The sequence below is a fragment of the Sandarakinorhabdus sp. FBCC-B8862 genome (genome assembly GCF_059745315.1).
In genome coordinates, this window is the sequence record NZ_CM185574.1 from 903,236 (window position 1) to 1,622,500 (window position 719,265).

Sequence of the window (719,265 nt, forward strand, 5' to 3'; positions counted from 1 at the left end):
CTGGAAGCGGTTGCCCACGCGTGGGGCATGGACGTGCTGATCGAGGTGCATGACGCCGCCGAGCGCGACCGGGCGCTGATGCTGAAAACCCCGCTGCTCGGCATCAACAACCGCAATTTGAAGACGCTGGAGGTCTCCCTCCAGACCAGCTTCGATCTGGCGGACACGCCGGATCGCACGCTGGTGGCCGAATCCGGCCTGTCGTCCCACGCTGATCTCGCGGCGCTGGCCAAGGTGGGCATCCAGACCTTCCTGGTCGGCGAAAGCCTGATGCGCCATGCCGATGTGGCGGCGGCGACCCGCCAGATGCTCGGTCTGGCGGCGTGAGCGGCCTGACCCATCTTGATGCCGGCGGCGCCGCCCGCATGGTCGATATCAGCGCCAAGCCCGCCACCCGCCGCGAGGCTGTGGCCGAAGGCGTCATCCATGTCGGTGCCGAGGCGCTGGCGGCGATCCGCAGCGCCACGGTGAAGAAGGGCGATGTGCTGGCCACCGCCCGCATCGCCGGCATCATGGCGGCCAAGCGCACCGCCGATCTCATTCCGCTCTGTCACCCGTTGCCCGTCGATGCCGTGGCGGTGGATCTCGCCATCGAAGACGGGCTGATCCGCGCCACCGCCACCGTGGCCACCACGCATGGCACCGGCGTGGAAATGGAGGCGCTGACCGCCGTCTCCGCGGCGCTGCTCACCGTTTATGACATGGCCAAGGCGCTGGATCGCACGATGCGCATCGATGGCATCCGCCTGTTGCGGAAATCGGGCGGCCGGTCAGGGGATTTCACCGCGAAATGAGTGGCCTGCTGCCGTTCGAAACCGCGCTGGCGCGGTTGCTCGAAGGCGCTGCCCCGTTGCCGGCCGAGACCCGGCCGCTCGATGCGTGCGCCGGCCGCGTGCTGGCCGCCGATGTGACCGCCCGCCTTACCCAGCCGCCGTTCGCTGCCGCCGCCATGGATGGCTATGCCATCCGCTGGGATGATCGGCACCGGCCCTGGGCTGTGGTGGGGGAAAGCGCCGCCGGCCATGGCTGGGCCGGCACGCTGGGCGAGGCCCAGGCCGTGCGCATCTTCACCGGGGCCCCCGTGCCGGCCGGCGCCGATGTGATCGTGGTGCAGGAAGAGGTGGCGCGGGACGGGGACAGCGCCCGAATGACGGGCGACGGCCCGCCGCGCCGTGGGGCCCATATCCGCCCGGCCGGGCAGGATTTCGCCGCTGGAGACCAGCTGATCCCGGCCGGCACCCGCCTCGCCCCGCCGCATCTGGGCCTGGCGGCTGCCGCCGGGCACGGCGAACTGCCGGTGGTGCGCCGGCCCCGCGTCACGCTGATTGCCACCGGCGATGAACTGGTCCCGCCCGGCGCCACGCCCGGCCCGGGCCAGATCATCTCGTCGAACCCCGCCATGCTCACCGCCCTGCTGCACAGCGCCGGGGCCAGTGTCACTGACCCCGGCCTGATCGCGGATGACCGCGCCGCACTGGCTGCCGCGCTTCAGACCGCCGACGCGGATCTCATCCTGACCATCGGCGGCGCATCGGTGGGGGATCATGATCTGGTCGTGCCGGTCCTGCGCGATCTGGGGGCCGATCTTGATTTCTGGAAAATCGCCCTGCGCCCCGGCAAGCCGCTGCTGGCCGGCCGGCTCGGAACCACCCGCGTGCTGGGCCTGCCCGGCAATCCGGTCTCGGCCTTTGTCACCGCCTTGCTGTTCGCGGTGCCGCTGGTCAGCCGGCTGGCCGGCCGACCCCATGATCTGCCGATGGAGCGGCTGGCCCTGGCCCAGCCCCTGCCGGCCAACGGCCCGCGCCGTGACCATCTGCGCGCCCGGCGCACCGCAACCGGCGCCGAAGCCTTCGCCAGGCAGGACAGCGCGCTGCTCGCCCTCCTCGCCCAGGCCGAACTGCTGATCATCCGCCCGCCCCATGCGCCGCCGGCTGCGGCTGGCGATATGGTCGATTGCATCGCGCTTGACAGGTTCCATATTGTTTCCTAGATGTTCTTCCCATGTTCCGTTGACCGGCAGTGGGAGAGGGCTGACATGCTCACCAAGAAACAGCAGGAACTGCTTGTTTTCATCGATGAACGCCTGAAATCCGACGGCGTTTCCCCATCGTTCGAGGAAATGAAGGAGGCGTTGAGCCTCAAATCCAAATCCGGCGTCCACCGCCTGATCAACGCACTGGAGGAACGCGCCTTCATCCGCCGCCTGCCCAACCGCGCCCGCGCGCTGGAGGTGCTGCGCCTGCCCGATGCGCTGAAGGCCGAAAAGCCGGCGTTGAGCCTGGTTTCCAGCCGCCCGGCACCGGCCCCACCGGCGGTTGCCATGCTGGCAGCGAATGACACCATCACCGTGCCGCTGCACGGCCGCATTGCCGCCGGCCTGCCGGTGGAGGCACTGGAAAGCGACCAGTCGCTCTCCGTGCCCTCCGCCCTGCTCGGCCCCGGCGATCATTATGCGCTGGAAGTGTCGGGCGATTCGATGATCGAAGCCGGCATCCACGACGGCGATTATGCCCTCATTCGCAAGTGCGACACCGCACGGGATGGCGATATCGTCGTGGCGCTGATCAACGGCGAGGATGCGACGCTGAAATATCTGCGCCACGAAAAGGGCCTGATCCGCCTCGATCCGGCCAACAGCGCGCACCAGCCCCAGCGCTATCGCCCCGATCAGGTGCGCATCCAGGGCAAGCTCGCCGGCCTGCTCCGCCGTTACCACTGATCGGCTGCGCTGCGGCGCTGCCCCAAAGCTGATCGCCCGCAGCCGCGCCCCGGCTGCGGGCGAAGTCATGTTTACTTGACTTCGCGCCGACTCGATGTCATGTTTACCTTACCTTTTGGGAGGCAAACATGACACAGACCCGCAAACGCCGCCTGCGCCGCTGGAGCGACCATGCAGCCATGATGCTGCTGGGTGTTGGCATCGCCGTGGCGATCCAGCTTGCAGCCGATCGCGTGCCGCCCGCCGTCATCGGCTGGGCCATCGGCCTCTTGATGGCTGGTCTTGGCCTGTGGGCCTGTCTCAAGGGCCCACGGGTCGACGAAATGTCGTTGGCCGGCGTGAAATTCGCCTGGCTGTGGGGCGGCTTTGCCGGCCTGGCGGTCGGGCTCGGCCTGTTCCAATGGGCGGTGCTCGCCGGGCGTGGCATTGGCTGGCCGGTGGCAGCGGGGGAAATCCGCGCCTTTGGCACCGGCATCATCATCGTCATCGGTGTCCAGATGCTGGCCTATCTGGCCATTCTCGCCGGCTGGTGGTGGCGCAAGAACCGCGGAGACGGCGAATGAAGAGCCGCCTCAAGCTGCTGCGCGCCGAACATGGCCTGACCCAGGCTGATCTCGGCGATCTCGTCGGCGTGTCACGCCAGGCCATCAACGCCATTGAAACCGGCAAGTTCGAACCCTCGCTGGGCCTGGCCTGGCGCCTCGCCCGGCACTTTGGCCACCCCATCGAAGCCATCTTCGATTTCACCGACGAACTGGAAGGATGACATGATGAACCGTCACCATATGCGCTGGCTCAGCCTGATCCTGGGCATCATTGCCGGCTATGCCGCACTCGGCCTGCTGCTGTCCGATCAGCTGAGCAAGCGCGAAACCCTCAGCCTGATCGCCGCCCTGTCGAGCAGCCTTGGCCTGCTTGTCAGCCTTTCGGCGCTGCGCCGGCCCGGCTGTTCACGTCAGACGACCAGGCGATAAACCCGCGCCGCCGTGCCGCTGAACAGCGCGGTCTTCTCCGCCTCACTCGCGCCGGCCGCGATCAGTTTGAAGGCGTTCCACAGCGTCGCATAATCGCAGGTGCCGCGATCCACTGGGAAATTGCTTTCAAACATGCAGCGGTCCGGCCCGAAGGCTTCGATGCAGGTTTCAATCCACGGCCGCCATTCGTCGGCCAGTTGCCGGGCATCGGCGGGCGGATCGGCCATGAAACTGGCGAAACCGGCAAAGGGCATGGCGAGGCCGCCCAGCTTCATCACCACATTGGGGCAGGCAGCCAGCGCCCTGATATCAGCCGCCCAGGCGGCAAACCCGGCATCACGCTTCCCGGCATAGGCCGCAACGCCCAGCGGCGTCGCCACATGATCGCAGATGATGGCAAGATCGGGCATGGCGCGGGCCAGATCGATCAGATCGGGCAATTGCGGCGCCAGCAGCCAGCAATCCCACGACAGGCCCAACGCCACCATTTCCCGCAGGCCGGCGCGATAGGCCGGGCTGGCCAACAGGTGCGGCGGGTTGCGCTGCAATATGCCCAGCACATGCGGATCGTCATCCCAGGCCGGCGAATGGCGAATGCCGCGAAAGCGCGCCGGCGCAGCGGCCAGATGGGCTTCCAGCACCGGGCGCACGGCCGAACCGAGTGTGAGATCGGCATGGCCAACAATGCCGGCACAGGCCCGCGCCCGGCCATAAAGCCCGGAAGCACTCATCGCCGCCACGCCGTTGACGAATTCGGTTTCGCCCACCGGTCGCAGCGGCGCCGGACCATCGGCGCGATAGAAGGCACCGCACTCCACAAACACGCTGGCCACCACATTGTGGCCGGCAGCCATGTCGGCGTTGAGCTGGTCCAGCAGATAGAGCCGGCTCAACCCCAGCGCCTTTTCAAACGGGTAGGCACCTGCGGCCGGCAGCGGGAATGGCCGCCGGTCCCACAAATGATGGTGCGGATCGATGATCGGCCGATCAGGATCGATGATGTGCGGCATGGCCCGTCCCCTCCCGCACAGCATGCCCGATGCCGGCCCTGATCGGCAATGGCCTTAGCTCATTGCAAAACCGCAGAATTTTACTTTTTGAATTTATAGTTAACGTTCACCTAATTTGCCTTGCATTGCTCTCATCCGGTTGGCACACACAGTCACGAACCATGCCAGGGTCGGCAGGGCTGAACAGAAACAGGGTTGCTTCCATGCAGTCGCTTTCCATCCGCGTCGGGCTGTGCCTGGCGGCCGCCACGCTCGTGCCAAGCGCTGCCGAGGCCATTGTCTATGTGAAGACCGCGACGCAGACGGTGGATTACACCGTCGGCTTCACCACCTCGACGCAATATAACAACAACCCGTCCAACCAAATCACCTCGTTCAATCCGCTGGTGTTCACGATCAACCAGTTCAACCCGGTGGGCAGCAAGGGCCAGGCATTGTTGTTGACCAGCGTGAAGGTCAGCGTCACCAGCCAGCTGGGCGGCACTGTCACGCTGGTCAATGGATCGGCCAACGCCCGCATTGGCGATCTGATCTTCCGGATCGGCAACAGCTTCACCATTGATCTGCCGGGGCCCAGTGATTTTGTCGTTTCCACCACGCCGGGCAGCAGCACGATCCCGTTCAACATCCCGCGCCAGGCCCGTGGCAACATCGGCCTTGCCGGCACCAACACCTCGGCCAGCGGCGTGTTCACCCCGGCCAGCTTCGTGCCTTATGTTGGCACCGGCACCTTCACGGTCACCCACGCCTTGGCCAATTTCTTCTCCGATGTCGTACTGGCCACCGGCGGCAAGGGCAATCTGAACGGCACCTCCGATGCCAATGTGAACGGCCAGTTCGTGATCGAATATACGTATCAGGATCCGATCCCCGAACCGTCGAGCTGGGCCATGCTGATCGCCGGCTTTGGTCTGGTTGGCGCCGCCGCCCGCCGTCGCCGCGCTATCGCCTGACCGGGCGCCACGGCCGGTCCCCCGTCACATCGGCCGCCGCCGCCACCCGGCGCTGATCCAGCCACACGGCGACAGCGCCGGTCTCGTCCAGGCTGGCACGGTCCAGCTTCAGCCAGCGTGGCCGGCACCAGAGCGGCAGGCCGCGGTCAGACACCACGATGTCGGCGGCCGCGCAGGCCGGCGCCATAACCGTGCGCGGCAGCAGATAGCGGCTGGTGGTGGCCAGCAGGCGCCAGCGCCGGCCGCCGCGCTGCACATCGGCGAGGCAGGCATCCTCGGAACAATGTGCGCCGGCCACCTGCCCCAGCCACAGCGCATCGGCGGCATCGCTGCCCATGGCTTCGGCCATATTGTCGAGCATCCAGTCGCCCATCCGCGCCCGGGCGTGGGCGAGCCGGCCATCGGGCAGGCGCAGCGCCAGTTGCCGGCCATCACCGCTGATCAGCAGATCAGGCGGCGGGCTGGCCTGCGCCATCACGACGCCCGCCACCACCCCGGCCAGCCCCAGCCAGCGCGCACGGCTGCGCCACAGCGCCAGCCACAGTCCGCCGGCGGCGCCAACGGCAAAGGCCGGTCCCGGCACGGCGCTGGTGATGACCACCGCCCCCGGCATCGCCGCCGTGATGTCGGCCAAATCAATCAACCGCTGCAATGCCCAGCCTGCCAGCGGCCACAGCCAGCCCAGCCCCAACGCCTCGCCGGCCAGGGCCAGCATCAGCGCCGGCATGGCGACAAGGCTGGTCCACGGAATGGCCAGCAGATTGGCCAGCACGCCATAGAGGCCGCTGCGGCCGAAATGATAGAGGCCAATGCCGGCCAGCGCCGCTTCGGCGACCAGACCGGTCGCCAGCAGGCCGGCGGCATGCCGGGCCAGCCAGTGCCACCAGGCCTCATCCTCCCGAACGGCGTTCAGCCAGCGGCCGGCTGGGCTTTCAAACAGGGCGATGATGCCGATCACCGCGGCAAAGCTCATCTGGAAGCTGGCACCCAGCAGGGCTTCGGGCCGCACCAGCAGAATCGCGAAGGCCGCCGCTGCCACCAGCCGCAGCGACAGCGCCTGCCGGCCCAGCACCATGCCGGCCACCACGATGCTGGCCACGATCACCGCCCGCACCGTCGGCACCTGGGCGCCGGCCAGCAGCGTATAGGCAAGGCCGGCTAGCGCCCCGCCCGCCAGCGCCAGCGTGGGGACCGGCACCCTGAGCGCCAGCCACGGCCACAGCGCCAGACCGCGCCGCAACAGAAAGGCCATGCCGCCCACCACCACGGCGATGTGCAGGCCGGAGATGGACAGAAGATGCGCCAACCCGGCATCGCGCATGGCCTGGGCGGTGGCCGGCGGGATCGCACCCTGCTGCCCGGTCACGAAGGCGGCGGCAACCGTGCCCGCCTCCCCCGGCACCGCCGCCATGATGCGCGCCTGGATGGCGCCGCGCAGGCCCGCCAGCCACAGCGCCGGGCCAGGCCGGGCCGGCGCGGTCACGGTGACGGGGCCGAGCGCCACGCCGCTGGCGCCAATGCCATCAAACCAGGCGCGGCGGCCGACATCATAGCCGCCCGGCACGGCCGCGCCTGCGGGTGGGGAGAGCAGCGCCCGCATCGCAATCCGGCTGCCCGGCACGATGACAGACTGGCCCGGCGGCAACCGCAGGCTCAACCGCGCCACCCCCTGCGGCCGTACGTCGGGCCGCAGGATCAGCCGCTGCGCCCCGTATGGCAGCGGTTCATTGTCCTCCACCAGGCCGTTGAGCCGGACAAACTGGCGTTCGGCCAGCACTGCATGCGCGTTCATCGCCACCCGCACATCGGTGGCCGCAAGGCCCAGCACCAGCATCAACGCCACCGCTGCCAGCGGCCGCCAGCGCGCCAGCGCCGCCCCGCCGGCCAGCGCCAGCGCGGCCAGCAGCGCCGCCTGCCGCCAAGGCGCCCATGGCAGGGCAAACCACAGGGCGATGCCAGCGGCCAGCGCCACCGGCAGCCATAGCGGCAGGTGGTGACGCTCGGCCTCCAGCCAGGCAAACCAGCGGTCCTGAAACCGCTGTGCGGCCGTTTGTTTCTCCGCCTTGCTTCTGCTAACCACCCGCACGCTTTCGTCTTGGCCCCTCCCGGCCACAGACCCTTGCACAACAGGATTGGATGAAACGCGCATGAGCGCAAGCAACTTGACCACGGGCAAGGTCGTCACCCGCTTTGCCCCGTCGCCCACCGGCTTCCTGCACATCGGCGGCGCCCGCACCGCCCTGTTCAACTGGCTGTTCGCCCGCCATCATGGCGGCGAATTCCGCCTGCGCATCGAGGATACCGACCGGGCGCGCTCCACCGATGCCGCCATCGCCGCCATCATCGATGGCATGGGCTGGCTGAACCTCAGCCACGATGGCGAGATCGTCTATCAGTTCAGCCGCGCCGCCCGCCATGCCGAGGTGGCGCGCCAGCTGCTGGAGGCGGGCCATGCCTATCGCTGCTATGCCACGCCCGAGGAGCTGGAGGCGCTTCGCGAGGCCCAGCGCGCCGCCAAGCAGCCCATGCGCTATGACGGGCGCTGGCGCGACCGCACCGATTGGCCGAACGACAAGCCCTATGTCATCCGCCTCAAGGCCCCGCGCGACGGCAGCGTCACCATCGAGGACCGGGTGCAGGGCCCGGTGACGGTGAACAATGCCGAGCTGGATGATTTCGTGCTGCTGCGGTCAGACGGCACCCCGACCTATATGCTGGCCGTCGTGGTGGATGATCACGACATGGGCGTGACCCACGTGATCCGCGGCGATGATCATCTCAACAACGCCTTCCGCCAGCTGGCGCTGATCCGTGCGCTGGGCTGGCCGGAGCCGATCTATGCCCATATCCCGCTGATCCACGGCAGCGATGGCGCCAAATTGTCAAAGCGGCATGGCGCGCTGGGCGTTGATGCCTATCGCGACGAGATGGGCCTGCTGCCCGAGGCGGTGGAGAATTATCTGCTGCGCCTGGGCTGGGGCCATGGCGATGAGGAGATCATCAGCCGCGAGCAAGCGATCGGCTGGTTCGACCTGGCGGGCGTCGGCCGCAGCCCGTCGCGGTTCGATATCAAGAAGCTGGAGAATCTGAACGGCCATTATATCCGCGCCGCCGATGATACCCGGCTGGTCGATCTGATCGCGGCCCGTGTCGCCGCGGCATTGGGTCGCGAATTGCACGATGCCGATCGGGCGCTTTTGCAGCGCACCATGCCAGAGCTCAAAAAGCGAGCCAACAACCTCAATGATTTGGCCAATGGCTGCCTTTTCTATCTTCGCAGCCGCCCAATCCCCATGGACGAAGGTGCGACCAAACTGCTAGCGTCTGCGGCACCAGGGCTGCTTGACCGCACCCGGGCCCGATTCGCCGAGCAGGATGACTGGTCGGCCGCCGCGCTGGAACAGCTGGCGCGCGCGTTGGCGGAAAGCGAAGGCGCCAAGCTTGGCCAGATCGCCCAGCCGCTGCGCGCCGCTGTAACCGGTTCGGCACAATCGCCCGGATTGTTCGAGGTGCTGGAAGTGCTGGGCAAGGATGAGGTGCTGGGGCGGATTTCGGATGCCCTGGCCATGTGAGCGAAGGGACGAGCGACATGACGGCCACGATCAATGTTGATGGCAAGGGCGCGGACTATCCGGTGCGGGCTGGCAGCATCGGGCCGGAAGTCATCGATATCCGCAAGCTTTATGGCAACACTGGCCGCTTCACCTTCGACCCCGGCTTCACCAGCACCGCCGCCTGCGAATCCAAGATCACCTATATCGATGGCGACGAGGGCGTGCTGCTGCACCGCGGCTATCCGATCGAGCAGCTGGCCGAACAGTCCAGCTTCCTCGAGGTTGCCTATCTGCTGCTGAACGGCGAGTTGCCGAACCAGAAGGAACATGACGAGTTCCGCTATCTGATCACGCGGCACACCATGGTGCATGAACAGCTCGCCACCTTCTATCGCGGTTTCCGGCGTGATGCCCACCCGATGGCGATCATGTGCGGCGTCGTCGGCGCGCTGTCGGCCTTCTATCACGACTCCACCGACATTCATGATCCGATGCAGCGCGAGATCGCCTGCCACCGCCTGATCGCCAAGATGCCGACGATTGCGGCCATGGCCTATAAATATTCGGTCGGCCAGCCCTTCCTCTATCCCGACAACTCGTTGAGCTACACCGGCAATTTCCTGCGGATGACCTTTGGTGTGCCGGCCGAGCCCTATATGATCAACCCGGTGGTGGAAGACGCGCTGGACAAGATCTTCATCCTGCACGCCGATCACGAGCAAAATGCCTCCACCTCCACCGTGCGTCTCGCCGGTTCGTCGGGCGCCAATCCCTTTGCCTGCATCGCCGCCGGCATCGCCTGCCTGTGGGGCCCGGCGCACGGCGGCGCCAACGAGGCGGCGCTGGAAATGCTGCGCGAGATCGGCCGGCCGGAGCGGATTCCGGAATTCGTCGCCCGCGCCAAGAACAAGGATGACCCGTTCCGCCTGATGGGCTTTGGCCACCGCGTCTACAAGAATTATGATCCGCGCGCCAAGGTGCTGGGCGCAGCGGCCACCAAGGTGCTCGACACGCTGGGCATTTCCGATCCGGTGCTCGACACCGCGCGTGAGCTGGAGCGGGTTGCCCTGTCGGATGATTATTTCATCGAGAAGAAGCTTTATCCGAACGTCGATTTCTATTCCGGCATCATCCTGTCGGCCATCGGCTTCCCCACCTCCATGTTCACCGCGCTGTTCGCACTGGCCCGCACCACCGGCTGGATCGCGCAGTGGACCGAAATGATGGAAGACAAGGAACAGAAGATCGGCCGGCCGCGCCAGCTCTACACCGGCCACGGCCCGCGCGATTATGTGCCGCTGGCCCAGCGCGGCTGACGTTCGCGGAATCTTTGCCATTGCAGGATAACAGGGGGCTGCCGGCTTGAACGGCGGCCCCTTTTCCTGTTTGTGATTGGCCATGGACGATCTGTTCACCCCCTTGCCTCCGCGCCGCTGGCCGTGGATCATCGCCGCCGTTGCCAGCCTGCTGTGGGTGGCCGGTATCGGTGCCGGCTGGGCCGCCTTCACCGGGCAGATCGTGCTCGCCGATGGCGCACAGCCGCTGATCATCGCCGGGCTGGCGCTGCTGGCGCCGCTGGCCGTGGTCTGGCTGGCGGTGCTGCAGCTGCGTGATGCCGGCGCGATCGCCGCGTTGCGCGCCGAAACCGCTGAAACCCGCGCCAAACTGGCCGCCATCGAGGTGGAGCGCAGCGCTGCCGCGCTGGCGGCGCTGCAGGAACAGCTTGACACCACCGCCCACCGCATCGCCGCCCTGGCCAAGCCGGTCACCGTCCATGCCGGCGCCATTGCCGATGCCGGCCGCGCCCTTGACGCCAGCAACGATGCGCTGGCCCGCACCATCGCCCAGGCGACGGCCGCCGCCAATGAGGTGGCCGGCGCCGTGCCGGCCGCCACCGCCCAGGCCGACAGCCTGATTGAACTGCTGGGCCGCGCCGACAACCAGCTGCGCGCCCAGTTGGCCGAAACCGAAACGCTGCTCGCTGCCCTTTACACCCGCGCCAGTGAGGCCGAAGCCCAGGCCCGCAGCGCCGCGGCCAGCAGCGCCCGCGAGATCGGCGCCCTGGGGGAGGCCGGTGCCGCCAGCCTCGCCCAGCTGACCAACGCCGCAGACGCCGCCCGCGCCGCCGTCGAAACGCCGCTGGCAACCCTGCAAGCCGCGCTGGATGCTGCCAGCAACCGCACGCTGGCGGTGGTGGATGGCACGCGCGAGGCGGTGCACACCCAGACCAGCGCCATGCTGGCCGGGCTGGACCAGGCCCGCACCACGCTGGCGCACATCGGTGGCGAAGCCGCCCGCACCCTCGACGAACGGCTGACGACGCTGCAGACGCTGGCCAGCCGGGTGGCGGCCGAAATCGAGACGGCCGGGGCCAACGCCGGGCAGCTTGTGACCGATCTGGCCGCCCGGGTGGAAGCGATGGAGGCCCGCCTCACCGCCGCCATGCAGGCCAGCAGTGCGGCGCTGGCCAGCCTTGACGAGGGCATGACCAGTGCGACCGCAAGTGCCAGCGCGCTGGGGCAGCCGATCGACAGTGCCGCGGCCACCCTGGCGCAGCTGCAGGGCCAGCTCGCCGGCATCAGTGCCGAAGCCCAGGCGACGCTGACCCTGCTCGACACGCGCGTGCCGGCAACCGAACCGCTGATCGCCACGCTGTCCACCCGCCTCGCCGCCCTGAAGGCCGAGGCCGAGGCGCTGGCCGAGCCCATCCTGGCCAGCAGCAACAATGTTGGCAGCGCCAGCGACCGGCTGGCCTTCGCCCGCGAAGCCCTTGCCGCCAGCAGCGCCGAACTGGCCGACGCAATCGCCCGCGCCCAGGACCAGCTGCGCAGCCTCGAGGCCGACACTGGGCGGTTGGCGCTGACCACTTCGACCGATCTCATCGATAGTTTCGGTCGCGTGCGCGATGTCGCCCAGGCCGCCGCCGGTGCGATGCGCACCGCGCTCGACGGCGTGGTGGCCGAAGCCGAGGCCGCTCTGGGCGAAGCCGCCAGCAGCCGCGCCGAAACCGCCTTTGCGGCCCCCATTCGCCAACGGATCGAAGAATTGGTAGCCCTGCAGGGCAAGGCCGGCGATGCCGCCCAGGCCGCCGCGGAACGGGTGACGCAACGCATCCTGTCGCTCACCAGCACGCTGGCCGAGGTGGAAGCGCATGTGGCGGCGGTGGAAACCCGGGCCGATGTGCGCGCCCGCAACGCGCTGGGCCGCCGTGCCAACAGCCTGATCGACAGTTTGCAGGGCAGCGCTGTGGACATGGCAAGGCTGCTGGACTTCGACGTGGATGACAAGGCGTGGGGCGATTATGCCGCCGGTGACCGCGCCGCCATCGCCCGCCGGCTGGAACAGGGGCTCGATCATGGCACCGGCCGCCAGTTCGTCCGCCATTTCCAGCACGACAGCGAATTCCGCGCCGAAGCCGGCCGCTTCCTCGCCGATTTCGAAGCGCTGATCGGTGAGATCATGCCGGAGCGCGGCGGCGAGGCGCTGGGCGCCGTGCTGCTGTCGTCCACCCTGGGCAAACTTTATCTGGCGCTGGGCCAGGCCGCCGGGCGGTTCAACTGATCCGCATCAAGATCTGTTGCATCGCGTCCCCGGCGGAAGCCCGGCTGGCGCTGGCGGCCGGGGCCGAGGTGCTGGGGCTGGTCGCCGCGATGCCAAGCGGGCCGGGGCCAATCCGTGATGATGAGATCGCCGCCATCGCCGCTGGCCTGCCGCCGCATGTGCTCAGTCTGTTGCTGACCGCTGAAACCACCGCCAGCGCCATCGCCGGTCATGTGCGGCGCACCGGGGTGAAGGGCGTGCAGATTGTCAGCCACATTGAACCGGATGAGCAGGAAAAGCTGGCCCGGCTGCTGCCCAATCATGAACGCTGGCAGGTCGTCCATGTGGAGGACGAAACCGCGCTGGCCATGATCCCCGCCCACGGCCCCCATGTCACCGGCTTCCTGCTCGATTCCGGCCGGCCGTCCCGCAACGAGCTGGGTGGCACCGGCCGGGTGCATGACTGGGCGGTCAGCGCCGCCTTCGTGGCAGCAAGCCCGGTGCCAGTCTTTCTCGCCGGCGGTCTGAACCCCGGCAACGCGGCCGAAGCCGTGGCACGGGTAAGGCCGGCGGGGCTGGATGTGTGTTCTGGCCTGCGTGTCGACGGCCGGCTCGATAGCACGCTGGCAAGCGCCTTCGTCGCCGCCGCGCGTCAGCCCTGCACCGGCGCATAGGGCCCGCGGGTCTGCCAGAAGGGCACATCGTCCACGCCCACCCAGCCATAGACATAATTGGCCATGAACAGGCCGAACAGCACGGCGCTGATCGCCGTGGTCCACAGCATCTTTTTCAGGATCATCGGATTGGATGGCGCCGAAGTCGCCTGGCCCGGCACCGGCTCGCTGCCATCCTCGTCCGCCGTCTTCACGCCAAACGGCAAGACGGCAAACAGGGTGAGCGTCCAGAACAACAGATAGATGGCCAGCGCGGACTGGAGCTTCACAGCCGGATCACCTGCACATCGGTCACCGGCTTCTTGCCCGTCCAATCGCGCGCGACGCGGCGGACGGCGACGCGAATGGCCTCGGCATAGGCGTCAGGCCGCTTTGCATCCGCCTTCGCCGCCGCCTTTTCGGCCGCTTCGGCACAGGCATCCAGAAATTCCGCCTTGTCTTCCTCCACCGGCACGCCCTGCGCGCTCACCTTCGGCGTGGCGGCCGGCAGGCCGTTGCGGCCCACCACCACGGCGACTGCGATCATGCCGTTGTGCGCCAGCCGCCGCCGTTCAACGATGGTGGCGCCATCGGCGGGCAGGATCACATCGCCATCCAGAACCAGCCGCCCGGCCTTTTCATGGCCCAAAAGCTTGGGCCCATCGGGTGCCAGCCGGATCGCGCTGCCGTTCACCGGCACCAGCGCCTGGGGCACGCCGCACGCCTTGGCCAGCTTGGCATGTTCTTCCATGTGCCGGCGTTCGCCATGCACGGGAATGGCGATCTGGGGCCGGATCCATTCATACATGGCCTCCAGCTCCGGCTGGCCGGGGTGGCCCGACACGTGCACATGCGCCTGTTTTTCGGTGACGATATCGATGCCGCGGCTGGCCAGGGCATTCTGCACCCGGCCGATGCTGAGCTCGTTGCCCGGTATCTGCTTCGATGAATAGACAACCAGATCGCCCGGCTCCAGCTTCAGCACCGGATGGCTGCCCTCGGCAATGCGGGAGAGCGCCGCCTGCGGTTCGCCTTGCGCACCGGTGCACAGGATCAGCACCTTGTTTCGCGGCAGCGTCATCGCGGTTTCCCAATCGACCGGATCGGGCAGATCGGTGAGATAGCCGGTGGCGCGCGCCACCTTGACGATACGGTCCATGCTGCGCCCGGCCAGCACCAGCTCGCGCCCGGCGGCCTTGGCGACCTGGCCCAGCGTGCCCAGCCGCGCGGCATTGCTGGCAAAGGTCGTCACCAGCACCCGACCCGATTTGCGCGCCTTTATGAGGCGCATCAGGCCATCCTTCACATCGCTTTCGCTGCCCGAGGCTTCCGGGTTGAACACGTTGGTGGAATCGCCAACGAGCGCCAATATGCCCTCATCACCAATGGCCTTCAGTTCGGCCGCCGTCACCGGATTGCCGAGCAGTGGCGCATCATCCAGCTTCCAGTCGCCGGTGTGGAAGATGCGGCCATAGGGTGTGTCGATGATCAGCGCATTGCCTTCCGGGATGGAGTGCGCGAGCGCGACATATTTGAACCCGAACGGCCCCAGCTGCAGCGTGCCGCCCATCGGCACGATGTGCAGCTTCACCTCACCCAGCAGCCCTTCCTCCTCCAGCTTCTTGGCGATCAGGCCGGCGGTGAACGGGGTGGCATAGAGCGGCACCTTCAGTTCGGCCGCCAGATAGGGGATGGCGCCGATATGATCCTCATGCCCGTGGGTGAGCACGATGCCGAGCAGATCCTTGCGCCGCTCCTCGATGAAGGCGAGATCGGGCAGCACGACATCAATGCCGGGATAGCGGGGATCACCAAAGGTCATCCCCAGATCAACCATCACCCATTTGCCGTTGGCGCCATAGAGATTGACGTTCATGCCAATCTCGCCTGACCCGCCCAGCGGCAGGAAAATCAACTCGTTACCAGGGGTCATTCAATTCTGCTTTGCGTTCAATATGTGGAGGCGGATCAGGCCGCGAATGGTGAGATCACCGTCGACATGGGCTATCGCAGGTGTGTGGCGCTGGAACAAGGTGGCAAGACCGCCGGTGGCGATCACCGTGGGCATTGACGGCAGTTCGGCCGACAGCCGCGCCACCAGCCCTTCGATCAAGCCAACATAGCCCCAGAACAGCCCTGATTGCATCGCGTGCACGGTGCCCTTGCCGATGGCGCCAAGATCGCCCGGCGGCGGCTCCACCGCGATGCGCGGCAGTTTGGCGGCGGCCTGATAGAGCGCGTCCATCGACAGGTTGATGCCCGGCGCAATCGCCCCGCCCTGATAGGCGCCATCGGCCGAAACGACATCAAAGGTGGTGGCGGTGCCGAAATCGATGATAATCAGATCGCCGGCCCATTCATCATGGGCGGCAACCGCGTTGACCAGCCGGTCCGCCCCGACCTCGGCCGGGTTGGGCAGGGCGATGTCCAGCCCCATATCGATCTGGCCCACGGCCACCACCAGCGGTTCGACATTGAAATATTTGCGGCACAGGCGCTGCAGGTTGAACAATGTGGGCGGCACCACGGTGGAGATGATCGCCGCATCGACGATGCCCATCGCCACCCCTTCCAGCGCCATCAGCTGGTGCAGCCACACCGCATATTCATCGGCTGTGCGCTGGCCATCGGTGGAAATGCGCCAGCGGTGCATGATCTCATCGCCTTCGCACAGGGCGAAGACGATGTTGGTGTTGCCCACGTCAATGGCCAGCAGCATGGCCCAACACTCCTAAAGCGCGAAGACTTCGCCGGCATGGATGGCGCGCAGGCTGCCATCATCGCCGGCCAGCAGCAATGCGCCATCATCACCCAGGCCGGCAAACACGCCTTCCGGGCTTTCATGGCCCAGGCGCGCGACGATGCGCCCGCCCACCCCGGCTGCGCGCGCCAACCACTGGTCACGGATCGGGGCAAAGCCATCGGCCGCCCACACGGCCCGCCACCGGGCAAAGGCCGGGGCCAGCGCATCGAGCACGGCAAGCGGCGTTGGCACCGGCAGGCCAGCGGCGGCGAGGCTGGTGGCAGGCCGTTCGGTGCCATGCGGGTGGTGGGCCAGATTGACGCCGATGCCGATCACCAGCGCCGCCCCTTGTCGTTCCAGCAGGATGCCCGAACATTTGGTGCCATCCAGCAGCACGTCATTGGGCCATTTCAGCGTGAAACGGGCCGCCGCACCACTCACTGCCGCCAGGGCGTCGTGCAGCGCCAGCGCCGCCACGAAGCTCAACTGTTGCACCGGGCCATCGGCCTTCACCAGCACCGATCCCATGAAGTTGCCAAGGCCCTGATCACTGCCATCGTTCCACACCCGCCCACGCCGGCCGCGCCCGGCCGTCTGGCGATCGGCAATCACCCAATGGCCATCGGGCAGCGCATCGGCGCGGGCCAGCAGCCAGTCGTTGGTGGAGCCCACCTCGGCGAGGTGGGTGACATCAGCTGTCATCAAGCCGGAAACAGCGCCGCAGCCGCGCGCGCCGTCGCCACCGCCAGCGGCGACATGGCGAGCATGCCAAGCGGCGAGCAGAACAGCGCGCAAGCCGCAATCAGCGCGCCGTTGACCGGGCTGCCCTCGCTGGCCAGCGCCACCGCCGGTTCATCGAAATACATGATCTTGATGAGCCGCAGATAATAAAAGGCCGCGACGACCGAGGCGATGAAGCCGATGATGGCCAGGCCCAAGAGGCCCGAGGCAATCGCGGCCTGGAACACCGCGAACTTGGGCCAGAAGCCAAGCAGCGGCGGAATGCCGGCGAGGGAAAACATGAAGATGGCCAGCGCCAGCGCCAGCTTCGGCTGAGTTTTCGACAGGCCGGCCAGATCGGCCATGGTTTCCACCGTGCCGCCATCGGGCCGGCGCAGCTGCAGCACGACCAGGAAGCTGCCCAGCGTCATCGCCACATAGACGGTGACATAGAAGAGCAGCGCCGAAATGCCTGCCGGGCTGCCGGGAGACAGGCCGACCAGCGCAAAGCCGATGTTGGCGATGGAGCTATAGGCGAGTAGGCGCTTGACGTTGGTTTGCGCCACCGCCGCCACCGCGCCCAGCACCATGGAGGCGATGGCGATGAACATGATGATCTGCTGCCAATCGGCCGCCACCTTGCCGGGGAAGGCCACCACCAGCACCCGTGCCATCAGGCCCAGCGCTGCCGCCTTGGGCGCCGCCGAGAAAAAGGCCGCCACCGGGGTGGGCGCGCCTTCATAGACATCGGGCGTCCACATGTGGAACGGCACGGCCGAGACCTTGAAGGCGAGGCCAGCGAGGATGAAGACGATGCCGAACAACAGGCCGATCGAGCGTTCCGCCTGGGCCGAGACCAGCTGGGCAATCACATCGAGCTGGGTCGAACCGGCAAAGCCATAGACGAGGGTGACGCCATAGAGCAGCATCCCCGAGGCCAGCGCCCCCAGCACGAAATATTTGAGGCCGGCTTCGGCCGAACGGTCATCGGTGCGGCTGAAGGCGGCGAGCACATAGGAGGGCAGCGCCGCCAGCTCGAGCCCGACATAGAGGGTGAGCAGATCATTGGCCGAGACCATCATCGCCATGCCCAACGCCGCGAGCAGCATCAGCACCGGATATTCAAAGCGGCCAGCACCGCTTTCCTGCAGCCACGGCAGCGCCAGCAGCACCGAAGCCGCAGCGGCGGCCATGATGATCACCTTCAGATAGGCGGAAAAATCATCGGCGACATAAAGCCCGTCAAAGGCGATGCTGCGCCCGGCCGGGGCATCGACCAGGCTGAAGCCGGCGACGGCCAGAATTGCCACGGCGAACAGGCTGGTCACCACCAGCGCGCGGTGCTTCGGCGTGAAGGTGCCGAGCATCAGCGCGGCCAGGCTGCCCAGCGTCAGGATGGTTTCCGGGCCGGCAATGGCGATGGAGGCGAAGATCGGGTGCATCAGTGGTGGCCCCCAGCATGGGCAGTGTTGGCCTGGGCAGGGCTTTCCAGCGCCGGCAGCGCGGGCGACAGCGTCATGTCCGTCGGCACGGTAGCCAGTTCGCGGCCTTCCAGCCGGGCGACCACGGCGGCAATCGCCGGTTTCATCGGCTGCTGGAAGCTCTTGGGATAAATGCCCATCCACAGCGTGGCGATGATGATGGGCGCCAGAATGGCGATCTCGCGGGCCGAAAGATCCGGCATCGCCCGCGTGTCCTCGCCCGCCGCCTTGCCATAGGCGACGCGCGCATAGAGCCAGAGCATGTAACCGGCGCCCAGAATGATGCCGGTGGTGAGCACGAAGGTCGCCCAGGTGCTGGTCTGATACAGGCCGAGCAGCACCAGGAATTCGGCGACAAAGCCCGATGTTGCCGGCAGGCCAACGCTGGCCATGGTGAAGAACAGCAGCACCAGCGCATATTTCGGCATGGTGTCCGCCAGACCGCCATAACGGCCGATCTCGCGGGTGTGCAGCCGGTCATAGATCACACCGACACACAGGAACAGCGCGCCCGAAACGAGGCCGTGGGACAGCATCATCACCATCGCGCCCTCGATGCCCTGCGTGTTCAGCGCAAACAGGCCGCCCGTCACGAACGCCATGTGGGCTACCGATGAATAGGCGATCAGCTTCTTCATGTCGTGCTGCACCAGCGCCACCAGCGATGTGTAGACCACCGCGACCATGGACAGCGCGAACACCAGCCAGATCAGTTGGGCCGAGGCATCGGGGAACATCGGCAGCGAGAAGCGGATGAAGCCGTAGCCGCCCAGTTTCAGCAGCACACCGGCGAGGATGACGGAGCCCGCAGTGGGCGCCTCCACGTGGGCATCGGGCAGCCAGGTGTGCACCGGCCACATCGGCATCTTCACCGCAAAGCTGGCGAAGAAGGCGAGGAACAGCCAGAACTGCGCGTCCTTGGCGAAATCATACTTGCTCAGATCGCCGATGTCCGACGATCCGGCCTGGCCCACCATCCACAGCATGGCGACCAGCATCAGCACCGAGCCGAGCAGCGTGTAGAGGAAGAATTTGTAGGACGCATAAATGCGCCGCGCGCCGCCCCAGATGCCGATGATCAGGAACATCGGGATCAGGCCGCCTTCGAAGAACAGATAGAAGAGGAAGATGTCCCGCGCCGCGAAGGTGCCGATCATCAGCGATTCCATCAGCAGGAACGCCGCCATATATTCCGGCACGCGCTTCTGCACCGCTTCCCAGCTCGCCAGCACGCACAGCGGCATCAGGAACACCGAAAGCTCGATCAGCATCAGCGCGATGCCATCAATGCCCAGCGACCAGCTGAAATAGGGCGCGAACAGCTGCAACTGTTCCGGGAACTGGAAGGCGGCCGAGCTCTGATCAAAGTTCAGCCACAGCCAGATGCCGGCGCCGAATTCCACCAGCGTGGTGGCCAGCGCCACCACCCGCGCCCGGCCGGCGCGCTCCTGCTCGCCACCCGGCAGCGTTGCCACCACCAACGCTGCCACCACCGGCAGCAGAATCATGATCGAAAGGATCGGCATCAGCGCATCATCCAGGCGGCAGCGGCGGCCAGGCCGACCAGCATCACCAGAGCGTAGGAATAGACATAACCCGACTGGAAGCGGCGGGCGAGACCGGCACCGGCCACCACCACATCGGCAGCGCCATTGGGGCCAAAACGATCGATCGTCTGCTGGTCACCGCGGGTCCAGAACATCCGACCAAACCACAGGGCCGGCTTGACGAAGATCGCGTTGTACAGCTCGTCGAAATACCATTTCCGCAAGAGGAATTGATACAGGCCCGGCACCTCGTTCTGCCACCATTTCGGGATCGACGGCTTGTTCAGGAACACATGCCAGGCGAGGCCAAGCCCTGCGAAGAACGCCACGGACGGCGTGTAGACCACCCAGGCCGGCACCTCGTGCATGGCGTGCATCAGATGTTCGTTGAACGCCAGGCTGCCGCGCCAGAATTCTGCGCCACCTTCGGCGCCAACGAACTGTTCGTGCCACACGAACCCGGCCAGCAGCGCGCCGACACCAAGCACGAACAGCGGGATCAGCATGGTGATCGGGCTTTCGTGCGGGTGATAGCCGGCGGTCGGATCATCATGGCCGTGCGCGTGATGATGATCATCATGGCCATGGTGCGCATCATGCGCGGCATGCTGGATATGCTCACTGCCGGCCCAGCGCGGGCTTCCGAAGAAGGTCAGGAACACCAGCCGCCACGAATAGAAGCTGGTCAGCGCCGCCACGATCGCCCCCACGAAGAAGGCGAACATGCCGTGGCTGGTGCCGCTGGCGAACGCCGCTTCCAGGATGGCATCCTTGGAATAATAGCCGGCGGTGAAGAAGAAGCCGGTCAAGGCCAGCGTGCCGATCGTCATCATCCAGAAGGTGATCGGGATGTGGCGACGCAGGCCGCCATAGAAGCGCATGTCCTGCTCGTGATGCATGGCGTGGATGACACTGCCCGCCCCCAGGAACAGCAGCGCCTTGAAGAAGGCGTGGGTGAACAGGTGGAACATCGCCGCGCCATAGGCCCCGGCGCCAGCGGCAAAGAACATGTAACCGAGCTGCGAGCAGGTGGAATAGGCGATCACCCGCTTGATGTCGTTCTGCACCATGCCCACCGTCGCGGCGAACAGCGCCGTGCAGGCACCCAGCACACAGACAACCGCCTGCGCAGTGGGGCTGGCTTCAAACATCGGGGACAGGCGGCAGACCATGAACACACCGGCCGTCACCATGGTGGCGGCGTGGATCAGGGCCGAAACCGGCGTCGGGCCTTCCATGGCATCGGGCAGCCAGGTGTGCAGGCCCAACTGGGCAGACTTGCCGCAGGCGCCGACGAACAGCAGCAGGCAAAGGCAGGTCATCACATCGACCTGCCCGCCGAGGAAGCTGAACGTCTGGCCGCTGTGCTGCGGCACGGCCGCCAGGATGGCATCGATGGAAACGGTGCCAAACACCATGAAGGTGGCAAAGATGCCGAGCGAGAAGCCGAAATCGCCCACCCGGTTGACCACGAAGGCCTTGATGGCGGCGGCGTTGGCCGATGGCTTGGTGTACCAGAAACCGATCAGCAGATAGGAGGCGAGACCCACGCCTTCCCAGCCGAAGAACATCTGCACCAGATTGTCCGCCGTCACCAGCATCAGCATGGCGAAGGTGAACAGCGACAGATAGGCGAAGAAGCGGCTCTGCGACGGGTCTTCCGCCATATAGCCCCAGCTGTAGAGGTGGACGAGCGCCGATACGCTGGTCACCACCACCAGCATCACGGCGGTGAGCGTATCGACCTTCAGCGCCCATTTGACCGACAGCGCGCCGCTTTCGATCCAGTCCAGCACCGGCACAACGCTCGCCTCGGCGCCGTTCAACCAGAAGCCAACGAACGTCACCCAGGCCAGCGCCGCCGAAACGAACAGGCCGCCAGTGGTCAGGGCCTTGGCAGCGGTGTGGCCGATCACGCGGCCACCCAGGCCGGCGATGGCCGCCATCAGCAGCGGCAGGAAGACAAGCACGGTGATCATGTCAGCCCTTCATCAGATCGGCTTGATCCACCGCCACCGTGCCGCGGTTGCGGAAATAGATCACCAATATGGCCAGACCGATGGCCGCTTCCCCGGCCGCCACGGTCAGCACGAACATCGCGAAAATCTGGCCATGCACCTGGTGCAGATAGGCCGAGAAAGCGACGAGGTTGATGTTGACGCTGAGCAGGATCAGTTCGAGCGCCATCAGGATGATGATGATGTTGCGGCGGTTGAGGAAAATCCCGAACACGCCGAGCACGAACAGCGCGGCCGAAACGGCCAGATAATGGGTGAGCCCGATCACAGTTCCACCCCCTGGCCGATGGCGGCCTTGCCCACGGCGACGGTGCCGCCCGGCGTGCGCGCATTCTGGGCGGCGATGCTCTGCTTCTTGATGCCCACGCGGCGGCGGTGCGTCAGCACGATGGCGCCGATCATGGCCGCGAGCAGGATGAGGCCCGACATGGAGAAGACGAAGAAATAGCGGGTGTAGAGCTGGCTGCCGATCCACTGGGTGTTGGTCATCCCCGGCGGCGGCCCGGCCAGCGCTTCGTGGACGATGACGCCCTGCCCCGCGGTCCAGCCGCTGGCGACCAGCAGCACCTCGGCCAGGATCACACCCGACACGGCCAGGCCCAGCGGCAGATTCTGCAACGCGCCGCGCTGCAAGGCCTTGAAATCAATGTCGAGCATCATGACGACAAACAGGAACAGCACCGCGACCGCGCCGACATAGACGATGACCAGCAGCATCGCCAGAAACTCGGCGCCCAACAGGATGAACAGGCCGGCGGCGTTGAAGAAGGCGAGGATCAGCCACAGCACACTGTGCACCGGGTTCTTGGCGGTGATCACCATCAGGCCGCTGGTGAGCAGCAGCCCGGCGAAGAGATAGAAAGCGAACGCGGCCATCAGCGATACTCCGCGTCGGCCGCGATGTTGGCGGCGATGGCGCGTTCCCACTTCTCGCCGTTCGCCAGCAGCTTGTCCTTGGTATAGATCAGCTCCTCGCGCGTCTCGACCGAGAATTCGAAATTCGGCGTTTCGACAATGGCATCGACCGGGCAGGCCTCTTGGCACAGGCCGCAATAGATGCACTTGGTCATGTCGATGTCGTACCGCGTCGTCCGCCGCGAACCATCGGCGCGCGGTTCGGCCTCGATGGTGATGGCCTGGGCCGGGCACACGGCTTCGCACAGCTTGCAGGCAATGCAGCGTTCCTCGCCGTTGGGATAGCGCCTGAGCGCATGTTCGCCGCGGAAGCGCGGGGACACCGGGCCCTTTTCATAAGGATAGTTCAGCGTCGCCTTGGGCCGGAACACATAGCGCAGCGTCAGCCACAGGCCGGAGACAAATTCCAGCAGCAGCAACGACTTGGCGGAGCGGAGCAGCGCGGTCATCACATCACTCCCGGCGCGGCGGCGAAATGCCCGGTGAACATCAGCCAGCCCGAGACCACGACCACCCAGAACAGCGACAGCGGCAGAAACACCTTCCAGCCCAGCCGCATCAGCTGGTCATAGCGGTAGCGCGGCACCGTCGCCTTCACCCAGGCGAACAGGAAGAACAGGAAGGCCATCTTGCCGAGGAACCAGACAAAGCCCGGAATGGCATAGAGGAACGGCAGATCGAGCGGCGGCAGCCACCCGCCCAGGAACAGGGTGGGGATCAGCGCGCACATGAACAGGATATTGGCATATTCGCCGAGGAAGAAGAGCGCGAAGGACATGCTCGAATATTCGACCTGGTAACCGGCGACGAGTTCGGCTTCGGCCTCGGGCAGATCGAACGGCGGCCGGTTGGTTTCGGCGAGCGCGGTGATGAAGAACATGATGCCCATCGGGAACAGCAAGGGATTGAAAATATTGCCGTTCAAGATGCCCAGCACATTGCCCTTCTGGGACATGACGATGTCAGACAGGTTGAGGCTCTGGGCGTACATCATCACTGCAACGAGGATGAAACCCATCGAAACTTCGTAGGAAACCATCTGCGCCGCCGAGCGCAGGCCGCCGAGGAAGGCATATTTGGAGTTGGACGCCCAGCCCGACATGATGATGCCATAGACGCCCATCGAGGAGACGGCGAAGATATAGAGCAGGCCGACATTGAGATCAGCCAGCACCAGGCCGGCATCGAACGGCATCACCGCCCACACCACCAGCGCCAGCGTGAAGCTGATCATCGGGGCGAGCAGGAACACGCCGGTGGAGGCGCCGGCCGGGATGATGGTTTCCTTCAGGAACAATTTTGCAGCATCGGCAAAGGTTTGCAGGATGCCGAACGGGCCGACCACGTTGGGGCCGCGCCGCATCTGCATCGCCGCCCAGATCTTGCGATCAGCATAAACCGCCAGCGCCACACCCACCATCACCGGGAAGGCGATGGCGAGAATGAGCGTGAGATTGGCAAGGAACCAGCCCAGGCCAGCGCCGAACTGTTCAACGAACCAGCCGGTGTAGGTCATTCCGCCGCCTCCCGGCTTTCGGGCGCCAGCAGCGACGACACGCAGGCGGCCATGGTGGCGCTGGCCCGTGCGATCGGGTTGGTCAGCTGATAATTGCTGTAAATATGATGGAGCGGGCCACGCAGCGGCGGCGCGGTGACCGCAGCCAGCGTCGCGGTGCGCGCAATCAGGCCATCGGTGGCCAGATCCGGCCATTCGGTGGCAATACGCGCGCGCAGGGCAATGAGATCATCATAAGGCAGCTTCACGCCCAGCACGGACGACAGGGCGCGCATGATCGTCCAATCCTCGCGCGCGTCGCCGGGCGGCTGCGTCGCCTTCAGCGCCCGCTGCACCCGGCCTTCCATGTTGACATAGATGCCGGCCTTTTCGGTGTAGGCCGCTGCCGGCAGGATCACATCGGCATGCGCCACGCCGCGATCGCCGTGGGTGCCGACATAGACGGTGAAACGCCCGGCCTGCACATTGACTTCATCCGCGCCCAGCAGGAACAGCGCCTTCACGTCGGCATCGCCCATCAGCGCGTTGATGCCGCCATCAACCGCCAGGCCCAGCCGCAGCGCGCCGGCGCGCGCAGCGGCCGTGTGCACCAGGTTGAAGCCGTTCCAGCCATCGCGCACCACGTTCAGCCGTGTGGCCGCAGCGCGCGCGGCTTCATACAGGCCCGGCGTCTTCAGCGCGCCCATGCCCACCAGGATCATCGGCCGCTGCGCCTGCGCAAAAGCCTCCACCACCGCCGCCGGCAGATCGGCCAGCAGCGCGGCATCATCGCCCAACTGGGTCAGCGGGAAGGACAGATCGACATCCGGCCCGATGCTGAACGCCTTGGCGCCGCCCTTCTTCACCGCCTTCCTCAGCCGCACGTTCAATAGCGCGGCCTCGTGGCGCGGGTTGGTGCCGATCAGCAGGATCGCATCGGCGGTTTCGGCCGCGGCAAGGCCCGTGCCGAACAGCCAGCCGGCCGGCTCGCCCGCATCGAACAGCGCGCCATCCTGCCGGCACTCGATCCGCGTCGCGCCCAGCCCGGCCAGCAGGTCCTTGAACGCCACCATGTCTTCGACGGCGCAAAGGTCACCCACCACGCCGGCAATCTCGGCACCGGAAAGGCCCTTCAGCCCGGCGGCAATTGCCTGGAACGCTTCGGCCCAGCTCGCCTTTTGCAGCTTGCCACCCACCCGCACCCACGGCGTGTCGAGCCGGCGTTCGCTGAGGCCATCGATGGCAAAGCGGCTCTTGTCGGCCAGCCATTCCTCGTTCACGTCGTCATTGATGCGCGGCGTCACGCGCAGCACGGCGGCGCCGCGGCTGCCCACCACGATGTTGCTGCCGATGGCATCCATCACATCGATCGAATCGGTCTTCTTCAGCTCCCACGGGCGCGCCTGGAAGGCATAGGGCTTGGAGGTGAGCGCGCCGACGGGACACAGATCGATCACATTGCCCGACACTTCGGAGGTGACGGCCCGCTCCAGATAGGAGGTGATCTGCATCGATTCGCCCCGGCCGATGGCGCCGATCTCCTCGACCCCGGCGACTTCCTCGGCAAAGCGCACGCAGCGGGTGCAGTGGATGCACCGCGTCATCACCGTCTTGATCAGCGGGCCCATATATTTCTCGGTCACCGCCCGCTTGTTTTCCTCATAGCGGTTGGCGCCCCGGCCATAGGCCATGGCCTGATCCTGCAGATCACACTCACCGCCCTGGTCACAGATCGGGCAATCCAGCGGGTGGTTGATGAGCAGAAACTCCATCACCCCCTCGCGGGCCTTCTTCACCTTTTCCGACTTGGTGTGGATCACCTGGCCATCGGCCGCCGGCATGGCGCAACTGGCCACCGGCTTGGGCGATTTTTCCATTTCCACCAGGCACATGCGGCAGTTGCCGGCAATCGACAGCCGCTCGTGATAACAGAAACGCGGAATCTCCGCCCCGGCCGCTTCACAGGCCTGCAGCACGGTGGCGCCGCCCGGCACCTCCACTTCGATTCCATCGACCGTCAGTTTCGGCATGCGCTCAATCCTGCCAAGCCACACTGGCCCGGCCGCATGCTGGCCGCACGTGCATGTTCATTCTTCCAGTTGGACGGCCCGACCGGGCGCCAGACCATCCGGGGTATAGCGAGGCGCTTGCGGCATGGGAAGGCAAAACAGCGACATTCTGCCGCGCTTCCGCATTTTTCCGGGGCCCTTTGAGGCGCTTCCCGCACTGCGGCAGGCCACTGCGGCTTGCCCTTATTGCGGTGCATCAAGGGCTTGGCAAGCTCTGCGGCCAGGGAGGGTCAAGATATGCTCAGCATGACCGTGGATGATGAGGCCGGCTTCATCGAGGTGGTGGTGGATGGTGCCATTACCCGCCCCGATTATGAGGCAGTGGTGACGGCGGTGGACCAGCTGCTCACCCGCCACCGCCGCATCGATTTCGTCGAAGTGGTGCGCCGCCTGGGCAGGATCGCGCCCGAAGTCTGGTGGCGCGATCTGGTCTTCCACTTGCACCACCGCGACTTCCTGCGCCGCGCCGCCATCGTCTCCGATGCCGGCTGGGTCGGCCCGCTGGTGCGCCTGTTCGCCCCGCTCTATCCGGCCGAGCTGCGCTGCTTTCCCGAAAGCGGGCTGGATGCCGCCCGGCGCTGGGCACGCGGCGGCGAGGACGCTGGATAATCCGGCCGCCCTGCCGCATAGGGCCGGGCATGACCAACCCAGTCCATATCATCGGCGGCGGCCTCGCCGGTTCCGAAGCCGCCTGGCAGCTGGCCAGCGCCGGCATCCCCGTTGTCATCCACGAAATGCGCGGGGCGCCTGACGGTGTTGGCGCCACCGAGGCACACAAGACCGATGGCCTTGCCGAACTCGTCTGCTCCAACAGTTTCCGCAGCGATGATCCCGACAACAATGCCGTTGGCCTGATCCACCAGGAGATGCGCGCGCTTTCGAGCATCATCATGGCCGAGGCCGACAAGGCGCGCGTGCCGGCCGGTTCTGCGCTGGCGGTGGACCGTGACCAGTTTTCCGATGGCGTCACCCAGCGCCTTGCCAATCATCCCAATGTGACGATCGTGCGCGAACTGGTACCCGGACTGCCGCCGGCCGATTGGGGCCAGACCATCATCGCCACCGGGCCGCTGACCGCCGCGCCGCTGGCCGAAGCCATCCGCAGCCTGACCGGGGAGGACAGCCTCGCCTTCTTCGATGCCATCGCGCCCGTCATCCATTTCGATTCGATCAACCTTGATGTCGCCTGGTTCCAGAGCCGGTGGGACAAGGGAGGTCAGAAAGACTATCTCAACTGCCCGATGGACAAGGCGCAGTATGAGGCGTTCATCGACGCGCTGCTGTCGGCCGAGAAGACCAGCTTCAAGGAGTGGGAGGCCAACACCCCCTATTTCGATGGCTGCATGCCGATCGAGGTGATGGCCGAACGTGGCCGCGACACGCCGCGCTTTGGCCCGATGAAGCCGGTAGGGCTGACCAACCCCGCCACCGGCCGCCGCGCCTGGGCCGTGGTGCAGCTGCGGCAGGACAATGCGCTCGGCACGCTGTGGAACATGGTCGGTTTCCAGACCAAGATGAAGCATGCCGAACAGGTGCGGGTGTTCCGCACCATTCCCGGCCTCGAAAACGCGCAATTCGCCCGGCTGGGCGGCCTGCACCGCAACACCTTCATCAACGCGCCGCGCCTGCTGGATGCAACGCTGCGGTTGAAGGCGATGCCCGCCGTGCGTTTTGCCGGCCAGATCACAGGGTGCGAAGGCTATGTCGAATCCGCTGCCGTTGGCCTGATGGCGGCGCGCTTCGTCATCGCCGAACGGCAGGGCCGCAGCCCGGTGCCGCCGCCGCCGACCACGGCGCTGGGCGCGCTCCTCTCCCACATCACCGGCGGCGCCGTGGCCGAGACCTTCCAGCCGATGAACGTCAACTTCGGCCTGTTCCCGCCGCTGGCCCAAACGGTGAAGAAGGATCAGCGCAAGCCGGCCCTGGTGGCCCGGGCGCGGGCGGATCTGGCCGAATGGATGCAGGCGGTCTGATCACCATCCTCCCCCTCTGGGGGAGGTGCCCGAAGGGCGGAGGGGGCGCATATGTACCGGCGTAGGCGCCCCCTCCGCCTCGCTGCACTCGGCACCTCCCCCAGAGGGGGAGGATCTTCGCGGTCGGATCACTCGCCCTCCGCCACCGGGCACACGCACGCGGCCTTCGCCTTGCGCTTCACCGCGGTCGTCGCGAATTCCTTTGCGGTCAGCCGGCCATCGGCGTCGCGGTCGGCGCGGGCGAATTTGGTGGCGGTGGCCACGGCATATTCCTCGAAATCCAGCCGGCCGTCATGGTTGCGGTCGGCCTTGGCAAAGGCCTTCTGGCGGTTGGCCAGAAACTCGCCCCGGCTCACCGCGCCGTCATCATCCTTGTCATAACGTGCCAGCCGCCGGGCCTCGCGCTGGGCGGCGCTCATCGGGGCTTTCGGGGCTTCATCGGGGGGCGCGGCGTCGGCCGGCTGGCCATCGGGATCGGCATCGGCGACGGCGAGCGCGGCAGCCGGCTCGGTCACCGGCGGGGCCCGCCACAAGATCGCCCCTGCGGCCAGCAGGCCGGCCAGCGCCACCACAAAACCCAGGATCCGGCGCATGACATATGCTCCCGCCACAGACCCTGACGCGGTGAGCGATACGCCGGCTCACCGCCCGAAGGCAACCGCCTTCAGCATGCGCCACTGCCGGCCAAGGCTGCCGCGCGGCTCCACCGGCTGCCCGGCCCGCGCCTGTTCGGCATCGCGCAGCGCCAGCGCCGCCAGCGCCCGCAAGGGCCGCAGCGGCCCCGGCGTGCGGCCCGGCACCGCTTCGCCCAGCACCCAGGCCCGGCCCAGCGCGTCGGCGTGCTCCGCGTCTGCGCCCAGCAGCCGCGCCGCGAGACGGAACAACAGCCCGCCGCCGGCCACATGCGCATCGGTCACGCCATCATGGCCCAGCATGTCGATCCAGCGATCCTCCAGCCCGGCCAGCGCCGCGCCGGTCACCATGGGCAGCACATGGGCGGCCAACGCGGCCAGCAGCGGTTGGGCCGGCACCTCGCCCGCATCCAGCCCTTCGAGCCGTTCCCGCCACCAGGCCAGACGGATTTCGCCCAGCATCGGCTCGGTGGTGGTCACCGCCAGCTGGGCCAGCTCGCAATCCAGCGCCATCAGGGCAATGAGGCCCGGCCGCGCGCCTGCCGGCGCGTAAAGACACGCCAGCCAGCGATCGCGGTCGCGGGCCTTCAGCTCGGCCTCGATGATCTCCAGGTCGGTCAGGTCAGGCCGGCCCCACCCGGAAGGCGCACAATTTGTTGCCATCCGGATCGCGGAAATAGGCGGCGTAAAAGGCCTGGGGGCCTTCTTCACCGCGCACGCCCGGCCCGCCTTCGTCGCCGCCACCGGCGGCCATGGCGGCCTGATACATGGCATCCACCTTGGCGCGCGTGTCCACCACCAGGGCGATCATCGTGCCATTGCCGGCGGTGGCGGGCTGGCCATCAAAGGCGGGGCCCACGCCCAGCATCGGCTGCGCCCAGCTGGTGCCCCAGCACACCGCGCCGGTGGGGAATTCCATCAGGCGGTTGACGCCGATGCTGGCAAACAGGGCATCGTAAAAGGCAAAGCTGCGCGGCAGATCATTGCTGCCGAAAAGTGCGTATCCGATCATGTCTCGACTCCCATCGCCGGATTGGCCCCTTGAGGGTGGCACAGGAAGGGAAGCGCTGCCATTTCCTGCAACGTCATTGTGCCAGCTCGGCCATGATGATGTCTTCCGCCGAACTGAACTGCGAGCGCAGCCGGGGCGCAGCAAAGGGATCGGCGGCGCTGCCGGTCAGGGCATAGGCGATCACCCGGCCGCGCCGCTGATCCACCCAAAGGCCGGCGAGCAGGCCATAGGCTTCGCCCAGATGCCCCCACCAGCGCGCGCCCTTCACCGGCTGATCCGTGGCGCCGGCCCGGCCCGACAGGCAGTGCGGCCCGGCGCCGTAACACAGCATCTGGCCATGATAATCATCGCCGGGCACGCCCTTTCCGGCCTGCCAGACGGGCGTGAACATCGCCTTCACGCTGGCGGGTTTCAGCAGGCGGACGGATCGATTTCCAATGGCAACCTCCCCGCCGCGCAGCAGCAATTGCCCGATGCGGGCGAGATCGGTGAGGCTGATGCGCAGGCCGCCCTGTGGCGAAAAGATCGTGCCGTTGCTGCCCGGCACATAGGCGGCGAGATCACAGCCGGCCGTGCTGCGCACCGGGCAGGGACTGCGCTGGCCGTGGAGATCATCAACCTGGGGCACCCACGGCCCGGCCGGGTCCCAATGGGCTTCGTCGGCCCCCTTGCGATAGAGCACGGCGGCGCGGGCCACCGCAGCATCAGACGCGCCCTGCCAGTTGTAACCGGCATCGATGCCGAGCGGCGCCAGCACCAGACGGGTCATCAGCCGGTCAAAGCGCTCGCCTGTGGCCGCCTCCATCACCGTGGCGATGATGCCATAGTTGAGATTGGCATATTCAAAGCGGCCACCCGGCGCAGCGGGGCCCCAGTGCTGCGGCGTCAGCCTGGTCCGCAGCTGCTCCTCCAGCGCGAAGCCATAGCCGGGGCCATCGACAATGCCGCTGGTGTGCGACAGCAGTTGGCGCAGCGTCACCGGCCGGTCGGGGGCATTGGGGTGACGCAGCGGCCAGCCGAGATAAAGGCTGACATCGCGGTCAAGGTCGAGCCTGCCCTGTTCCACCAGCCGCCACACGGCAAGGGCCACCACCAGTTTGGAGATGGAGGCGACGCGCACCACGCTGTCGGTGGTGAGCGGGCGGGCAGCGGCGATGTCGGCCAGCCCATGGGCTTCGGCGCGCAGGATGCGGTCGCGGCTGGCGACCACACCGATCACACCCGCCAGCTGCGGCGCGCGGGCATCGCGGCCGGCGACCAGATCGGCCAGAACCGACCCTGGCGGGTTGGCAGCGGCCGGGGTGGCGAGCAAAAGGGCGGCTGTGATGATCGCACGCATGGCCGGTGTATAGGCAGAGGCGGCGGCCTGCGCTAGCGTTGGCGGCATGACGATCCGCCTCGCCATTGGCCTGATGTCCGGCACCTCGATGGACGGCATTGATGCCGCCCTGGTTGAAACCGATGGCGAAGGCCATGTTGCCCCGCGCGCCTTCATGTTCTTTCCCTATGAGGCGGATTTCCGCCCGCGCCTGCGCGCCGCCATGGCCCGGGCGCTGGAGATGCACGCCCCGGCGCGCGATCCGCTGATCGATGCGGTGGAACAGGAATCAACCGGCCTGCATGCGATGGCGGTGCACCGCCTGCTCGCCGCCACCCACACGCGGCGGGACGAGGTGACAGTGATCGGCTATCACGGCCAGACCATTGCGCACCGACCCGACCGGCGCTGGACCTGGCAAATCGGCGATGGCGCCAGCTTGAAGGCGGCCACCCGCATCCCGGTGGCCTTTGATTTCCGCAGCGCCGATGTTGCAGCCGGCGGCGAAGGCGCACCGCTGGCGCCGGGCTATCACCGGGCACGCTCAGAAGCGCTGGGCCGGCCGCTGGGGGTGCTGAACCTGGGCGGGGTGGGCAATCTCACCTGGTTCGCCGCGGATGGCCGGTGGGGCAGTTTCGACACCGGGCCGGGCAACGCCCTGATCGACGATTGGGTGCGCACCCACACCGGCCGCAGCTTTGACGAGGATGGCCGCGTCGCCGCCAGCGGCATCACCCACGACAATGTGCTGCTGACGTTGACCGACAACCCGTGGTTCGATGCGCCGCCGCCCAAATCGCTTGACCGCAACGCCTGGGACATTGGCGCGTTGCGCGGGCTTTCGCCCGGCGATGGCGCCGCCACGCTGACCGCCTTCACCGCCGAAACCGTGCGCCTCGCCCTCAGCCATTTGCCGGCGATTGGCCGCCTGCTGGTGACCGGCGGCGGCCGGCTGAACCCGGTGCTGATGGCGGAACTCAGCCGTCGCTGCGCCGTGCCCTGTGATCCGGTGGAAGCGGTCGGCTGGAACGGCGACGCGCTGGAGGCCGAGGCCTTTGCCTGGCTTGCCGTCAGGGTGCTGGATGGCAAACCCTTGAGCTGGCCGGAGACGACCGGCGTGCCGCAGCCGATGCCGGGCGGGCGGCTGGCCTGAACATTCTCAGCGCCCGCCGTTGGCCAGCCGCATGTCCAAATAGCTGTCCACCTCGCCCATCAGCGGCTCCATCTCCTGCGCGAAGAAATGGTTCGCGCCCGGAATGGTGCTGTGGTGGATGGTGATGTGCTTCTGCGTCTTCAGCTTGTCGACCAGCTTCTGCACGGCGCTGGTCGGCACCACCTCGTCGGCCTCGCCATCGATGATGATCCCGCTCGACGGGCAGGGCGCCAGGAAGCTGAAATCATACATGTTGGCCGGGGGCGCGATCGAGATGAAGCCCTTGATCTCCGGCCGGCGCATCAACAGCTGCATGCCGATCCAGGCGCCAAAGGAAAAGCCGCCCACCCAGGTGGTCTGGGCTTCCGGGTTGAACTGCTGCAGCCAGTCGAGCGCGGAGGCCGCGTCCGACAATTCGCCAATGCCGTTGTCGAACGTGCCCTGGCTGCGGCCCACACCCCGGAAATTGAAGCGCAGGGTGGCAAAGCCGCGCTTCACGAAGCTTTGATACAGCGCCAGCACGATGGGATGGTTCATCGTGCCCTGGGCCGGGTGCGGCTGCAGCAGGATGGCCACCGGCGCGCGCGGGGTGGTGCCAGGCTGGTAACGGCCTTCAAGACGCCCTTCCGGGCCGGCGATGATCACTTCAGGCATGGGTTTCCTGATTCTGGCTGTAAAGGGAGAATTGCGCCCTATATGGCGCGCGAAGGCCCGGTTGCAATGAAAAGCCACATCTACCTTGATCACGCCGCCACCACGCCGGTGCTGCCTGCTGCCATCAATGCCATGGCCGCTGCCGCCGCGTTGCCCGGCAACCCGTCCAGCGTGCACGCCGCTGGCCGCGCCGCCAATGGCCTGATGGAAACCAGCCGCGACGCCATCGCCGCCGCGCTGGGCTGCACGCCCGAACAGATCATCTTCACCAGCGGCGGCACGGAAGCCCTGGCGCTGGCCATCCACGGCTGCGGCCTGCCGCTGATCGCCAGCGCCACCGAACACAGCGCCGTGCTGGCGGCGCGCGATGATGTGGTGATTGCCCCGGTGCTGCCATCCGGCCTCATCGATCTCAACGCGCTGGAACGCCTGCTCAAATCCGGTCCAGCGCTGGTGGCGGTGCAGGCCGGCAACAACGAAACCGGCGTGTTGCAGCCGCTGGCCGATGTCGCCGCCCTCACACACCGGCATGACGGCCTGCTGCTGGCCGATTGCGTGCAGACCGCCGGCAAGCAGCCGCTGCCCGACGGTGCCGATTTCATCGCCATTTCCGGCCACAAGCTGGGTGCCCCCATGGGCATCGGCGCGCTGATCGCCCGTGATCCGGCCCGGCTCCACCCCGTGCAGCGCGGCGGCGGGCAGGAACGCGGGCATCGCGGCGGCACCCCGAATCTGCCCGGCATCGCCGCGCTGGCAGCCGCGCTGGCGCAACCGCACGACTGGGCCGCCGTCGCCGGCCGCCGCGATGCACTGGAAGCCCGCCTCACCGCCGCCGGTGCCATCATCCACGGTGCCGCCGCCCCGCGCCTGCCCCACATCAGCAGCATCGGCCTGCCCGGCATGGCGGCCAGCACCCAGGTGATGCGGCTCGATCTTGAAGGGTTCATGGTCTCGGCCGGCGCCGCCTGCTCGTCGGGCAAGGTCAAGACCAGCCATGTGCTCACCGCCATGGGCCTGGGTGCGGCGGCCGGTGAGGCGATCCGCATCTCTCTGTCGCCGGCCACCACCGACGCCGAACTAAACGCCTTCGCTGCCGCCTGGGAGGCGATGGCCACCCGCCTCGGGAACCGCTGATGACCCAAAGCCACACCATGCCCATCTATCTTGATTATGGCGCCACCACCCCGCTCGATCCCGCGGTCGCGGCCGCGATGGAGCCGTGGGGCAGCACCGGCTTTGGCAACCCGCACAGCGCCCATCTGTGGGGCTACAAGGCCAAGGCCGCGGTGGAGGCCGCCCGCGCCCACGTCGCCGCCCTCCTCAATGCGCCGACCGAAGCCATCGCCTTCACCAGCGGCGCCACCGAAAGCAACAACTGGGCGCTGAAGGGCCTGCTCACCGCGCCGGGCCAGACCCGCCGTCGCATCGTCACACTGGCGACCGAGCACAGCAGCGTGCTTGAAACCGCCCACTATCTCGCCGGCATCGGCGCCCAGCTCAGCATCGTCCCCGTCCGCGCCGATGGCCTGGTCGATCTGGGTGACCTGTCGCGCGCGCTGGGGGAGGATGTCGCCCTCGTCTCCGTCATGGCGGTCAACAACGAGATTGGAGTCGCCCAGGATCTGGCCGCCATCGGCCAACTGGCCCACAGCGTCGGCGCCGTCTTCCACGTCGATGCCGCGCAAGGCTTCGGCAAGTTGCCCCTCGATGTGGAGGCGATGGGCATCGATCTCATGAGCCTTACCGCCCACAAATGCCATGGCCCCAAGGGCGTCGGCGCGCTCTATCGCCGGCCATTCACCAGCATCACCCCGCTGCTGCACGGCGGCGGGCAAGAGGATGGCCGCTCCGGCACACTGCCCACCGCGCTCATCGTCGGCCTCGGCGAAGCCGCCCGCATTGCCGCCGCCCGCATGGCCGCCGATCACGCCCATGCGCTGGCGCTGCGCACCGCCCTGCTCGCGGCCCTCACCGTCCCGCACCAGGTCAACGGCAGCCTTGACCGGCGCTGGCCCGGCAATCTGAATCTCAGCTTCCCCGGCGTCGCCGTGCCGCTGATCCAGCGCCTGCCCGGCCTTGCCATTTCGGCCGGTTCGGCCTGCGCTGCCGTCACCGGCCGCGCCTCCCATGTGCTCACCGCGCTCGGCCTGTCCGAACCCCAGGCCAAGGCCTCGTTGCGCCTCGGTTTCGGCCGCTTCACCACCATCGCCGAGATCGAGGCCGCCGCTGCCCAGATCAACGCCGTGGTCGCCGCCCATCTTGCCGAATTCGCCTGATCGCGGCACATCTTCTGGCCATGATCCGCATCCGCTTCCTTTCGGCCGATGGTGCAAGCGAGACCCTCGTCGATGCCCAGCCTGGCGACCGGCTGCTCGATCTGGCCCAGGCCCATGGCCAGCCGCTGGAGGGCACCTGCGAAGGCGCGATGGCCTGCTCCACCTGCCATGTCCATCTGGTTGGCGGCGATGTCGCGGCGCTGCCGCCGCCGTCGGAGGAGGAGGAGGACATGCTGGATTTCGCCGCCGGCGCCAACCGCCAAAGCCGGCTGGCCTGCCAGGTGAAGCTGGTGGCCGGAATGGCCGCGCTGGACGTGAAAATGCCGCGCGGCGTGGTGGACATGAGCCGATAACGCAAGGTTCACGCGCAATTCACGTTGATTATCGCTTGGCAAAGTGGAATGCTTCGGCCCAACAAATCTGGGGTCGCAGCCAGTATTTTCCTTTGCGAGGGGTAGGAACGCATGCGTAGTTTGATCGGCCTTCTGATGCTGGGGGCCGTGGCGGCCACCGCCGCCGCACCGGCTGTCGCCCAGAAAAAGGGCCAGGGCGCGGTTGACATTGATCCGCAGAACCGGGGCATGGTCAGCGGAACCGGCATTGAAATGCGCGACATCATCGGCATGTCCGATCGCATCGTGCGCGATCTGTTGCAGCGCCAGGATATTGTCGGCACCCCGGTGCCGCCACGCGTGATCCTCGAAGGATCGCGCATCCGCAACCAGTCGAGCCAGCGCATCGACACTGATCTGTTTTCCGACCAGCTGCGCGCGCAGCTGATCCGCGCCGCAGCCGGCAAGCTGCGCTTCCTGTCCCGCGAGAATATCCAGGACGTGATGGAAGAGCGCGAACTGAAGCGCCAGGGCCAGACCGATGTCGGCACCCGCGGCATGACCAAGGCGGTCGCCGGCACCGATTATCGCCTCGTCGGACGCATCACCAGCCAGGACAGCCGCAACAACACGACCGGCATGACCCAGCGCGCCATCCAGGTCATCTTCGAACTGATCGACATGGAAACCACGGAAACGGTTTATATTTCCGAACCGTTCGTCGTGGTCCGCGCTTCGCGCGACGACGTCGTCTATCGCTGAGCATCACCGGCGGCGCTGGCCGCCGGCAGAGAGCTGGGCACCCATGGGGCAATGGGGCGCACCGGCCGGAATCGTCCAAATTGGGGGGACACACAATGAAGCACGTCAAACTCATCCTGCTGGCCGCCGCTGCCGGCTCCGCCGCCTTTGCGCAAAGCCCGCGCGCGGTGGTGCCGCCGGCCGCTGGCGCCGAACCCACGGCCGCGCCGGCCCCGGCCAGCCTGTCACCTGCCGCAGCGGCCGCTGCATTTGCGACCAGCCCACAGGCCACACCGGTGAAACTGGCCCAAGCCGCTGTGCCCGCCGCGCCGGCGCCTGCCCCGGCCGCCGATACCGCCGCCATGGACCCGAAGGCCCGCGCCAAGCAGATTGCCGCCTGGAAGCGCCAATATGGCGAAGGTCCCTATCCCGATGAAACCGAAGCCTTTCTGGCCAACAAGCCCGATGCGCTGAAGCCCTATTGGTCCAACCTGTGGTTCGGCGGCGAACGCAATGCCGTCGTCAATTTCCAGCGCCTTGGCCTCGCCGCCATGGAACTGGGTGATTATGCCACCGCCGAAAAGGCCTTTGACCAGGCGCTGCAGCGCATCGAAACCGTCTATGCCAAGGATGCCCTGGCCAGCCGCGCCCGCGACACCTTTGCAAAGGAAGCCAACAAGGATTTCAAGGGCGAGCCCTATGAGCGCGCCATGGCCTATTATTACCGCGGCCTGCTGTATTTGCGCAAAGGCGATTACGGCAATGCCCGCGCCAGCTTCAAGGGCGCCGAATATCAGGACACGGTGTCGGAAGCCGAGGAATTCCAATCCGATTTTGCCGTGATGAACTATCTGATCGGCTGGTCCACCCGCTGCATGGGTGAAAGCGACGGCAAGGCCGATTTCGATGTGGCGGCCCTGGCCCAGCCCGGTATCACCATGCCGCCCAAGGGCCATAATGTGCTGATGATCGCCGAAACCGGCGCTGGCCCGATCAAGGCGCAGGATGGCGCCATGAAGGAAAAGCTGGTCTTCCGCATTCCCGAAGCCAATCCGCCGGAAAAGCAGACGCTGTTCCAGCTTGCCTCCACCGGCGTGCCAGCCGAAGTGGCACCGGCCATGCAGATGTCCAGCCTGGGCTTCCAGGCCACCACCCGTGGTGGCCGTGCCATTGATGGCATCCTGAAGGGCAAGGCCAATTTCAAGCAGACCACCGGCGCCATCGGCAGCGGCGCCATGAACATGGGCCTCGCCATGATGGGCCAGGGCGGCGATGCCGGCACCGCTGGCGCGGTGATGGCCGGCGTCGGCGCCCTGTTCTCGATGTTCTCGTCTGCCGCCAAGGCCGATGCCGATATCCGCTATTGGGATCAGCTGCCCGATGGCCTGTCGGTTGCAACTGGCGTCGCCAAGGGCCCGGCCAAGGTGGATGTGCGCTTCATGGGTGACTCTGGCCCGCTCGACATGAAGCCGGCGGTTGTCATGCAGGGCGGCGACAAGGCCTGCCAGGTGGTGTGGACCCGTTCGCGCTCGGCACTCGTATCTGGGGATGTGCCCGGTGATGATGCCCGGGTGAAAGCCAATGTTGCCAAGCGCAAGGATGCGGTTGCCAAGAACAAGCTGCTGCGAGAAGCTTTGGTGCAGCTGTGATGTGAAGGAGAATTTGTGCCATGCGTAGCCTGATCCTCACCGGCCTCGTGGCCTTGGCCGCTGCGGCCCCTGCCGCCGCCGCCGAAAACCGCGTCGTCACCTGCGACACGTGGAAGGCCCGTGCCTTTGGCGATTCGGCCGGCCCGGCGCTGGTCGCCAACGTCGCCTCCTCGATGACGCCGATTGATCTCAATGCCGTGCAGTTCACCGATCGCAAGCTCGGCCGCCGCATCATCATCGAAGGCGTGCAGGCGGTGCGCAATCCCAACCAGGGGCTGAAGGTGTTCGTGCGGCTGGTCAACTGCAAGAGCCAGCCGATCACCGTGCAGCTGCGCACCAACTTCCTCGATGCCAACCAGATGCCCACCGAACAGCCGTCGGCCTGGCGCACCGTGTTCCTCAGCCCCCGCGCCACCGCCGGGTACGAGGAGAACAGCATCGCCGGCGGCAAGGTTGGCGCCTTCTACGTCGAACTGAGGCCGAACCTGTGATGCGCGCCCTGCCCTTCCTGGCCCTGGCCATTGCCGCCCCGGTCTTCGCCCAGGCGCCGCCGCCGTCGGGTTCGCTCTATCGCGATGGCCAGCCGGCCGTGCTCACGCCGCCGCCGGTGATCGTTCGCGACCGGTCGGGCGCGTTCCGCAGCCGTTATCAGGCGCTGAAGTCGCCCACGATGATGCTTTTGTGGAACCGCCGCTTCTCCGATGAAGTGCAGTCGGAATATGTGACCCGTGGCACCGTCACCCGCAGCACTGAAGGCGTGGCCCTGGGCTCGTCAAACAGCACGGCCGTCGCCGGCTATGGCTATTCGGCGCGCAGCTCCAACAGCGCCGGCTATGCCGCCGGCACCAGCACCACCGATGTCACCGTGGGCCGCACCCGCCTGCGGGAGGTGCAGCCCGGCGCCAACCTGGATGCCGAGGATGATGCCGCGGTGGAAACCGCCTTCACCGAACGGCTGCAGGCCGCCGGCGTGCGCTTTGTCGATCGCTCCATCGCCATGCGCACCAAGGGCGCCAAGTCCGATGTCAGCGGTGATGCCAATATCCAGACGCTGGAAACCGACGCGCTGATGGCCCGCACCAGCGTGCTGATCGAAGTGCGGCAGATCGTGGCCAGCGATTCGCCGATCGGAACCAAGTTCCGCATCGAGGTGAAGAATCTGAAGACCGCCGCCGTGCTCGCCAGCTTCACCAGCAACGGCGTGCCCGACATGGGGCGCCCCGGCCTGGTTGCCGGCCCAGGCGGCTTCCAGCGCGCTGCACCACAGCGGCCAACGCCGGCGCAGATCGGTGCCGAACTGGCCAACGAGGTGATGGAGCGGCTGGCAAGCACGCTGCGCTGAACTGCTGGGGTGGGAGCCGGGAACGACCCAGAGCGGGTTCGTTACGGCTGCTTCCTTCCGGACCTGACCGGGTTGGCGAGCGCACTGTCCGCCCGGCTCCCGCAGCGCATATGGCGGGCCACCGGCCAAAGTGCAAGAGCCGAACGCGATCCTCCCCCTCTGGGGGCGGTGCCCGCAGGGCGGAGGGGGCCACCGCACCCCCATCCAGCACGTGACGCCACCCGCCCCGCCCGCTACAACAGCGCCAATGTCCGACGAATCCGATATCGCCTTCCCCGGCCTCGATCTGCCGGCCACGGCCACAACGCCGGCGGCCTATCGCGTGCTGGCGCGCAAATATCGGCCGGCCAGTTTCGATGCGCTGCTGGGCCAGGATGCCATGGTGCAAACGCTGGGCAACGCCATCGCGCGTGGTCGGCTGGCGCAGGCCTGGCTGCTGACCGGCGTGCGCGGGGTGGGCAAAACCTCCACCGCCCGCATCATCGCCAAGGCGCTGAACTGCATCGGCCCCGATGGCCAGGGCGGCCCCACCATATCCCCATGTGGGCAATGCGAACCCTGCACCGCCATCGCCGCCGGCCGCCATATCGACGTGGTGGAAATGGACGCCGCCTCCAACACCGGGGTGGATGATGTGCGCGAGATCATCGAGGGCGTCCGCTATGCCGCCGTCTCCGCCCGCTACAAGATCCACATCATCGACGAAGTCCATATGCTGTCGAAGGCGGCGTTCAATGCGCTTTTGAAAACGCTGGAGGAACCGCCGCCGGGCGTGAAGTTCATCATGGCCACCACCGAGGTGAACAAGGTGCCGGCCACGATCCTGTCGCGCTGCCAGCGCTTTGACCTGAAACGCATTCCGGCCGACATGCTGGCCGGCCATTTCGCCCGCATCCTCGATGCCGAAGGCGTGGCGGCCGAAGCCGATGCGCTCGCCCTCATTGCCCGCGCCGCCGAAGGCAGCGTGCGCGACGGACTTTCGATCCTGGATCAGGCCATCGCCCATTCGGGGGAAACCATCACGGCGGCCGCTGTGCGCGACATGCTGGGCCTGGCCGACCGCTCGGCGGTGCGTGACCTGTTCGGCCAGGTGCTGGCCGGCGATGTGCCCGGCCTGATGGCTGCCATCGCCCGCCAATATGATCTGGGCCAGGATCCGGCCCAGCTGCTGCGCGAACTGCTCGATCTGGTGCACGGCATCACCCGGCAGCGCATGGCCCCCCGCCACGATCCGGCCCTTTCGGCCGAGGAACAGGCCGCGCTCGACAATTGGGCCAAGGCGCTGGGCTTCCCGCGTCTGTCGCTGCTGTGGCAGATGCTGCTGAAGGGCCTGGAGGAGGTGAACCAGGCCCCGGTGCCGCTGCAGGCCGCCGAAATGGCGTTGCTGCGGCTGTGCCACGCCGCTGATCTGCCCGATCCCGGCAGCCTCATCCGGCAGCTGCAGCAGGATCGGTCACCCGAAGCGGGCGCGCGGGCACCGGCACCCGGCCCGGCCACCACCAGCGCGCCGGTTGCGGCCACCGCAGGCCCGGCTGCGGCCACACTTCCCGCCGATTTTGCCACGCTGGTCGCCCTGTTCCGACAACGGGGAGAGGCACGGCTGGCGCACTATCTCCACGACGAGATCCGCCTGATTGCCTGCACGCCACCATCGCTCAGCCTCGCCGCCACCGGCCTGCCCGGCGACGTGAAGGCCGCCATCGCCACCTGCCTCGCTGAGTGGACCGGCACCAAATGGCAGCTGGAATGGCACGCCGATGGCGGCGGCCCCACCTTGCGCGAGATCGAGATTGCCGAAGGCAAGGCCTTGATCGAAAAGATGAAATCCGATCCGGTCATGGCCGCATTGAAGGCCGCATTCCCGGATGCCGAAGACCCTGTCCCCCTCGCCAGGAGCGCCTGAACCATGCCCAGCCTTGATGAATTGATGAACGCCGCCCGCAACGTCCAGCAGCAGATGGCCCGCGCGCAGGCCGAACTCGACAATATCCTGGTCGAAGGCGCGTCGGGCGGCGGCCTCGTCAAGGTCCGCGCCACCGCCCGCGGCGCCGTCCGCGGGGTGGAGATCGATCCCAGCCTGCTCACCGCCGATTCCAAGGAAATGCTGGAAGATCTGGTGGTTGCGGCGTTCAACGACGCCAAGAACAAGGCCGATCAAGCCGGCAGCGCCGAAATGTCAAAGCTCACTGCCGGCATGCAACTGCCCCCCGGCTTCAAACTGCCCGAATTCTGAGGAGGACACGACCCATGCGCCAGATCCAATCGACCATCACCGATGATGGCAAGCTCATCCTGGCGCTGGCCGACGTGCCCGAGCCGCAGCCCGGCTCCGGCGAGATCAAGCTGAAGATCGAAGCCGCGCCGATCAACCCGTCTGACATCGGCCTGCTCACCGGTGCGGCCGACATGCGTGAAGTGGCTGCAATCGCAGGCGGAATCTCAGCGCCGGTGCCGCCGGCCGGCATGCGCGCCATGGCCGCGCGCATCGGCCAGGCCATGCCCTGCGGCAATGAAGGCGCTGGCACCATCGTTGCAGCCGGTGCCGGTGCCGAACATCTGATCGGCCGCCGGTGCGCCATCATTGGTGGCGCGACCTATGCCGATTATCGCGTGGTCAAGGCCGAGGAGGCATTGCTGCTCCCCGAAGGCGCGACCGCCGAGCAAGGTGCCTCCTGCTTTGTCAACCCGCTGACGGCGCTGGGTTTTGTGGAAACCATGCGCGCCGAAGGCCACAGCGCCATCGTCCACACCGCCGCCGCCTCCAACCTCGGCCAGATGCTGGTCAAGATCTGCGCGGCCGATGGCATCCCGCTGGTCAATATCGTCCGCTCGGCCGAACAGGTAGCCCTGCTGCAGGGCATCGGCGCCACCCATGTGCTGGATTCGACTGCGCCTGATTTCATGGCGAATCTGATCGCCGCCTGCACCGAAACCGGCGCGACGCTGGCCTTTGATGCGATTGGGGGCGGCCAGCTGGCTGGCCAGATCCTCACCGCTATGGAAGCCGCGATCAACGCCCGCGCCGGCGGCTACAGCCGCTATGGCTCTGAAATATTGAAACAAGTCTATATCTATGGCGGGCTCGACATGGCGCCGACCAGCTTCAACCGCGGCTTTGGCATGGCCTGGGCGATGGGCGGCTGGCTGCTGTTCCCGCGCATGCGCATGTTCGGCGGTGCCACCTATGCCCGATTGAAACAGCGGGTGGCTGATGAGCTGACCACCACCTTTGCCAGCCACTACAGCCACCGGGTCAGCCTGGAGGAGATGGTGACGCCGGATGTCGTTGCCGGTTGGTATCGCCGGGCCACTGGGCAGAAATATCTGGTCGTGCCCGGCTGATCACTGCCACAGGCAGGCGTCAATCCCCTCGTCCCGCACCACTTTCACCCGCTTTTCGATGCGGCGGGCATAGCGCTTGACGCTCTTCGACGGCTTGACCGCGCTGCGCTTGATCGGCTGCGGCAGGATGGCGGCCAGCCGGGCGGCCTGGCGGGCGCTCAGCTTGTCGGCGGTGGTGCCGAAATAATGTTCGGCCGCCGCCTCCATGCCATAGATGCCGGGACCCATTTCCACAATGTTCAGATAGACTTCCATGATCCGCGGCTTGCCCCACACAAGCTCGATCAGCAGGGTGAAATAGGCCTCCAGGCCCTTGCGCACATAGGAGCGGTCCGGCCACAGAAAGGCGTTCTTGGCGGTCTGCTGGCTGATCGTCGAGCCGCCGCGCAGCTTCTTGCCCTGCACATTGGCCGTGGCGGCGGCCTGAATGGCCTCCAGATCAAAGCCGTTGTGGCGGCAGAAGTTGGCATCCTCCGCCCCGATCACCGCGCGCGGCAGCGCCTTGGTCATCGCGGTCAGCGGCACCCATTCGCGCTCCACATGCTGGCCGTTGATGGCATCGCGGGCCTGCAGCCAGGTCATCGGCGGCGCGACAAAGCGATAGAGCACCACCCAGGCAAAGCTGAGCACCACAAGCGCCATGGCCAGCCCCACCAGCCAGCCCAGCACGGTCTTGATCATCCGTCCGATCATGGTGCCATCTGCGGCGGCCGGGTGGCCGCCGTCAATGCGGCAGCCTCACACCTGTTCCAGCAACAGGCGCTGGTCGCTGGCCGCCTGCTGCATCGCCTTGGCCAGCTTTTCAAAGGCGCGCACCTCGATCTGGCGCACCCGTTCCCGGCTGATGCCATAGCGTTGCGACAGATCTTCCAGCGTTTCCGGTTCGTCGATGAGGCGGCGCTGAGTCAGGATATCGCGCTCCCGCTCGTTCAGTGTCGCCATCGCCTGCACCAGCAGCGTGTGGCGCTGGTCGCGCTCCTCGCTGTCGGCCAGCAGTTCGTCGGCCAGCGGACCATCGTCGGCCAGCCAATCCTGCCACTCGCCCTCGCCTTCCTCGCGCAGCGGGCTGTTCAGGCTGGCATCGCCGCCATGGCCCATGCGCCGGTTCATGGTGACGACTTCATCCTCGGCCACGCCCAGCGTGGTGGCGATCTGCTCCACCTGTTCGGGCCGCAGATCACCATCCTCCACCGCGCCAATCTTGCCCTTCAGGCGGCGCAGGTTGAAAAACAGCTTCTTCTGGGCCGCCGTGGTGCCGATCTTCACCAGGCTCCACGAGCGCAGGATATATTCCTGGATCGCCGCCTTGATCCACCACATGGCATAGGTGGCGAGGCGGAAGCCCTTTTCCGGATCGAATTTGCGCACGCCCTGCATCAGGCCGATATTGCCCTCGGCAATCAGTTCGTTCACTGGCAGACCATAGCCGCGATAGCCCATGGCGATGCGCGCCACGAGGCGCAGGTGGCTGGTGACCAGCTTGGTGGCGGCGGCGGGATCCTGATGCTCCTGCCAGCGGCGGGCCAGCATATATTCCTGTTCCGGGCTGAGCAGCGGGAACTTGCGGATTTCCGCCAGATAGCGGTTCAGCCCGGCCTCAGAGCCCAGTGCCGGTATGCTGGTCTGTTTCACTGCAGGCAGGTTCGAACTCATTGTCTCACTCCTGTCTGGTCCCATCGAGGCGACCGATCAATGCCACCATATCGGCTGGCAGGGGGCTTTCGAAACAAAGCTTTTCTTGGGTGACCGGATGCACAAATCCCAGCGTCGCGGCGTGCAGCGCCTGGCGAGCAAAACCCAGATCCTTGAGGATCGGTGCCAGCTTGCCAGGCGTGCGGCCATAGACAGCATCGCCCAATAAGGCATGGCCGATGGACGCCATGTGAACGCGGATCTGGTGGGTGCGGCCGGTTTCCAGCCGGCATTCGACCTGCGCGGCAGCCGAAAAGGCGGCCACTGTGCGGAAATGGGTAACGGCATGCTTGCCGCGGCCATCCTTCACGATCGCCATCTTCTGCCGGTTGGTGCTGCTGCGCGCCAGCGCGCCTTCGATGCGGCCGGCCGGCGGCACCGGGACGCCGCCGACGATGGCGGTATAGCGCCGCTCCACATCATGGGCGGCAAATTGCGCGGCAAGGCCCTCGTGGGCCTTGTCGGTCTTGGCGACCACCAGCAGGCCCGATGTGTCCTTGTCGATCCGGTGGACGATACCGGGCCGGGCGACGCCGCCAATGCCGGACAGCCGGCCGGCACAATGGTGCAGCAGGGCGTTGACCAGCGTGCCATCCAGATTGCCGGCGGCCGGATGCACCACCAGCCCGGCCGGCTTGTCCACCACCAGCAGATGATCATCCTCAAATGGAATGGTCAGCGGAATATCCTGGGCTTCGTTGTCGGCAGCGCGCGGGGCGGGCACCACCAGGGCCAGCGCCTCACCGCCCTTCATCTTCGTGGCCGGGTCCCAGATCACGCCGGCGGCGGCGCTCAGCCGGCCGCCCTGCACCAGGTTCTTCAGCCGTTCCCGGCTATATTGGGGCAGGGCGTCGGCCAGGGCCTTGTCCAGCCGCTGGCCGGCGGCCGTGGCCGGCAAGGTGATGTTTATCGACAATTCAGCCCCCATGGCTTAGCCATGTTGGCATGAAACTGCAGATATCAAGCAGCTTGCACCAAAATTTGCTGGACTGGGCGGCGGCCAGCCCGGCGGCCGAAATCTGCGGCCTGCTGGTGGGCCGCGGCACGTGTGTGGAGCGATTGGTGCCGGCCCCCAATGTTGCTGCCGATCCGGCCCGCAGCTTTGAAATTGATCCGGCCAGCCTGCTCAGCGTCCACCGCGAGGTGCGGGCAAGCGGCCAGCAGGTGATCGGCCATTGGCACAGCCATCCCAATGGCCGGGCGGAACCATCGGCGCGCGACGCGGCCCGGGCGCTGGACAATGGCCAGATCTGGTTGATCCTGGCCGGCGGTGGCGCCAGCGCCTGGCAGGCCCGCAGCAGCGGGGCCGGGCCGGCCCGCTTCGAACCCGTCGCGCTGGAGCTCGGCTGATGGCCAGCGGGGCGGTGAAATGGTTTGATGGCAAGAAGGGCTTTGGCTTCATCACGCCGGATCTGGGGCCACGGGATGTGTTCGTGCATGTGTCGGCGGTGATGGCGGCCGGGCTGGGCAGCCTGCGGCCGGGGCAACGCCTTGATTTTGAACTGACTCAGGATGGTGACGGGCGGCTGGTTGCCCTTGGGCTGAAGGCCCGTGACGATGGAGACGAGGGGCAATGAGCGAGACGACGCAATTTCTGGTGCGCTGGCTGTGCCATGATCTTGCCACCCCCATCGCCAGCGTGATGACCGCCAGCGAGCTATTGGATGACCGGGTTCCAGACCCTGAAATCAATGGCTTGATCATGGATGGCGCGCGCAAGCTGTCGGGCCGGCTGCGGCTGGTGCGGCTGGCGCTGGGCGCGGCGGACAGCGCGATGTCGTCAGCCGCGTTGGAGAAGCTGGTGCGCGAGGGCCTGGTGGAAACCCGGATCAGCTGGAGCTTTGCCGGCGACGCTGTGGACGGGATGGCGGCGCTGTTGGCCTGTGCGGCGGTGGTGACGGCCGATCTGAACCGGCTGGCCGGCCTGTCCATCAGCAACAGCGGCGTGGCAACCGACCGGCCCTGCGCCTGGCCTGATTCGGTCGCCGCCGTGTTTGCAGGTGCGCCGCCCAGCTGCAACCGCAGCGCCGTTGCGGCCATGTTGATGGCGGCCGCCGGCCGGGCTGGCAAGACGATCACCAGCGATTCCAGCGGCTTGCGCTGGCAATAGCTGCGGCGCAACATTTTTTGTTGCAGCGCACAAAAACTCCTTGAAGCCGACAGGGCGCGCGCTTATGTTGCATTGCAGCAAGAGCACGGAGACGCGCCATGACGGCCAAGACCACAACCGACAAGCCTGCCACTGCGGCGAAAGCCCGGCGCCCGGCGAAGAAGAGCGTGGCCAAGGCCGCCGCGACCACCGAAGCCCTTGTTGCCGAGACTGCTGTTTCCCCCGCCCCGGCGGAGCAAGCGGTGGTCGCCGAGCCTGCGCCCAAGAAGAAGCGCAGCGCTCTGGTCATTCCCTTCGCCACCGCTTTCACCAAGGAGTCCCCCATGGCCACCGCATTTGAAACCACCCAGGAAACCGTTCGCAACGCCGCCGAAACCGCGATGAACAATGGCAAGGCTGCCATGGAGCAGGTCACCGCCAAGTCGAAGGAAGCGGTGGAAACCAGCATGAAGACGCTGGAAGAGCTGACCGCCGTCACCCGCGGCAATGTCGAAGCCCTGATCGCCAGCGCCAAGGCCGCTGCCGCCGGCGCCGAGCAGGTGATGAGCCACATGACCGAAGTGTCGAAGGGTTCGTTCGAAGCCACCACCGCCCATGTGAAGGCGCTGGCCGCTGCCAAGAACCCGAACGAGCTGGTGCAGCTGCAGACCGAATTCGCCAAGGCCCGCTGGGACGCGGCCGTGGCCGATTACAGCAAGCTGACCGAAACCCTGGTCAAGCTGGCCGGCGAGATCGCCGAGCCGGTGCAGAACCAGGTCGCGGTTGTCACCGACAAGCTGAAGTCGAGCTTCACCACCAAGTAAGCCCGACCGGCAAGTAAGCCCGACCGGCGTTCCGCCGTTGACAAAGGGGTGGCAGGCCTTGGCCCGCCGCCCCTTTTCACATGCGGCCTGCCCGCCCCTTTTTTCCGGCGGGCTTTTTGATATATGGGCCGGATTGGTCGGCTTTCCCCCGGGTAGACTTGATGGCGCTGTCGCACGAACTGATGAGCGATGAAGACCGTGACGCCGGTGGCGGCCGCGGCGGGCCGGGCGTGGGCCTCGCCACCAAGCCGGAGACCAAGACGGCCAAGCCCGGCCTCTACAAGGTATTGATGCTGAACGACGATTATACCCCGATGGAGTTCGTCGTCCTCACCCTGCAGCGGTTTTTCAAGATGAGCATCGAGGATGCCACAAGGGTGATGCTGCACGTGCACCAGCGCGGTGTCGGCGTGTGCGGCATCTTCACTTATGAAGTGGCCGAGACCAAGGTGAACCAGGTCATCGATTTTGCCCGCCAGCATCAGCATCCGTTGCAGTGCACGATGGAAAAGGAATGACGCCGGCCGGTTTTTCAAAGAGCCGGCACAGTGTCTGATATTTGCGCCCTGTAGGACAGGGTCACAGCAAATCATTGAAAGAATTAGTGTATTTCATCTTGCCGGATTGGCGGGGCGAGATTTTCGTGATTCGGCGCTGGTTTGGCGTGCCCGATGTGGCCAATTTGGTGGCCGATATGGGGCGCGCGGTGACCGCGTTTGGCGCGCTGGTGACCGCAGGCCGGGCGCGAGTGACCGCAGGTCGCGCGGCGGTGACGGCGTTTGATCGTCCCCCTCTGGGGGAGGTGCCAACCGGAGGGAGGCGGAGGGGGGCCGCACATGGCACGCCCACTCCGCCCTGCGGGCACCTCCCCCAGAGGGGGAGGATCTGATACCACGCGACCAAAGACCGCCCTCCCCGCCACGGCCGGCGGCGGCTAGGGCAAGGCCATGTCGATCCTCACCAGCTTTCCGCCCAACCTCCATGCGCTGATCGTGGGCGCGTCGGGCGGCCTGGGGCGGGCCTTTGCCGATCTGCTGGCGGCCGATGGCGCCCGTGTCACCCGCTGGAGCCGCAGCAGCGGGGTTGATCCGGCCGATCCAGCCAGCATCACGGCCGCCATCGCCGCCCTGCCCGGCCCGCCCGATCTCGTCATCATCACCAACGGCGTGCTGCACGGCCCCGGCTTTGCCCCGGAAAAGGCCAATGGCCAGTTGAAGGCCGAAACGCTGGCGCAGCTGCTGGCGATCAACACGGTCCAGCCGGCGACGATCGCGGCGCAGCTGCTGCCGCTGATGCCCAAGAGCCGCAAGACGGTGCTGGCCGTGCTGTCGGCGCGGGTCGGTTCGATCAGCGACAACCGGCTGGGCGGCTGGCACAGCTATCGCGCCTCCAAGGCGGCGCTCAATCAGCTGATCCGCACCATGGCCATCGAGCAGGCGCGGCGCAATCCGGAGCAGATATTGCTCGCCCTGCACCCCGGCACGGTGGACACCGCCATGTCCAAGCCGTTCCAGCAGGGGGTGAAGACATTGTTCACGCCCGAACAATCCGCCCGCCACCTGCTGGGCGTGATCGATGCCGCCACGCCGGCGCAATCGGGCCTGTTGATCGACTGGCAGGGGCAGGTCATTCCCTTTTGATATGGCTGCTGCGACGGCCATGCATCTGGTGCAGGGCCGGCCCACCCCCATATCGCCCGCAACACACCCATCGGGAGACATTCCATGCCATCCTATCTGCATCGCAAATCCGAAGAGCGCGGCCAGGCCGATCACGGCTGGCTGAAGGCCAGGCACAGTTTTTCGTTCGGCAACTATTATGACCCCAGGATCATGGGCTTCCGGTCCTTGCGTGTCATCAACGAGGACCGGATTGCCGGCGGCGGTGGTTTTCCCACCCACCCTCACGACAATATGGAGATTGTCACCTATATCCTGGATGGCGCGCTGGAGCATCGCGACAGCATCGGCAGCGGCGCGGTGATCCGCCCCGGCGAGGCCCAGCGCATGAGCGCCGGCACCGGCATCCGCCACAGCGAATTCAACGCCAGCCCGACCGATCCGGTGCATCTGCTGCAGATCTGGCTGCTGCCCAACCAACGCGGCATCGCGCCGGGCTATGAGCAGAAGACCCTGCCGGCGGTGGCGGACGGCGAGTCCCGGCTGGACGTGATTGCCGCGCCCGATGCGCCGGACAGTGCGGTGACGATCCATTCGGATGCCAGCATCACGCGGGCCGTGCTGGCGCCGGGCGGCGAGCTGGTGGCGCCGGTGACGCGCGGCCATGCCTGGGTGCAGGTGGCGCGCGGATCGCTGACCGTGGATGGCCATGACTTGCGCCAGGGCGACGGGCTGGCGGTGAAGGATGCGACGGCGCTCGCGCTGGCGTCGGCGGAGGGCGCGGAGGCGCTGGTGTTTGATCTGGCGTGATTTGGGGACGGGGGCTGGCGGCACGGGCGAGCCCCCTCCGCCCTGCGGGCACCTCCCCCAGAGGGGGAGGATCAAGAGGGTCCTCCCCAAGCTTGCTTGGGGAGGTGCCGAGCGCAGCGAGGCGGAGGGGCGCGGCTGGGCCGGACGCGTGAGGCCCCTCCGTCGCCTTCGGCGCCACCTCCCCATCGTGCCGATGGGGAGGACCTCGTTAACCCGCCTTCACCTGCCCCCATGCCGCCAGCGCGCGGGCGCGGGCCTGGTTGTGGTCCACGATCGGCGCCGGATAATCGCGGCCCAGCTTCACGCCGGCGCGGATCAGGGCGACCCCGGCCTGCCACGGCGCATGGATCAGGCCATCGGGCAGCTTGGCCAGTTCCGGCACCCAGCGGCGGATATAGGCGGCGGCATCGAACTTCTCGCTCTGGCCCACCGGCGCGAAGATGCGGTTGAAGGGGGAGGAATCGACGCCCGATCCCATCACCCACTGCCAGCCTTGCGCGTTGTTGCCATAATCGGCGTCGAGCAGCGTGTCCCAGAACCAGCGCTCGCCTTCACGCCAGTCGATCAGCTGGTGCTTCACCAGGAAGCTGGCGGTGATCATCCGAACCCGGTTGTGCATCCAGCCGCTGGCCCACAATTGCCGCATGCCGGCATCGACGATGGGATAGCCGGTCTGGCCATGCTGCCACGCTTTCAGCCCGGCGGGATCGTCGATGAAGGGAAAGCCGTTGAAGGCGTCGCGGTTGGGGGCATCGCCATGATCGGGGAATTGATCGATGATGTTGGCGGAGAAATCGCGCCAGCCCAGCTCGCGCAACCAAGGCTCGGCGGTGTTTTCGCCCACGGCATCGGCAATCGCATGCCAGGCGGTGGCGGGTGAGACTTCGCCCAGCGCCAGATGCGGGGACAGGCGCGACGTGCCCTCCACGCTGGGCAGGTTGCGCGTGTCGTCATAGCGGGCGGCGATGCGGGCAAAGGCGTTCAGCCGGGCCAGCGCGCCGGCTTCGCCGGGTTGCCATTCGCCAAATCCGGTGGACCAATCGGGCTTGGTCGGCCGCAGCCGCCATTGCGCCAGATCATCGCTGGCGACCGCACCGACATCCGCCCAGCGCAGCGCCGGTTCCGGCAGCGGGCGCGGCGGCGGCATCTGTTCCAGCAGCTTCTTCCACCAGGGCGTGAAGATGCGATAGCGGCCGCCGGTGCCGCTGAGCACGTTTGCCGGCGGGGCGAGCGTGGCGCCGTGGTGGCGGCGCACATCGCCGGCCTCCGCCTCCTGCACGGCGGCCCAGGGTTCGTGGTGGACGATCGTGTGGACATCGGCCCCCAGTTCCGCCGCCAGCGCGCGCACGATCGGCCCGGCGCGGCCCCGGCGCAGGATCAGCCGGCCGCCACGCTCGGCAATGCGCTGGCCAAGATCGGCAAGGCTGTGGTGCAGCCACCATCGCTGCGCTGCGCCCATCTTCCAGGCGCCCCCGGTGTCATTGGGCGTTTCATCGTCCAGCACGAACAGTGCCACCACAGGCCCGGCGGCGGCAGCGGCGCAGAGCGCGGCATGATCAGCCAGGCGCAGATCATTGCGGAACCAGACGAGTTGGGGGTGCATGCATGCCTCTCGACACAAGGGAGCGGCAGCCGCTAGACGGTTGCGCTCACGCCGTCACGGGGATTGCAACACCATGCCGCAACTGGCCTATGTCAACGGGCGCATCCTGCCGCTGGCCGACGCCAGCCTGCATGTGGAGGATCGTGGCACCCAGTTTGCCGATGCGGTGTATGAGGTGTGCGCCGTGATGAACGGCCGCATTCTTGATTGGGGCCCGCATCTGGTGCGGCTGCGGCGCAATCTGGCGGAGCTGGGCATAATCTGGACCATGGCCGATGGGCCGTTCGGGCTGCAGGCGCGCCGGCTGATTGCCGCCAATGGGCACAAGGATTGCCTGCTCTATATCCAGATCAGCCGCGGTGTGGCGCGGCGCGACCATGCCTTTCCGGATGCGGCGCCGGCCAGCGTGGTGATGACGGTTCGGCGGTTTGATTTCGGCCAGCGGGTGCGCCAGCTCACCAGCGGCATCAAGGTGATCACGCGGCCCGACAACCGCTGGGGCCGGGTGGACATCAAGACCACCGGCCTGTTGGGCAATGTGCTGGCCAAGCAGGCGGCGCGCGAGGCCGGCGCGTTCGAGGCCTGGCTGCTGGCCGGCGAGACGGTGCGCGAAGGCAGCAGCACCAACGCCTGGATCGTGAAGGACGGCCGCATCATCACCCACCCGACCGGCACCAACATCCTGCCCGGCATCGCGCGCGACAGCCTGATCCGGCTGGCGACGGTAGCGCAGATGGTGGTCGAGGAGCGGCCCTTTACCCTGGCCGAGGCACTCGGCGCGGACGAGGCCTTCCTCACCTCCACCACGGCGCCGATCCTGCCGGTGGTGGCGGTGGACGAGCACCGGATCGGGAAGGAGGGCTTGAGGGGCAAACCCGGCCCGGTGACGGCGCGGCTGGCCGAGCTGGTGTGGGCGGAAGTGGCGCGGCAGACGGGTTGGGCCGTGTAAATCCTCCCCCTCTGGGGGAGGTGCCGAGCAACGCGGGGCGGAGGGGGCCGGGAAGGACCGCGCTTGCCGGCCCCCTCCGCCCTGCGGCCACCTCCCCCAGAGGGGGAGGATCTTTGGTGGCCTCCCAAGAAAAACGCCCGCCGGTGGGGGCACCGGCGGGCGAAGTTTGTCCGGCACCGCAAGGGCACCGTCCAGGGTTCGCGATCACTCGATATCGTCACCGGGGCGCGGCGGCGGCGGGGGTGGTGGCGGCATGTCGCCCGCCTGACCGCCACCGGGACCGCGGCGCTGCTGCCAGCGGTCGCGCCAGCCGGCCATGCGCTGTTCCATGCGGGCCTTCATGGCGCGGCTGTCGGCGGCAAAGGCCTTGCGGTCTTCCGGGCTCAGCTTCTGGAAGGCGGCGAGCATGGCGGCCTGCTTGGCGGTGCGGCTGGCTTCGGCGACGGCACGCTCTTCCTCCATCGCGCGCTTGACGGCGGCGATGTCCAGCCGGTCGGCAGCCAATGCCGTGAGCAGCTTCTCGCGCGCGGCCTCCACCTTCTGGCGGCTGGCGGCGCGGTCATCGCCGGCCATCATCGCCTCGCGGATAGTGGCGCGGCCGGCCTCGCTCATCGACGGGAACATGCGCATGCCCATCATGCGGCCGTGCGGGCCGCCGCGCATCTCGCCACCGGGCGGCGGAGCGGGCATGCCGGGGGGCGGCGGCGGCATCTGGGCCAGCGCCGGGCCGGCCAGCAGCAGGGCTGCGACGGCGATCAGTTTCGGGCTCATATCAATTCTTCCTCAACGGCGGTCGGCGTGAACACATAGGCGAAGGCGGCATCGGCCTCGGCCTGCTCAACCCCGGCCGACGGCGGGGTGGCAGCGGCAATGGTGGGGGCGCCATTGCCGGATTGGGGTTGCAGGCCCAGCCAGCCGCCGACGGCGACGACCAGCGCCAGGCTGGCGGCGACGGCGGCCGGCATCCAGCGGCGGGTGGCAGGCGCATGCGGCATCTGTTGGGGCATCTGCTGGGGTTGGGCGGTGATGGCGGCGACATCGACAGCCATCGCCGGCAGCGGCGCGTTCAGCCAATCGGTGAGCGCGGCATCGATGGCGCGGGCATCGGCCAGGGCGGCGGCCACGGCTGCATCGCTGGCGGCAAGCGCCACGAGCGCGGCGCGCTGGTCCGCCGGCCAACGGGCCGGATCGGCACCGTGGCTGGCAATGATCTCCAGCGCGGACTGGGTGGAAAGGGCGGTCACGGGTCTGAACCTTCGGTCAACATTGTCTTGAGCATGATACGGGCGCGGCCGAGCAATCCCTCGACCGCCTTGGGGGTGGTTTCCATCCGGTCGGCGATTTCGGCCATCGACAGGCCATCGCCGTGGAACAGCGCCAGGGCGAGGCGCTGGCGGGCGTTGAGGCCGGCCATGGCGGCGGCAAGTCGGGCCTGCTGATCGGCGGCGATGGCCTGGTGTTCGGGATCGGGCCGGCTGTCGGCCAGGTCAAAGGCGTCGTCGATCGGCTGCACGGGGCGGATGGCGCGGCGGCGATCGAGGCACAGGTTGATGAGGATGCGGCGGAACCAGGCATCGGCCGAGCCGCGCGCCGGATCAAAGCGGTGCGCCTCGGTCCACAGGCGGGCGAAGGCCTGTTGGCATGCGTCCTGCGCCTCGGCGGCGTCGTTCAGGGTGCGCCACGCCAGCGCCAGGGCCGGCCGTTCCAGCTGCCGCACCAGCGCGGTGAAGGCGGCGGCATCGCCCTGGGCCACGCGCAGCAGCAGGGCCGTCGCCAGCGAAGGGGCGGTAGGAGCAGGGCCGGGAGCGGGCGTTTCCATGCGCATCAGCCCTCGATACGGACGCCCGGCGGCATTTCCCCCGCGTTGGCGGCCTGCCAGCCGGCGATCAGGCCGGCAGCGTGGCGGGCGGTGATGGTGGCGGGATCGCCATAGCCGCCGCCCAGGGTGACGACGAGGGGCACGCCGGCGGCGCGGCAGGTGCGGGCGACATGGGCATCGCGCGCCGCCAGCCCGGCATCGGTGAGGGCGAGGCGGCCGAGCCGATCATCGGCGTGCGGGTCCACCCCGGCCTGCAGCATGACGAGGCCAGGCCGCCACTGGCGCAGCGCATCGGCCAGCGCATCGGCAAGGATGGCGCGATATTCGGCATCGCCCACGCCATCGGGCAGGCCGATATCGCGGTGGGAACGGGCCTTGCGCACCGGGAAGTTGCGCTCCGCATGGATGGAGAGGGTGAAGACATCATCGCGGCCGGCCATGATCAGCGCGGTGCCATCGCCCTGGTGGACATCAAGATCGAGGATGAGAATGCGCGCCACCGCGCCCTCGGCCACCAGCCGGTGGGCAGCGATGGCGAGATCGTTCGTCACGCAATAGCCGGCACCGCCATCGGGCCCGGCGTGGTGGCTGCCGCCGGCGCCATTGGCGGCCCAGCCATGGGCGAGGGCGTGGCGGGCGGCCGCCCAGGTGCCGCCGGCGACCAGCCTTGTGCGGCGGGCGACGGCGGGGGTGACGGGGATGCCGATGCGCCGTTCGATGGCGGGCGGCACGGCGGCGGCCAGCACCGCGGCGACATAATCGGGATCATGCACCGCCGACAGCCAGCGTTCCGGCATGGGTTCGGGGGTGAAGAGCTGCACGGCCTGCCCGGCGGCGGCGAGCGCGGCCGGCAACAGGGCATATTTGTCCATCGGGAAGCGGTGGCCGGGGGTGAGGGCCACGCTGTAGTCCGGATGGTGGAACAGCGGCAGGGCCGCTGCCATCAGGCAAGCGCCCGTGAGGCCATTTCCAGCACATCCTTGGACATGCCCGGCGCGGCGACGATGCGTTCCAGTTCGGCGCGCATCAGGGTGGCACGGCCGGCATCAAAGCGGCGCCAGCGACCCAACGGCACCGCCAGCCGGGCGGCGCTCTGCGGGTTCAGCCGGTCCACCGCGATCAGCTGATCGGCGAGCAGGCGATAGCCTTCGCCATCGGCGGCATGGAACCAGCGCTGGTTGGCGGCAAAGGCGCCAACCAGGCTGCGCAGCCGGTTGGGGTTGGACGGGGTGAAATCCGGGTGTTTCAGCAGCCGGTCGACCTGTTCCAGCACATCGGGGCGGTTGGCCAGCGCCTGGGCGCTGAACCATTTGTCGATCACGTCGTTGTTGCCGGCAAAGCGCTGGTGAAAATCGGCCAGCACGGCAGCGCGGGCAGGCGCCGGGCTGTTCACCAGCGCCGTCAGCGCCGCCAGCCGGTCCGTCATGGTCAGCGCGGCGTGATATTGGGCTTCAGCGGCCGCAAAGGCGCGATCCGATCCGGCGGTGACGAGATAGGACAGGGCGACATTGGCGAGACGGCGGCTGCCCTTGACTTCGGGCGTCAGCGCGGTTTCGCGGCCGGCCAGCGCGGCACGCTCCCGCTCATAGGCCGCCCACCATTCGGTTTCGAGGCCGGTGGCAATGGCCAGGCGCGCGGCCTCGCGGCGGCGGTGGATCGCCTCCACATCCACGATGGTCGCGGCATCCCCGATGAAGCTTTCGGTCGGCAGCAGCACCGCTTCGCCCTTGAAGGCGGCATCGAGGCCGGGATCGGCCAGCGTGCCCCTGACCGCCTCGACCAGCGGGGCAGGATCATCGTCGCTGCCCAGCACCGAGAGGGCGAGCTGCTGAAACGCCTCCCACCGGGCGAAGGGATCATCATCATGGGCGGCGAGGAAGGCCAGGTCGGCGCGGGCCGTGTCCGCCTCCACCACCACGGGGGCTGAAAAGCCGCGGTTGAGGCTGGGCAGCACCGGTTCGGGCAGATCGGCGAAGGTGAGATGCGTCACCGCTTCGCGCAGTTCCACCACCTGTTCATCGCCGATGCGGCGGCCGCTGTTGCGGCCGATAAGAGCGAGGCGGAAGGGCATGTGCACCGGCTGCTTGTCGGGCTGGCCCGGCGTTGGCGGCACCGTCTGGCGCAGCACCAGTTCGGCGCGGCCACCCTGCTGGGTGAGCGTGACCGAAACGCGCGGCGTGCCGGCCTGTTCATACCAGCGGCGGAACTGCTTGAGGTCGATGCCGTTGGCATCTTCCATCGCCTTGAGCCAATCCTCGCAGGTGACAGCCTGGCCATCATGGCGGTCGAAATAAAGATCGGTGCCGCGCCGGAAGCCGTCCACACCCAACAGGGCGTGCAGCATGCGGATGACCTCGGCGCCCTTGTTGTAGATGGTGGCGGTGTAGAAATTGGCGATCTCGACATAATGATCCGGGCGGATCGGATGGGCCAGGGGCCCGGCGTCTTCCGGAAACTGCACGGCGCGCAGGGCCCGCACATCATCGATCCGCTTGACGGCGGCGCTGCCCTGATCGGCGCTGAACTGCTGATCGCGGAACACGGTCAGCCCTTCCTTCAGGCTCAATTGGAACCAGTCCCGGCAGGTGACGCGGTTGCCCGTCCAATTGTGGAAATACTCGTGCGCCACAACGCCGGCCACCGCATCGAAATCCATGTCGGTCGCGGTTTCGCTGTCGGCCAGGATATATTTGGAATTGAAGATGTTGAGGCCCTTGTTCTCCATCGCGCCGGCGTTGAAATCGGCCACCGCGACGATGTTGAACTCATCCAGATCATATTCGCGGCCATAGACGCGCTCATCAAAGTCCATGCTGGCCTTCAGCGCCGCCATGGCATGGGCGCAGCGCGGCACATCGGCCGCCGCCGTCCAGATCGCCAACTGCACGCGCCGGCCGCTCATGGTGACAAATTCATCGGTGAGCGCCGCCAATTGCCCGGCGACCAGCGCGAACAGATAGCAGGGCTTGGGCCAGGGATCGGTCCAGGTGATTTCGTGGCGGCCGCCGGGCAGATCGCGCGCCGCCCCCCGGTCCCCGTTTGACAGCAGGATGGGATAGAGCGTCTTGTCCGCCTCCAGCCGCACCCGATAGCGCGACAGCACATCAGGCCGGTCGGGGAACCAGGTGATGGATCGGAAGCCTTCGGCCTCGCACTGGGTGACCAGCCGGCCTTCGCTGGCATAGAGCCCCATCAGCCTTGTGTTGCGGCTGGGGTGGATCACCACCTCGGTCTCAAACACGGCCTCGTCACCATCAACCGGGATGGTCAGCGTGTCCCCATTGGGCCAGTTGGCGCAGCCCTTGCCGTTCAGCATGATGATATGGGTTTCAAGGCCATGGCCATCCAGCACCAGCGGCCGGTCATGCCGGCCGTTGCGGCGCAGGTGGAGGCGGGCCTTCACCACGGTGCGCGTGGCATCGAGACGGATATCGAGATCGATATCGGGCACCAGCCAGTCGGGCGGCTGATAATCAGCCAGACGCACGGCAGCCAGCTGCGGATTGGATCGGGATTCGGCCATGCGCCGATGGTGCGTCAGGGCGGGGCCGAGGGAAAGTTAATTGTGGTGGGTTGAGCCGGTCCTCCGCCGCTGGGGGAGGTGCCCGCAGGGCGGAGGGGGCTGGCCAGGCACGGTCCTTGCTGGCCCCCTCCGTCGCGCTTCGCGCGCCACCTCCCCCAGAGGGGGAGAATCGGGTCAGGTCACCGGCACGGGGGGTGGCAGACCCAAGGCGGCATAGGCGGCCTCGGCCTCCGCGATGAGCAGGGTGAGCGCGGCGCGGTTGCCGGTGGCGAGCGCCGCGCCCAGGGCGGCGTGGCGGGTGTCGCGGCCGGTGGCGGCGTCGCCGAGCAGCGGCCGGGCGGCGGCAGCAGCAGCATCCTCCCGCGCCGGGCCGTGGGCGGCTTCGGCGGCGGCGAGCATCAGGATCATCGCGGCGGTGCCGGCGGTGCCGCCGGCATAATTGGCATCGGGCGCTTCCGGCTGGCCAAGCAGTTGCAGCGCCGGGGCGACTTCGTTGGCGAGCGCGGTGGCAACACCGTTCAACAGGGCGGGGAGCGGCAGGCTCACAGGCTCTCCAATGCTCTGGCCAGGGTGAGGGTGTGAAAGCGATAGGGGATGGTGCCGGCGAACATCAGGACCGGATCATGGCTGCGGCCATCGATGATCTCGCGCGCGGCGCTGATCCAGATCACCAGGCCCTGCACCTGCGCCATGATCCGCCACCAGACCCAGGCTTGTGGATCGAGCGTGAGGCCCGATGCCGCTTCCCAGGCGGCAATCGCCTCGGCCAGGGGCAGCATGCCGCCGGCCTTGCCGCTGAAATGCGACCAGAGCGGATCGCAGGCCCAGGCCAGATCCTCGTGCGCATCGCCGGCATGGACCATTTCCCAATCGAGGATGGCAAGCAGCCGGCCGGCGCCATCGTGGAGGAAATTGCCGGAGCGATAATCGCCATGCACGGTGCTGAGGCGCGGCGGCGCGGGCGGCGGGTTGGCGGTAAGCCAGGCCATCGCCGTCTCCAGCACCGGTTCGGGGCGGAACCGGTCGGCGGCATAGGCGGCCTGCCAGTGCGCCAGCCGGGCCAACGCCGGATGGGTGGGTGGCGCGTCGAGACCGGCGGCGGCGGGATCGGCGGCGTGGATGCGGCCCAGCGCGGTGAAGAATTGCCGGCCGACGCTGGCGCCATGATCGCCATAGGGTTCCGGATCGAGCAGGCCGGCCGCCTGCCCGCCCGCCACCTCGCGCATCAGGAAGCCTGGGGAACCAAAGCTTTCGGGCCCGGCATCGCAGAAGATCGGTTCGGGCACCGGCACATCGCTGCCGGCAAAGCATAAGATGGCGCGATATTCGGCCAGACGGTCCGTTTCGATCAGGCTGGACGGCGGATCGCGGCGCAGCACCACCGCCTCCCGCCGGCCGGAGGCGCCGGTGACATCAAAGCGATAGGTCTGCCGGGCGGAGCCGCCGTGGAAGCGCTTGAGGCCGGTGATCTCCACCGCCTCCCCCCAATGGCCGGCAAACCACCGGGCGAGATGCTCAGCCGGCAAGATCGAACAGCTCCCGGAAGCCTGACGGCGCGTGCGGGCCGATGGCCAATTGTTCGAACAGGCCGCGGCCTGGCACCGGGGCGGCCCCGGCGATGGACAGGCTGGCGGTGGCGAGCCCTTGCACATGGGCGTTCATCGGATTGGCCGGATCAACGCCGGCCAGATCAATCACCTCATGCGCCAGCGCATCGGCCCCCTGGAACATGCCGTGGCCGCGCGTCGGATGGCCATAGCCGATGCCCCGCATCATGAAATTGTCGCCAATGGCGAAATCGACGCTCACCGGCCGGCCATCGGGCAACCGCGCCTCCAGCCGGGCGGCGCCGGCGTGGCGGCTGCCGGGGCGGAAGGCCAGTGCCATGCGGGCATCGTCGAGCGGGAATTCGGCGCCATCCTTGAGGCGGACGAGCACGCCGGCGCGGTTCCACGGCCGGCCATGTTCATCATCATTGGAGTGGAAGAACAAGTGCCAATCATCAAAGGCGGTCGGCGTCCACAGCCAGAAGAATTGCGGCGGGGTGGGTGGCTGCACGGCTTGGGGCTCCGGCGCGCCGATCGGGCGCACGCCCCAGCTGCGGTCCCGCGTGCCGCGCCAGCCGGCAAGATCATGCGTGGTGCCGGCGGCGGTGATCTGGCCCTGCCACTGGCCGCCCTGGGTCATCCGGGTCACGTCCATCAGGGTGCGGGTGCCATTGCGGCGGATGAAGCGCGGTTCGAGGATGGGGGCGGCGCGGCCGGTGAAGCTGAGCTCGCCGCTGATGCCGGTGTCGTTGGGGGCGATGCTGAGCCGCAGCTTGTGCAGCGGTTCCAGCACGTCGAGCCTGACCGGGCCGATGTGCAGGTCCATCCGCTCCCCGCCCAGCACGCGGCTGGCAAACAGGCTGTGCTGCTGGCCGGCGTGGAGGATGGAGACGGCGCAATCGATGATGTTGAGGTGCGGATAGACGCCGAGCGCCGCGCCGATGACGGCGCTGCCGTCGGGGCTTTGGGCGCTGAAGAAATAGCGGTCGTAGAAATTGCGGTCGGTGCCCGAAACCGCGATCGGCTCCGGCGTCTGGTGGATGGGATAATCGTCGGCCCGGCTCAGCATGGCCGGATGGTTGGCCAGGCGGGCCGGGCCGGCAAGCTGGTGAAATGCGCCGGGTCAGCTGCGCACCTGTGCAGTGATGCTGGCGAGCAGTTCGCTGTCGGAAAAGCCCGACAGGCCATCACCCTGGCCCAGCACCCATTGCGGGCTCACCACCTCCGGCCCCTGCCCCGGCGGCAGCGGCGGCGTGAAATAGCCGAGCGCATAGCTGCCCATGGCATAGCCGAGCACCGCCTGCAGCGCCGGATCGAGCGTGCGGGCGATGGCCGGCGGGCAGGAGAGATATTGATTTTCCTCCTGCCGCAGCCAGCCCAGCGTGTAGGTGAGGTTGAGGCCGATGCGATCCATGGTGGAGCGGTTCTCGCCGCCGCCGTGGAACACCCCGCCGGTGTAGACGAGGACGGAGCCACGTTTCATCACGGCGGGCACGATCTCGTGCGGTTCGGTGACCCGGCTTTCGGGCCAGTCGAGCGAGCCGGGGACGAGCTGGGTGGCGCCATTTTCGGCGGTGAAATCGGTGACGGCCCAGATGGTGTTGAGCTGGGGTTCGACTTGCGAAAGATGCGTGCCCCAGGCCCAGCGGTCGCGGTGGATGGCCTGGGCCTTCTGGCCGGGGCGGATGCGGATGGCTTGGGTGAGGTGCAGCTGCCAGCGCTCGCAATAGGGTTTGAGCAGATCATCGCAGAGCGCGTGGATGAGGGGATGCATGACGAGATCGCGCACGTGGGGGCTGCGGGCGACAAGCGCGCCGGTGCGGGTGGTGAGGTGGCCGGTGAAATCATCGCGGCCATTTGGTGTCGCCTCCAGCCATGGGGCGATTTCGGCGGCCAGCGCCGCCATCTCGGGATCGGGGATCAGGCCATCGATGATGATGGCGCCATCGCGGCGCAGGGCGGCCATGATCGCGGCGGGATCGGCGGCGGCGGAAAAATGCTGGACATTTGGCATCGGTCGTCTCCGGTTCAGGCCAGCGCCGGCAGGGCGGCGGCCAGGGTGGTGGTGATGCGGCTGGCCGGCCAGTCGGCGGGTTCCAGCAGGATGCGGATGGCCAGCCCGTCGATCAGGGCGACCAGCAGATCGGCCTGCGGCGGCGACAGATCGGCGGCGAGGCGATCGGTGATGGCGGCATAATAGGCGCGGTGGCGGGCGAGCAGCGCCGGGTTGACCAGCGCCTCGGCCGAAAAGGCCAGCCACACCCGCCATTCGGCCGCGCTCTCGTCATCCTGCGGCAGGTAGGAGGCCATGGTGGCCAGCAGCTCGCCATGGCCGGCCGGTTCGTCCAGCCGTTCGAGCAGGCGGCCCATCACCTTGTCATAGGCGGCCGCGATGAGATCGCTGCGGCCGGGGAAATAATGGGTGACCGAGCCGGTGGTGACGCCGGCAGAGGCGGCGACATCGCGCATGGAGGCACCGGCGAGGCCATGGGCGGCAATCACCGCGGCGGCGGTGCTGGCAAGATCGTCGCGGCGGGCGGCGTGATCGACGGTTTTTGGCATAACATGCGTTACATAACACGCGTTATGTAGAGTCGCAAGCCGGCTTGCGCAACTGTATTGTTCATGCAATACGGTGGCCGACAGGAGCGCAGCATGGCATTTGATCCGGAACTGGCCACCCAGGCCTATATGGCGACGCTGAAGGGCGCGGCGCGGGCGCGGTCTGACGCTTATTTCGAAGGCGGATACTGGCTGATCCTGTGGGAATTCATGGCGACGGTTGGGGCCAATCTGATCGTGCTGCAGCTGGGCTGGGCGGGGCGGCTGTCGAAATGGGCGCAGGCCAAGGCCGGGCCGATGCTGGCGCCGCTGCTGTTTGCCGTGCCCTATCTGTTGCTGATCACGCTGATCATGGCGCCCTACACGGTCTATACCGAATTTTTCCGCGAACATGCCTATGGCCTTTCGAACCAGAATTTCGCCGAATGGGGGGGTGAGGCGTTGATCGGCATCGCGGTCGACACGTTGATCGCGGCGATCCTGTGGATGGGCGTGAGTGCTGTGATCCGGCGCTTTCCGCGCGGCTGGTGGCTGGGCGGCACCGGGCTGTCGGTTGTGGTGCTGATGGCGACGATCACGCTGGCGCCGGTCTATCTGGATCCGCTGTTCAACACGTACACGCCGCTGCCCGATGGCCCGGTGAAAACCGAGGTGCTGAAGCTGGCGCGCGCCAATGGCGTGCCAGCTGACAATGTGTTCCTGGTGGATGCCAGCCGGCAATCGGACCGGATTTCCGCCAATGTGAAGGGCATGTTCGGCACCACGCGCATTGCCTTGAACGACAATCTGATGAAGCAGGACATCAATGAGATCCGCGCCGTGATGGCGCATGAACTGGGCCATTATGTGCTGAACCACATCTGGACGCTGCTGCTTGGCATGTCGCTGATCATCGCTGCCAGCCTGGCGCTGGTGGCGGCGGGCACGCCGTGGCTGCTGGCGCGGCTGGGCGGCCGCTGGGGCCTCACCGGCATGGCCGATCCCGGCGTGCTGCCGGCGCTGACCATCCTGGCGAGTGCGGCCTTCTTCGTGGCGACGCCGCTGACCAACAGCCTGATCCGCGTGCACGAGCAGGAGGCGGACATCTTCGCCCACAACGCCGCCCGCGCGCCCGACAGCTTTGCCCGCATCGCCATGAAGCTGTCGCAATATCGCAAGATCGAACCGACGCCGCTGGAGGAGATCATCTTCTTTGACCACCCCAGCGGCCACACCCGCGTGATGACCGCCATGCGCTGGAAGGCCGAACATCTGGGCGAGCCCGACGTGCGATGACGCTCTCCCCTCCCCTTCAGGGGAGGGGTCGGGGGTGGGGACGTGCCGCAAGGACTGCGCGCAACTGCCCCACCCCCAGCCCCTCCCCTGAAGGGGAGGGGAGCATTTCCCGCGCCTCTCCGGCCTGCTAACGTCCCTTCATGCATCTGCTCGTCCTCGGTCTTGGTTACAGTGCAGCGCGCATTGCCGATGCGGCGCGCGCCGCCGGCTTTGCCATCACGGCCGTGCGTTCCCGCCCCGGCCCCGGCGTGCTGACGCTGGACAGCCCGGAACTGCCCGGCATCATCGCCAGCGCCAGCCATATCCTCTCCTCGGTGCCGCCGGCGGCCGATGGCCATGATCCGGTGCTGGTGCAGCACGGTGCCGCCATCGCCGCCGCGCCGGCGCGCTGGGTGGGCTATCTTTCGTCCACCGGGGTCTATGGCAACAGCGATGGCGCCTGGGTGGATGAAAGCGCGCCCCGCAATGGCCGGCGCGATGGCCGGCTCGCCGCCGATGCCGCCTGGGAAGCGCTGCACGTGGCAGCGCGGGTGTTCCGCCTGCCCGGCATCTATGGCCCCGGCCGCTCCGCGCTTGACCGGTTGCGCGCCGGGCCGGTCGCCCGTATCGACCTGCCCGGCCATGTGTTCAGCCGCATCCATGTTGATGATATTGCCGGCGCCGTGCTGGCCAGCATGATGGGCGGCCCGGCCGGTGTGTTCAACATCGCCGATGATCTGCCAGCGCCGGGTGAGGCCGTCACCGCCGCCGCCGCCCGCCTGCTGGGGCTGGAACCGTCGCCGCTGCTGCCGCTGGATCAGGCCGGCCTGTCACCCATGGGCCGGGCCTTTTATGGCGAATGCCGGCGGGTGGCCAATGGCCGCATGAAAAGGCAGCTTGGCTATTGCCTGAAATATCCCGATTATCACGCCGGCTTATCCGCCTGCCTTGAGGAGTCTGCCCCATGAAGTTCGGCACCGGACAATCGACCCCGCGCGTGGAAGACGCCCGCCTGTTGACCGGCCAGGGCCGTTACACCGACGACATGGCGCGGCCGGGCATGCTTTATGGCACCACCCTGCGCTCCCCCCATGCCCATGCCGCGATCAGTTCGATCGACATTTCGGCGGCGCTCGAGGTGCCGGGCGTGGTTGCCGTCTACACCCACGCCGACATCGCCGGTTATGGCCCCATCCCCTGCCTGGTGCCGCTGTCGGGCGAGGTGAAGACGCCGCGGACACTGCTGGCCGGTGACCGCGTGCGCTTCGTGGGTGATGGCGTCGCCTTCGTGGTGGCGGAAACGCGCGAGGCCGCCCGCGCCGGGGCCGAGGCCATCTGGGTGGAGTATGAGGAGCTGCCGGCGGTGGCCAGCATCGCCGCCGCCATCGCGCCCGATGCGCCGAAAATCTGGCCGCAGGCCGCCAGCAACAGCCTGTTTGACTGGCAGGTCGGCAACCCGGATGGTGTCGCCGAGGCGCTGGCCAAGGCCGCGCATGTGACGCGGCTGCGCATCATCCAGAACCGCGTTGCCCCGACATCGATGGAGGTGCGCGCCGCGCTGGGCGAATTTGATGCCGAAGCCGGCTTCACCCTCACCACCGGCAGCCAGGGTGTCGCCTCCATGCGGCGCGAACTGTCGAAGGTGATCCTGAAGGTGCCCGAGGATCAGGTGCGCATCATCACCCATGATGTCGGCGGCGGCTTTGGCATGAAGAGCTTCATCTATCCCGAATATGCGCTGGTGCTGCACGCCGCCCGCCAGCTCGGCAAGCCGGTGAAGTGGACGGGGGAGCGCAGCGACGCCTTCCAGACCGACACGCACGGCCGGGCGATGGAGAGCGAGGCGGCGCTGGCGCTGGACGCGGACGGCCGCATCCTGGCGCTGAAGGTGGAAACCTGGTCTGATCTTGGCGCCTATCAGGCGCAGTTCGGCCCGGCGATCCAGACCATGGCCGGCGGGCGCATCATGGGCGGCGTCTATCGCATCCCGGCCATCCAGAATCTGGTGCACGGCGTTGTCACCAACACCACGCCGGTGGATGCCTATCGCGGCGCCGGCCGACCGGAATCGGCCTATATCATGGAGCGGCTGATCGAAGCCGCAGCCCGCGAGATCGGCATGGGCGTGGACGAGATCCGCGCGAAGAACCTGCTCACCCCGGCCGATCTGCCGCATGCCAATGGCCTGGGCCTGACCTTTGACATCGGCAATTTCCCGGCCGTGCTCGAACGCGCCAAGCAGGTGGCGGACTGGGCCGGCTTCCCGGCCCGCAAGGCCGAGGCGGCGGCGCGCGGCAAGCGGCTGGGCCGCGGCATGGCCTATTATGTCGAGATTGCCGGCGGTGGCGGCACCGAGGAGCATGCCGATGTGAAGGTGGCCGCCGATGGCCGGATCGAGATGGCGGTGGGCACCCAATCCAACGGCCAGGGCCATGAAACCGCCTATGGCCAGGTGCTGGCCGCCCGACTGGGCGTGCCGCTGGAGCAGATCCGCATCGTGCAGGGCGACACCGCCCGCATGGAGGTGGGCGGCGGCACCGGCGGCTCCCGATCGATGGCCTTTGGCGGCGGCGCCGTGCTGCAATGTGCGGACGACATGATCGCGCGCGGCACCGCGCTCGCCGAGGCCGATCTGGGCGGCGACGTCGATTATGGTGACGGCCTGTTCAAGGCGCGTGGCAGCAACGCCACGCTGAGCTGGGCGGAGCTGGCCAGCCGGCATCCAGGCGCTCTGGATGGCCGCAGCCGTTACACCACCAAGGAAAGCAAGCCCGCCCCCACCTTCCCCAACGGCTGCCACATCGCCGAGGTGGAGCTGGACCCCGATACCGGCGTCATCGCCGTCACCCGCTATGCCCTTGTCGATGATTTCGGCGTGCTGGTGAACCCGATGCTGGTCGAAGGCCAGATTCACGGCGGCATCGCGCAGGGTCTGGGCCAGGCGGTGCTGGAAAACATCGTCTATGACGACGCCGGCCAGCTGTTGACCGGCAGCTTCATGGATTATGGCATTCCGCGCGCCGACCAGATGCCGCCGGCCGTCACCTTCGAAACGCTGAACACCCCGTCACCCACCAACCCGCTCGGCGTGAAGGGCTGCGGCGAGGCTGGCACCATCGGCGCCATGCCATCGGTGATCAACGCCATCATCGATGCGCTGGACGGCAAACAGGTGGAAATGCCGGCGACGCCGGAGAAATTGTGGCGGCTGGCCAACGCCGCCTGAGGGCAGGCGTGAATTAATCCTCCCCCTCTGGGGGAGGTGCCCGCAGGGCGGAGGGGGCGGCGAGCCCAGTCCTGCCGGCCCCCTCCGCCGCCCGGCGGGCGGCACCTCCCCCAGAGGGGGAGGATCTGGTTCGGATGGCTGCACCCCAAACAGAGGGAAGCCGCCGCGCCTGCCCGGCACGACGGCTTCCCGTTGGTTGCCCTGCCGGTCCCTCCCCCCGGAGGATGGGTGGGAGACGGGGGGAGGCCACAGAGCAACCAACCTCGGGCCGTGCGTGCCAGTGCTGTGGCGATCAGCGGATGAAGCCGATCACCACCGCCCACAGCAGCATCAATGTTGGCACGGTCATCACCTGGGCCCAGGCCGCACGGCCCGAAAGATAGCCGCTGGCGGTATCGATGCCCCACGCCCCGCGGCGCGGCGGATCATCCGCCTTGCGGCCCGATTGCCGTTGCATCAGCCACGGCAGGCCAAAATATGCCACCAACACCAAGCCAAACACGGCGAAGATCAAGCCAAGACCTTCACCAGAGCGAAACACAATATACATAACGGCAAGGTAGCCGGCGCCGGCACCGATCAATTGCGCTAAGAGCTTGTTTGGAAGATCAAATTCCAGGCGTCTTACGTCTTGGACATGTTGAGTGTCAATTTTTCCTGACACCAATCCATCGGCTTCGTCGCGAAATTCGAACTTAATGGCCCCTCTCCTGTGCTGGCCGGTTCAACGGTCTGCACACGCTGCCATGCCGTTAGCGCCGGCCGCCTTGATCCAGATCAATGGCCCATCAGGATCGGCAGCGGCGCATCGGACAGCAGGCCGCGCGTGACGCCGCCGAACAGCATTTCGCGCACCCGGCTGTGGCCATAGGCGCCCTGTACCAGCCAGCTGGCCTGGCGTTCGGCCGCGACGCTGCGGATCACCTGCTCCACGCTGGCGGCGCCGGCATCACGTTCCACCACATCGGCCGCCACGCCATGGCGCGACAGGAAGGCGGCGGCGACACGGCCGGTGAACGGGCTGTCCTTTTCCGACACGGTGAGCAGGGTGACGCCGCTGGCCAGTTTCAGAAGCCCGATGGCCTGGCGCAGGGTGCGTGCGGCTTCCTGGCTGCCATCCCAGCAGACCAGCGCCGGGCCGGCGACATCAAAGCGGGTGGCCGCTTCCGGCACGGCCAGCACCGGCGCCGGCGCCCGCACCGCGACATCGCCAGCCAGGCCCATTTTCAGGGCAGCGGCGCGGCCATAGGGGCCGGCGCTCATCACCACCACATCGGCCAGGCGGGCATGTTCGACCAGCCGGTCAGCGCTGTCGCCATCGCCGGATTGCCATTCCCAGCTCAGCCCCTCGCTGCGCAGCCGGGCTTCGACGGCGGCGCGTTCCTCGCCGCGCCGGGCCTCCACCGCGTCGATGAGGGTGGTGACCGGAAACGCGCCCATGGCCGGATCGCCCAGCGCATAGGCGGCATAGGGCAGCACCGACAGGCAGACGAGATGCCCGCCTGTGGCCCGCGCCAGATCAAAGGCCGCCGCCAGCCGCGAGGCCTGACCTTCATCCCCTTCGATATGCACAAGAATCGTTGTCATTGTCCCATCCCTCCCCTTCACATCAATTCGTCGGCGGCTTCGGCCAGCGCATCCGGATCCTGGATCATCACCTGGCGGCCGCCGGGCAGACCGATCACCCCGGCGGTTTTCAGCCGGGTCATCTGGCGGCTGACGGTTTCGATGGTCAGGCCCAGCAGATCCGCCATCTCGCCCCGGCTGAGCGGCAGTTCGATGACATGGGGTTCAACCGCGGCGGCCGGCCGGCGCTGCGCGGTTTCGGCAATGAAGCCGGCCACCCGCGCCAGCGCCGTGGCGCGGGCCAGCCGCGACAGGCTGCGCCGCACCTGGCCCAGTTCGGCCAGCGTGCGCGACAGCAATTGCCGTTCCATCGCGGGATGATCGGCCATCGTGCGCTCGATGGTGGTTTGCGGGAACACGCACAGCGACACCGCACTCAGGGCCACCACATCATGGGTGGCCGGGCCGCCATCCAGAAACGGCGTGCCGACAAAATCGCCCGGCCACAACAGGCCCACGATCACCTCGTGCCCGGCCGGGTTGATGTGGCTGATCTTCATCAGGCCGCGCTGGATATTGGCGCACAGGCGGGCCGGATCGCCGGCGCGGATCAGGGTTTCGCCGCGCGCCAGGCTGCGCTGGGTGCCGTGGGCGGCCATCGGTGCCAGCGCGGCATCAGTCAGCACGCCGCACAGCGCGGCATCGCGCACGGCGCACTGGTTGCAACTTTTCCCGAACACCATGGCTGCTCTCCCGCCTGCCATAGTGGCGAAACGGGGCAGCAGGGGAATCGGGGCAGCTACCTAAGGGCTGGCCCGGATATCAAAAGGCGCAGCCGATGCCGGCGCGCAGGAATTCGGCGACCAGGCCAGGGTCCTTCTCGTCGGTCAGCTTGTCGGCGATCTGGCGGATGGACATGCGCTGCAGCTTTTCCATGCGGGTGTTGGTCAGCTCCTGCAGGCGCAGCAGCTGGCCCACCGACAGGCGCTGGCCCAGCCGGTCGCCCATGCACTGGGCCTGGCGTGGGGAGACGCCGAGTTCGGTGAGATTTTTCGTGATGCGCTGGGCCGGGGTGGCGCAGGCGCTGAGCAGCAAGGGCAGCGCGATCAGGGGCAGCAGAGCGGTGCGGGCAGTCACGGGATTTGGGCCTCTTTTGATGGGGGTGCGGCAAGTCCCCTAATGCATATCGCGCGGTGGCTGGCTATAGGATGAACCCATGCTCGATACTCTGGCCTCGCTGTCCACCCGCTATCCCGTGCTTACTGATGTGACCTGGTGGCAGGGCATCATCATCGCCCTCATCGTCGTGGCGATCATGGAGGTGGTGGCCATCGTCTCCCACAAATATGTGATGCACGGCTTCCTGTGGAGCCTGCACAAGAGCCATCACGAGCCGCGCACCGGCGCCTTTGAAAAGAACGACTGGTTCGGCGTGGCCGGGGCCATCCCGTCGATGATCCTGTTGATGATCGGCACGCACTATGGGCTGCACATGATCACCGCCATCGGGGCTGGCATCACCGCCTATGGCGCCATCTATTTTGGCCTGCACGACGTGCTGGTGCATCGCCGCGTGAAGCACAGCTGGAACCCGCAATGGGGTTATATGAAGCGCGTGGTCCAGGCGCACCGGCTGCATCACGTGGTGGAAACTAGGCAAGGCACTGTGAGCTTCGGCTTCATCTGGGCCCCGCCGATCCGCAAGCTGAAGGCGCAGCTGGAAGCCGATGGGCGCGGGCGGATTCGCGCAAGTGCGAAGATGAAGGCCGAGATGGGGATGATCGACAATGCGGAGCATTGGGCGCGGTAAAGGTTCGTTTGCTGTCATGCTGGCGAAGGCCAGCATCTATCGGTGATCGAGCCAAAGCGGCGCAATGGATGCTGGCCTTCGCCAGCATGACAGAGGATTTCAATCCGGCATCGTCCACAGGCCATCCCGTGAAGGCCCCGGCATCGGCCAGCGCTGTTTCCGGACCAACATTTCGCCAAAGGCTGCCGCCACGGCGCGGGCCTTTTCCGCCTTGGTGGTGGACACGCGGGTTTCCAGCCCGGCTTCTTCCAGGGCGCGCACCTTGCGGCCGATGCCGCCATAGATGCGGGCCGCCGCCAACACGGCCCAGGCGGCGCGGTTGCCGAGCGCGGAGGTGCCGAAGCGGGCCGATTCCTCATATTCCTCGGCCTTGAACACCAGCCGGGCGACCAGCCGCGCCAGCTGGCGGCGATAGGGCGGGAAGGCAAAGCTGTCGCCATCCAGCCCAACGCTGGCCAGCCAGTCATCGGGGATATAGCGGCGGCTGTTCATCGCATCCTCGATCACGTCGCGGGCGATGTTGTTCAATTGGAAGCTCATGCCCAGGTCGCAGGCGCGATCCAGCACCGGGCGATCATCCGGCTTCACGCCCATCACGATCGCCATCATCACGCCCACGCAGCCGGCGACATGATAGCAATAGGTCAGCGTGTCATCGAAGGTGAGGAACGGCCGTTCCTCCATGTCGATGCGAAAGCCGTGGATGAGATCGCGCGGGTAGCGGGCGGGCATGCCGGTGTCGCGCACCACCATGGCCAGCGCCTCATAGGGGGTGCCGGGCGTGGGGTTGCCGGCCAGGGCGCGTTCGGTTTCCCAATGCACCTCGGCCAGCCGTTCGGCGGGCGGGCGGCGGTCATCGTTGCGCCCTTCGCCCAGCACCTGGCCATCGATCACATCATCGGTGTGGCGGCACCAGGCATAGAGCAGCATGGCGCGATCGCGCGTCGGCGCATCGAACAGCCGGCTGGCCAGCGCGAAGCTTTTGGAGCCGCGCGCGATGGCGTCGCGGGCATTGGCGAGAACATCAGACACGGGATGCTTCCTGCCCGCCTGCGCCTTGTCGCGCAAGCGGGCTGAATGGCGAAGGCGGTCAGGCCGCCTTCTTCGCCAGCAGATCCTCGATCATCAGTTTGCCGGTCGCCTTGGCGCTGCCGACCACGCCGGGGATGCCGGCGCCGGGGTGGGTGCCGGCGCCAACGAAATAGAGGTTGGTCAGCACATCATCGCGGTTGTGGGTGCGGAAATAGGCGGACTGCCACAGCACCGGTTCGAGGCTGAAGGCGCTGCCCTGGTGGGCGAAGAGGGTGGTTTCGAAATCCTTCGGCGTCCAGGTCCGCATCGTTACCAGATCGCGGCGCAGGTTGGGGATGCAGCGGCGCTCCAGCGCGTCGAGGATGGACGAGGCGTAACGCGGCGCTTCCTTTTCCCAATCAATGTCGAGCTTGCCGAGGTGCGGCACCGGCGACAGCACATAGAAGGCGCTGTGACCGGGAGGGGCCATGGCCGGATCGGTCGCGGTCGGGTGGTGGAGATAGAGCGAGAAATCCTCGGCCAGCTTGTCGCCGCCCTTGTAGATCTCGTCGAGCAGGCCCTTGTAGCGATGGCCGAACAGGATGGTGTGATGCTTCACATCCGGCCGTTCGCCCTTCAGGCCGAAATAGGTGACAAACAGCGACGGCGAGAAGCTGCGCCGCATCATCTTGCCGGCCATTTCGGCGCCACGCGGATGGGCGCCGAGCAGTTCCTTGTAGGTGTTGACGACATCGCCATTGGAGACGACCGCATCAAAGCGGCCCGACCAGCCATCGGCGCAGCGCACGCCAGTGACCCGGCCGCTGTCGGCCATGATGGCTTCGACCTTGCTGCCGATGCGGGTGGTGCCGCCCAGATCCTCGAACAGCTTGACCATCCCGCGCACCAGCGCGTGGGTGCCGCCGCGCGGGAACCACACGCCCCACTTCTTTTCGAGCGCGTGGATGAGGGCATAGACCGAGCTGGTCTTGAACGGATTGCCGCCAACCAGCAGCGTGTGGAAGCTGAAGGCCTGGCGCAGCCGGTCATCCTCGATATGGCGGGCGACCATGGCATAGACCGAACGGAACGCCTCATAGCGCATGAGCTGCGGCGCTGCCTTCAGCATCGACTTGAAATCGAGGAAGGCTTCGTGGCCCAGCTTCTGATAGCCTTCGCGGAACACATTGTCCGAGAATTCCAGAAACTTCCGATAGCCGGCGACATCCTTGGGATTGAACGCCTCGATCTGCTTGAAAAGGGCTTCCTCGTCGTTCGAATAATCGAACACCGAGCCATCTTCCCACAGCAGGCGATAGAAAGGCGTGACGTTGATCAGTTCGACATAGTCGGACAGCTTGCGGCCGGACAGTTCGAACAATTCCTCCAGACAGGTGGGATCGGTGATGACGGTGGGGCCGGCATCGAACTTGAAGCCATCATCTTCAAACACATAGGCACGGCCGCCCGGCTTGTCGCGGGCCTCGATCAGGGTGGTCTGGATGCCGGCCGATTGCAGGCGGATGGCGAGCGCCAGACCACCAAAACCGGAACCAATCACTGCAGCAGTCGTCATTTCAATCCCAATCCATATTTGAGCACGGTGCCCACCGCCCTCAAGGGCGGGATGGGCGGACGGCCGGAAAAGATCCGCCGCCAGTCATTCAGTTTCAGATCAGCGGCATAGAGCCGGCCGACCAGATCATCCGGGTGTTCATAGAAACGCTCCAGGATCGTGCGCCGTTCCTCGTCATGTGCGGCCAGGAACAGCATGCGATTGAGCACCCGATACATGCCGCGGCTGTTCCACACACGCATCGCATGGTCGCGGGTGGCGCGGTGGATGGTCGCGGCATCAAAGGCCGGCAGCGCCGCGATCATGTCGGCCATGCGCACGGCATCGGGGAAGCTGTAGCCGGTCACCGGGTGGAACAGACCGGCGGCCAGGCCCACCCGCGCCACACCGGGCACGCCTTCATCGAGGAATTTGGTGATGCTGCCGCCCACCGCCAGCGGCAGGATGCCGGTTTCCTCGCGGATCACTTGTCTGATCGTCCAGCCCTGCTGGGCGGCATAATCGGCGATGTGGCGGCGCAGCAGATCGGGCGCCATGTCGCGGCCATCGCTGTAATAAGTGTCCTCGATCAGCACATGGCGCGGGCCATAGGGCAGCGTGTAGACAAAGCGGTAGCCATCGGCCTGGGGGATGGTGGCATCCATGATGATCGGGCCCTTCAGCCCATGATCCTCGGCCAGTTCCACTTCCTGCCCCAGGAATTTCTGCCACCTGAGATCGAGCGCGTCGGTCTTCTTCTGGCCGCGGCCATCGATCACGGCGTTGCAGTGCAGCACCCGCTGATCGGCCAGCGTCACGCTGGTGGGCGACATTGCGACCACCGGCACGTTGGTGATGATGTGGCCGGGCGGCAGCGCGGCGGCGACGGCGGCGGCCAGCCGTTCGCTGTTGCTGGTGCCATAGCCGACATCCAGCGTGCGATGATGGCGCGGGAAGCGCACCGAGTAACAATCCCAGCGGTGGGCAAACAGCGGCTGGGTCCAGCGGCGCTGTTCTTCGTTGATGTCCAGCCCGAACGACGACCAGGTGTGATCGCCGCCGATCGATGCGCCGGATTCGACGATGGCCACACGCAATTCAGGGCGCAGCTGCGCCAGGCGCAGGGCAATCAGGCCGTTGGCGAGACCGCCGCCCGCCAGGATGAGATCGAAATCAGGCGTCACGCATTCGCTGTTAGACGGGCGCGATGCTGCGGGAAAGGGGAATGAATGTCGCCATCCCCGCCGCTGCAAACTGATCCGCGACACCGGCAGCATTGCCCCCGCGCCGGCAACTGCGTATCACCACTCCGCACCAAGGGAGAGGCTGCAACCCATGAATGCCCCGATTTCCAAGAGCGAGTTCATTCCCGCCGACCTGCCCGAACCCGGCTTCGAGGAGATCAAGCATATCCCCGGCATGGAGCCGGCGCGCTTCAAGATGCTGCGCACGCTGAAGTTTCTGGCCAATCCGCTGGGCCGCAGCCGCGAGCTGGTCGAACAATATGGCCATATCTTCCGCCGCCAGGATTTCGGCGGCTGGGGCGTGTCGATGATCGGCCCCGAAGCCAACGAGATGGTGCTGTTCAACAAGGACAAGATTTTTTCCAGCGAACTGGGCTGGAACCCGGTGTTGGAACTGCTGTTCCCCCGCGGCCTGATGCTGATGGATTTCGAAGAGCATCGCATCCACCGGAAGACCCTGTCGGTCGCCTTCAAGACCGAACCGATGCGCCATTATTTCGCCCAGCTGGATGATGGCATCACCCGCGGCCTGAAGAAATGGCCGCGCCAGCAGAGCTTCAAATTCTACCCGGTGATCAAGGCCCTCACCCTCGATCTGGCGGCCACCAGCTTTTTGGGCGTGCCGTGGGGCGGCGAGGCCGACAAGATCAACAAGGCCTTTTGCGACATGGTCGCCGCCTCGGTCGGCGTGGTGCGCAAGCCGCTGCCCTTCACCGCCATGAAGCGCGGCGTCGATGGCCGGGCCTTCATGAGCCAATATTTCGCCCGCGAAATCCCCAAGCGGCGCGGGACGGTGGCCAACGACATTTTCACCCAGGTGTGCAACGCCCGCGACGAGAATGACCAGCTGCTCACAGAGCAGGACATCATCGATCACATGAATTTCCTGATGATGGCGGCGCACGACACCACCACATCATCGATCACCAGCATCGTGTGGTGCCTGGCCAAATATCCGGAATGGCAGGACAAATTGCGCGAGGAGATCGCCGGCATCCGCGCCCGCCACGGCGCGCTGAGTTACGAGACGCTGGGCGAGATGGAGGTGACCGACATGGTGTTCAAGGAGGCGCTGCGGCTGATCCCGCCGGTGCCTTCGATGCCGCGCCGGGCGGTGAAGAGCTTCGTCTTCCAGAACCATGTCGTGCCGGCCGGCGCGCATGTGGGCATCAACCAGATGATCAGCCACCGCCTGCCGGAATATTGGCCGAACCCGGAACATTTCGATCCCACCCGCTTCACGCCGGAAAACAGCCGGGGCCGCCACAAATATGCCTGGGTGCCGTTCGGCGGCGGCGCCCATATGTGCCTTGGCCAGCATTTCGCCTATATGCAGGTGAAGATGTTCTTCTTCGCCCTGCTGGAAGGCCATCGCATCGTGGCCGACAAGCCATTGGGTGACGTGGAAAGCGATTTCCGCATGTTCCCGATCCCCAAACCCAAGGATGGCCTGCCCGTGCGGATCGAGGCGATCTGATGGCGGGCGGCAAGCGGCGCAACTGGTGGCGGGGATTGGGCTATGGCCTCGCCGTGGTGGCCGGCCTGATCGCCGTCGCCTGGGCCATCTTTGCCACGCCCGACATTCCGGTGGCCACGCTCAAGGCCAAATATGCCAACAGCGCCAGCCAGTTCGTCGAACTGTCGCCCGGCACCACCATCCATGTGCGCGACGAAGGCCCGCGCGACGGGCTGACCATCGTGCTGATCCACGGCAGCAACGCCTCGCTGCACACGTGGGAGCCGTGGGTGAAGCGGCTGACGGCCCGCAACATCCGCGTGGTCAGCCTTGATCTGCCGGCCCATGGCCTGTCGGGCCCCACCCCGCAGGGGCTTTACACCAGCGCGGCCTATGTCGGCATTGTCGAGCAACTCGTCGACCGACTGGGCCTGCAGGACTTTGTTCTGGGGGGCAATTCGATGGGCGGCGGTGTCGCCTGGCGCTATGCCCTGGCCCATCCGGAACGGCTGCGCGGCCTGATCCTGGTGGATGCCAGCGGCCAGCCACAGCCCAAGGGCTTCTCCCCGCCGCTGGGCTTCCGCCTGGCGCGCGTGCCGGTGGCGCGCGATATCCTGGCCACCGTCACCCCGCGCAGCCTGATCGAGAAGAGCTTCAAACAGTCCATCTCCAACCAGGCCATCGCCACCCCGGCGATGGTGGACCGTTATTGGGAACTGCTGCTCTATCCCGGCAACCGCCGCGCCACGGTGCAGCGCTTTGGCCAGTATCAGGGCGATGATGGCGCTGCCGCGAAGCTGCCCGGCCTCAAGGTGCCGACGCTGATCCTGTGGGGCCGGGAAGACAGGCTGATCCCGGTTTCGGTCGCCGCCTGGTTCAACCGCCAGATCCCGAACAGCCGCGTCGCCATCCTGGATGGAATCGGCCATATCCCGATGGAAGAGGCGCCCGACCGCAGCCTGGCACCGGTGCTGGATTTCCTGGTGGACATCAGCGAATTGGGCACGGCCGTCGCGCCGCCGCCCAGCGGCACCGGCGACGCTGATTTGAAGCCGGCCACCGCGGCCTGATCAGCGCAGCTGGAACTGCCCGGCAAAGCGCCTGAGCCAGGCCGTCATCGCCTGAAATGCCGGCTCTGACAGGGTGATGAACGCCCGGCGGGCATCGGCGGGATCGGTGCGCCGCACGAACAGCCCGGCTTCCGACAGGCTGCGCACCCAGCGCAGCGCCGTGGTGGTGGGCACGGCGGCAGCGAGGCACAGGCTGGACACCGGCACATCCACCTGTTCCATCCGCGCCGCGGTCAGATCCAGCAGCATGTCCCACGCCGGATCGCCGAACAGTTCGGCGGGCAGATGCCGGTCACGGTCACGCCGCAGCCGGATCAGCTTGCGCACCAGCGCGGCGTTGATCGGGGTTTCGCTGCTGTCGGCGGCCAAGGCTATCTGGGCGAGCCGGTCGGCGATGCGTTGCGCCTCCTGCCCCAGCGCCGCGATATTCTGCGCCGTGTCCGACAGTTCGGCGACGCCGGCCGGGGCACCGGCCAGCAGCCCGCGCGCCAGCATGGCCAGCCGCTGATCATCATCGCCTGGCAGCAACAGCGCATCGGCCAGATCAAGCCAGTGCGGCAGCGCCGGCATATCGGCCGCCACGCGCAGGATCACCGGCAGCATCAGGCCGCGCACCGTTGATTCGGCCGCCGCCAGATCGCCCGGAATCAGCACCACATCGGCGTCGCCGGCCACCCGCCGCCAGCCGGGGCCGGCTTCGGGCAGGGCTTCATCAAGCGACAGGATGCGACAATCGTTCATGACCGCTCCGGATTGGGGGGGAACCATGGGGTGGAGCCAATTACATATTGGTCAGATTGGAAGCAATCGCCAGTATCGGCAGCATGATGATCATGGTTAAAGGCCGCGTGGCGCAGTCTGAGAGGAACAGGCCAGCGTCATGGTGTTTGTTGTTCAAGTGTTAACGGGGTGGGCTATGCGCAGGGAGACCAAGCGTTTTTCGCCAAGCCAACGGGAGGATCGGCCAGAGCATCTGGCCGAGTTGGTGGGAAACAGCAAATCAATTTCGCTGATACGGGACGAAATTCTTAAGATTGCCGATGCCAATGCTTCGGTGCTGATCACCGGACCGTCCGGCAGCGGCAAGGATGTTGTTGCCCAGTTGCTGCACCAGCGCAGCCGCCGCGTGCCCCGCCCCTTCGTGGCGCTGAACTGTGCCGCCGTGCCGGCCGAGCTGCTGGAATCCGAACTTTTTGGCCATGAGCAGGGCGCCTTCACCGGCGCCATCCGCGCCCGCGCCGGCCGGTTCGAGGCGGCCAATGGCGGCACGCTGTTCCTTGATGAAGTGGGCGACATGCCGCTGGCCATGCAGGCAAAGCTGTTGCGCGCGCTGGAAACCCGGCAGGTCGAACGGGTGGGCGGCATGCTGCCGATCAGCCTGGATGTGCGGGTGATCGCCGCCACCAGTGTCGATCTGGCTGCGGCGACAGCGGCCGGCCGCTTCCGCACCGATCTTCTCTATCGGCTGGATGTCATCCACATCGCCATGCCGGCGCTAGCCGATCATGCCGAGGATGTGCCGGCGCTGGTGCAGCATTTCCTGCGCCAGCAGGCCAATCCGGTGCGCTTCACCACGGCGGCGCTGGATGCGCTGTCGGCCTGGCCCTGGCCGGGCAATGTGCGCGAGCTGCGCAACTTCGTCGAACGCGCCTGCGTGCACCATGGCGGCGAGGTGATCGGCCGCGACGGGCTGGACCGGCTGTTGCGCAGCCCCGGCGTGGCCGCCGTGCCAACGCTGGCCGATCCGCTGCCGGCCGATCAGCCCCAGATGCTCGGGCCGGATGGCGTGGATCTGAAACAGCTGCTCGCCGATCTGGAACGCGCCTATATCCGCGCCGCGCTGGAACAGACCGGCGGCACCATCAGCCACACCGCCCGGTTGCTGCGCCTGCAGCGCACGACGCTGATCGAAAAGATGCGCCGGCTGGAGATTGACGCCCGCGCGGCCTGACTGTCCTGCACCGGCGAAACCTGTCATGCTGTTGATGCTGGCCACTGTCGATTTGCGGGTGAAATCAACGCTGAATCCCGCAAGATTCGTCAATTGTGTCAAAACAGGCCGGCAACGACAGGCTCCTTGACAGACGAATCAACGGCGGGCGTCGGCCGTCCACAGGTCCATCAGCTGGGTCAGCTGCTGGGCGGCGGCGCGGGATTGGCCAACGGCCGTGTCCATCGCGGCGAACTGGCGGGTCAGCACCTGGCGCATCTGCTCCACCCGTGTGTCGATGCGGGCCAGCTCGGCATTGGCGCCATCGCGCTGTCGGGTGAGGCCGGTGGTGGCGGTGCCCACGTTGGCGGCGATGCTCTGCAGGCGGTTCGGCCGGTCAGCCCGGGCCGGGCCGGCCACCTCGCGCAGCAGCGCTTCGGCATCGCCCAGCCGGGTCGGCGGCAGATTGGCCAGCCGGGCGGCATCCACCGAAATCGTGCCGTCGCGCAGCACGCTGACGCCCAGATCAGACAGGCGCAGGCCATTTGCCTCGGCAATCGGGGTGGTGACTAGCCGCACCAGTTGCTGATCGATGCTGCGGGCGGTGGCATCGGTGGCCAGCGGGCCGGGCGCCTCTCCGCCTTGCGCCGGCTTGCGGAAATCGCCGATCAACTGGCGCATCGCCTGCAGCGTGCCGACAAAATCCGCCAGCGCCCCTGACAGCGCCGTGCCATCGCGGGACGCGCTGACGACAGCGCTGGCATTCTCCCGCCGCAGCGTGAGGCGGGCGCCGGGCACCAGATCATCGATGCGGTTGGCCGGGCGGGTGACGGCGACGCCATCGATCACCAGCTCGGCATCGCGCGCCGCCTCCCCCAGCGCCATGGTCGCGGCGCCGGGCGTGTGGTTGAACCGCTCCAGTCCGGGCGGGCCGCCACTGGGCGCGGCGCTGATGATGAAGGCGTTTTCAGCCCCTTCGGCCCCGCGCAGCACCAGCGTGGCGCTGCCGGCCGATGCGACGATGCTGGCCGTCACCCCGGCGGCGCTGTCGTTGATGGCGCGGGCAAGGCCAGCCAGGCTGTTGTTCTGGGCGGTGATGGTGACATTCACCGATGGCCGCGCCCCGGCGGCAAAGCTGAAGCCGCCATTGCCATCGGGCGTGCGCCGCCCGGCAATGAAGGTGAGCGTGCCCAGCCCAACCGGATCATTGGCGCTGGTGAAGGCGGCGCTGTTCAGCCGCTGCCCGGCGGCCAAGCGGGTGACATTGAGCCCGTTCACCAACGGCGATGGCGGCCCGTTGCCAAGCCGCTCAACGGCCACGGCACCATCGCTGCTGGCCAGTTGCAGACCCAGCTCGCCGCTGCGCACCCTGGTGTCGAGCGAGGTGGCAATGCCGGTCAGCGCCGATTGCAGCTGACCCAGCGCCGAGATGCGCGCCGTCAGCGCCTCCACCCGCCGCGTCACCGGCCGGGTGCGGTTGGTCCGCTCGGCGCTCACCAGGCTGTCGACAATCGCCCGGCTGTCGAGCCCGGAGCCGGCGCCAAAGCTGATGAGGGGGTTGCTGGCCATGCGTCACCCTATAACGGCGCCGGGCTGCCCGGCTTGCGCGGTTGCCCGGCCTCGTCAAAATCCAGCGCGGCCGGCACGAACACATCGGGCACCGCTTCGGCTTCTGGATCATCAAAGCGCATGACGAAGGCGAGGATGGTGGCCACAGCCTGGAACAGTTCGGGCTGCACCTGCGCGCCGCGCCGGGCCGACCAGAACAGGGCGCGGGCCAGCCGCGGCGTGCGGATCACCGGCACACCCAGATCCCGCGCCGCCGCGATCAGCGCCACGGCCATGTCGAGCCGGCCCTTTTCCACCACCACCGGCGCCGAATCCGTTTCCGGCCGGTATCGCAGGGCGACGGCAAAATGGGTGGGGTTGACTACTACGACCGAGGCTTGCGCCAGCCCCTTCTTCATGCGGCCCTGTGCCGCCTGCATCTGGGCCCGGCGCAGCGCCGCCTTCAGTTCGGGGGCACCGTCATTCTCACGGGATTCGCGCTTCACCTCCTCGCGGGTCATCATCAGCTGCTGCTCCCGCCGCCACCACGTGAAGCCGAAATCAATTGCTGCCACCGCCAGCATCAACAGCGCCGCCGCCCCGGCCAGCCGCAACAGCGCCGCGCCGATGCCGGCCAGCCCCTGTTCCTCCAGCCCGGCGAGGCCTGGCAGCAGCGGCAGCAGCACCGCCCAGGCCAGCGCCGCCATGCCGCCGATCTTGACCAGTGCGCTGCCCGCCCCGGCCAACCCCTGCCAGCCGAACAACCGCTTGAGGCCATTCAGCGGTGACAGGCGGCTGAACTTTGGCGCTGCCAGCCTGGTGCTGACATGGCGGGTAACCGCCAGTTGCAGGCCAAAGGCGGTGACGGTGACGGCGGCGAGCAGCAGCAGCGGCCATAGCAGCGGCGCGCGGCGCACCAGCGCCACCGCATCGGGCGTGCCTGCCCTGGCCAGCGCATCGGCCAGAAAGCCGGCCAGCCCCTGCCACAGCGCCGGCCCGGCCAGCGCCAGAAAGCCCGCGGCAAGCGCCAGGCTGCCGGCCGAGGCCAGTTCGCGCGGGGCCAGCACATTGCCATCCTCCAGCGCCTTTTCGCGGCGCCGGGGTGTGGGCTTTTCGGTCTTGTCCCCCGCCATCAGCCGAGCAGCCCCAGGCCGGTGGCCAGCGCTTCGGCCAGCCGCGCCGCGACATGGCCAAACACCAGCGGCAACAGCGTGACAAAGGCCAGCAGCAGCGCGGCGGGGCCGACCGCCATGGCCGACATCTGCGGCGCCGCCCGGCTGGCGATGGCCACCACGGCCTGCGCGAGCAGCAGCACCGCCATCAGCGGCAGCGCCAGTTTGAGGCCCCACAGGAACATCAGGCTGCCCAATGCCGCAATCCCGGCCAGCCCCATGCCGCCGGGCGGATAGAGGCTGGCGCCGCTGGCCAGCAGGGCGAACAGATCAAGATGGAGATCGCCCACCAGCAGCATCACCCAGGCCAGAGTGGTGAACAGCGCCGGCACCGCGCCGCCATTGCCGCCCATCGGGCCGAGCGTGGCAAAGCCGAGGCCGATCATCTGGGCCAGCAGCTCGCCGGCCAGCGCGGCGGCGGCAAAGGCCAGCGCCAACCCCAGGCCAGCGACCAAGCCGGCCATCAGTTCGGCCGGAATATCGGTGGGGCCGAGCACGGGCGCGCCGGGGCGGAAGGCGGCAAAGGCCGCCAGCGCTGCCACCAGTGCCAACCGCGCCCGCCACGGCAGGCTGGCCCCGGCCAGTGGCGGCAGCAGCGCCACGCAGGCCAGTGGCCGGACGGCGGCCAACATGAACCGGGTCATCAGCGCCAGCCCGTCGAAATCGGGGATGGCCAGGTTCACCGGATCGCCCCAACCATATCGGTGAGGCCCATTTCCAGAAATTCGGCCAGGTTCATCAGCATGGCCTCCCCAGAAATGGCCAGCACAAGCACCAGCGCCGCCAGCTTGGGCAGGAAGGAAATGCTGCTTTCCTGCACCGAAAAGATGGTCTGGACGAGGCCGACGAGGATGGCGACCACCAGCAGCGGCGCCAGGAACAGCGTGGCGGTGCCGGCAAACAGCAACACGGCCTCACGCGCCAGATCGGCCAGCATCACATCGTCGGGCGCCGGGGTCATCAGGCGGACCCAAAACTCTTGGCCAGCGCGCCGAGCACCAGCGTCCAGCCATCAACCACCACGAACAGCGCGATCTTCAATGGCAAGGAAACGGTGGCGGGAGACACCATCATCATCCCCATCGCCATCAGCACGGAGGCGACGATCAGATCGATGATCAGAAAGGGCAGATAGATGACAAGGCCGATTTCCAGCGCCGTCTTCAGTTCGCTGGCGACGAACGCCGGCATCACCACCACCAGCGGCACATCGGCCGGCCGCGCATAGGGCCCGCCGCCGGCGATTTCGGCAAAGCGGGTGAGATCGCGCGACCGGGTCTGGCCGAGCATGAAGGTCTTGAGTTCCGCGCCGGTGCGGGCAAGCGCCTGTTCGGCCGGCAGTTTGCCGGCCAGCATCGGCGTCCAGGCGCCATCGTGGATGCGATCAAACTGCGGCTTCATCACGAACAGGGTGAGCAGCAGCGCGGTGCCGACCAGCAGCTGGTTGGGCGGGCTTTGCCCCAGGCCCAGCGCCTGACGCAGGATTGCCAGCACGATGGCGATGCGGGTGAAGGCCGTCATCATCAACAGCGCCGCCGGCAGCAGCGTCAGCGCTGTCATCAGCAGCAGGATCTGCAGCGTGGTGGACAGCGGCGGCAAGTTGATGATTTCGTTCATTCGGCCGGGCTTTCCGCCAGCGTGGCAAGGCCAGAACGCGATTGGCCGACCAGCAGGCGCCGGCCGGCGAATTCCACCACCAGCAGCCGTGCGCCGGGGCCGAGCGGCAGCGCCTGCACCACCTGGGCGTGCCGTGCCGGCAGCCGCAGCGCCAGCGCCGATGAGCGGTCGCGCAGGGCGGTGACCAGGCTGGCCAGCGCGGTCATTGCGCGCTGCCCGGCAGCACTTCGGTCAGCCGCACGCCAAATTTGTCCCCCACCGCCACAATCTCGCCGCGGGCGACAAGGCGTTCGGAAATCAGCACGTCCACCGGTTGATCGACCCGCCGGTCGAGCACATGCACCTGCCCCGGCGCCATCGCCAGAACATCGGCCAATTTCAGGCGGATGCCGCCCACTTCGATGGCGAGGCGCACGCTGATGGCACCGAACATGCCCAGGCCCGCGACATCGCCGGGCGGCATGGTGGGCTGGCCCTGCAACGGGCCCTGTTCGATGGTCATGCGCATTCTCCCTGGGGTTTGATGTCGATGGCGATCAGGCTGGCCTGCTGGCGGCCGTCGGGCAGCGGCACCAGGCTGGCCAGCGCCACCTGGTGATCGCCCAGCATCACCGGCATTTCGGGGCAGCTGTGGATGGGGATGACGAGGCCGGGCTGCAGCGGCAGCAGGCGCGACAGCGGCAGCATCTCGCTGGCCAGCCGCACCGGCAGGCGCAGCGGCAATGCGAGGGCAGCGGCGCCCAAGGGCCGGCTGGGTTCGGCCGGGCGCGGTGCTTCGGGGGCCGGCAGGCGCACCACGCCCACCACGCTGCTGCCGGCCCCAAGCGTCACGATCACATCGATGACCAGCGCCGGCCGCAGGCTTTCCGCTGGCCACATCCTGAGCACAAGTGGCTGCAATTGTTCGCCCAATTGCCGGGCATGGCGGGCGGTGGTGACGCCGGTGATGCAAGCGATCGGCCGGGTCGGATCGCCGCCCAGCCGCACCGTGGCCAGCAAGGCGCCCAGTTCCAGCGCCACATCGGGCGCGCCGGGCGGCAAGCCGCGGCCGGGGTGGACGGCAACGGGCAGACCGAACAGGCCGGCCAGCGCCTCCTCCAGCGCCAGGATCAGCGGCATGAACGGCGTGTCGTCGCCATCGTCGGGCGGGGCGGCGGCGCTGCGCGGCTGCCAGACATCGACGAAATCAGCGGCCGGCGGCGCTTCGGTGCGGATGCGCAGCTCGCTCATTGCACCACCAGGGAGGTGAAGAACACCTCCTCCACCGTGCCGGGTTCGCCCTTTGATTTCAGTGTCTTGTTGACGACATCCTTGAGCCGCGCCGCCAGTTGTTCCTTGGCCTTGGCGGTTTCGATATCGGCATCGCGGGCTTCGCCCAGCGCGGCGAGGACGGCGGAGACGATGGCCGGCTTGTGCTTGCCGATGGCGGCCACGGCCTCGGCACCGCCGAAGGTGGAGACGGAGAGCTTGACCTGCAGATAGCGGCCAGAGTCCGCGAGATTGCTGGTGAAGGCATTTTCGATCTCGACATATTCCAATGGCCCGGCCGGCGGCGGCGGCGCTTCGGCGTGGGCCGCCTTGCCATGATCGCCGGCGGGGGCTGCGAACGTCATCACGGCGATGCCGGCCCCGGCACCACCGGCCCCGGCACCGGCGACAAAGGCGAGCAGGGGCAACAGTTTGCCCATGATGTTTTTCTTTGGCTTTTCAGGCTTTTCGGCTTTGTCGGCCATGGTCAGGTTCCTCAGGCGAAGCGGTCAGTTGCGGGGGTGGGGGCGGCGCGGGCGGGGCGGCGGGCCGCGGCGATGGCTTCCAGTTGCGGCGGGGGGCGTTTCTGGCGCTGGCCGCCCGACAGGTCGCTGCGCTGGCCGTTGATGGAGAGAGACGACAGGGTGATGCCGGCAGCGGCGAGATCCTGTTGCAGGCGGCCGCCGGCGGCATCGATCAGCGGCGCAGATTGCGGCGCGGCGGCGAGGCTGACGTTGAGATCGGCCGCGCTCCCGGCCAGTTCCACCTGGACCTGGCCCAGCCGGGCCGACGGGATGGACAGCGCGGAATCCGTGCCCGCATCCGGTGCGCTGGTGGCAGCCGGCCGGGTCGGCGGTGACCGCACATCGGCCGCCGGTGACCGCAACGGGGCATCCGGTGGCAAGATCGGGCCACTGGCCGGAATCAGGCCGGGCGCGGGTGATTGCAGCGGTTCGGCTGCCTCCACCGGGCGGCGGCGCGGCGGCGGTTCGGCGGGCAGTTCGGCGGCAAGCGGCGGGGCGATGGTGGTGGCGGCCGGGGCGGGCGGTGGCAATTCGGGCGCGGGCGCAAGCTCGGGCGCAGCCGGCACGGCCGCGACGGCGGCAGGCAGGCTGCGCTGCCAATCGGCCGGCGGGCGCGGCGCGGCGAGGGCGAGGCGGGCGGGCGGATTGGCCGCCGGCTGCGGTGGGGACGGCCACAGCGCGGCGGCGGGCAATGTGGCGGCCATGGGGGCGGATGCAATGGTTGCGCGTGCGGCGGACGCAGCCGGCGTGGCCGGAACGGACTCTGCTGTTGCCGGGCGCACGGCGGGCGGCGGTTCGGCACCAGGGATGGACAGGCTGGGCGCAGCGATTGGCATGGGCTGGACCGCGGTGTCGGCCAGCGGCGACGCCAATGGTGGCTGGCCCGGCGGCGGCACGCGCACGGCGGATGGCGTGGCTGGCACTGCTGGCACAAGGGCGGCGGCGGGCATCGCGTGTTGCAGTGCCCGTCCGCTGGGCTGGCGCAGCGGGGCCGGCATGGTGGCCGATGCGGTTTCGGCCGGCAAAGACGCTGGCGGCTTGGGCGTCGGCAAAGGCGGGGTCAGGGGCGCGGCAGCCCGAGGCATGCTGCGGCTGCTGGCAAGCGGCTGCGGGGCCGGGGGCACGTCAGATCGTGTGGCCGGGCTGGGGCGCATTGTGACCATCGGTGCGCGGGTGGCGGGGCGGATGGCTGTAGCGCGGACCGGAGCGGGGTTGGCGGGGGCTGGCTCGGGCATGGGTTCGGCTGATGGCGCCGGCGGGCTGGCCGCCGCCGGCACGGGCAGCGCTCCCGGCGTGGGGGCGGCGAGTTCGGGGACCAAAAGGGTCGCCCAGGGCTGGGTGGCGAGGTCGGCCGGCGCGGCCTCCGGGTTGGCGGGTTCGGCCTCGCCATCAAGTGCGACGACTGGTTGGGCCAGCGGTGTTTCGGTGGGCAAAGCAGAGGCCAGCGCCAGCGCAAAGGGTGGTGGCGCTGCCGGTGCGGTCGGTGGTGGGGGAAACTCTACCGGGGTGGCGGCGACCGGCCCCGGTGGCAGCGCGCCGGGCTGCAGCAATGGCAGGCCGGGCGCAGGCGACATGCCGGGCATCGGGGCCGGTTGCGGCAGGGCTGGCAGGGTGGTCGGGATCATTGCCCGCTCTCCTGCTCGGCGCGGCGGGCCAGAGCGGCGTCGACGGCGGCGCGGGCGGCGGCGAGTTGGCGGCTGGCCTCGTCCCGCCGGGCCAGCGCGCGGGTCTGGCGATCGGCGATGTCGGCCGCGATGGCCTGCAACTGGCCATCGATGCGGGCGCGGGCGGCGCGGGTGCCGGCGCTGGCCGTGCCTTCGCCCTGCCCGCCGACCAGCGCGCGCACCCGGCCCAACAGGGCGGCATCGGCCGCGGCCTGGCCCTGGGCGCGGGCCAGATCGGCCAGCGCCAGCCGTTCGCGGATGCGGCGCACGCGGATCAGGCGGTCGATGGGGATGGGCGCGGTCATCAGGCCGTCTCCATGGGGGCGACGAGTTCAGCGAGGGTGGCGATGCTGTCGGCCGGATCGGCCGGCTGTTCGCGCGGCTGGGCCATGAAGGCGGCCAGCACCGGCTGCAGGGCGAGCGCCTGATCCAGCTCCGCATCGGCGCCGGGGGCATAGGCGCCCATCAGCACCAGATCGCGGCTTTCCTCGATCAAGGCGATCAGGCGGCGGAAGCGGCTGGCGGCAGCGAGATGGGCGGCGTCGCAAATGTCGAACATCACCCGGCTGGCGGAGCTGACCAGATCAATGGCCGGGAACTGCCCGCGCCCGGCGAGCCGGCGGGAGAGCAGGATATGGCCATCCATCACGCCGCGCGCCGCATCGACCACCGGATCGGCGCGGTCATCATTTTCGGCGAGGACGGTGGCGATCAGCGTGATGGCGCCGCCCGATTGGCGGTCACCACCGGCACGTTCGGCCAGATCGGCAATCAGCTGCAGGGCAGAGGGCGGATAGCCGCGCGTGCCCATCGGCTCGCCGCGCGCCATCGCCACCTCCCGCGCGCCGTGGACGACGCGCGACAGGCTGTCGAGGATGAGCAGCACCTGCCGGCCTTGCGCCCGGTGCCATTCGGCGATCGCCATGGCGGCCTGGGCCCCGCGCACCCGGCACAGCATCGCATCAGAGGCTGGCACGGCGATGGTGATGGTGCGGGTACGGGCTGGCCCTGAAAGCTCCGTATCGATGAAGTCGCTGATTTCCCGGCTGCGCTCGCCGATCAGGGCAACGACCACGACATCGGCGCGGGCCCAGCGGGTGATCTGGCCGAGCAGCACCGATTTGCCCACCCCGGTGCCGGCCATGATACCGATGCGCTGGCCGACGCCGACGCTGAGGAGCGCATCGATGGCGCGCACGCCGGTGGGCAGCGGGCAGGTGACCCGGGCGCGGGCGTGCGGCGGCAGCGGTGCCGGGCTGGCCGGCATCCAGGCGCTGGTGGCCGGCGGGCCGAGGCCATCCAAAGGCTGGCCCAATCCGTCGATCACGCGGCCGAGGAGGGCATTGCCCACCGCGATCTGGCCGCCGGCCGGATCGGGCAGCACCGCCGCGCCGGGCGCGATGGCCGGCAGGGCGGACAGGCCCATCACGAGGGCGCGGCCATCGCGGAAGCCGATGATCTCGCCCACAGCCTTCGTGGCGCCGATGGCGACGCGGCTGCCGATGGCGGCGCTGATGCCGACGGCTTCAAGGATGGCGCCATCGGCGGCGACGACGACGCCGGCGCGGCGCAGCGGCAGCGCCGGCACGCGGGCGGCGGCGATGCGGCAGGCAAGCGCGGTGGTGGCGGTGCGGGTGGCGGCCCCCTCCGCCTCGCTGCGCTCGGCACCTCCCCCAAGGGGGGAGGATGATCTGGTGCGGACGGCGGGCCCCCTCCGCCTCCCTGCGGTCGGCACCTCCCCCAGAGGGGGAGGATTTGCGTGGGTGGGTCCTCCCCCTCTGGGGGAGGTGCCCGCAGGGCGGAGGGGGCCGGGGGCCGGGCTCATGGCAGGGCCTTCAGCAGTTGCGCCAGCCGGTCAGCCAGGCCGGCATCGACGCGATAATCCGGGCCGGCGACGGTGATGTGGCCGGGCGGCAGGCTGGCATCGGCACGGGTGGCGAGGCCGGGGGGAAGGTCGCCGGCGATCAGGGCCAACGTGTCGGGATGGGCCGACAGGGTGGGCAGCGCGGCATCGGCGACTTCGGCGAGCGCGGCGGCAACCAGCGGGCGCAGGCTGTGCGGGCGGGTGAGTTCGGCCATCAGCACGGTCTCGCAAATGGCCCTCGCGAGGCCGGTGAGCAGCGGCGCCAGCACCGCCTCGTCAAGGCCGGTTGCTGCCGTGAGGGCGCGGGCGGCAGCGTCGAGGGCGGCAAGGCGCGGGGCGAGTTCGGCCAGGGCGGCGGCATGGCCGCGCGCTTCGCCAGCCGACTCACCCTCCGCCCGGCCCTGGGAGCGGGCGTCATCAAGCAGGGCGCTGATGTCGATCGCCGGCTCTGGCGGTGGTGGCGGTTTGGGCAGGTGGCTGGCGAGCAGCGCGGCAAGGCCGGCGGATTTGGCCGGGGCGGTGCCCAGGAGGGCGGCAAGGCGGGGATCATGCGCGGTCACAGCATCGCCTCCCCGGCGGTGGGCAGGGTCAGCGCGCCGCTGTCGCCCAGGCGGCGCACGGTGCGGCACAGATCGCGCTGGGCCGCATCCACCTCGCTGCGCTTCATCGGGCCGCGTTCGGCCAGTTCATCCTGCAACTGCGCGGCGGCGCGGCTCGACATCGAACCGAAGATGAAGTCCTTCAGGGCGGGGCTGGCGCCCTTCATGGCGATGGCGAGCTGGCTGGGATCAACCTCGCGCAGCACCAGCTGCATGTCCTTCTGGTTCAGGCCGAGCAGATCCTCGAAGATGAACTGCTGGCTTTCCAGCTCGGCGGCGAGATCGGCGTTGACGCCCATCAGCGCTTCCAGCAGCGCGCCGCGCCCGCGCGCCCGCTTGATGACGGCGGCGGCGAAATCGGTGCCGGCAAGTTTGGCGCTGTCGCGATTGGTGCCGACCCCGCGCAGCTTCGCCTCCAGATCGGATTCCAGCGCTGCGAGATCATGGATGTTGACGGGGTTCAGCGTCGCCAGCCGGGTGGCGACATCGGGCTGCAGTTCTTCGGGCAGGCCATCGAGCACGGCGGCGGCGCGCTCTTCGGGCAGATGGGCCAGCACGACGGCGATGGCCTGAGGATGTTCATCGGCGATCAGCGTGGCCAGCGCCGGGGCATCCACCCAATCCAGCACGGCAAAGCGGCGGCCGGCGGCGGGTGGCCCGATTTTTTCGATGATGGTTTCGGCGCGCGGTGTGCCCAGTGCCGCGCCGAGCCGCTGGCGCACCTGGCGGCCCTGGCTGTCGAGCGCCGCCACCTGCGCCGTGCGGGCGAGAAATTCATCGAGCACATGATCGATGGCGAGCGGATCGATCTCCGCCACGGTGAGCATGGCTTCGCCGACCTGCTGCACCTCGGCGGGGGTCATGCCGGCCAGCATCTCGCTGGCCTGCGCCTCTTCCAGCACCAACAGCATGATGGCGCATTTCTGCGCGCCCGACAGCGCGGCGGCCGGGCTGCCGGCCGGCAGGATCGGCGCGCTGGCCATCAGGCGGCGTCCTCTTCGCGTTCGTCTGCGGCCGGCGCGCTGCTCTGATCGGCGAGCAGCATCTGGCGGGCGACGGCCATGGCGCGATCCCGGTCACCGGTGACGAGGGTGCGGGCGATGTCGAGCTTGCCGCTGTAATCGCGGGCAGCAGCGGGGCGCAGCAGTTCGCCGCCATCGATCATGGCATCAACGGCGGCCTTTTCGGCCGAGCCTTCGGGATAGACGGTGGGCACCGGGCCGGCGCGGCCAACGGCGCCGAGCACGCTGCCGAGCACACCGCCGACTGCGCCGCCAACGACGGCCCCGGCGCCATCGGCCGCGGCCCCGGCCAGCCCGGCGGCCGAGAGGGCGGCCTGCGCGGCCTTGCGCCGGGCGCGCCAGAGCAGGAAGCCGCCACCCAGCAGCAGCAGCACCGCGCCGCCGGCCGCGATCCACGGGCCATAATCCTGCACGACCGGGGTTTGATACCAGGCCTTGGGCACCTCATCGGCCGGCGCGAAGGCGCGCACCTGCACCTCCACCAGATCGCCGCGGGCCGGATCAAAGCCCATGGCACCGCGCACCAGCCGCTGGATGGTGGCGATTTCGCCGGCCCGCGCCTTGGCATTGCCCAGCGCGGCAGTGTCGATCAACACCGCGACCGACAGGCGCTTGAGCCGGGGCGCGGCAGCGCGGGTGACGGAGACATCCTTGCCGATCTCGTAATTGCGGGCGGCGGTTTCGGCAGTGGTGGTGCCGCCGGCCGCAGCGGGGGCGGGCGCGGCCGGCGGGTTGCCCTGCACCTGGGCGGCCTGGGGCACGGTGTTGGTGAGCGCGCCGGGGATGCCGGCGGCCGGCGGCGGGGTGCCATCCTGGTTGCGGCTGGTCTGTTCCGACCGCACGGTGCCGGCCGGCTGCCAGCGTTCGGAGGCGGCTTCGTTTTCGGAAAAATCGACATCGGCGGCGACTTCGGCGGTGAAGCGGCCGGGGCCGAGCATCGGGGTGAGGAGTTTCACCAGCCGGTCGCGCACCAGGCCTTCCAATCGCTGTTGATAGGCAAGTTGCTGGCCATCGCCCGACACGCCAGCCGAGAGCAGGGTGCCGGATTGATCGACGACCGAGACCCGATCGGAGCTGAGGCCCGGGACCGAGGTGGCGACCAGCCAGATGATGGCGCGGACCTGGGCTTCGGACAGGCTGCGGCCGGGGGCGAGGGTGACGAACACACTGGCCGACGGCGCGGCACGGTCGCGGATGAAGACCGAGGGTTCGGGGGCGGCGACATGGACGCGGGCGGATTTGACCCCGTCGATGGCCTCCACGCTGGCGGCGAGTTCGCGGGCCAATGCGGCCTTCAGGCGGGCCGCCTCCACCGAGCGGGAGGCGCCCAAGGGCATGGCGTCAAGATCGGATGCCGGGCCAGCAGCGGCGGATTTGGGCAGGCCCTGGCCGGCCAGGAGGATACGGGCGCGGGCGACATCGCTGGCGGCGACCTCCACGGTGCCGGTGGCTTCGTTGACGCGGTGATCGAAATTGGCGGCGGCCAGCGCGGTGGTGACGGCGGCGGCATCGGCTTCGGACAGGCCGGGATAGAGCGGACGCCATTCCGGCTGGCGCAACAGCGCCCAGGCCAGCGCGGCGACGCCAAGCAGCGCGATGAGCAGCAGCGCCGGGCGGGCACCGGCAATGGCCGGACTGGCGGCGAGCGCGCGGGCGCGATCGACAACGGGGGCCAGCGCCGGCGGCACGGAGAGGCCAGCGGGCGCGGCGGGTTCGGGCGGAAGGGCGGCAGCCTCGCTCATGCGCGCATCACAACGGCATGTTCATCACGTCTTTATACGCCGCGACGAGGCGGTTGCGCGCCTGCAGCGTGGCTTCAAAGGCGATGGCGGCTTTCTGGCGGGCGATCATCACGCTGGCGAGATCGTGGGTCTGCCCGGTTTCAAAGGCGGTGGTGGCGGCGCCGGCCTGATCCTGGATGGCAGAGACCTGGCGCAGCGCGGTGTCGAGCGCTGCGCCGAACCGGGGTTGTTCGGCGGGGGCAGCAGCGGGGGCGCGCAGGGCGGCGTTGCGGGCGAGGATATCCTGCCGCAGCCTGAGGATGGCGCTGGTGTCGACCGGCGGCAGCATCATTGCACCATTGCGCCGCGCCCGGCGGCGAGCTTGTAGCGCAGGGTGCGTTCGGAAATGCCGAGTTGGCGGGCGGCGTCGCGGCGGGTGGGGGCGCTGGCGATGGCGCGGGCGATGGCGGTCTGTTCGGCATCGCGCACCACGCCAGGCAGCGCGGCCGGGGTGGCAGCGGCGGCGGGGGCCAGCGTGTCGAACAGCAGGTCGCGGGCGCGGATATCGGGGCCATCAGTGAGGACAAGGGCGCGATCCAGCACATTGCCCAGTTCGCGGACATTGCCGGGCCAGGCGTGGGCGTTGAGCCGGCCTTGGGCGCAGGGGGCCAGCCACGGCACCAGGCCATCGCCGCCGGTGCGTGCCAGCAGGATGTGGGCGGCGATGGCAATGATATCGGCCGGGCGGGCGGCGAGCGGCAGGGTGCGCAGCGGGAACACCGCCAGTCGCCAATAGAGATCAGCGCGGAAGCGGCCCGAGGCGACATCGGCGGCCAGATCGCGGTTGCCGGCAGCGATGATGCGCACATCCACCGCCACCGGGCGGGTGGCACCGACGGCCAGCACTTCGCGTTCCTGCAACACGCGCAGCAGCTTGGCCTGGGCGGCGAGCGGCAGTTCGGCGACCTCATCAAGGAACAGGCTGCCGCCATCGGCGCTGCGCACCAGGCCGGGGCTGGCGGCATGGGCGCCGGTGAAGGCGCCGCGCTCGTGACCGAACAGCGTGGCTTCCACCATCTGGTCAGCGAGCGCGGCGCAGTTGACCGCGACGAGGGGCGCATCGCGGCGGGGGGATGCCTGGTGGACAAGGCGGGCGAGGCCTTCCTTGCCGGTGCCGGTGGCGCCTTCGATCAGCACGCTGGCCGGGCTGGCCCCGACCCGGCGGGCGAGCGCGAGCAGGCTGGCCGAGGCGGGATCGGCAGCCGCCGGCTGGCCGGGCCGGGCGAAGGCGGCGATGAGCGCGGTGGCAAAGGCTTCATCGCCCGCCGCCACGCCGATGATCAGCGCCGGGCCGGCCCGGCGGGCAAAGCCGCGCGCGGCGCGGTGCAGGATGACATGGCGGCACTCAAGCCTTGGCAGCTTCTGCCGTTCATCACCAATGACGATGGGCAGGCCGGCGAGATCGGCCTCGCGAAGGCCGGGCAGCCATTCGAGGGCGGGTGGCGGCAGGGCTGGAACAGGCGTGCTCATGCCCGCTCTGTTGCAACGGACGTGCCATGTGCCCGGATGAACGGCCGCGCCGATGCGCCATGGTTACGAGATGGTTAGTTTGTCGGGATTTTGACGCTGGCCTGTCAATTTTCCGCCGCCAGCCTGTCAAATGGCTGACATGTCAGGCGTTTGACAGTTCGGCCTCGGCCGTGGCGCGGCGGGTTTCGACCATGGTGCCGCCCAGCACCAGCCGGTCGCCGACATAGGCCACGGCGGCCTGGCCGGGGGCGACGCCATATTGCGGCGTGTCGAACAACAGCCAATCCCCGTCCAACTGGGCCGGCGCCAGCGGCGCCATGGAGCGGACCTTGACCATCAGCGGGCCATCGCTGGGCCCAAGCCGGTTCAGCCCTTCGAGGCGGACGGCCGCCACCGCCAGCGACCGGCGCGGGCCGGCGATCACATTGCCGGCGTCGGCATCGATGCCGACGACATAGAGCGGCTCGGCCTGGCCGCCGATATCAAGCCCGCGGCGCTGGCCGACGGTGAAGCGGTGGATGCCGTTGTGGCGGCCGAGCACGCGGCCCTGTTCATCAACGATGGTGCCGGGGCTGGCGAGCTCGGGGCGGATGCGTTCGACGACGGCGGCATAATCGCCGCCGGGCACGAAGCAGATATCCTGACTGTCGGGCTTGGCGGCGACCACCAGGCCAAAGGCCTGCGCCAGCGCGCGGGTTTCGGCCTTGGCCAGCCCGCCCAAGGGAAAGCGCAGATAATCGAGCTGGGCCTGCGTGGTGGCCCAGAGGAAATAGCTTTGATCCTTGGTGGGGTCGGCGGCGCGGTGGAGCTCGCCGTGGGCGTCACCCAGCCGCTGGACATAATGGCCGGTCAGCAGCGCTTCGGCACCCAGATCGCGGGCGAGGGCGTGGAGATCGGTGAACTTCACCGTCTTGTTGCACTCCACGCACGGCACCGGGGTGAGGCCGCGGGCATAGGAATCGACAAAATTGTCAATGACGCTTTCCCGGAAGCGGCTTTCCATGTCGACAACATAATGGGCGATGCCCAGCCGTTCCGCCACGCTGCGGGCATCGCGGATATCGGCACCGGCACAGCAGGCACCGGGCCGGCGCGCGGCGGCGCCCTGGTCATAAAGCTGCAGCGTGATGCCCACCGCCTCGCAGCCGGCGGCATGGGCTAGGGCCGCCACCACCGAGGAATCCACCCCGCCCGACATGGCAACGGCCACGCGCCGGCCCTGGAACGGGGCCAGCACGGCGGCAGCGGCGGCGGGGATGGCAGGTGCGGTCACACCCGGCGCAATGGGGATGGCAGGCCGGCGCGTCAAGGCCCGGCGATGTCTTAAGAAAGCCTGGCATCGGCCGTCCAATGGCTGGAACCCACCCAGACGTGCCCCGGCGGGGCCAGGAGGACCGATGTCGTTCATGTCACCGCCGCCGCCAGGCACCGGCACCGATGATGATCTGCCCCCGGCCGACACGGTGCGCTGGGTGCCGCGCCGCAAGGCCGCCGTGGTGAAGGCGATTGAAGATGGCCGCATCAGCCTTGAAGAGGCCTGCGCCCGCTGGAATCTGAGCGTGGAGGAAATCAAGCTGTGGCAACGGGCCATGCGACAAATAGGCGTGCATGGCCTGAGGGTGACGCGGGTGCAGATTTATCGCCCTCTGTTCCAACACGATGGCGAAATCGGTAATAGTTAATTTATTATTTCGTCATGATTTTCCTGCAGATTCCGGGCTTTACACTGGGTCGTAATGATTGTTACACCTGTGTATGGGGTCGGTGTCAGGTGGGTCGTGCCTGAGGAGGGGTGTTCCGAAAACCGGAGAGATTTGCATGCGCGTTCTTTTGGTCGAAGACGACCGTGCAATGGCCCGCAGCATCGAGCGGATGCTTGATGACGCGGCTGTGGAGCACGAAACCGCCAGCACGGGTGAGCTGGCGCTGGAATATGTCCGCACCTACGAATTTGATGTCGTGATGCTGGACCTTACCCTGCCCGACATCGGCGGCCAGGAAATCCTGCGCCGGATGCGCCAGCTGCGCATCAACACGCCGGTGCTGATCCTGTCGGGCGATGCCGAAACCAACACCAAGGTGCTGGGCTTTGGCGCCGGGGCCGATGATTATGTCACCAAGCCGTTCGAACGGGACGAACTGCTGGCCCGCCTGCACGCACTGGTGCGCCGCAGCCAGGGCCATGGCCAATCCTTGATCGTCACCGGGCCGGTGGCGGTGGATCTGGCCGGCCGCAGCGTCACCGTGTCGGGCAAGCGCGTGTCGCTGACCGGCAAGGAATATGCGATCCTGGAAATGCTGTCGTTGCGCAAGGGCATGACGCTGACCAAGGAAATGTTCCTGACCCATCTCTATGGTGGCCGCGACGAACCGGAACTGAAGATCATCGACGTGTTCGTGTGCAAACTGCGCAAGAAGCTGCATCTGGCCGGCGCACCGGCATCGGGCTGCATCGAAACCGTGTGGGGCCGCGGCTATGCGCTGCGGGATCCGGAAACCACAGATTTTTCCGCCGTGGCCTGACCGGCCACGGCAACGGTCATGGGGGGCCGCCGGGCGACCGGCGGCCCCTTTCGTTTGTGCGGCCGGTTCAAACCACCGGGCGGCCGCCGAGGGTTTCCGACAGGCGGGCGGCGATGGCCGCGCGGGCACGGGCAGAAAGCGCCTTGCGGTCCGGCGCATCATCCGGGCTGAACGGTTCGAGGAAATGCACCCGCGCCTCCCAGGTGCCGGGGCGCGAGAGCAGGCGCCAGGCGTTGGCGGCACCGGTTTCCATGCCCACCCAGGCGAGGTTGCGGCCAGCCTCGTCACAATCGATCACCACCGGCTGCAGGCAGGCGCCCGGCGGCGGCGGCACCAGCATGGCAAACAGCGGCGCCTTGAACGGCAGCAGGCGGCGGCCATCACCGCAGCTGCCTTCCGGGAACAATGCCAGCTTGCTGCGGCTTGCGAACAGGTCGCGCATCGCCGCAATCTGGCGGCCAACGCCCATACGGTCCCCACGGTTGATGAAGATGGTGTCGTTCAGCCGGCACAGGAAGTTCAGGCCGGGCCAGATGGCAATGCCATCCTGGGCCACGAAGGCGGTGCCGGTGAGGCCGCCGAGGATCAGCGCGTCCGTCCAGCTGAGATGGTTGGCGATGTAGAACACATCGCGGCTGACAGGCTGACCGATCTGGCGGACGCGGATGCCCATGGCGCGCGCGCCCCAGGCCAGAAAGCGCCGCGCCCATGGGCTGTCGGCCCCGGTGGCGCGCCACAGCATATGGGCCGGGATGCACAACGCGCCAATGCCGATCAGCCAGACCGAGCGTGCGACGACCCGCAGCCCACCGGCCGGATCGGCGGCACAGGCGCGGACGAAGGCCGCAATCGCGCCGCCGGGGCCGGGCACCGGCAGTGGCACGAAGCCGGTGGAGTCCGGCAGCGGCGGCGGCCAATCGAGGGGCCAATTCTCGGGGTTGATCTCGTCTCCCATCCCCGGCTTCTTGCCGCATCCATGGGCAAAGGGCTACAGCCCAGTCATGGCGCATGTGCTGATGCTTGATTCCGGGGTGGGGGGGCTTTCCGTGCTGGATGATGTGCGCGCGGCGCTGCCGGCGATCGACATTCACTATGTCGCGGACAATGCGGGCTTTCCCTATGGCACCAAGACCGAGATGGAGGTGGCGACCCGCGTCTGCGCCCTGCTCGGCCGGCTGACGGAGCGGCTGGCGCCCGATCTGATCGTGATCGCCTGCAACACCGCATCGACCATCGCGCTGGCCCATGCCCGTGCCGTGCTGGATGTGCCGCTGGTGGGCACGGTGCCGGCGATCAAGCCGGCGGCCGAGCAATCGAAAAGCCGGGTGATTGGCGTGCTCGGCACGCTGGCTACCGTGCGCCAGCCCTATGTGGCGCGGCTTTCGGCCGATCATGCCGGCGATTGCACCGTGCTGCTGCACGGATCGGCCCGGCTGGTGGAGCTGGCCGAGGCGCAGTTGCGCGGGGAGAATGTGACCGCGGCCGATGTGGCGCCGGAACTGGCCGGGCTGACCAGCCAGCCGGGTGGGGACCGGCTGGATGTGGTGGCGCTGGCCTGCACCCACTTTCCTTTGCTGTTACCGCAGTTGCAGGCCGCCGCGCCCCAGCTGGCCTTTGTGGATGGTGGGTCGGGCATTGCACGGCGGGTGGCGCATCTGCTGGGCGACAAGGGCAAGCAGGGCGATGGCCGTGGCCGCGCGCTGTTCACCCGGATGGATGACGAGGTTGACGCGCTCGCCCCGGCGCTGCACCGCTATGGCCTGACGATATCGGGGTGATCTGCAATGGCCTTGAATGATGAAGAGCTGATGGCGCGCATGAACAAGTTCGTGCCGCCCACCGCCGCCATATTGGGGCAGGAGATATTGGAGATCGACAGCGCCGCCGGCGTGGTGAAGATGAAATTCCAGCCCATCGATGCCTGCCGCAACCCGATGGGCAATGTGCAGGGCGGCATCGTGGTTTCGATGCTGGATGATGCCGCGGCCTTTGCCGCCATCGTCAAGAGCGGCAAGCGCATCGGCATCCCGACCATCGAGCTCAAGACCAGTTTCTTTGCGCCAGCCAAGGCCGGCGTGCCGCTTTATGCCACCGGCCGCTGCCTGAAGCTGGGCAAGCGCATCGCCTTCATGGAGGCAGACCTGTTTGACGAGGCCGGCACCCTGCTCGCCCGCCTCACCACATCGGCCGTGCCGCTGGAACTGGACGGCCCCAGCAATCTGGTGGAACGCACATGACCGCCGAACCCGAAGTGTTGTTTGAACGCCGCGGCCATGCGCTGTGGATCATGCTGAACCGGCCGCAGGCGCTGAATGCGCTCAATCATCCAATGGCAGTGAGCATCCACCGGGCCATCATCGATGCCATCGGCGATCCGGCGGTGCGGCATCTGGTGATCAGCGGCGCCGGAGATCGGGCCTTTTGTGCCGGCGGCGATGTTGCCCTGCTCGGCCGGCGCGGCCGGGAAGACCGGGCCTTGTGGGAGAATTTCTTCCACGACGAATATCGCATGAACCAGGCGATTGCGCGGGTGCCCAAGCCGTGGGTGGCGTTGATCGATGGCATCACCATGGGCGGCGGCGTTGGCCTTTCCATCCACGGCCCCTATCGCGTGGCGACCGAGCGCACCCTGTTTGCCATGCCGGAAACCGGCATCGGCCTGATCCCCGATGTGGGCGGGACCCATGCGCTGGCGGCCCTGCCCGGCGAGATTGGCACCTGGTTGGCCCTGACCGGCGCGCGGCTGAAGGCCGCCGATCTGCGCTATTGCGGGATTGCCACCCATTATGTGCCATCGGCCCATCTGGCGACGCTGGGCGATCTGTTGGCGACCAGCCATGAGCCGCTGGACGCCGTGCTGGCCAGTTTTGACGAGGAGGCCGGCGAAGCGCCGTTGGCGGCGTATCGCGATGCCATTGATTTCCATTTCGGCCATGACCGGATGGAGGACATCATGGCGAGCCTGGACGCCGGTGACGACTGGGCGCGCGAACAGGCCGCCACCATCCGCCGCATGTCGCCCACCAGCTGCAAGCTGTCCCTCGCCGGCCTGCGCCTCGCGCGCGGGGTGGAGATCGAGGAGGCGCTGATCAACGAATATCGCATGGTCTGCGAGATCCGGAACGGCCATGATTTCTTCGAAGGCATCCGCGCCCAGCTGATCGACAAGGATCGCAACCCGAAGTGGCAGCCGGCGACGTTGGAGGGCGTGCGCGCAGAGGATGTGGCGCGGCACCTGGAGGTGCCGGAGACGGGGGATCTCACCTTCGAGTAACTGCAGAACTTGCCTGCAACTTCTGCCTTGTTGGCGCCGAAGAGCATGACTAAACTCATCACTTGTCCGGCCCTTCCGTGAAAGCAAATTACATGGTGCGGCAGCATGAGCTTTTGATTGCGGCCGCACTGTTCGGCCTCATGATTGCGCCGGCCCATGCGGCCAGCTTGCACACACTCTACCAGTTCCAGAGCAATCAGCCGATCGGCGCGGTGCCGGCAGGTGGTGTCGTGCTTGATGCCGCCGGCAATCTTTATGGCAGCACGCGATTCTATGGCACCACCAATTGGGGCAGCGTGTACCGCTTCACCCCCGGTGTCGGCATGACATCGCTCCATGATTACACGCCCACCACCGGGACCGTGCCCTATTCCGGCCTCACCCGCGATGGCGCGGGCAATCTGTACGGCACCAGCTTCAGCGGTGGCCAATATGGCGTTGGGACGGTGTTCCGCGTCTCGGCAGCTGGCGTGCACACGGTGCTGCACAATTTCAACGATGCCACCAGTGTTGCCTACAACCCGGTGGGCGGTGTGGTGCGCGATGGCAGCGGCAATCTTTATGGGGCTGCCAACGCCGGCATCTATCGCCTGACCGCAGGCGGGCAGTTCACCTTTCTGCACCTATTCACGGGCAGCAATGGCCAGAATCCCACATCCACCCCCATAATCGATCCGTCGGGGAATCTGATCGGCACGGCCAATATGGGGGGCAGTTTCCCGGCGCAGGGCGTGATCTACAGCCTTTCGCCCGGCGGCACCTACACGGCGCTGCACACATTTGGACAGGTCGTCGGCGCGCCAGCCAATCCCTATGCCGGGGTGATCGCTGATGCCGCCGGCAATCTTTATGGCACCACCCAGAATGGTGGCAGCGCCGGCTTTGGCACGGTGTTTCGCTGGTCACCAACGGCGGGCTTGACCATCTTGCACAATTTCGATGGCACCACGGGGCGCAACCCGATGGGCGGCCTGATCCGTGATGCCGCCGGCAACCTGTTTGGCACGGCGCGCCAGGGCGGGGACAATGGCACAAATCTTGGCACGGTCTTCCGCATCGCGGCCAACGGCAACTTCTCCACCCTGCACAGCTTCAGCGGTCCTGATGGTGCATGGCCCGAAGCCGCTCTGGTGGCCGACGCTGCGGGCAATCTGTTTGGCACGACAAGCAACGGCACCGGGAATTTTGGCACCATCTTCCGTATCAGCGATGCAGGCTTTGTTGCCGGCAGCGCAGTGCCGGAACCGGCGAGCTGGATGATGCTGGTGACCGGCTTTGGCCTTGCCGGCCTGGCCCTGCGGCGACGGCGCCACCAGGCCAGGCCGGCGGCCTGATCACAGCGCGTCGGCGGCCTTTGACACCAGCACGTTCACCGCCACGCGGCGGTTCTGCGCCTTGCCTTCCGGCGTGTCGTTGGGGGCGGCCGGATCGGCTTCGGCCATGCCGGTGGGCGTGAGCATGCGATAGGGTTTCCAGCCGCAGGCCTGTTGCACGAAGCTGACCACGCGGCTGGCGCGCTTCTCGCTCAGCTGCTGGTTATACTCTTCCGGCCCGGTATCATCGGTGTAGCCAACCACCAGCAGCAGGGCATTCTTCATGCCCTCCGCCGTTTTGGTGGTGGCGCAGAGTTCGGCTTTGGCCTGTTCCGACAGGGTCCATTTGCCGGTGTCGAAATAAATGTTGGCCGTGCGCTTGATGTCATATTGATCAATATCGGCAAAACGGCCCTTCAGCGCCTGGGTCGCGGCCGTCTGTTCGGCAAAACCCTGCGCCGTGCCGGTGTGGATCATGCGCGCGGTTTTCAGATCGGTGGTGCGGAACCGGATCTGGCTGGCGCGCAGCAGCTCGCCCGATTGCTGGGTATCCACCGTGACCGGCAGACCGTTCAGCAGCGCCGTGGCGGCCTGGGCAGAGCCGCCGAGCCCCAGAAAGCCGCCGGCCCCGCGGATGCGGGTGCTGTCATCAATCTCGACCACCGTTTTCGTGCCGTCTTCGGCCAGCACGGCCATGCGGCTGCCGTTGCGGGCGGCGATAATGCCTTTGAGCAGCGGTCCCTTTTCATAGCGGGGTGCGGTGACGAGCGTTTCGCCTGGTGGCTGGGCAGGCGCCGGATCCTGCGCCTGCGCGGCAAGCGGGGTGACGGCAATCAGTGCCAGGGCAGTGGCAACCGGAATGGACGTGATACGCATAAGCTACTCCCTCATGACCATGGGCCAGGCCGAAGCCGCAGGGCTGGCCAGGCGCCAACGCCGCGTGGCACCGCCAGAGACGGGCTGCGCGCGGCGGCACCAGTTCCGCCCGTGCGCGCTTGCTGCTGGCTGAACAACGGCCGCGACAGCCGACCAATCGACACGAATCCGCGATGGGATGGGGCGCACCGCAACAAAAAGGGGCGGCCCGGGAAGGCCGCCCCCCTGATCGGTGCGAGGATCGAACTGGCGGGTGATCAGGCAGCCAGAGCATCGCGGCGGCGGCGGCGGGCGAAGCCGACGAGACCGATGCCAGCGATCATCATGGCCCAGGTGCCCGGTTCCGGGATTGAGGGCGGCAGTGGGGCCGGGTTTGACGAGAAGTTTCCGGTCAACACCCCGCGGAAGCTCGCAAGCGCCCGATTGTTGGTCTGGCTGAGCAGCGGCAGGATCGAGGTGAGGGTGAAACCGATATCGTAGGAGGAACCACCGCTGAAGTTCAGGAAGTCGGAGCTGTAGCTGATCGTCGAGCCGCCGGTGGTGGAGCCGTTGATGCCGCCGGTGCTGCCAGCGCTGGTGCCGGTGAAGGTCACCTGGCTGAAGCTGCCCGAGAGCAGGTTGCGGCCGGACGCATTGCCGTAGGTGACGGTGTTGTTGGCCGTGAAGGAGAAGGTGCCGGTCAACGATGTCTGGGTGATCTGCGTGCCGTTGCGGGTGGCCGGCGTGTTGGTCACCGTGCCTTCGAGCAGCAACTTGGCGGGGATGCCGGAGTTGAACGTGCTCGAGAAGCCGCCAAGATCCTTGTAGAAGAAGACGACATTCGTGGCACCGGCAACCGTGCCGTTGGACCGCGACGTGGTGTAGAAGCTGACGTTCCTGGCATTGTTGCCGGCGGTGTTGGCCGCGCTGCGCACCCAACGGAAATTGGTGCCGGTTGCGGTTGAGGAATAGGTGGCAAAGGTCACCACATTCGTGGCGGACACCGAGGTGGAGGCCAGCAGGGCAAGGGTGGCAACAGCGAGGGTGGAGGCGAACTTCATGAGGGGCACCTTTCAGAGCGAAATCGACGCCCTGACCGTTCTGCAATGAACGTGCCAATCGACAGGAACTGCTAAATCCCTGAAATTACTGCCCGCAATCTGAGAACTGGCCGCTTGCCTGTAAGGCTATTCGGTGTTGGCCAACATGGCCATACAGACTTTGGTCTGGCGAATTGGCGGCTGTGCAAAAGCAACCGGGCAAACGAAAAGGGCCCGCCGAAGCGGGCCCTTCCCTGTTTCAGTTGCTGAACGCCGATCAGGCGGCGACAGCGACCCGGCGACGGCGGCGGGCGAAGCCCACCAGGCCCATGCCGGCGATCATCATCGCCCAGGTGCCCGGTTCCGGGATCGACGGAGCGATCGGGGCCGGGTCGGACGAGAAGTTGCCGGTCATCACGGCGCGGAAGTTCGGCAGCGCGCGGTTGGCGGTGAACGTCAGCAGCGGCGCGATCGAGGTCAGCGTCAGACCGATGTCGAAGGTGGAAGCACCAGCGAACGTCAGGAAGTCCGACGTGTAAGTGATGCTCGAGCCGCCGCCGGTCGAACCGTTGATGGCACCCGAGCTGCCGCCGTTGGTGCCGGTGAAGGTCAGCTGGCTGAACGTGCCCGAGAGCAGGTTGGTGCCAGACGTGCTGCCGTAGGTCACGGTGTTGTTGGCGGTGAACGCGAAGCTGCCGGTGATCAGCGTCTGGGTGACGGTGGTGCCGTTCAGCGTCGCCGGCGTGTTGGTCACGGTGCCGGAGAGCAGCAGCTTGGCCGGGATGCCAGCGTTGAAGAAGGACGAGAAGCCGCCAAGATCCTTGAAGAAGAAGGCGACGTTGGTCGAACCGGCGACAGTGCCGTTGGCGGTTGCCGTCGTGTAGAAGGTGGCATTGCGGGCGTTGTTGCCAGCCACGGTGTTGGCGCTGCGCACCCAGCGGAAGTTGGTGCCGGTGGCGGTCGACGAATAGGTGGCGAACGTCACCAGGTTGGTGGCGGCGACCGAGGTCGAGGCCAGCAGGGCGGCAGCGGCGAGAGCCAGTTTGGACGAGAGCTTCATGAGAGCACCTTCTGGTTGGACAAATGAACTACGCCAGCATCTATGCAAAGCGCGTGCCAAATATGAATTTTATCTAAACGACTGAAATATCGCGGTTAAAATCGATTAACCTCTTTCCGGTTGTAAGGCAGAGCTAACAGAGTCCTGCTTCATGGCCGCGTGAGAAGGCGAAGCAACGGGTGCCACAAACGAAAAAGGGCCCGCCATCGCGAGCCCTTTTCCAAACAGAAATGATTGATCAAGGATCAGGCAGCGACGACAATCTGTCGGCGGCGGCGGGCGAGGCCCACCAAGCCGATGCCGGCGATCATCATCGCCCAGGTGCCCGGTTCCGGGATCGACGGCGGCAGCGGGGCCGGGTCGGACGAGAAGTTGCCGGTCATCACCGCACGGAAGCTGCGCAGCGCCTGGCCGGAGTTGAAGCCCACCACCGGGTTTACCGAGGTCAGGGTCAGGCCAAGGTCAAAGGTCGACGAGCCAGCGAAGGTCAGGAAGTCCGACGTGTAGGTGATGGAGGAACCACCGCCGGTCGAACCATTGATGCTGCCGGTGGTGCCGGCCGTGTTGCCCGAGAAGATCACCTGGCTGAAGGTGCCCGACAGCAGGTTGGTGCCAGAAGCCGGGCCGTAGGTGACCGTGTTGTTGGCGGTGAATGCGAAGCTGCCGGTGATGTTCGTCTGGGTGATGGTGCCGCTGGCGCTGGTTGCAGCCGTGTTGGTCACGGTGCCCGACAGCATCAGCTTGGCCGGAATGCCGGCGATGAAGGCGCTGGAGAAGCCGCCAAGATCCTTGAAGAAGAACACCACATTGGTGCTGCCAGCCGTGTTCGCGCTGGCCGTGGCGGTGGTGTAGAATTGCGCATCCTTGTTGCCGTTGGTGGCGAGCCGCGCCCAACGGAAGTTGGTGCCCGTCGCCGTCGACGAATAGGTGGCAAAGGTGACAAGGTTGGTGGCCGAGGCGGCGCCGGCGGCCGCGAGGCTGGCGGTGGCCAGGATGGCCAGCTTGGTGATGGTGCGCATTTCAAACCCCCTGAATGACAACCGGTCCGAGTCTGACCGGGGCACAGGCAATTCTTGCCAAATGATAAACAAAATCTCAACAACAAATTTACCATGGCTTAAACTTTTTGCAAAAGGCTGGTCTCGTGCCGGCCAGCAGCGGCCCGGTGGTCGCACGCGGCCCTTTCCGCCGGCAGCGGGGTGGATTTTGCCAGGCGCTGCCTGTAGGGCACGCCGCATCAGCCGCCGCCGGGACGACAAGACCATGACCATCGCCATCGCTTCCGATCATGCCGGCTTTGCCCTGAAGGCCGAACTGGCGGCCGAACTGGCCGCGCAGGGGCATGATGTGCTGGATCTGGGCCCACATGACGATGGCCGGGTGGACTATCCCGATTATGGACGGGCGATTGGCGAAGCGATCAGCACCGGCCGTGCCGACCGGGGCATTGCCATCTGCGGTTCCGGCATCGGCATTTCCATTGCCGCCAACCGCGTGGCCGGGGTGCGTTGCGCACTGGTGACCAGCGGCCTGATGGCGCGGCTGGCCCGCCAGCACAATGATGCCAATTGCATCGCGCTGGGCAGCCGGATAATCGGCCCGGAAACCGCCCGCGATTGCGTGCACGAATTTCTGAACACGCCCTTTGAAGGCGGCCGCCATGCCGGGCGCGTTGCCAAGCTGGGTTGAGGGAGACCATCGATGAGCAGCCAGCCGATTGCGGATATCCGCCCCGATGGGTTTTTCGAAACGCCGGTTGCCGGCAGCGATCCGGCCGTGGCTGCCGCGATTGCCGCCGAGCTTGACCGCCAGCAGAACCAGATCGAGCTGATCGCGAGCGAAAACATCGTGTCGCGCGCCGTGCTGGAGGCGCAAGGCTCGGTGTTCACCAACAAATATGCCGAAGGCTATCCCGGCAAGCGTTATTATCAGGGCTGCCACCCGTCGGACGTGGTGGAGCAATTGGCCATCGATCGCGCCAAGGCGCTGTTTGGCGCCGAATATGCCAATGTGCAGCCGCATTCGGGCGCGCAGGCCAATGGTGCGGTCATGCTGGCACTGGTGAAGCCGGGCGAGACCATCCTGGGCATGAGCCTGGATGCCGGCGGCCACCTGACCCATGGCGCCAAGGCGGCGATGAGCGGCAAATGGTTCAACGCCGTGCAATATGGCGTGCGTCGCGAGGATCATCTGATCGATTATGACGAGGTGGAGCGCCTGGCCGTTGAGCACAAGCCGGTGCTGATCATTGCTGGTGGTTCCGCGTATCCGCGCCATATTGATTTCGCCCGGTTCCGTGCCATTGCCGACAAGGTGGGCGCGCGCCTGCATGTGGACATGGCGCATTTCGCCGGGCTGGTGGCGGCGGGCCTGCACCCCTCCCCCATCCCGCATGCCGATGTGGTGACGACGACCACGCACAAGACGCTGCGCGGGCCCCGGGGTGGCATGATCCTGAGCCGCGATGCCGAACTGGGCAAGAAGTTCAACAGCGCCGTGTTCCCCGGCCTGCAGGGCGGCCCGCTGATGCATGTGATTGCCGCCAAGGCCGTGGCCTTTGGCGAGGCGCTGCAGCCGGAGTTCAAGGATTACAGCCGCGCGGTGATCGCCAACGCGCAAGCCCTGGCGGCCCGGCTGGTGGAGCGCGGCTGCGCCGTGGTGGCCGGCGGCACCGACACGCACCTGGCGCTGATCGACCTCAGCCCCAAGGGCATCACCGGCAAGGATGCGGACGAAGCGCTGGAGCGCGCCGGCATCACCTGCAACAAGAATGGCGTGCCGTTCGATCCGCTGCCGCCGACCAAGACCAGCGGCATCCGCGTCGGCAGCCCGGCCGGCACCACCCGCGGCTTTGGCATCGCCGAATTCCAGGCGATTGGCGATATGATCGCCGATGTGCTGGACGGGCTGGCCGCCAATGGCCATGATGGCAATGCGGCGGTTGAGCAGGCGGTGAATGCCCGCGTGCGGGCGCTGTGCGCGCGGTTCCCGATCTATCCGGCCTGAACCGCCGCGCCAGGCGGAAGGGAGCGGGCAATGGCGGAAGACGGACAGGGTGACGGCAAGCCGGAACCCGACAAGCTGACCCGGCTGGCGGAAGACGCCGCCGCGGCCGGCCGCCGGGCGCTGGACAATGAAACCGGCCGGCAGATTGCCGACATCGCCGATGCCGGCTTCACCCGCGCCGGGCAGATGGTGGACAATCTGCTCGACAGCCCCGGCGGGCAACAGGTGAAGCAGGGCGCCAATGATCTGTTGAACAAGGCCGGGCCGGTGAGCCAGAGCGATGCTGGCCGCAACATCATTGCCGGCGCAGCGGTGGGCTTTTTCATTGGCCTGATCTTTTCCTTCATCGGCATTTTCTGGGGCACGATTCTGGGCGCGGGCCTTGGTTTCCTGCGCACCATCACCCGGAGGCCCTGATGCGCTGCCCCTTCTGCGGCCATGATGACACCCAGGTGAAAGACAGCCGGCCGACGGAAGACGCGGCCGCAATCCGCCGCCGTCGCCAGTGCCCGGCCTGTGGGGGCCGCTTCACCACCTTTGAGCGGGTGCAGCTGCGCGAACTGATCATCGTCAAGAAGACTGGCCGCAAGGAGCCGTTCGAGCGCGACAAGCTGGCGCGGTCCATCGAGATCGCCTGCCGCAAACGCCCGGTGGAGGCCGAACGCATCGAGCGGCTGGTCAACGGCGTGGTGCGCCAGCTGGAATCGCTGGGCGAGGCCGAGATTGATGTGGGCGTGGTGGGCGAGCTGGTGATGGAGGCGCTGCAAAGCCTCGATCCGGTGGCCTATATCCGCTTTGCCAGCGTGTATCGCGATTTCCGCGAGGCGAAGGATTTCGAGACCTTTGTGGGCGGCCTGAGCGAAGCGGTGAGCGGCACCCAGGGCAAAGCCGACTGACAGCGCCGGCCAAAGCCGATAAGGGCAGCGCCATGAACCTGCCGCCCGAACCGCCCCGCATGCCGCCCAATCCGCCGGCCATCATCCTGGTGCGCCCGCAATTGGGCATGAACATTGGCGCGGTGGCGCGTGCCATGCTGAACTTTGGCCTGACGGAACTGCGCCTGGTGGCCCCGCGCGATGGCTGGCCCAATCCCGAAGCCGGGCCATCGGCAGCCGGCGCCGATGCGGTGATCGAAGGCGCGGTGGTGTTTGACACGCTGGCCGATGCCATTGCCGATTGCGCGCTGACCATCGGCACCGCGATGACCACGCGCGACATGATCCGCCGGGTCACCTCACCGGCTGGCGCCGTGGCCGAAATGCGCGCGGCGCCGGTGACATCGGCGCTGGTCTTCGGGCCGGAGCGCACCGGGCTGACGCGTGATGATCTGCTGCACTGCCATGCGCTGTGCACCATTCCCAGCAACCCGGATTTCGGCAGCCTCAACCTGGCGCAGGCGGTGGCGGTGATGGGCTATGCCTGGGTGATGGCGCATGATGCGCCGCCGCCCAGCTGGATCGTCAATCACGAAGGCCCCGCCCCGCAGGCTGATCTTGCCGGGCTGATCGCGGCGCTGGAAGCGCAACTGGCGGACAACGGCTGGTTCAACCCTGCCCCAGGCCGCAGCGAAAGCGCGCGGCGCATGCTGCGCAACATCCTGACCCGGCCAGGCTTCACCGCGGCCGAGGTGCAGTTCCTGCGCGGTGTGGTGCGCAGCCTGGCCCAGCCGCGGCGGGGCGGCTGAGCCGCCTATTTGCGCTCGATCGCCTTCGCGGCGCCACCGCCGAGCAGCAGGCCAAAGATGATGCCCAGCGCGATCTGATCGAAGATGATGCCGAGCAGCAGGCAGATGAAGAAAGTGCCGCCGCCGGTGCCGACCTGCTTGTTGTCCATGCCTTGCCTCCCGCCTGTGGATTTGATGACGTGGCTGTAATCTTTCGTCAATGGGCAAGGCGTGACAGGGCGGGGCGGAGCGCGTAAACCCCGGCGCATGACTCAGTTTCCGCACACCCGCCTGCGCCGCACCCGCATGACCGCGTGGAGCCGCGATCTCCACCGCGAGACCAGCCTGTCACCGGCCAATCTGATCTGGCCGTTGTTCCCCACCGAAGGCCATGACCAGGAAGTGCCGGTGGGCACCATGCCGGGCGTGTCGCGCCTGTCGGTTGACCGGCTGGCCAAGGCGGCGAAGGAAGCCGCGTCCCTGGGCATTCCGGCGGTGGCGCTGTTTCCGCACACCAGCCCGGATCGGCGCAGCGAGGATGCCAAGGAAGCGCTGAACCCCGACAACCTCATTTGCCGTGCCATCCGCGCCATCAAGGATGCCGCGCCGGAAGTGGGGGTGCTCACCGATGTGGCGCTCGATCTTTACACCAGCCATGGCCACGACGGGCTGATTTCTGACAGCGGCGAGATCTTGAACGACGCCACGGTGGAGATGCTGGTCGGCCAGTCGCTGAACCAGGCCCGCGCCGGCTGTGACATCATCGCGCCATCCGACATGATGGATGGCCGCATCGAGGCCATTCGCGCCGGGCTGGAGGGCGACGGGTTCCACAACACCCAGATCATGGCTTATTCGGCAAAATATGCCTCGGCCTTTTATGGCCCCTATCGCGATGCGGTGGGCAGCGGCGGCGTGCTGAAAGGCGACAAGAAAACCTATCAGATGGACCCGGCCAATGCCCGCGAGGCGCTGCGCGAAGTGGCGATGGACATCGAGGAGGGCGCCGACTCGGTGATGGTGAAGCCGGGCATGCCCTATCTCGACATCATCCGCGCCATCCGCGATGCCTTTGATGTGCCGGTGTTCGCCTATCAGGTGTCAGGCGAATATGCGATGCTGGAAGCCGCGATTGCCGCCGGCGTGCTGGATCGCGGCAAGGGCGTGCTGGAGGCCCTGATGAGCTTCCGCCGGGCCGGGTGCAACGGCGTCCTCACCTATCACGCGCCGCTGGCGGCGCGGCTGATGGGGGCGTGACATGCCCATGAAGGAAATGGTTTCAGCTTTTCGGGAAGCCATTTCTCGGGCGCCGGACAAGAAGAAGGTGATTGCGATATATTTGTTCGGGATCGAACATGCTGACGCGCTGGAAGGGCTGAATCTGAAGGAGCTGGCTCGATTGGCTGGTGAGCCTGAAGCTTATGGAACCGAGCTTTCAAAGGCGAGAAATTTGGCCCCCTACGTCAAGATTGTGGCTGAGCTGGAATGACCGACCGCTTCCACGTGCAACGGTTCTCATCAGTGCAGCCATTCAGGGCGTGAGCGCCCGCTGCCAGCGCCAGACCTCGCCATCCTCCGGCTCGACCACCGTGCCGACAAAGGCAAAGCCGTTGCGGCGCAGGACGGTGGTTGAGGCGTTTTCCGTCATCAACGTGTGGGCAATGACTGTCTGCGCGCCGGCCTCGCGGGCGATGGCGATCAGGCCGGCGGCGATGGCGGTGGCCACGCCCTGCCCTTCGCACAGCGGGAACGTGCCATAGCCGATTTCGACGACCCCATTGGCGTCGGGCGCCGCCTTGAAACCGCCCAGGCCCCTGATGCTTTCGCCAATTATGCTGCCATCGTCCGCCAGGGCCCACCAATCGGCCCAGGGCGCCGGGCGCGGGTTGGCGCCCATGATGGCCAAAATCTCGGCCAGATGGGCGCGGCCTTCCTGCGGGGTGGGATAATGGCGGGTGATGCCGGCCAGCAGTGCGGGTGACGGATCGGCCAGATCAGCCGCGCTGGCCGGGACGAGGCGGATCACCCGTCGATCAGGATGACATCAAAGCCCAGCCGGGTGACGCCATCGGCGCGCTGGCCCAGGGCCTGGCCAAAGATCACCGGCGGCATCGGCCCGCCGACCTTCTGATCAAGATCGTGGGCCAGCGTCTCATCCTGGCCCAGCAGCGGATCGCCGGCGAAATACATCTGCGTCACCAGGCGGTTGAGCTGCCCATCGACCTGATAATGGATATGCTTGGCGCGCCAGCTTGAGCCGACATTATAGGCGCCCGGTTCGATGCTGAGGAAACGATAGGCGCCATCCTTGTCGGCCACCAGGCTGGCAAAGCCTTCGAAATTGGGATCGAGCGGCACCGTGCTGTTGTCACTCTTGTGGGCATAGCGGCCGCCGGCATTGGCCTGCCAGATCTCGATCTTCGCGCCCGGAACCGGTTGGCCCTTCATGTTGAGGATGCGGCCCGACACCTCGACCAGCTTGCCGGTCGCCTTGCCGGCGCGGCCGGCCACCTGCACCAGATCGGCATCGGCGTCGGACGGCTTTTGCACCGGATAAAAGGGCCCCAGCGCCATCGGCATGGTTGGGTCTGCAGCCAGGGCCGGGGCCGCCAGGCCGCCCGCCATTACCAAGCCGGCCTGCCCCAGCAGACGCCGCCGCGTGATGATCATCGTATATCCCCCCGTTGATTGCGCACAGCGTTCCACGCGATTTTGCACAGGTCAAGCCGGCCGGGCCAATGCTTGCAACCGCGCCCCCCCTGCCCTAACGCGAATCCCATGACGGATCGCTATCGCATCGCGGTGTTGGGGGCTTCGGGCTATACCGGGGCTGATCTGGTGCGCCTGGCGCTGACGCATCCGCGTATGGAGATCGTGGCGCTGGCCGCCAATGCCAAGGCCGGGCAGACCATGGCGCAGATCTGGCCGCACTTCGCGCCTTATCCGAACCTGCCAGTGCTGGCGAAGGCCGACGCTATTGATTTTGCCGAGATCGATGCGGTGTTCGGCTGCCTGCCGCACGCGGCGTCGGCGGAATTGCTGTCGACCATCCATGGCCCGCGCATCATCGATCTGTCGGCGGATTTCCGGCTGAAGGATGCCGAAACCTATGCGGCCTGGTATGGCGGTGCGCATCCGGCACCGGCCCTGTTGGCGCAAGCGGTTTACGGCCTGACCGAGTTTGCGCGTGATGCGCTGCCGGCGGCGCGCATTGCCGCCTGCCCGGGCTGCTATCCCACGGCCGTGCTGCTGGCGCTGTTGCCGCTGGTGGCCGCCCACGCGATTTCGGCGGACAATATCACCGTCAACGCGCTGTCGGGCGTGTCGGGCGCCGGGCGCAGTCTGAAGGAAGCCAATCTCTTCCCCGAAGTGGCCGAAGCCGTGCACCCCTATGGCATCGGCCATCACCGCCACATGCCGGAAATGGAGCAGGAACTGGGCTTGCGGGCCGGCCGCGACGTGCGGATCAGCTTCACGCCGCACCTGATCCCGATGAACCGCGGCGAGCTGGTCACCTGCATCGTCGAAACCCCGCACGGGCCCGATTATCTGCGTGAGGTGCTGGCCGATGCCTATGCCCAAGAGCCGTTCGTGCATCTGCTGCCGGCCGGCGTGGCCCCAGCGACCCGCATGGTGCGCGGGTCAAACCATGTCGTGGTGAATGTGTTTGCCGATCGCGTGCCCGGCCGGGCCATCGTGATCGCCGCCATCGACAATCTGGTGAAGGGCTCTTCGGGCCAGGCCATCCAGAATTTCAACCTGATGTTCGGCTTGCCCGAAACCATGGGGTTGGAACAGGCGCCGCTGTTCCCATGAAGATGTTCCCATGATCGAAACCGCCCGCCTGATCCTGCGGCCGTGGCGGGATGATGACCGCGCACCCTTTGCCGCGATGGGGCAGGACCCTGAGGTGATGCGCCATCTGGGGCCACTGCTGGACCGTGCCGGCAGTGATGCCATCGTGGATCGGCTGATGGCCATGCACGCGGTGCTGGGCCACACATTCTGGGCGCTGGAACGGCGGGACAATGGCGCGTTCATCGGCTTTTGCGGGCTGAAAATGGCGCCGCTGGGCATCCCCGGCCTGTCGGGCGCGCCGGAGATCGGCTGGCGGCTGGCGCGGAGCGCCTGGGGCCAGGGCTTTGCCAGCGAAGCGGCGCAGGCCAGCCTCGATTGGGGCTGGCGCCAAGGCTTCGGCCGCATCGTGTCGATGACCGTGCCCGACAACACGAAGAGCCAGGCAGTGATGACGCGCATCGGCATGCGGCGGCGCGCCGATCTGGATTTCGATCACCCCAATCTGGCCGAAGACAACCCGCTGCGCCCGCATGTGGCGTTTGACATCACGCCATGAGCATCCACCCCTTTGGCGAGGATTGGCCGCAGATTGCGGAGGATGCCTTCATCGCAGCCGGTGCGCAGATCATCGGCAAGGTGGTGATCGGCGCCGCCAGTTCGATATGGTTCAACTGTGTGCTGCGCGGCGATGTCGGGCGGATCAGCGTGGGCGCGCGCAGCAACATCCAGGACGGCAGCATCGTGCACGTGACGGGCGGCCGGTTTGATACGCACATCGGTGATGATGTGCTGATCGGCCATGGCTGCATCATCCACGGCTGCCGCATTGAAAGCGGCGCCTTCATCGGCATGGGCGCGGTGGTGCTGGATGGCGCCGTGGTCGAAGGCGGCGCAATGCTGGCGGCCGGCGCCCTGCTCACGCCGGGCAAGCGCTTGCCGGCGGGCGAATTGTGGGCCGGCCAGCCAGCCAGGTTTCTGCGCGCACTGACCGAGACCGAACAGGCCGCCAACCGGGCCGGAGCGGCGGGCTATGCCCGGTTGGCGCAGCAGTATCGGGCGGGCTAGGCGCTATTTGTCCGTCCCCTTGGCCTTCCCCCATTGGCGGGCGGCGGTGTAGCCAAGATAGCCGGTGCCGAACAGCGCATAGAGCGGTTCGGGCAAGCCATTGAGATAGCGGGTCATGCCTTGCGCGATGTCGTTCGCCATCTGTGGCTGCACGGCGGCGATCAGGCCCATCGGGATCGACCACAACAGCAGCGCGTACATGACATAAAGGAAGCTGGGCCGAGCCCGGCTGGTCCAGGGATCGGCGCTGCCGGCTTCGGCGACAATGGCCGACAATTGGGTGGAGAGCAGCTCCAGCTCCTGGCTGTTCTGCAGCTTGACCAGTTCCAGCTTGGCAGCGTCACGGGCCTTGGGATCGGGGATGATCTTGTCAATCAAGCCGGCGATGGGGGCGATCAGGGCATTCAGAACTGACATGTTCGTGCCTTTCCGGTGAGAGGAAGGCGCGAAGATAACCAAATTGGTTCGTGTAGGACAGACACAGCAGGATGTGCGGCTGTTGGGGGTTGAATGGAGGAGAAAATGGTCGGAGCGACAGGATTCGAACCTGCGACCTCCAGACCCCCAGTCTGATGCGCTACCAGGCTGCGCTACGCTCCGAACCGGGGTGGGGCTTAGGGGCAATCGGGCGGCGATGCAACAGGCTTGTCACCTCAGCCGGCGTTTTCGATGCCATATTGCTTCATCAGATCATAGAGCGTCGGCCGGCTGACGCCGAGCAGCTTGGCGGTCAGGCTCATGTTGCCATCGCTGTAGGACAGGGCGCGGCGGATAGCCTGGCGGTCTGCCGCCTCGCGGGCGTTTTTCAGGCTCAGCGCCGCCTCGTCGATCTTGTTGACGAGATCGAGATCGGCCGCGGTCAGGCGGCTGCCTTCGGCCATGATCACCGCGCGCTTCATGCGGTTTTCGAGCTCGCGCACGTTGCCGGGCCAGCTCCAATCGGCCATGGCGGCAATGGCATCGGGGGTGAAGCCCTTGAACTCCCGGCCATTCTCGCGCGCGAAGCGGTTGAGGAAATATTGCCCCAGCAAGGCGGCATCGCCCGGCCGGTCCTTCAGGGCCGGGATGCGCACGACGATTTCGGCCAGCCGATAATAAAGATCTTCGCGGAAGCGGCCGCTGCTCTTCATCTCGTCGAGATTCTGGTGGGTGGCACACACGATCCGCACATCGACCGGAATGGTCTTGCGGCCGCCGACCCGTTCGATCACCCGTTCCTGGATGAAGCGCAGCAATTTCACCTGCAGCGGCAACGGGATATCGCCCACTTCGTCAAGGAACAGGGTGCCACCCTGGGCCAGCTCGATCTTGCCTTCCTGCATCTTCACCGCGCCGGTGAATGCGCCGCGCTCGTGGCCGAACAGTTCGGATTCCAGCAGATTTTCGGGAATGGCGGCGCAGTTGATCGCCACGAACGGGCCATCGGCGCGGGCTGAGGCATTGTGCAGGCCGCGCGCCAGCACCTCCTTGCCGGTGCCCGACGCGCCGAGCAGCATCACCGAGACATTGGCGGAGGCCACACGCTCCACCATCCGTGCCACCTTGATCATTTCGGGCGACTGGGTGACGAGCCCGCCCAGCACCTTGTCGACGCCCGTATCCGTCTCGGCCAGCCGGCGGTTTTCCGCCTCCAGCGTCGCGACATGATAGGCGCGGCGCACGATCAGGCCGAGTTCGTCTATATCGACCGGCTTGTGATAGAAATCAAAGGCACCCAGCGCGATGGCGCGGCGCGCGCTTTCGCGGGCACCATGGCCGGATGCGACAATCACCTTGGTGGCCGGGCGGGTGGCCAATATGGCTTCCAGTGTGGCAAAGCCTTCCGAAACGCCGTCGGGATCGGGCGGCAGGCCCAGATCCAGCGTCACCACCGCCGGCTGATGCACGCGCAGCGCCTCCAGCGCCGCCTCGCGGTCACCGGCGATGATCACCTCCTGATCCTCGTAACTCCATTTCAGCTGGCGCTGCAGGCCGGGATCATCTTCCACGACGAGCAGCTTGGGCTTGTCACTCACGCCTCTCCCCTTTCCAGCTGAACCATGTCAGGCGCTTGCCCGGCAACGGGCAGGCTGATGGTGAAGGTGGTCCCTTCCCCTTCCCGGCTGGCCACGTCAAGCCGGCCGCCGTGGGCGCGGGCGATTTCGCGCGCTTCATAGGCGCCGATGCCAAAGCCGCCCGGCTTGGTGGACTGGAAGGGCTGGAACAAATCCTGCCGGACGAAGCGGGCCGACATGCCGTGGCCGCGGTCGGCGATCGAAACGATGACATCATTGCCCGACCGGCAGGCATCGATGCGGATGGGCGACCCGGCCGGGGAGGCATCGATGGCATTCTGCAGCAGATGGCCAAACATCTGTTCCAGCCGTTCGGCATTGCCGGTGAGCATCAGATCATCCTGATCATCGGGCAGGTGCAGGCTGAGCGCCGGCCAGGCGGCGGAACGGCTGCGGGCCAGTTGGCGCAACAGGCCGGCCAGCGCCAGCGGCGCGTCGCCGCCAGCCCCGCCCTTGGCCCGTTGGGACAGCCAGGCCAGCAGCGCGTTCATCTTGCCCACCGACACCTTCAGCGTTTCCACCATATCGGCGCGGAATTCCGGATTGTCGGCATGGCGTTCGGCGTTGCGGGCCAGCAGCGACAACTGGCTGACCAGATTCTTGATATCGTGCAGGATGAAGGCAAAGCGGCGGTTGAACTCCTCGAACCGGCGGGCTTCCTCCAATGCGGCCTGGCCGCTGCTTTCGGCGATATAGCTGCCGACCTGGCGGCCGAGGGTTTTCAGCAGCTCCTCATCTTCCCAGTTCAGCACGCGCGGCGCCAGGCTGCGGCCGATCAGCAGCACGCCGGCCAGCGTGTCGCGGTTCACCGCCGGCACCGCCAGCCAGAGCCGGCGATCATCCAGCAGCCAGCGCGGCACATCCGGCGCGCCGGGCACATCGCCGCTGCGCACACGGTCAAGATCCAGCGCACGGTCTTCGGCCTGCAGCCATTTCACCAGCGGACTGTCAATGGCGATGGGATCGGGCTCCACTTCGGCCAGGTTCCAGTTGGCCATGGGTTGCAGCCGGTCATCATCAGGCACCAGCAGCCAGCCGCCGCGCGCATCCAGCACACGGGCCAGCGCCTGCACCGCGCGGGTGGGCAGCGTATCGGCATCCCCGGGCGCCGAAATCGTGGCGATGAAGCGCAGCCATTCGGTGCGATAATCATATTGATAGCGGTAGAAATTGCGGGCGATCGCCACCTTCAGCCGGGCGCGGAAGCGCTGGGAGGCGAGCACCACCACCCCCAGCAGGATGGTGCCGAACAGGAAGGTGACCTGCAGCAGCGTGCCCCAATCGCCGCCCACCAGCCGCAGCAGATAGGCCAGGAGCGACATGGCGATGAGATAGAAGCCGACGCCGGAAAAGGCGACCGTCTGGAACGCCACCGCGCGGGACACGCGCGCGCCCTTCACCAGGCTGTCGCGCGTGGCAAACACCAGCAGGATGACGAGCAGCGCATCAACCGCGCCGCGGATATTGTAGAGATCGGTGGAGCCCGGCGGCAGCAGGAAGGCCAGGGTGTAGAAATTCAGATCATAGAGGAACAGGCCAGCCAGGCCGATGGCCAGCAGGCGGAAGCCCGAACGGTCGGCCGGGAGCGAATTGATATAGAAATTGTGCGCCAGCACCACGCCGGTGACCGAAACGGCGATGCGCGTGACCAGGAACAAGCTGCCAACGACACCGGCGGTGCCTTCGAAAACCCCTTCGGTGGCGCCGGAAAAATCGATCACCAGCTGCATCGTCATGACAAAGCCGAGCACGCCGCCCACCCAGAAGGAGGACCGCGCGCTGCCGCTGCCGCCCAGCCATTCCGGGCGCAGCGCATAGAGCAGCAGGCCGATCCAGCCAGCGAGCTTGATTGTCTGCAGCCGCGACAGCCAGACCTGGGCATCGCGGTCCACCAGATAGGCATAGGCAAAGCTGCCGGCCCATAGCGCCGTGAGCAGCGCCGCGCCGGCCAGCAGCAGATTGAACGTTGCGCGCTGGCGTGACACCGCGGCCACGGCCAGCGCCAGATAGGCGACCAGCGCCATCAGATGGCTGAACAGGCCAACCTGGGTCAGTTCGATCATGCCGCCTGCCTGCGCCCCGCTTGCCTAACCGCCATCATGCCCCCTGAACTTAACATCATGCAGTATCGCAGCCATTGTTAACGGCTTGCAAGGCGGAAACACCAAATCGGTTGTTCTCGCAGCTGATAATCAGTTGGCTGATAATAAGCATATATGCTATTTTGCAGGCATGACCGAAACATTGGACGAATCACCGCCGGGCAACCGCTTTGCCGTGGCTGATACGATCGGGGTGCTGGTATCAGACGCAGCCCGGCTGCTGCGGCGGCGCTTTGATGCGCGGGCCAAGGCCATCGGCGTGTCGCGGGCGCAGTGGCAGGTGCTGATCGCGCTGGCTCGCGCCGAAGGCAGCAACCAGGCGGCGCTGGCCGAACGGCTGGAGGTGGAAACCATCACCGTCGGCCGCATGGTCGACCGGCTGGAGGATGCCGCCCTGGTGCAACGCCGGGCCGATCCGGCCGACCGCCGGGCCTGGCGCCTGTTCCTGACGCCGCGGGCACACGATCTGTTGAACGATCTGCAACCGGTGGCGGATGATGTGCGCGCGGAGATGCTGGCTGGTTTGACGGCCGCCGAACAGGCGCAGCTGCACGGCCTGTTGGGCCGCGTGCGTGCCAATCTGTTGCGGGAAGGATAAGGCCATGCACGCACGTGTTGACAGCGCGCCGCCAAAAGGCCGCTGGCGCATCCGCATCGTGATGGCGATCGTGCCGTTGATGCTGGCCAGCGCCGGCCTGTATCTGTGGCTGCAGGGCCAGGGCCAGGTTTCCACCGACAATGCATATGTGCGGATGGACAAGGTGGCGCTGTCGGCCGATGTGTCCGGCCGGGTGGCCGAAGTGCTGGTGCACGAGAACATGCCGGTGAAGGCCGGCCAGGTGCTGATCCGGCTGGCACCGCGGCCGTTCCGCATCGCGCTGGACCAGGCGGAGGCCGAGCTGGCCGGCGCCCGGCTGCAGGTCCAGCAGCTGAAGACCGGCACCGGGGGCAGCGCTGCCGATGTGGCCGGCAAGCGCGAGGCGGTGACGCTGGCCGAAGCCGAACTGGTGCGCCAGCAGGAGCTGATCAAGCGCGGCTTTGCCACCCGGGCGCGGCTGCAACAGGCCGAATATGATGCCGCCAATGCCCGCGCCGAGCTGGCCCGGGCGCTGGCCGACGATACCCGCGCCCGCGAAGCTGCGGGCCGCAGCATTTCGGTGGAGGATCACCCGCTGGTGCTGGCCGCCCGCGCCGCCCGCGACCGCGCCGCGCTGGATCTGGAACGCAGCATGATCCGCGCGCCGGCCGATGGCATCGTCACGCAGACCAGCCGGGTGCTGCGCGGCCAGGCCATCGTGCAGGGCGTTGCCACCATGAGCCTGATGGTGACCGGCAGCGCCTTTGTGGAGGCCAATTTCAAGGAAACCGAGCTGAAAGACATGCGGGTCGGCCAGAGCGCCGAAGTGACGCTGGATGCCTATCCCGACCGGCCGCTGACCGGCCGGGTGGAGAGCATCGGTGCCGGCACCGGGGCGGAGTTTTCGGTGCTGCCGGCGCAGAATGCCACCGGCAACTGGGTGAAGGTGGTGCAGCGCGTGCCGGTGCGCATCCGCCTGCAGCCGCGCCGCGATGTGCCGCTGATCGCCGGGCTTTCGGCGGAGGTGAAGGTGATCACCAGGTGACGGCGACGACGGCCCCGGCAACCGCCCCGGCGCAGGCATCGCCGCTGGTGATCACCGCGGTGGTGATGCTGGGCAGCTTCATGACCATCCTGGATTCCACCATCGCCAATGTCGCGCTGCCGCACATGCAGCCCAGCCTGAATGCCGCGGCCGACAGCGTGACCTGGGTGCTGACCAGCTATATCGTCGCCACCGCTGTCGCCACGCCGCTCACCGGATGGCTGGCGGCGCGTATCGGCCGGCGCACGCTGTTCCTGTGGTCGGTCGCCGGCTTCACGCTGTTTTCGGTGCTGTGCGGCCTGGCCGGCAGCCTCACCGAAATGGTGATCTGGCGCATGCTGCAGGGCGCGGCCGGGGCCTTTCTGGCGCCGCTGGGCCAAGCCTATGTGCTGGATGCGTGGCCGCCGGCCAAGCATGGCCCGGCCATGGCCTGGTGGGGCGTGGGGGTGATGGTGGGGCCCATATTGGGCCCGGTTGTGGGCGGCTGGCTGACCGACAGTTTCGATTGGCGCTGGGTGTTCCTGATCAACCTGCCTGTGGGTCTTGTCTGCTTCAGCCTGGCCGCCGGCATCCTGCCGCAGCCCAACCTGCCGCAACGCCGGTTCGACATGACGGGCTTTGCCATGCTGGCGCTGGGCATGGCGGCGCTGCAGTTGGCGCTGGACCGGGGCCAGCAGCTGGACTGGCTGGAAAGCTGGGAGGTGCGCATCGAGCTGGGCCTGGCCGCCGCCGGCCTGTGGGCCTTTGCCGTGCACGCGCTGGCGACGCCCGGCGCCATTGTTGACCGCCAGTTCCTGACCGACCGCAACGCCATGACCGGCATGTTGTTCATCACCATGGTCGGCTTTCTGCTGGTGGCGACCACGGCGCTGCTGCCCACCATGGTGCAGACCATGTTTGGCTATCCGGTGGTGGCGGCAGGTGAACTGATGATGCCGCGCGGCATCGGCATGATGCTGGCGATGATGTCGGCCGGGCAATTGCTGGGGCGCGGGGTGGATCCGCGCGTCATGCTGGGCGTGGGGTTCACCCTCACCGGCGCGGCCCTGTGGGGGATGAGCCTGTTTTCGCCGCAACAGGGCGCCTGGCCGTTCATCTATACCGGCTTTGCCCAGGGCATGGGGCTGGGCCTGATCTTCGTGCCGCTGAACACCGTGGCCTTTGCCAGCCTGCCGATGGCGCTGCGCACCGATGCCTCGGCCATCTTCATGCTGCTGCGGAACATCGGCGGCTCGATCGGGATCAGCGTGGCGGTGGCGCTGCTGGAACGCCAGACCCAGGTGAGCCACGCCGATCTGGGCAGCGGCATCACGCCGTTCAGCCAGCCCTGGGCCGATCCCGCCGCGCTGGCCGCCGCCGGCCTGGGCGGGGTGGTGGCCGTACTGGACGGCACGGTGAGCAAACAGGCGGTGATGATCGCCTATATCGACGTGTTCCGCGCCATGTCGGTGATGGCGCTGGCCATGCTGCTGCTGCTGCCCATCCTGAAGCGGCCCAAGCCGGCGCCGCCGGTGCATCTGCCGGAGTGATCCTGCCCCTCTGGGGGATGTGCCGCCCGCCAGGCGGCGGAGGGGGCCGCGCGTGTGGAACAGCTGCGCCACCCGCCCCTCCACCGCCTTCGGCGGTCCCCCTCCCCGCCCTTCGGGCAGGGAGGATCTTTTCAGGGCGCGTGCAGGCCGATCAGGCGCATCACCACGGCTTCCACCAGCATCACCGCCAGCCACCACAGGCAGGCCATGCCGATGCGGTTCCAGCGCTGGCCGGCCATGCTGAGCGATGTCGCCAGCGCCGGCACCACGAAGCCGGCCCAAATGACCACGGCAGAGCCCAGGGTCATGATCCAGATCGGCGCCTTGGGCGGGGCCAGGATCAGCGCGCCGGCCAGGATGGCGCAGAGCCAGCCGGCCGAGATCAACGCAATGATCCAGCCGCCCAGCCCCTTGGGCCGATCGACAAACTGGGCCAGCAACAGGCCCAGCAAAGTGGCGATGCCGATGGGGATGGCGTTGATGACGATGTAGATCATCTTGCCAGCTTGCCGGCTTTTCGCCGCCATGCAAGGGGCAGCCCACGCTACCGGAGGAGGAAATGATGAGCGAATTGCCGGAACTGCTGCTGGGCCGCCTGAACCATGTCGGCATTGCCTGCCCGTCGATCGACGATGCGGTGGCGATGTATGGCCGGCTGTTCGGCGCGACTGTTTCCACCCCGGCCTTTGATCTGCCGGCCCAGGGCGTGCGGGTGGCGTTCATCGATGTCGCCAACAGCCAGCTGGAACTGATCGAGCCGCTGGGCGCCGATTCCCCCATCCACGGCTTTCTGAAGAAGAACCCCAATGGCGGGCAGCATCATGTCTGCTTCGAGGTGAAGGACATCATCGCGGCGCGCGATGCGATGCGCAGCCGTGGCGCCACCGTGCTGGGCACCGGCGAGCCGCGGATGGGCGCGCATGGGGTGCCGGTGATCTTCGTGCACCCGCGTGATACCGGCGGCGTGCTGGTGGAATTGATGCAGGAGCCCGAGGGGCATCATTAAAAAACGGATCCTCCCCAAGCAAGCTTGGGGAGGACCTTGTTGCCTCAGTCCTTCCGCCGGCCGCTCAGCAGCCAACCGACCACAAAGCCCAGCGCGATGCCGGCGCCCAGCGCGGCCAGCGGCTGTTCCTGCACGGTGGTGCGCACCTTGGCGGTGCCTTCCTCGGCGACCTTCTGGGCGCGTTCCTTGACTTCGCGGGCCTTTTCCGGCGCAGCTTCGGCCAGTTCGCGGGCCTTGGCGGCGGCCTTGTCATAGGCGGCGGTGGCGGCATCCTTGGCCTTGCCGATCGCCTTGTCAGCCTGGTCCTTCAGGTCGGCCTTGATCTTGTCCAGCTTGCCGGCGGCGGCATCAGCGGCTTCGGTGGTGGTGATGGCGGTTTCGTCCGACATGGCTTGTCCTTTCAAACGGGGTTCGACCCTTTCAAGGTAATGCCGCAATGCGGCAATTTGAAGGGCGTATCACACCCCTCAATCAGTCGTCGGTCGAAACCTTGCCACGGCCTGCCTTGACGGTGGAGCGCACCGCCTTGGCATCCAGCCGCCGCCGCCTTGATCCCAGCGTCGGCCGGGTCGGCCGGCGGGTGATCGGGCGGATGCAGGCTTTCTCCACCATCTCGGCCAGGCGGGCGCGGGCATCGGCGCGGTTCTGCGGCTGATCGCGAAAGCGGTTGGCAGTGATGACGATCACGCCATCGGCCGTTGCCTTCTTGCCCGCCAGTTTCAGCAGCCGCTCGCGCACATCATCGGGCAGGCTGGGCGAACTGGCGGCATCAAAGCGCAGCTGCACCGCCGATGAGACCTTGTTGACATTCTGGCCGCCCGGCCCGCTGGCGCGGACGAAGCTTTCTTCCAGTTCGTCTTCCGGGATGAAAAGCGCCATGATTGGCCGTCAATACCGATTCGGGGGGAGAGTTGCCATGATCATCGTGCATCATCTGAACAACAGCCGGTCGCAGCGCATCCTTTGGCTGCTGGAGGAATTGGGCACGCCCTATGAGATCAGGCATTACAGCCGCGATGCCACCACCAACCTCGCCCCGCCGGAACTGAAGGCCATCCATCCGCTCGGCAAATCGCCGGTGCTCGAAGCCGATGGCAAGATCATCTTTGAATCGGCCGCCATCACCGATTGGATCATCCGCAAGCACGGGGGCGGCCGCTTCATGCCGGCGCCGGGCACCGACGCGCACGAGGATTATCTGATGTGGCTGCATTTTGCCGAAGGCTCGGCGATGACGCCATTCCTGCTGGCGCTCTACACCGCCCGGCTGGGCGACGCCGCAGCCCCGCTGCAGCCGCGCATCCAGGAACAGATTGGTGCCCATGTCGCCTATTTCAGCCAATGCCTGGGCGACAACGACTGGCTGGTGAACAACGAGCTGTCGGGCGCCGACGTGATGATGAGCTTCATCGCCGAAATCGCCACTGTGCAGGGGCTGGGCGCGCATTTCCCCAACCTCGCGGCCTATGCCCGGCGCATCCAGTCCCGCCCGGCATGGATTGCAGCGGCCGACAAGACCGAGCCTTACAGCTTCCGCCTGCCCCCGGCCTGATCAGCGCTGGCGGGTGGCGAGCAGGTTGGTCGCCAGCCCGCCGATGATCAGCGCGGCGGCCAGCAGCTTCCACGGGGGCAGATCCTCCCCCAGCCAGATCGCGGTGGAGGCCATGCCGAACACCGGCACCAGCAGCGAGGTGGGCGCAACGCTGGTCGCCGGATAGCGGGCGAGCAGCCAGCCCCAGGCGCCATAGCCGAACAGCGTGTTGCCCAGCGCCTGCCAGGCCACCGCCGCCCAGACCGAAGGCGTCGTGGCGGCCAGCGCGGTTTCCATCGCCGGCCAGCCTTCGAACCACAGCGCAAGGCCGGCCAGTGGCGGCACGGCGAACAGCGAAGACCAGGTGATGAAGCCCAGCATGTCCACCTTGCCGGCGGCGCGCTGGGCCATGTTGCCCAGGCTCCAGCCAAAGGCGGCGCCGAGCACGAGGGCGATGCCGGGCAAGGTAACCTCCCCGCCGGTGTGGCCGGCAATCACCGCCACACCCGCCAGCGCCAGGGCAAGCGCGCCATATTGCAGCGGCTTCAACCGCTCCCCACTGGTGATCATCGCCATGGCGATGGTGAACACCACCTGGGATTGCACCAGCAGGCTGGCGATGCCGGCGGCGATATAGCCATCAATGGCGATGAACAGCAGGCCGAACTGGCCGACACCGATGGCAACGCCATAGCCCGCCAGGATGCGCCAAGGCACATCCGGCCGGCGCACGAAGAAGATCAGCGGAAACACCACGGCGGCAAAACGCAACGTGGCGAACAACAGCGGCGGCAGCGCATGCAGCGTCGCGCCGATGATGGCGAAATTGCTGCCCCACACGGTGACCACCGCCAGCGCCAGCAACAGCGCGCGGGGGGAGAGGCTGGCGCCGTTCATCGCGCTTTGGCCAGCCCGTGGTACGCGACAGCCGCGATCAGCAGCGCCACACAGATATTGGCTGCCATCGGCACCGCCGTGCCATCGTGCAGCGCCGCGGCCAGCGCCGACGCCAGCGCGCCAACGGCAAAATTCACCCCGCCCATCAGGCCCGAAATCGCCCCGGCACGCAGCGGATCGACATTCAGCGCCCCGGCCGAGGCGTTGGCCGCGATCAGCCCGTTGGACGACAGGGCGATGAACAGCGCCGGGAACAGCACGAACAGCGGCGCGCCCAGCACGGCACAGGCCAGCAGCATCGCGCCCGCCACCGCCGCGCCGATGCTGGCCGCGCCCAGCACCTGATCGGGCGTCGCCTTCCTGAGCAGCAGCCGGTTGATCTGGCTGGCCCCCACCACACCCACGGCAAAGATCGCGAAGATCAGGCCGAACTGGCTTTCGCTGTAACCCCAGATGTTGATGACCAGATCGGGCGATCCGGCGATATAGGAAAACAGCGTCGCGCCGTTGGCCGCACCCACCAGCAGATAGCCGATCAGCCGGCGGTGGCGCAGCAGCACGGCATAAGCGTTGATCACCGATGTGGTGGCCGCGGTCGCCGCGGTTTCGGCGGAACGGCTTTCCTCCAGCCGCCACCACACGGCGACCGCCACCGCCACCCCCACCAGGATGAAGACCTGGAACACCGCATGCCAGCCCGCCGCCGCCGCGATCCAGCCGCCCACCGTGGGCGCCAGCAGCGGCGCCAGCGCCAGCACCAGCATCAACAAGCTGAAAATCCGCGCCGAATCGCGATGGTCATACCGGTCGCGCACGATGGCGCGGCAGGTGACCATGCCGGCACAGCAGCCCAGCGCCTGGAAAAAGCGGCCGGCCACCAGCGCTTCGATATTGGGCGCCAGCGCGCAGCCGATGCTGGCCAGCACATAGACGCCGCAGCCAATCAAAATGGTCGGCCGCCGCCCGATCCGGTCTGACAGGGGACCGAAAAACAGCTGGCCCAGCGCCATGCCCACCAGGAAGGTGGACATGGTGAGCTGCACCGCTGCCGCCGTCACGCCATAATCGCGGGCGATCGCCGGCAGCGTGGGCAGATAGAGATCGATGGTGACGGCGCCAAAGCCGGTCAGGCTGCCAAGCAGCAGAATCTCGCCCAACGATGGGCTGCGGGAGGTGGTGGGGGCGTGCACGCACCGGGGTTTAGGGGGCGCAGACGGAGAAGGAAAGCGCGCGTTTCGCGCATTCAGCCCCGATCAGGACGCCCATCCGGGCCGGCGGCGAACAGGCGTGGAACAAATCCGCCTTATTCACCCGGCCGCAGCGCTGTGGCACGAATCGCGTCATGAGCCGCAAACGCACTGCCCTCGATCATCTCGCCGCGTCGAAACCGCCGCATATCGTCCACATCATCCCGCCCGGCGCGCCCGGCTATCGGGAGGCCGATGGCGGCGCAATGGTGATCAGCTCGCCCGCCGAGGTGGACCAATATCTGCACCGCATTCTGGCTGGCGAGGTCGCCACGCTCGACCAGTTGCGCGCCGCCATCGCGCGGGCGCATGGCGTGGCGGTGGCCTGCCCGGTGTCCACCGCCATCTTTGCCAACATGGCCGCTCGCGCCGCCGAGGAACGCCGGGCCATGGGCGAAGACCCGGCCAGCCTCACCCCTTGGTGGCGGCTGTTGAAAAAAGGCGGCTTCCTCAACGACAAGGCCCCGGGCGGCGGCGCGCTGCAGGCGGAACTGCTGGCGGCCGAGGGCGTGCGCGTCTCGCCGCTGCGCCGGAAGCTGGCCGTGTTTGATTTTGCCGAACGCAGCCCCCGCGCCCTGGCCCCACCTTGACCATGGCCCGAACCCGGCCCACAGGCTGGGCCGGACGGGAGGCGCATCATCTTGGATCTGCTGGGCTTCGCGCTTGCGGTGCTGCTCATCGAATTGACGCCGGGGCCCAACATGGCCTGGCTGGCCGGTCTGGCGGCCACCGAAGGCCGACGTGCCGGGCTGGCAGCCGTGGCGGGCGTGGCGCTGGGCCTGCTGGCCAACGGCGTGTTGGCGGCGCTGGGGCTGGTGGCGCTGTTGCAGGCCGCGCCGCAGCTGCTGTGGGCACTGCGGCTGGCCGGCGCCGGCATGATGGTCTGGCTGGCGATCTCCGCCTGGCGGGGTGCCGATGCGCCGGTGGGCCAAGGCACCCCGGCAGCGGGCACGCGCCAGTCATTCCTGGCCGGCGTGCTGATCAACCTGTTGAATCCAAAGGCCTATATGTTCTTCGTGGTGGTGGCGCCGCAGTTCATGGGCGGCAGCATGCTTGATCTGCCCGCCGCGCTGCTGCTGGCCGGCATCAGCACCGGCATCGCCACTGCGATCCATCTTGCCATCGTCGCAACCGGGTCCCAGGCCCAGGCACTGCTGCAGGATGCTCGGCGGATGCGACTTGTCCGCCGGCTGTTCGCGCTGGTGATGCTGGGGGTGGCGGTCAGCTTTCTGGCCGCCGATCTGGGCTGAGCCGCCTCAGCGCGCGGCCATCTCCATCACCACATCCCATTCGTCATCGCTGATCGGCACCACACTCAGGCGGAACTGGCGGAACATCGCCATGCCGGCCAGGCGCGGCTCGGCCTTCATTTCGGCCAGTGTCACCGGGCGGGGCATCGGCGCCTTGGGGCCGACCATCACCGCCGGGAAGCGGCCCTTGGGGTCGGATGGGTCGATGAAATGTTCGCCCACAACCTGCGCGATGCCGACGATGCACAGGCCTTCGTTCGAATGGTAGAAGAACAGCTCGTCGCCGATCTTCATGCTGCGCAGATAGATGGCGGCCTGGTTGTTGCGCACGCCATCCCACGCGGTCTTGCCGTCCTGCAACAGCTGCTCCCAGCTGTATTTGAACGGTTCGGATTTCACCAACCAGCGCGCCATCTCAGAACGCTCCCGCCCAGGCATCGGGCTTGAAACCGATCAGCGCGATATTGTCGCCCTCGACGATCGGCCGCTTGATCATGCTGGGGTTGGCCAGCATCAGCGAAATCGCCTTCGCCGCGTCGATGCCAGCCTTGTCCGCATCGGGCAGGGCCTTGAACGTCGTGCCGGCGCGGTTGAGCACCGCCTCCCACCCCCAGCGCGCCACCCAGCGGGCAAGCGCATCGGACGGCACGCCGGCCTTTTTGTAATCATGGAACTGGTGGGCGACGCCGCGCTCGGCCAGGAAGGCGCGCGCCTTCTTCACCGTGTCGCAATTGGGAATGCCATAAAGGATCATGGCCTGCCTCATGCCAAGCCGGGGCCGCGCTGCCAAGCCGCCTGCGACAGGCTGGCCCATGCCGGAGCGGAACAAAGGGGCTACACCCACCGCCATGGAGATTGTCTGGTTCAAGCGGGATTTGCGCGTGCATGATCATGCGCCGCTGCTGGCCGCCTGTGCCAGCGGGCGGCCAGTGCTGCCACTCTACATCGTCGAGCCAGAACAATGGGCCCAGCCCGATGCCAGCGGCCGGCAATTCGCCTTCCTGGCCGAATCGCTGGCTGATCTGGACCGCAGCCTGCAGGCGCGCGGCGCGAGGCTGGTCGTGCTTGTGGGCGATGCAGTGCAGATCCTGCACAATCTCCACGCCGCCCATGGCATCACCGCCATCCACGCCCACCAGGAGACGGGCAATCTGTGGAGCTTTGCGCGCGACAAGGCGGTGCGGCGCTGGGCGCGGGCGGCCGGCGTGCCAGTGCAGGAGGCGATGCAGCACGGCGTCTGGCGCGCCCATGGCAACCGCGATGGCTGGGCGGCGCGGTGGGAGGCGATGATGCGCCGCCCCCGCCTGCCCGCACCCGCTGCAATCCGCATGGCCGATGTGGCGGGCACGCCACTGCCGTCGGCCGCAGACCTCGGCCTCGCCCCCGATCCTTGCCCCGGCCGCCAGCCCGGCGGCCGCCGTGCCGGCCTCTTGCTGCTGAAAAGCTTTCTGGCGACACGCGGCCGGCCCTATCGCGCCGCCATGTCAGCGCCTGACAGCGGAGCCGATCATTGCTCCCGCCTCTCCCCGCACCTGGCGCTGGGCACGATTTCCATACGCGAAGCCTTCCAGTCAGCCCTCGCTGCCCGCATGCGCTGGAAAGAGGCTGGCGACCCCCAGTTCGTCCGCTCCGTCGACAGTTTCATCAGCCGCCTGCACTGGCATTGCCACTTCATTCAGAAGCTGGAGGATGCGCCCTGGCTGGAGGCGCGCTGCCTGCACCCGGCCTATGATGGCCTGCCCCAACATGATCCGGCCCGGCTGGCCGCCTGGGCGCAAGGGCGCACTGGCTGGCCGTTCGTCGATGCCTGCATGCGCAGCCTGAATGCCACCGGCTGGCTGAATTTCCGTATGCGGGCGATGGTGATGGCGGTGGCCAGCTATCACCTGCGGCTGGATTGGCGGCATTCGGGCACGGTGCTGGCGCGGGCCTTCACCGATTATGAGCCCGGCATCCACTGGCCGCAGGTGCAGATGCAATCCGGCACCACCGGCACCAACATCCCGCGCATCTACAACCCGGTGAAACAGGGACTGGATCAGGATCCGGATGGCCTGTTCATCCGCCGCTGGCTGCCGGAACTCAGCGCTCTGCCCATGCCCTTCGTCCACGAACCCTGGAAAGGCCCCGGCACCGCCGCCTATCCCGCCCCGCTGGTTGACCATGAACAGGCCGCGCGCGATGCCCGCGCCGCCATCACCGCTATCCGCTGCGATCCCGCCCACGCCGGCCCGGCCCGCGCCATCGTGCGCACCCATGGCAGCCGCAAGGCCGGCTTGCCAGACACGACGCGCCGCCGCAAAACCCCGCCCGCAACCACCCAGGGCCAGCTTGACCTGTGACAGACGGCAATCCCATCACGCCGGCCGGCATGGCCGCCCTGCGCGCCCGCTATGACCAGCTGCTCCACGGCGACCGGCCGACCATTGTCGAGGTGGTGCGCTGGGCCGCCGGCAATGGCGACCGCTCGGAAAACGGCGATTATCTTTATGGCCGCAAGCGCCTGCGCGAGATTGACCGGGAACTGGCGCATCTGTCGAAACGCATGGCCGCCGCCCGCGTGATCGATCCCACGCGCCAGACCGAACGCGACAAGGTGCTGTTCGGCTGCACCGTCGAAATCGCCGATGATGATGACAAGCGCCGCACCCTCACCCTGGTTGGCGACGATGAACAGGATGCCGCCCGCGGCCTGATCGGCTGGAGCGCCCCGATTGCGCGGGCCCTGCGCGGCGCCCGCGTGGGCGATGTGCGCGTGGTGCGCCTGCCCGCGGGCGAGAAACATTGGGAGATCATGGCCATCAGCTGGCCCTGAGCTCTGCCCTGCTGGCCCGCCAATGCCTCAGTGGGCGAGGGCGATGATCCGTTCGGCCAGTTGCACCCGGAAGGTGGCAGCGTCCGCCCAGGGCTCGGGCTGGCCTGGCGGTCGCTGGTCCATGAAGCTGAAATGGTCAGCACCGTCGACAACAGCAAAATCGCAGGAAAGGCGCCCGTTCAATGTGGCGACGAAGCGGCGGGCATCATCCGGCGGCGTCACCGCATCGGCGGAACCAACGCGCAGCAACAGTGGCAGATCGACCGCGTCGCGTGCGCCGGGCGCCGCAAAATAACCCAGCGGTGGCGCCAGCAGCACCAGCGCCGACAGGCGCGGATCACGGGCGCCGGCAATCCGGTCATCCGGCCCCAGCCACAGATCGGCCCCGGCGCGGGCCAGCAGCAGCGTCGCGCCGATCGAATGGCCAACCCCGATCACGCGGGCATCGGCGGGCAAGGGCACCAGTGCCGCGTCAATGGCGGCAAGCCTGGCCGCCAGCATGTCACGATCGGCACGGCCCGGCGGCAACATCGGGAAGCCGGGTGCCAGCACCGCCAGGCCAGCCGCCTGCAGTTGGGCGACAAGGCCGCCGTGCCGGGCCGGGTCACCAGCGCGCCCGGTTGCCAGCAGGATATGCGCAGCGCGCTTTATTCCCACTCGATGGTGCCCGGCGGCTTTGACGTATAGTCATAGACCACACGGTTGATGCCCTTCACCTCGTTGACGATGCGGGTGGCGGTGCGGGTGAGGAAACTGGCCTCGAACGGATAGACATCGGCGGTCATGCCATCCACCGAGGTCACGGCGCGCAGGCCGCACACGCGGTCATAGGTGCGGCCATCGCCCATCACGCCCACCGTGCGCACCGGCAGCAACACGGCAAAGGCCTGCCAGATCTCGTCATACAAGCCGGCCTTGCGGATCTCGTCCAGATAGATGGCATCGGCCTTCCTGAGCGTGTCGCAGGCTTCCTTGGTCACCTCGCCGGGGATGCGGATGGCAAGGCCGGGGCCGGGGAACGGGTGGCGGCCAACGAACGCCGGCGGCAGGCCCAATTCCACGCCCAGCCGGCGCACCTCGTCCTTGAACAGTTCGCGTAAGGGCTCGACCAGCTTCATGTTCATGCGCTCGGGCAGGCCGCCAACATTGTGGTGGCTCTTGATCGTCACGCTGGGGCCGCCGGTGAACGACACGCTTTCGATCACATCGGGATAAAGCGTGCCCTGGGCGAGGAAATCCGCCCCGCCGAGCTTCTTCGCCTCGGCCTCGAACACCTCGATGAAGGTCTTGCCGATGAACTTGCGCTTGGCTTCCGGGTCGGTGACGCCGGCCAGGCCGCCAAGGAACAGCGCTTCGGCTTCCACATGCACCAGCGGGATGTGATAATGCTCGCGGAACAGGCTCACCACCTGTTCGGCCTCGCCCAGCCGCATCAGGCCGTGATCGACGAACACGCAGGTCAGCTGGTCGCCAATGGCTTCGTGGATCAGCACGGCGGCCACCGCCGAATCGACCCCGCCCGACAGGCCGCAGATCACCTTGCCGTCCCCCACCTGCTCGCGGATCTCGGCAATCTTGGCAGCGCGGAAGCCAGCCATCGACCAGTTGGGCGTGACACCGCAGACATTGACGACGAAATTCTTCAGCAGCGCCGCACCATCGGGGGTGTGCACCACCTCCGGATGGAACTGCACGCCGTAACGGCGGGCCTCATCATTGGCGATGGCGGCAAAGGGCGCGCCGGGGCTGACGGCGACGGCGCGGAAACCGGGCGGGATCGCATCAATGCGGTCGCCATGGCTCATCCACACCGTCGGCCGGTCGCCTTTGGCCCAGACGCCGGCAAAGAAGGCGCAATCATCGACAATCTCGATCTCGGCCCGGCCGAATTCGCGATGATCAGAGGCAACGACCGCGCCGCCGAGCTGGTAGCACAGCGACTGTTCGCCATAGCAGATGCCGAGCAGCGGCACGCTGGCGGCCAGCACGGCGTCGGGGATGCGCGGGCCATTCGCGTCGCTGATGTTGGCCGGGCTGCCCGACAGGATCACGCCCTTGGGCTGCATGCGGGCAAAGGCCTCGGCGCCTTTGGCAAAAGGGACAATCTCGCAATAGACGCCGGCTTCGCGGATGCGCCGGGCGATCAGCTGCGTCACCTGGCTGCCGAAATCGAGGATGAGGATCGAATCGTCTGGCGTGTGCATCGCGGGCGCTTAAGGCGTGGCGTCGCCTTGCGCAACCACCAGCGGCAACAAGACCTGCCGCCAGCTGTCTGGCAGCGGGTTGGGCCGGCGCGTCACCCGGTCGACATAGACATGGACGAAATGGCCCTCGGCGGCCGGACCATCATGGCCGGCGGTGAACAGCCCCACCTCCCAGCGCACGCTGCTGTTGCCCAGCCTGACGATGCGCAGATGTGCCTCCACGCTTTCGGGAAAGGCGACGCTGCGGTGATATCTGCAGCCCGTCTCCACCACCAGGCCGATGGGATTGCCGTGATGAATGTCGAGCAGGCCGGCTTCGATCAGCCAGGCGTTCACCGCGGTGTCGAACCAGCTGTAGTAGACCACGTTGTTGACATGGCCATAAGCATCATTGTCCAGCCAGCGGGTGGGGATGATGCGGTGGGCGCGATAATCGGAACGGCTGCTCATGGGCGCCGGCTCTGCCAGCGATTCGGCCCAAAAGCAAAAACCCCGGCATCGCTGCCGGGGTCTTTTGGGTGGGATGGTGGAGCCTAGCGGGATCGAACCGCTGACCTCTACAATGCCATTGTAGCGCTCTCCCAGCTGAGCTAAGGCCCCGCACCCTTTGGCGGTCGCTGCTCTGCAGCAGCGCCGGGAGCGGCCGGTTAGGCGAAACTTTCCGGCCGTGCAAGCCGAAAATTTCACCGCCCCGGCATAATCGTCAATTCTCGTCGTCGCCGCCTTCGGAAACGACGCCCAGATCATCGTCGCCGCCCAGGTCAACATCGCCATCGGCTTCGCCGGCCTCGACATCGGTGTCGAGATCCAGATCCTCATCCACCGCCACATCATTGTCGGCGCCTTCGGCAGCCTGCGGCTTGATGGCTTCAAACGGAGTCGTCTGCTTGGACTTCAGAATCGGTTCCGGCACCCAGGCAAAGCCGCAGGAAATGCAGGTCACCGGGTCTTCCTTGCCCAGATCGTAAAAGCGGGTGTTGCACTTCGGGCAGGCACGCTTGGTGCCCCATTCAGCCTTGACCATATCAACTCCGTGCCAATGACGCCCGCCACATGCCAGACGGCAATGGCGGTTGCCGGGCAGGCAGGGCCTGTCCGGGAAAGGCGAGCGCATTGCCACAGGCCGCAAGCCCTGTCAAAGCGGCGCATCATGTCTGCTGCACCCGGCCAACCCCAACCGCTTTGCCTCACCACAAGCCGGCCCTTGTCTGGCGATGTCACCGTGCCGGGGGACAAGTCGATCAGCCACCGATCGCTGATGCTGGGCGCGCTGGCGGTGGGCGAAACCCGCGTCACCGGCCTGTTGGAAGGGGAGGATGTGCTGGCCACCGCCGCCGCCATGCGGGTGATGGGGGCGGATATCAGCCGCAATGATGCCGGCGAATGGCGCATCCATGGCGTCGGCGTCGGCGGCCTGCTGCAACCGCAGACCGCGCTCGACATGGGCAACAGCGGCACCTCCACCCGGCTGCTGATGGGCCTCGTCGCCTCCCACCCGATCACCGCCACCTTCGTAGGTGATGCAAGCCTTTCGAGCCGCCCGATGGGCCGGGTGATCACGCCGCTTGCCCAGATGGGCGCGACGATCAGCGCGACGCCAGGGCCAGATATCAAGGGATTGGGCCGCCAGACCCTGCCGCTCACCCTCACCGGCGCCTGTCCGGCCATCCCGCTGCGCTACACCCTGCCCGTCGCCTCGGCGCAGGTGAAATCGGCGATCCTGCTGGCCGGGCTCAACACGCCGGGCGACACGACGGTGATCGAACCCATTCCCACCCGCGACCATTCGGAACGCATGCTGGCCAGCTTTGGCGCGCGGCTGACGGTGGAGACGGCTCCTGAAGGCCGCATCATCACCATTCATGGCGAGGCCGAGCTGAAGCCGCAGACCATCGTGGTGCCGGGCGATCCCTCGTCGGCGGCCTTCCCGATGGTGGCCGCGCTGATCGTGCCGGGCAGCGACATCATCATCCGCAATGTCGGCATCAACCCCACCCGCGCCGGCCTGATCGCCGTGCTGCAGGCGATGGGCGGGGACATCACCCTGTTGAACCAGCGCGATGTCGGCGGCGAACCGGTGGCCGATCTGCACGTCCGCCATTCCGCCTTGACGGGCATCGAGGTGCCGCCCGAGGGCGCGCCATCGATGATTGATGAATATCCCATCCTGTTCGTCGCCGCCGCCTGTGCCCAGGGCCGCACCGTTTGCCACGGGCTGGAGGAACTGCGGGTGAAGGAATCGGATCGCATCGCCGTGATGGCCGAAGGGCTGAAGGCCTGCGGCATCGCTTGCGAAGAACTGGCCGATGGCCTCATCATTGCTGGCCAGGGCGGCGATGCGGTGCCCGGTGGCGCCACCATCAACGCCCGGCTGGATCACCGCATCGCCATGAGCTTTGCCGTCCTGGGCCTCAACGCCCGCCGCCCCGTGCGGATCGACGATGCCCGCCCGATCCAGACCAGCTTCCCGACCTTTGTGCCGATGATGCAGCAGTTGGGCGCAACAGCAGATCATTGATCGCTGCCGCCGCGCGGCCGTCGCCATAGGGCAGCGCCGGCACGGCCATGGCGGCATGCAGCCGGGCATCCCCAAGCAGCCCGCGCGCCGCCGCAACGATGGCCGCCCGCTCTATCCCCACCAGCCGGGCATTGCCGCTGGCCAGCCCCTCCGGCCGCTCCGTGCCGGCGCGCAGCACCAGGCAGGGCAGGCCCAGCGCCGGCGCCTCTTCCTGCACCCCGCCCGAATCGGTGAGCACCAGGGCACAGCGCAGCATCAGCGCCACGAAACCGGCATAGGGCAGCGGCGGCAGCAGATGGACATGGGCGCGCCCGCCCAGCATCGCCTGCACCGGGCCCGCCACCGCCGGGCTGGGGTGCACCGGGATCAGGATTTCGGCATCCGCCGAAAGCTCGGCCAGCGCCGCAAGCACGCCGGCCAGCCGGCGGCCGCGATTTTCCCGGCGATGGATGGTGGCCAGCACCCACGGCCGGCCGCGTGGCACATGGCCAAAGGGCGCCACCGCCGCATCGGCCAGCGCCGCATCACGACGCAGCCGCGCCGCCATCAGCAGCAGGGCATCGATGCCGCTGTTGCCCGTCACATGCACGCCGCCGCGCACGCCCTCCGCCACCAGGGCGCTGGCCGCCGCGGCCGTGGGCGCAAGATGCAGCGTGGCCATTTGCGCCACCAACCGGCGGTGCATTTCCTCGGGATGGGGATCATCGCAGCCGGTGCGCAAGCCCGCTTCCACATGTGCCAGCCGCACGCCGGCATAACGCGCCGCCAGCGCGCCAGCCAGGGTGGAGCTGGTATCCCCCTGCACCACCACCCAGGCCGGCATTTCGCGCCGGATCACATCGGCCAGCGCCGGCACCAGCCGGCCGACCAGGGCATCCGGCGTGGGGGCGGTCAGGCCAAGATCGATATCGGCGGCCAGCCCAAAGCCGGCCAGCGCCGCGCCAAACATGTCGGGATGCTGCCCCGTCGCCACCAGCCGGGGCGTCACCCCGCGCGCCTGCAGGTCCAGCACCAGCGGTGCCAGCTTCACCGCCTCGGGCCGGGTGCCGGCGATGAACAGGATGGGCGATCGATGGGTGACGGGTCCAGCCAATTTCTGCCCCCTGCAGCGGCCGACCCTGTGGCGGATTATGGGCGATTGCCGCCAGCCTGCCAATGCAGCGCCGGCGAATTTACGGTCTTTTCACGCGTGGCTGCGCCCCTTGCCGGCGGCGGCCCCACCCGCTAACGCCGCTGCCGTGAGCAGCACAAATCCCATCGTGATCGCCGTCGATGGCCCGGCCGCCAGCGGCAAGGGCACCATCGCCAAGGCGCTGGCCCGCCATTATGGCCTGCCGCACATGGACACCGGCAAATTATATCGCGCCTGTGGCCTGGCGGTGCGGCTGGCCGGGCATGATCCTTATGATGCCGATGCGGCAGCCGATGCGGCGCGGCGGCTGGACCCGGCGCTGCTGGATGATGCCGATCTGATGAGCAGCCTCAACAGCGATTATGCCTCGATCGTCTCCAGCCATCCGGCGGTGCGCGCGGCGCTGTTTGAAACCCAGCGCGCCTTTGCGGCGCAGCCGGGCGGCGCGGTGCTGGACGGGCGCGACATCGGCACGGTGATTGCGCCCGATGCCCCGGCCAAGCTGTTCGTTACGGCCGCGCCGCAAGTGCGCGCCGCCCGCCGCCATGCCGAACTTGCCGGAAAAGGCGGCGGCCAGACGCTGGAAGATGTGCTGGCCGATATCCACGCCCGCGACGCACGCGACTCCGGTCGCTCCGCCGCGCCGCTGGTGCAGGCCGCCGATGCCGCCTTGCTTGATACCAGCGATCTGGGTATAGCCGCGGCCGTCGCAGCCGCGATCGACCTTGTGGAAAAGGCGATTTCAGCGCGACGCCGGTAACTGGCAAAGGTTGCCCGGCAGGCATGGCCCTGCCCGGGCGTTTTGTTTTTTGCCGGTTCTGCTTGAGAGCGGCTGGCATGGTGCCACCGCGACGGCGATGAACGGCGGGCAATGGTGCCTTGCCGAGGGGTTTCGCGGGAACAGTCCCGTGCCGGCCCCAGTTGAAGGTTTGATTGATATATGGCCACGTCTGCCCAGCCGACGCGCGATGATTTCGCCGCGCTGCTTGATGCCACCATTGGCAAGGATCAGGGGTTTGAAGGCCGCGTTGTGCGCGGTGTCGTCACCCGTCTCGAAAATGAATTTGCCGTCATCGATGTCGGCCTGAAGAGCGAAGGCCGCGTGCCGCTGCGCGAGTTCGCCGATCTCACCGGCAAGGTGGATCTGGTGGTCGGCTCCGAAGTCGAAGTGTTCGTGGATCGCGTTGAAAACGCCCAGGGCGAAGCGATGCTGAGCCGCGACCGCGCCCGCCGTGAAGCCAGCTGGGATGCGCTGGAGCACAAGTTCGCCGCTGGCGAGCGCGTGGACGGCGTGATCTTTGGCCGCGTCAAGGGCGGCTTCACCGTTGATCTGGGCGGCGCTGTCGCCTTCCTGCCCGGCAGCCAGGTCGATATCCGCCCGGTGCGCGATGTCACCCCGCTGATGAACCTGCCGCAGCCGTTCCAGATCCTGAAGATGGACCGCAAGCGCGGCAACATCGTGGTCTCGCGCCGCTCGATCCTCGAAGAATCGCGCGCCGAAGCCCGCTCGGGCCTGATCTCCAGCCTCGCCGAAGGCCAGATCGTCGATGGCACCGTCAAGAACATCACCGATTATGGCGCCTTCGTGGATCTGGGCGGCATCGACGGCCTGCTGCATGTCACCGACATGAGCTACAAGCGCGTCAACCACCCGTCGGAAGTGCTGAACATCGGCGATGTGCTGCGCGTGCAGATCGTGCGCATCAACCGCGACACCCAGCGCATCAGCCTGGGCATGAAGCAGCTGGAAGCCGATCCCTGGACCACCGCTGCCGCCAACTATGCCGTGGGCACCAAGCACACCGGCCGCGTCACCAACATCACCGAATATGGCGCCTTCGTCGAACTGCAGGCCGGCATCGAAGGCCTGGTGCACGTTTCGGAAATGTCGTGGGTCAAGAAGAACGTCCACCCCGGCAAGATCGTTTCGACCAGCCAGGAAGTCGAAGTCATGGTGCTGGAAGTTGATGAGGACAAGCGCCGCATCAGCCTCGGCCTCAAGCAGGCCCAGCGCAACCCGTGGGAAGTGTTCGCCGAGAACCACCCGGTGGGCTCGATCGTCGAAGGCGAAGTCAAGAACGCCACCGAATTCGGCCTGTTCATCGGCCTGGATGGCGAAGTCGACGGCATGGTGCACATGAGCGACATCGCCTGGGGCATGACCGGCGAAACCGCCCTGTCGCGCCACCACAAGGGCGAGCGCGTCTCGGCCCGCGTCCTGGAAGTGGACATCGAGAAGGAGCGCATCAGCCTGGGCATCAAGCAGCTCGATGAAGCTGGCGGCCCGGCCGTGGGCACCCGCAACACCAGCGGCGGTGACTGGAAGAAGAACGACATCGTGACGGCCACCGTTGTGGCGGCCCGCGATGGCGGCCTCGACGTGCAGATCGGTGAAGACGGCCCGGTCGTCTACATCAAGCGCGGCGATCTTTCCCGCGACCGTGACGAGCAGAAGGCCGAACGCTTCCAGCCCGGCCAGAAGGTCGATGCCATGGTGGTCGGCTTTGAAAAGGGCCGCAAGCCGATGCTGTCGATCAAGGCGCTGCAGATCAGCGAGGAAAAGGAAGCCGTGGCGCAATATGGCACCTCGGATTCGGGCGCCACGCTGGGCAACATCCTGGGCGCCGCCTTCAACAAGGCGCGCGAGGAAGCCGACAAGAACTGATCCCACCCGATCGGTTGAAATCACGCCCCGGCAGCCAGGCTGCCGGGGCGTTTTTCGTTGTGCGGCGGCCAAAAACGCCGAGTTACGCACATTGTGACACGGCGGTTGCAGTTTTTTCCCGGCCACGCCTTGACCGCATGCCCCGACTCAATAGAATATCCACAGAAATCAGAGGGCTTGAGCCCCGATCCAAAATGTCCTGCCCAGCGGGGGGTGTGTGCGAAATGATCAGGTCTGAACTGGTTGCCATTGTCGCCGAACAGAATCCGCACCTCACCGTGCGCGACGTCGAAGCCATCGTCACCACCATCTTTGACGAGATCACCGACGCCCTGGCCGAAGGCCGCCGTGTCGAACTGCGCGGCTTTGGCGCCTTTTCCACCCGCGCCCGCGAAGCCCGCACCGGCCGCAACCCGCGCACCGGCACCGCCGTGGAGGTGGATGCCAAGCGCGTGCCCTATTTCAAGCCGGGCAAGGAATTACGCGAGAAGCTGAACGCCTGATCGGGCGCCGGAGCCACGCCGGAGCCCAGGGGGCACAATCGGCGGGCGTGGCGGAACCGGTAGACGCAGCGGACTTAAAATCCGCTTTCCCTCGGAAGTGCGGGTTCGAGTCCCGCCGCCCGCACCAGATCTGTCGGCCGCCAGCGCACGGCCGAACTTTGGGCCCCGTGTTCTGGCAGCGGCTCGGCACTTGAAGCAAAACATTCGCATGATCCCAACAATCTCCTTGATCGGCATTCCCACCGATCAGCACAGCAGCTTCCTGCGCGGCCCGGCGCGGGCGCCCGCTGCGATCCGCGCCGCCCTTGCCAGCCCGCACGGCAATGCCGCCACCGAACGGGGCAGCGAGATCGGGCTGGATTTCCACCTGGTTGATCGCGGCGACATTGCCATTGCCGAAGATGCCGGTGATGATGACCGCATCCGCGCCGCCATTGCTGCCTGCCCCGGCCCGCTGATCGCGCTGGGCGGCGATCATGCCATCAGCTTTCCGGTCGTCGAAGCCCTGGCCCGCCGCCACGGGGCCTTCGACATACTGCATTTCGATGCCCATCCCGATCTTTACGACGAACTGGATGGCAACCGCCGCTCCCACGCCTCGCCCTTCGCGCGCATCATGGAGGGCGGGCACGCCCGGCGGCTGGTGCAGGTGGGCATCCGCACGCTCAACCGCCATTGCCGCGCCCAGGCGGAGCGTTTTGGTGTGGAGATCATTGAGGCCCGGCATTTTCGCGACGATTGGCGGCCGCGCTTTGACCGGCCGCTCTATGTCTCCATCGATATCGATGCGCTTGATCCGGCCTTTGCCCCCGGCGTCTCCCACCACGAGCCGGGCGGGCTCAGCGTGCGCCAGATCGTCAATATCCTGCTTGATCTCGATGTGCCGATCCTGGGTGGCGACGTGGTCGAACTCAATCCCGATCGCGATCCCACGGGCATCACCGCCACCGTGGCTGCCAAACTGGTGCGGGAACTGGCCGCCGCAATTGCCGCCAATCCCGCCTGAATTGCCGCACAGCCTTGCAAAGCCGGCGGCAAAGGCCGATTGTGTTCATGTGGCAGTGCCATGGCCGGGTGATTCCCGGCTTGTCTTGTCACAGCGGTATGGTGCAAGGGCGTCTTGTCTTCGGGCGATTTGCTTATGGTGCTGCCCGCTGGTGTTTGTCATTTTCCATCGGTTCCGCCCGTGGCGGGCCGGATGGGCAAGGATCTGCAATGTCTGACGGAAGCGCCTGGGTGGAGATTGTGCTGCTGGCGATGCTGGCCGCCTTCATCGGCCTGCGGCTGGTCTCCGTGCTGGGCAAGCGCACCGGCGAAGAGCGCCCGCAGCAGATTGGCGACAGTTTCCGCCCCTCGGCCGAGGTCACCGCGCCGCCGCGTCGCACCGAGAACCGCGGCCCGCGCCGCCAGCTGGTGCTGCCGCCCGGCACCGACATCAACCTGCTGCCGGCGCTGGAAGCCATCGCCGATGCCGATCCCGGCTTTGCCCCCGATCGCTTCCTCAGCGGCGCCAGTGCCGCCTATGGCATGATCCTGTCGGCCTTCTGGTCCGGCGATCTGTCCGGCGTGCACGGTCTCGTGTCGGACGAGGTGCATGAAAATCTGGCGGGCGCGATTGCCGCGCGTGATGGCGCCAACCTGCCCAACCGCATCCTCGGCACGCCGTCGGCGATGATCGAAGGCGCCGAACAGGTCGGCCAGATGGTGGAGTTGACCGTGCGCTTTGCCGCCCGCATCGCCACCGCCGATGGCGAGATCGAAAGCCGTGATGTGTGGACGTTCAGCCGCCATGTCACCAGCAGCGATCCGGCCTGGGTGCTGATCGCCACCGACAATGAGGATGACAGCGCCGATCTGCCGCCCGACCACGGCGTCTGAACCCCGCTGAACATGCGCAACCGCCTCGCGCTGGCCAGTCTGCTGCTGCTTGCTGCCTGCGCCGGGCGGCAGGATCGGCCGGCCACCACGCCGCCAGCCGCGGCCACCGCGCCGCAGCCAACGCCAAAACCCGAATCGCCGCCGGTCACCCGCGCCGCCCAGGCCAGCCTCGCTGCCCTGCCATTGCCGCCGGTCGGGCCGTTGCCTGGCGCGGCGGCTGCGCTGGCCGCCTTCCGCAAATCCTGCCCCGGCCTGTTGCGGCGGGAGGATCTGTCGGGCCTCACCCAGCCGGGCGACTGGCAGGCGGCCTGCACGGCGGCGGCCAGTGTCGCGCCCGGCGAGGAGGATGGTTTCTTCCACGGCCAGTTTGTCGGCGTTGCGGTGGCCGAGGGCAAGGGCTTTGCCACCGGCTATTACGAGCCCGAAATCGCCGCCAGCCTGACGCAGCAGCCCGGCTATCAGGTGCCGCTCTATCGCCGGCCGGCCGATCTGATCGACGTGCCGCTGGGCGATTTCGCCCCCAGCCTGAAGGGCCGCACGGTGCGCGGCCGGGTGGAGGGCAATCGGCTGGTGCCCTATGCCAGCCGCGCCCAGATCGCCGCCGGCGCGCTGGTCGGCCGCGGCCTTGAACTCGCCTGGGCGGCTGATGCCTATGAGGCCTTCTTCCTTGAAATCCAGGGCAGCGGCCGGCTGCGCCTGCCCGATGGCCGCATCATGCGCATCGGCTATGATGGCCAGAACGGGCGCGATTATGTCGCCATTGGCCGGCTGCTGATCGAACAGGGCAAGCTGGAACGGGGCAAGGCCGGCATGGCCGAAATCCTCGCCTGGCTGCGCGCCCATCCGGACGAGGCACCCGCCATCCTCAACGCCAACCCGTCCAAGATCTTCTTCCGGGAACTGAAAGGCGAAGGCCCGGTTGGCGCCATGGGCGTCGCCGTTACCCCGCGCGTGTCGGTTGCGGCCGATCCGGCCTATATCCCGCTCGGCGCGCCGCTGCTGGTGGAAACCACCCTGTCGCGCAGCGGCCAACCGCTGGTGCAACTGATGGTGGCGCAGGATACCGGCGGCGCCATCAAGGGCGCCAACCGCATCGATCTGTTCCTCGGCCCCGGCGCCGAGGCCGCGGCCGATGCCGGTGCGCAATCGGCGCCCGCCACCCTCACCCTGCTGATCCCGCGCACCGCGGCCCAGCGCCTGAAGCTGATCCAAGATGCGCCGCCTCAGCGCCCATGAACGGGCGCTGTGGGCGCGGGTTGCCGCCAGCGTGAAGCCGCTGCCTGGGAAGGCAAGACCCGAAGCACCACCGGCCACCCCGGCCGCCAACAGCCCGCCGCCGGTCAAGATTGTGCCCGCCCCGCCGCCGCGCCCGGCCCCAGCCCGGCCCGGCCCGCACCCACTGGGCGCGCCGCTGGATGGCAGCTGGGATCGCCAGATCAGCCGCGGCCGCATCGTGCCTGATCGCATCATCGATCTGCACGGCCACACGCTGGCCGATGCCCATGCAAGGCTGGCCGCCGCCATCCATGCCGGCGACGGCGCCCGCGTCATCCTGGTCATCACCGGCAAGGGCCGGCCCGACCGGCCAGCGCGCATCCGCGCCGAACTGATGCACTGGCTCGACCGGCCCGACATGCGCGCCGCCGTGGCCAGCGTGCGCGCCGCCCACCCGCGCCATGGCGGCAGCGGTGCCTTCTACCTCATCCTGCGCAGAGCCAAGTAATCTCCCCTATCGCCAATTGCAGTCGGCAGCGGCATGCCGGGCCGCTAAACAGGGCCGCCACAGGGGGAGGACGAGCCGATGAGCGATGATGTCGTGCAGGTGACGCGCGATGGCCCGGTGGCCATCGTCACGCTGAACCGGCCGCAGGCGATGAACGCGCTGAACCAGGCCCTGCGCCGCGCGCTCGCCGCCGTGTTCCGCGATCTGGAGGCCGACGACGATGTGCGCGCCATCGTGCTGACCGGCGCCGGCACCCGCGCCTTCACCGCCGGGCTCGACCTCAAGGAACTGGGCCAACAGGGCCTCGGCGCGGCCAATGCCGAAGGGCCGGATGACAATCCGGTCAAGGCCATCGAACAGACCGGCAAGCCGGTGATCGGCGCCATCAACGGCGTCGCCATCACCGGCGGCTTTGAAGTGGCGCTGGCCTGCGACGTGCTGATCGGCAGCGAGAATGCCCGCTTTGCCGACACCCATGCGCGCGTGGGCATCATGCCGGGCTGGGGCCTCAGCCAGAAACTCTCCCGCCTGATCGGGCCCTATCGCGCCCGCGAACTCTCGCTGTCCGGCAATTTCCTCGATGCCGCCACGGCAGAACGCTGGGGCCTGTTGAACCGTGTCGTGCCGGCCGATCAACTGGTCGCTGCCGCCGTGGCGCTGGCGCACGACATGGCCGGCATCGCCCCCGGCTTTGCCCGGGCCTACAAGCGGCTGATCAACGATGGCTATGATCTGCCCTTCGGCGCAGCCATGGCGCTGGAGGCGACACGCTCCACCGCTGCCAATGCCCAGGTCTCCGCCGCCGAAGTCGAAGCCGCGCGCGGCGCCGTGCAAGCCAGAGGACGCCAGCAATGACCGCCATGCCCTTCCCCGGCTTCAACAGCGACACGCTGGACGACACGCTGGTCAACCCGGCCGCCTATGCCGATGAAAGCATCCACGACGCCTACACACGGTTGCGCCGCGAAGACCCGGTGCACTGGACCGAGCCGACCGGCTTCCGCCCCTTCTGGTCGATCACCCGCCATGCCGACATCGTGGCGATTTCCAAGGCCAATGATCGCTTCATCAACCGCGAGCGCACCTATATCTCCCCCATCGAGGCCGAGGAGTGGGTGAAGCAGACCACCGGCGACAGCCATTTGTTCCGCACGCTGGTTGATCTGGATGATCCCATCCACATGAAGCTGCGGCGCATCACCCACAGCTGGTTCATGCCGCAGAATCTGAAAAAACTGGAGCCGCAGATCGCCGCCATCGCCAGGGCGCATGTCGACCGGATGGCGGCGCTGGGCGGCCAGTGCGATTTCGTCAACGAGGTCGCGCTCTGGTACCCCTTGCGGGTCATCATGATGATCCTGGGTCTGCCGGAGGCGGATGAAAACCGCATGCTGCAGATGACGCAGGAAATCTTTGGCCCGCAGGATCCAGACGTGGTGGCGCGCAGCCGCATCATCACGCAGGGGTTGAGCGGTGCCACCGAAGGCACCGGCAACCCGCAGGTCGATATCTTCGCCCTCGTCCAGCAATTCTTCCAATATTTCGGCGAGGTGCTGGCCGACCGCAGGGCCAATCCGCGCGACGATCTCGCCACCGTGATCGCGCAAGGGACCGTGGATGGCGAGCCCATCGGCATGCTGGAAGCCATCAGCTATTACGCCATCGCCGTCACCGCCGGCCACGACACCACCAGCAGCACGGCCTCGGGCGGCCTCTTGGCGCTGATCCAGAATCCGGCCGAACTGGCCAAGCTGAAGGCCGACCCGTCGCTGATCCCGGGCGCGGTCGAAGAGATGATCCGCTGGGCCACCCCGGTGAAGCATTTCATGCGCACCTGCACCGAAGACACTGTTGTTGGCGGCAAGACCATCCGCAAGGGTGACGGCGTCGCGCTGTTCTACTGGTCGGGCAACCGCGACGAGGCGGTGTTCGAAGACCCGTTCCGCTTCCGGGTGGACCGGCCCAACAACCCGCAGACCGCCTTTGGCAACGGCGTCCACCAGTGCCTGGGCCTGCATCTGGCCCGCATGGAAATCCGCGCCCTGTTCGCCGAGCTGCTGCCAAGGCTGGACGAGATCGAACTGGCCGGCGAACCCAAATTGTCGGTGGCCAACTTCGTTTCGGGCCTGAAGGCGATGCCGATCCGGTACCGGATGCGATGAAGGCGGACCTGCGGCGGCATGAGCTGACGGCCTATCCCGCCAGCCTCACCCTCGAAACCCGCTTTGCCGATATGGATGTGAACGGCCACCTCAACAATGTGGCCTTCGCCCGCCTGTTCGAGGAAACCCGCGTGCGCTTCAACCGGGCCGGCCCGGTGAACCCGGCACCGGGCGAGCGGCGCTCCAGCTTCGTCGTCGCCCATGTCGCCATCGATTATCTGGCGGAGGGCAATTATCCCGCCCCGGTCACCATCGGCTATGCCATCGCCCGCATCGGCAGCAGCAGCTTCACCGTGGCCATGGCCGCCTTTCAGGCGGGCAGCTGTATCGCCCTGTGTGACAGCGTGCTCGTCCACCGCGACCCCGCCACCGGCCCGGCGCCGATCCCGCCGGCCTTGCGGGAACGGCTTGAGGGCTTCGCGCTTCGCGGCTAGGGCAGTGCCACACCCCAACGGAGACCGTTCATGGCCGAAACCCTCACCCTCACCCTCAGCAGCGGCGGCGATGTCGTCATCAAGCTGCGCCCCGATGTTGCCCCCGGCCATGTCGAGCGGATCACCACGCTCGCCGCCCAAGGTTTCTATGACGGGATCAAATTCCACCGCGTCATCCCCGGCTTCATGGCCCAGGGCGGCTGCCCCAAGGGCACCGGCACCGGCGGCAGCGACCTGCCCGACCTGCGCGCCGAGTTCAACGACGTGCCGCACGTGCGCGGCGTCTGCTCGATGGCCCGCACGTCGTACCCGCACAGCGCCAACAGCCAGTTCTTCATCTGCTTTGATGATGCCCGCTTCCTCGACCGCCAGTACACGGTGTGGGGCGAAGTGATCTCGGGCATGGAACATGTCGACGCGCTGCCCAAGGGCGAGCCGCCGCGCGAGCCGGGCCATATCGTCAAGGCCACCGTGGCCTGAACGAATTGATCTGCACATGAAAACCCCCGCCGGAGCGATCCGGCGGGGAGTTTTCCGTTGTTCAGCGATCAAGCGTCCCGAAGGGCCCTCACCGCCCGGCAGGCGAGCGCCGCTGGCCTTCGCGCCGGCCGGCAAAGCCGCCGCCGGGCCGCCCCTGCGGGCGGCCACCGGCCGGGCGTGGTTGCCCGCCATCACGGCGCGGCTGGCCGTCGCGGCGGGGCTGTCCGTCGCGGCGGGGCTGGCCGTCGCGGCTGAATTCGCGCCGCTCCTCGCGCGGGCCCTCCCGGCGGGGGGCACCGTCACGCCGGCCTTCGGCATGCACCACGGCACGGCTGTCGCGGCCGGGGCGGCCACCATTGCGGCTGCGGGCAAAGTCCCGCTCCTCGCGCGGCGGTTCCGCCGCCACCGGGTTGGACTTGATCAGCTTGGCCGTCTTGCCCACCAGATCGCGGAAATTGGCCGGCAGCGGCGCCTGGGTCAGCGCCATGCGGATGGTCTTCTCGATATCCTTCAGATAGGGCCGCTCATCCGGCGCGCACAGCGCGATCGCCACCCCGGCGCGGCCAGCGCGCGCGGTGCGGCCGATGCGGTGCACATATTGTTCCGGCACGTTGGGCAATTCGAAATTGAAGACATGGCTCACCGCCGGGATGTCGAGGCCGCGCGCCGCAATGTCGGTCGCCACCAGGATCTTCAGCGTGCCGGCGCGAAAGCCGTCCAGCGCGCGGGTGCGCTGCGGCTGGCTGCGGTTGCCGTGGATGGCCTCGGCCACCAGGCCATGGGCGGCAAGCTGGCGCACCACCCGGTCGGCGCCATGCTTGGTGCGGGTGAAGACGATGCTGCTCGCCACCTCGGGCTGGTCAAGCAGATGCGCCAGCAGCGCCAGCTTTTCCGGCTGGCTCACATGCACCACCGATTGCACCACCTTTTCCACCGTGGTCGCCGCCGGCTGCACCGCCACCTTCACCGGCGATTTCAGATAGCGTTCGGCCAGCTGTTCGATGGCCGGCGCCAGCGTGGCGGAAAACAGCATCGACTGGCGCTGCTTGGGCAACAGGCCGGTGATGCGCTTCAGATCATGGATGAAGCCCAGATCCAGCATCTGGTCGCATTCATCGAGCACCAGCATCTCCACGCGGCCCAGGTCGCAGGCGCCCTTCATCACGAGATCGAGCAGCCGGCCCGGCGTCGCCACCAGCACGTCCACTCCCGGCGCCAGCGCGCGTTCCTGCCGGCCGATCGGCACGCCGCCGAACACCACCGCCACCGAAAGCCGCATATATTTGCCATAGGCCTGGAAACTGGCGGCAATCTGGCTGGCCAGTTCGCGGGTGGGGGCCAGCACCAGGGCGCGGGTGTTCATCTTGATGCGATGCTTGGGATCGGCCGCCAGCCGGTGCAGCATCGGCAGGGCAAAGGCCGCCGTCTTGCCGGTGCCGGTCTGCGCCAGGCCCAGAACATCATGCCCGGCCAGCGCCGGCGGAATGGCCGCCGCCTGGATCGGGCTGGGGGCAGCATAGCCCTTTTCATTGAGGGCGCGCGCAATCGGTTCGGCCAGCGCCAGATCAGAGAAGTTCATTGATGTTCCAATATCAGTTCGGCCCCGCCGGCAGGATTGCCAACGGAGCATGGGGGGGTTGACCAGCAACCCGCGTGATATGGGAAGCAAGATTGGGGGGTGGGGCCTGGAGCCATCTGCTCCGATCACGCGCCCAGCGATGTGGGCCGCCAATGGACGCAAACGGCCAAAAAGTCAAATCAGCCGCGGGCCAGCAACTGCACCAGCGGCAGCCGCGCCTGTGCATCGAAGGTGCCCGGCACCTGCTCCAGCTTCAGCGCGTCATCATAAATGCGGCGGCACGGCCCATCGCGCAGCACACGGGCACAGGCCGCCACCACCGCTTCGTCATACCAGGTTCCGGCATAAAGGCGCAGCTCGGCCAGCGCCGCATCAACGCCCATCGCAGCGCGGTAAGGCCGGTGCGAGGCGATGGAGTCCACCACATCGGCAACCGTGACAATCCGGGCCTCCAGCGAAATCGCCGATCCCGACAGGCCAAAGGGATAGCCGCTGCCATCCAGCCGTTCGTGATGCTGGCGCATGATGGCGGCAATCGGTTCGGCAAACTCGATGCTCTTCAGGATGCGATAGCCGTAATCGACATGAAGTTTGACGAGATCAAATTCCAGCGCGGTCAACCGCATCGGCTTGACGAGAATCTCAGCCGGAATGGCAATCTTGCCAATATCATGCACCAGGCCGGCCTGGCGGATCAGCCGGCACTGCGCCTCACCCAGGCCCATCTCGCGGGCGATGGCCTCGCCCAGCACGGCAACCTGCCGTTGGTGCCCGGCAGTGTAGGGATCGCGCATCTCGATCATGTCCGACATGGCAGCAAGCGTCTGTTCCAGCGCACGGTCCAGCTGCATCACCTGGTCACGCAGCCGCTCGCGCATGTCGCGCTTCTCGGTGATGTCACTGAACGTGGTGACCACCGCCGTCTCATCCGCCTTGCCGGGCACCGGCACCGGGGCAGAATTGATCATCAGCCAGCGCAGCTCGCCATTCGGCCGCTGCACACCCATATAGACATCGGTTTGCGGCTGGCCGGTCCGCAACGTCACCATCGCCGGATGCTCGTCGCCGGGAAAGGCGCTGCCATCCTCGTGGATCGCTTCCCATTCGCCGGATGTCGAAGACAGGTTCATCAGTTCGTCGGCGCTGCGGCCCAGGATCTGCTCGGCCGCTGCGTTCACGGCAATGATGCGGCCATCGGGGGCCTGGTGCACGGCCCCCACCCGCATGCTGTCAAACAGCGTCTTGTACAGGCCCTCGCTGCGCGCAAGATTGCTGCGCGTCAGTTCAAAATCGGTGATGTCGCGGCCGTTGACAGACAGGCCGATGCAATTGCCGTCGTCATCATTGATGCGTGCCACCCGCATCATCCAGCGCCGCCCGCTCATCCCGAGTTCGTGGCGCATTTCATATTCGCCATCGGCCAGGGTTCTGGCCACCGCCTCGTCCCACAACGGCTTGGTCAGCACACTGGCAAAGCCCATCGCCACGCGGCCGCGCGGATCGGCAGCGCCATGCACCCGCTCGAAAAATCGCATCGCCATGCGGTTGCAATAACCGATGACCAAATCGGGATAAGACACGGTGAAGATCACATCTGGCACCGCATCAAGCATCTGCATCGCTGCACGCGCATAATGCACCCTCGCCAATTCGGGCCAATTGGATTGGCGAAGATCAGAATTCGGCATCGGGTCCACTCGATTGGCTCCATTGACCCGTGGTGCGCGGGAAAAATTGCACAACAAAGGTGCAGGAAATCAGGATACATGTCCAATGCATATTACACTGCATTGCAAACCTCCTGGGCAGCCAGGAATGCGGCTGGCGGGTCGTCGTGATCGGGCCCGATTTGCTGCAGCGGATTATCTTGCACCTGTGGGTCGCAGTCGCTGATCGGCACAGCCAATTGCCGTTGTACCTGCTGCGAAAAAGACAGGCCGTGGCAATGGCGCGCCCGCTGCTGGCCCAATCCTTGTCTTACATTGTTGCTGGTGACGATGCGGGATCACCAGGTTTGGTTTGCTGTGGCCACAGCTGCGCTGGTGGACCCTTCAGCTGGGCGCGCAGGCCTCATTGGCTGCACTGTAATCCAACCGTCACATGCCCCCGATAGGGGCTGTAACAATTGCCGAATCCGATTAGGCTTGCCGCCGACGGAACTGCATTGTCGGGGGGACCAGCCGCTGATCCGCAACAGCAATTCGCCGCCGCAATGGCCGGCCCGCCTGATGCGGGCGGGCGAGGCGTTGGGTTGGGCGCTGGCTGGCCTGCTGCTGGCGCGCGCCATCTGGCTGGCCATCACCCCGGCCGGGCCGCTGGGCGCGGTGCAGGCACCGACCGCCGCCGCGTTGGCCGGCGTCGCGGTTGATCCCTTCTTCCCGCAAGCCGCCACGCCGGCCGATGCCGTGTCCAGCCTTGATCTCACCCTGGTCGGCACCCGCGTCGATGCCGCATCGGGGCGCGGTTCGGCGATCATCGCCACCCCCGATGGCCAACAGCAGAGCTTTGGCAGCGGCGATGAAATCATGCCCGGCGTGCGGCTGGTGGCCGTGGCGTTTGACAGCGTGACGCTGGATCGCGGCGGCGCGCGCGAAACACTCTATATCGATCAATCCGGGCCCATGCCCGCTGGGGACGGCAAATGATGCGGCGGTGGCAGACCCTGGTGATGGCAACAGCCCTGCTGGCTGGGCCTCTGCTGGCCCAGACCACGGTCAATCTGCGCGATGCCGATGTGCGCGCCTTCATCCAGGATGTCGCCCGCGCCACCGGGCGCAGCTTCATCATCGATCCGCGCGTACAGGGCAAGGTGACCGTGGTGTCTGACCGGCCGCTCGATCAGGCCGGCTATTTCGAGCTGTTCCTCTCCACCCTGCGCGCCAATGGCCTGGTCGTCACCCCGGCCGCCGGCGGGGCTTTCCGTGTCGCCCCATTGGATGGCGCCGCCACCCAGCCGTCCGCAGGCCAGGGTCGCGACCGGTTTGAAACCCGGGTCGTGCCGCTGAACTATATCGATGCCGCCTCGGCGCTCGAATCGCTGCGGCCGCTGGTGTCGCGCGAAGGCCAGGTCACCGCCAACCGCAGCGGCAATGCCGTGATCGTCGCCGATTTTGCCGACAATGTCGCCCGCGTCACTGCGCTGGCCCGCCAGCTCGATCAGGATCGCGCCGCCGTGCGCGTCGTTGCCCTCAAACATGCCGGCGCACGCGAGATTGCCACCAGCCTGGCGCAGGTGGCGCAAGGCGCCGCCGAAGGGCGCGGCTGGCAGGTGGCGCCGGTGGATGCCAGCAATTCCCTGGTCTTGCGCGGCGATCCCGCCACGCTCACCAAGCTCGCCCGCACAATCGCCGATCTCGATCAGGCCGCCGCCGCAGGCAGCGATGTGCGGGTGATCTTCCTGAACCATGCCGATGCCGAGAAGCTGGTGCCGGTGCTGCAGCAGCTGGTGGGCCAGCCGGTCAGCCCAGCCTCACAGGCCGCGCCGCTGGTGCAACCAACGCAAAGCGCCTTCGGCAACGCCAACGCCGGCCAGCCGGCCCAGGCCCAGCCCGCCGCGGCCCAGCCGCTGCCCGCCGCGCCGCAGGGCGCTCTCGGCACCGCCGGCTTCGTGCCCGGTGCCAGCATCGGGCGCGGCCAGGCGGTGATCGCCCGCTATGAAGGCGCCAATGCCATCGTCATCGCTGCACCGGCCGACGTGCAGCGCCGGCTCGGCGAAGTCGTCCGGCAACTCGATGTGCGGCGCGAACAGGTGCTGGTCGAAGCGGTGATCGTGGAGATCAGCGACGTCGCCGCCCAGCGGCTGGGGGTGCAGTTCCTGCTGTCGGGCACCGGCAACAGCAACATCCCCTTCTCCGTCACCAACTACAGCAATGCTGCGCCCAATCTGCTCGCCGTCGCCGGGGCGATCGTGGCCGAAAACCGCTATGGGCAAGACAATGCGACCACCGTGCAGCTGCGCAACGCCGCGGTGAACAGCCTGTTGAATGCCAATGGCGGCCAGTTCGGCTTTGGCGGCAATCTGGGTTCGAACGCGGTGTTCGGCTTTGTCGTCAACGCCGTGAAGGCCGACACCGCGTCCAACGTGCTCTCGACGCCCTCGGTCGTCACGCTCGACAATGCCCAGGCCCGCATCCTGGTCGGCCAGAATGTGCCCATCGCCACCGGCCAGGCCTTGAGCAACAACTTCGACAATGCTTTCCGCACCGTGCAGCGGCAGGACATCGGCATCCAGCTCGACGTGCGACCGCAGATCAACGCCGGCGGCACCATCAAACTGTCGCTGCGGCAAGAGGTGAGCAGCATTGCCCAGGCCGTCGTCACCCAGAATGTCCCCGATCTCATCTTCAACAAGCGCGAGATTTCCACCACCGTCACCGTGGACGATGGCCAGATCATCGCATTGGGCGGCCTGATCGATGAAAATGAACGCCGCGCCATCGAGAAGGTGCCGCTGCTCGGCGACATACCGCTGCTCGGCAACCTGTTCCGCTCCAAATCCAGGAACCGCACCAAGACCAACCTGATGGTGTTCATCCGCCCCACCATCATCAAGGGCGCCAACGATGCCGCCCGGCTGACCGGCGAACGCTATCAATATGTGCGCGCCGAACAGGCGATCCGCGAAGGCACGGCCGACACCAGCCTGGATGCGCTGGTGCGCGATTATCTGAAGGCCCCCATCCCCGGCGCGCCGCCGCCCGCCGAAGCACCGCCAGCCGAACCGCCGAAATGAGCCTCACCCTGCCCTATGGCTTTGCCCGCGCCACCGGCCTGATCCTCACCGCCATCGGGGACACGGCCGAGGTGGCCCGCCGCCCCGGCAGCCGCACCGCGGCGCTGGCCGAAGTGCGCCGCATCGCTGGCCGGCCGCTGCGCCTCACCGATGTCAGCGCCGCCGATTTCGACCGGCTGCTGCAGAACCATTATGCCAGCGGTGCGGTTGCCGCCGATGGCCTGATGGACCTTGCCGATGATCTGCCATCGGCAGAGGATCTGCTGGCCAGCGATGACGAGGCGCCCGCCATCCGCCTGATCAACGGCCTGATCGCCGAGGCCGCGCGCCTGAAGGCGTCCGACATTCATATCGAGCCGTTCGAAGCCGCGCTGGTGGTGCGCATGCGCATCGATGGCGAGCTGAAGGAGATGCACCGCCTGCCGGCCGGCGTCGCCAGCCTGCTGGTCAGCCGCATCAAGGTCATGGCCCGGCTCGACATTGCCGAACGCCGCCTGCCCCAGGATGGCCGCATGGAACTGGCGCTGGCGGCCAAGCGGCTCGATGTGCGCGTCTCCACCCTGCCGGCGCGCGGCGGTGAACGCGTCGTGCTGCGCCTGCTGGACAAAGACAATGCCGGGATTGACCTTGCCGGGCTGGGCATGCCGCCGGCCATCGATGCGGCCTTCCGCGCCGCGCTGGCCAGCCCCAACGGCCTGGTGCTGGTCACCGGCCCGACCGGCAGCGGCAAGACCACCACGCTTTATGCCGGCCTGAAATTGCTCAATGATGGCAGCCGCAACATCCTGACCGTGGAAGACCCGGTGGAATATGCCGTCGATGGCATCGGCCAGACCCAGGTCAACGCCAAGGTCGGCCTCAGCTTTGCCGCTGGCCTGCGCGCCATCCTGCGGCAAGACCCGGATGTGGTGATGGTCGGCGAAATCCGCGACGCCGAAACCGCCCAGATCGCCGTGCAGGCCGCGCTCACCGGCCATCTCGTGCTGTCGTCGCTGCACACCAACGATGCCGCCAGCGCCATCACCCGGCTGCGCGATTTCGGAATCGAGCCGTTCCTGCTCGCCGCCACGCTGCGCGCCGTCGTCGCCCAGCGGCTGGTGCGCCGGCTCTGCCCCGATTGCCGCGAGGCCATCCCCGGCGATGCCGCCACCCTCGCCGCCCTGGGCCTGCCGGCCGGCACCCCGCTGTGGCACCCGCCCGGCTGCCCCGCCTGCAAGCACACGGGCTGGCAGGGCCGCGTCGGCCTCTATGACATGATCCGCATGACCGACACGCTGGCCGCCCGCATCAACGCCGGTGCCACCGCCGCCGAACTGGCCGAGGGCAGCCCCGGCCTGCCGGCCATCGCGGCACAGGCCGTGGCGCAAGGCCTCACCACCCCGGCCGAGGCGCTGCGGGTGATCGGAGGCGGCGATGCCTGATTGGGCGTGGGAAGCGCTGGATGCCGCCGGCCAGCCGCGCAGCGGCACCGCGCGCGCCGCCAGCCGGGAAGCCGCCCGCGCCGATCTCCTCGCCCGCAAGCTGTTCCCGACACGCCTTGAACCCGCCGCCGCCAGCCCCGCCCCCGCCGGCCGCCGCCGCCTGAAACCGGCCGCGCTGGCCGTCTTCACCCGCCAACTGGCGACCCTGGCCGCCGTCACCCCGCTCGAAGAGGCGCTGCGCACCATCCGCACCCAAGCGCAGAGCGAAGGCGGCGGTGCCACGGCCGCCATCATCGCCAATGTCCACGCCGCCGTGGTCGAAGGCCGCCGCCTGTCTGACGCACTCGCCCTCGAACCCGCCAGCTTCTCAGCCCTCTATCGCGCCATGGTCGCCGCCGGCGAAGGCGCCGGCACCCTGCCGCAGCTGCTCGAACGCGTCGCCGACAGCCTTGAGCGTGAGGCCGAGCTAAGGGGCAAGCTGCAGGCGGCGCTGGCCTATCCGGCTGCCCTCAGCGTCGTCGCCACGCTGGCTGTCACCGCACTGATGGCCTTTGTGGTGCCGCGCATCGCCGAACAATTTGCCGACATCGGCCAGACCCTGCCACTGCTCACCCGCATCGTCGTCGGCCTTTCGCACCTCATCGCCGGCTGGTGGTGGCTGATGGCCCTCCTGATCGGCGGCATGGCAGCGCTTGCGGCCCGCGCGCTGGCCGATCCCGCCACCCGTCGCCGCTTTGATGCCTGGGCGCTCACCCTGCCCGTTGCCGGCCGGCTGATCCGCAACTGGCAGGCCGCCCGCCTCGCCCGCACGCTGGCCATGATGATCGCCAGCCGCCTGCCCATCGTCGATGGCCTCGCCCTTACCCTGCCCACCATCGGCAACCATGAAATCCGCGCCCGCGTCAGCCAGATGGCCGCCGACATCAGCGAGGGCGCCAGCCTCACCGCCGCGATGAAGCGCGCCGCCATCCTGCCGCCGCTGCTCGTCGCCATGGCCGCTGGCGGCGAAAGCGCCGGCCGGCTTGACGTGATGCTCGACAGCGGCGCCGCCGCGCTGGAGCGGGAGCATGAGGCCGCCACCCGCGCCGCGCTGGCGCTCTTGGAACCGGCGATCATCCTCGTCATGGGCGGGGCGGTGGCGGTGATCGTGCTCTCCATCCTCCTCCCCATCCTGCAACTGGAAAGCCTGGCCAGCGCATGAACACCCGCCGCCGCCCCATTCCCAACGGCTTCACCCTCATCGAACTGATGGTGGTGATCGTCATCATCGGCATCCTCACCACCGTTGTCGTCATCAACGTGCTGCCCGATGTGGACAAGGCCGCCGTCACCCGCGCCCGCGCCGATGTGGCGGCACTGGAAACCGCGCTCACCGCCTATCGTGCCGATCAGATGGCGGTGCCGAGCACGGCGCAGGGCCTGGCCGCGCTGCAAAGCCCGCCCGCCGATCTCGCCCAGCCCGAACGCTATCGCCCCGGCGGCTATCTCACCCGCCTGCCGAAAGACCCCTGGGGCCATCCCTATCAATATGCCGCCCCCGGCCGCAGCGGCCCGTTCGACATCTGGTCGATGGGCCCCGACGGCAAGACCGGCCCCGGTGCCGACGCAGATGACATCGGCACCTGGAACTTCTGAACAGGGTTTCACCCTGGTGGAACTGGTGGTGGCCATCACCATCATCGGCATCGCCACGGCCGCCATCGTGCTCAGCCTGCCCGATGCCGGGGCGGACGCGCGCCGCTCCGCCCAGCGTCTCGCCGCCCACGCCAGCGCCGCCCGCGATGCCGCCATCCTGACCGGGCGGCCGATCCTGCTCACCCCCGGCCCCACCGGCTGGCAGGCCGGCGACCAGCCCCCGGTGCGCCTGCCCGCCGGCCAGAGCCTGGTCAGCGACCCGGCCGGGCCAATCCTGTTCGATCCCACCGGCCTCGCCAGCCCGGCCCGCCTCGCCATCCGGGCCGGCGACGCCAGCGCCACCGTCACCATCAGCGCCGCCGGAGCCATAAATGCGCGGTGAGTGCCCCAGATCCTCCCCCTCTGGGGGAAGTGGCAGCCGCAGGCTGACGGAGGGGGCCCGCCCGCACCACCCGTTCGGCCCCGCCGCCACAGCCGCGCCCCCTCCGCCCTTCGGGCACCTCCCCCCGGGGGGGAGGATGGATGGCGGCTTCTCCCTCATCGAAGTCATGGTCGCCCTTGCCATCTTCGGCCTCGCCGCCGTCGCGCTGATCCGTTTGCAGGGCGTCAGCCTGGCCAGCGCCACCACCGTCTCCGAACGCGGCCTTGCCGCCATCGTCGCCCGCAACCAGGCGCTGGAGGCCTGGGCATCGCCCACCCCGCCCGCCCCGGCCGAGGGCCGCGAGCGCGCCGGCCCGCGCGACTGGGCCTGGGTGCGCCAGACCAGCCCCGGCCCCGATCCCGGCACCATCCGCATCGCCGTGCGCGTCGAGGGCGACAGCGGCCAGACCATCGCCAGCGACCAGCTGCTGTGGAGCCCGCGATGAGGACCAGCCACAGCAATGCGCCGCAGGCCCAACCCGTCTCAAACGGCTTCACCCTCATTGAACTGCTCGTCGGCCTCGCCATCTTCGGCCTGATGGCCAGCGCCGGCACCGCGCTTTTGGCCGGCAGTGTCAATGCCAGCGCCCAGGCGACCCGGCTGGCCGATGCCGCCGGCGCGCTGGCCCGCACCCACAGCCTGCTCACCGCCGATGCCGCCCAGGCCGCGCCCCGGCCCTGGCGCGACGAACAGGGGCAGCCGCACCCCGCCTTCAGCGCCAATGATGGCGCGCTGTTCACGCTGGTGCGGCGCGGCTGGGCCAATCCGGGCCAGGCGCCGCGCGCCTCGCTGCAGCGTGTCAGCTGGGGGATCGAGAATGGCGCCCTCGTCCGCCGCGCCGCGCCAATGCTCGATGGCACCGCGCCCGGCGATGCCGCGATCCTGCTGGACGGTGTGACCAGCGCGACCATCCGGATCCACGATGGCACCGGCTGGCAATCCGGCTGGGCCCGCCCGGATCCCGCCACCCTGCCGCGGGCCATCGAAATCACCGCCAGCGGGCCGGCGATCGGCCAGATCCGCTTCCTGCTGCCCGTCGGGCCGGGCGGGGCGCGATGAAACAAGGTGAACAGGGCGCCGCCCTCATCAACGTCCTCGTGCTGGTCGGCATCATGGCCGCGCTTTCGACCAGCCTGTTCGACCGCCTGCGCCTCGCCCGCCATCTCGATGCCAGCCGCGCCGCCATCGATGCCGCGCGCAGCGCCGCGCTGGCGGCCGAGCCGATGATCGCCGCCCGCCTGCCACTGCCCCGCCTGCCCGCCGGCCCGTTCCGGCTCGACACGCCGGCCGGCAGCGCGCGGGTCGCGCTGGCGCCCGGCGGCAATTGCCTCAACCTCAACAGCACTGCCATCGGTCCGCCCGGCCGCACCGCGACACGGCCGCTGGGCGTCGAACAATTGGCCCGCCTGCTGACGCTGCTCGAGGTTCCGGCCGATGAGGCCGCCCGCATCGCCAGCGCCACCGCCGACTGGATCGATATCGATCAACAGCCCGGCAACGGCGGCGCCGAGGATGCCGCCTATGCCCGCGCCGCCACCCCCTATCGCACGGCCTCGACCCTGCTGGCCGAGGTGAGCGAATGGCGCGCCATCGCCGGCGTCACGCCCGAAATACATGCCCGCGCCGCACCCCATCTGTGCGCCCTGCCCGAAACCGAGCTGTCGCGGCTCAACATCAACAGCCTGACGCCCGGCGATGCCCCGGTGCTGGCCGCCATCGCCAATCTGCCCATCGCCACCGCCCGCGATGCCATCAGCGCCCGCCCGGTTGGCGGCTGGACCAGCCCCGATCAATTCTGGACCCAGCCGCTGCTGGCCGGCCGCCAACTGCCCGCCGATGTGCTGCGCCAGATCGACGTGAAGGACCGTTTTGTGCACTTCTCGCTTGCAACCGCCACCCCCGGCCTGCCACTGGAGGCCAGCGGGCTGTTCGATGCCGGCACCAGGCCAGCCCGGCTGCTGGTGCGCCGCTGGGGGCCAGACACATGATCCTCCTTTTCCTTGCCCCGTCGCCGCACTGGCAGCGGTTCGACAAGGGCCGGCTGATCGCCAGCGGCGATGGCCTGCCGCCGGCCGATGCCGCCGCGCCGCTGGTCGTTGCCGTGCCGGGCGAAGCGGTGGCGCTGCACTGGCTCGATCTGCCCGAACTCGCCCCGGCCCAGGCCGCCGCCGCCGCCCGGCTGATGCTGGGCGAGGCGCTGGCCGAAACCGATCCCCATATTGTCGTCGCCCCCGGCAGCGGGCCGCGCCCCGTCGCCGTCACCGCCCGCAGCGCCATGGCCAGCTGGCTGGCCGAGCTGACCGGTGCCGGCCTGTCCGCCAGCGCATTGGTGCCGGAACCACTCCTGCTGCCCGCGCCCGCCGCCGGATTTGCCGTCCGGCAGGCCGGCGACCGCATCATCGCCCGCAGCGCCAGCATGGGTTTTGCCGCCGAAGCCGATCTGGCCGCCGTGCTGATCGGCGCAGAGCCGGTAACGCAAGCCAGCTTCACCCTGCCCGATCCGCTGCCGCTCAATCTTCTGGCCGGCGATTATGCCCCCACCTCGCGCTGGCAGCCGCCGCCCGGTCTGGCCCGCCGCCTTGGCCTGCTCGCCGCCACGCTGGCCGGGCTGTGGCTGGCCGGCGATGTCGCCGCGCTGGTGCAGGCCAAACGCGCCGTCAGCGCCGCCACGGCCGACGCGCAGGCCATCGCCGCCAGCCTGGTGCCGGCCGGCAGCGATGATCCGGTGGCGGCGCTCACTGCCCTTGCCCGCCAGCGCGGTGCCGATGGCGGGCTGGGCGCCATCGCCGGTCCGGTTGTGGATGCCATCGCCGCCCGCCCCGGCGCGGCGCTGGCGTCCTTGCGCTACACACCCTCGGGCGGCCTCGTCGCCGGGGTGGCCGGCGGCCCCGGCGAAGCCCAGGCCCTGGCGCAGGCCCTGACCAGCGCCGGCCTTGCTGCCAGCGCCGGCCCCACCCGCGCCACCGCCGATGGCAGCGACACACCCGTGACGGTGACGCGATGATGGCCGCCCTCTCCCCCTGGTGGAACCAGCGCTCGCGCCGCGAACAATGGCTGCTCGCCCTCACCGCCGCCCTGCTGGCCGCGCTGCTGTTCTGGCTCGCCCTGCTGGGCCCGCTGGGCCTGGCCCGCGAAGCCGCGCTGGCGGAGGCGCGCAGCGCGCAGCAACAGCTGGCCCATGCCCGCATGCTGGCCACCGCCATCCGGGCCCGCCCCGCTCCGCCCGCCGGGCCGGTGCTCGATCTGGTTGGCCGCCGCCTGGCCGAAGCCGGCCTCACGCCGGCCCGGCTGGAGGCGCAGGGGCCGGGCCAGGCCATCGTCGAAATCGCTGCCATCAACGGCCGCCTCGCCATCGGCTGGGCCGCCGCGCTGGAACAACGCGACGGGCTGGTGGTGGAAGAGCTTGAGGCCAGCCGCAACAGCGACCAGTCGGTGCGCCTGCGGCTCAACGTGCGCAAGGCCAGCTGATGCGCGTCATGCCGCTTCTCGCCGGGCTTGCCATCGGCCTTGTCGCCTTCCTGCCGGCCCGCCTCGCCCTGCCGGCGCCGCCGCTCGCCGCCAGCGCCGTTTCCGGCAGCCTGTGGCGCGCCGAACTGGTTGATGCCCAGGCCGGCGGGGTGACGCTGGGCAATCTTGGCCTCTCGGCCCAGCCGCTGGCCCTGCTGAAGGGCCGGCTGCAATGGGCGGTCGCCGGCAGCCTGTCGGGCCAGGTCTGGCGCAGCGCCGGGGCGCAGGGGGCCGATGGCATGTCGGGCCGGATCAGCGGGGCCGCCCTGCCCGGCCTGCCCATCCGCAGCATCGATCTGGCCGGGCTCAGTCTGGCGCTGGATGGCGCCGGGCGCTGCCAATCCGCCAGCGGCCAGGTCACGGCCGCCCTTGCCACCCCGATTGCCGGCCAGGCCATGATGTCAGGCAGCCCCGCCTGCGCTGGCGAGACGCTCAACCTGCCGCTGGCCAGTGCCGATGGCCGGCTGCGGCTCGACATCGCCATCCACCCTGGTCGCTGGCAGGTGATGGCCCGCATCAACGGCGCCGCGCCGGCCGAACTGCTGGCGCTCACCGCCGCCGGGTTCCGCGCCGATGGCGGCAGCCTCACCCGCATGCAGGAGGGATCATGGTGATCGCCGCGCTCATCGCCGTGCAGGTCGCCGCCGCCGCGCCGGCTGCCGGCCCGCTCACCGAACTGCCGCCGCAACAGCTGGAGCCCGGCCGCTGCGCCCTGTTCCTGTGGGACAAGGCCAGCCGCCAGCGCATCGCCATGCTCAGCGCCAGCCCCACCGCGTCGTTGCGCGCCCGCATCGATGGCCAGCTTACTGATCTGCCCCAGGCCAGTGCCAGCGGCAGTGCCGTGATGGGCTTTGCCCCCAACGCCCGCTACCGCTCGGCCGCGCGCCAGCTGGATGTGGCGATGACGATCCTGCCCACCGGCAGCGGCGGCGCCGTGGTGCGCGATGGCAGCCTGACCGTCACCGAAGCCGATGGCAGCGCGCTGGTCATCCCGGTGGCCGGCATCCTGGGCTGCCGCTGATGGTCACGGCCACCCCGCGCGAATGGGCGATGGCCGTTGGCGGCGGGCTGGCATTGTCGGTGGCCCTGGTGGCGATCCTGCGGCCATCCGCCGAAGCCCCGGCCGAACCGCCCATTGCTGCATTGCCGGCGCCGGTGTCCGCGCCACTGCCGCCGCCCCCGCCACCCGCGCCGGCTACAACGCCCGGCGATCTCGCCCTCAGCGGCCTCAGGACCGGGCCCGATGGCGGCATGGCGATCATCACGTCGGGCGGGCGGCAATATCGCCTCACGCCGGGGCGCAGCCTGCCGGGCGGGCTGAAGCTGCTGCGCACCGAGCCCGGCCGCGCCATCCTGGCCGGCCCGGCCGGGGAACAGGCGCTGGCCTTTCCCGATGCACCCAGAGCCGCCCCCGGCCCCAGCCGGCCACCGGGCGGCGACCCCACCCCGTGGCGGTTGGCCCTGTCACAAATCCGGTCCGGCAATCAGCTGGTTGGCTGGCGACTGGGCAGCCTGGCAGCCCTGCCCATGCTGGCCCGCGCCGGCCTGCAACCTGGCGACATCCTGCTCAGCGCCAACAGCCAGCAATTGCTGTCCGAGGAAAAGATTATCGAACTCCCTCAGGAACTTGCTGCCAACGGCCAGTTGATCCTGCGCTATCGCCGCGGCGGCCGCGAGGCAGAGGCGCGCGTCGCCCCCTGACGGCGATCGCTGTCACAATATCGAAACCAGACTGCCCAAAAACCGCAACGCGGCCGTAATCCGGCCGCCACGAATCACGCCTAATGCCGATGCCATGCGGGGGCGCATCCAAAGGCCGACGGGCGTTCCCTGCCGCTTTTTTCCGGGCCGCAAGGAACCAACGCGATGAACACCCGTCTCCGCGCTCTGCTGCTGATCACGTCCGCCGTGGCGCTCGCCGCCTGCGATGGCGCTTCCAACATCGCCTCGCCGGGCGAAGGCACGCTGGTCACCCCGCCGCCGGCCCCGGCCCCGGCGCCCACCCCGACGCCCACACCCACCCCCACCGGCCCGGCCGACAGCTGCCCCACCGGCACGACCAACGTGGGCGTGATCAACAATCTCAGGAACTGCCAGATTTCCGGCACCATCACCGGCGGCCTCACCCTCGCCAACCTGCGCGGTGTCGTCTATTCGCTGTCGGGCCGCGTCAATGTCGGCATCGATCTGGGCGCTGATCCGGCCGCCCCGGCCGCCGGTGGCCAGCAGGGCATCCTCACCATCGAACCTGGCGTGGTGATCTTCGGCTCGTCGGGCGCCGATGCGCTGGTGGTCAACCGCGGTTCGCAGATCTTCGCTGAAGGCACCGCCACCCGCCCGATCGTCTTCACCAGCCGCTCCAACATGGAAGGCACGGTCAATGCCTCCTCCATCGGCCAGTGGGGTGGTATCGTCATCCTTGGCCGCGCGCCGATCCACACCTGCGTTGGCGCCGGCGCCACGCCGGGCACGGTCAGCTGCCAATCGGCGGTCGAAGGCCTCACCGGCGCCTTCTATGGCGGCGGCAGCCCCACCGACAATTCGGGCCGCCTCGCCTATATTCAGGTCCGCTATCCCGGCTTCGAAGTGAGCCCTGGCAACGAACTCAATGGCATCACGCTGGCGGGCGTCGGTTCCGGCACCTTCGCCAGCTTCATCCAGGTTCACAACAGCTCGGACGATGGCATCGAATGGTTTGGCGGCCGCGTGAACCACAAGAATATCGTCATCACCGGCGCCGACGATGACAGCCTTGATACCGACCTGGGCTACAAGGGCCTGCTGCAATATGTGCTGGTGGTGCAGCGCACCGACGGCGGCGACCGCGTGGTCGAAGCCGATACCGCCGGCAACGAAGCGCGCACCCCGCGCTCCAACCCGCGCATCGCCAACTTCACGTTCATCGGCCGCCGCACCCCTGACAGCGTGCTGCTGCGCGGCGGCACCGATTATGGCCTGGTGAACGGCATCATCAACAACACCACGGCCACCGGCCTGTGCCTTGATATCGACGGCGCCCAGACGGCGGTGACCACCGCCGATGCTGCCACCGATGAAGCGGGTGCACCAATCTTCCGGTCGGTGATCTTCGGCTGCTCGGGCGCTGCCCGCGACGAAAGCGATGTGCCGCTGGCCACCATCACCCCGATCATCACCGGCAACAACAATCTGCTGCCGCCGGTGACGCTCACCCTCACCAGCCTGTTCCTGCCCGGCACGTTCGAAACCGGCGCCACGGCCACCAACCCGCGCACCGCCTATACCGGCACCGGCACCTTCTTCGATGAAACCACATTCGTCGGCGCGTTCCGCAACGCCACCGACACCTGGTACACCGGCTGGACCTGCGGCGTGGGCGCTGGTGCCACGTCGTGCGAAGCCGCGCCGTCGCCGATCCGCTGATCCCCCAACCAAGGCCCGGCCGCCAGTCCGGCGGCCGGGCCTTTGCCCATCATCGCCGGGGTTTTGCCATGACGACCATGATCCGCCTGCTCCTGTCCACCACCATGCTGGCCGGCCTTGCCGCACCGGCGCTGGCACAGGCCGCGCCGCCTGCACCCCCGGCCACCCAACCGCCGGCCGAGGAAGAGGTTGACGTGTCGGCCCCCGGTGGCGGCAATGACGAGATCGTCGTCGTCGGCACCCGCATCCCCAACACCATCCGCGCCAGCCGCGAAGTGGTCTCCGTGCTGTCGGCCGCCGACATCGCCCGCACCGGCGAGGGCGACATTGCCGGCGCCCTGAAGCGCGTCACCGGCCTGTCCGTCGTGGGCGGCCGCTTCGTCTATGTTCGCGGCCTTGGCGAACGCTATTCGCTGGCCCTGCTGAACGGCCTGCCGATCCCCTCCCCCGATCCGCTGCGCCGCGTCGTGCCGCTGGATCTATTCCCCACTTCGGTGCTGGCCTCCAGCGTGGTGCAGAAAAGCTATTCGGTGAACTTCCCCGGCGAATTCGGCGGCGGCGTCATCAACCTCACCACCCGCGCCGTGCCCAAGGAACCCTTTTTCAACATCGGCGGCAGCATCGGCGCCAACACGGCCACCACCGGCCAGCTCGGCTATGTCTATGCCGGCGGCACCAAGGACTGGACCGGCTTTGACGATGGTGTGCGCCGTCTGCCGGCCGGCATCGCCGCCAGCCAGAACGCCGGGACGGCGCTTGCGGTCGGTGGCAATTACACGTTGCGCCAGCTGCAGGATATCACCGCAACCCTGGCCAATGCCGAAACCAACGTGATCTTCCGTAACGACAATATCCCGGTGAACTGGAGCGTGAACATGTCGGGCGGCCGCGCCTTTGACGTGGGCGATGCGCGCCTGGGCTTCGTGTTCGCAGCCGGCTTTTCCAACGATTGGCAGACCAAGGCCGGCAAGCAGCAATTGTCCGGCGGGGCAACCGGTACCGGCGCCAACGCCGCCCTGCTGCCCGATCAGGATTTCAACTTCGCGTCCACCGAATTCCGCAGCGTGCTGAACGGCCTGTTCTCGGTCGGTGCGGAGTTCGGCGAACACAAGATCCGCTTCGTCAACGTCTATGTGAACGACACCATCAAGGAAGCCCGCATCCAGACCGGCATCGACGACATCAATGTCGGCCGCGACGTGCTGCTGCAACGAAACGCCACGGCCCAGTTCCGCCGCCAGTTGATCGACACGCAGCTCGTCGGCGAATTCAAGTTCGACAATCTGACGGTCGATGTACGCGGCACCTATGCCAATTCGAAGCGTCTCGCCCCCTATGAACGCTTCAACAACTATGCCTTCTCGGCGCAGTTCAACGATTATGTGAACGATCTGCGTTCGCCCGGCCAATCCAGCCTGGTCTCGTTCAGCCGCCTCAACGAGGATGTGTATGGCGCCGGGCTTGACCTCGGCTACAAGGTCCGCGGTGGCCCCTTCCCGATCCGCCTTGCCGCCGGTTATGCCTATAGCCGGGCGGAGCGCCTGTCGGAACGCTTTGACTATCGCTACCAGTCCAACGCTGCCCTGCCCGGCGCGGTGACACAGCAGCGCCCGGATTTCCTGCTGTCGGATTTCAACGTCTACACCTACGGCATCATCCTCAACACCATCTCCACCGTCGCCCCGCGCTATGAGGCGGACCTGACGGTGAACGCCGGCTATGGCCAGGTGGAGCTGGAGCCGACAGACGGCGTGCAGGTTGTGCTCGGCGTGCGCTATGAACGCGGCAAGCAGCGCGTCGTGCCGCAGGATGTGTTCAACGCCAACCCCGGCTCGGCCTTCAACCAGCCCACCAACATCAACCAGGATTATTGGCTGCCGGCCGCCACCCTCACCTGGAACTTCGCCGAAGACATGCAGTTCCGCTTCTCGGCGTCGAAAACCGTGGCCCGGCCGCAGTTCCGCGAACTGGCCCCGCAGCCCTATTTCGACACTGATAGCGACCGCCTGAGCTTCGGCAACCAGTTCCTGGAGAATTCGGAACTGATCAACATCGAAGGCCGTTATGAATGGTATTTCGGCCGCGACGAGCGGCTGGCCGTTGGCGCCTTCTACAAGGATATCGACAAGCCGATCGATGCCATCGCCTTCGTGCAGGGCGGCACCTTCCAGAACACCTTTGCCAACGCCCCCAACGCCCGGCTCTATGGCGCCGAGATCGAAGCGCAGAAATATTTCGACCTCTCTGGCTGGGGCGGCCTGTTCGAAACCCGCCGCTTCTTCGTCTCGGCCAACTATACCTACACCGACAGCCAGATCCGCGTGAAGGCTGGGGACACCACCCGCTTCCCGCTGTCGGGCCAGGTGGTGCCGGCCAGCGACATCTTCCGCACCGGCTCGCTGCCCTTGACCGGCCAGTCCGACCATGTCGCCAACCTGCAGTTCGGCTTCCAGGATGATGCCGGCCTGTCGGAACAGACGATCCTGTTGAACTATGCCAGCAACCGCGTCGCCTTCCGCGGCCCGTCGGGCCAGCCCGATCTGGTCGAAAAGCCGGGCATCCGCCTCGATGTGGTGATCCGCCAGGGCTTCAAGATCTTTGGCAAGGAGATCGAAGCCAAGCTGGAAGGCCGCAACCTCACCAACACCCGCTACCAGGAATATCAGCGTCTGAACGCCAGCCGCATCGACACCAACACCTATGTGCTGGGCCGCAGCTTCCAGGCCAGCCTCAGCGCCAAATTCTGACCCAGGTCCCTGACCCCTGAACTGCCGCCGGTGAGCCCCCTCACCGGCGGCTTTTTCATTCCTCCCCAAACTTGTTTGGGGAGGTGGCACGCGAAGCGTGACGGAGGGGCCCTGCGCCCCCTCACCACACCGGCGGATGCGCCCTTGGCCGGTCGCGGAACCAGGCGGTGATCACATATTTGGTCCCGGCGCGCACCGGCATGCCGGCGTGCAGCGTGTTGGCATTCACCCCGCCATCGGCGGTGCGGTTGTGCCAGGCGACCAGCTTGCCAGTCTCGGGCTGGATCAGCTTGTTCAGATGCACGAAGCGCGTCGCCCCGCCGGCCCTGGGCTCGTTCAGATAGACCATCATGGTCCAGCTGCGCTGGCCGCCATCTTCGGTGTGCGGGAAATAATCAAGGCCGGTCGGCTCGAAATAATCGGTGTGGGCCTTGAACTGCTGGCCGGGGGCATAGCGCTGGCCCTGCAACGCCTCGGCATGGGCAATCGGCAGGCCGGCATAATCGGCGAGCCGCGTATAGACATCGCGAACCAGCGGATCATCGCCGGGCAGATCGGCGGTCTCGCTGGTGCGGAAATCGGCATCGGCGCCATAGGCATCAGTGATGGTGGACGGCCGGCGCAGGCCATCGATCAGGGCGATGAGGCCCATGCATTCGTCCGCGCTCAGGAATTTCTTGCGGATGAACATCTCGACGCGGCTGTCGGGCACGCGCTGGGCACCGGAAAATCTCATCGCAGCAGCTCCCACCAGCCTGGGCCGATCATCAGCAATATCAGCGTCATGCCGGCAAGCAACGCCCCGAACGGCAGCGCCGTGGTGCCACTCACTGCCCGCCCGCGCGCCGCGTCCAGCAGCGCAAGGCCCAGCCCCAGCAGCGCCGCGCCGGTGAGGATGAACGGCAGCGGCAACAGGCCCACCAATCCGCCAATGCCGGCAAACAGCTTGGAATCGCCGCCGCCCATGCCCTCCCGCCCGGTGCGCAGCCGCCAGCCCAGCCGCAGCGCCGTCAGCACGGCAAAGCCCAGCAGCGCCGCGAACAGGCGATCCCACAGGCTCGCAAAGCCCAGCCACTGGCCCAGCACCAGCCCGGCCGGGATCAGCGGCAGCGTCAGCCGGTCGGGCAACCAATGATGCTCGGCATCCAGCACGATCAGCGCCAGCAGCCACCAGCCCAGCACCGCCGCCGCCAACCCGGCCAGCACCGGCCAGCGCGCGAGCATCACCGCACCCACCACCGCGCCGGCCAGTTCGATGGCCAGATGCCGCCGATGAATGGCCATGCCACAATGGCGGCAGCGCCCGCGCAACCACAGGAAGCTCAGCACCGGAACCAGTTCGAGCACACCCAGCTGCACCCCGCAGCCATCACAGCGCGACCGCCCGGTGATCGCCTCCCCCCGTGGCCAGCGGGCGGTGAGCACGGCCAGAAAACTGCCGATGACCAGGCCCAAGATGGCCCCAAGGGCGACGATCATGATCCTCCCCCTCTGGGGGAGGTGCCGAGCGGAGCGAGGCGGAGGGGGCGGCCAAGCACGGTCCCAGCCGCCCCCTCCGCCCTGCGGGCACCTCCCCCAGAGGGGGAGGATCGTCCCAGTCCGCCCTTCACCTCACGGGATCAATATCTGCCGCACCGCCTGGCCGCCGGCCAGCGCGTCCAACGCGCTGTTGATCTCGGCCAGCGGCATCACGCCGGTCAGCAGCCGTTCCACCGGCAGCCGGCCGGCCCGCCACAGCGCGATGTAACGCGGGATGTCGCGCGCCGGCACCGCCGATCCCATGTAACTGCCGATCACCGTCTTGGCCTCCGCCACCAGGCTCACCGCCGGGATGGTGAACGGGTCAGCCGGGTTGGGGAGGCCGACGGTGACGATGCGCCCGCCGCGCGCCGCCGTGCGATACGCCTCGGCCAACACACTGCCCTTGCCCACGCTTTCGATGGCCACACGCGGGCTGCCATATTGGGCGAAGGCCGCCGCCGCGTCTTCGGGGGCCACGGCGGCGCGCGCGCCCAGCTCCAGCGCCAGCGCCCGCTTTTCCGCCACCAGATCAATGGCAATCACCGGCTCCCCCCCGGCAGCCACCGCGCCCAGCAGGGCGGCCAGGCCCACACCGCCCAGGCCCCAGATCGCCACGCTTTCACCGGGCCGCACCACGGCCGAATTGAACACCGCGCCCACGCCGGTCAGCACCGCGCAGCCGAACAGCGCGGCAATCTCGGCCGGAATATCATCATCGATCACCACGCAGCTGCGTTCATCGATCACGGCATGGCTGGCAAAGGCCGACAGCCCCAGATGATGGTGCACATGGTGGCCGCAATCGCTGAGCCGGAAGCCGCCGCCCAGCAATTCGCCCTTGCCATTGGCCGCCGCGCCATTGCTGCACAGCCAGGGTTCGCCGGCATGGCAGGCACCGCAATGGCCACAGGCGGGCAGAAACGCCATCACCACCCGCGCGCCGGGCTGCAGCCGTGCGCCCGGCCCGGCGGCGATCACGCGCGCCACCGCCTCATGCCCCAGCGCCATCGGCATCGGCCGCGGCCGGTCGGCGTTCACCACCGACAAATCGCTGTGGCACAGGCCAGCCGCCTCGATGGCCACCAAGAGCTCGCCCGGCCCCGGCGGCGCCAGGTCCAGCGTCTTCAGCGTCAGCGGCCGGCTCCCGGCATAAGGCTGGGCAGCGCCCATCGCAGAAAGGACGGCGGCGGTGGTGGTGCTGATCATGGCGCCACCCTATCGGGCAAACGGGCCGCCGCCAATGTCGCGCGGGCCAGCGCGGCGGTGGAATTGATCAGCGGCAGCGGCACATCGCCGGCACGCAGCACCAGCGGCACCTCGGTGCAGGCGGCGATGATCACCTCCGCCCCGGCATCGCGCAGCCGCGCCGCCTCGCCGGCCAGCGCCAGCCGCACCGCAGCGCCGGTGTCCCCGGCCTTGATGGCATTGACCGCCGGCTGCACCACGGCCAGATCGCCGGGCAGCACCGGCACCGGGCTGGCCCTGCCATACAGATCCAGCGCCAGCGTCGCCCCCACGCCCAGCACGCCGATCGCCTGCGGGCAATACGCCATGGCCTCGGCCACGGCGGCATCGATCATCGAGACGAAGGGCGCAGCGGTGATGGCAGCGGCCCAGCCATGGGCGGCGTTGCAGGGCATCGCCAGCACCTCCGCCCCTTGGCGCACCAGCCCTTGCGCCATCGCCGCCAGCGCCGGCCCGGGGGAGGCCGCGCCATGCAGCGCCGCTGCGTTGCGATCAGGCACATGCGGGTTGGAATCGATCAGCACGCGCGGATGATCGGTATCGCGCGCCGCCGCCACCCCGGCCACCAGCAGGCCCAGGAAATCGGCCGTGGCCGCCGGCCCCATGCCGCCGATCACGCCGATGGTGCGCCAGCCGGGCACGATCACATCAACCGCGCGATCGGCGCTCAACCGCGCACCGCCGCCTCGATGGCGGCAATGTCGATCTTGCCCATCCTCATCATCGCGGCAAAGGCCCGCTCGGCCACCGCGCCCCCAGCCGTCGTGGCTTCGGTCAACACCCTGGGCGTGATCTGCCAGCTGACGCCCCAGCGGTCCTTGCACCAGCCGCAGGCGCTTTCCGCCCCGCCATTGCCAACAATGGCGTTCCAGTAACGGTCAGTCTCTTCCTGGGTGTCGGTGGCGACCTGGAAGGAAAAGGCCTCGCTCTGCGCAAAGGCCGGGCCGCCATTCAGCCCCATGCAGGCGATGCCGAGGACGGTGAAATCAACAGTGATGACATCGCCGGCCGCAAGGTGCGGCAGATCAACCGGCGACCGGTGCACGGCGAGAACGGCCGAATCCGGAAAGGTCTCGGCATAGAATCGCGCCGCCGCCTCGGCATCGCGGTCAAACCAGAGGCAGATGCGATGGCCGGTCATGCGGGGCTCCTCAATTCAGCGCCGGATCGCGCAACACATCGGCAAAGGCCGGCAACGATGGCGAACCGCCGGTGTGCAGGAACAGCACCCGCTCGCCCGTGAACGCCCCGGCCCGCGCCAGCGCGATCAGTCCGGCCATCGCCTTGCCGCTGTACACCGGGTCGAGCAAGATACCCTCACTCCGCGCCACCAGCCGTACCGCCTCCACCATCTCGCGCGTGGGCAGCGAGTAACCGGGCCCCACCCAATCGGCGAGTGCCACGATGTCCGCCGCCTGCGGGCGCGGCGTGCCGAGCAGATCGGCCGTGGCCTCGGCCAGTTTCAGAACATTGGCTTCCTGTTCGGCGCGCGGCCGGCGCACGTTGATGCCGGTCACCGGGATCCCGGCGTTCAACGCGACCAGCCCGGCGATCAGCCCGCTGTGGGTGCCGGCGCTGCCCGATGCCACCACGATCCGGTCAAACGCCACCCCAGCATCAAAGGCCTGGGCCATGATTTCCTGCGCGCAGGCGGCATAGCCGAGCGCGCCCAGCGGGTTGGAGCCGCCACCCACGATCACATAGGGTTTGCGCCCAGCCGCCGTCACCGCCGCGGCCTCCTCGGCCAGTTCGGCGGCAAGATCGCTGCCGGCCTTGACCATGCGGATGCTCTCCGCGCCCATCAGGTCAAACAGCAGGTTGTTGCCCAGCGCCGCCGGGCTGTAGCTGCCGGGCACCCGCTCCTCGATCACCAGGCGGCAGGCCAGGCCTTCCTTGGCTGCCGCCGCCAGCGTCAACCGGCAATGGTTGGATTGCGGCGCCCCCACGGTGATCAGCGTGTCTGCCCCTCCCGCCAGCGCATCGGCCACCAGGAATTCCAGCTTGCGGGTCTTGTTGCCGCCGCCGGCCAGGCCCAGAAGATCGTCGCGCTTGATCCACAGATCGGCGCCCAGCAGGGCCGAAAGCCGGGGCATCGCCTCCAGCGGGGTGAAACCCGGTGTGTAACGGCGGCGCGCAAAGCGGGCGAGGTTCATCGCAATCGTCTCCCAATCAGGCCGCTGGCTTACATCGCAAAGCGCAGCGTCGCCATGATCGATTGCGAGGTGAACACATTGGATTGCCGCCGGTCATAGCCCAGCGCCGCCACAAAGCCGCCACCCGAATAGGCAAACTGGCCGCCCACCTGCAACTCGCTCGGCCGGATCGCATCGGCGTTCAGCACGAAATCGGTGCCGCCGCCGGCAAAACGCCCGGTCAGCCCGAGTGCTGATGTGCCGAGCTGGCTGACATAGCCGCCGCGCAGGCCGATCCGCCATGCGCCATCGCCCGACGGCACGACATAATCGGCCGTCACCGCCGCCGTGTTGGTGGTCAGCGTCTGGTTCGATTTGTCCATCGTCACCGCCAGCGCCCCGGCGCCGCTTTCGGTGAAGCCGTTCTGCTGCAGCTTCAGCCAGCTGATGCTGTTCGACGGCATGATCGCCAGCCGCCCCTTCTTGAAGCTGTATCCCAGCGTGCCAGTCGCGCCATAGCTGGTGCCGCGCCAGGCCGAGGTGATCGCCCCCGTCTGCGTGCCAAAGCTGAATTCCCGCCGCGAACTATAGGTGGCAAACCCATAATTGCCGCTGGCCGCCACGAACAGCCCGCCAAAGCTTTTGGCGACATAAAGATCAACCTGGTTGGTGGTGATCAGCAGCGGCTTGCCCGCCACACCACCATAAGACACATCCGACCAGCCGATATTATAGGCGATGCCCACCGCATCCAGCCCGATCACCGGCATGTCCGCGCCCACCGCCAGGCCCAGCGTGTTGCCGGAAAAGCCCGTGGTGTTGGCGCCGGCATCCTGGCGCAGGAAATTGCCGCTTTCCTGGGCCCACAGCGTCAGGCCATTCAGATTGCCCAGCTCGTCGCGGCTGCCCCCCAGCCGCAGCGCGGTCAGCCGCTGCGCCACCGCGCCCTGCCCGGCATCGGCCATCGCCGCCGCCATGCGGATCGGCGCGCCGCTCAACGTCGCTGGGGCCAGCACGCGATAGGCAGCGATCAGCTCGGCCTGGGTGGCGAGGTTGGCAATCGCCGGGCCCAGCGTCGTGTCATTGGCCAGCGCCACCAGCGACTGGTCAAAGAAGCTGGTCAGGCCGCTGGCCAGCCCCACCTGCGCCGCCGTCTTGCGGTTCAGCGTCACCGTCACGGCGTTGCTGCCCACCTGCGCGCTGCCCAGGCTGTAAAGGAACGGCACGCTCGCCGTGTCCACCAGCGTCGCGGCATTGCTGGCGGTGATGCCGCCACCGGCGGTCAACAGGGTCAGCGTCTGGCTGTTGGTCACGCCCGACACCGCCACTTTCAGCTTGGATGTGTCGGCAAAGCTTGCCGCGCCCGTCACCACCACGCCAGGCTGGCCGTTTCGCACGGCAATGGTCAGGGTGGAGGATCCGCTCATGACGAGGCTCGACAGCGTCGGCACGGTGCCGGCCGAAAGATCGAGCCCGGTCGCGCCCGACAGGGACAGCGCCAGCGCACCGCCGCTGGTCACCGCGCCGGAAATCTTCGCCCCGCCCGACATGGCAAGGCTGTTGGCCCCGTTGCCCAGCGCCAGCCGGCCGGTGATGGTGCCACCGGTCAACGTCACCGCCGTCGCGCCGTTGCCGCCCACGATGTCGCCGGTGATGCTGCCGCTGTTGCTGATCGCCACGGCGGCATTGCTCGCTGAAAGATCGATGGCGCGCGCCGGCTGGCCGCTGACCGATGTCGTCACCTTGATGGTGCCGCTGTTGGCGATGCTGGTCAGCCCGCCGCCCAGATCAACCACGCCAAAGGCGGCATTGTTGCCGCTGGATTGCACGGTGATGGTGCCGCTGTTGACCACGCTGCCAAGGCTGCTGCCGGCCTGGGCCACGATCGCTGCCGCCACCCCGCCGCTGCCGGCCGGCGTGCTGCCCGATGCCGGGGTCAAGACGCTGGAAACCGTGATGTTGCCGGCATTGGCCACCGCCGGCACGATGGCGCCGGCGCGCACATCGATGCCGATGGCGGTCGCGTCCACCGCGCCCACCGTGATGTCTGCACCCGATTGGTTGCTGATCCCGCCCGCCAGGCGCACCCGGCCGGCGGCCAGCCCGCTGGCGCCCACCACGATGCCGCTTTGCGCGGTGCCCTTGTTGCGCCCCTGCGCCGAAATGCGGCCGCGGTTGATGATGGCATAGGCATCACCATCGCTGCCCACCGCGCCCAGCACGACATTGTCGGTGCCGGCCGGGGCCACCAGGATGGCCGGCGTGCCGGCATAGGTGGAGATGCTGCCCAGCACCAGCGTGTTGGTGGTGGTGCTGCCGCTGGCCGGCGGCGGCTGCACCACGCCCGATGCATCAACATAATAACGGTCATTGGCAAAGCCGCCGCTGATCGATACCCCGATGCGCACGCCGGCCACGCCCGCCACCGCATCGACCAGCTGGTTCGATGAATTGAAGCTTTGATCGGCGCCCACCACGATGTTGGCGCCATTGTTCACCCGGCCGGTCACCGGCGCCAGTATGGCAAGGCCGGTGCTGCCGCTGCCGGTGGCCGCCAGCGTGCCATAGGTCTGCAGATTGCCGGTCAACGGCGCGGCGATCAGGATGCCGGTGCTGTTGGTGCCGCTCACGGCCGCGCCGCCCAGGGTGATGTTGCCCACCACCGGCGCTGCGATCCACACGCCGGTGGCATTGTCCCCGGTCACGGTGAAGCGTGAGGTCGTGCTGCCGCCGATGGTGCCGGTGAATGTGCCACTGCCGGCCACCCACAGGCCGATGTTGCCGGTGGCCCCCGTGGCGGTGCCGGTGATCGACACCGTGCCATTGTTGGTGAAGCTGCCGCTGCCGGTCGCGCCGGTATCGATGCGCACACCCACCGCATTGGTGGAGCCGCTGTTGCTGATGGTGCCGCCGTTGGTCAGGCTGTTGGGGCTGTTGATGGTGGCGGCGGTGCCATCGGCCACGGTCACGCTGATGCCGCTGTTCACCGTCACATCCGCCGGCTGGCCATTGTTGGCGGTGCCGGTGACGATCGGGGTCGTCTGGTTGGCGCTGATCGTCACGCTCTGCGCCAGTGCCGCGCCCGACAGGGCACCTCCGGCCAGCAGGGCAAGGCGGAATGCAGCAAGGGGCGAAGCGGTCATCATTGGCCTTCCGGGACAACAGGCAGGATCAGCCGGCAATGCCGGCGCGCCGCCTGAATAACGGATGAACCGGCAAAATCCACCGCAAAGCCGGTGAAAATCCGGTCAGGCGCCAAACCAGATCGGCGGCCGGCGCTGCGCCCAGGGCGCGGCCTGCTCCAGCTGGAAAGCCAGATCCAGCAGCCGGGCATCGTCGCCGCGCCGCCCGGCCAGATGCATGCCCAGCGGCAGGCCCGATGTGGTCGTCATGATCGGCACGCTCATCGCAGGCGCACCGGCCAGATTCTGCACCGGTGTATAGGCGACGATGCGCATCATGTCGGCCATCACGTCGGCGGGCGGGCGGTGATGGCCCAACAGGCCCACCGGAATGGCATGGCGGGCCAGCACCGGGGTCAGCAGCAGATCATGCTCGCGGAAACTGGCGTTGTAGGCATCGCGATAACCGGCCAGCCGGCCCATCAGCGCGCCGGCATCGGCCTGCGACACGCCAGCACCCATAGCAGCGAGATAGCGGGTCAACGGCTCCAGCTTCGCCACGCCATCGGGCCCGAAGGCCTTGTTCACGCCGGCCACCGATTCCGCCGCGCCCATCGCCCACAACAGGGTGAAATCGCGGGCAAAGGCCTGCGGATCAAAGGGCCAGGCGACATCGAACACGCTGTGGCCCATGGACTTCAGCAGATCGCGGGTGCGCGCCATGCCGCCCAGCACCTCGGCATCAGGCTGTAGATTGTCGGCCCCGGCGGTGATCACGCCGATGCGGAAGCGTTCCCCCACCGGGCCGTTCAGGCGCGGGATCGGTGCCATGCCCGGCACATCCTGGCCCTGCAGGGCCACCATGGTCAGCGCGGCATCGCGCACGCTGCGGGTCAACACATGGTCCACGGCCACGGCGGCCGGATTGTCGTCCCGTTTCTGGCCGGCCAGCCGGCTGCGGCTGGGCTTGAAGCCGAACAGGCCGCACAGATTGGCCGGGATGCGGATCGAACCACCGCCATCATTGGCATGGGCAATCGGCACCACCCCGGCCGCCACCGCCGCGGCGCTGCCGCCCGACGATCCGCCGGTGGAAAAATCCGGGTTCCACGGATTGCGGGTGGGGCCGTGGCTCAGGGGCTCGGTCACGCACATCAGGCCGAATTCCGGCGTTGCCGTCTTGCCGATCGGGTTCACGTTCATCTGGCAAAAGGCATCGACAAACCGCTCGTTGGCGGTGGCCGGCGGCACAGCCTCGAACGCCCGGCTGCCGTTCTTCGTCGGCCAGCCCTTGTAGTCGTTCAGGTCCTTGATGAAGGTCGGGATCGACGGCGTGCGCTCGGCGGCCGGCAGGCGCGACACGGCACCGGGCCGGTCGATCAGGATGGCAAAATTGAGCTTGGCCTGCGCCGCCTCTGCCCGGTCCAGCGCCGCCAGCAGGGCGTCGCGCGCCGTCGTCTCCCCGCTGCGGATGCGGGCAGCCAGCGCGGTCGCATCATCGGCCGCCGCCGGCGTCTGCGCCAGCGCCGGCGCTGCTGCCAGCGCAGCACCACTGGCCAGCAATTGCCGGCGGTTCATGCTGAAATCGGCCATGTCCAACCTCCCCAGATCTTGGCCCAGATTTTTGTGGAGACTGGCACGCCAGCATCCGTCACGCCAGCCCGAACCGCGGTCACCGCCGCACGACCTGCGGTCACCGGCGCGCGACCTGCGGTCACCGCGCGCGCAATGGCGGGCGCAAAATGGGCCACTTCTGCCACGCAAAATCACCCGCGAATCCCAACATTCCACCCAATCCGGCCACAGCCGACAAATTTTCCGCTGCATTTTCAAAGGCCTGAACCATGGCCTGTCCTACACGCCCCATCTCAGGCGATAATCACCCCGCTCCTTGAAAATTCAGCAAAAAATGATCCTCCCCAGCCGCAGGATGGGGAGGTGGCACGCGAAGCGTGACGGAGGGGCCGGCAAGCGCGGTCCTCTCCGCCCCCTCCGCCCTGCGGGCACCTCCCCCAGAGGGGGAGGATCAAAGCCTCACTTGCGCTTGAACACCTGTTTGCCCGCCAGCCAGGTGCCGGTCACCTTGATCTGCCACAATTCGCCTTCCGGCGCCGCGAACGGGTCGCGTTCCAGCGTGATGAAATCGGCCCATTTGCCCGGCTCCAGCGTGCCGACCTTGGCTTCGGCATGGCCGGCTCGCGCCGCCCAGGTGGTGAAGCCGGCAAAGGCATCCACCAGGCTCAGCTTCTCCCACGGCCGCCAGCCGCCGGCCGGCAAGCCATCGCGCGATTGCCGGGTGACGGCGGCATGGATGCCGAACATCGGATCGGGCGGCTCCACCGGGAAATCGCTGCCAAGGGCCAGTTCCGCCCCGCTCTTCTTGATCTGTGCCCAGGCATAGGCGCCGCCCAGCCGGCCTTCGCCCAGCCGCGCTTCGGCCATGCCCTTGTCCGACGTGGCGTGGGTCGGCTGCATCGATGCGATCACCTTCAGCTCGGCAAAGCGGCCGAGATCGGCCATGTCGACAATCTGGGCATGCTCGTTGCGGTGGCGCAGCGCGATGCGCTGGGCCAGCGGCACCGCGGCATAGGCATCCATGGTCGATCGGTTGGCCTGGTCCCCAATGGCATGGGTGTTGACCTGGAACCCCTCGGCCGATGCTTCGGTGACATAGGTTTTCAGCTTGTCAGCCGGGGTGATCTCCAGCCCGCGGGTGGAGGGCATGTCGGCATAAGGCGCGATCAGATAGGCGCCGCGGCTGCCCAGCGCCCCGTCCGAAACCAGCTTCATCGCCTGCATGGCGACAAGATCATTGTAACTCCAGGGGATCGGCCCCTTGGGCGCGATGGCCTTGCGGTTCTCGGGGCCGCCCGCCATGGCATAGATGCGCGCCGTCAGCTTGCCGGCCTTGGCAAAGCGGACGTACCGGTCCCATGTGTCCTTGTCCATGCCGGCATCATGCGCGCCGGTCAGGCCCACTTCCGCCATGGTTTCAAGGCTCTTGGTCAGCACCAGATCCAGGTGCGCCGGATCATCCTTGGGGATCGCCCGCGTGATCAACGCCATCGCCTTGTCCACAAACACGCCGGTGGGATTGCCGGCGGCATCGCGGATGATCTCGCCGCCATCGGGGGCCTTGCTGTCCTTCGTGATGCCGGCGGCCTTCATCGCGGCGCTGTTGGCCCACAGCGCATGGCCATCCACACGCGACATGGCGGCCGGGCGGTCGCCGGTCACGCTGTCCAGTTCGGCCGCGGTCGGGAAGCGGTTGATCAGCTTGCCATCGGCATACCAGCGTTCCTGGTTCCAGCCGCGGCCCATGATCCAGCCGGCCGCCGGAATGCCGGCCTTGATGCGGGCCAGCGCTTCAGGGATGGAGGCGCTGTCGCGCAGGTCCACCACCAGCTTCAATTCGCCCAGCCGCATGACATGGCCGTGCGCATCAATCAGGCCGGGCCACAGCGTCGCGCCCTTCATGTCGATGGCGGTGCCGGCCGGCAGCGCGGCATTGGCCGGCAGCGTCGCCTTCACCTTGCCATTGTCGTCCACCACCAGGGTGGCAAAGCGCTGCAGGTCGCCTTTGCCATCCAGCGTGTAGCCATTGGCATTGGTGTAGACCGTATCGGCCAGCGCCGGCAGCGACACCCCAAGCGCCAGCGCGAACAACAGCGTTCTCATGATATTTCCCCTGTTATACCAATAATTTCGACATGAAGATCCAGTGCTTGTGCATGATCGCCGGCACCTCCACCTCAGGATAGGCCGGGATGGGGGCAAAGCCCAGCCTTTCGTAAAGCGCGATCGCGGTGGTCAAGGTGGGCGCGGTGTCCAAAAACATCTGTTGATAACCAAAGGCTTGTCCATCGGCGATCAAGCGTTCCACCAGCGCCCGGCCCAGTCCCTGCCCCTTGGCGCCATCGCGAACATAGACACGCTTCATCTCGCACACGCCGTCACGCACCCGCCGCACCCCGCCCATGCCGATGGGCTGGCCATTGGATTCCAAAATGTAAAATACACTCTGCGGCGGTCCCTCACCGACAATTTTCGGAAGCGCTTCAGGCAGATAGGCGCGGATGTCACCGCCGGGGAAGATATCGCCCAACCCCACCGCAAAACGCTGCGCCACCCCATCGAAGACGAACTGCAGATATTCGGCATTGAGATCGATCAGCAGCGCCGCATCATCTGGCAGGCGGGCGGGGCGATAGCGGATGGCCATGGCACAGCGATGGCCCGCCGCGCCGGCGTTGGCAAGCACCCGCTGTTGGCAGGGGCGACGCGGCGCAGTAGGAACGTGCGATGACGCTGACCCCGCCCCCTGATCGCGCCCGTCTGGAGGCGCTGGCCAAACAGGGCGTGGCCGCCCTGCAGCGCGGCGATGCCGCCGCCGCCCGCCCCTGCTTCCAGACCATCTGCAACAGCGGGCAGGCCAATGTGCAGATGTGGCTGCTGCTGGCGCAATGCTGCCAGATGCTGGACGACCGGCCAGCCGCCCACGCCGCGCTGGCAACCGTGGTGCAAATGGATGCCAACAATCCCTATGCACTTGTGATGCAAGGGGAATTGTTCACCAAATCCGGTGACGACCGCGCCGCCGTGGGCTGGTATCATCGCGCCCTTGATGCCGCCCAGATGTATCAGCAGCTGCCCCCCGATCTGGTGCAGCGGCTGCAGAAGGCCGAAGCCGAAGTCAGCGCCATCCAGGGCCGCTTTGCTGGCAGCATGCACCGTGCCCTGGCCGACGCCGGGGTGGACCAGACCGCCACCGGGGATCGGTTCGCGGAATGCCTGACCATCCTCACCGGCCAGGCCCAGCCACAGCTGCAACAGCCGACCAATTTCTACTTCCCCGGCCTGCCCCAGCGCGCCTTTTATCACCCGGCCGAATTCAGCTGGACCGCCGGCCTTGAAGCCCAGATGCCGGCTATCCGCGCGGAGGCCGAGGCCGTGCTGGCCAACCGCGCCGGCGTCGCCCCCTATGTCGAGGCGCCCAGGGACCGGCCGGCCAAGGCGCACAGCCTGATGAACGATCCGCGCTGGAGCGCCTTTCACCTGTTCCGGAACGGCCAGCCGCTCGAAGCCAATGCCGGCCGCTGCCCGGCCACCATGGCGGCCCTGGCTGGGCTGCCGCTGCCCCACATCAAGGCCCATTCACCGATGGGGCTGTTCTCCATCCTGGCGCCGCACACCCATATCCAGCCGCATCATGGCATGCTGAACACCCGGCTGATCTGCCATCTGCCGTTGATCGTCCCGCCCGGCTGCCGCCTGCGCGTTGGCAACCACACCCGCACCGTCGAAGCTGGCAAGATGCTGATATTCGACGACAGTATCGAGCATGAGGCCTGGAACGACAGCGACGATATCCGCGTTGTGCTGATCTTTGAGATCTGGCGCCCTGAACTCAGCGCCGCCGAACGCGCCGGGCTGACCGCCCTGTTCGAATCGGTCGCCGGCTATGACGCGGATCAGGCCTGAGGGGGGACCAGCCGCCGGATCAGGCTGGACGTGTCGTTGCGGTTGCCGCCCATCGCCTGCACGTCGGCATAGAATTGATCGACCAAGGCCGTCAGCGGCAGCGGCACGCCAAGGCGGCGGGCTTCGTCCAACGCAAGGCCAAGGTCTTTCCGCATCCAGTCCACCGCAAAGCCGAAATCAAACTGGCCGCGGGTCATGGTTCTGGCGCGATTGTCCATCTGCCAGCTCTGGGCGGCGCCCTTGCTGATCACGTCGACCACGGCATCCATGTCCAGCCCCGCCTTCAGGCCCAGCGCCAGCCCTTCCGACAGGCCCTGCAGGATACCGGCGATGCACAACTGGTTGACCATCTTGGTCAATTGTCCGCTGCCGGCCGGGCCCATATGGCCGATACGCTGGGCATAAGCCGCCATCACTGGTTCGGCGGCCGCAAAGGCGCCACCGCTGCCACCCACCATGATGGTCAACTTGCCATTCTCGGCCCCGGCCTGCCCGCCCGACACTGGCGCATCCACCACCAGCAGCCCGCGCGCTTCACCCTCGGCAGCCAGCCGACGGGCAATCGCAGCGGACACCGTGGTGTGATCGATGAACAGCGCACCGGGCGTCATGGCGACAAAGGCACCATCCGGCCCGAGCGTCACCGCCTCAAGATCAGCATCAGCGCCCACGCAGGCAATCACCACGTCGGCACCGGCCGCCGCCGCCGCCGGAGTGGCCGCACTGCGCCCACCATGGGCGGCGACCCAGGCCTCGGCCTTGGACAGCGTGCGGTTGTACACGGTGAGGCTGTGGCCGGCCTTTGCCAGATGGCGCGCCATCGGCGCACCCATCACGCCCAGCCCAAGATATGCGATGTTCATGCCCATGGCGGCGGGCTTAGACCCCGCTGGGCGCGGTTTCAATCTGGCAGGAACAAGGAAACAACGTCGCGGGCCAGCCGTGCCGGGCGCATGGTCGCAACATCGATGCAGCACCAGGTGCTCTTCACCTCGGCAATCACCTGCTCACCGCGCTGGAACAACGTGGTGAAAAAGGCACGGGCGCCCTGGACGCCATCGGCCACCACATTGGCCACCACATCATCATCCAGAAAAGCGGGGCGGCGATAATTGATGTTGTGGTTCAGCGCCACCCACAGATGGCTGGCCACCGCATCGGCCGGGGCGGTGTGCTGCCAATAGGCGACCACGGCATCCTGCACCCAGCGCAGATAGACGGCGTTGTTGACATGGCCCATGTGATCGATGTCGGCCGCTGCCACTGCCACATCATGCCGATACATCACACCGCCTCCCGCCAGAAACATGATGAATTGCTCATGTTTTTCGGGGCCGGTCAAGTCTTGACCAGCCGCGCTCACCGCCGCCATGGAACCATATGACCAGCAGCCCAACCCTGCGCCGCCGGCCGGTGCAGGCGCGTGCCCAGGCCCGGTTCGATCTGATTCTTGGCACCGCCGCCGCGATGGTGGCCGAAGCCGGGGCAGAGGCGCTGAACACCAACCATCTCGCCCGCCGCGCCGGCATCCCGGTGGGATCGGTCTATCAATATTTTCCCGACAAGGCCGCCCTGCTCACCGCGCTGGCCCGGGCCCAGGTAAGCGCCTTCGAAGCCCGGCTGACCATGCCGGCCGATCCCGATCCAGCCCGCTGGAATCTCCTGGCCGAAGTGGAAAAGGGCGTGGGCGCGCTTGCTGATTTCGTGGCCGAAAACCCGGCCTTTCCACAGCTTTATCTCGCGGCCCGCGCTGGCGGCGGTGGGGCGGCGGCCATGCTGGACGGCGGCGCGGCGCATTTTGCCGCCATCTTTGCCGCCCGCGCGCCGCAGATCCCGGCCGAAACCCGCGCCCTCCATGCCCGGGTGGTGGTGGAAAGCGCCCAGGCCCTGCTTACCCTTGCCGCCACCGGCCCGAATGCGGCCGGCGACCTGCCCCGGGTGCGCGCGGAGGTGGTGGCGCTGATCACCCGCTATCTTGCCCCCTTCTACGGGTAGCGCGGCCGGCCCTGCGGCGTTATGGAGCAGGTCATGAACGTGCACACAGCCGAAACCCAGGCGGCCAGCCTGCCCATCACCGTTGCCGATGTGGAGGCTGCGGCCGCCAATATTGCGGGCGCGGTGATTCGCACGCCCTGCCTGAAATCGGAAACGCTGAGCCAGCTGACCGGGGCGCAGGTGTGGCTGAAGTTTGAAAATCTGCAGTTCACCGCCGCCTACAAGGAACGCGGCGCACTGAACCGCCTGTTGAGCCTGACGGCGGAGGAGCGGGCCCGCGGGGTGATCGCTGCATCGGCCGGCAACCATGCCCAGGGGCTGGCCTATCACGCCCGCCGGCTGGGCATCCCGGCCACCATCGTGATGCCGCGCTTCACCCCGATCGTGAAGGTGCAGCAGACCGAAAGCCATGATGCCAACGTGGTGCTGTTCGGCGAGAAATATGACGATGCCAGCGCCCATGCCCTTGAACTGGCCCAGAAAAAGGGGCTGGTCTATGTGCATCCCTTCGATGATCCCAAGGTGATGGCCGGCCAGGGCACGGTGGGCCTGGAAATGCTGGAGGATGTGCCGGAGCTCGACACGCTGGTGGTACCCATCGGCGGCGGCGGCCTGATTTCCGGCATCTCCACCCTTGCCAAGGCGCGCAACCCCGATATCGCGGTGATCGGCGTGCAAGCCGAGCTCTATCCATCCATGTATGCCGCCATGAAGGGCCAATCGGCGCTGTGCGACGGTGACACGCTGGCCGAAGGCATCGCCGTCAAGACACCGGGGCGGCTGACGCAGGAGGTGGTGCGCGCCCTTGTGGATGACATCGTGCTGGTGGGCGAACGCGATCTGGAGCGCGCCGTTTCCCTGCTGCTAGGCATCGAAAAGACGGTAGTGGAAGGCGCCGGCGCTGCTGGCCTTGCTGCCCTGCTCGCTCATCCTCGCCGGTTCAAGGGCGCCAAGGTGGGCCTCGTGCTGTGCGGCGGCAACATCGATACCCGCCTGCTGGCCAACGTGCTGCTGCGCGATCTGGCCCGCGCCGGCCGGCTGGCCCGCCTGCGCATCCGCCTGAAAGACCGGCCGGGACAGCTGTTTGAAGTCGCCCGGATTTTCGATCAGCAACAGGTCAACATCCTCGAAGTCTATCACCAGCGCGTCTTCACCAATCTGCCGGCCAAGGGCCTGATCACCGACGTGGAATGCGAAACCCGCGACCGGGATCATCTGGAACGGCTGATCGAGGCGCTGCGGGCGGCGGGCTATGATGTCCGCATGGTGGAGGCGGACTGATTGCCCCCTTGCACTGCCGCAAGCCTGCGCTAGCATCGCCGTTAACAGGGTTGGGGACTGGCCGTGGCACGCGGCCGGCCCGTTGCAGTGTGAGGGCTGAGGGCTTCCGGGTGTGACCGACCAATCCTATCGATTCCCACGGTTTTTTGTCACGGCCCCGTCGCCGTGCCCCTATCTGCCCGGCCGCACCGAGCGTAAGGTTTTCGCCGAACTGAAGGGCGATGACGCCCAATCCATGTCCGAAGCGCTGGGCCGAATCGGGTTCCGGCGCAGCCAGAATGTCGTCTATCGCCCCAGCTGCGAAGGCTGCCAGTCGTGCGTGTCCGTCCGTGTGCCCACTGCCCGCTTCCAACCCGGCCGCAGCCAGCGCAAACTGTTGGCCCAGCACGCCGATCTCGACGTGCATGCCTGCGAACCCTGGGCCACCGAAGAACAATGGGCCCTGCTTCGCCGCTATCTCGCCGCCCGCCACCCCGGCGGCGGCATGGCCGCGATGGACGCCCATGATTTCGCCGACATGATCGAACAATCCCCGGTCGATACGGTCATCGTCGAATATCGCGAACCCACCAGCGATGGCCGGCTGGGTCGCCTTGTCGGCTGCTGCCTCACCGACAAGCAATCCGATGGCCTGTCGATGATCTACAGCTTCTATGAACCCGATCTGGTCCACCGCCCCGGCCTGGGCAATTTCATCATCATGGACCATATCACCCGCGCCGCCCGCGCCGGCCTGTCCTATGTCTACCTCGGTTACTGGATCGAAGGCTGCAACCGCATGGCCTACAAAACCAAATTCCGGCCCGTCGAAGCCCTGATCGGTGGCCAATGGCGGGAACAACCCTGATCCCCATTTGACACAATTGACGAAAATCCCGGGATTCCAGAAAATAATCCCGCCTTTTCAACAAGGCTTGCCACCGGCCCACGCGACACAAGCGACACATCTCGCGCCGTGTCACACCGCCAGGCCCACTGGGCGCATCCCACCGGGCAGCGCCATGATGGCAGGATTGGGCCGTGTAGGACAGCGGGCGGACCACAAACGGGCCTCCGCTCCGGATCAGGTCCGGGTGCCGTGGCAGCAGGCAGGCATCTGCCCAAGGGAGAACGTCGTCATGCTGGCGAAGGCCTGCATCCATATTGAAACAAGCTCCGGCTGACCCGGTTATGGGTGCAGGCTGCACGATGGATGCTGGCCTTCGCCAGCATGACTGGGGCGGGTGTCCCTCGACAGGCTCGGGATGAGCGGGGGGCTTTGGCGCGAGTGCCTCACCCACGGGCCGCCCCACTGCGGGCCCCGTCCCCGGCCCTTCGTCACACGTGCCGCGTGCAACCTCCCCATCCTGCGGCTGGGGAGGACCGATGGCGGGCGGGTGCGTGTGAAAGGGAATGGGTCAAGGGTCTGTGACCCTTGCCGTCGGAGGCATGACGTTCCCCTCAGGCGTCTGCGATCAGGTGGTTGAGGACGCCGCTGGCGACGGCGGCCTTCACGTGATCGATGAAGGCGCGCAGTTTGGGTAGGACCTGGGCGTGGCCGGGGTAGTGGAGGAAGAGGCCGGGGCTGGAGGGGGAGAGGCCGGGGAGCACGGTTTCGAGGGCGCCGCTGTGGAGTTCGTGGAGGACCAGGGGCTCGCTGACCTGGGCAAGGCCGAGGCCGCGGCGGGCGAAGGCGACGACGGAGGCCATTTCGTTGACGATGACGCGGCCCTTGACGGCCACTTCGATGCTGCGGTTGCCGTCGATCAGGCGCCACGGCATCATGGCGCCGCTGGCGAGGCGTTGGCGGATGCAGTTGTGGGCTTTGAGATCGGCGGCGCTGGTGGGGCGGCCGTGGGCATCGAGGAAGGCGGGGGCGCCGACGATGACGAAGCGGAAGGGCGGCGCGAGGCGGACGCTGATCATGTCGGCCTCCAGCAGTTCGCCGATGCGGATGCCGGCATCGTGGCCGCTGGCTGCGAGATCGACGAGGGCATCTTCGCCGGTGATTTCGACATCGACATCGGGGTAGCGGGCGCAGAAATCGGCGATGATCGGTTCGATCAGCAGCGGCACGACCGAGCGCGGCATGTTGAGGCGGAGCAGCCCGGCCGGGCGGCCGCCGATGCTGCGGGCGCTTTCCCAGGCGCCGTGCAGCATGGCCCAGGCCGGCGCGGCCTGGGCGTGGAACAGGCTGCCGGCTTCGGTGAGGCCGACGGAGCGGGTGGTGCGGATGAACAGTGGTGCGCCGACCCGGTCTTCCAATTGGCGGATGGTCTGGCTGATGGCGGAGGGGGAGACGCCGAGATCGTCAGCGGCTTCGCGGAAGGATTTGCGATCGGCGACGCGGAGGAAGGCTTCGACGCCGTCGAGCAGGTTTTTCGGGATTGTGTAGTTCTGCTTCATGGGGCGGGAAGGATTGTCCGGATTAACTTGGGTCTGAGTGTGACTTAAAAGCTGGTCATCGGCAAGCCACTCCCTGCCGCTGGATGAAAGGACACCAGACCATGATCAACCGCCGCACCATCGACCGCCTGACCATTGCCACCCTGGCCATTGCCGCTTCGCTGCCGTTCATGGCGGTGAGCCCGGCGCAGGCCGCCCCTGTGGATTGCGCCGCGCAGGTGCAGAGCATCGAGGCGAGCGCCGCCGGCGTGGATGCCAAGGCGGCGGCCAAGGCGCTGCGCACCGCCCGCATGGCCGCCAAGATCTGTGAAGAGGGCAATGCCCACGAAGCGGCGAAGAAGTTCAAGCTGGCCCAGAGCCAGCTGGGCGCCCCGGTGCAGCTGGCCGAGCGCCGCTGAACCCGCCCGCTGACCCGCCCGCCGGGCACCCCAAAGCCCGCGGGTTTCGCGGCGGCCACCCTGCCCCCGGGTGGCCGCCGTTTTTTTGCGTTACAGGCCGGCCAGCGCCACCAGGCGGGCGGTGGAGGGATCGAAGCCGAGATCCTCGCTGGCGATGAGGGCGTTGGCCATTTCCTTGCCCAGTTCCACCCCCCATTGATCGAAGGGGTTGAGGCCGAGCAGCACGGCGGCGGCGAAGGTGCGATGTTCGTAGAAGGCGATGAGGGCGCCCAGGGTTTCGGCGTCGAGCCGATCGAGCAGCAGCGTGGATGATGGCCGGTTGCCGGGGAAGGTCTTGGCGCGGGCCAGGGCCGGATCGCCGCCGGACAGGGCGAGCGCGACATCGAAGCTGCGGCCCTTCAGCAGCGCGGCGCCTTGCGCCAGCATGTTGGCGAGCAACTGGCGGTGGTGGGTGGCGGGCAGGCCGTGGCCGTGCTGTTTCACGCCGATGAATTCAATGGGGCCGATGGCGGTGCCCTGGTGCAGCAGCTGGAACACCGCGTGCTGGGCATCGGTGCCGGTGCCGCCCCAGGTGATGGCGGCGCTGGCGCCGGGCAGCGGATCGCCATCGCGGCTGACGCGCTTGCCGTTCGATTCCATCTCCAGCTGCTGCAGATAGGATGGCAGCAGGCGCAGCCGTTCATCATAGGCGAAGACGGCGCGGGTCTGCTGGCCCTGGGCGTGCGCGGCCCAGACATCGGCCAGCGCGGCGAGCACCGGCAGGTTGCGGGCCAGCGGGGCGTCGCGGAAATGCGCATCCATGGCCGCCGCGCCGGCACGCAGGGCGGCAAGCGTGGCCGGGCCGCAGCGCAAGGCGAGCGGCAGGCCGACGGCAGACCAGAGTGAATAGCGGCCGCCGACGCTTTCGGCGAAATCGAGCACGGTACCGGCACCCCAGGCGCGGGCGCGATCGGGGCGGGCGGTGATGGCGATGCAGCCGACGCGGGGATCGGCGACGCCGTGGGCGGCCAGCCAATCAAGCGCGCTTTGCGCGTTCGTCATGGTTTCGGCGGTGGTGAAGGTTTTGGAGACGATGACCAGCCGGGTGCGGTGCGGATCGCAGGCGGCCATGGCGCGGGCCAGCGCCTCGCCATCGATGTTGGCGACAACGTGGATGTTGGGGCCATCACCATAGCGGCCGAGGGCGTCGATCAGCAGGGCGGGGCCGAGGGCGGAGCCGCCGATCCCGATGTGGATGACATCGCGCACGCCCACCGAGCGCAGGGCCTCTGCGCAAGCGGCGACGGCGGTGGCGGAGGCGGCGGCGGTGGCGACATGATCGGCGCGGCCCTGCCCGCGTTCGGCCATGTGGGTGGCGGCGCGGCCTTCGGAGGGGTTGACGATTTCGCCGGCGAACAGGCGGGCGCGCCAGCCGGGCAGATCGGCAGCGGTGGCGGCGGCGAGCAGTTGATCGAGGATCGGCAGGGGCAGCGCCAGGCGGGACAGATCGGCGTGGAGGCCGGCGACGGTGAGGGACAGGCGGTCAAGCCGGTCAGGCTCGGCCACGAACAGGGACGGGATGTCGACCGGCTGGGCGCCGGCCGCGCGGAGGGCGGCAAGATGGTCCATGAGGGTGGTTTTCCGCGTCCTAGGCCGGCTTGTCCAGCGGCTTTCGGCTTGACCGGCGAAGGCGATGCGCCCAACGGGGGCGCAATGGCACGCAAGACGAAGCCTCCGCCCGATGGCGGCATTGGCCGGGCCGAACGGCTTGAGCGGCTGGCGGGCTGGGCGCGCGACGTGCTGGGCCATGATTTTGCCGATGCCGCCCTGATCGACCGGGCGCTCACCCATGGCAGCGCGACGCGGGTGCCGGGGCAGAGTTACCAGCGGCTGGAGTTTCTCGGCGACCGGGTGCTGGGCTGTGTGGTGGCCAGCCTGCTTTATGGCCAGCATGACGAGCCGGAGGGGCGGTTGACCGCGCGGCTGCACGCCATGGTGGAAGGGCCGGCCAACGCGCGGGTGGCGCGCGGCTGGGGGGTGGAGCCGTTGATCGCCATGGAGCCGGTGAGCCGCACCAAGGGGCTGGCGGCCAGCGACAATGTGCTGGGCGATGTGGCCGAAGCGCTGGTGGCGGCGGTGTATCTGGATGGCGGCTGGCCGGCGGCGGAGCGGCTGGTGACGCGGCACTGGGGCCCGATGATGGCCGCCGATCAACCCTATCTGAAGGATCCCAAGAGCAGCCTGCAGAATTGGGCGCTGAAGCGCCGGCTGGGCATGCCGGAATATCTGGTGATCGACCGGCAGGGCCCGGACCACGCCCCGCACTTCACCGTGGCGGTGACGGTGCGCGGCCAGGCGCCGGCCCATGGCGAGGGCCGATCGCGGCAGGAGGCGGAAAAGGCCGCCGCCACCGCCCTGTTGAACAATCTGGAGGCATGATGGACGAAACCCCCATTGAGACCACGCGTTGCGGGGCTGTGGCGGTGGTGGGCGCGCCCAACGCCGGCAAATCCACGCTGGTGAATGCCCTGGTGGGGCAGAAGGTGGCGATTGTTTCGGCCAAGGTGCAGACGACGCGGCAGCGGCTGGTGGGCATTGCCGTGGCGGGCCAGGCGCAATTGCTGCTGGTCGACACGCCGGGGATTTTCCGGCCACGCCGCCGGCTGGACCGGGCGATGGTGAAGGCGGCGTGGGACGGCACCGATGATGCCGATCTGATCGCGCTGGTGATCGATGCCAAGGCCGGGTTGAAAGGCGAAGTGCCGGCCATCGTGGAGGCGCTGGCCAACCGGCGGGAGCGCAAATATCTGATCCTGAACAAGGTGGATATCTGTGTGAAGGAAAAGCTGCTGGTGCTGGCGCAGGAGCTGAATGCCCGCGTGGCGTTTGAAGAGACCTTCTTCGTTTCAGCCAGCACGGGCGACGGGGTGGCGGGTTTGAAGGCGGCGCTGGCCGCCGCCATGCCGGCCGGGCCCTGGCATTATCCCGAAGACCAGTTGAGCGATGCCACCACCCGCCTGATGGCCAGCGAGCTGACGCGCGAGCAATTGTATCTGCAGCTGCATGCCGAACTGCCCTACAGCGCCACCATCGAGACCGAGAAGTGGGAGGAGCGGCGTGACGGCAGCACCGCCATCCACCAGCAGATCATCGTGGAGCGGGACAGCCAGAAGGCCATCGTGCTGGGCAAGGGGGGACTGCGCATCCGCGAGATTGGCGCGGCGGCGCGGGCGGCGATCAGCGAGCTGACCGGGCGGCCGGTGCACCTGTTCCTGCACGTGAAGGTGAAACCCGATTGGGGGGATGACCGCAGCCTCTATAGCGCGGTGGGCCTGGACTTCGTCGATTAGGCCGCAGCCAGGGCACGCTTGCGGCGCAGGCTGGCGCCGATCAGGCCGAAGCCGGCGATCAGCATCGCCCAGCTCGACGGTTCGGGGATCACGTCCACCCCGGTCACGATGCCGACGCCCGACGCGCCGTTCAGCGTGCCGCTGCCGCCATCGAACAGGCCGGTGCCAGACAAGCTCTGGAAGCGCAGCACGAAATTGTGCAGCGTGATGGCGGTGCGGGCGGTGGGCCCGGTGAAGTTGAGCACGAAGGTGGTGGAGGTGGACGGGAAGGGATTGGTGTTGGCCAGTTCGAGGCCGTCACCGCCGCCGCCGGAGCAGTTGTTGAGGTTGCCGCTGGCCTTGATGCACACCTGCGGGTTGTTCGACCCGGAAGGATTGGGCAGGTTCAGGCCGCTGCTGTTGTTGGTGAAGGCGATGACATCATAGATCGACGGCGTGCCGGGGATGGTGGCGCTGTCGATGCGCAGGAAGGCCGGATTGTCGCCGATTGCGCCAGCGGCCGCCGTGGAGAAGCCGATGGCGCTGATGCGCGCGCTGTTCATCGGCGCGGTCGAGGTGTTGGTCACCTTGGCTGAGAAGGTGAAGGAATTGGTGAAGGTGGAGCCGACCTTGGTGTTGCTGACGCTGAGCAGCTGAAAGGTGACGCGGCCGCCGATGTTGGTGAACTCGCGGGGGGTGCCGGTGCCGGCTGACACCGTGGCATAGCTGATGCGCACCGGCATGGCGGTTCCGATGTTGGCGGCGCTGAACGTCAGCTTGCTGAACTGCAGGCTGGTGGTGGCGGCGACCTTGGTGGAGGTCAGCGCCAGCAGAGCAAGCAGCAATGTGCAAAACCTGTTCATATTTATTACCAACCTATTACCTGTCGCCTTATGACTGATTCATCGATTTTCAGCAAGGCAAAAATTCAGTTAACGTCCAAGATCGTTTGTCATCTACGTGCCGCGGGCTAGGGTGGACGCATGAAGCGCATCGAACCTGCGTTGCTGGTCGCTAGCCTTGGCCACGGTGAGACCGGCGCTGTTGTGCGCGTGCTGTGTGCCGAGGCTGGTCTGATTGCGGCCTATGTGCATGGCGGCCGCAGCCGGCGGCTGCGGCCAACCCTGCAAATCGGCAATCGCCTCAGCGTTGATCTGATCGAACGCGGTGACGAACGTTTGCCGGTGGCACAGTTGCAGTTGCTGGCTGCCAACCTCGCCATGATGCATGGGCCGGCGGCGCTGGCGGTGGTTGACCATGTCACAGCGCTGGTCAGCACGCTCTTGCCGGAAGCCGTGCCACAGCCAAGGCTGTTTCCCATGGTCGATGCCGTTGTGGCCGCTGCAGGTGCCGGTGCCGACCGGCTGACACTGGGGACCGCCCTGGTGCGGCTGGAATTGGCCCTGCTGTCCGAACTGGGGTTTGGTCTTGACCTGGCCAGTTGTGCCGCCAGCGGTGCGACGTCCGAACTGGCCTATGTCTCGCCGCGGTCACGGCAGGCGGTGGCGCGGGGGCCGGGTGCGCCCTATGCCGCGCGGCTGTTGCCGCTGCCGGCGTTTTTGACCAGTGATGCGGCGCCGGGGTTGGCCGACATCGCCGACGGCTTGCGGTTGACAGGGTTTTTTCTGGAGCGCGACGGGCTTGCCGGCCATGCCGGGCGGACCCGGTTGCTGCAGGGGCGGGCCCGGCTGGTCAGCCTGCTCTCTGCTGAAACAGAGGCACGGGCTGGCTGATCAGGCGTGCGCGGCGCGACGGCGGCGCATGGCCGCACCCGTCAAGCCAAAGCCGGCGATCAGCATGGCCCAGCTGGTGGGCTCCGGCACCGGGGTCATGGCTTCACCACCAAAACCCGACACTGATGCATTCGACAGCATGACCTGGCCACCCTGGCCGTTGGTGGCCGTGCCATTCACGTCCGTAAAGAGCAGGACGAAATTCTGGAGACTGACCAGAGCCTTCGATGTGGAGAAGTTGAGCGCGAAGCCCTGGGATTCGGTGGCACCCTTCAGCACACCGCCACTGCCCGACGTGGAGCACTCGCCCAGTGTGCCGCCGGTCTTGAAGCAGACCTGCTGCGAAGAGGAGAGGCCGGGGGTGGTGAAGCCTGTGGTGTTGTCGAGTTCGCCCACACTGAAATCGCCACTGCCAACCGTCAGACTTGCGACCGGGATATATTGATGGCCTGCCAGATTGGGATTGTCGGTGGAGAATCCGAAAAGGGCGACATTGGCGCTGGTGAAGGCACCAGTGGCCAGATTGCTGATCTTTGCCGAGAAGTTCCAGCGGCGACCGAGATTCGACGTGCCAAGGAACTTGAAGGTGATGTCAGCATAAAGATCCGTCTGCTGCACATCGTTCACATAGCCATAGAAGCGGCGGGTGAAGCTGCTGTTGACCTGGGTGTCCATGATGGTTGCCTTGTTGGCGACCACGGTTACCACCGCCCCAGCCGGCACTGCGGTCAGTGCAGTGGCAGCGGCAAGAAGCCCAATTGTAAAACGGTTCATCACAGCAAAGACCCCGTTAAGAACGCGAAACCCAGTCCACTTCGCGCTGCAGATACGCAATGGTTAACGCGCAAGACGCGGCACTTCAACGATTTTTTCCTCCGCTACGGCATTTGGACATATTTTTACCAAAACGGATTGATTTCAACAGATAGGCCGCCGTTCGCCGAAACAGAAGGTAAATTTATAGTTAACGCCCTTGCAAAACTTTACCCGATCTCAAAATTTCAGACAGGGTTGATCTGACGCAATGCGAATCACCGTCGCCAACCTATGGCACGATCAGGGTCCGCTTGCCGGCTGCCGGCAGGCCGGCTAACGCTTGGCTATGGCAAGCCTGATCCCCGACATGGAGCAGAATATTCTCGACGCGCCGTTCGATGCGGCGTTGGGTGAACGTTATCTGGTCTATGCCCTGTCCACCATCACCGCCCGCTCGCTGCCCGATCTGCGCGATGGGCTGAAGCCGGTGCACCGCCGGCTGTTGTGGGCGATGCGGCTGCTGCGGCTGAACCCGGACCAAGCCTACAAGAAATGCGCCCGCGTGGTGGGCGATGTGATCGGCAAATATCACCCGCACGGCGATGCATCGGTGTATGATGCCATGGTGCGCCTGGCCCAGGATTTCGCCCTGCGCGTGCCGCTGGTGGATGGCCAGGGCAATTTCGGCAATATCGATGGCGATAATGCGGCCGCCATGCGCTATACCGAAGCGCGGCTGACCGATGCCGCCATCCGCCTGATGGACGGGCTGGACGAAGAATCTGTCCCCTTCCGCACCACCTATAACGGGGAAGAGGAAGAGCCGGAGGTGTTCCCCGGCCTGTTCCCCAATCTGCTGGTCAATGGCGCCGCCGGCATCGCGGTGGGCATGGCGACATCGATCCCGCCGCACAACCCGGTGGAGATTGTCGACGCCGCGCTGCACCTGCTGCACCAGCCCGATGCCGACACGGCGGCCCTGCTGCAATTTGTCGGCGGGCCGGATTTCCCCACCGGCGGCGTGCTGGTGGAGCCGCCGGAGAGCATTGCCGAGGCCTATGCCACCGGGCGCGGCAGTTTCCGTTTGCGGGCACGCTGGGGGCAAGAAGACCAGGGCCGTGGCACCTGGACCATCATCATTTCCGAAATCCCCTACCAGGTGCTTAAGGGCAAGCTGATCGAGCAGCTGGCCAGCCTGATCACCGAGAAGAAGCTGCCGATCCTGGGCGATGTGGCCGACGAGAGCGACGAACAGCTGCGCATCGTCATCACGCCGAAATCGCGCAATGTCGATGCCGACGTGCTGATGGAAAGCCTGTTCAAGCTGACTGATCTGGAAGTGCGCGTGCCCTTGAACATGAACGTGCTGGATGAAGGCCGGCCGGGCGTGCTGGGGCTGAAGCCGGTGATCGCCAAGTGGCTGGTGCACCAGCGCGAGGTGTTGCTCGCCCGGTCGCGCTATCGGCTCGGCCGCATTGATGCGCGGCTGGAGGTGCTGGGCGGGCTGCTCAAGGCCTATCTGAACCTGGATGAGGTGATCCGCATCATCCGCGAGGCCGACGATGCCAAGGCCGAACTGAAGGCGGCCTTTGACCTGACCGATGTGCAGGCCGAAGCCATCCTGAACATGCGGCTGCGCAGCTTGCGCAAGCTGGAAGAGATCGAGATCACCCGCGAGAACAAGGCGTTGACCGAAGAGGCCCGTGGCCTGCGCGGCCTGATCGCCGATCCGGCGAAGCAGACGGAACGGCTGGCCGCCGATCTGACGGCCCTGCGCACCGCCTATGGCCCGACCACGGCGCTGGGCCGGCGCCGCACCAGCCTGGCCGCCGCGCCGCAGGTGAAGCTGGTGCCGATCGAGGCGATGATCGAGAAGGAGCCGATCACCATCATCTGTTCGGCCAAGGGCTGGATCCGGGCGATGAAGGGCCATGCCGATCTGGCCGGCACCGATGCGTTGAAGTTCAAGGAAGGCGATGGCCCGGCCTTTGCCTTCCACGCCCAGACGACCGACCGCATCGTGGTGGCGGCCAGCGACGGCCGCTTCTACACGCTGATGCCCGACCGGTTGCCGGGCGGGCGCGGCTTTGGCGAGCCGCTGCGGCTGATGATCGATCTGGCCGAAGGCGTGGAGATCGTGTCGATCTTCACCCACCAGCCAGAGCGGCGCCTGCTGCTGGCAGCCAGCGATGGCCGCGGCTTCCAGGTGGACAGCGCCGAGCTGCTGGCCGAAACCCGCAAGGGCAAGGCGGTGATGAACCCGCGCGACGGCAGCCAGCTGGCGGTGGTGCGCTGGATCGCCGCCGGGGATGATATGGTCGCCGTGATCGGGGAGAACCGCAAGTTGCTGGTGTTCCCGCTGGAAGAGCTGCCGCAGCTGCAGAAGGGCCAGGGCGTTGCCCTGCAGAAATACAAGGATGGCGGCATGAGCGACGTGCGGACGTTCGTGATGGCCGACGGGCTGAGCTGGCCGATGGGCGGCGGTTCAGGGCGGACGCGGACGGAGGCGGACCTGACCTTCTGGAAGGGGGCGCGGGCCAGCGCCGGGCGCATGCCGCCCACCGGCTTCCCCCGTGACAACAAGTTCAGCCTCTAGCCCTCGCCAGCCGCGCCGGCAGCGGTTAAAAGCCCGACATGACTGGTGTGATCCTTGTTGGCGTCCTCAACATCCTGATGTTTATCTGGTTTGGTTACCAGTTCAGCCAGGACAAGGCGAACGTGTGGAAAAAGCGGCGGCCGCCGGCCGAGACGGCTGACGATCAGCCGAAGCAGGATTGAGCCGATGGTGGTGATCGTCCTCATCCTGTTGTCGCTGGGCGTTGCCATGTTCATCATGCTGAGCGACACGCGCAAGAATGACAATTTCAAGCGGCTGGACCAGGGTGGCGACGCGTCGGTGATCGTGGATGCCGGCAGCGATGGCGGTGACGGCGGCGGTGGCGATGGTGGCGGCGATTGAGCCGCCGGTGACCGCAGATGCGCGCGCGGTGACCGATTTCGCGCGCTGGCCCTGACGCCATGGGCGATTTTGGCCTGGGTTTCATCCTGACAACGATTGGCGCGCTGGCGCTGATCCTCGCCGCCGTCCGATCGGGCAGCGGGGCCAGCCGGCCGCCGCCCAAGCGCCCGACCGATCGGCAGGCACCGCCCGATCCGATGCTCGACATTGATCTGAACCCCGACGTGGAACCCTGGACCGACCAGCCGCCGGTGCGCCGCCGGCGGGACTGATCCGATTGCGCTTGCGCGCGGCCTTCGAATCGATATAATTATGATATCGTATTTAACCGAGGAGCCGAACGTGACGTCTGCACATTCCAGTGATGGCAACCGCCTGCCCAACCGCGAGGTGACGGGCGTGGGCGGCAATGGCATCGCCATGCTGTTCCTGCTGTTGCTCAACCTTGTGGCGTCGGGTGCCAGCCTGCTGATGCTGATTGCCGATCCGTCGGGCGGGCTGGTGATCATCAACGGCCTGCTGCTGTTCAGCTTCATCTTCATCCTGTCGGGCTTTTACAGCCTGCAGCCGAACGAGGCGGCGGCCATCACCCTGTTTGGCCAGTACAAGGGCACCGACCGCACCAATGGCCTCAGGTGGACCTGGCCGTGGATGGGCAAGAAGAAGATCTCGTTGCGCGCCAACAACCTGATTTCGCAGCAGATCAAGGTGAACGACCTGCGCGGCAACCCGATCGAGATTGCCGCCCAGCTGGTGTGGCGCGTGACCGACAGTGCGCAGGCGCTGTTCGACGTCGATGATTATCGCGGCTTTGTCACCGCCCAGGTCGAGGTGGCGGTGCGCACCATCGGCGCGCGTTATCCCTATGACGACTTCGAGCACAAGGAAGTCACCCTGCGCGGCGATCATGAGCGTGTGTCGGGCGAACTGCGCACCGAACTGATTGAGCGGCTGGCCGTGGCCGGCATCACGGTGGACGAGTGCGGCTTCACCCACCTGGCCTATGCCCCGGAAATCGCCGGCGCCATGTTGCGCCGCCAGCAGGCCGCCGCCGTGGTGGCCGCCCGCGAAACCCTGGTGTCGGGCGCGGTCGGCATGGTCGAAATGGCGCTGGCCCAACTTTCGGCCAAGGATGTCGTGGTGCTGGATGACGAGCGCAAGGCCGCCATGGTTTCCAACCTGATGGTGGTGCTGTGCGGGGAGCGTGACACTCAGCCGGTGCTGAACACAGGCAGCCTGTACCAGTGATGCGATGAGCGCGAAGAAGGCCTTTGCCCTGCGGCTCGATCCGGCGTTGCACGACGCGCTGGAACGGGCCGCAGCGGCCGACTTCCGCAGCCTGAATGCCGAGATCGAGGTGTTGTTGCGTGAAGCGTTGGCCCGGCGCGGGGTGAAGGTGGCGGTGTCGCCCGCGCCGCGCCGGGGCCGGCCGCCGGCGACGGATGGGTGTTGATCCTCCCCCTCTGGGGGAGGTGCCCGCAGGGCGGAGGGGGCCGGCAAGGACCGCTCCTGGCAGCCCCCTCCGTCGCGGCCCCTCCACCGCCTTTGGCGGTCCCCCTCCCCGCCCTTCGGGCAGGGAGGAATGGCGCCACCTCCCCCAGAGGGGGAGGATCGGGATCAATCAGCGGGTTGCGTCGTCGAGCAGGGCGGTGATGCTGACCGTATCGGCTGGGAAGCCTGCCGCCACCCAGGCGCGTTCGAAGGCGCTGAGACGGCGAGCAACATCGGGGCCGGGCGCGATGCCGCGGGCGATGATGTCCTTGCCCGATGCCGGCAATTTCGGGCGCTGCCAGCCGATCAACGGCTGGGCGGCCGCTGGCTCGCCGGCGATCAGCAGCCGGTCCACCACCGCCTCCGCGCCATCCTTGTAGGCCGCGGGCCAGGGCGGCGGTGGGCCGGCGGGCTGCACGGCGGCGACGAGGCGGATGCGCACGGCGTTGGCAAGTTTCAACTGCGCGCCAATTTCGGCAGCAAGGCGCGTGTCGCCAGCGGGCAGCAGTGCGGCGAGGCGGCGGGGCCAGGCGGGCGCCACCCCGGCGGCGGCTTCGGCGGCGATGGTGCGGGCCAGCACGGGCAGGCGATCGGCCGCCAGTTCGGGCAGCACGGCGCGCCAGATGCCCCCATCGATCATCGCGGCGAGCACCGGCACCGGATCGGCGACCAGCAGCAAGCCCTGCAGCTCCATGGCAATGCGCTCACGGCTGAGTGCCATCAGATCATTGGCGCGAGCGACGCAGGCGGCAAGACCATCGGCATCCAGCCTGGCGGCATAACGGGCGGAAAAGCGGAAGAACCTGAGGATGCGCAAATGATCCTCGGCAATGCGCGCCAGCGGATCGCCGATGAAGCGCACGCGGCGGGCGGCAAGATCGGCGCGGCCGCCGGTGAAATCATGGATTTCGCCGGCGGGCAGGCCGGCATAGAGCGCGTTGATGGTGAAATCGCGCCGGGCGGCGTCCTCTTGCCAGTCGCTGGTGAAGGCGACTTCGGCATGGCGGCCAAAGCTTTGCACGTCGCGGCGCAGGGTGGTGACTTCGGCAACGAGGCCCTCCCCCACCGCGGTCACCGTGCCATGGGCGAGGCCGGTCGGCACCGCCTTCAGCCCGGCGGCGCGCAGGCGGCGCATCACCTCCTCCGGGGTCAGGCGGGTGGCAAGATCAATATCCTTGACCGGCAAGCCGAGCAGCGCATCGCGCACCGCACCGCCGACCAGCCTGGTTTCCCCGGCGGCGGCATCGAGCGTGGCAAGCAGCGCGGTGCCGGCCGGCGTGGCCAGCGCCGGCAGCAGCGGCAGATGATCGGGAATGGCCATCAGCGAACAGCCGCCAGCCGCTGGCTGAAGGCGACGATCATGCCGGCGGTGGCACCCCAGATGTGGAAACGGTCGTGCCGGATGGTCCAGTATTGGCGTTGGCGGCCCTGCCACATGGCACTTTCCTGCACATGGTTGGCCGGATCGATGACATGGGCGAGCGGCACGTGGAAGAGCGTGTCCACCTCGGCCGGATCAGCGCGCAGCTCCAACCCCGGCGGCACCACGCCCACCACGGGCGTGACGATGAAGCCGGTGCCGGTGCGATAGGGATCGAGCGTGCCCAGCACTTCCACCACATCGGCCGGCATCGCCACCTCCTCCTCCGCCTCGCGCAGGGCGGTGGCGATCAGGCCGGCATCGCCCTCGTCCTGCCGGCCGCCAGGAAAGGCGACCTGGCCGGCGTGGCGCTTCAGATGGGCGGTGCGGCGGGTGAGCAGCAGCTGCGGGTCTGCCTCGTTGGAAATGGCCATCAGCACGGCGGCCGGGGTCAGGCGATCGACCGGCGGCGGCGGATCGCGGCCCAAATCCCAATCGCCGTGCGGGGCAGGGATCAGGGGCTGGGCCAGCAGGGCGCGCACCCGGTCAAGCGGCATCGCTGGCATCCATGAACGGGAAAAAGCGGCCGTTGCTCCACAGGCCCGGCGGTTCCCCGCCCTCTTCCAGGGCCAAATCGGCCAAGCGGTAGAAGGTGGCGCGATTGACCAGCGCCATCAGCCCGGCGCGGACGTGGAGATAGGGCCGGGGCGTGCCATCGGGATCGATGCGCACATCAAGGCCATGATCGGGGCCGCAGGCGACCACATCATCGGTGTTGAGGCGGAACAGGATGCGGCGCGCCGGCCCCTGCCCTTCCCAATCGGCGTCCACCGCGATGAAGGGGGCATCCTCCACATCGATGTCCAGCTTTTCGACCGGCGTCACCAGCACATGGCTGCCATCCGCCTCCCGCCGCAGGATGGAGGCGAACAGCTTCACCAGTTCCTTGCGGCCGATCGGCGTGCCGGCGTGGAACCAGGTGCCATCGGCAGCAATGCGCATGTCGCTGTGGCCGCAATGGCTGGGGTGCCATTGCTCAACGGGCAGGCGCTTGCCGGCCCGCGACAGGGCGAGCAGTTCGGCAAACCGGTCTGCAGGGGATGATTCGGCGGTCACGCCTGCCTTATTGGCCGGGTGGCGGCTTCAGGCAACCTTGGCGGCGCGGGGGGCGACCAATTGCGTCGCCTCCACCGCCGCGATGCGCGGCAGGCCGGTGCTGGGCCCGCGCAGCAGCAGGCGATCATGATCGACCGGGCCGGGCATGGTCCACAGGCGGGTGGCGGCCGCCGAAAAGCCGAAGCGGCCATAAAAGGGCGCATCACCGATCAGCAGCACCGGTGGCTCGCCCGCGGCATCGATGGCCGCGAGTGCAGCCCGCATCAGCGCGGTGGCAATGCCCTGACCCTCACGATCAGCGGCGACGGCCACCGGGCCGAGCAGCACCAGCGGCAGCCGCGCGCCATGCACCGGCTTCAGCCGGATCGACCAGCATTGCACGCTGCCCACCAGTTCATCGCCGTCCATCGCGACGAACGACAGATGGGCCAGCGGCTGGGTCCCTTCGCGCAGGCGATAGGCGGTGCGGTTGTGGCGGGCGGGGCCAAAGCGATGATCGAGCAGGGTTTCAATCGACGCGTGATGATCGCCGGTGGCGGGAAGGATCTGGAACACGTGGGGCTGGCACTTTCGGACGGCTGGGCAGAGACGGGCTGGCGCGCGGGGATGGCCGCGCGGGGCGCGTCAAAATCGTCGGTGCAGGGCCAGCAAATGCGTCATCGCCCGACTGCATAACAGCCGGGCGATGAATGCGCAATGTATCGCACCTTACTGTTGCCGTCCTGGCTGATCCGACGGAAGCCGATCGCGCCAAAACTTGCTCGCCCGCTCATACACCGCGTCGGGCGTGAGCCTGTTGAACGCCGCAAGCACTTCCTTTCCAATGCACAGATTGTTACTAGCATCGAAGTAGGTCAGGCGCTCGTCATGCAAGTGGTACAAGTGCGAGGCCGCTTCCTCTTGGTAGAGGAAACGGGAGGCCTCATACCGCTCTAGCATCCACTCCGCAGCTTGTTGGGGCGTCATTTCTTTGCCGGAGCAACATACGTTTGAAGAAGGTGCTCACCGAAAGCGCCACGCTCTGAGTTTGCACCTTTGAACCAACGACAGAGATAATTGTCCTTGCCTTGTCCGGATTTGTCGTCTCCTGGAACACCGTCAACAGTCATGGGGGGGCCGCCAGACTTCAGGACGACAATATCACCATGCTTGAAAGCGTGTTTGGCCATGCAGCAACTCCTTGATGAGAGCTGGTACTTGGTAAAGGGGCCATTCGTTTTCAAGTGTTGGAAAGGAAGCGGCTCGCCGCGTGCACCGGGGGACCGTGTGGCTCCCCGAGAGGGAATCGAACGGCTTCCGCCGCGACCGCTCAGTGCAGGCGGCGGTCCAGGCCGGCGATGGCGTCGTCGGTCAGCCGGGTCTGCAGTGCCTTGTCCGCCTTGGCGGCAATGATGGCAGCGGCGGCCTTGGTGACCTGGGCGGCGACTTCGGCCTTCAGCTCGGCCGCGGCGCTGCGCTCGGCAGCGGCGATGCGCTGTTCCGCAGCGGCGGTGCGGCGGGCGATGGCTTCGCTGGCGGCGGCTTCGCTGGCCTTGACCAGATCGGCGGCTTCCACCTCGGCACGGGCGCGGATGGCGGCGGCATCGGCTTCGGCAGCGGCGCGGGCCTTTTCGGCACCGGCCAGCAGGGCTTCGGCTTCGGCGCGCAGGGCGGCGGCTTCGTCGAGCTGCTTCTTCACGCCGGCGATGCGTTCGTCCAGCGCCTTGGCGATCAGCGACGGCGCCTTGAAGACGACAACGGCCAGCACCAGGAAGATGGCAACGCCGGTATAGACCCAGCCTTCGGCGTTGAGGCCGAGCAGCACGGGCTCTTCATGATGGGCGGCGCCGTGGGCGACGGTTTCGGCGGTCAGTTCGGCGGGTTCGGCCATGGCAAGGCTCCTCAGTGCGCCGCCAGCGCGGCCGACACGTCGGCAGCGGTGACTTCGATGCCGGCCAGCTTGGCAACGGCTTCGGTGGTGAGTTCGGCCACGGTCGATTCGAGGCCGGCACGGGCACTGGCACGGGCCAGATCGAGGCTGGCCGCTGCTGCTTCCGCATCGGCATCGAGCCGGGCGGCGAGTTGCTTCAGCCGGGCTTCAGCGGCCTTGGCAGCGCCGTCGCGGGCGGCCGCAACAGCCGCCTGGGCAGCATCACGCGCCTGCTTCATGCCATCATCATAGGCCGTGCGGATGGCATCGGCCTGGCCCTTGGCGGCTTCGGCGCGATCAAGATCGCCCGACACCTGCGCTTCGCGGGCATCGATGACCTTGCCCACCTTGGGCAGCGTCGGGCGCACCACAGCGACATAGAGCAGCGTGAAGAACACGCCGAACCAGAAGATCTGTGAAGCAAAACTGGCAGGATCAAACTGCGGCACGGATCATCCCCGGCGAAGCATGAGGGCAGGATCGGCACCCGGCCGGGTGGCCGGGCGCCGGAACAGCAATCAGCCGAAGGCCAGCGCCAGCGCGACGACGGCGGCGATCAGGCCGAGCGCTTCGGTCACGGCGAAGCCGAAGATCAGGCGGGCGCCCAGCTTGTCGGCAGCGGCCGGGTTGCGCAGCGCGCCCGACAGGAACATGCCGAAGATGATGCCCACGCCGATGGCGGCGAAACCGGCACCCATGGCGGCAAGGCCAGCACCGATCAGCTTGTAAGCAGCGACTTCCATTTTACGTCCTTTTCGTGTGGTAAGCGGTTGAAAGGCTTAGTGAAGATTGACAGCGTCGTTGAGGTAGATGCTTGCCAGCAGCGCGAACACATAGGCCTGCACCACCGCGATCAGCAGTTCCAGCGCGGTGAGCGCGACATTGACCACCAGAGGAATGGCGCCCAGCGCGATGTTGTAGGCCCCAAGGCTGACGACGAAGCCGCCGAACACCTTCATCAGCACGTGGCCGGCGGTCATGTTGGCGAACAACCGGATGGCAAGCGTGAAGGGGCGCGACAGGAAGGAGAGGAATTCGATCAAGGCCACCAGCGGCGCCACGAAGATCGGCGTGCCTTCCGGCAGGAACAGCGAGAAGAAGTGCAGGCCATGGCGGGCGAAGCCAACGATCACCACCAGGGTGAAGACGATCATGGCAAGGCCGAAGGTGACGGCGATGTGGCTGGTGGGCGTGAAGCTGTGCACGAATGGCACCATGCCCAGGAGGTTGCAGGCCAGCACGAACACGAACACGGCAAAGATCAGCGGCGCATAGCGCAGGCCATCCTTGCCGACATTTTCACGCAGCATGTCGCGAATGAAATCATAGAGATATTCGACCGCTGCCTGCATGCGGCCGGGCACCAGCTGCGGGCGGGCGGTGCCGATGAACAGGAAAGCAGCAATGCTGATCAGCGAGATCAGCATCCACAGCGAGCTGTTGGTGAAGGACAGATCGGTGCCCGCCACGGTCAGCGGCGCGATCGTCTCGATCTTGAACTGCTCCATCGGGTTGGCCACGGCCGTTCAATCCCCATTCCGCTCGTCTGCATCCATCGCCTTCTGCCGGCGCAATGACTGGTAGAGGCCAGTCACGAAGCCGAGCATCAGCATGATGATCAGGCCCCAGGGTCCGCTGCCCAACTGCCGGTCAATGAACCAGCCGATGAACCCGCCGGCCAGCATGGCCCCGATGAATTCGGAGGCCAGTTGCCAACCGGTGTTCTCTTGCCGTTTGGCACCATCCTTCGCACCGGATTCAGCGGCCCGAGCCGCAGCGATGCGGCGCGCGAGGCTGTCCTCGTCGGTGTGGCGGTCGGCCAAGGCGAAAACCCCTGTCGTCCTGAACATCTGCCGGATGCGGCAGAAGGCCCCACTGGCGATGCCAGTTGGGCTTGGCGCGCGTCCTAGAGGGCCGGGCTTGGGGTGTCAACCATTGTGCAGTGCACATATGGTATCAGGCTGTGGCCAGCAGGCGTTCAGCGGCCTGCAGATCGACGCTGACCAGCTGGCTGACGCCGGGCTCGGCCATGGTGACACCGAACAGCCGGTGCATGCGGCTCATGGTGACGGCGTTGTGGGTGACGATGAGGAAGCGCGTGGCGGTCTGTGCCGCCATGCGATCAAGCAGGTCGCAGAAGCGTTCGACATTGGCATCATCCAATGGCGCATCAACTTCGTCGAGCACGCAGATGGGCGCCGGATTGGCGAGGAACAGCGCGAAGATCAGCGCGGTGGCGGTGAGCGCCTGTTCGCCGCCCGACAAAAGGGTGAGGGATTGCAGCTTCTTGCCGGGGGGCTGGGCCATGATTTCGAGGCCGGCCTCCAGCGGATCATCGGATTCGATCAGCGCCAGCTGCGCCTCCCCGCCGCCGAACAGATCGGTGAACAGGGTGCGGAAATGGCCGTCCACAGCCTGGAATGCGGCGGCGAGGCGCTGGCGGCCTTCGCGGTTGAGGCTGCCGATGGAGCCGCGCAGGCGGGCGATGGCGGTATCAAGCTCGGCCTTTTCGGCGACGGTCAATTTCGCCTGTTCTTCCAGTTCCTTGAGCTCGATATCGGCGCGCAGGTTGACGGGGCCGAGCCGGTCACGCTCGGCGGTGAGGCCATCAAGCTGGATGGCCAGCGCATCGGCGTCGCCGGGTTCGGGCGCAAAGCCGAAGCGGCCGGGCAACATTGGCGGAGAGCATTGAAATCGTTCGCCTGTTTGGCGTTCGATCTCGGCCCGGGCAGCGTCCTGATGGTCGGCCTCGGCCCGCAGCGTGGCGCGCAGTTCGCGGGCTTCGGCCACTTGGGCTTCCGCGGCGCGAGCCTGGGTGTTGGCGGTTTCGACGGCGGCTTCGGCGCGGGCCAGCGCATCGGCGGCGGCGGCGCGTTTGGAATCAGCGGCTTGGGTCTGGTCTGCCAGGCTGGCGAGATCGGCGGCGATGGCCTTCACGCGGGCGGCGATGCCTGCGCGATCATCAGCGGCGGCCTCGGCGCGGGCGGCCAGTTCGGCGCGCTGGCTGCCGCTCTGTTCGAGGCGGCGGGCCCAATCGGCCTGTTCCTGGGTGATGAGATTGGCGCGAAGCGTGGCCGACTCGGCGGCGCGCGCGGCGGCATCCTGGTCGCTGCGTGCCCGCGCCAGCGCCTGGCGCGCCCGCTCGGCCGCATCACGCGCCCGATTCAGCGCGGCGGCCAGTTCCGCCACCTGATCGGCCGGCGGCACGGCGGCGCGCAGGGTTTCGGCTTCGGCGGTCAGCCGCTGCGCGTCGGCTTCGGCGCGGGCGGCGGCGCTGGCCAGGCTGGCCTGTTCACCGGCGGCGCGGGCGGCTGCGGTTTCGGCGCTGGCGAGCCGGCCACGTGCCTCGGTGAGGGTACGGGCGGCGGCATCGCGGGCGGCGCGGGCGCTGCGTTCGGCCTGGGCTGCTGCGCTGGCGGCGGCTTCGGCCTCGCGCTGCCGGGTGGTGGCGGCGGCCACGGCGTCGGCAGCGGCGGCCTGTTCGGCGGCGAGTTCGGCGGCGCGCCGGCGGGCGCGCAGGCGGGCGGCGGCGGCATCGGTGCGGCCACCTGCATCAACCAGCCCGTCCCAGCGCCACAATTTGCCATCGCGGCTGACCAGGCGCTGGCCGGGGCGCAAGGCGGCGATCAGTTCGGGCGACGGCGGCGCATCGACAACGCCGAGCTGCGCCAGCCGGCGGGCGAGTTCGGGCGGCGCCTGCACGTGGGGCGCGAGCGGGGTGACGCCGGGTGGAAGCGGCGGATCATCGACGGCGGGTGTGCCGGCAAAGCGGCGCGGCTGGGCGGAACTGGCCGGGCCGGCCTCCATATCCTCCCCCAGCGCGGCGGCGAGCGCGGCTTCATAACCGGCGGCGGCCACCAGTTGATCGGCGATGCGCGGGCCCTTGCCCTGATCGGCGGCGAGGCGGCGGGCGAGCGCGCTGCTTTCGGCCTCCAGGCTGGCCAGGGTGGCGCGGGCGGCGGCGACAGCGGCGGCGGCCTCGCTGCGGGCGGCCTCCAGCGACGGGCGGGCCGATTCGGCATCGGCCACGCCGGTTTCGCAAGCGGCAACATCAGCCTCCGCCTGGGCAACTGCGGCCTGCAGCGGTGCCAGATCGGGCGCGGGGGCCAGCCGGGCCAGCCGGTCGGCGAGCGCTTGCGCTTCTTGCCGGGCGCGGGAGGCGCGGCCTTGCGCGGCGGCGGCGGCATCGGCGGCGGCGCGGGCGGCGGCTGCCGCGGCGGCATGGGCGGCCATCGCATCGGACAAGGCGGCTTCTGCGCCTTGTGCGGCGGTTTCGGCAGCACGCACAGCCTCGGCCAGGGCGGGTGCCTGCGCGGCCAGTTCGGCGCGGCGGGCAGCCAGTTGCTCCGCCTCCGCCGCCAGGCGGCCTTGCGCGCTGGCGGCATCATCGGCCAGGGCGACTTCGCGGGCCGAATCGCGGGTGAGGCTGGCCAGTTGCGCCACGAGCGCGGCATCGCGGCGGGCGAGTTCCTGTTGTTCCGCCTCGATCAGGGCGCGGCGCTGGCGCAGGGCCTGCACGGCGGCGGCGGCTTCGGCTTCGGCGGTGCGCAAGGCGGGCAGGCCGGCGGCGGCGTTGGTCGCCGCCGTCACCAGCGCGGCGGCGGCGCGGGTACGCTCGGCAGCGATTTGATCGGCGGCGAGCGCGGCGGTGCGGGCCTTTTCACAGGCGGCAACCGCAGCATGCCAGCGCGCGAAGTTCAGCGCGGCCTCGCCATGGCGGATCCGGTCGGTCAGGCCGCGATAGCGTTCGGCGCTGCGGGCCTGGCGTTTCAGGCTGGCGGCCTGGGTTTCCAGGCCCTTCACCACATCATCCAGCCGGGCGACATTGGCTTCGGCGGCGCGCAGGCGGATTTCGGCTTCGCGCCGGCGCACGGCGAGGCCGGCGATGCCGGCGGCCTCTTCCAGCAACTGGCGGCGTTCGGCCGGCTTGGCGGCGATGATGGCGCTGATCCGCCCCTGCCCGACGATGGCCGGGCTGTGGGCGCCCGTGGCCGAATCGGCAAACAGCAGGCGGATATCCTGTTGCCGCGTGTCCCGCCCGTTCAGGCGGTAATCGGAACCAGCGCCGCGTTCGATCCGGCGCTGCACCTCCAGCTCTTCCCCGGCGCTGCCGGCGAGGCTGAGGGTGACATGGGCGAATTCGCGCGCCGGCCGGGCGGCGGTGCCAGCGAAGATCACGTCATCCATACCGCCCGAGCGCATGGACTTGGGGCTCGCCTCCCCCATCACCCAGCGCAGCGCTTCCAAGAGGTTGGATTTGCCGCAGCCGTTGGGGCCGACAACGCCGGTCAGCCCCGGCTCGATCAAGAGATCGGTGGGTTCAACGAAGGACTTGAAGCCCGCAAGGCGAAGGCGGCGAAACTCCAAAGTTTACCTCAGGGCCGCCTGCAGCTTGGGTTCCAGATCGGCCCAGGTGTAGGTGCCTTCCTGCACCACGCCGTTGATGATGAAGCTGGGCGTGCCGGTGAGCTTATATTCGTTCACGGCCTGATTCTTCAGCGCGTCGAGCGTCTTGTAGGCGGCGGGATCAGCGAGGCACTGATCGAACTTGGCGCGCGGGATGCCGCGCAGCTTCATGTAATCGGGCATGCCGCCCAGTTCGGCGGCGCGCAGCGTGGCCTGTTCGATCGGCAGGTTGGCCAGGCCATTCAAGGCGCCTTCCGGCAGCTTGGTGAAGGGTTCGAACCAGCCGGCCTGATCGCGATACAGCGCATCGAGGAAGCCGAAGAAGGCGGTTTCGCCCTGGCAGCGCGCCAGCACGGTGGCGGCCTGATCGGCGATGTTGAGCACGAAGTTGCGATATTCATAGGAGACATTGCCGCTGGCGACATATTTGCCCTTCAGCGTTTCCATGCCCTGTTCGTGGAATTCGCGGCAGTGCGGGCAGGAGATGGAGGCAAATTCCACCAGCTTCACCTTGGCATCGGGGTTGCCGATGCGGAAACCGCCTTCCGGCGTGGCGCTGACGACATCCACCCAGGCCTTGCCGGCCGGGGCGGCAACCGCCGGGGCGGCGGCGTCACTGCCAGCAGCGGCCGGGGTCTTGCTGTCGTTGCAGGCCGCCAGGGTCAGGGCGGTGGCGGCGAGAAAGGCCAGGCGCTTCATCATTTTGTCCTTCTGGGGGTCGAAAGGGGCTTGGATGGGGTTGCCGATTTGACGGCGGCGGCGAGCAGCGGTTCCAGCGCCATCCAGTCAAACACGTCGGTCTGCATCTTGCCGTTGATCAGGAAGCTGGGGGTACCGGTGAGGCCATGGGTTTGGACGGCATCGGTGCGGATGGCCATCAGCCTGTCCATCGCCGGCTTGGCGCTGACACAAGCCTGATATTGCGCCGGCGGCAGGCCGGAAAATTCCGGCAGCTTGCCCAAGGTCGCCATGCGCGGGCCCTGCTGATCCTCCGGCAGTTTCTGCACGGCGGCCCGGGCATCCTCGCTGATCTGCAGGAAGGGGGCGACCAGCTGATCCTGGCGCAGATAGGCCTTGTTGACAAAGGCCCAGGCCGCCGCCGGTGCCTGGCAATAGAGGAGATGGCCGGCCATCAGATCGATGCCGTTCAGGCTGAAGGAGCGATATTCATAGGACACCGCGCCGCTGGCGATGTAGCGCGCCTTGACCACCGGCAGGCCGGTTTCGTGGAAATGCCGGCAGTGCGGGCAGGTAAGGCTGCCGAATTCGACCAGCTTCACCCGGGCGTTGGGATTGCCGATCAAAAGGCCGCCCTGCGGCGTGAGGGCGATGCGGCTGGTCCAGTCGATGGCGTCAGCGGGCTTGGCGGCCGGTTTGGCTGGCACCGCCGCCAGCGCGGGCGCGGCGAGCAGCAGGGCGGCCAGAAGGGAGCGGGTGAGCATGGGCTGTTCTTAGCGTGATGCGGCGCGGTGCGCCAAGCCCTGTTGGTGGGGGTGGCCTGCGGTGCCACAGGCGCGGCCCCCTCCGTCACGCGTGCCACGTGCCACCTCCCCCAGAGGGGGAGGATCACGTGATATCTGTCCCCTCTGGGGGAGGTGCCCACAGGGCGGAATAGGGCAGCGGCCGGGCAGCCCTATCTGATCTTGGGTGGGCCGTGGCTGGTGGCGAGCGCTTCGGCCAGGCTTTGCAGTGTGGCCCGGAGTTCCGGATCTTCGATCTGTTTCAGGGTGGAGCGGGCCGATTCGGGCAGTGGGCCGGGTTTGGGTGGCGGCGGCGGCGGCGGGGTGGCGGCCTGGGCACCCTGTTCGATGGCGATGCGGGCGACGGCGGCATAGCCGAGGATGCGGTTGGCGCGGTCGATGATCTGGGGTTCGACGTGGCGCAGCATCGGGGCCAGCGCGCCGGTGGCGGCAATGGCCAGCGTGCCCTGTTCGCGTGCGCCGCGGGCAAAGCGCAGGCGCAGTGGGCGGCAATGGCGGGCATAGGTTTCGCCGACGATCTCGGGCCAGCGTTCGATCAGCGCCCCTTGCGTGAAGCCAAAGCGGCGGAAGGCGACGCCGCCGACATCGCCGACCAGATCGGCGATGGCGCGGGTGCGGCCGCGCGGTGTTTCGGGCCGTTTCTCGGGAGTTGATTGGGGGGGCTTTTTGGCCATCCGGCTTTCATGCCATAGCGGGGCCGTGAGTGATAGCTGGCCGCACGATCTGCTGACCTGGTATGGTGCCCATGCCCGGGTGCTGCCGTGGCGCAACCCGCCGGCCGCGGCGCTGCCCGATGATCCCGATTGGCCCTATCGCGTGTGGCTTTCGGAAGTGATGCTGCAACAGACGACAGTGGAGGCGGCGACCCCCTATTTCCACGCCTTCACCGCACGCTGGCCCACTGTGGCGGCGCTGGCGGCCTGCGATGATGATGATCTGATGCAGGCCTGGGCGGGGCTCGGTTATTATGCCCGTGCCCGTAATCTTCTGGCCTGCGCCCGCGCCGTGGTGGCACAGCATGGCGGGCGTTTTCCGGGGGAGGAGGCCGCCCTGCGCGCCCTGCCCGGCATTGGCGATTACACGGCGGCGGCGGTGGCGGCCTTTGGCTTTGGGCGCGATGCCGTGGTGATCGATGGCAATGTCGAACGGGTGGTGACGCGGCTGCTGGCGCTGGCCGAGCCGTTGCCGGGCGCGCGCACCGCGATCCGGGAGGCGTTGGCGGCGGTGTTGCCCCAAGGCCGGGCCGGGGATTTTGCACAAGCGCTGATGGATCTGGCGCGGCGGGTGTGCACGGTGAAAACGCCGCGCTGCCTCGCCTGCCCGATCGCGGCTGCCTGCGCTGGCCGGCAGACCGGCGCGCCCGAGGATTTTCCGGTGAAGCCGGCGAAGAAGGCCCGGCCGCAGCGCCAGGGCACGGCCTGGTGGATCGAGGCAGAGGGACAGGTGCTGCTGGTGCGACGGCCGGCGAAGGGGCTGCTCGGCGGGATGCGGGCGCTGCCCAGCTGTGACTGGCGGGGGCAGGCAGCGGTGGCGCCGCTGGCGGGGGATTGGCAGACCTTGGGGGTGGTGCGCCATGGCTTCACCCATTTCGAGCTGGCGCTGGCAGTGAAGGCGCTGCGGCTGGCTGCACGGCCGGAACTGGACGGCGAATGGGTGGCGGTGGGCGGCGCAGCGACCGGCCTGCCCACGCTTTTTGCCAAGGCGGTGCAGCTGGCGCTTGCGCAGGGCGGCGATGACGGGACAAATGCGGCATGACCATGTTTTTCGATGTGCCGGCCACCGGCTTTTGCGGGGGAACGCTCGACCGGGCCGATGAGATCAGGCGCGATCCCGCCGCGCTGATCGCCATGCGGGCCCGGCCCGATGCGCGCTGGCTGGTGCTGGATGGACTGAACCCGGTGATCAAGCCGGGGGACAATCCGGCGATCCTGTGGGCCTATCGGTCGGACCTGCCGCATGATGCGTTGAGCGTGTTTCTGGGCATGGCGCCGGAAGGCCCGCGCTTTGCCGCCGCTGCCCCTTCAGACGAGCTGGTGCGCGATTTCGGCGGCAAACTGCTGGATGCGCGGGCGGCTGGCGCGATCCTGCCAGCCGGGGACGCGGCCATCGTGGCGCAGGGGCGCAGCCTGATCGATTGGCACCAGCGCCACGGCCATTGCGCGGTGTGCGGCGCGCCGACCACGCTGGCGAAGGGCGGCTGGAGCCGCAATTGCGGCGCCTGCGGGGCGGAGCATTTCCCGCGGGTGGACCCGGTGGTGATCATGCTGGCCGTGAAGGACGGCCACGCCCTGATCGGCCGGCAGCCGCGCTTTCCCAAGCGCTTCCTGTCGGCCCTGGCCGGATTCGTCGAGCCGGGCGAGAGCCTGGAGGAGGCGGTGCGCCGCGAATTGTGGGAAGAGGCCGGCATCACCACACGCCGCGTGCGCTATCTCGCCAGCCAGCCCTGGCCCTTCCCGTCCAGCCTGATGATCGCCTGCTTTGCCGAAGCGGACGGTTTTGAGGTGCGGCTGGACGCGGAGGAGCTGGAGGAGGTGCGCTGGGTGACGAAGGACGACGTGCGCGCGGCGCTCGCCGGTGAGGGCGACTGGCTGGCGCCGCCGCCGCTGGCCATTGCCCACACGCTGCTGAAGGCGTGGGTGGAGAGCTAGGCGCAAAGCTTAGACGGGGGCCAGATCGGCCACCAGCGTGGTTGCCTGTTCCGGCGGCATCGGCCGGCCGAACAGAAAGCCCTGCACCTGGGTGCAGCCGAGATCGCGGCACAGTTCGAAGGCGGCGCGGGTTTCGGTGCCTTCGGCGGTGGTGGCCATGTCGAGGCTGGCGGCCAGCCGCACGATGGCCTGGATGATGGCGCTGGCATCATCGCCCAAGGCAGTGGCGCGTTTGACGAAGCTGCGATCGATCTTGATGCGGCTGAAGCTGGCCTTTTGCAGCGTGCCGAGCGCCGAATAGCCGGTGCCGAAATCATCCAGCGCGAAGTTGAGGCCCAGGGCGGTCAATTCGGCGAGCACCTGCTGCACCGCCGGCTTTTCGGCGAGGAACAGGCTTTCGGTGATTTCCAGCTCCAGCCGGTCGGCGGTGACGCGGTGGCGGGCCAGCGCAGCGGCGATGTGGACGGGCAGATCGACATCCTCCATCTGCACGGCGGACAGGTTGACAGCTACGCGGACATGCTGGGGCCAACGGGCGGCCCAGGCCAGCGCCCGGTCGATCACCCAATGGCCGATGGGGACGATCAGGCCCGTATCCTCGGCGATGGGGATGAAATCCAGTGGCGGGATGGTGCCGAGTTCGGGATGGTGCCAGCGCAGCAGCGCCTCGAACCCGGTGATGCGTTCGTCGGCCGCGTCCACCACCGGCTGGAACATCAGGGCGAGTTGATCCTGTTCCAGCGCAGAGGCGAGATCGCCTTCCAGCCGGCGTCGGTGGGCGGCAGCTTCGGCCATTTCGGCGGAATATTGGCAGGCGGCGCCGCGGCCCTGGCCCTTGACCTGATAGAGGGCAAGATCGGCGCAGCGCAGCAGGCTTTCGGGCGTGCGGGCATCATCGGGCACGCGCGCCCAGCCCACCGATGCGCCCACCACGGCGCCGGCGCGGCCGGTGTCGCCCACCACGGCGCCGGCGCGGCCGGTGTCGCCCAGCGGGAAGGGCCGGGCCATGTCCTTGACGATCTGGGCAGCGAGCCGGGCCGGCCGGTCACCACTGCCATCGGGCAGCAGGATGGCGAATTCGTCGCCCCCCAGCCGGGCGATGGTGGCGCCGCCCTTCACCAGTCCCTGCAGCCGTTGGGCGACCTGGCGCAGCAGATAATCGCCGGCGGCATGGCCAAAGCCATCGTTCACCGCCTTGAAGCGATCGAGATCGACGAACAGCAGCGCCGCCGGCCGACCGCTGGCGATGGCGCGATCGACCACATCGTCGAGCGTTTCGCGGAACAGGCTGCGGTTGGCGAGGCCTGTGAGCGGATCGAAGCGCGCCAGCTGGGCGATGCGTTCCTGGCTGCGGCGCACCTCGGTCACATCACGGCCGACGCCGCGGAAGCCGGTGAAATTGCCCTGGCCATCCTGTTTCGGCGTGCCCGACAATGCCCACCAGCGCAAATCGCGGCCGAGCGGCACCGGCACCACCAGATCGCGGAACGGCTGCACCTGGCGAAGCGCATGGGCCAGCGCCACCACCGCCGCGCCGCCCTGGGCGGGATCGATCAGGCTGAGCAGCGGCTGGCCGATGAGATCGCCGCGCGGCCGCCGCGCCACATCGGCAAAGCGCGTGGTGACATGGGTGAGCCGGCCCTGCGCATCCAGTTCCAGCAGCCAGTCGCTGCCGTTGGATTCATATTCGTTGAGCAGCAGGCGGACCACCTCGCCCTGATCCTTCAGATCGGCATCGCTCTTCAGCCGCGCCATGGTTTGATAGGTGGTGGCCAAGGCGGCGCGCAGCTTGATCAGGGCAAAACTGGCCAGCCCCAGCGCCACCATCGGATGTTCCAGCGGTGCGCCGGCCGGCAGCGCCGCCCACATCGATCCGGCAATCGCCGCCACCACCGCCAGCACCGCCACCGGCATGGTGGCCGCTGCGTTGCTGATGGCGCCCATGAAGATCAGCGAGAAGATCATCAGCACGGCCTGGCGATCAGCCGGCAGCACCGGCAGCAGCGCAAACAACAGGCCGGCCCAGCACAGGCCCAATGTGGCGATTTCCGCCGTCACCCGCCAGAAGCGGCCATGGCTGGCAGTGGCCGGCACGCCGGCCCGGCCGCGCCTTATGGCCCGCACGCTCCACATCAGCGACAGGCCGGCAAAGCCCGCCAGCCAGGGCGCCAATTGGGCAAAGGGCACCGCCGGGCCGAACAGGGCGAGCAGCACCGCCATGTTGATCACCAGCAGGCCGATGTTGAAGGGGATGGCGGCGTTCAGGAGCAGCAGTTGCTGGCCGCGCACATGCGCCCAGAAGCCATCGCCGCCCTGCCCGGCGCCCAGCACCTGGCGCCACCCCAGATTGCGCGCCACCTGCACCGGCGGTTTCAGCATGGCTGTCATCGTGCGTCCGCTCCCATTGGTCGTGCCGGCTGAAACGGCGAGGCGCGCGGCAGATTGAATCAATCGGGTGGCACGGGCTTGGCAGGCGCAGGTTTGTTCCATACTTGTTCACCCATGCTGCCTGCCCCCACGCCTGATTCGTTGCAGGGCCCGCCCTGGCTGGCCGGGCTCAACCCGGCCCAGCGCGACGCGGTGACAACCACCGAGGGCCCGGTGCTGATCCTGGCTGGCGCCGGCACCGGCAAGACCAAGGCGCTCACTGCGCGGCTGGCGCATATATTGTTCAACCGGCTGGCCTGGCCGTCGCAGGTGCTGGCCGTCACCTTCACCAACAAGGCGGCGCGCGAGATGCGCCACCGCACGGAGCTGCTGCTGGGCGGCATGGCCGAAGGCTTGCCCTGGCTGGGCACCTTCCACGCCCTGTCAGCCAAAATGCTGCGCCGCCATGCCGGGCTTGTGGGCCTGAACCCGCAGTTCACCATCCTTGATACCGATGACCAGCTGCGCCTGCTGAAACAGGTGGTGACGGAGGCCGGGCTGGATGAAAAGCGCTGGCCGGCCAAGCAGCTGGCCAGCCTGATCGACCGCTGGAAAAACCGCGGCCTGTTGCCAGAACAGGTGCCGCCGGGTGAAAGCTTTGCCTTTGCCGATGGCGCCAAGGGCGGCGGCGCGGCGCTTTATGCCCGTTATCAGGAGCGGCTGGTGCAGCTGAACGCGGCGGATTTCGGCGATCTGCTGCTCCATATGCTGACCATCTTTGCCCGCCATCCCGATGTGCTGGCCGATTATCGCGAGCGCTTCCGCTATGTGATGGTGGACGAGTATCAGGACACCAACCAGGCCCAATATCAATGGCTGAAGGCGCTGGTGGGCGACCGCCGCAACATCGCCTGCGTGGGCGATGATGACCAGTCGATCTACAGCTGGCGCGGGGCGGAGGTGGCCAATATCCTGCGCTTTGAAGCGGATTTCCCCGGCGCCAAGCTGATCCGGCTGGAAGAGAATTACCGGTCCACCCCGCATATCCTCGCCGCGGCCAACCATCTGATTGCCCACAACAATGGCCGGCTGGGCAAATCCCTGTTCACCCAGCACAGCACCGGCGAGAAGGTGGCGGTGACCGGCGTGTGGGACGGGCCGGAGGAAGCCCGCACCGTGGGCGACGAGGCCGAACGGCTGGGCCGCGAAGGCGTGTCATTGAATGACATGGCGATCCTGGTGCGCGCCCAGTTCCAGACCAGGCTGTTTGAAGACCGGTTCATCGCCATCGGCCTGCCCTATCGCATCGTTGGCGGCTTCCGCTTTTATGAGCGGGCGGAAATCCGCGATGCGCTGGCCTATCTGCGGCTGGTGCAATCGCCCGATGATGCGCTGGCGTTTGAACGTATCGTCAACGTGCCCAAGCGCGGCCTGGGCGACAAGGCGATGGGCACGCTGCACGCCGCCGCGCGCCGGTTGAACCTGCCGCTGTCGCGCGCCGCCGCCCATGTGGCGGAAGGCGATGATCTCACCCCGGCGGCGCGGCGGGCGCTGCGCGGCTTCCTCACCGATGTGGCGCGCTGGCGTGATGCCGCCGACACGCTGAACCATGCCGAACTGGCCGAACTGGTGCTGGAAGAATCGGGCTATGTCGCCATGTGGCAGGCCGACAAGTCGACCGAAGCCGATGGCCGGCTTGATAACCTCAAGGAACTGGTGCGGGCGATGGGCGATTATCCCAGCCTGACCGCGTTCCTGGAGCATGTCTCGCTGGTGATGGACAATGAGGCGGCGGCCGATGGCGAGAAGATCACCATCATGACCCTGCACGCCGCCAAGGGGCTGGAATTTGATCATGTTTTCCTGCCCGGTTGGGAGGAAGGCGTGTTCCCCAGCCAGCGCGCGCTGGATGAAGGCGGGACGGCTGCGCTGGAGGAAGAGCGGCGGCTGGCCTATGTCGGCATCACCCGCGCCCGGGTGCGCGCCCATGTGCTGCACGCCGCCAACCGGCAGGTCTATGGCCAGTGGACGGCGGCATTGCCCAGCCGCTTTGTTGCCGAACTGGGCGAGGCGCATGTTGATGAACGCTCCACATTGTCGGGCGGGCCCAGCCTGTGGCGCGCGGCGCTGGCCGGCGGCGATCCCTTTGCCGACATGCAGCGCGGCACCGGGCGCGGGCCGGGCTGGGACCGGGCGCGATCGGGGCAGACGGGTTCAGGCTGGCAGGCCGCCAAGCAGGGTTTTGGCCGCGATTTCGGCCCGCGCAGCGCCGCCCCGCCGCGCGAGGCGCGGGTGAGCGCCATCAGCCTGGCGCCGATGCCCGGCTTCAAGCGGGGTTCCCGCGTGTTCCATGCCAAGTTCGGCGAGGGCACGGTGGTGCATGTGGACGGCAACAAGCTGGAGATTGATTTCCCCGCCGCCGGCCGCAAGCGCGTGCTCGACAGTTTTGTCAGCCTGAAAGAGGGATAGGCTCAGTCCGCGCGGGCGGTGAACATGCGCAGGATGGTGGCGATCAGGCCGCGCGTGGCAAAGAGCATGCCGATGGCGGCAAAGGCGCCGCTTTCAATCTCGTTCCAGCGCAGATAATCCATGGCAAAGAAGAAACCGCCGACAATGCCATAGGCGTTGAAGCCGCCGAACAGCGACATCAGCAGCGCCAGCGCCGCCACTAGCGGCCCAAAGCGATCTGACCACCCGACCCAGGCCGCCACCATGTGCGCCGCGCCCACGATCAGCAGGGCGAGGGCGAGCATGACGCCCGGAAGATGACGCAGGGTTGCCATGGCACAGGCATAACCCATTGTGCGGCGGCTGACAAAGCCGTGGCGATGCCATGGCCATGGTTGCCAGTGGCCCGGCCGCTTTCTATGGTCGGCCCATGCCCAGCATTCCGCCGCCCCTGCTGATCCGCGATTACCGGGCGTTCTGGGCGGCGCGATTTTTCGCGACCATCGCCGGCATGATGATGGTGATCGTCATCGGCTGGCAGGTCTATGACATCGCGCGCGCCACCCGCAGTGTGGACGATGCCGCCTTCCTGCTGGGCCTGATTGGCCTGGCGCAGTTTCTGCCGTTGTTTTGCCTGGCGCTGGTGGTGGGCGTGATTGCCGACCGGATGGACCGGCGCCACATCGCGCGGGCGGCGGTGGCGCTGGAGCTGGGCTGTGCCGGGGTGCTGGCCTGGGCCTCGTTTGGCGGGGTCGCCTCGATGGCGGCGCTGTTCACCGTGGCGGCGCTGCTGGGCGTGGGCCGGGCGTTTCAGGGGCCATCAATGGCCGCCCTGGCCCCCAATCTGGTGCCGCGTGAGCTGCTGCCCCAGGCCATCGCGCTGAACAGCATCAGCTGGCAATCGGGCGCGGTGCTCGGCCCGCCGCTGGGGGCGTTTCTTTATGCCGTGTCGCCATTGGCCGCCTATGGCGCGGCGACGATCGCCTTTGGCATCACCTTCTTGTGCCTGATGATCATCCGCCCGGTGCCGCGCCCGGCCCCGGCAACGATCAGCCCGTGGCGCAGCCTGGTCGAAGGCGTGGCCTATGTGCGGCACAACCGGGTGCTGCTGGGGGCGATCAGCCTGGATCTGTTTGCCGTGCTGCTGGGCGGGGCGACCGCCATGCTGCCGGTTTATGCCCGCGATGTGCTGCATGTCGGCGTCGAAGGATTGGGGCCGCTGCGGGCCGCGCCCTCGGCAGGCGCCGTGCTGGTGGCGGTGCTGCTGGCCAGCCGGCCGTTGAAGCGGCGGGTGGGGCCGGTGATGTTTGGCAGCGTGGCGGTGTTCGGGCTGGCCACCGTGGTGTTCGGCCTCTCCACCTCCTACCCGCTGTCCCTTGGCGCACTGTTCGTGCTGGGCGCGGCCGATGCGGTGAGCGTGTTCGTGCGCGGCAGCCTCATTCAGCTGCACACGGCGGACGACATGCGTGGCCGGGTGTCCAGCGTGTCGGGCCTGTTCATTTCGGCCAGCAACGAACTGGGCGAGATGGAATCCGGCATGGCGGCGCGCTATCTGGGGGCGGTGCCATCGGTGATCGTGGGCGGCATCGGCGCGGTGCTGGTGACCATCTTGTGGGCCTGGCGCTTCCCGCAATTGCGGCTGGCCGACCGGTTTGATGATCAGAAGCCGGGATAGACAGCCCCCAAGATTTTCCGCGATTGGCGCGATGCCAGCGCGGGCTTATGGTTGGCGCAGATTTGCCGGAAAGGAACGCCCATGAAGGCCAGCAACATCCTCGAGACCATTGGCGGCACGCCGCATGTGCGCATGGGCAAATTGTTCCCGGATGCCGAGGTGTGGATCAAATCGGAACGGTCGAACCCCGGCGGATCGATCAAGGACCGCATCGCGCTGGCCATGGTGGAAGCGGCCGAGGCGGATGGCACGCTGAAGCCCGGCGGCATCATCGTGGAGCCGACCAGTGGCAACACCGGCATTGGCCTGGCCATGGTGGCGGCGGTGAAAGGCTACAAGCTGATCCTCGTCATGCCCGAGAGCATGTCGATCGAGCGGCGGCGGCTGATGCTGGCCTATGGCGCGACCTTTGATCTGACGCCGCGCGAGAAGGGCATGAACGGCGCCATCGCCCGCGCCATGGAGATCGTGGCCACCACGCCCGGCGCCTGGATGCCGCAGCAGTTTGAAAACCCGGCCAATATCGCCGTGCACGAACGCACCACTGCGCTGGAAATCATCGCCGATTTCGCCGACAGCCCGCCGGATGCGCTGGTGACCGGCGTGGGCACCGGCGGCCATATCAGCGGCACCGCCCGCGTGCTGAAGCAGCATTGGCCGGCACTGAAGGTGTTTGCGGTGGAACCGGCGGCCAGCCCGGTCATTTCCGGCGGCTCCCCCTCCCCGCACCCGATCCAGGGCATTGGCGCCGGCTTCATCCCGAAGAATCTCGACATGAGCGTGCTCGACGGGGTGGTGCAGGTGGAGGCCGGCGATGCCAAGGCCTGGGCCCTGCGCGCCGCCAAGGAGGAGGGCATGCTGGTCGGCATCTCCTCGGGCGCGACGCTGGCGGGCATTGCGCTGAAGCTGAAGGAACTGCCCAAAGGGGCGCGGGTGATTGGCTTCAACTATGACACGGGTGAGCGTTACCTGTCGGTGCCGGAGTTTCTGCCGGGCGGCTAAGCCCGCGCCTTGTTTTCCTTGTCTTCGGCCAGGAAGGCCTTGAACGGGTTCAGCTTTTCAGCGGTCCCGTTGGCGGCGACGCGCCTGATCTGCTGATAATACCAGGCCTGGGCGGCAAAGCCGTTGATGGTGCGCACCAGCTTGAACGGCGATGCTGGCCCCAGCCAGCCGGGGCCGATGGCGAGCCGGTCTTCAAAGCGCGGCAGCTCTTCGATATGGCCGTCGATTAGCTCGGTGACGCAATCGGGTTCGGCGCACAGCGGCCGGCCGACGCCGACCAGCGCGATGCCGCTGGCGATGGCATCTTCCATGGCATTCAGGGTGCGGAAGCCGCCAGTGACCATCAGCGGCGGGGTTTTCGCCTGCATCAGCGCCTTGGCCAAAGCCACGAAATAGGCCTCGCGCTGGCGGGTGGAGCCTTGCTTCGGCTCCTCGCGCGGGGTGAGACCTTCCATGTCCATCATCGCCGGCTGTTCATAGGTGCCACCCGACAGTTCCAGACAATCGACGCCGAGATCGGCCAGCCAACCGGCGACCGTGATGCATTCGTCAAAGGCAAAGCCACCCTTCTGGAAATCGGCGCTGTTGAGCTTGACCGACAGGGTGAAATCGCTGCCGACCGCGGCGCGCACGGCCTTGACGGTTTCGGTGAGGAAGCGGGCGCGGTTTTCCAGCGTGCCGCCCCATTCATCCCGCCGCTGGTTGGCGAGCGGGGAGAGGAACTGGCTGATGAGATAGCCGTGGGCAGCGTGGACCTGCACGCCGGTGAAGCCGGCCTCGCGCGCGATGGCGGCGGCGTTGGCCCAGCGGGCGATGAGATCGGGGATTTCCAAACCGGTGAGCGGCACCGGCATGCCGAACTGGCCGCCCGGCAGCGCCAGCGGCACGGCGGACGGCGCGCGCGGGTGGGGGTTGACGCTTTTCTGGGTCTGGCGGCCGGCATGATTGATCTGCACCCAGGCCTGGGTGCCGCCGGATGTGGCCGCCGCCGCCCAGCGCGCCCAGGCGGCCTTGCCTTCGGACCCAAGCGGGCCATCGACAATCACATTGCCCGGCCGCTCCAGATGGCCGCGATCGATGATGACATTGCCGGTGATGAGCAGGCCGCAGCCGCGATCCGCCCAGCGGCGGTAAAGATTGTCGTGGGCCGGATTGGGCAGGCCATCCCTGAAGGCCAGCCCCTCCGTCATCGCTGCCTTGGCGATGCGGTTGCGGAACGACTGCCCGTTGGGCAGGGCGAACGGCGCGGCGACGGACATGATGCGGGACCCTCTGTTTGGCGCAGAGGGTGCCGTGGTGTGCCAAGATGCGCAAGAGATGATCCTCCCCCGCTGGGGGAGGTGCCCGAAGGGCGGAGGGGGCAGAGAGGACCGCGCTTGCCGGCCCCCTCCGTCGCCTTCGGCGCCACCGCCCCCAGAGGGGGAGGATGTTCAGGCCGCCTTTTTCGCCGCCAGCCCGTAGAAGCTTTCGCCCTTGGCCGCCATGTCGCGCAGATATTGCGGCGGGGCGAAGCGTTCGCCGTGGCGCTGGGCCAGGCGGTCCAGCGTGGCCACCACATTGGCGATGCCGATCGTGTCCATCGCGCTGAACGGCCCGCCGGTGAAGGGCGCGAAGCCCCAGCCGAAGATGGCGCCGAGATCACCATCCTGCGGTGTTTCCAGCACGCCTTCGCCCATGCAGCGCGCGCATTCGACGAGCTGGCGATAGAGCAGGCGTTCCTTCACCTCGGCGGCATCAGGCTGGGTATCGGCAAGACCGCCGGCCACCGTCTGCACCAGATCGGGCCAGAGATACTTCTTGGCCCCGCCTTCGGGATAGACATAGAAACCTTTGGCATTCTTGCGGCCGAAGCGGCCGATTTCGTTCATATTTTCGATGACGGTCTCGCCCGGGCCGCCCTTGTAGGCATCGCCCAGATCCTTCTTCGTCTGCTGCGCGACCTTGTAGCTGAGGTCGAGGCCAACCTCGTCGTTCACGGCGAGCGGGCCGACCGGCATGCCCATCTGCTTGCCGACATTTTCGATCAGCGCGGGCACGGTGCCTTCGCCCAGCAGCGCCAAGCCTTCCTGCACATAGGTGCCAAAGCAGCGTGAGGTGTAGAAGCCGCGGCTGTCGTTGACCACGATCGGCGTCTTGCGGATCTGCGCCACATAATCCAGCGCTTTGGCGATGGCGGCGGCGCCGGTCTTCTTGCCGACGATGATTTCCACCAGCGGCATTTTTTCCACCGGCGAGAAGAAGTGGATGCCGATGAAATTCTCGGGCTTGGACCAGGCTTCGGCCAGGCCGGTGATCGGCAGGGTGGAGGTGTTGGAGCCGAAAATCACATCCGGGCCGAGCACGGCCTCGGTGGCCTGGGTCACCTTGGCCTTGATCTCGCGGGTTTCGAACACCGCCTCGATCACCAGGTCGCAGCCGGCGAGATCGGCATAATCGGTGGTCGGCTTGATGCGGTCGAGAATGGCCTGCGCCTTGTCGGCCGGCGTCTTCTTCTTGGCCAGCCGGTCAGCGGTATATTGCTTGCCCTTTTCCGCGGCTTCCTGGGTGGTGTCGAGCAGCACCACCTCGATCCCGGCCTGGGCCGAGACCATGGCGATGCCAGCGCCCATCAGGCCGGCGCCGAGCATGGCGACCTTCTTCGTTGGCGCGGGCGGCACGTCTTTCGGGCGGCGCGCGCCCTTTTCGGCGGCCTGTTTGGAGACGAACAGGCTGCGGATCATGTTGCCGGCTTGCGGGTCGGCCACCACCTTGGCGAAATATTTGCTCTCGATACGGATGGCGAGGTCCATCGGCACCTGAACGCCTTCATAGACGGCCGACAGGATGGCGCGCGGGGCGTTCATATTGTCGCCGGCGTTCACATGGGTCATGGCGTTGCCGCCCACGAACATCTGCGCGAAATTGGGGTTCAAGGCGGTGGCGGGGCCGCCGGGCATCTTGAAATTCTTGGCATCCCACGGCTGCACGCCGCCATTGGGGTTGGCCTTCACCCAGGCCTTGGCGCGGGCGACGATCTCGGCCAGCGGCGCCACTTCCTGCGCGACGCCAAAGCCCAGCGCCTCCTGCGGGCTCATGTTCTTGCCCTGCAGCAGATACATCAGCGCCGCCTGCACGCCCATCAGGCGCGGCAGCCGCTGGGTGCCGCCGGCCCCCGGGAACAGGCCGACCATGATTTCCGGCAGGCCCAGCGTGATCTTGGGATTGTCGGCAATCACCCGGTAATGGCAGGCCAGCACGAATTCGAGGCCGCCGCCCAAGGCGAGTCCGTTGACCGCCGCGGCCACCGGCTTGCCGCAGGTTTCCAGATCGCGCAGCAGCCGGTTGAGGCCGAACACGGCATCGAACAGGGCGGCCATCTTCGACTTGCCCTCAGGCGGCTTGCCGCCACCCATCAGCGCGCCCATGCCCTTGAGGTCTGCGCCGGCCATGAAGCCGCTGGCCTTGCCGGAAGTGAGCACGGCGCCCTTCACGGCGTCGTCGGTCTTCAGCCGTTCAATCGCGGCGGCGAGATCGGCCTGCAGTTCCGGCGTGATGACGTTCATCGACTGGCCGGGCACGTCGATGGTGAGCAGGAGGATGCCGTCGGCATCGAGTTCGGTGTGGATTGCGGTGGTCATTGTTGGTTCCACTTCTGCTCCCCTCTTGGCTGCGGGAGGGGCTGGGGGTGGGAATTTTCTTCAATTGCAGGAACGGTCCGGGCGGGGAGACCCACCCCCGACCCCTCCCGCAAGCGGGAGGGGAGCTTCAGATCCGCTCGATGATCGTGCCCGTACCCATGCCGGCACCCACACACAGATTGACCAGCGCGGTGCCCTTGCCGGTGCGCTCCAGCTCGTCGAGCACGGTGCCCAGGATCATCGCGCCGGTGGCGCCCAGTGGGTGGCCCATGGCGATGGCGCCGCCGTTCACGTTGATCTTGTCGTGCGGGATGTTCAATGCCTGCATGAAGCGCAGCACGACACTCGCAAACGCCTCATTGAGTTCGAACAGGTCGATATCGTCCTTGGTCATGCCGGCGCGTTGCAGCACCTTGTTGGCGACAAATTCCGGGCCGGTGAGCATGATCATCGGCTCACTGCCGATGCTGGCCATGGCGCGGATGCGGGCGCGGGGCTTCAGGCCATATTTCTCGCCCATCTCCTTATTGCCGATCAGGATGGCGGCGGCGCCATCGACGATGCCGGACGAGTTGCCGCCGTGGTGGACATGCTCAATTTTTTCAATTTCAGGATAGCGCATCAGGGCAATGGCATCGAAGCCGGGCATCGCCTCGCCAATGGCCTGGAAGCTGGGGGCAAGGCCGCCCAGCGACTGCATGTCGGTGTTGGGGCGCATATGCTCGTCATGGGCGAGCACGACTTCCCCGATCACATCCTTCACCGGCATGATCGAGCGCTTGAACCGCCCTTCGCTCCACGCCTGGGCCGCGCGGCGCTGCGATTCCACCGCATAGGCATCCACATCATTGCGGCTGAAGCCATATTTGGTGGCAATGAGATCGGCGCCGATGCCCTGCGGCGCGAAATAGGTCTTGAAGGCGACCGACGGATCGGTGGCCCAGGCGGCGCCATCGCTGCCCATCGGCACGCGGGACATGCTCTCCACGCCGCCGCCGATGGCGAACATGGCTTCGCCGGTCATCACCTTGGCGGCGGCCATGTTGGTGGCCTCCAGACCGCTGGCGCAGAAGCGGTTGATCTGCACGCCGGCGGTTGTTTCGGCATAATCGGCGTTCAAGACGGCAATGCGGGCGATGTCGCTGCCCTGTTCGCCGACCGGGGAGACGCAGCCCAGCACCACATCGTCCACATCGGCGGTGTCAATGTTGTTGCGGTCGCGCACGGCCTGCAGCACCTGGGTGGCCAGTTGCACCGGCGTGATTTCGTGCAGCTTGCCATCCTTGCGGCCCTTCCCGCGTGGGGTGCGGACGGTGTCGTAGATATAGGCTTCGGTCATCTCTGGTCTCCTTGGCCTTCTGGTTCCCCTCCCGCTTGCGGGAGGGGTTAGGGGTGGGTTCTTCGAAATCTGGGGGTGTGCGGGACCATTCCCACCCCCGACCCCTCCCGCATGCGGGAGGGGAGCAGTCTGGTCAGAACATCGCTTCCGGCAGCGCCATCACCACGTCGGCCCCGGCTTCCAGTTGGGCGCGCAGGGACGCGGTTTCGGGCAGCACGCGCGCGGCGAAATAGCGGGCGGTGATCAGCTTGGCGGTGTGGAAATCCGGATCGGTCGTGCCGGCATCGAGCGCGGCCTGCGACGCCATCGCCATCTTCAGCCACATATGGCCCAGCGCAGCATGGCCCAGCATGCGCATGAAGGCGGTGGCGCCGGCCCCGGCATTGTCGGGGTTGGCCATGCCATTTTGCAACAACCACATGATGCCGGCCTGCACATCGGCCAGCGCCTTGCCCAGCGGCCCGGTGAGGAAGGCCAGCCGTTCTTCAGCAGCAGCAGCAGCGAGATCGCTGCCCACCAGCGCCAGCCAGGCCTGGGTGCCGCGGCCGCCCTTGGCACCCAGCTTGCGGCCAACCAGATCGAGCGCCTGGATGCCGTTGGTGCCTTCATAGATCATGGCGATGCGGGCATCGCGCACGAACTGTTCCATGCCCCATTCGGCGATATAGCCGTGGCCGCCCAGCACCTGCTGGCAGTTGGTGGCGACTTCATAGCCGCGATCAGTGCCATAGCCCTTGATGACCGGGGTCAAGAGGCTGATCAGGTCATCGGCCATTTCGCGCTCGGCGGCGTCGGGGGCCTTGCGCGACAGGTCGACCCGGATGGCACCCCACAGCACCAGCGCGCGCATGGCTTCGGTGAAGGCGCGCGCATCCATCAGCATGCGGCGCACATCGGGGTGGACGATGATGGGATCGGCCTTGCCCTCGGGGTTCTTCGGCCCCGTCAGGCTGCGGCCCTGCAGGCGGCCCTTGGCATATTCGACAGCGTTCTGATAGGCGGCATCGGCCTGGGCGAGGCCCTGGATGCCGACCCCCAGCCGCGCCGCGTTCATCATGATGAACATGGCGGCGAGGCCCTTCATCTCCTCCCCCAGCATATAGCCGGTGGCGCCATCATAGTTCATCACGCAGGTGGCGTTGCCATGGATGCCCATCTTGTGTTCGATGGAGCCGCAGGTGACGGCGTTGCGCGCGCCGAGGCTGCCATCGTCATTCACGATATACTTGGGCACGATGAACAGGCTGATGCCCTTCACACTGTCCGGCGCGCCCGGCGTCTTGGCCAGCACCAGGTGGATGATGTTTTCGGACAGGTCATGCTCGCCGGCCGAAATGAAGATCTTGGTGCCGGTGATGGCATAGCTGCCATCGGCGTTCGGCTCGGCGCGGGTGCGGATCAGGCCGAGATCGGTGCCGCAGTGCGGCTCGGTCAGGTTCATGGTGCCGGTCCAGCGGCCCTGCACCATGTTGGGCAGCCATTTCGCCTTCTGCTCCGGCGAACCCACCACCTCGATGGCGGCCTGCGCGCCTTCGGACAGGCCGGGATACATGCCGAACGCCATGTTGGAGGCGGCGATGAACTCCTGCATCACCGCGCCGATGGTGTAGGGCAGGCCCTGACCGCCATGATGTTCGGGCGCGATGAGGCCACCCCAGCCGCCATCGCAGAACGCCTTGTAGGCCGCCTTGAAGCCATCGGGGGCGGTCACGCTGCCATCGGGATGGCGGGTGCAACCCTGTTGATCACCGGGGAGATTGAGCGGCGCCAGCACTTCGGCGCAGAATTTGCCGCCTTCGTTGAGCACGGCCTCGACCAGATCAGGCGACACCGCTTCGAACCCCGGCACGTGGGACTGGTTGTAGAGGCCGGCCACGGCCTCCAGCACGAACAGCGTGTCTTTGACGGGGGCGCGATAGAGGGGCATGGCGGGCTCGATCTCAGGCTTTCAATGATTGTTCGACGATGTCGCAGAATTGTTGCAGTTCCTGGATGGTCGCATCGATGTCGGCGCGCTGTTCGGTGAGGAGCGCGATGCGGGCGCGGCATTTTTCCAGGGTGACGCGCTTTTGCGTCTGGCGGTGATCGCCGACGTCATAAAGATCGATCATCTCGCGGATTTCGGCGAGGGAGAAGCCGACATTCTTGGCCCGCAAAATCCACGCCAGCCGGGCGCGATCCCGGCGCGAATAGATGCGGTTCTGCCCCTGCCGTTCCGGCGCGATCAGGCCCTGATCCTCATAGAAGCGGATGGCGCGCGGCGTGATGTTGAACGCCAGTGCCAGTTCGGTGATCGAAAAATGGCTGGCATCGCCGGCGGCCGGCGGCGCGGGCGCGGTGGCAAAGGCATGCAACAGCGCCGCGGGCGACTCGTCGGTGGTGGCAGCCTCGGCCGGATTGCTCATGGCTGGATGGGGTAGTTGACGTTTACGTAAAGGTCAAGCTGGGGATGGCGCGGTTGGCCATCCATAGCGTTGTTCGATATAGTTAGCCCAACCGGATAGCCCGTGATCCGCAGCCGGGAATGCGGCCAGCAGATCTTCGATGGCGCGGCTTTCAAACCGATCGGGCTGCTGCAATACGGACTGCCAAGCCGTGCAAGCGGTGTCGCCATAGGCACGCATCCGTTCGGCCGTCACGCGCTGGAACGCGACGTTTGCGCGTGGGGCAAGATGCAGAATAGAAACCCGCTCTGCCCCATGGGCTTCACGCGCCGCATTTTTCTCATGCTGGAACGCCAGCATCTGTTGACGAGCAAATTGGTAGAATGGTTCCCAAAACAGCGCGTCCAGCGTCAAACCGGTCTCGGCCCGCACTGGCCCGGCCGGCCACAACAGCTTTTCGGCATAGCGGGCCAGACGCACATCATTTGACCAGGCTGCGCTGCCGTCATCCCGGGTTCGCAGCCGGTTTGGCAACGGACTCCCATAGCTTTCGGTATATTTCCACTCGATAAGCAGCATCTCGCGCCGGCCATCGATTTCCGCCAGAACCATGGCGTCCATGCTGGTGGAATTTGCACCACGCTGCGGCGATTGACCGTCTGCGACCTCGCCAAGATAATTGCCTTCACCGGCCCATTCAAACGCCACATAACTTTGGTCGTTGGCGATTTTCTCGCCAGGGATCGGCAATGGCACGATCTTGCGCCCAGGGAACAGTGGTGCCAACAAGGCGACAAGGGCATTGGGCCGCGTTGCAAATGGCATCAGCACGTTCAGGCAACTGGCCTGAGAGCTCAACATATGAGCCAGCATCGTGTGCGGCACGATCTTCAATTCGGTGAAATAATCCACCGTCTGACGCCGGATATCTATAAACAAATTATGAATATAATCTGAAAATATAAAATCATACTCTCTGCCTCGAACCTTGCCTGGGGCGAGATCATCACCAGGAAACAGCCCGGAATTGGCCCGCAAGACTAATTGGCGATCACGTTCAGTGCGGTAATAACGAGAGCTTGCCATTATTGACAACTGACACGATCAGAAGTCGGCCGCAAGCCCGACCAAAGCCCGATTTGTGTAACGGAACACGCCCGCTGCACTTTCTTCCGCGAGCGCCAGTATCGCCCCCGCCACCGCCTCGGCCGGCAGGCTGCCCATGTCCCGCGGCAGGGCGAGGTCCATCATAGGGGCGACCCATTGCAGGAAGCGCTCCACCGGGCGGCGTTCGGCGCGGGGGCCGATGAGGAGGCCGGGCTGCAATATGTCGAGGCGGCTGAAGGCCATGGCTGTGAGGGCGGCCTCCACCTCGCCCTTGGTGCGCGGGTAGAGCAGGCTTGACCTGGGGTTGGCGCCGACGCTGCTGACCAGGATGAAGTGGATGACGCCGGCGGCCTTGGCGGCGCGGGCGAAGGCCAGCACGGCGTCATGATCCACGGCGCGAAAGGCGGCGTCGCTGCCGGCCTTGGCGCGGGTGGTGCCGAGCGCGCAGACCGCGACCTGGGCCGGGGGTAATGGCGGAAGATCGTCAAAATCGGCGACCACGCCGGGCCGGCCGGGGATGGGGCGGCGGGAAACGGGAATGGCCTCCGGACAGCGCGCCAGCACCAGGCCGCCGACCAGCCCGGTCGCGCCTGCCAGCAGCATCACAGCATCACCAGCCGGCCGCCATCGAGGCGGCGGTAGAAGCAGTTCACCCGGCCGGTGTGGCAGGCGGGGCCGGCCGGTTCGACCAGCAGCAGCAGGCAATCCTGGTCACAATCGACGCGGATTTCGACTATGCGCTGGATGGCGCCGCTGGTCGCCCCCTTGTGCCACAGCTCGCGGCGGCTGCGGCTCCAGTAATGCGCCTCGCCCGTGGCGAGGGTGGCGGCCAGCGCATCAGGGTTCATGTGGGCGACCATCAGCACGGCGCCGGATTGGGCGTCCACGGCGACGGCCGTCAACAGGCCATCGGCGCCCCAGCGGGGTTGGAATTCCAGGCTTTCGTCGAGTGCATGGCTCATGTGACACTTTCATCACAACACGGGGGGCGACAAAGGCCCGGCTCCGACCTATATGGCGCGGCATCTGCCGAAAGACAAAGGCCGCCCACATGGACCAGATGCTCACCACCGACCCGTGGGAACAGGATCATCTCCACGAGGAATGCGGCGTGTTCGGCGTTTATGGCGCAGAAGGCGCCGCGGCGCTGGTGGCGCTGGGCCTGCACGCGCTGCAGCACCGCGGCCAAGAAGCCGCCGGCATCACCAGTTTTGATGGCAAGGATTTCCACACCCATCGCGCCATGGGGCACGTGGCGGGCAATTTCGACAATGATGCGGTGATCAACAAGCTGAAGGGCGAGATCGCCATCGGCCACAACCGCTATTCCACCACCGGCGAAACCGCACTGAGGAACGTGCAGCCGCTGTTTGCCGAACTGGCCTCGGGCGGCTTTTCGGTGGCGCACAACGGCAATATTTCCAACGCGATGACCCTGCGGCGCGAACTCGTCCGGCGTGGCGCGATCTTTCAATCGACGAGCGATACCGAGGTGATCATCCACCTGGTCGCCACTTCATCGTACCGCACCCTGCTCGACCGTTTCATCGATGCGCTGAAGCGGGTGGAGGGGGCCTACAGCCTGATCTGCCTCACCGCCGAAGGCATGCTGGCCTGCCGCGATCCGCTGGGCATCAGGCCGCTGGTGCTGGGCCGGTTGGGCGATAGCTATATCCTCGCCTCCGAAACCGTGGCGCTCGACATGGTGGGCGCGACCTTCCTGCGTTCGGTCGAGCCGGGCGAGCTGATCATCATCACCGGGCGCGGCCTGCGCTCGATCCGGCCGTTTGCGCCGCAGCGCGCCCGACCGTGCATTTTTGAGCATGTCTATTTCAGCCGGCCCGATTCGATGATGGACGGCAGCAGCGTCTATGAGGTGCGCAAGCGCATCGGTGCCGAGCTCGCCCGCGAGAACCCTGTGGAGGCCGACATGGTGGTGCCGGTGCCGGACAGCGGCGTGCCCGGTGCCATCGGCTATGCCCAGGAGAGCGGCATTCCCTTCGAACTGGGCATCATCCGAAGCCATTATATCGGCCGCACCTTCATTCAGCCGGGGGACCAGATCCGCAACCTGGGCGTGAAGCTGAAGCACAATGCCAACCGCGCGCTGATCGCCGGCAAGCGCATCGTGCTGATTGATGATTCGATCGTGCGCGGCACCACCAGCGTGAAGATCGTGCAGATGCTGCGCGAGGCCGGGGCGGAGGAAGTGCACATGCGCATCGCCAGCCCGCCGACGCGGCACAGCTGCTTCTATGGTGTTGACACGCCGGAACGCGCCAAGCTGCTGGCCGCGCAGATGGATGTCGAGCGCATGCGCGATTTCATCAAGGTGGACAGCCTGGCGTTCCTGTCGATCGACGGCCTGTATCGCGCCGTCGGCGAACCGGTGCGCGACGAGCATGCCCCGCAATATTGCGACGCCTGTTTCACCGGCGATTACCCGACCCGCCTGACCGATCAGGAAGAGGTGGAGGTGCCGGACCAGCTGAGCCTGCTGGCGGAAAGGGTGATCTAAGGTCCTCCCCAAACATGTTTGGGGAGGTGGCGCCATTCCTCCCCAGCCGAAGGATGGGGAGGCGCCGAGCGCAGCGAAGCGGAGTGGCTGCGACGGAGGGGCTCTGGCGCCACACACCCCTCCACCGCCGTTCCGGCGGTCCCCCTCCCCAAACAAGTTTGGGGAGGATCATGCTTGCCCCCCTGCCCCGCCCAGCCTAAGGCCCGCCAATGACCGACACGACCGACAAGAAGATCGCCCTCGTCACCGGGGCCAGCCGCGGCATTGGCGCGGCCACCGCCGAATTGTTGGCCGCCGAAGGCTGGCATGTCATCCTTACCGCCCGCAGTGAAGGTGCGCTGGGCCAGGTGGATGACAGGATCCATGCCGCCGGCGGCAGCGCCACCATTGCGCCCTTTGACCTCAATGACCTTGATGCCATCGACCGGCTGGGCAATGCCGTCGGTGCGCGCTGGGGCCGGCTCGACGCGCTGATCCTGAATGCGGCGCAGCTCGGCACACTGGCCCCTGTGCCGCATCTTGACCGCAAGGAGTGGGACAAGCTGATCGCCATCAACCTGACGGCAAACTGGCGGTTGCTGGCGGCATTTGATCCCTGGCTGCGCCAGTCGGCGGCCGGCGATGTGGTGGCGGTGACCTCCTCGGTCGGGTCCAAGCCGCGCGCCTATTGGGGTGGCTATGCCGCGACCAAGGCAGCGCTGGAAAATCTCGTCGCCACCTATGGTGCCGAGGTTGCCAACATCAGTCAGATCCGCACCCACATCATCGATCCCGGCGCCACCCGCACCACCATGCGCGCCCGCGCCTATCCAGGCGAAGACCCGGCCAAGGTGAAGCCGCCGGAGGATGCGGCGCGGATGATCTTGGACGCCCTCAAGCGGTAAATGACCCTCCCCTTCCCGGGGAGGAGCTTCAACCCCGGACGCGGCGGAGCTTTTCCAGCTTCTTCAGCAGCATGTCGCGCTTCAGCTTGCTGAGGTGATCGATGAACAGCACGCCGTTCAGATGGTCCATTTCGTGCTGCAGGCACGTGGCGAGCAGGCCGTCCAGCTCTTCATCATGGGCGGCGCCCTGTTCGTCCAGCCATGTCACCCGGATGCGCGCCGGGCGCTGCACATCGGCGTACATCTCGGGCACCGACAGGCAGCCTTCGGAATAAACCGACAGTTCGGGCGATTCCCAGGTGATCTCGGGGTTGATGAACACCCGCGGTTCGCGCACGCGCTTGATGTCTTCGGGGCGGGCATCGTCGGGCGTGCCATCTTCTTCGGGCTGCAAATCGATCACCAGGATGCGTTCGGCGACGCCGACCTGGATGGCGGCAAGGCCGATGCCCGGCGCGTCATACATCGTCTCGAACATGTCGGCGATCAGGGTGCGATGCGCGTCGGTGACGGTCTCGACCGGCTTGCTGATCTGCTTCAGGCGCGGATCGGGCGTTTCGATGATGGGGAGGATGGCCATGCGGGGCAGTTATGGTGGGCGGGGGCGGGCGTCAAGGGTTGGGGGTGCGGCGCGGTTGGGCGCGGCCGGCGAGTCCGCTGGGGAGTGAAGGACGGGAGAAGGAAGGGGGCGTGGCGGAGCCACGCCGTCAGACGACACAAAGAAAGGGCGGCCTGTTGGGGCCGCCCTTTTTTGGTCGCTGGCCGATCTTGCCGGAGTCGGAAAATAGCTGCGCTATTTTCGCGCCCGGCTGCGATCAGAACTTCGTCCGCAGCGTCACACCGTAGGTCCGCGGTTCCGCCGGGAAGGTGATGAAGATCTGGTTGGCCGTGGCCGACAGACCTTGCGACACCGCGCGGAAGGTGCCGCTGCCCTGCAGCGGGGCGTCGGCGGCGACCTGCTGGTAGAGCGTGTTGAAGATGTTCTGGCCCCAGAATTCGATGCCCCACAGCTTGTCCTTGCCATAGAGGCCGATGCGGGCGTTGACGACGGTGAACGGCGCCTGGATCTTTTCGAAATCAAGATCGGACCCGGTGTTGATCGCCGACTGGTGACGGAAATCGATATAGGCAAGGCCGCTCATGTCGGCGCCGATCGGCGGGGTCCAGCTGGCCGAACCGGTCATCACATATTGCTGGCTGTTCGACAGATTGCGACCCGGCAGCTGGAACAGGGTGGGCGCCAGCGACACGCCGTTCAGGCCGGCCAGCTGGCTGGCATAGCGGGTGTCGGCATAGGTGAAGCCGCCGGTGAAGCTGAGATACTTGACCGGGAAGACCGCGGCTTCGATTTCGATGCCGTGGCTGTTCAGGCCCGGCCGGCGCTTGCCGGTGCAGGCCGAATTGCCGGCGATCAGATCGCGGTCACGGCCGCCCAGATCGTCGGCGCAGCCTTCGATGTTGGTGACTTCGAAGTTGACGCCGTTGAAGGTGTTGAGCTGGAAGTCGTTGAACTTCTGATAGAAGGCCGCGACGTTCAGCTTGAACCGCTTCAGATCGAGCTTGGCGCCCAGTTCATAGGCGGTAACAGTTTCCTGCGCGAACTGCAGGTTGAGCGGCGACGGCGCGGTGGCGTTGAGCGCCGAGCTGTCGAGGTTGAAGCCGCCCGCCTTGTAGCCGCGCGACCAGCTGGCATAGCCCAGGAAATCGGGCGTGAATTTGTAGGACAAGACGGCGGTGCCGGTGAATTCATCTTCCTTGCGCACCGTGCCCGGGCTGCCGGCGGCAAAGCCGGGGCCGGTGGTGTTGTTGATCACGCAGGCCACCGAGGTGATGGTGGGCCGCAGGGCCGCCAGCGCGCCAAACACGTTGCCGGCGTTGCGCATCGCACCGCAGAAATTGTTGTTCGAGAGGAACTTGGCATCAAGTTCCTTGCGTTCGTTGGTGTAGCGCAGACCAACGGTGAGCAGCAGCTTGTCGGGCACCAGGCTGATCACATTGTGGGTGAAGAAGGCATAGTTGGTGCTGGTCTGGCGGAAATAGCCGCCCTGCACGATGCCGGTGCCGTTGAGCAGGCTCTGCCCGGTGGGCGGGGTATAGCCCGCCAGCGTGGCGAACAGGCCGAGCGTGTTGGCGTTGCCGGTCACGCCGGCGAACTGGCCGTTGTAATAACGCTCGAAATCGGCACCATATTTCAGATCATCGTCGGTGCGCAGGGTTTCATGCGCATAATAGGCACCGAACAGATAATCGACCCGGTCGTTGAAGGCGGTGCCGTTGTAGCGCAGTTCCTGGCTGAAGGTCTGGAACTTGCGGTTCTGGTCGCTGCGCTGCAGCAGGTCGAGCTTGTTGAAATCGGCGTCCTGCGCGGCCTTGTTCTTGAACTCGCGATAGCCGGTGATGGAGGTCAGCTGGCCGCCGCCCACTTCCCAATTGACTTCGGCCGACAGACCCCAGTCCCGCGTGCGCTGGTTGTAGGAGGCGCCCGGCGTGATCGAGGTTTGATAGACATATTTGGCGCCATCGGGCGAGAGATTGTAGATGCCGCCGAGGCTGCGGACCAGGGCCGCGATGCTGTTGGGCGACTGGACGACATTGCCGCTGGCATCCCGCGACAGATTCTGCAGCGGCGAAATGATCGCAGCGCCGCAGCATTCCTCGTCCTTCTGGTTGTAATCGCCGATCAGGCGGATCGACAGATCATCGCTGGGCTTCAGCAGCAGCTGGCCGCGCACCAGGAAACGGTCACGGTTGTTGAGCTTGCGGCCCGAAACCGTGTCGGTCAGGAAGCCGTCACGCTTGTTGTAGAGGCCGTCAAAGCGGAAGGCGACCTTGTCACCGGCGATCGGCCCGGTGACGCTGCCCACCACGCGCCAGGCGTTGAAATTGCCATAGCTGAGTTCGCCGCTGCCGCCGAATTCGAACTTCGGCTTGGCGGTGGTGATGCTGAGCAGACCGGCCGAGGCGTTGCGGCCGAACAGCGTGCCCTGCGGGCCGCGCAGCACTTCAATGCCTTCCAGCGGGCCGAGATCGGTAAGGCCCACGCCGGTGCGGCTGCGATAGACCCCGTCGATGAAGACCGCGACCGAGCTTTCGAGGCCGGGGTTTTCCCCGACCGTGCCCACGCCGCGGATGCGGGCGGCGCCGTTGGATTCGTTGGTGGCCGAGGAGACCAGCAGCGACGGAGCGAGCTGGTTCAGCTGGCGGATATCGGTGCCGCCGCTTTTTTCCAGCGCTTCGGCAGACACGGCGCTGACCGCGATCGGCACATCCGAAAGGAACTGGCTGCGGCGGGTGGCGGTGACGACGATTTCCGGGGCGCCGTCGCTTTCGTCCTGCGCGGTCTCGGCGGGCGGGGCGGGCTGCTGCGCCTGCACGGCAGTGGGCAACAACAACATGGCGGTGGTGGCAAGCAGCAGATGGCGCATCGAAAACTCCCCTGTTTGAATGTCTGTGGCGGGTCGTTCCCCGCTCTGGTTCGGATGAAGGGCTAACCCACGTTGCAGCTTTGTGAAAGTGGGGCAGTTGTGTGCACATGCAATCACTTGGCTGTGTTGCAAGCCTGTCACACTATCGTTTGGAGGTTGCGTCGCGGCCGGGGGCGGGGCAGCGTGGCGGGAACATATCTGGGGAGGACAGGATGAACCGACTGGCAGGCAAGATTGTGCTGATCACCGGCGCCGCGCAGGGGCTGGGCGAGGCGATGGCCCGGCGCATGGCACAGGAAGGCGCGCGCCTGGTGCTGACCGATATCAACGAGGCCGGGGTGATGGCGGTGGCAGCCAGCATCGGCGATGCCGCCGTGGCCTGCCGCCATGATGTGACCAGCCCGGATGACTGGGCCGCCGCCATCGCCTTTGCCGAAGAAAAATGGGGCGGGTTCCATGTGCTGGTCAACAATGCCGGCATCGCGGGTGGATCCACCGTGGAGGCCACCGATTTCGACACCTGGAAGCGCGTGCATTCGATCGATCTGGACAGCGTGTTCCTGGGCTGCAAGCTGTCGTTGCCGGTGATGGCCCGCACTGTCCGCGAAACCGGGGTGCGCGGCAGCATCATCAACCTGTCCAGCATCGCCGGCGTGATCGCGGCGCACAATTCGGCCGCCTACAACAGCGCCAAGGCCGCGGTGCGCCACCTGACCAAATCGGTGGCGCTGCATTGCGCGAAGCAGCAATATCGCATCACCTGCAACAGCATCCACCCGGTGTTCATCGACACGCCGATCCTGGATGGCATCACCAGCGCGCTGGGCCGCGAGGCGGGCCTGGCCAAGCTGGGCCGCCAGATCCCGCTCGGCGCGGTGGGCGAGCCCGATGATATTGCCTGGGCCGCCGTCTATCTGGCCAGTGATGAGGCCAAGATGGTGACCGGCCATGGCCTTTATGTGGATGGCGGCATCAGCGCGATGTGAGCCAGGAGTAACCAAAAGGGGGATCACGGCCGGCGCCAGCGCGCCCATGGTTGCAACAACAAAGGGGGTCGCAATGAACATGATGCTGGCACGGGCGGCGCGGGGGGCGCTTGACGATCGGGCGGCGGTGGCCGGGCACAAGGTGCTGGCCGAACCGCAGGTGTGCTTTGCCCTGCCGGCGCCGGCGCTGCGGCCGCTCATCACCACCTATTATCGGGTCGTCGCCCCGGCCCCGCTGGAGGATTATCTGCACCCCGAATGGGGCAATATCCGCTTTTCCATCCGCGGCCGGTGGACGGTGACACGGCCGGGCAGCACGGACCCGACGCCGGAGCGCGCCAGCCTGTTCGGCCCGACCGACCGCACCGGCATGGTGCGCACGCCGGGCGATGCCGCCAGCGTGGGGATCGGCCTGACGGCGCTGGGCTGGGCACAGCTGATCGGCGAGCCGGCTGACCGCCATGCCAACCGGGTGTGCGATCTGGGCCATGTGTATGGGGCGGCAGCTGACCAGTTGTGGCAGCAATTGCAAACAGCGGACTGGTCCGCTTCGGTGGCGCTGCTCGATGGGTTTTTCACCGGCCGCGCGGCTGCCGCGCCGCCACCAGACCCGTTGATCGCCGTGGTGGAGGCCGCGCTGGTGGACGGCGAGATCGGCACTGCCCATGATTTCGCCGCCAGCCTGGGCCTGAACGAGCGCACCCTGGCGCGGCTGTGCCAGCGCGTGTTTGGCTTTGCGCCCAAGCGACTGCTGCGCCGCCAGCGTTTCCTGCGCACGCTGGCCGACATTGGCGACCGTCTGGACCAGCCGTTGGCGACGTTGCTGGACGGCAGTTACTTCGACCAGCCGCACTTCAACCGCGAGTTCAAGGCCTATATGGGCATGACGCCGCTGGCTTATTTCCACTCCCCGCGCCAGATGATGCGGCGGGCGGCGGCCGAGCGGCTGCGCACCATGGGAGCCATGGTGCAGGGCCTGCACCATGCCAAGGCAGGCTAGCTCATCAACCAGATGCCCAATGTGCGACCGAACGGCAGGGTGAACAGGCCGGCAATCAACAGGCTGCCAATCACCAGGCCACGGATTGTGCGTTCATGGCCGGCCCGATCATGGCGGCGGGCCCGCAGAACAGCCACAGGCACCATCACCGCCACAAACAGGCTGAGTGCGTGAATCGGCGAGATATCGCCGGCAAACACCCCACCCGATTGCCGGCTGCCGGCATTGAAAAACAGGCTCATCACTGCATTGCCCCACATCAGGCCGGCCCAGATCCGGCCGAGCTGGCGGTGCCGGGGCGTGCCCTTGCGCGCCAGCAGCATCGGCACGGTGATCATCATTACCAGGATCATGCTGGCCAGGTGGATCTGCACCAGCAGCGGGAGGCGGGAAAACCCCGCCCCGCCGCGCGCCACGGCCACCAGCACCACGGCCAGAAGGCCCGCATTGGCGAACGCCAGATTTCGGTTCGACAAGATGGCTGCCATATTTCCCCCCGGGCGGCTGCACCCCGGCCCAAGCTGGCGCGGTTGCCGATGGCTTGCAAGCCGTTTGCGGCCAGCGGTTTTACGCCGGCGCGCTTTTGCGATATGGGCCGCGCGATGACCGACATTGCCCCCCCGACTGCCGGCACTGCTGCTGGCGTGATGCCCATTCCCGGCCCGTCTGATCCGATGGTGGTGCCGCGCAAGGCGGCCAGCCGCCCCGACGGCAAGACTGATCTGGTCGGGCTGGACCGGCCGGCGATTGCCGCCGCGCTGGAAGCCATTGGGCTGGATGCCAAGACCGCCCGCATGCGCAGCCGCCAGCTGTGGCACTGGATCTATCACCGCGGGGCCACCGATTTTGCTGCCATGGCCAATATCGCCAAGGATCACCGCGCGCTGTTTGCGACCCATTTCGTGGTTGGCCGCCCGGAAGTGGTGACGGCGCAGGCCAGCAGCGATGGCACCCGCAAATGGCTGCTGCGCTTTGCCGATGGCGAGGAAGCCGAATGCGTTTTCATCCCCGATGCGACGCGCGGCACGCTGTGCGTGTCGAGCCAGGTTGGCTGCACGCTCAACTGCCGTTTCTGCCACACCGGCACGATGAAGCTGGTGCGCAACCTCACCCCGGCCGAGATCGTGGGCCAGGTGATGCTGGCGCGCGACGCGCTGGGCGAATGGCCGGGCGCCACCCCGGTGCCGATCGTGCGCCCGCTGGCCAACGATGTCGCCGATGATGACGATGATGATGTGTGGGTGCCTGGCGCCCACAATCCCGGCAACAATTACACGCCGGAAGGCCGCATGCTCACCAACATCGTGATGATGGGCATGGGCGAGCCGCTCTATAATTTCGACAATGTGAAGGCGGCGCTGCAGATCGTCATGGATGGCGAGGGGCTGGGCCTGTCCAAGCGGCGCATCACCCTGTCGACCAGCGGGGTGGTGCCGATGATGGTGCGCGCCGGCAACGAGATTGGCGTGAACCTGGCCGTGTCGCTGCACGCCGTCACCAAGGAAATCCGCGACGAGATCGTGCCGCTCAACCGCAAATATGGCATCGAGCAGCTGCTGGAGGCCTGCGCCGCCTATCCGGGCGCGAACAACGCGCGGCGGATCACGTTCGAGTATGTCATGCTGGCCGGCAAGAACGACAGCGACGATGATGCCCGCGAGCTGGTGCGCCTGATCCGCAAATATCGCCTGCCGGCCAAGGTGAACCTGATCCCGTTCAACCCCTGGCCGGGCAGCTTTTACGAATGTTCGTCGAACGAGCGGATCAAGGCCTTTTCAGACATCATCTTCAAGGCCGGCATTTCCGCCCCCGTGCGCACCCCGCGCGGGCGGGACATCATGGCCGCCTGCGGCCAGCTGAAATCCGCATCCGAAAAGATCAGTCGCGCCGAGCTGGACAAGCGGGCGGCGGAGAAGGAACTGGCCTGGACGCTGTAGCGCCCATGTTCAAGGCGCCGCGCCGGGCAGGACCTGCTCCGCCGTGCGCATATAATCCCGGCTGAGGGGCAGCGTGTCGCGACGCTTGGTCATTTGCACCTGCACATTCATGTGGCCATCATTGGCAAAGGCGCAGTGGGCGGCGGCCAGATAGAAGGTCCACATGCGATAGAAGCGGGCGTCATACAGCGCCTCGATCTCGGCCTGCCTTGCGACGCAGCGGTCATACCAGGCCTTCAGCGTGTGGGCATAATGCAGGCGCAGCACCTCGATATCGGTGATCCACAGCCAGGCCCGCTCGATCGCCGGGACAATCTGCGATAGCGCCGGCGAATAGCCGCCGGGGAAGATATATTTGGCTGTCCAGGGATCGGTGGCGCCCGGCCCGTCGGCGCGCGCGATGGTGTGGAGCAGCGCGACGCCATCATCGGTCAGCAGCCGCTCCACCGTTTCGAAGAACTGGCGGTAATGCGGCAGGCCGACATGTTCGAACATGCCGACCGAGACGATGCGATCAAATTGACCGGTGACGGCGCGATAATCGATCAGCTGGTAATCCACCCCGGTCAGCCCCTGGCGTGCGGCTTCGGCGCGGGCATATTTCAACTGCTCTTCCGACAGGGTGACGCCGGTGACATGGGCGCGCGAGACCTTGTGGAGATAGCGCGCCAAGCCGCCCCAGCCGCAGCCTATATCGAGCACGCGCTGGCCCGGCTTCAGATCCAGCTTGGCGGCGATATGGGCCAGCTTGGCCTCCTGCGCCGCCTCCAGCGTGGTGATGCTTGGGCCCCAATAGGCGCAGCTGTACTGCCGGTGCGGATCGAGGAAGAGATCATAGAGCCGGTCGTCCAGATCATAATGATGGGCGACATTGCGCTTTGACCGGCGCTCGAAGTTGATGCCATCCCACCAGGCTGCGAGGCGTGCCTGCCGCCACAGGGCGAACCTCACCTTGTTGCTGCGTTCCCAGCGCAGATTCCAGGTGACGAGATCGAGCAGGGCGAAGATGTCACCCGCCTCCAGCACCAGCCGTCCATCCATGAATGCCTCGCCCGCGCCCAGCGCCGGGTTCAGCGCAATGGCGCGGGCCGTGGCCTTGTCTGCCAGCCGGATGCGCACCGGCGCGCGGCCGGCCACCGGCACGCCATAGCGGCGTTCGCGGCCGGCGGGATCGATCACCACCAGTTCACCGGCCGACAGGAAGCGTTTGAAAAGCCGATCAAACAACCACATGCGGCCAAGGTGCCAGAGCCGGCGAACCGGTCAAGCCATGGCTTCGATAGCCGGAGGCTATGGCGCGACGGTCAGTCGGCGGCGCGCGCCACGCTGACCATCGCCGGGCGCAGCAGGCGGTCGCGGATGGTCCAGCCGCTGGCCAGTTCGGCGACCACGGTGCCGGCATCAAACTCGCTCGGCACCTCGATCATCGCCTGGTGGCGGTTGGGATCAAGCGGCTCGCCGCTGGTGATCTCGATGCGGGCGATGTTCTGGCGGCCAAAGATCGCCAGCAGTTCGCGCTCCGTCGCCTCGATGCCGGTGCGCACCTGGTCAAAGCCATCGGCCGGCAGGGCGGCGACGGCGCGGCGCAGATTGTCGGCCACGGCCAGCATCTCGCGGGCAAAGCCGGTGACGGCATATTGGATCGCCTCGGCCTTGTCGCGCTCCAGCCGGCGGCGGGTGTTTTCCACATCGGCCAGCGCGCGCATCACCCGGTCTTTCAGATCGGCGATTTCCTGATCCTTGGCCAGCAGCGCTTCGGCCAGATCAAGCTGGCTTTCGGGGGCATCGGCGGTCTCGCTGGTTTCGGGCTCGTCGTTGTTCTCGGTCACGTCGGTCATGATACCAATCTGCTCAGGGTTCGGGCGGTGTAATCCACCATGGGGATGACACGCGCATAGTTCAACCGGGTCGGCCCGATAACCCCCACAACGCCGATCACCTTGCCATCATTGCCGCGATAGGGTGCGGCGATCACGCTGGAGCCGGACAGCGAGAACAGCCGGCTTTCAGCGCCGATGAAGATGCGCGTTGCCTCGGCCCCGCGGGCGCCGTCGAGCAGGCGGATGAGTTCGGCCTTGTCTTCCAGATCGTCCAGCAATTGCCGCACCCGGTCCATGTCCATCTGGCCTTCGACCAGATTGGCCTGGCCGCGCACGATCAAGACCGGGCGCGCGGCGGCATCGGATGACCAGACGGCGAGCCCGGCCGACACCGCACTTTGGGTGAGGGCATCGAGCGCGGCGCGATCACGGGCAATTTCGGTGGAGAGCCGCTGGGCCGCTTCGCCCAGCGTCAGGCCGGCGAGCCGGGTGGTGATATAGTTGGCGGCGGCTTCCAGTGTGGTGGGCAGCACGCCGGGCGGCAGATCGAGAAGGCGGTTTTCGACACTGCCATCGGCGCCGACCAGCACCACCAGCGCGCGGGTGGGCGACAAGGGCACGAAGCTGACCTGGCGGATGATGAGCTCGCGCGCCGGCACCAGCACCAGGCCGGCACAATGGGACAGGCCCGATAGCGCGGCGGTGGTGCGGGCCAGCGCCTCCTCCATCGCCATGCCGGGGGCGAGGCCGGATTCGAGCTTGGCGCGGTCTTCGTCCGACACTTCGGCGGCCTGCATCATGCCATCGACGAACATCCTGAGACCCAGCTCCGTCGGCAGCCGCCCGGCCGACGTGTGCGGCGCGGCGAGCAGGCCCAGCTCCTCCAAGTCCTGCATGACGTTGCGGATGGACGCCGGCGACAGGCCGAGGCCGCCGCCCTTGGACAGGGTGCGGCTGCCCACCGGCGCGCCGGAGGCCAGATAGGCATCGACGATCTGGCGAAAAATCTCGCGCGCGCGGTCGTTCAGTTCGGTGAGCGACGGGGCCTGTTGCATGAGGGCAATTTATGCACAGCGCGGGTGCTGCGCAATGGGTGCTTCCCTTCCTTCGGCCCACGCCATATGGCCAGCTGCAACATTCAAACGAAAGGCAGTGTCCATGCGCCCCTCCGGCCGCACCCCCGATCAAATGCGATCGATCGAGATGATCCCCGGCTTTTCCGCCCATGCGGAAGGTTCCTGCCTGGTGAAATTCGGCCAGACCCATGTGCTGGTGACGGCCAGCGTGGAAGAGCGGGTGCCGCCCTGGCTGCGCGGCGGCGGCAAGGGCTGGGTGACAGCCGAATATGGCATGCTGCCCCGCGCCACCCACACCCGCGGCAGCCGGGAGGCCGCCAAGGGCAAGCAATCGGGCCGCACCCAGGAAATCCAGCGCCTGATCGGCCGCTCCCTGCGCGCCGTCACCGATCTCACCCTGCTGGGCGAGCGCCAGATCACGCTGGATTGCGATGTGATCCAGGCCGACGGCGGCACCCGCACGGCGGCGATCTCGGGCGCCTGGGTGGCGCTGCGGCTGGCCATCGACACCATCCACAAGGCGACGCCGCTGGCCGGTGATCCACTGGCAACGCAGGTCGCGGCGATCAGCTGCGGTGTCTACAACGGCACGCCGGTGCTGGATCTGGACTATGCCGAAGACAGCGCCGCCGGCACCGATGCCAATTTCGTGCTGACCAACAAGGCCGGCATCGTGGAAGTGCAGGGCACCGCCGAGGGCGAGCCGTTTGACGAGGAAACGCTGCTGCGCCTGCTCCGCCTCGCCCGCATCGGCTGCAACCAGGTGTTTGCGGCGCAGTTGCAGGCGGTGGGCCGGTGAGGCAGCTGGCGCCGGGCAAACTGGTGCTGGCCACGCACAACCCGGGCAAGGTGGTGGAACTGGCCGAACTGCTCGGGCCCCATGGGCTGGAGGTGGTTTCGGCCGGCAGCCTGGGCCTGGCCGAGCCGGACGAAACCGAGGACAGCTTCATCGGCAACGCCCGGCTGAAGGCGCTGGCCGCCGCCACCGCCAGCGGCCTGCCGGCGATTGCCGATGACAGCGGCCTTTGTGTCGATGGTCTGGGCGGCGCGCCCGGTATTTATTCGGCGCGCTGGGCCGGGCCCGGCAAGGATTTTGGCGTTGCGATGGCGCGGGTGAACGAGGAACTGGGCGACCAGCCCCGCAGCGCGCATTTCATCTGCGCGCTGTGCGTCGCCTGGCCCGATGGCCACAGCGAGGTGGTGGAAGGCCGGGTGGACGGCACGCTGGTGTGGCCGCCGCGCGGGAACAACGGCTTTGGCTATGACCCGATGTTCCTGATGGGCGGCCAGACGCAGACCTATGGCGAGATGACCCGGGCCGAAAAGGAAGCCGACAATCACCGGGCGCGGGCGTTCCGGCAGCTGGTGGCGTTGCTGCCGGCGCGCCGGGCCTGACCGGCCACCATGTCCAAACCCGCTCATGCCGAGCTTGTCGAGGCACGTCCCGCATCTGGTCAGTGCCTCGACAAGCTCGGCATGAGCGGATTGTGATGGTCGCAGGCATGGCCGCCCTCCCCCCCGTCGCGCTCTACGTCCACTGGCCGTTCTGCGTCACCAAATGCCCCTATTGCGATTTCAACAGCCACGTCCGCGAGTCCGTGGACCAGGCGGCATGGCGCGACGCGCTGCTGGCCGATCTGGCCTTCGAGGCCGCGCGCCTGCCCGGCCGGCAACTGGCCAGCATCTTCTTCGGCGGCGGCACCCCCAGCCTGATGCCGCCCGAAACCGTGGCCGCCATCATCGCGGCGGCGCAGCGGCACTGGCCGCCAACCGACGATCTGGAAATCACGCTGGAAGCCAATCCGTCCAGCGTGGAGGCGGCGCGTTTTGCCGGCTTTGCGGCGGCCGGGGTCAACCGCCTGTCGCTGGGCGTGCAGGCGCTGGATGATGCGGCGCTGAAGCTGCTCGGCCGGCCGCATGATCTGGCCGCTGCGCTCGCCGCGCTCGACGTGGCGCAATCGACCTTTGGCCGGGTGAGTTTCGACCTCATCTATGACCGGCCGGGGATGACGCGGGAGGCCTGGGCGGCCGAACTCACCCGCGCGCTCGGCTTTGGCACCACACACCTGTCGCTCTATCAACTGACGATCGAGCCGGGCACCCGCTTTGCCGCGCTGTTCGCGCGCGGCGAGTTGCTGATGCCCGATGAGGACACCAGCGCCGATCTGTTCGCCATCACCCAGGAGATGACGGCGGCGGCGGGCCTGCCGGCCTATGAAATTTCCAACCATGCAGCGCCCGGCCGCGAGAGCCGGCACAATCTCACCTATTGGCGCTATGGCGATTATGCCGGCATCGGGCCGGGCGCCCATGGCCGCCGGGCGGGCATTGCGACGCTGCGGCGCAAGAAGCCGGAAGCCTGGCTGGCCGGCGTGCGCGCGGCCGGGCATGGCATGGAGAGCGAGGCGGTGCTGACTGCGACGGAGCGAGCGACCGAGGCGCTGGTGATGGGCCTCAGGCTGGCCGAAGGGCTGGACGCCGCCCGCTTTGCGGCGCGCACCGGGGTGGCGCTGGCCAAAGCGGTGGACATGGCCGCCGCCCGCCGGCTGGCCAATCAGGGCCTGCTCGATGTCAATGACGCCGGCATCCGCCTGACCCGCGCCGGCTGGCCGCTGGCCAATGCCGTGCTGGCCCAGATTGCGCGCTAGACATCCTCCCCCATTGGGGGAGGTGCCCGCAGGGCGGAGGGGGCGGCAAGCACCGCGCTTGCAGGCCCCCTCCGCCTCCCTGCGGTCGGCACCTCCCCCACAGGGGGAGGATCTTGTGGGTCAGAAACTCGCCGGCGCCGGCGAGACGGTGCCGGTGCCGAGTTGGTCCACCTCCAGCCCGCGCTCGACGACGCCGCTGGCGGTAAAGCGGAAGGCGCCATCGATGCCGGAAAAGCCGTCGCGGGCGAGCAGGCTGGCGCGCGGGAAGGCCTGGCCATAGGGCCAGCGGGCCGCCAGCCCGTGCGCCAGCAGCACCGCGTCATAGCCCAAGGAGGCAAGACGCGAGGGGTTGCCGCCATGCTTGGCGCGATAACGGGCAGCGAGGCTGTTAAAGCGGGCATCGGGCACAGTGGCATAGAGCGCGCCCTTCAGCGCCGGCACGGCGGCGAGGCCGGGTTCGTTGTTCCACAATTCGGTGCCCAGGATCACCACCTGCCCCGGCCCGGCGCCAAAGCGCGACAGCGGCTGCAGGAAGCGTGCGGTGGCCGCGCCAGAATCAGCCACCAGCAGCGCCTGGAACGGGACCGGCGCCAGCGCGCCCGCCACCCGCGCCACCGTGCCATCGGGGCGGATCATCGGCTTGCCGCTGGCCCGCACCCGCGCATCATAATTGGTGACAAGGCGGGCGGCGGCCAGCAGCTTGGCCGGCTCGCGGGTATAGGGCACGACGGCGGTGGAGCGGCCGCCGGCATCATTGACCGCCTTCACAAAGCTCAGTTGCGCACGCTGGCCATAGACGCCCTGCGGCACCAGCGCGGCAAAGCGCTCCACACCGCGCATCCGGGCATAGCTGACCACGCGGGCAATCGCCTGGCCCGGCTGGAAGCCCAGCACGAACACATTGCCGCCGGCCACCGCCGCATCGTTGGAGAAGGACAGGATCGGCACCGGCCGGCCGGCCACCGCCGCCTGCACCGCCGGCACCTCGCTGCCCAGCAATGGCCCCAGGATGAGGCCGGCGCCATCGGCCATGGCCCGCGCCGCTGCCTCGCCGGCGCCGGCGGCGGTGTCATAGGTGACGAGCTGCACCTGCGGCTTGCCGAGATCGGCCATGGCCATGGCGGCGGCGTTGGCGATGGATTCGCCCAGCGCGGCATTGGCGCCCGACAGCGGCACCAGCAGCGCCACCTTGTTCAGCCGCGCCTCTGGCAGCGGCGCCGGCTTGGGCGCCACCACCGGCGGCGGCGGCGGGGCCACCACCGGAGCGGCCTTCTTGGGGGTGGAGCAGGCCGCCACCAGCAGGGCCAGGCCCAGGCTGGCGGCGCGCAAGGCTTGCCAGCCGCGCCGGTTCACGCTCTTGATGCTGTGGTGCACGATTCCAGTTCCCATCCGCCGGCTGATGCCAGCTTGCCTGCCGGCCTTTATATCGTGGCCACCCCGATCGGCAATCTGGGGGATATCAGCCCGCGCGCCCTGATGGTGCTGCGCTGCGCCAGCCGGATTGCCTGCGAAGATACGCGGGTGACGGGCAAGCTGCTCAACCATTTCGGCATCAAGGCGCGGCTGACGCCTTATCATGATCATGTCGCCGCGCATGTGCGACCCAGCCTGATCGCCGATGCCCTCGCCGGGCCGGTGGCGCTGGTATCAGATGCCGGCACGCCGCTGATTTCCGATCCGGGGTACAAGCTGGTGGCCGATGCGCGCGCCGCTGGCGTGAATGTGGTGACCGTGCCCGGCCCATCGGCCGTGATCGCGGCCCTGTCGATTTCCGGACTGCCCACCGATCGCTTCCTGTTTGCCGGCTTCCTGCCCGCCAAGGCCGGCGCCAGAGCCAGCGCCATTGCCGAGCTGGCTGCCGTGCCGGCCACACTGGCCTTTTACGAATCGGGGCCGCGGCTGGCGGCCTGCCTTTCCGATCTACTCGCCGGGCTGGGCAACCGGCCGGCGGCGGTCGGGCGCGAACTGACCAAGAGGTTCGAGGAGATGGTGACCGGCGATCTGGCCGAACTGGCCGCCCGCTGGGTCGATGCGCCGCCCAAGGGCGAGCTGGTGGTGCTGGTCGGCCCGCCGCTGCCAGCCGCCGCGCCGGAGGCTGCCGATATTGATTCGGCGCTGCGCACCGCGCTGGCCAGCCTGAGCGTCAAGGACGCCGCCCGCCAGGTGGCCGAAGCGCTGGGCCTGCCGCGCAGCGATGTCTATGCCCGGGCCCTGGCCATCCGCCATGGCTGATCGCCGGGCGCGCGAGCGTTGGGGCCGGCGTGCCGAACAGATTGCCGCCATCTGGTTGATTGCCAAAGGCTATCGCCTGCTGGCCCGGCGCGTGCAGACGCCGGGTGGCGAGATTGATCTGGTGATGCGCACCGCCGACACGCTGGTGTTTGTGGAGGTGAAGGCGCGGGCCACGCTCGACTCCGCGCTGGCGGCGTTGCATCCTGCGGCGCAGCGGCGGTGCCAGGCGGCGGCGCGCTGGCTCAGCCCCCGATTCGGCTGGCCGGGCGCCGCGATTCGGCATGATGCGGTGCTGATCCGGCCGTGGGCCCTGCCCCGGCACCTGATCGGCATCTGGCGGGACGAGTGATGATGGAACTGGCCACAATCGGGCTGATGGATGATGCCGATATCGATCTGATCGAAGCCGGCATCGCCTTGTCGCTGGCGGATCGGCCGCGCGCCGATGCGCCGCGCCTGCGCCGGCTGGTTCAGGGCTGGGCGATCAGCCTGCAGCGCGAGTCGGCGCCGGCCACCGGCCAGGGCCGCGCCCTGCGCCTGGCTGGCCTGATCGCTGGCGAGGCCGGCCTGTCGGGCGACACCCAGGATTATGAGAATCCGTTGAACGCCGATCTGGTGGCGGTGGCCGAGCGGGGGCGCGGCCTGCCGATCAGCCTGTCGATCCTCTATGTCGCGTTGTGCCGGCGGGTGGGCTGGCGGGCCGAGGCGCTGGCCCTGCCCGGCCATGTGCTGGTGGCGGTGCATGGCGGCGGATCGGCGGCGCTGATCGATCCCTTTGATCATGGCGCCACGGTGTCGTCGGCGCGGGCCGCCGATATCGCCCGCAGCGGCGGCAGCAGCGACATTGCCGGCCGCTTTCCGCCGATGAGCAACCGGCAGATGCTGGTGCGGCTGATTTCTAACCAGGCCAGCCGGGCACGGCTGTCGGGCCAGGTGCTGCGCGCGCTGACCCTGTATGAACGCATGACGATGATCGCGCCCCGCCTGTCTGCCCTGTGGTGGGAACGGGCGCAGCTGGAACAGCGCATCGGCCGCATGGCCGCCGCCCGCGCCAGCCTGACCGCGATGCTGGAAACCACCCATGATCCGGCGATGATCCAGCGCATCCGCGCCATGCTCGCCGCCCTCGCCCGTTCCGACAGCTGACAGAAAGCAACAGCCATGACCTTGCGTGTCGCGGTTCAGATGGACCCGATCGAAACCATCAACATCGGTGGTGATTCGACCTTTGCCCTGATGCTGGAAGCCCAGGCGCGCGGCGCCACGCTGGTGCATTATCTGGCCGGCGATCTTTCGGCCGAAAACGGCCGGGTGCGGGCCAAGGCGCGGCCGTTGAAGGTGATCAACCAGCCGGGCGCCCATTTCGAGTGGCTGGGGGAGGCACGCACCGTCGATCTGGCGGAAGAGGCGGATGTGGTGCTGATGCGCCAGGATCCGCCGTTCGACATGGGCTATATCACCGCCACCCATTTGCTGGAGCAGATCCAGGATCGGGTGCTGGTGGTGAACGACCCGGCCGAGGTGCGCAACGCCCCGGAAAAACTGTTCGTGCTGCGCTTTCCCGATCTGATGCCGCCGACACTGGTGACCAAAAGCCTTGCGGAGGCGATGGATTTCCGCGCCCGCCACGGCGCCATCGTGGTCAAGCCGCTTTATGGCAATGCCGGCACCGCGGTGTTCCTGATCGATGAGAAGGACGGCAATCTGCCCGCGCTGGTGGAATTGTTCGGCAGCGTCTGGCGCGAACCCTTCATGGTGCAGGCCTTTTTGCCCAGCGTGGCCGAGGGCGACAAGCGCATCGTGCTGGTGGACGGCGAGCCGGCCGGTGGAATCAACCGCTTGCCGAAAAAGGGCGAAATCCGCTCCAACCTCGCCGCCGGCGGCAGCGCCCAGCCCACCGAACTGACTCCGCGCGAACAGGAAATCTGTGCCCGGCTGGGGCCGGAGCTGAAACGGCGCGGGCTGATCTTTGTCGGCATCGATGTGATCGGCGGCCATCTCACCGAAATCAACGTCACCTCCCCCACCGGCATCCGCGCCATCGACCGGTTCAATGGGACCAACACCCCGGCGCGCATCTGGGATGCGATTAAGGCGCGGCTCGACGCGCGCAGTTCCGGCAGGAGCCATTGAGATGAAGCGTTTGCACGTGCATGTCGGCGTCACCGATCTGGCTGAATCCATCGCCTTTTATTCGGCCCTGTTCGGCAGCCCACCCACGCTGGTGCGCGATGATTATGCCAAGTGGATGCTGGATGATCCGCGCGTGAATTTTGCCATCAGCCACGGCCATGCCGCGCCGGGCATCGAGCATCTGGGCATCCAGGCCGAAACGCCCGAAGAACTGGCCGAGGTGACCGGACGGCTGAACGCGGCCGCGCGCCCCGTGCTGGCCGAGGGCGAAACCACCTGCTGTTACGCCCGGTCTGAAAAAAGCTGGACCAGCGATCCGCAAGGCGTGGTGTGGGAAGCGTTCCACACCATGGAACAGGCCCGCACCTATGGCAGCAGCCCGGCGCTGGATGCGCTGGCGGCCATGGCCCCCAATCCCGGCGGCGGCGGGTGCTGCTGAGCGGCGATCAATCGCCTTTCTTTGCGGTCTTTTTCGGCGGCTTGGCCGGCAGGCCGGCAACGCGTTCCCAATTGCCCAGGCCGCAGCCGCCGAAATTCACCCCACCCATGGTGAAATCCACCACCTGAACAATGTCACCACGGCATTGGCTGCCAATGGGGCTGCTGTGCACCAGCGCCCGGCGCGGGGCCAAGGCCGGGCACATCATGCTGTTCTTCCACCAGCTGCCGTCGCGCAGCCGGGCATAATAATGATCGTCGATGCCGATCTCGCTCTGCTGAATGTTGCGGGTGATCAGGCAATCCTGCACGGCGGGCTTGGCCGGTGGCTCGTCGGCAACAGCCGCCGTGGCAATTGCCGCGACCAGCGCGGCGGGGAAAAGCGCGGTTCTGATCATGGCCATATCCGTGTCACACGCCCCCTTTATCGCGGCTGAACATGCTCAGCCGCGGAAATTGTCCTTCGCGGCGCGGCGGCGGGCGAGTTCGTCCACACTGCCGGCCCGCACGAACGGGTTGGTTGCCGCCTCCATCGCCAGGCTGAACGGCACGGTGGGTTCACCGCGCGCGCGCAGCCGGTCCACCGCCTCCACCCGTTTCAGCAGGGCCTCGTTCTCCGGCTCCACTGTCACGGCAAAGCGGGCGTTGGATTGCGTATATTCGTGCGCGCAATAGACCAGCGTGCGCGGCGGCAGCGCCATGAACTTGGCCAGCGCGCTGTGCATCTGTGCGGCCGTGCCTTCAAACAGCCGCCCGCAGCCCATGGCAAATAGCGTGTCCCCACAGAACAGGGCGCCATCAAAGGCATAGGCATTGTGGCCGGCGGTGTGCGCCGGGCAATCGATCACCCGGCCAACATGGTTGCCGATGCGCACCTCGTCGCCTTCCGCCACGGCGCGGCTGATATGCGGGATTTTCTCGGCTTCGCCCTTCGGCCCGGTGACGATGGCACCCGTGGCGGCCACGATATCGCTGTTGCCGCCCACATGATCGGGGTGCCAGTGGGTGTTCAATATCTGGGTGATCTTCCAGCCGCGCGCTGTCGCCACTTCCAGCACCGGGCCGGCGACGGCCGGATCAATCACCGCCGTTTCCCCGGTGTCCGTATCATGCGCGAGCCAGACATAATTGTCGCTCAGCACCGGCACACCAATCACGTCCAGCATGTCACCAGCTCCCGATATTGGGCATCGAAGCCCAGGGTTCGGCCGGGGCCAGGGCGGGCCCGGCCTGCAGCAGTTCGACCGAAATTCCATCCGGCGATTTCACAAAGGCCATGCGGCCATCGCGCGGCGGCCGGTTGATCACCACCCCGCCATCCATCAGGCGCTGGCAGCTTTCATAGATATTTTCAACGGCATAGGCGACATGGCCGAAATTGCGCCCGCCGGTGTAGCCGGCCTCGTCCCAATTGTGGGTCAGCTCGATCTGGGCGCTTTCATCGCCAGGGGCCGCGAGGAAGATCAGGCTGAAACGCCCGGCCTCATTGTCGTACCGGCGCAGTTCCTTCAGGCCAAGCAGCTCGAAAAAGCGCAGGGTTTCGGCCACATCCGACACGCGGATCATGGTGTGGAGATATTTCATTTCAGCACCCTGCCCTCATAGGCTTCAAACAGCGCCACCACCGCATCCGGCACCGGGGTTGGCCGGCCGCGCGGTTCATCGACATGCACCGAAACCTCGATGCCGCTGGCGCGCAGATCCTCGCCGCCTTCGCCATGGATTTCAAACGCGAAGGTGAGGGAGGTGCGGCCGATCTTCTCGCAACGCACGCCGATGGCCATCATCTCGTCGAGCAGCACGGGGGCATGATAGGTCACCTCCGCCTTGACCACATGCAGTTCGGGCGCGCCCTTCAGCTGCGGTTCGGGATAAAGGCCGACGGCGCGGAAATATTCGGTGATGCCGATATCGAAATATTCCAGATAGCGGCTGTTGAACACCACGGCCTGCGCGTCCACCTCGGCATAGCGGGCGCGCTGGTGCCACATGAATTTGAAATCAGACCGGGCCATCAGCGCGGTGTAGCAGGTGACACATCACCCGTCAGGGGTTTTTCCGGCAGTTCGGGCGCGATGCGGCCCAGTGCCGCCGTTGCCGCGGCCCCGGCCGGCGTGCCCAGCCCGTCGGCCGCCGCCGCCTCCCACGCCTGGCGCGCCAGCTTGGTGTCGCCTTTGGCCGCCGCCAGATTGCCGGCCTCCAGCTCGACATCGGCCGATTGCGGCGCCAGATCGGCGGCCTTCACCAGCGCGGTTTCGGCGGTGGCCAGATCGCCGCTGCGCCGCGCCAGCGTTGCCTTCAACAGCCAGGGCATGAAGAATTCCGGCGACAATTCGGTGGCGCGGGTGAGATCGGCCATGGCCGGGGCGGCCTGGCCCAGTTCCACCTGCACCTCGGCCCGGAAGGTGAGCAGATCCGCCTCGGCCCGGGGCGACAGCTCGCTGCCGGCCGGCCGCGCCAGGGCGCGGGTGAGGAAGCGCAGGGCATCGGCCGGCTTGCCGGCGATCATCGCGGCTTCGGCGGCTTGGCGCCAGAGCGGCACCGTCTGCGGATCATGGGCATCCTCGCTGGCGATGCCGGCCGCTTCATAGCTTTGCAGCGCCGCTTCGTGGTGGCCGGCGCGCATCTGGGCGACAGCCAGGCAATGCCGCGCCGCCACGCCGCCGCCCTCCAGCCGCCAGCCGTGGGCCATCTGCAGCGCGCGGGCCGGGTCCTTGCCCGCCAGCTGGATGCAGGCGGCATAGCGGGTCGGGTCAGACGGGGCCGCCAGCGCCGGGGCGGCAACAACAAGGCCCACAAGCAACAGATGTTTCACAACAAGTCCTGCACAGTGGCGATCAGCATGGCGATATCGGTTTCGCGCGACAGGCGATGATCGCCATCCTTGATGAGCCGCACCTGAACATCGCCTCCAGTGATGCGCGCCGCGATGTCGAGCGACAGGCGCCAGGGCACCGCATCATCGGCCATGCCATGCAGCAGCCGCACCGGCGCGGTGATGCCGATCTGGCCATCGAGCAGCAGCCGGGCCGGCGCATCGGCGATCAGCGCGCGCGAATAACGATAGGGTTCGCCATAATCGGACGGGCGGGTGAAATAGCCCTGGCTTTCGAACTGCCGCCGCTCCGCCTCCCCCACCGTCAGGCCCCAGACGGTGAAATCCGGTGCCGCCGCAATGCCCACCAGCCCGGCCAGCCGGTCCTGCAGCGCCAGCCCGGCCAGCAGCGCGATCCAGCCGCCCATGGAGGAGCCGACCAGCACGACCTTGCCCCGCGGCCAGACATGATCGATCAGCGCCAGCGCATCATCCGTCCAGCGGCCGATGCTGCCATCCAGGAAATCGCCGCCGCTGGCCCCGCAGCCGGAATAATCCAGCCGCAGCATGGCCCGGCCTTCCCCGCGCGCCCAATCGGCCAGCGCCACCGCCTTCGATCCGGTCATGTCGCTCATGTAACCGGGCAGGAAGACGATCAGCGGGCCGGTGCCAGGCACGAAACGATGCGCCAGCGGGGCGCCCAGGCGGGAAAAATTGTCGGGACCGGTCATGCCGCAAGGGCATAGGCCAAGCCCGGCGGCAGGGGAAGCGGTCAGGCAGTGACGATGCGGGCGCCGCGGCGGTGGCGGCGGGCCAGAAGGCCGATGCCGCCAAAACCGCCCATCATCAGCAGCCAGCCATCCGGTTCCGGCACGCCGGGTGCGGCGGCGATGCTGCCGCTGACATTGTCGATGAAGGCGGTGTTGTCGCCCGATGCGCTGCCGGTGAAGCTGAGCAGATAGGCATTGCCGGCCACCACCGGCACGGCCGCGCCTTGCCGGGCGGTGAAGGCCTGGCCGCTGACCGTGTTGAACGTGCCGAGCAGCGTGCCATCCAGATGCACCGTGTAGGTCTGGTTGCCGGCGCTGCTGCTCAGCACCGGCCGCGCCCCTTCCAGCCAGACCGGTGTGAACAGGCCGGTGGCGCTGGCGACAAAGCTCTGCTGGATGCTGCCGACATTCTGCAGGAAGGCATATTGGCTGCCGCCAAAGCCCTGCGGCGGGTTGCCGCCAAACCAGGGGAAGGCGGTGTAGCCGTTGATCAGGCCAGCGCCGCCGGCAAAGCTCCACAGGCCAACACTGCCGCCGAGATAGGCATAGCTGCCCAGATTGCCCGGCAGGGTGGCAATCGGCGGCGCTTCAAAGCCACCATTCTGCACTTCTTCGGCCGCCACCGGCGCTGCCATCATCACGGCCAACGCGGCCGCCACCTTCCAGACTTGCACGACTTGCCCCCGGCTGATTTTCAATAACAAAGCGTTAAGCAAGATTTTCACAGGGCGGATTGGACAAATCCGACACGCCGGGCCGCCAAAGCGGGAAAAGCCCGAGAAAATTCAGCGTTGTGGTGGCTGGCAGATGGCTTTCAGCGCCTGCCAGTCGGCATCGCTCATGCCAGGCTCGGCACCCCATTTGGCGGCATCGCCAAAGCGGCGGGCGCGGCTGTCGGGGCTCGGGTGGCTGGTGCCAAAGCCGCCACCGGCCTTGGCCAGGCGGGCAAAAAACGCCTCCGCCCCGCGCGTGGTGATGTCGGCGGCCTGCAGCAGGGTGATGGCGCCGGCATCGGCTTCGGCCTCGGCAGCCTGGCTGCCCTTTTTCATCAGCGTGAGGTCAGCCAGCTCGCCGGCATCGCTCCCAAGCGTGCGGGCCACCACCGCCGGCCCGCTTTCCAGCAATATGGCCTGGTTGGCATGCTGATAGGCGACATGCTCCATTTCATGCGCCAGCGTCGCGGCCACCTCGTCGGGGGAGCGGGCCTGATCGATGAGGCCGCGATAGAGCGCGACATGGCCGCCGGGCAGGGCAACAGCGTTGACCTCCGGATTGTCGACCACGGTGACGCTCAGCGGTTCGGGCAGGCCATCGCTTGGCATCAGCCGCGCGGTCAGCCGGGTCAGCGCGGCATGGCCGGCCCCGCCATCGCATTGCGGGCCCAGCTGCGCCAGATAGGTGCGGCCGATGGCATCGGTGACATGGTGGGGCAGCAGCGGCGCGGCCAGCACCGCCACCTGTTCCCGATTGGCCCAGGCCAGGCCGGCGATGACAGCCAGCAGCGCGATGACCGCCAGCACGGCCCGGCGCAGCGGATTGGGCCGCGCCAGCAGCGGCAGGTCCATCACCCAACTGTCAGCCGGCGGTGTCTGGTCAAAGCGCACCTGCCAGTCGCGACGGTCGGTGCGGCGCAGATTCAGGCCATCATCACGGCGCACCCGGGCGAGCGGAATGGCGGTGATATCGGATTCGACATTGATCACCAGCCGCTTGTCATGCGCGGTCACCACCACCGCCTCGCGCCGGCCATCGGCCACCAGCATCCCGTTCAGGGGGCGCTGCTTGGCGGAACGGCGGGGCGGCGGGGCTGGCATCGCCATCTTCAGTGCCAAGCCCGGGCGGCCGATGCAAGCCGCTGCGGCCACAGGCGGCACCAAGGGGTGGCGACGGCCGCGGTTTTTGGCTAAGCGGCGTGGCACCGCAACTGGTGCGGCGCGCATTCACCACCAAAGGCCACCATGTCCGATCTCATCACCCTCACGCTTCCCGATGGTTCCGAGCGCCAGGTGACGCGCGGCACCACTGGTGCAGACGTGGCGGCCAGCATCGGGCCGGGGCTGGCCAAGGCGGCGCTGGCGGCGAAGCTGGATGGCGAATTGGTGGACCTGTCGCGCCCGATCACCGCCAACGCACGCCTGGCGCTGGTGACGGCGAAGGACGAGGCCGACGCGCTGGAACTGGCGCGCCACGATTTTGCGCATGTGCTGGCCGAAGCGGTGCAGACGCTGTTTCCCGGCACGCAGATCACCTTTGGCCCGTCGACCGACGACGGTTTTTATTATGATTTTGCCCCTGCCCCCGGACGCGGGCCATTCACCGAAGAGGAACTGCCGGCGATCGAGGAGGCGATGCGCGCCATCATCCGCGCCGACAAGCCGTTGCGCCGCGAAGTCTGGCCCAAGGCGCAGCTGGTCAGCCGCTGGCAACAACAGGGGGAGGCATTCAAGGCCGAATGGGCCGCCGCCCTGCCCGATGACGAGGAGCTGAGCGTCTATTGGTCGGGCGATGACTGGCTCGACATGTGCCGCGGCCCGCACCTGCCGTCGACCGGCAAGCTCGACCCCCAGGCCTTCAAGCTGACCCGCGTGTCGGGCGCCTATTGGCGCGGCGATCCCAAGAATCCGCAACTGTCCCGCATTTATGGCACCGGCTGGCTCAACAAGAAGCAGCTGGACGCGCATCTGACGCGGCTGGAGGAAGCCGCCAAGCGCGACCACCGCAAGCTGGGCCGCGAGATGGACCTGTTCCATCTGCAGGAAGAGGCGCACGGCAGCGTGTTCTGGCACCCGCGCGGCTTTGTCATCTATCGCGCGCTCGAGGCCTATATGCGCCGCCGGCTCGATCCGGCCGGTTATGACGAGGTGAAGACGCCGCAAATCATGGACGCGCGCCAGTGGGAACAATCCGGCCACTGGGGCAAGTATCGCGAGAATATGTTCGTCATCCCCGACGAGGTGCCCAACACCGAGGATGAGGGGCCGGTCGTCTCCAACGATGCACAGTGGATGGCATTGAAGCCGATGAACTGCCCGGCGCATGTGCTGATCTTCCGCCAGGGCATCAAATCCTATCGCGACCTGCCGCTGCGCCTGGCTGAAATGGGCTGCTGCCACAGGAACGAGCCGCACGGCGCGCTGCACGGCCTGATGCGGGTGCGCCAGTTCACGCAGGACGATGGTCATATCTTCTGCCGGCCCGACCAGCTGGTGGCCGAAGTCGCCGCCTTCTGCGACCTGCTCGACGTCGTCTACAAGGATCTGGGCGGCTTTTCCTATGCCATCAAGCTGGCGCTGCGCCCGGAAAAGCGCTTCGGCAGCGACGAGATGTGGGACTGGGCAGAACAGTCGCTGCGCGATGCCGTGGCCGCCACCGGGCGCAACACGCCGGAATGGGGTTGGGAAGAACTGCCCGGCGAAGGCGCCTTCTATGCGCCCAAGCTGGAATTCCACCTCACCGATGCCATCGGCCGCACCTGGCAGGTTGGCACGATCCAGACCGACACGGTGCTGCCGGAACGGCTCGATGCATCTTACGTGGGGGAGGATGGCAACCGCCACCGCCCGGTCATGCTGCACCGCGCGATCCTCGGCAGCTATGAACGCTTCATCGGCATCCTGATCGAACATTTCGCCGGCTGGTTCCCGACCTGGCTGGCACCGTGCCAGGCGGTGGTGGCCACCATCGTGTCCGACGCCGATGCCTATGCCGGCCAGGTCGCCGAACAGCTGAAGGCCGCCGGCATCCGGGTGGAATGCGACCTCAGGAACGAGAAGATCAACCTGAAGGTGCGCGAACACAGCCTGCAAAAAGCGCCCTACATGCTGGTTGTCGGCCGGCGCGAGGCGGAAGAAGGCACGGTGGCGCTGCGCAACCTCAAGGGCGGCGAGCAGAAGGTGATGCCACTGACCGACGCCATCGCCCTGATCCGGGCCGACGCCACCCCGCCCGATCTGCGCTGACCAGCCCGGGCATCAGGGTTTCAACTGCCGCTCCAGAAATTCGGCGGTGGCGGCGTTCACCTTGGCCCAGCCGGCATGGCGCAGGAAATCGTGGATCTCATTGGGGATCACCAGTTCCTCGAACGGCACGTTCCGTTCGCGCAGGGCGGCGGCGAGCGCGATGGTCTGGTTGATCCGCACATTGCGGTCATCATCGCCGTGGATCAGCAGCACCGGGCTGTGCCAGCCCACCACATCGGCCAGCGGCGATGATTTCCATGCCGTGCGCAGCGCCCGGTCGCGTTCGGTGTCGCCAGAGCTGGTGATGCCGGCGCCCAGCGTTTCGATCATGCTGCGCGACCAGTCGTGCACGCCGTGGATATCCACCCCGGCCTTGAACACATCGCTGTTGCGCGCCAGCGCCTGCGCGGTGAGCAGCCCGCCATAGCTGCCGCCCCAGATGCCGATGCGGCTTGCATCCACATCGGGCCGAACCTGCAGCCAGCGGGCCGCCGAAATCACATCCTGATATTCACCGGCGCCGCGCGGGCCGCCATCGGCGGGATGCTGGAAATCCCAGCCATAGCCGATGCCGAGCCGATAATTGACGCTGAGCACCACAAAACCGCGCGCCGCCAGATACTGGTTCAGTGCATAGGCGTTGGCGTAATAACGCATGTAGCTGAACCCCAGCAGCATCTGCCGCGGCGGCCCGCCGTGCACGAACACCACCGCCGGGTGCCGGCCGCCACCGGCCGGGCGGAACAGCTGGCCAAAGATGGTGGTGCCATCGGGCGCCTGCCAACTGACCTTTTCGGGCACCACCAAGGCCGGCCCGGCGAAAGTGGACGGCGCCGCCTGCCCGGCCAGGGTGGCGCAGCGCGGCGCGCACCATTGCACGGCGCCGGCATCGCGGGCGCGGGCGGCGATCAGGGCCACGCCATCGTAGGTGGCGGCCGGGGTCCATTCCAGCCCGTTGCCGCGGGTCACCGCCGTCACCGGGCCGCCGGCGACCTTCACGCTGAACACATGGCGGCGGGTGTCGTCGTCCCTGTCGGCGCCGGTGTTGGCCGAATAATAGAGCGTGCTGCCATCCGGGCTGAGGCTGACATGCTCCACCATGAAGCCATCGCCGGTCAGCCGCGTGGCCGGCCCGCCGGCGGCCGGCACCGAATAGAGCTGCTGCCAGTTGGTTGCGGCCGACAGGAAGACCAGCCGGTCACCGGCCGCCCAGTGGAGATTTGCGCCGCCCACTACATCGGGGAAACTGTCACGCAGGCTGGTGCCGCTGGCCCAGGCCTGTTTCGCCGTGCCGGCCGCGACATCGGCCACCATGATCGCCCAGGGCTGCGGCTTGGCATCGAGGAACCGGCCATAGCCATCCAGCCCATCCCAGCGCCGGGTAAACGCAATGCGCGTGCCATCGGGAGACCACACCGGCGTGCCATCGATGCCGCTGCTGGCCGGCAGATAGGTGATGGGCGCCGCCGGCCCGGCATAGACGCCGATCAGCGCATGGCCTTCGCGCCGCGAGACAAAGGCCAGCCGCTTGCCATCGGGGGACCAGGCCAGATCGCTGGCGCGGCCGCGATCGAAGAACAGCCGGGCAAAGCCGCTGCCATCGGGCTGCACCGTCCACACCTGGCCGGCCTTGATGCAGGCGATGGTGCCGTTGGCCGAAACCGCCGGCGCATCGCATTCGGCCAGCGCCCGGGCACCGGCGGCATCGGCGCGCCACAGCATCACCTTGGGCTCGTCCACGCTGGCCGCCGGATTGGGGGCCAGATTGCCGGCGGCGGCCCAATTGCCGTCATGGTCACCGCCGCGCACGAACAACAGGCTCTGGCCATCGGGCGCGAAGCTGAGCTGGGTCAATTCCTGCCCGTCGTCGCCGCTGAACCCGGTCATCCGCTGCGGCGGGCTGGCTGCGCCCGTTGCCACCCAGATGTTGCGTTCGCCCATCACCTCACGCACCCAGGCGATGCGCTTGCCATCGGCGCTGGCCACCAGCCCCGATGTGAAGGGATAGGCCATGGCATCGGCCAGCTGCATCGGGGCCGCGCCTGCCGCCGCCCCTGCCATCAGCATCGCGCCCGCGATCAGCATGTTCCGCATCGATAACCCCTTCGTCTCTGACGCCAATCATGCCGCATGCCCGGCCAAACACAATCCCGGCCAAGGCCCCGCGCCATTTGCACCATTGGCAGCGGCGGGGCACGGGGGCTATGTTGCGCCTCCGCCGTAAAGGCCCTGGAGAAGGACAATCTGATGCTGCGCACCATCATTGCCGCTGCCGTTGCAGCCACCGTGATCCTGCCCACCGCCGTGAACGCCGGCCCGATCGAGGATCGCCAGGCGATCATGAAGGGCAATGGCCGCGACACCAAGGCGCTGGGCGAAATGCTGAAGGGCGTCACCCCCTTCGATGCCGCCGCCGCCAACAAGATCCTGGGCAATTATGCCAGCGGCGCCAAGGCGTTTGGCAAGCTGTTCCCCGCCGGCAGTGACAAGGGTGCCGAAACCGAAGCGGCGCCTGCCATCTGGGCAAAGCCGGCCGACTGGAAGGCCGCCGTGGCCAAGTTTGAAGCCGATACCGCTGCGGCCGCTGCGCTGAAGCCGGCCGATGCCGCCGCGCTGGGCAAGGCGTTCGGCATGGTCACCGCCAACTGCAAGAGCTGCCACGAGGCGTTCCGCATCAAGAAGGGTTGAGATGCGCCGGCGCCACGCTGCCCTGATCGGGGCTGCAACCCTGATCGCCATGGCGGCGTGGATGCTCACCGCGCCGCAACCGCTGGCCGCTGAAGACGTGGCGCAAGGCCCCGGCAATGCCGCCGCCGGGGCCCGCATCTTCAATGCCGGTGGCTGCGCGTCGTGCCACGCCGGCAAGGGAGCCAAGGGGGCAGCGAGGCTGGTGCTGGGCGGCGGCGCGCCACTCGACACACCGTTCGGCCGCTTTCAGCCGCCCAACATCTCGCCCGGCCGCGATGGCATCGGCGGCTGGACGCTGGCGCAGTTCGACAATGCGATGCGGCGCGGCATGGCGCCGGATGGCCGCCATTATTATCCGGCCTTTCCCTACACCAGCTATGCCCGGATGCGGCCCGGCGATGTGGCCGATCTGTTTGCCTATCTGAAAACCCTGCCCGCCGTGGCCGGCAAAGCCCCGGCAAGCGATGTGGCCTTTCCCTACAGCATCCGGCGCGGCATCGGCCTGTGGAAGCGCCTGTATCTGAACGCCGACCCGGTTGTGCCCCTGCCCGCAAACGCATCGGCGGAGGCACGCGCAGGCCAATATCTGGTGGAAGGGCCCGGCCACTGCGGCGAATGCCACACCCCGCGTGACCGTTTTGGCGGCAGCGACCGCGCGCGCTGGCTGGCCGGTGGCCCCGATGCCGAAGGGAAAGGCAAGGTGCCCGGCCTGACGCCGCACGCGCTCAGCTGGAGCGCGGGGGAGATCGCCGATTATCTGAAAACCGGCTTCACCCCCGATTATGACAGCGTTGGCGGATCGATGGTGGAGGTACAGGCCAACATGGCGCAATTGACGGATGCCGACCGGGCCGCCATTGCCGCCTATCTCAAGGCCTTGCCCGCCAGCAAATGATGGGCAATTTGGTCGTTACTCAAATTTATCGGGTGCACCCCTTGGCCGGCCGCTGTCTTGTCTCTATATGGCAGTGCCAAGGGGGCGCCAGACGGCCGCGACAGCGGACGGACTGAATGAAGGACATGTTTGAAATGCAGACGCTTGGCCCCGGGGCAGTTCGCCAACGCCGTGCCGCCGCTCACAAACTGGCAATCACCGCCCTGCTGGCCGCCTCGGCGCTTGCCGGCACCGCCGCGCATGCCGATACGCTGAACCAGGCCCTGGCCAAGGCCTATGAAACCAACCCGACACTGAATGCCGCCCGCGCCAACCAGATGGCGACGGACGAGAATTATTCCCTGCAGCGCGCTGCCGGCCTGCCTTCGGCCACGCTCAATTCCACCTTCAATGAAAACGTGCTGATCCCCGGCGGCCAGTTCGTCATCATCCCCCGCACGCTGCAGACCCAGGTGCAGGTTTCGGTGCCGATCTATCAGGGTGGCCTGGTCAAGTTCGGCATGAAGGCTGCCGATGCCCGCGTGGCGGCCGGCGAGGAAACGCTGCGCGCCACCGAGGCCAGCGTGTTCAGCCAGGTGGTCGCTGCCTACAATGACGTGCTGCGCGACAGCCAGATCGTCGAATTCAACCGCGCCAACGTGAAGACGCTGGAAACCAACCTGCGCGCCACGCGCGACCGGTTCGAGGTGGGCGATCTCACCCGCACCGATGTCGCCCAGTCCGAAGCGCGGCTGGCGCAGGCCCAGGCCGATCTCCGCAACGCCGAGGCCAATCTCATCGGCTCCAAGGAACGCTATATCCAGCAGGTCGGCGAGGCGCCGAGCGAGCTGACGCCGCCGCCGCCGCTGCCCGGCCTGCCCGCCAGCGTGGATGAGGCGGTGGAAATCGCCATCAAGGAAAATCCCGACATCGCCGCGGCCACCAAGAACAGCGAAGCCGCCGGTTATGACGTGAAGGGCGCCCGCGCCGGCCGGCTGCCGCGCCTGAACGCTTTTGGCACCCTGAACCGCACCGACAACTTCAACGGGGCGCGTGCGCAGATCCCGATCAACATCCCGTCCACCCAGGAATCGGGCGTGATTGGCGGCCAGCTCACCTTGCCGCTCTATCAGGGTGGCCGGCCATCGGCGCAGATCCGCCAGGCCCAGGCCCGCAAGACCGCCGCGATGGAAAACCAGATCGCCACCGAACGCCAGGTCATCCAACAGGTGCGCGCCGCCTTTGCCAGCTATCGCGCCAGCCTGGATGTGATCAAATCGGCCGAAGCCGCCATCGCCGCCAACAGCCTCTCCCTCGAAGGCGTGCGGGCGGAAAACAGCGTGGGCAACCGCACCATCATCGAAGTGCTGAACGCCGAACAGGAACTGATCAACGCCAAGGTGATCCTGGCCACTGCCCGCCGCAACGCCTATGTCGCCGGCTTCACCCTGCTCGCCGCCATCGGCAGCGCTGAAGCCCGCGATCTCAACCTCGAGGGCGTCAAGCTGTATGACAGCAAGGACAATTATCGCCGCGTGAAGGGGGATTTCCTCGACTGGTCGGGCCGCGACACACCGATGATCCGCTCCACCCGCACGGTCACCACCCCGGCGCAAAGCGCCAGCGAGGTGGTTGGCCCGCAATAAGCCTGCGCTGGCGGCCTGACCTCAGGCCGCCACCCAGCTGCCGTGGAAACTGTGCGGCAGCGCCACATCGGCGCGAAAGCTGGCCACCGGGCCATCGGTCAAGCGATCGGCGCGCAGCACGTGCAGTTCGGTCGCCCGCGCCTTGAGGTTGATGGTGGTGCCGATCAGCCAGCGCCCGGCGGGCACGAATTCCTCGACAATCTGGTGGGCCCCGAAATCATGGGCCTGGCCGCGCCCGGCCTGCCAATCCCACTGGCCGATGCTGCGCGCAAACGGCCGGCCGGGCTGATAGCCGCCAACATGAAATGTCGGGCGGGGGCCATCATGCCCGACGGGATGGCGCGGAAATTCCGCCGTGATGGCGGCATTGCGCAGGTGGGCCCGGCCATCGGGGTGCAGGCTCACCAGCCGCAGCATCGGCCGCTCGCTGCGCGGATAACGCCCCTCCACCAGCGCCGGGGCGCCCTCGATGGCAAACAGCGGGGTTTCATCAAAGGCGCCATCGAAATGGATGGTGCCATCCGCTTCTTCCCAGCCATCGCCCAGGTGGAAGAAGAACAGCGCCGGCAGCTCGAACAGCCGCTGCCGTGTCAGATCATCCTTGTCGATCACCAGCACGCGCGTGCCCTGTTCCGGCCGCCACACCATGCCGCTGGCAAAGGGCAGGCTGGCCTTCTCGTGCAGCCATGGCTGCAGCACGATGATCAGGTGCCGCGCCGTCATGGTGAAGTCGTGCATGTAGGAAGAAGCGGGCAAGCTGATCAGTTGCCCGGCCTCCAGCGTGCCGGCGGCCGACAGGCGATAGACATAGGCATATTTGCCCGACAGGCCGATGTTCCAGATGCGCCCCGATGCCTCCACCTTGGGATGCGCTAGGAAAGGCATGCCCTTCAGATCGGGGCGGAACACCACCGGGCCGATTGTTGCCAGTGTTGCCATGTCCATGGCGGTGGCCGATCCGGCCTCCCACAGCGCCAGCAACCGGCCGCCGGCGGCGATCACATGGGTGTTGGCGGCGTTGGTATCGTCCGCACTGCCGACCTGGGCGCCGGGCCGGGCCGGCGTTGCAAAGCCCGGCTGCACGATGCGGCCGGCCGCGGTCTCGATCCGGCGCTTGGGCGTGTCGACAAAGCGCGCCTGCAGCCGCACGGCGCCATCCCCCAGGAGATAGGCCCGCACCAGGCCATCGCCATCAAACCAGTGGTTCACCGCCGTGTCGCCGCGCCGGAATAGCGCCGGCCCGTTGCGATACAATGTGCCCCTTAGATCAGCGGGCAGCCGCCCGTGCAGCCGGGTCAGGCCACGCGGGGCAATGTCGGCCTCCACATCGCCCAGCGCCAGCGCCCATTGTGGCTGGGCGGCAGCGGCCAGGCCAGCGGCGAGCGCTTCGGCGGGCAGGCTGGCGCCCAGCCCGGCAGCCAAAGCGCGGCTGAACAATTCACGACGGTCAAGCGCGGTCATGGCTGGACGGCCTTTCACCGAATGGTGATGCTGGCGGCGGCGGCGGGGCCATCAACCGCAAAACTGCTTGCCGCCCAGGCTGCCGGGCCGGCCACGGCCGGGGCGTTGTTGGAAAAGGCAAAGGGCTCGGTCGGCATGCCGAACGGCGTCATGCCCATCTTGCCGTCGCCATCAATGTCGTGAAATGCCTTGATGGCGTAACGGCCGGGGGCCAGGCCGGGGAAGGTCGCCACCGCCTGGCCCTGCTGCACCGGTACCGCCGCCTGCGCCACCGGCTTGCCGCCACGGTCATGCGCCGCCTCATTGTCATACAGGCTCAGCATGATCTGACCGGTGGGGGCATCGGTCACCGTGAAGGTCACGGTCAGTGTGGCCGGGCCCTCGGCCGCGGCGGGTGCAGCCAGCGCCAGCAGGGCGGCGGTGAGCAGGCGGTTCAAGGTCATGGCGGTCTCCTGTGGGTGAAGGGCGTTTTGCCCGGTTGCGTGGCCAGTGGTGGCTGGCTAAGCCGCTGATGTCGCCGGGAGATGCGCAGGATGACGCCGCCAGTTCGTGAAGGGACGCCTGCCGCCGTTCACGCTTCGCCAATTGCAGACCGTTTGCACCCCAGGCTGCGCCCCAACCTGCGCCCCAACCTGCGCCCACGTGTGCAGCGCGGGCTGGTGATCGGCGTCGCCGCGTCGCTGGTGCTGGCCTTCACCGGCGCCTTCCGCACCGATCAGATCGCCCTCCTCCCCCGGGTCGGTTACTGGTTCAGCGTGGTCATGGCCGGATCGCTGCTGGGCCTGCTGATCACCGCAGCCGTGCAGGCCTGGGGCCGGCTGGCGCGCTGGTACTGGCTGGAAATGGCCTTCGCAGCGCTGCTGATCTCACTGCCGCTCACCTTCATCGTGGTGGTGGCCAGCGTGCTCTGCTTTGGCCAGTTTCCGATCACGCCGGCAACATTGGCCGGCTTTTTCACGGCGGTGTTCCCGGTGTCGCTGGTGATGACGATCCTCAACATGAGCACGGCGCCACAGGTGGCGCCCCCCACCGCCGAACCGGAACCGCCGCTGGCGCCGCCCGCAGCACCGCCGCCCGTCACCATGCCGGCGGCGCTGGCCGAACGCTTGCCGGCCCGACTGCGTGCCGGCCGGCTGCTGGCGCTGGCGGCAGAGGATCATTATCTTAGGGTCCACACCGATCTTGGCAATGATCTGGTGCTGATGCGCATGGCCGATGCCGTGGCGCTGCTGGCCGAAGTGCCCGGCGCGCGGGTGCACCGCAGCTGGTGGGTGTCCCGCGCCGCCGTCACTGGCACCAGCCGCGATGGCGACCGGCTGTTCCTCACCCTCGAAACCGGCCTCGCAGCCCCCGTCAGCCGCGCCGAACGCGCCCGGCTGGCAGCGGCCGGCTGGCTGTGATCAGCGGGCCAACCGCGGCTTCAGCCAATCCACCCAGCGCCGCCACACGTCGCGGCTGCGGATCGGATCGGCCGGCGAATGGCCCGGCACCGGATAGGCGATGAATTTCACCTCCACCTTGTTGTCCGACAGGGCGCGATAGAGTTTGTAGGCTTGCGGGATCGTCACCCGCCAATCGCCGACATCGGCCATGATCAGCGTGGGCGCCCGCGCCTTCCAGGCCTGGAAGATCGGCGATTGCCGGCTGTAACTGGCCATATTGTCGCCCACAAAGGGCGACGGGCCATATTGGCCGGCCCGGATGCGGTTGCTGTCGGCCGTGGTATATTGATCAAGAATGTCGGTCACCGGCGCGCCGGCCACCGCCGCCTTCCACGCCTTGGGGTAGGCGCCGATCAGCCAGCTGGTCATCATCCCGCCGTAGGACCAGCCGGTCACCGCCATGCGCGTCTCGTCGATCAGGCCGCGCTGCTTCAATGCCAACACGCCGGCCATGATGTCACGCCCCGGCCCGGCGACGGCATCGCCCAGGATCGCATGCTGGAACCGGTGCCCGCGGTTGTTGCTGCCGCGATAATTGGGCTCCAGCACGATCCAGCCCTGGGCCGCCAATATCTGGGCCGCCATCGAAAAGCTCTGCCGCGATGCCGCCACCGGCCCGCCGTGGATATAGAGGACCAGCGGCCGCTTCTGCCCCGGCTGGTAATCGGGCGGATAGGTGATGACCCCATCAGCGGTATAGCCATCGCTTTTCCACGTGATGGTCTCCTGCCGGCCGGGGGTCACATCATCCATCGCGGTCTGCAGGTTGGTCAGCGCCTCCGGCTTGCCGCCGAGGGCGAGGCGATAGAGTTCCAGCGGGCGCGAAGCCGTGGCTGCGGTGAAGATGATGCTGCCATCGCTGGCGATCTCGGCATCAGCCGGATCCAGCCCACCCAGATCAACACGGGTCGCCTTGCCATCCCTGGCCAGCCACAGGCCGTTCATGGTGCCATCGGTGCCAGCCAGCAGCAGGGTCTGGCTGTCGGGCAGCCAGCCCAGCGGCTCCACCGCCACGTCCAGATCGGGCGCGGCATCGCGCGGGGGACCACCGGCCGCGGGCGCGATCATCACACGGGCCTGGTGCGCCGGCTGGCCATCGCGCGCGGTGCCAAAGGCCAGGCTGCGGCCATCGGGCGACAGGATCGGCACGCGCACGCTGGCCGGTGTTGGCACGAGCGGGGCCACCGTGCCCGTCGCCACCTCGGCGCGCATCAGCCGGCTGCTGTCGGCATCGCCGGTGGCCGGCGTTTCGGCCTGAACGAAGATGATCGCCTTGCCATCAGCCGTCCAGTTCAGCTGGCTGGGCGGGCCATTGGGCGGCAGGCCGAGCGGCAGTGAGCGCGGCCCGCTCGTCACGCGCCTGGCCACGCCATCGGCCAGCCCAACCGTCCAGATATGGATGGGCTTGCGGGCGCTGCGATCGAGATAACTGTGATTGCCCACCTCGAACGCGTCTTCAAACTTCGCTTCCCCGGTCTTCTCCGGCTCCTCGTCGGCGGCGGCAAAGGCCAGGCGCGTGCCGTCCGGGCTCCAGGCGAATTGCACCACCGGCGTCTTGCCGCTGGTCAGCGCCCGCGCGTCACCGCCCGCCATGTCGAGCACGTGCACCTGCGCGCGGCCATTGGCATCCTGGGCCAGAAAGGCGATGCTGCGGCCATCGGGCGACCAGCGCGCACTGCCCACCCCGGCGCGGCGGCTGATCACGCGGGCGGCCTTTGTCGCCACATCGATCAGGGTCAGCTCGCCATCCCAGCGATTGTCCTTCAGATTGGCGCGGCTGATCATGGTCTGCACCGATCTGCCATCGGGCGATGCCTGCGGGTCGCTGATGCGCACGATCTTCGGCAGATCCTCGGTCGAAACCGGCCGCGCCACCACCGGCGCCGCCAGCGCCAGCGCGCCCAGCGCGGCGCCCGTTGCAAACATCATCCGCATGCGCTTCCCCCTCGGTCGCAGGCCCAGGCCTGCCCAGCCGGTCAAGGCTAATGGCCTTGCCGCGAAAGTCCACTGCGATGATGGCAGGGCGTCAGCCGGCGCGAACCAGCGTGCCGGCGCCCTTGCGGGTGAAAATCTCCAGCAGCAGCGCGTGCGGCACCCGACCGTCCAGGATCACGGCGGCGTCCACCCCGGCGTCCACGGCGGCCACACAGGTTTCCAGCTTGGGGATCATGCCGCCGGTGATGGTGCCATCGGCGACCAGGCCGGCGATGCCGGCGGGCGTCAGATCGGTCATCAGATTGCCGCTCTTGTCGAGCACGCCGGCCACATCGGTGAGCAGGAACAGCCGCGCGGCGTTCAGCGCGCCGGCAATCGCCCCGGCCATGGTATCGGCATTGATGTTGTAGGTGTGGCCATCCTCCCCCACCGCCACCGGCGCGATCACCGGCACGATGCCGGCGGCGACCAGCGTGTCGATGATGCTGCGGTCTACCCGCGCCGGTTCGCCAACAAAGCCCAGGTCCACCGCCTGCTCGATATGGCTGTCCGGGTCTTTCGCGGTGCGCTCCACCTTCGCCGCCGTCACCAGCCCGGCATCCTTGCCGCTGATGCCCACGGCGCGGCCACCGGCCTGGGCGATATGGGCAACGATTTCCTTGTTGATGCTGCCGGCCAGCACCATTTCCGCCACCTCGGCGGTCGCGGCATCGGTCACCCGCAGGCCATCGACGAAGCGGCTTTCAATCCCCAGCCGCTTCAGCAAGGACCCGATCTGCGGCCCGCCGCCATGCACCACCACCGGGTTGATGCCCACGGCCTTCAGCAGCACGATATCCTCGGCAAAATCGCGCGCCCGTTCCGCGTCGCCCATGGCGTGGCCGCCATATTTCACCACAAAGGTCTTGCCGGCATAGCGCTGGAGATAGGGCAAGGCCTCGATCAGCGTTTCCGTCTTGGCAAGCATGTCGGGGTGCGGGGCGTGACTCATGCCTGGCGCTATAGGGGCTGGGCGCGGCAGGTGCAAATTGGGGCTTGCAGTTGACGTTGCGTCATCGGCTACGAATCAGCCCATGACGACGAAATCCACCCTCCCGATTGCCGACGTGGTGCGGCGCACCGGCATCACGGCCCGCACCCTGCGCTTTTACGAGACACTGGGGCTGATGACGGCGCAGCGCACCGCATCGGGCCACCGCTGTTATGGCCCGGCGGAACTGGCGCGGTTGCACCAGATCAGCGCGCTGAAAAAGGCCGGCTTCAGCCTGGTGGATATCGACGTGCTGCTGGGCGCCCGCGCCATTGCGGCCGGCGATGTCATCACGGTTCAGCTCAACGCGCTGGATGATCAGCGCCGCAAGCTCGCCGCCGCCAAGGCGCGGCTGGAACTGGCGCGGCAACGGGTGACCGATGGCAAGGCCCTGACCCCACAGGATTTCTGCGACCTCATCATGGAAGGAGACAAGATCATGACCACCCGCGAACAATGGGACAAGGTAACCGAGCGTTACATGACCGAGGCTGACAAGGCGCACTGGGCCGAGCGGATGGAACGCCTCGGACCGAAGGACTTCAACCAGGCGGATTACAGCGCGAAATGGGCCGATCTGGGTGGCCGTATCGCTGCCGATCTGCCGATGGACCCGGCCAGCGACAAGGCCCGGGCCTATCTGGCGGAATGGCGGGACCTGCTGGCGCCGTTCATGGCCATCGCTGACGACCGGATGCAGGCCCAGACGATGACCCTCTACAATCGCATGGACGAATGGGAAGGCCAGGCCGATCCCGGCTTCAACAAGGCGGTATGGGATTTCATCATGGCCGCCAGCGCTTCTGCCAAAGCCGCGGGGCTGCCGGGCGTGGGGGGCTGACTCTGGCAGGAAATGCCGGCACCATGCCGGCATGACCGAGGGTTATTCCGGAACGCCGCTGCGCAGGAAGCTGGGGGTAACACCGCAGCAGCGCAGCTGGCGGCTGGCCATGCCGGCGGCCATCGCTGCAGAAGTTGACGGCGATGCGCCGCCGGTTCTGCTGACGGCACCAGAGGCGGGGATGGACGTCGCCCACCTGTTCACCACCAGCCGCGCCGAACTGGCAGCCGAACTGGCCCGGCTGCGGCCGCTGCTGGCGCCGGCCGGCATGATCTGGGTGAGCTGGCCCAAGAAGGCCGCCAGGGTGCCCACCGACATCACCGAGGACGTGATCCGCACCCTGGCGCTGCCGCTCGGCTATGTCGATGTGAAGGTGTGCACGGTCGATGCCGTCTGGTCCGGCCTCAAGCTCGTCATCCGCAAATCAGAGCGTTAGCACCAGTTGCCCGCCCACCGGCACGGCCGCCCATTGCGTGGTCAGATCGGCGATGCGCGCGCGGATGGCGGCAATGGTCGCCCCGCTGATCGGCAATGGCGTGTCGCCGCGTTCCTCGCAGGTCACCTGATAGAGCGCGATGAAATCCGCGTCCGCCATCGGTCCGCCGCTCCAGCCTTCGCCCTGGAACATCTCGACCAGCCGCTCGACGCTCTGGGCCTGGGCGTCATCCAGCCCCAGCCGGAAACCGCCATCGCCGCCGGCGGCGATCAGGCCCAGAAAGCCCGGCGTCGTCACCTCGGCCTCCACGGCGAAATGCACCATGTCGTGCGGGATGATGCCCTGCTTGGGGCAATCGATGCCGGGGCGCGGGCCATCGGCGGCGATGATCTCCAGCCGGTCATATTTGCCGGCGCCCTTGGTGAAGGTCAGTTTCATCGTGTCGGCACCGGTTCCGGGCCGCTGTAGTCATAGAAACCGCGCCCCGATTTGCGGCCCAGCCAGCCGGCCTCGACATAACGGACGAGCAGCGGCGCCGGGCGATATTTCGGATCGCCGGTACCGTCCTGCATCACCTTCATGATGCTCAAAAGCGTGTCGAGCCCGATGAAATCGGCCAGGGTCAGCGGCCCCATCGGGTGGTTGGCGCCCAGCTTCAGCCCGGTGTCGATATCCACCACGCTGCCCACACCCTCGCCCAGGGCAAAGATCGCTTCGTTCAGCATCGGGCACAACACGCGGTTGACGATGAACGCCGGTGCGTCGCCCGCCAGAATCGCCGTCTTGCCCAGTTTCGCCGCAAAGGCCTGCATCGCCGCCGTTGTCGCGGGCGCGGTGGCGAGGCCGGGGATGATCTCCACCAGCGCCATCAGCGGCACCGGATTGAAGAAATGCAGCCCGCAGAACCGATCAGCCCGGCCGGTGGTGCTGGCCAGCCGGGTGATGCCGATGCTGCTGGTGTTACTGGCCAGCAGCGCGTCGGCGCGCAGCACATCGGTCAGGCCGGCAAAAATCTGCGCCTTGATGGCCTCATTCTCGGTCGCCGCTTCGATCACCAGGTCAGCGGTGGCGAAATCGGCGGTGCTGGTGGTGAGCCGGATGCGGGCCAGCGCGGCATCGGCTTCGGCCTGGCTCAGCACGCCCTTGCCCACCTGCCGGGCCATGTTCTTCGCGATGGTCGCCTTCGCCGCCTCACACCGGGCCATGGCCACATCGGAAAGGATCACATCATAACCAGCCTGGGCCGCCACATGGGCGATGCCATTGCCCATCAGGCCCGCGCCAATCACCCCGATGGTTTGCATGCCGCTCTCCCTTGCCACTGTCGTCTGGCGGGGCGATAGCAGGCGGATGCACAGACTGGAAGGCAAGACCGCGCTCGTCACCGGTGCCGCAAGCGGCATCGGGGAAGCCATCGCCCGCCGCTTTGCGGCCGAGGGTGCGGCCGTGTGGGTGACCGATATCGATCCGGCCGGCGCTGAAGTGGCAATCGCCATCGGCGGCCAGTTCGCCCTGCTCGACGTGCGCGACGAGGCGGCGTGGGATGCAGTCATGGCAGCGGTGGGCGCGCTCGATATCCTGGTCAACAACGCCGGCATCACCGGCTTCGAAGGACCGCCCGCGCCGCACGATCCCGAACATGCCAGCCTGGCCGATTGGCGTGCCGTCCACGCCGTCAACCTCGATGGCTGTTTCCTCGGTTGCCGCGCCGCGATCCGGGCGATGCGCCCTGCCGGGAAAGGCAGCATCATCAACATCTCGTCGCGCTCCGGCATTGTCGGCATTCCGGCGGCGGCGGCCTATGCCAGCTCCAAGGCGGCGATGCGCAACCACACGAAATCGGTCGCCCTTTGGTGCGCGCAAAATGGGCTCGCCATCCGCTGCAACTCCATCCACCCGGCCGCGATCATGACACCAATGTGGGAGCCGATGCTGGGCAGCACGCCGGAAGAGCGCGAGGCCGCGATCAAGGCCTTCGTCGCCGACACGCCATTGAAGCGCTTCGGCACCGCCGAGGAGGTCGCCGCCATGGCCGCCTATCTCGCCAGCGACGAAAGCGCCTATGTGACAGGCAGCGAATTCCACATCGATGGCGGCATCCTCGCCGGCTCGGCGGCCTCGCCCGAATGAAGGCCGCGGCGCTCGTCCTGCTTGCCGTGGCCACGCCAGCCGCTGCTGGCGACTGGCTCGACCTGTCTGCCTATCAACGCTCCCGGCTCGAAGCGGTGAGCGGCGACATCCGCCCCGGCGGCACCGAACAGTCCGCCCTGATGCTGCGCACCGTGGTGGCGGCCCGGCTGGGCGATGGCCCGGTCAAGCTGAACACCGAACTCTGGGATGTGCGCGCCTATGCCATCGCCGCCGGCACGCGGCTGACCACCAATGATGTCAACACGCTGGAACCGGTGGTGGCCAATATCAGCGCCGATCTCACCGGCCTTGCCGGCCAATTGGGCCCCGGCGGCCGCGCCAACCTGACCATCGGCCGCATGATCGCCAATGTCGGCAGCCGCCGCGTTGTGGCGGCGGAGGATTATCGCAACACCATCTCGGCCAGCACCGGTACGCGGCTCGATCTGGCCAACCGTGATTGGGCCGCCACCCTGATCTGGCTGATGCCCGATCAACGCCTGCCCGATGATCCGGCCCGCCTGCGGCGCAATGCCGTGGTGCTGGATCGGGAAAACACCGATCTGGTGATCTGGGGCGGCGATCTGCTGCGCCACCTGCCGGGCCTGGATGTGGAGGCGAGCCTGTTTCACCTCGCCGAGCATGATCAGCCCAGCCTCGCCAGCCGCGACCGCCAGCTCACCACCGCCAGCCTGCGCCTGTTGAAACCGCGCCACGCCGGCGGGTGGGATGGCGAGGTGGAAGCCGCCTGGCAATGGGGCGCCGCCAGCCGCACCACCAGCCCCGCTGTCGCCCGGTTGCCGGTGGCCGCCTGGTTCATCCATGCCGATCTGGGCCACAGCTGGGCCGGGCCGTGGCAGCCGCGCCTGTCGTTCGTGGCCGATATGGTCAGCGGTGACCGGCCGGGTGACACGATCCGGCGCTTTGATCCGCTGTTCGGCATCCGCCAGCCCGATTATGCCCCGGGCTCGCTCTATGCCTATATCGGCCGCACCAACGTGATGTTCGCCGGGATCAAGGGCGAAGTGGCCAACAGCCGCTCCGATGCCAATCTCAGCCTGAAACCCATGTGGGCGCAAAGCCGCACCGATCAGTTCAGCCAATCGGGCGCCCGCGATCCCAGCGGGCGCTCGGGCCGTTTTGCCGGTTGGGAAGTGTCAAGCCGGGTCCGCCACTGGCTGATCCCCAAACGCCTGCGGATGGAGGCCGACGCGGTGCTGATGGCCCGGCGCGGCCTGTTGCGGAACGCCCCCGGCCTGCCCGCCGGCGACCATGTTGCCTATGGCAGCATCTCCCTGCAGGCGAATTTCTAGGCCGGCGGCAGATCGTACCAGTCGGGCTTTGATTCCGCCCAAAGATTGCGGATGATGTGCATGCCGCTTGGCCCGGTCAGCAGCCCGGCCGAAACCAGCCAGCGGCTGCCGCCGTTCACCCGTTTGGCAACACGGGCCCCGCAGGTGCCGCAGAAGCCGCGCTCAGCTTCGGCCGAGCTTTGATACCAGTGGATCGCCGCTTCCCCCGTCACCACCAGATCGGTGCGCGCCGCGGCCAGAAAGGCGTTGAAATTGCCATGCAGCCGCTGGCAATCATCGCAATGGCAGGCAAGCACGCCGGCAGTGCCGGCTGGCAGGCTGATCCGCACCGCGCCGCAATGGCAGCGCGCCTCCAACATCGCATTCACCATGGCCGGCTGGCGCTCTCAGGCCGACGCCACGGCAGCGAAGGCCCAATCCCGGCCCTTGCCGCGCAGCAGCGCCTGGTGAATCCACATCATGCCAAACGGCTCCAGCAGGCGCGCGGCGCTGATCGGCCCGGCATCGAGCGGATCAAAGCCCAGATCGGCCAGAAGGCCAGCCGTGACCGCCTTGGCGCCATCATCATTGCCCGCCATGAACATCACCGGCCGGTGCGGCAGGGCGGCATTGTCTGCCATCATCTCAGCCCCCACCTGGTTCAGCGTCTTGACCACATGGGCGGCCGGCACCAGCGCCTGCACCTCCTCGCCGCCGCTGTCATCATGGCCGATCAACAAGCCCAATTGGCCGTTCACCATCCCCAGTGGATTGGTGCAATCGATCAGCAGCCGCCCGGCCAGTTCACCCAGTTCGGCAAGCGCTGCCGGCACGGCCGCCCAGGGCAACGCCAGCGCAATGGCATCGGCCCCGTCCACCGCTGCTGTCGCCGCCATGGCCTGGGCCCCGGTGGCCGCCAGCAATGGTGCCAGCGCCGGATCGGCCGGACGTCGTGTCCCCAGCCTGATCCTGTGGCCGGCGCGCCCCCACCTAGTGGCCAGCGCCGTTCCCACATTGCCCGTGCCCAGAATCGCGATGTCCATGCCGATGTCTCCTGCCATCCTGCGGCCAGGATGGACCTGCGCATGATTTCAGAATAACGAATAATCATCATGAGTGAATTCAGCGATACTGAACTGCGCCGGCTCGATCTCACCTTACTGCTGGTGTTCCTTGGCCTTGTCCGGCATCGCAAGGCCATCGTGGTGGCGGCCGAACTTGGCCTCACGCCGTCGGCTGTCAGCCAGGCGCTGAAACGGCTGCGCCACCAGTTCGGCGATCCGCTGTTCCTGCGCCAGCCGCACGGGCTGGAGCCCACCGCCATCGCCCTGGCACTGGCCGGGCCGGTGGGAACGGCGGTGGAGGCATTGCGCCATGCCATGGGTGCCACCCGGCAGTTTGATCCGGCCACGGCCAGCGGCATCATCCGGTTGGCGGCACTGGATGCGGCGCAGATCGTGCTGGTGCCAGCGCTGATCCGTCAGCTGCAGGAACAGGCACCCGGGTTGCAGCTGGCGGTGCTGCCGCTAGGGCGCGGCGATGCGCTGGCAGCGCTGGCCAATGGAGAGGCCGATGCGGCCATTGGCTTCATCTGGAACGTGCCGGATGCGATCAACCAACAGCGGCTCTACACCGAGGACTATCTGGTCGCCGGGCCACCGGCGCTGCTGGCCGGCGGGCTTGATCTGGAGACATATTTGGCGGCGCCGCATGTGCTGGTGTCCCCGGGCGGCGGCCTTTCCGGAATTGTGGATGAAGCGCTCGCCGCCAAGGGCCGCAACCGCCGGGTGATCGCGGCCTTGCCGGCCTTCTTGCCCGCACTGGTGGCCGCCAGTGCGGCCGGCGCGCTGCTCACCCTGCCGCGCCGAATCGCGCTGGCGCATGCGGCCAGCCATGGCCTCGCCGTGTCAGAACCGCCGCTGGCCATCCGGCCCTATCCCGTGGCGCTGTTCTGGCACCGCCGCAACGATGGCGACGCCCGCCGCGAATGGCTGGCCGGCCAACTGGTGCAGGCGGCGGCCTAACCCACGCGGCGCTCGTGGCCGGCCCAATAAGGCTCGCGCAGGTCCTTCTTCAGGATCTTGCCGCTGGGGTTCCTTGGCAGCGTGTCGATGAAGTCCACCGATTTTGGCACCTTGTAGGCGGCGATACGGGTCCGGGCGAAGGCGATCAGTTCTTCCGGCGAGACCGCCGCCTTGGCGACCACGATGGCCTTCACCGCTTCGCCCCAGCGCGGATCGGGCACGCCGATCACCGCGCAATCGGCGACGGCGGGATGATCGAACAGGGCGTTTTCCACCTCGGCCGGATAGATATTCTCGGCGCCGGAAACGATCATGTCCTTCACCCGGTCGTGGATATACAGATAGCCATCGTCATCCAGATAGCCGGCATCGCCGGTGAGGTACCAGCCGTCGACCACGGCCTTGGCGGTGGCCTCCGGCTTGTTGTGATAGCCGGCCATCACGCTGACCGAGCGGATGCAGATTTCGCCCACCGCGCCCGGCGGCAGGCTGTGGCCCTCGCCATCGATGATCTTCACCTCATTGCCGGGATAGGGCTTGCCGCAGCCGCGCATGCGGGTGTTGCCGGCCGGATCATGATCGGCCGGCGGCAGATAGACGACCGTGCCGCAGGTTTCGGTCGCACCATAGCATTGCACGAACTGAGCATTGGGAAAGGCCAGCATCGACCGGCGCAGCACCTCCAGCGGGATCGGCGAGGCGCCATAATAGAGCGCCCGCATCGCCCCCAGATTGGCCGGCACGGTTTCCAGATACTGGCAGATGGCCAGCAGCACCGCCGGCACGGCAAACATGCGGGTGGCGCCATCCTCGGCAATGGCGTTGACCATGCCCGGCACGTCGGGGCGCGGCAGGATCACCATGGTTGCCCCGGCTTCCAGCGCGTGAAGCGCCCAGCCGGTGCCGCCGATGTGGAACAGCGGCATCGCCACCAGCGCCACGTCATCCTCGCGCCACTGGCCCCAGGCTTCCCCGGTCAGCCCGCCCTTTTCAATGGTGCCCAGCAGCTGGCGGTGGCTGAGCAGGGCCCCCTTGGGAAAGCCGGTGGTGCCGCTGGTGTAGAGTTGCAGCGCGATATCATCGGGGCTGATCGCCGGCATGGCATCATCCGGGGCGTGCGCCGCGATCCAGCCGGCAAAGGCCGGCCGGCCATGATGGGCGGCATCCAGCAGCACGACATGGGCGAGGCCAGTGGCGGCGCGGGCATCGTTCACCAGCGGCATAAAGGCAGTTTCCGACACCAGCACATCAATGCCGGCATCGCCCAGAATATAGGCGATTTCCCGCGCCACCAGCCGGGCGTTGATCGCCACCAGCACCGCGCCCAGCCGGAAACAGGCGCACATCAGGGTGATATAATCGGGGTGGTTCAACGCCAGCCAGCCCACCCGGTCACCGGGCTTGACGCCCAGGCCGCGCAGCGCCGCAACACAGGGCAGGCTGCGCGCGTGCAGATCGGCATAGGTCCACACCGCGCCGTCCACCCGGATGGCGGCCTTGGCGGGCGTGGTTTCGGCAAAATATTCCGTGATCTCGGCAAGCGTCGAAAAGCGTGTGGCCATAGCATTCTCCCCGCCATATTTCTGCCAAGCCGGCGGCGATATTGCCACTCTCCATTGCGGGCGGGACGGGCAGGCTGTAAGGGCCGGCCCATGGAAAACACGACCCTTGCGCTGGTGGATATCTTCATCATGGTCACCCAGGTGCTGATCTGGGGCCTGGTGGTGTGGGCGATTTCCGGCTGGCTGGTCGCCTTCAATGTGATCAACAGCTACAACCCGCTGGTCCGCTCCATCCTGTCGACGCTTGACCGCATCTATGATCCGCTGGTGGCTCCGATCCGCCGGGTGCTGCCTGATCTGGGCAATCTCGATCTGTCCCCGATGGTGCTGTGGCTGGTGCTGGCCGGGCTGCAACGGCTGGTGCCGGCGCTGGTGGTCGATTCCGGGCTGCTGCTGCAATGAGCGCGCAACTGATCGACGGCAAGGCCCGCGCCGCCGCGCTCCGGGCTGAGGTGGCCCAGGGTGTGGCCGCTTTCACCGCTACCCATGGCCGCGCCCCCGGCCTCACCGTTGTGCTGGTTGGCGATGATCCGGCCAGCGCGGTCTATGTCGGCTCCAAGGGCAAGGCCACCCGGGAAGCCGGCATGGTCTCCGGCGAATATCGCCTGCCGGCCGAGACGGCCGAAACCGATCTGCTCGCCCTGATCGCACAGCTGAACGCCGATCCCGCCGTGGATGGCATCCTCGTTCAGATGCCGCTGCCCAAACATATCGATTCGGATCGGGTGATCGCCGCCATCGACCCGGCCAAGGATGTCGATGGGCTGCATCCGGTCAACACCGGGCTTTTGGTCAGCGGCCGCAAGGGCCTGGTGCCATGCACGCCGTCGGGCTGCATGCTGCTCATCACCGAAGCGATGGGCAATATCGCGGGCGCCGAAGCCGTGGTGATCGGCCGCTCCATTCTGGTTGGCAAGCCGATGGCGGCGCTGCTCACCAATGCCAGCGCCACCGTCACCCTGGCGCACAGCCGCACCCGCGATCTGGCGGCGCACGTGGCCCGCGCCGATATCGTGGTCGCCGCGGTTGGCATTCCGAACATGGTGCAGGGCGATTGGATCAAGCCCGGCGCCTGCGTCATCGATGTCGGCATCAACCGCATCGCGCTGCCCGATGGCAAAAGCCGGCTGATCGGCGATGTGGACTTTGCGGCCGCGGCCAGCCGCGCCGGCTGGATCACCCCGGTGCCCGGCGGCGTCGGCCCGATGACCATCGCCTGCCTGCTCGCCAACACGCTGGCCGCGGCGCACGCAAGGGCATGATGGGCCTCAACCTCGACGGGCCGCTGGTCCAGCTGTTCATTTCCTCGTTCGTCACGCTGTTCGTGGTGATCGATCCGCCGGGCTGCGTGCCGATCTTCTCCAGCCTCACCGCTGGCACCACGCCGCGCCACCGGGTGGACATGGCGGTGAAATCGAGCCTGATCGCCGGCCTGGTGCTGATCGGCTTTGCGCTGGGTGGGGAGGCCTTTCTGTCAGCGCTCGGCATCACCCTGCCCGCCTTCAAGATTGCCGGCGGCCTGATGGTGTTCGTCATCGCCATCGACATGGTGTTCGAACGCCGCACCCAGCGCCGCGAAAGCCGCGCCGAGGAGGTGAAATCCGCCGCCGATGCCGCCGGCAAGCCGCTGGAAGAAGAGGATATCTCGGTCTTCCCCATGGCCATCCCGATGCTGGCCGGCCCCGGTTCCATCGCGTCTGTCATGCTGCTGTCGGCCAAGACGGGCGATCTGGTGCAGGAAGCCGTTGTGCTGGGTGCGCTGGCCGCCGTGCTGGTGATGACCCTGCTCTGCCTGCTTGCCGCCGGGCCGATCATGAAGCTGATGGGTGCCAAGTTCGAAGGCGCCCTCACCCGCCTGCTGGGCGTGGTGCTGGCGGCGCTGGCCGCGCAGTTCGTCATCGACGGGATCAAGCAGAGCTTCGATCTGTAAGGGAGTGCCATCATGCCATCCGCCCTCATCCTCGGTGCATCGCGCGGCATTGGTCTGGGGCTGGTGCATGAACTGCAGTCGCGCGGTTGGCAGGTGACGGCGACGCACCGTGGCCCGGCGCCCGAACTGGCCGCAACCGGTGCCCGCACGGCGGTGGTGGACATGGATGATGATGCCACCCTCGCCGCCCTTGTCGCCGATCTGGCCGGCGAGCGTTTCGATCATGTGCTGATCAACGCCGGCATCAGCGGCAACCGCGCCGACACCGCCAGCAACGTCAGCCGCGAGGCGATGGCGCAATTGTTCTGGACCAACAGCATCGCCCCCATCCGCGCCGCCCGCCGGCTGCTGCCGCTGGTGAAGGATGGCGGCAGCATCGGCTTCATGACCTCGATCCTCGGCAGTGTCGGCGGACGCTCGACCGCCTGGGCCGAACTCTACAGCGCGTCCAAGGCCGCGCTCAACAGCCTCACCCGCGGCTTTGCGGTGCAGGATGTCGGCCAGCGCCCGGTTGCCGTGCTCAACCTGCATCCGGGCTGGGTGAAAACCGCCATGGGCGGCGCCGATGCCGATATCGATGTCGCCACCAGCGTGAAGGGCCTGGCCAACGTGATCGAGGCCGCCCACCCGCCCGGCCAGCGCTACCTCGACTATACCGGCGCCACCATCCCCTGGTGATGTACGGGCGGTTGACGAACAGCCCAAGGTGATGGCAAGCGGCAGCAGCGCAAGCGCGGGTATGATGTAATGGTAGCCTGTCAGCTTCCCAAGCTGAACGCGCGGGTTCGATTCCCGCTACCCGCTCCAGCTGTTCAGCGCGTCACCGCGTAATAGATCACATAGAACCAGCTGAAGATCCCGTGGATGATCGCCCACAGGATGGATTTGTGGGCGCTCCAGCTGATGGCGATGGCCAGCGCGGAGCCAAAGCTGATCCCGGTCTTCACCACCTCGCCGCTGCGCAGCCTTTGTTCGGCCATGGCCGCACTCTCCCGCTTGTCACCTGCTGTGTTGCTGGCATGATACGGCGTGGCAGGGGGGTATGCAATGGCTGGGGCTGGCAATTGGAGGCTGGGACTGCGGGCGCAGCGCGGCGGGCCGGTGTTTGTCGCGCTGGCCGGGCCGGTGCTGCTGGCTGCCGGGGTGATCGCTTGCGACGATAATGACGGCCCCTATGGCCAGGCCCGGCAGATGCCGGAGGCAGAGGCGCGGGCCTTTGTGGCTGCGGTCGCCGCCAGCCAGCAGGCGCGGGCACAGGCGGGGCTGGCAGAGCTGATCGAGCGGCTTGGCCAGCCCGCGCGCGCGGCGCTGATCGCCAACCGGGCGACCTGGGTGACCGATCTGTTGGCCCACGCCCGCGGCTGGGCCGATCATGTGCCGGTGGTGGAGGCGCTGGCCGTGCGCGCCGCCACCCGCGCAGCCATCCTGGCCCTTGGCCTGCCGCTGGCGGAGCCGGACGAGACAACGCTGGCCGGGCGGCTGGCGGCCGAGGCGGACTGGCTGCGCGGGCTTGGCCAGGGCCAGCGGCCGTGGACCCGCAAGCAGAAGCTGGCCGCGCTGGCGGCCGCCGGTTAGAGCGGTTTCCGACCAATCTGGATCACCGGCACGGAGCTGATTTTGGTTCGGTGCAAGGAGCAAGGAGGGCGCGATGCAGCGCATCGCAACCGACGCAGCGACGCTGCACCGGGCCAAAATCGGCCCGCCCCGCCAGGGGTCGCCCGCAAGGGCGATGACGGTGGTTCAGATTGATCGGAAACCGCTCTATGCCAGCCGGGCGCGCGCCAGGTTGAGCCGCCGGGCGCCTTCATCAAGCACGCCGTCAGACTTTGCGAAGCACAGGCGGATGAACGGGGTTTCGGCGCCATCAGGCTGGAATGCCGAGAGCGGAATGGCCGCCACGCCATCATCGGCACGCGCCACCGCCGCCTCACAAAATGTGCGATCCCCCAGCGCAATGCCGGATGCGGCCAGATCGGCCATCAGGAAATAGCTGCCCTGCGTGGGCAGCAGCGCCCAGCCGCCGGCAGTGAGCGCGGCGGCCAGCCGATCCCGCGCCGTGGTGAAGCGGGCGCGGCCGGCATCATACCAGGCATCGGGCAAGGCCAGCCCGGTGGCAACCGCCACCTGCAGCGGCGGCGGCGTGGTGAAGGTGAGAAACTGGTGCACCTGCGCCACCTGTTCCGCCAGCGCGGCTTCGGCCACCACCCAGCCCACCTTCCAGCCGGTCAACGCCAGCAGTTTGCCGGCCGATCCGATCTTGATCGTCCGTTCCGGCGCGAGGGCCAGCAGCGAGATGTGCGGGGCAGCGCCGGTGAGCACCGCTTCCCACACCTCGTCGCTGATGATGACCAGATCGTGCTGGCGGGCACAATCGACGATGGCGGCCAGCATGGCCGGCGCGGCGATGCCGCCGGTCGGGTTGTGCGGCGTGTTGATCAGGATGGCGCGGGTGGCCGGCGTGATGGCCGCGGCAATGGCCTCGGCACTGGCCTGCCAATCGGGCGGCTGCAGCGCCACCCACACCGGCGTTGCCCCCGCTCGCCGCACCAGCGGGGCATAGGCATCATAGGCCGGGGCAAACAGGATCACCTCGTCCCCCGGCCCGGCCACCGCCATGATGCTGGCCGCCAACGCCTCGGTGGCGCCCGAGGTGACGAGCACCTGTTCGGGGGAGAGCATGAGGCCCTGGCGGCGCCGATAGAAATCCGCCACGGCGGCGCGCAGCTCGGGCAGGCCGCGCATCGGCGGATATTGATTATAGCCGGTGGTGATGGCCGTGGCCCCGGCGACCAGCACCGCATCCGGCCAGCCGAAATCGGGAAAGCCCTGGCCCAGGTTGATCGCGCCATGGTGCCGGGCCAGGCCCGACATATGTTCAAAAATGGTCGTGCCGGCCTGCATGGCGCGGTTTTGCCCGCTCAGCCTGCCGGGCGCAATTGATAGCTGTGGCGCATGATGAACGGCTGGCCGGTGGTGCGGCTCATGCGGGTGAGGCGAAGCACATCCTTGTCGCGGGTCAGGATGGTGCGCACCATCACCGTCACGCCATTTTCGCTGCCACGTCCGTCGGCGACCAGCGTCAGCGCGCCCGACGGGCTGCGGCGCAGTTCGGCCACCGCCATCGTCTCCTGGCTTTTGCCGCCGGTGATGGTCAATGTCTTGCCATCGGGGCTGAACGCCCAGGTTTCGGCAGAGCGCACGGTCTTGCCCGGACCGTCATCAAAGGTCCAGGCCAGGGACAGGCCGGTCGCCGTCATCAGTGTTGGCAGGGTCACGCGGCCATCATTGCCATAATCGCGGTAGTCCAGCGTGCCGGCCCAATTGCCGGCCAGCGCGGCGGTGAGCGTGGCAGCGGCATCCAGCGGCGCGGGCGGGGTGCTGAGGCTGCGCGCCACCTCCACGGCACGGTCGCGCCCCGCTTCGAAATCGGCCAGCGTCGGCACGACCAGCATATCGGTGGCCACCCCGCGGCGCGGCGTGAAGGCCTTGATGTTGGTGAAGCTCTTGAACTGCGGCACGCGCACGCGGATGCCGCTGGCCGGCAGCTTCAGATTGAAGATATTGCCCGCCGTTGGCCCTTCGGCACTGCCCGACGTGTCCTCGCCCACCAGCATCACATCGCGCCGGTCTTTCAGCCAGGCGATCGTCATCGTTGCGCCTGATCCGTTCTGTGGCCCCGTCAGCACCGTCAGCCGGCCGCTGAAGCGCTGGGCGACGGGCAGCGGCAGATGCTCGATCGTGCTGTCATCATCGTCGGCCTCATCGGTGCCGGTCGGGATCCGCTCCAGCAGGCCATCGCTGGTGGGGCGATACGCGCTGGCCGGCGGGTTGAACTGGGCGTCGCGGTTACCCCAGGTTTCGATATGGTTGGGCAGATCGCCAAAGCGGATGGTCTTGGCGCGCATCGACCGCGTCAGGGTGAAGGGCGCATCCAGCAGGTGGCGGGCCAGCGCGATGGTGGGATCGGTGGAGCCGCCGCCATTGCTGCGCAGATCCAGGATCAGATGTTCGGTGCCGGCGGCCTTCATGGCCTTGAAGAAGCCGCCCAGGAACGGCGTGGCTGCCACCGGGTTGCGATAATTGACAAAGGTGTCGATCTTCAGCCGGGCCACCTTGCCGGCCATGCGCCAGGTGATGCCGTTGTAGAATTCATTGCGATATTTGCCGTCGGGCGATTCCAGTTCGGTCCATTGGTTGAAGCTGATCGGCGCCAGCTGGCTGGTCTGGCCGGCCGCCGCACCCGGCATTTTCCACGCGATGTCCCAGCGCTGTGGCGCGCCGAACAGGCCGGGCCAATATTCCTCCAGGTCGCTGCCGCCCAGATCGCTGTCGTCGGCAATCTTCACCGTCACCGCCTGATCGGTATCGCCATCATAGGCGACCAGCAGGGCCACTGCGTTCAGGATCTGCGGCACGGGGCGGCCGTTGATGGCGGTGATCTCCGCCCCCTTGGGCAGCGCGCCCGACAGCACGATCATCCGCCCTTCGATGAGGCGGAAGCGCAGCGGCAGGTGGCTGGCGCCCGTCTGCCGCCATTGTTCGATGGCATCGGGCAGTTCGGGCTTTGAATGGTCGCAATGGATGCTGGCCAACAGCCGGGCGATCTCCCGGTGCAGGGCCAGTGTGGCTGTAGGCGCCCTTGTCTCGGCCTCCAGCCGGGCGAAGCTGGCATCCACCGCCGCCTTGGGCACATAGCGATAGAGGCCCGGGTGGATGGTTTCCAGCGCCCGCCGCAGCAGGGCGACATCGCTGGCGGCCTGGGCGGGGGTGAGCATCGGGTTGGGCATCTCGGCCGCCAGGGCCGGCGTGGTGGCGAGCAGGGCGGCGAGGAGCGGGGTGCGGAACATTGATGTGGCCTTTTGGGGCTGGGGTTGGCGGCCCGGCATCTGGCGGATTCGGCCGGTGCCATCGCCCGAAACGCTGAAAAATTGTGCTTTTCAGGATTTGAGACGTGACAAGGCCGCTCTGGCTTCGGTGGGCGTCATGCCGGCGAATTCGGCAAAAGCCCGGTTGAAGCTGGCCTTGGAGCGGAAGCCGGCGTCCATCGCCATGGTCAGGATGGCGCGTGTATCGGCCGGGTCGGCCAGCCAGGCCTGCACCTCCCGCACCCGCCGCCGGTTGATCAGCGCGTTGAAATTCAGCCCCAGCCCCTCGTTGAAGGCGCGGGCGAGATAGTTGCCGTTGGTGCCCAGCGCCCGCGCCAGGCTGGTGGCGGTCAGGTCGGGGTCTTGCCACAGGCGTCTCGCCTCGATCTCGGCCTCGAACCTTGCGCCCAAGGCCGCCCAATCGCGGCCGGCAGGAGAGGGTTCCTCCACCCCATCGCCCGGCTGGGGATAGCGCATGGCGGCGTGGCGCCAACCTTCCACCCCCAGATAGATGACGAGCCCTGAAAAAATCACATAAAGCCAGAACTGATCGAAATAGTTGCGCGCCGGATTGAGCAGATTGGCAATGAAAAAGCCCAGCCACACCAGCCCGACCAGCCCCAGCGCCGCCAGCGAATTGCGGATCCAGTCGGGATCGAAATCCACCGCGTCGGTCACATTCTCCCGCAGCCAGCGCCGGTAATCCGCCCAGGCCGCCCAGGCCAGCCGGCCATAGACCGCCAGGCTGATGAAGCCCGCCACCCGGAACGCGGGCGACAGGATCGGCGCGGCGGCCACCGTGTCCCACCAGTTCTTGGTCTCCAGCGGCAGCGGAAACACCAGCGCATCGGCCAGGAACTCGATGGCGACGGGCAGGAAATGCGGCCAGACCCGCACTGGCGGCCGGCCACACAGGCTGCAGGCATAGAGCCAGAGCAAAGGCCCAAAGCCGAGCGTGTAGTTCAACGGCATGAAGCTGAGCCACGGCCAGGTGTCGTAAAAACCGGCAAAGCCGATGATATAGGGCGTGATGAGCGCGGCGACAGCCAGGATCAGCAGCGCCAGCCAGCGATTGGCCGCCCGGTTGGCGGCGCTGCGCCACAGCATCAGCGCCAGCACCAACCCTTGCAGCGTGCCGACCAGTAACGTGATGCTCAGAACACCGAACTTGATCATCGAGGGCCAACCCTCCCACAATCGCAGCATTGCCGCCAGCGGGGGCGCGGGTTAGCTTTTCGCCACAATTGCTTGGGGACAGAAAAATGAAGACGCGCATCACCGAATTGTTCGGCATTGAACACCCGGTCATCCAGGGCGGCATGCATTATGTCGGCTTTGCCGAAATGGCCGCTGCCGTCTCCAACGCCGGCGGGCTGGGCATCATCACCGGCCTCACGCAAGGGTCAGCCGAAAAGCTGGCGCGCGAGATCGCCCGCTGCCGCGAGATGACCGACAAGCCGTTCGGCGTGAACCTCACCTTCCTGCCCAGCGTGACGCCGCCCGATTATCCCGGCCTGATCAAGGCGATCATCGAAGGCGGCGTGAAGGTGGTGGAAACCGCCGGCAACAACCCGGCCAAATATCTGCCGGCGCTGAAGGAACATGGCATCAAGGTCATCCACAAATGCACCAGCGTGCGCCACAGCCTGAAGGCGGAGGCCATTGGTTGCGACGCCGTTTCGGTGGATGGCTTCGAATGCGGCGGCCACCCGGGGGAGGATGATGTCGGCAACTGGGTGCTGCTGCCCCGCGCTGCCGAGGAGCTGAAGATCCCCTTCGTCGCCTCCGGCGGTGTCGCCAACGGCAAGCAACTGGCCGCCGCCCTTTGCATGGGCGCCGATGGCGTCAACATGGGCACCCGCTTCATCGCCACCAAGGAAGCCCCGGTGCACGAGAATGTGAAGCAGGCGATCGTCGCCGCGACCGAGCTCGACACCCGCCTGATCATGCGCCCGCTGCGCAACACCGAACGCGTGCTCAACAACGCCGCGGTCGAACGCCTGCTGGAAAAGGAACGCACCAAGGGCAAGGACCTGAAGTTCGAGGACATCATCGAAGAGGTCGCCGGCGTTTATCCGAAGATCATGAAGGATGGCGACATGGATGCCGGCGGCTGGAGCTGCGGCCAGGTCGTGGGCCTGATCCACGATATCCCGACCTGCAAGGAACTGATCGAGGGCATGGTGCGCGAGGCCGAGGACATCATCCGCGGCCGCCTGCAAAGCCTCGTCGCATGAGCGAGGTCCCTGCTAGCCCGCCTTCGGGCATGAGCGAAATCCTCTATGATCTGGCCGACGGGGTGGCGACCATCACCCTCAACCGGCCGGACAAGCTGAACGCGCTGACGCCGCAGATGCTCACCGATTTCTTCGCCGCCGTGGGACGCGCCGGTGCCGATCGGCAAGCCAAGGTGATCGTGGTGACGGGTGCCGGCCGCGCCTTTTCGGCCGGGCTTGATCTGGCAATCATCGGCACTGGTGCCGGCGGCCGGGTGGAAACCCATCCCGACACCGAACCGCAATGGGGCGATGATGTCGGCCCGGCGCTCGCCCCCTATTACAGCGGCGGCTGGCCCACGCTGATCACCTGTCGCAAACCCACCATCGCGGCGGTGAATGGCCCGGCCTTTGGCTGGGGCTTCATCCTGTCCCTCCACTGCGACATCCGCTTTGCCAGCGCCTCGGCCCTGTTCAACGCCACCTTCGCCCGCATCGGCGTGCCCGGCGAGAAAGGCTCGGCCTGGCTGCTCACCCGCCACATCGGCCAGGCGAAGGCCATGGACCTGCTCTACACCGCCCGCCGGTTCGACGGCGCCGAGGCCAAGGCGCTGGGCCTCGTCAACGATGTGCTGGCCGATGATGACCTGCTGCCGCACGTCATGGCCTATGCCAGGGATATCGCCACCTTCAGCGCCCCGCGCAGCCTTGCCGCCATGAAGGCCCAGGTGTGGACCGCCCTTGACGAGGATTACAGCACCGCCTTCGCCGCCGCCGACACCGAGCAGGACAAGGCCACCCACACCGCCGATTTCCGCGAAGCCTTCACCAGCTACCGCGAAAAACGCGCCCCACGCTACACCGGGCGCTGAAGAGAGAAGGCAATGCCTCCGGCGGCAAGGGTCGCAGACCCTTGACCCGTTTGTTTTCACGCACCCCCGCCCCACATAGCTCCTCCCCAGCCGAAGGATGGGGAGGGGGACCGCCGACGGCGGTGGAGGGGCAGGGTAGAGGGGCTTGCACTGGCACAGCAGCCAGCAATTGCAAAACGCCTCCATTTGACAGATTTGACGGATTCACCGGGAATATGGCTTGAAAACCCGCCAAATTCCGCCTGAAAATCCAACAGCGCGTCCCGAATATTTTACATTTCAGTCAGAGGCGCATGTTCAGAGCATGACAGATTGCGGCGCTGTAGGACAGGGTCAGGATCCGCTCACTCCGCCGGGTTGGCCGGCATCTTCACCGGCGGCAGGCCAACGCTGGCGCCGTCCAGCCCCAGCTCGCGCAGCAGATTGTCGACGATCGGGGCCTGGGCGCGATAACGCAGAGCCGCCTTCATCGCGCTGTCGGCGAGATTGCCGTCGCCGCCGGCGCCGCCATCGCCGCCATTGCTGCCGCCGCCGTTCAGCCCTTCCACCTGCACGATCTTGATGCTGTCGATCGCCTCCATCGGCTTGGCGGCTTCGCGGATGATGTCGGGCAGCAGCTTCATCAGCGCCAGCTTGGTCTGCATCGACACCTGATCGTTCGACAGCAGGTTGGCCGCCTCGTTCAACGCGCGCTGGCCGGCGGCATCCACTTCGAACCGCACGCGCGCGGCATCGGCCGCCAGCTTGGCGGCTTCAGCCTCGCCCTCGGCGGCCATGCGCACGGCTTCGGCGCGGTTGGCGGCGGCGGACTTTTCGGCCTCGGCGGCAACGCGGATCGAAATCGCTGCGCGCTCGGCCTCCTTGGCGGCTTCGATCAGCTCGATGCGCTTGATACGTTCGGCCACCTCATTCTCGCGTGCCGTCGTCACCTGCTCCTCGGCCGCCACGGCTTCGGCGCGGGCCTTGTCGGCCTCGGCCTTGGCCTGGCTTTCCAGCCGCGACTTGTTCTGGATGGCGATCTGGCTTTCCTGCCGGGCAATGGCCAGCGCCTGTTCCTGGGTGATGCGGGCTTCGGCCAGCGCCTTGTCGGCGGCGATCTGGGTGGTTTCGGTCTGCTGGCGGGCACTGATGCGCGCCTGCTCGGCTTCACGGGTGCGCTCCGCCTCGGTCTGGGCGATTTCGGCGGCCTGGGCGGCGCGGCGGATTGCCAGTTCCCGCTCCTGTTCGATGCGGGCAAACTCCGTCTCCCGCGACAGGTTCAGCCGTTCGCGCTCCGCCTCGAGATTCTTCGTCTCGATCTGCACCCGCGTGTCCTGCTCGATGTCGTTGCGGGCTTTCTTGCGCAATTCGATCTGCTCGGTCAGCTTGGTCAGGCCTTCGGCGTCAAAGGCGTTGTTGGCGTTGAAATGCTCGATGCTGGTCTGGTCCAGCCCGGTCAGCGACACGCTTTCCAGTTCCAGCCCGTTCATGGCCAGATCGAGCGAGCTGACCTGCTGCACCTTCTGCACGAAATCGCCGCGCTGTTCGTGCAGCTGATTCATCGTCATGCCGGCCGCGACCGAGCGCAGCGCATCGACGAACTTGCCTTCGATCAATTCCTTCAGCGCATCGGGCTGCATGGTGCGGGCACCCAGCGTCTGTGCCGCCATGGCGATGGACTGGGCATCCTGCTTCACACGCACATAGAATTCCGCCTTCACATCGATCCGCATGCGATCGCTGGTGATCAGCGCGTCGCCGTTGCGGCGCTCCACCGCCAGTCGCACGGTGTTCATGTTCACCGGCATGGTTTCATGAAGCACCGGCAGCACCAGCGCGCCGCCGTTGATCACCACCTTTTCGCCACCAAAACCGGTGCGCACAAAGCCGGTTTCCTTTGATGCGCGCTTGTACAGCCGGGCAATGACCAGCCCGATCGCCAGCAGCGAGACAATCAGCACAACGCCAATGCTGCCAAAGGTGGCCAGCATGCCGAAATCACCCGCAGGAACCAATTCGTTCATCGTCACACCTTCAGTTCGGAAAACACGTCATCAGGAATGGCCACCGCCTGGAAATGCGGGCCGTCGCGCGCCACCAGCAGCAGCAGATGGGCGCTGGTCAGCTCGGCATCGCCAGCCGGCTCCACCATCACGAAATGGCGCTGGCCATGGGCATCGGTCACCTCGGCCCGGGCAGCATGGCCGGCACGCGCGTGGCCCAGCACGATGCGCGCCCGCCGGCCCACCAGGCTGTCGATATCAACCGCCGTGGTTTCATCCAGCGGCAGCAGCCGGGCCAGCGGGGGCGAGAGCCCGCGCGTGACCGGCAGTGCGCCGGCCGCGGCAAGGCCAGTTGCCACCGGCCAGGGCATGGCGCCCAGCAGCGCGGCCGCGCCAAACTGCAGGGCAAAACCAATGCAGGCAAACAGCGCGAGGAACAGGATGAACAGGATCAGCAGCGGCAGGCGGCCGGCGTTCAGCCAATCGAGGGCGGCGCCAAGATCATGCGCGCCATCCGGCAAATCGCCGCCAAGCCCGATCAGCTGCACCAACGCCAGCAGCAACAACAGGCCCAATGCCGCCGTGAAGGGCAGCAGCGCGGGTTGGAACAGGGCCAGCATGTTGTTTGCGCCAGAATCAAAATGAACCTGACGCAATATTTAGGGACGATTTGGCCGGCCGCAATGGAAACCGGACAGGGCGCTGCCGATTTTTGGATTGGCGCTGCTTTTCATTGCCCGGCGCTGCGGTGACGGCGGCGCCGGGCCGAAATCTCACATCACCAGCGGGCCGTGCTTCAGCTTGGGCAGCACGTGGCGGCTGAACAGGTCGGCTTCGCGGGCGTGGGGGTAGCCGGAGAGGATGAAGGCTTCCATGCCGGCGGCCTGATAGGCCTGCAGCTTGGCGACGATCTGATCGGGATCGCCGACCAGGGCGGCGCCGCAGCCGGAGCGGGCGCGGCCGATGCCGGTCCACAGATTGTCTTCCACATAGCCGTCTGACGCCTTGTCGCGCAGCTCGGCCTGGCGCTGCACGCCGACGGACTGGCTGTCCAATGACTTGGCGCGGATGGCGTCGCCGGTGGCGGCGTCGAGCTTGGAGAGGAGATGATCGGCGGCGGCGCGGGCTTCGGCCTCGGTTTCGCGGACGATGACATGGACGCGGTAGCCGAACTTCAGCGTGCGGCCGCGCTTGGCGGCGCGGGCGGTCATGTCGGCGACGACCTCTTTCACCTTGTCCATGGTGTCGGGCCACATGAGGTAAACGTCAGCGGCTTCGGCGGCAGCCTCGCGCGCGTCTTCGGACAGGCCGCCGAAATAAAGCGGCGGGCATTTGCCGGAGACGGTCTTCACGTTGGGCGGCGGCAGCTTGATGTTGTAATGCTCGCCCTGCCAGTCCAGCGCCTCGCCGTTCAGCAGGGTTTTCAATATCTTCATCACCTCCACCGTGCGGTCATAGCGCGGCTTGGAGGCCAGCACCTCGCCGGGCATTTCCGACGAGATGATGTTGACCGTCAGACGGCCGCCGAGGATCTGATCCAGCGTGGCGATGGCGCGGGCGAGCTGCGGCGGCCAGGTTTCGCCCACCCGCACCGCCATCAGCAGCCGGATGCGGCGGGTGAGCGCGGCGATGGCGCCGGCAAACATCTGGGTGTCGATGCCAAGCTGATAGCCCGACGGCAGCAGGATATTGTCGAACCCGCCCTTTTCGGCCGTCATCACGATGTTGCGGCAATGCTCCCAGCTGGAGCGCAGGGCCGGATCGGGCACGCCCAGAAATTCATAATCATCATCGCACAGCGCCGAAAACCAGGCGATTTCGGGCCCGTTGGAAGCAGTCGTCACGGCAGATTTTCCCCAAGCGAAGCGACCAGAATGGCGTACCATTCGGCGCGCGTGAACGTCACCTTGAAGGCATCGGCCACCTCCGCGATACGCGCCGGGTTCTGGCTGCCCACGATCGGCGTGATGCCGGCGGGATGGGCCAGGACCCAGGCATAGGCGGTGGCAGCGATGCCGACGCCGAACTTCTGGCCGTGTGCGCTGAGCGCCGCCTTGACGCAGATCAAACGCTCGTCTTCCGCTTGTCTGCGGCCCGGGCGCGGATCGCCGTCGCCCAGCCGGCCCTGGCCCAGCGGCGACCAGCCGAGCACGGCCAGCCCATGCTTCATCGCCCAGTCAAGCGTGCCATCAAACAAGGGCCCAAGCGCCAGCGGCGAGAATTCCGGCTGGGTGGAGACCAGCGGCGCCTTCAGATGCTTTTTCAGCGCGCTCGATTGCGCCACGGTGAAGTTGGAGACGCCCACCGCGCCGATCTTGCCGGCGGCAACCAGACCATCCAGCGTGGCGGCCACCTCGGCCCAGTGGGTCAGCATGTCGGGCCGGTGGATCTGCCACAGATCGATGCGCTCCACGCCCAGCCGGGTGAGCGAGGCATCGACGGCTTCGACGAGATATTCGGGCGACGAGTCATAGGGCACGCCCATGCGGATGCCGCCCTTGGAGGCAAGCACGATCTGCCCGCGCAGGGCCGGCGCTGCCTTGAACACCCGGCCCAGCAAGGCTTCGGATGCACCGAACGGCTCGTCATTGTCGGGCCCGTAAATATCGGCGGTATCAAAGAAATTGATGCCGGCGGCCAGCGCCGCCTCGCAGCGGGCCTGGGCTGCGGCCACATCATCGCCAGCAAAGCGCCACATGCCCCAGGCCAGCGGCGAAACCAGAAATTCGGACTTGCCCAACGGGCGGCGATTGGGGCTTAGGGTGATCTGCGACATATTGGCTTGATAGACTGAAGGACGGGCAAATGGGAAGCACCGATACGATCCGCTGGGGCATCGTTGGCACCGGCATGATGGCGCTGGAGCATGTCGCCAACATCCAGCTGTTGGGCGGCGGCACCATCACCGCCATCGCCGATCCGGTGCCGGCCTGCCTTGATCGCGCCGAAAAGGCCATTGGCCATGCGGTGGCCCGCTTCCCCGATGCCGCTGCGCTGGCCGCATCCGGCCTGTGCGACGCGGTGGTCGTCGCTTCACCCAATTTCACCCACCGCGCCGTGCTGGGCCCGCTGATGGATGCCGGCCTCCACATCCTGTGCGAAAAGCCGCTGGCCACCACGCTCGATGATGCCAAGGCCGTCGCCGCCGCCGTGAAGGGCTATGACAAGAGCTTCTGGACCGCGATGGAATATCGCTTCATGCCGCCGGTGTCCGAATTCGTGCGCCACGTGCATGACGGCAAGGTCGGCAAGCTCCAGATGCTCTCCATCCGCGAGCATCGCTTCCCCTTCCTGGTGAAGGTGGGGGACTGGAACCGCTTTTCGGCCAACACCGGCGGCACCATGGTCGAAAAATGCTGCCATTTCTTTGATCTGATGCGCCACATCGTGCAGGCCGAACCGGTGCGGGTCTATTGCAGCGGCAATATGGACGTGAACCACCGCGATGAACGCTATGACGGCAAGACGCCCGACATCATCGACAACAGCTATACGGTGGTGGATTTCGCCAACGGCGTGCGCGCCATGCTCGATCTGTGCATGTTCGCCGATGGCGCCGAACAGCAGGAAGAAATTCTGGCCACCGGGGACCAGGCCCGATTGGATGTGCTGATCCCGGCCGGCGACATCATCCACAGCCCCCGTGTCGGCTTCATGAACCCTAAGCAGGCCACGCGCTGGCATGTCGAAACCCCGGCCGATGCGCTGGCGGCCGGGCAGCATCATGGCTCCACCTTCTTCCAGCACCGCCATTTCGCCGCTGCGGTGCGTGGGGAAGGCCCGGTGATCGTGAGCGCCGATGATGGCATGCGGGCGGTTGCCATCGGTTTGGCCGCCGAAATTTCGGCGAAGGAGCATCGCGCCGTCACCATGGCGGAACTGGGCCTGTAAACCGCTGTTGCAGCGCTGCCACAGCGTTGCAACAACTTCACAAGGCCAGATTGACGCCGCTTCAGAAAGTCTGTCTGTGCGGCCCATCGCACCCGTCGGCACACCGGCGGGGAGCACCGGCATGGTCCGGACAACCCAGGGGAGTCACATGATCCGTCAATTTCTGATGAGCTCGGCCGCTCTGTTTGCCGTCGCCGCCGCGCCGGCCTTCGCCCAGACCGCTGAAGCCAGCGATGAACCCGCCGAAATCGTGGTCACCGCGCAAAAGCGCACCGAAAAGCTGCAGGACATCCCGCTGGCCGTCTCGGTCGTCGGTGCCGACGCGCTGACCCGCCAGGCCGTGCTGAACCTGGAAAACGCGCAATATCTGGTGCCCAGCCTGAACTTCCGCAAGTCGGGCACCACCATCAACCAGTCGCTCTATATCCGCGGCGTCGGCACGGCCACATTCAGCCTGGCCGGCGAACCGTCGATCTCCACCGTGCTTGATGGCGTGGTGCTTTCGCGCGCTGGCGAAGCCTTCTCCGATCTGGTTGATATCGAGCGGATCGAAGTGCTGCGTGGCCCGCAGGGCACGCTGTTCGGCAAGAACGCCTCGGCCGGTGTGGTGAGCATCACCACCAAGCGCCCGGGCGACGTCCTGGCCGGTTCGGCCGAAGCCGGCTGGTTCTTCGGCAACGGCAACGAATATCGCGTGCGCGGCAGCATGGACCTGCCGCTCAGCGCCACCGTGCGCACCCGCCTGACCGGCTTCTATGGCAAGTATGACGGCAACATCTTCAACGATGCTCCGAACGTGAACCGCCGCGTCAACGGTTACGAGCGTTACGGCGTGCGCGGCATCCTCGAGGCCGACCTGTCCGACACCGCGAAGATGACCCTGATCGCCGATTATCGCGAAGCCAAGGATGATTGCTGCGCCGAAGTGATCGGTGACGTGCCTGCCGGTCCGGCCGCGCTGGCGCTGGCCGGCATCAACTTCAAGGGCGATCAGACCCGGACGATCCGTCAGAACCTTATCACCCGCACCGAAGAAAAGAGCTATGGCGTTTCGGCCCAGTTCGATTTCGAGCAGGGCGATTTCACCCTGACCAGCATCACCGCCTGGCGCCGTTATGACAACAACGAGATCCGCGACGGTGACTGGATGAACCTGGCGCTGGCCGGCCAGGCCCAGCTGCACGACGTCGGTCCGCAGAAGGGCACCACCTTCACCCAGGAACTGCGGCTGACCTCGCCGGCTGACAAGGCCTTCACCTACGTCGTCGGCCTGTTCTTCAGCCATGCCGACACCGATCGCACCTTCACCCGCAACGTCACCCGCTGCGGCGCGGCCCCGTCGCCGCTGGCGATCCTGACCTGCGGCAGCCCGGGCGCCACCGCTGAAAATGTCAGCGGCACGGCCGTGTTCGGTTCGAAGTTCGACAACTATGCCGCCTTCGGCCAGGGCACCTACAAGTTCACCGACAATCTGCGCGCCATCGTCGGCCTTCGGGTGACCAAGGATGATCTGAACATCTATCACCGCCGCGCCACCACGCCGAACATCACCGGCCTGCCGGGCATCCAGCCCAACTTCGACCAGGGCGTGTTCGCCACCTCGTCGAATGGCACCACCACCGGTACCATCACTGCCACCAACGGCGCGTCGTTCATCACCGGCACCAGCGCCACCAACCTGTCGGGCAAGGCTGGCCTGCAGTATGACCTCAGCGATGATGTGATGGCCTATGGCAGCTGGGCGCGCGGCTACAAGGGCCCGGCCTACAACACCTTCTTCAACCTGACCGCGACCGGCACCAACGTCATCGCGCCGGAAACCTCGGACTCGTTCGAACTGGGCCTGAAGAACACGCTGTGGGGCGGCAAGCTGACGCTGAACCTGGCGGCCTTCTATGCCAAGTATCGCAACTTCCAGGCCAACAACCCGGATCTGGTGGCCGGCGTGCCGGTGACCCGCTTCACCAACGCAGGTGACGTGTCGACCCGCGGCATTGAAATGGACTTCAACCTGCGTCCGGTGAAGGATCTGAACATCGGCGGCGGCCTCGCCTACACCGATGCGCATGTTGACCGCTTCAACGCCCCGGCCGGCGCTGCGGTGATCCCGGCCGGCACCCCGCTGGGCTTCGCACCGAAGTGGAAGGGCAGCCTGGGCGTTGACTATCGTTATCGCACCGGCGGTTCGATCGACTTCACCCTCGCTGGCAACGTGTCGACCCAGTCCAGCCAGCTCAGCCTGTTTGATGCCAACGCCGCCCTGCGCGCCGCCGGCACCATCCGCGCCTACAGCCTGGTCGATCTGCAGGTCGGCCTGGTGCAGAAGGACGACAAGTTCCGCCTGACCTTCCTGGTCAAGAACCTGTTCGACCAGAGCTTCCCGGCCCAGATCACCAACTCGGGCCTGGGCGGCAACCAGCTGATCGGTCTGCGTTACCTGATCCCGCGTGAAGCCGATCGTTACTTCGGCCTCCAGGGCAAGGTGAACTTCTGATCGCAGCCGGGCGAGCGGATAGTGCGCAGCACTATCCGCCGACTCTGGCAAGATCGGCCAGCGACCAAAAAAGGGCGGCCCCAACGGGCCGCCCTTTCTTTGTGTCGTCTGACGGCGCGGCTCCGCCGCGCCCTCCCTTCCTCTCTTCCTTTTCACACCCGACGCAGACTCGGCGGCTCCGCCGCCGGCTGCGCAGGCCCCCTCCGTCGCGCTGCGCGCGCCACCTCCCCCAAAGGGGGAGGATCATCATTCCGCCGCGCTGCGCTCGATCGCCTCCATCGCCTCATCACTCAGTCCGAAATGATGCCCCACCTCGTGCACCAGCACATGGGTGACCAAAGCCTCCAGCGATTCCTCCCCGTCCGCCCAGGCATCCAGCAGCGGCCGGCGATAGAGAAAGATCATGTCGGGCAGCGCGCCTGACGGCACATCGCCTTTCATGCCGACATGCCGGCCCCAATACAGGCCGAGCAGATCCCACGGGCTTTCCAGCTCCATCTCCGCTATCACCGTCTCGTCGGGAAAATCCTCCACCTTCAGCACGACGGCGCCAAGATGCTGGCGGAACAGCGCGGGCAGGCGCTCCACGGCGGCTTGTGCCAGCGCCTCGATATCGGCAAGGGACGGGGCGTACATCATGCCCCCTCAATAGGACGAAGCCCCGCCATGGTCGAGAAACTGGATGATGCCGCCCGCGCCGCGCTGGCCATGGACGTGCCGGGCTGGACGCTGGATGGCGAGCATCTGAAGCGCAGCTTTGCCTTTGCCGATTTCAACCAGGCCTGGGGCTTCATGGCCCGCGTCGCGCTGCTGGCCGAAGCCCAGGATCATCACCCGGAATGGTTCAACGTGTGGAACCGGGTGGAGATTGCGCTCACCACCCATGATGCCGGCGGCCTTTCGGCCCGTGATGTGCGGTTGGCACAGGCGATCAACGCGCTGCTCTGATCCAGCGCACCCGACCCCTTGAAATCCTCCCCCTCTGGGGGAGGTGCCGAGCGCAGCGCGGCGGAGGGGGCCGCTATGGTGGCCAGATTGCGTGATGAACGGCCGCCGGCGCGCCCCCTCCGCCCTGCGGGCACCTCCCCCAGGGGGGGAGGATGCTTGCCGGCCAGACGCCAAAAAAGGAAAGGCGGCGTTCCGGATGGAACGCCGCCTCTGCCCTCATCAGGCTGATCGGATCAGCCTTCGGCCAAGCCGGTTATCGCTCAGCCTTCGGCCTCGACGGTCGGGGCGTCTGGGCCGTTCTTCTTGATCGACTCGATGGCGTTCACGGCCGAGGCTTTCGACGAATAGCCCTGGGTCGAGAACATCACCTCGCTGTTGTACATGAAACGCGCGCGATATTCGCCGGCCTTGTCCTTGTAGATTTCGAACTTGTGGCCCACGCGTTTCTCCTCCCCTAACCGAATCGGAAGCTAATACGTCATTCGGCCAGCGTCAACGGGGGCTCACGGCGCCGGCGACAGGCCATAGACCACACAGGCTTCGGCGTTCAGCGGATACAGCGGCGGGGTCAACGTCACCTGCACCGCCTCGGCCAGTTTCTCGAGGCTGGGCGGCGGCGCGGGGGCCATCACGGCGGGGGCCGGCATGTCCATCGCGGCGCGCGCCTCGAACGCCGGCGCCTCGACATCCTGCGGCCGGCCAGCCCCGCTGTAACTGGGCCAGCCGGCCAGCACCTGCGTCTGGCACACCCCGCCCGTGGGATCGATCACCTTCACTGCCCCCAGCCGCGCACCGGCCGCCGTGGTGGCCAGCCTGGCCCGGCGCGCGGCATCCTTGACAGCGGCTTCGTACAGCCAGGTCTTCAGCTCGTTGCTTTCATCGAGGCTGTAGCGCACCTGGTCGATCGCCGATGGCCGCGCCGCAACGCTCAGGCGATAGGCACGCTCCAGCACGGCGGTGTCGCGCACCTCCACCTGCAACACCGCCGTCACCTCATAGGCTTCGATCTGATCGGCGCGGGCATTTTCCTGCATCTGCCCGTCCTTGGTGCGATATTGCTCATACAGCGGCCGCGTGGCGAGGCTGGTGGTGAGCCGCAGCTTGTCCTTGCCCAGCGCCGCCAGCGCCGCGTCCAGCTCCCGCGCCTTGGCGGTGGCGGCCGTGGTGGCATCGGCCGCGGTCTTGCCCACCACCGAAAAGCGGGCGGCAAAGGCGGCACGGTTGGCTGGCACCTCGGTGCGGACCTGGCCCATGGATGCGATCACCGGGTCCTTCATCCACCAGGGCGCGGGGATGAACGGCTGGCCAATGCTGGCCGGCGGGGTTTGCGCCGCGGCGGCGCTGGCCACAAGGGCGGCCAGAAGGGTGAGGCTGTGCTTCATGGCCGCCACTGTGGCGGCAGGATGGTTGCGCTTTGATGAATGGCGAGCTGGCGGATTGGGACGGGCCGGCGCGGCCGGCGGCGGAGCCGCCGAGTCCGCTTGGGGTGGAAGGACGAAAGGGAAGGAAGAGCGTGGAGGAGCCACGCCGCCGGACGACACACGAAAGGGGTGGCCTGAGGGCCACCCCTTTTGGTCGCCGGCCGAGCTTGCCGGAGTCGGCAAATAGCGCTGCCATTTGCGCGCCCGGCTGCGATCAGCGCGGAGCCATCCGGATGCCACCGTCCAGGCGCACATCCTCGCCGTTGAAATAGGAGTTGCGGCACATCTCGACCGCCAGGCTGGCATATTCCTCCGGAATGCCCAGCCGCTTGGGGAACAGCACGGTGGCGCCAAGCGCGGCCTTCACATTGTCCGGCGCGCCCTGCAGCAGCGGGGTGTTGAAGATGCCGGGCAGGATGGTGTTGACGCGGATGCCTTCGCTGGACAGGTCGCGGGCGATCGGCAGGGTCATGCCGACGACACCGCCCTTGGAGGCGGAATAGGCCGCCTGGCCGATCTGGCCATCCTCGGCGGCGACCGAGGCGGTGTTGACGATGGCGCCACGCTCACCATTCTCCATCGGCGGCAGGGTCAGCATGCCGGCGGCCGACTTGGCGATGCAGCGGAAGGTGCCCACCAGGTTGATCTGGATGATGCGGTCAAAGGCATCGATCGGGAAATGCTTGATGCTGCCATCTTCCTTGGAGCGGCTGGCGGTCTTGATCGCGTTGCCGGTGCCGGCGCAGTTGATCAGGATCCGTTCCTGTCCGATCGCGGCGCGCGCCTTGGCAAAGCCGGCATCCACCGATTCGTCGCTGGTGACGTTGACGTTGCAGAACACGCCGCCGATCTCGGCGGCCACCGCTTCGCCCTTCTCGGCGTTCATGTCGAAAATGGCGACCTTGACGCCATGGCTGGCCAACAGGCGCGCGGTCGCCGCGCCCAGACCCGATGCGCCGCCTGTGACGACTGCAGACATGCCTTCCAGATTCATCATTGCCTCCCATGCAGGTGATGGCCGCTTATGGGCAGCGGCCCTGCCGGCTGCAACCTTTCCAAAGCGTCAGCCTCGCGGCTGGCTGTCGCGGCGCGCCTGGCGCTTCAGCTGCGCCTCGCGGAAGGCGAGATAGATGGTGGAGCCAAGGATCAGCGCGCCGCCGGCCAGCGTCAGCCCGTCGTATCGCTCATCAAACAGCAGCACGCCGGCCGCGGTGACCAGGCCAAAGCGGACGAAATCCAGCGGCAGCACGGCCGAGGCTTCCGAAAGGGAAAAGGCGCGGGTGAGGGTGATCTGCCCAACGGCAGCAGCAGCGCCAATGCCGATCAACAGGCCCCAGACCGATTGCGGCGGCAGGCGCCAGACGAACAGCGCGCAGGCCAGGCTTGGGCCCAGGATCAGGATGAAGGTCCAGGCGGCCACGGCGCGCGGATCATCCACCCCAACCAGGCTGCGCATGGCAACGATGGAATAGCCGGTGGAGACGGCCGAAATGATGGCGGCGATGATCCCCGGCGTCATCGGCAAATGGCCCGGCCGCAGCACCAGCAGCATGCCGGCAAAGCCCACCGCCAGCGCCACCAGCCGCCGCGCGCGCACGCGTTCGCCCAGCACCAGCACCGCCCCCAGCGTGCCGAACAGCGGCGCCGTGTAGTTGATGGCCAGCGTATCGGCCAGGGGCGCATTGGCCACGGCATAGAAGGTGCCCATGGTGGCGATGAAGCCCGAGGTGGCGCGGGCCAGATGCACCCTTGCCCGGTCCCGCCGGATGAGGCCGGGATTGCGCAGGATCATCGGCATCAGGAACATCAGGCCGAACAGATTGCGGAAGAACACAATCTCGAAACTGTGCAGATCGCGCGCGGCATAGCGGATCATCACCCACATCGACGCAAAGGCGCAGCAGGAGATGATGAACCAGAAGGGGCCGGAGCGGTTGAGGCGTTCCACCCCACCCGGTTAGGCGCTGAAATCCCGGCTGGGAAGCCTCAAAGCTAGGGTCAGGATCTGTTAAATCCCTGCCCCGGAACGGCGCGGAGAAGCCCGGCACGAGTGAGAGAGCTCAGTGGCGCACCCCGAAGGGTGCGTCCAAGCGAAGCGAGCGCTGAGCCGGGCTTCTCCGCTCCGCCCTTCGGGTTGAACGCAGGGGCCGGGAATTACCAGGTCCTGACCCTGGGCCTCAGGCGTCGAGCAGCCGTGCGAGGGTGGCGACATCGCTGTCGATCTCGCGATCCTTGGCGCGCAGTTCCTCCACCTTCTTCACCGCGTGCATCACCGTGGTGTGATCGCGGTTGCCAAAGCGGCGGCCGATTTCGGGCAGCGAACGCGGCGTCATCTTCTTGGCCAGATACATGGCGATCTGGCGCGGCCGGGCCACCTCGCGGGCGCGCCGTTCCGACAGCAGGTCCGCCAGGCGCAGGCCATAATAATCGGCCACCTTGCGCTGGATCTCGTCGATGGTCAGCTTCTTCTCGTGGGCGCGCAGCAGATCGGCCAGCGTCTCCCGGGTGAATTCCAGCGTGATCGGCTTGCCGATCAAGAGGGCAAAGGCCGTCACCCGATTGAGGGCGCCTTCGAGCTCACGCACATTGGCGGTGATCTTGCGGGCGAGGAATTCGACCACATCATCCGGCACCTGCACCCGGTTGCCCAGCGTCGCCACCTTGGCCTGCAGGATGTTCAGCCGCAGCTCGTAATCGGCCGGGTTGATATCGGCGACCAGGCCCCAGGCCATGCGCGACAGGATGCGTTCCTGGATGCCTTCCAGATTCTGCGGGCTGCGATCGGCGGTGATCACCAGGCGTTTGCCGGCGCCGATGATCTCGTTCATCGTGTGGAAGAATTCCTCCTGGGTGGAATCCTTGCCGGCGATGAACTGCACATCGTCGATCATCAACAGATCGACCGAGCGCAGCCGCTGCTTGAAGCTGATCGTGTCCTTGGCGCGCATCGCCGCCATGAACTCGACCATGAATTTCTCTGCCGACAGATAGGCCACCCGGGCCTGGGGATGCCGGGCCAGGAAAGCATTGCCGATGGCGTGCATCAGATGGGTTTTGCCAAGGCCGGTGGCCCCATGCAGGAACAGCGGGTTGAAGCCCGGAGCGCCGGGTTCGGCCATGGTCAGCGCGGCGTTGTAGGCCAGCTCATTGGCCTTGCCGACGATGAAATTGTCAAAATTGTAGCGGGCGTCGACCGGCAGCGGCTGGCTGGGCGCCGATTGGGGCACGGCGCGCGAAGGCACCGGCACGGCGGCAGGGCCGGCCGCGGTGACGCTCACCCGGCGCAGGGCCGGATTCTGGGCCGCGAAATGCCGGCGCAGCGAATCGCCATAATTGCTGTTCACCCAATCGGCATCAAAGGCCGACGGCGCGGCCAGCCGCACCAGATCGCCATCGCAGCCCAGGATGGCCACCGGCGCCAGCCAGGCATCGAACACATGGTCCCCAGCCTCCTGGCGCAGCGCCGTGCGCACGCGCTGCCACAGATCCCGCACCGCCGGATCGACGGGATTGGACGGTGGCACAAAGACAGACGACCCCAAAGATGCAGATGCAACTGCGCCCGACACAAAAATTCCTTCCATCGCCCCCGCCCCTGGCCCTGCCCCAAACAAAGGGCCAGTCACGATCCCCCCGCACTGCACCCGGTCACACGAGGCCGCAAAAAGGCGACCACGCCAGACGCAGGGCGCAGCAGACATTCATCGTTCGACTGGAAACCCGGGGTGCTGACAGCGTCCGCCGGTCCAAACCGGGATTCAGATAAGCCCGCATTTGTGACACGGGCAAGCGAACAAATTCGATCCACACCCAAATTTTTTGATTGACAGGCCTGTGGAAAACTCTCCTTCGAAGGCCATTCATCCTATTGAGAAATATGAGTTATTTTGATTGCGAAACTGATTCTCACAGTTCGAATCGCAGCCAAGTCATTGGATTTTTTGTGTCAGTGCGATGACAGCCTGGTGACAGCGCCAGCAGCAGGCCTTGCCAATCCGTTGCCGCGGCCAGCGACTTCGGCACTGCAGCATGGGCCGGGTCACGCAAACCGGCTCCACACCAGTGGGCAGTTGGCCGAATCAGCCAGGCGAATCGCCCAAAACACGACAGGGGCCCGGTTTCGCAACCGGGCCCCTGTTGGTGATCACGGGCAGGCCAGACGGCCCGCGCGGCGAATCAGGCGGTCAGCGCCTTCACGCGGCCAGCCAGGCGGCTGATCTTGCGGGCGACCGTGTTCTTGTGCAGCACACCCTTGGCGACGCCGCGCATCATTTCCGGCTGAGCCGCCTTCAGGGCTTCGGCAGCAGCGGCGGCATCGCCGGCCGCCAGGCTGGCTTCCACCTTCTTGACGAAGGTGCGGATGCGGCTGACGCGCGCCTTGTTGACGGCGGCGCGGCGAGCGTTGCGACGGATGCGCTTTTCAGCCTGGGGCGTGTTGGCCATGTGGTTCCTGCAAATCGGTCAATAAGGGTAAAGCCCGCGCCGCGAGGGCCGGTGCCAGAAGTCGAGCGCCATAGTGGAGGCGTGCGGCCCGGTCAAGCCTCTGGATCATGCCGGCGGCTGGCAGGCCGGGCACAAGAAGCTGGAACGGCCGGACTGGACGATGCGGGCCACCGGCGTGGCACAAACGGCGCAGCCCTCACCCTCGCGGCCATAGACCGCGAAATCCTTCTGGAAATAGCCCAGCGTGCCATCAGGCGCCGCATGATCCCGCAAGGTGGAGCCGCCGGCCGCGATCGCCTCGGTCAGCACCGCCGGGATGGCCGGCAACAGCCGTTTCAACTGCCGCGCCGTCACTTGCCCTCCCGGCGTTTCGGGGTGGATTCCGGCCCGGAACAGCGCCTCGCACACATAGATATTGCCAAGGCCAGCGATCAGCCGCTGATCAAGCAGGATGGCTTTGGCCGGGGCCAGCCGATCAGCAAAGATCGCGTTGAGCAGCGGCAGGCCATAATCGGGGCCCAATGGTTCGGGCCCGATGCCGGCAATCAGGGGATGCGCGGCCAGATCGGCGGTCGCGACCAGATCAAGGCTGCCAAAGCGGCGGGCATCGTTGAACGCCACCACTCGGCCATTGCCGGTTTCGAACACGACATGGTCATGCTTGAGCAATTCGCCGGGATCGACCCGCATCCGCCCCGACATGCCAAGATGGATGATCAGCGTGTCCCCACGGTCGGTTTCCACCAGGCCATATTTGGCACGGCGACCGAGGCGCACCACGGTGGCACCGGTGAGGCGCTGGCCGAGCGCTTCCGGCAACGGGCGGCGCAGATCCGGGCGGTTGGCGACGACGCGGGTGAAGCGCTGGCCGTCCCACACCGGGGCCAGGCCACGCATCACGGTCTCGACTTCAGGAAGCTCGGGCATGGACCGCGACATAGGCGGCGTTTGCATGGCCGCCAAGCCTCGGCTAAGCCGCAGGCCGAAAAGGAAAGGCCCGATGAGCGAGACCGTCAGCTTCGGCTACGAGGACGTGGACCCCGAGGAAAAGACCCGCCGTGTGGGCGAGGTGTTCCGTTCGGTGGCCAAGCGATACGACATCATGAACGATCTGATGTCGGCCGGCATGCACCGGGTGTGGAAGGATGATTTCGTGCGGCTGCTGAACCCGCGGCCGGGCGAGGATATCCTCGACATGGCCGGCGGCACCGGCGACATCGCCTTCCGCATCGAAAAATCGGGGGCCAATGTGACGGTGGCCGATATCAACCCGGCTATGCTGGAAGTGGGCATGGAACGGGCCGCCGAGCGCGGGCTGACCAGCCTCGTTTGGCGCGAGGAAAATGCCGAGGTGCTGAGCTTTCCGGACCGCAGCTTTGATGGCTACACCATCGCCTTCGGCATAAGGAACGTGACCGACATTCCGGCGGCCCTGAAGGAAGCCTATCGCGTGCTGCGCTTTGGCGGGCGCTTCTTCTGCCTGGAGTTTTCCACCACCACCTGGCCCGGTTTTTCCGAAGTCTATGATATTTATTCGGAAAAGCTGGTGCCACGCATTGGCGAGATTGTCGCCAAGGATGCCGATTCCTATCGCTATCTGATCGAATCGATCCGCCGCTTCCCCAAGATGCCGGCGTTCGCCGCGATGATCGGGGATGCCGGCTTCAAGCAGGTCCGTTACCGCCCGATCCTTGGCGGCGCGGTGGCGATCCATTCGGGCTGGAAGATCTGAACTTGTTCGCGCTGGTGCATCTGTGGCGGCTCCTGATCTGGGGCCGGCGCATGGCGCGTCATGGTGCCCTGCGCCCGTTTGAGGACAAGCGCCTGCCGCTGGCGATCCGGCTGGTGGCGCGCATCGCCCGATTTGGCACGGGCGCACCCAAGACTCCGGATTTCGCCGGTGGGCTGGCGGCGGTCGGCCCGGCCGCGATCAAGCTGGGCCAGGCGCTGGCCACCCGCCCCGATCTGATCGGCGTGGCCGCCGCGGCCGATCTCGCCCGCCTGCAGGACAAGTTGCCGCCGGTGCCGTTCGCCGCGATCGAGGCGCAGCTGAACGCGGCCTGTGGCGGCGATTGGAAGACGCAATTTCAATCTGTTGACCCCGAGGCTGTGGGCGCTGCTTCCATCGCGCAGGTGCACAAGGGCGTCACCAGCGACGGGCGCAACGTGGCCATCAAGCTGCTGCGCCCCGGCATCGAGGCCGATGTCGCCTCGGCGCTTGCCACCTATGACTGGGGTGCCGGCCATCTGGAAACGCTGGGCGGCGAATTCGCCCGGCTGCGCCCGCGCGCTGTGATTGCGACCTTCCGCAGCTGGATCGAAACCGAGCTGGACCTGCGCCGGGAGGCGGCAAATGCCTCGGAACTGGCGGAAATCCTCGCCGGCGAGCCCGATTTCGTGGTGCCTCAGGTGGATTGGCAGCGCTCCACCCGCCGCTGCCTGGTGATCGACTGGATCGACGGGGTGAAATTGTCGGACACGGCTGCCATTGCTGCGCTGCCGGTGGATCGGCCGGCGCTGGCCAAGGTGCTGGTGAACGGCTTTCTGGCCCAGGCCATCGCCAAGGGCTTTTTCCATGCCGACATGCACCAGGGCAATTTGTTTATCATTCCGCCTGGCGATAGCGGCGACCATGCCCGCATCGGCGTGATCGATTTCGGCATCATGGGCCGCATCAACCGGCGCGCCCGGCTCTATCTCGCGGAAATTCTTCATGGATTGGTCACCGGCAATTATGCCCGCGTCGCCGAAATCCATTTCGAGGCCGGCTATGTGCCGCCGCACCACAACCCGGCAGCCTTTGCGACGGCGCTGCGCGCGGTGGGCGAACCCATCCGCGGCCGCAAGGCGCGCGACATCAGCATCACCGACATGCTGGAAGGGCTGTTCGGCATCACCCGCAGTTTCGACATGCCGGTGCAGCCGCATCTGCTGCTGCTGCAGAAGACCATGGTGATGGTGGAAGGCGTGGCGCTGACCATCGATCCCCATGTCAACATGTGGGAGGTGGCGGAGCCCTATGTGCGCGACTGGGTGCGCGACGAAATGGGCCCCGAAGCGGTGATCGCCGATCAATTGGTGTTGAATGCCAGGGCCTTGGCCCAGTTGCCGCGGATTTTCCGGCAATGGGTGGCCGACAATCCGATGCCAGGCGCCGCCCCGCCGCAACCGCCATTGCCGCCCCTGCCGGAGCGCGCATCTGGTGGTTGGTCCACCCCCTGGCTGCTGCTGGCGGCCGGGCTCGGTGCGGCCATGGTGACGCTGCTGGGCTGAGCGCTTGCACCGGGGCGTGGTTCGGCCTATGGCCGCGCCCATGATCGTCAAAGTCACCGTCACCCTGAAAAATGGCGTGCTCGACCCGCAGGGCCGGGCCATTGAGGCAGCCCTGAAGGGGCTGGGCTTTGACGGTGTGGCCGGCGCCCGTGTCGGCAAGCTGATCGAGCTGGAGGTGGCCGACGGCACCTCGCGCGAAACCATTGAGAATATGGCCAAACAGCTACTCGCCAACACGGTGATCGAGAATTTCCGGATCGAAATGCCGTGAAGGCCGCGGTCATCGTCTTCCCCGGTTCCAACTGCGATCGCGACCTGGCGGATGCGATTGCCAAGGTGACCGGCCGTGCCCCGGCGATGATCTGGCACCGCGAGACCGAGCTGCCGGCCAATCTGGATTTCATCGGCGTGCCCGGCGGCTTTTCCTATGGCGACTATCTGCGGTCTGGCGCCATGGCGGCACGGTCGCCGGTGATGCAGGCGGTGGTCAAGGCGGCGGGCGAAGGCCGCGCTGTCCTTGGCATTTGCAACGGTTTTCAGGTGCTTACTGAAGCTGGTTTGCTGCCCGGCGCCTTGATGCGCAACGCTGGCCTGAACTTTGTCTGCCGGGATGTGCGCCTGTCGGTGGCCAACAGCCAGTCGATCTTCACCAGCCTTTATGCGACCGGTGAGGAGATCCGCATCCCGGTGGCGCATCATGATGGCAATTACACCGCCGATGCCGCCACGCTGGACCGGCTGGAAGGCGAAGGCCGGGTGGCGTTCCGCTATGCCGAAGCCGTGAACGGTTCAGCCCGCGATATCGCCGGCATCCTGAACGATGAAGGCAATGTGCTGGGGATGATGCCCCACCCCGAACGGCTGATCGAGGCAGAGCAGGGCGGCACCGATGGCCGGCGCATGTTCGAAGCGGCGATGATGGCCCTGGCCTGAGGCCGGTCGACGCCGCCGTTCTGGATGAATTTTCGTCCACGACCAACCAGAAATCACAATGATATCATTGGCCTGCATCCTTGCGGGGCCGATCATTGCAGGCCTGTGACAATCCGGCAGATTGAGGACCGGCGCGCTCCGGATTAGCGGCGAAATTGCTTCTCCCCCCGCAAAGGAAGCGCGCATGAACGGCACTGATTTCCCGGTTCCCGCGTCCCTCGCTGCCCGGCGGCTGACCAGTTTCTGCCTGCTGGCGATCACCGCGCTGGTGTTCCAGCTGGTGCTGCGCTTCAACCTGGAGGCACAGGCCCTGCCTGCCCATGCCGGCGGCGATCTGGCCCAGATCAAGACGCATGGCTTTGCCGTGGTGCTGGGGGTGATGGCCATGCTGAACATCGCCTGGTTTGGCGCACTGATCCGGGTGCAGGCCATGGAAGCGCACATGAAGGCCCGGGCCGTGGCGAAAAACCGGCAATCGGTGACCGAACCGCGCTGAGGCGTGACCGCGGCCGGCGCGCCGGTGACCGCAGCTGAAGCGGCGGTGACCGATCCCGATGCACCGGCTTGCCAGCCCGGTTCGGGCGGCGCAGTCTGCCCAGATCATGCTCTCCCGCCGTCACATCCTCGCCCTGCCCGCCGCCCTTGGCCTGGCCAGCCGGCTCCCCGCGCAATTGCCGGTTCCGCACCAGGCCGCTCCGGCCGCGCCCGACCGGCTGGTGCTGCTCGGCACCGGCGGTGGCCCCACGCCCAAGGCGCTGCGCGCGGCACCCGCCGCCGCACTGATGATCGGTGGGCGCCTCCACATGCTGGACGCCGGCAATGGTGCTGCCCGCCAGGCCGTGCTGGCCGGGCTGCCGCTGAAGGCCCTCGCCCATGTCTGGATCAGCCATCTGCACAATGATCATGTCGCCGATGCCTTCACCCTGCTCTGGCTGGCGTGGAGCGGCGCGCTGACCACACCGGTCAGCATTCACGGCCCGGCCGGGCTGGCCGCAATGCGCTCGGGGTGGGAGGCGTTCGCCCGGACCGACATCGAGACCCGCATGGCCGATGAAGGCCGGCCCGATCTCAGGCGCCTGCTGTCGGTGCAGGAAATCGAACCGGGCGTGCTGCTGGATGATGGCGGCCTGAAGGTCACCGCGGCCCGTGTCGAGCACCCACCGCTGACCGACAGTTTCGCCTTCCGGTTCGACTGGGCCGGCAGGTCCCTCGTCTATTCCGGGGACACCGCCCCCTGCCCTGCCCTGGTCGCGCTGGCGCGGGGCGCCGACACGCTGGTGCAGGAAGCCATGTACCTGCCCGCGCTGGACCGGCTGATTGCCTCTGAATCCAACGCCCCCACCCTGCGCGCCCATCTGCTGGCCAGCCACACGACGGCGGAACAGGCCGGTGCGATTGCGGCGGAAGCCGGGGTGAAGCGGCTGGTGCTCACCCATTTCGTGCCTGGCGGCGATGCGAGCATCCGCGACGAGGATTGGCGCGCCGCTGCCGCCACGGCGTTCAAGGGCGAGATTGTCGTGGGCCGCGATCTGCTGGCGCTGCCGCTTTGAGGCGGCAGGCCCGCCCCCGCTATTCGGTCAGCCAGGTCGCGCTGATCCGGCCCCGGTGCCCATCGGGGGCCAGCGCCGTGCGCAGGGCGTCGAGCAGCGGCGGGAGCGCCTGGGTGAAGGCATAGGGCGGGTTGACGAAGAACAGGCCGGCGCCGTTGTAGACGCCCGGCTGCTCGGCATCGAACAGCCAATGCTCCACGGCGAGGCATTTCGGAATGCCCAGCCGGCGCAGCTGCCCGGTCCAGCGGTGCTGGGTTTCGCTGTCTTTCAGGGGAAACCAGATGGCGGTGACGCCATGGGCCCATTTGCGGTGGGCGGCGGCCAGGGTGGCGGTGATGCGGGCGCGCTCGTCCGTCTGTTCATAGGGCGGATCGACCACCACAAGCCCGCGCGGCGTTCGGGTGGGCAGCAGCGCCAGCCACAGTTCATAGGCATCGCGTTCGTGCACGGCCGCCGGCGTGCCGCGCATGGCGGCGCGCAGGGCCTGGGCATCCTGGGGATGTTTTTCGTTGAGGATCAGCCCATCCTGCGGGCGCAGCAGCTGCGCCAACAGCCGCGGCGATCCGGGATAAAGGCGCGGGCCCGCCGCCGGATCCCACGCGGCATCCTCGGCCCGGTTCAGTGTCGCCACGGCGGCGCGATAATCATCGAGCAGCGGGTTGTGATCGGCAAAGGCGCGCAGCACGCCCTCGCTGGCCTCTCCGGTGCGCTGGGCCTGGTCGCCGGCCAGATCATAGAGGCCGCAGCCGGCGTGGGTGTCGATCAGAGTGAGGGCGCCCGGCTTTTGCTGCAGCGCGCGCACCAGCGCGATCAGGAGGCTGTGCTTGACGACATCGGCGCTGTTGCCGGCATGAAAGGCGTGGCGATAGTTCATCGGGCCGGCACATCCTGCGGCTGCGCCGCCGTTTCCGCAAACTGGCCCGGCGCAATCCCGGCAACCGTCCAGCCGCCGATCGACCAGCGCACCAGCCTCAGCGTGGGCAGGCCAACAGCCGCCGTCATGCGGCGCACCTGGCGGTTGCGGCCTTCGCGGATGGTGAGGCGCAGCCAGGCATCGGGGACGGTCTTGCGCTGGCGGATGGGCGGATCACGCGGCCACAGATCGGGCGGATCGATGCGCTCCGCCTCGGCCGGCAGGGTGAGGCCGTCGTTCAGCCGGACGCCGCGGCGCAACTGCGCCAGCGCCGCCTCCTGCGGATCGCCTTCCACCTGCACCAGATAGGTTTTCGGCAGTTTGAAGCGCGGATCGGCAATGCGCGCCTGCAACCGGCCATCATCGCAGAGCAGCAGCAACCCCTCACTGTCACGGTCAAGCCGACCGGCGGGATAGACGCCCTTCACATCGATATGGTCCGACAAGGTGGCGCGCGCCGTCGGCGAACCACGGTCGGTGAACTGCGACAGCACGCCAAAGGGTTTGTTGAACAGGAGCAGCCGGGCCATGCGCGGTGCATATCGCCTGATGGCGGCGATGTCTGCAACGCCATGCGCGCGGGCCCTTACGCCGCTGGCGATTGCCGCTCAGCGTTTTTTCACGAATTCGGCGCGCAGCACCAGGCCCTTGATGCCATCATATTTGCAGTCGATTTCCTGGGCATCACCGGTCAGGCGGATGGACTTGATCAGCGTGCCGCGACGCAGCGTCTGGCCGGCGCCTTTCACATCAAGATCCTTGATCAGCGTGACCTGATCGCCATCGGCCAGCAGATTGCCGACGGCATCGCGCACCTCCACCTGGGTGGCAGCGGCGCTGCGCTGCGCCAGTTGGGAGGCGGGCAGCCACTCCCCGCTCTCCTCGTCATAGACATAATCTTCGTCACTCATGCCCGCCGCTGTAGGCGACGCAGGCGGGCGGACACCATAGGGGGTTGCCCGGAGGGACGGCCGGATCAGACGCGGGTCTTGAAGGGCGTGAAATCGGTGCCGGTGTCGTACACGTCCAGGCCTTCCACGCGCTTGAACCAGCCGACGACGGCGTAGGTGACGGGGGTGAGGAGGACTTCCCAGAGGACTTTCAGCACATAGTTGGTTCCAGCGATGAGGAGCACGCGCTCCACCGGCCAATCGGGTTGGCCGAGGAAGGCCAATGGGTAGAAGATCAGACTGTCCACGCCCTGGCCCACCACGGTGGAGCCGATGGTGCGGGTCCACAGCCAGCGGCCCTTGGTGAGCAGTTTCAGGCGGGCGAGGACGAAGCTGTTGGCGAATTCTCCGGCCCAGAAGGCGGTGATGGAGGCGAGGAAGATGCGCGGGGTCTGGCCGAAGACGGCGGCCAGGGTTTCCTGACCAGTCCAGCCCGGCGCCGGGGGCATGGCGACGACCACGGCGCACATCAGGGCGGTGAAGGCGGAGGCCGCAAAGCCGACCCAGACGACGCGGCGGGCGCGGGCATAGCCATAGACTTCGGTGAGGACATCGCCCAGCACATAGCCCAAGGGGAAGAACAGGATGCCGGCGCCAAAGATGACCGGCTCGCTGCTCCACGGCACCGAAACCGCGGCCTGCTTGCCGGCGCCGATCAGGTTGGAGCAGATGAGGATGACGGCAAAGGCCGCCATGCAGAAATCATAATAGCGCAGCTGGCGGCCCGACAGGCTGGTGGCAGAAACAGCGCGGATGCCATCGCCGGGGATATCGGCATCGTGGAGCAGGGCCTGATCGTCGGGGCTGATCGTCATGCCCGGCACCATAATGGCTTTGGGCCCGAGGGGAAGGGCGCCAAAGTGCGCAGGGGTTTTTGTTCTATTTTTGTTCTGATTGTGCTATGGCAGGTCCATGGGCGAGTCGCTTCCCCTTCGTTGGCTGTATCTGGACCTCAACAGCTATTTCGCCAGTGTGGAGCAGCAGCTGAACCCGCAACTGCGCGGGCGGCCGGTGGTGGTGGCGCCGGTGATGACCGACAGCACCAGCGCGATTGCGGCGAGTTATGAGGCCAAGGCCTTTGGCATCCGCACCGGCACGAAAATCTGGGAAGCCAAGGCCAGGTGCCGCGATGTGGTGATCGTGCCGGGGCGGCATGATGAATATGTGAAGTTCCACCACCGCATCGTGGCCGAGGTGGAGCGGCACGTGCCGGTGACGAAAATCTGTTCCATCGACGAGGTGGCGTGCCGGCTGCTGGACAATGAGAACAGTGTGGAAGGCGTGGCGGCGCTGGCCGGCCGGATCAAGGCCGGGCTGGCGGCCAAAGTGGGGGAATGCCTGACCGCCAGCATCGGTGTCGCCAGCAACCGCCTGCTGGCCAAGATGGCGGCCGACATGAAGAAGCCCGATGGCCTGACCATATTGACGGAGGACGTGCGCGCGGCCCGGCTGGAGCGGCTGCCGCTGTCGGACATTCCGGGCGTGGGGCGGGCGATGGAGCGGCGGCTGGCCGCCCAGGGCCTGGTGACGATGGCGCAATTGCTGGCGATGCCGCCCGGCGAGGCCCGGCGCATCTGGGGCAATGTGTGGGGCGAGCGGCTGCACTGGCTGCTGCACGGGCACGAGATTGCCGAGGTGGAGCAGGCGCGCAAGACCATCGGGCACAGCCATGTGCTGGGGCCGGAAAAGCGCCCGCAAGCCGTCGCCCGGCTGGTGGCGCGGCGGCTGGCGATGAAGGCGGGCACGCGGCTGCGGCGAGCGAACTGCCGCGCCGGCTGGCTGGGCCTCAATGTGAAAGGTGAGGAACGCGGCACCAAATGGAAGGGCGGCGTGAAGCTGCCCCGCGTGATGGACGGCATCAGTCTGGTGGCGGCGCTGGACGGGCTGTGGGCGCGCATGGCGGTGGAGTTTGGCCCGCGCCGGCTGTTGCAGGTGGGCGTGGTGCTGGCCGATCTGACCGATGCCGATGCCGCCCAGGCTGATCTGTTTGATGCCGATGCGCTGTTGTGTGCGCGCACCGACGCGCGGCGGCAGGCGCTTTCGGCGGCGATGGACAAGGTGAACCAACGCTTTGGCCGGGATGCGGTGACTCTGGGCCATGATGCGCGCGGGGCGACCCGGTCGCGCGGGCCGGCGATTGCCTTCACCCGGATTCCGGAGCTGGCCGAATTCAGCGAGTGATCACACCGCGCTGCTGTGGCGTTGCGGCGCCTGCAGATGGGCATCGAAGGCCGAGGCGATGAGGCGGGCATAGGGCCAGCCATCGGGCGTGAGCGCGACATGGCGGCCGTGGAGGCGGACAAGCCCGCGCGCCGCGTGGCCGGCGAGCTGCGCCAGCGCCGGTTCCAGGCTGGGCGGCACATCGGCTTCGCCATCGCAGAGCAGGCGCTCGATGATGGCGGCGCGGCTGCTGTCGTCTTCGTTGACGACGACGCCGCGCCAGCCGGCCAGGCCGCCCGCGTTCACCCGGGCTTCCCAACCCGCCAGATGCTTGTCGTTCTGGACGATGAGGCCGGGGAATTGGCTTATTGCGGTGGCGCCGAGGCCGATCAGCGCTTCGCCTGCATCTGTGGCATAGCCCTGGAAGTTGCGGATCAGCGTGCCGGCCGCGGCAGCCTGAGCCAGACTGTCATCCGGCAGGGCGAAATGGTCAAAGCCGATGACGGCATAGCCGGCCTGCCGGAACAGGCGGTTGGCCGTGCTGCTCATGGCAAAGCGGGCGGCGGGGCCGGGCAGATCAAGATCGCTGATCATGCGCTGGCGCGGGACGGCCGCCGGCATATGGGCATAGCCGAACACCGCGACGCGCGAGGGTTGCAGGGCGATGGCCTGATCGATGGTTTCGGTGAGATCGACGACGCTCTGGCCGGGCAGGCCGTACATGAGATCGAAATTGATCGCATCGATGCCAGCGCCGCGGAACTGCGCCACGGCATCGGCAATCATCCCGAACGGCTGGATGCGGTTGATCAGTTTCTGCACATGCGGCGCAAAGGTCTGCACGCCCAGGCTGATGCGGTTCACGCCAGCGGCGGCCAGCTGCTCGGCATCGCCGGGGCGGATGGCGCGCGGATCAAGCTCCATGGCGATCTCGCAGTCATCCGCAACGGCGAACTGGCGGCGCAGCTCGGCAATGATGCGGGCCAGCACTGGGGCGGCCAGCGCATTGGGGCTGCCGCCGCCAAAGTTGATCGCCGTCACCCTGCCCCGGCACAGGCTGGCCACCGTGGCGATTTCGGTGAGCAGCGCCTTTTCATAACGCCGCAACCGATCATTCGCCGCCACCCCGGTGTTGCAGCCACAATACCAGCAGATCTGCCGGCAAAACGGGATGTGCAGGTAAAGCGCAATCGGCGCATCCGCCGGGATGGCGGCCAGCGCGCGGGCCTGATCGGTGGCGGTGACGCCCTCGTGGAATTGCGCGGCCGTGGGGTAGCTGGTGTAGCGCGGAACGGTGCGCGCGGCGAGATCGGGATGGAAGATGGGCATGGGGTGGTTGTAGGCGCGGGCGGGGGCGTGGGCGTTGATCTGGATCAAACGGCAAGGCCAAGAAAGGGGCCTCCGGCGGGCAGGGGCGAGGCCCCTGCACCCGTTCGTTTTTGGGCAGCGCTTGATGGCGAGTTTGGGGTGGTTAGCTGCCCCTTCCCCACATCGTCGCCCCGTGCTTGACACGGGGCTTGGCTTGTCGTTCGCGGCGTCTTCAACAAGGCTCAGCGAATGTTTTTGCCCCAGATCCAAGCTGATGATCCCAATTGGGATGATTTGTGGGACAAATGGTTCGGGTAGGACGGGGAAGAAGGCGAGCCAAGCCCCGTGTCAAGCACGGGGCGACGGGGATGTGGGACGACCGCAATTGGGCGAAAGCGGACGCGCTCCCCACGCAGCACAAACGAAATCGAACAGGTGCAGGGGCCGCGCCCCTGCCCACGTCACCCCGGACTTGATCCGGGGCGGAGGCCTGCTTGTTTTTTTGAAACGCTCCGCCTCGCCCCCTCCGTCACGCTTTGCGTGCCACCTCCCCCAGAGGGGGAGGATTGGTTGGGTGCCGTTCGCGGTTGGGACGCGCCACCGGGTTGACGCGGCCGACCAGCATCAGGATCAGGCCGTTCGCTGGCGGCGCACCCACATGACCTGGACGCCATAGCCGAGCACGAACAGCCCAAGAAAGGCCAGGTGGAACCCGCGCAGCAGCGGATCGTCAAACCGGTCGACCACCGGATCGCCAACCGGCAGGCGGCGCAGGCCGTCGGTGATGGCCGGGATCATGTGGAACAACAGGGTTGAGGAAAAACACAGCGTCTGGAGATAGGGGATGAGCCCGCCAAGGAACCGGAGGCGTGGCACGATGAAGCCGCCGGCCAGGGCCAGCAGGGTCAGCACGCCAAGGGCATGGGCGGGACCAAAGCCCGTCCCCTGATTGAAGATCATCAGGGACGTGGCGGCGGCGAGCAGCGTGCAGGCGATATAGATCTGGCCCGAGCGCTGCCCGGGCGTGATCAATTTGTGGACAACGAGCGCATAGATCCCGGCGAGGATCGCGATGATGGCGATACCGGTGTGGAACCAGCCAAGCGGCGTGATTGTCGGCATGTCTGCACCCCCCGTGCCTGCAGCCCGCCGATCGGGCCGAACCGGCATTGGTTATGTATGCGCGACTTGTCTGCAGGCCGCAACTGGGCTGGGTCTGGCCAGTTGGGGCATTCTTGTTCTTTTGAAATGCCCTGCCTCGCCCCCTCCGTCACGCTGCGCGTGCCACCTCCCCCAGAGGGGGAGGATCGGCTCAGTGCAGTTTCAGCTTGGGGCGGACGACCTGGTTCACGTGGCCCATCAGGATCAGGAACAGGCCCTTGATCCAGCCGTGGATGGCGATGAGATGGAGGCGGTAGAGGGAGGTGTAGACGAAGCGGGCGAGGCGGCCTTCGATGGCCATCTTGCCGCCGACGAGATTGCCCATCAGGCTGCCGACGGTGGAGTAGCGCGCCAGGTTCACCAAGGCGCCCTTGTCCTGATAGACGAAGGGGACGAGGGATTTGCCGGCGACCAGCGCCTTGATGTTGCGGAACACGGTGTCGGCCATCTGGTGGGCGGCCTGGGCACGCGGCGGGATCGGGCGGGTGTGGCCGGGGGGCGTGTAGCTGGCGCAATCGCCGATGGCGAAGATTGCATCATCAAGCGTGGTCTGCAGCGTGTCCTTCACCAGCAGCTGGTTGCCGCGGGTGGTTTCGAGGCCGCCGATGCCATTGAGGAAATCGGCGCCCTTCACGCCGGCGGCCCAGACGCGGATATCGGCGGGGATCATCGTGCCATCCTTGACATGGATGGCATCGGGGGTGGCGGCGACGACCTGGGTGTTGGAGCGCACCGAGACCCCGAGATTTTCCAGCTCGCTGTGGGCGGCGGCGGCGAGCTTTTCCGGCAGCATGGGCAGGATGCGCGGGCCGGCTTCGAGAAGGGTGACGGTGAGGCGCTTCCTGTCAAACACTTCAAGGCCATAGAAGCCGAGCGCATCGGCGGCGGAATAAAGCTCGGCGGCCAGTTCGACGCCGGTGGCGCCGCCGCCGACGATCACCACCTTGACCGTGGCATCGCTGGCCGGATCGGCGACCATCTGGCGCGAGACGCGCAGGCACTGGTTCAAGAGCTTGCGGCGGAAGCGGTCGGCATCGGGGCGGCTTTCCAGCGCCAGGCAATGATCCTTGACGCCCGGGATGCCGAAATCATTGGAAATGCTGCCGACCGCGATGACGAGATAATCATAGCGGATGCGGTGGCGGCCGATCACCTCGCTGCCGTCTTCATCGCGGATGGGGGCGATGATGATCTCTTTGGCGTCACGGTCGATGGCTTCCAGCGCGCCATCGAAATAGCGATAGCCCCAGCGATAGGCGTGGCCGCGATAGCCGACCTCATCCAGATTGGCATCCAGGCTGCCGGCGGCCACTTCGTGCAGCAGCGGCTTCCAGATGTGGGTGGGGTTGCGATCGACGAGGATGATGTCGAAATCTGCACGCGGGAAATGCGCGCCGAGCTTGGTGACAAGCTCCAGCCCGCCGGCGCCGCCGCCGACGACGACGATCTGGGTTTTCTTTCCGTCTGCCCGTGTGCGCGGCATGTTGGTTGCGCCCAGCCTCACTCTGCCCGTGGAGCCCCCCTTTAACGTGCAGGGCGCAATTGCCAAATATGTTTGTGCCGGATTGACAGACGGTTGGCGGCTTCCCACTGTGTTATTGCCATAATACGCAAAGGGTCGCCCTGATGACAGACAAGCAGATGTTGGCGCTGGCCATTGGCACCATCGTGGCTTTGGTGCTGAATTTCCTGCCGACGGCCATCGCTTATGCCCGCCGCCATCCCGAACGGGCGCTGCTGGCACGGATCAACATCCTGTCGATCCTGTCGTTCCTGCTGTGGCTGGCGTTGATGGCCTGGGCGGTGGGCGGTGCGCGCAACGATGCGGTGATCAACCGGTTCGTGCACAACAAGGCGCAGCGGCCGCTGCTGATCGGTGTGCTGGTGCTGCTGGTGGGCGGCGGCCTGGCGCTGACCCTGACCAGCCTGGGCCAATTGCCGCGCCTGCCCCATTGAGCCCCCTGCCCCGGCTTGACGGCGTGCCGGCCGTGGGGCCTGGTGCGCGCCGGGGAGAGCGCGATGCTGAATTTGTTGCTGGGCATGCTGGGGCTGGCGGCGCTGGCCAATGCGGTGGTGCTGCTGCGCGCCGCCGCGCGCCAGCGGGCGCGGCCGGGCGTGGAGGCGACGGCGCTGGGCGCCGTGGTGAATTTCCTCGACACGCTGGGCATCGGTTCGATGGCGCCGACCATGGCCTGGTTCAAGTTCCGCCGCATGGTGCCCGATCATCTGATCCCGCAGACGATGATCGCCGGCCTGACCCTGCCGACCATGGTGGAATCGGTGATCTTCCTGATCCTGCTGGGGGTGAATGTTGATCCGGTGCTGTTGCTGGGCAGCGTGGTGACGTTGCTGGCCGGCGGCCTCGTCGGCGTGCGGCTGGTGAGCCGGGCACGGCCCTGGGTGGTGCAGGCCTGGGTGGCGGTGGCGCTGCTGCTGGCGGCCTTGTTCTATATACTGTCGATCCTGGATCTCATGCCGGCGGGCGGCACCGCCAACGCCTTGTCACCCGGCCTGACGGCGGTGGCGATTGCCGCCAGTTTCGGCTTTGGCGTGCTGCTGAATTTCGGCGTGGGCAATTATGCGCCCACGCTGGCGCTGTTGTCGCTGATGGGCCTTGATCCGCGGCTGTGCTTTCCGATCATGGCGACCGGCGCGTCGGTGGCCGGCACGGTGATGAGCGCATCGCACCTGACCGCCGACCGGGTGGATGTGCGCATCCCGCTGGCGATGGTGCTGGGCGGAATTCCGGCGGTGCTGGTGGCGGCGCTGCTGGTCAAATCGCTGCCATTGACGGCGCTGAAATGGATGGTCAGCCTGGTCATCCTCTACACCGCGGTGGTGATGCTGCGCGGTGCGCTGCGGGCGCGCGCGCAAGCCGCATGACAAAGGCCGCCGCTGCGGCTATGGGGCGCGTCCATGAGCATCACCCCCGACATCGTCGCCGCCCATGGTTTCACGCCCGAGGAGTATGACCGGGTGCTCGCCGCCATGGGGCGGGAGCCGAACCTGTTGGAACTGGGCATTTTTTCGGTGATGTGGTCGGAACATTGCTCCTACAAGTCGAGCCGGCTGCACCTGGCCAAGCTGCCGACAAAGGCGCCCTGGGTGATTCAGGGGCCGGGTGAGAATGCCGGCGTGATCGACATTGGCGACGGCGATGCCGCCATCTTCAAGATGGAGAGCCACAACCACCCCAGCTATATCGAGCCCTATCAGGGCGCGGCGACCGGCGTGGGCGGCATCCTGCGCGACGTGTTCACCATGGGCGCGCGCCCCGTCGCCAATATGAACGCCCTGCGCTTTGGCGAGATTGATGCGCCCAAGATGCGCCATCTGGTGAAGGGCGTGGTGGCCGGCATTGGCGGTTACGGCAATTGCGTCGGCGTGCCGACCGTGGGCGGCGAGACGATTTTCCACAAGAGCTACAACGGCAACATCATCGTCAATGCGATGACGGTGGGCTTGGCGCGGGCTGACAAGATTTTCTATTCCGCCGCCGCCGGCGTGGGCAATCCGGTTGTCTATGTCGGTTCGAAGACCGGGCGCGACGGCATCCACGGCGCCACCATGGCCAGCGCCGAATTTGACGAGAACAGCGAGGAAAAGCGCCCGACCGTGCAGGTGGGCGACCCGTTCACCGAAAAGCTGCTGATCGAAGCCTGCCTGGAGCTGATGGCATCGGACGCAATTGTCGCCATCCAGGATATGGGCGCGGCCGGCCTCACCAGCTCGTCGGTGGAAATGGCGTCGAAGGGCGGGGTGGGCATCCGCCTCGATCTCGACAAGGTGCCGTGCCGCGAAACCGGCATGACGCCGTATGAAATGATGCTGTCGGAAAGCCAGGAGCGGATGCTGATGGTGCTGAAGCCGGGCCGCGAGGCCTTTGCCGAAGCCATTTTCCGCAAGTGGGAACTGGATTTCGCCGTGATCGGCGAGGTGGTGCACGGCGGCGACCTGACCATGACCTTCCACGGCCACGAGGTTGGCCGCATCCCGCTGGAGCCGCTGGCCGATGCAGCGCCGAAATATGACCGGCCGCATGTGCCGACGCCGAAGCGTGCGCCGCTGGCCGATGTGCCGGCGAGCGCCAGCATCGCGGCGGATCTGAAGACGCTGATGGCCAGCGTGGACCTGTGCTCGCGCCGCTGGATCTGGGAACAATATGACCACATGGTCGGCGCCGACACGCTGCAGCGGCCAGGCGGCGATGCCGCGGTGGTGCGCGTGCATGGCACAAGGAAGGCGCTGGCCATCGCCACCGATTGCACGCCACGTTACTGCTATGCCGATCCGCACGAAGGCGGCAAGCAGGCCGTGGCGGAGACCTGGCGCAACATCGTGGCGGTGGGCGGCAAGCCGCTGGCCATCACCAACTGCCTCAACTTTGCGTCCCCGCAGAATCCGGTGATCATGGGGCAATTGGTCGGCTGCATCGAGGGGATGGCCGAAGCCTGCCGGGCACTGGATTACCCGGTCGTGTCGGGCAATGTCTCCCTCTACAACGAGAGCAAGGCGACGGGCGGTGGCAACGCCATCCTGCCCACCCCGGCCATCGGCGGCGTCGGCCTGCTCGCCGATTATGCCAAGCAGATGGATCTGGCCTTCAAGGCGGCGGGCGAGGCGATCTGGCTGATTGGCGGGGATGGCACGCATCTGGGCCAGTCGCTGTGGCTGCGCGAATGCCATGGCCAAGAGGAAGGCCCGCCGCCGCCGGTCAATCTGGTGGCTGAACGCGCCCATGGCGAGGCGGTGGCCAGCCTGATTGCGGCCGGCACGGTGACGGCGGTGCATGATCTGTCGGATGGCGGCCTGGTGGTGGCGCTGGCCGAAATGGCGCTGGCCAGCGGGCTGGGCGCGGTGGTGGACGCCAGGCTGGACGCCGCGACCGCCTTTGGCGAAGACCAGGGCCGCTATCTGGTGACGGCGCCGGCCGGGGTGGACATTCCGGGCGCGACCCGCATCGGCACAGTGGACGGCGATGCGCTGGTGCTGAACGGCGAGGTGGTGGCGCTGGTCGAGCTCAAGCGGCTGCACGAGGATGCCCTGCCGGCGATGATCCGGGGCTGAGCGTCAACGCGCCTTGAAGCGCACCAGGATGGTGGCGGCGATGGCCAGCAGCAGGATGGCGCTGGCTTCGAAGATGATCGATTGCGGCGCCATTTCCTTGCCCTGCAGCACGATCAGCCGGGCCAGCGCGGTGATGGCGATGAAGATCGGATAGACCACGGGCACCGCGGCATTGGCATAGAAGGCGGCGACCATGCCGATCACCTCGGTATAGAGGAACATCAGCAATATATCGGCGAGGTTGATGTTCTGCGCCTGCCAGACGCGCAACAGTTCCAGCGCGACCGCCCCCAGCGTCATCAGCGCGATCAGGAACAACAGGCCGCGTTCGATCCAGCCGAAGGTGACCAGCGCGCGGGCGCGGTCGGCGGGGCTGAGGCCTTCGTGGGCGGGATCATCCATCGGCGGGAGTGTAACGGCTGCCGGGGGACGGCGCCAGTGCGGCTCAGGCGAAGTCCAGGCCGATATCGGCGGCCGGTGCGCTCTGGGTGATGCGGCCGACGCTGACATAGGTGACGCCGGTTTCGGCAATGGCGCGGATCGTATCGAGGCGGACGCCCCCCGAGGCTTCGGTGGGCACGCGGCCGGCAACCAGGGCAACGGCCTGTTTCAGCGTCGGCACATCCATATTGTCGAGCAGCAGCCGGTCGGCCCCGGCGCTGAGTGCCGGTTCGATCTGGTCGATGCGGTCAACCTCCACCACAATGCCGGTGAGGCCCGCGGCCTTGGCGGCGCGCACGGCTGGCTCCACCCCGCCGGCGACCGCGATGTGATTGTCCTTGATCATCACCCCGTCATCCAGCCGCATGCGGTGGTTGGTGGCACCGCCCATGCGTGTGGCATATTTTTCGAGGGTTCTGAGGCCGGGCAGGGTCTTGCGGGTATCGAGCAGGATGGCGCCGGTGCCGGCAATGGCATCCACATAGGCCCGCGTGAGTGTGGCGATGCCGGTCAGATGCTGCACCGTGTTGAGCGCCGAGCGTTCGGCAGTGAGCAGGGCGCGGGCGTTGCCGCTGATGCGCAACAGGGCGGTGCCGGCGGGCACGCTCTGGCCATCCTGCGCCAGCATCTCGATCCGGCAATCACGATCAAGGTCGCGGAAAAACGCTTCGGCCAGCGGCAGCCCGGCCAGCGTCACATCATCCCGGCTGGCCATCACGGCCGAGAGCTGGGCATCGGCGGGGATAACGGCAGCCGACGTGATATCGCCGCCGGCCCCCATGTCTTCGCGCAGCGTGGCGGCGATGAAGAAGGCGAGATCCATCCCCTCCAGCATCAGGCCGACATTTCCAGCATGCGGTCGAGGCTGCGCTTGGCGGCGAGGCGGATATCCTCGGGCACCTCTACCACTGGCGTGAGGTCGCGCAGGCACAGATGGAGCTTTTCCAGCGTGTTCAAGGCCATATATGGGCACATGTTGCAGCCGCAATTGCCGTCTGCCCCCGGCGCGCCGATGAACAATTTGTCGGGGGCGGCCTTTTGCATCTGGTGGATGATGTGCGGTTCGGTGGCGACCAGCATGACGGGGTCGCTGCGCTCGCTGGCCTGTTTGAGGATGCCGCTGGTGGCGCCGATATAATCCGCCAGATCGAGGATGGCGGCCGGGCATTCCGGGTGGGCCAGAACGGGCGCATCCGGATATTGCGCCTTCAGCTTCAGGAGCTCGGTGACCGAGAAGCGTTCGTGGACGATGCAGCTGCCATCCCACAACAGCATCTCGCGGCCGGTGCGGCGGCTGAGCCAGGCGCCCAGATGCTTGTCGGGGGCGAACAGGATTTTCTGATCCTTGGGGATCTGGGAAATGATGCGTTCGGCCGAGGAGGAGGTGACGATGATGTCGCTCTCCGCCTTCACCGCCGCCGAGCAGTTGATGTAGGTGAGCGCCAGATGATCCGGGTGGGCGCGGCGGAAGCGGGCGAACTCGGCCGGCGGGGCCGAATCCTCGAGGGAGCAGCCGGCCTTGTGATCGGGCAGGATCACGGTCTTTTGCGGGGAGAGGATCTTGGCCACCTCGGCCATGAACTTCACGCCGCAAAAGGCGATCACGTCCGCATCGGTGTTGGCGGCCTTGCGCGACAGGTCGAGGCTGTCTCCGACGAAATCGGCAATGTCCTGGATTTCGGGCGCCTGATAATAATGGGCGAGGATGACGGCGTTGCGCTCCCGCTTCAGCCGCAGGATTTCGGCCTTCACATCCACAGCCGGGCCGCCGCCCAGCAGGTTCAAGCGCGCGTCCATCAGGCGATACTCCACACGTCATCAGCGCGGGCCACCAGGCCGCGCCGTTCCAGATCGATGAGATGGGCGAGCACGCTGCGCGCCGCGGCGGGGTGCAGGCGCTTGTCCACCTGGGCATACATGGCAGCCACCATCGCGGGGATGGTGGTGAGCCCTTCGCCGATGGCGCGGATCACCTGATTCTCGCGCTGGCGGCGGTGGGCGAGGAGATGGCGGACAAAGCGCTGCGGCTCGGTCACTGGCTCGCCATGGGTGGGGTGATAGATGGCATCATCCCGATCGAGCAGCTTCTGCAGGCTCGCCATATAATCCGCCATGTCGCCATCGGGCGGGGCGACCACGGTGGTGGACCAGCCCATGACATGATCGCCGGTGAACAGCGCCTTTTCCTGCGGCAGCGCAAAGCAGAGATGGTTGCTGGTGTGGCCCGGCGTGTGCACGGCGGTGAGCGTCCAACCCGGGCCATGGATGGAATCGCCATCGGCCAGCACATTATCGGGGGCATAGCTGGGATCGAAGCCGGCATCGGCGCGCGGGCCATCATCACTCAGCACCAGCGGCGCACAGCCGACCACCAAGGCGCCGGTCGCGGCCTTCAGCGCCACGGCGGCGGGCGAATGATCCATGTGGGTGTGGGTGATGACGATGTGGCTGACGATTTCGCCGGCCAGCGCATCGGTGAGGGCGCGGATGTGCGCCGGATCATCGGGGCCGGGATCGATCACCGCCAGCGCGCTGCCGGGCGTGCCGACCACGAAGGTGCCGGTGCCGGTGAAGGTGAAGGGCGACGGGTTCTTCGCCAGCAGCCGGCGCACCAGCGGCGAGCGTGGCTGCAGATGGCCATAGGCGGCGCTGTCGGGGTGGCTGGCCAGATCCATGGCCCCCATGTGGCAGCGGGGCGGGCGGATTGAAAGGGGCGATAAGCAACAACCCGGCTTGGCAAGGCCGCGCCAATGCCGCATCCCAGCCGCAAATGGAGGCGAGCGATGCAATTTGATGTGGTCATTGTCGGCGGCGGCCATGGCGGCGCGGCCCAGGCGGCGCAGCTGCGCCAGCGCGGTTTTGCCGGCAGCGTCGCCATCCTCACCGCCGAACCGGAATTGCCCTATGAGCGGCCGCCGCTGTCAAAGGACTATCTGGCCGGCGAAAAGAGCTTCGAGCGCATGCTGCTGCGCCCGCCGGCCTTCTGGGCGGAGCGCCAGGTCGAGATATTGACTGGCACGCGGGTGACGGCGGTGGACGCGGCGGCGCACCGGCTGGAGACCACGGCGGGCCCCATCGGTTATGGCCAATTGGTGTGGGCCGGGGGCGGCGATGCCCGGCGGCTGACCTGCCCTGGCCATGATCTGGCCGGCATCCACGCCATCCGCACCCGCGCCGATGTGGATGGACTCATTGCCGCACTGGGGGAAACGCGTAGCATCATCGTCATCGGCGGTGGGTACATTGGCCTCGAATCGGCCGCCGTGCTGACCAAGCTTGGTCACCGCGTCACCCTGTTCGAAGCGCTCGACCGTGTTCTGGCCCGCGTTGCCGGCCCCGACCTGTCCCGCTTCTATGAAGCCGAGCATCGCGCCCATGGTGTGGTGATCGAAACCGGCGCACAGGTGGCGGAAATTACCGGCGCCAATGGCCGGGTTGCGGGCGTTCGCCTGGCCGACGGCCGGCAATATGCAGCCGATCTGGTGATCGTGGGCATCGGCATCGTGCCGGCGGTGCAGCCGCTGCTGGACGCGGGCGCACGCGGCGGAAATGGGGTGTGGGTGGATGACCATTGCCGCACCAGCCTGCCCGACATCTTTGCCATTGGTGATTGCGCTTGCCATGCCAACGCGTTTGCCGGCGGGGCGGCAATCCGGCTGGAATCGGTGCAGAACGCCGCCGACATGGCGATCACCGTGGCGCGGGCCATCACCGGCGATCCCGCCCCCTATCGCGCGGTGCCGTGGTTCTGGTCCAACCAATATGACCTCAGGCTGCAGACGATGGGGCTGAGCCTGGGCCATGATCAGACCGTGCTGCGCGGCGATCCGGTGACGCGCAGCTTCAGCCTTGTCTATCTGAAGCAGGGCAAGGTGATCGCGCTGGACTGTGTGAACGCCGCGCGCGACTATGTGCAGGGCAAGGCGCTGGTGGAACAGGGCGTTGTTGTGCCGGTGGACGCATTGGCCGACACGGACACACCGCTGAAGGCGCATCATCCGGCCTGAACTGGGGGGCAAACATGGACGTGACACGGCGGGGCTGGCTGGGGCTGGCGGGAACGGCGGCAGTTTCTGCACCGGCGGGCGCCATGACCATCCGGCCGATGGTGGCCGATCCGACCGGCTTTGCGCCGGCGCCGGGGGTGGCGCATCTCAAATATAATGAAAACCCGCTTGGCCCGCCGGCATCGGCCATCCAGGCCATGGCCGATCTGGCCCGCAGCGCGTGGTATTATGCCGATGATGCCGAGGAGCGGTTGAAGGCGAAGATCGGCCAGCGCCTGGGCGTGCCGGCCGCGCAGGTGGTGCTGGGCCATGGCAGTTCCGAACTGATCACCAGCGCGGCGCTGGCCTGGGGGCGGCGCGGCACCATCCTGATTCCGGCGCTGCAGTTTGACGAGCCTTTGCTCTATCCGATGGCGCAGGGCCTCAACTATCGCCGCGTGGCGATGGCGCCCGATATGGGGATCGATCTCGATGCGCTGGCCCGTGCCGCCGCCCTGCCCGGCGTTGCCATGGTCTATCTGTGCAACCCCAACAATCCCACCGGCATGGTGCTGCCGCCGGCCCAACTGGCTGCCTTTGCCAAGGCGCTGCCGGCGCATGTCACCCTGCTGGTTGATGAAGCCTATATGGAATTGGCGGACGATCCGGCCGCCACCACCATGCTGCCGCTGGTGGCCAAGGGTGCCAACATCATCATCACCCGCACCTTTTCCAAGCTGTTCGGCATGGCCGGCCTGCGCATCGGCTATGCCGTCGCCTCGCCCGAAAATGCTGCCGAGCTGAAGCGCCACCGGCTGACCATCAGCCTGAATGCGCCGGGCCTCGCCGCGGCGCTGGCGGCCTGGGATGATGGCGGCTTCCAGCAGCAGAGCCGGGCATCGATCATCGCCGCGCGCCGGGTGCTGCAGGCCGCTGTCGCCAAGGCCGGCACCACCGCCCTGCCCAGCCAGACCAATTTCCTGTTCGTGAAGGTGGCCGATGCCAACCGCTTTGCCGCCGCCATGGCGCAGCGCGGGATTTTGGTGCGCGGGGCGTGGGGGCCGGCCTGGCCCAACTGGTCGCGCGTGTCGACCGGGCAGCTGGCGGATGTGGAACGCTATGCCAAGGCGTTGCCGGCGCTGGTCAACGTCTGACTTGCCAGCCCCTCCGGCCCGGCGCATGGGTTGACCAAACAGAACAAGGGAGACGCCCATGGCCAGCAAAGTCATCCTCACCGTCATCGGCTCGGACCGGCCGGGCCTGACCGCCGCGCTGGCGCAGGCGGTGCTGGATGCGGGCGGCAACTGGCTGGAATCGCATCTGGCACGGCTGGCCGGGCGCTATGTTGGCAGCGTGCTGGTGGAAATCGCGCCGGAACGGCTGGCCGTGCTGCACAGGGCGGTGGCCGATGTGGATGCCAAGGGGCTGAATGTCAGCCTGGTCGATGCCGGCGAAGGCGCGGCCGAGACGGGCACGCGGCTGACCCTGCAGCTGGTGGCGCAGGACCGGCCGGGCATCGTCAACGAACTGGCGCAGGCGCTGAGCCCTTTGAAGGTGAACTTCGAACAGCTGGAAACCACGGCCGAGGATGGCGCCTGGTCGGGCGCGCGGCTGTTCCGGGCCGAGGTGGTGGCCAGCCTGCCGCCGGGCGTGAGTGAGGCCGATGTGCAGGCCGCGCTGGAGGGCGTGTCGGCCGAGATCATGGTCGATCTGGCCTGAGCCGCCCGGTCAGGCTGCCGCAGCGCGCAATCCGCTGCGGCGGCGCTTGCTGAGGCCGACAAGGCCAAAGCCCAAGATCATGCTAACCCACACACTGGGTTCCGGCACGGCGGCCAGGCCATATTCCACGATATAGCCGCGGGAGCTGCCACCATTGCCATCGCCATAGATGGGGTTGGGCGTGCCGACATAGTCATTGATGCCGCCGCTGTTCCACCAGGTGATGGTGTAGCCTTCGGGATCGCCATTGAAATAGAGGTTGTTGAAGCCGAAATCCGATCGCGGCAGGTTGGGATCATTGGGCGCCACGCCGGCCCAGGCTTCGCCGGTCACCCAGTTCCAGCCGCCATAGGGTTCGGCACTGCCGCCCGATTGGTAGCCGCCCAGCCACAGGGCATTGAGCGCAGTGCCGCCGCCCAGCTGGGCAATGACAAATTCCTGTTCAGCGCGGGTGACAAAGGTGGCGAGATAGCCGCTGTGGCCGCCAAAGCTGCGCGCCGCGGCGTCGGCACGGGCGGCCTGCCAGCTGATGTTGGGGTTGAACACCACTTCATAATGGTGGCCGTTGCCGCCTTGGGCCGTGCCCCACTGCACCACGCCGGGCGGGGTGGCGGCAGCGGCAGTGGCGACAGCCGCACATCCAATGGCAAACAGGATTTTCGTCAACATCGCCCTGCCCCGAATAGTTAACAGAACATTACCATATCTAATGCAAGACGAAATTGCAAGACGCGCTTTGCAATCATCACCTCCCCATGTCTGGCAGTTTGCGCACGACTCAAAACAGGGTTAGCGTGGGCAAAATCGCTTGGGGAGTTTGGGCATGGACCCGTTTGATTTCATCATCGTGGGCGCCGGTTCGGCTGGCTGCGCCCTGGCCAACCGGTTGTCGGCCGATGCGGGCACCCGCGTGCTGCTGTTGGAAGCCGGCGGCAACGACAACAACATGCTGATCCAGATGCCGGCGGGCATCGCCAACATCATCCCGCCCGACAAGGACAGCCCGTTCGATTGGGCCTTCTGGACCGAACCGCAGGCGCATCTGGGCGGGCGCAAGCTTTACTGGCCGCGCGGGCGGGCGCTGGGCGGCTCCTCGTCCATCAATGGCATGGTCTATATCCGCGGCCATGCCAGCGATTATGACCGCTGGAGCCAACTGGGCCTGACCGGCTGGGGCTGGGCCGATGTGCTGCCCTATTTCCGCAAGGCCGAGGATTCGGAACGCGGCGCCGATGCGTATCACGGCGCGGGTGGCCCGTTGCACAGCAGCCGCAAGGGCGCGCTCCCCAACCCGCTCAACGATGCCTTTCTGCAGGCGGCGGTTGAGGCCGGCTATGGCCGCACCGATGATTTCAACGGGCCGCAGTTCGAAGGCGCCGGCCAATATGATGCCACCATCAAGGATGGGGAGCGATTCTCGGCGGCCAAGGCCTATCTGACCGCCGAGGTGCGGGCACGGCCGAACCTGGAAATCCGCACCGGCGTGCAGGCGCGGCGCGTGCTGTTCGACGGCAAGCGCGCCGTCGGCGTCAGCTACACCCAGGGCAAGGCGGATGGCAGCGCCATGGGGCGGGAAATCATCCTGTGCGGCGGCGCGGTGAACAGCCCGCAGCTGCTGATGCTGTCGGGCATCGGCCCGGCGGCGCATCTGCAGGCCATGGGCGTGGACGTGGTGGTCGACAGCCCGGATGTGGGCGGCAATCTGCAGGATCACCTGGATGTGATCGTGCAATGGCATTGCAGCCAGCCGATCACGCTCAACAACAATTCGAAATTCATCAACAAGCTGATGGCGCTGGGCAAATGGGTGTTCACGCGCAGCGGCAACGGTGCCCATATGCCAACCCCGGTGGGGGCGTTCCTGTCCACCCGCGAGGGCCTGGCCGCGCCCGATATCCAGATGCATTTCATGCCGGTGATCGGCAACCCGCACGGCCGCGGCACCATGGGCGGCCGCCATGGCTATCAACTGCATGTCTGCCAGCTGCGCCCGGAAAGCCGGGGCACCATCCGGCTGAAATCGCCCGATCCGCTGGCGGCGCCGGCGATCGATCCCAATTATCTGTCGGCGCCCGAAGATGTGGAAACGCTGGTGGCCGGGGTGGAAATCGCCCGCCGCATCGGCGGCCAACCGGCCTTTGCGCCCTATAATGATGGCGAAGCCTGGCCGGGCCCGGGCGTGACCGACCGTGCCAGCCTGCTGGAAAAAATGCGTGGCTGGGCGGAGACCATCTATCACCCGGTCGGCACCTGCCGCATGGGCGTGGATGAACGGGCCGTGGTGGATGGCCAGCTCAGGGTGAACGGCGTCGAGGGGCTGCGGGTGATCGATGCCAGCGTCATGCCCTATCTCGTGTCGGGCAACACCAACGCCCCCACCATCATGATCGCCGAAAAGGCCGCCGACATCATCGCCAGCCGTGTGAAGCTGGAGCGCAAGCTGGGGCTGGCGGCATGAGCAGCACGCCGTTCACGATCCCGGCGAACGAACCCGAAGTCGCCTGGATTCGCGACCGGGTTGCGGCCTATCGCTGGTTCGAAGAGCCGCCGAACGCTGGCTGGCGGCACGGTGCCAACCGCGATTATATGCAGCGGCTGCAGGCGCACTGGCTGAACGATTTTGACTGGCCAGCAGCGGTGGTGCGCCTCAACCGGCTACCGCATTGCCGCGTCGCGGTGGGGGAGGATGGTGGCCAGAAGTTTCACCTCCATTGCGTGCACCTGCGCTCAAGCCGGCCCGATGCGCGACCGCTGCTGATCGCCCATGGCTGGCCGGGATCGATCCTCGAATTTGATGCCATCATCGAACGGCTGGCCGAACCGGAAGACAAGTCGGCGCCGGCCTTCCATGTCATCGCCCCGTCCCTGCCTGGCTATGCCTGGTCTGACCGGCCGTCGGCGCCGATCGGCCCGCGCGAGATTGGCCGCCGCTATGACGCGCTGATGGGCGCGCTGGGCTATGACCGCTATCTCTATCAGGGCGGGGATTGGGGCTGTGTGATCGGCGGCTGGATCGGGCTTGATTCGGCGCGGGTTGAGGCGATCCACCTCAACGGCTTTGGCCTGCGGCCGGCAGACATGTCGCCCAGGGCACCGGACGAATTGGCCTGGCTGCAGAAGGCTGTGGCCATAAGGGAGGCCGAGACCGCCTATCTCCACCTGCAAGGCACCAAACCGCAAAGCCTGGGCTTTGCCATGATGGATTCGCCCATGGGCGTGGCGGCCTGGTTTGCCGAGAAGTTCGTCGGCTGGTCGGACGTGGCGGGGGATTATGTCGATCCGCCCTTCACCATGGATCAGATGCTCACCAACATCATGATCTATCTCACCACCCGCAGCTTCCTCACTGCCACCTGGCTGTATCGCGGCCTCTACCTGGAAGGCGGTTTTGCCATGCCGGCCGGTGCCCGCGTAGCGGTGCCAGTGGGCGTAGCTGCCTTCCCGCGCGATCTTCTGGCCTTTCCGCCACGGGCGATGGTGGAGCGCGGCTACAACGTCACCCATTGGACGACGATGCCGCGTGGCGGCCATTTCGCCAGCCTGGAGGAACCCGAACTGTTCCTGGCCGATCTCCGGGCCTTTGCGGCGGGGCTGTGATACCAGACCCGGTCTGGGAGGTGGCGGACGGGCTGACCGACTATCCGGCAGCACTCGCCCGCATGCAGGAACTGGCAGCGGCGATTCGGGCCGGCACCGAGCCTGAACGCATCTGGCTGGTCGAACATCCGCCGCTCTATACCGCCGGCACCAGCGCCAATCCAGCCGAACTGGTTGATCCGACGCGCTTTCCGGTGTTCGATGCGGGGCGCGGCGGGCGCTACACCTATCATGGGCCGGGACAGCGCACCGTCTATGTCATGCTTGATCTGGCCGCCCGCGGCCGGGATGTGCGCAGATTCGTCGCGTCGCTCGAACAATGGCTGATCGCCGCGCTCGGCGATTTTGGCATCATCGCCCACATCATTCCGGGCAAGATTGGGGTGTGGGTGCAGGGCCGGCGCGGCCTGGCCAAGATCGGTGCGATCGGGATCAGGGTGCAGCGCTGGGTCAGCTTCCACGGCGTATCGCTGAACGTTGAACCCGAACTGACTGATTTTGCCGGAATTATCCCGTGCGGCCTCAGCGAGCCGGTGACCAGCTTGCGCGCGGAGGGCAGCGATGCCACGATGGAGCAGCTTGACGCGGCCCTGCACCGCCACCTGCCGGCCATGTTGTCGCGCCTTGCCGCCTGAATAACCCATTCGCCGCATGTGGCACTTGCACGACGCGGCGCGCATCGCTAATGTCTACCCCGGTTGGGGGATATGGGTTTGCCGTCCCAACTCGTCCTGGGTCCAGGCGATACCGTCCAAGGAGTTTAAAATGATCGAGAATCTGAAGACCGCCGCTCTGATCGCTGGCGCCGCCCTGCTCGTCGTCGCTTGCGGCGAAAAGAAGGCTGAAGAAGCTCCGGCCGCTGAAGCTCCGGCCGCTGAAGCCGCTCCGGCTGCTGACGCCGCTGCTCCGGCTGCTGACGCCATGGCTCCGGCTGCTGACGCCGCCGCTCCGGCTGCTGACGCCGCTGCTGCTCCGGCCGCTGACGCCGCTGCTGCTCCGGCCGCCGAAGCTCCGGCTGCCAAGTAAGTTCGACTTTTCGTCGAATTGCTTTAGGAAGGGCCGTCCCGTTTTCGGGGCGGCCCTTTTTCTTTGGGGAAGGAAAATCAATGAGCCTTGCAGACATCACTTCGCAGATGACCCAGCGCATCGGCGCCGGCGGCCAGTTCAAGAAGTCGGTCAAATTCGACTTTGGCGCCGACGGCCTGGTGCGCATCGATGATACGGTTTCGCCCGTGGTGGTGAGCAACGAAGACGGCCCGACCGCCTGCACGGTGAAGGTCAGCATGGCCGATTTCATGGACATCGCCACCGGCAAGCAGAACGCCCAGATGGCGTTCATGATGGGCAAGCTGAAGATCGAAGGCGACATGTCGGTTGCCCTGTCGCTCGGCAGCATCCTGGGCTGATCCGCACTGCTGGTGCACCGGGCTGCAACGCCGGCCCGGTCCACCAGCCTGCCCGAAATGTGGTGCAAATGAACTCGACACGACTGATCCTGTTGACCAGCCTGATGGCACTGTTGGCAACATCCGCCGCTGATGCCGCCCCTGCCAAGCGCAAGCGCGGGGCACGCCGCCCGGCTGCGGCAAAGACGGCGCCCGCAACGAAGCCGCCGGCCCTGCCCGTCACACCTGGCATCATGGTGCCCAAGGCGGTGATGCTGGCCAAGCCAACCCCGGGCGAAGCGCGCGCACACGCGATGTGGATGCTGCGCGCCGGCCTGAATGTGGCGGCGCTGCAATGCCAATATTCGCCGTTCCTGCGATCGGTCGACAATTACAACCAGATGCTGCGCAAGCATGGCGCCGATCTGGTCAGCGCCCAGGATGTGCTGATCAAGCACTTCACCCGCACCATGAAAAAGGGCGGGCTTGCCGCCTTTGATCGCTACAACACGCGCAGCTACAACAGTTTTTCGACGCTCGACGCCCAGTATAATTTCTGCTGGTCCGCCGGGCAGGCCGGGCTTGCGGTGCGGATGGCGCCTCCGGGTGCGCTGGCCAATGTCGCGGCCGAACATGTGCCGCTGATGCGCGCCGCGCTGGCCTGGGTGCCGCCGGCCGCTGGCCTCAAGGTGCCCGAACTCGTCTTGCCCAGTTTCGCCGCGCTGGATCCGATCAGCGACAGCGATTGATCCCGATGGCCAGTTGGCTGGCCGTTATCGCCTGACGACGTCATGAAAAAGGGGGAGCAACCAAGTGGTTGCTCCCCCAATTTCCTTGTGCCTGTCGGCCGCTTACTGCGGCTGGCAGGGGCCCGTCGGAGCCGGGGCCGGAGCGCCACTGAAGGTGATTTCCACGCGGCGGTTCTGTGGTTCACGCACACCATCGGCGGTATCAACCAGCGGACGACCTTCGCCAAAGGCTTCGGTGCCAACGGCGTCAGCCGGCACACCCTTGCCCGTCAGATAGGCCTTCACAGCATCAGCGCGACGCTGCGACAGCTTCACGTTGTACTCGTCTTTGCCCGACTTGTCGGCGTGACCAGCCAGCGCGACCTTGGTCTGGCCGGTGGCAGCATATTGCTCGGCAGCGCGATCCAGGATCGCAGCGGCTTCAGCCGTGATCGCCGACTTGTCCCAATCGAAGAAGACCAGGAACGGACCCGGAGTCACCACAGCCGGCGGGCACGGCGGCAGCGGCGGCGGCGGCGGCGGAGGGGGCGGCGGCGGCGGAGGCGGCGGCGGCGGAGGCGGCGGAGGCGGCGGCTCGGCTTCGAAGAAGTTGTAGGTCAGGGTCAGCAGCACGCTGTGGCTGCGGAACTTGGTGTCGATCGCCTGGCCGTTCGCCGAGAAGGTGTTCACACCGCTGACGTTCATCCAGCGATACTTCAGACCAACATCGATGTGATCGCTCAGCGGCTTGTACACGCCAGCCAGCAGGTTCCATGCGAATGAGGTGTCCTTGTCATCGACGAAAACCAGACCGGGATCACGGAGACGACCGTAATTCCAGGCACGGGCGATACCGGCGCCGGCACCGAAATAGGCACCCCAGTCATTGTCCTTGCCACCGAAATCGAACAGGCCGTTCAGCATGAAGGCGAGGGCGCTGGAGGTGCCAGCGGCATCCGGATAATTGCCCTGGGGCGGAACACCGGTGGTGTTCACGCCAGCAGCGGTCGTGTACGGCAGCGCCAGCGGCGCATTGTTCACGGTTGCGCTCTTCACCTTGTAGCGCAGATAGTTCAGCGCGAATTCGGTGCGGAACATGCCGAAGTCATAACCGATGTTGCCGCCAACATCGAAGCCCGGGTTGTGGATCAGCTTTACCGTGTCATTGGTCCTGACCGTCCGTGCCGCGTTGGAAACGGCCATCCGCTGGTTCTGCAGCAGGCCGGGGCCCGCTTCCAGGCCGATATACCATGCCTTGTCCTTCGCGTTGGCGGCGCTGGAAAGCGCGGTCGCCGCGAGGATCAGACCGATCGCAAAGCTGCGCATCATCATCCCCTTATTAGAGTCGTGCCAGTCCATCTGGCATCGGGCGATGTCTAACGCAGCCACTCCGTCTCAAGCAAGCCTCATGTTGCCAATATTGTTGCGGCAACGCCACAGTTGCGCGCGGAAAAGCCGCTTTTGCGCCAACGGCATCATGCCAACAGGCCCTGTGCCTGCAATGCAGCAATCAACGCAGTCAGAACGCTCCGCGCCTCGCTGTCCACCACGCTGCCACCGCTCGCCGCCACCACACTGGATGGCGGCACGGCCAGCACCATGCGCCCACCGATGCGCAGGCCAGCCACCGGCCACAGCGCCTGCCAGCCCCCGTCATGCACCAGCATCACGCTCTCATCCCGCACCAATGCAATCTGCCCAGCGGCCGGCGCATCGGCCTGCCAGCCGCCGCCCTGCCAGATCATCAGCGTGCCGGCCGGCTGACCCCATGCCGCAGCGCCAGCGGCTGGCACGATGTGGCAATCGCCGGGTGCCGGGGCCAGCGGCGGTGCAGCCGCCGTGCGCGACACCACGGCCAGCGCCACCAGATGGTCAAGCCGGGCCAGCGCCTCATTGTGGGTCACATCCTTCTGCCCCTGGCCGGCCGCCAGCAACGGCAGGCCCAATCGATCCGTCTGCGGCATCACGCGTCTCCCTCAATCAATCGCCAGCCGGGCGCTGCGCCCCAGCGTCAGGCCCAGTTGCGCCACCTCAAGCCAGCATGGCCCGGCCGGAGCCGGGACCACCCAGGCCGGCGCGTCGAGATCGGCTGTCGCCAACGGTCCGGCCGCCGTGAACAGGCCGGCACGGAAGGCGAGACTGCGCTCGCCCATCGGCACATCGGTGAAATCCGGCCAGCCAAAGCCGACGCGGCTGGAGGGGATCCAGTGGCACACAAGCTCAGCCCCCACCCGCCGGGCCCGCAAGTGCACGGGGGCCAGCGGCTGGATGGCGGTATGGCCGATGCTTGCCACCAGCGGCGGCGTCGCGGCATCGCCCGACCCCGTCGGGCGCAGCAGCAGCGTCTCGCCCAGCCGCTCCAGCGGCAACGGCAGGCTGGCCAGGGCGCCAGCCTCCAGCAACAGGAAATCCTCCCCCAACGCGTGGCTGCCGGTGGCCCATTCGGTGCCGCGTCGGCCGCGCAACAGACCGCGCAGGCGGAACCGCCTGCCGCCCAGCGCCTCGGCCGCAGCGAACTGGATGATCTCCTTGCCCAGCACCGCCAGATTGGCGCCGGCCAGCACCGATGCCTCGCTGCGCCCTTCCAGCCACATGGCATCGGCCAGCAGTTCCACCTCCACCGTGCCAAACCGGTCCCAGCGGGTCGCCGGGCCTTCAGGAAGCACGCTCCGCGCGGTGCCGATCACCGCCGCGCCTGGCAGGGCCGGGCCGGCCATGAAGCTGGCGCCGCCATCCAGGCTGATCTCCACACCGCCCCCCCGCCAGCCCGGTACCGCCCCCGCCCCGGCCAGCCACAATCGCGGCGCGTCGGGCAGTTCGCCCGGCAGCGGCGGCAGGTCCAGCGCCAGCAGCCGGGTTGGCCCGGCCGGTTGCGCCACCTGGGCCAACGCCCGGCCACCATCGCTGGCGCCGACGCCGGCCGCCACACCCGGCCGCTGCACCAATTCCACATGCAGAACAAAGGCTTCGAATCGAGTCTCCGTCACCTGCCACGGCCCATCCGGCAGCGCCAGCATATCACCCGGTGCCAGCCCCAGGAACCGCCACGGCAGCCGCAGGCTGCGCCGCCGCCGCCCGGCCTGCTGCCGCAGCAGCCGCGCCTGCGCCAGGCGCTTGGCCACCGCCGGCGCCAGCGCCAAGGGCAGCACATCATTGTCCACCTGCACCCCGGCGCGCAGCCGGGCCCGCTGCAGGCCCGGCTGAAAATCCCGGCTGTCATCGAAATAGGCCAGCTCCACCGCATCGGGCAGGCCCTGGCTGCCGGCGCGCCGCTGGCGGGCCGGGGCGCTGCGGCGGCTGGCGGCGGCATCGGCCTGGTCCTGGCCGGCAAACTCCATCACCTGCGCTGGCGCCCCCTCCCCCACCAGCGCGGTGCCGGCGGCCAGCACGGCACCACTGGCCCTGAGCGAAGGGCCGATCACATCGGCCAACGGCGCCGCCGCCCCTGCAAACAGGCCGGTCACATCGGGAAAGCCGCCGCGCGCCGGCAGCGCCACGCCGGCCCGCGCCGCCAGCGCCGTCATCGCCGTGCCCAGCGATTGCGCCGGCGCCCCCGGATTGATCTCGAACGCCAGATTGGGCAGCCGATTGCCAAATTCCGCCAGCGCCAGATCCTCGAACACCACATGCGCCAGGCCACGAAGGGCCGGCGCCGCCCCTTCGACGGCCAGGATCAGCGCATCAGGCTGCTGGCTCTCGCTGCCATCATGCACCCGCATCGTCACCGGCAGGCTCCACACCCCGGCCGCATCGCGGATCAGGCGGCCATCGGCCCACACCCGGCCCACGCCTGCGATCGGCCCGGCGCACAGGATGACGGCAAAGCTGGCAGAATAATTGTAATTGGTCGTCGCTGGCCCACGCTTGCCGCCGCCGCTGCGCGTCGCGGTCTCGCGGATGCCGCTTGACCACACGACATTGCCGGCCACCCGCATCCGGCCAGCCACCACCGGAAAGGGCTCGCCATAGCTCGCGGCCTGCACTTCTGGATTGGCCAGCCGCGGCCCCTCGCGGCGGCCGCCCAGCAGGCGGCGATCGACGCTGTTGCCCAGCAGGGTGCCGACAATGCCGCCCACGGGGCCCAGCAGGGCACGGCCCACCACGCCCAGCACCAAGGTTGCCATGCTGCCGTCCCCCTATCGCACGCCGGGCAGCGCCCAGTGCGCCACCACCGGCCAGTCATCGGGCACCGGCCCTTCCACCACCCGGCCCAACCCGGCGTGGGCGTGGATGATGCCCCGATCACTCATCACAGCGAGGTGGCGATGACCGGGCGCCAGCGCAAATTCCGCCAGGTCGCCCGCCTTGGCCCGGCGCACCCGGCGGCAGCCCAGCGCCTGCAGTGTGGCCGCCAGCAGATCGTCATGCAGCCCGCCCAGCGCATAGGCCGGCACCGGCGCCAGCCGCACGCCGGCGCCGGCCGCTGCCAGCAGGGCAACGCCCACACAGTCCAGCCCCAGGCCAATCGTGCGGCCCTGCGCGCGAAAGCGCGTGCCCACCCCGGCCCGCGCTGCGGCAACCGCCCGCCGCCGGCGCTTGGTGATGCGTGTCATCTCAGCCTCCGATCCGGGTCAAAAGATCGCCGCCCGGCACGTGCGGTTCGCCGCGAAAATTCAACGCGTTGCCAAAGCGGTCGCGGCAGGTGGCAAAGCGCTTGTCGCAGCCCTCGGTCAGCTGCACCCGGTCGCCCACTGCCAGTGCCAGCGGCTCGTCCAGCTGCAGGCAATCGCCATCGGCCGCCACGATCCGCCGCTCCAACCCGGCCGCCGCGCCATCCAGCACCAGCAACCGGCCCTCGCCATGATCGGCCGCCACGATGCCATCCACCCGGCACCGCCCAGGCGCGGCCGCAGCCACCATGCCGAGCCGGCGACGGCCACGCAGGCTGATCCGGCAGCGGGCATCGCCCAGTTCGGCCCGGCATTCCGGCGAGCAAAGCTCCACCACGCTGGCCTGCAGCGCCGCCGCCGGGCTTTCCAGCGTGGCGACAAAGCCGGCGTCACTGCCCTCCCCCACCGCAACATCGCCCAGCGTGCCGCTGGCCAGCGCCACCTGGCCGGCCGCCGGATCGCGCCAATCCACCAGGAACAGCCGCAGCCGCGCCCCATCCCAGCGCCCGGCCAAAAGATCGGCCCGGGTCAGCGCAGATGATGACAAGCCGCCCGCCACCTCCAGATCATCGGCGCTCACGCCATCGCCCAGCACGATGGCCGAAGGCGACATGCCGGGCCGCGCCAGATGCACCAGCCCATCCACCAGCAGGTCGCGATCATGGCTGGTGAAGCCCAGCGCCACGCCATCGGCGCGCACCAGCCGCCAGCACAGCGCCAGATGGGTGAGATCGTCCTGAACAATGGCATGGCTGGCCATTCAATCCTCCCGGATTTCGATCAGCGGCACCGATGGCAGCTCGCCGGCCCGCCAGCCGGCGATCGACACCTCGATGCGGTCAGCCGCAAAACGCACCGGCACATCAAAGCGATAACCGGCGGTGACCGCCGCGCCGGCGGGCGGCGGCTCGGCAAAATCAATGCGGCCGCCGGGCGTCAGCGACCAGCCCGCCACCTGCTCCACCCCGGCCACCGCCACCCGCACGCTGTCGGGCCAGGGCCGGGTGATGCGGCGCACCTGGGCGTCCTCCACCCCGGCATCGGCATAGGTCTTGATGAGGGCAAAGCGCGTGGTGCTGCCACTGCCCTGCCCCAGAAATTGATCGGTGGCGGCCGGTGCCCCGCCATCGGCGGCGCTGCTGTTGTCCAGCGGGTCGAGAAAACGAAACCCATGCGCCTGGCCGCGCCGCGCCCGGAAGAAACTGACCAGCCGTTCCAGATCGGCTTCCGAGCGGATGCCCACGCCGGCATCAAATTCCAGCCGAGCATCGGCCCAATCGGCGTTGCGCTGCTCGGCACCCGATCCCGTCACCACCACCTGGGTCGAAAAACCGGGGCCGCCGGTGGCGCCAAAGCCCAGCTCCAGCGGAAAGCGCACATCGTGAAAGGCCGGCATGGCGGCATCTCCCTCATCATCCAGGGCAAAGGGGGTGAAGCCATCGCGCGCCACCTGCGGCCAAGCCCAGATGAACACCTGGCTGGCCGCCGATCTGGCTGCCGCATCGGCAATCAATGGCCAGTGCGCCTGGGCATCGCTGGCGTTCAGCACAAAGCCGGCCAGATAATGCTGCTGCGCCAACGGATAGCCCAATGCCCCGGCCACCGCCGCCCGCGCCCGTGCCTGACCGGCCTGATTGGCTGAGGTGACGAACGAATAATCCTCCAGCTGCAGCACATCGAAGGCCGGATGGGCCCAAGCCGCCGGCATATTGGCACGCGCCAGATCGAGCCGGTCGGCCAGCAGCACCTGCGGCGCATAGAACAACAAATGCGATACCGTGCCCGCCGGCGCCGCCGCCACCATGCCGGCTGTCGCTTCCGCCAGCCGCGCCCCACACCAGTCCAGATACGCCTGCTCGGCCGCGCTCTTGCTGCCCTTCACGTCCAACATGGCCGGCGGCGGGCTGCCGGTTTCCAGCTGCCAGCGCGCCGCCGTGGCGGCATCATAAAGGCAGGGCCGGTCATCGGGCCCCACCCACCACCAGGGCTCCCCCACCTGAAAGGCCGGCGCGGCGCCCGCCGGCAACAGCGCCATGGCCGCTGCCACCACGCTGCACAACCAGGCCTGGGCTTGCGTCTGGCAAGGCGACAGCAGCGCCGATGGTGGCACCCAGCCGGTCAGCCCCATCGCCCCCGTGGCATCCCGCTGCGCCCAGTCGGCCGGGCAGTGCGCGGCAAACAGCTCCATCGACAGCGACAGGATGGGCGCAAAGCCCAGCTGATGCGCCCGCGCCAGGAAATCCCGGTGCCAGGCCATCGCTGGGCCGCACAAGGGCCGCGCCGGATCAACAACATAGCCCCCCGCCCCATCCGGCTGCAGCGCCATGAAATGGCTCATGCCCAGATAATGGGTGATCGCCCCGCGCCAGCCCAAAAGCAGTGCCTGGGTCAGGATGCGTTCGGGGGTCTGATTGTACAGATCGTCATAGGCCGTGCACAGCCGCCAGTCGTGCGGCGGCAGGCCGGGCTCGCCAGCCGGCAACACGGCGCCATCGCCATCCACCAGCAGGTTGGTCAGCCGCACCTGCCCCTGCGCCACGGCGGCCAGCGGGGCATCCACGCCGTCATGGCCAGGCGGCACCAGGCTGATGAACAGCCGGTCAATATCGCCGGCCCACACCGGATCGGCCTCACCCGGCAACAGAAAGCCGCCGGCCAGCGCATCAAAATCCAGCGCAATCTCGGCATCGGCCGGGCTGCCCTCGGCATAATTCCAAAGCCGCACATACCAGGTGCGCGGCTGCCCGCCGGCATCGCGCCCCTCAATGGTCAACACCGGGCCGTTCACCGCATCCAGCGGCAGCACCGCCCCGCTCGATTGCCAGCGAAACCGCCACACCAGCCCGCGATAATCCCGCCGGGTCGCCAGCGCGCTCAGGGGATGGCTCCAGCGGTCGGCCGATTCCCAGATCAACCCGGCCAGATCGGCGCGGCGCTGGAACTCCACATCCACCACCAGGGTCTCATCGCCCTCTGTGGTCACGCTCGCCATCATCGGCCGCGGGAAATCCACCAGCCAGAACGACGGATCAAAGCGCCGGATCCAGCGCGTGCGCCCGCGATCCTCCGGCCCGGCCAGCCACCAGCGCATCATGGCCGCACCCGGTCCAGCGTGCGCGCCACCGCCCGCGCCACCTGCGCGCCGGTCTGCCGCATCGCTTGCGCATTGGCCTCACGCGGGGCCGCCACATTCACCGTCAGCTGGATCGGCGCCCGGCCGCCGCCATTGGCCTCCACCCGGCCGGCCGCCGTGGGCACGAACACTTCGGGCCCGCGTTCGCCCACCAGATAGGGGCGCCCCGCCGCCACCGGGCCGCCCGTGGCCCGCCCCGGCAGGCCGAACAGCCCGCCCAGAAAGCCCGCCAGCGGCCGCGCCGCGCCGCCACCAAACAGGCTGCCCAGATCCATGCGCAGCGCACCCTGGCCGATCTCGCCCAGCGCCCTGAGCGCAATGAAACGCAGCTCGTCAAAGCCCAGCTTGCCATCCGACAGCGCCCGCCCCAGCGAGCGCGACAGGCCCAGCCCGGCCCGCTCCAGCCCGCCGGCAAAGGGCCCATCCAGCGTGCGCTGCATGTCCGCCACGCCGGCCATGAAGCCGCCGGTATCGGCGCGCACCTGCACCACCAGTTCATCCACAGGATCGTTCAGCATCGGGAAACCGCTCCATCATCTGCGCCAGCAGGCCGGCATCCGCGGCCGCCGCCTCCGCCGGCCCATCCTGCCCCAGGCAGGTGCGCAGCTCGGCCGGGGTCGCCGCCCAGAACTCCGCTGGCCGCCAGCCCAGCACCAAGGCCGCCGCATGGCAGCCGCGCCGCGCCGCATCGGCAAAGCGGCTCATCCCGCCCCGACCAAGATCTGGCCCAACAGCACGCGCAGCGCCGGGGTCGCCGCCGCCAGTCCACCGGCCACCAGCGCCTCGCCAAAATCGGCCCGGTCACAGCCCGGTTCCGGCGCGCAATGCCACAACAAGGCCGCCATCTCGTGCAAGGTCAGCTGCCCCGCCGCCGCCCGCTCACACAGGGCAAACAACGGCCCCAGCTCGGCCTCGGCCGCCACCAGCGCGGCAAAGCTCGGCCGGATCAGCACCGGGCGTCCGGCCAGCACCAGGCTTGCCTCCCCCCGCACCGCATTGGCGCCACTCATGCCGCCACCACTGGGCCGCTCGATTCCAGCTGCAGCGTGTAGGTGCGCTCGCCATTGAAATCGCCGGCATAATCCAGCCGGCTGATCAGGAAACGCCCGGTCACCGTCTCGCCGCTTTCAAACTGCACCTGGTAATCATCGATGGTGCCGGCCAGCGCGGTGGCCTTCACCCGCGCCTCTGCAGCCGATCCGGTGAACACGCCACTGCCCGAAAGCGAGACCGACCGCACCCCGGCGCCCGACAGCAATTCGCGCCAGCCGCCGCTGCCCTGGTTGGTCACCACCACGGTCTCGGTGTTCACGCTCATCTGCGTGGTGCGCAGGCCGGCCACCGTGGTGAACGCCAGCGGCACCGCGCCATTGCCCACCTTCAACAGAAAGGCGGAGCCCTTTTCGATCGCCATGATTGCCGTCCCTTCCTCAGATTGCTTCCGTCACGATGCGCAGCTCGATCAGGCCCGGCCGCCAGCCATCCTGCGGGTTGCCCAGGCTCTGGCGCAGCAGCCGCGCCGAAATGATCCGGTGCCCGGCCCATTCGCCGGAAATGCCGGCCACCGCCGCCTCCACCGCGCCCAGCAGCTGCTTCAACCGCGCCACGCCCGGCCGGTCGTCCCAGGCCGTCACCGCCACCCGATGCTCGTGCGCCACACCGCTCTTGTGCCCGGCATCGCCCATCAGATCGGGCCCGATCACCAGATAAGGTGCGGCGGCATCCAGCGCCGGCCCGTCATACACGCCGGTCACGCCGGGCACGCCGCCCAGCGCCGCCACCAGCGCCTGCTGCACCGCCAAACTCGCGCTCATCGCTCATCTCCCGGCCACAACTGGCGCGGATCGGCCAACCGGTCCCGCCGGCCAAAGCGCGCCTGGCCATCCCGGCGCACCCGCGCCACCAGCGCCGCCGCCAGCGCCGCGCCCTGAGCGCGCAACCGCGCCACCAACACTGTCGCATTCATGCCAGCCCCCGCCCTTCACAGCGCAGCACCACCCGGTCGGGCACGCGCGGATCATCCTCCACGCCCAGCACATGCAGCCACTGGCCGCGCCAGCGCAGCCGCAGCAGCAGCGCGCCAGCGCCCGCCAGTTCCGGCCGCGCCCGCATCACCACCCGCCAGCGCCGGCCTGAACGCCGCGCCTCGCCCGCCGTCAGGCTGCCCGCACCATCCGGCACCACCCCGGCAAAGCCGCTGCCCAGCACCGTCCACGCCCCGGCATCGTCACCCGCCAGATCGCGCGCCGGCTGCCACTGCTCCACGTCAACCCGTTCGGCCAACTGGCCGGCCAGTTCGTCCGCCATCATCCGTGCTCCCGCTTCCGGTCCCGACCCGCTCATCCTGAGCCTGTCGAAGGATGCACCTCAGGCCCCGCCTCAAGCCAATGCCATCCGCCGCCACGGCCGCCATAGCGCCGCCACGGCGGCCGGCGGCGGGCCGGCATCGGCGGCATCGCGATGGCTGTAGAAATGGCTCACCAGCCGCACGATCCCGGCGCGCAGCGGCTCCGGCACGCCGTTCCAATCGGGTGCCAGCCCGGCGCGGAACCGCGCCGCCACCGCGCCTTGCGGCGGCCGCGTCAGCCGCACCCAGCCGCTGCCATCGGCCGTCACCTCCGCCTCCCAGCCATCGGCCAGCGCGGCCGGCCCGGCAAACACGCCGCTCACCTGCACCACCGGCGCCACCGCCAGCCGCTGCCAGGCCAGATCGCCGGCCAGCCGCTGTTCGCCCTCGCGCTCGATCAGCCATTGGCCGGTGAACGCCTCGCAGAGCGCCATGGCGGTGCGGATATGCCCGGCAATCAGGCCATCCTCGTCATCCCGCTCCAGCCGCAGCGCGGCCTTGCATTCGGCCAGGCCCACCACCATCGGGCCGGCGTCCAGGGAAATCGCTGCCATCACCGGTCCTCCACCCGCACCACCAGGGTGCGTTCATCGCTGTTGCCGTCGGCCAGCATGATGCGGTTGACCACGCGATACAGCTGGCCTGCCCGTCCGCCGCCCAAGGTGATGGCGGTGCGGCCATCGGCGAGGCGCGGCGCGCTCAGCGTCAACGCCGCGGCCACCCCGGCCTGATCCGGCAGCACCTGCCAGTCCGATGCCACGATGCTGCGGCCGGCCAGATAATCGCTCTGCCAATCCACCTGATATTCCAGGCGCCCGCCCGGATCCTTCAGGAACACGCCGGTCATGCCGCCCGTCCTTTCCCTGTTGCCGCGTTCAAAACCATGTTCACAACGGCGCCCCGATCACGAAATCCCAGCCCGCCACGTTCAGCGCCACGCCGGCCAGCACCGCGGCCGGCGGACAGGTCGTCACCTGCAGCACGCGGCCGGCGCCATCATCGATCAGGGCGACATGATCGGCGGTGCCATTGGCCAGCGCCACCAGCCCGGCCTTGCCCGCCACCGTCAGCCGCCGGCCACCCCCGGCGCTGGTCCCCAGGCTGAAATCGCCGGGGCCCAGCGTCGTCTCTGCCAGTCGCGCCGCATCGGCCGCGGCCACATCGGCCGGCTGACCATTGGTCACCACCAGCCGGGTTGCGCCCGCCACCACGGCCAGCGCCGCATCCAGCACCGATGCATCGGCAAATTTCGCCATCGCCTGCACTCCCCTTGAATTCCTGTTGCCCGCCGCGCCGCCGGCTCAGCTGCGGCCCACCACCAGCACCGTCGGCGCCGCCGCCACGCGCAGCACCGGCCCGGCCGGCGCGCTGGCGCTGATGATCGTCACGTCACTGGCCCCAGCACTGGCCGGGCAGGTCGCCGCCTCGGGCGCGATCAGCACCGGCGGCTGGGCCAGGCACAGGATGAAATGCGTCAGGATCATCGCCGCCCTTCCCGTTCAGGCCGCCACAATTGGCAGCGGCCGTTCCCGCAGCACCGTCACCCCATCGGCGGCCATCATCCGCACCGTCACGTTGCGGGTGCCGGTCCAGCGTTCGGTGGCGACCAGCCTGGCCGGCCCACGGGTGGCCACGGCCACGCCGGCCAGCCCGGCGCCGGTGCGGTTGCTGCCCTGCAGCGGGTTGCCCGGCCGCACCCCGGCGCTGAAATTCACGCCGCCCCGATGGGTCTGGTCGTCATACAAGATGCCATCCAGCGCCCGTTCGCTGTTCCGTTCGTCGGGCAGATCGGTGGGCCCGAACGGCCAGCGCCGGGCATAATCCACGCGCAGGTTCGCGCCCGCCGCCGCCCAGGCGGTGCCGCCATCGGCCGGGGTCAGGATCGCCCGCGTGCCCGTCGCGTCCAGCGCCACGGTGAAATTCGGGTTGCCGGTGGCGGTCAGGGTTTCGCTTTGCCCATCGGCCCGGCCAAAGCTGGTGCCGTTGTTCAGGCTCACCCAGAACTGGTTGGCGCTGATCGCCGCGCCGTTCAGCGTGCGGCAGGCGCGGCCCAGCTCGATCTGCACCGTGGCGCGGCCGTTGTCGCTCCAGGCGGCCAGCACGCGCGGGCCGTGTGCCTTGATCGTGCGATCCCAATGCCAGGCCAGCACGCGCCCCAGGCTGCGGCCAAGCCGGGCCTGGCCCACCTGATTTTCATCGCTCACCGGAGAACCGCCGGTGTTGGCCAGCGCCCCGGCCGCATTGTTGAAGGCGCAGTGCAGCGAACCGGTGCCGCCATCGGTGGCCGGGTTGGGCTTGCCGTCCATCACGATATCGGCCCAGTATGGCCCCAGCACGCCGCGCCCGGCCAGCGCCGCGTTCAGCTGCGCCACGAAATCCAGATGCTCCTGCCGTTTTGATACCAGGCTGGAAAGGTCGCTGGGTTCGCGGTGGCCGCGCCACGGCGGCATGACGATGAACGGCGCGCTGGCGGCGTTGCTGAACCGCGCATCGATGGCCGCGACATAGCTGGCGCGCACCGCGCTGTCCGAACTCATGTTCGGCGTCCACATCATCATATGGGCATCGATGTGCCGGTTGAGCGCGGCGGCATAGGCTTCCACCACGCCGCTGGCATTGCCGCTGCTGGCGCCGGCCACCGCGCCGATATTGCCAAGGAAGGTCCAGCTGGCATGGCCGCCGTTCACCGTGGTGTTGTTGGCCCAGTCCGCCATCACCGTGCCGTTGATCGCCATGTTGCAGATCAGCAGCGGGTGGCCGGGGTTGGCGCTATTCCAGTCGTTCACGAACAGCACCGCGCCATGGTTGTTGGCCGGGGTGGCGCCGCTGACCAGGCGGCTCACGGTCAGGCTGGGCTGGGCATAGGTGGCGGCGGTGCCGCCGGTCTGGTTGTTCAGCTTGACCAGCACGCCTTGCGCGCCGCTGGCCACCGCGATGTTCAGATTGTTGCCGCCGGCGGTGCCGCCTTCGAAGATCAGTTCCATGCCGGATTGGCCATTGATGCACACCGCTGTGCCCACCAGCCAATCATCCGAGCTGGCCGACAGGCCGGGATCGGCGACATAGCGCACGCGCAGGCGATAGGGCCCGCCCACCGGCAGCGTGTCGCTCACCTGCCAGGTGGCGCCGCTCTGGCTGGCCGGTGCGCCCCAATCCAGCCCGGTCAAGGCCGTGCTGTCGCTCATGCGCTCCCAGCGGCGTTCCACGGCCGCGCCATCATTGCGGGTGCCGGCCACCACGGTGGCGCGGGTGGCGCGCCCGCTGGTGAACTTCACCGCCGGGTTGGTGATGGCCGGCGCACCGCCATACCAGTGGGTGGGGGCGATATCGCCTGTGTCCACCAGGCCGCCGGTAAGGGCGTTCCAGTCCTGCTGCGCCAGCGTGGCGGTGCCGGCGGTGCCGCTGTTGGCAAGGCCGGCGGTCAGCGTGCGCAGCGTCCAGTGATAATCGAGGTTGCCGCGCCCCTGATCGCAGTTGGCATAGGGCAGGGTGCCGGCATTCTGCGCCGCGACCAGGCTGGCATAGGTGTGGAACGGGTTGGCCCCGCCGCCGGCCAGCGCCGCAATGGCATCATGGTGCGGCCGGTTGTTGGCCGTGTCCCACGGGAAATCGCCGGCCGCCAGTGCCACTTGTTCCATGGCAACGCCCACGGGCGTGCGGGTGGAACCGGTGCCGGCCGCAGCGAAAATCTGCCGCAACAGGGCCCCCGTGGTGCCGCTGATCCAGGCCGACGCGATGGCCGTGGCCGCCACCTGGCTCGATGGCGCGGCGCTGCCCACCTGGCACACCGCGCCCCAGCCCCGCCACACCGGGCTGGCGTTGCTGCCGGTGTTGGTGACGCCTTCGATCACCAGCCACACGCTGGGCGTGGCGCTCATGGCTGTAATGCCGGCGAACTGGCCCTCGGCCCCGGCCGTGCCGGCAAAGGCCTCGGTGCTGCCGCTGCGATAGCGGGCGGATGGCCGCAGCGCATTGGCCGATCCGGTGCCAAAGATGCGCAGCGCCGTGTCATCGCCCGAAGCGAAATTGCCGGCATTGTTGGCATCGCTGCCCAGCATGGCATAGCCGCCGTTGAGCGTGAAACCGCTGCCCGGAATGCGCACGAACATCGCCCGCCAATGGCCCATCAGTTGGCCCGTCTGGCCGCCAATGCTGCGGCCGGCGCCGGCATAGCCGGTCTTGATGATGGCCGCGCTGAGCCGCAGATCGGTCGCGCCCTGGGTTTGCACCTGAATTGCCATCAGCCGTTCACCACTGCCAGGCCAGCAGGTTCCCCCACCAGCACGAAATAGGCCCCCGCCGGCGTGGCGGCATTGGGCACCAGATCGCCTACCGCCACCGTGCCCCAGGCCGTTGTCACGCTGCTGCCCGAAAGGCTGAAATCCGGCACGCCGGCCGGGGCCACGCGCCGTCCGCCCATCTGCCCCACCCGCCCCACCGCGCCGATCAGGCCGATCATGGCGCCACCGGCACGATGGTCAGGCTGCCATCGCTGTTGTTGTCGCGCACAAAGCTGATGAACTGGCCGGCGGTGATCCGCAGGTGGAATTTCTCATCCGCCGCCAACGGAATGCTGCCAGCGCCCACGCTCGCTGCCACCGCGGCATCGCCCACGCGGAAAAACCCGCGCACCGATGCGTGCAGCAACACTTCGGCCGCCGCCACCGCCGCCGATCGCACCTGGCCGCTGCCCGCCGTCGTCAGGCGTTGCCCGGCGGCAAAATCATAGGCGCGGGTGGTCGTCGCCAGTGCTTGCACCGCCACCGGCACCGCCGCGCTGCGCAGCTGCGCATCGGTCAACGGCCCGCTCACCGTGATGGTGGGCGCCGTGCCGATGTTCACCACCGGCGGCGCGGCAAAGCCCGGCAGGCTGCCGCCCAGGCTCACCGGCAACCGAAACCCGTCCGCGTCGGCCACGCGCAGTGCCGCGTCGGCCGCGCCAAAGGCCAGCTTGGCAAAGGGCCAGTGCACGCCGGCAATTTCGTCGGTGGCAAAGGCCACGCCCACGGCGGGCGCCGTCACATTGTCGGGCATTGCGATCTCCTTGAAAAAATGGGGCCGGCGGCAGGGGGTCAGTCCGCCGGCCCCGGCCACGCCTCAGGCCGAAAAGCGCATCAGCTTGATGGCGCGGCTGTCCAGCACCGCCCCGCCCACGCGGCGGGTGGCATAGAAATGGACATAGGGCTTGTTGCTGTACGGGTCCTTCAACACCACGGTCTCGCGGCGCTGGGCGATCAGGTAACCGGCCTGGAAATTGCCAAAGGCAATGCTCAGGCTGTCGGTGCCCACATCCGGCATCGCATCGGCTTCCACCACGCGATAGCCCAGCAGCGTCTGCGGCTGGTCCGGCCCCAGGCCCGGCTGCCAGATGAAGGCGCCATCGCTGGTCTTGAACTTGCGGATGCGGGCCAGCGTCGCGCTGTTCATCACCCACACCGCGCCCTGGCGATAGGGGCTGGCCAGCGCGTGCACCAGATCGATCAGCCGGTCCTGCGGGTTGGTCGCCGCAAAGCCGCCGGCCGCGCCCGAAGTGACGAACTGCAGCGTGCCAAAGGCGCGCGTCGCATCCGCCGTCGCCGCCGTGGGCGCGCTCAGGAAACCGCGCGGCTTGTTCACGCCGTCGCCGCCCACAAAGGCCACGCCCTCGGCCCGGGCAAATTCGCGCCCGATCTCCTCGCCCAGCCAGGTTTCCACATTGAACCCGGCATCATCCAGCATGGCCTGGCTGGCCGCCGGATTGGCATAAAGCTCGCCCATCGGCGGGGCGATCTCGGCAAAATCCGGCGTGTCCGTCTCGGGCCGCGCCTGCGTCTCCGAAACCCAGCCCGAAACCACGCCGGTGGTGGTGATCAGCCGGCGATAATTGGCCGAACCCACCTCCACCACCTGGGCGATGCTGCGGATGGGCGATGCGGCCCGCAACACCCGGTCGATGGTCGCATCAATCTCCAGCGGCACGCCCAGCCCGCCCTTGGCCGGCGGCGTCATCGTCACCGCCTTGGCCTCCAGCGCCGGCCGGCCCGGGATCTCCACACCGGCATCAAACACACCGGCCAGATTGTCAGATTTCACTTCCAGCATCCGTCTGCTCCTCCTGCCAGCCCAGCACCCGCGCCTCGCCCTGCATGGGAAAGGTCACGAGCGAGACTTCAACCAGCTCCAGCCGCTCCAGCCGGCGGCCATTCCGGGTCGGGCTGGCGGCCTTCACCCGGTATCCAAAGCTCAAGCCATCGATGGCGCCGGCCTTCACCAGCGCCGCGGCCTCGCTACCCCGGCCCTCGGCCACGATGCGCGCGGTGATGCGCAGGCCGCGGCCATCCTCGGCCAGGCTCTCAACGAACCCGATCGGTTCATCCTGCTTGTGCTGCCACAACAGCGGCAGGGGTACGGCGGCGCCGGCAAAGGCGCCCTTCACCACCACATCGCCGCCCTTGTCGGGCCGGCCGAACACCGATGCATAACCAGCGATCCGCAAGGCCTGCCCGCTCATGGCCGGCCGCCTTCCACCAGGCCCAACTTGAACGCGATGCCCACCAGCAACAGCGCGACCGCACTGCGCACGGCCCAGCCAACCAGGCTCTTCAGCGCCGATTTCTTCACATCGCGCCAGCCCTGCACCAGCTGGCGCAGTTCGCCGATATCGGCCCCGGCATGGTCATCGGTCAGGCCCAGCCGGGCCAGCGCCCGCGCCGCCCCGGCTTCCGCCGCCTCCTCGATCACCGCCTGCAGCGTCACCCGCGCCGCGCCCTGGGCCTCGGCCTGCGCCAACAGCCCTTCCAGGATCGTGCTCATTGGCCATCCCCTTCAGAAAGACCCAGAATCCGCCGCTTTTCCGCTGCATCCAGGAAATCGGCGCCCCGCACCTGTTCCCACAATCGGGCGCGATCCTCGGCCAGCGCCGGAATGTCATCCTTGGCCACCACCAGGGAAAGGCCGGGCCACCACCAGCCCAGCCAGGCCGAAAGCCCACCCAATATGCGCGCCAGCAACGGCAGCAGCGTCAGCCGCCACAGCGCCACATTGGCCTCGCGATAATTGGCATAGGTGTTGTCCCCCTTCAGCCCGATCAGCAGCGGCGGCACCCCCAGCGCCAGCGCAATGTCGCGCGCCGCCGCCTCGCGCATGCCGGCAAAATCCATCTCGGCCGGCGACAGGCTCAACGCCTGCCAGCTGAGGCCACCTTCCAGCAGCATCGGCCGCCCGGCATTGGCGGCGCCGGCAAAGGCGGCTTCCATCTCGGCCTTCAGCCGGGCATATTGGTCGGGGCTCAGCACCGATCCGTCACCAGGCTGGTATACCAAGGCGCCACTCGGCCGCGCCGCATTGTCCAGCAGTGCCCGGTTCCAGCGCGCCGCCGCATTGTGGATGGCAACCGCCCCCGCCGCTGCCGACAGGCAGCCCGCCCCCAGATGGTCATCCAGCGGATGAAAGCTGCGCAGATGCAGCAGGCTGCCCTCGCCCTCCACCGGATAGCGCCGCTCCTGCCCGCCGGCGCGATAGACATGGGCGACCGGCCAGCCCTGGCTGTCCGTCTCCACCCGCACCCGCTCGGGCCGCAGCGTGAACAGCGCACGCGGCAGGCCGTCGCCGCCACAGCCAGCCAACACATAGGCATTGCCGTGCAGCAGCAGATGCCCCGCCACGGTCTCGATCAGGCCCGGCCCCGATGGGCCGCTGCCGCTGCTGCCCAGCAACGCCAGCGCCGGATGGTCGCCCGGCCGGCTGTCCACCGGGGCACCGCCCGCCCCTTCGGTGATCATGCGGATCGCCCGCGCCGCCACCGGATTGCCCAGAAAGGCGCTGCGCACCTGCGCGCCATAATCCTGCGCCTCGTCTGCCAAGGGGCTGGCCCAGGCCGGTATGCCACGGGCCACGGGCGGGCTGGCGGATTTGGTCCGCAAAAACGGCAATCGCATGGCGCAACCCCTTCATGTTCAACGCTTCAAGATCCTCCCCCTCTGGGGGAGGTGGCAGCCGCAGGCTGACGGAGGGGGCCGGCAAACACCGCGCACCCCCAAAGATCCTCCCCCTCTGGGGGAGGTGCCGACCGAAGGGCGGCGGAGGGGGCGAGCCCGCACCGCATGCAAACCCCCGCCGTCCTGCAGGCTCCTCCCCCCCCGAGGGAGAAGATCACCGCCTCACAATTCCCTGATCCCCGGCACCGCCGGCCGGTCGCCCAGCAACAGCGCGGTCAACGCCCACACCGCCGCATCGGCGCGGTCAGGCGATGCCCCCGGCCCGGCATAACGCCCGCCCACCAGCAGGCCACACAGCTCGTCCTCCAACGCCGGGAACACCCCGGCATGGATCACCCGCCCTTCGGCATAGAGCGCCGCCACCGGCTCGGCCCGCGCCACCTTGCCCCGCGCCGCGCGCACGGCGGTGACCGGCAGCGCCGCATCCACCGATTTCACCATCGCCGTCACCATGGCGCCGCCCTGGTTCACTTCGGCCACCACCCGGTCGGCCTGCCATTTGTCCGCCGCGGCCACCACGGCCCGCGCCCAATCCTCCGGCCGCGCCGTGGCGATGCTCGCATCCGCCAGCACAAAGGCCCGGCCATCGCCGGCCAGCGCCGCCACGATGATGCCGCAGGTGCCGCCGCCGGCCGGCGGGTCCACCCCCACCACCACCCGCACCAGATCGGCTGGGCACCGCCCGCGCTGCCGGTCGATCAGCGCGCGGGTCCACAAGGCACCGTCCAGATCCTCGACAATCTCGCCCTCCAGCTCCTGCCGGCCGGTGATGCTGCCGCCAAAGCGGCGCTCCAGCGCGCCAACGAACCCCTTTGGCAAATATCGTTCATTGTCCCGCGTCCGCCCGCGCGTCACCACCACGCCCGGCTCGGCCAACAGCGCCTTCAGCCAGTTCAGCGGCAGCGGCGTTGTCGTCAGCATGATGCGCGGGGCGGGCCCCAGCCGGGTCGCCATGCGCAAATTCATCACCGTCTCTTCGCCATGGGCCCAATGGGCAAATTCATCCCCCCAGGCATAATCGAACTGGCCACCGCGCAGGCCGTCGGGCTCCGCGCCGGAATAAAGCCGCGCCTCGCTGCCATTGCACCAGATCAGGCGCTTGGCCGCCGGTTGCCAGCTCAGGCGCTGACCCGGCGGCAACAGCGCCAACAGGCCGGATTCGCCCTCCACCATCACGGCGCGCGCCGCATCCAGGCTGGGCGCCACCAGCGCAAAGCGGCGTCCGCCGGCCGCGGCCAGATCATGCACCCATTGCGCGCCGGCACGCGTCTTGCCAAACCCGCGCCCAGCCAGGATCACCCAGATGCCCCAATCCCCGGCCGGCGCCAGCTGCGGCGGGCGCAACGCGCCAGCGCCGGCCATTGCCGCCAACAGGGGATTTTCACCATTCTGGTTCAGCAAGCGTAGCTGCACCGCGCGCGGCAGCGCCCGAAATGTCTCCAGCAGCGATGCTGCCGGCTTGTGCTTGGCCATGGGCGGCTGCTCCCGCGCACGGGTCGGCACCATGGCCGCCCGGTTCCAGCATTCAGCCGCGCGCGGCCGCGTCATCCCCCTTGATCGGCCGGCTCAGCCCAGATCGGCCAGCGCCCGCAATTCGGCCCTGATCCGCGCCACATGGGCACCATCCACCGGCCGTGCGGCCGTGCCGCCGGCACGCGTCACCCCGCTGTCGCGCCGCGCCAATATTGCCAGCGCCAGCTTGCTGTCGCGCAGATTGCCGGTCTTGCCATCCTTGGCCTCGGCCTCGCTCAACAATTCCGACAGCAGGCGGTTTTCCACCCGTTCCCAGGCAATGGTGATCGCCTCCTGCCACTGGGCGGCAAATCCGGCATCGGCATCACGCACGCGATAGGCATCAAACACCGAAACGCCCAATTCCCGCGCCGCCACCGCCGGATCGCCACAGCGCGCCAGCGCATCCAGAAACACCAGCCGCTTGGCCCGTGTGCCAAACACCCGCCGCCCCAGCCGCGTGCGCGGCCGCCGCCCGCTGGCCCGCACCCGGTTCGGCGCAGTTGCAGGGGCCGGCGGCGCGGCCAGCATCAATTCGGTCACCATGGTCAGAAGGCCCTTTCGCTTGACCGGGCCCGTCCGGGTGTTCCCTTCAGGCCGATTCCGCAGGCATGCCGCATCTATAACCAATAGCGTCACGCTCGTCAAGCAAAATGTGCCTATTTGGTTATTTTCTCCAGGGTCGCCACCACCTCGGCGGCAAAGCGGTGCATGGGAAAGGGCGCCGCCGGCAGATCGAATCCACGCCGGATCACGATGAAATTGCCTGATATCACAGCATATTGGCCGCGATTTCCGTTCATCGCATAGGTGCCGGCTGGCAACGGCGGCACCCCGTCATGCCCGCCCAGGCCGCCCCAGCGCCAGAATCCGGCGCCGTAACCTTCCGGGCGATTGTCCGGCTGCGGCCCGTCCGCCCGCTCCACAAAGGCCGGCCAGTCCGGCGGCAGCAGTTGCTCGCCGCCCGCCCCGATGCCGCTTCTGCCGCCGTTCTGATACAGCAGCGCCAACCGGGCCAGGTCGCGCGCCGTCATCCACACCTGGCTGGATAGCACGAAATCGCCGCGCCAATCCGTCTCTGGCGTGGTGCGCGTCATCCCCAGCGGCCACAGCAATTCGGTGAACGGAAAGGCCATGGCGGCATGCTGGCCAGCCTGCCCGGCCGGTGCCTGCGCTGCCACCACGCGCGACAGGGCCAGTGCCGCCAGCATGATGTCATTGTTGCTGTAATTGAAATGCGTGCCCGGCCCGTGTTCCAGCGGCATGGCCGGGGCGGTTTCCGCCACCGTCGCCCCACCCAGATACACCTCGTCGGTGCGATTGCCCGGCCCGGCGGTCCACAGCCCGCTCTTCATGCGCAGCAACTGCGTCCAGGTGATGGCGGCCCGCGGATCGCCGGCCACCTGCCACTGCGGCACCGGCGCCGGCTGCGCCACATCGACCAGCCCCTTCTGCACCGCCCGCCCCACCAAGGTCGCGGTCAGCGATTTCGCCACGCTCCAGGTCCGCTGCGGCGTGTGCATGCTCCAATCGGCGCGGTAACGCTCGGCAATGATCCTGCCGTCCTTCAGCACGATCACCGCCGTGGTGCGATCCGATTCAAACGCCTTTGCCACCACCGCATCCAGCGCCGCCCGGTCCCGCTTGCGCTGCAGCGGCTGCACCGCGCCGGCATCGCCCAGCGGCCAGGGCTTGGCATCCATCGCCGCCAGATCGGGAACGGCAAGGCCCGGCACCAGCCGCGGCAGATCGGCCGCCGATGTGGCGCCCACCGGCAACTGGGTGCAGCCCAGCAGCGGCCGCCACACCGCGATGCGCGGCGGCAGATTGGCCGCAAACTTCACCGAAACCGTGCGCGCCGCCTCATCCACGTCCGCCGTCAGGCCGCCCACAAGCGGCTGATATTCGGGATAGATGCCGGTCAGATCATCGCGCGCGATCGCCGCCTCGCCCTGCCCGGCGTTCCACCGCCCGGAACAGGTGAACGCCGCCTTGTATCCCGCCGCCAGGGCCAGACGGTGCGGATCAGGCGCGGTCTGCGCCGCCACCGGTGCCGCCATCACGGCCGCCAGGATGATAAGCCGCTTCACGCCGCCAGCCCGGCATAAACGCTGGCCATCAGCATGCCGGCGCGCATGTCGCCCGTGGTGGTGCCGGCCATCTTGTTCATGGCAAAGGCCATGCACAGCCGCGCATCCATGTCGCACACCACCAGGCTGCCGCCATAACCGCCCCAGAAGATGGTGCGTTCGTTGGGGAACATGCGCAGCGCCCCCTGCAGGCCATAACCCATGCCGTACCGCACCGGCATGTTCAGCACCATGTCCATGCCGGCAATCTGCTCCTCCAGCGCCCGCGCCACCCCGGCTTCCGACAGGAACCGCTTGCCGCCGGCCATGCCGCCATTGGCCATGATCGTCTGCACGGCGGCCACGCTACGGGCGTTGCCGGTGCCGCCGCCGGCCGGAATCTCCGCCCCGCGCCAGGCGCGCGTGCGGGTGGCGAGCGGATCGATGGCCGGGTTGGTCGCCATGTTGCGGGTCAATTCCGATTGCGACACATCGGCAATGGCCGCGCCCTTGGGCGGCGGCACCAGATGCGCCACCCGGTCATCCTCGCTGGCGGGCAGGCCGATGTGGAAATCCGCGCCCAGGGGTTCGGCAAAAATCTCGCGGAACGCCGTGCCCAGCGACTTGCCGGTGATACGCCGCACCACCTCGCCCACCAGATAGCCCTGGGTCAGCGCATGATAACCCGGTGCCGTGCCCGGCGGCCAGAACGGCGCCTGCGCCGCCAGCCGCGTCACGCACAGCTCCCAGTCATAAAGATCGGTCGGCGCCATCGGCTCGGCAAAGCCCGACAGGCCGGCGCAATGGCTCATCAGCATCGCCACCGTCACATCCGCCTTGCCGTTCGCGGCAAACTCCGGCCAGTAATGCGCCACCGGGTGCGCGAAATCGAGCAGGCCCTGATCCGCCAGCCACAACGCCGTCAGCGCCGTCATCGTCTTGGTGGTGGAATAAACGTTGACGATCGTGTCCTTCTCCCACGGCCGCGTCCGCTCCTCGTCGGCCCAGCCGCCCCAGATGTCGATGATCGGCTCCCCGTTCAGCGTGGCGGCAAAACTGGCGCCCAGATCGGCGCCGCTGGCCAGACTGGCCGCCATCGCCTTTTTCACCCCTTCAAAGCGCGGCTGCACAAAGCCGTGGACGTCGCTCATGACACCATCTCCTCAGGCAGGGGCGATGGCCCTACCAGTTGCTTGTAGAGTTTCAGCGCATAACGGTCGGTCATGCCAGCCACGAAATCGCCGACATGCCGGGCCCGCGCCGGCTCATCGGCCGGGCAGGTGGCCGCCCAATCGCCGGGCAGCCGGGCGGGATCGGCGTGCAGCGCGGCAAACAGGCCTTCCACTACCTGTTCGGATGGATCGCGCAGCCGGGCCACCGCCGGCGCGCGATACATGTGGGCGCGCAGATAATCCTTCAGCACCCTGACTTGCGATCCCAACCCGTCCGACAGTCCGGCCAGCGTGCGGCCGGCGGCGCGGACATCGGCCACGCTCCGCGCATCAATCGCCGCCAACCGGGCGCGGGTGGTGGCCAAAAGATCGCTCACCATGCGGCCAATCTGTTCGCGCACCAACTCGGGCACCAGCCGCCGCCGCGCGGTCACCGCCGGCCAACGCGCGGTCACCGCGGCCCAGCAATCGGCCACGAACGGCACCTGTGCGGCCACGTCTTCCACCGAAAACAGCCCGGCCCTGATGCCGTCATCCAGATCATGATTGTCATAGGCGATATCGTCGGCAATCGCCGCCAGTTGCGCCTCCAGCCCAGCGTGGCTGGCCAGGTCGAGCGGCCAGGCGGCGTCCACCCCGGCCAGCGCCCAACCCGGTTCGAAGATCGGCCCATTGTGCTTGGCCATCCCTTCCAGGGTTTCCCAGCACAGGTTCAGCCCATCGAAACCGGGGTAACGATTCTCCAATTTCGTCAGGATTCGAAGGGTATGGCCGTTGTGATCAAAGCCGCCCCACGGCGCCATCACCCGCTCCAGCGCATCCTCGCCACTATGCCCGAACGGCGGGTGGCCCAGATCATGCGCCAGGGCCAGCGCCTCGGTCAGATCCTCGTCCACCCCCAGCGCCCGCGCCAGGCTGCGGGCAATCTGCGCCACCTCCAGGCTGTGGGTCAGCCGCACCCGGAAATGATCGCCATCGGGCGCCACAAACACTTGAGTTTTATAGCGTAATCGCCGGAAGGCGCCCGAATGGATGATGCGATCCCGATCCCGCGCGAACGGGCTGCGGGTGGCCGAAGCCGCCTCCGCATGCAGCCGCCCGCGCGATGCCTCCCAGAACGTGGCGTAGGAGGCCCGGCTCAACGAACCGTCCCGGCCGCCTTCAGCGCCGCAACCCTGGCATCGTCATAGCCCAGATCAGCCAAAATCGCATCGGTTTCCAGTGACTTGGTCATCCGCGGGCTGTCCGTCACGGTGGCCGAATAACGCGGCGCCGGCGCCGGCTGCATCACGCCATCGGCCTCCACAAAGGTCTGCCGGGCGGCATTGTGCGGGTGGTGCGGCGCCTCGCTCATCGACAGCACCGGCGCGAAGCACACATCGGTCATCTCCATGATTTCGCACCATTCATCGCGCGACTTCGTCTTGAACAGCGCGGTCAACCGCCCCTTCAGCGCCGGCCAGTTGGCCGCGTTCATCTGCTGGGCAAAGTCGGCATCATGCTTCAGCCCGGTCTTTTCCAGCAGCAGCGCATAAAACTGCGGCTCCAGGCTGCCGATGCTGATGAACTTGCCGTCGGCACATTCATAGGTGTCATACATGTGCGCGCCGGTATCGAGCAGGTTGACCCCGCGCTCGTCCTTCCAGATGCCATTGGCGCGGAAGCCCCAGATCATTGCCATCAGCGCCGCCGCGCCATCGGTCATCGCACAATCAATGACTTGGCCCTGCCCGGTCGCCTTGGCGTGCAGCAACGCCGCCACCATGCCAAAGGCCAGCATCATGCCGCCGCCGCCAAAATCGCCCACCATGTTGATCGGCGGCGTCGGCTTGTCCCCCGCCCGGCCATAGGCGTGCAGGGCGCCGGCGAGCGCGATATAGTTGATGTCGTGCCCGGCGGCGTTGGCATAAGGCCCGAACTGGCCCCAGCCGGTCATCCGGCCATAAACCAACGCCGGGTTCACGGCATGGCAATCCGCCGGCCCCAGGCCCAGCCGCTCGGTCACGCCGGGACGAAAGCCTTCGAACAACGCATCGGCCGATTTCACCAGATCCAGCACCAGCGCGCGGCCCTCGGCGCTTTTCAGGTCCACACCGATCACGCGGCGCCCGCGCAGCAGCGGATCACGCGCATCGATGCGCGCACCCGGCCGGTCCACCCGGATCACCTCGGCCCCATGATCGGCCAGCATCATGCCGGCAAACGGCCCCGGCCCGATCCCGGCCAATTCGATGATCCTGATCCCCTGCAATGGCCCGGCCATGTCACTCTCCCCAATCGGTCGTTTCCCCTGCCCTGCCATGCCCGGCCCAAAGGTCAAGCTGTCGTGGCTGGGAGGGAATCGCCTCTCAGACGTGGACGCTGATCAGGTGCAACCACAAGCTGAGGACGCCAATCGATGCAAGTTGCAACCAACCGCAGAGAATGAACTGTCCATCTTGCAACATATTTGAGAGTCAATCGTCCGGAGCATCTTTCCAAGCAGCCAGGAGATGAATCAACTTTCATGTGTGGCAGGGGCATGATATCGGCCACCTGCGGGGTCGATGCATGTTGGCATATGGGTGGCAACAACCCGGTGCCGCACACTGTGTTGTGACGGGGGCTGCCCATGCCGCAGGCGCGCGCACTGCAAGCGTTGAACAAGTCGCTGGCCAACGAAGTCATCGCCAAGATCGCCGATGTGGTGATGGTGATGACCTATCCCGGCTTCGAGATCATCTATGGCAACGAAGCTGCCAATGCCTGGCTGTCGGCTTCACTGGGGATCAGCAGTTTTGCCGGCCTTGATCTTCGCACCGCCATCAACAGTTCACGCGCGGAACAATGGCGGTCATTCATCGAAGCCGCGCTGAAGCATGGACAGTTCGAACAGAATTATGTCGGCGTCAAAGGCCGCCATTGGCATGTTCGCCTGCAACGGCAACCGGCCAACGGCCCTTGCACAGCGATCACCCTGACCGCGACTGACATGACCGCGCTGGCCGAAACCCGCGACCGCCTCGAAAACAGCGATCTTCATTATCGCGTGCTGTTCGAAACCATGCGCACAGGTGTGGTCTATCATCACGCTGATGGCCGCGTGATGCGGGTCAACCCGGCTGCCGAGGAAATTCTGGGTTACCGCGAGACCGACATGGTCGGCTGGAGTCCAGTGAAGGGCAAATGGGATGTGATCCGTGAAGATGGCAGGGTCTTTGCGGGTGCCGAACATCCGATCATGCAGGTTGCACGCACCGGTATCGGTTTGGACAATCAACTGCTTGGTGTCCCTCACCCGGATGGCCGCCGGCGCTGGATCCGGCTGAGCGCCCGCCCGGTGTGCCGGACGATTGATGGCACCTTGGAAAATATTGTCGTCTGCTTCCACGACGTCAGCGAACAGCAGGAACTGCGCCAACAAACGCTGGCCCAGATGCAGCAGCTTGATCGCGCGCTGGAACAGACGCTGCAGGCCATGGCCGAGTTGATCGAACAGCGCGACCCCTACACCGCCGGCCACCAGCAAAATGTCGCGGAACTGGCCGTGCGCATCGCCCAGGAGATGGGGCTGAGCGCCGAACGCTGCCAGATGGTGCGGTTGGCCGCCCTCGTGCACGACATCGGCAAGAACGCCATCCCGCTCGATCTGCTGGTCAAGCCCACCAGCCTTACGCCGCTCGAACATGAAATGGTCAAGCAGCATGTCGAGGCCGGCTACAATGTGCTCAGCCGCATCGAATTTGCCCAACCTGTCGCTGCCATCATGCGCCAGCATCACGAACGGCTGGATGGCTCCGGCTATCCTCTCGGCCTCTCGGGCGACCAGATCCTGCCTGAGGCCCGGATTCTCTCCGTGGCCGACACGGTGGATGCCATGGTCAATCACCGCCCTTATCGCCGGGCCCTCGGCCTGCCCGCCGCACTGGGCGTGCTCGAACAGGCCGCCGGCACCCATTATGATGCCAATGTGGTCGCCGCCTTCAAGCGCACGCTGACGCAGGCCTGATACCGCCGGCCGATTGCACCCGGGCCAGCGGCCGTGCCAAGCTGGCGCCATGGTCACCGCAAGCCTGTCTCCCTTTGGTCGCAACGCTGCTGGCGAGGTGGTGGACGCCATCACGCTCAGCAACGGCAGCATGCGGGTGGTGATCCTCGCCCGCGGCGGCGCCATCGCCGAAATCAATGTGCCCGACCGGCACGGCAGCGCGGCCAATGTCGTGCTAAGCCGGGCCGATTTTGCCGGCTGGGACCGCGGCGGCTCGTTCAACACGCTGGTCGGCCGCTTTGCCGGGCGGATTTCCGGCGGCGGCTTTGCCATTGATGGCCAGTTCCACGCCCTCAACGCCGATCCCGCCACCGGCATCTGCAGCCATGGCGGCGCGGGTTCCGGCTGGGGCACGAAATTGTGGACCCCGCGCCAGTTCGAAGCCGATGGCATTGCCGGCGTGGACCTGATGCTGCACAGCCCCGATGGCGACAACGGCTTTCCCGGCGCTGTCGACATCATGGCGCGCTACACGCTCGACAGCCACAACCGGTTGCAGCTGACGCTTGAAGCCACCACCACGGCCGCCACCCATATCAATGTCTGCAACCACCCCTATTTCAACCTTGCCGGCAGCGGATCGGCCGATGGCCATGTGCTGCAGCTGTTTTCCAGCCACTATGTGCCCATCGATGGCCGCATGCTGCCCATCGGCCGCATCGATGCCGTGGACGACACGCCGCTCGATTTCCGCAGCGCCCGCCCGCTGGGCCCGGCGCTGCGGCAGGATCACCCACAGGTCCGCCTCGCCCGCGGGCTTGACCACACGATGATCGTCGATGGCCCGGCCGGCACGCTGCGCCCGGCCGCGATCCTGGCCGATCCTGCCAGCGGCCGGCGGCTGGCGATCCACACGACGCAGCCCGCCCTGCAGGTCTACAGCGCCAATTTCCTCGATGGCGCCGTGCCCGCCGCCGGCGGCAAGCTATTGCGCGCCGGTGACGGGCTGGCGCTCGAAACCCAGCATATCCCCGACAGTCCCAACCACCCGCAGTTTCCCACGACTCTGCTGCGCCCCGGTGAGCGGTTCAGCGAACAGACGCTGTTCGCCTTTGATCTGATGGATTGATTGCCGCTGGCCGCACCGACGGGCAGGCGTCTGTCGCCAGCACAGCCCACCCGGCCAGAGGTTGGAGGCCCGAGCCGGAATCGAACCGGCGTGCACGGATTTGCAGTCCGCTGCGTCACCACTCCGCCATCGGGCCTCGAGGCGTGGGAGGCAGCGCACTAGCAGGGCAAACCCCAACGGGCAATGGCCAAGTCGAGGGCCAATATGCACGCTGCCGCAGCGCAACATCAGCATTGCGCGACAAGCCGTCGCAGGGCAAAGAAGCGGGCATGACAAGGATCGCGCCGCTCAGCCCCAATCTGTCCATGCGCCAGACCATGGTGGACAGCCAGTTGAAAACCGTGGGTGTCACCGATGCCGCGGTGCTCGCTGCCTTTGCCGATCTGCCGCGCGAGGCCTATCTGCCGGCGGCGCTCGCGCCACTGGCCTATGCCGATGCCGCGCAACAGGTGGCGCCGGGCCGCCGGCTGTTGCCGCCGCTGGTGCTGGCGCTGCTGCTGCAGCATGCCGCCGTTCAGGCCGGAGAGCGCGTGCTGGTGGTGGGCAGTGCCACCGGGCTTTCGGCGGCGCTGCTGGCCCGCATGGGGGCAAAGGTGACGGCGCTGGAAAGCGATGCCGCGCTGATCGCCAGCGCCGTTGCGGCCGGGGTCGCCACGGTGCAGGGCCCGCTGGCCGAAGGCTGGGCCGCCAATGCGCCTTATGATCTGATCCTGTTTGAAGGCGCCATCGGCCAGGTGCCGGCCGCCATTGCCGCGCAGCTGGCGCCGGGCGGCCGCGTTGCGACCGTGCTGCGCGAGGCTGGCGTGGGCCGGGCCTATGCCGGGCCGCTGCGCGCCGATGGCCAGCCGGCGGCGCTGCCGTTCCTCGATGTGTCGGCCCCCGATCTGCCCGGCTTTGCCCGCCCGGCGGCCTTTGCCTTCTGAAGGCCAATGCCGTAACAATCGGGGCATGAGCGAGCCGCCGGCCTCCATCGATGCGATTCTGGCCTCCATCCGGGCGCGGGTGACCGGGCCGGACGACGCCACCCCGCCGCCCGCGCCGCCAGCGGCCGAACCGCCCGCCGAACCCGCCGTGCCGCTGGAAACCGTGGCCGTCACCCCGGCCGCCGCGACGATGACGCTGGACGAGCTGATCCGATCCCTGCTGGCCCCCCACATCAAGGCCTGGCTGGATGCCAACATGCCCGAGATCGTCGAGAAGTTGGCCCGCGAGGAAATCAGGCGGCTGACCGGCAAGCTGTAACGGGCTTTCCCGCGACGCCCCCAGCGGCTATGCGGCTGGCCATGATCGACAAGATTTTCGACCCGGCCAGCTTTGAACAGCGTTGGTACAATCATTGGGAGACAAGCGGCGCCTTCCGCCCGGCGCGGCCCGATGCCCAGCCCTTCACCATCGTCATCCCGCCACCCAACGTCACCGGCAGCCTGCACATCGGCCACGCGCTCGACAACACACTGCAGGATCTGCTGATCCGCTGGCACCGCCTCAATGGCCGCGATGCGCGCTGGGTGGTGGGCACCGATCATGCCGGCATCGCGACGCAAATGGTGGTGGAACGCCGCCTCGCCGAAGCGCAGCAGCCGGGGCGCACCGCCATGGGCCGCGAAGCCTTTGTGAAGAAGGTGTGGGAATGGAAGGAAGAGAGCGGCGGCACCATCACCCGCCAGCTGCGCCGGCTGGGCGCCAGCTGCGACTGGGCCAATGAACGCTTCACCATGGACGACGGCTTCAACACCGCCGTGCTCAAGGTGTTCGTGGAGCTTTACCGGCAGGGTCTGCTCTATCGCGACAAGCGGCTGGTGAACTGGGACCCGAAGCTGAAGACCGCCATTTCCGATCTGGAGGTGGAGACCCGCGAGGTCGCCGGCAGCTTCACCCACATCCGCTATCCGCTGGCCGATGGCCCAGTGAACGGCGTGTCCCATGTGATCGTGGCCACCACCCGGCCCGAAACCATGCTGGGCGATACCTGCGTGGCGGTGCATCCCAGCGATGAACGCTACACCGCCATGGTTGGCAAGCTGATCGCCCATCCGATCACCGGCCGGCAGATCCCGATCATTGCCGATGAATGGGCCGATCCCGAACTGGGTTCGGGCGCGGTGAAGATCACACCGGCGCATGACTTCAACGATTGGGCCGTGTATGAACGGCACAAGCAGGTTGGCTGGATCAACATCCTCGATGCCGAGGCGCGCATCTGCGCCGCGACAAGCGTGCCGGCGGATTATGTCGGCCTCAGCCGCGAGGATGCGCGCAAGAAGGTCGTGGCCGATCTCGAGGCGCTGGGCCTGATCGAGCGCATCGAGCAGAAGAGCATCCAGATGCCCTATGGCGACCGATCGGGCGTGGTGATCGAGCCGTGGCTGACCGACCAATGGTATGTGAACGCCGGCGAACTGGCCAAGCAGGCCCTCGCCGCCGTGCACGACGGCCGCACCCAGTTCGTGCCGAAGACCTGGGAAAAAACCTATTTCAACTGGATGGAGAATATCCAGCCCTGGTGCGTGAGCCGCCAGCTGTGGTGGGGGCACCGGATTCCGGCCTGGTATGGGCCGAACGGCGAATGTTTCGTGGCCGAGACCGAGGCCGAAGCGCAGACACAGGCCGGCGACCTGCCGCTGACCCGCGACGAGGACGTGCTCGACACCTGGTTCTCCTCCGCCCTGTGGCCGTTCGGCACGCTGGGCTGGCCCGAGCAGACGCCCGATCTTGCCCGCCATTATCCCGGCGATGTGCTGGTGACGGGCTTTGACATCATCTTCTTCTGGGTCGCCCGCATGATGATGCAGGGCCTGCACTTCATGAACGATGTGCCGTTCAAGACGGTTTATTGCCATGGCCTGGTGCGCGACGCCAAGGGCCAGAAAATGTCGAAGACCAAGGGCAACACGGTCGATCCGCTCACCCTGATCGACAAATATGGCGCCGATGCCCTGCGCTTCACGCTCACCGCGATGGAAACCCAGGGGCGCGACATCAAGCTGAGCGAGAGCCGCATCGAAGGCTATCGCAACTTTGCCACCAAGCTGTGGAACGCCGCGCGCTTCTGCCAATCGAACGGCATCGAAGGCAGCAGCAGCCCGCTGCCGCCGGCCGCCACCCAGCCGGTCAACCGCTGGATCATCGGCGAGGTGAAGCAAACCGCGCGCGCGCTGGAACAGGCGATCGCGCAATTCCGCTTCGATGCCTATGCCGATGCCATCTACCGCCTCGTGTGGAACCGCTTCTGCGACTGGTATCTGGAACTTATCAAGCCGCTGCTGGCGGAAGGGGCCGATGCCGACGTGGCCGCCGAAACCCGCGCCGTCGCCGGCTGGGCGCTGGATCAGCTGCTGGTCATGCTGCACCCGGTCATGCCCTTCCTCACCGAGGAGCTTTGGCACCAGCTGGCGATTCGCGATGATCTGGTGCTGGCGCAGTGGGTCGCGACCGACGCGCTGCCCGAAGATGCGGCGGCGAGTGCGGATATCGACTGGCTGATCGGCCTGATCTCCGAAGTCCGTTCGGCCCGCACCGAGCTCAATGTGCCGCCCTCGGCCAAGCTGGCCTATGCGGTGGAGGGCGCTTCGCAGCAGACCGCCGAGCGCCTCGCTGCCAACGCCGCCGCCATTGAACGGCTGGCCCGCATCCTGCCCGGCGACGCCGGTGCCGGCGGCCGGCTGGCCGTGGTGCATGGCGAGGCGACGCTGCTGATCCCGGTTGGCGACGTGATCGACCTGGCCGCCGAGAAGACCCGCCTCGAAAAGGCCCTCGCCGCCGCCGCCAAGGAACGCGACGCGCTGGCCGGGCGGCTGAATAATCCCGGCTTCACCGAAAAGGCCAAGCCCGAAGCGGTGGAAAAGGCCCGCGAGGATCACGCGGCGCGGGCTGCCGAGGCGGAGCGGCTGCAGGCGGCGCTGGCGCGGTTGGGGTAGGATCTTCCCACCCCCAGCCCCTCCCGCAAGCGGGAGGGGAGCAGAGTGCGAAAGGACCGAACGGCTCCCCTCCCGCCTGCGGGAGGGGTCGGGGGTGGGTCGCACCGCTTGGCAACCACCACCAACCTGCTAGCCTCCCCCCAATTCCACGGGGGACCCAGATCATGTTGCACCGTTCCATCGCGCTGGCTCTGCTGCTCGCCAGCCCGGCGCTGGCCCAGACCGCGCCGCCGCCAGCCGCCAACATCGCCGAAAACCCCGACGTGGCCGCCGCCACCCGGCTGTTCAGCGCCTGGCTGGAAGGCCAGATCGCCTATCGCGGCCTGCCCGGCGTGGCGGTGGGCGTTGTGCATGATCAGCAGCTGGTGTGGTCAAAGGGTTTTGGTTTTGCCGATGTGGCGTCGAAACGGCCGATGACGGCGGACACGCGCTTCCGCATCGCGTCCAATTCCAAGCTGTTTGCCGCCATCGCCATCCTCCAGCTGCGCGAACAGGGCAAGCTGCGGCTGGATGATCCGGTGGTGAAGCATCTGCCCTGGTTCACCATGAAGCCGGCCGGGCCCGACGATGGCCCGATCACCATCGAGCAACTCCTGTCACACTCGTCCGGAATGCAGCGCGAGGCCGGCGACCATTGGTCCAGCTTTGACTTCCCGACGGAAGCCCAGCTCAAGGCGCTGATGCAGGATCGCCAGGCCGCCTTCCCGCCGCAGACCCGCTGGAAATATAGCAACCTGGCCTTTGCCGTGGCCGGGCTGGTGGTGGAACAGGTGACTGGCCAGCGCTGGGCCGATTATGTCACCGCCAACATCACCCGGCCGCTGGGCATGACCGCCACCAGCATCGACAAGCCCGATCCGGGGCTGGCCACTCCTTATGCCAGCCGCACGCCGGAGGGCACGCGCCGCATCCTGCCGTTCATGGATGCGCGCGGCATGGCGTCGGCCACCGGCATGACCAGCACGGTCAATGATCTGGCCAAATTCATCTCGGCCCAGTTGCGCACCAGCGGACCCAATGTGCTGACCGCCGGTTCCTGGCGCGAGGCGCTGCGGGTGCGCAGCGTGGATGAGAGCTGGGAAAGCGGATCGGGCCTGGGGTTTGATCACAGCCGCTTCAAGGGCCGCACCTTTGTCGGGCATGGCGGCGGCTATCCCGGCAACACCACCATGACGCGGGTGCAGTTGAACGACAAGGTGGGCGTGGTGGTGTTGACCAACACCAATGATTCGGGCCCCGGCGACATTGCCAACCAGTTGCTCGCCACGGTGGGTGAGGCCGTGGCCAAGGCCGCCAGGCCCAGCAAGCCGCCACTGTGGGACGATGGCTGGGCACGCTTCGCCGGCCGCTATCGCAGCCCCTATGACGATGGCGTCACCCAGGTGGTGTTGCTCAACCGGCAGCTGGTGCTGCTGGCGGCCAATGGTCCGGCCGCCGAAACCCGGGTTGTGCTGGAACCGCTGGGCGATGGCCGCTTCAAACTGGTGGCGCCGACCGGCGGCGGCCCGGTGGGCGAAGTGGTGCGGTTTGAAGAGGCCGGTGGCAAGGTGACGCGCATGTTCCTGGGCGATGGCTGGAGCACCCGCATCGACGGATGGTGAGCGGCAGGGCCGTGCGCCCGGCGACGCCGCGCCCCCTTCCCTCGCTTGTGCCTTCTGCTAGAAGGCCGGCGTGCACCGTTATGCAAATCCCACGCGATTCCTGAAGATCGCCCGTGTGGCGACGCCGATCGTCGCCCTGCTCGGCCTGGCGCTCACGGCGGCCGGGCTGTGGATCGGCCTGTTCGCCAGCCCGCCGGATTACCAGCAGGGCGAAAGCGTGCGCATCATGTATGTGCATGTGCCGGCCGCCTGGCTCGGCGCCGGCGGTTACATGAGCCTGGCCATCGCATCGGCCACCGCGCTGATCTGGCGGCATCCGCTGGCCACCATCGCGGCGCGCGCCATTGCGCCGGCCGGGGCTGCCTTCACCGCCATCTGCCTCGTTTCCGGCAGCCTGTGGGGCAAGCCGACCTGGGGCACCTATTGGGTGTGGGATGCCCGCCTCACCTCCATGCTGGTGCTGCTGTTCCTCTATCTCGGCTATCTGGCGCTCAGCGCCAGTGAGGCGGAAAAGGGCGGCGAACAGCGCGGCGCCGCGATCCTGGCGCTGGTGGGCGTAATCAACCTGCCGATCATCAAATATTCGGTGGAATGGTGGAACACGCTGCACCAGGGCAGCAGCATTTCGGTGGTCAACGCCTCCTCCAAGATCGCGCCGGAACTGCTCACTCCGCTGCTGCTGTCGGTCGCCGGCTTCTCCTTCCTGTTTGGCGCCATCGTGCTGATGCGGATGCGGGCGATGCTGGCTTGGGCGCGGGTTGATGCGCGCAGCCGGCGCATGGCGGAGGCTTTGGCGTGATGGACGGCGTCGTCTCCCGCCCCGATCTGTGGGCCAATTTCATCTGGCCGGCCTATGGGCTGACTCTGGTTGGCCTCATTGGCTTGTTGGTCTGGGCCTTTGTGTCGATGCGGTCGGCCGAAAAGAAGGCCGAGGAATCGAGGCGCAAATGAAAGCCAAGCATCAACGCCTGTGGCTGGTTGTCGGCGCGCTCACCGCGCTGGGCGGTGCCGGCGCGCTGGCCTTTTCAACGCTGGGCGAGAAGGCGACCTATTTCTATGCCCCGTCCGATCTGAAGAAAGGCCCCGCGCCCACGGCGGCCATCCGGCTGGGCGGCATGGTCGAAAAGGGCTCCATCCAGCGTGAAGGCGCGACGGTGCGCTTTGTGGTGACCGACATGGCGCAGACCGTGCCCGTCACCTACACCGGCATCCTTCCCGACCTGTTCCGCGAAGGGCAGGGCGTGATCGCCGAAGGCAAGATCGATCCGGCCACGGGCCAGTTCCAGGCCGAAACCATCCTCGCCAAGCATGACGAGAAATATATGCCGCCCGAAGTCGCCGGGGCGATGAAGAAAACCAGCAGCGTCACCAGCGGCAATTGATGGCCCGCCCGCTGCCGCCGCTGCGGGGTGGCCTGTTGTCCAGCTTGGCCCTGTGCGCCTGCGCACCGCTGTCCCTTGATCTGGGGCCAGTGCCCATCACCCTCCAATCGCTGATCATCTGCCTGGCCGGTGCGCTGGCGGGCACGGCCGGGGTGGTCGGCGTGATGGTCTGGCTGGTGCTGGCGGCGTTGGGCCTGCCGGTGCTGGCCGGCATGAAGGGCGGGCTTGCAGCCATGGGCGGCACCAGCGCCGGCTTCATCATCGCCATGCCGCTGGCCGCGCGGGCAGCGATGCGCTGGCAGCCCGGCTGGGGCTGGCGGCCGACATTGGCGCTGATGGTGGCCGCCCATGGCCTGTTGCTGGCTCTTGGCGGCGCGCTGATTGCCTTGCGCGGCGGCAACGTGGCGGCGCTGGCGGTGCTGTTGCCGGGCGCAGCCGGAAAGGCGGCGGTGGCAACGGCCGTGCTGCGCATGATCGGGCGCGGGGGCCAGACTGGAGCCGCCTGAACCCGTTCAATCGTGCTTGGGCACCCGCGTGGTGGCCCAGGCCGTGCCCATATCCTCCAGCACCAGCTCGATCACCTCCACCCGCACCCGGACAGCGATGCCGCCGGCGCAGGTGATCACCAGCCAATCGCCATCTTGGGCCAGCGACAGGATCGCCGTCACCGCCTCCGGGTCCGTGGGCCAGCCGCTGCGTTGCACAGCGCCCACGGTTTCGATGCGGAAGGCGCAGCGGATGCGGCTGGGGGCTTCGGCCTCGCGGCGATAGCGGTTGACGAGGCAGGCAAGCCGCCGCGCCTTGCGGTCATAGCCGACATCGGCCAGCCGCAGCGTGGCATCCTGCAACAGCGCCGAAAAGGTGGCGATATCTCCCGGTTCCTGACCGAGGAGGGCCAATCGCTCAGCCATCGCCAACCCGCTCGATATCTGCGCCCACCGCCTGCAGCTTTTCCTCCAGCCGCTCGTAACCGCGATCGAGGTGATAGATGCGGCTGACGGTGGTTTCGCCTGTCGCCGCCAGCCCGGCCAGCACCAGGCTCATGGAGGCGCGCAAGTCCGTCGCCATCACCGGCGCGCCAAACAGCTTTGGCACGCCGCGCACGATGGCGGAGCGGCCGCGCACCGTGATATCCGCCCCCATGCGCGCCAGTTCGGGCACATGCATGAAGCGGTTTTCGAAGATGGTTTCCGTCAGCAGCGACGCCCCATCGGCCACGGTGAGCATGGCCATGAACTGGGCCTGCATGTCGGTGGCAAAGCCGGGATAGGGCGCGGTCGAAACATTGATGCCCTTCATCTGCCCCGTCCGCCGCACCATGATGCCATCGGCGGTCGGCGCGGTTTCCACGCCGGCTTCGTGCAGCATGTCGAGCGTGACGCCCAGATCCTCGGCCGACGCGCCGACCAGCTCCACCTCACCTCCTGCGATGGCGGCGGCGCAGGCATAGCTGCCGGCCTCGATGCGATCGGGCATCACGGCATAGGTGGCGCCGTGCAGCTCCTTCACGCCGGTGATGGTCAATTTCTCGGTGCCGATGCCCTGGATCTTGGCGCCCATCGCCACAAGGCAATTGCACAGATCAACGATTTCCGGTTCGCGCGCGACATTTTCCAGCACGGAAACGCCCTTGGCCAGCACGGCGGCCATGACGGCATTTTCCGTCGCCCCCACCGACACGATCGGGAAGACATATTTGCCGCCCGGCAGCCCGCCCTTGGGCGCGGTCGCCTTCACATAGCCGGCGGCCAGTTCGATCTCCGCACCCAGATGCTCCAGCGCCTTCAGGTGCAGATCGATCGGGCGGTTGCCGATGGCGCAGCCGCCCGGCAGCGACACGGTCGCCTCGCCCGCGCGGGCAAGCAGCGGCCCCAGCACCAGGATGGAGGCGCGCATCTTGCGCACGATGTCATAGGGGGCGAGCGTGGAGGTGATACGGTTGGCGCGGACCGTCATCACCCGGCCGAATTCATCGGGGCTGGTGCCTTCGATGGTGGTGGACAGGCCATGGTTGTTGAGCAGATGGCCGAACGTGTCGATATCGGCCAGGCGCGGCAGGTTGCGCAAGGTCAGCGGCTCGTCGGTCAGCAGCGCGCACGGCATCAGCGTGAGCGCGGCGTTCTTGGCACCGGAAATCTGGATGCGGCCCTTGAGCGGTCGGCCACCGCGGATGACGATCTTGTCCATGAACAGGCTTTAGCGTGTTGCGGCAGGTTGCGCCACTGGCCGCATACTCCAGGTGTAGAGCGCCAGGCCCGCCCAGATGCAGCCGAACGCCGCCAGCCGCGCCGGGCTGAGAGTTTCGCCAAACAGGGTCACCGCCTCGATCATCACCAGCGTGGGCGACAGATATTGCAGCAGGCCAAGGGTGGACAGCGGCAGCACCCGCGCCGCCCGGCCGAACAACAGCAGCGGCGTAGCCGTCACCACCCCGCTCGCCGCCAGCACCGCCAGCTGCCAACCGGGCAGATCCGCAAGGCTATAGGGCCGGGTGGCGAGCCAGCCGAGCGCCAGCGGCGCCAGCAGCAGGGTTTCGACAAACAGGCCCGACAGGCCATCCACCGCCGCCTTCTTGCGGAACAGGCCATAAAGGCCGAACGACACCGCCAGCGTCAGGCTGATCCACGGCAGATAGCCCAAGGCGATGGTCTGCACCGCCACCCCGGCCGCCGCCAGTGCCACCGCCGCCCATTGCAGCCGCGACAGCCGTTCGCCCAGCAGCGTGACGCCGAACAGCACGTTGAGCAGCGGATTGATGAAATAGCCCAGCGACGTGTCGAGCGCATGGCCGGCCAGGATCGCCCAGGTATAGACCAGCCAGTTGACCCCGATGGCCACGGCAGACGCAAGCAGCAGCAACAGGGTGCGCCGGTTGGCCAGGATCGGCCGCAGCCGCTGCCAGCCAGACGACAGGGCCAGCACCAGCGACAACACCAGCAGCGACCAGGCGATGCGATGGCCCAGCACATCGCCGGCCGGCACCCCCTGCATCAGCCGCAGATAGAGCGGCATCAGGCCCCAGATCACATAGGCGCCCAGGCCCGCGATCAGGCCATCGCGCATGGTTGGGGTCGCGGCGTTCATGCTGCCGGGTTAGACCGCTTGGCGCAGCCCCGCCACCCCCTGTGCGGTTATGGCTGCCCTACAGGCGCGGAAGGGTCACGCCGCGCTGGCCCATATATTTGCCGGCGCGATCGGCATAGCTGGTCTCGCACGGCTCGTTCCCTTTCAGGAACAGGAACTGGCAGGCGCCTTCGTTGGCATAGATTTTGGCCGGCAGCGGCGTGGTGTTGGAAAATTCCAGCGTGACATGGCCTTCCCAGCCGGGTTCCAGCGGCGTCACGTTCACGATGATGCCACAGCGGGCATAAGTGGACTTGCCCAGGCAGATCACCAGCACATCGCGCGGGATGCGGAAATATTCGACCGTGCGGGCCAGGGCAAAGCTGTTGGGTGGAATCACGCACACATCGGTCTTGCGGTCGACAAAGCTGTTGGCCTGGAAATCCTTGGGATCGACCACGGCCGAATCGACGTTGGTGAAGATCTTGAACTCGTCGGCCACCCGCGCGTCATAGCCGTAACTCGACAGGCCATAGGAAATGCAGCCGCCACGGGTCTGCCGCTCCACGAACGGTTCGATCATGCCCGTGGCCTGGGCCTGCTCACGGATCCAGCGGTCGGAAAGAACGGACATCAGTGGCCTTTGATATGAAGCACGCAGATCAGGGTGAACAGCCGGCGCGCGGTGTCGAAATCGACGATGGCGCGCGCCTCCAGCCGTTCCTTCAACAGCTCGGCCGCATCATTGTGGATGCCGCGCCGCGCCATGTCGATGGTTTCGATCTGCTGGGGCGAGGATTGGCGGATCGCCTGATAATAGCTGTCGCAAATGGCGAAATACTCGCGGATGGTGCGCCGGAACGGAGACAGCGCCACTTGGAACTGGTCCACCGGCCGGTCCTCGGCGTCCGAAACCGTCACCTCCAGCCGGCCATCCTCCACGCCCAGCAGCAGCTTGTAGGGCCCGTGGTGCCCGGCATCGCTTGCAGCCACCGGCTTGAATTCATTGCCTTCCAGCAGATCGAAAATGGCAACCCGCCGCTCCTGCTCGATATCGGCGTTGCGCCACAGGATGGTGCGTTCATCAAGCTTGATGTCGATCAGGCGATAATCAGCCATCAGGGCACACTCGCCACCAGCCGCGCCAGGGCATCGCGCACCGGCTGCAGCACATCATCCTGGGTCTTGCCCAGCCGCACGACCACCAGCCGTTTTGAAGGCACCACGATCACATATTGGCCAAGATGGCCGATGGCGGCAAAGGCATCGGCCGGGCCGACACGCCAGAACAGGGCGCGATCCTTGCCATCGGCCGGGCGGCGGTTCAGCCAGAATTGCCCGCCATAGCCGGGATTGGCCGGCGACGGGGTGCGCACGAACTGCACCCAATCGGGCCGCACCACCTGGACACCGGCCACCACGCCGCCATCCAGATAAAGCTGGCCAAAGGCCGCCCAGTCCCGCGCGGTCGCATGGCAGAGCGAACCGCCATAAAGCGTGCCGGCCGGATCGAATTCGCACAGCAGCGATGGCATGCCCGCCGGCCCGGCCAGGCGATCATTGATGAACTGGCGGGTTTTCGCCCGCCGCGTCGCTGGATCGGCACCGGGTGCGATGCTGTCGGCCACGATGCGGGCGAGGATATGGCTGGTCAGCGTGTTGTATTGAAAGCGCGTGCCCGGCGGCACCTCGGCTGGCTCGGCCACCGCCGCCTTGTAGATATCGGCCGATGTGTCGGCAAACAGCGCGCGGTTGGTGTCGGCAATCTCGGGCTGCGGCCCGGCCTCGATATGCTTAACGCCCGACGCCATGTGCAGCAGCTGCCTGAGCGTGATCTTGCCGCGCGCATCCCCCGGAAGCTTGTGCCATTCCGGCACCGCGGCGGGCACATCCAGCTGCAATTTGCCGTCGCCCACCAGCTCGCCGATCAGGGTGGCGGTGATGGACTTTGCCATCGACCAGCTGATCAGCCGCGTGCCCGGCCCGATGCCGGTGCCATAACGTTCATAGATACGCTGGCCACCCTGCATCACGATCAGCGCCCGGGTTTCGCCGAGCCGGGGATCGGTGAAGAAGGCATCGGCTGCCGGCAGTGCCGAAACCGGCGCCGTGGCCGGAATCCGCGCCGGCACGGCCTGGAGCTGCGCAGCCACCGGCATGGCCGCTGTCAGAAACAGCAGCAGGCTTGCCAGCCGGGCCGGGATTGCGCACCTTGTCATGAAACCCACGCTAGAGGCCCTGCCCCCATGCTGGCAAGTGACACGTCATCGCCGCCGCCTGCTCCCACCCGCCGCATCCGCTGGCTGGTGTGGGGTCCGGTGCTGCTCCTCACCCTCGCGGCCGGCGGCTGGCTCGGCCTCAGATATTCCACCACCGGCAAACAGGCCCAGCTCGCCACCGGCTATATCGCCCATGTCGTCTGCTCCTGCCGTTATGTCGGCGGGCGCGACATGGCCAGTTGCGAGACCGACCGCGAGCCGGGCACCGAGATCGTCCAGATCGAGGATGACACGGCGAAGCGGACCGTCACCGCCCGGGTGCCGCTGCTCTCCAGCCGCACCGCGCGCTTTGATCCGGAATATGGCTGCGCGCTCGATCCGCCTTGAGGGTCACAGCCAGCCGCGCCAGCGGAACAGGGCATAGGGCAGGACGGCCGCAGCCAGCATGATGCCGAGCGCCATCGGATAGCCCCACAGCCACTGCAGTTCCGGCATATGCGCGAAATTCATGCCGTAAATGCCGGCCACCAGTGTGGGCGGCAAAAAGATGATGCTGGCCACCGAGAAAATCTTGAACACCGCATTCTGCTCGATGCTGATCAGGCCCAGCGTTGCATCAAGCAGGAAGGTGAGATTGCCGCCAATATAGGTCGCCTGGTCCGACAGGCTGGCCAGATCGCGCAGCTGCGTCTTGATCTGCGCAGCAAGGCCCGCATCCCTTGGGGCCGCAAACTGCAGGAACGACAGCGCGCGGGTGAGGGACACCGACGATTCGCGCGCCTTTGACAGCGCATCCTGCGCCCCGCCCAGCCGGGTTAGCAGCGCCTGCAGGGCCAGGTTCGACCGGCGCTGCTGCCGGCCAGGCTCGGTCACATCGGCCCGGCGAAACGTCCCGCGCGAAATCGCGTCCACTTCCCGCCCGATATGTTCAAAGCCGTCGGCCAGCCGGTCCACGATCGTGTCGATCAGCGCCAGCAGCGCCATGCCCGGCCCGGCACAGGTTTCCGGATTGCGCATCGCCTGGGCGGCAAAACGGTCGAAACTGCGCACCTCGTGATAGCGCACGGTCACCAGATGGTGCCGCCCCAGCACGAAACTGACCGCGCAGGTCTCCGGCTGCTCGGTCACCAGGCCGATGGCCAGCGTCGCGGTCATCACGATGGCATCATTGTCGATATAGAGCCGGCTGGATGTCTCGATCTCGGCCATGTCGTCGGCGGTGGGCACATCAAAGCCCAGCGCGGCTTCCACCAGCGCCTCTTCCGCCGGAGTCGGGTTGAGCAGGTCGATCCACACCGCATCGGCCGGCAGCGCATCCCCGTCGCCAAGGATGCGGTTGCCGGTGGCGGAAAAAATGCGCAGCATGGGGCAAATCATGGCGAATTTGCCGGCCCAATGTAACCCCTTGGCAACTTCGCGCGAACAGCAGGAGAGGACGATTATGGCCAGCACTGCTCCCCCGCTCGACACACCGCCGCCTGCGATGTTGGCGCCGCCACGCCGCGTGCTGCGCCACCATTGGCTGGTGCGGCTGACCCACTGGACCAACGCGCTGGCGATCATCCTGCTGCTGATGACCGGGCTCAACATCTTTGGCGCCCATCCCCGGCTCTATTGGGGCGATGCCGGATCGGTCGATCACCGCGCCGGGCAATGGCTGGAAATCGGCGCATCGCCGCCGTGGCGCGATCCACAGGGCTGGCTGCAGATCGGCGATCAGCGCTTCGACACATCAGGCCTGCTCGGCGCCTCGACCACACCCCAGGGCGCGCCCAACATCGTTGCCTTCCCGCACTGGGCCACACTGCCGGCGATGCGCGATCTCGCCACCGCGCGCAGCTGGCATTTCTTCTTTGCCTGGGTGCTGATCCTGAACGGCCTCACCTGGCTGGGATATGGCCTCGTCTCCGGCCGCTTGTGGCGGGATATCCTGCCCAGCCGCACCCAGCTCAGCCCGGCCCATCTTTGGCATGACATCGTCGAGCATGCGAAGCTGCGCTTCCCCAAAGGCGAGGCCGCCCTTTCCTACGAAGTGCTGCAGCGGCTCGCCTATGCCGGGGTGGCGCTGATTCTCATTCCGACCGTCATCCTCACCGGGCTGGCCATGTCGCCGGGCATGGATGCGGCCTGGCCCTTCCTTGATGCACTGTGGGGCGGCCGGCAATCGGCGCGCTCGGTGCATTTTATCGCCATGGCCAGCATTGCCGGTTTCCTGGCCCTGCACCTGGTGCTGGTATTGCTGTCGGGCCCGATCCGGCAGATCGGCGCCATGATCACCGGCCGGATGACGATCGGAGGCGCGAAATGATCCTGCCCCGTCGCCAATTGCTCACCGCCCTGCCGGCCAGCCTGGCGCTGGCCGGCTGCGACGCGCTCACCCGCAATCCCACCGCCCAGGCCGTCATCAAATCCGGCGAACAGGCGACCGAGCGCTGGCAACGGCTGGTCGGTCGCGACGGGCTGGCCCGCGAATTCAGCGCGGCGGAAATCTCGCCGGTGTTCAAGGCCAATGGCACGAAACTGCCCACCAACCCCGAATGGCAGGCGCTGGCGGCCGGCGGCTTCGCCGATTGGCGGCTGCAGGTGACCGGGCTGGTCAATCGGGAGCTCAACCTGAGCCTGGCCGATCTCCAACGACTGCCGCAGCGCAGCCAGATCACCCGCCATGATTGCGTGGAAGGCTGGAGCGCGATCGGCCAGTGGACCGGGCCGCAGCTGGCCCCGATCCTGAAGGCCGCGGGCCTGCGTGACGGCGCCCGCTACATCGTCTTCCTGTGTGCCGATGATTATGGCGGGGAGGCGAGCAAGGGTGGCCTCCAGTCCAGGAGCCGCTATTATGAAAGCATCGACCTGGTTGATGCCTTCCACCCGCAAACGATCCTGGCCCACAGCCTCAACAATCAACCGCTCGACACCGCCCACGGCGCGCCCATCCGGCTGCGCGTTGAACGCCAGTTGGGGTACAAGCAGGCCAAATATCTGATGCGGATCGTGGTGGCCGACAGTCTGGCACCCTTCGGGCAGGGCAAGGGCGGCTATTGGCCCGACCGCGGCTATGAATGGTATGCCGGCACATGAAGCCGGCCTGTCCTACGCGGCCCTATTCTGTCATCATCGCCAATGATCCTGCTTTCGCGCGGCTGATCGCACCGATCAAAGCGGCGAAATGCGTAAAAAGTGGAAAAACTGCCGCCAGAATCGGCCTCAGGCCGGCGGAATCTCGCCCAAGGCGGCCGGATCGGGCGCGTTGAAGTCCAAAGCGCCGCGAATGATGCTCTCGGCACCGGTCATCATGTCGCCGCTGCATATCTGCAGGTCCAGCCGCTCCAGATCGCGGCGGCGATACTCGGCTTCGATGGCATCGATCATCGTGTCGGGCGTGCCGAGCGTGGCCAGCACATCGCGGCTCATGGCCACCGCACTTTCCAGCGTCTCGCGTGTCACCTGCTCCACTCCGGCCTGGCGCAGAGCGATGGTGTGCATCCGGTCATAGGCGCGGGCGATGATCGGCAGGTCGGGCCATTCGGCGCGGATCGGCTCTAGCACCGGCTTCGGATCCCATTGGCCGTCGATGGCGAACACCAGGGCGCTGGCGCGATCGATGCCGGCGGTGCGCAGGATATCCAGTCTTGTGCCATCGCCCCAGAACACCTGGTTGCCAAAGCGGGCGGTGATGTCGATCAGTTCGGCATCCAGATCGATGGCGGTCAACGCCAGGCCGCGCGCCCGCAGCATCTGGGCAATCACCTGCCCGACCCGGCCGCTGCCCACCAGCACGACATGGCCGCCGGGCAGATCGCCGGCCATTTCCGGCCCGTCGCGGCTGCCGGCCTCCTCCACCCGTTCGAACAGCCGCATCGCCAGCCGAAACAGCAGCGGCGTCAACGCCATGGAGCAGGTGACCACCGCGCCGAACAGCTGCGCCGCGCTGTGGCTGATCAGCAGGCCGCGCTCCGCCTCGCCAAACAGCACAAAGCCGAATTCGCCACCCTGGGCCAGCAGCATGCCCATCTCCCCGGCGCGGCGCCAATCGGTGCCGAACTGGCGGGCGAGCGCAGCGATCACCGCCGTCTTCACCGCCATCACGCCAATCACCAGCGCGATCAGCAGCGCAAAATTGTCGCGCATCACGGTCAGATCAAGGCTCATGCCGATGGCGATGAAGAACAGGCCCAGCATCAGGCCCCGGAACGGCTCGATGTCGGTTTCCAGCGCGTGGCGATAGGGCGATTCGGCCAGCATCACGCCGGCGACGAACGCGCCCAGCGCCATCGACAGCCCCAGGCTGGCCATCAGCAGCGCGCTGCCCAGCACGGAGAGCAGGGCCGCGGCCACAAACGCCTCGCGCGCGCCCAGCGTGCCGATGATGCGGAACAGGCGGGGCAGCACCCAGCGGCCAACCGCGACCAGAAAGGCCAGTGCCCCCAGTGTCTTGGCCGCCATCAGCCAACCCGGTTCGGGATTGGCCACCGGCGCCCGCGACAGGGCCCCGACCACGGTCAGCAGCGGCACGATGGCCAGATCCTGGAACAACAGCATGGCAAAGCTGCGTTCGCCAAAGGGCGTGGCCGCCAGTTGCCGTTCGCCCAGCAGCTGCATCACCAGCGCGGTGGACGACAGGCCCAGCGGCAGGCCGACCACCAGCGCCGCCTGCCAGGTCAGGCTGGTCAGCCCCAACAGCAGCCCGGTCAGCGCCAGGCCGCACAGGATCACCTGCGCCGCGCCCAGCCCGAAGATATCGCGCCGCAAGGCCCACAGCCGCGACGGCTGCAGTTCCAGCCCGATGACGAAGAGCAGCAGCACCACGCCGAATTCGGCAAAATGCAACGTCTGCTCGGCATTGGCGACCAGGCCCAGCAGCGACGGGCCGATCAGGATGCCAGCGGCGAGATAGCCAAGCACGGCGCCCAGCCGGAAGCGGATGAACAGCGGCACCAGCACGACGGCGGCGGCCAGATAGACCACCACATCGCGCAGCAGATTGGGCTGGGCGTCCGCCATCAGCCCGCCGCCTCCACGGCAGCCATCAGGGCATCGAGCGGCAGCAGGATCGATGCATGGCGGGCGCGATGGGCCCGCGCCGGGGCAAAGGCGGCCCAGCCATCCGGCGCGGTTTCACCCGTGCCGGCCAGGAACTCGGCCAGCGCGCGGCGGGTGGCGGCCAGCGCATCGGCATCGGCACCAAGTGCCCGCTCCGCTGCCACAGCCGCCGACGCCTGGCCCAGCGTGCAGGCCTTGGCAGCATCCAGCGCCACCGCAGCAATGCGGCCGCCGGCCAGCGTCACATCGGCAATGATCTTGCTGCCGCACACCGGCGATACCCGCGTGGCAGTGCCGCCCGGCGCAGCGAGGCGATGGGCGCCTTCCCCGGCCAGTTTCAGGCGCAGAATCGCCGCGCTGTAGAGCGAGTCAGCCATATCTGCTTCATGCCCTTCGGCAGCGGCGCTGAACAGGCGGGAAAACGCCGCTCAGGCCCGCCGCCAGGTGGTGCCGGCGGGCCCGTCTTCGAGGCTGATGCCTTCGGCGGCCAGCGCGTCGCGGATGCGATCGGATTCGGCCCAGTTCTTCGCCTTGCGGGCGGCCGTGCGTTCCGCCACCAGCGCATCGAAGCGCGCCGCATCGGGATCGGCGCTGCGCATATCGTGCGCGTGGCGGCTCTTTTCCGGGCTGAGCGAGGGCAGGCCCAGAAAGGCCAGCGCCCCCAGCAGCGCCTCACGGTCCTGCTCGATCCCGGCAATCGCCGCCAGGGCCGCGGGCGTGTTCAGATCATCGGACAGCGCCTCCACCAGCGACGGTGGCGGCAGCGGACGCACGCCCTTCGGCACATCGCCCAGCTTGCGCAGCCATTTGTCCAGCCGGCCGCGCATCTGGGTCAGCAGCGCTTCGTCCCACTGCAGCGGCTGGCGATACTGGGCGCTGAGGATGCCGAGGCGCAGCTCGTCCCCGGTCCAGCCGGCGGCGAGCAGATCACCCACGCTCTGCACATTGCCGAGCGATTTCGACATTTTCTCCCCGCCACCAAAGTTCAGGAAACCATTATGCATCCAGATGTTGGCAAGCGGCGCACCATCATGGGCGCAGGCGCTCTGCGCGCACTCATTCTCGTGGTGCGGGAAAGTGAGATCGATGCCGCCACCATGGATGTCGATGGTTTGCCCCAGGCTTTCGGCAATCATCGCCGAGCATTCGATGTGCCAGCCCGGCCGCCCACGCCCCCAGGGGCTGGGCCAGCCCGCCTGATCCCTGGAAGACGGCTTCCACAGCACGAAATCGGCCGGGTTCTTCTTGTAGGGCGCCACCTCCACCCGGGCGCCGGCGATCATCTCGTCCAGCGGCCGGCGCGACAGGCTGCCATAGCCGCCGTGGCTGGCCACATCGAAGAGCACATGGCCTTCAGCGGCATAGGCATGGCCCTTGGCGATCAACAGGGCGATCATGTCCACCATCGCCGGGATGCTGGTGGTGGCATGCGGGTGCAGATCGGGCCGCTCCACCCCAAGGGCCGCGGCATCCTCGAGATACAGCGCCTCATAACGCTGGGTGATCACCTCGATCCCCACGCCCTCGGCCCGGGCCTGGTCCATGATCTTGTCGTCAATGTCGGTGATGTTGCGGGCATAGACCAGCTTGTCGGGCCCATAGACATGGCGGAGCAACCGCTGCAGCACATCAAACACCACGGCCGGGCGGAAATTCCCGATATGGGCGCGGCCATAGACGGTGGGGCCGCAGACATACATGGTCACCCGATCGGGGTTGATCGGTTGCAGCACATCCTTCGTGCGCGTCGCGGTGTTGTAAAGCCGGATCGTCATATCGCGGTGGAAGGCGACTTTTTTTCCTGCTCGTCAAGCAGGCTGTCGAGCGCGCTGCGCTGCTTGCGGTCATAGCCGCCGTCATCGGCCGGCGCATCATCGCCAAAGCCGGGCACATCGGCGTGCGGATCAATCAGTTGCTGCTGCTGCTTCCAGGCTTCGCCAACCCAGCCGACCATGGCGCTGGCCACCAGCGCCAGCGTGGGGGTGGTGCGCGCCTTGGCCAGCCAATCGGGGCGCTCGCTGCCGCCGGGCACGATGCGCAGGGCCAGCGTGATCAGCAGGAAGATCAGGCTGGCGCCCAGAAACCCCTTCACCAGGCCAAAGCCGAGGCCCAGGATCCGGTCCAGCACGCCGATCGTGCTGCCCTTGGCCGAACTGGACAGGAAGCTGCCGATCAGCTTGACGCCCAGCAACGCCAGCAGGAACGGCCCCAGCACGGCGGCAAAAGCGCCGATCATGTCGCTGCCGCTGGCTTCGGCAAAAATCGCCTTGGCCGGCGTGTAGAACAGGCGGACGGCGACGAAGCCGGCAAACCAGCCGGCCAGGCTGGCAACCTCGGCAATGAAGCCGCGCATCAGGCCAAAGCCGGCGGCGGCACCAACGATGATGACGACAATCCAGTCAAAACCGGCGAGGGAAGCGATGAAATCCATGATGCTGCTGCGCCTACGCCAAACCGGGGTGTGTTGCCAATCCAAAACAGCTCATGACAACAGCATCATTCTGGCCTGCCGAGCGAATCCACCACGGCGTTCAGGGTGCGGAAACTCGCCACCCGCATCGCCCCGCCGCCGCCGGTGCCATCGGGCACGAAGGCACGGCCAAAGCCCAGCTTGGCCGCTTCCTTCAACCGCAACGCGGCGAGGCCAGCGCTGCGCAACTCGCCCGACAGCGCCACTTCGCCAAAGGCGACGCAATCGCCCGGCAAGGGCCGGTCGGTCAGCGCCGAAACCAGCGCGCAGGCCACCGCCAGATCGGCGGCAGGATCGGCAATCCTGAGTCCGCCCGCGACATTCAGATAGACTTCGTGCCCGCCAAAGCCGAGGCCGCAGCGCGCCTCAAGCACCGCCAGCAGCATGGCCAGCCGGCCCGAATCCCAACCGACGACAGCCCGGCGCGGCGTCGCCCCCGATGGCACCCGCACCACCAGCGCCTGGATCTCGCAGAGCACCGGGCGCGTGCCCTCCAGCGCCGGGAACACGACGGCGCCGGTCACGCTGGCGCCGTCCGCCCGGTTTGTCAGGAACAGGCTCGACGGGTTCGCCACCTCCTCCAGGCCATCGGCACCCATGGCAAACACGCCAATCTCGTCCGTCCCGCCAAAGCGGTTCTTCACCGCGCGCAGGATGCGATACTGGTGGCTGCGCTCCCCTTCGAAATAGAGGACGGTATCAACCATATGCTCAAGCACGCGCGGGCCTGCGAGCTGGCCATCCTTGGTGACGTGCCCCACGATCACCAGCGCACAGCCCGACAACTTGGCAAAGCGGATCAGCTCCTGCGCCGACGCCCTGACCTGTGACACGGTGCCGGGCGCGCCCTCCAGCGTGTCCGAATGCATGGTCTGGATGGAATCGATCACCAGCAGCGCGGGGGCGGTGCTCTGGCTGCCCAGCGTCGTCAGGATATCGCGCACATTGGTTTCGGCCGCCAATGCCACATCGGCCTTGGCCAGGCCGAGCCGGCGGGCGCGCAGCCGCACCTGGTCCGCCGCCTCCTCGCCCGAGACATAGGCGACGCGATTGCCACTGCGCGCCATCTTGCCGGCCGCCTGCAGCAACAATGTGGATTTGCCGATGCCAGGATCGCCGCCGATCAGGGTGACGCTGCCGGCCACCAGCCCGCCGCCCAGCGCCCGATCCAGCTCGGTGATGCCTGTGGACAGCCGCTGCGGCAGGGCCACATCATCGGCCAGGCTTTCCATGGCGATGCGGCGGCCGCCCGACTGCAGCGACTGCTTGGCGGCAAAGGGCGTGAACACCGGTGCCGCCTCTTCAGCCAGCGTGTTCCATTCCTTGCAGTCCGCACATTGCCCGGCCCAGCGCGGCGCCACCGCCCCGCACGCCTGGCACACATAGCGCGTCTTGCCCTTGGCCATCGCCACTCCAAACAGAACAGAGTGGGAACGTTAGAAGAATGACCCGGCCGAGGCAAGGGGGGCCGGCGGCCTACAGACCCAACGCTTCCAGCCCCGGATAGTCATCCGGCCGCCGATCCCCCGCCCAGAACAGGCAGCGATCCTGTTCCCGTATCGCCACATCGTTGATGCTGGCGATGCGGCGCTGCATCAGGCCATCCGCGCCGAATTCCCAATTTTCATTGCCATGGGATCGGAACCACTGGCCGCGGCCATCATGCCATTCATAGGCGAAGCGCACAGCCAGCCTCGTGTCACCGTGCAGCCACAGCGCCTTGACCAGGCGATAATCCTGCTCCCGCTGCCATTTGGCGGTGAGAAATTCGATGATCGCCCCCCGGCCGCTGATAAAGCGGTCGCGGTTGCGCCACTGGCTGTCGGGCGCATAGGCCAGGGCGACGCGCTGTGGATCGCGGCTGTTCCAGGCATCTTCGGCAGCGCGCACCTTCAACATGGCGCTTTCACGGGTGAAGGGCGGGATCAGGGGGCGCATCGGTTCAACCACCGAACGGAGTCGCAAATTCGATGCGGATGCCGCCGGGCATCGCAATGATCATGTGGTTGACCGGCGACCCGGCGCGCATCGGGCCGGGGCCAAATTCGATCGCCACACCCGGCCACCCGCGCAACCGCGCGTGGAGAGCCTGCAGCGCCGCATCATCGCGCAGTTTCAACGCCAGATGGTGCAGGCCGACATTGGCCCTGCGGTCAAAGCCGACCGCGCTGGCCGGGTCGGCCGCCTGCCACAGCGTGATCAGGCTGCTGCCATCCGATACGAACAGCGCCGGATAGGCCGGCACCGCGCCCACCTCGGCAAAGCCCAGGCCAGCAATGAAGAAGGCCGCCGCAGCGCCGAGATCGGGCACGGTCAGGCCAACATGATGAACGCCAAGCGTCAGTGGGCCAGGCAGGTCGGTGGGGGCAGTGGTCATGCGTCAGTCTCCTTCCGGGGTGATGAGCGCCTGTAGCCGGGCGATCTCGGCCCTCAGCGGCGCGGTGGCGGCGGCAATCTGAGCTTCGGTGAAGCGCGGCGTGATGTGCTGGGGGCAATTCCAGTCAAGTCCGATCACATCGATGATGAAGGCACGTTCGGGCTCGGCGTCGTACCCCGGCGGCATCAGCGCGGCCACCATGTTGGCATCGTCGGCCGCCGGGATCACGTGCGCCCGGCCCAGCAGCTTGAGGCGGCGGCGGTTGGGATAATCCATCAGGAACAGCGCCACCGGGCTGCCATCGACGATGTTCGCCATCGACACGAACTGGCGGTTGCCGCGGTAATCGGCAAAGCCCAGCCGGTTGCCGGGCAGGCATTTCAGGAAACCGGCCGGCCCGCCGCGATGCTGGATATAGGGCCAGCCGTCGGCGCTGGTGCTGGCCATGTAGAAACTGTCGCGCGCGGCAATGAAATCGGCCTCGCGCTGGCCCAGTTCGTCGCGGCCACCGGACCCATCGCCCTCCAGCCGGGCATAGGACGGGCGCGAGCCATCGGCCGTCTGCAAGGCGCGGGCGGTATCGCCAAAGATGGTGCGGAGGAAACCTTGAGCCATGGCAAGGCTTGTAATCCCGCGCATCACTCGCGATAATCCAGCCAATCAGAAAAACATTATCCCGTTTTTGGCAACAATATGGATCAGCTCCAGACGCTCGACCTGTTCCTCGCCGTGGCCGACAGCAGCAGCTTCACCAAGGCGGCGCAGGCACAAGGCTGCTCGACCACAGCCGCCAGCCGGGCGATCGCGGCGCTGGAAGCCCAGCTGGGCACCAGCCTGTTCCGGCGCTCCACGCGGCAGGTGATGCTCACCGATGCCGGCATCGCCTATCGCGACCGCATCCGCCCGCTGCTCGCTGAACTCAAGGCGGCAGCCCGTTCGGCCCGGGCCGAGCCGGGCGAGCCCCGGGGCGAACTCCACATCACCGCCCCCACCATGTTCGGGCGGCTGCACGTGGTGCCAGTGGTGGCCGGCCTGATGGCCCGCTTCCCACGCCTGTCGGTGCGGCTGCTGCTGATCGATCGCAATGTCCGCCTGGCCGAAGAAGGGATTGATGTGGCGGTGCGCATCGGCGCGCTGGCCGATTCCAGCCTGACGGCGGTCAGGATCGGCACGGTGCGGCAGGTGATGGTGGCCAGCCCTGCCTATCTTGCGCGGCGCGGCACGCCGGCCGATCTGGCCGGACTGGCCGCCCATGATCTGATCGCCACCAGCGGGCCGCGCGCCAATGGGCAATGGCGGCTGGGCCGGCGGCTGCACCCCAGGCTCAGCCTGTCAACCGTGGCCGGGGCGGTGGCGGCCGCCGAAGCCGGCAGCGGCATCGCCTCGCTGCTCAGCTATCAGGTCGATGACGCCCTCGCCAATGGCCGGCTGGTCGAGATCCTGCCCGGCCTGCTGCCCGAGATCCTGCCGGTGCACCTGCTGTTCGATGCGCGGCTGCCGGGCAGCAATGGCCGCCGGCCGTTCATCGATGCGATGAAGGCGGCCATGGCGGCCCGGGGCTGAATCTGCCAATTGCAATGCACGCCGGCCCTGTGCCACATGCCGGCCATGCGCATCATGATCCTCCCCGCCCTGCTCCTGTCCGGATCGGCTCTGGCCCAGCCCGCCGCTCTGCAGGCCGCTCACGCCAGGCTTGCCGCTGATTACGACACCACCATCGCCGAGGTGATCGAGCTCACCGAAATCCCGGCCCCGCCCTTCAAGGAGACCGCGCGCGGCCAGCGCATGGCCGAGAAGTTCAAGGCGCTGGGCCTCACCGATGTCCATGTCGATGCCGTCGGCAATGTGATCGGCACCAGGCCGGGCAAGGACCGCACCGCCAAGGCGCTGATGGTCGCTGCCCATCTCGACACCGTGTTCCCGCCCGATGTGCCCATCAAGGTCCGCCGCGAAGGCGACACGCTGCACGCGCCAGGCATCGGCGACACCACCGTCACGCTGGCCGCGCTGCTGGCCTTCAACCGCGCCCTCAATGCCGCCAACATCACCCCGCAGCGGGACATCATCTTTGTCGCCAACGTGGGCGAGGAAGGCCAGGGCGATCTGCGCGGCGTGCGGCACCTGTTTTCGGCCAGCCCGCTGAAGGCGCGCATTGCCGACTTCATCAGCTTTGATGGCAGCAATGTCGCTCGCATCGTCAACGGCGGCGTCGGCTCCCGCCGCTATCGCGTCGCCTTCAAGGGGCCGGGCGGCCACAGCTATGGCGCGTTCGGCATCGTCAACCCGATGGCGGCGATGGCAGGGGCCGTGCAGGCGTTGTACAAGGTCGTGCCGCCCGCCGATGTGAAGACCACCTTTGCCGCCTCCACCATTGCTGGCGGCACTTCAGTCAACTCCATCCCCAACCTGATCCTCGCCGAATTCGACATGCGGTCGGCCTCCACCGCCAATCTGAAGGCGCTGGAAGCCCAGTTCCTGAAGATCATCGAAGACAGCGTCGCCGCCGAGAATGCCGCTCGCGACACCCGCTTTGGCAAGATCAGCGCCGTGCCCGAACTGATCGGGGACCGGCCTGCCGGCACCACGCCTGAAAGCGACCCGCTGGTGCAGACCGCCGCGCGCATCCTCACCGCCGGCGGCTATGACGCGCAGCTGATGCCAAGTTCGACGGACAGCAACATCCCGATCAGCCTGGGCATCCCGGCCATCACCCTGGGCGCGGGCGGCGGCGGCTTTCGCGCCCACGCCCTAGATGAATATGTGAATGTGGAGCGCGCCGGCTTCGTGAAGGGGTTGACCACGGCGTTCGACATCGTGGTCGAAGCTGCCGCCATCAAGCGCTGAACTGAGCAGGCATCTGCCGATCCGGCAACATTCAGTGCAAATTGCGATTTTTCTCGCTTCGCTCTTTAATTGCGCGCATAGGCCGCTCGATGAGTGCGGCCTTCACCTCTGCGGGCGAGTCGCCCGAACGGCCTTTCGTGCTGGCAGACACCAACATTGGGTTGGCGGTGGACGAGCTTACCGGCTTTCTGACCAGGCAAAGCCTGACGAAGCTGATGAAATCCGACGCTTTTCGTGCTGCATGGCCGCATGTCGCCCTGGTGAAAGTGGAGCTGTCGCGCTTTGACCTGATGGGCATTGGCAAAGGGCCGGAGCGCGCCGATCTGGTTGTCGTGCGCACCAGCCAAAGACTTGCGCGCCTGCTTGGAAACGCGCTGGCATTCGCAAGGATGGGAGAGGCCCGGTTTTGCGCTCTGCTGGTGCCGTCACCAACGCTTGAAGCCGATATCCGGCGGATGATGGACTTTCTGCAGCGGCCAATGGCGATCGACGGTGAGATCATCGTGGTCCGGCCCCATGTTGGCGTCGCCTTGATGGACGATGTCGACAGGTCTGAAACCCGGTTGATCCAGGCGGCGAGTGCAGCCTTGCATCATGCCAGGATCGTCAACCATCCCATCATGTTCTTCCAACCGGTGATGCTGGCCGAGGCGCGCAGAAACCACCAACTGGAGAATGATCTGCGCCTGGCGATCACACTCAAGTCGACCGACATCTATGATGCCGTCAACAATGCCGAATTCTCGATCCTCTACCAGCCAATCATCAACGAGGTGTCTGGTTGCGTTCATGGTTTCGAGGCGCTCGTGCGTTGGCAGCATCCAACCTTTGGCCTGATCAGCCCACAACATTTCATCGACTTGGCCGAGCAGATCGGTGTGATGCCGTTGCTGGGCAATTGGATCATCCGCCGAGCAATGGTGGATGCAATGGCCTGGCCAGCCAATCGGGATGGTACGCATCCACGGGTGAGCATCAATCTGAGCGCGCGCCAGTTCGATGAACCAGAGCTGCTCCTGACCGTGATCAAGCAGGCCATCAGCCATGCCGGCATCCAGCCGAGCCGGGTCTGCTTCGAAATGACCGAGTCCAACTATCTGTCACCGGCTGTAAAACCGCACCTTGAGGCGATCCGCGCCATCGGGTGTTTTCTCGCGCTGGATGATTTTGGCACCGGCTATTCCGCACTCAGCGTGCTGGTGGAGTTGCCGCTGGACTATCTGAAGATCGATCGGTCGCTGGTGGTGGACCTTGCTGCAACTGATGCTCGGGTCGCCCGGCGTTCCCGCCGGTTGATGAGCAGCATAATCGGTTTGGCCGAAGGCCTTGGCCTGCACCCCGTGATCGAAGGCGTTGAGAACAGAGAGCAGCTGCTGACGGTGTGTGCGATGGGTGCGGAACTGATCCAGGGCTACATCCACCACCCGCCCATGCCGATGAGCGCGGTAGCCCGGTTCATGGAGACAATCACCGCGGCCGGCCCAGCCAGTGAATGATCTGCATCGCCTGATCTACATCAGCCGTAGCACCCTGCCGGCCGAGGTCAGGACGGATGAGCTCCACGCAATCCTTGCCAGGTCGCGCAAGGCCAACCACCTGGCGGGCATCACGGGGGTTTTGCTGTGTTCCAAGGGCTATTTCTGCCAGGTGATCGAGGGCAATCTGCAGCCGATGGAACTATTGTTCGAAACCATCCAGCTCGATGACCGCCACACCGATGTGACAGTGTTGGAGTTCATAGCAACTTCGGAGCGGCTGTTCGGCGCCTGGGATATGGCACATGTCGACCTTGATGAGGGCGGCCCTGAAGAAACATCCATCAAGACTGCCATGCAAAGGCTGCAGATGGCGGCCACTGGCCGCAGCATGGTGCGGGTGTTTGCCGATCTGATCGGCCAGCGCGAAGCGTTTCGCGCCTGATTGCAACCATCGCGCAACCCGGCCCGCGCCGGCCGCGAATTCCCAGCCACTTGCCGGGGCCTGCCGCCCCGCTACACTGGCAGTGGAAGGATGGCATGTGCAGAGCAAGGAGCTTCGCCTCGCGCTGGTCTGCTATGGCGGGGTGAGCCTGGCGGTCTACATGCACGGCCTCACCAAGGAGGTCTGGAAGCTGGCCCGCGCCTCCATGCGCCGGCACACAGCAGATGCCCTGCCCCCGGCGCGGGACAGCGAGATAGTCTATCAGGCCCTGCTTGATGCCATCCCCGGCCTTGATCTCAGGGTGGTGTGCGACATCGTCGCCGGCGCCTCGGCGGGCGGCATCAATGGCGTGCTGCTGGCCCGGGCGCTGGTGGAAGGCCATGATCTGGATTCCATCCGCAGCCTGTGGCTGGACGGGGCCGACAGTGATGCCCTGCTCGATCCGGAAGCGGCGTCGCGGCCGCTGTCGAAATTGTGGGCGATCCCGCTGGTCTGGTGGGTCCGCCGGCGCGGGCTGGAGGCCGAGGACAAGGCCGAGGTTGCCGCCCATGGCGAGGTGAAGGCCAAGCTGTCCCGCTTCATGCGCAGCCGCTGGTTCCAGCCGCCCTTTTCCGGAACGGCCTTTTCCGGCCTGCTGGCCGATGCCTTTGCCGCCATGGCCAAGGGGGAGCGCACACCGCCGCTGGTGCCGCGCCTGCATCCGTTCGATCTGTTCGTCACCGTCACCGATTATCACGGCTCCCCCAAGGCGCTGCGGCTCAACAGCCCGGCCCAGGTGATCGAACCCGAACATCGGCTGGTGATCGGCTTTGGCTGCCCCGGCGATGGCGATGCCCGGCATCTGGGCGATGATCCGGCGCTGGTGCTGGCGGCACGGGCCACGGCCAGCTTCCCCGGCGCCTTCCCGCCCGCCCGGGCGGCCGAGGTGGCAGCGCTGTATCGCCAGCGCGGGCCCGGCTGGCCCGGCATGGATGCTTTCCTCGCCCACATCCTGCCCAGCCGCAACGCGCCCGACATGGTGGACCTGATCGACGGCGCCGTGCTCGACAACCGGCCCTTTGGCCCGGCGCTGGCGGCGCTGGGCCGCCGCCCCGCCCACCGTGAGGTGGATCGCCGGCTGGTCTATCTTGATCCCAAGCCGGGCAGCCATGCCGGCGAGCATGTGCCCGGCCACCACCCCGGCTTCTTCGCCACCATCCTGCGCAGCCTCGCCGATATCCCGCGCCAGCAGCCGATCAGCGACAGTGTGGCGGCGATCGAGGCACTGTCGGGCCGGGCGCGGCGGCTGCGCCACATCGTCATCGGCATGATCCCCCAGGTTGATGCCGCCATCGATGCGGCCATTGGCATTCGCCTGCTGCTGCTGTCGCCCACACTGGAACGGCTGGCCGACTGGCGCAGCCGCATGAACAGCGAGGCGGCACGGCAGGCCGGCTTTGCCTATGGCGCCTATGGCCGGTTGAAATTCTCGGCCGTGGTTGATCGGTTGGCCAGCGAGCTCGCCCGCATCTCCGGAACGGAGGCCGACATGCTGCGCCCGCTGCTGTGGCGCCACCTGGGCGCCGCCAACAATCCCGAAGCGGCGCTGGCCAAGGGCGGCGCCGGCAGCGACTATGTCCTCACCCTGCGGCGCTTTGATCTGGATTTCCGCATCCGCCGCCTGCGCTTCATGATCCGCCGCATCAACGCTGCCATGGCCGGGGCCGACGAAGCGACCGCCGCGATCCTGGGTCGCATCAAGGCCGGGCTGCACGCCATCCTGGCCCCGCACCTCACCGCCTGGAGCCGGGTGGCGGCTGACCCGGCGGTGCGGGCCGCCTGCACCGGGCCCGATCTTGCCGCCGCGCTGGCCACGGTGGAGGCGGCGCTGGGCCTGAAGGCGCTCGACGGCCAGAGCGATGCGGCGCTGGTCGCCCTGCTCGCCGAAAAGCTGCCGCGCCGGCTGCGCCGCGATGTGCTGTCATCCTATCTGGGCTTTCCCTTCTTTGACATTGCCATCCTGCCGCTGATCGCCGATGGCGGGCTGGACGAGTTGGACGAGATCAAGGTGGACCGCATCAGCCCGGATGATTGCTCCGGCCTGGGCACGGCCGGCGGCCGGCGGTTGAAGGGCGCGCTGTTCAACGCCTTTGGCGCCTTTTTCAGCCGGTCATACCGCGAACATGACTATCTGTGGGGCCGCCTGCATGGGGCGGAGCGGATGATCGACCTGGTGATCTCCAGCCTGCCGGAAGCCGCCCGCCCCAGCCCGGGTGACCTGGCCGGCATCCGGGATCAGGTGTTCCGCGCCATCATCGCCGCCGAACGGCCGCACCTGAAGCATGTCGACGATCTGTTCGCCGATCTGGATGCCACGCTCACTCGGCCGGCTGGGCCTTCCGGACCGGACGATACTGGCGCAGATAATGGATGATGATCATCATGCCGATCACGCTGGGAATGGCCCAGATGACGGGGTTGAAGGCATGGGCCGGAAACATCTCGATCAGGCCGACCGACAGAAAGGCGGTGTAGGCCGCGATGCCAGTGGCGACCATCGCCTTGAAATGTTCGGGGATATAGGCGCGGGGGGATGAGGGCGCAGTAAAGATGTAGCGGAAATAGGTGGTGGTGGTGCCAAAGCCGAGCAGCGAGACCATCACCATCAGGATGGGCTCCATCACCGGGCCGTTGCGGTTCAACAGATACAGGCCATGGGCCAGGCAGACACCGGCCGCCGCCATGGTGACGCCCTGCAGCGCCAGCATCGACCAGTGGCGGTTGCCCGGATGGTTACGGCGGTTGCTGACCATGACCAGGCCATAGCGCGTCATCGACATGGCCAGCAGCCCGAGATAGACCATCATGGTGCCGAACATGCCGCGATAGAGCACGGCATCGGTGAGTTGCGGATGCATCGCCAGCGGCCAGACCAGCGACAGCGCGCCCATGCCAAGCGCCTGGGCAGCCGCGGTGTAGATGGCAGCTGAGAACACGAAGCCCCACCAGCGGTGCGCCGGCCCGCCCTTCTTGGTGAGAACGGCTCCCCAGAAGGAGGTCAATGCCACCACGCCAGCACCGATGTGGATGGCCAGAAACAGGTTGAACAGCCAGGGCATGATGGGCGGTTTTCCAAAGGCTCCTTGGCAGCCCCCATGGCCACAACGCAGGCGCGACGGCAAGTGGGCTGTGGGGAATTGGCAGAGGTGGCCGGCGCGGCGGGCGGGCGCTGTAGGTTACAAAGGTTACAAATTGGGCTTGATACGCGCGCGCGATGCACGCAATTTCAGAACGCTGGGATCGGGCACCACCAGCACCAGCGGCGGCGGCAACCGGTCCAAGGTTTCGAATTGATAGGTCATAGGGCGTTCCGGCAGCCAGTCGCGCCGGTCGGGCTGTGCATCGATCAACGCGCGCAGGTCGGCAATCTGGCGTGCCATGGCAGCTTGCGTGCTTTGGCGCTCCTCCGCGCGTTCGAGCAGGCGAACGAGCAGGCGGGCATCACAGGGCCGCCGCCGGATCACCTCGACCACGCCATTGCGTTCTATCACCTCCTCCTCGCCTTGCAGGGCACGTTCGATGGCGACATGCTCGATCTGGCGGACCGCCTCGACCAACGCCAGATCCCAGGCGGCGCGAAAATCGCCGGCATTGGGATGGCGGCGCAGACGATAGGCCGCCATCCGGCTCATGCCGACCCGGCGGCAGGCCATGGTCACACTGCCAGTGTCGGCCAGCACTTCGAGGAAATATTGCTGCCGCGCCGCCGTCCAGCCATCGTGGCGAACGGGTTCGGCGGAGGGGGTCGGGAGAAGGTCGCTCATGGGTGGGAGTGTAACCCAGCCGTGGGGATGTAGGACAGAAGCGAAGAAGGGAAAGAAGAGCCTCCGGCGGGCAGGGTCGCGGACCCTGCACCCGTTTGATTTTGGGCGGCGCTGTGATCAAAAAGCGCACCGCCGCGCCGCGCTTGCAGGACGGGAGCGCACTGAAACAAACGGGTCCAGGGTCCGCGACCCTGGCCGCCGGAGGCTCTGCTTGCCTCTGTGCCCTGCGCGGCTGCATGATCCCGGCATGACCGCCCTTGCCCTTGGCCTGCGCTATTTCGCTGGCGTGTTCGCGCTGGGGTTCCTGCTCGGCACCGTCCGCACGCTGTGGCTGGCGCCCATGGTGGGGGATGTGGGGGCGGTGGCCATCGAGTTGCCGCTGATGCTGGGGTTCAGCTGGTGGTGGTGCCGGCGGGTGCTGGCGGGGCGGTTGGTGGCGGTGGGCGGCCGGGCCGTCATGGGCGGCACGGCGTTCTTGTGGCTGATGCTGGCCGAATTGGGCCTGTCGCTGGCCTTTGGTGGCACGTTGGCGACGCATCTGGCGGCGCTGGTGGCGCCGGCGGGTTTGCTGGGGCTTGGCGGGCAATTGCTGTTTGCCGCCCTGCCCCTCATCCCAAAGGCCAAATAGCGGCAATGCTGCCTTGCAACATCGCGGGGGCCATGCTAGCCGCGCCGCGCAGCCGGTGGACTTCGTTCGCCGGGCCTTTTTGTCATATCCGATTCAAAGCGAGGCACCAGCCTTGGACGCACAGATTTCTCACCAAGTGGCCACCGGCCTTTCCGGCCGCTATGCCCGTGCGCTGTTCGATCTGGCGATCGAGGGCAAGACACTTGCGGCCGTCGAATCCAGCCTGAATTCGCTCAGCGAGGCGCTGGCCGAATCGGCTGATCTGAAGACGCTGATCAGCAGCCCGCTGGTGGGCCGGGGTGCGGCGGGTGCTGCCATCAAGGGTGTGGCCGCCGGGCTGAATGTCGATGGCCTCACCCAGAATTTCCTTGGCGTGCTGGCCGCCAACCGCCGCCTGGCGTTGCTGCCGGCCGTGATCCGCGATTTCGCTGCACTGAACGCCGCCCGCAAGGGTGAGGTGACCGCCAATGTGACGGCGGCGCACAAGTTGTCGGCGGCCCAGCAGAAGGCGCTGGCCGCCAAGCTGAAGGCCGGCATCGGCCGCGATGTGGCGCTGAATGTGACTGTTGATCCGGCGATCCTGGGCGGCCTGGTGGTGCGCGTGGGCAGCCGCATGATCGATTCCTCGTTGAAGACCCGGCTCGAGAATCTCGGCCAGGCGCTGAAAGCTTAAGAAGGGCTGATTGTCATGGATATCAATGCCGCCGAAATCTCGCGGATCATCAAGGACCAGATCGCCAATTTCGGCACCGAAGCCCAGGTTTCGGAAGTCGGCCAGGTGCTGAGCGTTGGTGACGGCATCGCCCGCGTGCATGGTCTGGACAATGTGCAGGCCGGTGAAATGGTGGAGTTTCCGGGCGGCATCCAGGGCATGGCCCTGAACCTGGAAACCGATAACGTCGGTATCGTGATCTTCGGTTCTGACAGCCAGATCAAGGAAGGCGACACCGTCAAGCGCACCGGCACCATCGTCGATGTGCCGGTGGGCAAGGGCCTTTTGGGCCGCGTGGTTGACGGCCTGGGCAACCCGATCGACGGCAAGGGCCCGATCGTGGCGGCCGAGCGTCGCCGCGTCGAAGTGAAGGCGCCGGGCATCATCCCGCGCAAGTCGGTCCATGAACCGATGCAGACCGGCCTGAAGGCGCTCGACGCCCTCGTGCCCGTCGGCCGCGGCCAGCGCGAGCTGATCATCGGTGACCGCCAGACCGGCAAGACCGCTGTCGCCATCGACACCTTCATCAACCAGAAGGGCATCAACGCCGGCGACGACGAGTCGAAGAAGCTCTATTGCATCTATGTCGCCGTGGGCCAGAAGCGCTCCACCGTCGCGCAGATCGTGCGCGCGCTGGAAGAAAATGGCGCAATGGAATATTCGATCGTGGTCGCCGCGACCGCGTCGGAACCGGCCCCGCTGCAGTTCCTGGCGCCTTATACCGGCTGCACCATGGGCGAATATTTCCGCGACAACGGCATGCACGCCGTAATCGTGTATGACGATCTGTCCAAGCAGGCCGTCGCCTATCGCCAGATGTCGCTGCTGCTGCGCCGCCCGCCGGGCCGCGAAGCCTATCCGGGTGACGTGTTCTATCTGCACAGCCGCCTGCTGGAGCGCGCCGCCAAGATGAACGACGCCAATGGCGCCGGCTCGCTGACTGCGCTGCCGATCATCGAAACCCAGGCCGGTGACGTGTCGGCCTATATCCCGACCAACGTGATCTCGATCACCGACGGCCAGATCTTCCTGGAAACCGAGCTGTTCTACCAGGGCATCCGCCCGGCCATCAACGTCGGCCTCAGCGTGTCGCGCGTCGGCTCGGCCGCGCAGACCAAGGCGATGAAGAAGGTCGCCGGTTCGATCAAGCTGGAGCTGGCCCAGTATCGCGAAATGGCCGCCTTCGCCCAGTTCGGTTCGGACCTTGATGCGTCGACCCAGAAGCTGCTGAACCGCGGCAAGCGCCTGACCGAGCTGTTGAAGCAGGCCCAGTTCGCGCCCATGCCGTTCGAAGATCAGGTCGTGTCGATCTTTGCCGGCGTGAACGGTTATCTCGATGGCATCGATGCCGCCGCCGTGACCCGCTTTGAAGCCGCGCTGCTCAGCCATGTGAAGTCGGCCCATGCCGATGTGCTGGCCGACATCCGCGACAAGAAGGACCTGAGCGCGGACACCACCGCCAAGCTGAAGGAGCTGATCGGCGCCTTCGCCAAGACCTTCGCCTGAAACGGATCAGTCACGCCGCCGGCCTGACCGGCGGCGTTGACCGCAAAGGAAGACAGACAGGCCAATGCCCAGTCTCAAGTCTCTGAAAAACCGCATCACCTCGGTGAAATCGACTCAGAAGATCACCAAGGCGATGAAGATGGTGGCCGCCGCCAAGCTGCGCCGCGCCCAGGAAGCCGCCGAGGCCGCCCGCCCCTATTCGGAGCGGATGGCCGCCGTGATGGCATCGCTGGCCAGCCGCGTCACCGTGGGCCCGGAAAGCCCGCGCCTGCTCGCCGGCACCGGCAAGGACCAGGTGCATCTGCTGGTCATCTGCTCGTCGGAACGCGGCCTGGCCGGTGGTTTCAACAGCAACATCGCCAAGCTGGCCCGCCGCACGATGGAAGAGCTGCTGGGCCAGGGCAAGACGGTGAAGCTGCTGTTTGTCGGCAAGAAGGCGCGCGCGCCCTTTGCCCGCACCCACAAGGAGCTGATCATCGACACGGTGGACATGAGCCACATCAAGAATGTCGCCTTTGCCGATGCCAAGGCGGTGGCCGAGGATGTGGTTGCCCGCTTTGAGGCCGGCGAATTCGATGTCGCTCACCTGTTTTTCTCCACCTTCCGTTCGGCCCTGAACCAGGAGCCGACCCGGCTGCAGATCATCCCGGCCGCCCTTCCGGCGGGCGATGCTTCCGGCACCGATGCGTCGGTGGAATATGAACCGGGCGAAGAGGCGATCCTTGCCGATCTGCTGCCCAAGAATCTTGCCGTGCAGGTGTTCCGCGCCCTCCTCGAAAATGCCGCGTCCGAACAGGGCAGCCGCATGACCGCGATGGACAACGCCACCCGCAACGCCGGCGACATGATCAACAAGCTGACCATCACCTATAACCGCACGAGACAGGCCGCGATCACCAAGGAACTGATCGAGATCATCTCGGGCGCCGAAGCGCTTTAAGGAGCACGCCACATGACCAACACCACCAACAATGTCGGGCGCATCAGCCAGGTCATCGGCGCCGTTGTCGACGTGACCTTCGAAGGCGAACTGCCGGCCATTCTGTCGGCGCTGGAAACCAGCAACGGCGGCAACCGCCTCGTGCTCGAAGTGGCCCAGCACCTGGGCGAAAACGCCGTGCGCACCATCGCCATGGATGCGACCGACGGCCTGGTCCGCGGCCAGGAAGTGGTCGACACCGGCAGCCAGATCCGCGTGCCGGTCGGCCCCGCCACCCTGGGCCGCATCATGAACGTGATCGGTGAACCGATCGACGAGCGTGGCCCGATCGATCAGACCAACACCGCGCCGATCCACGCCCCCGCCCCGGAATTCGTCGACCAGTCGACCGAAGCCAGCATCCTGGTCACCGGCATCAAGGTCATCGACTTGCTCGCCCCCTATGCCAAGGGCGGCAAGATCGGCCTGTTCGGCGGCGCCGGCGTCGGCAAGACCGTGCTGATCCAGGAACTGATCAACAACATCGCGAAGGGCCACGGCGGCACCTCGGTGTTCGCTGGCGTGGGTGAGCGCACCCGCGAAGGCAACGACCTGTATCACGAATTCCTCGAAGCCGGCGTCATCGCGTCTGACGCGGATGGCAATGCCATCTCCGAAGGCTCCAAGGTGGCGCTGGTCTATGGCCAGATGAACGAGCCGCCCGGCGCCCGCGCCCGCGTCGCCCTGTCGGGCCTGACCATCGCCGAATATTTCCGCGATGTCGAAGGCCAGGACGTGCTGTTCTTCGTGGACAACATCTTCCGCTTCACCCAGGCCGGTTCGGAAGTGTCCGCGCTGCTGGGCCGCATCCCGTCGGCCGTGGGCTATCAGCCCACTCTGGCCACCGACATGGGCGCCCTGCAGGAGCGCATCACCTCGACCAACAAGGGCTCGATCACCTCGGTGCAGGCCATCTACGTGCCCGCCGACGACTTGACCGACCCGGCCCCGGCCACCTCGTTCGCCCACCTCGACGCCACCACCGTGCTGTCGCGCCAGATCGCCGAGCTGGGCATCTACCCGGCCGTCGACCCGCTCGATTCGACCAGCCGCGTGCTGGAACCGCGCGTGGTGGGTGAAGAACATTATGGCGTCGCCCGCCAGGTTCAGGAAGTGCTGCAGAAGTACAAGAGCCTGCAGGACATCATCGCCATTCTGGGCATGGACGAGCTGTCGGAAGAGGACAAGCTGGTCGTCGCCCGCGCCCGCAAGATCCAGCGCTTCCTGTCGCAGCCGTTCCACGTCGCCGAAATCTTCACCGGCACCCCGGGTGTGTTCGTGGCCGTGGAAGACACGATCAAGGGCTTCAAGGGCATCGTGGCCGGCGAATATGACCATCTGCCGGAAGCCGCCTTCTACATGGTTGGCACCATCGAAGACGCGATCGCCAAGGCCAAGAAGCTGGCTGCGGACGCGGCGTAAATTGCTCCCCTCCCGCTAGCGGGAGGGGTCGGGGGTGGGAATATCCACGCCCGAACCTGTGAAACCCACCCCCAGCCCCTCCCGCAAGCGGGAGGGGAGCGGAGCGGAAAATGGCTGAACTGCTCGATTTCGAACTCGTCTCGCCGGAACGCCGGCTGGCCCGCGCCAAGGTGGCCATGGTGGTCGTGCCCGGCACCGAAGGCGATTTTGGTGTGCTGCCCGGCCACGCGCCGATGATGAGCACCATCCGCCCCGGCGCCATCCACATCCATGAAACCGATGGTGGCCCGGCCACGCAGCGGTTTTTCATCGATGGCGGCTTTGCCGAGGTGACCGAAACCGGCCTGACCATCCTGGCCGAACAGGCGACCCCGGTGGCCGAGATCGATGTGGCCGCCGTGGCCACCCAGCTCGCTGCGGCGCGCAGCGCTGGTGATGAGGCGGCCGTCGCCCGGCTGGAAGCCATGCAGGCTGCAGCCACCAACTGATCGGCCGTCCTGGCCCGAAAACACCCCGCCCCGGGCGACCGCGGCGGGGTTTTTCTTTGGCCTTCAGGCGCAGGGCCGTTCACCATCAGGACAGCTGCTGGTTGCCATCCTTTCGCGGTTCCCCCCGGCGTCGAAACCGCCTAAACTCTTGGCCTGAAACACTGGAGCTCTCGGTGATGCGCCTGCCCTTCGCCCTTTTGCTGATGACTGCTGCTCCGGCACTGGCGCAGACGCCCGCCAATCCGACCACGGCGCCGCCGCGTCCCTCCATCCTGAAGCCGGCCGACATCCCAACCGGCGACGGCACCCAGCCCCGGCAGCGCCTGGTGACGGTGTTTGGCAACGAAGCCTGCCCGAAGCCGCGGTCCGCCGATGAAGTGGTGGTGTGCGCCCGCCTGCCCGAATCGGAAGTCTATCGCATTCCCGAACCGCTGCGCCGGGCTGAAAACCGCCAGAGCGTGCTGACCCAGAACCGCGCCCTGCTGCTCGGCGATGGCGCGGGCGGGGCCGGCAACAGCATTGGCAGTTGCAGCGCCATCGGCCCCGGCGGATTCACCGGCTGCGATCGCAAACAGATCGATGCCTGGGCGCAGGACCGAACCAACCGCATGGGCTACAACGAGCCGACGCCCAAGCCCTGAGGCGGGGTCAGTCGCCCTTTTTCTTCTTCTGGTTGGCGGCATAGAGTGAAATCGCCATGCCAATCAGGCTGATGAACACCGCGCCAAGCGCAATCCAGACGGCCATGCCCCATTCTCCCCACCCAGCGTTTGCCCTGCCATCCGATTAATGGCATCGCCCGCAAGGACAATGGGGCGCATCGCGCAGTCGCGACACGCCCCATCAAGCGGTAGAGACAGGCTTACCCCAGCGGCTTCACCGTAGGCGCCACGCCCGGCTTGGCCGGATCGAAGCGCACGCGCACGGTCTCGCCGCTGTTGCCGGGGAAGTTGGCAAAGATCGCCGTCACCAGATTGGGCACCAGCTTGGTGAGATTGTTGCTGCTGCTCACGGTTTCGGCGCGGCCTTCGAACACGCTCTGCTTGTCGCCAGTGCGATTGATGCGCATGGCGACAACGGCATTATATTGGGTGACGCTGTAGACATCATTGGCGCCCCAACCGCCCCAGCCACCAAAGCCCGGGCCCCAGCCGCCAAAGCCGCCCCAGCCTGCGCCCCAATAGGGACCCCAGCCACCCCAGCCGCCCCAGCCACCAAAGCCCCAGCGGCCAAAGCCGACACCGGGCCGCGTCTGCACCTTCTCGCGCGGCGGCGTGACATGATAATCCAGCTGCACCGTCAGCGCGGCGGCTTCGGGGCTGCTGGCCTCCTGGAAACCGGCGGCGATCAGCTTCTGTTTCACCAGATTGGCATAGGTGGCAAATTCCAGCCCGCCGCTCATCGCCTTGTCGCGCGGTTCGATCACGAAGCTGTTGCCCTGCGCCGCCGGCATTTGCTGGAAGCGGGCCACACGGGCTTCAAAGCCGGTGGTGCAGGCCGAGAGCAGCGCGGCGGCGGCCAGCGGCAGGATGATGCGGGCATGGGCAAGCTTGGCGGTCATTGATCGAGGCTCCAGATGAACTCTCTGCAATCTATGCCCGCAAATCTAGGGCATTGCACGTGTCCGCCCGATGAACGACACATGTATGTCAATTCATGTTGATGTGGCCGGGATGCGGACGGGTCAAGCCACGAAGCCGACGGCGCGGTGAACCTCGGCCAGCACAGGCTCGGCAATCGCCCGGGCCCGTTCGGCACCACGGGCACAGATCGCCTCGATCGCCACATCGTCGTTCTTCAGCTCGTTGAAGCGGCTGGTGATCGGGGCAAGCCTGGTCACCATCACGTCGGCGAGGGCCGGCTTGAAGGCGCCAAAGCCCTTGCCGCCAAATTCAGCCAGAACATCGGCGATGCTGCGATCGGTGAGCGCGGCCATCAGATTGACGAGATTGGCCGCTTCCGGCCGGCCAGCCAGGCCCGCCGGCTCGGACGGCAAGGCATCGGGATCGGTCTTGGCGCGCTTCACCTTGGCGGCGATGGTGTCGGCATCGTCGGTCAGGTTGATGCGGCTCTGGTCGCTGGGGTCGCTCTTGGACATCTTGGACGAACCATCGCGCAGGCTCATCACCCGGGTCGCCGGCCCTTCGATCACCGGCTCGGGCGGCGGGAACAGCTCCACCCCCATATCATTGTTGAACTTGATGGCGATGTCGCGCGCCAGCTCAAGATGCTGCTTCTGGTCTTCACCCACCGGCACATGGGTGGCCTTGTAGGCCAGGATGTCGGCCGCCTGCAGCACCGGATAGGTGTAGAGGCCGACCGACGCACCCTCGCGGTCCTTGCCGCTCTTTTCCTTGAACTGTGTCATGCGGTTGAGCCAGCCGACCCGGGCGGTGCACATCAGCACCCAGGCCAACTCGGCATGTACACGCACCCGGCTTTGCGGGAACAGCACGCAGCGTTCAGGGTCAAGCCCGGCGGCGATCAGCGCGGCGGTCATTTCGTGGATGCCGCGCCGCAGGGTGGCCGGATCCTGCGCCACGGTGATGGCGTGCAGATCGACGACGGAAAAGATGCACTCATGCGCATCCTGCATGCGCACCCAGTTGCGGATCGCGCCGAGATAATTGCCGAGATGCAGGTTTCCGGTGGGCTGGATGCCCGAGAAGATGCGGCTCATGATCGCTTCCGTCGCGCCCTGAGGCGGGCAAAAAGGGCAGAAAGGGTGAACAGGCCCAAGATGCGGGCCGCCGTCAGATAGGCCAGGCCGCCCGCCGATATCAACAGGCCAAGCAGGACGATCTGGTGCGTGAAGGCCATTTCCGGCGCCACCGCCAGCCAGGGGGCCAACAGCAGCAGCACGGCCACCATCGCCACCGTGGCCAGCACCAGCCGCGGCAGCAGCCGTCGGGCCCGGGCATCAAGCTGGAACTGGCCGCGCGTGCGCAGCAGCCACCACAGGGTGAAGGCGTTCATCCAGGCCGAAATGGCGGTGCCCACGGCGATGCCGACATGGCCCAGCGGCCAGACCAGGACCAGATTGGCGATCAGATTGACCAGCATGGAGGCCAGTGCGACGCGCACCGGGGTGCGCGTGTCGGCCCGGGCGTGGAAGCCGGGGGTGAGCACCTTGATCAGCACATAGGCCGGCAGGCCCAGGGCAAAGCCGGCCAGCGCGGCGGCGGTGGCGGCGCTGTCGGCCGCGCCGAACTGGCCGTGTTCGAACAGCACGCGGATGATCGGTTCGGCGGCCACCACCAGGCCGGCGGCGGCGGGCAGGGTGAGCAGCAGCACCAGTTCGACGGCGCGGTTCTGCTGGGCAATGGCGCCGGCATCGTCTCCGCCGCCGAGCAGGCGCGACATGGTGGGCAGCAGCGCAGTGCCGACTCCGATCCCGATGATGCCGAGCGGCAGCTGGTTCAGGCGATCGGCATAATAAAGCCAGCTGACCGCGCCCTCGCCCAGGAAGCGGGCGGCAAGCGCGGTGGAGATGAGCAGGTTGATCTGCACGGCGCCGGCACCGAGCGCGGCCGGCAGGATCAGCTTCAGCAGCGCCCGCACCTGCGGGGTGACCCGCGGCCAGCGCAGGCGCAGCGCCACGCCGGCCTTGCTGCACGACCACATCAGCCAGGCCAGCTGCGCGATGCCGCCGATCGTGACACACAGGGCCTGCACACGCGCGGCCGCCACATCATCGCTGACGCCCGACCACAACAGCCCGGCAATCAGCACGATGTTGAGCAGGATCGGCGCCGCGGCATTGACGGCAAAGCGGCCGACCGAATTCAGCAGCGCCCCCAGCAGGGAGGTGAGGCTGATCAGCATCAGATAGGGGAAGGTGAGCCGGGTGAGATGAACGGTGAGTGCCAGTTTTTCGGCGCTGGCATCGGGAAACCCGCCGGTGAGCGACCACACAACCGGGCCAGCGGCCGCCACCATCACCACGGTGAACAGCAGCAGAACCGGCAGCAGCACCGCCAGCACCTCTTCGGCAAAGGCGCGGGCACCATCCATGCGGCCGCCATCGGCGCCGACCTGGCGGTTGAACATCGGCACGAAGGCGGCCGAGAAGGCCCCTTCGGCGAACAGGGCGCGGAACAGATTGGGCAGGCGCTGGGCGATGAGAAAGGCATCGGCCGCCATGCCGGCACCGATCAGCGTCGCCTGCAGCACATCGCGCACGAACCCGGCAACGCGCGACAGCAGGGTGAGGCTGCCGATGGTGGCGGTGGCGCGGAGGAGGTTCATTGCGCAGCGCCGATCGCGCGCGCGCCGCGCGCGAACAGGCGCAAGCACGGCCGGGCGGACAACGCGCGCATTTGCGCGTTGGACCGCTTCGACGTCACGACGCGGCTTTGCCGCGGCGGCTGGACTCTGGAACTGGAAACTGCAGGCACGCCGCCTTGTTGATGCAGCGGCGCAAAAGTGCAAGGCCCTCAAACGAAAACGGGCGACCCGAAGGCCGCCCGTTTCGTCTCAGCACCAGCTGGATCAGGCGTTGCCGACCTGGCCCTGCTGCTGTTGCGCCAGATACAGCGCGCCGAAATCGATCGGATCAAGCATCAGCGGCGGGAAGCCGCCGTCGCGCACGGCATCGGCAATGATGCGGCGGGCGAACGGGAACAGGATGCGCGGGCCTTCGATGATGCAGAAGGGCTCCAGCGCCTCTTCCGGCACGTTCTGCAAGCCGAACAGTCCGGCATAGACCAGCTCGACCACAAAGGTCGGCGTGCCTTCGACATCGGCCTTGGCGGTGATCTTCAGCTCCACCTCGTAAACATTGTCGGCCACCTTGCGGGCATTGACGCCAACATTCACGTCGATGCGCGGCTGCGCCTGCATCTGCAGGCTGTTCGGCGCATTGGGATTTTCGAAGGACAGATCCTTCACATATTGGGTGATGATCGCCACCTGCGGCATCGGCTCGTCCATGAAGCCGTTGCCTTCGTTGGCGCCCAGATCGATCTCGTCAGCCATCGGGCCTGTCCTTCAAAAGGGATTATTCGTCGTCGCCGGTGATGACCGGGCCGCTGTCCTGGCCCTTGGCCGACACGTCGCGATCAACGAATTCCACGATGGCCATCGGCGTGGCGTCCGAACGGCGGATGCCGGCCTTCAGCACGCGGACATAACCGCCCTGGCGGTCGGCATAGCGGGCAGCCAGCACGTCAAACAGCTTGGCGAGCTGGGCTTCATCGCCCATGCGGGCCATGGCGAGGCGGCGGTTGGACAGGCCACCATGCTTGGCGAGCGTCACCAGCTTTTCGACATAGGGGCGCAGTTCCTTGGCCTTGGGCAGCGTCGTCTTGATCTGCTCATGCTTGATCAGGCTGGCGGCCATGTTCTTCAGCATGGCAATGCGGTGGGCCGAGGTGCGGCCGAGTTTGCGATGGGCAACGCCGTGGCGCATGGGTCTTCACTCCGTTCGTTCGGGGGCCGTATAGTGGCCCCATCGAAATGCCATTTCGATGGGAACCCACTGGTACCCCGGACCAGGCTGAGGGATGGGGTCAGCCAGATGCCCCTTTGCCTCGAAAGGCGGTGCGGGTCGCGGCAGAGCCGCGCCCTGTAGCCTGCCCCGGCGAAGGCCGGGGTCGATCGGGCTGCCGTTGGCGGCTGAGGCCGCCGCCGGCACCCGCCGGCCAGACTGCACCGAGTCTGACGCCAACGCTGCGCGTTGCCGTCAGCCGGCTTGTCAGAATTCTTGTTCCAGCTTCTTGGCCATCTCTTCGATGTTTTCCGGCGGCCAGCCGGCAATTTCCATGCCGAGGCGCAGGCCCATGTGCGAGAGGACTTCCTTGATCTCGTTCAGCGACTTGCGGCCGAAGTTCGGCGTGCGCAGCATCTCGCTCTCGGTCTTCTGCACCAGATCGCCGATGTAGATGATGTTGTCGTCCTTCAGGCAGTTGGCCGAACGCACCGACAGTTCCAGCTCGTCCACCTTCTTGAGCAGGTAGCGGTTGATGCTGGCGCTGTCGTCCACTTCCACGGCGCCACCGGCGGCGGCGGCATGGGCCACCGGCGCGGCCACGGCCGCATCCTCGAAGTTCACGAACAGCTGCAGCTGGTCCTGCAGGATCTTTGCGGCATAGGCCAGCGCGTCTTCCGGCGTCAGGCTGCCATCGGTTTCCACCGTGATGGTCAGCTTGTCATAATCCAGTTCCTGGCCAACGCGGGTGTTGTCCACCTTGTAGCTGACCTGGCGCACCGGCGAGAACAGCGCGTCAACCGGGATCAGGCCGATGGGGGCATCGGCCGGACGGTTGGCACTGGCCGGGACATAGCCCTTGCCGGTTTCGACCGTCAGTTCCATGTTCAGCGTGGCGCCGGCATCGAGGTTGCAGATCACCAGATCCTTGTTCATCACCTCCATGTCGCCGGAAACGGCGATCTGGCCGGCGGTGACCGGGCCCGGGCCAGTGGCGTTCAGATAAACGCGCTTGGCACTGTCACCCGCCATGCGGATGCCGATCTGCTTGATGTTCAGCACGATGTCGGTGACGTCTTCACGCACGCCCGGCAGGCTGGAGAATTCGTGCAGCGCACCGTCCATCTTGATGGCGGTGACCGCGGCGCCCTGCAGCGAGGACAGCAGCACGCGGCGCAGGGCGTTGCCCAGCGTCAGGCCAAAGCCACGCTCCAGCGGTTCGGCGATGAACGCCGCCTTCTGCTTGCCGTCACCGCTGGGGCGCTGCTCCAGACGGTTCGGCTTCTTGAGTTCGGTCCAGTTCTTGGCGATGACTGCCACGGGGTTCACCTCGATTGTGGGAGGAGCAGATCGTCACCTGCCCGTCCCGTTGGACGATGAAAGTCTTGCACGCTGGGCGCCACCAACGGAGCCCGGCGCCAGGGCAGACAGATCAGACGCGACGACGCTTGGGCGGGCGCACGCCATTGTGGGGGATCGGGGTCACATCGCGGATGGCGGTGATCACGAAGCCCACGGCCTGCAGCGCGCGCAGGGCCGATTCACGACCCGAACCCGGGCCGCGCACTTCCACTTCCAGGGTGCGCACGCCATGTTCGGCGGCCTTCTTGCCGGCGTCTTCGGCAGCCATCTGCGCCGCGAACGGCGTCGACTTGCGGCTGCCCTTGAAGCCCATGGTGCCAGCCGACGACCAGGCAATGGCGTTGCCCTGCGCATCGGTGATGGTGATCATGGTGTTGTTGAAGCTGGCGTTCACGTGCGCGACGCCAGAGGTGATGTTCTTGCGCTCCCTGCGCTTGATGCGAGCAACTTCGCGAGCCATTTTGAAAGATCCTTAAGCCTGATGTGGGGAAGAAGAGCGGCGGTGACGCGCTTACTTCTTCTTGCCGGCGATCGGCTTGGCCTTGCCCTTGCGGGTGCGGGCGTTAGTGTGCGTGCGCTGGCCGCGGACCGGCAGGCCCTTGCGGTGACGCAGACCGCGATAGCAGGCCAGGTCCATCAGGCGCTTGATGTTCATGGCGTTCTGGCGGCGCAGATCGCCTTCCACGGTCAGCTCGCGGTCGATCTTTTCACGGATCAACAGGATCTCGGCGTCGGTCAGGTCCTGCACGCGGCGCTCCGGCGGGAAGCCGAGTTCGGCGGCCAGGCGGCTGGCGGTGGTGCGGCCGATGCCGTGGATATAGGTGAGCGCGATCTCAACGCGCTTGTTGGTCGGGATGTTGACACCCGCAATACGTGCCACAGTCGTTATCCTTTCATGCTCCACGGCGGCCCTGGGCAAGATGCCACCATCTCAAAGCAATATGCCGGCCACCCTAGAACGGGCCGCCGGTTCGTCATCCGATGGAACGGAAGAGAGGCGGTTAGACGCGAGTCGCGCAGAAGTCAAGCCGGCAACAAGCGGAGTCAATCAGGCGTTAAGGATCGAGTCGATCGCGGCCGCCACATCATCCATGCTGGCCATGCCATCGATGCGCGAAACAATGCCGCGGCCTTCATAATGCGGAATGATCGGCGCGGTCTTGGCGCGATATTCGGCCATGCGCTGGCGCACGGTTTCGGCATTGTCATCGGGGCGCCGCTTGAACTGGGTGCCACCACACACATCACAAACGCCTTCGGTCTTCGGCTGCTTGAAATGATCGTGATAGCCTTCACCACAGCTGCCGCAGGTGAAGCGGCCGGTGATGCGCTCGACCAGCGCGTCCTCGTCCACCACCAGCTCGATGACATGGTGGATCGCCAGGCCCTTCTCGGCCAGCATCGCATCCAGGGCATCGGCCTGGACATCGGTGCGCGGATAGCCATCCAGGATGAAGCCGGCGCGGGCATCATCATGGTCAAGCCGTTCCGACAGGATGCCGTTGACGATCTCGTCAGAAACGAGGCCGCCTGATGCCATCACCGCCTTGGCGGCGAGGCCAACCGGGGTGCCAGCCGCGACAGCGGCGCGCAGCATGTCACCGGTTGAAAGCTGCACCATCCCGCGCTCCTTGACGAGGCGGCTGGCCTGGGTGCCCTTGCCCGCCCCCGGCGGACCCAGCAGGATCAGATTCAACGGCGGTTCCCCCTCAACTTGGACTTCTTGATCAGGCCCTCATATTGGTGGGCCAGCATGTGGCTCTGGATCTGGGCCACAGTGTCCATGGTGACGTTCACGACGATCAGCAGGCTGGTGCCGCCGAAATAGAAGGGCACCTTCAGCTGGCTGATCAGGAATTCCGGCAGCAGGCAGATGGCGACCAGATAGGCGGCACCGATGACGGTGAGCCGGGTCAGCACATAATCCAGATATTCCGACGTGCGGGTGCCGGGGCGGATGCCGGGCACGAAGCCGCCATATTTCTTCAGATTTTCCGCGGTCTCGTCCGGGTTGAACACCACGGCGGTGTAGAAGAAGCTGAAGAACACGATGCCGGCGGCATAGAGGAACATGTAGAGCGGCGCGCCATGCTGCAGCGCCGTCGTCACCGTCGTCAGCCATTCCGGCATGTTGCCCTTCTGGCTGAAGAACTGCGCGACGGTGAGCGGCATCAGCAGCAGCGAGCTGGCAAAGATCGGCGGGATCACGCCCGAGGTGTTGATCTTCAGCGGCAGAAAGCTCGAATCGCCCTGGAACATGCGATTGCCCATCTGCCGCTTGGGATATTGGATCAGAATCTTGCGTTGCGCCCGCTCCATCACGCAGATGCCGGCGATGGTGGCCAGGGCCACAATGGCGACCAGCAGCACGAAGGCCGGGCTGATCGCGCCGGTGCGGCCCTGTTCGAACAGGGTGCCGACGGCGGTGGGGAAATGCGCCACGATGCCGGCCATGATGATCAGCGAAATGCCGTTGCCAATGCCGCGGCTGGTGATCTGTTCACCCAGCCACATCAGGAACATGGTGCCGCCCAGCAGCGAGATCACCGTGGAGATGCGGAAGAACCAGCCCGGATCGAGCACGGCCGACGCGCCCGAACCGGCGCCCCAGCTTTCAAGGCCAACGGCAATGCCATAGCCCTGCAGCACGGTCAGGAACACCGTGCCATAGCGGGTGTACTGGTTCAGCGTCTTGCGCCCGGCTTCGCCTTCCTTTTTCAGCGCCATGAAGCTCGGGATCAGGCTGGTCAGCAGCTGCACCACGATGGACGCGGTGATGTAGGGCGTGATGCCCAGCGCGATCAGGCTCATCCGCTCCAGCGCGCCGCCGGAGAACATGTTGAAGAAATCCAGCACGCCGCCGCGGGTCTGGTTGAACAGGCTGTTCAGCGCCAGCGGATCGATGCCGGGCAGCGGCACGAAGCTCACCAGCCGGAACACGATCAGGGCCCCCAGCGTGAACCAGATCCGGTTCTTCAGCTCGGTGGCCTTGCTGAAATTGGCGAACGAAAGGCTCGCTTCCATCTGTTTGGCGGCAGTCGCCATCGATCCCTACCCGATCATTCTGGTGCGTTGAAACGGCAAACGCCGCGTGTCCGTCCCATGTAGGCGACACGCGGCGCTTTTGCCATGGGTCTGATTGACCCGGACCGAAACTTACTTGGCAGCCTTGGCAGCGCGGGCAGCGGCGCGGGCGGCCTTCTGCTCCTCGCGGCTCAGCGGCGCCGGGGCCGGTGCGGGCAGTTCGATCGAACCGCCGGCGGCTTCCACCGCTGCCTTGGCCGTGGCCGAAGCACCGGCGAGCTTCAGCGTCACCTTGGCGGTGAGTTCGCCAACGCCGAGCAGGCGCACGCCGTCACGGGCGTTGGTGATGATCTTGGCGGCCACCAGCGCATCGGCATCGATCAGGCTGCCGGCATCCAGGCGACCGGCATCGATGGCCGACTGCAGGGTGCCCAGGTTCAACACGGCATAATCCTTGCGGAAGATGTTGTTGAAGCCGCGCTTCGGCAGACGCATGTGCAGCGGCATCTGGCCGCCTTCAAAGCCGTTGATGGCAACGCCCGAACGGCTGGTCTGGCCCTTCTGGCCGCGACCGGCGGTCTTGCCCACGCCGGAGCCGATGCCGCGGCCAACGCGCACGCGCTTCTTGCGGGCACCGGGATTGTCGTGAAGATCGTTGAGCTTGGTCATGTTTTGCACTCGCTTTCGCTGTCGCGCTTGAAAATGGGTCCGGCCCGCCGGCACCGCCCATCAGGGCCGCGCCGGCGGGCCGGAAAATGCGTCAGGCCAGTTCCTCGACCTTCACAAGATGCGCAACCTTGGCGATCATGCCACGCACTTCCGGCGTGTCAGTGTGCTCGCGGCTGCGGTGCAGCTTGTTCAGGCCCAGGCCGATCAGGTTCTTTTCCTGGTTCGGGGCGCGGCGGATCGGCGAACCGATCTGGGTGACTTTCAGCTTGGCCATGATGTCCTCCTCACGCCACCGCTTCGGCGTCGGCTTCGGCCACCTTGGCCGAAATGTCGCCACGGCGCGCCAGCAGATCAGCCACCTTCTTGCCGCGGCGCTGGGCCACGCTCTTGGGGCTGACCTGGCCGGTGAGGGCCGCAAAGGTCGCGCGGATCATGTTGTACGGGTTGTTGGTGCCCACCGACTTGGTGACCACGTCGGCAACGCCGAGCGCTTCGAACACGGCGCGCATCGGACCACCGGCGATGATGCCGGTGCCCTGCGTGGCCGAGCGGACATAGACCTTGCCCGCGCCGAAATGGCCGAAGCCATCATGGTGCATGGTGCGGCCATCGCGCAGCGGCACGCGGATCATCGCCTTCTTGGCAGCGGCCGTCGCCTTGGCGATGGCTTCCGGCACTTCGCGGGCCTTGCCATGGCCAAAGCCAACACGGCCCTTGCCGTCGCCAACCACGACCAGCGCTGCAAAACCGAAGCGCTTGCCGCCCTTCACGGTCTTGGAGACGCGGTTGATGTGGACGAGCTTTTCGATCAGCTCTTCACCGGCGGGTTCACCGCTGGCTTCGCGGCCACGGCGCTGGCCGCGCTCACCGCGCTCGCCACCACCACGACGGTCATTGCCGCCACGACCGCGACCGCGGCCACGGCCCCGGCCTTCGCCTTCCGGCGCAGCGCCGGCAACTTCGATCTCTTCGCTCATATCAGAACTCCAGCCCGCCTTCGCGGGCGCCATCGGCCAGCGCCTTCACGCGGCCATGGAAGAGGAAACCGCCACGGTCGAACACCACGGCCGACACACCGGCAGCCTTGGCGCGTTCGGCCAGGCGCTTGCCCACCGCCGCAGCCGCGTCGGTGGTGGCACCGGTGGTGCCGCGCACGTCCTTCTCCAGGGTGGAGGCGGCAGCAACGGTGATGCCCTTGGTGTCGTCGATGATCTGGGCATAGATATGCTGCGACGAACGGTGGATCGACAGCCGCGGACGGCCGCCGCTCTTGAGACGGATCGCCGTGCGGACGCGGCGGCGACGCTGCTCGAAGGGGGTGAGCTTGCTCATTTCTTCTTCCCTTCCTTCCGGAAGATGAACTCGCCGCGATACTTGATGCCCTTGCCCTTGTACGGCTCGGGCTTGCGCCAGCGGCGGATCTCGGCGGCCACCTGGCCAACGCGCTGCTTGTCGGAACCGCTGATTTCAACGGTCGTCTGGTCAGGCGTCTTGATGGTGATGCCGTCGGGGATGGCGAAATCGACGTCGTGGCTATAGCCTAGCTGCAGCTTCAGATTGCTGCCCTGCACCGAAGCGCGATAGCCGACGCCGGTGATTTCCAGCACCTTGGTGAAGCCGCTGGTCACGCCGGTGACCAGGTTCGACACCATCGTGCGCTGCATGCCCCAATAGGCACGGGCGCGCTTGGTCTCGTTCGCCGGCTTCACGGCGATCTCGCCGCCGTCGATGGTGTAGCTGATGTCATCCACCAGCGGCATCGACATTTCGCCCTTGGGGCCCTTCACAACCAGCATGCGCTCGTTGATCGTGGCGGTGACGCCGGCCGGAATGGCAACGGCTTTCTTTCCAATGCGCGACATGGCTTAGAACACCTGGCAGAGGACTTCGCCGCCCACGTTCTGCTCGCGCGCTTCCGCGTCCGACAGAACGCCCTTGGGCGTCGAAACGATGGTGATGCCCAGACCGTTGCGCACGCGCGGCAGCTCGGTGGCGCCGCTGTAAACGCGGCGGCCGGGCTTCGACACGCGAGCCAGGTGCTGGATGGCCGGCTTGCCTTCGAAATACTTCAGGTCAATGCGCAGGTTCTGATGGACGCCATCGAGAACCGACGAATAACCGCGGATGAAGCCTTCGCGCTGCAGCACGTCGAGCACGCGGGCGCGCAGCTTGCTGGCCGGGGTGAGAACGCTATCCTTGCGGGCCTGCTGGCCGTTGCGGATGCGGGTGAGCATATCGCCCAGGGGATCAGACATCGACATCCTGGCTATCCTTACCAGCTCGACTTGGTCACGCCGGGGATCAGGCCCTTGTTGGCCAGTTCACGCAGCATGACGCGGGAGAGCTTGAACTTGCGATAATAGGCGCGCGGACGGCCCGTCAGTTCGCAGCGGTTGCGCACCCGGGTCGGGTTCGCGTTGCGGGGCAGTTCAGCCATCTTCAGGCGGGCCATCAGACGCTCTTCATCAGAGCGGCTTTCATCGTTGGCAATGGCCTTCAGAACGGCATATTTGCCGGCGTACTTCACAACCAGCGCCTTGCGGCGCTCGTTCTTGTTGATCATCGAAAGCTTTGCCATGGCTCAGGCCGCCTTCTTCTCGAGGGTGTAGCCAATGAACGGGAAGCCGAACAGGGCCAGCAGGGCGCGGGCCTCCTCGTCGGTCTTCGCGGTCGTGGTGACAATGATGTCCATGCCGCGGATCTTGTCGATCCGGTCATAGTTGATCTCGGGGAAGATCAGCTGTTCCTTGATGCCCATGGCATAATTGCCACGGCCATCGAACGACTTGGCGGACAGGCCACGGAAATCCTTCACGCGCGGCAGGGCGATGGTCACCAGACGGTCAAGGAATTCATACATGCGCTCGCGGCGCAGCGTCACTTTGCAGCCGATCGGCATGCCTTCACGCAGCTTGAACTGCGCGACCGACTTCTTGGCGCGGCAGATCACCGGCTTCTGGCCAGCGATCAGGGCCATTTCACCGGCAGCCTGCTCGACCTTCTTCTTGTCCTGGGTGGCTTCGCCGACGCCCATGTTGAGCACGATCTTCTCGATCTTCGGCACTTCCATGATGTTCTTGTACCCGAACAGCTCGACCATCTTGGCGCGGACCTTGTCCGCATAGAGGGTCTGCATGCGGGGGGTGATCTTGTCAGCCATTGATCTGCGCTCCCGACTTCTTGGCGATGCGCACCTTCTTGCCATCAACCATGGCGAAGCCGACGCGGGTTGGCTGGCCGGTGGTGGGATCCTTCAGCGCAACCTTGGACGCGGCCATCGGGGCTTCCACCCGCTCGATGCCACCGTTGGGGTTGGTCTGCGACGGCTTGTTGTGGCGCGTGATCAGGTTCACGCCAGCGACCACAACCTTGCCTTCACGCGGCAGGCTGCGGGTCACGGTGCCTTCCTTGCCCTTGTCCTTGCCGGACAGGACGATGACCGTGTCACCCTTCTTGATCTTGGCAGCGCTCATCACAGCACCTCCGGCGCCAGGCTGATGATCTTCATGTGACCGGTCGCGCGCAGCTCGCGCACCACCGGGCCAAAGATACGGGTGCCGATCGGCTCCTCGTTCTTGTTGATCAGCACAGCCGCATTGCTGTCGAAACGGATCACCGAACCGTCGGGACGGCGGATATCCTTGGCGGTGCGCACAACCACAGCGCGGTGCACGTCACCCTTCTTCACCTTGCCCTTGGGCTGGGCTTCCTTAACCGACACCACGATGATGTCGCCCACACCGGCGAACCGGCGCTTGGAGCCACCCAGGACCTTGATGCACATCACCCGCTTGGCGCCACTGTTGTCCGCCACGTCGAGGTTCGTCTGCATCTGGATCATGCGTTCGATCCTTCCTTAAAGTCTGCCAATTTCCGACTGGCAGACGGCTTGAAACTCAAACCCGGGAAAACTGGCCTCAGCCAACCTTCTCGAGAACTTTCCAGGTCTTCAGCTTGGACATCGGCGCGCATTCCTCGATGCGCACGGTGTCACCGGCCTTGATCACATTGCCCTCATCATGGGCGTGATACTTCTTCGAGCGACGGATGATCTTGCCGTACACCGGGTGAGCGACCTTGCGCTCCACCAGCACGACGACCGTCTTGTCGCCCTTGTCGGACACGCAGGTGCCCTGCAGAACACGCTTCGGCATGTCTTACGCTCCCGGCTGGGCGGCCTTGCGGGCCGATTGCAGCGTCTTGATGCGGGCGATCGTGCGGCGAACTTCGCGCACCCGGCCCGGCTTTTCCAGCTGGCCGGTGGCCGCCTGGAACCGCAGGTTGAACTGCTCGCGCTTCAGCTCAGCGAGCTGGGTGGCGAGTTGATCGTCGGTCGAAACCTTCAGATCGGCGAAATTGTTCTTGGCCATTTGCCTTAATCCTGGGTCGTCGGTTCGCCCAGGCGAACCACCATCTTGGTCTTGATCGGCAGCTTGGCAGCGGCACGTTCGAAGGCGCCGGCGGCCACGTCATAGGGCACACCGTCGAGTTCGAACATGATGCGGCCGGGCTTGACGCGGGCCACCCAATATTCCGGCGAGCCCTTGCCCGAGCCCATGCGCACTTCGGCGGGCTTGGACGAGACCGGAACATCCGGGAAGATGCGGATCCACAGGCGGCCCTGGCGCTTGATGTGGCGCGAGATCGTCCGGCGGGCGGCTTCGATCTGGCGGGCGGTGATCCGCTCCGGCTCCATCGCCTTCAGACCGAAGGCGCCGAAGTTCAGCGCGGTGCCACCCTTGGCGTTGCCATGGATGCGGCCCTTGAAGGCCTTGCGGAATTTAGTGCGCTTTGGCGACAGCATTTCAATTCACTCCTCAGCGCGCCGGACGGACGCCCGACGTCTGGGCTTCCATCATCAGACGGTCCTGGGCCATCGGATCGTGGCCAAGGATTTCGCCCTTGAAGATCCAGACCTTCACGCCGCACACGCCATAGGCGGTGTGGGCCTGATGCTCGGCGTAATCGACGTTGCCGCGCAGGGTGTGCAGCGGCACGCGGCCTTCGCGATACCATTCCACGCGGGCGATTTCAGCGCCGCCCAGACGGCCGGAGCAGGTGATCTTGATGCCTTCGGCGCCCAGACGCAGGGCCGACTGCACGGCGCGCTTCATGGCGCGGCGGAAGGCGATGCGGCGCTCCAGCTGATCGCACACACCGGCGGCGACCAGCTTGGCATCGATTTCCGGCTTGCGGATCTCGACGATGTTCAGCGACACGTCGCTGCGGGTCATCTGGCCGATCTGCTTCTTCAGCTTCTCGATGTCGGCGCCCTTCTTGCCGATGATCACGCCCGGGCGCGCGGCATAGATGGACACGCGGCACAGCTTGGCCGGACGCTCGATCACCACCTTGGAGATGGCGGCCTGGGCGTGGTTCTTCAGGATGAACTCGCGGATGCGCAGATCCTCCAGCAGCAGATTGCCGTAATCATCGCCCTTGGCGAACCAGCGGCTGTCCCAGGTGCGGTTGATCTGCAGGCGCAGACCGATGGGGGACGTCTTGTGACCCATTAGTTTGCTCCCTCTTCACCGGCTTCGCGCACGACAACGCGCAGGCGGCTGAACGGCTTGGTGATGGCCGAAGCGCGACCGCGTGCCCGCGGGGTGAAGCGCTTCATGGTGATCGCCTTGCCAACGCTGGCTTCCTTGACGACGAGCGAATCGACATCGAGGTTGTGGTTGTTCTCGGCGTTGGACGACGCGGAATACAGAACCTTGTATACCTCGACGGCCATCGCCTTCTTGGAGAACTTCAGGATGTTCAGCGCATCGGTGACCTTGCGGCCACGGATCAGGCCAGCAACCAGGTTCAGCTTGTAGGCCGAACCACGGATGGTGGTGGCAACAGCCAGCGCCTCGCGGTCGCCAACCTTGCGGGGGGACTTGGGCTTGGACATCAGCGCTTGCCCTTCTTGTCAGCGGCGTGGCCGGGGAAGAAGCGCGTGGGCGCGAATTCGCCCAGCTTCATCCCCACCATGTCTTCATTGACCAGCACGGGGATGTGCTTCTTGCCGTTGTACACATTGAAGGTGAGACCAACGAACTGCGGCAGGATGGTGGAACGACGCGACCAGGTCTTGATCGGGGCGCGGGCACCACCCGCTTGCGCGGCTTCGGCCTTCTTGAGGAGCGAGAGGTCCACGAACGGACCCTTCCAGACAGAGCGGCTCATCTGGCCTTACCTCTTCTTCTTGGCGTGGCGGCTGCGGATGATCATGTGATCCGTCGCCTTGTTCGAACGGGTCTTCATGCCCTTGGTCGGCTTGCCCCACGGGGTGACCGGGTGACGGCCGCCCGAGGTGCGGCCTTCACCACCGCCGTGCGGGTGGTCGACCGGGTTCTTGGCAACACCGCGGGTGAGCGGACGATAGCCGAGCCAGCGGTTGCGGCCGGCCTTGCCCAGGTTCTGGTTGCTGTTGTCGGGGTTCGACACGGCACCAACCGTCGCCATGCACTCGGCGCGGACATAGCGGGTTTCGCCCGAGTTCAGGCGGATGATCACCATGCCCTTGTCGCGGCCCACCACCTGCACGAAGGTGCCGGCGGCGCGGGCCATCTGGCCACCCTTGCCTGGTTTCAGCTCGACGTTGTGGACAATGGTGCCAACCGGCATCTGGCCGATTTCCATGGCATTGCCCGGCTTCACGTCGACCTTCTTGCCGGCGATCACCTGATCACCAACGTTCAGGCGCTGCGGCGCGATGATATAGGCTTGGGTGCCCGCCTTGTCGGCATATTTCACCAGGGCGATGAAGGCCGAACGGTTGGGGTCATATTCCAGACGCTCGACGGTCGCGGCGACATCCCACAGGCGGCGCTTGAAATCGACGACGCGATACAGGCGCTTGTGACCGCCACCAATGCCGCGCGCGGTGGCGTGGCCCTTGTTGTTGCGGCCGCCGGTCTTCTTCAGACCTTCGGTGAGCGCCTTGACCGGGCGACCCTTGTGCAGGGCCGAACGGTCGATCAGCACCAGGCCACGGGTGCCGGGGCTGGTCGGGTTGAAATTCTTGAGAGCCATGACTTCCCGCCTTTAGATGCTGGTGGTCACGTCGATGCGGTCGCCATCGGCAACCGTCACCACGGCCTTCTTCACGTCAGACCGGCGATATTCCTGGCCACGCCAGCGCTTGGTCTTGCCCTTGGCCACCATCGTGTTCACGGCCAGCACCTTCACGCCATACAGCGCTTCGACGGCAGCCTTGATCTGCGGCTTGGTGGCATCCTTGGCGACCTGGAAGACGACCTGGTTGAATTCGCTCACCAGGGTCGACTTCTCGGTGATGACGGGCTTCACCACCACGTCATAATGCTTGATGTCGATGTTAGCCATTGACGCGGGCCTCCAGGGCCGAAACCGCGGCGCGGGTCAGCACCAGCGTGTCGTGGTTGAGGATGTCATAGACATTGGCACCGATCGCCGGCAGCACATCAACGTGCGGCACGTTGGCCGAAGCCATCGCGAAGCCGGCATCAACGGCGGCGCCGTCGATGAACAGGCCGGAGGTGATCCCCAGCTTTTCCATCGAAGCGATGAAGGCCTTGGTCTTGGCTTCGCCAAGGTTCAGGTCTTCCACCACGATCAGCTTGCCTTCCTGGGCCTTCACCGACAGGGCGGTAGCCAGACCGAGGCGACGGATCTTCTTGTTCAGCGACGGATTGAAATCACGGACGCGCGGACCATGGGCCTTGCCGCCGCCGATGAATTGCGGCGCGGCGCGGTTGCCGTGACGGGCACGACCGCCGCCCTTCTGGTTGCCCAGCTTCTTGCCGGTGCGGGCGACTTCGCTGCGCTCGCGCGCCTTGCGGGCGGTGCCGCGGCGCTTTTCCAGCTGCCAGGTCACGACGCGGTGCAGGATGTCCAGCCGCGGCTCCTTGCCGAACACGGCTTCCGACAGCTCGATCTCGCCAGCGTCGGCCGCGGTCAGGGTCTTCACCTGAACCTTCATGATCAAGCCTCCGTGGATTCGTCAGCAGCCGGAGCGGCATCAGCCACTTCAGCAACGACGTTGGTGTTGGCAGCCGCCTTCAGCGCGGCCGGATACGGGCGGTCAGCGTGCGCCGGAACCTTCACGGCGTCCTTCACCAGCAGCCAGCCACCCTTCGAGCCGGGCACCGAGCCCATCACGAAGATCAGGCCGCGCTCGACGTCGGTCGACACGACTTCCAGATTCTGCTGCGTGCGCTGCTTGGCACCCATGTGCCCGGCCATCTTCTTGCCCGGGAAGGTGCGGCCAGGGTCCTGGCGGTTGCCGGTCGAACCGTGCGAACGGTGCGAGACCGAGACACCGTGGGTGGCGCGCAGACCACCGAAGCCCCAGCGCTTCATGGCGCCGGCGAAGCCCTTGCCCTGCGTGATGCCGGTGACGTCAACCAGCTGGCCCGGCACGAAATGATCGGCGCTGATGGTGGCACCCGGTTCCAGCACGGCATCAGCCGCGACACGGAATTCCGCCACCTTGGCCTTGGGCTCGACTTCGGCCTTGCCGAAGTGGCCGCGTTCCGGCTTGCTGGTGTTCTTGGCCTTCTTCACGCCGGCGCCAAGCTGCACGGCGGTGTAGCCATCGGTCTCGTCGGTCTTCACCGCGACAACCTGGTTGTTCTCCAGGGCGAGAACGGTGACCGGCACGTGCCGGCCATCTTCGCGGAAAATCCGCGTCATCCCCATTTTCTTCGCGATCACGCCAGTGCGCATGATCTGTTTCCTTTCATCAGAGGCCCCCTCCCGTTGCCGGGTGGAGGGGCGTGACCCTTCCAAAGTCGCTCCGCGTATTTGGGGAAGGTCGGTTACTTGCCGAGCTTGATTTCCACGTCCACGCCGGCGGCCAGATCGAGCTTCATCAGCGCGTCAACCGTCTGCGGGGTGGGATCAACAATGTCGAGGAGACGCTTGTAGGTGCGCACCTCGAACTGTTCACGGCTCTTCTTGTCGACGTGCGGCGAGCGGTTCACGGTGAACTTCTCGAAGCGGGTCGGCAGCGGAATCGGACCACGGATGGCAGCGCCGGTCCGCTTGGCGGTGTCGGCGATCTCACCGGTGGCCATATCGAGCACACGATGGTCAAAAGCCTTCAGGCGAATGCGGATGTTTTGAGCGTCCATGGCACCAATCTTGTCAAACAGCGTGTTCAAAAAAAGCGGACCGGTTCATCCCCGAACTGGTAGGTCGGGGTTGCACCGGCCGCTTCGAAATTCTTGCCCCTGGTTTTCAGCCGCGGGGCCCGGCTTGCCCGTCGATGCAGCGGTATCGCGCATCAACGAATCAGGGCCGCTTCCCTAGGGAAGCGGCCCCATACACTCACTTGATGATCGACGCAACCACGCCGGCGCCGACGGTGCGGCCGCCTTCGCGAATGGCGAAGCGCAGACCCTGGTCCATGGCGATCGGAGCGATCAGCTTGACCTTCAGCTGCACGTTGTCGCCCGGCATCACCATCTCGGTGCCTTCCGGCAGCTCAACGGTGCCGGTGACGTCGGTGGTGCGGAAGTAGAACTGCGGACGATAGTTGGCGAAGAACGGCGTGTGACGGCCACCTTCGTCCTTCGACAGCACGTACACCTCGGCGGTGAACTCGGTGTGCGGCTTGATCGAGCCGGGCTTGCACAGCACCTGGCCGCGCTCGACTTCGTCACGGCCCACACCGCGCAGCAGGGCGCCGATGTTGTCGCCAGCCTGGCCCTGATCGAGCAGCTTGCGGAACATTTCCACGCCGGTGCAGACGGTCTTGCGGGTGTCGTGGATGCCGACGATTTCCAGTTCTTCGCCAACCTTCACCACGCCGGTTTCGACACGGCCGGTCACCACGGTGCCGCGGCCCGAGATCGAGAACACGTCTTCGATCGGCATCAGGAACGGCTTGTCCAGCGGACGCTCCGGCTGCGGGATGTAGGCGTCAACGGCCTTCATCAGCTCCAGGATGGCGGCGTGGCCGATTTCCGGCTGCTTGCCTTCGAGAGCGCACACGGCCGAACCCTTGACGATCGGAATGTCATCGCCCGGGAAGTCGTACTTGGACAGCAGCTCGCGGATTTCCAGCTCGACGAGTTCCAGGATTTCCGGATCGTCCACGAGGTCGACCTTGTTCATGAACACGACCATGGCGGGCACACCGACCTGCTTGGCCAGCAGGATGTGCTCGCGGGTCTGCGGCATCGGGCCGTCGGTGGCCGACACGACCAGGATGGCGCCGTCCATCTGCGCAGCGCCGGTGATCATGTTCTTCACATAGTCGGCGTGGCCCGGGCAGTCGACGTGGGCATAGTGACGGTCAGCGGTTTCATACTCGACGTGGGCGGTCGAGATGGTGATGCCGCGCTCGCGCTCTTCCGGCGCCTTGTCGATGTTGGCATAGTCCACGAAGGTGGCGCCGCCGGTTTCGGCCAGCACCTTGGTGATGGCAGCGGTCAGCGAGGTCTTGCCATGGTCGACGTGACCGATGGTCCCGATGTTGCAGTGCGGCTTGTTCCGCTCAAACTTGGCTTTGGCCATGGCCTGTACCTTCTTCCTTGCTCAAAAATATGAGGCGTTCTGTGATGGAGGCGTATCCGTTGCGGGAAACGCCGGGGCGACTGGTCGCCCCTGTGCTGTTGGGGGTGACCGGCCGAATCAGCGCGCCTTGAGGCGCGCTGACTAGCGGCATTCAGCGAAAAATCAAGACAGCTTGAGCTTGATTTCCTCGGCCACGTTCGACGGCACTTCGTCGTAGTGGCTGAACTGCATGGTGTATTGCGCACGGCCCTGCGACATCGAGCGCAGGTTGTTCACATAACCGAACATGTTGGCCAGCGGCACCATGGCTTCGATCACCTGCGCGTTGCCGCGGGTGTCGGTGCCCTGGATCTGGCCACGGCGGCTGTTGAGGTCGCCGATCACGTCGCCCAGATAATCTTCCGGCGTCACCACCTCGACCTTCATGACCGGCTCGAGGATCTTGATGCCGGCCTTTTCGGCCGCTTCACGCATGGCGCCACGCCCGGTGATTTCAAAGGCCAGAGCGCTGGAGTCAACGTCGTGATAGGCGCCGTCATACAGGGTGGCCTTGAAGTCGATCAGCGGGAAGCCGATCAGCGCGCCCGAGGCGGCCACGTCGCGAATGCCCTTTTCGACCGCCGGGATGTATTCGCGCGGCACGTTGCCGCCCTTCACCTCGTCGACGAACAGCACGCCCGAACCGCGCTCGCCCGGCTCGACCACGATCTTCACGCGGCCGAACTGGCCCGAGCCGCCCGACTGCTTCTTGTGGGTGTAATCGATGTCGACCTTGCGGGCGAGCGATTCACGATAGGCCACCTGCGGGGCGCCGACATTGGCTTCCACCTTGAACTCGCGCCGCATGCGGTCAACGATGATTTCGAGGTGGAGTTCGCCCATGCCGCGGATGATGGTCTGGCCGCTCTCGTTGTCAGACGACACGCGGAACGACGGATCTTCCTGGGCCAGGCGGTTGAGGGCGATGCCCATCTTTTCCTGGTCGGCCTTGGTCTTGGGTTCCACGGCCACCTCGATCACCGGATCGGGGAATTCCATGCGCTCCAGGATGATCGGCTTCAGCGGGGCGCACAGCGTGTCACCGGTGGTGACATCCTTCAGGCCGACCAGCGCGACGATGTCGCCGGCCATGGCTTCCTTGATGTCCTCGCGGTTGTTGGCGTGCATCAGCAGCATGCGGCCGATCTTCTCGCGCTTGTCCTTCACCGAGTTCAGCACGGTCGAGGCGGCTTCCAGCTTGCCCGAATAGATGCGGGCAAACGTCAGCGTGCCGACGAACGGGTCGGTCATGATCTTGAACGCCAGCGCCGAGAAGGGCTCATTGTCGTCGGCCTTGCGGGTGTCTTCCTCTTCGGTGCCCGGCTTGATGCCCTGCACCGGCGGAATGTCGAGCGGGCTCGGCAAATAGTCCACCACGGCGTCCAGCAGCGGCTGCACGCCCTTGTTCTTGAACGCCGAACCGCACAGCACCGGCACGAAATCGAAGTTCAACGTGCCCTTGCGGATCAGCTTCTTCAGCGTGGCGGCATCCGGCTCCTCGCCTTCCAGATAGGCTTCCATCACGGCGTCGTCCTGCTCGACGGCGAGCTCGATCAGCTCGGCGCGGGCAGCGGCAGCCTCATCGGCCATGTCGGCCGGAATATCCTTGTATTCGAACTTGGCGCCCAGGCTTTCTTCCAGCCACACGATGGCGCGGTTGTTCACCAGGTCGACGAGACCGATGAAATCGCTTTCCAGACCGATCGGCAGATACAGCACGGCCGGGCGGGCGCCCAGGCGGTCCTTGATCATCTGCACGCAGCGGTTGAAGTTGGCACCGGTGCGGTCCAGCTTGTTAACGAAGCACATGCGCGGCACGCGATACTTGTCGGCCTGGCGCCACACGGTTTCCGACTGCGGCTCCACGCCGGCCACACCGTCAAAGCAGGCCACGGCGCCGTCGAGCACGCGCAGCGAACGTTCGACTTCGATGGTGAAGTCCACGTGTCCGGGCGTGTCGATGATGTTGATGCGATGCTCTTCGCCCTTGCCGTCATCCGCCCGCCACTGGCAGGTGGTCGCCGCCGACGTGATGGTGATGCCGCGCTCCTGCTCCTGCTCCATCCAGTCCATGGTGGCGGTGCCTTCGTGCACTTCGCCGATCTTGTAGGACTTGCCGGTGTAATAAAGGATGCGCTCGGTCGTGGTCGTCTTGCCGGCATCGATGTGGGCCATGATGCCGATGTTGCGATAACGCTCAAGCGGATGGGAGCGGGGCATGGGAAAAGCCTTGCTTTAGGGGGAAAATGAGGTGGGCCGGCACCGCGAACGGCACCGGCCCGGATGGGATTACCAGCGATAGTGCGAGAAGGCGCGGTTCGCTTCCGCCATGCGGTGCGTGTCTTCGCGCTTCTTCACCGCCGAACCGCGGTTGGAGGCAGCATCGAGCAGCTCGGCCGACAGGCGGGCCGCCATGGTGTGCTCGCTGCGCTTGCGGGCGGCCGAGATGATCCAGCGGATGGCCAGCGCCTGGCCACGGTCCGGACGGACTTCCACCGGCACCTGGTAGGTGGCGCCGCCGACGCGGCGGCTGCGGACTTCGATGCCCGGACGCACGTTGGCCAGCGCGTCGTGGAAGACGCCCAGCGGCTCGCGGCGGCTCTTGGCTTCGATGGTTTCCAGAGCGGTGTAGACGATGTTTTCGGCCACGCTCTTCTTGCCCTGCAGCATCACGAGATTCATGAACTTGGACAGGACGACATCCCCGAACTTCGGATCGGGGTTCACAATGCGCTTTTCAGGGCGACGACGACGAGACATGTGGTTGACCCCTTACTTCGGACGCTTGGCGCCGTACTTGGAACGGCTCTGCTTGCGGTTCTTCACGCCCTGCGTGTCGAGCACGCCGCGCACGATGTGATAGCGCACGCCGGGAAGATCCTTCACGCGGCCGCCGCGAATCAGCACAACCGAGTGTTCCTGCAGGTTGTGGCCTTCGCCGGGGATGTAGCCGATGACTTCAAAGCCATTGGTCAGACGGATCTTGGCGACCTTGCGGAGCGCCGAGTTCGGCTTCTTCGGGGTGGTGGTGTAAACGCGGGTGCAAACGCCACGCTTCTGCGGGTTGGCCTCCATGGCCGGCACCTTGTTGCGCGCCTTCTGCGGCTCGCGACCCTTGCGGATCAACTGGTTGATCGTCGGCATTGATCTCTCTTCTCGCTTCGACCACGCACCCCCATGGCGCGCGGCCTACTCCAGACCTGCCCCGTTGATCAGCCGGCGAAACCGGCGCATCACATAAGCACGAACGGCCCCCGGGAAACCGAAGGGCCATCCGCACACGGTGCCATCTGTCGTATCCCCTGCCCGAACCTTGGTCCGCTCAGGGATGCGCGCCCTTACTCGCAAAGCCTGTCCCGGTCAACATCGGGTGCGCCGCGCCGGCGCATCGACGCCGCGCCATGTCCGGCGTCAGGGCCTGCCCGGCAATTGCGGGCTGGCGTCTGCCCGGCACTGCGTTAAGCTGCCAGAACCGGGGAGAAAACCATGCTGATCCGCAAGGCCGAAAAGATTGTGCGCAGCTGGCACTGCGACAGCCGGGTCTGGGATCGGCTGGAGGCCCGGCCAGGCGACATCATCGTTTGCACAGCGCCCAAATGTGGCACCACCTGGACCCAGCGCATAGTTTCCATGCTGATGCTGCAATCGGCTGCGCCGGTTCCGGTGATGGAAATGCACCCCTGGCTCGACGCGTTCTTCATCCCGCATGATATCGTCATCCCGATGCTGAACGCATCCCCGGGGCGGCGTATGCTGAAGACCCATCTGCCCTTCGATGCGATGCCGTTCCATGATGATACACTGTATATCCACGTCGCCCGTGATCCGCGCGACGCCTGCATGTCCTACCACAATCACGAAGTCGGCCTCACCGATGATGCCTTGATGCGGATGGATGCACAGGGCCTGGCGATTCCTGACATCGCGGCGCCCTACCCGCGCCCGCCGGCGGATCCCCATGATTTCTTCCGTCGCTGGGTACGCGACCCCGCCTTCGCTCCGTTCGACGATTGGACCTGTGCCGAATATTTCGAATTGCAGCGCAGCTATTGGGCGGTTCGTCACCAGCCCAATGTACTGATGCTGCATTATAATGATCTGAAGGCCGATCTGGAGGGCGAGATGCGGCGCATCGCGGCCTTCATCGGGGTGGAAACCCCGCCCGCCCTGTGGCCCGACCTGGTGGAAGCGGCCAGCTTTGCCGCCATGCAGCGCGATGGCGACGCCATTCTTGGCATGGCCGCCCAAAGCTGGAAGGAAGGCAGCAAGACCTTCCTGCACAAGGGCACCAACAACCGCTGGCGCACATTGCTCACCGAAGCCGACCTCGCGGATTATGACGCCGCTGCCACCGCGGGCATGACCCCTGCCATGCGCGCCTGGGTGGAAGGCGGCACGCGCATTGCCGGTGACCCGAAAACGCTGGCGGATTGAAGCTGGCCGCGCCGGCCCGCCGGGATCTGCCCGCGTGGTTGCCGGCCGTTGTTACCACTGGCACAAGCCGAACCATGAGCGACGAATTCGAACTTTACGATCTGAAGGTGGAGGTGATCGCCCCGCCCGGCGCCACACTCTGGTGCAATGCGAAGCCCGGCGACTGGTTCGAGCTGCGTGGGGAGCTGCTGCACCTGCCGCCTGGCCAGGGCTTTTCCATCTACAGCCTGGCCGCCGTGCTGCCACTGCTCGCCGCCAAGCAGCGCGCCACCCATCCCAACGACTGGATGGACAGCGATGCCGAGATCGCCTGCCCCGATCCCAACTGCCCGTCACGCCTGCGGATCACCCGGCTGGGCAAGCGTGTCTTCCGCCGCGCCGACACCACCGCCACGGTGAAACCATGAGCATCGAGCGCACCCTGCTGGCCCCCGGCCACGAAATTTCCCGCCTGATCCGCGGCGGCTGGCAGCTGGCCGGTGACCATGGCCCGGTTGACATGGCCAGCCTCAACGATGGTTTCCTCGCCGGTTATGATGCCGGCATCACCACGCTGGACTGTGCCGACATCTATACCGGCGTCGAAGCCATGATTGGCGATTTCCGCCGCCATCTTGCCCAGGCGCGCGGTGCCGAGGCGCTGGCCCGGCTGAAGGTCCACACCAAGTTCGTGCCCGATCTCGACCGGCTCGCCGGCCTGTCATTCGCCGATGTCGAAGCCATCATCGACCGGTCGCGCACCCGGCTGGGCATGGACCGGCTTGATCTGGTGCAGTTCCACTGGTGGGATTATGGCCTGGGTGATCCGGTCGCGGCGCTGCACCACCTCGCCCGGCTGCGCGCCGATGGCCGCATCGCCCATGTTGCGGGCACCAATTTCGATGCCGCCCATCTGGCCCAGTTCGCCGCCGCCGGCCTGCCGTTGGCCAGCATCCAGGTGCAATATTCGCTGCTCGATCGCCGGCCGGCAGGCAGCTTCACCGCCACCGCCGCCGCCAGCGGCACCGGCCTCATCTGCTATGGCGCATTGGCCGGCGGCTTCCTCGCCGATCGCTGGCTGGGCCAGGCCGATCCGGCCGAAACGCTGACCAACCGCAGCCTGATCAAATATCGCCTGATCATCGAGGAGTGCGGCGGCTGGGAGGCGTTCCAGGCGCTGCTGACGGCGATTCGCGCCGTGGCAGACCGGCATGGCGTGCCGCTGTCGGCCGTGGCGGCGCGCTGGGTGCTGGATCAGCCGGGGGTGGCCGCCATCATCATCGGCGCCCGCGATGCCAGCCACCTGCCGGCAACGCTGGCCATCGCGGCCCTGCGCCTCACCCCCGCCGACCATGCCGCGATCGCCGCTGCGCTGCCGCCCTCCCCGCCCGGCGATGTCTATGCGCTGGAGCGGGACCGCAACGGCCGCCACGGCCGCATCATGAAATATGGCCTGAACAAGGGCTGAGCGCGCACCTCACCCACCACACCCGCCGCAGCCGCCCCCACAGCCGCCATCGCCGCCGCCCCCGTCACTGCCGCCATCATGGCAGGCCGGATCGATGATCACGTCGCAGCCGGCCGATCCGCCATCGGCACTGGCAGCTTGGCGGGGGGATCGCGCCTGGCCGCGGATCAACAGGGCCAGGGTTGCGGTGATCAGGGTCGCAATCAAGACAGCACTCAGGGTCATCATATCCTCATGTTGGCCGCGGCCGGGCAAACCACCGCAAGAGCCGGCCGGGCAGGGACGTCTTGCGGACAAGCAGATAGCGACGCCCGTCGATGCGGATCGGCGCCGGCTGAAAACGGTCTTCGGGCGATGGCCAGATGGCGGCCGGGGCGGGGTGGCCGAACACTGCGGCATAGCGGGCCAGCGTGGCAGCATATTGCCGGCGGAAGCGGGCGGCATCCGCCGGAGAACCATCGCCGGGGCCATGGTGCAACGGCCGGCCGAGCACGCGGCCGCAAAATTCGTCCCAATAGTCCCGGCTCCAGGTCAGATGCTGGTGCCAGGCCTGGTCAACGGCGTCGGATGGAGTCAGCTCTGCGCCGCCCAGGCAGGCCAGATAACAGAAGCAGCGATATTCCCCCACCACCGCTTCGGCATGGCGAAGGGACCAGAGATTGTCGCGGGCCAGGCGGGCGACAAAGGCATCGGCTGCCGCCCCGCCAATCGGATGGGCCCTGATGCGATCCCAGAGCGGGTCTTGCAGATCAGCCGGGCCGGATGCCGTTTCCATCTGATTTCCTACTACATGAGTAGGATTACAATCAGATGACAGTCACGCCCCGGTCAAGCGGGTCCGGTTCAACGCCTCAGAACGCGCCGTGGCAGTGCTTGAACTTCTTGCCCGAGCCGCACGGGCATTCGGCGTTGCGGCTCACCGTCTGGCGCCATTCCTCGACATCGGCGGGATCGATGTCGATCAGGGCGGTCGCGTCCTGCGCAGCGGCCAGCATGCCGGCCGGCAGCGTGGAGCCAAAGGCGTCAAAGGCCAGCGCCGGCGCGGCCGAATCGGCGGTGGTGACGAACGACGGCAGCTCGGCCGGCGGCTCATCGGCCTGCAGGCTGAACTGGGCATTGGCCAGCATGCGCGTCACATCCTCGCGCACTGCGGCCAGCATGCGTTCGAACAGCGCAAAGGCCTCGCGCTTGTACTCGTTGATCGGCGTCTTCTGGGCATAGGCGCGCAGATGGATGACCGAGCGCAGCGAATCGAGCGTCGCCAGATGCTCCTTCCAATGATGGTCCAGCGCCTGCAGCAGGAAGCTCTTCTCGATGCTGATCCAGGTCTCGGCCGGCAGCTCGGCTGCCTTCGCCGCCACCAGCGCATCGGCCTGTTCGATCAGCCGGTCGACGATGATTTCGGGGTCAATCCCCTCTTCCTTCGCCCAGGCCGCCACATCCACTGACAGGCCCAGCGTGCCGGTCACATCCTCCTGCAGGCCGGCCACATCCCATTGTTCGGGATAGCTGCCCACCGGGCACCGCGTGGCGACGATGGCGTTCACCGTTTCGTGGCGCATGTCCACCACGACATCGCCCACCGTGTCCGAATCCATGATGTCGGCACGCTGTTCATAGACGACCTTGCGCTGGTCGTTCATCACGTCATCATATTGCAGCAGCTGCTTGCGAATGTCGTAATTGCGCGCTTCCACCTTTTTCTGGGCGGTCTCGATCGCCTTGGAAATCCACGGGTGGATGATCGCCTCACCCTCTTCCAGGCCGGAATTCATCAGGCGCGACAGCATGTTCTGCTGGCCAAAGATGCGCAGCAGATCATCGTCGAGCGACAAATAGAAACGCGACAGGCCGGGATCGCCCTGGCGGCCCGAACGGCCGCGCAGCTGGTTGTCGATGCGGCGGCTCTCGTGGCGTTCGGTGCCCAGCACGAACAGGCCGCCATTGGCCTTCACCTGGGCGCATTCGGCCGCCACTTCGGCCTTGATGCGGGCTTCGGCGGCATCGCGCTCCGGTCCTTCGGCCAAGCCGGCCAGCTCGCGCGCGATGCGGGCCTCGTCGTTGCCGCCCAGCTTGATGTCGGTGCCGCGGCCGGCCATGTTGGTGGCGATGGTCACGGCGCCGATGCGGCCGGCCTGCTCCACGATGGCGGCTTCCTGCTCGTGATAACGGGCGTTCAGCACGACATGCTCGACGCCTTCCTGCTTCAGGAAGTCCGACAACATTTCGCTCTTCTCGATCGAAACCGTGCCAACCAGCACCGGCTGGCCGCGGCCCTGCGCCTCGCGGATCGCCTTGACGATGGCTTTGAACTTGTCTTGGCTGTTCTTGTAGAATTCGTCGTCCACATCCCGGCGCTGCACCGGCAGGTTGGTCGGGATTTCCACCACGTTCAGCTTGTAGATGTCGTAAAATTCCGCCGCCTCGGTGCTGGCGGTGCCGGTCATGCCGCCAAGCTTGGGATACATGCGGAAATAATTCTGGAAGGTGATGCTGGCCAGAGTCTGGTTCTCCGGCATGATCTGCACGCCTTCCTTGGCCTCCACCGCCTGGTGCAGGCCTTCGGACCAGCGACGCCCGTCCATCATGCGGCCGGTGAATTCATCGATGATCACGACCTTGCCGTCGCGCACGATATAATCGGTGTCGCGGCGGAAGATCACGATGGCACGCAGGGCCTGGTTCAGGTGGTGCACCACCTGCGTGTTCTCGAAATCATAGAGATTCTCGCCCTGCAGCAGCCCGGCGGCGGCCAGCATCCGCTCCACCTTCTCGGTGCCGGCTTCGGTGAGAATCACCGACTTCTGTTTCTCGTCAACCTCGACATCCTCGCGCTCGAGCTCCTTCACCACGGCGTTGACCGCCGTGTAGAGCGCCGACTTGTCGTCGGTCGGGCCAGAGATGATCAGCGGGGTGCGCGCTTCGTCGATCAGCACGCTGTCCACTTCGTCCACCACCGCCATGTAGAACGGCCGCTGCACCATCTGCTCGCGGCTGTACTTCATGTTGTCGCGCAGATAATCGAAGCCAAACTCGTTGTTGGTGCCATAGGTGATGTCGCAGTTGTAGGCATCGCGCCGCGACTGGTCGTCCAGGTTGGGCACGATCACGCCCACCGTGAGCCCCAGGAAGCGATAGACCTTGCCCATCCACTGGCTGTCGCGGGTGGCGAGATAGTCATTCACCGTCACCACGTGCACGCCGCGGCCGGTGAGCGCATTCAGATACACCGCCAGCGTCGCCACCAGCGTCTTGCCTTCGCCGGTGCGCATTTCGGCGATCTCGCCCCGGTGCAGCACGATGCCGCCGATCAGCTGCACATCATAATGGCGCTGGCCCAACGTGCGCTTGGCCGCCTCGCGCACCGTCGCAAAGGCTTCGGGCAGGATATCGTCGGTGGTCTTGCCCTCGGCCAGCAGCGCCTTCAGCTTGGGCGTCTGCGCCTGCAGCTCGGCATCGCTCAGCGCGCTGATCTGCGGCTCCAGATCATTGATGCGCTTGATGATCGGCCGCAACGATTTCAGGTAGCGATCGTTGCTGGAACCGAAAAGGGTTTTGGCAATCTTGCCCAGACCGAGCATGGAATTCCTGACTTCACAAAACGCAGCGCTGGCGCGGCCGCGCCTTACGCCTGGGGCATCGGCGGGGATGTAGGGTCAGGATGTGCCGTCGTCAATGTGCGGGGCTCAGGCCGCCCGCACCCGTTCCGCCTGCTGCTGGCGCCGTGCCATCTGGCCAACCAGCATGAAGCCGCCAATCAACATGGTCCATGCCGCCGGTTCTGGCACCGGATCAACCGGCACGGTCAGGCCACCATCAGACATGGTTGAGTTGGACACGAACTGGATATGCCCGGCCGTGTTGATCAGCTTGCCAGTCAACTGAATGGCGGAGAACTGGAAATTGCCGCCCTTGGTCGCCAGGAACGTGCCAATCAGATTGTTCCCACCGGATGTCTGAAAAATATTGCCGCTGGTGCCATTCATCACCCACAGGATGCGGTCTGCCGTCACCCCGCCGGTCAGCGCAATCGTGCGATTGGTCGAAAAATTCCCCGAAGTGCGCAGCACGAAGAAATCATTGGCACCGCCACTGATGGTCAACGTTGCGTTGCTCAGGCTGGTGAAATCGATCACGCTCAGGCTGGTGGCCGGACCATTCGGGTTGGTGATGGTCACAGCCCCCGTATTGGTGAGCGTGCGTGTTCCCGTTATGGCGCCCGCACTGGTCTGCGTGGCCGCCAGCGCATTGGCAAAATCCGCAAGGGCCCGCGCCTGATTATAGGCTGCAAGCGTGTCCGACGCGGTGACAAGATTCAGAGTCGGATCGGTCTGCAGCCCAAGAAGATTGTTCAGCTGGGTCTGGTTGTCGCCATAGGCACCGCCGGTGATACTGCCGTTGCCGCCGCCGGATGAACTGACCGTTGATCCCTGGCCCACGAGCAGCTTGCCGGTGATCGGACCGCTGTTCTGGTTGAAGGATGCTGTGCTGCCAACCGAAACCACAGCATAGGGCGTCAAAGCTGCCGTGTTCGGAAAACGTATCAACGCCTGTGCCGGCGCCGCGACCAGAAGGAGACCAAGAAGCAGTTTGCGCATCGCCCACCCCACCCGAGTCGATGCATAAATGTTAACTCAACTGCAATATATGTCAATTTTTGATTAATAACATTGTTCACAGCAGCTTGGCAGACGAACTGCCCGCCAACAGGAATTGCCGTCAATCTGCCGGGTGGAGCAGCCGCTGGCGCCGCCGCCGGCCACGCATCAGCCCGATATCCACCGCCTGCCGCACCCGCGGATGGCGCCGGCTGTAGAGAATATAGCGCCGCCGCGCCCAGCGCGAATTGCGGAAGATCAGCGCCGCGCCGCCCCCGGCCACGACAATCCCGATCGGCGCCGGCGACACCAGCCCGATGATGCCGGCCACGGGAAACAGCAAGGCGCCCAGAATGATCTGGAACACCCTGACTGGTTCCGAACGGACCAGCGAACCAAGGAAACCGGGGCGACTCACAATGCCAGTCCCGTTACGACCGGGCTGTGGCAAGTGTAAGGCGACAATTGCGCCCGCCTCCGCTTTTTCCTAAGCGTGGCAACAGGGTCACAAACTGGCGTGCCGTTCAGGAGAGCGCAGCAATGGTGGCCCATGTCGGCACAGTGGCATTTCTGGGGCTGGAAGCCCGCAGCGTTGATGTGCAGGTGCAGATTTCCGCTGGCCCGGCCGGCTTCATCACCGTCGGCCTGCCCGACAAGGCGGTGAAGGAAAGCCGCGAACGCGTCGCCGCCGCCCTGCATGCCATCGGCCTGTCGCTGCCGCCGCGCCGCATCATCGTCAATCTGTCCCCGGCCGATCTGCCCAAGGAAGGCAGCCATTATGATCTGCCGATCGCGCTGGGCCTGCTCGCCGCCATGGGCGTGTTGCCGGCCGATGCGCTGGCCGAATTCATCGCCGTCGGCGAACTTGGCCTTGATGGCGCCATCCTGCCCGTGCCCGGCGTGCTGCTCGCCGCGCTGCATGCCGGCGCACAGGAACAGGGCCTGATCTGCCCGGCCGCCCAGGGGCCCGAAGCCGCCTGGGCCGGCGAAGTGCAGCTCATCGCCGCCCCCGATCTGCTCAGCCTGATCAATCACCTGAAAGGTTCGTTGATCCTGCCGCAACCGTTGCAGGCCGAAGCCGAAATCCGCCGCCCCGGCCCCGATCTGGTCGACATCAAGGGCCAGGAAACCCCCAAGCGCTGCATCGAGATTGCTGCGGCCGGCGGCCACAATCTGTTGATGAGCGGCCCGCCCGGCTCCGGCAAGTCGCTGCTCGCCGCCGCGCTGGCCGGCATCCTGCCCGATCTCACCCCGGCCGAAGCGCTGGAAGTCTCCATGGTCGCCTCGATCGCCGGGGAGCTTGACGGTGGCAAGCTGAAACGCAGCCGGCCGTTCCGCGCCCCCCATCACAGCGCGTCGATGGCGGCGCTGGTCGGCGGCGGCACCAAGGCGCGGCCGGGCGAAGTGTCCCTCGCCCACTTGGGCGTGCTGTTCCTCGACGAACTGCCGGAATATCAACGCACGGTGCTCGACAGTTTGCGCCAGCCGCTGGAAACCGGCCAGGTGCAGGTGGCGCGCGCCGCCGCCCATGTCACCTATCCGGCCCGCGTCCAGCTGATCGCTGCGATGAACCCCTGCCGCTGCGGCCATCTCGCTGATCCCGGCCTCGCCTGCGCCCGCGCCCCGCGCTGCGCCGCCGATTATCAAAGCAAATTGTCCGGGCCATTGCTGGACCGCATCGATCTCCACATCGAGGTGCCAGCCCTCTCCGCCGCCGATCTCAGCCTGCCGCCGCCCGCCGAGAGCAGCGCCCAGGTGGCCACCCGCGTCGCCGCCGCCCGCGCGCGCCAGACCGCCCGCTATGCCGGCACCGCCGTCCGCAGCAATGCCGAGGCCGATGGCGAACCGCTGCGTCAGCACAGCACGCCAGATCCCGAAGGCCAGCGCCTGCTCACCCAGGCCGCCGACACATTGCGCCTCTCCGCCCGCGGCTATGCCCGCGTGCTGCGCGTCGCCCGCACCATCGCCGATCTCGCCGCCAGCGACGGCGTCACCCGCATCCACATCGCCGAAGCCCTCAGCTACCGCCGCCGCGCCCCGGTGAATTGATTAGCCCCAGGAACGCTTTCCACATGCAGAGCATCGACACCCCGAAAGTCTGGTACGAATGGATCCTCTTGGCCCTGAAACGAGCAACCGATGTTCGCGGAAGGGCATCACGTTCTGAATATTGGTGGTTTACCGCCATTTTCCTCGCGGTGAGCTTCGACATAAGCGGTGCCATTTACGCGATCGTTTGTATCCCGGCGCTAACGGTAACAGTCAGACGCCTGCATGACCTGAATTGGTCAGGTTGGTGGGCGGCACTGGCACCGCTGGCTTGGAATTTTCCTGTCGCGCTGATAGCCTTGTATGGCACGTTCGAGCAGCAGATGTCTGGCACCTTTGATGGATTGCCAAAGCTGGCATCGGAGGGGCTCCCCTTGGCTCTCGCAGTTCTGGCGCTCTTCAGCGTGCTGGTCACATTGATCGCAATTCTGCTTTTCCAACGCCCTGGAACGTCTGGTGACAACCGCTTTGGTCCCAATCCATTGACACAAAGTCAGGTTTGTCGCGACTAAGCGATTAGGCTTGGCAACGACCCCTGCACCAACCATGACCCCAACCGAAAACATCACCCAGGCCCTCAAACGCAGCCTCGATTTTTCCGGCCGCGCCGCGCGCGCCGAATATTGGTGGTTCACCCTCGTCTGGGCCGTGATCGCCGGCGTCGCTGTCGCCTTCGACATGGCGGTGCTGGGTGTCGATCCCGTCACCAATCCGCAAAGCGGCCGCGCCTTCCCCGCCGCCTTGCTGTTCATCCTCATCCCTCACCTCAGCCTCAGCATCCGCCGCCTGCACGATCAGAACATGCGCGGCTGGTGGTGGCTGATGACCTTGCTGCCCTATGTCGGCCTTCTCCTCCACCTCAGCTGGATGACCCGCAGCGGCACCGAAGGCGACAACCGCTTCGGCCCCGATCCGCTGCCCGCCCCGGAAAATCCGACCAAATATTTCTGACGGCCGCCGCCCTACCGCGCCACCGCCAAAGCCGATACACTCCCCCGCAACAACAAGAGGGGGGAACCATCATGCTGCGCACCATCGCCGTCACCGCACTGCTGGCCACGGCCGCCAGCGCGCAGGAGGCACCGGAAATCCGCTTCGATGCGGTCGATTTCCTCAAGCCGCCCGCCGATCTGCACCTGGGCGAAGTCGCCGGCGTCGCGCTGGGCAAGGCTGGCCAGGTCTATGTCTTCCACCGCGGCAACACCCAGGGCCCGGCCTACGCCGCCGCCGCCGCCCAGCTGCTGGAATTCGATGCCAGCGGCCGCCTGCGCCGCGAGATCGGCCACAATCTCTATGCCTGGTCCTATGCCCATGCCACGCGGGTCGATGCCGGCGGCAATATCTGGGTGGCCGACAAGGGCTCCAACATGGTGATCAAGTTCAACCCCGCCGGCCGGGTTGCCATGGTGTTTGGCCGCAAACCCGAAGCCAGCGACGAAAATGCCCGCCCGCTCGAACATCCCAGGCCGCCGCTGCCTCCAGTCGACGGCCAGTTCCGCGAAGTCACCGACATGGCGTGGGACAGCCAGGGCAACACCTATATCAGCGATGGCTACATCAATTCCCGCGTCGCCAAGGTTGCCCCCGATGGCCGCTGGCTCGGCTCATGGGGCAGCTTCGGCAGCGAACCCGGCCAGTTCAACACCCTCCACTCCATCCAGGTCGACGCGCAGGACCAGGTCTATGTCGCCGATCGCGGCAACCGCCGCATCCAGGTGTTCGACACCAACGGCAAGCTGCTGCGCATCATCCAGATCAACCTTCCCAGCCCACCCGACGCCCCCAGCGCCATCGGCAACCGCCCGGTCGTCCCCGCCGCCGGACCCGACGCCGCCCCCACCAAGACCATGATGCCCGGCGCGCCCTGGGCCCTGTGCATCACCCCCCGCACCGCCAGCGGCCAGCAATTTCTCTACGTCTCCGACGCCTGGCCCGGCCGCATCTACAAGCTCAGCCTCGACGGCAAGCTGCTCGGCTGGCTCGGCGGCGCCGGCAAACAGTTGAAGCAGTTCGGCTGGATCCACGAAATCGCCTGCCCGTCCGAGAACGCGCTCTATGTCGCCGAACTGCTGAACTGGCGGCTGCAGAAATTGACGCTGCATCCATAAGCGGGAGAAAAATGGGCCTCCGGCGGGCAGGGGCGAGGCCCCTGCACCCGATCGATTTCAGGCGGCCCTGCCAACCGGCGGACCGGTGGCCGACAAACATGGGGGCCGCCCTTCGGGACGGCCCCCCATTGCTGCGAAACGGCTGGCGTCAGGCGGCGACGCCGGTGCGGCGGCGGCGCATCGCGGCGCCGGTCAGGCCGAAACCGGCGATCAGCATGGCCCAGGTGGCCGACTCGGGCACGCCGGGAGGTGCGACGGGAGGTGCAGCGAATGTCCCGGAAAAGACAATCTTGAAATAGCCGTTGTTTGCAGTCGTGCCGGTATCGGTGTTGACCGAGAAGCCACCGGTTGCGTCGCTGGTAAGGATGCACATGCTTCCCGCTGGCGGTGCGGCATCGCACACGGATTTCTGGAATGGCGCACCGATTGGCTTGAAACCCCACGACCAATTGTCCGCATTGAACCAGTGGCTGCCATCTCCAGTGGTAAAGACACCGTTGTCGGCAGCGCCCGTGTTCTGGAACGCGTTGGCCATGGTGGTCTGCGCCAGCACGGCCAGGTTGTTCGGATCATTCATCGCAATCGCGCCGAGCAGGATACGATTGCCGCCGCAGCCGGAAAGGACCGAGGCTGCACTGGACCCGAACGTCGAGCCCATGTTGGCGGCATAGCAGAAGCTCCAGCCGCCGTTGGTAACGGTGGCCACCGAGACATTGAACTGTGGGCCCTGTGGCAGATAATCCGCAGCCATCGCCGGCATAGAGGAAACGATCATGGCTGCCGCCAAAACAGTTCGAAACATTCCACCCCCCATCAAAAAGCACTGCCGCTCATAGCCGACACGACAGGACGAAGCGGGCCGCACGGGCAGGCCGCAACACTGAATCTTGGTTAACAGAATGACTATCTTTGCGGTGGAGCCTGCTCCCCAAAATGAACCAGCGACGCCGTGGATCCGGCGAGATGATTCCCCATTTTGAACCGGACCGGGCGATCCGGAATAGGCACATGGTCATCAGCGGTTATGGTGGCTGCATCGATTGATCAGAGGACGGCATGAGCGCTTCACTTGGCGCGTACGAGATTGCGCGGTTGCTGGGGCGGCACTTCGGTGATGCCGGCAGTGTGCGCACGGTGCGCTGGCGCGCCGCGCTCGATCTGAACAACCCCACGGCCTTGCTGATCATCATGGTCGCGCTGAACGCCAATCTCGCTCACATCCGCATCGATGATCCGGCTGGCAGCGGCCTTGCGGTGGCAGACCATCGCCGCCGACCGGTCAGCCTGTCGAGCATTGCCGATTCGATGGGGGTTGCGCACGAAACCATCCGCCGCCAGGCGCTTTTTCTGCAACGGCGCGGCATGCTGCAGAAAACCGGATCCGGCTGGATCGTGCCGGCGGCGGTGCTGACGCACGGCGCCGGCAGCACCCTGCCGGCAGCCGATGCAGCCGCGCTGGCAATGCTGATCGGCGATCTCGCCCGGCTTGGCTCCGCATCGGCGCAAGCGATTGATCTGGCGGCCATGCGGGCCCTGCCGCCCGATCTGGTCGCCCGGCTGTGGAACGACTTCATCGTGCGGGCGCTGGAGGTTGCCGGCGATATCTGCGGATCGGTGCTCGATTTCTCGCTGTTCATGACCATCATCCGCATGAATGTCGAACATATCACCACCAATCCGGAGCTCACCCGCCGACATGCCGCGCTGGCCGCGATCCCCGCCGACCGTGACCGTCGGCCGGCCAGCCTGCGCGCGCTGGCACGGACCGAGCAGCAGCCCTACCCCACCATCCGGCGGCGCGTGGCTGCATTGATCGCCCGCGGTGTGGCGGAAGAAACGGATGACGGCGTGATCATTCCGGCGCGGGTGCTGATGAGCGACGCGCTGGCACGCAGCAATGTGCTGAACGTGCAGCGCGTCGAAAAGCTGTTGGGCGATCTGAAACGGCTCGGCTGCGAAGCCGCGCCGCCGCGCGCCACCTGCGGTGCAGAACGGCACCTGGCAGAGCCGGCGCTGGATTTGCCGGGTTGACCCACCGGCCGCGCCGGCGGCGCGCAGACGCTATCCCGATGCGGCCGTCTTCAGCGGCGCGTCCGACCCTTGCCCGCCATCCCACTTGGCAATCACCGCCGTCGCCACCGCATTGCCGATCACGTTCGTCGCGCTGCGGCCCATGTCGAGGAAATGATCGACGGCGAGGATCAGCAGCAGGCCGGCTTCTGGGATGTTGAAATAGGGCAGGGTGGCGGCGATGACGACGAGGGAGGCGCGCGGCACGCCGGCGATGCCTTTCGATGTGATCATCAACAGGCCCAGCATGGCCAGTTCCTGCCAGATGGTCAGATCAATGCCATAGGCCTGGGCGATGAAGATGCTGGCAAAGGCGCAATACATCATCGAGCCATCGAGGTTGAAGCTGTAGCCCAGCGGCAGCACGAAGCTGGCGATGCGGGTGGGCACGCCGAACCGCTCCATGGCGGCGAGCAGCTTGGGATAGGCAGCTTCGGATGAAGCGGTGGCGAAGGTGATCAGGAAGGGCTCGCGGATTTCCGGGATCAGCCGCTTGACCGCGCCAAAACCCAGCACCGCACTGCCGGCGCCGAGCAGGAAGGCCCACAGCACGGCGAGCGCCAGGTAAAAACCGCCGACAAACTTGCCGAAGGTGACGAGGATGCCCAGGCCTTCGACGGCGATGGAGGAGGCGATGGCGGCAAACACCGCAAACGGCGCCACCTTCATCACATAGCCGGTGATCACCAGCATCATGTGCATCACCGCATCGAGCGCGCGGTTGATCGGAGCGGCCTTTTCGCCCATGCCGATCAGGGCGACGCCGGCAAACAGGCTGAACACCACGATCTGCAGCACTTCGTTGGTGGCCATCGCCTCGAAGATGGATTTGGGGAAGATATGCCCGATGAAGTCCTTCAGGTTGAAGGCCTTGGTGGCCACACCCGAGGCGGAATCCACCGCCGGCAGCGCCAGGCCAACGCCGACACCGGGGCTGAGCAGATTGACCATCAATATGCCCAGTCCCAGGCTGAACACGCTGGCCGCGATGAACCAGGCCAGGGTGCGCACAAAGGTGCGGCCCACCGCGCTGCCGCTGCCCATGTGGGCGATGCCGACAGTGAGGGTGGAGAGCACCAGCGGCGCGATGATCATCTTGATCAGGCGCAGGAACACGTCGGTGATGATCGACAGGTAACCGGCGATCTCCTTGGCCTGCTCGGCCGGCAGGCTGGTGTTGATCGCCCATCCGACGCCAAGGCCGATCACGAGGCCGAAGAGGATATAGCGGGTGAGCGAATTGGTCGGCGTCATATGCCACCGTTCGGGCAGGCGCGCGCGCGCGTCAAGTGGGCCGGCGGACCCTGGTGACGGGCCGCAAATTGGCAGTGCCCCTGCCAGCAGCTTGCGAATCGGCACAATTCTGCTAAACAGCTGAATATAAAGCATTTTCTTAACAGAGGGTTAAGGCAGCGATGGCAGGCTTGGGTCTGGGCCGCATCCGACATGATCGCACCGCCAACATGGCGGCGATGACGGCACTGCTCATGCCAGTGCTGATCGGCGCGGCCGGCCTCACCAGCGACACGATCCAGTGGACGCTGGTGCGCCGCGCCCTGCAGCGCCAGGTCGATTCCGCTGCCCTTGCCGGTGCCTATGCCCTCACCCAGGGCCAGGATGTCAGCAGCACGGTCACCGCCGATCTCAGCAAGAACAGCAATTTCGCGCTTACCGGCACGCCCACCATCGAAAATGGCCCCAGCGCCGGCCCGTTCGCCGGCGATACCAGCGTGGTGCGGGTGCGCATCTCCTCCAGCGTGCGCCTGCCCTTCACCGGCCTGTTCATGAAATCGGCGCTGGTGATCAGCGCCGAAGCCACCGCCGGCCTGCGCCAGGATGGCGATTTCTGCATCCTGGCGCTGGACACCACCAACAGCCTGGCCATCACCAACAGCGGCAACACCACGGTGACCGCCAATTGCGGCATGCATGCCAACAGTGCCGGCGAACCCGCCATCAACGGCCAGGGCAGCGCGGTGATCACCGCCACGCCGGTTTCGGCGGTGGGCAATGTCAGCAATATCGGCAATGTGTTCGCCGCTGGCACGGTGTTCCAGCCCTATTCGGTGGCGCAGCGCGATCCCTTTGCCAGCATCGCCAATCCCACCATCAGCAATTCGCCCAACAACGGTGACGTGCGTTCCAACCAGAGCCGCAGCCTCACGCCCGGCACCTATCGCGGCATGGACATCCAGGGCACCGCCACGCTCGCGCCCGGCACCTATTTCATCGACGGCCGCAGCCAGGGCAACAACCAGAACAAGAATCTGGGCTTCAACGTCGGTTCGCAGGGCGTCGTCACCTGCCCGACCTGCACCGGTGGCGCGGGCGTCACCATCGTGCTTACCATGTCCAGCCCGCCGGCCAGCGGCACCTCCAACCTCGTTGCCGGCATGAACATCAATGCTGGCGCACGCATCTCGCTGGTGGCGCCCTCCAGCGGCACCTACAAGGGTGTGCTGTTCTTTCAGGATCGCCGCGCCACAACCATGGGTGAAACCGTTCAGGTGAATGGCAACGCGCTGTCCACGCTGCAAGGCGCCATGTATATCCCGCGCAACGAAATCCGCTTCAACGGCACCGCCGGCATGAACATCAACTGCCTGCAGATGATCGGCTATCGTCTCACCTTCAGCGGCAACAGCGCCATCACCAATGTCTGCCCGGCCAATTCCGGCTCCAGCTCGTGGAAGGGCAACACGGTGAGGTTGCTGGGATGAGGCGCCTGCTCGCCAGCCTTGCTGGCAACCGCTCCGGCGCCTCCGCGCTGGAAGTGGCGGTGATCATCCCCGTGGTCGGCGGCCTCGTCATGGTCGCGATGGACTTTTCCAACGCGTGGCTCACCCGACTGCAGCTGGAACAGGCAGCCCAGCGCGGCATCGAACTGGTGGCAGCGCGCAAGGGCGTGGCCACCAGCTACAGCTATGCCCTCACCGAAATGACAAGCGCTTGGGGCAAACCCTATACCAGCGCCACGGTGGATGCCTGGCTGGAATGTGGCGGCACGCGCCAGCAAAGCTCCACCGCCGATTGCGGCAGCCAGCAACGCGCCCGTTATGTGAAGCTGCGCATCGCCGCCACCTTCACCCCGGTGTTTGGCTGGGGCAAATTTTATGGCGGGCCCGCCGCTGGCGGCGGCGCAACGCTGGTCGGCGATGCCGTGGTGCGCGTGCAATGATCCTGAAGATCGCCCGCGCCCTCACCCGCGACCGCCGCGGCAACACCAGCGAATTCGCGCTGACGCTGCCGCTGTGGATCATCATGATCTTTGCCGTGTTCAACATTGGCCGCTTCTTCGTGGCGCGCGCCGGCATCCAGAACGGCCTGGGGGCAGCAGCGCGTGCCGCCACACTCTGGCCGCTCAAGAGCAATGGCGATCTGCAAACGGCGTTCAACAACGGCGCGTTCGGCCTGGGCAGCAACGCCACGCCCACCCTCACGTTCAGCACTGGCACATCGAACGGGCAAAGCTATGTCGATCTCGGCGTGACCTATCAGACCGGCTTCACCCTGTTGTTCATCGATGTGAACCCGGTGACGCTCACCTACACCCGGCGCGCCTACCGCCCGACCTGATGCTCAATCGGCGCGCGGGTGCGCGCTGCGCCAGGCGTCGAGCAGCTGCGCCGCATCCACTGCCGTATAGATTTGCGTTGAGGACAGGCTGGCATGGCCCAGCAATTCCTGCAGCTGCCTAAGGTCCGCCCCGCGCGCCAGCAAGTGGGTGGCAAAGCTGTGGCGCAGCGCATGCGGCGTGGCGCTGGCCGGCAGGCCTAGCCCGGCCCGCGCCGCCTGCACCGCCCGGCGCACCGTGCCGGCATCCAGCGCACCGCCGCGCGCCCCCCGGAACAAGGGCGCATCGGCGGCCATGGCAAAGGGGCAGAGCCGCACATAATCTTCTATGGCGGCGCGCACCTGCGGCAGGATCGGCACCACCCGCGTCTTGGCGCGCTTGCCGGTCACCGGCATCGCCTCGCCCAGCGGCAGCACCGCGCCGGTCAGCCCCAGCGCCTCGCCAATGCGCAGGCCCGCGCCATAGAGCAGCAGCAGCACCGCCACATCGCGCGCCGCCTGCCAGGGCTGGCGCGCGGCATCGGCCACCACATCCACCAGCTGGCCGATATCGGCCGGCGCCACCGCACGCGGCAGCCGGCGCGGCTGTTTGGGCGCCTTCAACGCGGCAATGGCATCACAGGCCAGGCCCTCGCGGCGGCGGGCCCAGGCGAAAAAGCCCTTCAGCGCCGATACCTCGCGCGCCAGGCTGGCCGCTGCCAGGCCTTCACCGCGGCGCATGGCCAGAAAGGCGCGCAGATCGGCGGCCGCCAGCCCGGCCAGCCGGCCGCCCACCACCGCGCCGCCCAGATGCTTGCCCAGAAAATCGTCAAACCGTTCCAGCGTCTGGCCATAGGCCTTCAGCGTGTGCGGCGACAGGCGGCGCTGATCGCCGCTGAAGGCGAGGAAGCGCCCAATCAGGCTGGCCAGCGGTTCGCCGGCTGCGCTCAAAGGATAGATTGCCCGGTCTTCGCCCAGTCCGCTTCGAACGCGGCCAGGCCCTTGTCGGTCAGCGCGTGATTGGCGAGCTGGCGGATCACCGCCGGCGGCATGGTGGCGACATCGGCGCCAATGCGGGCCGCGGCCAGCACATGCACAGGGCTGCGCACGCTGGCGACCAGGATTTCGGTCTGGAAATCATAATTGTCGTAAACGGTGCGGATATCCTGGATCAGCTCCATGCCGTCGTGGCCGATATCATCGAGCCGGCCAACGAAGGGCGAAATATAGGTGGCGCCGGCCTTGGCGGCGAGCAGTGCCTGGTTGGCCGAAAAGCACAGGGTCACATTGGTCTTCACGCCCTCGGCGGTCAGCGCCTTGCAGGTCTTCAGGCCATCGATGGTCAGCGGCAGCTTGATGCAGATATTGGGCGCCAGCGCGCGCAGCACGGCGGCTTCCTTCATCATCGTGGCATGATCGGGGGCCACCACCTCGGCCGACACCGGGCCATCGACGATCCCGCAGATTTCCTTCACCACCTCCAGGAAATTGCGGCCCGATTTGGCGATCAGGCTGGGATTGGTGGTGACACCATCCAACAGGCCCGTGGCGGCCAGATCGGCGATTTCGGCAACATCGGCGGTATCGGCAAAGAATTTCATGGTGGGGGCAGTCCTTCGAAGGGCGAATCTGGCGCCTCCATAGCGCAAAGCATGGCCCTGTCCTACAGGCGCGTCGTCATGATAGGATGATTTGATCCAACAGCTTCAAAATCCTACAGAAAGTGCTGCCGATGCGCCCGCTGGACTTTGCCTGCCTGGAAATCAAGTCGGCCGAACCGCCATGGCTTGGAGCGGCCCGTGCGTTGATCGGCACAAGCGAAACCGCCGGCACCGCCTCCAACCCCATCATCCTTGGCTGGGCCCGCGATCTCGGCCTCGCCTATGCGAATGATGGTGTCAGCTGGTGCGGGCTGTTCATCGCCCATGTCATCCGCACCAGCCTTGCTGGCGAGGCGCTGCCTGCCACCCCGCTCGCCGCCCGGGCCTGGAGCCGCTTCGGCATCGCGTGCCCGGTCCAGCCCGGCGCGGTGTTGACCTTCTGGCGCGGCAGCCGGGCCAGCTGGCAAGGCCATGTCGGCCTGTATGTTGGCGAAGATGCCGCCGCCTTCCACATATTGGGCGGCAACCAGGGCGATGCGGTCAACGTCAAGCGCTTCCCGCGGGAACGCTTCCTGGCCGCCCGCTGGCCCAAAACCGCCCCGCCGCCCACCGGCGGCCCCCGCCAGCTGCGCCCCGATGGCGGCTTTTCCCGCACTGAACAATAAGGGAAATTTTTTTGAATCCCGGCGAATCTGTCAAAAGTGTCAAGACCGGGCGGGGGTCTCAGCCGCCAAGCTGCTTCTTCAGCTCCGTCTTCAGGATCTTGCCATTGGCGTTGCGCGGCAGCGGTTCACGGCTGAAAAACACCTGCACCGGCACCTTGAAGGCGGCCTGGCGGGCGGCGACAAAGGCGCGCAACTCTGCCTCGTCGGCCTCGCTGCCCGGCTTCAGGGTGACGAACGCCACCGGCTCCTCCCCCAGCGTCTTGTGCGGCCGGCCAACCAGCGCGGCATCCATCACGGCGGGATGCTCGTACAGGGCGTTCTCCACCTCGACGCAATAGATATTCTCGCCGCCACGGATCAGCATGTCCTTGGCGCGGTCGATGATGAAGCAGAAGCCTTCCTCGTCGATGCGGGCCAGATCTCCGGTGCGCACCCAGCCGTCGATGAAGGTGGCCGCCGTCGCTTCCGGCTTGTTCCAGTAAAGCTTCACCACATTGGGGCCATAGCCATAAAGCTCGCCCACCTGGTTCGGCCCCAGCACCTTGCCATCGCCATCGCGCACCTGCAGATCGCACACCGGCACCGGCGGGCCACAGCTGTCGGGCCGATGCTCATAATCCTCGGCCATGTGGTGGGTGAAGGTGGCGCTGGTCTCGGTCATGCCCCAGCCGTTGCCGGGTTTGGCCTTGAACTGACTGCCGATCTGGCGGACCAGTTCGGGGGCCGATGGCGCGCCGCCGTAGGAGACGGTCTCCAGGCTCGACAGGTCATATTTGTGCCGGTCCGGATGCTCCAGGATCTGCCAGGCGATGGTCGGCACGCCGCCAGCCGAATTGCACCGCTCCCGCTCGATCAGGCCCATCGCTTCCACCACATCCCATTTGCGCATCAAGACCAGCTTCACCCCGGCAACCAGCGACGGGTTCAGCACGGCATGGCAGCCGGTGGCGTGGAAGAAGGGCACGCTGAGCAGGGTGGCCTTCTGCGGCGCATCAGGGTCGGCCGCCGGCGGGGTTTCGCCCCGCCGCAGGAAGCTGCGCGCCTGGCTGCAGGCGCTGGCCATGATGTTGGAACAGATGTTGCGGTGGGTGCCGAGCGCGCCCTTGGGCTTGCCGGTGGTGCCGCTGGTGTAGAAGATGGTGGCGTCATCCTCCGGCTGCAGGCTCAGCGCCTCGGCCGGGATGGCGCGGTCGGGCAGGCCGGCCCAGCTGTTCGGCCGGCCGATCACGGTTTCCAGCCGGCGGGCGCGGGGGTCGCCCAGCTCCATCTCGCTGGCCCGCGTCACATAGATGATTTCCAGATCGGTGCAGGCCGGCAGATGCTCCGAAATGCGGTTGTAACGCTCGGCATCGATCAGCAGGATTTTCGTGCCGCTGTCGGTCAGGCCATATTCCAGCTCGCCGCCGGTCCACCAGGCGTTCAGCGGTGTGACAATGGCCCCACACATGCTGGCGGCATAAAAGGCCACCGGCCATTCCGGGATGTTGCGCATCACCACCGCAACCCGGTCGCCCTTCTTCAGGCCATCGGCCTTCAGCTGTTCGGCCAGTGCCAGCGCCGCCCGGGCAAAGGCCTCGAACGTCACCCGTTCGTCGTCCAGCACCATGAACATCTTGTCGCCATGGGCGCGGCCGGCAGCAAAGCAATGTGCCAGGCTGGGCGGGGCGTTTTTCCACACCCGTGTCGGCCGGCCCTGGATGGAAACCGTTTCCATCTCCAGCGGCTGCCCCGGCGCCGTCAGCAGCGCGTGCGCATCGGCAATCGACATGGCTGGCCATTGAGTCATCATCATCTCCCCAAACATATTTTGGGGCACGATGCCGGAAAGCCGGGGCCGCCGCCAGCCTGTCAGAACGGCGCAGGCTCAGCCCTGGTGGAGCAGCGCTTCGGTCTCGCCGATGCTGGCCGGGGTGCCAACATGGAACCACAGGCCAGGGTGCGACAGGCCGAACATCCGCCCATTGGCCAGCGCCTTGTTCCACGCCCGCCACATGGTGAAGGGCTCGACCGGCTCGCCATCGAACAGGCGGCGGCTGATGATCTGCAGGCCGGAATAGACGAAGGGCGCGACCTTCATGCCGCTGCGCGGGGCCAGCCGCCCCAACCCATCCATGTGGAAATCGCCCCGCCCCTCATAGCCATGCGCCCGGGCGAGCGGCACCAGCAACAACAGGGCGTCCATTTGGCCTCCATCCCAGCGGCTGGCCAGCAGGCGCAACGTGTCGATGGGGCCATCGATCCACATATTGTCGGCGTTGATGGTGTAAAACGCCTCACCTTCCAGCAGCGGCAGCGCCTTGGTGATGCCGCCGCCGGTTTCCAGCAGCAGGCCGCGCTCGTCCGACACGTCGATGCTTGTGGGTGTGGAACGCGCCTTGACCGCCGCCTCGATCTGATCGGCGAAATAATGGGCGTTCACCACGGCATGGCCGATGCCGGCCGCTGCCACCCGGTCCAGCGCGCGGTCGAGCAGGCTGCGCCCTGCCACCTCGATCAGCGGCTTGGGCCGCGTCGCCGTCAGCGGCCGCATGCGCTTGCCAAGGCCGGCGGCCATCACCATGGCACTGGCCGGCAGCGTGCAATCGATGTGCGGCACCAGGCTGAGCGGCGGACGGATCTTGCCCATCACGTCACCACAACGCCATGGCGGGCGCTGGCCGGCACATGGGCATCAAACCAGGCCTTGACCGGCGCCAGCGCCGGATGGGCCAGATTGGCGTTGACCAATTCCCACAGCCGCGGGTGGAACCGCGGATAGGCCGGCTTGCCATCACGGACATAAAGCCGGGTGAACACGCCGAGGATCTTGATGTTCCGCTGCGCCGCCAGAATGGCATAGGCGGTGCGGAACGCCGCTTCATCGAGGCCCGGCCGGGCGGCGATATACCGCTCCAGCATGGCCGCTTCCAGTTCGGGTGAGACGACGCGCCGGATATCCTGCAACAGACTGGCCAGATCATAGGCCGGGTGGCCGGCCAGCGCGTCCTGATAATCCAGCAGGCCCAGCCGCTTCAGCCCCGGCCGGTCGAGCAGCATCAGATTGTCGGCATGATAATCGCGCAGCACCAGCACCGGCGGATGCCTGAACAGGGCCGGCCACAACGGCGCCCATGCCGCGTCATAGCCCGGCGCCTCGGCAAGGCCGACAGCCGGCAGATACCAATCCGGAAACAGCCGGGCCTCGCGCAGATATTCCGCCTCATTATAGGGCGGCACATCGGCCGGCGGATGGCGGTGCAGTTCGGCCAGGATGTCGACGGCCGCACCATAAATCTCGTGCTCGGCGCTGGCATCGTCGGCCAGCACCGGGTTCACCCGCGCATCGCCAAAATCCTCCAGCAACACCAGGCCCTGCGCCAGATCGCTGGCGAGCGCCTGCGGGGCGGAAAAGCCCAGGTCATGCAGATGGCGGCCAATGGCGAGGAAGGGGCGCGAATCCTCCTTATCGGGCGGTGCGTCCATCAACACCGCGGTGCGGCCCTGCAACTCCACCCGGAAATAACGGCGGAAACTGGCATCGCCGGCGAGCGGGCGCACGGCGGCGCCGCCCCAGCCATGGGCGTTGAGGAAGGCGCCGGTGCCGGGCGGCGGGATCATGCTGGCAAGATTGGTGGCCACCGCCCCTCCCAAGCCGGTGGCGCGGCCCAAGTCAAGCGGCGCGGCGCATCCCCGCTGCCGTCCAGCTGCAGCCGCAGCGCATCGGCGGGCAATCGCGCCCCCAGCCGATCCGGCCATTCGATCAGCAGCGCGGCATCCGTTTCAAACAGGCCCAGCGCATCGACCTCGGCCGGCGATTGCAGCCGATACAGATCGCAATGCCACACCGGCACCGGCAGATCCTCATAGGGCTGCACCAGCGTGAAGGTGGGCGACGGCACATCGCCGGCCCAACCCAGCGCTTGCAGCAGATGGCGCGCCAGCGTGGATTTGCCGGCGCCCAGATCGCCGAACAGCGCGATGGTGTCGCCGGCCCGCAGCACAGTGGCCAGCGCTGCCGCGACCCGCGCCGTCGCCGCCGCATCGGGCAGGATCAACTCAGAAATCGATGGTGACATAAGCCTGTGCCAACCGGCCGGGAATGGGGCCATAGGCCCCCGCCCCGCGCAGATCATAGCCTTCGACATCGAAAACATTGCTCAGCTGCACGCGCAGCAGCGCATTGTTGCCCGCCAGCTTGAAGCGATAGCGCCCGCCCAGATCGACGATGGTGCGGGCCGGCACCGCCACGCTGTTGCTGACGGTCGCGGTTTCCGAACTGCGATAGGCCAGCCGCGCATCAAACGACAAGCCGTCGGCAAAGCCCGGCCGCCAATCGGCGCTCAGCTCAAACCGCTGGCCGATCGCACCGACCGGCCGCTCCCCGATGCGCCCGGGCACGGCACCCGGCGCCGTCACCTTCGGCCACAACCACACGCCACCGGCGACGATCGACAGGCTTGGCGTGATCGGCCCGGCGATGCTGGCCTCCACCCCGCGGTTGACGACATCGCCCAGCACATCAAAACGGCCGGCGGCATCCAGGTTGAAATAGGGTTTGCTGATGTCGAACACGCCGGCCACCAGCTTGATCTGATCCGTCAGCGCAAAGCGCAGCCCGGCGTCGAACTGGCGGGTGGTGATCGCCGGCAGCGCCTCGTTGCGGTTGATGGCATTGCCCGGCGCCACGCCGGATTCCTCGAGGCCGTTGACCGTGCCGGCATAGACCACCAGCCGGTCCGACAAATTGGCCGCCAGCGTGACGTTGTAGAGCAACAGCCGCGCATCGGTGGCCTGAATACCCCCGGTCGGCAGATCGATGCGCTTCTTGTAATCGGTCCACTGCAGCCCGGCGGCAAGCTCGCCCACGCCCAGCCAGCGCCCCTCATAGGCGATGCCACCAGTGATCTGCTTCACATCGTCAAACTGCTGGGCGCTGAACCGGAACGGCGGTTCCGACACCCGGCTCGGCGTGTCGATCTGCACCGGGCCCAGTTCCAGCGTATCCGATCCGCCAAAGCGGCGATCCCCGCTGCGGCCACGCACGGCAAGGTGGATCTGGTGCCGGCGCGGGCCATCATCGATCTGGCGGGTCAGCCGCACCTCCCCCGACACGGCGGCAAAGGCCAGGCGCGGATCAACGATCACCCGCTGCGTGCCGGTGCGATCGGGCAGCAGGCCGCGCACCAGGTTGGTCATCTGCCGGTCGCGGTGGCGGCTCGATCGGAACAGGCCGGCGCGCAACTGCCACTGTGGGGCCAGCTGCCAATCGGCCAGCACGCCGATATTGGCATCAAAGCCGCTGCCGTTCACCCAATCCGGGCCAAAGCGCTGGCGGCGCGGCAGCAGCGGCGGCAGAAACTCCGTCGCTGTCTGGAAGGTCAGGCGATGGTCGTCCAGCGTCTGGTGCAGCAGGCTGGCAAAGGGCATCAGCGTCACGCCCGGCGCCGGCATCCAGCGGGCGATCAGCGTGCCGCCAAAACTGTCTTCGCGCGTCTTGTCCAGGCCGTTTTCCAGCCGGACCGATGCGCCCAGGCCAAAGCTCAGCGTGTCGCTGGCCGGCAGCACGGCATCCACCTCAGCGTTCAACGTGCCCCAGGCATCGGCCAGCAGCAGCGCGCTGCCGGCGGCCGTGCTGCCGGGGCGACGGAAGCCGAAATCCACCAGCCCGGTGGGCGCCGGAAACGGGCTGCCCAGCGCCGACAGGCCCACGCGGATGGTGGTGGTGCGGCTGATCCTTGTGGAGGGCGGCACCACCGGATCAAAATACAGGCCATCAATGCGGACATTGCCGGCGGCAATCGGCGAAAAGCCGCGCACATTCATCTGGTTGTAAATTCCGATCACCTCGCGGCCGACCGTGCTGCCAAAGGCATCGCCGGCCTGGCGCACGGCATTTTCCGCCGCCCGCGCCCCGGTGGCGGCAATATCGGCCGGCGGTGGCGGCGCGGTTAGCGCCGCCACGGGCGCGGCCAGCAGCAACACCGCCGCGATCATCGTTTCCCCTGTCATGCCCCCCGGTTCGCCGCTTTCGCCAGCGACTGCAAGTCAGAAATCGACAGTGAGATAGGCCTGGGTGACACGGCCCGGCAACACGGTGTAGGCATTGGCCCCGCGCAGATCAAAGCCTTGCTGGCTGGTCAGGTTGGTGGTCTGGATGCGCAGCACCGCGTCATTGCCGGCCAGCTTGAACCGGTAGCGGCCACCCAGATCGATCAGCGTGCGGGTTGGCACCGAGACAAGATTGTTGACCGTCGCAACTTCGGGCGAACGGTAGGACAGACGCATGTCGAGCGAAAGTCCGGGGGCAAAGCCCGGGCGCCAATCGGCGGAAAACTCGATCCGCTCACCAATGGCGCCCACCGGCAGCCGGCCGACCAGGCCGCGGGTGACGGCATCGCCCGTCACCTCGGGCCGCAGCAGCACCGCGCCGGCCACGATCGACAATTCATCGGTTAGTGGCCCGGCCAGCGAGGCTTCAACCCCGCGATTGATCACGTCGCCCAGCACATCAAAGCGGCCGGCAGTGTTGAGGTTGAAATAGGGCTTGGACACCTGGAACAGCCCAGCGACGAGCCGCATGCCACCGCCCAGCGCCACCCGCACCCCGGCATCATATTGGCGGGTCTGGATTGCCGGCAGCGCCTCGTTGCGGTTGATGGCGAAATTCGGCGCCACGCCCGATTCCTCGAGGCCGGTGACCACCCCGCCATAGATGGTCAAGCCAGGCGTCACCTGCACGGCGGCGGTGACATTGTACAGCCATGGGCTGGCATCGGTGTTGGTCAGTGCGCCGGGCAGGCCGATGCGCTTGCGGTAATCGCTCTTCTGAACGCCCACCGACAGCTCGCCCACACCGGCCCAGCGCCCCTCATAGGCAAGGCCGCCGGTCCATTGGCGGACATGGTCGGTCTGCTGCTGGCCATAGACGAGGTTGGGCACCGGCACATCGGGGGCGACGGTGAGGATATTGACCGTGCCGACGACGAAATCCGTGGCACCGCCAAAGCGGCGATAGGCCTGGCGGCCGCGCAGGGTGAGATGAAGCTGATGGCTTCGCGGGCCATCAGCGATCTGCCGCGTCAGCCGCAGCTCGCCGCTGGTCGAGGCGTTGTAGAGGGTCGGATTGCCGGTGATGGTCTGGATGCCGATCCCGGCTGGATCGGTGATGCGCACCAGGTTGGCATAGGAATCGCGCACCACCCGCTGTGATCGGAACAGCCCGGCGCGCACCAGCCAGCCGCTGCCGATGGTCCAATCGGCAACCGCGCCGGCGTTCACTTCGGTGTCGCCGCCGCGCGACCACCACGGGCCGAAGAACTGGCGGCGCGGCAGCCGGGGCGGCAGGAAATTGCCCTGTGGCACCGAAATCGGGCCATGATCATCGATCGGGGTTTCGCTGACATTGAGGAAGGGCAGCAGCGAAAAATCGGCAGAGGGCTTCCATTCGGCGATGAAGGCGCCTTCATATTTGTGATCACGGGTGCGGTTGAAACCGCTTTCCAGCTGGAGGCCGGCACCCACGCCGACCGCCAACGTGGAAGACACCGGAAGGCTGGCGTCAAATTCCGCCGTGGGGGTGTTCCACGTGTTGTAACCGATCAGCAGGCTGGCCGCCGCCTCCTGCCCCGGCCGCCGCAGGCCCAGATCAACAATGCCGGTGGGCGCCGGAAAGGCGCTGCCCAGCGCCGACGGGCCAACCCGGATCGCCGTCGCCCGCACCAGCCGGCTGGACGGCACGACGATGGGATCGAAATACAGCCCATCGATGCGCACATTGCCCGCCACCACGGGGGAAAAGCCGCGCACCCGTTCGCGGCTGTACAGGCCCGAAACCTCGCGGCCGATGCTGGTGCCAAAGGCATCGCCGGCCTGGCGCACGGCATTTTCGGCAGACCGGCTGCCAGTGGCGGCGACGGCGGGCGTATCGGTGGGGGCGGCATGGTCCGCATCGGGCGCGTCGGCCGGCGGCGTGCTGTCGTTCGAGGCGGGCTGTGCCAGCGCCGACGCCGCCATCAGCAGCATCAGGAACGAGATGAGGGACCCTGTCATCCCCCGTGCATGGGCAGGCGGCTGGCCAGCGTCCAGCGGAAAAAGCGCGTAGGCGCCGGCACCCTGTTCAAAAGTCCATGGTCAGATAGAGCTGCGCCCAGCGGCCATCATTGATGCGATAGCTGCCCGGCCCGTCAAGCGAGACGCCATTGACCCCGCCGGCATTGACGATCTGGGCCCGCAGCACCGCAGCCTTACCGGCCAGCCGGAAGGCATAGCGTGCGCCCAGATCAACAAAGGTCTGCGCCGGGATCGCCACCAGATTGTTGACCGTGGCGATGGTCGCGCTGTTGGCAAAAACGCCGATGTCGAACGACAGGCCCGGCGCAAAGGGCGGCCGCCAATCGGCCGAGAGGTTGAGGCGGCGGCGGATGGCGCCCACCGGGCGCGGGCCGGTGAGGCCGCGCGCCACGGCATCGCCGGTCACGCGCGGATCGCTGAGCACAGCGCCGGCGACAACCGACAGGCTGGGGGTCAACGGGCCGGACAGGCTGGCTTCCAAGCCGCGGCTCACCACCCGGCCCAGCGGGCCAAATCGCCCGGCCGGATCAAGATTGAAATAGGGCTTCGACAGCTGGAACAGCCCGCCCACCACGGTGACAGCGCCAAACCGCTGGCGCAGCCCGGCATCGAACTGGCGGGTGATGATGGCCGGCAGGGCTTCGTTGCGATTGACGGCATTGGCCGGGGCCACCCCTGATTCCTCGATGCCCGTGACGAAGCCGCCATAGGCTTCGCTGCCCACCCCCAAACGGATGGCGGCATTGGCATTGATCAGCCAGGGCGCGGCATCGGTGGCGGTCTTGAACCCCGGCAGGCCGATGCGCTTGGCATAATTGCTGCGCTGCACCCCAAGCGAAAGCGCGCCGACGCCGTCCCATTCGCCTTCATAGCCAAGGGCGCCGGTCCACTGCCGCACGCGGTCCTCCTCCTGCGCGCCAAAGCGGAACTGCGGCTGCGGCGCGGTGCCGATGGTGCCGATGGTGGTGGGCCCCAGATCGATCGCATCGCTGCCACCAAAACGGCGATAGGCGCTGCGGCCACGCACAGCCAGATGCAGCCGGTGGGTGCGCGGGCCATCGGCGAGGCTGCGGGTCAGCCGCACCTCGCCGCTGGTCGACACAAAGAACAGCCGCGGATCGGCCAGCACCAGCTGGCGGGCGCGGCCATCCGGCCGCACATCGGTCAGCAGGTTGGAAAAATCCTGCCCGAACGCCAGCGAGGATCGGAACAGGCCGGCCTTCAACTGCCAGCCCTCGGCCAGCGTCCAATCCAGGATGGCACCGGCATTCACCCCGGTGCTCCGGCTCTGCAACCAGGCCGGGCCAACGAAGCGACGCCGGGGCGGATCGGGCGGCAGCAGGTCATCGGCGGGCAGAAACGCCGGGCCAACATCATCGCGCGGCACCCGGGAAAGCTGCAGGAACGGGATCAGGCGCAGCCGGTCGCTGGGCCGCCAGTTGGCGAAGATGGCGGCTTCGCGGGTATGGCTGACCGTGTTGTTGACAAAGCGGCCATCGCCCCAGGTCAGACCGGCACCGATCGCCAGCCGGCCCGTGATGGGCAGCGCCACATCCAGTTCGGCCTGGCGGCCGCCAAAACTGTCGAGGCTGACAAGGGCAGAGCCGGCCGCCGCGTCATCCGGCAGACGCAGGCCGATATCAACGATGCCGGTGGGCGCCGGAAACGGGCTGGCAATGGCAGACGGTCCGACGCGGATGCTGGTCGCCCCACTGATCCGGTCCGACGGAAAGGCAACCGGATCGAAATAAAGCCCGTCGATGCGAACATTGCCGGCCGCCACTGGCGAGAAGCCGCGGATATCATCGGCGTTGTACAGGCCGATTTCTTCCCGCCCGATGACCGTACCAAAGGCATCGCCGGCACCGCGCACGGCATTTTCGCCGGAACGGTTGCCGGCAGCCGGGGTAGTGGTGACCGTGGGCGCAGCAGCATCTGCAGCGGGCGCCAGATCTGCGGACTGAGCGGCCGCCGGCGCAGCAATCAGCAGCAGTGTGGCAACGGAACAAGTGGCCGGCCGGGCCATGGTGAACCCTTCAGACTGTGTTGCCCGCCTCATACGCAAAACAGGCCGGCGGGCAAGTCCCCGCCGGCCTGCAATTGCCGATCCGGATCGGATCAATAACGATAGTGGTCCGGCTTGAACGGCCCGCTCGATTCGACGCCGATATAGGCTGCCTGCTTGGGGCTGAGCGTCGTCAGCTTCACGCCCAGCTTGTCGAGGTGCAGGCGGGCGACCTTCTCGTCGAGATGCTTGGGCAACACATAGACCTTGTTGTCGTATTGCTCGCTCTTGGTCCACAACTCGATCTGGGCCAGCACCTGGTTGGTGAAGCTGGCCGACATCACGAAGCTGGGGTGGCCGGTGGCGCAGCCCAGGTTCACCAGCCGGCCCTTGGCCAGCACGATGATCTGGTTGCCATCGGGGAATTCCACGATGTCGGTGCCCGGCTTCACTTCCGTCCACTTGTAGTTGGACAGGGCGGAAATCTGGATCTCGCTGTCAAAATGGCCGATGTTGCAGACGATGCTGTTGGGCCGCATCGCCTTCATGTGCTCGGCAGTGATCACATCCATGTTGCCGGTGGCGGTGACGAAGATGTCCGCCCGCTTCACGGCGTCTTCCATGGTGACGACCTCAAAGCCTTCCATCGCGGCCTGCAGGGCGCAGATCGGGTCAATCTCGGTCACCATCACGCGGGCGCCGCCGTTGCGCAAGCTGTGCGCCGAACCCTTGCCGACATCGCCAAAGCCGGCAACGCAGGCGACCTTGCCGGCCAGCATCACGTCGGTGGCACGACGGATGGCATCAACCAGCGATTCCTTGCAGCCATAGAGATTGTCGAACTTCGACTTGGTGACGCTGTCGTTCACGTTGATCGCCGGGAACGGCAGCCGGCCTTGCTTGGCCAGTTCATACAGGCGGTGCACGCCGGTGGTGGTTTCTTCGGATACACCCTTCAGATTCTTCACCGTCTGGGTGAGGTAACCGGGGCGGGCGGCGACAAAGGCCTTGAGCGCGCGCTGGAATTCCACCTCTTCGGCATTTTCCGGCTCGCCCATGGTCTCGCCAGCTTCCAGCCGGGCACCCCACAGCGCGAACATGGTGGCATCCCCACCATCGTCCAGAATGATGTTGGCGGTCTCGTCACCCCAGTCAAAGATGCGGCCGACATAGTCCCAATAATCCGCCAGGCTCTCACCCTTGATGGCATAGACCGGGATGCCGCGCGCGGCGATGGCGGCGGCGGCATGGTCCTGGGTGGAAAAGATGTTGCAGGTGGCCCAGCGCACATCGGCGCCCAGTTCGACCAGCGTTTCGATCAGCACCGCGGTCTGGATCGTCATGTGCAGCGACCCGGTGATGCGCGCGCCCTTCAGCGGCTTGGCCGCGCCAAATTCGGCACGCAGCGCCATCAGGCCGGGCATTTCGGTTTCGGCGATGGCAATCTCGCGGCGGCCGAAATCGGCCAGGCTGAGATCGGCGATGGCATGGTCGGCCATGGGAATGGTTCCTGTGCAAGGCAAATGAATTTGTCGCGTCCCTAGTGTGCTGACGCAAACCGAGCAAGCATAAAGATTACTTTATATGATGCGGCAAATCAGCGGCCGAGCTGGGCGCGCAGGAAATCCAGCCCGGCGCGGATCTTGGGCGGCAACAGCGTGCGGCTGGCATAGAGCAGCCAGGCGTTGCTGCCAAAGGCGGTGCTGCTGGCCTCATGCTCGGGCAACAGCGACACCAGCTGGCCGGCCGCCAGCGCATCGGCCACCAGCCAATCGGTAAGCAGCGTGGCGCCCAGCCCGTCGATGCAGGCGGCCTTCACCGCCATTGGCGAGGATATGGCGATGGGGCCATCCACCGCCACGGTTTCCGCGCCGCCGCCGGGCCCGGAAAAGCGCCACTGCCGCCGCTGCAGCGGGCCGGCAAACAACAGGCAGGGCTTGCCGGCCAGATCGGCCGGGGCCGAAACCGGACCATGGCGCGCCACCCAGGCCGGCGCGGCATAGACATGATAGCGGCTGGGGTGCAGCGGCAGCCCGATCAGGCCGGGCGGGATCGTGGGGGACATGCGGATGGCGATGTCCACCGGCTCGGTGACGAGATCAACCAGCCGGTCGGTCAGGATCAGCTCCACCTCCAGCCCCGGATGCGCCGCGCGCAGCGCTGGCAGCAAGGGCACCAGCCGGATCGTGCCATAGGCGACCGAGGCGCTGATCGTCAGCCGGCCAGCCACGGTGCTGCCGCGCGCCATCTCCGCCGCGCCGGCCAGATCGCGCACCAGCGGCTCAACCGTCGCCAGATACCGGCTGCCGGCCTCGGTCAGGGCGAGGCGGCGGGTGGTGCGCTGGAACAGGCGGAAGCCCAGTTCGGCCTCCAGCCCAGCGATGGCGCGGCTGATCAGGCTGGGGTCCACCACCCGCTGGCGCGCCACCGGGGAAAAGCCGCCGGCATGGGCGACATCGATGAACAGGCGCAGGGTGGCAAGCTCCATGGCGGCAGTATTGATGCAATTTCCGCATGAAACAATGGCGCTGGCGCCGGTTTTTCGCCCCTCCAGTCCGGAATATCCCGGCTGCAGCAGAAACGCTGCTGAGACAGAGGAGAGAGACGATGATGATCCGTAACAGCATTGCCCTGGTGACGGGCGCCAACCGCGGCATTGGTGCCGCCCTGGTCGATGCCCTGCTCGCCGCCGGTGCCGCCAAGGTCTATGCCGCCGCCCGCCAGCCGGTGGCGCACGCCGATCCGCGCGTGGTGCCGCTGGTGCTGGATGTGGCCGATCCGGCCGCCATTGCCGCCGCCGCCGAACGGGCCGGCGACGTCACGCTGTTGATCAACAATGCCGGCGTCCTGGAAGGCGGCGATATTTTCACCGCCGGTGCCGATGCGGTGGAACGCCAGCTGGTGGTCAACGGCCTTGCCCCGCTGCGGCTGGCGGCGGCCTTTGCCCCGGCGCTGCGGCGCAGCCAGGGCGCGATTGCCAATATCCTGTCGGTGGTGGCGCTGGCGCCGATGCCGGGCCTCGCCAGTTACAGCGCCAGCAAGGCGCTCGCCGCGTCGCTCACCGGCTCGCTGCGCGCCAGCCTGGCCGGCGACGGCGTCAGCGTCCACGCCGTGTTCCCCGGCCCGGTTGACACCGACATGGCCGCGGAGATCGACATGCCCAAGACCAGCCCGGCCGATGTCGCCGCCGCCGTGCTGGCCGGGATCGAAGCCGGCGATGCCGAAATCTTCCCGGATGCGTTCGCCCGCCAGATCGCGGCCGGCTGGTATCAGGATCCCCGCGCGGTGGCGGCGCAATTTGCCGCCTGATCAACGCCGGGCTGGAAAAGCGGCGCGCACCTTGCCAAGGTGCGCGCCGTTGCCGTTTTGGGGAGATAATGGCCGTGCGCCTCTTTGCCGTGAGTGTGATGCTGATGTCTGCTGCTGCCGCTGTTGCCGCCCCGATTGCCTATCCGGCCACGAAAGCCGGCCCGGAGGTGGAGGCCCGCCACAGCATCAGCGTGCCCGATCCCTATCGCTGGCTGGAAGCCGATGTGCGCACCGAACCGCAGGTGGCGAACTGGGTCGAAGCACAGAACCAGGTGACCATGGCCTATCTCGCCGGCCTGCCGAAGCGCGAGGCCATCCGGCAGCGCCTGACCGAGCTGTATAATTTCGAACGCTTCGGCCTGCCGCGCGTGCGCGGCGGCGTGCAGTTCTTCACCCGCAATTCGGGCCTGCAGAACCAGTCTGTCCTCTATGTCCAGGCGCCGGGAGCCGAGCCACGCGTGCTGATCGATCCCAATCCCTGGGCCAAGGATGGTGCCACCGCGCTGGCCGAATGGCAGCCGTCGGAGGATGGCAAGCTGCTCGTCTATGCCGTGCAGGATGGCGGCACCGATTGGCGCACGCTCAAGCTGCGCGACGTGGCGACCGGCCAGGATCTGCCCGACGTGATCGAATGGGTGAAATCCAGCGCCATCGCCTGGAAGAAGGATGGTTCGGGTTTTTATTACAGCCGCTTCCCCGAACAGGCCGGGCCGAAATATCTCGGCGTCAGCCTCAACCAGAAGCTTTATTTCCACAGGCTGGGCACGCCGCAATCGGCCGACACGCTGATCTTTGAAACGCCGGAACATCCCAAGCGCGGCCATTTCGGCCAGGTGACGGACGATGGCCGCTGGCTGCTGATCATCACCGCCGAAGGCACCGACGACCGTTATGAAGTGCGGATTGCCGACATCGCCAAGGGCGAAAAGCCGCGCGCGCTGGTGACCGGGCTTGATCATGACTGGTCGCTGGCCGGATCACAGGGCGACACGCTCTATTTCCGCACCAACAAGGATGCGCCGCGCGGCCGCATCGTGGCGATGAACGCCATCACCGGTGCCATTTCCGAAGTGGTGGGCCAGGGCCCGGCCACGCTGAACAGCGCCTCGCTGCTCGGCAACCGGCTGGTGGCGGAAACGCTGGAAGACGCCAAATCGGTGGTGCGTCTCTATGCGCTCGACGGCAAGCCGCTGGGCGTGGTGCCACTGCCCGGCATCGGCACCGCCGGCGGCTTTGAATCGTCGGAAGACGGCAAGACCTATTTCGGCTTCTCCAGCTTTGCGACGCCGGCCTCGATCTGGCGTTATGATGCGGCCAGCAACCAGGTGGAGCTGGTGCGCCAGGCCAAGGTCGCCTTCAACCCGGCCGATTACACGGTCAGCCAGATCTTCTACACGTCGAAGGATGGCACCAAGGTGCCGATGTTCGTGGCGCACCGCAAGGATCTGGACCTGTCGAAGCCGCACCCGACCCTGCTCTACAGCTATGGCGGGTTCAACATCAGTCAGACGCCGGGCTTCAGCGTCAGCCGGCTGGTGTGGATGGAAATGGGCGGCGTGTTCGCGCTGGCCAATATCCGTGGTGGCGGCGAATATGGCAAGGCCTGGCACGATGGCGGCCGGCTCCTCAACAAGCAGAATGTGTTCGATGATTTCATCGCCGCCGGCGAAGCGCTGGTGGCAAAGGGCATCACCACCAAGGGCCAGCTCGCCATCCAGGGCGGCTCCAACGGCGGCCTGCTGGTGGGTGCCGTCACCAACCAGCGCCCCGATCTGTTCGCCGCGGCGCTGCCGGCCGTGGGCGTGATGGACATGCTGCGCTATGCCAACTGGACGGCCGGCCGCTATTGGGTGGATGATTATGGCGATGTGACGAAGCCGGAATTTTTCCGCTACAACCTCGCCTACAGCCCCTATCACAACGTGAAATCGGGCAAGGATTATCCCGCCATCCTGGTGACCACGGCCGACACCGACGACCGGGTGGTGCCGGGCCACAGCTTCAAATATGCCGCCGCGCTGCAGGCGGCCAAGATTGGCGACAAGCCGCACCTCATCCGCATCGAAACCCGCGCCGGCCACGGCAGCGGCAAGCCGACTGACAAGATCATCGCCGAAGCCGCCGATCTGTGGGCCTTCGCCGGTTACTGGACCGGGCTTACGAAGTAGGCGGCGGCTTGGGCCCGCTGGGGCGGGTGAGGATGAACAGGCTGGTGGCCGGCAGGATCACCGCCTGGATGATGATCACCCGGCTTGGCGCGCCAACGATCCAACTGGCGGCAAACACGCCGCCCATCGAAACGATGGCCAGCAGCTTGGCGCGCGGGCTGATGGCGCCATGCTCTTCCCAATTGCGGATGAGTGGCCCGAAGGTGCGGTTGGCCAGCAGCCAGGCGTGCAGGCGCGGGGAGCCATTGGCAAAGGCCCAGGCCGCCAGCAGCACGAACGGCGTCGTAGGCAGCAGCGGCAGCACGATGCCGGCAATGCCGAGCGCCAGACTGGTGAAGCCGAGCAGGAGCCACAGGGGCCGGAACAGGGGCCGGAACATGCCCCAGCCATAGCAGGCGGCGGCCGCAGCGCCAGTGGTCAACCGGCCCGGCGGCCAAACTGCGACGACGCCGCCTGCGACGTTGCCACCGCTGGGGCCAGCACATGGGTCTGTTTCGGCAGGCGGTCCTCGCGCAGGGCTGCGCGTTCGGCGGCCTGGCCGGCGGCGCCTTGCGGCAGCCGCATGTCGGCGGTGACGATGCGGGTGAGCATGGCGCGGGTGGCCTGCCACAAGGGCACATAGACGGCCGCACTGTTCATGCCATTGGTGAACAACGACACGATCAGCCGGTCGCGCGCCGGGCTGTCCTCTGCGGCAAAGGAGATGCCGATGCGCCCGCCGTGGCAGCGCGCCACCACGCCATCGATGCTGCCGATGCCGCGCAGGCGCACGCGCACCGGCTCGCCCTTCACCAGCCCGTCGCCGGCCAGCGCGATGCCCGATACCGAGATGTCGATCCCGCGTGCCAGCGTGGCGTGGCGCGCATCGCGGCGCCAGATCGCCACCTGATCATCCAGCGCAAACCGCTCCTCGGCCCTGAGCGCCGGGCGGCCGAGGCAGAGCATGGCGGCGAGGAACAGCACGACGATGTTGACCAGACCCCAGAAGGCCACCATCGGCACCAGGGCGCCCTGGGCAACGATGCGGGTTTCCGGAATGGCATTGATGACAAGGCCGGCAAGCGTCGCCAGCATCAACCCGGTGGCGGCAAGGAAAATCCCGCGCTGATAGCCGCCGCCGGCCGCATCGCTGCCCTTGGGGGTCACCTTGAAGGCGTGGCCGTGTGGCTTGACCAGGGTTTTCAGGATCACTGGCAGCAGGCGGAAGCTCTGGAAGGTGCCAAGCACCTGCGCCGCGATGGGGAAATAGCGGCCGCCACCCAGCAACACGATGCCGCCCACCTGCGCCACCACCATCGGCACCAGGAAGAAGATGGCGCTTTCGGCGGTGACACCCACCAACGGCGGCACATCGAAAAACAGGAAGATCAGCGGCGACAGGATGGAGGTGAGCATCATCAGCGCCTGGGAGAGCCAGGCCGTGGGCAGGAAGAAGAGGCGGTGGCGCAGGGCATGGCCGGGGCCGAGCGGCCCCGATTTCAGGAACAATATCTGCATCGCCCCCTGCGCCCAGCGCGCCCGCTGCACGAAAAAGGCATCGAGGCTTTCGGGGGCCAGCCCGAACGCCAGCGGTTCATTGAGATAGCGGGTGACATAGCCCTTCTGCAGCAGCGCGAGGCTGAGCAGCATATCCTCGGTGATCGATCCCGCCGGCAGACCGCCGCCGATGGCTTCCAGCGCCGTCCGGCGGGTGATGCTGTTGGAACCGCAGCAGAAGGCGGCGTCCCAGCCATCGCGGCCGGGCATGATGGCTTCGAAGAAGAAACGCTGATCATCAGGCAGCGCGTCGCGCAGGGCGAGATTCTGCTGCAGCGGATCATGGTTGTAGAAACTGTGCGGCACCTGGACGATGCCAACGCCCTGATCATCGAAAAAGCCCATGGTGCGGGTGAGGAACCCGCGCTGCGGCACGAAATCGGCATCAAACACCGCCACGAACGGTGCGCTGGTGACCTTCAGGGCATGGTTGATGTTGCCGGCCTTGGCATGAAGATTGTCGGGCCGGGTGATATAGCCGGCGCCTTTGGCCCCACACAGATCGCGCAGCCAGGCACGGCGGCCATCATCGGCCACCCACACGTTGAGGTTGGGCCAATCCAGCGCCAGCGCGCCCAATATGGTCTTTTCCAGCACCTCGATCGGTTCGTTGTAGGTGGCGATGATCAGGTCCACCGCCGGCCAGTCGGCGTGCGGGCGTGCCGCCAGCCGGGCGGCGCCGGCGTCGGCCTCCGCACTGCGGTTGGTGCGGCGCATCAGCCCGGCAAACAATATGGCAGCATCGAACAGGCCGAACAGTTCGACCGCCAGGCAGAACAAGGCAAAGCCCAGGGCTGCCCAGCCGGCATCCCAGGGGATTGTGACGGTGAAGCGCCAGTGGAGATAGGCGCCGACCACCAGCGCCACCACCGCCACGATGCCGATGCGGGTGGCCGGCCGCTCCAGCCCGGCCAGCGGCGCCAGCAACAGGCCGGCAACGCACAGCAGCAGCGGCGCGGCGACCAACAGCGCCGGCGCGGTGTCCAGCGGCGGGATCATCACTTCCAGCGCGGGAAGCGCACCTCGGCCAGGCGGCCGACATCGCAGCGGCGGGCGAGGCTGGCCGGCGGCGGCAGGCTGATCTGCACCGAAAGCGCCCGCGCCTCCTTGTCGGGGTTGGCGGCCAGCATGGCACCATCGCGCTTCGCCGCGGCCCCGGCGATGGAGGCGACCCGGCCGGCCAGCCACTCGTCGCTGCCGATCAGCCGCACCTTGGCCGGGCTGCCCGGCAGGATCGCCTCCATCCGCCGCTCCGGCAGTGCCACCTCGACATAGCGGCGGTTGCAATCGGCCAGTTCAAGCAGGTTTGAACCGGGCGCCACCGTGGTGCCCCTGGGTGCCGGTTGCGACCAGACGACGGAGCCGGCCGGCAGCCGGGCATCAAAGGCGCTGGCGCGGGCCAGACGCTCCTCCTCCGCCGCGATTTGCCGGGCCAGCTCGGCCAAACGGGCCTCGGCATCGGCAACCACGCTTTCCAGCTCCTGCCGGCGCAGCAGCAGCCGGTCGCGCTGCTGGTCGCCATAAGGCGCGTCCATCGCCGCCCCGGCCAGATAGAGGCCATGGCCCGCCGCGCGGGTTTCGATGGTGAGTGCCATGGCCTGATCCTTCAGCGCGGCACAGCGGCGGGCGCTGGCCAGCGCCTGGGCGCGCAGCCGGTCGAGCTGGGTGAAGGTGGCAAAGCGCTGGGCGGCCAGCGCCTCGATGCGGTCGCGCTGCAACACGGCCTCGGCGGCTTCGGCCTCGCAGGCGGCCAGCGCCTCGTGCGCGGCGTGGGTGGTGGCCGCCAGCCGCGCGCTCGCTGCCTGGCCAAAGCGGGCAGAGCGGCTGGCGGCGCGCGCACTGGCACGGTTGAGCTCGGCAATCTGGCGCAGGGCCAGATCCCGCGCGCTGATCAGGGCGGCCTGCTGGCCCTTCAGCCCGGCCAGCGGCCCGGTGTCGATCAGCCGCGCCGCCACCAGCCGGGCGGTCTGCGTGGTGGTGATGGCACTGCCCGGCGGCGGCAGATCGCTGGCGACGATGCCGGCAATGGGAGAGGCCATGCGGATGATCGGCGCGTTGACAAACGCCTCCCCGCCCACCTCGCTGGTGACATAGGGCGCAAAGGCCCACAGCCCCAGCGCCGCCATGCTGGTCGCCACCGCGACGCGCACCTGGTTGGATCGGATCAGAGTTTCAAAACGCCCGGCCATGGCTGCCCTTTCCTTGTGAGGAAGGAAACGGCGGCGCAGCCGGCGCGCTTAAGGGGCGGGATACGAAAAGGCCTCGGCCGGCAGGCCCGCCAGATTGGCGACGAAGCTGACGGTTTGATAGGCGCCGGCCAGCGCACAGATTTCCAGTTGCTGCGCGCAGCTCCACGCCGCTTCGAATCCGGCCTGGGTTGCGGGGGCAAGGCGGCCGGTGCCGCACAGCTCGTCAATCGCCAGCAGCAGATTGGCCTCCACCGGTTCCCAGGCAGTGGCATCAAGCGGCATGGTACGGGTGGCGGCCAGCTGGGCTTCGTCCAGCCCGGCGGCACGGGCAAAGATGGCGGCGTGGACACCCCATTCATAATCGCAGCCGCGCAAGGCCGTCACCCGCAGGATCACCAGCTCGCGGATGCGCAGCGGCAACGGGCTGTCGCGATCGAGCAGGTTGGGCACGCCCTTGCGCAGGAAGCGGGCGCTGTTGGCAAAGGTGCGGAACAGCGACAGGATCTCTCCATTGGCCTTGGGATAGGCGGCAAGCAGCGCGCTCACATCCTCGGGCCAGGGCTGCGGCAGCGGTTGCAGATGGTTGGACATGACGGGCGCTCCTGCTATGATTCCCATAGCAACCATGCGCTATGTTTTTCATAGCGTCAAGCGGGGTGGATAGATGGCGGTGCGGGGTTCAGACAGTGGCCGGCCGATCATGCGGCTGCTGGATGTGCTGGGCCAGCGCTGGGTGCTGCGCATCCTGTGGGAATTGCGCGCCGGCCCGCTCAGCTTCCGCGCCCTGCAGGCGGCGTGCTCGGCGATTTCACCGGCGGTGCTCAACGATCGCATGAAGCTGCTGCGCAGCCATGATCTGGTGGCGCTGCAACCCGACGGCTATGCGCTGACGGCGCGGGCACATCAGCTGGTGCCGTTGATCCTGCAGATGATCACGCTGGCCGATGGCTGGGCCGCGGCCGGCGATTGGCCTAACGAAGGGCCATAGCGATTTCGGCGGCAAGCGCCGCATCGCCCGCCGCGATCACCTGGCCGATGCTCGCCATGCCCAGCGTCTGGCCCTGCCAATCGGTCATTACCCCGCCGGCGCCCTGGATCACTGGCACCAGAGCGGCCCAATCATGGATTTTCAGGCCGGATTCGATCACCGCATCCAGATGGCCGGCGGCGACCAGGCCATAATTGTGGCAATCCCCGCCATAGAGCGTGTCGCGCGCGGCGGTGCGCACCTGTTCGAAGCGGGCGAAATCGGCGGCGTCGAACGCCTGCGGGCTGGTGGTGCCCAGCCGGGCTTCGGCGAGTTTCAGGCCATGGCGGACATGGCAGCGCTGGCCGTTGAACAGGGTGGGCTGATCCGGCCCGGCGATCCAGCGATCCTTGATGATGCACTGATCAATCACGCCCAGCACCGGCTGGCCGTCCTGCATCAGGCCGATCAGCGTGCCGAACAGCGGCCGGCCAGTGACAAAGGCGCGGGTGCCGTCGATGGGATCGAGCACCCACACCCGCTCCGCATCCGGCCGGTCATCGCCATATTCCTCGCCGATCACGCCGTCGTTCGGGCGATATTGCGACAGCAGCCGGCGGATCGCGGCCTCCGCCTCACGGTCGGCGATGGTGACGGGGGAGAAATCCTCCTTGGTTTCCACCAGGAACGGCCGGCGGAACCAGGGCCGGATGGCGGCGCCAGCGGCATCGGCCAGCATCTGGGCCAGTTCAAGATCGGTCACAGGCCCAGCTCCTTCAGGCCCAATTCCTTCAAGATCGCCGCCCGGTCGCCATCCAGCGCCGGGGCCGGCGGGCGGTGGGCGCTGTCTGGGTGGGCCGAGAGTTTCACCGGATTGCCGGCGGCGATCAGCGGCGTGCCATCCGGCAGCGCGGTTTCCACCACCATGTTGCGGGCACGCACCTGGGGGTCGGCCAGCGCCTGGCCGATATTGTTCAATGGCCCGCACGGCACCCCGGCTTTATCCAGCGCCGCCAGCCAGTGCGCGGCGGGGCCGGTGGCAAGCACCGCCTCGATCTCGCCGGCCAGCGCATCGGCATTGCTGGTGCGGGCATCGTTGCTGGCAAAGCGCGGATCATCGGTTGGCAGGCCCAATGCGCCGCACAGCGCGGCAAACAGCTGATCATTGCCGGCGGCGATGACGATGGGCGCATCCGCACATTGATAGGCGGCAAAGGGCGTGATGCTGGGATGGCGGGCGCCCAGCGGCCCCGGCGATTGGCCGGTGGCGGCATAGCGGGCGATGGCATTTTCGAGGATGGCAATCTGGCCATCCAGCATGGCGACATCCACAAACTGGCCTTTGCCGGTTTTGGCGCGATCATGCAGGGCCGATGTGATGCCGATCACGGTGAACAGGCCGGCGGTGATATCCCCCACGCTGGTGCCCACCCGGGTGGGCGGCCCGCCCGCATGGCCGGTCACGCTCATGATGCCGCCCATCGCCTGCACCACCATGTCGTAAGCAGCCTTTTGCGAATCCGGCCCGGTCTGGCCGAAACCGCTGGTGGCGGCATGGATCAGGCGGGGATAGCGGGCGTGCAGCACATCCCAGCCATAGCCGAACCGCGCCATCACACCGGGGCGATAATTGTCCACCAACACATCGGCGCGTTCCAGCAGCGCCTCGAACAGCGCCCGGTCGGCCGGGGCCTTCAGATCGAGCGCGATCGATTGCTTGCCGCGGTTGATGCTGGCGAAATAGGCGCTCTGCCCCTTGATGAACGGGCCATAGGCGCGGGCATCATCGCCGCCGTCGGGGCGCTCCACCTTGATCACCCGCGCGCCCAGATCAGCCAGCACCATGGTGGCATAGGGGCCAGCCAGCACCCGCGACAGATCGATGACCAATATATCAGAGAGGGGACCGGGCATGCGGCACGGCATAGCGTTTTCAAACGGCGGCGTCACCGGCTAGTCTTGCGCCACAACAAGGGGACCGTTGATGAAAGCACTGATTCTGGCCGCGCTGCTGGCCACCACCGCCGCCACCGCCCAGCCGGCTGCCCAAGAGGCGGCCTTTGACGCCCAGGTCTCCAGCGCCGAGCAGATGGCCTGGTTGAAGGCGTTGAGCAGCGGGCCCAACCATGTCGCCAGCCCGCACAACCAGGCCAATGCGGCCATGATCGAGAAGCTGTTCCGCGATTGGGGCTGGCAGGTGAAGCGCGCCGATTATCAGGTGCTCTATCCGACGCCGGTGTCCACCGCGCTCGAACTGGTCGGCCCGGTGAAGAAGGCCTTGGGCGGGCAGGAACCTGGCATCAAGGAAGACGCCACCTCCAACACGCTGGCCGGCGCGCTGCCGCCCTATGTTGCCTATCAGGGCGATGGCGATGTGACGGCACCCGTCGTCTATGTGAACTATGGCCTGCCGGGCGATTATGAGGCGCTGGCCCGGCGCGGCATTTCGGTGAAGGGCAAGATCGTCATCGCCCGCTATGGCGGCGGCTGGCGCGGGCTGAAGCCGAAACTGGCGCAGGAACAGGGCGCCATCGGCTGCCTCATCTATTCCGATCCGCAGCAGGATGGCTATGGCAGCGCCGACACCTATCCCAATGGCGGCGGCCGCCCGCCGGCCGGCGTGCAGCGCGGCAGCGTGGTCGACATGACGACCTATCCGGGCGATCCGCTCACCCCCGGCGTCGCCGCCACCAAGGATGCCAAGCGGCTGACGCGCGAAACCGCGCCGACCGTGCTGAAAATCCCCACCCTGCCGATTTCCTATGCCGATGCGACCGAGATCCTCTCCCGCCTGAAGGGCGCGCCAGTGCCGGCCGATTGGCGCGGGGGCCTGCCCTTCCATTATCGCTTTGGCGGCAGCGACGATGTGCAGGTGCATCTGAAGGTCGAATCGGAATGGTCGCTGAAGACCATTTCCAACGTCATCGCCACCCTGCCCGGTTCGTCGAAGAAGGACGAATGGGTGGTGCGCGGCAATCATTACGACGGCTGGGTGTTTGGCGCCTCTGATCCGCTTTCGGGCGAGGTGGCCATGCTGTCGGAAGCCAAGGCGCTGGGCGCCCTGTGGAAATCCGGCTGGCGGCCCAAGCGCAGCATTGTCTATGCCAGCTGGGATGGCGAGGAGCCGGGCCTGCTCGGCTCGACCGAATGGGTGGAGCACAACCTGCCCGAGCTGCGCCAGAAGGCGGTGGTTTACATCAACAGCGATTCCAACGGCCGTGGCTTCCTGGGCGCCGATGGCAGCGCCCAGTTCACCAGCCTGATCGGCCAGGTCGCGGCCAACGTGAAGGATCCGGCCACCGGCGCCAGCGTGGCAGACCGCTGGCGCGCCGGGGTGCGGGCCAAGGCCTTTGATGGCCTGCGCGGCAACCCGGCGGCGCTGGCCGCAGCCGAACTGGGCGGCGACCAGCCGATGGATGCGCTGGGTTCGGGCAGCGATTATACCGCCTTCATCCACCATGCCGGTGTCTCATCGATCAACATCGGCTTTGGCGGGGAGGGCGAAAGCGCCGGCAGCTATCACAGCATCTACGACAGTTATGATCATTTCGTGCGCTGGGATGATCCGGGCCTCGCCTATGGCGCAGCGCTGTCCAAGGTGGCCGGGCGGCTGGTGATGCGGCTCGCCGATGCCGATGTGCTGCCGGTGCGCTTTGGCCCGGTGGCAGGGTCGGCGCGGGCCTATCTGAATGAGATCAAGGCGCTGATCGACAGCCGCCGCCGCGAGGACCAGCGGCGCGAGGGGCTGACGGCCGACATCTACAAGCTGGGCAGCGATCCGCGCGATCCGCTGGGCCCGCCGCTGGCCAAGCCGGCAACCCCGGCGCTCGATCTGTCGACGCTGGATGCCGCCATCACCCGGCTGGATGGCGCGGCCAAGGCCTTTGATGCCGCCATGGCGGCCAAGGCGGCCAGCCTCACGCCGGCACAGGCGGCCGCGCTCAACAAGCAGATCCAGGGCATCGAACAAAGCCTGCTCAGCCCCGTCGGCCTGCCGTTCCGGCCGTGGTTCCGCAACATCCTCTACGCGCCGGGCCGTTTCACCGGCTATGGTTCGAAGACGCTGCCCGGCGTGCGCGAGGCGGTAGAGGAACGGCGCTTTGACGATGCGGTGCGCGAAGCCGGCGTCGCCGCCAAGGCGCTGACGGACTATGCGGACCGGCTGGCCGCCGCGACGGAGTTGCTGAAGTGAAGCGTGCGCTGCTCATCGCCGCCCTGCTCGCCAGCCCGGCGCTGGCGCAGCGGATGCGCCCGGCCGATGTCGATGCCCTGCCCGCATCGAAACCGATGCTGGTTGAAGCCTATGGCACCGCGCCGGCACAGGTGGGCGAACTGCGCCTGCCGGCCGGACCGGGCCCGCATCCGGTGGTGATCGTCATCCACGGCGGCTGTTGGTGGAAGGGCTTTGCCACCAAACAGAACACCGCCGCGCTGGCCAGCCGCCTGACCGAAAAGGGCTTTGCCACCTGGAACATCGAATATCGCCAGGCCGGCGAAACCGGGCCGGATGGCAAATATTCGGGTGATGCCGGTGCCGGCTGGCCCGGCACCTTCCGGGATTGGGCCGCCGCCACCGACCATCTTCGCGAACTGGCCAAACGCTATCCGCTTGATCTGACGCGCGTCGCCGTCACCGGCCACAGCGCCGGAGCGCACGCGGCCCTGTGGGTGGCCAGCCGCCACAAATTGCCGAAAGACAGCGAAATCGCCTCGCCCGATCCGCTGAAGATTGGCGCGGTGGTCGCGATCGACGGGCCGGGCGACCCCGGTGCCGAGATTGAGACGTTTGAAAAAGGCTGCGGCGTCCCGGCCGGCAAGGCGATGTTTGGCGGCAGCCCGGCCGAACAGCCAAAACGCTGGGCCGAAGGCAGCCCGCAGGCGCAACTGCCGCTGGGGGTGAAATCGGCCCTGGTGTCGGCCAGCCTGTTCCTCTCCCCCACCGCCACGGCAAAATGGGTAACCGAAGCCCGCAAAGGCAAGGACAAGGCCAGCGCCCTGATCCTGGGCGGCACCGGCCATTTCGAGGTGATCGCGCCCGGCAGCCCGGTGTGGAGCCAAGTGGAGGCGTTCCTGGTTGAACAATTGAAGGTGACCCCGTGAAACTCCTCGCCTCTGCCACCTCCCCCTATGCCCGCAAATTGCGGGTGATTGCCCATGAGCTGGGCATCAAGCTGCCGGTGGAGGACACCACGCCGATGACCGATCCGGCCGCCCTGCTGGCCGCCAACCCGCTCGGCAAGGTGCCGGCGCTGGTGCTGGACGATGGCAGCGCCATCATCGATTCGCCGGTGATCGCCGCCTTCCTGTTGGCCAGTGTGCCGGGGCAGCAGCTGATGGCAACATCGGGGCCCGCCCATTGGCACGCCCGCACCACCGAGGCGCTGGCCGATGGCGTGCTCGATGCCGCGATCATCCTCAGGTTCAACATGGCCCAGGGCATTACCAGCGGCCCGTGGGTGGACCGGCAATATCGCGCGATCGAGCGCGCGCTCAGCGTGATGAACACCCGCGTGGGCGGCAGCGGCCTCGGTGACATCTGCTGCGCCGTTGCGGTGGACTATCTGTCGTTCCGTTTCCCCGATCTCGACTGGCGCAGCCACAACCCGGCGCTGGTGGCACTGGCGGACCGGCTGCTGGCCACGCTGGCCTTCATCGCCACACAGCCGCCGGCCTAACCATCCCGCCCGCGCGGCAGGCGCACCGTGCCATCGGGCACCGCAACCCATTTGTGCCGCCGATCCTCGAACACGCTGCGCAGCGGCGGCGGCGTGTCGGGATCGGCGAACAGGCCGGCGGGGATGGCGATCAGGCCGGGGTTGATCGCGGCGGTGTAGCAGATGGTGCTGCCACAGCGCGGGCAGAAGCGGTTGGTCAGCGCCCGGCCCTTGTCGCTGGCATGGTCAAACGCCCGCGTCTCGCCGCTGATCGCCACGTCACCTTCCGCCAGCCACACGGCCATGCCGAACGGCGAACCGCTGCGGCGCTGGCAATCGGCGCAATGGCACATGTTGACCATGGCCGGCTCGGCCGCCAGCACCACGCGGACGGCGCCGCACAGGCACTGGCCATGGCGGTTCATGCCGCCCCCATTCCCCAGGCCCGCCACATCACCCAGGCCAGCGCCGGCAGGCCAATCAGATCGGCGATGGCAATGCTGTTCAGCGCCGCCGGTCGGCCAGCGCCATGCCACAGCCACAGGAAGGACAGCATCGATACGGCCACCACCACGCTGGCCGCCTGCCGTACCTCCGGCACGGCCGCCGCCCAAAGGCACAGGATCAGCACGCCCAGGAACAGGGCGGCGCGGTGGTGCAGCAGCAGGAACGCCCCATCACCGGGCGCAACGCCGTAAAGCCGGCTGATCAGGCCGGGGTTGAACAGGGCCAGCGCGGGCAGCGCATGGATCAGCGCCAGCACTGCCCAGGCCGCCCGCTCGATCACTTCTTCAGTTCACGCGCCAGCGCCTTGGCCGTCTTCTCGCCATAGGGCGGCTTGAACCCGGCCAGGCCGGCCAGATCGATCTTCGGCTGGGTATAGACGGATTTGGGGTGGCTGAACTGCTTGAAGCCATCGTGGCCATGATAATTGCCCATGCCGGCCGGGCCGATGCCGCCAAAGGGCAGTTCCTCGGCCGAGACATGGAAGATCACGTCGTTCACCGTCACGCCGCCCGAAATCGTGCGGTCGAGCACGCGGCGCTGTTCCAGCTCGTCCTGTCCGAACCAATAAAGGCCCAGCGGTCGGTCGCGGCGGTTGATCTCGTCGATAGCGCCGTCCACCGCCTTGTAGGTGCGCACCGGCAGCAGCGGGCCAAAGATTTCCTCCTGCATCACCGTCATCTCGTCGGTGGCGCCGCGGATGATGTGCAGCGGCATCTTGTTGGTGTTCTGCTTCGAAAAATCCTCATTGGCCGGGTTCACCACCTCCACCTGCGCCCCCTTGGCGCGGGCATCGGCGACATGGGCTTCCAGCCGCTCGCGGTGGCGGGCGCCCAGCACGCTGGTGTAATCCGGATTGGCCAGCATGGTGGGATAGAGCCGGGCGGTCGCGGCCTTCAGGCCCTCGACAATCTCGCCCTCCTTCTCTTCGGGCACCAGCAGATAATCGGGCGCCAGACAGATCTGCCCGGCGTTCATCAGCTTGCCCATCGCCACCCGCTCCGTGGCCTGGGCCACATCGGCCGAGCGGCTGATGATGGTGGGCGACTTGCCGCCCAGTTCCAGCGTCAGCGGCACCAGATTCTTCGCCGCCGCCGCCATCACGTGGCGGGCAACGCTGGTGGCGCCGGTGAAGATGATGTGATCGAACGGCAGTTCGGTGAAGGCCCGGCCCACCTCCGGCCCGCCTGTGATGACGGCAATTTCGGTCGGGTCAAAGGCGGCTTCCAGTATTTCCTTCATCAACGCGCTGGTGACGGGCGTATATTCCGAAGGCTTGATCATCGCCCGGTTGCCGGCGGCCAGCACGCCGGCCAGCGGCGCCCAGGTCAGGTTGATCGGGAAATTCCACGGGCTGATGATGCCCACCACGCCCTTTGGCTGCCATTCCACCCGCGCCTTGGCGCCCAGCAGACCCAGCGGGAAATCGAGGCGGCGCTTTTCCGGCTTCATCCACTGGTCCAGATGCTTCAGCGCATGCTTCACCGGCTTCACGCTCGACATGATGTCGGTCACCAGGCTCATCTCATTGGAGCGATGGCCGAAATCCTCTGACAGGGCCGCAACCAGCCGGTCCTTGTGCGTGAGCACCACATCCAGCGCGCGGTTCAACCGGTCACGGCGGGCGGCGGCCGATACCGGCAGTTCGGCGGTGAAGCTGGCGCGCTGCGCCTCCAGCACGGCGCGCATGGCGCTGGCATCGCGGGCATCCCATTCGGCGGTCTTGGCGTGGCTGGCCATCGTCTCTCTCCCCTGCAATCCTTGGGCACAGTTTAGGCGCTGCGGGCCCGCTGGCAACCGGGCGAATTGGCGGGCCAGGCTCAGGACCTGTTAAATCCATGTCCCGTCATTGAACGAAGCGGCCAAATGGCGAGGAGGGTGGCCGCAGGCGGGGCAGCGCCCCCCGGCAAGGCCGCGCGACGCGGCCATTTGGCCGCTTCGTTCAATGACGGGACATGGATTTAACAGGTCCTGAGCCTAGATCGCCCGGCCCAGCCAGTCCGTCACGATCCCGGCCGCCTGTTTCAGATGCTCCGGCTGAAACGCGTAATAATGCGTCGCGCCCTTCACCTCGTGCAGCTCGCGCGATGTGGCATTGGGCACACAATCAAACAGGCGCTGCGTGTGGCTGGGCGTGCAGGCATCATCGGCCGTGTTGCCCACCACCAGCACCGGCACAAGGATGCGATGCCCCACCTTCAGCGAACAGGCGTTGGACTTGAGGCTCCACTGCGACAGCCAGGATCGCAGCGTGGTGAACCGCCCCAGCCCGCCGGGCGAATCGTTGATCAGCCTGGGATCGCCCAGGTAACAGCGGCCGGGCACCCGGTCATTGGCGTCCACCGCCGGATCGAGCCAGCAGGGCGCCGCCATGGTGCCATGCACGATGAAGGCGCGCTCGGCATGCGGGCCCTCACGCGCGGTCAATTCGGCCAGCTGCGCCTCAGCCCAGGCGGTGATGCGGTTCGATCGCGCCACCTGCCGCGCCGCATTTTCGGCCAGGAAATCAGCGCTATAGGGCGGCTGCGGGCATTCGGGGCTGTAGAGATTCCACTTGGGATCGCGCACCGGCCCCGCCTCGTCGATCACCGAGGCATCAAGCCATTCGGTGAGCGTTTGGGCCCGGCTGACATGCGCCGCCAGCAGCATCACGCCATCCACCGGCGGCAGCTTGGCTTCGGCCAGCGGGAAGGGCTCACCGGCCGGGGTGTGGGTCACCTGGGGGTCGCTCGCCTCGGCCTGATAGAACAGCGCCAGGCTGCCACCGCCCGACCAGCCGGCCAGCACGACCCGCTTGTAACCCAGCACCTCGCGGCAATGCGCCACCCAGCGGCCAAGATCGACCGCCACCTTCTCCATGATCAGCGCCGAATCGTTGTTCGGATATCGCGACACCGCGGTCAGCACATGCACGCCGGCCGCCGCCAGCGCCGGGGGCAGCGGCAGATAATGCATGATGCCCATCGGGTGCATGAAGATGACAATCGTGTCCGACGGCGCCTCGGGCTTCAGATGATGGGCCTGCAGCGCCACCACCCCATCAATGCCGCCATAGGTGTCGCGCAGGCCCACCGCCTCGCGGAAGGCGATCAACAGGGGCACGCGGGCAAAGCTCATGCCGCCCGCCCTTCGGCGCGGGCGGCGGCCTTGCGCGCGGTCCAGGCCTTGATGACGGCATGGGCAGTCTTGGCGTCTTCGGCCAGGATGGCATCATGGGCAGCCACGCGCGCAGTGATTTCCAGCGGCAGCCCGTTGGGATCGGCGAAATAAACCGATTTCACGAAACCATGATCGATCGGCCCGAAACAGGGCACGCCGGCGGCGTTCAGCTTGGCCTGCCATTCCAGCAGCCGCGCCTCATCCTCCGCCTCGAAGGCGACGTGCCGGTCAAAGCCATGCACAAGATTGAACGCGCCATCGGGCACTGAGTTGGGCGCGTCGAAAAAGGCGATGAACTTGCTGTCGCCCATGCGGAAAAACAGGTGCACGAACGGGTTGGGCAGGCGCGAGCCCGGCTCCCTCTCCTCCTGCACCACCGCGGCCAGCGGCAGACCCAGCACATCCTCGTAAAAGGCGCGCGTTTCCTCCGCATCGCGGCAGCGATAGGCGCTGTGGTGAATGCCGGTCAGCGGTGTGGTCATGGCCCGTCTCCTGTGCGAGGTCTTTCTCCTCTGGCCGAATTCTACACACGGCTGGTGGCGCGCCAAGCCTGCCCAAGTTGCGTGGGCGGCGGGCCGGTGGTGCATCTGGTGTCGATGATCTGGGGGAAGTGCGCATGATCAACCGCCGCGACATGGCACTGGGCCTCGCCGGGCTGGCGGCCGCGCCGGCCCTGGCCCAGACCGGCTTTGCACCCGGCCAGCCGATCGCGCCCATCCACGCCCGCACTGATCGCATCATGCGCATCACCGTCTGTCTGCGCCCGTTCCGCGCCGCCGGCCCGCGCATCGCCATGGAACGCATCGCCGGGCGCCAGGTGATCCATCATTATGGCCATGGCGGCAGCGGCTGGTCGTTGAGCTGGGGCTCGGCCGCGCAGGCGGTGCCGCTGGCGCTGCAGGCCGGGGCGAAAACACTGGCCGTGGTCGGCGCCGGGGCAATCGGCCTGACCACGGCGATCACCGCCCAGCGTCTGGGTCTGAAGGTTGTGATCTACGCCCAGGACCGTTTTCCCGATGTGCGCTCGGCCCGCGCCACCGGCACCTGGTCGCCGCACAGCCGCATCGCCATGGATGGCGCGGTGGATGCGGGCTTTGCCGCCCGCTGGGAGCAGATGGCGCGGCGCAGCTGGGCGATGCACCAGGCCTATCTGGGCCGCGCCGGCACCCCGGTCGAATTTCAGGAGCGTTATGTCCTGTTCGATGCCCCGCCCCAGCGCGGCGAGAAGGACCGGATCAGCCTGCCCGGCGGCGGCATCGACACGTTCGTGAATTATCAGGAGCGTCTGGCCGACATCAGCCCCAGGAACGAGCCGCTGACCGCCGATCAGCATCCCTTTGCCGTGCCATTGGTTCGGCGCAATGTCGCGATGAACTTCAACATCGCCCAGCTGGCCGCCACGCTGGAACAGGAATTCATGGCTGCCGGCGGCCGCTTCGTGCCGATGACCCTGGCCAGCCCGGCCGATTTCGCCCGCATCCCGGAACGCGTCATCATCAACTGCACCGGCTATGGTGCCCGCGCCCTGATGCGTGATGACAGCATCATCCCCGTGCGCGGCCAGATCGCCTGGCTGCCGCCACAGCCCGAGGTGCGCCAAGGCCTTTATTATCGCGACATCAGCGTGGTGCCGCGCCCCGATGGCATCGTGGTGCAGAATGTCGGGCCGCATGAAGGCTTCGGGTTCAACAACGCAGACGAGACGCCGGATCCAGCCGAGGCAGCCGCAGCCGTGGCCGTGATTGCCGGCCTCTACCGCACGCGCCCGGCCTGATCGCGCAATCTGCAACGCCCAGCGCCGCAAATTGCGAACCCGGCAGCCGGCGCGCCGGCCAAGGCCCTGAATCCGCAGCATCAGGCCGCTGGCATGGCCTGTGCATGGGGCGGCGCATCGCATTGCCGCCTGCAAGGACTTGCCACATCATGCCGCCGATTGACCTTCTCCTGTCCCAGGCCATGGCCGGCCTCAACGGCCGCTGGCCGCTGTTCGACGCCTTCGTGCTGGCCCTGTCGGCCAACGCCCTGCTGAAAGGCGGGGTGATGTGCGGCCTGTTGTGGTGGGCCTGGTGCGCCCATGGCGATGCCGGGGGTGAACGCAGCCAGCATGACCGCCGGCTGATCCTCGCCGTGCTGGCCAGTTGCGGGCTGGGTGAGGTGCTGGCCCGGATGTTGTCCAAAACGCTGCCGTTCCGCCCCCGCCCGCTGCTCGATCCCGACCTGCCGTTCCGCCTGCCCGGCGGGCTGACGGCCGAGGCGCTGGGCATCACCACCGAAAGCAGCTTCCCCAGCGATCATGGCGTGCTGTTCTTCGCGCTGGCCACCGGCATCTGGCTGGTCTCGCGCCGGGCCGGGCTGCTGGCCTTTGCCTGGGCGCTGGTGATGATTGCCCTGCCCCGCCTGTATCTCGGCCTGCATTATGCCAGCGATCTTCTGGCCGGGGCCGCCATTGGGGTGATGGTTTCGCTGGCCGGCGCCCGGCTGCTGCCACGGCTGGCGCCAGTCAAATGGACTGCCGCCTGGGCCAGCCGCCAGCCGGCGCTGTTCTACCCGATGTTCTTTGTCGCAATGATGGAACTGGCCACCATGCTGGTCGATGTGCGGGCGCTGGTGGTGGTGCTGCGTCAGGCCTGAGGCGTGGCGGTGAGGAAATAGTTCACCGAAACATCGCTGCCGATCACGAAGCCCGCACCCGGCCGCCAGCTCAGGCCGGCCGGCTCGCCCGGCACCAGGCCGGCATGGGTCAGCGCCTCGGCCAGTTCGGCCGGCGTGAAGAAGCGGTTCCAGTCGTGCGCGCCGCGCGGGATGGAGCGGGTGATATATTCGGCGCCGGCAATCACCACCGCCCAGCTGGCCGGCGTGCGGTTGGGCGTGGAAAACACCGCCAGCCCGCCGGGCTTCAGCAGCTGGGCAATGGCGGCGAAAAAGGCGTCACGGCCCGCCACATGCTCAACTACCTCCAGGCAGGTGATCAGATCAAAACGCGCGCCGGTCGCAGCCAGATCCTCCACCGCGATGCACCGATAATCGATGGCCAGCCCCTGGCCCTGCGCATGCACGCGGGCGGCCGCGATATTCTCTGGCGCCGCATCGATGGCGCTGGTCGCCGCCCCCATGCGCGCAAGCGGCTCGGCCATGAGCCCGGCGCCGCAGCCGACATCAAGGGCGCTCAGGCCCGTCAGCGGCCGGCGGCTGCGCCCATCCAGCCCGAAATGCGCCAGCGCCAGGGCGCGGATATGCGCCACCCTGACCGGCGTGATCCGGTGCAGCATGGCCGATGTGCCCTTGGGGTTCCACCAGTCAGCCGCCAGCTTGCCGAAGAATGCGGCTTCATCGGGGTTGATGCTGGCGGCTTGAGACATTTTCTTGTTCCCATCTGGGGCAGGGCTTTCTTGCCATTGCCCCTCCACGTTCCTATCAGGCAAGGGCAATAGTGAAGCAGCACGAAGGATGATGCCGGCCATGGCCCGGATCGTGATGAAATTTGGCGGCACCTCGATGGCGGGAACGGAGCGGATTCGCAACGTCGCCAATCGGGTGAAGCGCGAGGTGGACGCCGGCAACGAGGTGGCGGTGGTGGTTTCGGCCATGGCGGGCGAGACCGATCGGCTGGTCGGCTATTGCCGCGAAGCCTCGCCGCTGGCCGATCCGGCCGAATATGATGTGGTGGTGGCCGCCGGCGAGCAGATCACCTCCGGCCTGTTGGCCATCACGCTGCAGGGGCTGGGCGTGAACGCGCGCAGCTGGCTGGGCTGGCAATTGCCGATCCACACCAGCGCCGCACACAGCGTCGCCCGCATCGAGGAGATCGGGACCGACGCGATCATCAGCAGCATGAAGGCCGGAGCCGTTGCCGTGGTGCCGGGCTTCCAGGGCATGACCCGCGATGGCCGGGTGACAACGCTGGGTCGGGGCGGGTCCGACACGTCGGCGGTGGCGCTGGCGGCGGCGGTGAAGGCGGATCGCTGCGACATCTACACCGATGTCGACGGCGTCTACACCACCGATCCCCGCATCGTGCCGCGCGCCCGCAAGCTGCAGAAGATCACCTATGAAGAAATGCTGGAACTGGCCAGCGTGGGCGCCAAGGTGTTGCAAACCCGGTCAGTCGAACTGGCCATGAAGGAAAAGGTGGTGGTGCAGGTGCTGTCGAGCTTCTCCGACGCGCCCGGCACGCTGGTGGTGGACGAGGATGACGAGATGGAACGTGAACTGATCGCCGGCGTGGTCGCGGATCGCAACGAAGCCAAGGTGACGCTGGTGGGCGTGGCCGACCAGCCGGGCGTGGTGGCCAGCATCTTCGGCCCGCTTGCCGATGCCAATGTCAATGTCGACATGATCGTGCAGAACATCGCCAAGGACGAAGGCCGCACCGATGTGACCTTCACCGTGCCGCGCGCCCAGCTGCCGGCCAGCACCGACGTGCTGGAAAAGGCCAAGGACACCATCGGTTTCCAGAGCCTGATTGCCGACGATGATGTCGCCAAGATCAGCGTGGTCGGCGTTGGCATGAAGAGCCATGCCGGGGTGGCCGCCACCATGTTCCGCGCGCTGGCCAGCCGCGGCATCAACATTCAGGCCATCACCACATCGGAAATCAAGGTGAGCGTGCTGATCCCCAAGGATTATGTCGAACTGGCCGTGCGCGTGCTGCACACCGCCTACGGCCTCGACGGGCCGGCGCCCGCCGAGGGGGACGATGCATGAGCGCCACGCCGCATCTTGATGCCGCCTCCGCCCGGGGCCGCGCCTTCCTGGGCACGCGCCACGCCATCATGGCCGGTGCCATGACCTGGGTGAGCGAGCGCAACCTCGTCTCCGCCATCTCCAACGCCGGCGGCTTTGGCGTCCTCGCCTGCGGGGCGATGCCGCCGGCCATGCTGGAAGCCGAAATCGCCGCCACCCGCGCCCTCACTGACAAGCCGTTCGGCGTCAACCTCATCACCCTGCACCCGCAGTTGGACGAGTTGATCCAGGTCTGCGCGCGGCAACAGGTGAGTCATGTCGTGCTGGCCGGCGGCCTGCCGCCCGGCCCGGCCATTGCCGCCATCAAGGGCTTTGGCGCCAAGCTGATGTGCTTTGCCCCCACCGCCGCGCTGGCCAAGAAACTGGTGCGGTCGGGCGTTGATGCCATCGTCATCGAAGGGTCGGAAGCCGGCGGCCATATCGGCCCTGTCAGCCTCACCGTGCTGGCGCAGGAGATTTTGCCGGTCATCACCGATGTGCCGGTGTTCGTCGCCGGCGGCATCGGGCGCGGCAACGCCATTGCCGCCTATCTCGACATGGGCGCGTCCGGCGTGCAGCTCGGCACCCGCTTTGCGGCCGCAGCCGAAAGCGTCGCACACGACAAGTTCAAGCAAGCTTTCGTGCGCGCCAGCGCGCGCGAGGCCATCGCATCGGTGCAGATTGATCCGCGCCTGCCGGTGATCCCGGTGCGCGCCCTCAAAAATGCCGGCAGCGAGGCGTTCAACGAGCGCCAGCGCGAAGTGGCCGCCGCCGTTGACCGCGGCGAGATGGACCTGGCCGCCGGGCAGCTGGCGATCGAACATTATTGGGCCGGGGCCCTGCGCCGCGCCGTTGTCGAAGGCGATGTCGAAACCGGCAGCCTGATGGCCGGCCAATCGGTCGGCATGGTCACCAAGGTGCAACCGGTGGCCGAGATCATTGCCGAACTGGTCGCCGAGGCCGAGGCCGCGCTTGCCCGCGCCAACACGCGGGAGGCCGCCGCCTGATGCCGCCTGCCAGCGCCGCCCGCATCATCCTGCGCCGTCTTCACGATGTGATGGCGGCCAAGACGGGCGCGCAGGCCAAGCTGAACCAGGTGGTGCGCATCGTCGCGGCCGAACTGAACAGCGAGGTCGCCTCCATCTATCTGCTGCGCGATGGCGTGCTGGAACTGTTTGCCACGCAAGGCCTTGCCCAATCGGCCGTGCACGTGACGCGGCTGTCGATGGGCCAGGGCCTGGTGGGCACCATCGCCGCCCGGCGCGAGCCGCTGGCGCTGGCCGAAGCCAAGGCCCACCCCGATTTCGCCTATCGCCCGGAAACCGGCGAAGATGATTTCCACAGCTTCTGCGGCGTGCCCATCGTGCGCCGAGAGGCCGCCATCGGCGTGCTCGCCGTGCAGCACCGCGAGCCGCGCGATTATGCCGAGGTGGAGATCGAGGCGCTGCAAACCGTTGGCATGGTGCTGTCCGAGCTCATCCACGGCGCCGGGCTGGTCGATGATGCCCAGGCCGCCCGCCTGCGCGCCGCCAACAGCGGGCCGACCCGGCTGAACGGCCTGAAGCTGGTCGATGGTCTGGCGCGCGGGGTCGCGGTGTTCCACCAGCCGCGCGTGGTGGTGGAACACACGGTCGCCGATGATGTCGACACCGAACGCGCCCGCCTCGTCGAAGCCTTCCGCCGCATGCGCGACCAGATCGAACGGATGATGGGCCAGGCCGATTTCGTTGCCGGCACCGATCACCACGAGATCCTCGAAACCTACAAGATGTTCGCCTATGATGAAGGCTGGGCCCGCCGCATCAACGAGGCGATCGAAACCGGCCTCACCGCCGAAGCCGCGGTGGAACGCGTGCAGGCGCGCAACCGCACCCGCATGCGCAGCATCGATGATCCCTATCTGCGCGAACGGCTGACCGATCTCGATGATCTGTCCAACCGGCTGCTGCGCATCCTGTCGGGCCAGCTCGACACCGCCGCCAAGCAGGGACTTACGGCCGACACCATCCTCATCGCCCGCAACCTCGGCCCGGCCGAGCTGCTGGAATATGACAAGCGCCAGCTGAAGGGCGTGGTGCTGGAAGAAGGCAGCCTCACCGCCCACGTGATCATCGTCGCGCGCGCCATGGGCGTGCCGGTGCTGGGCCGGGTTGGCCAGTTGTTTGCCCAGGTCAATGATGGCGACGAACTGATTGTCGATGCCGGCAACAACGCCCTGCTGGTGCGGCCAACAGCGGCCACCATCAAATCCTATCAGGCGATGCGCGCGCTCAAGGCCCGCCAGGCCGAGGAATGGGCCAAGGTGCGCGATCTGGCCGCCATCTCCCGCGATGGCAAGCAGATCAGCCTCTACATGAACGCCGGCCTTGCCGATGATGCCGCCGGCATTGCGCTGGCCGGCGCCGATGGCATCGGCCTGTTCCGCACCGAATTCCAGTTCCTCGTTTCCGCCACGCTGCCCCGCCGGGAGCGCCAGCAGGCGCTGTACAAGACCGTGCTCGATGCCGCCGGCGACAAGCCGGTGGTGTTCCGCACCGTCGACATCGGCGGGGACAAGGCCGTGCCCTATCTGGGCGGCGGCGAGGAGGACGAGAACCCCGCCATGGGCTGGCGCGCCCTGCGCCTCGCGCTCGGCCGCGATGGCCTGATGAAGGTGCAGGCCCGCGCCCTGCTCGAAGCCGCCGCCGGCCGCACGCTCGCCGTGATGTTCCCCATGGTCTCCGAACCCTGGGAATTCGCCGAAGCCCGTGCCCTGGTCGAAGCCCAGAAGGACCGGCTGGCTAGCCTGGGCCGCCCGGTGCCCGCCGACATCCAATATGGCGCGATGATCGAGGTGCCGGCCCTCATCGAACAGCTCGACCTGCTGCTGCCGATGACGGATTTCGTCTCCATCGGCACCAATGATCTCACCCAGTTCCTGTTCGCGGCCGACCGCGCCAATCCGCGCCTCGCCGACCGGTATGACTGGCTGTCCCCCGCCATCCTGCGCGTCATCCGCCGCGTGGTGTGCGCTGCCGCCCTGCACGATGTGCCGGTCACCGTCTGCGGCGAGATGGGCGGCCGCCCGCTGGAGGCCCTGGCGCTGATGGCGCTGGGCGTGGAGCGCCTGTCGATCACGCCGGCCGGCATCGGCCCGATCAAGGCCATGGTGCGCGGCGCCACGCTGGAGCCGCTGTTCGATGCCATGCAGGAATGGCTGACCAAACCCGGCGTCAACATCCGCGCCGAACTGTCGAGCGCCGCCAAGCGCCAGGGTCTGCTGATCTAGGGTTTTCGGGCTCCCCTCCCGCATGCGGGAGGGGTTGGGGGCGGGAATGTCTCACCCATCCGCCGAAGCCAGGTGCAGGAACACGGCCGGCGGCGGAGCCGCCGAGTCCGTTTCAGGGTGCAAGGACAAGACACCAAGCAGAGCGTGGCGGAGCCACGCCGTCGGACGACACACGAAAAACCCGGCTGGAGAGCCGGGTTTTTTGGTCGCCGGCCGGCCTTGCGCGAGTCCGTGCCGATCGCTGCGCGATCGCCACTGGCCGCGCTACGGCAACACCTTATGCCAGTTCGTCACCGACCGGCTCTCGAACAGGCCAGCCAGGTGATAGGGATCGGCATTGGCAAAGGCGATGGCGGCATCGCGATCATCAAATTCCATGATCAGCAGGCTGCCCATCGCCCGGCCGTCGGGGCGCAGCAGCGGCCCGGCGACCAGCACCTTGTCCTTGTGGGCGTTGATGTGCGCCAGATGCGCCGGCCGCGTTTCGGCGCGCAGATCGGCCGAATCGGGCTTGTCGATGCAGTGGATGGCAAACCAGGGCATGGCGATGTTCTGCACCGGCAGCGCGGGCGCGTCCAGCCCCCACACCACGGCAAGCGGCGATTGCGGCCGTGCATGGTTGACGCCTGTGCCCTGCTGGGTTATGCGCCGCCCCCTGTTGCGAACCTGCCTGTTCCGGGCGGGTTTGCGTGCACAGATTCGATTCACGATTTCGACCAAGGACGTCTGCCATGTCGCGCGTTTGCGAACTGACCGCCAAGGGCCGCCAGATCGGCCACAACGTGTCCCACGCCAACAACAAGACCAAGCGCACCTTTCTGCCCAACCTGCAGAATGTGACGCTGATTTCGGATACGCTGGGCCGCGGCGTGCGCCTGCGCGTTTCCATGAACGGCCTGCGTTCGGTGGAACATGTCGGCGGCCTCGACAACTGGCTGATGAAGACCAGCGACAGCCTGCTGTCGGATCGCTGCGTCAAGCTGAAGAAGGAAATCGCCAAGAAGCAGGCCGCCGCTGCCTGAGGGCAGCGCGACGCTCGCTTCGGGCTGATGCAGGCGGCCGGGGCCCAGCTCCGGCCGCTTTCGTGCGTTCCGGTGCCAGCGGCGCTATCCTGTCGCCATGCGCACCCCGCCCCCGATTCGCGCTGCCACCCCGGCAGACCGGCCGGCCATGGCCGCCGTGCTCGCCGATGCCTTTGGCGACGATCCGGCGCTGGCCTGGATTTTCCCTGATCCCGCCAGCCGGCCGGCGCGGCTGCGGCGCTTCTTCGATCTGATCCTCCACGCCGCGCCCCGGCTCGACCGGGCGCAGCTGGCGCTTGCCGCTGATGGCAGCATTGCCGGCGTGGCACTGTGGCGGCCGCCGGGCGATTGGGCGCTGCCGCTGCCCACGCTGATCGCCAATCTGCCGCGCCTCGTCCATTGCTTCGGCTGCGCGCTGCCGCGCACACTGGGCCTGATGGGCGCCATGGATTATCAGCATGATCGCCGCCCGCACCATTATCTGCAGTTCATCGGTGTGGCATCCGCCGCGCAGGGGCAGGGCATCGGCGGCGCCCTGTTGCGCGCCGGGCGGGCGCAGGCGGGCGGCGCCCCGGCCTATCTGGAAACCGCAACGCCCTCCAACGTCGGCCTGTACCAGGCCCATGGCTTTGCAGTGCGCAACCAGTGGCAGCACGGCGAAGCACCGCCCTTCTGGTCGATGTGGCATGAAGGAGAGACAGGATGAAATCCCCGTTGATGGCGCTGGCGATGCTGGCCGCCGGCCCGGCCGCTGCCCTGCCGGCCGGCAGCGTGCTGATGTCGGAAAACCCCGCCGAACGCGCCTTCCAGGAAAAATATGGCTATGCCGATGCGGTGATCGCGGGCGACACCGTCTATCTGTCGGGTGTTGTCGTCGGCCTCGCACCCGGCGAGGTGGACCCCAGCGCCGCCTATGAACGCGCGTTCAAGCGCATTGGCGCCATCCTGGCGCGCGCCGGTGTCGGCTGGGCCGATGTGGTGGAGATCACCAGCTTCCACACCGATGTGAAGGCGCAGCTTGATCCGATGGCGGCGGTGAAGAACCGCTATATCAAGCCGCCCTTCCCGGCGTGGACGGCGATCAGCGTGTCGCGCCTGCTGCCCGATACCGGCATCACCGAAATCAAGGTGATTGCGCGCCGTCCAGCGGGTTGACCAGCTCCAGCCGCAACAGCAGCGTGCGCTGGGCCGGGTTGAAATTGTCGTCCGACACCAGGAACAACATCGTCCGGCCGCCCGCACGCACCAGCGTCAGGCCTTCCATATTGTCGATCGGCCACGGGGCGTCGCGGCCCCAGCGCACCAGCGGCCGCATGGTGGCGCTGTCGCCTCCGGCCAGCACCGGCGCCAGATCAACCAGGGTGATGGCGGCTTCCACCGATACGCCATCAAATTTGCGGTGCAGCAGCAGCAGGCGCTGGCCATCCAGCACGGTCACATCGGTGGGGGCAAAATGCTCGGGCACCGGAATGCCGATCTGGCGGGTGGTGCCATCGGCGGCGGTCAGCAACGCCATGGCGACACCGGGGGCCAGCCGCGCATCCTCCGAAATCCAGAGCGTCTGCCCCCCCGGCAGCAGCGCCAGCGATTCGCCGCCGCCATTGGGCGGCCAGCTCGCCGCCGCCGTGTGAAAGATCAGGCCTTCGGGCTGGAACGGTGGCGCCTGGCCCTTCAGCACCAGGATGCGGTGGCGCTGCTCCATGCTGATCAGGGTGCGGCCATCCGGTGTCAGCACAATGGCCTCGGAATCCAGATCGCTCTTCTCCGCGCCGCTGGCAAACCCGGCCATGCGCGCCGTACCCACGCCCGCCAGCCGGCCGCCCCCATCCTGCGGCGTCATCGTCAACCACTGGCCGGCATCGGTCACCGCCACCAGCCGGCCTTCGCCCGCCGCCGCCAGGCCCGACAGGCCACCAAAGCCGGGATCATCGCTGCGCAGCGCCAGCGCACCAGTCAGCCGGAACGGGCCGATCTGGCTGCCCACGCCGTCAAGCGCCGTGGCACTGATCGTCACGGCCCGGTCCGGCGCTGGCGGCGCGGCGCGGGCGATGGGGCCCAGCTCGCTCCACAGGATCCACAACGCCAGCGGGATCAGCAGCGTGGGCAAGGCCCAGGGCGCGCGGGCCTTCAGGCGGTTGGCCATGGTCATGCGCGCCACCATAGCGGCAGTTGCGGCAACACGGAACCGCGGCGCTGTCCTACACGGGCAAAGCCTGTCATGATGCGCAGGATGGCTGACAATTGAAAAATATGACGCAAAATCAAATCTGAATCCCGGCGATTGCGTCAAAAGTGTCAAAATGGCCGCGCTGTCGCCGCGCACGCTGCCGCTCTTTCTCACGCGAACCGACCATGCCCTGCCGGTGTCCCGCACAATCGGCACTGGCCGTCCTGCCGGCACCGGGCTATCGCACCGCCATGACCCCCCGGCAGTTGTTGAAACAGGTGTTTGGCCACGATGATTTTCGTGGGGACCAGGAAGCCATCATCGCCGATGTGCTGGCCGGGCGCGACGTGCTGACCATCATGCCGACCGGGGCCGGCAAATCCATCTGCTATCAGCTGCCGGCGCTGATCCGGCCGGGCACCGGCATCGTCATCTCGCCGCTGATCGCCCTGATGGAAGATCAGGTGCAGGCGCTGAAGGCGGTGGGCGTGCGCGCCGCCACGTTGAACAGCCAGTCGGCCGACAGCGGCCAGGTGTGGCGCGACATGGCTGATGGCCAGCTCGATCTCCTCTATGTCTCCCCCGAACGGGCGTTGATGGAGGGGTTTGGCGCCCTGCTCAGCCGCACCGAAATCGCCCTGATCGCCATCGATGAAGCCCATTGCGTGAGCCAGTGGGGCCATGATTTTCGCCCGGAATATCGCCGCCTGCGCTCCTTGTGCGATGCCCTGCCCGGCGTGCCGCGCATCGCGCTCACCGCCACTGCCGATCGCGAAACCCGCGCCGATATCGCCGTGCAGCTGGGGATCGCACCCGACCGCATCACCCTGTCGGGCTTTGACCGGCCCAACATCCGCTATGAAGTGGCCGGGAAAGACAATCTCAGGCGCCAGCTGCTGGCCTTTCTGGCCGGCCAGGGCGGGCAGGCCGGCATCATCTATGCCCCCACCCGCGCCGCCACCGAAACCATCTGCAGCTGGCTCACCGAAGCGGGATTGCGCGCCCGCCCCTATCACGCCGGGCTGGATGCCATCACCCGCAGCCGCCACCAGGCCGATTTCGTCGCGGCCGAGGATATGGTGATGGTGGCGACCATTGCCTTTGGCATGGGCATCAACAAGCCGGATGTCCGCTTCGTCGCCCACGCCGGCCTGCCCAAATCGATCGAGGCCTATTATCAGGAAACCGGGCGCGCCGGCCGCGATGGCGATCCGGCCGTGGCGCATCTGATCTGGGGCGGGGAAGATGTGGCGCGGCTGCGCGGCTTCATCGCAGCCGGCGAAGGCAGCGATGCCCACAAGGCCAGCGAAACCCGGCGGATGAACGCGCTGATCGGCTTTCTGGAAACCGCGGCCTGCCGGCGCCACGCGCTGCTGCGCTATTTTGGCGAAGCCCCGCCCGAACGCTGCGGCAATTGCGACAACTGCCTGAACCCGCCCAATCTGGTCGATGCGACCGAGGCGGCGCGCAAGCTGCTCTCGGCCGTCTATCGCACCGGCCAGCGCTTTGGCATCGCCCATTTGATCGACGTGCTGGCCGGCAAGACCAACGAGAAGGTGACGAAGTTCGGCCACGACCGCAGCAGCGTCTTCGGCATCGGCCGCGACTGGCCGGCCGATCAGTGGCGCAACCTTGGCCGCCAACTGGAGGCGATCGACGCGCTGGAGCGCGACCCAGAAGGCGGCGGCCTGGTGCTGGGCCCCGCCGCCCGCGCCATCCTGAAAGGAGAGGTGCCGATCGCCATGAAGCAGGTGGCGCCGCGCCGTTCGGCCGCCAGGGCAGCGGCCAATGCCGATATCGCCGCCAGCGACCAGCCGCTGTTCGAACAGTTGCGCGCCCTGCGCCGGCAGCTGGCAGCCGAAGCCGGGGTGCCGCCCTATATCGTGTTTTCTGATGCAACGCTGCGGGCGATGGCCGCCAGCCGCCCACGCGACATGGCCGGCATGGCCCGCATCCCCGGTGTGGGCGCGGTGAAGCTGGAAAGCTGGGGCGCGGTGTTCCTCGCCGCGATCAACGGCGACTGATCAGCGGCAGCGGTTGCCGCGTTCGATGGCAGCGCCGGTCAACCCGCCAAAAATGCCGCCCAGCAGCGTACCAACCCCACGGTCCCGCCGGTTGGCCAGGCCAAAGCCCAGCGCCGCGCCCGACAATGCGCCAATGGTGGCACCCCGGCCCGACGAAGGCCGGCAATAGCCATCGGCCGGATCGCCATAGGCACCGCTGCGCCAGCCATTGGCGCCCACTGGCGGCGGGCCATCGCCATAGCCCATTGGCGCATAGCCTTGCGGAGCATAGCCATAGGGCGGCGGTGGCGGCGCATAGGCCGGCGCCTGGGCCCGCCCTTGCGCCGCAGCCTGTTCATAAATCTGGTAGAGCGCGCCACCACCCACCGGCGGGCCGCCACCATCGGCCATCATCGGCCCCGGCGCGGCATGGCCAGAGCCAAGCACCACCGGCTGGCCTGGCCGCATCAGGGCCGCCGGCTGGGCCAGCACGGGCGTGGCAGCAAGCGCAAGCAGCGCGGCAGACAGGGCTTGGGTACGGTTCATCATGGCGACAGCCTGCCTGGGTGAGATTGAACGGAGTCTGAACCCGATTGCGCTGTGCGGCAAGCCGGATCAGACTGATGTTTGATCACCGAGGGAGACAGATGATGCGCCACCTGATCAGCCTGGCCGCCGCCCTGGCCATCGCCGGGCCCGCCGCCGCCCAAACCAAACCCGCCCCCACCAGCCCGGTGCCACAAATGTATGAAACCGGCGGCAAGACCTATGCCACGCTGGACGAATGCCTGCGCGCCAAGAAGCGCGCCAAGACAAGGGCGACCATTGCCGGCGCCGTGATCGCCGGGGCTGGCGCGGCTGCGCTCGGCGGCAATCTGGGTGAAACCGCCCTGGTCGCCGGCGCTGGCGCCCTGGCCGGCCGCGAACTGGCCAAGGCGACGTCCAAGAACAAGCAGTGCTGAGCCCTACCAGCGGATGAGGCGCGGCACGACCAGGCGGCCAATGATGGCCGCCCCGGTGACGGCCGCGCCATACCACAGCCCGATATAGACCATCGAGTTGAACGGGCAGTGGAAATTATAGGCCAACGCCCCAAGACTGCCGGCTGACAGGCCAACCAGCAGGCCGGCACGTTCGGGTGCCACCGGCGCGCCGCGCCGCAGATGCAGCACCATCGGCACCGCCACCAGTGCCGCAATGCCAAGGCTGTAGCCCAGGCATTGCCGGCCGCTGGCCATCGCCAGCATGGCGCGGGCATGATCGGGATTGGCCAGCGCCTGCACCGCCCCAATCAGCGGGAACAGCGCCGCCATCGCCGCTGCCACCTTCCAGCCCTGCCGGCTGAACCCCACGCCCGGCCGGGCCTGGGCCAACACGGTGCCAACACTCGCCAGCGCCAGCACCGCCAGCATGCCGCAGCGCATCAGGAACATCGTGTCGGGCTGGCCAGCCATCACATCATTGCGCATGCCCAGCACGGTCACCACCGTTGCCGCGGCACAGCCGAGCAGCACCGCCAGCGCCAGCTGCACCGGCCGGTCAGACAAGGGCCGCACCGGCTGCAGATCAGCCGCCAGCTGATCCAGCAGGCCCTCAAGCCGGGGATTGGGAGACACCGAAGCCATCACGCATCCTCATCCACCACCGCAGCCAAACGCTTCAAGCCGCGGTGCACATTCACCTTCAACAGCGATTCCGATTGGCCCAGCCGCGCCGCTGCTTCCGCCACGCTCAGCCCATCAATCTTCACGGCGCGGATCGCTGCCGCCTGCCCAGCCGGCAGCAACGCCAGCAGCCGCTCGCAGCCCAGCCGCGCCGCCAGCGCCGATTCGCCCGATTCCACCGGCACATCGTCCACCAATTCGTCGGTGGCGCGCACCCGCGCCCGGCGCAGCCGATCCACCCAGCGATAGCGGGCGATGGCTGCCAGCCAGGGCAGGAACGGCCGCGCCGGATCCCAGCTCGCCCGGCGCTGGTGCACGGCCAGCACGGCATCCTGCACCAGATCATCCAGATCGGCCGGCGCCACCTTGCGGCGGAACCAGCGTTGCAACAGCGGCACGATCAACCCCAGCAACTGGCGATAGGCCACGGCATCGCCCGCCTGCGCCGCCGCCATCAGACGGGACAGGGTGGCATCATCACTGGTCATGCAGGCGATCCGGAAGCCATGGCAGCCGGAAGTTCGCAGCACCTGCCGCCAAGGTTACAGCGCTATGGCCCAACCGCGATGCGGCCCAACGGATGGCGGCCCAGCGCATTGGCCTGAAAGCCTGTCAAGCGATCGCCCACCAGCGCCCAGCGCACCGGGCGCAACAGCGGCACGAAAACCGGTTCGGCCATATATTGCGCCTCGGCCGCGGCAGCCAGTTGCCGGCGACGCGCGGTGTCGCTGCCGGCGCGGGCCGCTTCGGCCAGCAGGAGATCGGCCGCCGGGTTGCACGGCCGGGCCCGGCCGCAGCGCCAGCGCGCCAGATGGGCCAGCGCATCGGGCACTTCCGCAACCAGTTCGGTCAACTTCAAGTCTGCCGATTGCGGCGGCGCGGTGGCCAGGCTGATGCCAATCGGGGCGAGGCTGGTGGCCAGCGCTTCGCCGAGCTGTCGCCATTCGGGGCCGGGCGGCAGCGCGAGCCGCAGCCGCAGCGGTTGGTCAGGGCCATGGCCAGCCTCGGCCAGCAGGGCGGTTGCCAGGGAGCGGCGGTCAGCGGCCGGGCGGGACCGGTCATCATCGGCGGGCGGCAGGTCGGGCCACAACCGGTTCTGCGGCACCAGCGCCGCCAACGCCATGCGGTTGGCCAGCGGCGAACCATCGGCCGCCAGCGCCACGGCACGGCGCAACCGGGCATCGGCCAACGGCCCACGCGGGTTGAGGGACAGGCCGATCACGCCGTTCACCGCCTCCACCCGGATCGCCCGGCCCTGGCCGCTGGCCCGCACCGCGCCCAGGCCGGCAAGGCCGGCGCCCAGCACCAGCGCCCGGCGGCCGGCGGCAAAATCGGCGATGGCCGCTGCAACCGGCTGGGGCGTGATGCTGATGCGGCCAGCGCGCGCCGCGGGCTGCTCGATCTCGCTGCGGCGATCAAGCTGCCAGCCAGCGCCATCCCGCTTGGCGGCGTAGGGGCCGGGAAAGGGGCGGCCGCGGCGATCGCGCACCGCCAATGCCGGTTCGGCCAGCCAATCCAGCAGGTGCGGCGTTGCCGGGCGCGGCGCCAACTCCACCACCCGGGCAATCGGCGCCCTGGTCGTGCCCCGCGCCGACAATCCGGCCGCTGCCAACGCCGGGCGATGCCGACGCGGCGTCCGCGCCAGGCTGAGAACGACATCGCGCGCAGTGAGCTCACGTCCCTGAGCGTTGGTGGCCGGCCATCGCACCGGGGCCAGCCGCAGGATGAGGTCACTGCCGGAATCGAGAAAACGCCAACTGGTGGCCAGGCCCGGTGCCAGTTCGCCGCCCGCTCCCCGGGTGATCAGCGTGGCTTCGCTGGCCTCGGCCGCCAGATGATCGGCCATGGCGGCGGCGTCCGGTCCATCCCCAGCCACCGCGACGGCCAGCGTGCCGCCCGGCGGGCCGGACGAGCAGCCGGCCAGCAGCAGCAACAGCAGGGGAACGGCAACACGCAACATCGCCGACATAGTAACGGCGCTTGGGGCAGGTTCAACCAAGCTTGCTTGTGGGCGGCCATGGCGACGGGGTATGAAGCGGCATGGACACCGCCCGCGACATCATCAGCCTGATTGGCAACACCCCGCTCGTCACGCTGAAAGGCCCCAGTGCCGAAACCGGCTGCACCATCCTGGGCAAGGCCGAATTCCTCAACCCCGGTGGCAGCGTGAAGGATCGCGCCGCGCTTGGCATTATCGAGGATGCTGAAAGCCGCGGCCTGCTCAAGCCCGGCGGGATCATCGTGGAAGGGACCGCGGGCAACACCGGCATCGGCCTTGCCGTGGTGGGCGCGGCGCGGGGATACAAGACGATCATCGTGATGCCGGAAACCCAGAGCCGCGAAAAGCAGGACACGCTGCGCGCCCTGGGCGCGGAACTGGTGCTGGTGCCGGCCGCCCCCTATGCCAACCCCGGCCATTATGTGCACACCTCGCGGCGCATCGCCGAGGAAACGCCGGGCGCCATCTGGGCCAACCAGTTCGACAATGTCGCCAACCGGCTTGCCCATATCCGCACCACCGCGCCTGAGATCTGGCGGCAGACGGGCGGCCGCATCGATGGTTTCACCTGTGCGGTGGGCACCGGCGGCACGCTGGCCGGCGTGGCACTGGGCCTGCGTGCCGAGCGGCCCGACATCACCATCGCGCTGACCGATCCCGAAGGCGCGGCGCTGTACAATTATTTCGCTTGTGGCGAACTGCGCGCCGAAGGATCCAGCGTGTCGGAGGGCATCGGCCAGTCCCGCATCACCGGCAATCTGGATGGGCTGAGCGTCGATGCCCAGTTCCGCGTGCCCGACGCCGAGGGCCTCTACTGGGTGCGCCGCCTGAACGCCGAAGAGGGCCTGTGCCTGGGCCTGTCATCCGGCATCAATGTGGCGGGCGCAGTGCGGCTGGCGCGGCTGATGGGGCCGGGCCATATCATCGCAACCATCCTGTGCGACAGCGGTTTACGTTATCTTTCAACCATTTACAATCCAGACTGGTTGGCCGCCAAGGGCCTTGCCCCGGCCTGACTCAGCGCCGTATGATGAAGGGATGGTTGATCCCTCGTCAGACCCGGCCGAACGCCGCACCGCGCCGCTGCGCGGCGAGCGCTTGCGCTGGGGGCTGACCGGCCTTGCCGCGGTGTTTCTGGTGGTGCTGATGACGGCCGCCGGCCTGCGCCCGGCCGGCAAGGATGAAGGCCCGGGTAACGGTGAATCCCTGGCCGTGCTCGGCGTGGCACCCGGCCCCGCCAGCCGCCCGGCCGAACCGTGAGCAGACGCCGCGACTCGAGGCCGGCGCGCCCACGCTTTCCCACGCTGCCCCCCCGTTGGGCTGGCCTGGTGGGGCAAAATCCCAGGCCATCCCGGCAAATTCCTCCCACAGACTTATCCACAAGCGATTTTTTCGCCAGAACAGGCCATGAACATCGGCCAAATCGGCCCGAATTGCCCATGGATATCCCCATATAAGGGCATCCTGTCCCACGAGTTCCCATTGAGACCCATGAATTCCCATGTTACACCAGTTTTCCACAGCGGAATTCGGGTAACAGGGGCATTTGCGGGCAAAGGTTGATCGGAACGACCCGGCGACCAGCCTGCGCAATGCCACTTCCCCCGGCTTCCCTGAGCGGGGGATGCGGTGTCGGAAGCCTTGTTCTTTGGTCATGGATTGAATGTCGTGGACTCCAAGTCCCGGCTGTCGATCCCGGCCGACATCCGCGCCACGCTGACCGCCCGCGGCAGCGCCCGCGAGGTGCTGATCGGGCCAGGCCACAGCGGCCGCCGCTGCCTGATCGCCTATGACAAGGGCGAAAGCGTGCGCATGCGCGACCGCTTCATGGCCCAGCACGCCAATGGCACCACCGCCCAGGTCTATGACCAGAATGCCCAGCTGGCAGGCTTCATGCAGAATTTCGCCATCGATGAAGCCGGTCGTATCGTTGTGTCGCCGTTGCTGCGCCGCATGGGCGGCATCGGCCAGCATGTGTGGTTCATCGCCGGCTTTGATTATTTCGAGCTGTGGGACCCCTGGACCTTCCTGGAACAGGCCGATCTGCTGCCGCCGCACCGCGAAGCCGTGGTGTGCAACCTGGAAGCCAGGAACCTGCCGCTGGAGCGCCCGGCATGAGCACGGCGCCGCATGTGCCCGTCCTCCTCGATGAGGTGATGGCCGCGCTGAACCTGGCGGCCGGCGACATCTATGTCGATGCCACGCTGGGCGCCGGCGGCTATCTGCGGGCGGCACGGGCGGCTGGGTTGGCCCATGCCTATGGCTTTGACCGGGACCCGGATGCCCATGCGCTCAATGCCGATCTGGCCGGGCTGGATGATGTCACCCTGATCCGTCGGCCCTTTGCCGAGCTGGAAGCTGGCCTTGCCGATCATGGCGTGGCCGCCGTGGATGCCATCGCCTTTGATATCGGCGTGTCGTCGATGCAGATCGATCGGGCCGAACGCGGCTTTTCCTTCCAGGCCGATGGCCCGCTCGACATGCGGATGGCGCAGGAAGGCATGAGCGCCGCCGATTTCATCAACAGCGCCAGCGAAACTGAAATCGCCGATGTCCTCTATCATCTGGGTGATGAGCGCGCCTCGCGCCGCATTGCGCGTGCCATCGTTGCTGATCGGCCGTTCAGCCGCACCAGCGAACTGGCCGGCCTGATCCGCCGTGTGCTGGGGCGCGGCGAGCCGGGCAAGGATCCGGCCACCCGCAGTTTCCAGGCCCTGCGCATTCACGTGAACGACGAACTGGGCCAGCTGGATGCCGGGCTGGCCGCCGCCGAACGCCTGTTGAAGCCGGGCGGCCGGCTGGCCGTTGTGAGTTTCCATTCGGCCGAAGACCGGCGGGTGAAGGCCTTCCTGCGTGACCGGTCGGGCAGCGCGCCGGCCGCATCGCGCCACCAGCCCTATGCCGCGCGCGGCCTGGCCCCCAGCTTTGAAAAACCAGCCAAGGCCGTGCGGCCATCGGATGCCGAAATCGCCCGCAACCCGCGGGCGCGCAGCGCCACCTTGCGCAGCGCCGTGCGCACCGCCGCGCCGGCCTGGTCAACCACCGTGGAGGGACGGGCATGAGGCAATATCTGTCGGCCATGCTGTGGATCACCGCCACCACGGTGATCGTTGCGTCTGCCCAGGTGATCACCACCCGTGCCGCCGCCGAACGCCGCGCCGTCACCCGACTGAACATCGAACTGGTGGACAACAAGGTGCGCATCCGCGAACTGGAAGCCGAACTGCGCACGCGCGCCGGCATGCCCGAGATGCAGCGCTGGAATGATGCCGTGTTCCAGATGGCCGCCCCGCAAAGCAGCCAGATCCTGCGGTCACCGGTACAGCTGGCGGCCTTTGCTGCACGGCCCGAAGCGCTGCCGCGCGTGCAGATGGCGGTGGCCGTCGATGCGCCCCTGGCTGCCGAAGCTGCACCGCCGCCACCATCGCCCGCCGGCGCGCGCGTCGTGAAGGCCAGCTTTGGCAGCCCGGTCGCCGCCGACATGCCCGCCCCGGAACCGGACGCCGCGCTTGACCCGGCAGAGGACCCGACCGAGCCGCGCGAAGGGGCCAACTGATGGCAACAATTCCCGGCAATGATCCGCTGGTCCGCGCCATCCCGGCTGCCGCTGGGGAGCGGGTGACAGCGCGCAGCCAGGCCCGGCAGCGGCTGGCCTTCATCATCATGCTGTTCCCGGTGCTGGCGCTGGTGATCCTCGTCCGGCTGATCGATCTGGCCGTGGTGCAGGGTATTCCCGAAAGCAGCGGGCCAACCATCAGCGCCGCGCCGCCGCGTGGCGACATATTGGATCGCAACGGCGTCGAATTGGCGCGCACCTTTGAAGCCTATGCCATCACCGTGATGCCGCGCCGGCTGACGTCGGACCCCGAGGTGCTGGCAACCCGGTTGGCCGCCATCCTGCCCGAGCGCACCCGTGAGGAGATCCTCGCCGATCTCACCTCGGGCAAGAGCTTCCGCTATCTGGCCCGCCGCGTGCTGCCCGGCCAGGCCCGCCGCATCAACGAACTGGGCGAGCCCGCCATCGAACTGGCGCGCGAGGCCGAACGGCTTTACCCCAATTATGCGCTGGCCGCCCAGGCGCTGGGCTACACCGATGACAAGGGTCACGGCCTGATCGGCGTGGAAAAGGCCTTTGACGCGCGGCTGGCCGATCCGGTGCAGCGCGCCACCCCGCTGATGCTCAGCCTCGACGTGCGGGTCCAGCAGGCGATGAGCCACGAACTGGCCGCGCTGGTGGCCGATCAGAACGCCAAGGGTGCTGCCGGCGTGGTCATGGACGTGAACAGCGGCGAAGTGCTGGCCATGGTCAGCCTGCCGGATTTCAACCCCAATGTGCCGGGCAAGCGCGCCGATGGTACGGTGTACACCACCGCCAACGATGATGGCAGCCGCTTCAACCGGGTGACGCTGGGCGGCTATGAGTTGGGTTCCACCTTCAAGGCCTTCACCATTGCCACCGCGCTGGAAACCGGTGTGCTGACCAACCTGCAGAAGCAATATGACGCCACCCGCCCGCTGGAAGTGGCCGGTTTCCGCATCCGTGACGATCACGCCAAGAACCGCTGGCTCACCGTGCCGGAAATCTTCATCTATTCCAGCAACATCGGCACTGCCCGCATGGCGCTGGAGGTGGGCCGCGAGCGCCAGCGCGAATATCTCGACAAGCTGGGCTTCCTGAAACCGGCCGAGTTTGAGCTGAAGGAAAAGACCAAGCCGCAATTCCCCCCACTCTCAAACTGGGGCCAGTTGGCGACAATGACCATCAGCTATGGCCATGGCCTCACCGTGTCGCCGCTGCATCTCGCCAATGGCTATGCCACGCTGGTCAATGGCGGCTTTTACCGGCCACCCACCATCCTGAAGCGCGACGCCGCTGCCGTGCCGGCCGGCACCCGCGTCTTTTCGGAAAAGACCAGCGCCGAAATGCGCCGCCTGCTGCGTCTGGTGGTGACCAATGGCACCGGCCGCAAGGCCGATGTTCCCGGCTATCGCGTTGGCGGCAAGACCGGTACCGCCGAAAAGATCGAAGGCGGCCGTTATGTCCACGGCCAGAATGTGGTGAATTTCGCCGCCGTCTTCCCGGTGGATGCACCCCGCTATGTCGTGGTGGCGATGATCGATGATCCGCGCGGCAGCAAATCCACCTATGGCTTCCGCACCGCCGGCATGGTGGTGGCGCCGGCCATTCATCGCATCATCGAACGCATTGCCCCGCCGCTCGGCGTCTCGCCCGACAGCAGCCGTGATGTGAACCTGGCCGGCCTGCTGCCCGGCAAAGCCGACGTGAAGGAATAGGCGGTGCGGCTGGGGGCGCTCATTCCGGGTGGCGGCGATGCGGTTGTGACCGGCTTTGCGCTGGACAACCGCAAGGTCGCGCCCGGTACCGTGTTCGGAGCCTTCGAGGGTGCCCGAGTGAATGGCGAGGATTATATTCCGGCCGCCATCGCCGCCGGGGCCGTGGCCGTGGTTGCCCGCCCTGAAGCGGTGGTGGAGGGCGCGCTGCACATTGCCGATGCCAATCCGCGCCGTGCCTTTGCCGCCCTGGCCGCCCGCTTCTTCGCGCCCTTCCCGGCGACAACGGTGGCCATCACCGGCACCAACGGCAAGACCAGCACCGCCGAACTGACCCGCCAGCTGTGGCAACTCGCCGGCCAGCGTTCGGCCAGTATCGGCACGCTGGGCGTGACCACCGGTTACGAGCGTGTGGCCCCGGCCGATGGCACTGGCGGCCTGACGACGCCCGATGTCGTCACCTTCCTCGCCACCATGGCCGGCCTGGCGCGCGAAGGCATCAGCCATGCCGCCTTCGAAGCCTCCAGCCACGGGCTTGACCAGTATCGCACCGAAGGCCTCGCCGTGCGGGCCGCGGCCTTCACCAACCTGTCGCGCGATCACCTCGATTACCATGGCACCATGGAGGCCTATTTCACCGCGAAAACCCGGCTGATCACCGAGGTGGTGGACGCCAATGGCTGCGCGGTGATCTGGGCCGACGATGGCGACTGGTCGGCCCGGATGATCGCGCTGGCCCGCGCCCGTGGCCTCGCTCTGCTCACCGTTGGCACCGCCGGCGAGACGCTGAAGCTGATCAGCCGCACCCCAACCGCGCTGGGGCAGGACCTGGTGGTGGAAGCCGCCGGCAGCCGCCACAAGATCGCCCTGCCGCTGATCGGCGCCTATCAGGCGGCCAATGCCCTGGTGGCGGCCGGCCTCGTGATTGCCACCGGCGGCGCGGTTGCGGCCACACTCGCCGCCCTTGCCCGCGTGTCGGGCGTGCGCGGGCGGCTGGAACGCGCCGTCATCACTCGCAGCGGCGCTGCCGTCTATGTCGATTATGCCCACACGCCCGATGCCATCGTCGCGGCCTGCGCGGCGCTGCGCCCACACGTGACGGGCAAGCTGATCATCGTCATCGGCGCCGGCGGCGACCGCGACGCCGGCAAGCGCCCGTTGATGGGAGAAGCCGCCACCGCCCACGCCGATCAGGTTTTCATCACCGATGACAATCCGCGCAGCGAAGACCCGGCCACCATCCGCGCCGACGTGGCCGCCGGTGCGCCGGGCGCCGGCATCGTGCCCGGCCGGCGCGAGGCGATTGCCGCCGCCATGGCCACGGCCGGGGCGGGCGATATCGTGCTCATCGCCGGCAAGGGCCATGAGCAAGGCCAGATCATCGCCGGCCGCACCCTGCCGTTCGATGATGTCGCCGTTGCGCGGGAGTGCGCGGCATGAGCCTGTGGACCAGCGCCGAGATCGCCGCCGCCTGCGCCGGCACCGCCATCGGTGAGTTCGCCGCCACCGGCGTCACCTTCGACAGCCGCGAGGTGGAGCCCGGCGACCTGTTCATCGCGCTGAAGGGCGAGGCGACCGACGGGCATCGCTATCTCGGCATGGCGCGCGAACGCGGCGCGGCCGGCCTGCTGGTCAGCGAAGCCGTTGACGGCCCTGGAGTACGCGTGGCGGACACGATGGCCGCCTTGAACGCGCTGGGCGGCGCCGCGCGCGACCGCAGCAATGCGCTTCGCATTGGCGTGACCGGCAGTGTCGGCAAGACCGGCGTGAAGGAGGCGCTGAAGGCGGCGCTCACCCGTTTTGCGCCCGATGCCGTGCACGCCTCGGTCAAGAGCTACAACAACCACACCGGCGTGCCGCTGAGCCTGGCGCGCATGCCGGCGGCCAGCCGCTTTGGCGTGTTCGAAATGGGCATGAACCACAGCGGCGAACTGGCCGCCCTCACCCAGCTGGTGCGCCCGCACATCGCCATCGTCACCTGGGTGGCATCGGCCCACCGCGAATTCTTCGCCACCGAGGCCGATATTGCCCGCGCCAAGGCCGAGATCTTTTCTGGCCTGCCGGCCGGCGGCACCGCCATCATCCCGCACGACAATCCCCACGCCGGCCTGCTCGCCGATGCGGCGGCGGCAGCGGGGGCCCGCGTCGTCCGCTTCGGGCAGACGGCCGGGGCTGACGTGATGGCCGAACAGGTGGCCCTCCACCCCGATTGCTCCTGCGTGACCGCCCGCATTGGGGATGACCGCCTGACCTTCAAGATCGGCATGGCCGGCCGCCATTGGGTGAACAACGCGCTGGCGGTGCTGGCCGGGGTGCAGGCAGCCGGCGGCGATCTGGCGCTGGCCGGGTTGGCGCTGGCCGAACTGAACGGCCTGCCGGGCCGGGGCCGCCGGCTGCGGGTGCCGGCCGGGAACGGCCAGGCCATCGTGATCGATGAAGCTTACAACGCCAATCCTGCCAGCATGGCTGCCAGCCTTGCCGTGTTGCGCGACGTGGTGCCGGCCCGCACCGGCCGCCGCATCGCGCTGTTGGGCAGCATGAAGGAACTGGGCTCGCTGTCGGCCGAATTCCACGCCGGCATCGCGCCGCACATCATCGATGCGCAGGTGGCGCTGGCCGTGCTGGTCGGCGCCGAAATGAAGCCATTGGCCGAGGCGCTGGGCCGCCAGACCGACGTGCGCCATGTCGCCACGGCCGACGCAGCGATGGCCGAGATCGGCCGCAGCCTGGCGGCCGACGACGTGCTGCTGGCCAAGGGATCCAATTCAATCGGGCTGGGCCGCGTGGTCGCCGCGCTGGCCGCCGGGGAGCATATGGCATGATCAAGCTGCTGGCTGATCTGGCGGGCTATGAAGGCCTGTTCAACCTGTTCCGCTACATCAGCTTCCGCGCCATCGCGGCCCTGATGACCAGCCTGGCCATCGCACTGCTGATCGGCCCACGCTTCATCGACATGCTGCGCATGAAGCAGGGCAAGGGCCAGCCGATCCGGGAAGACGGGCCGGAATGGCACCTGCTCACCAAGCGCGGCACCCCCACCATGGGCGGCCTGCTCATCCTCATCGGCTTCACGATTTCCACCCTGCTGTGGATGGACATCACCAACGGCTTCGTTTGGGCGGCGCTGGCCGTCACCCTGGGGTTTGGCGCCATCGGCTTCATGGACGATTATGACAAGGTGACGAAGCAGAGCCACAAGGGCGTTTCGGGCAAGGTCCGCTTGATGCTCGAGTTTCTGATCGCCGGGCTCGCCTGCACCTATATTGCCACCCACACCGGCTTCAAACTCTACCTGCCGCTGGTCAAGGATTATGGCCTTGATCTGGGCTGGTTCTACATCGGCTTTGCCGCCTTCATCGTGACCGGGTTCGGCAATGCGGTGAACCTCACCGACGGGCTCGATGGCCTTGCCACCATGCCGGTGATCATCGCCGCCGGGGCCTTTGCCATCATCGCCTATCTGGTGGGGAATATCCGCTTTTCCGATTATCTCGGCATCCATCATGTCGCCGGCTCGGGCGAGCTGGCGGTGTTCTGCGCCGCGCTGATCGGTGCCTGTCTGGGCTTCCTGTGGTTCAACGCGCCGCCGGCCCAGGTGTTCATGGGCGACACCGGCAGCCTCGCGCTCGGCGGCGCGCTCGGCACCATCGCCGTCATCACCAATCACGAGCTGGTGCTGCTGGTGATCGGCGGCCTGTTCGTGCTGGAAACCCTCTCGGTCATCATCCAGGTCGTCAGCTTCAAGACGACAGGCAAGCGTGTGTTCCGCATGGCGCCGCTGCACCATCATTATGAAAAGAAAGGCTGGAAAGAGTCCACCGTGGTGATCCGCTTCTGGATCATCGCCATCCTGCTCGCCCTTGCGGGCCTGGCCACGCTGAAACTGCGGTGATGGCCATGCTCGTGACCGGCGCTCCACCCCTCATCCTCCAAAACCCCACACCGCGCGCGCCGCGGCGTATCTGTGGCGTGCGGGGGGGTGGAGCGTCGCTGCCTTGATCACCGCGCCCGCCTTTGCCGCAAAACGCTGGGGTGTGCTGGGCCTCGCCCGCACCGGCCGGGCGGTTGCGGCTGCCATCACGGCGTCGGGCGGGGATGTCTGGGCCTGGGATGATGGCGAGGCGGCCCGCACCGCCTTTGATGGCACGTTGGTCGATCTTGTGCATGCCGACCTGTCGGGCCTGGCCGGCATCATCGTCTCGCCCGGCGTGCCGCACAGCGCCCCGATCTTCGCCGCAGCTGCCAGGGCCGGCGTGCCGGTGATGGGTGACACCGAATTGTTCGCGCGCGCCCTGCCGCACCTGCCGCCCACACGCGTGGTGGGCATCACCGGCACCAACGGCAAATCAACCACCACCGCACTGCTGCACCATCTGCTCGTGACCGCCGGCATCCCCGCTGCGATGGGCGGCAACATCGGCCTGCCGATCCTGGCGCAGGATCCGTTGCCAGCCGGCGGCGTCTGGGTGCTGGAACTGTCGAGCTATCAGCTGGACATCACCCACAGCCTCGCCTGCGATGTGGCCATCCTCACCAACATCACGCCCGATCATCTCGAACGGCACGGCACCATGGCCGGCTATGCCGCAGCCAAGGCGCGGCTCTTTGCCATGCAGACGCCCGGCGCCACCGCCATCGTCGGCCGCGCGGCCCAGGCGCATTATCATGTTGCCACGGGCCCAGCCGGCCTGATCACGATCGAGGACGTCGCCCTGCCCGGCGCCCAGGCCGACTGGCCCTCGCTGCAGGGGCCGCACAATCTCGAAAACGCCCGCGCCGCCGTCGCCGCCGCGCGGCGGCTGGGGCTGGACGATGCCACCATCGCGCGCGGGCTCGCCAGCTATCAGGCCCTCGCCCATCGCATGGAACCGGTCGGCGAAAAGCGCGGCCTGTTGTGGGTGAACGACAGCAAGGCGACCAACCCCGATTCCACCGCCCCAGCGCTCGCGGCCTACCAACGCATCCACTGGATTGCCGGCGGCCGGCCCAAGCTCGACACCAATGGCGAGGCCGATCTGTCGGCGGTGTTGCCCAATCTGGGCCAGGTGGTGGATGCCTGGCTCATCGGCGAGGCGGCGCCGCAATTCGCCGCGCAATTGCGCCCGCACTTGCCGGTCACCGAAGCCGGCACGCTTGATGCCGCCATCGCGGGCATCCTGGATACGGCACAGCCCGGCGATGTCGTGCTGTTCAGCCCGGCTGCGGCCAGTTTCGATCAATATCGCGATTTCGAACAGCGCGGCGCGGCCTTCCGCGCCGCCGTGGCGGCCTTGTGAGGGGGATGGACTGATGGGCCTTGCAGCACGCCGCCTTGACAAGCGCAGCTATCCCGCCGGCGCTGGCGCCGCCTTCTCGCGCGGGGACCGCAGCCGCTTCGGCCGCTGGTTCTGGACGATCGACAAGACCCTGCTGTTGCTGATCCTGGCGCTGATCGCAGCCGGAATCACTGCGGTCGCGGCCGCCTCCCCGGCCGCTGCACGGCGGCTTTCGGGCGGCAATTTCCGCATGGACGATCTTTATTTCCTCTACCGCCAACTGATGTGGGTGGCGCTGGGGCTGCCGGTCATGCTCGGCACCTCGATGCTCAGCATCCGCAACCTGAAACGGCTGGCGGTGGTGGGCACATTGATCTGTCTGCTCTCCCTCATCCTGGTGCCGTTCATCGGCGGCGGCGCCAACGGCGCGGCACGCTGGATCCAGCTGCCGGGCTTCCAGTTCCAGCCATCGGAATTCTTCAAGCCCTGCTTCATCATCGCCACCGCCTGGCTGCTCAGCCTGAAGCTGGAGGACGGCAGCCTGCCCACGATGCAGATCAGTGCGGCGGTGCTGGCCATGGCGTTGATCTGCCTGATCGCCCAGCCCGATGTCGGCCAATCGGCGCTGATCTCGGTGGTGTGGCTGTCCCAGGCCACGCTGGCCGGCCTGTCGCTCACCATCATCGGCGCACTGGCTGTTGCCGGCGTGATCGGGTTGGTCGCCGCCTATTTCACCCTCGATCACTTCGCCGCCCGCATCGACAAGTTCATCACCGGTTCCGGCGACACGTTCCAGATCGACAAGGCGCTGGATTGTTTCCGCGCCGGTGGCCTGATGGGCACCGGGCCGGGCGAAGGGCGCATGAAGTTCCGCCTGCCCGAAGCGCAGACCGATTATATCTTCAGCGTGCTCGGCGAGGAGTTTGGCCTGATTGCCTGCGCCCTGCTGGCTGGGCTGTTCCTGGCGCTGGTGGTGCGTGCCCTGCTGCTGGCGATGGAGGAGGATGATCCCTTCATCTTCCTCGCCACGTCCGGTCTGGCCATCCAGTTCGGCCTGCAGGCCACCATCAACATGATGGTCAATCTGGCGCTGCTGCCCTCCAAGGGCATGACCCTGCCCTTCATCAGCCATGGCGGTTCCAGCTTCCTCGCCATCTCGCTGGGCGCCGGCATGCTGCTCGCCCTCACCCGCTGCAATCCCTTCCTGAAGGGGCGGCCCTGGGCCAAGGGCGCTCTGGCCGCATGACCGACAACCCTCGCCCTCGCACCCCCCAGCCCGGCGGCACCTATGTGCTGTGCGCCGGCGGCACCGGCGGCCACATGGTGCCGGCGCATTGCCTGGCGCTGGAACTGATGGCGCGTGGCCACAAGGTGCATCTGGTGACAGATGAGCGCGGCCTGCGCTTCCCCGGCCTGTTTCCCGGCGTGCCGGTGACCAAGGTCGATGCCGCCTCCACCGGGCGCAGCGGCTGGAAGGCGCTGCCGCAGGTGGCCCTGAGCATCTGGCGCGGCCGCCAGACGGCACGCGCCCTGTTCAAGCAAATCCGCCCGCGCGCGGTGATCGGCTTTGGCGGCTATCCCGCCCTGCCCGGCCTGTTGGCGGCCCTGTCGCTTTATCTGCCCAGCCTGATCCACGAACAGAACGCCGTGCTCGGCCGCACCAACCGCTATCTGGCCGGCCGCGTGCGGGCCATTGCCACCAGCTTCCCCCGGGTGCGCCGGCTCGAAAAATCCTTTGAGCGCCGCGTGCATTTCATTGGCAACCCCGTCCGACCCGAAGTGCTGGCAGCCGCCGATCTGCCCTATGATGCCGAGGCCCCGCGCCTGAAGCTGCTGGTCACCGGCGGCAGCCAGGGCGCCGCCATCCTGAACAGCGTGGTGCCCGCCGCCATCGCCCTGCTGCCGGCAGAGGTGCGCAGCACACTGGATGTGACGCACCAGGGCCGCGACGAAGACCGCGATGCCATGCTGGCCGCCTATCGCGCCGCCGGGATCGAGCCGGTGATCGCCGCCTATTTCCCCGATCTGCCCGCCGAAATGGCCTCCAGCCATATCGTCATCGCCCGGTCGGGCGCGTCGACCGTGGCCGAACTGGCGGTGATGGGCCGCCCTTCCATCCTGGTGCCGCTGCCGATTGCCACCGATGATCACCAGGCCGATAATGCCGCCGCACTGGTCACCGCCGGCGGCGCCCAGATGATCCGCCAACCGGATTTCACGCCGGAACGATTGGCGCAGGCCTTGACGGCGTGGCTGGCCGACCGGCAGGGGCTCGGCACAGCCGCCAGCGCGGCGCGCGCCGCCGGCCATCCGGAGGCCGCCAAGCGCCTGGCCAATCTTGTCATCGCCACCGGATTGATCGCATGAGCCCAACCTCCGCCACCCTCGCCTTCCGCCCCGGTTTCCGCACCGATATCGGCGTCATCCATTTTGTCGGCATCGGCGGCATCGGCATGTCGGGCATTGCCGAGGTGATGGCCAATCTGGGCTTTGCCGTGCAGGGTTCGGATGCGGCAGAATCCTATGTGGTGGAAGGCCTGCGCAAGAAGGGCATCACCGTCTTCATCGGCCAGAAGTCGGAAAATGTAGCAAACGCCGCCGTGCTGGTGATCTCAACGGCCATCAAGGCCGACAATCCCGAAGTGATGGCAGCGCGGGCCAAGCGTATCCCGGTGGTGCGCCGCGCCGAAATGCTGGCCGAACTGATGCGCCTGAAAAGCTGCGTTGCGGTCGCTGGCACCCACGGCAAGACCACCACCACCTCGATGGTCGCCACGCTGCTCGATGCCGGCGGGCTTGATCCCACGGTGATCAACGGCGGCATCATCAACTCGATCGGCTCCAACGCCCGCCTCGGCGCGTCAGACTGGATGGTGGTGGAAGCCGACGAAAGCGATGGCAGCTTCTTGCGCCTCACCGGCACGTTCGGGATCGTCACCAACATCGATCCCGAGCATCTCGATCACTGGGGCGATTTCGAAAAGGTGCGCGAAGGCTTTCGCCAGTTCGTCAACGCCGTGCCCTTCTATGGCGCCGGCATATTGTGCATCGATCACCCCGAAGTGCAGGCACTGATCCCGCGCGTCTCTGATCGCCGCATCATCACCTATGGCTTTGCCGCCACCGCCGATGTGCGTGGGGCCGATGTGACACCAGTGCCGGGCGGCAACCGCTTTGCCGTCCTGGTGCGCACCCGGGATGGCCAACGCCGCATCGATGATCTGGTGCTGCCGATGCCCGGCCGCCACAATGTGCAGAACGCGCTCGCCGCCATTGCCGTCGCGCTGGAACTGGGCGTGGACGATGATGGCCTGCGCGCCGGCCTCGCCCGCTTCGGCGGCGTCAAGCGCCGCTTCACCAAGGTGGGTGAAGTGGCCGGTGCCACCATCATCGACGATTATGGTCACCACCCGGTCGAGATCAAGGCCGTGCTCGCCGCGGCGCGGGAAGGCGCAACCGGCCGCGTCATCGCTGTCGTCCAGCCGCACCGCTTCACCCGCCTGCGCGATCTGATGGGCGAATTCTGCGCCGGCTTCAACGATGCCGACATGGTCTATGTCGCGCCGGTCTATGCCGCCGGCGAAGCGCCGATCGCGGGCGTTGACGCCGCCGCGCTGGCCGCCGGCCTGGTCGCCGCCGGCCACCCCAGCGCCGAGACGGTCACCGGGGCCGACAATCTGGCCGTGAAACTGGCCGGCGTGGTGCAGCCAGGCGACCAGGTGATCTGCCTGGGCGCAGGCGATATCACCAAATGGGCGGCCGGCCTGGCCGATGCGATTGCGCGGGTGAAGGCGGGATGAGCCTGCTGCCCACCCCGCGCGGCAAGCTGACGGCAGCAGCGCCGCTGGCCCCGCTGGTCTGGTTCAAGGCCGGCGGCGCTGCAGACTGGTTGTTCGAACCGGCCGATATCGATGATTTGCGCGGCTTCCTCGCCGCGCTCGATCCGGCGGTGCCGGTGATGGCGCTGGGCCTGGGCAGCAATCTGATCGTGCGCGATGGTGGCGTGCCGGGCGTGGTGGTTCGGCTGGGCAAGGTGTTCGGCAAGGTCCGCGCCGAGGGCGCGACACTTGTCTGCGGCGGCGGCGCGAGCGGCATCGCCGTCAGCAGCGCGGCGCGCGATGCCGGCATTGCCGGTCTGGAATTCCTGCGCGGCATTCCCGGCACGGTGGGCGGCTTTGTGCGGATGAACGGCGGTGCCTATGGCCGAGAGGTGGCCGATGCGCTGGTGGACGCCACCATCGTCACCCGCAATGGCGAAATCGAAACCCGTGCGCTGCCAGCGCTCGGCTACAGCTATCGCCATTCCAACCTGGCCGATGGCGAGATCGTCATCGCCGCCCGCCTGAAGGGCCAGCCCGGCGACAAGGCCGCCATCCAGGCCGAGATGGACCGCATCGCCGCCGCCCGCGAGGCCAGCCAGCCGCTGCGCACCCGCACCGGCGGCTCCACCTTCAAGAACCCGCCGGGCCTGAAGGCGTGGGAACTGGTCCACAACGCCGGCTGCCGGGGCCTTCGCGTCGGTGGCGCGGAAGTCAGCGAAAAGCATTCGAATTTCCTGATCAACAGCCACGGCGCACGCGCCGCCGACATCGAGGCGCTGGGCGAACTGGTGCGCGCCCATGTGCTGCGTGAGCAGGGCGTGAGCCTCGAGTGGGAGATCCAGCGGGTGGGGCGGGTGAAGCCATGAAGGTCGCAGTCCTCATGGGCGGCTGGTCCGCCGAGCGCGAGGTGTCGCTCACCTCCGGGCGCGGTATTGCCGATGCCTGCCGCAGCCTTGGCCATGACGTGATCGAGATCGACATGGCCCGCAACCTTGCCCAGCAACTGCTCAGCGCCGCGCCCGACGTGGTGTTCAATGCCCTGCACGGCACCCCCGGCGAAGATGGCAGCGTGCAGGGCGTTATGGACCTGCTCGGCATCCCCTATACCCACAGCGGCCTCACCACCTCGGCCATCGCCATCGACAAGGAATTGACCAAGAAGATCCTGGTGCCGGCCGGCATCCCGATGCCGCAGGGCCGCATCGTCGCCAGCGAAACCCTGTTCGAAGCCGATCCCCTGCCCCGCCCCTATGTGCTCAAACCGGTCAACGAAGGCTCCAGCGTTGGCGTCGCCATCGTGACCGACAGCAGCAACCATGGCCAGCCCATCCGCCGTGACGTGCCGGGCCCCTGGGCCGAATTCCCGACCCTGCTCGCCGAACCCTTCATCGCCGGTAAGGAACTCACTGTCGCAGTGCTGGGCGATGAGGCGCTGGCGGTGACGGAATTGAAACCGGTTTCGGGTTTCTATGACTATGATGCGAAATACACCGATGGGTTGACCGTGCACGAGTGCCCCGCCCAACTGCCCGCCGACGTGGAGGCCGCCTGCCTGGCCCATGCGCTGGCCGCACACCGGGCGCTGGGCTGCCGCGGCACCAGCCGCAGCGATTTCCGCTGGGATCCGGATCAGGGCCTGGCCGGGCTGTTCCTGCTGGAGGTGAACACCCAGCCGGGGATGACGCCATTGAGCCTGGTGCCGGAACAGGCAAAATATCGCGGCATCAGCTATGAACAGCTGGTGCAGCGCCTGATCGACACGGCGATCGCCGATCATGGGAGGGCCGCATGACCGCAGCGGTGCTGAAGCGCGGCGCTCCGCCGCCCAAGCGTGCGCGCAGCAAGGCGACAAGCCCCGCCAATGCCCGCCCGCCCGTCACCCGCCGGCAGCTGCTGCTGGGCCTTGGCGGCCTGTGCGCGGTGGCGCTCGCCGTCATGATCCTGATGGGCGTGCCCCAGCGCATCTGGGCCGGCTTCGTGCAATGGACAGCGGCGCACGGCTGGGAAGTGCGCCACGTTGAATTGACCGGCGCGCGCGAACAGAACCGCCTCGCCATTTACAACGCCGTGCTCAACGGCCCCAGCAACGCCATGCTCGACACCGATCTTGATGATGTGCGCAGCCGGCTGCGCGCCCTGCCATGGATTGCCGATGCCAGCGTGCAACGCCGGCTGCCCGACACGCTGGTGATCGAGGTGAGCGAGCGCAAGCCGGTGGCGCTGTGGCAGCTGCACGGCCAATTGGCCGCCATCGATGTGAGCGGCCGGGTGCTGGCCCGCGACCGGCTGGAGCGCTGGAACGACCTGCCCATTCTGGTGGGCCCCGGCGCCAACCACCGTGTGCGCGAGGCGCTGCAACTGATCGCCGCCACCCCGCTGGGCCGCGACATGTTTGCCGCCACGCTGGTGGGTGGCCGCCGCTGGGATCTGCGCTTCAAGAGCGGCGAGGTGCTGGCCCTGCCCGATCAGCCCGGCCAGGCCCGCGCCGCATTGGCCAGCTTTGCCCGGCTTGATGCCAAGGGACCCGACCGGCTGCTCGGCGGCCGCTTCACCCGGTTCGACATGCGCCTGCCCGGCCGCATGATCGTGGCCGGCCCCGCCGTCGCCGACAGTCTGGCAGCCGCCGAAAAGGCCCGCCGCGCCGCGGCCCAGGCCCAGGCCATCTGAGGGACACGCCATCATGCCCCCCCGCATCCCTCTCCCCACCGCGCTCGGCCGCAGCCAGGCGGAACGCACGGTTGCCGTGCTCGATGTTGGCACATCGAAGGTCGCTGCGCTGATTGCGCTGGTTGGCGGTGAAGGCGAGCCGCGCGTCATCGGCAGTGGGCAAAAGCCCTGCACCGGCCTCAAGCGCGCCACCGTCACCGATTTCGACAAGACCGAAATGGCCATCCGCGGCGCCATGGACCAGGCCGAACGCGCCGCTGGCATCCAGGTTGAAAGCGTCGTGGCCAGCTTTGCAGCCGGCAATCTGTCGAGCAGCATGGCCTCGACCGAAATCGACATCGCCGGCGCCAGCATCACCCCCACCGACATGGTGACCCTGCGCCAGGCCGGCCGCGCCGCCATTGATCCCAAGGGCCGCAGCATCATTCACGCGCTGCCGGCGCTCTATGTCCTCGATGGCCTGCCCGGCGTGGAAAGCCCGCTTGGTCTGCATGCCGATCGGCTGGGCATGGATATCCATGTCGTCGCCGCCGACACCCCGGCCATCCTCAACTTCGGCCGTGCCGTTGGCCAGGCGCATCTGGGCGTCTCGTCCCTGGTGGCGACCCCGCTCGCCGCCGGCCTTGCCGTGCTCGATGCCGAAGAACGCGATATCGGTGTCGCCCTGATCGACATTGGCGCCGGCATCACCAGCATCGCCGTCTATCGCTTCGGCATTCCGGTGGGCGTTGCCACCGTGCCGATGGGCAGCGCCGATATCACCGACGATATCGCCGCCGCCTTTGCCACCCGGCGCAGCCACGCCGAACGGCTGAAAACCTTCGACGGTGCCGCCGTCGCCACCACCCGGGACCAGACCGATCCGGTGATCATCCCGCCGATGGTGGATGATGGCAGCGTCGAGCCGATCAAGGTGCCGCGCGCCCAGTTGGTTGGCGTCATCCGAACCCGGCTCGACATGCTGTTCGGTGAAATCGCCGCCGCCCTGTCGGCGCTGGGCTTTGTGGGCCCGCAGGCGCGGCGCATCGTTCTCACCGGCGGTGGCGCTGATCTGCGGTCCATCGGCGAATATGCCGGCACCTATCTGCGCTGCAACGTCCGCATCGGCCGGCCGCGTGGCCTGGCTGGCCTGCCGGTGGCGCAGGAAGGCCCGGCCTTTGCCGCGCTCGCCGGCCTGGTGCTGTTTGCCGGGGCCGACAATGGCGATGTCTGGCACCAGCCGCAGTCGAGCGAGAGCGCTGCGCCAAAGCGGGGCTTGACCGGCGTCATCGAAAAACTGTGGGGAAGTCTGTGAAGACTCTTTCCCCCGATTCGCGCATCATCTAGTATGCCCACAACCTCGGGAGACACGACATGCTGGAATTCGCCAAGCCGGAACTGACCGAACTCAAGCCGCGCATTGCCGTGGTGGGCGTGGGCGGCGCCGGCTGCAATGCCGTGGCCAACATGATCGAGGCGGAGTTGATGGGCGTCGAGTTCATCGTCGCCAACACCGATGCCCAGCAGCTGGCGATGAGCAAGGCTGCCACCCGCATCCAGCTGGGCATGAAGATCACGCAAGGCCTGGGCGCCGGCGCCCGCCCGGAAATCGGCCGCGCCGCTGCCGAGGAGACGCTTGATCAGCTCGAAACCGCGCTGGATGGCGCCCACATGTGCTTCATCGCCGCCGGCATGGGCGGCGGCACCGGCACCGGCGCTGCCCCGGTGGTGGCCCGCGCCGCCCGCGAAAAGGGCATCCTGACCGTTGGTGTCGTCACCAAGCCGTTCAGCTTTGAAGGCAGCAAGCGCATGAAGGCGGCCGAGGAAGGCATCGCCGAGCTGCAGAAGCATGTCGACACGCTGATCATCATCCCGAACCAGAATCTCTTCCTGATTGCCAACGCCAACACCACCTTCAAGGATGCGTTCGCGATGGCCGACCAGGTGCTGCACCAGGGCGTGCGCGGCATCACCGATCTGATGATCATGCCCGGCCTGATCAACCTCGACTTTGCCGACATCCGCACCGTGATGAGCGAGATGGGCAAGGCCATGATGGGCACCGGCGAAGCCACCGGCGAAGGCCGCGCCATCGAAGCGGCGCAAAAGGCCATCGCCAACCCGCTGCTCGACGAAGTCTCCATGCGCGGCGCCAAGGGCGTGATCATCAACATCACCGGCGGCGACGACCTGAAGCTGATGGAAGTCGACGAAGCCGCCTCCTACATCCGCGACATGGTTGATACCGATGCCAACATCATCGTTGGCAGCGCCTTCAACCGCGATCTGGATGGCGTGATGCGGGTGAGCGTGGTCGCCACCGGCATCGACGCCGCCGCCAAGCCGATGCCGGTCACCGCACCGGCCAAGAAGACCAGCGGCGCTGCCTTCCTGGCCCAGCCCAGCATCTTCTCTGCCCCGCCGCCATCGGGTGGTGGTGGTGAACCCGCACCGGTCGAAACCACGCCGGAACCCGCCGTGGCGGCCGCCCCTGTGGCACCGGTTGCCCTGGCGCTCGACCTGCCGGTGGCGGAATCGGCCATCGCCCGCGTGCTCGACACCGTGGAGCAAACGCCTGAGCCCGTGGCCGAAGCCGAAGAGGATGACGCCATCGATCTGGCCGATGCGGAGCAGGTGGATGAGCCTGCCCCCGCCAACTTCACCTTCACCCCGGTCGTGCCGCCGGCCGCACCCGCGCCGGTGGCTGGCCCGGCCGCCGATCCGGTGCCGGAACCGGTCGCAGCCGCGCCGGAACGCCCGCTCACCCTGTTCGAACGCATGATGGGCATGAGCCGCAAGCCGCGCACGCCGGAACCGCCGCAGAATCTGGCACCCACGCCGGTCGCGCCTGCTGCCAGCGATGATGACGTGCCGGGCTTCATGCGCCGCCAGGTCAACCGCTAAGACGCTTTCCGGCGAAGATCACGGGCCCGGCTGGCAGCAGCCGGGCCCGTTTCCGTTTGGCAGCCGCGCGGGGGAAATGCCCAGGCTGGCACGTTGAGCCTGCATGAGCATCGCTGCCATCGCCCTCAATCGCTTCGGCCTTGGTGCCCGCCCGGATGCAGCGGCGCCGCCGGATCCCCGGGCCTGGCTGGTCGCCCAGTTCAGCGCCTTTGAACCGCGCCCGGCCATCATCGCCGCCCTGCCCGATGCCGCGGCGATGACGGCGCAGTATCGGGACAATCTCCGCCAACTGCGCCAGGTCGGCATTGGCGGCATCCCGCGCCAACCCGGCGATCCCGAACCCCCCAAAGGTGCCGAGGCCCAGGCGCTGGCCGAAGCCCAGCAGAAGGCGCGGCGCGAAGCCTTCCGCGCCGCCTATGCCGGCCAGGTGCGCGCCCGGCTGGCGCTGGCGCTGGACAGTCCCGCCCCCTTTGCCGAGCGGCTGGTACATTTCTGGTCCAACCATTTCGCCATTTCGACCGACAAGCTGGCCACCGCCACCATGGGCGGCCCGCACGAATTCGAAGCCATCCGCCCCCACATCGCCGGCCGGTTCAGCGATCTGCTGCTGGCTGTCACCCGCCATCCGGCCATGATGTTCTATCTGGACCAGGCGCAATCGGTGGGCCCGGGCAGCCTGCTGGCAGAGGTGGCACGCCGCCGCAACGCCCCCCGCCAGCCCGGCCTCAACGAAAATCTGGCGCGGGAAATCCTCGAACTGCACACGCTGGGTGCCGGCCATTATACGCAGGCCGATGTCGCCGGTCTGGCGCGCGCCCTCACCGGCTGGTCGATCGGCGGCTTCGTGCGGCGGCCCCTGGGGCTGGATGCGCCGCCCGGCCAATTCATCTTCCAGCCAGCCTGGCACGAACCGGGGCGGGTGACGGTGGCCGGCAAGACCTATGCCCAGGATGGCGAAGCCCAGGCCCGCGCCATTCTCGACGATCTCGCCCTCCACCCGCAGACCGCCCGTCACCTTGCCACCAAGCTGGCGCGCCACTTCATCAACGATGATCCCCCGCCGCACCTCGTGGACCGGCTCGCGGCCACCTATCTGGCCAATGGCGGTGCGCTGCTGCCTGTCTATCAGGCGCTGATCGCCGCGCCAGAAGCCTGGGCCACGCCGCTGACGAAGTTCAAGAGCCCGTGGGACTGGACGGTTTCCGCCATGCGGGCGCTTGGCCTCAAAGACGCGCCCGGCAACGCCCGCATCGCGCCAATGCTCAACGAGTTGGGCCAGCCGATCTGGCGGCCGGGATCGCCGGCCGGTTGGCCCGATGCCGCCAGCCGCTGGGCCGCGCCCGATGCGCTGTTGCGCCGGGTGGAGGTGGCCGGCCGGTTGGCCAGTCTGGCCCCGGCAGCCGATCCGCGCGCCCTCGCCGCCCGCGTGCTGCCCGGCGTGCTGTCTGCTACCACCGCCACCGCCATCGCCCGCGCCGAAAGCCCGGCCGAGGGCGCCGCCTTGCTGCTGGTCTCGCCGGAGTTTCTGCGCCGATGATCGATCGCCGTTCCCTCATCGCCCGCGCCGGCCTGATCGGTGGCCTGGCGCTGCATCCCGGCCTGGCGTTGGCCGCAGCTAGCACCGATCGCCGGCTCGTGTTCATCATCCTTCGTGGCGCCATGGACGGGCTGGCCGCCATCAGCCCCACTGGCGATGCGCGGCTGGACCGGTTGCGCGGCGCCCTGGCCCGCCCGCCCGAACAACTTGGCGCACCGCTGCCGCTCACCGCCGATTTCACCGCCCACCCGTCGCTGGCGGGATTCGCTGGCCTGTTCGCCGCGAAGGAAGCCGCTGTGGTCCATGCGGTCGCCAGCCCCTATCGCGAGCGCAGCCATTTCGATGCCCAGAACATCCTCGAAACCGGTGGCAACGCTGCCTATGCCCTGAAGGACGGCTGGCTCAACCGGCTGCTGCCGTTGTTGCCGCCGGCCCCGCCACCCGTGGCGATCTCCGCGGCCCTGCCCACCCTGCTGCAAGGCGCCGCCCCCACCACCAGCTTTGCCCCCAGCCGCCTGCCCGATGCCAGCGCCAGCCTGAAGGCGCGGGTGGCAGCACTGTATGAAGGCGACCCGCTGCTCCACCGCCTGTGGGGCGAGGCCATGGCGACCGAAATGATGGCCGGCAACCAGGACGGCCCGTCCGGCCCGGTTGCACTGGCCGCCACCGCCGCGCGCCTGCTCGCCCAGCCAGCCGGCCCGCGCATCGCCGTGCTCGATCACGGCGGGTGGGACACGCATGCCGGCCAGGCCGTGCGGCTGGCGGCGCAGCTGCGCCAGCTCGACACGATGATCACCACGCTGAAATCCGGCCTGGGCCCGGCCTGGGCCGACACGCTGGTGATCTGCGCCACCGAATTCGGCCGCACCGTTGCCGCCAACGGCACCAATGGCACCGATCATGGCACTGCATCGGCGGTGTTGCTGGCCGGCGGGCGCGTGGCCGGCGGCCGCGTCCATGGCGACTGGCCGGGCCTCTCCCGCCTGTTCGAGGATCGCGACCTGTTGCCCACCACCAGCCTCAACGCCGTGCTGGCCGGCAGCGTCGCTGGGCTGTTTGGCCTTGATCCCGATCGGGTGGTGCGCAGTGTGTTTGCCGCCGCACCCGCACCGGCGATGCCAGGCCTGGTCAGGGCGTAAGATATTTCAGCAGGAAATTGCTGGCATCGGCCAGCACCGGCGCCTTGCCGCGAAACGGCTTTGAAAGCCCGAGCAAGATGCCGATATGCCCGATGCCGGGATAGAGTTTCACCTCGGCCCGGCCGCCCAGATCATTGACCGCATTGGCCAATCGCGTGCTGTTGCGCGGCAATACGGTCGTATCCTCAAGCCCATGCAGCAACAACAGAGGCGGGGCATCGCCGCGGGCAAAATGGATCGGCTGGGTGTCGTTCAGATCGGGCGCATTGCCCAGCGCGGCATCGGCAGCCCCACCGGCCACAAAGGGCAGGAAATCATAAGGCCCGGCCAGGCCCACCGCCGCCTTGATCCCATCAGCCACGCCCCAGCGCCGGTCGAGCGCCAGCAGCAGGCCGATATGGGCGCCGGCCGAATGGCCCATCACCGCCACGCGGGCCGGATCGCCGCCATGCGCCGCGATGTTGGCCGCCACCCATTTCAGCGCCGCCGCGCCATCTTCGACAAAACCCGGCCAGCGCACCTGCGGCACCAGCCGATAATCCGGCACCACCACCAGGAATCCGCGGGCCGCCAGCGCCCGGGCGGCAAAGCCATAACCATCGCGCAGACCACTGTTCCAACTGCCACCATAGAAAAACACCAGCACCGGCAGCGGCCCCGTCGCACCCTTGGGGGCCCAGATTTCCAGGGTCTGGCGCGGATCGGGGCCAAAGGCGGCGCCATCAACGATCTGCTTCACACCGCCATCGCCGGGCGTCAGCCGGTTGAGGCCATTCAAGGCCCCCAGCGGCGAACAGGCCGCGGCCATTGCCGAGAGGGCAGAAAGCGAGAGCAGGGCGCGGCGCGACATCATCGGCCGGGCATAAGCCATGGCCGGCCCAGCGAGCAACATGTCAACGGGCGCTGCGGCGCGCTGACTTCATGGCATACATGGCGGCATCGGCCTCGCTCAACAGCGCCTGGATATCGGCGCCACTGCCGGCAGGATGATCAACATAACCGGCGCTGAAGCCGGAGCGGTACGGCAGCCCCAATGCCAGTTCCTGCCCTTGCAGCCAGTCGGTCAGCCGCGCTGTCGCCCCGCGGGCCTCCACCGCGTCGCTACCAGGCATCCAGGCCACAAACTCATCGCCGCCGATGCGGGCAAACACATCGGTTGACCGGAAACACTTGCTCATGCCGAACGCGATGCGTTCCAGCACGGCATCACCGGCCGCATGGCCATGGCGGTCGTTGATCTGCTTGAAGCCATCCAGGTCGAGGCACACCAGCGTGCCGCCCTGCCCCTGCGCTTCGCACAGCGCCAGGCTGTCCCGCGCCATCGTCAAAAACCCGCGACGGTTCCAGATGCGGGTCAGCGGATCGGTCATCGCCGCCTGATAGGCCGAAAGCTCGTCTTCCACCATGGCCGCCAGATCGCGCAGGGCCTGCGCATCCTCGTTGTCGAACCCGCGCGGCTGCTGGTCGATGATGCACAAGGTGCCAACCTTGGCGCCGCGCGACACGCGCAACGGACATCCGGCATAAAAGCGGATGTGGGGATCGCCGGTCACCAGCGGATTGTCGGCAAAGCGATTGTCCCCCGTGGCGTCCGGGATCACGAAAATCTCGTCGCCCAAAATCGCATGGCCACAGAAGGAAACATCGCGCCCGGTTTCGTTGACGCCCAGGCCCTGGCAGGATTTGAACCATTGCCGGTTGAGATCAACCAGGCTCACGAGCGCGATCGGCACCGAAAACACCCGCCGCGCCATCCGGGTCAACCGGTCAAACCGCTCCTCCGGCCCGCTGTCGAGGATACATAGCGCATGCAGCACCTGCAGCCGCAGCAGTTCATCCTCAGGCAGGGGTGGTGCCAGCACGCCAAGCTCCCAACAACACGACGCGGCAACGGCCTGCGCGAAAAACGACATAGCATGGCCGCAAACCACTGTAACCAAATGTCGGCCTTGCCGCCTTCAGCTCAGGTTTGCTCCGCTCTTGCGGATATCGCCGGAATAGACATGGCTTCCAACATGGCTGAAGCGCGCCAGCGTCTGAGCAAACACCCGGCCGCCATGCCGCCGCCACTGCGCGCAGAAATGATAATCCTCGGGCAGCAACACACCCTGATCATCGATGCTGGTGGCAAAAAATTCATGCACTAGGGGCGCATCGGGCTGGGGCGAGGCGCGATAGCGCGGCACATGCGGCGCCAGAATTTCAAACACATGCCGGCGGATGGCCATCACCCCCGTGCCACCGTGGCGCACCTCCACAAAGCCCTGCGCATCGGGCAAGGCCGGCCCCGGCGCGACCGGGGTCAAGGCAAAACTGCCGGCATGATCGGCAAGGTCAGCCGTTTCACCCGCTGCCGCCGCCCGGCCCACCGCCGGCCAATTGATCTCCTTGCGGGGATAGACGCCGCACACCAGGTCATGCCCACCGGCCAGCAACGCCATGATCGCCTCGCCATCAAATCCCTGATCGGCATCGATGAACAGCAGCAGCTCGGCATCGCTGGCCAGGAACAATCGCACCAGCTCGTTGCGGGCCCGGGTGACCAGCGCCTCGTTGGTGATCTGGCTCCAGCCCACGCCAATGCCCAGTTGCTGACAACGCTGCAGCGTGAGGAGCAGGCCCTGCACATAGAGGCCGGAACATTGCCCGCCATACATCGGCGTGGCGATCATGATGGAGGCTGGCAGGGCAGCGCTGGGCAGGCTGTTCAATTCGTCCCTCCCGTCGCATTGCGGCGCCGGCTTGGCATGTTTATGCTGGGGCATCGCAGGAGGGGCAAGCCATGAAGCTGAACATCAACGGCAAAGCGGTCGAGGTGAATGCCGATCCCGACATGCCCCTGTTGTGGGCACTTCGCGATATTCTGGGCCTGACCGGCACCAAATTCGGCTGTGGCGCCGGCTTCTGCGGCGCCTGCACGGTGCAGCTTGATGGCGAACCGGTGCGCGGCTGCCAGACCCCGGTGTCGGCGGTGGGCACGGCCAAGATCACCACCATCGAAGGCCTGTCGGCCAGTCAATGGGGCCGAAAGCTGCAGGATGCCTGGGTGGCGCTGGATGTGCCGCAATGCGGCTATTGCCAGGCCGGGCAATTGCTCGCGGCCGAAGCGCTGCTACGCTCCACGCCAAAGCCGACCGATGCCGATATCGACGCCGCGATGAGCGGCAATCTGTGCCGCTGCGCCACCTACACCCGCATCCGCGCCGCCATCAAACAGGCGGCCGCGGCATGAGCCTCTCCCGCCGCGCCGTGCTCAGGGCCGGCGTTGTCGCCGGCGGCGGGCTCTCGCTGGGCTGGCAGCTGGGCAGCGCCCGCGCCGCCCTTCCCGGCCAATTGTCGGCCTTTGTGCAGATCGCCGCCGATGGCGCCATCCGCATCACCGCCCACCAACCCGAAGTGGGCCAGGGCGTGCGCACCAGCTTCCCGATGATGATTGCCGAGGAACTGGACGTCGATTGGGCGCAGGTGACGGTGGTGCCCGCCCCCGGCGATCGCGCCGTCTATGGCATGCAGCTTGCCGGCGGATCGATGGCCACCCCCACCCAGTTTGAACGCATGCGCCGGCTGGGCGCGGCCGCCCGCGCGATGCTGGTTGAGGCTACCGCCACCGCCTGGAGCGTGCCGGCTGCCGAGATCAGCACCGGCAGCGCCATGCTGCACCACAAGCCCTCGGGGCGCAGCGCCCGCTATGCCGACATGGCCAGCGCCGCCGCCCAACTGAAGGCCCCCGATCCCAAGACCGTCACGCTGAAAGATAGAGGCCAGTTCCGCATCCTCGGCCGCCGCGTGCCCGGCGTGGACAATGGCAAGCTGGTCAGCGGCCAGCCGCTGTTCGGCATCGATGCGCGGGTGCCCGGCATGGCCTATGCCGCCTTTGCCAAATCGCCGGTGTTCGGCGGCAAGCTCAAGCGCGCCAACAAGGCCGCCGCGCTGGCCGTGCCCGGCGTGAAGGCGGTGATCGACATTGCCGAACGCCGCGACCTCAAGGCCCAGATTGACGTGCCGCTGCCGGGGATCGAGGTGCTGCCGCAGGGCATCGCCGTGATCGCCACCAGCACCTGGGCGGCGCTGCGCGGCCGCGATGCGCTGGCCTGCGAATGGGAAGGCGGGGATGCCGCCTTCCAGTCCACCCCGGCCTGGGAAGCGGCGGCGGCCAAGGCGCTCAAGGATGGCCCGCAAAAGCCCGGCTTCATCAACCATGGCGATGCCCTGGCCAAACTGGCTGGCGCGGCCCGCCAGGTGACCGCCGATTATGCCTATCCCTTCATCGCCCATGCCGCGCTGGAGCCGATGAACTGCACCGCGCAGGTGACGGACGGCAAATGCACCCTGTGGCTGTCCACCCAGACGCCTGAGGACGCCCGCCGCATGGTGGCGGTGGCGCTGGGCATCAAGCCGGCCGATGTCACGCTGCACCTCATGCGCTCCGGCGGCGGCTTTGGCCGGCGCCTGATGAATGACGTGGCGGTGGAAGCCGCGGTGATTGCCAAGGCCGCCGGCGTGCCGGTGAAGCTGACCTGGGATCGTGCCCAGGATTTCGCCCATGATTGGCTGCGCCCCGGCGGCTGGCACCGGCTGGCGGCCGGGTTGGATGCCAAGGGCGACATCATCGCCTGGCACGATCATTTCATCAGCTTCGGCCGTGGCGGCAATTTCGATCCGCCGGCCAGCATCGATGCCTCGCTGTTTCCGGCCGGCGTGATCAAGGATTACCGCGCCGATGTGTCGGTGCTGCCCATCGCCTCCACGCTGGGCTGGCTGCGCGCGCCGATCAACAACGCCTTTGCCTTTGTCACCCAGGGCTTCATCGATGAATGCGCCCATGCCGCCGGGCGCGACACCTTGGAATATCGTCGGGCCCTCTTGGGGCCGCCGCGCGCGATCCCGATGGCCGCCGAAGGCGGCGCGGAAGGCGCCGAAAACAGCGGCACCCCCTATCACACCGGCCGCATGCGCCGGGTGGTGGACGAAGCCGCCGTGATGGCGCGCTGGGGCCGCAAGCTGGGCCCGCGCACCGGCCTTGGCATCGCCTTCCACTTCAGCCACCTCGGCTATTTCGCCAATGTGGTGGAAGCCAGCGTGAACGACGCCGGCGATGTGAAGGTCCACAAGATCTGGGTGGCGGCCGATGTCGGCCAGCAGATCATCAACCTGTCCGGCGCGGAAAACCAGGTGCAGGGCAGCGTGATCGATGCGCTTGGTGCAGCGCTGGGCCAGCGCATCAGCTTTGCCGAAGGCGCGGTGGAACAGGTGAATTTCGGCGATTACAGCCTGGCGCGCATGAACGATGCGCCGGCCGTGGAGGTGAAATTCATCTCCACCGATTTCCCCACCACCGGCCTTGGCGAGCCGGCCTATCCCAGCCTGGCCCCGGCGCTGGCCGGCGCCATCTTCCAGGCCACTGGCAAGCGCCTGCGCCAATTGCCGTTCGACACCAGCCAATTGAAGGCATGAGGCCGCGATGACCGTGCAGCTTTCCCGTCGCAGCTTCCTGTTTGCCAGCGCGGCCATCGGCGGCGGGCTCTATCTCGGCCTGTCGCCACAGCCTGCCGGCGCGGCCGAAGCCGGTCAGCTCAACGCCTGGGTGGTGATCCCGCCCACGGGCCGCATCCGCATCATGGCCAGCAACCCCGAAGTGGGCCAGGGCATCCGCACCAGCCTGCCGATGGTGATCGCCGAGGAGCTGGACGCCGACTGGGCCGCCGTCGAGATCGTGCCGACGATGGCCGACGCCAAACTTTACGGCCGGCAGGTGGCCGGCGGCTCGCAGGCCATGCCCACCCATTATGAGAATATGCGCCGGGTGGGGGCGGCGGCCCGCGCCATGATCCTGGAGGCCGCCGCCACCGCCTGGGCTGTGCCGATCACGGAACTCGCGACCGACAAGGGCCAGGTGATCCACGGCCAACGCCGCGCCCCCTATGGCCAGTTCGCCGCCGCCGCCAGCGCCCTGCCCGCCCCCGATGCGGCCAAGGTGGCGGTGAAGGATCCGAAGAATTTCCGCCTGATCGGCACGTTCCAGCCCGGCGTGAACAACCGCGCCATCGTCAGCGGCAAGCAGGATTATGGCATCGATGCCGTGCTGCCCGGCATGCTGCACGCCGCCTTCCACAAATCCGGCGTGCAACGCGCCGCGGTGAAATCCGCCAATATCGATGCCATCAAGGCGATGCCGGGCGTGCGCGACGCCTTCATCGTGCCGGCCAGCCCCGAATATGAAGGTCTGCTGGGCGGTGTCGCCATCCTGGCGGACACGACCTGGCATGCCCAGCGGGCTCGCAGCGCCCTGAAGGTGGAGTGGGAGGAAAGCCCAGCCGCCTTCCAGTCCAACGCCGCCTGGGCAAAAATGGCCGCCGACGCCAAGGCCAAGCCGCCGGCCCTGCCCATTCACAGCACGGGCGATGTCGGCACGGCCATGGCAGGCGCCGCCAAGCGGATCAGCGCCACCTATGAATATCCCTTCATCCCGCACCTGCCGCTGGAGCCGATCAACTGCACGGCGCAGGTGACCGGCGACAGGGTGGAGATCTGGGCCCCCACCCAGAACCCGGAGCCCGGCCGCCAGGCGGTGGCCAAGACATTGGGTGTGCCGCTGGAGAATATCAGTATCCACATGATGCGGGTGGGCGGCGGCTTTGGCCGGCGGCTGCAGAATGATTACATGGTCGAAGCCGCCATGATCGCCCGCATGGCTGGCCGCCCGGTCAAGCTGACCTGGACGCGGGAGGATGACGTCACCCAGGATTTCCTGCGCCCCGGCGGCTGGCACCATCTCGAAGCCGGGCTGGACACCGCCGGCCGCGTGGTCGCTTGGGACAATCATTTCATCAGCTATGGCCGCGACGGCAAGTTCGCCCGCGCTGCCGGCATTGCCCCCAATGATTTCCCGTCAGGCCTGATCGACAATTTCCGGCTGGGCGCCACCATTCTGCCGCTGATCCACACAACCGGCTTCCTGCGCGCGCCCGGCAACAACGCCTTCGGCTTTGTGACCCAGGGCTTCATCGATGAACTGGCGCACGCGGCCGGCGCTGATCCACTGGCGTACCGCTTGGCCCTGCTGGGCGAGCCACGATACTTGGGCGATCCCAAGGCGCGCGGCACGTTCCACACCGGCCGCGCCGCCGAAGTGCTGAAGGCCGCCGCCAGGATGGCGCGATGGGATCTGCCGAGGGTCCGCCCGACCGGCATGCGCTGGGGCCGGGGCATTGCGTTCCATTTCAGCCACCTCGGCTATTTCGCCAATGTCATCGAAGTGGCGGTGTCGCCGGCTGGCGACGTCAAGGTGGCGAAAATCTGGGTGGCCGGCGATGTCGGCCGCCAGATCGTCAACCCGGCCGGCGCCATCAACCAGGTGCAGGGCAGCGTGCTCGATGCGCTGAACGCCTGCCGCAACCATCAAATCACCTTTGCCGATGGCGCCATCGAACAGCGCAATTTCGGCGACCTGCCGCTGCTGCGCATGGACGAGGCGCCGCCGATCGAGGTCAGCTTCCTCACGCCGGATTATCCGGTGACGGGGCTGGGCGAGCCGGCCTATCCGGCCGTGGCCCCGGCCCTGGCCAACGCCATCTTTGAAGCGACGGGCAAGCGCCTGCGCCGATTGCCGTTCGATTTTTCGGTGCTGAAGGCCTGATGCGCATCCCGCTGCTGGCAATGCTGCTGCTGGCCACGCCGGCTGCCGCGCAGGATGTGCAAAGCTGGTCCAGCCTGATCGCACAAGGGCCGGTCGGCGGCCGGGTGATCCTGTGGGGTGAACTGCAATCCCGGTTTGATCAGGATGTCAGCAGCTTTGCCGTTGGCCTGGTGCGGGTGGGCGCTGGCGTGCGGCTGCGCGGCGATGTCGATCTGATGGCCGGTTATCATTATCAGTTCAATGATTTCGGCGGCGGCGTCACCCGCAACGAACATCGCGGCTGGCAACAAGTGCAGGCGCCGCTGCTGCGCCGGGCCAACGGCCTCTCGCTCGTCACCCGCTGGCGGCTGGAAGAACGCAGCATCGTCGGGTCCGACGATCTGGGCTGGCGGCTGCGCACCCAGTTCCGGCTGGTGCAGCCGCTGCACGGCAAGGGCAGCGCCGGGCCGCTGCTGCAAAGCGAGACCTTCTTTGCGCTGAACAGCACCGATTGGGGCGCCCGCGCCGGCTTTGACCAGCAGCGTACATTGATCGGCTGGCAACAACCACTCAGCCGCCGGCTCACGCTGGAGGCCGGCTACATGCATGTCTATCTCAACCGGCCGGGCCGCAATCCCGGCAACCACATCATCAATCTCACGCTGAACCGCCGGCTGGGCTGACCGGCCCAGCCGGCGGCGCGCCTCACTTCAGCGTCTTCAGATAGGCGATCATATCCTTGCGCTTCTTGGCGTCGGCAATGCCGGCAAAGGCCATCTTGGTGCCCGGCACATAGGCCGACGGCTTGGTGAGCCAGGCATCGAGCGTGGCGTCATTCCAGGTCACACCCTTGCGCTTCATGCCAGCGGAATAGCTGAACCCCGCCACGCTGGCCGATTTGCGGCCAACCACGGCGGCCAGCGATGGGCCGATGCGGTTCTGGCCCTTCACCACGCTGTGGCAGACCTTGCACTGCACAAAGGCCTTTTCGCCGGCCTTGGCATCCTGCGCGGCAGCCGGGGCAGCCATCGCAGTTGCGGCCAAAACGACCGCCATCATCATCGTCTTCATCATGCGTCTCCTTGGGGTGTTGAACGTCAATGCTGGTGGTCCGCGGCCGCGCCTTCGGCCTTGAACATCACGTCAACGGCGCCGGCGCGTTCGAACATCAGCCGGGCCTTGATCATGCGGCCAGACGGCACCGGCGCCTTCAAGCCGATGAACATCACGTGCAGGCCGCCGGGCGCAAAGGCGACACGGCCGCCGGCCGGCACCGGCACGCCATCGGCCTGGGCCCGCATCATCATCACCGCGCCCTGCGCGACCGTGCCATGCAGATCGGCGCGGTTGGATGCGTCGGTGCTGATCGACAGCAGCCGATCGGCAGCCGTGCCGCTGTTGGTGATGGTCAGGTAACCGGCGCCGGTCTTCGATACCGGGCTGGCCACCCGGATCACCGGATGGTCGATGCGCAGCGCACCAACACGATACTCATGCGCGGCGGCCGCAGCCGGCACGGCAAGCAGGGCCATCACGGCCAGAATTTTCATGGGAACGTCTCTCCTGATTGCGAACAGTCGCCGGCATGCAGCCGGCAGCGGCACAATCAGGCGATGGGTGGGCCCTGCCCTGGTGGACGCGGCCAGCGGCGGCGCAATGCCGGCATAACCGCCATCGACAATGCTGCCGGGACCAGCGGCACGGCAAGCAGTGGCAACACCAGCGCCGCTGCCATCAACAACGGGCCAAGCGCCAGGGCATAATCGCACGGCCCATCGCCGCCGCTCCCCGGCACAGCCGGATCAGCCGCGGCCTGGCCGCTGCACAGGCTGATCACCACGCCGTCATTGCCGGCCACTGGCATCCAGCCGGCCGGCAGGATCAGCCGCAGCGCCAGCGCCGCCACGCAGGCAGCGATGAACAAAAGGGCGGGGCGGCGCGCCGTCATATGCCCTGCCTGCCAGCAACCCGCCCCGCCGGCAAGGGGGCGATCAATCCGCCACAAGGCCCAGCGCCTTCAGATCGGCGGTGGCGGCAGCCAGATCGGTGTGGGCAACAATCTGGCGGAAGGCGGCATCAAGGCGGCGCACCTGGGCGTCGGCCGCCGCCTCTTCGCGGATATTGACCAGGAAGAAATCCGATGCGCCTTCCTGAAAGCGGCGGCGTTCGGCCGTGGCCATCGCCAGCGCGCGATCCTGTTCATCAATGGCAATGCCCAGCAGGCGCCGCGCCTGCCGCGCTGCCACCGAAAGACTGCCGATCTCGATGCGGATCTGATCCTCGATGAAGCGGCGCCGCTGCTTGAAGCCCTCGATATCGGCCTGGGTCTGGCTCAACCGCCCGCGCGCGCTGCGCTGCTGGATCGGCACCGTCAGCGTCAGGCCCAGTTTCGATTCGGTGCCGGTATAGGGGCGGCCGGCCAGACCGGGTTCGCCCACATATTGGTTCACCTCGGCCTTCAGATCGAGCTTGGGCAGGAAATTGTTGCGGTCCAGCGCCAGCCGCTGCCGGGCCTGGCCGATGCGCACATCCACCACCTTCAGGTCGGGCCGGTTTTCCAGCGCCGCCATGACATCTTCGGCCACCGGCAGCGGCTGCGGCAAGCTGCGCGGCAACCGTTCCGGGCCGGGCACCACCGGGTTGCCGTCGCCATCGCGCCAATAAAGCGACAGCGCGATGGCGGCCTGCTGCAGGCTCTGTTCGGCCTGCACCACCAGCGTCTGGCGGCGCAGGATATTCTGCTCATTCTCCGTCAACAGGATGGCGGGGCGCAGTCCTTCCGCCACCTGGCGGCGAAAGCCGGCCTGGCGATCCAGCGCCAGCTGCAACAGCCCCTTGAACACCGCCACCCGCTGCCCGGCGATCACCCAATTGTTCCACGCCGCGACCGCCCGGGCCTGAACCCCGATGGCCACCAGCAGGCGGTCATTGTCGGCCAGTTCAACATCGCCGGCGGCCAGCGTCCGGTTGAAGCGCCGTTCGTCAATGTCGCGGTCACGCAGCAGCGAAAACAGTGTGCCCACGGTCACCCGGCCCAGCTGGGTGGTGTTGGTGCCGGATTGATAGCTGGGGAAACTGCCGCGCGAAATGTCATAGCCGGCATAGATGTTGCCGCCATTGCTGGCCAGTGGCTGGGTCAACCGTGCGCCCAGATTGGCCCCGTCATAAAAGCCGGTGGGCCGCACATCGGCATTGGCGCTGAACAGCGTGTCAAACGCGCCTTCAGTTGACAGCAACCGGCCCTCTGCACCGCGCACCCGAGCCAGCGCCTCCAGCACCTGCGGGGCGTGATAGCGGCTGTTGGCCAATAACTCGGCCAGGCCCAGCGCCTCGCCGGCCGCCGGCAGCGGCTTGGCCGCCTCGCGCGCCTCCGCCTCCAGCGCCGGGCTGGCACCGCGCGGCGCCTGCGCCAACGCCGGGCCAGCCAGCGCCAGCACCAGCAGCAACAGACTATTTCGCCTTGGCATCATCGGCCTTGGCATCGGCCTTCACCTGGCCATTTTCCGCCGGGGTGGCGCCGGGGCGGGTGAACTGCAGCGGGAAATCATTCAGCAGGCGCCACAGTTCGAACCAGATCGGCACCGTGTTCATCTGCACCCAGCCGCGCACCTTGGCACCCAGCCGCACCGACCGTTCGTCCGGCCACGGATCGCGGTCAGTGCTTTCGGTCACCAGCAGCCGGAACAGGCCGTTGGGCGAGGCATTCAGATCCACCGCCGCCACCTGGCCATCGAAATAGCCCTTGGCCACCGACGGCCAGCCCGAAAACTGGATCGCCGGCCAGCCTTCGAATTCCAGCCGCACCCGCCGGCCAACATGGATCAACGGCACATCGCGGCCATCGACATACAGCTCCACCACCCGGCGCGACTGTTCGGGCACGAAGGTGGCGAGCAGATCGCCCTGCTTGACGATGGTGGCGACATCGATGCTGGCCACCCGCATGATGCGTCCATCGCGCGGGGCGCGGATCATCTGCTCGCTCTGCCGGCGCAGATTGACGTCGATCTTGTTGATCTCCGCCCGCGACGAGGCGATCTTGGCGCGATAATCAGCCACCTTGATCTGGGCCAATTCCATGTCGCGCCGCGCCGCCAGCCCCTCGGCATAAAGGGTGGACATGCGCTTCACGTCGCGCATCGCCGTCGCCATCGCGGCTTCGGTGGCGGCAATCTCGGCCAGCTTCTGCGCCCGTTCGGCCTGCAGCCGCTGCAAATAATCCGGATCCAGATCGATCACATGGGCAATCGGATCACCGGCCTGCACCTTGGCCCCATCGGTGACATACCAACGGTCAAGCCGGCCACCCACCAGCGCGGTGATATTCTGCTGCCTGTCGCGCGGATCAAAGGCGATCACGCTGCCATTGCCCTGCGCCGTCTGCACCCACGGCACCAGCGTGATGAACAGCAGGAACAGGGTGATGCCGGTCATCACCATCCAGCCCACCACCCGCATGATGCGCGGCGGCTGCAGCCGCGCCAGCGTCTGGAAGGCGGCGCGGGTGGCCTGCGGCTCAATCGCCATCGGTCATCTCCCGGCCGGCGGCACCGCGCAGCGCGTCGAACTCGGCCCGGCTGGCCATGATGCGCTGCTGCTTCAGGCCCAGCCACATCCAGCCGTCCAGTTCCACGGCTTCCGGCCGGTTGCTGAAATAGAGCACGGTGGTGCGGCTGGCGCGCAACCGGGCAAACACGGCATTGAGCCGGGCCAGCGGCACGGTGTCGAACAGCGGCGACATCACCAGGATGCGCGGCTCCGACAGGATGGATGCCGCCAGCTTCAATTGCATCATCTTGGCGACCGTGAACGGTGCCCCAGTGGAGGACAGCTTGGTCTGCAGGCCATCGGGCATCATCGCCACACGGTCAGCCAGGCCCACCAGCTGCAGCGCCTCCAGATGGTCGGCGGCGTTGCGATCGGGATTGGCGAGGGTGAGATAATCGCTGATCGTCGATTCCACGATGTTGGCCCGGTCGAGCACCATCACCTGGCTGCGCAGCGCCAGCGGGTCCATCACCGCCATGTCGACACCGCCGATGGTCAGCATGCCGGCACTTGGCCGATTGAGCCGTTTCATCAGATCGGCAAAGGCCCGTTCCATCCCGGGCACGCCCTGGCAGACCAGGCGGCTGGCTTCCGGAATCTCGAAATTCAGCTCGGCCTCGCCTGCAAGCAGGCGGGTCTTCACATGGGTGAAGGTCAGCGCGCCCGAACGCGGCGGTGCGACGCCGGCCGGCACCGGCGGTTCCTGCTGCAGGCCATAGAGCAGCGACAATTCCTCCACCGACGCGACGGCATCATAAAGATCGTCGAGATAGGAATAGAGACTGTTCATGCCGGCAAACACGCCCGACAGAATCAGCTCGGCGGCCACCAGCTGGCCGATCGACAGCTCTTCCTGGATCACCAGCCAGCCGCCCAGCGCCAACAGCCCGGCACTCGCGGCTGCATAGAGGAAATAGAGCGCGATGGTCTGCGGGAACTGGTAGCGGAAATGGGCGGCGTGGGCATTGACATAATTGGCCGTCACCGCCTCCGCCCCCTTCAGGGCATAATCGATATGCCGGGCCGATTTGTAGAAGCCGTTGGACGCGCCAATCGTCTCCAGGAAATGCGCCGCGTTGTATTTCTCGTGACTGAGGTTGATGGAGGTTTTCATCGCCCCCTTCGACCACAGCGCCCACACCGCCGCGAGCAGCGCGATCAGCACCAGATTGAAGGCCAGAAAGAAGGGGTGATAGAAACTGGTCACCACAAAGCCGACAATCATGCCCAGGAAGATGGTGAACCCGCCGATCAGCAGCGACGGGATCGCCTTCTGCATGTTCACCAGCTCGAAATAGCGGTTGAACAGGTCAAAGCGGCGCGTGTCCTGGAAAAACGGATCGGCGGCGTTGATCACCCGCATCGTCAGATCGGCCACCAGCCGCGCCATGAAGCGGCGGCGATACAATTCCATCAGATGGATGCGCAGCACCGACAGCAGGCCCGACACCACCAGCAAGCCGAACAGCAGCGCCGACAGGGTGAACAGCGGCACCGGCAAGGCCGTGCTGGCGATGCTGTTGATCAACAGCTGCACCGAAACCGGCACCGCCAGGCCCAAGAGGGCGATGCCCAGGCCATAGACAATCGCCAGCCAGAAATAATTGCGTTCCGGCCAGACAATATCCCCCAACCAGCGCCAGACGAGCCGGTTGAGATCCATCTGGGTAAGGTCCTTGGCGGCCATGAAACTCCTGTCGCACCCGCGCGGCACAGCCGGCATTTAGGGGCCGTGCCCCTGTTTGCCAAGGCTTGTCGGCGAAAAAGATTACAGGGTCGTAATGCAGTTTCCGGCTGAACCGACGCTGTACCGCCCGCCTCAGGCCAGTTGCCGCAATCCTTGCGCCAGCCGGTCAACCATCTCGCCAATCTGGTCCGTGCTGATGATCAATGGCGGGGACAGCGCGATGATGTCCCCCGTCACCCGGATCAACAGGCCGGCATCGAACATGGTCCGGAAGATATCCTGCCCGCGCGCGCCCGGCGCACCAGGGCGAGGGCTGAGTTCAATCCCCGCCACCAGCCCGAAATTGCGGATGTCGATCACATGCGGCAGGCCCTTCAGCCCATGCAGCGCATCCGCCCACACATCCTCCAGCCCGCGCGCCCGCGCAAACAAGCCCTCCGCCGCATAGAGATCAAGCGTGGCAATGCCGGCCGCACAGGCCAGCGCATGGGCGGAATAGGTATAGCCGTGGAACAGCTCGATCCCCGGCGCATCACCGGGCGCATCAACAATGGCATCATGCACGTGGCGGCTCACCGCCACCGCGCCCATCGGCACCGCTGCATTGGTCAGCCCCTTGGCCAGGCAGATGAGATCGGGCGTCACCCCGAACCGCTCCGCCGCGGTGGCCGCACCCAGCCGGCCAAAGCCCGAAATCACCTCGTCAAAGATCAGCAATATGCCGTGGCGTGCCGTGATCGCCCGCAGCCGCTCCAGATAGCCCACCGGCGGCACCAGCACGCCCGTTGATCCGGCCAGCGGTTCGACAATCACCGCTGCGATCGTGTCGGCGCCGTGCAGGGCAATGATCGCCTCCAGCCGATCCGCCAGATCAGCGCCATGGGCAGGCTGCCCGCGGCTGAAGGCGTTGCGCGCCGGATCATGCGTGTGCGGCAGATGGTCAACGCCGGGCAGGCCGGGGCCAAAGGCGCGCCGGTTGGTGACGATGCCGCCCACCGAAATGCCGCCAAAGCCCACCCCGTGATAGCCGCGCTCCCGCCCGATCAGCCGTGTGCGCTGTCCCTGCCCCTGCGCCCGCCAATAGGCCAGCGCGATCTTCAGCGCGGTGTCGACGCTTTCGGAGCCGGAGTTGGTGAAGAACACCCGGTCCAGCCCGTCCGGCATGATGCCGGCCACCCGCGCCGCCAGCTGGAAGGCCAGGGGATGGCCGAGCTGGAAGGTCGGCGCAAAATCCAGCGTCGCGGCCTGGTCCTGGATCGCCCGCACGATGGGTTCGCGGCCGTGGCCGGCATTCACGCACCACAGGCCGGCGGTGCCATCCAGCACGCGGCGGCCATCGGCGGTGGTGTAATGCATGTCCTTTGCCGCTGCGAGCAGGCGCGGGTTGGCCTTGAAATAGCGGTTGTCGCTGAACGGCATCCACCAGTTCGAAAGATCATTGGGCGCGGTGGCGGCCATAAGCTCAGGCTTTCGCCAGCAGCTTCTCGATCTGGCTGCCCAGCGCCTCGGGCTTGGTGGCCGGCGCAAAGCGCTCCTGCACCTGGCCGTGCGAGTCCACCAGGAACTTGGTGAAATTCCACTTGATCGTCTCGCTGCCCAGCAGACCCGGCGCCGCCTTCTTCAGCATCTGGAACAGCGGGTGCGCCTTGTCGCCGTTCACATCCACCTTTGCAAACAGCGGGAAGTCGACGTCATAGGTCAGCTTGCAGAAATTGGCGATTTCCTCCGCATTGCCCGGTTCCTGCGCGCCGAACTGGTTGCAGGGGAACCCCAGCACGGCAAAGCCCTTGGGGCCGTATTTCTTGTGGAGCGCCTCCAGCCCCTCATATTGCGGGGTGAAGCCGCATTTCGACGCGGTGTTGACGATCAGCAGCACCTTGCCCTCGAAATCCTTCATCGAAACCTCGCGGCCATCGATGGTCTTGGCGCTGAATTCATAGACGCTGGTCATGGCTTCGCCCCCTTCACGGCTGATACTGCCCACCCAGCGCGGCGGTGAAATGCCGGCGGCACAGGGCGACGTAACGATCATTGCCACCAATTTCGGTCTGCTGGCCAGAGGTGACGGCGCGGCCCTGGCCGTCAATGCGCAAATTCATGGTCGCCTTGCGGCCACAACTGCACACCGCCTTCATCTCGCTGAGCACATCGGCAATGGCGAGCAGGCTGGCGCTGCCTTCAAACAAATGGCCCAGGAAATCGGTGCGCAGGCCGTAACACAGCACCGGAATCCCCAATTCGTCCGCCACCCGCGCCAGCTGCCATACCTGGTCGCGCGTCAGGAACTGCGCCTCGTCGACCAGCACGCAATGCACCGTCTCGCCGGCATGGGCCGCAGCGATGGCGGCAAACAGGTCCAGCCCCGGCTCGAACAGCTGCGCCGGCGCGCTCAAACCGATGCGCGAGGCAATGGTGCCCACCCCGGCCCGGTCATCCAGCGCGGCGGTGAACAGCAGCGTGTTCATGCCCCGCTCGCGATAGTTGAAGCTGGATTGCAGCAGCACCGTCGATTTGCCGGCGTTCATGGAGGCGTAATAGAAATAGAGCTTGGCCATCGCCCCTTCCATGCGCTGCCGTGACCGGGGGCGTCAACGCTCAGGCGCAATCCGCATCCGGCTCGGCCAGGCGCCGGGCATGGGCGACAATGTCGGGCGGCCAGCCGGCCATCGGCGCCGCCATGCCGGCCGCATCGCCGGCAAACAGCGCGCGGATCGCCGCCTCATAACCCGGCCGGTCCCCCGCGACCGCCGTCAGAAAGCGATAGCAACGCTCTTGCGCGGCGCGGCGGGCGGCCTGGCCCATGTCCTGGCGGCGCGCCTCGTCCACCAGACGGCGCAGCGCCGCCGACGCGCCGCCCCGTTGCCGCGCCAGCCAGTCCCACTGGCGGGGCAACAGCGTCACCTCCCGCGCGGTCACGCCCAGTTTCGGCCGGCCGCGTCCACGCGGAGGCTGCGCATCGGCAGGCGGCGGTTGGCGCGGGTCAACATCCAGCTGCTCACCACTGGCATCGTCAAACAACAGCGGCGCCGCCTGATCCGCCGGCCATGCCGTCAGCACCGGCAAAAGCTCCGCCAGCGGCCCGCGTGCCACACAGCGGCCATCGGCAAAGGCAGAGCAGCGGGTTGACAGGGTGAGCGCCATGCCGCTATTTTTATCCGGGTAAATTAATCGGGTCAAGGCCCAGCCAAAGAGCAACGTGGAGCAGCGCAATGACCCAGGACCGCAAGGCCGCCATCGCGGCCTACAAGGACCGCAAGGCCACGCCCGGCATCTACCTGATCCGCTGCACCGCCAGTGGCGAGGCCTGGGTGGGCAGCGCGCCCGATCTCGCCACCATCCAGAATCGCCACTGGTTCTCGCTGCGCCAGGGCGGCCACACCCAGCCCAGCCTGCAACAGGCCTGGGCCCGGCATGGCGAAGCCGCCTTCGGGTTCGAGATTGTCGAACGCCAGGCCGATGATGACAGCGCGCCGGTCAGCGACAGCGCCCGGCGCGAGCGGCTGCGCGCCCACGCCAGCCGGCTGGGCGCACGCCTGATCTGATCAACGCATCAATTGTTGCCGTCGATCAGATCGCCCAGCTGGCCCAGAATGCTGCCCTCGCCGCGGTTCTGGCCGCGGCCCATGGCGGCCTGCATCATGCGGCCGGCCAGCCGGCTGAACGGCAGCGACTGGATCCACACCTTGCCCGGCCCGGTCAGCCGCGCGAAAAACGCGCCTTCGCCGCCGAACAACATGGATTTCACCCCGCCGGCGCCGACCAGATCGAAATCGACACTGGGGGTATAGGCCGCCAGGCAACCGGTATCGACATGCAGCTGCTCGCCCGGCGCCAGCGTGCGTTCCACCACGGTGCCGCCCATCTGCACGAACACCCAGCCATCGCCATCCAGCCGCTGCATGATGAAGCCCTCGCCGCCGAACAGCCCGGTCATGATGCGGCGCTGAAATTCGATGCCAATGCTCACTCCGCGCGCCGCCGCCAGGAAACTGTCCTTCTGGCAGATCAGCGTGCCGCCCACGCTGTCCAGCTTGATCGGCAGGATCGCGCCCGGTGTCGGGCTGGCAAAGGCCACGCGCGCCTTGCCGCCGCCATTGTGGGTGAACACGGTGGTGAACAGGCTTTCCCCCGTCACCAACCGCTTGCCGGCGCCCAGCAGCTTGCCCATGAAGCCGCCGCCCTGATCGGCCGAACCATCGCCGAACACCGTGGTCATCCCCACGGCGGCATCCTTCCACACCATGGCGCCAGCCTCGGCCACGGCGCTTTCGCCGGGATCCAGCTCGATCTCCACGAACTGCAATTCCTGGCCCTTGATCTCGAAATCAATATCGTCGGCGCTGCCGGTGCGGCTGTGATGCCAGGGATTGGCCATGTCATTCCTCCTGTTGTGCCCTGCGTGGCAATGTAGGGCTGGTGTGTTGCGCCGCCAAGACGCCAGCTGCGACAAATTTCGACCGCCGCTTGCGCCAGCCCAGCGGTTGCGCAACACACGCGGCCATGATGCGTCCCACAGCCCTCGCCGCGATCCTGCTTGCCACGGCCGCCCCCGCCATCGCGGCCGAAACCGAAGACGCGATGATCATCGTCACCGGCAAGGGGCTGAAGGATCTGCCCGGCGATGCGGCGCTCAGCCTGGTGGTGATCGGGCGCGACCGCATCCTCTCCACCGGCTCCAACCGGCTGGAATCCGTGCTGGCCGATATCGCAGGCCAGCAGCAGTTCCGCCGGTCCGACAGCCGGTCCGCCAACGCCACCAGCCAGGGCATCACCCTGCGCGGCCTCGGTGGCAACGCCTCGTCGCGGGCGCTGCTGATGCTCGATGGCGTGCCCCAGGCCGATCCGTTCGGCGGCTGGGTGGCCTTCCCGGCCTATGCCACCGGCCGGCTGGACCGCATCCGCGTCACCCGTGGTGGCGGCTCCGGCTATTGGGGCCCCGGCGCGCTCGCCGGCACCATCGAACTGGAAAGCGCCGGCCCGGCCACCCTCACGCCCTTCGTCGGCAACATCGCCTATGGCAGCCGGGAAAGTCTCGATGCCCAAGCCTCGCTGGCCCTGAAGCGCGATGGCGGCTTTGCGGTCCTCTCTGGCGCTTATGGCCGCGGCGATGGTTTCATCCCCATCGTGGCGCGCAGCCGCGGGCCCGCCGATCGCGCCGCACCCTATGAACAGGCCAGCGCCAACATCCGCGCCGTGGTGAAGATCGCGCCCGACACCGAAGCGCAGGTGACAGCCACCGCCTTCACCGACAGCCGTGAACGCGGCACCGCCTTTTCGCGCAACACATCGGAAGGCGTGGATGCCGCCCTGCGCCTCGTCGGCCGGGGCAAATGGGGCTGGCAGGCGCTGGCCTATGTGCAAAATCGCAACTTCACCTCCGATTTTGCCAGCATAAACGCCACCCGCACCGCCGCCACTCAAACGCTGGCCCAGTTCAACACCCCGGCCACCGGCTGGGGCGGCCGGCTGGAGCTGGCCCCGCCGGTGGGTGATGGCATCACGCTGCGGCTGGGCGCCGACACGCGCCAGTTGAAGGGCGCCACCAACGAGTTGTTCACCTATGTGGGCACCGCCCCCACCCGCCAGCGCGAAGCCGGCGGCGAGACCGGCAACAGCGGCCTGTTCGCCGATGCCAGCATCGAAGCGGGGCTGGTCACCGCCAGCCTGTCGGCCCGTATCGACTGGTGGCAGATCCGCGATGGCCGCCTTCTGGAAACCACCATTGCCACCGGTGCCCCCTTCACCACCCTGCACTTTGCCGACCGGTCGGGCCGCGAATTCACCGGCCGCGCCGGCGTTGCGATCAAGGCAGCCGATTGGATCACCCTGCGCAGCGCCGCCTATCGTGGCTGGCGCCTGCCCACCCTCAACGAGCTGTATCGCCCGTTCCGCGTCGGCCCCGACGCCACCGCCGCCAACGCCCTGCTGAAGCCCGAACGCGTCACCGGCGTTGATGCCGGCCTCACCCTCAAGCCGGCGGCCGGCATCGAGATTGGCATCACCGGCTTCTGGAACCGCATGGACGACACCATCGCCAACGTCACCCTGGGCAGCGGGCCGGGCAATTTCCCCGGCGTCGGCTTTGTCGCGGCCGGGGGCTTCTATCGCCAGCGCCAGAATCTCGACGCGCTGGAGGTGTGGGGTTGGGAAATCGACGGCCGCGCCAGGCTTGGCCAGTTCGGCCTCTCCGCCAGCTGGAGCCATGTCGATCCCAGCATCCGCAGCAGCGGCGCGGCCGCGGCGCTGAACGGGCTCGCGCCAGCACAAACCCCGCATGACCAGTTTTCCGGCACCATCGATTATGCCGGCAAATTCTTCAGCGCCTCGGCCACATTGCGCCACATCGCCAGCCAGTTCGAGGATGACCAGAACAGTCGCAGCCTGAATGCCGCCACGATGGTTGATGCGCTGCTGCTGGTGCCGGTCATCAAGGGCCTCAGCATCGAAGGCCGGGTCGAAAATCTGTTCGATGCCGAAGTGCAGGCGGCGCTGTCGGGCACCGGTGTCGTCGAACGTGCGCTGCCGCGCACCATCTGGGTCGGCGCGCGCGTCAGCTTCTGATGAGGGACGAACCCCTTATCGACACGCCGGCGGTTACCGCCTAACGTCCCGCCCGGGTCGAGAGGGGAGACACTGTGAGCCGCTACAGCAAGGGCGCCATCATTCTGCACTGGTTGATGGCCGTGATGATCATCGGCAATCTGGCTGGCGGCTTCCTGCATGATTTCGTCCCCAAGGAGGGCGGCCAGCGTGCGCTCGTGATGGGCATGCACAAGGGTTTTGGCCTGATCGTCATCGCCCTCACCCTCGTCCGCATCGGCTGGCGCGTGGCCAATCCGCCGCCGGCCTTCCCGCATTATTTCACCGGCGGCGAACGGCTGCTCGCCAAGGCGGCACACAGCGCCTTCTATCTGCTCATGCTCGCCATCCCCTTCACCGGCTGGGCCATGGCCGATCGCAACGATCGCCCGCTCACCGTGTTCGGCAGCATCGATGTGCCCAAGCTTGGCCTCAGCCAGCCCATCGGCGATGCCGCCCACGAACTGCACGAAACCCTGGGCTGGGTGATGCTGGCGCTGCTTGCCCTGCACATCATCGGCCTGTTGAAGCATCTGGTGCTGGATCGCGACAATCTGCTGGTCCGCATGGGCCTGGGCAGCAGCCGCGCCTGAACCATGGCCGATATCAAGCTGCACGACAGCTGGCGCACCCCGCTGGCCGGTGAGTTCGCCGCACCCTATATGGCCGCCCTGAAAGCGTTCCTGCTCGCCGAAAAACAGGCGGGCAAACAGATTTTCCCCAAGGGCAGCTTATGGTTCCGCGCGCTGGATCTCACCCCGCTGGATGATGTGCGCGTCGTCATCCTCGGCCAGGATCCCTATCACGGCCCCGGCCAGGCCCATGGCCTTGCCTTCTCCGTCCTTCCCGGCGTGCGCGTGCCGCCCAGCCTCGTCAACATCTACAAGGAACTGCAGGCCGATCTCGGCATCGTGCCTGCTGCCCATGGCTTTCTGGAACATTGGGCCCGCCAGGGCGTGCTGCTGCTCAATTCCAGCCTGACCGTGGAACAAGGCCTCGCCGCCAGCCACCAGGGCCGCGGCTGGGAACGCTTCACCGATGCCGTCATCCGCCTGGTCGCCGCCCGCGCGCGGCCTTGCGCCTTCCTGCTGTGGGGCAGCCATGCCCAGAAAAAGGCCGGCTTCGTCGATGCCGGCCGCCACCTGGTGCTGAAGGCGCCGCACCCATCACCGCTTTCGGCCCACAATGGCTTCTTCGGCTGCCGCCACTTCAGCCGCACCAACCAATGGCTCCAGCAACAGGGCCTGCCCGCCATCGACTGGGCGCTGCCACCCGTCTGAGTCAGTTCGGATACAGCCGGGCGATCATCCGCTGGCCCTGCCACACCTCCACGCTGGCTGCACCCACCAGTTTGCGGGCCAAACTCATCGCGTCCTCGGCGTGCCGGCATTCGCGCTCAAAGCCGCGATCGATGCGGCCCAGCGCATCCAGTGTGAAGAATCGAAACCGCGGCATGATGGACCCTGTCTGCATGATCGACCCTGTTTCCGCCGTGTGGAGCCAGGCGGATAACGCATGCATGCAATATTTATACCATTTAAGTATTCTGTTAATGTACGAACGCTGGCCGGCCTGACGCGCTCATCAAATCCTGCAGAGCTGTAAGCCACACCGACGCCGTCTCCAACCCGATACAGACTTTGGTCTGTATGGACGCACAAACAATATGTTGCGCGCCCAGACCGCGCTGGCTGCCTTCGCACAACCCGGTTATCATCCCGCCTGCGATGCTGAAGCAGGATCTCATCTTCAACCGGGCCGATCGCATCAGCGCCCTTGCCCGCCTCGCATTGGCGGCCCCCACACTGGCGGCTGCCCTGTTCGATCCGCCCCAGCCGCAGGCACTGGCGCCTTATGCCATCGGTGTGCTGCAATTCTATGTCGTGCTGGCGGCGCTGGTGGCGGCCGTGGTCTGGCGCCGTCCGCTGTCCGCCCGCCCGATCGGCCAATATGTCCACATCGTCGATCTCGCGGTGTTTGCGCTGCTCGTCTATCTCACCCGCGGCATCACCAGCCCGTTCTTCCCGCTCTATCTGTTCACCATCCTGTCGGGCACGCTGCGCTGGGATTGGCGCGGCGCGGTCGGCACCAGCGTCTCCATCGTCGCGCTCTATCTGCCAGCCGCGCTGGTGATGAACGGCCAGTTTGATACCAATGCCGATCTGCTGCTGCGCTTTGTGGTGCGCATGGGCCAGATCGTCGTGCTGGGCGCCATGCTGGCCTATATCGGCCTGCAGCGCGAACGCTATTGGCGCGAACTGCTGCGCCTGTCGCAACCGGTCGAAGCGCATGGCAATTCGGTGCGCCTCGCCATCAACGATTGCCTCGTCCACGCCCGCAACTTCTTCGACGCGCCCAGCGCCATCTTCATCTGGCAATGGCGCGACGAACCCGGCTGGCAAATCGTCCGCGAAGGGGCCGGCCCGCCGCTGCCGCCCCTGCCTGGCCCCGGCTGGGCCGGCCCGGTGCTGGCCGGCCTTGAATCCTGCACCTTCGAATATCAGGCCAATGCCACCCATGCCCGCAGCTATGATGGCACCGGCACCCTCCGCAACTTTGACCGGCCCCTGCTCGATCCGGCCATGGCGGCCGCCTGGGGGGTGGAGGAGGCCATAATCACCGCGATCAACTGCGACACGCTCGATGGCTGGATGCTGATCTCCAAGGCGGTGACCGAGGATGATCTCTATCTCGCCCGGGCGGTTTCGGTGCAACTGGGCGCGGCGCTGGGCAATGCGGCGGCCGCTGAAACCCTGCGCGATGCCGCAGCCAGCGAGGAACGGGTGCGCGTCGCCCATGATCTGCACGATGGCATCCTGCAATTCCTCACCGGCCTCGCGCTGCAGTTGCGCCTGATGGAACGCGAAGTCGGCACCAGCCCTGATCAGGCCCGGTCGCGCATCCAGGCGCTGGGCCCGGCCCTGCGCCAGGAACAGCAGGATCTGCGCGCCATGCTGGAACGTATCCGCCCACGGCAGACGGCGCTGCCCGAACAGGGCCGCCCGATGGCAGACTGGATTCCCATGCTGGCCGATCAATGGGATATCAGCATCGATGCCGACATCACTGCCGAACCGCCCGGCGCCATTGCCGAAGAAATCCGCCTGATCACCCGCGAAGCCATCGCCAACGCCGTGCGCCACGGCGCCGCCCGCCGCATCAGCGTCCGCGCCGAGGCGACGCCAGACAGTTACCGGCTGGCGATCAGCGACAATGGCCGCGGCCTGGCCCAGACCGGCCAGTTCGACGCTGAATCGCTGCGCGAACGCGGCATCGGGCCGCGCTCCATCCTGCACCGGCTCGATCGCCTGGGGGGCCAGCTGCAGCTGAGCACCAGCCCGGCCGGCACCCTCCTTGATCTGCGCTTTGCCGCCCCTGCCGAGGCCCTGCCATGACCCGTCTGCTGATCGCCGATGATCATCCCATCGTGCTGGAAGGACTGGGCGCGCTGCTGCAGGCCGAAGGCTTCCAGATCGTTGCGCAATGCCGCAACGGCGATGCCGCCGTCGCTGCCATCGCCGAGCATGATCCTGATATCGCCGTGCTCGATATCCACATGCCGGGCATCACCGGGCTGGCCATCCTGCGCGATCAGCGCAGCCGCGGCGTGCAGCGCCCACGCATCATCATCCTCACCGCCAGCCTTGATCACCGCGAGATTGTCGAGGCGGTCGAACTCGAAGCCGATGGCCTGGTGCTCAAGGAACTGGTGGCCGACCGCATTGTCGAATGCGTCGAAAAGGTCGCCGACGGGGTGCAATGGATCGACAATGACGTGCTGAAACGCGTGATTGGCGATCTCGCCCAGCGCGAGGCCCGGGCCGCCGCCACGCGCCCGCTGTCAGCCCGCGAAATGGAGGTGGCGCGGCTGGCCGCCCGCGGCCTGCGCAACCGCGACATCGGCGAAGCGCTGGGGCTGACCGAAAGCACGGTCAAGATGCACATGGGCAACGCCTTCGACAAGCTGGGAGTCACAAGCCGCGCCGAACTCGCCGCCCTCGCCCGCGAACTGGGGCTGGCCTGAACCTGCCCCAACCGCCCCATCAGGCCAGTCGGCGCTGCCGCCGTGCGGCCAGGCCCACCATGCCAAATCCGGCGATCATCAGCGCCCATCCGTCCGGTTCCGGCACGCCGGCGATGGCAAAGGTGCCGGCCTTCAGCCCGCTGGTGGGATTGAAGAGGTCACCCTTCTTGCCCGTGAACACCGGCGCCGCCGCCGCGCCACCAAACAGCACCGGGCCATTCAACATATAGTTCAGGCCCGACGGTCCGTTCACGGCGATGCCCCCGCTGTTCAGGAAGGTCAGCTTGCCAAACAGCGCCGGCGTGCCATTCACATCGCCGCCGACATTCAGATACTGCGGGCCCAGCCCGGTCACCGCGTCGGGCGTGTGTGCCAGCTCCGGCACGATCACCCGGCTCTTGCTGGCCCAGTCATAATGGCGATAGCGAAAATGCGTCGCTGCCGCTGGTGCCGCAGCGATGGCCAGCACCGCCGCAACAGCCAAGGCCCGGCGGCCAACGCGCTGGTTGATTGAAGTCATGGTCGATTCCCCCCAATTTCGACCCGGAAAACTTGCCGGGCGAAGGTTGACGTTGTGCAGCTCTGCTAGCCAAATTCAAGTGCTTGCCGGCGGTCCTTCAGGATTTCGCAGCTTTTTCACACCGCTTGCCATCCCGCCGGCACCACGCCACACTGGGGCCAACAACCGGGGGGAATGGTTCCGATGCGCATGCTTGTTCTGGCCCTGCTGCTCGCCGCGGCGGGCCCTGTCACCGCCAACCCGCTGTTCACCGATCCACCCGCCACCGCCGCGCCGCGTGCCCGCATGGAGGTGCTGCATGTCGCCAGCGGCGGGGTGGAGATCAACGGCGTCGCCTATCTCGCCGCCGGACCGGGGCCGCATCCCACCATCGTCCTCTGCCACGGCTGGCCGGGCAACGAGAAGAATCTGGATCTTGCCCAGGCGCTGCGCCGGGCGGGCTGGAATGCCATCAGCTTCAACTATCGCGGCGCCTGGGGCAGCCCCGGCAATTTCCGCTTTGGCCAGAACCCCGATGATGCCCGCGCCGTGCTCGCCCATCTGCGCCGGCCCGAAACCGCTGCCAAACTCGGCATCGACACCAGCCGCATCGTGCTGGCCGGGCACAGCATGGGCGGCTGGGTCACCGCCATGGTGGCGGCCGACGAACCGGGCCTTGCCGGCGCCATCCTGATTTCGGCGGCCAACATGGGGATGGTCGGCAAGCTGCCGCGCGACCGGGTGGTGGCGCAATCGGCCGGAAATGCCGAGGCGCTGGCCGGCACCTCGCCCGAAATCATGGCCGATGAACTGATCGCCCGTTCGGCCGATTTTGATCTGGTGCCGCGCGCCAAGGGCCTCGCCCGCCAGCCGCTGCTGGTGCTCACCTCCGATGATGGCCTCAAACCCCTCACCGATCCGGTGGTCGCCGCGGCGCGCGCCGCCGGCGGCCAGGTGACAGAGGCGCACCAGGCCACCGATCACAGCTGGTCCGATGCCCGGCTGGCGCTGACCGACCGGATTTACACCTGGCTGCAGGCATTGCCGGCGCGCCGCTGAGGGCGGTTTAGAGCGGTTTCCGACCAATCTGAACCACCGTCATCGCCCTTGCGGGCGACCCCTGGCGGGGCGGGCCGCTTTTGGCCCGGTGCAGTGTCGCTGCGTCGGTTGCGATGCGCTGCATCGCGCTCTCCTTGCTCCTCGCACCGAACCAAAATCGGCGCCGTGCCGGCGATCCAGATTGGTCGGAAACCGCTCTAGCGAAACTCGGTGCGTGTCCGCTCGCGGCGGCGCAGCCAGCGGCCCAGCACGACAAAGCCAACCAGCAGCAGCAGGGCCACCAGCGGCACGACAAAGGCCACCATCTGTTGCGTCTTGGCCGTGGCCACGGCGGCGGGATCAGCGGCCGCCGTCGCTTGCTCTGCTGTCGTCTCTGCCCTGGTCTGCAAGTTTCGCCCCTCTCCGGAACCGCTTCGGCACCAAGCAAGGCCCGGGCCAAGCCGGCATCAACCAGCATCGCGCCGAGCAAACCGGCCGGAAGCGCCAGCCGGCCCTCCCCGGCTGTAAACCCTGCCGGCACAGCCGGTGGCCACACCCCATACTTTCGTCTGTATCCGGCCGTGCCGCCGCCGGCTTGACATGGGTCAAGCTTTGGCAGATATTTCTGTCATGACAGAAATAACCAAATCGACTGACGCCGAGTCGACCGGCCTGCCACCCGCCGTCGAAGCCTTTGTGCTGCGCTGGGGTGATCTTGGCGGGCAATGGGGCGTCAACCGTTCGGTGGCGCAGATCCAGGCGCTGCTGCTGCTGTCGGACCGGCCACTGACGGCCGAGGATATCGCCGACACGCTTGGCCTCGCCCGCTCCAATGTCTCCAACAGCCTCAAGGAGCTGCTGAGCTGGAAACTCGTCATGCGGGTGCCGGTGCTGGGCGACCGGCGCGATCATTTCGTCGCCGAAACCGATCTGTGGCAGATGGCCAGCAAGGTCGCCCAGGGCCGCAAGGAACGCGAGATTGATCCGATGGTCGCCGCCATCCGTGCCGCCATGGCCGGCGCTGATGACCCGGCAATCAGCCCGGCGGTGCGCCAGCGCCTGCACGCCATGCATGATTTCATCACCACGGTGGACGGCTGGTATCAGCAGATGATCACCGTGCCGCCGCAGCAGATCATGCGGCTGATCCGGCTGGGCGCCAAGGTGGTCGGCCTGCTGCGCTATCTTCCGGGCGGCGGCGGCAACAGCAAGACCGGGGACAAGCCGGCGGATGATGGCTGACCGGCGCCGCGGCGGCAGCCCCCCCTTTTTTTGGCCTTTAATTTCTCTTTCTACAGAAACGACAATATTAACGGGAGGATCAGTGATGAATGCGATGGCGTTCCGTTGCCACCCGGCCGCCGCCCTGCCGGCGGCCCCGCTGGCCGATGCCCGGTTCCGCCGGCTGCTCGGGCCCGATGGCTGGGCCGCACTGCCCGCCGCCGTACGCCGCCGTTTTGGCAAGCGCGTCGGCCCCGGCCAGTCGGCCAGCTATGCCGGCGATGTCGTGCTCTGCCGCATCAGCGCGCTGGGCTGGCTGCTGGCCCAGGCCTGCCGCCTGATCGGCGCGCCGCTGCCGCTCGATCGCGGCGGCGGCACCGCCGCGGTGGTTTCGGTCACCGAAGACGGCGGCAGCGGCGGCCAGGTGTGGACAAGGGTCTATGCCCGTCGCAGCGGCTTCCCCCAGGTCATCCACAGCGCCAAGCGCTTTGCCGGGCCAACCGGGCTGGAGGAATATCTGGGCGGCGGCTTGGGCATCGCGCTCAGCCTGTCGCCCATCGCCGGCGGCCTGCGCTTTGCCAGCGACCATTATTTCCTGATGCTGGCCGGTCGCCGCTGGCGTCTGCCCGCCCTCTTCGCCCCCGGCCGCCTCACCATCGATCATGTCGATTGCGGCGATGGCAGCTTCCTCTTCACCCTGGCCCTGGTGCACCCGCTGCTTGGCGAACTGCTGCACCAGATCGGCCGCTATCACGACATGACGGAGACTGATCATGACTGACGCGCTGTGGACCCTGCTCTTCGCCCAGATGGCCATGGGCGCGTTCGATACCATCTGGCACCATGAAATCACCCAGCGCCTCGCCTGGCGGCCGGGCCAGCGTGCGGAGCTGCGGCTGCACGGGGTGCGCAACCTGGCCTATGCGGCGCTGTTCCTGGCGCTGGGCTTCACCCGGCCACAGGGCCTGTGGGCCGCCGCGCTGCTGGCGCTGCTGGCGGGGGAGATGCTGATCACCCTGATCGACTTCGTCGAGGAAGACCGCAGCCGCCGCCTGCCGGCCAGCGAACGCATCACCCACACGCTGCTCACCTTGAACTATGGCGCACTGCTGGCGCTGCTGCTGCCCTGGCTGTGGCAGGGGCTGGCGCTGCCCACCGCGCTGGCGCCGGCCCGGCACGGCATCGCCGGCTGGCTGTGCGCCATTGCGGCAGCCGGCGTGGTGATCTCGGGCCTGCGCGATCTGGGGGCGGCGCGCCGCAGCCAGCGGCTGGTGCTGGCCCCAGCCGCCGGCCTCGCCGCCGCGCTGCCCGGCCGCCAGCATGTGCTGGTCACCGGCGGCACCGGCTTCATCGGGCGGCGGCTGGTGGCGGCGCTGGCGGCCGCCGGCCATGATGTCACCGTGCTCAGCCGCGCGGGCACCGCGCCGCGCTGTGCAGGCACCGGGCGCTTGATTGCGGTCACCAACCTGACACAAGTGGCCAGGGATTGCCGGATAAATGCCATCGTCAACCTCGCCGGGGAGCCGATTTCGGACCGGCCGTGGACCCGGGCAAAGCGCATCCGCATCATCCGCTCGCGCCTTGCCGTCACCCGCGCCGTCACCGCCCTCATCGCCCGGCTGGACCACAAGCCCGCCGTGCTGGTCTCGGGCTCGGCCATCGGCATTTACGGCCTGCAAAGCGATGATTTTCTTGATGAAACTGCAACAGGCCGGCCCTGCTTCTCGGCCCGCGTCTGCCGCAATTGGGAAGCCGCGGCCGCCCGCACCGGCATCCGCACCGTCACCTTGCGCATCGGCCTCGTCCTCGCCGCCAGCGGCGGCCTCCTCGGCCGCCTGCTCACCCTGTTCGAATATGGCCTCGGCGGCCGCCTCGGCCACGGCCGCCAGTGGATGAGCTGGATCCACCGCGACGACCTTGTTCGCATGATCATCCATGTCATTCAAAATGATCAGATTTCTGGCCCAGTGAATGCGGCTGCACCCCACCCCGTCACCAATGCGGAGTTCACCCGCACGCTGGGCCAACTGCTCGGCCGCCCCACCTGGCTCCACCTCCCTGCCGCCCCGCTCACTGCCCTGCTCGGCGATTTCGCCCTGGAACTGCTCCTCGGCGGCCAGCGTGTGCATCCGGGCATGGCACTGGCCCATGGCTTCCGTTTCCGCCATCCCAGCCTGGCCGGCGCCCTCGCCGATATTACCGGCCAGCCCGACCCGCAGCGCACCGCCATCACCGCGGCGGCGCAAAGTCTTGCAACAATTTGAGAATCGGCAGGTGGACAGCTGGAGGCCACCTGCCTATCAACGGCCAAATGCGGCTGCGCAATCAGGTCATCTGGTCTTTTGGCCTCAAGGGGCTGGGCGCCGCCCTCGCGCTGGCGGTCAGTTGGGTAATCGCGCGCCTCTATGGTCCGGTCGGGTCCGGCCTCTACGCCATCGGCCAGACCACCGTGCAAGTCGTTGGGTTCGTGGCGCTTCTAGGCCTCGACTCCATCATGCTGCGCACAATGGCCGGCGAAATCCGGGTGGACCGGCGTGATCTGGCCCGCGGCGCCGTCCGCGTGGCAGCCAAGGTGGCGGTGCCGTCCGCCCTGCTCGCGACGGGTCTGTTGCTGCTGCTCAACCCGCTGATCGCCGCCCCCCTCTCGACGCCCGGCGCTGCCCGCGTGCTGGCCATCGTCGCACCTGCCGTGATCGGCATCGTGCTGATGCGCCTCACGAGCTTTGCGCTGCGCGGTGCCGGCGTTCCGTTGCTGTCGCAATCGATGGAAGGGCCGCTCACCTCCGGCCTCGCCATCCTTATGCTGGCGGCGATTGCGACGGCCCCGGTGCGACCACCAATCTGGTCCGTTTCAATTGTTTACACCGTCGCCATGCTGTGCACGGCCCTGTTCGGCTGCATCATGTTGTGGCGTCGGCTGCGGGATTGGCCAGCGCCCGAAGCCCCCCCCTTGAAGCCGATGCTGGTTGCGGGGGTTCCCGTGATGATCTCCGTGGTGTCCGGCTTTGCCATCGATTGGCTGTCCACCATGCTGACCAGCTATTTTGCCTCACCCGCGGCGGCTGGCACGCTCCGCGTTGCTGCCCAAACCTTGCTGATCACATCGCTTGTCCTGTCGTCTTTCGATGCGATTATCGGGCCGCAGATCGCTGCCAGCTGGAAAGTCGGCGAAAAACAGCGCATTGCCAGCCTCTTGCGCAAGACGATCCTGGGCAGCCTGGCGGCGACAGCGCCGATATTTGCCGTTGTGCTGATCTGGCCGGAGTTTGTGATGGGCCTGTTCGGCCCGGAGTTTGTCGCTGGTGCCACAGCGCTGCAGATCGTTGCGGTGGGCAATATCTTCGCATTGTCAGGTGGGCCGGTGGGGTCGCTGTTGATCATGTCCGGCCACGAACGCTGGTCGGTGGGCTTTGCGCTCGCCAGCATCCTTGTGCTGGTGTCACTGTCCAGCTGGCTGGTGCCAATCCTTGGCGTCACGGGCGCCGCCATCGCATTGACGGGATCGATGATTTTCCGTCGCCTGCTGGCCGGGCTGGTCGTGCGCTATGTCGTCGGCATCAAGATCTTTGATTTCACCCGGCAGCCACCGCCTCAGGCCACGCCCTGATACCGGTCGAGCGGCAGACCGGTTCCGACGATCGCCGCCAGCGCACGGTTGCTCTCCACAAACGCCCCATCATAGCGCTGGCGCACATAGTCCGTCACCGGCCGGGCGTTGCCAAAGCCCTTGCGCACCGGTTCCAGCCGCAACAGCTTGCCCACGCCGCGATACAGCGTGTCGCCCAGCCGGCCGAGGTCGGGCATCGCCGTCGGCCCGCTTGGCCCGGTGCGGAAATGGTTGATCTGGCGCAGCAGGCCGGCGCCATATTCGGGATAGCTCACGCCGGTGCGCTCGGTATCCAGCGCGGCGGCGTTCACCGGGCCGTCCTGCCCGGCAAAATCGGCAATCCGCTGGGCAAAGCCGATCTGGTCCTTGATCAACAGCTCCTGGTTGCACACCAGCACGTTCTCGGCTCCGAACAGCCCGGCATAGAGGCCCACAAACCGGTCATAGCGAAAATGCGCGTGGCAAAAGGTCGGGTAGCCCATCACCGGTGCCTCGGCGAAGAATTCCCGCGCCGAAAGCGCCCCGCCACGCTGCAGATATTGCATATAGGTCGATGCGATCGCCGCCACCTGTTCGCGAATGGTCACCAGGATGCGCGCGCCCGGCGCCGCCGCATGCAGCCGATGCGCCACCTCCGTCGCTTCGCGGGCGCCGTAAAAGGGATTGCCGCACAGAAACTCGGCCGACATCACCGGTACCAGCCCGGCCGGCGTTGCCGCCACCGCCTGCGCCACCGCCGCCGCCGCCGCCGCGGCATCATGGGCAAAGCCATGCGGCCGCACGAAATGATCGGCAATCACCTCATGATCAAGGATCTGGTGATAGCCCAGCGGCGGCGTGAACAGCCGGCGCTGCATCCACGTCGTCGCGGTCTTGTGATAGCCAACATGGATCAGCAGCGGCGGCGTGGTCATCGTCCCGTTCCTGCCGGTCAGGCCGTGCGGCCCAGCCGCGGACTGATCCGTGCCAGGATGGCATCGGCAGCCTCCTCGGCCGACAGCGCGGCGGTGTCGACCACGATCTCGGCCGCATCGGGCGCCTCATAGGGCGAATCGATGCCGGTGAAGTTCTTGATCTTGCCGGCGCGCGCCTTGGCATAAAGCCCCTTCACGTCGCGCGCTTCGGCCACATCGAGCGGCGTGTCGACATGCACCTCGACAAATTCGCCATCGGGCAGCAGCTCGCGCACCATCGCCCGGTCGGCCCGGAACGGCGAGATGAACGAACAGATCACGATCAGGCCGGCATCCACCATCAGCTTGGCCACTTCGCCCACCCGGCGGATATTCTCCACCCGGTCGGCCTCGCTGAAGCTCAGATCCTTGTTCAGCCCCATGCGCACATTGTCGCCATCCAGGATGAAGCTGTGCGCGCCCAGCATCGTCAGCTTGCGCTGCAGGATGTTGGCGATGGTCGATTTGCCCGAGCCCGACAGGCCGGTCAGCCAGATCACGCACGGCTCCTGCCCCTTGATCGCCGCCAGCTGCTGGCGGGTCACATCGGCCGGCTGGGCATGGATGTTGGTGCCGCGCCTGAGGCCATATTCCACCATGCCGGCGCCCACCGTCTGGTTGGAAAACCGGTCGATGATGATGAAGCTGCCCAGCGCCTGGTTGTCGGCATAAGGTTCGAACACCGTCGGGCGCGCCAGATGGATGTTGCAGAAGCCGATCTCGTTCATCTGCAGATTCTTGGCCTGGGCATGCTCGCCGGTGTTCACGTCCACCCGGTGGCCGATGCCGGTGATCGTCGCCAGCTCGGTCGCCGTGCCCAGCTTGATCAGATAGGGGCGCCCCACCATCAGGGCATCCTTCGCCATCCAGAACAGATGCGCGGCAAACTGATTCGACACTTCGGGCCGGTCATTGGCCGGGGCCAGCACATCGCCGCGCGAAATGTCGATCTCGTCGGCAATGGTCAGGGTGATGGCATCGCCGGCGCTGGCGCGGTCGAGCGGGCCGGTGGGGCCGATCAGGCCGGTCACCCGGCTGGTCAGGCCCGAACGCGGCACCGCGATGAGATCGCCCACCGCCACGCTGCCCGAAACGATGGTGCCGCTATAGCCGCGGAAATCCAGGTTGGGCCGGTTGATCCACTGCACCGGCATGCGGAAGGCCTGGCTGCCGCCCCCGGCCGGCGGCTGCACCACCTCCAGATGGTCGATCAGCGTCGGCCCCTTGTACCAGGCCGACCGTTCGGACCGGGTGGTGACATTGTCGCCAAAGCGGGCTGACATCGGAATGGCCACGAACTGTTCAAAGGCGTGGCGGGCCGTCTTGGCGCGATAATCGGCCACGATCTCGTCAAACCGGGCCCGGTCGAAATCCACCAGATCCATCTTGTTCACCGCCAGAACCACCGATTTGATGCCCAGCAGATGGGCGATCAGGCTGTGGCGCAGCGTCTGGGTCAACACGCCCTTGCGCGCATCAATCAGGATGATCGCCAGGTCGCAGTTCGATGCGCCAGTGGCCATATTGCGCGAATATTGCTCGTGCCCCGGCGTGTCGGCCACGATGAAGCTGCGGCGCGGCGTGGTGAAGAAGCGATAGGCGACATCGATGGTGATGCCCTGCTCGCGCTCGGCCTCCAAACCATCAACCAGCAGCGCGAAATCAATATCCTCGCCCGTGGTGCCATGCTTGCGGCTGTCGCTTTCCAGCGCATAGAGATGATCATCCATGATCAGCTTGCTGTCATACAGCAGCCGGCCGATCAGGGTGGACTTGCCGTCGTCCACCGAACCGCAGGTGAGAAAGCGCAGCTGGCTGGCGCGTTCCATCGTCGTGACCGCGCTGCTCATCAGAAATAACCCTCGCGCTTCTTCTTTTCCATCGACGCGGCTTCGTCCTTGTCGACCATGCGGCCCTGCCGCTCCGACACGCGCGAGGTCATCATTTCCTCGATGATCGCTTCCAGCGTGGCGGCCGGCGAATCCATGCAGCCCGACAGCGGCCAGTCGCCCAGCGTGCGGAACCGCACCAGCCGGTCGGCAGCGGCCTCGCCGTCGCGATAGACCATGCGGTCATCGTCCACCACCAGCAGCAGCCCGTCGCGGTCCACCACGGGGCGCGGCTTGGCGAAATAGAGCGGCACCACCGGAATGTTGCACAGGCGGATATATTCCCAGATGTCGAGCTCGGTCCAGTTGGACAGCGGGAACACCCGCATGCTCTCGCCCTTGGCCAGCCGGCCGTTGAACAGCGACCACAGCTCAGGGCGTTGGCTGCGCGGGTCCCACACCTGGCCGGGGCCGCGCACCGAAAAGATGCGCTCCTTGGCGCGGCTCTTCTCCTCGTCGCGGCGGCCTCCGCCCAGCGCCGCGTCAAAGCCATGCTTGTCCATGCCGGCCTTCAGCGTGTCGATCAGCATCAACCGCGCCCATTCGCGCGAATCGGTGTTGAACGGGGTCAGGCCGCGCGCCGTCGCCTCGTCATTCGATTCGACAAACAGGGTCAGGCCCAGCGCCGTGCACAGCTCGTCGCGGTGCACGATCATGTCGTTGAAATCCCAGCCGGTGGCGATGTGCATCAGCTTGAACGGCGGCTTTGACGGCCAGAAGGCCATCATCGCCAGATGCAGCATCACCGATGAATCCTTGCCGATCGAATAGAGCAGCGCCGGATTGCTGAATTCGGATGCCACCTCGCGCATGATGTGGATCGATTCGGCCTGCAGTTCCTGCAGATGCTTGGGAAGGCTTACCTCGCCCAAGGGGAAGCCTGCCTCGATGCGGCGGGCATATTCCCAGATGTCCGGCCGCTGCACGGCCGCCGGGCTGGCCGGGTTGGTCACCATTGTAAACCTCTATCAGCAAGGCGAACCGGAAACTTACGCCACCGGTCCACAGGCACGCATGCCCCATGCCACCAAAAACGCCGCAAGGGCAAAGGCTTTGAGAATGAAAATTGCGCGAGGCGATGCAATATGCGTCGTTCAACCAATCGCAAAGCTGCCATTGCTCCGTCCGTCGCACCCCATGCTCGCCTGGCCCGATGGCACAGGCACGACAGTGACCAGTTGCTTAAAAGCCGCGAAGATACAGGTGCATGCCGCCTCAGGCTTTGCTAGGGTCGCCGCGCAAACAGGTTCAGTCGGGCAGAAGGGGATGCCGATCGTGAGGGGACGACAGGCAAGATCAGCAGCGGTCCATGCCGTCCTATACTCGGTGCGCCCGCTGCCCGCTGTCGCCCGAATGTCCGGCCGGGATGCCACCTGATGCCGCAATGGCTTCTCGACATCATCCACAATCCGGACATCCTGTCGGCCTTCGTCGTCGGCTTCTTTGCCCAGATGCTCGATGGTTCGCTTGGGATGGGTTTTGGCGTGCTCTCCTACACGCTGCTCAATGGCATCGGGCTTGATCCAAAGAGTGTCAGCGCCACAGTCAATGCCTCCAAGATCTTCACGGGCGCAGCGGCTTCCGTGGCCCACGCGCGGGAAGGCAATGTCAACAAATCCATGTTGCTCAGGCTGGGCGCTGGCGGCGTGGTGGGTGCCCTGATCGGCAGCCTGATCCTGGTGTCCATTCACAGCGACCAGCTGAAGATCTGGGTCAATATCTATTTGTTGGCCATTGGCGCCCTGATCCTCTACCGCGCCCGCCGCCCGCGGACCGAAATGGCCAAGCGGCAGCACCGCACGATCATCGCCCTGTTTGGCGGCATTCTCGAGGCGCTGGCTGGCATCTGGGGGCCGTTCGTCACCTCCAGCCTGGTCGAACGCGGCGGCACACCGCGCTATGTCGTCGGCACCAGCACCATCGCTGAAACCATTGTCGCCGTCACCGTCACCACGGTTCTTGTCGGCAATCTCGGTTTTGCGGCGGTATCGCAACTGGCCTTGGGCCTGATCGGTGGCGCCCTGCTCGCGGCGCCGATCGCCGCCAAACTGACCAAGAAACTGCCCACCAGCATCGCCGTCATCTGTATTGGGCTATTGGTCATTGTCACCAGCCTGACAAGGCTGGCACAGCAATTGTTGTGATGCCATCGATTGCCTGAAGGCTGGTGCCGCAGAAGGGACTCGAACCCCCGACCCCATCATTACGAATGACGTGCTCTACCACCTGAGCTACTGCGGCGCCCGGCAAGGTGGCGGCGATTAACAGGGGGCGCGGCGGCTGGCAAGAGGGTTGCGGGGACAGCCTCAATGGCTTGGGGCCGCCGCCGTTACTGCCGGCATGAGCCAGCCGACCCTCCACCAATCCCTGCTGTTGCCCAATGACGAGATGAAAGGGTTGCAGCCGGCCGCAAGGGCCTGGTCACCCGGCCAGATGCCGCGCAGCGTGGTTGTGGAACGGCGGTTGACCAGTCGGGCGCTGGCGGCCTGGCAGGCTGCCGCCGCGGGCGAAACTCTGGCCGCGCTTGCACCCTTTTTCGATCACAGCCTGTTGGTGCGGGATCCGGCCGGGCGCGCGGTGATCGATTGTGTCGGCGGTCCGGTGGCGGCCCGCTTTGGTCTCGTTGCCGGGCTGCAACTGCTACGGGATCCGGGCCTGGGCGAAGAGTTGGTGGCAGCGTGCGAGTTGGTTGCGTTGCAACCCATGCCGATCCCATTTGAAGCCAGTGTCAATGACCCCATGGGTGCCCAAATCCTGGTGCGGGGGCTGGCACTGCCGGTGCCACAGGGGGGCGATCCTGCCGCTCTGGTGCAAGTGGTGCTGAGCTGGCGGGAAGTCCTGTCGAAAAGTGCCGCGCGTCGGCTGCGGGCCGAATTGGCGGAAGCATTTGCCGGGTTGGAGACGCGCACCAGACCCGCCGAACCATTCCCTCGCCGCATGCCGCGAGAGAATGTTAGCAAAATCACAAAAAACGGCTCGTGATTTCTACGTAACGGCTTTTCTTTCCTGGCAGCGGGGCGCATATGCTGGCGGTGAACTGACGCGGGAGCGATTGACGTGTCTGCCAGCAATGCAAACGAGGGGCCGGCCAAAGCAGCCCCCACCTTGGGTGTTGAGGAAATGGAAAAGATGGTCGTAGCGCTGGAACAGGCCTTGTTCCAGCATGGCTTGCCGGGCGAAGTGGACGATCTGGACCAGGCCCATCGGGCCGCCATTGCGGCCTTTGTCGGCACTGCGGCCGCACAGCGCATGCCCGGCGAGCCATTGGTGCAGATCGAAACCCTTGCGGACGACGGCCCGGTCGGCCAACGCCGGTTGCGCCTGGCCATCATCGGCGATGACAGGCCGTTTCTGGTTGATTCCACCGCTGCGGCCGTCACCGCGGCCGGCATCGACATTCACCGCCTAATCCACCCGATCATCGATGTGGAGCGTGATGCATCTGGTGCTTTGAAGGCCGTGGTGGGCGATGGCCATGGCCGCCCGGCGCCGCTCGGCGCGGTGCGCGAATCGATGATCTACATGGAGATCGAGCGCGTCGGTGCAAAGGCCCGCACCGCGCTGATCGAAAGCCTGCATGCCGTGCTGGCCGATGTGCAGGCCGCCGTTGGGGATTGGCAGGCGATGCTGGCCCTGCTGCGCGACAGCATCCGGGCGTTGAGCGACCATCCGCCGCCGCTGGCGCCGCACCGCACGGCCGAAGCCATGGCCTTTCTGGAATGGCTGGCGGCTGACAATTTCACCCTGCTCGGCGCCCGGCGCTATCATCTGGGCGCGGATGGGGCGGCCCAGGGCGATACCGGCCTGGGCCTGCTGCGTGACCCGGATTATCCGGTGTGGACCGGTGTGCGCGGGCGTGCCGACACGCCGCGCGCCCTTGGTGCCCTGATGGCCAGTCCGGAACCGCTGCTGATCACCCGTGCCGGTGCGGTGGTGACCGTGCATCGCCGGGTGAATGGCGATCTTGTCAGCGTGAAGGGTTTTGATCGCGAAGGGCGCGTTGTGTCTGAAACGCGCTTCCTCGGGCTCTACACGTCGGCGGCGTTGAACACGTCTCCCCGGCAGGTGCCGCTGCTGCGCCGCAAGGTGGGCGAGATCATCGACACGCTGGGCTTTGGCGAGAGCGGCCACAGCGGCAAGGCGCTGGTGCATGTGCTGGAAAGCTTCCCGCGCATGGAGCTGTTCGAAGCCAGCCCGGCCGAGCTGCGCGAGATGGCGCTGGGCCTGTTGTCGCTGCTCGACCGGCCGCGGCCCAAGCTGTTTGCCCGCCCCGATCCGTTTGGCCGCTTCATTTCCGTGCTGGTGTTCGTGCCGCGCGATACCTACACCAGCCGCCAGCGCGAGGCGGTGGGCCAGATGCTGGCCCAGGAACTGAAGGGCAGCATCGCCCGGTTCGAAGTGGAGTTGCGCGCCGAGGGCCTCGCCCGCGTGCATTATGTTGTCGATGTCGCCGATGCGGCCGGCTTTGGCCCGGAGCAGGCGCAAGCGCTCGACCGGCGGCTGCGCCAATTGGTGCGCGGATGGGACGAGGAGCTGGAAACCGTGCTGGCCGAACAGGCCGGCGCCACCCGCGCCGCCCGCCTGACCCTGAGCCATGGCCGGGCTTTTTCGGCCAGTTACCGGGCCCAACACCAGGCAGCGGAGGCTGCGGCTGACATCATCGCCCTGTCGCACCTGGCCGACGAGGCCGATCGCGGTGTGCGCCTGCTGCCCGGCGAGGCTGCGGTGCCGGGCCAGGTTCGGCTGAAAATCTATCGGCTTGGCCGTATCATCCCGCTGTCGGAAGCGGTGCCGGTGCTAGAGAATTTCGGCCTGAAGGTGGTGGAGGAATATCCGTTTGATCTGGCCGGCGGCAAGCTGGGCTGGATTCATGATTTCCTGGCCGAAGTGCCTGATCCGGCCATGCTGGCCGATTGGCCGGCGCTGGTGGCACGGGTGGAGCCAGCGTTGGCGTCGGTGTTGACGGGCGCGCAGGAGAATGATGGCTTCAACGCCCTGATCCTGGGCTGTGGCCTCGATGCCCGCCAGTCCGGCTGGCTGCGGGCCTGGTTCCGCTATCTGCGCCAGACCGGCGTCACCTATGGGGTGATGACGGTGGTGGACGCGTTGAAGCGCTATCCGGCAATCACGCGCGACCTTGTGGCCCTGTTCGAAGCGCGCTTCGGTCCGGCCGCCGCCGATCGGACAGCTGGCGAAGCCGCGGTTCTGGCCCGTATCGATGCCGCGCTGGCCGATGTTGCCAGCCTGGACGATGATCGCATCCTGCGCCTCTATCGCGCTGCCATCATGGCGACGCTGCGCACCAATGCCTTCGTGGCCGGAGAACCCGAAGCGCTGGCCTTCAAGATCGACAGCGCCGCCATGCCTGGCCTGCCGGCGCCCATCCCCTATCGCGAAATCTGGGTTTATTCCCCGCGGGTTGAGGGCATCCATCTGCGCGGCGGCCCGATCGCGCGCGGTGGTCTGCGCTGGTCTGACCGGCGCGACGATTTCCGCACCGAAGTGCTGAGCCTGGTCAAGGCGCAGAAGGTGAAGAACACGGTCATCGTGCCCACCGGCGCCAAGGGTGGATTCTATCCCAAGCAATTGCCGCCGGCCACCAACCGCGAGGCTTGGCTGGCCGAGGGCACCGAGGCCTATCGCGTGTTCATCCGCGCCCTACTGTCGGTGACCGACAATCTGGACAGCGATGGCGCCATCATCCCGCCGACGGGCGTGGTGTGCCATGATGCGCCCGATCCCTATCTGGTGGTTGCTGCCGACAAGGGCACGGCCACCTTCTCCGACACGGCCAATGCCATTGCCGAAGCCCATGGCTTCTGGCTGGGCGATGCGTTCGCCTCGGGCGGTGGCAATGGCTATGACCACAAGGCCATGGGCATCACCGCCAAGGGTGCCTGGATTTCGGTACAGCGGCATTTCCGCGAAATGGGCATCGATGTGCAGCGCGAGACGGTGCGCGCGGCTGGCGTCGGCGACATGTCGGGCGATGTGTTCGGCAACGGCCTGCTGCTGTCGCCGGCGGTGGCGCTGGTCGCGGCCTTTGACCATCGCCATATCTTCCTGGACCCAGACCCCGATGTGCCGGCCGCCTTTGCCGAGCGGCAGCGGATGTTTGCCCTGCCGCGATCGAGCTGGGACGATTACAACAAGGCGTTGATTTCCAAGGGCGGCGGGGTGTTTGCCCGCAGTTTGAAATCCATCCCGCTCAGCCCCGAGGTCAAGGCCATGCTGGGCGTCAGTGCCGACAGCCTGGCCCCGACCGAGCTGATCACCGCCATCCTGAAGATGAAGGTGGACCTGATGTGGTTCGGCGGCATTGGCACCTATGCCAAGGCCAGCAGCGAGAGCCATGCCGATGCCGGCGACCGCGCCAATGATGCGGTGCGGGTGAACGCGGCCGAACTGGGGGCCCGGGTGATCGGTGAAGGCGCCAACCTGGGCCTGACCCAGGCGGCGCGCATCGAATTTTCGCGGGCAGGCGGGCGCATCAACACGGATTTCATTGACAATTCGGCCGGCGTCGATTGTTCCGACCATGAGGTGAACATCAAGATTGCGCTGAATGGCGAGGTGGCGGCTGGACGGCTGACGCGTCCGGACCGCGATGCGCTGTTGAAGGTGATGACCGACGACGTCGCCGAATTGGTGTTGAAAGACAATCGCTTGCAGACCCAGGCCATCAGCCTGGCGGAAACCGGCGGGGCGGCGGCCGTGCCGGTGTTCCAGCGGTTGATCCAGGTGCTGGAAGGTCGCGCCGGCTTGGACCGGCGGGTGGAAGGCCTGCCGGGCGACGATGTTCTGGGCCAGCGCGCGCAGGGCAAGGAAGGGTTGACCCGGCCGGAACTGGCGGTGGTGATGGCCTATGCCAAGATGGCGGCCTATGACGCGCTGGTGACCAGCGAGGTGGTTGCCGATCCGCTGCTGGTGGCCGATCTGGTGGCCGCCTTCCCAGGCGCCATGCAAGTGACCCATCGCCAAGCCATTGAAAATCATCGGCTGCGGCGCGAACTGGTGGCAACCAAGCTGACCAACGAGCTGATCAACCGGGCCGGCATGGCAGCGCCGTTCGAACTGGCCGAAGAGCTGGGCGCCGGGCTCGCCGATGTGGCCGGCGCCTTCCTGGCGGCGCGCGAACTCTTTGGATTTGCACAGCTTTGGCAGGCCATCGATACCGCCGATGTGCCGGCACAGGCGGTGACCAGCCTGCACCTGGCCGCCGCGCGGGTGCTGCGCGCCCAGATGGCCGATCTGTTGCGGCTGGGTGGTGGGCGCAGCCCGAGCGCCCTGGTATCGGCCATCGCGCCAGGTCTCGCTGCTCTTGGCCAAAGCCTTGATCGGGTTGTGAAATCCGAAGTGCGCGGCCAGCTGGAGCGGATGACGGCGGCCCTGATCGCCGCAGGTGCGCCGGCCGATCTGGCGGCTGCCATCGTGCGGGTGGAAGCGCTGGACGGGGCGATTGGCGTTGCCCTGCTGGCGGCCGAACGCCAGCTTGATGTGGGGGCGACGGCCCAGGCCTATACCCAGCTGGGCGAGGTCGCGGGGCTGGATTGGGCGCGCGGTGCCGCCGCCGGGCTGACCTCTGCCGACCCGTGGGAGCGGTTGCTGACCGCCGCCCTGGTGCGCGATTTCGAGCAGATCCGGCTGGATCTCTTGCGCAGAATCGTGCCCGAAATGGGCGATCCGGTGACCGCATTGCAGGCCTGGGTGACCGCAAACCAGGCGCGGGTGGCGCGCATTGCCGGCAATTGTGCCCGCGCGCGGGACAGTGGCACGATCAGCGCCGCGATGCTGGCCCATATTGCCGGCCAGGCCCGCGCAGCGCTCTCCTGATCCCCGCGCCGCGCTCGCGTAACGGCCTGTTCGCCCCCTTGTTGACAGGCCTTGGGCCTGCTAGCGGCAGGCCATGTCTGTTGATAGCGAAACCGTGCGGAAGATCGCGCGCCTGGCGCGCATCGCCGTGACCGAAGACGAGGTGCCGGGCCTGACCGAACAGCTCAATGGCATATTGGGCTGGATCGAGCAGTTGGGCGAGGTTGACACCAAGGGCGTCGAGCCGATGGCCAGCGTGATGCCCGGCCATCTGCGCTGGCGCGCCGATGCCGTGACCGATGGCGGCATTCCCGAGAAGGTGCTGGCCAATGCGCCCGAGGCGACCAGCGGTTTCTTTGCCGTGCCCAAGGTGATCGAATGAGCAATCTCACCGATCTGTCGCTCACCGAGATGAAGGCGGGCCTGGCGGCGCGCATGTTCAGCGCCGTGGAGCTGACCCAGGCCCATCTCGATGCCATGGCGGCCAACCGGCATCTGAATGCCTATATCGTCGAAACGCCGGAGCTGGCGCTGGCGCAGGCCAAGGCCGTGGACGATGGCACGCGCGGCGGGCCATTGGCGGGCATCCCGCTCGGCATCAAGGATCTGTTTGCCACCGAAGGCGTGCAGACGACGGCAGGTTCGGCAATCCTGAAGGGCTTCGTGCCCCGCTATGAATCCGGGGTCACCGCCAATCTGCTGCGCGATGGCGCGGTGTTCCTGGGCAAGCTCAACATGGACGAATTTGCCATGGGCTCGTCCAACGAGACCAGCGCCTTTGGCAAGGTGATCAGCCCGTGGAAGGCGCGCGGTTCCGATGCGGAGCTGGTGCCCGGCGGTTCGTCGGGCGGTTCGGCCGCTGCGGTCGCTGCCCGCCTGTGCGCCGGCGCCACCGGCACCGATACCGGCGGTTCGATCCGCCAGCCCGCCGCCTTCGTGGGCATTGCCGGCATCAAGCCCACCTATGGCCGCGCCAGCCGCTGGGGCACCATCGCCTTTGCCTCCAGCCTGGATCAGGCCGGGCCGATGGCGCGCAGCGTCAGCGATTGCGCCCATCTGCTGACATCGATGTGTGGCTTTGACGATCGCGATTCGACCAGCCTTGATCTGCCGGTGCCGGATTTCGCCGCCGGCCTGACCGGCGCGATGAAGGGCAAGCGCGTCGGCATTCCGGCCGAATACCGGCTGGACGGGATGGACCCGGAAATCGCCGCGCTGTGGGATCAGGGCATTGCCTGGCTGCGCAGTGAAGGGGCGGAAATTGTTTCGGTGTCGCTGCCGCACACCAAATATGCCCTGCCCACCTATTATATCGTCGCGCCGGCCGAAGCCTCGTCCAACCTCGCCCGTTATGACGGCGTGCGGTACGGCAACCGGGTGACGCCGCCGGGCGGCAATGTGCACGACATGTATGCCGCCACCCGCGCCGCCGGCTTTGGCAAGGAAGTGAAGCGCCGCATCATGATCGGCACCTATGTGCTGTCGGCGGGCTTCTATGACGCCTACTACACCCAGGCCCAAAAGGTGCGCGCGCTGATCGCCCGTGATTTCGAGCTGGCCTTCCAGCAGTGCGACGTGCTGTTGACGCCAACCGCGCCCAGCCCGGCCTTTGCCTTTGGCGCCAAGGCCGATCCCATCGCCATGTATCTGAACGACGTCTTCACCGTGCCGGCCAGCCTGGCGGGCCTGCCGGCGATGAGCGTGCCGGCCGGCCTGTCGGCATCGGGCCTGCCGCTGGGCCTGCAGATCATCGGGCGGCCGCTGGACGAGATGGGCGTGCTGGATGCCGGCCTGGCCATCGAGCGGGCGGCGGGCTTCACGGCACGGCCGTAACCGCCACACCAGCCGGGTGCCAGCGCCGCCGCGCCCAGGCGCGGACCGGCATTTCCACCCAGCGGTTGGCCAGCAGCGCCGCGGCGATCACCAGCGCCAGCATGGCGGCGGTGATCGCCAGCCCTTCGGCCGGGCTGCGGCCAAACACGTCCGGCTGCGGCGCGTGCAGCGCCGGCAGGCCGGGCCAGATCCGGGGCAACAGATCAAGCGCATCGCCCAGCCGTGCCTGCACAAAGGCATGGACCAGATAGACCGAGCAGCTCAACTGGCCCAGCCGCTGCAGCAGCGGCACGCCCAGCCAGCGGCTGCAACACCCGGCATCGGCGGCCAGCACCCAGAGCACCAGCGCGAACAGCGGCGGCGCCGCCAGATCCAGCGGCGGGCGCGGATTGGCCAGCATCACCGCCACCACCAGCGCCAGCACCGCGGCTTCTGCAACACTGGCCCGGGCAGCACTGCCCGGCTGCCAGCGCGGTGCCGCCTGCACCAGCACCCCGGCGAAGAAACCGCACAGCGCGCGCCACAGCCCGCCGTCCCAGCTGCGGCCCAGGCCGCCGCCATCGGCCAGCATCGCCGTCCACGCCAGCAGTGCCAGCATCAGGATCAGCCACGGCCGCTCCCGCCCGCCCAGCACCCAGGCAAGGCCGAAGATCGCCCAGCTCCAATATTCAGCGGCGATGCTCCAGGCCGGCACATTCCATGCCGGTCCGCTGGTAAGGCCGAAGCAGTTCAACAGCAGGGCCGAAGCCAGCCAATCATCGGGGCCATGGCCGGGCCCGAAGGCCGGGCGGTGCATGATGCCCAGGCCAGACAGCGCCGCGCCGGCATATTCGGTGGCGAGAAACAGGCAGAGCATCACCATGTGCAGCGGCCACACCCGCGCCAGCCGCAACAGCAGGAAACGCGGCAGATCCGCCGGCCGCTCCAGCCGGCCGCCCCAGCCGGCGGCGATGACAAAGCCCGACAGCACGAAGAAGAAATCCACGCACAGCCAGCTGCCGCGCAGCAAGGGCGCGGCCGCAAGCGGGCCGGCCGCCTTGAAATGAAACAGGCAGATCAACAGGGCGCACAGGCCGCGCAGGCCATCGAGGGCGCGATGGCGCGTCATGGCCGGCGCATGGCCGTGGGGGGCAAGTGGCCGACTTGCCAAGCGCGGGGCTTGCCGCCAAAGGGAGGGCCATGAGCGACGCAGAATCCGCCACCAAACCGTTCACGATCAAGGGCGCCACCGGCGATTGGGAAATCGTGGTCGGGCTGGAAGTCCATGCCCAGGTAACGGCGCAGGCCAAGCTGTTTTCAGGGGCCAGCACCGAATTTGGCGCCGAGCCCAACGCCCAGGTGAGCCTGGTGGATGCGGCGATGCCGGGCATGTTGCCGGTGATCAACGGCGAATGCGTGCGCCAGGCCGTGCGCACCGGGCTCGCCATCAATGCGCAGATCAACAAATGGTCGCGTTTTGACCGGAAGAATTATTTCTACCCCGATCTGCCGCAGGGATATCAGATCAGCCAGCTCTATCACCCGATCGTCGGTGAAGGGTCGCTGGAAATCACCCTCGACGACGGGACCACCAAGACCATCGGCATCGAGCGCATCCACCTGGAGCAGGACGCCGGCAAGAGCGTGCATGATCTGCACCCGTCGATGTCGTACGTCGATCTGAACCGGTCGGGCTGTGCGCTGATGGAGATTGTGTCGCGCCCGGATATCCGCTCCCCGGCCGAAGCCGGCGCCTATGTCGCGGCGCTGCGCCAGCTGCTGCGCTATGTGGGCTCGTGCGACGGCAATATGGACGAAGGCTCGATGCGGGCCGATGTCAATGTCTCGGTGAGGAAGGCCGGCCAGCCCTTTGGCACCCGCACCGAAACCAAGAATGTGAACAGCGTGCGCTTCATCATGGCTGCGGTGGAGCATGAGGCGAAGCGCCAGGTGGACGTGCTGGAAAGCGGCGGGTCGATCGTGCAGGAAACCCGGCTGTTTGATCCGAACAGCGGCACCACCCGTTCGATGCGCGGCAAGGAAGACGCGCATGATTATCGCTATTTCCCCGATCCCGATCTGTTGCCGCTGGTGTTTGATGAAGCGTTCATCGACCAGTGCCGCGCCAGCCTGCCGGAACTGCCGGCGGCCAAGCGCGCGCGCTATCAGGCCGATCTGGGCCTGTCGCCCTATCTTGCCGGCGTGCTGACGGCGGAGAAGGAAACCGCCGACTGGTTTGAAACCGCGCTGGCTGCAACGGCGGCCAAGCTGGGCAAGGACCAGGCCGAGGTCAGCTTGCGCGTCGCCAATTTCGTTTCGGGCGATCTGTTTGGCGCGCTGAAGCGGTTGGGCAAGGATATTGGTGAGAGCCCCGTTGGGCCGGATGCGCTTGCCGAACTGCTGGCGCTGGGCGCCGATGGCACGCTGTCGGGCCCGCTGATGAAGCAGGTGTTTGAAGCCATGCTGGAAACCGGCGAGCGCGCCGGCGCGATCGTGGAGCAGCGCGGCCTGAAGCAGGTTTCGGACACCGGCGCCATCGATGCCGCCATCCAGACCGTGCTGGACGCCAACCCCGACAAGGTCGCCGAATATCGCGGCGGGAAGGACAAGTTGTTCGGCTTCTTCGTCGGCCAGGTGATGCGCGCCATGGCCGGCAAGGCCGCCCCCGGCGTGGTGAACGACCGGTTGAAGGCGTTGCTGGACGGTTGATGCGGGCCTCCACTGGCCGAGGCTGGCGGGCGGTTCGTCGCGCGCCGGCTTGACCGCAGATGAACAGGTTGGCATGCCGGCCGTCTGTTGCTGGCAGGATTGGCGCTGTGTTTCTGGCCGCCCTGCACGTCGTGTCTGTCGCCTCGGGACCGGAGTTTGGGTTCCCGCCGGCCGCAGAAGCGCAGTTTTGGTTTGAACCGTGGATTTTTCACCGCGCATTTCGATTTTGGCCGCTGGTGCGGCCGTTCTGCTGGTTTCGGGGATGGCCCTGGCCAATGTGACCAGCACGAGCCCGCCAGTTGGTGGGCAAAGCGCCGCCGCTGTGGCCGCCGCCACGCTGGCGCAGGACAAGGCAGAAGACGCCGCCCGCCGTCAGGCCGCTCTTGATCCCAAGGCCATCAACTGCATGGCCAAGGTTGTGCATCACGAGGCCGGCAACCAGCCGAAGAAGGGCCAGATCGCCGTGGCCCAGGTGCTGGTGAACCGGGTGAAGCAGGGTTTTGGCGATCATGTGTGCGAGGTCGCCAACCAGCGCGGCCAGTTTTTCCGCCTCGCCCGCTACAAGCCGAACCGCAAGAGCGCCGAATGGGCCGAGGCTGTGGCCGTCGCCCGCGCCGTGCTGGCCGGCGATGTGCCGGATCATTCAAAGGGCGCGCTCTATTTCCGCGCCACCTGGAAGCGGCCGAACAGCTTCTTCCGCAGCCGCACCAAGGTGACGCGGCTGGACGATCACGTGTTCTATCGCTGATTGGCGTCTTGCTGCCCGGTGAAGCGGGCGGCCTTCACCTGGTTCCATTCATCGTGCAGCGCGGCGCGCGGGCCATCCAGGCCCCGCGCCGCCGTTGCATCGGCAAGGCCGTGCGCCACGGCACCGATGCGCGCCGAGCGGGCGCCCGGTTCCAGCCCATCGGCCCAGGCGGCCAGCGCATGGGCGTTGAGCATGGCCAGCACGAACAGCGCCACGCCCATGGCGACGGCGAGCAGACCGAGGCCAGAGAGGCCCTGTTCGTCGCCTTCGATATCGACGGGGGACGAAAAATCCTCGGCCACCGGCTCCTCCCTCAGAACTGGTAATAGATGAAGGCGGCGACGCCTTCAAAGCGCATGGCATCGATGATCAGCACGGCAAGGCCGACGGCGAGGCCCAGCAGCGGCGCCGGCCAGGCGGCAAGGCGGCGAGTGAGGCCGGCGAACAGGCCGGGCGGGGTGAAATGAAAGGCCATGCCGACCGCGATGAGCCCGCACATCAGCGGCCCGGCCAGCGCCACGCCGGGGCGGAAGGCCGCCAGCTGCGCCAGATAGGTGAGCGCGCCATCCAGACTGTCGGCCCGGAAGAAGATCCAGCCGACGACAACGATGTGGAAGATCAGCAGCACGGCAATGGGCGTGGGCAGGCGCGGGAAGCCGGCCGGGCGAAATTCGCGCCACAGCCGTTCGATCGCCAGCACGCCGCCGTGCAGCGCGCCCCAGATCAGGAAGGTCCATTTCGCGCCGTGCCAGATGCCGCCCAGCAGCATGGTGAGCATCAGGTTGCGGCAGATGTACCAGATGCCGCCACGGTTGCCGCCCAGGCTGATGTAGAGATAGTCACGCAGCCAGCTCGACAGGCTGATGTGCCAGCGCCGCCAGAAATCCTGCAGCGAGGCGGCGCGGTAGGGCTGATCGAAGTTGCGCGGGAAGCGATAGCCCATCAGCGCGGCCAGCCCCACCGCCATGTCGGAATAGGCGGAAAAATCGCAATAGATCTGCACCGCATAGCCATAAGCGGCCGCCAAGAGATCGGGGCCGGTCTGGGCGGTGGGATCGAAAAAGGCCGGATCGACGAGGCGCGTGGCGAGTTCAGAGGCGATCACCGCCTTCTTGAACAGGCCCCAGGTGATGAGGATCAGGCCGCCGGCCACCATGGTGCGGGTGAGGCGTGGCACCGACTGGAACTGCGGCACCAGATGGCTGGCGCGCACGATCGGCCCGGCGACGAGGTGGGGAAAGAAGCTCATCAGCAAGGTGATGTCGAGGAAGCTGGCGGGCTGCGTCTTGCGGCGGGCGATATCGATGAGATAGCTCATGCCCTGGAAGGTGAAGAAGCTGATGCCGACGGGCAGGATCACCTCCAGCACCGGCAGATCGCGGCCGAAGCCGGCGGCAACGAGGATGGGCGCCAGTTCCTCCAGGAAGAAGCCGAAATATTTGAAGAAGCCCAGGATCAGCAGATTGGCGACAACGCCGATGGCCAGCCAGGGCTGCACCCCCTGCCCGTCATCAAGCCGGCGCTGGATCCGGGCGGCGAGCAGCCAGTTGATGGCGGCGGACGCAATCAGCAGCAGCACGAAGCGCCAATCCCAGGCGCCGTAAAACACCCAGCTGGCCAGCAGCAGGATGATCTTGCGCCATTCGTTGCTCGCCTGCCCGACCGTCCAGACGAGGATGAGGACGGGCAGGAAGAACAGGCCGAAATCGAGCGTGGGGAACAGCATCAGGGGGCGGTTCCAGCCGGGGCCCGGGCGGCATCAAGATCAGCGAGCAGCAGGCGGGCGATCTCCACACCGCCGGCCGGGGAATAATGGATGAAATCCGGGCCCATCAGATAGGATTGGGTCCATTTCACCGCCGCGCACGCGCCGCCCTGGCGCGCGCGCCAATCCCAGAAGGCGAGGCCGAGATCGGCCGCCACCCGGCGCTCGACCGCCGCGACCTGGGCCAGGGCCGGCGGCGTGAACAGCAGGCCGCCGCGCCGCACCCAGCGCATGGCCGGGCCCGCCAGCGTGACCGGATCGGGGGCGAGCACGCCATCGCCATCGTTCCACAGCGGGATATCGATGCCATCAACCGGCAGGCGGCCGGGGCCGGCCATGATCGCCGGGTTGCAGTCCACCGCTTCGCCGGGGGCGTTGCCGGCCAGGGCGCCGTTGCGGCTGGCGGCGTCGGGCGGGCCCAGCAGCAGGATCGGCACCGGGCCGGCCAATGCGCGCAGCCGGGCGACCTGTTCGCGGATCTGGCTTTCGAGGCGGATGGCATCAAAGTTGGGCGCAAAGCCTTCGTTGGTGCCAAAGGCCAGGATGATCAGATCGGGCGGCAGCGCGGCCAGTTGGGCGGCCATGGTCGCGGTATCGGCGCGGCCGAGGAATTGCAGCTGGCTGCCGGGCACGCCGAGATTGGAGACGATCACCCCTTGGCTGCGCTCCAGCCACCAGCCGGTGATGATGGCTTCGCCCGACAACAGCTCCAGCCGGGCGCTGCGGGCGGCGGTTTCGCTGGTGAAGCGCTGGCATTTGGGCGTGTCGCTGTCGGCGGTGAAATCCACATCCTGCGTGATGCCGCCCACGCTGATCGACAGGCGCGGGCCGCTGGGGCCGGCGGCGACACACAGGCCGAAGGCGGTGAATTCGTTCCTGGCATCGGCGCTGAGCGACAGCGAGGCCCCGCGGGTGCGGCTGGTGAGCGTGTAACCGGTGAGCCCACGCGGAGGCCAGGTTTCGCCGGCCCCGCTGCCGAACAGGCCGCGCGATTGCCAGCCGCCGCTCATCGCGGTTTCGACACCGCGGGTGCGCACGCCGGGATGCGGCCGGCCAGCCGGCATCAGGCCGCGCCCGCCATTGCCCAGCCGGGCCTGCAGCGCATCGCGCAGCGCGCCGGTGATGCTGTCTCCAGCGGTGTGGGAATCGCCGATCTGGAGAATATGGAGCGGCCGGCCCGGCGGCAGGCCATTGGCACTGAGCGGCACCCCGGCCAGGGTTTCCGCCCCACACAGGGCCGCCAGGCAGGGCGCTGCCAGCAGGGCCAGCCCGGCCAGCATCAGGCGGCCTTTGGTGGCGCGGGCGCCGGTTCGGCTGGTGGCGGCGGTGCCGGCTCGGAAACGGGCGGCAGCAGATTGGTGGGCGCGTCGCTGGGCGGGGACGGCTCGGTTGGGGCTGGGGCCGGAGTTGTCGTTGGGGCCAGCACGTCACTCACGATGGTTTCGGGCGGATCGCCGACCTGGCCTTCGGCGGGCGCGGGCGCCGGCTTGTCCACCACCGGCGGCGGCACCAGATCGGGCGCGACCGGCTTGTCCCCCCGCGCCGCAGCGCCCCAGGCGCGCACGCGGGTGGCGATATCGGCGGTGAGCAGGCGATAGCCCTTCATGCTCATGTGGATGCCATCGCCGGCGCGCACCAGCCAGGGCGCGCCCGTCTTGGGATCGATCAGATGGCTGGCATAGGCCCCATCCGGCCCGGCGGCGCTGGCGCGCGTGTCGATGAACGGCACCCCCAGATCGCGCATCAGCCCGGCCTGAAAGGCATTGAGCGCCTGCACCTTGGCATCGAAATCCTTGTCGCGCATCAGCGGCAGGCCAACCCAGAACACCTCCGCGCCCTGATCCTGCAGGCGCTTCACATAGCGGGTGATGCGCGCGCCGATCTCGGCCTTCCAGCCTTCTGACAGGAAGGCCGCCGCCTTGCCGCCCACGAGCAGGCCCTGGATATCATTGGCGCCAAAGCTGATCACCGCCACATCCACCGGCCCTTCGGCGAGCTGCGCGCTGAGCTTTTCTTCCAGATCGAGCTGGCGATAGCGGGTGAAGCCGGTGGCCTGCTGGGCATAGCGCAGGACATGGAACGCTTCCCGCCGGGGCAGCTGGTTGTAGAGCGCCGCCCACAAGCCATCGCCGAAACTGTCCCCAAACACGCCGATGCGGAAACTGCGCTTTTCCGCCACCGCACGGCGCAGCGCGGCGGGAGCATCAGCATCACCGGCAACCTCGCCGGGCAGGCCGCCCTTGGCCGGCGGCAGTGCCGCGCCCACAGCAGCCGGGGCATCGCCCAGCCAGCCATTGATCTGCGGCGCAAAGGCGATGCCAATGGCAATACCGGCCGCCACGCCGCAAAACAGCACGGCGGTGCGATCGATGATCAGGAAGGCAGGATGCTGGCTGGCCATGGTGGGGAGCCCGGCTGATACACGCGCCGCCGGCTGGCGCAAGGGCCCTCAGCCGCCGGTCAGCGATGAACTCCGGCCCAACCACGCCAGACGGACCTTCAGCAGCGCCATGAACACCACGGTCAATGGCACCGCCAGGATGACGCCCAACGGCCCAAGCAGCGTGCCGGCGGCAATCAGGCTGAAGATGGTGAGCACCGGCGGCAGATCGCCAAAGGTTTTCTGGGCAATCGGCATCACCACATTGCCTTGCAACTGCTGCACCACCGCCAAAGCGATGATGGTGAAGATGCCCGATTCCACCCCCTGGCCGAAGCCGAGGATCACCGTGGGAATGGCCACCAGCACCACGCCCAGATAGGGCACGAATTCGCACAGGCCGGCCACCAGCCCGATGGCCAGCGGCGACGGCAGGCCGACAATCCACAGGCCGATGGAGGTGCCCACCGCCACAAAGGCCATGCCGATCGCCTGCCCCTTCAACCAGGCGGTGAGCGAAGCCCTGATCACCCCCACCGCTTCCCGCACGCGCGGGCGGGTCTCGGGCGCCAGCATATCGATCAGGCCATCAACATACAGCCGGGGCTGCGCCGCCAGATAGAGCGCTGCCACCAGCACCACCGCCAGCCCAGTGACCGCCGAACCGACATTGGCCAGAGTCGCCTGCGCGATATCCACCACCTGAGACACCTTGGGCGCATAGCCCGACACCTGGGCCATGACATCGGCGCCAATCGGCGTCGCCCTGATCCACCCCTCCACCGTCGCCACCGCCGCCGGCAGCCGCTGCGACAGGATGATGAACTGCTCCGTCATCAACGTGCCGAACAGGCCAAAAATGATCACCAGCGCAAACAGCGGAATCAACACCGCCGCCGCAATCGCCAACGCAAACGGCAGCCTGAGCGCCCGCTGCAGAAACGCGGCAAAATCACTGAGCATCAACCCGACCAGCGCACTGGCAAAAATCACCAGCACCAACTGCTGCAACTGCCAGATCGCCAGCGCCAACCCGATGCCGGCCATGGCGGCGAGGGCGCGGCGGAACCAGCGGGCGCTGTCGTCGGGGGGCGGATTGCTCATGCGCGGCATCATGGCGGGGGTGACGGGAGAAAGAAAGAGGGCCTGCTGACAGTCAGGCAATGCCATGGGCATCAAGCCACGCCAGCGTAGCAGGCTGATGCCACGCGCGAGCCTGCTGGCGCAGTGTGCCGTGACGGTCACGCACCCTGGGATTGGCACCGGCGCGCAGCAAGGTCACGATGGCCCGGTCATCCGTCAAGGAGAGCAGCACGGGCGTGCCATCGCCGGCCTTCGCGTCGGGGTTGGCACCGGCCTGCACCAGCAGCTTGGCCATGGCGGGATCATTGCACCCCATCAGCGGTGTTTCCCCATCTTCATTGCGCGCATCAACCGGCACCCCCAGGGTGATCAGCGCTGCCGCCATCTTGGCCCGTTGCTGTTCCGGCCGCTCATGGCATGCGCCATAGGTGTCGCCGATCGCATGCAGCGCATTGCCACGCTCTCCCATCGACTTCGGATTGGCACCGGCCGTCACCAGGGCACGGGCGATGGCAGGGCTGCATCCCATGCCGGTCTGGAACAATTCATTCAGTTCGCCCTGGCCCAGGTGGGCCAAGTGGCCCTGGCGCGCCATCTGTTCGAACAGCGTCGCGTTGCCGATGCGCGCCGCATGGCTCGCTATCACCGCCCCAACCGTGGTGGGCGGCCGCGGACGGCCGCCCTCTGGCGGCATTGGAACTGCGGCGTCGAGATCCAGGCCCTCAGCGATCAGCGCGCGCAGCAAGCCATCAGAATCACCCTTTGCGGGCAACCAGAAGTCCCGGCTGAGGAGCGCCACCACCAGCGCGGCCGCCGCCGGAGAGCGCACGGCAAAGCCCCGGGCTTTCAGTGCGGCCAGCGTTTCGCGGTTGCCGAACACCCAGCGGTCGCTGCCGGCCAACTGGTCAACCGCGTCCTCCAGTTCCGTCACCACCGCGGGCATCCCGACTGCTCCGCCTGCATAATCCACCACGCGCATGCGCCGGGTGCCCACGCGCAACTCCAGCACATAGGTCGGGATGTCGGTGATGCTGGCAGAATACTGGGGTTTCAGGCCAAAGAACCGGGCAGCGCGAAACCGTGCGAGCAGGGCCGCCACCGCCGCCGGACTGACTCTCGCCTCATATCGGCCAGCCAGCAGGACATTGAGGCCGTTGAATTGGCGATGCACCTCGGCGGCCGTCCCCGGCAGCAGATTTTCCCCCGATTCATAGGTCACGCGGCCATCGCCCGTCACCGTCAGCTTGTAATCCGGGCAGATTCCGAAACAGGCGGTGCGAATGAGGCTGATTTCGATGTCCTCGGGCGGCGCGGTGGGAAATGGCACCGCCGGGTTCGCCGGGATTTCGGCTGGGCGCAGCTGGATTGTCACTTCGCCCACGGCCCTGATCGGCTTGCCTTCGAACGACTGCGGCCGGAATCGCCATTGCCGAACGGCGGCCAAGGCCGCGTCCGTTATCCGGCTGCCGGGTTTGGTGCGAGGATAGCCACCATCCGTCCAGCGCGCATCGACAACGCGGCCATCCACATCCAGCGTTACCCTTGCGCTCACTTGATCAAATGATTGGCCGCCGGGCACAGCCACGATTTCGGCCCCAGACACGCGCTGCGATTCAAGGTCGGACACGCCATAGAGGGGAGGCGTCTCGGGTGCCGGAGAGCAGGCATTCACGACGATGACCATGGCCGACAGCAAAGCAAAATTCTTCAGATTCATCGCCGTTGCCCCAATGCCAAGCATGAAATCTGTCTGAAATTGGCAAATCAGGCAAGTTGCGGTCAGGCATTTTCAGGCGGAACGCAGTCACACTGCATGAGGATTTGGGCTGTTCTTGTTCCGAACAGCAGAGCCGGATGTGCAAGAACGATAGCCAAGCCCCGTGTCAAGCACGGGGCGACGGGGATTTGGAGCGACTGGGAAGAGGGCGAAGGCGGACGCGCTCCCCATGCAGCACACCCGAAAGCGAATTGGGTCCAGGGTCTTCGACCCTGGCCGCCGGAGGCCCTTTTCTTCTGCCCCTGAACGCCAACGGCGGCGCTGCCTTTTCATCAACGCCGCCGCCGGTTCGGTCAGTTCAGATCAGAGTGCGGTCCATTCGCCATCCCGGTGGTAGCGGTGGGAGACCTGGCCGTCGTCGCCGATCGCCCAGAGGTGGATCCACTGGTTGTCGACCAATTCGCGCACGGTCTGGCTGTTCATGATGACGCCCGTCATCGCGTCCAGCGGGGCTTCGATGAAGACGTTCAATCGCAGCGGTTCGTGGAGCAGTTTTGTCCCGTCGTGGACCGATTGCCAGGCGAGGCCGGTCTTGAGGTCGCCGGCGTTGCCTTCGAGCACGCCCAGCGTGCCGACGACGTTGTGCAGCACCTTGTTGCCGGCGCCCCACACCTTGTTGTTCACGGTTGAGCCGTAATATTGGAGGTTGATCCAGCTGGCCACGACCATCGGCGCGGTCATGATCAGGGTGAGGACGCCGAAGCCATTATCCTGTTGCCAGTCATAGCTGTGCAGGAAGCTGCGGCCACCGAGATCGATGCCGGCGGTGCGGTGGCGCGGGGCAGCGATGAAGGCGCCGTTGCCAGCCAGGCCCCATTCCGGGCGCACCTGGGCCCAATCGCGGCTGCGGCGCAGCACCTGGGCATCGATATCGCCATCGGGGGCGTCGAGATCGAGGAAGCGGGCGCGTTCGCGGCGGGTGAGGGCCGAGGCGCGGTCGAGCCAGCCATCGAGTTCGGCCAGATCGGCGCGCAGGGCCGGCGGCACGCGATCCCGATCAAAGATGCTGATCTGATCGGTGGTGGTGTCGTGCATGGCGCCGAGGAACCAGCAATCATCGGGGATGTGGATGCCGCGGCCGCGGAGGCCGCTGCGCACCGCCGGATCGTTGAGGATATCGGCGGCGATGCGGGCGTTGGCTTCGCCGGTGTGGCCACCGCAGGCGCCGCAATCAAGGCCGGAGGCGTGCGGGTTGTTGGCGGTGGTGCTGCCGTGGCCGGCGAGCAGGACGAGGCGGGCGAAATCGCCGGTCAGGCTCATGGCGCGCAGCACGGCTTCGGCCTGGTTGAGCCGCTGTTCGGCGTTGAGGCCGGTCATGCGGCCGCCGACCAGCACCGGATCGAGGCGCGGGCCGAGCTTGCCGATCACGTTGGCATCAAGGCCATCGGTGTTGGGATCGGAGACGGTGCGGGTGAGGCCGAGCGCGTCGGACACCAGCTTGGGCGCAAAGCCGAGGCCCATCGCCTCCACATAGGTGAAGCTGGAGACGGCGGATTGCTTGAAGCTTTTCCACGCCTTGGCGGCACGGCGGCGCAGCAGGCGCAGGCCGAGCACTTCGGTTTCGACGGCGGGATCGGCGCCGTTCACCATTTCGGTGATGGTGAAGGCCGGGGTGAGCAGAACCGGGCAATGGGCGCCGCCCGATTCGCGGCCGATCGGCACATATTCGATCGGATAGCCGAAGAAGCCGGCAAAGCCGATGGTTTCGCCGCCCGGCACCACCTGTTCCAGCGCCCGGCGATAGACTTCGGAGCGGACATCGATGCAGAAGGCGGCCTGCAGCGGCTTGCGGCCGGAGCGGGCGGGGATGGCAAAGGGCTGGGCGGCGGCTTCGTCGCGGGCCAGCTTGCCGAGCAGCTGTTTTTGCCACGCGATTTCATAGGCTTCCTGGAAGACCAGATCGAGCGCCAGATCGGGATCGGCCGACAGGCCCGCATCATCAGGCAGCTGGGCGGCCTGCTGCATTTCGGCAGCCCAGGCGGCCTGGAATTCGGCATCGGTGCGCTGGCGGAACAGGGCATAGCCCCAAGCCATGCGGATGGCGAGAAGCTCGACCAGGCGATTGTCTTGCCGGCCGTAGAGATTGTTGTCCCACACGAGGTAGCGGACATAGGCGGCCCAGCCGCCGATATCGAACAGGGCGCGGTGCAGATAATCGGTCTGGGCGCGTTCGGGGATGCCGATGGCTTCGACGATCAGACCGATGGCAGCAACCGGATCGGCCGGCAGATCGGCGATGATGCGGCGGAAATCCTTGATGCCCATGGCTTCGGCATTGCGATCATGGCGCATGGTTTCGCGCCAGGCCTTCCATGGGGTGAGGCCGCGCTGCGGCATCTGCCAGCTGGCCTGGCCTTCATCGAAATAGGCGGCGCACCAGCGTGAGATTTCATCGACCATGAAGGCGGTGCGGCTGGCCTGACGGTCGCCGGAGGACAGCCGGTCAAGCACTTCGGCGATGGTGGCGACCACGGCGGGGCCGCCCTTCCGTTCGGCCGGGTCGCGCGCCAACGCCGCCTTGGCCAGCGCCACATCGGCCGGGATCGGCGAGTTGGCCGGGGCGCGGGCGAGGGCTTCGGCGATATGGGCATCGGTGATGATGCCGGCGGCCAGCGCTTCGCGATAGAAGGGGCGGGCCATCAGCATGTCCACCTTGGCGACGCGGCGCATGGTGGCGGTGGTGGCGGCAAAGCTCTGCCCCGAGAAGCCCAGATAGGGATTGACGGCGACGAAGTGCTTCAAGGGCCACAGCGGCGCGATGCGCTGGCAGGCGGCAGCGATGGCGGTTTCCAGCGCGGGCGGGGCCGGCGGGGTGGCCAGGGCTTCGGTGGTGGTGGCGGGGGCAGCGGTGTCGGTCATCATGGTTCAGGACCTTTCGCGAAATGGGGGGATCAGCGCCGGGCCGGCAGGCCGGTGGGCCACAGGGCCAGCACCAGCCGGTTGGCGAGCGTGTTCACATAGAGGCCGTTCTGGACATGCACGTAGAAGGCGCGGGCCCAGGCCGGGGTCGCGGCCCCCTTGGCGGTGATGAAGCTGGCCTGGCCGATGGTGAGGGCGGCAAAGCCGGCGACGATGATGGCGATGGCGATCAGGGCGACCAGATCGGTGCGGGCGGCCTCTGCCGGCAGCGTGCCGGCCATCAGCGCGGCCATGCCGGCCTGCAGGGTGAACCAGCCGGTGGCGACCGCGATGGCGCCGACCACGGTGCGGGCAATCACGAAGCCGGTGGGGCGTTGATCGATCGACTGGGCGATATAGTGGGTGAGGCCCATCAGCAGGATGGCGCCGAGGGCGAACACGCCGGGCTGGGAGGCGACTTCAAAGCCCGACAGCGTGCCGGTGACACCCACCGCGGCCAGCACCAGGGCTACGGCCATGGCGAGGCGCGCCGGATGCGGGGCACCGCCGGGGCTGGGCGACCAGCTGGCGCGGGCGATATCGATCACGCTGCCCGAGGACAGGAAGGCGTGCGCCTTGTAGAGCGAGTGGGCGACGATGTGCAGCAGCGCCGCCGGCCAGGCACCCAGGCCGCACTGCAGCAGCATGAAGCCCATCTGGGCAATGGTGGACCAGGCCAGCGAGACCTTGATGGCGTTTTGTGTGAGCATGACGACGCTGGCAAACAGCGCGGTGAAGCCGCCCACCACCAGCAGCAGATCCATCGCCGGGGTGGAGAGTTCGAGCAGCGGCGAGAAACGCAGGGCGAGGAAACCACCGGCGTTGATGATGCCGGCGTGCAGCAGGGCGGAGACCGGCGTGGGGGTTTCCATCACTTCGGTGATCCAGCCGTGCAGCGGGAACTGGGCGGATTTCAGCAGGGCGGCGACCGCGATCAGCACGCCGGCCAGGATCACGCCCGGGGTGGCCGTGCCCTGCGCCTTCAGCGCTTCGACCATGCCGGTGAATTCCAGCGTGCCGCTGGCCTGCCACAGGCTGTAGATGGCAACACCCAGCGCGGCATCGCCGATGCGGCTGGCAATGAACTTCTTGCGGGCGGCGAGGATGGCGGCCTGCCGGTCCCCATAGAAGATCAGCAGCTGGTTGAGGCCGACGGAAGTTGCCACCCAGGCGACGAAGAACATCGCCATGTTGCCCGACAGGATCAGCAGCAGCACGCTGGCAAGCGTGACCGACAGCAGTCGGGTGAAGCGGGCATGGCCGGGATCGCCGGCCATATAGTTGCGGGAGAAGTGGACGACGATGCTGCCGACAAAGCTGACCAGCAGGAACATCACGGCGGTGAGGCCATCGAACAGGATGGAGACGCCGGGCAGCGTGACGCTGAACGGGCCGGCCAGGACAACGCCGATGGCGCCGGCCAGCGCGGTGGCAAAGGCGATCAGCGCGGCGGTGCGGGCGTTGGCGGCAAGCGCCTTGGGATTGGCGGCGGGCAGAAGCGCCACGGCGAGCAGCGCCAGCGGGCCGGCAAGCGCGCTCCAGACAAGCGGGGTGATGGTCATCGGTGTCACTCCATGGGAGGCAGGGAACGACTGGCCATCTATGGGCTGTCATGATCCACGTAAAATAGATATATTATGATGGTTCGTTCGTTTTTGTGAAAGTGAAGCCATGCCGGCACTCAATTACAACCATCTGCGCTATTTCCACGCCGTCGCCCACGCCGGCAGCCTGACCCGCGCGGCGGAGCAGTTGAACCTGTCGCAATCGGCGCTTTCGGTGCAATTGAAGAGCCTGGAGGAGGCGCTGGGCCACGCCCTGTTCGATCGCGGCCCACGGCGCATGTCGTTGACGGAGGCCGGGAAAATCGCGCTGGATTATGCGGACACGGTGTTTGCCGCCGGCGAGGCGCTGCAGCAGACGCTGGCCGGCCGGGTGCGCATCGATCAGCAGGTGCTGCGCATCGGCGCGCTGCCCACGCTGTCGCGCAACTTCCAGGCCGAGTTCATCGCGCCGCTGATCGGCCGGCGCGATGTGGAGCTGGTGATGCTGTCGGGCACCATGCGCGACCTTCTGGCGCAGCTGGAGGCGCATGAGCTGGACGTGGTGCTGGCCAACCAGCCGCCGCACGGCAGCATCGCGCCCGACATCTTGTGCCGGCGCATCGCCCAGCAGCCGGTGGGCCTGGTTGCACCGCCCGGCCTGCTGCGCCGGCCGCTGGCGTTTCCGCAGGATCTGGCCAAGCTGCCGGTGCTGCTGCCAACCAAGGGCACCGATATCCGCACCGGGTTCGATCAGCTGCTCGATGCCGCCGGCATCCAGCCGATCATCCTGGCCGAGGTGGACGACATGGCGATGCTGCGCCTGCTGGCGCGCTCATCGGAAGCGCTCACGCTGGTGCCGCCGATCGTGGTGAAGGATGAACTGGCCGCCGGCACGCTGGAGGCGGTGTTCACCATCCCCGGCCTGACCGAGGATTTCCACGCCATCACCCAGCGGCGGCGCTTTCCCAATCCGTTGCTGGGGGAATTGATTCAGTGATGATCCTACCCCTCTGGGGGAGGTGCCCGCAGGGCGGAGGGGGCTTGCCAACGCCAACACGCGCGCCCCCTCCGTCAGCCTGCGGCTGCCACCTCCCCCAGAGGGGGAGGATTTTAGGGTGCCAACCGTTCCCGCACCACGCGGATCAGGGTGGGCAGGTCGGGGATGGCGGTGAAATCGGCGGCGGTGACCAGTTGGGTCAGCTGCCCGCCGTCTTCCACCGCCACCAGCGGCAGCGGCCAATCGGCGACGTGCGGAAAGGCGGCGCGGAAGTCCGGGCGGTGGTGAAAGACCGTCTCCAGCCCCGTCTCGTCCAGAAACGCCCGCCATTCGCGCCGCATGCTGGTGAGGCCATAGGTGACGGCGCAGAGCTGGCAGGGGTAGGTGGATGGCGAGACGATCTTGTGCACGCTGTCCATCACCCCCGCCAATATTCCGGCGTTGGCGTTGTAGACGATGACGAGCCGCCGGCTCACGCTGAAGCCGAGAGCGCCGATTTGCCCCGCTTCACCATCAGCTTGTTGAGTGCGTTCACATAGGCACGGGCGGAAGCGACCAGCGTGTCGGTGTGGGCGCCGGTGCCGCGCACGGTGCGGCCGTTTTCGGCCAGCACCACGCTGGTTTCGGCCTGGGCATCGGTGCCGGCGGTGACGGCATGAACCTGATAGAGGTTCAGCACCGCCTCCTCATGCGGGACCAGCTTGCGGATGGCGTTGAACAGCGCATCGACCGGGCCATTGCCCTTGGTGGCGGCGGTCACCTCCTCCCCGTCGATGGACAGGGTGAGGATGGCGCGCTGCGGGCCGTTGCTGCCGCAATAGACCTCCACCTCCACCACCTGGATGCGGTCATGCCCGCGCAGCACCTCGTCATCGACCAGCGCGATGATATCCTCGTCAAACACCTGCTTCTTGGAGTCGGCCAGATCCTTGAAGCGCTTGAAGGCGTCGCCAAACTCGTTGTCGCTGAGGTCATAGCCCAGCTCCGCCAGCTTGGAGCGGAAGGCGGCGCGGCCGGAATGCTTGCCCAGCACCAGGTTGGTCGCCCCCTGCCCGACGCTTTCCGGCGTCATGATCTCATAGGTGGAGCTGTCCTTCAGCATGCCATCCTGGTGGATGCCGCTTTCATGGGCAAAGGCGTTGGCACCGACGATGGCCTTGTTGGCCTGCACCTGCATGCCTGTGACGCCCGACACCAGCCGGCTGGCGCGGGTGATCTCGGTGGTGACGATGCGGGTTTGATAGGGCATCACGTCCTGGCGCACACGCAGCGCCATGGCGATTTCCTCCACCGCGGCATTGCCGGCACGCTCCCCGATGCCGTTCACTGTGGCTTCCACCTGGCGGGCGCCAGCCATGATCGCAGCCAGCGTGTTGGCGACGGCGAGGCCCAGATCATTGTGGCAATGGGTGGAGAAGATCGCCTGATCGGCGTTCGGAACCCGGGTGATGACGTCCCTGAACATCGCGCCATAGGTTTCGGGCGTGGCATAACCCACCGTGTCGGGCAGGTTGATGGTGGTGGCGCCCGAGCGGATCGCCATTTCCACCGCCCGGCACAGGAAATCCGGATCGGAGCGGGTGGCATCCTCAGCCGACCATTCGACATCGCCGCACAGATTGCGGGCGAGGCCGACAGACAAGCGGATCGCCTCCAGCACCTCTTCCGGGGACTTGTTCAGCTTCACCTTCATGTGCAGCGGGCTGGTGGCGATGAAGGTGTGGATGCGCGGGTTCCTGGCGCCCTTCAGCGCCGCCCAAGCGCGTTCGATGTCGGCGGCGGCGGCGCGGGCCAGGCTGGCGACGATGGCGGTGTCGGCCTGGTTGGCGACGGCCTGCACGGCTTCGAAATCGCCTTCGGAGGCGATGGCAAAGCCGGCCTCGATGATGTCCACCCCCAGCGCTTCCAGCTGGGCGGCGACCTTCAGCTTCTCCTCGAGGTTCATCGAGCAGCCGGGGGATTGTTCCCCGTCGCGCAAGGTGGTGTCAAAAATGCGGATATGCCCGCTGTTGTTCATGATGCTCATGGCTGTGGCCTGTTCAATCTGGGCTGAAATTTCGTGTGCGGTATTTCCCCTCAAGGCGTGGCGCCGAGGGAACAAGCCCAGCAGCCGCCATCACGCCCGAGGGCGTTTAAGTCGAAGCAGGAGGGCGCGCGCAAAAGCCATGATCGCACTCATAGCGTGGAGCCGGCCTGCTGCGCAAGATGTGTGCGCCAAATCGGCGCTTGCGGTGGCCGCGATTGCGCGGCTTGATGGCGGCCATGCGAAATCTGTTCACCGTCATCGATATCGGGTCCGCCATCCAGCAAGCTGTCACCCCGGTGTTCCTGCTCACTGCGATCGGCGGCATCTTGAATGTGCTGGCCCACCGGCTGTCGCGCGTTGTGGATCGCGCCCGGCATCTGGAGGAACAGGTGGGCAGCTATGGCGGCGAACGGCGGCGCATTGCCATCGATGATCTGGCGGTGCTGGCGCGGCGCATGGCAGCGGCGAACTGGGCGATCGCGCTGTGCACCCTGTCAGCCCTGCTGGTCTGCCTGGTGGTGGTGCTGTTGTTCATGGAACAGCTGGTCAACAACCAGCTGGATGAGGCGATTGCCTGGGTGTTCATCGCCGCAACGGCGCTGCTGACCGGCGGGTTGATCCTGTTCCTGTGGGAAATCCAGCTGGCGCTGCGCAGCGTGCGCGTGCGGGCCGCCGCGATCAGGCGGGGCGGCTGACCCGCCGCTGCCGCCGCGCCGCCGCGCCAACAAGGCCAAAGCCACTGATCAGCAGGGCCCAGCTGGCCGGTTCGGGCACGCCCGCCACCTGATAGGTGCCGGTGCCGACGAACTGCAGTTGGGTGCGGTAGATATAATCATTGGCGGCATAGCTGAAGAAATTGAAGTTCATGCCGCCGGTGATGCCGGTGCTGCGCAGCGCTGCGGGATCGTCCAGCCGCGCCGGGATGGGCTGGCTGCAACAGCCGTTCATCAGCAGCGTGGCGGTGTAGATGCCGGTGGTGGGATAGAGCTGGCGGCCAAAGGCGTGCGTGGTGTTGCCGCCAACCGATGTGTAGATCTCGCCATTGTCGCCCAGGCCTATCGGCCCCTGCAGCGCATCCCAGGTGAAGCCGTTGATACGCAGGGTGGCGGCCAGCACGGGGGACGGCTGGCCGGCGTTGAGGCCGGAGGCGCGCCCTTCCGAATTGGGGCCGACGCTGAACGGCGTGCCCAGGCTGGTATCATAGGTGAAGCGCGCCACCGCCCATTTGCCGCGCAGATTGCCGCCCACCGGGCCAAACAGGCCGGCGCCATCAATGCCCTGGTCTTGCCCGGTGAACTGGCTGATCTGCGCCCGATAAATGGCGGTGCGCACGGCAGCCGCTGCCGGCGCGGCCGTCAAGGCGAGCGCCACGCCGATGATGGCCAGCACCATCGCCCACCACAGGGCGTGCCGATGCATGATCATTGCCTGTCTCCCGATCCAGTCATCCCGCCGGGGTGGGGCAAGCGCGCCGCCTTGCCCATCCCCATTTGCAGGGGAGATCAGGCGGAAAGCGCGGCGACAAGCAGCCGGGGGTGGCTGTAGCTGATGAAGCGACCGGCATCGGGAATGATGTGGATGGCGGCATCGGGCAGGGCGCGGCGCCAATAATCATGGTTGGCGCGGGCGTCGTGCATGAAATCGCTGGCGCCGATCAACAGGCACAGCCGGTCGGTGCCGGGCAGCACCGGCGGCGGCGGTGCGGTGGCCTGCACCAGCTGCTCGCGCACAAAGCCATCGATGCGGCCACGGCGGAAGGGCTCCAGCTTGCGATAGAAATCCATCAGCAAGGCCGGATCGGCCATGGCGCGGGCATCGGCCGGGCTGTCTGCAGTCCAATCCTGCATCAGGGCCGCCAACCGCGCATGGCTGGCCAGGGTGGACAGCATGCGGACCACGGCAGCCACCGCCCAGGGCCGGCGGGCAAACTGGCGTTTCAGCGTGGCGATCATGCCGGCGTCGCCGCTGCCATGGGCAGCGCCCGGTTCGGGGGCATCAACGATGATGCGGCTGGCCAGGGCCGGGTGGCGGCGCAGCAGCGCCAGCACCACCTGCATCGGGCCGTGGGCGATGATCGGCACCGCCGCCCAGCCCTGGGCTGCGCACAGGGCGGCCAGATCATCGCCGCACTGGTCGAGATAGGCCTGGCCATCGCCGGCCACCGAATCGGTATCGCCATAACCCGGCCGGTCGGGCGACACCGGCCGCCAGCCATCGTCCTGCAGCGCCTCCACCAGCGCCCGATCCACCCCGCGGCAGTTCATCGTGTTGTGCAGCACCAGCACTGGGCGGCCGCTGGGCGGGCCATAATCGCTGGCCACCACCCGGCGGCCATCGGGCATGGTGAGCGTGATCGGCCGGCTGAACGGTGGCGGATAGGGCTCGGCCTGTCCGGGCTGGCCGGTGGCGATGGCAAGGCCGCGCAGTTCGGCGAGCAGCCGGGCAAGGCCGATGGCGCTTGTCACCCCGGTGGCGGCATAAACGGCGGCCAGTTCCTTCTTGGCCACGGCATCGGACAGTCCCAGCGTGCGGGCGGCCGCGGCGCGCGATGCGCCATCGGCAATGGCGCCGGCCAGCCGCCGTTGCCGGGCCGACAGGGCAAACAGCGCGCTGACCGGCAGATCGGTTTCGGCCGAGGCATCGGTGGCCAGCGAGCCGATGGCGGCCCAGGTGATCAGCCGCGGCAGATTGGGAGCCCAGATCTGGTTGCGGGCCTGATCGAGATAGTCGCGCGCGGTGTTGAAACTGATGCCGGCAGCCTCGGCAGCGCGGGACACATCGCCGTACTGGTAAAGGGCGACCAGGATGCGCACCAGAGCCGGTGACAGGCCGAAGGCATCGCCAAAACGGGCGAAGCGGCCTGGCACGCCGGCGGGCGCGATCCGGCACACGGCCAGGGCGCCGCGCACCGGGCTGGCCGGCAACACCACACGCCAGCCAAAACAGCGCGCCAGCGGTGCCACCGCCACCGGAAACAACGGGCCATCGCCAGCATCGGCCAGTTCGAACACCACGGCATCGCCGCGCGCACTGGCGGCGAGCGCCAGCCGGGCCGCCGGCGGCATCGCCGCCAGAAACCCGGCCGGATCGGCCAGCACAGCGCCATCTGCGCCGATCAGGCCGGTGTCAAACGCATCTGCGGGGGCGGTCACACCCGCTTGGTGGCGTCAGTTCGTCGCCCGGTCAATTGCGGGCCTTGTCCACCAGCTTGTTCTTGGCGATCCACGGCATCATCGCGCGCAGCTTGGCGCCGGTTTCCTCGATCGGATGGGCGGCGGCGGCCTTGCGGCTGGCCTTCAGCTCCGGCTGGCCGGCGCGGTTGTCGAGGATGAAGTTCTTCACGAACCGCCCGCCCTGGATATCGGCCAGCACACGCTTCATTTCGGCCTTGGTTTCGGCGGTGATGATGCGCGGGCCGGTGGTGATGTCACCATATTCGGCGGTGTTGGAGATGGAGTAGCGCATGTTGGCGATGCCGCCTTCATACATCAGATCGACGATCAGCTTCACCTCGTGCAGGCACTCGAAATAGGCCATTTCGGGGGCATAGCCGGCTTCCACCAGCGTTTCGAAGCCCGCCTGGATCAGGTGGGTGAGGCCGCCGCACAACACGGCCTGTTCGCCGAACAGATCGGTTTCGCACTCTTCGCGGAACGTCGTTTCAATGACGCCCGAACGGCCGCCACCGATGGCCGACGCATAGGACAGCGCCACATCATGGGCGTTGCCGCTGGCATCCTGGTGGATGGCGATCAGGCAGGGCACGCCGCCGCCCTTCAGATATTCGCCGCGCACGGTGTGGCCGGGGCCCTTGGGCGCGATCATGAACACATCGATATCGGCGCGCGGCTCGATCAGGCCGAAATGCACGTTGAGGCCATGGGCGAAGGCCAGCGCGGCGCCGGGCTTCATGTTGGGGCCCAGATCATCGGCATAGATGGCGGCCTGATGCTCATCGGGCGCCAGCACCATGATCACATCGGCCCAGGCGGCGGCTTCGGCATTGCTCAACACCTTGAACCCGGCGCCTTCGGCCTTCTTCGCGGTGGCCGAACCGGGGCGCAGGGCGATGGCGACCTCCGCCACCCCCGAATCGCGCAGATTCTGCGCATGGGCATGGCCCTGGCTGCCATAGCCAACGATGGCGACCTTCTTGGCCTTGATCAGGCCGACATCGGCATCGGCATCATAATAAACGCGCATTGGAATCCCCTTTTCCTTTTCCTGCTCCCCTCCCCTTCAGGGGAGGGGTTGGGGGTGGGGCTGTGCCGGCAGATACCGAACTTCCCCACCCCCGACCCCTCCCCTGAAGGGGAGGGGAGTTGATCTCAAACTGCCTCCGCCCCGCGGGCGATGGCGACCACCCCGGTCCGGGCGACCTCGACGAGGCCGACCTCCCGCATCAGGGCGATGAACTGGTTCACCTTTTCAGTGGAGCCCGACACTTCGAACACGAAGCTGGCGGTGCTGGTGTCAACCGGGCGGGCGCGGAAGATGTCGGCGAGGCGCAGCGCCTCCACCCGCTTGTCACCCACGCCGGCCACCTTCACCAGCGCCATCTCGCGCTCCACATGCGGGCCCCAATCGGTGAGATCGACGACCTTGTGCACCGGCACCAAGCGGTCCAGCTGGGCCATGATCTGATCGATCACCGGCGGCGGGCCGTTGGTGACAAGGGTGATGCGGCTGACCTCGTGATTGTCGGACACGTCGGCCACCGTCAGGCTCTCGATATTGTAACCGCGCGCCGAGAACAGCCCGACGATGCGGGCGAGCACGCCGGCTTCGTTGTCCACCAGGATCGACAGCGTGTGCCGTTCAGACGGGAGATGTTTCATCACACCAGGGCCTTGGCATCGTCATCGGCTTCGCCGCGTTCATCGGCGGCCGACAGGATCATGTCGGTATGGGCAGCGCCCGACGGGATCATCGGGAAGCAGTTGGCCAGCTTGGCCACGCGGCAATCCACCACCACCGGGCCGGGGTGATCGAGCATGGCCTGGATACCGGCATCGAGATCGTCCAGCCCCTCGATGACAATGCCCTTCCAGCCATAGGCCTCAGCCAGCTTCACGAAATCGGGCAGGCTGTCGGAATAGCTCTCGCTGTAACGGCTGCCGTGGTTCAGCTCCTGCCACTGGCGGACCATGCCCATATATTCGTTGTTGATGATGAAGATCTTCACCGGCAGGCGATATTGCACCGCCGTGCCCAGTTCCTGGATGTTCATCTGGATGCTGGCTTCACCGGCGATATCGATCACCAGCGCGCCCGGAAACGCCAGCTGCGCACCGATGGCGGCCGGCAGGCCATAGCCCATGGTGCCGAGCCCGCCCGAAGTCAGCCACTTGTTGGGATCATGGAAGCCGAAATGCTGGGCCGCCCACATCTGGTGCTGGCCGACTTCGGTGGAGATGATCGGCTTCTTCGCCTTGGTCATCTCGTAAAGGCGCTGGATGGCCTTTTGCGGCAGCAGCGAATCGCCCTTCTGTTCGAACCCGAACGAGTTGCGCGCGCGCCAGCCTTCGATCTGCGCCCACCAGGCCTTCTGATCGGCGGCGCGATGACCACGCGCGCGCCAGACCTTCAGCATATCCTCCATCACGCTGCCGACATCGCCCTGGATGGTCAGGTCCACCCGCACCGTCTTGTTGAAGCTGGAGCGGTCGATATCGACATGGATCTTGCGGCTGTGCGGGCTGAAGGCATCAAGCCGGCCGGTCACGCGATCGTCAAAGCGGGCGCCCAGGCAGACCATCAGGTCGCACCGGTTCATCGCCATATTGGCTTCGTAACTGCCGTGCATGCCCAGCATGCCGAGAAACTGCGGATGCTCGTGCCCGAAGCTGCCCAGACCCATCAACGTGCTGGTGACCGGCGCGCCGGTCACCTTGGCCAGTTCGCGCAGCAGTTGGCTGGCGATCGGCCCGGAATTGATGATGCCGCCGCCGGTATAAAGGATCGGGCGCTCGGCCGCGGCCAGCATGTCCACCGCCGCCTCGATCGCGGCCAGATCGCCCTTCACCTGCGGCTTGTAGGTCTTGTGGGTGATGGCGCCAGGCTTGGCATAGCGGGCCTTCATGATCTGCACATCCTTGGGGATGTCGATCACCACCGGGCCGGGCCGGCCGGAACGGGCGATGTAGAAGGCCTCGTGCAGCACGGGGCCCAGCTTCGCCGTCTCCTTCACCAGATAATTATGCTTGGAACAGTGGCGGGTGATGCCCACCGTGTCGCATTCCTGGAAGGCATCGGTGCCGATCAGATGCGTCGGCACCTGTCCGGTGAGGACGACCAGCGGGATCGAATCCATCAGCGCATCGGTGATGCCGGTGACGGCATTGGTGGCGCCGGGGCCGGAGGTGACCAGCACCACGCCGACCTTGCCGCTGGCGCGGGCATAGCCTTCGGCGGCGTGCACGGCGGCCTGCTCGTGGCGCACCAGGATGTGGCGGATGCGGTTCTGCTGGAACAGCGCATCATAAATCGGCAGCACGGCACCACCCGGATAACCGAACACAACCTCCACCCCGAGGTCGATCAGCGACTGCACAACGATTTCGGCGCCGGTGATCTCCGTGCCCATGGCCTTGCGTCCCAAAACAACAAGCGTCCGCGGGGATACGCGGACGCAAGGCTGCTGTTAGGGGAAGGAAATTAGCCGGTCAAGCCTTTATCGCGCAATTTTCATGCGCAAACAGCCTTCAGGAAACAACTTCCTGCAAACCGCTGCGCCGGCCAAAGGCCAGGGCCAGGGCAGCGACGCCAACGATCACCGACACCAATGGCGCCGGCACCTGCTCTTGCCGCGGCGGCGGCGGCGGTGTTGCCGCCACGGGCACACAATCGGACACGCCGGCGAAACAACCGTTGGGCAGGGCCACCGGTTCAGAGATCATGATGATGGCCGACGCCGGCGCGGCCGCGGCAAACGCCACCCCCGCAAGCAAGATGAACCTGGCAATACGCATGCAACCCCCCGGTCTGTTGCGTCGCACAATGGCTGAGATTCGTGACAGGAACATTAAATCACAAAAGAGTCACGAAGTTTCTCAACACGTTGGTGAATGACACCTGCCACGTGGGACAGGCTTAACATTCATCAAGTGCGTCGCTTGTGCCCGAAGTTACGCATGTGCATCAATACGCGATGCAACGCAGAATGTGAAAATTGCATGAAAAACGACGGCCTTGGCGAGCCGCCATATGGTTCTTCGTCCCGCCGGGGCCCGGTCAGGCCGGCTGCGCCGCCTGGCGGCGCCGCATCGCAAGGCCAGCCAGGCCGAATCCGGCCAGCATCATCGCCCAGTTCGCCGGCTCCGGCACCGGTTCGCCGACAAAGAAGCCGTTGCCCTGATAGGTACCCAGGTGCACCTCGTCCTGCATTGTGTAGTTGCGGGCGACGATCGAACCTTCCACCACCTTGGCGCTGATGCTTGCCAGCGGCGCCAGGATCGAGCCCTGAAACTGGTTGTAGATCGTGATGTTGGTCGCATCCACGAAGTTCCAGATCACTTGCGGGTTGTTGGCGCGGGCGTTGTTGATGAAGTTGCTGTTGATCACCAGTGCGTTGCTGCCGATGTTGCGCACGTTGATGATCACCGGCAGCGTGGTGTTGGGGAAATTGTAGCTGAACTGCTGCACGTTGAAGAAGCTGGGGCCGCTGATTTCGAACAGCGCATAGCCGGTGGGGTTGCTCGGCCCGATGTTGCTGGCCACCGCATTGAACGTCGCGGTCTGGTTGCCGCCGGTGATGCTGATGCTGCTGGGGTTGCTGGCCACCGTCAGGCTGGCCAGGCTGTTGGACAGCGCCATCACATTGGCCGACAGCACGGCCGCTTCGCTGGTGATGGCCGGGGCGGTGGGCGCGGCCGGCACCACCGGCGCGGGCACCAGCGGGTTGAAGCTGTAGTTGCTGTTGAAGCTGGCGCCATTGGCGTTGCCGCTGATGCTGCCACCGGCATAGACGGTGACACCGCTGGTGCCGTTGAAATTGCTGATCGTGGTGCCGGCCTTGATCGTGCTGTTGCCGCCGGCATTGCCGCTGCCGATGCTGCCCGCCACGCTGATCTGCTGATTGTTGCTGCCCGACAATTGCTGGAGGTTGCCGCCGATTGTCGCCTGGCTGCCGCCGCCAAAGCCCAGGTTGCCAACGTTGCCGCGCACTTCCACCTGGGTGTTCTGGCCGCCGTTGATGTTGCCATTCACATTGCCGCCAACCTTCAACTTCACATTGTCTGAAAGATTGACGCCATTCTGCAGCGATCCCGTCACCTCCAGCGTGGTGCCGGCGCCGACGTTGAGATTGTTGGTGATGTCACCGCCAATGCGGGCGGTGCCGCCAGTGCTGTTGAAATTGATGCCGGGGATATTGCCCTGGATGGCAACGCCATAGACATTCTGGCTGCCGAAATCGCCCACCTTGGGGCCGCCGGTGCCGTTGCTGCCGTTGTTGATGTTGAGATTTTGCGAAACACTGCCCCCAACCGAAAGCGTGGCGCGTGACGATGCGGTGAAGCGCTGGCCATTGGCGCTGCTGCCGATGCCGATCTGGGTGGAATTGCCAGTGACATTGCGGCCAACAAAGGCCTTGCCCTCCACCTCGCCACCCTGGACGGTCAGATCGTTGAGCACGATCAGGTTGAGCTCACGCATTGCCTGCAGGCCGACCCGGGCCGGGGTGACGGCAGCGGCGGGCATCGGCATCGTGCAGCAGGCAGCCGCCACCAGCAGCGCAGTTCTGGCAGATTTGATCATGACCCATCCTCAGGCAGCGCAATCCTCGCTACGCGGCCTAGAATGTCCTTAACACAAGTTTATCTGAACAAAAGTTTGTCTTGACATTAATTTGCGATTGACAGGCATTTTCAAGGACCTCGCCGATGCAAACGCTGGTTGGCAGGTCGCGATGGGGCCGGCCTTCGGGCACGCACCGGCTTGTCCAAAAAGAAAGGGGCTGCACCTGGTATCGGTGCAGCCCCGTGCTTGTACTGCTGGTTTGATCGAAGGATCAGGCGGCCACAGCCGTGCGCCGGCGACGCAGGCTGAAACCAACCATGGTGAAGCCGGCCAACAGCATGGCCCAGCCGCGCGGTTCGGGCACAGCGGTGATGACACGGACATAATCACCAACATTGGCGCCCGATGCCATCGAGAAGGTTAGCGTCTTGTTGCCCACACCGCCGATCGAATAGGCATCCGGCGCGCCATCCAGGCCGGAATGCAACGTGCCGTAGGTGGTGCCCGGAGCGCCGAAGATGGTGTTGGTCTGCGCGAAGTTGGCACCGGCGCGGCCCGTATCATGCAGGATGATGCCCAGGATGCGGCCGTTGAAGGTCACCGAACCCGAAGCAGTTCGCGACTGGGTGCCAGGTTGATCCAGTATGATCAGGTGGCTGTTGACGGTCGTGCCAGCCGAAATCAGCGTGCTGAGCGGTGCAATGGCGGCCAAGGTGTTGGCGATGGTGGTGCCGGACGCCAGGTTCTGGTTGATCACACGCTGGGCGGCGCCCAGTGTCACCTTCTGTGCTTCGTTAATGCCAAGCACATTGATGCTGTTCACCTGATCAACCTGAATGTTCGCCAGGCTGGTGACCTGGAAGCTGCCGCCATTGGTGATGACGTTGCCGCCGCTCAGGACGCCGGACACGATCACAGCGTTGGCCGGAACGGCAGCCAGCAGGACCGCGGCAGCAGCAGCGAGGAATTTGCGCATGGTTTGTCTCCGTTGTTCGAACCAGTTCACGTTTTGCAACGACCATGCCATTTGAATAAGTTGTTTAAATACAACGACTTGAACTTTTTTATCAGAATCGATCTGTAAAACCTGCCGACATATACGAATTGTAAGCACCTTCTTCAGCCAGAACTGGATTCAGAAAGCCTACATTTGTGATCAATATGAATTAATGCGATGGATAATTATGTGTTCACTGGCGATATGTTCGGATCGATCTTGATTGATTCGGTGACCGATTGGTTACGCAACCTATAATATGGTCGATCATTCTCAAGTTGCCTGAAGAAGTTATTTTCGATAGGTTATCTGCGATTTCAACAATGAAGTGTAAAACTGGCCGACACTTTGACGTAATGCCTGCTCTTGCCGGTCAGGCTGGGGTTACCCGCGCCCAATCCGGAACCTGGTTGCGCGCCCAGGTCTGCTGGCGCTTCTGATATTGCCGGGTCACGGTCAGCGCATCGGCCATGGCCTGATCCAGGCTGCACTGGCCGGCCAGATGCGCCGCCAGCTGCGGCACGGCCAGCGCCTTCATGACCGGGGCGTCTGCGGGCAGGCCCAGCGCCAGCAGCGCCGCAACCTCGGCCAGCGCGCCGTCGGCCAGCATGGAAGCCAGCCGCGTCTCGGCGCGGACATGGAGTTCGGCGCGCGGCCGGTCCACCACCAGGCCCTGCACGGCATCGGCACCCAGCCCGCCCTCGCGCTGCTGCTGCCAATCGGCCAGCGGGCGGCCGGTGGAGCGCACCACCTCCAGCGCCCGCAGCGTGCGCTGCCGATCGGCCGGCATCAGCCGGACGGCGGCATCCGGGTCTTCACGTTCCAGCGCGGCGCGGGCATCGGCCGTTTCCAGCGCCCGCACCGCGCTGCGCACATCATCATCAATGGCCGGCACCGGCGCCAGCCCATGCACCAGCGCGGTCAGATACAGGCCGGTGCCGCCAACGATGATCGGGTGGAGGCCCTGCCCGCGCGCCGCAGCGATCTCCGCCTTTGCCATCTCGGCCCAGCGTGCCGCTGAGCAGACGTCCGCGCCGGCCAGCACCCCGTAAAGCCGGTGCGGCGCTGCGGCGAGATCGGCAGCACCGGGCCGGGCGGTGACAATGGCAAGATCGGCATAAAGCTGGCTCGCATCGGCATTGATGATCACGCCGCCCACGCGGGCCGCCAGGTCCAATGCCAGTGCAGACTTGCCGCCAGCGGTCGGCCCTGTCAGGACGGTGACCCGGTTAAGGTCGAGGTTCATGGCAGACGCGCTCATCATCACTCTGGTTGCCGAAGGTGCCTTGTCGCCCGGCGATGTCTCGGCGGCAAGCGATGTCGTGCGCGGCATCGGGGCCGAGGTGGTGGCGCAAAGCTGGCTGGAGGCCGGCGACGCCTTTGACATATTGGCCCGCGGCGACGGGCCGGCGGTGCGGGCCGCGCTGGAAGACGGGCTGCCGGCAGTGGATGTGGTGGTGCAGGCCGGCAGCAGCCCGCGGCGCAAGCGGCTGATCGTGGCCGACATGGATTCAACCATGATCGCCTGCGAATGCATCGATGAACTGGCCGATTATGCCGGGGTGAAGGCCGAGGTTGCCGCCGTGACCGAGGCGGCGATGCGCGGTGAGCTGGATTTTGCCGGCGCGTTGAAGGCGCGCGTGGCGTTGCTGAAGGGCTTGCCCGTGGCGACGCTCGCCGATTGCCTGCGCGATCGGGTGCGGCTCAATCCCGGCGCGCGCACCCTGGTGCAGACGATGGCCGCCAATGGCGCGCGTTCCCTGCTGGTGTCTGGCGGGTTCATGGATTTTGCCGTGCCGGTGGCCCGGCAGATCGGCTTTGCCCGCGCCATCGCCAACCGGCTGGACCGGGATGGTGACCGGCTGGCCGGCACCGTCGCTGATCCGATCGTGGATGCCGCCGCCAAGCAGGCGCTGCTGGAAGCCGATGGCACGCCGCTCAATGCCGTTGTGGCGGTGGGCGACGGCGCCAATGACATCCCGATGATCACGGCCGCTTGTGCTGGCGGCGGGCTGGGCATCGCCTATCACGCCAAGCCCAAGGCGGCGGCTGCGGCCCAGGCCCATGTCCGCCACGGCGATCTGACCGTGCTGCTGCGCGCCCAGGGCTATGTGCGGGCCGAGTGGCAGGCATGATGCAGCGGCGGCTGCCCAAAGGCTGACGGTGCGCTATGCTGCCCGCGAAGGGAGTGCCTGATGACCAGCTTCACCCTCACCCCCATCGGCCGCGTTGCGGGTGGCCGGGCCGAGGCCATCGATGATGACTGGGGCGCCAGCCGCGCCGCAATCCGGCTTGATCCGACACGCTTCAGCGCCGATGCCCTGCTCGGCCTCGACGCGTTCAGCCATGCCGAGGTGGTGTTCCTGTTCGATCAGGTGACCGATGATCAGATCACCACCGGCGCCCGCCATCCGCGCGGCAATCCCGATTGGCCGCGCGTGGGAATTTTCGCCCAGCGCGGCAAGAACCGGCCCAACCGGCTGGGTGTCACCATCTGCCGCATCGTCGCGGTGGACGGCCTGACATTGGAAGTGGAAGGGCTGGACGCCATCGACGGTACCCCGGTGCTCGACATCAAGCCGGTGATGGCCGGCTTCCTGCCGCGCGGCGATGTGCATGAGCCTGATTGGGCCCGCGCCATCATGGCCGATTATTGGTGAAACAGCTTGGCTGTGGCCCAGGTGCCCACCGCCGCCGTGCTGCCGGTCAGCACCGTGCCCCAGATCAGATCGAGCACGGTCACCTTCAGGCTCCACACCTTGAGCGTCGCATAATTGGTGAAATCATAGGTGGCATAGCAGAGGAAACCCAGGATGGCGCCCTGCAGCGCCGCCTTGGCGACCCCTTCCGTCAGGCCCGGCCACACCGCGAAATAGACGATGCCGCCGATGTAGAGGGTGTAGAAGATCATTGCCGGCACCAGGCGGAAGCCGTTTTCCATCATCACCGGGCCGATTTCCGGCTTGTACAGCCGCGGCGCCATGTTGATCAGCCACACCGCATCGATGGCGGCAAAGGCGGCAAGGGTCAGGCCATAGGCGGCGAACATCTTCATCATGGCGCCGCCATAGCCGGTGTCGCAGGGCCTGACACTCTATTTGACACCATAGCCCCGCATCCGCGATGCTGTGTCGCGTGATGAACCAAGGCAGCCGGGCCAGAGCTGCCGCGATGCGTTTGGGGATGGGAACCATGACGGCAATGCGGAAAAGCTGGCTTTCGGCCGTGCTGGAATGGCTGCTGGTGCAGTTTTTCCGGGTCATGGGCTGGAAGGCGGTGGCGGAACGGCCAATCCCGCGAAAGGCCGTGATCATCGCGGCGCCGCACACCAGCAACTGGGATTTCGTCTATTATATCGGCCTCACCCGCGAGCTGGGCATTGAAACCAGCTTCATGGCCAAGCGCCAGCTGTTCCGCTGGCCGCTGGGCAATTTCATGCGCCAGATGGGCGGCGTGGAGGTGAACCGCGAGGCCGGCGGCAATTATGTCCAGGCGATGATCGACGAGTTCAACCGCCGCGATGATTTCCTGCTCACCATCGCACCCGAAGGCACGCGCAAATCGGTCGGCCAGTGGAAAACCGGCTTCTACCACATCGCGCTGGGCGCCAAGGTGCCGCTGATCATCGGCATGATGGATTATGCCAAGAAAACCGGCGGCCTCGGCGTGGCCTTCATGCCCACCGGCGATTATGCCGCCGACATGGCGCGGGTGGAGGAATTTTATCGCTCCACCACGCCCCGCCATCCGGACAAGGCGATGAAATCCATCGTCGCCGCCAGCGTCAAAAGCTTCGACAAGGCCGCCTGAAGACCCAACCCCATGCTGATCGATCTTGCCATCACCCTTGCCGCCGTGGTCGCGCTGATGGGCGCCTGCTGGTGGGCCAGCCTTTCCATCCGCGATGTCTCGTTCATCGATGCCATCTGGGCCTATGGCATGGTCTATGCCGTGGCGATCGCCGCCGTGCTGAACGGCGGGCCGGCCGGCCAGGCCGGCGTGTGGCTGGTCGCGCTGGTGGCGCTGTGGGGCCTGCGGCTGGGCACCCATCTCATCGCCCGCTGGCGCCGGCTGGGCCGCGATCCGCGCTATGAGAAGATCCTGGGCCACGCCATGGACAAACAGGGCATGAGCTTTGCCAAGGCGGCCTGGTGGCGCGCCTTTGGCATGCAAGGCCCGCTATTGTGGGGCGTGTGCCTGCCGGCGCAGGCCGGGGTGCTGGCCGATGATGGCAGCCCGCTGCCCTTGTGGGGCCTTCTCGGGGTGGCCACCGCCCTCATCGGCATCGCCTTTGAAACCATCGGCGATGCGCAATTGGAAGCCTTCCGCGCCGATCCCGCCAACAAGGGCCGGGTGATGGACACCGGGCTTTGGCGCTACACCCGCCATCCCAATTATTTCGGCGATTTCACCGCCTGGTGGGGCATCTTCATCGTCGGCCTGGCCGCCGGCGCACCGTGGTGGACCGTCATCGGCCCGCTGTTCCTGTCCTTCACGCTCACCAAATGGTCTGGCGCGCCGATGCTGGAGAAGAGCCTGAAAAAGCACCGGCCGGGCTATGAGGATTATATCCGCCGCACCTCCGGCTTTTTCCCGCTGCCGCCGAAAAAGGGCTGAACCGGTCAGGCCGGGCGCTGCGGCAGGATATTCTGGTTGGACCGGAACAGATTGTCGGGATCAAAGCGGGCCTTGATCGCAGCCAGGCGCGGATAATTGACGCCATAAACCTCCCGGACGCGATCCGGCGAACTTGGCGGCAGATAATTCACATAGGCCCGCCGCGCCCATGGCCGCAGCGCCGCGCCATGTTCGGCCACCCAGTTCACCGCCCGGTCCCGATCCTCGGGCCGCTGCCATTCCGCCGAGATAAGGCTGCTCAACCCCGTGCCCCGCAGCGGATAGGCGGTCTCGGTCATACCGATGCGCGCCGCCTTGCCGTTGGAAAGCCCCATGAGGATCGCGCCAAAACCGCGACCGGCCAGCGCCGCCCGTTCCAGCACGGCGGCCAGCGCATCGTCCACCCCTTCCAGAAAGGCTGCATCAACGGCGAGATTGGTCGTTTCCCACACCTCGCCAACCGGATCGAGCCGCGTCGGGGATGCCTGGGTTTCCGCGCGCGGCAAAGCCTTGGTCAGCATGCGGAAATAATCGGCCGCCATGGCCTCGCTGCCATAGACCCGGCAGCCAAGCGCTGCACCGTCCATCGGGTCCACCTCAAAGCCGATGCGGGCAAAATCGGGCGCCGTGCGCATGACGTCGCCAAACGCCCGCATCGCCGCACCGATATCCGTCCAACCAAAGCGGAACGCCAGATTGTGCGACGGCACGATGGGATGGAGCTGCATGTCGAGCCGCGTGACGACGCCGAAATTGCCGCCACCGCCGCGGATGGCCCAGAACAGATCCTCGTTGCGGTCTGGCCCCAGTTCCAGCACATCACCATCAGCCGTCACCAACTGCGCGCCGATGATGTTGTCGCAAGCAGTGCCAAACAGCCCGCGCGCTGCCGTGTCGCCGCCGGCCAGCGCCAGGCCGGCCACGCCGACCTCCCCACAGGCGCCCATCGGCGTGATCAGCCCCTGCGCATAGGATGCCGCCAGCAACTGCTTGATGCGGGTGCCGCCACCCACCGAGGCAATGCGGCGCTGCGGATCGATGCTGACCCTGTCGAACGCACCCAGATCGACCTGCAACGCGCCATCGGCAACACCCCAGCCCGCATAGCTGTGGCCGCCGCCGCGAATGGCCACCGGCAAGGCATGGCGGCGGGCAAATTCGACACAGCGCCGCACATCATCAACATCAGCACAGCGTGCCATCGCCAGCGGGCGGCGATCATAGACCTTGTTCCACACGCGCCGCGCATCGTCATATCCGGCTGACCCGCTGGTCAGGAATCGGCCGTGCAGTTGGCGACCAAGGCTGCCGAGCTCATCCGTGGTTGAACCGCCAGCCAAGGCCGGCCCGCCACCAATGCTTGCCGCCGCTGCGAGCCCCGCCTGCAGCAAGGCGCGCCGGTTCCAGCCAGCAGCACCATGTCCACCCGCCGTCATCAGGCATCTCCCCCCGGGCCAGACCAGCTGTTGCGCTGCGCCCGCTCAAACAGCCACACGCGCACCGCGCTTGACAGGTTGGTGGTGCGGGCCTCGTCAATCTCGGCCACCAAAGCGGCCAGCGCCTTGCCCTCGGCTGCGGCCGCCTCGTTCAGAGCCTGCCAGAAGATCGGTTCCAGCGTCAGGCTGGTGGCGTGGCCCTGGATGGTGAGGCTGTATTTGCGGGGGCCGGCCGTCACGGCATCAATCGTTCCAGCCCCTGGCCGTCAACAATCGGCGCAACCAGATGCCACCGAAGCCCACCAAGAGGAAAGGCAGATTGGTGAAATACCGCCAGCCTGTTGCGTCAGCCAGCAGGCCCCCGATCCATCCCAGCAGAAAAACGAGCCCGATCAGGGCAGACGTCCAACCGATGAGGAATCGCCAATAGTCTGCACCACGCGCTCGATTCGATGGCTGTTGGTTCATGGCCGCGCTTCAATACATATGCTGCCCGCCATTCACCGACATCGTCGATCCCGTGATGAACCCGGCATCCTCGCTGGTCAGGAACGCCACCGCCCGGGCAATCTCGTTCGCCTGGCCCAGCCGGCCGACCGGGATCTTGGCGACGATCTTGGCCAGCACGTCGGCCGGCACGGCGGCGACCATGTCGGTATCGATATAGCCTGGCGCAATTGCGTTGGCGGTGATGCCAAAGCGCGCACCTTCCTGTGCCAGCGCCTTGGTGAAGCCGTGGATGCCGGATTTGGCGGCGGCATAATTGACCTGGCCATATTGGCCGGCCTGGCCGTTGATGCTGCCGATCTGCACATAACGGCCCCAGCCGCGTTCCTTCATGCCCGCGAACGTCGCCTTGGCCATGTTGAAACAGCCGCCGAGGTTGACCCGGATCACCTCGTCCCACGCCTCCCAGCTCATCTTCATCAGCGTGCCGTCGCGGGTGATGCCGGCGTTGTTGACGACAATATCGATGGGCCCCAGATCAGCCGCCACCTGCGCGCAGCCATCCAGGCAGGCCTGATGATCGGCGACATTCCACTTGTAGCTCTTGATTCCGGTCTTTTCGGTGAAGGCGCGCGCCTTGTCATCGCTGCCGCCATAATTGGCCGCCACCGTCACGCCCGCATCGCGCAGCGCCAGGCTGATCGCCTCACCGATGCCGCGCGTGCCACCCGTCACCACTGCCACTCGTGCCATAGCTCACCCAATGTCCGCAGCCGGGGTTGATCCCCGGACAGGCTGGCACTTTGAGCCGGAACCGCTATCGATTCAATGGGCCGAAGGGCCGAAAATCAGGCCCAGCCGGCCAGTTCGCGGCGCACGACGGCTTCCAGCATGGCCATGCCGGTCTCGCCGGCGTTCAGGCAGGGGATATAGGCAAAATCGCTGCCGCCGGCCTCCAGAAACTCGTCGCGACCTTCCATCGCCACCTCTTCCAGCGTTTCCAGGCAATCGGCGGCAAAGCCGGGGCACACCACGGCGATCTTCTTCACCCCCTCCTTGGGCAGATTCAGCAGCGTGTCGTCGGTATAGGGCTTCAGCCATTCCGCCCGGCCAAACCGCGACTGAAAGGTGACCTTCACCGGCAGCCCCAGTTCCGCCTGCAACAGCCGACCGGTTTTCAGGCACTGGCAGTGATAGGGATCGCCTGCCTCCAGCGTGCGCAGCGGCATGCCGTGGAAACTGGTGACGATCAGATCGGGCACGAAATCCAACCCGGCCAGCCCATCGCGGATCGATTGCGCCAGCGCACGCACATGATCGGGATTGTCGTAATAAGGCGCCAGCGTGCGCAGCGCCGGTTGCCAACGCATGCCCATCAGCACGCGCGCCGCCTCGTCCACCACCGTGGCATTGGTGGCAGCCGAATATTGCGGATAAAGCGGGGCCAGCAGGATGCGGTCGCAGCCGGCCTTCATCAACGCCTCCAGCCGCTCCCCGATCGACCGCGTGCCATAACGCATCGCCCAATCGACCTGCACCGCATCGCCCAGCCGGCCCTGCAGCGCCTCGGCCTGCTGGCGCGTGTAGACGGTGATGGGTGAGCCATCGGGCAGCCACACCTTGGCATAATTGGCCGCCGTGGTGCGCGGCCGGACGTTCAGGATCAACAGGTTGAGGATTGGCCGCCAGATCCACTGCGGAATCTCGATCACACGCGGGTCCGACAGGAATTCGCGCAGGAAGCGCCGCACCGAAGGCACATCCGGCGCATCGGGCGAGCCCAGATTGACCAGCAGCACACCCACGCGCCCAGCCTTCACCGGCACGTGATCGGCTGGCAGCGCCAGCGGCGGCAGGTTCATGGGGCCGCTCATGCCGGGAACAGCGGCAGCGACTGCCAGCGCTTGCCCGTGGCAGCGGCGAGCGCATTGGCCACGGCCGGCGCGATCGGCGGCGTGCCGGGTTCGCCGATGCCACCGGGATCGGCATCGGACGCAATGATTTCAACCTCGATCTCGGGACAGTCGGCCATGGTGATCAGTGGATAGGCGTGGAAATTGTCTTGCTCCACCACGCCTTGGGCAAAACTGATGCGGCCGAACAGCGCGGCCGACAGGCCATAGATGATGCCGCCTTCGATCTGGGCCGTCACCGTATCCGGGTTGATCACCCGGCCACAGTCCACCGCCGCCCACACCCGCGTCACCTGCGGGCGGCCCTGCGGCGGCACCACCACCTCGGCAATCTGGGCGACAATGCTGCCAAAGCTTTCGACCAGCGCGATCCCGCGCGCCGTCACCGGCTGGCCAGCTTCACCCTCATCACGGCCCAGCGGCCCGCCCATTTCCAGCACGGTGCGCAGCACGGCGGCATGGCGCGGCCTGTCCTTCAGCATCGCCAGCCGGAAGGCGCCGGGATCGGCCTTGGCCGCCCGCGCCAGTTCATCGACAAAGCGTTCGACGATGAAGCCGGTGAAACTATGCCCCACGCTGCGCCAGAAGCCCAACGGCGCGGTGCAATCGGCCAGCACATGGCTCACCCGGATATTGGGGATGGCATAGGGCAGTTCAACCGCGCCTTCGATGGCGCCGGCCCCCGCCGATGGCCGGCCCATCAGGCTGCCCACGTTGCGGCCGGCAAAGGCGGCGCCCACGTCCGGCACGGCGATGGCGCAATTCCAGGCGGTGATGCCGGCCGGCGTGGCGCTGCCGTGCAGGCGGGCGGCCACGGCGGGGCGAACCATGTCGTGGCCGAAATCCTCTTCGCGGCTCCAGATCAATTGCACCGGCCGGCCAACGCGCTGGGCGATGATCGCTGCCTGGGCGCAGGCATCGCCTTCCACCTTGCGGCCGAAACCACCGCCGATCAGCGTGGGGTGCACCACCACATCATCGGCATCGATATCCAGCGCCGCCGCCACTGCCCGCGCGGCCAGGCTGGCGCTCTGGGTCGGCGCCCAGATTTCGGCGCCGTCTTCGGTGATGCGCGCCGTGGCGGTCATCGGCTCCAGGCAGGCATGGGCCAGGAACGGCAGGCTATAGTCAGCGGTCACCACGCCCGGACCGGCCAGTTTCCCGGCCACATCACCATCCTCGCGCACCACCTTGCCGATCTGGCCGGTGGGGGCAAAACCCTTGCCGCCGCTCTGCAAACCGGCCTTCACGGCGGCCTCCAGCCAGGGGCCCGGGGCATTGTCCACCGCGGTCCAGCGCGGCTTGGCCGTCGCCAGATGGCGCTGCGCGGCAAACCAGCTGTCGCCCACGCAGGCGATGAAATCGGGGCCGTTCACCCATTTCAGGCCGCGCGGCGGCGGCGGGCAATCGCAACTGTCCAGCCGCGCGCCGGCCGGGGCCTGGCGGATGGCGGCATAGGCCAGGCCCGGCAGCCGCACATCAATGCCAAAGCGCGCCGAACCATCCACCTTGCCCGGCACATCCAGCCGCATCACCGGTTGCCCGGCCAACAGCCGGCGGGTGCGCAGCGGCGGATCATCAGGCGCATCTGCAGGGTCGACCGCGCCGATGATGGCATGAAACGGCAGGCGGTTGGCCTTGTAAGTGACAAAGCCGCCAGCCGTGTCACACTCCGTCCAGTCCACATCCCAGCGGCGGGCGGCGGCCTTCACCAGCATCACGCGGGCCGCGGCCCCGGCCACGCGCAGCGGCATTTCCCAGCCGCGCACGCTGTTGGATCCGCCGGTGATCTGGAATTCCAGCAGTCGGCCCAGTTGCCGCCCGGCGCCCAGCACCAGGCTGCGCATCGGTTCGGTCATGCCGGCGGCCGGCCCCAGCGCCAGGCCGGGATTGGCATAATCCGGGCCCAGCGGCGCCGGTTCCACTGCCACCGTCCGCCAATCCGCGCCCAGTTCATCGGCCACGATCTGGGCCAGTGCCGACCAGATGCCCTGGCCCATTTCGGCCTGGGCCACCGCCACCGTCACCCGGCCGTCGGCGGCAATCTTCACATAGGCGTTGAGCAGCGCCTCGCCCTCGCCGGCGGCCCAGTTGAAGCGGCGGGCGCGCGGCCACAGCCCCCAGCCAACGGCCAGCCCCGCCCCCGCCACCGCCGCGATCAGCAGGTTGCGGCGGGTCAGGCCGGCACGAAGCCGGCCAGACGGGCGGGAGGCAGGCGGCATGGCGGGCGGGGTTCGGTTCAGGCGAGCTGGCCCAGCAGATGCTCGGCCGACGACACGCCAAAGGCGCCCGGCGGCTCGATGTTCAGTTCGGTGACCGTGCCATCCTTGACGATCATCGAAAAGCGCTGGCCGCGCAGGCCCATGCCGAAATTGCTGCCATCAAAGGTAAGGCCCAGCGCCTTGGAGAAATCGCCATTGCCATCGGCGATCATCGTCACCTTGCCGTCAACACCGGCAGATTTGCCCCAGGCCGCCATCACGAAGGCATCGTTGACCGACACGCAGACGATCTCGTCCACACCCTTGGCGGCCAGCGCTTCGGCATTGTCGACATAGCCGGGCAGATGCCGGGCCGAACAGGTGGGGGTGAAGGCGCCGGGCACCGAAAACAGCGCCACGGTGCGGCCGCCAAACAGATCGGCGGTGCTGAGCGGCGCCGGTCCATCGGCCGTGGCCTTGATCAGGGTCATTGCCGGAACCTTGTCGCCAACATTGATGCTCATCGGGGCTCTCCTGCATGGGGCGCCGGGACCATGATTGCCGGGCGCGATTGCCGTACTTCCCTAGCCTTGCCCCCCTCATCCGTCCAGCGCGCCTTGCCCGGGCCGTGGGCATAATCAGGGGAGTGCGCGGGTGCCGCGTTGCCGCGCCAGCGGCCGCGCCTTATGCTGGCGATGTGGAAACGCCTCCCTTCCTGTCCGGCCAGCTGTTGCTGTCCATGCCCGGCATCGGCGATGACCGGTTTGACCGCACGGTGATCGCCATGTGCCTGCATGATGATCAGGGGGCGCTGGGGCTGGTGGTGAACAAGCCGATGCCCGATCTCACCCTGCACGGCCTGCTCGACCAGCTGGACATCGCGCCCGGTGCCGCGCCTGATGTGCCGGTGCTGGCCGGCGGCCCGGTCGAGCCGGGGCGCGGCTTCGTGCTGCACGAGGCGGACTATGCCGCCGCCGGCACCATCCAGGTCGGCAGCGCCTGGGCCTTCACCTCCACGCTCGACATCCTGCACGCCATCACCCGCGGCGACGGCCCGCGGCGCTGGCACATGGTGCTGGGCTATGCCGGCTGGGGCGCGGGGCAACTGGATGGCGAAATGCGCCAGCACGGCTGGCATCTCGCCCCCGGCGATGCCGCCACGGTGTGGGATGTGGCGCCCGACCGCCGCTGGGAACGCGCCTTCGCCCTGACCGGGGTGGCAGTGGCCAATCTGGTCGCCACACCCGGCCGGGCGTGAGAGTGCCTCACCCCATCACGAACGCATTCAGCTTGTTGCCATCCGGATCGCGGAAATAGCCGGCGTAAAAGCCCGAATCGCCGCGCGGGCCGGGCGGGCCTTCGCAGGTGCCGCCATTGGCCAGGGCCAGCGCGTGAATGCGGTCCACCTGGGCGTGGTCCTTCGCTTCAAGGGCGACCATCACGCCATTGCCGACACTGGCCGGGTTGCCATCAAAGGGTTTGGTGGCCGCAATGCCGGCCGGGCCGTTCATCGTGCCCCAGGCAATGAAATTGTCGAACTCCATCATGCGCCCCGTGCCAAGCTCGGCAGCGATCGGATCATAGAATCGCGCGGCCCGCGCAATGTCGTTGGTGCCCACGGTAACGTAACCGATCATCTCGTCCTCCTTGCTGAGAACGCGAACATATCAGGAACAATTGCGAGTCGCCACACGGAATCCACCATCCGGCTTGCACAGGCGCGGCCAAGCCGTTATGGGCCGCGCTCCGCATGAACCGGACCGCCTGGCCACAAGGGCTGCCATGGCGGTTCTTGATGCGTCTTTCGGCATGGTGCCGATGAAGGAGACCAAAATGCCCAAGATGAAGACCAAGAGCGGGGTCAAGAAGCGCTTCAAGATCACCGCCTCGGGCAAGATCAAGCATGGTGTGGCCGGCAAGCGCCACCGCCTGATCAGCCACAACGCCAAATATATCCGTCAGAATCGCGGCACCGAAGTGCTGGCGAAGGCCGATACCGCCCGGGTGCACGCCTGGGCGCCCTATGGCCTGAAGTAAGGAGGCACATCCATGCGTATCAAACGTGGTGTGACCACCCGCGCCAAGCACAAGCGCATTCTCGACGCCGCAAAGGGCTTTTACGGCCGCCGCAAGAACACCATCCGCATTGCCAAGCAGGCGGTGGAGAAGGCTGGCCAATACGCCTATCGCGACCGCAAGGTGAACAAGCGCAACTTCCGCGCCCTGTGGATCCAGCGCATCAACGCCGCCGTGCGCGAAGAAGGCCTGACCTATTCGCAGTTCATGAACGGCGTGAAGCTGGTTGGCCTGGAGCTGGACCGCAAGGTGATGGCCGATCTGGCCATGAACCAGCCGGAAAGCTTTACCGCCATCATCGGCCAGGTGAAGGCCGCTCTTGAGGCGAAGGCCGCGTAAACCACGCAGCCAAGACAGCTGAAAGGGGCGCGCGCCTTCACGGGCGCGCGCCCTTTTTGCGTTTCATGATCCCAGACAGGCCCCGATGATGACAGACACCAGCCAGTTGCAGGCCGACCTGCTCGCCCAGATCGCCGCCGCCGATACGCCCGATGCGCTGGAAGCCGTGCGCGTCGCCGCCATGGGCAAGCAGGGCCAGGTCACCCAGTTGCTGAAAACCCTGGGCGGCATGAGCCCCGAGGACCGCGCCGTTGCCGGCCCCGCCTTCAACGGCCTGCGCGAAGCCATCACCGCCGCGCTGGCCGCGAAGAAGGCCGCGCTGGACGAGGCGGCGCTGAATGCCAAGCTGGCCGCCGAGAAGCAGGACATGACCCTGCCGGTCAGCCTGCCGGCCACCGGCACCATCCACCCGATTTCCCAGGTGATGGACGAGCTGGCCGAAATCTTCGCCGATCTGGGCTTCGCCGTCGCCAGCGGGCCGGAGATCGAGGACGACTGGCACAATTTCACCGCGCTCAACATTCCGGAAAGCCATCCGGCGCGCGCGATGCACGACACGTTCTATATCGATGGCCAGCCCAACATGGTGCTGCGCACCCACACCAGCCCGGTGCAGATCCGCACCATGGTGGGGCAGAAGCCGCCCATTCGCATCATTGCGCCGGGCCGTGTGTATCGCAGCGATTCCGATGCCACCCATACGCCGATGTTCCACCAGATCGAAGGCTTGGTGATCGACAAGGGCATCACGCTGGCGCACCTCAGGTGGACGCTGGAAACCTTCATCAAGGCCTTTTTCGAGGTCGATGATGTCGTGCTGCGCTTCCGCCCCAGCTATTTCCCGTTCACCGAGCCGTCGGTGGAGGTCGATGTTGGCTACAACAGCAAGACCGGCAAGCCGGCCGGCCAGGGCCAGGCCGACAAATGGCTGGAGGTGCTGGGCAGCGGCATGGTCCACCCGCGCGTGATCGCCGCCTGCGGGCTGGACCCCAACGAGTGGCAGGGCTTTGCCTTTGGCACCGGGGTCGATCGCCTCGCCATGCTGAAATATGGCCTCACCGATCTGCGCGCCTTCTTCGATGGCGATATCAAGTGGCTGAAGCACAACGGCTTCTCCGCGTTTGACCTGCCCTCCATTTCTGCCGGAGCAACCCCGTGAAGTTCACCCTGTCCTGGCTGAAGGATCATCTCGAGACCACGGCCAGCGTCGCCGAGATCGCCGACGCGCTGACCCGCTGTGGCCTTGAGGTGGAAGGCATCGAGAACCCGGCCGAAGCGCTGGGGGCCTTCACCATCGCCCATGTGCTGACGGCGGAGCGCCACCCCCAGGCCGACAAGCTGCAGGTGTTGAGCGTCGACACCGGCGACGGCACCCCCGTGCAGGTGGTGTGCGGCGCGCCCAACGCCCGCGCCGGCATGAAGGGTGTGTTTGGCGCGCCCGGCACCTTTGTGCCCGGCAGCGGCATCACCCTGAAGGTGGCAGCCATCCGCGGCGTCGAATCGAAGGGCATGATGTGCTCCATGCGCGAGCTCGAGCTGTCCGAGGAACATGACGGCATCATCGCCCTGCCCGACGATGCACCGGTGGGCGCCCGCTATGTCGATTGGGCCGGCCTGAATGACCCGGTGTTCGATATCGCCATCACGCCCAACCGCCAGGAATGCCTCGGCGTGCTCGGCATTGCGCGCGACTTGGCCGCGGCGGGCGTTGGCACGCTGAAGGCTCGCACGATTGCGCCGGTCGCGGGCTCGTTCCCGATGCCGCGCCCGATCACGATCGAGGATGCAGAAGGCTGCCCCGCCTTTGCCGGCCGCGTGGTGCGCGGCGTGACCAACGGCCCGTCGCCCGATTGGCTGCAACGCCGGTTGCGCGCCGTGGGCCTGCGCCCGATCTCGGCGCTGGTCGACATCACCAACTTCCTGTCCATCGACAGTGGCCGGCCGCTGCACGTCTATGACGTGGCCAAGCTCAACGGCGGCCTCACCGCCCGCCGCGCCCGTGCCGGCGAAACCGTGCTGGCGCTGAACGGCAAGACCTATGCGCTCGACGAGACCATGACCGTCATCGCCGACGATGCAGAGGTGCACGACATTGGCGGCATCATGGGCGGCGAACACAGCGGCTGTTCGGAAGCCACCACCGAGGTGCTGATCGAGGCGGCCTATTTCACCCCCGAACGCATCGGCGCCACCGGCCGCAAGCTGGGCATCAACAGCGACGCCCGCGCCCGCTTCGAACGCGGGGTTGATCCCGAATTCGTCGTCCCCGGCCTCGAGCTGGCGACGCGGATGGTGCTTGATCTGTGCGGCGGCGAGCCGTCCGATATGGTGCTGGCCGGCCGCATCCCCGACACCGCGCGCAGCATCGCCTATCGCCCGTCGCGGGTTGCCGGCCTCGCCGGGCTGGACGTGGCCGAAGACGAGCAGGCTGCCATCCTCACCCGGCTGGGCTTTGGCGTCACGCCCAGGAACTCTGGCGGCGACACATGGCAGGTCTCCGTCCCGTCGTGGCGGCGCGATGTTGATGGCGAGGCGGATCTGGTCGAGGAGGTGGTGCGCATCCACGGCCTTGATCTGGTGCCCTCCACCCCGTTGCCGCGCGCCGCCGGCGTTGCCGCCCCCACCGCCACCCCGCTGCAGCGCGCGCAGCGCCGCCTGCGCCGGGCGCTGGCCGCGCGCGGCCTTGATGAAGCCATCACCTGGAGCTTCCTGCCCCCGGCCGAGGCCGAGGCCTTTGGCGGCGCCGCCCACAGCCTCGCCAATCCCATTTCGGCCGACATGGCCGCGATGCGCCCCAGCCTGCTGCCCGGCCTGCTGTCCGCCGCCGCCCGCAACATGGCGCGTGGGCTGGCATCGGTGCGGCTGTTCGAACTGGGCCAGCGTTACCTGGCCGATGCCGAACGCCCGACCGCCGCGATCCTGCTGGCCGGTGAAGCCCGTGGCCGTGACTGGCGCACTGGCCCGGCGACCAAGCCCGACGCCTATGACGCCAAGGCCGAAGCGCTGGCGGCGCTGGCGGCGCTGGGCGCCCCGGTGCAACGGCTGCAGGTGGCAGCGCCGGCAGACGGCTGGTGGCATCCCGGCCGCGCTGGCCGGCTGGTGCTGGGCAAGGTGGCCTTGGCCGATTTCGGCATCATCCACCCGCGCACCTCGGCCCAGTTTGATGTGAAGGGCCCGGTCGCCGCCGTCGAACTCTATCTCGATGCGCTGCCGCCGCGCAGCCGCAAGCGTGACCCGTGGGCGCCCAGCCCGCTGCTGCCGCTCACCCGCGATTTCGCCTTCGTGGTGGACGAAGGCCTGGCCGCCGACAGCCTGATCCGCGCCGTGGCCGGGGCCGACAAGGCGCTGATCAGCAATGTCAGCCTGTTTGACCGCTATGCCGGCCCCGGCGTGGCGGCGGGCAAGATCAGCCTGGCCGTGGAAATCACCCTGCAGCCGACCACCGCCACCCTGACCGATGCCGAGATCGAGGCGGTGTCGGCAAAGGTGGTGGCGGCCGCGGCCAAGCTGGGCGCGGTGCTGCGCGGATAACGCGCCCCCTTTCCCTCATGGGGCGCAATGCCCTATGGGGGAGGTGAGCGGGCACCCTGGCCCCGCATAGCCTGTCCCGGAGCCAATGGCCCCCTTTCCCTGGCTGGATGCCGGCATCATCGCCGGCCTGATCCTGCTCAACGGCTTTTTCGCCATGTCGGAACTGGCCATCGTGTCCGCACGCCGGCCACGCCTGCGCGGCCTCGCCGACCGGGGATCAAGCGGGGCGAAGGCGGCGCTGGCGCTGGCCGAGGATCCGGGCAAATTCCTGTCGGGCGTGCAGATCGGCATCACGCTGGTCGGCATCATCAACGGCGCCTATTCCGGCGCGACGCTGGCGCTGCCGGTGGGTGACCGGCTGGCGGCGCTGTTCGGCCTGCCCGCTGATGCCGCCGAGGAACTGGGCTTTGCCGTTGTCATCGTCATCGCCACCTATCTCTCGCTGATCGTCGGCGAGCTGGTGCCCAAACAGTTCGCGCTGCGCAGCCCGGAAGCCATCGCGGCGCGCGTCGCCCCGATCATGGCGCTGTTTGCGAGGGCCACGACACCCTTTGTCTGGCTGCTCGATCACAGCAGCCGGGCGGTGTTCCGCCTGCTGGGCCAGAGCCGCGATGCCGATCAATCGGTGACGGAGGAAGAACTGCGTTCCGTGGTGGCCGATGCCACCAGCGCCGGCGTGATCGAGGCCGAGGAAAGCCAGATGATATCGGGCATCATGCGCCTGGCCGATCGGCGGGTGCGCGGCGTGATGACCCCACGCGGCGAGATTGACTGGATCGATGCCGACGCGACCGATGCCGATGTGCGCGCCCAGCTGGCCACCACCCCGCACAGCCGGCTGCTGGTGGCGCGCGGCGGTGTGGACGAGATCATCGGCGTGCTGCAGGCCCGCGATGTGGTGCAGGCGCTGATCGAAGGCCGGCCGCTCGATCTGGCGGCGCTGGCCCGCCCCGCCCCGGTGCTGCCCGATGTGCTGGATGCCGTCGACGCCCTCACCGCGCTGCGCGATGCCGATATCCCGATGGCGCTGGTGCATGATGAATATGGCCATTTCGAAGGCATCGTCACGCCATCCGATCTGCTGGCCGCCATTGCCGGCGTGTTCCGCAGCGATGTCGATGATGCCAATGATCCGCCCGCCGTGGAGCGCGACGATGGCAGCTGGCTGATTTCGGGCAGCCTGCCGGCGGATGAACTGGCCGACCGGCTGGGCCTGACCCTGCCCGACACCGGCGATTATGACACGGTCGCTGGCCTGGCGCTGGAACAGCTGCAGCATCTGCCGGTGACGGGCGAGCGTTTCGCCCTGGGCGACTGGCAGTTCGAGATCATCGACATGGACGGCCGCAAGATCGACAAGCTGCTCGCCAGCCGCCGCAGCGACGGGCCGACGATCCTGCCTTAGGGCTGAGGTGGCGCGAGCTGCTTCGCGTCAGACCCGAGTTCATTCGCGCAACAGCCCAAATCCGCTCATGCCGAGCTTGTCGAGGCACGCACCGCGCTTGGTCGATGCCTCGACAAGCTCGGTATGAGCGGGGATGACAAGGCTGCGACGGTGATCAGCCGGCCGCGCCGGCGATCCACGGCCGCTCGGCTGCCAGCCGGGCTTCGTGGGCGGCAATCGCGTTGCCCATGCCCATCGTCAGGCCGATCTCGTCCAACCCGTTCACCAGGCAATGCTTGCGGAACGGGTCCATCGGGAATTCGAACCGGTCCTGAAACGGCGTCGTCACCACCTGGTTTTCCAGATCGATGGTGATCGGCTGGCCTTCGCGGGCCACCTCCAGCAGCCGGTCCACCGCCGCCTGCGGCAGCGTCACCAGCAACAGCCCGTTCTTGAAGGCGTTGCCAGCAAAGATATCGGCAAAGCCCGGCGAGATCACCACGCGGATGCCCAGATCGGCCAGCGCCCAGGGCGCATGCTCGCGGCTGGAACCGCAACCGAAATTGTGCCCGGCGATCAGGATCGGCGCGCCGGCGTTCTGGTCGAACACATTGTCCGGATGTTCACGCAGCGCCGCAAATGCGCCCTTGCCCAGCCCGGCGCGGGTGATGGTTTTCAGATAACGCGCCGGAATGATCACATCGGTGTCGATGTTGGCAGCGCCAAACGGAATCGCCTGGCCGGACAGGGTAGTGAAGGCTTGCATGACGAAACGCCTTTGCATGGCCAGCCCCGCCGAGGCAATTCTTAGTTGTTGCCGGCGTTCAAGTCCGCCGGCAATGCCCGCTTTCACGTCGCGACGGACAAGCCTAAAAGAACCCATGGCCCAGCATCTCTACCTCGTCGACGGCAGCAGCTTCATCTTCCGCGCCTATCACCGGCTGCCGCCCTTGACCGATCCCAACGGCACGCCGGTCGGTGCCGTCTATGGCTTCACCGCCATGCTGTGGAAGCTGATCGCCGAACTCAACAAGGCCGAAGCCCCGACCCATCTGGCCGTCGTGCTCGATGCCGGCAGCCACACCTTCCGCAATGATATGTATGATCAGTACAAGGCCAACCGCCCGCCGGCGCCGGAAGATCTGATCCCGCAATTCCCGCTGATCCGTGATGCGGTTCGCGCCTTTTCGGTGCCCTGTTTCGAGCAGAAGGGCGTGGAGGCGGACGATATCATCGCCAGCTATGCGCTGGCCGCCCGCGCCGCCGGCATGAATGTCACCATCGTTTCGTCCGACAAGGATCTGATGCAGCTGGTGGCCCCCGGCATCAATCTGCTCGACACGATGAAGAACCAGGTGATCGACCGGGCCGAGGTGATCGAGAAGTTCGGCGTGCCGCCCGAACAGGTGGGCGAGGTGCTGGCCCTGATGGGCGACACCGCCGACAATATCCCCGGCGTGAAGGGCGTGGGGCCGAAGACCGCCGCCGATCTGATCCGCGATTATGGCAGCGTCGAAGGCGTGATCGCCAATATCGAGGCAATCAAGAAGCCCAAGCTGAAGGAGACGCTCGCCGCATCGGTGGAGATGGCGCGCCTGAGCCGCGAGCTGGTGCGGTTGAAGGATGACCTGCCGCTGCCCGCCCCATTGGACGAACTGACCCTGAAGGAGCCGCCGCACGAACCGCTGGCCGCCTTCCTGAAAAAGCACGGCTTTCGCGCCATGCTGGCCAAGCTGGGCAGCACCGGGTCCAGCGGCCCGGCGCCCGACACGCACCGGCCGTCGACTGCCGCCGTGCCGGATGATGATGTGGCCTTCACCCACGCCGATTATGAATGCGTGACCAGCATGGACCGGCTGGACTGGTGGCTGGCGCAATGCGCGGGCACGGGTGCCTTTGCCATCGACACCGAAACCACCAGCACCGATCAGATGCGCGCCGATCTCGTCGGCATCAGCCTGGCCTTTGCCCCGGGCAAGGCCTGTTACATCCCGGTGGCCCACGGCACCGGCGACGGCATGTTTGCAGAGCGCCCGCCCCAGCTGGGAATCGCGGATGTGATCGCGCGGCTGAACCCGCTCCTTGCCGATCCGTCGCTGCTCAAGATCGGGCATAATCTCAAATATGATCTGATCGTGCTCAGGCGCCACGGTGTGCCGGTGTTGGCCCCCTATGACGACACGATGCTGTTGAGCTACGCGCTCGATGCCGGGCGCTGGAATCATGGCATGGATGATCTGTCGTCCCGCCACCTCGGCCACACGCCGATTGCCTACAAGGATGTCGCCAAGGGGCTGAAAAGCTTTGCCGAAGTCGATCTCAGGAAGGCGACCGACTATGCCGCCGAGGATGCCGATGTGACGCTGCGGCTGTGGCAGGGCTTCCGCCGCCGGCTGTGGAAGGAGCAGGTGACCCAAATCCACGAGACCGTGGACCGGCCGCTGCTGCCGGTGATCGCGCAGATGGAAATGGCCGGCATCAAGGTGGACCGCAGCGAACTTGCCCGCCTGTCTGCCCTCTATGAGGCCGAGATCAACCGACTGGAAGGCGAGATCCACGAACTGGCCGGCGGGCCGTTCACCATCGGCAGCCCCAAGCAGCTGGGCGAGATCCTGTTCGACAAGCTTGGCTACAAGGGCGGCAAGAAGGGCAAGACCGGGGCCTGGACGACCGACGCCAGCGAACTGGAACGGCTGGCGGAAGAGGGCGCGCCGATTGCCCAGCGCGTGCTCGACTGGCGACAGCATTCAAAGCTGAAATCCACCTACACCGATGCGCTGCAGGCGCAGATCAACCCGCAGACCGACCGGGTGCACACCAATTTCCACCTCGCCGCCACCTCCACCGGGCGGCTCTCGTCCAACGACCCCAATCTGCAGAATATCCCGATCCGAACCGAACTGGGCCGGCGTATCCGCCATGCCTTTGTGGCGGCGCCGGGCAACGTGATCATGGCGGCCGACTATAACCAGATCGAATTGCGGCTGGTCGCCCATATCGCCGATGTGCCGGAATTGAAGGCCGTCTACGCCGCTGGGGAAGATGTCCACGCGCTCACCGCCCGCGAGGTGTTCGGCCATGTCGACCGCGACACGCGGGCGCGGGCCAAGACGATCAACTTCTCCATCATCTACGGCATTTCTGCCTTTGGCTTGGCGCAGCGGCTGGGCATCGATCGCGGCGAGGCCGCCCGGTACATCGAGCTCTATTTCAGCCGCTTCCCCGGCATCCGCAACTACATGGCCGAAACCATCGCCTTCGCGAAGGACGCCGGCTTCGTGACCACCCTGTTCGGCCGCAAATGCCACGCGCCGCTGATCACGTCGAAAAACCAGGGCGAACGCGCCTTTGCCGAACGCGCCGTCGTCAACGCCCGCGTGCAGGGCACAGCGGCCGACATCATCAAGCGCGCCATGGTGCAGATGCCCGCCGCGCTCGCCGCCGCCGGCCTGTCGGGCACGAAGATGCTGCTGCAGGTGCACGACGAACTGGTGTTCGAAGTGCCGGAGGCCGAGGCGGAAGCGGCCAAGCCGGTGATCCGCACCGTGATGGAAAACGCCCACCGCCCGCTGGTGGACCTCTCCGTGCCGCTTGGCGTGGAGATTGGCCAAGGCGTGTCGTGGGGGGATGCGCACTGAGATCAAAGCGGCTGCGCCGCACCCTCCCCCGGCCCCTCCCTTTGCAAGGGAGGGGAGACATGTGGCGCTTCTTCTCCCCTCCCTGTTTGCAGGGAGAGGTTGGGGGAGGGTGCGTGGGACTCGCTCTCGCTACCCGGACACCAGTCCCTTGCCCCCCATCCACGCCAGCATTGCCGCATTCACCGGCCCTGGCGCTTCCTGCTGCACCCAGTGCGACACGCCCGGAAAGCGCACCAGCGTGAAGTCGCGCGCATGCGGGGCATAGCCCTCGGTCAGCTTCACATCGAGGGCCGTGTCCTCCTCTCCCCACAGCATGAGGGTCGGAACTTCAATGGGCGCACTCGTCTCGTCGAGAATGCCCAGATTGGCACGGTAGTAATTGATCATTGCCGTCAGCGCGCCGGGGATCAGGGCATTCTGGCGATAATGGTCCAGCACGTCGAGCGGGAAGGCGCTCTTGTCCACCGCCATGTTCCGGAAGGCGTTGGCGATGCCCTCCGCCCGGCGCTGCCGCAGCAGAAATTCCGGCAGCCAGGGGATCTGGAAGAAGGCGACATACCAGCTCTTCAGCCGCTGCGGCCAATGGTGGCGGATCAGGTCGCGAAACACCGTGGGGTGCGGCACGTTCATGATGATCAGGCCATCCAGCGGCACCGCCCGCCGCATCGCCACCACCCAGGCGATCACCGCGCCCCAGTCATGCGCCACCAGCAAACGCCGCCGGGCACCAGCCGCGTCAAACATCCCCACCACATCATCAACGAGATGATCGATGTGATAGGCGGTTTTCCCGACCGGCCGGCTCGACCCGCCATAGCCGCGCAAGTCCGGCGCCACCGCCCGCCAGCCGGCATCGGCCAGCACCGGCAACTGGTGCCGCCAGGAAAAGCGCGATTCCGGAAAGCCGTGCAGACACAGCGCCACGTCTGGCCCGTCACCGGCGACATCGCAGGCGAAGTCCAGCCCGTTGGCCTTCAGGATCATGCGTTGAAGTGGAGTTTGAGGCCCGGCCGCGGCCAGCGGCACTTGGCCAGCTTGCCGGTGGTGGACAGGCACACCCAGGCATCCATCATGTCATCGCCGCCAAAGCAGATGTTGGTGGTCAAGAGATCGGGGAAGGCAAAGAATTCCTGCGCGCCCGTCACCGGATCGATGCTGGTCACGCCCGCATTCTCGATCAGTGTCGCCTGCGCGATATTGCCATCCGCCTCGATGGCGAGCGAATCGAGATAGGTCTTGTTGGCCCAGGTGGTCACAAACCGCCCCGGCACCGCCGGCAGCGCTTCCGGCGCCAGCACGCCCGGCGCAACAATGTCAAACGCCAGCACCACGCGCCGGCTGGTGGAAGCGGCGTAAACCGTCTTGCCATCGGGGCTCAGCCCCACCCCGTTCAGATCGGGCCCATGGATCAACCGGGTGATCTTCGACCCATCGGGCAGGGCGTAAAACAGCCCGCCGGCATCGGTGTGATGATCGAAATGCTTGCCCAGATCGGTGAAATAGAAACCGCCATGGGCATCGAACACGATGTCGTTCGGGCCCGACAGCCTGTGGCCATCGCAACTGTCATACAGGCGGGTCACCGCGCCGGTGGCGATATCGATCCGCTCGATCCGGCCGGTGGTATAATCCTTTGCGGCATTCCCCGGCAGCAGGATGCCGTCCTGCTCATACCAGTCAAAACCGCCGTTGTTGCACACGTAAAGCGCGCCATCCGGCCCCACCGCCATGCCGTTGGGCCCGCCGCCCGGCTCGGCCACGGTCTCCTTGCGGCCATCGGGGTGGATGCGGGTGATGCGGCCCGGGCGGATTTCCACCACCAGCACGCTGCCATCGGCCATCGCCACCGGCCCTTCCGGAAAGCCGAGCCCGTCGGCCACGATCTCGTGCGGATAAAATCCCGTCATGCTGCATCCTCCCCTGATGTTTTGCCCATGGTGGCGCGTCGGGCAGCCTCACGCAATCACGGCAATTGAACAGGGCTGGCCGGCATGCCAAATCTGCGCCCCAGGGAGGCACGCGCATGTTTTCAGACCGGATCATCGGCCAGGTCGTTGCCGTCAGCGCCGGCCAGATGCAGCTGGCGATCGACACCGCTGCCGCCGCCCGCCTGAAATCCGATGCCGATGCCGTGCTCGCCTCCACCGGCATGCTGGGCAGCCTGATCAAGGTGGAAAGCCAGGGCCTTTATGTCATCGGCACGCTGCGCGCCATTGAACAGCAGGGCGGCATCAGCATCGGCATGGTCGATCTGGTGGGTGAAGCCGATATCGGCGCCGATGGCCGCATCGGCAGCTTCCGCCGCGGTGTCGGCACCTATCCGCGCGCCGGCGACCCGGCCCTGCCCACCGACAGCATCGAAACCGCCCGGGTGTTTTCCGGCGACGAACGCCCGCACATCCAGGTCGGCATCGTCTATCCCACCGGCCAGGTGCGCGCCGCGCTCTATTATGATCTGTTCCTGTCCAAGAATTTCGCCATCGTCGGCTCCACCGGCACCGGCAAATCCACCGCCACCGCGCTGATCCTGCACCGCATCATCGAACAGGCGCCGGAAGGCCATGTCGTGATGATCGATCCGCACGGCGAATATGCCCGCGCCTTCGCCGATACCGGCATGGTCTATAATGTCGACAATCTCGAGCTGCCCTATTGGCTGCTGAACTTCGAGGAACATTGCGAGGTGCTGCTCACCAGCGAGGGCGCCGCCTATGAAACCGATCGCGACATCCTCGCCCGCTGCCTCCAGGTGGCGCGGTCCAAATCCATCCACGCCGCGCCGCAGCTCACCATCACCACCGATACGCCGATCCCCTATCTGCTCGCCGTGCTGATGGACACGCTGAACAGCGAGATGGGCAAGATTTCCGAAGGCCAGAACGCCACCAACTATCTGCGCATCAAGGGCAAGCTGGAACAGATCATGCGCGATCCGCGCACCCAGTTCATGTTCGATCGCCGCTATTCCACCGACAATATGGCCGATTTCATCGGCCGCATCCTGCGCCTGCCGGTGGAAGGCCGCCCGATCTCGGTCATCGATCTGTCCGGTGTGCCCACCAGCGTCGTCAACGCCGTGGTGTCGGTCTTGAGCCGCATCGTCTTCGATTTCGCCGTCTGGTCGCGCACCGAACGCCGCCGCCCGGTGGTGCTGGTGTGCGAGGAAGCCCATCGCTACATCCCGTCGCGCACCATTTCCAAGCAGAGCCCGGTGCGCGACGTGCTGGAACGCATCGCCAAGGAAGGCCGCAAATATGGCGTCTCGCTGGGCCTCGTCACCCAGCGCCCATCCGATCTGGCCGAAGGCGCCCTGTCCCAATGCGGCACCATCGTCTCGCTGCGGCTGAACAACGAACGCGACCAGAATTTCGTCCGCAACGCCCTGCCCGAAGGCGGCCGCAGCCTGATCGAAGCCATCCCGGCCCTGCGCAACCGCGAATGCATCATCTCCGGCGAAGGCGTCGCCGCCCCGATCCGTGTCCGCCTCGACGAACTGGAAACCCACCGCCGCCCGGCCAGCGACGATCCGGTGTTCAGCCAGCTGTGGGTGAAGACCGGCGATGATGAGGAGATGCTGAAGCGGGTGATCACCCGCTGGCGGATGAATTCGCGCTGAGGCTGGACTGGTCCTCCCCAAACTCGTTTGGGGAGGTGGCGCGCGAAGCGCGACGGAGGGGCGGGAGGCTGGGCCCGCTCAAGATCCTCCCCCTCTGGGGGAGGTGCCCGAAGGGCGGAGGGGGCCGCGCCTGTGCCGCCGCGCTCTGGCCCTTGCGGCCGCAGCCGGCGGCAAAGCCGCCGAGTCTGCTGAAGGTGTAAAGGGAAATAAAAAAATAGGAGCGCGGCAGAGCCGCGCCGTCAGACGAGTCAAAAAGGGCGGCCTGAAGGCCGCCCTTTTCGCTCGCTGGCCGGGCTTGGTGCGAGTCCGAAAATAGCTCCGCTATTTTCTGGCCGCACTCAAGCCGCAAACTGGTTCATCGTGTTGTGCACGCCGCCAGCCTTCAGCGCCGCCTCGCCAGCGAAATATTCCTTGTGATCATCGCCAATGTCGGAACCCGACATGTTCTGATGCTTCACGCAGGCAATGCCCTGGCGGATTTCGGCGCGCTGCACATTCTTCACATAACCCAGCATGCCGGCATCGCCGAAATATTCCTTGGCCAGATTGTCGGTGGACAAGGCCGCGGTGTGATAGGTCGGCAGGGTGATCAGGTGGTGGAAGATGCCGGCGCGGGCGGCGGCATCGCGCTGGAAGGTGCGGATGCGCTCATCGGCTTCGGCGGCCAGTTCGCTGCCGTCATAATCCACGCTCATCAGCTTGGCGCGGTCATAGGCGCTCACGTCGCGGCCGTCCTTGGCCCAGGCATCATAAACCTGCTGGCGGAAGTTCAGCGTCCAGTTGAAGCTGGGCGAGTTGTTATAGACCAGCTTGGCGTGCGGCACGACCTCGCGGATGCGGTCCACCATGCCGGCGATCTGGCCGATGTGGGGCTTTTCCGTTTCGATCCACAACAGATCGGCGCCGTTCTGCAAGGAATTGATGCAATCCAGCACGCAGCGATCCTCACCGGAACCGGCGCGGAACTGGAACAGGTTCGACGGCAGCCGCTTCGGCCGCAGCAGCTTGCCGTTGCGCGAAATCACCACATCGCCATTGCCCACCTGGGACACGTCGATCTCGTCGCAATCCAGATAGGAGTTGTACTGGTCGCCAATGTCGCCCGGCTCGCGGCTATAGGCGATCTGCTTGGTCAGGCCGGCACCCAGGCTGTCGGTGCGGGCAACGATGATGCCGTCCTCCACGCCCAGCTCCAGGAAGGCGTAACGGATGGCGCGGATCTTCGCCAGGAAGTCCTCGTGCGGCACCGTCACCTTGCCGTCCTGGTGGCCGCACTGCTTCTCGTCCGACACCTGGTTCTCGATCTGCAGGGCGCAGGCGCCAGCCTCGATCATCTTCTTGGCGAGCAGATAGGTCGCCTCGGCATTGCCGAACCCGGCATCGATGTCGGCGATGATCGGCACGACATGGGTCTGGAAATTGTCGATCTGGTTCTGCACGGCCTGGGCCTTCACATTGTCGCCAGCGGCGCGGGCGGCATCCAGTTCGCGGAACAGGCCGCCCAGCTCGCGGGCATCGGCCTGGCGCAGGAAAGTGTACAGCTCCTCGATCAGGGCCGGCACGCTGGTCTTCTCGTGCATCGACTGGTCGGGCAGCGGGCCGAACTCGCTGCGCAGCGCCGCGACCATCCAGCCCGACAGATAGAGATAGCGACGCTCGGTCGAACCGAAATGCTTCTTGATCGAAATCAGCTTCTGCTGGCCGATGAAGCCGTGCCAGCAGCCCAGCGACTGCGTGTACTTGGCCGGATCGGCATCATAGGCGGCCATGTCGCGGCGCATGATCGCGGCGGTGTATTTGGCGATGTCCAGCCCGGTCTTGAAACGGTTCTGCAGGCGCATGCGCGCCACGCTTTCGGCGCTGATCGATTCCCAGCCGGCCTTGCCGGTGATGGCGGTGGCGGCGGCGTTGACTTCGCTCTGATAGCTCATGGCGGGGCTCCTCTCATTAATGTTGCAGCGCGAAGCTGCAGTAAATCTTGTCAACGCCCTGCGCCTGGGCTAGGGCCCGGTCAACAGATTCTGTCAAAGAATCGTGTGTAAATGTCCCGTTTTCGCCGCGAAGGCCTGTGAAGTTGTAAATCTTTTGACAGACCAAGCCGCCTCGTCCGCTGTGGCGCTGCCCGATAGCCTCGGCGGCGGGCGCAAGATCTTTGCCGGTGCGCGCATCCGTCGTCTGCGCAACCAACGCGGGCTCACCCAAACCCGCATGGCCGGCGATCTCGGCGTTTCTGTCAGCTATCTCAATCTGATCGAGCGGGATCAGCGGCCGCTGTCAGCCAGCTTCCTGCTCAAGCTGGCCGAACATTATGATCTCGATATCCGCAGCCTCACCGGCGGGGACGACGGCGGCCTTGTCGATGATTTGTCAAAACTCTTCACCGATCCGCGCCTGATCGGCATTGATGTGCCGAAATCCGAACTGCGCGATCTCGCTGCCCGTTCGCCGGCCATCGCCAACGCCCTGCTGCGCCTCGCCGCCGCCACGCCGGCCGTCGCGCCCGAACCGCCGCCGCCGGGGCCGCTCGCTGCTGTCGCCGCCATGCTGGATGCCGCCGGCAATTATTTCCACGGTCTCGATGAAGCCTGCGAGCGGCTGGCCGACGAGCTTCGGCTGTCCGGCGCCGATCTCAATGCCGCCGTCGTCGAACGGCTGCGCGCGCGCCATGCCATCACCGTGCGCGCCCTGCCGCTGGAGGTGCTGCCCAGCCATTTGCGCCGATTGGATCTCCACGCCCGCCAGCTGCAATTGTCGGAATCGCTGGATGCCGCCAGCCGCGGCTTTGCCGCCGCCGTGCAGCTGGTGCTGATCGAGCTGAAGGCCGAAATTGCCGCCGCCATCGCCGCCGCCGGCATCAGCGATCCACTGGCCAGCCGCGCCGCCACCGTGGCGCTGGGCAAATATGCCGCCGCCGCCACGCTGATGCCTTATGCCCGCTTCCTCAGCGCCTGCGAGGCGACGGGTTATGATGTGGAGCTGCTGCAGGCCCGCTTTGGCCGCGGCCTCGAACAAGTGGCGCACCGTCTCACCACGCTGCACCGCCCCGGCGCGCGCGGCGTGCCCTTCTTCTTCCTGCGGGTCGATCGCGCCGGCACCATCTCGAAACGCTTCGCGCCCGGCCCCTCACCCCTGCCGCTGGCGGGCGGCTGCGCGCTCTGGCATGTCTATCACGCCTTTGACCGGCCGGGCGAAATCCGCCGCCAGCTGGTTGAGCTGGAGGACGGCCAGCGCTTCCTCACGCTCGCCCGCACCGTGCGCACCGCCGCCATGCCCTGGGGCAGCGACCGGCCCAGCTTTGCCATCGGCATCGGCTGCGACATCGCCCATGCCCCTGCCCTGTCGTGGAGCGCCGGCATCGATCTGAACGGCCCGGCCGCCGCCATCGGCCCCGGCTGCCCCGCCTGCCACCGCGCCACCTGCCGCCAGCGCGGCCTGCCGCCCGCCAATGCCCACCTGGCTTTTGACGAACGCCAGCGCGGCCTCACACCGTTCCGTTTCACCGATGAATGAAAGGCCTGTCATGACCAGCAACCCCGCCCAGAGTCACCCGGAACTTGCCGGAGTCGAGATCAAGGGCGCCCTGCAGCCCGGTTACGACACGATCCTGACCAACGATGCGCTGGCCTTCGTCGCCCAGCTGCACCGCATGTACAATCCGACGCGCCTCGCCCTGCTGCGCGCCCGTGATCAGCGCCAGGCCTGGATCAACGCGGAAGGCTTCATCGGTTTTGCCCCCGAATATTCGTCCATCCGTGATGACCGCAGCTGGCAGGTGCGCCCCGCCCCGGCCGATCTGGCCGATCGCCGCGTCGAAATCACCGGGCCGTGCGACCGCAAGATGGTCATCAACGCGCTCAACAGCGGCGCCTTCTGCTTCATGGCCTGCCTCGAAGATGCCTCCGCCCCCACCTGGGACGTGATGGTGCAGGGCCAGATCAACCTGCGCGATGCGGTGGCCGGCACGATTTCCCTCGAAGACAAGGGCAAGAGCTACAAGCTCAACGACAAGACCGCCGTCCTCATCTGCCGCCCGCGCGGCTGGCATCTCGATGAAGCGCACATGGTCGTCGATGGCGAGCGTGTGGCTGGCGCCATCTTCGATTTCGGCCTCTATTTCTTCCACAATGCCAAGGCTTTGCTGGCCAGGGGCAGCGGCCCCTATTTCTATCTGCCCAAGCTGGAACATGCGCTGGAAGCCCGGCTGTGGAACAATATCTTCATCACCGCCCAGTCGATGCTGAATCTGCCGCTGGGCACCATCCGCGCCACCGTGCTGATCGAAACCTTGCCCGGCGCCTTCATGGCCGAAGAAATCCTCTATGAACTGCGCGACCACATCACCGCGCTGAACTGCGGCCGCTGGGATTATATCTTCAGCTATATCAAGACCTTCCAGAAGGATGGTTCCAAGCTGCTGCCCGACCGGGCGCAGGTGACCATGAAGGTCCCGTTCATGGCCGCCTATGCCGCCCATGTGGTGCGCGTCTGCCATCGCCGCGGGGCCCATGCCATGGGCGGCATGAGCGCCTTCATCCCGGTGAAGGACGATGAAGCCGCCAACCAGGCCGCCTTCGCCGCCGTGCGCGCCGACAAGGAGAGGGAAGCAACGCTGGGCCATGATGGCACCTGGGTCGCACACCCCGGCCTGGTCAGCGTGGCGCGCGAGGTGTTTGACCGGCTGATGCCCACCCCCAACCAGCTGCACGTCATCCCGCCCGGCGAAGCGACCTTTGACGATCTCGTCACCCCGCCCGAAGGCACCCGCACGCTGGCTGGCCTCACCAACAACATCAATGTCGGCATCGGCTATATCGCTGCGTGGCTGCGCGGCCAGGGCGCGGTGCCGCTGCACAATCTGATGGAAGATGCCGCCACCGCCGAAATCAGCCGCACCCAGCTGTGGCAATGGAAACAGGCCGGCGCCACGCTGGAGACGGGCGAAGTGGTCGATGCCGCCCTCATCACCCGCGTCACCGAAGAGCAGCTGGGCGTCTACAAGGCCCAGGTGGGGGACAATTTCTTCAGCGCCGGCAAATATACCGAAGCCGCCGAGCTGTTCCGCACCCTGGTGCTGGCCGACAAGCTGGAACCCTTCCTGACCAACCCGGCCTACGACTTCTACTTCGCGCGTTGACGACGGCCCACCCCTCTGGGCGTGGGCACTTTCGATCCTCCCCCTCTGGGGGAGGTGCCGAGCGCAGCGAGGCGGAGGGGGTGGCGCTGGGCCCGCGTTCCGGCGTGGAGTCACGCTGCCCAGCCCCCTCCGCCCTGCGGGCACCTCCCCCAGAGGGGGAGGATCTTTCCGCAGCCGTCCCCAGGCCGGCCCGCGGCCCCGCCTGTTCCAATCCCCAGCTGTCCCGCCCGGCGCCGCTGGGGCAGAGCAGGCGCACAAGGAGGCACCCACATGGTCAAGGCGGTGATTTTCGATTTCGGCGGGGTGATCACCTCCTCCCCGTTCGAGGCCTTTGCCCGTTATGAGGCGGCCAACGGCCTGCCGGCCGGCTTCATCCGCACCGTCAACGCCACCAATCCGGATCACAACGCCTGGGCCCTGCTGGAAAGGAACGAGATCGACACCGCAGCGTTCGACAGCCGCTTCCGTGCCGAGGCGCAGGCGCTGGGCCATGATGTGCCGGGCAGCCATGTGCTGCCGCTGCTGGCCGGCGATGTCCGCCCCGGCATGGTGGCTGCGCTCAAGGCCTGCAAGGCGGCGTTCAAGGTGGGCTGCATCACCAACAATGTCGCGAGCGAGCAGGATATCGGCTGGGGCCGCAGCGTGAAGGATATCCTGGCCCTGTTCGATTCCGTCATCGAAAGCAGCAAGGCCGGCGTGCGCAAGCCCGATCCGCGCATCTACCTGATGATGTGCGACGCGCTCGGCGTGTCACCGGCGGATTGCGTCTATCTCGATGATCTCGGCATCAACTGCAAGCCGGCTGCCGCACTGGGCATGCACGCCATCAAGGTGACCGGCGAAGCCCAGGCGCTGGTCGATCTCGCCGCCGCAACCGGGATCAGCCTTTCGGCTGGATGAGGGCAATGCGGTTGCCCTCGCTGTCCTCGAACTCGCCCACCCAGCCGGCCGGGCCAATATCCTTTTTCGGATACAGCACACGCCCGCCGGCCGCGACGGCGCGGGCCAGCACCGCATCCACATCCTCCACACGGAGATAGAGGATCGGGCCGGCCTTGCCCGGCACATAGACATCGCCCTTGACCAGCGCGCCTTCCGGCCCATCCGGGCCGTCAAACATGGCCATGGCATAGCCATCCACCGTGTCGTTGGTCAGCCGCCGGCCCAGCACCGCCGCATAGAAACGGCTGGCGCGGGCCAGATCGGTCACCGGAATTTCAAACCAGCCAATCATCGGTGGGGAAGCGGCCGCCACAGGTGCAGCCGCCAGCGCCAACGCAACCGCCAGCCACTTCACGCGCCAGCCGGCGCCTCACCCAGGCCGGTGCCACGCCGGCCGGCCTTCGGAATCGCCGCCCCCGAAGCCGACGGGCGCGCCACCGGCGTGGTGGTCGCACTGCCGCGATCGATGGTGCCGCCTTCCATCACCGTCTTGATCTCGTCGCCGGTCAGCGTCTCATATTCCAGCAGGGCGCCGGCAATGGCATGCAGCTGGTCGATATGGTCGTTGAGCACCTGCTTGGCGCGGTCATAACCGGCGTTGACGATGGTGCGCACCTCGCTGTCGATCAGCCGGGCGGTCTCCTCCGACATGTTCTGCGCCCGCGTCACGCTGTGGCCCAGGAACACCTCTTCCTGGTTCTCCACATATTTCAGCGGCCCCAGCTTGTCCGACATGCCCCACTGCGTCGCCATCGAACGGGCGAGATCGGTGGCATAGCTGATGTCCGACGAAGCGCCGGAGCTGACCTTGTCATAGCCGAAGATCAGCTCTTCGGCGACACGGCCGCCCATGGCCACCGCCAGGTTCGCATACATCTTGTCACGGTGATAGCTATACTGGTCACGCTCCGGCAGGCGCATCACCATGCCCAGCGCGCGGCCGCGCGGGATGATCGTGGCCTTGTGGATCGGGTCCGACGCCGGCTCGTGCAGCGAGACGAGCGCATGGCCGGCCTCGTGATAGGCGGTCATCTTCTTCTCGTCCTCGGTCATCGCCATCGTCTTGCGCTCAACGCCCATCAGCACCTTGTCCTTGGCGTCTTCAAATTCGCGCATCGACACCAGCCGCTTGCCGCGCCGCGCCGCCAGCAGCGCTGCCTCGTTCACCAGATTGGCCAGATCGGCCCCGGCAAAGCCCGGCGTGCCGCGCGCGATGGTGCGGGCGTTCACATCGGGGGCCAGCGGCACCTTCTTCATGTGCACCGAAAGGATCTTCTCGCGGCCTTCGATGTCCGGCCGGCCCACCACCACCTGCCGGTCAAACCGGCCGGGGCGCAGCAGGGCGGGATCGAGCACATCCGGGCGGTTGGTGGCGGCGATGATGATGATGCCCTCGTTGGCATCGAAACCGTCCATCTCCACCAGCAGCTGGTTCAGCGTCTGCTCGCGCTCGTCATTGCCGCCGCCCAGGCCGGCGCCACGGCTGCGGCCGACCGCGTCGATTTCATCGATGAAGATGATGCACGGCGCGCTCTTCTTGCCCTGTTCGAACATGTCGCGCACGCGGCTGGCACCCACGCCCACAAACATCTCGACGAAATCCGAACCGGAAATGGAGAAGAACGGCACATTGGCCTCGCCGGCAATGGCGCGGGCCAGCAGCGTCTTGCCGGTGCCCGGCGGGCCAACCAGCAGCGCGCCCTTCGGAATTTTGCCGCCCAGCCGGCTGAACCGGCTCGGGTCCTTCAGGAAATCGACAATCTCCTGCAGCTCCTCGCGCGCCTCGTCGATGCCGGCAACATCGTCAAACGTCACCCGGCCTTCCTTCTGCACCAGCATCTTGGCCCGGCTCTTGCCAAAGCCCATGGCGCCGCGGCCGGCGCCATTCTGCATCTGGCGCATCACGAAGATCCAGATGCCGATCATCAGGATGAACGGCAGCATGTTGAAGAACAATTGCGCCAGCAGCGAGCGGCTTTCCTCCGGCTTGGCGTCAAAGCGCACACCCTTCTGGCGCAGCCGCTCGATCAGCACATTGTCGCCGGGGTTGTAGGTCTTGAACTCCTCGTCGCTGCTGGTCTTGCCAACAATCTCGTCGCCCTTGATCTCCACCGATTTTACCGCGCCATCGTCAACGCGGGCGAGGAAATCCGAATAGGCGATCGTGCCCGCGCTGCTGCTGCTGCCCGAACCTTGCATCAGGTTCACCGCGACGGCGAGACCGATGAGGATGACCAGCCACAAGCCCAGATTGCGCATCCAGGGGCTGGGCGGTCGCTTGTTGGGGCCTTCAGACATGGGCAAGTTCCTGTGTTACGCGCGCCGGCCATGCACAAGAACGGCGCCTGTCACCAAAATAGGGCGGATTGGCCATGTTGCAATTGGCCTGTGCTGTTCTGCCCCGCCTCACATCGACATTATCGGCGTGTTCATGGCTTTTTTAGGGGCACCCGATGCGCCGGGGCCGCAATCACCTGCCAGCGCACGCCCTGGCCAGGCAACACGCGGCAGCGCACCCCCGCCAGCGTACCGGCCTGCCCGGCCCCGAGTCGCGCCGCCAGCCGCGCCACCGCGCCGCCCCGCGCCGGCGCCCCGCCAGATTGCGCCACCGCCCGCGCCAGCAGCCGCTGCACCAGGGCAGCCGGCAGGCCCGCCACATCAAGGATCAACGCCGGCCCCACCGCCTCCACCCGGCTGCGCCAGGCCAGATCGGCGGCCCAGGCCAGCGCCTCGGCCTCGGCCGCCAGATGCGCTGCTGCCGCCGCCAGCGCCGCCGCATCCAGCGCCGGCGTGGCGGCCAGCAGCGCCCGCACCGCCGTGCGATCATGGCGCGGATCATGGTTGGCCGGATCATCGACGCTCTGCCAGCCAGCCGCCGCCGTAATCGCACCCAGTTCGGCACGGCGCAGCGCCAACAGCGGCCGCACCAGCAGCACGCCGCCCAGATCGCGCCGCGCCCGGATGCCAGCGAGGCCATCGCCGCCGCTGGCGCGGTTCAGGCGCATCAACAGGGTTTCGGCCTGATCGTCGGCGTGATGCGCCGTCAGCAAAAGGCCATGGCCATGGGCGCGGCACCAATCGGCCATCAGGGCATAGCGGGCGGCGCGGGCAGCGGCCTGCACATTGGCGCGGATCGGCGGGCCGTCGCGGCGCAGGATCACATGGGGCAGGCCGCGCGCCGCGCATTGCGCCGCCACCCCGGCGGCTTCAGCGGCCGCAGCAGCGCGCAGGCCATGATCCACCGTCAACGCCGTGATGCGGCCGGGAAAGGCGGCGGCGGCCAGCGTGAGCAGCGCCAGGCTGTCGGGCCCGCCCGAAACCGCGATGGCCAGACGTTCATCGGGCCGCACCGGCCGGCCCAGTGCATGCGCGGTCAGCGCGGCGGCATCGGGCAGCGTCGAACCGGGTGCTGGCGTCAGGCCGGGCACTTGGCCTTGGTGCGTTGGCGGCCGGCATCGGCCTTCTGCGTGTCGGTCAGCTTGGCGCCATACACGCTGTCCAGCTCGCCCAGCACCTGGCAGGCATCCTTGGGCTTGGCCATGGCATTCAATGCGCCAGCCAGCCCGATCAGCGCGTCCGGCGCCGGCGCCGATCGCGGCGCCGTCTGATACACATCCAGGAACGCCTTTGCCGCCTGCGGCTGCTGATTGCGGGCGGCAAAGCTGCGGCCCAGCCAATATCTGGCCTGCGCGACACGCGGCGATTTCGGCCAATCGGCGATGAACTGGGTCATGGCGGCTTCAACGCCCGGCCAGTCCTTCGCCGTCACCTTGGGATAAGCACCAGCCCAGGCCGCATCGGCGGTCTTGGGCGCTGCGGCGGCTGCAGCCGGCTTGGCAGGCGTGGCCGTCGGCTTGCCCGGGGCGGGGCCGGCCGGGGCAGGCGCGGCAGCACCGACGGCGGGCGCGTCCGCAGCGGCATCGGCGGCCGGCTCGGGCGGCTTTTCCAGCGCGTTCAGGCGAAATTCGACATCGCCCTTCATGCGGCGCTGGGCGTCTTCCAGCGCCCGCAGCTTGTATTCGATGGCCTCGATCTGGCCGGTCAGGCCCTTCAGGCTGGCCTCCAGCCCTTCCACCCGTGCCGTCAGGTCAACGATCGGGCTTGTCGCCGGTGCGGCTTCGGGGGCCGGAGCCGGCGGCGGTGCTTCGGTGGGGGTTTCCGGCGCGAAAAAGCGATTGTCGCCGCCGGGAAACACCTTGCGCTGCACGGCGCGCATCTCGGCCTCCAGCTTGCCCACCCGCTTGTCCAGCTTGCCGACATCCACCGCCTGCGCCGCCAGCGGAACAGGCACGGCCAGGATCATCAGGGCAGGCAGGACGAAACGCACTTGGGTCAGGCTCCAGGATTGGCGGGTTGCGGCGGCGCAGCGGCCGGGCTGGCCGGCGCCGAGCCCTGATTTGCCGCCGCGGGCATTGCCGGCACCTGAACAAGCGCCCGGCGCGGGCGCAGCACGGGCGGAGCCGGCGGCGGCGCAGCCGGATCAAAGCGCGCCGCCAGCGCCGGCGCCGTCAGCACCACGCCATCAATCGTCTGGACCGGCCCGCCCAGCGGCGGCAGCTTCACGCCAGCAACGCTCACCTCGATCACCCCGGCCTTGCCGGCGCGCAGCACCAGGTCCGAACCGGCCGGGACCTCATAACGTTCCCCGGCGGCCAGCACGCCCATGAAGGCGCGGCGGCGGGTGGTGCGGTCATAAATCTTCAGCCACACATCCTCGCGCGCCAGCAACACCACCGGCCCGGCCGTGGGGATGGCCGGTGCTGCGGCAGGTGTGGCAGCCGGATCGGCCAGAGGTTCGGCCATATGCACCGCACCGCCATAGGACGGCGCAGCGGCAACCGGCGCAGGCGCAACTGGTGCAGGCGCCACATCTTCGGGGCTTGCCACCGGCGGCGGCGGTGGCGGCGCATCAAACACCCCGGCGCCATAGAGGCCCAGGCCAATCACCACAGCCGCCAGCAGGCCCAGGCTGCCCCAGGCCAGGCCGCGCGACGGCAACCGCGCCTCTTCAAGTGGCGGTGACACCGGCGCTGTCGGCACATGCGGCATCAGGCTGGTTTCGGCGCGGAACTGGGCCGCCACCGCTTCAGCATCCAGGCCGATGCTGCGGGCATAATTCTTCACAAAGCCCAGGGCGTAGGGCAGGGCCGGCAGGGCGCGATGATCATCGGCCTCGATCGCCATCAGATGGCGCAGCGGCACCCGGGTTTCGCGGGCAATATCGGCCAGTTCGCGGCCAGCGGCGGCGCGGGTTTCGGCCAGCAGGGCGCCCACGCTCATCGGTGGCCGTCGCAGCGGCGGCGTGTCTGGCACGGCAACACTGTCCTTGTCGTCCTCATCCATCGGCTGACCCTCACCGCCGGGCGTCAGCCTTGGCCCAGCAGCGCGGCCGGAGTCAACGTGTCATCAAGGATGTTGCAGGGTTTCATGCCGCATTGCAGCAGTGCATTCTTGCCCAATTCCCGGCCTTGCCCTATGGGCGCAGCCGATTCTGCCGGCGTGGTGCCGGTGACGCCCCCACCCGCTGTCCGGAACATTCCACATCATGACCACCCGCAACATCGCGATCATCGCGCACGTCGACCATGGCAAGACCACGCTGGTCGACCAGCTGTTCCGCCAGTCCGGCACCTTCCGCGACAACCAGCGCGTGGCCGAAAGGGCCATGGATTCCAACGATCTGGAAAAGGAACGCGGGATCACCATCCTGGCCAAGTGCACCAGCATCGAATGGAACGGCACCCGCATCAACATCGTCGACACGCCCGGCCACGCCGATTTCGGCGGTGAGGTGGAACGCATCCTGTCGATGGTCGATGGCGTGATTCTGCTGGTCGATGCCGCCGAAGGCCCGATGCCGCAAACCAAGTTCGTCTGCGGCAAGGCCCTGGCGCTCGGCCTGCGGCCGATTGTCGTCGTCAACAAGATCGACCGGCCCGATGCCCGCGCCTCCGAAGTGCTCGACGAAGTGTTCGATCTGTTCGTCACGCTCGACGCCAACGATGAACAGCTGGATTTCCCGGTGCTCTATGCCTCCGGCCGTGGCGGCTATGCCGGCCCCACCGATGATGTGCGCTCGGGCGATCTCACCCCGCTGTTCGAAAAGATCGTCGGCCATGTGCCGTCGCCGTCGGGCGATCCCGAAGCGCCGTTCCGCATGCTGGTGTCCCTGCTTGATCGCGACAATTTCCTTGGCCGCATCCTCACCGGCCGCGTGATGTCGGGCACGCTGAAGGTCAACAGCCAGATCCACGCGCTGAACCCCGACAACAATGTCGCCGAAGTCGGCCGCGCCTCGAAGATCTTCGCCTTCCGCGGCCTGGAACGCGTGCCGGTGGAGGAAGCCAAGGCGGGTGACATCATCGCGCTCGCCGGCCTGACCAAGGCCACGGTTGCGGACACCATCGCCGAGCAGAGCGTGACCGAAGCGCTGGCCGCCCAGCCGATCGATCCGCCCACCCTGTCGATGACCTTCAGCGTCAACGACAGCCCCTATGCCGGCAAGGATGGTAGCAAGGTCACCAGCCGCATGATTGCTGACCGGCTCGCCCGCGAAGCCGAAGGCAATGTCGCCATCCGCATCACCGAACTGCCTTCGAAGGATGCGTTCGAAGTCGCCGGCCGCGGCGAACTGCAGCTGGGCGTGCTCATCGAGACCATGCGCCGCGAAGGCTTTGAACTGTCGATCAGCCGCCCGCGCGTGATCTTCGACAAGGACGAAGCCGGCAACCGCACCGAGCCCTATGAAACCGTCGTCATCGACGTGGACGAGCAGTTCAGCGGAACGGTTGTCGAGAAGATGGCCCAGCGCAAGGCCGAGATGACCGACATGCGCCCGTCGGGCGGCGGCAAGACCCGCCTCACCTTCTCCGCCCCGTCGCGCGGCCTGATCGGCTATCATGGCGAATTCCTGTCCGACACGCGCGGCACCGGCATCATGAACCGGCTGTTCGAAAAATATGGCCCCTACAAGGGCCCGATTTCCGGCCGGTTGAACGGCGTCCTCATCTCCACCGACAATGGCGAGGCCGTGGCCTATGCGCTCGGCTATCTGCAGCCGCGCGGCACGCTGATGATCGCGCCGGGTGAGGCGGTGTATCAGGGCATGATCATCGGCGAGAATGCCCGCGAGGAAGACCTGGAGGTCAACCCGCTGAAATCGAAGCAGCTCACCAACTTCCGCGCCAGCGGCAAGGATGATGCCATCCAGCTGAGCCCGCCCAAGAAGCTCACCCTGGAACAGGCCATCGCCTATATCGACGAGGACGAGCTGGTGGAGGTGACGCCCAACCACATCCGCCTGCGCAAGATCCACCTCGATCCGCACGAGCGCAAGCGCGCCAGCCGCGCCCGCGCCGCCGGCTGATCAAAGCGCGGCCGGCTAACCGCTTCGTCACTTGGCATTTTCAGCTGCGGCGAGCAGGCGCGGCTGCGACAATGGCGCGATTGTCGGCACAGGCTTATCCGCCTAGGCCGCGCGCTCCCCTGTCTCATGTCCGGCCGCAGCGGGCCAGGCTGATGCCTCAAGCTGGAGTTTTCCCTCATGACCTCCGCCATTTATGACGATGATGCCCCGATGGACGCACCGGCGCCGGCCGATTTCGTCACCATCCCGCAGGCCGAAGCCGAAGAGGCGGTGCGCACGCTGATCCGCTGGACCGGCGATGATCCCACCCGCGAAGGCCTGCTCGACACGCCCAAGCGTGTCGCCAAGGCCTGGCGCGAATACACCAAGGGCTATGCCGAAGATCCCGGCCTGCACCTGTCGCGCACCTTCGCTGAGGTGGGCGGCTATGACGAGATCGTCATCCTGCGCGACATCCCGTTCCAGTCCCACTGCGAACATCACATGGCGCCCATCATCGGCAAGGGCCATATCGCCTATCTGCCGCGCGCCCGCGTGGTCGGCATTTCCAAGCTGGCGCGCGTGCTGCACGGCTATGCCCGCCGCCTGCAGGTGCAGGAACGGCTCACCGCCGAAGTCGCCGATTGCATCCAGACCCATCTCGATCCCGTTGGCGTCGCCGTGGTGATCGAGGCCACCCACGCCTGCATGTCGGCGCGCGGCGTGATGACTCCCGGCGTGGTGATGACCACCAGCCGCATGATGGGCGTGTTCCGCGACGAACCGAGCAGCCGTTCCGAAGTGCTGCGCCTGATGGGCAAATAAGGCCGCTCAGGCCGGCAGCGCCCGCCGCTGCCGGCGCAGCGCCGCACCCGCCAGGCCAAAGCCGGCCAGCATCATCGCCCAGCTGGCCGGTTCCGGCACAGCCCCGGCAAAACTGCCGGCATAATTGGCCCCGGTCGCCCCGGTCAGGCTGTAATTGGTCACCGGCGCGCCCATGCCGTCCAGCACCTGGCTCACCCCGCCCCACACCAGCGTGTGGGAATAATCGCAGGCGGCACTGGCGCTGTCGCCGGCCTGCAGCGTGGCGGTGTTGGTGCCGCAGAACAACTGCACCGTCACCTCCTGACCAACCAGCGAATCAAACGGGATGGAAAAATCAAAGGCGCCGATCAGCGGCCCGGAATAGCGCATGCCGTTCAGGCTGCCCGAGCCAGCAATGAAACCATTGTAATTGCTGCGGGTATAGGAAAAACTGAACACTGGATCGGGCAGGCTGGCCACGCGCACCAGGATTTCCACTGCAGCAAAGGAGAACACCCCGCTGCTGGGCAAGCCGGCGGAATCGGCCGTCAGCGTGCCATCGATCAACAGGCTGGCGGTGAAGCTGCCCGAACTGATGCCCGGCGTGTTCATCGTCAGCACATCGGTGAAGCTGGTGGTCACACCGATGCCTTCCGGCTGGTAGGTGCAGCATGCCCCCACCCCGGCTGGCGCGGTGGAGCCCGCCCCGGCCTTCAGCACGCCAGCCGCGGCCGATGCCGTATAACTGCTGGCCCCAAACACATCGGTGACCGTTTGCGGCCCGGCCAGCGTCTGGTCCACCGGCGTGCCGCCCTGGCCGGAGACATAGATTTTGGTGGTTACGGCCATCGCCGGCGTGGCGATCAGGCCCAGGGCGGCGGCCATGATGATGCTGCGCATGCTGTTTCCCCCCGAAACCGGCGCCCCTCCGGCGCCATGGTGCAGGCCTGCATCTTGCCGCCGCCGCTTCGCCGGTCAACGTCAATTGCCTTTGCCGGATTTGCCCCCCGCGGCCGGCCCCTGTATGAGCCGCCTGCAACCACAACGAGAACAAGACCATGGGGCAGGCCCCCGATCATGATCAGGCGGCCGGTTCCGGCCTGCGCGCGCTCGCCACGCTGGCGGCGCCGGTGGTCGCCTCGCGCCTGGGCATCATGGCGATGGGCCTTGTCGATACCATCGTCGTCGGCCGCCACAGCTCGGCTGATCTCGGCTATCACGCGCTGGCCTGGGCGGTCACCGGCGTGGTGCTCACCACCGCGCTGGGCCTGCTGCACGGCGTGCAGGTGATGACCAGCCAGGCCATCGGCGAAGGCCGCGCGGCCGACACCGGCGCCATCCTGCGCCGCGGTCTTGCCTATGCCGGCTGGATCGCGATCAGCTTTGCCGCCTTCCTCGCCCTGGCCGGCGGGCCGATCCTCACCGCCTTCCACATGGCGCCGGGGCTCGCCGAAGGCGCCACCCCGGTGCTGCAGGTGCAGGCGGTCTCGCTGATCCCGATCATCATCGCCGATGCCGGCCTGTTCTGGCTGGAAGCGCACGGCCGTGCCCTGCCCGGCACCATCGCCATGTGGCTCGCCAACATCATCAACCTCGCCGTCAATCTGTGGCTGGTGCCCGGCGGCAATCTGCTCGGCGTCGAAGGCGCCGTTGCCAGCGCCTGGGCCACCTTTGCCAGCCGCGGCTTCCTGCTCATTGCGCTCGCCATCATCATCATCCGGTGGGACAAGGCGCGGGATTATGGCGTGTTCGCCTCCGCCCCCGATGATCCCGCCGCCGCGCAGGCGATGCGGCGCGTCGGCTATGGCGCGGCTGGCAGCTATTTCATCGAATCCCTCGCCTTTTCGGCCATGGCGGTGTTCGCCGGCTGGATCAGCGCCACGGCGGTCGCGGTCTGGGCCGTCGTCATCAACGTGGCAGCGCTGATCTTCATGGTGCCGCTCGGCCTGTCGGTCGCCACCTCGGTGCTGGTCGGCCGCGCCTATGGCGCGCGTGATCGGGTGGCGATGCTGGCCTCGGCAGGGCAGGGTTTTGCCGTCACCACCGTGCTGCTGCTGCTGGTCTCGGCCGGCGTCTGGCTGGTGCCGGATCTGATCGCGTCGGCCTATTCGCGCGATCCCGCCGTCATCACCGGCATCGCCAGCGCGATGATCCTCTCCAGCCTGTTCTTCCTCGCCGATGGCCTGCAGGTGGTGGGCGCCCAATCGCTGCGCGCCCGCTCCGATATCGTGGTGCCCACCGCCACCCACATGTTTTCCTATGTGGTGGTGATGATGCCGCTGGCCTGGTGGCTGGGGGTGAAATCCGGCGGCGGCGTCGATGGCCTGATCTGGGCGATCATCGCCGCCAGCCTGCTGTCGGCCCTGTTGCTGTGGGGCCGCTTCATCCTGCTCGGGCGCCAACCGCTGCCGCCGCCGGCCGAACCCGCTTCGCCCCCCGCCTGATCTCGGCGGCGAGATCGGCCACATAAGGCTCGAAATTCACCTGCATGGTGTGGCGGCGGCTGGCATAATAATGGCCCTGATATTTCCGCTCCTCCGCCACGATCACCCGGGCCATTTCGTCGGGCGGCGGCAGCGCATAGCGGCCGGTCAGCCACGCCACCAGCAGCTTTGATTGCTGCTCCGCCAGGTTGACCAGCGTCGGCAACGTCTGCGCCAGGCCCATGAACCACAGGCCGTGCAAGGCCGGATCAGCCTGCACCATGCGCTTGAACAGCGGGATATGATTGTCCACCACCGGCGCGTCGTCGGGGTTCAGGAACGGAAAATCGATGTTGTAACCGGTGGCGGTGATGATCGCGTCCACCGCCTCGCGGCTGCCATCGCTGAACAATACGCCATCGCCGTCCAGCCGGGCAATCGCCGGGCGCACGACGATGTCGCCACTGCCCACCCGGGTCAGAAACTCGCCGCTCACCGTCGGGTGCGCGTCCAGCGGCTCGTGATCGGGCGCCGGCAGGCCATAATCTTCCATGTTGCCCACCAGGCTCTTCACCTTGCGCCGCCCGATCCAGCGCGCCAGCCCCAGCGGCAGCCAGGGCGGCGCCGCCTGCTTGTCGGCCGGCACGCCGTTGAAATATTTGGGCAGCACCCACACGCCGCGCCGGGTCGAAACAATGCAGCGCGCCGTGATGCTGCGCTGGCCCAGTTCCGATGCGATATCCACCGCGCTGTTGCCCATGCCCACCACCAGCACCCGCTTGCCGATCAGATCCAGCGGCGCGAACGGCGTGCGATAGTCATGGGCGTGGATGATGGGGCCATCAAACGCCCCGTCCCACACCGGCCGGTTCGGGCTCCAGTGATGGCCATTGGCCACCACCACGGCACGATAGGCGCGGGTGCCATGCCGGGTGGTCACATCCCAACCGCCATCCCCCCGCCGCGCCACCGCCAGCACCGGCGTTTCAAACTGGACCCGCCCCCGCAGGCCGAAATGATCGACATAGGCGTTGAAATATTGGTTGATCAGGCTGTGGTGCGGAAAATCCGGCCAGTCCGTCGGCACCGGATGACGTGCACCCCTGATTGGTACCGATCAGAAGTAGAGTCCTGTGCTTTGATGGCTGATGGTTGATGTGATGGCAACGGGGTTGGGGGCATGCCCCCAACCCCGTTGGCCGGCGATCTCGGCAGGGGTGCATCCGCCCAGTTTCGAGTGCGGCCTGACGGTGTTGTAGTCGTGCTTCCAGGCCGCGAGGATCGATCTGGCGTGCGCCAGCGATGTGAACAGGGTCTCGTTCAGGCATTCGTCGCGCAGCCGGCCATTGAAGCTCTCCACGAAGGCGTTCTGCGTCGGCTTGCCCGGCATGATGTAGTGCCATTCCACCTGCCGCTCCTGTGCCCAGCGCAGGATGGAGGTCGAGGTCAGTTCGGTGCCATTGTCGCTGACCACCGTCAGCGGCTTGCCGCGGACGGCCGCCAAGCTGTCCAACTCCCGCGCCACCCTTGCACCGGACAGCGACGTGTCGGCCACCAGCGCCAGGCACTCACGCGTGAAGTCGTCGACCACGCACAGGATGCGGAAGCGCCGGCCGCAGGCGAACGCATCACTGACGAAGTCGAGTGACCAGCGCTGGTTCGGCCCCTGCGGCATCGTCATAGGTGCCCTGGTGCCCAACGCCCGCTTGCGGCCGCCACGGCGGCGCACCTTCAACCCTTCTTCCCGGTAGATCCGCAGGAGCTTCTTGTGGTTCGGCGCATGCCCTTCGCGCGCCAGCAGATACCCCAGGCGCCGATAGCCGAACCGCCGCCGTTCGCCAGCCAGCTCACGCAACCTGGTGCGCAAGCCAGCATCATCGGGACGGGTCGGTTCATATCGAACCACCCGCCTCGCGACACCGATCAGACGACACGCCCGCCGCTCGCTCAGCCCGAACGTCTCCCGGGCATGGGCGACCGCATTCCGCTTCGCGTCGGGCGTCACCATTTTTTTGAGCTGATGTCTTTCAACACGGCGATATCCAGCATCGCCTCCGCCAGCAGCTTCTTCAGCTTGGCGTTCTCATCCTCCAGCGACCGAAGCCGCTTGGCCTCGGACACCTCCAGGCCACCGTACTTGGCCTTCCATTTGTAGAACGTCGCCGAACTGATCCCGTGCCGCCGGCAGACCTCGGCAGTCGCCATGCCCGCCTCCTGCTCCTTCACGATCCCAATGATCTGCTCGTCCGAAAACCTGCTCCGCTTCATGCGTCCGTCTCCTCGAGAAACGGACTCTACCCAAAAATGGGACCAATTCAGGGGTGCACGTCACGGAAACTCCTCGAACTGCAACCGCCATTTCGACGTGTCGATGTGCAGCGATTGATAGGCGCTGCTCATGCCGTTGGGATTGTCATAGGCCCAGTTGCCGCCAATCCGGTCCGACGTTTCGAACCAGTCAAAGGCAATGCCTTCATCCACCAGCCGCTTGGCCGTGGTGAAACCGGAACAGCCGGCACCGATCAGGGCAACAGGGCGCATGGGCACATCCTAGGCTGCGGTGGCGGTGCGCCAAGCCCACGATAACGGCAGCGCGCCGCGCTCATCCGAAGCGCGGGCCAGAGCCAAAAGAGGATGCGCCAACGGGCAGTTTCTTATAGTGTTCTCGGATTCCTCGGTTGTAGCAAGCGACCACAACAGCATTGAGAGGAGAGCGAGCTTGAAGAATATATTGGTCGTGGATGATGGAATTAATTGCACATATGATATTTTTGAGGCGTCAGACGATGATTTCTCGAAAATTTTCCCGGCCGAAGGGCAAGATATTGAATTTGTAGAAGATTTTTTTGATCGCGAGGTAGAAAAACAGGCAGGGAATATCATGGATAGAGTTTATTCGACCGTATTGGACAAGAAGACTGTGACAGGCATTCACGGAACGCTTTTTGTTGGACTGCTCATCAAAAAGCCCTTTTATCCTGAGAAAAAAGATCCGCCGATCACTGACAGGTTGGTAGAGCTCTAGGCCATGAAACCATAAACAAAATTACGGTGACAGCATCGAAATCTGCATGGATGCTGACCAATGAAATTCTCCGCAGATGGCATACTTGGCGCGACCTGCTGTGCCCGATGTGTCAATTGATGTGATGCCGCGCGGCAGCGGCCGCCCGCCTTCCCCTTGAGAACCACGTCATGCTGAACGGGTGGCAGCATCCATGGGACCATGCCGCAACGGGCGCGCGTTGCGAGACGCACTCCAATGGATGCCGAAACAGGTTCCGCATGACGAGCGGGATGGTGAGGGACTGCATACGAATACCCGTGCGCCCACCATTGCCGGCCCCGCCCGGCCATGGCACCCGTTGGGCAAAAGGGGATGGATCAACATGGGGCAGGATGTGTTCGCGCGCGGGTTGGCCGGGCTGGATTGGGCCGTGGTCGCCGCCTATGCGCTGGTGGTCATCGGGCTGGGCCTGTGGGCCGGGCGCAAACAGGCCAGCGGCACCGATTTCTTCCTCGCCAGCCGTGACAGCGCGTGGCCGGTGATCGGCCTGTCGCTGCTTGCCTCCAACATCTCGTCCGCCACGCTGATCGGGCTGGCCGGGGCGGCCTATGCCAACGGCATTGCCGTCTACAATTATGAATGGATGGCCAGCGTCATCCTGGTGTTCTTCTGCATCTTCTTCCTGCCGTTCATCATCCGCGCCCAGGTCTATACCATGCCGGAATTCCTTGAACGCCGCTTCAGCCGCGGCACCCGCGCCTATTTCTCCGGCCTCACCATCTTCCTCAGCGTCTTCGTGGACAAGGCCGCCACCCTCTATGGCGGCGCGCTGATGCTCTCCCTGATCTTCCCCGGCGTGCCGCTGTGGCAGATGATCATGGCCCTGGCCGTGCTGGCCGGCATCTACACCATCATCGGCGGCCTGAAGGCGGTGCTCTATACCGAGGTGTTGCAGGCGGTGATCCTGCTCGGCGCCGCCGTGGTGCTGTCGTTCGCGGCCTTTGATGCGGTCGGCGGCTGGGATCGCATCGTCGCCAGCGTGCCGGCGGCCAAGCTGTCGCTGATCCGCCCGATGGATGATCCGTCCGTGCCGTGGACCGGCCTCCTCACCGGCGTGCCGATCCTGGGCTTTTATTTCTGGTGCACCAACCAGTTCATGGTGCAGCGCGTGTTGAGCGCCCGCAATCTTGATCATGGCCGCTGGGGCAGCCTGTTCGCCGGGCTGCTCAAGCTGCCGGTGCTGTGGCTGATGGTGCTGCCCGGCACCTGCGCCATCCTGCTCTATCCGGCGCTGAAAACCCCCGATCTCGTCTATCCCACGCTGATGTTCGATCTGTTGCCCACCGGCCTGTTGGGCCTCGTCGTCGCCGGCTTCCTGGCTGCGATCATGTCGGCCACCGCCTCCACCTTCAATTCGGCGGCGACCCTGTTCACCATGGATTTCGCCCGCCACTGGAACCCCGATCTGGATGGCAAGCGGCTGGTGCTCACCGGCCGGCTCGCCACCTGCGTGTTCCTCGCCATCGCGGTGGTCGTCGCGCCGCAGATCGAACGCTTCGGCAGCGTGTGGCAATATCTGCAAGGCGCCCTCAGCTACACCGCGCCGCCCATCGTTGCGGTGTTCCTGATCGGCCTGTTCTGGCCGCGTGCCAACGCCCGCGGGGCCGCCGCCGCCATCATTGCCGGCCTCGTCATCGGCATCGGCCTGTTCTTCGCCATCAACGTCACCGGCAGCCTCAAGATCCACTTCCTGCACGTGGCGCCGATCCTGCTCGCCGCATCGGCGCTCGCCATGGTCGTCGGCTCGCTCTCCGCGCCGCCGCCGCCGCCGGAAAAAACCGAAGGCCTGTTGTGGAACCGCGGCTTCTTCGATGCCGAAACCGCCGCACTGGCCGGAACGCCGCTCTGGGCCAATTATCGCGTGCTGGCCATTGCCCTGCTGGCAGCCACCGCCGTGATCGTCTGGCGCTTTGCCTGATGGCCAAATGACGTTTATGCAATGCGGCCGATAGGGATGGGGCCAGCATCATGACCACCGGCGTGCACGCCAACGAAGATTTGTTGTTCAGCGTGCTGATCCAGTTGATCATCATGATCGGCGCGGCGCGGGCGCTGAACATTGTCGCCCGCCGCCTGGGCCAGCCCGGCGCGGTGGGCGAGATCATTGCCGGCCTGATGCTGGGGCCCTCGCTGCTCGGCGCGCTGGCGCCAGATCTGTCGATCAGCCTGTTTGGCGCCAGCCCGGCGCCGGCCATCACCATCATCAGCCAGATCGGCCTTACCCTGTTGATGTTCCAGATCGGCAGCGAATTCGAATTCGGCCATCTGGAAAGCCCCCAGCACCGCAAGGGCGCCGCGCTGATCGCCGCCGCATCGGTGCTGGTGCCGCTGGCCGGCGGGCTCGCGCTGGGCTGGATCACCGCGCCGATCCTGGCGCCCGGCATCGATCCCACCCTCTATGCGCTGTTCTTCGGCAATGCGCTGGCCATCACCGCGCTGCCCATCCTGGGCCGCATCCTCGCCCAGTTCGGCCTCACCGACAAACCGGTTGGCGTCGTTGCCATTTCGGCCGCCGCGGTGAACGATGTTGCCGGCTGGGTGATGCTCGCCTCCATCTCGGCGCTGGCGGCGGCACGCTTTTCCGGGCTGGGCCTGGCGCTGCAACTGGCCGGCATCGGCACGCTGCTGGTGATTGCGCGCTTCGTGCTCGCCCCGCTGGCCAGCCGGCTGGTGGCGGCCTTCCCCACCACCGGCGGGCGCATCGATCCCACGCTGATGGCCGCCATGCTGGCGCTGGTGTTCGGGCTGGCCATCTGCACCTACAAGCTGGGGATCTTCGCCATTTTCGGCGGTTTCCTTGGCGGCCTCATCATGCACCGCCACACCGGCTTCGTGGCGGCGTGGAAGGGCCAGGTTGGCGGCTTTGTCCTCGTCTTCTTCCTGCCGGTCTTCTTCACCTACACGGGCTTGCGCACCAACCTGCTCGGCCTTGGCCTTGAGGATCTGTCGTGGCTGGCGGTCGTGCTCGCCGTGGCCATCCTGGCCAAGATCGTCCCTGTCTATGGCGCCGCCCGCCTTGCCGGCTACACCCCGGCCGAATCCGCCGTGCTGGGCAGCCTGATGAACACCCGCGCCCTCATGGAGCTGATCGTGCTGAACATCGGCCGCGATCTTGGCGTCATCCCGCCCAATGTCTTCACCATGCTCGTCGTCATGGCGGTGGTCACCACCATCATGGCCGGGCCGCTGCTGAAATCCCTGCTGCCCCGCACCGGCCACATCATCCCCAGGGGGGTGGAGGCGTGAGGGACGACAATATCAGGTCCGTCTGCATCGTCGGCGGCGGGTCGGCCGGCTGGATGGCTGCCGCCGCACTAGCCCGCAACCTGCCCCACGGCGTTGCCATCCACCTGGTTGAATCCGAAGAGATCGGCACCGTCGGCGTCGGGGAAGCCACCATCCCGCCGATCAAGCTCTTCAACCAGATGCTCGGCCTCAATGAGGCCGATTTCGTCCGCGCCACGCAAGGGTCGTTCAAGCTCGGCATCGAATTTGTCGGCTGGGGCAAGGCCGACCACCGCTATTTCCACCCGTTCGGCACCTTTGGCGCCGATTTCGACAGCGTTGCCATGCACCATTGGTGGAACCGGCAGCGGCTGGCCGGCGATCCCACCCCGCTGGATGATTATTCCATGGCCTGGGTCGCCGCCAAATCCAACCGCTTCGTCCCGCCGGCACAGGATCGCCGGCTGGTGCAGTCCACCTTCGATTATGCCTATCATTTCGATGCCGGCCTCTATGCCCGGGCCCTGCGCGCGCTCGCCGAAAACCTGGGCGTCACCCGCCACGAAGGCCGCATCACCGGTGTCGCCCGCGACGGCGAAACCGGCCACATCACCGCCATCACGCTCGCCGATGGCCGCCAGATCGATGCCGAATTCTGGATCGACTGCTCCGGCTTCCGCGGGCTCCTCATTGCCGAAACGCTCGAAACGCCCTTCATCGACTGGACGCACTGGCTCCCCTGCGACCGGGCGCTTGCCGTGCCCTGCGCCCACGCCAATGGCACCGATGGCGCCGGCTTCACCCCCTACACCCGCTCCACCGCGCACGCGGCGGGCTGGCAATGGCGCATCCCGCTGCAACACCGCATCGGCAACGGCCACGTGTTTTCCAGCGCCTTCATGGGCGAGGATGAAGCCGCCGCCATATTGATGGCCAATCTCGACGGCCCGGCGCTGGCCGATCCCCGCCTGCTTCGCTTCACCACCGGCCGCCGCGCGCAAAGTTGGGCCCACAATGTCGTCGCCATCGGCCTTGCCGCCGGCTTCATGGAGCCGCTGGAATCCACCTCGCTCCACCTTGTCCAATCGGGCCTGATGCGCCTCCTCGCCCTGTGGCCCACGCGCGCCATGGATGCCCATGTCCGTGACGAGTTCAACCGCGCCTCCACCACCGAGTGGGAACGCATCCGCGATTTCCTCATCCTCCATTATCACCTGAACAGCCGCGACGAGCCGATGTGGCGCCACTGCGCCGCCATGCCCATCCCCGACACGCTGGCCAACAAGATCGCCCATTTCGCCAGCCACGGCCGGCTGGTTTCGGATGGGCCCGAACTCTTCCTCAACGCCAGCTGGCTGGCCGTGCATGTCGGCCAATTCAACCTGCCCCGGCGTTATGATCCGCTCGCCGATGCCCGCGCCGCCAATGTCGACGCGCCGCGCCTGTTGTCAGGCCTCGCCCGCGTCATGCGGGAAGCGGCGGCCGAAATGCCCACCCACGCCGCCTTCATCGCCCGCCACTGCGCAGCACCAAAAGCCGCCTAACTCGATCCCCGCACCACCAGCCGCGCCGGCAGCGCCTGCGGGCTGGGCACATCACCGCGCAGCCGTGCCAGCAGGGTTTCCACCAGCACCGTGCCGGCATGGCGGGCATCCTGCGCCACCGTGGTCAGGGGCGGGCTGGTCAGGCTCGCCGCCGGCTGATCGTCAAAGCCCACCACCGCCACATCATCGGGCACGCGCCGCCCGGCTTCGGCCAGCGCCCGCATGGCGCCAATCGCCACCAGATCGCTCACACAGAAGATCGCATCAAAATCCGCGGCGCTGGCCAGCAGGTCGCGCGCGGCCTCCAGCCCTTCCTCCTCGCTGCTGCTGGCGCTGCGCATCAGGGCCGGATCGGCCACCAGCCCGGCTTCGGCCTGCGCTGCCCGCCAGCCTTCGGCCCGGTCCAGAAACTCCGGCGCTCCTTCATTGGCGGTGCCGATGAAGGCGATGCGCCGCCGCCCGCGTTCGATCAGGTGGCGCGTCGCCGCCAGCCCGCCGCCCAGATTGTCGCTGCCGATGGTGGTGCCCAGCTGGCCTGGCCGCAAACTGCCCCAGCGCACGAAATGCGTGCCCTGCGCCACCAGCTGCTGCAGCCGCGGCAGATATTCCAGATAATTGCCATAACCCAGCAGGATCAGCCCATCGGCCTTGCGCGCATCCTCATAATCCACGTGCCAATTGCCCGACAATTCCTGGAAACTGATCAACAGGTCATAGCCATTGGCGGCGCAGGCCTTGGTGATCGATCCCAGCATCGACAGGAAAAACGGGTTGATCTGCGTCTCGCCCGGCGCCGGATCCTCGAAGAACAGCAGCGCCAGCGTGCGCGTCGCCTGCCGCCGCAGGTTCGATGCGTTCTTGTCCACCTTGTAATTCAGCGCGGCGGCAGCGGCGAACACCTTGGCGCGGGTTTCATCGGAAACCGCCGGGTTGCCCGACAGCGCGCGCGACACCGTGGGCTGCGAAACCCCGGCCAGTGCGGCGATATCGAAACTGGTCACCCGTGCCATCGGCCCGGTCACCCTCCCCCACCATCTCAATTGCATACGTATGCTTTTGTTGGGGAAAGACTAGCGTGACATAATTGCCACGTGAATACGTATGTCCGGACATGCGGCGATATTGCGCCGCATGTTGCAGTCACGTCACAAATGCCCTGCTGAAACACCGCATGTGTGAAAGGCCCCTGAAGGGCCGGTGCGGCGCTTTTGGGGGGATGAAACCAATGCGAACCGATTTTGTGCGCGCAACCCTGTTGGCCGGTGCGGCCAGCCCGTTGCTTCTGATTGCCGGGGCCGCCCAGGCCCAAACCGCCCAGCCGGCCCAGCCGCAGGCCGCCACCGCCGACACCGAAGCCGAGGAACTGGTCGTCACCGGTTACCGCCGCTCGCTGCAGGTGGCGCTGGAAAACAAGCTGAACTCTGATCGCATCATCGAATCGGTTAGCGCCGAAGACATCGGCCGCCTGCCCGACAACTCGATCGCCGATGCCATCGCCCGCCTGCCCGGCCTGACGACGCAGCGCCTCAACGGCCGCAGCCAGGTCATCTCGATCCGCGGCTTCGCGCCCGACTTCTCGTCCACCCTGCTCAACGGCCGCGAACAGGTCACCAACGGTGACAACCGCTCGGTCGAGTTCGATCAATATCCGGCCGAAGTCATCAACCAGGTGCTGGTCTACAAGACCCCGGACGCCAGCCTGGTGGCGCAGGGCCTGTCGGGCACCGTCGATCTGCAGACCATCCGCCCGCTGTCCTATGGCAAGCAGGTCATCTCGGTCGGCGCCCGCTATGAATATACCGACAACGGCCGCCTGAACGCCGGTTCCAAGCAGTTCGGCTGGCGCGGTTCGGCGCTCTATGTCGACCAGTTTGCCGATGGCAAGGTCGGCGTGCTGCTCGGCATCAGCCACATCGATTCGCCCACGCAAACCGAACGCTTCAACGCCTGGGGCTATCCCAACGCCAACGCGTCGAACACCGTGATCGGCGGCAGCAAATCCTATGTCGACAGCGTCCGCCTGCAGCGCACCGGCATCACCGGCGCCCTGGAATTCAAGCCGACCGAAGATCTGACCGTTGCCTTCGACGGCTATTACAGCAAGTTCAAGGAAGACCAGATCCTGCGCGGCATCGAACTGCCGCTGTTCTGGTCGGCCGCCCAGCTCGCCCCCGGCTTCCAGACCGCCAACGGCCTCGTCACCAACGGCACCTTCAACGGCGTCAAGGGCGTCGTGCGCAACGATGCCAACCGCAAGAGCGCCGATCTCTATTCGGGCGGCATCAACCTGAAGTGGGAAAATGACGATTGGCAGGTGATCGGCGATGCCAGCTATTCGGGCATCGACCGTTCGGAACTGGTGCTGGAAACCTATTCCGGCACCGGGCGCAACGCGCTGGGCGCCACCGACAGTCTGGGCTTCACCATGACCGATCGCGGCGCCACCTTCCGCCCGACGCTCAACTATGGCGACTATAACCTCATCCGCCTGACCAGCCCGCAGGGCTGGGGCGGTGATGTCGCCAACCCGGGCGGCCAGCCGATCCGCAACGGGCAGGATGGCTATTACAACGACCGCCAGATCAGCGACGAGCTCTATGCCTTCCGCGCCCAGGTGGAGCGCAAGCTCGATGGCCCGATCAGCGCCATCCAGGTCGGTGCCAACTACACCAACCGCGAAAAGAAGCTGACCCCGGATGAATATTTCCTGGGTCTGAAGGGCAACGCCGATGGTCTGACCAGCGTTGCCATTCCCACCGATCAGCGGCTTGGCACCACCAACCTCGGCTTCCTCGGCCTGGGTCCGATGGTCAGCTATGACCCGATCGCCCTCTTGAACAGCGGCATCTACAACCTGGTGCGCAACCCGAACGCGGATGTGAACACCAAGGGCTGGACGGTGCGTGAAAAGGTCTTCACCGGCTGGGTGATGGGCAAGATCAACGCCGACATCGGCGATGCCAAGCTGACCGGCAACGTCGGCGTCCAGGTGGTCAGTGTCGATCAGAGCTCGACCGCGCTGGTCTCCTCGGGCAGCGGCGCCGGCGTCATCTCGACGCTGCGCACCGATGGCGCCAAGTACACCGATGTGCTGCCGTCGGCCAACCTGTCGCTGCGCCTGCCGAGCGACGTGGTCGTCCGCCTCGGCGTTGCCCGCCAGCTCGCCCGCCCGCGCATGGACGACATGCGCGCCGCCATCAACTACAACTTCAACCCGGCCCTGGGTCAGACCCCCGGCGTCACCCCCTGGGGCGGCGGCGGCGGTAACCCGAAGCTGCGGCCGTGGCGCGCCAACGCCATCGACCTGTCGGTTGAAAAATATTTCAACGGCAAGGGCTATGTCGCACTGGCCGGCTTCTACAAGGATCTGAAGAGCTACATCTACGAAGTGGCGCAGCCGTTCAACTTCACCGGCTTCCCGCTGCCGTCGGGCGTGCCGGAACCGCTGACACGCCAGGGCTTCGTCACCCAGTGGGTGAACGGCAACGGTGGCCAGCTCTATGGCGCCGAACTGTCGGGCCAGCTGCCGTTCAGCACCTTCACCCAGGCGCTCGATGGCTTCGGCATCAACGGCTCGGTGGCCTGGACCAAGTCCAAGGTGGCGCCGTCGCCGGGTGCCAGCCCGGATGATCTGCCCGGCTATTCGCGTTGGGTCACCAACCTGACCGGCTATTACGAAAAGAACGGCTTCTCGGCCCGCGCCTCCATGCGCACCCGGTCGTCGTTCCTGGGCGAACTGCGCGGCTTCGGCGGTGGCAACCAGCGCCGCCGTGCCGATGGCGAGCTGATCCTCGACACGCAGATCAGCTATGAAATCCAGGGCGGCGCCTTGAAGGGCCTCACCCTGCTCGCCCAGGCCCAGAATCTGACGAACGAACCGTTCGTCACCTTCAACCCCGGCCGTCCTCAGGAAATCATCGACTACCAGGATTATGGTCGTCGCTTCCTGATCGGCTTCAACTGGCGCTATTGATCGCGCCATGATGGCGGCCGGCCACGGGCATATGTCCTTGGCCGGCCGCCTTTTTCATGCGCAAATGCGATGATGGGGGATCAACCGGTCAAGACGCTGGTCATCGCCGGCGGCGGCACCGCCGGCTGGATGACGGCGGCCGCGCTCGCCCGCTTCTGCGGGCCGGGCTGGCATGTCCATCTCGTCGAATCCGATGCCATCGGCACGGTGGGGGTGGGCGAAGCCACCATCCCGCAGATCCGCCTGTTCAACGCCGGGCTTGGCATTGATGAAGCCGATTTCCTGGGCGCAACCCAGGGCACGCTGAAACTCGGCATCGAATTTGTCGATTGGTGGCAGCCCGGCCACCGCTACATGCACAATTTCGGCGAGGTGGGCCGCGGCCTTGGCGTCGTGCCCTTCCAGCATTGGTGGGCCGCCGCCCGCGCCGCCGGGGTGGCCGCCGATTATGGCCACTACAGCCTCAACGAACGCGCCGCCCGCATGGGCCGCTTTGCCCCCTTTGGCGGCGACAACACGCTGCCGCCGCTGGTCTGGGCCTATCATTTCGATGCCGGCCTCTATGCCGCCTATCTGCGGCGCTATGCGCAGCAGCGCGGCGTCACCCGCCACGAAGGCCGCATCGCCCGCGTCGAAACCCAGGGCGAAACCATCCTCGCCCTCCACATGGACGATGGCCGCCGCATCGCCGGCGATGTCTTCATCGATTGCTCCGGCTTCCGCAGCCTGCTGCTGGGCGAAACCCTGGGCAGCGGCTGGCACGACTGGTCGCACTGGCTGCCGTGCGACCGCGCCGTGGCCGTGCCCTGCGCGCACGCACCAGCCGCGCCGCTCACCCCTTACACCCGCAGCACCGCCCGCGCCGCCGGCTGGCAATGGCGCATCCCCCTGCAGCACCGCATCGGCAACGGCCATGTGTTTTCATCCGCCCACCTCAGCGAGGATGAGGCGACCGCCGTGCTGCTGGCCAATCTTGACGGCCCGGCGCTGGCCGAACCACGCAGCCTTCGCTTCCAGGCCGGCCGGCGCGACCGCGCCTGGATTGGCAACTGCATGGCCATCGGCCTGTCGGCCGGCTTCCTTGAGCCGCTCGAATCCACCTCCATCCACCTCATCCAATCGGCCATCGCCCGGCTGCTGGCGCTGCTGCCCGGCGATGCCGCCGAACTGCCGGTGCTCGCCGCCGAAGCCAACCGCCAGGCCGCGCGCGAGGTGGAATGGATCCGCGATTTCATCATCCTCCACTACAAGGCGACCGCGCGCGCCGACACGCCGTTCTGGGCCCAGGTCCAGGCGATGGCGGTGCCGCCCGACCTGGCAGAGCGCATGGCGCTGTTCCAGGAAACGGGGCGCATCCGCCGCGATCACGACGAACTGTTCACCGAACTGGCCTGGGCACAGGTGCTGATCGGCCAGGGTCTGCCGCCCGCCCGGCCGCACCCGCTCACCGCCGGCATCGGCCGCGATGATCTGGCCGGCTTCATGACCAGCCTGGATCGCGCCATCGCCGCCGGCGCCGCCGCCCTGCCCGGCCATGCCGATTGGCTGGCCAAACATGCCCCCGCCCGCGAGGTCCGATCATGATGCGCTCGATTGTCACCGCCGCGCTGCTCGCGGTCACCGCCGCCACGCCTGCGGCCTCCAAAGCGCCGGTTGCGGTCACCGTGGCGCCGGATGCGGCCACGCTGGCCGCCGTTCGGGCCCGCCCGCCGCAGGATGAGCTGATCTATTTCCTGCTGGTCGATCGCTTCGCCAACGGCAATCCCGCCAATGATCGCGGCGGGCTTTCGGGTGGCCCGCTGCAGACCGGCTTTGACCCCACGTCAAAGGCCTTTTTCAACGGCGGCGATCTGGCCGGCGTGCTCCAGAAACTCGATTATATCCAGGGGCTTGGCGCCACCGCCATCTGGCTCGCCCCGGTGTTCAAGAACAAGCCGGTGCAAGGCGGGCCCGGCCAGGAATCGGCCGGCTACCATGGCTATTGGATCACCGATTTCACCCAGGTGGACCCCCATCTGGGCAGCAACGACGATCTGAAGCGCCTGGTCGACGCCGCCCATGCCCGTGGGCTCAAGGTCTATCTCGATATCGTTACCAACCACACCGCCGATGTCATCCAGTATCGGGAATGTGTTGGCAAACCATGCACTTACCGCAGTCGGGCCGATTATCCCTACAGCCGCCAGGGCGGCCCGTCGGGCGGGCAAATCAACCCCGGCTTCGCCGGCGACCACATCGCCACGCCGGAAAACTGGGCCAAACTCACCCGCCCCGATTTTGCCTACACGCCGTTCATCACGCCCGGCGAGGACCGTATCAAGGTGCCGGCCTGGCTCAATGATCCCATCTATTACCACAACCGTGGCGAGACCATTTATCGCAATGAATCCAGCCAGTTCGGCGATTTCGTCAGCCTCGATGACCTTGCCACCGAACATCCCCGCGTCATCGACGGGATGATCGAAATCTATGGCAACTGGATCGAACAGCTCGGCATCGATGGCTACCGCGTCGACACCGCCCAGCACGTGAATCCCGAATTCTGGCAACGCTTTGTGCCGGCCATGCAGGCCCGGGCCAAGGCGGCCGGCATCCCCAATTTCCACATCTTCGGCGAAGTCTCGGTGGACGAGGTCGACGTTGGCCGCCTCGCCCGCAACAGCCGCATCACCGGTATGGACAATGTGCTTGATTTTGCACTGAAAAACGCCGCGATGGAGGCGATTGCCGGCAACGCCCCCACCTCGGTTCTCGCCCGCCTGTTCGCCGATGATGTGCTCTACCCCCAGGGCGAAGCCACCGCCGCCACCAACGCCAGCTTCATCTCCAACCACGACGGCGGCCGCTTTGCCTGGTTCGTCCGCCGCGCCAATCCCAATATCGACACCGTCGAACTGGCGCAGCGCACCCTGCTCGCCCACGGCTTCCTGCTGTTTTCCCGCGGCGTTCCAACCATTTACGCCGGCGACGAGCAGGGCTTCATCGGCACCGGCAATGACCAGCTCGCCCGCCAGCCGCTGTTCGCCAGCCTGGTGCCCGAATATCGCGCCATGCAGAGGCTGGGCACCAGCGCCGGCCACACGGTTGCCAGCTATGATCCCGCCCACCCCTTCTACCGCGCGCTCAAGGCCATGGCCGCCGTGCGCGCCGCTGATCCCCGCCTGCGCCACGGCACCACTCGGGTGCGCGCGGCTGGCGATGCCCCCGGCCTGTTCGCCTTTTCCCGCCAACTGGCTGGAACATCAGGCGAAACGCTGGTGGTGATGAACACCGCCAACACCCCCCTCACCGCCAATGTGATGGTCGATCCCGCCCACCGGGACTGGACCAGCCGCTTTGGCACCTGCCCCGCCACGGCCGCTGCTCCCGGCACGCTGGCGATCAGCCTGCCGCCCCTCGGCATTGCCGTGTGCAGCAGCGATGCGAGTGACAAGTGATGCCTGATGCCGCGCAGCCCGCACCCGAAGCGCACGCCCCAGCCGCCGTCCCCTGGTGGCAGGGCGCCAGCATCTACCAGATCTATCCGCGCAGCTTCCTCGACAGCAACGGCGACGGCATCGGCGATCTGCCCGGCATCACCGCCCGGCTCGATCATGTCGCATCGCTCAATGTCGATGCCATCTGGCTGTCGCCCTTCTTCACCTCGCCGATGCGTGATTTCGGCTATGACGTCGCCGATTATCGCGGCGTCGATCCCATCTTCGGCACGCTGGCCGATTTCGATGCGCTGATCGCCCGCGCCCACCAGCTTGGCCTGAAAATCATCATCGATCAGGTGTGGAGCCACACATCAGACCAGCACGCCTGGTTCCAGGAAAGCCGCCAGAGCCGCACCAACCCGCGCGCCGATTGGTATGTCTGGGCCGATCCCAAGCCGGATGGCACCCCGCCGTCCAACTGGCAGTCGGTGTTCGGCGGCCCGGCCTGGACCTGGGATGCCCGCCGCCAGCAATATTATCTGCACAACTTCCTGAATTCGCAGCCCGATCTCAACATGCACAACCCGGCGGTGCAGGATGCCATCCTGGATGTTGCCCGCTTCTGGCTGGATCGCGGCGTTGATGGCTTCCGTATCGATGCCATCAATTTCGCCATGCATGACCCCCAGTTGCGCGACAATCCGCCGGCCAGCGGCAACCACAAGCGCACCCGGCCTTTCGATTTCCAGCGCCGCATCCACAACATGTCCCACCCGGATATCCCCGGCTTTCTGGAGCGGGTGGCCGGCGTGATCGCCGCCTATCCCGATCGCTTCACCGTCGCCGAGGTGGGCGGCGACGAGGCGATTGCCGAAATGCACGCCTTCACCGCCGGCACCCGGCGCCTGAATTCGGCCTATGGCTTCAACTTCCTCTATGGGGAACAACTCACCCCGCGCCTGGTTGCCGATGCGCTGGCCGAATGGCCGGAAACGCCCGGCACCGGCTGGCCCAGCTGGGCCTTTTCCAACCACGACGCCCCGCGCGCCGCCAGCCGCTGGCATGGGCCCTGCCCCCATGATGATTATGCCCGGCTGATCATGCTGTTGCTCGTCGCCCTGCGCGGCAACATCTTCCTCTATTATGGCGAGGAACTTGGCCTCACCCAGGCCGAAATCGGCTTTGCCGACCTGCAGGATCCCGAAGCCATCGCCAACTGGCCGCTCACCCTGGGCCGCGATGGCGCCCGCACGCCGATGCCCTGGCTTGCCGGCCAGCCCAACGCCGGCTTTTCCATGGCCCGACCCTGGCTGCCGCTGGGCGCCGATCATGCCGCCCGCGCCGTTGACCAGCAGCAGGGCGACCCGCAATCGATGCTGCACTGGACCGCGGCGCTGATGGCCCTGCGCCAGCAGCAGCCCGCCCTCAAGCGCGGCAGCACCCGGGTTCTCGTGGCCAGCGGCGATCTGCTCATCCTGCACCGCACGCTCGGCGATGCCACCCTGGTTTGCGCCTATAATCTGGGCGCCGAACCCATCGCCGTCGATCTCGCCATCGGCGCGCCCTTTGCCAGCCACGGCGGCGCCACCGCCCGGCTGCTGCCGCCCTTCTCGGGACTGATCGCACCATGCGCCTGATCCTTGCTCTCCTGGCGCTGCTGTGCGCGCTGCCGGCGCTGGCCGAACCGATGCTGCGCTCCCCCGATGGCCGCACCGAAGTGCGCATCACCGGCGACGGCGATGGCCGGCTCTATTGGCAGGCAACGCGTGACGGCAAAGCATTGCTTGCCGCCGCACCGCTGGGCTTCATCCTGGCCGACGCGCCCAAGCTTGACCGCAAGCTGGCCATCACCGGGGAAGAGGCCAGCCGCAGCGACACGACCTGGGATCAGCCTTGGGGCGAGCGCGCCCGTGTGCGCGACAGCCACAACCAACTCATCCTCCACATCGCCGAGACCAGCGTGCTGAAACGCCGCTTCGATCTCGTCATCCGCGCCTTCAACGATGGCATCGCCCTGCGCTATGCCTTCCCGGAACAGCCCAATCTCAAGCAGTTGCGCATCGTTGCCGAGCTGACCGAGTTCCGCATCGCCGATGCCGCCGCCGGCCAGGCCTGGTGGATTCCGGCGCTGGAATGGAACCGCGAGGAATATCTCTATCGCCAGACCGGCATCACCGAAGTCGGCCTCGCCCAGACGCCGCTCACGCTGAAAACCGCCAGCGGCACCTGGCTGTCCATCCACGAGGCCGCGCTGATCGATTATGCCGGCATGAACCTGCAGCCGGCCGGCAACGGCATTTTCCGCGCTGCCCTCACCCCGTCGGCCAGCGGGCCGGCCGTGGTGGTCGCCGCACCCTTTGCCACCCCGTGGCGGGTGGTGATGATCGGCGACGATGCCCCGGGGCTGGCCAATTCCAGCCTGATCCTCAACCTCAATGAGCCCAACAGGCTGGGCGATGTCTCCTGGGTCAAACCCTGCAAATATGCCGGCATCTGGTGGTCGATGCACCTCGACACCGAAACATGGGCGACAGGGCCCAGGCACGGCGCCACCACCGCCAACGCCATCCGCATGATCGATTGGGCCGCCGCCAACGGCCTGTGCGGCCTGCTGGTCGAAGGCTGGAACAAGGGCTGGGATGGGGACTGGTTCGCCAACGGCTGGGATTTCCGCTTTGCCGAACCGACCGCCGATTTCGACATGGCCACCATCGCCGCCCACGCCCGCAAGAAGGGCATCGGCCTGATCGGCCACCACGAAACCAGCGGCAATCTCGCCAATTACGAAGCGCAGCTGGATGCGGGCATGGCCTATTATGCCAAAAACGGCGTCACCATGGTGAAGACCGGCTATGTCGCCGATGCCGGTGGCCTGCAGGTGGCGGCCACAACGCCGGGCATCGACATGAACGGCCAGCCACGCGCCCTCACCTATGAATGGCACGAAGGCCAGGCCAGCGCCCGCCACCATGTCCGCGTGCTGGAAGCGGCTGCCAAACAGCATATCAGCGTCAACAGCCACGAACCGATCAAGGACACGGGCTTGCGGCGCACCTACCCCAACTGGGTCAGCCGCGAAGGCGCGCGGGGCATGGAGTTCAATGCCTGGGGCAACCCCAACAACGGGCCGGAGCATGAGGCGACCCTGGCCTTCACCCGCCTGCTCGCCGGGCCGATGGATTATACGCCCGGCATCGTCTCGCTGCAGGGCCGCGGCCAGAAAATCCCCTCGACGCTCGCCAAGCAGTTGGCCCTCTATGTCACCATCTATTCGCCGCTGCAGATGGTCGCCGATCTGCCGGAAAACTATGCCAAGGCGCCCAAGGCCGCGATGGACTTCATCCGCGCCGTGCCGGTGGACTGGCAGGAATCGGTGACGCTGGCCGGTGAGCCCGGCAGCCATGTCGTCACCGCCCGCCAGCGCCGCGGCGGCCAGGATTGGTGGCTGGGCGCCGCGGGCGGCAAGACGGCGGTTGCCGCCGACGTGCCGCTGAACTTCCTCGCCCCCGGCATCCGTTATCGCCTCACCCTTTGGCGCGATGGCCCCGCCGCCGCAGCCAACCCGCTCGATCTGGCCGTCGAAACCCGCATCGTCACCAGCACGGACAGGCTGGCCCTGCAGCTGGCTGCCGGCGGTGGCGGCGCCGCCGCCCGGTTCGAGCCGATCAAATGATCAGCCGGCGCACACTGCTGGCCGCCGCCCCGGCATTGCTCGCAAGCCGGGGGCGGGCGGGCGAATCCATCCAGTTCCGCCGCCACGCCAATCTTGCCGGCCCCGGCATCCTGCCCCGCCATGTCGATGTGTGGGTGCCGCCCGATGCCCCGGCCGGCCAGCCGCTGCCGCTGCTGCTGATGCACGATGGCCAAAATCTGTTCGAACCGGCCTCGGCCTATGGCGGTGTCACCTGGCGGGTGGCCGAAACCATCATGGCCGGCATGGCAGCCGGCACGCTGCCACCGATGATCGTCGCCGGGGTGTGGAACAGCGGCGTGCAGCGCTGGGGCGATTATGTGCCGGCCGATCTGATGGCGCGGCTGCCGGCACCGCTCGCTGTCCGCTTCAACCAGGTGGGCGGCGGGCCGTCACGCTCCCCGGCCTATCTGGCCTTCCTGGCCGAGGTTGTGCTGCCGCTGCTGCGCAGTTCCTATCCGGTCGCGCCGGGCAAGGCGTTCATCGCCGGCTCCTCGATGGGGGGCCTCGCCGCCCTCAACGCCCTGATGGAGCGGCCGGATCTGTTCCGCGCCGCTGGCTGTCTCTCGACGCACTGGCCGGTGCTGGCCCCGCAGCCCGAACCCCAGGCCGGCGAAGTGCCGGCGATCGAGGCCGCCATCGCCGGCTGGATCCACGATCGGCTCGGCCCACCCGCTGGCCGCCGCCTGTGGCTGGACCACGGCGATCAGGGGCTGGACCAATATTATGCCCCCTTCCAGGCGGTTGCCGACAAGGCATTGCTTGCCGCAAGATGGCGGCAAGGGCAGGATGTCGTATCGCGCGCCTTTCCCGGAACCGGCCATAACGAGGCCAGCTGGGCCGCAAGGCTTGCGTTAACGTTCACATTCCTGTTCAAGGGTCAGGCATGACCATCGCTACGTCTCTGTTGCTGTTCGGCGCCACCGGCGATCTGTCGCGCCGCATGCTGCTGCCATCGCTGTTTGGCCTGTCAGCCGATGGCCTGCTGCACCCTGATTTGAGGATCATCGGCACCGCCCGCAGCGCGCTTGATGCCGAAGCCTTCAAGGCCATGGCCGCCAAGGCACTGGAACAATTTGTCGAGGCCGAACGCCGCCCGGCCGGTGCGGTTGCCGCCTTCCTCGACCGGCTGGCCTATGTGCCGCTGGATGCCACCAGGCCGGAGGGTTTTTCGGCGCTGGCGGCCGAGGTCGGCGATCCCTGCCGGCTGGCGATCTTCCTGTCGACGGCGCCCAGCCTGTTCGGCCCCACCATCGCCGGGCTGGCCGGGGCGGGCCTAGCCTGTGCCGGGGCGCGCCTCGCGCTGGAAAAGCCGCTGGGCCATGATCTGGCCAGCAGCCGCGCCATCAACGATGCCGTTGCCACCGCGTATCCCGAAAGCCAGATTTTCCGCATCGATCATTATCTCGGCAAGGAAACCGTCCAGAATCTGCTGGCGCTGCGCTTTGGCAATATATTGTTCGAACCGCTGTGGAACGCGGGCGGCATCTCTTCGGTGCAGATCACTGTCGGTGAAACCGTCGGCCTCGAAGGCCGCGCCGATTATTACGACGGCATGGGCGCCCTGCGCGACATGGTGCAGAACCACATGCTGCAGCTGCTCGCCCTGGTTGCCATGGAGCCGCCGGCGCGGCTCGATCCGGCGGCGGTGCGCGATGAAAAGGTGAAGGTGCTGCGTTCGCTGCGCCCGATCACCGCCCGCGAGGTCGAAAGCCACAGCGTGCGCGGCCAATATGGCGCCGGCTCCAGCGGCGGCCAGCCGGTGAAGGCCTATGCCGAGGAGCTGGGCCGCGCGTCGGACACCGAAACCTTCGTGGCGCTGAAGGCCCATGTCGACAATTGGCGCTGGAAGGGCGTGCCCTTCTACCTGCGCACCGGCAAGCGCCTGCCCGAACGCATGAGCGAGATCATCGTGCAGTTCCGCCCCGTGCCGCATTCGATGTTCGGCGATGCCGCGATGAAGCCCAACAAGCTGATCATCTCCATCCAGCCCGACGAGAATATCGGCCTGCAGATGATGGCAAAGGTGCCGGGGCTCGATCGCGACGGGCTGAAACTGCGCGCCGTGCCGCTTGATATCGGCATGACGAACGCCTTTGCCGATGTGCGCCGCCGCATCGCCTATGAACGGCTGATGCTCGATCTGGTCGAAGGCCGGCAGACCCTGTTCGTCCGCCGCGACGAGGTGGAGGCACAATGGACCTGGATCGACGCCATCCGCGCCGGCTGGGCCGAAACCGGCATGGGCGTCAAACCCTATGCCGCCGGCACCTGGGGTCCATCGGCGGCGATCGCCCTGACCGAACGTGACGGAGTGAGCTGGCATGACTGAGCTGGTCGCAGCCGATATCGGCGGCACCCACGCCCGCTTTGCGCTGGCCCGGCTGGATGCCGCCGGCCGGGTGGTGCGGCTGGACGAACCGATGGTGTTGCGCTGCGCCGATCACGCCTCGCTGCAAATGGCGTGGGAAGCGTTTGGCGCCGCGCTCGGCCACCCGCTGCCGCGCGCGGCGGCCATCGCCGTTGCCGCCCCGGTGGTTGGCGAAGAGCTGAAGCTGACCAACAACCCCTGGGTGATCCGCCCGGCGCTGGTGAACGAGAAGCTCGGCCTTGATGCCCATGTGCTGGTCAATGATTTCGAGGCGGTGGCCTATGCCGTCGGCGCCTGCGGGGCCGACCAGTTCCGCCACCTGTGCGGGCCCGATCAACCGCTGCCCGACAGCGGCACCATCTCCGTGCTCGGCCCCGGCACCGGGCTGGGCGTCGGCCTGCTGGTGAAGAACGGCGGCGATGACTGGCAGGTGCTGCCCACCGAAGGCAGCCATGGCGATTTCTCGCCGGTGGACAGCCTGGAAGATGCCATCCTGGCGCATTTCCGCCGCCGCTTTGGCCGCGTGTCGGCCGAACGGGTGATCTCGGGCCCCGGTCTTGCCGATATCCACGCCGCGCTCGCCGCACTGGAAGACCGCGCCATCCAGCCGATGGACGACAAGGCTCTGTGGACCCTGGCGATGAGCGGCGAAGACAGCCTCGCCACCGCCGCGCTCGACCGTTTCTGCCTGGCGCTGGGCAGCTTTGCCGGCAACATCGCGCTTGCCCATGGTGCCGGCGGCGTGGTGATCGGCGGCGGGCTGGGCGCGCGCCTGGCCGATCTCCTGCCCAAGTCCGGCTTTGCTGGCCGTTTTGCCGCCAAGGGCCGCTTTGAAAATCTGATGCGCAGCCTGCCGGTCAAGCTGATCACCCACCCGCAGCCGGGCCTGTATGGCGCGGCCGCCGCCTTTGCCCGCAAGAGACCGCAATGACCGTCGATGAACTCATGGGCCTTGCCCCCGTCATTCCCGTGCTGGTGGTGGACGATGTCGCCCACGCCAAACCGCTGGCCGAAGCGCTGGTGGCCGGCGGCCTGCCGGTGCTGGAGGTGACGCTGCGCACCCCGGCCGCACTCGACGTGATCCGCGAGATGGCCAGCGTGCCGGGCGCCGTTGTTGGCGCCGGCACCGTGCTGTCGCCGCAGGATCTGGCCCTGGCCAAGGCGGCCGGCGCGCGCTTTATCGTCTCCCCCGGCCTGTCGGCAACCCTGGGCGCGGCTGCGCGCGGCAGCGGCCTGCCGTGCCTGCCCGGCGTCGCCACCGCCAGCGACATCATCCGCGCGCTCGAACAGGGCTTCACCCGGCTGAAATTCTTCCCAGCCACCGCCAACGGTGGCCTGCCGGCGCTGAAGGCCATGGCCGCCGTGTTCGGCGCCGTGCGCTTCTGCCCCACCGGCGGCATCACCGAAGCCACCGCGCCCGAATGGCTGGCCGAACCGTCGGTCGCCTGCGTCGGCGGCAGCTGGATCGCCAAGCGCGGCGAGACCGACTGGGCCGCCATCACCGCCCGCGCCCGGGCGGCCGCCGGGCTCAGCCGTCCGGCCTGACGCGAAACCACCACGCCCCAGCCAGCAACAGCGCCGGCACCGCGAACGCCGCCAGCACCCACAGGCTGCCGGCCAGCAACAGCTGCGTCGCCGCCGCCAGGCTGCCCAGCACGATGAATTCGCCGAGCGCCATCATCAGGGATGACCGATAGCGCTGGCGAAAGGCGCTGCGCTTCATCGGCTGGCGCGTCCAATATTGCAGCGCCGCCGTGCTCAGGCCCGACACCAGTGCCATCGGCAGCATCAGCGCCGCGGCCAGCGGCTGGCGCACCACCACCAGCGCCGCAACCCCCAGCACCAGCAGCAACGGCGGCACCAAGGCTGCGCCCAGCTTGGCGATCAGCACGTGCCCGGCCGGCACCGGGGCGGACGCGATCAGATCGGGCGCGTCTTCGGCTGCAATCACCAGCCAGGCCAGTGACGAGGCCAGCGCCCCGCCAACAAACACCCCGGCTGCCGCCATCCGCCCCGGCGTGACATGGCCGCCGCTGAAGATCAGCGCGATGATCGGCACCATGAACACCAGCTGTTGGCCAATCTGCGCCACCAGTTCGGGATCGCGCCTGAGCAGCCGCCATTCCTTGCCGAACAGCACCATCAACGGGCTGCCGCCAAAGCGCGCCGATTGCCCCCGGCGCGACACCGCTGCCGGGGCCGGGGCCGCCTCCAGCCGGCTGGCCGCCAGCTGCGCCGCTGCGCGCGCCGCCAGCACCGCCAGCGCCAGCATCGCCATCAACGCAGCGGGATCGCCCAGCAGCGCCCGCGCCGGCACATCCAGCGGAAACGGCGGCGGCCGATACAGCGCCCCCATGTGCGCCGCAAACCAGTGCGGCGCGAAATTCGGCGTCTGGCCGAGCACGAACATCGATGCGCCCAGCAGCACCCCGGTCAATTGCGCCGCCAGCCGCGCCCGCGCCGGGCCCAGCAGCCGGTCCAGCCCGGCCGCGATCATCAGCGCCGTTGCCGTGGCGGCCAATGCCACCGCCACCACCACCAAAGGCCCGGCCAGCCACGGCCAATGGCCAAACAGCGCCGACGCCACAAAGAAAGGCGTGGTCAGCAAGAGAAAGGGCAGCGCCACCATGGCGTTGATGCTTGCCGTGCGCATGATGATCGCCCGCGCCGCCGGGATCGGGGCCGACAGCAGCAGCTCCAGCTCCCCCCGGTCGCGCCCCATGCGCAGCACATGGGCATAGGCGGAACTGAGCATCACCAGCGCCATCGCAGCCATTGCCGCCGCCACCTGGCCCAAAATCTCGGCCGGCAACATCGCCAGCCCGCGCCAGCGCCACGCCAGCATGGTGCCCACCACCAGCGGCAGGATGGCCAGCGCCAGCACCAGCACCGCCTTGGCCAGCGCCCCCTGTTGGCCGCGCGCCCGCACCCGCACATCGTGCAGCACCAGCCAGGGCAGGCTGGCCGGTGGAAAGGCCGCCAGCAACCCGGCCATCACGCCGCCGCCAGCTCCAGAAACACGTCCTCCAGCGTGGTGCCGGCGCCGCGCCCGGCCGCCAGTTCGGCCATCGTGCCTTCCGCCACCAGCCGCCCGGCCCGGATGATGCCGATGCGCGCCGCCATGCGCTCGGCCACTTCCAATATGTGGGTGGTGATGATCACCGTCGCCCCGGCGCCGACAAATTCGATCAGCATGTCCTTCACCACGCGGGCGGCCGCCGCATCCAGCCCGGTCAACGGCTCGTCCAGGATCAACAAGCGCGGCTCGTGGATCAGGGCACCGGCCAGCGCCAGCTTCTGCTTCATGCCGCGCGAAAAGCCTTCGCAGCGGGCATCGCGCTTGTCCGCCAGGCCCAGTCGCGCCAGCAGCCGGTCGGCCCGCGCCGCCGCCACGTCGGCCGGCACCCGCCACAGCCCGGCGATGAAGGCCAGATATTCGGCCGCCGTCAGCTTGTCATACAACAAGGGCTCATCCGGCAGCCAGGCCAGCATCTGCTTGGCCGCGATCGGATCGGCCAGCGCATCCAGCCCGAACAGGCGGATCGATCCGGCATCGGGCCGCGCCAGCCCCGTCACCATGCGCAGCGTCGTCGTCTTGCCGGCGCCGTTGGGCCCCAGCAGCGCATAGATTTCACCGGCCGGCACCACCAGATCCAGCCCGTCCACCGCCCGCATCCCGGCAAAGCTCTTCACCAGGCCGGAAATCACCAGCGCCGCCGGATCGGCTGCAGGATTGGGGGGAAGAATCGCATGCATGGCAACACAGGCTAACAAAGCCCTGCCCCCATGGCGATGAACGCCCATTAACCCCTTGAATTGGGGCTTGAGCATTGACCCTGTTCGGTGGAAGCTGCGACGAAATAACCTTGGGGATCCGCACCATGCGCCGCCTGCTCACCACCGTCACCCTGGGCCTGCTGGCCAGCACCGCCGTGGCCAAGACTATCCATGTCGGCCCCGGCGGCAACGCCCAGGAAAAACTGCAGACCGCCTTCATCGAAGCCCAGCCGGGGGACATCATCCACATTGCCGCCGGCCGCTATGCACTCGCCGATGGCCTGTCGCTGGATGTGGACAATGTCACGGTGAAGGGCGACGGGCCGGGCGCCACCATCCTCGATTTCACCGCCCAGAAAGGTTCGGGCGAAGGCGTGCTCGTCACGTCTGATGCGGTGGTGATCCGCGATCTGGCGGTGGAAAACCCGGCCGGCAACGGCATCAAGTCCAAGGGCAGCGATGGCATCGCGCTCGTCAACCTGCGGGTGGAATGGACCGGCGGGCCCAAATCCACCAACGGCGCCTATGGCCTGTATCCGGTCTCCTCGAAAAATGTGCTGATCGACCGCAGCCAAGTGAAGGGCGCATCCGATGCCGGCATCTATGTCGGCCAGTCGCAGAACATCATCGTTCGGAACTCCCGCGCCGAAATGAACGTGGCCGGGATCGAGATCGAGAACAGCTATGACGCCGACGTGGTGGGCAACACCGCCACCAACAATGCCGGCGGCATCCTGGTGTTCGATCTGCCCGATCTGCCGCAACAGGGCGGCCGCAACGTGCGGCTGCGCGGCAACCAGGTGATCGCCAACAACCACCCCAATTTCGCAGCGCCCGGCAACATCGTCGCCGGGGTGCCATCGGGCACCGGCGTGATGGTGATGGCCAACAGCAATGTCGAAGTGAACGACAATGATATCAGCGGCAATGCCGGCAATGGCGTGATGATCGTCGCCTACACCCAGAAATTCACCGATGCCGCCTACAACCCGCTGCCGCGCAATGTCCACGTGGCCGGCAACCGCTTCAGCGGCAACGGCAGCAACCCGGCCTTTGCCGGCGGCAAGGAACTGGCCGCCGCGCTGGGCGGCACGGTGCCGCCCGTGATGTGGGATGGCATCACCCGCTATGTGGTTCCGGGTGGAGCCGAGCGCGCCGATGGCGGCAACATCAGCAGCGACGCCCCCGGCATCAGCCTCAACCTTGGCCTGCAGGGCACCCCGCCCACCAAGGCGCAGCCCGCGCCCCTGCCGCAACAACTGGTGATCAGCAACCGGCCCGCCATCACCCTGCCCGCCGAACTGGAAGCGCGCAGCCGATGAAGCGTCCGCTGGCCGCCCTGTTGCTTCTCGGCGCTGCCCCGGTGCCACACGTCAACGCCGATCTGCTGCGCACCACCGATGCGCCGCGGCTGGCCGATTATGGCCTGTTTGATGCCGCTGGCCGACCGGCGCCGGGCGTGCAGCGCTACACGCTCAACACGCCGCTGTTTTCCGATGGCGCGGAGAAATATCGCTATGTCTGGCTGCCGCCAGGCACCCGCGCCGACTATCGCGCCAGCGGCCCGCTGGCCTTCCCGGTCGGCACTGTGCTGGTCAAACGCTTCGCCTTCCCGGTCGACGCGCGGGCGCCTGGCACCAATCTCACCCCCATCGAAACCCGCCTGCTCATCCACCGCCCGGCCGGCTGGGTGGCGTTGAGCTATGTTGAGGAGGGCGGCGAGGCCGTGTTGAAGCGCGCCGGCAAGCGCGTCGCCGTCACGACCACCGATGCCGCCGGCCGGCCGCTGACCATCGATTATGCCGTGCCCAACCAGAACCAGTGCAAGACCTGCCACCAGTCTGGCGAGGCGATCACCCCGATCGGCCCCACGGCAGCCAATCTGAACGATGGCCGGCAGCTGCTGCAATGGCAGGCCAGCGGCCGGCTGGCCGGGCTGCCGGCGGCAAACATTCCCCGCCTGGCCCGCTGGGACGATGCGGCCGCCAGCCTGGATGCACGGGCCCGCGCCTATCTCGCAGTCAATTGCGGCCATTGCCACAACCGCGCCGGCTTTGCCTCCAACTCCGGCCTGTGGCTGGATCCCGATGAACGCGAACCAGCGCATATCGGCATCAACAAGCGGCCGGTGGCCGCCGGGCGCGGTTCAGGCGGGCTGGAATTCTCGATTGCGCCGGGCCAGCCCGACCGGTCGATCCTGCTGCACCGCATGCTCAGTTCCGAACCCGGCGTGATGATGCCGCAGTTCGGCCGCAGCCTGATCCATGCCGAAGGCGTCGCGCTGATCCGCAAATGGATTGCCGCTATGCCGGCCGATCCAGCCCCTGCAGCGCCGGCAACAGCAGCAGCACCGTCAGGCCGCTGAGCGCCAGCACCGGTACCACGCCCAGCCCGGCGCCCACCGCCGCGCCGGCCGCCAGCACTGCACTCACCTGAAACAGGCTGTTGATGATGTTGTTTGCGGCAATGGCGCTGGCGCGGTTCTGCGCCGGCCCGGCGGTTTGCAGCACGGCATAGAGGGGCACCGAAAACACCCCGCCGGCCAGCGCCAACAGCAACAGATCGGCCAGCACGCGCCAGCTGGCAGCCAGGCCAAAGAACAGCGCCAGATCCTTGGGCGTGCTGCCCACCGCCGGCACCGAAAACCAAAGATCGCCGCCGGCCAGCGCCATCACCAGCCCGGCCGCCGCACACAGCCGCGTGGTGATGCGGCCCTTCAGCCAGCGGCCCACCGCGACCGATCCCACTGCAATCCCGATCGAAAAGGCGGCCAGGAACAGCGTCGACACCGCTTCATCGCCGCCCATGACATTCTTGGCCATCGGCACGAACTGGCTGGTGTAGATGGCGCCCAGGGCCCAGAACCAGCTGATCGCCAGGGTGGCCACCAGCAGGCGCCGGTTGCCAAAGGCGGTGGCCAGCGCCGCCCTGCTGGTCGAAAGCGGGTTCCAGTCCAGCCGCTGGCCGGGCTGTTCCGGCGCTGCCGCCGGGATGGCGCGCGCCGCCAGCCAGCCAACAACGGCCAGCGCGCAGGTGATCGGCCCCACCGCCTGTGTCGCCAGCAGGCCGCCGGCGACCTGGCCCAGCAGGATCGAAACGAACGTCGCCGCCTCCACCAGGCCGGTGCCGGCGATCAGCTCCTCATCGCGCAGATGCTGGGGCAGGATGGCATATTTGACCGGCCCGAACAGGGTGGAATGGCACCCCATCAGAAACACCACCGCCAATGCCAATTCCAGTGATCCGATCGCCAGCGCCGCCCAGCCCAGCGCCATGAAGCCGATTTCCAGCAGCTTCACCGCCCGCGCAATCGCCGCCTTGTCGCGCCGGTCGGCGGCGCTGCCGGCCAGGCCGGAAAACAGCACGAACGGCAGGATGAACAGCCCGGCGGCGGTGGAGGCCAGCATCGCCGCCTTTTCGGGATCGGCCGCCGCCACATCATAGGCGACGATGAACACCAGCGCGGTGCGGAACAGATTGTCGTTGAAGGCCCCCAGGAACTGGGTGACGAACAGGGGGCCAAAGCGCCGCGTGGCAAGCAGGTTCCACATCTGGCATTGGGCATGCCCGTTTCTGTCATCGCCGTCCAGACTGGTTGCGACGCGCGAATCGGCTTATTGGAACGGTGAAGGAGCAGCAGCCACGTGCCACGGCAGAAGCGCAGCGATGATTGGGGCTTTCCGCGCTGGCGCGATTACGGCAGCGGCGCGGCGGCGGCGAACGTGCGCCTGTGCGATCGCGATGGCTGCACCAACGTGGGTGACCGGCCGGCGCCCAAGGCCCCGAACAGCCCGGAACGCTGGTGGTTCTGTCAGCAACATGCCGCCGAATACAACGCCGGCTGGGATTATTTCCGCGGCCTCACGCCCGAAGAGGCCGCCGCCCGCGAACAGGCCGAAGCCGGCCAGCGCAAATATCAGCGCTCCAAACATTGGCAGTGGGGCCATGAGGGCGATGGCAGCCGCAGCCGCGCCGAACTGGATGCACTGAAGGTCCTCGGCCTGGACACGGATGCGGACATGACAGCCATCCGCGCCGCCTGGCGCAGCGCCGCCAAGGCCAGCCACCCCGATGTCGCCGGCAACAGCCCCGAAGCGGCCGAGCGCTTCCGGGCCGTGCAGGCGGCCTGGGATGTGCTGTCCGCCGCCGATGCCGCCCGCAAGGCCGCACAGCAAAGCCAGACTTGACAATAGCAAAGAAAAGCCGGGTTGCCGGGGGATGGCAAAACCGGTTTGGGGGAATGATGATGAAGCACCTGACCACCCTGTTCGCCGCCAGCCTGCTGGCCACCACCGCTGCAGCTGCCGACTTGAATGGCCAATGGCGGGTCAGTTTTGATGGCCACCCCGGCGGCCCGCTGCCCTTCACCCTTGAGGTGAAGCCCGGCAAGACCGGCCCGCAGGCCTGGATCATCAACCAGCCCGAACGGCTGAAGGTGGAACAGGTGACGGTGACGGGCGACAGCATCACCCTCGTCTTCCCCAGCTACAACAGCCGGCTTGAGCTCACCACCGCCGCTGATGGCAGCCTGTCGGGCGCTGCCACCGTGCTGCGCTCCTCCGGCACCGTCACCCTGCCGGCCCGCGCGGTGCGCGGCGGCTGGCGCTTTACCCCCGGCGCGGTCAAGCCCGCCGGCAATGTCAGCGGCCGCTGGAACCTCAGCTATGGCGACAACAAGGTGAAGGGCCTGATCATCCTGAAGCAGACGGGGTCCCAGGTCTCCGGCACCGTCCAGCTGCCGTCGGGCGACATGCGTTATCTATCGGGCGAGCTGAACGGCACCGCCCTCAAGCTCTCCACCTTCGATGGCAGCTTCACGAACCTGTGGATGGGCACGCTGGCCGGCGACACGCTGAAGGGCGCCCAGTTCGCCGCCACCAGCCGCGCCACCGGCAACCCGTTCGAAGCGAAGAAGGAAAAGCAGGCCACGATGGAAGCCGTGGCGGTGGAAAAGCCCGGCGGTGACCGCTTGAGCTTCCGTCTGCCCACCCCCGATGGCCAGATGATCAGCCTCGCCGATGCCCGCTACAAGGGCAAGGTCGTCGTCATCTCCATCGGCGGCGCCTGGTGCCCCAACTGCCACGACGAGGCCCAGTATCTCGGCCCCTATGCCGCCCGCCGGCAGAAGGAAGGCCTGGAAATGATCGGCCTGCAGTTCGAATATGGCACCGATGAAGCCCGCGCCATGCGCCAGATCAGCAGCTTCAAGAGCCGCTACAAGCTGATCTACCCGATGGTCTATGCCGGCCAGCCCAACGCCGACGACACCAAGAAGGTGCTCGGCAGTCTTGCGCCAGTGAAGGTGTGGCCCACCACCATCTTCATCGGCCGCGACGGCCGGGTGAAGGAAGTCCATGTCGGCTGGGCCGGCCCGGCGACCGGTGCACTGAACGTCAAGGCCAAGAAGGAGTTTGACGAAACCGTCAGCCGGTTGCTGCGCGAACGCGCCTGATCGCCCGATTTCGTCCACAGGCGGATTGGCCCACCCACTACCGCCGCGCCGGTGGCCCTGCTAGAGAGTTGGCATGGCCAATGTCCGCATCGCACCGTCCATCCTGTCGGCGGATTTCGCCCGCCTGGGCGAAGAGGTGCGCGCGATCAGCGCCGCCGGGGCAGACTGGATCCATGTCGACGTGATGGATGGGCATTTCGTGCCCAATCTCACCATCGGCCCGATGGTGGTGAAGGCGCTGCGCCCGCATTCCAGCCTGCCGTTCGACGTGCATCTGATGATCAGCCCGGCCGATCCCTATCTGGAGGCCTTTGCCGAAGCCGGCGCCGATATCCTGACCGTCCACCCCGAAGCCGGCCCGCACCTGCACCGCACCGTCCAGCGCATCAAGGCGCTGGGCAAACAGGCCGGCGTCTCGCTGAACCCGGCCAGCCCGGTGGAGCTGGTCGAAACCGTGCTGGGCGACATTGATCTGATCCTCGTCATGAGCGTCAACCCAGGCTTTGGCGGCCAGAGCTTCATCACCAGCCAGCTGAAGAAGATCGAGCGCCTGCGCCGCCTGATCGACGACAGCGGCCGCACCATCCATCTGGAGGTTGATGGCGGGGTGGATGCCGGCAACGCCGCCACCGTTGTCGCCGCCGGCGCCGATGTGCTGGTCGCCGGCACCGCCAGCTTCAAGGGCGGGCCCAGCCAATATGCCGCCAACATCGCGGCCCTGAAGGGCCATTGATGGCCGACGCGCCGCCGCCCGATGCCGCCGAAGCCAGCCTGCGGCGCGATGGCGGGGAGCGCGGCCTGTCGCTGTCGGAACGCGCCGCCGCCGGGCTGGCCAGCCGGCTTTATGCCACCCCGCTGCACCGCTTCCGCCTGCGCGGCCGGTTCCCGCTGAAACTGCTGGGCGTGCCGGCCGATCCGGTGCCCGGCGATCCCCATCTGGCCGAACGCATCATCGCCGGACGCCTGATCCACGCCGGCCACACCGTGATGATCCGCGATCTGGATTTCCGCACCGTCACCGCGCCTGCGGAATGGCAGCAATGGGCACAGGGCTGGGGCTGGCTGCGCCACCTTGCCATCCTGCCCGATCGCAAGACCGCGATCGCCGCCGCCGAAGCGCTGGGCCAGCGCTGGCTCAATGCCTATGCCGATTATGATCCGCTGGCCTGGCGCGCCGATATCGCCGGCACCCGGATGTTGATGGTGCTGGGCCATGCCCCGGTGATCCTAGGCAGCGGCAACCAGATTTTCCGCTCCGCCGTGCTGTCTGCGCTCGCGACCTGGGCCCGCCACCTCGATCGCGCCGCCCCGCGCCTGCCTGATGGCCTGGCCCAGGCCCGCGCCTGGTGCGGGCTCTGTGCCGCCGGCACCCTGATCCCCGGCGGCGAGGTGCGCGCCGCCCGCGCGCTGGCCGGGCTGCAGGCGCTGCTGGGCCGGCTGGTGCTGCCTGATGGCGGCATCGCCAGCCGCGCGCCCGGCGACGCGCTGGCGCTGGCCGAACTGCTGCTGTTCACCGCCAATGCCCCCGAATGCATCGGCACCCGCGCCCCGCCGCTGTTTGCCGATACGCTGGCCCGGCTGGTCCCCACGCTGCGCGGCATGGCGCTGGGCGATGGCCGCATCGGCGCCTGGCACGGCAGCGCGGTGATCGGCGCCGACGCGCTGGATCGCCTCGCCCGCAAGGCCGCCACCGGCACGGAATTGCGCCGCGGTGGCCGCTGGAGCGGCTTTCACCGCCTGTCGGCCGGCCGCAGCATCGTCATCCTCGATGCCGGGCCGCCGCCGCCCGCGCGCCTGTGCGGGCATGGGCATGCCGGCACCCTGGCCTTTGAAATGAGCGACGGGGCCGAGCGCCTGATCACCAACTGCGGCGGCGCTGCCGGCCTGCCCCAGGCGCTGGCCCCAGCGCTGGCCGCCGGCCTTGCCACCACCGCCGCCCACAGCACGCTGGTGATTGCCGACACCAATTCCACCCGCATCCGCGATGATGGCACGCTGGCCGGCGGGGTGGAGGAGGTGGCGATGGCCTATCGTTCCACCGGCGAAGGCCAGCTGATCGAAACCAGCCACGATGGCTATGCCCGCCGCTTTGGCATGCTGGTGCGCCGCCGGCTGTTCCTCTCCCCCGACGGCAACGAACTGGCGGGTGAGGATGTGATCGAGGCCGCCCCCGTCAAGCTGCTGCGCCGCCGTGGTGACCGGCCGTTCGATCTGCGCTTTCACCTCGGCCCCGGCGTGTCGGCCACCCCCACCGCCGATGGCCTGGGCGCGCTGCTCAAAACCCCGGCGGGCCGCATCTGGGCCTTCAAATGCCATGCCGAGGGCGGCAGCGGCTGCCGGCTGGCCATCGACCAGTCATTGTGGGTCGATGAAGCCGGCACCATCCACCGCACCCAGCAGCTGGTCATTTCCGGCCAGACCGCCAAGGCCGCCGCCGATCTGGCCTGGAGCCTGCGCCGCGCCGGGAAATAGGGCTGACATTTGGCGCGCAAGCCGCTAGGGCGCCCGGCATCCCGTGCCGCAACGCCAGCCAGCGAAAGCCCCGCCATGACCGATCTCGTCCGCATCCGCCGCGCCCTGTTGTCCGTCTCCGACAAGGCCGGGCTGGAACCGCTGGCCGCCGCTCTTGTCGCCCATGGCGTCGAACTCGTCTCCACCGGCGGCACCGCCACCGCCCTGCGCGCGCTTGGCCATGCGGTGAAGGATGTCGCCGAACTCACCGGCAGCCCGGAAATGATGGACGGCCGGGTGAAGACCCTGCACCCGCGCGTCCACGGCGGCCTGCTCGCCCTGCGCGACAATGAAGAGCATCAGGCCGCCATGGCCGCCAACGGCATCGGCGCCATCGATCTGGCCGTGATCAATCTCTATCCCTTCGCCGCCACCGTTGCCCGCGGCGCGCCGCGCGAGGACATCATCGAGAATATCGACATTGGCGGCCCCGCCATGGTCCGCTCCTCGGCCAAGAATCACGAATTCGTCGCCATCCTCACCAGCCCCGATCAATATGATGGCTTCATCGCCGCCCTGGCGGAACATGATGGTGCCACCCCGCTCGCCCTGCGCCGCCAGCTCGCCGCCGCCGCCTTCGCCCACACCGCCGCCTATGATGCCGCGGTCGCCAGCTGGTTCGCCTTTGCCGATCAGGGCGAAATGTTCCCCGCCGTGCTGCCCATCGCCCTCACCCGCAAGGATGTGCTGCGCTATGGCGAGAACCCGCACCAGAGCGCGGCGCTCTATCTGCCGCAAACCGGCGCGCGCGGCCTTGCCGCCGCCACCCAGCTGCAGGGCAAGGAACTGAGCTACAACAATTTGAATGATGCCGATGGCGCGCTGGATCTGATCGCCGAATGGAAGGGGTTCGGCCCGGCCTGCGCCATCATCAAGCACGCCAACCCGTGCGGCGTTGCCACCGGCACCAGCCTTGCCGATGCCTATGAAAAGGCCTTCCGCTGCGATCCGGTGTCGGCCTTTGGCGGCATCATCGCCGTCAACCAGCCGCTGGATGGCCCCACCGCCGAAGCCATCACCCAGATTTTCACCGAAGTGGTGATTGCCCCGGGCGCCGATGATGCCGCCCGCGCCGTGTTTGCCGCCAAGAAGAATCTGCGCCTGCTCATCGCAGATCTGCCCGATCCGCGCCGCCCCGGCCTGATGCTCAAGCCCGTGTCGGGCGGCATGCTGGTGCAAAGCCGTGACAATGGCGCCGTCAGCCGCGACGCCTGCCAGGTGGTGACCCGGCGCGCGCCGACCGAGGCCGAATGGGCCGATCTGCTGTTCGCCTGGACGGTGGCGCGCCACGTCAAATCCAACGCCATCGTCTATGCCAACGGCGGTGCCACCGCCGGGGTGGGCGCCGGCCAGATGAGCCGGCTGGATTCCACCCGCATCGCCGCGCGCAAGGCCATCGATGCCCAGGAAGCCGCCGGCTGGCCGCAGCCCAAGACCATCGGCAGCTGCGTCGCCTCCGATGCCTTCTTCCCCTTCCCCGATGGCCTGATCGCCGCCGCCGATGCCGGCGCCACCGCCATCATCCAGCCCGGCGGTTCCATCCGCGACAAGGATGTGATTGCGGCGGCCGATGAACGCGGCCTCGCCATGGTCTTCACCGGCATGCGCCACTTCCGCCACTAAATCTCCCCTCCCCTTCAGGGGAGGGGCCGGGGGTGGGGAAGTGCGGTACGAATGGGCATGCCAGCAAAGGATCAGCCCATGCGCGACCGCATCATCCACGCCCTCGAAACCAGCCTCGCCGCCGGCAACATCCCCGGCGCCGTCGTCACCATCGGCAACAGCGCCGGCACGCTGGTCGAGGCCGCGGTGGGCAGCAAGGGCCCAGGCGGGCCGCCCCTCAATCAGGATGATCTGTTCCAGATCGCCTCGATGACCAAGGCCATCGCCAGCGTTGCCGCCATGCAGTTGGTGGAACAGGGCCGGCTTGCCCTTGATGATGATCTGGGGCCCCTGCTGCCGGCGCTTGCCAACCCGCAGGTGCTGGAAGGCTTTGATGAGGCGGGCAAGCCCGTCCTGCGTCCGGCCGCCGGCCCGATCACGCTCAGGCTGCTGCTCACCCACACCTCCGGCTTCGGCTATGAATTCATGTCGGCCGAACTCACCCAGTGGCGGCTGCACAACCCGGCCAACCCCGGCACGCTGGCCAGCCTGAACCAGCCGCTGCTCGCCGATCCCGGCACAGCATGGATCTATGGCATCTCGACCGATTGGGTCGGCCAGGCGGTGGAGGCGGTGTCGGGCATACGGCTGGGCGAATGGCTGGCCCGCCATGTCACCGGCCCGCTCGGCATGACGGAAACCACCTTCGCCTTTGATGATGGCATCAAGACCCGGCTCACCCCGCTGCATGCCCGCACGCCCGATGGCGGGCTGATGCCCTTCCCGGTGCATTTCGGCGGCGGCGAGAATGCCGAATATCACGGCGCCGGCGGCGGCCTGATTTCGACAGCGCGCGATTATCTCAAATTCTGCCGCATGATCCTGAACGGCGGCACGCTGAACGGCGCCCGCATCCTGAAAGCGGAGACCGTGGCCATGATGGCAACCAACCAGGTGCCGATGCCCGCCGGCCGCATGAGCACCAACATGCCGGGCCTTTCCACCGATTTCGATCTGTTCCCGATGATGGATTGCGGCTGGGGCCTGGGCTTCCTGATCAACCCCGAAACCGGGCCCGACGGCCGCGCGCCGGGCACCCTGGCCTGGGCCGGCATCGCCAACAGCTATTACTGGATCGACCGCGCCAGCGACATCGCCGGCGTCGTCTGCATGCAGCATCTGCCCTTCGGCGAAACCGCCGCGGTGGACGTGCTGCGCGCCGTGGAACGGGCGGTGTACGCCAACTGATCCTCCCCCTCTGGGGGAGGTGGCGCCCTTCCTCCCCAGCCGCAGGATGGGGAGGTGCCGAGCACAGCGCGGCGGAGGGGCCGCGGCGGAGGGGGCCTCAAGCGCCCAACCGCAGCCGGATCGACGCCGCGTGCGCGGCCAGCCCTTCCACATCGGCAATGGCGGCGCCCGCCGGGCCGATCGCCGCCAGCCCGGCCGGCCCGCAATCGAGGAAGGTCGTGCGCTTCATGAAGTCCACCACCGACAGGCCGGAGGCAAAGCGCGCGCGCCGGCCGGTGGGCAGCACATGGTTGGGCCCGGCGAGATAATCGCCCGCCGCCTCCGGCGTGTGCCGGCCCAGGAACACCGAACCGGCATGGCGCATCCGGGCGAGCAGCCAGTCCGGATCATCCACCATCAGCTCGGCATGTTCGGGCGCCAGCGCGTCGAGCAGCGGCAGCGCCTCGGCCAGATCGCCGATCACGATGATGGCGCCATGGTCACGCCAGCTGGCACTGGCAACGGCGGCCGTGGGCAGGGTTTCCAGCTGACGGGCGACGGCGGCTTCCACCGCATCGGCTTCGGCCGCACTGGTGGTGATCAGGATGGATTGCGCCACCGGATCATGCTCGGCCTGGGCCAGAAGATCAGCCGCGATCCAGTCGGGATTGGATTTCCCGTCGGACACGATCACCACTTCCGATGGGCCGGCCACCATGTCGATGCCGACCATGCCATACAGCTGGCGCTTGGCCTCGGCGACATAAGCGTTGCCGGGGCCGGTGATCACGTCCACCTTGGGAATGCGCGCCGTGCCAAAGGCCAGCGCCGCCACCGCCTGCGCCCCGCCGACGCGGAACACGCGGGAGACGCCGGCCACCCGGGCGGCGGCCAGCACCAGCGGGTTGGCCTCCCCACCCGGCGTCGGCGTCACCATGATCAGATCGCGCACGCCGGCGACCACCGCCGGAATGGCATTCATCAGAACCGATGATGGATAGGCCGCGCGCCCACCCGGCACATAAAGGCCTGCGGCATCCACCGGGCTCCAGCGCACGCCTGTGCGCACGCCGGCGGCATCCACAGCGTCATTGCCGGTGGGTTTTTGCCGCTCGTGAAAATCGCGGATGCGCGCGGCGGCCAGATCAAGCGCGGCCCGCAGATCAGGTGCCAGGCCGTTCAGCGCCGCGTCCAGGTCCGCCGGGCCGATTTCCCAGCCGGCCGCATCCAGATCAACGCCATCAAACCTCGCGGTCAGCTCGGCCAGCACCGCGTCACCGCGGGCGCGCACATCGGCAATGATGGCGGTCACCGCCGCCGCGACTGCGGTCACCGGTTCGCGCTCTGCGGCCACCAATGCCGCGAAATCGGCCACGAAACCGGGGTTTTTCGCCTCAAGCCGCAGCGGCATCGCCACGCTCCACCAGGCCGCGCATGGCATTCACCAGCTCAACCACCCGGCCGTCGGTCTTGAAGGCGGCGCGGTTGGCGATCAGGCGGCTGGTCACTTCAGCGATCACCTCCACCTCCTTCAGGCCGTTCTCCGCCAGCGTCTTGCCGGTCGAAACCAGGTCGACAATCCGGCTCGACAGGCCAACCAGCGGCGCCAACTCCATGGCACCATTCAATTTTATCACCTCCGCCTGCAGGCCCCGGGCGGCAAAATGCCGGCGGGTGAGCGCCGGATATTTCGTCGCCACCCGCACGTGCGACAGGCGGGTCAGGTCCGGGTCCAGCCCATCCGGCTGCGCCACGCTCAGCCGGCACTTGCCGATGCCCAGATCAACCGGGGCATAAATCTCTGAAAAATCAAACTCCATCAGCACATCATTGCCGGCAATGCCCAGCTGCGCCGCGCCAAAGGCCACGAAGGTCGCCACATCGAAACTGCGTACCCGGATCACCTGGCAATCGGGCCGCGACGTTTCGAACGTCAACTTCCGGCTGTTTTCATTGGAAAAATCCGGTTCCGGCACGATCCCGATGCGCGCCAGCAACGGCAGCGCCTCCTTCAGGATGCGGCCCTTGGGCAGGGCGATGATCAATGGCGCGGTCATGATGCGCTGCGGCATAGCGCGGACCGCGCCGAAACGCCACCGTCCGGCGCAGCGTCAATTTGGCGGATTATGCTTCTCCAGAAACGCGATCTGGGCTTCCAGCATGGCAATGCGCGTCGCCGGGCGGCTCAACCAATGGTCCTCGCCGGCCAGTTCCACCCAATCCACGGATTTTCCAGCATCTTTCATGGCATCCTGCATCAGTCGGCTCTGCTCGATCGGCACCACCGTGTCATCCTTGCCGTGGATCAGCTGCAGCGGCACCGTCACCTTGGCCGCCAGCCGGGCCGGGGATCGCGGATCGATGCTGGTATCGGCCGCGCCCTTGGCCCCCATGAAGCGCTGCCAATAGCGCAGGGTGGGGTTGTTGTTGCCGCCGGTGTCACGGGTTTCCCACACAAGCATGCGCCTGAGATCAGAGACGCCGGCCACGGCCGAAGCACAGCGATACACCCCGCTGTCCACCGTCACGCCCGCCATTGCGGCATAGCCGCCATAAGATGCCCCGGCGATGCAGACGCGGCCAGCATCCACCGTGCCCTTGGCCACAAGATCACGCACGCCATCGGAAAGATCGGTCTGCATCTTGCGTCCCCATTCGCCATGGCCAGCATCGCGGAACGGGGTGCCAAAGCCCGATGAACCGCGGAACTGCGGCTGCAGCACGGCATAACCGCGGCTGGCGAGCGCCTGGCTCCACCAGTCATAGGCCGCCGCATCCCGCGCCTCTGGCCCGCCGTGGGGCAGCACGATCAGGGGCAAGCCCTTGGCCGCACGGCCGCGCGGCAGGGTGAGATAGGCTGGAATCTCAAGGCCATCGGCAGCCTTGTAGCGATAGGCGGTCACGGGATGAAGCAATTCGGGCCCAAGGCCATTGTAGCGGTCGGCGACGAACTCAATCTCGCCCTTTGGCCGGTTGATGCGGAACAGCGAAACGCCATTCTTCTCGCCGCGCACCTCGACAATCAGTGTCTGCCGGTCATCGCTCCAGCTTTCCAGTTCAATCTGTTCGCCGGGGAAAGCGCGGGTGATGCCACGCCACATCGCCTGGTCCTTGGGATCGAAGAATTTATAAGCGTTGCCCTCAAGCCCAACGTCGATCAGGCCAATCGCCAACCCGCTGCGGCGATCGCGGAGCACGGCATCGGCCTCGAACCCCTCGACCTTGGTCATGCTGCCATCGGCCAGATTGATGGCATAATCCTCCCACTCACCCGATTTGTGGCTGTTCAGCAGCAAGGTGCTGCTGTCCTTGCCAAAGCCATAGACACCGGGCGGATCGAGTCGCGCCACCTCTTCATACACCTTGCGGAATCGGCCATTGTCGCGGAGCAGCAGGCGATAAGTGCCGGTCTTGCCGTCATAATCCTCGCGTGCCACCGCGCGGCCATCGGCATCCAGCACAAAGCGCGACGTTTCCGGTGCGCCCACCAGGCCAACCTTGGCGCCCGGCTTGGTCAGATTGATCTCGATCAGCGAGACCGCACCGAAGCCGTTATCAAAGCTGATCCCCGGCACGATCACAAATTGCTGGCCGTCGCGGACAACCGGCTGAGGACTTCCCACCGCCGCATTCAGCACATTGGGGATCCGATCGAGCAATGGGCGCCACGCCTTGCCCTTGCTCAGATCCAGCACCAGCAGCATATAGCGTTCGCGCTTGACCCCGCCGGTGCCGGTGTCAAAATTCTGGGTGGTCGATATGGTGGCAATGACATGATCATTGCCCGCCCAGGTCACATTGCGCACCTTGGATTTTTCCGCTGGCGTGACGGAAAGCAGTTTGTTGTCGACCAGGGTGCGCACCTGGATCTGGGCCGCCTTTTCATCCCCCATCACGGCCGCCCATTTCGTGCCATCGGGAGAGAGCACCATGCGCTGCACATTTGGCAGCTTGCCATACAAACTGATCGGCGGCGGCGCCGACGCGGCCGGGCCGGCCATCAGGGTTGAGAGCAGCACCGCTGCAATCAAGCGAAGCATCACGTTGTCAGTCTCCATCAATCCGGCGGGTTGTGCTTCAACAGGAACGCGACCTGCGCTTCCAGCATGGCGATGCGGGTTGCTGGCTTGCTGAGGAAATGGTCTTCCCCTTCGAGCTCAAGATAGTCCACGGGTTTGCCGGCCGCCTGCATCGCATCGCGCATCAGCCGGCTCTGTTCCAGCCGCACCACCGTGTCGTCCTTGCCGTGGATCAATTGCAGCGGCACCGTCACCTTCGGCGCGAGCCTCGCCGGCGACCACGTATCGATGCTGGTGTCATCCTTGCTCTCCGCGCCCATGAAGCGCTGCCAGTAACGCACCACCGCGTTGCGTGTGCCGCCCATGTCCTTCGCCTCGGTCAAAAGCATCCGCCTGAGGTCAGAGACACCGGCCACAGCCGAAGCGCAGCGATAGACTCCAGCTTCCACGGTCACGCCCGCCATCGCGACATAGCCGCCATAGGATGCACCAACGATGCACACCCGCTTGGCATCCACTGTGCCCTTTGCCACCAGATCGCGGACGCCATCCGACACATCGGTTTGCATCTTTCGACCCCACTGGCCGTAACCGGCATCGCGGAAATCATCGCCAAAGCCGTCGGAGCCACGGAACTGCGGTTGAAGCACGGCATAACCACGGCTGGCCAGCGCCTGCGCCCACCAGTCAAACCCGGGATAATCCCGCGCCTCGGGTCCGCCATGGGCCAGCACGATCAACGGCAGCCCCCTTGCGTCGCGCCCCCGGGGCAGGGTGAGATAGGCCGGAATGTCCAGCCCATCGGCTGCCTTGTAGGTGAATGTCGTGACCGGGCTGATCTGTTCTGGCCCGAGCCCGGCATAACGCAAAGCCAGCGGGCTGGCAGTGTGCTGGCGACGATTGATCAGAAAAACGCCAATGCCACTCTTTTCACCTTCCACGGAAACGATGATCGTCTGCCGATCATCGCTCCAGCTTTCCAGGTCAACGCGTTCTCCGGCAAAGCCCTTGCTCAACCCCCGCCACAGCGCTGCATCCTGCGGATTGAAGAAATTGTAGCGGACGGCGTCGAGGGAGATGTCTTTGGTGCCGATGACCGTGCGGGTGCTGCGGTCAATCACCAGGCTGTCAGCATCAAAATCAGCTGTCGGGCCACTGATCGAGCCATCGGCCAAGTTGACCAGAAAATCCTCCCGCTTGCCCGATTTCTGGCTGGAAAGGATCACTGTGCGATTGTCGCGGCCAAAGCCGCGCAGGTAGGGGCCGTCAAGCAGGGCGGCCTCACGATAGATGGGCCGGTAATCATTGCCATCTCGCAGGGACAGCGTCCATTCCCCGTCAGACGCCCGATACTCCGATCGGGCGAGCTGCCGGCCATCGGGTCCCACCGTCCAGCCGGCCGTGGTTTCGCTGCCAACTTCCTTGAGATAGCCCTTGCCACGCGTCAGGTCTATTTCGGCCAAGGCCAGCACAAAACTGTCGTGCCGCAGGTTGAATACCGGGACCACTAGGTAGGGCTTGCCATCCCGCAACACCGGGCGCACCGGCCCGGCTGCTTGGTCCCACGTGTTGGGAATATCACGCAGCTGCTGTTCCCATTTGCTACCCTTGCGGCCAAGGTCGAGCGTGAGCAGGAATTGGGATTCAACCGGGCGGCCAGTGGCACGCGACTTAACCGTATTGGCGATGGTGGCAATCACATGGCCGTTGCCGACCCAACTGACGTCGCGCACCTTGGTCTTCGGCGCCGGCGTGGCAGCCAGCAAAGCATTGTCGGCTGCGCTCCGCACCTGGATCTGCGCAGATGCGTCATCCCCAAGAACCGCCGCCCATTTGCTTCCGTCAGGTGACAGTTCGATCGATGCAATATTGGGCAACTGTCCATAAAGGCTAAGGGGGGGTGGCACAGCTGCGGCGGCAGAAGACAGAAAGGCAACAGCAATCGCGGCACGCAGCATGGCGGCTCCCTCGTTTGTTGTGACCCAACAGCCAATACAAACGCTTGGCACCAACCTGTCAACCGGCCGGGTCAGCCCTTGTTGCCGCACAGCAACTTGATGATGCCGGAAAAATCCTTGGGGCCGCCGCCGTTGTTCACAAACAACTGGTACAGGCTTTGGGCCTCCGCCCCCATCGGCACGGTTGCGCCCACGCCCTGGGCGGCTTCGCAGGCCAGTTTCAGATCCTTCAACATCAAGGCGGCGGCAAAGCCGCCCTGGTAATCCCGGTTGGAGGGCGCGGTGGGCACCGGGCCGGGGACGGGGCAATAGCTGGTCATGGACCAGCTCTGCCCGCTGGCCTTTGACGAGATGTCAAAGAAGGTCTGGGCATCGAGGCCCAGTTTTTCGGCCAGCACGAAGGCTTCGGCGGTGGCGATCATGGTGGCACCCAGGATCATGTTGTTGCAGATCTTGGCGGCCTGGCCGGTGCCTGCGCCGCCGGCGTGGATCACCGCCTTGCCCATCTGGGCCAGGATCGGCTGCGCCACCGCGAACGCCGCCGCCGGGCCGCCGACCATGAAGGTGAGGGTGCCGGCATCGGCCGCCGCGGTGCCGCCCGACACCGGCGCATCAACCATGGCCAGCCCCCGCGCCGCCGCCGCTTCGCCCAGCGCCCTGGCGGTGGCGACATCGATGGTGGAACAATCAATGAGGATGGCGTGCGGCGCGGCAGCGGCGAACAATTCGCCTTCATAGGCGGCGCGGACATGGGCGCCGGCCGGCAGCATGGAGATGATCGCATCGGCGCCAGTTGCCGCCGCCACCGCGCTCGCCGCGGCAACCGCGCCGCCGGCCACCACCCGTTCCAGCGCCGCGGCCGACAGATCAAAGGCCCGCACCTGGTGCCCGGCCTTGACCAGATTGAGCGCCATGCCGCCGCCCATGTTGCCGACACCGATGAATGCGATTGTTGCCATGGCCTTCCTCCTGCTTGCACCCTTGCCCGGAAGCCTTGCCATCCGGCGCCGCCCTTGCCAAACGCAGACAAGAGGGAGGCAGGCACCGTTGCGCAGTTTGATCAACCGGCTGGTGATGGGCGGCGATATCCGCGCCTGGCGGACCCGCCACAGCGAGGCTGCCACCCGCGCCTTTCACGATCTTGCCGCCCGGGCGGTTGCGGCGGCGGAGGCCGAGGCGGCGCGGCTGGACTGGGCCAATCTGGCGCTGAACCAGCGCGATTTTCTGTCTCACCGGGTCAAGACCCTGCTGCGCGACAATGCCGAGCCGCTGGCCGACACGCTGATCGAGGCGGCGAACCATGATCTCGCCCTGCTGGCCGATGCCGAGGTGATCCGCATCCGCGCCGATGATTATGCCGTGCCGTCCAAGGGCCTGATCCTTGATCTGTCCGAAGCCATGCTGGCCATGCTGCCGATGAACCGCACGGCGCTGCTGCACGAGAAATTGCGCGACTATGTCCACACCAGCCTGATCGCCGGGCCGAAGGGCAAGCCGGCGATCCTGGAACAACTGCAAAATGCCTATGCCGAGGCGGCAAAACGGGCGCTGAAGGGCTGAGAAAGAGCGGCCAGTTTTGACACTATTGACGGAATTGCCGGGATTCAGCGTTGTTTCGGCTGACTTTTTTGCATTTCCGCCATCATGCCACAGCCTGCCCGTGTAGGGCAGAAAATCCTCCCCCACTGGAGGAAGTGGCAGCAAGGACCCCGCCTGGTGGCCCCCTCCGCCCTGCGGGCACCTCCCCCAGAGGGGGAGGATGTTGGCCGCTTATTTCCCGGTCCAGTTGCCCGGGCGCTTTTCCACGAAGGCGGCCATGCCTTCCTTCTGGTCGGCGCTGCCGAACAGCGCATGGAACAGCCGCCGTTCAAAGCGCACCCCTTCCTTGAGGGTCATTTCAAAGGCCGCATCCACCTCTTCCTTCACGGCGATGGCGGCCAGGGGCGCCATGCCGGCGATGGTTTCGGCCAGTTTCAGCGCTTCGTCGAGCAGTTGATCGGTGGGCACGACGCGGGCGACGAGGCCAGAGCGTTCGGCCTCGGCGGCGTCCATCATCCGGCCGGTCAGGCACATTTCCATCGCCTTGGCCTTGCCAATGGCGCGCACCAGCCGCTGCGATCCGCCCATGCCGGGCGTGACGCCCAGCTTGATTTCCGGCTGGCCGAACTTGGCGTTCTCGGCGGCAATGATGATGTCGGCCATCATGGCGAGCTCGCAGCCGCCGCCGAGCGCAAAGCCGCTAACCGCCGCGATCCACGGCTTGCGGGTGGCCGTCACATGGTCATAGCCGGCGAAGAAATTGCCGCCATACATGTCGGCAAAGCTTTGGGTGGACATTTCCTTGATGTCGGCCCCGGCGGCAAAGGCCTTCCCGCTGCCGGTGATGACGAGGCAGCGCTGGCTGGCATCGGCGTCATAGGCGGCAAAGGTGGTGATCAGTTCGCCCAGCACCTGGGAGTTGAGCGCATTCAGCGCCTGCGGCCGGTTCAAACGCACCAGCGTGACCGCGCCACGGGTTTCCACAAGGATGGTTTCAAAGCTCATTTGTCGTCCTTTGCCGCCGCATAATCATCGGCACCCAAAAAATGGATCGAGACATAGGGCTCGTCGCCCACCACCCAGCTGTCGTGGCCGGGTGGCACATAGAAGATATCGCCCGCCTTCATCTCGATGATGCGGCCATCGTCCATGGCGGCAGTGGCACAGCCGGACACGACCATGCCAACATGTTCGACATGGCAGGACGTCGCCCCGGCCGCCGCGCCGACATCATCCTTCCAGCGCCAGCCCGGCTGGTAGGTGGCGCGGCCGATGGTCATGCCGCCCAGCCGGACGATCTCGAACCGGCCCTTGGCGAATTCCCGCACCTCGTCCGGCTTGTCGAAGCGCTTGAGGATGACATCGATGTCCATGCCTCACCCCATCGTCGGAATGACAAACGCACTGCCGCCGTCGCTGCCGCCATCGGGCCAGCGGCCGGTCACCGTCTTGCGCTTGGTCCAGAATTGCACGCCTTCCATGCCGTGCTGGCCGATGTCGCCAAAGGCCGAGCGCTTCCAGCCGCCAAAGCTGTGATAGGCGACCGGCACCGGGATCGGCACATTGACGCCCACCATCCCCACATTCACCCGGGCGGCGAATTCGCGTGCGGCGTGGCCGTTCCGCGTGAAGATGGCGACGCCATTGCCATATTGGTGCTGGCTGGGCAGGGCGAGCGCGGTTTCGAAATCGGGGGCGCGCACGATCTGGAGGACAGGCCCGAAGATCTCTTCCCTGTAGCTCTGCATGTGCGGCTGGACATGATCGAACAGGCTGGGCCCGATGAAGAAGCCACCTTCATGGCCCTGCAGGGTGAAGCCGCGGCCATCGACCACCAGCTCCGCGCCTTCATCGACGCCCATCTGGATATATTGCTCGATCCGCGCCTTGTGCGCCGCCGTCACCACCGGGCCATAATCCGCTTCCAGATCGGTGCTGGTGCCGATGCGCAGCCTGGCAATCGCCGGCAGCATCATCGCCCGCAGCCGCTCCGCCGTCTCATCCCCCACCGGCACCACCACCGGCAGCGCCATGCAGCGTTCGCCGGCACTGCCAAAGGCGGCCCCGGCCAGATCGCGCACCACCTGATCCAGATCCGCATCGGGCATCACGATGGCGTGATTCTTGGCCCCGCCCATCGCCTGCACCCGCTTGCCGCGCGCGCAGCCCTGTGTGTGGATATAGTGCGCGACGTCAGACGAGCCGACGAAGCTGATCGCGGCGATATCGGGATGCTGGATGATCGCATCCACCATCTCCTTGTCGCCATTCACCACGCTGAAAATGCCATCCGGCAGGCCGGCATCGCGGAAAATGTCGCCCAACAGATGCGGCAGGGTGGGATCGCGTTCCGACGGTTTCAGGATGAAGGCATTGCCGGTGACGATGGCGACGCCGGCCATCCACATCGGGATCATCGCCGGGAAATTGAACGGGGTGATGCCGGCCCCGATGCCAATCGGCTGCCGGAAGGCCCAGACATCGATACCCGGCCCGGCGCCATGGGAAAATTCGCCCTTCAGCACGTGCGGCGCGCCGCAGCAGAATTCGATCACCTCCAGCCCGCGCTGGATGTCGCCTTTCGCATCGGCCAGCACCTTGCCATGTTCGGAACTGAGCACGCGGGCCAGTTCATCGATGCGGGCCTCCACCAGTTCCTTGAACTTGAACATCACCCGGGCGCGGCGCTGCGGGTTGGTGGCGGCCCAGGCCGGCTGCGCGGCGCGGGCGGCGGCGACGGCCTGTTCCAAAAGGTCCATGCCGGCCAGGCGGACCTCGGCCTGAACCTGGCCCGAATTGGGATCATACACCGGGCTGGTGCGGCTGCCGGCAACCACGGGTTTTCCGGCGATATGGTGATCGATGATGCGCATGGCGGCTGTTTATCGGCTGGCGCTGCGGCTGGCCACAGTCGAATCCATCAGTGGTGGTGATGCTCGCTGCAGCCTTCCGCCACCGCCTGGCGGCAATGCGTGTCGCCGGTTTCCACCTGCAGCGTGGCATGGCCGATCTGGAAGCGGTGGTGCAGGGCATGGGCGATGTTGGCCAGCGCCTCGTCCCCCGGATGGCCGGCGGGCATCACCAGATGCGCCGTCAGGATCGCGCCGCTGGTGCCCTGCGGCCAGATGTGGAGATCATGCACGGCGGCCACGCCCTCCAGCCCGGTGAGCCAGCCGCGCACGGCGGCCGGATCGATGCCGGCGGGCACGGCATCCATCGCCAGCGCCAGCGATTCCTTCAACAGGCCCCAGGTGCCCTTCAGGATCACCGCCGCCACCGCCAGGCCCAGCAGCGGATCGATCCACACCCAGCCGGTCTGGCGGATCACCAGCCCACCCAGCACCACGGCGGCCGACACGCCGGCATCGGCCAGCATGTGCAGATAGGCACCGCGGATGTTCACATCGCCCTTGCGGCCGCTGAGGAACAGCAGCGCGGTGCCCAGGTTGATCAATATGCCCACCGCCGCCACCGCCATCACCATATCGCCCGACACGGCAAGCGGCTGGGTGAGGCGGTGCAGCGATTCAAAGATGATGCCGCCGCACGCCGCCACAAGGATCAGCGCATTGGCCAGCGCGGCCAATATGGGGGATCGTTGCAGGCCCCAGGTGAAGCGGTCGCTGGGCGCGCGCCGGGCCAGCGCGATGCCGCCCCAGGCAATCAGCAACCCGGCAACATCCGAGAGATTGTGGCCGGCATCGGCCAGCAGGGCCATGGACTCCACCCACAGGCCGGCCGCCGCCTCGATCCCGACATAGAGGAGGTTGAGCACCACGCCCACGGCAAAGGCACGGCCATAATCGGCCGGGGCATGCGCGTGGCCATGGCCACGATGATCATGGCCGCCCAGCGGGTGCGAATGGGCATGGCTGTGCATCCCCCTGTTATGCACAGGTGCACAGCGCCAAGTCGAGGGGCAGGCTGATGGGCATGACAGATCACCGCATCGCCCTGGAGGCCAGCCTGGCGCTGGCGGTTGACCGGATCGGCGATCCGCAGCCGGCGATCTATGCCCGGCTGTTTGCCCGGCATCCGGGGATGGAAGCGGAATTCTGGCGCGACACATCCGGCCGCATCCGGGGCGAGATGCTGGCGCGCAGCCTGGAGATGGCGCTGGATCTGGCGGCGCCGCACGCGCCCGACGGCGGTTGGGGGGCAGCGTTTCTGGGCACGGAGGCGGTGACCCACGATGCCTATGGCATCAACCGGGCCGTGTTCGCCGATTTCCTGCCGATCATCGCGGCGGTGATGGCCGAAGCCGGCGGCGATGGCTTCACGCCGGCGATGGCGGCGGCCTGGGATGTGGTGCTGGCCCGCGCGGCGGCGGTGCTGGCGGCCTGAAATCAGGCCGGCCGGTGCAGCCGGCGTTCGGCCAGCTGGCGGCGCAATTCGTCCATCGCCATCGGCTTGGCGAACAGATAGCCCTGGCCATATTGCACACCCTGCGCCGCGAGCGTGTCGCGCTGGGCGGCATGTTCGATGCCTTCGGCAACCATCTGCATGTGCAGCGATTTGGCCATGGCAATGATGTGCGGCACCACCAGGCTGGCTGCGGAATCGGTGCCCAGTGCATCGATGAAGCTCTTGTCGATCTTGAGGACATCGGGTTTCAGCGCGGCCAGCATCGACAGGCTGGAATAACCGGTGCCGAAATCATCCACAGCCAGCCGCACCCCGAGTGCGTGAAGTTCGCTGATCCCGGGCATCGCCACGACATGGTCAGTCAGGCTGCGTTCGGTGGCTTCCACCACGATGTTCGCCGGTTTGGCGCCGCTGCGCGAGAGGGTGGATTTCACGAGGCCCACCACAGCGCCGCGGTGGAAATCGTCGGCAGCGAAATTGATGGAGACGCGGAAATCCGGTTCTGCCCGGAACAAGCCGCGGCAGTCATCTGCCACCAGGGCACAGGCATGGCGGGTCAGCTCGCCGATCAGGCCGGCATTTTCGGCCGATGCAATGAACACATCGGGCGCCACCAGGCCAACCGCCGGCTGGTTCCAGCGCATCAACGCTTCGGCCCCCACCCAGCGACCCGATTCGAGATCGACGATCGGCTGATAGAGCATGAAGAATTCGCGCCGCCGGATGGCACGCCGGAAGATGATGTTGGGCGACGATTGCAGGACGATCAGCCGCTGCGTGCCATAGCCGAGCACCAGGGCCGCCAGCAGCGCCACCGGCACCAGCCACACCGCAGTGCGTGAAAAGGCGGTGATGATGCCAGTGCGCGGTACGGCCGCCATGGTCATCAACTCATAACGGCTGGAACGGGCGAGCGCGATGACGTGGCCATCTTTGTGCACCAGCTGGACGTGGCCGGGCGGCGTGCTGCGCAGCCACTCTGGCCGGACATGGCCCTTTGCCGACAACGTCAGCCGGGTATTGGCCGTGATAAGGGCCAACGACACATCTGACCCCACAACATTGGCACTGAACGGCAGGGCTTTGTGGACGATGGCACCCAGGCCCGCCTGTTCGACCACAATGAAGGCCTGGTTGGGCGCAAAGGCGAAACGCACATTCTTGCGCAACCGTGCGCCACCGGGCTGGACCTCGTCCACCGGGCCGATGGCGAGGTGGGTGCGCCCGGCAATCGACGAGCAGATGAACTCGTTGCCCTCCACACGGCCGATGGCCTGGATATAGCTGGATCCCAGATCAAGCCCGCGCATGCGCTGCAGCGCCGCCGGGCTGCACAGATCGGTGTGCAGCGCCTGAATGGCAGCAAAGGCCTGTTCGATCTGTTGCGTTGTTTCTTCGGTGCGATCCAGCGCCGTTCGGGCCAAGTCACGCGCGCGGGCTTCTTCGACGGATTTGGCCGAACGATAGGCCAGTGCCAGGGCCACCGCCAGAGGTGCCAGCAATGCCATCAACATCGCGGCAATCAGCAACAACGAATGCTTGCGGGTTGGCAATCTCGGCCCTTTCCGCGCCGGATAATTGGCAATTTACCAGAACGGCCGGCCAAGGTCCATTCGCTCAGGCGGGCGGCGCGGCGCGTTTTGCCCGTTCGGCCTGACTTGCAGCTTCGGTGTTGGCGAGTTTCTGCCAGGCGGCCTGTGCGCGCAGATACATGGCGCGCTGGTTGCTGAGCCCGGCGGCTTCGGCCTGGCGGCCGCACAGACCGATCTGCTGTTCATAGAAATCGGCGGTGGGACGCATGGCTCTGGCTTTCAAATGGGGGGATGCTTCGGGCGGCACCCGGCTGGGCGCCGCCCGCCAGCACAATCAGGCGGCCTGGAGATTGACAGCCGAGGTCTTGCCACGGCGATCGGTCTCGAGTTCGTAGCTGATGCGCTGTTCCTTGTTCAGGGTGCTCATGCCGGCGCGTTCGACGGCGCTGATGTGCACGAAATTGTCATCGCCGCCATTTTCGGGCGAGATGAAACCATAGCCTTTATCGGCGTTGAAAAACTTGACGGTTCCGGTGATCATAGGGACTTCCTTTCAGGAAAGCATGTGTATCCACCCGCAAAAGCACGGGCAGAGCTGGAGGCGATTGAAAGGAAGAGGAGCCGATCAGCCGAGCTGATGGAGAGCATCAATTTCCGTCGCAGTCGACGATAGCCTGGCTGCATTGGGCGCTTATTGTGGATAAGTCAAGATTGATTGCCAGCAATGTTGGCGGGGCGGGGCCGATTGACCGCGCCGCGCCGCTGTGCCCCAATGGCCGAAAAAAGGGGGGGATTTGATGCGCATCTTGTGGGCGGAAGCGGTGGGGACCTTCTTCCTGTTTGCAACCGTTGTGGGATCGGGCGTGCTGGCCCAGCAGCTGGGCGGCGGCAATATGCTGCTCGGCGTGCTGGCGGTGACGGTGGCGACCGTGTTCATGCTGCAATTGCTGGTGACGATGCTGGGCCCAGTCTCGGGCGCGCAGTTCAACCCGGTGGTCAGCCTGGTGCTGCGGCTGCGCGGGCAAAGCACATGGGGGGCGACACTGGTGATGGTGGCGGTGCAGGTCGCGGCCGGGGTGGCGGCGGTGCTGGCCGTGCACGCCATGTATGGCCTGCCCCTGTTGCAGGTGGCGACCAACGCGCGCGGCGGGGCCGGCCTGATGCTGGGCGAATTCATCGCCACCTTCGGCCTGATCCTCACCGTGCTGCTCACCGGCCGCCACGCGCCACAAGCCGGCGCCACCAGCGTGGCGCTCTATATTGGCGCCGCGATCCTGTTCACCTCATCAACCTGCTTTGCCAACCCGGCCATCACCATCGCCCGGGCGCTGACCGACAGCTTCACCGGCATCGCGCCGGCGCACGTGCCGGGCTTCATCGCGGCGCAGTTCGCCGGTGGGCTGGCGGCGCACTGGTTGGAGCGGCTGTTGTATCCGGAGGTCAAGTGATGGAAATAAAACTGAGCATAGATATTAACGATTATTTAAAAGCCACTGAAGAGACGTATAACGCATTCAAAGTTAGAGACGATCCAATCTTTTCTATTGTGTCCGATTTGCATAATTATATTACTCATATCTTAGAGCAGGGCTTTGTAAATCAAAGGCCAATTCCAGTAATGCTTTCTATGAATTCCTATATGAATTACATGGCATCCGTTAGAGTTGCAATGAGCGGTCATTCTTCAGCGGTTTTTCCTATACTGAGATCATCCCTTGAATCTGCGTGCTATTCTTACTTAATGACACAACATGACAATCTGGAACAGGTTTGGCTGGAGCGACACGCTGGACCACTGCAGATGAAAGCTTGTCGGGATGCCTTTTCGATTGCAGTGAAAGATGTTGCCAGAACCCTAAATGAGAAACACGGACAGGCAGAAAGCTGGATCAATGAAGCCTATCAGAGCACCATAGACTACGGCGCGCACCCAAATGTTAAATCGATTATGGATCATATTCAAGTTGATAACAAGAAATATGAGGATCTTGTCGAAATTCGATTAGCCGGGGTATATAGTGCAGATCACGTAATGGCCAGAAGATCGCTACTAGCATGCTGCGACATAGGAGTAATATTAGCACTTATAATCACAGCAACTGATTTTTCAGTAACTGAATTATTTGTGCCGCGTTTACAAGATATAAACCATCGAAAAAACCAACTTGCGCACCAAGAGTTTGACACTTGAAGAATTAAGCCCGGAGAACTCACACTGCCGCCAGCCCATCCTCCGAAATCGCGTAGAACAGGCTCGCCCCGCGCATGGCGCTGGCGGCCAGCGCCTGCACCTGCGGCAGCAATTGTTCGGCGAAGAAGCGGGCGGTGGCGCGTTTGGCGGCGGCGAACTGCGGATCGGGGTGGGCGCGGCTGGCGAGCGCCTGCTTGGCCAGCAGCCAGCCGCCGAGCGTGAGGCCCATCAGCTTGAGATAGGGCGTGGCGCCGGCGGCGACATCATCCGGGTTGTTGGCGGCGGCCAGCCACAGCGAGGTGGTGTGGGCCGAATCGAGCGCATCCTGCAGCCAGGGGGTGATCAGCTTCAGCTCCGCATCCTCGCCCAGATCGGACAGCGTGGCACGCACCTCGCCCAGCAGCGCCTTCCAGTGGGCGCCGCCGTCTTGATGCAGCTTGCGGCCGACCAGATCCATCGCCTGGATGCCGTTGGTGCCTTCGTAAATCGGGGCGATGCGGGCATCGCGCAGGAACTGGGCGGCGCCGGTTTCCTCGACATAGCCCATGCCGCCAAAAATCTGCACGCCAAGGCTGGCGACCTCGACCCCGATATCGGTGGCCCAGGCCTTGGAAATCGGGGTGAGCAGATCGGCCAGCCCTTGGCCCTCAGCGTCGCCGGCATGGGCGCGGTCCACCGCAGCAGCGTTGAGATAGACCAGCGCGCGGGCCGCTTCGGTGAGCGCCCTCATTGTCATGATCGTGCGGCGCACATCGGCATGTTCGATGATGCGCACCGGTTCGCGGCCACCGCCGAATTTGGCCGACTGCACACGGGTGCGCGCATAGTCGAGCGCGTGCTGGGTGGCAGCTTCGGCCACGGCAACGCCCTGCAGGCCCACCTGCACGCGGGCGTTGTTCATCATAGTGAACATGGCGCGCATGCCGCCGTTTTCGGGGCCGACCATCCAGCCGATGCAGGCATCATTGTCGCCAAAGCTCATCGTGCAGGTGGGGGAGGCGTGGATGCCCAGCTTGTGCTCCAGGCCCACGCACTTCAGATCGTTGCGGGTGCCATCGGGCAGAAACTTCGGCACCAGGAACAGGCTGATGCCCTTGGTGCCCGGCGGGCTGTCGGGCGTGCGGGCGAGGACAAGGTGGACGATATTCTCGGCCGCGTCATGTTCGCCCCAGGTGATGAAGATCTTGGTGCCCTTGATGCGCCAAGTGCCATCGGGATTGGGCTCGGCGCGGGACTTCAACGCACCGACATCGCTGCCGGCGGTCGGCTCGGTCAGGTTCATCGTGCCGGTCCATTCGCCGGTGACGAGCTTGGACAGGTAGCGCGCCTGCAGGTCCGGGCTGGCGTGGGCGGCCAGCGCCTCGATCGCGCCCTGAGACAGCATCATGCACAGCGCAAAGGCCATGTTGGCGCTGGTCAGCTGCTCCTGCACCGCGACCGCCACGGCAAAGGGCAGGCCCTGCCCGCCATGCGCTTCCGGCACGCCCAGCCCGGCCCAGCCGCCTTCGACATATTGCTTGTAGGCTTCGGCAAAGCCGGGCGGCAGGGTGACGACGCCATCATCCAGCCGGGCATGGGTGCGGTCACCCACCTTGTTCAGCGGCGCGAAGACATTGCTGGCCAGCTTGCCGGCTTCGGCCAGGATCGCGTCCACCATGTCCGGGCTGGCATTGGCATAGGCCGGCAGCGCGGCAAGGTCGGGCAGATCGGCAATCACATCCAGCGCAAAGCGTTGCTCGGTGGTGGGGGCGGTGTAGGGCATCGCAGGTTTCCGTTTTGGCGTTTGCCCCGGTATAGACGCGAGCCATGGAAGCCGGAAGCCGCCTGTTGCAGCCCGACGCCGCCGGCATTGCCGCAGCTGCCGAGCGGTTGCGCGCCGGCGAGCTGGTCGCGGTGCCGACCGAGACGGTCTATGGCCTGGCGGCGCGGGCCGATGATGGCGCGGCGGTGGCGGGGATTTATGCCGCCAAGGGCAGGCCGAGCTTCAACCCGTTGATCGTGCATGTGGCGGATGTGGGCCAGGCCCAGACGTTGGCGCATTTTTCGCCATTGGCGTTGCACTTGGCGGAAGCGTTCTGGCCGGGGCCGCTCACCCTGGTGCTGCCACGCCGGGCGGACGCGCCGGTGGCATCGCTGGTGACAGCCGGACTGGAGACGATCGCGCTGCGCTGCCCCGCGCATGTGGTGATGCAGCAACTGGTGCGCGCCGTCGGGCCATTGGCGGCGCCATCGGCCAATGCATCGGGGCGGATTTCGCCGACGCGTGCGGCCCATGTGCTGGCCAGTCTTGCCGATGTGCCGGTGATCGATGCCGGGCCCTGTGCCGCCGGGGTCGAATCGACCATTGTGGCGGTGGAGCAGGCCGGCTGGCGGCTGCTGCGGCCGGGCGCGGTGGCGGTGGAGGCGATCGCGGCCGTGGCGGGTGCGCCGCTGGCGACGGAGTTGGCCGCCAGGGTCCAGGCCCCCGGCATGCTGGCCTCCCATTATGCCCCCGCCCAGCCGGTGCGGCTGGACGCGGTGACGGCGGCTCCGGGCGAGTTTCACATCGGCTTTGGCCCGGTGGCCGGCGATGCCACGCTTTCAGCCAGCGGCGACCTGGTGGAGGCCGCCGCCCGCCTGTTCGATCTGCTGCACGCCGCCGAGGCCAGTGGTCGGCCCGCCATCGCGGTGGCGCCGGTGCCGCGCCATGGGCTGGGCCTCGCCATCAACGACCGCCTGCAGCGGGCAGCCGCGCCGAGAGGGTAGGGCGCGGCCCCGAGATCCTCACCCTCTGGGGGAGGTGCCCGCAGGGCGGAGGGGGCCGACAGGCATGGCCCTGGCCGCTCCCTTGCGTCGCGGCCCCTCCACCGCCTTCGGCGGTCCCCCTCCCCGCCTTTCGGGCAGGGAGGATTGGCGCCACCTCCCCCAAGGGGGAGGATGTGGGCATCACAGCTTGCCGATCTTCTCCGCCGCTTCGCGCAGGATGGCGGCGATGGCTTCGGCGCGCTCGGCGCGGGATTCGGCGTCGCGCACGGCATCGCGGGCGGCTTGCCGCACATCGTGCATGGCCTCGCGCAGCGGATCGCTGGTGCGGTCACCGTTGCAGCGCGCCATGTCAGCGAGGCGCTCCAGCGCCTCCTTCAACTGATCCTCGGCTTCATCCAACGCGGCGCGGCCGGCATCGGTGATGGCATAGCGGCGGCGGCCTTCCTCGCCGGCCACTTCGGCGATCAGCCCTTCATCGGCCAGCATGTTGAGCATCGGATAGATCATGCCCGGCGACGGCGAATAAAGCCCGGCGGACTTTTCCTCGATGGTCTTGATCAGGTCGTAACCGTGGCGCGGTTCGTCCTTCAACAGATGCAGCAACACCAGCCGCATGGCTTCGGCACCAAAGCGGCGGCGGCGGCGCGGGCCTTCGGGGCGCGGCGGGCCATCGAAACCATCACCGAACTCATCGGCAAAGGCCTTGGCAAAGGCGGCCCAGCGGCCGCTGCGACGGGACCAGCCGGTGCTGAATTCCTTGTGAAAACCATCGCGGTCAAAGCGGAAACGGAAATGCATGGCGGTGACTCCAGGGGGCAGTGGAAGTCTTAAGATATATCTTTGCCGACTGTATTGCAAGAGTGACACGGGTGATGGTCATTATCGCTATTGCAAATCATTCGCAACATGTCATGCTGCAGCCGACTTGGAGGACAAGCGATGTTCGTGCGGCATGCGGCAGAATTTCCCTGGGATGGCGGGCGCGGATCTGGCCCGCAGCAGCAGCCCGATCCGCTGCCGCCACACCTGCGCGATCTTCTGTGGTGCCTGCGCCGCATCGCGATGCTACGGCCGCTGGGCCAGGGGCGTGATGCCCATGTGCATCTGCTGCTGCAGCGCGGCTTTGGCGACGGCGGGCTTGGGCTGGAGCATCTGTTGCGTTGTCTTGTCGTGGGGCTGGCCCGGCGGGCGGCCCGGCCGATCCACCTGCACCAGCCCTGCCGGCCGCAGATCAGCGACGATGAATGGCGTCTGCTGACCGGGCTGGCCGAGGCGGCACGGCCGGAACGGGTGGCAGCGGTGCTGGCACCACTGGTGGGCAGCCGCGGGGCCGAACTGGCACCGGTGCTGGCCGGCATCGCCGCCTTGTTGCCGCGCTGAAGCCGGCCTAAGCTCCCCGCCAACAAGGGGGAGGATGACATGACCCGCATGATCGCACTGGCCGCAGTGCTGATGGCCGGTTCGGCGCTGGCAAGGCCGGTGGTGCTGACCGGTGGCCTGATCGTTGATGGCAGTGGGGCCGCGCCCTATGCCGGCTGGTTGGCCATGGAGGGGGACCGTATCACCGCCATCGGCCAGGGCGCGCCGCCGGCCGCTGTGGCCAAGGGCGCCACCGTCACCGATGTGCAGGGCCAGGCGATTTCGCCGGGTTTTGTGAACATGTTGAGCTGGGCCACCGAAAGCCTGTTGGTCGACGGTCGGGCGCAGAGCGACATCCGCCAGGGCGTGACGCTGGAGATCATGGGCGAAGGCAATTCGATGGGGCCGCTGAACCCCGAGATGAAGCGGCTGGCGTTGCTGCGGCAGGACGACATCAAATATCCCATCAGCTGGACGACGCTGGGCGAGTATCTGACCACGCTGGAGAAAAAGGGCATTGCGCCCAATGTCGCCAGTTTCGTCGGCCACACCACGGTGCGCGTGCACGAGGTGGGTGAAAGCGATGTCGATCCCACACCGGAGCAACTTGCCCGCATGCAGAAGCTGGTGCGCGCCGCCATGAACGAGGGCGCGCTGGGGCTGGGCACATCGATGATCTATGCGCCCGCCGCCTATGCCGAAACGCCGGAACTGATCGCCCTTGCCAAGGCCAGCGCTGCCTGTGGCGGCATGTATATCAGCCATATGCGATCGGAAGGGGACCGCATCGAACAGGCGGTGGACGAGCTGATCGAGATTGCCCGCCAATCGGGTGGGCCGGCCGAAATCTGGCACATGAAAATGTCGGGCCGGCGCAACTGGGGCAAGCTGGACACGATCATCGGCAAGATCGAAGCCGCCCGCAAGGACGGCATCCGCATCACCGCCAACATGTATAATTATACCGCCGGCGCCACCGGGCTGGATGCCGCCATGCCGCTGTGGGTGCAATCGGGCGGGCTGGAAGCCTGGATCGAGCGCATGAAGGACCCGGCCATCCGCGCCCGCGTGAAAGCCGAAATGATGGACGAGAATGCCAATTGGGAGAATCTCGCCCGCCGCGCCGGCGATCCCGACAAGGTGCTGCTGCTCGGTTTCAAGAACCCCAAGCTGAAGCCGCTGACCGGCAAGACGCTGGGCGAAGTGGCGCGGATGCGGGGGACCAGCCCGGAAGACACCGCCATCGATCTGGTGATCGAGGATGGCAGCCGGGTCGGCACCGCCTATTTCCTGATGAGCGAGGAGAATGTGAAGCGGCAGACCGCGCTGCCGTGGATGAGCTTTGGTTCGGATGCCGGGGCGCCGAGTGCCGAGGGCGTGTTCCTGCTCTCCCAGGATCATCCGCGCGCCTATGGCAATGTCGCCCGCCTGCTCGGCCATTATGTGCGGGAGGAGAAGACGACCACGCTGGCGGACGCCGTGCGGCGGCTGACCAGCCTGCCAGTGACCAACATGGGCATCAAGGAGCGCGGGCTGCTGAAGCCTGGCTATTTCGCCGATGTGGTGGTGTTTGACCCCAAGACCATCATCGATCACGCCACCTTCGAGAAGCCGGCGCAATATGCCACCGGGGTCGCCCATGTGTGGGTGAACGGTGTGCAGGTGCTGAAGGGCGGCGAGCCAACCGGGGCGGCGGCCGGGCGCTTTGTCAAGGGGCCGGGCGCGGGGAAATGCCCGGTGTAAGATCGGCGTTTCCCGTCATGCTGGCGCAGGCCAGCATCCATCGGGGGGCGTGGGCCGGCCGGGTGACAATTGGGCTCGATCGGCACAGTGGGCGCTGGCCTGCGCCAGCATGACTGGGGTTGTTTGGCCGGCGCGCCCCTCACTTGCTCCGCGCCAGCAGCGCCTTCAGTTCCCCCTCCCAGAAGACCGACCAGGTGTGGGTGCTGTGGCCGCGGGTTGCGGCGGTTTCGGGGATCAGCACGAAGCGGCCCTCCGGCATGGCCTTCACGTGGGCGGTGGCATCGCCGACACCAGGCGGGTTGATGAAATCATCGGCGCTGTTCACCCAGGTGATGGGCACGGTGATGCGGGCGAGATTGGGGGCCGGGTTGTAATTGCGGCTGGCCTCCAGCTGATAGATGCGGTCGTTGGCGTCGGCACTGCCGGCCAGGCCCTGCGCCATGGCGCGTTCGGCGGCAGCATCGGCGAGGTCACGCGTCGGCCAATCGGCCTGCATCCTCACCGGGGCCGAACTCGCCATCGCCTGCAACGCCACACCAACCCTGAGGCCGTTCAGCGGCTGTTTGCTGTAATTGCCGCCGTTCCACTCCGGATCAGCCTTGATGGCCTGGATCGCCATCGCCCGCCACATGCGGTTGCGCCCGGCCAGCGGGATGACATTGCAGGCCAGCGGCATGATCGCGGCGGCGCGGCCGGGCAGATCGGTGCCGAACTGGAAGCCCATCATGCAGCCCATCGATGTCCCCATCAGCAGCCGCAGCCGCTTCACCTTCAGATGATCGAGCAGCAGGCCCTGCGCGCGGACCATGTCGGCATAGTCATAGGCCGGGAAGGCCATCTTCAGCCCATCCGAAGGTTTGGACGAGCCGCCATGGCCGATGGCATCGGGCAGGATGATGAAGTGGGTGGCGAGATCCAGCGGCGCGCCGGGCGCGAACAGGCGGGTGAACTGGGGTGTGAGGAACTGGGCGCCGGTGCCGCCGGTGCCATGGCCGATCATCACCGCGTTGGTGATATCGCCTGCCGCATCGCGCTGCGGCGTGCCCAGGGTGCGATAATGCTGCTTCAGCTCGGGCAGCAGTTGGCCATCGCCGAAGCGGAAATCGCGGGTGACAAAATCCGCCTCGGCCACCGGCAGGGTTTGCGCGGCGGCGGGAGCGGCGATCAGGGCGGCGAGCAGGAAGGTGCGGATCATGGCGGCGATTTGGCCCGGACGATACCACCCACGCAACGAAAAAAGGCCGCCCCGAAGAGCGGCCTTTTCGAAAGATGGTGCCCAGAAGAGGACTCGAACCTCCACGCCCTTGCGAGCGCCAGCACCTGAAGCTGGTGCGTCTACCAATTCCGCCATCTGGGCACGGCGCCGCTTTCGCAGCGCGGTAGGTGGCGGCTGTTATGGGCTGGCGGCGGGCTTGTCAACCGCTGCCAACCGATTTTCTACCGATTTTTCCGGGGGCACCGCGCCGGGGGCAAGATGGCCCAAGACAGGGCGGGCAACTGCCGCTAAACCCTGCCGCCATGATGGCAAACAGCGTGAACGGGGTGCCCCCCCTGGCCCAGGGCGAACTGGTGACGGTGGTGGGTGGAGCCGGCTTCATCGGCCGCTATGTGGTGCAGGTGCTGGCACGGGCCGGTTGCCGAGTGCGCGCCGTGTCGCGCCATGCCGACAGCGCCTTGTTCCTGAAGCCGCTGGGCGATCTGGGCCAGATCCAGGTGGTTTCCGGCAACATTGCCAGCGATGCCGACATGGCGGCAGCCTTTGCCGGCGCGGCGGCCGGGGTGAACCTGGTCGGCATATTGGCCGAATCGGGCAATCAGCGCTTTGATTTGCTGCAAACCGAAGGCGCCGGCCGGGCCGCCCGGGCGGCAGCGGCGGCGGGCGCGCGCAGTTTCGTGCAGGTGTCCGCCATCGGGGCCGATGCCGGCAGCCCCATCGCCTATGCCCGCAGCAAGGGCGAAGGCGAGCAGGCGGTGCTGGCCGCCTTCCCCGGCGCCACCATCCTGCGCCCCAGCCTGGTGGCGGGGCCGGAAGACCAGTTCTTCAACCGTTTTGCCGGGATGGCGCGCATCGCGCCCTTCCTGCCGGCGATTTCGGGCAGCAGCCTGTTCCAGCCAGTCTATGTCCATGATGTCGCCGATGCGGTGCTGGCGGCGCTGAACACGCCGGCGGCGCGCGGCCAGACCTATGAACTGGGCGGGCCGGATGTGCTCAGCTTCACCGCCATCCTGCAGATGATTTCAGACCTGACCGGGCTTGACCGGCCGGTGGTGCCCTTGTCGGACTTCACGTCGGGCCTGCTGGCCAAGCTGGGTGACGTGCTGCCCTTCATGCCGATGAACAGCGATCAGCTCGCCATGCTGAAGAAGGGCAATATCGTCGGCCCCGGCATGCCGGGTCTGGCCGATCTGGGCGTCACCCCCACGCCGCTGGCCGCCTTCGTGCCGGCCATGCTGGAACGCTTCCGCCGCGGCGGTCGCTTTGCCAAGGCCGCCTGATGAACCAGCCCGATCTTCTCACCATCATCCTGCTCGGCATTGTCGAGGGGCTGACCGAATATCTGCCGGTGTCCTCCACCGGCCACCTGATCCTGGCTGGCGAGCTGCTGGGCTTTTCGGGGGAGGCCGGCGCCACCTTTGACATCGCCATCCAGTCCGGCGCCATCCTGGCCGTGCTGGTCGCCTATTGGGGCCGCTTCATGGGCGTGGCGCAGGGGCTGCTGCGGCGCGATGCCGGGGCCTTTGCCTTCCTGCGCAACGTGGTGCTGGGCTTCCTGCCGGCCGCGGTGATGGGCGTGTTGTTCATCAAGGCGGTGGAGGCGCTGCTGGAAAGCCCGACCACGGTGGCGGTGTCGCTGATCCTGGGCGGCATCGCGATCCTGTGGATCGAACGGCGCATGGTCGAGGCCCGGGTTTCGGGGGTGGAAGCGCTTTCCGCCGGCCAGTCGCTGAAGATCGGCCTCGGCCAATGTCTTGCCATGATCCCCGGCGTGTCGCGATCGGGCGCCACCATCATGGCCGCCCTGATGCTGGGGGTAGACCGCAAGACCGCGGCCGAATTCAGCTTCTTTCTCGCGGTGCCGACCATTTCGGGCGCCACCGTGCTGATGCTGTGGAAGAACCGGGACGCGCTCGATGCCTCCAACCTCAGCGCCATCGGCATCGGCTTTGCCGTCAGCTTCGTGGTGGCGCTGGTGGTGGTGAAGGGCTTTGTCGCGCTGGTCAGCCGTTATGGCTTTGCACCTTTTGCCTGGTATCGAATCATCGCCGGCGGCGCGGCGCTGGCCTGGCTCTGGGCGCGATAGGGCCGGATCGGCCATGAATTTTTGGGCATAATCGGCAGAAATCGCCGCTTTCGCTCCAAAAAGGGCAGTATTGTTGCCCAATCTCCCGCTTTTTGCGTGACAAGCGCGTCGCGATATGGTTTCGCGCATCCCATCGAAAGGGATGGCAGCCATGGGCGCAACAAAATTGCTGAAGTTCATCGAGCGGGACCAGGCCTATCCGGCCAAGCGCACTGCCGACGAACGTGCGCAGGATTTCCTGGAGATCAGCCGCCCCTATATCCTGGCCAAGGCCGAGGAGCAGGCCGGCCGCTGCAGCCAGTGCGGCGTGCCCTTCTGCCAGGTGCATTGCCCGCTGCAGAACAACATCCCCGATTGGCTGAAGCTGACAGCGGAAGGCCGGCTGGAAGAGGCCTATGAAGTCTCGTCCGCCACCAACGCCATGCCGGAAATCTGCGGCCGCATCTGCCCGCAGGACCGGCTGTGCGAAGGCAATTGCGTGATCGAGGAAGGCTTTGGCAGCGTCACCATCGGTTCGGTGGAAAAATTCATCACCGACACCGCCTGGGAAAATGGCTGGGTGAAGCCACTGAAGCCGGTGGCTGACCGCAGCGGCCAGAGCGTGGCGATCATCGGCGCCGGCCCGGCCGGGTTGACCGCAGCGGAAGCGCTGCGGGTGAAGGGCTATGACGTGCATGTCTATGACCGGCATGACCGGGCGGGCGGCCTGCTCACCTATGGCATCCCCGGCTTCAAGCTGGAAAAGCCGGTGGTGATGCGGCGCGTGGAGCGGCTGGCGGCCGGCGGCGTGCATTTCCATCTGAATTTTGCCGTGGGCCGTGATGCCAGCCTGGCTGAGCTGCGCGAACGCCATGATGCCGTGCTCATCGCCACCGGCGTGTACAAGGCGCGCCAGGTCGAGGTGCCGGGCGCCGAAGGCCCGACCACGATGGCCGCGCTGGATTATCTGATCGCCGCCAACAAGACCGGCTTTGGCGATGTGCTGGCCGATGCGGCGCAATTTGATGCCGCCGGCAAGCATGTGGTGGTGATCGGCGGTGGTGACACCGCGATGGACTGTGTGCGCACCGCCATCCGCCAGGGCGCGGCCAGCGTGAAATGCCTCTATCGCCGCGACCGGGAGAATATGCCGGGTTCCGCCCGCGAAGTCGCCAATGCCGAGGAAGAAGGCGTGGACTTCGTGTGGCTGGCCGCTCCTGCCGAAATCACGCCGGCCGGCGTGGTGGCGCAGGGCATGCGGCTGGGCCAGCCCGGCCCCGATGGCCGCCGCGCCCCCGAACCGGATGCCGACAACCGCTTCACCCTGCCCGCCGATCTGGTGATCAAGGCGCTGGGCTTTGATGCGGAGGATCTGCCCACGCTGTTCGGTGCGCCGGATCTGCCGGTGACGCGCTGGGGCACATGCCGCGTTGACCACAAGACGATGATGACCGGGCTGGATGGCGTGTTTGCCGCCGGTGACATCGTGCGCGGCGCCAGCCTGGTGGTGTGGGCGGTGCGGGATGGGCGTGACGTGGCGGCGCAGATGCACCAATATCTGCGCGCCCGGGCTGCCGCGGCCGCCACGGTGGCGGCCTGATCCGGCCCGCATCGGAGAATTGCCATGAGCATCAACGCCATCCTGATCGCCGCCGTTGCCACCATCGGCAGCACCGCCGCCGCGCCGCCGGCCCGCCCGGCCGGCCCGCCGGCACCGCCGCCGGTGAAGGCCGATGCCGCCACCATGCAGGCCGCCAACGCGCTGGTGGCGCAATTGGGCCTGAAGGCGCAGTTGCAGAAGCAGATGGCCGGCACGGTGGCGCAGATGAAGCGCGGCAATGTGATCGGCGCCATGCTGGCCCAGCAGCCGGGCTTCATCCCGGCCTATCAGGCCAACAAGGCGAAATTTGATCCGGTGCTGCAGAAGGCCGGCGCCATCCAGGCCGAAATCGCGCAAGGCGTGATCAACCAGAACATGAATGCGGTGGTGGCCGCTGCAGCCCAGGCCTATGCCCGGCAATATACGGCGGCCGAGCTCAACGCCCTGATCGCCTTTTACAAGAGCCCGCTGGGCATGAAGATGCAGGCCAAACAGGGCGCCGTCGCCCAGGAAATCGCCCTGCAGACCGCCCGGCTGGTGGGCGCCAAGATCGATGCTGCCATGGCCGCCAATGCGCCGCGCCTGCGCGCCGCGCTGGCCCCGCTGAACAGCGCGCCGCCCCCTGCCCAGAAATAAGCCCGTTTCGGGAGCCTGACCGATGACCACCCTGCCCACCTTCACCGCCAGCGCCGAAGAGCGCGCCCGCATCGCCGAGATCGGCATGTATCGCCCCGAGCTGGAGGGCGATGCCTGCGGCGTGGGCCTGGTGGCCGCCACCGATGGCCGGCCACAACGGCGGGTGGTGACGGCGGCGATCGATGCGCTGAAGGCGGTGTGGCACCGCGGCGCCGTCGATGCCGATGGCAAGACCGGGGATGGCGCCGGCATATTGGTCGAAATCCCGGTCGATTTCTTTCACGAGCATATCGAGCGCCACGGGCAGAAGCCGGTGGCCGGCCTGCTCGCGGTGGGTCAGGTCTTCTTGCCGCGCACCGATCTGGGCGCGCAGGAAGCCTGCCGCACCATCGTCGAATCGGAAATCATCGGCTTTGGTTACAAGGTCTATGGCTGGCGGCAGGTGCCGGTGGACATCAGCTGCATCGGCGACAAGGCGATGCAGAGCCGGCCGGAGATCGAGCAGATCATGATCGCCGGGCCCAGGCCGAACGGCGACGATGCCAAGGAGCAGTTCGAGAAGGATCTGTTCCTGATCCGCCGCCGCATCGAGAAGAAGGTGATCGAGGCGCAGATCCAGGGCTTCTACTTCTGCTCGCTGTCGTGCCGCACCCTCATCTACAAGGGGCTGTTCCTGGCTGAATCGCTGAGCGTCTTCTATCCGGACCTAAACGACGAGCGCTTCGTGTCGCGCTTTGCCATCTATCACCAGCGCTATTCCACCAACACCTTCCCGCAATGGTGGCTGGCGCAGCCGTTCCGCTGCCTTGCCCACAATGGCGAGATCAACACGATCCGCGGCAACACCAACTGGATGAAGAGCCACGAGATCAAGATGGCGGCTTCGGCCTTTGGCGAGCATTCGGAGGATATCAAGCCGCTGATCCCGGCCGGCGCGTCGGACACGGCGGCGCTGGATGCGGTGTTCGAAGCCTTTGTGCGCTCCGGCCGCGATGCGCCAACCGCCAAGCTGATGCTGATCCCGCAGGCCTGGCAGCAGGACCCGACGCTCGATCCCGCCACCCGCGCCATGTATGCCTTTTTCGCCAGCCTCATGGAACCGTGGGACGGGCCGGCGGCGCTGGCCATGACCGATGGCCGCTGGGTGGTGGCGGGGCTTGACCGCAACGCGCTGCGGCCCATGCGCTATTGCCTCACCCGCGATGGCCTGCTGATCACCGGGTCCGAAGCCGGCATGGTGGTGGTGCCGGAAGCCGATGTGGCCAAGAAGGGCGCGCTCGGCCCCGGCGAGATGATCGCGGTTGATCTCGATGCCGCGCCGTCGCGTTTTTACAGCGATGCCGAGATCAAGGCCAAGGTCGCCGGCGCGCAGGATTATGCCGCGCTGGTCGCCGGCTTCACCAATTTCGAGGATCTGCCCGGTAGGGCCAGCCCGGAACCAGGCCCGGCCTTTGCCCGCGATGAACTGCGCCGCCGCCAGATCGCCGCCGGCCAGACGCTGGAAGACATGGAGCTGATCCTGGCGCCGATGGTGGAAGACGCCAAGGAGGCCGTGGGCAGCATGGGCGATGATGCCCCGCTGGCGGTGATTTCCGAAAACGCCCGCAACCTCAGCCATTTCTTCCGGCAGAATTTCTCCCAGGTCACCAACCCGCCGATCGACTCCCTGCGCGAAACCCGGGTGATGAGCCTGAAGACGCGCTTTTCCAACCTGACCAACATCCTGGACGACGAAGCCACCCAGGCCGGCGTGATGGTGATGGATTCGCCGGTGCTGACCAACCGCGACTGGGATGTGCTGAAAGGCCATTTCGGCCGCCAGGTTGCCGAGATCGACTGCACGTTCGACATCAACGGCGGCCCCGCCGCGCTGCGCGCCGCCATCGCCCGCATCCGGGCCGAGGCGGAAACCGCCGTGCGCCAGGGCAAGACGCAATTGTTCCTGACCGACGAGCATCAATCGGCACAAAAGGCCGGCATCGCCATGATCCTGGCGACGGCGGGCGTGCACACCCACCTGGTGCGCAAGGGCCTGCGCACCTATGTCTCGATCAACGTCCGCTCGGCCGAAGCGCTCGACACCCATTATTTCGCCGTGCTGATCGGCGTGGGCGCCACCACGGTGAACGCCTATCTGGCGCAGGAGGCGATTGCCGATCGCCACGCCCGCGGCCTGTTCGGCAGCATGTCGCTCAGCGATTGCGTCGCCCGCTACAAGAAGGCGGTCGACGATGGCCTGTTGAAGATCATGGCCAAGATGGGGATCGCGGTGATCTCCTCCTATCGCGGCGGCTATAATTTCGAAGCCGTTGGCCTGTCCCGCGCGCTGGTGAATGATTTCTTCCCCGGCATGCCGGCCAAGATTTCCGGCGAAGGCTTTGAATCGCTTTTCATCAACGCCCAGCTGCGCCACGACAAGGCGTGGGACGAGGATGTGATCGCCCTGCCGGTGGGGGGCCTTTATCGCTGGCGCGCCGGTGGTGAGGCGCACGCCTGGAGCGCCCAGCTGATCCACCTGCTGCAAACCGCGGTCAGCCGCGACAGCTACAGCGATTATCAGAAGTTCAGCCGCGGGGTGCAGGCGCTGCCGCCGATTTCGCTCAGGGATCTCCTCGATTTCGTGCCGGGCACCAAGCCGGTGCCGATCGAATCGGTCGAATCGGTCACCGAAATCCGCAAGCGCTTCGTGACGCCGGGCATGAGCCTGGGCGCACTGTCCCCCGAAGCGCACGAGACGCTGGCGATTGCCATGAACCGCATCGGCGCCAAGGCGGTGTCGGGCGAAGGCGGCGAGGATCGCAGCCGCTTCACCCCCTATGCCAATGGCGACAACGCCAATTCCGTCATCAAGCAGATCGCCTCGGGCCGTTTTGGCGTGACGGCGGAATATTTGAACGCCTGTGAAGAGATCGAAATCAAGGTCGCGCAGGGGGCCAAGCCCGGCGAGGGCGGCCAGCTGCCCGGCTTCAAGGTGACCGAGCTGATCGCCAGGCTGCGCCACTCCACCCCCGGCGTCACCCTGATCAGCCCGCCGCCGCACCACGATATCTATTCGATCGAGGATCTGGCCCAGCTCATCTATGATCTGAAGCAGATCAACACCCGCGCCCGGGTGTGCGTGAAGCTGGTGAGCTCGGCCGGCATCGGCACGGTGGCGGCCGGTGTGGCCAAGGCCCATGCCGATACCATCCTCATCTCCGGCAATGTCGGCGGCACCGGCGCCTCCCCGCAGACCAGCATCAAATATGCCGGCACGCCTTGGGAAATGGGCCTGTCCGAAGTCAACCAGGTGCTCACGCTCAATGGCCTTCGCCACCGGGTGAAGCTGCGCGCCGATGGCGGCCTGAAAACCGGCCGCGACGTGGTGATCGCCGCCATCCTGGGCGCCGAGGAATATGGCATCGGCACCATGAGCCTGGTGGCCATGGGCTGCATCATGGTGCGCCAGTGCCATTCGAACACCTGCCCGGTGGGCGTCTGCACGCAGGACGATGCCCTGCGCCAGAAGTTCGACGGCTCGCCGGAAAAGGTCATCAACCTGATGAGCTTCATCGCCGAAGAGGTGCGCGAGATCCTCGCCCGCCTTGGCTGCCGCAGCCTGGATGATGTGATCGGCCGCACCGAACTGCTGCGCCAGATCAACCGCGGGGCCGAGCATCTCGACGATCTCGACCTGAACCCGATCCTCGCCAAGGTCGATGCGCCCGATGCCATGCGGCGCTGGGGTCTGGGCAATGGCCGCAACCCGGTGCCCGATAGTCTGGACGCCGAAATGATCCGCGACGCCGCCCATCTGTTCGAACGCGGCGAGAAGATGCAGCTGGCCTACACCGTGCGCAACACCCACCGCGCCGTCGGCACCCGCCTGTCGGGCGAGATCACCCGCCGGTTCGGCATGACGGCGCTCAGCCCCGGCCATGTCCATATCCGCCTGCGTGGCTCGGCCGGCCAGTCGCTCGGCGCCTTTGCCGTGCAGGGCGTCAAGCTGGAGGTGTTTGGCGAGGCCAATGACTATGTTGGCAAGGGCCTGTCGGGCGCCACCATCGTGGTGCGGCCGATGGTGTCGAGCACGTTGGCCAGCCAGGACAATGCGATTGTCGGCAATACCGTGCTCTATGGTGCCACCTCCGGCCAGCTGTTTGCCGCCGGTCGCGCGGGCGAGCGCTTTGCCGTGCGCAATTCCGGCGCGACCGTGGTGGTGGAAGGCTGCGGCGCCAACGGCTGTGAGTATATGACCGGCGGCACTGCCGTGATCCTGGGCACCACCGGGGACAATTTCGCCGCCGGCATGTCGGGCGGGATGGCCTTCGTGTTCGATGCTGATGGCGGCTTCAAACGCCGGGTCAACCGCGATTCGGTGGTGGTGCAACGGCTGGCCAGCGCCCATTGGGAAGGCGTGCTGCACGGTCTGATCGAAGCGCACGTGGCGGAAACCGGATCGAAATGGGCCGCCGGCCTGCTCGCCGAGTGGGACCGCACCCGCGGCCAGTTCTGGCAGGTGTGCCCGAAGGAGATGATCAGCCGCCTCGCCCACCCGCTCAGCGATGAGAGCAGCGCCATCGCGGCGGAGTGAGGCCGGCTCTTGAAATCGGGTCCTTCACTGCCATATATTTGTAAGACAGTTGAAGGACCCGACGATGGCCAAGAGCAATGATCCGCTGATCGAAAGCCTGATGCAGCTGGCGGTGACGGCCGCCCCGCTGATCCGCAAGGCGCGCGAAAGCGGCATTTTCCGCACCGAAACGGTGGTGGAAGCCGAGGTGGTGAAGCCCGAGGCCCCAAAGCCGCCGGAACCGCCGAAAGCCGAAGCCACGCCGGTGGCCCCGGAACCGCCGCCGGCCCCGGCCGCGCCCGATCCTTCGGTGGCGGCGATGCAGGACATCATCGTGCGTCAGGCCCTGCGCATCAACGAGCTGGAAGCCGAAGTGGCCGCGCTGAAGGCCAAGGCGGCCAAACCGGCAAAGCCCAAGGCCAAACCGCGCGCTGCCAAGGCCTGAACATCCTCCCCCTCCGGGGGAGGTGGCAGCCCCGGCGAAGGCCGGGGCTGACGGAGGGGGCCGCCAGGCGCGGTCCCTGATAACCTCTCCGCCCAGCGGCGGAGTATCTACGTCACCCCTTCTTGAACAAAACCTTCCCGCGCTGCTCGACATAGAGCTTCTCGAACGTCGCCGGATCGAAATAGGCCTCAACCCGGCCCGTCTCCGGCATCACGCCATAGACTTCATAGCAGCCGCCATCGACCTTGGCCTTCGCCACCGTCCAGCCCTGCCTGGTCAGCTCGGCCTTCAGCGCCTCGATCGGCTTCATGTCGGCCGGCTTGACGTTGCACTTCAGCTTGCCGGTGGCGAGCGCCGGGCCCGCCATCGCCGCCGCCACCACGGCCGCCATCATCATCACGCGCATGTTCATGCCTTTCTGCTTGCAGGAAAAAATCGCACCAGTTGCAGCCCGCCCACCACGCCGGCCACGGCCATGGCCAGGCTGAACGCATCGTGCACCACCGCCATATGGGCCAGCGCCAGCACGGCCGCCGGCAGGGCCAGGCGCTGCACCGGCTTCCACGCCCGTTTCAGCACCCGCATCGCCGCATCATTGCTGGCCAGCGCCGGCAACAGCATCAGCGCCAGCGCCGCCCAGCCGGTGAGGATACCGGGCGTGAAGGCTTCATCGGCAATCAATGCCCATTCGCCACCCGCTTCGGCAAAGCCGCGCATCGCCAGCACATAAAGCCACAGATGCACGCCGCTGGCGCCAAAGGCCGCCAGACCGATGCCGCGCCGCAGCCACAACAGCCGCGCCAAGGGCCGCCACATCCGGGCCAGCGGCGTGATCACCACGGCAATCGCCAGCCAGGCCATCGCCCAGTTGCCGCTGGCCGCCACCAGCGCATCCACATCGGCATCGGGCGCCGCCGCCTGCCACCACAGGCCGGACAGCGGCGCCATCAGCACCGCCCACAGGGCCAACAAGGCAAGCCGCCGGGTCATCGCCCAAGGCCTAGAGTTGTTGCGAACGATTTGCAACAGGGCCGTGGATGCACCCGCCTCTTTCCAAGCCGGCAAACATGATTAAGACAGATCACAAATGTGGCGTCTTTATCATTTCACCCTCTGTCCGTTCAGCCGCAAGGTGCGCTTTGCCCTGGCGGTGAAGGGCGTCACCCACGAGCTGGTGCAGGAACGTCCGTGGGAAAAACGCCCTGAATTCACCGCGATGAACCCGGCCGGGCAAACCCCGGTGATGCGGCGCAGCGATCTGGGCGGCACCGATCTGATCCTGTGCGATTCGGTCGCCATCACCGAACATTTCGAGGAAGCGCTGGAACGCACCCCGCTGCTGGGCACCACGCCCGAAGCCCGCGCCGAAACCCGCCGGCTGGTCGCCTGGTTCGATCAGAAATTCTATGCCGAAGTGAACGCGCCGCTGCTGGCCGAGCGCATGTACAAGCGCGCCGTGCTGAAGGGCGCGCCCGATGGCGGCATGATCCGGCAGGCTGGGCGGATGGCGGACATGCACCTGGATTACATCGATTTCCTGCTGGAACGCCGCGCCTGGATCAGCGGCGGCCAGTTCGGCCTCGCCGATATCGCCGCTGCCGCGCATCTGTCGGTCGCCGATTATCTCGCCGGCCTGGAATGGGATGGCCATGAACCGGCCAAGACCTGGTACAGCGCGATCAAATCCCGCCCCACCTTCCGCCCGCTGCTGGCCGAACGGCTGGAAGGCCTGCCGCCGCCGCCGCATTACGACAAGCTCGACTTCTGATCTTTTGATCACACGCTCATGCCGAGCCTGTCGAGGCACGATCCAGGCGCGGTGCGTGCCTCGACAGGCTCGGCATGGGCGGTTGGGGTTTGCCCGGCAAAAGCCGGTGATTGGTTGACGGCCGGGCCCACAACCGCCAAGTCTCAGAAAAACGCCTTTGGGGAGAGGCCCTTTGCCCGTCGATGCCGAAGCCCGCGCCCGCCGGCTGCTGATCGCGCTGCTGTTTGTCGGCACTGCGCTGAACTATGTCGACCGGCAGGTGCTGGCGCTGCTGAAGCCCACACTCGAAGCCGAATTCGGCTGGACCGATCAGGAATTCGCGCACCTGGGCAGCGTGTTCCAGCTCTCCGCTGCCTTCGCCCTGCTTGCCGTCGGCTGGTTTGTTGACCGTTTTGGCGTGCGCCTTGCCTATGGCATCGCCGTCGCGGTGTGGAGCGCGGCCGGCATGGCCCATGCCGCCGCCGCGAACGTGAGCCAGTTTGTCGTCGCCCGCTCCGTGCTGGCGGTGGCGGAAAGCGTCAACACCCCCGCCGCGGTCAAGGCCGCCGCCACCTATCTGCCGCTCACCCAGCGCAGCTTCGGCCTTGGCATGGTCAACACCGCGCCCAACATCGGCGCCATCCTCACCCCGCTGCTGATCCCGCCACTCGCCCTCGCCTTCGGCTGGAAGGCCGCCTTCCTCGTCACCGGCGCCCTCGGCTTCGTCTGGCTCGCGCTGTGGATCGGCGGCACCCGCCGCCTCGCCCCCGTCGGCGTCGCCAAAAAGGCCGCGCTCGACGGCAATTGGGCGCAGCTCCTGTCCGACCGGCGCACCTGGACCGTTGTCGGCGCCAAGGCGCTCACCGATTGCGTCTGGTGGTTCGTCCTCTTCTGGTCCACCGATTTCCTCGTGAAAACCTTCGGCCTCACCCAAGCCGAAGTCGGCCTGCCCAGCGCCGTCATCTTCGCCCTCGCCGCCGTCGGCGCCTTCAGCTGCGGGCTGCTGTTCCCCGCCCTCCTGAAACGCGGCATGAGCATCAACAAGGCCCGCAAGACCAGCATGGCCCTCTATGCCGTGCTCATCCTGCCCATCCCGCTCGCCCTCCAGGCCCCCAGCGCCATGGCCGCCGCCCTCATCATCGGCCTCGCCCTGCTCGCCCACCAGGGCTTTTCCACCAACATCTTCGGCCTCGCCGCCGACACCGTCCCCCCCGCCCGCGTCGCCGGCGTGATGGCCCTGGGCGGCGTCGCCGGCAACCTCACCGGCACCGGCATCATCGAACTCACCGGCTGGTGCCTGACGAACGGCGTGGGCTACTGGCCAATGTTCACCATCGCCGCCGGCGCCTATCTGACGGCGCTGGCGTTCATCCATGTGATGCAACCGGTCATCCGCGCGGCGGACGAGGGGTAAGGCAAGAGGGCCTCCGGCGGGCAGGGGCGAGGCCCCTGCACCCGTTCGTTTTGGGTGTGCTGGTGGGCACGGTGTACGCTTGCGATCCCGTTGCAGGGATCTATTCAGTTGTGATGGATTGTCTGGCTAGCCGCATAGGTCTTTAGCATGTCGGCCTCGCGACTCTCTAAAGCCACATGGATGATAACTGTCTGATTGAGTTCGACGTCTGGATGCGAGGCGCACTGCGCGATGAACCACATCGCCTCTGACAATGGCGTATCTGTATGCCATGTTGTCATCACAAACTTGTCGTCAGGGATGTCCCCGAAATTGAACATTTCGAGATTGGTCTCGTCGACAGTATTGTGCCACAGTTCGCAATCTACACCCCACGCGACCACATAAAGACACCCGCTCTCCAGCAGCCATTGGCAAATGAGATTGCGCCAGTCTTGAGCAACTTCGACTTCTGACACGATAATTGCCCGGAAAGCGCTGTTGGTTAGCACTGGCGGGTCTCTATTGGGAATAATATGCTGATAGAGCGGCCTCATGCGCTCAATCTACTGAAAGCGCGCAGTTCGGCAATCCGCATAGTAGCTACTGAAGTTTCCAACGCTTCAATAAAGCATTGGCCACAAACGAACGGGGGCAGGGGCCTCGCCCCTGCCCGCCGGAGGCCCTATTCTTTACCGCAACAATTCACCCACCAGCGACGGCCGTTTGGCAATCATGGCCAGCAGCACCTGGGCTGGGCCGGTGGGGCGGCGGCGGCCTTGTTCCCAGTTGAGGAGGGTGCCCTTGGCAACGCCGATGAGCCTTGCGAACTGGCTTTGCGACAGGCCGGTGCTGGCGCGGATGGCGGCGACGTCAACTTGTGTGATCGGCACCTGGCGCACCTGCGCGCCGGCGGTGTTGCCGGCGGCGAAGGCGAGGGCTTCGCCGAGGCCTTGGCGGATGCTGTCATGGGCGGAATCGGTGGTCATTGCGATGTGACGTGCACCCCTGATTGGTACCGATCAGAAGTAGAGTCCTGTGCTTTGATGGCTGATGGTTGATGTGATGGCAACGGGGTTGGGGGCATGCCCCCAACCCCGTTGGCCGGCGATCTCGGCAGGGGTGCATCCGCCCAGTTTCGAGTGCGGCCTGACGGTGTTGTAGTCGTGCTTCCAGGCCGCGAGGATCGATCTGGCGTGCGCCAGCGATGTGAACAGGGTCTCGTTCAGGCATTCGTCGCGCAGCCGGCCATTGAAGCTCTCCACGAAGGCGTTCTGCGTCGGCTTGCCCGGCATGATGTAGTGCCATTCCACCTGCCGCTCCTGTGCCCAGCGCAGGATGGAGGTCGAGGTCAGTTCGGTGCCATTGTCGCTGACCACCGTCAGCGGCTTGCCGCGGACGGCCGCCAAGCTGTCCAACTCCCGCGCCACCCTTGCACCGGACAGCGACGTGTCGGCCACCAGCGCCAGGCACTCACGCGTGAAGTCGTCGACCACGCACAGGATGCGGAAGCGCCGGCCGCAGGCGAACGCATCACTGACGAAGTCGAGTGACCAGCGCTGGTTCGGCCCCTGCGGCATCGTCATAGGTGCCCTGGTGCCCAACGCCCGCTTGCGGCCGCCACGGCGGCGCACCTTCAACCCTTCTTCCCGGTAGATCCGCAGGAGCTTCTTGTGGTTCGGCGCATGCCCTTCGCGCGCCAGCAGATACCCCAGGCGCCGATAGCCGAACCGCCGCCGTTCGCCAGCCAGCTCACGCAACCTGGTGCGCAAGCCAGCATCATCGGGACGGGTCGGTTCATATCGAACCACCCGCCTCGCGACACCGATCAGACGACACGCCCGCCGCTCGCTCAGCCCGAACGTCTCCCGGGCATGGGCGACCGCATTCCGCTTCGCGTCGGGCGTCACCATTTTTTTGAGCTGATGTCTTTCAACACGGCGATATCCAGCATCGCCTCCGCCAGCAGCTTCTTCAGCTTGGCGTTCTCATCCTCCAGCGACCGAAGCCGCTTGGCCTCGGACACCTCCAGGCCACCGTACTTGGCCTTCCATTTGTAGAACGTCGCCGAACTGATCCCGTGCCGCCGGCAGACCTCGGCAGTCGCCATGCCCGCCTCCTGCTCCTTCACGATCCCAATGATCTGCTCGTCCGAAAACCTGCTCCGCTTCATGCGTCCGTCTCCTCGAGAAACGGACTCTACCCAAAAATGGGACCAATTCAGGGGTGCACGTCAGATGTTGCATAGCATACGCGCTGCCTGAAATCCCCGTCGCCCCGTGCTTGACACGGGGCTTGGCTATTCTTGCTGCTCGCTGGGTGTGAACCACGTGTCCCACAAATCATCCCAATCGGGGTTGTCGGCCTCGATCAGGGCAAATTTCCATTCGCGTCGCCATTTCTTCACCAGCTTTTCGCGGGCTATGGCGCGCTCGATCTCATCATGGCGCTCGGCGTAGACCAGCCGCAGCTTGGCAAAATCGACGACATGGATTGAGCCTGCGCCTGCGCGATGCTGCTGCACCCGCCGCAGCACATCGGCCGTCACGCCAACATACATGCCGCCGCGATAGCGGTTTGCCATGATGTAGACCCAGCCGCCTTTTGCCATCGCTCGCCTATTTTTTCGACGCAGCGAAGGAAAGCCAAGCCCCGTGTCAAGCACGGGGCGACGATGTGGGGCGTATCGCTATTTCACCCCAAATTCGGCCGACGAGCACCGCCCGAAAACAAACGGGTGCAGGGTCTGTGACCCTTCCCGCCGGAGGCACTCTTCTCTTATCCTCCCAACACCTCCTCCACCCACGCCGGCACCAGCACGGTCGCCGGGCCGTGGCGGGCTTCGTCAAACAGGCGGGTGCCGGCCGACGGTTCGAGATTGAGTTCCAGCGTGCGCGCGCCCGCGGCCTTGGCCCATTGCACGAAGCCGGCGGCGGGGTAGACCGCGCCGGAGGTGCCGATGGAGACGAACAGGTCACAGGCGGCCAGCGCAGCTTCGATGCGGTCCATGTGGTAGGGCATTTCGCCGAACCAGACGATATCGGGGCGAAGGCCGCCCGGTTGGCGGCAGGCGGGGCAGGCTGGGTTGCCGAGCAGTGGCCCGCGCCAGGGGCGGGCGGCGCCGCAGCGGGTGCAGAGTGCGCTGTTCAGTTCGCCGTGCATGTGGACGAGATGGTTGTGGCCGGCGCGGTCGTGCAGATCATCGACATTCTGGGTGACGAGGAGGAAATCACCGCTCCATGCCGCCTCCAGCCGGGCCAGCGCCAGGTGGGCGGCGTTGGGCACGACCTGGCCCAGGTGGGCGCGGCGCTGATCGTAGAATTGCTGGACGAGGGTGGGGTTGCGCCGAAAGGCTTGCGGGGTGGCGACATCTTCGACGCGGTGGCCTTCCCACAGGCCATCGGCGGCGCGGAAGGTGGGCACGCCGCTTTCGGCCGAGATGCCGGCGCCGGTGAGGATGACGATGTTCATGGGGTGAGCGCCTTTGGGTCGGGCCACCAGATGCGCTGATAGGCCTGGGTGCTGCCATCGGGCGCGGCCTCTTTTTCGGCCAGGGATTCGAGCCCGCCCAGACGGCGGTAGAAGCCGCGCGCCGCCACGTTGGCGGCATAGACGTGGAGATCAAGTCCCAGCCCCGGCGCTTCGGCCAGCGCGATTCCGGCTGCGGCGGCGAGCAGCTGGCGGCCGAGGCCCTGGCCCTTCAGGCCGGGGCGGACGTGGAGATTGTCGACATGGCTGCCCCAGTGCGGGTCGGCCGCGAGGAACAGGCAGACAAAACCAGCGATGCCTTCGGCATCCTCGGCCAGCAGCACCCGCATGGCGGGATCGGGCGCGGCGAAGCGGGCGCTCCACACGCGCAGGCGATCGGCCGGCAGATCGTTCGCCAGCCAATCGGCGCTCAGGATATGGGCATAGGCGACGCGCCAGCTGGCGGTGTGCAGGGCGGCGATGGCCGGGGCATCGGCGGCGGTGGCGGGGCGCAAGTGCATGGGGTGAGCATAGGGGCGGCTGGCCAAGCGCGGCAAGCTGTGGCTGAATGCCGGCCATGCGGGGGCGGCGGATACAATGGCGGTTCGGGTGGCCGATGCTGGGCTGGGGTGCGGCGCTGGCGGCGGCTGCGCTGTTGCTGGCCTGGGCGGATTATCAGCGGCTGGCGCGCACGCACGCGGCCGATATCGCGCTGGTGCTGGTGGCCGGGCTGTTTCTGGCGCTGGGGCTGTGGCTGGGCCTGTCCAGCCGCCGCGCCGCGCCGCCGCCCGGCAACCCGGCGGCGGTGGCCAGCCTCGGCCTTACCCCGCGTGAGGTGGAGGTTCTGCAGCTGCTCGCCGCCGGCCAGGCCAACAAGGAGATGGCGCGCACGATGGGCGTCTCCCCCAACACGGTGAAGACGCATCTGGCCCGCCTGTTCGAGAAGCTGGGCGCCAGCAGCCGCACGGAGGCCATCGCCCGCGCCCGCGTGCTGGGCATTTTGGGGTGATTTGGCCAAAATCACCCATATGGGCGACTGACATGGCGGCTGCGGCCATGCTGAACCGATGGCTCCACATTGATCGGAGACTCACATGATCGCCATCCTCATCCGCTATGGCCTCGCCAGCGGCCTCATCATCGGCAGCATCTTGTTCGGCACCACGGTTGCCTTTCACGAGGCGATTCCCAGCCCGGCCGTGGGCATGGCCATCGGCTATTCGGGCATGCTGCTGGCGTTCAGCATGATCGTATTGGCCATAAGGCAGCACCGCGATGTGACATTGGGCGGGGTGATCGGCTTCTGGCCGGCGCTGGGCCTGGGGCTGGGCATCACGCTGATCGCCACGCTCTTCTATGTGCTGGCGTGGGAAGCGGCGCTCAGCGTCACCGGCATGGATTTCGGTGCCGAATATGCGGGGGCGATGGTGGCCGATGCAGTGCAGGGCGGCGATGCCGCCACCATCGCCCGGGTGAAGGCCGAGGCCGCGCAGTTTGCCGCCGATTATGCCCGGCCCCTCTGGCGCATGGGCGTGACGGCCACCGAAATCCTGCCCGTGGGGCTGCTCGTCTCGCTGGTCGCGGCGGGCTGGCTCAGCCGGCCGCGGGGTGGTTGAGCAATTGCATTGCCGCCCGCCATCCCCCACAAGGGATGCATGACAAACAAGCCGATCCGCATTGGCGTGCTGGGCGCCGGAGGGCGCATGGGCCAGGCCATCATCGCACAGATGGGGAACTGGCCGGGCCTGGTGCTGGCCGGCGCGGTGGAGCGGGCCGGCCATGCCAGCTGCGGCCGCCCGGCCGGGCCGGGGCATCCGGAAACCCTCACCGTCTGCTCCAACATCGGGGCGATTGCCCACAAATGCGATGTGCTGATCGATTTTTCCGCCCCCGCCGCGCTGGCCACCAGCCTGGAGGCGGCGGAAGACGCCCGCTGCGCGCTGGTGATCGGCACCACCGGGCTGGAGCCGGCGCACCACGCCCAGATTGACGCCGCCGCGCAGCGCATCGCCGTGCTGCAGGCCGCCAACACCAGCCTGGGCGTCACCCTGCTGGCGCGGCTGGTCGAGCAGGCCGCGCGGGCGCTCGGCCCCGATTGGGACATAGAGATCGCCGAGCTGCACCACCGCATGAAGGTGGACGCGCCATCGGGCACGGCGCTGGCGCTGGGCCAGGCGGCGGCGCGCGGGCGCGGCATTGATCTGGCCGGCAACATGGCCAGCGGGCGTGACGGCATCACCGGCGCGCGCGCGCAAGGCGAAATCGGCTTTGCGTCGTTGCGCGGTGGCAGCGCGGCCGGCGACCACATGGTGCTGCTGGCCAGCGAGGGCGAGCGCATCGAGCTGTGGCACCGCGCCGAAAACCGCAGCATCTTCGCCCGCGGCGCCTTGAAGGCGGCGCAGTGGCTGGCTGGCAAGCCCGCCGGCCGCTACGCCATGGGCGACGTGCTGGGGCTTTAACCCAGCACCTGCTCCACCGCCACGTGGGCATAGCCCAGATCGCGCGCCACGGCGGCGTGGGTCACCTGGCCATCGTGCACATTCAGCCCGGCGGCGAGGTGCGGATTGGCCCGCAGCGCAGCCTGCCAGCCCAGATCGGCAATGCGCAAGGCGTGCGGCAGGGTGACATTGTTCAGCGCATAGGTGCTGGTGCGCGCCACCGCGCCCGGCATGTTGGCCACACAATAATGCACGATGCCATCCACCACATAGGTGGGCTGGGCATGGGTGGTGGCGTGGCTGGTTTCAAAACAGCCGCCCTGATCGATGGCGACATCCACCAGCACGGCGCCGGGCTTCATCGTCGCCAGCATGGCGCGGGTCACCAGCTTGGGCGCGGCGGCGCCGGGGATCAGCACGGCGCCAATCACCAGATCGGCCGCCGCCACCTGTTCGGCAAGGCTCGCCCGGCCGGAATAGAGCGTGCGCGCCCGGCCTTCGAAATGATTGTCCAGCCGCTCCAGCACGGCCGGATCGCGATCGAGGATGGTGACATCGGCCCCCAGGCCCACCGCCATCTGCGCCGCGTTGAACCCCACCACGCCGCCGCCGATCACCACCACCTTGGCCGGCAGCACGCCGGGCACCCCGCCCAGCAGCACGCCGCGCCCGCCATGGGCCTTTTCCAGCGCGGTGGCGCCAGCCTGGATCGCCATGCGGCCCGCCACCTGGCTCATCGGCTTCAACAGCGGCAGGCTGCCATCGGCACCAGTCACGGTTTCATAGGCAATGGCGGTGACGCCGGACTTGACCAGATCAGCCGTCTGCTCCGGATCGGGCGCGAGGTGGAGATAGGTGTAGAGGATCTGCCCGCGGCGCAGCATGGCGCGCTCCCCCGCCTGCGGTTCCTTCACCTTCACCACCATGTCGCATTCGGCAAAGATGGTGGCGGCATCGGGCACGATCACCGCGCCGGCGGCCCCATAATCGGCATCCCCGGCGCCAATCCCGGCCCCGGCCCCGGCCTCCACCCACACATCATGGCCATGGGCGACCAGTTCGCGCGCGCTTTCGGGCGTCAGCCCCACGCGATATTCGTGATTCTTGATTTCCCGCACCGTGCCGACACGCATGATCATTCTCCTGCCCAGGATAGGGCAAGTATGCGCCGCTTTGGCCGGGAAGTGCTGCCAGACTTTGGGCCTTTGCCGCCCATTGCCGCAATGCTATCCCGGAATAGGCTCAACTGGCAGGATATTTTCCCATGGATCGGCATGATCAACTCCTCCTGCGCGCGCTGCAGCGCGACTCGACCGCGAGCCTGGCTGATCTCGCCGGCCAGCTCGGCCTGTCCACCTCGGCCTGCCACCGCCGCATCAAGCAGCTGGAAGCCGACGGGCTGATCAGCGGTTATCGCGCCCAGCTTGATCCGCAGGCGCTGGGCCTCAAGTTGCACGCCTTCGTGGAAATCACCCTCACCAGCCAGAGCCACGAGGCGATGGACCGGTTCGAGGCAGCAGTGGCCGGCTTTGACGACATCTTGGAATGCCATCTGATGTCGGGCAGCGCCGATTATCTGCTGCGGGTCGCCGCCCGCGATCTCGACCAGTTCGACAGCATCCACCGCAACTGCCTGGCCCGCCTGCCCGGCGTCTCGTCCATGCGCTCGGGCTTTGCCATCCGAAGCATCAAGCCCTGGTCAGGCTATCCGGTGTGATCGTGGCGGCTGGCCGGCCAGCAAAGCGCTCGTCATGCTGAACTTGTTTCAGCATCCATGGACCAAACGCCCCCTACAGCGCGCGCTGCGGCACGAAATCCCATGGATGCTGAAACAAGTTCAGCATGACGGATGCAAGGCTGGCAGCGACGCCCGCACCGTCACCGCCCCGCCTCGATGATCGCCTCCATCACCACGAAGGTGGAGGTGCTGGCGACATGTGGCAGGCTGGAGATCTTCTCGCCCAGCACCCGGCGATAGGCGTGGATATCGGCGGTGCGCACCTTCAGCAGATAATCAAAGCTGCTGGCCATCATGTGGCATTCCTCGATCTCGCGCACCTGCAGCACGGCGCGGGCGAACTCGGCCAGTGCCTTTTCCCGCGTGTCCGACAATTTCACCTCGGCAAAGGCGATATGGCCCAGCCCCAGCTTCACCGGATCGGTGACGGCGCGAAAGCCGCGGATGATGCCATCGTCCACCAGCCGCTTCAGCCGCACCTGGGTCGGCGATTTGGACAGGCCGATGCGCGCCGCCAGATCGGTGATGCTGATGCGGCCATCCTGGGCCAGCACATCGATGATCTTGCGGTCAATCTGGTCAATCGGGCTGGATTCGGGCGATAGGCTGGCCATATCGCCTGATGATGACGGCATTTTCGGGCAAAGTCACGGCCAAAGCACTGCTCTTCAGCCAGATTGCCGGCGGCAACCGGTTTATGCTGGCCGCCCCTGCTGCCAGAGGCTTGCCGCCATGTCTGCCCCCTTTGCCGATTTCGATCCCGCCGCGCGGCCCGCGACCCCGTTGCGGGCCGCCATCACCGCCGCCACCCGCCGCCCCGAACCCGAAGCGGTGGCCGGTCTGCTGGCGATGCTGCCACCCGATGCCGATCTGCAGGCCCGCATCAGCGCCACCGCGCTGCAGCTGGTGACGGCCCTGCGCGCCAAGGGCCCGCGCGGCGGCGTGGAAGGCCTGGTGCAGGAATATGCGCTGTCCAGCCAGGAGGGGGTGGCGCTGATGTGCCTGGCCGAAGCGCTGCTGCGCATTCCAGACACCGAAACCCGCGACGCGCTGATCCGCGACAAGATCGCCGGCGGCAACTGGCAGGCGCATCTGGAAGGCGGCAAGAGCCTGTTTGTCAACGCCGCCACCTGGGGCCTGATGGTCACCGGTAAGCTCACCGCCAGCTTTGCCGAGGCCGGGCTGGGCGCGGCGCTGACCCGGCTGATCGCCCGCGCCGGCGAGCCGGTGATCCGCCGCGGCATCGACATGGCGATGCGGCTGATGGGCGAACAATTCGTCACCGGCGAAACCATCGCGGAAGCGCTGGACCGTGCCCGCGCCCTTGAGGCACGCGGCTTTGCCTACAGCTATGACATGCTGGGCGAGGCGGCGACCACCATGGCCGATGCCGACCGTTATGCCCGCGATTATGAACAGGCCATCGCCGCCATCGGCGCGGCCGCCGCCGCCCGCGGGCCGGTGGCGGGGCCGGGCATTTCGGTGAAGCTGTCGGCGCTGCACCCGCGCTATGCCCGCGCGCAAGCCAGCCGCGTGATGGCCGAGCTGTTGCCGCGCCTCACCCACCTCGCCCGGCTGGCGCGCGCGCACGATATCGGCTTCAACATCGATGCCGAAGAGGCGGACCGGCTGGAATTGAGCCTCGATCTGCTCGAAGCGCTGGCCTTCGATCCCGATCTTGCAGGTTGGGACGGGCTGGGCTTTGTCGTCCAGGCCTATGGCAAGCGCTGCCCGTTCGTGATCGACTGGCTGATCGATCTCGCCCGCCGCTCCGGCCGCCGGCTGATGGTGCGGCTGGTCAAGGGCGCCTATTGGGACAGCGAGATCAAGCGCGCGCAAGTGGACGGCCACGCCGATTTCCCGGTCTACACCCAGAAGCTGCACACCGATGTGTCGTATCTGGCCTGCGCCGCGAAGCTGCTGGGCGCGCGCGACCATGTGTTCCCACAATTCGCCACCCACAATGCCCACACGCTGGCCAGCATCTACCACATGGCCGGCCCGGATTTTGCGCCCGGCGATTATGAATTCCAATGCCTGCACGGCATGGGCGAGGCGCTGTATGAAGAGGTGGTGGGGGCAAGCAAGCTGAACCGGCCATGCCGCATCTATGCGCCGGTGGGCGGACATGAAACGCTGCTGGCCTATCTGGTGCGCCGCCTGCTCGAAAACGGCGCCAACAGCAGCTTTGTGCAGCGCATCTGGGATGAAGATGTGCCGGCCGCCGTCCTTGCCGCCGATCCGGTGGCGCAGCTGCGCCGCGAGGCCCTGCCCGGTGCCCCGCACCCGCTGATCGCGCTGCCGCCAGCGCTGCTTGGGGCCCGCCGCAATTCGCGCGGCCTTGATCTCGCCAATGCAGACGTGCTGGCCGCTCTGGCCGCCACGCTGCGCGCCAGCACCGCGACGCCTTGGGCAGCCGGGCCCTTGCTGGCCGTGCCCGCCAGCGGCGGCGCGGTGCTGCCGGTGCCGAACCCGGCCGATGCGCGGGATATCGTGGGGCAGGTGACGCAGGCCAGCCCGGACGATGTTGCCCGCGCCGCCACCGCCGCAGCAGCCGCTGCCGCCGATTGGGCCGCCACCCCGGTCACCGCCCGCGCCGCCGTGCTGGACACCGCCGCCGACAGGCTGGAGCGGGAGATGGAGGCGCTGATCGGCCTCATCATCCGGGAGGCGGGCAAGAGCGCCGCCAACGCGGTCGCCGAAGTGCGCGAGGCGGTGGATTTCCTGCGTTATTATGCGCAAACTGCCCGCACCACGCTGGCGGGCGGCCAGCCGCCGCTGGGCGTCGTCGCCTGCATCAGCCCGTGGAACTTCCCGCTCGCCATCTTCATCGGCCAGATCGCCGCCGCGCTGGTGGCCGGCAATGCCGTGCTGGCCAAGCCGGCGGAGGAAACCCCGCTGATCGCCGCCGCTGCCGTGCGCCTGCTCCACGCCGCCGGCGTGCCGGCCGCCGCGCTGCAATTGCTGCCCGGCGATGGCGCCATCGGCGCGGCGCTGGTTGCCCAGCCGCAGCTGGCCGGCGTGGTGTTCACCGGATCAACCGAGGTTGCCCGCCTGATCCAGCAGCAGCTCGCCCCGCGCGCCCTGCCATCGGGCGCGCCGATCCCGCTGCTTGCCGAAACCGGCGGCCAGAATGCGATGATCGTCGATTCCTCGGCATTGGCCGAACAGGTGACCGCCGATGTGATCGCGTCGGCCTTTGACAGCGCCGGCCAGCGCTGCTCGGCGCTGCGCATCCTGTGCCTGCAGGATGACATTGCCGACCGGCAGCTTGCCATGCTGAAGGGCGCGCTGGCCGAGCTGAGCCTGGGCAACCCTGACCGGCTGGCGACCGATAACGGCCCGGTGATCAGCGCCGAGGCCAAGGCGCGGATCGAGGCGCATGTGGCGCGGCTGGCGGCGCTGGGCTGCAACGTGGAACGGCTGGCGCTGCCGGCCGATTGTGCCCACGGCCATTTCGTGGCGCCCACCATTATCGAGATTGACGACATTGCCCAGATTGGCGGCGAGGTGTTTGGCCCGGTGCTGCACGTGCTGCGCTGGCGGCGCGAGGCGCTGGCCGACGTGATCGCCGCCATCAACGCCACCGGCTATGGCCTCACCTTCGGCCTGCACACGCGGCTGGACGAGACGATCGCGCAGGTGTCCAGCGCGGTCGCGGCCGGCAATCTCTACATCAACCGCAACATCATCGGCGCGGTGGTGGGCGTGCAGCCCTTTGGCGGGCGTGGCCTGTCGGGCACCGGGCCCAAGGCGGGCGGGCCGCTCTATCTTGGCCGGCTGGTGCAGGCGCGCGCCGACGACGGCATCAGTGCCAGCGGCCCGGCCGATCCGGCGCTGACGGCGTTGGCCGACTGGCTGGCGGCCTCAGGCCAGGCCGCGCTGGCCGCGCGGCTCGCTGCCCTGCCCCGCCTCACCGGCCATGAAGCCGATCTGCCCGGCCCGGTGGGGGAACGCAATCATTACAGCCTGCACCCGCGCGGTTCCGTGCTGATCGTGCCGGCGACGCCCGATGGCCTGATCCTGGCCCTGGGCCATGCGCTGGCGCAGGGCAACCGGGCCGACATCGTCTGGCCACTGGGGGCACCGGCCGGCCTGCCCAGCGCCGTCGCCGAGCGCACACGCTGGCTGCCGGCCCTGCCCAGTGCCGGCGAATATGGTGCCACGTTGATTGAAACGGATGATGCGGCTCTGCGCGTCGCCATTGCGGCGATGGCCGGCCCCATCCCCATCACGCAACGCGCCGATGCCAACGGCAATTACCGGGCGGACTGGCTGGTGGAGGAAGTCACCATCTCCACCAACCTCACGGCAGCGGGCGGCAATGCCACGCTGATGGCGATGGTTTGAGAAGGGGGTCTAGCCCTGCTTCTTCTCCGTCCCGGCATAGGGCGGGATGGAGGCAGCGGGGGCATCGAGATTGACCCACAGCGCCACGCCCACCGCCAGCGCCACGGCCACCCCCGCCGCGATCAGGGCCGGGCGGCGCGGGCCGGTGGGAATGGCCGGCGCCACCAGCGCCAGCACCGGGATCAGCAGCGGCACCACGGCATAGGGCATCGGCGCACCCACGCCCAGGAAGGCGAAATGCGCCAGCTCCGCCGTCAGCGCCAGGCCGGGCAGGCCGATCAGCAGCGCCGGCACGGTCCACAACCCGTCGCGCAGCCGCGCCCCGATGGCCAGCCCGATGGCGGCCAGCAGCGCCGGCCAGGCAAACACCGGGCCAGCGCCGGGCAGCCAGATCTGCGCCGCCAGCGCCGCCACGAAACACAGCTTCACCAGCAGGATCCAGCGATCCCAGATGCTGCCGGCCGCCGCGCTGGCCATGAACAGCAGCGCTGCCAGGGCCGCCAGCCCCGCCACGATCTCCAACCGCGGCAGCGCCGCCAGCCGGTCATAATATTCGCCGCCGACACTGCCTGACAGCAGGTTCAACCCCCACATCAACAGCCCGGCGATGATGAGGGTGAGCAAAGTCTGGCCAAAGGCGAACAGGCTGCCGCCAAGGCTCCATTCCGCCCGCCGCCACCAGGCCGCCAGCCCCAGCAACACCGCCGTCACCCCCACCAGCACCCAGCCGAAGGCCGCCGGATAGATGATCAGGCCGAACAGCGGGGCGGTGGCGAACACCGCATTGGGCGCCGGCTTTGGCAGCACATCGGCACCCACCAGCGCCCGCGTCACGCCCAGCACACTGTCGCCCAGATGCTGCAAGGCCCCCTGCTCCAGCCGGTCCGGCGTCGCCAGCGGGCTGTGATAGGCCCAGGCCTCCCCGATGAAGGCAAAGTTCAGCCCGGCGATGCCGCGCTTCAGCACCGGGGTGAAATCCGTGTCGTTCGGCAGGCTCTCATAAACGGTCACCGCCACACTGCTGGCGGCAGCATCCGGCGAACTGGCGGCCAGCAGCCGCACCAGATTGGCGTTGTTCGGCCCGGTTTGGAACATCATCGCCCGGCCGCCGCCGCCGCGCGCTTCCAGATTGATCATCACGCCGGTGCGCAGCGCAATCGGATCGGCGGCGGCGCCGGGCGCATAGATCGCCCGCGCGCCGACCAGCCCCTGTTCCTCCGCGTCCGTCAACACCAGCACCAGGTCGCGCCGCTGCGACAGGCGCGGGATGGCGCGGGCGATTTCCAGCACCGCCGCCACACCGGCAATATCGTCGGCCGCGCCGGGGGAGGCGACCACCGAATCATGATGCGCCATCAGCACCACCGCCGGCAGGCTGGGATCGGCCCCCTTGCGCACCGCCACAAGGCTCACCGCCGGCTTCGTCGCATCGCCGCCCCGGCTGCGCAGCCGCTCGGCCGCCTTGTCGGGCAGGATTGTCTCCACCCGGCGCACATCAAAGCCCAGAAAGGTCAGCCGCTGTTCCAGCGTCGCCACCACGCGTGCGGCGGCCGGCGATCCGGTGGGATGCGGCTCGGCCGCCAGCACCCGCACATCGGCCATGGCGCGCCCGGCGCTGAAGCGGTCGGCCGGGGCATCATAGGGCAGCGGCGCCGGCACCTGCACGCGCAGGGCCGCCCAGGCGAACCCCACCAGCAGAGTGAACAGCATCAGGGCCCAGCGCATCTTCATGATGCGCAGCGTGGCGCGGCCGGGCCCGCCCGGCAAGCCCCTTTCAGGCCCCCAGCTTCTGCGCCTGGGCCAGCGCCAGATCGGCCAGCGTTTCGAAGCCTTCCGCCGATTTCTTGGCGTGCGCCGAGGTGGCGGTGCCGCGGATCACCCGGCCCTTGATGCCGTGGATGATGCCCGCCAGCCGGAACATGTTGTAGGCGACATAGAAATCAATGTCGGCAATCCCGTCCCGCCCGGTGCGCCGGCAATAGGCGTCGATATATTCGGCCTCCGTCGGCAGGCCCAGTGCGGCCAGATCATTGCCCACCAGCCCTGTCGTGGTGCTGGGCGGCATGCGATACATCATCAGATGATAGGAAAAATCGGCGAGCGGGTGGCCCAGCGTCGACAATTCCCAGTCCAGCACCGCCAGCACCTTCGGCTCGGTCGGGTGAAAGATCATGTTGTCACAGCGATAATCGCCGTGAACGATGCTCACCTCGTCGCCGGCCGGGATGTTGGCCGGCAGCCATTCCACCAGCCGGTCCATCGCCGCGTAACGCCCGGCGTCCACATCCTCCAGATATTGCTTGCTCCAGCGGCCGATCTGGCGGGCGAAATAATTGCCCGGCTTGCCGAAATCCCCAAGCCCGGCCTTGTCGGGATCGATCATGTGCAACTCGGCCATGGTGGCATTCATCGCATCGAAATAGGCGCGGCGCTCGTCCTTGGGCACGCTCGGGAAGGTCGTGTCCCAGATCACCCGGCCGTCCACACAGTCCATGATGTAGAACCAGGTGCCGATCACCTCATTGTCCTGACACAGGCCAAAGGTGCGGGCGACGGGGAAGCCCTGGGCGTGCAGCGCGGTGATCACCCGATATTCGCGGTCCACGGCGTGGGCGGAGGGCAGCAGCTGGCCCGGCGGCTTCCGGCGCAGCACATAATTCTGCCCCGGCGTGATCAGCTTGTAGGTCGGGTTGGATTGGCCACCCTTGAACTGCTCGATGGTCAGCGGCCCGGCATAGCCATCGACATTGGCCGCCATCCAGTCGTGCAGCCGGCCGGCATCAATCTCCTGCCCCGGGCGCACCGCACTGGTGCCCGAAAACTGCTCCTGCCGCTCGCTCATGCGCCTCTCCCCAAACCGGCGGGTGTCAGGCGGATTTCCCGATATCCCGCCGGAAATGGCCACCGTGCCACCTGATCTTGCGAATAGCGGCATAGGCCAATGCGCGCGCCTCGGAAATATCATGGCCCAGTGCCGTCACGTTCAGCACGCGGCCGCCCGCCGCCACCAGCCGGCCATCCTCGCTGATCCGCGTGCCGGCATGAAACACCGTGACGCCCAGCGCCTCGGCCGCGGCCAGCCCCTCGATCGCGGTGCCCATCACCGGCCGCCAGGGATAGCCATTGGCCGCCATCACCACCGTCACCGCGGCATCATCGCTGAACGCGGGCTCCACCTCGGCCAGATGGCCGGTCGCCGCCGCCCAGAACAATTCCACCGCATCGCTGGCCAGCCGCAGCATCAGCACCTGCGCCTCCGGATCACCCAGCCGCACATTATATTCGATCAGCATGGGGCCTGTCGCCGTCAGCATCAGCCCGGCATAGAGAAAGCCCTGGAACGGCGTGCCGCGCGCCTTCATCGCGGCCAGTGTCGGCTGCACGATTTCGGTCAGCGCCCGCTCGATCAGGTCCGGCGTCAGCCGCGGGCTGGGCGAGATCGCGCCCATGCCGCCGGTGTTGGGCCCCTGATCGCCATCGCGCAGCCGCTTGTGATCCTGCGCGGTGGGCAGCAGCCGCACCGTCTCGCCATCGGTCAGGATGAACAGGCTGGCTTCCGGCCCTTCCAGGCATTGTTCCACCACCACGGGGCCATGGATTTCGGCCAGCGCCGCCAGGCCTTCCTCATTGGTTTCGGCCACCGTCACGCCCTTGCCGCCGGCCAGGCCATCGGCCTTCACCACCACCGGCAGCGGGTGCACCGCCACATAATGATGCGCCTCGGCGGCATCGGCAAAGCGGCGGAACCGCGCCGTCGGGATGCCATGCTCGGCACACAGATCCTTGGTGAAGCCCTTGGATGCCTCCAGCTGGGCGGCGGCCGCCGATGGCCCCAGCACCGGCACCCCGGCGGCACGCAGCGCATCGGCCACGCCGGCGACCAGCGGCGCTTCCGGGCCGACCACCACCAGGCCAATCTGGCGTTCGCGCACCAGCGCCAGCACGGCGGCGCCATCGGTGATGCTGATGGCCACGCATTCGGCCACAGCCGCGATGCCGGCATTGCCCGGCGCACAGATCAGCACGGCGCAGCGCGGGGACTGGCGCAGCCGCCAGCACAGGGCGTGTTCACGGCCCCCGCCACCAAGCACCAATATGTTCAGGGAGTCGGGGCATGCGCTCATGGCCCAAGCCCATATCATGCCAAAATGTCGCGGCAAGCGGCTTTGCCGCCGGCGCGGCTGGGTTTATGGAACAGGCGTGAGCGAAAACACCCCCGAATACAGCGTTTCCGAAATCGCCGGCGCCGTGAAGCGCACGGTGGAGGCCGCCTTTGGCCAGGTGCGGGTGCGCGGCGAGCTCTCGCAATTCCGCCGCCAGACCAGCGGCCACTGGTATGGCCGGCTGAAGGATGAGCGCGCCGTGCTGGAACTCGCCATGTGGAAGGGCGTCGCCGCGTCCTTGAGCTTCCGCCCCGAAGACGGGATGGAGGTGATCGCCACCGGCCGGCTGACCACCTATCCCGGCGGCTCGCGCTATCAGCTCATCATCGATCGGCTGGAGCCGGCCGGCGTCGGCGCCCTGCTTGCCCAGATCGAGGCGCGGCGGCTGAAGCTGCAGGCCGAAGGCCTGTTCGATCCGGCGCGCAAGAAACCGCTGCCCTGGCTGCCCGGCGTCATCGGCGTCGTCACCAGCCCCACTGGCGCCGTCATCCGCGACATTCTCCACCGGCTGGGCGATCGCTTCCCCCGCCATGTGCTGGTGTGGCCGGTCGCGGTGCAGGGGGAGGCATCGGCCGGCCAGGTCGCCGCCGCCATCGCCGGGTTCAATGCGATGGCTCCGGGCGGCCCCATTCCGCGCCCCGATCTGATCATCGTGGCGCGCGGCGGCGGCAGCATCGAGGATCTGGCCGCCTTCAACGAGGAAATCGTCGTCCGCGCCGCCGCCGCCAGCCAGATCCCGCTGATCAGCGCGGTCGGGCATGAGACGGACACTACGCTGATCGACTATGCCGCCGATTGGCGCGCCCCCACCCCGACCGCCGCCGCTGAACGCGCGGTGCCGGTGCGGGCCGAGCTCGCCGCCAATCTTGCCATGCTGCACGGCCGGCTGGATGCCGCCATCGTGCGCGGCTGGAAATTGCGGCGCGAACGTGGGCAGGCGCTGGCCCGGCGGCTGCCGCAACCGCGCAACCTCATCGGCCTTGCCGGCCAGCGGGTGGATGATTTGAGCGAGCGCCTGCCCACCGCGCTGACCGCCCGGCTGGGCCGGGTTGATCTGCGCGTCACCAGCGCCGCCGGACGCCTGCGCCCGGCCCTGCTGCAGGCGCGGCTGGATCGCAGTGTCGAACGGCTGGCCGGCAGCGCCGCGCGGCTGGCCCCGGCGCTGGCCCGGCCGCTGAACAGCGATGCCCAGAAGCTCGCCCGCACCGGCGCGGCGCTGCGCCCTTTCCTGATCGAGCAGCGGCTGGCCAGCGCCGCCGGCCGGCTGGAACAGGCGGGCCGCATGCTCGACACACTGGGGCCCCGGCAGGTGCTGGCGCGCGGCTATGCCCTTGTCACCGGGCCGGATGGGCATGTGATCGCGTCGGCCACGGCCGCAGCGGCGCAAGCCCGCTTGACGATCCGCTTTGGCGATGGCGAAACGCCGGTTTATACCAGCCCGCCGGCCAAAGCCGCGCAAGGGAGTCTGTTCTGATGCTCGATCGTTTCGGCCGTGCCGCCAAGCTCCATTATGAAAGCGGCAGCTATCGCGTGCTGCAATCGGGCGACCATGTGCTGTGCGCCGTCACCCAGCAGCGCATCCCGTTGGCGGCCCTGCGCTATTGGAGCCACGAGCTGCAGGAAGCCTATTTCAGCGCCGACATCGCCAGCGCCCGCTATGCCGAAAAGCGCAAGGAAGGCCTGTTCCCCTGATCCGCTATCTGGCCATCCCGCTGCTTGTGGCCGGGGCCGCCATCGTGGCCGCCGCCAGCCCGCTGCCGCTGGTGGTGGCGCAGCCGCTGGTGGCGCGGCAGGGCGAATTGCTGCGCGGGGAATTGCCCGCCGGCAGCCGCAACCTTGCCATCGATGATGCGCCGCTCACGCTCACCGCCGATGGCCATTATATGCTCGGCATTGATCGCGATGCCACCGGCAGCCGCCGCCTGACCTGGGTGACGCCCGATGGACGCAGCGCCAGCCGCACGCTGACGATCAGCGAAGCCACGTGGGACATTGATCGCCTGCCGGCGCGGCTGGTCAACCAGAATCCCAACGCCGCGCCCAACCCGGCCTGGGAAGCGCTGCGCAAGGCAGAGACAGACGCGATTCGGGCGGCGCGCGCCGAAACCACGCCCTGGCCCTTCTGGCAGACGCCATTCCAGTGGCCGGCAACGGGCCGCATTTCGGGCGTGTTCGGATCGCAGCGCATCTATGGCAAGGTGGCCGCCGCCTTCCACGCCGGGCTCGACATCGCCGCGCCGCACGGCACGATCGTGAAGGCGCCCATCCCCGGCATCGTGCGGCTGGCCAGCGACGGGCCGTTCAGCCTGGAAGGCAATATCATCATCCTCGATCACGGCCAGGGCCTGCATTCGGCCTTCCTGCACCTGTCGCGCATTCTGGTGAAACAGGGCGAAATCGTCGCGCAGGGGCAGGAGATTGGCCGCATCGGCACCACTGGCCGCTCGACCGGGCCGCACCTGCACTGGGGCATGACCTGGCATGGCGTGAAGGTTGATCCGCAGCCGCTGTTGCCCCCAATGCCGCCGCGCACCGATCAGGCCGGGCGATGACCGCGGCGCCAAGCCTGTTCGCGCTCAACCCGGCGATTGATCGCGCGGCCGTGCGCGCCACACTTGCCCGCGACCGGTTCGTGCAGATCGACAATGTGCTGCTGCCGCAGGCGGCGGACACGCTGTGGCAGGTGCTGCGCGAGGCGACGCCCTTTGGCCTCGCCTGGGCCGGCGAAGGCGCGCCCCATGGCCAGATGCTGCGCCCCGAGCAGCTGCGCCAGTTGAGCCCGGCGCAGAAGGCGGCGATGGGCAATGGCGCTGCCGCGGCCGCACGCGGCGGCTATTTCGCCTTTCTCTATGGCCAATATCCGCTCGCCGAAGCGGCGCGCGAGCAATGGCACCCCGGCCACCCGCTCTACCGCCTGTTTGACGAGATCAACGGCCCTGAAGCGCTGGACTTCGCCCGCGAAGTGTCGGGCATCGCTGGCCTGACCTGCGCCGATGCCCAGGCGACGCTCTATGGCCCTGGCCATTTCCTCACCCAGCATGATGACTGGGTGGAAAAGGAAGGGCGCCGGCTGGCCTACGTGCTCAATCTCACCCGCGACTGGCGGCCGGATTGGGGCGGCTATCTCAACATTCTCGATGACCGGGGCGATATCGTCACCGGGCTGATGCCGCGCTTCAACTGCCTCAACCTGTTCACCGTGCCGCTGCAGCACAATGTCGGCGTGGTGGCCCAGTTCGCAGCCGTGGGCCGCTATGCCATCACCGGCTGGTTCCGCGACATCTGAAGGGCGCGGCTCAGTCCTGAATGCGCTTCACCCGCACTGCGGACTGGCCATCGATGTTGGCCAGGAAACTGCCGATGGCGCCGCGGCGGATGCGGATGGTCATGCCGGCCTTGGGGTCGAAGCGCAGTGGCACACCGTCCGTCTGCAACCAGCGGGTGTCGTCGTCCAACACCATCAGCCAGTTGCCGCTTTGCGCCGGCCGCGCCGACTTGATCGTGGCCTGGATCTCGGTCAGGGCGCCGCGCTCGTCGCTCTTCTCGCCTTCGCCATCCTTGGTCTGGCCGAACAGGTTGAAATTAGGCAGCGTCAGCCCGAACAGGCTGCGCTTGGCCTTTTTTACATCCTCCTTGTCGGCCACCAGCACGTCGCGACGCTCCACCGCGCCGGCAAGATCGGCAACCCCCTTGTCCAGGCAGGCCAGCCGCTGGGTGGGATCCGCCAGGCCACGGCAGGCGAGCAGGCCCTGCACCACCGCCGGCGGCGGTGGCGGGGGCGCGTCAGGCTTGGCGGCCAGCGCCGGGCCGGCCATCAGCATCACCACCATCGCGTTCACGATCCGCATATCCGCCTCCTGCTTGCCGCTGGTTATGCCATTGCCAAGCCGGGTGACAACAGGCCATGAACAGGTCGGGAGGCGTTGACATGAAGACGATGCGGATTTTGGCCACCGTTTGCCTGTGTGCGGTCACCAGCGCGCTGATGGCGGGCACCGCGGGGGCGCAAACGGCCACCATGGCACCCGATATCGCCACGCCATTCAACCCGGTGACCACGCAGGCCGATTATATCCGCCGCGAGGTGATGATCCCGATGCGCGACGGGGTGAAGCTCTACACCGTCATCGTGATGAAGAAGGGCACGCAGGGCGGGCCCATGCTGTTGACCCGCACCGTCTACAACGCCAGCCGCACCACATCGCGCAACCCCAGCCAGCAAATCACGGAAATCCTTCCCATTTCCGACCGGGAATTCGTGGAAGACGGCTATATCCGCGTCTATCAGGATGTGCGCGGCCGCAACAAATCCGAAGGCGATTATGTGATGACCCGGCCGCTCAGGGGGCCATTGAACCCCACGCCGGTCGATCACAGCACCGACGCTTGGGACACGATCGACTGGCTGGTGAAAAACGTCAAGGAATCCAATGGCAACGTCGCCGTCACCGGATCATCCTACCCCGGTTTCACCAGCCTGATGGCGCTGGTTGATCCCCACCCGGCGCTGAAGGCCGCGGTGCCGATGTCCCCCATGGTGGATGGCTGGATGGGCGATGACTGGTTCCACAACGGCGCCTTCCGCCAGACCATGCTGGATTATTTCACCGCCCAGACCGCCAGCAAGAACGATGGCGATCCGGTCGCCATGGGCCGGCGCGACTATTATGCCGAATATCTGGCCGCCGGATCGGCCGGGGCCTATGTCGAAAAATACGGCCTGAATCAATTGCCTGGCGTCAAAAAGCTGATGGAACACCCGGCCTATGACGCCTGGTGGCAGGGCCAGGCTCTGGACAAGATATTGGGCACGCGCCCGCTGACGGTGCCGACGATGCTGGTGGTCGGCCAGTGGGACCAGGAAGACAGTTATGGCGCCCCCGCCGTCTATCGCGCGCTGGAACCCAAGGACAAGGACAACAAGCTGCTGTCGCTTGTCATTGGGCCGTGGCGGCATTCGGGCGTGAATTACGACGGCTCATCGCTGGGCGTGCTGAAATTTGCCGGGGACACCGGCCTGCAGTTCCGCCGCGACGTGATGAAACCGTTTCTGGACAGCCACTTGCGCCCCAACGCCAAGCCATTTGATGCGCCACCCGTGCTCACCTATGCGGTGGGGGCAGACCGTTGGGAACGGCATGACCGCTTCCCGGCCGGGGAGGCCGTGAACCTCTATCTCGATGACCGGTTCAGCCTGTCGCTCAACCAGCCAGCCGCCAAGGCCGCGCACGACGATTATGTTTCTGATCCCGCCCACCCGGTGCCGTTCGTGCCGGTGCCGGTCAACATGCGCGACCGGTCGATGTGGAGCAGCTGGCTGGTCAGCGATCAGCGCCCGGCCAGCACCCGGCCCGACGTAGTGACCTATGTGTCGGCACCGCTCAAAGCGCCCCTGCAGATCCACGGCCAGCCAGAGGCCAATCTTTTCGCATCGACCAGCGGGACGGACAGCGACTGGGTGGTGAAGCTGATCGACGTGTTCCCGGAGGAAAACAGCGCCCAGCCGGAGCTGGCCGGCCTGCAGCTGGGCATTGGCATGGAAATCTTCCGCGGCCGCTATGTGAAGGGCTTCGACACGCCAGGGCCGCTGACGCCGGGCAAGGCCGAACGCTACCGCTTCCTGCTGCCGGGGGTGAACCATGTCATCCCCGCTGGCCACCGGCTGATGGTGCAGGTGCAGTCAAGCTGGTTCCCGCTGTATGACCGCAACCCGCAGACCTTTGTGCCCAACATTTTCCACGCCCAGTCAAAGGATTATGTGAAGGCCACCCAGGGCGTGTGGCGTGATGCGGTGCGGCCCAGCCACATTGCCATCCCCGTCGTGGGCGGGGCAGCAGCGGCGAATGCGGCACTGGGCAATTGACGACAGGGGAGACGACAATGCTTGCAGCCTATCCGATCACCACGCTGGCGCTGGTGCTGGCCCTGATGGTCTATTTCTGGATCACGCTGAATGTTGGCCGGGCTCGCGGCACCTATGGCGTGCCCGCCCCGCAATCGGGCGGCCATCCCGAGTTTGATAAGCGTTACCGCGTACAGATGAACACGGTGGAGCAGCTGGCGTGGTTCGTGCCAGCGCTGATCATCGGCGCCCCGGTGCTTGGTGACATGGTGGCCGGCGGCCTGGTTGTCCTGTGGAGCCTGGGCCGCATCATCTTTGCCATCACCTATTATCGCGATCCGGCCAAGCGCAGCCTGGGCTTTGCGCTGACCATGTTGCCCACCTTCATCCTGCTGATTGCCGGCGCCTGGGGCGGCATCAGCGCGCTGTAAGCCACTGCCGGCCCGGCCTTGCAGGGTGCAAGACCGGGCCGGTGGCGGTGATGCCGGCATGTCGGGAGAGGGCCGGCATCGGGGAGAGGCCTGAAGTCAGAAGCGCCAGCCGACACCCACGCCCACGATCAGCGGATTGATATCGGCCCTGAGGTTGTTGACCAGCGCGCCCGTGGTCAGCCGGGCATTGGTGCGCATGTCGACATATTTCACGTCGATATTGACGAACATGCGGTCGTTCAGATCAAAATCCGATCCGGCCTGCAGGGCAAAACCCCAACTGTTGGACAGGCTGACGCTGGTTGCACCGATCGCGGTGTTGAGCTGGCTCGACGCCTTTTCGTTGTAGAACATCGTCCAGTTCACGCCGGCGCCGACATAGGGGTGCACCTTCCCCTTGGGCGCGAAATGATATTGCAGCGTCAGCGTGGGGGGCAGCACCCAGGTGCAGGCCAGCCGGCCCACGGCGGCCAGCGATCCACCGCCTTCGACACAATGCTTGGTGGTGGCAGCGATCAGTTCCACCCCGACATGGTCGGTCAGCATGTAGGTGAAATCGACCTCGGGGGCATAGGCGTTGGTGATGCGGCCGCCGCTGGTCGGGAAGGTCGGCAGCACCGGGCCAACCTTTTCCTGCGGCTGCACGGTGATTGCCCGCAGCCGCACCAGCACGTCGCCCTTTTCGGCCAGCGCCGGGGTGGCGGCCAGGGCCATCGCCAGCGCAGCGACCGTGGCGTTCAGCATCTTCATTGTCATCATCCCTGTTGTTTTGCGATGACCGGTTTCTCCCCGATCCGGCGGTTCTGCTCTTTGATCTGCCTCAATTTTTTCCTCCGGGTGATTGCGGATCAGGGTCTTTGCGTAACCCCGGATTTGAGGGGTGGGCGAAGCCGCCGGCCTGGGCCATGCTGAAGCAAACAAACTGGGGAGATTGATCATGGGCAGCTTGACCGGCCGGGTGGCCTTTGTGACCGGCGCGGGCAGCGGCATCGGCCGCGCGTCCGCCATCGCGTTGGCCGCCGAAGGGGCCATCGTCTTCGCCACCGACATCGACGCGCCGGGCGGACGCGAAACTGTTGCCCTGATCGAGGCAGCCGGCGGCCAGGCGACCTTCCGCGGCCAGGATGTGGTGGAGGAAGACCGCTGGGCCGAGCTGATCAAGCGGGTGATGGATCTCCATGGCCGGCTCGACATATTGGTGAACAACGCCGGCATCGGCACATCGGGGCTGATCACCGATGTCAGCCTCGACACCTGGAACCGGCAGATGAACATCAATGTCACCAGCTGCTTCCTGGGCATCAAGCACGCGCTGCCGGCGATGCGCAGCCCGCGGCCCGATGGGCATGTCGGCGGTTCGATCATCAACATCTCGTCGGTCGCCGGTCTGGGCGGCTCGGCCGGCATGTCGGCCTATTGCGCCAGCAAGGGGGCGGTGCGGCTGCTCAGCAAGGCGGTGGCGATGGAATGTGCTGCCATGCGCGACGGCATCCGCTGCAACAGCGTCCACCCCGGCATCATCGACACGCCGATCTGGCAAAAGCTCGACACATCGGGCGCGCTGGCCTCATCCGTGCCCGATGCGGTGCCGCCTGGCGCCAATGCCCTGGATGTCAACCTTATCGGTGCCGGCGCACCCGTGGGCCATCCCGGCCAGCCCCAGGATATCGCCGCCGGCGTGGTGTTCCTGGCCAGCGATGCCAGCCGCTACATGACCGGTGCCGAACTGGTGATCGACGGCGGCTGGACCGCCCACTGAGCCCAACCGGTCACGGCGTCACCCGCAGCACCCGGCCCTTTTCCTCATCGGTCGTCAGCCACACCGCGCCATCGGGCGCCACCCGCACATCGCGGATGCGCGCCCGGATGGAGGGGAAGATCCGGCTTTGACCCACCACCCGGCCGGCGGCGTCCACATCGATGCGCCGCACCTCCTGCGCGGCCAGCGCGCCAACGATCAGATCGCCGGCCCAGGCTGTCCACAGCGGGCCGCGATAGACGGCAAGGCCCGATGGCGCGATGGACGGCACCCACACCACCTTGCCATCGATCATGCCCTTGTAGCGTTTGAATGGGCTGATCGTCGCGCCGCTGTAATCCACGCCAAAGGTCGCGACCGGCCAGCCATAATTGCCGCCGCGGGTGATCAGGTTCACCTCGTCACCGCCCTGCGGGCCATGTTCATGTTCCCACAGCCGCCCCGTCGCCGGGTCCACCGCCAGTCCCTGCGGGTTGCGATGGCCATAGCTCCAGGTGGCGGTCTGCGCGCCCGCCCGGCCTGCAAAGGGATTGTCTACCCGCGGCCGGCCTTCATGATCCAGCCGCACGATCTTGCCCAGGCCCATGCCCAACCGCTGCGCCTGCTCGCGATAATCAAAGCCGTCGCCCGTGGTCATCACCAGGCTGCCATCCGGCAGAAACGCCATACGCCCGCCGAAATGCACCGGCGTGTCCTTGGCGGGGGTTACCTGAAAGATGGTGCGCACATCCACCAGCCGGTTCCCGTCCAGCCGGGCGCGGGCAATCCTGGTCTGGTTTGCGCCCTTGGTGCCGCCAGCGAAAGACAGGTAGATCAGATGATTGCCGGCGAACCTTGGGTGCAGCACGACATCGAACAGGCCGCCCTGGCCGGCATGAAACACCGGCGGCACGCCGGCGATCGGCTGTGGTGGCCGGCCAGAGGAGAGGCGCAGCAACTGCCCTGGCCGTGTGGTGACCAGCACATCCTGTCCACCGGGCAGAAAGGCGATGCTCCAGGGATGATCAAGATTGCGAGCAATTTCAGTCACCTGCTCGGCCGTCGCCGCGCTGGCCAGGGAAAATGTTAATAATAGTTGAATAAACGTTGACAACTTCACGATTCATTCCCTACCAGTATCGCCCATAATGGCTTAAGATACGGCCTTGAACAGAGGTTTATGCCCATGCGCGGCAAAGAATTGGTCAAGGTGGCGCCAGCGTGGGCAACCGCGGTGATGGCAACCACCTTCCTGGCCTGCGTGATCCAGAGCTGGCAGGTGCAGGCCGGGCTGACCGATCTGGGGGTGGATATCCCGCCTGGTCTTGCTGTCGAAACCGCCATTGCCGATCTGCTGGGCATGGCCGTGCCGGTGCTGCTGGTGTTCGGTGTTGCGCTCGCCATCGGCTTTGCCACTGCTTCCTGGCTCAAGCCGCGTCTGCCGCTGTTGGCACCGATCGCCTGGCCGCTGGCCGGCGCCGGCGCCGTCGCCACCGCCCTCGGCCTGATGCATCTTGAGTTTCAGATGACGCCGCTGGCCGGCGCGCGGGGCCTGGACGGCTTTCTGCTGTTCTGCTTTGCCGGCGCCGTTGGCGGCATGATCTTTGATTGGCTGCGCCCGCGCTGAACTTTTCGCGCGGCGCACACTTGTGTTGCCATAAAGCCACACCATATCCTGTCTGAACAGGAGACGTGGCCCCATGAACCTCGAGAAATTCACCGATCGCGCCAAGGGCTTTCTGCAATCGGCGCAAACGGTCGCTATTCGCAACAGCCATCAGCGCGTGGCGCCCGAACATCTGCTGAAGGCGCTGCTGGAGGATGAGCAGGGCCTGTGTTCCGGCCTGATCAAGGCGGCCGGCGGCACCCCGGCGACCGCCCTGCAATTGACCGACCAGGCGCTGGCCAAGATCGCACAGGTTTCGGGCAGCGGCGCCCAGAGCCTGGCGTGGGACAATGACACGGTGCGCGTGCTCGACGCCGCCGAACAGATCGCCGCCAAGGCCAACGACAGTTTCGTCACCGTGGAACGGCTGCTGGTCGCGCTGGCGCTTTCCAACACCACCGAAGCCGGCAAGGCGCTGAAGGCCGCCGGGGTGACGCCACAGGCACTGAACGACGCCATCAGCAGCGTTCGCCGCGGTCGCACCGCCGACAGCGCCGGCGCCGAGGACAGTTTCGAGGCGCTGAAGAAATTCGCCCGCGACCTGACCGAGGCGGCCCGCGCTGGCAAGCTTGACCCGGTCATCGGCCGCGACGAGGAGATCCGCCGCACCATCCAGGTGCTGGCCCGCCGCACCAAGAACAACCCGGTGCTGATCGGCGAACCCGGCGTCGGCAAGACCGCCATCGCCGAAGGCCTGGCGCTGCGCATCGCCAATGGTGATGTGCCCGATGGCCTGAAGGACAAGCGGCTGATGGCGCTCGACATGGGCGCGCTGATCGCCGGGGCCAAATATCGCGGCGAGTTCGAGGAGCGGCTGAAGGGCGTGCTCGACGAGGTGCGCTCCGAAGGCAGCGATGTCGTGCTGTTCATCGATGAGATGCACACGCTGGTTGGCGCCGGCAAGGCCGATGGCGCCATGGATGCCTCCAACCTCTTGAAGCCGGCGCTGGCCCGCGGTGAGCTGCACTGCATCGGCGCCACCACGCTGGATGAATATCGCAAATATGTCGAGAAGGACCCGGCGCTGGAGCGTCGCTTCCAGCCGGTGGTGGTGGGCGAGCCGACGGTGGAGGACAGCATCTCCATCCTGCGCGGCCTGAAGGAGAAATATGAGCTGCACCACGGCGTGCGCATCACCGATGGCGCCATCGTGGCCGCCGCCACCCTTTCCAACCGCTACATCGCTGACCGTTTCCTGCCCGACAAGGCGATCGACCTGATGGACGAAGCCGCCAGCCGGCTGCGCATGGAGGTGGAGAGCAAGCCCGAAGAGATCGAGGCGCTCGACCGCCGCATCATCCAGTTGAAGATCGAGGCCGCCGCGCTTGAGCGCGAGACCGATGCCGCCTCGAAGGAGCGGCTGCATGCGCTGAACGAGGAGCTGGCCGGGCTCGAGGAAGAGTCCAACGCGCTCACCCTGCGCTGGCAGGCCGAGAAGGAAAAGCTGGCCGGCGCGACCCGGATCAAGGAGCAGCTGGACGCCGCCCGGCTGGAGGTGGAGCAGGCCCAGCGTGCCGGCGATTATGCCAAGGCCGGCGAGCTGACCTACAGCCGCATCCCGGAGCTGGAGCGCCAGCTGGCCGAGGCCGAGCAGGCCACCCAGGCCGCGATGGTGCGCGAGGAGGTGACCAGCGACGACATCGCCGCCGTCGTCAGCCGCTGGACCGGCATTCCCGTGGACCGGATGCTGGAAGGCGAGCGCGAGAAGTTGCTGAAGATGGAGAGCATTTTGGCCGCCCAGGTGATCGGCCAGGATGCGGCGGTGAAGGCCGTCTCAAGCGCGGTGCGCCGGGCGCGCGCCGGCCTGCAAGACCCCAATCGCCCGCTGGGCAGCTTCCTGTTCTTGGGCCCCACCGGCGTCGGCAAGACCGAGTTGACCAAGGCACTGGCCCAGTTCCTGTTCGATGATCCGCGCGCCATGGTGCGGCTCGACATGTCGGAGTTCATGGAAAAGCACAGCGTCGCCCGGCTGATCGGCGCGCCTCCCGGCTATGTCGGCTATGAGGAAGGCGGCGTGCTGACCGAATCGGTGCGGCGCCGGCCCTATCAGGTGGTGCTGTTTGACGAGGTTGAGAAGGCGCACGGCGATGTGTTCAACGTGCTGCTGCAGGTGCTCGACGATGGCCGGCTCACCGATGGCCAGGGCCGCACCGTGGATTTCACCAACACGCTGATCATTCTGACCAGCAACCTTGGCAGCCAGTATATCGCCGCCCTGCCCGATGGCGCGCCGGTGGCCGATGCCGAACCGCAGGTGATGGAGGTGGTGCGCGGGCATTTCCGCCCGGAATTCCTCAACCGGCTGGACGAGATCGTGCTGTTCCAGCGGCTGGGCCAATCGGCGATGGCGCCGATTGTGGACATCCAGGTCAAGCGCGTGGCCGAGCTGTTGAAGGACCGCAAGGTGGTGCTGGAACTGACCGATGCCGCCCGGCGCTGGCTGGCGCGGGTGGGTTATGATCCGGTCTATGGCGCGCGGCCGCTGAAGCGCACTGTGCAGAAGCATCTGCAGGATCCGCTGGCCGAGCTGATCCTGTCGGGCCAGGTGCCCGATGGCAGCACGGTGAAGGTGGACGAAGGCGACGGCCGGCTGGCGCTGACCCCGGCCTGAACCGCCGCGCGGGCTGCAAAAGGGGCTTGCCGGGCTGCGCCGTGCTGGCCACAAGGACCGGATGCAGCCCACGCCCGCCCAACTGGCCCGCGATCCCTACTGGTTCCCGTGGCGCTTTGACGAGGCGGTTGACGGCTTTCAATTCCGCAAGCTGGCCCGTTCGGACCACGCGCGCGCCACGTTCCTGACCGATGAGTATATGGGCCCCGGCCCGGTAGTGCAGTGCAGCCGCGCCGCCATCATGGCCCAGCGTCCGGCCGAGGCGCCGGTGCATTTCATCTTCCACTCCGCCTTCTGCCTTTCGACCTTGCTTGCCCGCGCGTTTGATCTGCCGGGCACCGCGATGGGGCTGAAGGAACCAATGGTCTTCAACGATCTGGCCGGCTGGCATCTGCGTGGCGCACGCCCTGCTGCGCTCGGCGCTGCCCTGGATGCCAGCCTGGCGCTGCTGGCCCGACCCTTCGGACCAAATGAGGCCGTAATCATCAAGCCAAGCAACGTGGCCAACGCGCTTATGGCCGCCAGCCTGCAATTGCGGCCACAGTCACGGGCGCTGCTCCTGCACGCGCCGCTGAAAGTGTATCTTGGTTCGATCGCGCGCAAGGGGCTGGATGGGCGACTGTGGGTGCGCGATCTGCTCAAGAAGCAGCTGCGGCAGGGCCTGCACCAGTTCGGTTTCGGGCCGGAGGACTATCTGGGACAGACCGACCTGCAGGTGGCCGCCATGGGCTGGCTGGCGCAACTGCGCCAGTTCGATACGCTCGCAAGGTTGATGCCAGGGCGTATCAGAACGCTTGATTCAGATCTGATCACCGCAAGGCCGCTTGCTGTCGTGTCAGCGCTGGGGGATCACTTCAGCCTGCGGCTTCAGGCTGATGCGATCGTGAAAGGCCCGGCCTTCACGCAGCACAGCAAGCACGGCAACCGTTTCGATGCGAACGCGCGTGCGGCCGAGCAAGCGACAGAGTCCCCGCACGCAGACGAGATTGAAAAAGTCTGCGTCTGGGCGGCGGCCGTAGCCGAGAGCCAAGGCCTTGATCTTGCGCTTTCGCAGCCGCTGCTGACGACCTGAACCGACTGCAACAGCTGCAACGGTCCACTCAGGCGGCGAAACCGAGCGGCAACTCCGCTCAGTTGCTGGTCGACTTGGTCCGGTTGTCGTCCATCAACCGCTGCGAGAAATCACGGTTGGTGTCGTCAATATAGGCCCATTGCGCCCGCGTGTGGCAGGTCTTGCGGACCTTGACCAGGCTCCCCGTCTCCACGTCCTTCCGGCAGACAGTCTGCTGCCAGTATGGATCGTCCGCCGGCGGCTTGCCGGTAACGGTGTTCGGCTTGGCAGCGGCAGGCGGCGGTGTCTGCGCCAAAACCGGGGTGGCCAGCATCAAAGTGATTGCAATGATCGTACGCATGACTGCCTCGCGTTGGTGTGCTGGTGTTATAGCCAAATCAACCAGCTGAGCAAGAGCATGCGGCGGGCCGACGCAGGCCCAATGAAAAAGGGCGGACCGATGGCCCGCCCTTTCCCAGCTTGGATGCCTGAGACGTCGCTTAGAAGCGCACGCCCAGCTGCACCGTGTAGCGACGGCCCAGCGCGTCATAGGTCGACGGATAGGTGTTGCCGCTGTTGAAGGCGGTGCTGCCGATCGTCGAGCCGACATAGGGCGGCTTCTGATTGAACAGGTTGGCCACGGTCGCCGTCAACGTGATGTTGTCGATGATGTGGAACCGCGTCGTGAAGTCGAAATACTCGTACGGACGGATGTGGCTGAAGGCCGGGAGAGCGCCAACGGCCGGATCAGCATCAAACGCCGACATGTGACGCCACAGCAGCGAGATGTCAGCCGGCTTGAAGCTCAGCGTGGTGCGCACCTGCGACTGGAAGCGCGGCTGCAGCGAACCGCAGGTCGGGCTGATCACGGTGACGCACTCGATGATCGACGACGCCGGGGTGGCCCGGAACTTGTTGTCGATCGTCCAGGTGCCGTTGGCGGTCACACCCAGCTTGGCGAAGCCGATGTCACGCGAGTAGGCCAGGGTCAGGTCGACGCCCGAGGTCTTCAGATAACCCAGGTTCGACAGCGGCAGGTTCAGACCGGGGGTCACCGCGGCTTCACCGTCCAGACCGCCGGTCAGCGCGTTGCGGCCAATCTGGCTGCGGGCGCAGGCCGGGTTGTTCACCGAGGCCAGCGAGTAGCCCGGGGCCGAACCGAAGCACAGATCGATCACGTTCTGGGCCGACGGGCTGGACACGGCGTCCCGCACCGAGATGCGGAAATAGTCGAGCGTCACGGCCAGACCCGGGATGAAGCTCGGCTGAGCCACGATGCCGACAGTCCAGGTGTCAGCCTTTTCAGGACGCAGCGCCGGGTTGCCGCCCTGCTGCGACTGGGCCTGGGCAGCGGTCGGGTTTTCGATCGAACCGATGCTCGAAGCCGGAGCGCCCTGCAGCAAGCAGACCGCGCGCAGCGTCGCGTTGTTCACCGGACCACTGCGGGCGCAGGGGTCGATGGACAGGCTGGTGAGGCCCGACTGCACCGGAGCGAACAGTTCGCCGATGTTCGGGGCGCGGACGGCGCGGCTATAGTTGCCACGCAGCTTGATACCCTGCACCGGGGTCCAGGAGCCGCCAACCTTCCAGGTGAACGCGTCAAACGAACGCTTCGGCGTGGCGTTGACCTTGTAGGAAGAATAGCGGGCGCCGCCTTCCAGGGTCAGGTTTTCGAACAGCGGCTTGTCCTGCACGACCGGAACGATGAGTTCGCCGTACACTTCCTTCACGTCGTAGGAACCGCTGATGTCCTGCGGGGCGCCACCGAAGCCGCCCAGGTCGCCCGACTTGGCGGTCTGGTCCGAACGCTGCTTGGCGACATAGTTGCGATATTCGGCACCCAGCGCGAAGCTGATCGGATCAGCACCCCACGGCGTGGCGAAGCCCAGATCGCCGGACAGCAGGCCGCGGACCTGGCCGAGGCTGGTGGTGTTCACGATGGTGGCCGAACCGGTCACGTAAGAGGCAGCAGCCGGATCGATGGTGCCGCCGGGACCGAACCAGTTGACCGGAACGCAGCCCGGATCGGTGCTGATGCAGGTGGTGCGGTTGTTGGCCAGCAGGGTGTTGCGCGCCTTCGAGATCAGCACATAGCCCTGGGTGGTCTGGATGTTTTCCGACTGGCCATAGGCAGCCGAGACATCCCAGTTGATGTGGCTGTTCACAGCACCACGCAGACCAGCCTGATAGTCGAAGAAGGTGGTCTGATAGTTGGAGATACGCGGACCGAATTCGGTCGTGCGACGGGCCAGCGCACCGGTGTAGGTGCGATAGTTCGGGTCGCTCGGGCCGGTGGCGGTGGCAGCAGCGGCGCACTCAGCGGCCGTGAAGCGCGGGATGTAGTTGGTCGTGGTGCCAACGTTGCCGGCGCAAATCTGGCTGCGGATGCCGGCCGGCAGGAACGGGTTGTTCAGGTTGATCGTCACCGACGAACCGAACAGGCCCGACGGGGCGATGATGGTCTGCACGGTGTTCTTCGAGAACATCGCGCGGCTGTAGAATTCCACCGCGTCCGACACTTCATAACGCGCCTGAGCGAAGATGTTGAAACGCTCGAACGGGGTCTGGAAGATGTTGTACGGGTTGAAGTTGAACGGCGCGTACAGGGCGCGGCCGAAACCGGTGGCCGGATCGAACTGGCCGTTGACGTTGGCAACGGACGGATCGGTGCTGGGCAGACCGGTGGCCGAGTTGATCGGACGGATACCCGACAGACGGAACGGCACGGCGGTGCCCGAACCGCCGGCGGCACCGGTGGTCGAGTCGATGTTGTCGCTCGAGAAGCCGCGGTCACCCTGGTAAACCGGATCGGCCTTCTGGTAGCCGACGCTGACAACGGCGTTGCCCTTGCCGCCGTCGAAATCGCCGCCGATGGTGAGATCGGTGCGGAAATAATTGCCATCGCCCAGTTCGGTGATGCCATAGGAGGTGTTCAGTTCGACACCAGTGAAGCTGCGCTTGGTGACGAAGTTCACAACGCCAGTGATGGCGTCGGCACCATAGGTCGTCACGGCAGCGCCGGTCAGCGCGTCAACGCGCTCAACGAGGGCCAGCGGGATGTTGTTGAGGTCGACGCGGCCAGCCAGTTCCGACGGGGCCAGGCGGTTGCCGTCGAGCAGGACCAGGTTGCGGTTGGAACCCAGGCCGCGCAGGTTGACGTACGAGGCACCGCCGTTGCCGTTGTTCACGGCCGAACCGATGCTCGGCACGATGCCCGGGATGTCGCGCAGCACTTCTTCGGCGACGTTCGAAGCGCGCAGCTGGATCACATCGGAGGTGGTGACGGTGACCGGCTGCGAAGAAACCAGGTTCGGGTTCTTGATCAGGGTACCGGTGACGACGATTTCTTCGTCCGCAGCCTTTTCGTCAGCAGCGGTCTTTTCCTGGGCGAAGGCCGGCTGGCTGGCCAGCAGCGCAACGGCCACGAGTGCAGAGCTGCCAAACAGCGCCTGACGCTTGAGAGAGTTGGTCCTCACGTGTGCATCCTTCTTCTGATCAAAGGTCCTGTGCGCAGATCACCGCCAGAAGGAAGATTTTTCAGGCTACCCCCCAACGGCGAAACCCGGCCGAAGCCGGACAACGCACGTTTAGCCCCGCAAAGGGCCTGTCAGCCTCATTGTTGGAAGGCCGGGTGCAAGTCAAACGCCGTGGCGGCGAACCGGCGCAATCCCGCCAACGGTGTTGCAGGCGCGCAACAATATTGACGCATTTGGCTGTCACAGACGCATTTTCATGCGGCGGAGAAGCCCGAAAGACCCTGTCCATGCGCGTCCATCTCGGCGATCCAGCGCCGGATCAGGTCGCGTTCGCCCTCGCTGATGAACGGGTTCCACGCATCGATGATGAGGACGGCGCGCAGCTGGTCCGTCGGGTTGTGTGCCTCATGCTCGATGGTGTCGTCGAAGGCAAAGGCCTCGCCCTCGATCCATGGCCGGGTTTCATTGCCGACCCGGAACGTGCAACCCTCTGGCACGATCAGGGGCAAATGGATGATGCTGCGCAGGTTGGTGGCGCCAGTGTGGGGTGGGATCAC

725 protein-coding genes, 7 tRNA genes, 1 other RNA gene and 1 pseudogene (2 of these 734 only partly in view) are annotated in these 719,265 nt (G+C 67.0%); 333 read left to right on the top strand and 401 right to left on the bottom strand.

What is annotated here, in order from left to right:
• From trpC to AC6BOR_RS04290, 7 genes are all read left to right on the top strand, one after another.
• Positions 1–327: the 3' end of an indole-3-glycerol phosphate synthase TrpC gene (trpC, locus tag AC6BOR_RS04260; RefSeq protein WP_498059959.1), read on the top strand. 465 nt of this gene lie to the left of the window's left edge; the window shows 327 of its 792 coding nt (coding positions 466–792); the start codon falls outside the window, past its left edge; it ends in the stop codon at positions 325–327.
• A complete protein-coding gene (moaC, locus tag AC6BOR_RS04265; protein ID WP_498059960.1) occupies positions 324–794 on the top strand; it encodes a cyclic pyranopterin monophosphate synthase MoaC in 471 nt (156 codons plus the stop codon). Before trpC ends, moaC begins: the two co-directional genes overlap by 4 nt.
• Positions 791–1,990 carry a molybdopterin molybdotransferase MoeA gene (locus tag AC6BOR_RS04270; RefSeq protein ID WP_498059961.1) on the top strand — a complete coding sequence of 400 codons (1,200 nt, stop codon included), beginning with the start codon at positions 791–793 and terminating at the stop codon, positions 1,988–1,990. Before moaC ends, AC6BOR_RS04270 begins: the two co-directional genes overlap by 4 nt.
• 45 nt (positions 1,991–2,035) lie before the next feature.
• A complete protein-coding gene (gene lexA, locus AC6BOR_RS04275; RefSeq protein WP_498059962.1) occupies positions 2,036–2,719 on the top strand; it encodes a transcriptional repressor LexA in 684 nt (227 codons plus the stop codon).
• Between the two features lie 128 nt (positions 2,720–2,847).
• Positions 2,848–3,282 (top strand): hypothetical protein, encoded by a 435-nt coding sequence (locus AC6BOR_RS04280; protein ID WP_498059963.1) that lies wholly within the window; start codon positions 2,848–2,850, stop codon positions 3,280–3,282.
• Positions 3,279–3,485: a helix-turn-helix transcriptional regulator gene (locus tag AC6BOR_RS04285; RefSeq protein WP_498059964.1), complete on the top strand. Its 207-nt coding sequence runs from the start codon at positions 3,279–3,281 to the stop codon at positions 3,483–3,485. Before AC6BOR_RS04280 ends, AC6BOR_RS04285 begins: the two co-directional genes overlap by 4 nt.
• Before the next feature lies 1 nt (position 3,486).
• Positions 3,487–3,693, top strand: a complete 207-nt coding sequence (locus AC6BOR_RS04290; protein WP_498059965.1) for a hypothetical protein — start codon at positions 3,487–3,489, stop codon at positions 3,691–3,693.
• Here the strand turns inward: AC6BOR_RS04290 and AC6BOR_RS04295 are convergent.
• Positions 3,675–4,703: an amidohydrolase family protein gene (locus tag AC6BOR_RS04295; RefSeq protein ID WP_498059966.1), complete on the bottom strand. Its 1,029-nt coding sequence runs from the start codon at positions 4,701–4,703 to the stop codon at positions 3,675–3,677. The genes AC6BOR_RS04290 and AC6BOR_RS04295 overlap by 19 nt on opposite strands.
• Positions 4,704–4,906: 203 nt before the next feature.
• Between AC6BOR_RS04295 and AC6BOR_RS04300 the strand changes: the two genes are divergently transcribed.
• Positions 4,907–5,656 (top strand): PEPxxWA-CTERM sorting domain-containing protein, encoded by a 750-nt coding sequence (locus tag AC6BOR_RS04300; RefSeq protein ID WP_498059967.1) that lies wholly within the window; start codon positions 4,907–4,909, stop codon positions 5,654–5,656.
• Here AC6BOR_RS04300 and AC6BOR_RS04305 read toward each other — a convergent pair.
• Positions 5,646–7,736 (bottom strand): ComEC/Rec2 family competence protein, encoded by a 2,091-nt coding sequence (locus tag AC6BOR_RS04305; RefSeq protein ID WP_498059968.1) that lies wholly within the window; start codon positions 7,734–7,736, stop codon positions 5,646–5,648. The genes AC6BOR_RS04300 and AC6BOR_RS04305 overlap by 11 nt on opposite strands.
• A gap of 67 nt (positions 7,737–7,803) precedes the next feature.
• Between AC6BOR_RS04305 and gltX the strand changes: the two genes are divergently transcribed.
• From gltX to AC6BOR_RS04325, 4 genes are all read left to right on the top strand, one after another.
• Positions 7,804–9,228 (top strand): glutamate--tRNA ligase, encoded by a 1,425-nt coding sequence (gene gltX / locus AC6BOR_RS04310; protein WP_498059969.1) that lies wholly within the window; start codon positions 7,804–7,806, stop codon positions 9,226–9,228.
• Positions 9,229–9,245: 17 nt separating this feature from the next.
• Positions 9,246–10,526, top strand: coding sequence for a citrate synthase (locus tag AC6BOR_RS04315; protein WP_498059970.1), 1,281 nt, complete (start codon positions 9,246–9,248; stop codon positions 10,524–10,526).
• Positions 10,527–10,608: 82 nt separating this feature from the next.
• Positions 10,609–12,771: a hypothetical protein gene (locus AC6BOR_RS04320; RefSeq protein ID WP_498059971.1), complete on the top strand. Its 2,163-nt coding sequence runs from the start codon at positions 10,609–10,611 to the stop codon at positions 12,769–12,771.
• Between the two features lie 89 nt (positions 12,772–12,860).
• Positions 12,861–13,424, top strand: coding sequence for a phosphoribosylanthranilate isomerase (locus tag AC6BOR_RS04325; RefSeq protein WP_498059972.1), 564 nt, complete (start codon positions 12,861–12,863; stop codon positions 13,422–13,424).
• Here AC6BOR_RS04325 and AC6BOR_RS04330 read toward each other — a convergent pair.
• Genes AC6BOR_RS04330 through nuoG form a run of 12 tightly spaced genes read right to left on the bottom strand, consistent with a single transcriptional unit; the run spans position 13,403 to position 26,352 of the window.
• Positions 13,403–13,693 (bottom strand): DUF1467 family protein, encoded by a 291-nt coding sequence (locus AC6BOR_RS04330; RefSeq protein ID WP_498059973.1) that lies wholly within the window; start codon positions 13,691–13,693, stop codon positions 13,403–13,405. The two genes, AC6BOR_RS04325 and AC6BOR_RS04330, sit on opposite strands and share 22 nt — an antisense overlap.
• Complete coding sequence (locus AC6BOR_RS04335) at positions 13,690–15,336, bottom strand: ribonuclease J (RefSeq protein ID WP_498059974.1); 1,647 nt, start codon at positions 15,334–15,336, stop codon at positions 13,690–13,692. Before AC6BOR_RS04335 ends, AC6BOR_RS04330 begins: the two co-directional genes overlap by 4 nt.
• Positions 15,337–16,122: a type III pantothenate kinase gene (locus AC6BOR_RS04340; RefSeq protein WP_086116986.1), complete on the bottom strand. Its 786-nt coding sequence runs from the start codon at positions 16,120–16,122 to the stop codon at positions 15,337–15,339.
• A gap of 12 nt (positions 16,123–16,134) precedes the next feature.
• Positions 16,135–16,848: a biotin--[acetyl-CoA-carboxylase] ligase gene (locus tag AC6BOR_RS04345; RefSeq protein WP_498059975.1), complete on the bottom strand. Its 714-nt coding sequence runs from the start codon at positions 16,846–16,848 to the stop codon at positions 16,135–16,137.
• A complete protein-coding gene (nuoN, locus tag AC6BOR_RS04350) occupies positions 16,848–18,308 on the bottom strand; it encodes an NADH-quinone oxidoreductase subunit NuoN (RefSeq protein ID WP_498059976.1) in 1,461 nt (486 codons plus the stop codon). Before nuoN ends, AC6BOR_RS04345 begins: the two co-directional genes overlap by 1 nt.
• A complete protein-coding gene (locus AC6BOR_RS04355; protein WP_498059977.1) occupies positions 18,308–19,873 on the bottom strand; it encodes an NADH-quinone oxidoreductase subunit M in 1,566 nt (521 codons plus the stop codon). Before AC6BOR_RS04355 ends, nuoN begins: the two co-directional genes overlap by 1 nt.
• A complete protein-coding gene (gene nuoL, locus AC6BOR_RS04360; protein ID WP_498059978.1) occupies positions 19,873–21,873 on the bottom strand; it encodes an NADH-quinone oxidoreductase subunit L in 2,001 nt (666 codons plus the stop codon). The genes AC6BOR_RS04355 and nuoL overlap by 1 nt, the downstream gene beginning before the upstream one ends.
• A 1-nt stretch (position 21,874) precedes the next feature.
• Positions 21,875–22,180 carry an NADH-quinone oxidoreductase subunit NuoK gene (gene nuoK, locus AC6BOR_RS04365; protein ID WP_086116982.1) on the bottom strand — a complete coding sequence of 102 codons (306 nt, stop codon included), beginning with the start codon at positions 22,178–22,180 and terminating at the stop codon, positions 21,875–21,877.
• Positions 22,177–22,791 carry an NADH-quinone oxidoreductase subunit J gene (locus AC6BOR_RS04370; RefSeq protein WP_207759257.1) on the bottom strand — a complete coding sequence of 205 codons (615 nt, stop codon included), beginning with the start codon at positions 22,789–22,791 and terminating at the stop codon, positions 22,177–22,179. The genes nuoK and AC6BOR_RS04370 overlap by 4 nt, the downstream gene beginning before the upstream one ends.
• On the bottom strand, positions 22,788–23,276 hold the full coding sequence (gene nuoI, locus AC6BOR_RS04375) for an NADH-quinone oxidoreductase subunit NuoI (protein ID WP_094473736.1): 489 nt from the start codon (positions 23,274–23,276) through the stop codon (positions 22,788–22,790). The genes AC6BOR_RS04370 and nuoI overlap by 4 nt, the downstream gene beginning before the upstream one ends.
• Positions 23,276–24,343, bottom strand: a complete 1,068-nt coding sequence (nuoH, locus tag AC6BOR_RS04380) for an NADH-quinone oxidoreductase subunit NuoH (protein WP_498059979.1) — start codon at positions 24,341–24,343, stop codon at positions 23,276–23,278. Before nuoH ends, nuoI begins: the two co-directional genes overlap by 1 nt.
• Entirely contained in the window at positions 24,340–26,352 is a 2,013-nt protein-coding gene (nuoG, locus tag AC6BOR_RS04385) for an NADH-quinone oxidoreductase subunit NuoG (protein ID WP_498059980.1), read from the bottom strand. Before nuoG ends, nuoH begins: the two co-directional genes overlap by 4 nt.
• 276 nt (positions 26,353–26,628) lie before the next feature.
• Here nuoG and AC6BOR_RS04390 point away from each other — a divergent pair, with 276 nt between their 5' ends.
• Together AC6BOR_RS04390 and trmFO are read left to right on the top strand one after the other, a co-directional pair.
• A complete protein-coding gene (locus AC6BOR_RS04390; RefSeq protein WP_498059981.1) occupies positions 26,629–27,000 on the top strand; it encodes a SpoIIAA family protein in 372 nt (123 codons plus the stop codon).
• Positions 27,001–27,029: 29 nt separating this feature from the next.
• A complete protein-coding gene (trmFO, locus tag AC6BOR_RS04395) occupies positions 27,030–28,364 on the top strand; it encodes a methylenetetrahydrofolate--tRNA-(uracil(54)-C(5))-methyltransferase (FADH(2)-oxidizing) TrmFO (RefSeq protein WP_498059982.1) in 1,335 nt (444 codons plus the stop codon).
• A 128-nt stretch (positions 28,365–28,492) separates the two neighbouring features.
• On the opposite strand, the gene AC6BOR_RS04400 is transcribed toward trmFO, so the two are convergent.
• From AC6BOR_RS04400 to AC6BOR_RS04415, 4 genes are all read right to left on the bottom strand, one after another.
• Positions 28,493–28,957 carry an EF-hand domain-containing protein gene (locus AC6BOR_RS04400; protein WP_498059983.1) on the bottom strand — a complete coding sequence of 155 codons (465 nt, stop codon included), beginning with the start codon at positions 28,955–28,957 and terminating at the stop codon, positions 28,493–28,495.
• A gap of 48 nt (positions 28,958–29,005) precedes the next feature.
• Positions 29,006–29,659: a squalene/phytoene synthase family protein gene (locus AC6BOR_RS04405; RefSeq protein ID WP_498059984.1), complete on the bottom strand. Its 654-nt coding sequence runs from the start codon at positions 29,657–29,659 to the stop codon at positions 29,006–29,008.
• Entirely contained in the window at positions 29,619–30,008 is a 390-nt protein-coding gene (locus AC6BOR_RS04410) for a VOC family protein (RefSeq protein WP_086116973.1), read from the bottom strand. Before AC6BOR_RS04410 ends, AC6BOR_RS04405 begins: the two co-directional genes overlap by 41 nt.
• A 73-nt stretch (positions 30,009–30,081) precedes the next feature.
• Entirely contained in the window at positions 30,082–31,347 is a 1,266-nt protein-coding gene (locus AC6BOR_RS04415; RefSeq protein ID WP_498059985.1) for a serine hydrolase domain-containing protein, read from the bottom strand.
• A gap of 46 nt (positions 31,348–31,393) precedes the next feature.
• Between AC6BOR_RS04415 and AC6BOR_RS04420 the strand changes: the two genes are divergently transcribed.
• Positions 31,394–32,479: an anhydro-N-acetylmuramic acid kinase gene (locus AC6BOR_RS04420; RefSeq protein WP_498059986.1), complete on the top strand. Its 1,086-nt coding sequence runs from the start codon at positions 31,394–31,396 to the stop codon at positions 32,477–32,479.
• Between the two features lie 6 nt (positions 32,480–32,485).
• On the opposite strand, the gene AC6BOR_RS04425 is transcribed toward AC6BOR_RS04420, so the two are convergent.
• Positions 32,486–33,133, bottom strand: coding sequence for an alpha/beta hydrolase (locus AC6BOR_RS04425; RefSeq protein ID WP_086117197.1), 648 nt, complete (start codon positions 33,131–33,133; stop codon positions 32,486–32,488).
• A 66-nt stretch (positions 33,134–33,199) separates the two neighbouring features.
• Here AC6BOR_RS04425 and AC6BOR_RS04430 point away from each other — a divergent pair, with 66 nt between their 5' ends.
• The 7 genes from AC6BOR_RS04430 (at position 33,200) to AC6BOR_RS04460 (ending at position 39,473) form a co-directional block, all read left to right on the top strand.
• Positions 33,200–34,267 (top strand): cysteine desulfurase family protein, encoded by a 1,068-nt coding sequence (locus AC6BOR_RS04430; protein WP_498059987.1) that lies wholly within the window; start codon positions 33,200–33,202, stop codon positions 34,265–34,267.
• A complete protein-coding gene (locus AC6BOR_RS04435; RefSeq protein ID WP_498059988.1) occupies positions 34,267–35,409 on the top strand; it encodes a cysteine desulfurase family protein in 1,143 nt (380 codons plus the stop codon). The genes AC6BOR_RS04430 and AC6BOR_RS04435 overlap by 1 nt, the downstream gene beginning before the upstream one ends.
• Positions 35,410–35,429: 20 nt before the next feature.
• A complete protein-coding gene (locus tag AC6BOR_RS04440) occupies positions 35,430–35,762 on the top strand; it encodes a 2Fe-2S iron-sulfur cluster-binding protein (protein ID WP_498059989.1) in 333 nt (110 codons plus the stop codon).
• A gap of 111 nt (positions 35,763–35,873) precedes the next feature.
• Complete coding sequence (locus AC6BOR_RS04445) at positions 35,874–36,503, top strand: LpoB-related protein (RefSeq protein ID WP_498059990.1); 630 nt, start codon at positions 35,874–35,876, stop codon at positions 36,501–36,503.
• Between the two features lie 95 nt (positions 36,504–36,598).
• Complete coding sequence (locus tag AC6BOR_RS04450; protein WP_498060700.1) at positions 36,599–38,131, top strand: tetratricopeptide repeat protein; 1,533 nt, start codon at positions 36,599–36,601, stop codon at positions 38,129–38,131.
• Positions 38,132–38,151: 20 nt separating this feature from the next.
• Complete coding sequence (locus tag AC6BOR_RS04455; RefSeq protein WP_498059991.1) at positions 38,152–38,622, top strand: putative periplasmic lipoprotein; 471 nt, start codon at positions 38,152–38,154, stop codon at positions 38,620–38,622.
• Positions 38,622–39,473, top strand: a complete 852-nt coding sequence (locus AC6BOR_RS04460; RefSeq protein WP_498059992.1) for a hypothetical protein — start codon at positions 38,622–38,624, stop codon at positions 39,471–39,473. The genes AC6BOR_RS04455 and AC6BOR_RS04460 overlap by 1 nt, the downstream gene beginning before the upstream one ends.
• Positions 39,474–39,485: 12 nt before the next feature.
• Here the strand turns inward: AC6BOR_RS04460 and ffs are convergent.
• Positions 39,486–39,576, bottom strand: an RNA gene (ffs, locus tag AC6BOR_RS04465) — signal recognition particle sRNA small type.
• 144 nt (positions 39,577–39,720) lie between these two features.
• Between ffs and AC6BOR_RS04470 the strand changes: the two genes are divergently transcribed.
• From AC6BOR_RS04470 to AC6BOR_RS04480, 3 genes are read left to right on the top strand one after another with little or no spacing between them, the layout of a single operon-like run.
• Positions 39,721–41,376 (top strand): DNA polymerase III subunit gamma/tau, encoded by a 1,656-nt coding sequence (locus tag AC6BOR_RS04470; protein WP_498059993.1) that lies wholly within the window; start codon positions 39,721–39,723, stop codon positions 41,374–41,376.
• A 3-nt stretch (positions 41,377–41,379) separates the two neighbouring features.
• Positions 41,380–41,706, top strand: a complete 327-nt coding sequence (locus AC6BOR_RS04475; RefSeq protein WP_086117188.1) for a YbaB/EbfC family nucleoid-associated protein — start codon at positions 41,380–41,382, stop codon at positions 41,704–41,706.
• 14 nt (positions 41,707–41,720) lie between these two features.
• Entirely contained in the window at positions 41,721–42,815 is a 1,095-nt protein-coding gene (locus AC6BOR_RS04480) for a zinc-binding dehydrogenase (protein WP_498059994.1), read from the top strand.
• Here AC6BOR_RS04480 and mtgA read toward each other — a convergent pair whose 3' ends face one another.
• The 3 genes from mtgA to AC6BOR_RS04495 are packed head-to-tail and all read right to left on the bottom strand — an operon-like array spanning position 42,816 to position 45,435.
• Positions 42,816–43,508 carry a monofunctional biosynthetic peptidoglycan transglycosylase gene (gene mtgA / locus AC6BOR_RS04485; protein ID WP_498059995.1) on the bottom strand — a complete coding sequence of 231 codons (693 nt, stop codon included), beginning with the start codon at positions 43,506–43,508 and terminating at the stop codon, positions 42,816–42,818.
• A 45-nt stretch (positions 43,509–43,553) separates the two neighbouring features.
• Complete coding sequence (rpoH, locus tag AC6BOR_RS04490; RefSeq protein ID WP_498059996.1) at positions 43,554–44,468, bottom strand: RNA polymerase sigma factor RpoH; 915 nt, start codon at positions 44,466–44,468, stop codon at positions 43,554–43,556.
• Positions 44,469–44,472: 4 nt separating this feature from the next.
• Positions 44,473–45,435: an RluA family pseudouridine synthase gene (locus tag AC6BOR_RS04495; protein ID WP_498059997.1), complete on the bottom strand. Its 963-nt coding sequence runs from the start codon at positions 45,433–45,435 to the stop codon at positions 44,473–44,475.
• 41 nt (positions 45,436–45,476) lie between these two features.
• Between AC6BOR_RS04495 and AC6BOR_RS04500 the strand changes: the two genes are divergently transcribed.
• From AC6BOR_RS04500 to AC6BOR_RS04530, 7 genes are all read left to right on the top strand, one after another.
• On the top strand, positions 45,477–45,857 hold the full coding sequence (locus AC6BOR_RS04500) for a M67 family metallopeptidase (protein ID WP_498059998.1): 381 nt from the start codon (positions 45,477–45,479) through the stop codon (positions 45,855–45,857).
• Positions 45,857–46,084 (top strand): cold-shock protein, encoded by a 228-nt coding sequence (locus AC6BOR_RS04505; protein ID WP_498059999.1) that lies wholly within the window; start codon positions 45,857–45,859, stop codon positions 46,082–46,084. The genes AC6BOR_RS04500 and AC6BOR_RS04505 overlap by 1 nt, the downstream gene beginning before the upstream one ends.
• Positions 46,081–46,617 carry a hypothetical protein gene (locus tag AC6BOR_RS04510; RefSeq protein ID WP_498060000.1) on the top strand — a complete coding sequence of 179 codons (537 nt, stop codon included), beginning with the start codon at positions 46,081–46,083 and terminating at the stop codon, positions 46,615–46,617. Before AC6BOR_RS04505 ends, AC6BOR_RS04510 begins: the two co-directional genes overlap by 4 nt.
• Before the next feature lie 98 nt (positions 46,618–46,715).
• On the top strand, positions 46,716–47,420 hold the full coding sequence (locus AC6BOR_RS04515; RefSeq protein ID WP_498060001.1) for a phasin family protein: 705 nt from the start codon (positions 46,716–46,718) through the stop codon (positions 47,418–47,420).
• Between the two features lie 161 nt (positions 47,421–47,581).
• Positions 47,582–47,938: an ATP-dependent Clp protease adapter ClpS gene (gene clpS / locus AC6BOR_RS04520; RefSeq protein WP_498060002.1), complete on the top strand. Its 357-nt coding sequence runs from the start codon at positions 47,582–47,584 to the stop codon at positions 47,936–47,938.
• A 429-nt stretch (positions 47,939–48,367) separates the two neighbouring features.
• Entirely contained in the window at positions 48,368–49,060 is a 693-nt protein-coding gene (locus tag AC6BOR_RS04525; RefSeq protein WP_498060003.1) for an SDR family NAD(P)-dependent oxidoreductase, read from the top strand.
• Positions 49,061–49,144: 84 nt separating this feature from the next.
• Positions 49,145–49,849 carry a pirin family protein gene (locus AC6BOR_RS04530; protein ID WP_498060004.1) on the top strand — a complete coding sequence of 235 codons (705 nt, stop codon included), beginning with the start codon at positions 49,145–49,147 and terminating at the stop codon, positions 49,847–49,849.
• A gap of 208 nt (positions 49,850–50,057) precedes the next feature.
• On the opposite strand, the gene AC6BOR_RS04535 is transcribed toward AC6BOR_RS04530, so the two are convergent.
• Positions 50,058–51,452 carry a cryptochrome/photolyase family protein gene (locus tag AC6BOR_RS04535; protein ID WP_498060005.1) on the bottom strand — a complete coding sequence of 465 codons (1,395 nt, stop codon included), beginning with the start codon at positions 51,450–51,452 and terminating at the stop codon, positions 50,058–50,060.
• 73 nt (positions 51,453–51,525) lie between these two features.
• Between AC6BOR_RS04535 and AC6BOR_RS04540 the strand changes: the two genes are divergently transcribed.
• Positions 51,526–52,401, top strand: coding sequence for a D-amino-acid transaminase (locus tag AC6BOR_RS04540; RefSeq protein WP_498060006.1), 876 nt, complete (start codon positions 51,526–51,528; stop codon positions 52,399–52,401).
• Between the two features lie 204 nt (positions 52,402–52,605).
• Here the strand turns inward: AC6BOR_RS04540 and AC6BOR_RS04545 are convergent, their stop codons facing one another.
• The 10 genes from AC6BOR_RS04545 to AC6BOR_RS04590 all read right to left on the bottom strand — a co-directional run bounded on the left by AC6BOR_RS04545 (position 52,606) and on the right by AC6BOR_RS04590 (position 61,852).
• A complete protein-coding gene (locus AC6BOR_RS04545) occupies positions 52,606–53,172 on the bottom strand; it encodes a periplasmic heavy metal sensor (protein ID WP_498060007.1) in 567 nt (188 codons plus the stop codon).
• Entirely contained in the window at positions 53,169–53,645 is a 477-nt protein-coding gene (locus AC6BOR_RS04550) for a hypothetical protein (protein ID WP_498060008.1), read from the bottom strand. The genes AC6BOR_RS04545 and AC6BOR_RS04550 overlap by 4 nt, the downstream gene beginning before the upstream one ends.
• The gene (locus AC6BOR_RS04555) at positions 53,642–54,220 is read right to left on the bottom strand and encodes a sigma-70 family RNA polymerase sigma factor (RefSeq protein ID WP_498060009.1); all 579 of its coding nucleotides are present in this window, start codon (positions 54,218–54,220) and stop codon (positions 53,642–53,644) included. The genes AC6BOR_RS04550 and AC6BOR_RS04555 overlap by 4 nt, the downstream gene beginning before the upstream one ends.
• Positions 54,221–54,225: 5 nt before the next feature.
• The gene (locus AC6BOR_RS04560; RefSeq protein WP_498060010.1) at positions 54,226–55,164 is read right to left on the bottom strand and encodes a histone deacetylase family protein; all 939 of its coding nucleotides are present in this window, start codon (positions 55,162–55,164) and stop codon (positions 54,226–54,228) included.
• A complete protein-coding gene (gene pepN / locus AC6BOR_RS04565; protein ID WP_498060011.1) occupies positions 55,164–57,743 on the bottom strand; it encodes an aminopeptidase N in 2,580 nt (859 codons plus the stop codon). The genes AC6BOR_RS04560 and pepN overlap by 1 nt, the downstream gene beginning before the upstream one ends.
• Positions 57,744–57,917: 174 nt before the next feature.
• Positions 57,918–58,289, bottom strand: coding sequence for a hypothetical protein (locus AC6BOR_RS04570; RefSeq protein WP_498060012.1), 372 nt, complete (start codon positions 58,287–58,289; stop codon positions 57,918–57,920).
• Positions 58,286–59,269 (bottom strand): phosphotransferase family protein, encoded by a 984-nt coding sequence (locus tag AC6BOR_RS04575; protein WP_498060013.1) that lies wholly within the window; start codon positions 59,267–59,269, stop codon positions 58,286–58,288. The genes AC6BOR_RS04570 and AC6BOR_RS04575 overlap by 4 nt, the downstream gene beginning before the upstream one ends.
• A complete protein-coding gene (locus AC6BOR_RS04580; protein ID WP_498060014.1) occupies positions 59,259–60,359 on the bottom strand; it encodes an Rv3169 family protein in 1,101 nt (366 codons plus the stop codon). Before AC6BOR_RS04580 ends, AC6BOR_RS04575 begins: the two co-directional genes overlap by 11 nt.
• Positions 60,360–60,413: 54 nt before the next feature.
• Positions 60,414–61,304, bottom strand: a complete 891-nt coding sequence (locus tag AC6BOR_RS04585) for a phytanoyl-CoA dioxygenase family protein (protein WP_498060015.1) — start codon at positions 61,302–61,304, stop codon at positions 60,414–60,416.
• Positions 61,305–61,318: 14 nt separating this feature from the next.
• Entirely contained in the window at positions 61,319–61,852 is a 534-nt protein-coding gene (locus AC6BOR_RS04590; protein ID WP_498060016.1) for a TetR/AcrR family transcriptional regulator, read from the bottom strand.
• Positions 61,853–61,945: 93 nt separating this feature from the next.
• Between AC6BOR_RS04590 and AC6BOR_RS04595 the strand changes: the two genes are divergently transcribed.
• The 3 genes from AC6BOR_RS04595 (at position 61,946) to AC6BOR_RS04605 (ending at position 66,332) form a co-directional block, all read left to right on the top strand.
• Entirely contained in the window at positions 61,946–63,127 is a 1,182-nt protein-coding gene (locus tag AC6BOR_RS04595) for a M48 family metallopeptidase (RefSeq protein WP_498060017.1), read from the top strand.
• A 140-nt stretch (positions 63,128–63,267) separates the two neighbouring features.
• Positions 63,268–64,074 carry a Rossmann-fold NAD(P)-binding domain-containing protein gene (locus AC6BOR_RS04600; protein WP_498060018.1) on the top strand — a complete coding sequence of 269 codons (807 nt, stop codon included), beginning with the start codon at positions 63,268–63,270 and terminating at the stop codon, positions 64,072–64,074.
• On the top strand, positions 64,071–66,332 hold the full coding sequence (locus tag AC6BOR_RS04605) for a xanthine dehydrogenase family protein molybdopterin-binding subunit (protein ID WP_498060019.1): 2,262 nt from the start codon (positions 64,071–64,073) through the stop codon (positions 66,330–66,332). Before AC6BOR_RS04600 ends, AC6BOR_RS04605 begins: the two co-directional genes overlap by 4 nt.
• 292 nt (positions 66,333–66,624) lie before the next feature.
• Here AC6BOR_RS04605 and AC6BOR_RS04610 read toward each other — a convergent pair whose 3' ends face one another.
• From AC6BOR_RS04610 to AC6BOR_RS04625, 4 genes are all read right to left on the bottom strand, one after another.
• On the bottom strand, positions 66,625–66,816 hold the full coding sequence (locus tag AC6BOR_RS04610) for a hypothetical protein (protein WP_498060020.1): 192 nt from the start codon (positions 66,814–66,816) through the stop codon (positions 66,625–66,627).
• A gap of 293 nt (positions 66,817–67,109) precedes the next feature.
• Positions 67,110–67,919 carry a universal stress protein gene (locus AC6BOR_RS04615; RefSeq protein WP_498060021.1) on the bottom strand — a complete coding sequence of 270 codons (810 nt, stop codon included), beginning with the start codon at positions 67,917–67,919 and terminating at the stop codon, positions 67,110–67,112.
• Between the two features lie 17 nt (positions 67,920–67,936).
• Positions 67,937–68,641 (bottom strand): Crp/Fnr family transcriptional regulator, encoded by a 705-nt coding sequence (locus AC6BOR_RS04620; protein ID WP_498060022.1) that lies wholly within the window; start codon positions 68,639–68,641, stop codon positions 67,937–67,939.
• 79 nt (positions 68,642–68,720) lie between these two features.
• Positions 68,721–69,035 (bottom strand): hypothetical protein, encoded by a 315-nt coding sequence (locus tag AC6BOR_RS04625; RefSeq protein WP_498060023.1) that lies wholly within the window; start codon positions 69,033–69,035, stop codon positions 68,721–68,723.
• 79 nt (positions 69,036–69,114) lie between these two features.
• On the opposite strand from AC6BOR_RS04625, the gene AC6BOR_RS04630 reads away from it, so the two are divergent.
• Positions 69,115–69,708: a sterol desaturase family protein gene (locus tag AC6BOR_RS04630; protein WP_498060024.1), complete on the top strand. Its 594-nt coding sequence runs from the start codon at positions 69,115–69,117 to the stop codon at positions 69,706–69,708.
• A gap of 99 nt (positions 69,709–69,807) precedes the next feature.
• Here AC6BOR_RS04630 and AC6BOR_RS04635 read toward each other — a convergent pair whose 3' ends face one another.
• From AC6BOR_RS04635 to crtY, 3 genes are read right to left on the bottom strand one after another with little or no spacing between them, the layout of a single operon-like run.
• Positions 69,808–70,740, bottom strand: a complete 933-nt coding sequence (locus AC6BOR_RS04635) for a phytoene/squalene synthase family protein (protein WP_498060025.1) — start codon at positions 70,738–70,740, stop codon at positions 69,808–69,810.
• A gap of 58 nt (positions 70,741–70,798) precedes the next feature.
• Entirely contained in the window at positions 70,799–72,295 is a 1,497-nt protein-coding gene (locus AC6BOR_RS04640; protein WP_498060026.1) for a phytoene desaturase, read from the bottom strand.
• Positions 72,292–73,458, bottom strand: coding sequence for a lycopene beta-cyclase CrtY (gene crtY / locus AC6BOR_RS04645; protein ID WP_498060027.1), 1,167 nt, complete (start codon positions 73,456–73,458; stop codon positions 72,292–72,294). The genes AC6BOR_RS04640 and crtY overlap by 4 nt, the downstream gene beginning before the upstream one ends.
• A gap of 151 nt (positions 73,459–73,609) precedes the next feature.
• On the opposite strand from crtY, the gene AC6BOR_RS04650 reads away from it, so the two are divergent.
• Together AC6BOR_RS04650 and AC6BOR_RS04655 are read left to right on the top strand one after the other, a co-directional pair.
• Positions 73,610–74,995, top strand: coding sequence for a cytochrome P450 (locus AC6BOR_RS04650; protein WP_498060028.1), 1,386 nt, complete (start codon positions 73,610–73,612; stop codon positions 74,993–74,995).
• The gene (locus AC6BOR_RS04655; RefSeq protein WP_498060029.1) at positions 74,995–76,044 is read left to right on the top strand and encodes an alpha/beta fold hydrolase; all 1,050 of its coding nucleotides are present in this window, start codon (positions 74,995–74,997) and stop codon (positions 76,042–76,044) included. The genes AC6BOR_RS04650 and AC6BOR_RS04655 overlap by 1 nt, the downstream gene beginning before the upstream one ends.
• Here AC6BOR_RS04655 and AC6BOR_RS04660 read toward each other — a convergent pair whose 3' ends face one another.
• Positions 76,045–76,785: a hypothetical protein gene (locus tag AC6BOR_RS04660; protein ID WP_498060030.1), complete on the bottom strand. Its 741-nt coding sequence runs from the start codon at positions 76,783–76,785 to the stop codon at positions 76,045–76,047. It lies immediately after the preceding gene.
• Positions 76,786–76,960: 175 nt separating this feature from the next.
• Here AC6BOR_RS04660 and AC6BOR_RS04665 point away from each other — a divergent pair, with 175 nt between their 5' ends.
• Positions 76,961–77,995: a sigma-54 interaction domain-containing protein gene (locus AC6BOR_RS04665; protein WP_498060031.1), complete on the top strand. Its 1,035-nt coding sequence runs from the start codon at positions 76,961–76,963 to the stop codon at positions 77,993–77,995.
• Positions 77,996–78,133: 138 nt separating this feature from the next.
• On the opposite strand, the gene fliD is transcribed toward AC6BOR_RS04665, so the two are convergent.
• The 18 genes from fliD to mnmA form a co-directional block, all read right to left on the bottom strand.
• A complete protein-coding gene (fliD, locus tag AC6BOR_RS04670; RefSeq protein ID WP_498060032.1) occupies positions 78,134–79,543 on the bottom strand; it encodes a flagellar filament capping protein FliD in 1,410 nt (469 codons plus the stop codon).
• 8 nt (positions 79,544–79,551) lie between these two features.
• Positions 79,552–80,655: an EscU/YscU/HrcU family type III secretion system export apparatus switch protein gene (locus AC6BOR_RS04675; RefSeq protein ID WP_498060033.1), complete on the bottom strand. Its 1,104-nt coding sequence runs from the start codon at positions 80,653–80,655 to the stop codon at positions 79,552–79,554.
• A complete protein-coding gene (locus tag AC6BOR_RS04680; protein ID WP_498060034.1) occupies positions 80,655–81,377 on the bottom strand; it encodes a flagellar biosynthetic protein FliR in 723 nt (240 codons plus the stop codon). Before AC6BOR_RS04680 ends, AC6BOR_RS04675 begins: the two co-directional genes overlap by 1 nt.
• Complete coding sequence (locus tag AC6BOR_RS04685) at positions 81,374–81,655, bottom strand: flagellar biosynthetic protein FliQ (RefSeq protein WP_498060035.1); 282 nt, start codon at positions 81,653–81,655, stop codon at positions 81,374–81,376. The genes AC6BOR_RS04680 and AC6BOR_RS04685 overlap by 4 nt, the downstream gene beginning before the upstream one ends.
• The gene (gene fliP / locus AC6BOR_RS04690) at positions 81,655–82,311 is read right to left on the bottom strand and encodes a flagellar type III secretion system pore protein FliP (protein WP_094473052.1); all 657 of its coding nucleotides are present in this window, start codon (positions 82,309–82,311) and stop codon (positions 81,655–81,657) included. Before fliP ends, AC6BOR_RS04685 begins: the two co-directional genes overlap by 1 nt.
• Positions 82,308–82,517, bottom strand: coding sequence for a flagellar biosynthetic protein FliO (locus AC6BOR_RS04695; protein ID WP_498060036.1), 210 nt, complete (start codon positions 82,515–82,517; stop codon positions 82,308–82,310). The genes fliP and AC6BOR_RS04695 overlap by 4 nt, the downstream gene beginning before the upstream one ends.
• Positions 82,514–82,813 carry a FliM/FliN family flagellar motor switch protein gene (locus tag AC6BOR_RS04700; protein WP_498060037.1) on the bottom strand — a complete coding sequence of 100 codons (300 nt, stop codon included), beginning with the start codon at positions 82,811–82,813 and terminating at the stop codon, positions 82,514–82,516. The genes AC6BOR_RS04695 and AC6BOR_RS04700 overlap by 4 nt, the downstream gene beginning before the upstream one ends.
• The gene (locus tag AC6BOR_RS04705; RefSeq protein ID WP_498060038.1) at positions 82,810–83,541 is read right to left on the bottom strand and encodes a hypothetical protein; all 732 of its coding nucleotides are present in this window, start codon (positions 83,539–83,541) and stop codon (positions 82,810–82,812) included. The genes AC6BOR_RS04700 and AC6BOR_RS04705 overlap by 4 nt, the downstream gene beginning before the upstream one ends.
• Positions 83,538–83,999, bottom strand: coding sequence for a flagellar basal body-associated FliL family protein (locus tag AC6BOR_RS04710; protein ID WP_498060040.1), 462 nt, complete (start codon positions 83,997–83,999; stop codon positions 83,538–83,540). The genes AC6BOR_RS04705 and AC6BOR_RS04710 overlap by 4 nt, the downstream gene beginning before the upstream one ends.
• A 56-nt stretch (positions 84,000–84,055) precedes the next feature.
• Complete coding sequence (gene fliK / locus AC6BOR_RS04715; RefSeq protein WP_498060041.1) at positions 84,056–85,708, bottom strand: flagellar hook-length control protein FliK; 1,653 nt, start codon at positions 85,706–85,708, stop codon at positions 84,056–84,058.
• Complete coding sequence (locus AC6BOR_RS04720; RefSeq protein WP_498060042.1) at positions 85,705–86,052, bottom strand: hypothetical protein; 348 nt, start codon at positions 86,050–86,052, stop codon at positions 85,705–85,707. The genes fliK and AC6BOR_RS04720 overlap by 4 nt, the downstream gene beginning before the upstream one ends.
• Complete coding sequence (locus AC6BOR_RS04725) at positions 86,052–87,482, bottom strand: FliI/YscN family ATPase (RefSeq protein WP_498060043.1); 1,431 nt, start codon at positions 87,480–87,482, stop codon at positions 86,052–86,054. Before AC6BOR_RS04725 ends, AC6BOR_RS04720 begins: the two co-directional genes overlap by 1 nt.
• A gap of 86 nt (positions 87,483–87,568) precedes the next feature.
• Entirely contained in the window at positions 87,569–88,171 is a 603-nt protein-coding gene (locus tag AC6BOR_RS04730) for a FliH/SctL family protein (RefSeq protein ID WP_498060044.1), read from the bottom strand.
• Positions 88,168–89,193 carry a flagellar motor switch protein FliG gene (locus AC6BOR_RS04735; RefSeq protein ID WP_498060045.1) on the bottom strand — a complete coding sequence of 342 codons (1,026 nt, stop codon included), beginning with the start codon at positions 89,191–89,193 and terminating at the stop codon, positions 88,168–88,170. Before AC6BOR_RS04735 ends, AC6BOR_RS04730 begins: the two co-directional genes overlap by 4 nt.
• Positions 89,193–90,974: a flagellar basal-body MS-ring/collar protein FliF gene (gene fliF / locus AC6BOR_RS04740; RefSeq protein ID WP_498060046.1), complete on the bottom strand. Its 1,782-nt coding sequence runs from the start codon at positions 90,972–90,974 to the stop codon at positions 89,193–89,195. The genes AC6BOR_RS04735 and fliF overlap by 1 nt, the downstream gene beginning before the upstream one ends.
• A gap of 7 nt (positions 90,975–90,981) precedes the next feature.
• Positions 90,982–91,305: a flagellar hook-basal body complex protein FliE gene (fliE, locus tag AC6BOR_RS04745; protein WP_498060048.1), complete on the bottom strand. Its 324-nt coding sequence runs from the start codon at positions 91,303–91,305 to the stop codon at positions 90,982–90,984.
• The gene (locus AC6BOR_RS04750) at positions 91,302–92,483 is read right to left on the bottom strand and encodes a sigma 54-interacting transcriptional regulator (RefSeq protein WP_498060049.1); all 1,182 of its coding nucleotides are present in this window, start codon (positions 92,481–92,483) and stop codon (positions 91,302–91,304) included. Before AC6BOR_RS04750 ends, fliE begins: the two co-directional genes overlap by 4 nt.
• A gap of 142 nt (positions 92,484–92,625) precedes the next feature.
• Positions 92,626–93,756, bottom strand: a complete 1,131-nt coding sequence (mnmA, locus tag AC6BOR_RS04755) for a tRNA 2-thiouridine(34) synthase MnmA (protein WP_498060050.1) — start codon at positions 93,754–93,756, stop codon at positions 92,626–92,628.
• A 124-nt stretch (positions 93,757–93,880) separates the two neighbouring features.
• Between mnmA and AC6BOR_RS04760 the strand changes: the two genes are divergently transcribed.
• Both AC6BOR_RS04760 and AC6BOR_RS04765 read left to right on the top strand, forming a co-directional pair.
• The gene (locus AC6BOR_RS04760; protein WP_498060051.1) at positions 93,881–94,165 is read left to right on the top strand and encodes a DUF1153 domain-containing protein; all 285 of its coding nucleotides are present in this window, start codon (positions 93,881–93,883) and stop codon (positions 94,163–94,165) included.
• 136 nt (positions 94,166–94,301) lie between these two features.
• Positions 94,302–95,006 carry a response regulator transcription factor gene (locus AC6BOR_RS04765; protein WP_498060052.1) on the top strand — a complete coding sequence of 235 codons (705 nt, stop codon included), beginning with the start codon at positions 94,302–94,304 and terminating at the stop codon, positions 95,004–95,006.
• Positions 95,007–95,073: 67 nt separating this feature from the next.
• Here AC6BOR_RS04765 and AC6BOR_RS04770 read toward each other — a convergent pair whose 3' ends face one another.
• The gene (locus tag AC6BOR_RS04770) at positions 95,074–95,961 is read right to left on the bottom strand and encodes a lysophospholipid acyltransferase family protein (RefSeq protein ID WP_498060053.1); all 888 of its coding nucleotides are present in this window, start codon (positions 95,959–95,961) and stop codon (positions 95,074–95,076) included.
• Positions 95,962–96,007: 46 nt separating this feature from the next.
• Here AC6BOR_RS04770 and murI point away from each other — a divergent pair, with 46 nt between their 5' ends.
• From murI to AC6BOR_RS04790, 4 genes are all read left to right on the top strand, one after another.
• Complete coding sequence (gene murI / locus AC6BOR_RS04775) at positions 96,008–96,784, top strand: glutamate racemase (RefSeq protein ID WP_498060054.1); 777 nt, start codon at positions 96,008–96,010, stop codon at positions 96,782–96,784.
• Between the two features lie 6 nt (positions 96,785–96,790).
• A complete protein-coding gene (locus AC6BOR_RS04780; protein ID WP_498060055.1) occupies positions 96,791–97,243 on the top strand; it encodes a PaaI family thioesterase in 453 nt (150 codons plus the stop codon).
• Positions 97,240–98,280: an enoyl-CoA hydratase/isomerase family protein gene (locus AC6BOR_RS04785; protein WP_498060056.1), complete on the top strand. Its 1,041-nt coding sequence runs from the start codon at positions 97,240–97,242 to the stop codon at positions 98,278–98,280. Before AC6BOR_RS04780 ends, AC6BOR_RS04785 begins: the two co-directional genes overlap by 4 nt.
• A gap of 92 nt (positions 98,281–98,372) precedes the next feature.
• Positions 98,373–99,614 (top strand): choice-of-anchor tandem repeat GloVer-containing protein, encoded by a 1,242-nt coding sequence (locus AC6BOR_RS04790; protein ID WP_498060057.1) that lies wholly within the window; start codon positions 98,373–98,375, stop codon positions 99,612–99,614.
• Here AC6BOR_RS04790 and AC6BOR_RS04795 read toward each other — a convergent pair whose 3' ends face one another.
• From AC6BOR_RS04795 to AC6BOR_RS04810, 4 genes are all read right to left on the bottom strand, one after another.
• Positions 99,615–100,469 (bottom strand): OmpA family protein, encoded by an 855-nt coding sequence (locus tag AC6BOR_RS04795; RefSeq protein ID WP_498060058.1) that lies wholly within the window; start codon positions 100,467–100,469, stop codon positions 99,615–99,617. It lies immediately after the preceding gene.
• Positions 100,470–100,726: 257 nt separating this feature from the next.
• On the bottom strand, positions 100,727–101,509 hold the full coding sequence (locus tag AC6BOR_RS04800) for a PEPxxWA-CTERM sorting domain-containing protein (RefSeq protein WP_498060059.1): 783 nt from the start codon (positions 101,507–101,509) through the stop codon (positions 100,727–100,729).
• 256 nt (positions 101,510–101,765) lie between these two features.
• Entirely contained in the window at positions 101,766–102,548 is a 783-nt protein-coding gene (locus AC6BOR_RS04805; RefSeq protein WP_498060060.1) for a PEPxxWA-CTERM sorting domain-containing protein, read from the bottom strand.
• Between the two features lie 245 nt (positions 102,549–102,793).
• Complete coding sequence (locus tag AC6BOR_RS04810; RefSeq protein ID WP_498060061.1) at positions 102,794–103,567, bottom strand: PEPxxWA-CTERM sorting domain-containing protein; 774 nt, start codon at positions 103,565–103,567, stop codon at positions 102,794–102,796.
• A 244-nt stretch (positions 103,568–103,811) separates the two neighbouring features.
• Between AC6BOR_RS04810 and rpiB the strand changes: the two genes are divergently transcribed.
• Genes rpiB through AC6BOR_RS04835 form a run of 5 tightly spaced genes read left to right on the top strand, consistent with a single transcriptional unit; the run spans position 103,812 to position 107,238 of the window.
• The gene (gene rpiB, locus AC6BOR_RS04815; RefSeq protein WP_498060062.1) at positions 103,812–104,237 is read left to right on the top strand and encodes a ribose 5-phosphate isomerase B; all 426 of its coding nucleotides are present in this window, start codon (positions 103,812–103,814) and stop codon (positions 104,235–104,237) included.
• Between the two features lie 12 nt (positions 104,238–104,249).
• On the top strand, positions 104,250–105,554 hold the full coding sequence (glyA, locus tag AC6BOR_RS04820; protein ID WP_498060063.1) for a serine hydroxymethyltransferase: 1,305 nt from the start codon (positions 104,250–104,252) through the stop codon (positions 105,552–105,554).
• 30 nt (positions 105,555–105,584) lie between these two features.
• Positions 105,585–105,971, top strand: a complete 387-nt coding sequence (locus tag AC6BOR_RS04825; protein ID WP_498060064.1) for a hypothetical protein — start codon at positions 105,585–105,587, stop codon at positions 105,969–105,971.
• Positions 105,971–106,450: a transcriptional regulator NrdR gene (gene nrdR, locus AC6BOR_RS04830; RefSeq protein WP_498060065.1), complete on the top strand. Its 480-nt coding sequence runs from the start codon at positions 105,971–105,973 to the stop codon at positions 106,448–106,450. The genes AC6BOR_RS04825 and nrdR overlap by 1 nt, the downstream gene beginning before the upstream one ends.
• Before the next feature lie 32 nt (positions 106,451–106,482).
• Positions 106,483–107,238 (top strand): RNA methyltransferase, encoded by a 756-nt coding sequence (locus AC6BOR_RS04835; RefSeq protein WP_498060066.1) that lies wholly within the window; start codon positions 106,483–106,485, stop codon positions 107,236–107,238.
• A 5-nt stretch (positions 107,239–107,243) separates the two neighbouring features.
• Here AC6BOR_RS04835 and AC6BOR_RS04840 read toward each other — a convergent pair whose 3' ends face one another.
• Positions 107,244–107,387 carry a hypothetical protein gene (locus tag AC6BOR_RS04840; protein ID WP_498060067.1) on the bottom strand — a complete coding sequence of 48 codons (144 nt, stop codon included), beginning with the start codon at positions 107,385–107,387 and terminating at the stop codon, positions 107,244–107,246.
• A 97-nt stretch (positions 107,388–107,484) separates the two neighbouring features.
• Here AC6BOR_RS04840 and hemB point away from each other — a divergent pair, with 97 nt between their 5' ends.
• Both hemB and AC6BOR_RS04850 read left to right on the top strand, forming a co-directional pair.
• Complete coding sequence (gene hemB / locus AC6BOR_RS04845) at positions 107,485–108,474, top strand: porphobilinogen synthase (RefSeq protein WP_498060068.1); 990 nt, start codon at positions 107,485–107,487, stop codon at positions 108,472–108,474.
• A 1-nt stretch (position 108,475) separates the two neighbouring features.
• Positions 108,476–108,706, top strand: a complete 231-nt coding sequence (locus AC6BOR_RS04850; protein WP_498060069.1) for an HTH-like domain-containing protein — start codon at positions 108,476–108,478, stop codon at positions 108,704–108,706.
• 42 nt (positions 108,707–108,748) lie between these two features.
• On the opposite strand, the gene AC6BOR_RS04855 is transcribed toward AC6BOR_RS04850, so the two are convergent.
• Together AC6BOR_RS04855 and AC6BOR_RS04860 are read right to left on the bottom strand one after the other, a co-directional pair.
• Entirely contained in the window at positions 108,749–109,243 is a 495-nt protein-coding gene (locus AC6BOR_RS04855; protein ID WP_498060070.1) for a GNAT family N-acetyltransferase, read from the bottom strand.
• On the bottom strand, positions 109,240–109,887 hold the full coding sequence (locus tag AC6BOR_RS04860; protein WP_498060071.1) for a dioxygenase family protein: 648 nt from the start codon (positions 109,885–109,887) through the stop codon (positions 109,240–109,242). The genes AC6BOR_RS04855 and AC6BOR_RS04860 overlap by 4 nt, the downstream gene beginning before the upstream one ends.
• A 108-nt stretch (positions 109,888–109,995) precedes the next feature.
• Between AC6BOR_RS04860 and argC the strand changes: the two genes are divergently transcribed.
• From argC to AC6BOR_RS04875, 3 genes are read left to right on the top strand one after another with little or no spacing between them, the layout of a single operon-like run.
• The gene (gene argC, locus AC6BOR_RS04865; RefSeq protein WP_498060072.1) at positions 109,996–111,033 is read left to right on the top strand and encodes an N-acetyl-gamma-glutamyl-phosphate reductase; all 1,038 of its coding nucleotides are present in this window, start codon (positions 109,996–109,998) and stop codon (positions 111,031–111,033) included.
• A gap of 10 nt (positions 111,034–111,043) precedes the next feature.
• Positions 111,044–111,571 carry a GNAT family N-acetyltransferase gene (locus AC6BOR_RS04870; RefSeq protein ID WP_498060073.1) on the top strand — a complete coding sequence of 176 codons (528 nt, stop codon included), beginning with the start codon at positions 111,044–111,046 and terminating at the stop codon, positions 111,569–111,571.
• Complete coding sequence (locus AC6BOR_RS04875) at positions 111,568–112,080, top strand: gamma carbonic anhydrase family protein (RefSeq protein WP_498060074.1); 513 nt, start codon at positions 111,568–111,570, stop codon at positions 112,078–112,080. Before AC6BOR_RS04870 ends, AC6BOR_RS04875 begins: the two co-directional genes overlap by 4 nt.
• A 3-nt stretch (positions 112,081–112,083) precedes the next feature.
• Here the strand turns inward: AC6BOR_RS04875 and AC6BOR_RS04880 are convergent, their stop codons facing one another.
• From AC6BOR_RS04880 to prsK, 4 genes are all read right to left on the bottom strand, one after another.
• The gene (locus tag AC6BOR_RS04880) at positions 112,084–112,497 is read right to left on the bottom strand and encodes a holin family protein (RefSeq protein WP_086117138.1); all 414 of its coding nucleotides are present in this window, start codon (positions 112,495–112,497) and stop codon (positions 112,084–112,086) included.
• Between the two features lie 106 nt (positions 112,498–112,603).
• Positions 112,604–112,680, bottom strand: a tRNA-Pro gene (locus AC6BOR_RS04885).
• Positions 112,681–112,733: 53 nt separating this feature from the next.
• Entirely contained in the window at positions 112,734–114,095 is a 1,362-nt protein-coding gene (prsR, locus tag AC6BOR_RS04890) for a PEP-CTERM-box response regulator transcription factor (protein ID WP_498060075.1), read from the bottom strand.
• Complete coding sequence (prsK, locus tag AC6BOR_RS04895; RefSeq protein WP_498060077.1) at positions 114,092–116,197, bottom strand: XrtA/PEP-CTERM system histidine kinase PrsK; 2,106 nt, start codon at positions 116,195–116,197, stop codon at positions 114,092–114,094. The genes prsR and prsK overlap by 4 nt, the downstream gene beginning before the upstream one ends.
• Before the next feature lie 169 nt (positions 116,198–116,366).
• Between prsK and AC6BOR_RS04900 the strand changes: the two genes are divergently transcribed.
• The 3 genes from AC6BOR_RS04900 to AC6BOR_RS04910 are packed head-to-tail and all read left to right on the top strand — an operon-like array spanning position 116,367 to position 119,387.
• Positions 116,367–116,834, top strand: a complete 468-nt coding sequence (locus AC6BOR_RS04900; protein WP_498060078.1) for a MarR family winged helix-turn-helix transcriptional regulator — start codon at positions 116,367–116,369, stop codon at positions 116,832–116,834.
• Positions 116,835–116,838: 4 nt separating this feature from the next.
• Entirely contained in the window at positions 116,839–117,858 is a 1,020-nt protein-coding gene (locus AC6BOR_RS04905) for an HlyD family secretion protein (RefSeq protein ID WP_498060079.1), read from the top strand.
• Positions 117,855–119,387: a DHA2 family efflux MFS transporter permease subunit gene (locus AC6BOR_RS04910; RefSeq protein WP_498060080.1), complete on the top strand. Its 1,533-nt coding sequence runs from the start codon at positions 117,855–117,857 to the stop codon at positions 119,385–119,387. The genes AC6BOR_RS04905 and AC6BOR_RS04910 overlap by 4 nt, the downstream gene beginning before the upstream one ends.
• A gap of 131 nt (positions 119,388–119,518) precedes the next feature.
• On the opposite strand, the gene AC6BOR_RS04915 is transcribed toward AC6BOR_RS04910, so the two are convergent.
• Positions 119,519–119,884: a hypothetical protein gene (locus AC6BOR_RS04915; RefSeq protein ID WP_086117132.1), complete on the bottom strand. Its 366-nt coding sequence runs from the start codon at positions 119,882–119,884 to the stop codon at positions 119,519–119,521.
• Between the two features lie 62 nt (positions 119,885–119,946).
• Between AC6BOR_RS04915 and mce the strand changes: the two genes are divergently transcribed.
• Positions 119,947–120,393 carry a methylmalonyl-CoA epimerase gene (gene mce / locus AC6BOR_RS04920; protein WP_498060081.1) on the top strand — a complete coding sequence of 149 codons (447 nt, stop codon included), beginning with the start codon at positions 119,947–119,949 and terminating at the stop codon, positions 120,391–120,393.
• A gap of 44 nt (positions 120,394–120,437) precedes the next feature.
• On the opposite strand, the gene AC6BOR_RS04925 is transcribed toward mce, so the two are convergent.
• Positions 120,438–120,782, bottom strand: a complete 345-nt coding sequence (locus tag AC6BOR_RS04925; RefSeq protein WP_498060082.1) for a hypothetical protein — start codon at positions 120,780–120,782, stop codon at positions 120,438–120,440.
• An 82-nt stretch (positions 120,783–120,864) separates the two neighbouring features.
• The gene (arfB, locus tag AC6BOR_RS04930) at positions 120,865–121,272 is read right to left on the bottom strand and encodes an alternative ribosome rescue aminoacyl-tRNA hydrolase ArfB (RefSeq protein WP_498060083.1); all 408 of its coding nucleotides are present in this window, start codon (positions 121,270–121,272) and stop codon (positions 120,865–120,867) included.
• A 37-nt stretch (positions 121,273–121,309) separates the two neighbouring features.
• Between arfB and AC6BOR_RS04935 the strand changes: the two genes are divergently transcribed.
• Entirely contained in the window at positions 121,310–121,945 is a 636-nt protein-coding gene (locus tag AC6BOR_RS04935; protein ID WP_498060084.1) for a glutathione S-transferase family protein, read from the top strand.
• Here AC6BOR_RS04935 and AC6BOR_RS04940 read toward each other — a convergent pair whose 3' ends face one another.
• Complete coding sequence (locus AC6BOR_RS04940) at positions 121,946–122,821, bottom strand: EamA family transporter (RefSeq protein ID WP_498060085.1); 876 nt, start codon at positions 122,819–122,821, stop codon at positions 121,946–121,948.
• Positions 122,818–124,011, bottom strand: a complete 1,194-nt coding sequence (locus AC6BOR_RS04945) for a multidrug effflux MFS transporter (protein WP_498060086.1) — start codon at positions 124,009–124,011, stop codon at positions 122,818–122,820. The genes AC6BOR_RS04940 and AC6BOR_RS04945 overlap by 4 nt, the downstream gene beginning before the upstream one ends.
• Before the next feature lie 152 nt (positions 124,012–124,163).
• Here AC6BOR_RS04945 and AC6BOR_RS04950 point away from each other — a divergent pair, with 152 nt between their 5' ends.
• Both AC6BOR_RS04950 and AC6BOR_RS04955 read left to right on the top strand, forming a co-directional pair.
• A complete protein-coding gene (locus tag AC6BOR_RS04950; RefSeq protein WP_498060087.1) occupies positions 124,164–124,658 on the top strand; it encodes an MGMT family protein in 495 nt (164 codons plus the stop codon).
• A gap of 51 nt (positions 124,659–124,709) precedes the next feature.
• Positions 124,710–125,318: a LysE family translocator gene (locus tag AC6BOR_RS04955; protein WP_498060088.1), complete on the top strand. Its 609-nt coding sequence runs from the start codon at positions 124,710–124,712 to the stop codon at positions 125,316–125,318.
• A 6-nt stretch (positions 125,319–125,324) separates the two neighbouring features.
• On the opposite strand, the gene AC6BOR_RS04960 is transcribed toward AC6BOR_RS04955, so the two are convergent.
• Both AC6BOR_RS04960 and AC6BOR_RS04965 read right to left on the bottom strand, forming a co-directional pair.
• Positions 125,325–125,732 (bottom strand): EVE domain-containing protein, encoded by a 408-nt coding sequence (locus tag AC6BOR_RS04960; RefSeq protein ID WP_498060089.1) that lies wholly within the window; start codon positions 125,730–125,732, stop codon positions 125,325–125,327.
• A gap of 1 nt (position 125,733) precedes the next feature.
• Positions 125,734–126,072, bottom strand: a complete 339-nt coding sequence (locus tag AC6BOR_RS04965; RefSeq protein WP_498060090.1) for an arsenate reductase — start codon at positions 126,070–126,072, stop codon at positions 125,734–125,736.
• Positions 126,073–126,166: 94 nt separating this feature from the next.
• Between AC6BOR_RS04965 and AC6BOR_RS04970 the strand changes: the two genes are divergently transcribed.
• Together AC6BOR_RS04970 and AC6BOR_RS04975 are read left to right on the top strand one after the other, a co-directional pair.
• Positions 126,167–127,660, top strand: a complete 1,494-nt coding sequence (locus tag AC6BOR_RS04970; protein WP_498060091.1) for an FAD-binding domain-containing protein — start codon at positions 126,167–126,169, stop codon at positions 127,658–127,660.
• Positions 127,657–128,133, top strand: a complete 477-nt coding sequence (locus AC6BOR_RS04975) for a GreA/GreB family elongation factor (RefSeq protein ID WP_498060092.1) — start codon at positions 127,657–127,659, stop codon at positions 128,131–128,133. The genes AC6BOR_RS04970 and AC6BOR_RS04975 overlap by 4 nt, the downstream gene beginning before the upstream one ends.
• Positions 128,134–128,160: 27 nt before the next feature.
• On the opposite strand, the gene AC6BOR_RS04980 is transcribed toward AC6BOR_RS04975, so the two are convergent.
• The 5 genes from AC6BOR_RS04980 to AC6BOR_RS05000 all read right to left on the bottom strand — a co-directional run bounded on the left by AC6BOR_RS04980 (position 128,161) and on the right by AC6BOR_RS05000 (position 131,361).
• On the bottom strand, positions 128,161–128,790 hold the full coding sequence (locus AC6BOR_RS04980) for an alpha/beta hydrolase (protein ID WP_498060093.1): 630 nt from the start codon (positions 128,788–128,790) through the stop codon (positions 128,161–128,163).
• Positions 128,781–130,337 (bottom strand): glutamine-hydrolyzing GMP synthase, encoded by a 1,557-nt coding sequence (gene guaA / locus AC6BOR_RS04985; protein WP_498060094.1) that lies wholly within the window; start codon positions 130,335–130,337, stop codon positions 128,781–128,783. The genes AC6BOR_RS04980 and guaA overlap by 10 nt, the downstream gene beginning before the upstream one ends.
• A 9-nt stretch (positions 130,338–130,346) precedes the next feature.
• On the bottom strand, positions 130,347–130,787 hold the full coding sequence (locus AC6BOR_RS04990) for an acyl-CoA thioesterase (RefSeq protein WP_498060095.1): 441 nt from the start codon (positions 130,785–130,787) through the stop codon (positions 130,347–130,349).
• 74 nt (positions 130,788–130,861) lie between these two features.
• Positions 130,862–130,937: transfer RNA gene (locus AC6BOR_RS04995), tRNA-Ala, on the bottom strand.
• A 103-nt stretch (positions 130,938–131,040) separates the two neighbouring features.
• Complete coding sequence (locus AC6BOR_RS05000; RefSeq protein WP_086117929.1) at positions 131,041–131,361, bottom strand: TIGR02300 family protein; 321 nt, start codon at positions 131,359–131,361, stop codon at positions 131,041–131,043.
• A 126-nt stretch (positions 131,362–131,487) separates the two neighbouring features.
• Here AC6BOR_RS05000 and aroA point away from each other — a divergent pair, with 126 nt between their 5' ends.
• Complete coding sequence (gene aroA / locus AC6BOR_RS05005; protein ID WP_498060096.1) at positions 131,488–132,855, top strand: 3-phosphoshikimate 1-carboxyvinyltransferase; 1,368 nt, start codon at positions 131,488–131,490, stop codon at positions 132,853–132,855.
• On the opposite strand, the gene wecB is transcribed toward aroA, so the two are convergent.
• Positions 132,749–133,948: a non-hydrolyzing UDP-N-acetylglucosamine 2-epimerase gene (gene wecB, locus AC6BOR_RS05010; RefSeq protein WP_498060097.1), complete on the bottom strand. Its 1,200-nt coding sequence runs from the start codon at positions 133,946–133,948 to the stop codon at positions 132,749–132,751. The two genes, aroA and wecB, sit on opposite strands and share 107 nt — an antisense overlap.
• Before the next feature lie 163 nt (positions 133,949–134,111).
• On the opposite strand from wecB, the gene cmk reads away from it, so the two are divergent.
• The 12 genes from cmk (at position 134,112) to AC6BOR_RS05070 (ending at position 143,832) form a co-directional block, all read left to right on the top strand.
• Complete coding sequence (gene cmk, locus AC6BOR_RS05015; protein ID WP_498060611.1) at positions 134,112–134,747, top strand: (d)CMP kinase; 636 nt, start codon at positions 134,112–134,114, stop codon at positions 134,745–134,747.
• 180 nt (positions 134,748–134,927) lie between these two features.
• Complete coding sequence (gene rpsA / locus AC6BOR_RS05020; RefSeq protein WP_498060098.1) at positions 134,928–136,652, top strand: 30S ribosomal protein S1; 1,725 nt, start codon at positions 134,928–134,930, stop codon at positions 136,650–136,652.
• A gap of 224 nt (positions 136,653–136,876) precedes the next feature.
• Complete coding sequence (locus AC6BOR_RS05025) at positions 136,877–137,155, top strand: integration host factor subunit beta (protein ID WP_086117924.1); 279 nt, start codon at positions 136,877–136,879, stop codon at positions 137,153–137,155.
• Positions 137,156–137,196: 41 nt separating this feature from the next.
• Positions 137,197–137,282 (top strand) — tRNA-Leu (locus tag AC6BOR_RS05030).
• A gap of 81 nt (positions 137,283–137,363) precedes the next feature.
• Complete coding sequence (locus AC6BOR_RS05035) at positions 137,364–138,161, top strand: arginase family protein (RefSeq protein ID WP_498060099.1); 798 nt, start codon at positions 137,364–137,366, stop codon at positions 138,159–138,161.
• A gap of 209 nt (positions 138,162–138,370) precedes the next feature.
• Positions 138,371–139,033 carry a Tim44/TimA family putative adaptor protein gene (locus AC6BOR_RS05040; RefSeq protein ID WP_498060100.1) on the top strand — a complete coding sequence of 221 codons (663 nt, stop codon included), beginning with the start codon at positions 138,371–138,373 and terminating at the stop codon, positions 139,031–139,033.
• Between the two features lie 12 nt (positions 139,034–139,045).
• Positions 139,046–140,269 (top strand): murein transglycosylase A, encoded by a 1,224-nt coding sequence (gene mltA / locus AC6BOR_RS05045; RefSeq protein WP_498060101.1) that lies wholly within the window; start codon positions 139,046–139,048, stop codon positions 140,267–140,269.
• The gene (locus AC6BOR_RS05050; protein ID WP_498060102.1) at positions 140,247–140,756 is read left to right on the top strand and encodes a Smr/MutS family protein; all 510 of its coding nucleotides are present in this window, start codon (positions 140,247–140,249) and stop codon (positions 140,754–140,756) included. Before mltA ends, AC6BOR_RS05050 begins: the two co-directional genes overlap by 23 nt.
• A gap of 78 nt (positions 140,757–140,834) precedes the next feature.
• A complete protein-coding gene (locus tag AC6BOR_RS05055; protein ID WP_498060103.1) occupies positions 140,835–141,611 on the top strand; it encodes an enoyl-CoA hydratase in 777 nt (258 codons plus the stop codon).
• Positions 141,608–142,918 (top strand): cytochrome P450, encoded by a 1,311-nt coding sequence (locus AC6BOR_RS05060; protein WP_498060104.1) that lies wholly within the window; start codon positions 141,608–141,610, stop codon positions 142,916–142,918. The genes AC6BOR_RS05055 and AC6BOR_RS05060 overlap by 4 nt, the downstream gene beginning before the upstream one ends.
• Positions 142,915–143,352: an acyl-CoA thioesterase gene (locus tag AC6BOR_RS05065; protein WP_498060105.1), complete on the top strand. Its 438-nt coding sequence runs from the start codon at positions 142,915–142,917 to the stop codon at positions 143,350–143,352. Before AC6BOR_RS05060 ends, AC6BOR_RS05065 begins: the two co-directional genes overlap by 4 nt.
• Positions 143,353–143,382: 30 nt before the next feature.
• Complete coding sequence (locus AC6BOR_RS05070; RefSeq protein WP_086117917.1) at positions 143,383–143,832, top strand: peptidylprolyl isomerase; 450 nt, start codon at positions 143,383–143,385, stop codon at positions 143,830–143,832.
• Between the two features lie 88 nt (positions 143,833–143,920).
• Here the strand turns inward: AC6BOR_RS05070 and AC6BOR_RS05075 are convergent, their stop codons facing one another.
• Together AC6BOR_RS05075 and AC6BOR_RS05080 are read right to left on the bottom strand one after the other, a co-directional pair.
• On the bottom strand, positions 143,921–145,411 hold the full coding sequence (locus AC6BOR_RS05075; RefSeq protein ID WP_498060106.1) for a DEAD/DEAH box helicase: 1,491 nt from the start codon (positions 145,409–145,411) through the stop codon (positions 143,921–143,923).
• Between the two features lie 179 nt (positions 145,412–145,590).
• Positions 145,591–147,030, bottom strand: a complete 1,440-nt coding sequence (locus tag AC6BOR_RS05080) for an HD domain-containing phosphohydrolase (RefSeq protein WP_498060107.1) — start codon at positions 147,028–147,030, stop codon at positions 145,591–145,593.
• A 525-nt stretch (positions 147,031–147,555) separates the two neighbouring features.
• Here AC6BOR_RS05080 and AC6BOR_RS05085 point away from each other — a divergent pair.
• The 16 genes from AC6BOR_RS05085 to AC6BOR_RS05160 all read left to right on the top strand — a co-directional run bounded on the left by AC6BOR_RS05085 (position 147,556) and on the right by AC6BOR_RS05160 (position 163,276).
• Positions 147,556–148,056, top strand: a complete 501-nt coding sequence (locus AC6BOR_RS05085) for a type II secretion system protein N (RefSeq protein WP_498060108.1) — start codon at positions 147,556–147,558, stop codon at positions 148,054–148,056.
• Positions 148,053–150,143, top strand: a complete 2,091-nt coding sequence (gspD, locus tag AC6BOR_RS05090; RefSeq protein ID WP_498060109.1) for a type II secretion system secretin GspD — start codon at positions 148,053–148,055, stop codon at positions 150,141–150,143. The genes AC6BOR_RS05085 and gspD overlap by 4 nt, the downstream gene beginning before the upstream one ends.
• Entirely contained in the window at positions 150,140–151,564 is a 1,425-nt protein-coding gene (locus AC6BOR_RS05095; protein WP_498060110.1) for a GspE/PulE family protein, read from the top strand. The genes gspD and AC6BOR_RS05095 overlap by 4 nt, the downstream gene beginning before the upstream one ends.
• The gene (locus AC6BOR_RS05100) at positions 151,557–152,765 is read left to right on the top strand and encodes a type II secretion system F family protein (RefSeq protein WP_498060111.1); all 1,209 of its coding nucleotides are present in this window, start codon (positions 151,557–151,559) and stop codon (positions 152,763–152,765) included. Before AC6BOR_RS05095 ends, AC6BOR_RS05100 begins: the two co-directional genes overlap by 8 nt.
• Positions 152,762–153,199 carry a type II secretion system major pseudopilin GspG gene (gspG, locus tag AC6BOR_RS05105; protein WP_498060112.1) on the top strand — a complete coding sequence of 146 codons (438 nt, stop codon included), beginning with the start codon at positions 152,762–152,764 and terminating at the stop codon, positions 153,197–153,199. The genes AC6BOR_RS05100 and gspG overlap by 4 nt, the downstream gene beginning before the upstream one ends.
• The gene (locus tag AC6BOR_RS05110) at positions 153,174–153,581 is read left to right on the top strand and encodes a GspH/FimT family pseudopilin (RefSeq protein ID WP_498060113.1); all 408 of its coding nucleotides are present in this window, start codon (positions 153,174–153,176) and stop codon (positions 153,579–153,581) included. Before gspG ends, AC6BOR_RS05110 begins: the two co-directional genes overlap by 26 nt.
• A 136-nt stretch (positions 153,582–153,717) precedes the next feature.
• Positions 153,718–154,065 (top strand): type II secretion system minor pseudopilin GspI, encoded by a 348-nt coding sequence (gene gspI / locus AC6BOR_RS05115; RefSeq protein ID WP_498060114.1) that lies wholly within the window; start codon positions 153,718–153,720, stop codon positions 154,063–154,065.
• A complete protein-coding gene (gene gspJ / locus AC6BOR_RS05120) occupies positions 154,062–154,679 on the top strand; it encodes a type II secretion system minor pseudopilin GspJ (RefSeq protein ID WP_498060115.1) in 618 nt (205 codons plus the stop codon). Before gspI ends, gspJ begins: the two co-directional genes overlap by 4 nt.
• Positions 154,676–155,608: a type II secretion system minor pseudopilin GspK gene (gene gspK, locus AC6BOR_RS05125; protein ID WP_498060116.1), complete on the top strand. Its 933-nt coding sequence runs from the start codon at positions 154,676–154,678 to the stop codon at positions 155,606–155,608. The genes gspJ and gspK overlap by 4 nt, the downstream gene beginning before the upstream one ends.
• Positions 155,605–156,624, top strand: a complete 1,020-nt coding sequence (gene gspL / locus AC6BOR_RS05130; protein ID WP_498060117.1) for a type II secretion system protein GspL — start codon at positions 155,605–155,607, stop codon at positions 156,622–156,624. The genes gspK and gspL overlap by 4 nt, the downstream gene beginning before the upstream one ends.
• Positions 156,621–157,088, top strand: coding sequence for a type II secretion system protein GspM (gene gspM / locus AC6BOR_RS05135; protein ID WP_498060118.1), 468 nt, complete (start codon positions 156,621–156,623; stop codon positions 157,086–157,088). Before gspL ends, gspM begins: the two co-directional genes overlap by 4 nt.
• Positions 157,088–157,741: a type II secretion system protein N gene (gene gspN, locus AC6BOR_RS05140; RefSeq protein WP_498060119.1), complete on the top strand. Its 654-nt coding sequence runs from the start codon at positions 157,088–157,090 to the stop codon at positions 157,739–157,741. The genes gspM and gspN overlap by 1 nt, the downstream gene beginning before the upstream one ends.
• The gene (locus AC6BOR_RS05145; protein WP_498060120.1) at positions 157,735–158,148 is read left to right on the top strand and encodes a hypothetical protein; all 414 of its coding nucleotides are present in this window, start codon (positions 157,735–157,737) and stop codon (positions 158,146–158,148) included. The genes gspN and AC6BOR_RS05145 overlap by 7 nt, the downstream gene beginning before the upstream one ends.
• Positions 158,148–158,828 (top strand): PDZ domain-containing protein, encoded by a 681-nt coding sequence (locus AC6BOR_RS05150; protein ID WP_498060121.1) that lies wholly within the window; start codon positions 158,148–158,150, stop codon positions 158,826–158,828. Before AC6BOR_RS05145 ends, AC6BOR_RS05150 begins: the two co-directional genes overlap by 1 nt.
• A 165-nt stretch (positions 158,829–158,993) precedes the next feature.
• On the top strand, positions 158,994–160,529 hold the full coding sequence (locus tag AC6BOR_RS05155; RefSeq protein WP_498060122.1) for a beta-helix domain-containing protein: 1,536 nt from the start codon (positions 158,994–158,996) through the stop codon (positions 160,527–160,529).
• Positions 160,530–160,606: 77 nt separating this feature from the next.
• Positions 160,607–163,276, top strand: a complete 2,670-nt coding sequence (locus AC6BOR_RS05160; RefSeq protein WP_498060123.1) for a TonB-dependent receptor domain-containing protein — start codon at positions 160,607–160,609, stop codon at positions 163,274–163,276.
• Positions 163,277–163,397: 121 nt separating this feature from the next.
• Here AC6BOR_RS05160 and AC6BOR_RS05165 read toward each other — a convergent pair whose 3' ends face one another.
• The 10 genes from AC6BOR_RS05165 to AC6BOR_RS05210 form a co-directional block, all read right to left on the bottom strand.
• On the bottom strand, positions 163,398–164,012 hold the full coding sequence (locus AC6BOR_RS05165) for a prolyl hydroxylase family protein (protein WP_498060124.1): 615 nt from the start codon (positions 164,010–164,012) through the stop codon (positions 163,398–163,400).
• Positions 164,009–164,755 (bottom strand): prepilin peptidase, encoded by a 747-nt coding sequence (locus tag AC6BOR_RS05170; RefSeq protein ID WP_498060125.1) that lies wholly within the window; start codon positions 164,753–164,755, stop codon positions 164,009–164,011. Before AC6BOR_RS05170 ends, AC6BOR_RS05165 begins: the two co-directional genes overlap by 4 nt.
• A gap of 132 nt (positions 164,756–164,887) precedes the next feature.
• Positions 164,888–166,003 carry a zinc-binding dehydrogenase gene (locus AC6BOR_RS05175; RefSeq protein WP_498060126.1) on the bottom strand — a complete coding sequence of 372 codons (1,116 nt, stop codon included), beginning with the start codon at positions 166,001–166,003 and terminating at the stop codon, positions 164,888–164,890.
• Positions 166,000–166,713 (bottom strand): cysteate racemase, encoded by a 714-nt coding sequence (cuyB, locus tag AC6BOR_RS05180; protein WP_498060127.1) that lies wholly within the window; start codon positions 166,711–166,713, stop codon positions 166,000–166,002. Before cuyB ends, AC6BOR_RS05175 begins: the two co-directional genes overlap by 4 nt.
• Positions 166,710–167,183 carry a VOC family protein gene (locus AC6BOR_RS05185; protein WP_498060128.1) on the bottom strand — a complete coding sequence of 158 codons (474 nt, stop codon included), beginning with the start codon at positions 167,181–167,183 and terminating at the stop codon, positions 166,710–166,712. The genes cuyB and AC6BOR_RS05185 overlap by 4 nt, the downstream gene beginning before the upstream one ends.
• Positions 167,184–167,193: 10 nt before the next feature.
• Positions 167,194–168,195, bottom strand: a complete 1,002-nt coding sequence (gene cuyA / locus AC6BOR_RS05190; protein ID WP_498060129.1) for a D-cysteate sulfo-lyase — start codon at positions 168,193–168,195, stop codon at positions 167,194–167,196.
• Positions 168,196–168,224: 29 nt separating this feature from the next.
• A complete protein-coding gene (locus AC6BOR_RS05195) occupies positions 168,225–171,320 on the bottom strand; it encodes an autotransporter outer membrane beta-barrel domain-containing protein (protein WP_498060130.1) in 3,096 nt (1,031 codons plus the stop codon).
• Positions 171,321–171,422: 102 nt separating this feature from the next.
• Entirely contained in the window at positions 171,423–172,889 is a 1,467-nt protein-coding gene (locus tag AC6BOR_RS05200) for an amidase family protein (protein ID WP_498060131.1), read from the bottom strand.
• 441 nt (positions 172,890–173,330) lie between these two features.
• Positions 173,331–174,974, bottom strand: coding sequence for an amidohydrolase (locus AC6BOR_RS05205; RefSeq protein ID WP_498060132.1), 1,644 nt, complete (start codon positions 174,972–174,974; stop codon positions 173,331–173,333).
• 13 nt (positions 174,975–174,987) lie between these two features.
• A complete protein-coding gene (locus AC6BOR_RS05210) occupies positions 174,988–175,518 on the bottom strand; it encodes a GNAT family N-acetyltransferase (RefSeq protein WP_498060133.1) in 531 nt (176 codons plus the stop codon).
• Positions 175,519–175,598: 80 nt separating this feature from the next.
• On the opposite strand from AC6BOR_RS05210, the gene AC6BOR_RS05215 reads away from it, so the two are divergent.
• Positions 175,599–176,777: an aspartyl/asparaginyl beta-hydroxylase domain-containing protein gene (locus tag AC6BOR_RS05215; protein ID WP_498060134.1), complete on the top strand. Its 1,179-nt coding sequence runs from the start codon at positions 175,599–175,601 to the stop codon at positions 176,775–176,777.
• Here the strand turns inward: AC6BOR_RS05215 and AC6BOR_RS05220 are convergent.
• Entirely contained in the window at positions 176,768–177,646 is an 879-nt protein-coding gene (locus AC6BOR_RS05220) for an NAD(P)-dependent oxidoreductase (protein WP_498060135.1), read from the bottom strand. The genes AC6BOR_RS05215 and AC6BOR_RS05220 overlap by 10 nt on opposite strands.
• A gap of 32 nt (positions 177,647–177,678) precedes the next feature.
• Positions 177,679–178,062 (bottom strand): acyl-CoA thioesterase, encoded by a 384-nt coding sequence (locus AC6BOR_RS05225; RefSeq protein WP_498060136.1) that lies wholly within the window; start codon positions 178,060–178,062, stop codon positions 177,679–177,681.
• A gap of 95 nt (positions 178,063–178,157) precedes the next feature.
• Between AC6BOR_RS05225 and AC6BOR_RS05230 the strand changes: the two genes are divergently transcribed.
• The 3 genes from AC6BOR_RS05230 to AC6BOR_RS05240 all read left to right on the top strand — a co-directional run bounded on the left by AC6BOR_RS05230 (position 178,158) and on the right by AC6BOR_RS05240 (position 180,900).
• Positions 178,158–178,772 (top strand): TetR family transcriptional regulator, encoded by a 615-nt coding sequence (locus tag AC6BOR_RS05230; RefSeq protein ID WP_498060137.1) that lies wholly within the window; start codon positions 178,158–178,160, stop codon positions 178,770–178,772.
• Positions 178,773–178,805: 33 nt separating this feature from the next.
• Positions 178,806–180,053, top strand: a complete 1,248-nt coding sequence (locus AC6BOR_RS05235) for a threonine ammonia-lyase (protein ID WP_498060138.1) — start codon at positions 178,806–178,808, stop codon at positions 180,051–180,053.
• A 112-nt stretch (positions 180,054–180,165) separates the two neighbouring features.
• Positions 180,166–180,900 (top strand): arginyltransferase, encoded by a 735-nt coding sequence (locus tag AC6BOR_RS05240; protein WP_498060140.1) that lies wholly within the window; start codon positions 180,166–180,168, stop codon positions 180,898–180,900.
• A 593-nt stretch (positions 180,901–181,493) separates the two neighbouring features.
• Here the strand turns inward: AC6BOR_RS05240 and AC6BOR_RS05245 are convergent.
• A complete protein-coding gene (locus AC6BOR_RS05245) occupies positions 181,494–182,438 on the bottom strand; it encodes a LysR family transcriptional regulator (RefSeq protein WP_498060141.1) in 945 nt (314 codons plus the stop codon).
• 101 nt (positions 182,439–182,539) lie between these two features.
• Between AC6BOR_RS05245 and AC6BOR_RS05250 the strand changes: the two genes are divergently transcribed.
• Positions 182,540–182,836, top strand: a complete 297-nt coding sequence (locus tag AC6BOR_RS05250; RefSeq protein ID WP_498060142.1) for a hypothetical protein — start codon at positions 182,540–182,542, stop codon at positions 182,834–182,836.
• A gap of 90 nt (positions 182,837–182,926) precedes the next feature.
• On the opposite strand, the gene pgi is transcribed toward AC6BOR_RS05250, so the two are convergent.
• On the bottom strand, positions 182,927–184,444 hold the full coding sequence (gene pgi / locus AC6BOR_RS05255) for a glucose-6-phosphate isomerase (protein ID WP_498060143.1): 1,518 nt from the start codon (positions 184,442–184,444) through the stop codon (positions 182,927–182,929).
• Between the two features lie 84 nt (positions 184,445–184,528).
• Between pgi and rnc the strand changes: the two genes are divergently transcribed.
• Positions 184,529–185,254 (top strand): ribonuclease III, encoded by a 726-nt coding sequence (gene rnc / locus AC6BOR_RS05260; protein ID WP_498060144.1) that lies wholly within the window; start codon positions 184,529–184,531, stop codon positions 185,252–185,254.
• Positions 185,251–186,165, top strand: a complete 915-nt coding sequence (era, locus tag AC6BOR_RS05265; RefSeq protein WP_498060145.1) for a GTPase Era — start codon at positions 185,251–185,253, stop codon at positions 186,163–186,165. The genes rnc and era overlap by 4 nt, the downstream gene beginning before the upstream one ends.
• Here the strand turns inward: era and AC6BOR_RS05270 are convergent.
• Positions 186,162–186,989 (bottom strand): cistern family PEP-CTERM protein, encoded by an 828-nt coding sequence (locus AC6BOR_RS05270; protein WP_498060146.1) that lies wholly within the window; start codon positions 186,987–186,989, stop codon positions 186,162–186,164. The genes era and AC6BOR_RS05270 overlap by 4 nt on opposite strands.
• Positions 186,990–187,127: 138 nt before the next feature.
• Between AC6BOR_RS05270 and recO the strand changes: the two genes are divergently transcribed.
• Positions 187,128–187,877 (top strand): DNA repair protein RecO, encoded by a 750-nt coding sequence (recO, locus tag AC6BOR_RS05275; protein WP_498060147.1) that lies wholly within the window; start codon positions 187,128–187,130, stop codon positions 187,875–187,877.
• Here recO and AC6BOR_RS05280 read toward each other — a convergent pair whose 3' ends face one another.
• Positions 187,878–188,651, bottom strand: coding sequence for a cistern family PEP-CTERM protein (locus AC6BOR_RS05280; protein ID WP_498060148.1), 774 nt, complete (start codon positions 188,649–188,651; stop codon positions 187,878–187,880).
• A gap of 328 nt (positions 188,652–188,979) precedes the next feature.
• Between AC6BOR_RS05280 and parC the strand changes: the two genes are divergently transcribed.
• The 6 genes from parC (at position 188,980) to AC6BOR_RS05310 (ending at position 193,045) form a co-directional block, all read left to right on the top strand.
• On the top strand, positions 188,980–191,229 hold the full coding sequence (parC, locus tag AC6BOR_RS05285) for a DNA topoisomerase IV subunit A (protein WP_498060149.1): 2,250 nt from the start codon (positions 188,980–188,982) through the stop codon (positions 191,227–191,229).
• A 38-nt stretch (positions 191,230–191,267) separates the two neighbouring features.
• Positions 191,268–191,411, top strand: coding sequence for a hypothetical protein (locus AC6BOR_RS05290; protein ID WP_165768658.1), 144 nt, complete (start codon positions 191,268–191,270; stop codon positions 191,409–191,411).
• Between the two features lie 4 nt (positions 191,412–191,415).
• Positions 191,416–191,592: a hypothetical protein gene (locus AC6BOR_RS05295; RefSeq protein ID WP_498060150.1), complete on the top strand. Its 177-nt coding sequence runs from the start codon at positions 191,416–191,418 to the stop codon at positions 191,590–191,592.
• Positions 191,593–191,651: 59 nt separating this feature from the next.
• The gene (locus AC6BOR_RS05300) at positions 191,652–191,864 is read left to right on the top strand and encodes a hypothetical protein (protein WP_498060151.1); all 213 of its coding nucleotides are present in this window, start codon (positions 191,652–191,654) and stop codon (positions 191,862–191,864) included.
• 199 nt (positions 191,865–192,063) lie between these two features.
• On the top strand, positions 192,064–192,840 hold the full coding sequence (locus AC6BOR_RS05305; RefSeq protein ID WP_498060612.1) for an SPFH domain-containing protein: 777 nt from the start codon (positions 192,064–192,066) through the stop codon (positions 192,838–192,840).
• Positions 192,841–192,844: 4 nt separating this feature from the next.
• The gene (locus tag AC6BOR_RS05310; protein ID WP_498060152.1) at positions 192,845–193,045 is read left to right on the top strand and encodes a type II toxin-antitoxin system antitoxin; all 201 of its coding nucleotides are present in this window, start codon (positions 192,845–192,847) and stop codon (positions 193,043–193,045) included.
• 168 nt (positions 193,046–193,213) lie between these two features.
• On the opposite strand, the gene AC6BOR_RS05315 is transcribed toward AC6BOR_RS05310, so the two are convergent.
• The 15 genes from AC6BOR_RS05315 to AC6BOR_RS05385 form a co-directional block, all read right to left on the bottom strand.
• Entirely contained in the window at positions 193,214–194,404 is a 1,191-nt protein-coding gene (locus tag AC6BOR_RS05315) for a CCA tRNA nucleotidyltransferase (RefSeq protein WP_498060153.1), read from the bottom strand.
• Entirely contained in the window at positions 194,404–195,000 is a 597-nt protein-coding gene (locus tag AC6BOR_RS05320) for a CoA pyrophosphatase (RefSeq protein WP_498060154.1), read from the bottom strand. The genes AC6BOR_RS05315 and AC6BOR_RS05320 overlap by 1 nt, the downstream gene beginning before the upstream one ends.
• Entirely contained in the window at positions 194,990–195,559 is a 570-nt protein-coding gene (locus AC6BOR_RS05325) for a DUF1285 domain-containing protein (protein WP_498060155.1), read from the bottom strand. Before AC6BOR_RS05325 ends, AC6BOR_RS05320 begins: the two co-directional genes overlap by 11 nt.
• Before the next feature lie 27 nt (positions 195,560–195,586).
• Positions 195,587–196,114 (bottom strand): GNAT family N-acetyltransferase, encoded by a 528-nt coding sequence (locus AC6BOR_RS05330; RefSeq protein ID WP_498060156.1) that lies wholly within the window; start codon positions 196,112–196,114, stop codon positions 195,587–195,589.
• 153 nt (positions 196,115–196,267) lie between these two features.
• Positions 196,268–196,525, bottom strand: coding sequence for a DUF6953 family protein (locus tag AC6BOR_RS05335; protein WP_498060157.1), 258 nt, complete (start codon positions 196,523–196,525; stop codon positions 196,268–196,270).
• A complete protein-coding gene (locus tag AC6BOR_RS05340; RefSeq protein WP_498060159.1) occupies positions 196,522–196,728 on the bottom strand; it encodes a YodC family protein in 207 nt (68 codons plus the stop codon). The genes AC6BOR_RS05335 and AC6BOR_RS05340 overlap by 4 nt, the downstream gene beginning before the upstream one ends.
• A gap of 140 nt (positions 196,729–196,868) precedes the next feature.
• Positions 196,869–197,429 (bottom strand): F0F1 ATP synthase subunit B family protein, encoded by a 561-nt coding sequence (locus AC6BOR_RS05345; RefSeq protein WP_094473541.1) that lies wholly within the window; start codon positions 197,427–197,429, stop codon positions 196,869–196,871.
• Positions 197,430–197,440: 11 nt separating this feature from the next.
• Entirely contained in the window at positions 197,441–197,917 is a 477-nt protein-coding gene (locus tag AC6BOR_RS05350) for a F0F1 ATP synthase subunit B family protein (RefSeq protein WP_498060161.1), read from the bottom strand.
• A 69-nt stretch (positions 197,918–197,986) separates the two neighbouring features.
• Positions 197,987–198,211 (bottom strand): ATP synthase subunit C-like protein, encoded by a 225-nt coding sequence (locus AC6BOR_RS05355; RefSeq protein WP_086117866.1) that lies wholly within the window; start codon positions 198,209–198,211, stop codon positions 197,987–197,989.
• A gap of 36 nt (positions 198,212–198,247) precedes the next feature.
• A complete protein-coding gene (locus tag AC6BOR_RS05360; protein WP_086117865.1) occupies positions 198,248–198,976 on the bottom strand; it encodes a F0F1 ATP synthase subunit A in 729 nt (242 codons plus the stop codon).
• An 18-nt stretch (positions 198,977–198,994) separates the two neighbouring features.
• Positions 198,995–199,291 carry an AtpZ/AtpI family protein gene (locus tag AC6BOR_RS05365; RefSeq protein WP_498060162.1) on the bottom strand — a complete coding sequence of 99 codons (297 nt, stop codon included), beginning with the start codon at positions 199,289–199,291 and terminating at the stop codon, positions 198,995–198,997.
• A 133-nt stretch (positions 199,292–199,424) separates the two neighbouring features.
• Positions 199,425–202,835: a chromosome segregation SMC family protein gene (locus tag AC6BOR_RS05370; protein WP_498060163.1), complete on the bottom strand. Its 3,411-nt coding sequence runs from the start codon at positions 202,833–202,835 to the stop codon at positions 199,425–199,427.
• A 3-nt stretch (positions 202,836–202,838) separates the two neighbouring features.
• Entirely contained in the window at positions 202,839–203,576 is a 738-nt protein-coding gene (locus AC6BOR_RS05375; RefSeq protein WP_498060164.1) for a thioredoxin domain-containing protein, read from the bottom strand.
• A complete protein-coding gene (locus tag AC6BOR_RS05380; protein WP_498060165.1) occupies positions 203,573–204,316 on the bottom strand; it encodes a thioredoxin domain-containing protein in 744 nt (247 codons plus the stop codon). The genes AC6BOR_RS05375 and AC6BOR_RS05380 overlap by 4 nt, the downstream gene beginning before the upstream one ends.
• A 191-nt stretch (positions 204,317–204,507) precedes the next feature.
• On the bottom strand, positions 204,508–205,029 hold the full coding sequence (locus AC6BOR_RS05385; RefSeq protein ID WP_498060166.1) for a DUF721 domain-containing protein: 522 nt from the start codon (positions 205,027–205,029) through the stop codon (positions 204,508–204,510).
• 25 nt (positions 205,030–205,054) lie between these two features.
• On the opposite strand from AC6BOR_RS05385, the gene AC6BOR_RS05390 reads away from it, so the two are divergent.
• Together AC6BOR_RS05390 and nudC are read left to right on the top strand one after the other, a co-directional pair.
• A complete protein-coding gene (locus AC6BOR_RS05390; protein WP_498060168.1) occupies positions 205,055–206,110 on the top strand; it encodes an A/G-specific adenine glycosylase in 1,056 nt (351 codons plus the stop codon).
• Positions 206,107–207,003 carry an NAD(+) diphosphatase gene (nudC, locus tag AC6BOR_RS05395; RefSeq protein WP_498060169.1) on the top strand — a complete coding sequence of 299 codons (897 nt, stop codon included), beginning with the start codon at positions 206,107–206,109 and terminating at the stop codon, positions 207,001–207,003. The genes AC6BOR_RS05390 and nudC overlap by 4 nt, the downstream gene beginning before the upstream one ends.
• A gap of 9 nt (positions 207,004–207,012) precedes the next feature.
• Here nudC and AC6BOR_RS05400 read toward each other — a convergent pair whose 3' ends face one another.
• Positions 207,013–209,391, bottom strand: a complete 2,379-nt coding sequence (locus AC6BOR_RS05400) for a putative bifunctional diguanylate cyclase/phosphodiesterase (protein ID WP_498060170.1) — start codon at positions 209,389–209,391, stop codon at positions 207,013–207,015.
• 114 nt (positions 209,392–209,505) lie between these two features.
• Here AC6BOR_RS05400 and AC6BOR_RS05405 point away from each other — a divergent pair, with 114 nt between their 5' ends.
• Positions 209,506–211,839, top strand: coding sequence for an ATP-dependent helicase (locus AC6BOR_RS05405; RefSeq protein ID WP_498060171.1), 2,334 nt, complete (start codon positions 209,506–209,508; stop codon positions 211,837–211,839).
• Positions 211,840–211,841: 2 nt separating this feature from the next.
• Here AC6BOR_RS05405 and AC6BOR_RS05410 read toward each other — a convergent pair whose 3' ends face one another.
• Positions 211,842–212,153, bottom strand: coding sequence for a hypothetical protein (locus AC6BOR_RS05410; protein WP_498060172.1), 312 nt, complete (start codon positions 212,151–212,153; stop codon positions 211,842–211,844).
• Between the two features lie 95 nt (positions 212,154–212,248).
• Here AC6BOR_RS05410 and AC6BOR_RS05415 point away from each other — a divergent pair, with 95 nt between their 5' ends.
• Together AC6BOR_RS05415 and cysK are read left to right on the top strand one after the other, a co-directional pair.
• Complete coding sequence (locus AC6BOR_RS05415; protein WP_498060173.1) at positions 212,249–213,493, top strand: MFS transporter; 1,245 nt, start codon at positions 212,249–212,251, stop codon at positions 213,491–213,493.
• 81 nt (positions 213,494–213,574) lie between these two features.
• Positions 213,575–214,495 carry a cysteine synthase A gene (cysK, locus tag AC6BOR_RS05420; protein ID WP_498060174.1) on the top strand — a complete coding sequence of 307 codons (921 nt, stop codon included), beginning with the start codon at positions 213,575–213,577 and terminating at the stop codon, positions 214,493–214,495.
• Here cysK and AC6BOR_RS05425 read toward each other — a convergent pair.
• The 8 genes from AC6BOR_RS05425 to hisI all read right to left on the bottom strand — a co-directional run bounded on the left by AC6BOR_RS05425 (position 214,492) and on the right by hisI (position 223,904).
• Positions 214,492–215,754 (bottom strand): oxidoreductase, encoded by a 1,263-nt coding sequence (locus AC6BOR_RS05425; protein ID WP_498060175.1) that lies wholly within the window; start codon positions 215,752–215,754, stop codon positions 214,492–214,494. The genes cysK and AC6BOR_RS05425 overlap by 4 nt on opposite strands.
• 171 nt (positions 215,755–215,925) lie before the next feature.
• Positions 215,926–218,112, bottom strand: a complete 2,187-nt coding sequence (locus tag AC6BOR_RS05430) for a 3-hydroxyacyl-CoA dehydrogenase NAD-binding domain-containing protein (RefSeq protein ID WP_498060176.1) — start codon at positions 218,110–218,112, stop codon at positions 215,926–215,928.
• 127 nt (positions 218,113–218,239) lie between these two features.
• Positions 218,240–219,451, bottom strand: a complete 1,212-nt coding sequence (locus AC6BOR_RS05435; protein ID WP_498060177.1) for an acetyl-CoA C-acetyltransferase — start codon at positions 219,449–219,451, stop codon at positions 218,240–218,242.
• A 133-nt stretch (positions 219,452–219,584) separates the two neighbouring features.
• Positions 219,585–221,378, bottom strand: coding sequence for an acyl-CoA dehydrogenase C-terminal domain-containing protein (locus AC6BOR_RS05440; RefSeq protein ID WP_498060178.1), 1,794 nt, complete (start codon positions 221,376–221,378; stop codon positions 219,585–219,587).
• Positions 221,379–221,391: 13 nt separating this feature from the next.
• Entirely contained in the window at positions 221,392–221,856 is a 465-nt protein-coding gene (locus tag AC6BOR_RS05445; RefSeq protein WP_498060179.1) for a MerR family transcriptional regulator, read from the bottom strand.
• Between the two features lie 33 nt (positions 221,857–221,889).
• Positions 221,890–222,921, bottom strand: a complete 1,032-nt coding sequence (locus tag AC6BOR_RS05450; RefSeq protein ID WP_498060180.1) for a PGN_0703 family putative restriction endonuclease — start codon at positions 222,919–222,921, stop codon at positions 221,890–221,892.
• Between the two features lie 18 nt (positions 222,922–222,939).
• Positions 222,940–223,545 carry a Rossmann-fold NAD(P)-binding domain-containing protein gene (locus tag AC6BOR_RS05455; protein ID WP_498060181.1) on the bottom strand — a complete coding sequence of 202 codons (606 nt, stop codon included), beginning with the start codon at positions 223,543–223,545 and terminating at the stop codon, positions 222,940–222,942.
• The gene (hisI, locus tag AC6BOR_RS05460) at positions 223,545–223,904 is read right to left on the bottom strand and encodes a phosphoribosyl-AMP cyclohydrolase (protein ID WP_498060182.1); all 360 of its coding nucleotides are present in this window, start codon (positions 223,902–223,904) and stop codon (positions 223,545–223,547) included. The genes AC6BOR_RS05455 and hisI overlap by 1 nt, the downstream gene beginning before the upstream one ends.
• Before the next feature lie 98 nt (positions 223,905–224,002).
• Between hisI and purF the strand changes: the two genes are divergently transcribed.
• Both purF and AC6BOR_RS05470 read left to right on the top strand, forming a co-directional pair.
• Positions 224,003–225,460 (top strand): amidophosphoribosyltransferase, encoded by a 1,458-nt coding sequence (gene purF / locus AC6BOR_RS05465; protein ID WP_498060613.1) that lies wholly within the window; start codon positions 224,003–224,005, stop codon positions 225,458–225,460.
• A gap of 209 nt (positions 225,461–225,669) precedes the next feature.
• The gene (locus tag AC6BOR_RS05470; RefSeq protein ID WP_498060183.1) at positions 225,670–226,344 is read left to right on the top strand and encodes an SDR family NAD(P)-dependent oxidoreductase; all 675 of its coding nucleotides are present in this window, start codon (positions 225,670–225,672) and stop codon (positions 226,342–226,344) included.
• 28 nt (positions 226,345–226,372) lie between these two features.
• Here AC6BOR_RS05470 and def read toward each other — a convergent pair whose 3' ends face one another.
• Both def and AC6BOR_RS05480 read right to left on the bottom strand, forming a co-directional pair.
• On the bottom strand, positions 226,373–226,924 hold the full coding sequence (gene def, locus AC6BOR_RS05475) for a peptide deformylase (RefSeq protein WP_498060184.1): 552 nt from the start codon (positions 226,922–226,924) through the stop codon (positions 226,373–226,375).
• A gap of 235 nt (positions 226,925–227,159) precedes the next feature.
• Positions 227,160–229,769: a TonB-dependent receptor gene (locus tag AC6BOR_RS05480; protein WP_498060185.1), complete on the bottom strand. Its 2,610-nt coding sequence runs from the start codon at positions 229,767–229,769 to the stop codon at positions 227,160–227,162.
• A 212-nt stretch (positions 229,770–229,981) separates the two neighbouring features.
• On the opposite strand from AC6BOR_RS05480, the gene AC6BOR_RS05485 reads away from it, so the two are divergent.
• Together AC6BOR_RS05485 and AC6BOR_RS05490 are read left to right on the top strand one after the other, a co-directional pair.
• Positions 229,982–230,755: an SDR family oxidoreductase gene (locus AC6BOR_RS05485; RefSeq protein ID WP_498060187.1), complete on the top strand. Its 774-nt coding sequence runs from the start codon at positions 229,982–229,984 to the stop codon at positions 230,753–230,755.
• 73 nt (positions 230,756–230,828) lie between these two features.
• Positions 230,829–231,755, top strand: a complete 927-nt coding sequence (locus tag AC6BOR_RS05490; protein ID WP_498060188.1) for an AraC family transcriptional regulator — start codon at positions 230,829–230,831, stop codon at positions 231,753–231,755.
• On the opposite strand, the gene AC6BOR_RS05495 is transcribed toward AC6BOR_RS05490, so the two are convergent.
• Entirely contained in the window at positions 231,752–232,243 is a 492-nt protein-coding gene (locus AC6BOR_RS05495; RefSeq protein WP_498060189.1) for a DUF2306 domain-containing protein, read from the bottom strand. The two genes, AC6BOR_RS05490 and AC6BOR_RS05495, sit on opposite strands and share 4 nt — an antisense overlap.
• 114 nt (positions 232,244–232,357) lie before the next feature.
• On the opposite strand from AC6BOR_RS05495, the gene rlmN reads away from it, so the two are divergent.
• Entirely contained in the window at positions 232,358–233,692 is a 1,335-nt protein-coding gene (gene rlmN, locus AC6BOR_RS05500; protein ID WP_498060190.1) for a 23S rRNA (adenine(2503)-C(2))-methyltransferase RlmN, read from the top strand.
• 9 nt (positions 233,693–233,701) lie between these two features.
• Here the strand turns inward: rlmN and AC6BOR_RS05505 are convergent, their stop codons facing one another.
• The 3 genes from AC6BOR_RS05505 to hrcA all read right to left on the bottom strand — a co-directional run bounded on the left by AC6BOR_RS05505 (position 233,702) and on the right by hrcA (position 236,567).
• Positions 233,702–234,925: a class I SAM-dependent methyltransferase gene (locus tag AC6BOR_RS05505; protein WP_498060191.1), complete on the bottom strand. Its 1,224-nt coding sequence runs from the start codon at positions 234,923–234,925 to the stop codon at positions 233,702–233,704.
• A 71-nt stretch (positions 234,926–234,996) separates the two neighbouring features.
• On the bottom strand, positions 234,997–235,530 hold the full coding sequence (locus tag AC6BOR_RS05510) for a nucleotide exchange factor GrpE (protein WP_498060192.1): 534 nt from the start codon (positions 235,528–235,530) through the stop codon (positions 234,997–234,999).
• Positions 235,527–236,567 carry a heat-inducible transcriptional repressor HrcA gene (hrcA, locus tag AC6BOR_RS05515; protein ID WP_498060193.1) on the bottom strand — a complete coding sequence of 347 codons (1,041 nt, stop codon included), beginning with the start codon at positions 236,565–236,567 and terminating at the stop codon, positions 235,527–235,529. The genes AC6BOR_RS05510 and hrcA overlap by 4 nt, the downstream gene beginning before the upstream one ends.
• 103 nt (positions 236,568–236,670) lie before the next feature.
• Here hrcA and rph point away from each other — a divergent pair, with 103 nt between their 5' ends.
• The 3 genes from rph (at position 236,671) to hemW (ending at position 239,236) form a co-directional block, all read left to right on the top strand.
• On the top strand, positions 236,671–237,387 hold the full coding sequence (rph, locus tag AC6BOR_RS05520; RefSeq protein WP_086116037.1) for a ribonuclease PH: 717 nt from the start codon (positions 236,671–236,673) through the stop codon (positions 237,385–237,387).
• 5 nt (positions 237,388–237,392) lie between these two features.
• Positions 237,393–237,983, top strand: coding sequence for an RdgB/HAM1 family non-canonical purine NTP pyrophosphatase (gene rdgB, locus AC6BOR_RS05525; protein ID WP_498060614.1), 591 nt, complete (start codon positions 237,393–237,395; stop codon positions 237,981–237,983).
• 107 nt (positions 237,984–238,090) lie between these two features.
• Positions 238,091–239,236: a radical SAM family heme chaperone HemW gene (gene hemW / locus AC6BOR_RS05530; protein ID WP_498060194.1), complete on the top strand. Its 1,146-nt coding sequence runs from the start codon at positions 238,091–238,093 to the stop codon at positions 239,234–239,236.
• A gap of 120 nt (positions 239,237–239,356) precedes the next feature.
• Here hemW and AC6BOR_RS05535 read toward each other — a convergent pair whose 3' ends face one another.
• Positions 239,357–240,610, bottom strand: coding sequence for a penicillin-binding protein activator (locus tag AC6BOR_RS05535; protein WP_498060195.1), 1,254 nt, complete (start codon positions 240,608–240,610; stop codon positions 239,357–239,359).
• Between AC6BOR_RS05535 and rsmI the strand changes: the two genes are divergently transcribed.
• Genes rsmI through AC6BOR_RS05560 form a run of 5 tightly spaced genes read left to right on the top strand, consistent with a single transcriptional unit; the run spans position 240,605 to position 244,040 of the window.
• Complete coding sequence (gene rsmI / locus AC6BOR_RS05540; protein ID WP_498060196.1) at positions 240,605–241,468, top strand: 16S rRNA (cytidine(1402)-2'-O)-methyltransferase; 864 nt, start codon at positions 240,605–240,607, stop codon at positions 241,466–241,468. The two genes, AC6BOR_RS05535 and rsmI, sit on opposite strands and share 6 nt — an antisense overlap.
• Entirely contained in the window at positions 241,461–241,817 is a 357-nt protein-coding gene (locus AC6BOR_RS05545) for a YraN family protein (RefSeq protein ID WP_498060197.1), read from the top strand. The genes rsmI and AC6BOR_RS05545 overlap by 8 nt, the downstream gene beginning before the upstream one ends.
• Positions 241,817–242,614 (top strand): transglutaminase family protein, encoded by a 798-nt coding sequence (locus AC6BOR_RS05550; protein ID WP_498060198.1) that lies wholly within the window; start codon positions 241,817–241,819, stop codon positions 242,612–242,614. The genes AC6BOR_RS05545 and AC6BOR_RS05550 overlap by 1 nt, the downstream gene beginning before the upstream one ends.
• 15 nt (positions 242,615–242,629) lie before the next feature.
• On the top strand, positions 242,630–243,601 hold the full coding sequence (gene gshB / locus AC6BOR_RS05555; protein ID WP_498060199.1) for a glutathione synthase: 972 nt from the start codon (positions 242,630–242,632) through the stop codon (positions 243,599–243,601).
• Position 243,602: 1 nt separating this feature from the next.
• Entirely contained in the window at positions 243,603–244,040 is a 438-nt protein-coding gene (locus AC6BOR_RS05560) for an ArsI/CadI family heavy metal resistance metalloenzyme (protein ID WP_498060200.1), read from the top strand.
• A 7-nt stretch (positions 244,041–244,047) separates the two neighbouring features.
• On the opposite strand, the gene AC6BOR_RS05565 is transcribed toward AC6BOR_RS05560, so the two are convergent.
• The 8 genes from AC6BOR_RS05565 to AC6BOR_RS05600 form a co-directional block, all read right to left on the bottom strand.
• The gene (locus tag AC6BOR_RS05565) at positions 244,048–244,443 is read right to left on the bottom strand and encodes a hypothetical protein (RefSeq protein ID WP_498060201.1); all 396 of its coding nucleotides are present in this window, start codon (positions 244,441–244,443) and stop codon (positions 244,048–244,050) included.
• A gap of 39 nt (positions 244,444–244,482) precedes the next feature.
• Complete coding sequence (gene gloB, locus AC6BOR_RS05570) at positions 244,483–245,205, bottom strand: hydroxyacylglutathione hydrolase (protein WP_498060202.1); 723 nt, start codon at positions 245,203–245,205, stop codon at positions 244,483–244,485.
• A 1-nt stretch (position 245,206) separates the two neighbouring features.
• Positions 245,207–245,623 (bottom strand): VOC family protein, encoded by a 417-nt coding sequence (locus tag AC6BOR_RS05575; protein WP_498060203.1) that lies wholly within the window; start codon positions 245,621–245,623, stop codon positions 245,207–245,209.
• On the bottom strand, positions 245,620–246,054 hold the full coding sequence (locus AC6BOR_RS05580; protein ID WP_498060204.1) for an acyl-CoA thioesterase: 435 nt from the start codon (positions 246,052–246,054) through the stop codon (positions 245,620–245,622). The genes AC6BOR_RS05575 and AC6BOR_RS05580 overlap by 4 nt, the downstream gene beginning before the upstream one ends.
• Entirely contained in the window at positions 246,054–246,854 is an 801-nt protein-coding gene (locus tag AC6BOR_RS05585; protein WP_498060205.1) for a hypothetical protein, read from the bottom strand. The genes AC6BOR_RS05580 and AC6BOR_RS05585 overlap by 1 nt, the downstream gene beginning before the upstream one ends.
• Positions 246,851–247,585 carry an alpha/beta hydrolase gene (locus AC6BOR_RS05590; RefSeq protein ID WP_498060206.1) on the bottom strand — a complete coding sequence of 245 codons (735 nt, stop codon included), beginning with the start codon at positions 247,583–247,585 and terminating at the stop codon, positions 246,851–246,853. Before AC6BOR_RS05590 ends, AC6BOR_RS05585 begins: the two co-directional genes overlap by 4 nt.
• Positions 247,586–247,626: 41 nt before the next feature.
• Positions 247,627–248,283, bottom strand: a complete 657-nt coding sequence (locus AC6BOR_RS05595) for a hypothetical protein (protein ID WP_498060207.1) — start codon at positions 248,281–248,283, stop codon at positions 247,627–247,629.
• 126 nt (positions 248,284–248,409) lie between these two features.
• On the bottom strand, positions 248,410–249,444 hold the full coding sequence (locus AC6BOR_RS05600; protein ID WP_498060208.1) for a M48 family metallopeptidase: 1,035 nt from the start codon (positions 249,442–249,444) through the stop codon (positions 248,410–248,412).
• 138 nt (positions 249,445–249,582) lie between these two features.
• On the opposite strand from AC6BOR_RS05600, the gene thrS reads away from it, so the two are divergent.
• Positions 249,583–251,583, top strand: a complete 2,001-nt coding sequence (thrS, locus tag AC6BOR_RS05605) for a threonine--tRNA ligase (protein WP_498060209.1) — start codon at positions 249,583–249,585, stop codon at positions 251,581–251,583.
• 12 nt (positions 251,584–251,595) lie between these two features.
• Here the strand turns inward: thrS and AC6BOR_RS05610 are convergent, their stop codons facing one another.
• Positions 251,596–253,677, bottom strand: coding sequence for a S9 family peptidase (locus AC6BOR_RS05610; RefSeq protein WP_498060210.1), 2,082 nt, complete (start codon positions 253,675–253,677; stop codon positions 251,596–251,598).
• Between the two features lie 153 nt (positions 253,678–253,830).
• Between AC6BOR_RS05610 and AC6BOR_RS05615 the strand changes: the two genes are divergently transcribed.
• The 3 genes from AC6BOR_RS05615 (at position 253,831) to AC6BOR_RS05625 (ending at position 256,791) form a co-directional block, all read left to right on the top strand.
• Complete coding sequence (locus AC6BOR_RS05615; protein ID WP_498060211.1) at positions 253,831–254,271, top strand: c-type cytochrome; 441 nt, start codon at positions 253,831–253,833, stop codon at positions 254,269–254,271.
• A gap of 1 nt (position 254,272) precedes the next feature.
• Positions 254,273–255,166 carry a c-type cytochrome gene (locus tag AC6BOR_RS05620; protein WP_498060212.1) on the top strand — a complete coding sequence of 298 codons (894 nt, stop codon included), beginning with the start codon at positions 254,273–254,275 and terminating at the stop codon, positions 255,164–255,166.
• 125 nt (positions 255,167–255,291) lie between these two features.
• Positions 255,292–256,791, top strand: a complete 1,500-nt coding sequence (locus tag AC6BOR_RS05625) for a TolC family outer membrane protein (protein ID WP_498060615.1) — start codon at positions 255,292–255,294, stop codon at positions 256,789–256,791.
• Positions 256,792–256,812: 21 nt separating this feature from the next.
• Here AC6BOR_RS05625 and AC6BOR_RS05630 read toward each other — a convergent pair whose 3' ends face one another.
• Both AC6BOR_RS05630 and AC6BOR_RS05635 read right to left on the bottom strand, forming a co-directional pair.
• Positions 256,813–258,252, bottom strand: coding sequence for a carotenoid oxygenase family protein (locus AC6BOR_RS05630; protein WP_498060213.1), 1,440 nt, complete (start codon positions 258,250–258,252; stop codon positions 256,813–256,815).
• A gap of 14 nt (positions 258,253–258,266) precedes the next feature.
• Positions 258,267–258,695, bottom strand: coding sequence for a DUF2141 domain-containing protein (locus AC6BOR_RS05635; RefSeq protein WP_498060214.1), 429 nt, complete (start codon positions 258,693–258,695; stop codon positions 258,267–258,269).
• 153 nt (positions 258,696–258,848) lie between these two features.
• On the opposite strand from AC6BOR_RS05635, the gene AC6BOR_RS05640 reads away from it, so the two are divergent.
• Positions 258,849–259,652 (top strand): LytTR family DNA-binding domain-containing protein, encoded by an 804-nt coding sequence (locus tag AC6BOR_RS05640; protein ID WP_498060215.1) that lies wholly within the window; start codon positions 258,849–258,851, stop codon positions 259,650–259,652.
• Here AC6BOR_RS05640 and AC6BOR_RS05645 read toward each other — a convergent pair whose 3' ends face one another.
• Positions 259,653–261,629 carry a S9 family peptidase gene (locus tag AC6BOR_RS05645; protein WP_498060216.1) on the bottom strand — a complete coding sequence of 659 codons (1,977 nt, stop codon included), beginning with the start codon at positions 261,627–261,629 and terminating at the stop codon, positions 259,653–259,655.
• Between the two features lie 91 nt (positions 261,630–261,720).
• On the bottom strand, positions 261,721–262,620 hold the full coding sequence (gene argB / locus AC6BOR_RS05650; protein WP_498060217.1) for an acetylglutamate kinase: 900 nt from the start codon (positions 262,618–262,620) through the stop codon (positions 261,721–261,723).
• Positions 262,621–262,702: 82 nt separating this feature from the next.
• Here argB and AC6BOR_RS05655 point away from each other — a divergent pair, with 82 nt between their 5' ends.
• Positions 262,703–263,500, top strand: coding sequence for a MerR family transcriptional regulator (locus AC6BOR_RS05655; protein WP_498060218.1), 798 nt, complete (start codon positions 262,703–262,705; stop codon positions 263,498–263,500).
• Between the two features lie 31 nt (positions 263,501–263,531).
• On the top strand, positions 263,532–263,936 hold the full coding sequence (locus AC6BOR_RS05660; protein WP_498060219.1) for a hypothetical protein: 405 nt from the start codon (positions 263,532–263,534) through the stop codon (positions 263,934–263,936).
• On the opposite strand, the gene AC6BOR_RS05665 is transcribed toward AC6BOR_RS05660, so the two are convergent.
• Together AC6BOR_RS05665 and AC6BOR_RS05670 are read right to left on the bottom strand one after the other, a co-directional pair.
• Positions 263,925–264,374 carry a hypothetical protein gene (locus AC6BOR_RS05665; protein WP_498060220.1) on the bottom strand — a complete coding sequence of 150 codons (450 nt, stop codon included), beginning with the start codon at positions 264,372–264,374 and terminating at the stop codon, positions 263,925–263,927. The two genes, AC6BOR_RS05660 and AC6BOR_RS05665, sit on opposite strands and share 12 nt — an antisense overlap.
• Positions 264,371–265,240 (bottom strand): 3-hydroxybutyryl-CoA dehydrogenase, encoded by an 870-nt coding sequence (locus tag AC6BOR_RS05670; protein WP_498060221.1) that lies wholly within the window; start codon positions 265,238–265,240, stop codon positions 264,371–264,373. Before AC6BOR_RS05670 ends, AC6BOR_RS05665 begins: the two co-directional genes overlap by 4 nt.
• 46 nt (positions 265,241–265,286) lie before the next feature.
• Between AC6BOR_RS05670 and AC6BOR_RS05675 the strand changes: the two genes are divergently transcribed.
• A complete protein-coding gene (locus AC6BOR_RS05675; protein WP_498060222.1) occupies positions 265,287–266,066 on the top strand; it encodes an SDR family NAD(P)-dependent oxidoreductase in 780 nt (259 codons plus the stop codon).
• Positions 266,063–267,379 carry an alginate export family protein gene (locus AC6BOR_RS05680; RefSeq protein WP_498060223.1) on the top strand — a complete coding sequence of 439 codons (1,317 nt, stop codon included), beginning with the start codon at positions 266,063–266,065 and terminating at the stop codon, positions 267,377–267,379. Before AC6BOR_RS05675 ends, AC6BOR_RS05680 begins: the two co-directional genes overlap by 4 nt.
• On the opposite strand, the gene AC6BOR_RS05685 is transcribed toward AC6BOR_RS05680, so the two are convergent.
• Positions 267,376–267,750 (bottom strand): GFA family protein, encoded by a 375-nt coding sequence (locus AC6BOR_RS05685; RefSeq protein WP_498060224.1) that lies wholly within the window; start codon positions 267,748–267,750, stop codon positions 267,376–267,378. The two genes, AC6BOR_RS05680 and AC6BOR_RS05685, sit on opposite strands and share 4 nt — an antisense overlap.
• A gap of 15 nt (positions 267,751–267,765) precedes the next feature.
• A complete protein-coding gene (locus AC6BOR_RS05690; RefSeq protein WP_498060225.1) occupies positions 267,766–268,401 on the bottom strand; it encodes an NADPH-dependent F420 reductase in 636 nt (211 codons plus the stop codon).
• A gap of 69 nt (positions 268,402–268,470) precedes the next feature.
• Between AC6BOR_RS05690 and AC6BOR_RS05695 the strand changes: the two genes are divergently transcribed.
• On the top strand, positions 268,471–269,382 hold the full coding sequence (locus AC6BOR_RS05695; protein ID WP_498060226.1) for a LysR substrate-binding domain-containing protein: 912 nt from the start codon (positions 268,471–268,473) through the stop codon (positions 269,380–269,382).
• Here the strand turns inward: AC6BOR_RS05695 and AC6BOR_RS05700 are convergent.
• Positions 269,379–270,944 (bottom strand): long-chain-fatty-acid--CoA ligase, encoded by a 1,566-nt coding sequence (locus AC6BOR_RS05700; RefSeq protein ID WP_498060227.1) that lies wholly within the window; start codon positions 270,942–270,944, stop codon positions 269,379–269,381. The two genes, AC6BOR_RS05695 and AC6BOR_RS05700, sit on opposite strands and share 4 nt — an antisense overlap.
• A gap of 90 nt (positions 270,945–271,034) precedes the next feature.
• On the opposite strand from AC6BOR_RS05700, the gene AC6BOR_RS05705 reads away from it, so the two are divergent.
• The 5 genes from AC6BOR_RS05705 to AC6BOR_RS05725 all read left to right on the top strand — a co-directional run bounded on the left by AC6BOR_RS05705 (position 271,035) and on the right by AC6BOR_RS05725 (position 273,681).
• On the top strand, positions 271,035–271,346 hold the full coding sequence (locus tag AC6BOR_RS05705) for a YggT family protein (protein ID WP_498060228.1): 312 nt from the start codon (positions 271,035–271,037) through the stop codon (positions 271,344–271,346).
• Positions 271,343–272,206, top strand: a complete 864-nt coding sequence (folD, locus tag AC6BOR_RS05710) for a bifunctional methylenetetrahydrofolate dehydrogenase/methenyltetrahydrofolate cyclohydrolase FolD (RefSeq protein WP_498060229.1) — start codon at positions 271,343–271,345, stop codon at positions 272,204–272,206. The genes AC6BOR_RS05705 and folD overlap by 4 nt, the downstream gene beginning before the upstream one ends.
• A gap of 23 nt (positions 272,207–272,229) precedes the next feature.
• Positions 272,230–272,874 (top strand): MarC family protein, encoded by a 645-nt coding sequence (locus tag AC6BOR_RS05715; RefSeq protein WP_086116227.1) that lies wholly within the window; start codon positions 272,230–272,232, stop codon positions 272,872–272,874.
• A 12-nt stretch (positions 272,875–272,886) separates the two neighbouring features.
• On the top strand, positions 272,887–273,552 hold the full coding sequence (locus AC6BOR_RS05720; RefSeq protein WP_498060230.1) for an SDR family NAD(P)-dependent oxidoreductase: 666 nt from the start codon (positions 272,887–272,889) through the stop codon (positions 273,550–273,552).
• Between the two features lie 55 nt (positions 273,553–273,607).
• Positions 273,608–273,681 (top strand) — tRNA-Gly (locus AC6BOR_RS05725).
• Between the two features lie 5 nt (positions 273,682–273,686).
• On the opposite strand, the gene AC6BOR_RS05730 is transcribed toward AC6BOR_RS05725, so the two are convergent.
• Positions 273,687–273,854, bottom strand: coding sequence for a hypothetical protein (locus tag AC6BOR_RS05730; RefSeq protein WP_165768590.1), 168 nt, complete (start codon positions 273,852–273,854; stop codon positions 273,687–273,689).
• Between the two features lie 67 nt (positions 273,855–273,921).
• On the opposite strand from AC6BOR_RS05730, the gene AC6BOR_RS05735 reads away from it, so the two are divergent.
• The gene (locus tag AC6BOR_RS05735; RefSeq protein WP_498060231.1) at positions 273,922–274,449 is read left to right on the top strand and encodes a hypothetical protein; all 528 of its coding nucleotides are present in this window, start codon (positions 273,922–273,924) and stop codon (positions 274,447–274,449) included.
• Positions 274,450–274,635: 186 nt separating this feature from the next.
• Here AC6BOR_RS05735 and AC6BOR_RS05740 read toward each other — a convergent pair whose 3' ends face one another.
• From AC6BOR_RS05740 to AC6BOR_RS05750, 3 genes are all read right to left on the bottom strand, one after another.
• The gene (locus AC6BOR_RS05740) at positions 274,636–275,775 is read right to left on the bottom strand and encodes an aminotransferase class I/II-fold pyridoxal phosphate-dependent enzyme (RefSeq protein WP_498060232.1); all 1,140 of its coding nucleotides are present in this window, start codon (positions 275,773–275,775) and stop codon (positions 274,636–274,638) included.
• 17 nt (positions 275,776–275,792) lie between these two features.
• Positions 275,793–277,721 (bottom strand): S41 family peptidase, encoded by a 1,929-nt coding sequence (locus tag AC6BOR_RS05745; protein WP_498060233.1) that lies wholly within the window; start codon positions 277,719–277,721, stop codon positions 275,793–275,795.
• Between the two features lie 90 nt (positions 277,722–277,811).
• Positions 277,812–278,915, bottom strand: a complete 1,104-nt coding sequence (locus AC6BOR_RS05750; protein WP_498060234.1) for a helix-turn-helix transcriptional regulator — start codon at positions 278,913–278,915, stop codon at positions 277,812–277,814.
• Positions 278,916–279,001: 86 nt separating this feature from the next.
• Between AC6BOR_RS05750 and AC6BOR_RS05755 the strand changes: the two genes are divergently transcribed.
• Together AC6BOR_RS05755 and AC6BOR_RS05760 are read left to right on the top strand one after the other, a co-directional pair.
• Positions 279,002–279,976, top strand: coding sequence for an NAD(P)H-dependent flavin oxidoreductase (locus AC6BOR_RS05755; RefSeq protein ID WP_498060235.1), 975 nt, complete (start codon positions 279,002–279,004; stop codon positions 279,974–279,976).
• Between the two features lie 29 nt (positions 279,977–280,005).
• Positions 280,006–280,827 (top strand): enoyl-CoA hydratase-related protein, encoded by an 822-nt coding sequence (locus AC6BOR_RS05760; protein WP_498060236.1) that lies wholly within the window; start codon positions 280,006–280,008, stop codon positions 280,825–280,827.
• 344 nt (positions 280,828–281,171) lie between these two features.
• Here the strand turns inward: AC6BOR_RS05760 and AC6BOR_RS05765 are convergent, their stop codons facing one another.
• From AC6BOR_RS05765 to AC6BOR_RS05780, 4 genes are all read right to left on the bottom strand, one after another.
• Positions 281,172–282,797, bottom strand: coding sequence for a flotillin family protein (locus AC6BOR_RS05765; RefSeq protein ID WP_498060616.1), 1,626 nt, complete (start codon positions 282,795–282,797; stop codon positions 281,172–281,174).
• A 35-nt stretch (positions 282,798–282,832) separates the two neighbouring features.
• Positions 282,833–283,429 (bottom strand): OB-fold-containig protein, encoded by a 597-nt coding sequence (locus AC6BOR_RS05770; protein ID WP_498060237.1) that lies wholly within the window; start codon positions 283,427–283,429, stop codon positions 282,833–282,835.
• A gap of 153 nt (positions 283,430–283,582) precedes the next feature.
• Positions 283,583–284,653 carry an LLM class flavin-dependent oxidoreductase gene (locus AC6BOR_RS05775; RefSeq protein ID WP_498060238.1) on the bottom strand — a complete coding sequence of 357 codons (1,071 nt, stop codon included), beginning with the start codon at positions 284,651–284,653 and terminating at the stop codon, positions 283,583–283,585.
• On the bottom strand, positions 284,650–285,585 hold the full coding sequence (locus AC6BOR_RS05780; protein WP_498060239.1) for an aldo/keto reductase: 936 nt from the start codon (positions 285,583–285,585) through the stop codon (positions 284,650–284,652). The genes AC6BOR_RS05775 and AC6BOR_RS05780 overlap by 4 nt, the downstream gene beginning before the upstream one ends.
• Before the next feature lie 29 nt (positions 285,586–285,614).
• Here AC6BOR_RS05780 and AC6BOR_RS05785 point away from each other — a divergent pair, with 29 nt between their 5' ends.
• Positions 285,615–286,700 (top strand): Gfo/Idh/MocA family protein, encoded by a 1,086-nt coding sequence (locus AC6BOR_RS05785; RefSeq protein WP_498060240.1) that lies wholly within the window; start codon positions 285,615–285,617, stop codon positions 286,698–286,700.
• Positions 286,701–286,848: 148 nt separating this feature from the next.
• Positions 286,849–289,194, top strand: coding sequence for a TonB-dependent receptor (locus AC6BOR_RS05790; protein ID WP_498060241.1), 2,346 nt, complete (start codon positions 286,849–286,851; stop codon positions 289,192–289,194).
• Between the two features lie 246 nt (positions 289,195–289,440).
• Here the strand turns inward: AC6BOR_RS05790 and AC6BOR_RS05795 are convergent, their stop codons facing one another.
• Positions 289,441–289,833, bottom strand: coding sequence for a metallopeptidase family protein (locus AC6BOR_RS05795; protein WP_498060242.1), 393 nt, complete (start codon positions 289,831–289,833; stop codon positions 289,441–289,443).
• 27 nt (positions 289,834–289,860) lie between these two features.
• Between AC6BOR_RS05795 and AC6BOR_RS05800 the strand changes: the two genes are divergently transcribed.
• Positions 289,861–290,142 (top strand): 4a-hydroxytetrahydrobiopterin dehydratase, encoded by a 282-nt coding sequence (locus tag AC6BOR_RS05800; protein WP_498060243.1) that lies wholly within the window; start codon positions 289,861–289,863, stop codon positions 290,140–290,142.
• A 260-nt stretch (positions 290,143–290,402) separates the two neighbouring features.
• Here AC6BOR_RS05800 and AC6BOR_RS05805 read toward each other — a convergent pair whose 3' ends face one another.
• The 7 genes from AC6BOR_RS05805 to mutM form a co-directional block, all read right to left on the bottom strand.
• The gene (locus AC6BOR_RS05805; protein WP_498060244.1) at positions 290,403–290,582 is read right to left on the bottom strand and encodes a YegP family protein; all 180 of its coding nucleotides are present in this window, start codon (positions 290,580–290,582) and stop codon (positions 290,403–290,405) included.
• Positions 290,583–290,645: 63 nt separating this feature from the next.
• A complete protein-coding gene (locus tag AC6BOR_RS05810) occupies positions 290,646–291,524 on the bottom strand; it encodes an SIMPL domain-containing protein (RefSeq protein ID WP_498060245.1) in 879 nt (292 codons plus the stop codon).
• A 253-nt stretch (positions 291,525–291,777) separates the two neighbouring features.
• Positions 291,778–292,557, bottom strand: coding sequence for an SDR family NAD(P)-dependent oxidoreductase (locus AC6BOR_RS05815; protein ID WP_094473101.1), 780 nt, complete (start codon positions 292,555–292,557; stop codon positions 291,778–291,780).
• Positions 292,558–292,626: 69 nt separating this feature from the next.
• Positions 292,627–293,511, bottom strand: coding sequence for a DMT family transporter (locus AC6BOR_RS05820; protein WP_498060246.1), 885 nt, complete (start codon positions 293,509–293,511; stop codon positions 292,627–292,629).
• Between the two features lie 229 nt (positions 293,512–293,740).
• Complete coding sequence (gene dnaA / locus AC6BOR_RS05825) at positions 293,741–295,087, bottom strand: chromosomal replication initiator protein DnaA (protein WP_498060247.1); 1,347 nt, start codon at positions 295,085–295,087, stop codon at positions 293,741–293,743.
• Positions 295,088–295,739: 652 nt separating this feature from the next.
• Positions 295,740–296,006, bottom strand: coding sequence for a 30S ribosomal protein S20 (gene rpsT / locus AC6BOR_RS05830; protein WP_086115983.1), 267 nt, complete (start codon positions 296,004–296,006; stop codon positions 295,740–295,742).
• A 105-nt stretch (positions 296,007–296,111) separates the two neighbouring features.
• On the bottom strand, positions 296,112–296,933 hold the full coding sequence (mutM, locus tag AC6BOR_RS05835; RefSeq protein WP_498060248.1) for a bifunctional DNA-formamidopyrimidine glycosylase/DNA-(apurinic or apyrimidinic site) lyase: 822 nt from the start codon (positions 296,931–296,933) through the stop codon (positions 296,112–296,114).
• 73 nt (positions 296,934–297,006) lie between these two features.
• On the opposite strand from mutM, the gene AC6BOR_RS05840 reads away from it, so the two are divergent.
• From AC6BOR_RS05840 to AC6BOR_RS05865, 6 genes are all read left to right on the top strand, one after another.
• Entirely contained in the window at positions 297,007–297,738 is a 732-nt protein-coding gene (locus tag AC6BOR_RS05840; RefSeq protein WP_498060249.1) for a class I SAM-dependent methyltransferase, read from the top strand.
• Between the two features lie 50 nt (positions 297,739–297,788).
• Positions 297,789–299,279 (top strand): AarF/UbiB family protein, encoded by a 1,491-nt coding sequence (locus tag AC6BOR_RS05845; protein ID WP_498060250.1) that lies wholly within the window; start codon positions 297,789–297,791, stop codon positions 299,277–299,279.
• Positions 299,280–299,319: 40 nt separating this feature from the next.
• Complete coding sequence (purS, locus tag AC6BOR_RS05850) at positions 299,320–299,550, top strand: phosphoribosylformylglycinamidine synthase subunit PurS (protein WP_086116222.1); 231 nt, start codon at positions 299,320–299,322, stop codon at positions 299,548–299,550.
• On the top strand, positions 299,547–300,212 hold the full coding sequence (gene purQ, locus AC6BOR_RS05855) for a phosphoribosylformylglycinamidine synthase subunit PurQ (RefSeq protein WP_498060251.1): 666 nt from the start codon (positions 299,547–299,549) through the stop codon (positions 300,210–300,212). Before purS ends, purQ begins: the two co-directional genes overlap by 4 nt.
• Positions 300,213–300,396: 184 nt before the next feature.
• Entirely contained in the window at positions 300,397–300,708 is a 312-nt protein-coding gene (locus AC6BOR_RS05860) for a hypothetical protein (RefSeq protein ID WP_498060252.1), read from the top strand.
• 106 nt (positions 300,709–300,814) lie between these two features.
• A complete protein-coding gene (locus AC6BOR_RS05865; protein WP_498060253.1) occupies positions 300,815–301,762 on the top strand; it encodes an MBL fold metallo-hydrolase in 948 nt (315 codons plus the stop codon).
• Between the two features lie 19 nt (positions 301,763–301,781).
• On the opposite strand, the gene AC6BOR_RS05870 is transcribed toward AC6BOR_RS05865, so the two are convergent.
• The 4 genes from AC6BOR_RS05870 to AC6BOR_RS05885 all read right to left on the bottom strand — a co-directional run bounded on the left by AC6BOR_RS05870 (position 301,782) and on the right by AC6BOR_RS05885 (position 304,440).
• Entirely contained in the window at positions 301,782–302,636 is an 855-nt protein-coding gene (locus AC6BOR_RS05870) for a 23S rRNA (adenine(2030)-N(6))-methyltransferase RlmJ (protein ID WP_498060254.1), read from the bottom strand.
• Positions 302,633–303,205, bottom strand: coding sequence for a pseudouridine synthase (locus AC6BOR_RS05875; RefSeq protein ID WP_498060255.1), 573 nt, complete (start codon positions 303,203–303,205; stop codon positions 302,633–302,635). Before AC6BOR_RS05875 ends, AC6BOR_RS05870 begins: the two co-directional genes overlap by 4 nt.
• 78 nt (positions 303,206–303,283) lie before the next feature.
• A complete protein-coding gene (locus AC6BOR_RS05880; RefSeq protein ID WP_498060256.1) occupies positions 303,284–303,586 on the bottom strand; it encodes an alkylphosphonate utilization protein in 303 nt (100 codons plus the stop codon).
• Positions 303,587–303,651: 65 nt separating this feature from the next.
• Positions 303,652–304,440 (bottom strand): queuosine precursor transporter, encoded by a 789-nt coding sequence (locus tag AC6BOR_RS05885; protein WP_498060257.1) that lies wholly within the window; start codon positions 304,438–304,440, stop codon positions 303,652–303,654.
• A gap of 97 nt (positions 304,441–304,537) precedes the next feature.
• Between AC6BOR_RS05885 and AC6BOR_RS05890 the strand changes: the two genes are divergently transcribed.
• Positions 304,538–305,806, top strand: a complete 1,269-nt coding sequence (locus tag AC6BOR_RS05890) for a Y-family DNA polymerase (RefSeq protein WP_498060259.1) — start codon at positions 304,538–304,540, stop codon at positions 305,804–305,806.
• On the opposite strand, the gene hemN is transcribed toward AC6BOR_RS05890, so the two are convergent.
• The 3 genes from hemN to AC6BOR_RS05905 form a co-directional block, all read right to left on the bottom strand.
• Entirely contained in the window at positions 305,807–307,162 is a 1,356-nt protein-coding gene (gene hemN / locus AC6BOR_RS05895) for an oxygen-independent coproporphyrinogen III oxidase (protein WP_498060261.1), read from the bottom strand.
• A 561-nt stretch (positions 307,163–307,723) separates the two neighbouring features.
• Entirely contained in the window at positions 307,724–308,215 is a 492-nt protein-coding gene (locus tag AC6BOR_RS05900; protein WP_498060262.1) for a hypothetical protein, read from the bottom strand.
• 190 nt (positions 308,216–308,405) lie between these two features.
• Positions 308,406–309,737: an NAD(P)/FAD-dependent oxidoreductase gene (locus AC6BOR_RS05905; protein WP_498060264.1), complete on the bottom strand. Its 1,332-nt coding sequence runs from the start codon at positions 309,735–309,737 to the stop codon at positions 308,406–308,408.
• 143 nt (positions 309,738–309,880) lie between these two features.
• On the opposite strand from AC6BOR_RS05905, the gene AC6BOR_RS05910 reads away from it, so the two are divergent.
• The 3 genes from AC6BOR_RS05910 (at position 309,881) to purL (ending at position 313,321) form a co-directional block, all read left to right on the top strand.
• Positions 309,881–310,210: a superinfection immunity protein gene (locus AC6BOR_RS05910; RefSeq protein WP_498060265.1), complete on the top strand. Its 330-nt coding sequence runs from the start codon at positions 309,881–309,883 to the stop codon at positions 310,208–310,210.
• Between the two features lie 63 nt (positions 310,211–310,273).
• Positions 310,274–311,137, top strand: a complete 864-nt coding sequence (locus AC6BOR_RS05915; protein WP_498060266.1) for a hypothetical protein — start codon at positions 310,274–310,276, stop codon at positions 311,135–311,137.
• A 33-nt stretch (positions 311,138–311,170) separates the two neighbouring features.
• Positions 311,171–313,321 (top strand): phosphoribosylformylglycinamidine synthase subunit PurL, encoded by a 2,151-nt coding sequence (purL, locus tag AC6BOR_RS05920; protein ID WP_498060267.1) that lies wholly within the window; start codon positions 311,171–311,173, stop codon positions 313,319–313,321.
• A gap of 3 nt (positions 313,322–313,324) precedes the next feature.
• Here the strand turns inward: purL and AC6BOR_RS05925 are convergent, their stop codons facing one another.
• From AC6BOR_RS05925 to AC6BOR_RS05940, 4 genes are read right to left on the bottom strand one after another with little or no spacing between them, the layout of a single operon-like run.
• Entirely contained in the window at positions 313,325–313,723 is a 399-nt protein-coding gene (locus tag AC6BOR_RS05925; RefSeq protein ID WP_094474007.1) for a phosphate-starvation-inducible protein PsiE, read from the bottom strand.
• A 43-nt stretch (positions 313,724–313,766) separates the two neighbouring features.
• Complete coding sequence (gene nadC / locus AC6BOR_RS05930; RefSeq protein WP_498060268.1) at positions 313,767–314,597, bottom strand: carboxylating nicotinate-nucleotide diphosphorylase; 831 nt, start codon at positions 314,595–314,597, stop codon at positions 313,767–313,769.
• Positions 314,597–315,559 (bottom strand): quinolinate synthase NadA, encoded by a 963-nt coding sequence (gene nadA, locus AC6BOR_RS05935; RefSeq protein WP_498060269.1) that lies wholly within the window; start codon positions 315,557–315,559, stop codon positions 314,597–314,599. The genes nadC and nadA overlap by 1 nt, the downstream gene beginning before the upstream one ends.
• On the bottom strand, positions 315,559–316,437 hold the full coding sequence (locus AC6BOR_RS05940; protein WP_498060270.1) for an MBL fold metallo-hydrolase: 879 nt from the start codon (positions 316,435–316,437) through the stop codon (positions 315,559–315,561). Before AC6BOR_RS05940 ends, nadA begins: the two co-directional genes overlap by 1 nt.
• A gap of 108 nt (positions 316,438–316,545) precedes the next feature.
• Here AC6BOR_RS05940 and AC6BOR_RS05945 point away from each other — a divergent pair, with 108 nt between their 5' ends.
• From AC6BOR_RS05945 to AC6BOR_RS05955, 3 genes are all read left to right on the top strand, one after another.
• Positions 316,546–317,769 carry an NAD(P)/FAD-dependent oxidoreductase gene (locus AC6BOR_RS05945; protein ID WP_498060271.1) on the top strand — a complete coding sequence of 408 codons (1,224 nt, stop codon included), beginning with the start codon at positions 316,546–316,548 and terminating at the stop codon, positions 317,767–317,769.
• An 83-nt stretch (positions 317,770–317,852) separates the two neighbouring features.
• Positions 317,853–318,902: a pyridoxal phosphate-dependent aminotransferase gene (locus AC6BOR_RS05950; RefSeq protein WP_498060272.1), complete on the top strand. Its 1,050-nt coding sequence runs from the start codon at positions 317,853–317,855 to the stop codon at positions 318,900–318,902.
• Between the two features lie 58 nt (positions 318,903–318,960).
• The gene (locus tag AC6BOR_RS05955) at positions 318,961–319,467 is read left to right on the top strand and encodes a glycine cleavage system transcriptional repressor (protein WP_498060273.1); all 507 of its coding nucleotides are present in this window, start codon (positions 318,961–318,963) and stop codon (positions 319,465–319,467) included.
• Positions 319,468–319,476: 9 nt separating this feature from the next.
• On the opposite strand, the gene AC6BOR_RS05960 is transcribed toward AC6BOR_RS05955, so the two are convergent.
• The gene (locus tag AC6BOR_RS05960; RefSeq protein WP_498060274.1) at positions 319,477–320,136 is read right to left on the bottom strand and encodes a PEPxxWA-CTERM sorting domain-containing protein; all 660 of its coding nucleotides are present in this window, start codon (positions 320,134–320,136) and stop codon (positions 319,477–319,479) included.
• A gap of 154 nt (positions 320,137–320,290) precedes the next feature.
• On the opposite strand from AC6BOR_RS05960, the gene AC6BOR_RS05965 reads away from it, so the two are divergent.
• From AC6BOR_RS05965 to AC6BOR_RS05990, 6 genes are all read left to right on the top strand, one after another.
• On the top strand, positions 320,291–321,925 hold the full coding sequence (locus AC6BOR_RS05965; protein WP_498060275.1) for a GMC family oxidoreductase: 1,635 nt from the start codon (positions 320,291–320,293) through the stop codon (positions 321,923–321,925).
• On the top strand, positions 321,922–323,064 hold the full coding sequence (locus AC6BOR_RS05970; RefSeq protein ID WP_498060277.1) for an epoxide hydrolase family protein: 1,143 nt from the start codon (positions 321,922–321,924) through the stop codon (positions 323,062–323,064). The genes AC6BOR_RS05965 and AC6BOR_RS05970 overlap by 4 nt, the downstream gene beginning before the upstream one ends.
• Before the next feature lie 20 nt (positions 323,065–323,084).
• Complete coding sequence (gene lipB, locus AC6BOR_RS05975; protein ID WP_498060278.1) at positions 323,085–323,699, top strand: lipoyl(octanoyl) transferase LipB; 615 nt, start codon at positions 323,085–323,087, stop codon at positions 323,697–323,699.
• Positions 323,700–323,829: 130 nt separating this feature from the next.
• Positions 323,830–324,090: a hypothetical protein gene (locus AC6BOR_RS05980; RefSeq protein ID WP_498060279.1), complete on the top strand. Its 261-nt coding sequence runs from the start codon at positions 323,830–323,832 to the stop codon at positions 324,088–324,090.
• A gap of 80 nt (positions 324,091–324,170) precedes the next feature.
• The gene (locus tag AC6BOR_RS05985; protein ID WP_498060280.1) at positions 324,171–324,470 is read left to right on the top strand and encodes an SCP2 sterol-binding domain-containing protein; all 300 of its coding nucleotides are present in this window, start codon (positions 324,171–324,173) and stop codon (positions 324,468–324,470) included.
• Between the two features lie 68 nt (positions 324,471–324,538).
• A complete protein-coding gene (locus AC6BOR_RS05990) occupies positions 324,539–325,198 on the top strand; it encodes a hypothetical protein (RefSeq protein ID WP_498060281.1) in 660 nt (219 codons plus the stop codon).
• Positions 325,199–325,300: 102 nt separating this feature from the next.
• Here AC6BOR_RS05990 and AC6BOR_RS05995 read toward each other — a convergent pair whose 3' ends face one another.
• The 30 genes from AC6BOR_RS05995 to AC6BOR_RS06140 all read right to left on the bottom strand — a co-directional run bounded on the left by AC6BOR_RS05995 (position 325,301) and on the right by AC6BOR_RS06140 (position 350,259).
• Entirely contained in the window at positions 325,301–326,503 is a 1,203-nt protein-coding gene (locus tag AC6BOR_RS05995) for an OmpA family protein (protein WP_498060282.1), read from the bottom strand.
• Between the two features lie 149 nt (positions 326,504–326,652).
• Entirely contained in the window at positions 326,653–327,141 is a 489-nt protein-coding gene (locus AC6BOR_RS06000; protein ID WP_498060283.1) for a DUF2793 domain-containing protein, read from the bottom strand.
• A gap of 12 nt (positions 327,142–327,153) precedes the next feature.
• The gene (locus AC6BOR_RS06005) at positions 327,154–329,301 is read right to left on the bottom strand and encodes a GTA baseplate fiber-binding domain-containing protein (RefSeq protein WP_498060284.1); all 2,148 of its coding nucleotides are present in this window, start codon (positions 329,299–329,301) and stop codon (positions 327,154–327,156) included.
• Between the two features lie 12 nt (positions 329,302–329,313).
• Complete coding sequence (locus tag AC6BOR_RS06010) at positions 329,314–329,730, bottom strand: peptidoglycan endopeptidase (protein ID WP_498060285.1); 417 nt, start codon at positions 329,728–329,730, stop codon at positions 329,314–329,316.
• A 1-nt stretch (position 329,731) separates the two neighbouring features.
• Positions 329,732–330,547 (bottom strand): phage/gene transfer agent baseplate hub protein, encoded by an 816-nt coding sequence (locus AC6BOR_RS06015; protein ID WP_498060287.1) that lies wholly within the window; start codon positions 330,545–330,547, stop codon positions 329,732–329,734.
• A complete protein-coding gene (locus AC6BOR_RS06020) occupies positions 330,548–332,878 on the bottom strand; it encodes a phage distal tail protein, Rcc01695 family (protein WP_498060617.1) in 2,331 nt (776 codons plus the stop codon).
• On the bottom strand, positions 332,878–333,438 hold the full coding sequence (locus tag AC6BOR_RS06025; RefSeq protein WP_498060288.1) for a tail tape measure protein: 561 nt from the start codon (positions 333,436–333,438) through the stop codon (positions 332,878–332,880). Before AC6BOR_RS06025 ends, AC6BOR_RS06020 begins: the two co-directional genes overlap by 1 nt.
• A complete protein-coding gene (locus AC6BOR_RS06030; protein ID WP_498060289.1) occupies positions 333,416–333,625 on the bottom strand; it encodes a phage tail assembly chaperone in 210 nt (69 codons plus the stop codon). The genes AC6BOR_RS06025 and AC6BOR_RS06030 overlap by 23 nt, the downstream gene beginning before the upstream one ends.
• Positions 333,622–333,930, bottom strand: coding sequence for a GTA-gp10 family protein (locus tag AC6BOR_RS06035; protein ID WP_498060290.1), 309 nt, complete (start codon positions 333,928–333,930; stop codon positions 333,622–333,624). The genes AC6BOR_RS06030 and AC6BOR_RS06035 overlap by 4 nt, the downstream gene beginning before the upstream one ends.
• The gene (locus tag AC6BOR_RS06040) at positions 333,927–334,334 is read right to left on the bottom strand and encodes a phage major tail protein, TP901-1 family (protein ID WP_498060291.1); all 408 of its coding nucleotides are present in this window, start codon (positions 334,332–334,334) and stop codon (positions 333,927–333,929) included. Before AC6BOR_RS06040 ends, AC6BOR_RS06035 begins: the two co-directional genes overlap by 4 nt.
• Before the next feature lie 16 nt (positions 334,335–334,350).
• Positions 334,351–334,734 (bottom strand): DUF3168 domain-containing protein, encoded by a 384-nt coding sequence (locus AC6BOR_RS06045; protein ID WP_498060292.1) that lies wholly within the window; start codon positions 334,732–334,734, stop codon positions 334,351–334,353.
• Complete coding sequence (locus tag AC6BOR_RS06050; RefSeq protein WP_498060293.1) at positions 334,731–334,886, bottom strand: hypothetical protein; 156 nt, start codon at positions 334,884–334,886, stop codon at positions 334,731–334,733. Before AC6BOR_RS06050 ends, AC6BOR_RS06045 begins: the two co-directional genes overlap by 4 nt.
• Positions 334,883–335,230, bottom strand: a complete 348-nt coding sequence (locus AC6BOR_RS06055) for a phage head completion protein (protein WP_498060294.1) — start codon at positions 335,228–335,230, stop codon at positions 334,883–334,885. Before AC6BOR_RS06055 ends, AC6BOR_RS06050 begins: the two co-directional genes overlap by 4 nt.
• 69 nt (positions 335,231–335,299) lie before the next feature.
• Positions 335,300–335,821 carry a head-tail connector protein gene (locus tag AC6BOR_RS06060; RefSeq protein ID WP_086117084.1) on the bottom strand — a complete coding sequence of 174 codons (522 nt, stop codon included), beginning with the start codon at positions 335,819–335,821 and terminating at the stop codon, positions 335,300–335,302.
• Complete coding sequence (locus AC6BOR_RS06065; RefSeq protein WP_498060295.1) at positions 335,821–336,114, bottom strand: phage fiber-tail adaptor protein; 294 nt, start codon at positions 336,112–336,114, stop codon at positions 335,821–335,823. The genes AC6BOR_RS06060 and AC6BOR_RS06065 overlap by 1 nt, the downstream gene beginning before the upstream one ends.
• 40 nt (positions 336,115–336,154) lie before the next feature.
• On the bottom strand, positions 336,155–336,523 hold the full coding sequence (locus AC6BOR_RS06070; protein WP_094473985.1) for a hypothetical protein: 369 nt from the start codon (positions 336,521–336,523) through the stop codon (positions 336,155–336,157).
• Between the two features lie 45 nt (positions 336,524–336,568).
• A complete protein-coding gene (locus AC6BOR_RS06075) occupies positions 336,569–336,751 on the bottom strand; it encodes a hypothetical protein (protein ID WP_498060296.1) in 183 nt (60 codons plus the stop codon).
• A gap of 15 nt (positions 336,752–336,766) precedes the next feature.
• Positions 336,767–339,508: a hypothetical protein gene (locus tag AC6BOR_RS06080; protein ID WP_498060297.1), complete on the bottom strand. Its 2,742-nt coding sequence runs from the start codon at positions 339,506–339,508 to the stop codon at positions 336,767–336,769.
• Complete coding sequence (locus AC6BOR_RS06085) at positions 339,508–339,726, bottom strand: hypothetical protein (RefSeq protein WP_498060299.1); 219 nt, start codon at positions 339,724–339,726, stop codon at positions 339,508–339,510. The genes AC6BOR_RS06080 and AC6BOR_RS06085 overlap by 1 nt, the downstream gene beginning before the upstream one ends.
• Complete coding sequence (locus AC6BOR_RS06090; protein ID WP_498060300.1) at positions 339,723–340,301, bottom strand: hypothetical protein; 579 nt, start codon at positions 340,299–340,301, stop codon at positions 339,723–339,725. The genes AC6BOR_RS06085 and AC6BOR_RS06090 overlap by 4 nt, the downstream gene beginning before the upstream one ends.
• A 63-nt stretch (positions 340,302–340,364) precedes the next feature.
• Positions 340,365–341,348 carry a phage major capsid protein gene (locus tag AC6BOR_RS06095; protein ID WP_498060301.1) on the bottom strand — a complete coding sequence of 328 codons (984 nt, stop codon included), beginning with the start codon at positions 341,346–341,348 and terminating at the stop codon, positions 340,365–340,367.
• Positions 341,329–341,757, bottom strand: a complete 429-nt coding sequence (locus AC6BOR_RS06100) for an HK97 family phage prohead protease (protein ID WP_498060302.1) — start codon at positions 341,755–341,757, stop codon at positions 341,329–341,331. Before AC6BOR_RS06100 ends, AC6BOR_RS06095 begins: the two co-directional genes overlap by 20 nt.
• A complete protein-coding gene (locus AC6BOR_RS06105) occupies positions 341,754–342,059 on the bottom strand; it encodes a DUF6127 family protein (protein WP_086117075.1) in 306 nt (101 codons plus the stop codon). Before AC6BOR_RS06105 ends, AC6BOR_RS06100 begins: the two co-directional genes overlap by 4 nt.
• Positions 342,056–343,183 (bottom strand): phage portal protein, encoded by a 1,128-nt coding sequence (locus AC6BOR_RS06110; RefSeq protein WP_498060303.1) that lies wholly within the window; start codon positions 343,181–343,183, stop codon positions 342,056–342,058. Before AC6BOR_RS06110 ends, AC6BOR_RS06105 begins: the two co-directional genes overlap by 4 nt.
• Before the next feature lie 222 nt (positions 343,184–343,405).
• Positions 343,406–344,791, bottom strand: coding sequence for a DNA-packaging protein (locus tag AC6BOR_RS06115; protein WP_498060304.1), 1,386 nt, complete (start codon positions 344,789–344,791; stop codon positions 343,406–343,408).
• An 18-nt stretch (positions 344,792–344,809) separates the two neighbouring features.
• Positions 344,810–345,301 carry a hypothetical protein gene (locus tag AC6BOR_RS06120; protein WP_498060305.1) on the bottom strand — a complete coding sequence of 164 codons (492 nt, stop codon included), beginning with the start codon at positions 345,299–345,301 and terminating at the stop codon, positions 344,810–344,812.
• A 113-nt stretch (positions 345,302–345,414) separates the two neighbouring features.
• Positions 345,415–346,845: a serine hydrolase domain-containing protein gene (locus AC6BOR_RS06125; protein ID WP_498060306.1), complete on the bottom strand. Its 1,431-nt coding sequence runs from the start codon at positions 346,843–346,845 to the stop codon at positions 345,415–345,417.
• Complete coding sequence (locus AC6BOR_RS06130) at positions 346,842–347,975, bottom strand: serine hydrolase domain-containing protein (RefSeq protein WP_498060307.1); 1,134 nt, start codon at positions 347,973–347,975, stop codon at positions 346,842–346,844. Before AC6BOR_RS06130 ends, AC6BOR_RS06125 begins: the two co-directional genes overlap by 4 nt.
• The gene (locus AC6BOR_RS06135) at positions 347,972–349,138 is read right to left on the bottom strand and encodes a deoxyguanosinetriphosphate triphosphohydrolase (RefSeq protein WP_498060308.1); all 1,167 of its coding nucleotides are present in this window, start codon (positions 349,136–349,138) and stop codon (positions 347,972–347,974) included. Before AC6BOR_RS06135 ends, AC6BOR_RS06130 begins: the two co-directional genes overlap by 4 nt.
• Positions 349,135–350,259: a CaiB/BaiF CoA transferase family protein gene (locus AC6BOR_RS06140; RefSeq protein ID WP_498060309.1), complete on the bottom strand. Its 1,125-nt coding sequence runs from the start codon at positions 350,257–350,259 to the stop codon at positions 349,135–349,137. Before AC6BOR_RS06140 ends, AC6BOR_RS06135 begins: the two co-directional genes overlap by 4 nt.
• Positions 350,260–350,607: 348 nt before the next feature.
• Here AC6BOR_RS06140 and AC6BOR_RS06145 point away from each other — a divergent pair, with 348 nt between their 5' ends.
• Together AC6BOR_RS06145 and AC6BOR_RS06150 are read left to right on the top strand one after the other, a co-directional pair.
• Positions 350,608–351,984: an HD domain-containing phosphohydrolase gene (locus tag AC6BOR_RS06145; RefSeq protein WP_498060310.1), complete on the top strand. Its 1,377-nt coding sequence runs from the start codon at positions 350,608–350,610 to the stop codon at positions 351,982–351,984.
• A 49-nt stretch (positions 351,985–352,033) separates the two neighbouring features.
• Positions 352,034–353,092, top strand: coding sequence for an aldose epimerase family protein (locus AC6BOR_RS06150; RefSeq protein WP_498060311.1), 1,059 nt, complete (start codon positions 352,034–352,036; stop codon positions 353,090–353,092).
• Positions 353,093–353,154: 62 nt separating this feature from the next.
• Here the strand turns inward: AC6BOR_RS06150 and AC6BOR_RS06155 are convergent.
• Positions 353,155–353,228, bottom strand: a tRNA-Cys gene (locus AC6BOR_RS06155).
• 133 nt (positions 353,229–353,361) lie between these two features.
• Between AC6BOR_RS06155 and AC6BOR_RS06160 the strand changes: the two genes are divergently transcribed.
• From AC6BOR_RS06160 to AC6BOR_RS06195, 8 genes are all read left to right on the top strand, one after another.
• Positions 353,362–354,015, top strand: a complete 654-nt coding sequence (locus AC6BOR_RS06160) for a protein-L-isoaspartate O-methyltransferase family protein (protein WP_498060312.1) — start codon at positions 353,362–353,364, stop codon at positions 354,013–354,015.
• A gap of 25 nt (positions 354,016–354,040) precedes the next feature.
• The gene (locus tag AC6BOR_RS06165) at positions 354,041–354,334 is read left to right on the top strand and encodes a DUF2497 domain-containing protein (RefSeq protein ID WP_498060313.1); all 294 of its coding nucleotides are present in this window, start codon (positions 354,041–354,043) and stop codon (positions 354,332–354,334) included.
• Positions 354,335–354,375: 41 nt separating this feature from the next.
• On the top strand, positions 354,376–357,009 hold the full coding sequence (locus AC6BOR_RS06170; protein WP_498060314.1) for a valine--tRNA ligase: 2,634 nt from the start codon (positions 354,376–354,378) through the stop codon (positions 357,007–357,009).
• Between the two features lie 164 nt (positions 357,010–357,173).
• Entirely contained in the window at positions 357,174–358,610 is a 1,437-nt protein-coding gene (locus tag AC6BOR_RS06175; RefSeq protein WP_498060315.1) for a serine hydrolase domain-containing protein, read from the top strand.
• A 70-nt stretch (positions 358,611–358,680) separates the two neighbouring features.
• Complete coding sequence (locus AC6BOR_RS06180) at positions 358,681–359,409, top strand: heme ABC transporter permease (RefSeq protein WP_086116728.1); 729 nt, start codon at positions 358,681–358,683, stop codon at positions 359,407–359,409.
• Complete coding sequence (locus tag AC6BOR_RS06185) at positions 359,409–359,561, top strand: heme exporter protein CcmD (protein ID WP_498060618.1); 153 nt, start codon at positions 359,409–359,411, stop codon at positions 359,559–359,561. Before AC6BOR_RS06180 ends, AC6BOR_RS06185 begins: the two co-directional genes overlap by 1 nt.
• Positions 359,558–359,992 (top strand): cytochrome c maturation protein CcmE, encoded by a 435-nt coding sequence (ccmE, locus tag AC6BOR_RS06190; RefSeq protein ID WP_498060316.1) that lies wholly within the window; start codon positions 359,558–359,560, stop codon positions 359,990–359,992. The genes AC6BOR_RS06185 and ccmE overlap by 4 nt, the downstream gene beginning before the upstream one ends.
• On the top strand, positions 359,992–360,498 hold the full coding sequence (locus tag AC6BOR_RS06195; RefSeq protein ID WP_498060317.1) for a biotin transporter BioY: 507 nt from the start codon (positions 359,992–359,994) through the stop codon (positions 360,496–360,498). The genes ccmE and AC6BOR_RS06195 overlap by 1 nt, the downstream gene beginning before the upstream one ends.
• Before the next feature lie 6 nt (positions 360,499–360,504).
• On the opposite strand, the gene AC6BOR_RS06200 is transcribed toward AC6BOR_RS06195, so the two are convergent.
• From AC6BOR_RS06200 to AC6BOR_RS06225, 6 genes are read right to left on the bottom strand one after another with little or no spacing between them, the layout of a single operon-like run.
• A complete protein-coding gene (locus AC6BOR_RS06200; RefSeq protein ID WP_498060318.1) occupies positions 360,505–360,903 on the bottom strand; it encodes a DUF2948 family protein in 399 nt (132 codons plus the stop codon).
• Positions 360,896–362,179, bottom strand: a complete 1,284-nt coding sequence (murA, locus tag AC6BOR_RS06205; protein ID WP_498060319.1) for a UDP-N-acetylglucosamine 1-carboxyvinyltransferase — start codon at positions 362,177–362,179, stop codon at positions 360,896–360,898. Before murA ends, AC6BOR_RS06200 begins: the two co-directional genes overlap by 8 nt.
• Before the next feature lie 9 nt (positions 362,180–362,188).
• Positions 362,189–363,076 (bottom strand): EamA family transporter RarD, encoded by an 888-nt coding sequence (rarD, locus tag AC6BOR_RS06210; protein WP_498060320.1) that lies wholly within the window; start codon positions 363,074–363,076, stop codon positions 362,189–362,191.
• A gap of 58 nt (positions 363,077–363,134) precedes the next feature.
• Entirely contained in the window at positions 363,135–363,689 is a 555-nt protein-coding gene (gene dcd / locus AC6BOR_RS06215; RefSeq protein WP_498060321.1) for a dCTP deaminase, read from the bottom strand.
• A complete protein-coding gene (locus tag AC6BOR_RS06220; RefSeq protein WP_498060322.1) occupies positions 363,689–364,174 on the bottom strand; it encodes a UPF0262 family protein in 486 nt (161 codons plus the stop codon). Before AC6BOR_RS06220 ends, dcd begins: the two co-directional genes overlap by 1 nt.
• Positions 364,174–365,274: a serine hydrolase domain-containing protein gene (locus AC6BOR_RS06225; RefSeq protein WP_498060323.1), complete on the bottom strand. Its 1,101-nt coding sequence runs from the start codon at positions 365,272–365,274 to the stop codon at positions 364,174–364,176. The genes AC6BOR_RS06220 and AC6BOR_RS06225 overlap by 1 nt, the downstream gene beginning before the upstream one ends.
• 27 nt (positions 365,275–365,301) lie before the next feature.
• Between AC6BOR_RS06225 and AC6BOR_RS06230 the strand changes: the two genes are divergently transcribed.
• Entirely contained in the window at positions 365,302–365,661 is a 360-nt protein-coding gene (locus AC6BOR_RS06230; RefSeq protein WP_498060324.1) for a hypothetical protein, read from the top strand.
• A 3-nt stretch (positions 365,662–365,664) separates the two neighbouring features.
• Here AC6BOR_RS06230 and AC6BOR_RS06235 read toward each other — a convergent pair whose 3' ends face one another.
• Positions 365,665–366,651 (bottom strand): magnesium transporter CorA family protein, encoded by a 987-nt coding sequence (locus tag AC6BOR_RS06235; RefSeq protein ID WP_498060325.1) that lies wholly within the window; start codon positions 366,649–366,651, stop codon positions 365,665–365,667.
• 64 nt (positions 366,652–366,715) lie between these two features.
• On the opposite strand from AC6BOR_RS06235, the gene AC6BOR_RS06240 reads away from it, so the two are divergent.
• Complete coding sequence (locus AC6BOR_RS06240; protein ID WP_498060326.1) at positions 366,716–367,582, top strand: cytochrome b/b6 domain-containing protein; 867 nt, start codon at positions 366,716–366,718, stop codon at positions 367,580–367,582.
• Positions 367,579–368,352 (top strand): molybdopterin-dependent oxidoreductase, encoded by a 774-nt coding sequence (locus AC6BOR_RS06245; protein WP_498060327.1) that lies wholly within the window; start codon positions 367,579–367,581, stop codon positions 368,350–368,352. The genes AC6BOR_RS06240 and AC6BOR_RS06245 overlap by 4 nt, the downstream gene beginning before the upstream one ends.
• 126 nt (positions 368,353–368,478) lie before the next feature.
• On the opposite strand, the gene AC6BOR_RS06250 is transcribed toward AC6BOR_RS06245, so the two are convergent.
• The 8 genes from AC6BOR_RS06250 to AC6BOR_RS06285 all read right to left on the bottom strand — a co-directional run bounded on the left by AC6BOR_RS06250 (position 368,479) and on the right by AC6BOR_RS06285 (position 375,776).
• Positions 368,479–370,275: a monovalent cation:proton antiporter-2 (CPA2) family protein gene (locus AC6BOR_RS06250; protein ID WP_498060328.1), complete on the bottom strand. Its 1,797-nt coding sequence runs from the start codon at positions 370,273–370,275 to the stop codon at positions 368,479–368,481.
• The gene (locus tag AC6BOR_RS06255) at positions 370,275–370,691 is read right to left on the bottom strand and encodes an iron-sulfur cluster assembly scaffold protein (protein WP_498060329.1); all 417 of its coding nucleotides are present in this window, start codon (positions 370,689–370,691) and stop codon (positions 370,275–370,277) included. Before AC6BOR_RS06255 ends, AC6BOR_RS06250 begins: the two co-directional genes overlap by 1 nt.
• A 51-nt stretch (positions 370,692–370,742) precedes the next feature.
• Positions 370,743–372,089: a cysteine--tRNA ligase gene (cysS, locus tag AC6BOR_RS06260; RefSeq protein ID WP_498060330.1), complete on the bottom strand. Its 1,347-nt coding sequence runs from the start codon at positions 372,087–372,089 to the stop codon at positions 370,743–370,745.
• The gene (locus tag AC6BOR_RS06265) at positions 372,086–372,745 is read right to left on the bottom strand and encodes a CvpA family protein (RefSeq protein ID WP_498060331.1); all 660 of its coding nucleotides are present in this window, start codon (positions 372,743–372,745) and stop codon (positions 372,086–372,088) included. Before AC6BOR_RS06265 ends, cysS begins: the two co-directional genes overlap by 4 nt.
• A gap of 65 nt (positions 372,746–372,810) precedes the next feature.
• Positions 372,811–374,190 carry a DNA repair protein RadA gene (gene radA, locus AC6BOR_RS06270; protein ID WP_498060332.1) on the bottom strand — a complete coding sequence of 460 codons (1,380 nt, stop codon included), beginning with the start codon at positions 374,188–374,190 and terminating at the stop codon, positions 372,811–372,813.
• A gap of 70 nt (positions 374,191–374,260) precedes the next feature.
• Entirely contained in the window at positions 374,261–374,722 is a 462-nt protein-coding gene (locus AC6BOR_RS06275) for a nuclear transport factor 2 family protein (RefSeq protein ID WP_498060333.1), read from the bottom strand.
• Between the two features lie 4 nt (positions 374,723–374,726).
• Entirely contained in the window at positions 374,727–375,161 is a 435-nt protein-coding gene (locus AC6BOR_RS06280) for a VOC family protein (protein WP_498060334.1), read from the bottom strand.
• Positions 375,162–375,164: 3 nt separating this feature from the next.
• Positions 375,165–375,776 (bottom strand): pyridoxamine 5'-phosphate oxidase family protein, encoded by a 612-nt coding sequence (locus tag AC6BOR_RS06285; RefSeq protein ID WP_498060335.1) that lies wholly within the window; start codon positions 375,774–375,776, stop codon positions 375,165–375,167.
• A gap of 78 nt (positions 375,777–375,854) precedes the next feature.
• Between AC6BOR_RS06285 and AC6BOR_RS06290 the strand changes: the two genes are divergently transcribed.
• The 5 genes from AC6BOR_RS06290 to AC6BOR_RS06310 all read left to right on the top strand — a co-directional run bounded on the left by AC6BOR_RS06290 (position 375,855) and on the right by AC6BOR_RS06310 (position 382,338).
• Positions 375,855–376,724, top strand: coding sequence for a LysR family transcriptional regulator (locus AC6BOR_RS06290; RefSeq protein WP_498060336.1), 870 nt, complete (start codon positions 375,855–375,857; stop codon positions 376,722–376,724).
• Between the two features lie 45 nt (positions 376,725–376,769).
• A complete protein-coding gene (locus tag AC6BOR_RS06295; RefSeq protein WP_498060337.1) occupies positions 376,770–378,005 on the top strand; it encodes a M20/M25/M40 family metallo-hydrolase in 1,236 nt (411 codons plus the stop codon).
• An 89-nt stretch (positions 378,006–378,094) separates the two neighbouring features.
• Complete coding sequence (locus tag AC6BOR_RS06300; RefSeq protein ID WP_498060338.1) at positions 378,095–379,501, top strand: putative bifunctional diguanylate cyclase/phosphodiesterase; 1,407 nt, start codon at positions 378,095–378,097, stop codon at positions 379,499–379,501.
• Positions 379,494–379,925 (top strand): BLUF domain-containing protein, encoded by a 432-nt coding sequence (locus tag AC6BOR_RS06305; RefSeq protein ID WP_498060339.1) that lies wholly within the window; start codon positions 379,494–379,496, stop codon positions 379,923–379,925. Before AC6BOR_RS06300 ends, AC6BOR_RS06305 begins: the two co-directional genes overlap by 8 nt.
• 82 nt (positions 379,926–380,007) lie before the next feature.
• On the top strand, positions 380,008–382,338 hold the full coding sequence (locus AC6BOR_RS06310) for a patatin-like protein (protein WP_498060340.1): 2,331 nt from the start codon (positions 380,008–380,010) through the stop codon (positions 382,336–382,338).
• Here AC6BOR_RS06310 and AC6BOR_RS06315 read toward each other — a convergent pair.
• Together AC6BOR_RS06315 and AC6BOR_RS06320 are read right to left on the bottom strand one after the other, a co-directional pair.
• Positions 382,283–383,023: a hypothetical protein gene (locus tag AC6BOR_RS06315; protein ID WP_498060341.1), complete on the bottom strand. Its 741-nt coding sequence runs from the start codon at positions 383,021–383,023 to the stop codon at positions 382,283–382,285. The genes AC6BOR_RS06310 and AC6BOR_RS06315 overlap by 56 nt on opposite strands.
• A 126-nt stretch (positions 383,024–383,149) precedes the next feature.
• Positions 383,150–383,728 (bottom strand): hypothetical protein, encoded by a 579-nt coding sequence (locus tag AC6BOR_RS06320; protein WP_498060342.1) that lies wholly within the window; start codon positions 383,726–383,728, stop codon positions 383,150–383,152.
• Positions 383,729–383,975: 247 nt separating this feature from the next.
• Between AC6BOR_RS06320 and AC6BOR_RS06325 the strand changes: the two genes are divergently transcribed.
• The 7 genes from AC6BOR_RS06325 (at position 383,976) to AC6BOR_RS06355 (ending at position 390,104) form a co-directional block, all read left to right on the top strand.
• Positions 383,976–384,356 carry a hypothetical protein gene (locus AC6BOR_RS06325; RefSeq protein WP_498060343.1) on the top strand — a complete coding sequence of 127 codons (381 nt, stop codon included), beginning with the start codon at positions 383,976–383,978 and terminating at the stop codon, positions 384,354–384,356.
• A gap of 136 nt (positions 384,357–384,492) precedes the next feature.
• The gene (locus AC6BOR_RS06330; protein ID WP_498060344.1) at positions 384,493–385,029 is read left to right on the top strand and encodes a F0F1 ATP synthase subunit delta; all 537 of its coding nucleotides are present in this window, start codon (positions 384,493–384,495) and stop codon (positions 385,027–385,029) included.
• A gap of 15 nt (positions 385,030–385,044) precedes the next feature.
• On the top strand, positions 385,045–386,574 hold the full coding sequence (gene atpA / locus AC6BOR_RS06335; protein WP_498060345.1) for a F0F1 ATP synthase subunit alpha: 1,530 nt from the start codon (positions 385,045–385,047) through the stop codon (positions 386,572–386,574).
• Positions 386,575–386,638: 64 nt separating this feature from the next.
• On the top strand, positions 386,639–387,514 hold the full coding sequence (locus AC6BOR_RS06340; RefSeq protein WP_498060346.1) for a F0F1 ATP synthase subunit gamma: 876 nt from the start codon (positions 386,639–386,641) through the stop codon (positions 387,512–387,514).
• Between the two features lie 12 nt (positions 387,515–387,526).
• The gene (atpD, locus tag AC6BOR_RS06345) at positions 387,527–388,975 is read left to right on the top strand and encodes a F0F1 ATP synthase subunit beta (protein WP_498060347.1); all 1,449 of its coding nucleotides are present in this window, start codon (positions 387,527–387,529) and stop codon (positions 388,973–388,975) included.
• A gap of 110 nt (positions 388,976–389,085) precedes the next feature.
• Positions 389,086–389,463, top strand: a complete 378-nt coding sequence (locus AC6BOR_RS06350; protein ID WP_498060348.1) for an ATP synthase F1 subunit epsilon — start codon at positions 389,086–389,088, stop codon at positions 389,461–389,463.
• 173 nt (positions 389,464–389,636) lie between these two features.
• Positions 389,637–390,104, top strand: a complete 468-nt coding sequence (locus AC6BOR_RS06355; RefSeq protein ID WP_498060349.1) for a hypothetical protein — start codon at positions 389,637–389,639, stop codon at positions 390,102–390,104.
• 221 nt (positions 390,105–390,325) lie between these two features.
• Here AC6BOR_RS06355 and AC6BOR_RS06360 read toward each other — a convergent pair whose 3' ends face one another.
• From AC6BOR_RS06360 to rpsL, 35 genes are all read right to left on the bottom strand, one after another.
• Positions 390,326–391,024 carry a DUF4136 domain-containing protein gene (locus tag AC6BOR_RS06360; protein WP_498060350.1) on the bottom strand — a complete coding sequence of 233 codons (699 nt, stop codon included), beginning with the start codon at positions 391,022–391,024 and terminating at the stop codon, positions 390,326–390,328.
• A gap of 123 nt (positions 391,025–391,147) precedes the next feature.
• A complete protein-coding gene (gene trpS, locus AC6BOR_RS06365; RefSeq protein ID WP_498060351.1) occupies positions 391,148–392,143 on the bottom strand; it encodes a tryptophan--tRNA ligase in 996 nt (331 codons plus the stop codon).
• Positions 392,140–393,711 (bottom strand): murein biosynthesis integral membrane protein MurJ, encoded by a 1,572-nt coding sequence (murJ, locus tag AC6BOR_RS06370; RefSeq protein WP_498060352.1) that lies wholly within the window; start codon positions 393,709–393,711, stop codon positions 392,140–392,142. Before murJ ends, trpS begins: the two co-directional genes overlap by 4 nt.
• A 243-nt stretch (positions 393,712–393,954) precedes the next feature.
• Positions 393,955–394,440 (bottom strand): protein-export chaperone SecB, encoded by a 486-nt coding sequence (secB, locus tag AC6BOR_RS06375; protein ID WP_498060353.1) that lies wholly within the window; start codon positions 394,438–394,440, stop codon positions 393,955–393,957.
• A gap of 22 nt (positions 394,441–394,462) precedes the next feature.
• Positions 394,463–394,873 carry a 50S ribosomal protein L17 gene (gene rplQ, locus AC6BOR_RS06380; RefSeq protein WP_498060354.1) on the bottom strand — a complete coding sequence of 137 codons (411 nt, stop codon included), beginning with the start codon at positions 394,871–394,873 and terminating at the stop codon, positions 394,463–394,465.
• 285 nt (positions 394,874–395,158) lie between these two features.
• On the bottom strand, positions 395,159–396,211 hold the full coding sequence (locus tag AC6BOR_RS06385; protein WP_498060355.1) for a DNA-directed RNA polymerase subunit alpha: 1,053 nt from the start codon (positions 396,209–396,211) through the stop codon (positions 395,159–395,161).
• 112 nt (positions 396,212–396,323) lie between these two features.
• Positions 396,324–396,713 carry a 30S ribosomal protein S11 gene (gene rpsK / locus AC6BOR_RS06390; RefSeq protein WP_017666982.1) on the bottom strand — a complete coding sequence of 130 codons (390 nt, stop codon included), beginning with the start codon at positions 396,711–396,713 and terminating at the stop codon, positions 396,324–396,326.
• Between the two features lie 51 nt (positions 396,714–396,764).
• The gene (rpsM, locus tag AC6BOR_RS06395; RefSeq protein ID WP_086117723.1) at positions 396,765–397,133 is read right to left on the bottom strand and encodes a 30S ribosomal protein S13; all 369 of its coding nucleotides are present in this window, start codon (positions 397,131–397,133) and stop codon (positions 396,765–396,767) included.
• Positions 397,134–397,301: 168 nt separating this feature from the next.
• Positions 397,302–397,949: an adenylate kinase gene (locus tag AC6BOR_RS06400; RefSeq protein WP_498060356.1), complete on the bottom strand. Its 648-nt coding sequence runs from the start codon at positions 397,947–397,949 to the stop codon at positions 397,302–397,304.
• Positions 397,946–399,298, bottom strand: a complete 1,353-nt coding sequence (gene secY / locus AC6BOR_RS06405; RefSeq protein WP_498060357.1) for a preprotein translocase subunit SecY — start codon at positions 399,296–399,298, stop codon at positions 397,946–397,948. Before secY ends, AC6BOR_RS06400 begins: the two co-directional genes overlap by 4 nt.
• Positions 399,299–399,409: 111 nt before the next feature.
• On the bottom strand, positions 399,410–399,946 hold the full coding sequence (rplO, locus tag AC6BOR_RS06410) for a 50S ribosomal protein L15 (RefSeq protein ID WP_086117726.1): 537 nt from the start codon (positions 399,944–399,946) through the stop codon (positions 399,410–399,412).
• A gap of 91 nt (positions 399,947–400,037) precedes the next feature.
• A complete protein-coding gene (gene rpmD / locus AC6BOR_RS06415) occupies positions 400,038–400,220 on the bottom strand; it encodes a 50S ribosomal protein L30 (RefSeq protein WP_086117727.1) in 183 nt (60 codons plus the stop codon).
• A gap of 10 nt (positions 400,221–400,230) precedes the next feature.
• Positions 400,231–400,923 (bottom strand): 30S ribosomal protein S5, encoded by a 693-nt coding sequence (gene rpsE, locus AC6BOR_RS06420; RefSeq protein ID WP_094473918.1) that lies wholly within the window; start codon positions 400,921–400,923, stop codon positions 400,231–400,233.
• Position 400,924: 1 nt separating this feature from the next.
• Positions 400,925–401,278, bottom strand: a complete 354-nt coding sequence (rplR, locus tag AC6BOR_RS06425; protein WP_086117729.1) for a 50S ribosomal protein L18 — start codon at positions 401,276–401,278, stop codon at positions 400,925–400,927.
• Positions 401,275–401,808 carry a 50S ribosomal protein L6 gene (gene rplF, locus AC6BOR_RS06430; RefSeq protein WP_086117730.1) on the bottom strand — a complete coding sequence of 178 codons (534 nt, stop codon included), beginning with the start codon at positions 401,806–401,808 and terminating at the stop codon, positions 401,275–401,277. Before rplF ends, rplR begins: the two co-directional genes overlap by 4 nt.
• 3 nt (positions 401,809–401,811) lie before the next feature.
• Positions 401,812–402,207, bottom strand: coding sequence for a 30S ribosomal protein S8 (rpsH, locus tag AC6BOR_RS06435; RefSeq protein WP_086117731.1), 396 nt, complete (start codon positions 402,205–402,207; stop codon positions 401,812–401,814).
• A gap of 11 nt (positions 402,208–402,218) precedes the next feature.
• On the bottom strand, positions 402,219–402,524 hold the full coding sequence (rpsN, locus tag AC6BOR_RS06440) for a 30S ribosomal protein S14 (protein ID WP_086117732.1): 306 nt from the start codon (positions 402,522–402,524) through the stop codon (positions 402,219–402,221).
• A 3-nt stretch (positions 402,525–402,527) separates the two neighbouring features.
• Entirely contained in the window at positions 402,528–403,106 is a 579-nt protein-coding gene (rplE, locus tag AC6BOR_RS06445) for a 50S ribosomal protein L5 (RefSeq protein ID WP_086117733.1), read from the bottom strand.
• Positions 403,099–403,419, bottom strand: coding sequence for a 50S ribosomal protein L24 (rplX, locus tag AC6BOR_RS06450; RefSeq protein ID WP_086117734.1), 321 nt, complete (start codon positions 403,417–403,419; stop codon positions 403,099–403,101). The genes rplE and rplX overlap by 8 nt, the downstream gene beginning before the upstream one ends.
• Entirely contained in the window at positions 403,419–403,787 is a 369-nt protein-coding gene (rplN, locus tag AC6BOR_RS06455) for a 50S ribosomal protein L14 (protein ID WP_017666969.1), read from the bottom strand. Before rplN ends, rplX begins: the two co-directional genes overlap by 1 nt.
• Before the next feature lie 76 nt (positions 403,788–403,863).
• Positions 403,864–404,100, bottom strand: a complete 237-nt coding sequence (rpsQ, locus tag AC6BOR_RS06460; RefSeq protein ID WP_086117735.1) for a 30S ribosomal protein S17 — start codon at positions 404,098–404,100, stop codon at positions 403,864–403,866.
• A gap of 3 nt (positions 404,101–404,103) precedes the next feature.
• Positions 404,104–404,316 carry a 50S ribosomal protein L29 gene (gene rpmC / locus AC6BOR_RS06465; RefSeq protein ID WP_498060358.1) on the bottom strand — a complete coding sequence of 71 codons (213 nt, stop codon included), beginning with the start codon at positions 404,314–404,316 and terminating at the stop codon, positions 404,104–404,106.
• A gap of 5 nt (positions 404,317–404,321) precedes the next feature.
• Entirely contained in the window at positions 404,322–404,750 is a 429-nt protein-coding gene (rplP, locus tag AC6BOR_RS06470) for a 50S ribosomal protein L16 (RefSeq protein WP_086117737.1), read from the bottom strand.
• Positions 404,751–404,763: 13 nt separating this feature from the next.
• Entirely contained in the window at positions 404,764–405,459 is a 696-nt protein-coding gene (rpsC, locus tag AC6BOR_RS06475; RefSeq protein ID WP_086117738.1) for a 30S ribosomal protein S3, read from the bottom strand.
• Positions 405,459–405,845, bottom strand: a complete 387-nt coding sequence (rplV, locus tag AC6BOR_RS06480) for a 50S ribosomal protein L22 (protein ID WP_086117739.1) — start codon at positions 405,843–405,845, stop codon at positions 405,459–405,461. The genes rpsC and rplV overlap by 1 nt, the downstream gene beginning before the upstream one ends.
• Entirely contained in the window at positions 405,845–406,120 is a 276-nt protein-coding gene (rpsS, locus tag AC6BOR_RS06485) for a 30S ribosomal protein S19 (RefSeq protein ID WP_086117740.1), read from the bottom strand. The genes rplV and rpsS overlap by 1 nt, the downstream gene beginning before the upstream one ends.
• A 6-nt stretch (positions 406,121–406,126) precedes the next feature.
• Entirely contained in the window at positions 406,127–406,969 is an 843-nt protein-coding gene (gene rplB, locus AC6BOR_RS06490) for a 50S ribosomal protein L2 (RefSeq protein ID WP_086117741.1), read from the bottom strand.
• A 12-nt stretch (positions 406,970–406,981) separates the two neighbouring features.
• Positions 406,982–407,281, bottom strand: coding sequence for a 50S ribosomal protein L23 (locus tag AC6BOR_RS06495; protein WP_086117742.1), 300 nt, complete (start codon positions 407,279–407,281; stop codon positions 406,982–406,984).
• Positions 407,274–407,897: a 50S ribosomal protein L4 gene (gene rplD / locus AC6BOR_RS06500; RefSeq protein WP_086117743.1), complete on the bottom strand. Its 624-nt coding sequence runs from the start codon at positions 407,895–407,897 to the stop codon at positions 407,274–407,276. The genes AC6BOR_RS06495 and rplD overlap by 8 nt, the downstream gene beginning before the upstream one ends.
• A 2-nt stretch (positions 407,898–407,899) precedes the next feature.
• Positions 407,900–408,643: a 50S ribosomal protein L3 gene (gene rplC / locus AC6BOR_RS06505; protein WP_086117744.1), complete on the bottom strand. Its 744-nt coding sequence runs from the start codon at positions 408,641–408,643 to the stop codon at positions 407,900–407,902.
• A gap of 92 nt (positions 408,644–408,735) precedes the next feature.
• Positions 408,736–409,050, bottom strand: a complete 315-nt coding sequence (rpsJ, locus tag AC6BOR_RS06510) for a 30S ribosomal protein S10 (protein WP_086117758.1) — start codon at positions 409,048–409,050, stop codon at positions 408,736–408,738.
• 196 nt (positions 409,051–409,246) lie between these two features.
• The gene (tuf, locus tag AC6BOR_RS06515; RefSeq protein WP_086117745.1) at positions 409,247–410,437 is read right to left on the bottom strand and encodes an elongation factor Tu; all 1,191 of its coding nucleotides are present in this window, start codon (positions 410,435–410,437) and stop codon (positions 409,247–409,249) included.
• 162 nt (positions 410,438–410,599) lie between these two features.
• Entirely contained in the window at positions 410,600–412,696 is a 2,097-nt protein-coding gene (gene fusA / locus AC6BOR_RS06520) for an elongation factor G (protein WP_498060359.1), read from the bottom strand.
• A gap of 69 nt (positions 412,697–412,765) precedes the next feature.
• Complete coding sequence (rpsG, locus tag AC6BOR_RS06525) at positions 412,766–413,236, bottom strand: 30S ribosomal protein S7 (RefSeq protein WP_086117759.1); 471 nt, start codon at positions 413,234–413,236, stop codon at positions 412,766–412,768.
• 12 nt (positions 413,237–413,248) lie between these two features.
• Entirely contained in the window at positions 413,249–413,620 is a 372-nt protein-coding gene (gene rpsL / locus AC6BOR_RS06530) for a 30S ribosomal protein S12 (protein WP_086117760.1), read from the bottom strand.
• 342 nt (positions 413,621–413,962) lie between these two features.
• On the opposite strand from rpsL, the gene AC6BOR_RS06535 reads away from it, so the two are divergent.
• From AC6BOR_RS06535 to AC6BOR_RS06545, 3 genes are all read left to right on the top strand, one after another.
• Entirely contained in the window at positions 413,963–414,910 is a 948-nt protein-coding gene (locus tag AC6BOR_RS06535; RefSeq protein ID WP_498060360.1) for a sulfotransferase domain-containing protein, read from the top strand.
• A gap of 74 nt (positions 414,911–414,984) precedes the next feature.
• Positions 414,985–415,317 (top strand): TIGR04076 family protein, encoded by a 333-nt coding sequence (locus AC6BOR_RS06540; RefSeq protein ID WP_498060361.1) that lies wholly within the window; start codon positions 414,985–414,987, stop codon positions 415,315–415,317.
• Entirely contained in the window at positions 415,314–416,357 is a 1,044-nt protein-coding gene (locus AC6BOR_RS06545; RefSeq protein WP_498060362.1) for an aldo/keto reductase, read from the top strand. The genes AC6BOR_RS06540 and AC6BOR_RS06545 overlap by 4 nt, the downstream gene beginning before the upstream one ends.
• 9 nt (positions 416,358–416,366) lie before the next feature.
• Here the strand turns inward: AC6BOR_RS06545 and AC6BOR_RS06550 are convergent, their stop codons facing one another.
• The 5 genes from AC6BOR_RS06550 to AC6BOR_RS06570 all read right to left on the bottom strand — a co-directional run bounded on the left by AC6BOR_RS06550 (position 416,367) and on the right by AC6BOR_RS06570 (position 421,373).
• Positions 416,367–416,585, bottom strand: coding sequence for a hypothetical protein (locus AC6BOR_RS06550; protein WP_498060363.1), 219 nt, complete (start codon positions 416,583–416,585; stop codon positions 416,367–416,369).
• 4 nt (positions 416,586–416,589) lie between these two features.
• The gene (locus AC6BOR_RS06555; protein WP_498060364.1) at positions 416,590–417,132 is read right to left on the bottom strand and encodes a glycine-rich domain-containing protein; all 543 of its coding nucleotides are present in this window, start codon (positions 417,130–417,132) and stop codon (positions 416,590–416,592) included.
• A gap of 76 nt (positions 417,133–417,208) precedes the next feature.
• Positions 417,209–419,938 (bottom strand): preprotein translocase subunit SecA, encoded by a 2,730-nt coding sequence (gene secA, locus AC6BOR_RS06560; protein WP_498060365.1) that lies wholly within the window; start codon positions 419,936–419,938, stop codon positions 417,209–417,211.
• Positions 419,939–420,043: 105 nt separating this feature from the next.
• Positions 420,044–420,955, bottom strand: a complete 912-nt coding sequence (locus AC6BOR_RS06565) for a PEPxxWA-CTERM sorting domain-containing protein (RefSeq protein ID WP_498060366.1) — start codon at positions 420,953–420,955, stop codon at positions 420,044–420,046.
• Positions 420,956–421,076: 121 nt separating this feature from the next.
• Positions 421,077–421,373: a hypothetical protein gene (locus AC6BOR_RS06570; protein ID WP_498060367.1), complete on the bottom strand. Its 297-nt coding sequence runs from the start codon at positions 421,371–421,373 to the stop codon at positions 421,077–421,079.
• Positions 421,374–421,495: 122 nt separating this feature from the next.
• On the opposite strand from AC6BOR_RS06570, the gene AC6BOR_RS06575 reads away from it, so the two are divergent.
• From AC6BOR_RS06575 to AC6BOR_RS06590, 4 genes are all read left to right on the top strand, one after another.
• Positions 421,496–423,004, top strand: a complete 1,509-nt coding sequence (locus AC6BOR_RS06575; protein ID WP_498060368.1) for a YifB family Mg chelatase-like AAA ATPase — start codon at positions 421,496–421,498, stop codon at positions 423,002–423,004.
• A 23-nt stretch (positions 423,005–423,027) separates the two neighbouring features.
• Complete coding sequence (locus AC6BOR_RS06580; RefSeq protein ID WP_498060369.1) at positions 423,028–423,516, top strand: DUF805 domain-containing protein; 489 nt, start codon at positions 423,028–423,030, stop codon at positions 423,514–423,516.
• Between the two features lie 34 nt (positions 423,517–423,550).
• Positions 423,551–423,955, top strand: a complete 405-nt coding sequence (locus AC6BOR_RS06585; protein ID WP_498060370.1) for a DUF805 domain-containing protein — start codon at positions 423,551–423,553, stop codon at positions 423,953–423,955.
• A 71-nt stretch (positions 423,956–424,026) separates the two neighbouring features.
• The gene (locus AC6BOR_RS06590) at positions 424,027–425,112 is read left to right on the top strand and encodes a peptidyl-alpha-hydroxyglycine alpha-amidating lyase family protein (protein WP_498060371.1); all 1,086 of its coding nucleotides are present in this window, start codon (positions 424,027–424,029) and stop codon (positions 425,110–425,112) included.
• 148 nt (positions 425,113–425,260) lie between these two features.
• Here the strand turns inward: AC6BOR_RS06590 and AC6BOR_RS06595 are convergent, their stop codons facing one another.
• The gene (locus tag AC6BOR_RS06595) at positions 425,261–425,863 is read right to left on the bottom strand and encodes a PEPxxWA-CTERM sorting domain-containing protein (RefSeq protein WP_498060372.1); all 603 of its coding nucleotides are present in this window, start codon (positions 425,861–425,863) and stop codon (positions 425,261–425,263) included.
• Positions 425,864–426,168: 305 nt separating this feature from the next.
• Between AC6BOR_RS06595 and AC6BOR_RS06600 the strand changes: the two genes are divergently transcribed.
• A complete protein-coding gene (locus AC6BOR_RS06600; RefSeq protein ID WP_498060373.1) occupies positions 426,169–427,143 on the top strand; it encodes a hypothetical protein in 975 nt (324 codons plus the stop codon).
• A 30-nt stretch (positions 427,144–427,173) separates the two neighbouring features.
• Here the strand turns inward: AC6BOR_RS06600 and AC6BOR_RS06605 are convergent, their stop codons facing one another.
• Positions 427,174–428,436 carry a dicarboxylate/amino acid:cation symporter gene (locus AC6BOR_RS06605; protein ID WP_498060374.1) on the bottom strand — a complete coding sequence of 421 codons (1,263 nt, stop codon included), beginning with the start codon at positions 428,434–428,436 and terminating at the stop codon, positions 427,174–427,176.
• 161 nt (positions 428,437–428,597) lie between these two features.
• Here AC6BOR_RS06605 and AC6BOR_RS06610 point away from each other — a divergent pair, with 161 nt between their 5' ends.
• From AC6BOR_RS06610 to AC6BOR_RS06620, 3 genes are read left to right on the top strand one after another with little or no spacing between them, the layout of a single operon-like run.
• Entirely contained in the window at positions 428,598–429,902 is a 1,305-nt protein-coding gene (locus AC6BOR_RS06610; RefSeq protein WP_498060375.1) for a pilus assembly protein TadG-related protein, read from the top strand.
• Positions 429,899–430,360: a TadE/TadG family type IV pilus assembly protein gene (locus AC6BOR_RS06615; protein WP_498060376.1), complete on the top strand. Its 462-nt coding sequence runs from the start codon at positions 429,899–429,901 to the stop codon at positions 430,358–430,360. The genes AC6BOR_RS06610 and AC6BOR_RS06615 overlap by 4 nt, the downstream gene beginning before the upstream one ends.
• Complete coding sequence (locus tag AC6BOR_RS06620) at positions 430,357–430,758, top strand: TadE/TadG family type IV pilus assembly protein (RefSeq protein ID WP_498060377.1); 402 nt, start codon at positions 430,357–430,359, stop codon at positions 430,756–430,758. The genes AC6BOR_RS06615 and AC6BOR_RS06620 overlap by 4 nt, the downstream gene beginning before the upstream one ends.
• A gap of 3 nt (positions 430,759–430,761) precedes the next feature.
• Here the strand turns inward: AC6BOR_RS06620 and AC6BOR_RS06625 are convergent, their stop codons facing one another.
• Together AC6BOR_RS06625 and fsa are read right to left on the bottom strand one after the other, a co-directional pair.
• Entirely contained in the window at positions 430,762–431,685 is a 924-nt protein-coding gene (locus AC6BOR_RS06625; protein WP_498060378.1) for a tyrosine recombinase XerC, read from the bottom strand.
• The gene (gene fsa / locus AC6BOR_RS06630; RefSeq protein WP_498060379.1) at positions 431,682–432,335 is read right to left on the bottom strand and encodes a fructose-6-phosphate aldolase; all 654 of its coding nucleotides are present in this window, start codon (positions 432,333–432,335) and stop codon (positions 431,682–431,684) included. Before fsa ends, AC6BOR_RS06625 begins: the two co-directional genes overlap by 4 nt.
• A 131-nt stretch (positions 432,336–432,466) precedes the next feature.
• Between fsa and AC6BOR_RS06635 the strand changes: the two genes are divergently transcribed.
• Positions 432,467–433,000: a TIGR02594 family protein gene (locus tag AC6BOR_RS06635; protein WP_498060380.1), complete on the top strand. Its 534-nt coding sequence runs from the start codon at positions 432,467–432,469 to the stop codon at positions 432,998–433,000.
• Between the two features lie 58 nt (positions 433,001–433,058).
• Here the strand turns inward: AC6BOR_RS06635 and AC6BOR_RS06640 are convergent, their stop codons facing one another.
• The 9 genes from AC6BOR_RS06640 to AC6BOR_RS06680 form a co-directional block, all read right to left on the bottom strand.
• Positions 433,059–434,786, bottom strand: a complete 1,728-nt coding sequence (locus AC6BOR_RS06640) for a class I adenylate-forming enzyme family protein (protein ID WP_498060619.1) — start codon at positions 434,784–434,786, stop codon at positions 433,059–433,061.
• Positions 434,787–434,864: 78 nt separating this feature from the next.
• Positions 434,865–435,626: a nucleotidyltransferase family protein gene (locus AC6BOR_RS06645; RefSeq protein WP_498060620.1), complete on the bottom strand. Its 762-nt coding sequence runs from the start codon at positions 435,624–435,626 to the stop codon at positions 434,865–434,867.
• Positions 435,626–436,597: an aminoglycoside phosphotransferase family protein gene (locus AC6BOR_RS06650; protein WP_498060621.1), complete on the bottom strand. Its 972-nt coding sequence runs from the start codon at positions 436,595–436,597 to the stop codon at positions 435,626–435,628. The genes AC6BOR_RS06645 and AC6BOR_RS06650 overlap by 1 nt, the downstream gene beginning before the upstream one ends.
• The gene (gene tsaE / locus AC6BOR_RS06655) at positions 436,594–437,055 is read right to left on the bottom strand and encodes a tRNA (adenosine(37)-N6)-threonylcarbamoyltransferase complex ATPase subunit type 1 TsaE (protein ID WP_498060381.1); all 462 of its coding nucleotides are present in this window, start codon (positions 437,053–437,055) and stop codon (positions 436,594–436,596) included. The genes AC6BOR_RS06650 and tsaE overlap by 4 nt, the downstream gene beginning before the upstream one ends.
• On the bottom strand, positions 437,036–438,988 hold the full coding sequence (locus AC6BOR_RS06660; protein WP_498060382.1) for a TonB-dependent receptor domain-containing protein: 1,953 nt from the start codon (positions 438,986–438,988) through the stop codon (positions 437,036–437,038). Before AC6BOR_RS06660 ends, tsaE begins: the two co-directional genes overlap by 20 nt.
• Before the next feature lie 36 nt (positions 438,989–439,024).
• Entirely contained in the window at positions 439,025–441,028 is a 2,004-nt protein-coding gene (locus tag AC6BOR_RS06665; RefSeq protein ID WP_498060383.1) for a TonB-dependent receptor, read from the bottom strand.
• Between the two features lie 67 nt (positions 441,029–441,095).
• A complete protein-coding gene (locus AC6BOR_RS06670) occupies positions 441,096–443,075 on the bottom strand; it encodes a TonB-dependent receptor domain-containing protein (protein WP_498060384.1) in 1,980 nt (659 codons plus the stop codon).
• A 92-nt stretch (positions 443,076–443,167) separates the two neighbouring features.
• Positions 443,168–444,553 (bottom strand): adenosylhomocysteinase, encoded by a 1,386-nt coding sequence (gene ahcY / locus AC6BOR_RS06675; RefSeq protein WP_498060385.1) that lies wholly within the window; start codon positions 444,551–444,553, stop codon positions 443,168–443,170.
• Between the two features lie 98 nt (positions 444,554–444,651).
• Positions 444,652–445,542 (bottom strand): LysR family transcriptional regulator, encoded by an 891-nt coding sequence (locus AC6BOR_RS06680; protein WP_498060386.1) that lies wholly within the window; start codon positions 445,540–445,542, stop codon positions 444,652–444,654.
• A gap of 119 nt (positions 445,543–445,661) precedes the next feature.
• On the opposite strand from AC6BOR_RS06680, the gene AC6BOR_RS06685 reads away from it, so the two are divergent.
• On the top strand, positions 445,662–446,363 hold the full coding sequence (locus AC6BOR_RS06685) for an SDR family NAD(P)-dependent oxidoreductase (protein WP_498060388.1): 702 nt from the start codon (positions 445,662–445,664) through the stop codon (positions 446,361–446,363).
• Positions 446,364–446,431: 68 nt separating this feature from the next.
• Entirely contained in the window at positions 446,432–448,531 is a 2,100-nt protein-coding gene (locus AC6BOR_RS06690) for a prolyl oligopeptidase family serine peptidase (protein WP_498060389.1), read from the top strand.
• On the opposite strand, the gene AC6BOR_RS06695 is transcribed toward AC6BOR_RS06690, so the two are convergent.
• Genes AC6BOR_RS06695 through AC6BOR_RS06710 form a run of 4 tightly spaced genes read right to left on the bottom strand, consistent with a single transcriptional unit; the run spans position 448,521 to position 452,847 of the window.
• Entirely contained in the window at positions 448,521–448,910 is a 390-nt protein-coding gene (locus tag AC6BOR_RS06695) for a YbaN family protein (RefSeq protein WP_498060390.1), read from the bottom strand. The two genes, AC6BOR_RS06690 and AC6BOR_RS06695, sit on opposite strands and share 11 nt — an antisense overlap.
• Before the next feature lie 38 nt (positions 448,911–448,948).
• On the bottom strand, positions 448,949–451,066 hold the full coding sequence (locus tag AC6BOR_RS06700) for a glycosyltransferase (RefSeq protein WP_498060391.1): 2,118 nt from the start codon (positions 451,064–451,066) through the stop codon (positions 448,949–448,951).
• The gene (locus AC6BOR_RS06705; RefSeq protein WP_498060393.1) at positions 451,066–452,256 is read right to left on the bottom strand and encodes an HlyD family secretion protein; all 1,191 of its coding nucleotides are present in this window, start codon (positions 452,254–452,256) and stop codon (positions 451,066–451,068) included. The genes AC6BOR_RS06700 and AC6BOR_RS06705 overlap by 1 nt, the downstream gene beginning before the upstream one ends.
• Positions 452,257–452,304: 48 nt before the next feature.
• Positions 452,305–452,847 carry a carboxymuconolactone decarboxylase family protein gene (locus AC6BOR_RS06710; RefSeq protein WP_498060394.1) on the bottom strand — a complete coding sequence of 181 codons (543 nt, stop codon included), beginning with the start codon at positions 452,845–452,847 and terminating at the stop codon, positions 452,305–452,307.
• Between the two features lie 109 nt (positions 452,848–452,956).
• Between AC6BOR_RS06710 and AC6BOR_RS06715 the strand changes: the two genes are divergently transcribed.
• Positions 452,957–453,244 (top strand): winged helix-turn-helix transcriptional regulator, encoded by a 288-nt coding sequence (locus AC6BOR_RS06715; RefSeq protein WP_498060395.1) that lies wholly within the window; start codon positions 452,957–452,959, stop codon positions 453,242–453,244.
• Here AC6BOR_RS06715 and AC6BOR_RS06720 read toward each other — a convergent pair.
• Together AC6BOR_RS06720 and AC6BOR_RS06725 are read right to left on the bottom strand one after the other, a co-directional pair.
• Entirely contained in the window at positions 453,228–453,962 is a 735-nt protein-coding gene (locus AC6BOR_RS06720) for an inositol monophosphatase family protein (RefSeq protein ID WP_498060622.1), read from the bottom strand. The genes AC6BOR_RS06715 and AC6BOR_RS06720 overlap by 17 nt on opposite strands.
• 20 nt (positions 453,963–453,982) lie before the next feature.
• Entirely contained in the window at positions 453,983–455,137 is a 1,155-nt protein-coding gene (locus AC6BOR_RS06725) for a CaiB/BaiF CoA transferase family protein (protein ID WP_498060396.1), read from the bottom strand.
• 70 nt (positions 455,138–455,207) lie between these two features.
• On the opposite strand from AC6BOR_RS06725, the gene AC6BOR_RS06730 reads away from it, so the two are divergent.
• From AC6BOR_RS06730 to AC6BOR_RS06740, 3 genes are read left to right on the top strand one after another with little or no spacing between them, the layout of a single operon-like run.
• Complete coding sequence (locus tag AC6BOR_RS06730; protein ID WP_498060397.1) at positions 455,208–457,415, top strand: transferrin receptor-like dimerization domain-containing protein; 2,208 nt, start codon at positions 455,208–455,210, stop codon at positions 457,413–457,415.
• Positions 457,412–458,323, top strand: a complete 912-nt coding sequence (locus tag AC6BOR_RS06735; RefSeq protein ID WP_498060398.1) for an alpha/beta hydrolase — start codon at positions 457,412–457,414, stop codon at positions 458,321–458,323. The genes AC6BOR_RS06730 and AC6BOR_RS06735 overlap by 4 nt, the downstream gene beginning before the upstream one ends.
• Positions 458,320–458,898, top strand: coding sequence for a glutathione S-transferase N-terminal domain-containing protein (locus AC6BOR_RS06740; RefSeq protein ID WP_498060399.1), 579 nt, complete (start codon positions 458,320–458,322; stop codon positions 458,896–458,898). The genes AC6BOR_RS06735 and AC6BOR_RS06740 overlap by 4 nt, the downstream gene beginning before the upstream one ends.
• On the opposite strand, the gene AC6BOR_RS06745 is transcribed toward AC6BOR_RS06740, so the two are convergent.
• The 5 genes from AC6BOR_RS06745 to AC6BOR_RS06765 all read right to left on the bottom strand — a co-directional run bounded on the left by AC6BOR_RS06745 (position 458,895) and on the right by AC6BOR_RS06765 (position 463,022).
• On the bottom strand, positions 458,895–459,302 hold the full coding sequence (locus AC6BOR_RS06745) for a GFA family protein (RefSeq protein WP_498060400.1): 408 nt from the start codon (positions 459,300–459,302) through the stop codon (positions 458,895–458,897). The genes AC6BOR_RS06740 and AC6BOR_RS06745 overlap by 4 nt on opposite strands.
• On the bottom strand, positions 459,299–459,664 hold the full coding sequence (locus AC6BOR_RS06750; protein WP_498060401.1) for a hypothetical protein: 366 nt from the start codon (positions 459,662–459,664) through the stop codon (positions 459,299–459,301). The genes AC6BOR_RS06745 and AC6BOR_RS06750 overlap by 4 nt, the downstream gene beginning before the upstream one ends.
• Positions 459,661–461,121 (bottom strand): coniferyl aldehyde dehydrogenase, encoded by a 1,461-nt coding sequence (locus AC6BOR_RS06755; RefSeq protein WP_498060402.1) that lies wholly within the window; start codon positions 461,119–461,121, stop codon positions 459,661–459,663. Before AC6BOR_RS06755 ends, AC6BOR_RS06750 begins: the two co-directional genes overlap by 4 nt.
• A gap of 237 nt (positions 461,122–461,358) precedes the next feature.
• Positions 461,359–462,498: an alpha/beta fold hydrolase gene (locus AC6BOR_RS06760; RefSeq protein WP_498060403.1), complete on the bottom strand. Its 1,140-nt coding sequence runs from the start codon at positions 462,496–462,498 to the stop codon at positions 461,359–461,361.
• Complete coding sequence (locus AC6BOR_RS06765; protein ID WP_498060404.1) at positions 462,495–463,022, bottom strand: VOC family protein; 528 nt, start codon at positions 463,020–463,022, stop codon at positions 462,495–462,497. Before AC6BOR_RS06765 ends, AC6BOR_RS06760 begins: the two co-directional genes overlap by 4 nt.
• A 134-nt stretch (positions 463,023–463,156) precedes the next feature.
• On the opposite strand from AC6BOR_RS06765, the gene AC6BOR_RS06770 reads away from it, so the two are divergent.
• Both AC6BOR_RS06770 and AC6BOR_RS06775 read left to right on the top strand, forming a co-directional pair.
• Positions 463,157–464,314 (top strand): FAD-dependent oxidoreductase, encoded by a 1,158-nt coding sequence (locus AC6BOR_RS06770; RefSeq protein ID WP_498060405.1) that lies wholly within the window; start codon positions 463,157–463,159, stop codon positions 464,312–464,314.
• A gap of 149 nt (positions 464,315–464,463) precedes the next feature.
• The gene (locus AC6BOR_RS06775) at positions 464,464–465,171 is read left to right on the top strand and encodes a phosphatase PAP2 family protein (RefSeq protein WP_498060406.1); all 708 of its coding nucleotides are present in this window, start codon (positions 464,464–464,466) and stop codon (positions 465,169–465,171) included.
• On the opposite strand, the gene ubiG is transcribed toward AC6BOR_RS06775, so the two are convergent.
• Positions 465,162–465,899 (bottom strand): bifunctional 2-polyprenyl-6-hydroxyphenol methylase/3-demethylubiquinol 3-O-methyltransferase UbiG, encoded by a 738-nt coding sequence (gene ubiG / locus AC6BOR_RS06780; protein WP_498060407.1) that lies wholly within the window; start codon positions 465,897–465,899, stop codon positions 465,162–465,164. The genes AC6BOR_RS06775 and ubiG overlap by 10 nt on opposite strands.
• Positions 465,900–465,999: 100 nt before the next feature.
• Here ubiG and AC6BOR_RS06785 point away from each other — a divergent pair, with 100 nt between their 5' ends.
• Genes AC6BOR_RS06785 through ptsP form a run of 3 tightly spaced genes read left to right on the top strand, consistent with a single transcriptional unit; the run spans position 466,000 to position 470,530 of the window.
• On the top strand, positions 466,000–467,244 hold the full coding sequence (locus AC6BOR_RS06785) for an aspartate kinase (protein WP_498060408.1): 1,245 nt from the start codon (positions 466,000–466,002) through the stop codon (positions 467,242–467,244).
• On the top strand, positions 467,241–468,269 hold the full coding sequence (locus AC6BOR_RS06790) for an NAD(P)H-dependent flavin oxidoreductase (protein WP_498060409.1): 1,029 nt from the start codon (positions 467,241–467,243) through the stop codon (positions 468,267–468,269). Before AC6BOR_RS06785 ends, AC6BOR_RS06790 begins: the two co-directional genes overlap by 4 nt.
• Positions 468,269–470,530 (top strand): phosphoenolpyruvate--protein phosphotransferase, encoded by a 2,262-nt coding sequence (gene ptsP, locus AC6BOR_RS06795; RefSeq protein WP_498060410.1) that lies wholly within the window; start codon positions 468,269–468,271, stop codon positions 470,528–470,530. Before AC6BOR_RS06790 ends, ptsP begins: the two co-directional genes overlap by 1 nt.
• A gap of 264 nt (positions 470,531–470,794) precedes the next feature.
• Here ptsP and AC6BOR_RS06800 read toward each other — a convergent pair whose 3' ends face one another.
• A complete protein-coding gene (locus AC6BOR_RS06800) occupies positions 470,795–471,121 on the bottom strand; it encodes a YciI family protein (RefSeq protein ID WP_498060411.1) in 327 nt (108 codons plus the stop codon).
• A 140-nt stretch (positions 471,122–471,261) separates the two neighbouring features.
• On the opposite strand from AC6BOR_RS06800, the gene rpmB reads away from it, so the two are divergent.
• The 3 genes from rpmB (at position 471,262) to AC6BOR_RS06815 (ending at position 472,707) form a co-directional block, all read left to right on the top strand.
• Positions 471,262–471,552 (top strand): 50S ribosomal protein L28, encoded by a 291-nt coding sequence (gene rpmB, locus AC6BOR_RS06805; RefSeq protein WP_086115913.1) that lies wholly within the window; start codon positions 471,262–471,264, stop codon positions 471,550–471,552.
• A 97-nt stretch (positions 471,553–471,649) separates the two neighbouring features.
• Positions 471,650–472,258, top strand: coding sequence for a GNAT family N-acetyltransferase (locus AC6BOR_RS06810; RefSeq protein WP_498060412.1), 609 nt, complete (start codon positions 471,650–471,652; stop codon positions 472,256–472,258).
• Positions 472,255–472,707 (top strand): RidA family protein, encoded by a 453-nt coding sequence (locus tag AC6BOR_RS06815; RefSeq protein ID WP_086115911.1) that lies wholly within the window; start codon positions 472,255–472,257, stop codon positions 472,705–472,707. Before AC6BOR_RS06810 ends, AC6BOR_RS06815 begins: the two co-directional genes overlap by 4 nt.
• Here the strand turns inward: AC6BOR_RS06815 and AC6BOR_RS06820 are convergent.
• Positions 472,676–473,701 (bottom strand): esterase-like activity of phytase family protein, encoded by a 1,026-nt coding sequence (locus AC6BOR_RS06820; RefSeq protein ID WP_498060413.1) that lies wholly within the window; start codon positions 473,699–473,701, stop codon positions 472,676–472,678. The two genes, AC6BOR_RS06815 and AC6BOR_RS06820, sit on opposite strands and share 32 nt — an antisense overlap.
• Before the next feature lie 269 nt (positions 473,702–473,970).
• Here AC6BOR_RS06820 and recQ point away from each other — a divergent pair, with 269 nt between their 5' ends.
• Entirely contained in the window at positions 473,971–475,743 is a 1,773-nt protein-coding gene (gene recQ / locus AC6BOR_RS06825) for a DNA helicase RecQ (RefSeq protein ID WP_498060414.1), read from the top strand.
• Here recQ and AC6BOR_RS06830 read toward each other — a convergent pair whose 3' ends face one another.
• A complete protein-coding gene (locus tag AC6BOR_RS06830; protein WP_498060416.1) occupies positions 475,744–476,271 on the bottom strand; it encodes a hypothetical protein in 528 nt (175 codons plus the stop codon). It lies immediately after the preceding gene.
• A gap of 98 nt (positions 476,272–476,369) precedes the next feature.
• On the opposite strand from AC6BOR_RS06830, the gene AC6BOR_RS06835 reads away from it, so the two are divergent.
• Positions 476,370–476,684 carry a hypothetical protein gene (locus tag AC6BOR_RS06835; RefSeq protein ID WP_498060417.1) on the top strand — a complete coding sequence of 105 codons (315 nt, stop codon included), beginning with the start codon at positions 476,370–476,372 and terminating at the stop codon, positions 476,682–476,684.
• Positions 476,685–476,687: 3 nt separating this feature from the next.
• Here the strand turns inward: AC6BOR_RS06835 and AC6BOR_RS06840 are convergent, their stop codons facing one another.
• From AC6BOR_RS06840 to AC6BOR_RS06850, 3 genes are all read right to left on the bottom strand, one after another.
• A complete protein-coding gene (locus tag AC6BOR_RS06840; RefSeq protein WP_498060418.1) occupies positions 476,688–477,347 on the bottom strand; it encodes an NrsF family protein in 660 nt (219 codons plus the stop codon).
• Positions 477,347–477,874, bottom strand: a complete 528-nt coding sequence (locus AC6BOR_RS06845) for a sigma-70 family RNA polymerase sigma factor (RefSeq protein ID WP_498060419.1) — start codon at positions 477,872–477,874, stop codon at positions 477,347–477,349. The genes AC6BOR_RS06840 and AC6BOR_RS06845 overlap by 1 nt, the downstream gene beginning before the upstream one ends.
• Positions 477,875–477,936: 62 nt before the next feature.
• Positions 477,937–479,346, bottom strand: a complete 1,410-nt coding sequence (locus AC6BOR_RS06850) for an ABC transporter substrate-binding protein (protein WP_498060420.1) — start codon at positions 479,344–479,346, stop codon at positions 477,937–477,939.
• 80 nt (positions 479,347–479,426) lie between these two features.
• Here AC6BOR_RS06850 and AC6BOR_RS06855 point away from each other — a divergent pair, with 80 nt between their 5' ends.
• The 20 genes from AC6BOR_RS06855 to AC6BOR_RS06950 all read left to right on the top strand — a co-directional run bounded on the left by AC6BOR_RS06855 (position 479,427) and on the right by AC6BOR_RS06950 (position 501,979).
• The gene (locus tag AC6BOR_RS06855; RefSeq protein ID WP_498060421.1) at positions 479,427–480,401 is read left to right on the top strand and encodes a cysteine synthase A; all 975 of its coding nucleotides are present in this window, start codon (positions 479,427–479,429) and stop codon (positions 480,399–480,401) included.
• A gap of 22 nt (positions 480,402–480,423) precedes the next feature.
• Positions 480,424–480,645 carry a hypothetical protein gene (locus tag AC6BOR_RS06860; protein ID WP_498060422.1) on the top strand — a complete coding sequence of 74 codons (222 nt, stop codon included), beginning with the start codon at positions 480,424–480,426 and terminating at the stop codon, positions 480,643–480,645.
• 408 nt (positions 480,646–481,053) lie between these two features.
• Positions 481,054–481,503: a division/cell wall cluster transcriptional repressor MraZ gene (locus tag AC6BOR_RS06865; protein ID WP_498060423.1), complete on the top strand. Its 450-nt coding sequence runs from the start codon at positions 481,054–481,056 to the stop codon at positions 481,501–481,503.
• Positions 481,500–482,447: a 16S rRNA (cytosine(1402)-N(4))-methyltransferase RsmH gene (rsmH, locus tag AC6BOR_RS06870; protein WP_498060425.1), complete on the top strand. Its 948-nt coding sequence runs from the start codon at positions 481,500–481,502 to the stop codon at positions 482,445–482,447. The genes AC6BOR_RS06865 and rsmH overlap by 4 nt, the downstream gene beginning before the upstream one ends.
• On the top strand, positions 482,444–482,941 hold the full coding sequence (locus tag AC6BOR_RS06875; protein WP_498060426.1) for a hypothetical protein: 498 nt from the start codon (positions 482,444–482,446) through the stop codon (positions 482,939–482,941). The genes rsmH and AC6BOR_RS06875 overlap by 4 nt, the downstream gene beginning before the upstream one ends.
• Complete coding sequence (locus AC6BOR_RS06880) at positions 482,941–484,680, top strand: peptidoglycan D,D-transpeptidase FtsI family protein (RefSeq protein WP_498060427.1); 1,740 nt, start codon at positions 482,941–482,943, stop codon at positions 484,678–484,680. Before AC6BOR_RS06875 ends, AC6BOR_RS06880 begins: the two co-directional genes overlap by 1 nt.
• Positions 484,681–484,683: 3 nt before the next feature.
• The gene (locus AC6BOR_RS06885; protein ID WP_498060428.1) at positions 484,684–486,117 is read left to right on the top strand and encodes a UDP-N-acetylmuramoyl-L-alanyl-D-glutamate--2,6-diaminopimelate ligase; all 1,434 of its coding nucleotides are present in this window, start codon (positions 484,684–484,686) and stop codon (positions 486,115–486,117) included.
• Entirely contained in the window at positions 486,114–487,499 is a 1,386-nt protein-coding gene (locus tag AC6BOR_RS06890) for a UDP-N-acetylmuramoyl-tripeptide--D-alanyl-D-alanine ligase (protein ID WP_498060430.1), read from the top strand. The genes AC6BOR_RS06885 and AC6BOR_RS06890 overlap by 4 nt, the downstream gene beginning before the upstream one ends.
• Positions 487,496–488,569, top strand: a complete 1,074-nt coding sequence (gene mraY, locus AC6BOR_RS06895) for a phospho-N-acetylmuramoyl-pentapeptide-transferase (protein ID WP_498060431.1) — start codon at positions 487,496–487,498, stop codon at positions 488,567–488,569. The genes AC6BOR_RS06890 and mraY overlap by 4 nt, the downstream gene beginning before the upstream one ends.
• Positions 488,570–488,672: 103 nt before the next feature.
• Entirely contained in the window at positions 488,673–489,953 is a 1,281-nt protein-coding gene (gene murD / locus AC6BOR_RS06900; protein WP_498060432.1) for a UDP-N-acetylmuramoyl-L-alanine--D-glutamate ligase, read from the top strand.
• A 13-nt stretch (positions 489,954–489,966) separates the two neighbouring features.
• A complete protein-coding gene (locus AC6BOR_RS06905) occupies positions 489,967–491,178 on the top strand; it encodes a peptidoglycan glycosyltransferase FtsW (RefSeq protein WP_498060433.1) in 1,212 nt (403 codons plus the stop codon).
• The gene (gene murG / locus AC6BOR_RS06910; RefSeq protein ID WP_498060434.1) at positions 491,175–492,299 is read left to right on the top strand and encodes an undecaprenyldiphospho-muramoylpentapeptide beta-N-acetylglucosaminyltransferase; all 1,125 of its coding nucleotides are present in this window, start codon (positions 491,175–491,177) and stop codon (positions 492,297–492,299) included. The genes AC6BOR_RS06905 and murG overlap by 4 nt, the downstream gene beginning before the upstream one ends.
• Positions 492,296–493,732: a UDP-N-acetylmuramate--L-alanine ligase gene (murC, locus tag AC6BOR_RS06915; protein WP_498060435.1), complete on the top strand. Its 1,437-nt coding sequence runs from the start codon at positions 492,296–492,298 to the stop codon at positions 493,730–493,732. Before murG ends, murC begins: the two co-directional genes overlap by 4 nt.
• Entirely contained in the window at positions 493,729–494,619 is an 891-nt protein-coding gene (gene murB, locus AC6BOR_RS06920) for a UDP-N-acetylmuramate dehydrogenase (protein WP_498060436.1), read from the top strand. The genes murC and murB overlap by 4 nt, the downstream gene beginning before the upstream one ends.
• The gene (locus tag AC6BOR_RS06925; RefSeq protein WP_498060437.1) at positions 494,616–495,545 is read left to right on the top strand and encodes a D-alanine--D-alanine ligase; all 930 of its coding nucleotides are present in this window, start codon (positions 494,616–494,618) and stop codon (positions 495,543–495,545) included. The genes murB and AC6BOR_RS06925 overlap by 4 nt, the downstream gene beginning before the upstream one ends.
• The gene (locus AC6BOR_RS06930) at positions 495,542–496,420 is read left to right on the top strand and encodes a cell division protein FtsQ/DivIB (RefSeq protein ID WP_498060438.1); all 879 of its coding nucleotides are present in this window, start codon (positions 495,542–495,544) and stop codon (positions 496,418–496,420) included. Before AC6BOR_RS06925 ends, AC6BOR_RS06930 begins: the two co-directional genes overlap by 4 nt.
• Positions 496,421–496,433: 13 nt before the next feature.
• The gene (gene ftsA / locus AC6BOR_RS06935; RefSeq protein ID WP_498060439.1) at positions 496,434–497,714 is read left to right on the top strand and encodes a cell division protein FtsA; all 1,281 of its coding nucleotides are present in this window, start codon (positions 496,434–496,436) and stop codon (positions 497,712–497,714) included.
• Positions 497,715–497,773: 59 nt separating this feature from the next.
• Positions 497,774–499,303, top strand: coding sequence for a cell division protein FtsZ (gene ftsZ / locus AC6BOR_RS06940; RefSeq protein WP_498060440.1), 1,530 nt, complete (start codon positions 497,774–497,776; stop codon positions 499,301–499,303).
• Between the two features lie 103 nt (positions 499,304–499,406).
• A complete protein-coding gene (locus tag AC6BOR_RS06945; RefSeq protein ID WP_498060441.1) occupies positions 499,407–500,840 on the top strand; it encodes a DUF1800 domain-containing protein in 1,434 nt (477 codons plus the stop codon).
• The gene (locus AC6BOR_RS06950) at positions 500,837–501,979 is read left to right on the top strand and encodes a DUF1501 domain-containing protein (RefSeq protein WP_498060442.1); all 1,143 of its coding nucleotides are present in this window, start codon (positions 500,837–500,839) and stop codon (positions 501,977–501,979) included. Before AC6BOR_RS06945 ends, AC6BOR_RS06950 begins: the two co-directional genes overlap by 4 nt.
• Here AC6BOR_RS06950 and AC6BOR_RS06955 read toward each other — a convergent pair.
• From AC6BOR_RS06955 to AC6BOR_RS06965, 3 genes are all read right to left on the bottom strand, one after another.
• A complete protein-coding gene (locus AC6BOR_RS06955; RefSeq protein ID WP_498060443.1) occupies positions 501,969–502,871 on the bottom strand; it encodes an alpha/beta hydrolase in 903 nt (300 codons plus the stop codon). The genes AC6BOR_RS06950 and AC6BOR_RS06955 overlap by 11 nt on opposite strands.
• A 1-nt stretch (position 502,872) precedes the next feature.
• The gene (locus tag AC6BOR_RS06960) at positions 502,873–503,841 is read right to left on the bottom strand and encodes a sensor domain-containing diguanylate cyclase (RefSeq protein ID WP_498060444.1); all 969 of its coding nucleotides are present in this window, start codon (positions 503,839–503,841) and stop codon (positions 502,873–502,875) included.
• A 96-nt stretch (positions 503,842–503,937) separates the two neighbouring features.
• On the bottom strand, positions 503,938–504,690 hold the full coding sequence (locus tag AC6BOR_RS06965) for a hypothetical protein (RefSeq protein ID WP_498060445.1): 753 nt from the start codon (positions 504,688–504,690) through the stop codon (positions 503,938–503,940).
• A 71-nt stretch (positions 504,691–504,761) separates the two neighbouring features.
• On the opposite strand from AC6BOR_RS06965, the gene AC6BOR_RS06970 reads away from it, so the two are divergent.
• The 4 genes from AC6BOR_RS06970 to AC6BOR_RS06985 are packed head-to-tail and all read left to right on the top strand — an operon-like array spanning position 504,762 to position 510,277.
• Positions 504,762–505,211 carry a (2Fe-2S)-binding protein gene (locus tag AC6BOR_RS06970; RefSeq protein ID WP_086115882.1) on the top strand — a complete coding sequence of 150 codons (450 nt, stop codon included), beginning with the start codon at positions 504,762–504,764 and terminating at the stop codon, positions 505,209–505,211.
• Positions 505,208–507,433: a xanthine dehydrogenase family protein molybdopterin-binding subunit gene (locus AC6BOR_RS06975; RefSeq protein ID WP_498060446.1), complete on the top strand. Its 2,226-nt coding sequence runs from the start codon at positions 505,208–505,210 to the stop codon at positions 507,431–507,433. Before AC6BOR_RS06970 ends, AC6BOR_RS06975 begins: the two co-directional genes overlap by 4 nt.
• Before the next feature lie 7 nt (positions 507,434–507,440).
• A complete protein-coding gene (locus AC6BOR_RS06980; RefSeq protein WP_498060447.1) occupies positions 507,441–509,615 on the top strand; it encodes a xanthine dehydrogenase family protein molybdopterin-binding subunit in 2,175 nt (724 codons plus the stop codon).
• Positions 509,615–510,277, top strand: coding sequence for a DUF2490 domain-containing protein (locus AC6BOR_RS06985; RefSeq protein ID WP_498060448.1), 663 nt, complete (start codon positions 509,615–509,617; stop codon positions 510,275–510,277). Before AC6BOR_RS06980 ends, AC6BOR_RS06985 begins: the two co-directional genes overlap by 1 nt.
• 22 nt (positions 510,278–510,299) lie before the next feature.
• Here the strand turns inward: AC6BOR_RS06985 and AC6BOR_RS06990 are convergent, their stop codons facing one another.
• The 10 genes from AC6BOR_RS06990 to AC6BOR_RS07035 form a co-directional block, all read right to left on the bottom strand.
• On the bottom strand, positions 510,300–510,668 hold the full coding sequence (locus AC6BOR_RS06990) for a c-type cytochrome (protein ID WP_498060449.1): 369 nt from the start codon (positions 510,666–510,668) through the stop codon (positions 510,300–510,302).
• Between the two features lie 23 nt (positions 510,669–510,691).
• A complete protein-coding gene (locus AC6BOR_RS06995) occupies positions 510,692–511,144 on the bottom strand; it encodes a copper chaperone PCu(A)C (RefSeq protein ID WP_498060450.1) in 453 nt (150 codons plus the stop codon).
• A 56-nt stretch (positions 511,145–511,200) separates the two neighbouring features.
• Complete coding sequence (locus tag AC6BOR_RS07000) at positions 511,201–511,542, bottom strand: hypothetical protein (RefSeq protein WP_498060451.1); 342 nt, start codon at positions 511,540–511,542, stop codon at positions 511,201–511,203.
• A 43-nt stretch (positions 511,543–511,585) separates the two neighbouring features.
• Positions 511,586–513,040: a TolC family protein gene (locus AC6BOR_RS07005; protein WP_498060452.1), complete on the bottom strand. Its 1,455-nt coding sequence runs from the start codon at positions 513,038–513,040 to the stop codon at positions 511,586–511,588.
• A 4-nt stretch (positions 513,041–513,044) separates the two neighbouring features.
• Positions 513,045–514,121, bottom strand: coding sequence for an efflux RND transporter periplasmic adaptor subunit (locus AC6BOR_RS07010; protein ID WP_498060453.1), 1,077 nt, complete (start codon positions 514,119–514,121; stop codon positions 513,045–513,047).
• A complete protein-coding gene (locus AC6BOR_RS07015) occupies positions 514,111–515,829 on the bottom strand; it encodes an ABC transporter transmembrane domain-containing protein (protein ID WP_498060455.1) in 1,719 nt (572 codons plus the stop codon). Before AC6BOR_RS07015 ends, AC6BOR_RS07010 begins: the two co-directional genes overlap by 11 nt.
• 132 nt (positions 515,830–515,961) lie before the next feature.
• The gene (gene aptA / locus AC6BOR_RS07020) at positions 515,962–517,287 is read right to left on the bottom strand and encodes an omega-aminotransferase AptA (protein ID WP_498060456.1); all 1,326 of its coding nucleotides are present in this window, start codon (positions 517,285–517,287) and stop codon (positions 515,962–515,964) included.
• Positions 517,288–517,291: 4 nt separating this feature from the next.
• Positions 517,292–517,780 (bottom strand): glutathione peroxidase, encoded by a 489-nt coding sequence (locus tag AC6BOR_RS07025; RefSeq protein WP_498060457.1) that lies wholly within the window; start codon positions 517,778–517,780, stop codon positions 517,292–517,294.
• Between the two features lie 13 nt (positions 517,781–517,793).
• Positions 517,794–518,384, bottom strand: a complete 591-nt coding sequence (locus tag AC6BOR_RS07030; RefSeq protein WP_498060459.1) for a thymidine kinase — start codon at positions 518,382–518,384, stop codon at positions 517,794–517,796.
• Between the two features lie 40 nt (positions 518,385–518,424).
• Complete coding sequence (locus AC6BOR_RS07035) at positions 518,425–518,970, bottom strand: DUF2239 family protein (RefSeq protein ID WP_498060461.1); 546 nt, start codon at positions 518,968–518,970, stop codon at positions 518,425–518,427.
• Between the two features lie 68 nt (positions 518,971–519,038).
• On the opposite strand from AC6BOR_RS07035, the gene AC6BOR_RS07040 reads away from it, so the two are divergent.
• On the top strand, positions 519,039–519,371 hold the full coding sequence (locus AC6BOR_RS07040; protein ID WP_498060462.1) for a GIY-YIG nuclease family protein: 333 nt from the start codon (positions 519,039–519,041) through the stop codon (positions 519,369–519,371).
• Between the two features lie 8 nt (positions 519,372–519,379).
• On the opposite strand, the gene AC6BOR_RS07045 is transcribed toward AC6BOR_RS07040, so the two are convergent.
• Positions 519,380–520,204, bottom strand: a complete 825-nt coding sequence (locus AC6BOR_RS07045) for a TIGR00266 family protein (RefSeq protein ID WP_498060464.1) — start codon at positions 520,202–520,204, stop codon at positions 519,380–519,382.
• Positions 520,205–520,332: 128 nt separating this feature from the next.
• On the opposite strand from AC6BOR_RS07045, the gene AC6BOR_RS07050 reads away from it, so the two are divergent.
• From AC6BOR_RS07050 to ung, 3 genes are all read left to right on the top strand, one after another.
• On the top strand, positions 520,333–522,390 hold the full coding sequence (locus AC6BOR_RS07050) for a TonB-dependent receptor (protein WP_498060623.1): 2,058 nt from the start codon (positions 520,333–520,335) through the stop codon (positions 522,388–522,390).
• Between the two features lie 74 nt (positions 522,391–522,464).
• A complete protein-coding gene (locus AC6BOR_RS07055) occupies positions 522,465–523,001 on the top strand; it encodes a cytochrome b (protein WP_498060465.1) in 537 nt (178 codons plus the stop codon).
• A 3-nt stretch (positions 523,002–523,004) separates the two neighbouring features.
• On the top strand, positions 523,005–523,688 hold the full coding sequence (ung, locus tag AC6BOR_RS07060; RefSeq protein WP_498060467.1) for a uracil-DNA glycosylase: 684 nt from the start codon (positions 523,005–523,007) through the stop codon (positions 523,686–523,688).
• A gap of 1 nt (position 523,689) precedes the next feature.
• Here the strand turns inward: ung and AC6BOR_RS07065 are convergent, their stop codons facing one another.
• Entirely contained in the window at positions 523,690–523,863 is a 174-nt protein-coding gene (locus AC6BOR_RS07065) for a hypothetical protein (RefSeq protein WP_498060468.1), read from the bottom strand.
• A gap of 272 nt (positions 523,864–524,135) precedes the next feature.
• On the opposite strand from AC6BOR_RS07065, the gene AC6BOR_RS07070 reads away from it, so the two are divergent.
• A complete protein-coding gene (locus AC6BOR_RS07070) occupies positions 524,136–525,803 on the top strand; it encodes a sensor histidine kinase (protein WP_498060469.1) in 1,668 nt (555 codons plus the stop codon).
• A complete protein-coding gene (locus AC6BOR_RS07075; protein ID WP_498060470.1) occupies positions 525,800–526,432 on the top strand; it encodes a response regulator in 633 nt (210 codons plus the stop codon). Before AC6BOR_RS07070 ends, AC6BOR_RS07075 begins: the two co-directional genes overlap by 4 nt.
• A 19-nt stretch (positions 526,433–526,451) precedes the next feature.
• On the opposite strand, the pseudogene AC6BOR_RS07080 reads toward AC6BOR_RS07075, so the two are convergent.
• Positions 526,452–526,544, bottom strand: a pseudogene (locus tag AC6BOR_RS07080) (PEPxxWA-CTERM sorting domain-containing protein); the annotation flags it as partial.
• 591 nt (positions 526,545–527,135) lie between these two features.
• Between AC6BOR_RS07080 and AC6BOR_RS07085 the strand changes: the two are divergent.
• Positions 527,136–527,990: an alpha/beta hydrolase family protein gene (locus AC6BOR_RS07085; protein ID WP_498060471.1), complete on the top strand. Its 855-nt coding sequence runs from the start codon at positions 527,136–527,138 to the stop codon at positions 527,988–527,990.
• 197 nt (positions 527,991–528,187) lie between these two features.
• Here AC6BOR_RS07085 and AC6BOR_RS07090 read toward each other — a convergent pair whose 3' ends face one another.
• Positions 528,188–528,379, bottom strand: a complete 192-nt coding sequence (locus AC6BOR_RS07090) for a hypothetical protein (protein WP_498060472.1) — start codon at positions 528,377–528,379, stop codon at positions 528,188–528,190.
• 220 nt (positions 528,380–528,599) lie between these two features.
• Here AC6BOR_RS07090 and AC6BOR_RS07095 point away from each other — a divergent pair, with 220 nt between their 5' ends.
• From AC6BOR_RS07095 to AC6BOR_RS07110, 4 genes are all read left to right on the top strand, one after another.
• Positions 528,600–529,211, top strand: coding sequence for a GbsR/MarR family transcriptional regulator (locus AC6BOR_RS07095; protein ID WP_498060473.1), 612 nt, complete (start codon positions 528,600–528,602; stop codon positions 529,209–529,211).
• Positions 529,212–529,296: 85 nt separating this feature from the next.
• The gene (locus AC6BOR_RS07100; RefSeq protein ID WP_498060474.1) at positions 529,297–529,971 is read left to right on the top strand and encodes a DUF4166 domain-containing protein; all 675 of its coding nucleotides are present in this window, start codon (positions 529,297–529,299) and stop codon (positions 529,969–529,971) included.
• A complete protein-coding gene (locus AC6BOR_RS07105) occupies positions 529,964–531,454 on the top strand; it encodes a TIGR01777 family oxidoreductase (RefSeq protein WP_498060476.1) in 1,491 nt (496 codons plus the stop codon). The genes AC6BOR_RS07100 and AC6BOR_RS07105 overlap by 8 nt, the downstream gene beginning before the upstream one ends.
• Before the next feature lie 47 nt (positions 531,455–531,501).
• The gene (locus AC6BOR_RS07110) at positions 531,502–532,797 is read left to right on the top strand and encodes an oligosaccharide flippase family protein (RefSeq protein ID WP_498060477.1); all 1,296 of its coding nucleotides are present in this window, start codon (positions 531,502–531,504) and stop codon (positions 532,795–532,797) included.
• Here the strand turns inward: AC6BOR_RS07110 and AC6BOR_RS07115 are convergent.
• The 3 genes from AC6BOR_RS07115 to cysD are packed head-to-tail and all read right to left on the bottom strand — an operon-like array spanning position 532,782 to position 536,595.
• On the bottom strand, positions 532,782–533,711 hold the full coding sequence (locus AC6BOR_RS07115; RefSeq protein ID WP_498060478.1) for a sulfotransferase: 930 nt from the start codon (positions 533,709–533,711) through the stop codon (positions 532,782–532,784). The genes AC6BOR_RS07110 and AC6BOR_RS07115 overlap by 16 nt on opposite strands.
• A gap of 17 nt (positions 533,712–533,728) precedes the next feature.
• The gene (cysN, locus tag AC6BOR_RS07120) at positions 533,729–535,600 is read right to left on the bottom strand and encodes a sulfate adenylyltransferase subunit CysN (protein WP_498060479.1); all 1,872 of its coding nucleotides are present in this window, start codon (positions 535,598–535,600) and stop codon (positions 533,729–533,731) included.
• On the bottom strand, positions 535,600–536,595 hold the full coding sequence (cysD, locus tag AC6BOR_RS07125) for a sulfate adenylyltransferase subunit CysD (protein ID WP_498060480.1): 996 nt from the start codon (positions 536,593–536,595) through the stop codon (positions 535,600–535,602). The genes cysN and cysD overlap by 1 nt, the downstream gene beginning before the upstream one ends.
• Positions 536,596–537,015: 420 nt before the next feature.
• Between cysD and AC6BOR_RS07130 the strand changes: the two genes are divergently transcribed.
• Positions 537,016–537,783: a sulfite exporter TauE/SafE family protein gene (locus tag AC6BOR_RS07130; RefSeq protein WP_498060481.1), complete on the top strand. Its 768-nt coding sequence runs from the start codon at positions 537,016–537,018 to the stop codon at positions 537,781–537,783.
• A gap of 21 nt (positions 537,784–537,804) precedes the next feature.
• On the opposite strand, the gene AC6BOR_RS07135 is transcribed toward AC6BOR_RS07130, so the two are convergent.
• Positions 537,805–537,880 (bottom strand) — tRNA-Thr (locus AC6BOR_RS07135).
• 99 nt (positions 537,881–537,979) lie between these two features.
• On the opposite strand from AC6BOR_RS07135, the gene AC6BOR_RS07140 reads away from it, so the two are divergent.
• The 4 genes from AC6BOR_RS07140 (at position 537,980) to gatA (ending at position 545,284) form a co-directional block, all read left to right on the top strand.
• Positions 537,980–538,621, top strand: a complete 642-nt coding sequence (locus AC6BOR_RS07140) for a hypothetical protein (protein WP_498060482.1) — start codon at positions 537,980–537,982, stop codon at positions 538,619–538,621.
• Between the two features lie 123 nt (positions 538,622–538,744).
• Positions 538,745–543,472, top strand: a complete 4,728-nt coding sequence (locus AC6BOR_RS07145; protein ID WP_498060483.1) for an NAD-glutamate dehydrogenase — start codon at positions 538,745–538,747, stop codon at positions 543,470–543,472.
• Positions 543,473–543,545: 73 nt separating this feature from the next.
• Entirely contained in the window at positions 543,546–543,833 is a 288-nt protein-coding gene (gene gatC / locus AC6BOR_RS07150; RefSeq protein WP_498060484.1) for an Asp-tRNA(Asn)/Glu-tRNA(Gln) amidotransferase subunit GatC, read from the top strand.
• Entirely contained in the window at positions 543,830–545,284 is a 1,455-nt protein-coding gene (gene gatA / locus AC6BOR_RS07155; RefSeq protein ID WP_094472517.1) for an Asp-tRNA(Asn)/Glu-tRNA(Gln) amidotransferase subunit GatA, read from the top strand. Before gatC ends, gatA begins: the two co-directional genes overlap by 4 nt.
• On the opposite strand, the gene AC6BOR_RS07160 is transcribed toward gatA, so the two are convergent.
• Positions 545,268–546,392, bottom strand: a complete 1,125-nt coding sequence (locus AC6BOR_RS07160) for an acyltransferase family protein (RefSeq protein ID WP_498060485.1) — start codon at positions 546,390–546,392, stop codon at positions 545,268–545,270. The two genes, gatA and AC6BOR_RS07160, sit on opposite strands and share 17 nt — an antisense overlap.
• Before the next feature lie 71 nt (positions 546,393–546,463).
• On the opposite strand from AC6BOR_RS07160, the gene gatB reads away from it, so the two are divergent.
• Together gatB and AC6BOR_RS07170 are read left to right on the top strand one after the other, a co-directional pair.
• Positions 546,464–547,972 (top strand): Asp-tRNA(Asn)/Glu-tRNA(Gln) amidotransferase subunit GatB, encoded by a 1,509-nt coding sequence (gene gatB, locus AC6BOR_RS07165; RefSeq protein ID WP_498060487.1) that lies wholly within the window; start codon positions 546,464–546,466, stop codon positions 547,970–547,972.
• 262 nt (positions 547,973–548,234) lie between these two features.
• Entirely contained in the window at positions 548,235–548,720 is a 486-nt protein-coding gene (locus tag AC6BOR_RS07170) for a cell wall hydrolase (RefSeq protein WP_498060489.1), read from the top strand.
• Here the strand turns inward: AC6BOR_RS07170 and AC6BOR_RS07175 are convergent.
• The 8 genes from AC6BOR_RS07175 to AC6BOR_RS07210 form a co-directional block, all read right to left on the bottom strand.
• Positions 548,711–549,022, bottom strand: coding sequence for a hypothetical protein (locus AC6BOR_RS07175; RefSeq protein WP_498060491.1), 312 nt, complete (start codon positions 549,020–549,022; stop codon positions 548,711–548,713). The genes AC6BOR_RS07170 and AC6BOR_RS07175 overlap by 10 nt on opposite strands.
• Positions 549,023–549,033: 11 nt before the next feature.
• Complete coding sequence (locus AC6BOR_RS07180) at positions 549,034–550,446, bottom strand: MBOAT family O-acyltransferase (protein WP_498060492.1); 1,413 nt, start codon at positions 550,444–550,446, stop codon at positions 549,034–549,036.
• The gene (locus AC6BOR_RS07185) at positions 550,446–551,765 is read right to left on the bottom strand and encodes a GDSL-type esterase/lipase family protein (protein WP_498060493.1); all 1,320 of its coding nucleotides are present in this window, start codon (positions 551,763–551,765) and stop codon (positions 550,446–550,448) included. Before AC6BOR_RS07185 ends, AC6BOR_RS07180 begins: the two co-directional genes overlap by 1 nt.
• Positions 551,765–552,886: an SGNH/GDSL hydrolase family protein gene (locus tag AC6BOR_RS07190; RefSeq protein WP_498060494.1), complete on the bottom strand. Its 1,122-nt coding sequence runs from the start codon at positions 552,884–552,886 to the stop codon at positions 551,765–551,767. Before AC6BOR_RS07190 ends, AC6BOR_RS07185 begins: the two co-directional genes overlap by 1 nt.
• Before the next feature lie 48 nt (positions 552,887–552,934).
• A complete protein-coding gene (locus AC6BOR_RS07195; protein ID WP_498060495.1) occupies positions 552,935–553,969 on the bottom strand; it encodes an AI-2E family transporter in 1,035 nt (344 codons plus the stop codon).
• A gap of 52 nt (positions 553,970–554,021) precedes the next feature.
• A complete protein-coding gene (locus AC6BOR_RS07200; protein ID WP_498060496.1) occupies positions 554,022–555,665 on the bottom strand; it encodes a DUF6438 domain-containing protein in 1,644 nt (547 codons plus the stop codon).
• Positions 555,666–556,028: 363 nt separating this feature from the next.
• The gene (locus tag AC6BOR_RS07205) at positions 556,029–558,587 is read right to left on the bottom strand and encodes a YbcC family protein (RefSeq protein ID WP_498060497.1); all 2,559 of its coding nucleotides are present in this window, start codon (positions 558,585–558,587) and stop codon (positions 556,029–556,031) included.
• Between the two features lie 29 nt (positions 558,588–558,616).
• Positions 558,617–560,185, bottom strand: a complete 1,569-nt coding sequence (locus AC6BOR_RS07210) for an NADH-quinone oxidoreductase subunit L (protein WP_498060499.1) — start codon at positions 560,183–560,185, stop codon at positions 558,617–558,619.
• Positions 560,186–560,294: 109 nt separating this feature from the next.
• On the opposite strand from AC6BOR_RS07210, the gene AC6BOR_RS07215 reads away from it, so the two are divergent.
• Positions 560,295–561,164, top strand: coding sequence for a LysR family transcriptional regulator (locus AC6BOR_RS07215; protein ID WP_498060500.1), 870 nt, complete (start codon positions 560,295–560,297; stop codon positions 561,162–561,164).
• 113 nt (positions 561,165–561,277) lie between these two features.
• On the opposite strand, the gene AC6BOR_RS07220 is transcribed toward AC6BOR_RS07215, so the two are convergent.
• Both AC6BOR_RS07220 and AC6BOR_RS07225 read right to left on the bottom strand, forming a co-directional pair.
• Positions 561,278–561,640, bottom strand: coding sequence for a hypothetical protein (locus AC6BOR_RS07220; RefSeq protein ID WP_498060501.1), 363 nt, complete (start codon positions 561,638–561,640; stop codon positions 561,278–561,280).
• On the bottom strand, positions 561,637–563,190 hold the full coding sequence (locus AC6BOR_RS07225) for a 2-isopropylmalate synthase (protein WP_498060503.1): 1,554 nt from the start codon (positions 563,188–563,190) through the stop codon (positions 561,637–561,639). Before AC6BOR_RS07225 ends, AC6BOR_RS07220 begins: the two co-directional genes overlap by 4 nt.
• 236 nt (positions 563,191–563,426) lie before the next feature.
• On the opposite strand from AC6BOR_RS07225, the gene AC6BOR_RS07230 reads away from it, so the two are divergent.
• A complete protein-coding gene (locus AC6BOR_RS07230) occupies positions 563,427–563,885 on the top strand; it encodes a DUF2721 domain-containing protein (RefSeq protein WP_498060504.1) in 459 nt (152 codons plus the stop codon).
• Here the strand turns inward: AC6BOR_RS07230 and AC6BOR_RS07235 are convergent.
• From AC6BOR_RS07235 to AC6BOR_RS07260, 6 genes are all read right to left on the bottom strand, one after another.
• Positions 563,869–564,615: a PEPxxWA-CTERM sorting domain-containing protein gene (locus AC6BOR_RS07235; RefSeq protein WP_498060505.1), complete on the bottom strand. Its 747-nt coding sequence runs from the start codon at positions 564,613–564,615 to the stop codon at positions 563,869–563,871. The two genes, AC6BOR_RS07230 and AC6BOR_RS07235, sit on opposite strands and share 17 nt — an antisense overlap.
• Positions 564,616–564,692: 77 nt before the next feature.
• Complete coding sequence (locus AC6BOR_RS07240; protein WP_498060506.1) at positions 564,693–566,342, bottom strand: alpha/beta fold hydrolase; 1,650 nt, start codon at positions 566,340–566,342, stop codon at positions 564,693–564,695.
• 31 nt (positions 566,343–566,373) lie between these two features.
• Complete coding sequence (gene ilvC, locus AC6BOR_RS07245; RefSeq protein WP_086115737.1) at positions 566,374–567,393, bottom strand: ketol-acid reductoisomerase; 1,020 nt, start codon at positions 567,391–567,393, stop codon at positions 566,374–566,376.
• A 125-nt stretch (positions 567,394–567,518) separates the two neighbouring features.
• The gene (gene ilvN / locus AC6BOR_RS07250; protein ID WP_086115736.1) at positions 567,519–568,028 is read right to left on the bottom strand and encodes an acetolactate synthase small subunit; all 510 of its coding nucleotides are present in this window, start codon (positions 568,026–568,028) and stop codon (positions 567,519–567,521) included.
• Positions 568,028–569,776, bottom strand: a complete 1,749-nt coding sequence (locus tag AC6BOR_RS07255) for an acetolactate synthase 3 large subunit (protein ID WP_498060508.1) — start codon at positions 569,774–569,776, stop codon at positions 568,028–568,030. The genes ilvN and AC6BOR_RS07255 overlap by 1 nt, the downstream gene beginning before the upstream one ends.
• Before the next feature lie 118 nt (positions 569,777–569,894).
• The gene (locus AC6BOR_RS07260; RefSeq protein ID WP_498060509.1) at positions 569,895–570,089 is read right to left on the bottom strand and encodes a hypothetical protein; all 195 of its coding nucleotides are present in this window, start codon (positions 570,087–570,089) and stop codon (positions 569,895–569,897) included.
• Here AC6BOR_RS07260 and AC6BOR_RS07265 point away from each other — a divergent pair.
• Positions 570,088–570,261, top strand: coding sequence for a hypothetical protein (locus AC6BOR_RS07265; protein ID WP_498060510.1), 174 nt, complete (start codon positions 570,088–570,090; stop codon positions 570,259–570,261). The two genes, AC6BOR_RS07260 and AC6BOR_RS07265, sit on opposite strands and share 2 nt — an antisense overlap.
• 162 nt (positions 570,262–570,423) lie before the next feature.
• On the opposite strand, the gene AC6BOR_RS07270 is transcribed toward AC6BOR_RS07265, so the two are convergent.
• The 3 genes from AC6BOR_RS07270 to miaA all read right to left on the bottom strand — a co-directional run bounded on the left by AC6BOR_RS07270 (position 570,424) and on the right by miaA (position 574,172).
• Positions 570,424–571,947 (bottom strand): collagen-binding domain-containing protein, encoded by a 1,524-nt coding sequence (locus AC6BOR_RS07270; RefSeq protein ID WP_498060511.1) that lies wholly within the window; start codon positions 571,945–571,947, stop codon positions 570,424–570,426.
• A gap of 253 nt (positions 571,948–572,200) precedes the next feature.
• The gene (locus AC6BOR_RS07275; protein ID WP_498060512.1) at positions 572,201–573,043 is read right to left on the bottom strand and encodes a PEPxxWA-CTERM sorting domain-containing protein; all 843 of its coding nucleotides are present in this window, start codon (positions 573,041–573,043) and stop codon (positions 572,201–572,203) included.
• A gap of 256 nt (positions 573,044–573,299) precedes the next feature.
• Positions 573,300–574,172 carry a tRNA (adenosine(37)-N6)-dimethylallyltransferase MiaA gene (gene miaA / locus AC6BOR_RS07280; protein ID WP_498060513.1) on the bottom strand — a complete coding sequence of 291 codons (873 nt, stop codon included), beginning with the start codon at positions 574,170–574,172 and terminating at the stop codon, positions 573,300–573,302.
• On the opposite strand from miaA, the gene serB reads away from it, so the two are divergent.
• A complete protein-coding gene (gene serB / locus AC6BOR_RS07285; protein WP_498060514.1) occupies positions 574,171–575,061 on the top strand; it encodes a phosphoserine phosphatase SerB in 891 nt (296 codons plus the stop codon). The genes miaA and serB overlap by 2 nt on opposite strands.
• Before the next feature lie 60 nt (positions 575,062–575,121).
• On the top strand, positions 575,122–575,586 hold the full coding sequence (locus AC6BOR_RS07290; RefSeq protein WP_498060515.1) for an SAM-dependent methyltransferase: 465 nt from the start codon (positions 575,122–575,124) through the stop codon (positions 575,584–575,586).
• Here the strand turns inward: AC6BOR_RS07290 and AC6BOR_RS07295 are convergent.
• Complete coding sequence (locus AC6BOR_RS07295; protein ID WP_086115818.1) at positions 575,577–575,984, bottom strand: DUF2177 family protein; 408 nt, start codon at positions 575,982–575,984, stop codon at positions 575,577–575,579. The genes AC6BOR_RS07290 and AC6BOR_RS07295 overlap by 10 nt on opposite strands.
• Positions 575,985–576,118: 134 nt before the next feature.
• On the opposite strand from AC6BOR_RS07295, the gene AC6BOR_RS07300 reads away from it, so the two are divergent.
• Entirely contained in the window at positions 576,119–576,736 is a 618-nt protein-coding gene (locus AC6BOR_RS07300) for a lysophospholipid acyltransferase family protein (RefSeq protein ID WP_498060516.1), read from the top strand.
• Positions 576,737–576,748: 12 nt separating this feature from the next.
• Positions 576,749–577,543 carry a DUF1295 domain-containing protein gene (locus AC6BOR_RS07305; protein WP_498060517.1) on the top strand — a complete coding sequence of 265 codons (795 nt, stop codon included), beginning with the start codon at positions 576,749–576,751 and terminating at the stop codon, positions 577,541–577,543.
• Positions 577,544–577,548: 5 nt separating this feature from the next.
• Here the strand turns inward: AC6BOR_RS07305 and AC6BOR_RS07310 are convergent, their stop codons facing one another.
• The 6 genes from AC6BOR_RS07310 to AC6BOR_RS07335 all read right to left on the bottom strand — a co-directional run bounded on the left by AC6BOR_RS07310 (position 577,549) and on the right by AC6BOR_RS07335 (position 584,064).
• Positions 577,549–578,979 (bottom strand): FAD-binding oxidoreductase, encoded by a 1,431-nt coding sequence (locus AC6BOR_RS07310; protein ID WP_498060518.1) that lies wholly within the window; start codon positions 578,977–578,979, stop codon positions 577,549–577,551.
• Positions 578,979–579,218: a ribbon-helix-helix domain-containing protein gene (locus AC6BOR_RS07315; RefSeq protein WP_498060519.1), complete on the bottom strand. Its 240-nt coding sequence runs from the start codon at positions 579,216–579,218 to the stop codon at positions 578,979–578,981. Before AC6BOR_RS07315 ends, AC6BOR_RS07310 begins: the two co-directional genes overlap by 1 nt.
• 238 nt (positions 579,219–579,456) lie before the next feature.
• The gene (gene phbB / locus AC6BOR_RS07320) at positions 579,457–580,179 is read right to left on the bottom strand and encodes an acetoacetyl-CoA reductase (RefSeq protein WP_094474334.1); all 723 of its coding nucleotides are present in this window, start codon (positions 580,177–580,179) and stop codon (positions 579,457–579,459) included.
• A gap of 95 nt (positions 580,180–580,274) precedes the next feature.
• Positions 580,275–581,300 (bottom strand): ferrochelatase, encoded by a 1,026-nt coding sequence (hemH, locus tag AC6BOR_RS07325; protein ID WP_498060520.1) that lies wholly within the window; start codon positions 581,298–581,300, stop codon positions 580,275–580,277.
• Complete coding sequence (locus tag AC6BOR_RS07330) at positions 581,297–583,561, bottom strand: xanthine dehydrogenase family protein molybdopterin-binding subunit (RefSeq protein ID WP_498060522.1); 2,265 nt, start codon at positions 583,559–583,561, stop codon at positions 581,297–581,299. The genes hemH and AC6BOR_RS07330 overlap by 4 nt, the downstream gene beginning before the upstream one ends.
• A 17-nt stretch (positions 583,562–583,578) precedes the next feature.
• Positions 583,579–584,064, bottom strand: a complete 486-nt coding sequence (locus AC6BOR_RS07335; protein WP_086115811.1) for a peroxiredoxin — start codon at positions 584,062–584,064, stop codon at positions 583,579–583,581.
• 173 nt (positions 584,065–584,237) lie between these two features.
• Between AC6BOR_RS07335 and AC6BOR_RS07340 the strand changes: the two genes are divergently transcribed.
• The gene (locus AC6BOR_RS07340; protein WP_498060523.1) at positions 584,238–584,798 is read left to right on the top strand and encodes a YqgE/AlgH family protein; all 561 of its coding nucleotides are present in this window, start codon (positions 584,238–584,240) and stop codon (positions 584,796–584,798) included.
• A 7-nt stretch (positions 584,799–584,805) separates the two neighbouring features.
• Here AC6BOR_RS07340 and AC6BOR_RS07345 read toward each other — a convergent pair whose 3' ends face one another.
• Positions 584,806–585,177, bottom strand: a complete 372-nt coding sequence (locus AC6BOR_RS07345) for a VOC family protein (RefSeq protein ID WP_498060524.1) — start codon at positions 585,175–585,177, stop codon at positions 584,806–584,808.
• A gap of 196 nt (positions 585,178–585,373) precedes the next feature.
• Here AC6BOR_RS07345 and rpmI point away from each other — a divergent pair, with 196 nt between their 5' ends.
• From rpmI to AC6BOR_RS07370, 5 genes are all read left to right on the top strand, one after another.
• A complete protein-coding gene (gene rpmI / locus AC6BOR_RS07350) occupies positions 585,374–585,577 on the top strand; it encodes a 50S ribosomal protein L35 (RefSeq protein ID WP_086116197.1) in 204 nt (67 codons plus the stop codon).
• A gap of 12 nt (positions 585,578–585,589) precedes the next feature.
• Positions 585,590–585,955 (top strand): 50S ribosomal protein L20, encoded by a 366-nt coding sequence (gene rplT, locus AC6BOR_RS07355; RefSeq protein WP_498060525.1) that lies wholly within the window; start codon positions 585,590–585,592, stop codon positions 585,953–585,955.
• A gap of 88 nt (positions 585,956–586,043) precedes the next feature.
• Positions 586,044–587,114: a phenylalanine--tRNA ligase subunit alpha gene (pheS, locus tag AC6BOR_RS07360; RefSeq protein WP_498060624.1), complete on the top strand. Its 1,071-nt coding sequence runs from the start codon at positions 586,044–586,046 to the stop codon at positions 587,112–587,114.
• Entirely contained in the window at positions 587,111–589,486 is a 2,376-nt protein-coding gene (gene pheT, locus AC6BOR_RS07365) for a phenylalanine--tRNA ligase subunit beta (RefSeq protein WP_498060526.1), read from the top strand. The genes pheS and pheT overlap by 4 nt, the downstream gene beginning before the upstream one ends.
• A gap of 85 nt (positions 589,487–589,571) precedes the next feature.
• Positions 589,572–590,891: a hemolysin family protein gene (locus AC6BOR_RS07370; RefSeq protein ID WP_498060527.1), complete on the top strand. Its 1,320-nt coding sequence runs from the start codon at positions 589,572–589,574 to the stop codon at positions 590,889–590,891.
• A gap of 154 nt (positions 590,892–591,045) precedes the next feature.
• On the opposite strand, the gene leuD is transcribed toward AC6BOR_RS07370, so the two are convergent.
• Positions 591,046–591,636 carry a 3-isopropylmalate dehydratase small subunit gene (gene leuD / locus AC6BOR_RS07375; RefSeq protein ID WP_498060528.1) on the bottom strand — a complete coding sequence of 197 codons (591 nt, stop codon included), beginning with the start codon at positions 591,634–591,636 and terminating at the stop codon, positions 591,046–591,048.
• A 115-nt stretch (positions 591,637–591,751) separates the two neighbouring features.
• On the opposite strand from leuD, the gene polA reads away from it, so the two are divergent.
• Entirely contained in the window at positions 591,752–594,508 is a 2,757-nt protein-coding gene (gene polA / locus AC6BOR_RS07380; RefSeq protein WP_498060529.1) for a DNA polymerase I, read from the top strand.
• A gap of 129 nt (positions 594,509–594,637) precedes the next feature.
• On the opposite strand, the gene AC6BOR_RS07385 is transcribed toward polA, so the two are convergent.
• Together AC6BOR_RS07385 and AC6BOR_RS07390 are read right to left on the bottom strand one after the other, a co-directional pair.
• The gene (locus AC6BOR_RS07385) at positions 594,638–595,492 is read right to left on the bottom strand and encodes an alpha/beta fold hydrolase (protein ID WP_498060530.1); all 855 of its coding nucleotides are present in this window, start codon (positions 595,490–595,492) and stop codon (positions 594,638–594,640) included.
• Positions 595,489–596,415 carry an SMP-30/gluconolactonase/LRE family protein gene (locus AC6BOR_RS07390; RefSeq protein WP_498060531.1) on the bottom strand — a complete coding sequence of 309 codons (927 nt, stop codon included), beginning with the start codon at positions 596,413–596,415 and terminating at the stop codon, positions 595,489–595,491. The genes AC6BOR_RS07385 and AC6BOR_RS07390 overlap by 4 nt, the downstream gene beginning before the upstream one ends.
• A 116-nt stretch (positions 596,416–596,531) precedes the next feature.
• On the opposite strand from AC6BOR_RS07390, the gene AC6BOR_RS07395 reads away from it, so the two are divergent.
• Entirely contained in the window at positions 596,532–598,124 is a 1,593-nt protein-coding gene (locus AC6BOR_RS07395; RefSeq protein ID WP_498060532.1) for an ATP-binding protein, read from the top strand.
• A gap of 338 nt (positions 598,125–598,462) precedes the next feature.
• Here AC6BOR_RS07395 and AC6BOR_RS07400 read toward each other — a convergent pair whose 3' ends face one another.
• The gene (locus AC6BOR_RS07400) at positions 598,463–600,055 is read right to left on the bottom strand and encodes an isocitrate lyase (RefSeq protein ID WP_498060533.1); all 1,593 of its coding nucleotides are present in this window, start codon (positions 600,053–600,055) and stop codon (positions 598,463–598,465) included.
• Positions 600,056–600,236: 181 nt separating this feature from the next.
• On the opposite strand from AC6BOR_RS07400, the gene AC6BOR_RS07405 reads away from it, so the two are divergent.
• From AC6BOR_RS07405 to AC6BOR_RS07415, 3 genes are all read left to right on the top strand, one after another.
• Positions 600,237–601,634 (top strand): helix-turn-helix domain-containing protein, encoded by a 1,398-nt coding sequence (locus AC6BOR_RS07405; RefSeq protein WP_498060534.1) that lies wholly within the window; start codon positions 600,237–600,239, stop codon positions 601,632–601,634.
• 10 nt (positions 601,635–601,644) lie between these two features.
• Positions 601,645–603,258 carry a malate synthase A gene (gene aceB / locus AC6BOR_RS07410; RefSeq protein WP_498060535.1) on the top strand — a complete coding sequence of 538 codons (1,614 nt, stop codon included), beginning with the start codon at positions 601,645–601,647 and terminating at the stop codon, positions 603,256–603,258.
• Positions 603,259–603,528: 270 nt separating this feature from the next.
• The gene (locus AC6BOR_RS07415; protein ID WP_498060536.1) at positions 603,529–604,158 is read left to right on the top strand and encodes an HAD-IA family hydrolase; all 630 of its coding nucleotides are present in this window, start codon (positions 603,529–603,531) and stop codon (positions 604,156–604,158) included.
• Here AC6BOR_RS07415 and AC6BOR_RS07420 read toward each other — a convergent pair.
• The 5 genes from AC6BOR_RS07420 to AC6BOR_RS07440 all read right to left on the bottom strand — a co-directional run bounded on the left by AC6BOR_RS07420 (position 604,139) and on the right by AC6BOR_RS07440 (position 609,543).
• Positions 604,139–604,492: a VOC family protein gene (locus AC6BOR_RS07420; protein WP_086116193.1), complete on the bottom strand. Its 354-nt coding sequence runs from the start codon at positions 604,490–604,492 to the stop codon at positions 604,139–604,141. The genes AC6BOR_RS07415 and AC6BOR_RS07420 overlap by 20 nt on opposite strands.
• Before the next feature lie 59 nt (positions 604,493–604,551).
• A complete protein-coding gene (ftsH, locus tag AC6BOR_RS07425) occupies positions 604,552–606,498 on the bottom strand; it encodes an ATP-dependent zinc metalloprotease FtsH (protein ID WP_498060537.1) in 1,947 nt (648 codons plus the stop codon).
• A gap of 131 nt (positions 606,499–606,629) precedes the next feature.
• Complete coding sequence (gene tilS, locus AC6BOR_RS07430; RefSeq protein ID WP_498060538.1) at positions 606,630–607,628, bottom strand: tRNA lysidine(34) synthetase TilS; 999 nt, start codon at positions 607,626–607,628, stop codon at positions 606,630–606,632.
• A complete protein-coding gene (locus AC6BOR_RS07435; protein WP_498060539.1) occupies positions 607,616–608,527 on the bottom strand; it encodes a tol-pal system YbgF family protein in 912 nt (303 codons plus the stop codon). The genes tilS and AC6BOR_RS07435 overlap by 13 nt, the downstream gene beginning before the upstream one ends.
• 5 nt (positions 608,528–608,532) lie before the next feature.
• The gene (locus tag AC6BOR_RS07440) at positions 608,533–609,543 is read right to left on the bottom strand and encodes a helix-turn-helix domain-containing protein (RefSeq protein ID WP_498060540.1); all 1,011 of its coding nucleotides are present in this window, start codon (positions 609,541–609,543) and stop codon (positions 608,533–608,535) included.
• Positions 609,544–609,745: 202 nt separating this feature from the next.
• Here AC6BOR_RS07440 and typA point away from each other — a divergent pair, with 202 nt between their 5' ends.
• Together typA and folE are read left to right on the top strand one after the other, a co-directional pair.
• Positions 609,746–611,566 (top strand): translational GTPase TypA, encoded by a 1,821-nt coding sequence (gene typA / locus AC6BOR_RS07445; protein ID WP_498060541.1) that lies wholly within the window; start codon positions 609,746–609,748, stop codon positions 611,564–611,566.
• Between the two features lie 210 nt (positions 611,567–611,776).
• Complete coding sequence (gene folE / locus AC6BOR_RS07450; protein WP_086116192.1) at positions 611,777–612,370, top strand: GTP cyclohydrolase I FolE; 594 nt, start codon at positions 611,777–611,779, stop codon at positions 612,368–612,370.
• Between the two features lie 6 nt (positions 612,371–612,376).
• Here the strand turns inward: folE and AC6BOR_RS07455 are convergent, their stop codons facing one another.
• On the bottom strand, positions 612,377–613,249 hold the full coding sequence (locus AC6BOR_RS07455; protein WP_498060542.1) for a PEPxxWA-CTERM sorting domain-containing protein: 873 nt from the start codon (positions 613,247–613,249) through the stop codon (positions 612,377–612,379).
• Positions 613,250–613,407: 158 nt separating this feature from the next.
• Here AC6BOR_RS07455 and AC6BOR_RS07460 point away from each other — a divergent pair, with 158 nt between their 5' ends.
• Positions 613,408–614,793 (top strand): MATE family efflux transporter, encoded by a 1,386-nt coding sequence (locus tag AC6BOR_RS07460; RefSeq protein ID WP_498060543.1) that lies wholly within the window; start codon positions 613,408–613,410, stop codon positions 614,791–614,793.
• On the opposite strand, the gene AC6BOR_RS07465 is transcribed toward AC6BOR_RS07460, so the two are convergent.
• The 3 genes from AC6BOR_RS07465 to AC6BOR_RS07475 form a co-directional block, all read right to left on the bottom strand.
• On the bottom strand, positions 614,732–615,859 hold the full coding sequence (locus tag AC6BOR_RS07465; RefSeq protein WP_498060544.1) for a flavin-containing monooxygenase: 1,128 nt from the start codon (positions 615,857–615,859) through the stop codon (positions 614,732–614,734). The genes AC6BOR_RS07460 and AC6BOR_RS07465 overlap by 62 nt on opposite strands.
• Before the next feature lie 30 nt (positions 615,860–615,889).
• Positions 615,890–617,040, bottom strand: a protein-coding gene (locus AC6BOR_RS07470) for an IS3 family transposase (protein WP_498058281.1) whose coding sequence is annotated in 2 segments (ribosomal slippage) — positions 615,890–616,788 and positions 616,788–617,040 — 1,152 coding nt in all. Because the reading frame shifts where the segments join, the coding sequence is not laid out codon by codon here.
• 60 nt (positions 617,041–617,100) lie between these two features.
• Positions 617,101–617,313, bottom strand: coding sequence for an NAD(P)-binding protein (locus AC6BOR_RS07475; protein ID WP_498060545.1), 213 nt, complete (start codon positions 617,311–617,313; stop codon positions 617,101–617,103).
• Between the two features lie 19 nt (positions 617,314–617,332).
• Between AC6BOR_RS07475 and AC6BOR_RS07480 the strand changes: the two genes are divergently transcribed.
• The 4 genes from AC6BOR_RS07480 (at position 617,333) to AC6BOR_RS07495 (ending at position 622,608) form a co-directional block, all read left to right on the top strand.
• The gene (locus AC6BOR_RS07480) at positions 617,333–617,797 is read left to right on the top strand and encodes a DUF8220 family protein (RefSeq protein WP_498060546.1); all 465 of its coding nucleotides are present in this window, start codon (positions 617,333–617,335) and stop codon (positions 617,795–617,797) included.
• Positions 617,798–618,161: 364 nt separating this feature from the next.
• A complete protein-coding gene (locus AC6BOR_RS07485; protein WP_498060547.1) occupies positions 618,162–619,757 on the top strand; it encodes a sodium:solute symporter in 1,596 nt (531 codons plus the stop codon).
• 50 nt (positions 619,758–619,807) lie between these two features.
• On the top strand, positions 619,808–621,085 hold the full coding sequence (locus AC6BOR_RS07490; RefSeq protein WP_498060548.1) for a cation:proton antiporter: 1,278 nt from the start codon (positions 619,808–619,810) through the stop codon (positions 621,083–621,085).
• Positions 621,082–622,608, top strand: a complete 1,527-nt coding sequence (locus AC6BOR_RS07495; protein ID WP_498060549.1) for a tryptophan halogenase family protein — start codon at positions 621,082–621,084, stop codon at positions 622,606–622,608. Before AC6BOR_RS07490 ends, AC6BOR_RS07495 begins: the two co-directional genes overlap by 4 nt.
• Here AC6BOR_RS07495 and AC6BOR_RS07500 read toward each other — a convergent pair.
• Complete coding sequence (locus AC6BOR_RS07500) at positions 622,605–623,618, bottom strand: LacI family DNA-binding transcriptional regulator (protein WP_498060550.1); 1,014 nt, start codon at positions 623,616–623,618, stop codon at positions 622,605–622,607. The genes AC6BOR_RS07495 and AC6BOR_RS07500 overlap by 4 nt on opposite strands.
• Before the next feature lie 215 nt (positions 623,619–623,833).
• On the opposite strand from AC6BOR_RS07500, the gene AC6BOR_RS07505 reads away from it, so the two are divergent.
• The 9 genes from AC6BOR_RS07505 to eda all read left to right on the top strand — a co-directional run bounded on the left by AC6BOR_RS07505 (position 623,834) and on the right by eda (position 637,607).
• Positions 623,834–626,581, top strand: a complete 2,748-nt coding sequence (locus AC6BOR_RS07505; RefSeq protein ID WP_498060551.1) for a TonB-dependent receptor — start codon at positions 623,834–623,836, stop codon at positions 626,579–626,581.
• Positions 626,582–626,650: 69 nt separating this feature from the next.
• Positions 626,651–628,165, top strand: coding sequence for a tryptophan halogenase family protein (locus tag AC6BOR_RS07510; RefSeq protein ID WP_498060552.1), 1,515 nt, complete (start codon positions 626,651–626,653; stop codon positions 628,163–628,165).
• On the top strand, positions 628,162–630,018 hold the full coding sequence (locus AC6BOR_RS07515) for an alpha-amylase family glycosyl hydrolase (RefSeq protein WP_498060553.1): 1,857 nt from the start codon (positions 628,162–628,164) through the stop codon (positions 630,016–630,018). The genes AC6BOR_RS07510 and AC6BOR_RS07515 overlap by 4 nt, the downstream gene beginning before the upstream one ends.
• Entirely contained in the window at positions 630,018–631,637 is a 1,620-nt protein-coding gene (locus AC6BOR_RS07520) for an alpha-amylase family glycosyl hydrolase (RefSeq protein ID WP_498060554.1), read from the top strand. The genes AC6BOR_RS07515 and AC6BOR_RS07520 overlap by 1 nt, the downstream gene beginning before the upstream one ends.
• Positions 631,628–633,673, top strand: coding sequence for a glycoside hydrolase family 97 protein (locus AC6BOR_RS07525; RefSeq protein WP_498060555.1), 2,046 nt, complete (start codon positions 631,628–631,630; stop codon positions 633,671–633,673). Before AC6BOR_RS07520 ends, AC6BOR_RS07525 begins: the two co-directional genes overlap by 10 nt.
• Positions 633,670–634,581 (top strand): alpha/beta hydrolase, encoded by a 912-nt coding sequence (locus tag AC6BOR_RS07530; RefSeq protein ID WP_498060556.1) that lies wholly within the window; start codon positions 633,670–633,672, stop codon positions 634,579–634,581. Before AC6BOR_RS07525 ends, AC6BOR_RS07530 begins: the two co-directional genes overlap by 4 nt.
• Entirely contained in the window at positions 634,578–636,023 is a 1,446-nt protein-coding gene (zwf, locus tag AC6BOR_RS07535; protein WP_498060557.1) for a glucose-6-phosphate dehydrogenase, read from the top strand. Before AC6BOR_RS07530 ends, zwf begins: the two co-directional genes overlap by 4 nt.
• Positions 636,016–636,993, top strand: a complete 978-nt coding sequence (gene glk, locus AC6BOR_RS07540) for a glucokinase (protein WP_498060558.1) — start codon at positions 636,016–636,018, stop codon at positions 636,991–636,993. The genes zwf and glk overlap by 8 nt, the downstream gene beginning before the upstream one ends.
• The gene (gene eda, locus AC6BOR_RS07545) at positions 636,990–637,607 is read left to right on the top strand and encodes a bifunctional 4-hydroxy-2-oxoglutarate aldolase/2-dehydro-3-deoxy-phosphogluconate aldolase (RefSeq protein WP_498060559.1); all 618 of its coding nucleotides are present in this window, start codon (positions 636,990–636,992) and stop codon (positions 637,605–637,607) included. The genes glk and eda overlap by 4 nt, the downstream gene beginning before the upstream one ends.
• Here eda and AC6BOR_RS07550 read toward each other — a convergent pair.
• Together AC6BOR_RS07550 and AC6BOR_RS07555 are read right to left on the bottom strand one after the other, a co-directional pair.
• Positions 637,591–639,057, bottom strand: a complete 1,467-nt coding sequence (locus tag AC6BOR_RS07550; protein ID WP_498060560.1) for a hypothetical protein — start codon at positions 639,055–639,057, stop codon at positions 637,591–637,593. The genes eda and AC6BOR_RS07550 overlap by 17 nt on opposite strands.
• Complete coding sequence (locus AC6BOR_RS07555; protein ID WP_498060561.1) at positions 639,057–639,818, bottom strand: ABC transporter ATP-binding protein; 762 nt, start codon at positions 639,816–639,818, stop codon at positions 639,057–639,059. The genes AC6BOR_RS07550 and AC6BOR_RS07555 overlap by 1 nt, the downstream gene beginning before the upstream one ends.
• A 110-nt stretch (positions 639,819–639,928) precedes the next feature.
• Here AC6BOR_RS07555 and AC6BOR_RS07560 point away from each other — a divergent pair, with 110 nt between their 5' ends.
• Positions 639,929–641,161, top strand: coding sequence for a parallel beta-helix domain-containing protein (locus AC6BOR_RS07560; RefSeq protein ID WP_498060562.1), 1,233 nt, complete (start codon positions 639,929–639,931; stop codon positions 641,159–641,161).
• Entirely contained in the window at positions 641,158–642,204 is a 1,047-nt protein-coding gene (locus tag AC6BOR_RS07565; protein WP_498060563.1) for an SO2930 family diheme c-type cytochrome, read from the top strand. Before AC6BOR_RS07560 ends, AC6BOR_RS07565 begins: the two co-directional genes overlap by 4 nt.
• Here AC6BOR_RS07565 and AC6BOR_RS07570 read toward each other — a convergent pair.
• On the bottom strand, positions 642,143–643,390 hold the full coding sequence (locus tag AC6BOR_RS07570) for an MFS transporter (protein ID WP_498060564.1): 1,248 nt from the start codon (positions 643,388–643,390) through the stop codon (positions 642,143–642,145). The genes AC6BOR_RS07565 and AC6BOR_RS07570 overlap by 62 nt on opposite strands.
• Before the next feature lie 93 nt (positions 643,391–643,483).
• On the opposite strand from AC6BOR_RS07570, the gene AC6BOR_RS07575 reads away from it, so the two are divergent.
• The 6 genes from AC6BOR_RS07575 (at position 643,484) to AC6BOR_RS07600 (ending at position 650,652) form a co-directional block, all read left to right on the top strand.
• Positions 643,484–644,026 carry a J domain-containing protein gene (locus tag AC6BOR_RS07575; RefSeq protein ID WP_498060565.1) on the top strand — a complete coding sequence of 181 codons (543 nt, stop codon included), beginning with the start codon at positions 643,484–643,486 and terminating at the stop codon, positions 644,024–644,026.
• A gap of 53 nt (positions 644,027–644,079) precedes the next feature.
• A complete protein-coding gene (locus AC6BOR_RS07580; protein ID WP_498060566.1) occupies positions 644,080–645,291 on the top strand; it encodes a peroxiredoxin family protein in 1,212 nt (403 codons plus the stop codon).
• Positions 645,292–645,364: 73 nt separating this feature from the next.
• Positions 645,365–646,024: a ribulose-phosphate 3-epimerase gene (rpe, locus tag AC6BOR_RS07585; RefSeq protein WP_498060567.1), complete on the top strand. Its 660-nt coding sequence runs from the start codon at positions 645,365–645,367 to the stop codon at positions 646,022–646,024.
• The gene (locus AC6BOR_RS07590; RefSeq protein WP_498060568.1) at positions 646,024–647,763 is read left to right on the top strand and encodes a heparinase II/III family protein; all 1,740 of its coding nucleotides are present in this window, start codon (positions 646,024–646,026) and stop codon (positions 647,761–647,763) included. Before rpe ends, AC6BOR_RS07590 begins: the two co-directional genes overlap by 1 nt.
• Before the next feature lie 75 nt (positions 647,764–647,838).
• A complete protein-coding gene (gene purH, locus AC6BOR_RS07595) occupies positions 647,839–649,425 on the top strand; it encodes a bifunctional phosphoribosylaminoimidazolecarboxamide formyltransferase/IMP cyclohydrolase (RefSeq protein WP_498060569.1) in 1,587 nt (528 codons plus the stop codon).
• 78 nt (positions 649,426–649,503) lie between these two features.
• Positions 649,504–650,652 carry a serine hydrolase domain-containing protein gene (locus tag AC6BOR_RS07600; RefSeq protein WP_498060570.1) on the top strand — a complete coding sequence of 383 codons (1,149 nt, stop codon included), beginning with the start codon at positions 649,504–649,506 and terminating at the stop codon, positions 650,650–650,652.
• Positions 650,653–650,749: 97 nt separating this feature from the next.
• Here the strand turns inward: AC6BOR_RS07600 and hisD are convergent, their stop codons facing one another.
• From hisD to mmsB, 5 genes are all read right to left on the bottom strand, one after another.
• Positions 650,750–652,042: a histidinol dehydrogenase gene (hisD, locus tag AC6BOR_RS07605; protein ID WP_498060571.1), complete on the bottom strand. Its 1,293-nt coding sequence runs from the start codon at positions 652,040–652,042 to the stop codon at positions 650,750–650,752.
• Entirely contained in the window at positions 652,026–652,688 is a 663-nt protein-coding gene (hisG, locus tag AC6BOR_RS07610) for an ATP phosphoribosyltransferase (protein WP_094473612.1), read from the bottom strand. The genes hisD and hisG overlap by 17 nt, the downstream gene beginning before the upstream one ends.
• Positions 652,689–652,742: 54 nt before the next feature.
• A complete protein-coding gene (locus tag AC6BOR_RS07615) occupies positions 652,743–654,671 on the bottom strand; it encodes an alpha/beta hydrolase family protein (protein WP_498060625.1) in 1,929 nt (642 codons plus the stop codon).
• Positions 654,672–654,688: 17 nt separating this feature from the next.
• Positions 654,689–656,608: an alpha/beta hydrolase family protein gene (locus tag AC6BOR_RS07620; protein ID WP_498060572.1), complete on the bottom strand. Its 1,920-nt coding sequence runs from the start codon at positions 656,606–656,608 to the stop codon at positions 654,689–654,691.
• Between the two features lie 71 nt (positions 656,609–656,679).
• Positions 656,680–657,567, bottom strand: a complete 888-nt coding sequence (mmsB, locus tag AC6BOR_RS07625) for a 3-hydroxyisobutyrate dehydrogenase (RefSeq protein WP_498060573.1) — start codon at positions 657,565–657,567, stop codon at positions 656,680–656,682.
• Positions 657,568–657,655: 88 nt separating this feature from the next.
• On the opposite strand from mmsB, the gene AC6BOR_RS07630 reads away from it, so the two are divergent.
• Entirely contained in the window at positions 657,656–658,168 is a 513-nt protein-coding gene (locus AC6BOR_RS07630; RefSeq protein WP_498060574.1) for a hypothetical protein, read from the top strand.
• A 210-nt stretch (positions 658,169–658,378) separates the two neighbouring features.
• On the opposite strand, the gene AC6BOR_RS07635 is transcribed toward AC6BOR_RS07630, so the two are convergent.
• The 4 genes from AC6BOR_RS07635 to AC6BOR_RS07650 are packed head-to-tail and all read right to left on the bottom strand — an operon-like array spanning position 658,379 to position 662,027.
• The gene (locus AC6BOR_RS07635) at positions 658,379–659,152 is read right to left on the bottom strand and encodes an enoyl-CoA hydratase (RefSeq protein ID WP_498060575.1); all 774 of its coding nucleotides are present in this window, start codon (positions 659,150–659,152) and stop codon (positions 658,379–658,381) included.
• Positions 659,149–659,520: a cupin domain-containing protein gene (locus tag AC6BOR_RS07640; protein WP_498060576.1), complete on the bottom strand. Its 372-nt coding sequence runs from the start codon at positions 659,518–659,520 to the stop codon at positions 659,149–659,151. The genes AC6BOR_RS07635 and AC6BOR_RS07640 overlap by 4 nt, the downstream gene beginning before the upstream one ends.
• A 3-nt stretch (positions 659,521–659,523) precedes the next feature.
• Entirely contained in the window at positions 659,524–661,020 is a 1,497-nt protein-coding gene (locus tag AC6BOR_RS07645) for a CoA-acylating methylmalonate-semialdehyde dehydrogenase (protein ID WP_498060577.1), read from the bottom strand.
• 47 nt (positions 661,021–661,067) lie between these two features.
• Positions 661,068–662,027 carry a cation diffusion facilitator family transporter gene (locus tag AC6BOR_RS07650; protein ID WP_498060578.1) on the bottom strand — a complete coding sequence of 320 codons (960 nt, stop codon included), beginning with the start codon at positions 662,025–662,027 and terminating at the stop codon, positions 661,068–661,070.
• Between the two features lie 47 nt (positions 662,028–662,074).
• On the opposite strand from AC6BOR_RS07650, the gene AC6BOR_RS07655 reads away from it, so the two are divergent.
• The gene (locus AC6BOR_RS07655; RefSeq protein WP_498060579.1) at positions 662,075–662,491 is read left to right on the top strand and encodes a globin; all 417 of its coding nucleotides are present in this window, start codon (positions 662,075–662,077) and stop codon (positions 662,489–662,491) included.
• Between the two features lie 2 nt (positions 662,492–662,493).
• Here AC6BOR_RS07655 and AC6BOR_RS07660 read toward each other — a convergent pair whose 3' ends face one another.
• The 3 genes from AC6BOR_RS07660 to AC6BOR_RS07670 all read right to left on the bottom strand — a co-directional run bounded on the left by AC6BOR_RS07660 (position 662,494) and on the right by AC6BOR_RS07670 (position 664,585).
• Complete coding sequence (locus tag AC6BOR_RS07660) at positions 662,494–664,026, bottom strand: EAL domain-containing protein (protein ID WP_498060580.1); 1,533 nt, start codon at positions 664,024–664,026, stop codon at positions 662,494–662,496.
• Between the two features lie 103 nt (positions 664,027–664,129).
• The gene (locus AC6BOR_RS07665; RefSeq protein ID WP_498060581.1) at positions 664,130–664,312 is read right to left on the bottom strand and encodes a hypothetical protein; all 183 of its coding nucleotides are present in this window, start codon (positions 664,310–664,312) and stop codon (positions 664,130–664,132) included.
• Between the two features lie 66 nt (positions 664,313–664,378).
• Complete coding sequence (locus tag AC6BOR_RS07670; RefSeq protein ID WP_094473597.1) at positions 664,379–664,585, bottom strand: cold-shock protein; 207 nt, start codon at positions 664,583–664,585, stop codon at positions 664,379–664,381.
• A gap of 256 nt (positions 664,586–664,841) precedes the next feature.
• Here AC6BOR_RS07670 and AC6BOR_RS07675 point away from each other — a divergent pair, with 256 nt between their 5' ends.
• Both AC6BOR_RS07675 and AC6BOR_RS07680 read left to right on the top strand, forming a co-directional pair.
• Positions 664,842–665,492 carry an aquaporin gene (locus AC6BOR_RS07675; protein ID WP_498060582.1) on the top strand — a complete coding sequence of 217 codons (651 nt, stop codon included), beginning with the start codon at positions 664,842–664,844 and terminating at the stop codon, positions 665,490–665,492.
• The gene (locus AC6BOR_RS07680; RefSeq protein WP_498060583.1) at positions 665,492–666,235 is read left to right on the top strand and encodes a hypothetical protein; all 744 of its coding nucleotides are present in this window, start codon (positions 665,492–665,494) and stop codon (positions 666,233–666,235) included. Before AC6BOR_RS07675 ends, AC6BOR_RS07680 begins: the two co-directional genes overlap by 1 nt.
• 19 nt (positions 666,236–666,254) lie before the next feature.
• Here AC6BOR_RS07680 and AC6BOR_RS07685 read toward each other — a convergent pair whose 3' ends face one another.
• On the bottom strand, positions 666,255–667,997 hold the full coding sequence (locus tag AC6BOR_RS07685) for an acyl-CoA dehydrogenase family protein (protein ID WP_498060584.1): 1,743 nt from the start codon (positions 667,995–667,997) through the stop codon (positions 666,255–666,257).
• Positions 667,998–668,041: 44 nt separating this feature from the next.
• On the opposite strand from AC6BOR_RS07685, the gene AC6BOR_RS07690 reads away from it, so the two are divergent.
• Positions 668,042–668,980 (top strand): L-threonylcarbamoyladenylate synthase, encoded by a 939-nt coding sequence (locus AC6BOR_RS07690; RefSeq protein WP_498060585.1) that lies wholly within the window; start codon positions 668,042–668,044, stop codon positions 668,978–668,980.
• Between the two features lie 180 nt (positions 668,981–669,160).
• On the opposite strand, the gene AC6BOR_RS07695 is transcribed toward AC6BOR_RS07690, so the two are convergent.
• Positions 669,161–669,778: a PadR family transcriptional regulator gene (locus AC6BOR_RS07695; RefSeq protein ID WP_498060586.1), complete on the bottom strand. Its 618-nt coding sequence runs from the start codon at positions 669,776–669,778 to the stop codon at positions 669,161–669,163.
• A 141-nt stretch (positions 669,779–669,919) separates the two neighbouring features.
• On the opposite strand from AC6BOR_RS07695, the gene AC6BOR_RS07700 reads away from it, so the two are divergent.
• Together AC6BOR_RS07700 and AC6BOR_RS07705 are read left to right on the top strand one after the other, a co-directional pair.
• Entirely contained in the window at positions 669,920–670,360 is a 441-nt protein-coding gene (locus AC6BOR_RS07700; RefSeq protein WP_498060587.1) for a hypothetical protein, read from the top strand.
• A 39-nt stretch (positions 670,361–670,399) separates the two neighbouring features.
• On the top strand, positions 670,400–672,082 hold the full coding sequence (locus tag AC6BOR_RS07705; protein WP_498060588.1) for an N-acyl-D-amino-acid deacylase family protein: 1,683 nt from the start codon (positions 670,400–670,402) through the stop codon (positions 672,080–672,082).
• Positions 672,083–672,221: 139 nt separating this feature from the next.
• Here AC6BOR_RS07705 and AC6BOR_RS07710 read toward each other — a convergent pair whose 3' ends face one another.
• Together AC6BOR_RS07710 and AC6BOR_RS07715 are read right to left on the bottom strand one after the other, a co-directional pair.
• On the bottom strand, positions 672,222–673,277 hold the full coding sequence (locus tag AC6BOR_RS07710; RefSeq protein WP_498060589.1) for an alpha/beta fold hydrolase: 1,056 nt from the start codon (positions 673,275–673,277) through the stop codon (positions 672,222–672,224).
• A gap of 75 nt (positions 673,278–673,352) precedes the next feature.
• Positions 673,353–673,439: transfer RNA gene (locus AC6BOR_RS07715), tRNA-Leu, on the bottom strand.
• Positions 673,440–673,600: 161 nt separating this feature from the next.
• Here AC6BOR_RS07715 and AC6BOR_RS07720 point away from each other — a divergent pair.
• The 6 genes from AC6BOR_RS07720 (at position 673,601) to AC6BOR_RS07745 (ending at position 682,596) form a co-directional block, all read left to right on the top strand.
• The gene (locus tag AC6BOR_RS07720; protein ID WP_498060590.1) at positions 673,601–674,578 is read left to right on the top strand and encodes a complex I NDUFA9 subunit family protein; all 978 of its coding nucleotides are present in this window, start codon (positions 673,601–673,603) and stop codon (positions 674,576–674,578) included.
• Positions 674,578–675,384: an undecaprenyl-diphosphate phosphatase gene (locus AC6BOR_RS07725; RefSeq protein ID WP_498060591.1), complete on the top strand. Its 807-nt coding sequence runs from the start codon at positions 674,578–674,580 to the stop codon at positions 675,382–675,384. The genes AC6BOR_RS07720 and AC6BOR_RS07725 overlap by 1 nt, the downstream gene beginning before the upstream one ends.
• A 151-nt stretch (positions 675,385–675,535) precedes the next feature.
• Positions 675,536–676,963 carry an NAD(P)-dependent oxidoreductase gene (locus tag AC6BOR_RS07730; protein WP_498060592.1) on the top strand — a complete coding sequence of 476 codons (1,428 nt, stop codon included), beginning with the start codon at positions 675,536–675,538 and terminating at the stop codon, positions 676,961–676,963.
• A 24-nt stretch (positions 676,964–676,987) separates the two neighbouring features.
• On the top strand, positions 676,988–677,599 hold the full coding sequence (locus AC6BOR_RS07735) for a DUF2059 domain-containing protein (RefSeq protein ID WP_498060593.1): 612 nt from the start codon (positions 676,988–676,990) through the stop codon (positions 677,597–677,599).
• 22 nt (positions 677,600–677,621) lie between these two features.
• Positions 677,622–682,172: a glutamate synthase large subunit gene (gene gltB / locus AC6BOR_RS07740; protein ID WP_498060594.1), complete on the top strand. Its 4,551-nt coding sequence runs from the start codon at positions 677,622–677,624 to the stop codon at positions 682,170–682,172.
• Positions 682,173–682,236: 64 nt separating this feature from the next.
• Complete coding sequence (locus AC6BOR_RS07745; RefSeq protein ID WP_498060595.1) at positions 682,237–682,596, top strand: hypothetical protein; 360 nt, start codon at positions 682,237–682,239, stop codon at positions 682,594–682,596.
• A 112-nt stretch (positions 682,597–682,708) separates the two neighbouring features.
• On the opposite strand, the gene AC6BOR_RS07750 is transcribed toward AC6BOR_RS07745, so the two are convergent.
• The gene (locus tag AC6BOR_RS07750) at positions 682,709–683,008 is read right to left on the bottom strand and encodes a PepSY domain-containing protein (protein ID WP_498060596.1); all 300 of its coding nucleotides are present in this window, start codon (positions 683,006–683,008) and stop codon (positions 682,709–682,711) included.
• Positions 683,005–683,586 carry a ferric reductase-like transmembrane domain-containing protein gene (locus AC6BOR_RS07755; RefSeq protein ID WP_498060597.1) on the bottom strand — a complete coding sequence of 194 codons (582 nt, stop codon included), beginning with the start codon at positions 683,584–683,586 and terminating at the stop codon, positions 683,005–683,007. The genes AC6BOR_RS07750 and AC6BOR_RS07755 overlap by 4 nt, the downstream gene beginning before the upstream one ends.
• Positions 683,587–683,683: 97 nt before the next feature.
• Between AC6BOR_RS07755 and AC6BOR_RS07760 the strand changes: the two genes are divergently transcribed.
• Both AC6BOR_RS07760 and AC6BOR_RS07765 read left to right on the top strand, forming a co-directional pair.
• Entirely contained in the window at positions 683,684–684,364 is a 681-nt protein-coding gene (locus AC6BOR_RS07760) for a glutathione S-transferase family protein (RefSeq protein WP_498060598.1), read from the top strand.
• Positions 684,365–684,536: 172 nt separating this feature from the next.
• Positions 684,537–685,757 carry an MFS transporter gene (locus AC6BOR_RS07765; RefSeq protein ID WP_498060599.1) on the top strand — a complete coding sequence of 407 codons (1,221 nt, stop codon included), beginning with the start codon at positions 684,537–684,539 and terminating at the stop codon, positions 685,755–685,757.
• A 104-nt stretch (positions 685,758–685,861) separates the two neighbouring features.
• Here AC6BOR_RS07765 and AC6BOR_RS07770 read toward each other — a convergent pair whose 3' ends face one another.
• The 6 genes from AC6BOR_RS07770 to AC6BOR_RS07795 all read right to left on the bottom strand — a co-directional run bounded on the left by AC6BOR_RS07770 (position 685,862) and on the right by AC6BOR_RS07795 (position 689,725).
• On the bottom strand, positions 685,862–686,293 hold the full coding sequence (locus AC6BOR_RS07770; RefSeq protein ID WP_498060600.1) for a DUF7684 family protein: 432 nt from the start codon (positions 686,291–686,293) through the stop codon (positions 685,862–685,864).
• Between the two features lie 135 nt (positions 686,294–686,428).
• Complete coding sequence (locus tag AC6BOR_RS07775) at positions 686,429–686,725, bottom strand: helix-turn-helix domain-containing protein (RefSeq protein WP_498060601.1); 297 nt, start codon at positions 686,723–686,725, stop codon at positions 686,429–686,431.
• A gap of 33 nt (positions 686,726–686,758) precedes the next feature.
• Positions 686,759–687,909 (bottom strand): IS3 family transposase gene (locus AC6BOR_RS07780; RefSeq protein WP_498058281.1). Its coding sequence is split into 2 segments (ribosomal slippage): positions 686,759–687,657 and positions 687,657–687,909, totalling 1,152 coding nucleotides; the frame shifts between segments, so codons are not numbered across the junction.
• Between the two features lie 126 nt (positions 687,910–688,035).
• Entirely contained in the window at positions 688,036–688,347 is a 312-nt protein-coding gene (locus tag AC6BOR_RS07785; RefSeq protein ID WP_498060626.1) for a GIY-YIG nuclease family protein, read from the bottom strand.
• 167 nt (positions 688,348–688,514) lie between these two features.
• Entirely contained in the window at positions 688,515–689,207 is a 693-nt protein-coding gene (locus tag AC6BOR_RS07790; RefSeq protein WP_498060602.1) for an NAD-dependent deacylase, read from the bottom strand.
• The gene (locus AC6BOR_RS07795; protein ID WP_498060603.1) at positions 689,204–689,725 is read right to left on the bottom strand and encodes a GNAT family N-acetyltransferase; all 522 of its coding nucleotides are present in this window, start codon (positions 689,723–689,725) and stop codon (positions 689,204–689,206) included. The genes AC6BOR_RS07790 and AC6BOR_RS07795 overlap by 4 nt, the downstream gene beginning before the upstream one ends.
• Before the next feature lie 47 nt (positions 689,726–689,772).
• On the opposite strand from AC6BOR_RS07795, the gene AC6BOR_RS07800 reads away from it, so the two are divergent.
• The 3 genes from AC6BOR_RS07800 (at position 689,773) to dapB (ending at position 691,663) form a co-directional block, all read left to right on the top strand.
• Positions 689,773–690,213, top strand: a complete 441-nt coding sequence (locus AC6BOR_RS07800; protein WP_498060604.1) for a response regulator transcription factor — start codon at positions 689,773–689,775, stop codon at positions 690,211–690,213.
• An 85-nt stretch (positions 690,214–690,298) separates the two neighbouring features.
• Positions 690,299–690,820, top strand: coding sequence for a DUF4199 domain-containing protein (locus AC6BOR_RS07805; RefSeq protein WP_498060605.1), 522 nt, complete (start codon positions 690,299–690,301; stop codon positions 690,818–690,820).
• Between the two features lie 39 nt (positions 690,821–690,859).
• Positions 690,860–691,663: a 4-hydroxy-tetrahydrodipicolinate reductase gene (gene dapB, locus AC6BOR_RS07810; RefSeq protein WP_498060606.1), complete on the top strand. Its 804-nt coding sequence runs from the start codon at positions 690,860–690,862 to the stop codon at positions 691,661–691,663.
• Here the strand turns inward: dapB and ald are convergent.
• Positions 691,660–692,775: an alanine dehydrogenase gene (ald, locus tag AC6BOR_RS07815; RefSeq protein ID WP_498060627.1), complete on the bottom strand. Its 1,116-nt coding sequence runs from the start codon at positions 692,773–692,775 to the stop codon at positions 691,660–691,662. The genes dapB and ald overlap by 4 nt on opposite strands.
• Before the next feature lie 131 nt (positions 692,776–692,906).
• On the opposite strand from ald, the gene AC6BOR_RS07820 reads away from it, so the two are divergent.
• On the top strand, positions 692,907–693,359 hold the full coding sequence (locus AC6BOR_RS07820) for an Lrp/AsnC family transcriptional regulator (RefSeq protein WP_086117836.1): 453 nt from the start codon (positions 692,907–692,909) through the stop codon (positions 693,357–693,359).
• 161 nt (positions 693,360–693,520) lie between these two features.
• Here AC6BOR_RS07820 and AC6BOR_RS07825 read toward each other — a convergent pair whose 3' ends face one another.
• Positions 693,521–693,994 (bottom strand): Lrp/AsnC family transcriptional regulator, encoded by a 474-nt coding sequence (locus AC6BOR_RS07825; protein ID WP_094474480.1) that lies wholly within the window; start codon positions 693,992–693,994, stop codon positions 693,521–693,523.
• 118 nt (positions 693,995–694,112) lie between these two features.
• On the opposite strand from AC6BOR_RS07825, the gene putA reads away from it, so the two are divergent.
• On the top strand, positions 694,113–697,730 hold the full coding sequence (gene putA / locus AC6BOR_RS07830) for a bifunctional proline dehydrogenase/L-glutamate gamma-semialdehyde dehydrogenase PutA (protein ID WP_498057941.1): 3,618 nt from the start codon (positions 694,113–694,115) through the stop codon (positions 697,728–697,730).
• Positions 697,731–697,739: 9 nt separating this feature from the next.
• Here the strand turns inward: putA and AC6BOR_RS07835 are convergent, their stop codons facing one another.
• The 3 genes from AC6BOR_RS07835 to purD are packed head-to-tail and all read right to left on the bottom strand — an operon-like array spanning position 697,740 to position 701,833.
• A complete protein-coding gene (locus tag AC6BOR_RS07835; RefSeq protein ID WP_498057942.1) occupies positions 697,740–699,461 on the bottom strand; it encodes a M20/M25/M40 family metallo-hydrolase in 1,722 nt (573 codons plus the stop codon).
• Positions 699,462–699,504: 43 nt separating this feature from the next.
• Entirely contained in the window at positions 699,505–700,572 is a 1,068-nt protein-coding gene (locus AC6BOR_RS07840; protein ID WP_498057943.1) for a phosphotransferase family protein, read from the bottom strand.
• Between the two features lie 25 nt (positions 700,573–700,597).
• Positions 700,598–701,833 (bottom strand): phosphoribosylamine--glycine ligase, encoded by a 1,236-nt coding sequence (gene purD, locus AC6BOR_RS07845; RefSeq protein WP_498060628.1) that lies wholly within the window; start codon positions 701,831–701,833, stop codon positions 700,598–700,600.
• Between the two features lie 97 nt (positions 701,834–701,930).
• On the opposite strand from purD, the gene xseA reads away from it, so the two are divergent.
• The 4 genes from xseA to AC6BOR_RS07865 are packed head-to-tail and all read left to right on the top strand — an operon-like array spanning position 701,931 to position 705,179.
• Positions 701,931–703,367: an exodeoxyribonuclease VII large subunit gene (xseA, locus tag AC6BOR_RS07850; protein ID WP_498057944.1), complete on the top strand. Its 1,437-nt coding sequence runs from the start codon at positions 701,931–701,933 to the stop codon at positions 703,365–703,367.
• Positions 703,367–703,585 (top strand): DUF2093 domain-containing protein, encoded by a 219-nt coding sequence (locus tag AC6BOR_RS07855; RefSeq protein ID WP_086117842.1) that lies wholly within the window; start codon positions 703,367–703,369, stop codon positions 703,583–703,585. Before xseA ends, AC6BOR_RS07855 begins: the two co-directional genes overlap by 1 nt.
• Before the next feature lie 44 nt (positions 703,586–703,629).
• Positions 703,630–704,445, top strand: coding sequence for a M23 family metallopeptidase (locus AC6BOR_RS07860; RefSeq protein ID WP_498057945.1), 816 nt, complete (start codon positions 703,630–703,632; stop codon positions 704,443–704,445).
• On the top strand, positions 704,442–705,179 hold the full coding sequence (locus tag AC6BOR_RS07865; protein WP_498057946.1) for a 2OG-Fe(II) oxygenase: 738 nt from the start codon (positions 704,442–704,444) through the stop codon (positions 705,177–705,179). Before AC6BOR_RS07860 ends, AC6BOR_RS07865 begins: the two co-directional genes overlap by 4 nt.
• Positions 705,180–705,189: 10 nt before the next feature.
• Here the strand turns inward: AC6BOR_RS07865 and AC6BOR_RS07870 are convergent, their stop codons facing one another.
• Positions 705,190–705,741, bottom strand: coding sequence for a hypothetical protein (locus AC6BOR_RS07870; protein WP_498057947.1), 552 nt, complete (start codon positions 705,739–705,741; stop codon positions 705,190–705,192).
• 89 nt (positions 705,742–705,830) lie between these two features.
• Here AC6BOR_RS07870 and AC6BOR_RS07875 point away from each other — a divergent pair, with 89 nt between their 5' ends.
• Complete coding sequence (locus tag AC6BOR_RS07875; RefSeq protein WP_498060629.1) at positions 705,831–707,756, top strand: CocE/NonD family hydrolase; 1,926 nt, start codon at positions 705,831–705,833, stop codon at positions 707,754–707,756.
• Positions 707,757–707,773: 17 nt separating this feature from the next.
• Positions 707,774–708,166, top strand: a complete 393-nt coding sequence (locus tag AC6BOR_RS07880) for an MAPEG family protein (protein WP_498057948.1) — start codon at positions 707,774–707,776, stop codon at positions 708,164–708,166.
• 96 nt (positions 708,167–708,262) lie between these two features.
• Here the strand turns inward: AC6BOR_RS07880 and AC6BOR_RS07885 are convergent, their stop codons facing one another.
• Complete coding sequence (locus AC6BOR_RS07885; RefSeq protein WP_498060630.1) at positions 708,263–708,922, bottom strand: OmpW/AlkL family protein; 660 nt, start codon at positions 708,920–708,922, stop codon at positions 708,263–708,265.
• Between the two features lie 181 nt (positions 708,923–709,103).
• Here AC6BOR_RS07885 and AC6BOR_RS07890 point away from each other — a divergent pair, with 181 nt between their 5' ends.
• Positions 709,104–709,925, top strand: coding sequence for an SDR family NAD(P)-dependent oxidoreductase (locus tag AC6BOR_RS07890; protein ID WP_498057949.1), 822 nt, complete (start codon positions 709,104–709,106; stop codon positions 709,923–709,925).
• Positions 709,926–709,935: 10 nt separating this feature from the next.
• Here AC6BOR_RS07890 and AC6BOR_RS07895 read toward each other — a convergent pair whose 3' ends face one another.
• The gene (locus AC6BOR_RS07895; protein ID WP_498057950.1) at positions 709,936–710,955 is read right to left on the bottom strand and encodes a PQQ-dependent sugar dehydrogenase; all 1,020 of its coding nucleotides are present in this window, start codon (positions 710,953–710,955) and stop codon (positions 709,936–709,938) included.
• 186 nt (positions 710,956–711,141) lie between these two features.
• Between AC6BOR_RS07895 and AC6BOR_RS07900 the strand changes: the two genes are divergently transcribed.
• From AC6BOR_RS07900 to AC6BOR_RS07910, 3 genes are all read left to right on the top strand, one after another.
• Complete coding sequence (locus AC6BOR_RS07900; RefSeq protein WP_498057951.1) at positions 711,142–711,531, top strand: hypothetical protein; 390 nt, start codon at positions 711,142–711,144, stop codon at positions 711,529–711,531.
• 73 nt (positions 711,532–711,604) lie between these two features.
• Positions 711,605–714,181: an ATP-dependent chaperone ClpB gene (gene clpB / locus AC6BOR_RS07905; RefSeq protein ID WP_498057952.1), complete on the top strand. Its 2,577-nt coding sequence runs from the start codon at positions 711,605–711,607 to the stop codon at positions 714,179–714,181.
• A gap of 61 nt (positions 714,182–714,242) precedes the next feature.
• Complete coding sequence (locus AC6BOR_RS07910) at positions 714,243–715,253, top strand: hypothetical protein (protein WP_498057953.1); 1,011 nt, start codon at positions 714,243–714,245, stop codon at positions 715,251–715,253.
• Between the two features lie 58 nt (positions 715,254–715,311).
• Here the strand turns inward: AC6BOR_RS07910 and AC6BOR_RS07915 are convergent, their stop codons facing one another.
• From AC6BOR_RS07915 to AC6BOR_RS07925, 3 genes are all read right to left on the bottom strand, one after another.
• Positions 715,312–715,593 (bottom strand): hypothetical protein, encoded by a 282-nt coding sequence (locus AC6BOR_RS07915; RefSeq protein WP_498057954.1) that lies wholly within the window; start codon positions 715,591–715,593, stop codon positions 715,312–715,314.
• Positions 715,594–715,732: 139 nt separating this feature from the next.
• Complete coding sequence (locus AC6BOR_RS07920; protein WP_498057955.1) at positions 715,733–718,708, bottom strand: TonB-dependent receptor domain-containing protein; 2,976 nt, start codon at positions 718,706–718,708, stop codon at positions 715,733–715,735.
• 254 nt (positions 718,709–718,962) lie between these two features.
• Positions 718,963–719,265, bottom strand: the final stretch of a protein-coding gene (locus AC6BOR_RS07925) for an aspartyl/asparaginyl beta-hydroxylase domain-containing protein (RefSeq protein WP_498057956.1). 879 nt of this gene lie beyond the right edge of the window; only the last 303 of its 1,182 coding nucleotides appear in the window; its start codon lies off the right edge, out of view; its stop codon occupies positions 718,963–718,965.

Bases quoted from the DNA above. Each gene is read 5' to 3' on its own strand.
- AC6BOR_RS04270 (WP_498059961.1), top strand. From the start codon at position 791: ATGAGTGGCCTGCTGCCGTTCGAAACCGCGCTGGCGCGGTTGCTCGAA.
- lexA (WP_498059962.1), top strand. From the start codon at position 2,036: ATGCTCACCAAGAAACAGCAGGAACTGCTTGTTTTCATCGATGAACGC.
- AC6BOR_RS04280 (WP_498059963.1), top strand. From the start codon at position 2,848: ATGACACAGACCCGCAAACGCCGCCTGCGCCGCTGGAGCGACCATGCA.
- AC6BOR_RS04285 (WP_498059964.1), top strand. From the start codon at position 3,279: ATGAAGAGCCGCCTCAAGCTGCTGCGCGCCGAACATGGCCTGACCCAG.
- AC6BOR_RS04290 (WP_498059965.1), top strand. From the start codon at position 3,487: ATGATGAACCGTCACCATATGCGCTGGCTCAGCCTGATCCTGGGCATC.
- AC6BOR_RS04295 (WP_498059966.1), bottom strand. From the start codon at position 4,703: ATGCCGCACATCATCGATCCTGATCGGCCGATCATCGATCCGCACCAT.
- AC6BOR_RS04300 (WP_498059967.1), top strand. From the start codon at position 4,907: ATGCAGTCGCTTTCCATCCGCGTCGGGCTGTGCCTGGCGGCCGCCACG.
- gltX (WP_498059969.1), top strand. From the start codon at position 7,804: ATGAGCGCAAGCAACTTGACCACGGGCAAGGTCGTCACCCGCTTTGCC.
- AC6BOR_RS04315 (WP_498059970.1), top strand. From the start codon at position 9,246: ATGACGGCCACGATCAATGTTGATGGCAAGGGCGCGGACTATCCGGTG.
- AC6BOR_RS04320 (WP_498059971.1), top strand. From the start codon at position 10,609: ATGGACGATCTGTTCACCCCCTTGCCTCCGCGCCGCTGGCCGTGGATC.
- AC6BOR_RS04325 (WP_498059972.1), top strand. From the start codon at position 12,861: ATGCCAAGCGGGCCGGGGCCAATCCGTGATGATGAGATCGCCGCCATC.
- AC6BOR_RS04335 (WP_498059974.1), bottom strand. From the start codon at position 15,336: ATGACCCCTGGTAACGAGTTGATTTTCCTGCCGCTGGGCGGGTCAGGC.
- AC6BOR_RS04340 (WP_086116986.1), bottom strand. From the start codon at position 16,122: ATGCTGCTGGCCATTGACGTGGGCAACACCAACATCGTCTTCGCCCTG.
- AC6BOR_RS04345 (WP_498059975.1), bottom strand. From the start codon at position 16,848: ATGACAGCTGATGTCACCCACCTCGCCGAGGTGGGCTCCACCAACGAC.
- nuoN (WP_498059976.1), bottom strand. From the start codon at position 18,308: ATGCACCCGATCTTCGCCTCCATCGCCATTGCCGGCCCGGAAACCATC.
- AC6BOR_RS04355 (WP_498059977.1), bottom strand. From the start codon at position 19,873: ATGCCGATCCTTTCGATCATGATTCTGCTGCCGGTGGTGGCAGCGTTG.
- nuoL (WP_498059978.1), bottom strand. From the start codon at position 21,873: ATGATCACCGTGCTTGTCTTCCTGCCGCTGCTGATGGCGGCCATCGCC.
- nuoI (WP_094473736.1), bottom strand. From the start codon at position 23,276: ATGACCGCGCTGCTCCGCTCCGCCAAGTCGTTGCTGCTGCTGGAATTT.
- nuoH (WP_498059979.1), bottom strand. From the start codon at position 24,343: ATGACCTACACCGGCTGGTTCGTTGAACAGTTCGGCGCTGGCCTGGGC.
- nuoG (WP_498059980.1), bottom strand. From the start codon at position 26,352: ATGCCGAAACTGACGGTCGATGGAATCGAAGTGGAGGTGCCGGGCGGC.
- AC6BOR_RS04390 (WP_498059981.1), top strand. From the start codon at position 26,629: ATGCTCAGCATGACCGTGGATGATGAGGCCGGCTTCATCGAGGTGGTG.
- trmFO (WP_498059982.1), top strand. From the start codon at position 27,030: ATGACCAACCCAGTCCATATCATCGGCGGCGGCCTCGCCGGTTCCGAA.
- AC6BOR_RS04400 (WP_498059983.1), bottom strand. From the start codon at position 28,957: ATGCGCCGGATCCTGGGTTTTGTGGTGGCGCTGGCCGGCCTGCTGGCC.
- AC6BOR_RS04405 (WP_498059984.1), bottom strand. From the start codon at position 29,659: ATGGCAACAAATTGTGCGCCTTCCGGGTGGGGCCGGCCTGACCTGACC.
- AC6BOR_RS04410 (WP_086116973.1), bottom strand. From the start codon at position 30,008: ATGATCGGATACGCACTTTTCGGCAGCAATGATCTGCCGCGCAGCTTT.
- AC6BOR_RS04415 (WP_498059985.1), bottom strand. From the start codon at position 31,347: ATGCGTGCGATCATCACAGCCGCCCTTTTGCTCGCCACCCCGGCCGCT.
- AC6BOR_RS04420 (WP_498059986.1), top strand. From the start codon at position 31,394: ATGACGATCCGCCTCGCCATTGGCCTGATGTCCGGCACCTCGATGGAC.
- AC6BOR_RS04425 (WP_086117197.1), bottom strand. From the start codon at position 33,133: ATGCCTGAAGTGATCATCGCCGGCCCGGAAGGGCGTCTTGAAGGCCGT.
- AC6BOR_RS04430 (WP_498059987.1), top strand. From the start codon at position 33,200: ATGAAAAGCCACATCTACCTTGATCACGCCGCCACCACGCCGGTGCTG.
- AC6BOR_RS04435 (WP_498059988.1), top strand. From the start codon at position 34,267: ATGACCCAAAGCCACACCATGCCCATCTATCTTGATTATGGCGCCACC.
- AC6BOR_RS04440 (WP_498059989.1), top strand. From the start codon at position 35,430: ATGATCCGCATCCGCTTCCTTTCGGCCGATGGTGCAAGCGAGACCCTC.
- AC6BOR_RS04445 (WP_498059990.1), top strand. From the start codon at position 35,874: ATGCGTAGTTTGATCGGCCTTCTGATGCTGGGGGCCGTGGCGGCCACC.
- AC6BOR_RS04450 (WP_498060700.1), top strand. From the start codon at position 36,599: ATGAAGCACGTCAAACTCATCCTGCTGGCCGCCGCTGCCGGCTCCGCC.
- AC6BOR_RS04455 (WP_498059991.1), top strand. From the start codon at position 38,152: ATGCGTAGCCTGATCCTCACCGGCCTCGTGGCCTTGGCCGCTGCGGCC.
- AC6BOR_RS04460 (WP_498059992.1), top strand. From the start codon at position 38,622: ATGCGCGCCCTGCCCTTCCTGGCCCTGGCCATTGCCGCCCCGGTCTTC.
- AC6BOR_RS04470 (WP_498059993.1), top strand. From the start codon at position 39,721: ATGTCCGACGAATCCGATATCGCCTTCCCCGGCCTCGATCTGCCGGCC.
- AC6BOR_RS04475 (WP_086117188.1), top strand. From the start codon at position 41,380: ATGCCCAGCCTTGATGAATTGATGAACGCCGCCCGCAACGTCCAGCAG.
- AC6BOR_RS04480 (WP_498059994.1), top strand. From the start codon at position 41,721: ATGCGCCAGATCCAATCGACCATCACCGATGATGGCAAGCTCATCCTG.
- mtgA (WP_498059995.1), bottom strand. From the start codon at position 43,508: ATGATCGGACGGATGATCAAGACCGTGCTGGGCTGGCTGGTGGGGCTG.
- rpoH (WP_498059996.1), bottom strand. From the start codon at position 44,468: ATGAGTTCGAACCTGCCTGCAGTGAAACAGACCAGCATACCGGCACTG.
- AC6BOR_RS04495 (WP_498059997.1), bottom strand. From the start codon at position 45,435: ATGGGGGCTGAATTGTCGATAAACATCACCTTGCCGGCCACGGCCGCC.
- AC6BOR_RS04505 (WP_498059999.1), top strand. From the start codon at position 45,857: ATGGCCAGCGGGGCGGTGAAATGGTTTGATGGCAAGAAGGGCTTTGGC.
- AC6BOR_RS04510 (WP_498060000.1), top strand. From the start codon at position 46,081: ATGAGCGAGACGACGCAATTTCTGGTGCGCTGGCTGTGCCATGATCTT.
- AC6BOR_RS04515 (WP_498060001.1), top strand. From the start codon at position 46,716: ATGACGGCCAAGACCACAACCGACAAGCCTGCCACTGCGGCGAAAGCC.
- clpS (WP_498060002.1), top strand. From the start codon at position 47,582: ATGGCGCTGTCGCACGAACTGATGAGCGATGAAGACCGTGACGCCGGT.
- AC6BOR_RS04525 (WP_498060003.1), top strand. From the start codon at position 48,368: ATGTCGATCCTCACCAGCTTTCCGCCCAACCTCCATGCGCTGATCGTG.
- AC6BOR_RS04530 (WP_498060004.1), top strand. From the start codon at position 49,145: ATGCCATCCTATCTGCATCGCAAATCCGAAGAGCGCGGCCAGGCCGAT.
- AC6BOR_RS04535 (WP_498060005.1), bottom strand. From the start codon at position 51,452: ATGCACCCCCAACTCGTCTGGTTCCGCAATGATCTGCGCCTGGCTGAT.
- AC6BOR_RS04540 (WP_498060006.1), top strand. From the start codon at position 51,526: ATGCCGCAACTGGCCTATGTCAACGGGCGCATCCTGCCGCTGGCCGAC.
- AC6BOR_RS04545 (WP_498060007.1), bottom strand. From the start codon at position 53,172: ATGAGCCCGAAACTGATCGCCGTCGCAGCCCTGCTGCTGGCCGGCCCG.
- AC6BOR_RS04555 (WP_498060009.1), bottom strand. From the start codon at position 54,220: ATGGAAACGCCCGCTCCCGGCCCTGCTCCTACCGCCCCTTCGCTGGCG.
- AC6BOR_RS04560 (WP_498060010.1), bottom strand. From the start codon at position 55,164: ATGGCAGCGGCCCTGCCGCTGTTCCACCATCCGGACTACAGCGTGGCC.
- pepN (WP_498060011.1), bottom strand. From the start codon at position 57,743: ATGGCCGAATCCCGATCCAATCCGCAGCTGGCTGCCGTGCGTCTGGCT.
- AC6BOR_RS04580 (WP_498060014.1), bottom strand. From the start codon at position 60,359: ATGCTGAGCCGGGCCGACGATTATCCCATCCACCAGACGCCGGAGCCG.
- AC6BOR_RS04585 (WP_498060015.1), bottom strand. From the start codon at position 61,304: ATGCCAAATGTCCAGCATTTTTCCGCCGCCGCCGATCCCGCCGCGATC.
- AC6BOR_RS04590 (WP_498060016.1), bottom strand. From the start codon at position 61,852: ATGCCAAAAACCGTCGATCACGCCGCCCGCCGCGACGATCTTGCCAGC.
- AC6BOR_RS04595 (WP_498060017.1), top strand. From the start codon at position 61,946: ATGGCATTTGATCCGGAACTGGCCACCCAGGCCTATATGGCGACGCTG.
- AC6BOR_RS04600 (WP_498060018.1), top strand. From the start codon at position 63,268: ATGCATCTGCTCGTCCTCGGTCTTGGTTACAGTGCAGCGCGCATTGCC.
- AC6BOR_RS04605 (WP_498060019.1), top strand. From the start codon at position 64,071: ATGAAGTTCGGCACCGGACAATCGACCCCGCGCGTGGAAGACGCCCGC.
- AC6BOR_RS04615 (WP_498060021.1), bottom strand. From the start codon at position 67,919: ATGACAACGATTCTTGTGCATATCGAAGGGGATGAAGGTCAGGCCTCG.
- AC6BOR_RS04620 (WP_498060022.1), bottom strand. From the start codon at position 68,641: ATGGTGTTCGGGAAAAGTTGCAACCAGTGCGCCGTGCGCGATGCCGCG.
- AC6BOR_RS04630 (WP_498060024.1), top strand. From the start codon at position 69,115: ATGCTCGATACTCTGGCCTCGCTGTCCACCCGCTATCCCGTGCTTACT.
- AC6BOR_RS04640 (WP_498060026.1), bottom strand. From the start codon at position 72,295: ATGACGACTGCTGCAGTGATTGGTTCCGGTTTTGGTGGTCTGGCGCTC.
- AC6BOR_RS04650 (WP_498060028.1), top strand. From the start codon at position 73,610: ATGAATGCCCCGATTTCCAAGAGCGAGTTCATTCCCGCCGACCTGCCC.
- AC6BOR_RS04655 (WP_498060029.1), top strand. From the start codon at position 74,995: ATGGCGGGCGGCAAGCGGCGCAACTGGTGGCGGGGATTGGGCTATGGC.
- AC6BOR_RS04660 (WP_498060030.1), bottom strand. From the start codon at position 76,785: ATGAACGATTGTCGCATCCTGTCGCTTGATGAAGCCCTGCCCGAAGCC.
- AC6BOR_RS04665 (WP_498060031.1), top strand. From the start codon at position 76,961: ATGCGCAGGGAGACCAAGCGTTTTTCGCCAAGCCAACGGGAGGATCGG.
- fliD (WP_498060032.1), bottom strand. From the start codon at position 79,543: ATGGCCAGCAACCCCCTCATCAGCTTTGGCGCCGGCTCCGGGCTCGAC.
- AC6BOR_RS04675 (WP_498060033.1), bottom strand. From the start codon at position 80,655: ATGGCGGGGGACAAGACCGAAAAGCCCACACCCCGGCGCCGCGAAAAG.
- AC6BOR_RS04685 (WP_498060035.1), bottom strand. From the start codon at position 81,655: ATGACCCCGGCGCCCGACGATGTGATGCTGGCCGATCTGGCGCGTGAG.
- fliP (WP_094473052.1), bottom strand. From the start codon at position 82,311: ATGAACGAAATCATCAACTTGCCGCCGCTGTCCACCACGCTGCAGATC.
- AC6BOR_RS04695 (WP_498060036.1), bottom strand. From the start codon at position 82,517: ATGACCGCGCTGGCCAGCCTGGTCACCGCCCTGCGCGACCGCTCATCG.
- AC6BOR_RS04700 (WP_498060037.1), bottom strand. From the start codon at position 82,813: ATGACCATCGAACAGGGCCCGTTGCAGGGCCAGCCCACCATGCCGCCC.
- AC6BOR_RS04705 (WP_498060038.1), bottom strand. From the start codon at position 83,541: ATGAGCGAGCTGCGCATCCGCACCGAAGCGCCGCCGGCCGCTGATTTC.
- AC6BOR_RS04710 (WP_498060040.1), bottom strand. From the start codon at position 83,999: ATGGGCAAACTGTTGCCCCTGCTCGCCTTTGTCGCCGGTGCCGGGGCC.
- fliK (WP_498060041.1), bottom strand. From the start codon at position 85,708: ATGATCCCGACCACCCTGCCAGCCCTGCCGCAACCGGCCCCGATGCCC.
- AC6BOR_RS04720 (WP_498060042.1), bottom strand. From the start codon at position 86,052: ATGACCGCGCCCATCCCCATCGACCGCCTGATCCGCGTGCGCCGCATC.
- AC6BOR_RS04735 (WP_498060045.1), bottom strand. From the start codon at position 89,193: ATGGCCAGCGCGCCGATCCTGCCGGCCGGCAGCCCGGCCGCCGCGCTG.
- fliF (WP_498060046.1), bottom strand. From the start codon at position 90,974: ATGAGCGAGGCTGCCGCCCTTCCGCCCGAACCCGCCGCGCCCGCTGGC.
- fliE (WP_498060048.1), bottom strand. From the start codon at position 91,305: ATGATGCTGCCGCCGGTCGACACCAGCGCCATCCTCAGGCTGCGGCAG.
- AC6BOR_RS04750 (WP_498060049.1), bottom strand. From the start codon at position 92,483: ATGAGCACGCCTGTTCCAGCCCTGCCGCCACCCGCCCTCGAATGGCTG.
- AC6BOR_RS04760 (WP_498060051.1), top strand. From the start codon at position 93,881: ATGTCGTTCATGTCACCGCCGCCGCCAGGCACCGGCACCGATGATGAT.
- AC6BOR_RS04765 (WP_498060052.1), top strand. From the start codon at position 94,302: ATGCGCGTTCTTTTGGTCGAAGACGACCGTGCAATGGCCCGCAGCATC.
- AC6BOR_RS04770 (WP_498060053.1), bottom strand. From the start codon at position 95,961: ATGGGAGACGAGATCAACCCCGAGAATTGGCCCCTCGATTGGCCGCCG.
- murI (WP_498060054.1), top strand. From the start codon at position 96,008: ATGGCGCATGTGCTGATGCTTGATTCCGGGGTGGGGGGGCTTTCCGTG.
- AC6BOR_RS04780 (WP_498060055.1), top strand. From the start codon at position 96,791: ATGGCCTTGAATGATGAAGAGCTGATGGCGCGCATGAACAAGTTCGTG.
- AC6BOR_RS04785 (WP_498060056.1), top strand. From the start codon at position 97,240: ATGACCGCCGAACCCGAAGTGTTGTTTGAACGCCGCGGCCATGCGCTG.
- AC6BOR_RS04790 (WP_498060057.1), top strand. From the start codon at position 98,373: ATGGTGCGGCAGCATGAGCTTTTGATTGCGGCCGCACTGTTCGGCCTC.
- AC6BOR_RS04795 (WP_498060058.1), bottom strand. From the start codon at position 100,469: ATGCGTATCACGTCCATTCCGGTTGCCACTGCCCTGGCACTGATTGCC.
- AC6BOR_RS04800 (WP_498060059.1), bottom strand. From the start codon at position 101,509: ATGAAGTTCGCCTCCACCCTCGCTGTTGCCACCCTTGCCCTGCTGGCC.
- AC6BOR_RS04805 (WP_498060060.1), bottom strand. From the start codon at position 102,548: ATGAAGCTCTCGTCCAAACTGGCTCTCGCCGCTGCCGCCCTGCTGGCC.
- AC6BOR_RS04810 (WP_498060061.1), bottom strand. From the start codon at position 103,567: ATGCGCACCATCACCAAGCTGGCCATCCTGGCCACCGCCAGCCTCGCG.
- rpiB (WP_498060062.1), top strand. From the start codon at position 103,812: ATGACCATCGCCATCGCTTCCGATCATGCCGGCTTTGCCCTGAAGGCC.
- glyA (WP_498060063.1), top strand. From the start codon at position 104,250: ATGAGCAGCCAGCCGATTGCGGATATCCGCCCCGATGGGTTTTTCGAA.
- AC6BOR_RS04825 (WP_498060064.1), top strand. From the start codon at position 105,585: ATGGCGGAAGACGGACAGGGTGACGGCAAGCCGGAACCCGACAAGCTG.
- nrdR (WP_498060065.1), top strand. From the start codon at position 105,971: ATGCGCTGCCCCTTCTGCGGCCATGATGACACCCAGGTGAAAGACAGC.
- AC6BOR_RS04835 (WP_498060066.1), top strand. From the start codon at position 106,483: ATGAACCTGCCGCCCGAACCGCCCCGCATGCCGCCCAATCCGCCGGCC.
- AC6BOR_RS04840 (WP_498060067.1), bottom strand. From the start codon at position 107,387: ATGGACAACAAGCAGGTCGGCACCGGCGGCGGCACTTTCTTCATCTGC.
- hemB (WP_498060068.1), top strand. From the start codon at position 107,485: ATGACTCAGTTTCCGCACACCCGCCTGCGCCGCACCCGCATGACCGCG.
- AC6BOR_RS04850 (WP_498060069.1), top strand. From the start codon at position 108,476: ATGCCCATGAAGGAAATGGTTTCAGCTTTTCGGGAAGCCATTTCTCGG.
- AC6BOR_RS04860 (WP_498060071.1), bottom strand. From the start codon at position 109,887: ATGATCATCACGCGGCGGCGTCTGCTGGGGCAGGCCGGCTTGGTAATG.
- argC (WP_498060072.1), top strand. From the start codon at position 109,996: ATGACGGATCGCTATCGCATCGCGGTGTTGGGGGCTTCGGGCTATACC.
- AC6BOR_RS04870 (WP_498060073.1), top strand. From the start codon at position 111,044: ATGATCGAAACCGCCCGCCTGATCCTGCGGCCGTGGCGGGATGATGAC.
- AC6BOR_RS04875 (WP_498060074.1), top strand. From the start codon at position 111,568: ATGAGCATCCACCCCTTTGGCGAGGATTGGCCGCAGATTGCGGAGGAT.
- AC6BOR_RS04880 (WP_086117138.1), bottom strand. From the start codon at position 112,497: ATGTCAGTTCTGAATGCCCTGATCGCCCCCATCGCCGGCTTGATTGAC.
- prsK (WP_498060077.1), bottom strand. From the start codon at position 116,197: ATGATCGAACTGACCCAGGTTGGCCTGTTCAGCCATCTGATGGCGCTG.
- AC6BOR_RS04900 (WP_498060078.1), top strand. From the start codon at position 116,367: ATGACCGAAACATTGGACGAATCACCGCCGGGCAACCGCTTTGCCGTG.
- AC6BOR_RS04905 (WP_498060079.1), top strand. From the start codon at position 116,839: ATGCACGCACGTGTTGACAGCGCGCCGCCAAAAGGCCGCTGGCGCATC.
- AC6BOR_RS04915 (WP_086117132.1), bottom strand. From the start codon at position 119,884: ATGATCTACATCGTCATCAACGCCATCCCCATCGGCATCGCCACTTTG.
- mce (WP_498060081.1), top strand. From the start codon at position 119,947: ATGATGAGCGAATTGCCGGAACTGCTGCTGGGCCGCCTGAACCATGTC.
- AC6BOR_RS04925 (WP_498060082.1), bottom strand. From the start codon at position 120,782: ATGTCGGACGAAACCGCCATCACCACCACCGAAGCCGCTGATGCCGCC.
- arfB (WP_498060083.1), bottom strand. From the start codon at position 121,272: ATGGCGCTTTTCATCCCGGAAGACGAACTGGAAGAAAGCTTCGTCCGC.
- AC6BOR_RS04935 (WP_498060084.1), top strand. From the start codon at position 121,310: ATGATCATCGTGCATCATCTGAACAACAGCCGGTCGCAGCGCATCCTT.
- AC6BOR_RS04940 (WP_498060085.1), bottom strand. From the start codon at position 122,821: ATGAACGGCGCCAGCCTCTCCCCCCGCGCGCTGTTGCTGGCGCTGGCG.
- AC6BOR_RS04950 (WP_498060087.1), top strand. From the start codon at position 124,164: ATGAGCCGCAAACGCACTGCCCTCGATCATCTCGCCGCGTCGAAACCG.
- AC6BOR_RS04960 (WP_498060089.1), bottom strand. From the start codon at position 125,732: ATGGCGCGCTGGTTGGTGAAATCCGAACCGTTCAAATACAGCTGGGAG.
- AC6BOR_RS04965 (WP_498060090.1), bottom strand. From the start codon at position 126,072: ATGATCCTTTATGGCATTCCCAATTGCGACACGGTGAAGAAGGCGCGC.
- AC6BOR_RS04970 (WP_498060091.1), top strand. From the start codon at position 126,167: ATGGAGATTGTCTGGTTCAAGCGGGATTTGCGCGTGCATGATCATGCG.
- guaA (WP_498060094.1), bottom strand. From the start codon at position 130,337: ATGCACACGCCAGACGATTCGATCCTCATCCTCGATTTCGGCAGCCAG.
- AC6BOR_RS04990 (WP_498060095.1), bottom strand. From the start codon at position 130,787: ATGAGCAGCCGTTCCGATTATCGCGCCCACCGCATCATCCCCACCCGC.
- AC6BOR_RS05000 (WP_086117929.1), bottom strand. From the start codon at position 131,361: ATGGTCAAGGCTGAATGGGGCACCAAGCGTGCCTGCCCGAAGTGCAAC.
- aroA (WP_498060096.1), top strand. From the start codon at position 131,488: ATGTCTGCTGCACCCGGCCAACCCCAACCGCTTTGCCTCACCACAAGC.
- rpsA (WP_498060098.1), top strand. From the start codon at position 134,928: ATGGCCACGTCTGCCCAGCCGACGCGCGATGATTTCGCCGCGCTGCTT.
- AC6BOR_RS05025 (WP_086117924.1), top strand. From the start codon at position 136,877: ATGATCAGGTCTGAACTGGTTGCCATTGTCGCCGAACAGAATCCGCAC.
- AC6BOR_RS05035 (WP_498060099.1), top strand. From the start codon at position 137,364: ATGATCCCAACAATCTCCTTGATCGGCATTCCCACCGATCAGCACAGC.
- AC6BOR_RS05040 (WP_498060100.1), top strand. From the start codon at position 138,371: ATGTCTGACGGAAGCGCCTGGGTGGAGATTGTGCTGCTGGCGATGCTG.
- mltA (WP_498060101.1), top strand. From the start codon at position 139,046: ATGCGCAACCGCCTCGCGCTGGCCAGTCTGCTGCTGCTTGCTGCCTGC.
- AC6BOR_RS05050 (WP_498060102.1), top strand. From the start codon at position 140,247: ATGCGCCGCCTCAGCGCCCATGAACGGGCGCTGTGGGCGCGGGTTGCC.
- AC6BOR_RS05055 (WP_498060103.1), top strand. From the start codon at position 140,835: ATGAGCGATGATGTCGTGCAGGTGACGCGCGATGGCCCGGTGGCCATC.
- AC6BOR_RS05060 (WP_498060104.1), top strand. From the start codon at position 141,608: ATGACCGCCATGCCCTTCCCCGGCTTCAACAGCGACACGCTGGACGAC.
- AC6BOR_RS05065 (WP_498060105.1), top strand. From the start codon at position 142,915: ATGAAGGCGGACCTGCGGCGGCATGAGCTGACGGCCTATCCCGCCAGC.
- AC6BOR_RS05070 (WP_086117917.1), top strand. From the start codon at position 143,383: ATGGCCGAAACCCTCACCCTCACCCTCAGCAGCGGCGGCGATGTCGTC.
- AC6BOR_RS05075 (WP_498060106.1), bottom strand. From the start codon at position 145,411: ATGAACTTCTCTGATCTGGCGCTGGCCGAACCGATTGCGCGCGCCCTC.
- AC6BOR_RS05080 (WP_498060107.1), bottom strand. From the start codon at position 147,030: ATGCAGATGCTTGATGCGGTGCCAGATGTGATCTTCACCGTGTCTTAT.
- gspD (WP_498060109.1), top strand. From the start codon at position 148,053: ATGATGCGGCGGTGGCAGACCCTGGTGATGGCAACAGCCCTGCTGGCT.
- AC6BOR_RS05095 (WP_498060110.1), top strand. From the start codon at position 150,140: ATGAGCCTCACCCTGCCCTATGGCTTTGCCCGCGCCACCGGCCTGATC.
- AC6BOR_RS05100 (WP_498060111.1), top strand. From the start codon at position 151,557: ATGCCTGATTGGGCGTGGGAAGCGCTGGATGCCGCCGGCCAGCCGCGC.
- gspG (WP_498060112.1), top strand. From the start codon at position 152,762: ATGAACACCCGCCGCCGCCCCATTCCCAACGGCTTCACCCTCATCGAA.
- AC6BOR_RS05110 (WP_498060113.1), top strand. From the start codon at position 153,174: ATGACATCGGCACCTGGAACTTCTGAACAGGGTTTCACCCTGGTGGAA.
- gspI (WP_498060114.1), top strand. From the start codon at position 153,718: ATGGATGGCGGCTTCTCCCTCATCGAAGTCATGGTCGCCCTTGCCATC.
- gspJ (WP_498060115.1), top strand. From the start codon at position 154,062: ATGAGGACCAGCCACAGCAATGCGCCGCAGGCCCAACCCGTCTCAAAC.
- gspK (WP_498060116.1), top strand. From the start codon at position 154,676: ATGAAACAAGGTGAACAGGGCGCCGCCCTCATCAACGTCCTCGTGCTG.
- gspL (WP_498060117.1), top strand. From the start codon at position 155,605: ATGATCCTCCTTTTCCTTGCCCCGTCGCCGCACTGGCAGCGGTTCGAC.
- gspM (WP_498060118.1), top strand. From the start codon at position 156,621: ATGATGGCCGCCCTCTCCCCCTGGTGGAACCAGCGCTCGCGCCGCGAA.
- gspN (WP_498060119.1), top strand. From the start codon at position 157,088: ATGCGCGTCATGCCGCTTCTCGCCGGGCTTGCCATCGGCCTTGTCGCC.
- AC6BOR_RS05145 (WP_498060120.1), top strand. From the start codon at position 157,735: ATGGTGATCGCCGCGCTCATCGCCGTGCAGGTCGCCGCCGCCGCGCCG.
- AC6BOR_RS05150 (WP_498060121.1), top strand. From the start codon at position 158,148: ATGGTCACGGCCACCCCGCGCGAATGGGCGATGGCCGTTGGCGGCGGG.
- AC6BOR_RS05155 (WP_498060122.1), top strand. From the start codon at position 158,994: ATGAACACCCGTCTCCGCGCTCTGCTGCTGATCACGTCCGCCGTGGCG.
- AC6BOR_RS05160 (WP_498060123.1), top strand. From the start codon at position 160,607: ATGATCCGCCTGCTCCTGTCCACCACCATGCTGGCCGGCCTTGCCGCA.
- AC6BOR_RS05165 (WP_498060124.1), bottom strand. From the start codon at position 164,012: ATGAGATTTTCCGGTGCCCAGCGCGTGCCCGACAGCCGCGTCGAGATG.
- AC6BOR_RS05170 (WP_498060125.1), bottom strand. From the start codon at position 164,755: ATGATCGTCGCCCTTGGGGCCATCTTGGGCCTGGTCATCGGCAGTTTT.
- AC6BOR_RS05175 (WP_498060126.1), bottom strand. From the start codon at position 166,003: ATGATCAGCACCACCACCGCCGCCGTCCTTTCTGCGATGGGCGCTGCC.
- AC6BOR_RS05185 (WP_498060128.1), bottom strand. From the start codon at position 167,183: ATGACCGGCCATCGCATCTGCCTCTGGTTTGACCGCGATGCCGAGGCG.
- cuyA (WP_498060129.1), bottom strand. From the start codon at position 168,195: ATGAACCTCGCCCGCTTTGCGCGCCGCCGTTACACACCGGGTTTCACC.
- AC6BOR_RS05195 (WP_498060130.1), bottom strand. From the start codon at position 171,320: ATGATGACCGCTTCGCCCCTTGCTGCATTCCGCCTTGCCCTGCTGGCC.
- AC6BOR_RS05200 (WP_498060131.1), bottom strand. From the start codon at position 172,889: ATGGCCGATTTCAGCATGAACCGCCGGCAATTGCTGGCCAGTGGTGCT.
- AC6BOR_RS05205 (WP_498060132.1), bottom strand. From the start codon at position 174,974: ATGAGAACGCTGTTGTTCGCGCTGGCGCTTGGGGTGTCGCTGCCGGCG.
- AC6BOR_RS05210 (WP_498060133.1), bottom strand. From the start codon at position 175,518: ATGGCCATCCGCTATCGCCCCGCCCGCCTGCCAGATGATGCGGCGCTG.
- AC6BOR_RS05215 (WP_498060134.1), top strand. From the start codon at position 175,599: ATGACGCTGACCCCGCCCCCTGATCGCGCCCGTCTGGAGGCGCTGGCC.
- AC6BOR_RS05220 (WP_498060135.1), bottom strand. From the start codon at position 177,646: ATGGGCATGAACATCGCATATCTTGGGCTGGGCGTGATGGGTGCGCCG.
- AC6BOR_RS05225 (WP_498060136.1), bottom strand. From the start codon at position 178,062: ATGTATCGGCATGATGTGGCAGTGGCAGCGGCCGACATCGATCACATG.
- AC6BOR_RS05230 (WP_498060137.1), top strand. From the start codon at position 178,158: ATGACCAGCAGCCCAACCCTGCGCCGCCGGCCGGTGCAGGCGCGTGCC.
- AC6BOR_RS05235 (WP_498060138.1), top strand. From the start codon at position 178,806: ATGAACGTGCACACAGCCGAAACCCAGGCGGCCAGCCTGCCCATCACC.
- AC6BOR_RS05245 (WP_498060141.1), bottom strand. From the start codon at position 182,438: ATGAAGCAGAACTACACAATCCCGAAAAACCTGCTCGACGGCGTCGAA.
- AC6BOR_RS05250 (WP_498060142.1), top strand. From the start codon at position 182,540: ATGATCAACCGCCGCACCATCGACCGCCTGACCATTGCCACCCTGGCC.
- pgi (WP_498060143.1), bottom strand. From the start codon at position 184,444: ATGGACCATCTTGCCGCCCTCCGCGCGGCCGGCGCCCAGCCGGTCGAC.
- rnc (WP_498060144.1), top strand. From the start codon at position 184,529: ATGGCACGCAAGACGAAGCCTCCGCCCGATGGCGGCATTGGCCGGGCC.
- era (WP_498060145.1), top strand. From the start codon at position 185,251: ATGATGGACGAAACCCCCATTGAGACCACGCGTTGCGGGGCTGTGGCG.
- recO (WP_498060147.1), top strand. From the start codon at position 187,128: ATGAAGCGCATCGAACCTGCGTTGCTGGTCGCTAGCCTTGGCCACGGT.
- AC6BOR_RS05280 (WP_498060148.1), bottom strand. From the start codon at position 188,651: ATGAACCGTTTTACAATTGGGCTTCTTGCCGCTGCCACTGCACTGACC.
- parC (WP_498060149.1), top strand. From the start codon at position 188,980: ATGGCAAGCCTGATCCCCGACATGGAGCAGAATATTCTCGACGCGCCG.
- AC6BOR_RS05290 (WP_165768658.1), top strand. From the start codon at position 191,268: ATGACTGGTGTGATCCTTGTTGGCGTCCTCAACATCCTGATGTTTATC.
- AC6BOR_RS05295 (WP_498060150.1), top strand. From the start codon at position 191,416: ATGGTGGTGATCGTCCTCATCCTGTTGTCGCTGGGCGTTGCCATGTTC.
- AC6BOR_RS05300 (WP_498060151.1), top strand. From the start codon at position 191,652: ATGGGCGATTTTGGCCTGGGTTTCATCCTGACAACGATTGGCGCGCTG.
- AC6BOR_RS05305 (WP_498060612.1), top strand. From the start codon at position 192,064: ATGCTGATTGCCGATCCGTCGGGCGGGCTGGTGATCATCAACGGCCTG.
- AC6BOR_RS05310 (WP_498060152.1), top strand. From the start codon at position 192,845: ATGAGCGCGAAGAAGGCCTTTGCCCTGCGGCTCGATCCGGCGTTGCAC.
- AC6BOR_RS05315 (WP_498060153.1), bottom strand. From the start codon at position 194,404: ATGGCCATTCCCGATCATCTGCCGCTGCTGCCGGCGCTGGCCACGCCG.
- AC6BOR_RS05320 (WP_498060154.1), bottom strand. From the start codon at position 195,000: ATGCCGCTTGACCGGGTGCGCGCCCTGCTGGCCCAGCCCCTGATCCCT.
- AC6BOR_RS05335 (WP_498060157.1), bottom strand. From the start codon at position 196,525: ATGACGCCCCAACAAGCTGCGGAGTGGATGCTAGAGCGGTATGAGGCC.
- AC6BOR_RS05340 (WP_498060159.1), bottom strand. From the start codon at position 196,728: ATGGCCAAACACGCTTTCAAGCATGGTGATATTGTCGTCCTGAAGTCT.
- AC6BOR_RS05345 (WP_094473541.1), bottom strand. From the start codon at position 197,429: ATGGCCGAACCCGCCGAACTGACCGCCGAAACCGTCGCCCACGGCGCC.
- AC6BOR_RS05355 (WP_086117866.1), bottom strand. From the start codon at position 198,211: ATGGAAGTCGCTGCTTACAAGCTGATCGGTGCTGGCCTTGCCGCCATG.
- AC6BOR_RS05360 (WP_086117865.1), bottom strand. From the start codon at position 198,976: ATGGAGCAGTTCAAGATCGAGACGATCGCGCCGCTGACCGTGGCGGGC.
- AC6BOR_RS05375 (WP_498060164.1), bottom strand. From the start codon at position 203,576: ATGATGAAGCGCCTGGCCTTTCTCGCCGCCACCGCCCTGACCCTGGCG.
- AC6BOR_RS05380 (WP_498060165.1), bottom strand. From the start codon at position 204,316: ATGCTCACCCGCTCCCTTCTGGCCGCCCTGCTGCTCGCCGCGCCCGCG.
- AC6BOR_RS05385 (WP_498060166.1), bottom strand. From the start codon at position 205,029: ATGGCCAAAAAGCCCCCCCAATCAACTCCCGAGAAACGGCCCGAAACA.
- nudC (WP_498060169.1), top strand. From the start codon at position 206,107: ATGACCATGTTTTTCGATGTGCCGGCCACCGGCTTTTGCGGGGGAACG.
- AC6BOR_RS05400 (WP_498060170.1), bottom strand. From the start codon at position 209,391: ATGACAGCCATGCTGAAACCGCCGGTGCAGGTGGCGCGCAATCTGGGG.
- AC6BOR_RS05405 (WP_498060171.1), top strand. From the start codon at position 209,506: ATGCTGCCTGCCCCCACGCCTGATTCGTTGCAGGGCCCGCCCTGGCTG.
- AC6BOR_RS05410 (WP_498060172.1), bottom strand. From the start codon at position 212,153: ATGGCAACCCTGCGTCATCTTCCGGGCGTCATGCTCGCCCTCGCCCTG.
- AC6BOR_RS05415 (WP_498060173.1), top strand. From the start codon at position 212,249: ATGCCCAGCATTCCGCCGCCCCTGCTGATCCGCGATTACCGGGCGTTC.
- cysK (WP_498060174.1), top strand. From the start codon at position 213,575: ATGAAGGCCAGCAACATCCTCGAGACCATTGGCGGCACGCCGCATGTG.
- AC6BOR_RS05425 (WP_498060175.1), bottom strand. From the start codon at position 215,754: ATGTCCGTCGCCGCGCCGTTCGCCCTGCCCAACGGGCAGTCGTTCCGC.
- AC6BOR_RS05430 (WP_498060176.1), bottom strand. From the start codon at position 218,112: ATGACCACCGCAATCCACACCGAACTCGATGCCGACGGCATCCTCCTG.
- AC6BOR_RS05435 (WP_498060177.1), bottom strand. From the start codon at position 219,451: ATGACCGAAGCCTATATCTACGACACCGTCCGCACCCCACGCGGGAAG.
- AC6BOR_RS05440 (WP_498060178.1), bottom strand. From the start codon at position 221,378: ATGCCCCTCTATCGCGCCCCCGTCAAAGACACGCTGTTCGTGCTGGAG.
- AC6BOR_RS05445 (WP_498060179.1), bottom strand. From the start codon at position 221,856: ATGAGCAATCCGGCCGAGGCTGCCACCACCGACGAGTCGCCCGCGGCG.
- AC6BOR_RS05450 (WP_498060180.1), bottom strand. From the start codon at position 222,921: ATGGCAAGCTCTCGTTATTACCGCACTGAACGTGATCGCCAATTAGTC.
- AC6BOR_RS05455 (WP_498060181.1), bottom strand. From the start codon at position 223,545: ATGCTGCTGGCAGGCGCGACCGGGCTGGTCGGCGGCCTGGTGCTGGCG.
- hisI (WP_498060182.1), bottom strand. From the start codon at position 223,904: ATGAGCCATGCACTCGACGAAAGCCTGGAATTCCAACCCCGCTGGGGC.
- purF (WP_498060613.1), top strand. From the start codon at position 224,003: ATGCTCACCACCGACCCGTGGGAACAGGATCATCTCCACGAGGAATGC.
- AC6BOR_RS05470 (WP_498060183.1), top strand. From the start codon at position 225,670: ATGACCGACACGACCGACAAGAAGATCGCCCTCGTCACCGGGGCCAGC.
- def (WP_498060184.1), bottom strand. From the start codon at position 226,924: ATGGCCATCCTCCCCATCATCGAAACGCCCGATCCGCGCCTGAAGCAG.
- AC6BOR_RS05480 (WP_498060185.1), bottom strand. From the start codon at position 229,769: ATGCGCCATCTGCTGCTTGCCACCACCGCCATGTTGTTGTTGCCCACT.
- AC6BOR_RS05485 (WP_498060187.1), top strand. From the start codon at position 229,982: ATGAACCGACTGGCAGGCAAGATTGTGCTGATCACCGGCGCCGCGCAG.
- AC6BOR_RS05490 (WP_498060188.1), top strand. From the start codon at position 230,829: ATGAACATGATGCTGGCACGGGCGGCGCGGGGGGCGCTTGACGATCGG.
- AC6BOR_RS05495 (WP_498060189.1), bottom strand. From the start codon at position 232,243: ATGGCAGCCATCTTGTCGAACCGAAATCTGGCGTTCGCCAATGCGGGC.
- rlmN (WP_498060190.1), top strand. From the start codon at position 232,358: ATGACCGACATTGCCCCCCCGACTGCCGGCACTGCTGCTGGCGTGATG.
- AC6BOR_RS05505 (WP_498060191.1), bottom strand. From the start codon at position 234,925: ATGTGGTTGTTTGATCGGCTTTTCAAACGCTTCCTGTCGGCCGGTGAA.
- AC6BOR_RS05510 (WP_498060192.1), bottom strand. From the start codon at position 235,530: ATGACCGACGTGACCGAGAACAACGACGAGCCCGAAACCAGCGAGACC.
- hrcA (WP_498060193.1), bottom strand. From the start codon at position 236,567: ATGCAACAGGCCCCGTCGCTCACCGAACTGAACGACCGCGCGCGCGAG.
- rph (WP_086116037.1), top strand. From the start codon at position 236,671: ATGCGCCCCTCCGGCCGCACCCCCGATCAAATGCGATCGATCGAGATG.
- hemW (WP_498060194.1), top strand. From the start codon at position 238,091: ATGGCCGCCCTCCCCCCCGTCGCGCTCTACGTCCACTGGCCGTTCTGC.
- AC6BOR_RS05545 (WP_498060197.1), top strand. From the start codon at position 241,461: ATGGCTGATCGCCGGGCGCGCGAGCGTTGGGGCCGGCGTGCCGAACAG.
- AC6BOR_RS05550 (WP_498060198.1), top strand. From the start codon at position 241,817: ATGATGGAACTGGCCACAATCGGGCTGATGGATGATGCCGATATCGAT.
- gshB (WP_498060199.1), top strand. From the start codon at position 242,630: ATGACCTTGCGTGTCGCGGTTCAGATGGACCCGATCGAAACCATCAAC.
- AC6BOR_RS05560 (WP_498060200.1), top strand. From the start codon at position 243,603: ATGAAGCGTTTGCACGTGCATGTCGGCGTCACCGATCTGGCTGAATCC.
- AC6BOR_RS05565 (WP_498060201.1), bottom strand. From the start codon at position 244,443: ATGGCCATGATCAGAACCGCGCTTTTCCCCGCCGCGCTGGTCGCGGCA.
- gloB (WP_498060202.1), bottom strand. From the start codon at position 245,205: ATGCTGGACGTGATTGGTGTGCCGGTGCTGAGCGACAATTATGTCTGG.
- AC6BOR_RS05575 (WP_498060203.1), bottom strand. From the start codon at position 245,623: ATGAAATATCTCCACACCATGATCCGCGTGTCGGATGTGGCCGAAACC.
- AC6BOR_RS05580 (WP_498060204.1), bottom strand. From the start codon at position 246,054: ATGGCCCGGTCTGATTTCAAATTCATGTGGCACCAGCGCGCCCGCTAT.
- AC6BOR_RS05590 (WP_498060206.1), bottom strand. From the start codon at position 247,585: ATGACCGGTCCCGACAATTTTTCCCGCCTGGGCGCCCCGCTGGCGCAT.
- AC6BOR_RS05600 (WP_498060208.1), bottom strand. From the start codon at position 249,444: ATGGCGATGCCAGCCCCGCCGCCCCGCCGTTCCGCCAAGCAGCGCCCC.
- thrS (WP_498060209.1), top strand. From the start codon at position 249,583: ATGTCCGATCTCATCACCCTCACGCTTCCCGATGGTTCCGAGCGCCAG.
- AC6BOR_RS05610 (WP_498060210.1), bottom strand. From the start codon at position 253,677: ATGCGGAACATGCTGATCGCGGGCGCGATGCTGATGGCAGGGGCGGCG.
- AC6BOR_RS05615 (WP_498060211.1), top strand. From the start codon at position 253,831: ATGCTGCGCACCATCATTGCCGCTGCCGTTGCAGCCACCGTGATCCTG.
- AC6BOR_RS05620 (WP_498060212.1), top strand. From the start codon at position 254,273: ATGCGCCGGCGCCACGCTGCCCTGATCGGGGCTGCAACCCTGATCGCC.
- AC6BOR_RS05625 (WP_498060615.1), top strand. From the start codon at position 255,292: ATGTTTGAAATGCAGACGCTTGGCCCCGGGGCAGTTCGCCAACGCCGT.
- AC6BOR_RS05630 (WP_498060213.1), bottom strand. From the start codon at position 258,252: ATGACCGCGCTTGACCGTCGTGAATTGTTCAGCCGCGCTTTGGCTGCC.
- AC6BOR_RS05635 (WP_498060214.1), bottom strand. From the start codon at position 258,695: ATGACCTTGAACCGCCTGCTCACCGCCGCCCTGCTGGCGCTGGCTGCA.
- AC6BOR_RS05645 (WP_498060216.1), bottom strand. From the start codon at position 261,629: ATGCGGATGATGTTTGCAACGGGCGCCGCGCTGGGCGCGCTGGCGCTG.
- argB (WP_498060217.1), bottom strand. From the start codon at position 262,620: ATGAGTCACGCCCCGCACCCCGACATGCTTGCCAAGACGGAAACGCTG.
- AC6BOR_RS05655 (WP_498060218.1), top strand. From the start codon at position 262,703: ATGACGACGAAATCCACCCTCCCGATTGCCGACGTGGTGCGGCGCACC.
- AC6BOR_RS05660 (WP_498060219.1), top strand. From the start codon at position 263,532: ATGACCGAGGGTTATTCCGGAACGCCGCTGCGCAGGAAGCTGGGGGTA.
- AC6BOR_RS05665 (WP_498060220.1), bottom strand. From the start codon at position 264,374: ATGAAACTGACCTTCACCAAGGGCGCCGGCAAATATGACCGGCTGGAG.
- AC6BOR_RS05670 (WP_498060221.1), bottom strand. From the start codon at position 265,240: ATGCAAACCATCGGGGTGATTGGCGCGGGCCTGATGGGCAATGGCATC.
- AC6BOR_RS05675 (WP_498060222.1), top strand. From the start codon at position 265,287: ATGCACAGACTGGAAGGCAAGACCGCGCTCGTCACCGGTGCCGCAAGC.
- AC6BOR_RS05680 (WP_498060223.1), top strand. From the start codon at position 266,063: ATGAAGGCCGCGGCGCTCGTCCTGCTTGCCGTGGCCACGCCAGCCGCT.
- AC6BOR_RS05685 (WP_498060224.1), bottom strand. From the start codon at position 267,750: ATGGTGAATGCGATGTTGGAGGCGCGCTGCCATTGCGGCGCGGTGCGG.
- AC6BOR_RS05690 (WP_498060225.1), bottom strand. From the start codon at position 268,401: ATGGACATCGCGATTCTGGGCACGGGCAATGTGGGAACGGCGCTGGCC.
- AC6BOR_RS05695 (WP_498060226.1), top strand. From the start codon at position 268,471: ATGAGTGAATTCAGCGATACTGAACTGCGCCGGCTCGATCTCACCTTA.
- AC6BOR_RS05700 (WP_498060227.1), bottom strand. From the start codon at position 270,944: ATGGCCACACGCTTTTCGACGCTTGCCGAGATCACGGAATATTTTGCC.
- AC6BOR_RS05705 (WP_498060228.1), top strand. From the start codon at position 271,035: ATGGAAAACACGACCCTTGCGCTGGTGGATATCTTCATCATGGTCACC.
- folD (WP_498060229.1), top strand. From the start codon at position 271,343: ATGAGCGCGCAACTGATCGACGGCAAGGCCCGCGCCGCCGCGCTCCGG.
- AC6BOR_RS05720 (WP_498060230.1), top strand. From the start codon at position 272,887: ATGCCATCCGCCCTCATCCTCGGTGCATCGCGCGGCATTGGTCTGGGG.
- AC6BOR_RS05730 (WP_165768590.1), bottom strand. From the start codon at position 273,854: ATGGCCGAACAAAGGCTGCGCAGCGGCGAGGTGGTGAAGACCGGGATC.
- AC6BOR_RS05735 (WP_498060231.1), top strand. From the start codon at position 273,922: ATGGCTGGGGCTGGCAATTGGAGGCTGGGACTGCGGGCGCAGCGCGGC.
- AC6BOR_RS05740 (WP_498060232.1), bottom strand. From the start codon at position 275,775: ATGCAGGCCGGCACGACCATTTTTGAACATATGTCGGGCCTGGCCCGG.
- AC6BOR_RS05745 (WP_498060233.1), bottom strand. From the start codon at position 277,721: ATGTTCCGCACCCCGCTCCTCGCCGCCCTGCTCGCCACCACGCCGGCC.
- AC6BOR_RS05750 (WP_498060234.1), bottom strand. From the start codon at position 278,915: ATGATCAAGTTCGGTGTTCTGAGCATCACGTTACTGGTCGGCACGCTG.
- AC6BOR_RS05755 (WP_498060235.1), top strand. From the start codon at position 279,002: ATGAAGACGCGCATCACCGAATTGTTCGGCATTGAACACCCGGTCATC.
- AC6BOR_RS05760 (WP_498060236.1), top strand. From the start codon at position 280,006: ATGAGCGAAATCCTCTATGATCTGGCCGACGGGGTGGCGACCATCACC.
- AC6BOR_RS05765 (WP_498060616.1), bottom strand. From the start codon at position 282,797: ATGCTGGCCACCTTTGGCAGCATTGGCGTTGTGCTGATTGTCTCGCTG.
- AC6BOR_RS05770 (WP_498060237.1), bottom strand. From the start codon at position 283,429: ATGCTGGCCCTGTTCCAACCCGCGCTGCTGCCCTTCACGGCGGCATTG.
- AC6BOR_RS05780 (WP_498060239.1), bottom strand. From the start codon at position 285,585: ATGTCGCAGATCACCCTAAGCCCCAATCGCCGCCCGTTGGGCAAGTCC.
- AC6BOR_RS05785 (WP_498060240.1), top strand. From the start codon at position 285,615: ATGGGAAGCACCGATACGATCCGCTGGGGCATCGTTGGCACCGGCATG.
- AC6BOR_RS05790 (WP_498060241.1), top strand. From the start codon at position 286,849: ATGATCCGTCAATTTCTGATGAGCTCGGCCGCTCTGTTTGCCGTCGCC.
- AC6BOR_RS05795 (WP_498060242.1), bottom strand. From the start codon at position 289,833: ATGATGTACGCCCCGTCCCTTGCCGATATCGAGGCGCTGGCACAAGCC.
- AC6BOR_RS05800 (WP_498060243.1), top strand. From the start codon at position 289,861: ATGGTCGAGAAACTGGATGATGCCGCCCGCGCCGCGCTGGCCATGGAC.
- AC6BOR_RS05810 (WP_498060245.1), bottom strand. From the start codon at position 291,524: ATGAAGCACAGCCTCACCCTTCTGGCCGCCCTTGTGGCCAGCGCCGCC.
- AC6BOR_RS05815 (WP_094473101.1), bottom strand. From the start codon at position 292,557: ATGAATCTGGAAGGCATGTCTGCAGTCGTCACAGGCGGCGCATCGGGT.
- rpsT (WP_086115983.1), bottom strand. From the start codon at position 296,006: ATGGCCAACACGCCCCAGGCTGAAAAGCGCATCCGTCGCAACGCTCGC.
- mutM (WP_498060248.1), bottom strand. From the start codon at position 296,933: ATGCCCGAGCTTCCTGAAGTCGAGACCGTGATGCGTGGCCTGGCCCCG.
- AC6BOR_RS05840 (WP_498060249.1), top strand. From the start codon at position 297,007: ATGAGCGAGACCGTCAGCTTCGGCTACGAGGACGTGGACCCCGAGGAA.
- AC6BOR_RS05845 (WP_498060250.1), top strand. From the start codon at position 297,789: ATGGCGCGTCATGGTGCCCTGCGCCCGTTTGAGGACAAGCGCCTGCCG.
- purS (WP_086116222.1), top strand. From the start codon at position 299,320: ATGATCGTCAAAGTCACCGTCACCCTGAAAAATGGCGTGCTCGACCCG.
- AC6BOR_RS05860 (WP_498060252.1), top strand. From the start codon at position 300,397: ATGAACGGCACTGATTTCCCGGTTCCCGCGTCCCTCGCTGCCCGGCGG.
- AC6BOR_RS05865 (WP_498060253.1), top strand. From the start codon at position 300,815: ATGCTCTCCCGCCGTCACATCCTCGCCCTGCCCGCCGCCCTTGGCCTG.
- AC6BOR_RS05870 (WP_498060254.1), bottom strand. From the start codon at position 302,636: ATGAACTATCGCCACGCCTTTCATGCCGGCAACAGCGCCGATGTCGTC.
- AC6BOR_RS05875 (WP_498060255.1), bottom strand. From the start codon at position 303,205: ATGGCCCGGCTGCTCCTGTTCAACAAACCCTTTGGCGTGCTGTCGCAG.
- AC6BOR_RS05880 (WP_498060256.1), bottom strand. From the start codon at position 303,586: ATGAGTGACGAAGATTATGTCTATGACGAGGAGAGCGGGGAGTGGCTG.
- AC6BOR_RS05885 (WP_498060257.1), bottom strand. From the start codon at position 304,440: ATGACGATCAGCCCCGACGATCAGGCCCTGCTCCACGATGCCGATATC.
- AC6BOR_RS05890 (WP_498060259.1), top strand. From the start codon at position 304,538: ATGGGCGAGTCGCTTCCCCTTCGTTGGCTGTATCTGGACCTCAACAGC.
- AC6BOR_RS05900 (WP_498060262.1), bottom strand. From the start codon at position 308,215: ATGCCGACAATCACGCCGCTTGGCTGGTTCCACACCGGTATCGCCATC.
- AC6BOR_RS05905 (WP_498060264.1), bottom strand. From the start codon at position 309,737: ATGCCGCGCACACGGGCAGACGGAAAGAAAACCCAGATCGTCGTCGTC.
- AC6BOR_RS05910 (WP_498060265.1), top strand. From the start codon at position 309,881: ATGACAGACAAGCAGATGTTGGCGCTGGCCATTGGCACCATCGTGGCT.
- AC6BOR_RS05915 (WP_498060266.1), top strand. From the start codon at position 310,274: ATGCTGAATTTGTTGCTGGGCATGCTGGGGCTGGCGGCGCTGGCCAAT.
- purL (WP_498060267.1), top strand. From the start codon at position 311,171: ATGAGCATCACCCCCGACATCGTCGCCGCCCATGGTTTCACGCCCGAG.
- AC6BOR_RS05925 (WP_094474007.1), bottom strand. From the start codon at position 313,723: ATGGATGATCCCGCCCACGAAGGCCTCAGCCCCGCCGACCGCGCCCGC.
- nadC (WP_498060268.1), bottom strand. From the start codon at position 314,597: ATGCTGGAGGGGATGGATCTCGCCTTCTTCATCGCCGCCACGCTGCGC.
- nadA (WP_498060269.1), bottom strand. From the start codon at position 315,559: ATGGACGCGCGCTTGAACCTGCTGGGCGGCGGCCCGGCTGTGGATGTG.
- AC6BOR_RS05940 (WP_498060270.1), bottom strand. From the start codon at position 316,437: ATGGATCTGGCCAGCCACCCCGACAGCGCCGCCTATGGCCATCTGCAG.
- AC6BOR_RS05945 (WP_498060271.1), top strand. From the start codon at position 316,546: ATGCAATTTGATGTGGTCATTGTCGGCGGCGGCCATGGCGGCGCGGCC.
- AC6BOR_RS05950 (WP_498060272.1), top strand. From the start codon at position 317,853: ATGACCATCCGGCCGATGGTGGCCGATCCGACCGGCTTTGCGCCGGCG.
- AC6BOR_RS05955 (WP_498060273.1), top strand. From the start codon at position 318,961: ATGGCCAGCAAAGTCATCCTCACCGTCATCGGCTCGGACCGGCCGGGC.
- AC6BOR_RS05960 (WP_498060274.1), bottom strand. From the start codon at position 320,136: ATGTTGACGAAAATCCTGTTTGCCATTGGATGTGCGGCTGTCGCCACT.
- AC6BOR_RS05965 (WP_498060275.1), top strand. From the start codon at position 320,291: ATGGACCCGTTTGATTTCATCATCGTGGGCGCCGGTTCGGCTGGCTGC.
- AC6BOR_RS05970 (WP_498060277.1), top strand. From the start codon at position 321,922: ATGAGCAGCACGCCGTTCACGATCCCGGCGAACGAACCCGAAGTCGCC.
- AC6BOR_RS05980 (WP_498060279.1), top strand. From the start codon at position 323,830: ATGATCGAGAATCTGAAGACCGCCGCTCTGATCGCTGGCGCCGCCCTG.
- AC6BOR_RS05985 (WP_498060280.1), top strand. From the start codon at position 324,171: ATGAGCCTTGCAGACATCACTTCGCAGATGACCCAGCGCATCGGCGCC.
- AC6BOR_RS05990 (WP_498060281.1), top strand. From the start codon at position 324,539: ATGAACTCGACACGACTGATCCTGTTGACCAGCCTGATGGCACTGTTG.
- AC6BOR_RS05995 (WP_498060282.1), bottom strand. From the start codon at position 326,503: ATGCGCAGCTTTGCGATCGGTCTGATCCTCGCGGCGACCGCGCTTTCC.
- AC6BOR_RS06000 (WP_498060283.1), bottom strand. From the start codon at position 327,141: ATGCCGCAGACGGATCGATTGGGCCTGCCGTTGCTGGCGGCCGGCCAG.
- AC6BOR_RS06005 (WP_498060284.1), bottom strand. From the start codon at position 329,301: ATGGCAACCTTGGTGCTGGGCGTGGTGGGCCGTGCCCTGCTGGGCCCC.
- AC6BOR_RS06010 (WP_498060285.1), bottom strand. From the start codon at position 329,730: ATGACACGCATCACCAAGCGCCGGCGGCGGGCGGTTGCCGCAGCGCGG.
- AC6BOR_RS06015 (WP_498060287.1), bottom strand. From the start codon at position 330,547: ATGGCCAGCCATGCCATTGTTCAGGACGATCTCACCCATCTGGCGCTG.
- AC6BOR_RS06020 (WP_498060617.1), bottom strand. From the start codon at position 332,878: ATGCGCTGGTGGCTGGCCGGGCCGGAGGATCGCGGGCGCACGCGCTGG.
- AC6BOR_RS06025 (WP_498060288.1), bottom strand. From the start codon at position 333,438: ATGCTGAACGATCCTGTGGATGAACTGGTGGTGCAGGTGCGCGCCGAT.
- AC6BOR_RS06030 (WP_498060289.1), bottom strand. From the start codon at position 333,625: ATGAGCCGCTTTGCCGATGCGGCGCGGCGCGGCTGCCATGCGGCGGCC.
- AC6BOR_RS06035 (WP_498060290.1), bottom strand. From the start codon at position 333,930: ATGAGTGGCGCCAATGCGGTGCGGGGGGAGGCAAGCCTGGTGCTGGCC.
- AC6BOR_RS06040 (WP_498060291.1), bottom strand. From the start codon at position 334,334: ATGGCGATCGAAAAGGGCTCCGCCTTTCTGTTGAAGGTGGGCAATGGC.
- AC6BOR_RS06045 (WP_498060292.1), bottom strand. From the start codon at position 334,734: ATGAGCGCGAGTTTGGCGGTGCAGCAGGCGCTGGTGGCGGCGCTGGGC.
- AC6BOR_RS06050 (WP_498060293.1), bottom strand. From the start codon at position 334,886: ATGAATGCGACAGTGTTGGTGGCGCGGTTGCGCGCTCAGGGCGCGGCG.
- AC6BOR_RS06055 (WP_498060294.1), bottom strand. From the start codon at position 335,230: ATGATGGCGGACGAACTGGCCGGCCAGTTGGCCGAACGGGTTGACGTG.
- AC6BOR_RS06060 (WP_086117084.1), bottom strand. From the start codon at position 335,821: ATGGCAGCGATTTCCCTGGACGCCGGCCCGATGGTGGTGGGCCTGGCC.
- AC6BOR_RS06065 (WP_498060295.1), bottom strand. From the start codon at position 336,114: ATGACCGGCGTGTTCCTGAAGGATCCGGGCGGGCGCCTGGAATATCAG.
- AC6BOR_RS06070 (WP_094473985.1), bottom strand. From the start codon at position 336,523: ATGGCGAAATTTGCCGATGCATCGGTGCTGGATGCGGCGCTGGCCGTG.
- AC6BOR_RS06075 (WP_498060296.1), bottom strand. From the start codon at position 336,751: ATGATCCTGACGCATTTCATCCTGTGCCTGGCCCAGCCGCCGGTGCTG.
- AC6BOR_RS06080 (WP_498060297.1), bottom strand. From the start codon at position 339,508: ATGGCAATTCAGGTGCAAACCCAGGGCGCGACCGATCTGCGGCTCAGC.
- AC6BOR_RS06085 (WP_498060299.1), bottom strand. From the start codon at position 339,726: ATGATCGGCCTGATCGGCGCGGTGGGGCGGGTGGGGCAGATGGGCGGA.
- AC6BOR_RS06090 (WP_498060300.1), bottom strand. From the start codon at position 340,301: ATGCCCGACAATGTGACGGCGCCCGCCGTGGGCGTGGCCTTTGCCACC.
- AC6BOR_RS06095 (WP_498060301.1), bottom strand. From the start codon at position 341,348: ATGCTGGAAGTGAAATCTGACAATCTGGCCGGTGTGTTTGATGCCGGT.
- AC6BOR_RS06100 (WP_498060302.1), bottom strand. From the start codon at position 341,757: ATGAGCGGGCAGGCCTTGCGGATCGCTGGTTATGCATCGGTGTTCGGC.
- AC6BOR_RS06105 (WP_086117075.1), bottom strand. From the start codon at position 342,059: ATGAGCACGATCCTGGAAGGGCTGTTGGCGCAGGCCGAGGCCCAGGGC.
- AC6BOR_RS06110 (WP_498060303.1), bottom strand. From the start codon at position 343,183: ATGCGATTGCCGTTTTTGCGGACCAAATCCGCCAGCCCGCCCGTGGCC.
- AC6BOR_RS06115 (WP_498060304.1), bottom strand. From the start codon at position 344,791: ATGACGCGGCCGCGCGCGGCTGAATGCTGGAACCGGGCGGCCATGGTG.
- AC6BOR_RS06120 (WP_498060305.1), bottom strand. From the start codon at position 345,301: ATGGTGACCGAATTGATGCTGGCCGCGCCGCCGGCCCCTGCAACTGCG.
- AC6BOR_RS06130 (WP_498060307.1), bottom strand. From the start codon at position 347,975: ATGAGCGACGTCCACGGCTTTGTGCAGCCGCGCTTTGAAGGGGTGAAA.
- AC6BOR_RS06140 (WP_498060309.1), bottom strand. From the start codon at position 350,259: ATGGCCGGGCCATTGCAGGGGATCAGGATCATCGAATTGGCCGGGATC.
- AC6BOR_RS06145 (WP_498060310.1), top strand. From the start codon at position 350,608: ATGCCGCAGGCGCGCGCACTGCAAGCGTTGAACAAGTCGCTGGCCAAC.
- AC6BOR_RS06150 (WP_498060311.1), top strand. From the start codon at position 352,034: ATGGTCACCGCAAGCCTGTCTCCCTTTGGTCGCAACGCTGCTGGCGAG.
- AC6BOR_RS06160 (WP_498060312.1), top strand. From the start codon at position 353,362: ATGACAAGGATCGCGCCGCTCAGCCCCAATCTGTCCATGCGCCAGACC.
- AC6BOR_RS06165 (WP_498060313.1), top strand. From the start codon at position 354,041: ATGAGCGAGCCGCCGGCCTCCATCGATGCGATTCTGGCCTCCATCCGG.
- AC6BOR_RS06170 (WP_498060314.1), top strand. From the start codon at position 354,376: ATGATCGACAAGATTTTCGACCCGGCCAGCTTTGAACAGCGTTGGTAC.
- AC6BOR_RS06175 (WP_498060315.1), top strand. From the start codon at position 357,174: ATGTTGCACCGTTCCATCGCGCTGGCTCTGCTGCTCGCCAGCCCGGCG.
- AC6BOR_RS06185 (WP_498060618.1), top strand. From the start codon at position 359,409: ATGGACGGCGTCGTCTCCCGCCCCGATCTGTGGGCCAATTTCATCTGG.
- ccmE (WP_498060316.1), top strand. From the start codon at position 359,558: ATGAAAGCCAAGCATCAACGCCTGTGGCTGGTTGTCGGCGCGCTCACC.
- AC6BOR_RS06195 (WP_498060317.1), top strand. From the start codon at position 359,992: ATGGCCCGCCCGCTGCCGCCGCTGCGGGGTGGCCTGTTGTCCAGCTTG.
- AC6BOR_RS06200 (WP_498060318.1), bottom strand. From the start codon at position 360,903: ATGGCTGAGCGATTGGCCCTCCTCGGTCAGGAACCGGGAGATATCGCC.
- murA (WP_498060319.1), bottom strand. From the start codon at position 362,179: ATGGACAAGATCGTCATCCGCGGTGGCCGACCGCTCAAGGGCCGCATC.
- rarD (WP_498060320.1), bottom strand. From the start codon at position 363,076: ATGAACGCCGCGACCCCAACCATGCGCGATGGCCTGATCGCGGGCCTG.
- dcd (WP_498060321.1), bottom strand. From the start codon at position 363,689: ATGTCCGTTCTTTCCGACCGCTGGATCCGTGAGCAGGCCCAGGCCACG.
- AC6BOR_RS06220 (WP_498060322.1), bottom strand. From the start codon at position 364,174: ATGGCTGATTATCGCCTGATCGACATCAAGCTTGATGAACGCACCATC.
- AC6BOR_RS06225 (WP_498060323.1), bottom strand. From the start codon at position 365,274: ATGACAAGGTGCGCAATCCCGGCCCGGCTGGCAAGCCTGCTGCTGTTT.
- AC6BOR_RS06230 (WP_498060324.1), top strand. From the start codon at position 365,302: ATGCTGGCAAGTGACACGTCATCGCCGCCGCCTGCTCCCACCCGCCGC.
- AC6BOR_RS06235 (WP_498060325.1), bottom strand. From the start codon at position 366,651: ATGATTTGCCCCATGCTGCGCATTTTTTCCGCCACCGGCAACCGCATC.
- AC6BOR_RS06240 (WP_498060326.1), top strand. From the start codon at position 366,716: ATGGCCAGCACTGCTCCCCCGCTCGACACACCGCCGCCTGCGATGTTG.
- AC6BOR_RS06245 (WP_498060327.1), top strand. From the start codon at position 367,579: ATGATCCTGCCCCGTCGCCAATTGCTCACCGCCCTGCCGGCCAGCCTG.
- AC6BOR_RS06250 (WP_498060328.1), bottom strand. From the start codon at position 370,275: ATGGCGGACGCCCAGCCCAATCTGCTGCGCGATGTGGTGGTCTATCTG.
- AC6BOR_RS06255 (WP_498060329.1), bottom strand. From the start codon at position 370,691: ATGGCTGACTCGCTCTACAGCGCGGCGATTCTGCGCCTGAAACTGGCC.
- cysS (WP_498060330.1), bottom strand. From the start codon at position 372,089: ATGACGATCCGGCTTTACAACACCGCGACGCGCACGAAGGATGTGCTG.
- AC6BOR_RS06265 (WP_498060331.1), bottom strand. From the start codon at position 372,745: ATGGATTTCATCGCTTCCCTCGCCGGTTTTGACTGGATTGTCGTCATC.
- radA (WP_498060332.1), bottom strand. From the start codon at position 374,190: ATGGCCAAGGGCAAGACGCGCTATGTGTGCCAGGCGTGCGGGGCGGTG.
- AC6BOR_RS06275 (WP_498060333.1), bottom strand. From the start codon at position 374,722: ATGCGCCCCCTGATCCCGCCCTTCACCCGTGAAAGCGCCATGTTGAAG.
- AC6BOR_RS06280 (WP_498060334.1), bottom strand. From the start codon at position 375,161: ATGACCACTGCCCCCACCGACCTGCCTGGCCCACTGACGCTTGGCGTT.
- AC6BOR_RS06285 (WP_498060335.1), bottom strand. From the start codon at position 375,776: ATGGCTCAAGGTTTCCTCCGCACCATCTTTGGCGATACCGCCCGCGCC.
- AC6BOR_RS06290 (WP_498060336.1), top strand. From the start codon at position 375,855: ATGGATCAGCTCCAGACGCTCGACCTGTTCCTCGCCGTGGCCGACAGC.
- AC6BOR_RS06295 (WP_498060337.1), top strand. From the start codon at position 376,770: ATGCGCATCATGATCCTCCCCGCCCTGCTCCTGTCCGGATCGGCTCTG.
- AC6BOR_RS06300 (WP_498060338.1), top strand. From the start codon at position 378,095: ATGAGTGCGGCCTTCACCTCTGCGGGCGAGTCGCCCGAACGGCCTTTC.
- AC6BOR_RS06315 (WP_498060341.1), bottom strand. From the start codon at position 383,023: ATGCCCTGGCTGTTCAACCTGTTTCTGGCCATCCACATCGGTGCTGGC.
- AC6BOR_RS06320 (WP_498060342.1), bottom strand. From the start codon at position 383,728: ATGAGCGACCTTCTCCCGACCCCCTCCGCCGAACCCGTTCGCCACGAT.
- AC6BOR_RS06325 (WP_498060343.1), top strand. From the start codon at position 383,976: ATGACCGCCCTTGCCCTTGGCCTGCGCTATTTCGCTGGCGTGTTCGCG.
- atpA (WP_498060345.1), top strand. From the start codon at position 385,045: ATGGATATCAATGCCGCCGAAATCTCGCGGATCATCAAGGACCAGATC.
- AC6BOR_RS06340 (WP_498060346.1), top strand. From the start codon at position 386,639: ATGCCCAGTCTCAAGTCTCTGAAAAACCGCATCACCTCGGTGAAATCG.
- atpD (WP_498060347.1), top strand. From the start codon at position 387,527: ATGACCAACACCACCAACAATGTCGGGCGCATCAGCCAGGTCATCGGC.
- AC6BOR_RS06350 (WP_498060348.1), top strand. From the start codon at position 389,086: ATGGCTGAACTGCTCGATTTCGAACTCGTCTCGCCGGAACGCCGGCTG.
- AC6BOR_RS06360 (WP_498060350.1), bottom strand. From the start codon at position 391,024: ATGACCGCCAAGCTTGCCCATGCCCGCATCATCCTGCCGCTGGCCGCC.
- trpS (WP_498060351.1), bottom strand. From the start codon at position 392,143: ATGAGCCGCATCTTCTCGGGCATCCAGCCCACCGGAAACCTGCATCTC.
- murJ (WP_498060352.1), bottom strand. From the start codon at position 393,711: ATGAACCTCCTCCGCGCCACCGCCACCATCGGCAGCCTCACCCTGCTG.
- secB (WP_498060353.1), bottom strand. From the start codon at position 394,440: ATGGCTGACGAGATCGATCTGGGCGCCAACGAAGGCAACGGCTTCATG.
- rplQ (WP_498060354.1), bottom strand. From the start codon at position 394,873: ATGCGCCACGGCGTTGCCCATCGCAAACTCGGCCGCACCTCGGCCCAC.
- rpsK (WP_017666982.1), bottom strand. From the start codon at position 396,713: ATGGCTCGCGAAGTTGCTCGCATCAAGCGCAGGGAGCGCAAGAACATC.
- secY (WP_498060357.1), bottom strand. From the start codon at position 399,298: ATGGCGACTGCCGCCAAACAGATGGAAGCGAGCCTTTCGTTCGCCAAT.
- rplO (WP_086117726.1), bottom strand. From the start codon at position 399,946: ATGACCAAGCTCAACGATCTTCACGACAATCCCGGTGCCCGCAAGAAG.
- rpmD (WP_086117727.1), bottom strand. From the start codon at position 400,220: ATGGCCAAGCTGAAAGTCACCCAGATCGGTTCGCCGATCCGCCGCGCC.
- rpsE (WP_094473918.1), bottom strand. From the start codon at position 400,923: ATGAGCGAAGAGATCGAAGTTGCCGGCGCTGCGCCGGAAGGCGAAGGC.
- rplR (WP_086117729.1), bottom strand. From the start codon at position 401,278: ATGAGCAAGCTCACCCCCTTCGAGCAGCGTCGCCGCCGCGTCCGCACG.
- rplF (WP_086117730.1), bottom strand. From the start codon at position 401,808: ATGTCGCGCATTGGAAAGAAAGCCGTTGCCATTCCGGCCGGCGTCACC.
- rpsH (WP_086117731.1), bottom strand. From the start codon at position 402,207: ATGTCGATGTCTGATCCCCTGGGCGATATGCTCACCCGCATCCGCAAC.
- rpsN (WP_086117732.1), bottom strand. From the start codon at position 402,524: ATGGCAAAGCTTTCGATGATCAACAAGAACGAGCGCCGCAAGGCGCTG.
- rplE (WP_086117733.1), bottom strand. From the start codon at position 403,106: ATGGCTGACAAGATCACCCCCCGCATGCAGACCCTCTATGCGGACAAG.
- rplX (WP_086117734.1), bottom strand. From the start codon at position 403,419: ATGAGCGCTGCCAAGATCAAGAAGGGTGACACGGTCATCGTCCTGTCC.
- rplN (WP_017666969.1), bottom strand. From the start codon at position 403,787: ATGATCCAGATGCAGACGAACCTCGACGTGGCGGACAACAGTGGCGCC.
- rpsQ (WP_086117735.1), bottom strand. From the start codon at position 404,100: ATGCCGAAGCGTGTTCTGCAGGGCACCTGCGTGTCCGACAAGGGCGAC.
- rpmC (WP_498060358.1), bottom strand. From the start codon at position 404,316: ATGGCCAAGAACAATTTCGCCGATCTGAAGGTTTCGACCGACGATCAA.
- rplP (WP_086117737.1), bottom strand. From the start codon at position 404,750: ATGCTGTCGCCAAAGCGCACTAAATTCCGCAAGGCCTTCAAGGGCCGC.
- rpsC (WP_086117738.1), bottom strand. From the start codon at position 405,459: ATGGGTCACAAGACGTCCCCCATCGGTCTGCGCCTGCAGATCAACCGC.
- rplV (WP_086117739.1), bottom strand. From the start codon at position 405,845: ATGTCCAAGCCCAAGTCCCCCCGCAAGGTTGGCGACCGCGAGGCGCTG.
- rpsS (WP_086117740.1), bottom strand. From the start codon at position 406,120: ATGAGCCGCTCTGTCTGGAAGGGTCCGTTCGTGGACCTCTCGCTCCTC.
- rplB (WP_086117741.1), bottom strand. From the start codon at position 406,969: ATGGCTCTCAAGAATTTCAACCCGACCAGCCCCGGCACCCGTGGCCTG.
- AC6BOR_RS06495 (WP_086117742.1), bottom strand. From the start codon at position 407,281: ATGGCTAACATCGACATCAAGCATTATGACGTGGTGGTGAAGCCCGTC.
- rplD (WP_086117743.1), bottom strand. From the start codon at position 407,897: ATGAAGGTTCAGGTGAAGACCCTGACCGCGGCCGACGCTGGCGAGATC.
- rplC (WP_086117744.1), bottom strand. From the start codon at position 408,643: ATGCGCACTGGCGTGATCGCGAAGAAAATGGGGATGACGCGGATTTTC.
- rpsJ (WP_086117758.1), bottom strand. From the start codon at position 409,050: ATGGACGCTCAAAACATCCGCATTCGCCTGAAGGCTTTTGACCATCGT.
- tuf (WP_086117745.1), bottom strand. From the start codon at position 410,437: ATGGCCAAAGCCAAGTTTGAGCGGAACAAGCCGCACTGCAACATCGGG.
- fusA (WP_498060359.1), bottom strand. From the start codon at position 412,696: ATGCCCCGCTCCCATCCGCTTGAGCGTTATCGCAACATCGGCATCATG.
- rpsG (WP_086117759.1), bottom strand. From the start codon at position 413,236: ATGTCTCGTCGTCGTCGCCCTGAAAAGCGCATTGTGAACCCCGATCCG.
- rpsL (WP_086117760.1), bottom strand. From the start codon at position 413,620: ATGCCGACGATCAACCAGTTGATCCGCAAGGGTCGCGAGCCGCAGAAG.
- AC6BOR_RS06535 (WP_498060360.1), top strand. From the start codon at position 413,963: ATGCTGATCCGCAAGGCCGAAAAGATTGTGCGCAGCTGGCACTGCGAC.
- AC6BOR_RS06540 (WP_498060361.1), top strand. From the start codon at position 414,985: ATGAGCGACGAATTCGAACTTTACGATCTGAAGGTGGAGGTGATCGCC.
- AC6BOR_RS06545 (WP_498060362.1), top strand. From the start codon at position 415,314: ATGAGCATCGAGCGCACCCTGCTGGCCCCCGGCCACGAAATTTCCCGC.
- AC6BOR_RS06550 (WP_498060363.1), bottom strand. From the start codon at position 416,585: ATGATGACCCTGAGTGCTGTCTTGATTGCGACCCTGATCACCGCAACC.
- AC6BOR_RS06555 (WP_498060364.1), bottom strand. From the start codon at position 417,132: ATGGAAACGGCATCCGGCCCGGCTGATCTGCAAGACCCGCTCTGGGAT.
- secA (WP_498060365.1), bottom strand. From the start codon at position 419,938: ATGCTCGGTCTGGGCAAGATTGCCAAAACCCTTTTCGGTTCCAGCAAC.
- AC6BOR_RS06565 (WP_498060366.1), bottom strand. From the start codon at position 420,955: ATGCGCAAACTGCTTCTTGGTCTCCTTCTGGTCGCGGCGCCGGCACAG.
- AC6BOR_RS06575 (WP_498060368.1), top strand. From the start codon at position 421,496: ATGGTGGCCCATGTCGGCACAGTGGCATTTCTGGGGCTGGAAGCCCGC.
- AC6BOR_RS06580 (WP_498060369.1), top strand. From the start codon at position 423,028: ATGCAGAGCATCGACACCCCGAAAGTCTGGTACGAATGGATCCTCTTG.
- AC6BOR_RS06585 (WP_498060370.1), top strand. From the start codon at position 423,551: ATGACCCCAACCGAAAACATCACCCAGGCCCTCAAACGCAGCCTCGAT.
- AC6BOR_RS06590 (WP_498060371.1), top strand. From the start codon at position 424,027: ATGCTGCGCACCATCGCCGTCACCGCACTGCTGGCCACGGCCGCCAGC.
- AC6BOR_RS06595 (WP_498060372.1), bottom strand. From the start codon at position 425,863: ATGGCTGCGGATTATCTGCCACAGGGCCCACAGTTCAATGTCTCGGTG.
- AC6BOR_RS06600 (WP_498060373.1), top strand. From the start codon at position 426,169: ATGAGCGCTTCACTTGGCGCGTACGAGATTGCGCGGTTGCTGGGGCGG.
- AC6BOR_RS06605 (WP_498060374.1), bottom strand. From the start codon at position 428,436: ATGACGCCGACCAATTCGCTCACCCGCTATATCCTCTTCGGCCTCGTG.
- AC6BOR_RS06610 (WP_498060375.1), top strand. From the start codon at position 428,598: ATGGCAGGCTTGGGTCTGGGCCGCATCCGACATGATCGCACCGCCAAC.
- AC6BOR_RS06615 (WP_498060376.1), top strand. From the start codon at position 429,899: ATGAGGCGCCTGCTCGCCAGCCTTGCTGGCAACCGCTCCGGCGCCTCC.
- AC6BOR_RS06620 (WP_498060377.1), top strand. From the start codon at position 430,357: ATGATCCTGAAGATCGCCCGCGCCCTCACCCGCGACCGCCGCGGCAAC.
- fsa (WP_498060379.1), bottom strand. From the start codon at position 432,335: ATGAAATTCTTTGCCGATACCGCCGATGTTGCCGAAATCGCCGATCTG.
- AC6BOR_RS06635 (WP_498060380.1), top strand. From the start codon at position 432,467: ATGCGCCCGCTGGACTTTGCCTGCCTGGAAATCAAGTCGGCCGAACCG.
- AC6BOR_RS06640 (WP_498060619.1), bottom strand. From the start codon at position 434,786: ATGACTCAATGGCCAGCCATGTCGATTGCCGATGCGCACGCGCTGCTG.
- AC6BOR_RS06645 (WP_498060620.1), bottom strand. From the start codon at position 435,626: ATGGGCAAGATCCGTCCGCCGCTCAGCCTGGTGCCGCACATCGATTGC.
- AC6BOR_RS06650 (WP_498060621.1), bottom strand. From the start codon at position 436,597: ATGATCCCGCCGCCCGGCACCGGCGCCTTCCTCAACGCCCATGGCTGG.
- tsaE (WP_498060381.1), bottom strand. From the start codon at position 437,055: ATGTCACCATCGATTTCTGAGTTGATCCTGCCCGATGCGGCGGCGACG.
- AC6BOR_RS06660 (WP_498060382.1), bottom strand. From the start codon at position 438,988: ATGACAGGGGAAACGATGATCGCGGCGGTGTTGCTGCTGGCCGCGCCC.
- AC6BOR_RS06665 (WP_498060383.1), bottom strand. From the start codon at position 441,028: ATGACAGGGTCCCTCATCTCGTTCCTGATGCTGCTGATGGCGGCGTCG.
- AC6BOR_RS06670 (WP_498060384.1), bottom strand. From the start codon at position 443,075: ATGGCCCGGCCGGCCACTTGTTCCGTTGCCACACTGCTGCTGATTGCT.
- ahcY (WP_498060385.1), bottom strand. From the start codon at position 444,553: ATGGCCGACCATGCCATCGCCGATCTCAGCCTGGCCGATTTCGGCCGC.
- AC6BOR_RS06680 (WP_498060386.1), bottom strand. From the start codon at position 445,542: ATGGAGCTTGCCACCCTGCGCCTGTTCATCGATGTCGCCCATGCCGGC.
- AC6BOR_RS06685 (WP_498060388.1), top strand. From the start codon at position 445,662: ATGATGATCCGTAACAGCATTGCCCTGGTGACGGGCGCCAACCGCGGC.
- AC6BOR_RS06690 (WP_498060389.1), top strand. From the start codon at position 446,432: ATGGCCGTGCGCCTCTTTGCCGTGAGTGTGATGCTGATGTCTGCTGCT.
- AC6BOR_RS06695 (WP_498060390.1), bottom strand. From the start codon at position 448,910: ATGTTCCGGCCCCTGTTCCGGCCCCTGTGGCTCCTGCTCGGCTTCACC.
- AC6BOR_RS06700 (WP_498060391.1), bottom strand. From the start codon at position 451,066: ATGATCCCGCCGCTGGACACCGCGCCGGCGCTGTTGGTCGCCGCGCCG.
- AC6BOR_RS06705 (WP_498060393.1), bottom strand. From the start codon at position 452,256: ATGGCCGGGCGTTTTGAAACTCTGATCCGATCCAACCAGGTGCGCGTC.
- AC6BOR_RS06710 (WP_498060394.1), bottom strand. From the start codon at position 452,847: ATGTCCAACCATCTGCAACCGCTGCCGCAGCCCTGGCCCGAGGATGTG.
- AC6BOR_RS06715 (WP_498060395.1), top strand. From the start codon at position 452,957: ATGCGGCTGCTGGATGTGCTGGGCCAGCGCTGGGTGCTGCGCATCCTG.
- AC6BOR_RS06720 (WP_498060622.1), bottom strand. From the start codon at position 453,962: ATGCTGGCCGATGCCGCTGGCGCCGCCATCCGGCCCTGGTTCCGCCGG.
- AC6BOR_RS06725 (WP_498060396.1), bottom strand. From the start codon at position 455,137: ATGCCCGGTCCCCTCTCTGATATATTGGTCATCGATCTGTCGCGGGTG.
- AC6BOR_RS06730 (WP_498060397.1), top strand. From the start codon at position 455,208: ATGAAAGCACTGATTCTGGCCGCGCTGCTGGCCACCACCGCCGCCACC.
- AC6BOR_RS06745 (WP_498060400.1), bottom strand. From the start codon at position 459,302: ATGAACCGCCATGGCCAGTGCCTGTGCGGCGCCGTCCGCGTGGTGCTG.
- AC6BOR_RS06755 (WP_498060402.1), bottom strand. From the start codon at position 461,121: ATGGCCAGCCACGCCAAGACCGCCGAATGGGATGCCCGCGATGCCAGC.
- AC6BOR_RS06760 (WP_498060403.1), bottom strand. From the start codon at position 462,498: ATGAGCTTTGCCCGCGTGCCCCTGTTGATCGCCTTCCGCGAGGCGGTG.
- AC6BOR_RS06765 (WP_498060404.1), bottom strand. From the start codon at position 463,022: ATGACCACACCGCTGACCGGCATTCACCACAGCGCCTATCGCTGCCGC.
- AC6BOR_RS06770 (WP_498060405.1), top strand. From the start codon at position 463,157: ATGATCAACCGCCGCGACATGGCACTGGGCCTCGCCGGGCTGGCGGCC.
- AC6BOR_RS06775 (WP_498060406.1), top strand. From the start codon at position 464,464: ATGCCGCCGATTGACCTTCTCCTGTCCCAGGCCATGGCCGGCCTCAAC.
- ubiG (WP_498060407.1), bottom strand. From the start codon at position 465,899: ATGTCTCAAGCCGCCAGCATCAACCCCGATGAAGCCGCATTCTTCGGC.
- AC6BOR_RS06785 (WP_498060408.1), top strand. From the start codon at position 466,000: ATGGCCCGGATCGTGATGAAATTTGGCGGCACCTCGATGGCGGGAACG.
- AC6BOR_RS06790 (WP_498060409.1), top strand. From the start codon at position 467,241: ATGAGCGCCACGCCGCATCTTGATGCCGCCTCCGCCCGGGGCCGCGCC.
- ptsP (WP_498060410.1), top strand. From the start codon at position 468,269: ATGCCGCCTGCCAGCGCCGCCCGCATCATCCTGCGCCGTCTTCACGAT.
- rpmB (WP_086115913.1), top strand. From the start codon at position 471,262: ATGTCGCGCGTTTGCGAACTGACCGCCAAGGGCCGCCAGATCGGCCAC.
- AC6BOR_RS06810 (WP_498060412.1), top strand. From the start codon at position 471,650: ATGCGCACCCCGCCCCCGATTCGCGCTGCCACCCCGGCAGACCGGCCG.
- AC6BOR_RS06815 (WP_086115911.1), top strand. From the start codon at position 472,255: ATGAAATCCCCGTTGATGGCGCTGGCGATGCTGGCCGCCGGCCCGGCC.
- AC6BOR_RS06820 (WP_498060413.1), bottom strand. From the start codon at position 473,701: ATGACCATGGCCAACCGCCTGAAGGCCCGCGCGCCCTGGGCCTTGCCC.
- recQ (WP_498060414.1), top strand. From the start codon at position 473,971: ATGACCCCCCGGCAGTTGTTGAAACAGGTGTTTGGCCACGATGATTTT.
- AC6BOR_RS06830 (WP_498060416.1), bottom strand. From the start codon at position 476,271: ATGATGAACCGTACCCAAGCCCTGTCTGCCGCGCTGCTTGCGCTTGCT.
- AC6BOR_RS06835 (WP_498060417.1), top strand. From the start codon at position 476,370: ATGATGCGCCACCTGATCAGCCTGGCCGCCGCCCTGGCCATCGCCGGG.
- AC6BOR_RS06840 (WP_498060418.1), bottom strand. From the start codon at position 477,347: ATGGCTTCGGTGTCTCCCAATCCCCGGCTTGAGGGCCTGCTGGATCAG.
- AC6BOR_RS06845 (WP_498060419.1), bottom strand. From the start codon at position 477,874: ATGACCAGTGATGATGCCACCCTGTCCCGTCTGATGGCGGCGGCGCAG.
- AC6BOR_RS06850 (WP_498060420.1), bottom strand. From the start codon at position 479,346: ATGTTGCGTGTTGCCGTTCCCCTGCTGTTGCTGCTGCTGGCCGGCTGC.
- AC6BOR_RS06855 (WP_498060421.1), top strand. From the start codon at position 479,427: ATGGACACCGCCCGCGACATCATCAGCCTGATTGGCAACACCCCGCTC.
- AC6BOR_RS06860 (WP_498060422.1), top strand. From the start codon at position 480,424: ATGGTTGATCCCTCGTCAGACCCGGCCGAACGCCGCACCGCGCCGCTG.
- rsmH (WP_498060425.1), top strand. From the start codon at position 481,500: ATGAGCACGGCGCCGCATGTGCCCGTCCTCCTCGATGAGGTGATGGCC.
- AC6BOR_RS06875 (WP_498060426.1), top strand. From the start codon at position 482,444: ATGAGGCAATATCTGTCGGCCATGCTGTGGATCACCGCCACCACGGTG.
- AC6BOR_RS06880 (WP_498060427.1), top strand. From the start codon at position 482,941: ATGGCAACAATTCCCGGCAATGATCCGCTGGTCCGCGCCATCCCGGCT.
- AC6BOR_RS06890 (WP_498060430.1), top strand. From the start codon at position 486,114: ATGAGCCTGTGGACCAGCGCCGAGATCGCCGCCGCCTGCGCCGGCACC.
- mraY (WP_498060431.1), top strand. From the start codon at position 487,496: ATGATCAAGCTGCTGGCTGATCTGGCGGGCTATGAAGGCCTGTTCAAC.
- AC6BOR_RS06905 (WP_498060433.1), top strand. From the start codon at position 489,967: ATGGGCCTTGCAGCACGCCGCCTTGACAAGCGCAGCTATCCCGCCGGC.
- murG (WP_498060434.1), top strand. From the start codon at position 491,175: ATGACCGACAACCCTCGCCCTCGCACCCCCCAGCCCGGCGGCACCTAT.
- murC (WP_498060435.1), top strand. From the start codon at position 492,296: ATGAGCCCAACCTCCGCCACCCTCGCCTTCCGCCCCGGTTTCCGCACC.
- murB (WP_498060436.1), top strand. From the start codon at position 493,729: ATGAGCCTGCTGCCCACCCCGCGCGGCAAGCTGACGGCAGCAGCGCCG.
- AC6BOR_RS06925 (WP_498060437.1), top strand. From the start codon at position 494,616: ATGAAGGTCGCAGTCCTCATGGGCGGCTGGTCCGCCGAGCGCGAGGTG.
- AC6BOR_RS06930 (WP_498060438.1), top strand. From the start codon at position 495,542: ATGACCGCAGCGGTGCTGAAGCGCGGCGCTCCGCCGCCCAAGCGTGCG.
- ftsA (WP_498060439.1), top strand. From the start codon at position 496,434: ATGCCCCCCCGCATCCCTCTCCCCACCGCGCTCGGCCGCAGCCAGGCG.
- ftsZ (WP_498060440.1), top strand. From the start codon at position 497,774: ATGCTGGAATTCGCCAAGCCGGAACTGACCGAACTCAAGCCGCGCATT.
- AC6BOR_RS06945 (WP_498060441.1), top strand. From the start codon at position 499,407: ATGAGCATCGCTGCCATCGCCCTCAATCGCTTCGGCCTTGGTGCCCGC.
- AC6BOR_RS06950 (WP_498060442.1), top strand. From the start codon at position 500,837: ATGATCGATCGCCGTTCCCTCATCGCCCGCGCCGGCCTGATCGGTGGC.
- AC6BOR_RS06955 (WP_498060443.1), bottom strand. From the start codon at position 502,871: ATGTTGCTCGCTGGGCCGGCCATGGCTTATGCCCGGCCGATGATGTCG.
- AC6BOR_RS06970 (WP_086115882.1), top strand. From the start codon at position 504,762: ATGAAGCTGAACATCAACGGCAAAGCGGTCGAGGTGAATGCCGATCCC.
- AC6BOR_RS06975 (WP_498060446.1), top strand. From the start codon at position 505,208: ATGAGCCTCTCCCGCCGCGCCGTGCTCAGGGCCGGCGTTGTCGCCGGC.
- AC6BOR_RS06980 (WP_498060447.1), top strand. From the start codon at position 507,441: ATGACCGTGCAGCTTTCCCGTCGCAGCTTCCTGTTTGCCAGCGCGGCC.
- AC6BOR_RS06985 (WP_498060448.1), top strand. From the start codon at position 509,615: ATGCGCATCCCGCTGCTGGCAATGCTGCTGCTGGCCACGCCGGCTGCC.
- AC6BOR_RS06990 (WP_498060449.1), bottom strand. From the start codon at position 510,668: ATGATGAAGACGATGATGATGGCGGTCGTTTTGGCCGCAACTGCGATG.
- AC6BOR_RS06995 (WP_498060450.1), bottom strand. From the start codon at position 511,144: ATGAAAATTCTGGCCGTGATGGCCCTGCTTGCCGTGCCGGCTGCGGCC.
- AC6BOR_RS07000 (WP_498060451.1), bottom strand. From the start codon at position 511,542: ATGACGGCGCGCCGCCCCGCCCTTTTGTTCATCGCTGCCTGCGTGGCG.
- AC6BOR_RS07010 (WP_498060453.1), bottom strand. From the start codon at position 514,121: ATGGCGATTGAGCCGCAGGCCACCCGCGCCGCCTTCCAGACGCTGGCG.
- AC6BOR_RS07015 (WP_498060455.1), bottom strand. From the start codon at position 515,829: ATGGCCGCCAAGGACCTTACCCAGATGGATCTCAACCGGCTCGTCTGG.
- aptA (WP_498060456.1), bottom strand. From the start codon at position 517,287: ATGGCCGCCACCGCGCCCAATGATCTTTCGAACTGGTGGATGCCGTTC.
- AC6BOR_RS07025 (WP_498060457.1), bottom strand. From the start codon at position 517,780: ATGACCAGCGTCTATGAATTCAGCGCCAAGACCATCGATGGCCGCGAG.
- AC6BOR_RS07030 (WP_498060459.1), bottom strand. From the start codon at position 518,384: ATGGCCAAGCTCTATTTCTATTACGCCTCCATGAACGCCGGCAAATCG.
- AC6BOR_RS07035 (WP_498060461.1), bottom strand. From the start codon at position 518,970: ATGGCGCTCACCCTGTCAACCCGCTGCTCTGCCTTTGCCGATGGCCGC.
- AC6BOR_RS07040 (WP_498060462.1), top strand. From the start codon at position 519,039: ATGACCCAGGACCGCAAGGCCGCCATCGCGGCCTACAAGGACCGCAAG.
- AC6BOR_RS07045 (WP_498060464.1), bottom strand. From the start codon at position 520,204: ATGGCCAATCCCTGGCATCACAGCCGCACCGGCAGCGCCGACGATATT.
- AC6BOR_RS07050 (WP_498060623.1), top strand. From the start codon at position 520,333: ATGCGTCCCACAGCCCTCGCCGCGATCCTGCTTGCCACGGCCGCCCCC.
- ung (WP_498060467.1), top strand. From the start codon at position 523,005: ATGGCCGATATCAAGCTGCACGACAGCTGGCGCACCCCGCTGGCCGGT.
- AC6BOR_RS07065 (WP_498060468.1), bottom strand. From the start codon at position 523,863: ATGCCGCGGTTTCGATTCTTCACACTGGATGCGCTGGGCCGCATCGAT.
- AC6BOR_RS07070 (WP_498060469.1), top strand. From the start codon at position 524,136: ATGCTGAAGCAGGATCTCATCTTCAACCGGGCCGATCGCATCAGCGCC.
- AC6BOR_RS07075 (WP_498060470.1), top strand. From the start codon at position 525,800: ATGACCCGTCTGCTGATCGCCGATGATCATCCCATCGTGCTGGAAGGA.
- AC6BOR_RS07085 (WP_498060471.1), top strand. From the start codon at position 527,136: ATGCGCATGCTTGTTCTGGCCCTGCTGCTCGCCGCGGCGGGCCCTGTC.
- AC6BOR_RS07095 (WP_498060473.1), top strand. From the start codon at position 528,600: ATGACAGAAATAACCAAATCGACTGACGCCGAGTCGACCGGCCTGCCA.
- AC6BOR_RS07100 (WP_498060474.1), top strand. From the start codon at position 529,297: ATGAATGCGATGGCGTTCCGTTGCCACCCGGCCGCCGCCCTGCCGGCG.
- AC6BOR_RS07105 (WP_498060476.1), top strand. From the start codon at position 529,964: ATGACTGACGCGCTGTGGACCCTGCTCTTCGCCCAGATGGCCATGGGC.
- AC6BOR_RS07110 (WP_498060477.1), top strand. From the start codon at position 531,502: ATGCGGCTGCGCAATCAGGTCATCTGGTCTTTTGGCCTCAAGGGGCTG.
- AC6BOR_RS07115 (WP_498060478.1), bottom strand. From the start codon at position 533,711: ATGACCACGCCGCCGCTGCTGATCCATGTTGGCTATCACAAGACCGCG.
- cysN (WP_498060479.1), bottom strand. From the start codon at position 535,600: ATGAGCAGCGCGGTCACGACGATGGAACGCGCCAGCCAGCTGCGCTTT.
- cysD (WP_498060480.1), bottom strand. From the start codon at position 536,595: ATGGTGACCAACCCGGCCAGCCCGGCGGCCGTGCAGCGGCCGGACATC.
- AC6BOR_RS07130 (WP_498060481.1), top strand. From the start codon at position 537,016: ATGCCGCAATGGCTTCTCGACATCATCCACAATCCGGACATCCTGTCG.
- AC6BOR_RS07140 (WP_498060482.1), top strand. From the start codon at position 537,980: ATGAGCCAGCCGACCCTCCACCAATCCCTGCTGTTGCCCAATGACGAG.
- gatC (WP_498060484.1), top strand. From the start codon at position 543,546: ATGTCTGTTGATAGCGAAACCGTGCGGAAGATCGCGCGCCTGGCGCGC.
- gatA (WP_094472517.1), top strand. From the start codon at position 543,830: ATGAGCAATCTCACCGATCTGTCGCTCACCGAGATGAAGGCGGGCCTG.
- AC6BOR_RS07160 (WP_498060485.1), bottom strand. From the start codon at position 546,392: ATGACGCGCCATCGCGCCCTCGATGGCCTGCGCGGCCTGTGCGCCCTG.
- gatB (WP_498060487.1), top strand. From the start codon at position 546,464: ATGAGCGACGCAGAATCCGCCACCAAACCGTTCACGATCAAGGGCGCC.
- AC6BOR_RS07170 (WP_498060489.1), top strand. From the start codon at position 548,235: ATGGCCCTGGCCAATGTGACCAGCACGAGCCCGCCAGTTGGTGGGCAA.
- AC6BOR_RS07180 (WP_498060492.1), bottom strand. From the start codon at position 550,446: ATGCTGTTCCCCACGCTCGATTTCGGCCTGTTCTTCCTGCCCGTCCTC.
- AC6BOR_RS07185 (WP_498060493.1), bottom strand. From the start codon at position 551,765: ATGCTGGCCGGGCTGGCCCTGCTGGCAGCGCCCTGCCTGGCGGCCCTG.
- AC6BOR_RS07190 (WP_498060494.1), bottom strand. From the start codon at position 552,886: ATGGCCAGCCAGCATCCTGCCTTCCTGATCATCGATCGCACCGCCGTG.
- AC6BOR_RS07195 (WP_498060495.1), bottom strand. From the start codon at position 553,969: ATGAGCAATCCGCCCCCCGACGACAGCGCCCGCTGGTTCCGCCGCGCC.
- AC6BOR_RS07200 (WP_498060496.1), bottom strand. From the start codon at position 555,665: ATGAATCTGAAGAATTTTGCTTTGCTGTCGGCCATGGTCATCGTCGTG.
- AC6BOR_RS07205 (WP_498060497.1), bottom strand. From the start codon at position 558,587: ATGATGACCGACACCGCTGCCCCCGCCACCACCACCGAAGCCCTGGCC.
- AC6BOR_RS07210 (WP_498060499.1), bottom strand. From the start codon at position 560,185: ATGACCATCACCCCGCTTGTCTGGAGCGCGCTTGCCGGCCCGCTGGCG.
- AC6BOR_RS07215 (WP_498060500.1), top strand. From the start codon at position 560,295: ATGCCGGCACTCAATTACAACCATCTGCGCTATTTCCACGCCGTCGCC.
- AC6BOR_RS07225 (WP_498060503.1), bottom strand. From the start codon at position 563,190: ATGAGCATCATGAACAACAGCGGGCATATCCGCATTTTTGACACCACC.
- AC6BOR_RS07230 (WP_498060504.1), top strand. From the start codon at position 563,427: ATGCGAAATCTGTTCACCGTCATCGATATCGGGTCCGCCATCCAGCAA.
- AC6BOR_RS07235 (WP_498060505.1), bottom strand. From the start codon at position 564,615: ATGATCATGCATCGGCACGCCCTGTGGTGGGCGATGGTGCTGGCCATC.
- ilvC (WP_086115737.1), bottom strand. From the start codon at position 567,393: ATGCGCGTTTATTATGATGCCGATGCCGATGTCGGCCTGATCAAGGCC.
- ilvN (WP_086115736.1), bottom strand. From the start codon at position 568,028: ATGAAACATCTCCCGTCTGAACGGCACACGCTGTCGATCCTGGTGGAC.
- AC6BOR_RS07255 (WP_498060508.1), bottom strand. From the start codon at position 569,776: ATGGGCACGGAGATCACCGGCGCCGAAATCGTTGTGCAGTCGCTGATC.
- AC6BOR_RS07265 (WP_498060510.1), top strand. From the start codon at position 570,088: ATGATGATGGCCGACGCCGGCGCGGCCGCGGCAAACGCCACCCCCGCA.
- AC6BOR_RS07260 (WP_498060509.1), bottom strand. From the start codon at position 570,089: ATGATCTCTGAACCGGTGGCCCTGCCCAACGGTTGTTTCGCCGGCGTG.
- AC6BOR_RS07270 (WP_498060511.1), bottom strand. From the start codon at position 571,947: ATGATCAAATCTGCCAGAACTGCGCTGCTGGTGGCGGCTGCCTGCTGC.
- serB (WP_498060514.1), top strand. From the start codon at position 574,171: ATGGCAGACGCGCTCATCATCACTCTGGTTGCCGAAGGTGCCTTGTCG.
- miaA (WP_498060513.1), bottom strand. From the start codon at position 574,172: ATGAACCTCGACCTTAACCGGGTCACCGTCCTGACAGGGCCGACCGCT.
- AC6BOR_RS07290 (WP_498060515.1), top strand. From the start codon at position 575,122: ATGACCAGCTTCACCCTCACCCCCATCGGCCGCGTTGCGGGTGGCCGG.
- AC6BOR_RS07295 (WP_086115818.1), bottom strand. From the start codon at position 575,984: ATGATGAAGATGTTCGCCGCCTATGGCCTGACCCTTGCCGCCTTTGCC.
- AC6BOR_RS07300 (WP_498060516.1), top strand. From the start codon at position 576,119: ATGACGGCAATGCGGAAAAGCTGGCTTTCGGCCGTGCTGGAATGGCTG.
- AC6BOR_RS07305 (WP_498060517.1), top strand. From the start codon at position 576,749: ATGCTGATCGATCTTGCCATCACCCTTGCCGCCGTGGTCGCGCTGATG.
- AC6BOR_RS07310 (WP_498060518.1), bottom strand. From the start codon at position 578,979: ATGACGGCGGGTGGACATGGTGCTGCTGGCTGGAACCGGCGCGCCTTG.
- phbB (WP_094474334.1), bottom strand. From the start codon at position 580,179: ATGGCACGAGTGGCAGTGGTGACGGGTGGCACGCGCGGCATCGGTGAG.
- hemH (WP_498060520.1), bottom strand. From the start codon at position 581,300: ATGAGCGGCCCCATGAACCTGCCGCCGCTGGCGCTGCCAGCCGATCAC.
- AC6BOR_RS07330 (WP_498060522.1), bottom strand. From the start codon at position 583,561: ATGCCGCCTGCCTCCCGCCCGTCTGGCCGGCTTCGTGCCGGCCTGACC.
- AC6BOR_RS07335 (WP_086115811.1), bottom strand. From the start codon at position 584,064: ATGAGCATCAATGTTGGCGACAAGGTTCCGGCAATGACCCTGATCAAG.
- AC6BOR_RS07345 (WP_498060524.1), bottom strand. From the start codon at position 585,177: ATGATCGGTTACGTTACCGTGGGCACCAACGACATTGCGCGGGCCGCG.
- rpmI (WP_086116197.1), top strand. From the start codon at position 585,374: ATGCCCAAGATGAAGACCAAGAGCGGGGTCAAGAAGCGCTTCAAGATC.
- rplT (WP_498060525.1), top strand. From the start codon at position 585,590: ATGCGTATCAAACGTGGTGTGACCACCCGCGCCAAGCACAAGCGCATT.
- pheS (WP_498060624.1), top strand. From the start codon at position 586,044: ATGACAGACACCAGCCAGTTGCAGGCCGACCTGCTCGCCCAGATCGCC.
- AC6BOR_RS07370 (WP_498060527.1), top strand. From the start codon at position 589,572: ATGGCCCCCTTTCCCTGGCTGGATGCCGGCATCATCGCCGGCCTGATC.
- leuD (WP_498060528.1), bottom strand. From the start codon at position 591,636: ATGCAAGCCTTCACTACCCTGTCCGGCCAGGCGATTCCGTTTGGCGCT.
- polA (WP_498060529.1), top strand. From the start codon at position 591,752: ATGGCCCAGCATCTCTACCTCGTCGACGGCAGCAGCTTCATCTTCCGC.
- AC6BOR_RS07385 (WP_498060530.1), bottom strand. From the start codon at position 595,492: ATGATCCTGAAGGCCAACGGGCTGGACTTCGCCTGCGATGTCGCCGGT.
- AC6BOR_RS07390 (WP_498060531.1), bottom strand. From the start codon at position 596,415: ATGACGGGATTTTATCCGCACGAGATCGTGGCCGACGGGCTCGGCTTT.
- AC6BOR_RS07395 (WP_498060532.1), top strand. From the start codon at position 596,532: ATGTTTTCAGACCGGATCATCGGCCAGGTCGTTGCCGTCAGCGCCGGC.
- AC6BOR_RS07400 (WP_498060533.1), bottom strand. From the start codon at position 600,055: ATGAGCTATCAGAGCGAAGTCAACGCCGCCGCCACCGCCATCACCGGC.
- aceB (WP_498060535.1), top strand. From the start codon at position 601,645: ATGACCAGCAACCCCGCCCAGAGTCACCCGGAACTTGCCGGAGTCGAG.
- AC6BOR_RS07415 (WP_498060536.1), top strand. From the start codon at position 603,529: ATGGTCAAGGCGGTGATTTTCGATTTCGGCGGGGTGATCACCTCCTCC.
- AC6BOR_RS07420 (WP_086116193.1), bottom strand. From the start codon at position 604,492: ATGATTGGCTGGTTTGAAATTCCGGTGACCGATCTGGCCCGCGCCAGC.
- ftsH (WP_498060537.1), bottom strand. From the start codon at position 606,498: ATGTCTGAAGGCCCCAACAAGCGACCGCCCAGCCCCTGGATGCGCAAT.
- AC6BOR_RS07440 (WP_498060540.1), bottom strand. From the start codon at position 609,543: ATGGATGAGGACGACAAGGACAGTGTTGCCGTGCCAGACACGCCGCCG.
- typA (WP_498060541.1), top strand. From the start codon at position 609,746: ATGACCACCCGCAACATCGCGATCATCGCGCACGTCGACCATGGCAAG.
- folE (WP_086116192.1), top strand. From the start codon at position 611,777: ATGGACGCACCGGCGCCGGCCGATTTCGTCACCATCCCGCAGGCCGAA.
- AC6BOR_RS07455 (WP_498060542.1), bottom strand. From the start codon at position 613,249: ATGCGCAGCATCATCATGGCCGCCGCCCTGGGCCTGATCGCCACGCCG.
- AC6BOR_RS07460 (WP_498060543.1), top strand. From the start codon at position 613,408: ATGGGGCAGGCCCCCGATCATGATCAGGCGGCCGGTTCCGGCCTGCGC.
- AC6BOR_RS07475 (WP_498060545.1), bottom strand. From the start codon at position 617,313: ATGCGCCCTGTTGCCCTGATCGGTGCCGGCTGTTCCGGTTTCACCACG.
- AC6BOR_RS07485 (WP_498060547.1), top strand. From the start codon at position 618,162: ATGGGGCAGGATGTGTTCGCGCGCGGGTTGGCCGGGCTGGATTGGGCC.
- AC6BOR_RS07490 (WP_498060548.1), top strand. From the start codon at position 619,808: ATGACCACCGGCGTGCACGCCAACGAAGATTTGTTGTTCAGCGTGCTG.
- AC6BOR_RS07500 (WP_498060550.1), bottom strand. From the start codon at position 623,618: ATGGCACGGGTGACCAGTTTCGATATCGCCGCACTGGCCGGGGTTTCG.
- AC6BOR_RS07505 (WP_498060551.1), top strand. From the start codon at position 623,834: ATGCGAACCGATTTTGTGCGCGCAACCCTGTTGGCCGGTGCGGCCAGC.
- AC6BOR_RS07510 (WP_498060552.1), top strand. From the start codon at position 626,651: ATGATGGGGGATCAACCGGTCAAGACGCTGGTCATCGCCGGCGGCGGC.
- AC6BOR_RS07515 (WP_498060553.1), top strand. From the start codon at position 628,162: ATGATGCGCTCGATTGTCACCGCCGCGCTGCTCGCGGTCACCGCCGCC.
- AC6BOR_RS07520 (WP_498060554.1), top strand. From the start codon at position 630,018: ATGCCTGATGCCGCGCAGCCCGCACCCGAAGCGCACGCCCCAGCCGCC.
- AC6BOR_RS07525 (WP_498060555.1), top strand. From the start codon at position 631,628: ATGCGCCTGATCCTTGCTCTCCTGGCGCTGCTGTGCGCGCTGCCGGCG.
- AC6BOR_RS07530 (WP_498060556.1), top strand. From the start codon at position 633,670: ATGATCAGCCGGCGCACACTGCTGGCCGCCGCCCCGGCATTGCTCGCA.
- zwf (WP_498060557.1), top strand. From the start codon at position 634,578: ATGACCATCGCTACGTCTCTGTTGCTGTTCGGCGCCACCGGCGATCTG.
- glk (WP_498060558.1), top strand. From the start codon at position 636,016: ATGACTGAGCTGGTCGCAGCCGATATCGGCGGCACCCACGCCCGCTTT.
- eda (WP_498060559.1), top strand. From the start codon at position 636,990: ATGACCGTCGATGAACTCATGGGCCTTGCCCCCGTCATTCCCGTGCTG.
- AC6BOR_RS07550 (WP_498060560.1), bottom strand. From the start codon at position 639,057: ATGGCCGGGTTGCTGGCGGCCTTTCCACCGGCCAGCCTGCCCTGGCTG.
- AC6BOR_RS07555 (WP_498060561.1), bottom strand. From the start codon at position 639,818: ATGCATGCGATTCTTCCCCCCAATCCTGCAGCCGATCCGGCGGCGCTG.
- AC6BOR_RS07565 (WP_498060563.1), top strand. From the start codon at position 641,158: ATGAAGCGTCCGCTGGCCGCCCTGTTGCTTCTCGGCGCTGCCCCGGTG.
- AC6BOR_RS07570 (WP_498060564.1), bottom strand. From the start codon at position 643,390: ATGTGGAACCTGCTTGCCACGCGGCGCTTTGGCCCCCTGTTCGTCACC.
- AC6BOR_RS07580 (WP_498060566.1), top strand. From the start codon at position 644,080: ATGATGATGAAGCACCTGACCACCCTGTTCGCCGCCAGCCTGCTGGCC.
- rpe (WP_498060567.1), top strand. From the start codon at position 645,365: ATGGCCAATGTCCGCATCGCACCGTCCATCCTGTCGGCGGATTTCGCC.
- AC6BOR_RS07590 (WP_498060568.1), top strand. From the start codon at position 646,024: ATGGCCGACGCGCCGCCGCCCGATGCCGCCGAAGCCAGCCTGCGGCGC.
- purH (WP_498060569.1), top strand. From the start codon at position 647,839: ATGACCGATCTCGTCCGCATCCGCCGCGCCCTGTTGTCCGTCTCCGAC.
- AC6BOR_RS07600 (WP_498060570.1), top strand. From the start codon at position 649,504: ATGCGCGACCGCATCATCCACGCCCTCGAAACCAGCCTCGCCGCCGGC.
- hisD (WP_498060571.1), bottom strand. From the start codon at position 652,042: ATGCCGCTGCGGCTTGAGGCGAAAAACCCCGGTTTCGTGGCCGATTTC.
- hisG (WP_094473612.1), bottom strand. From the start codon at position 652,688: ATGACCGCGCCATTGATCATCGCCCTGCCCAAGGGCCGCATCCTGAAG.
- AC6BOR_RS07615 (WP_498060625.1), bottom strand. From the start codon at position 654,671: ATGCTTCGCTTGATTGCAGCGGTGCTGCTCTCAACCCTGATGGCCGGC.
- AC6BOR_RS07620 (WP_498060572.1), bottom strand. From the start codon at position 656,608: ATGCTGCGTGCCGCGATTGCTGTTGCCTTTCTGTCTTCTGCCGCCGCA.
- mmsB (WP_498060573.1), bottom strand. From the start codon at position 657,567: ATGGCAACAATCGCATTCATCGGTGTCGGCAACATGGGCGGCGGCATG.
- AC6BOR_RS07635 (WP_498060575.1), bottom strand. From the start codon at position 659,152: ATGAGCTTTGAAACCATCCTTGTGGAAACCCGTGGCGCGGTCACGCTG.
- AC6BOR_RS07640 (WP_498060576.1), bottom strand. From the start codon at position 659,520: ATGGACATCGATGTCATCCTCAAGCGCTTCGACAAGCCGGACGAGGTG.
- AC6BOR_RS07645 (WP_498060577.1), bottom strand. From the start codon at position 661,020: ATGCGCATCATCGATCACCATATCGCCGGAAAACCCGTGGTTGCCGGC.
- AC6BOR_RS07650 (WP_498060578.1), bottom strand. From the start codon at position 662,027: ATGCACAGCCATGCCCATTCGCACCCGCTGGGCGGCCATGATCATCGT.
- AC6BOR_RS07655 (WP_498060579.1), top strand. From the start codon at position 662,075: ATGGGCATGACAGATCACCGCATCGCCCTGGAGGCCAGCCTGGCGCTG.
- AC6BOR_RS07660 (WP_498060580.1), bottom strand. From the start codon at position 664,026: ATGTTGATGGCATTGCTGGCACCTCTGGCGGTGGCCCTGGCACTGGCC.
- AC6BOR_RS07665 (WP_498060581.1), bottom strand. From the start codon at position 664,312: ATGCGTCCCACCGCCGATTTCTATGAACAGCAGATCGGTCTGTGCGGC.
- AC6BOR_RS07670 (WP_094473597.1), bottom strand. From the start codon at position 664,585: ATGATCACCGGAACCGTCAAGTTTTTCAACGCCGATAAAGGCTATGGT.
- AC6BOR_RS07675 (WP_498060582.1), top strand. From the start codon at position 664,842: ATGCGCATCTTGTGGGCGGAAGCGGTGGGGACCTTCTTCCTGTTTGCA.
- AC6BOR_RS07680 (WP_498060583.1), top strand. From the start codon at position 665,492: ATGGAAATAAAACTGAGCATAGATATTAACGATTATTTAAAAGCCACT.
- AC6BOR_RS07685 (WP_498060584.1), bottom strand. From the start codon at position 667,997: ATGCCCTACACCGCCCCCACCACCGAGCAACGCTTTGCGCTGGATGTG.
- AC6BOR_RS07690 (WP_498060585.1), top strand. From the start codon at position 668,042: ATGGAAGCCGGAAGCCGCCTGTTGCAGCCCGACGCCGCCGGCATTGCC.
- AC6BOR_RS07695 (WP_498060586.1), bottom strand. From the start codon at position 669,778: ATGCATTTCCGTTTCCGCTTTGACCGCGATGGTTTTCACAAGGAATTC.
- AC6BOR_RS07700 (WP_498060587.1), top strand. From the start codon at position 669,920: ATGTTCGTGCGGCATGCGGCAGAATTTCCCTGGGATGGCGGGCGCGGA.
- AC6BOR_RS07705 (WP_498060588.1), top strand. From the start codon at position 670,400: ATGACCCGCATGATCGCACTGGCCGCAGTGCTGATGGCCGGTTCGGCG.
- AC6BOR_RS07710 (WP_498060589.1), bottom strand. From the start codon at position 673,277: ATGATCCGCACCTTCCTGCTCGCCGCCCTGATCGCCGCTCCCGCCGCC.
- AC6BOR_RS07720 (WP_498060590.1), top strand. From the start codon at position 673,601: ATGATGGCAAACAGCGTGAACGGGGTGCCCCCCCTGGCCCAGGGCGAA.
- AC6BOR_RS07725 (WP_498060591.1), top strand. From the start codon at position 674,578: ATGAACCAGCCCGATCTTCTCACCATCATCCTGCTCGGCATTGTCGAG.
- AC6BOR_RS07730 (WP_498060592.1), top strand. From the start codon at position 675,536: ATGGGCGCAACAAAATTGCTGAAGTTCATCGAGCGGGACCAGGCCTAT.
- AC6BOR_RS07735 (WP_498060593.1), top strand. From the start codon at position 676,988: ATGAGCATCAACGCCATCCTGATCGCCGCCGTTGCCACCATCGGCAGC.
- gltB (WP_498060594.1), top strand. From the start codon at position 677,622: ATGACCACCCTGCCCACCTTCACCGCCAGCGCCGAAGAGCGCGCCCGC.
- AC6BOR_RS07745 (WP_498060595.1), top strand. From the start codon at position 682,237: ATGGCCAAGAGCAATGATCCGCTGATCGAAAGCCTGATGCAGCTGGCG.
- AC6BOR_RS07750 (WP_498060596.1), bottom strand. From the start codon at position 683,008: ATGAACATGCGCGTGATGATGATGGCGGCCGTGGTGGCGGCGGCGATG.
- AC6BOR_RS07755 (WP_498060597.1), bottom strand. From the start codon at position 683,586: ATGACCCGGCGGCTTGCCTTGTTGGCCCTGTGGGCGGTGCTGATGGCG.
- AC6BOR_RS07760 (WP_498060598.1), top strand. From the start codon at position 683,684: ATGTGGCGTCTTTATCATTTCACCCTCTGTCCGTTCAGCCGCAAGGTG.
- AC6BOR_RS07770 (WP_498060600.1), bottom strand. From the start codon at position 686,293: ATGAGGCCGCTCTATCAGCATATTATTCCCAATAGAGACCCGCCAGTG.
- AC6BOR_RS07775 (WP_498060601.1), bottom strand. From the start codon at position 686,725: ATGACCACCGATTCCGCCCATGACAGCATCCGCCAAGGCCTCGGCGAA.
- AC6BOR_RS07785 (WP_498060626.1), bottom strand. From the start codon at position 688,347: ATGGCAAAAGGCGGCTGGGTCTACATCATGGCAAACCGCTATCGCGGC.
- AC6BOR_RS07790 (WP_498060602.1), bottom strand. From the start codon at position 689,207: ATGAACATCGTCATCCTCACCGGCGCCGGCATCTCGGCCGAAAGCGGC.
- AC6BOR_RS07795 (WP_498060603.1), bottom strand. From the start codon at position 689,725: ATGCACTTGCGCCCCGCCACCGCCGCCGATGCCCCGGCCATCGCCGCC.
- AC6BOR_RS07800 (WP_498060604.1), top strand. From the start codon at position 689,773: ATGCCGGCCATGCGGGGGCGGCGGATACAATGGCGGTTCGGGTGGCCG.
- AC6BOR_RS07805 (WP_498060605.1), top strand. From the start codon at position 690,299: ATGATCGCCATCCTCATCCGCTATGGCCTCGCCAGCGGCCTCATCATC.
- dapB (WP_498060606.1), top strand. From the start codon at position 690,860: ATGACAAACAAGCCGATCCGCATTGGCGTGCTGGGCGCCGGAGGGCGC.
- ald (WP_498060627.1), bottom strand. From the start codon at position 692,775: ATGCGTGTCGGCACGGTGCGGGAAATCAAGAATCACGAATATCGCGTG.
- AC6BOR_RS07820 (WP_086117836.1), top strand. From the start codon at position 692,907: ATGGATCGGCATGATCAACTCCTCCTGCGCGCGCTGCAGCGCGACTCG.
- AC6BOR_RS07825 (WP_094474480.1), bottom strand. From the start codon at position 693,994: ATGGCCAGCCTATCGCCCGAATCCAGCCCGATTGACCAGATTGACCGC.
- putA (WP_498057941.1), top strand. From the start codon at position 694,113: ATGTCTGCCCCCTTTGCCGATTTCGATCCCGCCGCGCGGCCCGCGACC.
- AC6BOR_RS07835 (WP_498057942.1), bottom strand. From the start codon at position 699,461: ATGAAGATGCGCTGGGCCCTGATGCTGTTCACTCTGCTGGTGGGGTTC.
- AC6BOR_RS07840 (WP_498057943.1), bottom strand. From the start codon at position 700,572: ATGAGCGAGCGGCAGGAGCAGTTTTCGGGCACCAGTGCGGTGCGCCCG.
- AC6BOR_RS07855 (WP_086117842.1), top strand. From the start codon at position 703,367: ATGCTCGATCGTTTCGGCCGTGCCGCCAAGCTCCATTATGAAAGCGGC.
- AC6BOR_RS07865 (WP_498057946.1), top strand. From the start codon at position 704,442: ATGACCGCGGCGCCAAGCCTGTTCGCGCTCAACCCGGCGATTGATCGC.
- AC6BOR_RS07870 (WP_498057947.1), bottom strand. From the start codon at position 705,741: ATGCGGATCGTGAACGCGATGGTGGTGATGCTGATGGCCGGCCCGGCG.
- AC6BOR_RS07875 (WP_498060629.1), top strand. From the start codon at position 705,831: ATGCGGATTTTGGCCACCGTTTGCCTGTGTGCGGTCACCAGCGCGCTG.
- AC6BOR_RS07880 (WP_498057948.1), top strand. From the start codon at position 707,774: ATGCTTGCAGCCTATCCGATCACCACGCTGGCGCTGGTGCTGGCCCTG.
- AC6BOR_RS07885 (WP_498060630.1), bottom strand. From the start codon at position 708,922: ATGACAATGAAGATGCTGAACGCCACGGTCGCTGCGCTGGCGATGGCC.
- AC6BOR_RS07890 (WP_498057949.1), top strand. From the start codon at position 709,104: ATGGGCAGCTTGACCGGCCGGGTGGCCTTTGTGACCGGCGCGGGCAGC.
- AC6BOR_RS07900 (WP_498057951.1), top strand. From the start codon at position 711,142: ATGGCAACCACCTTCCTGGCCTGCGTGATCCAGAGCTGGCAGGTGCAG.
- clpB (WP_498057952.1), top strand. From the start codon at position 711,605: ATGAACCTCGAGAAATTCACCGATCGCGCCAAGGGCTTTCTGCAATCG.
- AC6BOR_RS07910 (WP_498057953.1), top strand. From the start codon at position 714,243: ATGCAGCCCACGCCCGCCCAACTGGCCCGCGATCCCTACTGGTTCCCG.
- AC6BOR_RS07915 (WP_498057954.1), bottom strand. From the start codon at position 715,593: ATGCGTACGATCATTGCAATCACTTTGATGCTGGCCACCCCGGTTTTG.